This is a genomic window from Bradyrhizobium canariense, from assembly GCF_900105125.1.
In the GTDB taxonomy this organism is placed as follows: Bacteria; Pseudomonadota; Alphaproteobacteria; order Rhizobiales; family Xanthobacteraceae; genus Bradyrhizobium; species Bradyrhizobium canariense_A.
In genome coordinates this window covers 4,989,620-5,901,257 of the sequence record NZ_LT629750.1, presented here as the reverse complement: position 1 = coordinate 5,901,257, position 911,638 = coordinate 4,989,620, and the positions used below count along the sequence as shown (strand labels likewise).

At 61.7% G+C, this 911,638-nt stretch carries 827 protein-coding genes, 9 tRNA genes, 1 other RNA gene and 4 pseudogenes (1 of these 841 only partly in view); 431 read left to right on the top strand and 410 right to left on the bottom strand.

The features are described from left to right. Positions 1 to 109: 109 nt before the first annotated feature. From BLV09_RS27930 to BLV09_RS27905, 6 genes are all read right to left on the bottom strand, one after another. Positions 110 to 340: a hypothetical protein gene (locus BLV09_RS27930; protein WP_146689703.1), complete on the bottom strand. Its 231-nt coding sequence runs from the start codon at positions 338 to 340 to the stop codon at positions 110 to 112. A 207-nt stretch (positions 341 to 547) separates the two neighbouring features. Beyond that, positions 548 to 1,804 carry an aminopeptidase gene (locus BLV09_RS27925; protein ID WP_146689702.1) on the bottom strand — a complete coding sequence of 419 codons (1,257 nt, stop codon included), beginning with the start codon at positions 1,802 to 1,804 and terminating at the stop codon, positions 548 to 550. Between the two features lie 58 nt (positions 1,805 to 1,862). Continuing rightward, the gene (locus BLV09_RS27920) at positions 1,863 to 3,224 is read right to left on the bottom strand and encodes a class-II fumarase/aspartase family protein (protein ID WP_146689701.1); all 1,362 of its coding nucleotides are present in this window, start codon (positions 3,222 to 3,224) and stop codon (positions 1,863 to 1,865) included. Positions 3,225 to 3,412: 188 nt separating this feature from the next. Continuing rightward, positions 3,413 to 4,645 (bottom strand): ABC transporter permease, encoded by a 1,233-nt coding sequence (locus BLV09_RS27915; protein WP_100385435.1) that lies wholly within the window; start codon positions 4,643 to 4,645, stop codon positions 3,413 to 3,415. Continuing rightward, positions 4,632 to 5,363, bottom strand: coding sequence for an ABC transporter ATP-binding protein (locus tag BLV09_RS27910; protein WP_146689700.1), 732 nt, complete (start codon positions 5,361 to 5,363; stop codon positions 4,632 to 4,634). Before BLV09_RS27910 ends, BLV09_RS27915 begins: the two co-directional genes overlap by 14 nt. 16 nt (positions 5,364 to 5,379) lie before the next feature. Then, positions 5,380 to 6,741: an efflux RND transporter periplasmic adaptor subunit gene (locus tag BLV09_RS27905; protein ID WP_146689699.1), complete on the bottom strand. Its 1,362-nt coding sequence runs from the start codon at positions 6,739 to 6,741 to the stop codon at positions 5,380 to 5,382. 143 nt (positions 6,742 to 6,884) lie between these two features. Here BLV09_RS27905 and BLV09_RS37485 point away from each other — a divergent pair, with 143 nt between their 5' ends. Further along, a complete protein-coding gene (locus tag BLV09_RS37485; RefSeq protein WP_167558564.1) occupies positions 6,885 to 7,121 on the top strand; it encodes a hypothetical protein in 237 nt (78 codons plus the stop codon). Here BLV09_RS37485 and BLV09_RS27895 read toward each other — a convergent pair. The 3 genes from BLV09_RS27895 to BLV09_RS27885 form a co-directional block, all read right to left on the bottom strand. Beyond that, positions 7,115 to 7,651 (bottom strand): hypothetical protein, encoded by a 537-nt coding sequence (locus BLV09_RS27895; RefSeq protein WP_146689697.1) that lies wholly within the window; start codon positions 7,649 to 7,651, stop codon positions 7,115 to 7,117. The two genes, BLV09_RS37485 and BLV09_RS27895, sit on opposite strands and share 7 nt — an antisense overlap. Positions 7,652 to 7,947: 296 nt before the next feature. Further along, a complete protein-coding gene (locus BLV09_RS27890; protein ID WP_197684985.1) occupies positions 7,948 to 8,337 on the bottom strand; it encodes a hypothetical protein in 390 nt (129 codons plus the stop codon). A 526-nt stretch (positions 8,338 to 8,863) separates the two neighbouring features. Further along, positions 8,864 to 9,796: a response regulator transcription factor gene (locus BLV09_RS27885; RefSeq protein ID WP_244548835.1), complete on the bottom strand. Its 933-nt coding sequence runs from the start codon at positions 9,794 to 9,796 to the stop codon at positions 8,864 to 8,866. A gap of 1,016 nt (positions 9,797 to 10,812) precedes the next feature. Here BLV09_RS27885 and BLV09_RS27880 point away from each other — a divergent pair. Next, positions 10,813 to 11,274: a hypothetical protein gene (locus BLV09_RS27880; protein ID WP_146689696.1), complete on the top strand. Its 462-nt coding sequence runs from the start codon at positions 10,813 to 10,815 to the stop codon at positions 11,272 to 11,274. 102 nt (positions 11,275 to 11,376) lie between these two features. Here BLV09_RS27880 and BLV09_RS27875 read toward each other — a convergent pair whose 3' ends face one another. The 16 genes from BLV09_RS27875 to BLV09_RS27800 all read right to left on the bottom strand — a co-directional run bounded on the left by BLV09_RS27875 (position 11,377) and on the right by BLV09_RS27800 (position 28,399). Then, positions 11,377 to 11,847: a hypothetical protein gene (locus tag BLV09_RS27875; RefSeq protein ID WP_146689695.1), complete on the bottom strand. Its 471-nt coding sequence runs from the start codon at positions 11,845 to 11,847 to the stop codon at positions 11,377 to 11,379. Between the two features lie 146 nt (positions 11,848 to 11,993). Then, positions 11,994 to 12,878 carry an alpha/beta fold hydrolase gene (locus BLV09_RS27870; RefSeq protein ID WP_146689694.1) on the bottom strand — a complete coding sequence of 295 codons (885 nt, stop codon included), beginning with the start codon at positions 12,876 to 12,878 and terminating at the stop codon, positions 11,994 to 11,996. A gap of 16 nt (positions 12,879 to 12,894) precedes the next feature. Further along, the gene (gene hydA / locus BLV09_RS27865) at positions 12,895 to 14,313 is read right to left on the bottom strand and encodes a dihydropyrimidinase (protein WP_146689693.1); all 1,419 of its coding nucleotides are present in this window, start codon (positions 14,311 to 14,313) and stop codon (positions 12,895 to 12,897) included. Next, positions 14,313 to 15,086, bottom strand: coding sequence for an aspartate/glutamate racemase family protein (locus BLV09_RS27860; RefSeq protein ID WP_146689692.1), 774 nt, complete (start codon positions 15,084 to 15,086; stop codon positions 14,313 to 14,315). Before BLV09_RS27860 ends, hydA begins: the two co-directional genes overlap by 1 nt. Then, positions 15,083 to 15,871: a GntR family transcriptional regulator gene (locus tag BLV09_RS27855; RefSeq protein WP_146689691.1), complete on the bottom strand. Its 789-nt coding sequence runs from the start codon at positions 15,869 to 15,871 to the stop codon at positions 15,083 to 15,085. Before BLV09_RS27855 ends, BLV09_RS27860 begins: the two co-directional genes overlap by 4 nt. 19 nt (positions 15,872 to 15,890) lie before the next feature. Further along, entirely contained in the window at positions 15,891 to 16,682 is a 792-nt protein-coding gene (locus BLV09_RS27850) for a maleate cis-trans isomerase family protein (RefSeq protein ID WP_146689690.1), read from the bottom strand. 80 nt (positions 16,683 to 16,762) lie between these two features. Next, entirely contained in the window at positions 16,763 to 18,067 is a 1,305-nt protein-coding gene (locus BLV09_RS27845) for an MFS transporter (RefSeq protein WP_146689689.1), read from the bottom strand. A 568-nt stretch (positions 18,068 to 18,635) separates the two neighbouring features. Then, positions 18,636 to 19,235 (bottom strand): hypothetical protein, encoded by a 600-nt coding sequence (locus tag BLV09_RS27840; RefSeq protein WP_167558897.1) that lies wholly within the window; start codon positions 19,233 to 19,235, stop codon positions 18,636 to 18,638. 33 nt (positions 19,236 to 19,268) lie between these two features. After that, positions 19,269 to 19,715 carry a hypothetical protein gene (locus BLV09_RS27835; protein WP_146689687.1) on the bottom strand — a complete coding sequence of 149 codons (447 nt, stop codon included), beginning with the start codon at positions 19,713 to 19,715 and terminating at the stop codon, positions 19,269 to 19,271. Positions 19,716 to 20,106: 391 nt separating this feature from the next. Further along, complete coding sequence (locus tag BLV09_RS27830) at positions 20,107 to 21,969, bottom strand: AI-2E family transporter (RefSeq protein ID WP_146689686.1); 1,863 nt, start codon at positions 21,967 to 21,969, stop codon at positions 20,107 to 20,109. A 352-nt stretch (positions 21,970 to 22,321) separates the two neighbouring features. Then, on the bottom strand, positions 22,322 to 23,176 hold the full coding sequence (locus BLV09_RS27825) for a carbohydrate ABC transporter permease (protein WP_146689685.1): 855 nt from the start codon (positions 23,174 to 23,176) through the stop codon (positions 22,322 to 22,324). Next, entirely contained in the window at positions 23,173 to 24,048 is an 876-nt protein-coding gene (locus tag BLV09_RS27820; RefSeq protein ID WP_100385419.1) for a carbohydrate ABC transporter permease, read from the bottom strand. The genes BLV09_RS27825 and BLV09_RS27820 overlap by 4 nt, the downstream gene beginning before the upstream one ends. Before the next feature lie 30 nt (positions 24,049 to 24,078). Beyond that, positions 24,079 to 25,395: an ABC transporter substrate-binding protein gene (locus BLV09_RS27815; RefSeq protein WP_146689684.1), complete on the bottom strand. Its 1,317-nt coding sequence runs from the start codon at positions 25,393 to 25,395 to the stop codon at positions 24,079 to 24,081. Positions 25,396 to 25,442: 47 nt separating this feature from the next. Next, positions 25,443 to 26,516, bottom strand: a complete 1,074-nt coding sequence (locus BLV09_RS27810; RefSeq protein WP_146689683.1) for an ABC transporter ATP-binding protein — start codon at positions 26,514 to 26,516, stop codon at positions 25,443 to 25,445. 86 nt (positions 26,517 to 26,602) lie between these two features. Beyond that, a complete protein-coding gene (locus tag BLV09_RS27805; protein ID WP_100385416.1) occupies positions 26,603 to 27,769 on the bottom strand; it encodes a mandelate racemase/muconate lactonizing enzyme family protein in 1,167 nt (388 codons plus the stop codon). A gap of 39 nt (positions 27,770 to 27,808) precedes the next feature. Next, positions 27,809 to 28,399 carry a type 1 glutamine amidotransferase domain-containing protein gene (locus BLV09_RS27800; protein WP_100385415.1) on the bottom strand — a complete coding sequence of 197 codons (591 nt, stop codon included), beginning with the start codon at positions 28,397 to 28,399 and terminating at the stop codon, positions 27,809 to 27,811. A gap of 229 nt (positions 28,400 to 28,628) precedes the next feature. On the opposite strand from BLV09_RS27800, the gene BLV09_RS27795 reads away from it, so the two are divergent. Further along, positions 28,629 to 29,765: a mandelate racemase/muconate lactonizing enzyme family protein gene (locus tag BLV09_RS27795; RefSeq protein WP_146689682.1), complete on the top strand. Its 1,137-nt coding sequence runs from the start codon at positions 28,629 to 28,631 to the stop codon at positions 29,763 to 29,765. Then, positions 29,762 to 30,451, top strand: a complete 690-nt coding sequence (locus BLV09_RS27790; protein WP_146689681.1) for a GntR family transcriptional regulator — start codon at positions 29,762 to 29,764, stop codon at positions 30,449 to 30,451. Before BLV09_RS27795 ends, BLV09_RS27790 begins: the two co-directional genes overlap by 4 nt. A gap of 45 nt (positions 30,452 to 30,496) precedes the next feature. On the opposite strand, the gene BLV09_RS27785 is transcribed toward BLV09_RS27790, so the two are convergent. Beyond that, on the bottom strand, positions 30,497 to 31,729 hold the full coding sequence (locus BLV09_RS27785; RefSeq protein WP_146689680.1) for a rhodanese-like domain-containing protein: 1,233 nt from the start codon (positions 31,727 to 31,729) through the stop codon (positions 30,497 to 30,499). A 228-nt stretch (positions 31,730 to 31,957) separates the two neighbouring features. On the opposite strand from BLV09_RS27785, the gene BLV09_RS27780 reads away from it, so the two are divergent. Beyond that, positions 31,958 to 33,691 carry an ATP-dependent Clp protease adaptor ClpS gene (locus tag BLV09_RS27780; RefSeq protein ID WP_146689679.1) on the top strand — a complete coding sequence of 578 codons (1,734 nt, stop codon included), beginning with the start codon at positions 31,958 to 31,960 and terminating at the stop codon, positions 33,689 to 33,691. 247 nt (positions 33,692 to 33,938) lie between these two features. Then, positions 33,939 to 35,243 carry a PQQ-dependent sugar dehydrogenase gene (locus BLV09_RS27775; RefSeq protein ID WP_146689678.1) on the top strand — a complete coding sequence of 435 codons (1,305 nt, stop codon included), beginning with the start codon at positions 33,939 to 33,941 and terminating at the stop codon, positions 35,241 to 35,243. Positions 35,244 to 35,332: 89 nt separating this feature from the next. On the opposite strand, the gene BLV09_RS27770 is transcribed toward BLV09_RS27775, so the two are convergent. Continuing rightward, complete coding sequence (locus BLV09_RS27770) at positions 35,333 to 37,987, bottom strand: EAL domain-containing protein (RefSeq protein WP_146689677.1); 2,655 nt, start codon at positions 37,985 to 37,987, stop codon at positions 35,333 to 35,335. A 594-nt stretch (positions 37,988 to 38,581) separates the two neighbouring features. Between BLV09_RS27770 and BLV09_RS27765 the strand changes: the two genes are divergently transcribed. The 4 genes from BLV09_RS27765 to BLV09_RS27750 all read left to right on the top strand — a co-directional run bounded on the left by BLV09_RS27765 (position 38,582) and on the right by BLV09_RS27750 (position 44,544). Continuing rightward, the gene (locus tag BLV09_RS27765) at positions 38,582 to 39,529 is read left to right on the top strand and encodes a sensor domain-containing diguanylate cyclase (RefSeq protein ID WP_146689676.1); all 948 of its coding nucleotides are present in this window, start codon (positions 38,582 to 38,584) and stop codon (positions 39,527 to 39,529) included. A 451-nt stretch (positions 39,530 to 39,980) separates the two neighbouring features. Next, positions 39,981 to 40,370 carry a DUF2846 domain-containing protein gene (locus tag BLV09_RS27760; protein ID WP_244548833.1) on the top strand — a complete coding sequence of 130 codons (390 nt, stop codon included), beginning with the start codon at positions 39,981 to 39,983 and terminating at the stop codon, positions 40,368 to 40,370. Between the two features lie 435 nt (positions 40,371 to 40,805). Continuing rightward, positions 40,806 to 42,014, top strand: coding sequence for an AAA family ATPase (locus BLV09_RS27755; RefSeq protein WP_146689674.1), 1,209 nt, complete (start codon positions 40,806 to 40,808; stop codon positions 42,012 to 42,014). Beyond that, positions 42,004 to 44,544 (top strand): S8 family peptidase, encoded by a 2,541-nt coding sequence (locus BLV09_RS27750; RefSeq protein WP_146689673.1) that lies wholly within the window; start codon positions 42,004 to 42,006, stop codon positions 44,542 to 44,544. Before BLV09_RS27755 ends, BLV09_RS27750 begins: the two co-directional genes overlap by 11 nt. Positions 44,545 to 44,626: 82 nt before the next feature. Here BLV09_RS27750 and BLV09_RS27745 read toward each other — a convergent pair. After that, positions 44,627 to 44,703 (bottom strand) — tRNA-Arg (locus BLV09_RS27745). A 180-nt stretch (positions 44,704 to 44,883) separates the two neighbouring features. Further along, positions 44,884 to 46,359, bottom strand: a complete 1,476-nt coding sequence (locus BLV09_RS27740; RefSeq protein ID WP_244548832.1) for an ATP-binding protein — start codon at positions 46,357 to 46,359, stop codon at positions 44,884 to 44,886. A 595-nt stretch (positions 46,360 to 46,954) separates the two neighbouring features. Here BLV09_RS27740 and rpmH point away from each other — a divergent pair. The 10 genes from rpmH to dapE all read left to right on the top strand — a co-directional run bounded on the left by rpmH (position 46,955) and on the right by dapE (position 55,733). Beyond that, complete coding sequence (rpmH, locus tag BLV09_RS27735) at positions 46,955 to 47,089, top strand: 50S ribosomal protein L34 (protein WP_006609582.1); 135 nt, start codon at positions 46,955 to 46,957, stop codon at positions 47,087 to 47,089. 24 nt (positions 47,090 to 47,113) lie between these two features. Next, positions 47,114 to 47,476: a ribonuclease P protein component gene (rnpA, locus tag BLV09_RS27730; RefSeq protein ID WP_100385400.1), complete on the top strand. Its 363-nt coding sequence runs from the start codon at positions 47,114 to 47,116 to the stop codon at positions 47,474 to 47,476. Between the two features lie 18 nt (positions 47,477 to 47,494). After that, on the top strand, positions 47,495 to 49,351 hold the full coding sequence (gene yidC / locus BLV09_RS27725; protein WP_146689672.1) for a membrane protein insertase YidC: 1,857 nt from the start codon (positions 47,495 to 47,497) through the stop codon (positions 49,349 to 49,351). Between the two features lie 207 nt (positions 49,352 to 49,558). Then, complete coding sequence (gene yihA / locus BLV09_RS27720) at positions 49,559 to 50,209, top strand: ribosome biogenesis GTP-binding protein YihA/YsxC (protein ID WP_146689671.1); 651 nt, start codon at positions 49,559 to 49,561, stop codon at positions 50,207 to 50,209. A 1-nt stretch (position 50,210) separates the two neighbouring features. Next, positions 50,211 to 50,588 (top strand): DUF423 domain-containing protein, encoded by a 378-nt coding sequence (locus BLV09_RS27715; RefSeq protein WP_100385397.1) that lies wholly within the window; start codon positions 50,211 to 50,213, stop codon positions 50,586 to 50,588. An 80-nt stretch (positions 50,589 to 50,668) separates the two neighbouring features. Next, entirely contained in the window at positions 50,669 to 51,562 is an 894-nt protein-coding gene (gene argB, locus BLV09_RS27710) for an acetylglutamate kinase (RefSeq protein ID WP_100385396.1), read from the top strand. Next, positions 51,562 to 52,581 carry a DUF1036 domain-containing protein gene (locus BLV09_RS27705; protein ID WP_146689670.1) on the top strand — a complete coding sequence of 340 codons (1,020 nt, stop codon included), beginning with the start codon at positions 51,562 to 51,564 and terminating at the stop codon, positions 52,579 to 52,581. Before argB ends, BLV09_RS27705 begins: the two co-directional genes overlap by 1 nt. 143 nt (positions 52,582 to 52,724) lie before the next feature. Beyond that, positions 52,725 to 53,414: a pyrimidine 5'-nucleotidase gene (locus BLV09_RS27700; RefSeq protein WP_146689669.1), complete on the top strand. Its 690-nt coding sequence runs from the start codon at positions 52,725 to 52,727 to the stop codon at positions 53,412 to 53,414. 230 nt (positions 53,415 to 53,644) lie between these two features. Further along, positions 53,645 to 54,490, top strand: coding sequence for a 2,3,4,5-tetrahydropyridine-2,6-dicarboxylate N-succinyltransferase (gene dapD, locus BLV09_RS27690; protein WP_146689668.1), 846 nt, complete (start codon positions 53,645 to 53,647; stop codon positions 54,488 to 54,490). An 88-nt stretch (positions 54,491 to 54,578) separates the two neighbouring features. Further along, positions 54,579 to 55,733 (top strand): succinyl-diaminopimelate desuccinylase, encoded by a 1,155-nt coding sequence (gene dapE / locus BLV09_RS27685; protein WP_146689667.1) that lies wholly within the window; start codon positions 54,579 to 54,581, stop codon positions 55,731 to 55,733. Between the two features lie 84 nt (positions 55,734 to 55,817). Here the strand turns inward: dapE and truA are convergent, their stop codons facing one another. From truA to def, 3 genes are all read right to left on the bottom strand, one after another. After that, complete coding sequence (gene truA / locus BLV09_RS27680) at positions 55,818 to 56,555, bottom strand: tRNA pseudouridine(38-40) synthase TruA (RefSeq protein ID WP_146689666.1); 738 nt, start codon at positions 56,553 to 56,555, stop codon at positions 55,818 to 55,820. Beyond that, a complete protein-coding gene (gene fmt, locus BLV09_RS27675) occupies positions 56,555 to 57,487 on the bottom strand; it encodes a methionyl-tRNA formyltransferase (protein ID WP_146689665.1) in 933 nt (310 codons plus the stop codon). The genes truA and fmt overlap by 1 nt, the downstream gene beginning before the upstream one ends. A 143-nt stretch (positions 57,488 to 57,630) precedes the next feature. Next, complete coding sequence (gene def, locus BLV09_RS27665) at positions 57,631 to 58,158, bottom strand: peptide deformylase (RefSeq protein WP_146689663.1); 528 nt, start codon at positions 58,156 to 58,158, stop codon at positions 57,631 to 57,633. A gap of 170 nt (positions 58,159 to 58,328) precedes the next feature. Here def and BLV09_RS27660 point away from each other — a divergent pair, with 170 nt between their 5' ends. Together BLV09_RS27660 and BLV09_RS27655 are read left to right on the top strand one after the other, a co-directional pair. After that, positions 58,329 to 59,537, top strand: coding sequence for a DNA recombination protein RmuC (locus BLV09_RS27660; RefSeq protein ID WP_146689662.1), 1,209 nt, complete (start codon positions 58,329 to 58,331; stop codon positions 59,535 to 59,537). Positions 59,538 to 59,783: 246 nt separating this feature from the next. Then, positions 59,784 to 61,157: an AmpG family muropeptide MFS transporter gene (locus BLV09_RS27655; protein ID WP_146691329.1), complete on the top strand. Its 1,374-nt coding sequence runs from the start codon at positions 59,784 to 59,786 to the stop codon at positions 61,155 to 61,157. A gap of 10 nt (positions 61,158 to 61,167) precedes the next feature. On the opposite strand, the gene BLV09_RS27650 is transcribed toward BLV09_RS27655, so the two are convergent. The 5 genes from BLV09_RS27650 to ffs all read right to left on the bottom strand — a co-directional run bounded on the left by BLV09_RS27650 (position 61,168) and on the right by ffs (position 64,671). Continuing rightward, positions 61,168 to 61,599 carry a hypothetical protein gene (locus BLV09_RS27650; RefSeq protein ID WP_146689661.1) on the bottom strand — a complete coding sequence of 144 codons (432 nt, stop codon included), beginning with the start codon at positions 61,597 to 61,599 and terminating at the stop codon, positions 61,168 to 61,170. 23 nt (positions 61,600 to 61,622) lie between these two features. Continuing rightward, entirely contained in the window at positions 61,623 to 62,225 is a 603-nt protein-coding gene (gene recR / locus BLV09_RS27645) for a recombination mediator RecR (protein WP_146689660.1), read from the bottom strand. Positions 62,226 to 62,230: 5 nt separating this feature from the next. Further along, positions 62,231 to 62,551 carry a YbaB/EbfC family nucleoid-associated protein gene (locus BLV09_RS27640; RefSeq protein ID WP_100385384.1) on the bottom strand — a complete coding sequence of 107 codons (321 nt, stop codon included), beginning with the start codon at positions 62,549 to 62,551 and terminating at the stop codon, positions 62,231 to 62,233. A 24-nt stretch (positions 62,552 to 62,575) separates the two neighbouring features. Further along, positions 62,576 to 64,411 (bottom strand): DNA polymerase III subunit gamma/tau, encoded by a 1,836-nt coding sequence (locus BLV09_RS27635; RefSeq protein WP_146689659.1) that lies wholly within the window; start codon positions 64,409 to 64,411, stop codon positions 62,576 to 62,578. 163 nt (positions 64,412 to 64,574) lie between these two features. After that, positions 64,575 to 64,671: signal recognition particle sRNA small type (gene ffs / locus BLV09_RS27630), an RNA gene on the bottom strand. A gap of 260 nt (positions 64,672 to 64,931) precedes the next feature. On the opposite strand from ffs, the gene BLV09_RS27625 reads away from it, so the two are divergent. The 6 genes from BLV09_RS27625 (at position 64,932) to BLV09_RS27600 (ending at position 69,838) form a co-directional block, all read left to right on the top strand. Then, a complete protein-coding gene (locus BLV09_RS27625) occupies positions 64,932 to 65,348 on the top strand; it encodes an HIT domain-containing protein (protein WP_146689658.1) in 417 nt (138 codons plus the stop codon). A gap of 3 nt (positions 65,349 to 65,351) precedes the next feature. Next, positions 65,352 to 66,302, top strand: coding sequence for an NAD(+) diphosphatase (nudC, locus tag BLV09_RS27620; RefSeq protein ID WP_100385381.1), 951 nt, complete (start codon positions 65,352 to 65,354; stop codon positions 66,300 to 66,302). 81 nt (positions 66,303 to 66,383) lie between these two features. Then, entirely contained in the window at positions 66,384 to 67,316 is a 933-nt protein-coding gene (locus BLV09_RS27615) for a sugar kinase (RefSeq protein WP_146689657.1), read from the top strand. 100 nt (positions 67,317 to 67,416) lie between these two features. Then, positions 67,417 to 67,917: an Lrp/AsnC family transcriptional regulator gene (locus BLV09_RS27610; RefSeq protein WP_100385379.1), complete on the top strand. Its 501-nt coding sequence runs from the start codon at positions 67,417 to 67,419 to the stop codon at positions 67,915 to 67,917. A 101-nt stretch (positions 67,918 to 68,018) separates the two neighbouring features. Then, complete coding sequence (locus tag BLV09_RS27605) at positions 68,019 to 68,366, top strand: hypothetical protein (protein WP_146689656.1); 348 nt, start codon at positions 68,019 to 68,021, stop codon at positions 68,364 to 68,366. 2 nt (positions 68,367 to 68,368) lie between these two features. After that, complete coding sequence (locus BLV09_RS27600) at positions 68,369 to 69,838, top strand: methyl-accepting chemotaxis protein (RefSeq protein ID WP_146689655.1); 1,470 nt, start codon at positions 68,369 to 68,371, stop codon at positions 69,836 to 69,838. Positions 69,839 to 69,954: 116 nt separating this feature from the next. Here the strand turns inward: BLV09_RS27600 and BLV09_RS27595 are convergent, their stop codons facing one another. The 4 genes from BLV09_RS27595 to BLV09_RS27580 all read right to left on the bottom strand — a co-directional run bounded on the left by BLV09_RS27595 (position 69,955) and on the right by BLV09_RS27580 (position 76,251). Beyond that, positions 69,955 to 71,454 (bottom strand): phosphomannomutase/phosphoglucomutase, encoded by a 1,500-nt coding sequence (locus tag BLV09_RS27595; protein WP_146689654.1) that lies wholly within the window; start codon positions 71,452 to 71,454, stop codon positions 69,955 to 69,957. 127 nt (positions 71,455 to 71,581) lie between these two features. Beyond that, complete coding sequence (locus BLV09_RS27590; protein WP_146689653.1) at positions 71,582 to 72,094, bottom strand: TIGR02281 family clan AA aspartic protease; 513 nt, start codon at positions 72,092 to 72,094, stop codon at positions 71,582 to 71,584. Between the two features lie 164 nt (positions 72,095 to 72,258). After that, a complete protein-coding gene (gene hrpB / locus BLV09_RS27585; RefSeq protein ID WP_167558896.1) occupies positions 72,259 to 74,811 on the bottom strand; it encodes an ATP-dependent helicase HrpB in 2,553 nt (850 codons plus the stop codon). Positions 74,812 to 74,931: 120 nt separating this feature from the next. Beyond that, positions 74,932 to 76,251 (bottom strand): UDP-glucose dehydrogenase family protein, encoded by a 1,320-nt coding sequence (locus BLV09_RS27580; protein ID WP_146689652.1) that lies wholly within the window; start codon positions 76,249 to 76,251, stop codon positions 74,932 to 74,934. A 178-nt stretch (positions 76,252 to 76,429) separates the two neighbouring features. On the opposite strand from BLV09_RS27580, the gene BLV09_RS27575 reads away from it, so the two are divergent. The 4 genes from BLV09_RS27575 (at position 76,430) to BLV09_RS27560 (ending at position 82,132) form a co-directional block, all read left to right on the top strand. Next, the gene (locus BLV09_RS27575; protein WP_146689651.1) at positions 76,430 to 77,497 is read left to right on the top strand and encodes an acyltransferase family protein; all 1,068 of its coding nucleotides are present in this window, start codon (positions 76,430 to 76,432) and stop codon (positions 77,495 to 77,497) included. A gap of 213 nt (positions 77,498 to 77,710) precedes the next feature. Beyond that, positions 77,711 to 80,722 carry a DNA polymerase I gene (gene polA / locus BLV09_RS27570; protein ID WP_146689650.1) on the top strand — a complete coding sequence of 1,004 codons (3,012 nt, stop codon included), beginning with the start codon at positions 77,711 to 77,713 and terminating at the stop codon, positions 80,720 to 80,722. 39 nt (positions 80,723 to 80,761) lie between these two features. Beyond that, complete coding sequence (locus tag BLV09_RS27565; protein WP_146689649.1) at positions 80,762 to 81,397, top strand: LysE family translocator; 636 nt, start codon at positions 80,762 to 80,764, stop codon at positions 81,395 to 81,397. 99 nt (positions 81,398 to 81,496) lie between these two features. Next, complete coding sequence (locus tag BLV09_RS27560; RefSeq protein ID WP_146689648.1) at positions 81,497 to 82,132, top strand: LysE family translocator; 636 nt, start codon at positions 81,497 to 81,499, stop codon at positions 82,130 to 82,132. A 123-nt stretch (positions 82,133 to 82,255) separates the two neighbouring features. Here BLV09_RS27560 and BLV09_RS27555 read toward each other — a convergent pair whose 3' ends face one another. After that, on the bottom strand, positions 82,256 to 82,882 hold the full coding sequence (locus BLV09_RS27555) for a glutathione S-transferase family protein (RefSeq protein ID WP_100385370.1): 627 nt from the start codon (positions 82,880 to 82,882) through the stop codon (positions 82,256 to 82,258). 180 nt (positions 82,883 to 83,062) lie between these two features. On the opposite strand from BLV09_RS27555, the gene pyrE reads away from it, so the two are divergent. Both pyrE and BLV09_RS27545 read left to right on the top strand, forming a co-directional pair. Continuing rightward, positions 83,063 to 83,626 (top strand): orotate phosphoribosyltransferase, encoded by a 564-nt coding sequence (gene pyrE, locus BLV09_RS27550; RefSeq protein ID WP_100385369.1) that lies wholly within the window; start codon positions 83,063 to 83,065, stop codon positions 83,624 to 83,626. A 186-nt stretch (positions 83,627 to 83,812) separates the two neighbouring features. Continuing rightward, the gene (locus tag BLV09_RS27545; RefSeq protein ID WP_146691327.1) at positions 83,813 to 84,592 is read left to right on the top strand and encodes a DUF2865 domain-containing protein; all 780 of its coding nucleotides are present in this window, start codon (positions 83,813 to 83,815) and stop codon (positions 84,590 to 84,592) included. Positions 84,593 to 84,736: 144 nt separating this feature from the next. Here the strand turns inward: BLV09_RS27545 and BLV09_RS27540 are convergent, their stop codons facing one another. Continuing rightward, positions 84,737 to 85,168, bottom strand: coding sequence for a hypothetical protein (locus BLV09_RS27540; protein WP_146689647.1), 432 nt, complete (start codon positions 85,166 to 85,168; stop codon positions 84,737 to 84,739). A 429-nt stretch (positions 85,169 to 85,597) separates the two neighbouring features. Further along, positions 85,598 to 85,828: a hypothetical protein gene (locus BLV09_RS27535; RefSeq protein ID WP_146689646.1), complete on the bottom strand. Its 231-nt coding sequence runs from the start codon at positions 85,826 to 85,828 to the stop codon at positions 85,598 to 85,600. Positions 85,829 to 86,034: 206 nt separating this feature from the next. Here BLV09_RS27535 and BLV09_RS27530 point away from each other — a divergent pair, with 206 nt between their 5' ends. The 3 genes from BLV09_RS27530 (at position 86,035) to rocF (ending at position 90,577) form a co-directional block, all read left to right on the top strand. Continuing rightward, positions 86,035 to 88,566 (top strand): glycogen/starch/alpha-glucan phosphorylase, encoded by a 2,532-nt coding sequence (locus tag BLV09_RS27530; protein ID WP_146689645.1) that lies wholly within the window; start codon positions 86,035 to 86,037, stop codon positions 88,564 to 88,566. A 117-nt stretch (positions 88,567 to 88,683) separates the two neighbouring features. Then, the gene (locus tag BLV09_RS27525; RefSeq protein WP_146689644.1) at positions 88,684 to 89,502 is read left to right on the top strand and encodes an acyl-CoA thioesterase; all 819 of its coding nucleotides are present in this window, start codon (positions 88,684 to 88,686) and stop codon (positions 89,500 to 89,502) included. Between the two features lie 97 nt (positions 89,503 to 89,599). Further along, complete coding sequence (gene rocF, locus BLV09_RS27520; RefSeq protein ID WP_146689643.1) at positions 89,600 to 90,577, top strand: arginase; 978 nt, start codon at positions 89,600 to 89,602, stop codon at positions 90,575 to 90,577. A gap of 80 nt (positions 90,578 to 90,657) precedes the next feature. Here rocF and BLV09_RS27515 read toward each other — a convergent pair whose 3' ends face one another. Together BLV09_RS27515 and BLV09_RS27510 are read right to left on the bottom strand one after the other, a co-directional pair. Next, on the bottom strand, positions 90,658 to 92,274 hold the full coding sequence (locus BLV09_RS27515) for a phosphoenolpyruvate carboxykinase (RefSeq protein ID WP_100385359.1): 1,617 nt from the start codon (positions 92,272 to 92,274) through the stop codon (positions 90,658 to 90,660). 179 nt (positions 92,275 to 92,453) lie between these two features. Beyond that, the gene (locus BLV09_RS27510) at positions 92,454 to 93,194 is read right to left on the bottom strand and encodes a HugZ family protein (RefSeq protein ID WP_146689642.1); all 741 of its coding nucleotides are present in this window, start codon (positions 93,192 to 93,194) and stop codon (positions 92,454 to 92,456) included. A 215-nt stretch (positions 93,195 to 93,409) separates the two neighbouring features. Between BLV09_RS27510 and BLV09_RS27505 the strand changes: the two genes are divergently transcribed. From BLV09_RS27505 to BLV09_RS27485, 5 genes are all read left to right on the top strand, one after another. Next, positions 93,410 to 94,111 carry a response regulator transcription factor gene (locus BLV09_RS27505; RefSeq protein WP_100385357.1) on the top strand — a complete coding sequence of 234 codons (702 nt, stop codon included), beginning with the start codon at positions 93,410 to 93,412 and terminating at the stop codon, positions 94,109 to 94,111. A gap of 128 nt (positions 94,112 to 94,239) precedes the next feature. Next, positions 94,240 to 96,051 (top strand): sensor histidine kinase, encoded by a 1,812-nt coding sequence (locus tag BLV09_RS27500; RefSeq protein ID WP_146689641.1) that lies wholly within the window; start codon positions 94,240 to 94,242, stop codon positions 96,049 to 96,051. After that, positions 96,048 to 96,575, top strand: a complete 528-nt coding sequence (locus BLV09_RS27495; RefSeq protein WP_146689640.1) for an HPr kinase/phosphorylase — start codon at positions 96,048 to 96,050, stop codon at positions 96,573 to 96,575. The genes BLV09_RS27500 and BLV09_RS27495 overlap by 4 nt, the downstream gene beginning before the upstream one ends. A gap of 129 nt (positions 96,576 to 96,704) precedes the next feature. Beyond that, complete coding sequence (locus tag BLV09_RS27490; protein ID WP_100385355.1) at positions 96,705 to 97,106, top strand: PTS sugar transporter subunit IIA; 402 nt, start codon at positions 96,705 to 96,707, stop codon at positions 97,104 to 97,106. Continuing rightward, on the top strand, positions 97,103 to 97,435 hold the full coding sequence (locus BLV09_RS27485; RefSeq protein ID WP_100385354.1) for an HPr family phosphocarrier protein: 333 nt from the start codon (positions 97,103 to 97,105) through the stop codon (positions 97,433 to 97,435). Before BLV09_RS27490 ends, BLV09_RS27485 begins: the two co-directional genes overlap by 4 nt. A gap of 37 nt (positions 97,436 to 97,472) precedes the next feature. On the opposite strand, the gene BLV09_RS27480 is transcribed toward BLV09_RS27485, so the two are convergent. Then, positions 97,473 to 99,071, bottom strand: coding sequence for a glycosyltransferase family 39 protein (locus BLV09_RS27480; protein WP_146689639.1), 1,599 nt, complete (start codon positions 99,069 to 99,071; stop codon positions 97,473 to 97,475). Positions 99,072 to 99,199: 128 nt separating this feature from the next. On the opposite strand from BLV09_RS27480, the gene lepA reads away from it, so the two are divergent. The 7 genes from lepA (at position 99,200) to BLV09_RS27445 (ending at position 106,487) form a co-directional block, all read left to right on the top strand. Then, on the top strand, positions 99,200 to 101,011 hold the full coding sequence (gene lepA, locus BLV09_RS27475; RefSeq protein WP_100385352.1) for a translation elongation factor 4: 1,812 nt from the start codon (positions 99,200 to 99,202) through the stop codon (positions 101,009 to 101,011). 99 nt (positions 101,012 to 101,110) lie between these two features. Beyond that, complete coding sequence (locus BLV09_RS27470) at positions 101,111 to 101,818, top strand: phospholipase D-like domain-containing protein (RefSeq protein ID WP_197684984.1); 708 nt, start codon at positions 101,111 to 101,113, stop codon at positions 101,816 to 101,818. A 137-nt stretch (positions 101,819 to 101,955) separates the two neighbouring features. Further along, positions 101,956 to 102,192: an antitoxin MazE family protein gene (locus BLV09_RS27465; protein WP_146689638.1), complete on the top strand. Its 237-nt coding sequence runs from the start codon at positions 101,956 to 101,958 to the stop codon at positions 102,190 to 102,192. After that, complete coding sequence (locus BLV09_RS27460) at positions 102,189 to 102,518, top strand: type II toxin-antitoxin system PemK/MazF family toxin (protein WP_146689637.1); 330 nt, start codon at positions 102,189 to 102,191, stop codon at positions 102,516 to 102,518. The genes BLV09_RS27465 and BLV09_RS27460 overlap by 4 nt, the downstream gene beginning before the upstream one ends. Positions 102,519 to 102,675: 157 nt before the next feature. Then, positions 102,676 to 104,643, top strand: coding sequence for a methyl-accepting chemotaxis protein (locus BLV09_RS27455; protein WP_146689636.1), 1,968 nt, complete (start codon positions 102,676 to 102,678; stop codon positions 104,641 to 104,643). A gap of 196 nt (positions 104,644 to 104,839) precedes the next feature. Further along, positions 104,840 to 106,012 carry an acyl-CoA dehydrogenase family protein gene (locus BLV09_RS27450; RefSeq protein ID WP_100385347.1) on the top strand — a complete coding sequence of 391 codons (1,173 nt, stop codon included), beginning with the start codon at positions 104,840 to 104,842 and terminating at the stop codon, positions 106,010 to 106,012. Positions 106,013 to 106,022: 10 nt separating this feature from the next. Further along, positions 106,023 to 106,487: a DUF1801 domain-containing protein gene (locus BLV09_RS27445; RefSeq protein ID WP_146689635.1), complete on the top strand. Its 465-nt coding sequence runs from the start codon at positions 106,023 to 106,025 to the stop codon at positions 106,485 to 106,487. An 11-nt stretch (positions 106,488 to 106,498) separates the two neighbouring features. Here BLV09_RS27445 and BLV09_RS27440 read toward each other — a convergent pair whose 3' ends face one another. After that, complete coding sequence (locus BLV09_RS27440; protein WP_146689634.1) at positions 106,499 to 108,748, bottom strand: putative bifunctional diguanylate cyclase/phosphodiesterase; 2,250 nt, start codon at positions 108,746 to 108,748, stop codon at positions 106,499 to 106,501. Between the two features lie 538 nt (positions 108,749 to 109,286). Between BLV09_RS27440 and mepA the strand changes: the two genes are divergently transcribed. The 6 genes from mepA (at position 109,287) to modC (ending at position 113,693) form a co-directional block, all read left to right on the top strand. Beyond that, the gene (gene mepA / locus BLV09_RS27435; protein WP_146689633.1) at positions 109,287 to 110,231 is read left to right on the top strand and encodes a penicillin-insensitive murein endopeptidase; all 945 of its coding nucleotides are present in this window, start codon (positions 109,287 to 109,289) and stop codon (positions 110,229 to 110,231) included. A 233-nt stretch (positions 110,232 to 110,464) separates the two neighbouring features. Then, positions 110,465 to 110,674: a TOBE domain-containing protein gene (locus BLV09_RS27430; RefSeq protein WP_100385342.1), complete on the top strand. Its 210-nt coding sequence runs from the start codon at positions 110,465 to 110,467 to the stop codon at positions 110,672 to 110,674. Between the two features lie 2 nt (positions 110,675 to 110,676). Further along, on the top strand, positions 110,677 to 111,183 hold the full coding sequence (locus tag BLV09_RS27425) for a hypothetical protein (RefSeq protein ID WP_146689632.1): 507 nt from the start codon (positions 110,677 to 110,679) through the stop codon (positions 111,181 to 111,183). Positions 111,184 to 111,360: 177 nt separating this feature from the next. Beyond that, positions 111,361 to 112,146, top strand: coding sequence for a molybdate ABC transporter substrate-binding protein (modA, locus tag BLV09_RS27420; RefSeq protein WP_146689631.1), 786 nt, complete (start codon positions 111,361 to 111,363; stop codon positions 112,144 to 112,146). A 168-nt stretch (positions 112,147 to 112,314) separates the two neighbouring features. Next, complete coding sequence (gene modB / locus BLV09_RS27415) at positions 112,315 to 113,010, top strand: molybdate ABC transporter permease subunit (RefSeq protein WP_146689630.1); 696 nt, start codon at positions 112,315 to 112,317, stop codon at positions 113,008 to 113,010. A gap of 2 nt (positions 113,011 to 113,012) precedes the next feature. After that, a complete protein-coding gene (gene modC, locus BLV09_RS27410) occupies positions 113,013 to 113,693 on the top strand; it encodes a molybdenum ABC transporter ATP-binding protein (protein ID WP_146689629.1) in 681 nt (226 codons plus the stop codon). 41 nt (positions 113,694 to 113,734) lie between these two features. Here modC and BLV09_RS27405 read toward each other — a convergent pair whose 3' ends face one another. Beyond that, positions 113,735 to 115,237, bottom strand: coding sequence for a multicopper oxidase family protein (locus tag BLV09_RS27405; RefSeq protein ID WP_146689628.1), 1,503 nt, complete (start codon positions 115,235 to 115,237; stop codon positions 113,735 to 113,737). Between the two features lie 253 nt (positions 115,238 to 115,490). Here BLV09_RS27405 and BLV09_RS27400 point away from each other — a divergent pair, with 253 nt between their 5' ends. Beyond that, positions 115,491 to 115,793, top strand: a complete 303-nt coding sequence (locus tag BLV09_RS27400; RefSeq protein WP_146689627.1) for a PadR family transcriptional regulator — start codon at positions 115,491 to 115,493, stop codon at positions 115,791 to 115,793. Positions 115,794 to 115,815: 22 nt separating this feature from the next. Then, positions 115,816 to 117,018 (top strand): chromate efflux transporter, encoded by a 1,203-nt coding sequence (gene chrA / locus BLV09_RS27395; RefSeq protein ID WP_146689626.1) that lies wholly within the window; start codon positions 115,816 to 115,818, stop codon positions 117,016 to 117,018. Between the two features lie 70 nt (positions 117,019 to 117,088). Here chrA and BLV09_RS27390 read toward each other — a convergent pair whose 3' ends face one another. The 3 genes from BLV09_RS27390 to BLV09_RS27380 form a co-directional block, all read right to left on the bottom strand. Further along, positions 117,089 to 118,282, bottom strand: a complete 1,194-nt coding sequence (locus tag BLV09_RS27390) for a CaiB/BaiF CoA transferase family protein (RefSeq protein ID WP_146689625.1) — start codon at positions 118,280 to 118,282, stop codon at positions 117,089 to 117,091. Positions 118,283 to 118,341: 59 nt separating this feature from the next. Beyond that, positions 118,342 to 119,271: a glycine reductase gene (locus tag BLV09_RS27385; RefSeq protein ID WP_146689624.1), complete on the bottom strand. Its 930-nt coding sequence runs from the start codon at positions 119,269 to 119,271 to the stop codon at positions 118,342 to 118,344. A 98-nt stretch (positions 119,272 to 119,369) separates the two neighbouring features. After that, entirely contained in the window at positions 119,370 to 121,163 is a 1,794-nt protein-coding gene (locus BLV09_RS27380; protein ID WP_146689623.1) for a potassium/proton antiporter, read from the bottom strand. A gap of 223 nt (positions 121,164 to 121,386) precedes the next feature. Here BLV09_RS27380 and BLV09_RS27375 point away from each other — a divergent pair, with 223 nt between their 5' ends. Together BLV09_RS27375 and map are read left to right on the top strand one after the other, a co-directional pair. After that, complete coding sequence (locus BLV09_RS27375; RefSeq protein ID WP_433994361.1) at positions 121,387 to 122,700, top strand: mechanosensitive ion channel family protein; 1,314 nt, start codon at positions 121,387 to 121,389, stop codon at positions 122,698 to 122,700. Positions 122,701 to 122,895: 195 nt separating this feature from the next. Next, positions 122,896 to 123,720 carry a type I methionyl aminopeptidase gene (gene map, locus BLV09_RS27370; RefSeq protein WP_100385330.1) on the top strand — a complete coding sequence of 275 codons (825 nt, stop codon included), beginning with the start codon at positions 122,896 to 122,898 and terminating at the stop codon, positions 123,718 to 123,720. A 135-nt stretch (positions 123,721 to 123,855) separates the two neighbouring features. On the opposite strand, the gene BLV09_RS27365 is transcribed toward map, so the two are convergent. Then, positions 123,856 to 125,034: an MFS transporter gene (locus tag BLV09_RS27365; protein ID WP_433994448.1), complete on the bottom strand. Its 1,179-nt coding sequence runs from the start codon at positions 125,032 to 125,034 to the stop codon at positions 123,856 to 123,858. A gap of 533 nt (positions 125,035 to 125,567) precedes the next feature. Here BLV09_RS27365 and radC point away from each other — a divergent pair. Next, complete coding sequence (radC, locus tag BLV09_RS27360) at positions 125,568 to 126,281, top strand: RadC family protein (RefSeq protein ID WP_146689621.1); 714 nt, start codon at positions 125,568 to 125,570, stop codon at positions 126,279 to 126,281. Between the two features lie 98 nt (positions 126,282 to 126,379). Here the strand turns inward: radC and BLV09_RS27355 are convergent, their stop codons facing one another. Together BLV09_RS27355 and BLV09_RS27350 are read right to left on the bottom strand one after the other, a co-directional pair. Further along, positions 126,380 to 127,216 (bottom strand): DnaJ domain-containing protein, encoded by an 837-nt coding sequence (locus BLV09_RS27355; RefSeq protein ID WP_146689620.1) that lies wholly within the window; start codon positions 127,214 to 127,216, stop codon positions 126,380 to 126,382. A gap of 245 nt (positions 127,217 to 127,461) precedes the next feature. Next, a complete protein-coding gene (locus tag BLV09_RS27350) occupies positions 127,462 to 127,956 on the bottom strand; it encodes a hypothetical protein (protein ID WP_146689619.1) in 495 nt (164 codons plus the stop codon). A gap of 277 nt (positions 127,957 to 128,233) precedes the next feature. Between BLV09_RS27350 and BLV09_RS27345 the strand changes: the two are divergent. Further along, a pseudogene (locus BLV09_RS27345) lies at positions 128,234 to 128,425 on the top strand (amidohydrolase family protein); the annotation flags it as partial. A gap of 161 nt (positions 128,426 to 128,586) precedes the next feature. On the opposite strand, the gene BLV09_RS27340 reads toward BLV09_RS27345, so the two are convergent. The 7 genes from BLV09_RS27340 to BLV09_RS27310 form a co-directional block, all read right to left on the bottom strand. Then, positions 128,587 to 129,858 (bottom strand): RNA polymerase sigma factor, encoded by a 1,272-nt coding sequence (locus BLV09_RS27340; RefSeq protein WP_146689618.1) that lies wholly within the window; start codon positions 129,856 to 129,858, stop codon positions 128,587 to 128,589. A 31-nt stretch (positions 129,859 to 129,889) separates the two neighbouring features. Beyond that, a complete protein-coding gene (locus BLV09_RS27335) occupies positions 129,890 to 130,243 on the bottom strand; it encodes a YciI family protein (RefSeq protein WP_100385325.1) in 354 nt (117 codons plus the stop codon). A gap of 149 nt (positions 130,244 to 130,392) precedes the next feature. Next, a complete protein-coding gene (locus BLV09_RS27330) occupies positions 130,393 to 131,100 on the bottom strand; it encodes an AprI/Inh family metalloprotease inhibitor (RefSeq protein WP_146689617.1) in 708 nt (235 codons plus the stop codon). Next, complete coding sequence (locus BLV09_RS27325; RefSeq protein WP_146689616.1) at positions 131,100 to 132,095, bottom strand: 2-hydroxyacid dehydrogenase; 996 nt, start codon at positions 132,093 to 132,095, stop codon at positions 131,100 to 131,102. Before BLV09_RS27325 ends, BLV09_RS27330 begins: the two co-directional genes overlap by 1 nt. Then, complete coding sequence (locus BLV09_RS27320) at positions 132,095 to 132,931, bottom strand: ABC transporter permease (protein ID WP_146689615.1); 837 nt, start codon at positions 132,929 to 132,931, stop codon at positions 132,095 to 132,097. The genes BLV09_RS27325 and BLV09_RS27320 overlap by 1 nt, the downstream gene beginning before the upstream one ends. Continuing rightward, positions 132,928 to 133,743, bottom strand: a complete 816-nt coding sequence (locus BLV09_RS27315) for an ABC transporter ATP-binding protein (RefSeq protein ID WP_146689614.1) — start codon at positions 133,741 to 133,743, stop codon at positions 132,928 to 132,930. The genes BLV09_RS27320 and BLV09_RS27315 overlap by 4 nt, the downstream gene beginning before the upstream one ends. A 7-nt stretch (positions 133,744 to 133,750) precedes the next feature. Beyond that, positions 133,751 to 134,770, bottom strand: a complete 1,020-nt coding sequence (locus tag BLV09_RS27310) for an ABC transporter substrate-binding protein (RefSeq protein WP_146689613.1) — start codon at positions 134,768 to 134,770, stop codon at positions 133,751 to 133,753. A gap of 122 nt (positions 134,771 to 134,892) precedes the next feature. On the opposite strand from BLV09_RS27310, the gene BLV09_RS27305 reads away from it, so the two are divergent. The 5 genes from BLV09_RS27305 (at position 134,893) to BLV09_RS27290 (ending at position 141,347) form a co-directional block, all read left to right on the top strand. Then, positions 134,893 to 135,708 (top strand): creatininase family protein, encoded by an 816-nt coding sequence (locus BLV09_RS27305; RefSeq protein ID WP_146689612.1) that lies wholly within the window; start codon positions 134,893 to 134,895, stop codon positions 135,706 to 135,708. A gap of 360 nt (positions 135,709 to 136,068) precedes the next feature. Then, positions 136,069 to 136,212: a hypothetical protein gene (locus BLV09_RS37480; RefSeq protein ID WP_167558895.1), complete on the top strand. Its 144-nt coding sequence runs from the start codon at positions 136,069 to 136,071 to the stop codon at positions 136,210 to 136,212. After that, on the top strand, positions 136,209 to 138,209 hold the full coding sequence (locus tag BLV09_RS27300; RefSeq protein ID WP_146689611.1) for a carbohydrate porin: 2,001 nt from the start codon (positions 136,209 to 136,211) through the stop codon (positions 138,207 to 138,209). The genes BLV09_RS37480 and BLV09_RS27300 overlap by 4 nt, the downstream gene beginning before the upstream one ends. 74 nt (positions 138,210 to 138,283) lie before the next feature. Beyond that, positions 138,284 to 140,020: an ABC transporter permease gene (locus tag BLV09_RS27295; RefSeq protein WP_100385317.1), complete on the top strand. Its 1,737-nt coding sequence runs from the start codon at positions 138,284 to 138,286 to the stop codon at positions 140,018 to 140,020. A gap of 16 nt (positions 140,021 to 140,036) precedes the next feature. After that, positions 140,037 to 141,347, top strand: coding sequence for an ABC transporter ATP-binding protein (locus BLV09_RS27290; RefSeq protein ID WP_146689610.1), 1,311 nt, complete (start codon positions 140,037 to 140,039; stop codon positions 141,345 to 141,347). A 113-nt stretch (positions 141,348 to 141,460) separates the two neighbouring features. Here BLV09_RS27290 and BLV09_RS27285 read toward each other — a convergent pair whose 3' ends face one another. The 3 genes from BLV09_RS27285 to BLV09_RS27275 all read right to left on the bottom strand — a co-directional run bounded on the left by BLV09_RS27285 (position 141,461) and on the right by BLV09_RS27275 (position 145,075). Beyond that, complete coding sequence (locus BLV09_RS27285; RefSeq protein WP_146689609.1) at positions 141,461 to 143,086, bottom strand: FMN-binding glutamate synthase family protein; 1,626 nt, start codon at positions 143,084 to 143,086, stop codon at positions 141,461 to 141,463. A gap of 224 nt (positions 143,087 to 143,310) precedes the next feature. Next, positions 143,311 to 144,183 (bottom strand): patatin-like phospholipase family protein, encoded by an 873-nt coding sequence (locus BLV09_RS27280; RefSeq protein ID WP_244548831.1) that lies wholly within the window; start codon positions 144,181 to 144,183, stop codon positions 143,311 to 143,313. 118 nt (positions 144,184 to 144,301) lie between these two features. Continuing rightward, entirely contained in the window at positions 144,302 to 145,075 is a 774-nt protein-coding gene (locus BLV09_RS27275) for a ferredoxin--NADP reductase (RefSeq protein ID WP_146689608.1), read from the bottom strand. 283 nt (positions 145,076 to 145,358) lie between these two features. Here BLV09_RS27275 and BLV09_RS27270 point away from each other — a divergent pair, with 283 nt between their 5' ends. The 3 genes from BLV09_RS27270 (at position 145,359) to BLV09_RS27260 (ending at position 148,100) form a co-directional block, all read left to right on the top strand. Then, positions 145,359 to 146,366, top strand: coding sequence for an ATP-grasp domain-containing protein (locus tag BLV09_RS27270; protein WP_146689607.1), 1,008 nt, complete (start codon positions 145,359 to 145,361; stop codon positions 146,364 to 146,366). Further along, the gene (locus tag BLV09_RS27265) at positions 146,359 to 147,675 is read left to right on the top strand and encodes a bifunctional folylpolyglutamate synthase/dihydrofolate synthase (RefSeq protein WP_146689606.1); all 1,317 of its coding nucleotides are present in this window, start codon (positions 146,359 to 146,361) and stop codon (positions 147,673 to 147,675) included. The genes BLV09_RS27270 and BLV09_RS27265 overlap by 8 nt, the downstream gene beginning before the upstream one ends. 173 nt (positions 147,676 to 147,848) lie before the next feature. Continuing rightward, positions 147,849 to 148,100: a hypothetical protein gene (locus BLV09_RS27260; RefSeq protein ID WP_100385312.1), complete on the top strand. Its 252-nt coding sequence runs from the start codon at positions 147,849 to 147,851 to the stop codon at positions 148,098 to 148,100. Between the two features lie 68 nt (positions 148,101 to 148,168). Here BLV09_RS27260 and BLV09_RS27255 read toward each other — a convergent pair whose 3' ends face one another. The 4 genes from BLV09_RS27255 to BLV09_RS27240 all read right to left on the bottom strand — a co-directional run bounded on the left by BLV09_RS27255 (position 148,169) and on the right by BLV09_RS27240 (position 153,142). After that, positions 148,169 to 148,387, bottom strand: a complete 219-nt coding sequence (locus BLV09_RS27255; RefSeq protein WP_146689605.1) for a hypothetical protein — start codon at positions 148,385 to 148,387, stop codon at positions 148,169 to 148,171. Positions 148,388 to 148,432: 45 nt separating this feature from the next. Beyond that, the gene (locus BLV09_RS27250; protein ID WP_146689604.1) at positions 148,433 to 150,715 is read right to left on the bottom strand and encodes a tetratricopeptide repeat protein; all 2,283 of its coding nucleotides are present in this window, start codon (positions 150,713 to 150,715) and stop codon (positions 148,433 to 148,435) included. A gap of 195 nt (positions 150,716 to 150,910) precedes the next feature. Further along, on the bottom strand, positions 150,911 to 151,834 hold the full coding sequence (locus tag BLV09_RS27245) for an amino acid ABC transporter substrate-binding protein (protein WP_146689603.1): 924 nt from the start codon (positions 151,832 to 151,834) through the stop codon (positions 150,911 to 150,913). A 12-nt stretch (positions 151,835 to 151,846) separates the two neighbouring features. Beyond that, on the bottom strand, positions 151,847 to 153,142 hold the full coding sequence (locus BLV09_RS27240; RefSeq protein ID WP_100385308.1) for a dicarboxylate/amino acid:cation symporter: 1,296 nt from the start codon (positions 153,140 to 153,142) through the stop codon (positions 151,847 to 151,849). 237 nt (positions 153,143 to 153,379) lie between these two features. Between BLV09_RS27240 and BLV09_RS27235 the strand changes: the two genes are divergently transcribed. From BLV09_RS27235 to BLV09_RS27220, 4 genes are all read left to right on the top strand, one after another. Beyond that, complete coding sequence (locus BLV09_RS27235) at positions 153,380 to 154,381, top strand: NADP-dependent oxidoreductase (RefSeq protein ID WP_146689602.1); 1,002 nt, start codon at positions 153,380 to 153,382, stop codon at positions 154,379 to 154,381. 164 nt (positions 154,382 to 154,545) lie between these two features. After that, positions 154,546 to 155,406, top strand: a complete 861-nt coding sequence (locus BLV09_RS27230) for a cysteine rich repeat-containing protein (protein WP_146689601.1) — start codon at positions 154,546 to 154,548, stop codon at positions 155,404 to 155,406. A gap of 164 nt (positions 155,407 to 155,570) precedes the next feature. Then, positions 155,571 to 156,710: an FAD-dependent monooxygenase gene (locus tag BLV09_RS27225; RefSeq protein ID WP_146689600.1), complete on the top strand. Its 1,140-nt coding sequence runs from the start codon at positions 155,571 to 155,573 to the stop codon at positions 156,708 to 156,710. Between the two features lie 8 nt (positions 156,711 to 156,718). Next, complete coding sequence (locus BLV09_RS27220) at positions 156,719 to 158,332, top strand: benzoate-CoA ligase family protein (protein ID WP_146691323.1); 1,614 nt, start codon at positions 156,719 to 156,721, stop codon at positions 158,330 to 158,332. A 107-nt stretch (positions 158,333 to 158,439) separates the two neighbouring features. Here the strand turns inward: BLV09_RS27220 and BLV09_RS27215 are convergent, their stop codons facing one another. Genes BLV09_RS27215 through maiA form a run of 3 tightly spaced genes read right to left on the bottom strand, consistent with a single transcriptional unit; the run spans position 158,440 to position 160,767 of the window. Beyond that, positions 158,440 to 159,636, bottom strand: coding sequence for a 3-hydroxybenzoate 6-monooxygenase (locus BLV09_RS27215; RefSeq protein ID WP_146689599.1), 1,197 nt, complete (start codon positions 159,634 to 159,636; stop codon positions 158,440 to 158,442). Next, positions 159,636 to 160,145, bottom strand: coding sequence for a MarR family winged helix-turn-helix transcriptional regulator (locus tag BLV09_RS27210; protein WP_100385304.1), 510 nt, complete (start codon positions 160,143 to 160,145; stop codon positions 159,636 to 159,638). The genes BLV09_RS27215 and BLV09_RS27210 overlap by 1 nt, the downstream gene beginning before the upstream one ends. Beyond that, entirely contained in the window at positions 160,135 to 160,767 is a 633-nt protein-coding gene (maiA, locus tag BLV09_RS27205; protein WP_100385303.1) for a maleylacetoacetate isomerase, read from the bottom strand. The genes BLV09_RS27210 and maiA overlap by 11 nt, the downstream gene beginning before the upstream one ends. A gap of 109 nt (positions 160,768 to 160,876) precedes the next feature. Between maiA and gtdA the strand changes: the two genes are divergently transcribed. Next, positions 160,877 to 161,917 carry a gentisate 1,2-dioxygenase gene (gene gtdA, locus BLV09_RS27200; protein WP_146689598.1) on the top strand — a complete coding sequence of 347 codons (1,041 nt, stop codon included), beginning with the start codon at positions 160,877 to 160,879 and terminating at the stop codon, positions 161,915 to 161,917. A gap of 234 nt (positions 161,918 to 162,151) precedes the next feature. Here gtdA and BLV09_RS27195 read toward each other — a convergent pair whose 3' ends face one another. Beyond that, on the bottom strand, positions 162,152 to 163,036 hold the full coding sequence (locus BLV09_RS27195; protein WP_146689597.1) for a LysR substrate-binding domain-containing protein: 885 nt from the start codon (positions 163,034 to 163,036) through the stop codon (positions 162,152 to 162,154). 142 nt (positions 163,037 to 163,178) lie between these two features. Between BLV09_RS27195 and BLV09_RS27190 the strand changes: the two genes are divergently transcribed. Next, positions 163,179 to 163,712 (top strand): lipocalin-like domain-containing protein, encoded by a 534-nt coding sequence (locus BLV09_RS27190; protein WP_197684983.1) that lies wholly within the window; start codon positions 163,179 to 163,181, stop codon positions 163,710 to 163,712. Between the two features lie 74 nt (positions 163,713 to 163,786). Here BLV09_RS27190 and BLV09_RS27185 read toward each other — a convergent pair whose 3' ends face one another. The 4 genes from BLV09_RS27185 to BLV09_RS27170 all read right to left on the bottom strand — a co-directional run bounded on the left by BLV09_RS27185 (position 163,787) and on the right by BLV09_RS27170 (position 167,955). Next, on the bottom strand, positions 163,787 to 164,623 hold the full coding sequence (locus BLV09_RS27185) for an ABC transporter permease (protein WP_167558894.1): 837 nt from the start codon (positions 164,621 to 164,623) through the stop codon (positions 163,787 to 163,789). Next, the gene (locus tag BLV09_RS27180) at positions 164,616 to 165,389 is read right to left on the bottom strand and encodes an ABC transporter ATP-binding protein (RefSeq protein ID WP_146689595.1); all 774 of its coding nucleotides are present in this window, start codon (positions 165,387 to 165,389) and stop codon (positions 164,616 to 164,618) included. Before BLV09_RS27180 ends, BLV09_RS27185 begins: the two co-directional genes overlap by 8 nt. Before the next feature lie 3 nt (positions 165,390 to 165,392). Then, positions 165,393 to 166,376: an ABC transporter substrate-binding protein gene (locus BLV09_RS27175; protein WP_146689594.1), complete on the bottom strand. Its 984-nt coding sequence runs from the start codon at positions 166,374 to 166,376 to the stop codon at positions 165,393 to 165,395. A gap of 214 nt (positions 166,377 to 166,590) precedes the next feature. Beyond that, positions 166,591 to 167,955, bottom strand: coding sequence for an FAD-dependent oxidoreductase (locus BLV09_RS27170; protein WP_146689593.1), 1,365 nt, complete (start codon positions 167,953 to 167,955; stop codon positions 166,591 to 166,593). A 241-nt stretch (positions 167,956 to 168,196) separates the two neighbouring features. Between BLV09_RS27170 and BLV09_RS27165 the strand changes: the two genes are divergently transcribed. After that, entirely contained in the window at positions 168,197 to 168,976 is a 780-nt protein-coding gene (locus tag BLV09_RS27165; RefSeq protein ID WP_146689592.1) for an IclR family transcriptional regulator, read from the top strand. Between the two features lie 14 nt (positions 168,977 to 168,990). Here the strand turns inward: BLV09_RS27165 and BLV09_RS27160 are convergent, their stop codons facing one another. The 4 genes from BLV09_RS27160 to BLV09_RS27145 form a co-directional block, all read right to left on the bottom strand. Continuing rightward, positions 168,991 to 169,746: an SDR family NAD(P)-dependent oxidoreductase gene (locus tag BLV09_RS27160; protein ID WP_146689591.1), complete on the bottom strand. Its 756-nt coding sequence runs from the start codon at positions 169,744 to 169,746 to the stop codon at positions 168,991 to 168,993. Positions 169,747 to 169,751: 5 nt separating this feature from the next. Continuing rightward, entirely contained in the window at positions 169,752 to 170,993 is a 1,242-nt protein-coding gene (locus BLV09_RS27155) for an ABC transporter substrate-binding protein (protein ID WP_433994360.1), read from the bottom strand. A gap of 87 nt (positions 170,994 to 171,080) precedes the next feature. Beyond that, positions 171,081 to 171,875 carry an acetoacetate decarboxylase family protein gene (locus BLV09_RS27150; RefSeq protein WP_197684982.1) on the bottom strand — a complete coding sequence of 265 codons (795 nt, stop codon included), beginning with the start codon at positions 171,873 to 171,875 and terminating at the stop codon, positions 171,081 to 171,083. Positions 171,876 to 171,920: 45 nt separating this feature from the next. Then, on the bottom strand, positions 171,921 to 172,748 hold the full coding sequence (locus BLV09_RS27145; RefSeq protein ID WP_146689590.1) for a phytanoyl-CoA dioxygenase family protein: 828 nt from the start codon (positions 172,746 to 172,748) through the stop codon (positions 171,921 to 171,923). 240 nt (positions 172,749 to 172,988) lie between these two features. Here BLV09_RS27145 and BLV09_RS27140 point away from each other — a divergent pair, with 240 nt between their 5' ends. Beyond that, complete coding sequence (locus BLV09_RS27140) at positions 172,989 to 173,963, top strand: 2-dehydropantoate 2-reductase (RefSeq protein ID WP_146689589.1); 975 nt, start codon at positions 172,989 to 172,991, stop codon at positions 173,961 to 173,963. A gap of 49 nt (positions 173,964 to 174,012) precedes the next feature. Further along, the gene (locus BLV09_RS27135; RefSeq protein ID WP_146689588.1) at positions 174,013 to 174,795 is read left to right on the top strand and encodes an SDR family oxidoreductase; all 783 of its coding nucleotides are present in this window, start codon (positions 174,013 to 174,015) and stop codon (positions 174,793 to 174,795) included. A gap of 13 nt (positions 174,796 to 174,808) precedes the next feature. On the opposite strand, the gene BLV09_RS27130 is transcribed toward BLV09_RS27135, so the two are convergent. Continuing rightward, positions 174,809 to 175,510, bottom strand: coding sequence for a haloacid dehalogenase type II (locus tag BLV09_RS27130; RefSeq protein ID WP_146689587.1), 702 nt, complete (start codon positions 175,508 to 175,510; stop codon positions 174,809 to 174,811). 100 nt (positions 175,511 to 175,610) lie between these two features. Beyond that, entirely contained in the window at positions 175,611 to 176,306 is a 696-nt protein-coding gene (locus BLV09_RS27125; protein ID WP_146689586.1) for an alpha/beta hydrolase family protein, read from the bottom strand. A gap of 93 nt (positions 176,307 to 176,399) precedes the next feature. Here BLV09_RS27125 and BLV09_RS27120 point away from each other — a divergent pair, with 93 nt between their 5' ends. After that, positions 176,400 to 177,782 (top strand): MFS transporter, encoded by a 1,383-nt coding sequence (locus BLV09_RS27120; RefSeq protein ID WP_146689585.1) that lies wholly within the window; start codon positions 176,400 to 176,402, stop codon positions 177,780 to 177,782. Between the two features lie 71 nt (positions 177,783 to 177,853). Here BLV09_RS27120 and BLV09_RS27115 read toward each other — a convergent pair whose 3' ends face one another. From BLV09_RS27115 to BLV09_RS27095, 5 genes are all read right to left on the bottom strand, one after another. Continuing rightward, a complete protein-coding gene (locus BLV09_RS27115) occupies positions 177,854 to 178,672 on the bottom strand; it encodes a family 1 encapsulin nanocompartment shell protein (RefSeq protein WP_146689584.1) in 819 nt (272 codons plus the stop codon). After that, positions 178,665 to 179,747, bottom strand: coding sequence for a Dyp-type peroxidase (locus BLV09_RS27110; RefSeq protein WP_433994359.1), 1,083 nt, complete (start codon positions 179,745 to 179,747; stop codon positions 178,665 to 178,667). The genes BLV09_RS27115 and BLV09_RS27110 overlap by 8 nt, the downstream gene beginning before the upstream one ends. A gap of 60 nt (positions 179,748 to 179,807) precedes the next feature. Beyond that, positions 179,808 to 179,884 (bottom strand) — tRNA-Arg (locus BLV09_RS27105). A 132-nt stretch (positions 179,885 to 180,016) separates the two neighbouring features. Next, on the bottom strand, positions 180,017 to 180,751 hold the full coding sequence (locus tag BLV09_RS27100; RefSeq protein WP_244548830.1) for an adenylate/guanylate cyclase domain-containing protein: 735 nt from the start codon (positions 180,749 to 180,751) through the stop codon (positions 180,017 to 180,019). A 192-nt stretch (positions 180,752 to 180,943) separates the two neighbouring features. Beyond that, positions 180,944 to 181,585 (bottom strand): FMN-binding negative transcriptional regulator, encoded by a 642-nt coding sequence (locus tag BLV09_RS27095; RefSeq protein ID WP_146689583.1) that lies wholly within the window; start codon positions 181,583 to 181,585, stop codon positions 180,944 to 180,946. Between the two features lie 458 nt (positions 181,586 to 182,043). Between BLV09_RS27095 and BLV09_RS27090 the strand changes: the two genes are divergently transcribed. After that, the gene (locus tag BLV09_RS27090) at positions 182,044 to 183,333 is read left to right on the top strand and encodes a patatin-like phospholipase family protein (protein WP_146689582.1); all 1,290 of its coding nucleotides are present in this window, start codon (positions 182,044 to 182,046) and stop codon (positions 183,331 to 183,333) included. Positions 183,334 to 183,424: 91 nt separating this feature from the next. Here BLV09_RS27090 and BLV09_RS27085 read toward each other — a convergent pair whose 3' ends face one another. Further along, on the bottom strand, positions 183,425 to 186,787 hold the full coding sequence (locus BLV09_RS27085) for an AAA family ATPase (protein WP_146689581.1): 3,363 nt from the start codon (positions 186,785 to 186,787) through the stop codon (positions 183,425 to 183,427). 457 nt (positions 186,788 to 187,244) lie between these two features. Between BLV09_RS27085 and BLV09_RS27080 the strand changes: the two genes are divergently transcribed. The 3 genes from BLV09_RS27080 (at position 187,245) to BLV09_RS27070 (ending at position 190,463) form a co-directional block, all read left to right on the top strand. Then, the gene (locus BLV09_RS27080) at positions 187,245 to 187,658 is read left to right on the top strand and encodes a hypothetical protein (protein WP_244548829.1); all 414 of its coding nucleotides are present in this window, start codon (positions 187,245 to 187,247) and stop codon (positions 187,656 to 187,658) included. A 255-nt stretch (positions 187,659 to 187,913) separates the two neighbouring features. Then, the gene (locus tag BLV09_RS27075) at positions 187,914 to 189,308 is read left to right on the top strand and encodes a TAXI family TRAP transporter solute-binding subunit (protein WP_146689580.1); all 1,395 of its coding nucleotides are present in this window, start codon (positions 187,914 to 187,916) and stop codon (positions 189,306 to 189,308) included. Between the two features lie 573 nt (positions 189,309 to 189,881). Then, on the top strand, positions 189,882 to 190,463 hold the full coding sequence (locus BLV09_RS27070; protein ID WP_146691318.1) for a hypothetical protein: 582 nt from the start codon (positions 189,882 to 189,884) through the stop codon (positions 190,461 to 190,463). A gap of 467 nt (positions 190,464 to 190,930) precedes the next feature. Here the strand turns inward: BLV09_RS27070 and BLV09_RS27060 are convergent, their stop codons facing one another. Beyond that, entirely contained in the window at positions 190,931 to 191,932 is a 1,002-nt protein-coding gene (locus tag BLV09_RS27060; RefSeq protein ID WP_146689579.1) for a 2-dehydropantoate 2-reductase, read from the bottom strand. A 156-nt stretch (positions 191,933 to 192,088) separates the two neighbouring features. Between BLV09_RS27060 and BLV09_RS27055 the strand changes: the two genes are divergently transcribed. Beyond that, complete coding sequence (locus tag BLV09_RS27055; RefSeq protein WP_146689578.1) at positions 192,089 to 192,652, top strand: YidB family protein; 564 nt, start codon at positions 192,089 to 192,091, stop codon at positions 192,650 to 192,652. Positions 192,653 to 192,712: 60 nt separating this feature from the next. Beyond that, positions 192,713 to 192,991, top strand: a complete 279-nt coding sequence (locus tag BLV09_RS27050) for a GlsB/YeaQ/YmgE family stress response membrane protein (RefSeq protein ID WP_100385282.1) — start codon at positions 192,713 to 192,715, stop codon at positions 192,989 to 192,991. Positions 192,992 to 193,173: 182 nt separating this feature from the next. Here the strand turns inward: BLV09_RS27050 and BLV09_RS27045 are convergent, their stop codons facing one another. Continuing rightward, positions 193,174 to 193,956, bottom strand: a complete 783-nt coding sequence (locus BLV09_RS27045; protein WP_100385281.1) for an SDR family NAD(P)-dependent oxidoreductase — start codon at positions 193,954 to 193,956, stop codon at positions 193,174 to 193,176. A gap of 275 nt (positions 193,957 to 194,231) precedes the next feature. Here BLV09_RS27045 and BLV09_RS27040 point away from each other — a divergent pair, with 275 nt between their 5' ends. From BLV09_RS27040 to BLV09_RS27030, 3 genes are read left to right on the top strand one after another with little or no spacing between them, the layout of a single operon-like run. Then, complete coding sequence (locus tag BLV09_RS27040; RefSeq protein ID WP_146691316.1) at positions 194,232 to 195,296, top strand: acyl-CoA dehydrogenase family protein; 1,065 nt, start codon at positions 194,232 to 194,234, stop codon at positions 195,294 to 195,296. A 26-nt stretch (positions 195,297 to 195,322) separates the two neighbouring features. Then, the gene (locus BLV09_RS27035; RefSeq protein ID WP_146689577.1) at positions 195,323 to 196,483 is read left to right on the top strand and encodes an acyl-CoA dehydrogenase family protein; all 1,161 of its coding nucleotides are present in this window, start codon (positions 195,323 to 195,325) and stop codon (positions 196,481 to 196,483) included. 48 nt (positions 196,484 to 196,531) lie between these two features. After that, positions 196,532 to 197,338, top strand: a complete 807-nt coding sequence (locus BLV09_RS27030) for an enoyl-CoA hydratase/isomerase family protein (RefSeq protein ID WP_100385279.1) — start codon at positions 196,532 to 196,534, stop codon at positions 197,336 to 197,338. A gap of 152 nt (positions 197,339 to 197,490) precedes the next feature. On the opposite strand, the gene BLV09_RS27025 is transcribed toward BLV09_RS27030, so the two are convergent. From BLV09_RS27025 to BLV09_RS27010, 4 genes are all read right to left on the bottom strand, one after another. Continuing rightward, a complete protein-coding gene (locus BLV09_RS27025) occupies positions 197,491 to 199,629 on the bottom strand; it encodes an acetate--CoA ligase family protein (protein WP_146689576.1) in 2,139 nt (712 codons plus the stop codon). 58 nt (positions 199,630 to 199,687) lie between these two features. Further along, positions 199,688 to 200,452, bottom strand: coding sequence for a hypothetical protein (locus BLV09_RS27020; RefSeq protein ID WP_146689575.1), 765 nt, complete (start codon positions 200,450 to 200,452; stop codon positions 199,688 to 199,690). A gap of 14 nt (positions 200,453 to 200,466) precedes the next feature. After that, positions 200,467 to 201,255 (bottom strand): enoyl-CoA hydratase, encoded by a 789-nt coding sequence (locus BLV09_RS27015; protein ID WP_100385276.1) that lies wholly within the window; start codon positions 201,253 to 201,255, stop codon positions 200,467 to 200,469. A gap of 161 nt (positions 201,256 to 201,416) precedes the next feature. Then, entirely contained in the window at positions 201,417 to 202,622 is a 1,206-nt protein-coding gene (locus BLV09_RS27010) for an ABC transporter substrate-binding protein (protein ID WP_146689574.1), read from the bottom strand. 249 nt (positions 202,623 to 202,871) lie between these two features. Between BLV09_RS27010 and BLV09_RS27005 the strand changes: the two genes are divergently transcribed. Continuing rightward, a complete protein-coding gene (locus BLV09_RS27005) occupies positions 202,872 to 203,678 on the top strand; it encodes a thermonuclease family protein (RefSeq protein WP_146689573.1) in 807 nt (268 codons plus the stop codon). A gap of 207 nt (positions 203,679 to 203,885) precedes the next feature. After that, positions 203,886 to 205,277 carry a M48 family metalloprotease gene (locus BLV09_RS27000; RefSeq protein WP_244549208.1) on the top strand — a complete coding sequence of 464 codons (1,392 nt, stop codon included), beginning with the start codon at positions 203,886 to 203,888 and terminating at the stop codon, positions 205,275 to 205,277. 304 nt (positions 205,278 to 205,581) lie between these two features. Here the strand turns inward: BLV09_RS27000 and BLV09_RS26995 are convergent, their stop codons facing one another. The 4 genes from BLV09_RS26995 to BLV09_RS26980 all read right to left on the bottom strand — a co-directional run bounded on the left by BLV09_RS26995 (position 205,582) and on the right by BLV09_RS26980 (position 211,206). Further along, positions 205,582 to 206,394 carry a CarD family transcriptional regulator gene (locus BLV09_RS26995; RefSeq protein ID WP_244548828.1) on the bottom strand — a complete coding sequence of 271 codons (813 nt, stop codon included), beginning with the start codon at positions 206,392 to 206,394 and terminating at the stop codon, positions 205,582 to 205,584. 411 nt (positions 206,395 to 206,805) lie between these two features. Beyond that, positions 206,806 to 207,144 (bottom strand): ferredoxin FdxA, encoded by a 339-nt coding sequence (gene fdxA / locus BLV09_RS26990; RefSeq protein ID WP_100385274.1) that lies wholly within the window; start codon positions 207,142 to 207,144, stop codon positions 206,806 to 206,808. 148 nt (positions 207,145 to 207,292) lie between these two features. Beyond that, on the bottom strand, positions 207,293 to 207,565 hold the full coding sequence (locus BLV09_RS26985) for an RNA-binding S4 domain-containing protein (protein WP_100385273.1): 273 nt from the start codon (positions 207,563 to 207,565) through the stop codon (positions 207,293 to 207,295). A gap of 95 nt (positions 207,566 to 207,660) precedes the next feature. After that, complete coding sequence (locus BLV09_RS26980; protein ID WP_100385272.1) at positions 207,661 to 211,206, bottom strand: helicase-related protein; 3,546 nt, start codon at positions 211,204 to 211,206, stop codon at positions 207,661 to 207,663. Between the two features lie 20 nt (positions 211,207 to 211,226). On the opposite strand from BLV09_RS26980, the gene BLV09_RS37475 reads away from it, so the two are divergent. After that, complete coding sequence (locus BLV09_RS37475; protein ID WP_167558892.1) at positions 211,227 to 211,388, top strand: hypothetical protein; 162 nt, start codon at positions 211,227 to 211,229, stop codon at positions 211,386 to 211,388. A 416-nt stretch (positions 211,389 to 211,804) separates the two neighbouring features. On the opposite strand, the gene BLV09_RS26975 is transcribed toward BLV09_RS37475, so the two are convergent. Beyond that, positions 211,805 to 212,656, bottom strand: a complete 852-nt coding sequence (locus BLV09_RS26975; protein WP_146691315.1) for a DUF3108 domain-containing protein — start codon at positions 212,654 to 212,656, stop codon at positions 211,805 to 211,807. A 349-nt stretch (positions 212,657 to 213,005) separates the two neighbouring features. Between BLV09_RS26975 and rpmB the strand changes: the two genes are divergently transcribed. After that, positions 213,006 to 213,311: a 50S ribosomal protein L28 gene (rpmB, locus tag BLV09_RS26970; protein WP_100385271.1), complete on the top strand. Its 306-nt coding sequence runs from the start codon at positions 213,006 to 213,008 to the stop codon at positions 213,309 to 213,311. A gap of 411 nt (positions 213,312 to 213,722) precedes the next feature. On the opposite strand, the gene BLV09_RS26965 is transcribed toward rpmB, so the two are convergent. After that, positions 213,723 to 214,943, bottom strand: a complete 1,221-nt coding sequence (locus tag BLV09_RS26965) for an ABC transporter substrate-binding protein (RefSeq protein WP_146689572.1) — start codon at positions 214,941 to 214,943, stop codon at positions 213,723 to 213,725. Between the two features lie 288 nt (positions 214,944 to 215,231). On the opposite strand from BLV09_RS26965, the gene BLV09_RS26960 reads away from it, so the two are divergent. The 6 genes from BLV09_RS26960 (at position 215,232) to aroQ (ending at position 221,940) form a co-directional block, all read left to right on the top strand. Beyond that, positions 215,232 to 217,061, top strand: coding sequence for a Z1 domain-containing protein (locus BLV09_RS26960; protein WP_146689571.1), 1,830 nt, complete (start codon positions 215,232 to 215,234; stop codon positions 217,059 to 217,061). After that, a complete protein-coding gene (locus BLV09_RS26955; RefSeq protein ID WP_146689570.1) occupies positions 217,051 to 217,527 on the top strand; it encodes a hypothetical protein in 477 nt (158 codons plus the stop codon). The genes BLV09_RS26960 and BLV09_RS26955 overlap by 11 nt, the downstream gene beginning before the upstream one ends. A 36-nt stretch (positions 217,528 to 217,563) precedes the next feature. Beyond that, complete coding sequence (locus tag BLV09_RS37470) at positions 217,564 to 218,814, top strand: hypothetical protein (protein WP_167558891.1); 1,251 nt, start codon at positions 217,564 to 217,566, stop codon at positions 218,812 to 218,814. 164 nt (positions 218,815 to 218,978) lie between these two features. Next, a complete protein-coding gene (locus BLV09_RS26945) occupies positions 218,979 to 219,668 on the top strand; it encodes a hypothetical protein (protein ID WP_146689569.1) in 690 nt (229 codons plus the stop codon). A gap of 366 nt (positions 219,669 to 220,034) precedes the next feature. Further along, positions 220,035 to 220,505, top strand: coding sequence for a hypothetical protein (locus BLV09_RS26940; RefSeq protein ID WP_157810155.1), 471 nt, complete (start codon positions 220,035 to 220,037; stop codon positions 220,503 to 220,505). Positions 220,506 to 221,499: 994 nt separating this feature from the next. Then, positions 221,500 to 221,940, top strand: coding sequence for a type II 3-dehydroquinate dehydratase (aroQ, locus tag BLV09_RS26935; protein WP_146689567.1), 441 nt, complete (start codon positions 221,500 to 221,502; stop codon positions 221,938 to 221,940). Between the two features lie 155 nt (positions 221,941 to 222,095). Here the strand turns inward: aroQ and BLV09_RS26930 are convergent, their stop codons facing one another. Further along, positions 222,096 to 222,389 (bottom strand): antibiotic biosynthesis monooxygenase, encoded by a 294-nt coding sequence (locus BLV09_RS26930; RefSeq protein ID WP_100385263.1) that lies wholly within the window; start codon positions 222,387 to 222,389, stop codon positions 222,096 to 222,098. A gap of 343 nt (positions 222,390 to 222,732) precedes the next feature. Here BLV09_RS26930 and BLV09_RS26925 point away from each other — a divergent pair, with 343 nt between their 5' ends. Both BLV09_RS26925 and BLV09_RS26920 read left to right on the top strand, forming a co-directional pair. Then, positions 222,733 to 224,208 carry a patatin-like phospholipase family protein gene (locus BLV09_RS26925; protein WP_244548827.1) on the top strand — a complete coding sequence of 492 codons (1,476 nt, stop codon included), beginning with the start codon at positions 222,733 to 222,735 and terminating at the stop codon, positions 224,206 to 224,208. Between the two features lie 251 nt (positions 224,209 to 224,459). Next, the gene (locus tag BLV09_RS26920) at positions 224,460 to 225,575 is read left to right on the top strand and encodes a DUF2336 domain-containing protein (RefSeq protein WP_146689566.1); all 1,116 of its coding nucleotides are present in this window, start codon (positions 224,460 to 224,462) and stop codon (positions 225,573 to 225,575) included. A 37-nt stretch (positions 225,576 to 225,612) separates the two neighbouring features. On the opposite strand, the gene BLV09_RS26915 is transcribed toward BLV09_RS26920, so the two are convergent. From BLV09_RS26915 to BLV09_RS26900, 4 genes are all read right to left on the bottom strand, one after another. Beyond that, entirely contained in the window at positions 225,613 to 226,575 is a 963-nt protein-coding gene (locus BLV09_RS26915; RefSeq protein ID WP_146689565.1) for an alpha/beta hydrolase, read from the bottom strand. Between the two features lie 110 nt (positions 226,576 to 226,685). After that, the gene (locus BLV09_RS26910) at positions 226,686 to 227,699 is read right to left on the bottom strand and encodes a hypothetical protein (protein WP_146689564.1); all 1,014 of its coding nucleotides are present in this window, start codon (positions 227,697 to 227,699) and stop codon (positions 226,686 to 226,688) included. Positions 227,700 to 227,899: 200 nt separating this feature from the next. Beyond that, a complete protein-coding gene (locus BLV09_RS26905; protein WP_146689563.1) occupies positions 227,900 to 229,669 on the bottom strand; it encodes a flavin-containing monooxygenase in 1,770 nt (589 codons plus the stop codon). 128 nt (positions 229,670 to 229,797) lie between these two features. Next, a complete protein-coding gene (locus BLV09_RS26900) occupies positions 229,798 to 230,898 on the bottom strand; it encodes an LLM class flavin-dependent oxidoreductase (protein ID WP_100385260.1) in 1,101 nt (366 codons plus the stop codon). A 440-nt stretch (positions 230,899 to 231,338) separates the two neighbouring features. On the opposite strand from BLV09_RS26900, the gene BLV09_RS26895 reads away from it, so the two are divergent. Then, positions 231,339 to 232,661 (top strand): MFS transporter, encoded by a 1,323-nt coding sequence (locus tag BLV09_RS26895; RefSeq protein ID WP_146689562.1) that lies wholly within the window; start codon positions 231,339 to 231,341, stop codon positions 232,659 to 232,661. Positions 232,662 to 232,669: 8 nt separating this feature from the next. Further along, a complete protein-coding gene (locus BLV09_RS26890) occupies positions 232,670 to 233,587 on the top strand; it encodes an ABC transporter substrate-binding protein (RefSeq protein ID WP_146689561.1) in 918 nt (305 codons plus the stop codon). Positions 233,588 to 233,627: 40 nt separating this feature from the next. Here the strand turns inward: BLV09_RS26890 and BLV09_RS26885 are convergent, their stop codons facing one another. From BLV09_RS26885 to cobS, 5 genes are all read right to left on the bottom strand, one after another. After that, complete coding sequence (locus BLV09_RS26885; protein WP_146689560.1) at positions 233,628 to 234,740, bottom strand: NADH:flavin oxidoreductase/NADH oxidase; 1,113 nt, start codon at positions 234,738 to 234,740, stop codon at positions 233,628 to 233,630. Positions 234,741 to 234,834: 94 nt separating this feature from the next. Continuing rightward, complete coding sequence (locus BLV09_RS26880; protein ID WP_146689559.1) at positions 234,835 to 235,797, bottom strand: Bug family tripartite tricarboxylate transporter substrate binding protein; 963 nt, start codon at positions 235,795 to 235,797, stop codon at positions 234,835 to 234,837. Between the two features lie 126 nt (positions 235,798 to 235,923). Further along, positions 235,924 to 236,991, bottom strand: coding sequence for an esterase-like activity of phytase family protein (locus tag BLV09_RS26875; protein WP_146689558.1), 1,068 nt, complete (start codon positions 236,989 to 236,991; stop codon positions 235,924 to 235,926). A 131-nt stretch (positions 236,992 to 237,122) separates the two neighbouring features. Next, entirely contained in the window at positions 237,123 to 239,024 is a 1,902-nt protein-coding gene (gene cobT, locus BLV09_RS26870) for a cobaltochelatase subunit CobT (protein WP_146689557.1), read from the bottom strand. A gap of 149 nt (positions 239,025 to 239,173) precedes the next feature. Further along, positions 239,174 to 240,172: a cobaltochelatase subunit CobS gene (gene cobS / locus BLV09_RS26865; protein ID WP_100385254.1), complete on the bottom strand. Its 999-nt coding sequence runs from the start codon at positions 240,170 to 240,172 to the stop codon at positions 239,174 to 239,176. Positions 240,173 to 240,476: 304 nt separating this feature from the next. On the opposite strand from cobS, the gene BLV09_RS26860 reads away from it, so the two are divergent. Further along, a complete protein-coding gene (locus BLV09_RS26860; RefSeq protein WP_146689556.1) occupies positions 240,477 to 241,172 on the top strand; it encodes a DedA family protein in 696 nt (231 codons plus the stop codon). A 51-nt stretch (positions 241,173 to 241,223) separates the two neighbouring features. Here the strand turns inward: BLV09_RS26860 and BLV09_RS26855 are convergent, their stop codons facing one another. Then, positions 241,224 to 241,883 (bottom strand): J domain-containing protein, encoded by a 660-nt coding sequence (locus BLV09_RS26855; RefSeq protein ID WP_146689555.1) that lies wholly within the window; start codon positions 241,881 to 241,883, stop codon positions 241,224 to 241,226. A gap of 108 nt (positions 241,884 to 241,991) precedes the next feature. On the opposite strand from BLV09_RS26855, the gene BLV09_RS26850 reads away from it, so the two are divergent. Then, positions 241,992 to 242,279: a BolA family protein gene (locus BLV09_RS26850; protein ID WP_146689554.1), complete on the top strand. Its 288-nt coding sequence runs from the start codon at positions 241,992 to 241,994 to the stop codon at positions 242,277 to 242,279. 9 nt (positions 242,280 to 242,288) lie between these two features. On the opposite strand, the gene BLV09_RS26845 is transcribed toward BLV09_RS26850, so the two are convergent. The 3 genes from BLV09_RS26845 to BLV09_RS26835 form a co-directional block, all read right to left on the bottom strand. After that, positions 242,289 to 243,596, bottom strand: a complete 1,308-nt coding sequence (locus BLV09_RS26845) for an HlyC/CorC family transporter (RefSeq protein ID WP_146689553.1) — start codon at positions 243,594 to 243,596, stop codon at positions 242,289 to 242,291. Positions 243,597 to 243,699: 103 nt separating this feature from the next. Beyond that, the gene (gene aroB / locus BLV09_RS26840) at positions 243,700 to 244,848 is read right to left on the bottom strand and encodes a 3-dehydroquinate synthase (RefSeq protein WP_146689552.1); all 1,149 of its coding nucleotides are present in this window, start codon (positions 244,846 to 244,848) and stop codon (positions 243,700 to 243,702) included. Beyond that, entirely contained in the window at positions 244,845 to 245,474 is a 630-nt protein-coding gene (locus BLV09_RS26835; RefSeq protein WP_100385248.1) for a shikimate kinase, read from the bottom strand. Before BLV09_RS26835 ends, aroB begins: the two co-directional genes overlap by 4 nt. 162 nt (positions 245,475 to 245,636) lie before the next feature. Here BLV09_RS26835 and BLV09_RS26830 point away from each other — a divergent pair, with 162 nt between their 5' ends. From BLV09_RS26830 to BLV09_RS26815, 4 genes are all read left to right on the top strand, one after another. Then, positions 245,637 to 245,783, top strand: a complete 147-nt coding sequence (locus BLV09_RS26830) for a histidine kinase (RefSeq protein WP_146689551.1) — start codon at positions 245,637 to 245,639, stop codon at positions 245,781 to 245,783. Positions 245,784 to 245,870: 87 nt separating this feature from the next. Further along, positions 245,871 to 246,860: a site-specific tyrosine recombinase XerD gene (gene xerD, locus BLV09_RS26825; RefSeq protein WP_146689550.1), complete on the top strand. Its 990-nt coding sequence runs from the start codon at positions 245,871 to 245,873 to the stop codon at positions 246,858 to 246,860. Positions 246,861 to 247,059: 199 nt separating this feature from the next. After that, on the top strand, positions 247,060 to 248,022 hold the full coding sequence (locus tag BLV09_RS26820; protein WP_146689549.1) for an acetyl-CoA carboxylase carboxyltransferase subunit alpha: 963 nt from the start codon (positions 247,060 to 247,062) through the stop codon (positions 248,020 to 248,022). 258 nt (positions 248,023 to 248,280) lie between these two features. Next, the gene (locus tag BLV09_RS26815) at positions 248,281 to 249,756 is read left to right on the top strand and encodes a L,D-transpeptidase family protein (RefSeq protein WP_146689548.1); all 1,476 of its coding nucleotides are present in this window, start codon (positions 248,281 to 248,283) and stop codon (positions 249,754 to 249,756) included. Positions 249,757 to 250,011: 255 nt separating this feature from the next. Here the strand turns inward: BLV09_RS26815 and secA are convergent, their stop codons facing one another. Beyond that, positions 250,012 to 252,846, bottom strand: a complete 2,835-nt coding sequence (secA, locus tag BLV09_RS26810; protein WP_146689547.1) for a preprotein translocase subunit SecA — start codon at positions 252,844 to 252,846, stop codon at positions 250,012 to 250,014. Between the two features lie 335 nt (positions 252,847 to 253,181). Here secA and BLV09_RS26805 point away from each other — a divergent pair, with 335 nt between their 5' ends. From BLV09_RS26805 to mutT, 3 genes are all read left to right on the top strand, one after another. After that, the gene (locus BLV09_RS26805; RefSeq protein WP_146689546.1) at positions 253,182 to 254,132 is read left to right on the top strand and encodes a peptidylprolyl isomerase; all 951 of its coding nucleotides are present in this window, start codon (positions 253,182 to 253,184) and stop codon (positions 254,130 to 254,132) included. Positions 254,133 to 254,312: 180 nt separating this feature from the next. Next, positions 254,313 to 255,554, top strand: coding sequence for a bifunctional glutamate N-acetyltransferase/amino-acid acetyltransferase ArgJ (gene argJ / locus BLV09_RS26795; protein WP_146689544.1), 1,242 nt, complete (start codon positions 254,313 to 254,315; stop codon positions 255,552 to 255,554). A gap of 18 nt (positions 255,555 to 255,572) precedes the next feature. After that, complete coding sequence (mutT, locus tag BLV09_RS26790; protein WP_100385239.1) at positions 255,573 to 255,983, top strand: 8-oxo-dGTP diphosphatase MutT; 411 nt, start codon at positions 255,573 to 255,575, stop codon at positions 255,981 to 255,983. 21 nt (positions 255,984 to 256,004) lie between these two features. Here the strand turns inward: mutT and BLV09_RS26785 are convergent, their stop codons facing one another. Further along, the gene (locus tag BLV09_RS26785; protein WP_146689543.1) at positions 256,005 to 256,853 is read right to left on the bottom strand and encodes a methyltransferase domain-containing protein; all 849 of its coding nucleotides are present in this window, start codon (positions 256,851 to 256,853) and stop codon (positions 256,005 to 256,007) included. Positions 256,854 to 256,934: 81 nt separating this feature from the next. Here BLV09_RS26785 and BLV09_RS26780 point away from each other — a divergent pair, with 81 nt between their 5' ends. From BLV09_RS26780 to BLV09_RS26765, 4 genes are read left to right on the top strand one after another with little or no spacing between them, the layout of a single operon-like run. Next, complete coding sequence (locus BLV09_RS26780) at positions 256,935 to 257,744, top strand: ComF family protein (protein WP_146689542.1); 810 nt, start codon at positions 256,935 to 256,937, stop codon at positions 257,742 to 257,744. A 30-nt stretch (positions 257,745 to 257,774) separates the two neighbouring features. Then, positions 257,775 to 258,050 (top strand): glutaredoxin 3, encoded by a 276-nt coding sequence (gene grxC / locus BLV09_RS26775; protein ID WP_146689541.1) that lies wholly within the window; start codon positions 257,775 to 257,777, stop codon positions 258,048 to 258,050. Further along, on the top strand, positions 258,047 to 258,922 hold the full coding sequence (locus tag BLV09_RS26770) for a carbon-nitrogen hydrolase family protein (protein WP_146689540.1): 876 nt from the start codon (positions 258,047 to 258,049) through the stop codon (positions 258,920 to 258,922). The genes grxC and BLV09_RS26770 overlap by 4 nt, the downstream gene beginning before the upstream one ends. Then, on the top strand, positions 258,919 to 259,404 hold the full coding sequence (locus BLV09_RS26765; protein ID WP_146689539.1) for a DUF1178 family protein: 486 nt from the start codon (positions 258,919 to 258,921) through the stop codon (positions 259,402 to 259,404). The genes BLV09_RS26770 and BLV09_RS26765 overlap by 4 nt, the downstream gene beginning before the upstream one ends. 20 nt (positions 259,405 to 259,424) lie before the next feature. Here the strand turns inward: BLV09_RS26765 and BLV09_RS26760 are convergent, their stop codons facing one another. The 3 genes from BLV09_RS26760 to BLV09_RS26750 form a co-directional block, all read right to left on the bottom strand. Further along, on the bottom strand, positions 259,425 to 260,324 hold the full coding sequence (locus BLV09_RS26760; RefSeq protein WP_146691312.1) for an EamA family transporter: 900 nt from the start codon (positions 260,322 to 260,324) through the stop codon (positions 259,425 to 259,427). Positions 260,325 to 260,465: 141 nt separating this feature from the next. Continuing rightward, entirely contained in the window at positions 260,466 to 261,245 is a 780-nt protein-coding gene (gene ubiG, locus BLV09_RS26755; protein ID WP_100385232.1) for a bifunctional 2-polyprenyl-6-hydroxyphenol methylase/3-demethylubiquinol 3-O-methyltransferase UbiG, read from the bottom strand. Between the two features lie 16 nt (positions 261,246 to 261,261). Beyond that, entirely contained in the window at positions 261,262 to 261,729 is a 468-nt protein-coding gene (locus BLV09_RS26750) for a PH domain-containing protein (RefSeq protein WP_100385231.1), read from the bottom strand. A 158-nt stretch (positions 261,730 to 261,887) separates the two neighbouring features. On the opposite strand from BLV09_RS26750, the gene BLV09_RS26745 reads away from it, so the two are divergent. The 5 genes from BLV09_RS26745 to BLV09_RS26725 all read left to right on the top strand — a co-directional run bounded on the left by BLV09_RS26745 (position 261,888) and on the right by BLV09_RS26725 (position 269,021). Next, positions 261,888 to 263,141: an aspartate kinase gene (locus BLV09_RS26745; RefSeq protein ID WP_146689538.1), complete on the top strand. Its 1,254-nt coding sequence runs from the start codon at positions 261,888 to 261,890 to the stop codon at positions 263,139 to 263,141. A gap of 352 nt (positions 263,142 to 263,493) precedes the next feature. After that, the gene (ptsP, locus tag BLV09_RS26740; RefSeq protein WP_100385229.1) at positions 263,494 to 265,761 is read left to right on the top strand and encodes a phosphoenolpyruvate--protein phosphotransferase; all 2,268 of its coding nucleotides are present in this window, start codon (positions 263,494 to 263,496) and stop codon (positions 265,759 to 265,761) included. A 48-nt stretch (positions 265,762 to 265,809) separates the two neighbouring features. Continuing rightward, positions 265,810 to 266,895 (top strand): peptide chain release factor 1, encoded by a 1,086-nt coding sequence (gene prfA, locus BLV09_RS26735; RefSeq protein ID WP_146689537.1) that lies wholly within the window; start codon positions 265,810 to 265,812, stop codon positions 266,893 to 266,895. Then, positions 266,892 to 267,779 (top strand): peptide chain release factor N(5)-glutamine methyltransferase, encoded by an 888-nt coding sequence (gene prmC, locus BLV09_RS26730; protein WP_146689536.1) that lies wholly within the window; start codon positions 266,892 to 266,894, stop codon positions 267,777 to 267,779. The genes prfA and prmC overlap by 4 nt, the downstream gene beginning before the upstream one ends. Before the next feature lie 489 nt (positions 267,780 to 268,268). Then, complete coding sequence (locus BLV09_RS26725) at positions 268,269 to 269,021, top strand: DUF4167 domain-containing protein (protein ID WP_100385226.1); 753 nt, start codon at positions 268,269 to 268,271, stop codon at positions 269,019 to 269,021. A gap of 174 nt (positions 269,022 to 269,195) precedes the next feature. Here the strand turns inward: BLV09_RS26725 and BLV09_RS26720 are convergent, their stop codons facing one another. Then, positions 269,196 to 269,933, bottom strand: a complete 738-nt coding sequence (locus tag BLV09_RS26720; RefSeq protein ID WP_100385225.1) for a class I SAM-dependent methyltransferase — start codon at positions 269,931 to 269,933, stop codon at positions 269,196 to 269,198. A 130-nt stretch (positions 269,934 to 270,063) separates the two neighbouring features. Here BLV09_RS26720 and gloB point away from each other — a divergent pair, with 130 nt between their 5' ends. After that, on the top strand, positions 270,064 to 270,831 hold the full coding sequence (gloB, locus tag BLV09_RS26715) for a hydroxyacylglutathione hydrolase (RefSeq protein ID WP_146689535.1): 768 nt from the start codon (positions 270,064 to 270,066) through the stop codon (positions 270,829 to 270,831). Beyond that, positions 270,831 to 271,259, top strand: coding sequence for a cupin domain-containing protein (locus BLV09_RS26710; protein WP_146689534.1), 429 nt, complete (start codon positions 270,831 to 270,833; stop codon positions 271,257 to 271,259). Before gloB ends, BLV09_RS26710 begins: the two co-directional genes overlap by 1 nt. A 118-nt stretch (positions 271,260 to 271,377) precedes the next feature. Here the strand turns inward: BLV09_RS26710 and yddG are convergent, their stop codons facing one another. The 3 genes from yddG to BLV09_RS26690 all read right to left on the bottom strand — a co-directional run bounded on the left by yddG (position 271,378) and on the right by BLV09_RS26690 (position 274,495). Further along, positions 271,378 to 272,247, bottom strand: a complete 870-nt coding sequence (gene yddG / locus BLV09_RS26705) for an aromatic amino acid exporter YddG (RefSeq protein ID WP_146689533.1) — start codon at positions 272,245 to 272,247, stop codon at positions 271,378 to 271,380. Positions 272,248 to 272,421: 174 nt separating this feature from the next. After that, positions 272,422 to 273,147 (bottom strand): acetoacetyl-CoA reductase, encoded by a 726-nt coding sequence (gene phbB, locus BLV09_RS26695; protein ID WP_100387376.1) that lies wholly within the window; start codon positions 273,145 to 273,147, stop codon positions 272,422 to 272,424. A 169-nt stretch (positions 273,148 to 273,316) separates the two neighbouring features. Beyond that, a complete protein-coding gene (locus tag BLV09_RS26690) occupies positions 273,317 to 274,495 on the bottom strand; it encodes an acetyl-CoA C-acetyltransferase (RefSeq protein ID WP_100387375.1) in 1,179 nt (392 codons plus the stop codon). Positions 274,496 to 274,799: 304 nt separating this feature from the next. Here BLV09_RS26690 and phaR point away from each other — a divergent pair, with 304 nt between their 5' ends. Then, a complete protein-coding gene (phaR, locus tag BLV09_RS26685; protein WP_100385221.1) occupies positions 274,800 to 275,402 on the top strand; it encodes a polyhydroxyalkanoate synthesis repressor PhaR in 603 nt (200 codons plus the stop codon). A gap of 177 nt (positions 275,403 to 275,579) precedes the next feature. Here the strand turns inward: phaR and BLV09_RS26680 are convergent, their stop codons facing one another. Continuing rightward, complete coding sequence (locus tag BLV09_RS26680; protein WP_146689531.1) at positions 275,580 to 277,274, bottom strand: putative bifunctional diguanylate cyclase/phosphodiesterase; 1,695 nt, start codon at positions 277,272 to 277,274, stop codon at positions 275,580 to 275,582. Positions 277,275 to 277,480: 206 nt separating this feature from the next. Here BLV09_RS26680 and BLV09_RS26675 point away from each other — a divergent pair, with 206 nt between their 5' ends. Continuing rightward, a complete protein-coding gene (locus BLV09_RS26675) occupies positions 277,481 to 277,768 on the top strand; it encodes a hypothetical protein (protein ID WP_244548826.1) in 288 nt (95 codons plus the stop codon). Position 277,769: 1 nt separating this feature from the next. Here the strand turns inward: BLV09_RS26675 and BLV09_RS26670 are convergent, their stop codons facing one another. The 3 genes from BLV09_RS26670 to mtgA form a co-directional block, all read right to left on the bottom strand. Then, on the bottom strand, positions 277,770 to 278,423 hold the full coding sequence (locus BLV09_RS26670) for a hypothetical protein (protein ID WP_146691310.1): 654 nt from the start codon (positions 278,421 to 278,423) through the stop codon (positions 277,770 to 277,772). A gap of 203 nt (positions 278,424 to 278,626) precedes the next feature. Then, positions 278,627 to 278,812, bottom strand: a complete 186-nt coding sequence (gene rpmF / locus BLV09_RS26665; protein WP_027540899.1) for a 50S ribosomal protein L32 — start codon at positions 278,810 to 278,812, stop codon at positions 278,627 to 278,629. Positions 278,813 to 278,967: 155 nt separating this feature from the next. Further along, a complete protein-coding gene (gene mtgA, locus BLV09_RS26660; RefSeq protein WP_146689530.1) occupies positions 278,968 to 279,645 on the bottom strand; it encodes a monofunctional biosynthetic peptidoglycan transglycosylase in 678 nt (225 codons plus the stop codon). A 175-nt stretch (positions 279,646 to 279,820) separates the two neighbouring features. Between mtgA and BLV09_RS26655 the strand changes: the two genes are divergently transcribed. After that, complete coding sequence (locus tag BLV09_RS26655) at positions 279,821 to 280,741, top strand: polyprenyl synthetase family protein (RefSeq protein ID WP_100385218.1); 921 nt, start codon at positions 279,821 to 279,823, stop codon at positions 280,739 to 280,741. Positions 280,742 to 280,749: 8 nt separating this feature from the next. Continuing rightward, the gene (locus tag BLV09_RS26650) at positions 280,750 to 281,436 is read left to right on the top strand and encodes a DUF1345 domain-containing protein (RefSeq protein ID WP_146689529.1); all 687 of its coding nucleotides are present in this window, start codon (positions 280,750 to 280,752) and stop codon (positions 281,434 to 281,436) included. Between the two features lie 114 nt (positions 281,437 to 281,550). Here the strand turns inward: BLV09_RS26650 and BLV09_RS26645 are convergent, their stop codons facing one another. Together BLV09_RS26645 and BLV09_RS26640 are read right to left on the bottom strand one after the other, a co-directional pair. Beyond that, a complete protein-coding gene (locus BLV09_RS26645) occupies positions 281,551 to 283,359 on the bottom strand; it encodes a caspase family protein (protein ID WP_146689528.1) in 1,809 nt (602 codons plus the stop codon). 245 nt (positions 283,360 to 283,604) lie between these two features. Then, entirely contained in the window at positions 283,605 to 284,033 is a 429-nt protein-coding gene (locus tag BLV09_RS26640) for a GFA family protein (RefSeq protein WP_146689527.1), read from the bottom strand. 150 nt (positions 284,034 to 284,183) lie between these two features. Between BLV09_RS26640 and BLV09_RS26635 the strand changes: the two genes are divergently transcribed. Both BLV09_RS26635 and BLV09_RS26630 read left to right on the top strand, forming a co-directional pair. Further along, entirely contained in the window at positions 284,184 to 284,558 is a 375-nt protein-coding gene (locus BLV09_RS26635; RefSeq protein ID WP_100385214.1) for a nuclear transport factor 2 family protein, read from the top strand. Positions 284,559 to 284,621: 63 nt separating this feature from the next. After that, the gene (locus BLV09_RS26630; RefSeq protein WP_146689526.1) at positions 284,622 to 286,229 is read left to right on the top strand and encodes a Na+/H+ antiporter; all 1,608 of its coding nucleotides are present in this window, start codon (positions 284,622 to 284,624) and stop codon (positions 286,227 to 286,229) included. 147 nt (positions 286,230 to 286,376) lie between these two features. Here BLV09_RS26630 and BLV09_RS26625 read toward each other — a convergent pair whose 3' ends face one another. Then, positions 286,377 to 287,717, bottom strand: coding sequence for a Rieske 2Fe-2S domain-containing protein (locus tag BLV09_RS26625; RefSeq protein WP_146689525.1), 1,341 nt, complete (start codon positions 287,715 to 287,717; stop codon positions 286,377 to 286,379). A 190-nt stretch (positions 287,718 to 287,907) separates the two neighbouring features. Between BLV09_RS26625 and BLV09_RS26620 the strand changes: the two genes are divergently transcribed. The 3 genes from BLV09_RS26620 to BLV09_RS26610 are packed head-to-tail and all read left to right on the top strand — an operon-like array spanning position 287,908 to position 290,995. After that, a complete protein-coding gene (locus tag BLV09_RS26620; RefSeq protein WP_146689524.1) occupies positions 287,908 to 289,230 on the top strand; it encodes an ABC transporter substrate-binding protein in 1,323 nt (440 codons plus the stop codon). Beyond that, positions 289,227 to 290,171 carry a carbohydrate ABC transporter permease gene (locus BLV09_RS26615; protein WP_146689523.1) on the top strand — a complete coding sequence of 315 codons (945 nt, stop codon included), beginning with the start codon at positions 289,227 to 289,229 and terminating at the stop codon, positions 290,169 to 290,171. Before BLV09_RS26620 ends, BLV09_RS26615 begins: the two co-directional genes overlap by 4 nt. Beyond that, on the top strand, positions 290,168 to 290,995 hold the full coding sequence (locus tag BLV09_RS26610; RefSeq protein ID WP_167558890.1) for a carbohydrate ABC transporter permease: 828 nt from the start codon (positions 290,168 to 290,170) through the stop codon (positions 290,993 to 290,995). Before BLV09_RS26615 ends, BLV09_RS26610 begins: the two co-directional genes overlap by 4 nt. Before the next feature lie 21 nt (positions 290,996 to 291,016). On the opposite strand, the gene BLV09_RS26605 is transcribed toward BLV09_RS26610, so the two are convergent. The 3 genes from BLV09_RS26605 to BLV09_RS26595 form a co-directional block, all read right to left on the bottom strand. Beyond that, on the bottom strand, positions 291,017 to 291,913 hold the full coding sequence (locus BLV09_RS26605; RefSeq protein ID WP_146689521.1) for a TauD/TfdA dioxygenase family protein: 897 nt from the start codon (positions 291,911 to 291,913) through the stop codon (positions 291,017 to 291,019). Between the two features lie 207 nt (positions 291,914 to 292,120). After that, positions 292,121 to 293,413, bottom strand: a complete 1,293-nt coding sequence (gene ispG / locus BLV09_RS26600; RefSeq protein WP_146689520.1) for a flavodoxin-dependent (E)-4-hydroxy-3-methylbut-2-enyl-diphosphate synthase — start codon at positions 293,411 to 293,413, stop codon at positions 292,121 to 292,123. 1,114 nt (positions 293,414 to 294,527) lie between these two features. Beyond that, the gene (locus tag BLV09_RS26595) at positions 294,528 to 296,894 is read right to left on the bottom strand and encodes an LPS-assembly protein LptD (protein ID WP_146691309.1); all 2,367 of its coding nucleotides are present in this window, start codon (positions 296,892 to 296,894) and stop codon (positions 294,528 to 294,530) included. 435 nt (positions 296,895 to 297,329) lie between these two features. Between BLV09_RS26595 and BLV09_RS26590 the strand changes: the two genes are divergently transcribed. The 3 genes from BLV09_RS26590 to BLV09_RS26580 all read left to right on the top strand — a co-directional run bounded on the left by BLV09_RS26590 (position 297,330) and on the right by BLV09_RS26580 (position 299,827). Beyond that, a complete protein-coding gene (locus BLV09_RS26590; protein WP_197684981.1) occupies positions 297,330 to 298,064 on the top strand; it encodes a response regulator in 735 nt (244 codons plus the stop codon). Positions 298,065 to 298,078: 14 nt separating this feature from the next. Then, entirely contained in the window at positions 298,079 to 299,494 is a 1,416-nt protein-coding gene (locus tag BLV09_RS26585; protein ID WP_167558889.1) for an ATP-binding protein, read from the top strand. A 135-nt stretch (positions 299,495 to 299,629) separates the two neighbouring features. Continuing rightward, entirely contained in the window at positions 299,630 to 299,827 is a 198-nt protein-coding gene (locus BLV09_RS26580; RefSeq protein ID WP_244548825.1) for a hypothetical protein, read from the top strand. A 32-nt stretch (positions 299,828 to 299,859) separates the two neighbouring features. On the opposite strand, the gene BLV09_RS26575 is transcribed toward BLV09_RS26580, so the two are convergent. After that, the gene (locus BLV09_RS26575) at positions 299,860 to 300,798 is read right to left on the bottom strand and encodes a DMT family transporter (RefSeq protein ID WP_146689517.1); all 939 of its coding nucleotides are present in this window, start codon (positions 300,796 to 300,798) and stop codon (positions 299,860 to 299,862) included. 52 nt (positions 300,799 to 300,850) lie between these two features. Beyond that, positions 300,851 to 301,342 carry a Fur family transcriptional regulator gene (locus tag BLV09_RS26570; RefSeq protein WP_100385203.1) on the bottom strand — a complete coding sequence of 164 codons (492 nt, stop codon included), beginning with the start codon at positions 301,340 to 301,342 and terminating at the stop codon, positions 300,851 to 300,853. A 168-nt stretch (positions 301,343 to 301,510) separates the two neighbouring features. Here BLV09_RS26570 and BLV09_RS26565 point away from each other — a divergent pair, with 168 nt between their 5' ends. Genes BLV09_RS26565 through BLV09_RS26555 form a run of 3 tightly spaced genes read left to right on the top strand, consistent with a single transcriptional unit; the run spans position 301,511 to position 304,716 of the window. Beyond that, entirely contained in the window at positions 301,511 to 301,993 is a 483-nt protein-coding gene (locus tag BLV09_RS26565; protein ID WP_146689516.1) for a MarR family winged helix-turn-helix transcriptional regulator, read from the top strand. Then, complete coding sequence (locus BLV09_RS26560; RefSeq protein ID WP_146689515.1) at positions 301,986 to 303,146, top strand: HlyD family secretion protein; 1,161 nt, start codon at positions 301,986 to 301,988, stop codon at positions 303,144 to 303,146. The genes BLV09_RS26565 and BLV09_RS26560 overlap by 8 nt, the downstream gene beginning before the upstream one ends. A gap of 4 nt (positions 303,147 to 303,150) precedes the next feature. Then, the gene (locus BLV09_RS26555; RefSeq protein ID WP_174556570.1) at positions 303,151 to 304,716 is read left to right on the top strand and encodes an MDR family MFS transporter; all 1,566 of its coding nucleotides are present in this window, start codon (positions 303,151 to 303,153) and stop codon (positions 304,714 to 304,716) included. A 54-nt stretch (positions 304,717 to 304,770) separates the two neighbouring features. Here BLV09_RS26555 and pcaG read toward each other — a convergent pair whose 3' ends face one another. The 3 genes from pcaG to pcaF form a co-directional block, all read right to left on the bottom strand. Then, positions 304,771 to 305,379 (bottom strand): protocatechuate 3,4-dioxygenase subunit alpha, encoded by a 609-nt coding sequence (gene pcaG, locus BLV09_RS26550; protein WP_146689513.1) that lies wholly within the window; start codon positions 305,377 to 305,379, stop codon positions 304,771 to 304,773. Beyond that, complete coding sequence (gene pcaH, locus BLV09_RS26545; RefSeq protein ID WP_146689511.1) at positions 305,379 to 306,080, bottom strand: protocatechuate 3,4-dioxygenase subunit beta; 702 nt, start codon at positions 306,078 to 306,080, stop codon at positions 305,379 to 305,381. The genes pcaG and pcaH overlap by 1 nt, the downstream gene beginning before the upstream one ends. A gap of 190 nt (positions 306,081 to 306,270) precedes the next feature. Then, positions 306,271 to 307,479, bottom strand: coding sequence for a 3-oxoadipyl-CoA thiolase (gene pcaF / locus BLV09_RS26540; RefSeq protein ID WP_146689509.1), 1,209 nt, complete (start codon positions 307,477 to 307,479; stop codon positions 306,271 to 306,273). A gap of 226 nt (positions 307,480 to 307,705) precedes the next feature. On the opposite strand from pcaF, the gene mutS reads away from it, so the two are divergent. Then, on the top strand, positions 307,706 to 310,435 hold the full coding sequence (gene mutS / locus BLV09_RS26535; protein WP_146689507.1) for a DNA mismatch repair protein MutS: 2,730 nt from the start codon (positions 307,706 to 307,708) through the stop codon (positions 310,433 to 310,435). A gap of 1 nt (position 310,436) precedes the next feature. Here mutS and BLV09_RS26530 read toward each other — a convergent pair whose 3' ends face one another. The 5 genes from BLV09_RS26530 to BLV09_RS26510 all read right to left on the bottom strand — a co-directional run bounded on the left by BLV09_RS26530 (position 310,437) and on the right by BLV09_RS26510 (position 314,775). Then, positions 310,437 to 311,234 (bottom strand): hypothetical protein, encoded by a 798-nt coding sequence (locus BLV09_RS26530; RefSeq protein ID WP_146689506.1) that lies wholly within the window; start codon positions 311,232 to 311,234, stop codon positions 310,437 to 310,439. 189 nt (positions 311,235 to 311,423) lie between these two features. Next, positions 311,424 to 311,933, bottom strand: a complete 510-nt coding sequence (locus BLV09_RS26525) for an OsmC family protein (RefSeq protein ID WP_100385196.1) — start codon at positions 311,931 to 311,933, stop codon at positions 311,424 to 311,426. A gap of 56 nt (positions 311,934 to 311,989) precedes the next feature. Continuing rightward, positions 311,990 to 312,775: an ABC transporter ATP-binding protein gene (locus tag BLV09_RS26520; protein WP_146689504.1), complete on the bottom strand. Its 786-nt coding sequence runs from the start codon at positions 312,773 to 312,775 to the stop codon at positions 311,990 to 311,992. Next, positions 312,775 to 313,626: an ABC transporter permease gene (locus BLV09_RS26515; protein WP_146689503.1), complete on the bottom strand. Its 852-nt coding sequence runs from the start codon at positions 313,624 to 313,626 to the stop codon at positions 312,775 to 312,777. The genes BLV09_RS26520 and BLV09_RS26515 overlap by 1 nt, the downstream gene beginning before the upstream one ends. 174 nt (positions 313,627 to 313,800) lie before the next feature. After that, positions 313,801 to 314,775, bottom strand: a complete 975-nt coding sequence (locus tag BLV09_RS26510; protein ID WP_146689501.1) for an aliphatic sulfonate ABC transporter substrate-binding protein — start codon at positions 314,773 to 314,775, stop codon at positions 313,801 to 313,803. Positions 314,776 to 314,977: 202 nt separating this feature from the next. On the opposite strand from BLV09_RS26510, the gene BLV09_RS26505 reads away from it, so the two are divergent. The 4 genes from BLV09_RS26505 to BLV09_RS26490 all read left to right on the top strand — a co-directional run bounded on the left by BLV09_RS26505 (position 314,978) and on the right by BLV09_RS26490 (position 322,203). After that, the gene (locus BLV09_RS26505) at positions 314,978 to 317,773 is read left to right on the top strand and encodes a [protein-PII] uridylyltransferase (RefSeq protein WP_146689499.1); all 2,796 of its coding nucleotides are present in this window, start codon (positions 314,978 to 314,980) and stop codon (positions 317,771 to 317,773) included. A 168-nt stretch (positions 317,774 to 317,941) separates the two neighbouring features. Then, positions 317,942 to 318,304 (top strand): DUF1304 domain-containing protein, encoded by a 363-nt coding sequence (locus BLV09_RS26500; protein ID WP_146689498.1) that lies wholly within the window; start codon positions 317,942 to 317,944, stop codon positions 318,302 to 318,304. Positions 318,305 to 318,433: 129 nt separating this feature from the next. Further along, positions 318,434 to 319,660, top strand: a complete 1,227-nt coding sequence (locus BLV09_RS26495; protein WP_146689496.1) for an ABC transporter substrate-binding protein — start codon at positions 318,434 to 318,436, stop codon at positions 319,658 to 319,660. 335 nt (positions 319,661 to 319,995) lie between these two features. Then, on the top strand, positions 319,996 to 322,203 hold the full coding sequence (locus BLV09_RS26490; RefSeq protein WP_146689494.1) for a transglycosylase domain-containing protein: 2,208 nt from the start codon (positions 319,996 to 319,998) through the stop codon (positions 322,201 to 322,203). Here BLV09_RS26490 and BLV09_RS26485 read toward each other — a convergent pair. The 4 genes from BLV09_RS26485 to BLV09_RS26470 form a co-directional block, all read right to left on the bottom strand. Continuing rightward, entirely contained in the window at positions 322,200 to 323,039 is an 840-nt protein-coding gene (locus BLV09_RS26485; RefSeq protein WP_100385188.1) for a M48 family metallopeptidase, read from the bottom strand. The genes BLV09_RS26490 and BLV09_RS26485 overlap by 4 nt on opposite strands. Before the next feature lie 198 nt (positions 323,040 to 323,237). Further along, positions 323,238 to 324,566 (bottom strand): polyhydroxyalkanoate depolymerase, encoded by a 1,329-nt coding sequence (locus BLV09_RS26480; RefSeq protein ID WP_146689493.1) that lies wholly within the window; start codon positions 324,564 to 324,566, stop codon positions 323,238 to 323,240. 122 nt (positions 324,567 to 324,688) lie between these two features. Next, complete coding sequence (locus BLV09_RS26475) at positions 324,689 to 325,507, bottom strand: ABC transporter permease (protein ID WP_146689491.1); 819 nt, start codon at positions 325,505 to 325,507, stop codon at positions 324,689 to 324,691. Then, entirely contained in the window at positions 325,504 to 326,298 is a 795-nt protein-coding gene (locus tag BLV09_RS26470; protein ID WP_146689489.1) for an ABC transporter ATP-binding protein, read from the bottom strand. The genes BLV09_RS26475 and BLV09_RS26470 overlap by 4 nt, the downstream gene beginning before the upstream one ends. 138 nt (positions 326,299 to 326,436) lie before the next feature. On the opposite strand from BLV09_RS26470, the gene BLV09_RS26465 reads away from it, so the two are divergent. Both BLV09_RS26465 and BLV09_RS26460 read left to right on the top strand, forming a co-directional pair. Continuing rightward, complete coding sequence (locus BLV09_RS26465; RefSeq protein ID WP_146689487.1) at positions 326,437 to 327,762, top strand: ActS/PrrB/RegB family redox-sensitive histidine kinase; 1,326 nt, start codon at positions 326,437 to 326,439, stop codon at positions 327,760 to 327,762. A gap of 108 nt (positions 327,763 to 327,870) precedes the next feature. Beyond that, entirely contained in the window at positions 327,871 to 328,425 is a 555-nt protein-coding gene (locus BLV09_RS26460; protein WP_100385183.1) for an ActR/PrrA/RegA family redox response regulator transcription factor, read from the top strand. A 183-nt stretch (positions 328,426 to 328,608) separates the two neighbouring features. Here the strand turns inward: BLV09_RS26460 and BLV09_RS26455 are convergent, their stop codons facing one another. Beyond that, the gene (locus BLV09_RS26455; RefSeq protein ID WP_146689486.1) at positions 328,609 to 329,097 is read right to left on the bottom strand and encodes an MmcB family DNA repair protein; all 489 of its coding nucleotides are present in this window, start codon (positions 329,095 to 329,097) and stop codon (positions 328,609 to 328,611) included. 138 nt (positions 329,098 to 329,235) lie between these two features. Between BLV09_RS26455 and BLV09_RS26450 the strand changes: the two genes are divergently transcribed. Continuing rightward, positions 329,236 to 330,936: an alpha-amylase family protein gene (locus BLV09_RS26450; RefSeq protein WP_146689485.1), complete on the top strand. Its 1,701-nt coding sequence runs from the start codon at positions 329,236 to 329,238 to the stop codon at positions 330,934 to 330,936. On the opposite strand, the gene BLV09_RS26445 is transcribed toward BLV09_RS26450, so the two are convergent. Beyond that, positions 330,924 to 332,534 carry an alpha-amylase family glycosyl hydrolase gene (locus tag BLV09_RS26445; RefSeq protein ID WP_146689483.1) on the bottom strand — a complete coding sequence of 537 codons (1,611 nt, stop codon included), beginning with the start codon at positions 332,532 to 332,534 and terminating at the stop codon, positions 330,924 to 330,926. The genes BLV09_RS26450 and BLV09_RS26445 overlap by 13 nt on opposite strands. A 160-nt stretch (positions 332,535 to 332,694) precedes the next feature. Here BLV09_RS26445 and BLV09_RS26440 point away from each other — a divergent pair, with 160 nt between their 5' ends. Beyond that, the gene (locus BLV09_RS26440) at positions 332,695 to 333,372 is read left to right on the top strand and encodes an MBL fold metallo-hydrolase (protein WP_146689482.1); all 678 of its coding nucleotides are present in this window, start codon (positions 332,695 to 332,697) and stop codon (positions 333,370 to 333,372) included. A 41-nt stretch (positions 333,373 to 333,413) separates the two neighbouring features. Here BLV09_RS26440 and BLV09_RS26435 read toward each other — a convergent pair whose 3' ends face one another. From BLV09_RS26435 to BLV09_RS26425, 3 genes are all read right to left on the bottom strand, one after another. Continuing rightward, a complete protein-coding gene (locus tag BLV09_RS26435; RefSeq protein ID WP_146689481.1) occupies positions 333,414 to 336,239 on the bottom strand; it encodes a hybrid sensor histidine kinase/response regulator in 2,826 nt (941 codons plus the stop codon). A gap of 222 nt (positions 336,240 to 336,461) precedes the next feature. Further along, the gene (locus BLV09_RS26430; protein WP_167558888.1) at positions 336,462 to 337,667 is read right to left on the bottom strand and encodes an extracellular catalytic domain type 1 short-chain-length polyhydroxyalkanoate depolymerase; all 1,206 of its coding nucleotides are present in this window, start codon (positions 337,665 to 337,667) and stop codon (positions 336,462 to 336,464) included. A gap of 135 nt (positions 337,668 to 337,802) precedes the next feature. Then, positions 337,803 to 339,209, bottom strand: coding sequence for an MFS transporter (locus BLV09_RS26425; RefSeq protein WP_146689480.1), 1,407 nt, complete (start codon positions 339,207 to 339,209; stop codon positions 337,803 to 337,805). A gap of 222 nt (positions 339,210 to 339,431) precedes the next feature. On the opposite strand from BLV09_RS26425, the gene BLV09_RS26420 reads away from it, so the two are divergent. From BLV09_RS26420 to BLV09_RS26410, 3 genes are all read left to right on the top strand, one after another. Beyond that, complete coding sequence (locus BLV09_RS26420; protein WP_146689478.1) at positions 339,432 to 340,397, top strand: formylglycine-generating enzyme family protein; 966 nt, start codon at positions 339,432 to 339,434, stop codon at positions 340,395 to 340,397. Positions 340,398 to 340,686: 289 nt separating this feature from the next. Next, complete coding sequence (locus BLV09_RS26415; RefSeq protein ID WP_146689477.1) at positions 340,687 to 341,928, top strand: LLM class flavin-dependent oxidoreductase; 1,242 nt, start codon at positions 340,687 to 340,689, stop codon at positions 341,926 to 341,928. 222 nt (positions 341,929 to 342,150) lie between these two features. Beyond that, the gene (locus tag BLV09_RS26410; protein ID WP_167558887.1) at positions 342,151 to 343,524 is read left to right on the top strand and encodes a cytochrome P450; all 1,374 of its coding nucleotides are present in this window, start codon (positions 342,151 to 342,153) and stop codon (positions 343,522 to 343,524) included. A 10-nt stretch (positions 343,525 to 343,534) separates the two neighbouring features. Here the strand turns inward: BLV09_RS26410 and BLV09_RS26405 are convergent, their stop codons facing one another. The 4 genes from BLV09_RS26405 to BLV09_RS37465 form a co-directional block, all read right to left on the bottom strand. Continuing rightward, a complete protein-coding gene (locus BLV09_RS26405) occupies positions 343,535 to 343,984 on the bottom strand; it encodes a cupin domain-containing protein (RefSeq protein ID WP_433994447.1) in 450 nt (149 codons plus the stop codon). Between the two features lie 72 nt (positions 343,985 to 344,056). Further along, positions 344,057 to 345,196, bottom strand: a complete 1,140-nt coding sequence (locus BLV09_RS26400; protein WP_146689476.1) for an adenylate/guanylate cyclase domain-containing protein — start codon at positions 345,194 to 345,196, stop codon at positions 344,057 to 344,059. A 23-nt stretch (positions 345,197 to 345,219) separates the two neighbouring features. Beyond that, positions 345,220 to 346,062, bottom strand: a complete 843-nt coding sequence (locus BLV09_RS26395; protein WP_146689474.1) for an SDR family NAD(P)-dependent oxidoreductase — start codon at positions 346,060 to 346,062, stop codon at positions 345,220 to 345,222. Further along, positions 346,032 to 346,283 carry a hypothetical protein gene (locus tag BLV09_RS37465; protein ID WP_167558563.1) on the bottom strand — a complete coding sequence of 84 codons (252 nt, stop codon included), beginning with the start codon at positions 346,281 to 346,283 and terminating at the stop codon, positions 346,032 to 346,034. The genes BLV09_RS26395 and BLV09_RS37465 overlap by 31 nt, the downstream gene beginning before the upstream one ends. Between BLV09_RS37465 and BLV09_RS26390 the strand changes: the two genes are divergently transcribed. Both BLV09_RS26390 and BLV09_RS26385 read left to right on the top strand, forming a co-directional pair. Continuing rightward, complete coding sequence (locus BLV09_RS26390; protein ID WP_146689473.1) at positions 346,229 to 347,191, top strand: sensor histidine kinase; 963 nt, start codon at positions 346,229 to 346,231, stop codon at positions 347,189 to 347,191. The genes BLV09_RS37465 and BLV09_RS26390 overlap by 55 nt on opposite strands. Before the next feature lie 184 nt (positions 347,192 to 347,375). Next, entirely contained in the window at positions 347,376 to 349,163 is a 1,788-nt protein-coding gene (locus tag BLV09_RS26385; RefSeq protein WP_146689472.1) for a putative bifunctional diguanylate cyclase/phosphodiesterase, read from the top strand. Positions 349,164 to 349,201: 38 nt separating this feature from the next. On the opposite strand, the gene BLV09_RS26380 is transcribed toward BLV09_RS26385, so the two are convergent. Beyond that, on the bottom strand, positions 349,202 to 349,840 hold the full coding sequence (locus BLV09_RS26380; protein ID WP_146689470.1) for a carboxymuconolactone decarboxylase family protein: 639 nt from the start codon (positions 349,838 to 349,840) through the stop codon (positions 349,202 to 349,204). Positions 349,841 to 350,115: 275 nt separating this feature from the next. On the opposite strand from BLV09_RS26380, the gene BLV09_RS26375 reads away from it, so the two are divergent. Then, positions 350,116 to 350,520, top strand: coding sequence for a YccF domain-containing protein (locus tag BLV09_RS26375; protein WP_100385168.1), 405 nt, complete (start codon positions 350,116 to 350,118; stop codon positions 350,518 to 350,520). Positions 350,521 to 350,626: 106 nt separating this feature from the next. Beyond that, positions 350,627 to 350,703: transfer RNA gene (locus tag BLV09_RS26370), tRNA-Arg, on the top strand. 320 nt (positions 350,704 to 351,023) lie between these two features. Here BLV09_RS26370 and BLV09_RS26365 read toward each other — a convergent pair. After that, the gene (locus BLV09_RS26365) at positions 351,024 to 351,671 is read right to left on the bottom strand and encodes a response regulator transcription factor (RefSeq protein ID WP_146689469.1); all 648 of its coding nucleotides are present in this window, start codon (positions 351,669 to 351,671) and stop codon (positions 351,024 to 351,026) included. A 312-nt stretch (positions 351,672 to 351,983) separates the two neighbouring features. On the opposite strand from BLV09_RS26365, the gene BLV09_RS26360 reads away from it, so the two are divergent. After that, the gene (locus BLV09_RS26360) at positions 351,984 to 353,048 is read left to right on the top strand and encodes an AraC family transcriptional regulator (RefSeq protein WP_146689468.1); all 1,065 of its coding nucleotides are present in this window, start codon (positions 351,984 to 351,986) and stop codon (positions 353,046 to 353,048) included. Positions 353,049 to 353,079: 31 nt separating this feature from the next. On the opposite strand, the gene BLV09_RS26355 is transcribed toward BLV09_RS26360, so the two are convergent. Next, entirely contained in the window at positions 353,080 to 353,613 is a 534-nt protein-coding gene (locus tag BLV09_RS26355) for a hypothetical protein (RefSeq protein ID WP_146689466.1), read from the bottom strand. Between the two features lie 261 nt (positions 353,614 to 353,874). Here BLV09_RS26355 and BLV09_RS26350 point away from each other — a divergent pair, with 261 nt between their 5' ends. From BLV09_RS26350 to BLV09_RS26335, 3 genes are all read left to right on the top strand, one after another. Continuing rightward, positions 353,875 to 354,375: a DUF302 domain-containing protein gene (locus BLV09_RS26350; protein WP_167558886.1), complete on the top strand. Its 501-nt coding sequence runs from the start codon at positions 353,875 to 353,877 to the stop codon at positions 354,373 to 354,375. A gap of 376 nt (positions 354,376 to 354,751) precedes the next feature. Next, entirely contained in the window at positions 354,752 to 355,531 is a 780-nt protein-coding gene (locus BLV09_RS26345; protein ID WP_146689464.1) for an alpha/beta fold hydrolase, read from the top strand. Positions 355,532 to 356,557: 1,026 nt separating this feature from the next. After that, the gene (locus BLV09_RS26335; protein WP_146689463.1) at positions 356,558 to 357,355 is read left to right on the top strand and encodes an alpha/beta hydrolase; all 798 of its coding nucleotides are present in this window, start codon (positions 356,558 to 356,560) and stop codon (positions 357,353 to 357,355) included. A 308-nt stretch (positions 357,356 to 357,663) separates the two neighbouring features. On the opposite strand, the gene BLV09_RS26330 is transcribed toward BLV09_RS26335, so the two are convergent. The 4 genes from BLV09_RS26330 to BLV09_RS26315 all read right to left on the bottom strand — a co-directional run bounded on the left by BLV09_RS26330 (position 357,664) and on the right by BLV09_RS26315 (position 363,247). Then, on the bottom strand, positions 357,664 to 359,085 hold the full coding sequence (locus tag BLV09_RS26330) for a cytochrome-c peroxidase (RefSeq protein WP_146689462.1): 1,422 nt from the start codon (positions 359,083 to 359,085) through the stop codon (positions 357,664 to 357,666). Between the two features lie 96 nt (positions 359,086 to 359,181). Continuing rightward, a complete protein-coding gene (locus tag BLV09_RS26325) occupies positions 359,182 to 360,828 on the bottom strand; it encodes a phospholipase C (RefSeq protein WP_146689461.1) in 1,647 nt (548 codons plus the stop codon). Between the two features lie 359 nt (positions 360,829 to 361,187). Then, on the bottom strand, positions 361,188 to 362,471 hold the full coding sequence (locus tag BLV09_RS26320) for an MFS transporter (protein ID WP_167558885.1): 1,284 nt from the start codon (positions 362,469 to 362,471) through the stop codon (positions 361,188 to 361,190). Between the two features lie 29 nt (positions 362,472 to 362,500). After that, complete coding sequence (locus BLV09_RS26315) at positions 362,501 to 363,247, bottom strand: SDR family NAD(P)-dependent oxidoreductase (RefSeq protein WP_146689459.1); 747 nt, start codon at positions 363,245 to 363,247, stop codon at positions 362,501 to 362,503. Positions 363,248 to 363,368: 121 nt separating this feature from the next. Between BLV09_RS26315 and BLV09_RS26310 the strand changes: the two genes are divergently transcribed. Beyond that, entirely contained in the window at positions 363,369 to 364,271 is a 903-nt protein-coding gene (locus tag BLV09_RS26310; RefSeq protein WP_146689458.1) for a LysR family transcriptional regulator, read from the top strand. A gap of 161 nt (positions 364,272 to 364,432) precedes the next feature. Continuing rightward, positions 364,433 to 364,810 carry a hypothetical protein gene (locus BLV09_RS26305; protein ID WP_146689457.1) on the top strand — a complete coding sequence of 126 codons (378 nt, stop codon included), beginning with the start codon at positions 364,433 to 364,435 and terminating at the stop codon, positions 364,808 to 364,810. A 12-nt stretch (positions 364,811 to 364,822) separates the two neighbouring features. Here BLV09_RS26305 and BLV09_RS26300 read toward each other — a convergent pair whose 3' ends face one another. Together BLV09_RS26300 and BLV09_RS26295 are read right to left on the bottom strand one after the other, a co-directional pair. After that, a complete protein-coding gene (locus BLV09_RS26300) occupies positions 364,823 to 365,644 on the bottom strand; it encodes a Cof-type HAD-IIB family hydrolase (protein WP_146689456.1) in 822 nt (273 codons plus the stop codon). A gap of 38 nt (positions 365,645 to 365,682) precedes the next feature. Next, positions 365,683 to 368,082, bottom strand: a complete 2,400-nt coding sequence (locus BLV09_RS26295; RefSeq protein WP_146689455.1) for a glucan 1,4-alpha-glucosidase — start codon at positions 368,080 to 368,082, stop codon at positions 365,683 to 365,685. Positions 368,083 to 368,273: 191 nt separating this feature from the next. On the opposite strand from BLV09_RS26295, the gene BLV09_RS26290 reads away from it, so the two are divergent. Continuing rightward, positions 368,274 to 368,462 (top strand): hypothetical protein, encoded by a 189-nt coding sequence (locus BLV09_RS26290; protein ID WP_100385154.1) that lies wholly within the window; start codon positions 368,274 to 368,276, stop codon positions 368,460 to 368,462. A gap of 246 nt (positions 368,463 to 368,708) precedes the next feature. Further along, complete coding sequence (locus tag BLV09_RS26285; protein ID WP_146689454.1) at positions 368,709 to 369,962, top strand: MFS transporter; 1,254 nt, start codon at positions 368,709 to 368,711, stop codon at positions 369,960 to 369,962. Between the two features lie 67 nt (positions 369,963 to 370,029). On the opposite strand, the gene BLV09_RS26280 is transcribed toward BLV09_RS26285, so the two are convergent. From BLV09_RS26280 to BLV09_RS26270, 3 genes are read right to left on the bottom strand one after another with little or no spacing between them, the layout of a single operon-like run. Continuing rightward, positions 370,030 to 370,767, bottom strand: coding sequence for a DUF899 domain-containing protein (locus BLV09_RS26280; protein ID WP_146689453.1), 738 nt, complete (start codon positions 370,765 to 370,767; stop codon positions 370,030 to 370,032). Between the two features lie 28 nt (positions 370,768 to 370,795). Next, positions 370,796 to 371,257: an SRPBCC family protein gene (locus BLV09_RS26275; protein ID WP_146689452.1), complete on the bottom strand. Its 462-nt coding sequence runs from the start codon at positions 371,255 to 371,257 to the stop codon at positions 370,796 to 370,798. Next, the gene (locus tag BLV09_RS26270; protein WP_146691304.1) at positions 371,140 to 371,586 is read right to left on the bottom strand and encodes an ArsR/SmtB family transcription factor; all 447 of its coding nucleotides are present in this window, start codon (positions 371,584 to 371,586) and stop codon (positions 371,140 to 371,142) included. The genes BLV09_RS26275 and BLV09_RS26270 overlap by 118 nt, the downstream gene beginning before the upstream one ends. Positions 371,587 to 371,774: 188 nt before the next feature. Here BLV09_RS26270 and BLV09_RS26265 point away from each other — a divergent pair, with 188 nt between their 5' ends. After that, positions 371,775 to 372,074 carry a hypothetical protein gene (locus BLV09_RS26265; protein ID WP_146689451.1) on the top strand — a complete coding sequence of 100 codons (300 nt, stop codon included), beginning with the start codon at positions 371,775 to 371,777 and terminating at the stop codon, positions 372,072 to 372,074. 90 nt (positions 372,075 to 372,164) lie between these two features. Here BLV09_RS26265 and BLV09_RS26260 read toward each other — a convergent pair whose 3' ends face one another. Both BLV09_RS26260 and BLV09_RS26255 read right to left on the bottom strand, forming a co-directional pair. Beyond that, positions 372,165 to 372,434, bottom strand: a complete 270-nt coding sequence (locus BLV09_RS26260) for a DUF3551 domain-containing protein (RefSeq protein WP_146689450.1) — start codon at positions 372,432 to 372,434, stop codon at positions 372,165 to 372,167. An 85-nt stretch (positions 372,435 to 372,519) separates the two neighbouring features. Then, positions 372,520 to 373,497, bottom strand: coding sequence for a Bug family tripartite tricarboxylate transporter substrate binding protein (locus BLV09_RS26255; RefSeq protein ID WP_146689449.1), 978 nt, complete (start codon positions 373,495 to 373,497; stop codon positions 372,520 to 372,522). 136 nt (positions 373,498 to 373,633) lie between these two features. Between BLV09_RS26255 and BLV09_RS26250 the strand changes: the two genes are divergently transcribed. From BLV09_RS26250 to BLV09_RS26240, 3 genes are all read left to right on the top strand, one after another. Then, a complete protein-coding gene (locus BLV09_RS26250) occupies positions 373,634 to 374,053 on the top strand; it encodes a VOC family protein (RefSeq protein ID WP_146689448.1) in 420 nt (139 codons plus the stop codon). A 163-nt stretch (positions 374,054 to 374,216) separates the two neighbouring features. Then, complete coding sequence (locus BLV09_RS26245) at positions 374,217 to 375,803, top strand: AMP-binding protein (RefSeq protein WP_146689447.1); 1,587 nt, start codon at positions 374,217 to 374,219, stop codon at positions 375,801 to 375,803. A gap of 196 nt (positions 375,804 to 375,999) precedes the next feature. Further along, positions 376,000 to 377,706, top strand: coding sequence for an amidohydrolase (locus BLV09_RS26240; protein WP_146689446.1), 1,707 nt, complete (start codon positions 376,000 to 376,002; stop codon positions 377,704 to 377,706). On the opposite strand, the gene BLV09_RS26235 is transcribed toward BLV09_RS26240, so the two are convergent. Beyond that, complete coding sequence (locus BLV09_RS26235; RefSeq protein ID WP_146689445.1) at positions 377,700 to 378,800, bottom strand: HD-GYP domain-containing protein; 1,101 nt, start codon at positions 378,798 to 378,800, stop codon at positions 377,700 to 377,702. The two genes, BLV09_RS26240 and BLV09_RS26235, sit on opposite strands and share 7 nt — an antisense overlap. Positions 378,801 to 379,120: 320 nt before the next feature. On the opposite strand from BLV09_RS26235, the gene BLV09_RS26230 reads away from it, so the two are divergent. After that, complete coding sequence (locus BLV09_RS26230; protein WP_146689444.1) at positions 379,121 to 379,909, top strand: alpha/beta fold hydrolase; 789 nt, start codon at positions 379,121 to 379,123, stop codon at positions 379,907 to 379,909. 87 nt (positions 379,910 to 379,996) lie between these two features. Beyond that, entirely contained in the window at positions 379,997 to 380,671 is a 675-nt protein-coding gene (locus BLV09_RS26225) for a dienelactone hydrolase family protein (RefSeq protein WP_146689443.1), read from the top strand. Between the two features lie 78 nt (positions 380,672 to 380,749). Here BLV09_RS26225 and BLV09_RS26220 read toward each other — a convergent pair whose 3' ends face one another. Both BLV09_RS26220 and BLV09_RS26215 read right to left on the bottom strand, forming a co-directional pair. After that, positions 380,750 to 381,481, bottom strand: coding sequence for a polysaccharide biosynthesis/export family protein (locus tag BLV09_RS26220; RefSeq protein WP_174556569.1), 732 nt, complete (start codon positions 381,479 to 381,481; stop codon positions 380,750 to 380,752). 192 nt (positions 381,482 to 381,673) lie between these two features. Beyond that, complete coding sequence (locus tag BLV09_RS26215) at positions 381,674 to 381,991, bottom strand: hypothetical protein (protein WP_100385142.1); 318 nt, start codon at positions 381,989 to 381,991, stop codon at positions 381,674 to 381,676. Between the two features lie 351 nt (positions 381,992 to 382,342). On the opposite strand from BLV09_RS26215, the gene rpsT reads away from it, so the two are divergent. Then, positions 382,343 to 382,618: a 30S ribosomal protein S20 gene (gene rpsT / locus BLV09_RS26210; RefSeq protein WP_146689441.1), complete on the top strand. Its 276-nt coding sequence runs from the start codon at positions 382,343 to 382,345 to the stop codon at positions 382,616 to 382,618. Positions 382,619 to 382,974: 356 nt separating this feature from the next. Here rpsT and BLV09_RS26205 read toward each other — a convergent pair whose 3' ends face one another. Next, a complete protein-coding gene (locus tag BLV09_RS26205) occupies positions 382,975 to 383,325 on the bottom strand; it encodes a hypothetical protein (protein ID WP_146689440.1) in 351 nt (116 codons plus the stop codon). A 502-nt stretch (positions 383,326 to 383,827) separates the two neighbouring features. Here BLV09_RS26205 and dnaA point away from each other — a divergent pair. From dnaA to BLV09_RS26160, 9 genes are all read left to right on the top strand, one after another. After that, positions 383,828 to 385,261 (top strand): chromosomal replication initiator protein DnaA, encoded by a 1,434-nt coding sequence (gene dnaA, locus BLV09_RS26200; RefSeq protein WP_146689439.1) that lies wholly within the window; start codon positions 383,828 to 383,830, stop codon positions 385,259 to 385,261. A gap of 336 nt (positions 385,262 to 385,597) precedes the next feature. Beyond that, on the top strand, positions 385,598 to 386,716 hold the full coding sequence (dnaN, locus tag BLV09_RS26195) for a DNA polymerase III subunit beta (RefSeq protein WP_100385139.1): 1,119 nt from the start codon (positions 385,598 to 385,600) through the stop codon (positions 386,714 to 386,716). A 74-nt stretch (positions 386,717 to 386,790) separates the two neighbouring features. Continuing rightward, positions 386,791 to 387,156 (top strand): endonuclease domain-containing protein, encoded by a 366-nt coding sequence (locus tag BLV09_RS26190; protein WP_146691303.1) that lies wholly within the window; start codon positions 386,791 to 386,793, stop codon positions 387,154 to 387,156. Between the two features lie 86 nt (positions 387,157 to 387,242). Beyond that, positions 387,243 to 388,388 carry a DNA replication/repair protein RecF gene (recF, locus tag BLV09_RS26185; protein ID WP_146689438.1) on the top strand — a complete coding sequence of 382 codons (1,146 nt, stop codon included), beginning with the start codon at positions 387,243 to 387,245 and terminating at the stop codon, positions 388,386 to 388,388. Positions 388,389 to 388,663: 275 nt separating this feature from the next. Next, positions 388,664 to 391,099 carry a DNA topoisomerase (ATP-hydrolyzing) subunit B gene (gyrB, locus tag BLV09_RS26180; protein ID WP_100385136.1) on the top strand — a complete coding sequence of 812 codons (2,436 nt, stop codon included), beginning with the start codon at positions 388,664 to 388,666 and terminating at the stop codon, positions 391,097 to 391,099. Positions 391,100 to 391,104: 5 nt separating this feature from the next. Next, entirely contained in the window at positions 391,105 to 392,409 is a 1,305-nt protein-coding gene (gene murA, locus BLV09_RS26175) for a UDP-N-acetylglucosamine 1-carboxyvinyltransferase (protein ID WP_146689437.1), read from the top strand. 60 nt (positions 392,410 to 392,469) lie between these two features. Then, positions 392,470 to 393,882 (top strand): MATE family efflux transporter, encoded by a 1,413-nt coding sequence (locus BLV09_RS26170; RefSeq protein ID WP_146689436.1) that lies wholly within the window; start codon positions 392,470 to 392,472, stop codon positions 393,880 to 393,882. Next, positions 393,879 to 394,352, top strand: coding sequence for a DUF2867 domain-containing protein (locus BLV09_RS26165; protein WP_146689435.1), 474 nt, complete (start codon positions 393,879 to 393,881; stop codon positions 394,350 to 394,352). The genes BLV09_RS26170 and BLV09_RS26165 overlap by 4 nt, the downstream gene beginning before the upstream one ends. 203 nt (positions 394,353 to 394,555) lie before the next feature. Further along, positions 394,556 to 395,926, top strand: coding sequence for an MmgE/PrpD family protein (locus BLV09_RS26160; RefSeq protein ID WP_146689434.1), 1,371 nt, complete (start codon positions 394,556 to 394,558; stop codon positions 395,924 to 395,926). A 10-nt stretch (positions 395,927 to 395,936) separates the two neighbouring features. Here BLV09_RS26160 and BLV09_RS26155 read toward each other — a convergent pair whose 3' ends face one another. Further along, positions 395,937 to 396,503: a GNAT family N-acetyltransferase gene (locus tag BLV09_RS26155; RefSeq protein WP_146689433.1), complete on the bottom strand. Its 567-nt coding sequence runs from the start codon at positions 396,501 to 396,503 to the stop codon at positions 395,937 to 395,939. A 243-nt stretch (positions 396,504 to 396,746) separates the two neighbouring features. Between BLV09_RS26155 and BLV09_RS26150 the strand changes: the two genes are divergently transcribed. The 4 genes from BLV09_RS26150 (at position 396,747) to BLV09_RS26135 (ending at position 402,172) form a co-directional block, all read left to right on the top strand. Continuing rightward, positions 396,747 to 397,664: a pirin family protein gene (locus BLV09_RS26150; RefSeq protein ID WP_100385131.1), complete on the top strand. Its 918-nt coding sequence runs from the start codon at positions 396,747 to 396,749 to the stop codon at positions 397,662 to 397,664. 66 nt (positions 397,665 to 397,730) lie between these two features. Next, on the top strand, positions 397,731 to 398,648 hold the full coding sequence (locus BLV09_RS26145; RefSeq protein WP_146689432.1) for a phosphoribosylaminoimidazolesuccinocarboxamide synthase: 918 nt from the start codon (positions 397,731 to 397,733) through the stop codon (positions 398,646 to 398,648). Between the two features lie 142 nt (positions 398,649 to 398,790). Beyond that, positions 398,791 to 400,989 (top strand): SLC26A/SulP transporter family protein, encoded by a 2,199-nt coding sequence (locus BLV09_RS26140; RefSeq protein WP_244548824.1) that lies wholly within the window; start codon positions 398,791 to 398,793, stop codon positions 400,987 to 400,989. 340 nt (positions 400,990 to 401,329) lie between these two features. Continuing rightward, positions 401,330 to 402,172, top strand: coding sequence for an HD domain-containing protein (locus BLV09_RS26135; protein WP_146689431.1), 843 nt, complete (start codon positions 401,330 to 401,332; stop codon positions 402,170 to 402,172). A gap of 123 nt (positions 402,173 to 402,295) precedes the next feature. On the opposite strand, the gene BLV09_RS26130 is transcribed toward BLV09_RS26135, so the two are convergent. After that, entirely contained in the window at positions 402,296 to 403,792 is a 1,497-nt protein-coding gene (locus BLV09_RS26130) for an NAD-dependent succinate-semialdehyde dehydrogenase (protein WP_146689430.1), read from the bottom strand. 118 nt (positions 403,793 to 403,910) lie between these two features. Further along, entirely contained in the window at positions 403,911 to 404,231 is a 321-nt protein-coding gene (locus tag BLV09_RS26125) for a hypothetical protein (protein ID WP_100385127.1), read from the bottom strand. A 338-nt stretch (positions 404,232 to 404,569) separates the two neighbouring features. Between BLV09_RS26125 and BLV09_RS26120 the strand changes: the two genes are divergently transcribed. After that, a complete protein-coding gene (locus BLV09_RS26120) occupies positions 404,570 to 405,757 on the top strand; it encodes a serine hydrolase domain-containing protein (RefSeq protein ID WP_146689429.1) in 1,188 nt (395 codons plus the stop codon). A 114-nt stretch (positions 405,758 to 405,871) separates the two neighbouring features. After that, a complete protein-coding gene (locus BLV09_RS26115) occupies positions 405,872 to 407,566 on the top strand; it encodes an AMP-binding protein (protein ID WP_146689428.1) in 1,695 nt (564 codons plus the stop codon). 20 nt (positions 407,567 to 407,586) lie between these two features. On the opposite strand, the gene BLV09_RS26110 is transcribed toward BLV09_RS26115, so the two are convergent. Then, positions 407,587 to 408,588 (bottom strand): adenosine kinase, encoded by a 1,002-nt coding sequence (locus BLV09_RS26110; RefSeq protein ID WP_146689427.1) that lies wholly within the window; start codon positions 408,586 to 408,588, stop codon positions 407,587 to 407,589. A gap of 126 nt (positions 408,589 to 408,714) precedes the next feature. Between BLV09_RS26110 and murJ the strand changes: the two genes are divergently transcribed. From murJ to BLV09_RS26090, 4 genes are all read left to right on the top strand, one after another. After that, entirely contained in the window at positions 408,715 to 410,274 is a 1,560-nt protein-coding gene (gene murJ, locus BLV09_RS26105) for a murein biosynthesis integral membrane protein MurJ (protein ID WP_146689426.1), read from the top strand. Positions 410,275 to 410,318: 44 nt separating this feature from the next. Then, entirely contained in the window at positions 410,319 to 411,371 is a 1,053-nt protein-coding gene (gene trpS / locus BLV09_RS26100) for a tryptophan--tRNA ligase (protein WP_146689425.1), read from the top strand. Positions 411,372 to 411,462: 91 nt separating this feature from the next. After that, positions 411,463 to 411,957, top strand: coding sequence for a universal stress protein (locus BLV09_RS26095; protein WP_146689424.1), 495 nt, complete (start codon positions 411,463 to 411,465; stop codon positions 411,955 to 411,957). Between the two features lie 146 nt (positions 411,958 to 412,103). Next, positions 412,104 to 412,673, top strand: a complete 570-nt coding sequence (locus tag BLV09_RS26090; RefSeq protein ID WP_100385121.1) for a NifU family protein — start codon at positions 412,104 to 412,106, stop codon at positions 412,671 to 412,673. A 47-nt stretch (positions 412,674 to 412,720) separates the two neighbouring features. Here the strand turns inward: BLV09_RS26090 and BLV09_RS26085 are convergent, their stop codons facing one another. Then, positions 412,721 to 414,400, bottom strand: coding sequence for a methyl-accepting chemotaxis protein (locus tag BLV09_RS26085; protein WP_146689423.1), 1,680 nt, complete (start codon positions 414,398 to 414,400; stop codon positions 412,721 to 412,723). A 272-nt stretch (positions 414,401 to 414,672) separates the two neighbouring features. On the opposite strand from BLV09_RS26085, the gene tsaB reads away from it, so the two are divergent. The 12 genes from tsaB to BLV09_RS26025 all read left to right on the top strand — a co-directional run bounded on the left by tsaB (position 414,673) and on the right by BLV09_RS26025 (position 425,628). Beyond that, positions 414,673 to 415,371, top strand: a complete 699-nt coding sequence (gene tsaB / locus BLV09_RS26080; RefSeq protein ID WP_146689422.1) for a tRNA (adenosine(37)-N6)-threonylcarbamoyltransferase complex dimerization subunit type 1 TsaB — start codon at positions 414,673 to 414,675, stop codon at positions 415,369 to 415,371. Continuing rightward, positions 415,368 to 415,853, top strand: a complete 486-nt coding sequence (gene rimI, locus BLV09_RS26075) for a ribosomal protein S18-alanine N-acetyltransferase (protein WP_146689421.1) — start codon at positions 415,368 to 415,370, stop codon at positions 415,851 to 415,853. The genes tsaB and rimI overlap by 4 nt, the downstream gene beginning before the upstream one ends. Before the next feature lie 153 nt (positions 415,854 to 416,006). Beyond that, complete coding sequence (locus BLV09_RS26070; protein WP_100385117.1) at positions 416,007 to 416,456, top strand: Fur family transcriptional regulator; 450 nt, start codon at positions 416,007 to 416,009, stop codon at positions 416,454 to 416,456. A gap of 5 nt (positions 416,457 to 416,461) precedes the next feature. Further along, a complete protein-coding gene (locus tag BLV09_RS26065) occupies positions 416,462 to 417,160 on the top strand; it encodes an HAD family hydrolase (RefSeq protein WP_146689420.1) in 699 nt (232 codons plus the stop codon). A gap of 55 nt (positions 417,161 to 417,215) precedes the next feature. Then, positions 417,216 to 418,637: a tRNA (N6-isopentenyl adenosine(37)-C2)-methylthiotransferase MiaB gene (gene miaB, locus BLV09_RS26060; RefSeq protein WP_146689419.1), complete on the top strand. Its 1,422-nt coding sequence runs from the start codon at positions 417,216 to 417,218 to the stop codon at positions 418,635 to 418,637. Positions 418,638 to 418,641: 4 nt separating this feature from the next. Further along, on the top strand, positions 418,642 to 419,697 hold the full coding sequence (locus BLV09_RS26055) for a PhoH family protein (RefSeq protein WP_146689418.1): 1,056 nt from the start codon (positions 418,642 to 418,644) through the stop codon (positions 419,695 to 419,697). Between the two features lie 86 nt (positions 419,698 to 419,783). Beyond that, entirely contained in the window at positions 419,784 to 420,272 is a 489-nt protein-coding gene (ybeY, locus tag BLV09_RS26050) for an rRNA maturation RNase YbeY (protein ID WP_433994358.1), read from the top strand. A 1-nt stretch (position 420,273) separates the two neighbouring features. Beyond that, positions 420,274 to 421,392, top strand: coding sequence for a hemolysin family protein (locus tag BLV09_RS26045; protein WP_167558884.1), 1,119 nt, complete (start codon positions 420,274 to 420,276; stop codon positions 421,390 to 421,392). Then, positions 421,389 to 423,002: an apolipoprotein N-acyltransferase gene (gene lnt, locus BLV09_RS26040; protein ID WP_146689416.1), complete on the top strand. Its 1,614-nt coding sequence runs from the start codon at positions 421,389 to 421,391 to the stop codon at positions 423,000 to 423,002. Before BLV09_RS26045 ends, lnt begins: the two co-directional genes overlap by 4 nt. Before the next feature lie 247 nt (positions 423,003 to 423,249). Next, on the top strand, positions 423,250 to 423,666 hold the full coding sequence (locus BLV09_RS26035) for a helix-turn-helix domain-containing protein (RefSeq protein WP_100385111.1): 417 nt from the start codon (positions 423,250 to 423,252) through the stop codon (positions 423,664 to 423,666). 91 nt (positions 423,667 to 423,757) lie between these two features. After that, on the top strand, positions 423,758 to 424,891 hold the full coding sequence (locus BLV09_RS26030; protein WP_146689415.1) for a M20 family metallopeptidase: 1,134 nt from the start codon (positions 423,758 to 423,760) through the stop codon (positions 424,889 to 424,891). Next, entirely contained in the window at positions 424,888 to 425,628 is a 741-nt protein-coding gene (locus BLV09_RS26025; protein WP_146689414.1) for a tRNA (guanine(46)-N(7))-methyltransferase TrmB, read from the top strand. Before BLV09_RS26030 ends, BLV09_RS26025 begins: the two co-directional genes overlap by 4 nt. Positions 425,629 to 425,742: 114 nt before the next feature. Here the strand turns inward: BLV09_RS26025 and BLV09_RS26020 are convergent. Together BLV09_RS26020 and BLV09_RS26015 are read right to left on the bottom strand one after the other, a co-directional pair. After that, positions 425,743 to 426,458, bottom strand: a pseudogene (locus BLV09_RS26020) (IS5 family transposase). A gap of 128 nt (positions 426,459 to 426,586) precedes the next feature. After that, positions 426,587 to 427,669 carry a DUF2336 domain-containing protein gene (locus BLV09_RS26015; protein ID WP_146689413.1) on the bottom strand — a complete coding sequence of 361 codons (1,083 nt, stop codon included), beginning with the start codon at positions 427,667 to 427,669 and terminating at the stop codon, positions 426,587 to 426,589. Positions 427,670 to 428,089: 420 nt separating this feature from the next. On the opposite strand from BLV09_RS26015, the gene rimP reads away from it, so the two are divergent. From rimP to pnp, 8 genes are all read left to right on the top strand, one after another. Beyond that, the gene (rimP, locus tag BLV09_RS26010) at positions 428,090 to 428,866 is read left to right on the top strand and encodes a ribosome maturation factor RimP (protein WP_146689412.1); all 777 of its coding nucleotides are present in this window, start codon (positions 428,090 to 428,092) and stop codon (positions 428,864 to 428,866) included. 3 nt (positions 428,867 to 428,869) lie between these two features. Beyond that, positions 428,870 to 430,477 carry a transcription termination factor NusA gene (gene nusA / locus BLV09_RS26005; RefSeq protein ID WP_100385108.1) on the top strand — a complete coding sequence of 536 codons (1,608 nt, stop codon included), beginning with the start codon at positions 428,870 to 428,872 and terminating at the stop codon, positions 430,475 to 430,477. 50 nt (positions 430,478 to 430,527) lie between these two features. Further along, positions 430,528 to 431,226, top strand: coding sequence for an RNA-binding protein (locus BLV09_RS26000; protein WP_146689411.1), 699 nt, complete (start codon positions 430,528 to 430,530; stop codon positions 431,224 to 431,226). A 57-nt stretch (positions 431,227 to 431,283) separates the two neighbouring features. Next, positions 431,284 to 433,920: a translation initiation factor IF-2 gene (gene infB, locus BLV09_RS25995; protein WP_146689410.1), complete on the top strand. Its 2,637-nt coding sequence runs from the start codon at positions 431,284 to 431,286 to the stop codon at positions 433,918 to 433,920. Positions 433,921 to 434,066: 146 nt separating this feature from the next. Next, the gene (rbfA, locus tag BLV09_RS25990; RefSeq protein WP_146689409.1) at positions 434,067 to 434,483 is read left to right on the top strand and encodes a 30S ribosome-binding factor RbfA; all 417 of its coding nucleotides are present in this window, start codon (positions 434,067 to 434,069) and stop codon (positions 434,481 to 434,483) included. After that, a complete protein-coding gene (gene truB / locus BLV09_RS25985) occupies positions 434,483 to 435,592 on the top strand; it encodes a tRNA pseudouridine(55) synthase TruB (protein ID WP_146689408.1) in 1,110 nt (369 codons plus the stop codon). Before rbfA ends, truB begins: the two co-directional genes overlap by 1 nt. A 2-nt stretch (positions 435,593 to 435,594) precedes the next feature. After that, entirely contained in the window at positions 435,595 to 435,864 is a 270-nt protein-coding gene (rpsO, locus tag BLV09_RS25980; protein ID WP_079540211.1) for a 30S ribosomal protein S15, read from the top strand. 291 nt (positions 435,865 to 436,155) lie between these two features. Continuing rightward, positions 436,156 to 438,312: a polyribonucleotide nucleotidyltransferase gene (gene pnp, locus BLV09_RS25975; RefSeq protein ID WP_146689407.1), complete on the top strand. Its 2,157-nt coding sequence runs from the start codon at positions 436,156 to 436,158 to the stop codon at positions 438,310 to 438,312. Between the two features lie 135 nt (positions 438,313 to 438,447). On the opposite strand, the gene BLV09_RS25970 is transcribed toward pnp, so the two are convergent. Next, the gene (locus tag BLV09_RS25970; RefSeq protein WP_100385102.1) at positions 438,448 to 439,434 is read right to left on the bottom strand and encodes a LysR substrate-binding domain-containing protein; all 987 of its coding nucleotides are present in this window, start codon (positions 439,432 to 439,434) and stop codon (positions 438,448 to 438,450) included. Between the two features lie 291 nt (positions 439,435 to 439,725). On the opposite strand from BLV09_RS25970, the gene katG reads away from it, so the two are divergent. The 3 genes from katG to BLV09_RS25955 all read left to right on the top strand — a co-directional run bounded on the left by katG (position 439,726) and on the right by BLV09_RS25955 (position 443,222). Then, positions 439,726 to 441,924, top strand: coding sequence for a catalase/peroxidase HPI (gene katG / locus BLV09_RS25965; RefSeq protein ID WP_146689406.1), 2,199 nt, complete (start codon positions 439,726 to 439,728; stop codon positions 441,922 to 441,924). A gap of 243 nt (positions 441,925 to 442,167) precedes the next feature. After that, positions 442,168 to 442,629 carry a GNAT family N-acetyltransferase gene (locus tag BLV09_RS25960; RefSeq protein ID WP_146689405.1) on the top strand — a complete coding sequence of 154 codons (462 nt, stop codon included), beginning with the start codon at positions 442,168 to 442,170 and terminating at the stop codon, positions 442,627 to 442,629. After that, complete coding sequence (locus tag BLV09_RS25955; RefSeq protein WP_146689404.1) at positions 442,626 to 443,222, top strand: glutathione S-transferase family protein; 597 nt, start codon at positions 442,626 to 442,628, stop codon at positions 443,220 to 443,222. The genes BLV09_RS25960 and BLV09_RS25955 overlap by 4 nt, the downstream gene beginning before the upstream one ends. A gap of 141 nt (positions 443,223 to 443,363) precedes the next feature. Here the strand turns inward: BLV09_RS25955 and fabI are convergent, their stop codons facing one another. The 3 genes from fabI to fabA all read right to left on the bottom strand — a co-directional run bounded on the left by fabI (position 443,364) and on the right by fabA (position 446,112). Further along, positions 443,364 to 444,164, bottom strand: a complete 801-nt coding sequence (gene fabI / locus BLV09_RS25950; RefSeq protein WP_146689403.1) for an enoyl-ACP reductase FabI — start codon at positions 444,162 to 444,164, stop codon at positions 443,364 to 443,366. Positions 444,165 to 444,305: 141 nt separating this feature from the next. Then, positions 444,306 to 445,529, bottom strand: a complete 1,224-nt coding sequence (fabB, locus tag BLV09_RS25945) for a beta-ketoacyl-ACP synthase I (protein ID WP_146689402.1) — start codon at positions 445,527 to 445,529, stop codon at positions 444,306 to 444,308. A 61-nt stretch (positions 445,530 to 445,590) separates the two neighbouring features. Further along, positions 445,591 to 446,112 carry a 3-hydroxyacyl-[acyl-carrier-protein] dehydratase FabA gene (fabA, locus tag BLV09_RS25940; protein WP_100385096.1) on the bottom strand — a complete coding sequence of 174 codons (522 nt, stop codon included), beginning with the start codon at positions 446,110 to 446,112 and terminating at the stop codon, positions 445,591 to 445,593. 359 nt (positions 446,113 to 446,471) lie between these two features. On the opposite strand from fabA, the gene irrA reads away from it, so the two are divergent. Beyond that, positions 446,472 to 446,945, top strand: coding sequence for an iron response transcriptional regulator IrrA (gene irrA / locus BLV09_RS25935; protein WP_433994446.1), 474 nt, complete (start codon positions 446,472 to 446,474; stop codon positions 446,943 to 446,945). Between the two features lie 159 nt (positions 446,946 to 447,104). Here the strand turns inward: irrA and BLV09_RS25930 are convergent, their stop codons facing one another. Beyond that, on the bottom strand, positions 447,105 to 447,632 hold the full coding sequence (locus BLV09_RS25930) for an SH3 domain-containing protein (RefSeq protein ID WP_100385094.1): 528 nt from the start codon (positions 447,630 to 447,632) through the stop codon (positions 447,105 to 447,107). Between the two features lie 284 nt (positions 447,633 to 447,916). Here BLV09_RS25930 and BLV09_RS25925 point away from each other — a divergent pair, with 284 nt between their 5' ends. Next, entirely contained in the window at positions 447,917 to 448,918 is a 1,002-nt protein-coding gene (locus BLV09_RS25925; RefSeq protein ID WP_100385093.1) for a 2-hydroxyacid dehydrogenase, read from the top strand. A 157-nt stretch (positions 448,919 to 449,075) separates the two neighbouring features. On the opposite strand, the gene BLV09_RS25920 is transcribed toward BLV09_RS25925, so the two are convergent. Next, positions 449,076 to 449,996: a LysR family transcriptional regulator gene (locus tag BLV09_RS25920; protein WP_146689401.1), complete on the bottom strand. Its 921-nt coding sequence runs from the start codon at positions 449,994 to 449,996 to the stop codon at positions 449,076 to 449,078. A 122-nt stretch (positions 449,997 to 450,118) separates the two neighbouring features. Here BLV09_RS25920 and BLV09_RS25915 point away from each other — a divergent pair, with 122 nt between their 5' ends. Then, positions 450,119 to 451,126, top strand: coding sequence for an aldo/keto reductase (locus BLV09_RS25915; RefSeq protein WP_146689400.1), 1,008 nt, complete (start codon positions 450,119 to 450,121; stop codon positions 451,124 to 451,126). An 89-nt stretch (positions 451,127 to 451,215) separates the two neighbouring features. Here BLV09_RS25915 and BLV09_RS25910 read toward each other — a convergent pair whose 3' ends face one another. After that, positions 451,216 to 452,016: a HesA/MoeB/ThiF family protein gene (locus BLV09_RS25910; protein WP_100385090.1), complete on the bottom strand. Its 801-nt coding sequence runs from the start codon at positions 452,014 to 452,016 to the stop codon at positions 451,216 to 451,218. 105 nt (positions 452,017 to 452,121) lie between these two features. On the opposite strand from BLV09_RS25910, the gene BLV09_RS25905 reads away from it, so the two are divergent. Then, on the top strand, positions 452,122 to 453,489 hold the full coding sequence (locus BLV09_RS25905) for a peptidoglycan-binding protein (protein WP_146689399.1): 1,368 nt from the start codon (positions 452,122 to 452,124) through the stop codon (positions 453,487 to 453,489). Positions 453,490 to 453,498: 9 nt separating this feature from the next. Here the strand turns inward: BLV09_RS25905 and BLV09_RS25900 are convergent, their stop codons facing one another. The 3 genes from BLV09_RS25900 to mutM form a co-directional block, all read right to left on the bottom strand. Beyond that, positions 453,499 to 453,927 (bottom strand): SH3 domain-containing protein, encoded by a 429-nt coding sequence (locus BLV09_RS25900; protein WP_146689398.1) that lies wholly within the window; start codon positions 453,925 to 453,927, stop codon positions 453,499 to 453,501. A 172-nt stretch (positions 453,928 to 454,099) separates the two neighbouring features. Continuing rightward, the gene (gene ggt, locus BLV09_RS25895; RefSeq protein WP_146689397.1) at positions 454,100 to 455,779 is read right to left on the bottom strand and encodes a gamma-glutamyltransferase; all 1,680 of its coding nucleotides are present in this window, start codon (positions 455,777 to 455,779) and stop codon (positions 454,100 to 454,102) included. Between the two features lie 27 nt (positions 455,780 to 455,806). Further along, entirely contained in the window at positions 455,807 to 456,688 is an 882-nt protein-coding gene (mutM, locus tag BLV09_RS25890; RefSeq protein WP_100387357.1) for a bifunctional DNA-formamidopyrimidine glycosylase/DNA-(apurinic or apyrimidinic site) lyase, read from the bottom strand. Between the two features lie 238 nt (positions 456,689 to 456,926). Between mutM and ubiE the strand changes: the two genes are divergently transcribed. The 11 genes from ubiE to trxA (BLV09_RS25835) all read left to right on the top strand — a co-directional run bounded on the left by ubiE (position 456,927) and on the right by trxA (BLV09_RS25835) (position 473,976). Then, positions 456,927 to 457,688 carry a bifunctional demethylmenaquinone methyltransferase/2-methoxy-6-polyprenyl-1,4-benzoquinol methylase UbiE gene (ubiE, locus tag BLV09_RS25885; protein WP_146689396.1) on the top strand — a complete coding sequence of 254 codons (762 nt, stop codon included), beginning with the start codon at positions 456,927 to 456,929 and terminating at the stop codon, positions 457,686 to 457,688. Next, positions 457,685 to 459,259, top strand: a complete 1,575-nt coding sequence (ubiB, locus tag BLV09_RS25880; RefSeq protein WP_146689395.1) for a 2-polyprenylphenol 6-hydroxylase — start codon at positions 457,685 to 457,687, stop codon at positions 459,257 to 459,259. The genes ubiE and ubiB overlap by 4 nt, the downstream gene beginning before the upstream one ends. 55 nt (positions 459,260 to 459,314) lie before the next feature. After that, on the top strand, positions 459,315 to 460,754 hold the full coding sequence (coaBC, locus tag BLV09_RS25875) for a bifunctional phosphopantothenoylcysteine decarboxylase/phosphopantothenate--cysteine ligase CoaBC (protein WP_146689394.1): 1,440 nt from the start codon (positions 459,315 to 459,317) through the stop codon (positions 460,752 to 460,754). Continuing rightward, positions 460,751 to 461,209 carry a dUTP diphosphatase gene (gene dut, locus BLV09_RS25870; RefSeq protein ID WP_100385083.1) on the top strand — a complete coding sequence of 153 codons (459 nt, stop codon included), beginning with the start codon at positions 460,751 to 460,753 and terminating at the stop codon, positions 461,207 to 461,209. Before coaBC ends, dut begins: the two co-directional genes overlap by 4 nt. A 189-nt stretch (positions 461,210 to 461,398) precedes the next feature. After that, positions 461,399 to 463,927, top strand: a complete 2,529-nt coding sequence (locus tag BLV09_RS25865; RefSeq protein ID WP_146689393.1) for a sensor histidine kinase — start codon at positions 461,399 to 461,401, stop codon at positions 463,925 to 463,927. Beyond that, entirely contained in the window at positions 463,924 to 465,447 is a 1,524-nt protein-coding gene (tsaE, locus tag BLV09_RS25860) for a tRNA (adenosine(37)-N6)-threonylcarbamoyltransferase complex ATPase subunit type 1 TsaE (protein ID WP_146689392.1), read from the top strand. The genes BLV09_RS25865 and tsaE overlap by 4 nt, the downstream gene beginning before the upstream one ends. A gap of 89 nt (positions 465,448 to 465,536) precedes the next feature. Then, a complete protein-coding gene (locus BLV09_RS25855) occupies positions 465,537 to 465,851 on the top strand; it encodes a PilZ domain-containing protein (RefSeq protein WP_100385080.1) in 315 nt (104 codons plus the stop codon). 179 nt (positions 465,852 to 466,030) lie between these two features. Continuing rightward, positions 466,031 to 466,753 (top strand): nucleotidyltransferase family protein, encoded by a 723-nt coding sequence (locus BLV09_RS25850; RefSeq protein ID WP_146689391.1) that lies wholly within the window; start codon positions 466,031 to 466,033, stop codon positions 466,751 to 466,753. Positions 466,754 to 466,911: 158 nt separating this feature from the next. Beyond that, positions 466,912 to 470,067 carry a double-strand break repair protein AddB gene (addB, locus tag BLV09_RS25845; RefSeq protein WP_146689390.1) on the top strand — a complete coding sequence of 1,052 codons (3,156 nt, stop codon included), beginning with the start codon at positions 466,912 to 466,914 and terminating at the stop codon, positions 470,065 to 470,067. Continuing rightward, entirely contained in the window at positions 470,064 to 473,567 is a 3,504-nt protein-coding gene (addA, locus tag BLV09_RS25840) for a double-strand break repair helicase AddA (RefSeq protein ID WP_146691300.1), read from the top strand. Before addB ends, addA begins: the two co-directional genes overlap by 4 nt. A gap of 88 nt (positions 473,568 to 473,655) precedes the next feature. Further along, positions 473,656 to 473,976 carry a thioredoxin gene (gene trxA / locus BLV09_RS25835; RefSeq protein WP_100385077.1) on the top strand — a complete coding sequence of 107 codons (321 nt, stop codon included), beginning with the start codon at positions 473,656 to 473,658 and terminating at the stop codon, positions 473,974 to 473,976. A gap of 64 nt (positions 473,977 to 474,040) precedes the next feature. Here trxA (BLV09_RS25835) and BLV09_RS25830 read toward each other — a convergent pair whose 3' ends face one another. The 4 genes from BLV09_RS25830 to trpA form a co-directional block, all read right to left on the bottom strand. Continuing rightward, a complete protein-coding gene (locus BLV09_RS25830; protein WP_146689389.1) occupies positions 474,041 to 474,781 on the bottom strand; it encodes a metallophosphoesterase family protein in 741 nt (246 codons plus the stop codon). A gap of 20 nt (positions 474,782 to 474,801) precedes the next feature. Continuing rightward, positions 474,802 to 476,145, bottom strand: a complete 1,344-nt coding sequence (locus BLV09_RS25825; RefSeq protein WP_146689388.1) for a bifunctional folylpolyglutamate synthase/dihydrofolate synthase — start codon at positions 476,143 to 476,145, stop codon at positions 474,802 to 474,804. Next, entirely contained in the window at positions 476,142 to 477,080 is a 939-nt protein-coding gene (gene accD, locus BLV09_RS25820; protein WP_146689387.1) for an acetyl-CoA carboxylase, carboxyltransferase subunit beta, read from the bottom strand. Before accD ends, BLV09_RS25825 begins: the two co-directional genes overlap by 4 nt. 151 nt (positions 477,081 to 477,231) lie before the next feature. Then, positions 477,232 to 478,068, bottom strand: a complete 837-nt coding sequence (gene trpA / locus BLV09_RS25815) for a tryptophan synthase subunit alpha (RefSeq protein WP_146689386.1) — start codon at positions 478,066 to 478,068, stop codon at positions 477,232 to 477,234. A gap of 72 nt (positions 478,069 to 478,140) precedes the next feature. Here trpA and BLV09_RS25810 point away from each other — a divergent pair, with 72 nt between their 5' ends. After that, a complete protein-coding gene (locus BLV09_RS25810) occupies positions 478,141 to 478,545 on the top strand; it encodes an endonuclease domain-containing protein (RefSeq protein WP_146689385.1) in 405 nt (134 codons plus the stop codon). A 22-nt stretch (positions 478,546 to 478,567) separates the two neighbouring features. On the opposite strand, the gene trpB is transcribed toward BLV09_RS25810, so the two are convergent. The 8 genes from trpB to aroA all read right to left on the bottom strand — a co-directional run bounded on the left by trpB (position 478,568) and on the right by aroA (position 486,591). Next, a complete protein-coding gene (gene trpB / locus BLV09_RS25805; protein WP_146689384.1) occupies positions 478,568 to 479,785 on the bottom strand; it encodes a tryptophan synthase subunit beta in 1,218 nt (405 codons plus the stop codon). Continuing rightward, a complete protein-coding gene (locus BLV09_RS25800) occupies positions 479,782 to 480,441 on the bottom strand; it encodes a phosphoribosylanthranilate isomerase (protein WP_100385070.1) in 660 nt (219 codons plus the stop codon). The genes trpB and BLV09_RS25800 overlap by 4 nt, the downstream gene beginning before the upstream one ends. Positions 480,442 to 480,505: 64 nt before the next feature. Beyond that, a complete protein-coding gene (locus tag BLV09_RS25795) occupies positions 480,506 to 480,895 on the bottom strand; it encodes a lipopolysaccharide assembly protein LapA domain-containing protein (protein ID WP_100387354.1) in 390 nt (129 codons plus the stop codon). Between the two features lie 89 nt (positions 480,896 to 480,984). Next, the gene (locus BLV09_RS25790; protein WP_100385069.1) at positions 480,985 to 481,290 is read right to left on the bottom strand and encodes an integration host factor subunit beta; all 306 of its coding nucleotides are present in this window, start codon (positions 481,288 to 481,290) and stop codon (positions 480,985 to 480,987) included. A 172-nt stretch (positions 481,291 to 481,462) separates the two neighbouring features. After that, positions 481,463 to 482,443, bottom strand: a complete 981-nt coding sequence (gene sppA / locus BLV09_RS25785; protein WP_146689383.1) for a signal peptide peptidase SppA — start codon at positions 482,441 to 482,443, stop codon at positions 481,463 to 481,465. A 247-nt stretch (positions 482,444 to 482,690) separates the two neighbouring features. Further along, positions 482,691 to 484,391 carry a 30S ribosomal protein S1 gene (rpsA, locus tag BLV09_RS25780; RefSeq protein WP_146689382.1) on the bottom strand — a complete coding sequence of 567 codons (1,701 nt, stop codon included), beginning with the start codon at positions 484,389 to 484,391 and terminating at the stop codon, positions 482,691 to 482,693. A gap of 224 nt (positions 484,392 to 484,615) precedes the next feature. Further along, the gene (gene cmk, locus BLV09_RS25775) at positions 484,616 to 485,254 is read right to left on the bottom strand and encodes a (d)CMP kinase (RefSeq protein WP_100385067.1); all 639 of its coding nucleotides are present in this window, start codon (positions 485,252 to 485,254) and stop codon (positions 484,616 to 484,618) included. Beyond that, entirely contained in the window at positions 485,251 to 486,591 is a 1,341-nt protein-coding gene (gene aroA / locus BLV09_RS25770) for a 3-phosphoshikimate 1-carboxyvinyltransferase (protein ID WP_146689381.1), read from the bottom strand. Before aroA ends, cmk begins: the two co-directional genes overlap by 4 nt. A gap of 145 nt (positions 486,592 to 486,736) precedes the next feature. On the opposite strand from aroA, the gene BLV09_RS25765 reads away from it, so the two are divergent. The 3 genes from BLV09_RS25765 (at position 486,737) to BLV09_RS25755 (ending at position 487,774) form a co-directional block, all read left to right on the top strand. Next, positions 486,737 to 487,162, top strand: a complete 426-nt coding sequence (locus tag BLV09_RS25765) for a TIGR02300 family protein (RefSeq protein ID WP_100385065.1) — start codon at positions 486,737 to 486,739, stop codon at positions 487,160 to 487,162. A 68-nt stretch (positions 487,163 to 487,230) separates the two neighbouring features. Next, a tRNA-Ala gene (locus BLV09_RS25760) sits at positions 487,231 to 487,306 on the top strand. A gap of 228 nt (positions 487,307 to 487,534) precedes the next feature. Beyond that, positions 487,535 to 487,774: a GIY-YIG nuclease family protein gene (locus BLV09_RS25755; RefSeq protein ID WP_100385064.1), complete on the top strand. Its 240-nt coding sequence runs from the start codon at positions 487,535 to 487,537 to the stop codon at positions 487,772 to 487,774. 74 nt (positions 487,775 to 487,848) lie between these two features. Here the strand turns inward: BLV09_RS25755 and BLV09_RS25750 are convergent, their stop codons facing one another. Then, complete coding sequence (locus BLV09_RS25750; protein ID WP_146691299.1) at positions 487,849 to 488,307, bottom strand: MarR family winged helix-turn-helix transcriptional regulator; 459 nt, start codon at positions 488,305 to 488,307, stop codon at positions 487,849 to 487,851. Between the two features lie 161 nt (positions 488,308 to 488,468). Between BLV09_RS25750 and BLV09_RS25745 the strand changes: the two genes are divergently transcribed. The 8 genes from BLV09_RS25745 to BLV09_RS25710 all read left to right on the top strand — a co-directional run bounded on the left by BLV09_RS25745 (position 488,469) and on the right by BLV09_RS25710 (position 495,784). After that, positions 488,469 to 488,894 carry an organic hydroperoxide resistance protein gene (locus BLV09_RS25745; protein WP_100387352.1) on the top strand — a complete coding sequence of 142 codons (426 nt, stop codon included), beginning with the start codon at positions 488,469 to 488,471 and terminating at the stop codon, positions 488,892 to 488,894. 190 nt (positions 488,895 to 489,084) lie between these two features. Next, positions 489,085 to 490,290 (top strand): CaiB/BaiF CoA transferase family protein, encoded by a 1,206-nt coding sequence (locus BLV09_RS25740; RefSeq protein WP_146689380.1) that lies wholly within the window; start codon positions 489,085 to 489,087, stop codon positions 490,288 to 490,290. Positions 490,291 to 490,492: 202 nt separating this feature from the next. After that, on the top strand, positions 490,493 to 491,812 hold the full coding sequence (gene ugpB / locus BLV09_RS25735) for a sn-glycerol-3-phosphate ABC transporter substrate-binding protein UgpB (RefSeq protein ID WP_100385061.1): 1,320 nt from the start codon (positions 490,493 to 490,495) through the stop codon (positions 491,810 to 491,812). A gap of 73 nt (positions 491,813 to 491,885) precedes the next feature. Beyond that, positions 491,886 to 492,767: a sn-glycerol-3-phosphate ABC transporter permease UgpA gene (ugpA, locus tag BLV09_RS25730; protein WP_146689379.1), complete on the top strand. Its 882-nt coding sequence runs from the start codon at positions 491,886 to 491,888 to the stop codon at positions 492,765 to 492,767. Next, on the top strand, positions 492,767 to 493,615 hold the full coding sequence (gene ugpE / locus BLV09_RS25725) for a sn-glycerol-3-phosphate ABC transporter permease UgpE (protein ID WP_100385059.1): 849 nt from the start codon (positions 492,767 to 492,769) through the stop codon (positions 493,613 to 493,615). Before ugpA ends, ugpE begins: the two co-directional genes overlap by 1 nt. A 118-nt stretch (positions 493,616 to 493,733) precedes the next feature. Further along, entirely contained in the window at positions 493,734 to 494,819 is a 1,086-nt protein-coding gene (locus tag BLV09_RS25720) for a sn-glycerol-3-phosphate import ATP-binding protein UgpC (RefSeq protein WP_146689378.1), read from the top strand. A gap of 221 nt (positions 494,820 to 495,040) precedes the next feature. Next, positions 495,041 to 495,466, top strand: a complete 426-nt coding sequence (locus BLV09_RS25715) for an Hsp20 family protein (RefSeq protein WP_100385057.1) — start codon at positions 495,041 to 495,043, stop codon at positions 495,464 to 495,466. A gap of 51 nt (positions 495,467 to 495,517) precedes the next feature. Continuing rightward, entirely contained in the window at positions 495,518 to 495,784 is a 267-nt protein-coding gene (locus tag BLV09_RS25710; RefSeq protein WP_100385056.1) for a DUF1150 family protein, read from the top strand. A 196-nt stretch (positions 495,785 to 495,980) separates the two neighbouring features. Here BLV09_RS25710 and BLV09_RS25705 read toward each other — a convergent pair whose 3' ends face one another. Beyond that, positions 495,981 to 496,928 (bottom strand): AEC family transporter, encoded by a 948-nt coding sequence (locus tag BLV09_RS25705; RefSeq protein WP_146689377.1) that lies wholly within the window; start codon positions 496,926 to 496,928, stop codon positions 495,981 to 495,983. A gap of 101 nt (positions 496,929 to 497,029) precedes the next feature. On the opposite strand from BLV09_RS25705, the gene BLV09_RS25700 reads away from it, so the two are divergent. After that, positions 497,030 to 497,905, top strand: a complete 876-nt coding sequence (locus tag BLV09_RS25700) for a LysR family transcriptional regulator (RefSeq protein WP_146689376.1) — start codon at positions 497,030 to 497,032, stop codon at positions 497,903 to 497,905. A 62-nt stretch (positions 497,906 to 497,967) separates the two neighbouring features. On the opposite strand, the gene ptsN is transcribed toward BLV09_RS25700, so the two are convergent. The 8 genes from ptsN to BLV09_RS25660 all read right to left on the bottom strand — a co-directional run bounded on the left by ptsN (position 497,968) and on the right by BLV09_RS25660 (position 505,271). Then, positions 497,968 to 498,429, bottom strand: a complete 462-nt coding sequence (gene ptsN / locus BLV09_RS25695; RefSeq protein ID WP_100385053.1) for a PTS IIA-like nitrogen regulatory protein PtsN — start codon at positions 498,427 to 498,429, stop codon at positions 497,968 to 497,970. 237 nt (positions 498,430 to 498,666) lie between these two features. Beyond that, the gene (gene hpf, locus BLV09_RS25690) at positions 498,667 to 499,278 is read right to left on the bottom strand and encodes a ribosome hibernation-promoting factor, HPF/YfiA family (protein WP_100385052.1); all 612 of its coding nucleotides are present in this window, start codon (positions 499,276 to 499,278) and stop codon (positions 498,667 to 498,669) included. 62 nt (positions 499,279 to 499,340) lie between these two features. Then, entirely contained in the window at positions 499,341 to 500,993 is a 1,653-nt protein-coding gene (gene rpoN / locus BLV09_RS25685) for an RNA polymerase factor sigma-54 (protein WP_146689375.1), read from the bottom strand. 91 nt (positions 500,994 to 501,084) lie between these two features. Further along, positions 501,085 to 502,098 (bottom strand): LPS export ABC transporter ATP-binding protein, encoded by a 1,014-nt coding sequence (gene lptB / locus BLV09_RS25680; protein ID WP_146689374.1) that lies wholly within the window; start codon positions 502,096 to 502,098, stop codon positions 501,085 to 501,087. Between the two features lie 223 nt (positions 502,099 to 502,321). Then, entirely contained in the window at positions 502,322 to 503,062 is a 741-nt protein-coding gene (locus BLV09_RS25675) for an LptA/OstA family protein (protein ID WP_146689373.1), read from the bottom strand. Further along, a complete protein-coding gene (gene lptC / locus BLV09_RS25670) occupies positions 503,059 to 503,826 on the bottom strand; it encodes an LPS export ABC transporter periplasmic protein LptC (protein WP_244548821.1) in 768 nt (255 codons plus the stop codon). Before lptC ends, BLV09_RS25675 begins: the two co-directional genes overlap by 4 nt. A gap of 276 nt (positions 503,827 to 504,102) precedes the next feature. Continuing rightward, complete coding sequence (locus BLV09_RS25665) at positions 504,103 to 504,717, bottom strand: ribonuclease D (RefSeq protein ID WP_100385048.1); 615 nt, start codon at positions 504,715 to 504,717, stop codon at positions 504,103 to 504,105. 122 nt (positions 504,718 to 504,839) lie between these two features. Continuing rightward, a complete protein-coding gene (locus BLV09_RS25660; RefSeq protein WP_146689371.1) occupies positions 504,840 to 505,271 on the bottom strand; it encodes an ester cyclase in 432 nt (143 codons plus the stop codon). 105 nt (positions 505,272 to 505,376) lie between these two features. On the opposite strand from BLV09_RS25660, the gene BLV09_RS25655 reads away from it, so the two are divergent. Next, the gene (locus BLV09_RS25655) at positions 505,377 to 505,952 is read left to right on the top strand and encodes a TetR/AcrR family transcriptional regulator (RefSeq protein WP_146689370.1); all 576 of its coding nucleotides are present in this window, start codon (positions 505,377 to 505,379) and stop codon (positions 505,950 to 505,952) included. 224 nt (positions 505,953 to 506,176) lie between these two features. After that, positions 506,177 to 507,448, top strand: a complete 1,272-nt coding sequence (locus BLV09_RS25650) for an MFS transporter (RefSeq protein WP_146689369.1) — start codon at positions 506,177 to 506,179, stop codon at positions 507,446 to 507,448. Between the two features lie 108 nt (positions 507,449 to 507,556). Here the strand turns inward: BLV09_RS25650 and BLV09_RS25645 are convergent. Beyond that, positions 507,557 to 507,643, bottom strand: a tRNA-Leu gene (locus tag BLV09_RS25645). Between the two features lie 151 nt (positions 507,644 to 507,794). Here BLV09_RS25645 and BLV09_RS25640 point away from each other — a divergent pair. After that, entirely contained in the window at positions 507,795 to 508,763 is a 969-nt protein-coding gene (locus tag BLV09_RS25640) for a complex I NDUFA9 subunit family protein (RefSeq protein ID WP_146689368.1), read from the top strand. 29 nt (positions 508,764 to 508,792) lie between these two features. Here the strand turns inward: BLV09_RS25640 and BLV09_RS25635 are convergent, their stop codons facing one another. Beyond that, positions 508,793 to 509,599: an undecaprenyl-diphosphate phosphatase gene (locus tag BLV09_RS25635; protein ID WP_167558883.1), complete on the bottom strand. Its 807-nt coding sequence runs from the start codon at positions 509,597 to 509,599 to the stop codon at positions 508,793 to 508,795. Between the two features lie 288 nt (positions 509,600 to 509,887). Here BLV09_RS25635 and BLV09_RS25630 point away from each other — a divergent pair, with 288 nt between their 5' ends. The 3 genes from BLV09_RS25630 to BLV09_RS25620 all read left to right on the top strand — a co-directional run bounded on the left by BLV09_RS25630 (position 509,888) and on the right by BLV09_RS25620 (position 512,680). Beyond that, the gene (locus BLV09_RS25630) at positions 509,888 to 510,580 is read left to right on the top strand and encodes a glutathione S-transferase family protein (protein WP_100385044.1); all 693 of its coding nucleotides are present in this window, start codon (positions 509,888 to 509,890) and stop codon (positions 510,578 to 510,580) included. Then, entirely contained in the window at positions 510,529 to 511,713 is a 1,185-nt protein-coding gene (queG, locus tag BLV09_RS25625) for a tRNA epoxyqueuosine(34) reductase QueG (RefSeq protein ID WP_146689367.1), read from the top strand. Before BLV09_RS25630 ends, queG begins: the two co-directional genes overlap by 52 nt. 172 nt (positions 511,714 to 511,885) lie before the next feature. After that, positions 511,886 to 512,680, top strand: coding sequence for an acyl-CoA thioesterase domain-containing protein (locus tag BLV09_RS25620; RefSeq protein ID WP_146689366.1), 795 nt, complete (start codon positions 511,886 to 511,888; stop codon positions 512,678 to 512,680). An 88-nt stretch (positions 512,681 to 512,768) separates the two neighbouring features. Here the strand turns inward: BLV09_RS25620 and BLV09_RS25615 are convergent, their stop codons facing one another. Both BLV09_RS25615 and BLV09_RS25610 read right to left on the bottom strand, forming a co-directional pair. After that, positions 512,769 to 513,239, bottom strand: coding sequence for a nuclear transport factor 2 family protein (locus BLV09_RS25615; protein ID WP_146689365.1), 471 nt, complete (start codon positions 513,237 to 513,239; stop codon positions 512,769 to 512,771). Between the two features lie 138 nt (positions 513,240 to 513,377). Then, entirely contained in the window at positions 513,378 to 514,184 is an 807-nt protein-coding gene (locus BLV09_RS25610) for an alpha/beta hydrolase (RefSeq protein ID WP_146689364.1), read from the bottom strand. A 271-nt stretch (positions 514,185 to 514,455) separates the two neighbouring features. Between BLV09_RS25610 and infC the strand changes: the two genes are divergently transcribed. The 8 genes from infC to BLV09_RS25570 all read left to right on the top strand — a co-directional run bounded on the left by infC (position 514,456) and on the right by BLV09_RS25570 (position 522,008). Then, positions 514,456 to 514,995 carry a translation initiation factor IF-3 gene (gene infC, locus BLV09_RS25605; RefSeq protein WP_100385040.1) on the top strand — a complete coding sequence of 180 codons (540 nt, stop codon included), beginning with the start codon at positions 514,456 to 514,458 and terminating at the stop codon, positions 514,993 to 514,995. A 333-nt stretch (positions 514,996 to 515,328) separates the two neighbouring features. Next, a complete protein-coding gene (gene rpmI / locus BLV09_RS25600) occupies positions 515,329 to 515,529 on the top strand; it encodes a 50S ribosomal protein L35 (protein ID WP_072818481.1) in 201 nt (66 codons plus the stop codon). A gap of 77 nt (positions 515,530 to 515,606) precedes the next feature. Further along, positions 515,607 to 515,966, top strand: a complete 360-nt coding sequence (gene rplT / locus BLV09_RS25595; protein WP_146689363.1) for a 50S ribosomal protein L20 — start codon at positions 515,607 to 515,609, stop codon at positions 515,964 to 515,966. 173 nt (positions 515,967 to 516,139) lie between these two features. Further along, positions 516,140 to 517,222: a phenylalanine--tRNA ligase subunit alpha gene (pheS, locus tag BLV09_RS25590; RefSeq protein WP_146689362.1), complete on the top strand. Its 1,083-nt coding sequence runs from the start codon at positions 516,140 to 516,142 to the stop codon at positions 517,220 to 517,222. A gap of 83 nt (positions 517,223 to 517,305) precedes the next feature. Continuing rightward, a complete protein-coding gene (locus BLV09_RS25585) occupies positions 517,306 to 517,776 on the top strand; it encodes an endonuclease domain-containing protein (RefSeq protein ID WP_146689361.1) in 471 nt (156 codons plus the stop codon). After that, complete coding sequence (gene pheT, locus BLV09_RS25580) at positions 517,773 to 520,181, top strand: phenylalanine--tRNA ligase subunit beta (RefSeq protein ID WP_146689360.1); 2,409 nt, start codon at positions 517,773 to 517,775, stop codon at positions 520,179 to 520,181. The genes BLV09_RS25585 and pheT overlap by 4 nt, the downstream gene beginning before the upstream one ends. 16 nt (positions 520,182 to 520,197) lie before the next feature. Further along, positions 520,198 to 520,968 carry a sulfite exporter TauE/SafE family protein gene (locus BLV09_RS25575; RefSeq protein WP_146689359.1) on the top strand — a complete coding sequence of 257 codons (771 nt, stop codon included), beginning with the start codon at positions 520,198 to 520,200 and terminating at the stop codon, positions 520,966 to 520,968. Between the two features lie 95 nt (positions 520,969 to 521,063). Next, on the top strand, positions 521,064 to 522,008 hold the full coding sequence (locus BLV09_RS25570) for an MBL fold metallo-hydrolase (RefSeq protein WP_146689358.1): 945 nt from the start codon (positions 521,064 to 521,066) through the stop codon (positions 522,006 to 522,008). Positions 522,009 to 522,085: 77 nt separating this feature from the next. On the opposite strand, the gene BLV09_RS25565 is transcribed toward BLV09_RS25570, so the two are convergent. Beyond that, positions 522,086 to 523,513 (bottom strand): flavin monoamine oxidase family protein, encoded by a 1,428-nt coding sequence (locus tag BLV09_RS25565; protein WP_146689357.1) that lies wholly within the window; start codon positions 523,511 to 523,513, stop codon positions 522,086 to 522,088. 190 nt (positions 523,514 to 523,703) lie between these two features. Here BLV09_RS25565 and BLV09_RS25560 point away from each other — a divergent pair, with 190 nt between their 5' ends. After that, positions 523,704 to 524,642 (top strand): YiiX/YebB-like N1pC/P60 family cysteine hydrolase, encoded by a 939-nt coding sequence (locus tag BLV09_RS25560; RefSeq protein WP_100385033.1) that lies wholly within the window; start codon positions 523,704 to 523,706, stop codon positions 524,640 to 524,642. Between the two features lie 6 nt (positions 524,643 to 524,648). On the opposite strand, the gene BLV09_RS25555 is transcribed toward BLV09_RS25560, so the two are convergent. Together BLV09_RS25555 and BLV09_RS25550 are read right to left on the bottom strand one after the other, a co-directional pair. Beyond that, entirely contained in the window at positions 524,649 to 525,596 is a 948-nt protein-coding gene (locus BLV09_RS25555) for a hydroxymethylglutaryl-CoA lyase (RefSeq protein ID WP_146689356.1), read from the bottom strand. Further along, the gene (locus BLV09_RS25550) at positions 525,593 to 526,780 is read right to left on the bottom strand and encodes a CaiB/BaiF CoA transferase family protein (protein WP_146689355.1); all 1,188 of its coding nucleotides are present in this window, start codon (positions 526,778 to 526,780) and stop codon (positions 525,593 to 525,595) included. Before BLV09_RS25550 ends, BLV09_RS25555 begins: the two co-directional genes overlap by 4 nt. Positions 526,781 to 527,025: 245 nt before the next feature. On the opposite strand from BLV09_RS25550, the gene BLV09_RS25545 reads away from it, so the two are divergent. Further along, positions 527,026 to 527,778: a sulfate transporter family protein gene (locus BLV09_RS25545; protein ID WP_146689354.1), complete on the top strand. Its 753-nt coding sequence runs from the start codon at positions 527,026 to 527,028 to the stop codon at positions 527,776 to 527,778. Positions 527,779 to 527,926: 148 nt separating this feature from the next. Here the strand turns inward: BLV09_RS25545 and BLV09_RS25540 are convergent, their stop codons facing one another. The 4 genes from BLV09_RS25540 to nth all read right to left on the bottom strand — a co-directional run bounded on the left by BLV09_RS25540 (position 527,927) and on the right by nth (position 532,882). Continuing rightward, positions 527,927 to 529,138, bottom strand: a complete 1,212-nt coding sequence (locus BLV09_RS25540) for an ABC transporter substrate-binding protein (RefSeq protein WP_146689353.1) — start codon at positions 529,136 to 529,138, stop codon at positions 527,927 to 527,929. A 103-nt stretch (positions 529,139 to 529,241) separates the two neighbouring features. After that, positions 529,242 to 530,867 carry an MFS transporter gene (locus BLV09_RS25535; protein ID WP_146689352.1) on the bottom strand — a complete coding sequence of 542 codons (1,626 nt, stop codon included), beginning with the start codon at positions 530,865 to 530,867 and terminating at the stop codon, positions 529,242 to 529,244. Then, positions 530,854 to 531,939 (bottom strand): HlyD family secretion protein, encoded by a 1,086-nt coding sequence (locus tag BLV09_RS25530; protein ID WP_244549204.1) that lies wholly within the window; start codon positions 531,937 to 531,939, stop codon positions 530,854 to 530,856. The genes BLV09_RS25535 and BLV09_RS25530 overlap by 14 nt, the downstream gene beginning before the upstream one ends. A 157-nt stretch (positions 531,940 to 532,096) precedes the next feature. Next, complete coding sequence (gene nth, locus BLV09_RS25525; RefSeq protein ID WP_167559098.1) at positions 532,097 to 532,882, bottom strand: endonuclease III; 786 nt, start codon at positions 532,880 to 532,882, stop codon at positions 532,097 to 532,099. Positions 532,883 to 532,964: 82 nt separating this feature from the next. Between nth and BLV09_RS25520 the strand changes: the two genes are divergently transcribed. Together BLV09_RS25520 and BLV09_RS25515 are read left to right on the top strand one after the other, a co-directional pair. Further along, positions 532,965 to 533,486, top strand: coding sequence for a DUF2244 domain-containing protein (locus BLV09_RS25520; protein ID WP_100385027.1), 522 nt, complete (start codon positions 532,965 to 532,967; stop codon positions 533,484 to 533,486). A 54-nt stretch (positions 533,487 to 533,540) separates the two neighbouring features. Continuing rightward, positions 533,541 to 534,437 carry a methylated-DNA--[protein]-cysteine S-methyltransferase gene (locus BLV09_RS25515; RefSeq protein ID WP_100385026.1) on the top strand — a complete coding sequence of 299 codons (897 nt, stop codon included), beginning with the start codon at positions 533,541 to 533,543 and terminating at the stop codon, positions 534,435 to 534,437. On the opposite strand, the gene BLV09_RS25510 is transcribed toward BLV09_RS25515, so the two are convergent. The 9 genes from BLV09_RS25510 to dnaK form a co-directional block, all read right to left on the bottom strand. Next, a complete protein-coding gene (locus BLV09_RS25510) occupies positions 534,434 to 534,991 on the bottom strand; it encodes an N-acetyltransferase family protein (protein WP_433994357.1) in 558 nt (185 codons plus the stop codon). The genes BLV09_RS25515 and BLV09_RS25510 overlap by 4 nt on opposite strands. Continuing rightward, entirely contained in the window at positions 534,988 to 535,611 is a 624-nt protein-coding gene (locus tag BLV09_RS25505; RefSeq protein ID WP_100385025.1) for a 2,3-bisphosphoglycerate-dependent phosphoglycerate mutase, read from the bottom strand. The genes BLV09_RS25510 and BLV09_RS25505 overlap by 4 nt, the downstream gene beginning before the upstream one ends. 27 nt (positions 535,612 to 535,638) lie before the next feature. Next, the gene (dapB, locus tag BLV09_RS25500; RefSeq protein ID WP_100385024.1) at positions 535,639 to 536,454 is read right to left on the bottom strand and encodes a 4-hydroxy-tetrahydrodipicolinate reductase; all 816 of its coding nucleotides are present in this window, start codon (positions 536,452 to 536,454) and stop codon (positions 535,639 to 535,641) included. Positions 536,455 to 536,530: 76 nt separating this feature from the next. Continuing rightward, positions 536,531 to 536,833, bottom strand: coding sequence for a DUF1330 domain-containing protein (locus tag BLV09_RS25495; protein ID WP_146689351.1), 303 nt, complete (start codon positions 536,831 to 536,833; stop codon positions 536,531 to 536,533). Positions 536,834 to 536,852: 19 nt separating this feature from the next. Then, positions 536,853 to 537,563: an orotidine-5'-phosphate decarboxylase gene (pyrF, locus tag BLV09_RS25490; protein WP_146689350.1), complete on the bottom strand. Its 711-nt coding sequence runs from the start codon at positions 537,561 to 537,563 to the stop codon at positions 536,853 to 536,855. Positions 537,564 to 537,569: 6 nt separating this feature from the next. Continuing rightward, complete coding sequence (locus BLV09_RS25485; RefSeq protein ID WP_146689349.1) at positions 537,570 to 538,148, bottom strand: NADPH-dependent FMN reductase; 579 nt, start codon at positions 538,146 to 538,148, stop codon at positions 537,570 to 537,572. Between the two features lie 51 nt (positions 538,149 to 538,199). Beyond that, a complete protein-coding gene (locus tag BLV09_RS25480) occupies positions 538,200 to 538,802 on the bottom strand; it encodes a class I SAM-dependent methyltransferase (RefSeq protein ID WP_100385020.1) in 603 nt (200 codons plus the stop codon). A 200-nt stretch (positions 538,803 to 539,002) separates the two neighbouring features. Beyond that, positions 539,003 to 540,136 (bottom strand): molecular chaperone DnaJ, encoded by a 1,134-nt coding sequence (gene dnaJ / locus BLV09_RS25475; protein ID WP_100385019.1) that lies wholly within the window; start codon positions 540,134 to 540,136, stop codon positions 539,003 to 539,005. Positions 540,137 to 540,278: 142 nt separating this feature from the next. After that, positions 540,279 to 542,180, bottom strand: a complete 1,902-nt coding sequence (dnaK, locus tag BLV09_RS25470) for a molecular chaperone DnaK (protein ID WP_100385018.1) — start codon at positions 542,178 to 542,180, stop codon at positions 540,279 to 540,281. Positions 542,181 to 542,600: 420 nt separating this feature from the next. Between dnaK and BLV09_RS25465 the strand changes: the two genes are divergently transcribed. Both BLV09_RS25465 and pncA read left to right on the top strand, forming a co-directional pair. Further along, entirely contained in the window at positions 542,601 to 543,539 is a 939-nt protein-coding gene (locus BLV09_RS25465; RefSeq protein WP_146689348.1) for a hypothetical protein, read from the top strand. Between the two features lie 113 nt (positions 543,540 to 543,652). Beyond that, positions 543,653 to 544,369, top strand: a complete 717-nt coding sequence (pncA, locus tag BLV09_RS25460) for a bifunctional nicotinamidase/pyrazinamidase (protein WP_146689347.1) — start codon at positions 543,653 to 543,655, stop codon at positions 544,367 to 544,369. 3 nt (positions 544,370 to 544,372) lie between these two features. On the opposite strand, the gene grpE is transcribed toward pncA, so the two are convergent. Next, positions 544,373 to 544,969 (bottom strand): nucleotide exchange factor GrpE, encoded by a 597-nt coding sequence (grpE, locus tag BLV09_RS25455; protein WP_100385015.1) that lies wholly within the window; start codon positions 544,967 to 544,969, stop codon positions 544,373 to 544,375. 172 nt (positions 544,970 to 545,141) lie between these two features. Beyond that, positions 545,142 to 546,230, bottom strand: coding sequence for a heat-inducible transcriptional repressor HrcA (hrcA, locus tag BLV09_RS25450; RefSeq protein ID WP_146689346.1), 1,089 nt, complete (start codon positions 546,228 to 546,230; stop codon positions 545,142 to 545,144). 156 nt (positions 546,231 to 546,386) lie between these two features. Here hrcA and rph point away from each other — a divergent pair, with 156 nt between their 5' ends. The 3 genes from rph to hemW are packed head-to-tail and all read left to right on the top strand — an operon-like array spanning position 546,387 to position 548,918. Next, the gene (gene rph, locus BLV09_RS25445) at positions 546,387 to 547,100 is read left to right on the top strand and encodes a ribonuclease PH (protein WP_100385013.1); all 714 of its coding nucleotides are present in this window, start codon (positions 546,387 to 546,389) and stop codon (positions 547,098 to 547,100) included. A gap of 38 nt (positions 547,101 to 547,138) precedes the next feature. Further along, positions 547,139 to 547,774 carry an RdgB/HAM1 family non-canonical purine NTP pyrophosphatase gene (gene rdgB / locus BLV09_RS25440; protein ID WP_146689345.1) on the top strand — a complete coding sequence of 212 codons (636 nt, stop codon included), beginning with the start codon at positions 547,139 to 547,141 and terminating at the stop codon, positions 547,772 to 547,774. Continuing rightward, the gene (gene hemW / locus BLV09_RS25435; RefSeq protein WP_146689344.1) at positions 547,761 to 548,918 is read left to right on the top strand and encodes a radical SAM family heme chaperone HemW; all 1,158 of its coding nucleotides are present in this window, start codon (positions 547,761 to 547,763) and stop codon (positions 548,916 to 548,918) included. The genes rdgB and hemW overlap by 14 nt, the downstream gene beginning before the upstream one ends. Positions 548,919 to 548,923: 5 nt before the next feature. Here hemW and BLV09_RS25430 read toward each other — a convergent pair whose 3' ends face one another. Beyond that, positions 548,924 to 550,129 (bottom strand): penicillin-binding protein activator, encoded by a 1,206-nt coding sequence (locus BLV09_RS25430; protein ID WP_146689343.1) that lies wholly within the window; start codon positions 550,127 to 550,129, stop codon positions 548,924 to 548,926. 236 nt (positions 550,130 to 550,365) lie between these two features. Here BLV09_RS25430 and rsmI point away from each other — a divergent pair, with 236 nt between their 5' ends. From rsmI to BLV09_RS25395, 7 genes are all read left to right on the top strand, one after another. After that, positions 550,366 to 551,325, top strand: a complete 960-nt coding sequence (gene rsmI, locus BLV09_RS25425) for a 16S rRNA (cytidine(1402)-2'-O)-methyltransferase (RefSeq protein WP_146689342.1) — start codon at positions 550,366 to 550,368, stop codon at positions 551,323 to 551,325. Continuing rightward, positions 551,312 to 551,731 (top strand): YraN family protein, encoded by a 420-nt coding sequence (locus tag BLV09_RS25420; RefSeq protein ID WP_100385008.1) that lies wholly within the window; start codon positions 551,312 to 551,314, stop codon positions 551,729 to 551,731. Before rsmI ends, BLV09_RS25420 begins: the two co-directional genes overlap by 14 nt. A gap of 33 nt (positions 551,732 to 551,764) precedes the next feature. Next, on the top strand, positions 551,765 to 552,712 hold the full coding sequence (gene gshB / locus BLV09_RS25415) for a glutathione synthase (RefSeq protein ID WP_100385007.1): 948 nt from the start codon (positions 551,765 to 551,767) through the stop codon (positions 552,710 to 552,712). A gap of 446 nt (positions 552,713 to 553,158) precedes the next feature. Continuing rightward, the gene (cpaB, locus tag BLV09_RS25410) at positions 553,159 to 553,962 is read left to right on the top strand and encodes a Flp pilus assembly protein CpaB (protein WP_146689341.1); all 804 of its coding nucleotides are present in this window, start codon (positions 553,159 to 553,161) and stop codon (positions 553,960 to 553,962) included. 34 nt (positions 553,963 to 553,996) lie between these two features. After that, positions 553,997 to 555,451, top strand: coding sequence for a type II and III secretion system protein family protein (locus tag BLV09_RS25405; RefSeq protein ID WP_146689340.1), 1,455 nt, complete (start codon positions 553,997 to 553,999; stop codon positions 555,449 to 555,451). Between the two features lie 38 nt (positions 555,452 to 555,489). Next, positions 555,490 to 556,230 (top strand): CpaD family pilus assembly protein, encoded by a 741-nt coding sequence (locus BLV09_RS25400; protein ID WP_146689339.1) that lies wholly within the window; start codon positions 555,490 to 555,492, stop codon positions 556,228 to 556,230. After that, positions 556,227 to 557,492 (top strand): AAA family ATPase, encoded by a 1,266-nt coding sequence (locus tag BLV09_RS25395; RefSeq protein WP_100385003.1) that lies wholly within the window; start codon positions 556,227 to 556,229, stop codon positions 557,490 to 557,492. Before BLV09_RS25400 ends, BLV09_RS25395 begins: the two co-directional genes overlap by 4 nt. Before the next feature lie 81 nt (positions 557,493 to 557,573). Here BLV09_RS25395 and BLV09_RS25390 read toward each other — a convergent pair whose 3' ends face one another. Next, complete coding sequence (locus BLV09_RS25390; RefSeq protein ID WP_100385002.1) at positions 557,574 to 558,392, bottom strand: tetratricopeptide repeat protein; 819 nt, start codon at positions 558,390 to 558,392, stop codon at positions 557,574 to 557,576. Between the two features lie 180 nt (positions 558,393 to 558,572). Next, entirely contained in the window at positions 558,573 to 558,818 is a 246-nt protein-coding gene (locus BLV09_RS25385; RefSeq protein WP_100385001.1) for a PilZ domain-containing protein, read from the bottom strand. A 383-nt stretch (positions 558,819 to 559,201) separates the two neighbouring features. Between BLV09_RS25385 and BLV09_RS25380 the strand changes: the two genes are divergently transcribed. Then, positions 559,202 to 560,173 (top strand): MBL fold metallo-hydrolase, encoded by a 972-nt coding sequence (locus tag BLV09_RS25380; RefSeq protein WP_146689338.1) that lies wholly within the window; start codon positions 559,202 to 559,204, stop codon positions 560,171 to 560,173. 92 nt (positions 560,174 to 560,265) lie between these two features. Here BLV09_RS25380 and BLV09_RS25375 read toward each other — a convergent pair whose 3' ends face one another. After that, positions 560,266 to 561,126, bottom strand: coding sequence for a mycofactocin-coupled SDR family oxidoreductase (locus tag BLV09_RS25375; protein ID WP_146689337.1), 861 nt, complete (start codon positions 561,124 to 561,126; stop codon positions 560,266 to 560,268). Between the two features lie 696 nt (positions 561,127 to 561,822). Between BLV09_RS25375 and BLV09_RS37460 the strand changes: the two genes are divergently transcribed. The 4 genes from BLV09_RS37460 to BLV09_RS25355 all read left to right on the top strand — a co-directional run bounded on the left by BLV09_RS37460 (position 561,823) and on the right by BLV09_RS25355 (position 567,271). Continuing rightward, on the top strand, positions 561,823 to 562,152 hold the full coding sequence (locus BLV09_RS37460; protein ID WP_167558882.1) for a hypothetical protein: 330 nt from the start codon (positions 561,823 to 561,825) through the stop codon (positions 562,150 to 562,152). Between the two features lie 502 nt (positions 562,153 to 562,654). After that, positions 562,655 to 564,193 (top strand): YifB family Mg chelatase-like AAA ATPase, encoded by a 1,539-nt coding sequence (locus BLV09_RS25365; RefSeq protein ID WP_146689335.1) that lies wholly within the window; start codon positions 562,655 to 562,657, stop codon positions 564,191 to 564,193. Positions 564,194 to 564,315: 122 nt separating this feature from the next. Continuing rightward, a complete protein-coding gene (locus tag BLV09_RS25360) occupies positions 564,316 to 564,783 on the top strand; it encodes a hypothetical protein (protein ID WP_146689334.1) in 468 nt (155 codons plus the stop codon). A gap of 238 nt (positions 564,784 to 565,021) precedes the next feature. Next, the gene (locus BLV09_RS25355) at positions 565,022 to 567,271 is read left to right on the top strand and encodes a PAS domain-containing hybrid sensor histidine kinase/response regulator (protein WP_167558881.1); all 2,250 of its coding nucleotides are present in this window, start codon (positions 565,022 to 565,024) and stop codon (positions 567,269 to 567,271) included. Between the two features lie 174 nt (positions 567,272 to 567,445). Here BLV09_RS25355 and coaA read toward each other — a convergent pair whose 3' ends face one another. The 7 genes from coaA to hisB form a co-directional block, all read right to left on the bottom strand. Beyond that, the gene (gene coaA, locus BLV09_RS25350) at positions 567,446 to 568,402 is read right to left on the bottom strand and encodes a type I pantothenate kinase (RefSeq protein ID WP_100384995.1); all 957 of its coding nucleotides are present in this window, start codon (positions 568,400 to 568,402) and stop codon (positions 567,446 to 567,448) included. A 10-nt stretch (positions 568,403 to 568,412) separates the two neighbouring features. Then, on the bottom strand, positions 568,413 to 568,736 hold the full coding sequence (locus BLV09_RS25345; protein WP_100384994.1) for a phosphoribosyl-ATP diphosphatase: 324 nt from the start codon (positions 568,734 to 568,736) through the stop codon (positions 568,413 to 568,415). An 81-nt stretch (positions 568,737 to 568,817) separates the two neighbouring features. After that, positions 568,818 to 569,594, bottom strand: coding sequence for an imidazole glycerol phosphate synthase subunit HisF (hisF, locus tag BLV09_RS25340; protein WP_146689332.1), 777 nt, complete (start codon positions 569,592 to 569,594; stop codon positions 568,818 to 568,820). Positions 569,595 to 569,604: 10 nt separating this feature from the next. Next, positions 569,605 to 570,354, bottom strand: coding sequence for a 1-(5-phosphoribosyl)-5-[(5-phosphoribosylamino)methylideneamino]imidazole-4-carboxamide isomerase (gene hisA / locus BLV09_RS25335; protein ID WP_174556567.1), 750 nt, complete (start codon positions 570,352 to 570,354; stop codon positions 569,605 to 569,607). Next, positions 570,342 to 570,992: an imidazole glycerol phosphate synthase subunit HisH gene (gene hisH, locus BLV09_RS25330; protein ID WP_100384992.1), complete on the bottom strand. Its 651-nt coding sequence runs from the start codon at positions 570,990 to 570,992 to the stop codon at positions 570,342 to 570,344. The genes hisA and hisH overlap by 13 nt, the downstream gene beginning before the upstream one ends. Beyond that, the gene (locus tag BLV09_RS25325) at positions 570,989 to 571,519 is read right to left on the bottom strand and encodes a DUF2628 domain-containing protein (RefSeq protein ID WP_146689330.1); all 531 of its coding nucleotides are present in this window, start codon (positions 571,517 to 571,519) and stop codon (positions 570,989 to 570,991) included. Before BLV09_RS25325 ends, hisH begins: the two co-directional genes overlap by 4 nt. A 24-nt stretch (positions 571,520 to 571,543) precedes the next feature. After that, a complete protein-coding gene (gene hisB / locus BLV09_RS25320) occupies positions 571,544 to 572,137 on the bottom strand; it encodes an imidazoleglycerol-phosphate dehydratase HisB (protein ID WP_146689329.1) in 594 nt (197 codons plus the stop codon). A gap of 266 nt (positions 572,138 to 572,403) precedes the next feature. Between hisB and hslV the strand changes: the two genes are divergently transcribed. The 5 genes from hslV (at position 572,404) to BLV09_RS25295 (ending at position 576,608) form a co-directional block, all read left to right on the top strand. Then, complete coding sequence (gene hslV, locus BLV09_RS25315; protein WP_100384989.1) at positions 572,404 to 572,961, top strand: ATP-dependent protease subunit HslV; 558 nt, start codon at positions 572,404 to 572,406, stop codon at positions 572,959 to 572,961. A 29-nt stretch (positions 572,962 to 572,990) separates the two neighbouring features. Next, the gene (locus BLV09_RS25310) at positions 572,991 to 573,449 is read left to right on the top strand and encodes a GNAT family N-acetyltransferase (RefSeq protein ID WP_146691295.1); all 459 of its coding nucleotides are present in this window, start codon (positions 572,991 to 572,993) and stop codon (positions 573,447 to 573,449) included. Continuing rightward, positions 573,446 to 574,048: a DUF2585 domain-containing protein gene (locus BLV09_RS25305; RefSeq protein WP_100384988.1), complete on the top strand. Its 603-nt coding sequence runs from the start codon at positions 573,446 to 573,448 to the stop codon at positions 574,046 to 574,048. Before BLV09_RS25310 ends, BLV09_RS25305 begins: the two co-directional genes overlap by 4 nt. A gap of 49 nt (positions 574,049 to 574,097) precedes the next feature. After that, complete coding sequence (gene hslU / locus BLV09_RS25300) at positions 574,098 to 575,399, top strand: ATP-dependent protease ATPase subunit HslU (RefSeq protein WP_146689328.1); 1,302 nt, start codon at positions 574,098 to 574,100, stop codon at positions 575,397 to 575,399. Positions 575,400 to 575,483: 84 nt separating this feature from the next. Then, the gene (locus BLV09_RS25295) at positions 575,484 to 576,608 is read left to right on the top strand and encodes a hypothetical protein (RefSeq protein WP_146689327.1); all 1,125 of its coding nucleotides are present in this window, start codon (positions 575,484 to 575,486) and stop codon (positions 576,606 to 576,608) included. A 4-nt stretch (positions 576,609 to 576,612) separates the two neighbouring features. Here BLV09_RS25295 and BLV09_RS25290 read toward each other — a convergent pair whose 3' ends face one another. From BLV09_RS25290 to BLV09_RS25280, 3 genes are read right to left on the bottom strand one after another with little or no spacing between them, the layout of a single operon-like run. Further along, positions 576,613 to 577,215, bottom strand: a complete 603-nt coding sequence (locus BLV09_RS25290; protein ID WP_146689326.1) for a Smr/MutS family protein — start codon at positions 577,213 to 577,215, stop codon at positions 576,613 to 576,615. Then, positions 577,212 to 578,738 carry a murein transglycosylase A gene (gene mltA, locus BLV09_RS25285; RefSeq protein WP_433994445.1) on the bottom strand — a complete coding sequence of 509 codons (1,527 nt, stop codon included), beginning with the start codon at positions 578,736 to 578,738 and terminating at the stop codon, positions 577,212 to 577,214. Before mltA ends, BLV09_RS25290 begins: the two co-directional genes overlap by 4 nt. A gap of 31 nt (positions 578,739 to 578,769) precedes the next feature. Then, a complete protein-coding gene (locus BLV09_RS25280; protein WP_100384983.1) occupies positions 578,770 to 579,474 on the bottom strand; it encodes a Tim44/TimA family putative adaptor protein in 705 nt (234 codons plus the stop codon). 495 nt (positions 579,475 to 579,969) lie between these two features. Between BLV09_RS25280 and secB the strand changes: the two genes are divergently transcribed. Continuing rightward, positions 579,970 to 580,461, top strand: a complete 492-nt coding sequence (gene secB, locus BLV09_RS25275) for a protein-export chaperone SecB (protein WP_100384982.1) — start codon at positions 579,970 to 579,972, stop codon at positions 580,459 to 580,461. A 10-nt stretch (positions 580,462 to 580,471) separates the two neighbouring features. On the opposite strand, the gene dnaQ is transcribed toward secB, so the two are convergent. The 4 genes from dnaQ to BLV09_RS25255 all read right to left on the bottom strand — a co-directional run bounded on the left by dnaQ (position 580,472) and on the right by BLV09_RS25255 (position 583,357). Then, positions 580,472 to 581,167: a DNA polymerase III subunit epsilon gene (gene dnaQ, locus BLV09_RS25270; protein WP_146689324.1), complete on the bottom strand. Its 696-nt coding sequence runs from the start codon at positions 581,165 to 581,167 to the stop codon at positions 580,472 to 580,474. 83 nt (positions 581,168 to 581,250) lie between these two features. Further along, complete coding sequence (gene coaE / locus BLV09_RS25265) at positions 581,251 to 581,850, bottom strand: dephospho-CoA kinase (RefSeq protein WP_146689323.1); 600 nt, start codon at positions 581,848 to 581,850, stop codon at positions 581,251 to 581,253. Between the two features lie 48 nt (positions 581,851 to 581,898). Continuing rightward, positions 581,899 to 582,507 (bottom strand): Maf family protein, encoded by a 609-nt coding sequence (locus BLV09_RS25260; protein ID WP_146689322.1) that lies wholly within the window; start codon positions 582,505 to 582,507, stop codon positions 581,899 to 581,901. Positions 582,508 to 582,517: 10 nt separating this feature from the next. Then, a complete protein-coding gene (locus BLV09_RS25255) occupies positions 582,518 to 583,357 on the bottom strand; it encodes a pyruvate, water dikinase regulatory protein (RefSeq protein ID WP_100384978.1) in 840 nt (279 codons plus the stop codon). Positions 583,358 to 583,833: 476 nt separating this feature from the next. On the opposite strand from BLV09_RS25255, the gene hemJ reads away from it, so the two are divergent. The 7 genes from hemJ to BLV09_RS25220 all read left to right on the top strand — a co-directional run bounded on the left by hemJ (position 583,834) and on the right by BLV09_RS25220 (position 592,329). Further along, positions 583,834 to 584,256 carry a protoporphyrinogen oxidase HemJ gene (gene hemJ, locus BLV09_RS25250; protein WP_146691294.1) on the top strand — a complete coding sequence of 141 codons (423 nt, stop codon included), beginning with the start codon at positions 583,834 to 583,836 and terminating at the stop codon, positions 584,254 to 584,256. A gap of 258 nt (positions 584,257 to 584,514) precedes the next feature. Beyond that, on the top strand, positions 584,515 to 585,780 hold the full coding sequence (gene rho / locus BLV09_RS25245) for a transcription termination factor Rho (RefSeq protein WP_100384976.1): 1,266 nt from the start codon (positions 584,515 to 584,517) through the stop codon (positions 585,778 to 585,780). 333 nt (positions 585,781 to 586,113) lie between these two features. Beyond that, on the top strand, positions 586,114 to 587,496 hold the full coding sequence (mnmE, locus tag BLV09_RS25240) for a tRNA uridine-5-carboxymethylaminomethyl(34) synthesis GTPase MnmE (RefSeq protein ID WP_146689321.1): 1,383 nt from the start codon (positions 586,114 to 586,116) through the stop codon (positions 587,494 to 587,496). Positions 587,497 to 587,652: 156 nt separating this feature from the next. Beyond that, positions 587,653 to 589,536: a tRNA uridine-5-carboxymethylaminomethyl(34) synthesis enzyme MnmG gene (gene mnmG / locus BLV09_RS25235; protein ID WP_146689320.1), complete on the top strand. Its 1,884-nt coding sequence runs from the start codon at positions 587,653 to 587,655 to the stop codon at positions 589,534 to 589,536. 222 nt (positions 589,537 to 589,758) lie between these two features. Then, positions 589,759 to 590,457, top strand: a complete 699-nt coding sequence (gene rsmG / locus BLV09_RS25230; protein WP_174556566.1) for a 16S rRNA (guanine(527)-N(7))-methyltransferase RsmG — start codon at positions 589,759 to 589,761, stop codon at positions 590,455 to 590,457. Next, positions 590,454 to 591,305 carry a ParA family protein gene (locus BLV09_RS25225; protein WP_100384973.1) on the top strand — a complete coding sequence of 284 codons (852 nt, stop codon included), beginning with the start codon at positions 590,454 to 590,456 and terminating at the stop codon, positions 591,303 to 591,305. Before rsmG ends, BLV09_RS25225 begins: the two co-directional genes overlap by 4 nt. 145 nt (positions 591,306 to 591,450) lie before the next feature. Then, entirely contained in the window at positions 591,451 to 592,329 is an 879-nt protein-coding gene (locus BLV09_RS25220) for a ParB/RepB/Spo0J family partition protein (protein ID WP_100384972.1), read from the top strand. 136 nt (positions 592,330 to 592,465) lie between these two features. On the opposite strand, the gene holA is transcribed toward BLV09_RS25220, so the two are convergent. The 4 genes from holA to BLV09_RS25200 all read right to left on the bottom strand — a co-directional run bounded on the left by holA (position 592,466) and on the right by BLV09_RS25200 (position 598,510). Continuing rightward, a complete protein-coding gene (gene holA / locus BLV09_RS25215; RefSeq protein WP_146689319.1) occupies positions 592,466 to 593,494 on the bottom strand; it encodes a DNA polymerase III subunit delta in 1,029 nt (342 codons plus the stop codon). A gap of 1 nt (position 593,495) precedes the next feature. Continuing rightward, on the bottom strand, positions 593,496 to 594,044 hold the full coding sequence (gene lptE, locus BLV09_RS25210) for an LPS assembly lipoprotein LptE (protein ID WP_100384970.1): 549 nt from the start codon (positions 594,042 to 594,044) through the stop codon (positions 593,496 to 593,498). Then, entirely contained in the window at positions 594,031 to 596,667 is a 2,637-nt protein-coding gene (gene leuS, locus BLV09_RS25205) for a leucine--tRNA ligase (protein ID WP_146689318.1), read from the bottom strand. The genes lptE and leuS overlap by 14 nt, the downstream gene beginning before the upstream one ends. 145 nt (positions 596,668 to 596,812) lie before the next feature. Continuing rightward, positions 596,813 to 598,510 (bottom strand): diguanylate cyclase domain-containing protein, encoded by a 1,698-nt coding sequence (locus BLV09_RS25200; protein ID WP_146689317.1) that lies wholly within the window; start codon positions 598,508 to 598,510, stop codon positions 596,813 to 596,815. A 106-nt stretch (positions 598,511 to 598,616) separates the two neighbouring features. Here BLV09_RS25200 and BLV09_RS25195 point away from each other — a divergent pair, with 106 nt between their 5' ends. After that, positions 598,617 to 599,306, top strand: a complete 690-nt coding sequence (locus tag BLV09_RS25195) for a YggS family pyridoxal phosphate-dependent enzyme (RefSeq protein ID WP_146691292.1) — start codon at positions 598,617 to 598,619, stop codon at positions 599,304 to 599,306. Between the two features lie 124 nt (positions 599,307 to 599,430). On the opposite strand, the gene BLV09_RS25190 is transcribed toward BLV09_RS25195, so the two are convergent. Beyond that, on the bottom strand, positions 599,431 to 600,216 hold the full coding sequence (locus BLV09_RS25190; protein WP_146689316.1) for a 2-keto-4-pentenoate hydratase: 786 nt from the start codon (positions 600,214 to 600,216) through the stop codon (positions 599,431 to 599,433). Positions 600,217 to 600,234: 18 nt separating this feature from the next. After that, positions 600,235 to 600,756: a L,D-transpeptidase family protein gene (locus BLV09_RS25185; RefSeq protein WP_146689315.1), complete on the bottom strand. Its 522-nt coding sequence runs from the start codon at positions 600,754 to 600,756 to the stop codon at positions 600,235 to 600,237. A 246-nt stretch (positions 600,757 to 601,002) separates the two neighbouring features. On the opposite strand from BLV09_RS25185, the gene BLV09_RS25180 reads away from it, so the two are divergent. Then, positions 601,003 to 601,689, top strand: coding sequence for a response regulator transcription factor (locus tag BLV09_RS25180; protein ID WP_100384965.1), 687 nt, complete (start codon positions 601,003 to 601,005; stop codon positions 601,687 to 601,689). Positions 601,690 to 601,740: 51 nt separating this feature from the next. After that, the gene (locus BLV09_RS25175; protein ID WP_146689314.1) at positions 601,741 to 602,184 is read left to right on the top strand and encodes a cyclic nucleotide-binding domain-containing protein; all 444 of its coding nucleotides are present in this window, start codon (positions 601,741 to 601,743) and stop codon (positions 602,182 to 602,184) included. A gap of 64 nt (positions 602,185 to 602,248) precedes the next feature. Here BLV09_RS25175 and BLV09_RS25170 read toward each other — a convergent pair whose 3' ends face one another. The 9 genes from BLV09_RS25170 to tesB form a co-directional block, all read right to left on the bottom strand. Further along, complete coding sequence (locus BLV09_RS25170; RefSeq protein ID WP_146689313.1) at positions 602,249 to 603,064, bottom strand: exodeoxyribonuclease III; 816 nt, start codon at positions 603,062 to 603,064, stop codon at positions 602,249 to 602,251. Positions 603,065 to 603,281: 217 nt separating this feature from the next. Next, positions 603,282 to 604,079, bottom strand: coding sequence for an outer membrane lipoprotein carrier protein LolA (locus BLV09_RS25165; protein ID WP_100384962.1), 798 nt, complete (start codon positions 604,077 to 604,079; stop codon positions 603,282 to 603,284). Positions 604,080 to 604,222: 143 nt separating this feature from the next. After that, a complete protein-coding gene (locus tag BLV09_RS25160; protein ID WP_146689312.1) occupies positions 604,223 to 606,676 on the bottom strand; it encodes a DNA translocase FtsK in 2,454 nt (817 codons plus the stop codon). A gap of 12 nt (positions 606,677 to 606,688) precedes the next feature. Continuing rightward, a complete protein-coding gene (locus BLV09_RS25155; protein ID WP_146689311.1) occupies positions 606,689 to 607,903 on the bottom strand; it encodes an aminotransferase class I/II-fold pyridoxal phosphate-dependent enzyme in 1,215 nt (404 codons plus the stop codon). A gap of 256 nt (positions 607,904 to 608,159) precedes the next feature. After that, positions 608,160 to 609,695: an ammonium transporter gene (locus tag BLV09_RS25150; RefSeq protein ID WP_100384959.1), complete on the bottom strand. Its 1,536-nt coding sequence runs from the start codon at positions 609,693 to 609,695 to the stop codon at positions 608,160 to 608,162. Positions 609,696 to 609,733: 38 nt separating this feature from the next. Further along, positions 609,734 to 610,072 (bottom strand): P-II family nitrogen regulator, encoded by a 339-nt coding sequence (locus tag BLV09_RS25145; protein ID WP_028348349.1) that lies wholly within the window; start codon positions 610,070 to 610,072, stop codon positions 609,734 to 609,736. 310 nt (positions 610,073 to 610,382) lie between these two features. Further along, the gene (locus BLV09_RS25140) at positions 610,383 to 611,567 is read right to left on the bottom strand and encodes an ammonium transporter (protein ID WP_210188869.1); all 1,185 of its coding nucleotides are present in this window, start codon (positions 611,565 to 611,567) and stop codon (positions 610,383 to 610,385) included. 302 nt (positions 611,568 to 611,869) lie between these two features. Continuing rightward, positions 611,870 to 612,208: a P-II family nitrogen regulator gene (locus BLV09_RS25135; protein ID WP_100387338.1), complete on the bottom strand. Its 339-nt coding sequence runs from the start codon at positions 612,206 to 612,208 to the stop codon at positions 611,870 to 611,872. 336 nt (positions 612,209 to 612,544) lie between these two features. After that, entirely contained in the window at positions 612,545 to 613,405 is an 861-nt protein-coding gene (gene tesB / locus BLV09_RS25130) for an acyl-CoA thioesterase II (RefSeq protein ID WP_100384958.1), read from the bottom strand. A 172-nt stretch (positions 613,406 to 613,577) separates the two neighbouring features. On the opposite strand from tesB, the gene BLV09_RS25125 reads away from it, so the two are divergent. Next, positions 613,578 to 614,798, top strand: a complete 1,221-nt coding sequence (locus tag BLV09_RS25125) for a ubiquinone biosynthesis hydroxylase (protein WP_146689310.1) — start codon at positions 613,578 to 613,580, stop codon at positions 614,796 to 614,798. 43 nt (positions 614,799 to 614,841) lie between these two features. Here the strand turns inward: BLV09_RS25125 and BLV09_RS25120 are convergent, their stop codons facing one another. The 3 genes from BLV09_RS25120 to BLV09_RS25110 all read right to left on the bottom strand — a co-directional run bounded on the left by BLV09_RS25120 (position 614,842) and on the right by BLV09_RS25110 (position 616,589). Beyond that, positions 614,842 to 615,783, bottom strand: a complete 942-nt coding sequence (locus BLV09_RS25120) for an alpha/beta hydrolase family protein (protein WP_146689309.1) — start codon at positions 615,781 to 615,783, stop codon at positions 614,842 to 614,844. A 3-nt stretch (positions 615,784 to 615,786) separates the two neighbouring features. Continuing rightward, positions 615,787 to 615,984: a Trm112 family protein gene (locus tag BLV09_RS25115; protein WP_100387337.1), complete on the bottom strand. Its 198-nt coding sequence runs from the start codon at positions 615,982 to 615,984 to the stop codon at positions 615,787 to 615,789. 68 nt (positions 615,985 to 616,052) lie between these two features. Next, positions 616,053 to 616,589, bottom strand: a complete 537-nt coding sequence (locus BLV09_RS25110) for a TetR/AcrR family transcriptional regulator (protein ID WP_146689308.1) — start codon at positions 616,587 to 616,589, stop codon at positions 616,053 to 616,055. Positions 616,590 to 616,685: 96 nt separating this feature from the next. On the opposite strand from BLV09_RS25110, the gene BLV09_RS25105 reads away from it, so the two are divergent. After that, positions 616,686 to 617,036, top strand: coding sequence for a hypothetical protein (locus BLV09_RS25105; RefSeq protein ID WP_100384954.1), 351 nt, complete (start codon positions 616,686 to 616,688; stop codon positions 617,034 to 617,036). A 24-nt stretch (positions 617,037 to 617,060) separates the two neighbouring features. On the opposite strand, the gene BLV09_RS25100 is transcribed toward BLV09_RS25105, so the two are convergent. From BLV09_RS25100 to trxA (BLV09_RS25090), 3 genes are read right to left on the bottom strand one after another with little or no spacing between them, the layout of a single operon-like run. Further along, positions 617,061 to 618,605, bottom strand: a complete 1,545-nt coding sequence (locus BLV09_RS25100) for a CYTH and CHAD domain-containing protein (protein WP_146689307.1) — start codon at positions 618,603 to 618,605, stop codon at positions 617,061 to 617,063. Positions 618,606 to 618,647: 42 nt separating this feature from the next. After that, the gene (locus BLV09_RS25095; protein ID WP_146689306.1) at positions 618,648 to 619,322 is read right to left on the bottom strand and encodes an LON peptidase substrate-binding domain-containing protein; all 675 of its coding nucleotides are present in this window, start codon (positions 619,320 to 619,322) and stop codon (positions 618,648 to 618,650) included. Between the two features lie 28 nt (positions 619,323 to 619,350). Then, positions 619,351 to 620,274, bottom strand: a complete 924-nt coding sequence (trxA, locus tag BLV09_RS25090) for a thioredoxin (RefSeq protein ID WP_146689305.1) — start codon at positions 620,272 to 620,274, stop codon at positions 619,351 to 619,353. A gap of 384 nt (positions 620,275 to 620,658) precedes the next feature. Between trxA (BLV09_RS25090) and BLV09_RS25085 the strand changes: the two genes are divergently transcribed. From BLV09_RS25085 to BLV09_RS25075, 3 genes are all read left to right on the top strand, one after another. Next, positions 620,659 to 620,733 (top strand) — tRNA-Gly (locus BLV09_RS25085). Between the two features lie 406 nt (positions 620,734 to 621,139). Then, positions 621,140 to 622,399, top strand: coding sequence for a PQQ-dependent sugar dehydrogenase (locus BLV09_RS25080; protein WP_100384950.1), 1,260 nt, complete (start codon positions 621,140 to 621,142; stop codon positions 622,397 to 622,399). Between the two features lie 141 nt (positions 622,400 to 622,540). Beyond that, positions 622,541 to 623,080: a c-type cytochrome gene (locus BLV09_RS25075; RefSeq protein WP_433994444.1), complete on the top strand. Its 540-nt coding sequence runs from the start codon at positions 622,541 to 622,543 to the stop codon at positions 623,078 to 623,080. Positions 623,081 to 623,235: 155 nt separating this feature from the next. Here BLV09_RS25075 and panE read toward each other — a convergent pair whose 3' ends face one another. The 3 genes from panE to BLV09_RS25060 all read right to left on the bottom strand — a co-directional run bounded on the left by panE (position 623,236) and on the right by BLV09_RS25060 (position 625,723). After that, the gene (panE, locus tag BLV09_RS25070; protein ID WP_146689303.1) at positions 623,236 to 624,156 is read right to left on the bottom strand and encodes a 2-dehydropantoate 2-reductase; all 921 of its coding nucleotides are present in this window, start codon (positions 624,154 to 624,156) and stop codon (positions 623,236 to 623,238) included. 203 nt (positions 624,157 to 624,359) lie between these two features. Further along, positions 624,360 to 624,968 (bottom strand): 2-hydroxychromene-2-carboxylate isomerase, encoded by a 609-nt coding sequence (locus tag BLV09_RS25065; protein WP_167558880.1) that lies wholly within the window; start codon positions 624,966 to 624,968, stop codon positions 624,360 to 624,362. 137 nt (positions 624,969 to 625,105) lie between these two features. After that, positions 625,106 to 625,723 (bottom strand): DUF2239 family protein, encoded by a 618-nt coding sequence (locus tag BLV09_RS25060; RefSeq protein ID WP_146689302.1) that lies wholly within the window; start codon positions 625,721 to 625,723, stop codon positions 625,106 to 625,108. A gap of 183 nt (positions 625,724 to 625,906) precedes the next feature. On the opposite strand from BLV09_RS25060, the gene BLV09_RS25055 reads away from it, so the two are divergent. Continuing rightward, a complete protein-coding gene (locus tag BLV09_RS25055; protein ID WP_146689301.1) occupies positions 625,907 to 626,572 on the top strand; it encodes a glutathione S-transferase family protein in 666 nt (221 codons plus the stop codon). 6 nt (positions 626,573 to 626,578) lie between these two features. On the opposite strand, the gene BLV09_RS25050 is transcribed toward BLV09_RS25055, so the two are convergent. The 3 genes from BLV09_RS25050 to ggt (BLV09_RS25040) all read right to left on the bottom strand — a co-directional run bounded on the left by BLV09_RS25050 (position 626,579) and on the right by ggt (BLV09_RS25040) (position 630,700). After that, positions 626,579 to 627,475, bottom strand: a complete 897-nt coding sequence (locus tag BLV09_RS25050) for an SDR family oxidoreductase (protein WP_146689300.1) — start codon at positions 627,473 to 627,475, stop codon at positions 626,579 to 626,581. 36 nt (positions 627,476 to 627,511) lie between these two features. Further along, positions 627,512 to 628,813 (bottom strand): MFS transporter, encoded by a 1,302-nt coding sequence (locus BLV09_RS25045; protein ID WP_146689299.1) that lies wholly within the window; start codon positions 628,811 to 628,813, stop codon positions 627,512 to 627,514. Positions 628,814 to 628,939: 126 nt separating this feature from the next. Beyond that, positions 628,940 to 630,700: a gamma-glutamyltransferase gene (gene ggt, locus BLV09_RS25040; RefSeq protein WP_146689298.1), complete on the bottom strand. Its 1,761-nt coding sequence runs from the start codon at positions 630,698 to 630,700 to the stop codon at positions 628,940 to 628,942. A 111-nt stretch (positions 630,701 to 630,811) separates the two neighbouring features. Here ggt (BLV09_RS25040) and BLV09_RS25035 point away from each other — a divergent pair, with 111 nt between their 5' ends. Next, positions 630,812 to 632,191 (top strand): MFS transporter, encoded by a 1,380-nt coding sequence (locus BLV09_RS25035; RefSeq protein ID WP_100384941.1) that lies wholly within the window; start codon positions 630,812 to 630,814, stop codon positions 632,189 to 632,191. A 94-nt stretch (positions 632,192 to 632,285) separates the two neighbouring features. On the opposite strand, the gene purH is transcribed toward BLV09_RS25035, so the two are convergent. The 3 genes from purH to BLV09_RS25020 form a co-directional block, all read right to left on the bottom strand. Further along, positions 632,286 to 633,878 (bottom strand): bifunctional phosphoribosylaminoimidazolecarboxamide formyltransferase/IMP cyclohydrolase, encoded by a 1,593-nt coding sequence (purH, locus tag BLV09_RS25030; protein WP_146689297.1) that lies wholly within the window; start codon positions 633,876 to 633,878, stop codon positions 632,286 to 632,288. A gap of 95 nt (positions 633,879 to 633,973) precedes the next feature. After that, entirely contained in the window at positions 633,974 to 635,689 is a 1,716-nt protein-coding gene (locus BLV09_RS25025) for a heparinase II/III family protein (RefSeq protein WP_167559096.1), read from the bottom strand. A 164-nt stretch (positions 635,690 to 635,853) separates the two neighbouring features. Next, complete coding sequence (locus BLV09_RS25020; RefSeq protein ID WP_146689295.1) at positions 635,854 to 637,206, bottom strand: RsmB/NOP family class I SAM-dependent RNA methyltransferase; 1,353 nt, start codon at positions 637,204 to 637,206, stop codon at positions 635,854 to 635,856. A gap of 177 nt (positions 637,207 to 637,383) precedes the next feature. Here BLV09_RS25020 and BLV09_RS25015 point away from each other — a divergent pair, with 177 nt between their 5' ends. Further along, positions 637,384 to 637,605, top strand: a complete 222-nt coding sequence (locus BLV09_RS25015) for a DUF1674 domain-containing protein (protein ID WP_100384937.1) — start codon at positions 637,384 to 637,386, stop codon at positions 637,603 to 637,605. Between the two features lie 91 nt (positions 637,606 to 637,696). Here BLV09_RS25015 and BLV09_RS25010 read toward each other — a convergent pair whose 3' ends face one another. The 3 genes from BLV09_RS25010 to acs form a co-directional block, all read right to left on the bottom strand. Next, positions 637,697 to 638,209: a L,D-transpeptidase gene (locus BLV09_RS25010; protein WP_100384936.1), complete on the bottom strand. Its 513-nt coding sequence runs from the start codon at positions 638,207 to 638,209 to the stop codon at positions 637,697 to 637,699. 280 nt (positions 638,210 to 638,489) lie between these two features. After that, complete coding sequence (locus BLV09_RS25005) at positions 638,490 to 638,891, bottom strand: Kazal-type serine protease inhibitor family protein (RefSeq protein ID WP_146689294.1); 402 nt, start codon at positions 638,889 to 638,891, stop codon at positions 638,490 to 638,492. 21 nt (positions 638,892 to 638,912) lie between these two features. After that, positions 638,913 to 640,865 carry an acetate--CoA ligase gene (gene acs, locus BLV09_RS25000; protein WP_167558879.1) on the bottom strand — a complete coding sequence of 651 codons (1,953 nt, stop codon included), beginning with the start codon at positions 640,863 to 640,865 and terminating at the stop codon, positions 638,913 to 638,915. A 371-nt stretch (positions 640,866 to 641,236) separates the two neighbouring features. Between acs and BLV09_RS24995 the strand changes: the two genes are divergently transcribed. The 3 genes from BLV09_RS24995 (at position 641,237) to BLV09_RS24985 (ending at position 643,780) form a co-directional block, all read left to right on the top strand. Next, a complete protein-coding gene (locus tag BLV09_RS24995) occupies positions 641,237 to 642,382 on the top strand; it encodes a DNA topoisomerase IB (RefSeq protein WP_146689293.1) in 1,146 nt (381 codons plus the stop codon). Between the two features lie 856 nt (positions 642,383 to 643,238). Then, positions 643,239 to 643,508 (top strand): hypothetical protein, encoded by a 270-nt coding sequence (locus BLV09_RS24990; RefSeq protein WP_146689292.1) that lies wholly within the window; start codon positions 643,239 to 643,241, stop codon positions 643,506 to 643,508. Beyond that, a complete protein-coding gene (locus BLV09_RS24985) occupies positions 643,505 to 643,780 on the top strand; it encodes a hypothetical protein (RefSeq protein ID WP_146689291.1) in 276 nt (91 codons plus the stop codon). The genes BLV09_RS24990 and BLV09_RS24985 overlap by 4 nt, the downstream gene beginning before the upstream one ends. A 197-nt stretch (positions 643,781 to 643,977) precedes the next feature. Here BLV09_RS24985 and BLV09_RS24980 read toward each other — a convergent pair whose 3' ends face one another. Next, positions 643,978 to 644,559: a TetR/AcrR family transcriptional regulator gene (locus BLV09_RS24980; protein ID WP_197684979.1), complete on the bottom strand. Its 582-nt coding sequence runs from the start codon at positions 644,557 to 644,559 to the stop codon at positions 643,978 to 643,980. A 493-nt stretch (positions 644,560 to 645,052) separates the two neighbouring features. On the opposite strand from BLV09_RS24980, the gene BLV09_RS24975 reads away from it, so the two are divergent. Continuing rightward, positions 645,053 to 646,183, top strand: coding sequence for an alpha/beta fold hydrolase (locus BLV09_RS24975; protein ID WP_146689289.1), 1,131 nt, complete (start codon positions 645,053 to 645,055; stop codon positions 646,181 to 646,183). A 65-nt stretch (positions 646,184 to 646,248) separates the two neighbouring features. On the opposite strand, the pseudogene BLV09_RS24970 reads toward BLV09_RS24975, so the two are convergent. Both BLV09_RS24970 and BLV09_RS24965 read right to left on the bottom strand, forming a co-directional pair. After that, positions 646,249 to 646,494: pseudogene (locus BLV09_RS24970) on the bottom strand (integrase core domain-containing protein); the annotation flags it as partial. Between the two features lie 346 nt (positions 646,495 to 646,840). After that, positions 646,841 to 647,689 (bottom strand): helix-turn-helix transcriptional regulator, encoded by an 849-nt coding sequence (locus BLV09_RS24965; protein WP_146689288.1) that lies wholly within the window; start codon positions 647,687 to 647,689, stop codon positions 646,841 to 646,843. A gap of 91 nt (positions 647,690 to 647,780) precedes the next feature. On the opposite strand from BLV09_RS24965, the gene BLV09_RS24960 reads away from it, so the two are divergent. Beyond that, on the top strand, positions 647,781 to 648,677 hold the full coding sequence (locus tag BLV09_RS24960) for an SDR family oxidoreductase (protein WP_146689287.1): 897 nt from the start codon (positions 647,781 to 647,783) through the stop codon (positions 648,675 to 648,677). A gap of 33 nt (positions 648,678 to 648,710) precedes the next feature. Then, on the top strand, positions 648,711 to 649,607 hold the full coding sequence (locus BLV09_RS24955) for an SDR family oxidoreductase (RefSeq protein WP_146689286.1): 897 nt from the start codon (positions 648,711 to 648,713) through the stop codon (positions 649,605 to 649,607). A 362-nt stretch (positions 649,608 to 649,969) separates the two neighbouring features. On the opposite strand, the gene BLV09_RS24950 is transcribed toward BLV09_RS24955, so the two are convergent. The 4 genes from BLV09_RS24950 to tsaD all read right to left on the bottom strand — a co-directional run bounded on the left by BLV09_RS24950 (position 649,970) and on the right by tsaD (position 653,512). Continuing rightward, entirely contained in the window at positions 649,970 to 650,722 is a 753-nt protein-coding gene (locus BLV09_RS24950) for an SDR family oxidoreductase (RefSeq protein WP_146689285.1), read from the bottom strand. A gap of 159 nt (positions 650,723 to 650,881) precedes the next feature. Then, a complete protein-coding gene (locus BLV09_RS24945; RefSeq protein WP_146689284.1) occupies positions 650,882 to 651,295 on the bottom strand; it encodes an EVE domain-containing protein in 414 nt (137 codons plus the stop codon). Between the two features lie 149 nt (positions 651,296 to 651,444). Beyond that, positions 651,445 to 652,425, bottom strand: coding sequence for an NAD(P)H-dependent glycerol-3-phosphate dehydrogenase (locus tag BLV09_RS24935; protein WP_146689282.1), 981 nt, complete (start codon positions 652,423 to 652,425; stop codon positions 651,445 to 651,447). 1 nt (position 652,426) lies between these two features. After that, a complete protein-coding gene (gene tsaD, locus BLV09_RS24930) occupies positions 652,427 to 653,512 on the bottom strand; it encodes a tRNA (adenosine(37)-N6)-threonylcarbamoyltransferase complex transferase subunit TsaD (protein WP_146689281.1) in 1,086 nt (361 codons plus the stop codon). Between the two features lie 132 nt (positions 653,513 to 653,644). Here tsaD and BLV09_RS24925 point away from each other — a divergent pair, with 132 nt between their 5' ends. The 7 genes from BLV09_RS24925 (at position 653,645) to BLV09_RS24895 (ending at position 661,671) form a co-directional block, all read left to right on the top strand. After that, positions 653,645 to 654,382: a uroporphyrinogen-III synthase gene (locus tag BLV09_RS24925; RefSeq protein WP_146689280.1), complete on the top strand. Its 738-nt coding sequence runs from the start codon at positions 653,645 to 653,647 to the stop codon at positions 654,380 to 654,382. 231 nt (positions 654,383 to 654,613) lie between these two features. After that, a complete protein-coding gene (locus tag BLV09_RS24920) occupies positions 654,614 to 655,786 on the top strand; it encodes a COG4223 family protein (RefSeq protein WP_433994356.1) in 1,173 nt (390 codons plus the stop codon). 7 nt (positions 655,787 to 655,793) lie between these two features. Next, the gene (locus BLV09_RS24915; protein ID WP_146689278.1) at positions 655,794 to 657,548 is read left to right on the top strand and encodes a heme biosynthesis protein HemY; all 1,755 of its coding nucleotides are present in this window, start codon (positions 655,794 to 655,796) and stop codon (positions 657,546 to 657,548) included. Between the two features lie 161 nt (positions 657,549 to 657,709). Continuing rightward, a tRNA-Thr gene (locus tag BLV09_RS24910) sits at positions 657,710 to 657,785 on the top strand. Positions 657,786 to 657,906: 121 nt separating this feature from the next. Then, positions 657,907 to 658,290 carry a hypothetical protein gene (locus tag BLV09_RS24905; RefSeq protein ID WP_146689277.1) on the top strand — a complete coding sequence of 128 codons (384 nt, stop codon included), beginning with the start codon at positions 657,907 to 657,909 and terminating at the stop codon, positions 658,288 to 658,290. Positions 658,291 to 658,496: 206 nt separating this feature from the next. Beyond that, entirely contained in the window at positions 658,497 to 660,020 is a 1,524-nt protein-coding gene (locus BLV09_RS24900; protein WP_146689276.1) for a hypothetical protein, read from the top strand. Between the two features lie 205 nt (positions 660,021 to 660,225). Then, positions 660,226 to 661,671, top strand: a complete 1,446-nt coding sequence (locus tag BLV09_RS24895; RefSeq protein WP_146689275.1) for a hypothetical protein — start codon at positions 660,226 to 660,228, stop codon at positions 661,669 to 661,671. A 1-nt stretch (position 661,672) separates the two neighbouring features. Here BLV09_RS24895 and BLV09_RS24890 read toward each other — a convergent pair whose 3' ends face one another. The 4 genes from BLV09_RS24890 to BLV09_RS24875 form a co-directional block, all read right to left on the bottom strand. Beyond that, the gene (locus tag BLV09_RS24890) at positions 661,673 to 662,356 is read right to left on the bottom strand and encodes a class I SAM-dependent methyltransferase (protein WP_146689274.1); all 684 of its coding nucleotides are present in this window, start codon (positions 662,354 to 662,356) and stop codon (positions 661,673 to 661,675) included. A gap of 10 nt (positions 662,357 to 662,366) precedes the next feature. Beyond that, positions 662,367 to 663,365, bottom strand: coding sequence for a glycosyltransferase family 2 protein (locus BLV09_RS24885; RefSeq protein ID WP_146689273.1), 999 nt, complete (start codon positions 663,363 to 663,365; stop codon positions 662,367 to 662,369). 209 nt (positions 663,366 to 663,574) lie between these two features. Then, complete coding sequence (locus BLV09_RS24880) at positions 663,575 to 665,137, bottom strand: hypothetical protein (protein WP_146689272.1); 1,563 nt, start codon at positions 665,135 to 665,137, stop codon at positions 663,575 to 663,577. A gap of 131 nt (positions 665,138 to 665,268) precedes the next feature. Further along, the gene (locus BLV09_RS24875; RefSeq protein ID WP_146689271.1) at positions 665,269 to 666,312 is read right to left on the bottom strand and encodes a polysaccharide deacetylase family protein; all 1,044 of its coding nucleotides are present in this window, start codon (positions 666,310 to 666,312) and stop codon (positions 665,269 to 665,271) included. 278 nt (positions 666,313 to 666,590) lie between these two features. Here BLV09_RS24875 and BLV09_RS24870 point away from each other — a divergent pair, with 278 nt between their 5' ends. Next, the gene (locus BLV09_RS24870) at positions 666,591 to 666,812 is read left to right on the top strand and encodes a cysteine rich repeat-containing protein (protein ID WP_146689270.1); all 222 of its coding nucleotides are present in this window, start codon (positions 666,591 to 666,593) and stop codon (positions 666,810 to 666,812) included. A 113-nt stretch (positions 666,813 to 666,925) separates the two neighbouring features. Here BLV09_RS24870 and BLV09_RS24865 read toward each other — a convergent pair whose 3' ends face one another. Then, the gene (locus BLV09_RS24865) at positions 666,926 to 668,611 is read right to left on the bottom strand and encodes an MFS transporter (RefSeq protein ID WP_146689269.1); all 1,686 of its coding nucleotides are present in this window, start codon (positions 668,609 to 668,611) and stop codon (positions 666,926 to 666,928) included. Between the two features lie 151 nt (positions 668,612 to 668,762). Between BLV09_RS24865 and BLV09_RS24860 the strand changes: the two genes are divergently transcribed. The 6 genes from BLV09_RS24860 to BLV09_RS24835 all read left to right on the top strand — a co-directional run bounded on the left by BLV09_RS24860 (position 668,763) and on the right by BLV09_RS24835 (position 675,667). Then, a complete protein-coding gene (locus tag BLV09_RS24860) occupies positions 668,763 to 670,136 on the top strand; it encodes a hydrolase (RefSeq protein ID WP_146689268.1) in 1,374 nt (457 codons plus the stop codon). Between the two features lie 30 nt (positions 670,137 to 670,166). Further along, complete coding sequence (locus BLV09_RS24855) at positions 670,167 to 671,570, top strand: cytochrome P450 (protein WP_146689267.1); 1,404 nt, start codon at positions 670,167 to 670,169, stop codon at positions 671,568 to 671,570. A gap of 12 nt (positions 671,571 to 671,582) precedes the next feature. Further along, positions 671,583 to 672,992, top strand: a complete 1,410-nt coding sequence (locus tag BLV09_RS24850; protein ID WP_100384908.1) for an adenylate/guanylate cyclase domain-containing protein — start codon at positions 671,583 to 671,585, stop codon at positions 672,990 to 672,992. Positions 672,993 to 673,164: 172 nt separating this feature from the next. Continuing rightward, positions 673,165 to 673,668, top strand: a complete 504-nt coding sequence (locus BLV09_RS24845; RefSeq protein ID WP_146689266.1) for a TerB family tellurite resistance protein — start codon at positions 673,165 to 673,167, stop codon at positions 673,666 to 673,668. 299 nt (positions 673,669 to 673,967) lie between these two features. Continuing rightward, positions 673,968 to 674,747: an SDR family NAD(P)-dependent oxidoreductase gene (locus BLV09_RS24840; protein WP_100384906.1), complete on the top strand. Its 780-nt coding sequence runs from the start codon at positions 673,968 to 673,970 to the stop codon at positions 674,745 to 674,747. A 119-nt stretch (positions 674,748 to 674,866) separates the two neighbouring features. Beyond that, positions 674,867 to 675,667, top strand: a complete 801-nt coding sequence (locus BLV09_RS24835) for a glutamine amidotransferase (RefSeq protein WP_146689265.1) — start codon at positions 674,867 to 674,869, stop codon at positions 675,665 to 675,667. A 331-nt stretch (positions 675,668 to 675,998) separates the two neighbouring features. Here BLV09_RS24835 and BLV09_RS24830 read toward each other — a convergent pair. Continuing rightward, positions 675,999 to 676,074: transfer RNA gene (locus tag BLV09_RS24830), tRNA-Ala, on the bottom strand. A 195-nt stretch (positions 676,075 to 676,269) separates the two neighbouring features. Between BLV09_RS24830 and BLV09_RS24825 the strand changes: the two genes are divergently transcribed. From BLV09_RS24825 to folD, 3 genes are read left to right on the top strand one after another with little or no spacing between them, the layout of a single operon-like run. Continuing rightward, complete coding sequence (locus tag BLV09_RS24825; protein ID WP_100384903.1) at positions 676,270 to 676,560, top strand: YggT family protein; 291 nt, start codon at positions 676,270 to 676,272, stop codon at positions 676,558 to 676,560. Between the two features lie 30 nt (positions 676,561 to 676,590). Continuing rightward, entirely contained in the window at positions 676,591 to 676,917 is a 327-nt protein-coding gene (locus tag BLV09_RS24820) for a DUF167 domain-containing protein (protein ID WP_174556565.1), read from the top strand. A 13-nt stretch (positions 676,918 to 676,930) separates the two neighbouring features. Beyond that, on the top strand, positions 676,931 to 677,815 hold the full coding sequence (folD, locus tag BLV09_RS24815; protein ID WP_146689263.1) for a bifunctional methylenetetrahydrofolate dehydrogenase/methenyltetrahydrofolate cyclohydrolase FolD: 885 nt from the start codon (positions 676,931 to 676,933) through the stop codon (positions 677,813 to 677,815). Between the two features lie 128 nt (positions 677,816 to 677,943). Here the strand turns inward: folD and ppa are convergent, their stop codons facing one another. Both ppa and BLV09_RS24805 read right to left on the bottom strand, forming a co-directional pair. Continuing rightward, complete coding sequence (gene ppa / locus BLV09_RS24810) at positions 677,944 to 678,474, bottom strand: inorganic diphosphatase (protein WP_146689262.1); 531 nt, start codon at positions 678,472 to 678,474, stop codon at positions 677,944 to 677,946. A gap of 99 nt (positions 678,475 to 678,573) precedes the next feature. Continuing rightward, entirely contained in the window at positions 678,574 to 679,083 is a 510-nt protein-coding gene (locus BLV09_RS24805; RefSeq protein ID WP_100384899.1) for a GNAT family N-acetyltransferase, read from the bottom strand. A 277-nt stretch (positions 679,084 to 679,360) separates the two neighbouring features. On the opposite strand from BLV09_RS24805, the gene BLV09_RS24800 reads away from it, so the two are divergent. Both BLV09_RS24800 and BLV09_RS24795 read left to right on the top strand, forming a co-directional pair. Then, positions 679,361 to 680,260 carry an alpha/beta hydrolase family protein gene (locus tag BLV09_RS24800; protein ID WP_146691287.1) on the top strand — a complete coding sequence of 300 codons (900 nt, stop codon included), beginning with the start codon at positions 679,361 to 679,363 and terminating at the stop codon, positions 680,258 to 680,260. A gap of 2 nt (positions 680,261 to 680,262) precedes the next feature. Further along, a complete protein-coding gene (locus BLV09_RS24795) occupies positions 680,263 to 680,679 on the top strand; it encodes a thiol-disulfide oxidoreductase DCC family protein (protein WP_244548819.1) in 417 nt (138 codons plus the stop codon). Here BLV09_RS24795 and BLV09_RS24790 read toward each other — a convergent pair. The 3 genes from BLV09_RS24790 to BLV09_RS24780 all read right to left on the bottom strand — a co-directional run bounded on the left by BLV09_RS24790 (position 680,669) and on the right by BLV09_RS24780 (position 685,008). Then, positions 680,669 to 681,931 carry a flavin monoamine oxidase family protein gene (locus tag BLV09_RS24790; protein ID WP_146689260.1) on the bottom strand — a complete coding sequence of 421 codons (1,263 nt, stop codon included), beginning with the start codon at positions 681,929 to 681,931 and terminating at the stop codon, positions 680,669 to 680,671. The genes BLV09_RS24795 and BLV09_RS24790 overlap by 11 nt on opposite strands. A gap of 153 nt (positions 681,932 to 682,084) precedes the next feature. Further along, entirely contained in the window at positions 682,085 to 683,911 is a 1,827-nt protein-coding gene (gene typA, locus BLV09_RS24785; RefSeq protein ID WP_100384896.1) for a translational GTPase TypA, read from the bottom strand. A gap of 341 nt (positions 683,912 to 684,252) precedes the next feature. Next, positions 684,253 to 685,008 (bottom strand): Crp/Fnr family transcriptional regulator, encoded by a 756-nt coding sequence (locus tag BLV09_RS24780; protein ID WP_146689259.1) that lies wholly within the window; start codon positions 685,006 to 685,008, stop codon positions 684,253 to 684,255. A 193-nt stretch (positions 685,009 to 685,201) separates the two neighbouring features. On the opposite strand from BLV09_RS24780, the gene BLV09_RS24775 reads away from it, so the two are divergent. Continuing rightward, positions 685,202 to 685,594: a response regulator gene (locus BLV09_RS24775; protein ID WP_100387332.1), complete on the top strand. Its 393-nt coding sequence runs from the start codon at positions 685,202 to 685,204 to the stop codon at positions 685,592 to 685,594. 69 nt (positions 685,595 to 685,663) lie between these two features. On the opposite strand, the gene BLV09_RS24770 is transcribed toward BLV09_RS24775, so the two are convergent. Further along, positions 685,664 to 687,238, bottom strand: coding sequence for an alkaline phosphatase D family protein (locus BLV09_RS24770; RefSeq protein WP_146689258.1), 1,575 nt, complete (start codon positions 687,236 to 687,238; stop codon positions 685,664 to 685,666). 89 nt (positions 687,239 to 687,327) lie between these two features. Continuing rightward, positions 687,328 to 688,677 (bottom strand): TAXI family TRAP transporter solute-binding subunit, encoded by a 1,350-nt coding sequence (locus BLV09_RS24765; protein ID WP_146691286.1) that lies wholly within the window; start codon positions 688,675 to 688,677, stop codon positions 687,328 to 687,330. A 295-nt stretch (positions 688,678 to 688,972) separates the two neighbouring features. On the opposite strand from BLV09_RS24765, the gene BLV09_RS24760 reads away from it, so the two are divergent. Continuing rightward, on the top strand, positions 688,973 to 689,278 hold the full coding sequence (locus tag BLV09_RS24760) for a 4a-hydroxytetrahydrobiopterin dehydratase (protein WP_146689257.1): 306 nt from the start codon (positions 688,973 to 688,975) through the stop codon (positions 689,276 to 689,278). 95 nt (positions 689,279 to 689,373) lie between these two features. Next, positions 689,374 to 689,748: a YkvA family protein gene (locus tag BLV09_RS24755; RefSeq protein WP_100384892.1), complete on the top strand. Its 375-nt coding sequence runs from the start codon at positions 689,374 to 689,376 to the stop codon at positions 689,746 to 689,748. 112 nt (positions 689,749 to 689,860) lie between these two features. Here BLV09_RS24755 and BLV09_RS24750 read toward each other — a convergent pair whose 3' ends face one another. The 3 genes from BLV09_RS24750 to BLV09_RS24740 all read right to left on the bottom strand — a co-directional run bounded on the left by BLV09_RS24750 (position 689,861) and on the right by BLV09_RS24740 (position 693,159). Then, positions 689,861 to 691,021 (bottom strand): TAXI family TRAP transporter solute-binding subunit, encoded by a 1,161-nt coding sequence (locus BLV09_RS24750; protein ID WP_244549200.1) that lies wholly within the window; start codon positions 691,019 to 691,021, stop codon positions 689,861 to 689,863. A gap of 41 nt (positions 691,022 to 691,062) precedes the next feature. Then, on the bottom strand, positions 691,063 to 691,935 hold the full coding sequence (locus BLV09_RS24745) for a hypothetical protein (protein WP_146689256.1): 873 nt from the start codon (positions 691,933 to 691,935) through the stop codon (positions 691,063 to 691,065). 249 nt (positions 691,936 to 692,184) lie between these two features. After that, positions 692,185 to 693,159: an NADPH:quinone oxidoreductase family protein gene (locus tag BLV09_RS24740; protein WP_146689255.1), complete on the bottom strand. Its 975-nt coding sequence runs from the start codon at positions 693,157 to 693,159 to the stop codon at positions 692,185 to 692,187. Between the two features lie 93 nt (positions 693,160 to 693,252). Here BLV09_RS24740 and BLV09_RS24735 point away from each other — a divergent pair, with 93 nt between their 5' ends. The 6 genes from BLV09_RS24735 (at position 693,253) to argG (ending at position 699,142) form a co-directional block, all read left to right on the top strand. After that, a complete protein-coding gene (locus BLV09_RS24735) occupies positions 693,253 to 694,092 on the top strand; it encodes an SDR family oxidoreductase (protein ID WP_146689254.1) in 840 nt (279 codons plus the stop codon). Positions 694,093 to 694,255: 163 nt separating this feature from the next. Next, positions 694,256 to 694,876 (top strand): invasion associated locus B family protein, encoded by a 621-nt coding sequence (locus tag BLV09_RS24730; RefSeq protein ID WP_100384887.1) that lies wholly within the window; start codon positions 694,256 to 694,258, stop codon positions 694,874 to 694,876. A gap of 206 nt (positions 694,877 to 695,082) precedes the next feature. After that, positions 695,083 to 696,297, top strand: coding sequence for a 23S rRNA (adenine(2503)-C(2))-methyltransferase RlmN (gene rlmN, locus BLV09_RS24725; protein WP_146691285.1), 1,215 nt, complete (start codon positions 695,083 to 695,085; stop codon positions 696,295 to 696,297). Positions 696,298 to 696,367: 70 nt separating this feature from the next. Beyond that, entirely contained in the window at positions 696,368 to 696,859 is a 492-nt protein-coding gene (locus BLV09_RS24720; protein ID WP_100387329.1) for a hypothetical protein, read from the top strand. A gap of 58 nt (positions 696,860 to 696,917) precedes the next feature. Then, positions 696,918 to 697,706: a phosphatase PAP2 family protein gene (locus tag BLV09_RS24715; protein WP_146689253.1), complete on the top strand. Its 789-nt coding sequence runs from the start codon at positions 696,918 to 696,920 to the stop codon at positions 697,704 to 697,706. A 98-nt stretch (positions 697,707 to 697,804) separates the two neighbouring features. Continuing rightward, positions 697,805 to 699,142, top strand: a complete 1,338-nt coding sequence (gene argG, locus BLV09_RS24710) for an argininosuccinate synthase (protein WP_146689252.1) — start codon at positions 697,805 to 697,807, stop codon at positions 699,140 to 699,142. Between the two features lie 357 nt (positions 699,143 to 699,499). On the opposite strand, the gene BLV09_RS24705 is transcribed toward argG, so the two are convergent. The 10 genes from BLV09_RS24705 to sdhC all read right to left on the bottom strand — a co-directional run bounded on the left by BLV09_RS24705 (position 699,500) and on the right by sdhC (position 709,443). Beyond that, complete coding sequence (locus BLV09_RS24705) at positions 699,500 to 701,278, bottom strand: OmpA family protein (protein ID WP_146689251.1); 1,779 nt, start codon at positions 701,276 to 701,278, stop codon at positions 699,500 to 699,502. A gap of 212 nt (positions 701,279 to 701,490) precedes the next feature. Continuing rightward, positions 701,491 to 701,727: a hypothetical protein gene (locus tag BLV09_RS24700; RefSeq protein WP_146689250.1), complete on the bottom strand. Its 237-nt coding sequence runs from the start codon at positions 701,725 to 701,727 to the stop codon at positions 701,491 to 701,493. Then, positions 701,728 to 702,213: a pyridoxamine 5'-phosphate oxidase family protein gene (locus tag BLV09_RS24695; protein WP_146689249.1), complete on the bottom strand. Its 486-nt coding sequence runs from the start codon at positions 702,211 to 702,213 to the stop codon at positions 701,728 to 701,730. A gap of 75 nt (positions 702,214 to 702,288) precedes the next feature. Next, positions 702,289 to 702,675 carry a VOC family protein gene (locus BLV09_RS24690; RefSeq protein ID WP_146689248.1) on the bottom strand — a complete coding sequence of 129 codons (387 nt, stop codon included), beginning with the start codon at positions 702,673 to 702,675 and terminating at the stop codon, positions 702,289 to 702,291. Positions 702,676 to 702,700: 25 nt separating this feature from the next. Beyond that, a complete protein-coding gene (locus BLV09_RS24685) occupies positions 702,701 to 703,561 on the bottom strand; it encodes an FkbM family methyltransferase (protein ID WP_244548818.1) in 861 nt (286 codons plus the stop codon). A 90-nt stretch (positions 703,562 to 703,651) separates the two neighbouring features. Next, positions 703,652 to 705,787, bottom strand: coding sequence for a hybrid sensor histidine kinase/response regulator (locus BLV09_RS24680; protein ID WP_146689246.1), 2,136 nt, complete (start codon positions 705,785 to 705,787; stop codon positions 703,652 to 703,654). Positions 705,788 to 705,985: 198 nt separating this feature from the next. After that, positions 705,986 to 706,768 carry a succinate dehydrogenase iron-sulfur subunit gene (locus BLV09_RS24675; RefSeq protein WP_146689245.1) on the bottom strand — a complete coding sequence of 261 codons (783 nt, stop codon included), beginning with the start codon at positions 706,766 to 706,768 and terminating at the stop codon, positions 705,986 to 705,988. 24 nt (positions 706,769 to 706,792) lie between these two features. Continuing rightward, the gene (gene sdhA, locus BLV09_RS24670; RefSeq protein ID WP_146689244.1) at positions 706,793 to 708,637 is read right to left on the bottom strand and encodes a succinate dehydrogenase flavoprotein subunit; all 1,845 of its coding nucleotides are present in this window, start codon (positions 708,635 to 708,637) and stop codon (positions 706,793 to 706,795) included. A 3-nt stretch (positions 708,638 to 708,640) separates the two neighbouring features. After that, entirely contained in the window at positions 708,641 to 709,048 is a 408-nt protein-coding gene (gene sdhD, locus BLV09_RS24665) for a succinate dehydrogenase, hydrophobic membrane anchor protein (protein ID WP_100384877.1), read from the bottom strand. After that, positions 709,045 to 709,443: a succinate dehydrogenase, cytochrome b556 subunit gene (sdhC, locus tag BLV09_RS24660; protein WP_100384876.1), complete on the bottom strand. Its 399-nt coding sequence runs from the start codon at positions 709,441 to 709,443 to the stop codon at positions 709,045 to 709,047. The genes sdhD and sdhC overlap by 4 nt, the downstream gene beginning before the upstream one ends. Positions 709,444 to 709,687: 244 nt before the next feature. Between sdhC and BLV09_RS24655 the strand changes: the two genes are divergently transcribed. Both BLV09_RS24655 and BLV09_RS24650 read left to right on the top strand, forming a co-directional pair. Continuing rightward, on the top strand, positions 709,688 to 710,539 hold the full coding sequence (locus tag BLV09_RS24655) for a sulfite exporter TauE/SafE family protein (protein WP_167559095.1): 852 nt from the start codon (positions 709,688 to 709,690) through the stop codon (positions 710,537 to 710,539). A gap of 17 nt (positions 710,540 to 710,556) precedes the next feature. Then, the gene (locus tag BLV09_RS24650; protein WP_146689242.1) at positions 710,557 to 711,546 is read left to right on the top strand and encodes an ABC transporter substrate-binding protein; all 990 of its coding nucleotides are present in this window, start codon (positions 710,557 to 710,559) and stop codon (positions 711,544 to 711,546) included. A 34-nt stretch (positions 711,547 to 711,580) separates the two neighbouring features. Here the strand turns inward: BLV09_RS24650 and BLV09_RS24645 are convergent, their stop codons facing one another. Together BLV09_RS24645 and BLV09_RS24640 are read right to left on the bottom strand one after the other, a co-directional pair. Next, positions 711,581 to 712,069: a DUF3658 domain-containing protein gene (locus BLV09_RS24645; protein ID WP_146689241.1), complete on the bottom strand. Its 489-nt coding sequence runs from the start codon at positions 712,067 to 712,069 to the stop codon at positions 711,581 to 711,583. Between the two features lie 21 nt (positions 712,070 to 712,090). Next, entirely contained in the window at positions 712,091 to 713,611 is a 1,521-nt protein-coding gene (locus BLV09_RS24640; protein ID WP_146689240.1) for a malonate--CoA ligase, read from the bottom strand. Between the two features lie 120 nt (positions 713,612 to 713,731). Between BLV09_RS24640 and BLV09_RS24635 the strand changes: the two genes are divergently transcribed. From BLV09_RS24635 to BLV09_RS24620, 4 genes are all read left to right on the top strand, one after another. After that, complete coding sequence (locus BLV09_RS24635) at positions 713,732 to 714,496, top strand: SDR family oxidoreductase (protein ID WP_146689239.1); 765 nt, start codon at positions 713,732 to 713,734, stop codon at positions 714,494 to 714,496. A gap of 367 nt (positions 714,497 to 714,863) precedes the next feature. Further along, on the top strand, positions 714,864 to 715,442 hold the full coding sequence (locus BLV09_RS24630; protein ID WP_146689238.1) for a fasciclin domain-containing protein: 579 nt from the start codon (positions 714,864 to 714,866) through the stop codon (positions 715,440 to 715,442). Positions 715,443 to 715,613: 171 nt separating this feature from the next. Continuing rightward, the gene (locus BLV09_RS24625; RefSeq protein WP_100384870.1) at positions 715,614 to 716,243 is read left to right on the top strand and encodes a cytochrome b/b6 domain-containing protein; all 630 of its coding nucleotides are present in this window, start codon (positions 715,614 to 715,616) and stop codon (positions 716,241 to 716,243) included. Positions 716,244 to 716,318: 75 nt separating this feature from the next. Beyond that, positions 716,319 to 717,104 carry a molybdopterin-dependent oxidoreductase gene (locus BLV09_RS24620; protein ID WP_146689237.1) on the top strand — a complete coding sequence of 262 codons (786 nt, stop codon included), beginning with the start codon at positions 716,319 to 716,321 and terminating at the stop codon, positions 717,102 to 717,104. 94 nt (positions 717,105 to 717,198) lie between these two features. On the opposite strand, the gene BLV09_RS24615 is transcribed toward BLV09_RS24620, so the two are convergent. Next, positions 717,199 to 718,389: a YbfB/YjiJ family MFS transporter gene (locus BLV09_RS24615; RefSeq protein ID WP_146689236.1), complete on the bottom strand. Its 1,191-nt coding sequence runs from the start codon at positions 718,387 to 718,389 to the stop codon at positions 717,199 to 717,201. Positions 718,390 to 718,554: 165 nt separating this feature from the next. Here BLV09_RS24615 and leuB point away from each other — a divergent pair, with 165 nt between their 5' ends. Further along, complete coding sequence (gene leuB / locus BLV09_RS24610; RefSeq protein ID WP_146689235.1) at positions 718,555 to 719,667, top strand: 3-isopropylmalate dehydrogenase; 1,113 nt, start codon at positions 718,555 to 718,557, stop codon at positions 719,665 to 719,667. 153 nt (positions 719,668 to 719,820) lie between these two features. On the opposite strand, the gene BLV09_RS24605 is transcribed toward leuB, so the two are convergent. Both BLV09_RS24605 and BLV09_RS24600 read right to left on the bottom strand, forming a co-directional pair. Further along, positions 719,821 to 720,210: a hypothetical protein gene (locus BLV09_RS24605; protein WP_100387326.1), complete on the bottom strand. Its 390-nt coding sequence runs from the start codon at positions 720,208 to 720,210 to the stop codon at positions 719,821 to 719,823. Between the two features lie 172 nt (positions 720,211 to 720,382). After that, positions 720,383 to 721,099: a hypothetical protein gene (locus BLV09_RS24600; RefSeq protein ID WP_244548817.1), complete on the bottom strand. Its 717-nt coding sequence runs from the start codon at positions 721,097 to 721,099 to the stop codon at positions 720,383 to 720,385. Positions 721,100 to 721,304: 205 nt separating this feature from the next. Here BLV09_RS24600 and BLV09_RS24595 point away from each other — a divergent pair, with 205 nt between their 5' ends. Together BLV09_RS24595 and BLV09_RS24590 are read left to right on the top strand one after the other, a co-directional pair. Continuing rightward, positions 721,305 to 722,339: an aspartate-semialdehyde dehydrogenase gene (locus BLV09_RS24595; RefSeq protein ID WP_100384838.1), complete on the top strand. Its 1,035-nt coding sequence runs from the start codon at positions 721,305 to 721,307 to the stop codon at positions 722,337 to 722,339. Between the two features lie 28 nt (positions 722,340 to 722,367). Further along, positions 722,368 to 722,919 carry a TIGR00645 family protein gene (locus BLV09_RS24590; RefSeq protein ID WP_100384837.1) on the top strand — a complete coding sequence of 184 codons (552 nt, stop codon included), beginning with the start codon at positions 722,368 to 722,370 and terminating at the stop codon, positions 722,917 to 722,919. Between the two features lie 13 nt (positions 722,920 to 722,932). Here BLV09_RS24590 and BLV09_RS24585 read toward each other — a convergent pair whose 3' ends face one another. Continuing rightward, a complete protein-coding gene (locus BLV09_RS24585; protein ID WP_100387325.1) occupies positions 722,933 to 723,589 on the bottom strand; it encodes a carbonic anhydrase in 657 nt (218 codons plus the stop codon). 161 nt (positions 723,590 to 723,750) lie between these two features. Here BLV09_RS24585 and BLV09_RS24580 point away from each other — a divergent pair, with 161 nt between their 5' ends. After that, positions 723,751 to 724,629: an HpcH/HpaI aldolase/citrate lyase family protein gene (locus tag BLV09_RS24580; RefSeq protein ID WP_146689233.1), complete on the top strand. Its 879-nt coding sequence runs from the start codon at positions 723,751 to 723,753 to the stop codon at positions 724,627 to 724,629. Between the two features lie 166 nt (positions 724,630 to 724,795). On the opposite strand, the gene BLV09_RS24575 is transcribed toward BLV09_RS24580, so the two are convergent. The 3 genes from BLV09_RS24575 to BLV09_RS24565 all read right to left on the bottom strand — a co-directional run bounded on the left by BLV09_RS24575 (position 724,796) and on the right by BLV09_RS24565 (position 726,836). Continuing rightward, positions 724,796 to 725,590, bottom strand: coding sequence for a hypothetical protein (locus BLV09_RS24575; protein WP_146689232.1), 795 nt, complete (start codon positions 725,588 to 725,590; stop codon positions 724,796 to 724,798). A 98-nt stretch (positions 725,591 to 725,688) separates the two neighbouring features. Then, entirely contained in the window at positions 725,689 to 726,294 is a 606-nt protein-coding gene (gene leuD, locus BLV09_RS24570; RefSeq protein WP_146689231.1) for a 3-isopropylmalate dehydratase small subunit, read from the bottom strand. 143 nt (positions 726,295 to 726,437) lie between these two features. Beyond that, a complete protein-coding gene (locus tag BLV09_RS24565; protein ID WP_146689230.1) occupies positions 726,438 to 726,836 on the bottom strand; it encodes a metallopeptidase family protein in 399 nt (132 codons plus the stop codon). 115 nt (positions 726,837 to 726,951) lie between these two features. On the opposite strand from BLV09_RS24565, the gene BLV09_RS24560 reads away from it, so the two are divergent. The 3 genes from BLV09_RS24560 (at position 726,952) to BLV09_RS38655 (ending at position 728,589) form a co-directional block, all read left to right on the top strand. Continuing rightward, entirely contained in the window at positions 726,952 to 727,290 is a 339-nt protein-coding gene (locus BLV09_RS24560) for a hypothetical protein (RefSeq protein WP_146689229.1), read from the top strand. A 295-nt stretch (positions 727,291 to 727,585) separates the two neighbouring features. Next, positions 727,586 to 727,783: a hypothetical protein gene (locus tag BLV09_RS24555; RefSeq protein ID WP_100384832.1), complete on the top strand. Its 198-nt coding sequence runs from the start codon at positions 727,586 to 727,588 to the stop codon at positions 727,781 to 727,783. Positions 727,784 to 728,259: 476 nt separating this feature from the next. Beyond that, on the top strand, positions 728,260 to 728,589 hold the full coding sequence (locus BLV09_RS38655; RefSeq protein WP_167558878.1) for a hypothetical protein: 330 nt from the start codon (positions 728,260 to 728,262) through the stop codon (positions 728,587 to 728,589). A 54-nt stretch (positions 728,590 to 728,643) separates the two neighbouring features. Here BLV09_RS38655 and BLV09_RS24545 read toward each other — a convergent pair whose 3' ends face one another. The 4 genes from BLV09_RS24545 to trmD all read right to left on the bottom strand — a co-directional run bounded on the left by BLV09_RS24545 (position 728,644) and on the right by trmD (position 732,060). Continuing rightward, on the bottom strand, positions 728,644 to 728,853 hold the full coding sequence (locus BLV09_RS24545) for a hypothetical protein (RefSeq protein WP_146689227.1): 210 nt from the start codon (positions 728,851 to 728,853) through the stop codon (positions 728,644 to 728,646). A gap of 191 nt (positions 728,854 to 729,044) precedes the next feature. Then, complete coding sequence (gene leuC, locus BLV09_RS24540) at positions 729,045 to 730,451, bottom strand: 3-isopropylmalate dehydratase large subunit (RefSeq protein ID WP_146689226.1); 1,407 nt, start codon at positions 730,449 to 730,451, stop codon at positions 729,045 to 729,047. A gap of 344 nt (positions 730,452 to 730,795) precedes the next feature. Continuing rightward, on the bottom strand, positions 730,796 to 731,185 hold the full coding sequence (gene rplS / locus BLV09_RS24530; protein ID WP_100384829.1) for a 50S ribosomal protein L19: 390 nt from the start codon (positions 731,183 to 731,185) through the stop codon (positions 730,796 to 730,798). Positions 731,186 to 731,295: 110 nt separating this feature from the next. Beyond that, positions 731,296 to 732,060 carry a tRNA (guanosine(37)-N1)-methyltransferase TrmD gene (trmD, locus tag BLV09_RS24525; protein ID WP_146689224.1) on the bottom strand — a complete coding sequence of 255 codons (765 nt, stop codon included), beginning with the start codon at positions 732,058 to 732,060 and terminating at the stop codon, positions 731,296 to 731,298. Positions 732,061 to 732,160: 100 nt separating this feature from the next. Here trmD and BLV09_RS24520 point away from each other — a divergent pair, with 100 nt between their 5' ends. Further along, a complete protein-coding gene (locus BLV09_RS24520; RefSeq protein ID WP_146689223.1) occupies positions 732,161 to 732,622 on the top strand; it encodes a MarR family winged helix-turn-helix transcriptional regulator in 462 nt (153 codons plus the stop codon). 6 nt (positions 732,623 to 732,628) lie between these two features. Then, positions 732,629 to 732,964 (top strand): annotated as a pseudogene (locus tag BLV09_RS38650) (DUF1398 domain-containing protein); the annotation flags it as partial. Positions 732,965 to 733,065: 101 nt separating this feature from the next. Here the strand turns inward: BLV09_RS38650 and BLV09_RS24510 are convergent. Continuing rightward, positions 733,066 to 734,148, bottom strand: a complete 1,083-nt coding sequence (locus tag BLV09_RS24510) for a zinc-binding dehydrogenase (protein WP_146689222.1) — start codon at positions 734,146 to 734,148, stop codon at positions 733,066 to 733,068. A gap of 170 nt (positions 734,149 to 734,318) precedes the next feature. Continuing rightward, on the bottom strand, positions 734,319 to 735,560 hold the full coding sequence (locus tag BLV09_RS24505) for an MFS transporter (RefSeq protein ID WP_146689221.1): 1,242 nt from the start codon (positions 735,558 to 735,560) through the stop codon (positions 734,319 to 734,321). 129 nt (positions 735,561 to 735,689) lie between these two features. Here BLV09_RS24505 and BLV09_RS24500 point away from each other — a divergent pair, with 129 nt between their 5' ends. Further along, the gene (locus BLV09_RS24500) at positions 735,690 to 736,601 is read left to right on the top strand and encodes a LysR substrate-binding domain-containing protein (RefSeq protein WP_146689220.1); all 912 of its coding nucleotides are present in this window, start codon (positions 735,690 to 735,692) and stop codon (positions 736,599 to 736,601) included. Between the two features lie 83 nt (positions 736,602 to 736,684). Here BLV09_RS24500 and rimM read toward each other — a convergent pair whose 3' ends face one another. The 3 genes from rimM to ffh form a co-directional block, all read right to left on the bottom strand. Next, positions 736,685 to 737,206, bottom strand: coding sequence for a ribosome maturation factor RimM (gene rimM, locus BLV09_RS24495; protein WP_146689219.1), 522 nt, complete (start codon positions 737,204 to 737,206; stop codon positions 736,685 to 736,687). Between the two features lie 19 nt (positions 737,207 to 737,225). After that, positions 737,226 to 737,558, bottom strand: a complete 333-nt coding sequence (gene rpsP, locus BLV09_RS24490) for a 30S ribosomal protein S16 (protein WP_146689218.1) — start codon at positions 737,556 to 737,558, stop codon at positions 737,226 to 737,228. 154 nt (positions 737,559 to 737,712) lie between these two features. Further along, positions 737,713 to 739,263 carry a signal recognition particle protein gene (ffh, locus tag BLV09_RS24485; protein WP_146691284.1) on the bottom strand — a complete coding sequence of 517 codons (1,551 nt, stop codon included), beginning with the start codon at positions 739,261 to 739,263 and terminating at the stop codon, positions 737,713 to 737,715. A 582-nt stretch (positions 739,264 to 739,845) separates the two neighbouring features. On the opposite strand from ffh, the gene BLV09_RS24480 reads away from it, so the two are divergent. After that, a complete protein-coding gene (locus tag BLV09_RS24480; RefSeq protein WP_244548816.1) occupies positions 739,846 to 740,826 on the top strand; it encodes an MBL fold metallo-hydrolase in 981 nt (326 codons plus the stop codon). 45 nt (positions 740,827 to 740,871) lie between these two features. On the opposite strand, the gene BLV09_RS24475 is transcribed toward BLV09_RS24480, so the two are convergent. Beyond that, positions 740,872 to 741,573 carry an SIMPL domain-containing protein gene (locus BLV09_RS24475; protein ID WP_146689216.1) on the bottom strand — a complete coding sequence of 234 codons (702 nt, stop codon included), beginning with the start codon at positions 741,571 to 741,573 and terminating at the stop codon, positions 740,872 to 740,874. 5 nt (positions 741,574 to 741,578) lie between these two features. After that, positions 741,579 to 742,301, bottom strand: a complete 723-nt coding sequence (locus tag BLV09_RS24470) for a GyrI-like domain-containing protein (protein ID WP_146689215.1) — start codon at positions 742,299 to 742,301, stop codon at positions 741,579 to 741,581. Between the two features lie 247 nt (positions 742,302 to 742,548). Between BLV09_RS24470 and dapF the strand changes: the two genes are divergently transcribed. Next, positions 742,549 to 743,421 carry a diaminopimelate epimerase gene (gene dapF, locus BLV09_RS24465; protein ID WP_146689214.1) on the top strand — a complete coding sequence of 291 codons (873 nt, stop codon included), beginning with the start codon at positions 742,549 to 742,551 and terminating at the stop codon, positions 743,419 to 743,421. Next, positions 743,421 to 744,692 carry a tRNA (N(6)-L-threonylcarbamoyladenosine(37)-C(2))-methylthiotransferase MtaB gene (gene mtaB, locus BLV09_RS24460; protein WP_146689213.1) on the top strand — a complete coding sequence of 424 codons (1,272 nt, stop codon included), beginning with the start codon at positions 743,421 to 743,423 and terminating at the stop codon, positions 744,690 to 744,692. The genes dapF and mtaB overlap by 1 nt, the downstream gene beginning before the upstream one ends. 144 nt (positions 744,693 to 744,836) lie before the next feature. Here mtaB and BLV09_RS24455 read toward each other — a convergent pair whose 3' ends face one another. Then, a complete protein-coding gene (locus BLV09_RS24455; protein ID WP_244548815.1) occupies positions 744,837 to 745,559 on the bottom strand; it encodes an RluA family pseudouridine synthase in 723 nt (240 codons plus the stop codon). Between the two features lie 28 nt (positions 745,560 to 745,587). On the opposite strand from BLV09_RS24455, the gene ftsY reads away from it, so the two are divergent. After that, a complete protein-coding gene (ftsY, locus tag BLV09_RS24450) occupies positions 745,588 to 746,535 on the top strand; it encodes a signal recognition particle-docking protein FtsY (RefSeq protein ID WP_146689212.1) in 948 nt (315 codons plus the stop codon). Positions 746,536 to 746,697: 162 nt separating this feature from the next. Then, entirely contained in the window at positions 746,698 to 747,300 is a 603-nt protein-coding gene (locus BLV09_RS24445; protein WP_146691282.1) for a septation protein A, read from the top strand. Positions 747,301 to 747,442: 142 nt separating this feature from the next. On the opposite strand, the gene BLV09_RS24440 is transcribed toward BLV09_RS24445, so the two are convergent. From BLV09_RS24440 to ccmA, 5 genes are all read right to left on the bottom strand, one after another. After that, positions 747,443 to 748,066 carry a DsbE family thiol:disulfide interchange protein gene (locus BLV09_RS24440; protein WP_146689211.1) on the bottom strand — a complete coding sequence of 208 codons (624 nt, stop codon included), beginning with the start codon at positions 748,064 to 748,066 and terminating at the stop codon, positions 747,443 to 747,445. Then, positions 748,063 to 748,242 (bottom strand): heme exporter protein CcmD, encoded by a 180-nt coding sequence (gene ccmD, locus BLV09_RS24435; RefSeq protein ID WP_146691281.1) that lies wholly within the window; start codon positions 748,240 to 748,242, stop codon positions 748,063 to 748,065. The genes BLV09_RS24440 and ccmD overlap by 4 nt, the downstream gene beginning before the upstream one ends. 4 nt (positions 748,243 to 748,246) lie before the next feature. Next, positions 748,247 to 748,978: a heme ABC transporter permease gene (locus BLV09_RS24430; RefSeq protein WP_100384814.1), complete on the bottom strand. Its 732-nt coding sequence runs from the start codon at positions 748,976 to 748,978 to the stop codon at positions 748,247 to 748,249. Between the two features lie 72 nt (positions 748,979 to 749,050). Then, positions 749,051 to 749,719, bottom strand: coding sequence for a heme exporter protein CcmB (gene ccmB / locus BLV09_RS24425; RefSeq protein WP_100384813.1), 669 nt, complete (start codon positions 749,717 to 749,719; stop codon positions 749,051 to 749,053). Between the two features lie 262 nt (positions 749,720 to 749,981). Next, complete coding sequence (gene ccmA / locus BLV09_RS24420) at positions 749,982 to 750,629, bottom strand: heme ABC exporter ATP-binding protein CcmA (protein WP_146689210.1); 648 nt, start codon at positions 750,627 to 750,629, stop codon at positions 749,982 to 749,984. Positions 750,630 to 750,864: 235 nt separating this feature from the next. On the opposite strand from ccmA, the gene acnA reads away from it, so the two are divergent. The 3 genes from acnA (at position 750,865) to BLV09_RS24405 (ending at position 755,440) form a co-directional block, all read left to right on the top strand. Further along, positions 750,865 to 753,585 carry an aconitate hydratase AcnA gene (gene acnA / locus BLV09_RS24415; RefSeq protein WP_100384811.1) on the top strand — a complete coding sequence of 907 codons (2,721 nt, stop codon included), beginning with the start codon at positions 750,865 to 750,867 and terminating at the stop codon, positions 753,583 to 753,585. Between the two features lie 156 nt (positions 753,586 to 753,741). Continuing rightward, on the top strand, positions 753,742 to 754,503 hold the full coding sequence (locus tag BLV09_RS24410; protein ID WP_146689209.1) for a DUF1223 domain-containing protein: 762 nt from the start codon (positions 753,742 to 753,744) through the stop codon (positions 754,501 to 754,503). 565 nt (positions 754,504 to 755,068) lie between these two features. Further along, a complete protein-coding gene (locus BLV09_RS24405) occupies positions 755,069 to 755,440 on the top strand; it encodes a DUF2794 domain-containing protein (RefSeq protein WP_100384809.1) in 372 nt (123 codons plus the stop codon). A 122-nt stretch (positions 755,441 to 755,562) separates the two neighbouring features. On the opposite strand, the gene BLV09_RS24400 is transcribed toward BLV09_RS24405, so the two are convergent. The 4 genes from BLV09_RS24400 to BLV09_RS24385 form a co-directional block, all read right to left on the bottom strand. Continuing rightward, a complete protein-coding gene (locus tag BLV09_RS24400) occupies positions 755,563 to 756,114 on the bottom strand; it encodes a GNAT family N-acetyltransferase (RefSeq protein ID WP_146689208.1) in 552 nt (183 codons plus the stop codon). A 99-nt stretch (positions 756,115 to 756,213) separates the two neighbouring features. Continuing rightward, the gene (locus BLV09_RS24395) at positions 756,214 to 757,005 is read right to left on the bottom strand and encodes a Bax inhibitor-1/YccA family protein (protein WP_100384807.1); all 792 of its coding nucleotides are present in this window, start codon (positions 757,003 to 757,005) and stop codon (positions 756,214 to 756,216) included. 243 nt (positions 757,006 to 757,248) lie between these two features. Next, positions 757,249 to 759,819 (bottom strand): ABC transporter permease, encoded by a 2,571-nt coding sequence (locus tag BLV09_RS24390; RefSeq protein ID WP_146689207.1) that lies wholly within the window; start codon positions 759,817 to 759,819, stop codon positions 757,249 to 757,251. Then, positions 759,816 to 760,550, bottom strand: a complete 735-nt coding sequence (locus BLV09_RS24385; protein WP_146689206.1) for an ABC transporter ATP-binding protein — start codon at positions 760,548 to 760,550, stop codon at positions 759,816 to 759,818. Before BLV09_RS24385 ends, BLV09_RS24390 begins: the two co-directional genes overlap by 4 nt. A gap of 55 nt (positions 760,551 to 760,605) precedes the next feature. Between BLV09_RS24385 and BLV09_RS24380 the strand changes: the two genes are divergently transcribed. From BLV09_RS24380 to zapE, 3 genes are all read left to right on the top strand, one after another. Further along, complete coding sequence (locus BLV09_RS24380) at positions 760,606 to 761,253, top strand: arylesterase (RefSeq protein ID WP_433994443.1); 648 nt, start codon at positions 760,606 to 760,608, stop codon at positions 761,251 to 761,253. 176 nt (positions 761,254 to 761,429) lie between these two features. Beyond that, positions 761,430 to 761,966 (top strand): RNA 2',3'-cyclic phosphodiesterase, encoded by a 537-nt coding sequence (gene thpR, locus BLV09_RS24375; RefSeq protein WP_100384804.1) that lies wholly within the window; start codon positions 761,430 to 761,432, stop codon positions 761,964 to 761,966. A gap of 182 nt (positions 761,967 to 762,148) precedes the next feature. Then, positions 762,149 to 763,333: a cell division protein ZapE gene (gene zapE / locus BLV09_RS24370; protein ID WP_146689205.1), complete on the top strand. Its 1,185-nt coding sequence runs from the start codon at positions 762,149 to 762,151 to the stop codon at positions 763,331 to 763,333. Positions 763,334 to 763,344: 11 nt separating this feature from the next. Here zapE and BLV09_RS37450 read toward each other — a convergent pair whose 3' ends face one another. Beyond that, on the bottom strand, positions 763,345 to 763,488 hold the full coding sequence (locus BLV09_RS37450; protein WP_157810142.1) for a hypothetical protein: 144 nt from the start codon (positions 763,486 to 763,488) through the stop codon (positions 763,345 to 763,347). Between the two features lie 14 nt (positions 763,489 to 763,502). On the opposite strand from BLV09_RS37450, the gene mdh reads away from it, so the two are divergent. The 9 genes from mdh to BLV09_RS24325 all read left to right on the top strand — a co-directional run bounded on the left by mdh (position 763,503) and on the right by BLV09_RS24325 (position 774,438). Beyond that, positions 763,503 to 764,471: a malate dehydrogenase gene (gene mdh, locus BLV09_RS24365; protein ID WP_100384802.1), complete on the top strand. Its 969-nt coding sequence runs from the start codon at positions 763,503 to 763,505 to the stop codon at positions 764,469 to 764,471. A 47-nt stretch (positions 764,472 to 764,518) separates the two neighbouring features. After that, positions 764,519 to 765,715, top strand: a complete 1,197-nt coding sequence (gene sucC / locus BLV09_RS24360) for an ADP-forming succinate--CoA ligase subunit beta (protein ID WP_146689204.1) — start codon at positions 764,519 to 764,521, stop codon at positions 765,713 to 765,715. Positions 765,716 to 765,718: 3 nt separating this feature from the next. Beyond that, on the top strand, positions 765,719 to 766,198 hold the full coding sequence (locus tag BLV09_RS24355) for a DUF1579 family protein (protein ID WP_100384800.1): 480 nt from the start codon (positions 765,719 to 765,721) through the stop codon (positions 766,196 to 766,198). Positions 766,199 to 766,234: 36 nt separating this feature from the next. Continuing rightward, positions 766,235 to 767,119, top strand: coding sequence for a succinate--CoA ligase subunit alpha (sucD, locus tag BLV09_RS24350; protein ID WP_146689203.1), 885 nt, complete (start codon positions 766,235 to 766,237; stop codon positions 767,117 to 767,119). A gap of 133 nt (positions 767,120 to 767,252) precedes the next feature. After that, positions 767,253 to 770,210 (top strand): 2-oxoglutarate dehydrogenase E1 component, encoded by a 2,958-nt coding sequence (locus tag BLV09_RS24345; RefSeq protein WP_146689202.1) that lies wholly within the window; start codon positions 767,253 to 767,255, stop codon positions 770,208 to 770,210. 158 nt (positions 770,211 to 770,368) lie between these two features. After that, a complete protein-coding gene (odhB, locus tag BLV09_RS24340) occupies positions 770,369 to 771,625 on the top strand; it encodes a 2-oxoglutarate dehydrogenase complex dihydrolipoyllysine-residue succinyltransferase (RefSeq protein WP_146689201.1) in 1,257 nt (418 codons plus the stop codon). 60 nt (positions 771,626 to 771,685) lie between these two features. Further along, positions 771,686 to 772,432 (top strand): SDR family oxidoreductase, encoded by a 747-nt coding sequence (locus tag BLV09_RS24335; protein ID WP_167558876.1) that lies wholly within the window; start codon positions 771,686 to 771,688, stop codon positions 772,430 to 772,432. 35 nt (positions 772,433 to 772,467) lie between these two features. Next, a complete protein-coding gene (gene lpdA / locus BLV09_RS24330; RefSeq protein WP_146689199.1) occupies positions 772,468 to 773,871 on the top strand; it encodes a dihydrolipoyl dehydrogenase in 1,404 nt (467 codons plus the stop codon). Between the two features lie 36 nt (positions 773,872 to 773,907). Continuing rightward, on the top strand, positions 773,908 to 774,438 hold the full coding sequence (locus BLV09_RS24325) for a hypothetical protein (RefSeq protein WP_146689198.1): 531 nt from the start codon (positions 773,908 to 773,910) through the stop codon (positions 774,436 to 774,438). A gap of 188 nt (positions 774,439 to 774,626) precedes the next feature. On the opposite strand, the gene BLV09_RS24320 is transcribed toward BLV09_RS24325, so the two are convergent. Further along, positions 774,627 to 775,217 carry a DUF4337 domain-containing protein gene (locus BLV09_RS24320; RefSeq protein ID WP_100384795.1) on the bottom strand — a complete coding sequence of 197 codons (591 nt, stop codon included), beginning with the start codon at positions 775,215 to 775,217 and terminating at the stop codon, positions 774,627 to 774,629. Positions 775,218 to 775,325: 108 nt separating this feature from the next. After that, positions 775,326 to 776,297 carry a tyrosine recombinase XerC gene (locus BLV09_RS24315; protein WP_146689197.1) on the bottom strand — a complete coding sequence of 324 codons (972 nt, stop codon included), beginning with the start codon at positions 776,295 to 776,297 and terminating at the stop codon, positions 775,326 to 775,328. A gap of 152 nt (positions 776,298 to 776,449) precedes the next feature. Between BLV09_RS24315 and BLV09_RS24310 the strand changes: the two genes are divergently transcribed. Further along, positions 776,450 to 778,660 carry a primosomal protein N' gene (locus tag BLV09_RS24310; protein WP_146689196.1) on the top strand — a complete coding sequence of 737 codons (2,211 nt, stop codon included), beginning with the start codon at positions 776,450 to 776,452 and terminating at the stop codon, positions 778,658 to 778,660. A 137-nt stretch (positions 778,661 to 778,797) separates the two neighbouring features. Here BLV09_RS24310 and BLV09_RS24305 read toward each other — a convergent pair whose 3' ends face one another. After that, positions 778,798 to 779,331 carry a septal ring lytic transglycosylase RlpA family protein gene (locus BLV09_RS24305; protein ID WP_146689195.1) on the bottom strand — a complete coding sequence of 178 codons (534 nt, stop codon included), beginning with the start codon at positions 779,329 to 779,331 and terminating at the stop codon, positions 778,798 to 778,800. A gap of 651 nt (positions 779,332 to 779,982) precedes the next feature. On the opposite strand from BLV09_RS24305, the gene BLV09_RS24300 reads away from it, so the two are divergent. From BLV09_RS24300 to BLV09_RS24275, 6 genes are all read left to right on the top strand, one after another. Further along, positions 779,983 to 780,543: a F0F1 ATP synthase subunit delta gene (locus BLV09_RS24300; RefSeq protein ID WP_146689194.1), complete on the top strand. Its 561-nt coding sequence runs from the start codon at positions 779,983 to 779,985 to the stop codon at positions 780,541 to 780,543. Further along, positions 780,543 to 782,072 carry a F0F1 ATP synthase subunit alpha gene (gene atpA / locus BLV09_RS24295; protein ID WP_100384790.1) on the top strand — a complete coding sequence of 510 codons (1,530 nt, stop codon included), beginning with the start codon at positions 780,543 to 780,545 and terminating at the stop codon, positions 782,070 to 782,072. The genes BLV09_RS24300 and atpA overlap by 1 nt, the downstream gene beginning before the upstream one ends. 107 nt (positions 782,073 to 782,179) lie before the next feature. Beyond that, complete coding sequence (locus BLV09_RS24290; RefSeq protein ID WP_146689193.1) at positions 782,180 to 783,058, top strand: F0F1 ATP synthase subunit gamma; 879 nt, start codon at positions 782,180 to 782,182, stop codon at positions 783,056 to 783,058. 46 nt (positions 783,059 to 783,104) lie between these two features. Then, a complete protein-coding gene (gene atpD / locus BLV09_RS24285) occupies positions 783,105 to 784,535 on the top strand; it encodes a F0F1 ATP synthase subunit beta (RefSeq protein ID WP_100384788.1) in 1,431 nt (476 codons plus the stop codon). Between the two features lie 89 nt (positions 784,536 to 784,624). After that, positions 784,625 to 785,032: a F0F1 ATP synthase subunit epsilon gene (locus BLV09_RS24280; protein WP_146689192.1), complete on the top strand. Its 408-nt coding sequence runs from the start codon at positions 784,625 to 784,627 to the stop codon at positions 785,030 to 785,032. 136 nt (positions 785,033 to 785,168) lie between these two features. Next, on the top strand, positions 785,169 to 786,824 hold the full coding sequence (locus tag BLV09_RS24275) for an adenylate/guanylate cyclase domain-containing protein (protein WP_146689191.1): 1,656 nt from the start codon (positions 785,169 to 785,171) through the stop codon (positions 786,822 to 786,824). Here BLV09_RS24275 and BLV09_RS24270 read toward each other — a convergent pair. From BLV09_RS24270 to BLV09_RS24215, 12 genes are all read right to left on the bottom strand, one after another. Continuing rightward, positions 786,821 to 787,333, bottom strand: a complete 513-nt coding sequence (locus tag BLV09_RS24270; protein ID WP_146689190.1) for an RNA pyrophosphohydrolase — start codon at positions 787,331 to 787,333, stop codon at positions 786,821 to 786,823. The genes BLV09_RS24275 and BLV09_RS24270 overlap by 4 nt on opposite strands. A gap of 7 nt (positions 787,334 to 787,340) precedes the next feature. Then, positions 787,341 to 787,844 carry an RNA pyrophosphohydrolase gene (locus BLV09_RS24265; protein ID WP_100384784.1) on the bottom strand — a complete coding sequence of 168 codons (504 nt, stop codon included), beginning with the start codon at positions 787,842 to 787,844 and terminating at the stop codon, positions 787,341 to 787,343. A 95-nt stretch (positions 787,845 to 787,939) separates the two neighbouring features. Then, positions 787,940 to 789,133, bottom strand: a complete 1,194-nt coding sequence (locus BLV09_RS24260) for a divergent polysaccharide deacetylase family protein (protein WP_146689189.1) — start codon at positions 789,131 to 789,133, stop codon at positions 787,940 to 787,942. A gap of 196 nt (positions 789,134 to 789,329) precedes the next feature. After that, complete coding sequence (locus tag BLV09_RS24255) at positions 789,330 to 790,688, bottom strand: S41 family peptidase (protein ID WP_100384782.1); 1,359 nt, start codon at positions 790,686 to 790,688, stop codon at positions 789,330 to 789,332. After that, on the bottom strand, positions 790,685 to 792,064 hold the full coding sequence (locus tag BLV09_RS24250) for a murein hydrolase activator EnvC family protein (RefSeq protein WP_146689188.1): 1,380 nt from the start codon (positions 792,062 to 792,064) through the stop codon (positions 790,685 to 790,687). The genes BLV09_RS24255 and BLV09_RS24250 overlap by 4 nt, the downstream gene beginning before the upstream one ends. Positions 792,065 to 792,104: 40 nt before the next feature. Beyond that, positions 792,105 to 792,587, bottom strand: coding sequence for a 23S rRNA (pseudouridine(1915)-N(3))-methyltransferase RlmH (rlmH, locus tag BLV09_RS24245; protein WP_146689187.1), 483 nt, complete (start codon positions 792,585 to 792,587; stop codon positions 792,105 to 792,107). 151 nt (positions 792,588 to 792,738) lie between these two features. Next, entirely contained in the window at positions 792,739 to 793,095 is a 357-nt protein-coding gene (gene rsfS / locus BLV09_RS24240) for a ribosome silencing factor (protein WP_100384779.1), read from the bottom strand. Positions 793,096 to 793,295: 200 nt separating this feature from the next. Next, entirely contained in the window at positions 793,296 to 793,934 is a 639-nt protein-coding gene (locus BLV09_RS24235; RefSeq protein WP_283806871.1) for a nicotinate-nucleotide adenylyltransferase, read from the bottom strand. A gap of 112 nt (positions 793,935 to 794,046) precedes the next feature. Continuing rightward, positions 794,047 to 795,339, bottom strand: coding sequence for a glutamate-5-semialdehyde dehydrogenase (locus tag BLV09_RS24230; RefSeq protein ID WP_146689186.1), 1,293 nt, complete (start codon positions 795,337 to 795,339; stop codon positions 794,047 to 794,049). A gap of 141 nt (positions 795,340 to 795,480) precedes the next feature. Next, entirely contained in the window at positions 795,481 to 796,623 is a 1,143-nt protein-coding gene (proB, locus tag BLV09_RS24225; RefSeq protein WP_146689185.1) for a glutamate 5-kinase, read from the bottom strand. A gap of 124 nt (positions 796,624 to 796,747) precedes the next feature. Next, entirely contained in the window at positions 796,748 to 797,794 is a 1,047-nt protein-coding gene (obgE, locus tag BLV09_RS24220; protein ID WP_100384778.1) for a GTPase ObgE, read from the bottom strand. A 113-nt stretch (positions 797,795 to 797,907) separates the two neighbouring features. Then, positions 797,908 to 798,393, bottom strand: coding sequence for a MaoC family dehydratase (locus BLV09_RS24215; protein WP_146689184.1), 486 nt, complete (start codon positions 798,391 to 798,393; stop codon positions 797,908 to 797,910). A 200-nt stretch (positions 798,394 to 798,593) separates the two neighbouring features. Here BLV09_RS24215 and BLV09_RS24210 point away from each other — a divergent pair, with 200 nt between their 5' ends. Beyond that, a complete protein-coding gene (locus BLV09_RS24210; protein WP_146689183.1) occupies positions 798,594 to 799,511 on the top strand; it encodes a DMT family transporter in 918 nt (305 codons plus the stop codon). A 180-nt stretch (positions 799,512 to 799,691) separates the two neighbouring features. Here BLV09_RS24210 and BLV09_RS24205 read toward each other — a convergent pair whose 3' ends face one another. The 3 genes from BLV09_RS24205 to rplU form a co-directional block, all read right to left on the bottom strand. After that, on the bottom strand, positions 799,692 to 800,288 hold the full coding sequence (locus BLV09_RS24205) for a GNAT family N-acetyltransferase (RefSeq protein ID WP_146689182.1): 597 nt from the start codon (positions 800,286 to 800,288) through the stop codon (positions 799,692 to 799,694). 119 nt (positions 800,289 to 800,407) lie between these two features. Further along, a complete protein-coding gene (gene rpmA / locus BLV09_RS24200; protein WP_100384774.1) occupies positions 800,408 to 800,680 on the bottom strand; it encodes a 50S ribosomal protein L27 in 273 nt (90 codons plus the stop codon). A gap of 93 nt (positions 800,681 to 800,773) precedes the next feature. Continuing rightward, a complete protein-coding gene (gene rplU, locus BLV09_RS24195; protein ID WP_146689181.1) occupies positions 800,774 to 801,268 on the bottom strand; it encodes a 50S ribosomal protein L21 in 495 nt (164 codons plus the stop codon). A 333-nt stretch (positions 801,269 to 801,601) separates the two neighbouring features. Here rplU and BLV09_RS24190 point away from each other — a divergent pair, with 333 nt between their 5' ends. After that, entirely contained in the window at positions 801,602 to 802,741 is a 1,140-nt protein-coding gene (locus BLV09_RS24190; RefSeq protein WP_146689180.1) for an ROK family protein, read from the top strand. A 241-nt stretch (positions 802,742 to 802,982) separates the two neighbouring features. Here BLV09_RS24190 and BLV09_RS24185 read toward each other — a convergent pair whose 3' ends face one another. Continuing rightward, positions 802,983 to 803,846: an alpha/beta fold hydrolase gene (locus BLV09_RS24185; protein ID WP_167558875.1), complete on the bottom strand. Its 864-nt coding sequence runs from the start codon at positions 803,844 to 803,846 to the stop codon at positions 802,983 to 802,985. A gap of 233 nt (positions 803,847 to 804,079) precedes the next feature. On the opposite strand from BLV09_RS24185, the gene BLV09_RS24180 reads away from it, so the two are divergent. Further along, a tRNA-Ser gene (locus BLV09_RS24180) sits at positions 804,080 to 804,169 on the top strand. 513 nt (positions 804,170 to 804,682) lie between these two features. Here the strand turns inward: BLV09_RS24180 and BLV09_RS24175 are convergent. Beyond that, on the bottom strand, positions 804,683 to 804,916 hold the full coding sequence (locus BLV09_RS24175) for a helix-turn-helix domain-containing protein (protein ID WP_157810141.1): 234 nt from the start codon (positions 804,914 to 804,916) through the stop codon (positions 804,683 to 804,685). A 67-nt stretch (positions 804,917 to 804,983) separates the two neighbouring features. On the opposite strand from BLV09_RS24175, the gene BLV09_RS24170 reads away from it, so the two are divergent. The 11 genes from BLV09_RS24170 to BLV09_RS24120 all read left to right on the top strand — a co-directional run bounded on the left by BLV09_RS24170 (position 804,984) and on the right by BLV09_RS24120 (position 817,137). Next, positions 804,984 to 805,688: a hypothetical protein gene (locus BLV09_RS24170; protein WP_167558874.1), complete on the top strand. Its 705-nt coding sequence runs from the start codon at positions 804,984 to 804,986 to the stop codon at positions 805,686 to 805,688. A gap of 174 nt (positions 805,689 to 805,862) precedes the next feature. Continuing rightward, positions 805,863 to 806,507 carry an NADPH-dependent F420 reductase gene (npdG, locus tag BLV09_RS24165; RefSeq protein WP_100384769.1) on the top strand — a complete coding sequence of 215 codons (645 nt, stop codon included), beginning with the start codon at positions 805,863 to 805,865 and terminating at the stop codon, positions 806,505 to 806,507. A 397-nt stretch (positions 806,508 to 806,904) separates the two neighbouring features. Next, positions 806,905 to 807,933 carry a BMP family lipoprotein gene (locus tag BLV09_RS24160; protein WP_100384768.1) on the top strand — a complete coding sequence of 343 codons (1,029 nt, stop codon included), beginning with the start codon at positions 806,905 to 806,907 and terminating at the stop codon, positions 807,931 to 807,933. Between the two features lie 64 nt (positions 807,934 to 807,997). Further along, entirely contained in the window at positions 807,998 to 809,554 is a 1,557-nt protein-coding gene (locus tag BLV09_RS24155) for an ABC transporter ATP-binding protein (protein WP_146689177.1), read from the top strand. Beyond that, positions 809,538 to 810,563, top strand: a complete 1,026-nt coding sequence (locus tag BLV09_RS24150; RefSeq protein ID WP_146689176.1) for an ABC transporter permease — start codon at positions 809,538 to 809,540, stop codon at positions 810,561 to 810,563. The genes BLV09_RS24155 and BLV09_RS24150 overlap by 17 nt, the downstream gene beginning before the upstream one ends. 20 nt (positions 810,564 to 810,583) lie before the next feature. Further along, complete coding sequence (locus BLV09_RS24145; RefSeq protein ID WP_146689175.1) at positions 810,584 to 811,471, top strand: ABC transporter permease; 888 nt, start codon at positions 810,584 to 810,586, stop codon at positions 811,469 to 811,471. Between the two features lie 255 nt (positions 811,472 to 811,726). Further along, positions 811,727 to 812,491 (top strand): coenzyme F420-0:L-glutamate ligase, encoded by a 765-nt coding sequence (gene cofE / locus BLV09_RS24140; RefSeq protein WP_146689174.1) that lies wholly within the window; start codon positions 811,727 to 811,729, stop codon positions 812,489 to 812,491. Further along, on the top strand, positions 812,488 to 813,456 hold the full coding sequence (gene cofD / locus BLV09_RS24135; protein WP_100384763.1) for a 2-phospho-L-lactate transferase: 969 nt from the start codon (positions 812,488 to 812,490) through the stop codon (positions 813,454 to 813,456). The genes cofE and cofD overlap by 4 nt, the downstream gene beginning before the upstream one ends. A gap of 36 nt (positions 813,457 to 813,492) precedes the next feature. Next, positions 813,493 to 815,886, top strand: coding sequence for a 5-amino-6-(D-ribitylamino)uracil--L-tyrosine 4-hydroxyphenyl transferase CofH (gene cofH, locus BLV09_RS24130; protein ID WP_244548814.1), 2,394 nt, complete (start codon positions 813,493 to 813,495; stop codon positions 815,884 to 815,886). A 70-nt stretch (positions 815,887 to 815,956) separates the two neighbouring features. Beyond that, positions 815,957 to 816,706: an SDR family NAD(P)-dependent oxidoreductase gene (locus BLV09_RS24125; RefSeq protein ID WP_146689173.1), complete on the top strand. Its 750-nt coding sequence runs from the start codon at positions 815,957 to 815,959 to the stop codon at positions 816,704 to 816,706. Positions 816,707 to 816,726: 20 nt separating this feature from the next. After that, the gene (locus BLV09_RS24120) at positions 816,727 to 817,137 is read left to right on the top strand and encodes a GlcG/HbpS family heme-binding protein (RefSeq protein WP_167558873.1); all 411 of its coding nucleotides are present in this window, start codon (positions 816,727 to 816,729) and stop codon (positions 817,135 to 817,137) included. An 8-nt stretch (positions 817,138 to 817,145) separates the two neighbouring features. On the opposite strand, the gene BLV09_RS24115 is transcribed toward BLV09_RS24120, so the two are convergent. Both BLV09_RS24115 and BLV09_RS24110 read right to left on the bottom strand, forming a co-directional pair. After that, positions 817,146 to 818,504, bottom strand: coding sequence for a dihydroorotase (locus BLV09_RS24115; protein ID WP_146689171.1), 1,359 nt, complete (start codon positions 818,502 to 818,504; stop codon positions 817,146 to 817,148). A gap of 25 nt (positions 818,505 to 818,529) precedes the next feature. Next, the gene (locus BLV09_RS24110) at positions 818,530 to 819,582 is read right to left on the bottom strand and encodes an LLM class flavin-dependent oxidoreductase (RefSeq protein ID WP_167558872.1); all 1,053 of its coding nucleotides are present in this window, start codon (positions 819,580 to 819,582) and stop codon (positions 818,530 to 818,532) included. Positions 819,583 to 819,746: 164 nt separating this feature from the next. Between BLV09_RS24110 and BLV09_RS24105 the strand changes: the two genes are divergently transcribed. Then, the gene (locus BLV09_RS24105) at positions 819,747 to 821,018 is read left to right on the top strand and encodes a hydantoinase/carbamoylase family amidase (protein ID WP_100384758.1); all 1,272 of its coding nucleotides are present in this window, start codon (positions 819,747 to 819,749) and stop codon (positions 821,016 to 821,018) included. A gap of 14 nt (positions 821,019 to 821,032) precedes the next feature. Beyond that, positions 821,033 to 822,361 carry an aspartate aminotransferase family protein gene (locus tag BLV09_RS24100; protein WP_146689170.1) on the top strand — a complete coding sequence of 443 codons (1,329 nt, stop codon included), beginning with the start codon at positions 821,033 to 821,035 and terminating at the stop codon, positions 822,359 to 822,361. Here the strand turns inward: BLV09_RS24100 and BLV09_RS24095 are convergent. Both BLV09_RS24095 and BLV09_RS24090 read right to left on the bottom strand, forming a co-directional pair. After that, a complete protein-coding gene (locus tag BLV09_RS24095) occupies positions 822,333 to 823,328 on the bottom strand; it encodes an amidohydrolase family protein (RefSeq protein WP_146689169.1) in 996 nt (331 codons plus the stop codon). The genes BLV09_RS24100 and BLV09_RS24095 overlap by 29 nt on opposite strands. Positions 823,329 to 823,442: 114 nt before the next feature. Then, the gene (locus BLV09_RS24090) at positions 823,443 to 824,459 is read right to left on the bottom strand and encodes an isopenicillin N synthase family dioxygenase (RefSeq protein WP_100384755.1); all 1,017 of its coding nucleotides are present in this window, start codon (positions 824,457 to 824,459) and stop codon (positions 823,443 to 823,445) included. A gap of 189 nt (positions 824,460 to 824,648) precedes the next feature. Between BLV09_RS24090 and BLV09_RS24085 the strand changes: the two genes are divergently transcribed. Continuing rightward, positions 824,649 to 825,122: a nucleoside deaminase gene (locus BLV09_RS24085; RefSeq protein WP_244548813.1), complete on the top strand. Its 474-nt coding sequence runs from the start codon at positions 824,649 to 824,651 to the stop codon at positions 825,120 to 825,122. Positions 825,123 to 825,127: 5 nt separating this feature from the next. Here the strand turns inward: BLV09_RS24085 and cofC are convergent, their stop codons facing one another. From cofC to BLV09_RS24070, 3 genes are all read right to left on the bottom strand, one after another. Continuing rightward, positions 825,128 to 825,748, bottom strand: a complete 621-nt coding sequence (gene cofC, locus BLV09_RS24080; RefSeq protein ID WP_146689168.1) for a 2-phospho-L-lactate guanylyltransferase — start codon at positions 825,746 to 825,748, stop codon at positions 825,128 to 825,130. A 151-nt stretch (positions 825,749 to 825,899) separates the two neighbouring features. Continuing rightward, positions 825,900 to 827,570, bottom strand: coding sequence for a hypothetical protein (locus BLV09_RS24075; RefSeq protein ID WP_146689167.1), 1,671 nt, complete (start codon positions 827,568 to 827,570; stop codon positions 825,900 to 825,902). Between the two features lie 207 nt (positions 827,571 to 827,777). After that, on the bottom strand, positions 827,778 to 828,905 hold the full coding sequence (locus BLV09_RS24070) for a hypothetical protein (protein ID WP_167558871.1): 1,128 nt from the start codon (positions 828,903 to 828,905) through the stop codon (positions 827,778 to 827,780). A 293-nt stretch (positions 828,906 to 829,198) separates the two neighbouring features. Between BLV09_RS24070 and BLV09_RS24065 the strand changes: the two genes are divergently transcribed. From BLV09_RS24065 to BLV09_RS37710, 3 genes are all read left to right on the top strand, one after another. Further along, positions 829,199 to 830,608, top strand: a complete 1,410-nt coding sequence (locus tag BLV09_RS24065; protein WP_146689165.1) for an aspartate ammonia-lyase — start codon at positions 829,199 to 829,201, stop codon at positions 830,606 to 830,608. Beyond that, complete coding sequence (locus tag BLV09_RS24060; protein ID WP_167558562.1) at positions 830,596 to 831,168, top strand: hypothetical protein; 573 nt, start codon at positions 830,596 to 830,598, stop codon at positions 831,166 to 831,168. The genes BLV09_RS24065 and BLV09_RS24060 overlap by 13 nt, the downstream gene beginning before the upstream one ends. Before the next feature lie 1,078 nt (positions 831,169 to 832,246). Then, complete coding sequence (locus tag BLV09_RS37710; protein ID WP_174556563.1) at positions 832,247 to 832,651, top strand: PilZ domain-containing protein; 405 nt, start codon at positions 832,247 to 832,249, stop codon at positions 832,649 to 832,651. Positions 832,652 to 833,125: 474 nt separating this feature from the next. Here BLV09_RS37710 and BLV09_RS24050 read toward each other — a convergent pair whose 3' ends face one another. After that, positions 833,126 to 834,115, bottom strand: coding sequence for a helix-turn-helix transcriptional regulator (locus tag BLV09_RS24050; protein ID WP_167558870.1), 990 nt, complete (start codon positions 834,113 to 834,115; stop codon positions 833,126 to 833,128). Positions 834,116 to 834,329: 214 nt separating this feature from the next. Between BLV09_RS24050 and BLV09_RS24045 the strand changes: the two genes are divergently transcribed. From BLV09_RS24045 to BLV09_RS24015, 7 genes are all read left to right on the top strand, one after another. Beyond that, positions 834,330 to 835,184, top strand: coding sequence for an alpha/beta fold hydrolase (locus BLV09_RS24045; protein ID WP_146689162.1), 855 nt, complete (start codon positions 834,330 to 834,332; stop codon positions 835,182 to 835,184). Between the two features lie 199 nt (positions 835,185 to 835,383). Further along, positions 835,384 to 835,992 carry a 2-hydroxychromene-2-carboxylate isomerase gene (locus BLV09_RS24040; RefSeq protein ID WP_146689161.1) on the top strand — a complete coding sequence of 203 codons (609 nt, stop codon included), beginning with the start codon at positions 835,384 to 835,386 and terminating at the stop codon, positions 835,990 to 835,992. Then, entirely contained in the window at positions 835,989 to 836,690 is a 702-nt protein-coding gene (locus BLV09_RS24035) for an SDR family NAD(P)-dependent oxidoreductase (protein ID WP_146689160.1), read from the top strand. Before BLV09_RS24040 ends, BLV09_RS24035 begins: the two co-directional genes overlap by 4 nt. A 66-nt stretch (positions 836,691 to 836,756) precedes the next feature. Further along, positions 836,757 to 837,203, top strand: a complete 447-nt coding sequence (locus tag BLV09_RS24030) for a PaaI family thioesterase (RefSeq protein ID WP_244548812.1) — start codon at positions 836,757 to 836,759, stop codon at positions 837,201 to 837,203. Positions 837,204 to 837,340: 137 nt separating this feature from the next. Beyond that, positions 837,341 to 838,603, top strand: coding sequence for an MFS transporter (locus BLV09_RS24025; protein WP_197684978.1), 1,263 nt, complete (start codon positions 837,341 to 837,343; stop codon positions 838,601 to 838,603). Between the two features lie 29 nt (positions 838,604 to 838,632). After that, positions 838,633 to 839,430, top strand: coding sequence for an aldolase (locus tag BLV09_RS24020; RefSeq protein WP_197684977.1), 798 nt, complete (start codon positions 838,633 to 838,635; stop codon positions 839,428 to 839,430). Next, positions 839,427 to 840,161 (top strand): SDR family NAD(P)-dependent oxidoreductase, encoded by a 735-nt coding sequence (locus tag BLV09_RS24015; RefSeq protein ID WP_349536643.1) that lies wholly within the window; start codon positions 839,427 to 839,429, stop codon positions 840,159 to 840,161. Before BLV09_RS24020 ends, BLV09_RS24015 begins: the two co-directional genes overlap by 4 nt. Positions 840,162 to 840,571: 410 nt before the next feature. On the opposite strand, the gene BLV09_RS24010 is transcribed toward BLV09_RS24015, so the two are convergent. Further along, on the bottom strand, positions 840,572 to 841,474 hold the full coding sequence (locus BLV09_RS24010) for an SDR family oxidoreductase (protein WP_146689158.1): 903 nt from the start codon (positions 841,472 to 841,474) through the stop codon (positions 840,572 to 840,574). 88 nt (positions 841,475 to 841,562) lie between these two features. Further along, positions 841,563 to 842,303: an SDR family oxidoreductase gene (locus tag BLV09_RS24005; RefSeq protein WP_146689157.1), complete on the bottom strand. Its 741-nt coding sequence runs from the start codon at positions 842,301 to 842,303 to the stop codon at positions 841,563 to 841,565. Positions 842,304 to 842,422: 119 nt separating this feature from the next. On the opposite strand from BLV09_RS24005, the gene BLV09_RS24000 reads away from it, so the two are divergent. From BLV09_RS24000 to BLV09_RS23990, 3 genes are all read left to right on the top strand, one after another. Continuing rightward, positions 842,423 to 843,316: a LysR family transcriptional regulator gene (locus tag BLV09_RS24000; protein WP_146689156.1), complete on the top strand. Its 894-nt coding sequence runs from the start codon at positions 842,423 to 842,425 to the stop codon at positions 843,314 to 843,316. A gap of 302 nt (positions 843,317 to 843,618) precedes the next feature. Then, entirely contained in the window at positions 843,619 to 843,825 is a 207-nt protein-coding gene (locus tag BLV09_RS23995; RefSeq protein WP_100384742.1) for a hypothetical protein, read from the top strand. 271 nt (positions 843,826 to 844,096) lie between these two features. After that, entirely contained in the window at positions 844,097 to 845,347 is a 1,251-nt protein-coding gene (locus BLV09_RS23990; RefSeq protein WP_244548811.1) for an MFS transporter, read from the top strand. Between the two features lie 55 nt (positions 845,348 to 845,402). Here BLV09_RS23990 and BLV09_RS23985 read toward each other — a convergent pair whose 3' ends face one another. Further along, entirely contained in the window at positions 845,403 to 846,317 is a 915-nt protein-coding gene (locus tag BLV09_RS23985; RefSeq protein ID WP_146689155.1) for a DMT family transporter, read from the bottom strand. A gap of 99 nt (positions 846,318 to 846,416) precedes the next feature. Here BLV09_RS23985 and BLV09_RS23980 point away from each other — a divergent pair, with 99 nt between their 5' ends. Continuing rightward, positions 846,417 to 847,190 carry an AraC family transcriptional regulator gene (locus BLV09_RS23980; protein WP_146689154.1) on the top strand — a complete coding sequence of 258 codons (774 nt, stop codon included), beginning with the start codon at positions 846,417 to 846,419 and terminating at the stop codon, positions 847,188 to 847,190. 166 nt (positions 847,191 to 847,356) lie between these two features. Here BLV09_RS23980 and BLV09_RS23975 read toward each other — a convergent pair whose 3' ends face one another. Beyond that, positions 847,357 to 848,061, bottom strand: coding sequence for a GntR family transcriptional regulator (locus tag BLV09_RS23975; RefSeq protein ID WP_146689153.1), 705 nt, complete (start codon positions 848,059 to 848,061; stop codon positions 847,357 to 847,359). A 158-nt stretch (positions 848,062 to 848,219) separates the two neighbouring features. Between BLV09_RS23975 and BLV09_RS23970 the strand changes: the two genes are divergently transcribed. From BLV09_RS23970 to BLV09_RS23945, 6 genes are read left to right on the top strand one after another with little or no spacing between them, the layout of a single operon-like run. After that, on the top strand, positions 848,220 to 849,368 hold the full coding sequence (locus BLV09_RS23970; RefSeq protein WP_146689152.1) for a mandelate racemase/muconate lactonizing enzyme family protein: 1,149 nt from the start codon (positions 848,220 to 848,222) through the stop codon (positions 849,366 to 849,368). Between the two features lie 20 nt (positions 849,369 to 849,388). Next, positions 849,389 to 850,171 (top strand): ABC transporter ATP-binding protein, encoded by a 783-nt coding sequence (locus tag BLV09_RS23965; RefSeq protein WP_146689151.1) that lies wholly within the window; start codon positions 849,389 to 849,391, stop codon positions 850,169 to 850,171. Further along, positions 850,168 to 851,019, top strand: a complete 852-nt coding sequence (locus BLV09_RS23960; RefSeq protein WP_146689150.1) for an ABC transporter permease — start codon at positions 850,168 to 850,170, stop codon at positions 851,017 to 851,019. Before BLV09_RS23965 ends, BLV09_RS23960 begins: the two co-directional genes overlap by 4 nt. Before the next feature lie 19 nt (positions 851,020 to 851,038). Beyond that, positions 851,039 to 852,112 carry an ABC transporter substrate-binding protein gene (locus BLV09_RS37440; RefSeq protein WP_167558869.1) on the top strand — a complete coding sequence of 358 codons (1,074 nt, stop codon included), beginning with the start codon at positions 851,039 to 851,041 and terminating at the stop codon, positions 852,110 to 852,112. Positions 852,113 to 852,126: 14 nt separating this feature from the next. Then, the gene (locus BLV09_RS23950; RefSeq protein WP_157810135.1) at positions 852,127 to 852,900 is read left to right on the top strand and encodes an alpha/beta fold hydrolase; all 774 of its coding nucleotides are present in this window, start codon (positions 852,127 to 852,129) and stop codon (positions 852,898 to 852,900) included. Further along, positions 852,897 to 853,811, top strand: coding sequence for an NAD(P)-dependent oxidoreductase (locus tag BLV09_RS23945; protein ID WP_146689147.1), 915 nt, complete (start codon positions 852,897 to 852,899; stop codon positions 853,809 to 853,811). The genes BLV09_RS23950 and BLV09_RS23945 overlap by 4 nt, the downstream gene beginning before the upstream one ends. Before the next feature lie 88 nt (positions 853,812 to 853,899). Here BLV09_RS23945 and BLV09_RS23940 read toward each other — a convergent pair whose 3' ends face one another. Beyond that, the gene (locus BLV09_RS23940; RefSeq protein WP_167559093.1) at positions 853,900 to 854,295 is read right to left on the bottom strand and encodes a hypothetical protein; all 396 of its coding nucleotides are present in this window, start codon (positions 854,293 to 854,295) and stop codon (positions 853,900 to 853,902) included. A gap of 157 nt (positions 854,296 to 854,452) precedes the next feature. Continuing rightward, positions 854,453 to 855,784, bottom strand: a complete 1,332-nt coding sequence (locus BLV09_RS23935) for an MFS transporter (protein ID WP_100384731.1) — start codon at positions 855,782 to 855,784, stop codon at positions 854,453 to 854,455. A gap of 331 nt (positions 855,785 to 856,115) precedes the next feature. Here BLV09_RS23935 and BLV09_RS23930 point away from each other — a divergent pair, with 331 nt between their 5' ends. Further along, positions 856,116 to 856,724, top strand: coding sequence for a response regulator transcription factor (locus tag BLV09_RS23930; RefSeq protein WP_146689145.1), 609 nt, complete (start codon positions 856,116 to 856,118; stop codon positions 856,722 to 856,724). A 19-nt stretch (positions 856,725 to 856,743) separates the two neighbouring features. Here the strand turns inward: BLV09_RS23930 and BLV09_RS23925 are convergent, their stop codons facing one another. Beyond that, positions 856,744 to 856,989 carry a hypothetical protein gene (locus BLV09_RS23925; protein ID WP_146689144.1) on the bottom strand — a complete coding sequence of 82 codons (246 nt, stop codon included), beginning with the start codon at positions 856,987 to 856,989 and terminating at the stop codon, positions 856,744 to 856,746. Between the two features lie 509 nt (positions 856,990 to 857,498). On the opposite strand from BLV09_RS23925, the gene BLV09_RS23920 reads away from it, so the two are divergent. Further along, complete coding sequence (locus tag BLV09_RS23920; protein ID WP_167558868.1) at positions 857,499 to 859,178, top strand: methyl-accepting chemotaxis protein; 1,680 nt, start codon at positions 857,499 to 857,501, stop codon at positions 859,176 to 859,178. A gap of 68 nt (positions 859,179 to 859,246) precedes the next feature. On the opposite strand, the gene BLV09_RS23915 is transcribed toward BLV09_RS23920, so the two are convergent. After that, positions 859,247 to 859,963: a Crp/Fnr family transcriptional regulator gene (locus BLV09_RS23915; protein ID WP_146689143.1), complete on the bottom strand. Its 717-nt coding sequence runs from the start codon at positions 859,961 to 859,963 to the stop codon at positions 859,247 to 859,249. A 613-nt stretch (positions 859,964 to 860,576) separates the two neighbouring features. Here BLV09_RS23915 and BLV09_RS23910 point away from each other — a divergent pair. Further along, positions 860,577 to 861,455 (top strand): CheR family methyltransferase, encoded by an 879-nt coding sequence (locus BLV09_RS23910; protein ID WP_146689142.1) that lies wholly within the window; start codon positions 860,577 to 860,579, stop codon positions 861,453 to 861,455. 2 nt (positions 861,456 to 861,457) lie between these two features. Next, the gene (locus tag BLV09_RS23905; RefSeq protein ID WP_100384725.1) at positions 861,458 to 861,784 is read left to right on the top strand and encodes a pilus assembly protein PilZ; all 327 of its coding nucleotides are present in this window, start codon (positions 861,458 to 861,460) and stop codon (positions 861,782 to 861,784) included. Between the two features lie 48 nt (positions 861,785 to 861,832). Here BLV09_RS23905 and BLV09_RS23900 read toward each other — a convergent pair whose 3' ends face one another. Continuing rightward, a complete protein-coding gene (locus BLV09_RS23900) occupies positions 861,833 to 862,183 on the bottom strand; it encodes a hypothetical protein (protein ID WP_100384724.1) in 351 nt (116 codons plus the stop codon). 144 nt (positions 862,184 to 862,327) lie between these two features. Here BLV09_RS23900 and BLV09_RS23895 point away from each other — a divergent pair, with 144 nt between their 5' ends. Then, complete coding sequence (locus tag BLV09_RS23895) at positions 862,328 to 862,963, top strand: response regulator transcription factor (RefSeq protein WP_100384723.1); 636 nt, start codon at positions 862,328 to 862,330, stop codon at positions 862,961 to 862,963. A gap of 36 nt (positions 862,964 to 862,999) precedes the next feature. Here the strand turns inward: BLV09_RS23895 and BLV09_RS23890 are convergent, their stop codons facing one another. Further along, a complete protein-coding gene (locus BLV09_RS23890; RefSeq protein WP_146689141.1) occupies positions 863,000 to 866,518 on the bottom strand; it encodes a PAS domain S-box protein in 3,519 nt (1,172 codons plus the stop codon). A 67-nt stretch (positions 866,519 to 866,585) separates the two neighbouring features. Next, positions 866,586 to 867,017 (bottom strand): response regulator, encoded by a 432-nt coding sequence (locus tag BLV09_RS23885; protein ID WP_146689140.1) that lies wholly within the window; start codon positions 867,015 to 867,017, stop codon positions 866,586 to 866,588. 396 nt (positions 867,018 to 867,413) lie between these two features. Between BLV09_RS23885 and araD the strand changes: the two genes are divergently transcribed. Further along, the gene (gene araD / locus BLV09_RS23880; protein ID WP_100384720.1) at positions 867,414 to 869,150 is read left to right on the top strand and encodes an L-arabinonate dehydratase; all 1,737 of its coding nucleotides are present in this window, start codon (positions 867,414 to 867,416) and stop codon (positions 869,148 to 869,150) included. Between the two features lie 157 nt (positions 869,151 to 869,307). Next, positions 869,308 to 870,027, top strand: coding sequence for a ribonuclease activity regulator RraA (locus BLV09_RS23875; protein ID WP_100384719.1), 720 nt, complete (start codon positions 869,308 to 869,310; stop codon positions 870,025 to 870,027). Positions 870,028 to 870,203: 176 nt separating this feature from the next. Here BLV09_RS23875 and BLV09_RS23870 read toward each other — a convergent pair whose 3' ends face one another. The 9 genes from BLV09_RS23870 to BLV09_RS23830 form a co-directional block, all read right to left on the bottom strand. Next, complete coding sequence (locus BLV09_RS23870) at positions 870,204 to 870,764, bottom strand: flavin reductase family protein (RefSeq protein ID WP_100384718.1); 561 nt, start codon at positions 870,762 to 870,764, stop codon at positions 870,204 to 870,206. Between the two features lie 6 nt (positions 870,765 to 870,770). Beyond that, the gene (locus BLV09_RS23865) at positions 870,771 to 872,888 is read right to left on the bottom strand and encodes a S9 family peptidase (protein ID WP_146689139.1); all 2,118 of its coding nucleotides are present in this window, start codon (positions 872,886 to 872,888) and stop codon (positions 870,771 to 870,773) included. 77 nt (positions 872,889 to 872,965) lie between these two features. Further along, a complete protein-coding gene (locus BLV09_RS23860) occupies positions 872,966 to 874,687 on the bottom strand; it encodes an ABC transporter permease (RefSeq protein WP_100384716.1) in 1,722 nt (573 codons plus the stop codon). Between the two features lie 132 nt (positions 874,688 to 874,819). Then, positions 874,820 to 875,881, bottom strand: coding sequence for an ABC transporter substrate-binding protein (locus tag BLV09_RS23855; protein WP_146689138.1), 1,062 nt, complete (start codon positions 875,879 to 875,881; stop codon positions 874,820 to 874,822). 27 nt (positions 875,882 to 875,908) lie between these two features. Further along, the gene (locus tag BLV09_RS23850; RefSeq protein ID WP_146689137.1) at positions 875,909 to 876,976 is read right to left on the bottom strand and encodes an ABC transporter substrate-binding protein; all 1,068 of its coding nucleotides are present in this window, start codon (positions 876,974 to 876,976) and stop codon (positions 875,909 to 875,911) included. Between the two features lie 25 nt (positions 876,977 to 877,001). Continuing rightward, on the bottom strand, positions 877,002 to 878,063 hold the full coding sequence (locus tag BLV09_RS23845) for an ABC transporter ATP-binding protein (RefSeq protein ID WP_146689136.1): 1,062 nt from the start codon (positions 878,061 to 878,063) through the stop codon (positions 877,002 to 877,004). Between the two features lie 98 nt (positions 878,064 to 878,161). Next, positions 878,162 to 879,349 (bottom strand): pyridoxal-phosphate-dependent aminotransferase family protein, encoded by a 1,188-nt coding sequence (locus BLV09_RS23840; RefSeq protein ID WP_146689135.1) that lies wholly within the window; start codon positions 879,347 to 879,349, stop codon positions 878,162 to 878,164. A gap of 108 nt (positions 879,350 to 879,457) precedes the next feature. Next, positions 879,458 to 880,183 carry a thermonuclease family protein gene (locus BLV09_RS23835; RefSeq protein ID WP_146689134.1) on the bottom strand — a complete coding sequence of 242 codons (726 nt, stop codon included), beginning with the start codon at positions 880,181 to 880,183 and terminating at the stop codon, positions 879,458 to 879,460. Positions 880,184 to 880,484: 301 nt separating this feature from the next. Then, entirely contained in the window at positions 880,485 to 882,224 is a 1,740-nt protein-coding gene (locus BLV09_RS23830) for a hypothetical protein (protein ID WP_146689133.1), read from the bottom strand. A gap of 481 nt (positions 882,225 to 882,705) precedes the next feature. Here BLV09_RS23830 and BLV09_RS23825 point away from each other — a divergent pair, with 481 nt between their 5' ends. Further along, positions 882,706 to 883,566 carry a caspase family protein gene (locus BLV09_RS23825; RefSeq protein ID WP_146691274.1) on the top strand — a complete coding sequence of 287 codons (861 nt, stop codon included), beginning with the start codon at positions 882,706 to 882,708 and terminating at the stop codon, positions 883,564 to 883,566. 206 nt (positions 883,567 to 883,772) lie between these two features. On the opposite strand, the gene BLV09_RS23820 is transcribed toward BLV09_RS23825, so the two are convergent. After that, complete coding sequence (locus BLV09_RS23820; RefSeq protein ID WP_433994355.1) at positions 883,773 to 884,675, bottom strand: efflux RND transporter periplasmic adaptor subunit; 903 nt, start codon at positions 884,673 to 884,675, stop codon at positions 883,773 to 883,775. Positions 884,676 to 884,986: 311 nt separating this feature from the next. Further along, positions 884,987 to 885,346 carry a hypothetical protein gene (locus BLV09_RS23815; protein ID WP_100384708.1) on the bottom strand — a complete coding sequence of 120 codons (360 nt, stop codon included), beginning with the start codon at positions 885,344 to 885,346 and terminating at the stop codon, positions 884,987 to 884,989. Positions 885,347 to 886,959: 1,613 nt separating this feature from the next. Between BLV09_RS23815 and BLV09_RS23810 the strand changes: the two genes are divergently transcribed. Next, a complete protein-coding gene (locus BLV09_RS23810) occupies positions 886,960 to 887,145 on the top strand; it encodes a hypothetical protein (protein ID WP_244548810.1) in 186 nt (61 codons plus the stop codon). Between the two features lie 329 nt (positions 887,146 to 887,474). On the opposite strand, the gene BLV09_RS23805 is transcribed toward BLV09_RS23810, so the two are convergent. Beyond that, positions 887,475 to 889,931 (bottom strand): adenylate/guanylate cyclase domain-containing protein, encoded by a 2,457-nt coding sequence (locus BLV09_RS23805; protein WP_146689131.1) that lies wholly within the window; start codon positions 889,929 to 889,931, stop codon positions 887,475 to 887,477. A gap of 162 nt (positions 889,932 to 890,093) precedes the next feature. After that, positions 890,094 to 892,070: an AsmA family protein gene (locus BLV09_RS23800; protein ID WP_146689130.1), complete on the bottom strand. Its 1,977-nt coding sequence runs from the start codon at positions 892,068 to 892,070 to the stop codon at positions 890,094 to 890,096. 208 nt (positions 892,071 to 892,278) lie between these two features. On the opposite strand from BLV09_RS23800, the gene BLV09_RS23795 reads away from it, so the two are divergent. Continuing rightward, complete coding sequence (locus BLV09_RS23795; RefSeq protein ID WP_146689129.1) at positions 892,279 to 892,953, top strand: Crp/Fnr family transcriptional regulator; 675 nt, start codon at positions 892,279 to 892,281, stop codon at positions 892,951 to 892,953. Between the two features lie 301 nt (positions 892,954 to 893,254). After that, complete coding sequence (locus BLV09_RS23790; protein ID WP_146689128.1) at positions 893,255 to 894,712, top strand: DUF1254 domain-containing protein; 1,458 nt, start codon at positions 893,255 to 893,257, stop codon at positions 894,710 to 894,712. 83 nt (positions 894,713 to 894,795) lie between these two features. On the opposite strand, the gene BLV09_RS23785 is transcribed toward BLV09_RS23790, so the two are convergent. From BLV09_RS23785 to BLV09_RS23770, 4 genes are all read right to left on the bottom strand, one after another. Then, on the bottom strand, positions 894,796 to 897,951 hold the full coding sequence (locus BLV09_RS23785) for an efflux RND transporter permease subunit (protein WP_146689127.1): 3,156 nt from the start codon (positions 897,949 to 897,951) through the stop codon (positions 894,796 to 894,798). Then, positions 897,951 to 898,877 (bottom strand): efflux RND transporter periplasmic adaptor subunit, encoded by a 927-nt coding sequence (locus BLV09_RS23780; RefSeq protein ID WP_146689126.1) that lies wholly within the window; start codon positions 898,875 to 898,877, stop codon positions 897,951 to 897,953. Before BLV09_RS23780 ends, BLV09_RS23785 begins: the two co-directional genes overlap by 1 nt. A 146-nt stretch (positions 898,878 to 899,023) precedes the next feature. Continuing rightward, a complete protein-coding gene (locus BLV09_RS23775; protein ID WP_146689125.1) occupies positions 899,024 to 899,689 on the bottom strand; it encodes an OmpA family protein in 666 nt (221 codons plus the stop codon). 209 nt (positions 899,690 to 899,898) lie between these two features. Next, positions 899,899 to 901,314, bottom strand: a complete 1,416-nt coding sequence (locus BLV09_RS23770; RefSeq protein ID WP_146689124.1) for a caspase family protein — start codon at positions 901,312 to 901,314, stop codon at positions 899,899 to 899,901. Between the two features lie 358 nt (positions 901,315 to 901,672). Here BLV09_RS23770 and BLV09_RS23765 point away from each other — a divergent pair, with 358 nt between their 5' ends. From BLV09_RS23765 to BLV09_RS23755, 3 genes are all read left to right on the top strand, one after another. Next, positions 901,673 to 902,479 carry an N-acyl homoserine lactonase family protein gene (locus BLV09_RS23765; protein WP_167558867.1) on the top strand — a complete coding sequence of 269 codons (807 nt, stop codon included), beginning with the start codon at positions 901,673 to 901,675 and terminating at the stop codon, positions 902,477 to 902,479. A gap of 97 nt (positions 902,480 to 902,576) precedes the next feature. Beyond that, the gene (locus tag BLV09_RS23760; protein WP_146689122.1) at positions 902,577 to 903,458 is read left to right on the top strand and encodes an NAD(P)-dependent oxidoreductase; all 882 of its coding nucleotides are present in this window, start codon (positions 902,577 to 902,579) and stop codon (positions 903,456 to 903,458) included. Between the two features lie 16 nt (positions 903,459 to 903,474). Continuing rightward, positions 903,475 to 903,819 (top strand): RidA family protein, encoded by a 345-nt coding sequence (locus BLV09_RS23755; RefSeq protein ID WP_146689121.1) that lies wholly within the window; start codon positions 903,475 to 903,477, stop codon positions 903,817 to 903,819. A 128-nt stretch (positions 903,820 to 903,947) separates the two neighbouring features. On the opposite strand, the gene BLV09_RS23750 is transcribed toward BLV09_RS23755, so the two are convergent. After that, positions 903,948 to 904,385 carry a MarR family winged helix-turn-helix transcriptional regulator gene (locus tag BLV09_RS23750; RefSeq protein WP_244549198.1) on the bottom strand — a complete coding sequence of 146 codons (438 nt, stop codon included), beginning with the start codon at positions 904,383 to 904,385 and terminating at the stop codon, positions 903,948 to 903,950. Positions 904,386 to 904,596: 211 nt separating this feature from the next. Here BLV09_RS23750 and BLV09_RS23745 point away from each other — a divergent pair, with 211 nt between their 5' ends. The 5 genes from BLV09_RS23745 to fahA all read left to right on the top strand — a co-directional run bounded on the left by BLV09_RS23745 (position 904,597) and on the right by fahA (position 910,182). Further along, positions 904,597 to 906,213, top strand: a complete 1,617-nt coding sequence (locus BLV09_RS23745) for an FAD-dependent oxidoreductase (protein WP_146689119.1) — start codon at positions 904,597 to 904,599, stop codon at positions 906,211 to 906,213. A gap of 11 nt (positions 906,214 to 906,224) precedes the next feature. Then, the gene (locus tag BLV09_RS23740) at positions 906,225 to 906,449 is read left to right on the top strand and encodes a DUF2783 domain-containing protein (protein WP_100384695.1); all 225 of its coding nucleotides are present in this window, start codon (positions 906,225 to 906,227) and stop codon (positions 906,447 to 906,449) included. A gap of 21 nt (positions 906,450 to 906,470) precedes the next feature. After that, positions 906,471 to 907,424: an MBL fold metallo-hydrolase gene (locus tag BLV09_RS23735; protein WP_100384694.1), complete on the top strand. Its 954-nt coding sequence runs from the start codon at positions 906,471 to 906,473 to the stop codon at positions 907,422 to 907,424. Positions 907,425 to 907,426: 2 nt separating this feature from the next. Further along, positions 907,427 to 908,773, top strand: coding sequence for a homogentisate 1,2-dioxygenase (gene hmgA / locus BLV09_RS23730; RefSeq protein WP_167558866.1), 1,347 nt, complete (start codon positions 907,427 to 907,429; stop codon positions 908,771 to 908,773). Between the two features lie 137 nt (positions 908,774 to 908,910). After that, positions 908,911 to 910,182 (top strand): fumarylacetoacetase, encoded by a 1,272-nt coding sequence (fahA, locus tag BLV09_RS23725; RefSeq protein WP_146689117.1) that lies wholly within the window; start codon positions 908,911 to 908,913, stop codon positions 910,180 to 910,182. Between the two features lie 141 nt (positions 910,183 to 910,323). Here the strand turns inward: fahA and BLV09_RS23720 are convergent, their stop codons facing one another. Together BLV09_RS23720 and BLV09_RS23715 are read right to left on the bottom strand one after the other, a co-directional pair. Further along, positions 910,324 to 910,635 (bottom strand): DUF1272 domain-containing protein, encoded by a 312-nt coding sequence (locus tag BLV09_RS23720; protein ID WP_146689116.1) that lies wholly within the window; start codon positions 910,633 to 910,635, stop codon positions 910,324 to 910,326. Between the two features lie 91 nt (positions 910,636 to 910,726). Beyond that, a complete protein-coding gene (locus BLV09_RS23715; RefSeq protein WP_146689115.1) occupies positions 910,727 to 911,194 on the bottom strand; it encodes an Lrp/AsnC family transcriptional regulator in 468 nt (155 codons plus the stop codon). Between the two features lie 120 nt (positions 911,195 to 911,314). Here BLV09_RS23715 and hppD point away from each other — a divergent pair, with 120 nt between their 5' ends. After that, on the top strand, positions 911,315 to 911,638 hold the 5' end (the start) of the coding sequence (hppD, locus tag BLV09_RS23710) for a 4-hydroxyphenylpyruvate dioxygenase (RefSeq protein WP_146689114.1). The gene runs 795 nt beyond the window's last position; 324 of the gene's 1,119 nt are visible here — the first part of the coding sequence; the start codon lies at positions 911,315 to 911,317; its stop codon lies off the right edge, out of view.

The window sequence follows — 911,638 nt, the reverse complement described above, 5'->3', positions numbered from 1 at the left end:
TTTCGGATACGGGAATCGTTGTGCTGGCGGGGGTGGGCTATCCGCCAAGACACGGGATCGCGCGCGTCAGCGGTTCCCGGCTGCGTGAGATGCGATCACAATAGGCAAATCAGGGGACAGCCAACTTGATCACGTTGCGGTCGGATTTGGTCAACCCATCTCGCGCCATCGATTCAATCATCGGCCAATTCTGCCGGAAAAATTGAGTCGCATCGTGGATATTGGGCGCCTGCACCTTGACGCAGCAAGCCTGTCTTCCACCCCTGTTGGTTATTTGAAAGTGAAAGGTGTAGCCAACCATATCCCCATTGTCTTCAGACGGCTGAAGTTCCTGGCGCATGCAGTATCCCCCCTGTCTTGCGTCGAACTGGCACACCTTATGTTTGCGATTTGGCCTTTCGTACGGCGCGATTGTGACATGACTGCGCGGCCGCGCCAGGCGCCGCAATACAGACCTTTCCAGGAAATGGACCGACGATTGACGTCACATTTGCTTCATTCGGGCCGCGCGCAGATTTCTTGCAGCGACGCCGTCGCGCAAACCCCGTCAGGCCCACTCGCCCTTGCGGAAAACCGGCACGCGCCGACCATCCGCGTGAACGCCATCGATGTCGATCTGGTCGGAACCGATCATCCAGTCGATGTGGATCAGGCTCTTGTTGCCGCCTTGCGCGGCAATCTGCTCGGGCGACAGCTTGGTGCCGTCAATGAAGCATTTGGAATAGCACTGGCCGAGCGCGATGTGGCAGGCGGCGTTCTCGTCGAACAGCGTGTTGAAGAACAACAAACCGCTTTTTGAGATCGGCGAGGAATGCGGTACCAGCGCCACTTCGCCGAGCCGGCGCGCGCCCTCGTCGGTATCGAGCACCTTGTTCAGCACTTCCTCGCCGCGCGAGGCCTTGGCTTCGACGATGCGTCCGCCTTCGAATCGCACCGCGATGTTATCGATCAGCGAGCCCTGATAAGACAGCGGTTTGGAGCTGATGACATGCCCGTCGACCCGCCGGGCGTGCGGCGTGGTGAAGACTTCTTCGGTCGGGATGTTGGCGTTGCAGGTAATGCCGTTCTTGGCGGTCGATGCGCCGCCTTCCCATTCGTGGCCATCGGCGAGCCCGATCGTCAGGTCGGTGCCGGGTCCCGTATAATGCAACGCGCTGAATCGCTGGCCGTTCAGCCATTCGGTCCGGCTGCGCAGCGCGGCGTTGTGCTTTTCCCAGGCGGCTACAGCGTCATTATTGTCCACGCGTGAGGCGGCGAAGATGGCGTCGGCAAGCTTTGCGACCGCGACGTCCTCCTCGTCTTCGGGAAACACCTGCTTTGCCCATGACGGGCTCGGATAGGCAATGATGTTCCAGTTGATATCGAAGGTGACGATTTTCTCGAGCGCCGGCTTATAGGCGATGGAGTTGGCCTTGCTGGCGCGCGCGACCTTGGCGGGATCCTGGCCGGAAAGCAGCATCGGATCGTCGCCGACGATGGCCAGCCGCGCCGTATTGGCGGCAAAGGCTTTCGACATCCCGTCATAGAGCCAGCTCGCGGCGCGGTCGAAGCTATGGTCCTGGCCGAACCGATAGCGCGACAGCGTGATCGCCTCGTCGGAAAAGATCGGGGTGACGAGGCCCGCGCCCGCCTTGTAGGCATGCTCGGCGATCTTCCGGACCAGCGGCAGAGCCACGGTCGGCGCCGTCAGCAGCAGATCCTGACCCGGCTGCAATTGCAGTCCGATTTTCACCGCCACTTCCGCCAGCCGGTCGAGCTTGACGGGATCGATCGGGGTCGGGAAATTGCGCTGGTGTGCGGTCATGACATGCCTCGTTACGAAGTTGGCGCTTGTGCAGAGATAGGCGAACTGGCCGAGCGGTTCAACGCCTTGAGGCCGCCAGCACCCGATCAACCATTTCGGGCGCGAGGCCGAGATAGTTCCCGGGCGACGTCAGCCGATCGATGGTCGCGCGATCGATGCGCCCGGACACTTGCGGATTTGCCGCCAGCGCGTCCGCGAGTGTCAGCTGTTTTTCGTTGGCGAGCCGGCAGGCGTCGTAGACGACGTCATGCGCCTCCTGCCGCCCCATTTGTGGCGCAAGGCCCATCATGACGGCTTCGGCGACGATCAGCCCGCGGCTGATATCGAGATTTCCGGCCATCTTTTTCTCGTCGACGATAAGGCCGCCGAGCGCGAATTTCGCCTGATGCAGCGCGCCGGCGGTCAGCACGAAGCTTTCCGGAATCGCCATCCACTCGGCATGCCACGGCCCGGTGGCGCGTTCGAAATCCTGAACCATCGCATCCAGCATCAGGCCCGCATGCTGACGGACGCCCTTGCACGCCGCCAGCATCAGCTCGGACGAAATCGGATTGCGCTTCTGCGGCATGGTCGAGGACGCCCCGCGCCCCTTCACAAAAGGTTCATAAAGCTCGGCGAATTCGGTTGAGGCCATGATCATGATGTCGAGCGCGATCTTGCCGAGCGATCCCGTCACGAGGCCGAAGAAATTCACGACCTCGGCAAGGCCGTCGCGCGCGACATGCCAGGTCGAAACGGGCACGCCAAGACCGAGTTCCTCGCAAAGTGCTTTCTGGACGTCGAACCCCTTGTCGCCGAGCGAGGCCAGCGTGCCGGCGGCTCCCGCGAACTGGCCGACCAGAACGCGCGGCTTGAGTTGTTCAAGGCGTTCGGCATGGCGGTCGAACATCGCAAGCCAGATCGCGGTCTTGTAACCGAACGTCACCGGCAGCGCCTGCTGCAGATGGGTCCGCCCCGCCATCGGCGTGTCGCGATAGCGTCTGGACAGATCGGCGAGGATCCCGCGCAGCGCCGCGATATCCTCCTCGATGATCTCCAAGCCATCGCGCACCTGCAGGATAACAGCGCTGTCCATGATGTCCTGCGTGGTGGCGCCCCAATGGACGTAACGGCCGGCCTCGCCGCATTGCTTCACCATCTGATGCACCAGCGGCAGGATCGGATAGCCCACGACATCGGTCTCGCGGCGCAGCAGATCGAAATCGAACGCAGAAACATTGGTATGTCTTGCGATTTCTTCCGCCGCGTTGGCTGGAATGACGCTGCAGCGCGCCTGGGCCTTCGCCAGCGCGATCTCGACCTCGGCGTAGCGGGAGATCAGCGCGTAGTCGGAAAACACCTCGCGCATCCGCGGCGTGCCGAAGGCGTCGCGGAACAGGATGGAGTCGAAAACAGTGGTCGAAGTCGGAAAAGCAGCCATGTCGTTTCCTTCGGCCAAATACGGAAATCTGGCCCGTTGTTCATGGGACGTACGATGTGATGTTTATGCCGTGACAGATCAGAAATCTCTGTCACGCGCCCCTTTTGCCGAGGAAATTATACCGGCTGGGCTCGCAGGCGGCAAATTGCAGCCGCGTTGACGATCAAGCCATGAACAGGAGAGAGAATCTAATCGCTGCGCAAGGCGATCACGGGCTGAAGGCTCGCCGCCTTCTTGGCGGGATAGTAGCCGAAGAAAACGCCGACGCAGCCGGCAAACGCCACCGCAATCGCGGCTGTCTGGGGTTCCAGAAGAACCCGCCACCCGACGAAGTTCGCCACCGCGATCGCGAGCAAACCACCGAGCATGACGCCGAACACGCCGCCTGCCGTGCAAATCATCGCCGCTTCCAGAATAAACTGCTTCCGAACGTCGCGCGGACGGGCCCCGATGGCCAGCCGCAATCCGATCTCGCGGGTTCGCTCGGTCACGGAGACAAGCATGATGTTCATGATACTGATGCCGCCGACCAGCAGGGAAACAGCGGCAATCGCACCGAGCAGGAACGCGACCGTTCGTGTCGATGCTTTCTGTGCCGCGAGGATCGAGGCGGCGGTCGTGACAATGAAATCCTTGTCATCGTCGTCAGTGATATTGTGGCGTTGATACATCAGCGCGTCGATTTCCTGGATCGCTGTGGTCATGGAGCTTTCGGACTTTGCGCTCGCAAGGATATAGGCGACCGCGTCCCGATTGACCGTATTGGCGCTCCCGATCAACCGCATCATCGCGGTCAGCAACGGAACGAACACGACGTCGTCCTGATTCTGTCCGTCTCCCGCGGTTCCCTTCTCCTTCAGGACGCCAATGACTTCAAAGGGCGTACTGAGAATGCGGACAATCTGGCCCACCGGCTCGTCGTCGCCGAACAGTTTGTGAGCGACGGTCGAGCCGAGCACCAGCACCTTGCCGGCATCCCGTTCGTCATCAGGCGTGAAGAGGCGGCCGGACGCCAAGGTCCAACCGCGTATCGCAAAGTGATCCCGGGTCGTGCCGTTGACGGTGGTTCCCCAATTCAGGCTGCCATGAACAACCTGCGCGGTGCCCGACACGGACGGCGCGGCCACCCGTACCGAGTCGAGTTCGGCCATGGCTTTGGCGTCTTCAATGGTCAACGGCCGGCGAAAATTACCGGCCGAGCGGACGCCGTTCTGGCTGCGAGCGTTCGGATTGACCATCAGGACGTTGGCGCCGAAGGAGCGGATCTGCTCCTGAACCTGGGCTTGCGCGCCGGCGCCGATGGCGGCCATGCTGATCATCGAGCCGACGCCGATGATGATGCCGAGCATGGTCAGGAACGTGCGGAAAGGGTTGGCTCGCATGGCGCCAGCCGCAGCCGATAGATAATCAAGCGGCCTCATGGTGCGGTGTCCCCTGATAGGCAGTCTCGGCCTGTCGTGGCGTGACGGGCTGATCCGATATGATCCTCCCATCGCGAATGGAGATGATCCGGCGCGCCTGCTGCGCGATTTGAACGTCATGGGTGACCATGACGATGGTACGGCCCGCCTGGTTGAGCGCCATCAGGAGCTGCAGGATCTCCCAGCCGGTCGTGGTGTCCAGCGCGCCGGTTGGCTCGTCTGCGAGAATGAGCGGCGGGTCGGTGACGATCGCCCGCGCGATGGCGGTGCGCTGCTGCTCGCCGCCGGAAAGCTGCGACGGCAGATGATCGATGCGGTGAGACAGCTTGACGGCGGTGAGCGCGGCGATAGCCCTGCGTTTTCGTTCGCTGCCAGTAACGCCGGCATACATCAGCGGCAGCTCAACGTTCTTGAGGACCGTTTGACGCGGGAGGAGATGGTAGGCCTGAAAGACAAAGCCGACAAACCGGTTGCGCGTTTGCGCAGCCTGGTCGTCACTGAGCCCTCCGCAGTTCACCCCGTTCAGGTAGAACTGGCCAACGGACGGACGATCCAGCAACCCGATGATATTCATCAAGGTCGATTTTCCGGACCCGGAAGGTCCCAGGATCGCGAGAAATTCTCCGCTGGCGATCGAAAACGACGTCGGATGGAGCGCGGTGACGGTCGTCGACCCCAGCGAATATACTTTGCTGATCTCACGCGCCTCGGCGATCATATTCAAAATCCACCGGCTATCGCACTACATCTTTGTCCGAGCCTTGCGCGTTTTCGCCGATCACGATCCGGTCTGCAGCCTGCAGCTCGTCCGATTTGATGGCGACGTTGGTGCCATTGTCATCGCCTCTGACGACCGAGATACGCCTGGGCTGATGACCGGACCTCAGCACCCAGAGAGATGCCTGACGAGCATTTTTGTCTGATGTCGCGGCAGCTTCGGCTTGCGGACGGAATCTGAGCGCGGCGAGCGGCACCGTCATGGAAGCGGGGGTACGCTCCGTCACGATCTTCGCAAGCACGGTCATCCCCGGCAACAACGCATAATCGGGATTCTCGGTCGTCAATACGACCGTGTAGGTAACGACGTTCTGCAGAACCTGCGGCGCCATCCGGATCTGCCTCACGGTCGCCTCGAACGTTCTTCCCGGAAACGAGTCGACGGTGAATGTCGCGTTTTGCCCGACCTTGATCTTCGCGATGTCGCTTTCGTCGACGCGCGCGTTGATTTCCATGTGGCTGAGATCGCCCGCGATCGTGAACAGGGTCTTGGCCTCGAGGCCGGTTGCCAGAGTCTGCCCTTCGGTGATGCTGCGGCCGACGATGACGCCGTCTACCGGAGACTTGATCTTGGTTCTGTCAAGTTCGGTCAGCGCGGTCTGCAGTTGTGCACTTGCCTTGTCGACGCTGGCACGGAGGCCTCCGATATCGGCCATTGCCCGCTTGATGTCGGCATTCGCGGCATCGATTGCGTTCGCCTGATTGTCGAAGATGACCTGGCTCTCACGCAGTGCTGCATTGGCGGCATCGAGCCGCGATTGCGAATCCTGCACCTCGGTCGCGGGCGCAGCGTTGCGTTCCAGCAGCCACTGTTTGCGCTTGTACTCCCGGTCAGCGACGTCGAACGCAACCTTGGCCCGATCGACCCGTGTGGCGAGCATCGAACGCTCCAGGATCGTCTGTTTCGCCTGAATCCTCGACCGTTCGAGGCGGACTTCGGCAGCCCTGAGATCCGCCCTCGCGCCTTCCAGCGCGGCCTGGCTGGACGCGACGGCCAGTTCAAAGGTCCTGGGATCGAGTTCCGCGAGAACCTGACCCTTGACGATCTTGTCGTTGAAATCGACTTTCAGCTTTGCAATCTGCCCTGAGAGCACCGAGCCGACTTCCACATTAAGCGAGGGGATCAGCGCCCCGGTCGCCATGATGGTCTTGACGACGTCTTCGACCTTTACCGAAGAAGTTACGTAGTCAGGCTCGGAAGATGCGATCCCTGGAAGGCTTGCCAGCATCGTCCCGGTATTCGGGGCGTGCCACCATGATGTCGCCGGCCACGCGACAACCGAGGAGAGGATGAGAGAATTCACCAACAGGATCTTCATGTTGCACTCCAGGCCTTCGTCCTTGCCGGCACAGCGCTGACAACTCGCTTCGGTCTACACAACGGGCACACAAAGCTGCTTGGCTACTTGATGGTCCCGTTCATGCGTTTCTGGCTGTCATTGCCTTTGTTGTCGCCGCTGTGATGATTGCCGTTATTGTCTGTCGTGTTTCGGTTACCGTTGTTATTGCCGCGATTATTGTTGCCGTTGTTATTGCCGCTGTTGCCGTTGCCGTTGAAGTTGCCGATATTCCCGTTGCCATTGCCATTGCCGCTACCGGCCGCAACGACGAGCACTGCGATGGCAATCGCGCCGGCACCGACGAGCGCACGCCTGCTGACGTGATCGTTGCTCGATATGGTGCCAACCGCGGTCAATGATTGAAGCTCCCGTTGAGGTTTCCGTTCAGCGCTCCGATATTGCCGTTGCCGTTGAAGCTGCCGTTCCCGATGCCAACATTGCCGATGCCGTTGAGGTTTCCGTTGTATGAACCGATGTTGCCGTTGCCGTTGAACGTGCCGCCGTTCCCGTTGCCGTTAAATGCGCCATAATTGTTGTTGCCGCTCGTCGAGCTTGAATTTCCAAGCCCGTTGAAGGCGCCAATGTTTCCTGTGCCGCCGTTCATGTATCCGAGATTCCCGTTGGTTTGCGGAACACCAGTGCCATTGCCGTTACCATTGCCGTTGCCGCTTCCGAGGTTGAAGTTGCCGTTGTTGTTGCCGTTAAGGGTTCCAACATTGCCATTGCCATTGCCGTTGCCGTTCCCAATGGCAAACGCCCAGCGCTCCAGTCCGCCTGGTTTGCCTCTCGAATCGGACCCGACGAGGCTTTCAGAATTCCTGGGGATCGCAAGGGTGACGCAAAGCTCCAGGCAAGTGAGAACTGCAAAAGTCATTCTTGTTCGTTTCATTTTCGGCTCCTGAAAGCTGGATCCCTGCGACCTGACTTTAAGGGGCTTTTTGTCAGGACGAGGATATTCCGATTGCGGTATTCTGTAATTCAATTACTCGCACTCGCGCCTGGTCTCAGTCTCTTCTTGAGATTGTACTGCGTGCCGCGTGTTCGATTTTCGGCCAGATACCTCGATGCCACTCTCTTTGAGCACTCCCGGGGGGATCCAAGAATGCCCAAAGGAGAGCAACATCGATAATAGACACTCATCAAAACATACGGTTCGCATTCAATCGACCGCCGCATGTGACAAGATTAGTGGTTGAAGTTTCCGCTGCCGTTGCCGTTGAGCGACCCGAAGTTGCCGTTGCCGTTGGCGTTGCCGTTGAAGGCACCGAAGTTGAAGTTGCCGTTGGCGTTGCCGTTCAAGGAGCCGGCGTTCAGGTTGCCGTTGCCGTTACCGTTCTGGAAACCGAAGTTCGCGTTGCCGTTCAGGTTGCCGTTGGCACTACCGAAGTTGCCGTTTCCGTTCACGTTGCCATTGCCGCTGCCGAAGTTGAAGTTGCCGTTGCCGTTGCCGTTGAACGACCCGAAGTTGCCGTTGCCGTTGGCGTTGCCATTACCGGAACCGATATTGCCGTTGCCGTTGCCGTTGCCGTTTCCAACCGCAAACGCGGAAGCCTGGCTGCTGATGAGAGCGGTCATCAGAGCTGCGAAAACGATTGTCCTGGTCTTAAACATTGCGCGTCTCCTTCGTGCGACGATTGCCCTGGGGGGCGGTTTGTCACCACGCCGACATTGACGTGATGCGCTGATATTCCCGGCGAACGCGGCAACCCGCAAGCTGACCATGCGGACATACAACTATTGATCGAGCAACGTAGAAAACACCAAGCGCCTAAGCCGAAAGAGGTACGGCATGTAGTCCGGCGAGTACTTTTGTCGCAAGATTTCTTACGACAAAAATCGTGTTGCGCGGCACAACACTTTCTGTCTGCGCACGCGACCGACGACGCAACGAAGATACCCGAGGTGAAGATGGAGCGATCGATTGCGATGAAGGATGCTGAAGACGATCGTCCGCAGAACTTGCAGGCGCGAGCCATCGATGGGTCGAAGCCTCGCGGCACTATCGCTTGTCGATTCTAAGCCGAGGAGAGAGAGAGAGAGAGAGAGGCGATATCGCCCATCAGGAACATCACGCCATGGGCGCAATTGTCGGAGGCGAACCTTACGACTCCAGGTGTCTCGAAGAGGTCGTTTTGACCTTCGCGTCAACGGCGGCCGAAAACAATTCGGAGACATTCCCTGAAATCGTGATCGGTTCAAGCTTGTGAACCGTTGCTTTCTGCGGATTCGCGAGCGACCCGTTTGCCAGCATATAGGCGACCTGGGTCCTGTTGCTGGCATGCAATTTGGACATGATATTACGGAGATGGACCTTGACGGTGCTTTCGGCAATGCCGAGTTCGTATGCGATGGCCTTGTTCTGCATGCCCTGGCGCAGATGCGTCAAAAGTGCAATTTCGCGCTTCGTGAAATTCCCGATCGCAGAAAAATCCAGATCGTCAGAAACATCGGTCGTCTCGATGGGGGCATTATGCCGCGGGGGCGTCACCTGATCGGTTTGGAGAAAGATCTTTGTCGTCATGAGCGACCCGCCCACCAAGACGAGATTGATAGCCGCGAGCGCCAGTTTCACGGAAAGGTATCCCTGAACGATCGCGACGAGACCAACGTCCGCCAGTTCGCGTGGCAATTCATGGCCGGAGTGCTCGATCAACGCCATCGCTGGAACACCGGGCATGCAGTCCCGTAATTCATGAGCACGTTTCCGAAGCGCCGTGAGTCCGTCGGGTTCGCTGGAATTCATGGAAATGACGACCAGATTGGCGCCTTCAACCGGAGCTCGCAGCGGATCACTCATCGCGTGGAAAACGGTGTCATATCCGCATTCGTTGAGTGCATTGTTCAGGCAGTCACTGACCAGACCTGGGCGGCTGATCAGCATGAGGCGTCGATCCGACGGCTTGGCGACAGGACCTTGCTGGTACAGCGGTGCGTTGGATGGTTCCCTCAAACCAAAGGTGGGCTGGGACTGGCTAAGTTCATTTTCAAGCGAATGCGTTGTCGCGCGTACGAGATACGGATCGGGCTTCTGCATGACGCCACCCCAAATTTGCTGATCGACGCGATAAATTTAATATCTATGGCCGGCTAACCTTTGTCTCTCCTCCCGAGAACGCCGTGGATCAATTCAATCAAAAAGCTGAAAGCAAATAGACCGCTCTTCTTATCGCTCTCAAACGTGAAGCCAATATTATATTACGTATGTTCGAGCAGCGATCTTTCAGTTCAATTGTGTCGACCGCAACTCGCTTCTGAACTCGGCCTCAGCGCTATCGACGGCAAAAGATAATCTTTCGACCGTCCGTTGAATGTGCTGCGCTTCACAGTCTGTAATTTTTTATTCCCGAATCAATTTTTGCAGCTTGGCGATTGCAATAGAACCGCTCAGATCGCTGCAGCCGCGACAAAAGAGACGTGTTTCACGGACTCTCGCGGCAATAGTGCCGTTAAACCCTACTATGCGAATAATAAAACCGCAATCTTGCCTCGTTGTCGCAACGCGTTCGACACGATTTCTGTCAGCAGCGCTGCCCTACCGGCGGCAGAATGCGGCAAGGTCGCGGCCTGAAATTCTTAGCTCGCACGGTTCCATCGTTCTGTCGGGCAGGTGTTCGTATGCGACAAATTGCCTGACGTTTATCTGTTCGCGCGTTCCTTGCCGGTGAGGACGAAAGGCGTGCGGGAGCAGGATGATCATCATCGGGAAGCGGACCATCACAAGGACCGGTCAAGAGACTTGACCCGTTGTGGCTCTCGGGTTGGCGCCAAGGATGATGGCTCGTATCACGCATGCCGAGCCTTGTGCGGCGACAGCCGACAGCGTCGCTCCAAGCTCGCAACGGGCCGTTCTTTCCTTCCGCTTTTCAGATGCGGAGTTTTCCCACTGATAACGGCGTGACGCGACGGCGAAATGAAGCGCGTGGCGCACGGAGGGGTAATCCGCAATGAACGAACGACGTAGTTCAGGCGTAGCCTTGGGTGCCGATCCCCGGTAAAGGGAGCCATCGCCTTAACCCGGGCAATCGATCGGGTCACGGCTAAGGGGGACCAATGAAGGCAGTTATGATTTTGGGATTGGCTGCGGTGATCCCGCTCGGCGCTATTTCGCCGGCACGCTCCGAGGGAACGCCCGCCAAGGTATTCGCATGCTCGATCGACAAGAAAATGGTTTCCGTGACGAGCGATGGCGGTCAACTTATTTATCATTATGGAACGGCAGGCCACGACGAAATGACGATCGTGGGCGTCCCAAGCGCTGGTAACATCTTCCAGATGACGCAGCGGTACGCCGGAATGGAGTACCAGTTGAGGTTCAAAAACGGCGAATTCAGCTACATCGTCTATGAGGGCGAAGGCAATGCCCGTGTCGGCGCCGCAGGGACCTCTGGTCTCGTGGTGATGCAGGGCGGGCGGCGGATATCGGACAAGTCATGCGCGCGGTTTACGCAGCTTGCTATGCCCGACGACGCTCTTCACATCCCGGCCGATACCGACGCCTACTCGGCAATGTGACCCAAGGCCCGACAATAAGGCCGGCAACGGACGGCGCGCGATAGTGGTGACGCGGGTGGACCGGCGCAGAAGCTAGCCGGTCCACCCGTTGGCGCCGCGAGTTCACATGTTGGAGCAGATCGCCATCGCGCCGGTGCGCGTGCAGGGCAGGTTCTGATCCGGATCGAAGTAATGCACGGTCCCTTTCGGCGGATCGCAGACTTCCGCGCCGCCCATGTTCTGGCAATCCATGCCGTTGTCATGGTCGATGAAATGGCCGGGCTGAACCTTGGCGTCCGAGCTGAAATACGGATCGACTGGCACTTTTGATCGCGTCAGGAAACTGTACTTCCAGCCGTATTGCAGCATGCAGCTGCGATAGCTCGCGGACGGCTTTGCGCTCTGCACGCCGATCGCGCTGTCGCAGGTCGCGGTGTCCACCTGAAGCTGCGCATCGATCTGCGCGTTGCTGAGCGAAGGTTTACGGACATAGTCGTAGTGGGCGGTGTAGTCATACGTCGCCGCGTTGGCCGCCGAAGTGACGACGACGAGCGCGGCGAACAGGGCGATATGTTTGATGGCAACGTATTTCATGGCGACCTCCTTCTTGCAATGAAGGTTGGTCGAGGCCGCCACGCGTGGCGTTCGGCAGGAGCGGATTACAAATTGGCAAGGGTTTTGGGGCGGCCGCCGTCGAAGCGCCCGCTCCGACGGCAGAAATTAACCAGGCACAGGCGCTGTTAATCCTTCATTCCGGTGATGGAGGCGCTGACGGCGCGGGGATCGCGGCTTGGCCAGCGCCCGCTTTCGACCTGGGACAGAAAATCGCCGACGATCCGGTTATACTCATCCGGCTCTTCGATGTTGATGGCATGGCCCGCGTTCGGCATCACCACCAGCGCCGCCGAAGGAATGCTTTGCTTCATCAGGATGCCCGGCAAAAGACATGGCCAGTCCTCGTCACCGGTAATGATGAGAGTAGGCACAGTGACGCGCTTCATGTCATCCACCAGCGTATAAAGCGACGGCCGCTCCTTCTGGACGCCCTGCTGGGTGTTGGCCGATCCGACCGCCGAATGCTCGGCCAGCATCGCCTTGAATTCGGCGTGGCCGCGCGGATCCTTGTTTTCATATTGGACGCGGGTCGGCCCGTAGGCATAGCGTTCGGCAAAGGCCGGCATCCCCTCAGACCGTATCATGCCGGCGATCACGTCGGCTTCCGCCCGGAAGGTTTCGCGCTTGTCGAGTTCGGCGCCGTAACCGCAGCCGCCGATGCATAGCGACAGCGCCCGCTGCGGATGACGCAGCCCGAAATGCAGCGTCGCGAAGCCGCCCATCGACAGTCCAATGATGTGCGCCTGTCGCGCGCCGATATGATCGAGCACGGCGAGGATGTCATCGGCGGCACGGGCCTGCGAATAAGAGGAAACATGCTCCGGCACGTCGGACGGTGGGAAGCCGCGCGCATTGAAGGCGATGGCGCGATACCGTTTTCCGAAATGGCGCGTCTGCGGCTCATAGCTGCGCAAATCGCCCGCGAATTCATGAACCAGGATCACGGGATGGCCCGATCCCGTTTCCTCGAAATACAGGCGCACCCCGTCATCCGTCGTCGCATAAGGCATATTGATCTCCTCCCGTCTATCGTTGTGAAGGGTCGGCGGGCGCTGGCGGCTTGGTCCGCGACAGATAGGCGCCGTAGCCTTTCGCGCCGACGAGAACCCCGTCATCAACCACCACGCGTCCGCGGACCATGGTCAGGACCGGCCAGCCCGTGACATCCAGCCCCTCATACGGGGTGTAGTCCGCACCGTCATGAATGAGGTCGTGGCTGATCGTGACCTTTCGCTTCGGGTCCCACACTACGATGTCGGCGTCCGATCCCACCGCGATCGTTCCCTTGCGCGGATAGAGACCGTAGATCTTGGCGTGATTGGTCGCGGTCAGCGCGACGAAACTGTTGAGGTCGATGCGGCCTTTCACCACTCCTTCCGAAAACAGGATCGGAAGACGTGTCGCCACGCCCGGAATCCCGTTCGGCACCCAGCGGAAGCTGGTGCGCCCCTTGGGCGCGAGCTTGCCCTGCGGATCGTCGTAGCGGAACGGACAATGGTCGGAAGAGAACACCGAGAACACCTTCTGCTGCAAGCCCTCCCAGCACGCCTGCTGGCTCTCGACATCGCGTGGCGGCGGCGAGCAGACATATTTGCTGCCTTCCATATTCAGCCGGTCGAGGTCTTTCTCCGTGAGCACAAGGTATTGCGGGCAGGTCTCCCCCATCACCTTGAGGCCGCGTTGCTGGGCGCGGCGGATTTCCTCCATCGCGCCGCGGTTCGATACGTGCACGATCATGATCGGCACGTCGATGAGTTCGGAAAACGAGATCGCGCGGTGCGTTGCCTCGCGCTCGACCGGAATCGGCCGCGAGGTCGCATGGAAACGCGGCGCGGTATTGCCGGCTTGTTCGAGACGATCGGTCAGAAAGCGGATGGCATCGAAGTTTTCCGCATGCACCATCAGCACCGCGCCGGTTTCGCGCGCCACCGCCATGGTTTCGAGCAGCTCGCGGTCCGACAGCGCCAACCCTTCATAGGTCATGAAGACCTTGAGCGACGTGTAGCCATCCTCCACCAGCGCTGGCAGTTCCTGCCCGAGCACCTGCTCGGTCGGATCGGTCACGATGAGATGGAAGGCCACGTCGACATGACATTCGCCATCCGCCAGCGCGTGGTAGCGCCGCAGCGCCTCGCGCAACGTTTGGCCTTTCTCCTGCAGGCAGAACGGCAGCACCGTGGTGTTGCCGCCAAAGGCCGCCGACCGCGTGCCGGTGGCGAAACCGTCGGCCATGACGATGCCGTCGCCCGAGGGCTGGGCGAAGTGAACGTGGCTGTCGATGCCGCCTGGCAGCACCAGCCGGTCGGTCGCGTCGATGATGGTTTCCGCCGCGCCAAGATCATGTCCCAGGGCCACGATTTTCCCATCGCGGATCCCAATATCGCAAGAAAATGTGTCGGCGGCGGTTGCGATCGTGCCGCTGCGAATGATGGTATCGAACGGCATTAGTGGGTTTCTCCCTTCACATCTGAGCGCCGCCGATGCTCGATCACCGCGGCCAGCGGCTCCGCCAGGCCAACGGTCGGCTTGGGATCCGGACGGCGAAACGTTCCGGCGACGGCCTTGCGCGGCTTGAGGGCAACGAGCGTCTCCGCTTGCCGCACAGCGGCGGCGGTCGGATCGATCACCGGCACCGGAATGCGATGGCTGACCTTGTCGGCGAGGCCAGCCAGCGGCGCGCCGGACAAGATAATGACATCGGCGGCGTCCTGCTCGACGGCGCGGTTCGCCAGCGTCACCAGCAGGTCTTCCTTCTCGGCCTGGACATTAGAAATGGATTGGAACGTGCCGTCGAGCGTGCGTATGCCGGCGCAGCGGGCGTCGAGACCGTGCATGGTGACGCATTCCTGATACCAGGGCGCGAGCGCGCGGGCGAATGTCACGATTGAAAATCGACGGCCCAGCATGCAGGCGGTCAGCATCGCGGCTTCGGCAAGGCCTATGACCGGAATATCGAATAGTTCGCGCGCCCCGAACAGGCCGGGATCGCCGAACGCGGCGATGATAGCGGCATCGACGCTGGAACCAGCCGCGGCCAGCATTTCGAGCGCAATGGCGCCCCCGATCTGCGCTTCGGCTCGGGTGGCAATATAGGGCACGCCGCGCTCGGCCGTCGCCACCACCAGCTCAGTCCCCGGCGAGGCGGCCTTTGCGCCGGCGGCATAGAGCAGGTCGGTCACAGCAGTCGTGGTGTTGGGATTGAGCAACAGGATTTTCACAGCCCGGCCTTTCTCGTGATGATGGCTCGGACGTTGCGCCGCGCTTTCGCGGCGCCAGCATCCTCCGCCTGAACATCCAGCGTATCGGCGACGATATCACCGGTTCGGCGGACATGGTGCCCGAGCAGGCGTCCAGCTCGGTCGGCGTCGCCGTCCTTGAGCGCCGACAAGATCTCCTGATGTTCGCGCACCGATTCATCCCATCGTCCGTCGGCCGACAAGGCGAAGAAGCGCGCGCGCTCCACCCGCGGCAACAATATGTCGTGCGTGGCCTTCAACACGGCATTGCGGGCAAAGCCGACAATGGCGCCGTGGATTTGCTGATTGACCTCGAAATAGTCGCGCAGTTCGCCGCGATCGTGGTGCCATTGGATACGGTCCTGCAGCGCCTCGAGCCGCTCAACATCGCGCGCCACCATCCGTGTCGCGGCGAGCTCGGCGGCGCAGCGTTCGATCCCGCTCACCGCTTCGAACAGTTCGGTAAGTTCGTCACGGCGAAGCGGCGCGACGATGGTGCTCCGGTTGAGCCGAAGCTCGACCAGACCTTCGGATGCCAATTGCTTGAGGGCTTCGCGCAACGGAGTCCGTGAAACCCCGAGTGCGTCGGACAGATCGGTTTCGAGCAATTGCTGTCCCGGCGCAAGATCGCCGCGGACGATCAATAGACGAAGCCGCGCCGCGGCCTGCTCATAGAGGCCGGTTCGCGGCACACGCAGCCGCCGGCGTTGCAGCGCAGTCACATGCCGCCGCCGCTTGGGCTCGGTTCTGGTTTTCGTCTCGGTCACGATCGATATGTCGTACGGTTCATGAATATTGGGGCCTTTGAACGTCACCGCGAACGTCCTCAACTGGACTCGTGGATCGTGCTAGGTCCGGATTCGTAAACAAGCTTCCCCAGCCCTCGATACGCGCCGGATCTATTCCGGTCGCGACCAGGCATGCCCACAGCGTTACCGCAATCGAATCGAAGACCGGCACGCCCAGCCTCGCTTCAAGGACCTCGGCGGGGCCGGCACCGCGCATATTGGTGCAAACCACGGCGACGGCGTCGCAGCCCTCGCGCACGACTTCTTCGATCAGGCGCGCGACCTCGGCTTCCGGCACTTCGGCGAACGAAAAATTATCCTGCAGTGACAGGTGCCGCTCCGAAACGCACTGCAATCCTTCCGCCCCCCAATTGGCAATGATCTTGTCCTGGACATCCTTGCGATAGGGCGTCACCAGTCCGATGCGCGCAATTTCGAGCCGTCGGAACAGGTCGCGATAAGCGAGCACCGTGGTGCGCGCGCGGATGCCGGTCGACGCGGCGATCCGTTCGCACAGGCGCTCGTCGCGCTCGAAGCCGAGCCAGCTCGCCGATGTTCCATTCCAGGCAATGACATCGACCTTGGCATGCGCCAGAAGCTCGGCCGCGCGCAGGATCTCGCTATCGTCGAATTGATGCAGCGCGGATTCAGACAATGCGATTTCAGTGACCTTGAAGCGCGAGAAATGCGCCGAGACATCGGCAACGCCGGCCAGCATCGCGCTCGTGATCGGTTCCAACGCGGTGTTGGACGAAGGGGTCAGCATGCCGAGCCGGACCGGGCGTGTCATATTGCAAGCCTTATCATTGCAAGCTTTATAAGCGGACTGGGATCATGTGGGGGCGGCCGTCGCCGCCCCCACATACGATATCAGATCGGCAGTTTGCGGCTGTAATCGATCAAGGTCGAGCAGATCAGCAACGCAACGCCGGCGGCGGCGAAGAACATCAGCGCCAGGAAGTAGGACCCTGTGGCTTGCACGATGAAGCCGACGATCAGCGGCGTCAGCACGCCGGCAATGTTGCCGCCGAGATTCATGCAGCCGCCGAGAAAACCGGATTTATCGCGACCTGCCAGTGCCGAAGGAATTGCCCAATACATTCCGCACCACCGCAGAAAGAACAATGTAGCGGAAAGCAACACCACGACGGCGACCGGATTCGTCACATAGGCCACCGAGAAAATCGACACCGTCGCCATGATGGCGGCAATACCAAACAAGGTCCGGAACACCAGGTTTGGCGAGCCACCACGGCTGCGCCAGAAATCGCCGATCCATCCGCCGACCAACTCCCCGACAAAACCAGAGAAGAAGATGATAAAGGAAGCGCCGCCGAGCGTCTTGATGTCGAAGTTGTGCACCTTGAACAGGTAGGTCGGCATCCACGTCAACAGACCGTAAAAGGTGGTGTTGAAGAACATCCAGCCAAGGCACATGCACCAGACCGAACGGTATCGAAAATAGGCCATCCAGTTTCCGCCGCGGGAGGCAGGCGTCGCCGCATCTTCCAGCGCGTGCGCCTGTTCGATATAGCGCGCCTCCGCTTCATTGACCGACGGATGCTCTCGCGGCGCGTTGCGGATGTAATACCAGGCCCACAGGCCGCATATCATGGTTCCGATGCCGGCGATGACGAAGGCCATGCGCCAGGAGTTGAAGGCGGCGATCAGCCAGGCGATCACGATCGATCCCAGCGCGGCGCCGAGCGGCGCTCCGCCATCAAGCAGCGTCGCACCGCGGCCCCGCTCGTTCTGCGTCATCCAGATCGCGTTGAGCTTGCCGCCGGCTGGATAGATCGGCGCTTCCGATGCACCCAACCCAAGTCGCGTCAGCAGCAACAGCCACCAGCTTGTCGACACCGCCGCAATCGCCTGGAACGCCCCCCAGAAAATCGTCGCCAGCGCGATCACGATCCTGGGCTTGAAACGATCGGCAAGCATGCCGCCCGGAACCTGCATCACGGCGTAGGTCCAGAAGAACGAGCTGAGAATCAGGCCCTGCATCGCAGGATCGACGTCGAATTCCTTGGAGATCAGCGGCATTGCCACCGAGAGCGACGCCCGATCGATATAATTGATCGAGATCAGGAACAGCATCAGCAGAAAGATATTCCAGCGCACGCCGGTTGGCTTGATGGCGCCTGTCGCTGCGATGGCTGAGACCTGATCGCTCATTGCTCTCTCCGATTGCCGGCAGATCCTTTCGCGCCGTCGCGTCACCATCGCCATTGATGGATCAATCGCCTGCCGTGACCGAAATTAAGTCTGGTTCAACTGGCGAGCCTCGGCAATCATTTTTTGTATGTTGCATACAAAAATATGTAAGATACTGATTTTGTGGGATATTGTTAGATAAATTTTCAGCTGAGGAGCGATATCCAGCTACTGCCGCACCCGGTATCGAAGCAATTGTCGTGCCGCATCGCATCCGAGTGGCGCCGGGTGGCGACCAACACGAACCGGTTGGCGCAATGCGTTGGGGAGACAGTCTTGGCCGCCTCCCCGAGATCGAGGTCGGCCAACAAAGCTCGCGCGGCCTGCCCTGCGGCACTTGCCGCGGCGAGCTAGTTAGACCGTCAGGAGCTGAAATCCGAAAGAAGATCGAGTGCGCTGAACTTGTATTGCGGCTGGGCGCGTGCGCGCACGCCACGCAGCCGAACGATCGATGTCGGGCTGCGCACACGCATAATTAAAGTCGATTGGGCAGCCTTACCTCGCCGGATGATTGGCCCGTCTCGCGCGCTCAGACATTCCACTTCTCGCTCGTCGAGTTGAGTATCTTCACGAGATTGGAATCTTCTTGCAGGCCGCCATGCTTTTCCCGCCATTTCGGACCGCGGCCGCGCATGTAGTGCGCCGCCGGCCAGTACTGCGTCGGCGATCCGCTCCAAAGAAACATCAGCAGTCTTTCCATTGCGCCGCGCATCGTCTTCCGGATCGACGCGCGCGTCGAGTTTTGAAGCTTGATTTCGTTGTGCATGTTCAACCTCCGCCCGTTAGTGGCGATCAGGACAGCCGATGACAAGGATGTAGATTGCGGCATAAGAAATCGATGTGGGCACACGTAAGTTGTTATAAAAGCCGCATAGTCGGCGCGCGCGGCAAGTTTCCCCGATCGCTGACGCCTTCTCCGCGACGCGCCACACAACCCTGTGTTCACGGACGCCCGAGGCCGCAGCCATGCCATGATGATCTCGAAGTCCGAACGGCGCCTGCGCGGCAAGGCGTGCTGCTTCGCCGCGCTCCTGGCAAACACGGCCGCCTGTCCGGCGGATTGTCTGGTATCACTGGCACGCGACATCCATTCGCGGATCACCGCGCGACGCACATTCGGTTTCGCCATCTCAACGATTCCTTCTTTCGCGCGGCCCTGACTTTACGCGGCTTTCTTCAGCGGGTTGGTTTCAAGCAGGCGCGCGGCCAATCCACAGCCGCAATCATGAACCGTCCCGGATTCGATGACGCATCCGAGGCGCTCCAGCGCGGAACGCAGCTTCAGATTCGCGGTCTGTTTCTGGGGATCGACCCACACGATCAGCATGCCGCCCGGACGCAGATAGTGAAGAAGCCATTCGATGGTCGGCTCCAGCGAATTGGTGGTCCGTCGCCGCCAATCCACCATCGCGACATCGTATTGTCCGGCGGCACGTCCGCAATTGGCCGTCGCGGCCACCTCAAGGAAACCGCGCCGCTGCAATTCCAGCATCAGCTCGATGGCCTTCGAGCCGGCAATCACGATACGGTCTTGCTTCGTGCAACGCGCCAGATCGATCATGGGGTCGAGTATTCGGTCTCCCGACACCGCGTGGGCAACGCTCTTCATCGTCCTACTCCTGCATTCGAGTTCTTTCGGCTGCGAACCAAACGCAAGCGGCTCAAATCCGCCAAGCGGATGCTCGCAAGCTTGCTGTCGGAGACTTCGCTTCCAGCGCCGGTGCCATCGGCACACCGCACGTCGGCCCGCGACGCATCGCGCGCGAGCGAGGCGCGAGAGCACCTTCGTCAGCGCGGAAATCCGGATTGGACGGCCTGATGGACTCGCTGGAGAACGAAGCTTCGATCCCGGCTAAATAGAGCGCGACGCATATAAAAACGAGCCGAGCGGAACGGTGAAGAAATAGTTGCCGTATAATGCCGGAGGCGAGCGTCACCGCGTGGACAATGGCGATTGGCTATCCGAAATGCGCGGGGCCGACCGCTACTCAAAACCGCAATCACTGCGCAACGACAACATTCTCTGGATCGCTTGTTGTCGCGCTCTGCTCGGATACGAGCTGGAGTAATGTCTCCAGCACCACTTCAAATGATCCTTGGGCGACAAGCGTGCCGGCCGGACTTTCGGCAGGCGTGATGCCGTCCGCGCCAAGAAGCGCGAGCAGTACTTTGACACTGCCGTTTTTTTTGGTGAGGCGCCGCACGGCATATTGAATCCTGGCGCCGGATGGCCGGTCGACATAGCAGACACAGACGAGCAAAGTACCGGTCAAATCGAGCGAAAAGAATTTGGACATCGAGAGGGCATCCGCCTTTTCCGATGCCGCGCCGAATCCGCGACGCCGAAGAATCTGGGCGACCACCAGCGCCGCCGCTTCATCTATCTTGCTGGCTCCCGGAACACATAGAACAGATCGCGGCGACTGCCATTGTTCCGGAATCAGGATCGGCCGGTCCCCCGCGCGCTCGATTGCAACGAGAGCGCCGAGATTGGAGTCGACGTCGGCAGGCGCCGCATCGGCAACTTCCGCGTCGTTGTGCGTTTCGAGGTCGCTCACCAGTTCGCCGACGGTAGCGACGATGCGGTCCAGCCGCTCCTCATTGAGATGGCCTAGTCGATTGTCGGTTTCCGCAAGTCTCAACCCTTTCAGGAGGATCGTGTCGTAATAATCTTCAAGTGACGCATTCTTCAGATGCTCATGCGCCTGCTCCGCCGCTTCGATCGGATCGCCTGCCAGCATCCGCTGGTACACCAGTTGCGACGGCGTCAATGGCGGCCGATCGCCGAGCATGATGTCGAGGAATTTGAGGCGATCGACATGCCGCCCGACGACGACGAGACAGACCGTAAGCGGCGTCGCCAACACCAGCCCGACCGGTCCCCAGAGCCAGGTCCAGAACGACGCGGACAGGATGATCGCGACCGGAGACAAGCCCGTGCTATGGCCGAAGATCAACGGTTCCAGCACCTGACCGGCCAGCAGCTCCAGCACGACAAACAAGGCGGCCGTCAAAACCAGCATCTCCCAACCGGAGCCGACGGCTGCGGAGAGGATGAGAGGGAATACGGCTGATATCAGCGCGCCGATATAAGGCACGAACCGCAGGATCATCGCGATCAGGCCCCACAGAGGCGCCGAGGGAACGCCGATGAGTTCGAGCCCGATGCCAATCGCCAGACCAAACACGGCGTTGAAGGCGATCTGGGTGAGGAAGAGCTTGCTCAAGCGTTGGCCGGCGTCATCCAGCGCCGCGGTCGTGCGCTGAATATCCCCCGAACCGGCAAGTCGCACCACCCGGTTTCTCAGATCTTCTCGTTGCAGCAAGATAAAGACGACGAAGATCACGACGATCCCGGTGGTCGTCAGCGGCGAAAGCAAGGGTTCGATGATGGCGACAAGCGTGGTCAGGGCGCCCGGGTCGGGCTGCTTGACTTCGACGGGGATGGGGGCGGGGTTATTGGATGGTTGTCTCAGGAGACCGTTGTTGGGCTGATCAGCCGCATCCGGATGTTGCAGCTGCGTACCCAGTTCCTTGAGAACCGTGGAGGCCTGCTCCAATGTCCCGGAGCCGCCCATGAGGCCGCGAAGGCTCTCGATCTTGTCACTCAGCGTCTGCTGATATCTGGGCAGTTCGCGGGCGAGGCGGCTGGCCTGCGACACCATCAGACCACCCAGACTGAATATGATCGAGAATCCCACGAACACCACTACCAGCACGGCCAACGTGCGTGGGACCCGCCAGGAATGCAGACGCATGACGAAAGGCGCGAGGACAAAGCTTAAGAGGACCGCCAGGGCGACCGGAACGAATATCTCACGGCCGAAATACAGCGCAGCGATAATCAGCGCTGCGACGGCCATGTTGATGAGCGTCGTTCCTCGAGGTTGTACCAGTTTTATTGGAGCCGGCTCGTGCAACGGTACAGTCCCGCTCTCCAGGCGAACCGGCGGCCGTCCTGTCCCTGGCAACCATCTTGCCATTGCGAGCCACCTTCGACACTACGCCATCGGCTACAATTTGCCGGAACCGAAATGGTTCCGACCCATCGTCGAGCGTCCGCGGGGGGCTGACTCAGCCCACCCAACCGCGAGGTGCTATCCGGTCAAATGCTCCGTGCGACCATATCTCGCAGCCCATCGACAAGGTCTACCTTGGGTCGAAAGGCCACCGATCTCCGCTATGGGTCAGGTCGCGAAGGAAAACAGACCGGCCTCATCCCTTGATCGCGCCCGCGCTCAAACCCTGGATGAAATAGCGCGACAGGAACACGAACATCAGAAACAGCGGCAACATGATCAGCGAAGATCCGGCCATGGCTTCGCCCCATCGCATATCGAACGAACCGACCATCGAGGCGATGCCGAGCGGCAGTGTCTTTTGCGAATCCGACGTGATCATCACCAGCGCGTATACATAGTCCGTCCATGACAGCAAAAAGGAAAAGATCGCGACCGTGATGATGCCGGGGCCCGACAACGGCAACACCACGCGGAAGAACGTGCCAAGCCGTGTACACCCGTCGACCATCGCGGCTTCTTCCAGATCGAACGGCACGCTCTTGAAAAAACCCCAGAGCAGCCAGATACCAAGTGGCAATGTCAGGGTGCAATGCGCGATGATGAGCGCGATGAGGCTCTCGCCAAGTCCGGTCTGAACGAAGATGCCATACAGGGGAATCGCCAGCAACATCGGCGGAAACATGTAGGCGTAGAGAACGCTGCTGATGATGAAAACCTTGCCCGGGAATTTGAGGCGTGTCAGCGCGTAGGCGATCACCACCGAGAACACCAGCGTGATGGCCACGACGCTCGCCGCGACGATCAGCGAATTCTCGAATTGTTGTCCGTAATCGCTCAGCTGCAGCAGGAGCCGATAGTTGCTCAGGACCAGATGGCGCGGCCACAGGCTCGGCACCGAGAACAAATCCGATTGCCCGCGAAACGACGAGAGCAGCATCCAGTAGATCGGAAAGAACGACCAGACGGCGATGATCGCCGCCACGAGATACAATCCCAGCCGCGACAGGCGGGCCGACCTGCTGCTGGCTCCGACACGACGGAGGGTCATCGCGGGCCCTTTTCTTCGAGTGGCGAAATCCGGAAATAGACGAAGACGCAGGCGGTCAGGAGGGCGAAGCTCAACGTCGAGACGGCGGCTCCGCCGCCGACGTCGTACATCGAGAATGCTTTCTTGTAGGCGAGGATCGGCAGATGCTCCGTGGCGCCGAGCGGGCCTCCCTTGGTCAGCAACCACGTGATGTCGAATTTGTTGAACATCCAGATCGCCCGCAACAGGATGACGACACTGAGCACCGGCCTGAGCTGCGGCAGAGTGACATGCCAGAACCGATACCAGGCATTGGCGCCATCGACCCGGGCCGCCTCGTAAAGCGCAGGCGGTATCGACTGCATTCCGGCAAGACAGCACACCGTGACGAACGGCGACCACATCCAGACCGACACCATGACAACCGAGGCCATCGCGGCATCGGGACGCTCAAGCCAGGGAATTACGCCAAGGCCGAGCTTCTGCGTGATCACGGTGATGACGCCGAAGCTCCCGTCGGTCATCCACTGGAAGATCAGCGCCACCACGACCGTGGGCAACAAATAGGGAAGAACCGCCATGCCGCGGACCATCCATCGCAGCGGAAACGCCGTGTTGAGCACGAGCGCGAACACGATCCCGATCACGACTTGAAGGACGATGCACAGTCCCGCGTAGATGAAACCGTTCTCCGTCGCCCGCCAGAAATCCGGATCGGTGAGAAGGGCAACATAATTATTCAGGCCAGCCCAATGCGGCGTCTCGATGAACGAAGACGCCGAATGGAGTGACAGCCATATCGCGTTGAAGACCGGCAGCACCGCGAACGCCCAAATCAGGGCTAGCCCGCTGATAAACAGCAGCCATATCACCCAGTCGTGACGAGAAGACATGACGATGCTCCGTATCGACCGCCGATTCCACTAAGCGATAAGCTGGCGGATCCGAGTAATCGCTTCGTCGACGCAGACGTCCGACGGCATGCCCTTGAGGAGCTTTTTCTGCAGCATTTCGGGCAGCACGTTGGCCTCGAAGACCTTGGCCGGCCTGATGTCCGGAGCGGGCCCTTCGGTGTCGATCGAGCGGATCGTCAGCGCGGGATCATCGAGAAAACCGCGCATGGTCCGCACGGCTTCGCTGTGTTTCTTGAGTATAGGGTTGTTGGTCCAGCGCGCATCGTCATAGAGATCAAGCCGCGGCGGCTGAAACGTCAGCGGTGCGGTGTGCAGGAAGTCGATGTAGGGGCCTTCCGACCACCATTCCAGGAACTTGATGGATTCTTCCGCCATCGGCGTATTGCCGACCAGAAATCCCTTGTAACCATGGTTCACGGCGCGGCGCGTTCCCGAACTGTCGGGGAAAGCCGCGATGCCGCATTTATCCGCCATCTCCGGCACGCGCTGCTCCATGTAATCCATCAGGCGCCCGGCCTGCGGCGCGTGCGCGGTCTGATCGGCGCCGAACTTCACGAGCACCGAACCGAAATCGCCCTGGGTTTCGCCGGGCGGCATGGTCTTGTAGAGGCCGGCCATGAAATCGAGATATTTGGCGGCGCCCTTGCGGCCATCCGGAGTGTCGAGCGCCACCGTCCATTTGTCGTCGAACAGCTGCGCGCCTTCCGCCCAGAGCGGACCGAATGCCATCCAGCTCGTTGCGATGTTGGAGCCGATCGGCGTTGAATATCCGTAGCGCTGGCTGCCGCTAGTGGACATGCACTTCTGCGAATTCTCGACCAGTTGATCCAGCGTCTTCGGCGGCTCGAGCTTGAGCGTGTCGTAGAGATCCTTGCGATAATTCATCCAGCACAGCGCATAGGCCCACGGATAATAATAATGCTCGCCCTTGACCGGAAACAGGATTCGCTTGCCCCATTTGTATTTGTTGACCAGCGAGGTCACCGGCGCGAGCTGGCCTTCATTGGCGAGACTCAGCATGTGAGCGACGAAAATGATCATCGTCAGGTCATAGGGCCGTCCGCCGCGAATGCCGGCGAGGATACGCGGGTAAAGATCCGCCGACGGCACGGTGTCGACCACCACCCGCACGCCGCGCTCCTGCTCGTAGCGCGCGGCGGCCTCCTTGATCACGCGCAGCGAGTCGACAAAGGTCTGGTCTTGCAGCAGACGGATTTCCTTGGTCTGCGCATGCACCGCAGGCGCGCCGAGGGGACTGAAAGCGGCCGCAGCAACGCCGCTCTTGAGAATGGTTCGCCGGGTTAGTCCGATGTTCGCCTTTGACATGTCGTTTGCCTCCCCTGATATGTTTTTTGTAGAGCTTTCGATCGCGCCTAGGACTTCCGCAAAGAGATTCCGTTTTTTGCATCGAACAAATGCAGCCGCTCGCTGTCGGCCGCGAGGCCGACTACATCGCCAACCTTCAAGGCTTCGTTGCGCGAGATCAGCGACGACAGGCGGATGCCGCCGCTGTCGATGGCCACCTGCATCTGCGCACCCAGCCGTTCGATCATCGTGATACGACCGGATGCCGGGCCGCCCGGCGCCGCCAGAGCAAGGTGTTCTGGCCGAACCCCAAAGGACACCGGCTCGCCGGGTTTGGCCTCGGGGAAGCATCCCGGTGGAATCGAAAATCTCAGTTCGGCGTTCCGGAATGTGCCGTCGCTATCCAGTTCACCCTCGATGATGTTCATCTCCGGCGAGCCAATAAAGCTGGCGACGAAACGACTGGCCGGATGATCGTAAACATCGATCGGCTTCGCGATCTGCTGGACGTGCCCGTCGCGCATGATGCAAACCCGATCGCCGAGCGTCATGGCCTCGACCTGATCATGGGTTACATAGATCATGCTGATCCCGGTCTCGCCGTGGAGCCGGCCGATCTCCTCTCGCATCTGGACGCGCATCTTGGCGTCGAGATTGGACAGCGGCTCGTCGAGCAGGAATACTTCCGGCTCGCGCACCAGCGCCCGTCCGAGCGCCGCGCGCTGCATCTGTCCGCCCGATAATTGCCGCGGCCGGCGCGACAACAACGGCTCGATCCCGAGAACACCAGCGGCTCGTCGTACCCTGCTATCGATGTCGGCCTTCCTGACGCCGCGCATCCGCAGCCCGAAGGCGAGGTTTTCGTACACCGTCTTGTGCGGGTAGAGCGCGTAATTCTGAAAGACCATCGCAATGTTGCGGTCGGCCGGCTCGAGATCGGTGACGTCCCGCGCGCCTATCGATATGGACCCCGACGACGTGGCCTCCAGGCCGGCAATCATCCGCAGCGTGGTCGATTTTCCGCAGCCGGAAGGACCGAGCAGCACGAGGAACTCGCCATCCGCGATATCGATGCAGACATCTTCGACGACGTTGATGGCGCCAAAGGACTTGCAGACATTCTTCAGCGTTACCGATGCCATCGTATTGTTACTTTCGACACTCTGCTCTCGACTTGCCCGTTTCCGCGCGCGACCACCTTCGATCGATCGAAGTCCGCGTTCACACCTCACGACTGCGTGTGGCGCGCCAGATAATCTTCCCGAACCGTGATCCCGATTCCGGGTCGGCTGGGAATTTCGACCACGCCGTTTTCGGCAATGAAGCTTTCCTCGATCAATTCATGCAGCAGTGGATTGGCGCCGACCGAATATTCGACGATGAAACCCGCCGACGCCGCGGCTGCCACATGCAGCCCCGCCGCGAAGGCGGGCGCGCCCGACCACAAATGCGGCGCAAGACGCAAATTGTAGGCGCTTGCGATCGCGGCGATCCGCATCGCTTCGGTGATGCCGCCGCAGATGGCGAGATCCGGCTGAAACACGTCCACTGCCGCGCGCTCGGCGAGTTCACGAAAATCAAACCGCGTGAATTCGCTTTCACCCGCCGCGATCGGAATATCCGTCGCGGCGCGAACGGCGGCATAACCCGCTCGGTCATCCGACGTCACCGGCTCTTCGAACCAGGCGAGATTGTAGGGCTCGACCAGCCGGCAAAACCGCTTGGCTTCCGCGACCGAGAAGGTTCCATGCGCATCGCACATCAGGCCGATGTTCGGCCCCAGCGCCTTGCGCGCGGCGGCGACCCGCTGCGCCGAAGCCTCGGGGCTTCCGTCGATGATTCCGACGCGCATCTTGACGGCGCCGAAACCGCCGCGCTCGATATAGCCGCGGAGCTGCGCTCCAATCCCTTCCGCGTCGGCCCAGCCGCCCGAAGCATAGGCCGGCAGCGACGGCGTGCGCCGCCCGCCGAGCAATTGCCAGACCGGGACGTTGAGCGATTTCCCGAGAATGTCCCACAACGCGATATCGATGCCGCTGATCGCCGAAATCGTCAGGCCACGCCGCCCAAGGATCGGAAACACACGACCTTCGCGCAGCGCATAATGCGCCCGCACGCCGTTATAGAACGCGTCCCAGATCCGATTGATGTCGCGCGGATCCTGCCCGATCAGTTCGGGTCCGAGCTCCGAGTTGATCAGCGCCGTCAACGCATGATTGACCGCCATGCTGCCGACCTGCGCCTTGGCTTCGCCCCAGCCGACGATTCCGCACTTCGTCTCGATGCGCACCAGCGTCGCGTCAAACGATGAAATTCGTCCGAAATCGCTGACGTGCTGCTGCGCTTCTGGGATCGGAATATGCGCCCAATACGCTTGAACGGTCTTAATCTGCATCAGCCCTGTTCCGGCTTTCGGCGGCGCTCGATCGCGCCGTCAGGTGTTCTTGCCAGACAGTGCATCAATGATGGCAACGCAGAATTCCGGCAGGTCGTCGGGACAGCGCGCGGTAATCAGATTGCGATCGACCACGACCACATTGTCTTCCCACAGCGCGCCGGCGTTGATGAGATCGTCCTTCAGGCTGATCCAACTCGTCACCCGACGTCCCTTGACGATCCCGGCCGAGATCGGCAGCCACGGCGCATGACAGATCGCGCCGATGGGCTTGCCGGCCTGGTCGCTGCGTCGCACGAAATCGACGATCTTCGGTTCGCGGCGCAGAATGTCGGGCGAGAACCCCCCGGCGATCACGACCCCATCGAAATCCTCCGGCTTGAGGTCGAGCATGTTGGCCATCTCATAGCGCCGGCCCTCGACCATCGGAATCGGCGGCACCGGATAACCAAGACGTCCCGTGATCGGCTTGTCCTTTCCGACATAGGGCCGCGCGCTGAAGCTGGCCTGATAGGTCCCGATCACGATGCGCGCGCCCTCTTCTGACAGCCGCAGCAACGGATAAAGCAGTTCGAGATCCTCGAACTCATGCGCCACCGGCATGCAAATCGATTTTCCTTTGAGCTTCATGGCGCGCACTCCAGTTCAGGCGATGGCCACTGACAGTCTGGTCAGCGTTCGGATGGCGGTAAATAATATATAATATATTTGGAAGTCAAGCAGATGAAAATGAGCGAGAGGATCGATCTCAGCTGTATTTTAGGTAAAATTCGCTGATCTGGTGATGGCTGGCAAATTCCTGTTGCACTAGATAATATATAATATATCCCGAGGCATCGCGCATTTGGGAGTCCCGCTCATGAAGATTGCAGAAGTCACGGCGTTTCCAGTCACGGTTCCGGTCCCCGAAGATCAGCGTGTCACCCTGGGAATCGGCCGCATGGTTAAGCGCGATACCGTGGTGGTGAAGGTGCAGACGGACGACGGCCTGATCGGCTGGGGTGAATCGCATCACGGCAGGGCGCATCTGGCAATCGCGGCGCTAGTCAACACCACCCTGCGCCAGCTTGTCCGCGGTATGGATGCCACCGACGTCAACGGCGCGTGGTCGAAGATCTACAAATTCCAGCTTGGCAGCCATGGAATGGGTGCAGCTTGCGCGATGGCCATGAGCGGCATCGACATGGCGCTGTGGGACATCCGTGGCAAGGCGGCGGGATGGCCGCTCTACAAGCTTCTGGGCGGCAGCAACAACAGGGTTCCTTGTTACGCGGGCGGGATTTCGCTCGGCTACCAGGCCCCCGAATCTCTCGCCGTCGAAGCCGCGGGTTTCGTTGCGCAGGGATTCAAGGCGCTCAAGCTGCGGATCGGCGACACCCCCAAAAACGATTGCCTGCGCGTCGAAGCCGTCCGCCATGCACTTGGCGACGACGTCGACATCCTGACCGATGCCAATGCCAGTTACGCGCTGGCGGACGCGCGGCGCGTCATGCCATGCTTGGAAGCCTGCAAGGTGGGATGGCTGGAGGAACCCTTCCCTGCCACGGATTACCGCAACTATCGCGAAGCCAAGGCGATCGGCAAGACTCCGCTGGCCGCCGGCGAAAACCATTTCACGCGCTTCGAATTCAGCCGCCTGATCGAAGAATCGGTCGTCAGCATCCTGCAACCGGACCTGTCGAAATGCGGAGGAATCACGGAGGGGCTGAAAATCGCGGCGATGGCGTCGGCATATAAATTGCCGGTGCATTGCCATTCGAGTATGGGAATCAACATGGCGGCGACGGTCCATTTTCTGAGCGCGATCGAGAACGCCGGCTATTTCGAAGCCGACTGCTCGCTCAGCAATCCGTTGCGCGACAAGCTGATCGATCCGCCGATCCAGGTGAGCGGCGACGGCACGATTTCGCCCGGCGAAAAGCCGGGCATCGGCGTTGAAGTCGATGAAGACATGATCCGCCACTACGCTGGCGTGGAGGGGCCCGGTTACGTATGACGCTGTCGCTGGATCCGCCGCACACCAACTACGAGCGCCTGCGCGACATCATTCGCGGCGACATCATGACCGGCGTGCTCGCGCCGGGCTCCCGGCTCAAGATCGCGGAGCTCTCCGAGCGCTATGGCATCAGTGCGGTACCGGTTCGCGAGGCGCTTCAGCAACTCCAGGGCGAAGGCCTGATCGAACTGACCGCCAACCGCGGCGCAAGCGTCCGCCGCATCGACGAAACGTTTCTGTGGCAGGTCTACGAGATCCGAAAAGCACTGGAGACTTTTTTTGTAGTGGAGCTGGCCTACCGCGTCACGCCGGCCGACATCGAAAAACTATATGGCATTCTTGCGGAGCAGGAAGCTGCGCTCGCCAAGTTCGAAGACGGAAAATTCCAGGATCTCGATCGGCGCTTCCACAATCATATCGTCAGCGTGACGCAAAACGAGGAAGCGATTTCCGTTCTCAACCGCCACTACGATCTCATTCGCCCGCTCCGTATTCGCTTCGGCCGCAGCGCCGATCAGCGCGCGCGCATTCCGAGGGAGCATCGCGAGATCATTGACGCGATCCAGCGCCGCGACAGCGGCCGGGCGAGCCTGCTGCTTTCGGCCCACATCGATCAAGCCTTCAAGGATCTTGCCGGCGAGATGCAGCGCAATGAAGAACCGGCCGCAACCCGATCGCGCGGCTGACACAGCCGCTTCGGCCCCTGCCAGCATCTAATGACGAAGAAGCGGTCAAATGACAAAGAAGCCATGGGTTGCGTCGCGCCGAAGCTGTTCGACGAGACCATATTCCCACTCGAGATAGGCCTGCATCGCGCCGGTTGAGGCCTCGGTGCCTTCGTAGGGACGCCGGTAGCGGCGCGCGGCATCGGGCTTCGGCAGAACCACCGGTGGCTTGATTTCCAGCGCATGATCATAGCCGCCCTCGAGCACATAGGTCTCCCAGCCCATTTGCGCCAGCCAGGACGCCGTCATGTCGGCACGGACCGCCCTGTTGTCCGTCAGCACGATGCGCGCGCCGCGCACCGGCGCCGCCATGTCAATCTCCTGGACAAGCTGCCCACCGGGATGATGGCGAAAGCCGGGGATGTGGCCGGCCGCATATTCTTCTGCGGAGCGAACGTCGAAGCGATAGAGCGTGCGGTGGGTCTGTGCCTGCAGCGCTATCGATTCCTCCGTGCCGAGATGCCGAACGCCGGCGCGATAGGCGACATCATGGGCGTTGGCTTCCGCCCCCTCGAAGGTGCCGATCTCGCCGCGCCGGTTGGCGCCATGCTCGAGGTCATGGCTTGCGAGAGTCCAGCCGATGGTGCCGTTTCTCAGCGCCCGCACCTTGTTGGCGACGCCGGCGTTGATCAGCGACTGGGTGCCGATGATCGATCGGGTGCGGCCAGCGCAGTTCACGATGATGGTCGTCTCGGGATCCGGCGCGGCGCGGCCCGCGCGCAGCACCAATTCCGCACCGGGCACGCTGACGGAGCCGGGGATGTTCATGGTCTCGTATTCGTCGAACCGCCGAGCATCGAGAATCCTGATATTGGCTTTGCTCGCGATCAGCCCCGCGACTTCGTCCGCGGTCAGCGAGGGCGTGTGCCGGCGCGACTCAACCAGTTCGCCAAAGGCCTTGGCATAGGAATTCACGTCCTGAAACAGTTCGTAGCCTGCCGCCTTCCAGGCCTGGAGTCCGCCGTCGAGCTGACGAACGTCCGTATAGCCCAGTGCCGTCAGGCGCTCCGTCGCCGCGCGCACAAGCCCTTCGCCGGCGTCGTACACAACGATCGGCAGGTCCTTGCGCGGCAGCCTGGTCTCGGCTTCGAGCCCGATCCTGTCGGCCGCCATGTTGGCGGCGAACAGCGGATGGCCGGTGGCGAAGGCAGCCTCGTGCCGCAGATCGAGCAACGCGATTTCATCGCGCAGCAGCAGTGCACTGCGGATTTGCAAGGGAGTGACTGATGGTGCGGTCATGGATGGAGCCTGACTGAGGACGAATGGTTTACGCATAACAACGGGATGAATGGCGCACCACTCAGAACAAAACTGCAAACTCATATCCAGCGGATGCCGGTAAGCGCTCCGCCGTGTGGCCGGCCTTCCCAGCCCCACACGCTGGGGTTGCTTTTGTTCTCGTTTCGTTCTAGCCTCAATCTCACGACCCAAAGCGACACGCAGAAATCCCAAGCGGGGCACCATCCGATGCACGATGTTCACGCCGAGACCGGCCACTGCCAGATCATCTTCCACAACGACGATGACACGCCGGAGGAATTCGTCGCTGCGCTTCTGCATTCGGTGTTCAAGAAGTCGGTGGTCGAGGCGATCAAATTTACCGAAACAATTGACGCCAAGGGGAAAGCGATCTGCGGGATCTACCCGCAAGACGTTGCCCGGGAGCTGCTGGAGGCTGCTCGACAGCGCATCCTCGCTTCAGGTCATTCGCTCCTGATCACGAGCGAAGCGGTTGCGAAAAACGGACATTGCAAAGTCTGCGGAGCGCTTTGCAGCGCGAACCGGCTTTCCCTGAACGGCATGGCGATGCTTATTTGCGATGACTGTATGTATGAGGTCACGCGGAAGCTGCCCGAACTCACCCGCAACAAGCAATTCGACTATGCCTTTGAAGCGTTGGCCTGGCATTTCGCCGGCATTCCTCGGGATCAGCTGACCGCGACCTCGCGACAATTTCCGGGGCATATGCGCGCGGACGTTCAAGTCGCCGTCGACAGACTGTTCTCCGCATCCTCGATCCGGTTTTTTGGCATCCACGAGCCGCACCGCTACGAGACATTGACCCTCGCGGGACTGACCAGAGACGACCGGAATGCTCCCGCTATTGCGCCGGCGCAGTATCACAAGGTGGATATCGGCGAGAGCGCGCCGGTGAAATGTCTGCATAATGGCTTGTGGCTCTGCCAGACCGACGGCCTGCGCTACGCCGTCGTCCTCTCCTCGCATCGTGAGTATGGCTACGAAGCCGGGACCCGCATCGAGATCGCTGTCCCTGCCGGCGCCGATGGCGCTGAGTTCGTGCAACGCTGTTTCTCCGAGTTGGAGAGCGCCGTCAACGCAGCGCGTTCCTATCGTGGCAAGATCCTGTCGCTCGATACTGACTCGGATTATCGGGGACGCTCGAAGGGCGTCACGGTCCACAAATTGCCATCGGTTCAGCGCGAGGACGTGATCCTGCCTGACGCCACACTGAAGCTGCTCGACCGCAACGTGTTGAGCTTTGTAGGCAGCCGCGCAAAACTGCGCGCCCTCGGGCAATCGACCCGCAAGGGCATCCTGCTTTACGGTCCGCCCGGGACCGGCAAGACCCATACCATCCGCTATCTGGCGAGCAACCTGCCCGGCCACACCACCCTGATCATTACGGCAGCGCAGGTCACATTGCTTGCCCAGTACATGAATCTCGCCCGCCTGCTGCAGCCAGCGATGGTCGTGATCGAGGATGTCGATCTCATCGCGCGCGATCGCAACCAGATGGGGCCTTGCGAGGAATCGCTGCTCAACGGGCTTCTCAACCAGATGGACGGGCTGAAGGAGGATGCGGATATCCTGTTCATCCTCACCACCAACCGGCCGGAGCAGCTTGAGAGCGCCTTGGCCAGTCGCCCCGGCCGCATCGACCAGGCGATCGAAGTGCCGCTTCCGAACGATATCGGCCGCAAGAAGCTCGTCCAACTCTATGGCACGGGTCTGCCGCTCGGCGACGCTGTCGTGGACGAGGCAGCGCAGCGGACGAAGGGCGTCAGCGCCGCGTTCATCAAAGAGCTGATGCGGCGCATCGCGCAGGCAAGCATCGCCCGCGATGGTGGCACAACCGTCGAACCCAGCGATATCAGCGAAGCATTGGACGATATGCTGTTCGCGGGTGGCGCGCTCAACGTCAAGCTGCTCGGCGGAGCGCAACAAATGATCGATGGATGACGGTATTCCCGCCGTGACAGCCGTTTGAAAACAAACCGGCCAGCGAGGCAGGCAAGAATTTAGGGAAGAAGCGCTCTGGCAATAGAGCGCCACGGCAATCTCCTCTGCTGCTGCCGCCAAGGCAGGATAACTGCCGGCAGCTGCGTTGCCGGCGCCATGGGAGCTGCTGGTGAGCTCGTATGTCGGCGATGAGGTTTTAACGCGGCCTGGCGTCGGATAGGGTGCGCGCGATGAACAGGGGGATTACATGAGTTTGTCCGGCATTTTTGCGCGAATCGTCGCGATCATCGGCGCTGCCGCGCTGCTGTGGCGTCGGCTGCAGGGCGCAGCGCCCGAGCCAGCCTGGGGCAGCGCTCCGGTGGTCCCAGTGGCAAAGCCGCAGGGCAGCATCCCGACGCTCAAGATGCCGACGGCCAGGGGCTGGCCCGACGGGCAGATGCCGGTGGCGGCGCGGGGGCTCAAGGTCAATGCGTTTGCGACCGGCCTGAAACATCCGCGCTGGATCCACGTGCTGCCCAATGGCGACGTCCTCGTGGCCGAGTCGAACCAGGTCCAGGGGCCGACCAGGAGCGTGTTCAGTTACGCGATGCAGGCGACGATGAGGCGCGCCGCCGCTCTTGGCGTCAGCGCGAACCGCATCACGTTGTTGCGCGACACCGATGGCGACGGCATCGCCGAAAAGCGCCAAGCTTTCATGGAGGGACTGAACCAGCCGTTCGGCATGGCGCTGCTGGGCGACACGTTCTATGTCGGCAACACCGACGGCGTCGTGGCCTTCCCATATGCGCCGGGCGCGGACCGCATCACCGCGCCAGGGCGGAAACTCGTTAGCTTCAAGCCCGGCGGGCATTGGACGCGGAGCCTGCTGCCGAGCCCCGATGGCAAAAAGCTTTATGCCGGGGTCGGCTCGCTCAGCAATATCGCCGACGACGGCATGGCCGTCGAGCAAGGCCGCGCCGCGATCTACGAACTCGATCTGGCTGAAGGCTCGAGCCGCATCTTTGCCGGCGGTTTGCGCAATCCGGTGGGCCTGGCATGGGAGCCATCGACCGGCGTGCTCTGGACCGTGGTCAACGAGCGCGACGGCCTGGGCGATGAGACACCTCCCGACTATCTGACCTCGGTCCGCGACGGCGGCTTCTACGGCTGGCCCTATTGTTACTGGGGGCAGACGGTCGACGACCGGGTGCCGCAGGATCCGGCCATGGTCGCAAAGGCCATTACGCCGGATTACGCGCTGGGCGGGCACACCGCGTCGCTGGGTCTATGCTGGATGCCGGCCGGCACGCTTCCCGGCTTTCCGGACGGCATGGCGATCGGGCAGCACGGCTCCTGGAACCGCAGCACGCTGAGCGGCTACAAGCTCATCTTCGTGCCGTTCGAGAACGGGCGCCCGTCCGGGCCGCCGCGGGATATTCTGACCGGGTTCCTCGCACCGGACGAGAAGGAGTCCTACGGGCGACCGGTCGGGGTAGCGCTCGGCCCCGACGGCTCCCTCCTGATGGCAGACGATGTCGGCGATGTGATCTGGCGCGTCACAGGCGACCGGTAGGGCCGAGCGAGCCCGTGACAGCTTATGTCGGAGAAACGTAACGTCAGCCTTCCGAGCCCATCCCCGCGACAATACAGGACCGGACGGCGCTACTGGCTAGGCTTGCCGGCGGAGACGCGCGCGAGCGTCTTTTCTGGCAGCTGGGCCGCTGACAGGGCCCGGCCGACCTCCCTCAGCAGGGTGTACGCTTGCGCGGCGCAATGCTGGATCAGCCATCGCTCGAAATCCGCGGGCGCCAAGGCCGGGGCGTACAGGAATCCCTGGACGACGTCGCATCCGAGCTCCGCCAGCAGCGAGCGCTGGCCTTCGGTTTCGACACCTTCGGCCACCACGCTCATCTTCAGGCTCTGGCCGACGCGGACCACTGCGGTGGTGATCGCCCGCGCGCCGGCGTCGACCTCGATGTTATTCATGAAGCTGCGGTCGATCTTGAGCTCGCGAATCGGCAATTGCGCAAGCCGGCTCAGGCTCGAATATCCCGTGCCGAAATCGTCCAGCGACAGTCCGACGCCGAGTTTCCGGATCGCATCCATGGTCCGGACAGCGGCCGAATTCTCGTCCAGGATCACCCCCTCGGTGATCTCGAGCATCAGCGTCTCGGGCGGCAGGCAATTCTCTCGGATCACGCCGGCCACCACCGCCGCGAGATTCGCGTTGTGGAAGTTGAGCGGCGACAGATTCACCGACACGCAGGGCACGTCCAGCCCCGCATTGCGCCAGAGCGCGATCTGCCGGCATGCCTCGCGCATCGACCAGACGCCGATCTGTTCGATCAGCCCGCATTCTTCCGCAAGCGGAATAAACTTCGACGGCAGAACCTCGCCCAGCACCGGATCGTGCCAGCGAGCCAGCGCCTCGACGCCGTACAGGGCGCCTCCGTCGGTTCTGATCTGGGGCTGGTAGTGCAGCTTCAGATGGCCTTGCGCGACGGCGCTGCGCAGCGCCGTGACGTGAACCAGCCGCTGCTCGGCCGCCACGTTCATATCGATGCTGAACACGCGGTGGGTGGACCGGCCGGCCTGCTTGGCCTTGTACATCGCGGCGTCGGCATGCTTCATCAGCGAGTCGATATCCGTCGCATTGTCCGGATAGACGCTGATCCCCATGCTGGCCGAGACCGGCACCGTGCGGCCGCCGAGACGCATCGGGATCGCCAGCACGTCAGTGATACGACGCGCGATCGTCGTGGCGCCCTCGGCGTCACAGTTCGACAGCATCAGGATGAATTCGTCGCCGCCCAATCGGCTGAGCACGTCCCCCGGCCGGGTCTGGCCCAGCAGACGCTGGCTGACGCCGACCAGCAATTCGTCGCCGACCGAATGTCCGAGGGTGTCGTTCACATCCTTGAAATGATCCAGATCGATGAAGATCAAAGCGATGTGCTCGTCGACCGGACAATCCTGGATCGCCTGCTCGGTCAGCTGGCGCAGATGCGCGCGGTTGGGTAATCCGGTCAGCATGTCGTGGTAGGCAAGGCGCGCAATCTGGCTGCGGGATTCCTCCCGCTCGATAGCCAGCGCGCCCAGATGAACGCAGGCGTCGACGATCTTCTGATGCCAGCGATTGGGCGCACGCGGCTCCCTGAAATAGAACGCGAAGGTTCCAATCACGCGACCGTCCTTCGCCTTGATCGGCGAAGACCAGCAGGCCTGCAGGCCGGCTGCGAGCGGTACATCCTTGTAGAGCTGCCACCGCGGATCGGTGGCGATGTCCTGCGCCAGAACGGGGAACCCGAGGGCCGCGGCTGCTCCGCAGGAGCCGACGTCCGGACCGATCGCAATGCCGTCGAGCGCCTGGCAATAGCCGGCGGGAAGATTCGGGCCGGCAAGAGGATGGATCAAGCCGTCCGCATCGACCTGCAGCACCGACGACACGACGTCGGGCGCGATGATCTCCACCCTGCGACAGAGCATGTCGAAGACGTCGCGGATCGGCGTCTCAAGGGCGAGCGCCTCGAGCACGTGGCGCTGCAGCGACTGCAACAGTTTGCCCTCGGTAATATCGGTGAGCAGCATCACGAGGTTTTTGAGCTCGCCCTGCCCATCGCTGACTGCGCTGATCGCGGCCGATATCCAGACCTCGTTGCCGCTCTTCGTGTAGGCCAGGATCTCCTCTTCCACATCATTGCCAAGCTCGATCTGGCGGCGCAGCCGCTCCAGCGTCGCCTGATCGGTGTATCGGCCGGCGAGCAGCTCGCTTGGCAACTGTCCTATCGACTCCGATGCGGAGTAACCGAACATCCGGAAGAACGCGTCGTTGGCATACGCGATCCGCCGTTCACGGTCGGTCACGAGGACCATGCGCGTGGTTCTGGAGGCGACCAATGCATGCAGCGCGAGCGCTTCCCGCTGCCGCACCTCTACGCTGACGTCGCGAACGAACCCCATGTAGATGATTTCGTCGTCGATCGCGACGCGCGACATCGATAGCGCGCCCCAAATCTCGCTGCCGTCCTTGCGAGTGATCTTGACTTCACGGCTTGTCCCGACGATGCGATCGATGCCGGTCGCGCGGTTCGCCTCGATGTATCCGTTATGATGCGCCTGGATGTGCACCGGCACGAGACAGCTGACATTGCGGCGGAGCACTTCGTGGCGAGGATATCCCCACAGCCGCTCCGCGGCCGCATTGAAGTGGGTGATATTGTTGTCGCCGTCGATGATGACAACAGCATCGATCGCCTGCTCAAGCGCCGCCAGAAGAAATTCCGATGTCTCCTCGGAATTGTGACTATCGGCATGCATCGTAATTATCGGTATGCATCGATCGGCTGGCAAACATCCTCGCAAACAGCGAATCAGGGTTATTGGCCCGCGGGGAAAGACGACAAAGTGTTAGCGAGCGTGATGTGGAATCGGTGACTGAACCGTTTCACGATCGTGAACGGCACAATTAAATATAAATATACAAGGTCCTTAAAATTCCAATAAAGAACCGCATTCCTCGATCGGCCAGCACCAATTCGCCGCCGGTAATATTTTTTCGGAGGCTCGAGGGCAGGATGGCGAGCTGCATTGGAAGCATGAATTCGCAGCACAGACCCTGAGGGAGACAGTAGCCGGTAAAGTAGGGCCTTACGGTTGCAATCGGCATAACGCAATCTGCTCCGTTTCCATGAAAACAGAGCATGTTCTAGATCCAGAGCCGCGCGAACGAACCTTGCGGACTACACGGACGAGTGGGGCGGCGCGGCGGCTCAAGCGCCGGTCGAGGAAGGCGCCCGTCCTCGATATCTGCGGCCTACCTGCTGGCTGCTGGAGGAAGTACAGAATTCGTTAACGCGGCCGCCCTAGTCCTTAGAGACAAAGGCAAAGTCCCGAAATGCCGCTGGATCATCGATGAGAGATGAAGCAGACCCTGCTGGCGCGCCTCTGCGGGCCGAGGTTCGCGTACGCCTATACGATCAGGCCTTGGATCTCGCTCGCATCGGCGCATGGGAATGTGAGCTCGAGACGGAGCGCCTGACCTGGACTCCGGGCGTCTATGACCTCTTCGGCTATCCGATGGGCAACCCGCTGCGGCGCGCGAGCATCGTCGATCTCTATGTCGACGAGTCGCGGCGCAACATGGAACTCGCTCGTGCAGAGGTGATCCGGAGCGGCCGCGCGGTAACGCTCGATACCGAGATCAGAACTTGGCGCGGCGAAAGGCGCTGGATGCGCCTCTCGATCAACACGGTGGGAGAGGGCGGACGGCCGGTGCGGATCTTCGGCTCCAAACAGGACATCACCTCCGACCGACAAGCAATGGAGAGCCTGCGACGGCAGGCTGAAACCGATCCACTCACCGGGCTCGCCAATCGCTCCGTTTTCCAGGCCCGTTATCGCGAGGTCGTCGGCGACAGCCTGAATCATGGCTTCGCGTCTGCACTCGTCCTGATCGACCTAGATCGTTTCAAGGACCTCAACGATACGTTCGGCCATCCGGCGGGAGACGCATGCCTGTGCGAGGTCGCGCGGCGTCTGCGGCGGGCCTTCGACAATGCCGGCCTAGTCGTCCGGCTCGGCGGCGACGAATTCGCGATCATCCTGCGCGCTCCGACAAACCCTGCCCGAATCGCACATGTGCTGCAGCAGACCGTCGTGATGTTGAGCCAACCGCTTTTCTGGAACGGTCTTCGCTTCGAGGTCGGTGCCTCGATCGGAGCTGCTCTCGTCGGCCGCCCGCATCGCCGGCGGATCACCGAATTGTTCGCGGAAGCCGACATCGCGCTCTATGATGCGAAGGCTGCCGGCCGCAACAAGGTCCATCTGTTCGGCGACGAGGGGCATAGCCGGGCGGCTTAGAGCAGGTTGCGGAGAACGCTGGAACAACGCTCTTTCCGCCTGACTTGCATAGCGATCCTTGTGCCGCAGAGCGAAAAACGAGCGCGCGGGCAGATCAATCTTGACGCGGTGAAGCGTTCCCGCAGTCAATGACTGCACCACGACCCAGATTCGAAATCGCAGTGGCGCAGTCACCGGATTCGACAGCAGCGCGTACGGCTAACTCTCCAGCCCTGCCTACGGCCGACGTGCGACCAGCGTCGCAAAAATTGTGTCAGTGCGCGGTCGCCGTAACCTCACTTCAGTTCATGCTTTCCCCAGGCAATTCCGGTCGAGGTTGACTCCGCGCACGACCTGACGTTGATAACGCCCGGGCAATTTGGGAATATTGGGGGCGACGATGCGCGGCCATCTGGGAATCTTCGTTGCGGCTGCGTGTCTCGCAGGGTGCGCATCGGGTCCTACTGGAAACATGACTCTGACAGACAGCGTCAGACCAGGTGCCACGCGGCTGGTGATCTACCGTGCTTCCACCTTCGGATTTGCGGTCCAGCCAAACTATGTCGTCGACGGACGGGTGATCGCGGGCAGCCAACCCGCTGGGTTCGTGGTGTGCGATCTGCCTCCAGGTCCCCATGAGGTTGCCGTCTCCAACATGCCGTTGAGCACCAATCTGTTCGGACACGGGAGCGAGAAGATTAGCGTCGATCTGCGTGCCGGCAGCACCGCCTATCTCTCAGCCGACCCACAGCTGGGAATCATGACGCCCGGCCAGATAACGCTCATCCAGGTGACGGAAAACCAGGGCCGCGCCGACGTCGCCAACCTGCATCAGACCAACGGCGCGTGCGGCAAAGCCTGATCCGCATCGGTTCGCCGTCAAGCGGCCTGTGGGCCGCCACCAGTGGGGCAACTGATCGCCGGTCCCTTGCAGGTGGCCGCAGCGCGAGTGCGGCAGAGGTGACCTTTGCGCTTCTGGATTTGAAATGGCGCGTCATTCGGAATAAAACTACGAACTCTTATGTGATTGAAATTATTATATAATCTTATTTGTTCTGGACGCGCCCGCTCAAGGTCCAACCTCTTGCCCTTCGGGACAACTGCGAGCGGCGATGCGCCAAGGGGGCTACCGCAGGCGTCGCCCAGACTAGATTAAAGCTACTGAACACCGATTCAAGCGGCCATAAGACCGATTCAAAAACATATTATTCAGATATATCCGGCAAATTCTATTGTAAATCCTGATTCTATCCGATATGAATCACCAGAATACCGGTAGAACTTCAGGAATCCCCTTATGGAACATTTTTCCGTAATACAGAGCATCATCCGCGCAGGTTTGGCCGGTGACCGGGCTGCGCTGGATAAGCAGGTCGTAAGATTGCGGGAAAGGATGGAAAAAGCGGGACAAATCAAGGAGGCGGAGACGATTGATCGGCTTCGGGCGTCCGTCAGCGAGGCCTACGATATGGCCCCAAGCCGTATCGAGATTTCGCGGACGCTAATCTCTGGAGAGAGATTAACGCCAGACGTGAACCCACCGATCGACCGCGAAACGGGAGCTCGGCTGTGCACACTAGATTTTCCGAATAGTGACGACCAGCAACCAATCTATGGAGACATAGTCTACGAGACCATCGAAGGTCTACTTCAAGAATGGACTAACGCCGAGGCGCTTAGGTCCGTAGGGGTTGAGCCGACGCGCTCGCTCCTGATCTACGGCCCCCCTGGTTCAGGTAAGACAGTGACCGCTCATCATATATCTCAACGTCTCGGTCTACCTCTGGTCACGGCGCGTATTGATGGTTTAATTTCATCATTTCTTGGCACCACGGCGAGAAATATCGCCAATCTATTCGACTTCGCTAACCGTTACGCATGCGTGCTATTGCTCGACGAATTTGACGCGCTCGCGAAGCTGCGGGACGATCCGCAAGAGATCGGTGAGATCAAGCGGGTGGTGAACACGCTGCTGCAAAATCTCGACCACCGATGCAAATACGGCGTAACGATAGCAATAACCAATCACGACAGGCTTCTTGATCCTGCCGTTTGGCGACGTTTCGAGACGCACGTCCATATCGGCGAACCAGAGCTTAAGAGTCGCGAACAGCTAATCTCTCGTTTTCTTCAGCCAATCAAAGCTGAAGAGCCAACCTTGCGTATAGTCTCTTATTGTTTAACCGGCAGGTCCGGCGCGGACATTGAGCGCATTTGCTTGTCCGTAAAGCGAACGCTGGCGTTAAGCCGCGATGCGCATGACGGCCCCGGCGTCTTCCATGCTTTGAGTACGGTACTGGCTCGTTCGCACTATCACGACCACACACCGGCGCGGATACTCGCGACGGATCAAGAGGCCTTTATCAGTCTAATCGCCAATGATCCCGATTTTCCGATGAAGCAGACGGATATTGGCGAGGCCACTGGATACGGTCAATCAAGGGTAAGCGACCTGAAAAAGGCGAAGCGCCATCTTGCCTTGATGGAGGCAGCTCATGCCCAATAATCCTGTACAGATCATTCTCAACGATAGGGATTTTCATCAAGCCCCAGAACCAGGTCAGCCACCTCGTAACAAGGACTTCTTTGATGGGGCTGATCGAGCGTTTGCTGCCCACAAGCAGTCCTTGCTGGCCGCAATAGACGCCATCACCGGCGAGATTCGCCAGAGTCCCTATGGCCCAGCCGCTTATCTGAAGGTGCAGATGCGAAGCGAAGCGCTCGCAAAATCCTATCGGCCCGTTGGATGGCTGTTCAAACGCGACCAATTCCCCTGTGTCGGAGCAGACGCGGTCGGCACCCTCTATTTTCGTGCTCCCTTGATTTATCTCACCGTTCTCCGACAACGTGTAGAACAGGCAGAGATTACCGTGGAAACGAAATATCGGCGGGTCGACAACGAGCCTTACAAAGCGCCAACGGTCGCCCGCGCAGAAGTCGGCGCTATTGAATCGATCGAAATTGCTTCGCCAGAACAAAAACGCACATTCTCCACCGCCGCCGCGATGGCCGCTCTCGCGGATCCCCGCTCGGTTTCAGGCTATCAGATCGAACTCTTCGAGACACCGGGTGACCGGGTAATCGCCGATGACCCCATTGGCCGGAACACTTTGCGAAGAACGTTGGAGAGTCTGCTTCTTTCGCTCGGGAGAGGCGCACGAAGCTATGTGGCGTCAGAGATCGGTCGTACGCCGGTACTCGAATTGCAGCTCACACGGGGTGATCAGGAGGCATTGGTCGATGACCGATCTGGTATCGCGCACGGCGACGGAGTTCCGCTGACGGGGCCGTCGCAAATCGACCTAACCCCGGAGCGACATGAGGCTGCATTGAGCGCTTTGCAACGACATCCCTTAGTGCGGGCTATTCTTCCGCCAATTTTGTTGCAGTTAACCGATGAAGCGTCGGCAAAAAGCGGGGGGAAGAAGGGAGCAGAAGCCGGAGCTAAGGTGCTTACCGTTCCCAAACCTGAAGCTGGAGCGATATATCCAATCGTCGGCGTCATAGATTCGGGCGTGGCCCCCGTGCTCGAAGATTGGGTGGTTGACCGCTTCGACTATCTCGGGCCGAACGAGTACGACTCCGCCCATGGCACTGGCGTGGCCGGCCTTATCGCAGTGGCGCAGCTCGCAAACGATCCGGCTGTTACGCCGGAAGTGAATGGCTGCCGGATCTATGACGCTCCACTTTATCCGAAGGGCGCATTCCTCGCAAAATATCCCAAAGGATTCTCAGATTTTCTTGAAGAGCTCGAACAAGCGGTGGCGGAAGCGAAAGAGACACACGGTGTCCGGATATTTAACCTCTCGATTAACGCGGTCTCGGATGTTGAGCGGCACCGTTATAGTATATACGCCTCACGGCTCGATCAGATCGCCGATACTTATGGCGTCGTCTTCGTCAACTCGGCCGGCAACCTTCCCAAGGCTCAGTCGCGCGCACCGTGGCCGAAGCGCCCGATCGATGTCGTGAATTATTTTGCGAACCGCACTTCGCCCGACACGATCTACAAGCCGGCAGAAAGTGTACGTTCAGTTTCTGTCGGCGCTCTAAATCCTCCGAAGACAGGCCAAGTCGATAGCGCGCCAACGATATATACAACACGTGGACCAGGCTTGCAGGTGGGTGTGAAGCCAGACGTTGCGGCTTATGGCGGTGCAGGCGTTGCAATACAGGGCGCTTCTACGGGACTTGCTTCCATCGCGCCCGATGGAACGAAGCAGGATGTCGTCGGAACGAGTTATGCTGCCCCACTTGTCGCGCGCGCCCTAGCCGGGCTGGATGCAGCGACAGAAGGCGGCCTTAGCACTGAAGCACTTCGCTCCATGTTGCTTCACCACGCGACAATGCCGGCTCCGCTAATGAAACGCGGGCTTAAGGAACTCGGACGCCAGTTTGCAGGCTTCGGACAACCTGGAAACGTCGCTGATATGCTTCAAACAGGCGATCACCAGATCACACTTCTTTTTCAGAGCCGGCTCAGCATCGGCGAGCGAAAGCCGGTCATCCTTCGATTTCCGTTTACCTGGCCCCAGAGCCTCGTCGACGCAGGAAAGTGCTCGGGGCGTGCCCGGATCACGCTCGTTTATTCGCCGCCACTTGATCCGGCGTTTGGAGCGGAGTTCGTACGGGTCAATCTTGAAGCGTCGCTTAAGCAACGCCAGCTCGAGCCGGCGAAAGATGGAAGTGTTCGTTACACAAATCAGATCGCCGCCCGCTACCTGCCGAATTCGGCGCAACTCGCTGTGCCGGAGAAAGCCCTGATTGACCACGGGTTGAAATGGTGGCCCGCAAAACAATATGAATCCAACTTCCTTGAAAACGGATCATCGCCGCTTTGGCGCCTCGAGGTAACGAGCCTTGTTCGCGCGGAAGCGCAGTTTCCAGCCGAAGGCGTCCCCTTCGCGGTTCTGTTGACTCTGGAGGACCCTGAGGGTCTTAAGCCAGTGTTCCAGCAATTTAGACAGGAGCTTCAGACGAGTAGGGCCAATGCGCAAGATGTGCGTACGGCGGTCCGTCTGCGCCCGCGTAGATAATCTGAAAAGCCGGATCACGCCGCATTAGGCGACATTTGCGAAACAAGTCGAGTTCGCAGTTTTATTCTGAATGGTGGCAAAATGGCGCGCCCGAAGAGATTCGAACTCCTGACCCCCAGATTCGTAGTCTGGTGCTCTATCCAGCTGAGCTACGGGCGCGTTTTTCGCTAAGCATTTCAGGGCCACGCCTGCCGATGCCGCATGCAATCGGGAATAAAGGTCGCGAAAGCGCGCCATAGCTACCGGCTCCGGGCGGGATTGGCAAGGTCCGGTGGACTGCGATTTTGCAGTCGATCTGGGCTGAAGACGGCGGGAAGAGGCGCAAAACCCGGATATGGTTTATGCCCGTGCCCGCTCGTTGCGCACGCTGAGCAGTTCCACCGGCCGGTCCGGGATCGCGATCCGGAAGGTCGCCCCGATGGTGCCTTCGACCAGATGGATATCGCCGCCATGGGCGCGGACCAGTTCGGCGGCGATCGCAAGCCCCAGGCCGCTGCCGCCGGGCCGCCCCGAGGTCTGGAATGCCTCGAACAGATGGTCGCGGGCTTTCGCCGGCACGCCGGGGCCGGTGTCGGAAACCTCGACGATCGCAACGGTGCCTTCGCGGCGCCCGGTAACGCGGATCTGCTGGCTTGCCGCGTCGCTGTTGGGACGGCCTTCGAGGGCCTGTGCGGCGTTGCGCACCAGATTAAGCAGCACGCGAAACAGATGATCGGGATCGGCGTCGATGCTCAGCCCGCGCTCGATCGCGCTGATCCAGGTGATCGACGTATCCGACGCAAGGCCGGCGGACTCGCGCACCTCCATGACGACCGGCTCGATCAGGATCATCCGGCGATCGGGCGCCGCCTCCTGCACACGGCCATAGGACAGGGTCGACTGGCAGAAGGCGATGGCGCGTTCCAGCGAGCGCATCAGTTTCGGCGCGAATCGCTGCACCCTGGGATCGGGCACGCTGGCGAGCTGGTCCGACAGCAATTGCGACGATGCCAGCAGATTGCGCAAATCGTGGTTGATCTTCGATACCGCGAGACCAAGGGCCGCGAGCCGGCTCTTTTGATGCAGCATCGACACCAGATCGCGCTGCATGTCGGACAATTCGCGCTCGACGACGCCGATCTCGTCGCCGCGCTGGCTGGGGACGATGATCCGCGCCGAGCTTTCAGGGTTCTCATGGAAGCCGACGAGGTTCGCGGTCAGATGCCGCATCGGCCGCACGAACAGAAAATGCAGGGCGATATAGACCAGCCCGGCCGTGAGCATCGCGATTCCCAGCGAGACCAGCAGCAGATTGCGGGAAAACCGGTACATCGACGCGCGCAATGGCGCCTCATCGACGATGGTCTCGATGAACTGCGCGCCGCCAGGCGCCGGGCCGACCACGCGTATCGCCTGATTACCGGTTTCCAGCATGGTCTCGAAGGAATCGACGATCGCCGACCAAGCCGTCATCGTCCGCATGTCGACGTCGTGGTCGATTGATGCAGGCAAATCGGCGCTGGCGAGCAGCCGCCGCTGCTGCCCCATCTTGATCGCAACCGCATGGGCGCCGATGCTGCTGAGGATTTGCCGTGCCAGCGAATCCGGAACCATGCCTGAGGGCGCGGCGTCCAGCACCAGCGCCGCGGTGTTCGCCGCCGCCAGCCGGTCGTTCAGCCGGTTCATCCGGAAGTTGGCGATCGCGGGCACATAGATCAGCAGCCCCGCGATCATCACCAGCGGAATAGTCAGAAGCAGCAGCTTGCCGGATAGGCCCAGCCGGCGCTGCGGCTGAGGCCGCGGCTCCAAAGCCGGCTGTTCTTCGGTCACTGACACGGTATCGGTCTCTGACACAGTATCTGCCTTCGCTGACGAGAGCCTTTCGGTTCGGCTTGAACCAGATCCGAGGCTCTGTTCTTTCGCTTTAGCGCGTTTTCTTTAAGCGAACTGGATCGATTTCGCTCAAAAACGCTAGAACCCTTGGAAAATGCGACCTGGGTCGGAATCGGTCAAATTACGGTTCGATAATGTCCGCCGGTTCCATATTTCCCCAACTCACTGGGGCACGACGGCCGGTCTATACGAAAGACACCGCGATCACCGATATATTCGATCGAATGTGACGTTTCAAAGGACCATTGGGCGCTCCGGGGATCCCGATTCAGCGTCACTGGATCCGGACCGATCGTCTTATCTTTTTGTTCGGGCACGATCTTTTCCGAAAACCGGTTTCCACTTTGCGGGATCATACCCCCTAACCGGCTAGATTGACGAAAACGGACTGCTCCCTTATAAGCCGCGCCAACTGTCCGCGATGGCCCGGTTTGAGCCGGGACGGCTCATTGGGCCGGAAAAGGTTCCCTTTGGGCCTGCCAGCATCGGCGGACTTATCTCATTAACAGGCTAATTGCCGGCCAGCGGAGAACGACCCGTGAAGCGGACTTATCAACCCAGCAAACTGGTGCGCAAGCGCCGTCACGGCTTCCGCGCTCGTCTCGCCACGACCGGCGGCCGCAAGGTCCTCGCCGCGCGCCGCGCGCGGGGCCGCAAGCGTTTGAGCGCCTGAGCCGGGCTTCCCGGGGAACTCATTATGGATCGGCTAAGGCAGCGGGCGGACTTCCTCGCCGTTGCCAGTGGCGCACGGATCAATAGCGCTGCTTTTGTCGTGCAAAGCCGCCGTCGCGAGGATGGCGGTCCGGTCCGGGTCGGCTTCACCGTTACCAAGAAAAACGGTACTGCTACCGAGCGCAATCGTATCCGGCGCAGGCTTCGCGAATTGGTGAAGCGGCTGGATGTCATAGCCATGCGACCCCACAGTGATTATGTGCTAGTCGGCCGCCGTGCCGCCCTGACTGGCGACTTCGCGACCATGCTCGACGATCTCCGCTCGGCGCTCCATCGCCTCGATCGGCAGCCCCAGAAAACGCGCGATGCAAGCCGCAGCCAGCCCTGAATGACGAGACCTTAAACGATGATCGACAACCGCAATACCATCCTCGCCGTCATTCTCTCCGGTCTGGTCCTGATCGGCTGGCAATACTTCTTCAATCTGCCCCAGATGGAAAAGCGCCGCGCCGCCGAGCAGGCGCAGAGCGAATTGGCGAAGACCGCGCAGCAGACCGACACCGCGACCACCCCGCAGGGCGGTGCGGCGCCCGCGCCGGCGGCCAACACGCCTGGGGCCGCGCAGCCGGCCGCCAATGGCCCGATCGTCGACCGCGAGACCGCCATTGCGTCGGCGCCCCGCATCAAGATCGATACCCCGCGTCTGACCGGCAGCATTTCGCTGAAGGGCGCACGCATCGACGATCTGTCGCTGGTGCAGTTCCGCGAGACCGTCGATCCGGCCTCGCCTGCCATCGTGCTGTTCTCGCCTTCGGGCACCGCCAGTCCTTATTATGCTGAATTCGGCTGGGTTGCCGGCGCCGGTTCCACGGTGAAGGTTCCCGACCAGAGCACGCCGTGGCAGCAGGAGGGCTCGAACAGCCTTTCGCCGAGCAGCCCGGTGACGCTGAAATACGACAATGGCGACGGCCTCACCTTCCACCGCATCATTTCGATCGACGATCGTTACCTCTTCACCATCAAGGACGAGGTCACCAATGTCGGCAATGCGCCGGTCACGCTGTATCCGTTCGCACTGATCTCGCGGCACGGCACCCCGAAGGTCGCGGGCTACTACATCCTGCATGAAGGCCTGATCGGTTATCTCGGCGATCAGGGCCTGCAGGAATATAGCTACAAGAAAATCGACGACGCCAAGTCGGTCAACTTCAAGGTCACCAATGGCTGGCTCGGCATCACCGACAAATACTGGGCGTCAGCGCTGCTGCCGGACACCGACGCGCAGTTGAATGCGCGGTTTTCATCCAACCTCGTCGGCACGGTGCGGACCTATCAGACCGACTATCTGAAAGATCCGCAAACCATTGCGATCGGCGGCACCGGCAGCGCCAATGCGCGGCTGTTCGCCGGCGCCAAGGAAGCCAGCGTCGTCGGCATCAATTTTCCGATCGGCGGCTTCGGCGGCTACAACAAGGAGCTCAACCTGAACCATTTCGATCTGCTGATCGACTGGGGCTGGTTCTACTTCATCACCAAGCCGATGTTCCTGGCGCTGGACTTCTTCTACCACCTGGTCGGCAATTTCGGCATCGCCATCCTGCTGGTCACGGTGCTGGTGAAGCTGCTGTTCTTCCCGCTTGCCAACAAATCCTATGCGTCGATGGCGAAGATGAAATCGGTGCAGCCGCAACTGGCCGCACTGAAAGAACGCTATCCCGACGACAAGGTGAAGCAGCAGCAGGAGATGATGGAAATCTACAAGAAGGAGAAGATCAACCCGATCGCCGGTTGTCTTCCCGTCGCGTTGCAGATTCCGGTGTTCTTCTCGCTCTACAAGGTGCTGTTCGTCACCATCGAAATGCGGCACGCGCCGTTCTTCGGCTGGATCAAGGATTTGTCGTCGCCGGATCCGACCAACCTGTTCACGCTGTTCGGGCTATTTCACTACGATCCGACCCAGTTGCCGCTGTTCGGACACTACCTCGCGCTTGGCGTCTGGCCGATGATCATGGGCGTCACGATGTGGTTCCAGATGAAGCTCAATCCGACGCCGCCGGATCCGACCCAGCAGATGATCTTCACCTGGATGCCGCTGATCTTCACCTTCATGCTGGCCGGCTTCCCCGCGGGTCTGGTGATCTACTGGGCCTGGAATAACACCCTGTCGGTGCTGCAACAGAGCGTCATCATGCGCCGCAACGGGGTGAAGGTTGAATTGTTCGACAATCTCAAGGCCACCTTCGCTTCGAAAAAGGCGACGTAACAGCCGGGAAAGCCCAGCGTTGTCTTTGCGAACCGACGGGTCGCGCGCATGATCCGATGCCGTCATTCCGGGGCGATGCAAAGCATCGAACCCGGAATCTCGAGATTCCGGGTCTGGTCCTTCGGACCATCCCGGAATGACCAAATCTGGATTGCTTGGTCGCTTCGCACCTCGCAATGACGAGGATGACAAATTGAGAGCCTTCGCATGACCGCGGATATCGATGCGAAGCTGATCGAGCAGGGCCGCAAGCTCTTCGCCGGCGACTGGCAATTCTTCTGGGCCTCGCCCTCGATTGAGTCCCTGCCGCCGATGGCCGGCATGGAAGTCGCCTTCGCCGGCCGCTCCAATGTCGGCAAATCCAGCCTGATCAATGCGCTGACCGGCCGCAACGGGCTGGCGCGCACATCGCACACGCCGGGCCGCACCCAGGAATTGATCTTCTTCGAAGGTCCCGAGAACGCCGGCTTCCGGCTGGTCGATATGCCCGGCTATGGTTACGCCTCGGCGCCGAAGGCCAAGGTCGCGTCCTGGACCGCGCTGATCCACAAGTTCCTGCAGGGCCGCAGCAGTCTGGCGCGGGTCTATGTGCTGATCGATGCCAGGCACGGCCTCAAGGACGTCGATCTCGACGTGCTGAAGACGCTCGACAAATCAGCCGTCAGCTATCAGCTCGTGCTCACCAAGGCCGATCAGGTGAAGCGCACCGAACTGGACGCGAACATCGCTGCCACCGCGACCGCGCTTGCGAAACATCCCGCCGCCTTCCCGGAAGTCCTGGTGACATCGTCGCGTACCGGCGCCGGAATGCCGGAACTGCGTGCCGCCATGATGCGGCTGCTCGGCGAGCGAAGTTGATATGCCATCCTCTTTGTTCCGCATTCTGATCATACTGGCCGCCATCATGGGCGCCGACGGCGTCATTCTGGCGGCGGGAGCCGCGCATCTGCCTGACGCAACCCGGCTGGCGTCGGCATCATCGATGCTGCTGTTTCATGCGCTCGCCACACTCGCGGTCGTGGCGCTGACCGAGCGCGGCATCCTTCACGCCAGGATCGGCATCGCGGCGGCGTTCGGCTTTGTCGTTGCCGCAGCGCTATTCGCCGGCGACCTGACGCTGCGGCAATATGCCGGCCACAGCCTGTTTCCGATGGCCGCGCCGACAGGCGGAACACTTCTGATCGTAAGCTGGCTGGTGCTTGCGGTGGCGGCGGCATGGCCGGCCCGCCGCCCTTGAATCATTTAAGGGCATGCTTTGCGCCGTGGCCGCCAATCGGATAGAACCCGCTTTATCCTCCTGACCACGAGACCTCCTTCATGACCGCGCCATCCATCAGTCCGCTCGATCAGGCCCGCATCCTGTCCGAGGCACTGCCGCATATGCAGCAGTATGACGAGGAAACCATCGTCATCAAATATGGCGGTCATGCCATGGGCGCCGAGGATCTCGCGAAGGCGTTCGCGCGCGACATCGTGCTGCTCGAGCAGACCGCCATCAATCCGGTGGTGGTGCATGGTGGCGGGCCGCAGATCGCGACCATGCTGAAGCGGCTCGGCATTCAATCGGAATTCGCCGCAGGCTTGCGCATCACTGACGCTGCGACCATCGAGATTGTCGAGATGGTGCTGGCGGGTTCGATCAACAAGCAACTGGTCGGCTACATCAACGAGGCCGGTGGCAAGGCGGTCGGCCTGTGCGGCAAGGACGGCAACATGGTGACCGCGTCGAAGGCGACGCGCACCATGGTCGATCCGGATTCGCATATCGAAAGGGTGGTCGATCTCGGCTTTGTCGGCGAGCCCGAGAAGGTGGACCTGACGCTGCTCAACCAGATCATCGGCTATGAGCTGATCCCGGTATTGGCGCCGCTGGCGACCTCGAAGGATGGGCAGACCTTCAACGTCAACGCCGACACCTTTGCCGGCGCAGTCGCCGGCGCGCTGAAGGCCAAGCGGCTGCTGCTGCTGACCGACGTTCCCGGCGTGCTCGACAAGTCGAAGACGCTCATCCCGGAATTGTCGGTGAAGGATGCGCGCAAGCTGATCGCCGACGGCACGATTTCAGGCGGCATGATTCCGAAGGTCGAAACCTGCATCTATGCGCTCGAACAGGGCGTGCAGGGCGTGGTCATTATCGACGGCAAGACGCCGCATGCCGTTTTGCTCGAACTGTTCACCAATCAGGGAACCGGCACGCTAATCCATAAGTGATGACGCAAGCGACAGCGCAGACAAGAGCCTTCGTCACCGGATTTATTCCGGCCATAGCGCTGCTTGCGACTGTCGCGCCGGCCCACGCGGATTTGAAAATCTGCAATCGCATGAGCTACGTGGTCGAGGCCGCGATCGGCATCGACGACAAGGCCGCGACCGCGACACGGGGATGGTTTCGCATCGATCCCGCAATGTGCCGCGTGGTGCTTCAGGGTCCGCTGACCGCGGATCGTATCCTGCTCAACGCCCGCGCGCTCGGTGTCTACGGCTCCTCTCCAATTCCGCAGAACGGCAGCGACACGCTGTGCATCGCGCCCAATGACTTCGTCATCGCCGCAGCGCGTCAGTGCCGCCAGGGCCAGACTGCCGCACCCTTTACCCAGATCACGCCGACGCAGGCCGACGACGGCAATCAGGTGGCCTATCTTGCCGAGGACAGCGAATATGACGACGAACAGGCAAGACTCGCCGGCATCCAGCGCCTGCTCGTCATCGCAGGTTATGACGCAGCGCCAATCGACGGCGTCGATGGCCCGAAAACGCAGGCGGCGCTGGCGGCGTTCCTGAAAAGCCGCGGACTTTCGCCCGAAATCGTGCAGTCGCCGAATTTCTTCGCGACCATGATCGATGCGGTGCAGGCCCCCTCCTCCACCGGATTGACGTGGTGCAACGACACCCCGCACAAGGTGATGGCCGCCGTCGGTACCGATGACGGCAAGACCGTTACCAGCCGCGGTTGGTACGGCATCGATCCCGGCAAATGCCTGCATCCTGATGTCACCGGTCAGCCCCGGCAGATTTTCAGTTTCGCCGAAGCCGTCGATGCCGATAACCGCACCATCAGACTCAAGGACAAGCCGCTGAACTGGGGCGGTGCGACTCAACTCTGCACCCGTGAAAGCAAGTTCGAGATCAACGAACAGGGCGATTGCGGCACCCGCGGCCTCGCCGCGACCGGCTTTGCCGCTGTCGATATGAGCGGCGGCGGCAAGACGCTGCGCTTTGCGATGCCGTGATGACCTGCAGATTTCAGACGAACCTCTTTTTTCGTAATCACCCGCGAAAACGGGCGATCGAGTATTCAGCAACCTTTGTCGATTCCTTCGGGCACCGCGGCGTACTGGATGCCCGCCTGCGCGGGCATGACAGCGAGTAGAGCATGACAAAAATACCTCGCCCCTTTACCCACATCGACACATGGGTGTTCGATCTCGACAACACGCTGTACCCGCATCATGTCAATCTGTGGCAGCAGGTCGATGCCAGGATCGGCGAGTTCGTCGGCAGCTATCTCCACGTCTCGGCGGAAGAAGCGCGCCGGATCCAGAAGGATTATTACCGCCGCTATGGCACGACCATGCGCGGCATGATGACCGAACATGGCGTGCGCGCCGACGATTTCCTCGCCTATGTGCACCAGATCGATCATTCGCCGCTGCAGCCGAACCCGGCGATGGGGGCGGCGATCGCAAAGCTGCCCGGACGCAAGCTGATCCTGACCAACGGCTCGACCGATCACGCCGACGCGGTCCTGGCGCGGCTCGGCATCGGGTCGCATTTCGAGGCGGTGTTCGACATCATCGCCGCCGAACTGGAGCCAAAGCCGGCGCCGCAGACCTACCAGAAGTTTCTCGGGCTTCACGGCGTCGATCCGCAGAAGTCGGCAATGTTCGAGGATCTGGCACGCAACCTCGTCGTGCCGCATCAACTCGGCATGACGACGGTGCTGGTAGTGCCCGATGGCATCAAGGAAGTGGTGCGGGAAGACTGGGAGCTGGAAGGCCGGGATGCGGCCCATGTCGATTACGTCACCGACGATTTGACGGGATTTTTGCAGAGGCTGGTTTAGCACAGGCGCATGCCCCTTCCCGCCGTCATGCCCCGCGAAAGCGGGGCATCCAGTATGCCGGGACCTTCGAAATAGTCCTTTTGCGTCACGGAATACTGGATCACCCGCTTTCGCGGGTGACGACAACCCAACCAGACGACGGCAGGGTGAGCCTTGACTCTCCCCGCTCAAATCCCGAAAAAGCCCGTCAACTTGCCGTCATAGTCATTCCATTTCCCAAGGAAATCTCGATGTCGCTCGCCTCGCTGGAATCCACCGTCAACGCCGCATTCGATGCCCGCGACGGCATCTCCACCGCGACCAAGGGCGAGGTCCGCGACGCCGTGGATCATGCGCTCGAGCTGCTCGATAACGGCGAGGCGCGCGTCGCCGAACGCGAGGCCAGCGGCAAGTGGAAAGTCCATCAATGGCTGAAGAAGGCGGTGCTGCTGTCGTTCCGCCTCAACGACATGAGCGCCATTCCCGGCGGCCCCGGCAAGGCCTCCTGGTGGGACAAGGTGCCGTCGAAATTCGACGGATGGGGCGAGAACCGGTTTCGCGACGCCGGATTTCGCGCGGTTCCCGGCGCCATCGTCCGCCGCTCGGCCTTCATCGCCAAGAACGTCGTGCTGATGCCGTCTTTCGTCAATCTCGGCGCCTATGTCGATGAAAGCACCATGATCGACACCTGGTCGACGGTCGGCTCCTGCGCGCAGATCGGCAAGCGCGTGCATATTTCCGGCGGCGTCGGCATCGGCGGCGTGCTGGAGCCGCTGCAGGCCGAGCCCGTGATCGTCGAGGATGATTGCTTCATCGGCGCGCGCTCGGAAGTCGCCGAAGGCGTGATCGTGCGTAAAGGCGCGGTGCTGTCGATGGGCGTGTTCCTTGGCGCCTCCACCAAGATCGTCGACCGCGACACCGGCGAAATTTTTGTGGGCGAGGTCCCGGAATATGCCGTGGTGGTGCCCGGCACCTTGCCGCCCCGGCCGCTGAAGAACGGCCAGCCCGGACCGGCCACCGCCTGCGCGGTCATCGTCAAACGCGTTGACGAGCGCACCCGCGCCAAGACCAGTATCAACGAATTGCTGCGGGACTAGCACCTTACTCGGGCCGGCCTTGTGAAGCGCGCAGGATTCCGGCACCCGGTGCTGGCCCATGCCCGGCATCGCATGTTAAGCGAAAGAAATGACCGACGCTCTCACCATTGCCCGCGATCTCGTCCGCTGCCCGTCCGTCACACCGGCTGATGCCGGTGCGCTGGGTGTTCTCGAAAGCATCCTGAAATCCGCAGGCTTCGAGATCCATCGCGTCACCTTCAGCGAGCCTGGCGCGGCCGATATCGACAACCTCTATGCCCGGATCGGCACCGGCGCGCCGCATATCACCTTTGCCGGTCATACCGACGTGGTGCCCGCGAGTGACGAGACCGCGTGGACGCATGGTGCGTTCTCGGGCGACGTGAAGGATGGTTTTCTCTATGGGCGGGGCGCCGTCGACATGAAAGGCGGCATTGCCTGCAGCGTCGCCGCCGCGCTCGCCTATCTCGCTGATATCGGCGGCAAGCCAAAGGGCTCGATCTCCTTCCTCATCACCGGCGACGAGGAAGATGTCGCCGTCAACGGCACGATCAAGCTGCTGCAATGGGTCGCGGCGCGCGGCGAGAAATTCGACCATTGCGTGCTGGGCGAGCCCAGCAACGTTGAAGCGCTCGGCGACTGCATCAAGATCGGCCGCCGCGGCTCGCAATCCGGCACGCTTTACGTCGACGGCGTCCAGGGCCACGTCGCCTATCCGCACCGTGCCTCAAACCCGGTGCCGGATATTTCGGCGCTGATCGTGGCGCTCAGCAACGAACCGCTCGATCACGGCAGCGACCAATTCCAGGCCTCCAACCTCGAATTCACTTCTGTCGATGTCGGCAACCCCGCGAGCAATGTGATTCCGGGACAGGCGCGCGCGAAATTCAATATTCGCTTCAACGATCACCACACGCAGGAGACACTGAAGGCTCTGGTGGAAGCGCGCGTCGCTAACGCTGCCGGCAACCGCATCCGCGCGCGGATCGTCTGGGAGCCGTCGAACGCCAACGTGTTCGTGACAAAACCTGGCGCCTTCACCGATCTCGCGGTCGCGGCGATCGAGGAGGTCACCGGCCGCAAGCCGGAACTGAGCACCAGCGGCGGCACCTCGGATGCGCGCTTTATCGCCAGCTATTGCCCGGTGATCGAGTTCGGCCTGGTTGGCCAAACCATGCACCAGATCGACGAGCGCACGCCGGTCTCCGATCTGGAGAAATTGACCAAAATCTATCGCGGCGTGCTGGATCGTTATTTTGGGTGAGGTATGACCCTCGTCGTCATGGCCGGATTAAACAACAAGCCCGGCCATGACGACGATAATGCCTAGGGCGTTACCGCGAGCCGTCTAATAATCCACCCGCACCAGATATAATCCGTCCGGCGGCGCGACCGGGCCGCAGGCGGAGCGGCTTCGTGCGGCCAATGCGGCGGCAAGATCGTCGGCGCTCCAGCGGCGCTCGCCGACCCAGACCAGCGAACCCACCATCGAGCGCACCTGGCTGTGCAGGAACGAGCGCGCCGAGGTTACGATGTTGACGGCGTCGCCGTCCCTGACGACATCGAGTTGATCGAGCGTCTTCTCCGGCGATTTCGCCTGGCACTCGGTGTCGCGAAAGGTCGTAAAATCGTGCTTGCCGACCAGCCGCTGCGCGGCGTCATGCATCGCATCGCTGTCGAGCGGCCGCGGCAACCGCCAGACATGGCCGATCTCAAGCGCGAGATTGGCGCGGCGATTGGCGATGCGATAAAGATAATGCCGCTTCTTCGCAGAAAACCGCGCTTCGAATGTATCGGGCACGACTTCCGCACTGAGCACGCCGATCGGATGCGGCCGCAGATGCGCGTTCAGGCCGTCGCGCAACCGGCCCGGCACAAAATGTTTCGCAATGTCGCAATGCGCGACCTGTGCCAGCGCGTGGACGCCGGCGTCGGTGCGCCCCGCGCCGTGAACGCGAACAGGCTCACCGCAGATCGCCTTGACCGCGGTTTCCAGCGCTCCTTGCACGGTCGCGCCGTTGTCCTGAATCTGCCAGCCGCTATACGGCCCGCCGTCATATTCGATGATCAGTTTGTAACGGGGCATCAGGTCAGCCGCGCCGGCGGCTTTAGCGGCGTACCGCGCAAAAACTCCCCCGCCTTCATCGGCTGCTTGCCGGCGCGCTGCAATTCGAGGACCCGGATCGCGCCTTGCGCACAGGCCACGGTGAGATGCTCGTCCAACAGCTCGCCCGGCGCGCCGGAACGATCGATCATCTGGCAACGCAGGATCTTCACCCGCACTTGCTCGCCTTCGCTTGGCATCTCGCACCACGCGCCGGGAAATGGCGACAGGCCGTGAATATGACGCAGCACCGCATGCGCCGGCCTATTCCAGTCGATTCGCGCCTCGGCCTTGTCGATCTTGGCGGCGTAGGTCACGCCCGTTTCGCTTTGTTTGCTCAGTTGCAGCTTGCCGCGCTCCAGTGCGCCCATCGCACGCACCATCAAGTCGCCACCGAGCGGCGCCAATGCATTATGCAGATCAAGCGCCGTCATCGCATCCGTGATCGCCAGCCGCTCGGCCATCGCCACGTCGCCGGTATCGAGGCCGACGTCCATTTTCATCACCATGACGCCGGTCTCGGCATCGCCAGCCATAATGGCGCGATTAATCGGCGCCGCGCCACGCCAGCGCGGCAGCAACGACGCGTGCAGATTGAAACAACCAAGTGGCGGCGCATCGAGAATGGGCTGCGGCAGGATCATGCCATAGGCAACAACCACGGCGGCGTCCGCCTCATGCGCCCGAAACTCCTCAAGCGCTTCCGGGGTTTTCAGCGTAGACGGCGTTACTACGGGGACACCGAGCCGCCGCGCTTCCTGTTCGACGGGGCTCAGTTGCAGTTTCATGCCGCGGCCGGCGGGCTTCGCGGCACGGGTGTAGACAGCTGCGATCTCATGGCCGTGGGCCGCGAGTTCCAGCAGCGTCGGCACCGCGAATTCAGGCGTGCCCATGAAGATCAGGCGGAGAGGCATGAATCATATTCCTTGAGAGACATAGATTCTATCCGTCATGGCCGGGCTTGTCCCGGCCATCCACGTCTTAAAATGTCTGTAAGGAAGGCGTGGATGCCCGGCACAAGGCCGGGCACGACGAAGAAACGTTGCGAAATCGAACCCTACTCCGCCGCGCGCTTGGCGGCTTTGGCAAACTTCTTCAGCACGCGGTCGCGCTTCAGCTTCGACAGATAGTCCACGAACAGCACGCCATTGAGATGATCGATCTCGTGCTGGATGCAGGTGGAGAACAGGCCTTCGGCCTCCTCTTCATGCACCTTGCCGTCGAGATCGGTGAAGCGAATGCGCACCTTCGCCGGCCGCTCCACCTCTTCATAATATTCCGGGATCGAAAGGCAGCCTTCCTCGTAGACCGACATATCTTCCGAGGAGGCAAGAATTTCCGGATTGATGAAGACGCGGGGCCGCGGCTTGGTCTCGCCGTCTTCGTCCCGTTTGGCGAGATCCATCGTGATCAGCCGCAATGGCTGCGCGACCTGGATCGCGGCAAGCCCGATGCCGGGGGCGTCGTACATGGTCTCGAACATGTCGTCGGCGAGCTTCCGGATCTCCGGAGTCACCTTCTCAATAGGTTTGGAGACCAGCCGCAACTGTTTGTCCGGTAGGATGATGATTTCTCTGATGGCCATGGCGGGCGATTTAAGCTGCTGAAATGCCGGGGTCAATCGCAGCGGGCCCACGTTAAGGCGCCGTTAACCATGAAATTTAAGACGGCATTAACCATAAAAATTTACCTGGCAGTAACCATAAATGTTCCCTCTTCGTTCGCGCTCACGTGCGAATCGGCTACAAGGACGGCATGAACGAGATCCTTTTCATCATCGGCGACTGGCCGGTGCGCCTGGGTGCGGCGCTGACCGGCTTCGGCGCGCTGGCGTTGCTACTGCTGATTGTCATTGCGGTCGTGATTGCACGGTCCGGCCGCCGCGGCGCGGAACTGGCGATGGCGCAAGCCATCCGCGCGGACGAGCTGGAAGAGCGGTTGAGCGAAATGCTCCGCGCGCAAAGCGAGGCCACCGGCCGTGTCGATGCGATGGGCCAGGCGCTGGCCGGCCGCCAGGCGGAGATGGCGCGCACCGTCAGCGAGCGGCTGGATTCGGTCAGCCACCGGGTCGGCCAGTCGATGGAGCAGACCACGCGCAACACCATGGACTCGCTGCGCGTGCTGCACGAGCGGCTCGGCATCATCGACAATGCGCACAAAAACCTCACCGACCTGACGTCGCAGGTCACCACGCTGCGCGACGTGCTCGCCAACAAGCAATCGCGCGGCGCGTTCGGTCAGGCGCGGATGGAAGCGATCGTCCAGGACGGCATGCCCAAGGGCTCCTACGAATTCCAGTTCACGCTCTCCACCGGCAAGCGGCCGGATTGCGTGGTGTTTCTCCCCGATCAGCGACCGCTGTGCATCGACGCGAAATTTCCGCTGGAGGCGATGACCGCGCTGCACGACGCGCGCACCGACGAGGAAAAGAAATTCGCCAACCAGCGGCTGCGCGCCGACGTGATGAAGCATGTCAGCGACATCGCCGAAAAATATCTGATTGCCGGCGAGACGCAGGACACCGCGCTGATGTTCGTGCCGTCAGAGTCGGTCTATGCGGAAATTCACGACGGTTTCGACGACGTGATCCAGAAGGCCTATCGCGCCCGCGTGGTGCTGGTGTCGCCATCGCTGCTGATGCTGGCGATCCAGGTGATGCAGCAGATCCTGAAAGACGCGCGGATGCGCGACGCCGCCGACCAGATCCGCACCGAAGTGCTCAACCTTGGCGATGATCTGGGCCGGTTGCGCGAGCGGGTGCTGAAGCTGCAAAAGCATTTTAGCGACGTCAACGAGGACGTCCGGCAAGTCCTGATTTCGGCCGACAAGATCGAAAAGCGCGCCGGCCGGATCGAGGAATTGGATTTTTCCAAGAGCGATGCGCCCGTTGAGGCCCCTCACATCGTCAAATCAGCCGCGCCCGAGCTGTTTCCATTGCCCCGCAAGCTGCAGGCTGGGGAGTAGGGAGCCACACACCAAGCTGTCATCGCCCGGCTTGACCGGGCGACCCAGTATTCCAGAGACGATCGATGGAAGCACGGAGCTTCTACGGGGGTATCCGGTAATACGAGCGAGGCATTAATGAACTCGGGCTGTACGGAATACTGGATCGTCCGCCTTCGCGGACGATGACGCCGAGGGGCGTCATGCCCGGGTCAAACGAGCGCGGTGATGACGGCTTTTCTTGCCGAATCTGCTACCAACGGCGGCATGGTTGCACCTGATAACGCGCCCAAACCGAATTCATCCGCACCGTCGGCGCCGAAAGCCTCCTGGCGCGACGGACTGGCGGTGTATCTGCAGCGCCGGGTGCTGATCGTCATGCTGCTCGGCTTTTCGTCCGGCCTGCCGCTGGCGCTATCGGGTTCGACGCTTTTGGTATGGATGCGCGAATCCGGCGTCGACCTCGGCACCATCGGCCTGTTCGCGCTGGTCGGCACGCCCTACACGCTGAAGTTCCTGTGGGCGCCGCTGGTCGATGCGCTGCATGTGCCGATATTCACGCGCGCCTTCGGCCGCCGACGCGGCTGGCTGGTGTTCTCGCAACTGCTTTTAATCGTGGCGATTCTGCTGCTGGCACTGACCGATCCGGCGCGCTCGCCGCTATTCGTGGCATTGGGGGCGCTACTGGTCGCCGCGATGTCATCGACGCAGGACATTGTGGTCGATGCATTTCGCGTCGAGAGCCTGCCCGAGAGCGAACAGGCCGCCGGCATGGCGTCCTACGTCGCGGCCTATCGTATTGGCCTGCTGGTCTCGACCGCCGGCGCGCTGTTCCTCGTCAGCGGATTTGAAAGCACCGGCATCCCGCGCGCCTCGGCCTGGATGTGGGGCTATGTGGTGATGGCAGCGTTGGTGCTGATCGGCACCGCGACGGCGCTCGCCGCCACCGAGCCCGAGCAATCGGTGCGTGCGGAGGCCGCAACAAGCACGGAGACCGCATTCGCGCGGGTGTTGCATGCCGCGATCGGCGCGTTCTCCGAATTTCTCATGCGCAAGGATGCCTGGGCCGCGCTCGCCTTCGTGGTGCTGTTCAAATTCACCGACGCGTTTTCCGGCACCATGACCGCCCCGTTCGTGATCGACCTCGGCTTCACCCGCAACGACTATGCCGCGATCGTCAAGGGCGTCGGCCTTGCCGCGACCCTGATCGGAGGCTTTGCCGGCGGCTTCGTGGCGCGGCGCTATTCGCTGGCGGCGAGCCTCTGGATCGGCGGCGCGCTGCAGGCGGTCGCCAATCTGGCGTTCTCCTGGCTGGCGCTCTCCGGCGTCAACCAATGGGCGCTGGCATTTGCGATCACGGCGGAGAATTTCACCAGCGCCATCGGCACCGTGATCTTTGTCGCCTATCTGTCGGCGCTGTGCAGGAATCCGCTGCACACCGCGACCCAATACGCGCTGCTGACGGCGCTCTCGGCCGTAGGGCGCACTTATCTGTCATCGGGCGCGGGATATGTGGCGAAGGCTGTCGGCTGGCCGCTGTTTTTCGTCATCTGCGTCTTTGTCGCGGTACCGAGCCTGATCCTGCTCGCCTGGCTGCAGCGGCGCCGGCATTTTGACGAGCTGGAAACGGCGCAAGTCTAATGCTTCGCCGTCAATGCCGCGTCACCACACTCCATTTGGTGACCACGGCATCGCTCATCTGCCCGGCTTGCTGGGAACAGGTGACCTCGTCGACCTTTACCGAGACTTCCTTGCCGACGAAATTCTTCAACTGCGCCACCTGCGAATCGCTGTTGGTGATGATCTGAAAGGTTTCGGGGCCGGTTTCGAGACCGCAGAGTCCGGTCGGGCCAGGCAGCCGGCGCGGCTCGCTGGTGATCTGGTAGGTGGCAACACGCTTGCCGTTCGCGCCGCTGCGCACGCGCATGGCGTTGAGTTCTCCCGAGAGCACATCGCCGGCCTGAATCAGTTTGGCCGCCTTCGGCGCGGGTTCGGCGTCCTGCGCGCACACGGCGGGTGCGGCAAGCACCGCCGTCATGGCCAGCAGCAAGCCCAGCCGTTTGCCGAATCGTCGAATCGTCATGTCGATATTTCCGTCTGCGATGGTTAGAACAGCGTTCGCTGCCGCATGGCTGCGGATAGCGTGCCTTCGTCGAGATAATCAAGCTCACCGCCGACCGGCACGCCATGGGCAAGCCGCGTCACCTTGACGTTCGCGTCCTGCAGGAGGTCGGTGATGTAATGCGCGGTGGTTTGGCCATCAACCGTTGCGTTCAATGCAAGGATGATTTCAGTGACGCGCTGGTCATATGCGCGCGCCACCAGCGCATCAATGGTCAGGTCCTGCGGTCCCACGCCATCGAGCGGCGACAACGTCGCACCCAGCACGTGATAAAGACCATTGGTGGCGTTCGCCCGCTCCAATGCCCAGAGATCGGCGACGTCGGCCACCACCACGATGACGGAGGGATCGCGCCGCGGATCGGTGCAGACCGTGCAGGGATTTTGGGTGTCGATGTTGCCGCAGGTCTTGCAGACCTGGATCTTGTCGATTGCCACCTGCAATGCGGAGGAGAGCGGCGTCATCAGCGCTTCGCGCTTCTTGATCAGATGCAAAGCCGCGCGCCGCGCCGAGCGCGGACCAAGCCCCGGCAGGCGCGCCAGGAGCTGGATCAGGCGTTCAATTTCAGGACCGGCAACCGCAGGCATGTTGTCTAGCCAAGCCCAAGACCGGGCGGCAATCCGAGGCCGCCGGTGAGGCTCTGCATCTTCTCCTGCATCGCGGCTTCCGCCTTGCGCCGCGCGTCATTATGCGCGGTGACCAGCAGATCTTCGAGGATCTCGCGCTCGTCCGCCTTCATCAGCGAAGGATCGATCTTCACCGCCTTCACTTCCATCTTCGCGGTCATGCGCACGGCGACCAGCCCGCCGCCGGAAAGCCCCTCGACCTCGACATGGCCGAGTTCTTCCTGCATCGCCTGCATCTTCGATTGCAGCTGCGCTGCTTGCTTCATCATGCCGAGAAAATCAGCCATCCATGCTTCCTTTGAACGGGTCCATCAATCGTCGCTGTCGGAACTCTCGGCGGGGTCTTCGCTCATAACATCGGATTCCGGCGGCTCAGGGGCAAGCCTGCGCACCTCGACAACTTTGGCGCCGGGAAACCGCGCCAGCACCTCTTGCACGCGTGGATCGGCTTCGGCCGCACGCTCGCGCTGGTTTTTCGCGGCTTCGTTCTGCGAACGCAGCGTCGGCTGTCCCGCGTCGTTGGAGACGATCACGGTCCAGCGACGGCCGGTCCATTGCTCCAGCTTGCGGGACAAATCGTTGATCATGGTGCGGGAGGCGTGGCGCTCCAGCGCCAGTTCGAGCCGTCCGTCCTCGATCCGCACCAGACGGACATCGGCTTCCAGCGCAGCCTTGGTCAGGAGATCACGATGCTGACCGGCGAGCGCGACGAGTTCGGGAAAGCTGGCAATCCTGAGCGCCGCCGCGGGCGCAGGCTGCCCATCGGCTGCTGGCACGATCATCTGCGGGCGCGGCGAGGCCTCGGCGCGGGGGGCGGCAGAAGCGCGCGCGGGCTGGGATGCCATCGAAGAGACGTTCGACGCCGGCGCAGTGCGGGGCGCAGCACTGGTCGTAATCACCGGCGAAGCGTCGCCATTCTGCTCGAGCATGCGGATCGCGTCGTCCGGCGTCGGCATGTCGGCGACATAGGCAATGCGCACCAGCACCATTTCCGCGGCTGCAGCCGGCCGCGTCGCGGCCTGCACCTCGGCGATGCCTTTCAGCAGCATCTGCCACATCCGCGACAACACCCGCATCGAGAGCTTCGAGGCGAAGTCGCGGGCGCGCAGCCGCTCGGTCTCGCCGAACGCGACATTATCGGCGGTCGCCGGGACGATCTTGACGCGGGTGACGAAATTGACGAATTCGGCGAGGTCAGACAGCACCACGATCGGATCGGCGCCGGTATCGTATTGCTCGCGGAATTCCTTGAAAGCGCTGGCGATATCGCCGCGGGCCAGCGAATCGAAGAGATCGATCACCCGGGTGCGGTCGGCAAGGCCAAGCATCTGCCGCACCGCGTCGGCGCGCACCAGGCCCGCCGCATGCGCAATCGCCTGATCGAACAGCGACAGCGAATCGCGCACCGAGCCTTCCGCGGCGCGCGCGATGATGCCGAGCGCTTCCGGCTCGACCTCGACGTTCTCCTTCGACGCAATATTCGAAAGATGCTTCATCAGCACGTCGGCTTCGACCCGGCGCAGGTCAAAACGCTGGCAGCGCGACAGCACCGTGACCGGCACTTTGCGGATTTCCGTGGTGGCGAACACGAATTTGGCGTGTTCCGGCGGCTCTTCCAGAGTCTTCAGAAACGCGTTGAAGGCCGCGGTCGACAGCATGTGGACTTCGTCGATGATGTAGACCTTGTAGCGTGCGCTGGCCGGCGCATAACGCACGCTGTCATTGATCTGGCGCACGTCATCGACGCCGGTATGGGAGGCCGCGTCCATTTCCAGCACATCCATGTGCCGGCTTTCCATGATCGCCTGGCAATGCAGGCCAAGCACCGGCATGCGGATGGTCGGTCCCTTCACCGATCCGTCCGGCAATTCATAATTCAAGGCGCGGGCGAGAATCCGCGCCGTGGTGGTTTTCCCGACTCCGCGCACGCCGGTCAGAATCCAGGCCTGCGGAATCCGCCCGGTCTCGAACGCATTCGAAACGGTACGGACCATGGCCTCCTGGCCGATCAAATCCTCGAAACTGGTGGGACGGTATTTCCGTGCCAGCACGCGGTAGGGCTTGCCCGCCTCGGGCGGACCGCCGCGATCAAAACCGCCCTGGTCAGCGCTGTCGGACTTGTCTGGGGGAGCGCCAGCCTCGGTCATCGATCGATCCGCAATTGATTGTCTCTCTCGGCCGGCCTGGAGGACATAGCTTGCGCGTATCCTGATCGCAAAACCGGTGCCCACTTTTACGGATTACGCGCCGGAACAGAATCAAGCGCAAGACGCGGGCTTGCCGCTTTTGCGCGATTCACTCGAAAAACAGGTAGGAGACTGACGAGCGACCCGATCCGGACCTCGTTAGGGCTGCTTCCTTCCGGACCTGACCCGGTTGGCGAGTGGCTCGTCCACCGCCAATCTCCCACCTCTATTTGGGGCCAAAAGGTCCGGAAAGCAAGCGTCGCATCGGTTGTCATATGCCGCCCAACGGTCTCGCCTTTTGGTAAGCCCAATGACAGGCTCGAGCCTGTATCCGGCGAATTCCGGCCCCTCGATATTCAGCGGGCCACGCCATACTGATCACCCGCTTTCGCGGATGATGCCGCCTTGATATGACACTTCTTCAGTGCCTGCCGCAGGCGCTTTATCCGCCCGACGAATGTCGGGCAGGCTGGAACCTGATATGCCCACCTCCTGGTCGCTGCATCCACAGCTCAAGAAAGACACCATCGACATCGGCGACCTGCCGCTCTCCCGCATCCTGGTGATCAAGGATGCGCATTACCCGTGGCTGCTGCTGGTGCCGCGCCGGCCGGAGACCGTTGAGATCATCGACCTCGACGAGGTCGAGCAGGCGCAGCTGATGACGGAGATTTCCCGCGTCGCGCGGGCTCTGAAAGACATCACCAAATGCGACAAGTTGAATATCGCAGCCCTCGGCAATGTGGTGCCGCAACTGCATGTACACATCATCGCGCGCCGCGGCAGCGACGTCGCCTGGCCGCGCCCGGTGTGGGGCGTGGCGCCACCGCTCGAGCATGATGCCGAGGAGGTGCAGCATTTCATCAGCGCGCTTCGCCGTAAAATCTGGCTAGGGTAATTCATGACCGCATTCGACTCATTTCCATTGGGCCAGCCGGCCTTCGTCACCAATATTCTCGATCGCGCCGCCTATTTGCGTAACGACGATGCGAAACTGCTGGCGCTGGAGGGCAAGCGCGATTCCCGCGCCTATGTGGTGCACCGCGATTCGCTGGTCGTGAACAAGGAGAACGGCAGCTCGCGCGCGCTGCTGACGATCGACGAGGCGATCAAATACGGCGCCAATCCCGGCACTATCTTTTTGGGCCTGCGCGACGGTGCAGCGGTGTTCGGCATGGGGATCGGCGCCCCTGCGGTGGAAAAACTGCTGACCCGCGAAGACGTTGCGGTGGCCGAATTGCGCGGCATGGCGATGCAGGGCGTGGTGCCGCCCGATCAGCTTTCGGCGATCGCGATGGCGAAATCGATGGTGAGCTGGCATCAGCGCCACGGCTATTGCGCCAATTGCGGAACCCGAAGTGCGATGAAGGAAGGCGGCTGGAAGCGCGAGTGCCCGAACTGCAAGGCCGAGCATTTTCCGCGCACCGACCCCGTCGTGATCATGCTGGTGACGTCGGGCGACAAGTGCCTGCTCGGCCGGCAGAAGCAGTTCATGCCCGGGATGTATTCCTGTCTCGCCGGCTTCGTCGAAGCCGCCGAAACCATCGAGGACGCGGTTCGCCGCGAAATCTTCGAGGAGTCCGGAATTCGCTGCACCGACGTGAATTACTACATGACGCAGCCATGGCCCTACCCGTCATCCCTGATGATCGGATGCACCGCGCGCGCGACCAACGACGACATCATCGTCGATCACTCCGAACTCGAAGACGCCCGCTGGTTCGATCGGGCCGAAGCCACCTTGATGATCAAGCGGCAGCATCCCGATGGTCTCGCGGGACCGCATCCCTTTGCCATTGCTCATCATTTGCTCGGACGCTGGGTGCATGCAGGCCCCGACGCAGGTGCATAACGGGAACTTCCCGCTGGCCAGATCGATTAAAGCCGGACCTTGGTTCCGGCAGCACGCGGAGCCGGTATGACGGATTCCCGCATGAATTTTCACGATGCCGCGCCAAAGATCCCGCCGCGTATTTTATGCGTCGGGATGCCGGTGCGCGACCTGACGTTTCGCATCCAGGAGTTACCGGCGCGCGGCTTCAAGGTGAATGCCAGTCATTTCGATGAAATCAGCGGCGGAAACGCGCTCAATGCGGCGATCGGAATTACACGTCTTGGCGGCCGCGCATCGGTCTGCGGCCCGATGGGCGACGCCCGGGAAACTTCGCCCAGGTACATTTTCGAAAAGCTCGCGCATGAAGGCATCGACACCAAACACATCGTTCACATGCCGGGCCTGGTGACGCCGATCTCCAACATCATGATCGACCCCAGCGGCGAGCGCACCATCGTGACCTTCCGCGACCCCGAATTATGGAAGGTCCGCCTGCCCGACACAGACAGGCTGCTGGAGGACTGCGATGCGATCCTGACCGAGAATCGCTGCGCGGAGTTCTGCACCGAGCTTTGCGCCGAGGCGCGCAGGCGCGGCATTCCCGTGGTCGTCGACGTCGACCGCACCATGTCGCTGCGGGAAGGATTGCTTATCGCCTCGTCGCATCTGGTGTTCTCCAGCGAAGCCCTGCAATCCACCGCCGGGGTCGCCGATGACGGCGAGGCGCTGAAGAAGATCGCCAAACTGACCCCTTCGTTCCTGGCGGGCACGCGGGGCGCCCAGGGCACGCTGTGGCTCGATGAGCAGCACAACCTGCAACAGACGCCCGCTTTCCCGGTGCATACCGTGGACACGCTGGGCGCGGGCGACGTGTTCCATGGCGCATTTGCGCTGGCGATCACCGAAAAGCAGGATCTGCGGCAGGCACTGCGGTTCGCCTCCGCCGCCGCAGCGCTGAAATGCACCCGTTTCGGCGGTGCTTTTGCTGCCCCGCAACGTGCTGAAGTTGAAGAGCTTTTGGCCCAGAGCTGAACGGCCAACCCGGATCGGCCCGGCCGTTGATGGGCTTGTCTTAGAAGAATTTTCTATATATGAGGAACATCAACCTCAGATATGGAAGAAAGTTCTTCTCATGACCGACCTCGCCGTTCAAGTCCTTGAACCCAACCGCCGGCTTGATGCCATCGACCGCAAGATTCTGACGGTGCTGCAGGACGATGCCTCGCTGTCCGTCGCCGAGATCGGCGACCGGGTCGGGCTGTCATCGACGCCGTGCTGGAAGCGCATCCAGCGGCTGGAGGCCGATGGCGTGATCCTGCGCCGGGTGGCGCTGGTCGACCAGAACAAGATCGGCCTCGGCATCTCGGTTTTCGTCTCGGTGGAAAGCTCCGATCATTCGGAAGCCTGGCTGCGGAAATTCGCCGACGCCGTCAGCGCGATGCCGGAGGTGATGGAGTTTTACCGGATGGCGGGCGACGTCGATTACATGCTGCGCGTCGTGGTGGCGGACATGCAGAGCTACGACGTGTTCTACAAGAAGCTGATCGCCACCGTGCCGCTGAAGAACGTGACCTCGCGTTTTGCGATGGAGAAGATCAAGTCGGTCACCGCACTGCCGGTGCCGGCGGCTTAAGGCCCGCCACTCGCGGAGCGCGATACTAATTTGCTCCACCCGCAAAGATCGTAAATACAGCCTTAACGCTCGATTAGCTAAGGTTTGATATTCCTGTCCCGATGGAGCGGGCAACGATCACGCGCGCGTCTCGCTGGCCCGCCTGGCTGAATGCCACGGCGCTCTTGCTGGCAAGCGCTGTCGCCGTCGCATCGCTCTCTTTTAAGGTTCGTCCCGGCGCTGAAGTCGTGGCTGTTGCCTTTCCACCGTGGTGGACCTCGCAACATATTTTCGAAGCCGCTGCTTCCGCCAATGCGGAGATTGTCAGAACGACCGGCATTACGGCCGTTCTCGTGGTCAAGCCCAGCGCAAACCAAGGCATCAGCCGTTTGCGCGACGCCGGAGCCTGGCTGACGATCGACCCGCAAGCTATTGCGGCCTGTTTTAACGATCGAGACAAGGAAATTTGAGCATGGATACCGATTCCAGGGATTTGGATGCGCTGCGCGAAAACGCCAGCAGGGCCTCGATCGCACTGCTCTGGCTGCACGTTCCCATCGCCATCGCGATCGGCGTGGCGATCGGCGCCGAGTGGCTGCTGCCAGCAATCCTGACGTTGGCGATGGCGGCTGCGGCCACGCTGTCATGGCGCATGGCAGGCAACGGTCTTTCGACCAGTCTGGTTGTCGCCGTCGCATTGATGGGTGGGGTGTCGGTGTTCACGTTCCAGTTCATGGGACATCCCTGGCAGATCGACATGCACATGTATTTCTTTGCGGCGCTCGCCTGTCTGGTCGCCTATTGCGACTATCGGCCGATCCTCGCCGGAACCGTCGCCGTCGCCGTGCATCATCTGCTGCTGAACTTCATCGTTCCGGCTGCGATCTTTCCCGGCGGAGCTAATTTTGGCCGCGTGATTCTTCACGCGGGTATCCTGATTCTCGAAGCGGGCGTGCTGATCTGGGTTGCTCATGAACTGGCAAGCCTCTTCGTCACAACCGCGCAGAAGACGGCCGAAGCCGAAGCAGCGCACGCCGCCGAGGCCCATGCCAACGCCGAACGCAGCGAAACCGAGCAGCGCGCCAAGCGCGAGCGCGATGCGGCGAGGCGCAAGCTCGCCGCCGAGTTCGAGAGCAAGGTCGGCCGTATCGTCGAGGCGGTCGCCGTGGCCGCTCGCGAAATGCAGGTCATGTCCTCGTCCATGCGCAATGGCAGCGGAGAAGCCTCGCGACAGACCTCTGCCGCCGCCGCCGCATCGACGCAGGCCTCGCTCAATGTCGAAACGGTGGCCGCAGCGGCCGAGGAACTGACAGCCTCGATCGGCGCGATCGCGCACCAAGCGACGCGCTCCGCCGAAGTCACGGGAAAGGCGGCTCAAGAGGCCCGCCGCACCAATACCGTCGTCGAGGGGCTTGCAAGCGGGACCCAAAAGATCGGCGAGGTCGTGACGCTGATCCAGAACATCGCCAGCCAGACCAATCTGCTGGCCCTGAACGCCACGATCGAAGCCGCCCGCGCCGGCGAGCATGGCCGCGGCTTTGCGGTGGTGGCCAGCGAAGTCAAGGCGCTGGCCAATCAAACCGCGCAGGCGACCGAAGAGATTTCGGCACAGATCCAGAGCATCCAAACCGCAACCGGCGAAGCCGTCAACGCGATCCAGGCGATTGGCGGGACCATCGCGGAGATCAACGAAATCTCCAACGCCATAGCCGCCGCCGTCGAACAGCAGGGAGCCGCGACACGCGAGATCTCGGGCAACGTGCAGCAGGCCGCGAACGGCACCCGCGAGGTCAACGAAAACATTGTCGGGGTAGCCCAGGCCTCCAGCGAAATCGGAAGCTCGGCCTCGAAGCTGCTCGACGCCGCAACCGGATTGTCATCGCAATCCGAGCGGTTGAAGTCCGAGGTCGACAGTTTCCTCGGATCCATGCGGGCGGCGTAACGCTCGATCCCCGCATTGCCGGGATCACCGCCGCGATCACCCGCGAAAGCGGGTGATCCGGTATTTCAGAACGCCTGTGAAGAAATCGAGCAACGCCGGCGTGCGACCGCCGGTGTTCAGATCTTCTGATTATATTCGCCGACTTCGGGATGGGTGCGCAGCACCGAATCCATCGCCTCGAACATGTCGCGCATCCGCTGCTCGGACACCGGGCTTTCGACCACCACCACCAGTTCCGGCTTGTTCGATGAGGCCCGCACCAGACCCCAGCTGCCGTCTTCGACCGTGACGCGCACGCCGTTGACGGTGACGAGATCGCGGATCGGCTGGCCTGCGACCTTCTCGCCCTTCTTTTGCATCGCCTCGAAATGCTTCACCACGCTGTCAACGATGCCGTATTTCGCCTCGTCCGAACAATGCGGCGACATGGTCGGCGACGACCAGGTCTTCGGCAGCGCGTTTTTCAGATCCGCCATCGACTTGCCGGGCGCCCGATCGAGCATCTCGCAGATCGCGATCGCCGAGATCAGGCCGTCGTCATAGCCACGGCCGAATGGCTTGTTGAAGAAGAAGTGGCCGGACTTCTCGAAGCCCGCCAGCGCGCCCAATTCGTTGGTGCGGCGCTTCATGTAGGAATGGCCGGTCTTCCAATAGGTCGTTTTCGCGCCCTGCTTCTGCAGCACGGGGTCGGTCACGAACAGACCGGTCGATTTGACGTCGACCACGAACAGCGCGTTCTTGTGAATCGCCGACATGTCGCGCGCCAGCATCACGCCGACCTTGTCGGCGAATATTTCCTCGCCGGTATTGTCGACCACGCCGCAGCGATCGCCGTCGCCATCGAAACCCAGCCCCACATCGGCCTTGTGCGCCAGCACCGCGTCGCGGATGGCGTGCAGCATTTCCATATCTTCGGGATTGGGATTGTATTTCGGGAAGGTGTAGTCGAGCTCGGTGTCGAGCGGCACCACCTCGCAGCCGATCGCCTCCATCACGCCAGGCGCGAAGGCACCCGCGGTGCCGTTGCCGCAGGCCACCACGACCTTCAGCTTGCGTTTCAGCTTGGGGCGTTTGGTGAGGTCGGTAATGTAGCGCGCCGGAAAATTCTCGTGAAACTCGTATGAACCGCCGACCTTGTTCTTGAAATCGGCGTTGAGCACGATCTCTTTCAGCCGGCTCATCTCGTCAGGACCGAAGGTGAGCGGACGATTGGCGCCCATCTTGACGCCGGTCCAGCCATTGTCGTTATGCGATGCCGTCACCATCGCGACGCAGGGCACGTCGAGTTCGAATTGGGCGAAATACGCCATCGGCGTCATGCACAGGCCGATGTCGTGGACCTTGCAGCCCGACGCCAACAAACCTGAAATCAGCGCATATTTGATCGAGGCCGAATAGCCGCGGAAATCATGCCCGGTCACAACCTCCTGTTTGGCGCCGAGTTCCGCGATCAATGCGCCGAGCCCCATGCCCAGCGCCTGAATGCCCATCAGGTTGATTTCCTTGCCGAACAGCCAGCGGGCGTCGTATTCGCGAAATCCGGTCGCCTTCACCATCGGCTCGGATTCGAAGGCATAGGTATTGGGAACCAGCACGGGTTTCGGCTTCGGAAACATTCAAATGGCCTCATCGTGAAATGCTGAAAAACAATGCACCGCAGCCATAGCGAATGCCGTGGCGTGGCGGAAGGCGGGATTAAGCGTTTTGTGACGAATAATTGCGGCGGATTGGCAGCGAAAGCACTTACTGCTCCAGCACCATCGTGCCGCCAGCATATTCGAACCGCTTCAGCCTGGACAGGAACGACAGGCCGAGCAGGTTTTCCGACAGCGCTTCGTCAGGCAGCACCATGGCGTCGACATCGCGCACCACCAACCCTCCGACATCGATCATGGCGATGCGCGTGCGCGCGGCCTTGATGGTGCCGTTGGCGGTCGTGACGGTGGCCTTGTAATCGCCCAGCGACGGGCGCAGGCCAAATCGCGCGGCGGAGGTTTCGTTCAACGCAATGACCGACGCGCCGGTATCGACCATGAAGTCGATACGCTGGCCGTTGATGCGGCCTTCGGTTTCAAAATGGCCGCGGGCATCGCGCGGGATATTGAGGCTGCGGCCGGACGCCACGGCCATTTCCACAGGAGCGTCGGCGTTATGGGAAGCTGTATGAGCGAGCGCGGGAGTTATGCGGTCCGCCATCTGGGCCATGACGGTGCCGAGGCCCGCCATAACAGCGGCAAAGATCATTATGTTACGCATGACGCTACACTCGATCCAAGACTTGCCGATATGACTTGCCGATAGGGCTTGCCGATAGGGCTTGCCGATATCACCACGTCTGCCGCCAGGCCGCGACTAATGGCGGTGGCAGAGGCTGCTATTTCAGCGAAAAGGATGAGCGAAGCGTTAACGCGGGCTTGTTCTCACGTTCCCCGCGGCTTCACCCGCCGCGTCGGCATCGCGCTCGCCGGATCCTCCGGCCAGGGATGCCGGGGATAACGCCCGCGCAGGTCGGAACGAACGGCCGCATAGCTGCCGCGCCAGAAACCCGGCAGGTCGCGCGTCACCTGCACCGGGCGATGCGCCGGCGACAATAATTCCAGCACCAGCGGCACCGCACCTTTCGCAAGCGACGGATGAGTGGTGAGCCCGAACAATTCCTGCAGCCGGACGGCAATCGTCGGCCCCTGCTCGGCCTCGTAATCAATTGGAAGCATCGTGCCGGTCGGCGCCTCGAAATGCGTCGGCGCTTCGCGCTCCAGCCGCGCGCGCAATTCCCACGGCAATAACGTCATCAGCGCATCAGACAAGTCACCGGAAGACAGATCCTTCAGCGAGGTCTTGTCGTAAAGCGCCGGCACCAGCCAGTCGTCACGCCGCGCCGCGAGTGCGTCGTCGGACAGATCGGGCCAACTCTCTCCTTCGGCCTTGCGCAGGAACATCACGCGGTCGCGCCATTGCTTCGAAGGCTTCGACCATGGCAGTCGCTCCAGTCCAGACGCGAGCAAGCCATCGGCCAGCACGCGCGCCGTCTCCGCAGATGGCGTCAGCGCCAGAGGGGCGTCCGACAACGTGATCGCATGCAAGATGCGCTTGCGCCGCGCCCGCAATGCCATCGCGCCCCGGTCGAACGAAATCTCGTCTGCTGTCTCGATCTGATCGGCGAAACGCAATTCGATGTCGGCCTGCGCGATCGGCGCCGCCAGCAGGATGCGCCCCTGGGCCGCCGTGCCCGTGAGTTCGGCGACTGCGATATAGGGCGCACGGGCGAGCGCGGAGGTTTGATCCACGGCGGCCCCCCGCCCGTTGGCAAGCACAAAACTGCCATTGCCGCGGTTGCGCGCGACGCGATCGGGGAAGGCAAAGGCGAGCATCACGCCGGTGGTGGCCCCAGGAGAAAGTCCCGTTGTGGACTCCCCTCCCCGACCTCGAGAGCGAGCTTCGCTCGCCTCGGACCCCGCAAGGGGGGAGGGAGAAGAAAGCGGCGCTTCAGCAGAAGCCACCTGCGAGGCCCAGCGCTGCGCGAGGCTGCGCGCGCTGCTCGCGCGTTGCGAACGGTCGCGGCGAAATTGATCGAGCCTGAATTCGAGATCGACGCTGTCGCCGCCGAGCCCGCGTTCAGTCAGAATCGCGGCGATCTCGGCGGCCTCTTCGCCGGCGCCCAGGCGGTGTGAATCGACGATCATGCGGGCGAGCCGTGGCGGCAGCGCCAGCGCGCGCAGGCTCTTGCCCTCGGCCGTGATCCGGTCATCGCCATCGAACGCTCCGAGCTCGTGCAGCAGGCTTCGCGCTTCCTTCAGCGCCGGCGCCGGCGGCGGATCCAGAAACGCCAGCGTCGCGGGATCGCTGACGCCCCATTGCGCGAGGTCGAGCACCAGCGACGACAGATCGGCCGAGAGAATTTCGGGCTGGGTATAGGCCGCGAGCGACGCGGTCTGCGGCTCGTCCCACAGCCGATAGCACACGCCGGGCTCGGTACGGCCGGCACGGCCGCGACGCTGATCGACCGCGGCACGCGAGGCGCGCACGGTTTCCAATCGCGTCAGGCCGATATCGGGCTCGTAGCGCGGCACCCGCGCTACGCCCGAATCGACCACGATACGAACGCCCTCGATGGTCAGCGAGGTTTCCGCAATCGACGTCGCCAGCACCACCTTGCGATGCCCCTTGGGCGCGGGCGCAATGGCGCGGTCCTGCACGGCCGCCTCAAGCGCGCCGAACAGCGGCACGATTTCGATTGCATCGTCATGCACCCGTTCACTGAGAAAATTCTGCGTGCGGCGAATTTCCGCAGCGCCTGGCAGAAACGCCAGCACCGAGCCGGGATCGGCGCGCAGCGCCATGGCGATCGCATCCGCCATCTGCCGTTCCAGCGGCGCATCGGCTTTTCGTCCGAGGTAGCGCGTCTCGACCGGAAAGGCGCGGCCTTCGCTTGAAATCACCGGCGCATCACCGAGCAGCCTGGCGACCCTCGCACCGTCGAGCGTCGCCGACATCACAAGGATGCGCAGATCCTCGCGCAGGCCGGTTTGCGCATCGCGCGCCAGCGCCAATCCCAGATCGGCATCGAGCGAACGCTCGTGAAACTCGTCGAACAGCACGGCTGCGACATCCGACAGTTCCGGATCGTCGAGAATCTGCCGCGAGAAAATGCCTTCGGTGACCACTTCGATCCGGGTGGCGCGCGACACTTTCGAGCCGAACCGGACGCGGTAGCCGACGGTCTCGCCGGCACGTTCGCCCAACGTCTTGGCCATGCGCTCGGCACTCGCCCGGGCTGCGATTCGCCGCGGCTCCAGCACGATGATCTTCTTGTTCCCCAGCCACGGAGCGTCGAGCAGCGCCAGCGGCACCCGCGTGGTCTTGCCGGCGCCGGGCGGCGCCACCAGCACGCCAGTGTTGTTATCGGCGAGCGTGCGCGCCAGTTCGTCGAGCACCGCGTCGATCGGAAGGGGACTGTCGAAGCTGCGGGGCAATATCTCGAATCCGTCATCACCCGCGAAGGCGGGTGATCCAGTAAACTCAGACGTCGTTAATCACCTAGACCGGGCGTACTGGATACCCCGCATGCGCGGGGTATGACAACAACACTTGCATCAACCCCGCGGTTCAGGGCCGCGGCCGACGCTTTCATAAATGAAGCCAAGCGTCGCCATCTCCTCGGGTCGATAGATATTACGTAAATCGACGACGATCGGCTGCGCCATTTCGCGCTTCAGGCGCGAAAGATCCAGCGCGCGGAACTGCACCCATTCCGTAACGATCACGAGCGCGTCGGCGCCCGCGGCACACACATAGGGATCTTCGCAATATTCGATATCGGGCAATTCGCGCCGCGCCTGTTCCATGCCGACCGGATCATGCGCGCGCACCTTCGCACCCATGTCGAGCAGGCCTGTCACCAGCGGGATCGACGGCGCCTCGCGCATGTCGTCGGTGTCGGGCTTGAAGGTGAGGCCGAGCACGGCGATGGTCTTGCCGCGCAGGTTGCCGCCCAAGGCGTTGGAGACCTTGCGCGCCATCGCGCGCTTGCGGTTGTCGTTGACCGCCAGCACGGATTCGACAATCCGCAACTGCACGTCATGATCGAGTGCGATCTTCACCAGCGCGCGGGTGTCCTTTGGGAAGCACGAGCCGCCGAAGCCCGGCCCGGCATGCAGGAATTTCGAGCCGATGCGGTTGTCGAGCCCGATGCCGCGCGCAACTTCCTGGACGTCGGCACCGACCTTTTCCGAAAGATCGGCGATTTCGTTGATGAAGGTGATCTTGGTGGCCAGGAATGCGTTGGCCGCATATTTGATCAGTTCCGCCGTACGCCGCGCCGTGAACATCAGCGGAGCCTGATTGAGCGACAAGGGCCGGTAGATATCGCCCAGCACCTTGCGCCCGCGTTCATCCGACGTGCCGACCACGATGCGATCGGGAAACTTGAAGTCGCGAATCGCGGCGCCCTCGCGCAGAAACTCCGGATTGGAAGCCACGACCACATCAGCCGACGGATTGGCTTCGCGGATCAGGCGTTCGACCTCGTCGCCGGTGCCGACCGGCACGGTCGATTTGGTGATGACCACCGTAAAACCCGCAAGCGCCTTTGCGATCTCGCGCGCGGCGGTATGGACATAGGTCAGATCGGCATGGCCGTCGCCACGCCGTGACGGCGTGCCGACCGCGATGAAGACCGCGTCGGCTTCGGCCACCGGCTGGGCAAGATCGGTGGTGAAATCCAGCCGGCCGGCTTTGACGTTGGACGCCACCAGCGCGTCGAGGCCAGGCTCGAAAATCGGAATTTCACCCCGGCGAAGTGCGGCGATCTTGTCGCCGTCCTTGTCCACGCAGGTAACGTGGTGGCCGAAATCCGAAAAGCAGGCGCCGGATACCAGCCCCACATAGCCCGTGCCAATCATGGCGATCCGCATAAGACAACCTGCCTGTAATGGTTAATGACGGTCCCGAACTTTGAGGCGGTCTTAAATCATTTCCGGCGGATGGGAAACGGCAAGGTTCCGGAAAAGCGGCATGTCATTTGTATGAATAAAGGAGAATGAAACCGATCCGGCCGAAGATGCCGCTCTATCGCGCCGAAAAAGGACACCGATGACACCAAACGGCACATCAGCCGCGACAACGCGTTCCGCGCCCGCCGCGGACGGCCGCGTCGACTGGGTCGATTACGCCAAGGGCATCTGCATCATCATGGTGGTCATGATGCATTCGGTGCTGGGCGTCGAATTGGCCGCCGGCCAGACCGGTTTCATGCATCTTGTCGTGATGTTCGCAAAGCCGTTCCGGATGCCGGATTTCTTCCTGATTTCGGGCCTGTTCCTGCCGGTCGTGATCGACCGCGACTGGCGCACTTATCTCGACCGCAAGGTCGTCCACTTCGCGTATTTTTACGTGCTGTGGGTGACGATCCAGTTCGGCTTCAAGGCGCCTGCCTTTGCCGCCGAAACCAGCTGGTCGCATGCCGGCCTGATGTACCTTGAAGCCTTCATCGATCCGTTCGGCACGCTGTGGTTCATCTATTTGCTGCCGATCTTCTTCGTCGTCATCAAGGCGACGCGGGGAATCCCACCAGCCGTGATCTGGACCGCGGCGGCGCTGCTGGAAATGGCGCATGTCAACACCGGATGGACTGTCATCGACGAATTCTGCGCGCGTTTTGTCTATATCTATTCCGGCTATTTGTTCGCCAACTATGTGTTCGCATTGTCCGACCGCGCACGGGCACGCCCTGCGCTTGCTCTCGCGGGGCTCGCGCTCTGGGCTCTCGTCAACAGCGGCCTGGTGGCATTGGGTTACAGCGAATGGCCGCTGATCTCGCTGGCACTGGGCCTTGCAGGCGCCTGCGCCATCATCACGATCGGCACGCTGCTGGCTCGGGTGCATTGGCTGACGTTCCTGCGCTTTTGCGGCGAGCATTCCATCGTCATTTATCTCGCGTTCTTCCTGCCGATGGCCTCGACCCGGACACTGTTGCTGCGCGCAGGCCCGATCCACGACATCGGCGCGATTTCGCTGATCGTCACGATTGTGGGCGTGATCGGTGCATTGGCGATCTGGTGGGCCGCGCTGGCGCTAAAAGCCAACTTCCTGTTCGAGCGTCCCGATGCGTTCTGGATCGCACCGAAAAAGGCTGCTCCAGCATTGCAGGCGGCGGAGTAGTCCCGGCATCTCGATACTCTCGCCGTCATGCCCGGCTTTGTGCCGGGCATCCACGTCTTAGCCACCTGTCCACAAGAAAGACGTGGATGGCCGGGCATAGGCGAGCGGAAGCGACGCCGTCGTTTGGACGGCTATGCCCGGCTATGACGAAAATCTGGCGCACCTGGACCTCCCAAGGCTGTCAATTGCCGCAAAAATTCTTAAATTGCGGCCATGCCGAAAACCTCCCCAGCCGCCGCCACAAAACCCGCCGCCGTCAAAGCCCCCGCGAAGGGCGACCACGTCTTTCTGGTCGACGGTTCCTCCTATATTTTCCGCGCCTATCACGCGCTGCCACCGCTGAACCGCAAATCCGACGGATTGCAGGTCAATGCCGTGCTCGGCTTCTGCAACATGCTGTGGAAGCTGTTGCGTGACATGCCGGAGGACAACCGGCCGACGCATCTCGCGATCATCTTCGACAAGTCGGAGATCACCTTCCGCAACAAGCTCTATCCCGATTACAAGGCGCACCGGCCGCCGGCGCCGGACGATCTCATTCCGCAATTTGCGCTGATCCGCGACGCCGTACGCGCGTTCGATCTGCCCTGCCTCGAACAGGCCGGTTTTGAAGCCGACGATCTGATCGCGACCTATGTGCGGCTCGCCTGCGAGCGCGGCGCCACCGCGACCATCGTTTCCTCCGACAAGGATCTGATGCAGCTCGTGACCGACTGCGTCACCATGTACGACACCATGAAGGACCGCCGCATCGGCATTGCCGAGGTGATCGAGAAGTTCGGCGTCCCGCCGGAAAAAGTGGTCGAGGTGCAGGCACTGGCGGGGGATTCGACCGACAACGTTCCGGGGGTGCCTGGCATCGGCGTCAAGACCGCGGCGCAATTGATCGTCGAATACGGCGATCTGGAGACGCTGCTGTTGCGTGCAGGCGAGATCAAGCAGCCGAAGCGGCGCGAGGCGCTGATCGAGAACGCCGAGAAGGCGCGCATCTCGCGGCAACTGGTGCTGCTCGACGACAAGGTCGCTCTTGACGTGCCGCTCGATGAGCTCGCGGTTCACGAACCGGACGCGCGCAAGCTGATCGCCTTCCTGAAGGCGATGGAGTTTTCCACCCTCACCCGCCGCGTCGCCGAATATTCGCAGATCGATCCTGCGGATGTCGAGGCGAATGCCGCAAACAAAAGCGGCGCCTCTTCGCAGCCTTCACCTGCGAGAGATAAATCAACCGGCGCCTCCGGCGATCTTTTTGCGAGCCCGGCTGCACCTGCATCCCCGAAACCAGGGGCTGACAAGCAAGACAAGGCCGCGAGCCTCAAGGGCACGCCGATCTTGCTTGCTGCCGCGCGCGCCGAGGCGGCGCAGAAACTGCCGGTCGACCGCAACAAATATCAGACGATACGTAACCTCGATCAGCTCAACGCCTGGATTGCGCGGGTACACGATGTCGGCCATATCGCGGTCGAAGCAAAAGCCAATTCGATCGATCCGATGCAGACCGATATCTGCGGCATCGCGCTGGCGCTCGCGCCCAACGATGCCGCCTACATCCCGCTTCATCACAGGCAATCCGGTAGTGGTGAAGGGCTGTTTGATGCCGGGCTCGCACCGGACCAGATCGGCGTGGGCGAAGCGCTTGCGGCGCTGCGCCCGATCCTGGAATCGCCGGGGATTCTGAAGATCGGCTTCAACATCAAATTCAATGCGGTGATGTTCGCGCAGCATGGGATCATCATCCGCAATCACGATGACGCGCAACTGATGTCGTACGCGCTCGACGCCGGCCGCAACGCCCACGGGCTCGATGCACTGGCCGAGCGATGGCTAGGCCATGCCACGATGAGTTATGGCGAACTGACCGGCAGCGGCAAAGGCAAGCTTAGTTTCGATCAGGTCGCGATCGACAGGGCGACCGCCTATTCGGCTGAAGACGCCGACGTGATCTTGCGGCTGTGGCGCGTGCTGAAGCCGCGCCTTGTCTCCGAGCGCATGACCGCGGTGTATGAGATGCTGGAACGGCCGCTGATCTCGGTGCTGGCGCGCATGGAGCGGCGTGGCATCTCGATCGACCGCCAGGTGCTGTCGCGCCTGTCAGGTGATTTCGCCCAGACCGCCGCGCGGGTAGAGGCCGAGCTTCAGGAACTGGCCGGCGAGCCGATCAATGTCGGCAGCCCCAAGCAGATCGGCGACATCCTGTTCGGCAAGATGGGAATACCCGGCGGCAGCAAGACCAAAACCGGCGCATGGTCGACCTCGGCGCAGATTTTGGACGAACTCGCCGAACAGGGCCACGAGTTTCCGAAAAAAATCCTCGAGTGGCGGCAGGTTTCAAAACTGAAATCGACCTACACCGACGCGCTGCCGACCTATGTGAATCCGCAGACCCATCGCGTCCACACCACCTACGCGCTGGCGGCGACCACCACCGGACGGCTATCGTCGAACGAGCCGAATTTGCAGAACATTCCGGTTCGCACCGAGGACGGCCGCAAAATCCGCCGCGCCTTTATCGCATCGGCAGGCCACAAGCTGGTGTCGGCGGATTATTCGCAGATCGAGCTGCGGCTATTGGCCGAGATCGCCGATATCCCGGTGCTCAAGCAGGCGTTCCGCGACGGGCTCGACATTCACGCCATGACGGCGTCGGAGATGTTCGGCGTGCCGATCAAGGACATGCCCGCCGAAGTCCGCCGCCGTGCGAAGGCGATCAATTTCGGCATCATCTATGGCATCTCGGCTTTTGGCCTCGCCAACCAGCTCGGCATCGCGCGCGAGGAAGCTTCCGCCTACATCAAGAAGTATTTTGAGCGTTTTCCGGGCATCCGCGCCTATATGGACGAGACACGGGATTTCTGCCGGGCCAATGGCTATGTCACAACGCTGTTCGGCCGGAAATGCCACTACCCCGATATCAAGGCCTCTAACGCCTCGGTCCGCTCCTTCAACGAGCGCGCCGCGATCAACGCACGCCTGCAGGGCACCGCGGCCGATATCATCCGCCGCGCCATGATCCGGATGGAAGATGCGCTGGCCGAGCACAAGCTTGCGGCGCAGATGCTGCTACAGGTGCACGACGAGCTGATCTTCGAAGTGCCCGATGACGAGGTGGCGGCGACGCTGCCCGTGGTGCAGCACGTCATGCAGGACGCACCGTTCCCCGCGGTGCTGCTGTCGCTGCCGCTGCAGGTCGATGCCAGGGCGGCGAATAATTGGGACGAGGCGCATTGAGCCATTTCCTTGCACGCGGCCAGGGGAGAGAGGCTGCGCGTGGGTGACTTGGGCTCGCTGGTGGCATTCGCGCTGACCGCGTTGATCATCGAGATCACGCCGGGGCCCAACATGACTTATCTGGCGGCGCTGTCGCTGTCGAACGGCACACGTGTCGGCTTCGCCGCTGTTGCCGGCATCGCGCTGGGCCTGATGATCTATGGCGTCATAGCGGCGCTCGGGCTGGCCGCACTGATTGACAGTTCTCCACTGCTCTACGGCTTGCTGCGATGGGGCGGCGTGGCCTATCTGCTGTGGCTTGCCTGGGAAAGCTGGGCGAGTGAGCGCGAAACGGCGCCGGACGCGATCGAAGGCAATGGCGGCCGCCCGTGGCTTGCCTTCCGGCGCGGGCTGATTACCAATCTGCTTAATCCGAAGGCCGCGGTGTTTTACGTTGCCGTGCTGCCGGAATTCATTTCAGTCGACGTTGGCCCGGCTGTTCTGCAGACACTATTGCTGAGCATGGTCTATGTCGCAATCGCCACCTCCATCCATTCAGCTATCGTCGCGTTGGCAGGCACATTGCAAGCCACAGTGGCAACTGCCAACCGTCGTCGCATGATACGGCGCGGGCTCGCGCTGGCGCTGGTCGGTATCGCAATCTGGTTCGCGCTGACAACCGGCCGTTCATCGTGACGACGTCTTCGATCTGTTTGCGGCTGGAATATTCGACTAACGGCTGTGCATTTTATGAAATGGATTCCCGCTGCGACGCGCATTACATTGAAAGTTGTTATGCCCCATCTCGCCTCACTGCTCGGCTTCGCCCTCGTCTCGTTCGGCATGGTGCTGACACCGGGGCCGAACATGATCTATCTGATCTCGCGCTCGATCACGCAGGGACCCGCGGCCGGCATCGTTTCGCTCGGCGGGGTTGCGCTTGGCTTTGTGTTCTACATGCTGTGCGCGGCGTTCGGCATCACCGCGTTCCTGTTCGCGGTGCCCTACGCCTATGACGCGCTGCGGCTGGCCGGGGCGGCCTATCTGTTGTGGCTGGCATGGCAGGCCGTGAAGCCGAACGGCCGCTCGCCGTTTCAGGTGAAGAAGCTCGCGGTCGACGGGCCGCGCAAATTATTCGCGATGGGGTTCGTCACCAATCTGCTGAACCCGAAGATTGCGATGCTGTATCTGGCGCTGCTGCCGCAATTTATCGATCCCGCGCAGGGCAGCGTGCTGACGCAGTCGCTGGCGCTTGGATCGATCCAGATCGTCATCAGCGTCAGCGTGAACGCCGTGATCGCGCTGACCGCCGGCTCGATCGCCTTGTTTCTCGGCACCCGGCCAAGCTGGCTGTTGGTGCAGCGCTGGCTGATGGGCACCGTGCTCGCCGGACTTGCGGTGAAGATCGCATTCGAGGCGAAGCGGGTGTGATGGCACGGCAGGGCTGTCATCATCCGCGAAAGCGGATGATTCGGTACACCGTGAACTCTGTTCCGGCCCGAGACGCCTTGGATTACTGGATGCCCCGCCTTCGCGGGGCATGACGCGCTCGTATCAATCCAGTTTCGCTTCCATGCCGCGCTTGACGGCGGGGCGCGCCATCAGCGCCTCGTACCAGCGGCCGACGTGGGGGAAATCGGAGAGCTCCACCTTGTGGCGCGGATGCCGCCAGGCCCAGCCGAGGATCGCGAAGTCGGCGACCGAGAGCTCGCCCGCGACGAATTCATGGGTCGCGAGCCTGCGATCGAGCACACCATAGAGCCGGCGCGTCTCCGCCATAAAACGCTTCAGGCCGTAGGCGCGCTCCTGCTCGTTCTCCAGCGCAATGAAGTGATGCACCTGGCCCGGCATCGGCCCGAAGCCGCCCATCTGCCACATCAGCCATTCCAGCACCGGGATGCGCTCGATCAGCGGCTTGGGCAGAAATTTGCCGGTCTTCTCGCCGAGATAGAGCAGAATCGCGCCGGACTCGAACACGCTGACGCGTTGGCCGCCGGGTCCATCAGGATCGACGATCGCCGGAATCTTGTTGTTGGGGCTGATCTCCAGGAAGGCGGGCGCCATCTGTTCGCCCTTGCTGATGTTGACCGGGATCACCTTGTACGGCAGCCCCATCTCCTCCAGTGCGACGCTGATCTTGCGGCCGTTCGGCGTGTTCCAGGTGTGGAATTCGATGGTCATTTTTATCTCGCCCGTTCTCGCGCGGTGAAAGCGGGGTATCCCCTACCCCGGAACCTTTGAGCGTTACAACCGGCCTTTGCGCGGGCTGGCCCTGCTGTTGACGGCGCGACATCGACGCTGGAATGTGCGGCCATCCGCCGATAGATTGCGGCCCACCCCGAAAACTTCCGAGAAAAACCATTGTCCAAATCAGCCTCCCGCGCCCGCCTCGCCGAGATCATCCGCAAACGCTCGTTCGGCCGCGGTGAAATCACGCTGGCTTCGGGGCGCAAGAGCGATTTCTATTTCAACCTCAAGCCGACCATGCTCGATCCCGAAGGCGCGGCGCTGCTGGCGGAATTGACCTATGAGACGCTGAAAGACGATGGCCTCGACTATATCGGCGGACTGGAAATGGGCGCGGTGCCGCTGGCCGGCGCCATCGCGCAGCTCTCCTGGATCAAGGGCCACCCGATCGCGGCGTTCTTCGTGCGCAAGAAGCCGAAGGAGCATGGCGCCCGGCTCGCGGTCGAGGGATTGACGAAAGACGAAAGCCTGAAGGGCAAGCGCGTCGTGATCGTCGAGGACGTCACCACGACGGGCGGCTCGGCGCTGAAAGCGGTCGAAGCCGTGCGCGAAGCCGGCGGCGAGGTCGCGCTGGTGCTGACCATGGTGGACCGCGACGAGGGTGCGACCGAGATGTTTGCCGAGGCCGGGCTGCCGTTCCGTTCGCTCTACAAGGCCGGGGAATTTTTGAAGGATTGATCGCGGCGCGACGAAGAGATTCTTGAAGTCCTGCTGATCTGCATTTCTTTTCAGCAGCCCGGCGCTTGCTCATAGCTCGTTTACCATCCCGAACTAATGTGAAGCCGTGCTCGGGCGTAAGCTCCAGCATTGGTTTGGTGGCGTGGGGTGGAGTAAGCGTTGCGTACCGAGTTGTCTTTTTCGCGCATGCGGCGCCGCGTGATGTTGGCCGCCGCCGTCGTGCTCACCGGCGCCATCGCTTCCGCGCCGCGCGTCGCCTCCGCCGAAGGGCTGTTTGATTTCCTGTTCGGCGGGCTCCAGAAACAGCAGCAGCGTCAGACGCCGCCACAGGCGAGTTTCTTCGCCGATCCGTTCGGCGCCAACCAGCAGCCTGCCCCGCCGCCGCGCCCGGTCGCATCGGCCGGCGGCTCCGGACCTGCGTTTTGCGTGCGAAGCTGCGATGGCCGCTATTTCCCGCTGGCGCGCGGCAACGCGACGCCGGTGCAGTTGTGCCAGGCCTTTTGCCCGGCAAGCCCGACCAAGGTCTTCTTCGGCGGCAACATCGACAGCGCCTCGTCCACGACCGGCGAGCGCTATGCCGACAGTGAGAACGCTTACGTCTATCGCAAGACGATGCGCGCCGACTGCACCTGCAACGGCCGCGATCCCGCCGGCCTCGCTCCGATCGATCTCACGCTCGACACCTCGCTGCGCCCCGGCGACGTGATTGCGACCACCGACGGGCTGGTGGCGTATTCCGGCGTCAAGGTCGGCGACAGCCAAACCGCCGAATTCACGCCGGTCGCCTCATATCCGGGCTTGACCGCAGACGTGCGCGCGCGGCTTGGCGAGATGAAAGTGGCGCCAGTGAGCGCGGAAACCGTGGCGGATGAGACACCCGCCTTCGACACCGGCCCCGACGCAATGCCTGTGACCTCGGTGCCGAAATCGACGCTGGCGCGAGGCAAGCGCGCGGAAGTGGATTAAGCGGCGTTCATTCGAACAACTCGTTGCAAGCCAACGGGTCCGCGCAAAGCGCCGCCCGATCACAGGCTCCGCGAAGCCATCCAAAGCAAATTTATAACTGCCGGATTGCTTCGTCGTTTTGCCCCTCGCAAAGACGAAAACACCTTACCGCGCGACGATGACGCCGATGACGTTCGGCGCCGACAGATATTTTTCCTCGATCGCAGCGCGCGCCGCGGCGCGGTTTTCCGGCGTCAGCAGCCCGCGTTTCTCGGCGAGGATCATCCAGCAATAACCCCACCAATCCGTCAGCATGCCCTGATCGTCGACGAGGTCGTAACCCTGCTCGGCGGCGAAGATGCGCGCATGCGCTTCATCGAGCGTATCAAGCCAGGCGTGATCGGCGGCGGAAAACAGATCGTCGCTGAAATCGTCGGTGGTGTAGCCCCACACCGATAGGCAGACCGCGTTGAATTCGCGGTCGATCTGGTCGTCATCGACGATCCGGCGGCGCGAGGCCTGATGCAGCCGCGACAGCGAGCGCGCGAAGTCGGCAATGCGGGTGAGCGCGAATTGATTGAAGGCAATGGTGGACATGTAGTCCTCACAAGCTCGGAAAGACCATAGATGTTGTGTTGGCACTGGCGCCGAATCACTATGATATATCAAAGACTTGCTAAAGTGTTCTTAATTTGTTCTGACGACTGCCCCTTACGACAACCACGTGACGGGACCCCATGGTTGGGCGTCGGCCCAAGCCTTTGCATCTTCAGCTGTGAAGTGTTCACCTGAGTTACCCAAAGAGCAAAAGTACAGGAAGCCATCCTTCGTTTTAGGGATCGGTCTGTTTTCGTCGATTTGATCGGTCGCGTCGTCGTATCGAGAATAGGCCATGCTCGCAGGTTTTCGTAAAATCGATATTGGTCGCAATACCGTTCGGTCGTACAGCCAAGCGCCCCTAGCCACTGTTTCTATTTTTTCGGTCATTGCTAGATTAGCGCTGAGGCTGTTTTCCGTTTCAGCCGCTCACATCGCCGACAGCATCTTGTCGCCGCAGTAATTGGCGTAGAATTTTCCGCCGCATTGCCGGCGGATCGCGGCGCAACGCGCCGCGGGTGAAGCATTCTGGGGAACGCTGAAAGAACAGCTCAAGCCGTCGGCGCTTTGGCCCGGCTTGCCGGCAGCAAAGGCCGCGCTCGGGACGCTGATGCAGCATACAATCAGCGCGGCGGCAGCGATCTCGATCATCAATCTCATGGCCGGGTTCCTCCTTGAATAGCCGTTCTATCGCGGCGGCTTCCCGCCGAACTTATACCACCAAAACGACGCTCGAATGGCCGCAATCGGCCCGGTCCTTGCATAAAATCATACCAGCGCATTGCACAACGATGCCGTTGGCGGGTTTCGATCCACCTGCAAGGCGCGTATGATTTCACAGGGACTCAAACTTCCAGGATCGAGCATTGCCAGATCAATCTTTCCCAGGAAATTTTCCGGTCCTCGGCCAGCCGGTCGATGAACTGGCGCTGGCCGAGATCAAGGGCGCGATCCTTGCCAAGCTAAGACTTGCGATCGGCAAGGACGCCGGCATGGCCACCCGGCACGACTGGTACAAGGCGGCGGCGCTGGCGCTGCGCGACCGCATCGTGCACCACTGGCTCACGGCCGAAAAGCAGAGCTACGACGCCGGCCGCAAACGGGTCTATTACCTCAGCCTGGAGTTTTTGATCGGCCGCCTGTTCACCGACGCGCTGAACAATATGGGCCTGTTGCCGTTATTCGAGACGGCGCTCGGCGATCTTGGCGTCGCACTCTCGGACTTGCGCAAATGCGAACCCGATGCGGCGCTCGGCAATGGCGGTCTGGGGCGGCTTGCGGCCTGCTTCATGGAAAGCATGGCGACCTTGGCCATTCCCGCCATTGGCTACGGCATCCGTTACGATTTCGGTCTGTTTCGCCAGATCATCGCGCAGGGCTGGCAGCAGGAATATCCCGATGAATGGCTGGGCTTCGGCAATCCCTGGGAATTCCAGCGACCCGAGGTGGTCTATCACGTGCATTTCGGCGGCAACATCGAACGCATCACCGACGCCAATGGCCGCGAACGCGTGGTCTGGCATCCTGCGGAAACCGTGCAAGCGGTTGCTTACGATACGCCGATCGTCGGGTGGCGCGGACAGCACGTCAACGCGTTGCGGCTGTGGTCGGCGCGCGCCCCGGATCCGCTCCGGCTCGATGTCTTCAACACCGGCGACTATCTCGGCGCCAGCGCCGAACAGGCGCGAGCCGAGGCGATCTGCAAATTCCTCTACCCGAATGACGAGAGCCCCGCAGGGCGCGAGCTGCGACTGCGCCAGGAATATTTCTTCGTCTCGGCGTCATTGCAGGATCTGGTGCAGCGCCATCTCGCGTCCGACGGGCAATTGCGCGGTCTGCCGTCAAAGGTCGCGGTGCAGCTCAACGATACCCATCCCAGCCTCGCCGTCACCGAGCTGATGCGCATCCTGGTCGATCTCCATAACTTCCGCTGGGAGGAAGCCTGGAAGATCACGGTCGCGACGCTGTCCTACACCAACCACACGCTGTTGCCGGAAGCGCTCGAGACCTGGCCGGTCGAGCTGTTCGAGCGCCTGCTGCCGCGTCACCTCGATATCATTTACCGCATCAACGTCGCGCACCTCGCGCTGGCGGATGCGCGGTGTCCCGACGATGTCGATTTCCGCGCCTCGGTATCCCTGATCGACGAAAAGTCCGGACGCAGGGTGCGGATGGGCCAGCTGGCATTCGTCGGATCGCATCGCGTCAACGGCGTCTCGGCGATGCATTCCGATCTGATGAAGGAGACCGTGTTCCACGATCTGCATTATCTTTATCCGGATCGCATCACCAACAAGACCAACGGCATCACTTTCCGCCGCTGGCTGATGCTGGCCAATCCGCGACTGACCGAGCTGTTGCGCGAGGCCTGCGGCGAAGCGGTGCTCGACGATCCCTCGCAACTTTCAAGGCTGGAGAGCCGCGCCAGCGACAACGCGTTCCAGCAGCAATTCCGCAGCGTCAAGCATCACAACAAGATCGCGCTGGCGCGGCTGATCGGCGAGCGCCTCAATGTCAGGGTCGATCCAGCCGCGTTGTTCGACGTCCAGATCAAGCGCATCCACGAATACAAGCGCCAGCTGCTCAACATCATCGAGACCGTGGCGCTGTACCAGGCGATCAGGGACGAACCGCAGCGGGACTGGGTGCCGCGGGTGAAGATCTTCGCCGGCAAGGCGGCGGCGAGCTATCGCTACGCCAAGCTGATCATCAAGCTGATCAACGACGTCGCCGAAGTCGTCAACAACGATCCCGTCGTCGCCGGACGCCTGAAGGTCGCTTTCCTCGCCGACTATAATGTCAGTCTTGCCGAGGTGATCATTCCGGCCGCCGACCTGTCCGAGCAGATTTCGACCGCCGGCATGGAAGCTTCCGGCACCGGCAACATGAAGCTCGCGCTGAACGGCGCGCTGACCATCGGCACGCTCGACGGCGCCAATATCGAAATCCGAGATCATGTCGGCGCCGAAAACATCGCGATCTTCGGCATGGAGGCGATGGACGTGGTGGTGCGGCGCAAGCAGGGGCTGGATGCGACCGACGTGATCCGGCGCTCGCCGCGGCTTTCGCGCGCCATCAACGCGATCGGCAGCGGCGAATTCTCGCCCGACGATCCCGGCCGCTTCGAATCGATCGCGCACGCGCTGCGCTATCTCGACCATTACATGGTCAGCGCGGATTTCGATTCCTATTATGAGGCGCAACGCGGCATCGACGCGCGCTGGCAAGTGGTGCCGGCCTGGACGCGGGCCTCTATCCTCAACGTCGCGCGGATGGCGTGGTTCTCCTCCGACCGCACCATTCGCGAATATGCCGAGGATATCTGGGATGTGCCGGTGCGCGGGACCTCGCCGGCGGCGGCGCAGGAACCGGCCGCGCAGCGCGGAGCGACGCGTTGACCTCGCGTCGACGATCGCATCGCCCCTCTTCCCGATTTCAAACCATCATTCGATGACGTTCCGCGTCATTGAACTGGGCAATATAGCCGTGATACTGCGCGGGCATCGGGGGATTCCATGCTTGCCGTAACCAAACACCTGTTCGATGACGCCACCCAAGTCACCGCCGGCGACAGCCGCTGGCAGGGGCGGACCAGCGACGATTACTGGGCCTTCGTCGGACCGTTCGGTGGCGCGACGGCGGCGACGATGCTGCGCGCGCTGATCGAGCATCCGCAGCGCGCCGGCGATCCGCTTTCGCTTACCGTCAATTTCTGCGCCCCGGTCGCCCAAGGCGCTTTCGATCTCGACGTCCGCCTAGTCAAGGCGAACCGTTCGACCCAGCACTGGGCCGTCGAGATGACGCAAGGCGGCGCTGACGTCGCCACGCTTGCCACCGCCGTTTTTGCCGAACGCCGCCCGTCATGGTCGCACCAGCCGGCGCAATTTCCGCAGACCACCGCGTTCGAGCAGACCTTGTCTTACGCCAAGGTCGCCGCACCCTGGGTCAAGCAATATGATTTCCGCTTTGTCGAGGGCGAACCGAAATTCGGTTCCTCGCCGCAGGCCGCGCCCGCCACTGCGTTCTCCAAATTATGGATCGGCGACCGCGTGCCGCGAAAGATCGATGCGCTGTCGCTGATGTCGATGTCGGATGCGTTCTTCGGCCGCGTGTTTCATGCGCGGAATGAGCTGGTGCCGTTCGGCACGGTGTCGCTGACGACCTACTTCCACACCGATGCGCAAAGCTTGGCGGCCGAAAACATCACCCGCGTTCTCGCCATCGCCGATGCCAAGATCTTTCACCGGAGTTATGGCGATCAACATGGCGAGCTGTGGTCACCCGAGGGCCGCCTGCTCGCGACCACAACCCAGATCGCCTATTTCAAGGCTTGATAAGGTAGGGCATATCAAGTTGGTAACGTCATTCCGGGGCGATGCGGAATGACGGTCGTGTAGCTATGGCCCGTTCCAACCTTGAAAGCCGCGCGCGATGTCCGAAGCTGATCAATCAAAAAAACCACGGATCGCTTTGCTCGGTATCCCCATTGAAATCGGCGCTTCGCAGGCCGGCACGCTGATGGGGCCGGCGGCATTGCGCACGGCCGGCATTGCACGGGTCCTTGAGCAACTGGAACTCGCCGTCGAAGACCACGGCGATCTCGCCATGCCCGCTATGGTTTCAACGGACGGTGCGCCGCCCGCAAATGCCAAATATTATAAAGAGGTCAAAGCCTGGGTTCGCGCACTCAGCGAGCGCGCCTGGCAACTTGCCCGCACCGGCGCCATCCCGATCTTCATGGGCGGCGATCACAGCCTTTCGATGGGATCGGTGAACGGCGTCGCACGCTACTGGCAGGAACAGGGCCGGCCGCTCTTCGTGCTGTGGCTCGATGCCCACGCCGACTACAATACGCCGGCAACCACCATCACCGGCAATATGCACGGCATGTCCGCGGCATTCCTGTGCGGCGAGCCCGGCCTTGATGACCTGCTCGGCGAACAGCCGCGCGTCTCCATCAATCCCGATCAACTGGATCTGTTTGGCATCCGCTCGATCGATCCGCTGGAAAAGAAACTGGTGCGCGACCGTCCTGTGGTGCTGGCCGATATGCGCGCCATCGATGAGTTCGGCGTTGGCGTCTTGATCCGGCGGGTGATCGAACGGGTGAAGGCCCGCAACGGCGTGCTGCATGTCAGCTTCGATGTCGATTTCCTCGACCCGGCCGTCGCGCCGGGTGTGGGCACCACGGTGCCGGGCGGCGCCACCTATCGCGAGGCCCATCTCGTCATGGAGTTGCTGCACGATTCCGGCCTGGTGCGATCGGCCGATATCGTCGAGCTCAATCCGTTCCTCGATGAACGCGGCCGCACCGCGCGCGTCGCGGTCGAACTGATCGGCAGCCTGTTCGGCTTGCAGATCACGGACCGGCCGACGCCGAGCAACGCGGTATTCCCGGATAATAATTGAGCCGATCGAAAATTGGATCGCCAACAAATAAAAAGGCGGCTCATTGAGCCGCCTTTTTACGTTTGACTATTCGGCCGAATTTACTCCGCCGCGAGTTTTACCTCGGGGGCGGCGGCGCGAACGTCGGCGTCGACCTGCGCTTCGAACTTGGCAAAGTTCTTCTGGAACATGCCGACCAGCGCACGCGCGGTCTTGTCGAACTCGGCCTTGTCGGCCCAGGTCTTCACGGGATCGAGGATATGCGGCTCGACGCCGGGCAGTGAAGTCGGCACCGCGAAGCCGAAATATTTGTCGGTGCGGAAATCCGCATTGCGCAGCGATCCGTTCAGCGCCGCTGATAACAGCGCGCGCGTCACCTTGATCGGCATGCGGCGGCCGGTGCCGTATTTGCCGCCGGTCCAGCCGGTGTTGACCAGCCAGCAATCGACATTGTGCTTGGCGATCAGGTCGCGCAGCAGATTGCCGTAGACGGCGGGATCGCGCGGCAGGAACGGCGAGCCGAAGCAGGTCGAGAATTCCGGCTGCGGCTCTTTGCCGAGACCGCGTTCGGTACCCGCCACCTTCGCGGTGTAGCCGGACAGGAAGTGATACATCGCCTGCGCCGGCGTCAGCTTGGCAATCGGCGGCATCACGCCGAAGGCATCGGCAGCCAGCATCACCACATTCTTCGGGTGCGGCGCGCGGCCGGTGCGCGAGGCGTTGGGAATGAATTCGAGCGGGTAGGCCGAACGGGTGTTTTCGGTTTTCGAACCGTCGTCGAAATCAGGTTCGCGGGTGCGCTCATCGAGAACGACGTTCTCCAGCACCGCGCCAAAACGCTTGCTGGCGGCGTAGATCTCGGGCTCAGCCTCTTCGGACAGCTTGATGCATTTGGCGTAGCAGCCGCCTTCGAAGTTGAAGATGCCGTCACCGCCCCAGCCATGCTCGTCGTCGCCGATCAGCGTGCGCTTCGGGTCGGCCGAGAGCGTGGTCTTGCCGGTGCCGGAGAGGCCGAAGAAGATCGCGGCGTCGCCGTCGGGGCCGACATTGGCCGAGCAGTGCATCGGCATCACGCCCTTTTCGGGCAGATAGTAATTCAGCGTCGTAAACACCGACTTCTTCATCTCGCCGGCATAATAAGACCCGCCGATCAGGACGATCTTGCGGGCGAAATCGATCGCGACCACATTCTCCGAGCGCACGCCGTGGCGTTTGGGATCGGCGCGGAAGCTTGGCAGGTCGATGATGGTCAGCTCCGGCACGAAGCCCGCGAGATCGGACGCGTCAGGCCGGATCAGCAGCGTGCGGATGAACAGCGAATGCCAGGCGAGTTCGGTGAAGACGCGAGTCTTGATCCGATGGCTTGGATCGGCGCCGCCGTAGAGGTCCTGCGCGAATAGCGTCATGCCTTCGGCATGCTTGAGGAAGTCGGTGTAGAGCGCCTCGAACTGTTCTGCCGTGATCGACTGATTGCCGGCCCACCACATGTTCTTGTCGGTGGTGGCGTCGCGAACGGTGAACTTGTCCTTGGGGCTGCGGCCGGTGAACTCACCGGTGTCCGCGCACAGCGCGCCATCCGCGGAGAGCACCGCTTCACCGTTGCGAAGCGAGTGCTCATAGAGTTGGGGTGCACCGAAATTCCAGTTCACGCCCTTGAGTTTTCTGAGACCGAATTTATCGGCGCCGAAGGCACCGTTATGCACGCCCGTCTCTTGCACGGAAGAATCCTCCTAGAACCGCGTATCTAAAGCGCGAATGCAGGCAGACGCGCCAGCGTCGCGATGACCTTCAATATAGCCGTCTGGCTTGGGTCCGGCGACCTAATAGTGATGAACGCTGAGCTTGCCAAGCCGATCCCGCGATATTTGGTTTATTCCAGAGCTGCTGTGATTTCAGCTCAGGCATTTGCTGCAGCGCGGGCTTGATCGGCGAGTTGCTTCAGCGTCTGCCGCAGCGCGGCGGGCGTGGCAATCCGCCGCGGGAAGTCCAGCCGCAATGTCCGGCCACCCGCCTGCATGTCGATGCCATCAGGATCGCAGCCGGTGCAGCGCCAGTCCGCGGGATCTGCTCCCAGCAGCGCTGTCGCGTAGAGGTTCATGGCGTCGCGGTGATCGGCGTTCATGTGGTCGATGGCGCCCTGCTCGGCGTCCAGCAGCGAAGCCGCATCGGAAATGTCGGTCAGGAACTGTTCCGGCTCGAGGTCGACGATCCGCCCGAATCCAGCCACCAGATGGGCCCCGTTCGGGCGGATCCGGAAGAAGGAAAAATCCTTAAAATTTACAAATGCTTCCGCAGATGGATGGGCGTTGAGATAGCGGCGGCGCAGGAGTTCCAGATCGTCCGCCCCAGCCTCCACGGCCTGGCCCGCCAGCATGATCCGCGCGCCCTCCAGCGGGTCGCCGGCAGCCCGCTCGTCCAGCATCAGGGAAACCCTGCTGTCGCCGAGGACATTCCTGGTATGCACCGCCAGGCGCGAAATCAGCAGAATCGGCGAGCCATCGGCATGGCTGGCGACATTGACCAGCGAGCAATAGGGATCGCCGCTCCCGGTCATCAGGGTGGCCAAAGCCCCCTGCCGGCTGCGCCGTAACAGCGACCGGGCCAGCCCAGCAGGGTCAAAATCAGCGGTGGGTTGCATCACTTATGCCCCGGTATCTTGTTGCAATAAGAGCCTTTTTTCGAGTAAACTGAGCCCTAGATGGTTGGAACGCTTCGGAACGCGAAGCGTTTTGCGGAACTCGGTCACACTTCAGCCCAGCTTGCATTGCTCGTTGACCGCGTCCGAAGCCCACTTATGCGGCGTATCGCTGGATTGCTCGCCGTTTCAGCCACCACGTATCTGAAAGCAGGCTCATGCCCACAATCGCCCTGGTCGACGACGACCGCAACATTCTCACATCCGTCTCGATCGCGCTGGAAGCCGAAGGCTACCGTATCATGACCTATACGGATGGCGCTTCTGCGCTGGATGGCTTTCGCACCAGCCAGCCCGATCTTGCAATCCTCGACATCAAGATGCCGCGCATGGACGGCATGGAGACGCTGCGGCGGCTGCGGCAGAAGTCGGATCTGCCGGTGATTTTCCTCACCTCCAAGGACGAGGAAATCGACGAATTGTTCGGCCTCAAAATGGGCGCCGACGATTTCATCCGTAAACCTTTCTCGCAGCGCCTTTTGGTCGAGCGCGTCAAGGCCGTGCTGCGTCGTGCAGCGCCCAAGGATCCGACCGCGGTGCCCAAGGAGACCGACGCCAAGGCGCTGGATCGTGGGCTGTTGCGCATGGATCCTGAACGTCACACCTGCACCTGGAAGAACGAGCCGGTGACATTGACGGTGACGGAATTTCTGATCCTGCAAGCGCTGGCCCAGCGTCCCGGCGTGGTGAAGAGCCGCAACGCCCTGATGGATGCAGCCTATGACGATCAGGTCTATGTCGACGACCGCACCATCGACAGCCACATCAAGCGATTGCGCAAGAAGTTCAAGGTCGCCGATGACGAGTTCGAGATGATCGAAACCCTGTACGGCGTGGGCTACCGCTTCAAGGAAACCTGATCTGAAACGAGGGGACTTCTGCGTTTTGGCGCGCGTAATGTCGGCTGACGCCTCCGTTCGCCTGGGATAGGATGCGAAGTGCGACGCGCATCGCAAGACCTTTTCGAAACAACCGGCAGTTTTGGCCATTGCTCGATCGAACCCAGCCTGATTCGAATTTGAACGCCGAGGATGTCGCGCCGTCCTTTGCCGGGGATTCCGCTGCCCTCGAAAGCCCGGGCGCGAAAGGCTGGCGATCGCCGCTTGGCTGGCTGCACCGCGCCGGCCAGTTTTTCTTTGCGCTCAGCTTCTCCAGCCTCACCCGCCGCATCGTTTCACTCAATCTCGCCGGCCTCGTGGCGTTGGTGGCGTGTATCCTCTACCTCTCGCAATTCCGCGCCGGCCTGATCGACGCGCGCGCGCAAAGCCTGCAGGTCCAGGCCGAAATCATCGCCAGCTGGATCGCGGCGTCCGCGACCGTCGACACCAATACCATCACCATCGACCCCGACCGGCTGCTCGATCTGAAGCCCGGGGAAACCTATGCCGCTCCCGACGAATATTCGGATTTCCCGATCAATCCGGAGCGCGTGGCGCCGATCCTGCGCGAACTGATTTTGCCGACCGCGACCCGGGCACGTATTTTCGACCGCGACGGAGGGCTGATCCTCGACAGCGCCTCTCTGCTGGGCCGCGGCCAGGTGGTGACCAACGAACTGGCACCCCCATCCGCCGCCAAGCCCGGCATCGTCGAACGCGCGATGATCGCGATCCGCACCTGGCTCAATCGCGGCGACCTGCCGCTCTATCAGGAACTCGGCCCCGAGAACGGCAGAGGCTATCAGGAGGTCGTGAAGTCGCTGAACGGCCAGGGCGGCAGCATGGTGCGCATCAACGAGCGCGGCCAGGTCATCGTCTCCGTCGCCGTGCCGGTGCAACGCAAATCGAACCGCGAAGTGTACGGCGCGCTGATGCTGTCGACGAAGGGCGGCGACATCGACCAGATGGTCACGGCCGAGCGCTTCGCCATTCTGAAAGTCGGCGGCGTCGCCTCGGCGGTGATGATCCTGTTGTCGCTGCTGCTGGCGAGCACCATTGCCGGACCGGTGCGCCGGCTCGCCGACAGCGCCGAGCGCGTCCGCCGCCGCATCCGGACCCGGGTCGAGATTCCAGATTTCACCGGTCGCCGCGACGAGATCGGCCATCTCTCCGGCGCGCTGCGCGACATGACGGGCGCGCTCTATAATCGCATGGAGGCGATCGAGATGTTCGCCGCTGATGTCGCCCATGAATTGAAGAATCCGCTGACGTCGCTGCGATCCGCGGTCGAAACGCTGCCGCTGGCGCGCAACGAGAGCAGCCGCTCGCGGTTGCTTGCTGTCATCGAGCATGACGTCAAGCGGCTCGACCGGCTGATATCGGACATTTCGGATGCGAGCCGGCTCGATGCCGAACTGCAGCGACAGGACATGACGCCGGTCGATCTTCGCCGCCTGCTCAGCACCCTGACGACGGTCGCCAACGAGACCAAGCTTGGCCACGACGTCGGTGTCGAAGTCCGCTTCGAGGGACGAAACGATACTTTCTCGGTGCCCGGCCATGATTCACGGCTCGGACAGGTCATTTCCAATCTGCTGGTCAATGCCCAGTCGTTCTCAAATGCCGGTGGCAAGGTGCGCATCGTCTGCCGCCGGGTGAAATCGGAAATTGAAATCGTGGTCGACGATGACGGGCCGGGAATCCGCGAGGATGCGCTGGAGCGCATTTTTGAGCGCTTTTACACCGATCGGCCGCATCAGGGCTTTGGCCAGAACTCCGGATTGGGGCTGTCAATCTCCAAACAGATCATCGAAGCCCATGGCGGGCGCATCTGGGCGGAAAATCGCGCAGGTCCCCCCGGAGCCGACGGCGAGCCGACGGTCGCCGGCGCGCGCTTTGTGGTCCGGCTGCCGGAACCATGACGGACGGTGTAGCTGCAAGCATCCACGCTTCCGCGGTGCTGGTGGGAAATCAGGCCGTGCTGATCCGTGGGCCCTCAGGGGCCGGCAAATCGCGGTTGGCGTTCGAGCTGATCCTCGCCGGCCGCGCCGGCCAAATACCCCCGGCCGTATTGGTCGGTGACGATCGCGTCCACCTCCAGGCAAGGGGGAACCAACTGATGGTCCGGCCGGCCCGGCCATTGGCCGGCCTGATCGAGATTCGCGGCCTCGGTATCCGCCGTTGCGACTTCGCTGAGGAGGGCATCGTGGGGCTGGTGGTTGATCTCGTGGCCGACGACGCCGAGCGTCTGCCGCCACCGCAGGCGCTTCAGACAAACATTCAAGGTGTAATAATACCTCGAATCCCGATAAGCAGAGGATTTATGGCGCTGCCACTGGTCGTGGCTGCCCTGACAACGGCCACGGGTACCGATTCCAGCCCGCTTTCGGCTGATTGCGTGAAGGGATTTGGTAACCATATAAAGGCCAGTATCGCGCCCGAATAGACCGGCGCAGGTTCCCCTCCACCGTTAGATTCCGGGAGAATCGCGAAGGTCCCCTCTTGCGCAGGGGCTCCGGATGGTCAAAGTGGCGCGTTCGTGCGGTGCACCAAAAGCACCCGCGAGGAGTTTCCAATGATTGGTCTAGTGCTTGTGACCCATGGGCGCCTTGCCGACGAGTTCAAGGCGGCGCTGGAACACGTCATGGGTCCGCAAAAACAAATTGAAGCCGTCACGATCGGAGCCGAAGACGATTCCGATTTGTGTCGAAGTGACATCATTGAGGCTGTCAATCGTGTCGACAGTGGCGATGGTGTCGCGATCCTGACCGACATGTTCGGTGGAACCCCTTCCAACCTGGCGATCTCCTGCATGAGCCGCCCGAAAGTGGAGGTGCTTGCCGGGATCAATCTTCCGATGCTGGTCAAGCTCGCCAAGGTTCGCGAAGAGCGATCGCTTCCCGATGCGATCTCGATGGCTCAGGAAGCCGGTCGCAAATACGTCACCATCGCCAGTCGCGTTCTCGCCGGCAAATGAGCGACGACGACGACACGCCCGTTGAAACCAACGCGGCGCCAAGCGTCCCCCCGGGCGCGCTGTCCCGGGAAATGCCCATCATCAACAAACGCGGTCTTCACGCGCGCGCCTCGGCGAAATTCGTGCAGATGGTCGAGCGCTTCAACGCCGAGATCTGGGTGACGCGCGGCAGCGAGACCGTCGGCGGCACCTCGATCATGGGCTTGATGATGCTCGCCGCGGGACCGGGAACATCGATCGTCGTCTCCGCGGCCGGCCCCGAAGCCGAAGCAGCCCTGGCCGCGATCACCGAACTGGTCGCCGACAAATTCCACGAAGAAGGCACCTAACCGGCTCACCACCTCGTCGAGCCGCGGCACCGAACGGCTATTTCGCCGGCGGAACGATATAGACCTTCCAGCTCGTCGACGGCCCGGCATGCCCCTGGAAGAAGCGCCGGGTGTTAATGACGAGATGCTCGCCTTGAGCGGCATTCGCCGCCATCCAGGCTTCGCAATCCTTGAGCCGGTAATCCGACGTATCGCAGATGCCGATAAAGCCGAGCCGTTTGGCCTCCTCGAGCGACGTCAGCCCTGACGCCCAGATCTCGCCGGGCGTGTAGGGCGCCGGATGATCCTGACTGTAGAACGTCATCGGCTCGCCAACCTCGGTCGTGCCGGCGACCACGTGCCAGCGCGAACCAAAGCGTTGATGCCAGGCTTCGGTCAATTCGCGGGCGAGTTCGGAACGCGCGCTGTAGCCCGATGCACCATTGGGATTCTCGGCCATCTCACGCGCCGCGATGTAAGGCGATGCGGCAAGCACCGCGAGCGTGACCACGAACCAGATCGCGACGAGGTAAAACAGCGCGATTTTCGGAAGACGCAGCGAGGGGATGGCGATCAGTGCCAGCGGCACCAGAAAGAACAGCGAGATTCCCCAATCGGTCTTCAGGTAGATGTTGAAAGCCAGCGCGCCGAGCGGAGGCCCGATCGCCACCACAATCTGGATGATCCAGACATTGAGCGCCTGCGATAGATTCACGCCGCTATTGGCGCCGGAGGCCCATGCGCGCGCCCGCAGCGTCAGCGGATGCCGCCACGCCAGCGCCACGGCCGCCAGCAAAACCGGCACGGCCAGCAGCCCGAGATTGTGGCCGATATAGCCGAGGACAAGCTCCACGCAGAGCGCGCGGCTTGTGATGGCATAGACGTCGCCGGCATAGGTCAGCGGCGCGAAGTCGACCTCTTTCAGCCACCACAGATGCGGAAGCATCGCCACCACCAGCGTGGCGATCGCGACCCACGGCGCCGGCGAGCGCAGGAACTTCAACCGATCGGGATGAAGCAGCGCCGCAATCCCGACCGCGCCGATCATGGTCAGGACCCAGTATTTCGTCATCAGCGCCAGCGCACCGGCCAGTCCCAGCCACAGGCCGGCACGCACGGTCCGCTTTTCGAACGCATGCAGATAGGCCAGTACCAAGAGCGGCAGCGTCACCAGTTGCAGCAGATCCGGATTGTACTTGAAGCCCTTGAAATTGAAGATCGGATAGATTGCGAGCATGACCACGGTGAAGAACGCGCGGCGCCGATCCACCACGCGCAAGGCGAGCAGCCAGCAGATCACGAGCCCGCAGCCGACCGTGGCCATCGCCAGCGCATAGGTGGCCCAATCGGCGGCCGGGAAAAACTCGAACCACAGCCCTGCGATCCATCCCGACAACGGCGGATGCTTGCCATAGCCGAGCTGGAATTTCTGTCCCCAGGCATAGGCCTCCGCGACGTCGGTGTGGACGTCCTGCGCTGCCTTGAGCTGGATCAGGATCAAGGTCCAGAGCACGGCGTGAACCGCGGCAAAGCAGATCACCAGCCACGGGCCGGCCTTGGGATTCGACGCTAAGGCTGCAAACCACGCGGCCAATCGCCGGATGCTCGGCCGGCGACGCGTGCGCGACCTCGCGGCTGAAATTGATGCAGTAGACATGACCCGTGCCTAGCGCGTTTTCGCGCAAAGTGGAATCAGCTTGGCGTGAAGACGCGCCAGTCCGGGATCATGTCCTAAAACGGCGCATTCCGGTTGCCGCAGCGGGGGGCGAATGCTATCCCGCGCCCATGACAACGGCCCCCATTTCCAACATTCGCAACTTTGCCATCGTCGCCCATATCGACCATGGCAAATCGACGCTGGCCGACCGCCTGATTCAGATGACCGGCGGCCTTACCGATCGCGAAATGGCGGGCAAGGAACAAGTGCTCGATTCCATGGATATCGAGCGCGAACGCGGCATTACCATCAAGGCGCAGACCGTCCGGCTGAAGTATCACGCCAAGGACGGCAAGGATTACATCTTCAACCTGATGGACACGCCGGGCCATGTCGACTTCGCCTACGAAGTCTCGCGCTCGCTGGCGGCCTGTGAAGGTTCCCTGCTGGTCGTCGATGCCAGCCAGGGCGTCGAGGCGCAGACGCTCGCCAATGTCTACCAGGCACTCGACAACAATCACGAGATCGTGCCGGTCCTGAACAAGGTCGACCTGCCCGCGGCCGAGCCTGAGAAGGTCAAGCAGCAGATCGAGGATGTGATCGGTATCGACGCTTCCCAGGCCGTCATGATCTCGGCCAAGACCGGCCTCGGTGTGCCCGACGTGCTGGAAGCCATCGTCACCCGACTGCCGCCGCCAAAGGGTGACCCCGACGCGACGCTGAAGGCGCTTCTGGTCGACAGCTGGTACGACGTCTATCTCGGCGTCGTCGTGCTCATTCGCGTGGTCGATGGCGTGATGAAGAAAGGTAGCCGCATCCGCATGATGGGCACCAACGCCGCCTACGATGTCGAGCGCGTCGGCTTCTTCACACCAAAGATGACGCAGGTCGATGAGCTCGGCCCCGGCGAGATCGGATTCATCACCGCCGCGATCAAGGAAGTAGCCGACACGCGCGTCGGCGACACCATCACCGACGATCGCAAGCCTGTCACCGAAATGCTGCCGGGCTTCAAGCCAGCGATCCCGGTGGTGTTCTGCGGCCTGTTCCCGGTCGATGCCGACGATTTCGAAACGTTGCGCGCAGCGATGGGCAAGCTGCGCCTCAACGACGCCAGTTTTTCGTTCGAGATGGAAACCTCCGCCGCGCTCGGCTTTGGCTTCCGCTGCGGCTTCCTCGGGCTGTTGCATCTGGAAATCATCCAGGAGCGGCTGCAGCGCGAGTTCGATCTCAATTTGATCGCGACCGCGCCGAGCGTGATCTACAAGATGCATCTGACCGACGGCCAGGAGATCGAGATCCACAATCCGGTCGACATGCCCGACGTGGTCAAGATCGCCGAGATCCAGGAGCCGTGGATCGAAGCGACGATCCTCACCCCCGACGAATATCTCGGCAGCGTGCTCAAGCTGTGCCAGGACCGCCGCGGATCGCAAAAGGAGCTGACCTATGTCGGCTCGCGCGCGATGGTGAAATACGACCTGCCGCTCAACGAAGTGGTGTTCGATTTCTATGACCGGCTGAAGTCGGTTTCGAAAGGCTACGCGTCGTTCGACTATCATCTGACCGACTACAAGCCGGCCGATCTGGTCAAGATGCAGATCCTCGTCAATAACGAACCGGTGGATGCGCTCTCCATGCTGGTGCATCGCACCCGCGCCGAAGGCCGCGGCCGCGCCATGGTCGAGCGGATGAAGGAGCTGATCCCGCCGCACATGTTCCAGATTCCGATCCAGGCGGCGATCGGCGGCAAGGTGATCGCGCGCGAGACCGTGCGCGCGTTGCGCAAGGACGTCACCGCCAAATGCTACGGCGGCGACATTACGCGAAAGCGCAAACTTCTGGAGAAGCAGAAGGAAGGCAAGAAGAAGATGCGGCAGTTCGGCAAGGTCGACATCCCGCAGGAAGCCTTCATTGCCGCGCTGAAGGTGGATAGCTGAGGGGTTATTCTGGCGTCCAATCTCGAACACCGGTTTTGATCGAGCGACTTCGTTAATTGCGCGAGTTGCGAATTCGAAGGTGATCAAAGGAGCCGTAAGATGGATAAGGAGTTCAGTTTTAGAACCGCAATGATTGCGAACGCTGATGGCGCTGATGTGTCGTTGCAAAATACGGATCACTCGATGCGATGCAATGCTGACGTCGAAGTTTTATTCCGAAATCTTACAGAAAAGCTCGTTGAGCAAATCAGTTCGGCAGATGCTGTTTTCGGTTGCGTAGCCTGGCTGACCAGCATGCCCGTGCTTAACGCCTTAGCCACAAAAAAGGCCGTCGGGATTGTGGTTCAAAAGGAAGATTTTCTTCGACCCGATAGTGGCGATTGGAAGCAAAAACGCCAACGCGAAGCTTACGCAAAACTTCCAAAATTCATCCGATATAGCTTGTGCCAAACCGGGCGTTACGACTATGCGGGCTCGCCCGAAAGTGACGCTGTCAGATGCGTAGGCGCACACAACAGCGCCAAGTCAGCTGCATTTCCAAGAATGCACAATAAATTCTTAGTTTTTTGCAGAACGGTTACTGTCGACGAAGAATCTAGCAACGAAGGATATGAGCCTTATGCAGTTTGGACCGGCTCGTTCAACCTCACCCACAACGCTTCGAATTCACTGGAAAACGCGATTCTCATTCGCGACGAAAAGATATCAACAGCGTTCCTGGATGAGTTTGGCCTTATCTTTGGTCTGAGCGAAAAGCTTAATTGGAGACAATCTTGGTCTGCTCCCGAATATCGCATTGGCTCGTAGTTAATCCTGTTCTCCTCCCCCCGCGATTTGGCGCACGCACGAGCCGAAACTCGCCCTATCGACTTTAGTAGTCACACACCTAAGGAACGCTATCTTGAGCCATTGAATTTTTTTACGTAACATGTTACGATTCCTACATGGCCACCACCCCGAAGAAGACAAAACCCCGGACTCCGCAGCAGCGCATGGCTTCGCGCCGCGAGCGCTTGCGCAAGCAGGGGCTGCGCCCGGTGCAACATTGGGTGCCGGACCTGCGCGATCCGCGCATCCTGGCGGAAATCCACCGCGAGGGCGCGATGCTGTCGAGGCATCCTGAGAACGCGGCGATTGATGATTGGCTGGATGTGGCGCGCGATCCCGGCGACTGGTCGTGAAGCGCGGTGACGTGGTGCTTGTCGTCGCACAAGGCGACATGGGAAAGCCGCGTCCCGGTGTCATCGTTCAGGCGGACGAACTCGGCGATACGACGACCTCCATTCTCATTTGCCCGATGTCGTCCGAGGTCACGGAATTCCATCGCCTGCGCCCAATTGTTGAGCCCACCACAAGCAACGGCTTGCGGCTCCGCTCACAGATCATGACAGACAAGATCAACGCGTTGCGCCGAGACCGCGTGCGGCAGGTGCTAGGGACACTTGACATCGACGCATCCGAGCAACTCGACAGCGCGCTGCTTGTGGTGCTGGGGCTGGCGCGGTGAGGAAAATGCGTGTCATTGCGTGACCGACCTCGACCGTCCTGCGTTACGCATATTCAGCAGTCCCCGTATAACTACGGGCCAACGATCTCATCGTTTCCAAATCTTAAGGAGTTTCTGGGAGTTTCCGGCATTCTAGCTTGCGGAAGTCGGGTACCCCATGTTCAAACTTCGATCGATTGCGGCGCGTCTGATCCTCGCCATTTCGCTGACCGTCGCGGTGGCCTGCGCCATCCTCGGAACCTTCTCGATTCAGCAGCAGCGCGCGTTGACGCAGCTTGCCCTCGAACAGCAGCTCAAGCTGCAATATGACAGTGTGATCGCCGCGCTCGACTATGAGGGACGCGCCGCGCTCGCGGTCAGCACCACGGTGGCCGCCCTACCCCCGGTTGCCGAGGCCGTCATCAAGGGCGATCGCGACGCGCTGTCCGCGCTGCTTGGCGACGCCAACCATGCGCTGAAGACGCAAGGCATGCCCTTGCTCAACCTGATCCTGCCGCCGGCGACCATGTTCCTGCGGACCCACGACCCCAAGGCGTTCGGCGACGACATCTCGGCACGTCGCGTCACCGTGGTGACAGCCAACAAGACCGGAAAACCGATTGTCGGCGTGGAACCGGGGCGTGATACGCTCGGCATCTTCGCCATCACGCCGATCATGCGCGACGGCAAGAGTCTCGCCGTGGTCGATGTCGGCGTGACCTTCGGCAAGGAATTCGTCGACCGCGCCAAACAGCGCTTCGGCGTCGACCTTGCCGTGCACTGGTTCGACGGCAAGGCCTTCAAGACGCTGTCCTCGACCTTCGGCGACGGCGTGGTCGCCACCCAGGACGAACTCAAGAGCGTGCTGGACGGAGCGACGCTGCAGCGCGACGCGACCTTCGGCGGCCATGCCGCAGCGCTCTATGTCGGGCAGATCAAGAATTACGCCGGCCAGCCGATCGCGGTACTTGAAGTCATCAAGGACACCACCGAATACGAGGCGGCCGCGACGAGTTCGCAGCGCAATCTCCTGCTCGGCACCGCCGTGATTCTGGCCGCCGCCATTCTGCTGGCCTTCCTGCTCGGACGCGGCCTGTCGCGGCCGCTGGCAGCGATTACCGCTGTCATGAACCGCCTCTCCAGCGGCGATACCCAGGTCACGATCCCCGGCAGCGACCGGAAAGACGAACTTGGCACCATGGCGGTCGCCGTCGACGTATTCCGCCGCAACATGATCGAGGCGCTCACGCTGCGCGAGGCGCAGGAGGCCTCCAAGCAGCAGACTGAGCAGGAGAAGAAAGCCCTGCAACGCCAGATGGCCGACCGGTTCGAGGCCGACGTCAAGAGTGTGGTCGGCGCGGTCGCGCAAGCGACCAAGGATATGCAGCGCGTGGCCGGTGAAATCACGACCAGCGTCAATGGGACGTCGGAGCGGGCCTCAGCCGCGGCCGCTGCGTCGGAAGAAACATCGGCCAGCGTCAGCACGGTTGCCGCCGCGACCGAGGAATTGGCCTCGTCCGTCGCCGAGATCGGCCGCCAGGTCACCCATTCCAGCGGGGTTGCCGATGGCGCCGTGGTCAAGGCCAGCCAAACCACCGAGATGGTCGGCAGCTTGACCGCCGCGAGCGAGAAGATCGGCGACGTGCTTCGACTGATCGGCGCGATCGCCAGCCAGACCAATCTGCTGGCTCTCAACGCGACGATCGAGGCGGCGCGCGCCGGTGACGCCGGCAGAGGTTTTGCCGTGGTGGCGTCCGAGGTCAAGGAACTGGCCAGCCAGACCGCGAAGGCGACCGAGGAGATCGCCGGGCAGGTCAGCGCCATCCAGTCCGCCACCGGCAATTGCGTGACCGCGATCGGCGGCATCAGCGATACGATCCGGGAGATCAGCGGCATCGCCACCACCATCGCGGCGGCGGTCGAGGAGCAGGATTCGGCGACCCGCGAGATCGCGCGAAGCGTGCAACAGGCCGCCGCCGGCACCAGCGAGGTCTCGCTCAACGTCACAGGCGCAAGCCAGGCCGCCGACCAGTCACGCGTACTGGCCGCCAGCGTACTGGGCGCCTCCGGCGAGCTCAGCCGGCACGCGGCTGCGCTGTTTCAAAGCGTCGATACCTTCCTGGCCGGCCTGCGCGAGGCCGCTTAGGCGGCGCGCGAAAACGCTCGGGGCGATCCGAACAGCCTCATCCTATGCTTCCGGTCGTGGTCGGGCAGGCACAGTCAAGAACATGCGATCCGCATATCTGCCACGCGCATCTTGCCGCCCATCTTGATCGGCGGCGGCGGATGGACCACCATGCGATCGCATCAATGAAAACCCTGGAAAAAGGGCGAGGAAACCCATGAACAAGATACCCGGCTTCGGACTTATCGAGCGTGCGCGAGCGCTGGCGCCGCTGATCCTGAGCGAGGCCGACGAAATCGAACGGACGCGGCGTCTGACGCCTTCAGTGGTCTCCGGCCTGATCGAGAACGGGCTATACAAGGTGCTGTTGCCGCAGAGCACGGGTGGCGCCGAAGCGCCGCTCGACGTTTTCATGCAGATGCTGGAGGAAGTGGCAAAGGCCGACGCCTCCACCGCATGGTGCCTCGGCCAATGCAGCGTCTGCGCCATGACGGCGGCGTATCTCGATCCCGATACCGCGCGCGAGATTTTCGGAGCCCCCGATAGCATTCTCGCCTGGGGCGCGATCGCGGGCGAGGTGCAGGCCGTGCCCGGCGGATATCACGTCCACGGACGCTGGGACTTCGCCAGCGGTTCGCGTCAGGCGAGCTGGCTCGGCGCGCATGTCCAGGTCGTCGAGGCCGACGGCACCAGGCGGCGCAAGCCCAATGGCGCGCCGGAAGTGCGCACGGTGCTTTTTCCGCTGAGCAGCGCCACGATGTATGACGTCTGGGACGTGATCGGCCTCAAGGGCACCGGTACCGACTCTTACTCGGTCGACAATTTGTTCGTGCCGGAAAGATTTGCGGCCCTGCGCGACGAGCCCACGGCCGTGCGTGAAAAAGGCCCGCTCTATCAGCTCACCACCAACATCGTGTTTGGAATGGGCTTCGCTGCGGTTTCGCTTGGCGTTGCGCGGGCGACGCTCGACGCCGCCATCGATCTGGCGCGCGGCAAGGCGTCGGTCGGCATCAAGGCGATGCGCGAGAATAACGCCGTCCAGGGCGCCATCGGCCGCGTCGAAGGCAATCTGCGCGCCGCGCGCGCCTATCTCTATGCGACGGCGGAACAGGTGTGGAATGATCTGACGCGCACGGGAAGTTACACCGAAGAGCATCGCGCCATGCTCCGCCTCGCATCGACCTGGACCATCCATCAATCGGCATCCGTGGTCGATGCCGCCTATCACATGGCGGGCGCAACCGCCGTCTTCCATGCCAACAAGTTCGAGCGTCGGTTCCGCGACATGCATGCCATCGCCCAGCAGATCCAGGCCCGCGACACGCACTACGAAGACGTCGGCCGGGCGCTTCTGGCAACCGATCCCGGCGCCGGTGCCAACGTCACCTGAAACGGTGACAATGGGCTCAAATCGAAAAGATCCAGGAAGAAGGGCGCGCCCGAACTTCCTGGATCCCGCGGTCGAAGCGGCGTTTGATTCGTATCCCAAGCCGCTCAAGGCAAAATTGCTGGCGTTGCGCCGGCTGATCTTCGATACCGCAAGGACCACAACAGGTGTCGGCGCGCTGGAAGAGACCCTGAAATGGGGACAGCCGAGCTATCTCACGTCGGAGACAAAAAGCGGCAGCACGATTCGAATCGACCGGGTGAAATCCGCCACCGGCCAATACGCGCTCTTTTTCCATTGCCAGACCGATCTGGTCGCAACCTTCCGCGAGCTGTATCCGACCGAGTTCAGCTATGGCGGCAACCGCAGCATCATCCTTGACGTCAACGACGACGTTCCAAAACCGGCATTACAGCATTGCGTGGCGCTGGCGCTGACTTATCACCTGACCAAGCGCAAAGCCGCACGCCGCAAATGACCATCGCACCGTCAAGCGACGAGCGCGGCCTTTGCCGTATCTTCCGGCGCGGCGGAATCCGCGCCGCTTTGTGCTTGCAATAGTCCGACGATCTCGGCATTGGGCCGCGCGCGGCTGAACAGGAAGCCCTGCCCCTCCTGGCAGCCCTCGGCGCGCAGGCAGCTCAATTCGCTTTCGGTCTCGACGCCTTCGGCGGTGATGGTGACGCCGAGGCCCGCGCCGAGGCTGATGATCGCACGCACGATCGCCTGCGCCTCGCGATTGGTGCCGAGGTCGCGCACAAAGGACTGGTCGATCTTGATCTTGTCGAAGGGAAAGCTTCGGAGATAGCTGAGGCTTGAATAGCCGGTACCGAAATCGTCCATCGAAATGCGCACGCCGAGGGCGCGCAGCGCATGCAAGGTGGCCAACACCTGGCTGCTTTTTTCCAGCAACAGCGTTTCGGTGATCTCCAGCTCCAGCCGCCTTGCCGGCAGGCCGGACTGTTTCAGCGCCTCCATCACCAGCGACAGCAGATTGCCGGTGCGAAATTGCAACGGCGACAGATTGACGGCGACGCGGACGTCGTCGGGCCAGCGCGCGGCGTCCGTACAGGCGCGGTGCAGCATCTGGCCGCCAAGCGCATTGATCAGGCCGGTCTCTTCGGCGACCGGGATGAATTCGGCCGGCGAGATCATGCCGCGCTCGGGATGCGGCCAGCGCACCAGCGCCTCGAAGCCGGTAATCCGCCCGGTCGAAAGATCAACCAGCGGCTGATAATACGGACGCAGCATATCGCCCTGGATGGCCTCGCGCAGGTCGATCTCGATCTTGCGGCGGCTCTGGGCGCGCGCGTCCATTTCGGCCTCGAAAAAGCTGAACGTGCCGCGCGAGTCGTTCTTGGCACGAGACAGCGCCATCGCCGCATGTTTCAGCAGCTTTTCGGACTCCTCGCCGTCGCTGGGCGCCATGGCGATGCCGATGCTGGCGCCGATCACGACGGAATGGTCGTCCAGCAGATAGGGCTCGCTGATCGCCTCCAGCAACCGCCTCGCCAGCAAAACGGCATCTTCCGGCCGTGCCAGCCCGCTCTGAACGATCGCAAATTCGTCCGAGTTGAGGCGGGCGACCATGTCCTCCTCGCGCAGCGTGGAGCGCAGTCGCTTGGCGACGCCGCGCAGCAACTTGTCGCCGATGCCGTGGCCAAGCGTGTCGTTGATCGCCTTGAAATTGTCGAGGCCGAGCACCAGCACGGCTGCTTTATCGGAGGTGCGCCGGGTGTGAACCAGCATCTCGTCCATGTGCTGGCGCAGCACGTTGCGGTTCGGCAAGCCCGTCAACCCGTCATGTTGCGCCATGAAGGCGAGCCGGGCCTCGGCGCGCTTTCGCTCGGTGATGTCCATCAGTGCCAGCAGCACCGCGGGCTGGTCGGCATAGACCAATTGGCGCGAATAGATCGCAAGATCGATCAGTGTTCCGTCGGCCCTGACATGCTTCCAGGTCCGCGCCGTCAATTCGTCGGTCGAATGGTCGCCGGCCCAGGGCGGTTCGGATTCGAAGGCCTGAATGCTGCGGATGGTGAGCTTTTCGAATTCCGCGCGGCTGTAGCCGTAATGTTCGATCGCGGCGTCGTTGACGCCAAGGATGCGCTCATCGTTGAGCGCGCACAGGATCATCGGAACCGGATTACTGTCGAACAGCAGGCGGAACGAGGCCTCGCGCTGCTTCAGTTCGGTAATGTCGACGCGCAGGCCGATGATGCCGCCATCCTCGGTCAGCCGCTCCTCGATCAGGATGCAGCGGCCGTCCGCCAGGGTCTGCTCATGACGTTCGCCGGGCTGATAAAGCCTGGCGATCCGCTCGGCGATCCATTCCTCTTCGCGGCCGATCGCGGCGGGATAGTCGCCGCGCTCAACGCCGACGCGGATGGTGTCCTGCAGCCGCGCGCCGTGTTCGAACAGGTCCGAACTGCGGCTATAGATCTCGGAATATTTCTTGTTCCAGAGAATGTAGCGCCCATCGGCGTCGAGAAACACGATGCCTTGCGGCAGGATGTCGATCGCCTCGCGCAGCCGCTCGTGCGATTTTCGCGCCTCCGCGATCGCAGCTTCAGCCTCCATGCGCGTGCGCGCAATTTCGCTGCTGCCGGCGGAAACGTCCCGGCTGCTGCCACGGAGTTTCGGACCAGGTTTCACCGGCCTGCCGCCGCCGCGGACCATCGCCGCGCGCTTTGGTTTCCTGGATGTCTTGCTCTTGGATGTCTTGGGCCGAATTCTCGGCATTGCTTACGCCCCACTCGCCTTCTGCGGGTGGTGTTCTCCGATAAGTGTCTGAAAAAATGGTATCTCTTGCCGGTAGCCTGTTCGATGACGGCGTTTCGGCTGCCTGTTTGGAGGGCGAAAACCAGACGTCAGCGCGACAAAGGCCGTTCGGCACGCCGCGAATGGCGGCGTCCGCGAACAAGTGAAGCAAAATCAGCTGCGTTCCATGACAAATATCTGACGGACATGCGGATTGTATACGCGATGCCCGAAATGCCACCGATACGCACGAAATTACGCCAGTGACCGGCAAGGTTATCGAGTGGTTAAAGCAGCAACTTCGGCTGATCGAACCTGGCGGAATCGTCTTCGTCCGCTTATCCGAATTATCCCGGATTTTACCAAGATCGCGGGTTGCATGCTCGCGGCAACAGCCCAGCCAATCTTGCGTCACCCTATCGCCTGCGGCACGCATAGCGGTGGAGATCAAGCAATTGCGACTGGCGCGCGTTGTTCGCGGGGGCTAATTCATATTGCCCCTGCACCGTCGAGGGACCGGATGTATCTGCGCTTGATTTTCATGCTCCTGCTGCTGGCCGCGGCTCCAGGAGGTGTCACCGCAGCGCTGGCGCAGGACAAGGGCACCGTCGATCCAAAGCCGCTGCCGCCGCTTGCCAATCCCAACGATCCCAAGCTCGCCGCCAAGGAATTGTTCGGCCGCAAATTGCTGCCCACGGCGGGCTCACCGCGCGTGATCGGCTTCTACGCCAATGGCTGCATTGCCGGCGCAGATAGACTGCCGATCAATGGCGATACCTGGCAGGTGATGCGGTTGTCGCGCAATCGCAACTGGGCGCATCCCGACATGATTGCACTGCTGGAGCGGTTGTCGGCCAAAGCCCACAAGGACGCGGGCTGGCCCGGAATATTGGTCGGCGACATGGCGCAGCCGCGCGGTGGTCCGATGATCAGCGGCCATGGAAGCCATCAGATCGGACTCGATGCGGACGTCTGGCTGACGCCGATGCCGGACCGTCGATTGTCGCGCGAGGAACGCGAGGAAATGTCCGCGGTCATGATGGTGCGTCCCGACCGGCTCGACATCGACCCGAAGGTCTGGACACCAGGCCATCTCGCCGTAATCCGCGATGCCGCGCAGGAGCCGCGGGTGCAGCGCATCTTCGTCAACGCCGCGATCAAGAAAGCACTGTGCCGCGAGGCCAAGGGCGATCGGAGCTGGCTGTCCAAGGTGCGACCGTGGTGGGGCCACGACTATCACTTCCATATCCGCATCACATGTCCCGCCGGTGCCACGGAATGTAAATCTCAGCCGCCGCAGGAGGGAGAAGGCTGCAGCGCCTCGGACCTCGCCTACTGGTTCAGCGATGGAGTGCTTCACCCGAAGCCGCCGGAGGAGCCGGCAAAGCCGAGCCACCCGATGACCCTGGCGAAAATGCCGGCCGATTGCCGTCAGGTGTTGGCCGCGCCGGATGCGAAGCAATAAAACGGCGGCGCCACATGGATTTTCATGGGGCTCGAAAACGCGGTTAACTTTCGTTTTGACATGTTTTCTTTGCGCGAAGCGGGTATCCACTTTGTCCGAAAACGCTATATTGTCCGGCGTCGCCGCGCCGTAAGCGCTGGCGAGGCCGCGGATCAGGGCTGCTGATCTCATCTCCTTCCCGCTATGCCGTTTACGATTGGCGTCATGCCGGGATAAACCTTGAAGAATCCACCATGCGCATCAGTGCACGCAACCAGATCAAGGGCACCGTCGTCGACGTGAAAAAGGGCGCGACCACCTCGCATGTCCGCGTCGATATCGGAGGCGGCCAGATCGTGACGTCCTCGATCACCAACGAGGCGGTCGATGAATTGGGCATCAAGGCCAAGGGTCACGTGACCGTCGTGGTGAAGGCCTCCGACGTGATGATTGCGGTGGATTGATCATGCGCATAGCTCTGCTCATCGCCTTTGTCTTGCTCGGAACGGCTTCCGCGTTGGCGGCGGAAGAGCCAAGCGGCTGCGACAAGTTCAAATGGCCGATCGAGCGGGAGCGCGCCGCACTGACGGCGCCGGATCGGGTGAAGCTCGTATCCGGCGGCGAACTCGCGACGCCACCGACGACGGGAATTACGCTTGCACTGGTCGCGCCTGCCGACGCCAAGCTTCCCACGCCGCCCGAGCGCGCACCGAAGGAAGGCACTTTCGCCGGGTTTGCGAGCTTCAAAAACGCACCGAAGTCCGGCATCTACACCATCAGCCTGTCCGCGGGCGCCTGGATCGATGTGGTCCAGGACGGACATGCCCTGAAGCCAAAGGGTTTTAGCGGCGCGACCGATTGCGACGGCATTCGCAAGACCATGAAATACGAGATTTCGGCAAGCCCGTTCGTGCTGGAAATCAGCGGTGCCAGGGAGAATGCCCTGTCGGTGGCGATCCTGCCGTCCGAATAGACAAAAGGTCGCCTTTACCCCCGCATATTCAGCCTGTTATTGTTTTTGCCAGCGATATCCCGATCGGCCGTAAGCCGGCGGGATTGACGGAACGGCGCTTCCGCCTGTCACCTCGAACCGATTCCTCACGCCCGATTTGCGCGCGCCATGCGCCGCGAACACGCACGGAGCGCCCCAATGCATCGTCTCGCCGGATTATTCTTAGCCTTCACGATCCTGTTTGGATCAGCCTTCTCGCCCGCCTCTGCCGAGGACAAAAGCCTCACAATATTCGCCGCGGCTTCGATGAAGAATGCGCTCGATGATGTCGATGCCGCCTATACCGCGAAGACCGGCGTCAAGATCGTCGCCAGTTATGCCGCAAGCTCGACGCTCGCCAAGCAGATCGAACAAGGTGCGCCGGCCGATGTTTTCGTGTCCGCCGATACCGACTGGATGGACTATGCGACGGCTAAGAAAAACATCAATGAGCCGACGCGGGTCAATCTGCTCGGCAACAGCATCGTGCTGATCGCACCGAAGGATTCCAAGATCGACAATGTGACGATCGGGCCGGGATTCGATCTCGCCAAGCTTGCCGGCGACGGCAAGATCGCGACCGGCGACGTGAAATCGGTGCCGGTCGGCAAATACGCGCAGGCCGCGCTGGAAAAACTCGGAGCGTGGCAAGCCGCCGCGCCGAAATTCGCGATGGCCGAGAGCGTGCGCGCCGCGCTGGCGCTGGTGGCGCGCGGCGAAGCCGTGCTCGGTATCGTCTATTCGACCGATGCGAAGGTCGAACCCGGCGTGAAGATCGTCGGCACCTTCCCGGCCGATTCACATCCGCCGATCATCTATCCGGTCGCGGCGACCTCGACCGCGAAGCCCGATGCACCCGCTTACCTTGCGTTCCTGAAGACGTCGGCGGCGAAAGCGATCTTCGAGAAATATGGTTTTACCTTCCTCGTCAGCCCTACGACCTAACACCAGTGCCGCCGATTTGAAGTTCCTGCGGTGGTCGCCGATAGCCCGGTCAGGAACTTCAAATCGATTAGCGGCTCTGGAAGTATTGACTTTTACTAGCGCCCTTTTGTTTCCGAAGTTCGTAACAGAGGAACCGCGATTGCATACGAACTTCGGAAACGGGCGCTAGTGTTCGATATTTCGCCGACGGAGTGGACGGCGATCCAGCTTTCGCTGCGGGTTGCCACGGTTGCGACGCTGGTCGCAACCCCGCTCGGAATTGGCGTGGCATGGCTGCTGGCACGGCGTGATTTCTGGGGCAAGGCGCTCCTCGATGCACTGATCTATTTGCCGCTGGTGCTGCCGCCGGTGGTCACCGGCTATCTGCTGCTGCTGACATTCGGCCGGCGCGGCCTGGTCGGCGCATGGCTCGCCGATCATCTCGGCATCGTCTTCGCATTTCGCTGGACCGGTGCGGCGCTTGCCTGCGGAATCATGTCGTTTCCGTTGCTGGTGCGGCCGATGCGGCTATCGATCGAGGCGGTGGATCGAAAGCTGGAACAGGCGGCGGCCACGCTGGGCGCGGCGCCCTGGCGTGTGTTCCTGACCGTCACTTTGCCGCTGGCGCTGCCAGGCGTGCTGGCCGGCATGGTGCTTGGCTTTGCCAAGGCGATCGGCGAATTCGGCGCGACCATTACTTTCGTGTCGAATATTCCGGGCGAGACCCAGACCATTTCATCGGCGATCTATTCGCTGACCCAGACACCGGATGGCGATGCGGCGGCGCTGCGGCTGGTGGCGGTTTCGATTGTGCTCGCAACAGGGGCGCTGGTTGCGTCCGAATGGTTCTCGCGACGCGCTTTGCGGCGCCTGCACGGAAATTGACGATGCTGCGCGTCGACGTTTCAAAGCAGCACGGCGAATTCCTGCTGGAGGCCTCGTTCACGAGCGAAGGCCGGGTCACCGGGCTGTTCGGCGCATCGGGCGCCGGCAAGACCTCGCTGATCAACATCATCGCGGGATTGGTGCGGCCGGACCGCGGCACCATCGCCATCGACGGCGAGACGCTCGACGACACGGCCGCGCGCATCCACGTCCCGCCGCATCGCCGGCGCATCGGCTATGTGTTCCAGGATGCGCGGCTGTTCCCGCATCTCGACGTGAGCCACAATCTCGACTACGGCCGGCGCATGAATCGTCTGGCCGACGATCCCGCGCAACGGACGCGCGTCGTCGACTTGCTTGATATCGGTAGCCTCTTGAACCGCCGTCCAGGGCAGCTCTCGGGCGGCGAACGCCAGCGGGTTGCCTTTGGGCGCGCGCTGCTGTCGAAGCCAAGATTGCTGCTGCTGGACGAGCCGCTGGGCGCTTTGGACGAGGGGCGGAAACTGGAAATTCTGCCCTATCTGGTGCGGTTGCGCGACGAGGCCGGAATTCCCATGGTCTATGTCAGCCATGACGCCGCAGAATTGCGCCAGTTGGCGACGCAGATCGTGATGCTCCGCGGCGGGCGCATCACCGCGTTCGGCGGCGTCAAGGTTTTGCCGGTCGTCCGCTCGCCGGATTGATATCCTGGGTGGCGCAGGGGCCAAGCTTGAGCAGGCTTGCACTAAACGTAATCGAACAGCGCCATAAAACCGAAGTCCATATGCAACTGCTGATGACAGTGAAACAGGGTTCGGCCGGGATTGTCCGCCACAAAGTCGACTTCCGCTTGCTGATAGCCGCCCAGCATGACGACATCCTTCATGATCCCACCGGTGGTTTTGCCTGCAATCCGGATCAGTTCGAAACTGTGACGGTGCAGATGGACCGGATGTATATCGTCGCTGGCATTGCTCATGCGTAGCCGATAGCGCTTCCCCTGGCGCAGACGAAACATCGGCTCCATTTTGTCCATCGAGAACGCCACGTCGTTGATGCGCCATTCGTTGAAGCCTTGGTCGGCGGCGTTGTTCTTGGTGAAGGTCATCTCGATGGTTTCATCTGGCGCTTGCGCGTTATGGCCAGATTTTCCGAAGCGCGTGTAATCCCATTTGAACGGAGCCGGCTTGCTCCATTTTGGCTTTCCGGTTTTGCCGGCATATTCGATGACGATACCCATGCCCCTCGAGCGATCGTCGTCCGCCAAATCGCCCATTACCCATACCCCGGGATGATTCATCTCCACGACCGCCGATATACGTTCCGCGGTCCCTAGCCACAGGACCGGCACTTGCGCCGATGTCGGGACGGGATTGCCGTCCAACGCGATCACCTCAAAGCTGTGCCCCGGTAAAGCCAGGCTGCGGATTTCGGTCGCGCTGCCATTGACGATGTGAAACAGGACACGTTCCCCGGCCTTGACGCGAATAGGATCGCCGTGACCCAACATGCGGCCATTGATGGAGAACAGGCCATAACCGACCTCGAAACCGTGCGGCATTCCCTTGGCCAACGAAGCGCTCATCGCGGACTCGCCCGCCTCTTCGAGAGTCTTGACTCGAGTTGCGGGAGCCAGAAAGTCCATCGCCATATCGCCGCCGCGACTAAGCGCCGGCTGGAATTCCTTGAGCATCAGAAACACTTCGCGATCGTAGCGACCGGGCTCTTGCTTCGGCTCGATGTAAACGGTCCCTACTTGCCCGCCATATTGTCCGGCGGACAGATCAGCGTCGGGCGTGAGATGCGTGTGATAGAAACGCAGTCCCGCAGGCCCCGGCGTAAAGCTGATGCGGCGCATACCGCGGGCCGGAATGAACGGTGTCCCCTCTTCTGAGGCTCCGTCCACGTCGACCGGTACGGTCTGCCCATGCCAATGCAACTGCTCCGGCGTATCGGTGTCGTTGTGGATATCGACGACGACCTGCTGGCCCTCCTTGAAGCGCAGCAGCGGCCCGGGAAACTGCCCGTTATAAATGGTGGTGGAAATGATGCGATCCGGCGCCAATTCAACCAGCCCATTGCCAATCCGGATCGTCTGATCTGCTGCGCCTTGAGACGCGCCTTGGGATGCGCCTTGGGGCAATACGGACGGGCTACCGGAAGACTGGGCACGGACCAATTTCGGGAGCGTCGCCGAGAGTGCTGTAACTCCCCAAGCTTGCAGCAACCGGCGGCGATCAATCGTCATGAGAAGCCTCCGCGCGACGGACCAAGCCGACCAGCCGCACTGTGGAATGCGATAGTCTGGACCGAACGCTGTCATAAACGGGGATTTTCATCAGAACAGACCAACGCGCGCCGTTGTGGTTCGTCCGTACTGTCGGATACCGAAGCCATCAAGGTCTCCCTCGAGTTTACGCCATGCCCGGAAACGCTTGGCTTCAGTATCGGTTCCCGATATCGTTTATCGATATCCAGGCCCAATCGCATGAATCCGGGCAATGAAGTTCAACGATCTGCTCACCGGCTTTATCCGGCTGCATATCCTGCATCATGCGGCAGAGCAGGAAATCTATGGCCAGTGGATGATCGACGAGTTGGCGCGGCACGGCTATCGGCTCAGCCCGGGAACTCTGTATCCGATGCTTCACGCGATGGAACGGAAGGGCTATCTGACTTCGCGCGTGCAGCGCGAAGGGCGCGTCGGGCGAAAACTCTACAAGGCAACCAGACTGGGCAAACAAGGGCTCACTTTGGCGAAGGTCCGGGTTCGGGAGTTCACCGGCGAAGCGATGAGGCGATGAGGCTGATGGCCGGTGCCCACGTATGAACGACGATGCTCCCAAGGGCCGCCTGAGCGAGGTCTTTACCGCATTCTTGAAGCTGGGCCTGACATCTTTCGGCGGCCCCATCGCCCATCTCGGCTACTTCCGGGATGAACTGGTGGTACGGCGCCAATGGCTCGACGAGACCGCCTATGGTGATCTGGTCGCGCTCTGTCAGTTTCTGCCGGGACCAGCCTCCAGCCAGGTCGGCTTTTCCCTCGGTGTTCTCAGGGGCAATGGCCTTCTGGGCGGCCTGGCTGCGTGGTTCGCCTTCACCATGCCATCGGCCCTGATCCTGTTCGGCTTTGCGATGAGCGCAGCCGCATTCACAGGACCCGTTGCCGAAGGTTTCCTGCATGGCCTCAAGCTCGTCGCTGTCGCGGTCGTCGCACAGGCCATCTGGGGCATGTCGCGAACCCTCACCCCCGATCGCGCCCGCGCGGCAATCGCACTTGCCGCGATCGCGATCGTTGTCTTCATCGCCGGATCGTTCGGGCAGATCGCAGCGATCGCGCTCGGGGCATGCGCCGGCCTTTGGTTCTGCCGGGCAGACGTCGCGCCGGTTTCCGGGCATCTGAATTTTCCGGTCACCCGGCGGGGTGGTGCCGTCGCGCTGATTCTCTTCACGGCGTTTCTCCTGATCCCGCCGGTCGTCGCCACCGCGACCCATTCTCAAGGGCTCGCCTTGTTCGACGCGTTCTACCGATCGGGCGCGCTGGTCTTTGGTGGCGGCCATGTCGTGCTGCCTCTGCTTCAGGCTCAGGTGGTGTCGCCGGGATGGGTCACCAACGAGGCCTTCCTCGCAGGCTATGGACTGGCGCAAGCGGTACCGGGGCCGCTCTTCACATTCGCGGCCTATCTCGGCGCAGTAATCGGGCCTGCGCCAAATGGCGTTGCTGGTGCGGCCATTGCGCTCGTCGCGCTTCTCCTCCCGGGCATGCTGCTCGTTTATGGCAGCTTACCGTTCTGGGATGCGATGCGGACGCGCCCCGCCGCTCAGGCCGCGATGCGCGGCGCCAACGCAGCCGTGGTCGGCATTCTCGCTGCGGCCCTCTATAACCCGGTCTGGACCAGTGCGGTCCTGGCACCGCGCGATTTTGCGCTCGCGCTCGCGGGCTTCCTGCTCCTCACCGTTTGGAAAGTGGCCCCGTGGATCGTGGTGGTGCTCTTGGCCAGCGCCGGCACCCTGTCGCAACTGATATGAATATCCAACGTCGCGATTTGCGACAGCGGCAAAATCATCCCGAGGAAAGAAGCCGGAGCGCCGTCTCTGCTCAGACGATTTCACGCGCGCGCAAATCCGCGATCGCGTTTGTATCGTAGCCGAGCGAGATCAGCACCTCGTCGGTATGGGCGCTGAGTTCGGGCGCCATGCGATCGAGCCTGCCGCCGCCATGCGCAAGCTGGAAGCCGCTGCCGGCAAAGCGCAGGCGGCCATAGGGCGTATCGATCTCCTGCACGGCGCGGCGTGCCGCTATCTGCGGGTGATCGATCACCTCCTCGACCTTCCAGATGCTGGCGCAAGGTGCGCCTGCCGCCTCGAGGATCTTCTCCCACTCGCGCGGATCCTTTCTCGACAGCGCTTCCTCGATGATGGCGCGCAGCGCTGGCTCATTTTCCTGCCGCGCGAACCAATCGGCAAAGCGCGGATCTTCCAGCGCGTCGGCGCGTCCGAGCGCGGTCATCAGCGACCGGTATTGCTTTTCGCTGTTCACGGCGAGCAACAAATAGCCTTCGCCCGCCCGAAACAGGTTGGCGGTTGGCCTGCGGCTCACGGCCTGATTGCCGGACAATTGCTGACGATGGCCGGCCACGGCGTAATCGGCGACCTGCCCCGACAGGAACGCCAGCGTCGCCTCGAGCATGGAGACGTCGACCATCTGCCCCTTGCCGGTGTGGGTGCGCTGGAACAGCGCGCTCGATACGCCGAACGCCGCGGTGGCGCCGGACAGCACGTCGCAGACCGCGAAGCCGGCGCGCGTTGGCCCGGTCTCCTCGTGGCCTGTGATCGCCATGATGCCCGACATCGCCTGGATCTTGCCGTCATAGCCCGCGCCGAGACGCTCCGGACCGGTCTGGCCAAAGCCCGAGATCGCGCAATAGATCAGCCTCGGGTTAACCGCCGAGAGTGCCGCATAACCTATTCCAAGCTTGTCCATCACGCCGGGACGGAAATTTTCCATCACCACGTCGGCCTGGGCCGCGAGCTGCCTGACGATGGTGATCGCCTCCGGCTTCTGCAGATCGAGCGTCAGGCTGCGTTTGTTGCCGTTGATCGCCTGCCAGCCAGGAGCGAGACCGCGATCCGCCCATTCGCGGCTCAACGGAGTGCGGCGCATGTCCTCACCTTCGCGCCGCTCCACCTTGATGACGTCGGCACCAAGCAATGCGAGCTGGTAGCTCGCATAGGGGCCAGCCAGCACCTGCGTGAAGTCGAGAATCTTCACGCCTTCGAACGGTCGGGTCACGCGGCTATCCTCCTGATGGCATTATTCTTGTTTTTTGTTTCCTGTTGTTTGATGGCGCGTCAGGCGGCTCTGTTGCCCCGCGCGATTTCTTTCTGCTTGTCGAATTCGGCGCGGCGCCGCGCCAGTTCTTCCGGGCTCATCTGCGCGATGTTGTTGTAGTCGAGCTTCCAGGAAGCATCCTCGCTCCAGCGCAGCGGCGACTGCATCGTGGTGCGTGCGCCGGAGGCGTGCTCCAGCAGACCCAGCGCCTGTTCAAGCGTCAGCGTCTGCGACTCGATATCATGCGGCTTGCCGGCGGAGTTACCGAGCGGGAAATCGCTGAACAGGAAGCGCGGCACGGAAGCGTGCTCGATGATGTCCTTGGCGCATCCCATCACCACCGTGGGAATGCCATTGGCTTCGAGGTGACGGGCAACGAGGGCGGAAGTCTGGTGGCACACCGGACAATTCGGCACCAGCACGGCGACATCGACCTTGTCGGCAAGGCAGCAGGCCAGGATTTCCGGGGCATCGACGTCGATGGTGACGCGGTGACTGCGATTGGTCGGCGCGCCGAAGAAGCGCGGCGCGACTTCGCGGACCCGCCCCGAAGCTGCCGCCTTCAGGAGCTGCGGCAGCGGAAACCAGGTGCCGCTGTCGGTCGCCGACGTGTGCTTGCGGTCGTAGCCGATATGCGAGATCCGCAAATCGTGCGGCTTCGAGGTGTCGCCGTCATAAACCTTGTAGAACTTGGCGCCGCCGTTATACGCGGCACCCGGGCCCTGATCGCCCTTCGCCGGATCATAGGGAGCGGCGGTGGTGACGATCGTCACGCGCGATTGTGAAAGCGGCTTTTTCAGCGGCTGGAACGGGGCGTCGACATAATGCGCCCAGCGGTAGGGCGTGGTGTAGCCGATCGCGGTGTAATAATCGCGGGTCCGCTGCATATAGGGGATTGGGGAATCGTAGTCAGGTGCAAAGCCAAGTTGGTCATCCAGCGAGCCGGGCATGGTTATATTTCTCCTGCGTTTCCACCGCGAGGCCGTTCATCGACCTTTCGGCTAGACTAAGGATAGTCCGGCCATTCCTCAACAGCAGACATAGCGCGCTAAGTTCCCGCCACCGACGACCATATCTCCGACAGCTTGCGCTTGAGCGACGCCATCCGCGTCAGATGCCCGGCCTCCTCTTCCTCTTCCGGCAGACGAAGGCCGACGACGTTGACCCTGCCGCCGCTGAGATTGCGCGCCACCAGGACGATGGAGTCGAGCGCCAGCGTCGCGCCTTCCTTCGGCGCGTGATCGAGATGGACGTCGAAATAATCCGAGAGTGTGAGCTTGGACTGCTCCGTATCCACGGTCACGCCATAGATCTCGGCCAGTTCACCCAGCGTGTGCTCGCCCGACACCATGAAATCGCCGAGCAGATGCGGATCGGGCGCGCTGCTCGGCGCCATGTCGACGAAGAAGCGGTCGAGCGCCTCGGCCTTTTCCGGCGGCGCCAGCAGATAGATATAGTCGCCGGCGGCGACGGGATCGGCTTCGGCGGGCGAGAGAATGCGCTGGTCGCGAATGACCAGCGTCGGCTTCGACCAGGAGGGGATCAGCCCGCGCCGGAAAAACAGGCTTTTGGGACGGACTGAATAGCCGACCAGTTGCTGCTCGAGTTGGCCGGGCAGATCGAGCTCGACACGCCGCGGCCCACGGTCCGAGCGCGGCAGCGCCACGTGAAGACGGCGCGCTGCTGCCGCCAGCGTCCAGCCCTGCAGCAGCAGCGAGATGATGACGACGACAAAGGCGACGTCGAAATAGAGATACGCCTTCGACAGCCCGACCAGCATCGGGATCGACGCCAGAAAGATCGCCACCGCGCCGCGCAAGCCGGTCCAGGCGATGAAGATCTTTTCCCGCCAGTTGAAGCGAAACGGCGCCAGGCAGAAAAATACCGCAATCGGCCGCGCCACCAGCATCAGCGATAGCGCGACGATCACCGCCGGCACGGCGCTGCTCACCAACCGCTGCGGCGAGACCAGAAGGCCGAGCAGGACGAACATCACGATCTGCGCCAGCCAGGTCGCGGCATCGAGAAACGTGACCACCGAATTATGCGCGCGGGTAGGTCTGTTGCCGATGATGATGCCGGCGAGATAGACCGCGAGAAAGCCCGAGGCGTGCGCGATCTGCGCGCTGCCGAAAATCACCAGGGCCGCGGTGGCGACGAACGGCGCATGCAGGCCCTGCGGCAGCGCCACCCGATTGAGCGCCAGCACCACGAGCCGGCCGCCGATCACGCCGACAATGGCGCCGAACATGGCCTCGCGGCCAAATTCAAGCGCGACATGCCAGAACGAACTGGCGCCGCTTGAAATCAGCTCGACCAGCATCAGCGTGAGAAACACCGCGAACGGATCGTTGGTGCCGGATTCGACCTCCAGCGTCGCGCCGACGCGCGGCCGCAGCCGCAGGCCCTGCGCATGCACCAGCAGGAACACCGCCGCCGCGTCCGTCGACGCCACCACGGCTCCCACCAGCAGCGCCTCGATCCAGTTCAGATCAAGCGCATATTTGGCGACCGGCGCCGTGATCAAGGCCGTCAGCAGCACGCCGACCGTCGCCAGCACCATCGATGGCGCCAACACCGCGCGGATGCTTTGGAACCGCGTTTTTAAACCGCCATCGAACAGAATCAGCGCCAGCGCCACCGAGCCGACCAGATAGGTGGTGCGGACGTCGTCGAAACTAAGCCGGCCCGGGCCGGAATCGCCGGCCACCATGCCGATCAGCAAGAACACCAGCAGCAAGGGCGCGCCGAACCGCAAGGCGAGCAGGCTCGACAGGATGCCGGCCATCACCAGAACGGCGCCGAGAAGGATTGTCAGACTAACCGCGTCGAGAGATGCCATGAGCCTGCCAAATCACCTGCAAATACCTGCATTTGCATCCTTATCGTCGCCACACTGCGACGCCAAGGCCATTTGTGCTGGCGGCGACAATGTGCCCATAGACCCACTTTAACTGGCCAAAGCCAAGCTCTCGTAACGATGGCGTCGATGTCGCTTGTGTGGGAATCTGCCGGATATTCGAATCAAATTTATCCGCGCGCGATCCTCCGGACGAGACTTGACGATGGACATCAACGACATCCTCGATTTGCTGCATTCCGCCGCGCGCTCGGTCGGCGCGGAAGTCACCTCGCCATGGTTTTATCTGCAGATTGGCCTGGTGCTGGCCGGCGCCGGAATCGCATTCGCGGCCGGATCGACCATTCGCGCACGCACCGACATGACCACGCTGGCGATGGGGTGGCCGGCGCCGCTGCGGATGATCGTACGCGTGTTGGTCGACTACTCCTCGACCGCCGTGTTCGCGGTGCTGATGCGGGTGGCGCGCATGATCATGCAGGCATCGACCTGGCCGAGCCGCAGCTATTTGCTGGCGGTCTTCGCCAAACTCGCGCTGGCGTGGCTGGTTATTCGCCTCGTGACATCGGTCATTCGCAACGAATTCATCGTCCGCCTGGTGTCGCTGTCGGCATGGCTGGTGGCGGCGCTGAGCATCATCGGCGAACTTGGCCCGACCATCGATGCGCTCGACTCCGTCTCCATCGAGTTCGGCGGTCTGCGGCTGACGCCGCTGGTGCTGATCAAGCTCGGCGTGTTGCTGTCGGTGGCGTTGTGGCTGACCAATGTCGCCAGCAACTTCGCGGAGAGCCGGATCACGCGGTCCGGGGATCTGACGCCTTCGATCCAGGTGTTGCTGATCAAGATCATTCGCCTCGCGCTGATGGTCTTTGCCGTCGCGGCGACCATGAGCGCGGTCGGCATCAATCTCTCGGCGCTGGCGATCTTCTCGGGCGCTGCCGGCGTCGGCATCGGCTTCGGCCTGCAGAAGATCATCGCCAATTTCATCAGCGGCATCATCCTGCTGGTGGACAAATCGGTGAAGCCGGGCGACCTCGTCACCATCGGCGACAGCTCGGGGCGCATCAGCGCGATGAAGACGCGCTATATTTCGGTCGCTGCCGGCGATGGCCGGGAATTCCTGATCCCGAACGAAGACCTGGTGACGCAGAAGGTCACCAACTGGACCTATACCGACAAGAACACGCTGGTGAAGGTCAATTTCGGCGCCAATTACGATGCCGATCCGCGGGTGGTCTGCAAACTGGCCGCGGATATCGCCGCCGCATCGCCACGCGCGATCAAGGGCAAGCCGCCGGGCTGTATCCTGACGGAATTCGCCGAGGCCGGCATGAAGTTTTCCCTGATCTTCTGGATCGCCGACCCCGACGGAATGGACAATGTGAAGAGCGACGTCATGCTGGCGCTATGGGAGGCGTTCAAGCGCGAAGGCATCCGCGTGCCCTATCCGGTGCGCGAGCTTCGCGTTCGTGGCGGCGCGCTGCCGGTCGAGACCACCATGGTAGAGGTTTCGAACTGACGCCTGGACCGCTCGCCGCCGGATTCGGCACACGATACGGCCAAATACGATCAAGAACGCGCCTCGGTTCCACCAAATTATACCAAGACAACCAATCAGCCCGGCGCCAACCTTGGCTTGCGCTGATCGCTCTGATCATTAAATTAGGGTCATAAATCACCCACCACAGTCCACCCACCGAAATATGACCCGCCCATGAGTTACGTCGAAGCCACCGATACCTCCCTGCGCAAGACCGGGCAGATCAAGCTGCACGGGCCGAGCGGGTTCGCCGGCATGCGCAAGGCCGGTGCACTGGTGGCGAAATGCCTCGACGAACTCACCGACATCGTGAGGCCGGGGGTACCGACGTCGCGGATCGACGATTTCGTCCGCGATTTCGCCTTCAGCCATGGCGCCTATCCCGCGACCCTGATGTACCGCGGCTATCGCTATTCGACCTGCACCTCGATCAACCATGTGGTCTGTCACGGCATGCCCGGCGATCGGGCGCTGAAGGAGGGCGATATCGTCAACATCGACGTCACCTTCATCGTCGACGGCTGGTATGGCGATTCCAGCCGGATGTATACGATCGGCCCGATCGCCCGCAAAGCCGAACGGCTGATCGAGGTGACGTATGAGGCCATGATGCGCGGCATCGCTGCGGTGAAGCCCGGCGCCACCACAGGCGATATCGGCTACGCCATCCAAAGTTTTGTCGAGCCGCAGGGCATGAGCGTGGTGCGCGATTTCTGCGGCCACGGCTTGGGACGCATGTTCCATGACGAGCCGAACATCATCCATATCGGCCGGCCCGGCGAGGGCGTGGCGCTAAAGCCCGGCATGTTCTTCACCATCGAGCCGATGATCAATCTCGGCAAGCCGCATGTGAAGATCCTGTCCGACGGCTGGACTGCGGTGACGCGCGACCGTTCGCTGTCGGCGCAGTTCGAGCATTCGGTCGGCGTGACCGCGACTGGCGTCGAGATCTTCACGCTCTCGCGGCGCCACGGCGAAAGACCGCCGGTGGCGGCCTGATCTGATCGCCCCTCCGAGCGCTGGACCAGAGCGTTTTCGAGCGAAGTGGACGCCGGTTCGCGTGAAGCAAACGCGTCAAATCAAAGGTTAGAGCCTCGGTTCTGATTCAATCAGAACCGAAAAGGCCCTGGCGCGCTATTCGGCCTCGGTCGCGAGGTAGATCAATGCCGCGAGCGGCAACCCGATCCCGATCCATGAGACCAGCGTCCAGCCGCCATTGGCGTAGGCCCATCCGCCGATGGCCGAGCCGGCGGCGCCGGCGAGGAAGAACGTCGTCATGTAGAGCCCGTTCAGGCGGCTGCGGGATTCGGCCCCGAGCGCGAACAACGTGCGATAGCCGAGCACCACATTCGCCTGCACCCCGAAATCGATCGCGATCGCGGCGGCCGCGAGTACCACCATCGAGAGGGTCGAACCGAAATCGACCAGCCGCGTCAGCGCAAAGCCTCCCGCGGTAAGCAGCATCGCGATCGCGGTCGCCGGCCGTGTCCATCCCCGGTCCGCGACGCGACCGGCGAGCGGGGCGGAAATGGCGCCCGCGGCACCGACCAGCGCGAATATGGCGATGCCGATTTGCGAGAGATGGAATGCGGGTCCAGCCAGCAGCAACGGCGTCGTGGTCCAAAACAGGCTGAAAGCACCGAACAGACAGGCCTGATAGAACGCGCGGCGCCGCAGCGGCACGTTGGTCCGCGCGATGTGCACCATCGAAGCCAGCAATTGGCCGTAGCCGAGCCGCGCCGTCGGCACACGCGGCGGCAGCGTCTGCCACAGCACGAGGACCAGCACCACCATGATGCCGGCCGACACGAAATACACCACGTGCCATGACGACAACGCGGTGATGAAGCTTGCCGAGGGGCGCGACAGCATCACGCCAATCAGCAGCCCGGAAGTGACATTGCCGACCGCACGGCCGCGGGTGGCTGGAGGCGCCAGATGCCCGGCGTAGGGGATCAGGATCTGCACCGCGACCGAGCCGACCCCGGTGAACAGCCCGGCGACAAGGAACGGCAGCGGATGGCTCGAGAATGCGGCTCCCAGCAACGCCAGCGCGCCAAGGCTCGTCGCGGCAAGCACCAGCCGCCGGTTCTCGACGAGATCGCCGAGCGGCACGATCAGCATCAGGCCTGCCCCGTAGCCGAGCTGGGTCACGGTCACGATCAGGCCGGCCACTTGCGGCGACAGCCCCAGATCCGCACCGATCGGACCAATGAGCGGCTGCGCGTAATAGAGATTGGCAACAATCAGCCCGCAGGACACGGCAAGCAGCAGGGTCAGCCAACCCGTGAGTATCTCGGGCCGGCGCGGCATATCCGAAGCGATCGTGGTCACTGAGGTCTCCATCTCGGGATTGCCCATTTCAGCAATGAGCAACAAGTCAGGCGCGAAATTTCATCGCGATGGTGATGACGGCGGACGGATCAGGCGGGGGCGTCCCGCTTTTTTCCGACCACGCACATGCTGTTCGCCGAACACCACCGTGTGCGCGGCGCTATCCGGTTGACCTGCCTTGGGATGGATTTATCTGTGTGACGTTGACGGACCAGGCCGGCAATGAGTGCGCTCGTTCTCGGCGAGGCTGCCGCTCAAACGCTGCCGCGTCACGATCAGGGATCGCGCGTTCAACGCGCCGCCGACCGCGACCGCTGCAGCCACCCACTAACTAATGGATTCGAGATGGAAGGCAAGCAGGTCCGGAAAAAGCGAGGTCTCGCCAACCATCACATATCTGTCAGCGAGGGTTGATCTGGCCCGGAAACAGGGCGGCGTCACGCGTGCGGCCCGCCCCGCCATGCCGCACTTCCCAGTTGCAAAAGCCAACCGGCACGGCATGGTTGGCGCCGATGCCCAGCAAGAGCGATGACCAGGAAACACCGCCTTCCGAGAAGCCGCATTATCACGGCCATCGCGAACGGCTGCGGGAGCGCTTTCACGGCGCTGGTCCCGATGCGCTGAGCGACTATGAGCTGCTGGAGATGGCGCTGTTCGCCGCCCTGCCCCGTCGCGACACCAAGCCGCTGGCCAAATCGCTGCTCAAGAAATTCGGCTCGTTCGCCGAAGTGATCCACGCGCCGGAAGCGCGGCTGCGGGAAGTCGAGGGAGTTGGCGATGCGTCCATTACCCAGATCAAACTGATCGCGGCGGCCGCGACCCGGGTCGCCAAGGGCCAGGTGCAGCAGCGCACGGCCTTGTCGTCCTGGAACGACGTGATCGACTATTGCCGGACCAGCATGGCGTTTGCCGACAAGGAGCAGTTCCGCATCCTGTTTCTCGACAAGCGCAATCAGCTGATCGCGGACGAAGTGCAGCAGGTCGGCACCGTCGATCACACGCCGGTCTACCCGCGCGAGGTGATCAAGCGGGCGCTGGAATTATCCGCAACCGCAATCATCCTGGTGCACAACCATCCGTCCGGCGATCCGACGCCCTCGCAAGCGGATATCCAGATGACCAAGGCGATCGTCGCGATCGCACAACCCTTGGGAATCTCGGTGCACGATCACATCATCGTCGGCAAGAACGGACATGCGAGTTTGAAGGGGCTAAGGCTGATATAAATTGGCGAAGTTTGCATGCCCGGAGCGGACCACGTAGTCCCTCGGTTCGCGAAAATTTGTCTACCGCGCTCGGTGCCGTGACCGGCATGCAGCCAAACTCAATTCTTGCCCGACGATGATATTTGTTGTGACTCAGCCAGTGGAGTCTGGCTTCGGTTCAAGTCATCGATGCGCTTGGCTTGGGCAATGTCGGCAAATGCGCGCTTGAAGTCGCCCATACGATAGAAGATGACGCCGCGGTCGATATAGGCATCCGCAAAGTTCGGATTGAGATCGATCGCCATATCGAAGTCGACGAGCGCGACGTATATATCACCACTGCGATAGTTCGAGATGCCCCGCTCTCGATAGTATCTAGCATCCTTCACCCCGACGTCGCGCTCCGCGGGAACATTGGCAATCGCCGGAGCGCTGTCGATATTCTCCGCAGGCGCAGCAGCGCTTGGTGCCGCCGCCTCTTTGACGGCCTCGGGATTCTCCGGCTTGTTAGCGGCTCCGATATCATCAAGCTCGTTGCGCGGGCGCCCCAGGCCGATCGTACCGGATGGCTGCGGCGATATTGCAGCGGCTACCGACGCTGGTTCGCGTGCAGATACCTCGACTACTTGTGCCGGAATGATGAGGGATGCCTTCGATACATATCCGAACAGCAGGTATCCCCCGATCAACACGACCGAGAAAACAGTACCCGCGACCGCGAACTTCAGACGTTGCTCCCGGCGTGCGACTGCCAGCAACCGGTCATAGGTCGCCCGCTGCCGCTCATCGCTGAGGATGGCATTCGCGCGGACGATTCGCCTGAACCTTAGTGGGGCATCCGGATCGCCGGGGTTGTTGTCAGGGTGGTTTGCTTTAGCGGCTTTGCGGAATGCAGCTCTGAGGCTTTCAGCGTCGTCGTCTGGAAGTGCATCGAGTAAACCGTAAAGGGTCCTCATAATTACTCACGCAATTATTACTCACGCAACTACTACTACTCCTCAGCAATTCGCTCTCGTCTTTGGGGCCGGCAATTGACAGGCCTAATACAATCAAATGAAACCTTACTACTTAAAAAGGGTGGTGATTGAGTATGGCAAAAAGAGGACAGAATTGAGGACTGCTGCCACACCGGTGTCATCGAGGAGACACGGGCCGCGATGCGCGCCCATCAATCAGCCGCAAGTCGTAGCCGTGCTGATTGTTACCGGGCCGATCGCGGATGTTGAGCGGGTTCAATCTCGCATGTGCTCGACGCCTGGAGCAGTTTTAGGCGGTCGCGTGCAAGCTTCTCGGCATCTTGGTAACATTGCCGTTCGTAATCGATTTTCAAACGAGCCCATTCATTCGGGTCCACAGCACTAACGTCGGTTCTCTTGAACTCGCAGTTGGGCGCCGGCTGTGGCGTGAGCAGCGCCGGATCGGGTCGGCGGATTCGCAGCTCAGCATAATGACGTGGTTCAGCGTGCCTAAGAGCACGGGCGGGTGCGCGGACGGGAGCAGCCCTGACCTCGTGCTGAACCAGATTAAATTCACGGTGATCCGGATTGCGCGCGCACCCGGCGACTGTCATCGCGGAGAAAACGACAGAGATGGTCAGAAGCCTGGGGGCGAATGACGCCAGGCCGAGCATCCACAGCCGCGTCTTTGCAGATTCGCAGCAGTCGTCTGCGTAATGCGCTGGACCCGCGATCGCCATGCTCACAATTCCGATTTAAAGCGAGGCAAGTTGCAGCGCCGATCACAACAAAACCGCGCAGCAAGCACGGCGATCATGAACGGAAAAATTGAATCGTGTTCTAACAATCAGGATGAATCAGATGTGAATCAACATCTGAAGCGGCCGAACTAACAACCGGTCGATTCCGCTACCGGCGGATGCCTCAAAGCGAGCTTCAATGGTCCTGATTCAAGACCTTTTCGATCGAGCGGACCGTGGTTTTTAGAAGTTCGCCCACTTCACTCTCCCGCCGCGGGCCCGCGCGTATATCGAGGCCGCTCCTGATCGATGCGTCTGGGCCAGTGACTGGCCGCATCCGGCCTCGGTGGTCCAGCCTCCCAACGATGCCGACTTGTTCGAACTGCTGTACCGGTATGCTCCCGACGAAACCGAACGGCGAACGATCCTGGTCGAAAATTCCGCAAAGCTTTTCGGCTTTGGAATTTGACGGCTCACCTTGTTCGGCCTCGCCAGCGACGGCCGAACAGGGGAACGCACGCGGCGGTCGTGATGAGAACGCGGACAGAAGATCATTGGCGGCTTGCTAGGAGTCTTCAGCCGGACGTGACGACTATTCCGGCCGGCGCTCGGATCGCCCGCACTTGATTATCATGACTTCGTCGCGCCGGCCGCTTCCGCAGCGCGACGCTTGAGCAAGTTACGTTCGCGAGCGTTGCCCGCCAGCGCCGCTGCGGCTTCAAAAGCGGCCTGCGCTTCGTCGTAACGACCGAGCCTGTGCAGCAGATCGCCGCGAACGCTCGGCAGCAAATGATACGCCTTCAGCGCGGGCTCGTGCGCGAGGCCGTCGACGATCGCAAGCCCCGCCTCTGCGCCCTCGGCCATGCCGACGGCCACTGCGCGGTTGAGTTCGATCACGGGCGAACGCACGAGCGTTGCGAGCTCGGCATAGAGTTCCGATATGCGCGGCCAGTCGGTGTCGTCAGGCGTGCTCGCCTGGGCATGACAGGCAACGATCGCCGCTTGCAGGGCGTAGAATCCACCGACCCCGCCAAGCTCGCATGCCCGCCGCAGCGCCTGCATGCCCCGCCGGATCTGAAGCTGGTCCCACAGCGCGCGATTCTGGTCGCGCATCAGGACAGGCTCGCCCGCAGCATCGGTGCGCGCGGCATGGCGCGAAGCGTTCAGCTCCATCAATGCGAGCAGCCCTTGCGCTTCCGGCTCCTGCGCTGCGATGGAGGTGATCACGCGGCCCATACGCAGGGCTTCATTGCAGAGCTGCGGACGCAGCCAATCCTCGCCGCGTGCGGCGGTATAGCCTTCGTTGAAAATCAGGTAGATGACCTCCAGCACCGAGGCGAGGCGCTCGGAAAGTTCTTCGCCGCGCGGCGTCTCGTAGGCCAGTCCCGATTCAGACAGCGTCCGCTTGGCGCGCAAGATGCGCTGGGCGATCGTCGCCTCCGGCGCCAGGAAAGCGCGCGCAATCTCCTCGGTGGTCAGGCCGCAGATCATCCGCAACGCCAGCGCCACACGGGCCTCCCGCGACAGGCGCGGGTGACAGGCGGTGAAGACGAGACGAAGCATCTCATCGCCGATATCGTCATCCAAGGCGGAATCCAGGTCGGGCATGGCCTGCTCTTGCTGCTCCATGTCCCGCGCGACCATCTCGTGCTTGTGAGCCAGCATCCGGCCGCGGCGCAAATGATCCAGCGCCCGGCGCTTGGCCGTCGCCATCAGCCACGCGCCAGGCTTTTCCGGAATACCGGTCGCGGGCCAATGTTCGAGCGCTGCGACCAGGGCTTCCTGCGTCAGATCTTCCGCCAGCGGGACATCCCGCAGCATCCGCGAAAGGCTGGTGATCAGACGTGGCTGCTCGACCCGCCAGACCGCAAGAATGGTGTGGTGGATTTCGGCAGCCGTCATCGCCGCCGGCTGCATCGGGCTGAGCCGGATCTCAAGGACCGGCAAACGCGCGCAGCTCGCATGTCCCTTCCCAGCCCGGCAGATGGTCCAAATGCAGTTGCATGAATTCCTTCGCCATCGCGACGGCCTCTTGCTTGTCGCGGAGTTCGAAGATCGCGTAGCCGCCGACAATCTCCTTGGTTTCCACGAAGGGACCATCGATCACGCTAAGCTTGCCGCCGGCGATGCGCACCTGGGCGCCGGTCTCGACCGGCATCAGCCCGCCGCTGTCGAGCATGCGGCCGGCCTTGGTCTCGCGGTCGGCCAGCTTGTGCATCGCCTCCATGAGTTCAGGTGTGGGAGTCGCGGAAGGGCCGGGGTGCTTGACGATATACATGAAGCGCATCTGAAAACTCCTCCTTAAAGGCGAGCCGCCGGCGCCGAGCCGTGCAAAACTATCTCGCTGATAGGTCGACGAACGAGCCTCATGCGGATCGACACCGGCACGAAAAAAACTGTAGGCCTTACCGGCTGAAAAACCTGATCAATCAGCCGTCATTCCTGCCGGAGCAGGATCAGCGGATCGGCGCTGTCGGGGACCTTGCGCCACTGTGCGTTGTCGTCGGCCTCGAACTGCCAGGTTTCGCCGCTCTCCGACATCAGAACGATCTGACCGTGATCGAGCCGCCATTGCGTCGGCGCAAACGCGGTGACTGCAGGATCACATTTGGGCTTCAGGAACACCTGGAAATTGTCCGCGTTCGCCTCGTTATTGGTCAGCGTCAGGCCGCAGATCGATTGGCCATTGCCGCGCACCATGGCCCAGTCGCCGATCATCTGATCCATGGATTTTGCCAGCGAGCGGGCGGCCGCGAGATTTTGCAGGATATAGATGCCCTCGCCGGTCCGCATGCCCTCGAAGATCCCGGTTTCGACTTCGGTGAAGTCGACCACCGGCTGTCCCGCAGCGTCCTGTAGCCGCACGATGTCGCCCAGTCCCTTGATGCTCCAGGCAGTGATATCCTTGGTGAACGGCAGCGCCGCCGCGCAGCCCGGCTCCAGTTCAAGCTTAAGCGTCCCCTGCGCCGTGGAATCGTTCTTCAACGTGACGACGCAGGTCTTGCTGCGGTCGGTGGTCGCGAGCTCCCACTGGCCGATCATGTCCTTTTTCAAGGTGCTGACATCCTGCGACCGCGCCGGCGCCCCGCAGGCAATCGCCGCCCACACGGCGGCAACCACCATTCCGGCGCGACGGCCCGTCATCAGTGGCTCTTGGCAGGAGTCTTGGCCGGAGTTTCCGCAACCGGCGTCAGCGGCGGCTTTCCGGCGAACCAGGTCTTCAGATTGTCGACCACCAGCTGATCCATGGCGTTGCGGGTCACCACCGAGGCCGAGCCGATATGCGGCAGCAGAACGACGTTCTGCATGGCCTTCAATTCGTCCGGCACATTCGGCTCTTTTTCGAACACGTCGAGGCCCGCGGCCAGAATGGTCCCCGACTTGAGCGCTGCAATCAGCGCCTGCTCGTCGACGACGGTGCCGCGCGCGACATTGATGATCACCCCGCGCGGGCCGAGCGCCTTCATGACCTCGGCGTTGATCATTTTTGTGGTGCTTGCGCCGCCCGGCACGATGACGACCAGCGTATCGACCGCCTTCGCCATCTCGATCAGATCGGGATAGTGCTTGTAGGACAGGCCGGGCGCGGGATTGCGGGTGTGGTAGACGACGGGCACCAGCGACGCATCGAGCCGGCGAGCGATCGCTTGCCCAATCCGGCCCATGCCGACCATCCCCACCTTGCGGTCGCGCAGCGAGCCGACGCTCAGCGGAAAATTCTGCGTGGTCCACAGACCGGACCGCAGATAGCGGTCGGCCTTGATGAATTCGCGCACGGTCGCGATCAAAAGCCCCATCGCGATATCGGCGACTTCCTCGGTCAGGACATCAGGCGTGTTGGTGACCATGATGTTGTTGTCGCGCGCGTAATTGGCATCGATGTGATCGTAGCCGACGCCGAAGCTCGAAACGATCTCGAGCTTGGGAAAGCGCGCCAGCGTCTTGCTGTCACCCCGCACCGAATTATAGGTGATCGCGGCACCGCGGATTTTCCCGGCGGCCTCGGGACTGAGCCGTTCCAGATCACCGATGGTTTCAAAGCGATGCAGGATGAACTGATCGGAAAAGCCGTTATCGACGATCGGCTTGCTCGGCCCGTAAATCAGCAAATCGATCTTCTCGGAGGAGTTGTTCCCCATCAGTTTTCCTTTCCAAGCGCGCTCTCATGCCAGCGCCGCAATATCAGGTGCGAAATTAGCGCCAGCAGCCCATAAATGACAATTCCAGCGGCAGAGAGCAACAGTAAGGCTGCGAACATTCTGGCAATGTTGAGACGATAGCCGGATTCCGCAATTCGATAGGCCAGTCCCGACCCCGCGCCCGCCGAACCCGCCGCGATCTCTGCGACCACGGCGCCGATCAACGACAGCCCGCCCGCAATCCGCAGGCCGCCCAGGATGAACGGCAGCGCCGCCGGCAATTTGAGATATCGCAGGGTCTGCAGCCGCGACGCGCCATAGAGCTGAAACAGGCCGGCCAGGTTGCGATCCACGGAATTGAGGCCAAGCGTGGTGTTGGACAGCACCGGAAAGAATCCGACGATCCAGGCGCAGACGATGACCGCGGTCTGTTGCGGAAGGTAGATCAGGAGCAGCGGCGCAATGGCGATGACCGGCGTGACCTGCAGGATCACCGCATAGGGAAACAGCGAATATTCCAGCCATTTCGACTGATTGAACAATAGCGCCAATGCAATGCCGCCGACGGCGGCGGCGATGAACCCCTCGAGCGTCGTCCGTAACGTGGTGAGAAGCGATAGCGACAGCACCGGCCAGTCATTGACCAGCGTCCGGAAAACCGCCGACGGTCCGGGGAGCACGTAGGGCGGAATGTTGTTGATGCGGACCACGAGGCCCCATGCCACGACGCCCGCCGCGAGCACGACCACCGGAAGCAGCACCCGGACCAAGCCCGGAAAACGGCCGCCCGGCGCAGCCTGTCCGGCAGACAATGGCGGTATCTGCAAGGAGCTCATAGGCCGGGCTGCCCCTGATACAGCGGCGCCAGCGCGTTGGAGACCGTACGGCAATAACCGGCATAATCGGCCGATGTGCGAAAATCCTCGCCACGCGGTTCGGGAGCGTCGATGCGGAATTCGGCGCTGATGCGCCCGGGCCGCGAACTCATCACGATCACGCGTTGCGACAAATACACCGACTCGAACACCGAATGCGTGACGAAGACGACGGTCTTGCGCAGATTGCGCCACAGCGAGAGCAGATCATTGTTGAGCCGAAAGCGGGTGATCTCGTCGAGGGCCGCGAACGGTTCATCCATCAAGAGAATATCCGGATCGGTAACCAGCGCACGCGCCAGCGAGACCCGCATCTTCATGCCCCCCGATAATTCGCGAGGATAAGCGCCGGCAAATTCCGCAAGCCCGACCTGCGCCAGCGCCTCACCGATGCGCGCGTTCGCCTCGGCAACGGGCACATGCGCCAGTTTCAGCGGCAACCGCACGTTCTCACTGACATTGGCCCACGGCATCAGCGTCGGCTCCTGAAACACAAAGCCGATGGTCTGCCCGGCACGCGCCCGGCCGGCGCGATGTGAAACGCGGACGGTGCCTGACGTCGGCGCATTAAGACCCGCGATCAGGCGAAGCGCCGTCGACTTGCCGCAACCTGACGGTCCGAGCAGGGACACGAATTCGCCGGTTCGCACGTCAAGATCCAGCGGCCCCAACGCCGCTACGCCATTGTCATAGACCTTGGTCACGTCGCGCAGGCTGACGGCAAGGCCGGCCGGGCCAACGTCGATTTCAGACAAAGCGGCGGGATCGGCCATTGCGTCGCTAGTTCTTTGGCCGCAGATCGAGTCCGACGCCCTTGTTGGTGAAGCGAAGCGTGTAACCCTTGCGGTAGTCGATGTCGCTGCGCACGACGCCGGCGCGCACCATCTTTTCGAAAAAGCTCGCGACCCGCGTGTCATTCATCGCGCCGATGCCGTCCTGCAATGCATCGCCGGAATCGACAATTCCGTATTCCTTCATCTTGGCGACGGAATAGGCCAGCAACTCGTCCGTCATTTCAGGGTTGAGCTTCTTGATCATCGCGTTGCCAGGCGAATTGTCGCCGTAGATATAATGGTACCAACCGATAATCGAGGCGTCGACAAAACGCTGAACCAGATCCGGCTTTTTGTCGATCAGGTCGCGGCGCGTTTCGATCAGGGTTGAATAAGAGTTGAAGCCATTATCCGCCAGCAGAATCACCCCCGGTTTGAAGGCTGCGGCTTGTTCGATCGCGAACGGCTCCGAGGTGACATAGCCCTGCATCGCGCTCTGCTTGTCGGCGATGAACGGCTGCGAATTGAAGGTATAGGGTTTGACTTTCTCCTCGCTGAATCCGTATTCGGATTTCAGCCATTGATAGTAGGTCGCAATCCCCTCCTTGGACACGAACAGCGTCAGCGGTTTGAGATCCTCGAGTTTGGTGACCTTGGATTCCGGATGGGTCAGAAAGACCTGCGGATCCTTCTGGAACATGGAGGCGATCTGGACCACGGGGACTTTGTTGGTGACGGCATCGAACGACTGCAACGTGTTCGCGCTCAGGAAGAAGTCGAGCTTGCCGGCGATCAGCAGAATGCGATTGTTGTCGTTCGGGCCGCCCGGCACGATCGTGACGTCGAGCCCGTATTGCTTGTAGGTCCCGTCGGCCACCGCCTGGAAAAATCCGCCCTGTTCCGGCTCCGGCACCCAGTTGGTTCCGAACGAGACCTTGTCCAGCGTTTGCGCGCCCGCGGACGTGATGGCCAGGGCGAGGGCCAGCAGGCCAGCCGTTAACGCTCGCGGCAAAAGAGCCGGGTTCATGGTTGGACTCCGTTGATCATTCTAGCTCATGATAGGGGTAACGCTGGTCTGGACGCTGGTACAGCCCCTTGCGGGAACGGACAAACTACCTTGCAAATTGGCCCAAAGAAACGTTTTGCACGATGACTTCAATGGCTCCTCCCCGCGATTGGACCGACATTCACTGGCCCGACATTTCCGGGACGGCCGCAGCGCGATGGATTGCGGTGTTGCCGTTGGCGGCGACCGAGCAGCACGGCCCGCATCTGCCTGTCGGCACCGACGTCATGATCGCGCAGGCCTACCTTGGACGGGTGCGCGAGCTGCTGCCGGATACGATGCCCGTGACATTCATGCCGCTTCAGCCGGTCGGGATTTCGACCGAACATATCGACTATCCGGGCACGCTGACGCTGCCGACCGAGACCGCGCTGCAGACATGGATGGCGCTCGGGGCGAGCGTCGCGCGCGCCGGCATCAAGAAGCTTGTGATGGTCACCAGCCATGGCGGCAACAGCGCGGCCATGACCCTGGTCGCGCAGGATCTGCGCGCGGAATACGGGCTTCTCGCGGTTACCACAGGATGGTCGCGTTTTGGCGCGCCGGAGGGAATGTTCTCGGAGGAAGAATTGCGCCATGGCGTTCATGGCGGCGCGGTCGAGACCTCGATCATGCTGGCGCGATATCAGCAGCATGTGCGCAAGGAAAAGATCGCCGATTTCCGCTCCTCGGCGATCGCGATGGAAAAGGACTATCGCTGGCTCTCAGCGCATCGCCCGGCTCCGTTCGCGTGGCAGGCGCAAGACCTCCATCCCGGCGGCGCCGTCGGCGATGCGACACTGGCGTCGGCCGAGAAAGGCGAGCGACTGCTCGATCACGGCGCAACCGCGTTCTGCGAATTGCTCGCCGACATCGACAAGTTTGATCCTGAAATACTTTCGGATCGTCCGCAGGGCTGACACTCGCGCACGTCACCGGCCGTTACAGTGAGAACGTCACACACGGCTCGGCAGTCACCGGGCCGTGATCGAACCCGCTTCAAAATCGCTCCGACCAACGGAGCGTGCGGGTAACAACGGCGCCTCATCCACCCGTTCCGCACCTGACCCGCCCGGCTGTCCCCCCGGGCGGGTCATCTTTTGGCATCACCGCTTTTGCTAGGAATCGCCTGACATCTCACCGGGGTATTCTGTGTTGCATGTCTGTCACAGAACAATGCCAACAAATCAGCGGCACCTTCATCCTTACTTGCAATTGCGAATTACTTGCAATAACGTTTTGCTTGTGGTTCAAGGGCTTGGGATGAATGCGTTTTCCGTTTGATTCGGCTTTTCGCCGTTGGAGAAGGCATCGACCGGCGCGGTGAAATCGTTCGCTCGATTTCTTGGTGGCAGCACGACGGCAAATCAGTGATGACAAAAGAGATTGCCGAAATGTTCGCGCTGGAAAATTTCGCCCGATGAACCGCTGCAGCCGAACCTGGGAGTGCAGATTTGCGGGCATTGGGCTCGGCATGCTCACGCTGGCACAACCTGCCATCGCGGCGGACATGGCGCTCAAGGCGCCCGCGTACCAGACCGTGTACGACTGGACCGGCTTCTACATCGGAGGCCATGTCGGCTATGGCGGTGGCAGCCTGGGACCCGGCACCAATCCGATCCCCGAACAAGGCGTGGTCTTTCCGCCCAGCATTACCGGCCTGATCGGCGGTTACGAGGCCGGCTACAACAGGCAGTTGGCGAATCATGTCGTGCTCGGCGTCGAGGCGGATGCGTCGTTCGCCAGTCCGCTCGATGCCCCGCGTCTTGCGCCTGGGCCGTTCGACACGTCGCTCGACTACGTCAGCACGGTGCGCGGCCGCGTCGGATACGCGTTCGGAAATTGGATGCCGTATGTGACCGGCGGCTTTGCCTGGGGACACAGTCATGTCAACCTCAACGATGCCCCGGGAAGCATCTTCGCAGCACCTGGACAGATCCAGACCGGCTGGACCGCAGGCGCCGGTGTCGAGTTTGCCGTGGGCGGCAATTGGAGCGCCAAACTCGAATATGACTACATCGATCTGGCGCGCCGGACCTACGACCTCAGCAGCTTCGGACTGCCCAGCGTCAACGTCGATCCCAGCGTTCACCTTTTCAAGCTCGGACTGAACTATCGCTTTGACGATAATCCGGTGTGGACGGCGCAGGCTTCGGCCAACGTCAAGCCTGCGCTTCCGGAATCGGACGACTGGAATGTCCACGCGCAAACGACGTTTCTTCCGCAGGCCTATCCTGCCTTCCGCTCGCCCTATGCCGGCGCCAACAGCCTCCCCGGCGGCGGCCAGGTGCAGGAAACCTGGACCACGACCGCCTTTCTCGGCGTGCGGCTTTGGCAGGGCGGCGAGTTCTACTTCAACCCCGAACTGGCGCAGGGGTTCGGCATCGGCGGCACACTCGGCGTCGCCGGCTTTCCCAACGGGGAGGCGCAAAAGGCCGGCGCCGCCGAGCCGAAATACCGGGCGCAGCGCTATTATCTGAAACAGACCTTCGGTCTCGGCGGCGAACAGGAAGAGGTCCAGGATGGACCCAATCAACTCGCGGGCAAACGCGACATCGACCGGGTCACGCTGATTGTCGGCCGCTTTGCGGTCGGCGACTTCTTCGACAACAACAGTTACGCCCACGATCCTCGCGCCGATTTCATGAACTGGGCGATGTGGTCGTCGGCCGCTTATGATTTCCCGGCCGATTTGCCCGGCTATACGCGCGGCGCGATCGTCGAGCTCAATCGCAAGGACTGGGCGATACGCGCCGGAGCCTTCGAGGTGCCGACCGCTCCCAACAGCGACGTGCTGACCTACAAGACCGGCGGCACCGTGGTCGAATTCGAGGAACGCCACACCATCTTCGATCAGCCCGGCAAGCTGCGGCTTGGCGCATTTGCCAACAGCGGCAATACCGGCAATTACCGCCAGGCGCTGGCGATTGAAGATGCGGATCCCTCGCTCGACATCAACACGGTCATGGCGAGCATCCGGCACGACAACCTCAAATACGGATTTTATCTCAACGCCGAACAGCAGATCGTCAAGGACGTCGGCATGTTCGCGCGCGCCAGCTGGAATGACGGCCAGACCGAAATCCTGTCATTCACCGATATCGACCGCAGCCTTTCAGGGGGCCTGTCGATCAAGGGCAGCTACTGGGGACGCCCGAACGACACCATCGGTATCGGCGGCGCGATCAACGGACTGTCCGATGCACATCGCGACTTCCTCGCGGCCGGCGGCCTCGGCCTCTTGATCGGCGACGGCCAGCTCAACTATCGTCCCGAGCAGATCCTCGAGACCTACTACGCCTATGCGGTCGACAAGAATCTGACGGTTACCGCTGACTATCAACTCATCACAAATCCCGCCTATAACGCCGACCGTGGACCTGTCTCGGTGTTCTCGGCCCGTTTCCACGGCGAATTCTAAAGCGTTTTCGAGCGAAGTGGGCCCCGGTTCGCGTGAAGAAAACGCGTCAAAATAAAGGTTAGAGGCGGCGATTAATGGCGGTTCAGGATATGCGCCCGGTCGCACTGGGACAGGCGTTGCAGCCCAACATCTGGGACGTCGTGGCGCTGATACTTGTAACCGGCGCCATGGTGCTGATCGTCTATGGCGGCGAGCAGACCACGGCGCCGCTGTCGGCGCTCGACGTCGCGCCGGTGTCACTCGATCCAGGCAACCTTCCGCTCTATGCACTGCGCACCACGCTGCGCATGCTGCTGGCGATCGCCTGCTCCATCATCTTCACTTTCATTTACGCCGCCTTTGCCGCCAAGAGCCGGCGTGCCGAAATGGTGCTGATCCCGCTGCTCGATATCCTGCAGTCGGTGCCGATCCTGGGCTTTCTGACCTTTACGGTCGTCTTCTTCATGAACCTGTTTCCCGGCCGCGTGTTCGGCGCCGAGCTTGCCTGCGTGTTCGCGATCTTCACCAGCCAGGCCTGGAACATGACGTTCAGCATGTACCAGTCGATGCGCAATGTGCCGAAGGATCTGGAAGAGGCGACGCAAAGCTTCCACCTCAGCGGATGGCAGCGTTTCTGGCGGCTCGACGTGCCCTTCGCCATGCCGGGCCTGATCTGGAACACGATGATGTCGATGTCGGGCGGCTGGTTCTTCGTGGTGGCGTCGGAGGCGATCACGGTCGGCAACACCACGGTGACATTGCCCGGCGTCGGCTCTTACGTCGCATTGGCCATTCAAAAGCGCGACCTGCCCGCCATCGGCTATGCGATCCTGACCATGCTGCTCGTCATCATCGTCTATGACCAGTTGCTGTTTCGCCCCGTCGTGGCCTGGGCCGATAAATTCCGGTTCGAACAGACGGCATCCAGCAGCGCGCCGACATCCTGGATGCTCGATCTGTTTCGCCGCACGCGCGCGCTGCGGGCGCTGTCCTTGCCATTCACCGCACTGAACAGGATCATCTCCAATCTGCACATCACGCTTCCCGGCCGAGTGCTGGCCGCATCGAGCAAACAGAGCGAGCCCTCGCGCCTGGTCGATGCGCTGTGGCTTGCATTGGTCGTCGCCAGCACAGCCTATGCCGGCTGGAGAGCTTATGCGTATCTCTCGACGACCTTGAGCCTGTCGGACGTAGTCGGCGCATTCGGGTACGGCTTGATCACGCTGGCCCGCGTCATCGTCTTGATTGCGCTGGCCTCACTGATATGGGTGCCGGTCGGCGTCTGGATTGGGCTGCGGCCGAAACTCGCCGAGCTGATACAGCCGCTCGCGCAATTTCTGGCGGCGTTTCCCGCGAATCTCGCCTTCCCGGTTTTCGTGGTGGTTATCGTTCGCTACGGCCTGAATGCGAATGTCTGGCTCAGCCCGCTGATGATTCTGGGAACCCAGTGGTACATCCTGTTCAATGTCATTGCCGGCGCCAGCGCTTTCCCGAGCGACCTTCGTGAAGCCGCCGGCAGCTTCCACTTGAAGGGCTGGCGCTGGTGGGTAAAAGTCATCCTTCCCGGCATTTTTCCCTACTACATCACCGGCGCGATCACCGCGTCGGGCGGCTCGTGGAACGCCTCCATCGTTGCGGAAGTTGCGAGCTGGGGTGATACCCACCTGACGGCCACCGGGCTCGGCGCTTATATAGCAACAGCGACCGAAGCCGGTGATTTCCCTCGCGTCGTTCTCGGCATCGTCGTGATGTGTATTCTGGTGACGCTCTTCAACCGCCTGCTCTGGCGACCGCTGTACGCCTTCGGTGAGCGCCGTCTTCGTCTCGGCTGATTCTCAAGGGAAACGCATGCTCGATCAAACCAAAGCGACCAGCCTTATCGATATTCGCGGCGTCTGCCGGTCGTTTCCGAAAGGAAGCGGCGAGGATCTTCTGGTGCTCGAAAAGGTCGATCTGACGATTCACTCCGGCGAAATCGTCGGCCTGCTCGGCCGCTCCGGATCGGGCAAATCGACCCTGCTGCGCATCATCGCCGGCCTGATCGCGCCATCCTCGGGCGACGCAACATGCCGCGGCGAGGCGATCAAGGGTCCGCCGAACGGCGTTTCCATGGTGTTTCAGTCCTTCGCGCTGTTTCCGTGGCTGACCGTCCTGCAAAACGTCGAACTCGGGCTGGAAGCGCTGGGGATCGACAGCGCCGAACGCCGCACCCGCGCGCTCGCGGCGATCGACCTGATCGGTCTCGACGGTTTCGAATCCGCCTACCCCAAGGAATTGTCGGGCGGCATGCGCCAGCGCGTCGGATTTGCGCGGGCGCTGGTCGTCCATCCCGACCTGCTGTTGATGGACGAGCCGTTTTCGGCGCTCGACGTGCTGACCGCCGAGACGCTCCGCACCGACCTGATCGATCTGTGGACCGAAGGCCGGCTGCCGATCAAGTCGGTCCTGATGGTGACGCATAACATCGAGGAAGCGGTGCTGATGTGCGACCGCATTCTGGTGTTCTCATCCAATCCCGGACGCGTGGCGGTCGAGATCAAGGTCGACCTGCCGCATCCGCGCAATCGTCTCGACCCGACATTCCGCCAGCTCGTCGACAGCATCTACGCCCGCATGACGCAGCGCGCCGAGCCCAAGACGCCTGCCGCCGAGGGTATTCACGGCACCGGCGTGGGCATGATCCTCAATCACATCTCTTCCAACGTGCTGTCCGGCCTGATCGAGACGCTGGCCGGCGAGCCGTATAACGGGCACGCCGATTTGCCGGTTCTGGCCGGCAGCCTGCAACTCGAGGCCGACGAGATATTCCATCTCGGCGAGGCGCTTCAATTGCTGCGATTTGCCCAGTTAAGCGAAGGCGATCTGATGCTGACCGATGCCGGCAAGCGGTTTGCCCATCTCGAGACCGATGCCCGCAAAAAGCTGTTTGCCGAGCATCTGATCAACTATGTGCCTGTCATGGGCCTGATCCGCCGCGTGCTCGATGAGCGGCCTTCCCACACGGCACCGGCGGCGCGCTTCCGCAACGAGCTTGAAGACTACATGTCGGAAGACTATGCGGACGAAACACTGAAGACGATCGTGTCGTGGGCACGCTATGCCGAGCTGTTCGCCTATGACGAGCAGTCGGAACTGTTCAGCCTCGAAAACCCGCATTAGCGCCGGACTATTTGCATCGTCATTCGGGGGCGGCGCAAAGCGTCGAACCCGGAATCCCGAGATTACATGCGCTAGATTCCGGGTTCGCGCTAACGCGCGCCCCGGAATGACGATCACCCCGCCGGCGAGAACGAGTCCGCGCGCGCCATCGCCCAGGCTTCGCGAAAGCGCGGATCGCTGGTGCCGTCGATCAGTTCGCCCGGGCGAAGTGACGGATAGAGCTGAGCGAAGGACTGCACCGAAGTCGTGGAGGTCCGTTGCGAGAAATGGATCGACCGGATTTGCTGCGGATGTTCAAGCCCCGCAGCGGCGATCAGCTCGCTCAGCGCATGCAGCGTGGCGTGATGATAATTGTAAACCCGTTCGATCTTGTGCGGCACCACCAGCGCGCGGTTGCGCGACGGGTCTTGCGTGGTCACGCCGGTCGGGCATCGGTCGGTGTGGCAGCTCAGCGACTGGATACAGCCCAGCGAAAACATGAAGCCGCGTGCCGAATTGCACCAGTCGGCGCCGATCGCCATGGCGCGCGCCATGTCGAAAGCGGTGGCTATCTTTCCGGAGGCGCCGATCTTGATGCGATCGCGCGCATTGATGCCGATCAGGGCGTTATGGACGAAATTGACGCCCTCGCGCATCGGCATGCCCAGATGGTCCATGAATTCGAGCGGAGCGGCGCCAGTGCCGCCTTCATTGCCGTCGACCACGATGAAGTCCGGATAGATCCCGGTCTGCAGCATGGCCTTGCAGATCGCCAGAAACTCCCAGGGATGGCCGATGCAGAGCTTGAAGCCGGCCGGCTTGCCGCCGGACAGCCGCCGCATCTCGTCGATAAAGGCCATCATCTCCAGCGGCGTCGAAAATGCCCGGTGCGAGGCCGGCGAGATGCAGTCCTCGTTCATCGCCACGCCTCTGATCCTCGATATCTCCTCGGAGACCTTGGCGGCCGGCAGCACCCCGCCATGTCCGGGCTTGGCGCCCTGGCTGATCTTGAGTTCGACCATCTTGATCTGGTCGTCGGTGGCGACGCGGGCGAACTCGTCCGGATTGAACGAGCCGTCGCGATTGCGGCAGCCGAAATATCCGGAGCCGATTTCCCAGATCAGGTCGCCGCCATTCTCGCGATGATAGGGACTGACGCCGCCTTCGCCGGTGTCATGCGCGAAGCCGCCTTTTTTGGCCCCGGCGTTCAGCGCGCGCACTGCGTTGGGGCTGAGCGCGCCAAAGCTCATCGCCGAGATGTTGAAGACCGAGGCCGAATACGGTTTGGCGCAATCCGGACCACCGATCGTGATGCGAAACTCCGAGGAGACACGAGGCTTCGGCGCCACCGAATGGTGCATCCATTCATAGCCATCGCGGTAGACATCTTCCTGCGTACCGAACGGCCGCTTGTCGAGCACCATCTTGGCGCGCTGATAAACCACCGCGCGGGTGTCGCGGCTGAACGGCATGCCGTCCTTTTCGCTCTCGAAGAAATACTGCCGCATCTCCGGCCTGATCTCTTCCAGCAGAAAGCGGATATGCGCCGAGATCGGATAGTTCCGCAGGACCGCGTGCCCCTTTTGCATGAGGTCGCGAAAACCGAGCACAGTGAGCGCGGCGAAGATAACAAGCGGGATCAGGACCAGATCGAAAACCTTGTGATCGGCGAGCGCGATCCCAAGCAGCAGCACCGTAACGACGCCGCAAATCGTGAGAACGATGAAGCGTGGAGAGAACGGAAGCAGCAACGTTTCCATGGGACCCTCTGGCAGATTCTGCCGTATTATTCTTGCCGGCCTCAAGCCTAATCCAAAACACCAGACAACCTGTACACGATATCGGGCGTGCCGGTCAGCGATATGACAGCGACCGGCATCAGGCTATCGAATCCAGCCTGGCAGGATCAATCACCACGGGGGCGAGCGACGTCTCGCCGCACCAGTTTTTGCAGTGCAACGTGAGATCGACCGGGCTTGAACGGTCAGTGGCTGTGCGGGCGCAGTTCGTCGGGAATCCCGCTGCGTTGCAGGCCGCCTCGCGCCAGCCACGCATCGGTGCTCTGGATGGCGCGCTCGATATGCTCGGCGGTGCGCGAAAAGTCGTAAGGCGACCCCACCAACGGACATAACGGCGGCACCACGAAATGCTCGATATCCGGGCCGAGTTCTTCCAGTTCGCTGACCAATTGCCGCGCGATCAGCAGCGTCAGCGCCTGCAGCGCATTCGCGACCGCGCCGACCGGAGGCGCGTGGGCCGCGCAGGCGTGGCCGGTGGGCAAGATGATCAGCCGCCGCGCACCTTTCGCCACTGCGATCTTGATCGGCGTGTTGCTCGAGATCGCGCCGTCAACCAGGTAGAAATCCTTGTAGGGGACCGGGGCGAAGGCGCCGGGGATCGCGGTCGAGGCGACGATCGCTTGGGTGGCCGGGCCCTCCGACAGCACCACGCTGTCACCGGAGAGCATGTCGGTCGCCACGATATGAACCGGAAGCTTTGCATCCTGCAGATTGCGGTAGGGCAGATGATCGTCGATCAGCTTCGCGATCCCGTCATGCGGGATCAGGAAATCCCTGCGCCAGAGAAAGCCCAGCAGCGTCCGCCACGTGACCGGGAAAACGTCTTGCCGTTGCAATCCGCGCCAGATGGTTTCCAGCTGCAGCACGCCTTTCAGGGTGGGATCACCGGCGTAGTAAGCACCGTTCAGCGCGCCGACGCTGGAGCCGACCACCATATCGGCCGAAATTCCGTGAGCGGCGAGCGAATGCATCATGCCCACCTGAATGGCGCCAAAGCTGCCCCCGCCTGCGAGAACAAGGGCTGTTTTCGCCGATCCGGCATCATCAAATGCTGACAAGACCCCAGTCGCTCCCTCTATCGACGCGCCATTGAGCCACGCGACGTTCGGCTGGGCTTATAGCAGGCCGTAACCAGCCCGCACTATCAACATTGGTTGTGAACCGGGAAGGCTGAATTCAGCGTTCGACGAACGCCTTCTCAATGACGAAATGGCCGGCCTCGCTGCCGCTGCCTTCGAGGAAGCTTCGCGCTTCAAACATCTCGCGCAATTCGACCAGCATGCCGGGGCTGCCACACATCATGATCCGGTCGGTCGCAATATCCAGCGGCGGCTGGCCGATATCGTCGAACAATTGACCTGATGTGATCAGGTCAGTGATACGGCCGCGGTTGCGGAACGGCTCACGGGTGACGGTCGGATAATACAGAAGCTTCTCGGCCAGCAACGGCCCGAACAATTCATCGTCCCGCAGCCTCGCCACCAGTTCCTCGCCGTAAGCGAGTTCGGACACCTGCCGGCAGCCGTGAACCAGCACAATGGTTTCAAACCGATCGTACACGTCCGGGTCCTTGATCAGGCTCGCGAACGGCGCCAGACCGGTACCGGTCGACAGCAACAACAGGCGTTCGCCCGGAATCAGATTGTCCGCGATCAGCGTACCGGTGGCCTTGCGTCCGACCAGGATGGTGTCGCCTTCCTTGATCTTCTGCAGCTTGGACGTCAGCGGCCCATCGGCGACCTTGATGCTGAAAAATTCCAGCTCCTCTTCATGGTTGGCGCTCGCCATGCTGTAGGCGCGTAGCAGCGGCCGGCCCTCGACCTCGAGGCCGATCATCGCGAATTGTCCGTTTTGGAATCGGAAGCCGGAATCCCGGGTGGCGGTGAAGCTGAAAAGCGTATCGGTCCAGTGCCGGACAGAAAGAACTTTCTCTCTATAGAACGCGCTCATGTGTTTTGGTTTTTCCGATTGGCTTGATGTAGAACAATTGCGTTGTTCGGTCTTCGAGGAGACGAAAACCGCTGAAACAACGGGCTATTTCGCATGTGGCGTACGCCGATTTCAGAGATAGTCAATCTGCGCTGACGCGCAATTGAGGACTCTAAATCGCGGTCGATTTATTTGTAGAATGGTTCGACAAAGCCCCTCGCGGCGCAATTAACTTGCTGAAATCGGTGTCGTTACGGCAATAAATTTCCACCCCATATTAACCCAGATATAAAGTTCAACTCGAATGCAGAGCCTGGCAAAAATTCGATCGGGACAGGCGGGCTCCTATCCGGACCAAACGGTCTATGCCGAATATGCCTGCTCCGAATTCGGGCTGGCATTTGAAGACATCGACGGCGGAACGGGGCTTGTCTTCAGCGTCGCTTCCAAGACCAAAAGCGTTTATTTCGGCGCCGGGCGATGCTCGTGGTATCCGCAAAACAATGCCACGGCGGCGACGCTGGCCTCGGACAAATACTTCACCAATATCGTTCTTCAACGCGCTGGCGTTCGCACGCTCGGCGGTGAATATTTTTTCCTGCATGAAAGACATCGCGCCCATCGCGTCAAAGGACATGAGATCGATGATGCACTGGGATATTTTGCAAAGCTCGGCGCAATAGCATTCGTCAAACCGCTGACGGGATCGCGCGGAGATTTTGCGCAGGCCGTCGACGGCGAAGCCGCGCTGGTTCGATATATCCGCGAGGTCTCGCGCTATTACGATTCGATATTGATCCAACCGCTGGTGTCCGGGCTCGAGTACCGGATTTTCCTGCTCGACGACGACGTGGTCTATTCGGCCCGCAAATATCCACCTTCCGTGCTGGGCGACGGCGTGCGGCCGATCCGCGATCTCTTGATAGAGCATAACATGGCGTTGCAGGCCCGCGGACTTTCGCCGGCTTTCGTAAGTGCGGAGCGCGACGGATCGCTTGATCTCGTCCTGGCCGAAGGCGAGCGCTGGGAAATCCCCGGACGGATGAATCTGAGCGCCGGGGGAACGATGGTTCTCGAGGAGCTCCGCTCCGATGCGGCATCGACCCTGGCAAAGAAAGCCGTCCGCGCGCTCGGGCTTCGCGTCGCCGCGGTGGATCTGTTTACGAGTATTTCGGGAGACGCGGAAGCGACGGCGGTGATCGAGGTGAACTCGAACCCGTCGATCCGGCTATTGGAGGAGCGCGCGCGCCCCGATCTGATCCTGAAAATCTGGCATCACACTTTTTCCGCGATGGGATTACTTGGTGTTTGACCTGCCTAAATATGGTGACGGTGTTTGCCTGGCGCGAATGGCCGAGCTGCTCGATGCCATCGCGGTGGACCGTGAATGGCTTCGGCGCGTCTCGGTCGTCGTGACCGGCTCCAACGGCAAGGGAAGCACCGCAGCGTTCTGCGCCGGCATCGGCCAGGCCTATGGTCTACGAACCGGCCTCTTCACCTCGCCGCATCTCTATCGCTTCAATGAAAGGTTTCAGGTCGACGGCGCACCTGTTGACGATGCCGATCTGCCGCGCCTGACAGCCGTGATCGAAGCCGCCATCGGCGACATTTCGCGGCGGCGAGGCGAACGGTTCGGAAGCTTCGAAGCCATGTTCGCGCTGGCCTGCCGGTATTTTCAGGAGAAAAAATGCGATTTCGCCGTGTTCGAGGCCGGCATCGGAGGCCGCTACGATCCGGTACGTCTGGTCGGCGCACGCTTCACCTGTGTGACCTCGGTCGATTACGAGCATGTCGAGTTGCTCGGTCATTCGCTGGAGCTGATCGTCTCCGACAAGAGCGACGCCTGCGCATCGGGCGGCACCCTTGTCTATGGCGAGAATTGTCTGAGCCTGCGACCGCATCTCCTCGAGTACAATCGATATCGCCAGGTCGCCTCCCTGTTCGTCCGCGACGAGATCGGGATTGACCGCGAATCCGTCTCGACGACAGGACAGAAGTTCGACTACCGGTTCGCGGGTTACGATCTTCGTAACCTCGAAATGAGCCTGTCGGGCAAGTTCCAGTTCAACAATGCCGCGATCGCCGTCACGCTGTTCCTGCTCTGGCTGCGCAAGGCGCGGCCCCAGGAAACGTCCGCGGGGATCGAAGCCGCGATACGATCCGGCCTGCGCGACACTCGCTGGGCCGCACGCCTCGAAGCGATTTCGCAAGCTCCGCTCACCATCATAGACGTCGGCCACACGCCCGACGGCATCAGGCAATCGCTCGCGAGTCTGAAGGCCACGCATGGCGCGGATGGCTGGATCCTGGTGCTCGGCGTTTCCTTCGACAAGAAGGCCTATGAGATCGTGGCTGCGCTGGCGCCGTCATTCGACACGATCATTTGCACGGCCGCGCATCACAAGGGCGCGGGCGCCGAAAACATCGCCGTCGCGGCGCGCAAGGCCAATCCGCAAGCCACCGTTCACACCGCTGCAACGATCGAAGACGCCGTTGACCTCAGCCGCGCGCTCGCAGCGGCGCAGCATGGAAAGATATACGTCGCCGGCGGACTATTCCTGGCGATCGAATATGCGACGGTTGCGCGAGGCGGTCGCGCCCAGGACCTGAATTTCTTCTAGGGACATGATCCCGACGCCGGGCGCCGCGTCAGCGCAACGTGGAAACCGGTTTTCGGAAAAGATCATGCCCAAACAGAAAGGCAGGAAAATCGGTCTCCAAGCCGACAGCCCGGTGCGGCGTTAACGAATTTTTAACCATAAATTCCGATGTTCCTACGGCCAGGGAGCATCGCATGACCGACATATCGTCCATCACGTCATCCGTATCCGCCACTATCTCGGCCGACCTCGGCAAAGTAGCCAATGCGACCAAGAAAAGCTTCGCCGATACGCTGTCCAAGGTGCAGTCGACGATTACCGGCAAGCCCCAGACGGGTTTCGTGGCTGGGCCGACTTACGAGGCGAATACGTTGACGGGCCAGACCAAGGCGGCCTTCAACAACGCCGTCAACGCCACCAAATCGGCACTTCACATCAAGCCCTGAAGGCGCTTCGAGCGGGTCAAGCCGAAAGTAGAGAGCCCGGTTCTGATTCGATCAGAACCGAAGCGGCTCTACGACTGCATTTGCAGCAAGGACGACATCAGATCGCTGCCCAGCGATTGCGATGGATTCGCGGCACTTGACGCGCCGCCGGCCCCGCTCGTCGTGTTCTGGAGATACTGGCTGACGGCTTGCTGGAATGACGCCCCTGCGGACGACGAGGACTTGGATTGCGATTGCGCCTGCGACGGCGGCAATACGCTTGGGTTATTACTGACAGCCGAGACCATGACGTCCTCCAAAGCAGCTTTCGTTAACCTGATACGATCTTATGGTTAACCGGCGGTAAATTCGAGCAGTGCATTGCGCACCTGCGCAATCACGCCATCCCACGCGCGGCTGTCGCTCTGGCGAAACAAACGCGCGGTCGGATACCAGGGGCTGTCGTCGCGGTCGAGCAGCCAGCGCCAATCGGGAGCATGCGTCACCAAAATCCATACCGGCTTTTGCAGAGCGCCGGCGAGATGCGCGACGCTGGTGTCAACGGATATGACGAGATCGAGTTGCGAGATGAGCGCCGCCGTATCGGAAAAATCGCCAAGCTCTTCGCCGAATTGCAGGATGTCGTAGTTCTCCAGCGTCTCGACATCGCCGGGGCGAACCTCCTTTTGCAAACTCACAAAGGTGGCGTCGATATCCAACAGCGGCAGCAGATCGCGCAGCCTCATCGACCGCTCCCGATCCCTGACATGTTTCGTATTGCCCGCCCAGGCGAGCCCGATACGTGTGCGACGTTTGGGCCCGATCAACCCACTCCAATATTCCAGGGCCTGCGCTGGCAAGCTCAGATAGGGCGTGCGCGCAGGAATCGTTTCCAGCCGGGACCTGAAGGCCAGCGGCAGGCTGGGAAAAGAGCATTGGCAGTCGAAATCCGGGAGAGGATCGCCCTTGGCGATAATTTGCGTTGTGCCGGCGAGACCCGCCATCAGTTCGCAAAGCGGCTCTTCGACTTCCATGATGACATGCGCGCCGCGCGCCGCGACCAGCGGCACGTAACGGCAGAATTGAATGGTGTCGCCAAATCCCTGTTCGCTGTGGAGCAGGATCGTCTTGCCGGCGATATCGTCCTCTCCAAGCCAGCGCGGCTGCGTGAAATCACGCTCCGCGAGTCGCGCGGTCGGAGCTTTGTGGCGCCACTCATATTCGATCCAGCCACGCTCGAAATCGCCGGTGACGAGGCTCGACAGGCTCTTGAGAAAATGCGCGTCGGCATAATCCGGGCGCAGCGCAATCGCCCGATCGTAACTCGCCAACGCCTCATCGAACCGCTTCAGATCGTACAGCGTGACGCCGCGATTGGCGAACGCCTCGGCGTAATCCGGGCGCGAGGCAACCGCCGTGTCGTGGCTCGCCAGCGCCTCCTCGAGCCGCCGAAGCTTATGCAAGGTGACGCCACGGTTGTTCAGCGCGGCCGCATCGTCCGGCCGCGCGGCAAGCGCACGCTCCTGGCTTGTCAGCGCCTCGTCATATCGCGCCAGGTCATGCATGGCGACGCCGCGATTGGTGAGCGCCTCGACATTATCCGGCTCCGAGGCAAGCGCACGCTCGAAGCTCTGCAGCGCCTCGTCGGATCGCCCCAGATCATGCAGCGTGGCGCCGCGATTGACCAGAGCTTGGGCATAATCCGGTCTCACGGCGATGGCGCGGTCGTAGCTCTTCAGTGCCTCATCGAATTGCTTTTGATCCTGCAGCGTGGCACCCCGGCCAACGAGCGCTTCGGGATAATCCAGACGCAAGGTCAGCGCGGCATCGTAACTCGCCAGCGCCTCGTCGAACCGCCCGAGCTTGTGCAGAACGGTGCCGCGGTTATAGAGCACTTCAGCGTGATGCGGCTGCAGATTGAGTGCACCGTTGTAGCTGGCCAACGCCTCTTCACGCCGTCCCAGTTCATCCAGTGCGTTGCCACGATTGCTCAGCGCATCGGCATGGTCCGGCCGCAGGGCGATGGCGCGGTCATAGCTTTCGACCGCCTCGCGGAATTGCTTCAGCTCATAGTGAGAGATACCGCGATTGACCAGCGCCTCGACAAAATCAGGACGCAGAGCGAGCGCGGCGCCGTAACTCGTTAACGCGGCTGCATGGCGTCCCAGCGCCTGCAAGGTGACGCCGCGATTATTGAGGGCTTCGGGATAGTCCGGCCGGAGCACCAGCGCACGGTCATAGCCCTCCAGCGCCTCGTCGTAGCGGCCAAGTTCCTGCAGGACGCCCGCGCGATTGTTGAGCACCTCGACGTGATCGGGCTGCACGGCACGCGCGCGGTCATAATTTTCCAGCGCTTCATCGTATCGCCCCAGCGCCTTCAGCACGGCGCCACGGTTGTTGAGCGCCTGGATAAAGTCCGGCCGCAGCAACAGCGCACGGTCGTAATTGGCAAGCGCCGCGTCGTGTCGGCCGAGCGAGGTGTTGATGACCGCAAGCAGGTTCAGTGTTGCAGCGGAATCGGGGTCGGCCGACAGTATTTTGAGGCAGAGCTGTTCCGCTTCGGCCAGCTTTCCGGCGTAATAGGATTTCAGGGCGATATCGAAGACTTCCGATACCGTCAAAGAGACCGTCGTCATTCCCTCGCCTTCGATGATCGGAAACGCCTCCGGCGGAAGGCCGCCGCTTTCCACAACACCCCACCAGCGGCGGATCGCCGCGTGACGCCGGGCGGCGCGAACGACGTTGCTTTATCTGACTCGCCGGGATCCTGGCCAGCGCCAATCAGACCGGTGAGGTCGACGAAGCGCGCCGATCGCAAGGAAAGCCCGGGTTCAGTTCGCACCCTCGCTGTCGTCGAGCACCTTGAAGGCGTCCTCGAGCTGCGGCGAGATCGCGACGTTCATCTTCTCGCCGGTCGGCAGCCGCGCGACGAACCATTTGTTGTAAAGCGGGATCAGGTCGTGATTGGTGCCGAGCTTGCGGAAGGTCCGTTCCACCACGGCTGTAAGCTGGGGCTCGCCCTTGCGGAACATGATGCCATAGGGGTCGTACGACAGATAGTCGCCGGTGACACGGAACTTGTCCTGCGACTTGTGCCGCGCGATCAGCCCGTAGAGCAGGATATCGTCGGTCGCGAACGCATCGGCCTTTCCGTCTGCGAGCATCTGATAGGATTGCTCGTGATCCGGCGACACCACGATGTTGAGACCAAGCCCGAGCTTCTTGTCGACGGCATGTATGGCCTGCTCGTTGGTGGTGCCTTTGGTCACCACCACGGTCTTGCCCTTCAAATCCGCCGCTCCGGAAATCCCCGACGCCTTCGGCACCATCAGCTTGGTGCCGGCCACGAACATCAGGGGCGAGAACGCGACCTGTTTGGCACGCTCCGCATTGGCCGTGGTCGATCCGCATTCGAGATCGACCTTGCCTTGCAGCACCGCCGGGATGCGGTCGTCCGATGTCACCTTGACATATTCTATCTTCAGGCCGGGATCATCGACCTCGACACCGATTTCGTCGACAACCGCCTCGCAAAGTTCGAGGCTGTATCCGATCGGCCGGTTGGCCTGGTCGAGAAACGAGAACGGCGGCGAGCTCTCGCGATAACCGAGATGCACGACATGCGTATTCTTGATATTGGCGAGCGTCGGGCTTAGCCCTTCACCGTCGGTCTGGGCTCCCGCTGCCGTTGTCAGCAGACACGCGGCCAACAATAGGCCGCCGGCCAAGGACGATCTCCTCCACATCTGGCGCATGCATCGCTCCCCTCAATGGCCGGCCATTGCGGGGATCTCGCCGGGAATCATCGTTGGCGGCACCACGTCATCGGGCCCGAGCGCATGCTCGGGCGCCAGCTCGCCTTCCCACTTCGCCACGACGGCGGTGGCAAGCGAGTTGCCGATCACATTGGTGGCGCTGCGGCCCATGTCGAGGAAGGTATCGATGCCCATGATCATCAACAGGCCCGCCTCGGGAATGCCGAACTGACCCAGTGTCGAGGCAATCACCACCAGCGATGCGCGGGGAACGCCGGCGACACCTTTCGAGGTGATCATCAGCGTCGCCAGCATCGCGAACTGCGTCCCGAGCGACATCTCGATGTGATAGGACTGCGCGATGAAGATGCTGGCAAACGTGCAGTACATCATCGTGCCGTCGAGATTGAAGGAATAGCCGAGCGGCAGCACGAAACTCGATATGCGCGACGATGCGCCGAAGCGATTGAGGCCTTCGAGCGTCTTGGGATAGGCCGCTTCCGAACTCGCCGTCGAGAACGCGATCATCAGCGGTTCGCGGATCAGCCGCAGCAAATGGCTGTATCTCGGCCCGATCGCCACGAAGCCGACCAGGACGAGGATGCCCCACAGGATCATCAGCGACAGGTAGAAGCCGCCCATGAAGACGACGAGCTTCCACAATACGGCAAGACCGTTCTTCGCCACCGTCGCCGTGATCGCCGCCCAGACCGCGATCGGCGCGAAATTCATCACATAGCTCGTCACCTTCAGCATGACGTGGCCGAGGTCATCGATCAGCGAAAGCAATTGCTTGGAACGCTCCGGCAGCGCGCCGAGCGCGACCGAGAAGAACACCGCGAATACCACGATCTGCAGGATTTCGTTCTGCGCCATCGCGTCCGCGATCGAGGTCGGGATCAAATGGGTCAGGAATTTCTCGATCGAGAACGCCGAGGTCGGCAGGCCGGTCGATTGCGCCTTGTCCGGCAGGGTGCCGGGAAAATTAGCTCCGGGCTGCAGCAGATTGACCATCACCAGCCCCAGCAGCAGCGACACGAAGGAGGCGCTGACGAACCAGCCCATGGTCTTTGCGAAGATGCGCCCGAGCCTGGCGCCGCTGCCCATATGGGCGATGCCGCCGACCAGCGTCGCAAACACCAGCGGCGCGATGATCATCTTGATCAGCCGCAGGAACAGCATCGCTATCAGGTTTACGTCGGCCGCGATGTCAGCCCGTGTGTCGGGCATGTAATTAAAAATCAGCGCGCCCATCACGACGCCAAGCACCATCGCGATCAGGATGTACTGCGTAAACCTGTTGGACATGTCCTACCCCCCTAAGTTCCCAGCGGTTGAGAGTTTGGCAGATTTTCAACCGGGCGCAACAAACTTCATAAATGCGTCACGCGGGTGCGCGCCACGCTGGCATGCCAGTCCACCTGCAAATGTTCCCGTTGTGAAAACAGCTTGCGGGGACTAGCGTCGCGTAGCGCACAATGTGTGCAGTCTGAGCGTCTTATGTGCGCTCCTCTGCATCAAACAACGACACACCGGGGGAACGCGATGAACGACAACATCAATCGACAGGTCCTGCTGGTCGAGAAGCCGACAGGAAAACTCGCGCCAGAACATTTCAAGATGTCTGAAGGCGCCATCCCGGAACCTGCAGACGGCGAAGCCTTGGTGCGGGTGCGTTATATTTCACTCGACGCCGCCAACCGCGCCTGGATGCACGGCGCGACCTATCGCGCCGCCGTCGAAGCCAACACGGTGATGGCCGGCGGCGGCATCGCCGAAGTCATATCGTCGAAAGCACCGGGACTTGCGCCGGGCGATCTTGTGTTCGGCGATACCGGTTGGCAGGACTACGCTGCCATCTCCGCCAGGCATTTGACCAAGATGCCGAAGGTCGAACCGATGACGCATCTGCTTAGCGTGTACGGCATCGCCGGTCTCACCGCTTATTTCGGGCTGCTCCATGTCGGAAAGCCAAAGGAAGGGGAGACCGTCGTGGTCTCGGCCGCGGCAGGTTCCGTCGGATCGCTCGTTGGCCAGATCGCTGGGATCAAAGGATGCCGCGTCATCGGTATCGCCGGCGGCAAAGACAAATGCCACTGGCTGACTTCCGAACTCGGCTTCGATGCCGCGGTCGATTACAAGGACGGCGCCACGTTCAAGGCGCTGAGGGCCGCTGCGCCAAAAGGCATCGATGTCTATTTCGACAATGTCGGCGGCGACATACTCGAAGCCTGTCTGGCGCAGATGAACAATCGCGGCCGCATCGCCTGCTGCGGCGCCATTTCGCAATATGACGGCGCGCCATCGGCCACCGGCCCACGCGGCGTGCCCGGCTTGATCGTGGTGAAGCGCCTCATCATGCAAGGCTTCATCGTGATGGACTTCATGGATCAGCGCGGCGAAGCATTGTCCGACCTGCAATCATGGGTCGCTTCCGGCAAACTCAGGGTTCAAGAGGACGTCATCAACGGCCTAGAGAATACGCCGAGGGCCCTGATCGGCTTGCTTGCGGGTGAAAACCGCGGCAAGCGGATGATCAAGGTGTGACGCTCTGCGTTCAAGAGGGCGTTTGTGATCCGCATCAGCCGCAACAATTTTCTTGCGGTGGAACCCGAAGGCGAAAATGATGCGGGTCACAAGGATTTTTCTTACAGGCTTTTCAAGTTTTAATTGGGTTGAAGCAGCTCCAGCGACAACAAAGGATTATTCAAATGATCGACAGGTCGAAAACTGCGGCGGCGCTCTGGGCGCTGATAACGGCCACCACATTTGCAACCGCGACACCGGCAGTTTCTCAGGTCACCGACGCACAACGCAGCGCCATTCGCGCCCAGTGCCGCTCGGATTATGAAGCGCATTGCGCGAGCGTCCCGCCAGGTGGCGCGGCGGCGCTGCAATGCCTGCAGAAAAACATGTCGAGCCTCGCGCCGGGCTGCCAGAGCGCGGTTCACGCCGTCGAGGCGGCGGCTGAACCCAAGGCCGATACGAAGACCGAGCCCAAGACTGAGTCAGCGCCGGCTGAACCGGCAGCCAAGCCGGCCGCCGAAGCACCCACCGCGACCGCCGCCAAGACGACGGAAAGGACAACTGAAACGGCAAGCGATAAAGCGGCTGCCAGCGCGCCGGCGAAAAAGCCTAGCAGCGCGCAGGTTGCTGCCATACGCAGCGCCTGCCGCTCCGACTATCAGCGAACCTGCGCCGGCGTGCCGACGGGCGGCGCCGCCGCACTGAATTGCCTGGAGAAGAACAAGTCAAAACTTTCGGCGAGTTGCCAGCAGGCCGTCAACGCGGCTGGCGGCGGCGCTGCAACATCAGCGGCAGGCGACACTGCTCCGGCCGCAGCGGCGACCGCCGGCCCCGACGCGGCTCCCGCGGCAGCGCCGCTGGTGCTGCGGCCGATGCGCCCGCGCGAGGTGCTGTTTGTGTTGCGGTCGGCCTGCGGCGGCGACGTTCGCGCGCTTTGTCCCGGCGTTGAACCGGGCGGCGGCCGGATCGCGCACTGCCTGGCCGAGCAGGCCGCCTCGCTGTCGCCGGCTTGCCGGGACGTTCTGGCCCCGTTTGCGGCGCGATAGGCTTCACGCGCGTTCCTGTCACTCGGTGCGGGTGAGCGGCGCGTGGCTGCGCCGCTGCTGATGAGTCACGCAGGTCTTCGGAGCTTTTTCGGTAGCGCCGAAATCGCGCAACGAATAGTCTGGATCCCAATTGTCAGTATACTGCCAAATCGGGGAGGAAGATCGTGCGTATCGCCGTGATCGGCGGAGGCCCCGGCGGCCTCTACTTTGCTTATCTGTGGAAGAAGCAGCACCCTGACGCCCATATCGATTTGTTCGAGCAGAATGCCGCCGACGCCACCTGGGGCTTTGGCGTGGTGTTCTCCGAACAGGCGCTTGAATTCCTGCGCGCCGATGATCCCGACACGGTCGACGCCATCGCGCCGCGGATGGAGAGCTGGAAAAACATCACGCTGAATCTGCGCAGCGAAAGCGTCGAGATCGACGGCGTCGGCTTTTCCTCGATCGGCCGGCTCGAGCTGTTGACGATTCTGCAGCACCGCGCCCGCGCCGTCGGCGTCACACTGCGATACGACACACTGATCCAATCGCTGGATCGGTTGACGGGCTACGATCTGATCGTGGCCGCGGATGGCCTTAATTCGCTGGTCCGCCGCACGTTTGAAAACCAGTTCGGAGCATCGGTCTCGCATTCGACCAACAAGTTCGCCTGGTATGGCACGACCCAGCGCTTCGAGACCTTGTCGCAGACTTTTGTGAAAACCGAACTCGGGTCGTTCAACGCCCATCACTACAGATATTCATCCGCGATGAGCACCTTCCTGGTCGAATGCGATATGGCGACCTGGCAAGCTTACGGCTTTGCCGACAAGACCATCGAGGAATCGCAGGCGATTTGCCAGCAGGTATTTGCTTCCACACTCGCCGGACATGAGCTGATCTCGAACAAGTCGGTATGGCGCAATTTTCCGTGGATCTGGAACGAACACTGGTCGCACCAAAATATTGCGTTGATCGGCGACGCGCTGCATTCGGCGCATTTCTCGATCGGTTCGGGCACGCGGCTCGCGATCGAGGACGCGATCGCGCTGACCAGGGCGCTGGAGACAGACGGCGATATTCTCGCAAGACTCGCGCGCTATGAGGCCGGACGCAAGCCGATCGTGAAAAAACTGGTGACGGCAGCGCGCACCAGCGCCGATTGGTACGAACATTTTCCCGAACATATGAAACTCGACCTGATGGACTTCGCCTATAGCTACATCACCCGCTCCGGCCGGATCGACGATGCGCGTCTGCGCGCGATGTCGCCGGAATTCATGGCGCGCTACGAGGCGTCGAGGAAGGGGCCAACTCACGCATGACCACAAGCATGAAAAACCAGATTTTCGATCAGGTGCCAACAGACAATTCCGGCTCGCGCGAGATCGGCTTTGCGATCCCGCAAGCGTACAACGCCAGCCGCATCCTGTTCGACAATCTAGCGCACGGCCGTGGGGACCGGCTCGCGCTGACCGGACCGGCCGGCTCGCGCAGCTATGCCGAGCTTTGCGCGGACGCGTCGCGCTGGGGACACGGTTTTCAGTCGCTGGGCCTCAGGCGCGGCGACCGCATCCTGATGTTCCTCGACGATACACCGGCCTATCCAGCGGCGTTTTTCGGCGCGGTGCGCGCGGGCTACGTACCACTCCTGATCAATACGCTGACGCCATCCGACCTGCTGCAATTCTATCTGTCGGACTCGGGCGCCTCCGTCGCGGTCACGGATGCGGAATTTTGCCCGCGCTTCGATGCGGTGGCGCGCAAGGACACGTCCTTGCGCACGCTTGTCGTCACTAATGGCCCCGCAGCCAATCATGCAGTGCCAGACACTGTCATTACAGCACAATGGCTGCAGGGTTTCTCCACGGATCTCGCAGAAGCCGATACTCATCGCAACGAGATGGCGTTCTGGATGTATTCGTCGGGCTCGACCGGACGGCCCAAGGGCATCGTCCACCTCCAGCACGACATGGCCTATAGCGAAGCGGCGTTTGCGCGCAACGTGTTGAAGCTTAAAGCCGGTGACATCTGCTTTTCCGTGCCGAAGATCTTCTTCGCCTATGGTTTTGGCAACTCGATCACCTTCCCGTTCTCGGTCGGCGCCGCGACGCTGCTGCTGCCGGGCCAGCCGAAGCCTGCCGCGATCTTTGGGGCGATCGAGCGCTTTCGGCCGACCGCATTTTTCGGATTGCCGACGCTCTACACCGCGCTGACCAAGGCTGACGGTGCAACAAGCACGGATTTTTCGTCGCTGCGGCTGGCGCTGTCAGCCGCTGAGGTGCTTTCGGTCGAGGTTTTCAACGGCTGGAAGGCGCTGACTGGCCTTGAGATCGTCGAGGGACTGGGGTCCACGGAGGCGCTGCACATCTATCTCTCCAACCGGCCCGAGCGGAAAAAACTCGGCGCCGCCGGGCTTCGGGTGCCCGGCTATGAAATCCTGTTGAAGGACAAGGACGGCCGCGAGGTCGGCGACAACGAGGAAGGCATCCTGTGGGTTCGCGGCGATTCCAATACGCCGCTGTACTGGAACCGGCCGGACAAATCGGCCGAGACGATCCGCGACGACGGGTGGATCTACACCGGCGACCGTTTCGTTCGCGACAGCGACGGCTTTCATTTCTTCCGCGGCCGCGCCGATGACCTGATCAAGATCTCCGGCCAGTGGGTCTATCCACTCGAGGTCGAGCTTTGCCTGATCGAGCACCCCGACATCCGCGAATGCGCGGTGTTCGCCGCCGAACTGCCCGACCGCCGCATGACGCTGAAAGCCGTGGTGGTGATGAACAGCAGCGCCTTCGATGCAGCGGAAGCGACCAAGATGCTGCAGGACTACGTCAAGGCAAAACTATTGCCTTACAAATATCCGCGCGAGATCACCTTCATCGACGAGTTGCCGAAAACCGGCACCGGCAAGATCGACCGTCAGGCGTTGATGAGGGTTTAGGACGCGCCCTCCGTCATGGCCGGGCTCGTCCCGGCCATCCACGTTTTTATTGTTGCAACACCCATAAGACGCGGATGCCCGGCGCAAGGCCGGGGCATGACGAAACGTTACTCCCCCAATCCCGTCCCGCCGTAGAGCCAGGCGAGATCCCTGTAATAATCCTCCGACGTTTTCGCGCTCATGATGGCGTTGCGGAGGCGGGCGTGTTCGCCGGCGGGATGGTAGATGTGTTCGCCGATGGCGCGGGACAGCAGTTGCACGCGCGCGGTGCGCGGGAAGCGCTGCGCGCGATACTGTTCAAGCGCTCTGGCGTGGTCGTCCGGATAGGACCCCAGCATGTGCGACAGGCACACCGCGTCTTCCATCGCCTGACAGGCGCCTTGCGCGAAATATTGCAGCATCGGGTGCGCGGCATCGCCGAGCAGCGCGACGCGGCCGTCGATCCAGCGCTCGACCGGATCGCGGTCGCACAGCACCCACAGCCGCCAGTTCTTGCCGTGGCGAATGATGTCCCTGGCGCGCTCGTGAACGTGCCGAAAGCCCTGCATGACCTCTTCGTCGGAAACCGGCTTGCCGGCCACCGGCTCCGGCGCATCGTTGTGATAGGTGACGACGAGGTTGAACACCTTCCAGCCCGACAGCGGATAATGCACGATGTGGCATTTCGGCCCGGCCCACAGCGTCGCCGCGTTCCAGCGCAGATCTTCCGGCATCTCCTCGGTCGGGATCACCGAGCGATAGGTGGTGTGGCCGGAGACTCGCGGCGGCCCGTCTGCGGTGACCTGCTTGCGGATACTGGACCACAATCCGTCCGCGCCGATCAGAAGCGCACCGGTGACGCGCTCGCCCGAGGCAAGCCGCGCCGTCACCGATGATCCGTCCTGGCCGTAGCCAACCACCTCGCTGCTGACGCGCAGATCGATCAGCTCGTGATCCCGGCAGGCCTTGAGAAAGACGCCGTGCAGGTCGCCGCGATGCACCACCGCATAAGGGTTACCGAAGCGCGCGCGGAAGGCGTCGCGCAGATCGACATGGGTAATCTCCTCGGCGGTCAGGGCATCCATCAACCGGAGCTGATCGATATAGACGGCCATGCCGCGCGCGGCCTCGCCGACGCCGAGATAGTCGAAGGCATGGAACGCATTGGGACCGAGCTGGATGCCGGCGCCGATCTCGCCGAGCGCGGCAGCCTTCTCCAGCAGGATGGAACGGATGCCCTTTTGCGCCAGCCCCAGCGCCGCCGCGAGGCCGCCGATGCCGCCCCCTACGATCAGCACCGGGCGTGCGCCTGCTCCCGATCCCATCAGCTTGATTTCCTGAAATGTTCAAGCGCGTCTTCCGCGCGCAACGGCACCCGCGAGGCTTCGTTGTTGAGGTCGACCAGTTGCGTCATCAAGGCCAGCAAGGTTTTGCGATCCTCGGGCTTCAGCGGCTGCAGCATGCGCGCCTGCGCCCGATCAACCGACGGCATGATATTGCGCAGCAAGGTCGCGCCTGACCTGGTGAGATAAAGCAGCTTGACGCGCTTGTCCTCAGTGGCCGGCTTTCGCTCGATAAGATTTTTCGCCTCCAGCCGTTCGATCACGCTGCCTAATGTCGAGCGATCGAAAGCGATCACGGCGGAAAGCCGGGTGGCATCGATGCCGGGGTGGGTGCGGATCGCAACCAGCGCCGCATATTGCACCGGCGTCAGGTCGTGGGCCTTGCACTCCTCGACGAAAATCGCGACCGCAATCTGCTGCATGCGGCGAAACAGATAGCCCGGCGCGGTATAGACCGCGTCCATCGTGATCGGGTCGGTCTTATTCGGCATCGGGTTGCCGGTCCGGTGCGGCGTCCGCGAACGCCTTCACCGCTTTCGCCGCCGCTTCCGCTTTCAGCAATTTTGGATAGGCCGCGACATCGACGCCGAAGCGGCGGGCGTTGGCGAGCTGCGGCACCAGGCACAGATCGGCGATCGTCGGCGCCGCGCCAAAACAGAACGGGCCGGCCTCGTTTGCGATCAGCGTTTCGCAGGCGGCGAGGCCCTCGCGGTTGGCCCAGGCCGCCCATTCCGTCACCTGTTCCTCGGGCAGGCCGAGCTGGCGCAGCCGCGCCAGGACTTTCAGATTCTGCACCGGATGGGTGTCGCAGGCGAGCGCCATCGCAAAGGCGCGAACCTTGGCGCGGCGCAGCGGATCCTTCGGCAGCAGCGGCGGCTCGGGATGGATTTCGTCGAGCCATTCGATGATCGCCAGCGACTGGGTGAGGATCGCGCCCTGATCGCTCTCGAGCGTCGGGACCAGCCCCTGCGGATTGATCGCGAGATAAGCGGGCGCGCATTGTTCGCCCTTGCGAAGATGATGGGCCAAGTGCTCCGCGCCCAAGCCCTTCAGGTTCAATGCGATTCTGACCCGGTAGGACGCGCTGCTGCGGAAATAGCCGTGCAGCTTCATCGTAACCTCCCTCAATTCTTCTTGTTTGCCGGTATTGCGGCGTTGACGCTATCCACTTTGTAAGTATGCTGTCAATTAGTCCAAGCAACAAGAACGACGGGAGGCTGCCATGGAAGCCGTGCTGAAGACGCCGGAACGCGAGGCATTTTACAAGAAGATCGACGGCGAAAATCTCTCCGCGCTGTGGAACGTGATGGGCGATCTCATCACGCCCGAACCGAAGAGCGCCTGCCGGCCGCATCTGTGGAAGTTCGACGCGATCCGCGACTACATGACGGAAGCCGGCAAGCTGATCACCGCCAAGGAAGCGGAGCGGCGGGTGCTGGTGCTGGAAAACCCGGGGCTGCGCGGGCAATCGAAAATCACCACGTCATTGTTTGCCGGCGTGCAGATGGTGATCCCCGGCGACGTCGCGCCGGCGCACCGTCATAGTCAATCGGCTTTGCGCTTCGTGCTCGAAGGCAAGGGCGCGTTTACCGCCGTCGACGGGGAGCGCACGGCAATGGAGCCGGGCGATTTCGTGATCACACCGTCGATGACCTGGCACGACCACAGCAACCAGACATCGGAGCCGATGTTCTGGCTGGACGGACTCGATATTCCGATGGTGCAGTTTTTCGATGCGTCGTTCGCGGAAGGATCGAACGAGGATCAGCAAAAGATTACCCGCCCCGCCGGCGACAGCTTTGCCCGCTACGGCCACAATCTGCTGCCGATCGACCAGAAGCGTGTCTCCAAGACCTCGCCGATCTTCAACTATCCCTACAGCTACACGCGCGAGGCGCTGGAGCATGCCAAGGCGCGCAACGAATGGGACGCCTGTCACGGGCTGAAGCTGAAATTCTCCAATCCCGAGACCGGCGACTTCGCGATGCCGACCATCGGCACCTTCATCCAGCTGCTGCCGAAGGGTTTCAAGACCGCGCGCTATCGTTCGACCGACGCCACCGTATTCGCGGCGATCGAAGGCCGCGGACGCACGCGGGTCGGCGAGCAGACTTTCGAATGGGGCTCACGTGACCTGTTCGTGGTGCCGAGCTGGCAGTGGGTCACCCACGAGGCCGACGAGGATTCCGTGGTGTTCAGTTTCTCCGACCGCCCGGTGCAGCAGAAGCTCGATCTGTTCCGCGAGGACCGCGGCAACGCATAGACTGTCGAACCGTCATTGCGAGGAGAAGCGACGAAGCAATCCAGTGCTCTTTTGTGGCTCTGGATTGCCTCGCGGCGCCTGTCATCGGGCGGCGCTTTGCGGCCCGCCCGTTGGCTCGCAATGATGAAAACAACTCAATCGTGGATCACGCTCCAGACCGCTTTTCCAGGTCCGGCGAGCGCCACCCGAAAGCGTTGACCATCCTGCGTCCAGTTGTCCGATGGGCGCTCACCACTATCCGTCGTTCATCCTCTCTCGTATCCAGATGGCAAAAGCTTCCGCATGGGGCGACAGCGGCTGGTTTTCCGGATAGATCAAATAATAAGAGCGCAGCGAGGTGATCATCGGTCCCGACAGGCGAACCAGGGTTCCTTTGTCCAGGGCATCGGCGACCAGCCACTTTCGCCCCAAAGCAACGCCCTCGCCTGCCTCAGCGGCCTGAAGCAGCAGATTAGCATCGTCGAACGTCTTCCCGGCAAGGGGTAAGCGGGCGGTCACGCCCGCGCGGCCGAACCAACGCTGCCAGTCGTCGTAAGGATTCAGCAGCGGATATTCGAGCAATTCCTGCGCGGAATGAGGCAGTCTGTCGTAACCAACGATGCCATTCTTCGCCGCAACGGGAAACAGTTTCTCTTGGGCCAGCCGTTCCGATGTGACTCCGGCCCACTTGCCTTCGCCATTGCGGATTCCGAGGTGGATTTTCTTCTTCGTGAGGTCGAGTGGCGCCATCACCGAGATCAATTCCACTGCGATGTCGGGATGTCGAGACTGGAAATCCGACAGACGCGGCAACAGCCAACGGGTCGCGAATGAAGGAAGAACCGTGACCGTCAGGCGTGCCGACGAATTCGTCGCGTCTCGGCCGAGTGTCACAGCGGCGTCAGACATCAACTTCAATGCTTCCGCGACTGTCGCCTGCAACTGTTGGCCTTGCGGGGTGAGCACCATCCCGCGCTTGGTGCGGGTAAACAGCGCAACACCCAGCTCGGCTTCCAAAGCACGTATCTGGCGGCTCACGGCACCGTGGGTCAGGAACAATGCATCCGCAGCGGCGCGGAGCGTGGGATGACGCGCGGCAACCTCAAAGACCTGAAGATTGCGAAGGGACGGAAGGGCCATCGCCAGTCACCGGGACAACGTTGATATCGGGTTTGATTGGTGACCCCGGCTCACCAAGACGCAGGCATTTTTATCGTTTTCCATCCAAAAACGAAACGATTAATCAGAGCCGCAATCCAGCTTCTGAAGAAAAGAGACGATAATGAAAAAATCTCCCGTTCATACCATTTCGTCACTGGTGCGCATGTCTCTTATCGCCTTGCCCCAGGTACTGACCGGCGCATGTGCGATGGCTACCGAAGCACAACCGCTTTCGCTGGAAGGGACCTGGGTCATGACTTCAGCCTATGAAGTCCTCGCTGACGGCACGCGCACCACGAACTACGGCGAGCATCCAAACGGTCTGCTGATGATCGATAAGACTGGACGCTATTCATTACAGATTTTCCGTCCCGGAAGAGCAAAATTTGCCTCCGGTGACAAGACACGCGGCACACCGCAGGAATACCGTGAGGCGGTTTTGGGTTCGAGCACCCATACCGGACATGTCGTCGTCGACCCGGCGAAGGGCAGACTGACGTTCAACATCGATACGGCCTCTTATCCCAATTGGGAGGGGGCGCAACAGGTGCGCGATTACACTTTCAAAGACGGTACCTTGACCTATTCGGTGCCTGCGAGTGCGTCGGGCAACGGCACTGTCGCCTATTCCATTTGGCGACACGAGCCGCAATGATCTCAGCGGATAGACAAACGGCGAAGCGTTGCGCTCGCTCATGCTCGATTCCCGAACGGCATTCCAGCCGAACTCTAGCGCCAGTGCAGCAGGCGCGTTTCCAGCCAGTTGATCAATTTGCCCACCGCCAACCCGAACAGCGACAGGATCACGACGCCGGCCAATAGCTGATCGGTCTGCATCAGATTGCCGGCCTGCAGCACGAAGGCGCCGATGCCGAACTCGGCGCCGATCATCTCGGCACTCACCACCAGCAAGAGCGCGATCGATGCGGTAATGCGGAATCCCGCAAGGATCGAGGGCAGCGCCCCCGGCCAGATCACCCGGCGCACGATGGCGTGAAACGGCACGTTGAAGCTCTGTGCCATCTGGATCAGGTTGCGCGGCACCGCATCGACGCCGCTGTAGACCGAAATCGCGGTGGAGAAGAATACGCCGAGCGCGATGGTGGCGATCTTCGGCTCTTCGCCGATGCCGAGCCACAGGATCAGCAGCGGCAACAGCGCGATCTTCGGAATCGGAAACAGTGCCGAGATAAAGGTGATGCCGATGCCGCGGGCGAGGCCTGAAAGACCGATCGCGAATCCGACGATGACGCCGGCGACGGTGCCGAGGATCCATCCCGCGCCGATCCGCATGATCGAATACGACAGATGCTGCCAAAGCGCGCCCGATATCGCGAGCTGATAGATCGCGCGCGCGATCGCCCATGGCGCCGGCAGGAACAGCGGATTGACCCAGCCGGCACTGCCGGCCAGTTGCCAGAACGCGATCACCAGCGCCAGCGCGATCCAGCCGGCGCGGCGACCCGCTTTCGGGGCAAAGCCCGCGCCGCGAAACGCGACGGGTCGTGTTTCAGTGGTTGAATTGGTCTGCGGCGGATCATCCCGCCGGTTCGAGCGGTCAAGCATGCTGGACCTCCCGCTCAGCATCGATCGCCTCGGTGCGGATCAGCGACCACAATTGGTTTTGCAACGCGAGCAACTGGCCGCGCGCATTGACGTCACCACGCTCGCCACGCGTCATGGGAATGGTGACGACCTCGCGGACACGGCCGGGCCGCCGCGACAGCACCACGATGCGATCGGCGAGCCGGACCGCTTCCTCCAGATTATGCGTCACATAGACCGCGCTCATCGCGCCATCGGCGAGCAGGCGAACAAAATCCTCCATCAGCAATTCACGGGTCTGCGAATCCAGCGCCGACAGCGGCTCGTCCATCAGCAGGATTGCAGGCCGCACCGCAAGCGCCCGCGCGATGCCGACGCGCTGGCGCATGCCGCCTGACAATTGCTTGGGGTACGTGGCGCGGAAATCGGAGAGACCCGTGCGCTTCAGGGCATCGTCGACGACCCCGAGGCGCTCGGCTGTGCCGAGACCGGAATGCAGCAGCGGAAATTCGACATTCTCTTCGACCGTGGCCCACGGCAGCAGCGCAAAATCCTGGAACACGAAGGTCAGCGGGTTGAGGCTGCCCGGCGGCGGCGCGCCGCGCAATTCCGCCACGCCCGCGCTCGGTCGCAACAGGCCGCCGAGGATCGACAGCAGCGTGCTCTTGCCGCAGCCGGACGGCCCGACGATCGCGACCACTTCGCCAGCACCAACCGTGAACGACACGTCGTCCAGCACGTCGAGCGCGCCGAAGCGATGGCTGATATGGTTGGCGATCAGGTCCATGACTCAATCCGGCTTCACATAGTCCTTGGCGATGATCGCATCCGCCGTAAATCCCTTGTCGACAAAGCCCTGCTCCTGCAGCCAGCCGATCTGGTTGGCGACATTCTTGACGTCGAGTTTGCCGTCGGGATCGATATAGGCGCAATTACCGACCACCTGCTCGACCGGCAGGTTGGTGTATTTGGCGATGATTTCGAGAAGCGGTTTGGTCTTGTCATTGATCGGCGCCTTGCCGTCGGTAACGGCAGCCAGGATCACGTCGTGATATTCGCGGTCGGCACGCTCCAGCGCGCCGAGAAGTTTTGTGACCAGCGCCTTGTTGGCGAGCGCTTTCGGCGACGCGAACACCGCACCGAGCTGCCATGGCGTTTCATCGCCGACCCAGCCCAGCAGTTTCGCGCCATTGTCATCCATCAGTTTGCGCGCGGTCGAGACCGGCAACAGCGCCGCATCGACGGTCTCGCCCTTCAACGCCGCGGCGGCATTCGACAGCGACTGCATCGGCAGCACCTTTACGTCACCGAGCTTGAAACCGTATTTGTCGGCGAGCAGGCCGAGCGAATAGTGGAAGCTCGAACCGACCTGCGTGACAGCGATACGCTTGCCGGCGAGATCCTTCGGCGTCTTGAGACCTGCGGCATAGGCGTTATTGCTGGCGAAATAGCCGATCAGGGGAAAGCCCGCCTTCTCGCGGCTCATGCCGCCGATCACCTTCAACACGCCCTTGCCGGCGAGATTATAAAGCCCGGCCGTGAACGCGGTGACGCCGAAATCGACGTCGCCCGAGGCGGTTGCGACCGCGATCGGCTGCGCGGCATCGAAGAATTTCAGCTCGACATCGAGGCCGGCGTCGCGGAAATAGCCCTTGTCCTGCGCGATGAACACTGGCGCCGAGGATGACAGCCGCAGCACACCGACTTTCGCTTTCAGCAGGTCGTCGGCGCGCGCGATACCCATCGTCGTCAGCGCCAGCAGGCCCGTCAACATCAGCCTTGCAACTCCGGGATGCGCTTTAAAGCTGCGATGTCTCAGCAACGACTGAACGCTCCCTCTCCCGTTGGGAGAGGGTTGGGGTGAGGGGTTGAGGTCTATCGTTGGGCCGTAATCCCTCACCCGGATCGCATACGATGCGATCCGACCTCTCCCTATGGGAGAGGTGGCACACATCATCCGCAACGATTTCAAATTCATGAATCAGCCCCTAAAACCCAACGGGCACGCTTTGATCGAGCCCGATAAAGGCGCCCTGTTGTTTCAATTCGTTCTGCAGTTTGTCGACCGCGATATCGCGCGGCGTCGCATTGCCATCCAGTGCCAAGGACGCCGCAAGACCAGCGGCCTCGCCCATCGCAAAGCAGGCGCCGGACACGCGTGCCGCCGATTGACCCTCATGGGTCATCGAGGCACAACGGCCGGCGACCAGGAGATTGTCGATGCCTTCTGGGATCAGCATGCGATACGGCAATTCGTTGAAGCCGCGCGATTCCGGGATCGGCGGAAACTTGAAGATCACGTCGCCCGCGACATGGGATTCCATCGGCCAGCCATTGACGCCGATCGAGTCGTCAAACGAGGCGCAGCCGAGCACGTCGTCACCGCTGAGCATATAGCCGCCGACCACGCGCCGTGTTTCGCGGATGCCGAGCTGCGGCGGCAGGTCGACGATGTAGGATTTCTCGAATCCCGGCACCGTGCGCAGAAATTCAAACGCGCGGATCGCCTGCTGGCGGCCGTCGATTTCGCCGCGCGTCAAATCATCGGGTTCGAGGCCGTTGATCGCGGTGCCGTCCTTGCGCGCGAGCTGGGTGAAGTTCACCCGCCATTCGATCTGCGAGCGCTGCGGCCGCACGATCGCGGCCTTGCGCGGGAAATGATGCGTACCCGCCGCTTCCGCCTGCTCCATCAGCGCCGGGATGGTCCGCCAGGCTTCGCCGGCCTTGTCCGGATCGATGCCGTTCAAACGGAACATCATCGAGGGATAGAGCATGCTGCCGGCATTGTCGCCGACCTCGAACGGCGCCCCGGCCCAGGCCGCGAGATCGCCGTCGCCGGAGCAATCGATGAAGATGCCGGCGCGCACCGCCTGGCGGCCCGCCTTGGTCTCGACCATCAGCGCATTGATGCGGCTCTTGTCATGCATCACCACGCCGGCGCCGAGCGCATGAAAGAGGATATCGACCTTGTGATGCGCGAGCAGATCATCGGCCGCGATCTTGTAGGCCGCGGTGTCATAGGCCTGCGCCAGGATCTTGCCGAGGATCAGATGCGGCGCATTCAACCCGCCCAGATGATCGATGCGCGCGAGCAGGTCGGAAGCCACGCCCTGCACGACGCGATGCATCTCGCCATGGACATTGGCATGCAACCCGCAAAAATTCGTCACCCCCGCCGCGGTGCCCATGCCGCCGAGGAAGCCGTAGCGCTCGATCAGCAGCGTGCGCTTGCCTGCACGCGCCGCGGCGACGCTGGCCGCGATGCCCGCGGGCCCGCCGCCAAGCACGGCCACTTCATATTCGCCATAGAGCGGAATTTGCCGCGCCGGCTCTTCGATGGTTTGGGAGGACAAAATACAGTTCCCGGACGGTTGGCCAAACATCATGCCTTGGGCTAACAGGTTTTGCTATCGGGCCAAAGGGCTGAGCCGTGATCGGCCGGCTATTCCTTCGGTAACAATTCCGCATTCCATGCAGGCAACTTTTCGTCGCTTGGGGGATCGCGTACATCCACAATGATCTGCTTTGTCGGTTGCATCAGGGCAGCGCGTCGTTCAGACGTTCTGTCAGGATTTGGGGGAAAATGGCCAGCACATGAAGAAGGCGAAGAAGGCAGTCCAGCCGGGAGCTCCGGCGCTGGAGAAAGGGCTCGACCTGCTCGAAGCGCTGGCCGCGGAATCGCACGGCCTGAGCCAGAAGCAGCTTGCCGAGCGCGTCGGTCGCTCGGTCAGCGAGATATTCCGGATGCTGGTCGCCCTGGAGCGGCGCGGCTACGTCACCCGCGATCCGGCCACGGCGGAATATACGCTGACGCTGAAATTATTCCGGATCGCCTCGCAATTTCCGCCGACCGAAAGGCTGTTGCAGGCGGCGCTTCCGGTCATGGAGCAGCTGGCCGGCCGCGTCCAACTGTCGTGCCATCTCACGGTTTTGCATGGCGAACAATTCATGGTGATCGCGCGCATCGAACCGGAATGGCTGATGGGCTGGTCGGTCAAGGTAGGCGCGGTTTTTCCCCTCACTCAGCAATACGCGTCGGCGAAAGTGCTGGCCGCATTCCAGCTCGAAAGCCGGCGACAGGAGCTAGCCGATGTCATCGCCGATTATGACCGCATCAGCGGCAAGAAGGCGCTGGCGGCGCTGGACCGGATATCTTCCGAGGGCGGGAATTTTTCCAACGACGACGGCTATACGCGGATTCTCGCTTACAGCTGCCCGATCACCGAGGCATCCGGGCGCGCGGTCGCGGCCTTGACCGTGCCGCTGGTTCGGCAAGACAGGATTCCCGCCACAGAAGCCGCCAGCATCGCGAGCGAGCTTCGTAACGCTGCGAAAATCGTCTCGGAAAAAATCGGCGCCGGCGTGATCGGCTGAGCCGCGGCGTCGCTCTACGGAACCGTCATACCCGCGTCCACCACCCAGGCCGCTCCGTTGACATGCGATGCATCGTCGGAGGCAAGGAATGCGACGACATCGGCGATGTTTTCCGGCTTGCCATATCGGGCCGAGCCTGATCTGCGAAGGCCCGACGCGTTGCGGCCGGCCTGATCGTCCAGATTCCGGATCATCCGGGATTCGATCGGCCCCGGAAGCACCGCGTTCACCCGAATTCGCGTCCCCACCACCTCCAGCGCCGCCGTCCGCGTTAGCCCCAGCACGGCATGTTTGGACGCGACATAGCCGGCAAGTCCGGCACGACCGCGGATCGCCGATGTCGACGCGGTATTGACGATCGCGCCCCGTCCGCGGGGCGTCATCTTCGCCAGCACATGTTTCAGCCCGAGGAAGACGCCCTTCACGTTGACTGCAAGCAACCGGTCAAAGATTTCATCCGGGTATTCATGCAGCGGCGCTACGACGCCCTCGATCCCGGCATTATTGGCGAAAATGCCGATCGGCCCGAGCGTGCCTTCAACAGCATCGACGAAGGCCGCCGTCTCGTGCGGGCTTGAGACGTCCGCGCGGATGGCCACCGACTTGCAGCCGGCGGCCTCTACCAGCCTTGCGGTCGCATCGGCGGAACGTTCGTCGATGTCGACGATCGCGACGGCTGCACAGGTTCGCGCCAACCGAAGCGCGATGGCGCGGCCCAAATCTCCTCCGCCGCCGGTGACCAACGCCACCGGCCGATCTGTCTCGATCATCACTTTCATGATTTGAGAAAATCGCAGCCGCCTTCTTCAAGGGGTCGCCAGGCTTCGGCCGGCGGAATCGTCTTGACCAGCTTGTAGTAATCCCAGGGATATTTGGATTCGTCCGGCTTCTTGACCTCGAACAAGTACATATTGTGCAGTTTGCGGCCGTCGGCGCGAATGGAGCCCTTGCCGAAAAGCGGATCGTCCGTCGGCAGCTTCTTCATTTCCTCCACCACGGCCTTGCCGTCGCCGGACGCACCGAGTTGATCTATGGCCTTCAGATAATGAAGCGTGGCGCCATAAACGCCAGCCTGCATGGCGGTCGGATACCTGCCGTTATTGCGCGGGGCGAAGCGCTTGGCCCAGGCGCGCGTTCCATCGTTTAAATCCCAGTAGAACGATTCCGTGAACTGGAGCCCTTGCGCAACATTGAGCCCCAGTGAATGGACATCGCTGAGGTAGAGAACCGTGGCGACGACCTTCTGGCCGCCGCGCTGGATCCCGAATTCGACGGATTGCTTGATGGAGTTGATGGTGTCGCCACCCGCATTGATCAACCCGATGATCTGGGCCTTGGACGCCTGTGCCTGGAGCAGGAAGGACGAGAAGTCCTGGGTGTTGATCGGCGCACGAACGCCACCGACAACCGTGCCACCCAATTTCTCGACGACAGTCCTGACCTCCTTCTCCATCGCATGACCGAACGCATAGTCGGCTGTCAACGTGAACCAGGTTTTGCCGCCTTCGGCGATGACGGCACGCGCGGTCCCCGACGAAAGCGCATAGGTATCGTAACTCCAGTGCACGAGGTTCGGCGAGCACGCCTTGCCGGTCAGGTCGGACGACGAGGCGCCGGAGACCAGCAACGCCTTGTTGCTCTGCTGAACGACGTTGCGCACGGCCAGCGCGACGGCGGAATTCGGAACATCGATGACGACATCCACATTGTTCCGGTCGATCCACTCGCGGGCGATGTTGGCGCCGAGATCGGCCTTGTTCATGTGATCGCCGCTGACCACTTCGATCGGACGCTTGATCTGGTGCGGCGAGGCCAGAAAGTCCTCGAGCGCCATCTTGGCTGCGACAACCGATCCGGGACCGGTAATGTCGGCGTACAGGCTCGACATGTCTGTCAGCACCCCGAGACGCAATGGCGTCGCGTCATCCGCGCGCGCGGCAAAATTGCTCATAGACAACGCAAGTCCGCCGGCGCCGGCCAGTAGCCGGCGGCGGCTTAGCGGATAGAGCCGTTCCATGGTCGAGCCTCCCTGTTGTTCGGCTCGAGCTATTTCTCGATACCGATTGTTGACGCCTGCACGTGCTTTGCGCGCCGGTCATTGTTGTTACGGAGTCAGGCGCTCAATCAGGCGCCGGTCCTCCACTTCAAAGCCGCCGCCATAGACGTCGGACACCATGAAGTGCGCGCCCAGTATCTCCGGTTCGAGATCTGCGATCGGATCGTAGATGCAGGGGTGCAATGTCATGGTGGCGCGCCCGGCCAAGGGCGCAGAGTATTTCAAGGGCGTGCGCCGATAGGCGATGTCAGCATAAGCAGTCTCCAGACGCGCCGGATGAGGCAAGCGGCGAACGTGAATTTCGCCGCCGGGCTGTTCCTTGCCATCGACAATGCGAACGATCGGCGCATCCGCGTCCGGCGTGAAGCTGAAATCCGCCAGCGGAATGCCGCGCCGCTTGACCCATCCCGTAATCGAGCCGTCGGGGCGCTCGTCGAACGCATAATGGGCGTCCTTCTTGGTATAGCCAAAAACTTCCCGGCCGGCGCAGATACCCATCGGGTCGCTGCAGTACATGAAGATGTGCGTTTCGGTGAAAAGGTCCTTGTAGCGAACGGGAACGGTGATCATCAGATCGAACATCTGTCCGGTATGCACGGCCATTGAATGGCCTGGCGACAGCATGAACCGGAACGCAACGCGATCATTGACGATTTCGAACGGCGTATCCGCCAACAGGGTTTTTAGCTTTGACGGCGCAACCCGCGTCATGATCTCCACCGTCCGCAAGGCGCAACCCCACTCCACGGGATAGGCCGGCGAGTACGGCGGGTTAACGCCGCTGTTCGGCTTCAACTGGTACTTGCCGAACATATGGCGCTTGTCGTCGTCGAGGTCTGTCATCACAACTCTTCCTCCGGTCGATACCTGACTCACGCGGGCCGTGGCTCAGCGCATCGCTCCGGCCTGGGTGTTTCGCATCAGCACCTTCTGCTGGTCACCCATGATTTGGGCGTGGAAGGCGAGCGCAGCATCGGCAAGATCGTGGGCCGGTTGGTATTCCGGCTCGAAATTGCCGAAATTGTCGACCCCGCGAACCAGCGTCGCGCTGTCGCGCGTTCCGACGACCTGCCGGACATGCGTCGGGAGATAGCGGATGGCGAATCCGATCCGGCGCTTGGCGGAAGGGTTGGGATCGGACCCGTGGATCAGCCGGACGTGATGCAACGACATTTCTCCGGGTTGCAGCGAGAGCATCACGGCTTTGCTTTCGTCGACCTCCACCGCGATCTCCTGACCCCGGGTCAAAAGATTATTGGCGTCGAAGGTGTCGCGATGCGCGACCTGTTCGAGCTTCTGCGTATCCGGAATGACGCGCATGGCGCCGTTCTCCGCCGTGCTTTCCGACAGCGCGACCCACGCCGTGACGATATCGGCCGGATCCAGCCCCCAATAGGTCGAGTCCTGATGCCACGACACAAAGCCGGGATCGCGGGCTTCCTTGATGAAGAAGGTGGAACTCCAGCACAGAATGTTGGGACCGATCACGCCTTCCACGGCATCGAGGATCGCGGGATGCCTGATCAGGCCATCGAGCCAGGTAAACAGAAGATGGCTCTTGTGACGCATCGATCCCTTGAGCGCGCCATGCGCAGCCTCGTGCGCTTCGAGCTTTCGACGAATATTCCCGACCTCGGCATCCGACATCACCCGGATGGGCGCGTAGTAGCCGTGCTCTCGGTAGCGAGCGAGCGCCGCGTCGGAAAGAGCTGTCATCGTTTCCTCATTTTATATATGATTTTACTATTGCATATATGAAATCAGATTTTTCGTGCGAGTCAAGCGCTCAGGCGGCAATTTGCCCGTTCGATGGGCAGCGCAAAGGTTGGGCTTGTCGCTCGGCGTATTGCAGCCGACGGTTCCTGCATGCCTCCGATCTTGCGGGCGGTTGCGCCGCCGGCACGCTTTGTGGAAACTGGGCTGACACCAGCCCGCCCCCTACAGGACATCCATTCCATGCGAATATGCATCTTCGGCGCCGGAGCCGTCGGCAGCCATCTTGCGGTGCGGCTCGCGCTCGCCGGACATGACGTCTCCTGCGTGATGCGCGGGCCGCATCTCGAAGCCGTAAAGGCTGGCGGCCTGACGCTTCGGGTCGGAGGCGCCGAATTCAAGGCCAAGGTGAAGGCTTCCGACGATCCGGCCACGCTCGGTGCCCAGGATATTGTGATCAGCACCCTGAAAGCGACCGGCCAGAGCAGCCTGGTCACGGGTCTGCGGCCCCTGCTTGCCGACGACACCGCCGTGGTGTTCGCGCAGAACGGCATTCCCTGGTGGTACGACCTCGGGCTTTCCCCGGATCATCCGCCGCCTCCGGACCTTTCCTTTCTCGATCCCGGCGGCCGGCTGCGCGCCGCGATCCCGCAACAACAGATCATCGGCGGCGTGATCTTTTCGTCGAACGAGATCGTCGCGCCCGGAACAGTCGCGAACCTTTCCCCTGACCGGAACAGGCTGCTGGTCGGCGAATGCGACGATCGCGCGACCGAGCGGATCGAACGGCTGCGAACCGCACTCAAGGACGCCTTGATCGACTCGCCCCCTGTTGCGCAGATCAGGGAGACGATCTGGTCCAAGCTGTTGACCAACATGTCGATGTCGGTGCTGTGCCTGTTGACCGGGCAGACCGCGCGCGCGGTGCGGGACGAACCGGCTTTGCGCGACGTCATCCCGCATTTGCTCGATGAGGCCAATGCCGTGGCGCAAAGCTGTTGTCCGCAAGTCAAGCGCGTCACCCGCACCGGCCCTGCCCCCGACCACAAGCCCTCGATCCTGCAGGACTACGAACTCGGCCGCGCGATGGAGATCGATGTGCTGGTCCGCGCGCCGGCGGCATTTGCCAGGGCCGCGCAACTCTCAACGCCGATGCTCGACCTGCTCGCAGGCCTCGCCATCCAAAAGGCGCGGGACAAAGGGCTCTACCAAGGGTGAATGCCGCCCCTTCAGCGAACACGATCACGACAGATCAGGAAGTCATCGCATGCATGTCAAAGACAAGGTCTGCGTCGTTACCGGAGCGGCAGGCGGAATTGGCGAGGCTGTGGCGCGCGCCTACGCTGCGGCCGGTGCGCGCGGTGTCGTCGTTGCCGATCTCAAATCGTCGCGTGACCGGCTCGCTGCTGTCGCAGGTGATATCGACGGCCTCGCCGTAACCGCGGATGTCGGAGAGGAAAGCGACATCCAGGCGCTGATCTGCGCGACGGAAGCCAAGTTTGGACCGATCGATATCTTCTTCTCCAATGCCGGGCTGTCGCGAAAGGGACAGGAGAGTGCATCGGACGCCGATTGGGACGTCAGCTGGCGCGTCCATGTCATGAGTCACGTTTTCGCGGCGCGTGCGCTGGTGCCCGGCATGCTGGCGCGCGGATCCGGTTATTTACTGAATACCGCATCAGCGGCTGGGCTTTTAGCGTCCCTGAATTCCATGCCCTATGGCGTGACCAAAAACGCCGCGGTGGCACTCGCCGAGCATCTCGCCATTCAATATGGCGATCGCGGCATCCGCGTTTCCGTGCTTTGCCCGCAGTCGGTGCAAACGGCCATGACGACACCCGGTCCCAGTGCCGCGCGGGTCGATGGCGTCATGCTTCCCGCCGAAGTCGCCCGCCTGGTGATCGAGGCGATGGAAGCCGAGCGTTTCCTGATCCTGTCGCATCCGCAGGTGCACGAATACATGCAGCGGAAAGCCTCCAGCCGGGATCGCTGGATCACGGGGATGCGGCGGCTGCGCGACAAGATCTATGGCGCGCAAGGTGCGCGCTGATTCAAACGCTGATTCAGGCAATGGCGTCCGCGAGGTCTTTCATGGTCGGCACCAGAATATCCGGCTGATGCGGGGTTTCGCCGAACGGCCTGCTGCGCCGGTCGATGAATGCCGTCTTCATTCCCGCGGACTTCGCGCCGATGCAGTCGAAAGCGTGGTTGGCGACAAAGAGAATCTGATCGGGTTTCAGCCCCAGCAGTTCGACGGCCTTGGTATAGGTCGCGACATGCGGCTTGAATGAGTTTGCTTCAGCGACCGAAATGACGCGATCGAACGCAACCTTGTGATATTGCTTCGCGGTCTCCAGCATATCGGGATCGCCATTGGATAGCACGACGAGCCTGTACTTCGTGCGCAGCCTATCCAGCGCCGGCGGCACCTCGGGAAACGGCTTGAGCTTCTCGATCTCGCTGACGAGATAGCTGACGTCTTCCTTCGTATATTTGATGCCTGCCCGATCCATCACATGCGCGACGGCGCGGTGCCCGATCTCGCGATAGGGGGTGTGCTCGCGATGCAGAAGCGCATCGATCATCGAGTTCTCGAAATGCGTGCGCCGCCACCAGGTCACAAAGGAATTCGGATCTCCATTCCACCCCTTCTCCTTGAGAAACGGCGTGGCGATGGCCGTGAGCCCGCCCTGCATGTCGACCACCGTGCCGTACTGATCGAACATGCAGACTTTCACATGGTTCTTGATGGACTCGTAGCTCACGGCGGCCTCCCCTTTGATTCCTTCGAACGATCTTGTTGACCGCCCGTTTCCAGTCGCATCACTTTCCTATAGAGGGCACGACATCTCAAGCGCGCGCCGTTTATAGCTTGCCGATCCACGCCGCGAAAATATCCAGCATTTCGCTCATGACCTCGCGATCATTTCGGCCCGAGCGCGCCGGCACGTGGAAGGAATGATCGGCGTCCTTGATCAGATGCAACGACGCGGATGGCGCGAGGCCGGTCACAACAGGTTCAAGCAGAGCCAGTTCCGCAAGATTGTCGCGAGTGCCTTGCATAAACAGCATCGGGATGTGGACATCGGCGAGATGCTTGGCCCGATCACTTGATGGCTTGCCTGCCGGATGCAGCGGAAAGCCCAGGAATGCGAGCCCGCGGACGCCGGCCAGCGGCATGGCTGCCTGCGCCTGTGACGTCATGCGGCCGCCGAACGATTTGCCGCCCGCAATCAAAGCTAGCCCAGCGCAGCATCGCCCGGCTTCCGTTACCGCGGCGCGCACGCTGGCTTGCGCGACCGCCGGCGGATCGGGCCGCTTGCTGCCCTTTTCCATATACGGGAATTGATAGCGCAACGTCGCCACGCCGCGCTCGCCAAGGCCGTTCGCAACCGTCTCCATGAACGGATGGCTCATCCCGGCGCCGGCGCCATGGGCGAAGACGAAACAGGCGCGCGCCTGCGGCGGCCGGATCAAAAGCGCCGAAACGGCAGCGCCATTTCCCACTTCGATGGCAAGCCGTTGGGCGCTGAACGGCGGCGTATTGCGAATCTCTGGCATGGCGGACAACCCGGTTCTGGTTGTGTGTGGCGCCAATGTGTATCACCTTGGCTCGCCGATGCTCGATATCGAATTGCGGGAACTGACACAGCGATGACATCCGAACCTCTCTCCGATTCATCACGCCCGATCGATCCCGGCATCTCGCTCACGACCCCGAACGATGCGGCGGCAGCCCAGCGCCGTATGCGGCGGCGGGTAGTGCTGGCGTCGATCCTGGGCAACGGGCTCGAATGGTTCGATTTCGTCGCCTACGGCTATTTCGCCAGCATCATCGCCAAGGTGTTCTTCCCGTCCGAGAGCAATCTGTCGCTGATGCTCACCTACGCGTCCTTTGCGGTGGGTTTCGTGGTGCGGCCGATCGGAGGCATTGTCATTGGCGCCTATGCGGACCGCTACGGGCGGCAGCGGGCGCTTTCGCTGTTGATCGTGATGATGGCGTTCGGCACGCTGACGCTGGGGCTGACGCCTTCATTCGCTACCATCGGCATCGCCGCCCCGATCATCGTCGTGCTTGGCCGCGTGGTGCAGGGAATCTCGATCGGCGGCGAATTCGCCAGCGCCACCGCGCTGCTAGTGGAGTACGCGCCGCCGAACCGGCGAATGACATTCGGAAGCTTTCAGATGTCCTCTCAGGCGCTCGGCCGCGTGCTGGCGACCGCTGTCGGCCTCAGCGTGCTGCTGACGTTCCCGCCGTCCACCGTGCAGGCCGGCGCGTGGCGGATTCCGTTTCTGATCGGCGCGCTGGTCGGGCCGTTCGGCTTCTATGTGCGATATCGGCTGGCGGAATCGCCGGAATTTCAGCAACTGCTGCAACACAAAGCGGATGTGGCGCGCGCCCCGGTTCGCGAGGTATTGCAGCGCCACTGGCTGCCGCTGATCAGTGCCATCGGGCTGACGATCATCGGCACCTCGCTCACTTATATCTGGAACACCTATTTGCCGACCTATGTCGTCGAGCAACTGCATCTGCCGCTGTGGCAGGGTCTGCTCGGCGTCGCGGTGACTTCCGCGCTCGGCATCGGCACCTGCGTGCTCGGCGGCTGGCTCGCCGACCACTACGGGCCCTACCGGATGTTCTTCCTGTTCACCGCGATCTCCGCGCTGATCTCCTACCCGTTCTTCGCCTATGTGCTGGCCGCGCCCGGCTTTGCGCGATTGTTCCTGGCCCAATTCGTGGTGCTCACCGTGTTCGGGTTGCTGCAGGGCCCAGGACCGGGATTGCTCGCGGGCCTGTTCCCGGTCGAGGTACGCTCCACCGGCATGGCGATTTCTTATAATGTCGGCGTGACGGTGTTTGGCGGCTTCGCGCCTTTGACCGTCACCTGGCTGATCGGGATGACCGGGAGCAAGCTGGTGCCGGCATTCTACATCATCGCCGCTGCGGTGCTCTCGATCGTGGTGGTGGGCAGCACGTTTCGCGGCGTGCAGCGGCAAGCGGCAGCGGCTCATCCCGCAGCGCAATTGGAAGGATGAGTCATTCCAATTGAAGCATGAGACGTCGCGACGCTTGCAGGCGCGGCGTGCAGAATATCGATAGAGCCCCGTTACCCCTTTGGCGCCTTGGCAGGCGGCGCCAGCGCCACAGCGGCCTCCGTGGTCAGCAGGCGGAACGTGAATGTCTCCTGCAGATAGAGGCGGACCGCGGTGTCGGAGTGGCTCAAATAGCCGATCGAGACGTCCTGGCCGATATCCAGCTCGAAATCGCCGCCACGGGTGGTCAGCACGAAGGCACCGGCGATGGCGGGCGCCCAGATGATTTGATCGTTGACCAATCGTTTGACGTGCTCCAGCACCGGATATCCATGGTCGCTGGTCTCGGCGAGTGCCGTATAGGCATCGGCGCCTAACAGCACCGAGTAGGGGCCGTTGACGCCGACGAGGCGCAACTGACTCAGCGCTTGCGAAATAGCATCAGGGTACTCCCGCACATCGGCCGGGAGCGTCATCACAGGATTGCTGGTGCCCTGACGAACGCCCCCGATACCCGCGGCGGCATAGCCGTCGAAGATGGCACGGTCTTCGGCAAACGCGATCTTCTGCGCCGCGTCCTTTGCCGGCTGCCAGTCCGAGTCCTCTGCGCCCCGCTCCACGTCATCAATCGCCTGCCGGTCCAGCTCGAACGGAACCCGAACCTCGACCAATGCCTTCACCTGGCGCTGCCGCGCCAGAATGCCATCCGCCGGGGCCGTAATCGTCTGCAAGTGACCGGTGCCGATAGCGGAGAGACCAGCGCCGCCGGGCGCCGGCACATCGACCACGCGCCGTCCGGCGAGATAGCGCTTGAGGGTGCGTGATGTTTCCTCCTCGATCTCGGCCCACGCTGCATCGGAAATCGGGGCGAGCTCGCGATGAAGATTATTCATGTCGGATATCTCCTTTGAGGGAGCCGATGCCGAGGGAACCATCGGGCATGGACGGGATGGATTGCGCGTCTTCGACCACCGGTGCCGCAGCGGGCGGCGCCTCAACCGGCTGTCCGTCGTCGGTGACGTTGTCGAGAAACGTCGCCGACGGCACGAAGAACAAGTTGCCGGTGACCGCGCGACTGAAGTCGAGCAGCCGGTCGTAATTGCCGGGTGGCCGGCCGACGAACATGTTTTCGATCATCTGCTCGGTGACCCGAGGCGAACGGCTGTAGCCGATGAAATAGGTGCCGAATTCACCCTGCCCGACCCGGCCGAACGGCATGTTGTCGCGCAGGATCTTGATTTCCTTGCCGTCCTCTTCGATCGTCGTCAGCGCGCTGTGCGCCGAGGTCGGCTTGACGGCGTCGTCCAATTCGATGTCGGACAGCTTCTTGCGGCCGATGATGCGTTCCTGCGCTTCTGTCGACAGCGCATTCCATGCGCCGATATCGTGAAGATATTTCTGCACGATGACATAGCTGCCGCCGGCGAATGCTGCATCCTCCGCGCCGATCAGCGCGGCGTCGATCACGGCCGCGCCCCGCGGATTTTCCGTTCCATCGACAAAGCCGAGAAGATCGCGGTCGTCGAAGTAACGGAAGCCGTGGACTTCGTCCGCCGTCGTGACCGCGGGTCCGATCCGCTCCATGATCTGCGCCGCCAACTCGAAACACAGATCCATGCGCTTGGCGCGGATGTGGAACATCAGGTCACCCGCGGTGGAGACCGCGTGGCGGCCGCCGGCGCGAATCTCCCGGAACGGATGCAACTCCGCAGGCCGCGGCGCCCCAAACAAACGGTCCCACGCCTCGGAGCCAATCCCCATCACGCAGGACAAGCCGGCTTCGATGTCACGAAATTCCACCGCACGCAAAAGCCCCGCGAGGTCGGCGCAGAACGACCGCAAGGTCGAACGATTTTCGGAACCGGGGTTTATCGTCAAGATCAGGAAGATCGCGGCGCGTGAAAGCGGCGCAGATACGGGCTGCGGGACCGTCCCCGCGTCAGCTCCTGTTTCAGGCCCGGTCATCATCAGATCGCGTTCCGCGGGGTGGCATTGCAGAGGGAAGCAGGGTTTGCGGGCTAACTTGATTGGCGATCCCGGGAAGACTCGAACTTCCGACCTACGGTTTAGGAAACCGTCGCTCTATCCGGCTGAGCTACGGGACCGAAGCACCCGCCGCTGGTAGCGGCGGGTGCTTGAAGGATGAATATCAGAGCGAATGCCAGATCGCCACCCCGGGGATCAGTAGTCAAATTGACCCCGGGGATCAGCGATCCGGCTGACCCCGGGGATCAGGGTCAGGCGGCATAAAGCGCGATCGGCGCCTCGAAACCCTTCAACTGGTACGTCCTTGCCTGGCTACCCACGAGATCCGATTGGGCACGCTGACAGACTTCCCGCGTGACAAGAATCTGGTCGGCGCCGGCGGCGGATTGCGCCCGGGAAGCGGTATTGACGACGGTCCCGATCGCGGTCGGGTCGCGGTGCGAGCGGCCGAATTCCCCGAAGCTGAGTTCGCCGGTGTCAATGCCGATTCCCACCCCCAAATCCGCAGGGGCGAGGCCCAGTCCTTCGACCAGCGACTGGCGCTCGCGGCGCCAGCGGTGCTGGATCTCGCGCGCGGCGCGCACCGCATTCTTCGCATGATCCTCGGTTCTGATCGGAAAATTGAAGACGGCCATGACCGCGTCGCCAATCGTCTTGTTGAGCAGCCCGTCATGCTCCCAAATGGCGCCTGCACATTGGTCGTAGAATGCGTCGAGCAATCCCGAAATGGCGTCCGGCGACAGCGATTGCGACAGGCTGGTATAGCCCCTCAGATCGGCGAACAGCACGGTCGCGTCGGTGGTGACCTTTCGGGCTCGCATCACCTTCGTGAACATCAGCTCGCAGATCGTACAGGTATTGGGATTCATCTTGCTCGGACGAATGCCGAACGCGCGAAATGGCACCGAGAGCACCCCGCGCAGCGGCACCGGCAGGCGCATCTGCTGCCAACACCCGATGCAGATCCTGGCCTGGTGCGGCGTCATGACCTCAGCATCCGCAGGCGATGACGGCTATTGGCGAGACCGGGCCTTCGCCCCTTGGCGCGAAGGCAGCGCCAATGCCTCTTACGATGCGATTAAGTATCCGCCGGGACCAATTGTCAAAGTAAAGCCTCTGTCGAAGTAAAATCTTGACGCGCCCGCACCGCCTCCAACCCGCGGTAAAATCTCGCGCACCTATTTCAACAAACCGCCGCGCTCGGCGACGAGTGCGGCCAGCGGCTCTCCGGCGTCGCCCGCCTCGCTAAATCCGGCGATCACGCCCAACCGGTCCGCCTCGGGGCGGTTCTGGCTCATCTTCCACTTGCCTTCGATCCGGAGAATCGGAATCTCCACGCCGACGATGGCCCTCATCTGCGCCGTGACAAAATCAGGCGGCGCGTCATCGACCTTCCAGGGCGCCGGCCGGCGGCCTTCCCGGCTCAACGTCAGATCGTCGAGCTGGCGGCGCAGCCAGACGTCATCGTTGATGATGCGTGGACGGCCCCAGGCATGGACCGTGGCATAATTCCAGGTCGGGACGACCTTTCCGGTTTCGCGCTTGGTCGCATACCAGGACGGCGTCACGTAATCCTGCGGACCCTGGAACACGACCAGGCACTCTTCGACCGTTTCGAGCTCGCGCCATTGAGGATTGGCCCGCGCGATGTGAAGGCGCAGCGTGCCTTTCTCGGAAATTTGAGGGTCCAACAAAAACGGAAACGGATTTGCGATCAATCCGGCCGGCCCCGCCGTGATCAATAATCCCAGCGGATGCGCATGGATCAGTTCGTGCTGGACTTCGAGACGGTCCTCGCGAAAAGCGGCAGGCTGGTACATGAGGTGGCCTTCGAGCTGATTTCTGATCTCGGCCAGATATAATCAAATTACCAGGAATCTGCATCCGATATGATCCACGTCGGCAGCGGATGCCGGCGCCCAAACGTCACGTCAAAAACGATGACATGATCGCCGACCTTCAAAACGCATCTCGCGCGACGACTTGTCACACATCAGCGCCACGACGACATTCGACACGAGCCAAGCGGCGAGACTTGCTGATCGCCGGGTTGAAAGCGTCTCCAAATTCAAAAACCGTCTATCGTCATCACGATGAGAGCGAGCGGAATCAGTGTCAACGCTGCTGTCGTATTAATTTATGACGAGAGCCACGCAACCTAAGCGCACACGGCGAGCGCTTTCCAATCGCCCTGGAAAAAACTAGTCTATCGCCCTTCGCAGAATTCAAAACTTGATTGGAGCATATTCAACACAAAATCATGTAAAGGGGCATTCCAATGGCAGATCAAAAACCGATCAAAAGAGCAATTACGCTCGGCGGTGGTGGGCCGGCAGCAGGGCTGCATATCGGCGTTCTGGAAGCTCTGCAGTCCCATCGCGACATCAAGTTTGATGTGTGGTCATTATCCTGCATCGGGGCGTGGGTCGGGATCGTTTATAATCAATGGGACGATAAGAAAGTTAGAAATAAAGCCGAACGAACGTATCAGTTCTTCAAGGACGGCGTGTTTCGGGACGACGAAGGTTATGAGCGCTTTCCCATCAACAAGGTATTCGGAACGGATTGGCGCAGCAACATCGACGCGTTCAATGACTTCGTTACCGAGCCTGATAATTACAAAGATTTCCGGTGGCAGCCGTACAAAATGATGGATTCCTTCCAGGAATCCATGGCGATCTTGTCCGATCACATACCTGGCCGCGGCAAGAAGTTCCGGAAATTGGACGAAGGAGACATCAATGGATGGATCCTCAATCAGGTTATGGCGCCCAATCCCTTTGTCCGTTTTCTCACGTCGATGATGTATCTGTCCGATGTCAAGGGTCTGTCCAGGATCAATTATCCGAATAGCGAGTTTATGAAAGAAATAGATTTCGAATACCTGTTCGAGAACAAGGAAGGCGAAACGAGGCCATCCATCTTTCATAACGCCTGGAATCTCGACAAGCAGGAACTCGCGTTTTTCTCCAACAAGCCAATGCAAAGCAAATTTTACCAGGGGGACATTAACGCAAGCACGTTGTGTGCGTGTTCGGCTTTGCCCTTCGTCGAGGGTACCGTAAAGATCGGGGACGATACCTACTGCGAAGGGGCTTTGGTCGACACGGTCAACTTCGAGAGCTTGCTCGAGGAGCACCCCGATCTGGATGAAATTTGGGTGAGCCGGATCGTCGATTCGAAGCAAATACGCAAACCAGAAAACCTTCATGATGCCCTGGCAAATCTCTGCCAGTTGTTTGCGGCGACCGTCGGCGAGGACGATGTCAAGCTGTTCAAATACCATGTCAAGTGTGACACTCCCCACAAGTGGGCAGGCACAGTCGTCGAGATTCACGTGCCGGGTCACATCAATTTCAACTGGAATCACGGCAACCTGAATGAGGGGCGAAAGCTGGGGAAAGCTGCCGCGCAACAAGCGATCGCGGCATATCAGGAACATCTCAAGGCGCAGAAAGCCAAACCTCATAAGGGGCCACATTTTATCAATGAAAATCCCGAAGAAGATCCGAACTGGCAAAGGATGAAAGATAAATATCTCAGAGATCAAAGCTCCACGGCTAAATAAGAATCCAGAGTCGGAGCGGCGGAAGCAACGCCGAGGTGAAGAAGGCTTAAGCTGGGCTTAGCGGGCCCGATTTGGCGTCGCTGTAATCTATTTACCGCAACTGTTCGAGCAAAGCCTTCGCCTGCTTGAGATCCTGCGTATCCCGGCCTTCGGTGAACCAGGCGTAGATCGGTTCGAGAATGTCGATCGCCTCCTCGCGCCTGCCCTGATTGCTCCACAGCGCGGCGAGGTCGGTTGCAACGCGAAGCTCGAGGGCTTTAGCGTGCTGGCTTCTTGCCGTGGTCAACGCCTGGTCGAGCAGTGACTGCGCCTCGGTCCTGGCGTCCGGGGCGCAGCGGACGAGCAGCGCGCGCGCCTTCAGTCGATACAGTTCGGCCTCGAATATCCGTTCGCTGTTGCGGCTGGTTATAGCGAGGCCCTGCTCGATCAGCTCCAGCGCCGCCTCGTATTTGTGCTCCAGCAACAAGGCCGGACACAAGAGCACATACTGCGCCGTAATGCCGAGCTGATAACCGGCGCCGCGGTATTCATTCAACCCGCCCCGGATTTCCTCGAGGGCGTGCGATGAAGGGTCAAGCATGGTCGCGCATATGCCCCGGATGGCCTGCGCCAGCCCGTGCCATTGCCGGAATCCGTGTTCCTCCGACAAGGTCAGACAGCGTTCGGCGTAGCCTTGCGCCGTCGACAGCTCGCCGCGAAGCGCGTGAAGAACAGACGCATAATAACAGGCATAGGCCTGCGAATGCGGGTGGCTGATGGCGTCGGCGCGCTGAATGGCGGCAGCCATCCGTGTGATCGCCGTATCGGCGTCGCCGAGTAGCCACAGGGTCCAGGACATCAGGGCGAGGTTGGCCACTCCCGCATCCTGGCCGGCAGCATGCGCCGCCAACCTATCTTCCTCGCTGCTTGCGTCGAACGCCTCGACAGCCCGTTCGATCACCTCGCGGGCAGCGGTGAGACGTCCCATGAAAAGACGAATCATGGCCTGCCCGCGCATCGCGTTAAGCAACGCCGGTCGATCGCCGCGCGCCTCGGCGAGATGAAGCAGGGAAGCGATGGTTTCCTGGGCCAGCGGCAACTCGCCGCGAATGACGCTCGCGGTGGTCAACCAGAACATGACCTGGAGTTGCTCGGGCGGGTCTCCGAGACGCTCGCACAATTCTCGCGCGCGGGCGAAGGTCGCCATCGATTTGTTCGAGGCCGGCCCCTGGGTCGCGATCAGGCAGGGCCCGAGAGCGAACTGGAAATCAAGCTCCCGCCGGTCCTTTCGTTCGCCGTCGGCCAGATTGCCCAGGGCTTCGATACCTCGCTGCGCGTGCGCGATCGCCTCGAGATTGGCGGAGCGCATGGCGGCCTTCTTGCTGGCCTGCAGCCAATATCCCTGCGCCTTTTCGAACAGCCCGGCCTCGGTGAGATGGTGCGCGATGGTTTCCGGTTGAGCTTCCGCAATTTCCGGGAACCGTTGCTCGAAGGCATCCGCGATCGTGGCATGCAGCGTGGCGCGACGGCTCTTCAGCAGCCCCGAATACGCCGCGTCCCGCACAAGCGCATGCTTGAAGCTATAGATCGCCTGTGGCACCTCGCCCCGGCAGAATATCAACTCCGACCGGACCAATTGGGCCAGCGCTTCCTCAAGTTTCTCTCCGGGCAATCCGGCTACGGTACTGAGCAATTCGTAGGAGAACTCGCGACCGACCACAGCGCCGATCTGAGCAACCTCCCGGACCGGCGCCAATCGGTCGAGCCTTGCCATCAGCGATGCGTGCAATGTCGTTGGTATGGCCATCGACGGCAGCGGACGGTTGAGCACGTACTGATCGTCGCGCTCCTGTAGCAGCCCGGTTTCGAGCACCGTCTTGGTCAGTTCCTCGACAAACAAAGGCACGCCATCGGTACGGGCGAGGATTTGGTCCCTCACCTCCACGGGGAGCGTCTTGCCGGCCGTGACGCGCTCGATCAACGCGGCTCCGTTGCGCCGGCTCAGCCGCGTGAGCGAGACCGTCGTCACATGCGCATGGCCCGGCCAGGGCTGCGTGAACTCCGGCCTGGCGGTGATGAGCAGCAGCACCCTAAGCCGCGACAACCGCTCCAGTGTAACCGTGAGCAGCTCCAGCGAGGTCGGATCGGCCCAATGGATATCCTCAAAGAGGACGAACACAGGTTGCCGCGCCGCCAGGCCAGTGAGCTGAGCCAGGAGCGCCGCCAATGTCATGTCCTTGCGCTTCTGCGGATTGAGCTCGGGCACGCGGTAGCGATCACTGATTGGCAGCGACAGCAGGCCGGCCAGAGGCGGCACCACCTGGTTCGGGTCGGCGTCGGACTGCGTCAGCACGGCCTCGAGCTTGGCGAACTTCTCCGCCGGCGAGTCGCTTCGCTCGAACCGGGCAGCCCGTTCAAGCTGGCGGATGAATGGAAACAACGCGCTGTTGGTGTGGTGCGCCGAGCAGAAATGGCGCACTGCGATGTGGGGCTCGGCCTGGAGCCGCTCCTGAAGCGCCAGCGCAATGTGCGACTTGCCGATGCCCGGCTCTCCGGTCAGCACCACGACGCAGCCTTCACCTTGCGTGCAATGCCGCCAGCGGCGCAGCAGCAGCTCGATCTCTTCTTCACGCCCGATCAGCGGCGTCAATCGGGTCTTGTTGTGCTGCGCCTCGAAGCGGCTTTCCACGCCGCTTGCACCGATCACTTGCCAGGCCGGTATCGGCTCCGCCCATCCCTTGAGCGCGACGGGGCCAAGATTACGGTATTCGAAATGCCCATCGGTGAGGCGGTGGGTACTCTCGGAGATCAGCACCGTACCGGGCTTGGCGAACGTCTGCAGGCGCGCCGCCAAATTCGGCGTCTCACCAATGACGGCCTGCTCCCTGGCCGCGCCCTCGCCGGTCAAATCGCCCACCACCACCATGCCGGTAGCGATGCCAATGCGAACCTGTAGCGCGGCTCCAGTATCGGTATGGAGATTCGCCACGGCGTCGACCAGCGCCAGTCCCGCGCGCGTCGCCAGCTCCGCATCATCCTCGTGGGCCTGAGGATAACCGAAATAGGCAAGCACGCCGTCTCCCATGTAGCGCGCGATGACGCCCTCGCTGCGGGCGATCACCTCGGCGATACAGGTGTGATAGGCGCCGATGACCGTGCGCAAATCTTCCGGATCAAGGCGCGCCGAAAGGGCTGACGAGCCCACCAGATCGCAAAACATCACCGTCAGCTGACGCCGTTCGGCGCTATCGCGCGATACCGAGTTGACCGTGGCTTGAGGAGTTGAGTGAGAGCCCGTATTTAGTTCTGCGATCGCGCGCAGCATCTTGCGCCGATGGCCAAGCAGGACGCCGAGATCCTTGAGATCCTGCTCCGTGAGATCGCGGACGACCGGGAGATCAATGGCGTTCTCGGCAAAGCGCTGAGCGTATTCTCCCAGGCCGATCGATACCAGCCACTCTGCAATACTTGCCATGACAAACCTATGGCTCACGCGTTAAATGTGGCACGTAAGGTAGGCACGCGAAGATGCATTCGGACGTTACCGTACCACAAGCGAGCGCAAAAGCTTTTATGTTTCGCTTGCCCTTGGCGGCGTTTCAATAAGGCACATGCAGCATCGGGAAGCGGAGCCCGTCCCGATCATCGCGGCGTCACAACGGACAAACCAACACGGACAAACCGGCTCGGACACACCGGCTCGGACAGACCGACTTGGGCCGGACGTTGCAACTTCCACCCGGCTTCGAGCCGACGGTTCGAAGGTCGGCCTTCGGTTTGATCGGGATAATTTAGGACAGCCGTCGGCGCGGTCTTCGCGCAGGAACGCCCCAGCCCCCACAACCGTTAACTTGCGCTCTGGAGGGCGCAACCGACGCCTCACTTTTGACGCCGACCCGGCGTCAATTCTTGCGCGTCACTTGGTCGCACACATGGCTCCCAACGCTGTCGCGAGATTTGCTCTGGGCGTTGTCATCGCGCTGTTCATCAGCACGGCGATGCATGCGCGTGATCTCGGCCAGTGGGACGATCCCGCCAATGCCGAACTGAAAAAATGGTATCAGGATTTAAAACAACCGGACAACCCCGTGGCATCCTGTTGCGGCGAAGCCGACGCCTATTGGGCGGATTCTTTCGAGACGACGCCGGACGGTGATTACGTTGCGATCATTACCGACCCGCGCGATGACGCACCGCTACGACGAATTCACCGCGCCATCGGCACCAGGATCGTCGTTCCGAAAAACAAGATCAAATGGGACGAAGGCAATCCCACGGGTCATGGATTGATATTCCTCAATCACGGCGATTACGTTTTTTGCTATCTGCCGCCACTGGGAATCTAACACGCTGCCACGAGCTTCGACCGGGATCAGCAGCCCCGAGCGTATCGGCTGGTGCTGGACTTCCGGGCGCCCCCGGAGTGAAGGCGACAAGACCGGCACATGACGGGCGTTCAAGGCGATTCTCGGTCCTAGACGGCCCTGATCAAGTTACCATGAAGCTGCATCTGGTATGACCGCGGTCGGGAACCGTGCTATCGTGATCCTAGCGTCCGCTTGGGTCATCAGCAGCTTGGCAGTAAGCAGCTAGTCAGTAACATGTCCTCTTCAGACGATTTGACCGGCGCGGGAGACCTGTCTCGCGGTGGCCGGAAAAACCGAAGTTCTCCGTTTCTGGTCCTGGCCGCCGGATTGCTTGTTTTCGCCGCCGCGATCGGCATCGCGCTGCTGGTGATGCGGCCAACCACCCTGCGCATTGCCGTTGGACCATCTGGCAGCGACGACCAGACCCTCATTCAGGCGCTGGCGCAGAGCTTTGCCCGCGACGGGAACTCGATCCGGCTCTCTCTGGTCACCACCGCCGGCCCGCTGGACAGCATCGCCGCGCTCCGGGCCCACAAAGCCGATCTCGCGGTCGCGCGCGGCGATGAGGAAATGCCTGACGGCACCGAATCCGTCGCCATCCTGCGCAAGAATTTCGTGGTGCTGTGGGCAGCGTCGCGCAAGGGATCCGGCAAGCAGGCGAAATCGAAGATCAAGGGGATCGACGATCTCCCGGGTCATCGTGTCGCTGTTGTCGGCAGAACGCAGGTCAACGTCACGCTGCTCCGGGTCATCTTGAAGGAATCCGGCGTCGACCCTGAAAAAGTGGCGATCACGCAATTCAACACCAATCAGGTTGCCGAGATGGTGCGCGATTCCTCCGTCGATGCGTTCATGACGGTCGGCCCGCTCGACAGCAAGGTCACCTCGGAGGCCATTGTCGCGACCACGCGCGCCAGGGGAGAGCCGGTGTTTCTGCCGATCGATGTATCGGAAGCCATCGCCTCACGGCATCCGCTCTACGAATCCGAGGAAATTCCCGGCAGCGCCTTCAGCTCGTCGCCGGCACGACCCGACGACAAGATTGAAACGGTCGCCGTCAATCATCTGATCGTTGCGCCAAAATCCTTGTCCGACGGCACGGTTGCAACGTTTACGCGACAGCTCTTTGCCGCCCGGCCCTCGCTCGCAAAGGAAATGCCAAGTGCCGCGAAAATCGAGAAGCCGGATACCGACAAGGACGCGGCGCTGCCGGCGCACCCGGGAGCCGCGGCTTACATCGACGGCAACGAACGCACGTTCATGGATAATTACAGCGACTACATCTGGGCCGCTGTTTTGCTTTTTTCCGTGCTCGGGTCCGGCGTCGCCTGGTTGCGCCATTATGTGAAGCGTGACGAACGCAGGCTCAATATCCTGCATCGCGAAAAGCTGCTCGCCGCGATCGGGCTGGTGCGGCAGATCAACTCCATCGAAGAACTGGACGCCTTGCAATGTGAGGCCGACGAATTCGTCCGTGAGACGCTCGAATGTTACGACGACGGCGCGATCGAGCAAGGCGACCTCGCCGCCTACAGCCTCGTGCTCGACCAGTTTCACAACGCTGTGGTCGACAGGCGAGCCGCGCTCGGCGCAACCGCCGCCAATCTGCCGCGTATGCGCGTCGGCTAGCGCCTTTGGTTCTGATCTGATTCAGAACCAAAGGCTCCCGTTTTATTTGACGCGTTTTCTTGAACGGGACCGCGCCCCGATCAATGGGTTGCGGGAACCAACATCTCGGCCGGAATCGAATCGCGGCGGTATCCGGGATGATGGACGCGCTCCGGCAAGACGACGGAATCGTGCGTGATCTCCCGATAGGGAATTTGACTGAGCAGATGTGACATACAGTTGAGCCGGGCCTTCTTCTCACCGGGAATAAAAAAGCGGCGCCCTGATAGGCGGGTTGCACATATTTTGGACTCGCGCTGCGCGCACGAGGTACAACAGTACGCATTGCCAAAATGGGACAGCATCACGGTCGCATACAGATGTTGCTCAACCGGCACACAAAAGGGAAAAAAATTCTTATCCCACGCCGGGGAAAAACGCCGAGTCCCGGGTGACAAATCAGCGGATAATGGCGACAATCCGCGAAAATTATGTCTGACGAAGCTGGCTCCGAAATCGCCTTCGAGATTGCTTCGAGATCACCCTGGGAAAATCGTTAGTAGGAAATCGTCAGTGATTGCGTCACGTCCGTCCATGCTGCTGCTCGTCTCGGTCGCCGGCTGCATCGTCTTGCAGCCTTCGCGCGCGCATGCCCAGTGGTGGTCTCATACCCCCGCCGATTTCGAGGAATGCGCCGACGCGGCCGAGAAGGCGGCGACCAAGGAGCAAAAGACGGCGGCGCTTACCGCATGCAACGCGAAATTCGCCGGACGCCGCAAACCGGGCGGCGGCTACACCTATTACGATTTCATGCAGAACCGCAGCTTCGACATCGCCGGTCCAAATCCGACGCCGGAAGAACAGAAGCACATCGACCAGCAATATACCGAGTTTCTGGACCAGCAGCGGCGCGACAGCATCGCAGCCGCATTTGCGGCCAAGCAGCAGCAATTGCAGCAGGCCAACCTGAAGAGCGAGACCGAAAAAGTTCCGTTGCCGGTGCAGGCGCCCAACAAGCCGCAGGCTGCCGCCGCCAATTTGAAGACGCGCGCCAAGGCCGCCGGTTGCGCGGAGCATTCATTCTCCTGCGAATGGCCGCGACTTTCGGAAAGCATCAACGATCTGAAAAAGGCGCTGTTTGGTTCTTCCGCGAGCAAAGCCAAACAACGCGGCTGAACGTTTATTGCGTCATTCCGTGATCGCCTTGGCGGTCACAGTGCAGCTTTAAGGCTGCAGGAGAACGCCAACAAAATTGGATCGGCACGGAATGGCACCGCAGCGGAGTCAGCGCGTGCTGCGATGAGCGCGCTTGATGCGGTGCCGGGAAACCGGCGTAGCCACGGATAGGGCCGGCTCGGGATTCGCTTGCGCGGCACGCTGCTCCTGCAATCTCGCGTCATATCCGGGCGATGGCGTCACCGTCGGCGGCGCAGCGCTCGCCGGCGCCAAAAAAGCCGAGAGCCCAACCATCACAGCGACCACAACGGCAGAGGTTGCGCAAAATCGTTTCATGTCATTCGTTCCGGCTCAATCATGCCGGCTCATTCCCGCCGGCGCGGAGGCATTCGATCCGATCGAAACTCACCTGCGATCATCACCATTTCAAGGCAGCGCGCACCTTGGGCTATCTTTGCGTCCCCCGCCTATGGGCGGATCTGGTCCGGCGTCAGCCCCGGCGAGCCCTTGCCTTCGGCCTCGGCGCGCTTGATCAGCGCAACGATGCGGCGCGACAACGGCACCGGCAAGCCGTGCCGGTCGGCGATCTCGGCGATGACGCCCTGCAGATAATCGATTTCGGTACGGCGGCGGCGCTGCAGATCTTCCCACATCGACGAGCGCGCCTCGGGATCGATCTTCATCGTCCGCCCCAGCAGCGTTTCAAAGACCACATCGGGCAGCCGCAGCAAGGAAGGCGTCCAGCTCGGCGGAATCGGCGTCGGCGACACCGGCCTGATGCCATCCGCCCTGATCGCAGCCAGCCCTTCCGTCATCTGGTCCGCAAACAGCCTGCGCCACGATCGCTGCGCAAGCTGCTGACGCAGCGGCAGCCCGGCAAGTGCATTGAGTGCGTTGTTGAGATTGACCAGCAGCTTGCCCCATTGAACGCCGGCGATGTTGTCCGTGGCGCGCATCGCAAGGCCCGGCGCAGCAAGCCCAGCCGCCGTCCTTGCGTCGTCCTGCTCGATGACGATGTCGCCGGAAGTGGCACGATGAAATCTTCCCTCGCCGGGCGCGATCACATTGAACGGGACCATTCCGGCGAGCACGCGCCGCCCCGGCAAGCGCTGGCGCAGCGCGGCGGTATTGCCGACGCCGTTCTGCAGGCTGACGATGACGGCGTCCGCCGGCGCATGCTCTGCGATGATATCGGCGATTTCAGCGGTATCGGCGCTTTTAACTGTCACCAGCACGACGCCGGCATTGCCCAGAATCGAAGGATCTTCCGACAAAGCAAGCCGGCTCGATGCGATCGTTTGATCGAATCCGCCGAAGCTGGTCAGCCGCAGCCCATGGCTTTCGATTTCACCGATCACGCGCGGACGCGCCAGCAGCGCAACGTTGCGGCCGGCAGCCGTCAGCATGCCGCCGACAAAGCAGCCGATGCTGCCGGCGCCGGCCACCGCGATCGGTCTGTCCGGGATCATTTTCGAATTCCATCAATTACGCTGCAATTTCGATAGCAGACTTTGCCGGACGATGCCGCTCAAAGGCGGCCCCGCGCCGTGGGTCGTGCCTTGTAACCGTCATGTCGCGCCGTTATGTTTTTGGCTCGGGGCGCAGGCAAACGGCAGGAGAGAACCATGGGTTTACTCGACGTACTCAATGGCATGCAGAACGGTCCGCGCGGCCCGAGCAATCCGAGCGCCCAATCCGGCGGGGGAATGTCGCCGATGACCATGGCGATCCTTGGCCTGTTGGCCTGGAAGGCCGTCAAACACCTCACCGGCGGCCAGCCCGGTGCAACTCCGGCGCCCGCCCCCGCACCGGGCAATAGCGCGAACAGCGGTGGCGGAATGGGCGGTCTTGGTGGTCTGATTCCCGGCGGACTAGGTGGTCTGCTCGCCGGCGGTGCCGCGGGAAGCGTGATCAGCGGCGGCCTCGGCGACCTGCTCAAGCAACTCCAGCAAAGCGGCCACGGCGAAACCGCCAATTCCTGGGTAAGCCCGGGCCCCAACAAGCAGATTGCGCCCGGCGATCTCGCCAACGCGCTCGGTGCCGACCAGATCAGCAGCCTGATGTCGCAAAGCGGCCTGTCGCGCGACGAACTGCTCTCGGGCCTCAGCCAGCATTTGCCGGACGTGGTCAACCATTTGACGCCGGACGGACGATTGCCGACCGAAAGCGAGCTATCGGGCCGGATTTGATAGCGGTATGATCGGCCTTTCTTAGTTTAGACCCTGCCTATTCAGCAAAGGACGACAGCCATGAGCGGCATTCTCTGGATCATCATCGTCGGCTTTGTCGCGGGAATTATCGCCCGGTTGGTCTCGCCGGGCCCGAACAATCCGAGCGGCTTCATCCTGACCACGGTGCTCGGCATTGTCGGTGCGTTTCTCGCGACTTTCATTGGCCAGGCCATCGGCCATTACGGGCCGAACCAGGGCGCCGGCTTCATCACCGCGACAATCGGCGCGCTGATCGTGCTGTTCATCTGGAACAGGCTGGTGGCGAGCCACGTGATTTCCGATCCGGGTAATAAGTAAGAGCGGTTGCGAACACCTCAATCGTCATGCCCGGGCATAGCAGTCCGTCTTGAGCAGACGGCGTAAATTTGTCTGCGATCCCGGGCATCCATGTCTTGACGTCATGTCTTGACGGTATGGCAGCAGGAAAGACGTAGATGGCCGGGACGAGCCCGGCCATGACACACAAAAAACCAAGGATCTTACGTAATCAAATGCGCGCCGGCGTCCATGCGGACGATCTCGCCGGTCATGTTGCTCGATTGCGGCGTGGCGAGGAAGTACACCAGCCCCGCGACGTCTTCCGCCGTTGAGGCGCGCTTGAGCGGCACCTTCGCGACCACGGAGTCGCGAACCTTGGCCGCGCCCTCGACGCCGCGGCCTTTGGTGAACCACGGCGTATCGATATAACCGGGACAAACGGTATTGACGCGGATCAGGGGCGCCAGCGCCCGCGCCAGCGAATAGGTGATGGTGTTGAGCGCGCCTTTGCTCGCGGCATAGGCGATCGACGAACCGATGCCGCTGATGCCGGCGACCGACGACACGTTTACGACAGCGGATGCGCGGCCGGACGCCTTGGCGCCCGCTTCCAGCAAAGACCTCGCCGCCCGCACCATCTGGAACGGACCGATGGTGTTGACGCCGAACAGCCGCTGAAAATCCTCCGCCGACAGACCGTCGAGGTTTTCATGCGCCATGTGCTTGGTGATGCCCGCATTGTTGATCAGCGTATCGACGCGGCCCCAGGCCGCTGCCGCCGCGACGATCTTCTTGCAATCCTCGTCACGGGACACATCGCCCTGCACGACGACTACCTCGCCGCCAGCGGTGCGGCAGAGATCGGCGGTCTGTTCGGCTTCCTTCTGGCTGGAGGAATAATTGACCACGATGCGCGCGCCGTCCTTGGCCAGCATGGCTGCGGTCGCAGCCCCCAGGCCGGACGCCGAACCTGTAATGATCGCGCACAAACCTTCCTTCGACATCCGCATTTCCTTTATCTGATCTTGAGCATCCCGCTCGCGTGCGATGCGCGGTCTACCATATCGTGCGGGGGATTGCCCGCAAATCCGTCAAACTCCGTTGCGCGGAATTAATGCTGTTGCCACCGAGACTTATGCCGGCTTCGCAGGCTGCCCTGCGGACATCAATGCTTGTCATGGTGGTGGCTTTTCCTCATCATGCGGCGCAAGAAACGGCCGCATCCGGTGCTTGGCGCAACCGCCGGGCAGGATGCAGCAGATTGAAAACGAGGAACGCTGTGGCGGAGAGTGAGAACATTGTCGCCGAGACCGCGGAAAAGATATTCGCTGATCTCGCCGATGCGCAAACCATCAATCACGACAAGAAAGGCGCGTGGAAAGAGCCGCTATGGCGGGCGCTGACCGAGGCCGGATTGCCGCTGTCATGGGTCCCGGAAGATTGCGGCGGCTCGGGCGCCAGCATGGCCGAGGGCTTTAGCGTGTTGAGCGCGGCCGGCCGTTTCGCCGTCGCCGTGCCGCTCGCCGAGACCATGCTGGCCGGATGGCTGTTGGCGCAAACCAAGATCGCCTCGCCCGACGGCGCGATGACGGTTGCGCCCGCCAGCCCGAAAGATCGCATCACGCTCAATGCCGACGGCACATTGTCCGGCCGCGCCCGCGGCGTGCCGTTCGCGAAAGCCGCCAAGCACATTGCCGTGCTGGCAACGGGCACCGGCGGTTCATCGATCGCGCTGGTCGATGCGGCCGCATGCCGGATCGAGGCCGGCCTCAATCTTGGTGGCGATAACAGCGACACCGTGACGTTCGACAAGGTTTCGCCGATCGTCATCAAGCCCACGCCAAAGGGCTTCGACCAGAGCACGCTGATGCTGATGGGCGGCGTGGCGCGAAGCCTGCAGATTGCCGGCGCGCTGGAATCGATGCTCGACATCAGCGTGCGCTACTCCAACGAGCGCGTCGCGTTCGAAAAGAAGATCTCGAAATTCCAGGCGGTGCAGCACAATCTGGCGCGGCTTGCCGGCGAGTCGGCGGCAGCGCTCGCGGCCGCGACCTCGGCCGCGGATGCGCTCGCCAACGCGACCTCGTTCGACGACGAGGTGTTTCTCGAGGCGGTTTCGGCCAAGATCCGGTGTTCGGAGGCCGCCGAAAAAGGCAGCGCGATCGCCCATCAGGTCCACGGCGCGATCGGCTTTACGATCGAGCACATCCTGCATCGCTATTCGCTGCGGGCGCTGGCATGGCGCGATGATTTCGGCTCCGAGAGCTACTGGGCGGTCGAGCTCGGCAAACTGGTCGCCGCGCGCGGCGCCGACGAGCTGTGGCCGCTGGTCGCCTCGCGCTGATACTTTGAGAAAGTCGAGATTTTAAAATGACCGCAGCTCTCCGTTTCGATCCGATCCGCCTGCCGCCCGAGTGCGAACGCTTACGCAAGGAAGTACGCGCCTTCCTCGCCGACGAGATCGCCGCCGGCACTTTTGATCCGCACAAGCCCAATCGCGAAGATACCGACGCGCCGGAGTTCTCCCGCCGGGTCGGCGAGCGCGGCTGGCTCGGCATGACCTGGCCGAAGAAATATGGCGGTCATGAGCGCAGCTTCCTCGAACGCTATGTGGTGACCGAGGAAATGCGCGTCGCCAACGCGCCGACGCGGCGTTTTTTCGTCGCCGACCGGCAGAGCGGCCCGGTGCTGCTGAAATACGCCCCCGAGCACATCAAGATGGACATCCTGCCGCGCATCTGCCGCGGCGAGGTCTGCTTCGCGATCGGCATGAGCGAGCCCAATTCCGGTTCCGACCTGTTCGCCGCGAAAACCAAGGCGACCAAGACCGATGGCGGCTGGCTGATCAACGGCACCAAGATCTGGACTTCCTCGGCGCATATCGCCGACTACATGATCGCGATCTTCCGTACCTCGCCATCCACCAAGGAAAATCGCCGCCACGGCCTGACCCAGTTCCTGGTCGACATGAAGACCCCGGGCATCAAGGTCAACCCGATCGGCCAGATCACCGGCCAGTTCGAGTTCAATGAAGTGGTCTTCACCGACGCCTTCATGCCCGACGATCATGTGCTGGGCGAAATCGACGGCGCCTGGAAGCAGGCGACCAGCGAACTCGCCTATGAACGCAGTGGCCCGGAACGGTTCCTGGAAACCTATTACGTGCTGACCGAACTGGTTCGCGCGGTCGGACCGAAGCCGGATACCCGCAGCGCCGAAGGCATCGGACGGCTGGTGGCGCAGTTGCACACCATGCGGCGGATGTCGGTTTCGGTGGCGGGCATGCTGCAGGCCGGCAAGGAGCCGGTGGTTGAAGCCTCCATCGTCAAGGACATCGGCACGGTCTGGGAGCAGCAATTACCGCACCGGGTTCGCGATCTCGCCGCCTTCGTCGATGCCGAGGCGACCAATCGCGAGACGCTGGAAAACCAGCTTTCATTCGCGATCAAGACGGCGCCCAAACTCACGATTCAAGGTGGCACCACCGAGGTGCTGCGTGGCATCATCGCGCGCGGGCTCGGTTTGCGCTAGGCGCACGGTTCAGCCCTCGCGCCAACCCAATTCAAATAAGGAAACCCCATGAGCAAGTTTACGGATATCGGCGTCGAGAAAATCGGCCACGTCGGCCTCATCGAAATCCAGCGGCCGCCGCTGAACTTCTTCGACATCTCGCTGATCAACCAGATCGCCGACGCGCTGGAGGAATTCGACAAGGATATCGAGATCCGCTCGTCGGTTCTCGCTGCGCAAGGCAAAGCGTTCTGCGCCGGCGCCAATTTCAACGATCCGGCCCGGCAGGAGCAGGAGGCGCGCATCGCCAGAGGCGATCCCGCCGACAGCCTCGGCCGCATCGACAATCTCTATCTCCACGCCGTGCGGATCTTCCGCAACAAGAAGCCGATCGTCGCCGCCGTCCACGGCGCCGCCATCGGCGGCGGGCTGGGCCTTGCGGTATCGGCTGATTTCCGCGTCACCTGCCCCGAGGCGCGCTTCGCCGCCAATTTCACCAAGCTCGGGTTTCATCCAGGTTTTGGGCTGACGGCGACGCTTCCCGAACTGGTCGGCAAGAACAATGCGGAGCTGATTTTCTACACCAGCCGCCGCGTCACCGGCGAGGAAGCCTATCGCATGGGCCTCGCCAACGAATGCGTGCCGCAGGATCAGGTTCGCTCCGCGGCGATGAAGCTTGCATCCGAGATCGCCGAATGCTCGCCGCTCGGCCTGCTCTCGACCCGCGCCACCATGCGCGCCGGCCTCGCCGATCGCGTGCTGGCCGCGACCAATCATGAGCTCGCCGAGCAGACACGGCTGCGCGCCACCGAAGACTTCAAGGAAGGCGTCAAGGCCACAGCGGAGCGCCGAGTCGCCAACTTCAAGGGGCGGTGAGCTTCCCCCTCTCCCCCTGTGGGAGAGGGTGGCGAGAATGAGCGCAGCGAAATTCGAGCCGGGTGAGGGGTCCGTCTCCGCGGATACAAACCCCTCACCCGCCTTCGCTTCGCTCAGGCACCCTCTCCCACAAGGGGAGAGGGGGATCACGACTACTTCTTCGGCACCACCAGCGCATCGACGATCGTGACGCCCTGCGCTTCCGGATGCACCAGCACCGGATTGAGCTCGATTTCGGCAATCCGGTCACGGGCACCGGCTGCGAGCGCGGACACCTGTGAGATCAAGTGCGACAGCGCCAGGATATCGGTCTTGGCAGCACCCCTGAAGCCATTGAGCAGCGGCGCGGCCTTAAGTTCGGCCAGCATCGCGGACGCCTCGGTCGCGCTGACCGGCGCGGGCCGATAGATCACGTCGCGGAACAGTTCCGTGGTGATGCCGCCGAGGCCCACCATGATCATCGGGCCGAAGGTGGCGTCCTGCAGGGTGCCGACAATGATCTCGACGCCTTTCTTGGCCATCGGGCCGACGAGGACGCCTTGAATGGCGGCGTCGGGCCGATGCTTGCGCGCGTTGTCCAGTAGCGCCTGATAGGTCGAGAAGGCATCGCCCTTGGTCGTGATGTTGACGCGCACGCCGCCGACTTCGCTCTTGTGCGGGATATCGCGCGACTGGATCTTCATGACCAGCGGAAAGCCAATGCGCGAGATTGCGCCGTCCAGCGCCTCCCTCTCCGTCACCAGCATTTCGTCCGGCAACACAATCCCGGCAGCGCGCAGCAGCGACTTGCTGTCGGCCTCCGACAATTTCGCCGATTGCAGATGTGCAGCGATATCAAACGGAATCGAAGCAACAGTGTCAGACGGCGCTAATTTGAACCTGGCGCGCTGAAGCGACTGACGCATGGCAACGCCGACATGCGTTAGTCCCGACAGGACGACGACGCCCGAGGCCGCCAGTTCCTTGCGCGCGAAGGCGGACGGCAGCGTGTAGGAGTAAAACACGATCGGCTTGTTCTGCGCATCGATGACCGGCTTCAACTCCGCCTGCTTGAACGGCATCCGTGTTTCGCTCGACATCGACAGCACCACCAGGATGGCGTCGACCTCGTCCGACGTGTCGAGCAGTTCGATGCTCTTCTGCAAGCCGCCGGTATTGACGCCCTGCGCGGTGACGTCGATCGGATTGCGCGCGGCGCCATAGGATGGAATCAGCCCGCGGATTCCGGCCTGGATCTGCTCGGAAAGCTCCGGCACCTGCAGGCCCTGCATCGAGACCGTATCCGCGCCCCAGATACCCGCGCCCCCCGACACCGTGAGAACGGCGACGCGATCGCCCTTCGGCAGCGGATTGGTCGTGAGCACCGCGGCAATGGTCACGGCCTCGTCGAGATCGTTGGAAATGATGAAGCCGTATTTGGCGAACACCGCATCATAGGCCGCGGACCAGCCGGCCATGCTCGCGGTGTGCGAGGCGGCCGCGCGCTCGCCGGCGCCGGAGCGGCCGACCTTGGTGACGATGACCGGCTTGCCGATTTCGGCGGCGCGGCGGGCAGCCGCAAGAAATTTGTCGACGTCCCTGATGCCCTCGATGAACAGCAGGATCACATCGGTCGAGCTATTCTGCACCATGTAGTCGAGGAATTCGCCGGCGCCGAGATCGGCCTCGTTGCCGGCGCTGACCACATAACTGAGCGCGATCCCGAGAGCCTTGGCGCGGTGCGAGATTGCAAAGCCGATGCCGCCGCTTTGCGCGACAATGCCGATCCGCCGGCTGGTCGCAACCAGCTTCGGTACGCCCGGCTTGACGTCGACGGTCGGGCTGAACGTCGCGGCGACGCGTTGCACATCGCTGTAAAAGCCTTCCGCATTGGGCCCTGAGATCCGCATGCCGGTCTTTTTCGCGAGCGCGACGATGGCGTCCTGCATGGCGGCGCTGTCACCGCCCTCTTCGGCAAAACCCGACGAGATGATCACCGCGTTCTTGACGCCGGCAGCGGCGCATTGCTCGAGCGCGCCGAGAACGCCGCGCGCCGGAATGATGATGATCGCGAGATCGATCGGCTGCCCGACCTCCGAGATCGACCTGTAGCATTTCAGCCCGTCGATATCGCCGTAATTGGGATTGATCGGGTAGATCTTGCCCGGAAATTCGTTCTTGCGCAGGAACGCCAGCAGCCGGCCCGGAATCTTTTCGTGATCGCGCGACGCGCCGATCAGCGCGATGCTGTCGGGCGCGAAGAACGTGTCGAGCGGATGTTTGGGTTTAGCGGTCGCAGTCGCGGACGGCATTTCGGATATCCTTTTTGTTATTGTTATCGAAAAATTGGCTTGGGCCTGCCGGCAACGCTCACGCCGCGAGGTGGAAGGTGACGCCACCAAGCAAAAATGAATCGCCTGACATCGCGCAACCCTTTGCCCTGGCGGCGTTGCCGACAGCGGCAACATCGCCGACCCGAAACGTCAGGCCGCTCATGATCTCGCTTTTACCGCTGACGAAGCGGAAGCTGCAGTTCGGAAGTTTCAGTTCGGACTCGCCGCCTTGATTGTTGCTGACTTGTATCCCGATGATCCGTCCCCAGTGCTCGGCCAGCGCGCGCGGCTCCGGGCTTTGCATCTCGACGCCGATCAACGCCCGCGTTACGTCCTTGCGGATCGATTTCTGCCAGTCCGGCCCGGCCGGCGGATAGGGCCCGAGAACGTCGTCGCTGCCCTCGGTGTGGTTGAATTCGATGAACGCCGCGCGGCAATCACGCGGATGCAGTTGCACGCCATGATAGGGCGGATGATCGATCACATTGGCCACACGCACGCCCATCCCCTTGGCATGCTCGCCGCGTTGGTCCGGATCGTCGCAGCAAAAGATCGCCATATAGCCGCCGCGGCCGCCGCTCTTTTCGATGAAGCGCCCCGCCGCGGTGCCCGGCTGAAACGGTGCGACCACTTCGAGAAGAATGGTGTCGACCGGCAGCAGCGCATTCTCCAGGCCATATTTGGCGACATTGCCGTCACGATAGCAGACATCGAGGCCTAGGATGGCCGCGATGTCGCTGACGACAGGCTCGAGATGCGGCGCCACCAGACAGATCTGCCGCAGCCGCATATAGCCAGCCATTTTGACGCCCCCGATCAATGCCCCTGGAACACCGGCTTGCGCTTTTCGACAAACGCCTTGGCGGCTTCCTTGTGGTCGGCGGTTTCGCCCGCGCGCGAATGATGAATCGCCTCGGCATCGAAACAGGCTTCCAGCGACAAATGCTCGGCGTTGTTGATGTTGCGCTTGATGTAACCGAGCGTCACCGACGGGCCTTGCGCCAGCGACATCGCAAGCTCATGCGCGGCGGCATCGACTTCGGCATCGGGAACGACGCGCGTCACCATGCCAAGCGCCAGCGCTTCCTGCGCCGTCAGCACCGGCGACATCAGATACAGCTCACGCGCTTTCGCGCTGCCGAGCAGGTGGGTCAGGAAATAGGTGCCACCATAATCGCCCGACAATCCGACCTTGGCAAACGCCGTGGTGATCTTGACCGACGTGCTGGCGACGCGGAGGTCGCAGGCCAGCGCAATGGAGAGGCCGGCGCCCGCGGCGGCGCCGTCGACCTGCGCCACCACCGGCTTCGGCATCTCGTGGAGAATACGCGAGACCTCCATGCCGCGGCGAAGGTTGGCCATCTTGGCCTCGAACGGCAGCGGCGCACGGCCCTCCGCCATCGACTTCACGTCGCCGCCGACGCAGAACGTGCCGCCGGCGCCCTTGAGCAGCACGGCGCGGACCTCGTGATCTTCGGTCGCACGGCGCGCCGCCTCGACCAATCCCTTGGTCATGTCCGGATTGAGCGCGTTGCGCCGGTCGGGACGGTTCATGGTGATGGTGAGCAAGCCCTGATCGAGCTTCTGGAGGACCATGTCATTCATGCGTTTTCGCTTTCGTTGTTATTGGTTGCGATGGATTCCAAAATTCCGGTCCCGTCATTCCGGGATGGTGCGTTAGCACCAGACCTCAGATGTGCAATTGCACATCAGGGAATCTCGAGATTCCGGGTTCGCGCTACCGCGCGCCCCGGAATGACCTGCGGTCACTTCTTCACCAGCGGGCAGCGCGACAATTCGAGCGACTGGAACGCCTCGTTGCCGGGGACCGTTGCCAGCAGCTTGTAATCGTCCCAGCGCCCCTTGGATTCCGACGGTTTCTTGACCTCGAACAGGTACATGTCATGCACCATGCGGCCGTCCTCGCGAATCCGGCCGTTCTTGGCGAACATGTCGTTGATCGGGGTGTCCTTCATGATCTTCATGACGGCGGCCGGATCGGTGGTTCCCGCGGCCTTTACGGCTTGCAGGTAATGCAGGACCGATGAATAGACACCCGCCTGCGCCGAGGTCGGCGGACGCTTCATGCGCTCCATGAAGCGCTTGGAGAACGCGCGGGTGTCGTCATTGAGGTCCCAATAGAAGGCCTCGGCCAGCAGCAGGCCTTGCGCGGTTTCAAGACCGACGCCGTCGATATCGGTCACGAAGGCGAGCAGCGGCGACAGCTTCTGGCCGCCTTTCATGATTCCGAATTCGGACGCCTGCTTGATGGCGTTGATGGTGTCGCCGCCGGCATTGGCAAGCCCGATCACCTTGGCCTTCGACGCCTGCGCCTGCAGCAAATAGGACGAGAAGTCCGACGTATTCAGCGGATGCCTGACGCTGCCCAGCACCTTGCCGCCGGACTTCAGCACGACATTGCTGGTGTCCTTTTCCAGATCCTGTCCGAACGCATAGTCGGCGGTCAGGAAGAACCAGGTATCGAGGCCGGATTTCACTGCAGCCAGACCAGTGACATTGGCCTGCGCGAAGGTGTCGAAAACATAATGCACAGTGTAGGGACCGCAGGCTTCATTGCTGAGGCGGATCGAGCCGGGGCCGGAGAACATGATGATCTTGTTGCGCGCTTTCGCGATCTCGGCGGCGGCAAGCGCGGTCGCGGACGCCGCGACGTCGTAGATCATCTCGACGCCCTGATTGTCGAACATGTCACGGGCGATGTTGGCCGCGAGATCAGCCTTGTTCAGATGATCGGCCGCGATGATTTCGATCTTGCGGCCAAGCACTTCGCCACCAAAATCTTCCGCCGCCATTTTGGCCGCCGTCTCGGAACCGGGTCCGGTGATATCGGCGTAAAGACCGGACATATCGAGGATGCCGCCGAGTTTGAGCGGGGGCTTGTCCTGCGCCATCGCCGCGCTCGCGACGATCGCCAGCATCGACGCGACAACGCCGGAAAATACACGCTTCATCAAAGCCTCCCTGCGAACGGGCCGCCTTGCATGCGGCCTCAATTCTGTTGCGGCGATCATGCCGCAAGCGTTCCGCAGCGGCAAGCCGCTGTAAAAAACGCGCCCGTGCCCTCTCTGGTTTTAACGCGTTTCTGGGCGAGCCGTACCCGCGCGCGCCCCGCGTCAAATGCGGGGCAGGCTTTCGTTCGACAATGCTCACCTAATGTTTTTCCGCTAAGCGGAATGCATGAATTGTGAGAGCATGGCGTCATGCTCTTACCGGCAACAACGATCAAACTTCGACGCTTTCGCCACGCGACCGTCGCGATCGGCAGCCTGCTGCTTGTGGCCGCGGCTGCACCCGCGATCGCGGCGGGATGCGCCTTTGAACCGCAAGGCGAAGGCCGTGTTACCGAGGTCATCGATGCGCGCACGCTTCGGCTTGCGGACGGCCGCGATGTCAGTCTTGCCGGCATCGAGCCGGTCGCGGCCGAAGGCGCCAAGACCAACCGTACCTCGGCGCTGTCGGCGATCGTCGCGGGCCGTGACGTGGAGCTTCGCGGAGAAGACGACACGCCCGACCGGTACGGCCGTCAGCCTGCCTTCGTATTCCCAGAGGGGTCCGACACGCCGGTGCAGGTGGCGTTGCTGGTCCAGGGCGACGCGCTGGTCGCGGCCACCGTGACCGACAAGGACTGCGCCTCGACCCTGGCCGCGGCCGAATTGGCCGCCCGACAGGCCAAGCGGGGGATCTGGGCTGACCCGGCGGCCATAAAAAACACGGAAAGTCCGGGCGATATTTTGGCCGGGACAGGGCGATTCTCCGTGGTCGAGGGCAAGGTTTTGTCCGTTCGGCAGGCCGGGGCCACGACTTATCTTAATTTTGGACGTAACTGGACACGGGACTTTGCTGTGACTATTCCAAAGCGCATGATACCGGCCTATGAGGCGGCCGGAATTGCGCTTAAGTCCCTCGAAAATAAAAAGATTCGTGTCCGCGGCTGGGTCGAGGCCCGTGGCGGACCGCGAATTGAGGCGCTCCGGGTGGGGCAGATTGAATTGCTGGGCGAGAACTAGGGCATGATTCCGAAAAGATCATGCCCAAACACGAGGGCAAAGCGCGGGGGCTGACCGGGAAGGCCGATCTGCCTCCAGCTTTCTGAAACAAGAGTGACGACGGTGTTAAAGTGTGCGGGACTGCGCGGGAGCGGAACAGGCCGCCGCCTTTGGGCTGCGCCCGTTTTGCTGTGCGTTGCTGCGGTTGCACTTGCCGCCTGCGGCGAGATGGGCAAGCTCCAGACCGCGTCTCCGGCGCCAAGCCCCGTCAAGCCCGCCGTGCACACGGTTACCCAATCCCCCGCCGCCGAGCGCGAGCATGAGCGGATTCTATCGTCTTATGGCGGCGCCTATGACGATCCCAAGCTCGAGGCGCTGATCGGCAAGACCGTCGATCGGCTGGTCGCCGCTTCCGACCGTCCTGATCAGGCCTACAAGGTGACGATCCTCAATTCCGGCGCGGTGAATGCGTTCGCACTTCCGACCGGACAGCTTTACGTCACCCGCGGCCTGATCGCGCTGGCGTGCGATACCTCTGAACTGTCATCGGTGCTGTCGCACGAGATGGCGCACGTGCTGGCAAAGCACGCCGCGATCCGCGAAGACCAGGCGCGCCAGGCCGCGGTCGTGACCCGCGTCGTCACCGATATGGGCAACGATCCCGATATGACCGCGCTGGCGCTCGCCAAGACCAAGCTGACGATGGCAAGCTTCTCACGCCAGCAGGAATTCGAGGCCGATAGCATCGGCGTCGGCATCTCGGCGCGCGCCCATTTCGATCCCTATGGTGCATCGCGCTTCCTGACATCGATGGAGCGTAATGCCGAATTGAAGGCGGGGAAGCCCTCCTCCGACGATCCGCGCGCCCAGGATTTTCTGTCATCGCACCCGGCAACGCCGGAGCGCGTGCAGAGCGCGCAGGCCAGCGCGCGGCAGTATTCGTCACCCGACGGCGGCGAGCGCGACCGCGAAGACTATCTCGCGGCGATCGACAACATCGTCTATGGCGAGGATCCGAGCGAAGGCTTCGTGCGCGGCCACCGGTTCCTGCATCCCAAGCTCGGCTTCACCTTCACCGCGCCCGACACCTTCACGCTCGACAATACCGCACAGGCCGTGATCGGCGTGCGTGACGGCGGCTCGCAGGCCATGCGCTTCGACGTCGTGCGCGTTCCGGCGGAGCAGAGCCTCGGCGACTATCTCAATTCCGGCTGGATGGAGAATGTCGACAAGTCCTCGACCGAGGATCTGACCATCAACGGCTTCCCGGCGGCATCCGCGACCGCGCATACCGATCAATGGCAGTTCAAGGTCTATGCGCTGCATTTCGGCACCGACGTCTACCGCTTTATTTTCGCGACCCGGCAGAAGACCACCGAGAGCGACCGCAACGCGCGCGAAACCGTGAATTCCTTCCGCCGCCTGACGCTCGATGAGATTCAGGCTGCCCGGCCGCTGCGCATCAAGGTCATCACCGTGCAACCCGGCGATACCGTGGAATCGCTGTCGCACCGCATGGCCGGCGTCGACCGACCGGTCGATCGCTTCCGCGTCCTCAACGGCCTCGACGCCCACGCCCAGGTCAAGGTGCGCGATCGCGTGAAGATCGTGGTGGATTGACGCGCGAAGCGCGTCATCCCGGGGCGCAAAGCGAGCCCGGGATATCGATGTCATCGCGGAGAGATTTTGGTTCTCGTCGTCCCGGCCAAGCCAACGGGTCCGGCCTTCGGCCGGCCCGATGACAGGCTCCGCGCGAGCCGGGATCCACAACCACAGGGCTTTGTTGTTGCGCACGCTGGGGCCAGAGCCCAGCATAACCGCGAAGGCCTGCGGTTATGGGCCCCTGCCTTCGCAGGGGCGACGGAAAAAACAAAAAGCCCGGTCGCATGGACCGGGCTTTTCATTCCAAATCTGTAAGAGGCGCTTACGCTGCCTCATCCGCGACGGCGGTACCGTCGCCATCGGTGTCGTCGGCTTCATCCGCATCGGCTTCATCGCCCGCACCGGCTTCGGTCTCGGACTTGGCGCCACGGCGCGGGCTCTTGGCGAGCTGGCTCTCGATCTCCTTGACCGCTTCGGTTTCCGTCACGTGCTGCACGACGGCGATCTCACGCGACAGACGATCGAGCGCTGCTTCATAGAGCTGACGTTCGCTGTAGGACTGCTCGGGCTGCGACTCCGAACGATAGAGATCGCGCACCACTTCGGCGATCGCGACGATGTCTCCCGAATTGATCTTGGCTTCATATTCCTGGGCCCGGCGCGACCACATCGTGCGCTTGACGCGCGCGCGGCCCTTCAGGGTCTCCAGCGCCTTCTTGACCAGCACCGGTTCCGACAGCTTGCGCATACCGACATTGGCGATCTTGGCGGTCGGCACCCGCAGCGTCATCTTGTCCTTCATGAAATTGATCACGAACAGCTCAAGCCGCGCGCCGGCGATCTCCTGCTCTTCGATCGCCAGGATCTGGCCAACGCCATGCGCGGGATAAACCACGAACTCGTTGGTCTTGAAGCCCTGGCGCTGGGTCAGCGCCTTCTTCGGCTCCTCGACGCGCGGCGCAACGGCCGCCGGCTTGCTGGCGACGACAGGCTTGGCGGCGATAACCGGCTTGACCACAGCCTTGGCAACGGTCTTCGGTTCAGATGCCTTCGGAGCAGTTTTGGGGGCAACCTTCGAAGCAGTCGTCTTCGAACCGGTTGCTTTCCCGGCAGTCTTCGCAGTCTTGTTTGGCATTGAGCTTCTTTTGTTTTTTGAGGACTTTGCAGCCGAGGCCTTGGTGGCTGTCCGGGTGTTCACAGTAGCCCGAGCACGGCTCTTGGTTGCACCACGGCTGGCCGCAGCGCCTTTTTTGGAACTCTTGGAAACACTCTTTTTACGCGTTTTCTGTGACACAGCCTGCGCGCGGAACTGCCACGCCCCTGTTCGATGTTTTCACGAAAACCTCTGACGCCACAAAATACGCATGGCTGGGTTCGGCTTGTATTGTGCCCAATATAGCACATTTTCCGTGAAAATCAATGATTTACGGCCCAAGCAGGGGATTCGCGGGCCGTTTTCGTGTGATCAACCCAGATTAGGGTTAAGTCATCAGGCGGCGAGAAGCTGAAGGCTTCACCGTTTTGTGTCCTGCAAACCACTCATTAACTAGTCGCCGGTACCCGGTGCCGGAGAAAAATATTTCTCAAACTTGCCTTCGACACCCTCGAAATCCTTGGCGTCCGCCGGAGACTCCTTCTTCTGGGTGATATTTGGCCAGCTCTTGGCGTATTCGGTATTCACCTCGAGCCACTTCTCAAGACCCGGCTCGGTGTCCGGCTTGATGGCATCGGCCGGGCATTCAGGCTCGCACACGCCGCAATCGATGCATTCGTCCGGATGGATGACCAGCATGTTGTCACCCTCGTAAAAGCAGTCCACCGGGCAGACTTCGACGCAGTCGGTATATTTGCACTTAATGCAGGCTTCAGTGACGACGTAAGTCATCCAGGGCTCCGAAACGGGTCAATTTTGAGTGGCTTGCTAGCGCAGGAAGTCCGCAGCCGCAAGGGAAGCACAATGCTTTCGCGAAACGTTTTCAGTCAGTTCTGGGCCACGCCGACGTGACCTGAAAGCAAGAAATTGCCCGAAAACCTCATGACCGGGGCCCTTCCTGCAAATCATCATAGAGTACGCGCGCGGCCTGCGCATCGCCGCGCCGCTCGGCAAATCCAACCACTTTGAGGATGCGCACGCTGTGATCGAGCCCGATCGTCAGCACATCACCCAGCTTCACGGCGTGACCCGGCGCCTTCTCGCGCACGCCATTGATGCGGACATGACCCGCCTCGACCAGCGCGGCGGCGCTGGTGCGGGCCTTCACCACCCGCGCATGCCACAACCATTTATCAAGACGCTGGCGCTCCAAATAACACCATCTCGAAACGGATCTTGCTGACGCTTTCCTCTGACGCGTCTTCTTTAACGCGAAGCGGTACCCGCTTCGCTCGAAAACGCTGTTAGCTAATCCTTGCGGCCGGCCGCGAGCTGCTCCCTAAGCGCGGCCAGCTTGGCAAACGGCGAATTCGGATCGATCGGACGATCGCGGTCGCGCGGGCTGGAGCTGGTCGCATATTGCCGCAGCGCCGGCCCGCTGTCGCGCTTGTCGCGGCCACCTTTGTCGCCGCGTCCGCCTTTATCGCGATCGCGTCCGCCATGGCCGGCTTTATCGCGAGGGCCTTTATCGCGCGAACCTTGAAATTTATCGCTGCGCCCGTCTTTGTCGCGATTGCCCTTGCCTTCAAAACGTTCGCGCCGGGAACCCCTGTCCTCGCGCGCGGGTGCGGGCGCGCCGTCCACGGCGACCGCAGCCGCGGCCGGCGCAGCTTCGGCAGCCGGCGCATCGCTGCGCGGCGGCACGCGGAAATCCTGATGGCGGCCGCGACGTCCACGCCGATGGTGCTTCTCGCCCTCGCCGGTGGCGGCTTCGCCTGCGGCAGCAGCAGCAGGCTGCGCGCCTTCCGGACGGCCCTGGTGACGGTGACGGTTACGATCATGACGCGGCCGGCGTTCTTCCGAACGGCCGCCGGGCCGCCAGACTTCGATCAATTCGGGGGCCGCGGCTGCTTCCAGCGCTGCGACCTCAGGAGCTGCAACGTCAGACGTCGCGGCTTCGCCGGCGGCAGCTTCAACCGGCGCTTCGGCCGCTGCAACCTGATCCGGCGACGCCTCGGCCGTTTCCGCTTCCGCTGAAGCTTCTATTGGAGCCGCAGCCTCCGGCGATGCCTCAACCGGTGCAGGTTCCGGATCACTGCTAGCGGGTGCGAATGCGATGTCGGGCAACAATGACGCTGATGAGGCAGGTGCTGCGTCTTCGACGACCGACGGCGGCGCGGCTTCTTCTGCGACCGTCTCGGAGGGCACGGCTTCGGGCGACGCAGCTTCCCCAGATGACGTGGCTTCGACGGACGGCGCGGCTGCTTCCGATGGCGCTGCTTCAGATGATGTTATCTCGGATGCCGTTGCCTCGGATGATGTTGCCTCGACGACGGCCGTCCCGGCCGCAACCGTCTCCACCACCTCGACCGGTTTCGGCGGCAATGGCGCGCGGCGCTCCATGCGATAGCCGAGCGCGCGCAGGACCGAGGCAAAGTCTTCGCCGGCCGAGCCCGTCAGCGACGTCATCGCCTGCGTCACGACAAAGCCGCGGCCGTCGAACGCGCCATTGGGCTTTTCGCCGGGCGAGCTTTCGCGCCACGCCAGCGCGGGACGGATCAGATCGGCGAGACGTTCCAGGATATCGACGCGCACGGCGCGTTCGCCGCATTGCTTGTAGCCGAGGATGCGGTAGGCATCACGGTCGAGCGTCTTGTCGATCGGGAACGAAGTGCGGCCGCTGCTCGCCAGATGCTGCGCCCCCGACAGCGCCGACATGTCGACATTGTCCTGCTTCTGCGCCCATAGCAGCGAGGCCAGCGCCCGCGCCGCAGGCTTCAGCAGCGCCGGGAAATAGATGTGATAGGCGCCGAACCGCACGCCGTATTTGCGCAAGCTCGCGCGCGACGGCTGATCGAGATCCTTCATCTCGCCCTGGATCTTGGCACGCTCCAGCACGCCGAGCGCCTCGATCAGCTGGAACGCGATGCCGCGTGCGATCCCGGTGATGTCCTCGGCCTTGGAAAGCTCGAACAGCGGCCCCAGCAGTTTCTCGATATGCGTCTTCAGCCACAGATCGAGCCGGGTCTGCACCGCCTCGCGCGGCGCCCCGTTCAGGCGGTCGTCGGCAATGATGCGGATGCGCGGATGCAGCGCGTCCTCGGCCGCCACCAGCTTGGCGACGGCATCGCCGGTCCAGCGCAGGGTACCGTCGGAGGCCAGCACGAACTGATCGTCGGGCGCTGCGGCCAATTTTTCGGCCCGCGCGTCGATTTCGCCGGCCAAGGCCTTTTGTGCGGTCGCCTGCAACGCTTTCGCATCGGAACCGGCTTCCGCCGCATCGGGCGCAAAGGTGAATCCATCGAGCCGGCCAATCACATGGCCTTCGACAATCACTTCGCCAGTCTTGCCGATTTCCGTATTCAAAATGCTGTTCTCCCGCAGGCGGCGCATCAATACACTGGTCCGGCGATCAACGAAACGCTCCGTAAGCCGTTCGTGCAGCGCATCGGACAATTTATTTTCAATCTCGCGTGTAACGCCCTGCCAATGCTCGGCATCGGCCAGCCAGTCCGGGCGATTGGCCACGAAGGTCCAGGTCCGGATCTGCGCGATCCGGCCCGATAGCGTGTCGATATCGCCGTCGACACGGTCAGCCTGGTCGACCTGGGCCGCGAACCAGGCGTCGGGGACCCGGCCCCGTTTCATCAGGAACCCGTACAGCGTAGCCACCAGTTCGGCATGCGCGGCCGGCGACAGCTTGCGGTAATCCGGAATCTGGCAGGCGTCCCACAGCCGTTCCACGGCGGCGGCGCCATGCGCCATCTCGCGCACCTCGGCGTCGCGGATGGCGTGATCGAGCACGCGCTGATCCTCGGCGATCGGCGCGCGGGTCAGCGTCTCATGGGCGGGCGACAGCGCCAATGAGACCTGCAAGGCGCCGAGCGAGGAAAAATCCAGCTTCGAATTGCGCCATTGCAGCATTTTCACACTCTCAAAAGTGTGGTTCTGCAGCGCATTGACCAGTTCCGGCTCGAACGGCGCGCAACGGCCGGTGGTGCCGAAGGTGCCGTTGCGGGTGGCGCGGCCGGCGCGGCCCGCGATCTGCGCGAATTCCGACGGATTGAGCCGGCGGAACTGATAGCCGTCATATTTGCGGTCGGAGGCAAAGGCGACGTGGTCGACGTCGAGATTGAGCCCCATGCCGACCGCGTCGGTGGCGACCAGATAATCGACGTCGCCGGACTGGAACATCGCCACTTGCGCGTTTCGCGTGCGTGGGCTGAGCGAGCCCAGCACCACGGCGGCGCCGCCATGCTGGCGTTTTATCAACTCGGCGATCGCATAGACTTCATCGGCCGAGAAGGCCACGATCGCGGTGCGGCGCGGCTGCCGCGTGATCTTGCGGTCGCCGGCGAATTCAAGCTGCGACAGCCGCGGCCGTGTGACGATCGACGCGCCCGGCAACAGCCGCTCGATGATCGGGCGCATGGTGGCCGCACCCAGCAGCAGCGTCTCGTCGCGGCCGCGCCGGTGCAGGATGCGATCGGTGAAAACATGGCCGCGTTCCAGATCGGCGGCGATCTGGACCTCGTCGACCGCGAGAAACGAGACGTCGAGATCCCGCGGCATGGCTTCGACAGTGGAGACCCAGAACCGCGCTTTCGGCGGCTTGATCTTCTCTTCGCCCGTGATCAGCGCGACGGAATCGACGCCGGCGCGATCGACGATCTTGTTGTAGACCTCGCGCGCCAACAGCCGCAGCGGCAGGCCGATCAGCCCGGAGGAATGCGCCAGCATCCGCTCGATCGCCAGATGCGTCTTGCCGGTGTTGGTCGGCCCGAGCACCGCGGTAACGCCGGCGCCAGGAGCCCGTTCGTTGGAGAACGCTGCCACGGAAGGGGAGAAAGCCATATTTTCCTGAGGCCTCGGACATGACCGGATCAGCGCCGAGGCTTCATCCTTTTTGTTTTGACGCGTTTTCCTTGCGCGAACCGGTATCCATTTCGCTCGAAAACGCTATGGGGGTTTTTGTCGTCGTCGTCGCTAACTTAAAAACTGTCTCACTTTGCGACGCCGGCGCGGTCGCGGTTTAAGCTTCGGAACGAGTCTAGAACGAACCGCGTCCGAATCGCTGACTCCCCCCTGTGTCCTGCTTCGTTCACCGCAACATCTCGCGTTGGCACTTGGGAGTCGCACTAGATCAAGTTTGTGGCGGTCTCACAAGCGACGGTTTTCTGACGAAATCCTTAAAAACGGCGCGCGGCCGGAGTCGAATCAGAAGTGGCAGAGAGTCAACAGGATTCATGAGGATCTCTGCGCTCTCTGTCGACGTTCAGCCTGCGGGGCCACTTCCCCTCTCCCCTTGTGGGAGAGGGTGGCCGAGATGCGAAGCATCGAGGACGGGTGAGGGGTTTGTATCCGCGGGGACATACCCCTCACCCGGCTCGAATTTCGCTGCGCTCATTCGCGCCACCCTCTCCCACAAGGGGAGAGGGAAAACAGCGGTTACTTATTGCGTCTTGGCGACGCGCGGCGGGGTCGCCTGGGTGATGAACTGGGTTGCCTCCAGCATCGCGGTGCCGAGCGGGGTCGGCACCACCATGCGGTAGGGCACTAAAATGCGGGTGCCCGCAAGCGGCACGAAGGTGACTTCCATCCGCCGCTCGCTGGCGAGATATTTGATCACCGGGCGGTCGGGGATATAGCCCGCGATCGGCGTGAAATAGATCGCGCAGACCATCGCCGGCCCCTGATAGCCGGATTCCGACTTCACCGTGGTCATGCGCTTGAAATCGAGCTTGAGCTCGTAACGCATGCGGCCGTCGAACACGGCAGCTCCGGTGCGGCAGGAATCCGGAACCAGCATCTCGCCATTGCCGGGCACGCGCAGCAGCGCGCCGGTCATCGGGTCGAACGCGCCGTGACGCTGCGCATCGGTGACGGGAATCCGGTCCGGATCGACCGGCGGCGTCGGATCGATCGCAAAATCCTTGATGTAGCCGTTCACCAGCGTCATGTGGATGACTTCGGATTTTTTCGACCACGCGGTGGTGCCGCTATAGCTGGTGCCAACCAGGGCGCCGTTGACGACGCGGCCTTGCGCGGCGCTGGTGCCGGAACCGCTGGCGAAGGCTTTTAGCAGTCCCGCGGTGCCGCCGGTGGCGGAGGCGGAAAACTGATCGTCCGCGACATCGATGGTCCAGGTGCCCTTGCCGACGGGAACGCCCGAAAGCGTCGCCTCATAGCGCGCATCCAGATGGCCCTGGGCCGACGCCGGATGGGGAGCCGCCAGCAGCAGCGCGCCGGCGCATAGACCCGCCAGCACCCGCAGCGAAAACAGGGCCGGCCCGGGCGAATTCATGCTCGAAATGGTCACGAAAGGGCCGTCCTCACCTGCGCGCGATCGATAAATCATCTAAGCAATAAAATCCGGCGAACAACGCGTATTTCCGCAAAAGCACGCTCTCGGGCGCGGGTCCGGAGCGGCGAAGGGTTTTCGGCGGGGAATACGCCGTTTATATGATGGCTTAAGCATCGGGAACCCCTCGCAAATCAAGCCTTCGCGCGACCTGATTGCCGCGTAAAACCTTGACGCCCCGCGGCTCAACCCCTATACGTCCGCGGTTCCCGAGATGAACGTGAATTTGGACCCCTGCGCCGGACCTGAGACAGGCCGGAAGCGATGCGGGGATGGAAGAGGATTTCTTGCGATGTCGCGGCGTTGTGAACTGACGGCCAAGGGCCCACTCGTGGGCAACAAGGTGAGCCACTCGAATATCAAGACCAAGCGCCGGTTCCTGCCGAACCTGTGCAACGTCACCTTCATTTCCGACGCGCTCGGCCGCAACGTGCGCCTGCGCGTCTCGACCAACGCGATCAAGTCGGTCGACCACAATGGCGGCCTCGATGCCTTCCTGCTCAAGGCCAAGGCCGACGTGCTGTCGCCCCGCGCGCTCGACCTCAAGCGCGCGATCGAGAAGAAGAAGGCCGCCGAGCCGGTCGCCAAGGCGAGCTGAGTTCCACTGACGCAAATCGGCAATTGAGAATTTGAAACGGCCGGATCGAAAAATCCGGCCGTTTTGTTTTGCTAAGTGAGATGGTCTGAGATGGCGTCTGATTGAACCGGTCCATCAGCAGACTCAGTTCGCCTCTCCCCGACGGGGAGAGGTCGATTTGCTTCCGGCGATGCCAACGGGTCGCGCGAATGCGCGCCCGATGACAGGCTCCGCGTCGTCCGGTGCAAATCGGGTGAGGGGGCGCCGGTCTAACGAGAGACCGCAACCCCTCTCCCCAACCCTCTCCCATCGAAGTCGGATATATCCGACTTCGACGATATGAAATGCCCAACTCGCGTAAACCCGAGTTGGGGTGGGAGAGGGAGCAAACCTCCGTCGCTGCTCGATCTCGATTTGATCAGCCCCCACCCCTCACGGCGTCTTCACATACGGACATCCGCCCTCGCTGAGCGGCCGGAACGCATCGTTGCCCGCCACCGTCGAGAGATATTCGTAGAGATCCCATTTGCTTTTGGACTCCTCGGGCTTCTTGATCCGCATCAGGTACATGTCGTGCACCATGCGGCCGTCCTCGCGGACCACGCCGCCCTGCGCGAAGAAATCGTTCACCGGCATCTTGCGCATCTGCGCGATCACGGTCTCCGCATCGACGGAGTTGGTCGCCGCCACCGCCTTGAAGTAATGCCGCAGCGCCGAGTTGACGCCGGCCTGGTAGGCGCTCGGCATCGCGCCATGTCGCTTGAAGAATTCCTCGCCGAACGCGCGCGTCTCCGGCGTGCGGTCCCAGTAGAAGGAATCGGTGAACAGCAGGTCGTGGGCGTGCGCGAGGCCGAGCGCCGGCACGTCGGTGATCGTCACCTGCAACGCCACCACCTGCATGCTCTGGCGGATGTTGAACTCGTCGGCCTGCGCGACCGCATTGCGGAAATCGCCGCCGGCATTGGCCAGTCCCAGCACCTTGGCGCCTGACGATTGCGCCTGCAGCAGGAACGAGGAAAAATCCGCGGTGTCGAACGGATGGCGCACCGCGCCCAGCACCTTGCCGCCGGCGGCGACCACGGCCTTGCTGGCATCGCGCTCCAGGGCCTGGCCGAAGGCATAATCGGCGGTGAGGAAGAACCACGGCGTGCCGCCCCGCGCGACCACGGCCTTGGCGGTCGCGTTCGAGGAGGCGTAGGTGTCGTAGGTCCAGTGCACGCTGGTCGGCGAGCACTGTTTTCCCGTGAGATCGGAGGAGCCGGAGCCCGAGATCAAAAACAGCTTCTTGCGCTCGCGCGTCAAATTCTGGATCGCCAGCGCCACCGCCGAGTTGACGCCTTCGGCGATGACATCGACGCCCTTGTTGTCGATCCAGTTGCGCACGATCGCAACCGCGACATCCGACTTGTTCTGGTGATCGGCGGAAATGATCTCGATCCGCCGCCCCGCGACGGTGCCGCCGATTTCCTCCGCCGCCATTTGCGCTGCGACCACCGAACCCGTGCCATTGCCGTCGGCATATTGGCCGCTCATGTCGGTGATGATGCCGACCCGCACCACGCCCTCTTCCGCGCGGACCGGACCAGCCGCCGAGAACAAGGCGAGGCCGAGCGCGACGAGCAATGTGAATGGCGCAGCCACGATGGTCTTCATGATGCCTCCCCTAACTTCTTGTTTTGATTGGGGGACATTGATTGCAGGGTTTTGGCGCTTCGGCAATGCCGGGCCGGGCGCGGTCCGGCGTGTAACGTGTCGATCAAGGCCGTGCGGTATCCGGTGAAGCGCGGCGACGCGTTGGGGAGCGGAATGTCAGCCCGCTCGTCTCGACCAAACGACCACCCTCACGCGACTTTTGAATGACATTGCGACACGCCTTCTGGCTTTCCCGCAGACTTAATGCTCGCTATGATCGTACACGTGGGGATTCGAGTAGGGGGCTTTGTGGCCATCGACGTCAACAAACTGAGGCAAATCGCAGCTCAGCGTGACCGATACCAAGCTCAGCTTAGCCGTCTTAAAAAGCTAGGCAAACAGACGTCATGCATCGAAGCAGCAGTTTCGAGTGCGTGCGACACCTTGCAAGCCGACACAAATTCCTTCGTCATTTACGGCGAACCGCAAAGCGGCAAGACGGAAATGATGATCTGCCTTACCGCAAAGCTTCTGGACGACGGGCATCACGTTATCATTCACCTGCTAAATGATAGCGTGCAGTTACTTCAGCAAAACCTCGATCGATTTCAACGATCTAATCTGTCGCCTGCCGCCCGGAATTTTTCCGACGTTATCGATCCAGAGTATTCGTTCGCTACCGGCTTTCACGTTGTATTTTGCAAGAAGAACGCAAGCGACCTCGCCAAACTGAACCAAAAACTAGAGAGAGTACGGAAAAAGGTCATCATCGATGATGAGGCCGATTTCGCTACACCGAATGCGCTGATCAACAAAGGCGATGTAACGCGCATCAACGCCTTAATAAAGCAGCTGATCAGCCGCGACGGCATCTACATTGGAGTTACCGCAACGCCTGCGCGATTGGATCTCAACAATACATTCGATAACGATAATGAAAAGTGGGTCAATTTCCCACCTCACGATGCCTACACCGGGCAAGACGTATTCTTTCCACTCGATACCGAACTTGGTTTTTCGCTGCAGACCTTGCCTGACTCCGACGATAGTCCGAAGTATCTGCGTGAAGCCATTTTCCGATTCCTTGTCCGAGTGGCCGCGCTTAACTTATCGACCGGCACCGACGAAAACTTCTCAATGCTAATTCATACAAGTGGCAAGAAGCTTGATCACAGATCAGACAAGAAGCCAATTGACGATGTAATGAACGCGCTGTCCGATGTTCATTCCAAAAAATTCGAGGCTTACACGCACGAACTCGATAAAATCGCCGCCAAGCTTTACGGCGCTGAACAATCTGGTCGGATACTCGGATACATTGTCCGGAATTGCGATCAGACAACAACTATCATAATGAATAGCGAGCGAGATAAAAACGTCGACTTCAAATCGGCAACATCACCGGCGGCTATGTTCACGTTCGTCATCGGAGGCAACATAGTCTCCCGTGGAGTAACGTTCGACAATTTGCTTTCGATGTTCTTCACACGAGATTCAAAACATAAGATACAGCAAGACACGTATATCCAGCGGGCACGCATGTTCGGGTCGCGCAAGAAGCACCTCCCGCACTTTGAACTAACAATCCCTGAGCAACTGTATCTCGATTGGCAACGCTGCTTCGTCTTTCACAAGCTCGCGCTCGAAGCCATTAAAACCAAGAAGGGATCGCCTGTTTGGCTTGCTGACCAACGCATCGCGGCGGTGGCGTCAAGCAGCATCGATAAGGCAAATGTACTGCTTGATAAAGGAGAGATGTCGTTTCCCATTTTTGACTACTCTCCCGAAATCGAACTGATTATTAAACAGACTAACGACCCCCTCGTTTGCCTCAAGCAATTACAGCATAAGATCGGGAGCGACTCTTTACCCGACTATCTGATTCGCTATGTGCAGCGCATCCTTCCAAATGGCCCCAGTTCTATAGCGGTCCACCCATCCAGCACGATCGAACACATGAAAGACGCCGACAAGGTCAAGATCGAACGAACGAAGGGCTTATTCGGGCAAGTTCGACGCGATTTTCCTGACGCCGTGCATCACTTCAAGATTTTCTTCAATGGTCAAAACAAGGCGCGAGTTATCTACAAGTTCGATGGCAACATTAGCTTTCTGAAGAACGCAAAAAATGCTCGATGAATATGAGTTTTACCAAGGCGTCGTGCTTCGGCAATTGGCAGTCGAGACCGACTATTCGGTCTCCTTTCGACCATTTGTGCGTGAGGGACGCATTAATGCGTTTGTGGTGAATGGTAGAGTTGGCGTCTACGTAAAACATTCCTCGAAAAGAATGTCGCCTTGGCGCTTCTCGTTCACGATCGACCAAGCAGCTGACCTCCTCGACCTCGAGCAAAGGTTTCCCGATTCGTTTGTGGTGTTCGTTTGTGGGACGGACGGCCTCGTTACATTATCATTTGCCGACCTTCATACCATCGTCAGCTTCCATGAAAGCGAGAACGCTTGGGTTAGCGTCACGCGGCCACCGAGAGCACAGTATGACCTCGCCGGGAATAGGGGAGAGCTGCAATACAAAGTCTCAAGAGGGATCGGAGTGATTCCAGAAACTCTAAAGGCGCGAGTGCGAGAGCGATATGCTGCAATTTGAAGTGACGATTCGTATCTCTCGGCTCCGGGGTAACCCGTGAGTAAAAGCTACCAGAAGACGATCCACGAAACGCTCGGACGCGATCCTGTTCATCCTTTCCCAGCCCGAATGGCTCCGGGAATTGCCCTCGATATTATCTCCGCAGAACCAGAGCCAATTCGCGTGCTCGACCCCATGATGGGATCGGGCACGGTACTCGCCGTCGCGCGCGCCCACGGTCACACAGCGGTAGGCATCGACATTGACCCCCTCGCCGTTCTTCTCGCTCGCGTTTGGACAACCCCGGTCCATGTTAGCAGAGTCGAACATAAGGCCGCCGAGGTGCTCAAGCGAGCAAAGGATGATTTTTCTCTTCGTCGCGCAAGTGAATCGTACCCGCGCCACGCGGATTTTGAAACGCGAAAGTTCGTTCGTTATTGGTTTGATGAATATGCAAGACGTCAATTAGCGTCGCTCGCGGAAGCGATACATAGCGTTAGAGATGATCGCGTTCGAGACGCACTCTGGTGTGCTTTTTCGCGCCTCATTATAACTAAGCAATCCGGCGCGTCTTTGGCGATGGACCTATCACATAGTCGGCCACACAAAGTATTTCATCGCGCGCCCGTCAAGCCATTCAATAAATTTCTTGCCGCTGTTCACCACGTGCTCAAGAATTGCATCCTCAGCGACCAACCCGATCAAGGGCCAGCCGCCACAGTGTCGCTAGGTGACGCCCGAAACCTTTCCATCGCTAGCGGCACGATCGACCTTGTTTTGACATCACCTCCATACCTGAATGCAATCGACTACATACGATGTAGCAAATTCTCGCTGGTATGGATGGGCTACTCGATCGCAGAATTGAGCGGCATCAGAACAGAGAGCGTCGGAACTGAAAGTGGAGATCAAGACGCCAATGAAAATGAGGTAATTAAGAAAATTATTGCCGACCTAAAACTCACTCCCAAGCTTTCTTCGCGTCATGAAGGAGTCCTGGCTCATTACATCGAGGATATGCGCTGCGCGGTTCACGAAGCTGCTCGAGTGCTCGCCCCTGGCGGTAAAGCCGTCTATGTAGTGGGCGAGAATACGGTTCGTGGCACGTTTATTCCGAATGCCAAGATTGTGTCGGCGGTCGCGGAGCTATGTGGGTTGAAGACCGAAAGCCGACGCGCGCGCCAACTTCCAGCTAACCGCCGTTATCTGCCACCGCCCACGCTACAGAATGCGCCCGAAGCTTTGGGTGGACGAATGCGGCGCGAGGTTATCTTATCATTTACGAAGTCTGCATCATTCGCCCCATAGTGCTGGCTAGTCCTTATTGATCCGTCAGTTCGATTCACAACGGTTTCAACAATCGTCCGCGCGACGTTTGCGGTAGCAACCTACCAACTTGCCGATCGGGCGCAGGGTCATCAACAACAGCCCGGGGTTTGTAGACGCAGGCGGCAGCGATTGGGGGATACACCATGCCATCACGCAGACAGATCTTGGAGGTTCTACAGGAACTCGTCCTCAGGATGGAGGCTGAAGGGTTGGATTTTGATCTCGAGATCGAAACTATTCCATTATTTTTCGATCGTGAGCTGGTGCGCATCCTCTCAAAAATCGAAGATAAGGTTGATCAGCTTCTAGGTCGGCATGAGTACGGTCGATGCCGCTTTGCAGGAGCAGAGGGTGAGAACGTTGTCGAGCTCATCACTGGGATAGGCCCGACGGCACGAGCGGACGCTCTTGTTAATCTAGGCGCCTGTTTGGCGGGCACTCCTCATCTTATCATTTGCGATCCGTACTTCCTCTTTTTGAGCGGAACGCGATCCTCCGACGACTATGTTGATGCTGTTGATAGCGTATTGCCGACAACGCTAAAGAGCCTGGAGATATTCTCAGGTAAGCGAAAACGAACCCCGGCGGTGGCGAATGGGCTAAATCAATTGTTCAAACGAAGGAATATAAGGGTGAAGTCCTACAAGACCGACGATATCCACGATCGCGTTTGGATAAAGGATTCACAGAATGCCTATTCCGTGGGAACTTCGTTTAATGGACTCGGCAACAAGTGCGCCTTCATTTTGCCTTTGCCGTCAGCTGATCTGCGAGCTTTTTGGACAGAGATCAATACTCTCAGGATCGAACTAGCGACTTCGAAATCAGTTTGAGATTTCCGCTGATTGGCGACAATCTGGATTGTGAACAAGCGGGCGAACTGATCGGCCCGACGGGTAAATCAGTGAATTCTTGTCAGGCACTGTCCTGAAAATATTTTGCTGCTCGCGTTGCTAAAATCAGCTTTAGGACTCCCGTCAATCCATGCCCCGAAGGGGGCCACATCACGATGGTCACTGACGTTGGGCACGCGGCGGCTGCAATCCGCGCCGCACTGGCATTCCTGATCTCTGCAGGGTATAATTTCCGGACAGTTGACAGTGGCGCGGATGTCCATGTTCCCGGGCAGATCAGGTTTCATATTCGGATTGGTGGCGCTCTGCCTGGGCGGGCAAGCGGCCCACGCCCAGGTCGCCCCTTTGAGCTACTGGATCCCGGGCGGCCCCTTCGGCTTCGGCGGCAATCCGGCCGGCGTCCAGAGCCTGAACAGCTACGGCAACTTTCCGAGCCTTGACTTCAGTGCCGGAGGCGACGGCTTTTCCTATTCGCGCACCAATTTTGCGAACGGCTGGTTTGTCGGCAGCGAAGGCGGCGCCATGGGTCTCGGCGTGAACGGCTTCAGCCAGGGTGGCGCGTTCGGCAATATCGGCTCGCTCACCTACCAGGGCGTACAGTTCGGCTACAACTTCCAGGACGAGACGGGCGGCTCGCCGTTCCGGGTCTATGGCGGTGTCGACACCCTGAAATTCAACCCCGGCATCGGCAACCCTTTCTCTCCGTTCGACTCCACGTCCAACACACCGACCGGCTATAGCGCGCATGGCGGCGTCGAATTCCAGGCGGCGCCGAATGTCAGCCTGTCCCTCGGGCTCGGCTACGTCAGACAGTAGCAGCGCTTTCACCTCTCCCATGGGAGAGGTCGGCTTGCATCGTCAGATGCGAACCGGGTGAGGGGTTACGGTCTATCGTTAGAGGTGTGCCCCCTCACCCGGATTGCTTCGCAATCCGACCTCTCCCCGACGGGGAGAGGTCAACGGAGCATGCGGACAAGGCGATTCAACCAAACCTGCCCTGTTCCAGCCGCGCCCGCCCCGCTTGACGTCTAAGCCAAATCACCGGCACCTGCCGCGCCGTCCCGCCTCGATGAGAGGGGCGTACGCGTCGTCACGGACGTTGCGGCGGGATGCGGTGGACGCGGCAGCGTGTGAGACGAGCACGCGGGCGCGGACGGTGAAGCCGTGTGGTCCTGATGCCCCGACGCTGGCATCAAATCGGCGATGATGCTTCGCATCACACCGATGACGGCGACAACAAAGCCCGGTCGCCGGGGAGAGCCCGGAATAAGCCGTTAAAACCATTGCGCAGGGAATGCCGGCGCGCTCCGGTTCACCTGTGGCGACTAACTCGTGTGCTTTCTACTTTTGCACACGGGGCTGCGGGTGCAGCCGCGCACCCGGCATTCCCTGCGCCCTCTCTCCCCTCTTGGGTTTTTTGGGCCAACGCTTCCTGCAACCCGGGCGCGATCCGCGCCGCGGGAAGGCTGGCGTGCATCTTCAGTTCTTTGAAATTCGAATCAACAATCTGCATGGGAGTTCGATCCAAACAATCGAATGGTCGATATCGCCGCAACGGCAGTGCGCTCCCTCTCCCCTTGTGGGAGAGGGCTGGGGTGAGGGGTCCCGGTCTATCGTTAGGCCTTAACCCCTCACCCGGATCGCATCTTCGATGCAATCCGACCTCTCCCACAAGGGGAGAGGTGATTGAGCCCGCGGCGCGCGCCGCCCGATTGCGCCGCGCTCCGTCCCGGTTACGATGACCCCGCCGCCCCCGGTGCGCGTCACCGGACATAAATTAGTTCGGCTGCCTGCTGGAGGAGGAACCACCATGACACGATTGATGATCCTGAACGGCCCCAACCTGAATCTTTTGGGCGTGCGCGAGCCGCATATCTACGGCACCACGACGCTGGCGCAGATCAAAGAAAACTGCGAGCAGCACGCGACGAGGCTCGGGCTCGAGCTTTCGTTTTATCAGTCGAACCACGAGGGCGAGCTGGTTGACCTGATCCAGTCGGCGCGGCAGAGCGCGGACGCCATCATCATCAATCCGGCCGGCTATTCCTTCACCTCGGTCGCCATCCTCGATGCGATCAAGGCGTTCGAGGGGCCGACGCTGGAAGTGCACATTTCCAACATCCACGCCCGCGACGAATATCACCGGCATTCGAAGATCTCGTCGGCCGCGACCGGCGTGATCTGCGGACTGGGCCCCTACGGCTACATTGCCGCGATGCACGCGGTGGCGGAGATGGTGAAAAAGGCTTGAGCGCGCAAACCAGCAACGTCATTGCGAGCGAAGCGAAGCAATCCAGAGAACCGTGGAGCCGATTCTGGATTGCTTCGTCGCTTTGCTCCTCGCAATAACGCCCTAGATGAATCCGCGTAACTTCATTGCGTACGAACACGCCGTACACCCAGCCCTCACGCCAGCGTATGCACGATGACAGGACCGGCGACCGCGGTGGCGGGGCCGGTGAGCAGCGGCGCGAGATCGGTCTCGATCCAGGCGAGCGCGCGCCGGTTGGCTTCCTCCGCGCCGGCATGATTGTTGAAGAGGCTGATCGCGGTCACGGTGTCGTCGGGCGCATAGACCACGTAATAGGCCATGAAGCCTTCGACATCGCTGATGATCGGAATCGCGCCTTCCTTGATCCGGCGCGTCAGTTCCTCGGCTTGACCGGTCTTTGCCTTGCCCTGACGGATGGCGGCATACATGAAACCCTCCTCCCGGCTATCTGTGAATCGCGATTGCTGCGTTGGTGCAGCAGACGCGCGGGCGGATCGCGCCCACGCCCGATCGTACGCCTTCCCGCACGACTTCACCATCGAAGTTGCTGCGCTTGGCGCTTCGATGTCGCCGCAAGCGCCGCGCAGCGTTCGACTCGGCTTGATGCAAGCGAGACACAGTCAACTTGTGGATGCCAAGTAAATTTTGGCGGGAACACAGTCCCGACTCTGGCAAACAGATTCAACGCGTGTCATCGTGCGGAACAGGAAGCCGCTAAATGGGTTGCGTAAGATGAATGGAAGAAATCCATCAGTCGCGCAGAGTGCCGCCATGGGATTGCTGGCGGCCGCTGACATCTGGTCGACGAGCGAAAGCACGCCGAGCGTCAGCGCAACGAGTGCCGGCATCTCTGCGCCTGCCGAAACGCCTGAGAAAATTGCGATCGAGCCTGACGTTGCGGCCGAGCCTGAAACCGTGACGGTCAACGCGCTGCCGCAATCCGAGGCCGCGACGGCGGATATCAAACCCCGCAGCATGCGCGAGCGATTCGCGGCCGCGATCTGGCCGGTGGATGCGCTGATGTCGGCGGTTGCGAAAACGCCCGAGATCGCAACGGCCGAGCCCGCGACAATCGCGATTCAAACCGAGCCTGCGGCGATCGCAATCGTGTTGCCGCAATCGGCGGCAGCCGATGACGCGAAACCCGGCACGGTCGGCGAGCGATTCGTCGCGACGAGCCGCGCGGCGGACGAGACGCGCGACGAGATGCGCGTGGCCGAGCCCCTCACCTGGCCGCCGCGAAAATTGTCGCTGGCGCTGCAAGGCGGCGGCTCGTTCGCGGCGTTCACCTGGGGCGTGCTGGAACGGCTGCTGGAAGAACCCGGCTGCGAGTTCGATGTCATCAGCGGCGCCAGCGCCGGCGCGGTCAATGCCGTGCTGCTGGCGAGCGGGCTGGCCGAAGGCGGGCGCGAGGGCGCGCACGCGCGGCTGCGGAATTTCTGGGCGCGGACCATGAACGAGGCCTCGTTCCGTTCGCAAATGCTGCTGGGCGGATTTTCGCCGGCCGGAAGCACGATGGCGCTCGGGCCGGCGCTGCGATCGGGACAGTTCGATCCGTTCGACCTCGATCCGCTGCGCCAGTCGCTGGAAAGGGACATTTCATTTGCCGCGTTGCGCGATCCGGCCTGCCCAAAGCTGCTGATCGCGGCGACGCGGGTGCGCGACGGCCGGCTGCAGATTTTCCGCAACCGCGACATCACCGCCGATGTGCTGCTGGCCTCGACCTGCCCGCCGCAGGTGCATTGCGCGGTCGAAATCGATGGCCACGCCTATTGGGATGGCGGCTACTCCGCCAATCCGCCGGTGGTCCGACTGGTGCAGGAATCCGAAACCGCCGACGTGCTGGTGGTTCAGGTCACGCCGGCGCGCGACAGCTACATTCCGATGACGATGGCGGCGATCGACCGCCGCGTCGATCAGATCACCGCCAATCTGGCGCTGAATGCCGAAATCGCCGCGCTGGAATGGGCGCGTGACGCCAGCCCGGCATCGTCGCATCTGCCGCGGATCTTCCGGATCGCGGCCGAAGACGAGATCGACGGCCTGGCCCAGCGCAGCGCGGTCGATCTCGGGCGCAACTTCATCACGCTGCTGCACCGGCACGGCCGCGCCGCGGCCGACCGCTGGCTGACACAGGCACCGGACGGACGGCCGCTCGCCACCCAGCAGCCGCGCCGGGAATTTGCGATGCTTGATGCGAAGATGGCCGAGACGAATCAGTCTGTCGCCGAGCCGGCGCTGGCCTGACAGCGCCGCCGCACTCTCGCTCGTCACACACGCGGCGAGCGATAACCCCGGACTTTTGCGGGCGATGGAATCACCGCAAAATCGGCACAGTCTGGTGGTGCATTCACGCTCGGCCGTTAGCGGTTTGTTAATCTAACAACGAAACCCCGGGCAGGCGTTGGAACTCGTTGATTGTTTGGCTACGCCAATGCGTGACAATCGGTGCCAGGAATTTTGTTCAAAGGCCATTAACACCAACCGAGCTTTTTCAGATGACTGAATCCACGTCTTTTCTGACGGAATTGGAAGAGGCGGTATCCAAGGGGACAGCCGAGAGCTGTTTACGCGCCCTTTGGCACGCGACCGACGTTCTGATTGCCGGCCGCTATTCCGAAGACCAGATCTGGACTTTTGGCGAAGTCATCGGCCGCCTGGCGGAAGAAATCGAGCACACCGCGCGCGTCCGGCTTTCGAACAAGCTCGCGCCCAGCAGCAACGCGCCGTTCGACGTCATCAAGAAACTCGCCTTCGACGATTCCATCGACGTGGCGGGTCCGGTTCTGCGGCAGTCGGAGCGGATCGATTCCAAAACGCTGGTCGCCAATGCCCGCTGCAAGAGCCAGCAGCATTTGCTCGCCATCTCCAAACGCAAATCCATTCCCGACACCGTGACCGATGTCCTGGTGGTGCGCGGATCGGCCGAGGTGGCTTCTTCCGTGGCGAAGAATGGCGGCGCGCGGTTTTCCGGTTCCGGTTTTCTGCATCTTTTAAAACGCTCCGAGGACGACTCGATTCTTGCCGAACAGGTCGGCATGCGCAAAGACATTCCCCGGCACCTGTTCCAGCAGTTGATTTCGAAGGCCTCCGACGACGTCCGGCGCAAACTCGGACGCGAGCGCCCCGACATGGGCGACCTCATTCAAAGCGTGGTCACCGATGTCACCGGCAACATCCACGCGAAATTCGGGCCGGCGTCGAAAAACTATTTCGCCGCGAAACGGACGGTGGGCAAGCTTCATCAGTATGGCGAGCTCAACGAAGACAAGGTTTTCGAATTCGCGCACTCGCTTAAATTCAACGAGACGGCGGTCTCCCTGTCATTGCTGTGCAATGTGCCGATCGATGTCGTCGAGCGCGCTCTGGTCGACGTCAATCGCGAGGCCGTGCTGATTCTGGCCAAGGCGCTGAACTTCTCGTGGTCGACGACGATGTCGCTGCTGTTTCTGGGCGCGCCGAATTACCGGATCACCGCCGGCGACCTCGATCGCATGAAGATCGACTTCCAGAAATTGAATGTCGAAACCTCAAAGCAGGTGCTGACGGTTTATCGCTCCCGCAAGGAAGCCTCGACCGAGGGCAGCGCGCTGCCGTCGCAGCGGCAGGCGTAGCGGAGCTTCGTCGATTCCGATTTAGTCAAGACCCGGCTCAGACGCCGCGATCAAGCAGCGCCTTGAACTCGGCGCGGGCGCGCTCCGCCTCGAGCCGCGCGGTTTCCGAGGCGTCGCCGAGGCCGAAATAGCCGTGGATCAGGCCGAGGCCCTGATGATAGCGGGTCGGAACGCCGGCGGCTTCCAGCGCTTTGGCGTAAGCCTCGCCTTCGTCGCGCAGCGGATCGAACCACGCGGTGCAGACGATCGCGGGCGCAAGACCCGCAAGGCTTTTGGCGCGCAGCGGCGAGACGCGCCAGTCCGCCGCCTGCTTTGCCTCCGCCAGGTAATGGCCGGCGAACCATTGCATCACCGCGCGCGACAGGAAATAGCCTTCCGCGTTTTCCGCCCGCGACGGAAACCGCGCATTCTCGCCGGCGTCCGCGTAATTTCCGACGACATCGGTGACGGGATAGACCAGCAATTGCGCCGCCAGTTTTATGCCTTCATCGCGGCAGGCGATCGCCGCCGTCGCCGCCAGATTACCGCCGGCACTGTCGCCGGCCACGCCGACGCGCGCGGCATCGCCGCCAAACTCACCAAGGCGCGCGATGACGTCGCGCGTGGCGGCAAAGGCATCCTCGAACGCGCCGGGAAAACGGGTTTCCGGCGGCCGCCGGTAGTCGACGGAGACAACGACGGCACCGGTCTCGATCGCGAGCCGGCGCGCCTGCCGGTCATGGGTTTCGAGATCGCCGGCGACCCAGCCGCCGCCGTGAAAAAACACCACCGTCGACGATTTTCCGGTGGCAACGCGATAGACCCGCGCGGCCAGCGGACCGGCCGCGCCCTTCACCTCGATATCCTCCACGCTCCTGATCGGCGGCGGCGGAACGGCCGCACGCGCCGCTGCAAGCGCGCGGAGCGCATCGCGGGCGCTTTGCGGCGTCATCGTCGCGGGATCGCGCAACGGCAGGTGCGGAATGATCTCGGCGATAACAGGATCGAGCGGTGTGGTCATGGCGAAGCCCCGGAGCGCGTTGGAAGCTTCAGCATAGGTTTCGCTTTCGGCGCAGGCAACTCGTCATGGCCGGCACACATCCGGCCATGACGCGCGAAAACGCGATCGCCTTACTTCGGCAACGCGACGGGCTTGATCTCGAACGGACCCGGATCCTTCCCCTTGTTGTCGCCGATGATGTAGGACAATTTGCCTTCCGCCACCCATCCGGTGTCGCCGATCTGCGTCACCGAGACCGGCTCGGCAAAACCGTCCTTGATGGTCTCGACATTCGCCTCGTCGCCTTTAACCGTGATCTTGTCGAGCTTGCCGTTGCCCTCGATCAGCAGGAAGCTATCACCAAACGCGCGCATCGCATCCGCATGGTCGAGCGGGCGAGACGGCTTGAGCTCAGTGACCGCACCGGCCTTGCCGTCCTTGGCCGCGATCCTGAACAGTTTTGCCGGAACATAGGTCGTGACATAGAGATTGCCGTCCGACCCAATCGCGATGCCGTCGAGGCCGACGCCGTCCTTTGCCGGCGCCAGCATCGGATCGGTCGCCCAGACCTCGAGCGCATCGCCGCCCGGCTTCAGGTTGTAGACAATGGGCGTAAAGGAGTCGGAGACATAGGCGGTGCCATCGCTGCCGACCACAATGTCGTTGCACAGCGATTTCGGATCCTTCAGCGCAAAGCTGCCCTTCGGTGCGCCGCTTTTGAGATCGAAGGTTTTCAGCCACGCGCCCTTGGTGTCGCCAGGACCGGGAACGCCGAAACCGGTGATGTCATTGGAGCAGACATACAGCGTGCCGCTGTTTTCGTCGGCCAATACGCCCAGGGTCGAACGGCTGCCGCCGGCGCCGGGCGCGATGAACTGTTCGGCCTTGCCACCGGGCGCGGCTTTCACGACGCCGCCAAGGTTGAAGCTGCCGGCATAGAGCGTGCCGTCCTTGGTGGATGTCAGGCTTTCCGGAAAGCTTTTGTCGGGCACGCCGACCGGCGTGGTCTGGGCACGCGCAACGCCGAAAGGCGTTACGCCGAACATGAGGGCCAATCCGGCCGCACCGAGCGCACGCGCGCAACGGATCTTGAACAAGTCTCCCTGAACGAGCGAGCATAGAGCAACGCTATCTTCTTTTTTCATGATTGAGATTCCTGATCGAGGTGAGTTGGACGAAGCAATGCCTCAAGGCCGATCATCACCAGCCATCGGTTCGCTGCGCGAGCGACGAGCGCTGCGAAGGGCCGCGGTCCAACGACGGCGGCCGGACGTAATCCGATCCGCAATCCTAAGCTGCCGATCGGCAACTTGAAAGCGACAACGACAACATCTTCGAAGTGGAACTAAATCAGCTGCTTTGAAAGCCTGCCTGTTTCGATCGCATCGATTTGCAGTGCAATGTAGCGGCTGTAGATGCGGGCCTGCGAAAATGCACCGCCGGTGAACCACAGGCCGGGCTGGCCGGTGCGCGTCCACATGCTACGAAGTTCCTGAGTTTGTTCGTCAAATCCCCAGACGCGCCCGACGCGCCGCGCAACATCGGCGCCGAACAACTGTTCCAGGAGATGATCGAGACCTTTGTAACCCGTCGCCAGAACGAACAGTTCCGCTGTTAACGTCGAGCCATCCCTCAGACGCAATCCGTCGGCGACGATATCTGTAATGTCGGCCGATTGAATCAGCCGGACTTTTCCGTCCGCAATCAGCTCGGAGCATCCGATATTGAAATAATAGCCGCCGCCGCGCGAGCGGAATTTTAGCGGCCAGCCCGTGCCGCCTTCGCCGAACTCCAATCGAAACCCTGCGCGCTCGAGACGCGGCAGCAGGGGCGCATCAAGCTTCTTGACCTCGTCGGTGATCAACCGGTGCGCCGCTTTCATCACCGGAAGCGGCACGCTCGAATTGAGGATGTCGCGAATCTCGATCGGCGGCCCATCGCCGAGATAAGTCCGGTCATAAAGCTGAGCGGGTTCGACATTGACGACCATGGTGGGACTGCGCTGCACCATCGTCACTTGCGCGCCGCTGGCTTGCAGCTCCTGGCAGATGTCATGCGCGCTGGTGCCGGTGCCGAACACGATCACTGAGCGGCCGGCCCATTGTTGGCCGGCGGCGACCTGGCTGGAGTGCAGAACCTGGCCTTTGTAATTTTCCAGATTGTCGATTTTGGGAATGTTCGGCGTTCCGCTCACGCTGGTCGCAAGCACGATATGCTTCGGCCGCAGTGTTCGCTTCTCCCCGGCGCGCAGCACTCGAGCAGTCCAGCGTTGCGTCGCCCCGTCATAGGCGGCGCCTTCGAAACTCGTCTTGGTCCAGAAATTGACCTCCATGATATCGACATAGCTTTCCAGCCAATTCGCGATCTGGTCCTTCGGGATGTAGTCCGGAAAGGTCACCGGAAACGGCAGGTAGCGCAGGTGATAGACCGGCGTCTTGTTGTGCAGCTTGAGGCCGCGGTAGCGCAGGCGCCAATTGTCCCCGACCCGCTCCTCCCGGTCGATCACCAGCGCGTCGAGGCCGATCCGCTTCAATTCGACGGCTGCGGAAATGCCGGCATGGCCGCCGCCAACGATGAGGACATCGGGTTCGCGATCCGCAAAGGACACAGATTGCTGTCGCTGCTCCAGCCAATCGGGGTCTGCGAAATCCCGTGTGTGAGATATGTTCATAGAAGAATTGGAGCGGGCCTCGCAGATCCGGTTGAAATCGAGCAACGTGGAAATCGTCCACGCCGCAGCAAGGCCGCCTGATGTTGACGAACTCAGCAGCCGCAGTGCACCAGCGCCCGGTCCGTTCGTCGTATCAAAAGAGAAAACCGCCTCGATGACATCGCGTCCGGCGACAACCGCCCGGCGCGGCATCATTGCGGCAGCGTCGATCCGGAATCCGGTCGCACGAACCTGTGTGGCCCGTTGAGGCAGTTCATTGACGAGCCTCTCGCGACCGCTGAACGTTGCTAGGCGCCAGGAAATACCAAACAGGTTTCGCCAGTGACTGTCAGGCGCGAACAAACCGGATAGAGCGCGTTCGGATCTGCCTTCGAGCGCCGCGCCAAAGGCACTGATCCATTCCCCGGCTATTTCCTCCGCCGAGGAGCTCGGTCTGTCCAGCATGGCCGCGCCTTCACACTTGATCGAGGCATTCTTCTTGTCATCGATCCGACACCACACCACTGCGATGCGCACCAGTCGTCATGAAAACGCGGGACGGCATTTTGCACCATCCCGCGTTATACTGTGCGCTATGCCGCGCGAACGAGATCCGCGTTGAGATGTTTCAGCCGCGGCATCACTTCCTGCTTCAACAACCGCAGCGAATTGTGCCAGGCTTCCGGCTTGTGCTTGTAGTCGAAGCCAAACACCAGGAGCGTGCCGAAGCCGCCGACCTCGTGCCAGATCTTCTCGATCTTCTCGGTGACGGTCGCTGGCGAGCCGACGACCCAGTTGTGACGGGCGCAATAGTCGACCGTGACATCGCTGTCGGGCACGTCGGGCGCGGCCTTGAGATAGTCCTTGAAGCCGAAATGACCGAGCAAGGGCAGGAAGTATTCGCCCATCATCCGGCCCATCATGTCGCCGGTCGACAATTTCCAGGCCTCTTCGTCAGTATCGGCGACGAACACCTCGCGCACCAGCCGCCAATCCCGGCGGTTCGGCTTGCGTCCGGTCTTGGCGGCCCCCAATTCGACCGAATCCCAATGGCTGGAGACATAGGCTGGGTTGAGGTTGAGGCTCATTGGAATGTAGCCGCGCTCACCTGCAAGCTTCAGCGTGTCCGAGTTCTTGCTCAAGCCCGCGACGCCAATCGGCGGATGCGGCGCCTGCAGCGGCTTGATGTGCGGCTTCAAGAAGTCGAACATGGTTTCGGGCTTTGTCACCGTCCAGTATTTTCCCTTGTAGGTCCACGGCGCATCGTCGGACCACATCTTCAGGATGATTTCCAGCGCCTCGCGCGTCATGTCGCGGTTCTGGCCGGACATGCCGTCGACGTTGAACATCGCCCAGTCGCTCGGCAGGCCGCTCGCTGCGACGCCGAAATTCAACCTACCCTCCGAAAGATGATCGAGCACCGCGACGCGGTTGGCGAGCTCGGCGGGGTGATGATAGGGAAGCAGGAAGCCGCCGGGGCCGAGACGGATATTTTTGGTTTGCAGGAAAGCCTGCGCCAGAATCAGGTCAGGCGCGGGATGCGGCTCCCATGGCGCGGTGTGGTGCTCGCCGATCCAGGCTTCCTGGTAGCCGAGCTCATCGAGCCAGCGCAGCACCTGAAGGTCCCAATCTTGGCCCTCTTTCAATCCGCACTCCGGCGGATGGGAGGGCATCGTGAAATATCCGATCTCCATGAAGTTTCCTCTCGCTTGTTTCGTCTCCTCTGACGCGTCTTGTGCGCGTCCGAAACAATCATAGCACGAGGGAAACGGGCTGACACCTGACGTGGTCATACCGAATTGTCGCGCGGGATGACGACCTTATGGATATCGTGACCCAAGCGAGTTGCTCCGTGCCAAGGACCACCGCAGACCTCGCCACCCCCGATCGGCTTCACGGCGGCATGGATCGCCTTGAATCGTGATCTCGCGCCGAGGCCGCCTCGTTTTCAGCGTCCATCTCCTGCCCATGTCGATTGTGCCCCCGCACGCGTCCTGTCAGGTCGCCCACTGAGGTTCACTTCTCCAGTCGCCGCAGTTCCGGGTTGTCGCAGTCGACCGTGTCATCATCGCAACGTCATAGGTGTTGTGCGCCTGTCGAAATTGTTAAGCGTGGCGATCTTCGCTAACAGTCCATGGCTCGATTGCTCATCGACCGCAGGTGTCATTTGAAACGCTTTATTGTCTACGCCGGCCTCTTCCTGGTGGTTTTGGTCAATTACATCGATCGTGTGAATTTGTCGGTTGCTGCCGGTCCGCTGCGCAAGGCGCTGGATCTTTCCGCGGTGCAGCTCGGCTATATCTTCTCCTCGTTCTCGTGGACCTACATCATTTTCCTGATCCCGCTCGGACGACTCGTCGATCGCTGGGGTGCGGCAAAGGCATTACCCGCCGCGCTGGCCGTATGGTCGCTCGGCGGCGTGATGACAGGCTTTTCCGGCAGCTACGCTGGATTGCTGGTGAGCCGGCTCGTGCTTGGCGCCGGCGAAGCCGTCACCTATCCCGCGGGTGCGCGCGTCATTCGCGACTGGGTACCACGGGAAGAACGCGGATTTGCCCAGGCGCTGATGAGCAGCGGCCAGATGTTTGGTCCAGCGTTCGGGGCGATCTTCGTCGGCTGGCTGGTCGCGAGCTTCGGCTGGGAGCTTTCCTTCATCATCAGTGGCGGTCTCGGCTTTGTGCTGGCCGCGGCCTGGTTTCTCATCTATCACCAACCCGAGGATGCATCCTGGCTCGATCAGGCCGAAAAAACCAGAATTCTCGCCGGCCGTGACATCAGCAAAAATCAGAGCAAGGACTCCGGGCCCGCACAGCCGGTGCTTGGCAGCTTCCTGCGCAGCCCGACGATGTGGGCGCTGGCCTTTGTCCAGGGTTGCGGTATCTATTTGCAATATTTGTTCGTCAACTGGCTGCCAACTTATCTGCAATCCAGCAACAGCATGGGGATCATGAGCGCCAGCGCGCTGACGGCAATCCCTTATTTGTTCGCCGGCGTCACCGTCATTTCGCTCGCCAAACTGAGCGACCGGATCCTGAGCCGCAAGACGATCGCGAATGGCGGCCGTCGCCTGGTGATCGCAGGCTGCCTGTGCCTCGCCGCCATCATCCTGGTGACGCCCTTTATGTCCTCGTTCTGGCTGATCCTCGGCGTGATCAGTGTATCGCTGGGATGCGCCGCGTCGGCGACATCCATGAACCTCGCACTGGCAAACGATCTGCTGCGCAACAGCAATCATGCAGGCATCGCGGCGAGCTTCGTGATTTTCGGCGGCAATCTGTTCGGCGCCTTCGCGCCCGTCATCACCGGCTATGCGATCTCAAGTACATACGGCTTCAAGGGCGCGTTCGTGATCGCCGGTATCCTGCTGGTGCTTGGATCTATCGTTTGCGCGCTGTTGACGCGAGACCCGATCGATCAACAGTCCGAAGCCGAACCAGTTCCTGCGCCGGCAATCTGAGGTGACCCATGCACAAGCTGACCGTCGCAACCGTTGCACGGAATTACTACAACCTGCCCTTATGGATCGGACAGGAACAAAACTTCTTTCGCGAGCAGGACCTCGATGTCACTCTGAATGAAAACGACTCCGTCGATGTTGTAACGGCTTGCCTGCGCCGAGGTGAGGCACAGTTGGCGCGCGGGATTACCGAGCACGTTATCCTGGATCGCGAGGCGGGCGGCAGTCTTGAGATCGTTGCCGGAAGCATCAACAAGCTGCCGTTCTCGTTGATCTGCAAGGCCTCCATCAAAACCATCAAGCAGTTAAAAGGCAAGGTGATCGGTGCATCGTCCGTCGAGGCCGGCAGTTCGTCTCTCATCATGGAGATCCTGGCTCAGGAGGGCCTGAAACATCCTGACGACTACACGATCCGGGCCGTCGGCCCGATGATGAGCCGCTGGGAACTGCTGAAGACGGGCGAAATCGACGGCGGCCTGCAGGGCGTTCCGATGAACTTCATCGCACTCGATGCCGGTTTTAACACGCTGATCGAGCCGCGCGACCGGTTTCCTGATTTCCAGTTCAGCTCGTTGAATGCGGACGCGCGATGGGCCGCCGCAAACCGGGAAATTTTGGTTCGCTTCCTTCAGGCCTGCCTGAAGGCGCACGATTGGTATTACGCCAATCGCGAACTATCGTCCGACCTTGCGGCGTACAAAATGAAGCTCGATCGCGACTACGCATTACGCGCCTGGGATGAATGCGTTGCCGCTGAAATCATGCCGCGGGACGCGAAGGCGAGCATCGCTGCGGTCCAGACATTGATCGAAGTCAGCGGCCTGATCCGGGCGCTATCGAAGCGCACCGGGAGCCACGCGGAAGATTACATCAATCCGTCCTATCTCGATGACGCTTCGAAGCGGCATCGCCTCCTTGTCAATTGACGCGACTGGAAGGCCTGACCTTCCGGTAGCGCTTCAGCCGTTACCGCGCCCCGAACGTTGTCTTTCCGAACAATTCCTTCTGGGTCGAAGGCTGCGAGCGCCAATATTGCGGTGGGGCGTCGACATGGCCACCGAGCTCGGCCGCGGCGTGCCAACCCCAGCGCGGGTCGTAGAGCATGCCGCGGGCCAGCGCGACCATGTCGGCCTTCCCTGATGCGACGATTTCCTCGGCCTGCTTCGCTTCCGTAATCAGGCCGACCGCCATCGTGGTCAACCCGGTGGCCTCTTTCACCGCTTGCGCAAACGGCACCTGATAGCCGGGCGAAAGCGGGATCTTCTGCAGCGGCGAGACACCACCCGAGGACACATCGATCCAGTCGACGCCGCGCTTCTTCAGCTCTTTTGCGAATTCGATGGTCTGCGCGATGTCCCAGCCGCCCTCGACCCAGTCGGTCGCAGATACCTTGACGCCAATCGGCTTCTGCTCCGGAAATACCGCACGCACCGCGTCATACACTTCGAGCGGAAAGCGCAGGCGGTTTTGCAACGATCCGCCATATTGATCGGTGCGCTTGTTCGAGATCGGCGACAGGAACTGATGCAGGAGATAGCCGTGCGCGCCGTGCAGCTCCAGCGCATCGAGGCCGAGCCGCTCGGCCCGCTTTGCGGCGGACACGAACGCCTCGCGCACGCGCGCCAAGCCCGGCGCATCGAGCGCCAGAGGCGCCAGTTCACCTTCCTTGTGCGATACCGCGGACGGACCTTCGGTCTGCCAACCGCCTTCGGCGAGCGGAATCTGCTGCCCACCATCCCACGGCGTGTGGCTCGATCCCTTGCGCCCGGCATGGGCGAGTTGCATCGCTACCGCGCTCTTGGAATGTTTGCGCACCGAGGCGATGATCGGTTTCAGCGCCGCTTCGGTGGCGTCATTCCACAATCCGAGGCAGCCCGGCGTGATGCGGCCGATCGCTTCCACATGGGTTGCCTCGATACAGAACATCGCCGCGCCCGATAGCGCCAGCATGTTGATGTGCGTGAAGTGCCAGTCATTGGCTTCGCCGTTTTCAGCCGAATACTGGCACATCGGCGCCACCATGATGCGATTGGGGAGCTTAAGGCCGCGCAATTGGATCGGAGAAAACAGGGTGCTCATGGGGGGATATCCTGACAGGAGGGGATCGATCGTTGCACCCCAATCTATGTGAGGCGCGACGCTTTGCTCAACCGCGCCCACTATTGTTTGATCCTCATTGTTTGATGCCCGCGGCCTTGATTACTGCCATGTTGACCGCGGTCTCGCGCTTGACGAGATCGTCGATCTCGGCAGGGGTCATCGGCACTGCTTCGACGCCGAGCTGCTTCAGGCTTTCCTGCATCGCAGGCTCAGACAGCACCTTGACGCCGGCAGCATGGAATTTGTCGACGATGTCGCGCGGCGTTTTCGCCGGCATGAAGACGCCGAACCAGATCGCGCTGTCAGCATCTTTCAATCCGATCTCCGTCGGTGCCGGCACGTCGGGCAGATCCGCGATACGTTTTGGCGTCGAGACCAACAGCGCGCGCACCTGGCCGGCGTGGATCAATGGAAGCGCGGTCGCCAACGGACAGAAATAAAAATCGACGCGACCGCCGATGATATCGGCGATCACTTCGGCGCCGCCGCGATAGGGAACATGCGTGGCCTCGATGCCGGCGGCGAGGCGGAATTTTTCGGCGCTGATATGCACCGCACTGCCGATACCGACCGAGCCGAACGAGATCGAGCCGGGTTTGGCCTTGGCGTCCGCAATGAAATCCTGCACGGTCTTCCATGGCCGCGACACCGGCACGATCATCACATTGGCGCTGGAGCCGATCATCAGCGCACCCGAGAGGTCACGGCTGGCATCGAACGACAGATTCGGAAAAATCGCGGGCGCAATCGTCAGCGCCGAGGAATGGGCGAGAACGCTGTAACCGTCGGGATCAGCCCTGGCAACCAGCGCCGTGCCAAGCGTGCCACCGGCGCCGGGACGATTCTCGACCACGATGGACTGGCCCAGTTCAGCGGCGAGACGATCGAACACCAGACGCGGCACCACATCGGTCGCGCTGCCGGCCCCGAACGGGATTGTCGCCTTGATCAGATGCGACGGCCAGGTTTCCGCGTGCGCGGTGACGACAGCGAACAGGCTTGAGAGAACGAATATCAAACGGAAGAACTTGGTCATCGACGCTCCCTACTTTTCAGCGCCATGCTTGCAAGAACCGTTCCGTAGTTTCGGTCGTCCTCGCGAGAGCGAGGTCCCATAACGACCGGTGCCCGCAGCGAGAGCTTGGCCAGGACGACCAAGAATTCAATCCACCAGCGTGAATTGCAGCAACAGCGTGCGCTGGATCATCGAGAAATTGTCATCGGAGACCAGCGTCAACACGGTATCGCCCTCTGGCGTCACGAAGGCGTCGATGCCTTCCATGTTGTCGATTTCGTAGCCCAAATCCGCCTCGAAAATCGCGGGACCATCGACCAGCGCGCCGGGCGCCACCGATGTGAGCGGGATGCGGCGGATGCGGATGCCGATGCCTTCGACCAGCGAGAACTTCCGCTCCAGCACCAATAGTTCACCCGACGGCAGCAGCGTCGCGTCACTGATATCGTAGGCGTTGGTGCGGCGAACGCTGAATTGTCCGGGCGTCGGTCCCCCGACCATGAACGCGATGAGATTGCCGTCGGCATCGAGGCCACGCTCGGAAAGCGCGATCAGCGTTCCCGCCAACGGCTGGCCCCTGGGCACCATGACCAGCGCCTCAAGCCCCTTGTTGAAAGGAAGCTTTTTAACGGCAGGTGGCATCGGCACCACCTCGCCACGCGAGCGCGTAAAGCCCTTGCTGAAATCGAACCGAAGCACCTGGTTGACGCGTTCAAGCCCGATGTAAACCAATGAGCCGTCAAGCGCGATCGACTCGGTGTCGAACCAGCCGCGTGCCGTGATCGGCCTGCCGTCGGCCCCCAGCATCGGCGCCACCTCGACATCGGCGAGCCCGGTCATCTCGCTTTCCTGGTAGAGGATACGGCCGGTGAACCAGCTGCCCTTGTCGCTGAAAGAGATGAAGCGCTCGCCTTTGCTGTCGAGCCGGATTCCCGATAGCCCGCCAAAGCCGCGATAGCTCGACGTGAGAACCAGCCCGCTGCGATATTGCAGCGAACCAATCCGCACATGCGAGCGGTCGCGGGGATCGAACGAGGGAATCGGCCGGGCATTGACCTCGATCGAAACGGGAGCGGCGACCGAATGTTCATCCGGCGTTGACGGCTTTGGCGGCTCCGTTGCGAGCTGCGCCCGCGCGATCCCGGGCAGCGCGGCGAGCGATAGTCCGGCCGCCGTGGATTTCAGCAAGCGACGGCGGGAGAGGTCGAACGACATTGAGACCTGTTCTTCGAGGGCCGCGAGTTCAGTCCCACCGCTCCCCCAGGCGTGAGGGAGTATAATTCCGCTGCGGCTTGAGATTGCCGGTTCGCGCGACCGCGCGCCCCGGAATGACGTTCTGTCGTTCTTTACGAATGCAGCCGGCGCCGGCGGCCGGTTGGAGCAGGCGCGGCGCCGTGGGTCTCGCTGAACAACTCGGCGAGTTTTTCAGTGATGGCGCCGCCGAGTTCTTCGGCATCGACGATGGTGACCGCGCGGCGATAGTAGCGCGTGACATCGTGACCGATACCGATCGCGATCAGTTCGACCGGCGAGCGGGTCTCGATCTCCTCGATGATATGGCGCAGATGCCGCTCCAGATAATTGCCGGCATTGACCGACAGCGTGGAGTCATCAACCGGCGCGCCGTCGGAGATCATCATCAGGATCTTGCGTTGCTCGGAGCGCCCGAGCAGCCGCTTGTGCGCCCAATCCAGCGCCTCGCCGTCGATGTTCTCCTTGAGCAGGCCCTCGCGCATCATCAACCCGAGATTCTTGCGCGCCCGCCGCCATGGCGCATCGGCGGACTTGTAGATGATATGGCGAAGATCGTTGAGGCGTCCGGGATTGGCCGGCTTGCCGGCCGCAAGCCACGCCTCGCGCGACTGACCGCCCTTCCAGGCCCGCGTCGTGAAGCCGAGAATCTCGACCTTGACGCCGCAACGCTCCAGCGTCCGCGCCAGAATATCCGCGCACGTCGCCGCCACCGTAATGGGCCGCCCGCGCATCGAGCCGGAATTGTCGAGCAGCAGCGTCACCACGGTATCGCGGAACGTCGCTTCCTTCTCGTTCATGAACGACAGCGGATGATAGGGATCGGTCACGACGCGCGACAGCCGCGCCGGATCGAGCATGCCTTCCTCGAGATCGAACTCCCAGGCACGGTTCTGCTGCGCCATCAGGCGGCGTTGCAAACGGTTCGCCAGCCGCGCGACGATGCCCTGCAAATGCGCGAGCTGTTTGTCGAGGTAGCTGCGCAACCGTTCCAGCTCATCGTGATCGCAAAGATCCTCGGCCGCAATCACCTCGTCGAATTTCGGTGCGAAGGCGTGATATTCCGGCCCGCGCGGTTCGTTGGCGCCGCGCGAGTTCGGCCGCGTCGCTTCTCCCGGCGTTTCGTCGTCGCCGAGCTCGCCATCGTCGAAGGTATCGCTGGTGGAGGCTTGCGCGCTCTCCATCGCACTTTCGGACATTTCGTCGGTCGTCGCCTGCGCCTGGTCAGCGCTCATCTCCTGTGCCGCGTCGCTGTCGGGCGAGCCTTCCGCGCCGGACTGATCGTTTTCGCCGTCGCGGTTTTCGTCCTGGTTGTCGTCCTCGTCGGCTTCCGCGTTGCGGTCGTCGCCGAGATCGAGCGCGGACAACAGATCATGCACGACATCGCCGAATTTCGCCTGATCTTCGGTGACGCGGCTCAATTGATCGAGACGCGGGCCGATCTTGTCTTCCAGGAAGGGCCGCCAGAGATCGACCATCTTGCGCGCCGCCACCGGCGGTGCGAGCCCGGTCAGACGCTCGCGCACCAGCATCGCCAGCGCGTCGGACAGCGGCGCATCGGCGCGATCGGTGATCTCGTCGAACTTGCCGCGATGGAAATGATCGTCAAGCATAGCGGTGAGATTTTTGGCAACGCCGGCCATCCGCCGCGAGCCGATCGCTTCCACCCGCGCCTGCTCCACCGCCTCGAACACACCGCGGGCCTGCGGATTGCCCGGCATCAGCTTGCGGTGCACTTTCGGGTCATGGCAGGCGAGCTTCAGCGCGATCGAATCGGCGTGGCCGCGCACAATCGCCGCATCGCGCTTGGTCATCTTGCGCGCCGGCTCAGGCAGCCGCGCCTTGCCCGGCGCCAGGCCGGGCCGCTCGGCGGCGAACGTCACTTCGAGCTCGGGGGCTTTTGCGATCGCGCGCAGACAGGAAGTGACCGCGCGCTTGAACGGCTCGGTCGGGGCTTCCTTTGCTCCGGTACGGAATTTGGTGTTGGACGTCGTCATCGAAATTTCACCGCGGTCGTCCCGGCAAAAGCCGGGACCCATGGCCACCGGCCATTGTTGGGTTAAGAGAAACTATCCGTGTCGCTCAATCGAGAAATTCCGCGGTATGGGTCCCGGCTTTCGCCGGGACGACGACAAGGTGGAACACTCTATGAAAGCGCCACGTTCACTGACGACTCCGCCAGCTCGACATTGAAGCAGCGCTGATAGAACTCCGCGACCAGCGGCCGTTCCAGCTCGTCGCACTTGTTGAGAAAGGTGACGCGGAAGGCAAAGCCGATGTCGCCGAAAATATCGGCATTCTCCGCCCAGGTGATCACCGTGCGCGGGCTCATCACCGTCGACAGATCGCCGTTGGCGAAAGCATTACGGGTGAGATCGGCGAGCCGCACCATCTTGTTGACGATGTCGCGTCCCTCCTGGGTGCGATAGTGATGCGCTTTCGCCAGCACGATCTCGACTTCCTCGTCATGGGCGAGATAGTTCAGCGTGGTGACGATCGACCAGCGGTCCATCTGGCCCTGGTTGATCTGCTGGGTGCCGTGATAGAGGCCGGAGGTGTCGCCGAGACCGACCGTATTGGCGGTCGAGAACAGCCGGAACGCCGGATGCGGCTTGATCACCTTGTTCTGATCGAGCAGCGTCAGGCGGCCGGACACTTCCAGCACGCGCTGGATCACGAACATCACGTCGGGACGGCCGGCGTCATATTCGTCGAACACCAGCGCGATATTGTGCTGCAGTGCCCAGGGCAGGATGCCGTCGCGAAATTCGGTGACCTGCTTGCCGTCCCTGATGACGATCGAGTCCTTGCCGACCAGATCGATACGGCTGATGTGGCTGTCGAGGTTGACGCGCACGCACGGCCAGTTCAGCCGCGCCGCGACCTGCTCGATGTGCGTCGATTTACCGGTGCCATGATAGCCCGTGACCATGACACGGCGGTTCTTCGAAAAACCGGCGAGGATCGCAAGCGTCGTGGCGCGATCGAAGCGGTAGTCCGAATCGATGTCCGGCACATGCGGGTCGACTTCGGAATAGGCCGGCACCTCGAGATCGCTATCGATCCCGAATACCTGCCGAACCGACACCTTCATGTCAGGCAAGCCGGTGATTTCTGGCGATTTGGTCATGGCGGCGGTGGTCATCAGTCCTCCGGGGTCTCGGGCGATCCCGAAACCAGATTTGCGGTGTGGCTGCGGATGGGTGCTGTCCGGAACCTAGCAGAGAGCAACGGCGGGCAGAAGCCCAGGGGCCAATCAAAGTTCCGTTGCTATATCATCAAGATAGGGGCTAGACGCGGTTTTTGGAAGGCTGCCCTGCGATTCCCGCCGTACTTTCGCCGGGACATCGCCACCCCGGTCACCTAGCAGGGCCGGCGGCACTTTCCAGCCCGGATGCGAGTTATGTTAGGCCTGCCGAATCGGGCAGCCGGGCCAACACAGGAATCTTGTGACTTCATTCATCGATCCACTGGTTGAATTCGTCTCGGCGCATGCGTGGCTGGCCTATCTCACGCTGTTTCTGGCGGCATTGCTGGAAGCCGTTCCGATCGTCGGCTCGGTGGTCCCGGGTTCGACCATTATCCTGGCGCTGAGCGCGCTGGTGCCCGGCGGCGAATTGCGGATCGAGTGGGTGCTGGCGGCAGCCATCGCCGGGGCGGTGTTCGGCGACGGCAGCGCGTTCTGGATCGGACACCGCAGCCAGCGTGAAATCCTCAGCACCTGGCCGATGGCGAACTACCCGAAAGTGGTCGCACAGAGCGAGGCGTTCTTTCATCGCTGGGGCGCGTGGGCTGTGTTCTTTGCGCGCTTCATTCCGCCGATTCGCGCCTTCGTACCGATCACGGCCGGCGCGCTGGATATGCCGCCGATGCGCTTTTACGCCGTCAACATCCCGGCGATCCTGCTGTGGGCGCCGGCGCATGTGCTGCCGGGGGTGCTTGCCGTTTCAGCGTTGCACGAATATGCGGGCCTGCCGCATCACGAGGGGGTCGGCAAGCATCTATGGATGGTGACGGTGACGGGCGGCGCGCTGATTGTCGCGCTCGCGGTCTGGACTGTGCGCCGCCGTCACGGCGGCGGCATAATCGAGCCGGTAACCAGACCGATGCTCCGGCGCCCTCGGAGTCCACGCCAGGACCTGTAACTCAAGCGTTTGTTTTGGCAAAAAACGTCGGCTGGCCGGCTCGCGTCGGCGCTAGCTCGCGCCGCGGACCACGGTCTTGAGATAATTATACGCCTTGATGATTTCGATCAGGCGATCCTCGGTAGAGCGATCGCCGCCATTGGCGTCGGGATGGTGCTGCTTCACCAGCGCCTTGTACTTGGCCTTGACGTCTTCCAGTGTCGCTTCCGCGCCGAGCCCCATCACCTGCAACGCCTTGCGCTCGGCGTTAAAAATCTTGCGCGTCTCGGCTTTGGCCTCGGTGCCCGCGCCGGGACCCGGCCGCCAGCGGCCGCGGCCGTTCAGTTCGCTGAACATATGGAACGGATCGGACGCGCCTTCGAGATCAGCCTCGGGACCGCCCTTGCCCTTTTTGGAGCTGGTATTGGCGCCCATCTTCCAGGTCGGACGATGGCCGGTCAGCGCATCCTTCTGGTAGCGTGCGACGGCATCGGCATTCATGCCCTGGAAGAAATTATAGGACTGATTGTATTCGCGAACATGGTTGAGGCAGAAGTGCCAGTATTCCTTGTCGTTGGCACGGCCCTTGGGCGCGCGGTGCGGCCCCTTGTTCTTGCAGTCGGGCCATTCGCACATGACAGCTTCTTCGCGTGCCTGCGCCTGCTGCTTCGCGCTCAGCTTGTTGGGCTTGATGCGAATGGAATCGAAGAATTTTGAGGAATCAATCGGCATGGCTGACTATGACAACGCAATGCGAAAGGCTTCAAGTCTTGACATTGCGAATACCTCACTCCTGACACGCCATTGACGAATTGCGATCGCGGACGTAATGCCCCGGTGATGAGCAACGATCAACCCGTCAGGCAGGCTATCACGAACAAGTTGCGCGAAACTTTCGCGCCGGAGAGCCTCGACGTCATCGACGAGTCACATCTGCATGAAGGCCACGCCGGCCACAGGCCGGGCGGCGAGACGCATTTTCGGGTATATATTGTGTCGCCCGCGTTCGAAGGGAAGAGCCGGATCGAACGCCACCGCATGATTAATGCGGCGCTGGCGGCGGAACTTGCAGGCTCCGTGCACGCGCTGGCGATCAAGGCGCAGGCGCCGGGCGAAAAAGTCGGCTGAGATATCAGCTCAAAACGAGGTGCCGGCCCGTTTCGGCTTCTTCTCCTCGAGCTCGGCCTCGCGCGGCACCGCGACGATTCGTAGCGCCGTGATGCGGTTGCGCTCGCGGCGCAGGACGCGAAAGCGGAAACCGTGGAAGGTGAAGCTCTGACCCCGTTCCGGGATCGAACGGGCCTCGTGAATCACGAGACCGGCGACGGTGGTCGCCTCTTCGTCCGGTAGATTCCAGTCCATCGCGCGGTTGAGATCGCGGATCGGCACCGAGCCATCGACCACCACGGAGCCGTCGGGCTGGGCGCGAACGCCCGCCACCACCACGTCCTGCTCGTCGGAAATATCGCCGACGATCTCTTCCAGGATGTCTTCCAGCGTCACGATGCCTTCGACTTCGCCATATTCGTCGACGACCAGCGCGAAATGGGTCTTGCGGCGGCGGAACGCCTTGAGCTGTTCGGATACGGAACGCATCTCCGGCACGAACCACGGCGGCAGCGCGATCGTCGAGACGTCGATCTTCGCGGTGTCGCCTTCGGCGTTGCGGATCGCGCGCAGCAGATCCTTGGCGTGCAGCACGCCGATGATGTTTTCAGGTTTCTCGCGCCACAGCGGAATTCGGGTGTATTCGCTGGCCAGCACCTCGCGCACCAGCTCTTCCGGCGGCAGATCGGCATTGATCATCACCATTTCGGTGCGATGAACCATCACGTCGGAGACCTGGAGTTCGCGCAGGTCCAATAGCCCGCCGAACATATCGCGATCCTGCTTTTCGACCTTGCCTTCGTGATGCAAAAGATCGACCGCGCCGCGCAGCCGCTCGGTCGGCGACAAGATCGGCTGGTTGGCACCGATCCTGATACCCAGCGCCCTCATCAGCATGCGGACGATCGCCTCGATCACGGTCAGCAGCGGCCCCAGCAGATACACCATCAGCTTCATCGGGCGCGCAACCAGGAGCGACACCCGGTCCGGCGCATTGATGGCAATGGTCTTCGGCAGCACCTCGGCGAAGATCACGACCAGCACCGTCATCACGCCGGTGGCGTAGAGCACGCCGACCTCGCCGAACCACGCCGTGAAGATTCCGGTCGCCAGCACCGAGGCGCCGATATTGGCAATGTTGTTGCCGAGCAGCAGCGCGCCAATCATCCGCTCACGCATCGCGAACAGGCTCGAAACCACATCGGCATCGTGATTGCCCTGTTTCGACAGCCGCAGCATGCTGGCACGCGACGCGCCGGTCAGCGCAGTCTCGCTTGCCGAAAAGAACGCCGAGATCAACAGACAGGCAAGAACGATGGAGAATGTAAACCAGTCCATGACGTGATCTTCACTTCATCCAGGTCTTGAGTGAGTTTAAGTCTTGAGTGAATTTAAGTCTTGAGTGAATTTAAGTCTCGGGTGCATTAAGTCTTGAGGACATCTAAGTCTTGTGTGCGAGCTTGCGCGTCAGAAAATCACGAACCAGCGACGGCTGGATGTCAGGGGCGATCACGGCGCGTCCGATCGCCTCGAGCAGGATGAAGGTCAGTTTCCCGCGCTTGACCTTCTTGTCCTGCGCCATCAGCGCCAACAGCGCGTCGGCGTCCGGCAGCCCTTCCTGGGCAAATCCGGCAATGTCCTGCAAATGGGTTGGCAGACCCACGGCGGCAAGATGACGTTTGATGCGGTCCACATCGGATGATCCGATCATTCCAAGCTGCGCGGAGAACTCGGCCGCCAGCACCATGCCGACGGAAACACCCTCGCCATGGAACAGGCGGTCGGAAAAGCCGGTCGCCGTCTCCAGCGCGTGGCCGAACGTATGGCCGAGATTAAGCAGCGCACGTTCGCCGGTCTCGCGCTCGTCGCGGGCCACAATCGCGGCCTTGGCGCGGCACGAGGTGGCGATCGCATGCTCGCGCGCAGCGCCGCCGGCAAACATGTCGGCGTGGTTGGCCTCCAGCCAGCCGAAAAACGCTTCATCGCCGAGCACGCCATATTTGGCGACTTCGGCATAGCCGGCACGGAACTGACGCGGCGACAAGGTATCGAGCACGGCGGTATCCGCCACCACCAGCACCGGCTGGTGAAATGCGCCGAGCAGATTCTTGCCGCGCGGCGAATTGATTCCGGTCTTGCCGCCGACCGAAGAATCGACTTGCGCCAAAAGCGAGGTCGGCACCTGTACGAAATCGACGCCGCGACGCAGGATCGCCGCCGCGAAACCGGCGAGGTCGCCGACCACGCCGCCGCCGAGCGCGATCACCAGATCGTTGCGCTCGATCTTTGCTGCGATCAGCGCTTCACTGACCAGTTCGAGGCCGGCATAGGTCTTGGAGCCTTCGCCTTCCTCGACGATGACGGCCGATGTCGCAATGCCGGCTTCCGACAGCGAGGCTTGGGTCTTCTCGAGCCAGTATTTTGCCACCGTTCGGTCGGTGACGATGGCTGTGCGCACGCCGGGCCGCAACGCTGCGACACGCATGCCCAGCGATTGCAGCACGTCGCGGCCGATGACGATGTCATAGGCGCGCTCACCAAGCGCGACCTCGAGGGTGATGGAAGCGGAATGTTTCAGCGGCGCGGTCATCGAGTGGCGTCCAATGTATCTGATGGTGTTGCTTTCGCGTCATCGCGCGAAAGCCAGGCGTGCAGGGCATCGATGCACTCATCGACGATTTTTTCGTGCGGCACGTCGCGCGACCAGATCGTGAGATCGGCTTGCTGATAGAACGGCTCGCGCTCCCCGATCAGCCGCTCGATGGTCGCAGCCGGATCCGGGGTCTTGAGTAGCGGCCGGTCGGCGCGGCGCTTCACCCGGCGCATGATGACGTCGCCATCCGCCTTGAGCCAGATCGAGACCGCCTGCCGGCGAACCCGGTCGCGGGTCTCATCGCGCAGGAATGCACCGCCGCCGGTGGCGAGCACACCGGCCCCGCTATCGAGCAGCCGGGCGATCACCCGCGCCTCGCCATCCCTGAAATGCGGCTCGCCATGGGCTTCGAAAATGTCCGGAATCGACATGCCGGCGGCTGCCTCGATCTCGGTATCGGCGTCGAGAAACGGCAGCCGCAGCCGTGCCGCGAGCCGCCGTCCGATGGTGGATTTGCCGGCCCCCATCATGCCCACCAGCACGACCGAGCGTGTTCCCAGCGCCGCGATAATCTCGGCCTCCTGGGAAGTGCTGGCAGTTGCCGGTAAGGCGGTCTCAGGCATCAAGGCTCTTTATGTTGCGGATTTGCCGCGTTCCCTGCCACCTATACTACCCCCGCCGATACCGTTGCCAGAGTCTCTTGCAAGGGAGGGGGGAACATGTTGGTAGTCACCCCGCAGCTAACCCGATGATTCCGTGATCAATCTGCCGCCTGAGGCTCGCTGATGCCCAGCCTGTTCCGCTTCCTGACGGTCGTCGCTGTAATTTGCGGGATTGTCTACGGGGTGATTTTCGCGCTCGCCAATTTCGTTAACCCGAAGCCGCGGGAAATGACCGTCACCATCCCGCCCGACAAGTTTCTCAAGAAATAGCGACTAGGTTGGGATCGAGGATGCCGGCGAGACCTCGCTTTTAGGGAGGGGGAAGCGCGCATCCTCCTTGGGAAGGCAGCGACAACGATGGGTTCCACGACCTCCGATGCCAAACTGATCGGCCTGTTCATCGACATGCTCGCCGCCGAACAGGGCGCCGGCGCCAACACGCTCGATGCCTATCGCCGCGATCTCACCGACTTTTCGGATTTCCTCGGCCGCAGCGGCCAGAGCTTTGCCGAGGCCGAAACCCAGGCGCTGCGGGACTACCTCGCCGACCTCGATACGCGCGGTTTCAAGTCGTCGAGCGTGGCGCGCCGGCTCTCGGCGATGCGGCATCTGTTTCGCTTCCTGCTCAACGAACGGATCCGCAGCGACGATCCCGCGGCGATCCTGTCCGGCCCAAAACGCGGCCGCGGCCTGCCGAAAGTGCTGTCGATCGCAGACGTCGATCGCCTGCTGGTGCGCGCAAAGCAGCTTGCCGATGCGCCGGTGTCCGCATCGCAACGGCTTCGCGCCATGCGATTATATTGCCTGCTGGAAGTGCTGTACGCCACCGGCCTGCGGGTGTCGGAACTGGTCGCGCTGCCGCTCTCGGCGTCGCGCCGCGATGCCAGCATGATCGTGGTGCGCGGCAAGGGCAACAAGGAGCGGCTGGTGCCGCTGAACGAGGCTTCGCGACAAGCGATGGCCGATTACCTCGCGGCGATGGAAGCGCTCGAGCCGGAAAAGAAAAAAGAAGGTTCGGCGTCAAAGCAAGGCTTAGCTTCAAAGCAAGGCTTGGCCTCGAAATGGCTGTTTCCCTCGTTCGGCGAGAGCGGACATCTGACGCGTCAGCATTTCGCGCGCGACCTGAAGGAACTGGCGGCGGCCGCCGGCCTCGCCCCGCGGCTGGTCAGCCCGCATGTGCTGCGCCATGCATTCGCAAGCCATCTGCTGCACAACGGCGCGGATCTGCGCATCGTGCAGACGCTGCTTGGTCATACCGATATCTCGACCACCCAGATCTACACCCATGTGGTCGAGGAGCGCCTGAAAAGCCTGGTGCGTGATCTGCATCCGCTGGCCGAGAAGTAACTTCGCACAGGGGCGCTTGACTTCGGCGCCTTCTGCCGTGAAAGAGCCATTTCCTGCCCGCGACCTGCTTTCGCGAGCTTGCCGCAAAACTGGTCTGATCCCACGTCGAAATCCACTCTAAATAATTGAAGATGCTCGATTTCTTCATGTCACCCGAAGCCGCTTCGCGTCACATCGCGTTCGCCCTTATATTGCTTTGATGCCGGATCCCATGCGCAGCTACCTCGATTTTGAAAAGCCCGTCGCGGAACTCGACTCCAAGGTCGATGAACTGCGCGCGCTGGCGGCGACCGGCAGCGACATCAGCGAAGAGATTTCGCGCATAGAAGACAAGGCGGCGCTGGCGCTGAGCGACCTCTACGCCAATCTGACGCCGTGGCAGAAAACCCTGGTCGCGCGCCATCCGCAGCGGCCCCATCTGACCGATTTTATCGGCGCGCTGATCACCGAGTTCACGCCGCTCGCGGGCGACCGCAAGTTCGGCGAGGACGAAGCGCTGATCGGCGGGTTCGGCCGCTTCCGCGGCGAGAGCATTTGCGTGCTTGGCCAGGAAAAGGGCGCCAGCACCGAATCCCGCATCAAACATAATTTTGGCATGGCGCGTCCCGAGGGCTACCGCAAGGCGGTCCGCCTGATGGAGATGGCCGATCGATTCGGCATTCCCGTGTTGTCGATCGTCGACTCCGCCGGCGCCTATCCCGGCATCGGCGCGGAGGAACGCGGACAGGCCGAGGCGATCGCGCGTTCCACTGACGCCTGTTTGTCGCTCGGCGTGGCCAATGTCGCCATCATCACCGGCGAGGGCATGTCGGGCGGCGCCATCGCCATCACCACCGCCAACCGCGTGCTGATGTTCGAGCATGCCATCTACAGCGTGATTTCGCCGGAGGCGGCGTCCTCTATCCTGTGGCGCGACGGAACCAAGGCCCAGGAAGCGGCGACCAGCATGAAGATCACGGCGCAGGACATGCTGCGGTTTGGCGTGATCGATTCCATCCTGAAAGAGCCTTCAGGGGGCGCCCATCGCGACCCGCATACCATGATCGCGGCCACCGGCGACGCCATTGCCCAGGCGTTCAACGATTTCCGCCACCTTTCGAGCGATGCGATCCGCCAGCAGCGGCGCCAGAAATTCCTCGAAATCGGCCGGAAACTGGGCTGAGCGGCATAACGGCTTGTTCATGCCGCTTCCCTGCGCCGATTGCCCCTGTGGTTTTTCCGAAAATCAGGGATTTTGGCCGTAATTAGGCCCCGCCCCCGGTATTTAACCTCTGTTGACCATGCTCGGCATGGAACCTGCCATGACGGTCCCGCTGGCTTGCGAGCCGGGGACCCAAAGGGTACTATTTTAGTCAATGGCTTCAGGGCACGGACACGATAATCGGGGTGTGAATTTGCCCGTTGGGTGTGGAGCTTTCCATTGATTTATCGCTCGCTGGTTCGCGCGCTCGTCACATCGGCCGTGCTTGCGGCCGGTGCGCTGTTGGCCGGCTGCAACAGCGACGAAGTCTCGCTCGCCAATAACGCCAAGGCCAACCAGCCTGTCTCTCCGAAACTCATCGCCGCGATGGCGGAAAAGGACATGGATCTGCAATCGCCGATCCTGGTCCGGCTGTTCAAGGAAGAGGCCGAGCTCGAGGTCTGGAAGCAGGACCGCTCCGGTCACTTCGCGCTGCTGAAGACCTATCCGATTTGCCGCTGGTCGGGCGACCTCGGACCCAAGGTCCGCGAAGGCGACCGTCAGGCGCCGGAGGGCTTCTATTCCATCTCGCCCGCGCAGATGAACCCGCAATCGGCCTATTATCTTTCGTTCAACACCGGCTTCCCCAACGCGTTCGACAGGGCGCTGGGACGCACCGGCTCGGAACTGATGGTGCATGGCGACTGCTCATCGCGCGGCTGCTACGCGATGACCGACGAACAGATTGCGGAAATCTATTCGCTGGGACGGGAATCGTTCTTCGGCGGCCAGCGCGCGTTCCAGTTCCAGGCCTATCCGTTCCACCTGACGCCGGTGAATCTGGCCAAGCATCGCAACAATCCGAACATGCCGTTCTGGCGAATGATCAAGGAAGGCAATGATCATTTCGAAGTAACAAAGCAGGAGCCGAAGGTGGATTTCTGCGAGAAGAAATACGTGTTCGATGCCGCCAAGCCGCCGAATGCGACCAAGGATCCGGTGTTCGAGGCATCGGCCAAATGCCCGGCCTATGTGATCCCGGATGATATCGCCCAAGCGGTGCGCCAGAAGCAGGAGCAGGACGACGCCGAAATGGCAAAGCTCGTTGCCAAGGGAACGCCGGTCGCACGAATGAATACCGGCATTGATGGCGGAATGAACAAGGTGTTCGCCGCCAAGATACCCGACGGCAATACCGGGCTTTCGGATGGCGGAACGGGACAGGATCTGTCGCTGCTGGCGATGGCCCGCGCACCCGGCACCATTCCCCAGACCGTCAATCCACCGCATCTGCCGAACCTGTCGCAACCGGACCAGCCGCCGGCTGTCGCAGCCGCGACGACCACGCCGGCGACGACCAACACGAAGGTGGCGACGGCGGATGGACAGTCCGATGGATTCTTTGGAAGTCTCGCCCGCAAGGTCGGCTTCGGCACGGCCGCCGCCGATACCACGGCGACAACGACTGCCCCCGCTGCTCCGGCGAAACCAAAAGTGATCGAGGCCAAGCGCCCTGGGCCGCTGCGTCTTGAGGCCAAGAAGCCCGAGACCAAACCCGAGACCAAGCAGGCCGCCACCAAGCCGCCACTCAAATCGTCGGTAACGGATACGCAGTCCACCGAGGCCGCCGCGCCTGCCCCGCAAAACGCGATGGTTGCCGGCGCGCAGCCGATCGTGCAGTCGAACTCGTTCGACAGCCGCTTCTCGGCGAAGTAAGTCCCCGCCGGTCGTCAAATAGCTGTCACGCCCGCGGGCGAACCCGCTTTGGCAAGCCAATAGCCGATTGATGATATCGGCGCACAAGCAAGCACCGTTCATGCATAGAGGCAGGGCGAGTAAAGGCGCTCTTCGCGCCGCGCCCACCATCGCCGGGAACCGTGGGGTCAAATGTTAAGAGAGGTGGGCACGCTTTGCTTTGCCCACCCTACTCTGGTGCATGGCTTGATCGCCTAAGTCAGCGACGCCGACTGTTCAGGCATAACGGCCGTGGCAGTGTTTGTACTTCTTGCCGGAACCGCAGGGACAATCCTCGTTGCGGCCGATTTTGCCCCAGGTTGCCGGATTCTTGGGATCGCGGTCCGCGGTAGCCGCCGGCACCAGCGAGGCGCTGGCAAACGCCATTTCGTCCTCCCCGGTATTCGGATCGAGTTTGTGGGCTTCCATCGTCGGCAGTTCCGGCTGCTGCTCTTCCGGCGGCACGATCTCGACGCGCATCAGTTGCGCCGTCACCGCCTCGCGCAAATGCGCGATCATCGCCTCGAACAGGCCGAACGCTTCCGACTTGTATTCCTGCAACGGATCACGCTGGCCGTAGCCGCGCAGCCCGATCACCTGACGCAAATGATCGAGCATCACCAGATGCTCGCGCCAGAGATGATCCAGCGTCTGCAGCAGGATCGTCTTCTCGACATAACGCATCACGTCGGGGCCCCATTGCCCTACCTTGGCCGCCATGTGCTCGTCGACGCGCTGCTCGATGCGCGACAGCAATTCCTCGTCGGCGATGCCCTCTTCCTTGGCCCATTCATCGACCGGCAGATCGATGTCGAGGACGCGCTTCAATTCTTCCTTCAGGCCCGCGACGTCCCACTGCTCGGCATAGGCATGTTCGGGCACGTGCTTGGTGACGACGTCCTCGACAAAGGCGTGGCGCATGTCCGCAACCGTCTCGGCGACGCTGTTGTCCTGCATCAGGTCGACGCGCTGGTCGAATATCACCTTGCGCTGATCGTTCTGGACGTCATCGAACTTCAGCAGATTCTTGCGGATGTCGAAGTTGCGGGCTTCGACCTTCTGCTGCGCCTTCTCCAGCGCCTTGTTGATCCAGGGATGGATGATGGCTTCGCCTTCCTTGAGGCCGAGCCGCGTCAGCATGGTATCGAGCCGGTCGGAGCCGAAGATCCGCATCAGATCGTCTTCCAGCGACAGGAAGAATTTCGAGCGTCCGGGGTCGCCCTGGCGTCCCGAACGGCCGCGCAACTGGTTGTCGATGCGCCGCGATTCATGGCGTTCGGAGCCGATGATGTAGAGACCGCCTGGCCGGGTCACGGTTTTCGCGGGCTTTGTGCCCTTCGCGGGCTCGACCTCGATGAGGTCTTCCGCTTTCAGCACGATGTTACGGAAACGCTCGATATCGGCCTTGATGCGCTCGATCTTGGCGGCCTTCTCGGCCTCGTCGGTAATCCCGGTGGTCTCCTGCAGGATCCGCATGTCGAGCGAGCCGCCGAGCTTGATGTCGGTACCGCGGCCGGCCATGTTGGTCGCGATCGTGATCGCGCCGGGCACGCCGGCTTCGGCCACGATATAGGCTTCCTGCTCGTGGAAGCGCGCATTGAGCACCGCGAACAGCTTGGCGGGTTTGCCCGCGCGCGCCGCGGCGTAGAGCTTTTCCATCCCGGATTCACTGCCGAAATCGATCTGCTTGTAGCCGTTCTTTTTCAGATATTCGGCCAGCACCTCGGACTTTTCGATCGAGGCGGTGCCGACCAGCACCGGCTGCAGCCGCGAATTGGCCCGCTCGATCTCGGCCATGATCGCCGCGTGCTTTTCGTCCTGCGTGCGGTAAACCTCGTCGTCCTCGTCGAGGCGCGCCACCGGCAGGTTGGTCGGGATTTCCACGACCTCGAGCTTGTAGATGTCGAACAATTCGTCGGCTTCGGTCAACGCGGTGCCGGTCATGCCGGCGAGCTTCTCGTACATCCGGAAATAGTTCTGGAAGGTGATCGAGGCCAGTGTCTGGTTTTCCGGCTGAACCTGCACGTGCTCCTTGGCTTCCAGCGCCTGGTGCAGGCCCTCGGAATAGCGGCGGCCCTGCATCATGCGGCCGGTGAACTCGTCGATGATGATGACCTCGCCATCGCGGACGATGTAGTCCTTGTCGCGCTGGAACAGCGAGTGCGCGCGCAATGCCTGATTGATGTGGTGAACCACCGAGACGTTCTCGACGTCATACAGTGAATCGCCCTTGAGCTGGCCGGCGTCGCGCAGCAGCGTTTCGATCTTCTCCATGCCGGCTTCGGTCAGCGTCACCGTGCGCTGCTTCTCGTCGACGTCGTAATCGGTCTTGTCGAGCTTCGGGAAGAAGGTGTCGATGGTGTTGTAGAATTCCGAACGGTCATCGAGCGGGCCGGAGATGATCAGCGGCGTCCGCGCCTCGTCGATCAGGATTGAGTCGACTTCGTCGACGATGGCGTAGAAGTGACTGCGCTGGACCATGTCTTCCAGGCGATACTTCATGTTGTCGCGCAGATAGTCGAAGCCGTATTCGTTGTTGGTGCCGTAGGTGATGTCGCAGGCATAGGCCGCCTTGCGCTCGCTATCGTCGAGGCCGTGGACGATCACCCCGGTGGTAAGGCCGAGGAAGCCATAGATCTGTCCCATCCAGGCAGAGTCGCGCCGGGCCAGGTAGTCGTTGACGGTGACGACGTGGACACCCTTGCCGGCCAGCGCGTTCAGATACACCGCAAGCGTTGCGACCAGCGTCTTGCCTTCGCCGGTCTTCATCTCGGCGATATCGCCTTCATGCAGCACGATGCCGCCGATCAGCTGCACGTCGAAATGCCGCTGGCCGAGCGTGCGCTTGGCCGCCTCCCGCACGGTGGCGAAAGCCGGCACCAGGATGTCGTCAAGCGCCTTGCCGTCCGCAAGCTCCTTGCGGAATTCGACGGTGCGCGCTTTCAGCGCCTCATCCGACAGCGCCGCGACTTCCGGCTCGAGCGCGTTGATGGCATTGACGCGGGCTTGATAGCCCTTGATCCGCCGGTCATTGGAGGAACCGAAAAACTTGCGGGCGAGGGCGCCGATCATGACAAATTCCTGTCTGTGCGGTTCGGCGTTACAGCCATAACTGGTCCTCGGGGCACCTATCAACTCATCGTGACGCATCGCGGCGCCGGCCCCGATCCGGCAGCACCCGCCAAATGAGTGGGAATTCAGTAATCCAAGGTTCAACGGCCAAAAGCGCAGCCAATAAACACTATCGCCATCGACCCCGGTTTCGGAGAGATATGGCTGGGTCCGGGCCTTGTCAACAACGCCAAGCTGTCAAGGAATTCATCATTTTGACAGACTTTTCGCGTTGCCAAGGCGGTGCGATTGGGCGAGTGTCCCGCCGCCCCAAAACAGCCCCATAAGGATTTTCCATGACCACTTCGTTCCCGGAAACGAAAACCGGCCCGCGCCTTGGCCTTGCCTCCGCCGCCGTGGCGGGCTGTCTCGCGATGGTTCTGTTCGCAGGCTCCCCGGTACGCGCCGACGACGCTAATCCGGTGCTGGCCAAGGTCAACGGCTCCGAGATCCACCAGAGCGACATGGCGATCGCCGAGGAGGAGCTGGGGCCGAGCCTCGAGAAGATGGATCCGGCGACCAAGCAGGAAAACCTGCTGGCGTTCCTGATCGACATGAAGCTCGTCGCCAAGGCGGCCGAGGACAAGAAGGTCGAGGATAGCGAGGAGTTCAAGAAGCGGCTCGCCTTCGCGCGCAGCCGGCTTCTGATGGACAGCCTGCTGGCCAATGAAGGCAAGGCTGCGACCACCGACGAGGCCATGAAGAAAGTCTATGAGGACGCCGCCAAGCAGATCACCGGCGAGCAGGAAGTCCGTGCCCGTCATATTCTGGTCGAGACCGAGGACGAGGCCAAGGAGGTCGAAAAAGAGCTCAAGGCCGGCGCCGATTTCGCCGAACTCGCCAAGAAGAAGTCCAAGGATCCCGGCGCGTCCGATGGCGGCGACCTCGGTTTCTTCACCAAGGACCAGATGGTTCCGGAATTCTCCGCCGTCGCCTTCTCGCTGGAGCCCGGCAAGATCTCCGACCCCGTGAAGTCGCAGTTCGGCTGGCACGTCATCAAGGTCGAGGAAAAGCGCAACCGCAAGGCGCCCGATTTCGACCAGGTCAAGGGCCAGATCGAGACCTATGTGACGCGCAAGGCGCAGGCCGATTACGTGGCGAAGCTGCGTGAATCAGCCAAGATCGAGCGCATGGACCAGGCCGCCAACACCCCTGCGACGCCAGACGCCAAGCCGGATGCTGCCAAGACGGATACCAAGAGCCCCGACGCGGCGAAAGACTCCAAGATGGCGCCGGCGAAGAAGTAAATCGACTTCGCCATCGCAGTTCAGTAGTTTGACGTGATGCCCGGCCCTAAAGCGCGTCTTCGTGCCAGAGGTGCCGGGCATCCACGTCTTAAAACCCTCATTTGCGGGTGCTGTAGACGTGGACGGCCGGAACAAAGCCGGCCATGACGCTGCAGTTTCCTTGTCGATAGGGTGCCTTGAATGTCTACCGCCGTCTCCCCGCTTGCCCCGACCGAAGTCCCCGACATGCCCGCCATCGACGGCGTGAAGCTTGCGACGGCTTCTGCTGGAATCCGCTACAAAGGCCGCACCGACGTGCTGCTCGCGGTGATGGATGCCGGGACCACGGTAGCCGGCGTCTTCACCAAATCGAAATGCCCCTCCGCTCCGGTGGAATGGTGCCGCGCCAAGCTCCCCCGCGGCAAGGCGCGTGCGCTGGTGGTGAATTCCGGCAATGCCAATGCATTCACCGGCAAGACCGGAAGGCAGGCAACGACGCTGACGGCCGATATCGCCGCCAAGGCCCTGCGATGCAGCGCCGGCGACATCTTTCTCGCCTCGACCGGCGTGATCGGCGAACCGCTGGACGCCACCAAATTCAACGGCGTACTCGGCACGCTGGCGGAACAGGCCGTGCCCGGCGAATGGATGAGTGCCGCCAAGGCGATCATGACCACCGACACCTTCCCGAAGGTCGCGACCTCGAGCGTGAAGCTCGGCCGGGCAACCGTCACCATCAACGGCATGGCCAAGGGTGCAGGGATGATCGCACCCGACATGGCAACCATGCTGTCGTTCATTTTCACCGACGCGCCGATCTCGGCGACCGCGCTGCAATTGCTGCTCAAGAGCGGCGTCGAAGATACTTTCAATGCGGTCACCATCGACGGCGACACCTCGACATCGGATACGCTGCTGGCTTTTGCGACCGGTGCGGCTGCGGCCAACGGCGCGCCCAAGATCAGCCGCGCCAGCGACCCGCGATTGAAGGCTTTCACCAAAGCCTTCCGTGCGGTGCTCGCCAATCTCGCCGAGCAGGTCGCCCGCGACGGTGAAGGCGCCCGCAAGCTGGTCGAGATCATCGTCGAGGGCGCGACAACGAAAGCGTCCGCACGCAAGATCGCGATGTCGATCGCGAATTCGCCGCTGGTGAAGACCGCGATCGCGGGCGAGGACGCCAATTGGGGCCGCGTGGTGATGGCGGTCGGCAAGGCCGGCGAGCCTGCCAACCGCGACAAGCTCACGATCTCGTTCAACGGCATCCGCGTCGCCAAAAGTGGCGCGCGCGATCCGTCCTATGACGAGGCGCAGGTCTCGGCCGCGATGAAGAATCCGAAGATCCAGATCAAGGTCGCGCTCGGGCTCGGCAAAGGCCGCGACCGCGTGCTGACCTGCGACCTCACCAAGGAATATGTCGCGATCAACGGCGATTACCGGTCGTGAACCCCTGAGCATCCGCGCATGGCTGACGTCAAACTCACTTTGGTGGTCGCCTGCGCGCTGGTCGATGCCGACAAGCGCGTGCTGATCGCGCAGCGCCCTGAAGGCAAGACCCTGGCCGGCTTGTGGGAATTTCCCGGCGGCAAGGTCGAGCCCGGCGAACGGCCGGAACAGACGCTGATCCGTGAACTGCAGGAAGAAATCGGCATTACCGTGAGCGAGCCGTGTCTGGCGCCGCTCACCTTTGCCAGCCACGCCTATGAGACTTTCCATCTCTTGATGCCGCTTTACATCTGCCGGCGCTGGGAAGGGAATGTGATCGCGCGCGAGGGGCAAAACCTCGCCTGGGTCCGCGCCAACAAACTGCGCGACTATCCGATGCCGCCGGCGGATATTCCGCTGATCCCGCATCTGATCGATTTGTTGATGTGAGAGGCGGCGATCTCGGCAAGCTCACTTCGGCGCCCGCTTCACCGCCTCTTCCAGCCTCGCTTTCGCCGATCCCGGTTTCAGCGGCTTTTGCTGGCTCTCATGCGGCGCCCAGCCCGATAGCCAGATCACATCGAAGGTGGCGCGGATGCGGCCATCAGGATCGGCGAAGCGTTCGCTGTAAATCTGCGCCATTCTTATCAAGGTGGCGCGGCGGGTCGGCATCCGCCGTCGCTCAAACAGAATATTGGTCGCACCCATGCGCCTGAGATCCTGCATCAGCGCAAAGGCGTTGTCGTAGCGCACCACGATGCGGTCGAGGTCGGTGACCGGCAGCGCGAAGCCGGCGCGCTGCAACAGGCCTCCGACGTCGCGCAGATCGGCAAACGGCGCGACGCGGGGTGAAACCCCGCCTTCGCATTCGGCTTCCGCCGCAGCGAAAGATTGCCGCAGCTCAGTCAAGGTGTCGCCGCCGATCATCGCCGCCAGCAACAGCCCGTCAGGTCGCAACGCGCGGCGGATCTGCGTGAGCACGCCCGGCAGATCGTTGACGAATTGCAAGGCCAGCCCGGAGACGACGAGATCGAGCGATTCCGGCTGGAATGACAGGGCCTCCCGCGCCGAACTCGCCAGATCGATATGGGTAACGGTCTTGAAGCGATCGCGCGTCGGCCCTCGCAGCAAGTCGCCCGGTGACCACAGGTCTGCGGCATCCGAGAAGTCCCGCAGCACCGCGCGCAGCCGTTCATCAATATCTTCCACGACGCGATCGAGCAGGAATGTTGCAGGCCCAAGCTTTCGCGCACGGCTCTGCCGCGCCTGCAGCAAGGCGCGGTCAAACAGGATGGGCGCGGCGGTTGGGGTCGAGGCCATGCCGGTAGGTACGCCGGTCTCCCCTTATCTGGCAATCCGGGATACTTGAGCGCTCCTCAAGCCGACGCTAACCTTGCGCCCATGGACGCGGAAGCATCACCATCACGTTCCATCTCCGGCCATTTGCGCGGGGCCCTGAACGCATGCCGTGGCGCGTGGACACATGCGGCGCGGCTCGCGCTCGATATCGCGCTGCCGACGCTGTGCGTGGCTTGCCGCGAGCCGGTCAGTGGCGAAGGCGTCTGCGCTGAATGCTGGTCGAAACTATCGTTCATCGCGCCGCCATTTTGCCCGCGGCTCGGCATTCCCTTTGTTTACGATCCCGGGCCCGAATTGTTGTCGATGGAAGCGATCGCCAATCCGCCGGCCTACAGCCGCGCCCGCGCCGCGGTCCGTTATGACGACGTCGCGCGCACGCTGGTACATGCCCTGAAATACCAGGACCGCACCGATCTGGCCCCGGCGATGGGACGCTGGATGGCGCGCGCCGGCCGTGAACTGCTCGATGAAGCCGACGTGCTGATTCCGGTTCCCCTGCATTGGCGGCGGGGCTGGAAACGCCGTTACAACCAGTCCGGAGCACTGGCGCGAATCATCGAGCGGCAGAGCGGCATCAAACTGGCCTCGGAGGCGCTTCGGCGGGTCCGGCCGACGGAGCAGCAGATCGGGCTGTCCCGCACGCAGCGCGCCAGCAATGTGCAGGGCGCATTCAAGGTCGCACCCGACCGAAACGGCGATATCGCGGGCCGCCGCGTGGTTTTGATCGACGATGTCTTGACCTCAGGGGCGACCGTCGACGCCTGCGCGCGGGCGCTGCTGCGCGCCAAGGCGGCGCAGGTTGACGTGCTGGTATTCGCCCGGGTTGTGGACACCCATAAAGCTCCCATATAATTCAGGCACTTCCCTAAAACCGAGCAGACCATGACCGCTGCGATCGAGATCTACACCCGTCCGGGCTGCGGCTATTGCAGCGCCGCCAAGTCGTTGCTGGCGCGCAAAAAGGCCGCGTTCACCGAATTCAACGTCGCCACCGACCCGACGCTTCGTCAGCAGATGTTCGATCGCGCCGGCGCCGGGTCGACCTTCCCGCAGATTTTCATCGACCGAACCCATGTCGGCGGCTGCGACGAGCTTTACGCGCTCGACCGCGAGGGCAAGCTCGATGCGTTGCTGGCGAACGGAAAGGCCAATCCATGAGCGACCTCACCTTTACTGCCGCCATGGTGCAGATGCGCACCGGGCTGTTGCCGCAACCAAGTCTCGAACAGGGCACCAGGCTGATCCGCGAAGCTGCCGCGCAAGGCGCCGATTATGTGCAGACCCCCGAGGTCAGCAACATGATGCAGGTCAACCGCACGGCGCTGTTCGAGCATCTCGCCGCCGAGGAAGATGACCTTTCGCTCAGGGCTTATCGCGCGCTCGCGGCTGAGCTGAAGATTTATTTGCATATCGGCTCGCTGGCGTTGCGCGCGTCCGCCGAGCGCGCGGTCAATCGCTCTTTCCTGATCGGACCCGACGGCGGCGTGATCGCCAGCTATGACAAGATCCACATGTTCGATATCGATCTCCCCGGCGGCGAGAGCTATCGCGAATCCGCCAACTATCAGCCGGGCGAAACCGCCGTGATCGCGGATTTGCCCTGGGGCCGCATGGGCCTGACGATCTGTTACGATGTGCGCTTTCCGGCGCTGTACCGCGCGCTCGCCGAAAGCGGCGCGGCATTCCTCACCGTGCCCTCCGCCTTCACCCGAAAGACCGGTGAAGCGCATTGGCACACGCTGCTCCGCGCCCGCGCCATCGAGAATGGCTGCTTCGTGTTCGCAGCCGCGCAGGCCGGCCTGCACGAAAACAAGCGCGAGACCTACGGCCATTCGCTGATCATCGCGCCCTGGGGCGAAATCCTCGCCGAGGGCGGCGTCGAGCCAGGCGTTTTCCTGGCGAAGATCGATCCGGCGAGGGTCGAGACCGCACGCAAGACGGTGCCGTCCTTGCAGCACGGCCGGCGTTTCAGCGTTGCTGATCCCAAGGCAGGACCAGAGTATCTGCATCTGGTGCGGGGCTCGGCATGATCCATTACAATCTGCGCTGCGAACGCGGCCACGCGTTCGAAAGCTGGTTCCAGAGTTCCTCGGCCTACGAATCGCAGGAGAAACGCAAGCTGGTGAACTGCCCGCTGTGCGGCTCGACCAAGGTCGAGCGCGCCATCATGGCCCCGCAGATCGTGAGCAGGAAAACCCGCGATAACGCGGTGGCTCCCGCGGCTGCTCCAGTCCCAGCGCCTTCCACCGATGTCGCAACGACCGCTTCAACACCGCTGATGATGGCGCAGGAACGCGAGTTGCGTACCAAGCTCAAGGAGTTGCGCGACCACATTGTGAAAAACGCCGACAATGTTGGCGAACGCTTTCCCAACGAGGCCCGCAAAATGCACTATGGCGATATCGAGCATCGCCCGATCTATGGCGAAGCCTCGCCGGAAGAGGCGCGCTCGCTGATCGACGAAGGCATCGAGGTGTCGCCGCTGCCGGTGCTACCGGATGACCGCAACTGACGCGCAAGCATCAGATAAATCTACACCGCCACTAAAAGCCCGACGCCGGCCACGATCAGCGCGATGCCGGAAAGCTCGCGCACCGAGAGCGGCTGCTTGAAGGAATAATACGCCACGCCTTGCGCGAACAGCACCTCGACCAGCGCCAGCGTGCGCACATTGGCGGCGGCCGTGAGCGCAAATGCCAGAAACCAGAACTGCGAGGCGAACGCGCCCATGAAGCCGGCAAACAGCGACGGCCGCCATAGGCCCAGGATTTTTCTCAATATCTCCGGCGCGCGCAAAAGCAGGTAGATGGTCAGCACCAGCGTCTGCACGAACAGGCCGAATACCAGCGTATAGGACGCCGCGGTCACGAATGTGACGCCCGGCACGGTGATGATGGCGCCGCGAAAACCGATCGCCGACAAGGCGAACGCCGCGGCCGCGACCAACCCGATGATCGTCGGCTTTAGTTCCGCAAAACTCTTTTCGCCGCCGGGCCGCAGCGCGGTGACGATGACACCGATGGTCGCGATCAGGATCGCGACCACTTTCAGCGCGGTAAGATGATCGCCGAGAAACACGAAGCCGAAGATTGCGGTCTGGATCGCCTCGGTTTTCAGATACGCCGTCGTCACCACGAACGAGCGGTCGTTCATGGCGAGCAGCATCAGCCCGGTGGCGATGATCTGGCTGAGCGCACCCAGCATCAGCCACGGCCAGAATGCCGCGGTCGGCCACGGCACGGCGTCGCCGGTCGCCAGGATCACCACGGCAAAGAAAATCAGCGAGAACGGAAAGCCGAACAGGAAGCGGATATTGGTCGCGCCCCAGGTTCCGAGCGGCCCGGTCAGGCTCCGCTGCATCGCATTACGCGCGACCTGCCCCAGCGCAGCGGTGATGGTGAAGGGAATCCAGAGCGTGGCGGTGCTGATCATGTGCTGGGGAATCGGCTGGCAGCTAAGAAGGGCGGCCACCGTGCCGGGCGCGGCTCGGATGGTCAACTGGAACAGCGTCATGACAGGATTGCGGTCCACTCGCTCTCCCCGCAAGCGGGGCGAGGATGACGCAGGTCCGATCTACGCCCCTTCCACGATCACCATGTAATTCACGTCCATATCCGTCGAGAGGCTCCAGCGATCGGCGAACGGGCTGTAGACCACGCCGGTCTCCTCGGTGACGACGAGCTTGTTGTCCAGCAGATGACGCGCCAGTTCATCGGGGGTGACGAACTTGTCCCATTGATGCGTGCCGCGCGGCAACCAGCGCAGCACATACTCCGCACCGACGATGGCGAGCGCAAAGCTCTTCCAGTTGCGGTTCAGCGTCGAGAGCACCATCATTCCGCCGGGCTTCAGCATCGCCGCGCAGCGGTTGAGGAACATGCCGACATCGGCGACGTGCTCCACCACCTCCATCGCCAGCACGATGTCGAAGCGTTCGCGCACGTCCATCTGCTCGACCGTGGTGCAGCGATAGTCGATCGAGAGATGTCCCTTGTCGGCATGCAATTTGGCCGCCGCGATGTTGCTGGCGGACGGATCGACCCCGATCACCTGCGCGCCGAGCCGCGTGAACGGTTCGCATAACAGGCCGGCGCCGCAGCCGATATCGAGGATGCGCAGGCCGGAAAGGCAGCTCAGGCTTTTGGCGTTGCGTTCGAACTTGCGGCAGGCGGCATCGCGGATATAGGTCAGCCGCAGCGGATTGATCTTGTGCAACGGCGCCATCTTGCCGTTCGGATCCCACCATTCGTCCGACAGCTTGGAAAATTTCGCGACTTCGGCGGGATCGACCGTGCTGCCCGCGGCGCTGGCAGGAGAGTTTTGGGCAGGAGAGTTTTGTTGCTGGATGGCCATGGATTGCGCGCCGCTCCTACCGCGCCGTGATGTGATTGCGGAAGTCGAGCGGCGAAGCAATGGTTTTGATCGTCTCGGCTCCCTCGCCGACGCCCCGCACCGTGACATCGCCATAGTTCAGGATACGGCCGAGGATGCTCTGATTGACGTCGACGCTCTCGACCTTGTCGAGGCTCATTTCAAAGGTTCGGCGCTTGATGAAGCCGGCCTTGTGCACCACGCGCAAATTGGTCACGTCGGTCTCGGTGGTCCAGCGATGGAACCAGGCCGTCAGCATTTTGTATAACGCGAAAATGGCCGATATGGCCGCCAGCGACAGGCAGAGCAGCACCGGGGTGTCGGTCACGAACATCCGTGACAAAACCAGGAACACGATCGCCACGACCCAGGCCGCGATCGCCGGCAAATAAAAGATCCAGTGCGCGTTGGTCGAATACAACACCTTCTCACCGGGCTGCAGAATATCGTCGATATAACGCCCCATACTTCCTGCCTCAATCACCGCACCCCGGTCCGCCCCACGGGCAGCAGGAACCCGCTTGCCCCCGGCCACGCCGCTATGTATACGCGCCTTTCCATCCCCGCGCTCCGGTTTCCGCGCGGATCAGCTTACTTATCCTCTTGAGGAATGCACGGGTCGTCATGGGTCGCCTCGTCATGAAATTCGGCGGCACATCCGTCGCCAATCTCGACCGTATCCGCAACGTCGCGCTCCACGTGAAGCGCGAGGTCGACGCCGGTCACGACGTCGCCGTGGTGGTGTCGGCGATGGCCGGCAAGACCAATGAGCTGGTCGAATGGTGCCGTGACGCCTCGCCAATGCACGACGCGCGCGAATATGACGCCGTGGTGGCGTCCGGTGAACAGGTCACTTCCGGGCTATTGGCGATCGCGCTGCAGGCGATCGGCGTCCAGGCGCGCTCCTGGCAGGGTTGGCAAATCCCGATCCGGACCAGTGACGCCCACGCTTCAGCGCGGATTCTCGAGATCGACGGCGGCGAGCTGATCAGCCGTTTCAAGGACCGCAAGGAAGTTGCCGTGATTGCCGGCTTCCAGGGCATCAGTCCGCAGACCGGCCGAATCACCACGCTGGGGCGCGGCGGTTCCGATACCTCGGCGGTCGCGATTGCCGCCGCCATTCATGCCGACCGCTGCGATATCTATACCGACGTCGATGGCGTCTACACCACCGACCCGCGCGTGGTTCCCAAGGCGCGGCGGCTCGAAAAGATCGCGTTCGAGGACATGCTGGAGCTGGCATCGCAGGGCGCCAAGGTGCTGCAGGTCCGTTCGGTGGAACTCGGCATGGTGTACAACATGCCGATCTTCGTCCGCTCCAGTTTCGACAAGCCCGAAGATATCGACCCGCACGGTACGCCGCCGGGCACGCTGATCTGCAGCGAGGAGGAAATCATGGAAAACCACGTCGTCACCGGCATCGCCTTTTCCAAGGACGAAGCCCAGATTTCCGTGCGCCAGATCGAGGACAAGCCGGGCGTCGCCGCTTCCATTTTCGGGCCGCTCGCGGATGCCAACATCAATGTCGACATGATCGTGCAGAACGTCTCCGAAGACGGCAAAACCACCGACCTTACCTTCACGGTGCCGGCCTCCGACTACGGCCGCGCCCGCGACACCATCAACTCGGCGAAGGGCAAGATCGGCTACGCGCGGCTCGACAGCGCCACCGACGTGGCGAAGGTCTCTGTCATCGGCAGCGGCATGCGCAGCCATGCCGGGGTCGCCGCCAAGGCATTCGGCGCGCTGGCTGCCCGCAATATCAACATTCGCGCCATCACCACCTCCGAGATCAAGTTTTCGGTACTGATCGACGCCGCCTATACCGAACTCGCGGTGCGCACGCTGCATACGCTTTATGGGCTCGACCAGGTCTGAGCGTGATCTCGCCGTCGCGTTGGCTATGGCAAGATCGGCGGCAGGCGCCACACGCGGGAATCGATCTCGAATAGTTATAATTTAGAAGGTTTTTCTCTTAGCACCCGCAGCATTTGACCAGCGGAGACGTTATCGTCTCTGGCAGGCGTTTTGCTTGGCAAGATCAGCCTCAATTCGCTATACGGCCTGAAGGGCGGGCTGCCGCGGACTGCGACACAGTTTCGGTTTTCCGATTCGGCCGGTATCCGTGGCTTGCGACGGCGCCGAATGAGTAAAATTGTTGTTTTGTCTGAGTTTAACGCCAGCTCCCGGCCACCCGGCGGGCTGGCCTCGCGGAGGAGGATTTCAGCACATGCGGAGCGCGTCGGGAGGTCCCCGCGTCTTGTTGAGACGGCTCCGCGAAACCATGGCGGAGCAGGTCTCAGCCCAGGAGCGGCTGGACAAGATCGTGGTGCTGATCGCGGCCAATATGGTGGCCGAGGTGTGCTCGACCTATGTGCTGCGCGTCGACAACACGCTGGAGCTCTACGCCACCGAAGGTCTTAACCGCGACGCCGTCCATCGCACCGTCCTGAGCGCGCATGAGGGCCTGGTCGGCCTGGTCGCGAGCGAGGCGACGCCACTCAATTTAAGCGACGCGCAAAACCACCCGGCATTCTCGTTCCGGCCCGAGACCGGCGAAGAAATCTACCATTCATTCCTCGGCGTTCCGATTCTGCGCGCCGGCAACACGCTCGGCGTGCTGGTGGTGCAGAACCGCGCCAAGCGCACCTATGTCGAGGAGGAAGTCGAGGCGCTGCAGACCACGGCGATGGTCGTGGCGGAGATGATCGCCTCGGGCGAATTGTCCGCGCTGGCGCAGCCGGGCGCCGAGCCCGCCGCGCGGCATTCGCTGCACAAAACCGGAGCGATCCTGTCCGACGGCATCGCGCTCGGCCATGTGGTGCTGCACGAGCCGCGCGTCGTCATCACCAATTACATTGCCGAGGACCTGCCGAAGGAAATCAGGCGGCTCGACGCGGCGCTGGCAAAACTGCGCGCCGACCTCGACCGCATGCTGGAGCGCGGCGACGTCGCCGATGGCGGCGAACATCGCGACGTGCTCGAAGCCTACCGCATGTTTGCCAACGATCACGGCTGGTCGCACAAGCTGCACGAGGCAGTCGCCACCGGTCTCACCGCGGAAGCCGCCGTCGAACGCGTGCAGTCCGACACCCGCGCGCGCATGCTGCGTTCCACCGATCCCTATCTGCGCGACCGCCTGCATGACCTTGAAGATCTCGGCCATCGGCTGATGCGGCAATTGGTCGGGCAGGATCACGCGCCGTCGCGGGAGCAACTGCCCGACAACGCCATCCTGATCGCACGCGCGATGGGGCCTGCGGCGCTGCTCGATTACGATCGCAAGCGCCTGCGCGGACTGGTACTGGAGGAAGGCACCGCCAATTCCCACGTCTCGATCGTGGCGCGCGCGCTCGGCATTCCCGCCGTCGGCGAAGTACCGAACGCACCGGGTATTGCCGATCCCGGCGACGCCATCATCGTCGATGGCACCTCCGGCGAGATCTATGTCCGCCCGTCGGCGGAAATCGAATCGGCCTATGCCGAGCGGGTGCGCTTCCGTGCGCGCCGGCAGGCGCAATATTCGGCGCTACGCGACAAGCCCTGCAAGACCAAGGATGGCCAGCCCGTCGAACTCATGATCAATGCCGGCCTCGCCATCGACCTGCCGCACATCGACGACACCGGCAGCGCCGGGATCGGCCTGTTCCGCACCGAACTGCAATTCATGGTCGGCCAGAGCCTGCCGCGCACCAGCGACCAGCTCGCGCTCTATCGCACGGTGCTGGACGCCGCCGGCTCCAAGCCCGTGACGTTCCGGACGCTGGATATCGGCGGCGACAAGGCGCTGCCCTATATGGAAACCGTGATCGAGGAAAATCCGGCGCTCGGCTGGCGCGCGATCAGGCTGGGTCTCGACCGGCCGGGCCTGCTGCGTGGTCAGATCCGCGCGCTGTTGCGCGCCGGCGGCGGGCGCGCGCTGCGCATCATGTTTCCGATGATCACCGAAGTCGCCGAATTCGATCTCGCCAAGGGCATCGTCGAGCGCGAGCTGACATACTTGCGTCAGCACGGACATGCGCTGCCGGAGCGCGTCGATGTCGGCACCATGGTGGAAGTGCCGGCGCTGCTGTACCAGCTCGACGAACTGCTGAAAAAAGTCGATTTCGTCTCGGTCGGATCCAACGACCTGTTCCAGTTCCTGTTCGCGGTCGATCGCGGCAACGCCAAGGTCTCCGAACGATTCGATATCCTGGCGGCGCCGATCCTGCGGGCGCTGCGCGATATTGTGCAAAAAGCGCAGGCGGCGAAAAAATCCGCGTCCTTGTGTGGCGAGATGGCGTCAAAGCCGATCGGCGCGCTCGCGCTGATCGCGCTAGGCTACCGTTCGCTGTCGCTGTCAGCGACCGCGCACGGCCCGGTTAAGGCGCTGATCCTCGACCTCGACGCCAGAAAGGCCGAGGCGATGATAATGCCGCTGCTCGATGCGCCGTCCGGCAGCGTATCGATCCGGCAAAAGCTGATCGAGTTCGCCGAGGCCGAAGGGCTTTCGTTGTAGCGGCGCTTGTTTTCGTATAGCGCCCTCTTCGTCATTCGAGACCAAACCATGTCGATGCTTCCTGAAGCCAAACTTGATATCCTGCTGGCGCACCACGCCTCGCTTGAGGCCGAGCTGCTGGGTCAGGTGAACTCCGAAAACTACGTGCGGATTACGCGCGAGCTGGCGGAGCTCAATCCGCTGATCGATGCCGTCAAGGCCTACCGCGCGGCCAATGCCGAGATGGCGGATATCGATGCCTTGATCGCCGATGCCGCGACCGAGCCCGAGATGCGCGGCATGGCGGAAGCCGAGCGCGAAATGCTGGCCGCGCGCAGCGTGGAGCTGGCGCAGCAGATCCGCGTGGCCTTGTTGCCCAAGGACGCCATGGACGATCGCAACGTGGTGCTGGAAATCCGCGCCGGCACCGGCGGCGATGAAGCCTCGCTGTTCGCCGGCGACCTGTTTCGGATGTATGAGCGCTTCGCCGCTCTGCAGGGCTGGAAGGTCGAAGTGATCTCGGCCAGCGAAGGCACCATGGGCGGCTACAAGGAAATCATCGCCGAGGTGCGGGGGCGAGGCGCGTTCGCCAAACTGAAATTCGAATCCGGCGCGCACCGCGTGCAGCGCGTGCCCGACACCGAAACGCAGGGCCGCATTCACACCTCGGCGGCGACCGTTGCGGTATTGCCTGAAGTCGAGGACGTCGATGTCGACATCAAGAGCGATGACCTCAAGATCGAGACGATGCGCGCGCAGGGCGCCGGCGGCCAGCATGTCAACAAGACCGAATCAGCGATCCGCATCACCCATATTCCGACCGGCATCGTGGTGATGATGCAGGACAGCCGTTCGCAGCACAAGAACCGGGCGTCCGCGATGAACATCCTGCGCTCGCGCATCTACGACGCCGAACGCCAGCGCATCGACGCCGCGCGTTCGGCCGATCGCCGCGAGAAGGTCGGCTCCGGCGACCGCTCCGAGCGCATTCGCACCTACAACTTTCCGCAAGGACGCGTCACCGATCATCGCATCAACCTGACGCTCTACAAGCTGCCGCAGGTCATCGCGGGCGAGGCGCTGGGCGAACTCATCGACGCCTTGACGACGGAGCATCAGGCGGCCCAGCTCGCCGCCCAGGGCGCCGCGGCGTGAGCGCCGGCTATCCCCCCGGACAAACCGTCGAGATCGCACGACGCAGGCTGACAGAACGGTTTCGTGCGCACGGCATCGATTCAGCCGAACTCGACGCACGGATTCTGGTCGGCGCCGAACTGGGGCTCGATTTGACCGGCATGATCGCTGCCGCCGCACGGCCCCTCGCCGCGGCGGAAGCCGAGCGGCTTGAGGCGGCAGCCCGCCGCCGTCTCGCAGGCGAGCCGGTTGCGCGCATTCTCGGGGCCAAGGAATTCTGGGGCTTGCCGTTGCAACTCTCGGCCGCGACGCTGGTGCCGCGACCCGACACCGAGACAGTGGTCGAGCTGGCGCTGGAAATGCTGCGCGTCATACCTCGCGCAAACCGCCGGCTGCGCATGGCCGATATCGGTACCGGATCCGGCGCAATTTTATTGGCGCTGTTGTCCGAGCTGCCGGAAGCCGACGGTGTCGGCACCGATATCAGCGTGGCTGCGTTATCGACAGCTCGCGCCAATGCTGGCCGCCTCGGGCTTGGCGATCGCGCCACCTTCGTCGCGTGCGACTATGCGACTGGGCTGCAAGGTGCGTTCGATCTGATCGCGTCAAATCCACCTTATATTCGTTCCGCCGAAATCGCCGACCTTGCGACCGAAGTCCGCGACCACGATCCGCATCGCGCGCTGGACGGCGGCCCGGACGGCCTTGCCGCCTATCGCAGCCTTATTCCGCAGGCAGCCGGGCTGCTGGCGTCCGATGGCGCACTCATCGTGGAGGTCGGTCACGGCCAGAGCAGCCAAGTTGAACAATTGATGACGGCGGCAGGGTTAATGCACGACAGACCTCCCAAGGCCGACCTGGCCGGCATCCCGCGGGCCGTCGCTGGCCGGAAATTGCCCACATAAAGCCCAATTGAAATGCAAAAAAAGCACTTGGAATATCCTGCGGGAGCGACTACGTTCCGCCCACAACATCGGTCCAGGGTTGCTGGCCCCGTAGATGCTACGGGTGAAGTCAGAGTTCTCAGAGCGAGAACCCGCCCCGAGTGAAAGGTTCCGAAAACGCAGGTCTGATCAAGCGCGATGGCTTTTGAGAGCTGCGCCGCTGCTGACCGCAAAGCGAACGAAAGCCTGCTATTGCGCTTGAAAGCTCACGCGACAAACCTGTGCTTGTTTTTGGCAGGCTGAATGATTGGTGCAGCCGGCGGCGTGTGCCGGGCTGCAGGGGGAACGTGTCTTTGTGACCGTGACAGATGGCGAAATCGGTGTGGAATCGAACTGCACTGCCATTGTGCCCATGATGCGAGCCGCATCGGGCGAAGTGACTACGATACCGACAATTCAAGGCTTTTAACCTCAAGGCTGAAAACTTCAGGGCTGGAATAAAGGCAAGACATGAGAAACGGTCAGAACAACAAGCGGATGCGTAACCGGAACAACAATAACAACAATAACAACAACAACCGACGCGGCCAGAACCCGATGACCCGGGTGTTCGAATCCAACGGACCCGACATCAAGATCCGAGGCACCGCATCCCACGTTGCTGAAAAATATGTGCAGCTGGCGCGCGACGCCCGCAGTTCCGGCGATCCGGTGGCCGCCGAGAACTACTATCAGCATGCCGAGCATTATTTCCGGCTGATTGCCGCGGCCCAGGAACAGTTCCGTCAGAATCAGCCGCAACCGCGTACCGATAACGAAATGTCCCCGTCGGAGGATGGCGACGAAGAGAGCGAGAATTTTTCGAATTTCGGACAGGAGCCCGGCTTCGTTCCGGTGCAGCAGCAGCCCTTCGTGCCGCGCGACAATCATCAGCGCGAGGGCCAGCCCTATGCTCCGCGCGAGCAGCACCCGCCGCGCGAGCACAACCATAATCGCGACCATCGTCAGCAGCCGCAATATCAACCGCAGCCCCAGCCGCAACAACAGCCGCAGCCGGTGATAGCCGATAATGGCAGCGTCGATCGCCTGCCGTCCTTCATTACCGGCCCGCAGCCGCAGATCAATGGCGGCCCCGGCTTTGAGGGTAATGGCGGCGAGCGTTTTCCGCCGCGTCGCCGCCGCCGTCCGCACAACGGACCGCGCCCCGAAAACATCGCCGCACCAGCGCCGCAGGGCGACGATTTCAATTCGGGGAATGAGTGACGCTGTCTGGACTTGTTGTCCGGCCAAGCTTTGCAGGGTGGGCTAAGCGAAGCGAGCCCACCGCAGCGTTCTAAGTTCTAAGTAATCTGCAGTTTTGGTGGGCACGGCGCGATCGCGCCTTGCCCACCCTACGAAGCTGCGCTACCGGCGTTCACCGAGACGGCCGGCGGACGACTATCCCCTCGCCGGCGACGACGGCACCAGCACCGGTCGCAGCGCCGGAATCAGTCGCGTGCGTTCGCGGTGCGCCGGGATCGCGCGGTAGACCTGCTTGGTTGCTTCCACGATATGCACGCCGGCGAATGGCAGCGATAATGCCGCGCCGACCCGCTCCCATGCCATCGCCGAGCGCAGGAACCAGCCGCCCGCGACCGGCGGCACGAACAGCGCCTCGCCCCACGCCGTCGGCGTGAACCAGGTCTGCCGCAGCAATTGCGTGATCTGCGAGCGCGAATACGGCCGGCCGTGACCGAACGGCGTATTATCGGTGCGCGTCCACACCCCGCGCCGGTTCGGAATGACGGCCATCACCCGGCCTGATGGCGCCAGCACCCGCCACACCTCGCGCAGCAGGCCTTCGGGATCGTCGGACATTTCCAGCGCATGAACCAAAAGGATGCGGTCGACCGCGGCATCCGGCAGCGGCAACGAAAATTCATCGACCAAGGTTGCCAGCGTCGGCCGCGCGGTCGGCCACTTCAGGACGCCCTGCGCCGCCGGCATGAACGCAATGCAGCGCTCACTGTCTTCGCGAAACAGCCCGAGATAGGGCGTCGGATAACCAAGGCCGAGCACCCGCTGGCCCTCCGCGTTCGGCCAGCGCGCCCGGATGCCGCGATTGATCAGCTGCCGCGCCACGATGCCGAGGCGCTGCGAATAGAAATCGCGGAGATCAATGACGTCGATACTCATGGACGCAATCTAACACGTTGCCGGGTCCCATAGGCGTGCCCAATATCGCCTTGCCGATTTGGCGTTAACGCCATACATCCGGGCTATATGTGGCTGCGCTTTGACGCCCCGCCTGGATCATGGAGATGTCATGTCCGCCGAAATTCGCCTGTTCCCCTGCCTCTCCGACAATTTCGGTTACCTGATCCACGACCCCGCCACCAAGGCGACCGCTTCCATCGACGCCCCGGAAGCCGCGCCGGTCATCAAGGCGCTTGAGCACGAAGGCTGGACGCTGACCGATATTCTGATCACCCATCATCACGGCGACCATGTCGGCGGCGTCGCGGAGCTCAAGCAAAAATATGGATGCCGCGTGGTCGCCCCTCACGACAAGACCACTAAAATCGGAAATGTCGACCTGCGCGTCGCCCAGGGCGACGTCCTGAAGATCGGGAGCCTGCTGGCGCGGGTGCTGGAGACGCCGGGCCATACGCTCGACCATGTCAGCTACGTGTTCGACAATGAGAAGACGCTGTTTGCTGCTGATACGCTGTTCTCGATCGGCTGCGGACGGGTGTTCGAAGGCACCTATCCGATGATGTGGGACTCGCTGTTGAAGCTGCGCGCGCTGCCCGACGACTTCGACCTCTACTGCGGACATGAATATACCGCTTCCAACATCAAATTCGCATTGACCGTCGAGCCGGATAATGCGGCGCTGAAAGCGCGGGCGGAGGAAGTGACGCGGCTACGCGCCGCCAATCAGCCGACCATTCCGGCAAAGCTCGGCGATGAGAAGAAGGCGAATGTGTTCCTGCGCGCCGACGAACCGTCTGTCGCCGCCAACCTGCGCATGAAGGGCGCGAGCGCCGACAAAGTGTTCGGCGAATTGCGCGAGCGCAAGAACAAATCCTGATGAACGCGGTCACCGCCGCCGAGATCATTGCGCAGCTTGGACTGACGCCGCATCCCGAGGGCGGGCATTATCGCGAGACCTTTCGCGACCCGCACGTTGACGCCAGCGGGCGCGCCTTCTCCACCGCGATCTATTTTTTGCTGGCGCGCGGCGAGCGCTCGCACTGGCATCGCATCGACGCCGTCGAGATTTGGCACCATCACGCCGGCAGCGCGCTGGTGCTGCAAATGGCCGATGACAGCGGCTCACGCAGCGTCAGGCTTGGTCCCGATCTAGCCAGCGGCGAAGTCCCGCAGACTATCGTTCCCGCGCAAGCCTGGCAGGCGGCCGAAAGCACCGGCGACTGGACACTGGTCGGATGCACGGTCGCGCCGGGATTTGAGTTTGCGAAGTTTGAATTGGCGCCGAAGGATTGGACGCCTTTTTAAGCCTCGTCGCTCTGGAGCGCGGGGCAACGCGAATCCTGAATCTGGAGATGATTCTACGATCGAGATTCCGGGTTCGCACTTCGTGCGCCCCGGAATGACAGGTGAAGCGCATCGCATCTCAGCGACGCCAAACCATATCCTTCGCTGCGATCAATCCGCCGCCGGCGATCAGCACCGCCGCGATGGCGATCGCAACGCTCAGCTTCGCAAAGCCCGCCATGATCAGAAAGCCGGTCGAGAGCAGCGGCGTGGCGTAGGAGGCTGCACCGAGCACGCGGATGTCGCCGCGTTTCATGCCGATATCCCAGGCATAGAACGCAGCACCCACGGGGCCGACGCCGAGCGCCATGATCGCCAGCCATTGCGCCATCGTCTGCGGCCAGACCGTAACCTCGACGATCCCATGCACGGCCGCGGCCAGCAGAGCGGTTGCAAGACAAAAACCGGCGACCGCGTCGGTCGGCACCGATTTGAGCTTGCGTGACAGCACCGAATAGGCCGCCCACACGAAGGCCGCGATAAAAGCCGCGACCAGCCCCGGTATCTGGCCGGGCGCGAAACCATGACCGCTATTGCCCGCGAACAACAGCACGGTGCCGGCAAGTCCCAGCAGCGCTCCGATCATATGATGCGGCGCCAGCCGCTCGCCCGGCAGCAGCGATGAAAACAGCACGATCAGCAGCGGCCAGAGATAGTTCAGCAGCCCGGCTTCGGCCGGCGGCGCGAAGCGCAAGGCCAGGAAATACAGCGCGTGATAGCCGAACAGGCCGCCGACCCCGACGATCCAGACCATGAGGGGTTGCCGCAATGCCTTGATTGCATCCGGCCGGCGAATCCACGCCAGCGAACCGACCAGCGCGCCGATCGCAAACGTCATGGCCGCCAATTGGAATGCGGGAATTGTGCCGGTCGCGACCGTCAGCGCCGCGAGCAGCGACCACATCAGGATCGCCGTCAATCCGATCAGTGTAGCGGTGCGGGAGGTCATTGTATCGGCAATTGGCAGGAGAGATGAAGTTGAGCACTCCGTCATACCCGGGCTTGTCCCGGGCATCCACGTCTTTAATGAAGTTACCTGCGAGCAAGACGTGGATGGCCGGGACAAGCCCGGCCATGACGACTCACTAAGGCAACTGCTGAGAACAGCGGCGATGTACTTAGATCACGCGTGATACTGACCGCCGTTGACGGTCAGCGTCGATCCCGTGATGAAGCCGGCATCATCGGCGGCAAGGAATACGACCGCGCGTGCGATTTCTTCCGGCTCGCCAAGACGATTCACCGGAATCTGCGGCAGCACGTTCTTTTCCAGCACGTCCTTTGGCACCGCCTGCACCATCTCGGTGTTGATATAGCCCGGACAGATCACGTTGACGGTGATACCCGCCTTGGCATTTTCCAGCGCCAGGGCCTTGGTGAAGCCGATATCGCCGGCCTTGGCCGCTGAATAGTTGACCTGGCCGAACTGACCTTTCTGGCCGTTGATCGAAGAGATGCTGATGACCCGGCCGAATTTCCGCGCGCGCATGCCCTCGATCACCTGACGCGTCATGTTGAACAGCGAGCCGAGATTGGTGTTGATCACGGAATTCCACTGCTCGAGCGTCATCTTGTGAAAGGCGGTATCCTTGGTGATGCCCGCATTGTTGACGAGGACGTCAACCGGGCCCAAATCCGCCTCGACCTGCTTGATGCCGGCGACACAGGCGTCAAACGAACTGACATCCCATTTGTAGACGGGAATGCCGGTCTCGGCCTTGAACTTTTCCGCCGCAGTGTCATTGCCGGCATAGCTTGCCGCGACCTTGTAGCCGGCGTCTTTCAGCGCTTTGCTGATCGCTCCGCCAATGCCTCTCGTCCCCCCCGTCACCAATGCAACACGTGCCATTTCGATTCCCTCCTTGGTAGTCTTTTTATAAGCCGGAATTGTCCCGGTCTTTTGACGACCTCTCCAGATGAAAATGCCCGGCACGAAACCGGGCATTCCATTTTTATCAGCGTCGGCCGAAGTTGACAGATGATCTTTTCATCGCTCAACGCATCCAACTGCCTATTGTTCAGTCGCGTGCAATGCACATCGCAATGCCCATGCCACCGCCGATGCACAACGTGGCAAGGCCCTTCTTGGCATCGCGCTTCTGCATTTCGTGCAGCAGCGTCACCAGCACGCGCGCGCCGGAAGCGCCGACCGGATGGCCGATCGCGATCGCGCCGCCATTGACGTTGACCTTGGCCGTATCCCAGCCGAGGTCTTTGTTGACGGCGCAGGCCTGCGCGGCGAAGGCTTCATTGGCCTCGATCAGGTCGAGATCGCCGATGCTCCAGCCGGCTTTCTTCAGCGCGGCGCGCGAGGCCGGGATCGGCCCGGTGCCCATGATCTTGGGATCGACGCCGGCCTGACCCCACGACACGATGCGGCCGAGCACCTTCTTGCCTTCCTTCGCCGCCTGCTTCGCCGTCATCAGCACCACGGCGGCCGCGCCGTCGTTGATGCCGGAAGCGCTGCCGGCGGTCACGGTGCCGTCTTTCTCGAAGGCAGGCTTGAGCTTGGCCATCGCGTCCAGCGTCGCGCCGTGGCGCGGATATTCGTCGTCGCTGACAATGATGTCGCCCTTGCGCGATTTGATGGTCACCGGCACGATCTCGTCCTTGAACTTGCCGGCCTTCTGCGCCGCCTCAGCCTTGTTCTGCGAGTGGACGGCGAACTCGTCCTGCTGCGAACGCGTGATCTGGTATTGCCGGGCGACGTTCTCGGCGGTGTTGCCCATGTGGTAGCCGTTGAAGGCATCCCACAGACCATCCTTGATCATGGTGTCGATGAACTCGACCGGGCCCATTTTCACGCCCCCGCGCAGATATTGCGCGTGCGGGGCCATGCTCATGGATTCCTGGCCACCGGCGACGACGATTTCGGAATCGCCGTTCAGCAGCGCCTGATAGCCGAGCGCGACGGTGCGCAGGCCCGAGCCGCAAAGCTGGTTGACACCCCAGGCCGGGCTTTCCACCGGAATGCCGGCGGCGATCGAGGCCTGACGGGCGGGGTTCTGGCCTTGGGCTGCGGTCAGAATCTGCCCCATGATGACTTCGGACACCCGCCCCGGCTCGATGCCGGCACGCTCCAGCGCTGCCTTGATGGCGATCGCGCCGAGGTCGTGGGCGGGGGTGGTGGCAAACGCGCCATTGAAACTGCCGACCGGGGTGCGGGCGGCGCTGACGATGACGACATCGTCTGACATGGACATCTCCTGGGCTTGAGAAATTGGATGGCGGTCGGCCGGATGGCGGGCCTGTCTCTCGGGTCTATCCTGTTAACCTAGGCATGAAGTGTCAATCGGCCAGAGGATGGAAATCCCCCCGCGCCGCACTCAAAATAACGTCCTTGGTAGTTTCCTGAGCAGCACCTGTGCTTTGGAATTAACCGTGCCGCACAAAACGGTAGCCGAACGGCATTGAAAATGCTTACTTTGTTGCGTTGCGTTGCTCGTTAGCCCTTCGGCGGTGCCGTCGGGTTCCCGTCCTCGGTGTGCATTGTGTGAGCCCATGGCGAAAACTGACCAACCCACCACGATCAAGAAATACGCGAACCGGCGGCTCTATAATACCGGTACCAGCACCTATGTGACGCTCGAGGATCTCGCAGCGATGGTGAAAGATGGCGAGGACTTTCTCGTCTATGACGCCAAGACCGGCGACGACATCACCCGTTCGGTGCTGGCCCAGATCATCTTCGAACAGGAAAACAAGGCCGGCCAGAACTTGCTGCCGACCACCTTTCTGCGGCAGCTGATCCGCTTCTACGGCGACAGCATGCAGATGGTGGTGCCGAAATATCTCGAACAATCGATCGACACGCTGACGCGGGAGCAGGAAAAATTCCGCAAGCAGTTGACCAACACGTTCAGCGGAACGCCATTCGCGCCGCTGGAAGAACACGTTCGCCGCAACATGGAACTGTTTCAGCAGACATTTTCGATGTTCAAGCCGTTCGTGCCGCCGCGCGGCACTGCGGCGACCACGTCCGAGCCGGAAAAGGCATCTGAGTCCACGGCGGAAGACGGCAACATCGACGACCTTCGCCGTCAGATGAAGGACATGCAGGACCGTCTCGAACGCATGTCGAAAGAACCGAAAAAGGAAGAGTGAGCGCGGCGCGTTGGTCTGCCGTCGCCTCCCCGATGTCGTCCCGGCGAAAGCCGGGACCCATAATCACCAGCTCCAGTTGTCTTCAAAAAGTCTCTGCCCAGTCGCCTGACTCGCGCGGAGCCTGTCATCGGGCCGGCCGAAGGCCGGAGCCGTCGACTTGGCCGGGACGACGGCGTATTAGCTCACCGCCGGCGATACTGCACCGGACTGCGCACCCCATGGCCGCTCCGACGACGCTAGTCCGATCAAGCGGCCCTGGATGTAGTCGCAGCCCCAATCGCGCAGCATCACGGCCGATTCGTCATCCTGAACCCATTCCGCGACCGTCTTGATTTGCAGCCGGCGAGCCAGATCGATCAGCGTTTGCACGAAAGCGCGATCGTCGGCGGAGCGCGCGATGTTCTGCACGAAGGCGCCGTCGATCTTCACGATGTCCACGCCGAGCTTGCGCAAGTTCCGGAAAGACGTGTAGCCCGCGCCGAAATCGTCGATCGCGATCCGGCTGCCGAAGTTCTTGAGCCGCGTGACGAAACCGCGGACGTTGTCGATGTCCCGGATCGCGACCGTCTCGGTGATTTCCACGATCAGCCGTTCGCCGACGCCGGGATGCGCCAGCATCAGCGACTCGATCGAAGCCCACCAGTCCGGATCCATCGTGGTATCCGGCGAGATGTTGAGGCTGAGCTGCACGTTCGGTGATACGGCGAGTTCGGTGACCACGAGTTCGAGCACGCGGTGATCGACCAGCCTGATCAGGCCGAGCCGTTCTGCGACCGGCACAATGTCCGGCGCCAGCAGCACCTGCCCGTCGTTCTGCTCCATGCGGACCAGGCACTCATAGAATGACGTCTGTCGCGAACGCGCTTCCACCACCGGCTCGTACGCCATCACGATCCGCCGCTCGTTGAGCGCGGTGACGATCTCGTCGGTGACACGGATATTGACGCGGCGCTGCGCATCGCGCTCGACGTTCGGACGCCACAGCGAAAACGATCCGGCGCGACGCCGCTTCGCCATGTCGAGCGTTTCCTGGACGCGGTTGATCGCCTCGTCAGCATCGCGCGCATGGCGCGGCACGGTGACCGCGCCGATCGACACGGTCACGGAAACCGGACCGGATTTGGTCGGCACCACATCGTCGCGAACGCCGGCCAGGAATCGCTCGGCAGCGACATTCATGTCGTCGACGGTGCAATTCTTCAGGATCAGTCCGAATTTGTTGCCGGAGAAGCGGCCAAGCACATCGCCGGCGCGAAGCCTCGCGCGGATGCGCTTGGCCACTTCGGCAATCACCGCGTCCGCGACATCGAAGCCGAAGGCATCGTTGATGCGCGACAGATGGTCGATGCCGATCAGCATGAAGGCGCACGACGAACGGAACCGCGTTACTTCCTCGATGGTCTCGGCGAGCGCGGCGACAAGATGCGTGCGATTGAGTTCGCCGGTCAGCGGATCATGCCGCGATAATTTCAGGAGCTGCTCTTCGTGGGCGTGGCGCTCGTTGTTGAGGCGGACAATGCCCTGCGCGCGCACCGGCTTGCCGTCGGGGCCCGCGAACCAGGCACCTGATTCCTCGATCCAGATCACGGGGGCGGATGTGCTTGCCCGCACGCCATATTCGATACGGTAGGGCGCGCCGTCGTCGCTACGCGCGAGCGGCGACGGACTGAACGCGTCTGCCCGGATCGAACGGACCGGCTCGATCAGTTTCGAAAATTCGGCCCCGCTTGCCAGCGCCTGCGGCGGAATACCGGGAAAAACCGAGGCGGCGTGATCGCTCCAGGCGATCTCGTCGGTTGCGATGTCCCACGCGAAGGCGGCCTGGCCGAGCAAAGCGAGGACGGTCGAAGCTTGCGGAGGAGCCAATGCCACAGTTGCCTCATTTCGGGACGAAGCCGGACTGATTCCCTACCTACAGGATAGGGCTGATTGTACCAACGACCCATAAATAAACCGGAAACCATCTTGGACGATGGCGCGGAACGACTACGACGGTTTCGGCATAGCCCTTGCGACAGAGTAATGACGAGGGATCAAAAGTCCCGAAACGAGACAACTCAGTCGCAATCGGATTTACGATGTTACGGGAAGACCTATCAGAGCAGACGACAGAGGATGGTGCCGCGGCGGACGCCAAGCCTGCTTGCGTCGCGCTAGTGCCGTTGATTCAGGCGACGCAATGGTCGGCGAGCCATCGGCTGCCCCAGCCCAACTCGATTTTCGTCACGCAGCTGATCGCAACCGCCGAGCAGGTCCCGCAAACGCGCAATCTGCGTCGGGCGACGGCCTTCGATGCGCTCACCGCCTATCGGACCAACCAGCATTGGGTCGAGGGCGCCGGCATCCGGCCTCGGCAGATCATCTGAATTAACGCGGCGGCTCTTCCGGCGTCGGCGGCGAGCCGCTGCCGGGCTGCAACTCCGGTGACGGCACTTCCGGCGAGGCCGCGCTCGGGGTGACGGCGGGCTGCGCCAGGCTCGGCTCAGGGTGATCCAGCAGCACGGATTCGGCGACCGAGGTGGCGGCCGGCATCGACGGTGCAGGCGCAGGCACTGGTGCAGGGGTCGGCGCGGGCTCGAATCGGGGTTCCGACACCGGCGGCTCGGGTTTGCTGACGCTTTCCCTCGGGACCAGGGCCGCTGGCGCGACCGCCCTTCCACGCCGGGCTCGCAACGCGATGCCCGACAGGAAATCCGTCAGTGCGAGCAACGTCAGCAGGAAATAGGTCGAGCTGCCGAACCGCGGCCACATCACGAATTCGGCGGCCGCGCAGCCGAATACGACCAACGACAGCAGATGATCGGTGAGATATTTCGCTCCGGGCCGCGCGCCCTTGATGACCTCGCACAGCAAAAGCAGGATGCCGAGCGCCAGCAGGATATCGCTCAGCGTCACCGGCCACTCAGTGCCCGACACCAAGGTCAGCTTCACGATCGGCTCGGCGAAGGAAACGCCGGGCATCAGGAAGACGATGATGTTGTAGATCGCGACCGGGATCAGAAGCAGCGGAAAACCGACCATGGACATCGGCGGGGGCCTTCTTTTCGAGCAGGAGAATCAGGAGTTCTCGGACGAGTCTTGGGATACCCCTAAGAACTCACCGCGGGAACCGTCTTACCCCACTCGTTGGCCGAATTCAGGCACGCTGCGCCTGTTATCTCGGGCTCAACATCGCCCCACAAGATCAACGCTCGGGCTTTGAGCCCGAGCGAGTCGCACCGTGATCAGGATTCTTTCTTGGCCTTCAGAACCTGCCGGCCCTTATACATGCCGGTTTTCAAATCGAGGTGATGCGGACGGCGCAATTCGCCGGAATCCTTGTCCTCGGCATAGGTCGGCTTCTTCAGGGCATCCGCCGAACGGCGCATGCCACGCCGCGACGGCGATGTTTTTCTTCGGGGAACGGCCATATCGGTATCCTCTAGGGGTGTTATTGCGGCATCGTCCGTAACCGGACGGCTCAGCGCTTTCGGACGCGAACTGAAATGCCGATAAGGCCGCGCTTATAGAGGATGGGATGGCGCAAAGCTAGGGTTCAGTCGCGCCAAAATAGGCCAATATCGGCTTAAAAGGCGTGATTTTCGCGCCAGCAGTGCTGTAATTCCTGAGCTTGGGCGCGGGCCATATAGGTCCCGGCCAGCCGGCGCACCCCGGGACCGGGGTTACGGGCGCTGCGCTTGACCGGATTGGGAAGGGTTGCCGCCAGCAATGCCGCCTCGCGCGGCGACAGGCTGGAGGCCGGGTGGCCGAACGCGTACATCGCGGCGGCCTCGGCGCCGAACTGGCCGGACGGCCCAAGTTCGGCGATGTTGAGGTAGATTTCCAGGATCCGCTGCTTGGGCAGCACCCGGTCGATCCACAGCGCCAGCGGAAACTCCAGGGCCTTGCGGACCACGCTGCGGCCCGGCCACAGAAACAGGTTTTTCGCCACCTGCTGGGTGATGGTCGAGCCGCCGCGGGTCGGCTCGCCGTCCTCCGCATCGTCGATCACATCGCGTAACGCGTCCCAGTCGATGCCATGATGGATACAGAATTTGGCATCTTCGGCCGCAACCACCGAGCGCGGCAGTGAGGGCGAGATCGCATTGAAATCGATCCATTGCCGCGATACCGGCGCGCCGGTCAGCCAGCGCCAGGCCATCAAGGTCGAGACCGGATGGCCAGCGCGATACAGCGGTGCCAGCAGATAGGGCAGCACAAGCACGACGATCAAAATCAGCAATAAATTTCGGGCAATGCGCAAATCTGATGTTTCTGGTTCGGCGCGGGTCCCCAGAATGGACCCGGCCTGAGTGACATCTCCATGATAATTCGTGGGTTTTCCAGCACTTTTAAGGCGTTCCCACCTTGGGACTGGAATTGACGAAGCCGGTGCCATAACCGATTGTCCGGCCAAATTGATCTGGAGCTATTCTTAAATGACCGGCACTGCAGCTGACTTTTCTAACCGACTGGACCAGACCGCTGAGGATACCGAAGCCCTGCTCGCAAAACTGTTGTCCGAGGCGCCGCTGCCCGACGAGATTGTCCGGCCGAAGCGGCTGATGGACGCCATGCGTTATTCGAGCCTTGGTGGCGGCAAGCGGCTGCGGCCGTTTCTGGTGGTCGAGAGTTCCACCGTATTCGGCGTGCCGCGGGAGGCCGCGCTGCTGGCCGGCGCCGCGCTCGAATGCATCCACTGCTATTCGCTGATTCACGACGATCTGCCGGCAATGGACAACAGCGATCTGCGCCGCGGCCGGCCCACGCTGCACAAGAAGACCGACGATGCCACCGCGATCCTGGCCGGCGACGGCCTGCTGACGCTGGCGTTCGATATCATTACCCGCGACGAGATTCACCGGGATGCCAATGTACGCCTGTTGCTCACGCGGGCACTGGCGCGTGCATCGGGAATTGGCGGCATGGTCGGCGGCCAGATGCTCGACCTTGCCGGCGAGGGCCGGTTCGGCGACCGCGAGCCGGTAGACGTCGCGCGGTTGCAACAAATGAAGACCGGCGCGCTGCTGCGCTATGGCTGCATCGCCGGTGCGATCCTCGGCCAGTCCTCGCCAAAGGAATATCAGGCGCTTGACGATTACGGCCGCGCGCTCGGCGAAGCTTTCCAGATCGCCGACGACCTGCTCGACGTCGAAGGCGACGCCACGGCGCTCGGCAAGCAGACCGGACAGGACGCCGCACTGGGCAAAACCACTTTCGTCACCCAACTCGGGATCGACGGCGCCAAGCAACGCGTGCGCGATCTGCTGGCGCGCGCCGATTCCGCGCTCTCGATCTTCGGCGCCAAGGGTGACGTGCTGCGCGCCGCCGCGCGATTCGTTGCCGAACGCAAGAACTGAAGCCGCCAATGGCGGGCAAAGACACCGACGACGCCTTCCTTGTTCGCTTCCGAAAGATGTCGAGGCCGGTCCGCGTGGTTTACGGGCGCCCGCGCACGTTCCTCGCGGTCGCGATTGGCGTCGTGGCTTTCTTTGTGCTGCCGACCTCGCTGCGGGCGGAGACGCGCGCGTTGATCGGCTGGGATGTCTTCACCGTGGTCTATTTGCTGCTGGTGTACACGATGATGTTTCGCAGCGGGCTGGCGCATATCAAGCGCAACGCGGTGCTGCAGGACGACGGCCGCTTTTTGATCCTGCTGGTGACCGCGCTGGGCGCGTTCGCCAGCATCGCCGCGATCGTATTCGAGCTCGGCGCATCGCACCACAGCGTGCCGGAACTGGCGCTGGCGACCGCGACGATCGCGCTGTCATGGGCCACGGTACATACTATTTTCGCGCTGCATTACGCCCATGAATTCTACCGCCGCGCCAAGCCCGGCGGCTTGCAGTTTCCCAGCGGCGACACCCACGAAAACGCCGATTACTGGGACTTCGTGTATTTCTCGTTTGTGATCGGCATGACAGCGCAGGTCTCCGACGTCGGCATCACCGACAAGATCATCCGCCGTACCGCAACGGCGCACGGCATCGTCTCGTTTATTTTCAATACCGCTTTGGTCGCGTTGATGGTGAACATCGCCGCGAGTGCGATCTAGCAAAGCGCCTGAAATCCATGTCCGTCGTCGCGGTCTTGGATCAAGACCGAGACTCGCTGCCGTCGATATTGAACTGAGTTGGGATCCGGAGTGTTCGATGCCGCGCGGCTGCGGTTACGGACACCTTCCCGACATGATGGCCTGGTTCGAATTGCAACCCCACACCCGTTCGTCACCGGTGAGCGGCCGTGCCTGTTGCCGCGGCGGCGGGGCGCCATAGCCGGCGTCGAAGCCAGGCGCGACGCGATCCGCACTACCCGGACGCTCCTGGCGCGCGCGCCGGCTCGAACGATTATTATCGTTGCGCTGGACGGTCGCCTTGGCGCGGCGCTTCTCGCATTCATTGTCGTCATTGAGGAACGAGCCGTCGCCGCACGCGATTCTGCTGCAATGATCGCCATCGGCCTTGAAGCCGTTTTCGCAAACCAGCGGACAAACCCGCGACGATTTCTGCTTGATCGCATCGAGCGTATCGAGGCTTGCAGTTTTGACGTCGAGCTTGGTGCCGGCATGCCGGTTGAACAGCGCCAGCGAGCGCTGTGACGCCGTATTCCATTCGCCATCGGCTGCACCGGTAAGGCAGCCGACGCGGCGCAGCTCGATCTGCACGGATTTTGCGACCTCGGCGGTCGGCACTCCGGCGTTCAGCGAAGCGACGTTGGTCTGCTTGGCTTTTTCGGTTGCCGATGAAGGAGCGGCGTTGTTTGCGACCGCATTGTCGGCAATCGCCTTGTGGTCCGAAGCCGGACCTGTTGCGGAGGTCTCGACCGCGGCCCGTTTGCGTTCGGCGGCAGCGGCTTGATCGAGCGCAGCCTGCTTGGCTTTTTCGGCAGCAATGCGAGCCTGTTCGGCCACCTTTGCGTCCGCTTCCGCGGCCTTCAATTGCTGCGCGGTTTGCGTGCCCTCGGCGGCCAGCCGCGCCCGCTCCTGCTCGGCCAGCCGCGCCTTTTCGGTCGCCGCGACCCGGGCGTCTTCGGCGGCAATTTTGGCGAGCTGGATCCTGGCGAGGCTGGCGTAGAAGCCGTCGGGATATTGCGCAAGGAAGGCGTTCAACGCGTCCATGTTGCCGATCTGCAGCGCCAGTTCATAGTCCTTGCGGGCCTCGGCCTGAGGGTTGGGCGCGGGCTCGGCAACCACCGCCTTGGCCGGCACCAGCGGCACGTCGTCACCGCCGAGCGACCCATAGACAAACGGCTCCTGCCGATTGCTGGTGTTCTTCAGCACATCGTCACGGACAAACCCGAACGCCCGGCGCACGTCCAGCCCCGGCGTCGTCAGGTGCTTTGCCAGCGCGACCGTGAACGGGCTGTTGTTGCCGTCGCCATCCAATGCCGTCGAGCCGGCCTTGGCGGAGTAGGCGATCAGCATGTTCGGACTTGTCGGCTCGATCTTGGCAAGGCCTTGCCCGATCGCGCGCGACGCCAGGGTCCGTTTCATCTTCTTCGCAAATGGATTGTCGCGGCAGGCGTCGAGAATCACCAGCCGCAACTGCTTGGCGGGCTCGATCGCCAGCAGCACGCGGTCGAGCGACAAGGCTTCGTCATAAACGTCGGTGTCCCGTTCCAGCTTGGCATCCACCGGGATCAGATAATTATTGCCGTCGACCTCGATGCCATGGCCGGCATAATAGACCACCGCGATATCAGCATCGCTGGCGCGGTCGGCGAAATCGCGCAGTGCACGGCGCGTTTCGGCCGCCGGAAGATCGTGGCGGAAATCGACGACATCGAAACCGGCATCCTTCAGGGTTGCCGCGATGACCGTGCCATCGTTGACCGGATTTGGCAGCGGCGCCACGTTTTGATAGGCGGAATTGCCGATCACCAGCGCCACGCGTTTCTCCGCCCAAGCCGGCTGGCACACCAACAGCAGGGCCGCGGCGAGGAAAAATCGGCGCAATCCCAGTGATTCGAGCAAATTCATTGTCACGCCCCAAAAATTGCGGCCGTTGCAGCGTCGGCCACCCTATCAGAAGCCCCCGAAGCCTTTGTGAGCCGGATCACGAACCCGGACAGTTCGTAGTGGCCGTGGCAAAAGCCAGAAGGATCGTGAAACCCTTCCCTTTAGTAACGTCAGCTGGCTGCCGGTTCGAGAATTGCGGACCGCGTTTTTCGCGCTCAAGCTCGAAGGCCGTCGGAGCCGCAGGGGTCTGGAAAACACCTGGGCTCTCAATCCGCCGTGACGTGCTCCTGGTATTGCCGCAGATCGTCGGTGATGGCGAACCATCGCGCCTTGGAACCGACGAAGATGTGCGCCTTCGGCCGGATGGAGGGATCGTCGACCAGCGTCCCCATGGTGACATGGACCCAGGCGCCGTCCCGGACCACCGAATAGAGTAGCGAGCCGCATGTCCTGCAGTGCGCGTCATGGCCGTATCTATCGCCAAAGACCATGAGATCGCCCTCGCCTTTGGTCACCACAAGCTTTTCGCGCTGGATGCCGGCGAATGGTTTGAACGCTGAACCCGTCGCGCGGCGGCAGTTCGAGCAGTGGCAATTCAACGCATACGCGAACTGGTCTGCGACAGCATAATGGACCGCGCCGCACAGGCATTTTCCGGCCAGGATGCGGCCTCCAGTCTTTTCAAGACCTGTCATTTTTCAGGACCTGCCACTTTTGAGAACCTGTCATGTTTGAGAACCTGTCATGGGCTTCTCCATGGCGATGGATCTGGTCGTAGCGCAAACCGCCAATTCATGGCTTAATTCGAACCGGATGAAATCCAATCAGTTGAGCGAGGACAGCACGTGAGTGACGACCGTTCCACCGTTGAAGCCGTGGTCAAACAATATTTCGACGGCCTGTACGAAGGCAATGCCGACAAATTGGCTACGATCTTCCATCCCACGGCCGACCTGCGTTGGCTGGAAAAGGGCGAACTGCAGGTCCTCACGGTGCCGGACTGGCTGGATCGCGTGCGCAAGCGGCCGTCCGCCAAGGCCGAAGGCAAGCCGCGCGAGGATTTTATCGTGACCATCGACCGCTCGGATGAATCCACAGCTTTCATCAAGGTCCGCTGCCAGCTGCCGCCGCGCTACTTCACCGACTATCTGGTGGCGATGAAACTTAACGATGGCTGGAAAATCGTCTCGAAATCGTACCGCTACGATATGCGCGAGTAAGGACCGCTCCATTGACCGCGCCGGGCTTCCGGGTGAATTGAGGGGCGGAGGACTTCAAAGACCGTGGAAGCTACGTTCCAGATATTCCTGATCTTGCTTGCGGCGCTGGCGGGCACCGCGCTGCTGGCACGGCGCATCAACGTCGCGCCGGCGATCCTGCTGCTGCTGACCGGCATCGTGCTGGCCTTCGTGCCGGGCATGCCGTCGCTGGAACTGCCGCCGGAACTGGTACTGCTGGTGGTGTTGCCGCCGCTGATCTATTCGGCCAGCGTTGCCATGAGCTGGCGCGAATTCAAATCCAATTTGCGCCCCATCATCCTGCTGGCGGTCGGCTGCGTGATTTTCAGCGCCTTCGCGGTCGCCGCCGCGACGCATTATCTGATCGGGCTGCCGTGGAATGTCGGTTTCCTGCTCGGCGCCATTGTCGCGCCGCCGGATGTGGTCGCCCCGCTCGCGATCGCCCGCAAGCTCGGGCTGCCGCGCCGAATCCTCGTCATCCTTGAGGGCGAGGGACTCGCGAACGACGCCACGGCGCTGATCCTGTATCGCTTTGCGGTGGTGGCGATTTCAACCGGCGCTTTTTCACTGCCGAAAGCGAGCGGCGCCTTCGTCGCCATTATCATCTGCGAGCTGCTTTTCGGCGCCGCCGTCGGCTGGCTCAGCCTCAGGGCGCGCCATCGCGCCCGCGATCCGCAGATCGAAATCACGCTGTCGCTGATCACGCCTTACATCGCCTATTGGGTGCCCGAGCATTTCGGCGGTTCCGGCGTGATCGCCACCGTTGCCTGCGGGCTTTACATGAGCTGGAACGGGCCGCTGCTGATCTCGGCTGCGACGCGCCTGCAGGGCATCTTCTTCTGGGACTTGGTGATCTATCTGATCGAAGGCCTCCTGTTCCTGCTGACGGGCTTCCAGATGCGTCTGCTGTTCGAAAAATCGAAGGCGTTCCCGCTCGACGACATCCTGTTCGCGACGGCGCTGGTCGCCGTCATCGTCATCATCGCGCGCTTCGCCTGGGTTTTCCCAGCGACCTATTTGCCGCGGATGTTGAACAAGCGCCTGCGCGAACGTGATCCTTATCCGCGATGGCAAGCGACGTTCATCATTGCCTTCACCGGCGTGCGCGGCGCGGTCTCGCTGGCGGCAGCACTTGCGCTGCCATTTGCGCTTCCGGATGGCGAGGCCTTTCCCTACCGCGACCTGATCCTGTTCGTCAGCTTCGGCGTCATCTTCATCACCCTGGTTGGCCTCGGACTTGGCCTGCCGCCGATGGCCCGCTGGCTCGGCGTTGCGCAAGCCGGGCGTGACGAACATGTGGCGGAGCTTCAGGCGGAGATTGCGGCACGGCGCGAGGCGCTCGGAGCAGCGCTTGCCTCGCTCGACGCCATTACCGATGACCACGAATTATCAGATGAAGTGGTCAAGCTTTTGCGCGCACGCCACGAGACCCGCATCAACCAACTGCCGGACTCGCTTGATCCCCAAGCGGACGATGTCTCGGCTGCGGGAATAGACTTAACGCGCGAACTGATCGCGTCGGAGCGAAAGTTCATCCACATCCTGTTGCGCGACGGCAAGATCACCGACGAAACCCGGCGCCATATCGAGCGCGATCTCGATCTCGAGGAAGCCAGCCTCGCCAACCGCGAATACCGGAAGATGCCATGGTGAGAGTGGCGCGGCCCTCGCCTTCATCATTGCGAGGAGCAAAGCGACGAAGCAATCCAGAGCCCGCCGGCCACAAATCTGGATTGCTTCGCGGAGCCTGTCATCGGGCGCGCATTCGCGCGACCCGTTGGCTCGCAATGACGGAGATTATTACTCCGCCGCGGCGTTCCGGTCGGGCCGCCCGACATAGCCCGCCTCATCGCCAAAGCGCTCAAGCATGACCGCGGGCAGATCCTTGGCTTTGCTGGTCACGCAGGCGCCGGAACGCACGGTGTAGCGGTCCTGATGTTTGAGATGCGGCGGCGTCTCGCCCCGCTGCAGCGCGCGGGCCGCATCCATCACCAGTTTGCGGAAATGCAGGATGCCCAGATCGGTCGGACCGAGATGTTCGCGGGTGCGATCGGCAATCGGGCCCTGGCTGTCCTGCACGGCCGCGTCCTGTTCGGACACGCCCTTGATACCAGTATAGCTGTTGGTCTTCTGCAATTTGCGATCGATCAGATAGTCGTTGCCCTTGTTGCGCAAGGGCACGTAATTCTCATCGACCACCGACATCACGCCGTTACCACGGTTGTAACCGTCGCGCTCGGCGAGCGTCAGCGGACGCTCCGGATTCCACGCATAGGTGTAGATCCAGCAATTGGTATCGGTCACCGGAACAAAGCTCTGGCCGAAAATATTCTCGCCGGGCATCGAACTCGGCGCATAGGCATGAACCGGCATCAGGAACTGGGCGATGCGCCAGTAGATGTCGTCAGTTCCGGTGAGCCGCCCGCCGGCGACCGTCAGGCCGGCCGCGTGCGGACTGATCTTGATCACCGGACGCGGGTCTTCGGCGATCCAGCGCATGTGGTCGGTCGCGACCCGCGTCAGCGGATTGACGAAGTGCTTCTTGATGTCGAGGATTTCGCTCTCTTCCTTTTCGAAGGAGAGATGCGCGAAGGTGAAATGCGCGGTGTCGATCGAGCCTTCCAGCGCCTGCACCCAATTGCAGTCCTGCCATTTCTTGGTGACGTAGCGGTGCGAGGCCGGCACCAGCGCCATTTCCAGCGCGGGCAATTCGGGAACCGCGTCTGCCGGTCCCATATAGGCCCAGATCATGTCGCCCCATTCGCGCACCGGATAGGATTTGATGCGGATCAGGTCTTTCGCGTTGAGATCGGGATACGATGTCGGCATGTCGACGCAGCGGCCGTCGGTATCGAATTTCCAGCCATGGTAGACGCAGCGGATGCCGCATTCCTCGTTGCGGCCGAGCCAGAGATTGGCGCCGCGGTGCGGACAATATTGATCGATGACGCCGACCACGCCGCGGGAGTCGCGAAACGCCAGCAACTCCTCGCCCATCACGACGATCTTCTTCGGCGGCCCGTCGGCTTCCGGCAATTCCTCTGACAGCAAGACCGGCATCCAGAACCGGCGCAGCAACTCGCCCATGGGCGTGCCCGCGCTGCTTTCGGTCAGGAATTTATTGTCTTCTGCGCGGAGCATAGCCGTTCCTCCGGGGTTTTCTTTTGCTTTTGCCCAAGCTTGGCGCAGCGCAAAGCGCCCGTCAACGCATGTTGCGCGCCGAGTGCCCTTCCAGCCCACATGCGTCGCTGGGTGCCATCACGATTGGGTTGTGAGAAATCTCGCAGGTGCTAGTGTTCCGTCAAAATAATACGACCCCCAGGGAGCGAAAATGACGAAGAACCTCGTTTCTCGCCGCACCGTTCTTGCCAGTACGGCCGCAGCCGGCCTGTTCGGCCTGACGGGATCGCGTAGCTACGCGGCCGACGTGCAGTGGAAAAAATACGCCGGTACCACGCTCGAGGCGAACCTGGTCAAAGGGCCGCGCGGCGAACTGCTGCAGAAACATGCCTCCGAATTCACCGGTCTCACCGGCATCAAGGTCGAATCGGAAATCATTCCGGAACAGCAGCAGCGCCAGAAGGCGGTGATCGAACTTACCTCCGGCAAGCCGAGCTTCGACGTCATTCACCTCAGCTATCACGTGCAGAAGCGGCAATTCGACAAGGCCGGCTGGCTCGCGGACCTGACCGGCTTCATGAACGATCCCGCCATGACCACGCCCGACCTGACGGTGAACGATTTTTCAGCCGGCGGCCTGAAATTCGCTCAGAACGACAAGGGTGAGATGCATTCACTTCCCTGGTCCGTCGACTACTTTATTCTGTACTGGAACAAGGAGCTGTTCGCCAAGAAGGGCGTCGAGCTGCCCAAGACCTTCGATGAGATGCTCGCCGCCGCCGAGAAACTCAACGATCCCGCCAACGGCATTTACGGCTTCACCGGCCGCGGCCTGCGCAACGCCAACATGGCGCTGTGGACCAATTTCTTCCTCAACTATGGCGGCGAATTTCTCGACGACAAGGGCAACATCCTCACCGATGGACCCGAGGCAATCGAAGCCACCAAAATGTATCAGCGCCTGATGAAGTCGGCGCCTCCGGGTGTCGCCGGCTTCAACTGGATGGAGTCGATGGCTTCGCTGACACAGGGGCGGGCGGCGATGTGGATCGACGCCGACGGCTGGGCGCCGCCGATCGAGGATCCCAACGCCTCTCGCGTCGTCGGCAAGATCGGCTATGCGCTGGTGCCGGCCGGACCCAAGGGGCAATATTCATCCACCTATGGCGACGGCATCGGCATTGCGCAGGCCAGCACCAAAAAGGAGGCCGCCTATCTCTACTGCCAATGGGCGGTTTCCAAGACCATGGGCGCGCGGCTGCTGCAAAGCGGCGGCGGCGTTCCGTTCCGCAATTCGATCCTCAATGACGAGACCGTGCGCAAGGGCGTCAAGACCCAGGAATGGCTGGACGCGGTGGTCGCCTCGGCCAAGATCAGCAAGCTCGGTCTTCCCGTCATTGTTCCGGTCGCGGAATTCCGCGACATCGTCGGCTCGGCACTGACCGCAACCCTGTCGGGAGCTGACCCGGCTACTGAGCTGAAGAAAGCGAACGATCAGTTTCGGCCGATCCTGGAGCGCAGCGAAAAGGCGTGAGCGAGGCAAGCGCGGCAGCACGGGCCCCGGCTCGATCGGAGGCCGAGGCACACGACCTGCGCGGGTGGGAGGCGCCGTCTTATTGGCCGTTCATCGCCCCCGCGCTGACGGTCGTTCTCGGCGTCATCATCTTCCCATGGGCCTACACGATCTGGATGAGCCTGCACGAATGGAAGGTCGGCTCGCCGCCGACCTTCGTCGGCCTCGCCAATTACATCCGGCTGCCGAGCGATACGCGTTTCGTCGAATCGATCGAACACACGCTGATCTACACCGCGCTGTCGGTGGCGTTTCCGCTCGTGCTCGGCACGCTCTCCGCAGTGGTGTTTCACGCCAAATTTCCGATGCGCGGCTTCCTGCGCGGCCTGTTCATTCTGCCGATGATGGCGACCCCGGTCGCCATCGCGCTGGTCTGGACGATGATGTTCCACCCGCAATTGGGCATTCTGAACTACCTGTTGTCGCTCATTGGCCTGCCGCCGCAGCTCTGGGTGTTTCACCCGGCGACCGTGATCCCCTCACTGGTGCTGGTCGAGACGTGGCAATGGACGCCGCTGGTGATGCTGATCGTGCTCGGCGGTCTGGCCGCGATCCCGGCTGAGCCTTACGAGAGCGCGCAGATCGACGGCGCAACCCGCTGGCAAACGTTCCGCTACATCTCGCTGCCGCTGATCATGCCGTTCCTGTTCATCGCAGGCATGATCCGCATGATCGATGCGGTAAAAAGTTTCGACATCATCTTCGCCATTACGCAGGGCGGTCCCGGAACCGCCTCCGAAACCATCAATCTCTACCTCTACAGTGTCGCCTTCGTTTACTACGACGTCGGCTACGCATCCGCGATCGTCGTGGTGTTCTTTGCGCTCATCGTCGCCCTCGCGGGTGCCCTGCTTCGCCTGCGCCAAACGACGCATTGGAACGACACCGGAGGCAGCACATGACTCCGTTGCGGCGGTTGCTCGGCCGGGCCGGTCTCGCCTTCGCGCTCCTGGTCATCGTGTCACCGGCGGTGCTGTTTTTCCTCTGGATGCTGTCATTGTCGGTAAAGTTCGAGGTCGACAACGCGTCGTATCCGCCGATCTTCATCCCCGAGCATTTCAACTGGGGCAACTACGCCGCGGTGCTGGCTTCCAACCGATTCTCGACTTACTTCATGAACAGCCTGATCGTCACGGGCGCTGCGACCTCCTTTGCGCTGCTGGTCGGCGTGCCCGCCGGCTACGGTATGGCGCGCATGCGGGCGCACAAGGCCGCGATCGTGATCCTGATCGCCCGCATCACGCCCGGCCTGTCCTATCTCATTCCATTGTTTCTTCTGTTCCAGTGGCTCGGCCTGCTCGGCACGCTGTGGCCACAGATCATCATCCATCTGGTCGTCACCGTGCCGATCGTGATCTGGATCATGATCGGCTATTTCGAGACGACGCCGATGGAGCTGGAGGAGTCCGCCCTGATCGACGGCGCCAATCGCTGGCAGATATTCCGCTACGTCGCCCTGCCGATCGCGCGGCCGGGCATCGCGGTCGCCTTCATCCTCGCCGTGATCTTCTCCTGGAACAACTTTGTCTTTGGCATCGTGCTCGCTGGACGCGAGACGCGCACGCTTCCGGTCGCGGTCTACAACATGATCTCGTTCGACCAGCTGAGCTGGGGACCGCTCGCAGCGGCAGCGCTGATCGTCACACTGCCCGTGCTGCTGTTGACCATTTTCGCGCAACGCCAGATCGTGGCCGGACTGACCGCCGGCGCGGTCAAGGGCGGCTGAACAGTCTCATATCGAACGTTTTCATACCGGCCGCTCGCCCTTCACGGTGACGCGGGTGCCGGCGCGGGTGTGCGGCCAGTAGTCCCACATTGCGCGATGCTGGGCGCAGCGATTGTCCCAGAACGCAATGGCGTTTTCGGTCCAGCGGAAACGGCACTGGAACAGCGGGTTCTCGGCATGCTGATAAAGATAGGCCAGCATGGCGTCGCTCTCGTCTCTGGGTATACCGATGATGTGGCGGGTGAAACCTCTGTTGACGTAGAGCGCCTTCTTGCCCGTCACCGGATGGGTGCGCACGACAGGATGTTCGGCGCTGGGATAGGCCGGCCGGTCGGCGACGCCATAATTGGCGTAAAGCCCGCGATAGGTCGATTCCCCGTCATGCAGCGCGGTGAGCCCATCGAGATAGGCCTTCATCCGGTCCGACAGCGCCTCGTAAGCCGCATACATGTTGGCAAACAGCGTGTCGCCACCCCGCGGCGGGCACTGCCGGATGTAGAGGATCGAGCCCATCGGCGGCTCGACGTCGCAGGACACATCGGTGTGCCAGCCCTCGCCATTGGCGCGCGGCGAATCCTTGTCGGCATAAATCTTCATCAACGCGGGATCATCGCCCTCATGCGGGGCAGCGGGATGGATATGTAGCTCGCCGAACTGGCGGCCGAAAGCGAGGTGTTGCTGCGGCGTGATGTGCTGGTCGCGAAAGAAGATCACGAGATTTTCGGCCAGCGCGCGATGGATCTCGTTCATCTGGCGGTTCGAACGCGCATCGTCCGAAACCAGTCTGCCAATATCGACGCCCGATATCTCGGCGCCAATGATCGGAGTCAGCTTTTCGACCGCGATGGTCTCATAAGGCTCGGCGTCATCGGTCTGATGCCGATAGCGGGGTCCCTGCTTGCCGGACAGCGAGCTCATGAACGGTTCTCCCAATCCTTGTTGATTGAGAGCATCGTAGCCTGCGCCACGCGAAGCGCAATCCAGCCGTTTTGTCGTCCCGGCGCACGCCGGGACTCATAACCACAAGAGTATGCTGTTGGGGAAACTGGAGCCACCGCCCAGCATAACCACGGAGACCTGCGGTTATGGGTTCCCGCTTTCGCGGGAACGACAGATGGAGAAAGCTTACTCCGCCGCCGTCACCGCCGCTGCGGGCGTCTTGCTGGCAGCGCCATAGCGCTGGTCGATATAATCGATCACCAGCGCCTTGAAGTCGGCGGCAATGCCCGGACCGCGCAAGGTGCGGAATTTCTTGCCGTCGACGAACACGGGCGCGGCCGGCGCTTCGCCGGTGCCGGGCAGCGAGATGCCGATATTGGCGTGCTTGGATTCGCCGGGGCCGTTGACGATGCAGCCCATCACCGCGACGTTGAGTTCCTCGACGCCGGGATACAGCGTTTTCCAGCCCGGCATCTCGTCACGGATGAAATCCTGGATGCTGCGCGCCAATTCCTGGAACGTGGTCGAGGTGGTGCGACCGCAGCCCGGGCATGCCGCAACCAGCGGCACGAAGGTGCGGAAGCCCATGGTCTGCAGCAATTCCTGCGCGACCTGGACCTCGAGCGTGCGATCGCCGCCGGGCTCGGGGGTCAGTGAAATCCGGATGGTGTCGCCAATGCCGTCCTGCAACAGGATGCCGAGCGCGGCCGACGACGCCACGATGCCCTTCGATCCCATGCCGGCTTCGGTGAGACCGAGATGGATCGCGTAGTCCGAACGCGCGGCGAGGTCCTGATAGACCGCGATCAGATCCTGCACGGCCGAGACCTTGGCCGACAGGATCATCTTGTTTTTCGGCATGCCGAGCTCTTGGGCCCGGGCGGCGGACAACAGCGCCGACTGCACCATGGCTTCGCGGGTCACCGCGCGTGCATCGCGCGGATTCGGCGAGGCCGTGTTCTCGTCCATCAGCTTGGTCAGCAATTCCTGATCGAGCGAGCCCCAGTTGGCGCCGATGCGCACCGGCTTGTCGTTCTTGTTCGCGATCTCGATGATGTCGGCAAATTGCGTGTCGCGCTTGTTCTTGAAGCCGACATTGCCGGGATTGATGCGGTATTTGTCGAGCGCCTCGGCGCAGGCCGGATAATCCGTCAGCAGCTTGTGGCCGATATAATGGAAATCGCCGATCAAGGGCGTGGTGATGCCACGCTTGCGCAGGCCGTCACGGATATGCGGCACCGCGGCCGCAGCTTCATCGCGGTCAACCGTGATGCGCACCAATTCCGAACCCGCGCGGGCCAGTGCCGCGATCTGCGCTACCGTGCCGTCGATATCGGCCGTGTCGGTGTTGGTCATCGACTGCACGACAATCGGCGCGCCGCCGCCCACGGCGACATTGCCGACCATGACCTGGGTGGTTTTATGCCGCGCGCTGGGGCCGGCGACATCGTCTTGCGGTGGCTTTTCGATCTTGTTCATGGGCTCTCAAATATCAGGTTTTGGTGACATTCACCAAGGGGGCGAAGAAAGCGGGTCGCGCCTCACGGAGGCGACAATTTTTCTCTTTTTGTTCAGTGACTTACATCACCTCAGCCGGATCCACGGCCAACGGCCGGGCTATCCCTGACCGCTATATTGGACAGGAATTACTGGATTGAAAGGGCAAGTACCAAATCGAACGCTGCCTTTTCGTCAGCGGTATCACGTTGTCGGGAGCACCACGTCCTGAAGCAGGGCGTTTCGTTTGCAAACACACCTTCGCGGTCTCGCAGCGGGTTCCGCCCGAGTCTTGCAGGATCGTTCGCCCGTGAAAGCGAGGGCGTGGGGAATGCCGGGTGCCCACTGCACCCGCAGCCTCGTGTGTAAAGGTAGAAAACACACGAGTTAATCACCACGGTCGCACCGGAACACCCGGCATTCCCGCACGCGATGGTTTTAACGGCTTATGCCGTGCTCTCCCCGGCGACGAATTCGTCTTGTCACCGTCACCGGCGGATCAGGATTTAGTCCGCGCCCGGTTGGGCCGAGCCAACCTCCGCCGATTTAGCACCAGCAACGGGTGCCAGGACCACACGGTTTTGCCGTCCGCGCCTGCGCCGCTCGTCCACGCGCGTTGATCGCTCACGGATCAAAGACCCGCCCTGCGATCCCCCTCGCGCGACGACGCTGCCGCGTCTACCGCATCCCATCCCAACGTTCGTGACGATGGCCAACGCCCCTCTGAGGGACGGGACAGCGCAGTTTGTAGAGATGATTTGAGTCAGGCGGACAGCAATATGTTTTTGCAAACGAGACTGGACCAGGCAAATCACGTTGAAGGCGCTGCAGAAAATCTGCGCAATGGCGCTGATCGATCTCTTCCCCTTCGCGACGGCTCGATGGGCAAGCGGGCCAGGAATCCGTCGCTACCGACCGAGACGCGCCAAGCTTATCTGGAGCCTGTACGCGTCAGACCGGCGGCGAGGTAACACTGTGGCCGCGAGAGCCGATGTCTGCTCATGGAAAAGGCCGACATCTTCCCGTGAGGCGGGATGCATCGCGCCCTCACTGTTTGTCGTCGCGCTATTTCGACGGGCGCTGCACTATGGCTAGGTTAAGGAACATTCTCAGAGAAGGATGCGGTGCCGATGGTCCTTAGACCAAGCTGCAACATGATCGCTTGATTGACCTGCGGCGGCGTTGATCCCACGGCATAGGTAAGGGACGTAATGTAGTTGAGGCCCAGCACAAAACAATCGTCCACATAGCCGGTGCCGATGACATATTGGTTGATCTGATTCGCGACCAGATCCCATCGGGCCGACCCGGTCACCACCCAGTTCGCCGCTAACTTGAGCGAACCGGTTCCGAGAAGGCCTTCGCGGCGCGTCAGGTATCCCAATTCCGGCTGCGGCGCATAGTCGCCATATAGCATACTGACCGAAAAGCGGTCGAAATTGGCGCGGCCTTCGGCCTCGAAACGTTCGATGCTCCCGGTGGCCTCGTCAAGTCGCGCGTGTGTGCTGAAAGTATAGGTCCTGTTGGGCGAATAGCTCAGGCTGGTGACATAATCCGACACCGGCTTGTCCAAGCCGGAGTCTATCGCGGTATTGTTGACGTCGGCCACTGCAAAGGAATTCAGACCGAACAATTGGTAGGATTGGCCGAACACCACCGTGACGGTGCCGCCATGGTCAAATTGCGTGGTTGCCTGCACGCCGGCATTGGCTCGACCGCCGCCTTCCACGCGATCGTAGCCCGAGAACTTGTCGACGCTGAACAGATTGCTGGTGTCGAAGGTCATGCTTTGCGAGTCTTCGTTGGGAAGCTTACCCGCATAGGATTCATTGGGACGAATAATGACCTGCGCAATCGGTTCGAGTGTCGTGGTGCCCCACGGCTGAACGTTGATGAAGGGGTAGCGGTATTCGAGGCCGACCGTCGGCATCACTCGCAGGGCGTCGGTGTCGCCGGTCGGAAGGAAGTTCGAAACGCCCGGCTGGTTCGCCACCGAAGTATTGATCGCATCGGCGCGGATGCTGGCGAACGGCGTCCAGATCTCACCCCAGGAATCGGTGAACGACCGACGCCAATCCGCTTCACCCGTCAAACGCGTATAGGTTCCAGGCATGCCCCGCAGCAGACAGTTGGTGGGCGTTATATTCCTCGCCGCATCGGCTGTGGTTGGCAGGCAGGTGCCGTTGGCAAGGGCCGCGGCGTTGGTCGGATCGAAAGCCGCAGTTTCGCGGGTTAGGCTGGTAAAGTTCGTCTTGTAGCTGACCTCGCCACCCAGGACCGAATGGTTGATCACGTTCGAATAGTCGATCACCGGCGCGACGACGGGCACCTGGTTCTGAAGGCCCGAGAAGCTGAGATAGTAGATCGTACGCGCGTCGAAGTAGCTGCGATTGCCCACGCCGGTCAGGTACAACTGCGAAATGGCATCGGTCGGCAGGTTCAGGAACGAGCCCAGCGGGTCCTTGTATTGGGCCAGCCCATAATCCGACATTAACATGTAGTCGGAGAGCAGGACGCCGTCGAAGCCCCATACCCATTTATCATTGAGCGCGAATTGGCCCTTGGTTTCGACACCGCCACGGAATTGGTGGTCGCCGGGCTGGCCGACGAAGGCGTTCGGATCGGTCTGGTCGATGCCATAGGCGCGTATTTGATACGAGCCGTTCATCAGCCGCTGACGGAATTCGGCCTGCAACAACACGCCCTGCTTGGATGTGAAACGGGGGGTGAAGGTCGCGTCGTAGTTCGGCGCAATCGCCCAATAGAACGGAGCTTCGACACCATATCCGTATGTCGAATCCCACATAGCGGCAGGCATCAAGAAACCGGTCTTGCGCTTCACGGTCGGATCGGGCGTGGAGAAATATGGCATATACGCCATCGGAACGCCGAAGAACTCCAGTTGGGCGTTCTCGAAGTAGAGCATCTTCTCGTTTTGATCGTGAATGATGCGCGCGCCCTTGACCTGCCACAGCGGCGGCTTCTTCGGATCGTCCTTGCAAGGTTCGCAGGCCGTGTAGACGCCGTTCTGGAACACCGTGTAGTTGCCGCTGCTGCGATCGGCGCGCGTTGCCGCCATTCGCGTGTGGTCGGCCGTATCGGCCCGCAACGAATCGACGAAACCATCGCGGTAGTCGTCGCTCAGATCCATAATATTGGCGTAGGTGATTTTGCCGTCCGCATCGGTCATGCGGACATTGCCTTCGGCGTGAAGCCGCTTGGTCTTCTGGTCGTAGATGACCTTGTCGGCCTCGACGCTTGTCCCGTTGTAGAACATCTGCACGTTGCCGACCGCCGACACGCGCGAGTTGTTGTAGTCGTAGTCGACCTCGACCGCCTGGACCAGCATCTGCCCGTCGCTGGCGGTCCTCGGCGGTTTCGGCCGGGCAGGGATCGCGTTGTAGGTGAAGCCTTGCGCCGAAGCCGGCGTCACCACCCCGATACGGAGCATGGTGCCGGCCATCAGCCCAAGACCGATCGCGACGAGCAACGCCAGGGTAGCTCGCGAAGCGCGTTGACGGGGGCAAAGCCGTGCCGCCGCGATCGGGAAGTGAGCGATCAGCCGATCATGCAGACGCCGGCACGCGATCCATAACCTGGATAACGATCTCACCACTTCCACATCCGGCCGTCATATGATCAGCAATCCTGAAGGGGGCCCGCAGATCAGGCGTCCCACGGGATCAGGGCCGCGTTATTAACGCGGAGGCCTCAGGCTTTGATGTCCGGGTGATTTCATGGAGGCGCGCATTGTTGCAGACTGTTTCACCCCGCGCCGGAGGTTACACAAGGTTACAAATCTGACCTTAAAACCGATACGCCATCGGACGAAGTCGGGTAAGCAGTTACGTGGTTTTCCGATCCCGCTATCGGCTTCAGGAAGGAGAAAGCTGGCGTCATGAACGTGAACGGTACTTCGCACATCCTGATTGTTGACGATGACAAGGAACTCTGCGCGCTGCTGTCGAAATTCCTGACCCGGCAGGGCTACCGCGTTTCAGTCGCTCACAACGGGACCGCGATGGCGGCCATTTTGGAGACCGCACGCATTAACCTCGTGGTCCTCGACCTCATGCTGCCGGGAGACGACGGCCTGGTGTTGTGCCGGCGCCTCCGCTCCACCAGCACGTTGCCGATCATCATGCTGACGGCGATGGGTGACGAGGTCGATCGGATCATCGGGCTGGAGATGGGCGCGGATGATTATCTGCCGAAGGTGGCCAATCCGCGCGAACTGCTCGCCCGCATTCGCGCCGTGCTGCGCCGAGCCGGAGCGCCGGAGACCGGCGCTCCGCTCGAAAAAAACCGTGTGCTGGAATTTGACGGCTGGCGTCTCAATGTGGCCCAGCGCCAGCTTTTTTCACCGACCAACGCCCTGGTCTCGCTGCGGGCCGGTGAATTCGATCTGCTGCTGGCGCTGGCGGAACGGCCGCTGCGGGTGATGACGCGCGACCAGTTGCTCGATCTGTCGCGTGGACGTTCCGCGAACGCTTTTGACCGAAGCATTGATGTTCAGGTCAGCCGGCTCCGCCGCAAGATCGAGCCTGACCCGAAGGACCCGACGCTGATCAAGACGGTTCGCAGCGGTGGCTATATTCTGGCCGCGAACGTCGTCGTGGTGCCGGCATCATGACGATGCTGTCGAAATTGAACAGCATCGCGGCGAGGATCGCGATCGCAATCATTTTTGCCATCATTCTTGCGCTGCTGATGCTGATCGGCCTTAGCGTGGGCCTTGACTATTACGGTTACGGAAAGGGCAGCGGAGAGAATGGTGCACGCACTCACATTATCGTCTCCAGATCCAGCTTCAGTATCATCAATCCTCGGCGCAATCCGATGATGCTTTCCGGCAAAATCGCCGTGATCATCCGTTCGGTGGCGTCCTCTCCTCGATCTGAACAGCAGAGGGTCGCCGCGACGATTGCAGACCCTGAAATGCAGGTTGTCCTCGATGCGCCGGCGCGTCCCGACGCCGCGGGCAGTCAGGATGACTACACGGACAGGCTTCGCCAGCTCGTCCAAATCCAACTGGAAACGCTATCGCCGCCGGTATTGGTCAGCGCCCATAATCTGCCGGCGAATAACGACGGGCATACTGGCAGGGCTGTGGTGGAGGCTGCCTTGCAGGATGGACGGCGGCTCACCTTCACCATTCCCTATGATCTCTTGGGCAACGGCAACGGGCTGATCTTGTTCTTGATTTCGGTTGCCATCGTCTCCGCACTGGTCTCAATCTGGATGGCGCGTCGGATAGTCGCCCCAATCAGGGAATTTGCGGGTGCGGCCGAACGGCTCGGCCTCGATTTGACGGCGCCGCCGCTCGCCGTGCGTGGACCGCAGGAATTGCGTTCGACCATTCAGGCGGTGAACCGCATGCAGCATAGGTTGCAGCGTTTCTTGGAAGATCGGACCCAGATGCTAGCCGCGATCTCGCATGACTTGAGGGCACCGCTGGCGCGACTGCGCTTGCGCGCCGAATTGGTTGGCGATGGTGAGCAACAGCACAAGATGTTTGATGATCTGGATTCCATGAATGCCATGATCGAATCCACGCTGGCTTTTGCGCGCGACGACGTTCGCCAGGAGCCGAGAACGCTCGTGGATCTCGGTATTCTTGTTGGCGATGTTTGCGAAGATGCTGGGGATTCCGGAGACAAGGTCGCCTATACAGGGCAGCGTGGCATCGACGTTTCGTGCCGACCGAGTCTTGTTCGTCGAGCCGTTGCGAACCTTGTTGACAATGCCGTCAAATATGGAGGAAGCGCGCGCATAAAGATCGTTCACGATATTGAGCGCGTCATGATCGTCGTCGATGATGACGGGCCGGGAATCCCGCCAGACGAGCATGAAAAGGTTTTTGCGCCGTTCTACAGGCAGGAGCCGGCGCGCGATCCGGCCAAGGCAGGCGTCGGCCTGGGCTTGAGCATTGCGCGAACGGTCGCGCGTGAACATGGCGGGGACGTTACGCTTGCCAACCGCGGCAGTGGTGGACTAAGCGTCCGCGTCGAATTGCCCACCGAGGCCGTGTCCAAGGGCTCTGCCAGATCCAGCCGCAAGTAGAGCCTCAATCCGGGAACTACGGGATTACGGCGACAGTGCATTTAATCGACTTGGCGCGTCAAACGTCGCACCGCCCACATTAAAGCGACGCGAGAGGTTTTGATGCTCCTGAGAGATTTAATCGAGCCGACGACAATGGTGCTGATCGAGCCCCATCGAAATCGCGGCGGGATCTGGCGCATCAAGTTCAGCCATGACGCCGACCAGCCGCTCTCGATCAGCGCCGGACAGGCACCGTCGTTGGCAACCGATCTCCATCAGATAGGTGAAGACCAGTTGGCCGGTAAGATCGATGACGCGGTCAGAAGTGCGACGCGTTATGGCTCGATGTGAAAGAACTTATCTGCTCGCCGCGCGAACACGGGTCACGCCAGAACATTCGGATCGGGCGCAATTTTCGGATCCGGCTTGTTCACGAGATAAAGCCCCGCAATCACAAGCAGGGCCGCGGCGCCGAATGCCAAGGTCAACGTATCGTGCATAATGAAATAGCTAGCCACGACGCCAAACAAAGGGGTGATGAAGGTAAAAGCCGACAATTTACTGGCGGAATAGGTCTGCACCAGCCCAAACCAGAGCAGAAACGTTAACCCAACCACCCAAATCGCCTGATAGGCCAGCAGCGACAACGCCAGCGGGCCGGGAATCCGGGCCAGGCTTTCACCTGATATCCACGCCGCGAAGGTCAGAATCGGGATCGATACCGCCACCTGGTAGCCCAGGACCTTTTCCGGGGGTGCGAAGCGCAGCGCGGTGCCCTTCGCGACCACCGTGGTCGCCGCCCACAGCGCGCCGCCGCCGATGATCATCAGATCGCCTAGCAGCACATTGGCGTCGACATCGGCCTGGGGAACGCCGATCGCCAGCGCCACCCCGGCAAAACTCAACGCCAGCCCGCCCCATTGCGATGGGCGAAGCCGCTCGCCGAGATATTGATAGGAACCCAGCGCCACGAAAAACGGCGCGGTATAGAGAAACACCACCGCGCGCGAGGCCGATGTCAGCAACAGACCGCGATAAATCAGCACGAATTCGAAGCCGAACAGCACGCCCGCGAACAGACCAGCGACCAGCGTGCCGTCGCGCTCAAACATCTTGACGCCGCGCAGCCAGGCGATCAGCAGCAGCACCGGCAACGCGCCCGCGGAGCGGATGGTCGCCTGCAGCATCGGCGGGATGTCCGGCAGCGCCAGCTTGACCGCGATCTGGTTGAAGCCCCAGCTCAGACACAGCATGAGCATCAGCGCGACGGCAACCGGGCTGAGCGGGCGCCCGGCCGATGGCATGACTTGATTTGGCGACATTTCTCCCCAGTGCCGGCTTGGCGCCGCGTTGTTGTTGTCGGTTAATATCTGGTTACGACGCCTTCTGGCAGTGCGCGCAGGTGCCGGTGATCTCGACCACGGACAATGTCGGCGTAAAACCGGTCGCGCGCGCCGCCGTATTGAGGCTTTGGGCCACTGGAGCGGCAGGAATTTCACCGACCGAACCACAGCGCTCGCAGATCAGAAACGCCACCATCGCGGCGGCGTCATGGTCGTGCGCGCAGGCGAGATAGGCATTGCGGCTTTCAATACGATGCACGAGCCCGTTGCCCATCAGGAAATCGAGCGCACGATAGACCGTGATCGGCGCCGGCCGCGGCATCGATTTGGCGAGTTCGTCGATCACCTCATAGGCGCCGAGCGGCCGGTGGCTGGACAACAGCGCCTGCAACACCTGACGCCTGATCGGGGTGAATTTCTGCGCCCGCCGCTCGCAGACCCGTTCGGCATGCAGAAGCGCGTCCGCGGTGCAGCGGTCGTGATCGTGATCGGGAGCCGGAAATGTCGGTTTGGCGGCTGTCATTGCGCCATGATGTAGCATTTCGACGGCCAATCCCAAATCCTTACCCGGCATTTTTACGGAAAACTGTGGCCGAGCCATGTGCTCCCGGCGGGTCAGCCTTCCATTAACCCGCCATGATTGATTCATAAGCTAGCTTATTATATCCGAAGCTTACGGAGAAGAGATCCAATGGCCTGCGGTTCCGTGGACATGAACTTCCTGTTTACCCTGGGCGAATTGCAGCGCGTGGTGCGGCTTTACGCCGACAAGCAGGCTGCGCGACACGGTATAACCCGCGCGCAGTGGGCGGTGCTGGCCAAGGTCGAACGCAACGAGGGGATGAAGCAGACGGAACTCGCCGAACAGATGGAGATGCAGCCGATCACGCTGACCCGGCTGATCGACAAGCTCTGCGACAACGGCTGGATCGAACGCCGCGGCGACGAGACCGACCGCCGCGTCAACCGGCTCTATCTGCGCAAAGCCGCACGGCCTCTGTTGGGAAAACTGAGCGGGCTGCGCTCCGAAATCACCGCGACCGCGCTCGAAGGCATCAATCCGGCAGACGCGCATCGCCTGTTGGCCCAACTGGAAACCATCAAGGAAAACGTCCGCAACGCGATCCAGCATCCGGCCGGCGATCCTGCAAAGAAAGAACAACGTTATGGCTGATCCCGTCCTCAAGTTTAAACCCGAACAGAAAGGCAATCCGACCGATCCTGGCAAGAAGGTTGCCGCGGAACCGCGCCGCCGGCTGATGGCCGGAATGCGGCGCTATCGTCGCATGCTGTTGCTCGTCGTGCTGCCGATCGTCGCCGTGATCGCCGGGCTGACGTTCTATCTGACGGGCGGACGTTACGTGACCACCGACGACGCCTATGTCGGCGCGCAAAAGGTCCTGATCACGCCGGATATTTCCGGCAAGATCGAAAAGGTCGTGGTCAAGGAAGGGCAGCTCGTCAAGCAGGGCGACGAATTGTTCGAGATCGATCCGATCCCGTTCCGCCTGGCCGAAATGCAGGCCAAGGCCTCGCTGACCCAGGCCCACACCACCTATGACAACCTCGTCGCCAACATCAAGATCTACGACGACATGGCCACTCTGATGCAGCAGGCCATCGACCTGAAGCAGCGCGACGTCGACCGCAAGTCGACGCTTGCCAAGAGCAGTTTCGGCTCGCAGCTCGACCTCGACAATGCCTCGACCGCGCTGGTCACCGCGCGGGCCGAATACGCTTTCGTCCAGCAGCAGCTTTCGTCTGCCAAAACCCAATTGCTCGGCAAGGCCGATCTGCCGCTTGAAGAATTCCCGCCTTATTATCAGGCCAAGGCCGCACTCGCCCAGGCCGAGCGCAATCTCGATCATACCGTGATGCGCGCGCCAATGGACGGCATCGCGACCCAGGTCGATCAAATTCAGCTCGGCCGCTTCGTTGTCGCGGGCACGCCGGTGTTCAGCGTCATCGACACCGCGAAGCCCTGGGTCGACGCCAATTTGAAGGAATCCGACTTCACGCACATCACTGAAGGACAGCAGGTCGACATCGACGTCGATGCCTTTCCCGATCACGTTTTCAAGGGGACCATCGGCTCGCTGAGCCCGGGCACCGGCGCCCAATTCGCAATCCTGCCGCCGCAGAACGCCACCGGCAATTTCGTCAAGGTCGTGCAGCGCATCCCGGTGCGAATCTATTTTGACAACCATGACAAATATGTGCGGAAGCTGAAGGCCGGGATGAGCGCCTACACCACGATCGACACCGGTCATCGCCGTTCGCTCGCTGCCCTGCTCGGCTTCTCGCCGGCGGCGGCGAACCAGGACTAAACCCATGAGCACGATGGCCGCGGCACCGATCGCCGTTCCCGGCCTGCGCCGGAACATGGTGACGATCTGCGCCATGACGGCAACGATCATGCAGGCGCTGGACACCACCATCGCCAACGTCGCGCTGCCCTATATGCAGGGCAGCCTGTCGGCGTCGCAGGACCAGATCAACTGGGTGCTGACTTCCTATATCGTCGCGGCCGCGATCATGACGGCGCCGGTCGGCTGGATCGCCAACCGCTTTGGTCGCAAGCGAATCTTCATCATTTGCTCGGGTGGCTTTACGATTGCGTCGGTGATGTGCGGCCTGGCCCAGGACATCAACCAGATGGTGCTATTCCGGTTGCTGCAAGGCGTGTTCGGCGCGGCGCTGGTGCCGCTGTCACAGGCGGTGATGCTCGACTCCTATGCGCTGCATGAGCGCGCCAAGGCGATGTCGATCTGGGGCATGGGCGTGATGATGGGCCCGATCATGGGCCCTTCGCTCGGCGCCTGGCTGACGGAAACCTATTCCTGGCATTGGGTGTTCTTCGTCAACATCCCCTTCGGTATCGTCACGGTGGCCGGACTTCTGGTTTTCATGGACGAAACCAAGAAGAATCTTGATCTGCGTTTCGACTGGTTCGGCTTCGCCGCACTCGCCGTCGGCATCGGCTCCCTGCAGATCGCGCTCGACCGCGGCGAACAGCAGGGCTGGCTGGAGTCCAACGAAATCATCATCGAGTTCATCATCGCGGCGGCTGGCTTCTACTATTTCTTCGCGCATTCGTTCACGACCTCGAAACCGTTCATCCAGTTTGCGATCTTCAAGGACAAGAACTTCGTCGGCGGCTGCGTGTTCATGTCGGTCATGGGTCTCGTGCTGTACTCGACCATGGCGCTGTCATCGCCGTATTTGCAGAATGTGATCGGCTATCCGATCATCACCGCGGGCCTGCTGCTGGCGACCCGCGGCTCCGGCACTTTCGTCGCCATGATGCTGGTCGGCCGGATGATGCGTTACATCGAGGCGCGCACGCTGATCGTCAGCGGACTGAGCCTGACCGGTCTCTCGCTGTTCTACATGACCGGCTGGACCGACCAGACCGGCGTTCCCGAAATCGTGACGATCAGCATCGTGCAGGGCTTCGGGTTCGGACTGGTGTTCGTGCCGCTGAGCACGGTGGCGTTCCTGACGCTGCCCAACCATCTGCGCACCGACGGTACCTCGATGCTGACCTTGTTGCGTAATGTCGCGAGTTCGGTCGGCATTTCCATGGTGATCGCGCAGCTCACCGAAGGCGGACGCCGCATCTATGCGATCCTGTCCGAGCACATCAACCCATTCAACAACGCGCTGCAGATGCCGGATGTCCGCCGCCTGATCGACCTGAATTCCGATGGCGGCCGCGCTTTGGCGGACGCCGTCGTCGGCATCCAGGCTCAGATCATCGCCTTCTCGCAGGACTACCAGCTGGTAATGTTCTTCATCCTGGGATCGATCCCGCTCGCGATCATGATCGGTTCGACCAAGGCGACGTTGCGCGCCCAGTCGGCTGACGCGGCGGCCGAACATGCGGTGATCGACTAAAAAGAGTTCTCCGCGTCATGGTATGACGCGATGAAGCACTCCTCGCGCCGCATCTCACACGTCGAAAAATACCGTCTCGTTCTCGCCCTGCAGGCGGATGTCGAAACGGTAGACGGCATTGCCGCTGCCGTGCTTGCGCTGGGCGATCAGCGTCGCGCGCCGGTCGGCCGGCACCAGCGCCAGGATGGGATCGGCGGCATTCGCCGCCTCGCCGTCAAAATAAACTCGGGTATAAAGATGCAGCAGCATGCCGCGCGCGAAAATGGCGAGCAAAAGATGCGGCGCCTGCGGCTTGCCGTCGGGATCAGGCACCGGGCCCGGCCGGATGGTGTCGAAGAAGTAATCGCCGTTGGCGTCGGTGCCGCAGCGGCCAAACCCCTTGAACGTCGAATTGGGCAATGCGCGCTTGTCCTGCGGATCCGAAAAGCGGCCCTGCGCACCGGCCTGCCAGATCTCCAGCATGCAATCCGGCACCGGCTGGCCGTCGCCGTCGAACACCCGGCCCTCGACGCAAATGCGTTCGCCCGAGGCGTCCGGGGTGACGAGGTTGTTGGTAAAGGCATCGTTCCAGTCGTACTGGCCGTTCGGCGTCAGCCCGTATTTGAAGAACGGGCCGACGGTCTGCGACGGCGTGACCCCTTTTTCGACATCTCTTGCTTGCACTATTTTGTCTCCATCGGCGTGGCGTTACGCCCGCGCAGCACAATGTTGAAGCGGTAGCACAGCGCCCAATTTGGCTGGGTGTTTTCCAGATCGAACGAGGACACCATCCGCATTCGCGCCTTCTCGTCCGGCACCGAATTGAAGATCGGATCGAATTCGAACAAGGGATCGCCGGGAAAATACATCTGCGTCACCAGCCGCGAGATGAAGGCGTGACCGAACGCCGAGAAATGGATGTGCGCCGGACGCCAGGCGTTGTGATGATTGCCCCAGGGATAGGCGCCGGGTTTTACGGTGATGAACTTGTAATAACCCTCAGCGTTCGATTGCGCACGGCCGGCTCCGGTAAAATTCGGATCGAGCGGCGCCGGATGCTGGTCGACGACGTGGATGTAGCGGCCGCAGGCATTGGCCTGCCACAACTCGACCAGCGTATTCGGCACGCCGCGGCCGTCTTCATCGAGCACGTGGCCATGCACGATGATGCGCTCGCCCAGCGGCTCGCCCTTGTGCTGGGTGGTGAGGTCGTGATCGTTCTCGCGCACCGTCTCATGGCCATAGACGGGCCCGGTGAGTTCGGACAGCGTATGGCGCATCGGGATCAGCGGCTTTTGCGGCGACCGTTTTAGGGTGCTGCGATAGCCCGGCGACAGCCGCGGCGGATGCGCGATGTTGCTTTCAACGGGATAGATGAGGGTCATGGTCTTCTCCTCGTGTATTTCTCGTCATTGCGAGTAAAGCAGAGCAATTCGTCCTCTGTCATTCCGGGGCGACGCCACCGGGTCCGCGCGGACGCGCGGCCCGATGACAGGCTCCGCATCGAACCCGGAATGACGGAGGAGGCGGGTTGTTCGTCGCTACTCCTCGCAATTGACGCCTGAGCGATCAACTTCAGTTCAACTTCTCGATCGCCATCGCTACGCCCTGGCCGACGCCCACGCACATGGTGGCGAGCGCGCGCTTGCCGCCGCGCTTCTCCATGCCGTGCACCGCCGTCATCGCCAGCCGTGCGCCGCTCATGCCAAGGGGATGACCGAGCGCGATGGCGCCGCCATGCGGGTTGACGAAATCGGCATCGTCCTTGACGCCTAACTGTCGAAGGCAGGCTATCCCCTGCGAGGCAAAGGCTTCATTGAGCTCGATCAAATCGAAATCGCTGATTTTCAGGCCCAGCCGTTCCATCAGCTTGCGCGTCGCCGGCACCGGGCCGATCCCCATGATGCGCGGCGGCACCGCCGCCGAGGCAAGGCCGAGGATTCGCGCCCGCGGCGTCAGCCCGTGCTTCTTCACCGCGGCTTCCGACGCGAGAATCATGGCGGCCGCGCCGTCATTGACACCCGATGCATTGCCGGCCGTCACGGTGCCGGGATTACGCACGATCGGCTTCAGCTTGGCGAGGCCCTCGAGCGTGGTCTCGGGACGCGGATGCTCGTCCTTGCCGACGCTGACGGGCCCGGCTTTGCCGCCCGGCGCCGAGATCGGGATGATCTCCTCGGCGAAATAGCCTGACGCGATCGCTTGTCCTGCGCGCTGTTGCGAGCGGATCGCGAACGCGTCCTGGTCGGCGCGCGACACCTGGAATTCCTCGGCGACGTTCTCGCCGGTCTCGGGCATCGCATCGACGCCATACTGCGCCTTCATCAGGGGATTGATGAAGCGCCAGCCGATGGTGGTGTCGAAGATATCGGCCGAGCGAGAAAACGCTTCCGGCGCCTTGCCCATCACGAACGGCGCCCGCGTCATCGATTCGACACCGCCGGCAATCGCGAAATCGATCTCGCCGGCGCGGATCGCCCGCCCCGCCGCACCGACCGCATCAAGCCCGGAGGCACACAGACGGTTCAGCGTCTGGCCGGGAACCGAGTCCGGCATCCCAGCCAGAAGCAGCGCCATCCGCGCCACGTTGCGGTTGTCCTCGCCGGCCTGGTTGGCGCAGCCGAAAAAAACCTCATCGACCGCGGACCAGTCGAGGTTGGGATGCCTGGCCATCAAGGCCTTGATCGGCGCAGCGGCCAGATCGTCGGCGCGCACCTTGGCCAGCGAACCGCCGAAACGGCCGATCGGGGTCCTCACAGCGTCGCAAACAAATACATCGCGCATCGAATCTCTCCCTGAATGCCGCGTTCTAGGCGTCGAAGGTACCGAATTGATGGCGAGTTGTAGGAGTGCGTGCGGGGCAGGTCAATTCGCCGCCGCCTGCTTTCGCGCAAGGTCGTCATGCCCGGCTACCGGGGCAATACGACCGGTCCTGAGGGGTGGAAAACCTGGATAGGAGCATGGCAAAGCAATAGGACCGGGCGGCGGAATTCTGTAGTTTGCGCACCCGATGACAATCCAGCAATCCATTCCCATGCCATCAGACGCCGCGCCGGCCGCCGAAGCCGCGGCGCGCGTTACGCCGATGATGGAACAATACCTTGAAATCAAGGCCGCCCATCCCGGGCTGTTGCTGTTCTACCGGATGGGCGATTTCTACGAGCTGTTCTTCGAGGACGCCGAAATCGCCTCCAAAACGCTCGGCATCGTGCTGACCAAACGCGGCAAGCATCAGGGCATCGATATCCCGATGTGCGGCGTGCCGGTGGAACGCTCCGAGGACTATCTGCACCGCCTGATCACCGCAGGCCATCGCGTCGCGGTGTGCGAGCAGACCGAGGATCCCGCCGCCGCGCGGGCACGCGGCAACAAGAGTGTGGTGCGCCGCGGCGTGGTGCGGCTGGTGACGCCGGGCACGCTGACCGAAGACACGCTGCTCGACGCCAAAGCCAATAACTATCTGCTGGCGATCGCACGCGCGCGCGCCTCCGCGGGCGGCGACCGCATCGGCCTTGCCTGGATCGATATTTCCACCTCGGAATTCATGGTCACGGAGTGTTCCACCGGCGAACTGGCGGCGACGCTGGCGCGCATCAATCCCAATGAGGTCATCGTCACCGACGCCCTCTATGGCGATGCCGATCTGGGACCGCTGTTGCGCGAACTGCCAGCGGTGACGCCGCTGACCCGCGACTTTTTCGACAGCGCGACCGCGGAACGGCGGCTGTGCGATTATTTCGCGGTCGCCACGATGGATGGCCTGAGCGCAATGTCGCGGCTGGAAGCGACCGCCGCGGCCGCGGCCGTCACCTATATCGATCGCACCCAGGTCGGAAAGCGTCCACCGCTGTCGCCGCCGACGCGTGAAGCCGCCGGCACCACCATGGCGATCGATCCCGCCACCCGCGCCAATCTGGAATTGACGCGGACGCTGGCCGGCGAGCGGCGCGGATCGTTGCTGGACGCCATCGACTGCACCGTGACATCGGCTGGATCGCGGCTGCTTGCGCAAAGGCTGGCAGCCCCCCTCACCGACAGCGCCGCGATCGCGCGGCGGCTCGATGCTGTCAGCGCGTTTGTCGCCAATGCCGCCGTGCGCGACGATCTCCGCGCCACGCTGCGATCAGCGCCCGACATGTCGCGGGCACTGGCGCGGCTGTCGGTCGGACGCGGCGGTCCGCGCGATCTCGCCGGCCTGCGCGACGGCATCCTCGCCGCAGACCAGGCGCTGGCCCAGCTCGGCGGCCTTGATGATCCGCCGCCGGAAATCACCGCCGTGATGGAAGCGCTGCGCCGCCCCTCGCGCGATCTGGCGCGGGAATTCGAGCGCGCCCTGGCCGAGCAATTGCCGCTGATCAAGCGCGACGGTGGCTTCGTTCGCGAAGGCTATGACAGCGCGCTCGACGAGACGCGCAATCTGCGTGACGCCTCGCGCCTCGTCGTCGCCTCGATGCAGGCGCGCTATGCCGACGCGACCTCGATCAAAGGCCTGAAAATTCGCCACAACAATGTGCTGGGTTATTTTGTCGAGGTGACGGCGCAGCACGGCGACAAGCTGATGACGCCGCCGTTGAATGCGACCTTCATCCATCGCCAGACGCTGGCCGGCCAGGTCCGTTTCACGACAGCCGAACTCGGCGAGATCGAAGCCAAAATCGCCAACGCCGGCGACCGCGCGCTTGGGCTGGAGTTGGAGATCTTCGATCGGCTCTGCGCCATGGTCACCGCCGCCAGCGAAGATCTGCGCGCCGCGGCGCATGCCTTTGCGCTGCTCGACGTTGCGACTGCACTGGCAAAACTCGCGATCGACGACAATTACGTGCGGCCCGAGGTCGATACCTCGCTCGGCTTTGCCATCGAGGGCGGCCGGCATCCGGTGGTCGAGCAGGCGCTGAAGCGCGACGGCCAGCCGTTTATTGCCAACGCCTGCGACCTGTCGCCGGGGCCGGGACAAAAGTCAGGCCAGATCTGGCTGATCACCGGCCCGAACATGGCGGGCAAATCGACCTTCCTGCGCCAGAACGCGCTGATCGCGCTGATGGCGCAAATCGGCAGCTTCGTGCCGGCGATGCGCGCGCGGATCGGCATCATCGACCGGCTGTTCTCGCGCGTCGGAGCCGCCGACGATCTGGCGCGCGGCCGTTCCACCTTCATGGTGGAGATGGTCGAGACCGCGGTCATCCTCAATCAGGCCAGCGAGCGCTCGCTGGTGATCCTGGACGAGATCGGCCGCGGCACAGCGACTTTCGACGGCCTGTCGATCGCGTGGGCGGCGATCGAACATCTGCATGAGAGCAATCGCTGCCGCGCGCTGTTTGCCACGCATTATCATGAACTGACCGCGCTCTCGGCCAAACTGCCGCGGCTGTTCAATGCCACCGTGCGGGTCAAGGAGTGGCAGGGCGACGTCGTGTTCCTGCATGAAGTGCTGCCGGGCTCGGCCGACCGTTCCTACGGCATTCAGGTCGCAAAACTCGCAGGCCTTCCAGCGCCTGTGATCGCGCGCGCCAAATCGGTGTTGGCCAAGCTCGAAGCGCAGGACCGCGGCCAGACCGCACGCGCACTCGCCGACGACCTGCCGCTGTTCGCCGTGCCGTCGCGCGCGGCGGCTGAAGCGGCGCCACCGAGCGAAGCCGAACAACTGATCGAGGCCTTGAAAGCGCTGCATCCGGACGAGATGTCACCGCGCGAGGCGCTGGACGCGCTGTATGCATTGAGGGCGAAATTGCCGAAGCAGTGATTTAGCGCGCCACAGCACGCCGGTGCCCGAACCACCACAGCGCGAGATTCCAACTGACGCCGGTCATCAGCGCCAGGACGAGCGCGATCGCAGAGCCCCAACGCAGGGCAGCGACGTGCAGCACGGCAATCGCGACGCCAAATCCGAACAGGCCCCAGCCGGCGTTCGCGACCACGGCCGCCGTCGCCGGCCCGCCAATGCGCGGGTGCAAGATCAGCATGATGCTCGAGAACACGATCGGAAACAGCGCGATCACGCCGCTGATACCGGGGCCAACCCATCCCGACAGCGTGACGACGGTTGCCACCAGCGCCGCCACCAGCGCCGCCCGCAACGGGATATCGTACCAACGTCGCGTGATCAGCGGCATCTTCACATGGCGAAAGCGCGCCAGCAGCTGGATGCAGATCCCGAACGCGATAGCATTCGCCGCCAGACCTCCGACGAGCGACCACTGGATCGTTCGCGACAACGCGGCCAACGCGATCCAGACGGCGGCTCCGCAAGACCAACTGACAAACGCGTTATAACGCTGCGCCAGCACCACATAGGTCAGACCGAGGACGATGGTGGCGGCATTGATCGGCAGGCTCGCCAGTGCGCCCTCGGCGATGAAGGCCGCGTCATGATCGAGCGCGAGGAAAACATAGGACGGTCCCGTCGAAATCGGCAACGTCGCGACCAGCGCGCCGATCACCGGCCCCGAACGCTCCGTGATAACAGAGGCCGACACCACGAACGCCGCCGTGATCGCCATGCGGAAGCCGAGCGTCAGCAGGAAGGTGAGATCGGGGGACATTTGGCCTAACCGTCGTCCCGGCCACGCGCAGCGCGAGCCGGGAGCCATAGCCGTTCGTGTTGCACGAAAGCCGTCGAACAGCGTTTCTTAAAACGAAAGGACACGTTAAAACGAAAGGACACAGAGTATGGGTCCCGGCACCTCACGCGCAATTGCACGCCAGGCCGGGACGACGATGGATTGGTGCGATCACACCCGCTGCATCGTCACCGAAACTTTCGGGCCATTCTTGATGGTCTGGTAGACCACGCAATAGCGTTCGGTGAGTTTCAACAGCAGGTCCAGCTTGTCCTGCGGCGCGTCGGTATCGACGTCGAAACGCAGCCGGATTTCGGCAAAGCCCACCGGCGCCTCCTTGTCGACGCCGAGCGTGCCGCGAAAATCCAGATCGCCTTCGGCCACCACGTTCCCGCTTTTCAACGGTACTTCGATCGCGGTCGCGACCGATTTCAGCGTGACTCCGGCGCAGGCGACCAGCGCCTCGAGCAGCATGTCGCCGGAGCACAATTCAAGCCCGGAACCGCCGGTGGCGGGATGGAGGCCTGCGACCGCGAGCGCGCGGCCGGTTTCGACCTTGCAGGCGATGCCTTCGTTGTCGATCGAGCCCTTGGCTTTCAGCGTAATGACGGCGGACTTCGGATCGGCCTTGTAGCGTTCCTTGATCGGAGCTTGGGTGGCGCGGAGTTCGGCAGCGTCCATTTTTTATTCTCCCGGATAATATCCGTGATCGGATGTAAAGGGTCCGGAGGCCCGTGTCACCACCACATCGCCTCGCCGGCGGTCGATTTGGCCCCGCTGTCGGACACCGTGCGGTCGAGCGAGCGATCGAGCGCCGTCAGCACGCGGCGCTTGAAATTGTCGAACAGCGGCGAATTGCGATCGCGGGGCCGCGCCAGGTTGATATTGATTTCCTCAAACAGACGGCCCGGCCGCGGCCGCATCACGAAGATACGGTCGGCCAGCACCACGGCTTCATCGACATCATGCGTGACCAGCACCAGCGTCGGTCTTGTGTCGGCCCACAGGTCGAGCAGATGGTCCTGCAAATCCCGCCGCGTGAATGCATCGAGCGCCGAGAATGGCTCGTCCAGCAGCAGCACTTCCGGCTGCGGCACCAGCGCGCGTGCGATCGCGACGCGCTGCGCCTGCCCGCCGGATAATTCGCGCGGCCAAGCCTTGGCTTTGTCGGCAAGACCGACCCGCGCCAGCGCGCGCGCAACCTTCTCGCGGCGAACCCCGGCCGGCATATCCGACAAGCCGAATCCGATATTGTCGGCGACGCTGAGCCACGGCAGCAGCCTCGGCTCCTGAAAGATGATGCCGATCTTGGCGTGCGGGCCAGTTATCGCGATATCATCGATCGTCACCGTACCTGACGTGGCGCGGTCGAGGCCGGCGATGGCGCGCAGCAGCGTCGACTTTCCGCAGCCGGAGCCGCCGATGATGGCGACGATCTCTCCTTGCCTGATCTCGGCCGAGAAACGCTCCAGCGCATTGACGCCGTTCGGATAGGTTTTGCTCAGGCGATCGAGCACCAGCATCAGGCCGCTCCGCCCTGGCGGCCGAACGCGTCCTGCCAGCGCAACAATGGCGCAAAGGCAATTTCGATCAGCCAGTCGGTGGTCTTGCCCAGAATCGCGAAGATGACGATCGCCGCCAGAATTTGCGCGGGCTTGCCGAGCTGCTGGCCATCGATCAGGAGATAGCCGAGCCCTTCGGATGCGCCCATGAACTCGGCGGCGACCACGAACATCCAGCCGAGCCCCAGGCCGACCCGAAGCGCCACGACATAGGCCGGCAATACCGCGGGCAGCAGGATGCGGCGGATCATCGCCGGCCCGCTCAAGCGAAAGGTGCGCCCGACCTCCACGATATTGCGATCGACCGAGAGAATCGCGCCCATCACGCCGAGATAGACCGGAAAGAACACGCCGACCGCGATCAGCGCGACCTTTGATGTTTCGAAGATGCCAAGCCACAGGATGAACAGCGGCACCCAGGCGATCGAGGGGATCGCGCGCAGCGCCTGCACGGTGGGATCGAGCAGCCTCCGCGCCGGGCCCCAATAACCGGAGACCGCGCCAAGCAGCGTGCCCGCCACCACGCCAAGGCCGAAGCCCACGAACACCCGCGTCAAGGTGGCCACGATGTGGCGCGCGAGCTCCCCGCTCCGCGCCAGTTCGACAATGGTTGCAAAGATCTTGCTCGGCGGCGGCACCAGCCGGCCGTTGGACAGGCCGAGCCAGACGACGAGCTCCCATACCAGCGCCAACCCGACCGGCAGCAACAGCCCCAGCGCCGGCCGCGCCCAACGCCGCAGGCGTCCGGATGGCGCGGGCCTCGCAGCATTTTCGGCCTGTTCAAGCGTGGAAAGTTCAACCGTCATGGCCATAGCAAGAACGCTTCCCGCTCAGGATTGCAAGTTGGCGAATGAGACCTTACGAACGCCCGAACTCGTCATGGCCGGGCTCGTCCCAGCCATCCAAATCTTCTTCCCACTTCAAGAAAAGACGTGGATGCCCGGCACAAGGCCGGGCATGACGCTGAATTTGGAAGAAGCGTAAATTCAATTCGTCGGCAGCGGAACCTGATCGTCGATCAGGCCATCGAGCGCGGCCTTGACGTCGGTCTTGGCGTCGATCACGCCGGCCTGCTGCAGCGCCAGACCCGCAGCGAGGATGGACTCGCGCTGCGGCGCCCCAATGCGGTTGTAGCTGAGATCGGTGCGCTCCTTGAGCTGCTTGTCGACCACATTATCCGGCAATTTGGTGACGGCGATGAAGGTCTTCTTCAGGTCGTCGTAGTTCGCCACCGAATATTTGCGCGCTTCCTCATAAGTTGCGAGCACGCGGCGGACCACATCCGGATGGTCCTTCAGGAACTGCTCGCGCACATTGAGGATGCCCCAGGTGTTGGCGGCCGGATCCCTGAAGAACAGCCGAGCGCCGTCTTCGACCTCGGCCTGCGCCATCATGGGATCGAGCCCTGCCCACGCATCGACATCGCCACGGATCAGCGCGGTCTTGCCGTCGGCATGCTGCAGCAGCACCGGCGTAATGTCCTTTTCGCTCAAGCCCGCGCCGAGCAGCGCGCGCACCAGGAAAATATGCGGATCGGTTCCGCGGGTCACCGCGACGCGCTTGCCCTTGAGGTCGGCGACGGTTGCGATCTTCGAATCCTTACCCGTCACCAAGGCCGTCCATTCTGGCCGCGAATAGACGTAGATCGACTTGATCGGATTGCCGTTGATCCTGGCGACCAGCGCCGCGGAGCCCGCGGTCGAACCGAAATCGATCGAGCCGGCGTTGAGGAACTCCAGCGCCTTGTTGGAACCAGCCGACTGCACCCAGACGATGCTGATGCCGTCCTTGGCGAATTCCTTTTCCAGCAGGCCCTTTTGCTTGAGGACCATCGACACCGGATTGTAAGTCGCCCAATCGATATGGATTTCCTTGAGCGCGTCGGCGGCGAAAGCGCGGCCTGACATCAGCGACCAGATGGCAATGAACGCGGCCAGGCCGCGCCGTGAAATCCTGGGCATGGTCGGAATTCCCCCTTGAAGATGCTCTGAAAACTGCTTTTATTTCAATGAGATAATCGGGCGCGTCAATGAGAAAATACCTGCATCTAAATCGCTGCAGCGAGAACAGCTTTGCTCAAAGCCCGCTCAATGCAGCATGGAGCCACTGTTATCCAACAATGTTCCGTGACAGCGTCGGCGCCGTCCTTTATCGGGGTAGGTCATGGACAGTGTCGTGATAGAGGCCCGCCCTGAAGCGGACGAACGTTTCGATACCGCGCGGATCACCGCCGCGGTCGACGCGCTCGCCGAAAAACATGCCGGGCGCGAGGATCTTTTCCGCGCTGCGCTGGCGCAGATGCTCAAAGCCGAAATGACCGAGGCCCGCGCGGTGGCGCAGGCGGTGCTGCTAAAAGATCGTCACGGACGCCGCTGCGCCGAACGGCTGTGTTTCATGCAGGATGAAATCATTCGCATCCTGTTTGCGGCGGCTACGCGTCATCTCTATCACTCGCCGATTCCCTCGGGCGCCGAGCGCATGGCCGTCGTTGCCACCGGCGGCTATGGCCGCGGATTGATGGCGCCGGAATCCGATATCGATCTCTTGTTCATCCTGCCCTACAAGCAAACCGCCTGGGGCGAACAGGTCGCCGAAGCCATTCTCTATTGCCTGTGGGACATGGGGTTGAAGGTCGGCCACGCCACGCGCTCGGTCGACGAATCGATCCGGCAGGCGCGCGGCGACATGACGATCCGCACCGCGATTCTCGAGACCCGGTTTCTGACCGGGGACCAGCCGCTTTACGACGAACTGGTTGATCGCTTCGACAAGGAAGTGGTGCAGGGCACGGCGGCCGAATTCGTCACCGCCAAGCTTGCCGAACGCGAAGAGCGTCATCGCCGTGCCGGACAGTCGCGCTATCTGGTCGAACCCAACGTCAAGGACGGCAAGGGCGGATTGCGCGATCTGCACACGCTGTTCTGGATCGCGAAATATGTTTACCGCGTGCGCGAGACCGACGAGTTGCTCGCGCGCGGCGTGTTCGACGCGCAGGAATACCGCACCTTTAGCCGCTGCGCGGATTTCCTGTGGTCGGTCCGCTGCAATCTCCATTTCGTCTCGGGCCGGGCGGAAGAGCGGCTGTCATTCGACATGCAGCGCGAGATCGCGGTCCGGCTTGGCTACACGTCGCATCCCGGCATGCAGGATGTCGAACGCTTCATGAAGCACTACTTCCTGATCGCCAAGGATGTCGGCGATCTCACCGCGATCCTGTGCGCCAAGCTGGAAGACCAGCAGGCCAAGCCGGCGCCGGTGCTCAGCCGCATGATGGCGCGGTTGCGGCCGAGCATAAAGCACCGTCGGGTGCCCGACAGCGATGATTTCATCGTCGACAACAACCGTATCAATCTCGCCGCGCCCGATGTCTTCAAGCACGATCCCGTCAACCTGATCCGGATCTTCCGCCTCGCGCAGAAGAACAATCTGGCGTTTCACCCCGATGCGATGCGCACGGTGACGCGGTCGCTGAAACTCGTCAACACGGCGCTGCGCGAGGATCCGGAAGCCAACCGGTTGTTCATGGAGATCCTGACCTCGAACGACGCGGAAATCGTGCTGCGGCGGATGAACGAAACCGGCGTGCTCGGTCATTTCATTCGCGCCTTCGGCAAGATCGTGTCGATGATGCAGTTCAACATGTACCACCACTATACGGTGGATGAACATCTGATCCGCTGCGTCGGCTTCCTGCAGGACATCGAACGCGGCGGCAATGAGGAATTCACCGTCGCCAGCGACCTGATGCGCAAGATCCGCCCGGAGCATCGTCCGGTCATCTACATCACCACGCTTTTGCATGACATCGCCAAGGGCCGCCCCGAGGATCACTCGATTGCCGGCGCCAAGGTGGCGCGGCGATTGTGCCCGCGGCTTGGATTCAATGCCGCCGATACCGAACTGGTGGCGTGGCTGATCGAAGAGCATCTGACCATGTCCACGGTGGCGCAATCGCGTGACCTCTCGGACCGCAAGACCATCGAGAATTTCGCCGCCGTCGTGCAATCAGTCGAGCAGATGAAGCTGCTGACGATCCTGACCACCGCCGATATCCGCGGCGTCGGCCCCGGCGTCTGGAACGGCTGGAAGGCGCAGCTTTTGCGCACGCTGTATTACGAAACCGAACCGGTGCTGACCGGAGGCTTCTCGGAGGTCAACCGCGCGCAGCGCCTGGCCGTGGCGCAGTCGGAATTCCGCGCCGCTTTCTCGGAGTGGCCGGAACAGGAACTCAACGCCTATATCGCACGGCACTATCCGGCGTACTGGCTCAAGGTCGAACTGCCGCGCAAGATTCGTCAAGCCCGCTTCATGAAGGCCAACGAACAGGCCGGCCACAAGCTCGCGATCAATGTCGGCTTCGACGAGGCGCGCGGCGTCACCGAATTAACGATCCTCGCCGTCGACCATCCCTGGCTGCTGTCGATCATCGCCGGCGCCTGTGCTTCCGCAGGCGCCAATATCGTCGACGCCCAGATTTACACCACGACCGACGGGCGCGCGCTCGACACCATCGCGATCACGCGGGAATACGACCGCGACGAGGACGAGGGCCGGCGCGCGACACGGATCGGCGAAATGATCGAGGACGTGCTGGAAGGCAAATTGCGCCTGCCCGAAGTGGTGGCGCGCCGCGCCTCGGCGCGCGGCAGGACACGTCCGTTCGTGGTCGAACCGGAAGTGAGCATCAACAATCAGTGGTCGGACCGCTACACCGTCATCGAGGTGTCCGGCCTCGACCGGCCCGGCCTGCTGTATCAACTGACCACCGCGCTTTCAAAGCTGAACCTCAACATCGCCTCCGCCCATGTCGCGACCTTCGGCGAGCGCGCCCGCGACGTGTTCTATGTCACCGACCTGCTCGGCGCGCAGATCAACGCGCCGACGCGGCAGGCCGCGATCAAGAGCGCGCTGATCCATTTGCTGGCCAACGAGGAAGCCTCGGCCCAACCGGCGGCGTGATCGAAGCCGGCCTACGCGGGCTTCGGAAGCCGATTTCAAACGAACCTGCCGGGCGCCGTTCGTCATGGCGAGAACCGCGAGTGACGGAGCGATCCGGCAGCCGCCTGCCGACTTTCTGGATTGCCTCGCTGCGCTCGCAATGACAGTCTGTTGCCTGGGGGACGCCACATGATCTGGATCGCCAATCTTTTGGTGGCGCTGGTCGCAGCGCTGCATCTGTATTTTCTGGTGCTGGAGATGTTCCTCTGGACCAAGCCGCTGGGCCTGAAGACGTTTCGTAACTCGCCCGAGAAAGCGGTCGACTCCGCGGTGCTCGCCGCCAATCAGGGGCTCTATAACGGCTTTCTGGCCGCCGGGCTGATCTGGGGGCTGGTTCAGTCCGTTCCGGCCTTCGCCTTCGAGATCAAGGTATTCTTCCTGCTCTGTGTCATCGTGGCCGGCGTCTACGGCGCCGCGACGGTCAGCCGCAGGATCCTGTTCGTGCAGGCCGCGCCCGCCGCCATCGCATTGATTCTGCTTTTATTGGCATAAGCCCGGCCGGCGTTCGGGCCGGCGTCATCTTGCATTGCCACATCCGTTCATTCACTATCGCCGCCAGCGATGGCGCCGGCATGGCCGGACAAGACCGTCGACACAATCACATATGAGGAAATCAGCAACATGAGGAACGGCATTTTTCGTCTGCTTACCGGAACGGCGGTTGCGATCGCGCTGTCGGCATCATCGGCCTACGCGCAAAAGAAGTATGACGGCGGCGCCAGCGATACCGAGATCAAGATCGGCCAGACGGTGCCGTTCAGCGGGCCGGCCTCGGCGTATGCCACCATCGGCAAGGCGCAGGCGGCCTATATCAAGATGATCAACGATCAGGGCGGCGTGAACGGCCGCAAGATCAACCTGATCCAGTACGACGATGCCTACAGCCCGCCCAAGGCGGTCGAACAGGTGCGCAAGCTGGTCGAGAGCGACGAGGTGCTGCTCACCTTCCAGATCATCGGCACGCCCTCCAACGCTGCGGTGCAGAAATATCTCAACGCGAAAAAGGTGCCGCAACTGTTTGCCGCCACCGGCGCGTCGAAATTCACCGACCCGAAGAACTTCCCCTGGACCATGGGTTTCAACCCCAACTATTTCGTCGAGGGGCGGATCTACGGCCAGTACATTCTCAAGACCTATCCGAACGCCAAGGTCGGCGTGCTCTATCAGAACGACGATCTCGGCAAGGACTATCTGAACGGCCTCAAGGCCGGTCTCGGCGACAAGGCTGCCGCCATGATCGTGGCCGAAGCCTCCTACGAAGTCTCCGACCCCACCGTCGATTCGCAGATCCTCAAGCTGAGGGACGCCGGCGCCGACCTGTTCTTCAGCGCGTCGACACCGAAGCAGGCCGCGCAGGCGATCAAGAAGAACGCCGAAATGGGCTGGCATCCGGTGCATATCGTCGACATCAACGCCACCTCGGTTGGTGCTGTGATGCAGCCGGCGGGCCTGGAGGCCGCCAAGGGCGTGATCAGCGTCAACTACGGCAAGGATCCGCTCGATCCGGCCTGGAAAGACGATCCGGGCATGAAGAGGTATTTCGACTTCATGGCGAAGTACTATCCGGAAGGTGACAAGAACTCCAACTTCAACACCTACGGCTATGCGACCACGCAGCTCCTGGTACATGTGCTCAAGCAGTGCGGTGACGACCTGACGCGGGAGAACGTCATGAAGCAGGCGGCCTCGCTGAAGGACGTCACGACCGACATCGCGCTGCCGGGCATCAAGGCCAACACGTCGCCGACCGACTACCGGGTCAACAAGCAGCTTCAGATGATGAAGTTCAACGGCGAGCGCTGGGAACTGTTCGGCCCGATCCTGGAGGATACCGCCGCGGCTGGTTGAGGCTGCCCGAGCGCGTCGCTGCGAGGAGCACTAGCGACGAAGCAATCCAGACTCGTCATTCCGGGATGGTGCGCTAGCACCAGACCCGGAATCTCGAGATTCCGGGTTCGATGCGGAGCCTGCCATCGGGCCGCGCGTCCGCGCGGACCCGGTGGCATCGCCCCGGAATGACGGCTGACTTCCACCACCTGCTGTCTCCGGTAGGGTTAAGCGGCTCTAAACGCTTTGCTTGCGAGGCACTTAAGCGGAGCGAGCACCGCAGCGATTAACCATCGTTTAAGACGGCTTTAAACCCGTCCCGCTAGTCTTGGACGCGAAACGGTGGGCGTTTGTGTATGGCGTGGGGACGGAAAAAAAGCGGTGGACGCAAGGAGCCGCAATTCGGGCTCGGCGCATCGCTGGCCGAGTTGCGCCTCGGTCCGCAGGACCGCATCCCAAACAGCGAAAGCAAGCCGAAGAAATCATCCGTCAAACGCAAGGTTGATGACGACGACGACGATGATCCGCCGCCCGAGCGCAAGCCGCGGCCAAGCCGCAGCGGCGCCAGGCGCCGCTCGAAATCGCGCATCAGCATCTCCCGTCTGTGCTACTGGGGCGCGGTGCTCGGCCTGTGGACCGCGATCGCGGTCGTGGGCGTCGTCGTCTGGGTCGGCGCACATCTGCCACCGATCCAGTCGCTGGAAATTCCAAAACGGCCGCCGACGATCCAGATCGTCGGGCTCGACGGCAGCGTGCTGGCAACGCGCGGCGAAATGGCCGGCGCCAATGTCGCGCTAAAGGATCTGCCGCCCTATCTGCCCAAAGCCTTCATTGCGATCGAGGACCGGCGTTTCTATTCGCACTATGGCGTCGATCCCTGGGGCATCCTGCGCGCGGCGGTCGCGAATCTCCTGCATCGCGGCGTATCGCAGGGCGGCTCGACCCTGACACAGCAGCTCGCCAAGAACCTGTTCCTGACCCAGGAACGCACCATCCAGCGCAAATTGCAGGAGGCCGAGCTCGCGTTCTGGCTGGAGCGCAAGCATTCCAAGAACGAGATCCTCGAACTCTATCTCAATCGGGTTTATTTCGGCTCCGGCGCCTATGGCGTCGAGGCGGCCGCACAGCGCTATTTCGGCAAATCCGCGAAGAACGTGACGCTGGCCGAAGCCGCGATGCTTGCGGGCCTCGTCAAATCGCCGTCGCGCCTGGCGCCGAACCGCAATCCCGAAGGCGCCGAAAAGCGCGCCCAGACCGTGCTCGCCGCGATGGCGGATGCCAAGTTCATCACGGAAGCCCAGGCGCAGGCCTCAATCGGGCATCCGGCTTACAGCGTGAAGCCGGCCGGCGCCGGCACCATTAATTACGTCGCGGACTGGATCGGCGAAGTGCTCGACGATCTGGTCGGCCAGATCGATCAGGACATCGTGGTCGAAACCTCGATCGACCCGAAGCTGCAGAGCATCGCCGAAGCCGCTGTCATCGACGAACTCGCGGCGAAAAGCGTGAAATTTAATGTCAGCCAGGGCGCACTGGTGGCAATGACACCTGACGGCGCCGTGCGCGCCATGGTCGGCGGCCGCAATTATGCCGAGAGCCAGTACAACCGCGCGGTGACCGCGAAGCGTCAGCCGGGCTCGGCGTTCAAACCCTTTGTCTACCTGACCGCGATCGAAGCCGGCCTGACGCCGGACACGATCCGGCCGGACGCGCCGCTGAATATCAAGGGTTGGAAGCCCGAGAACTTCGAGCACGAATATCTCGGCGCCGTCACGCTGACCCAGGCGCTGGCGATGTCGCTCAATACCGTCGCGGTGCGGGTCGGACTGGAAGTCGGCCCCAATAATGTGGTCCGTACCGCGCACCGGCTCGGCATTTCATCCAAGCTCGAGCCCAACGCCTCGATTGCACTGGGCACCTCGGAGGTGTCGCTCACCGAACTGGTCGGCGCCTATGTGCCGTTTGCCAATGGCGGCCAAGGCATCACCCCGCATGTCGTGCTCAAGATCCGCACCAGCAGCGGCAAGGTGCTGTACGCGCGTCAGCCAGACCAGCTAGGCCAAGTCATCGACCCGCGCAACGTCGCGATGATGAACACGATGATGCAGGAGACATTGCTGAACGGTACCGCGCGCAAGGCGGATATCCCGGGCTGGATGGCCGCCGGTAAGACCGGCACCAGCCAGGATTTCCGCGACGCCTGGTTCATCGGCTACACCGCCAGGCTCGTGACCGGCGTCTGGCTCGGCAATGACGATAATTCCCCGACCAAGAAGGCAACCGGCGGCGGATTGCCGGTGGAGGTCTGGACCCGCTTCATGCGCGCGGCCCATCAAGGCGTGCCAGTCGCAACGCTGCCGACTTCACAAGGCGGAGGAGGCTTGCTCTCAAACCTTGCCCAGGCGGCATCGCAGATCAGCGAGCCGACAGCGCAGGCGCCGCTCGCGCCGTTGCCGGCAACCGGTGCCAACCGGCCGGCGCCGACACGAACCTCGGCGCGTCCGGAAGCAGCCGCGGGACTCGATGGCTGGCTGATGGAACGGCTGTTCGGCGGTAACCGCTAATCCTGAATGCCGTAACGATGCAGATCGTTGCCGTAGGTATCCAGCCAGTTCTTGGCGCGCTCGACCGACGGACAGATCCTGCCGACAACCCTCCAGAACCGCGCCGAATGATTCATCTCGACGAGATGCGCCACTTCATGGGCGGCGAGATAGTCGAGCACATAGGGTGGCGCGAGGATCAGCCGCCATGAGAACGACAGCGAACCGGCCGAGGTACACGAACCCCAGCGGCTCGATTGATCGCGGATCGACACCCGCTTGACCCGGACGCCGAGTTCCCCCGCATAAGCGAGCGACGCCTTCTGCAAATCCTTGCGCGCCTCGCGCTTGAGGTAATCATGAACGCGTCGCTCCATATGGTCGACGTCGCCGGCCACGCACAGGACCTTCTCACCACTGTCGCGGGTTTCCGTCCACACCGTGCCGCGCTCACCGGCGCGATGCACGATCCGATACGGCGTACCGCGCAAAGGCACCACGGTACCCGCGTGAAACGGTGCGGCTTTCGGCAACCGGCCGAGGCGTGCGGCAATCCAGCCGCCGTGAAGCCGCGCGAAATCCTTGGCTTCGGCGATTGTGCCGCGCGGCGGCATGGTCAGGATCGCTTCGCGATCGGTTGGATGAATGCGCAAGGTGTAACGCCGCGCGCGCCGATGCCGGCGCAGACGGATCGAGAAGATCTGAGAGCCTTGTTTGACCAAAATAATCGAGGGTTCGGCGGGCCGCCGATAGAGAAGCGCGCGAGTAGCCATGTCTGACAGTCCGGGGAGCAGGAGTTCGCCCGGATTCTGCCATATCCGCCGCCAGTGAAATCGCTCGGCGCAAAAACAAATCATTTGCCCAATATACAGGGGCTGGCCCCTCCTCCGCCTCTACAGGATGGGGCTGGAACCACAAATTTTTGGCGGAATTGGCCTCCGGAGGCACCCCCAAGGACGGAATTCATACTCATTCCTTCGGGAGACCGCGAATCCCGATTCTGTAGGGGGATTCAGAGGGTTAACACCTTCGCCGAATCGGCATCGAAGCAGCGTCTATTCCGCAGCAGCCGCCAAAGATGACTTCACATTCGCCGCTGACACCATGAAATCGGAAATGCGCGGCACGATTTCGGATCGGAAGCGCGATCCGTTGAACACGCCGTAATGTCCAACGCCCTTTTGCACGTAATGCACCCTGCGATGATTGGGAATCGCACTACATAAAGTGTGCGTTGCCTCGGTCTGACCAAGACCGGAGATGTCATCGTTCTCGCCTTCGACCGTCATCAACGCCACGCGCGTGATTTTGGACGGATCGACCGGCTTGCCGCGGTGAGTCATCTCGCCTTTCGGCAGCGCATGCTTGACGAACACGAGATCGACGGTCTGCAGATAGTATTCCGCCGTCAAATCCATGACCGCGAGATACTCGTCATAGAAGTCGCGATGCTTGTCGACCAAGTCGCCATCGCCCTTCACCAGGTTGCTGAACAGGTTCTTGTGAGCATCCATGTGGCGATCGAGGTTCATGCTGATGAAGCCATTGAGCTGCAGGAACCCGGGATAGACCGCACGCATCACGCCCGGATGCGGAAATGGCACCTTGCTGATGACATTGTTCCGAAACCATTCGATGCCGCGCTCGGCGGCGAGATTATTGACGGCGGTCGGGTTGCGGCGGGTATCGATCGGGCCCCCCATCAGTGTCATCGAGACGGGAACATAGGGATCGCGCTCGGCTTCCATGATGGAAACCGCCGCCACCACCGGCACCGAAGGCTGGCACACCGCGATGATGTGCATGTTGCCGCCGAGTACGTGCAGCATTTCGATGACGTAATCGACATAGTCTTCGAGATCGAAGCGCCCTTCCGACAGCGGCACCATCCGCGCATCGGACCAGTCGGTGATGTAGACCTCATGGGTTGGCAGGAAGGCCTCGACCGTCCCGCGCAGCAGCGTCGCATAGTGACCGGACATCGGCGCCACGATCAGCACGCGCGGCTGCGGGCTGCGCAACGGCCGCGTCAGCTTGCGATCGAAGTACAACAGGCGGCAGAACGGCTTTTCCCAGATCGAGCGAATTTCGATCGGCGTGCGCACGCCGTTGACTTCGGTGGTATCGAGCCCCCATTCGGGCTTGCCGTAACGGCGCGTCGTGCGCTCGAACAGCTCGCACCCGGCGGCGACCGATTTGCCGAATTCGGTATGCGACCACGGGTTCAGCGGATTCTGGAACAGAATCTTCGTGGCGTCGGTGACGGCGCGCGCCGGATTGAGCGATGCCTGCGCCATCTCGTACATCCAGTACAGCGGCGTCGTAATCGCCGGAGTGCCTTCGGCCACCAGCGGCGGCGCACCGCCAAATTCACCAATCGGCATTTAATGATATCCCTTTTGCATCGCAGCATAGTGCCGAATGCGTAATAATGCGTCAATGCACAGATCGGTAGATCTACGCGCTACACACACCGAAGGTCCCGGAAATCCACGAGAAAGTAACCCTATTCGCTACCCTGAAGCAGCGAGCCGTGCCGCTTGGCGCTGCGTAAAAGGGCAAGAAAGATCGCAAATGACGCCATAAGGAGCACGGCGTTGATGGCAAGCGCCATCATCATCAGGTCGGCTCGAAACACGTGATCGATCAGCAGCGAGCGCATTCCCTCGAACACGTAAGTCGGCGGCAGCGCCCAGGCGACGTATTGCAGCCAATGCGGCAACACCGTCACCGGGTAATAGATGCAGGCCAGCGGCATCACGCCGAACATCAGCGTCCAGACGATGCTCTCCGCGCCCAGGCCGTTACGCAGCACCAGCCCGGAGACAAAAATCCCGATCGACCAACTGGTAAAAATCAGGTTGCAGAAGAACGCGATCAACGGCAGCCCGATGCTGTAGAAATTGAAGTCGAAGAAAAACATCGCCAGCAGCGTCATCGGGATCACGCCGATGGCAAGCCGGATCAGGCTCATGATCATCAGCGAGATCAGGAATTCGATCGGCTTGAGCGGGCTCATCATCAGATTGCCGAGGTTGCGCGCCCACATCTCCTCGAGAAACGAGATCGAAAAGCCAAGCTGGCCGCGGAACAGGATGTCCCACAGGATCACGGCGCCGATCAACGAGCCGCCGGCGCGCGCGAAAAACCCCGACGTTTGCGAGATATAGGTTTGCAGAAATCCCCAAGTGATGATCTGCAATGCCGGCCAATAGATCAGCTCCAAGAGCCGCGGCCACGACGACATCAGGAGATACCAATAGCGCCGGACCATCGCACCGATGCGGTGCGGCGCGATCCCTCCGATGGTGACGGGCGCGCTCATGGCAAGCCCTCCTGGCCGCGGCCGCGCGCGACGTCGAGAAACACGTCCTCAAGCGTGGTGCGGTTGTAGCGGGCCATGATCCTTTCGGGGCTGTCGTCGTCCTCGATGCGGCCGCGTTTCATGATGATGACGCGATCGCATAACCGCTCCACCTCCAGCATGTTGTGCGAGGCCAGCAGGATCGTCGCGCCATGCGCCTTGCGATAGGTTTCGAGGTGCTGCCTGATCCAGTCGGCCGTATCGGGGTCGAGCGAGGCGGTCGGCTCGTCGAGCAGCAACAATTCGGGCTGATTGATCAGCGCTTTCGCCAGCGCCACGCGCGTCTTCTGTCCGGCGGAGAGCTTGCCGTTGGCGCGATCGAGAAAATCGCCGAGATCGAGATCGGCGGCCAGCTGCGCGATGCGTTCACGTAAATTAGCCACGGCATAGAGGCGGCCGAATATCGTGAGATTCTGCCGCACCGTAAGCCGCATCGGCATATCGACATAGGGGCTTTCGAAATTCATCCGGCCGAGCACCTCGGCGCTTTGCTCCGGCATCGAACAGCCCAAGACCTGGATACGCCCCGAAGTCGGCAGCACCAGCCCCATGATCATGGCAATCGTCGTGGTTTTTCCAGCCCCGTTGCCGCCGAGCAAGCCGGTGATGCTGCCCCCGGCAATGCGGAACGAGACATCATCGACCGCGCGGGTGGTCTTGTAGAGCTTGATGAGGTTGATGACCTCGATCGCCGCCGATCCTGACCGGCAGGCCGCGGGCAAATTGGGCGATATGGCGTCGTCACTCGTCATGCCGGCCGTTCATTGGGCTATCGCGGCGGCAAGCGCAAGACGTGAAAAGCTAAAGACGTGAAAAGCTAAAGACTTGAAAAGCTAAAGACTTGGAAGGGCTGATTTGTGATCGGAACAATGCACCGTTAGACTGCCGGCATGACCGACGTTGCCGCCTCCGATTTTCGCCACCCGCGCCGCTATGTCCGTCTGGATACAATATTGCGGCTGCGCTGGCTCGCCGTGCTGGGCCAGCTCGCGGCGATTTTCATTGTGGCGCAAGGGCTCGAATTCGACGTCGAGGTCGTCCCTTGCCTCGCCATCATCGGGCTGTCGGCCCTGTTCAACCTGTCGTTCCAGATCTTCTTCAACCCGATGCAGCGGCTGGAGCCGGCCTACGCAGCGGCACTGCTCGCCCTCAACATCATTGAGCTGGCCGGCCTGTTGTTTTTTACCGGCGGGCTGGAGAATCCGTTTTCGTTTCTGTTCCTCGCCCCCGTGCTGATTTCGTCGACGGTGCTGCCGTTCCGGCTGACCATCGTGCTCGGCGTTCTCGCCATCGTTTGCGCCTCATTGCTGGTCTTCTTCCATCTGCCGCTGCCATGGGACAGCGATGACCCGCTGGTGCTGCCACCTATCTATTTGTTCGGCGTCTGGCTCTCGATCGCGGTCGCGATCGGCGTCACCAGCCTTTATGCGTTCCAGGTTGCTGAAGAATCACGCCAACTCTCCGACGCCTTGGCCGCCACCGAACTGGTGCTGACGCGCGAGCAACATTTGACGCAGCTCGACGGTCTTGCCGCGGCTGCCGCCCACGAACTCGGAACGCCGCTTTCGACGATCTTCCTGATTTCGCGCGAGCTTGAACGGACTGTCCCGGACGACAGCCCATTTGCCGGCGACCTCAAGACCGTGCGCGAGCAGGCGCAGCGCTGCCGGGATATTCTGGGCAAGATCACCCAGCTATCGGCGACCGGCGCGCCGTTCGACCACATGCCATTGTCGACGCTGATCGAGGAAACGGTCGCACCGCATCGCGATTTCGACGTTGCGATCAAGGTACGGATTGCCGTGGCTGCAACATCCGAACCGGTCGGCACGCGCAATCCCGCCATTCTCTATGGTGTCGGCAACATCCTGGAAAACGCCGTCGACTTCGCGCGGACCACGGTGGAGGTGAACGCGTGGTGGAACAACGACAAGGTCGAGATCGTCATCTCCGATGATGGGCCTGGGATCGCGCCCGACATGCTGAAGCGGATTGGCGAGCCCTATCTGTCGCGGCGGCCAGGTCCGGACGAAGCCCAAAGCGAGCGAAGCGGGCTTGGTCTTGGGGTATTTATCGCCCGCACGCTGCTGGAGCGCACCGGCGCTAAAGTCTCCTTTACGAACCAGATTTTCCCGGACCATGGCGCGGTGGTCCAGATCACCTGGCCGCGCAGCCGCTTCGAGGCAGGTGAAATTGCGGCCGAATCCGCTTCTTAGAACGTTTCTTAAATCGTTAAGACCCGACGGGAGCGACTTTAGGTGGCCTTGGCAGCGCCCAAATGCCGAGCCATATGATGGGCTGTCCAACACAAGGATACCGAAACCGTGAACGCCATCGCCGAACTGACCGATCACGCCGACCGCTCGCTGTTGATCGTGGAGGACGACAAACCGTTCCTGGAGCGCCTGTCGCGCGCCATGGAAACACGCGGCTTCGCAGTAACCTCCTGCGACAGCGTATCCGACGGCCTGACGCAGATCGGCAAGGCGGCGCCGGCTTTTGCGGTGGTGGATTTACGGCTCGGCGACGGCAATGGTCTGGATGTGGTGTCGGCGCTGAAGCGCAAGCGCCCTGACGCGCGCGCGATCGTGCTGACCGGGTATGGCAACATCGCTACCGCCGTGACCGCGGTGAAGATGGGCGCGGTGGATTACCTTTCAAAGCCCGCCGACGCCGACGATGTCGTCGCGGCGCTGCTGGCAAGCGGCACCGAGAAATCCGAGCTGCCGCACAATCCGATGTCGGCCGATCGCGTGCGCTGGGAGCATATCCAGCGCATTTACGAGATGTGCAATCGCAACGTCTCCGAGACAGCGCGGCGGCTGAACATGCATCGCCGCACCCTGCAGCGCATCCTGGCCAAGCGAGCACCGCGCTGATTCTATCTTCGTAGGTTGACCAAATCTCCCGGCGACGGAAGTCGGCTCCCTCTCCCTTTGGGAGAGGGTTGGGGTGAGGGATTACGGTCTATCGTTAGGGCGTAACCCCTCACCCGGATCGCCAACCCGATCCGACCTCTCCCATAGGGAGAGGTGACACCGAGCGTGTGACGCAATCAAACTCTAAAACTCGACGGTGTGGCCTTGCGGATCGATCAGACGATTGATCCGCTGCGCCGCCGCCATCGCGAAGCGCACCGTCATCAGCTTGCGGGTCGGCGCCGGCAGGCGGTGCTCCGGCGCTTCGCAATGCATGTGCGCGCCATAGGCATCGGCGACGATCAGGCCGGTCTGCTCGGGGAAAATCTCGCACGGCAGATCCTGCGTGAACGCAAAGAACAGCCGGTCGCAATGCGCCCGATAATCCTGCCACTTCTGGTCGGCGCGCAAATCCTCAACCGATGATTTGATCTCGACAATCCAGATCTCGCCGCGTTCGTTCAGCGCCACCAGATCGGCGCGCCGTCCCGACGGCAGCGGCAATTCGCTGATGCAGGAAAATCCCAGCGACCGTAACAGCCGCGCGGTGCCGCGCGCGATCGCCAGCGCCGTCTCGGACTGGCGACCGTCCACCGGAGGCACGAGGCTGATCTGGCGCGCTTGCGATTCCATGGCAGCAACATAAAGCGCGATTGGCGAAGTGGGAACCGGTTTTGCCTTTCGACGCGCGGCCCGCGGAACCCCGGGGAACCCTCATCGCTTATCAGTTCGCCGCTCGATGCCGGAGGCGGACGGACGAGGACGCCCAGCATGATCGACGACCTCTGGTACAAGAATGGCGTCTTCTACTGCCTTTCCGTCGGCACCTATATGGACGCCAATGGCGACGGGATCGGCGATTTCAAGGGTTTGCTGCGGCGGCTGGACTATCTGCAAGGCCTCGGCGTCACGACGATCTGGCTGATGCCGTTCCAGCCCTCCCCGGGCAAGGACGACGGCTACGATATCTCCGACTATTACGGCGTCGATCCGCGATACGGCACGCTCGGCGACTTTGTCGAATTCGCCCATGGCTGCCGGCAACGCGGCATTCGCGTCATCATCGATCTCGTCGTCAACCATACATCGGACGCGCATGCCTGGTTTCGCGACGCGCGGAGTTCAAAGGATTCGCCGCATCGCAACTGGTATGTGTGGGCCGACAAGAAGCCCGCCAATGCCGACAAGGGCATGGTGTTTCCCGGCGTGCAAAAATCCACCTGGACGCGCGATAAGGAAGCCAACGCGTGGTATTTCCCTCGTTTCTATGATTTCCAGCCCGACCTCAACACGTCGAACCCGCGGGTGCAGGCCGAGATCCTCAAGATCATGGGCTTCTGGATTCAGCTCGGCGTATCCGGCTTTCGCATGGACGCGGTGCCGTTTGTGATTTCGACCAAAGGCGCGAAGGTCAGAAAGCCGGTCGAACAATACGACATGCTGCGGTCGTTCCGCGAATTCCTGCAATGGCGACAGGGCAACGCCATTATCCTCGCGGAGGCCAATGTGTTGCCCGAAACCGACATGGAATATTTCGGCGACGACGGCGACCGCATGCAGATGATGTTCAATTTCCACGTCAACCAGCATCTGTTCTATGCGATGGCGTCCGCCGACTCGCGTCCACTTGCCAAGGCGCTCAAGGCCACCAAGCCGCGCCCGGCTACCGCGCAATGGGGATTGTTCCTGCGCAATCACGACGAGCTCGATCTTGGCCGGCTCACCAAGGCTCAACGGGATGTCGTGTTCAAAAGCTTCGGTCCCGACAAAAACATGCAGCTCTACGGTCGAGGCATTCGGCGGCGGCTGGCGCCGATGCTGGGCGGCGACCGCCGGCGTCTCGAACTCGCCTACAGCCTGATGTGCACGCTTCCGGGAACGCCGGTGATCCGTTATGGCGACGAAATCGGCATGGGCGACAATCTCGATCTGCCGGAGCGCAACTGCGCCCGCACGCCGATGCAATGGTCGACCGAGCCGCATGCCGGTTTCACGGAAAGCGACAGACCGTGCGCGCCCGTCATCGACAGAGGCCCGTACGGATTTGAGCACGTCAACGTCGCCAAGCAGCGCCGTGATCCCAACTCGATGCTGAATTGGACCGAACGCATCATCCGCATGCGCAAGGAAGTCCCGGAGATCGGCTGGGGCGACTTCAACGTGATTACGTTGCGCGATCCCGCCATTCTGATTGTCCGCTACGACTGGCGCAACAATTCGGTCTTGTTCGTGCACAATCTGGACGAAAAGCCGCGGGAATTAGCCTTTGCTTCCGGCATTGGCGGTGAGACCTGGAAGCTTCTGGTCAACCTGTTGACGGAAGACCACAGCCGGGCCGACGCGCGCGGCAGGCACAACCTCATGCTCGAAGGCTATGGGTACCGCTGGTATCGCGTTGGAGGCCTCGACTATCTGCTCAAGCGCAGCGACATCGATACCGACGCGGCGGGTAACGCAGGTCATCCGGCCTGATCGGGCACGCTGACAACAACGCCTTCATTGCCGCGCAAGTCCAGCACCCCCTCGATGCTTTCGTCCTGCCGGTCGAGGAACGTGGACAGCAGAACCTTGCTATCGAAGCCGATCGAACTTGAGGTGACCGAAACCGGCTCGGCGCCGAGATTGAGCGCAATCACGACGGCTTGTCCCTCGCTCTGCCGCCGGTAGAGCAGGAGGTCACCCTGCGCCGCGATGGGGCTGTAATCGCCTGACGTCAGCGCCGGGGTTTGCTTCCTCAGCTTGATCAGCGCCTTGTAGAGGCTAAGGATGGACTGGGCGTCGGCATCGAGATTGACCACGTTCTCGTGCGAAAAATCGCTCGCCAGCGACAGCCATGGTGTCGATGTCGAAAAGCCGGCGTTAGGCGTCGCATCCCACTGCATCGGCGTGCGGCAGCCGTCGCGGCCAACGCCAATGCCCGGGACGTTCTTCTCAAAGGGATCGCGCACCTGATCGGGCGCAATCGCCACCTGATGCATGCCGATCTCGTCGCCATAATAAAGCGTCGGCGTTCCGCGCAGGGTCAACAGCAGCATCGCGGCAACACGCGCCTGCTCTGTGCCAACACGGCTCGCGACCCGCGGACGATCGTGATTGCCCAACACCCAGTTCGGCCACGCCCCCGGCGGCAGCGCGCCTTCATAATCCGCGATGATCTTTTCAATCGAGCGCGCGCTCCACAGCGTTGATATCAGCGCAAAATTGAACGGCATCTGCGCGCCCCGGAGATCGTTGCCGTAATAAGCGACCAGGCGTTCGAGCGGCAGATAAATCTCGCCGATCAGCACACGGGAGCCGAACTCTTCGGTGACGCGCCGCATCTCCGCCACCACCTCATGAACCTCGGGCTGATCGGTGGAGTAGCGCGTCAGTATCTTCTCATGCGGCGGCCGGCCGTCGCGATAATAGGGATTGGGCGGGTTGTCGCGGAATTCCGCGTCCTTGATCAGATGCCAGATCACATCGACCCGGAAGCCATCGACACCTTTGCGCAGCCAGAAGCGCATGACGTCGTAGATCGCCTCGCGCACCGCGGGATTGCGCCAGTTCAGATCGGGCTGCTGGGTCAGGAAGGCGTGATAATAATATTGGCCCGTCGGCGCGTCGTACGTCCAGGCACTGCCGCCGAATTCCGACAACCAATTGTTCGGCGGCCCGCCATCGGGGCCTGGGTCGCGCCAGATATACCAATCGCGCTTGGGATTATCACGCGAGTTCCGGCTTTCGACGAACCATGCATGCTGCTCGGAAGTGTGGTTCGGCACCAGGTCCAGGATCATCTTGAGGCCGCTTGAATGCACCGCATTCACGAGCGTGTCGAAATCTTCCATGGTGCCGAACAGCGGATCGATCCCGGTGTAATCCGAGATATCGTAGCCGAAATCGGCCATCGGGGATGGAAAGATCGGTGACAGCCAAACCGCATCGACACCCAGCGTGACCAGATAGGGCAGCCGGATAATGATGCCGGTGATATCCCCGACCCCGTCAGCATTGGAATCCTGAAATGAGCGCGGATAGACCTGATAAAAAATGCCGCTTTGCCACCAGGGTTCGCCGCTTTGATCCATCTCGCCAATCGTTCTTCTGAAGCCGCTCCGCGCGAGGTAACGCGGCAACCGCGTACCGGTTCAAATTGAACGGCGGGAAGATGACGGGGAGACGGCAGGGGGGCCGGATTTTCACCGTAATTTTGCTTGGCGGGGCACGAAAAATCGGCATTGTGCGGCCATGGCAAATGAAAACCAGACCCATGAAACCAGGGCGAAAGCCGGCGCGATCATCGTTCCCGTAACGCTGTTCGAGCAAAACTGCACCATTATCTGGTGCGAGGCCACCAAAAAGGCCGTCGTGATCGACCCCGGCGGCGATGTCCCTAAAATTCAGGCCGCGATCAAGCAGACCAATGTCAACGTCGAAAAGATCTGGCTCACCCACGGCCATATCGATCACGTCGGAGGCGCTGCCGAATTGCGCGACGCGCTGAAGGTGCCGATCGAGGGCCCGCATATCGACGACAAATCCCTGCTCGATAATGTGGTCTCGAGCGGCGCCCGTTTCGGCATGACCGGCGTGCGCAATTTCGCGCCGGATCGCTGGCTCAACGAGGGCGACAAGGTTTCGATTGGTGAGTTGACCTTCGACATCCTGCATTGTCCGGGCCATTCGCCGGGCAGCGTGGTGTTTTTCAGCAAGGAAATGCGCTTTGCCCATGTCGGCGACGTCTTGTTCAACGGCTCGGTCGGGCGCACTGATCTTCCCGGCGGCAGCCACGCCACGCTGATCAAGTCGATTACCGAAAAGCTGCTGCCGCTCGGCGACGATGTCGGCTTCATCTGCGGCCATGGCGCGGGCTCCAGCATCGGCCAGGAGCGCATGACCAATCCATTTCTCACCGGCGAGATGTAGCGCGGCGTGAGAAACCGGTTCTCACGGTTCCGGATCATGCGCTAGTTCGAGACCATCGCACGCACCCGTCGCGACAGATTATCGAGGTCGAACGGCTTGGTGATCATTTCCATGCCGGGCTGCAGAAATCCATCCGCCATCGCCACGCTCTCGGCATAACCGGTGATGAAAAGAATCTTCAGGCCGGGGCGCATCTCCCGCGCCTGATCGGCAAGCTGACGGCCGTTCATGCCGGGCAAGCCAACATCGGTAACCAGCAAATCGATCCGCGTATCGGCGCGCAGGATTTGCAATCCGGACGGTCCATCAACGGCCTCGAGGGTCCGGTAACCCTGCTCGTCGAGCATTTCCAGGATGACCCCGCGCACAATCGGCTCGTCTTCAACCACCAGCACCGTCTCACCGGTGGCGGCATGCGCGGCCGTTCCGGCAGCCGAGGCGTGCTCGGTTACGGCGTCGCTGCGATGACGCGGCAGATAGAGCCGGACTGAAGTCCCGCGGCCCAATTTGCTGTCGATCGTGGCATGGCCGTTGGATTGCCGCGCGAACCCATAGATCATCGAGAGCCCAAGTCCGGTGCCCTGCCCGATCGGCTTGGTGGTGAAAAACGGATCGAAGGCGCGCGCCGCCACCTCCGCGCTCATGCCGGTGCCGGTATCGGTAACCTCGATACAGACATAGTCGCCGGGCGAAAGCGCCGGCGTATCGGCGGTGACGCCGTCGATCCGCGCGTTCGCCGTGGAGATCGTGAGCTTGCCCCCATCCGGCATGGCGTCGCGCGCATTGATCGCGAGATTGAGCAGCGCGCTTTCCAGCTGATTGGGGTCGCAGAGCGTATTCCACAGACCATTCGACGCGACGACCGAAAGATCTATGGTCTCGCCGATCGTCCTGCGCAGCAGGTCCTCCAGCGACACCACGAGACGATTGGCGTCGACACTCTTCGGGATCAGCGGCTGTCGCCGCGCAAAGGCCAACAGCCGATGCGTCAGGGCGGCGGCACGGTTGGCCGAGGTCATCGCGGCCTCGATGTAGCGCGCGACATTGTCGGTTCGGCCCTGGTTCAGGCGGGTTTGCAGCAGATCCAGCGAGCCGACTATGCCCGTCAGCAGGTTGTTGAAGTCATGCGCGATGCCGCCGGTGAGTTGTCCCACCGCTTCCATTTTCTGGGATTGCAGCAACGCCTCTTCCGTGGCCTTCAACCGTTCGGCCGCGGCGTTCTCGGCCGTGATGTCGCGCGCAACCGCATAGATGTGGTCGCGATCTGCAACCCCGGTCCAGGACAACCAGCGATATGATCCGTCCTTGTGGCGAAAGCGGTTTTCGAACCGCACGGTGGTTTCGCTGGCGCCGAGCTTTTTGACCTGCGCGCGCGTCAGTCCGTTATCGTCGGGATGTTCCAGCCATTGCGACGTGCGATTGAGCAATTCGGCCTCGCTCCAGCCCAGCGTCCGCGTCCATGCGGGGTTGACCGTGCGCCAGACCCCGCTGCGATCGGCGACCAGCAGGAGATCCTGCGACACGTTCCAGATCCGGTCGCGCTCCCGGGTCTTTTCCTCGACGCGTTGCGCCAGCGTGGCGTTCAGCTCCGCCAACTCACCGGCGATCAGTTTCTGGTCATGCACATCGGTGTTGGTGCCGATCCAGCGGATAATCTTGCCCCGCTCGTCGCGGGCCGGCACCGCTCGCGCAAGAAACCAGCGGAACGCGCCATCGGCGCGGCGCAGGCGGAATTCAACTTCGTAGGCTTCACCGGTGCTGATCGCACTGGTCCATGCAGCGAGCGCGCCCGCGACATCGTCGGGGTGGACGATCTCGGTCCAGTTCTCGCCGCTAAGTTGGCTGACGCTCAAGCCGGCATATTCATATACACGCGGGTTAAACCAATTCAGCAATCCGTCGGGCGTAGCGGTCCAGACATGATGCGGCACGGCTTCGGCGAGTGTCCGAAACTCCGCTTCGCTCTGCCTTAGCGCCTGCTCGGCAAGGACTTGCTCGGTGACATCGGTATGCGCGCCGACCAGGCGCACGGCTCTTCCATCCGCATCGCGCTCGATCGTGGATCTGACCGAGATCCAGCGTATCTCGCCATCGATCGGGCGGATAATGCGATATTGCACTGTGTAGTCGCGAACCTTGCCTTCGACGGCGTCGCGGAATTTCCTCTCGGTGGCCTCACGGTCCTCGGGATGGATTCGCCGGACCCAGTCTTCGTGGGATTCATGGGCCGCATCCTGCGGCAGCCCGTGAATCAGCAGATATTCGGGCGACCGGCGGTTGCGGAAACCGGTCCTCAGATCGACTTCGAGGCCGCCGATGCGGCCGACTTGTTGCACGCGCGCGAGCTCGGCTTCACGTTCCCGCAGCGCGACGGCGGCCAGGTAATCCTTGGTGACATCGCGACAAACGACGAGCACCCCGCCAATGCCGTCGTCTTCGTCGATCGGGCTGAAGCCGTAGGTCCAGTAGACCTGCTCCAGCCTGCCGTGGCGCGTGACCGGGACGAGCTGGTTCTCATGCCAGGTCGCGCCGCCGCCGCTCATCACCTGTTCGATCTGTGGACCGATAATATTCCAGATCTCGGCCCAGCATTCCCGTCCACCCTGACCGAGTGCGCTCGGGTGACGCTCCGGGCCCATGGTCTGGCGATAGGCGTCGTTATAAAATTGAATGAGCTGCGGGCCCCACCAGATGAACATCGGGTGATTGGTGTTGAGCAACAGACGAACAGCCGTCCGCAGGCTTTGCGGCCAGACCTCGGGTCGGCCCAGCGTGGTTGCGGACCAATCATGCGCGCGCATCAACGCGCCCATCTCGCCGCCGCCGGCGAGAAAGTCCGCGGAACTCGATACGTTGATCTTCAACATCAGGGAGCGATCGGTGGCCAAATTCAGCCCAAATTAGCAGCCGGAACTTAACCGCCTGTCACAATCCCATCAAACGCGCGGCGCGCGATTTAGTTCAAATATATTTCCTCGGAGACGGAACAAAATGAGGCGCTTGCGCGCGTCGCGGCGTTAACCATCGCAGCGAACCACCGCTGAAATGCGCGGCTCAAGCGATCTGCCGCGAGCCTTATTTCATCAGGCTTATTTCATCAGCCCGGCAGCCGTCAGCGCGCGCGTAATGACGGCCCCGACATCGATCACGCGGTCCGGTTTCTGACGCGAAGGTGGTGCATCGCGAACAGGTGTCGGCTTCGGCCGTGGCGCTTTTGGGAGATCCGGTCCAGACGCGGATATCGGAGAAACCAACGGAATGAGCTTGGCGCTGGGAGATTCCGTCGCGGCGGCTTTGGGCTGACGAACGCGTTCGGTCAGACCGAAGAAATTTGCGATGTGGTACGATGACGAGATTCCCGCCTCGATCAGGAATGCGCCTTCCACACCATATCGCTCGTCATTGCCGGCTATGCCGAGCGGGGTACCGTGAGCCATATTGGTGATGGTGTAGGATTCGACGATCGTCTCGCCATCCGCATTCCACCAGACTTTGTGGGGATAGCCGTCGACGGTTCCCTCCGACATCGCCGCCTGCGGCAAATGATGCACGTCGAGCCACTGCTTGACGATCTCGTTGCCGTTCGCGGGATTGACCGTGCGATCGGCGCTGCCGTGCCACACCGATAATTTCGGCCAGGGCCCTTTATACTTCGACGCTTTGCGCACCAGATCGCCCAATTCGCCGGCTGGACGGGATGAGGACTGCATCATTCCGCTCAACGCTTCACGCACATTGGTGGCGATGCCGAATGGCAGGCCCGCAATGACAGCGCCACCCGCGAACACGTCGGGATAGGTCGCGAGCATGACCGATGTCATCGCGCCGCCGGCGGAAAGTCCGGTGACATAGACCCGGCGCGGATCGATTTTGTGGTCGCGAACCATCCGCGCGACCATCTGCCGGATCGAACACGCTTCGCCGTGCTCACGCGCGATGTCTTCCGGATTGAACCAATTGAAGCAAGTATTGGCGTTGTTCGATGATCGCTGCTCGGGCATCAGCAACGCAAAGCCGTAGCGTTTTGCGAGCATCGACCAGCCGGCACCGAGATCATAGCCGGCGGCGGTCTGGCCACAGCCATGCAGGACAACGACCAGGCCCGGTTTTTTCTGAAGAGTGTCGGGAGTGAACGAAAACATCTTGAGCGCGCCAGGATTCGACCCAAAGCCGGTCGTCTCGACAAGCGGGCTCTGGCGGTTGGACTCCAAAGCCAGCCCATACGCTCCGAAGCCATTGAACCCATTCATCTTGGGGAGGCTCCGCAGGAATTCGACATTCTTCGCAAGGGACACTGGCAGCTCCGTACTGGAGATATTCCAACTCCAGCAAGAACAGATAGTTGCTGCACTGCAAAATGAAAAGGCCGTGTACTGTCAGTCCCGCAAATAAGTTCCTTTGGATTAACGGCGATCGTTGTTGACTTGTCATCAGGAGGTCGCGCGGCGCATCCACGTCAGAAATGCGACGCAGGCCACAATTGAGAGCGCAAACAGGGTTAGTGACACCAACAACGCTGTTCGTTCCGACTGCGCTGCCTCGATTGCGAAGAATACCGCCCCAATTGCGGCGACGCCGGAGGCGTTGGCGATTTGCGTGGTGGTGCCGTACATCCCGGCGCCCGCGCCGGCGCTTGCCGGCTTCACCGTGGAAAGTACCACGCCCGACAACGGCGCCATCACCAGTCCCTGGCCGTAACCGAAGATCGCCAATATCAGCGCCAGCTCAGACACTGTAGGCGCTTCGACCGATGCGACCGTCAGTGCGAGCACCGCGAGGCCGGCGATTTGAACCGCACAGCCCTCGATCAAGACCAGCGTCCCGCGATGCCGCGCCCGCACACCGCTATGCCGCGAAGCGACCACGAATGTCAGCGCCAGCGGCACAAACACAAGGCCTGCCTGCAATGGCGGAATATGCAACGCCTTCTGCATGAACATGGTCATGATGAGATAGAATGACAGATTGGCGAAAAAGAAGAAAAACGCCGCGTACAGACCGCGCATGAAAGCTGCGTCGGATAACAGCGCCAGATCGATCAGCGGCATGCCGCCACGGCTTGCCACGGCGCGCTCGAGCCGCAGGAACGCTGTGATAATAGCAATGCCCGCCGCCATCACCAGCCAGAGCAACGGCGTCCACTGCAGATCGTGGCCGAACAGCAACGGTCCGATCAGGCACAACAGGCCGCAAAACAGGACGATGGCGCCGGGAACGTCGAGCCGCGTGCCGGCGCGGCGAGGCACCGACGGCATGATCCGCCACGCCAGAGCGATGATGATCAATCCGAAGGGAACGTTGACGAAGAACACCGCGCGCCAGCCGAGCCCGGCGATATCCGACGTGACCAGCACGCCACCGAGCGCAAAACCGGCAGCGCCTGCGAGGCCCAGCACGACGCCGTAAATGCCGAAGGCGCGGCCGCGCACGCCGTCCGAAAACAACAGATGAATGGTCGCAAGCACCTGCGGCACCATCATTGCCGCGGTCGCCCCCTGCGCCAGTCGTGCGATGATCAGCTCTGGGCCGGATTGCGCCAGGCCGCACCACAGCGATGTCAGCGTGAAGCCGAGCACGCCGGCCATGAAGACATTTTTGGTGCCGTAGATATCGCCGAGCCGGCCGCCGGTCACCACCAGCGTCGCATAGGCAATGAGATAGATCGCGATGACAGCCTCGATCTGCGCTGAACTCGTATGCAGCTCGATCGCGATGGTCGGGATGGCCACGTTGACGATGAAGGCATCGACGCCGAACATGAATTGCGCGGCAATGACGATCGCGAGCACCCACCAGCGGCGCGACGCACCGACGTTAGCTGAAACCATCTGATGCATGCGTCGCGGCCTCGTCCAGGATCTGACACCGGAGATGATCCCATTTTCGCGTCATTGCCGCGATTACCTCGGAGGTAAGCAATACCTCTGGGGTCAGCATTCGCTAGGTCTTGGCCCGATTGCGCGCGTTAATGCTTCCTCATTCACAACAACCTTCGCATGAACCCAATGGCTCCGGCGCGCTACCAAGCCATGTCGGCTTTTCCCCGCGAAGGATCCCTTATGTCCGTGAAGTTGAAGCTGCTTGCCGCGTTGGCCGCAGCAACGCTTGCTATTTCCCTGATCGGCACTGCATCGGCCAAAACCAAACCCGTCCGGCCGAAGCCGCCCGAACAGAAGCAGCAGCCGCAACCGGCTTCACCTCCCCAACAGATCATTCCAGTCAAAGGCGTGCAGCCCTTGACGCCGGAGATCGAGCAGTCGCTAAAGCCGAAAGACAGCTTCAAGGAATGCGACGTTTGTCCGGAAATGGTGGTGATACCGAAGGGCTCATTCATCATGGGCACACCGCCGGACGAGCCCTATCGGCTCAAGGGTGAGGACCCGCAACACAGCGTCACCATTGCGCGGCCGATCGCGGTCGGCCGCTTCAGCATCACGTTCGATGAATGGGATGCATGTCTGGCCGATGGCGGTTGCAACGGCAACAAGGGTGATGATGGAGGGTATGGCCGTGGCCGCATGCCGGCGGCCGGGATCGACTTTGCCGCCGCGAAGGCCTACCTCGCCTGGCTTTCGCGCAAGGTCGGCCGCACCTATCGTTTGCCCAGTGAGTCGGAGCGCGAATATTTCACGCGCGCCGGCACCACGACGCCGTTCTGGTTCGGCAAAACCATTTCCAGCCAGAACGCCAACTATAATGCGATGAATAACTATCCCGGCGGCCCTTATGGCGAGGCCAGCAAGGGACCGAAGCCCGTCGATGCTTATCTGCCGAACAAGTTCGGGCTGTATCAAGTCACCGGCAATGTCGAGGAATGGACCGAGGATTGCTATAACAAGCGCTACAACGAGGACACGCCAAGCGACGGCTCGCCATGGCTGGAAGGCGATTGCACGCGACGCATGCTGCGCGGCGGCGGCTGGATGGGATTTGCGCTAACGCAGCGCTCCGGCTACCGCAACGATTTTCCGGTCGGCACCTTCAACAGTTTTCGTGTTGTCAGAACGCTGGCCGTACAGCCATGAACCCGGCGTGAGCAGAAGATCCCGGCTTGATCGCCACGGCAGGACCGGAATTTTCGTGTTCGATTCCAGAATGCGGTGTGACAACGAGCCGCGCCTTCTCAAGTTTCCATGCCAGCCGTGTTCATCGCTGAGCTGCAAGCTGGCTTGAGAATTCCGGGTCACGGCATACCCGCGCGCTCCGCACGGCATCCATGTCGCGTCAGGCGGTTTCCCCGATTGCCTTGGCTCATCCCACCCCGTAGTTTGAGCCCAGCAATCCAACAAAAACAAAGCCCCGGAGAGAAAACCCATGGCGCGCCTGAAATTCGGAGCCTTCCTCGCCCCGCATCATCCGATCGGCGAGCATCCGATGCTGCAATTCCGCCGCGACCTCGATCTGGTCGAGCAACTCGATGCGCTCGGTTACGACGAATTCTGGTGCGGCGAGCATCACTCCTCGGGCTGGGAAATGATCGCCTCGCCGGAGATGTTTCTGGCCGCCGCCGGCGAGCGCACCAAGCGTATCAAGCTCGGCACCGGCGTGATTTCGCTGCCCTATCACCATCCCTTCAACGTCGCCCAGCGCATGGTGCAGCTCGACCACATGACGGGAGGCCGCGCCATTTTCGGCTCCGGCCCGGGCGCGCTGGCCTCCGACGCGCATACCCTCGGCATCGACCCGATGACGCAACGCGACCGTCAGGACGAGGCGATCGCGATCATTCGCCGGCTGTTCAAAGGCGAGCGTGTCACCGCCAAGAGCGACTGGTTCACGATGAATGACGCCGCGCTGCAGATCCTCCCCTTGCAGGAAGAGATGCCGTTCGTGGTGGCGTCGCAGATATCGCCCTCAGGCATGACGCTGGCCGGCAAATATGGCATCGGCATCATTTCGCTCGGCTCGATGTCGACCCAGGGCCTGATGGCGCTGCCGACACAATGGGGTTTTGCCGAGGACGCCGCGAAGAAGCATGGCACCACCGTGAGCCGATCCGATTGGCGCGTGCTGCTGAGCTGGCACATCGCCGAGAGCCGCGAGCAGGCGCAACGCGAAGCCGGCCCCGGACTGATGCGCTGGCACAATGAATATAATGTCGGCACGCTGCAACGGCCCGGCCTGCAGCCGTTCACGTCACCCGAGGACGCCGTGGAAAAGACCGCCGGTGGCGAAAATGCAGCCTCCACCATCGGCACGCCGGACGATCTGGTCAAAACCATCAAGAGCCTGATCGACGTCAGCGGCGGCGTCGGCACCATCGTCGGCTTCGTGCACGACTGGGCCAACCCCGAGAATACCCGCCGCAGCTGGGACATGGTGGCGCGATATGTGGTCCCGGAGATCAACGGTTATATCAAGAGCCTGCGTCAGTCGCAGAAATTCGTGATCGAGAACCGCGCGGTGTTCGAACGCGCAGGCCAGGCCGTGATGGCCAAGATCATGGAGAACGACAAGGCTGCGGCAGCGCTTCCCCTCACCGGCCCCGGACGCGTTGCGATCCCGACTATCAACGCACCGGACCTGCAGAAGGAAGCCGCAAAACGGAAAGCGTAGCGAACGAAGTGTAGCGGACGGGCAGCGGTGCGACGACCGGTCGCGCCGCTTCGTTCTGTTACCTCATCAGTTCGGTTAATTTGCAAGACCTTGTTAAGACAAGGAGCCATTAGTAGCGCGAGGCCACCGCTCGCCGACTGTCCAGACCGCCATTTTGGCCGCAACAACGCCGCGGTCGCGGCGGAACTATCGCGAGGCCCGAGTTCAACCGGAGCAACTGCCGTGTCGATGCAAACTGCGGCTTCGCCCGCGATGACCCTGACACCGCCCAAGCGCAATTCACTCACGCATATTCCCGGCGATGAAGGCTGGCCTATCATTGGCCAGACCCTGAACGTACTTGCCGATCCCAAGGGACAGATCGAGGGGATGGCCGCCAAATATGGCTTGGTCTATCGCAGTCACATCTTCGGCGAAACCAGCGTCGTCCTGCTCGGGCCCGAGGCCAACGAGCTGGTGCTGTTCGACCAGGCCAAGCTGTTCTCCTCGACACTCGGCTGGGGACAGATTCTCGGCCTTTTGTTTCCGCGCGGACTGATGCTGCTCGACTTCGAGGAGCACCGCCTGCACCGCCGCGCGTTGTCCGTCGCCTTCAAATCCGGACCGATGAAATCCTATCTCGCCGCGCTCGATACCGGCATCGCCGCACGCGTCAGGCAATGGAAGGCAAAACCGGGACCGATGTTGTTTTATCCGGCGATGAAACAGCTCACGCTCGATCTTGCCGCGACCTCGTTCCTCGGCGCCACCATCGGGCCGGAGATTGACGAAATCACCCGCGCCTTCGTCGATATGGTGGCTGCTTCGATCGCCGTGATCCGCAAACCCTTCCCCGGCACCAAGATGGCGCGCGGCGTCAGAGGCCGCGAACGCATCGTCGCTTATTTCTCCGAGCAGATACCGATCCGCCGCGCCAAAGGCGGCGAAGACCTGTTCTCGCAGCTATGCCACGCCACCCATGAGGATGGCGCCTTGCTTTCGACCCAGGATATCGTCGACCACATGAGCTTCCTGATGATGGCGGCGCACGACACGCTGACATCCTCGCTGACGTCATTCGTGGCGGCGCTCGCCGCCAATCCGCAATGGCAGGCCAAGCTGCGCGAGGAAGTCAACGCGCTCGGCATCGGTAGCGACGCCCCCACGACGTTCGACAATCTTGAAGCCATGCCGTTATGCGAGATGGCGTTCAAGGAAGCGATGCGAATGAGGCCGCCGGTCCCTTCGATCCCGCGCCGCTCCGTCCGCGACTTCACGTTCAAGGGCTATGCGATCCCGGCCGGCACCATGATCGGCGTCAATCCGGTTTTCACCCATCACATGCCGGAGATCTGGCCGGACCCCGAAAGCTTCGATCCGACGCGCTTCACCGACGAGGCACAGCGCGCCCGCCATCGCTTCGCCTTTGTGCCGTTCGGCGGCGGCGCGCATATGTGCCTCGGGCTGCACTTCGCCTACATGCAGGCGAAATGCTTCGCGCGGCACTTTCTGCAAAATCTCAACGTCTCGCTGCAGCCCGGCACCACGCCGGAGTGGCAGATGTGGCCGATCCCCAAGCCGCGCGACGGATTGCGCGTAACGCTGTCGCCGGCTTGAGACGCGAAGACTAATCGATCAACGTCGTGAGCTGCGCGCCCTCGTCGGCCACGAACACCGCGATCAATTCCGCAGGCTCGGTGTTGCTGGCATTGGCCGAGACCAGATGCGTTGCGCCCGGCGGCTCGAAAAACGACTGCCCCACCTTGAAGGTCTCGACCGGACCGCCGGCAAGCTGTGAGCGGATTTCGCCCTTGGTGATGTAGGCGGTGACGGAGCCGGCGTGCCGGTGCGCGCGGGTAAACCCGCCGGGACCGTAGAACACGCGCACGATCGTGACACGCTTGCCCGGCACATTCGGCAGCGCATAGGAAGCGATCGGCTCGACGGTATCGAGCGTCGACCCTGCGGGATTGCTGTCGGCGCATAGTGGCGCAACGACTTGCGAGACGGCATCCACAGCCAGCGGCAACGCCTTGGCGATCACGAAGGCGCAGGCGAGACCTCCAATCGCGGCCATGTATAACGGCCGAACGTCGGCCTGCGCCCGCCAAACTCCCGATGCTGCGAACATTGATGCCTCCCTCAGTGGTTATCCCGCGTCTTGATCGATCGCCTTGCGCATCGTGAGTCCGGTGTCGATGACTTGGCCGTCGATAAGTCGGCCGTTGATGAGATCCTCGCCTTGATCGTTGATTTGGCCCTGCCGTTCAGCCGAATTGGGGCTCTCGATGCCGACCACATCGATCCCGTCAACCCGGCCGCGAATCGGCAGCCGGCCAAGATCGCGGACCGCAAACGGCGGCGCGGAGTTGAATCGCTCCATCGCCGCGCGAGAGGCGAGAAAGCCGCCATCGACGGTGCGACTGAGCGCTTCGAGCCGCGCCGCAATATTCATGACGTCGCCGTTGAAAACGATGGCCCGTTTGACATCGCCGATTTCGCCGACAATGACCGGTCCGAAATGCAGGCTGCCGCGAATATGGGGGACCGTACCGAATTCGCGCTGCAGATGGTTCGCCGCATTTGCGAGTTCGCCCCGCATGGCAAAGAAGCAGCGCAGTGGACGGCAATCGACCGCGCCGTCGCGTTCCGGCCAGGTCACGATCACCTCGTCACCGACATAATTGAGGACCTCGCCGCGATAATCCACGACCGCAAGGGTGAGCAGACGAAACGTCCGGTCGAGCAGACGGTGAATGGCGATGCCGCCCAGCCGCTCGGCCAGGCCCGTCGACCCCGCAATATCGACGAACAACACGAAGCGGTTTTCGGTGACCGGCGCATGATACCTGCCGGTGATGAAGTTCAGCAATGCGCGCGCGCCGACGAGATTGGCGATCCCGAATCCGAGATTCACCAATACCGATACCCCGGCAGAAAGGACAAAGCCGGACCGGATATCGCTGCGCGAGGCCATGGGCAGCCCGGCGGCCAGCTCACCCACCTGGGAGAACTGCAGCAGCATGATAATCGCGGCGTAGATCGCACTCCGTACAATCAAATTAGCGGTGAATGAGAGACCGCCGAGCCAGTCTCGCAACGGGCCATCCAGCACGAACAGTTCGAGGCCGCCGATCGTAATGCCCATCAGAAGCCCGTAAATGGCTCCGTCGATCATCGCGGAAACGGAAGTGTGCCCCTGTGCAAAGGCGACAACGAGCCCAGCCGACGTGCCTACCACGGTGATCGCGGCCAACGTTCGCAGTTTTCGTTCGAGCCTTGCGTTCACCGTGTGGCCTCGGGTTTGAGAGCCTATCCTCCGCCCTGATCGAATGCCTTGCGCAGGGCGACGTAGCCCTGCTGCTGGGCGGTCCAGTTGCGGCCACCGGTGATGGCGCCGTCGACCACCAGATCGTGGCCATTGATAAAGCTGGATTCGTCGCTGGCGAGAAATACCGCGGCATGCGCGATGTCTTCGGGCAATCCTGCGCGCTGAATCGGCTGCGCGGTCCTATAGACCTCGCGCATCACATCCGGCGTCTTCTCCGCCGCATCGACCGACAGGCCCAGCGCCTTGCCGAAGATGCCGGTCGCGATCGCGCCCGGCGAAATGCTGTTGACGCGGACGCCGGATTCGCCGAGCTCCATTGCCACGCATTTGGTGAGGTGAATGACGGCAGCCTTGGCCGCGCCATAGACCACCGACGACGAGAACCCGGCGAGCCTTCCGGCAATGCTGCCATTGTTGATAATGCTGCCGGAGCCCTGCTTTTTCATATACGGCGCTGCGTGCTTCATGCCGAGCATCACGCTGCGCACCAATGTCGCCATCGCAGCGTCGAAACGTTCGACCTCGAGCCCTTCGATGCCGCCGGTCTGCGCCGGACCGCCGGCATTGTTGAACAGGCAATCGATGCGGCCGAACTTTTCCACCGCCAGCCCGATCAGCGCATGCATCTGCTCCTCAAGCGTGACGTCGGTCTGGCGAAACACGCAGGCCGCGCCGAGCTTGCTGGCCAGCGCCTCGCCCTCCGCCGCGCGGCGTCCGGCAACCACGACCTTCGCGCCTTCGGCAACGAAAATTTCCGCAGTCCGCAGACCGATACCGCTCGTCGCGCCGGTGATCACGGCGACTTTGCCATCCAGCCGTCCCATAGGGTTGTCTCCTTGTTGTGGCGATTTTGTCTTAAATATCGCCAGCCTGCTGAAACAAAGCAAGCGAGGCTTTGTTGCGCGCTCATGATCTTCTGCATCTCAGAACGTACATTTTCCTCTATGCTCGGCCTTATTTTGGATTTGCTGATCGGGCTGAAGTAGGCAGATGGGGAAATTGATCGAGGAATTTCGGCGAGGCTGGCAGGGAATATCTCAGCCATCGCCGCTTTTTAGCATCGCGTTTGCGATTTGTTGCATCGCATTGTCGACGCTCGCCCGCTGGTCCCTTTCCCTGATCCGGCCGGATATATTTTTCACCCCCTATGTTCCGGCTGTGGTCTTTGCCACCGCTTTCGGTGGTTCGCGAATCGGGATTGCGACAGCGCTGGTCGGCGGTGCGCTCGGCGTGGGGCTCAATTTCAGTGACACTTCCACCGATTTTGCGCGAGTGGCGCTGCTCGTGATCTTCCTCGCCGTATGCGCCGTTACGGTATGGGGTATCGAGCACTACCGATCGGTCGCCGCGCGTCAACGGGCGATCGCCAAGCGCCTGACTGAGGAAGAGGAATACCGCAAGCTCATAGTCGACGAATTGCAGCACCGGCTGAAAAACAAATTGTCGGCGGTACACGCCGTTCTTCATCAGGTCCTGTACGATCAGCCGAAAGTCTGGGCCACGATCGATCAGCGGCTGCGGTCGCTGGCGGCGACCGACGACCTGATCGCGCGGGTCGACGGCATCGGTTGCGACATCAAGGATCTCCTGCTCTCCGAACTCGGTCCTTACGGACATGTCCGATTTACCCTGAACGGTGAGCCGCTGTTTCTTCCCGCCAAATTGGCCGTCAGCCTTGCCCTGATATTCCACGAATTGGCGACCAATGCCGGCAAATACGGCGCGTTTGCCTCCGCGCGCGGGCTGCTGCAAGTGTCGTGGTCGGTATCCGACGACCGCCTCAACATCGTCTGGGACGAGACCGAAGGTCCACCGGTCGGACCGGTCGGGGAAGCCGGATTCGGCACCAAGCTCTTGAATTCGGCGCTCAGGCCGTTCGACGGCAAGACCGAAATTGCCTTTTTGAAGACCGGCGTCCACTGCACGATGCAGTGCCGGATACCCAAAGATTGAGCCGCGGTTTGCGCAACAAGGCGCAGCATTCTGCCGTGCAAACCAATATTCTGAGTTCGCGTTGACACTCTGTTAATGACAACTCGCCGCGCCTCGACCGACACCGGTTGTCGCGGGCAGTGTCATGGTGTTTATCGCCGCTGCTTAACCAAAACTACAAAAGAGTTTGGCAAGTTGGGCGATCATGCAAAGCCGCGACAATCACGATCCACAGACCGCCGCCGTGGAAGGCCCGCGCGAACCGGCCGCCGACAGCGAACTGAACATTCTGAGGAATGTATTCAGAATGCTCCCCAGCGGCGTCACGGTTCAGGACGAGCAAGGCCGCTTCGTGCTGATGAACGATGCCGCCGCGGCGCAGCTTGGCGTTGCCACCGCGGCGCAAACGACGTCTTATTCGAAAGAGTTTGACCAGCGATGCGACACCGCGATCGAATTGCTTCGCGCGGGCCGTGCCGCGGTGGCGGAGGAATCCGTCACCCGCGGACAGGTCAAGCAGGTCTTTCTCACGGCTCATCGGCCAGTGCGTATCGCAGACTGCAATCTGCTTCTGTCGAGCTCCGCCGATATCACCGAGCAGAAAGCCTTCGAAGATCAACTATTCCGCTCGGCCTATTATGACGAATTGACGGGCCTGCCGACGCGGCGGGTGATCGAACATCGCGTCAATAGCCTGATGCCGCGCGACGAGACTCCGAACCGGTTTGCGCTGGCTTTTCTCGACATCGATAATTTCAAGCATATCAACGATTATTACGGCCATGCCACCGGCGACGCGCTGCTGGTGGAGATCACAAAGCGGCTTGGGCTTGATTTGCGCGAATCGGATATGCTGTCGCGGATCAGCGGCGACGAATTCCTGATGCTGCTGAATCCGATCCGGAGCCAGGAAGAGGTCGCAGAATATATCGACTTCATGCTGCAACGGCTGCGGGCGCCGTTCTTCATCGACGGATCCGAGATATTCGCCTCTACTTCGGTCGGCGTGAGCCTTTATCCAGAGCATGGCCGCGGCTACGACGTGTTACGCCACAACGCCGATATCGCGATGTATCGCGTCAAGAACAACGGCAAGGGCACCGCGGTCTTCTTCGACGACGGCATGGAGCGCGAAGCGGCGGCGCGGATGAAGATCGAGCAATCGCTCCGGCTGGCCATTCTGGAAAAACGCTTTTGCTGCGCCTTCCAGACCAAGGTCGACATCCGAACCCGCGAGATCCAGGGCATCGAAGCGCTGGTGCGATTGCGCGACGACGAAGGCGTGATTCAGGCACCCGGCACGTTCATTAATCTCGCGGTCGAACTGGGACTGATCGACGATCTGACGCATCTGGTGCTGGCGGAGATCGTCAAATCGATCGACCTGATCAACGAGACGTTCGGTCCCGACACCACGATCAGCATCAACGTCGCGGCAAAGCAGGCCGGCAATCCCGAGTTCATGCGTCCGTTCGCGCAGGCGCTCGAGGCGACCGGGTTTCCCGGGCGATTCATGGTCGAGGTGACGGAAGATGCCTTCGTGGCCAAGACTCACTTTCAGGACGAAATCCTGCCGATCTTCCGGAAACTCGGTGTCGGAATCTCGATCGACGATTTCGGCATCGGCTATTCCTCGCTGTCGGCGCTGGCCGACATCACCGCCGATGAAATCAAGATCGACCGTTCCTTCATCACCGACATCCATAAGCGTCCGCGCAGCCAGGGCATCCTGAGGGCGATCGAATCGCTGAGCGAAGCGCTCGGCATGACCGTGATCGCCGAGGGCATCGAGTCCTACGAGGAGTTGGCCTATTTGCAGGCCGCGACGAAAATCCGCTACGCGCAGGGCTTTTATTTCTCCATGCCGATTTTCCTGGAGGATCTCATCAAGCCCGCCATCCCGACGACCAGCGAGACGCGCGCAAATGTCCCGAGCCGGCCGGTGCAGGAGACCCGCCACGCCTATTCGCGCGCCAATGGTTATCGCCGCTAACGAGCGCGTACGCCCGGCCGCTTCACATCTCCAATAGCCTATTTCGACAACGCCGGCAGCGGCGGCACGCTGTCGTTCGGGGCGCCCGCCTGCATGGTGATCAGCGTCATCGAGACCAGATCGTAATAGCCGATGATGCCGATGATATCCATCACACCGCGTTCGCCGAACCTGTCGACCGCGGCTTTATAAACGGTATCGCTGACCTTCTTGTCGCGATAGAGCGCGGCGGCGAGATCGTAAAGCGCGGCTTCATCCTCCCGCATGTTCTCGGGGCGCCGGCCGGCCGCGACATCGCCCAGGATCTTCGGATCGAGACCGGCTTTGAGCGCGAGTGGATAATGGGCGAACCATTCATATTGCGCGGTCCACTGGCGGGCGGTGATCAGAATGGCGAATTCGCTCAAGCGCGCGGGCAGCGTGGTGTTCCAACGCAGATAATCCGACAGCGCCGACAGCCGCGGCGCCAGTTCGGGGTTGCGGATATAGGCGCGGTAGGGCGGCGCGCCGAATTTCGCGTTGCGCGGCGGCACCGCAATCATGTCAGCCCATGCTTTTTGGGCCGGCGACAGTTCGTCGGGTTTCAGCGGCGCAAAGCGGGTGATGTCTTCCGCGCGGCTCACCTGCGGCATGGCGAACAGAGCCGCCATACAGGCAGCGGCAAGCAGTTTTTTCATTTTTCTCTCCCTGACCTCGCGGACTTCCGCCGCGTTTGCTGGCCTGCATGGCCGCTTCTTGTTCTCATGCCAAGATTATCGTGGCGTGAGATTGGTTCAATGGGGCCAGCGCTGCCAAGCGCAAGGCTGGGACCCGCGATTCCCTGCCCGATCCGTGTCCGGCTCATGATCGCCGGTAGGCGGGAACGCCTATGTGCTTATATAAAGACGTGCTTATATAGTGCCTTCGAGCCGTCGCCGGCGCGATGCGCCGCACACCAATTTCAGAGCCTCGCATGCCAGCCGTTTCGATCTTGCTGAACGTCCTCTGGATTCTCTTCGGCGGTGTATGGATGGCCGCGGGCTGGCTGGTCGCGGCCGTCATCATGGCCATCACGATCATCGGCCTGCCCTGGGCGAGAGCCGCCTTCAATATCGCGGCCTATACGTTGCTCCCGTTCGGGCAACGGGCCGTCAACCGCGACACCCTGACCGGCCAATCTGATATCGGCACCGGGCCACTGGGCCTGATCGGCAATTTGATCTGGCTGGTGCTTGCGGGCTGGTGGCTGGCGCTCGGACATCTGATTACGGCGATTGCGCTCGCTGTGACGATCATCGGCATCCCCTTCGCCTGGGCCCATCTGAAGCTCGCGGGAATAGCACTCTGGCCGATCGGCAAGGTGATCGTCCCGGCTTGAGGCCCGTCGACAGGCCCGAATGTGCCATACTTGCCGCGAACGCCGTCCCGCCCACGCTCGCATGGCCGTTGCCGAGCCGCAGCCAATCGGCTAAATCAACCCCAACGCACCCGTAGCTCAGCTGGATAGAGCGTTGCCCTCCGAAGGCAAAGGTCACACGTTCGAATCGTGTCGGGTGCGCCAATTGCCACCATTCAAAACAGAACCGCGAACACTCTCGTTCGCGGTCTGTTTCCCGGCAATAACCGCCTGCAAGATATCCTTGCTGCCGACGATTTGGATCACCTTTTCATCGACCTCAAAGCGTCAACGAACACGCCTCTATAAGCTGCCGCGCATTAACGTCATCGTTGTCGCGTTTATCAGTCATCAGCCGTGAAAAACGTATCGACTCTTTGGGACCAATCGATAGCCGCTGAACGAGGCTAGGACCGCTCCGGCTGCCACAGGAAGGGCCGATATTCTCGAGTGATAAGATCATCTGCTATGATCAGAAGAACCCATCATTTCGAAACCATTCCGGCATGCCGAGAATGGGTGATTGGTATTTCCAGCTTCTCGGCAATCCTGACGAGATCGGCCAGCGACGCGGCCTTCATCTTTTGCATAATCTTGCTGCGGTGGATCTGAAGCGTCACCTCACTGATTCCGAGTTCCGCTGCCGCCTGCTTGTTAAGCAGGCCACTGGCAACCAACGGCAGCACTTCGCGTTCACGGGGGGTGAGACTGGAAAAACGTTGTCGCAGCTTGGCTAGTTTCGCTCTCTCCAAGCGGGATACGCGATCCAGACCGATCGCTGCATGGATTGCCTCCATCAGTTCCGACTGGCGGAACGGTTTGGTTAGAAAATCGATGGCCCCGCCCTTCATCGCCCGCACCGAAGACGGAATATCGCCATGTCCGGTAATGAATACGATGGGTGGGTGATCTCCATCGGCAATCTGCTCTTGAAACTCCAGGCCTTTGATATCAGGGAGTTCGACGTCCAGAACCAGGCAGGCGGGGAGGTCGGGCCTCGGAAAGTCGCCGTACTCGGCGGCAGACCCAAACGCGAGAGCGCGCAAACCCAGGGGCGTCAAGAGTTCACAGAGCGTTTCGCGCATGTGTTGGTCGTCATCCACGATGAAGACGATCCGCTCTTCCGCAATCATTGCGACGTACTCGTATGCGCGGAAAGCATGAACGTGAGCGTTGCTCCGCCGGTCTCGATTTTGGTAGTTCGCAGCCGACCGTCATGGCCTCGATACAGACCGGATTAACAAGAACTTGCTGCATCAATACGCGGTCAGCCGCATCCCTCGCCCGACCGGAGCTAAATAATCAGCTGCGGCTTCGTTCATTTGTTGAAACGATATTTGGGCCGAGGTCAGACGGTCGCAATGTCGATGTATGCCAATTATGATGTCAAAAGCTGCCAAACGGCGCTATCCTAAACTTTTAAACCCCAAAAGGCCGGAACGGCCATGAAAGCGATCAAGATCATCTCGCCGCTGTCCAGTAACTCGGACGCTGCGACCCAGAGCCTTCTTGGGCTGGGAGCGCTCGCCGCCGAACTCGGGTCGCAGGGCGTGTCGGTAAAGGATCTTTTTGCGCGAACCGGCGTAAGCGTGTCCCAGCTTGAGGATGTCCGCGCCCGTATTTCACATCGCCAGCGTCTTGCGATTTATAGAAACGCGAACGCCCTTACCAAGCGCTCCGATATCGGGCTTCTGGCCGGTGCCCGCCAAAGAATCAGCGACTTCGGAATCTACGGCTACGCCATGGTGAGCAGTCTCACTTTCGGTGACGCGTTGATGTTTTCGCTCGAGCACGTCACGATGGCGGGACCGGTGGTCAAGCAAATAAGTTTCCGGATCGAGGGACAGACCGCGATCCTGCGCAGTCACGGTTTCGACACGCTCGGCGAGCTCTTGCCATTTGTCGCCGAATTCTGGCGGAGCTCCATGACGTCGCTGTTTGGTCGCGTACTCGAGACACCGTTTCCGTCAACGCGGATGATCTTTCCCTTTTCCCCACCGATCCACTGGCGCAACTATGAGCGATTGTTCAACTGTCCAATCGACTTCAACGCGGACAGGATGGAATGGCATTTCCACGCCGACGTCCTGGAACGGGGGTGTCCAAACGCCAATCCGATCACAAGCAAAATATGTGAGCAGGTGTGTGCCGTCATGCTGACCGAGGGGCCTGGCGAATCCGACCTCGTTCGAAAGATCCGGATCGCCTGCCTCAATAGCCCCAAGCGATTCCCCACCGCTGGTGAAATTGTGCAGGAGTTAGGCCTGTCGCTGCGAACCCTTCACCGCCATCTGGCAGATGAGGGACTGTCCTATCAATCGATCGTCGATGGGATGCGGCAAGCCGTGGCCACCGAACTCCTGGAGAACACCCATTTGGGCATTAAGCAAGTGGCCGAGAGAGTCGGCTTCGCCGACGCGACAAGCTTTCGTAAGGCCTTCAGGAAGTGGACTGGCCGGGCGCCATCTAATTTCCGCTCAGCTTGCGAGCTGACGGAAGGTACGAGATGACGGTGGGGTATATTGCCGGGCAGCTATCGGCCTACTTAGCCAATGAAGTGGGCGGCGGTGGCACCGGCAGGATAATCTCGGACGCAATCTTCCATTCCTTCGCGACCTTGATCCACTCGACGATCAGCAGAAACGGCTTGGGCGTGCCGTCCTGTCCGGCATAGGACACCGTAATGTTCACCGGAGCATAGGATTCAGCCCATCTATCGGTCCGTCCGACCACCTTGAGCCTGGAAAGGTCGGGTGTGAGCACGACGCCACCGGATGCGGCGATATCACTGAGCTTCTGGTCGATGGCATCATTACCCCAATATCCAGCCCAGTTACCTTCGGAAGGAATCGCACTCTTCGCGACCAACAGGGCTGACGGCGACTGCCAGAACATCTCATGGATGGCTTTGATATCGTGCCGATTCGCCAATTCCATCAGCCGGCTGAATTGCGAGCCGATCCTATTCAAGGTCGGAGCGTCCAGCGGATCCTTGTAGGTGCCGGGTGCGGCGACCGCCGATCCCGCGACAAGAGCTGCCACGGCGAAGGCGGCTGCGAAGAACGTCTTTTGCATGCTCACTATCCTTTGATCACGCGATGAACGCCAGTCCCTGCGATCCAGTCGGCGGCCCATGGCGTGTTGGTTAGCGTTCGCCATTCTCATCTCCTTGCTGGCGAGATCGACATCTCATCGCGGAACCGAAGTCTGGCCACGCTGTCGAAGCCGTTTCCATCACACATTCACATGATAGCTGGCTCCTCGCGCGTGATGGTACAAGTCGAGCCGATCAACATTGATCGCGACGACGATGCGGCAGACAAACAAGAGGCAGACATGATCGACAGCTTTACCGTTCAGCACTGTGAGCATGCCAGCCCGCGTTCCTTCGAGGCCGTCGTCGCTGCCTTTGAGGCCGAACTCGGCAGTGTCGAGGGCGGCGACATCATTCCGCGCGAGGTCGCAGCGGCGACCAGCCAGGCCGATTTCGAGGCTCGCATCAGGGCCTACGAGGGCCGAAGCGGTTTCATGCGCTTCCTGACCAACGACCATGGCGCGTGGCTGTCCAGGATGGGCGTGCAAGCCAAGATCCGATCATACATCATAGGCAACCCGCTGATCGCTCAGACCATGATCACCCACGACCCCGGCGTCGGCCTCAACGTTCCGATAAGGGTCCAGATCTACCAAACGCCGTCTGGCGAAGTGCGTCTGGCCTATGACCTGCCCTCGTCTTTGATGAGCCGGCTGCACAACGACGACGTGACCGGCGCAGCTCTCAAGCTCGATGCCAAGCTCCGCGCCCTCGCGGTGCTCGCAACCGGCGCAACCGCCTGACACGCTCGAAAATATTGGGCAGCGGGCGGTCGACAAGGTTGCCCAGAGCCTCGATGACCACCTGCTACGTCTGATCAAGAAGGTGAGCGCTTAAGACGCTCACAATCGTTGGACGGGCGCGGAACCAGATCGGTTTGCCCGAATATGTCCAATCGCGGGTTTCTTCTTCCTGAAGTCCGAAAAGCTACGCGGTCAATGCGTCCCGGATCATCGGCGGTCTGCGCGACTGGATTGCATCGGCGTGATATAAAAGCGGTAAAGGACAAGACGACGTCAATATCTTGACAGCGGTCACGTCGCCGCTGTGACCGCGCCGGAGGAATTTTGCCTGGAACCCTTTTTGACAAAGAACCCTGCCATAGAAGGAAGACAGATCATGATGATGAACAGGCGTACCTTCTCAACCACAGTGCTTGCCGGCGCGGCCGCTTCGCTGATCTCCACCCGCGGCATGGCTGCAAACTCCGCTCCGCCGAAGGCGCGCAACGTCGTCCTTGTGCACGGGCTGTTCGCCGATGGGTCATGCTGGTCCGAGGTGATCGCGCGATTGCAGGCGGCGGGACTCAATGCCACGGCCGTGCAGAACCCCCTGACGACGTTGCCCGAGGCGGTAGAATCAGCCCAGCGCGTGCTCGCGCGGCAGGACGGCCCGACCGTCCTGGTCGGACATTCCTTTTCGGGAATGATCGTCACCGAGGCCGGTATGCACCCCAATGTCTCGGCGCTTGTCTATGTGGCGGCCCGGGCGCCGGATGCCGGCGAGGACTACACCGCGTTGGCCAAGACATATCCCACGCCGCCGGCGTCCGCCGGGATCGTTTTCGACGGCGATGAAGGCCGCCTCACCGAGGCTGCGTTCCTGCACGATTTCGCGGGCGATCTGCCGGAGGCGAAGGCGAAGGTGCTCTATGCGGTCCAGGACCCGTTTCACAAGGCCTTGCTGGCGGGCAAGACCACGCAGGCGGCGTGGCGGTCGAAGCCGAGTTTCTACGCGGTCTCGACGGAAGACCGGACGATCAATCCTGATCTCGAACGCTTCATGGCCAAGCGCATGGACGCCAAGACCATCGAACTGAAGTCAAGCCATCTCTCGTTGATCTCGCATCCCGACGAGATCGCCCGGCTGATCCTGGAAGCCGCCGGGCAGCCTACCTAGCGAGCAGCCGGCCTGCTTCAGGGACTCGAGGTGTTGCGAGACGGCGCCTTGACTCACGCCGGCCGAATTGAGCAGCAGCCGTCCCGCAACGCTGATTCAATTTTCAAAAAGCTGAGAAGTACGCGCCCGCGATCTCGCGGCGCGATGCGCCCGAGTTGTGCAAGGTCTTTTCCCTCCGATGACAGGGGCGCAGGCGACCCTAAGAGGGGCGCAGCGACTCCGAGAAGGGCGCAGGAAACGCCGGGTGCCCGTTGCACCCGCAGCCTCGCGTGCAAAATGTAGAAAGCACACGAGTTAGTCACCACAGGCTCACCGGAACACCCGGCATTTCCTGCGCAATGGTTTTAACGGTTTCCTTCGTGCTCTCCCCGGTGATCGGGCTTTCTTGCCACCGTCGCCGGTGTGATGCGAAGCATCATCGCCGACTTGACGCCAGCGTCGGGGCGTCAGGACCACACGACTTCGCCGTCCGCGACAAGCTGCGCTCGTCTTTTCGCAACTCGCGCGTCCACCGCATCCCACCGCAACGTTCGTGACGATCGCGAGCCGCCCCTCTTCCGCGGTGAGACGCGCGAAGCCAAAGCACTGATTTGCCCGAACGGTTAAGCGAAATATTTTTGCGCAAAGGACTGGTCAGACTTTTGATGATTTGCCCGTCAGGCAGTTTTTGATGCACGCGCGCCTCTTCAGCGCTGTCGTTCCGGGGCAGCCCGCAGGGCTGAACCCGGAATCCATCCGGCCACATGCGCAAGCGCTGAAATGGATTCCGGGTTCGCGCTATCGCGCGCCCCGGAATGACGGTGGAGGTGGAGACGGCAACCTTACGCCGGCACAGGCGCGGGCTGAGCCTCACCGCCGGGAATCGCCGCTTGATCGCTGCATGCAAACAGTTGCTCAAATTGTATCATCACGCGCCGGGAGCCAGCCATCATGTGAATGTGTGATGGAAACCGTCGGGGACTGTCTCTAGCTCCATAGCGTTGGAAAATTCGAGGCGTTGAGACGCCGTATCAAAGGAAATCCGCTATGATGAATCTGCTTTTGACAACCTTGATGTTGAGCGCCGCAGTATTTGTCGCGCCTGCATCCGCCGCCGACAGACTGCCGTCAGGCACTACCAGGAATATCGTGCTTGTGCCCGGCGCCTTCGCCGATGAAAGCAGCTGGGACAATGTCTCGGCAATCCTCAAAGCCAAGGGATATAGCGTTAGCGCCGTTAAGCTCCCTCTGACATCTCTCGAGGATGACGTCGGGGCGACGCAGGCCGTTCTCGATGCGCAGGATGGACCGACGGTGCTGGTTGGACATTCGTGGGGCGGGTTTGTCATCGGGGAGGCCGGCGTCAATCCGAAGGTGACGGCACTCGTATACGTCTCGGCTTTTGCGCCGGACAAAGGCGAGAGCGTCACAAAGTTGAGTGCGGGCGGCCCGCCTTCGCCTGGCGTTCAGGCACTTCGGCCTGACGACAAAGGCTTCCTGTCGATCGATAAGGCCGCCTTTCCAGCCGTTTTCGGAGCCGATCTCCCGAAAAAGGAAGCTGAAATTCTCGCGGGTAAGCAAAAACCCATCAACCATACCGCCTTCGACGAGCCGGCACGTAACGCCGCCTGGCATACCAAGCCGTCCTGGTTCGTCGTTTCCAATAAGGATCTTGTGCTCGATCCAAGCGCTCAGAATCTTTTTGCCGGCCGAATGAAGGCGACGAAGACCGTTGTCGAAGGTGGCCACGATACCTTGATCGCCTTTCCGAAACAGGTCGCCGCAGTTATCGAAGCAGCGGCCGCTGGCACGCATAAAAGGCAGAGCGCCGCGTCATCGAACTAAGATTTGAAAGTGCCAGCACCCGGGATGATACATAACATTGCCGGGTGCTGCGCCGCTCCTTCGCAAGCGCCGGAGCTATCTGGCGGTTTCAATTATGTAAGAGTTCGCGGCTTTATCCTGTATGGCGCGCCAGTCGGCACTCATCCGCGAACGCTTGGGAACAAAGTGTCGTTGAGCCAGAACGGCCCATTCGAGCATATTTTTGTTTCTCTTGATGCCCGACGCAACGTTTCGCGCGTTGCATCCGCCTCACCAACACCAATCCGGATCGAACACGAAACGGACGCTCCCGGCGTGAAGCTGCCGCTTTAATGAGGCGCCGGCGTCGTACTCGCTGAGGGTTGGTCGGGTCGATAGCCGTCTGTCAGGGTCTTCAGGAACGCGATCACGTCGGCGATTTCGACATCGCTCAGCGCGGGCGGGTCACCCAGCTTGCTGTCAAAGGGCGCGTCGACAATATCGATGTTGCCCCGATATTCCGGCGGCAAATCGTTGTAGCGATCGACCTCACCATTCCCGCGTTTCGGATACCACTTGGCCGGGTCGGTTTCACGCTCGACATAGAAGTGCATCACCTCCTCGAGTGAATGAAAGACACCGTTGTGGAAGAACACTTTGCGGGTCGCCGTATTGCGCAATGTAGGCGTCTTGAACAGGCCGCAATATGCGGGGGCCGTGGCGTAGTCCTTGCGCAGGGGGCCGCACAGTCCGAGGTCATAGAAGTGCGGATCGCGGTTGGCCGGAATATCGCGATTGCGGGGAGCGCCGAGCGCTTCGAACTGGTAGTCGGTGAATGCCGGCCGGAATACGCCATCGAGCGTCGCCCGGTCGATATGGCAAGATGAGCAATTGCCCTTCTTGGGGTCGTCGAACAACTTCAGGCCGCGCGCTTCCGCTTCGCTGAGGACGGCCTTGCCGGCGAGAACGGCGTCGTATTTGCTGTCATACGGATGGAAGCTTGGATCTTCCGTTTGGAATCGCGCCAGGGCGAACAGCGCTTCGTCCAATGCCAGCTCACGCTGGTTGAATATATTCGCCCCGAACAGCTTCTTGATGTCGTCGGCATACGCAGCGTGTTCGAGTCGCTCAAGCAACTCAGCGGTGCTGTGATTGTCCATCTCGTTCGGATCGAGCAATGGTCCCAGCGCCTGAAGCTGCAAGGTGTTGGCGCGACCATCCCAGTCGAGCCCGCCGCGCGGGACGTTGGCCTCCGCCGCCGCGCGCGCCGCGCTATTGGCGTCAGCCTTGGCAACCGTGGCAACCTTGATCTGGCCTGCCGGCGCCCCAGCGGGGGCGACGTCCGGCGGGGGCGGATCGTTATCCGCCATTTCCGTGCTTGGACCGATCGAGAAATTCGGATCATGCTCCAGATAGCGCAATGACGGAACCGCGCGCACACCAGTCCGCTTCAGGTCCGGTCCGCCGAATTGCACCACGAGGTCATTGGGGGGGCCGTAGGCATGCGCGGGACTGTGACAAGACGCACAGGCGAGTTGCCCGGACCCGGACAGTGACGGATCGAAAAACATTTTGCGCCCGAGTTGCGCGACCGCCGAGAGCTCGACCGCGGCCTCTGGACCGTTGGTGGATTGATTTGCCGTAGGTTGGCTCGCCGCAGCAAAGGGATCTGCGGCCGAAAGAGATATCGTCAGCATGGCGGAGAAAAAGACTGATAGCCGGATCGGCCATGCACGGAACGACGTCGATACACGCTCGAAAAAACGCTTCATCGGAAACCCGGTACAAATCAGCGAGAGAATAAAATGACAAATTGGGACGGATGGATTGTCTCCATCCGCCCCAGTCTCTGGTTCCGAGTCGTTCGGTTATTGTTTGGTACCGAGGCTCGCATTGAGCAGCAGCTTCGGATTCGGTGCCTGGCTGAAGTTGAACATGTTGTTGATCGGATTCGCGATCGTGTCGAACGAACCCTGACCGATCCGCTGGCTGCTAAGCCAGTTGTCTTCGACGAACCGGATGATCGAGGATTGATCCGTCAGCGTATGATCGACGAAGTTCGGCTTTGCGTAGGGCGAAATGACCAGCAGGGGCTGACGCGTACCGTAGCCGCAGCGTCCTTCAACCGGCTGACCATTCACGCCGGGCAGCGGCGTGGTGAGCGCACCGGTGGTCCCGGGCAACGGGTTGCATAGCTGCGGTCCGCTGAACGTGTCCTGCGCGCTGGTCGACGGGTTAATGACGTTGTTCATATGGTCGTACCAACCATCCGAGTCGTCATAGGCGAGGATCACCGCCGTGCTGCTCCATTCGGGGCTCTGTTGCAGCATGTTGATCACATTGACCACGAAGGTCTGTTCATCGAGCGGATCCGAGTTGCTCGGATGAGCGTCCTGGATCGCCGGAGCCTTGAGGAAGCTGACCGACGGCAAGTTGCCAGCCTGAACCGCCGCGAAGAAGTCGTTGGTGTCATACTGGTGATTGGCGCCGCTATCGAACGACGTGCCGATCGACGTAACCGAGGTCGGCCGCGTGTGGCTGAGGTTTCGCGTCGAGGGATAATACTGGAACGGCTGATGATGCGGAACATAGTCGGCCACGTTGGAGCCGACCGTTACCGAGGAGGTGCTTCGCGCGCAACCGGTGGTGCCATTGGCGTTCACGGCCTGGATATTGAAGCCACCCTGAAACCAGCCCCAGCTGATGTTCTTGGCGTTCAGCAGGTCGCCAATATTCTTGCCGGTCATCTCGGTCGTCGGGGCCGTCGTCGAGGAGCAGACGTCGCCATGGGGATCGCTGTCGCCGAACATCGTAAAGCCACCCTGGCCGTCAGCGACGATGTTGTTGATCGTGTTGCTGGGGCTGGATCCGTTGCTCGCAGCGAAGCCCACCGCGCCATTGGTCTGTCCCGAGATCAGGTCGACGGCGCCGGGCGAGGATGGGCCGAATGTCGAGCTGTATGAATTGTCGCTCAGCGCGAAGTGCTGCGCATAATTCCACATCGCTGTGACGGTGTTGCCGTCGTAATAGCCCATCACGAGGCCCTTGGTGTCGAACACGCCGGTGCCGCCGGTGCCGGCTGCGCCGGTGTTTTTGGGAAACAGATCCATCTTGCCGCCGTCGAAAGCGGCCTGCTCGGGATTGTAAGCGTGATTTTGGCTCGAGGTATGAGCCTGTGAGCGATCAAGACGGAACGGGTTGGTGGCGCCGGTGCCGTTGGCAGGGTTCAGGTTCGGATTGTTGCCCAGCAGGGCCGGGGTGAATCCGTTGACGCTCGGCGTATTCGGAGCGGCCGTGAAGGCGGGTTCACCGGGCGGGTTTGTCGCGGTCGGATAGGAGCCGAAATAGTGGTCGAACGACTCGTTCTCTCCGAAAATCACCACGACGTGTTTGATCGGAGTGGAGGTTGGAAGCGCATCTTGCGGCGATCCGGCAAACGCCGGGCTTTCGCCCTGAGCGGCCAACAGTATCGACAGGCAAAGGGCAGACGCAGCCCTGCTAACGTTGCGTTGCATGGAGCTCTCTTATTCTGATGAAATATAAACGAACGCCCCTGATCCGACTGGAAGACAGAAACGACCTTTGACAGGTTGCGGCGTTATAGGTTCACCGCGTGACACGCGAATGTTTGCCGCGTGACATGGAAATGACGCGCGAGTGAAACACGCGCGCACTGGAAATCGGAGCGAGCCCGTTCGCTATTGGACGTTTGCGACGTGCGAGATTTGGTGAGGCACGAATTTGCGCGGAGCATTCGGATATCCGACGTGGATCGACGTGGCAGCGGAAGCGTCGCCATGCTGGGATGGTGTGATTGGCCTTGACGCAGTTTCATTTCGTCGATGCAGGAGCAACCGGGCTAGCCCGATGACGCTTAGGGACCGCAAGCCCCCGTCTCCGCATCGCTTTGAAATTTCGGCGACATCAGGGAATAGCCGAACGCAGCCAGGCTCAGCAGAGCGATGACGCCGGCGCCAACGTCGATCGCGAGCCCCAGCCCTTCAGACCTTGCAAGGACACCGAGCACCAGCGCCACCGTGCCCATGGACAGATAAGCGACGAGGTACAGCGCTGCAAAGATGCCGCCGCGATGCTCCGGCGTGGCCGCACGATTGATCAGGGCCAGGCCTGCGAAAAACAGCAGGCTATATCCCGTCCCCGCGGTCGCCGTCGCGACGAGAAAGATCGGCAATGCATGGCACGCTGAGGCAAGCGCAAGCAAGCCAACGCCGGCGGCGGAAGCGAAGGCTCCGGATGCCATGGCCATGCGGGGATCAAGACGTCTTGCAGCGACGCCGACGATTCCCGACACGATGGCGAACAGCGACAGGATCGCGCCGTTGACAAATGCGTTCGACGAACCGACGAGATCGTGAGCGACCTGGCCGCCAAGCGACAGGATCAGGACGCCATGCGTATAGGCGGTCAGCACTGCCAGCGACGCCAGCGCGAAAACGCCGCGCAGATTCGGCGGAACGGATGGCGTTCGTATCCGCCAGCGATCTGCACTGGCGCCGCCCTGGCGCGGCAATCCCCAGCTCGCGACGAACAACATCGCCAGAATTGCGAACAGGAACCAGAATGGCAGCCGGGTCGGATGCGGGGCATATTCGATCAATGCGCCGCCGAGCAGCAGCGCCGCGGCAAAGCCCACCGCTTGGGCGGCGGCGGCAACCGAGGCCGCGCGCTGCGACTGTCCTTCCGCGGCGAATTCCACCATGGCGGCCGTGGAAGGACTCGCCGTCAGACCAACCCCGATTCCCATCAGCGCCCGCCCGGCAAAAAGCCAGGCGACATCGGGCGCCACGGCAAAGGCGAACACCCCGGCGAGCGACATCGCAAGTCCAATCAGCATCGTCGCGCGGTGGCCGATATGGTCCGACAGATCGCCAAACCCCAGCAGCGTGAGAACGACCACGATCGGGTAGATCGCGAAAATCGCCGTCGTCGTGGTCAGCGCCAGATGCCACTCTTCGGCATAGATCCGGTAGACCATCGCGGGCGCAGCACTTGTCCATAGCGTGTGCGCCACCACGCCGGCCGAAACCCAGAAACTGGCGCGGCGGCCGAGAACGAAGCGGCCGCGATCGCGGGCAACACCGGAAGTCGGCTGCCCGCTTTCGCACGCCATAGAGGTCAAACAGATGCTGTCGGTCATGACCCTCGTCCTTGCTTGAGGCTGTCGGCCTACAGTTTCGAGCCGCCATCGACCCGGACGGTGTCGCCATTGACCCATCGCGCATTGTCGGAGGCCAGGAACGCGACGACGTCGCCGATGTCGTCGGGTTGCGCGAGCCGCTTCAGCGCCTGCATGCCGAGCGTGAAATCGCGTCCCGCATCCGTCTTGGTAAAGTTCGACATTTCGGTTTCGACCACGCCGGGCGCGACCGCGTTGACGCGGATGCCGCGCTGGCCGAGCGCGGAGGCGAAGTGCTTGACGAGGGTGTCGATCGCGCCTTTCGTCGCGGCGTAAGCAGAGAGGTTGCCGACCGAGGCGTGCGCCGCCAGCGACGAGACCAGCACGACGCTGCTGCCGGTGCCGAGGATCGGCAGCAATTGCTGCACAAGGAAGAACGGCGCGCGGACATTCACGGCGAACAGATTGTCGAAATCCTCCACCGTGGTCTCTTCGATGGTCGCCGCCTTGGAAATCCCGGCGTTCGAGACCAGGATATCGAGGCGATCGCCGACGATGGCGTGCACCTCTTTGGCAAGCGCCTGCGCACCATCGGGCGCGGCGAGGTTCGCCGACACCGTTTGAGCGCGGCCGCCATTGCTGCGGATTTCCTGGACGACGGCTTCGGCCTCGTCCTTGCCGCGACCGTAATGGACGAGCACCTGCGCGCCCGCCTTTGCCAAAGCCAGCGCGCTGGCGCGGCCGATACCGCGCGATGCGCCGGTCACGAGGGCGGTTTTGCCTGAAAGATTGGTCATGATCGATCTCCGAAAAGCACAGCCCAGCGCCATGCCGATGGCGCATGAAATATCCTCCACTTGAACTTTCTAAAAAGACTTTGTAGGCTCTCGACTATGCCTGGTAGGCATGGAAGCAGCTATGGAATTACGCCATCTCCGATATTTCGTGGCGGTCGCCGAGGAAGGCAGCCTGACGGTTGCCGCCGAGCGCCGGCTGCACACGTCACAACCGTCGCTGAGCCGGCAGATTCGCGATCTCGAATACGAGGTCGGCGCGTCCTTGCTGACGCGCAGCGTTCACGGCGTTGAACTGACGCCGGCCGGAAAAGCGTTTCTCGATCACGCGCGGCTGGCATTGGCCCAGGTCGAAGCGGCGCGCGAAGCCGCACGTCGCGCCGCGCAGCCGGAAAAACCCGGCTTCGCGCTCGGATTCCTCACGGGTCAGGAAATGGATTGGCTGCCTGAGGCCATGCACATCCTGCGCGATGAGCTTCCCAATGTCGACGTCACCGTCACCAGCGAATATTCGCCGAACCTCGCCGATGCGCTGACGCGCGGCAAACTTGACCTGGCTTTCATGCGGAGGGAGTCAGATGCCGCCGATCTCGTTTTCAAGACGGTGACGCGGGAGCCGCTTGTGATGGTCATGCCGAGCGATCATCGCCTCACCGCCAATGCCAGCGTCGACATCCGCGAGATCGTAGGCCAACCCTTCATCAACGTGTCCAGGACCGCACCGGCGCTTCGCGCGGTTATCGACGATTACATCCGGCAGACCGGCCTCAAGATTACGCCGGCGCATGAAGCGGACAATCTCGCCATGGCCATCTCGCTGGTCGCTTCCACGCGAGGCCTCGCGTTGTTGCCGCGCTATGCGCAAAACTTCCTGCCCTGGTCGGTTGTCAGCCGTCCGATCAAGGGTGATCCGCCGACGATCGACCTCGTTGTCGGCTACCACAAGGCGAACGCATCACCGATCCTGCGGCTGTTCCTGTCGAGAACCGACGAACTCATCAAACGAGTCTCGGCGGCAACAAGGTGAAGTTTCGCTTTCGTCGGACATTCGTTGTTTCGTGACGCGTTAGGGATGTTCATCAAGGTAAACGACCGACTCACGTTGACGCATTCTGCTGTCCAATTAGACCATCCGCACAGCCGAGGTTGTCCAGCAACCTCAGAGGTCTCCAGTCAGCAGGTATTTTCATGTCTCGCGTTGTTGCCGCGCTTTTCGCCACCTCCATCGTCGCCGCGCTCATTCCGTCAGCGGCGTCCGCCGGCTGCTACTCCTGCTATGCGCCACCACCGCCGTGCGGCACCTGCTATCAGCAGCAGGTCGTGCCCCCGCAATATCGTACCGTGCAGGAAACCGTGATGGTTTCTCCCCGCCGCGTCATCGCTCACCGTACGCCGGCGCAATATCGGACGGTGATGGTGCCAAGGACCGTGATGGTGGCGCCGGAAGGCGTTGAATACGAGCAGGTGCCGGCTCAATACGCGACCCAGGAGCATGTCGAGATGGTTGCTCCGGGCTACACCACCTACGCGCCGGTGCAGCCGCGTTGCGGTGCTTGCGGCTACTGAACCGGCCCTCGCCTACTTGGTCTTCTTCAGGATGAACTTGCGCACCGCCTTGGCAAAACCTTCGTCCTGATTGCTGTCAGTCACCTGGCTTGCCTGCGACTTGACGTCGTCGCTGGCATTGCCCATGGCGATGGAGAGCCCGCTTTTGCGGAACATGAGGACGTCGTTGGGCATATCGCCGATGGTCGCGATCTGCCCGGGCGAGATGTTCTGCAATTTTGCCAGCGTCAGCACCACCGCACCCTTGTTGGCCTGCGGATGGGTGACATCGAGATAATAGGGTTGTGAGCGCGCGGCACTGGCGCGCTCGCCCAATTTTTCCTGCGCCAGCTTTTCGCAGGCGGCGACCCGATCGAGATCATCGGAGACGCCGACGATCTTGACCGCATCGGCCAGATGCGCGTCGGTGAAGGAATCCACGATTTTCGCGTCGAACTTGACCGTCCAGGTCTCGCGCGCCACATGCGGGGCCTTGGCGTCGCGGATCAGCCACTCCTTTTCGGTGTAGAGCCAGGCGTCGAGGCCCTGATCAAGGATCAGCTGAAGCGTCTGTTTGGCGATAGCGGCATCGAGCAGATGGCTTTCGATCACCGACAAATCGGGATTGACAAACACGCCGCCATTGAAGCCCGCGATCGCGCCCTCGAGCTTGAGTGGCGCTATCAGCATACTCATGCCGCGCGGCGGCCGGCCGCTGGTGAGCGCCAGCGTGATGCCGGCATCGCGCAATTCCTGCGCCGCAGCCGCGGCCTGATAGGTCAGCACCTTGTCCTGGGTTACGAGTGTGCCGTCGACATCCGCCAGCAGCAGTTTGATATCCTTTTGTCCGCTCATCGTCTCCCATCCCATTTCCGCATTGCCGCTCAGGCCCGTCAGTCCGCCTTGACGATCCCGACCTGGAAATCGGCGCCTTCCCAGCGGCTTTGCTTCGGCCAGAAAATGGTGAAGCGTACTGTGCCCTCACTCGTGAGGCGCGCGGTCGGCAGATCCAAAATGTGCATGCCAAGCCCGGTCGCAACGGTCGGACTATCGGCAATCGTCGCCCAATTGTCGGTTGACCAATGAATCTGCGCCTCTTCCAGAAATTCCAGGCGCAGGATACGGCCCGGCGCAATGCGGTCGACCCTTGACGTGAGCTGCCAGACGATCGGCGCCGGGGCGGGTGTGCTTTTGACATAGCGGTTGAGCGTCTGCGGCGGCATGTCGAAGACCGCGTTGTCCCGGAGCGACCGCAGAAGCTTGATGTGCTCGGCGTGCGCCCATACCAGCGGCATCGCGCTGCCCGAAGGCCGGCCGAGAAATAATTCCTTGCTCGGGATGTCGTCGCTGTCCCAGATCTGCTCCGGGATAAGGCCGCCCGGACTCGCGGACGCCTCGAGCGTCGCCAGCAGCCGCCGGGCCTCCTGCGGCCGGCCGGCGGCGAGTTCGTAATGCGCCCGTTCGCCCGTCAATAGCGGCCACAACCGGCCGATTCCCGCGCCGTCGAACGGCGCGCCGTCTTCATGTTCGCCATAACCGTCGTCGTTGTAGCGATACCAATAGGGGCCTGCCGGCAGGTCGCGCTTGAGCAGCGCGTCAATCGCTTTCACGGTATTGAGGATGCGCGGATCATCGGCGGCGCGAAGGCCGAAACGCACCAGCGCGAGCGCGTCGGGACTGATCAGCAGCCCGGCCTGGACGGCTTCGTTTCCATTCGGCCGGTTGCGAATTGGAATAAGCCCGTGCGACCTCGCATTGGCATCGCCGGACGAAAAGCCGATACGCATGTAATAGCCGTCGATGCCGAGCTGGCGCGAGATTTCGGTATCCCTCGCATAGGCCCAATCGTCGATCTGTTCGTTCCAGCCATCTGCCGTTTCCGTCAGATACCGCGCGATCGCGCTTTGGCCCGCGGCCTCCATGGCCTCGGCGGCAGCGAGCAGCGCGGAAATTTCGACGGCGATGGTGAAGGCAGAATAGCCGCCATCCTCTTCCCAGCGATCCTGCTGGGTCGCAGGTCCGTTACGCACGATATAGCCCGCCGCGTCACGGATCATGTCGACATAGCGCCCGCGGTCCGCAGGCTCGATCGCGCCCGCACGGAGCAGCATGTCATAGAGCAGGATCGGAAACCCGGTCTCGTCGATCTGAATGCCGCCCCAGTAAGGCCTGCCGTCGAGCCAGGAATTCTGCGACCAATGTCCATCCGCTTCCTGGATCGCAACCAGATAATCGAGCACGGATTTCGCCGAGGCCACGCCTCCGGCAGCGAGCAGGCCGCCGGCGGTTTCAACGAGGTCGCGCGGCCAGACCAGATGGTAGCCGCCGAGATCGTCATCGCTTTTGGAAAAGCCCCAGGGAATCGAAAGGCTGGCAATGATGGCGCCCGAAGCCTCATCGCGATGCGTGGACAATACCGCCGTGCTGACGCGATAGCGATTCAATCCGCTGGCATCGCAGGGTTCGTCGAGCGGCAGAAGCTCAGCCTGCTTTTGGCGCCAGCCCACGCAATAATGTTCGAGCGCGAGCCGTGGATGTTGCAGGCTCAGCAGCGCGCGCAGCCCCGCTTCCTCGGGCATCGCGCCGACGCCGATTGCCAGCACCACCCGCCCATCATGCGCGGCCAGATCCAGCGTTCCCGCGATGGCGACATTGCCGTTTTCCGCCCGGTCGAATTCCTCTCGCAAGCCTTGTCCGCGCGACAGCGTCTGCCAGGCATCGGAAATTCCGACATAGCCGGCTGAACGCGCCAGCCATGGCACCGACGACGCCACCGCCAGCGCGGTTCCCCGGCCCTCGGCAAACAGCATCGCGTGTCCCTTGAAATTGCCGCACCAGCCGGTGTTATCAGCGCCCGCATTGACCAGATGCGGCGCGATGATGGCATGAAGCTGATAATCGGCGAGCGTGCCGACCAGCGCCTCAAAGTGGATCTGCTGCAACACGACTTCGCGCAGCGGATCGGAAAAAACCGTCTTTGAAATCCGGTAGCGGCCGTCGATCGAGGTGTTGACCAGCCTGAATGCCGGAACGCCGTCTTCGATCATTTCGACCGTTTGATTGGTGGCGCGCTTTTCTTCCGAGAAGTAGCCATTCGCGGTGACGATGAATCCAAAATCCCGGATGCAGGCGCTATCGAGCCTGGGCGCGTAGATTTCGTTGAGAATGCCGTGGCTGATCGTGAACCAGATGCGGCTTTCCGCGCGCGCGGCCGTGCCTACGGCGGTCTTGGCACTCGAGGTCCACCGTGGGGGAATTCCGGGAGATCCGCGCGGCGCCGTGAAGTCGGTCAAGCGTCATGGTCCTTCTTGCAGGCCGGAGGCCCGCCCAAACCGGCGAATGCGGGCTTGGGCGATCTAACCACATTTTGAACCACCGATGCCATTGCCGCCCACCGCTCAAATTCAACGATATTGTGATGCCGATCACACGGGAATAACCCGCTTGCTCCTATGATCTAGGCGTTAGGATAGGAGTGGCGGCAATGATCTGGACCCTGTGGACCCGTAAAGAGATCGTGCTCATCGCTGCAATCTTGGCGTTTGCCGGCACGGCTGCGTTTCTGTCGGTCAAGTTAACCCGGCCGAAGCCATTCGAAAGTTCAGTTTTGACTCAATGGCAATGCACCAAGACCGCGGGAATTATCACGGTCTGCATCAAGAAGAACGGCTGAACGGAGTAGAGGCGGAACCCGTTCGCCGCAATGACGGCGGGCGAGATTTTTCGCCACGGCAAGGCTGGCTGAAGGTGCGGTTTCTCTGGCGTGATTAATGCTCGCCCCCGCTGTTCGATGCCATTGCAAGAGCGGCCGCCCATGCACCGGCATGATGCTACGTCGGAGCGGCCTTCAGTAACGCAACTATTCACCTATCGGATTCTGTGAAACATTGTGCCTCACACGTCATTAGAGGCACTTTCCATGGCTATCGCAGCATTATCCGGCTGGACCCGCGAACAGAAGCACGTCGTCGTAGCAAGCTTTCTCGGCTGGGCGCTGGATGCATTCGACTTTTTCCTTCTGGTGTTCGTGCTGAAGGACATTGCCGCGGAATTCCACACGGATATTTCGGACGTCACGATTGCCATTCTGCTGACGTTGGCGATGCGCCCCATCGGCGCGTTCATTTTCGGCCGCGCCGCCGACCGTTGGGGCCGCCGGCCGACCTTGATGGTCAACATCCTCCTCTATTCGGTCCTCGAATTCGCTTCAGGCTTTGCGCCAAGCCTGACGGTGCTGATTGTTCTGCGCGCCCTGTACGGCGTGGCGATGGGCGGTGAATGGGGTGTCGGGGCTTCGCTCACGATGGAAAGCATCCCGCCGCACGCCCGCGGGTTCGTCTCGGGCCTGCTGCAATCGGGCTACCCAACCGGATACTTCATGGCGTCGATCGTCTACGGCGTGCTGTTCCCCTATATCGGGTGGCGCGGCATGTTCATGGTCGGCGTGATCCCGGCTTTGTTGGTGTTTTACATTCGTCGTACCGTGCCGGAATCGCCAAGCTGGAGCAAAGAGGCATCAGCCGAACGCGGCGGCACGTTGACGGTCCTGAAATCGCACTGGCGGCTCGGCATCTACGCGGTCGTGCTCATGACCGCGTTCAATTTCTTCAGCCATGGCACGCAGGATCTCTACCCGACATTCCTGCAGGTGCAACACAAGCTGTCGCCGCACGCGGTCGGTATCATCGCCGTGATCTACAATATCGGCGCGATCTGCGGCGGCATCCTGTTCGGTACACTGTCGGAGCGTTTCGGCAGGCGGCGATGCATCATCATTTCGGCGCTGCTCTCCCTGCCGGTGATCCCGCTTTGGGCGTTCTCGGACAGCCCGGCGTTGCTGGCGGTCGGCGCTTTCCTGATGCAATTCACGGTACAGGGCGCCTGGGGCGTCGTGCCGGTGCATCTCAACGAATTGTCGCCGGACACCGCACGGGGCACGTTTCCCGGCTTCGTGTATCAGCTCGGCAATTTGCTGGCGTCCGTGAACGCGACGCTGCAAGCGGGCATCGCCGCGCATTACGGTGGGAATTATGGTCTCGCGCTCGCCGTCGTCGCGGGGTCGGTTGCGGTCGTTATCGCCGTGCTGACGGCCGTCGGCACCGAGGCCAAGGGAATCGTCTTTGCCAAGGCGAAAGTTGCCGTGCCATCAGTGGAGCCAACCGCCGCAGCGTAGACCCGCTCACGTTTGCGAAGCCGCCATGAATCATTGGCCCAGGGCGGCGTGATCGCTTCGCTCCCGATCAGGTTCGGCAGCAGGCGGCTGTGCCTGCGGCGGGCTGATACTGGTCGCGAAGCCGGACCCAATCCATCGGGTACGGCAATCCTTCTTCGTGACGGCCCAGCGGCGTCAAATCGAGATAGTGATAGGCGGCGTTCATCATGTCGAGGCCGCGCGCAAAGCACGAATATGTGTGAAAGACGTCTCCGGCGGCGTCGCGATAGAATACGCTGATGCCGGGCGCGTCCTCGATTCCGAAACCGGAGGTGCCGAAATTGTAGGCCTTGGCGCCCCGCTCGATCTCGTCCTTCGTAAACGAAACCCCGTAATCGTAGTTGAAGTCGCTTGCTGCCGAGGACAGCCAGTCGAACGTCCAACCCATCCGAGCCCTGAACGCGAGCAGTTTTGGCAGCGGCGCCCGTGAGACCGCGACCAGCGTGGTGTCGCGCGCGGCCAGATGGGGGATCATCCGTTCAAATCCGTCCGCCCAGAACGAGCAGCTCTTGCAGCCCTCATTCCAGTCGGGTGCGAACATGAAATGCTGCACCACCAGCTGGCTCCGCCCCGCGAACAGATCGGCCAGCGTCTGCTGGCCATCAGGTCCTTCGAACACATAGTTCTTGTCGACCTTGACCCAGGGCAGATCGCGCCGCTCCGCGCTCAACCGATCGCGCACCCGGGTGTATTCCTTCTCATGGGCCAGATGCGCCTTGCGCGCGGCGATCCATTCTCGACGCGAGACGATTTTGTGCGGTTGCATGGCCGGCTCTCCTCTGCATGTGGTCGTTTCAGGCGACGTATTTTTCCAGCTTGTCGAGCGAGCCGATCCAGCCGCTTTCGTGGCTGTCACGCGCGGCCTGATCGAAGAACTGCTCGTGGTGGAGCGTGAGCAGCGTTCCGTCGCCGTCGGGCTTCAGCGAGACCGTCACCAGTGATTCCCGTTCCGGTGTCGAATGCCACGCCCAGCTGAACACCAGCCTTTCGTTCGGCACCAGCTCGCGATAGACGCCGCCGACTTCGTGATGCTGGCCATCCTCCATGTCGAGGCTGATGCGGAATCGGCCACCGACCCGCGCCTCGATATCGGCGTGCACCGAGCCCGCCCTGACCTGCGATGGCCCGAACCATCGGGCTATTTTTTCCGGGTCGGTCCACGCCGCGTAGACTTTTGCCGGCGCGGCATTGAGCCGACGTGTGAGGGTGAGGCTCGGTCTGGCGGCGTCGCGGGCAGCGCTGGATTTGATGGCCATTGATCTCCCTCCACAAAAGCAGCAAGGCGGTCGAGGCTTTCGGACCAGAAGCGCTGGTAGCCATTCAGCCAGTTCATCGCCTGCTCCATCGGCCGGGCGGTCAATCGGCATGACACGATGCGACCGGTTTTGGCGCGCGCGATCAGGCCCGCGTCCGACAGCACATCGAGATGCTTCATGATCGCCGGCAGCGACATCGCGAATGGCTGCGCCAGTTCGCTCACCGAGATGCCGTCTTGTTTGCCAAGACGCGCCAGCAGTGCCCGCCGCGTTGGGTCCGCGAGGGCGGCAAAGGTCCGGTCCAGACCATGTTCGCTATACTTAACCATAAGGTTTAGTATGTGCCGAGAGTGAACCATCGTCAAGGGCGCTGGCAATTCACCTTGGATCTGGGACGGCAATCCGCCGCACGACAGGCCGGTCAACGAGCACAGCCCTACAAAGGAATGTGAGCCGAAGCGCCGGCGGGAACCCTCCTCCACGCTCGTTTGTTTAAATGCCAAATGGAGGACCGGCCATGAAGGCATTGGCAATCGGTTGCGTCGTTCTCTCGGCGCTGTTCTCGACGGCGGCCTATAGCCGTGGCGGCGGGGGCGGAATGGGTGGCGGCATGGGAATGCATCACTCCGCTTCCTCGACCGGCGGCGCGTTTGGTACACGCCCGGCGGCGCCCGGAACGAACTCCGCCGGAACGGCGCTTTCGTCCGGCGGCAGCGCGCCTGGCGCGGGCCCTGCGCTCGGAACCGGCGATCCGGCCGTCGACCGCGAAGATCGCAAGGCTGCGCGAATGGTTTCGTCGATCTGCAAGGGCTGCTAGAATCAAAGCCGGAGTTGCCGGAATTAAGCCGGCGAACAGAATAAGCTGCCGGCGCGACGGCGTCACACCGCGCCCACAAACGTCGATCAATCAACGCCCATCATAATAATCCAGATAAGGCGACCGGCCGTGCCTCGGCTGCCGGAACGCCACGCGCGGATTGACATTGCAATAAACGTTTCGCCCGGACGCGCTCGCCATGCACTGGGCGTAGCTCCGGTAAGAGCAATCGCCGGGAACACCAACACCCCACCCCTGGATGCAATAGGGGTAGTCGAACGCCGCCGCAGGCCCCGCGCCGGCCGTGATTGCGGCGGCCACTGACAGCAAAGATAATCCTGTCAACATCGTGTTGCGCATGTTGCGTCTCCTCCGCACAAGCACCGGGCTCTTGTATCGCCTGTTATCTAAAACAGGACCGCCCCGGTAGCGTTCCATCGACGGTCTAATCTATCCGCAAGCCCGCTGCCTTGACCACTTTCTCCCACTTATCGGTCTCGGCCTGCATCATCGAACCGAAAGCCTCTGGTGTGCTGATCAGGGGATCACCGCCCAGCTCGGTCAAACGATCCTTTACATTTGGCTCGGCCAGAATCTCGTTGATCTCATGGTTCAGCTTCGCGATGATTTCGGGCGGCGTCTTCTTCGGCGCGCCCATGCCGAACAGCGCGCTCGCCTCATAGCCCGGAACGGTCTCGGCGACCGTCGGCACATCGGGCAATTGCGAAGAACGTTCCGCGGTCGTCACCGCCAGCGCGCGCAGCGACCCGGCGCGGATATGCTGAATGATCGAGGGCATGTTGTCGAAGATCACCTGAACGCGGTTGCCCATCAAATCGGTGATCGCGGGCGCCGCGCCGCGATAGGGGACGTGCAACATCTTCGCGCCCGTCATCAGCATGAACAACTCACCCGACAGATGCAGCGACGTGCCGTTGCCGGATGACGCCATGTTGACCTTGCCGGGATTGGCTTTCACGTAATCGATGAATTCAGCGACCGCCTTTGACGGTACGCCCGGCGCGACCGTCATCACATTGGGCACGCGATTGAACGACGCAACCGGCGCAATATCGCGCATGAAGTTGAAATTGAGGTTGGCGTAGAGCGAGGCGTTGATGAAATTGGCGGGGTTGACCAGCAGCACCGTGTAGCCATCCGGTTCGGCATTGACCACGGTCTCGGTGCCGATGTTGTTGCCCGCGCCCGGCTTGTTCTCGATGATGAATTGCTGTCCCAGCCGCTCGGAGAGTCGCTGGCCGATCAGCCGCGCAAGAATGTCGGTGGCGCCTCCGGCCGGAAATCCGACCACGAAACGCACCGTGCGCGTCGGATAGTCGAGCGCAAAAGCGCCGCCCGTCGACCAGACCAAAGCCGAAAGGCCCGTTGCAGCCAGACCTATCGCGGCGCGCCGTGAAATCATAAGTTTCTCCCTCGCCGCGGCTTTGGTTGGCGCCCGGCCTGTTGTTGTTGAATTGACAAACGCCGGCGTTGTAACAAACAAAGCGCCATGCGGCCAGTGCGGCACGGCGTCTCCAGCCGCGACGAAAGGATAAGCCATGTCTGTTAAGGTCAACGCGCTCGATCACCTCGTGATCAATGTCTCCGACGTTGCGCGCACCGCCGAATGGTATCGAAAAATCCTCGGCATGGAGATCAGGGTGTTCGACCCTGGCCAGGGCAAAACCCCGCGGACATCGCTGATCTTCGGCGATCAGAAAATCAATGTGCGGCCGCGCGACGCCGACAAGGTCGAGTGGTTCACGGCGGACCATGAGGCCGCCGGCAGCGACGATCTGTGCTTTCTCACCGCCAGCACGCCGCAACAGGTGGTCGCGCATCTCAAGGCGTGCGGCGTCGTGATCGAGGAAGGCCCGGTGGCGAAACAGGGCGCCCGCGGCAACTTGCGCTCGGTCTATTGCCGGGATCCCGACGGCAGCCTGATCGAGATTTCGTCGTATGAGGACGGCGCCGTCTAGCGCAACACCCCCGCGATAATCGGTAACTCAGCATGGCCGGGCGCGTCCCGGCCAAGAGAAACGAGAGAGTGCCCGTTCCGATTTGCTCGCCGCGCGATCCGGTGGCAAACATACTTCCAAGCAAAATAGACCAAGCGGCCACCAAGACCGCACGGGAGGATACATGTCGAACGCATTGGGCGCGCCCGGTATCGTTGGGCCGTTTGCCGGGATGGACGTGCCGTGGCTGTTGCGGATGCGCGCGGAAACACGCCGCGATCATCCGTTTCTGATCTGGGCGCCGTTCGATGCGCCGGCGCGAAAATGGACCTATGGCGAATTTCACGACCGCGTCGGCGCGCTGGCCGCCGGTCTCGCCAAACGCGGCGTCAAGCCGGGTAACTTTGTCCTGATCCATCTCGACAATTGCATCGAGGCGATGCTGACCTGGTTTGCCTGCGTCGAGCTCGGCGCCATCGCGGTCACCACCAACACGCGCTCGGCGCCTGCGGAGATGGAATATTTCGCTGGCCATTGCGGCGCGGTTGCCGCGATTACGCAGCCGGCCTACGCCGAAATGATCTCGGCACGGTGCTGCGGCTTGCGCTGGCTCGCCGTGATCTCGCATGACCCGGGGACGACCACTGCGCCAGGGGCCATTGCACCGCGCGGTGAGCGCTTCGAGGCACTGTTCGCCGACAGCGCCGACCGGCCGCGCCGCGCCACCGATCCCGCAGCACCTTGCAGCGTGCAATATACTTCCGGCACCACGTCGCGCCCGAAGGCGGTGCTGTGGACCCATGCGAATGCACTGTGGGGCGCCAAGGTCAACGCCGCGCATCAGGATCTGCATCAAGACGACGTGCATCAGACCTATCTGCCGCTGTTTCACACCAATGCGCTGGCTTATTCGATGCTGGCGAGCCTGTGGGTGGGAGCGACGTGCGTGATCCAGCCGCGGTTTTCCGCGAGCCGGTTCTGGAGCGTCGCGCTGGAGCACGGCTGCACCTGGACCTCGACCATCCCATTCTGCATGAAAGCGCTGCTCGAGCACGAAATTCCGACGCAGCACAAATTCCGCATTTGGGGCACCGCCGTGTGCGAGCCGCCGCCATTTGCCATGTTCGGCGTCAAGATCATCGGCTGGTGGGGCATGACCGAAACCATTACCCACGGCATCGTCGGCGAGATCGATCAGCCCAACACGCCGATGTCGATCGGTCGCGCCGCGACGGAATATTCGATCCGCATCACCGATGATGACGGCAGGCCGACCGAGGTCGGCGGCACCGGCAATCTCCTGATCAAGGGCATTCCGGGGCTGTCGCTGTTCGCGGAATATCTGCACAACGAGAAAGCTACCCGCGAGAGTTTCGACGAACACGGCTATTTCGTCACCGGCGACCGCGTCACGCTGCTGGAACACGGCTTCGTCAAATTCGGCGACCGCGCCAAGGACATGCTGAAGGTCGGCGGCGAGAATGTCGCGGCTTCCGAGATCGAGCAGGTGATCGCGGTGGTGCCGGGCGTGCGCGAAGCCGCTGTCGTCGCGAAAAAGCATCCGATGCTCGACGAGGTGCCGGTGGTGTTCATCATTCCGCAGGAAGGCGTCGAGCGCGCGCCTCCGGAATTGCACGACAACGTCATGTCCGCCTGCCGCAGCGCGCTGGCGGACTTCAAGGTGCCGCACGAAATTCGCTTCGTCGACGAGATGCCGCGCTCAACGCTGGAAAAGGTCGCTAAGGCCGAGTTGCGCAAGATGCTGGGGTGATTTAGCCATGCCGCAGCCAACGCTGATTTGAACTTTATTCGTCATTGCGAGCCAACGGGTCGGCGCAATGCGCCGCCCGATGACAGGCTCCGCGAAGCAATCCAGGACAAGCGACGCAGCCGGACTGGATTGCTTCGTCACTGACGCTCCTCGCAATGACAATGGTAGAAACAACACAAGAAAAGGAAACGGCGGCATGGGCCTCGGATTGCGATCAAGAAGAAACTTCATTGGTGGCCTTGCGCTCGCCGCGACCTTGCTGCCAGTCAGTGGCGCCTCCGCACAAACTGCCGACACCGTGCTCTTCAACGGCAAGATCGTCACGGTCGATAAGGATTTTTCAATCCGGGAAGCACTGGCCATCGGCCACGGCCAGGTGCTGGCGACCGGCACCAGCGCAGCGATGAAGAAACTTGCCGGCAGCAACGCAAAGCAGATCGATCTCGGCGGCCGCGCCGTCATTCCCGGCCTCACCGACGGGCACATTCACGGCATCCGCGCCGCGCTGACCTTCGGCACGGAAGTAAACTGGATCGGCGTGCCGACGCTCGAGCAGGCGCTGGATAAAATTCGTCAGGCCGCGCAGACCCAGAAGCCGGGCTCATGGATCGTCGTGGCTGGCGGCTGGACCGAAGAGCAATTCGCCGAGAAACGCCGGCCGACACCTCAGGAGGTGGCCGCGGCCGCACCGGACAATCCGGTCTACATCCAGCATCTCTATGACTGGCTCCTGCTGACGCCAAAGGCCATGGAAGCGCTCGACATTCACGACGACGCGGACGTCACTCCCGGCGGCAAGCTCGAACGCGACGTTGACAACAAGCCAACCGGCGTGGTCGTCGCCAATGGCAATGCGCTCGGCAAAATCTTTGACAAACTGCCGAAGCCCACGCTGGAGCAGCAGGTCGACGGCTCCAGAAAATTCTTCCGCGAGATGAACGGTCTCGGGATTACCGGCATCGTCGACGGCGGCGGGGTGAGCATGTATCCCGCCAACTACCAGGCCGTATTCAAGCTATGGCGCGACAAGCAGCTCACGCTGCGCGTCGCCTATCACCTGTGCGCGCCAAAACCCGGCAGCGAACTTGCGGACCTGCAGAACCTGACGCAGTTGCTGCCGCAGGGTTTTGGCGACGCCATGCTGCATTTCAACGGCCCCGGCGAGATCCTTGTGTGGGCCGACTGGACCGATGGCGACATCACGCCCGACGGCAAGACCAAGCTCGCCGAATTGCTGCGCTGGGCCGCATCGAAGGGCTACACCATCCAGATCCACTGGAATCCGGACCGTAGCGTGCACGACCTGCTCGATATCGTCGAAGGCATCGAGAAGGATTACCCGGTTCGCGATCTCAGATGGACGGTGCTGCATCTGTACAATGCGTCCGAGGACAATCTGAAGCGGATGAAGGCGCTGGGCCTGATCTGGGGCGTTCAGGACGGTCTCTATTTCGGCGGCGAGCGGCTGCAGCACGATGTCGGCGTCGATCAGGCAAAGGCGATGCCGCGGATCGCGACGGCCATGAAGCTCGGGCTGACGGTCGCCGGCGGCACCGACGCGCATCGGGTGTCGTCCTACAATCCGTTCGTGGCGCTGCAATGGTATCTCGACGGCACCACGATCGGCGGCACACAGACCCGCGATCAGGCGGAAGCCCCGAGCCGCCGGCAGGCGCTCGAGATGTACACGCGCAATTCCGCTTTCATGGCCAATGACGACGACAGACGCGGCACGCTCGAGCCCGGCAAGCTCGCCGACCTCGCGGTGCTGTCCGCGGACTATCTGACCGCGCCGGTCAAGGACATCGGACGGATTCGCTCCGTGCTGACGATGGTCGGCGGCAACGTCGTCTACGCGGCGTCACCGTTTGCGAATTTGGCGCCCAAGCCGAGCGATCAATAAGACGATCCCATGGCCACCGGGCGGAACGCCTGCAGCAGGTGCTGGTCGAGCTTGCCGCCCATCTGTTCCATGACCATGAACGCCTTGGCGTGCGTGAAGGGCAACCGGTAGGCCCGGTTCTCCACCAATGCTGCGTGAATGTCGACGATCGTGGTCAGGCGCACGATATCGCTGATCTGATCGTCACGCAGGCCGTCCGGGTATCCGGTGCCGTCAAGGAATTCATGATGGTGCAGGACCACGTCGAGCATTTCAGGCGGAAAGCCGCCTTGGCCTGCAAGCGCGTCATAGCCCAGACGCGGATGCTTGCGGATCTCGTTCATTTCCTCGTCGGTAAGTTTTCCCGGCTTGTCCAAGAGATCGACCGAGATGAACGCCTTGCCGACATCGTGCAGAAGTGCTGCGCGCGCCAGCCGCCGCTGATCGTCCTCGCGCATACCAAGATGCTGCGCGAACGCCACCGCAAAACCGGTGACGAACAGGCAATGCCGGTAGCTCGCGGTGTGATGGCAACCAACCGTGGTCAGCCATTCCCGCAACGAGGAGTGCTTGATGGCCTTGAGGATCTTGTTCTCGGCCTCAACGATGTCGTTCAAGGTCAGCGGAGCGCCTGCCGGCAGCTTCTCGAATATCTTGACCATTACCTTATGCGCGGCGGCGACGCCGGTGTTCAGGGTTTTGCCGCGATCGGTCGCGTCGTATCCGTCATTATCGGGGAAAGCGGCGCGGATGCGTTGCAGGATGCCCTCGGCATTGAGCGGCCGCGATATCGTATCCGTTGCGCCCAAAGCCCAGGCCTGCATCGAGCCATGGTGAAGGGCATCCGCCAGAACGAACAACCGCGGCATGGAACTATACGCCTCGGTGCGCAGCTTATTGCGAACGCGCTGCACGCTCTCGGCCGATCGCAGATTGATATCGACCACGATGCCCGCAAAATGGCCGGCGGGCACGTCGGGAATATCCGACGTCGAGATGGTATCAACTTCGCTGACGGATTGCAGAATGCTGGCTAATTCGCTGCTCTGATCGCTCCGATCCGACGCCAGCAGCAACCGGCGTTTGGTCGAAGTCTTTTTGGCTAGAGCTGTCATGGAACCTCTTCAACTTGCGGCGTTGGCCGACAGCAAAAAGCTACCTCACCACGGGTTCCCCGCGCCTTAATAGGCGTTATGAACGCGCGCCTACCGCGAAGCGTAAAAATTTAACGGACGAAATTTTTTTGCGTTCCTGATGCGGCTCAACTTGATCGATGCCTGGTCGTCGTTACGCTTTCATCGCATTGGCGGACTTCACGTTGTGCGCTGCGGCAAAATTTGTCGTGCGCGTGTCAATCGATGGCGCTTCCGCATTTCCCAACGGCGAGAAGATCGCGCTAGGATAAATCCGTGAATGCACTGTTCGGGAAGCCGCGATGCCGAAGATCAATCGTGACGGGGTCAACATCTATTACGAAATCCATGGCAGCGGGCCTCCGCTGATTTTGACCCACGGCTATTCGTTGACATCGGCGATGTGGAGCGGGCAGATCGAGGCGCTATCGAAACACCATCAGCTCGTGCTGTGGGACATGCGCGGCCACGGCCAATCCGATTACCCCGATGATCCCGCTGCCTATAGTGAAGCGCTGACGGTCAGCGACATGGCGGCGCTACTCGACGAGGTCGGCGCGGACAAAGCCATCGTCGGCGGCCTGTCGCTCGGTGGATACATGTCGCTGGCCTTTTATCGTGCGCATCCCGAGCGGGTCAGCGCGCTGCTCATCATCGACACCGGACCAGGCTTCAAGAAGGACGATGCCCGCGAGGCCTGGAACAAGCGCGCACACGATACCGCCGACCGCTTCGACCGCGAAGGCCTCGCCGTTCTGAAAGCAGCCAGCCGTGAACGCTCGACGGCAAGCCATCGCGACGCGTCGGGGCTGGCACATGCCGCGCGCGGCATGCTGACCCAGCGCGATGCCCGAGTGATCGAACTGTTGCCGGAGATCAAGGTGCCGTCACTGGTGGTGGTCGGCGCCGATGACGCGCCGTTCCTTGCCGCCTCCGATTATATGACTGCGAAAATTCCGGCTGCGAAAAAGGTGGTAATCCCGGCCGCCGGCCACGCCGTCAATATCGACCAGCCTCAGGCATTCATCGCGGCGGTGTTGCCGTTCCTCGATGGGCTTCCGCGCGGCGCGGAACGAATGGCCCGATCATAAGTTTGCGAGGCTATCGAGCGGCACTCGCGGAAAATTCTTCGAAACGATAAACCCTCTCCAGTGCAACCCCCAACAAATGGATGAACCGTGGGACAAGATATCAAGCTGAAGGCTTCGGATGGTTTCCAACTGGGCGGCTATCGCGCCGATCCCGCAGGCGCGCCCAAGGGCGCGGTGGTGGTGATCCAGGAGATTTTTGGCGTCAATCATCACATCCGTTCGGTTTGCGACCGTCTCGCAAGCGCCGGCTATGTCGCGGTGGCGCCCTCGATCTTCGACCGTATCGAGCCCAACTTCCAGAGCGGCTATTCGCCGGACGAGATCGCGGTGGCGCGCAAATTCGTCGCCAATCCGGATTATCCGGCGATGCTGATGGACACCCAGGCCGCGATTGACGCGGTCAAGAATGCCGGCCCGGTCGGCATCATCGGCTTTTGCCTGGGCGGCAGCGTTGCCTATGCGGCCGCGACCAAACTATCGGGGCTATCGGCGGCGATCGGCTATTACGGCGGCGCCATCGTTCGCATCGCCGACGACAAGCCAAAGGTGCCGACCCAATTGCATTTCGGCGAAAAGGACACCGGCATCCCGCTGACCGACGTCGACACCATCAAGAGCAAACGGCCGGACGTCGAGGTCCATGTCTATCCGGGCGCACAGCACGGCTTCAATTGCGACGAACGGGCGAGCTACGACAAGGTCAGCGCGGATATCGCCTGGCCGCGCAGCCTCGATTTCCTTGCCAAGCATTTGAAGAAGTAGGCGGCGCGATTTTTCGCATCGGCTTGCGCTGGTCATTGCGGGGCGTGCGTCAGCACGAACCCGTAAATGACGGTAGCACTAGAACCAGCGTTCGTTGACGAGAACGGTATCGCCCGGGTTCAGCGGCGTGCCCAGCGGGACCACGGTGCGCATCGCGCCCGAGCCTTCGGTATGGGTCAGGGTAACCTGATCACGTTTGGCCCGCGGCGAGAAACCACCGGCGATCGCGACGGCGCTTTCGACCGTCATGTTGGGCACATAGGGATATTGGCCGGGTGCTGCGACTTCACCCAGGATGAAGAACGGCCGATAGGATTCGACCTCCACGGCCACCGACGGTTCGCGGATATAGCCATTGCGCAAGCGGCTGCTGATTTCGGTAGCCAATCTCGCCGGCGTTCGTCCGCGCGCCGGCACCGCCCCGATCAACGGCATGGTGATGGAGCCACCGGCATCGATCGCATAGGTGTTGGTGAGACCTTCCTGGCCATAGACCACGACTCGCAACTTGTCGCCGGCGTCGAGCCGATAGGCGTTGTCATAGGCCATTGGCCCAGGCGCAGCCGCATACGCCGCCGAGACAGCAGCAGGCACGGGTGAAGAATAATTCGGGCCCGACGAAGCAAAGCTGGCGCGAAGCGCACTGATGGCGCCCCCGCCATCCGCCACGCTGGACGGCGAGGCGGCAGCGCCTCGAGGCGCCGCCTCATAAGGCTGGCCGTAAGCCATGTAATCGAGATCGCTTTGCGGCTGCGCGGTCGCGACCGGACCGGATGTGTGCATGCAGCCCGACAGGACGAGCGCGGTCATGGCGGCAATGATCGGTAATCGAAACGCGCGCGCAACCCGCACCGGAGCCATTCCTCATAGCGAGACAGCTCAAGTCTTGCACCGGTTATGGTTAACAAAAGGTATTTGCCGCGCGATATCGCCAGCAGACTCGGATGTTCGAAAGGCCGCCGCAGCTACGCCGAAGCCTGGCGGCAGAACATCACAGCTGCATCAGCTCCGCGAATAACCGATCAGCGGCTTGCGCGGACGGAACAGCACCATCAGCAAAATGCCCAACACGCCCATCACGGCGAAGACCGGCTGATCCAGCACGAACCTCGCGATGCTGCTCCAGAGCCAGGGTGCATGGCTCTCCACCCAGGCGCGGAATGTCTGCTGGCTGGATTGATGGATATCGTTCCAGAACTCACCAAAGCGGGTAAAGCGCAGGGCCTGATCGGCCACCCAGCGCGCCCCATCATAGACCATGAAGACAAATCCGCCGGCCAGCAGCAGGAGCCCCACAAGTCGGAAAAAACCGCGGATCATCCGTCAACCTCTCACTGGCGCGCCCCGAATGCCGTCAGCCATTAGCGGGGTACCCTGAGAAATTCAACCTCATCAGCACCTTATCGGCGCGTCCGGTCCAAACTTCCCGGTTCCGGGGCGGCCGGAAGGCGTTGACGCTGCAAGCTGCGCCCTTTATAAGGTTACCAATGGCGGCGGGCGCAATCCCGCCGCCGCTATTCTTTGAGAGGCGCCGTCATGTGAGCATTTTCGCTCCTGACATGGCATTCCTCGGGAATACCCGGAAACACACCAGCGTCGATCATGCGGTTGAGCGGCCGGCGCGTTTTAGCCCGACCACCCGCGACCGGTCACTGCAAGGAATTTGAGACCATGGCCAATACGACCTCTGCCAAGAAGGCGACACGCAAGATTGCCCGCCGCACGATTATCAACAAGTCGCGCCGCACCCAGATGCGCGGCGCCGTCCGCAACGTCGAAGAGGCGATCAAGAGCGGCGACCGCGAGGCGGCGCTGAAGGCGATGGCTCACGCCGAGCCGGAATTGATGCAGGCCGCGCAGCGCAACATCATTCACAAGAACAATGCGAGCCGAAAGGTGTCGCGTCTCGCGCACCAGATCGCCAAGCTCGCCAAGCTCGCCAAGTGAACTGATCGAAACAGACATTTCTCAAAGAGCCCGTATCAAAGAGCCCGGCAGTGCCGGGCTCTTTTTGTTTTGAGCGGCCCCATTGGCGCCGCCGAATTACCGCATACGGCATGACTGCGTGTCCGTGATTCTACTTGATGCTATTTTGCCGCAGATGAAACACGGCGCGTGGACGAGAAACGGCCGCCTTGCGCCATCGAAATAGCAGCGTGCCTTGCCTTTTGTTCGAGCACGACGAGCGGGAGTTACCCTGAAAAAGAATCTCGAAAAACTCCGCTTCGCTAATCACTTACCCCCATAGCGGGTTCAAGCGCTCTGAAAATCGGGTTTCACGACCAGCGATTGTAAAGAATTTATTAAAAATTTTCGCTGTTGCAGCGAGATTTGTGACAACGCCCCACGCGCACGATTCTGTGCGGTGATTCAAAAACTTGCTTTCCCGTTTCGTAATTGCTGCGCCGCGTCCGCCGGCGCGGAGTCGTCGAGCGCCTCGAATCAAGGCATTGCGAGAAATCACCCATCGTGTATTTCTTTAATCGTTCGCGGCGTCCACGGCTCTCCAGATCAGCGCGGTTTGAGAACCAGGGGCGAACGTGCAAATCGGCGGCGGTGTGCGCGTTAGCGACGCTTTCCAAGCGATCGTTGGGTTGTTGCTCATAGCAATATGGGCGCAGCGGTTCTGTGTCGAAATTTCTCAGGCGAGGCATTCGTGTCTCGTTCGTTACGAAGAAGAGAGATACGTACCAGCAACCGGTTTCCCGATCGCCGGACGCGGAGCAGGTGGACGAGGAGGGCTGAGACAGGCGGCTAGCGGCTGAACGATTTTGAGCTTCAGGCGTTACCGACCCGATTTGAGACACATCTAGAAGGACAGCTTGCCGTGAGCGATCGCGGTGAGGGGGGAGGTTGCATGTTTTACGAAATCATCGCGGCGGTCGATCAGATTTCATTTTCAAACGATACCGTAATTGTTGACTCGGACGCCGCGAGTACGCGGCCTCCTGCGCGTGCTCCCGATAGACCGTTGAGTACACGCTGACCTCGCGGACGCTTTCTTTTCCAGCCGAATATTCTGCCATCCGGCGTTTCGCCGAACGGCTTGTCTATGGCTGAAGAAGAAATTCCGCTTGAGGTCACGCCGCGTGGAGCTTCCACGCAGCGGTTTTCATCACTTCAAAGATTTACTCCTTTCAGAAGAGTCGTCAGGCAATGTCAAACATGGAACAGGATCGCTGGTCACGCGTGAAGGGTCGGTTGCGCTCGAGCGTCGGAGAAGACGTCTACACGAGCTGGTTCGCGCGAATGGATCTGGAAGGCGTGCAGGACGAAAGCGTCCGCCTGTCGGTTCCGACGCGCTTTCTCAAGAGCTGGATTCAGGCGCATTACGCCGAACGCGTGCTCTCCTGCTGGCAGGCCGAGATGCCGGAAGTGCACCGGATCGACCTCACCGTGCGCACGGCGATGCGTTGCGCGGCGCCGGTAAAGGACGCGCCCGCGGCGGTCGATGCGCGCCGCCCCGAGCGGCTCGACGGCCGTCCCGCGCCCGAACTGCGCGCGACCGCGATCGCGCCGGTGTCGGCCAGCCATGACGCGCTCGGCGGCTCCCCGCTTGATCCGCGCCTCACCTTTGCGAGTTTTGTCATTGGCCGCTCCAACACGCTGGCGCATGCGGCCGCGCGTCAGGTCGCGGAAGGACGGCGCGGCGACCCCGTGATGTTCAATCCGCTTTACATTCACGCCGGCGTCGGCCTGGGCAAGACCCATCTGCTGCAGGCGGTGACCTGGGCCGGCAACTCCGGCAACGAACGCAAGGTGCTTTATCTCACCGCGGAAAAATTCATGTACGGCTTTGTCGCCGCGCTCAAGACGCAGACGGCGCTCGCCTTCAAGGAAGCGCTGCGCGGCATCGACGTGCTTGTCATCGACGATCTGCAATTCCTGCAGGGCAAATCGACGCAAGCCGAATTCTGCCACACGCTGAATGCGCTGATCGACGCCGGACGCCAGGTGGTGATCGCAGCCGATCGTCCGCCTTCCGATCTCGAAAGCCTCGACGATCGCGTGCGCTCGCGGCTGGCCGGAGGGCTCGTGGTCGAGATGGGATCGCTCGGCGAGGAATTGCGGCTCGGAATTCTGAAGTCGCGCGTCGCAGCGGCCCGCGCGCATCACGCCAGCTTCGATGTACCGGAAGCGGTGCTGGATTATCTGGCGCGAACCATCACCCACAATGGCCGGGATCTCGAAGGCGCCATCAATCGCCTGCTGGCGCACAGCAAGCTCAACGCTCAGCCGGTCACGCTCGAAATGGCCGAGCGCGAAGTACGCGACCTGATCCGTCCGCAGGAACCCAAGCGCATCAAGATCGAGGACATTCAACGGGTGGTGGCGCGGCAGTACAATGTCAGCCGCTCGGACCTGCTGTCCTCGCGCCGTACCGCGAATGTGGTTCGCCCGCGCCAGGTCGCGATGTATCTCGCCAAGACGATGACGCTGCGCTCGCTGCCCGAGATCGGCCGCCGCTTTGGCGGGCGCGATCACACCACGGTGCTGCATGCCGTGCGCAAGATCGAGGCCCTGGTCGTCAAGGACGTGGCGCTCTCCGAAGAAGTCGAATCGCTCAAGCGCCAATTGCAGCAGGAGTGAATTTTTTCCTGCTGCTGGCGCGAGCCGAAACGAGCGAAGCCCGCGCCAGGGTTGGGTAGGAGCCTTTGGGGTGGTGCTTGATGTTGGCCCCGCCCCTCCCCCCTTCCCGCAAGGAGGAGGGGCGGACAACGACATTGTTTTTGAAGATTTCCCTTCGGCAAAACGTTGGAAACGGCGTGAGGGTCTCTTGCGCTGGCGGGCCATCCGCGCCACCCTGTGGTCCCCCCTTAGGGTCTGATCAAATCCAGCTTTGATCGGGCTTTTCGGGTTTCAAACGCCCGGCGCGCCCCTTGGGCCGCCCGGCTTTTTCCATCTTCGGATCGGGCGGATAGTACAATGAAGGTTACCGTCGAACGCGCGCAACTCCTGAAATCGCTGGGACACGTCCACCGTGTGGTGGAACGCCGCAACACCATTCCGATCCTCGGCAACGTGCTGGTCCGCGCCGAAAGCGCCCGGCTGTCGCTAAAGGCCACCGACCTTGACCTCGAGGTGACGGAAACGCTGGCAGCAGAAACCGGAACCGGCGGCTCGACCACCGTGCCGGCGCATATGTTCTACGACATCGTGCGCAAACTGCCTGACGGCGCGCAGGTCGTGCTGGAAGGCGACGGTGATCGCTCGGTGCTGGCGATCCGCGCCGGCCGATCGCGCTTCACGCTGCAGACCCTGCCGGAAAATGATTTCCCCGATCTTGCCGCCGGCGACATGACGCATTCGTTTACGCTCGCCGCCTCCGACATGAAACGGCTGATCGATCGTACCCAGTTCGCGATCTCGACGGAGGAAACCCGCTACTATCTCAACGGCATCTATCTGCACTCCGCCGGCACCGCCAAGAGCGCAACCCTGCGCGCGGTGGCGACCGACGGGCACCGGCTCGCGCAGATCGATCTGCCATTGCCGAGCGGCGCATCCGGCATGCCCGGTGTCATCGTGCCGCGCAAAACCGTTGGCGAAGTGCAACGCCTGATTGAGGACAATGAAGCCGAGATCCAGATCGAGTTGTCGCAGGGCAAGATCCGCTTCACCATCGGCAATGTGGTGCTGACCTCGAAACTGATCGACGGCACCTTTCCGGACTACGGCCGTGTCATCCCGCAGAACAACGACAAGGAGCTGATCGTCGACAAGAAGGATTTCGAGGCCGCGGTCGACCGCGTCTCGACGATCTCGAGCGAACGCGGCCGCGCCGTGAAGCTGGCATTGTCGCCGGGCAAACTCGTGCTGTCGGTCACCAACCCGGATTCCGGAAGCGCCACCGAAGAACTCGAAGTCGAATACGCCTCCGACGCGCTCGATATCGGCTTCAATTCGCGTTACCTGCTGGACATCGCCGCGCAAATCGAGGGCGAGGTGGCGGTGCTGAAACTGGCCGATCCGGGCTCGCCGACGCTGGTGCAAGACAAGGAGTCCAAAGGCGCGCTCTACGTGCTGATGCCGATGCGGGTGTAGGCGCAAACGGCGCTCTAGTCTTCCCTCTCCCCTTGCGGGAGAGGGTGGCGCCGAAGGCGCCGGGTGAGGGGTTCGTGCCGCAGACGCCACACCATCGGCCGACAGCCAAGCGCATCCGTAATTTCGCAAAGAAGATGCGTCGCGAACCCACCGACGCCGAAGCGGCTATGTGGCGATTGCTCCGCGATCGACGGTTAGCTCTCTTTAAATTTCGCCGGCAGGTTCCCTTCCAAAGCTTTATTCTCGATTTCGTTTGCTTCGAGAAACGCATCATCATCGAGATCGATGGCAGTCAACACGCGTCATCTGAGCGTGACACGGAGCGAGATCTCGCTCTGATCGCTAACGGTTTTCGAATAGCGCGTTACTGGAACAACGACGTGTTGCAACAGCCTTCAGCCGTTTTGGAAGATCTTCTCGCAAAGCTTGCCGAGCCGTAAGATACCCCTCACCCGTCGCCTCACTTCGTGAGGCGCCACCCTCTCCCACAAGGGGAGAGGGAAGAAAAGATCGCATCTCTCCCGATATGACCGCCTCCCGCATCTATCGCCTCAGCCTGACGCATTTCCGCAATTACCGCGCGGCGAGCCTGCAGACGCGTGGCGACGTGGTGGTGCTGGTCGGGCCCAATGGCGCGGGCAAGACCAACTGCATCGAGGCGATTTCGTTTCTGTCGCCGGGACGCGGGTTGCGCCGCGCAACGCTCGACGATGTCGCCGATATCCAGGGCGACGGTTCGTGGGCGGTATCGGCCGAGGTTGAGGGCGCGCTTGGGCTGGCAACGCTCGGTACCGGCATCGATCCACCCGGAAACGAGGCCGCCGCCACAAGCCGGCGCTGCCGGATCGACCGCGAGGCGGTCAGTTCGGCCGCGGCCTTCGGCGATCATCTGCGCATGGTCTGGCTGACGCCGTCGATGGACGGGCTGTTCACGGGCGCGGCGTCGGAGCGGCGGCGATTCTTCGATCGGCTGGTGCTGGCGATCGACAGCGAGCATTCGGCCCGGGTCTCGGCGCTCGACCGCAGCTTGCGATCGCGCAACCGCCTGCTCGAAGTGCGCAATTTCGACGACCATTGGTGTGATGCGATCGAACGCGAGACGGCCGAACTGGCGGTCGCGGTGGCGGCCACGCGCGGCCAGACCCTGACACGGCTTGCCGCGATGCTGCGCGCGCGCGGCGCGCAATCCGCCTTTCCCTCCGCCGAGATCATGCTCGACGGCTGGATGGAAAACGCGTTGATGAACGAGCCCGCCACCGCCGTGGAGGACCGCTATCGCGAAATCCTGCGCCAGGGTCGCCCGCGCGACGCCGCCGCCGGCCGCACGCTCGACGGCCCGCATCTCACCGATCTGCAGGTGATCTACGCGCCGAAGAACATGCCGGCCCGTGATGCCTCCACCGGCGAGCAGAAGGCCCTGCTGATCGGGCTGGTGCTGGCGCATGCGAACCTGGTCGCGGACATGACCGGCATCACGCCGCTGCTGCTGCTCGACGAGGTGGTCGCACATCTCGACCCCAGCAGGCGCAAGGCGCTATTCGCCGAACTCGCCAAACTCGGCTCCCAGGTCTGGATGACCGGGGCCGATCCCGCAGCCTTCACCGACGTCGGCGCATCCGGCGAGATTTTCGACGTCGATTCCGGCCGCATCACGCCGCGCGGCAGCGCTTGACCGTTGGTGCGCTGGTTGTTTTCAGCGCCGCGCTCGTCCGAAATCGAGGGCAAGAATTCGGATTTTGGAGGCCAAAAACCAGGGCCCGAATCACGCTTTTACAAGGCTTCCGAATCGGCCTCCGAGCACCTTGAAAAACCATTAAAAAATCCCATTTTATCAATAGCTTGTTGATGGAGCCTTTGCGCTAGGCGCATGGCGCCTTTCATGGCATAAATAAGCCAATCAGCGCCTGATTTTGCGCCGCTGATTCGGGACATCCTCGAAGGCATCACATGACAGAACCGGCCCGGCAAACCATCGCCGACACTGAGCATTCCATCCCCGTCGAATACGGCGCGGAATCGATCCGGGTTTTGAAAGGCCTCGACGCCGTGCGCAAGCGGCCGGGCATGTATATCGGCGACACCGATGATGGCTCCGGCCTGCATCACATGGTCTACGAAGTCGTCGACAACGCCATCGACGAGGCGCTCGCCGGCCACGCCACGGCGGTAGAGGTCGTGCTCAACGCCGACAATTCCGTCACCGTGCGCGACGACGGCCGTGGCATCCCCGTCGACATCCACAAGGGCGAGGGCATTTCCGCAGCCGAGGTCATCATGACCCAGCTGCACGCGGGCGGAAAATTCGATCAGAATTCCTATAAAGTATCCGGTGGTCTGCACGGCGTTGGCGTCTCCGTCGTCAACGCGCTGTCGAGCAAGCTGCAGCTGCGGGTGTGGCGCGACGGCAAGGAGCATTTTATCGAATTCGCCCATGGCGACGCAGTGGCGCCGCTCAAGGTGGTCGGCGAGGCCAATGGCAAACGCGGCACCGAGGTGACCTTTCTGGCCTCGACCGAGACGTTCACCAACGTCGAGTATGATTTCGCCACCCTCGAGCACCGCCTGCGTGAGCTCGCATTCCTGAATTCCGGCGTCAATATCGTGCTGTCCGACATGCGCCACGCGGTCGAGAAGCGCGAGGCGATGCGCTACGACGGCGGCGTCGAGGAATTCGTGAAATATCTCGACCGCAACAAGAAGGCGATGGTGCCCGCCCCGATCATGGTCCGCTCGGAGATGAACGGCATCGGCGTTGAAGCGGCGTTATGGTGGAACGACAGCTATCATGAGAACGTGCTGTGCTTCACCAATAACATCCCGCAGCGCGACGGCGGCACCCATCTCGCGGGCTTTCGCGGCGCACTGACCCGCCAGGTCAATGGTTATGCGGAAGCCAATGCGAAGAAGGAAAAGATCGCGCTGACCGGCGATGATTGCCGTGAAGGCCTCACCGCGGTGCTGTCGGTGAAGGTGCCCGATCCGAAGTTTTCGTCGCAGACCAAGGACAAGCTGGTGTCCTCGGAAGTGCGTCCCGTCGTCGAGAATGTGCTCAACGAGGCGTTGGCTGCGTGGTTCGAGGAACATCCGGGCGAGGCCAAGACAATTGTCGGCAAGGTGATCCAGGCCGCGGCCGCGCGCGAAGCCGCCCGCAAGGCGCGCGAACTGACCCGCAAGAACCCGCTCAGCATTTCCTCACTGCCCGGCAAGCTCGCTGATTGCCAGGAAAAAGATCCCGCCAAATCCGAATTGTTCATCGTCGAGGGCGACTCGGCCGGTGGCAGCGCCAAGATGGGCCGCAACCGCGAATTCCAGGCGGTGCTGCCGCTGCGCGGCAAGATCCTCAATGTCGAGCGCGTGCGCACCGACAAGATGCTGTCCAGCGAACAGATCGGCACGCTGATCACGGCGCTCGGAACCGGCATCAGTGACGATTTCAGCGCCGACAAGCTGCGCTATCACAAGATCATCGTAATGACCGACGCCGACGTCGACGGCGCCCACATCCGCACCCTGCTGCTGACTTTCTTCTATCGGCAGATGCGCGAACTGATCGACCGCGGCCATCTCTATATCGCGCAGCCGCCGCTCTACAAGGTGACGCGCGGCAAGTCCGAGCAGTACCTGAAAGACGAGCGTGCGCTGGAGGACTATCTGATCGAAACCGGCCTCGATGATTGTGTTTTCAAGCTCGCGTCCGGCGAGGACCGCACCGGCCGCGATTTGCTGGCGCTGGTGGAGGATGCCCGTGTCATCCGCGGTACGCTGAACAATCTGCACAGCCGCTATAACCGCAAGGTGATCGAACAGGCGGCGATTGCCGGCGTGCTCAACCCGAAAATCACCAGTGACGTCGCAACCGCTAACGCTGCCGCAGACTATATCGCCCGCAGGCTTGATGCGCTGGCCGATGAGGTCGAGCGCGGCTGGGTCGGGCGGTTTGCCGAAGGCGAAGGCTTCTCCTTCGAACGCACCGTGCGCGGCGTCAAGGATGTGGCCATGATCGATGATGCGCTGCTCGGCTCCGCCGATGCGCGCAAGCTCGACGACTACGCCGCAAAGCTGCAGGAGGCCTATCCCAAGCCGGGCCTGCTGCGGCGCAAGGACACCGAAACCGCCATTCACGGTCCGGTCAGCCTGTTCGAGGCGGTGACGGACGCCGGACGCAAGGGCGTGGCGCTGCAGCGCTACAAAGGCCTCGGCGAGATGAACCCGAATCAGCTCTGGGAAACCACGCTCGACACCAACGAACGCTCGCTGCTGCAGGTGAAGATCAAGGAGGTCGACGAAGCCGACGATATCTTCACCAAGCTGATGGGCGACGTCGTGGAGCCGCGCCGTGAATTCATCCAGGATAATTCACTCAGCGCCACTGTGGATGTGTGAGGCGCGTGCCGCCCGTCCAATACATCGTTGAGGGCGGTCACCGGCTGACGGGGACCATCGAGCCATCCGGCAACAAGAACGCCGCCCTGCCGATCATTGCTGCCGCGCTGCTGACCGAGCATCCCGTCACGCTCGAAAATGTCCCTCGCATTCGCGATACCGAAACCCTCGTCGAGCTTGTCCGCTCGGTCGGCGCCATGGCCGAATGGCAAGGCCGCAACACGCTTGCGATCCATGCCAAGGAAATCCGCGCCGCCGATCTCGATCCCGACCTGTGCGCGCGGATCCGCGCCTCGATCCTGCTGGCGGGACCGTTGCTGGCCCGTTGCGGCGAGGTTGCCCTGCCGCCGCCCGGCGGCGATGTCATCGGCCGGCGACGCCTCGACACCCATTTCCTGGCGTTCGAGCAACTCGGCGCCACCGTCACCGCGACCCATCGGCTTGAATTCCGCGCTGCGCGCCTGACCGGCGCGGACGTTTTCCTCGACGAGCCCAGCGTAACGGCGACCGAAAATGCGCTCGTCGCGGCCGTCGGCGCCCATGGCACCACCTATCTGCGCAACGTCGCTTCCGAGCCGCATGTGCAGGACCTCGCGCATTTCCTGGTCGCGCTCGGCGCGCGCATCGAAGGCATCGGCACCAACACCATGGTCGTGCACGGCCCCGCCACGCTCGGCTCGGCGCGCTATTCGATCGGCCCCGATCATATCGAGGTGGGCTCGCTGATCGGGCTTGCCGCGGTCACGCGTTCGCCGCTGCGCATCGCGCGCGCCGGCGTCGAGCATCTGCGCTCGATCCGGATGGGATTCGAGCGGCTCGGCATCGTCTGCGGCGTCGAAGGCGACGATCTTGTGGTGCCCTCCGGCCAGACCATGAAGATCCGCGACGATTTCGGCGGCCATGTGCCGAAGCTGGAAGACCAGCCATGGCCCGCCTTCCCCGCCGATCTGATGTCGATCGCGATCGTGACCGCGACCCAGTGCGACGGCGTGATCCTGATGTTCGAGAAGATGTTCGAGTCGCGAATGTTCTTCGTCGACAAGCTGATCTCGATGGGCGCCCGCATCGTGCTGTGCGACCCGCATCGCGCGATCGTGGCGGGACCGAGCCGGCTGCACGGAGCCTCGATGATCTCGCCCGATATCCGCGCCGGCATGGCGATGCTGCTGGCCGCGGTGTGCGCCGAGGGCACCAGCACCATCAACAATGCCGACCAGATCGAACGCGGCTATGAGCGTATCGATGAACGGCTCAATGCGCTCGGCGCCAAGATCACCCGCGTGCCCGCACGGACGCCCGACGCCGGCTAGTCGATTCGGTCGCAGCCTCCCTGTTATCTTTTTCATCCATGAGGGTGCTAATCTTCCCTCATGACTTCCTTCGATAAAATAGAACGAGCCGCAACTGCATCGCGCGAGGCCGTGACAACGCCCGGCAATCACTTCGCCCATGAGCTGAGCGAGACCATCAAGCTCGCTTTGCCGATGGCGCTGACCCAGCTTGGGCAGATCGCGATGATGACGACCGATCTTGCCTTTATCGGACGTCTTGGCAACGAAGCCGTTGCGGCAGCGGCGCTGGCGGGCACCGTCTACTTCGTCAGCTTCACTTTCGGCATGGGACTGGTGTCGGCCGTGGCGCCGCTGGCCGCGCAAGCCTTCGGCGCCCGCGATCCGCTTCTGGTGCGCCGCTCGCTCCGCACGGGCCTGTGGGCCGCGCTGTTGATTTCCGCGCCGATCATGATGTTTCCGCTGTTCGGCGAGCAGATCCTGCTGGCGCTGGGCCAGGCGCCCGCGGCCGCGCATCTCGCGCAGCGATATCTGTTCGGCCTGGTATGGGGCGTGACGCCGGCGCTGTGGTTTCTCGCGCTCCGCGGCTTCATGGGCGCGGTCAACCGGCCGGAACCCGCCTTGTGGATCACGCTGGCCGCGATCCCGGCCAATGCGTTGCTGGCCTATCTCCTGATCTATGGCGAATGGGGGCTGCCGCGGCTGGAACTGCTTGGTGCCGGGCTCGCCACCGCGATCGTCAATTTCGGCACGTTGCTGGCGGGCCTGTGGTTCGCTACGCGCCGCCGGCCGTTCAGGGAATATCACGTGCTTGGACACATCTGGCGCATCGACCGAAGCTTGATGCGCGAGCTGTTTGTCATCGGCGCGCCGATCTCGGTCGCGTTCCTGATGGAATATGGGCTGTTTTCCGCCGCGGCGTTGCTGATGGGCCTGATCAGCACCACCGCGCTGGCGGCACATCAGGTCGCCTTGCAGATCACCGCCATCCTGTTCATGGTGCCGTTCGGCATCAGCATGGCGGCCACGGTGCGGGTCGGACACGCGGTCGGCCGCAACGATGCAAGCGCGGTCAAACGTGCGGGACTGGTTGCGACGGGGCTCGGAATTGCGCTGGTCGCCGCCTTGACGCTTGCGGTGATCGTGAGCCGATTTGCTATCGCGCGGCTTTTCTTCGGAACAGCCGAAAGCGCTGAAGGCGCCACCGAACTGACCTCGACGCTTCTCCTGGTCGGCGCGACATTCTTTGTCGCCGACGGCGTTCAAAGCATCGTGGCCGGGTCGCTCCGCGGCATGAACGACACGCGGGTGCCGCTGTTGTTTGCCGCTATTGGTTACTGGCTGATCGGGTTTCCGACAGCTTGCTGGCTGGGCTTCCGGACGGAGTTCGGCGCCGTCGGCGTCTGGATCGGATTGTCCTGCGGTACCGCCGTCAATGCCGCTCTTCTGATCTGGCGTTTCCGGCTGCTGGCGAACAGGCTTCGTTCGCCATGAAGGTTCAAGAGGTCGCAGCCAACATCGACACTGCCGCTTTGCTGCCGGGCGCGCAATTTGCCGATGCCTTTCGCCTTGAAATTGAGAGCAAAACCCTCGATGCCCGCCACGCCGCCCAGCGGATGATGGGCCGTTCGCCACGATGGATCGAAACGCTTTTGTCACTCCGCAATCTTCTGGTCGCGCCGTTCGGCCTGAAAACATCTGGCGCAAGTGAAAAGCCACCCAGGGAGATGATCGGGATATTTCCAATTCTCAGGGAGACACCGGAGCGGCTCGTCGCGGGCTTCAACGACAAGCATCTGGATTTTCGTGTCGTGATAGATGTCGCGACTTCCGGCTCCAGCCAGCAGGTCACCGCCACGACACTGGTACTGACGCACAATTGGTTCGGCCGCATCTACCTCGCGATCATCAGGCCGTTTCATCGCGTGATCGTGCCCGCCATGCTGCGGCAGGTAGCCTCCTGAGGCGGGCTTGTTTTCCGAACCGTCCCGCGGCGAAAGCCGCCACGGCTGTCGACTTCGACCTGGCGGCGGATCGGATCGACATGCTGATCTGGCGCATGGAAAGCAGGGGTCTGACCCGCCGTAGCTGATATTGACGCCGCGCCGCGAGCGCCCTACCAAAATCGGACGCAAAGGGAACGAATAAGAACGAACGAGGCAACGCCATGGCCAATGAAACCGCAACGCTCGCCGCTTACGTCGCCAATCTGAAGTTCGAGGACATCCCTCAGCACGTGCTGGAGCGCGCCAAGGTGCTGACGCTCGATTTCCTCGGCAGCGCGATCCGCGCGCGGCGCGACGCCGAATCCACACCATCGCTGCTCAAGATGCTCGAAGCGCTGGCGCTTGACGGCAAGGGCGACTCCACCGTGTTCGGCGACAACAAGACCTGGACGCCGGCGGTGGCCGCACTGCTCAACGGCGCGCTCGGCCATTCCCTTGATTTCGACGATACCCACGCCGATTCATCGCTGCACCCGAGCGCGCCGGTGGTGCCCGCCGCCTTCGCTGTCGGCGAACTCGTGGGCGCATCGGGCCGCGACGTGCTGACCGCGATCGTGGCCGGCTATGAAGTCTGCTGCCGGCTGGGCAACGCGCTCGATCCGACCTCGCATTACGCGCGCGGCTTTCACCCCACTGCGACGGCAGGAACCTATGGCGCAGCAGCGGCCGCCGCAAAACTGTTTGGACTTTCGAAAGACCAGATCATCGCAGCGTTCGGCGTCTCCGGCAGCCAGGCCGCCGGTTCACTGCAGTTCCTCGTCAACGGGTCCTGGAACAAGCGCTACCAGGTCGGCGCCGCCGCAATGAACGGCGTGATCGCGGCGACCTTGGCGCGCAACGATTTCGTCGGCTCGACCGAAGCGGTGGAAGGCAAGCATGGTCTTCTCGTGGGCTATAGCGACAACGCCCATCCCGACAAGGCCGTGGCCGGGCTCGGGAATGTCTACGAGACCATGAAGATCGGCGTAAAACCCTATCCGAGCTGCCGCTATACCCATGCCGCGCTCGATGCGCTGATCGCGATGCGGCGGGAACACAATCTGACGCCGGACCAGATCAAGCGCGTCGAGATCGGCCTGCACCGCAATGGCATCACGCTCACCGGCGATGCCGCGACCAAGCGGCACCCGACCTCGATCGTCGGCGGACAGTTCTCGATGTTCTTTACCGGGGCCGTGGCGCTGGATCAGGGACGCTTCGGTTGGGACGATTACGGCCGGCTGGGTGATTCCGCGGTCGACGCGCTCGCCGACAAGTTCGACGTGGTGCAGGACGATCGCCTGGAGGTCGGCCGCACCCACCCGTTCGGCGCCCGCGTCAGCATCACCACTGACGATGGCGTGCATGAGCGACTTTACGCCGATCCCTCCGGCGAGCCGAATTCATTCCCGGACGCGCAGGCGATGCAGCAGAAGTTCCTGACGCTCGCACGCCCGGTATTGAACGGCCGCGCTGATCAATTGGCCGACGCGATCCTCTCGCTCGAACGCTTTGATCGGGTCGAGAAGGCGACACAACTCGGGCGACAGTAAAGACGCGTCCTCAGACAGTCCGGATTTCGCGGTTGGTCACCCAGACATCCGCGACATGACCGAACAGATCGAACTCGCGCTCTTTCCTGGCGCCTAACCGTCGCGCCACGGCTTGCGACGCGGTGTTCTCGCGGTCGATGCAGTGGATGATCTGATCGATCTCGAAGGTCGCGAACGACCAACCGATCGTCGCCCGCGCCGCCTCGACCGCATAGCCCTTGCCGCGGAAATCGCTCGCGATGCCCCATCCGACTTCAAAGCCGGGCCAGCCCGGCGGCTTCCAGGGGCCTACGCGTCCGGCAAACCGGCCCGTCTGCTTTTCCTCGACCACAAACATGCCAACGCCATAAAGCATCCAGTGACCGGACATGATCGCCGCGTTGCGCCAGCCGACGAACGCGTCGGTGATGGGTTTGCCGTCGGCGGTGATGAACCGGCCTGAAGCAGGATCGGCCAGCATCGCCGTGTTCGGCGCGATATCGTCGCTGCGCCATGTCCGCAGGATCAAGCGCTCGGTCTCGATAACGGGACCGTTCAGCCTGGCAAGGGTGACACCTGGCTTCAGAGGAGCGATCATCGGTTTTCCTCGGTACTGGTATGGCCGGACTCGTCCCGGCCATCTGCGTCTTCTTTACTTGCTTCGGACATATCGCGTTGTCCGCTCGATTAATGCAGGGTGTCCGACACCATCGGTAACACGGATGCCTGTGGCCATGGGTTCCGGCGTTCGCCGGGACGACGCCAAGTATGTTGCTGCTCCCGGACTTGGACGGCGCTGGACGATTCCTGCTATGATCTCCGCAAAGGTCAGGAGCATCCCATGAGCTGGCTTCCTTCCAACGATCCCGTGCTGGGTGACCCGCGCTCTTGCGACGCACTCGAGCTGGTCATCGTGCCGCGTACCCGCGACCTCGGCGACGGGTTTGAAGTTCGCCGCGCGCTACCGCATGGCAAGCGTCAGATGGTCGGCCCCTTCATCTTTTTCGATCATTTCGGCCCGGTGCAGTTCATCGCCGGCAAGGGCATGGACGTCCGCCCGCATCCGCATATCGGACTTGCCACCGTCACCTATCTGTTCGACGGCAGCATCATGCACCGCGACAGCGAGGGCAATATCCAGGAGATCCAGCCCGGCGCGATGAACCTGATGACGGCCGGACGCGGCATCGCGCATTCGGAGCGCACCCCCGACGTACAGCGCCGCGACGGCCAGAAAATGCTGGGCTTGCAGAGCTGGATCGCGCTGCCGGCGGCATCAGAGGAGATCGCACCGTCGTTCCAGCATTATTCCGCCGAAAGCCTGCCGACGGTCACCGACCGCGGTTTTACCGCGCGGGTTATCGCGGGCAGCGGGTTTGGCGTGAAATCGCCGGTCACGATGGTGTCGCCGTGGTTCTACACGGAAGTGACCGCCGAGCCGGGCGTGAGCCTTCCGCTCGATCCTGATCATGAGGAGCGCGCGATCTATGTGGTCGATGGCGAAATCGAAATCGCCAATGAGCGTTACGAATCGCCACGTCTCCTGATCTTCCGGCCCGGCGACCGCATCACCGTGAAGGCACTAAAACCGACACGGATGATGTTTCTCGGCGGCGACGCGCTGGAAGGGCCGCGCCACATCTGGTGGAATTTTGTCTCCTCCAGCAAGGAGCGGATCGAGCAGGCCAAACAGGACTGGAAAACCGGCCGTTTCGCGCCAGTTCCCAGCGAACATGAGTTCATTCCGCTGCCGGAGTAGGCTATTCCCTCCTTCTTTCGCCGCCTCGCGTCTGCGCGAGATGGCCTCCTGTTGAAAGCGTGAACGATGACCACCATGCTCGCCAGCGATCTCCCGTTGCCACGGATCGGACGCGGCAAAGTCCGCGATATCTATGCCGTCGGCGACGACCGCGTCCTGCTGCTGACGACCGACCGCATCAGCGCGTTCGATGTGGTCATGGCCGAGACGATCTCGATGAAGGGTGCGGTGCTGACCCAGATCAGTGCCTGGTGGTTCGCGCAGCTCGAAGGCGTGGTGCCGCATCACATGATCAGCGCCGATGCCGATACCATCATCACGCAAGTGCCGGCGCTGGAGGGCCACCGCACTGCGCTGGCGGGACGCGCGATGCTGTGCCGGCGCACCACAGTATTTCCGATCGAATGCGTGATCCGCGGCTATCTCTCGGGCTCGGCATGGAAAGAATATGCGGCGCAGGGCACACTGGCCGGCGAGAAGCTTCCGAGCGGCCTGCTTGAAAGCGCAAAACTCGAGCCTGCGATCTTCAGCCCGGCAACCAAGGCCGAGACCGGCCATGACGAGAACATCACCATCGCGCGGATGCGTGAGATTCTCGGCGACGAGGTCACCTACACGCTGGAGAGCATGACCCGCGCGATCTATACGCTCGGCGAGAAGATCAGCCGCGACCAGGGCATCATCATCGCCGACACCAAATTCGAATTCGGCCGGGATGGTGACGGGCGCATCATCCTGATCGACGAGGCGATGACCCCGGACAGTTCGCGGTTCTGGGCGGCGGATGTCTATAAGCCCGGTCAGCCGCAGCCGAGTTTCGACAAGCAGCCGCTGCGCGATTATCTCGACGTCGAGCGCCGCGCCGGCCGCTGGAACGGCGAAGCCCCGCCCCCGCCGCTGCCGGCTGAAGTCGTCGACGCCACCAGCAAGCGCTATCTCGAGGCCTACCGGCGCATCACCGGAACCGATCTCAAGATCGCATGAGCCTCAAAGCCTCTTCCGACATCCCGGTTCCGGAGCGCCAAACGCGGGTTCTATTGCGCTTCGGCAATGTCATAAAAATATGTTTTCCTCGCGCGTTGCAGTCGTCTACCAGTGACGGTGGAAGTCAGGGGCAAATGCACGCGTGGTTAGCCAATCCGTTAGTCTCGGTCTGAAGCTGCGCACGGCGCTTGTCGACATTCTCGGTGGCGGCGCCGCCAGCGTTCTGACCATCACCTTCGGGTTGTCCTACTCGCTCTTGATCTTCGCCGGGCCCTTGGCGCCGAGCCTGTCTTACGGCGTCGCCGCCACCTTTATTTCATCGGCTGTCCTTGGCCTGGTGATTGCGCTCGGAAGCTCGTTGCCGTTCGCCATCGGCGCTCCCGACACCTCTACCGCGGCGATGACCGGAATATTGGCATCCTCGCTGGTCGAACGGATGGCGGCGACCGATCCTGCGGCTTCCGTACTTGGGCCGGTCCTCATCACCTTTGGCCTCGCCAGCATCGCTACGGGAATCATGCTTTGCGGCTTCGGGATGACGCGGATGGGCCGCGCGATCCGCTATGTGCCCTACCCTGTGGTCGGCGGCTTCCTCGGCGCGACCGGCTGCCTGATCCTGCTCGGCGCCATCAGAGTCATCACGGGCTTCCGCGTTCAATTGACGACGCTCGATCGGTTCGCAAATGTCCTGACGCTGTCTGAATTGGCCGCGGCCTGCGCGATGGCGCTCGTGCTCTATCTGACATGGCATCGCTCCCGCACTCCGCTAGGGTTGCCGGCGATTCTGATCGGCGGCGTCATCGCGGCCCACGTCGCGTTCTGGCTGGCCGGCATCTCGCTGGCTACGGCACAGGCGTCAGGCTGGACCTTTCAACCTCCGCCGCACGTCTCGTTCATGTTGCCGTGGAACGCGCAGCAGATCAGCCATTATCCCTGGTACGCGCTGCCGGATGTCGCCGGCAATTTGATCGCCGTGATTTTCGTGACGGCGTCGACTACGCTGTTCAACACCACCGGTATCGAAGTCGCAGTCCATCGCGAAGCCAATCTCGAACGGGAATTGAACGTCACCGGCCTCGCCAACATGCTGTCGGGGACATTTGGAGGCTACACCGGCTGTATTTCGGTCAGCCGCTCCGTGCTTAATTTCAACAGCGGAGGCAGCGGGCGCCTCTCCGGCCTGACCGCGGCCGCGATTTCCTTGCTGATGCTGGCCGTTGCGCCCATGCTGCTCGGCTACATGCCGAAGTTCGTTCTCGGCGGGCTGCTGATCTATCTGGGCGCGGACCAGCTTCACAAATGGATTATCCAGTCGCGGCGACGGCTTTCGATTTCCGAATATCTGTCGCTGTTGGCGATCATCGTGATCATCGTGCAATGGGGCTTCATCGCCGGTATCCTGATCGGCGTCGTGATCGGTTGCGCAACGTTTGCGCTGAGCGCGGCGCGCATCGATTCCATCAAATACAGTTTCGACGGCTCGGAATATCGCAGTTCGCTCGATCGTTCGCATGATGATCAGGCGGTGCTTGCCACGCACGGCCGCACCATCCAGGGCCTGAACCTGCAGAGCTATCTGTTCTTCGGTTCGGCCAACCGGCTTTACCAGCACGTCAAGGCGCTATTGCAGCAACATCCGGAATGCCGGTTTCTGGTGTTCGACTTCAAGCTTGTCACCGGCATCGATTCCTCGGCCGCTTACAGTTTCGCCCAGATCAAGCGCACCGCCCATGACCGCGGCGTCAAGCTGGTGCTGACCCACCTTCCGCCGGCCGCCGAGAAGGCATTGCGATCGAGCGAGTTCATCTCCCATGACGTCGGTCTCGTGGCCGAACTCGATCATGCGCTGGAATGGTGTGAGAACGAGGTCATTGCGCAGCATCAGGGCCTTGAGCAGGAAGAAGCCAGCCTGCGCGACTGGTTCGTCCGACTCTTCGAAACCGAAGGCAACGCCGCCGAATTGATCCGCCGCTGCCAGCGCCTTGAAGTCGATGCCGGCGAGACCATCGTTCGCGCCGGCGAGGCCGCCGATTCCATGCATTTCATTCTGGATGGGCGTGTCGGCGTCCTGGTTCCGGCGGACGGGGACCGCACCACGCGGGTACGAAGCCTCGGCCGTTACACGACAATTGGGGAAATGGGCCTGGTCTCGCGGGCTCCGCGCAGTGCAACAATCCAGGCCGAGGTCGCGAGCACCCTTTATGTGCTGGGCGCGGATCAATTCGAGGCCATCATGGCCGACGATCCCGCGCTCGGCCACAAGCTGTTGACCTATTTCGTCTCGGTCATGGCTGAGCGGCTGAGCTTTGCCAACCGCACGATTGCTGTGCTGCGAAGATAGATTCCGTCAGCCTTCGACATTGCCGACGGCGGCGCATCAGTTCAGCGCTTTCATGCGTTTGCATCAGATGCACGGGACCTGGAATGGTGGTAGCGTACGTGACGAAGGTTCTGAACTGGCAACAACACCGCGACGCTATTCGGCATGTCCCGCTGCGCGTGTGCAGCTGGATCAAGGTGTTCCTCAAGCGTTAGGTAGGGCCATCTCTAATGGACCAGCCGAGGGCGTCACTTCTCAAGAAAATACGGCAGCCGGAGCCAGCTCCGTCAACTCATCGCTGATAAAGGCGTCTCTGCTGCAATGAACTTCGAAAAGATCCACGATCATTCGGAGGACGGGAGTGAAAACAATCACAGCCATTGCGGCAAACAAGCTCGGCAATTTTTTAACCAAGGACTTTCGGCGTATCTTTGGCTCGGCGCATGATGATGTCGCGGAGCGGCTGGGTTCAGCGGCACGGAGCACGATCGAGTGCTTGGCCGGGAGCGACGCTCTTTACCACAACTACGAGCATACGTTGCAGGTCACGATGGTCGGGCGCGACATTCTACAGGGAATGATGGTGTCCCGACGAATAGAACCCGCCGACTATAGCCATCTGATCGTTGCCTGCTTGCTGCACGATATTGGCTACGTGCGCGGTGTGCTGAGCGGCGACACCGAAACTGAATTTATTGTTGATGGCAACGGGAAGAAAATCACGCTTCCCCGCGGCGCATCCGATGCAGCCCTGATGCCGTATCACGTCGATCGGTCAAAATTGTTCGTGTTTGAACGGCTTGGAAACTCACCGACGATTGACGCGGCGCGTGTCGCGGATGCCATCGAGATGACGCGCTTTCCAGTCCCGCAAAACCCGGAGGAACCAGGCGACCTCGAGCCTAAACTGGTCCAGGCCGCCGATTTCATAGGCCAGCTTGGCGATCCGCTCTACGCGCGGAAGGCAAACGCGCTTTACTACGAATTTGAAGAGACCGGCATGAATCGGCAGCTCGAGTATTCATCGCCCGCCGACATCATCGAAAAATATCCGGCCTTCTTCTGGAACAGCGTTTCGATGCATCTCGAAGACGGGATGAAGTATTTGAATATGACGGCCGCGGGCCGGCAATGGATAGCCAACCTCCATCACCATATCCTGTGTGCAGAGCGCGCTCAGCGGCTGATGGGACCTCAGGGCTGAATACTCGAGGGTCCGCATCGGCAAACTTCCGACGGGCGAAACACTGTCCATTCCAGGAAAAGCATGCAGCGCATGAGCGCTGCTGCTCCTCCTGCTATTCTTCAAGACCGCGGTTGAGGTCGCTTAAACGCCTGCCATCATCACGTATTTGATCTCGACATATTCTTCCATGCCGTGATGCGAGCCTTCGCGGCCGAGGCCGCTTTCCTTGACCCCGCCGAATGGCGCAACTTCGGTCGTGATCAGGCCGGTGTTGACGCCGACCATGCCGGATTCCAACGCTTCCGCCACCCGCCAGACCCGGCCAAGGTCGCGCGAATAAAAATACGAAGCGAGGCCGAACGGCGAATTATTGCACAACGCGATCACCTCGGCTTCGTCCTTGAAGCGGAACACCGGCGCCAGCGGACCGAAGGTTTCCTCATGCGCGACCAGCGCGTCGGGCCTGACGTTGGCCAGCACCGTCGGCTCGAAGAAGCTGCCGCCGAGTGAGTGACGTTTTCCGCCGGTGACGATCTTGGCGCCGCCCTTGACCGCATCGGCAATATGCTTCTCGACCTTGTCGACCGCTTCCATGTTGATCAGCGGCCCCTGCGTGACGCCGGCTTCGGTGCCGTCGCCGATCTTCATCGCCGCGACTTTCTTCGAAAGCTTCTCCACGAACTCGTCGTAGATCTTGTCCTGGGCATAGAGGCGGTTGGCGCAGACGCAGGTCTGGCCCATGTTGCGGTATTTCGAGACCATCGCGCCTTCGACCGCCGCATCGATATCGGCGTCATCGAACACCACGAACGGCGCGTTGCCGCCGAGCTCAAGTCCGAGCTTCTTCACCCCGACGGCTGCCTGCTGATACAGAATCTTGCCAACTTCGGTCGATCCGGTGAAACCTACAAAACGCACCGCGGGATGTTCGCACAGCACCTTGCCGATCGCCGACGAATTGCCGGTGAGGATATTGAACACGCCCTTGGGCACGCCCGCCTTCTCCGCCAGCCCCACCAGCGCCAGCGCCGTGAGCGGCGTCTCATTGGCGGGTTTCAGAACAACGGTGCAGCCGGCGGCGAGCGCCGGCGATACTTTGCGGGTGATCATCGAGGCCGGGAAATTCCACGGCGTGATGGCGCCGCAGACGCCGATCGGCTGCTTGATCGCCAGCAGCCGCGCGTCCGGCCGTTGTGTCGGAATGGTTTCGCCATAGACGCGGCGGGCTTCTTCGGCAAAGAACTCGACATAGGCGCCGCCGATATCGACTTCGCCGAGTGCTTCCGCGAGCGGCTTGCCCTGCTCGGAGGTGAGGATCAGCGCCAGATCCTCGCGATTGGCGACAATCAAATCGAACCATTTGCGCAAGATGTTGGAGCGTTGCTTGGCGGTGAGTTTCGCCCACGCCGGAAAGGCACGCTCGGCGGCTTCCACGGCTTGCGTCGCTTCCGCCGTGCTCATTTTCGGCACCTTCGCCAGTTCCACCCCATTGACCGGATTGGTCACGGGATTGGCCGGCGTGCCGGTCCAGGCGCCGTCAATGTAGCAACGGTCGCGCAGCAGCGAGGGATCTTTCAGGCGGTCGCGCAGCGACGGCGTGGAGGATTGGGAAGCACGTGCGGCAGCAGTCGGGGTCATGGCGTCACTCCTGGGCTTTTGGTATTGACCAGGAGTATAGGCCTAAATGGGCCGCATAACACTGGCCGCAAACGACCGGCTGCTTCAACCAATTTTGAGAGCTGTGATGGCCGCTCCGTCAGGCCGCGCCGCTCATATAGGTTTCGCGGCGGCCGATCATGCGCTCCGCCGCAGCCTTGGCATCCGCTTTGGAAGAGGTTGCACAGGTGCGATATTCGAGGTCTGGCGTTGCAGCCGGTTCGCGTCGCCCGAACCATGATTTTGTCGACACCGTCAGCATCGCCAGGGCCTGCGCGACATTGTCAACTGCACCAAATGAGTGCAGCGCGCCGGTTCCGGCAAAACGCACTTCATAGATGCCCGGGCTGATCGGCGCCTCGATGTTCTCGCCACGCTCGGCGCGAGGATACCGCTTCCATTCGCTCCAGGTTGAAATCATTTAAAGCTCCTGCAATCTCGAAAACTGCTAATCATTTGATAGAATTTCAAGGTTTGACGAAGTCTATTTGCGCCGAAATCTGAATACCTTACAATTAAAAATCGCGTTAGCATTAACGCTGGAACGAGCATAGCTCCGGTGGACCTTTTGGTCACCTGTCCGGCGTGCCAATTCACCGCAAATTATACCGCCTGCGGGCTTCGGCCCTGCATGGCGGCTGCTACGCAAGCGGCGATCACGAGATCGCGACCACAGCGGCAACATGCCGCCCGGCCTTGCGAGGCGCGGCGACCGGGAGGAAGATCGGCGACTTTAAAAATAAATAGGGAGGAGCCCCCATGCAAAGCAAATCGCAGATCGATCAGCTGCTGCGTCAGAAATCCGACGCCAAGGAAATTCCAGGCGTGGTCGCCATGGCCGCGACGGGGAAGGAAGTGATTTATCAGGGTGCGTTCGGCAAGCGCGACCTGTCCAAGGACGATGCGATGACGCCGGACAGCGTGTTCTGGATCGCCTCGATGACCAAGGCCATCACCTCGGCGGCAGGCATGCAGCTCGTGGAGCAAGGCAAGCTTTCGCTCGATGAGCCGATCGGCAAGGTGCTGCCCGATCTCGCTGCGCCGCAGGTGCTCGAAGGGTTTGACGCCAAAGGCGAGCCGAAACTTCGGCCTGCGAAAAAGGCGATTACGCTGCGCCACCTGATGACCCATACCGCCGGCTTCGCCTACAACATGTGGAACGGCGACATGGTGCAATATCTGGAAAAAACCGGGCTGCCGGCCGTCACCACCTGCAAGAACGATGCGCTGAAGACCCCGCTGATGACCGATCCCGGCACGCGGTGGGAATACGGCACCAATATCGACTTCGTCGGCAAGGCGATCGAGGCCGCGAGCGGCAAGCGGCTGGATGCCTATTTGCGCGACCACCTGTTCAAGCCGCTCGGCATGAGCGACACCGGTTTCAAGATCGGCGAGGCCCAACGCAAGCGCCTCGTCGCCATGCATCAGCGCAACGAGGACGGTTCACTGGCGACGATTCCCTTCGAGCTCGAGCAGGATCCGGAATTCCACATGGGTGGTGGCGGGCTCTATGGCACCGCGGGCGATTATATCAAGTTCACCCAGATGATCCTCAGCAAGGGCCGCGGCAGCGGCAATCAGGTGCTTAAGCCAGAAACCGTCGCGCTGATGGGACAGAACCACATCGGCGAACTCAACATGACCAGGATGAATTCGGCGGTCGCGTTTGCCACCAACGACGTCGATCTCTATCCGGACATGGAGAAGAAATGGGGGTTGAGCTTCCTGATCAACACCGCCAAGACGCCGGAGGGCCGCAGCCCCGGCAGCCTCGCCTGGGCCGGTCTCGCCAACACCTATTACTGGATCGACCCCTCGCGCGATGTGACCGGCGTGATCCTGATGCAGGTCTTGCCGTTCGCGGACAAGAAGTGCCTGGAATCTTTCGCAGGCTTCGAGCGCGGCGTCTATGCCGGGCTCGACGCGGCGCAGAAGGCGGCCTAAGCGCTTTACTTTCCCGGCGCGGTCAAAACGATCGCGCCGGGAAATGACTCCACCAAAGATCTTCTTCCGTGCGATATTTCCAGCATGCAGGCTTCGACGCATGGAGAAACAGGTTTGACCGAAAAAGCAGATAGCTATGTTTGCGGGATCTCCGATGCACCGCTGCTGGGCGATACCATCGGGCGCAGCCTCGATCTGGCCGCCCGGCGCTGGGCCGATCGCGATGCATTGGTCGCGCCAAGCCACGACGTCAGATGGAGCTGGAGAGAGTTGGCGGAGCGGGTGGATGCGTTGGCTGCTGGCTTTCTCGCACTTGGCCTCGAACGCGGCGCACGGATCGGCGTCTGGTCGCTGAACCGGCCGGAATGGACGCTGACACAGTTTGCCGCCGCGAAAGCCGGGCTCATTCTCGTGACGATCAACCCGGCCTATCGTCTGAGCGAGCTGGAATTCGCCCTTGCCAAGGTCGGCTGCGCCGCGATCGTCACCGCGACGGCGTTCAAGACCAGCAATTACATGGGCATGCTGAACACGCTTCTGCCGGAACTGGTGACATCCGCTCCGGGCGATCTGCATGCGGCGCGGTTGCCGCAGCTGCGCGCGGTGATCCAGATCGGCGGCCCGGCCTGTCCCGGCACCATTCCGTTCGAGGACGTCACGCGCATGGGCGGCGCTCGCCACAGCGCCACGCTGGCGGCACTCGGCGCCACGCTGCAATTCGACGACCCCGTCAACATTCAGTTCACCAGCGGCACCACTGGATCGCCCAAGGGCGTCACGCTGACGCACCACAATATTCTCAACAACGGCTATTTCGTCGGGCGCGCGATGCGCCTGACCGAGCAGGACCGCATCTGCATTCCGGTTCCGCTCTATCACTGCTTCGGCATGGTGATGGGCAACCTTGCTGCCGTCACGCTGGGGGCGGCGATGGTCTATCCCGGCGAGGGCTTCGATCCGCTGGTGACGCTACAGACCATCGAACAGGAAAAATGCACTGCGCTTTACGGCGTACCGACCATGTTCATTGCCGAACTCGATCATCCCGAGTTTTCCAAATTCGATTTGTCGTCGCTGCGAACCGGCATCATGGCCGGTGCTCCCTGCCCGATCGAGGTGATGCGGCGCGTCAACGACAAGATGAACATGCGCGACATCACGATCGCCTATGGCATGACCGAAACCAGCCCGGTGAGCTTCCAGAGCGCGACCGACGATCCGCTGGAACGTCGCGTATCCACCGTCGGGCGCATCCATCCCCATGTCGAGGTCAAGGTCGTTGATCTCGAGGGGCGCGTGGTGCCGTGCGGCGAACGGGGCGAATTATGCACCCGCGGCTACAGCGTCATGCTGGGCTATTGGGACGAGGCCGAAAAAACTGCCGATGTGCTCGATGCAAGCGGCTGGATGCACACCGGCGACATCGCCGTCATTGACGATGAGGGCTATTGCAACATCGTCGGTCGCATCAAGGACATGGTGATCCGCGGCGGCGAAAACCTTTATCCGCGCGAGATCGAGGAATTCCTGTACCGCCATCCAAAAATCCAGGACGTGCAGATTTTCGGCGTTGCCGACGATCGCTATGGCGAGGAGCTGTGTGCCTGGGTCCGAACGCGCCCTGGCGAGGCGCTGACCGCCGACGAGGTCCGCGCGTTCTGCGATGGACAGATCGCGCATAACAAGATCCCGCGCTACGTCGAGTTCGTCGACGAGTTTCCGATGACCGTCACCGGCAAGATCCAGAAATTTTTGATGCGCGAGACGGTCGAGGCGAAGCTCGGACTCAAGGCGGCCAAAACCGCCTGAAGAAAACTGGGCCGCCTGATTTAGACCGGCAACCCGTTCTGCTGCGCCAGTTCTTTCAGCGAAGTCTGTGGCCGCGCGCCGATGTGCTGGATCACTTCGGCGGCCGCCAGCGCGCCGAGCCTTCCGGCATTTTCGAAACCGGCATTGCGCACCATGCCGAACAAAAATCCGGCGGCAAACAGATCGCCGGCGCCCGTGGTGTCGACCATCTTCCTGATCGGAAACGCCGGCACAGCGATGACACCGTCCACCGATGCCACGACACAGCCCTTCTCGCTGCGGGTGACCACGCCGAGTTTGGTGTCCTTGCGCAATTGCTTCAGCGCGGTGTCGAAATCCGAGCTCTGGTACAGCGAATGCAATTCGGCCTCATTGGCGAAAATCAGATCCACGGTGCCCTTGCGCATCAGATCGAGAAACTCGTCGCGATAGCGATCGACGCAAAACGAATCCGACAGCGTCAGCGCAACCTGGCGGCCCGCGCCATGCGCGATATCAGCCGCTTTGACAAAAGCTTCCTTGGCGCTTTTCGGATCCCACAGATAACCCTCGAGATAGACGATCGCGGCGGCCGAAACCTGCGCCGGATCGATATCCCCGGCCGTCAGCTCCTGCGCTGCGCCGAGATAGGTGTTCATGGTGCGCTCGCCGTCGGGCGTCACCAGAATGTAGGAGCAGCCGGTGGCGGGACCATCAGAGGCCGGCTTGGTCTCGAAAGCCACGTTCGCGGCGCGGATGTCATGCGCGTAAAGCCGGCCAATCTGGTCGTCCTTGATCTTGCCGACATAGGCGGCACGGGCGCCCAGATTGGCGATCCCGACAATGGTGTTCGCCGCCGAGCCCCCGGACATCTCCGTCGCCGGGCCCATATCCCGGTAGATCGACACCGCCCGGGCCTCGTCGATCAGCGCCATGCCGCCCTTGGTCATGCCGTGCGCGGCAAGAAAGCCTTCATCGGTCTGCACGAGCACGTCGAAAATCGCATTGCCGATCCCGAGAACGTCGTATTTCGCTGAAGTCATTTACCTTAGTCCTGTTGCGGCAATTGCGGTGTGGCGAGGAATCCGATTTTACTCGGGTTTGCGAAAGGTGCTGGGGCCTATCACGACAGGCCCTGCGGCAGCAAGCAATGGTGTTGTAAACGCCTTATGATCCGCTCCTTCCTCACGGTATCGACGGGAACGCTGGCCTCGCGGCTGCTCGGCTTCGTGCGCGACGCCATGATCGCGGCGCTGCTGGGCGCAGGCCCGGTCGCGGATGCGTTTCTGGTGGCGTTTCAACTGGTCAATGTCGTCAGGCGGCTGTTGAGCGAGGGCGCCTTGAACGCGGCGCTGGTGCCGGCCTGGCTGCAGGTGCGCGAGACCGATGGTCCGGCCGCTGCGGCCGCCTTTGCCGGGCGCGTGCTCGGCACCGTCAGCGCGGCGCTGATCGTGGCGGCGGGGTTGATCGGGCTGTTGATGCCGCTTGTGATCGCCACGCTCGCACCGGGGTTTGTCGGACATGAGACGCTGAAGTCCGCGGTCGACGACGCCCGGTTGATGCTGCCCTATCTGGCCTTTGCCGGGCCGGTCACGGTGATGATGGCGCTGTTGAACGCGCAGGGCCGCTTTACGCTCACGGCGTTCTCGCCGCTGCTGTTCAACATCGCCTTGATCGGCGTGATGGTTGCCCTGCTTGGCTGGCGGCAGGACGGGGCGCATGCCGCGCTGGCGATCGCAGCGACGGTCGGCGTCGCCGGTTTACTGCAATTGCTGATTCTGGTCATGCGCCGTGATGCCGGCGCCGCAAGGCCGTTGCGCGTCACGTTTGACGCGCAGATGCGCGGCTTTCTCGGCAAGGCCGTGCCCGGCATGATTGCGAGCGCGGGACCGCAACTGCTGATCGTCACCGGCGCCATCGTCGCATCAGCGTCGCCCTCGGCGGTGTCATGGCTCTATTTCGCCAATCGCCTGATCGAGCTGCCGCTCGGCATTGTCGGTGTCGCCATGGGCACGGTGCTGGTGCCGGAGCTGACACGCGCGCTGCGCCGCGATGACAAGCCATCGATGATATCAGCCGAGTCGCGCGGCCTGGAACTCGCTGTCGGACTGGCGCTGCCGGCGACATTGGGATTGATCGCGCTGAGCGAGCCGATCGTGCGGATGCTGTTCCAGCACGGCCTGTTTACCCCCGATGATACCGAAGGCACGGCGCGGGCGCTGATATGGCTCGCGCTTGGCCTGCCCGCTCATGTGCTGGTCAAGGCATTGTCGCCGGCATTCTTTGCCCGCAACGATACCGCCGCGCCGCTCTGGGCAACGCTCAAGGCCATCGCGGTCGCAATCGCCGCGGCTCTGATCTGCGGCCGGTTGTTCGGCGCCAGCGGCATCGCCGCCGCCATCGCGCTCGGGGCATGGAGCAATGCGTTCTCGTTGATGCGGCGCGGCGCCGCGACGTTCGGTTTCTCCGTCGATACCGAGGCGCGCCGGCGGTTGCCGCGCATTGCCTTGGCGGCGCTGGCCATGGGCGGCCTGCTGTGGGCGATGACGCGGCTTGCGCTGGCGCAGAACACCGATGGCCATGGGCTCGCGCAGGCTCTTATCCTGCTTGTTCTGATTGCCGGCGGGATCGCGGTTTACAGCCTCCTGCTAAGCCTGTTCGGCGTAACCGGCTGGCGCGAGGCGCTTGACGCCGTCCGGCGCACGCCGCCGGGCGACTTGCGTGCGTGAGGTGCGCGTGGCAAACGACGGCGCATAACAGCAGGAAATTGACTATGGCGATCGTTGAACGGGTTTTTTCGGGCGTCCAGCCGACGGGCAATTTGCACCTCGGCAATTACCTCGGCGCGATTGTTAACTTCGTAAAACTGCAGGAGACGCACAACTGCCTCTATTGCGTCGTCGACATGCACGCCCTGACGCAGCCGGTATCGGTCTGGGGCGGCCCAACCGAACTCGCGCGCAACACGCGGGAAGTGACCGCAGCCTTTATCGCCAGCGGCATCGATCCGAAGAAGCACATCGTCTTCAACCAGAGCCAGGTGTCCGGGCATGCGGAGCTGGCATGGATCTTCAATTGCGTGGCGCGGATCGGCTGGCTCAACCGCATGACGCAGTTCAAGGAAAAGGCTGGCAAGGATCGCGAGAATGCCTCGGTTGGTCTCTATGATTATCCGGTGCTGATGGCGGCCGACATTCTGCTCTATCGCGCCACCCATGTGCCGGTTGGCGAGGACCAGAAGCAGCATCTCGAACTGGCGCGCGATATCGCGCAAAAATTCAACAATGATTTCGTGGACTCGATCCGCGGTCACGGCTTTTCCGACGGATTGTTTTTTCCCCAGCCGGAGCCGCTGATCACGGGGCCCGCGACGCGGGTGATGAGCCTGCGCGACGGCACCAAGAAAATGTCGAAGTCCGATTCATCGGACAATTCGCGCATCAACCTCACCGACGATGCCGACACCATCGCGCAGAAGATCCGAAAGGCGAAGACCGATCCGGAGCCGCTGCCATCGGAGGAAAAGGGTCTTGAGCCGCGACCCGAGGCCGACAATCTCGTCGGGATCTACGCCGCGCTCTCGGGCCGCAGCAAATCCGACGTACTGCACGAATTCGGCGGCGGGCAGTTCTCCAGCTTCAAGAATGCGCTGGTTGAACTTTGCGTTACAAAACTCTCGCCGATTGCATCCGAAATGAAGCGGCTGGTGGCGGATCCCGGCCATGTCGACTCGATCCTGATCGACGGCGCCGACCGCGCCCGCGCCATCGCTCATGAAACCATGCAGGCGACAAAGGATATCGTCGGTTTCATTCGCAAGTCCTGACTGGCGGCGCACAGGTCTCAGCGTCCCCGCTTGTCGAGGGCGGTCGCGCCGTGGCAGCATGCGGGCTGCTTGACAGAGCCTCGGGACGCGCATGACCACTCAGCGGCGAAGTTACGAGACCGGTCACAAGCCAAAATGTCTCGTCATCGTTGACGAAACCACCGAATGGGACCGCGCGGTCTATTATGCCAGCCGCTGGGCGGTCAGGATCGGCGGCGGCGTGGTGATGTTGCGCATCATCGAAATCGAGGACCAGAACCAGCAATGGCTCGGGGTCGCCGACATCATGCGGGCCGAGGCGCATGAGGATGCCGATGCTGCGCTCGATCGCGCGTCCGGCCGCGCCAACGGTATTGCCGCGATCACGCCGGAACGGGTCATCCGCGAGGGCGATCCGATCGAGCAGATCCTCGACGTCATCGACAAGGACGTCGACATTACGATGCTGGTGCTGGCAGCCAACCCCGGCCCCGAGGGTCCCGGCCCGATCATCACCATGACGGTCGGCGTGGTTGGTTCGTTCCCCATTCCCGTCGTCGTCGTGCCCGGCGATCTCAGCGATGCGGACATCGACGCGCTGTCTTGAGGTCTTGCTTAAAGGGCGCTCGGTCGTAAGCCCCGGATAAGCTTACAAAACTGCCCGTCCGCGCCCCTTGATCGTGCGTTTGCCGTCGCCATCTGCTAGGGAGGAGCCACGCGCCGGCCTTGAACCGGCGACGCCGGAGAAAACAGATGTTCATTCAGACCGAAGCCACCCCAAATCCCGCTACCCTGAAATTCATTCCCGGCCGCGTCGTGCTGGACAGCGGCACCATGGAATTTGCCGACCGCGAAGCCGCCGCACGCTCGCCGCTTGCCGAAAAACTGTTCGGCGTGCCCGGCGTCACCGGGGTGTTTTACGGTTCCGACTTTGTCACCGTGACCAAGGACGACAGCGACTGGCAGCATCTCAAGCCCGCGATCCTCGGCGCCATCATGGAACACTACATGTCCGGCGCGCCGCTGCTCGCCGACGGCAGCGCGGCAAGCGATGAAGCGGCCGACGAGGAAGACGAATTCTTCAACGAAAACGACGCTGAGACGGTGGCGACGATCAAGGACCTGATCGAAACCAGGGTGCGCCCGGCAGTCGCCAGCGACGGCGGCGACATCACGTTCCGCGGCTTCAAGGACGGCGTCGTCTATCTCAACATGAAGGGCTCGTGCGCCGGCTGCCCGTCATCCACCGCGACGCTGCAGCACGGCATCCAGAACCTGCTTAGGCATTTCGTGCCCGACGTGGTCGAAGTCCGGCCGATGTGATTCCTCATATCGAGGAGGTCGGCTCGAGGAGGTCGGCCGGAATCGAGTTAAGCCGCCTGCCCGATGTCGGCGGCTTCCGCCGCCGCGCGTTGCATGCCCGCGGACATTTCGCTTGTGACCACGCTTTGCTCCTCGACCGCCGCTGCGGTCGATGTCACGTACTGGCTGACGTCCTGAATGGCCTTTTTGATCGAATTCAGGGCGTTCACGACGTCGCTGGAAATGCCGTTCAGGTTGCCGATTTCTTGGCCGATCTTGTCGGTGGCCTGCTTCGCCTGGTTGGCGAGATTCTTGACTTCAGCCGCAACGACGGCGAAGCCGCGTCCCGCCTCACCGGCCCGCGCTGATTCAATGGTGGCGTTGAGCGCCAGCAGGTTGATCTGGCCGGTGATATCGCCAATCAACTGGACAATGCTGCTCATCGACTCGGCCGCCTCGCTGAGACGCTGCGCCTGCTGATCGGCGGACTCGACCCGGTCAACGGCTGTGAGCGCCGTTTCCTTTGATTTGGTCATGGCTTCGGAGATCTCGCGGACCGAGGCGTTCAATTCCTCGGCGCCGGCGGCGACCGACTCCATCATGCCGCGAACCTTTTCGCTCCTCTTTCGCGCGATCACCTGAGCGGTGGTATCGGAAGCATATTTCACCACCTTGTACGGCTTGCCGTTCAGATCGCGGATCGGATTATACGACGCCTGTATCCAGATTTCGCGGCCGCCCTTGCCGATGCGGCAATATTCGCCCGACTGGAATTCGCCGCGATTGAGGTTCGCCCAGAATTCGCGATAGGCGGCGCTGTCGCGCTCGGCCGGCGGCACGAACATGCTGTGATGCCTGCCCACGATTTCGGCGAGCGAATAGCCAAGCGCGTTCAGGAAGTTTTCGTTGGCGGTGAGAACCTTGCCGTCCATGCCGAATTCGATCACCGCCTGCGACTTGCCGATCGCTTCGATCTGCCCGGCAAAGTTGGCCGTCTTGAGCTTCTGTTCGCTGACGTCGGAGGCAAATTTCACCACCTTGAAAGGCTTGCCGGCTTCGTCGAGGATCGGGTTGTAGGAAGCAAGTATCCAGACCTCCTTGCCGCCCTTGCCAAGCCGCTTGTACTCCGCCGACTGGAATTCGCCGCGATTAAGGTTCGCCCAGAATTCCCGGTAGGCCGCGCTGTCGCGCTCGGCGGACGCCACGAACATGCTGTGGTGCTTGCCCTGGATTTCGGCGAGCGAATAGCCGAGCGCGTGGAGAAAATTGTCGTTGGCCGTGAGGATGGTACCGTCGAGGTTGAACTCGATCACCGCCTGCGCGCGACCGATCGCGGCAATTTTCCCCGCGTCTTCCATGCCGCGAATTTTCTGCGCGGTGATATCGGTGGCAAACTTGATGACTTTGACGGGCTTGTTGCCACTATCCAGGATCGGATTGTAGGACGCTTGGATCCAGACCTCCCGGCCCCCCTTGCCGATACGCTTGTATTCCGCGGCCTGATGGTTTCCACGGTTGAGGGCGGCCCAGAACGCGCGATAGTCGGCGCTGTTGCGCATCTCAGGTGGAACGAACATGCTATGATGCTTGCCCTGGATCTCGTCGAGGCGATATCCAAGCGCGTCGAGGAAATTCTGGTTGGCCGTGACGATCGTGCCATCCATGTTGAATTCAATCACTGCCTGCGATTTGCTGATCGCGGCCGCCAGTGCATTGCGCGCTGCCGAATCGTTTCGCCACAAAGACATAAAAAAATTCCCTCTACCTAATGGGAACGAGCGTGGCTTGATCTGCCGAAAATGCATCGTCCGAACCCAAACGGTTCGCTTTGCTCGCAGCATAGAGTTACACAGCGTGGCTAATTTTTGATTAATCTCCTATAATTTCAATGGCTTAGTATCATAGAAGTTGTATAATATCGCACAAGCGTCGAAAATGGGGTGCACAGATGATGGAGCATATTCGCGGTGATTGAAGCTCCAGGCGCATGCGCTGGGTTCAAGGGGGATAGGTCTACGGCATGCTGATCCTTGCCATCGATACCGCGCTCGATGCCTGCGCGGCGGCCTTGCTCGACACTGACGCCAGCGAAGTAATCGCGCAGGAATCGCAGGCGATGAAGCGCGGCCATGCCGAGGCCTTGATGCCGCTGATCGCGCGCGTGATGAAAGAATCCGGCGTGGCCTTTACAGCGCTCGATCGGATCGCCGTCACCACCGGCCCCGGCAGTTTCACCGGATTGCGGGTCGGCATCTCCGCCGCGCGCGGCATTGCACTCGCCGCGGCCAGACCGGTGGTGGGATTGACCACGCTGACGGCGTATGCGGCGCCCATCGTTAGCCTAGGCCGCGAACAACCGGTCATTTCTGCGATCGATGCGCGGCATGACCATGTGTATTTTCAGGTGGTAGGCGGCGATGGCAGCCCTTTGATCCGGCCGCGCGTCGCGCCGATAGAGGAAGCACTCGGCGCATCGCGATTCGGGTCACCGCATCTGGTCGGCAACGCCGCCAAGATCCTTGCCGATCGCTGGCCGGCGGATGCGCCGCCACCGTACAAGGTCGATTCGCAGCCGGCGCCCGATATCGCCTGGATCGCGTGGCTGGGGGCCGCGGTCAGTCCGGACACCGCGCCTGCGCGGCCCTTTTATCTGCGCGCCCCGGACGCCAAGCCGTCCAAAGATCCGCTGCATCATGCTTCGCAGCCCATTGCATCATGATGGCATGGCTCTCTGAATTGTGGAGCGGCGGCACAGCCGCCGTCGAACCCGCAGGCCTGCGCGATGCGGCGCGGCTGGCGCAACTGCACGGCGCCTCGTTTCATCGCGGATGGGGCGAAGGTGAATTCGAGGCCATGCTGAGCGAGCGCAACACGCTGATTCATCGCCTCAAGCTCGGACGAAAGATCATCGGCTTTGCGGTTTCCCGCATGGCCGCGGACGAGGCCGAAATACTGTCTATCGCCATCGACACCGATCACCGCGGCCGTGGCCTCTCCCGCAATCTCCTGCTGACCCATCTCGGACATCTGGCGGGCCACGGCATACGCACCATATTCCTCGAGGTCGAAGAAAATAATCAGCCGGCGCGAAAGCTCTATGAACGGGCCGGATTCACCGTCGTTGGGCGCCGCGAGCGCTATTATCAGCAGCCCGGCGGGGAACAATTGAATGCGCTTCTGATGCGCCGCGACTTGTCGTAAACTGCGCACGGTGGCAGAACAGCCAGAGCGCGATCAGCCGGAATGGGGCACCGTTTTGCGCCCGATCGCGCTCTAAACTATAAAACGGTGCATAATCTTATCGCCAACCCGCATACGCTTTGGCGGATCATGCGCTTCTCCAGGGCCAATTGTATGACCGCACTGAAACCCTCGTCTGCGCCCAACGCCACCGGAATTGAGGCGCGCTGCGCTGCCACCGGCATGCGCATGACCGAGCAGCGCCGGGTTATCGCGCGCGTGCTGGCGGAAGCCGTGGATCATCCCGATGTCGAGGAGCTGTACCGCCGCTGCGTCGCGGTCGACGACAAGATCTCGATCTCGACGGTCTACCGTACGGTCAAGCTGTTCGAGGATGCCGGCATCATCGAACGGCACGATTTTCGCGAGGGCCGCGCCCGCTACGAGCAGATGCGCGACAGCCACCACGACCACCTGATCAATCTGCGCGACGGCAAGGTGATCGAATTCACCTCCGAGGAGATTGAAAAGCTGCAGGCCGAAATCGCCCGCAAGCTCGGTTACAAGCTGGTCGATCACCGGCTGGAACTGTATTGCGTGCCGCTCGACGACGACAAGTCCTAAGCCGGGTGCAGCTCGATCTCATCATCTTCGATTGCGACGGCGTGCTGGTCGACAGCGAGGTCATTTCATGTCGCGCCCATGCGGAAGTGCTGAGCCGCCACGGCTATCCGATCAATGCCGAGCAGGTGTTCCGGCGTTTTCTCGGAAGATCGACGCGCCAAGCGAATCTCGAAATCGAGGCTGAACTCGGCCGCAGCCTGCCCGACGACTACCATGCGCAATTGCAGGACGAGTTGTTCCGCGCGTTCGAAGCTGACCTCGAAGCGGTGCCCCACATCGCTCGGGCGCTTGACGCCATCGCGCAGCCGGTCTGCGTAGCATCGAGCGGCTCGCAGCAGCGCATGCGTGTCAGCCTCGGCCGCGCCGGACTTTACGATCGCTTCGCGCCGAACATTTTCTCCGCCTCGCAGGTGGCCAAGGGCAAACCTGCACCGGATCTGTTTCTGTTTGCCGCCGCACAGATGAAGGTGCCGCCCGGCCGATGTCTCGTCATCGAGGACAGCATTGCCGGCATCGCCGGCGCCCTTGCCGCCGGGATGACCGTGCTCGGCTTTCACGGCGGCAGCCACTGCCGGCCCGGCTATGCCGAGGAGCTGCGTGCCGCCGGGACCCACATCACGTTTGGCGACATGCGGCAATTGCCCGCGCTGATCGCTCAAATCGAGCAAAATCAGCGGTTGGTCGCTGGATTTTCAGCGCTTTAGCCTATAATTGACCACGCGCCGCATTGGCGCCATGTCCGCCCAGCAATCAGGTTCCATGAAGCCGCCGCGCAAGCTGCATATCAAGTCATATGGCTGCCAGATGAACGTCTACGATGCGCAACGCATGGTGGACACGCTGGCACCGGAAGGCTTTGTCGAGACATCAAGCGTTGATGACGCGGATCTGGTGATCCTCAACACCTGTCACATCCGCGAAAAGGCCTCCGAGAAAGTCTATTCGGAACTCGGCCGGCTGCGCCTCGTCAAGGACGAAGCCGCGCGCAACGGCCGTCAGATGAACATCGCGGTGGCCGGCTGCGTCGCGCAGGCCGAAGGCGACGAGATCATCCGCCGCGCGCCGGCTGTCGATGTGGTAGTCGGTCCGCAAAGTTACCATCATCTGCCGCAACTCCTGGCGCACGCGAAGCGCCACGGCCGTGCGCTGGAAACCGAATTCCCCGTCGAAGACAAGTTCGGATTCCTGGCGCCGCCAAAACCCGCGGCGATCCGTGCGCGCGGCATTTCATCCTTCGTGACAGTGCAGGAAGGCTGCGACAAGTTCTGCACCTTCTGCGTCGTGCCCTATACGCGCGGCGCCGAAGTGTCGCGGCCGGTGAGCAAGATCGTCGACGACGTCCGCAGGCTCACTGAGAATGGCGTTTGCGAGATCACCCTGATCGGACAGAACGTCAATGCCTATCATGGCGAAGGACCTGAGGGGCGGATCTGGTCGCTCGGCAACCTGCTGCATCATCTCGCCGGGCTTCCCGGCGTCATGCGGCTGCGTTATTCGACCAGCCATCCCCGCGATGTCGACGAGACGCTGATCGAAGCGCATCGCGACCTTCCGGCGCTGATGCCGTTCGTGCATCTTCCGGTGCAATCCGGTTCGGACCGGATTCTCGCGGCGATGAACCGCAAACATACCGCCGATGAATACCGCCGTGTCATCGACCGATTTCGAGCGGTACGGCAAGACATTGCATTTTCATCGGATTTTATCGTGGGCTTCCCCGGCGAAACCGAGGAAGATTTTGCCGCGACCCTCGCTCTCGTCACACAAATCGGATACGCTGGGGCTTATTCGTTCAAGTATTCGCCGCGGCCAGGGACGCCAGCGGCGGACCTGCGGGAGACGGTGTCAGCGGCTGAGATGGACGAGCGATTGGTGCGGCTCCAGGAATTGATCGACAGCCAGCAATCGGCCTTCAATCAGGCTGCGATTGGCAGCACGGTCGACGTGCTGTTCGAACGCGCCGCCCGCAATCCCGGCCAGATCGTCGGCCGTACCGCCTATCTGCAACCGGCGCATGTGATGGCCTCGCCAGACATCATCGGAAAAATATTGCCGGTGACGATCGAAAGCCTCGAGCGCTACAGCCTGCTCGGAAAGCTTGCACCCTCTGTCGGTGCGCCGCCGGCACAAGCTGCGCCTGCCCAGATCATCGCCTCTTCTCAAATGACATCGGGAGCCTGAACCCTTGCCCAAAAGCGCATCGGATTCGCCCTCACTCGCTCCCAGCCGCAAAATCGACCGCGACATGCAAATTCCACCCGACACGCAGGTCGTCATCGACTTCGACGATAACAGGGCAGCGTCGGCGCTGGTCGGTCCCTACGGACAGAACCTGGCGCTGATCGAGCGCAGGCTTAACGTCGTGGTCGATTCGCGCGGCAATCACATCACCATCGCCGGATCGCGCGACGGCTGCGATGCCGCGCGCCGCGTGCTGGAGACGCTGTACGCGCATGCGACGCAGGGACATGACCTGGCGCAAGGCGACGTCGAAGGCGCGATCCGCGCCGTGCTCGCGCAAGGTTCGCTGTTCGAATTCGACGCCAAATCAGCCAAATCGGCGTTCGAGACCATCAACTTGCGCAAGCGCCCGGTGCGGGCGCGCACGGCGGCGCAGGACGCTTACATTCGCGCGCTCAAGCGCCACGAACTGGTGTTCGGCGTCGGCCCCGCCGGCACCGGCAAGACCTGGCTTGCGGTGGCCCATGCCGCGCAATTGTTCGAGCGCAAGGAAGTCGACCGCATCATTCTGTCGCGTCCCGCGGTGGAAGCCGGCGAGCGGCTGGGCTTCCTGCCCGGCGATCTGCGCGAGAAGGTCGATCCGTACCTGCGGCCGATCTATGATGCGTTGTACGACCTGATGGATTCCCGGATCGTCGAGCGCGCGCTGCAAGCCGGCGAAATCGAGATCGCGCCGCTCGCCTTCATGCGCGGCCGGACCTTGACCAACGCCGCCATCATCCTTGACGAGGCGCAGAACACAACTTCCATGCAGATGAAGATGTTCCTGACGCGGCTTGGCGAAAACAGCCGCATGATCATCACCGGCGATCCCAGTCAGGTCGATCTGCCGCCCGGCCAGACTTCCGGTCTCGCCGAAGCCGCGAAACTGCTCGATGGTGTCGAGGGTATCGCGCAGGTAAAATTCACGGCCGAGGACGTGATCCGCCATGAACTGGTGGCGCGGATCGTCGCCGCCTATGAGGGATTGCCGCAACGGCCGGCAACCGGCAAAGCTTGATCCTAAATTCTTCCGCCGGGAGCGCGACGCGCGCTCATTCCGGCCACCATAGAAATTCTGATCCAATGGCGTCTTCTGTTCTTCCCATGACCGAGGTTCTCGTTGTCGCCGAGTGCTGGCGCAACGAGGCTGAGGCCGAAGCGGTGATCCATCGCGCCATCGCGGCCGCGGCCGAGTTCGCCGACGCCGATACTGGCGAAGCCGAGCTCGCGGTCATGCTGACCGACGATGCCGGCATTCGCACGCTCAACAGCAACTGGCGCGGCATCGACAAGCCGACCAACGTGCTGTCGTTTCCCGCCCTGCAGCCAACCGGCCCGAGCGGCCCCGACGACGCGCCGCGCATGCTCGGCGACATCGCCATCGCCTATGAGACGATGTGCAAGGAGGCCAATGACGAACAAAAGCCGTTCGATCATCATCTGAGCCATTTGGCGGTGCACGGCTTCCTGCATTTGATCGGCTATGATCACGAAAACGACGGCGACGCCGAAATCATGGAGACCCTCGAGTCGAAGATTCTCGCGCAACTCGGCATTCCCGATCCATATACGGACCGGGAGCGGATGGACTGAGATGGCGGATTCCGAACCGACCCATGACAATCCGCGCAACACGCGCAACCTGCCGGCCGTGGTGCAGGACGGCGAAGTCATGCGTCCCACCGCCGACAGCTGGCTGATCCGTGCGATTCGTACGCTGTTCGGCTGGAAGGCGGGGTCGGTTCGCGATGACCTGCAAGTCGTGCTCGATGCGAGCACGCCCGATGACGTCGGCTTTTCGGCGGTCGAGCGCACCATGCTGCGCAATATCCTCGGCCTGCATGAGCGTCGCATCGCCGACGTCATGATCCACCGCGCCGATATCGTCGCGGTCAAGCGCGACATTCCGCTTGGCGAATTGATGAGCCTGTTCGAGAGCGCGGCGCATTCGCGTCTGGTGGTCTACAACGAGACACTCGACGATCCCGAAGGCATCGTTCACATTCGCGATCTGCTGGCGTTCATGACCGCGCGCGCGCGCGTCTCGGACACCGGCAAGGCCCGGCGCAAGAAGCCTTTTCCAGCCGGGCTCGATCTGCGCACAGTCGACCTCGCGTTGCCGCTCACGGACGCCCATATCATCCGCAAGCTGCTCTACGTGCCGCCGTCAATGCGGGCGATCGACCTGTTGGCGCAAATGCAGGCCTCGCGCATCCATCTCGCGCTGGTGGTCGACGAGTATGGCGGAACCGATGGTTTGGTGTCGATTGAGGACATCGTTGAACAGATCGTCGGTGAGATCGACGACGAGCATGACAGCGACGAACCACCATCGATCGTGCGACAGGCGGACAATTCATTCATCGCCGACGCGCGCGCCAGCCTCGACGATGTCCGCTCCGTGATCGGCGAGGATTTCGTTACCGGCGAAGCCGGCGAGGAAGTCGAAACGCTGGGCGGCTATCTCGTCAGCCATGTCGGCCGGCTGCCGGTGCGCGGCGAGGTCATTTCCGGTCCGGGCCAATACGAAATCGAGGTGCTCGACGCCGATCCGCGACGCGTCAAGCGCCTGCGCATCCGCCTGCGCAAGGAGCGTCCCGCGCCGCGGACGCAGCGCGAAACCCGTCGCCGCGAAACCACGCCGGAGCCGGGCCCTGCACAGGCCAATGACAATACCGCCCCGCCGCCCGGCGATGGAGCCGGCTCGCAGTGACACAACCAAATAAACTTCGCTCGGCCGGCCTGGCGATCATCCTGGCATGGGGCTGGAAGCGCGCCGCCATCGCGCTGATCGCAGGGGCGCTGTCGGCGCTCGCGATGGCGCCGTTCAACGCATGGCCGATTCTGTTTCTGACCCTCCCGGTGATGGTCTGGCTGATCGACGGTGCCGGCGCCGGACGCTGGCGCGGCGTACCGGCGGCCGCGATGGCCGGCTGGTGGTTCGGCCTCGGCTATTTCGTGCCGGGTCTGTACTGGATCGGCTACGCCTTCCTGGTCGATGCCTCGACCTTCGCGTGGCTGATGCCGTTCGCCGTATTGGGCCTGCCCGCCTATCTCGCGTTGTTCACCGCCTTCGGGTTCGGTCTGGCGCGCGCGATCTGGACCCGGGACGCTTCGCGCGTGATCGCGCTTGCGGCGACGCTGACGCTGAGCGAATGGCTGCGCGGCCATGTGCTGACGGGCTTTCCATGGAATACGTTCGGCTACGCACTAACCGAGCCGCTGGCGCTGGCGCAGACGGGATCGCTGATCGGCCTGTGGGGCCTGACATTTCTGAGCGTCGCGATCTTCGCAAGCCCGGCCGTGCTGATCGACGGGACTTCGCGCGGACGAAAACCATGGATTGCACCGGCGATCGCGCTGGCGTTGCTCGCCGCCATGGGAATTTTCGGCATCGTCCGCTTGACGCTGCGGCCGACCACACTGGTCGCCAACCTCAAGCTGCGGATCATGCAGCCCAACCTGCAGCAGGATGAACGTTTCAACTATTCCGCCAAGGCCGCGGTGATGCAGAAATATCTGGCGCTGTCCGATCGTGCGTCCGGACCGCAATCCACCGGCGTGCATGACGTCAACGTGCTGATCTGGCCGGAATCGGCATTTCCGTTTTTTCTGACGCGCGAGGCCGATGCGATGGCTGAGATTGCCGATCTCTTGCCCAAGGGCACGGTGCTGATCACGGGCGCAGTGCGCGCGCCCGATCTGCCGCCCGGCGTCAAGATCACGCGCGCCTATAATTCCATCTACGTCATCGATCACGACGGCAGCGTGCTGTCGGTCTACGACAAGCTGCATCTGGTGCCGTTCGGCGAATATCTGCCGTTCCAGGACTGGATGGAAAAGCTCGGCTTCGAGCAACTGACCAAGGTTCAGGGCGGATTCATTCCGGGCACGCGCCGCCGCACGCTGGACATCCCGCATGCGCCCCGCGCGCTACCTCTGATCTGTTATGAGGCCATCTTTCCCGGCGACGTTGCCGAACGCGGCGATCGGCCGGGCTGGATCGTCAACCTGACCAATGACGGCTGGTTTGGAATCTCGACCGGCCCCTATCAGCATTTGCAGCAGGTACGCCTGCGCGCGATCGAGGAAGGATTGCCCGTGGTGCGTGCAGCCAACACCGGCATTTCCGCCGTAATCGACCCAATGGGCCGAATTGTCGCGCGGCTCGGCCTCGGCCTCGAAGGCGTGCTCGATTCCAGCCTGCCGTCCGCGATTCCACCGACGATTTACGCACGCGTTGGCGACATTCCCGCCGCGATCTTCGTTGCCGCCGGCTTTATTTTCGTCATCCGGCGGCGTGTTGCGAAGCGCACTTCCTGACGCGTGCATCTTCATTTTTCGTTTTGGATGCCAGCCGAAAATACTGCCGCGCTGCACTCTGCCCGTTGACAGCAAAAATACCATTCGCAATCTGGCCACAGTAATGGAGAATAGATTCAGTCAATTAAGTTAAATTGGCTGTATTTCTCCCCGGCGCGCCGCACAGAATTTGACGGCGCCCAGTCTTCCCAAGGCCTGATCCATTTCGTGTTGCCTCAACCCTGGCTTGATCCAAGGAGTGTTAGCGATGTCGACCAAAGCGCCCAACCCTGTTGACAAATATGTCGGCAGTCGCGTGCGCATGCGCCGTATCATGCTGGGCATGAGCCAGGAAAAGCTCGGCGAAGCATTGGGACTAACCTTCCAGCAGGTGCAAAAATACGAGAAAGGCACCAACCGGGTTGGCGCCAGCCGCATTCAACAGATCTCCGAAATACTTCAGGTACCGGTATCGTTTTTGTTCGAGGGAGGCCCCAGCGGCACCGCGAGCGCTGAGGGCTTCGGCGAAGGCGCCTCGCCGAGTTATATTTCCGATTTCCTGGCCACCTCCGAAGGCCTCGCCTTGACCCGCGCCTTTACCCGCATCACCGATGCCAAGCTCCGGCGCAGCATTGTCGACATGGTCGAGCAGATCGCCGCGCGCGAAGGGCCCGACAAGCGCTGATACAAACCGTCATTTCGCCGCGCCATTGACGCAGTTGCGGTCGCGAGCGCATGACAACGGACCAAAACTCTCCGAAGACAGCGGCCTGCCGATGATTGCTTCCCCTCCCAATCCCTTCGATCCCAAACTCATCCTCGACGGCATCCGCCGCTGGGTCGAGATCGAAACGCCGACGGAGGCTCCCGAGCAGGTCAACAAGCTCGCGACCATCGTAGCGGACGGCTATCGCGATCTGCCTGCCACCATCGAGCGCGTGGCGGGACGCGATGGTTGCGGCGACCATCTCGTGGCGCGCTCGTCATGGGGGCAAAATGAGCCGGGCGTTCTGGTGCTGAGCCATATCGATACGGTGCACCCGATCGGATTCATCGAACGGCTGCCGTTTCGGATCGAAGGCGACAGTGCTTTCGGGCCGGGCATCTACGACATGAAGGGCGGAGCCTATCTCGCCTATCATGCGTTCCGGCAGGTTTGTGCGAGCGCCAAACGTTCGCCGCTCGGCATCACCCAGCTTTACGTCTCCGATGAAGAGATCGGCAGTCTGACGTCACGCGCGCTCATCGAGGCCGAGGGCCGCAAGGCAAAATATGTGCTGGTCACGGAGCCTGCCCGCGACGGTGGAAAAATCGTCACCGGGCGCAAGGGCGTCGCGCGCTTTGAGATCTTCATCAAAGGCGTTCCCGCTCATGCCGGCTCACGGCCCGAGGATGGCCGCAGCGCCATCCGCGAGCTCGCCAATGTCATTCAGACGCTGGAAGCGATGAACGACTTCAAGCGCGGCGTGACCGTCAATGTCGGTGTCGTCAGAGGCGGCACGCGGCCGAATGTGATTGCGGAGGAGGCTTATGCGGAAGTCGACATGCGCGTTCCGACCATGGCGGACGCCGAAGAACTCGTTCCCAGAATCCTGAACCTGAAATCGCAAACCGACGGCGTGAGCGTCAAAGTGGTCGGCAATTTGAACCGGCCGCCTTACGAGAAGGGTAACGCCGGCGCGGCTCTCTACGAGCACGCCAAAACGCTCGCCGCCGAACTCGGATTCGATCTGATCGATACCTCGACCGGCGGCGGCTCCGACGGCAATTTCACCGCGCCCCACACCGCGACGCTGGATGGTCTCGGGGTCGACGGCCAGGGCGCGCATACCCATTACGAGCAGATGTACATCTCCTCGATCGAACCGAGGGCGCGGTTGTTGCATCGGCTGTTTCAGACGCTGCGATGAACAGTGCCAGCCGCGATCCCGGAAATCGCGACGCATCGTCCGCCGACGACGCCATCCATACGCACGGTTCGTTTTTCGGCCGCCGCAAGGGCCATAAGCTCCGTCTCCATCAGGCCGACCTGATCGAGCATTTGCTGCCGCGGCTCGCGCTCGACATCAGCGGCCCCAGCCCGGCCGACCTTGCCGGCCTGTTCGACCGGGGTGTCGATGACGTCAGGCTTGAAATCGGATTCGGCGGCGGAGAACATCTGGTCGCCGAGGCGCTTGCCTTTCCGAATCTCGGATTCATCGGCTGCGAGCCCTATGTCAACGGCATGGCGAAAATCCTGGCGCAGATCGAAACCCGCAATATCGGCAATATCAGGCTGTTCGCCGGCGACGCCGCCGAATTGCTGGCCTGGGCGCCGCCGCATGCGCTGGCGCGGATCGATCTGATCCATCCCGATCCGTGGCCGAAGCGGCGGCACTGGAAGCGGCGCTTCGTGCAGGATGCAACCGTCGCTGCGATGGCGCGCATCCTGAGGCCGCACGGCGAATTCCGTTTTGTCAGCGATATCGCAGAGTATTGCGCGTGGACGCTGGCGCATCTCACGCGCTCTGCGGATTTCATCTGGACCGCAGAGCGGGCGTCCGACTGGCGTCTGCCATGGGCCGATTACACGATGACGCGATATGGCCACAAAGCCGAACGCGAAGGCCGCACGGCCGCGTATCTGCGATTTCGGAAAATCAGCTAGAGCGTTTTCGAGCGAAGTGGACGCCGGTTCGCGTGAAGAAAACGCGTCAAATTGAAGGTTAGAGCCTCGGTTCTGATTCAATCAGAACCGAAAGGCTCTAGGTGGTGTGGACACTTATCGCATCCATAAGATGATGGCTGCGAGAGTGATGACGGCAAGGTAATTTCGAGCGGTCTTTTCGAAGCGGGTGGCGACGCGGCGGAATTGCTTGAGCTTGGAGAAGCAGCATTCGACAAGATGGCGCTGGGCATAGAGATGTTTGTCGAGCGGATATTTGAGCGCGCGTGACGGGTTGTTGGGGATGACGGCGAGCGCTCCCTTGGCGGCGATGGCTTCGCGCAAATGATCGGCGTCATAGGCTGTATCGGCCATAACGATCTCGGCGGGCAATCCCTCGATCAATGCGGCGGCTTGCGGTGCATCGCCCTTCTGACCTGCGGTAAGCGTGAAGCGCACCGGACATCCCAGGCCGCGAACGGCCAGATGTATCTTGGTGCTCAGGCCGCCGCGCGAGCGGCCAAGCGCCTGATCTTCAGACCCCCTTTTTTCGCCCCGGCAGCGTGCTGATGCGCCCGGACGACGGTGGAATCGACGATCAGATATTCGAAATCCGGGTCGTCGGACATCGCCTCGAAGATCCGCCACCAAACACCCTTGATGCTCCATCGACTGAAGCGCCGGAACACGCTGTTCCAATCCCCGAACGCTTCCGGAAGATCACGCCAGGGAGAGCCCGTCCGCACGATCCACAGCACACCTTCCACGAACATCCGGTTGTCGCGCCCGGTGGAGCCTTTCTGGTCAGGCCGACCTATAATCAGAGGCGCCATCCGCTCCCAAGCCGCATCGCTCAAAACCAACCGATCCATCACACCCAAGGCCGCCTCCCAAAAAGAAGCCTTGAATCTGATTTGCTCCTAAAAGGGAATCCTTAGAGTCCACACCACCTAGACAACCCTCATGCCGATTGACGGGTCTGCCAGAAACCGACGACGCGCTCGGCGGTCGACGGCATCAGGCGCGTGAAATTCAGGCGCGCGCCCTCGATATCCGCCGGAGATGGCACCCGGCTTGGACCCAGCCGAAGCAGGATCAACGCGCGCACGGTAGCCCATTCAAGGTCGATCGTCTTGCCCACGATCAGGATCGGATCGTAGCGATCGCCCGAGATCAGGCGATCGAGCGTTGCGATCTTCACCGCCGACATCGCCGAAAGCGCGGCGATTGATTCCTCGTATTTGTGGCTCTTGGCAAAACCCAGCAACGCGGCTTCGTTCAGCTCACCTGCATTATGGAGCGCGAGGATGGTGCGTTGCGCCGGCGCGAAGTTGCGGCCGCCCTCGACCGGCTCGACAATGTCGGAAATTTCGCTCATGGCCCGCTTGATCGCGGCCTGTCTCCCGGGCTTGGCCGCGGCAAGCAGGCGCTGGCGAACGAGGTCGACCGATCCCGCCAGAAGATCTTTCAACTGTAATGCCGAAAGATCATCCCGCTGGCCGACCGCGAGCGTCAGAATACCGTCATGGCTGGCGCGCTTGATCAGCGCCGAATATCCGGTTTGCGAAAACAGCGCTCCCGCATTGCCGGCGGCACGCCTGACGACGTCGCGGTCGCCACGGTGCACGATGACGTCGGTCAGGTCGCAGGAGAGCGTCGAACGCTCGGACATCGCCAGCAGATGCCCCTGGCCCTTGACGCGCGCGATCTCGATCAGCGCCGCTTCGTCGATGACAGGTGACCGGCGCAACAGCGGTCCCGCGATCGCGATCTCATCCTCACGCGCGAGCTGCCCGACCAATCCGCGCGGCGCGTTGGCGAGAACCGACAATCGCTCGGCGAGATCGGCGCGCGCAGCAAGCTCGGTGTGGGGAACGAGATCAAGCAAGACGCCGTCGAACAGATCGACGTGATCGGGCCGGAAATTCGCCGCTCCCAAAAGGAACAGCTCGGCGATCCGCCGGGCTGCCTCGGTTCGACGTTTGGGATCGCCGTCCTTGACGATCTCATCAAGTCCGGGGATCAGCAAAGAAGCGGCTACCATCAAACCTACTCAAAACCACCGCCCGGGGGCTTTCCCGAAGTTCCTCCTGCCCGTTGCAACGGGCACTGGAACTCCGCAATCAGCACGCCAAAGCGGGTTTTCGGCAATCTAGGTTCGCTTCGTGAAGGAAGGGTTAGGTTCCCAAACCGCATCCGAACGATCCGGCAAAATCGCGCCGTCAGGCCTCGCGGGCCTTGCCGGATAACACAAAAACCGCTATATCAGCGGCAACTTATGGTTCTCATACGATCGCGTATTGAGAGTGGGCCCCCCGGGACCCGCTCTTTTTTATTACCTGAACGCACCAGACGCAGATAACGGGCGCCCGGCGGCTCAGGTGGCCGACCCGACGCACTTCAGGCGCAGCCTTAACCGAACACAAACCAGACAGCCCAAGTTAGACCTATTTTGACCCTGGACATGACCGATCCGACCGCTGTTTCTCCGGATGTCGACCTGCTCGCCGAGCCACGGCTTGTTGTCGAGCCGGGCGCGGCGGCGCGAGTGTCGGCTGTGGCCGGCCCGGTGTTGCAGGGCATGGGCTACCGGCTGGTACGGATCAAGATATCGGGAGAGGCGGGCTGCACGGTGCAGATCATGGCCGAACGGCCCGACGGATCGATGCAGATCGAGGACTGCGAAGCGATTTCAAAGGCGCTGTCGCCGGTGCTCGACATCGCCGATCCGATTGACCGCGCCTACCGGCTGGAGATTTCTTCGCCCGGGATCGACCGGCCGCTGGTGCGCCGTTCCGATTTCGAGCGCTATGCCGGCCATCTCGTGAAGATCGAGATGGCGGTGGCCAGTCAGGGCCGCAAGCGGTTCCGCGGTACGCTTCAAGGCGTCGAGGGCGATGCGGTGCGGATACATCGTGATGACATACGCGCGGGCGAAGATGCCGATGCCTTGCTCGTGATGGAAGATATCGCGGATGCGAGACTGGTTCTGACCGACGAGCTGATCGCGGAATCGATGCGACGCGGCAAGGCCGCGGAACGCGAGCTGCGGCAGAATCTCGGGCTCGAACCGCCGCCGCCACCGCATGCGCGAAAAAGCGATCCGGCGAAAAGCAACAAACCGAAGCCGAAATTGAAGTCTAAAAGCGGCGACAAAAGCGCGCCGAAGAATACCAAGGAACACCGCCTCGCCGCAGAGAGACTGCGCAGGGGCGACATCGATCCCACTGAAGGAGACTGAGCCATGGCAGTCAGTGCCAACAAACTCGAACTGCTGCAGATCGCAGACGCGGTTGCCCGCGAGAAGTCGATCGACCGCGGTATCGTGATCGCGGCGATGGAAGATGCCATCGCCAAGGCGGCGCGGGCTCGTTACGGCAGCGAGACCGACGTTCACGCCGAGATCGACGCCAAGAAGGGCGAGCTGCGGCTGTCGCGCCACATGCTGGTGGTCGACGTGGTCGAGAATTCATCGAACCAGATCTCGCTGGCCGACGCGCAACGCGCCAATCCGGGCGCCCAGGTCGGCGACACCATCGCCGATACCCTGCCGCCGCTGGAATATGGCCGCATCGCTGCCCAATCCGCCAAGCAGGTCATCGTGCAAAAAGTGCGCGAGGCCGAACGCGACCGGCAATATCAGGAATTCAAGGACCGCATCGGCGATATCGTCAATGGCATAGTCAAGCGTGTCGAATATGGCAGCGTCATTGTCGATCTCGGCCGCGGCGAAGCCATCGTGCGCCGCGACGAGATGTTGCCGCGCGAGGTATTCCGCAACGGCGACCGTGTCCGCGCCTATATTTTCGACGTACGGCGCGAGACCCGGGGACCGCAGATTTTCCTGTCCCGCACCCACCCGCAATTCATGGCGAAGCTGTTCGCGCAGGAAGTGCCGGAAATCTATGACGGCATCGTCGAGATCAAGGCGGTCGCCCGCGATCCCGGATCGCGTGCGAAAATCGGCGTGATTTCAAGGGATTCGTCGGTGGATCCGGTCGGCGCCTGCGTCGGCATGCGCGGTTCGCGCGTGCAGGCCGTGGTCAATGAATTGCAGGGCGAGAAGATCGACATCATCCCGTGGTCGCCCGATATCGCGACCTTCGTCGTCAACGCGCTGGCGCCGGCCGAAGTCGCCAAGGTCGTGATCGACGAAGATCGCGAGCGGATCGAAGTTGTGGTTCCCGACACCAATAACCAATTATCGCTGGCGATCGGACGGCGTGGACAGAACGTGCGGCTCGCCTCGCAGCTGACCGGTTGGGACATCGACATTCTCACCGAGCAGGAAGAATCCGAGCGCCGGCAGGCCGATTTCGAAAATTCGACGCGGGTGTTCATGGAAGCGCTCAACGTCGACGAGGTCGTCGGTCAGTTGCTGGCGTCGGAAGGCTTCACTTCGGTGGAGGAATTGGCGCTGGTCGATGTCAGGGAATTGGCCGGCATCGAAGGTTTTGACGACGAAACGGCCAACGAGTTGCAGACTCGGGCCAAGGAATATCTGGAACAGCTCGAGACCGAGCTGGAAAACAAACGTAAGGAACTTGGCGTGGAAGACGCTCTGAAAACAGTGCCCGGCGTGACCTCGAAAATGCTGGTGAAATTTGGCGAGAACGACATCAAGACCGTCGAGGATCTGGCCGGTTGCGCCACCGACGATCTGGTTGGCTGGACCGAACGCAAGGAAGGCAGTGAGCCGACCAAGCATGCCGGCTTCCTCGACGGCATCGAGATGTCGCGGGAAGACGCGGAAGCCATGATCATGCAGGCGCGGGTTATCGCCGGCTGGATCACGGAGGCCGATCTCAAGAAGACCGAACCGGCCGAGGCCCCCGAAGGCCAGCCGGCGTAACGCGCATGTTCCGCTAGAACACGCGCAAAGATGGAACAGACGTCACGCACATGCTTGCTGTCGCCGACCTCGATCTCGACAACGGACCGCGGACCGATAGGTCCGCGACGATGCGGATGTGCGCGGTCACGCGGCAGGTGCGGCCGATTGACGAGCTGATCCGGTTTGTGGTTTCGCCTTCCGGCGAGGTGGTGCCGGACCTGAAACGCAAGCTTCCCGGCCGGGGCCTGTGGGTTTCGGCCTCGCGTCGGGCGGTTGCGGAAGCCGTCCGCCGTAACCAATTTAACAAAGGTTTCAAGCGCAACCTCCGCGTCACGGCGACGCTGGCGGCGGATACCGAGACCCTGCTGGTACGCAGTGCGATCGACGCGCTCGCCATGGCTGCCAAGGCGGGGCAGGTCGTATCCGGCTTCAGCAAGGTCGAGGGCGCGCTGGGCCAGCGTCAGGCCCCAATCCAGGTCCGGGCCCTGATCCACGCCTCCGACGGCGCGGCCGACGGAATCCGGAAATTGGACGCTCTTGTCAGGCAAAATGCCCGGATTAACGATGAATCGAGCGAATTTTCGATCGTCACCGCGCTGACATCGGAACAATTGGATTTGGCACTGGGCCGGTCAAATGTGATACATGCTGCGCTGCTCGCGGGCCCGGCGAGCAAAACGTTCCTGTCGCGCAGCCAGATCCTGGTCCGATACCGGATGGCTGACGATGACAAGACCGCCGGCACCGCGGCCCGAAATTCTGACTGACGACTTACTTCAATGACGGTGCGGAAACGCACACCGCAACGAGATTAGGACGAGTGAATGGTTGATACGAAAACTCCTGGCGACAAGACACTAAGTGTCCCGACCAAGACCTTGACGCTCAAGCCGCGCGTCGAGACGGGCACCGTGCGCCAGAGCTTCAGCCATGGCCGCACCAAGCAGGTGGTGGTTGAAAAGCGTGGCAAGCGCCGCCTTGGCGGCGATGGACCCGCGACCGAGGCCCCCAGCGCGCCCGAACCGGTCGTAGCCAAGGTTGCGGCGCCCGCCAAGCCGCCGCTTGCCCGTCCTGCTGCGACGGCGCCCGCCGCGCCGCGCAGCAATTCGGGTGTGGTGCTGCGCACGCTGACCGAGGACGAGCGTTCCGCGCGCGCCAGTGCATTGGCTGACGCCAAAATCCGCGACATTGAAGAACGACGGCTCGCGGAGGAAGAAGCCAAACGCCGCAGCAGCAAGGAAGGCATCGAACAGGCCGAGCGCGAAGCCGCGGAAGCCCGCCGCAAGGCCGAGGAAGAACGCCATCGGCAGGATGAGGAAGCCAAGCGCAAGTCAGAGCTCGAAGCCAAGAAGCGTTTTGGCGAGGCTGAGGCCAAGGCCGCGGCTACCACCACCACCGCTGCCGCTGCTACCACGGCACGTGCCCCGGTTGCACCGGTGCGTGCGCCCGGCGTCGCAGCCGACGGCTCCGACGAGGATGAAGGCCCGCGTCAGATCCGTCGCGGCCCCGGCGGCGTTGCCCGTCCCGTGGCAGCTCCCAAAACCACTGCCAAGCCGGCGCCGCAAAAGCAGCGCGGCCGCCTGACCCTGGTCACGGCGCTCAACGCCGACGACGTGCGCGAGCGATCGATTGCGTCGTTCCGCCGCCGCACCCAGCGCCTGAAGGGTCATGCGTCGAACGAACCCAAGGAAAAACTCACGCGCGAAGTCATCATCCCGGAAGCCATCAACATCCAGGAACTCGCCAACCGCATGTCCGAGCGCGCGGTCGACGTGATCCGGCTGCTGATGAAGCAGGGGGCGATGCACAAGATCACCGACGTGATCGATGCCGATACCGCGCAGCTCATCGCCGAGGAAATGGGCCACACCGTCAAGCGCGTCGCCGCGTCGGACGTTGAAGAAGGCCTGTTCGACATCGTCGACGATTCGACCGATACCGAGCCGCGCTCGCCGGTCGTAACCGTGATGGGTCACGTCGACCACGGCAAGACCTCGCTGCTCGACGCACTGCGCCATGCCAACGTGGTCTCCGGTGAAGCCGGCGGCATCACCCAGCATATCGGCGCCTATCAGGTGAAGTCGCCGGAGAGCGGCAAGATGATCACCTTCATCGACACCCCCGGCCACGCCGCGTTCACCGCGATGCGCGCCCGCGGCGCCAAGGTCACCGACATCGTGGTGCTGGTGGTCGCGGCCGATGACGGCGTCATGCCGCAGACGGTGGAAGCGATCAATCACGCCAAGGCGGCCAAGGTTCCGATGATCGTGGCGATCAACAAGATCGACAAGCAGGATGCCAAGCCCGAGCGCGTGCGCACCGAACTGCTGCAGTATGAAGTGCAGGTCGAGTCACTCGGCGGCGACGTCGTCGATGTCGAGGTCTCTGCCAAGAACAAGACCAATCTCGACAAGCTGCTCGAGATGATCGCATTGCAGGCCGAAATTCTCGACCTCAAGACCAATGCGGAACGTCCCGCCGAGGGCACCGTGATCGAAGCCAAGCTCGATCGCGGCCGTGGTCCGGTCGCGACCGTGCTGGTGCAACGCGGAACGCTGCGTGTGGGCGACATCATCGTGGCCGGCGCCGAAATGGGCCGCGTCCGCGCATTGATTTCCGACCAGGGTGAAACCATCGACGAGGCCGGACCATCGGTGCCGGTCGAAGTGCTTGGTTTCAACGGACCGCCGGAAGCCGGCGATCGCCTGGCCGTGGTCGAGAACGAGGCCCGCGCCCGTCAGGTCACGAGCTATCGCGCCCACCAGAAGCGCGAGAACGCCGCCGCCAGCATTTCCGGCATGCGCGGTTCGCTTGAGCAGATGATGTCGCAGCTCAAGACTTCGGGCCGCAAGGAATTCCCGCTGGTCGTCAAGGCCGACGTGCAAGGTTCGCTCGAAGCCATCCTCGGCTCGCTGGAAAAGCTCGGCACCGACGAGGTCGCCGCACGCATCCTGCATGCCGGTGTCGGCGGCATTTCGGAATCCGACGTGACGCTGGCCGAAGGCTTCAACGCCGCCATCATCGGCTTTTCCGTGCGCGCCAATAAGGAGGCCGCCGCCGCCGCCAAGCGCAACGGCATCGAGATCCGTTACTACAACATCATCTACGATCTCGTGGACGACATCAAAAAAGCGATGTCCGGCCTGCTGGCACCGACGCTGCGCGAAACCATGCTCGGCAATGCCCAGATCCTGGAAGTGTTCAACATTTCCAAGGTCGGCAAGGTTGCAGGCTGCCGCGTCACCGACGGCACCGTGGAGCGCGGCGCCAATGTTCGCCTGATCCGCGACAACGTCGTGGTGCACGAAGGCAAGCTGTCAACGCTGAAGCGCTTCAAGGACGAAGTGAAGGAAGTGGCCGCCGGCCAGGAATGCGGCATGGCGTTCGAGAACTACGGCGACATGCGCGCCGGCGACATCATCGAGTGTTATCGCGTGGAGACGATCCAGCGCTCTCTGTAAGTCCAAATCCTACGAAGCGCGGATTTTTATTAACTGAAAATGCAGTGTCATGGCCGGACTTGTTCCGGCCATCCACGCCTTTGATTCCCAGAGAAAGACGTTGGTGCCCGCGACGAGCGCGGGCATGACGGTTTTGAGAGACGAGAATGCCTCGCCAGCACCAGAAAAAGAATTCCGCCTCCGGCGGCTCGCAGCGTCAGTTGCGCGTCGGTGAGACCGTGCGTCACGCGATTGCGGATATTCTGTCGCAGGGCAGCGTGCATGATCCGGATCTCGAGGGCCATATCATCACCGTGCCCGAAGTGCGGATGTCCCCGGATCTGAAGCTTGCGACCATCTATGTGATGCCGCTCGGCGGACGCGACACCGATGCCGTGATCGCGGCCCTGGAGCGCAACAAGAAATTCCTGCGCGGCGAGATCGCGCACCGCGTTAACTTAAAATTTGCTCCTGACATTCGCTTTCGTGTCGATGAGCGATTCGATGAAGCGGAACGAATAGAGAAATTACTGCGAACACCTGCGGTGCAAAGAGACCTCGCACCCGATTCGGACGACGAGTGATGATTGTGACCACCGCGAACAGCGGAATCGATGCGCAAACGACTGAAACAAACGCCCCTGAAAAAAATATTTTTGTCGATGGGCATCGCGATGATGCGCGAAGGACGAATAACGATCCGCGCGACAGGCAGCAGCGCCAGAACAACCAGCCGCGCCGCGACAAGCGCGACGTTCACGGCTGGGTCGTGCTCGACAAGCCGATCGGCATGACATCGACGCATGCGGTCGCGGTCGTGAAGCGGCTATTCCAGGCCAAGCGCGCCGGGCACGCCGGCACACTCGATCCGCTCGCTTCCGGCGGACTGCCGATCGCGATGGGCGAGGCCACCAAGACCGTTCCGTTCGTGATGGACGGCCGCAAGCGCTATCGCTTCACGGTGGCGTGGGGCGAGGAGCGCGATACCGATGACACGGAAGGACGGGCAACCCGGACCAGCGATCTCAGGCCGTCCGCCGAGGCGGTCCGGGAATTACTGCCGAAGTTCACCGGCCAGATCGAACAGACCCCGCCGCAATATTCCGCCATCAAGGTCCAGGGCGAGCGCGCCTACGATCTGGCCCGGGACGGCGAGACCGTGGAGCTGAAGCCGCGGCCGGTCGAGATTCACGAATTAACCCTTGTAGAACATATAGATAGCGGAAAATCGGTGTTCGAGGCCGAATGCGGCAAGGGAACCTATGTGCGGGCGCTGGCCCGCGATATCGGCCGAATTCTCGGCTGTTACGGCCATATCTGCGCCCTGCGGCGGACCCTGGTCGGCCCGTTCGGCGAGGCCGATATGATTCCGCTGGAACAATTGGAGGCTTTGTGCAATAGAGCCGCGTCTGGCGAGGGCAGCCTCGCCGACGCGCTTTTGCCCGTTGAGACCGCGCTGGACGACATCCCGGCACTGGCCGTCACACGGGCTGATGCGGCAAGGCTCCATCGGGGCCAGGCCGTTTTGTTGCGCGGACGGGATGCGCCCAATAGTAGCGGCACAGTCTATGTCACGGTGGCAGGCCGGCTTCTGGCCCTCGCCGAAATTGGCAATGGCGAACTCATCCCCAAGCGCGTGTTCAACCTGACCGGACTGACTGCCAGTTCGGCTCGCAACAACGAAAGTATTTGACGATGTCGATTACCGCCGAACGCAAAGCGGAAGTCATCAAGACGAATGCCAACAAGGCCGGCGACACCGGCTCGCCCGAGGTCCAGGTTGCGATCCTGTCGGAACGCATCAACAACCTCACCGGGCACTTCAAGACCCACGTGAAGGACAACCATTCGCGTCGTGGCCTTTTGAAGCTCGTGTCGACGCGTCGCTCCCTTCTCGATTACATCAAGAAGAAGGACGAGGCGCGTTACAAGGCGTTGCTAGAAAAGCACAACATTCGTCGCTGATTCTGCAAGTACGCGCGCCTGTTTGCGCGCGTTTTCGTATGACCCCGAAAACCGGACTTTGCGGTTTTTGCCAACGGTTATGCGCACTATCGTCCAGCAGCAATCCGGCCGCTGGGCGGAACGGGCAAGGTGCCCGTACTACCGAAAGGATGGACGCCATCCGAAGCATAAAAACCATGGCAGGATCGCCGGATGCTGACCTCGCATCGAGATCAGCGTCTCGCCATCTTGCGCATGGTTTTTGTGTTTTTGGGCGTCCCCTCTTTCGTGAACCCATGAAAGAAGATCGCAATGTTCAATACTCATTCAGTCGAAATCGACTGGGGTGGACGTCCCCTCAAGCTTGAAACCGGAAAGATCGCCCGTCAGGCCGACGGCGCCGTGATGGCAACCTATGGCGAGACCGTCGTGCTTGCCACCGTCGTTGCGGCGAAAACGCCGCGCGAAGGCGTCGACTTCCTGCCGCTGACCGTCGACTACCAGGAGAAGGCCTATGCCGCGGGCCGCATTCCCGGCGGTTACTTCAAGCGCGAAGGCCGTCCGACCGAAAAGGAGACGCTGGTCTCCCGTCTGATCGACCGTCCGATCCGCCCGCTGTTCGTCGATGGCTGGCGCAATGAAACCCAGGTCATCGTTACCGTGCTTTCGCACGACATGGAGAACGATCCCGACATTCTCGCACTGGTCGCAGCCTCCGCGGCGCTGACCATTTCCGGCGCGCCGTTCAAGGGCCCGATCGGCGCCGCCCGCGTCGGCTTTGCCAATGACGAATATGTGCTCAACCCCACGCTCGACGAAATGGTCGAGACCCAGCTCGATCTGGTCGTCGCCGGCACCGCCGACGCCGTGCTGATGGTGGAATCGGAAGCCAAGGAGCTGAACGAAGACATCATGCTCGGCGCCGTGATGTTCGGTCACCGGCACTTCCAGCCGGTCATCAACGCGATCATCGAGCTGGCCGAAAAGGCCGCGAAGGAGCCGCGCGACGTCAAGATCGTCGATGAGAGCGCGCTTGAGAAGGAAATGCTCGGGCTGATCGAGAAGGATCTGCGCGCGGCCTATGCAATCCCGGTCAAGCAGGATCGCTATGCCGCCGTCGGCGCCGCCAAGGAAAAGGTGATGGCGCATTATTTCCCGGAAGGTCAGGAGCCGAAATACGACAAGCTCCGCATCGCCGGCGTGTTCAAGGAGCTGGAAGCCAAGATCGTTCGCTGGAACATCCTCGACACCGGCAAGCGCATCGACGGCCGCGATTCAAAGACCGTGCGCAATATCATCGCCGAGGTCGGCGTGCTGCCCCGCGCGCATGGTTCGGCGCTGTTCACCCGCGGTGAAACCCAGGCGATGGTGGTGACCACGCTCGGCACCGGCGAAGACGAGCAGTACATCGACTCGCTGTCGGGCACCTACAAGGAGCAGTTCCTGCTGCACTACAACTTCCCTCCCTACTCGGTCGGTGAGACCGGACGCCTCGGCGGCACCAAGCGTCGCGAAATCGGCCATGGCAAACTGGCCTGGCGCGCGATTCACCCGGTGCTGCCGCCGCATCACGAATTCCCCTACACCGTGCGTGTGGTCTCGGAAATCACCGAATCCAACGGATCGTCCTCGATGGCGTCGGTCTGCGGCGCCTCGCTGGCGTTGATGGATGCGGGTGTTCCCTTGAAGCGGCCGACGGCGGGCATCGCCATGGGCCTCATTCTCGAGGGTTCGCGCTTCGCGGTGTTGTCCGACATCCTGGGCGACGAAGATCATCTCGGCGACATGGACTTCAAGGTCGCCGGCACCGATCAGGGCATCACCTCGCTGCAGATGGACATCAAGATCGAGGGCATCACCGAAGAGATCATGAAGGTCGCACTCGGCCAAGCTAAGGACGGGCGCATCCACATTCTCGGTGAGATGTCGAAGGCCTTGACCGCGGCGCGCGCCGAGCTCGGCGAATACGCGCCGCGCATCGAGACCTTCAAGATTGCGACCGACAAGATCCGCGAAGTGATCGGCACCGGCGGCAAGGTGATCCGCGAAATCGTCGAGAAGACCGGCGCCAAGGTCAATATCGATGATGACGGCACCGTGAAGGTCGCGTCCGCCGACGGCGAATCGATCAAGGCCGCGATCAAGTGGATCAAGTCGATCGCGTCCGATCCGGAAATCGGCCAGATCTATGAAGGCACCGTGGTCAAGGTGATGGAGTTCGGCGCGTTCGTGAACTTCTTCGGCGCCAAGGACGGCTTGGTCCACATCAGCCAGCTCGCGTCCAATCGCGTGCAGAAGACCTCCGACGTCGTCAAGGAAGGCGACAAGGTCAAGGTCAAGCTGCTCGGCTTCGACGATCGCGGCAAGACGCGGCTGTCGATGAAGGCCGTCGATCAGGCGACCGGCGAAGACCTCGAAGCCAAGCAGAAGACCGAAGCTCCGCCGCCACGCGAAGCCGCCGGCGAGTAGGTTTCGCCAAGGCAAGAACAACAAGACAAGAACAACGAAGGGCGGCTTTTCAGCCGCCCTTTTTGTTTTGCGTGAGCAAGAGCTGCCCTTTTGTCATTGCGAGGAGCAAAGCGACGAAGCAATCCAGTTTCTCAATCAAGACTCTGCGTTACCTCGCGGAGCCTGTCGTCGGGCGGCGCTTTGCACCGACCCGCTGGCTCGCAATGATGACCCCGCGGATGGTTGATCCACGCTTTCCTTCACCACATCCCCTAGCGCGGCAAAATCATCCTTGCGCGGCGAGGTGCGGCGGAACACGAGGCCGATGGTGCGGCCGGGTTGCGGATTTTTCAGCCGAAGCAATTTCACCCGGTCATCGCGCTGTTCGACGTCGGCGGCGATCTGTGGGATCAGCGTGACGCCGTAGCCGCCGGCGACCATTTGCATCACAGTTGTAAGGCTACTGGCGCCAAACGCTGTGCCCGCAGCTCCCACTGCCCGCCCACGCGCGGTCCCACAAAACGCCAGCGCCTGATCGCGCAGGCAATGCCCGTCTTCAAGCAGGATCAACCGGCTTTGATCGATGTCCTCGGCGGCCACGCGCATCGTCTCCGCGCGCGGATCGTCCGCGGGCACCGCGAGCAGAAACAGATCTTCAAACAGAGCGATGGCATTGATATCCGGCTCGTCCACCGGCAGCGCCAGCATCGCGGCATCGAGGGTCCCGTTCTTGACGTCTTCGACGAGTTGCCTGGTTTGGGTTTCCCGCAGTTCCAGACGCAATTCCGGGAACCGGCTTTGCAACGGAGGCAGAATTCGCGGCAGTAAATAGGGCGCAAGCGAAGGGATCACCCCGAGTGTCAGCCGCCCCGTCAGCACGCCGCGGCGATGCCTCGCGAAATCGACCAGATCACGCGAGGCGGCCAGCACGTCCTCGCCACGTCGGGCTATTTCCCGCCCGACATCGGTTAAGATTACATCGCCCGGGCGCCGCTCGACCACCGCAACGCCAAGTGTGCGCTCCAGATCGCGAATCTGCATCGACAGTGCCGGTTGCGTGACCGCGCAGGCCTCCGCCGCCCGGCCAAAATGGCCGTGCTTGGCGAGCGCGGAGAGGTAACGAAGCTGCCGCAGCGTAATCATCCCCGATCAGATAAACTGATCGAGAGCTCAAGACAATTCGACTGGACCTGATGTTAGATATCTTCCAAAGTAGCGATACGAGCTAGTGCTAGAGCGAAACCGTTTTTGGCCGCCTGCTCGTTCGGACGCCCCGGAAACAGCAACTTTGGAAACGCAGAGCCTTCTCGGATTGCGAACTATCGCCGTCGCCGAAGGGCTGTCATCAACAACCCAGCGGAAGGATGACGGCAATGGCTGACCTTCCAACGCAACAACTCGAAGAAAATTACAGAACACACGAGGAGAAGAAACATGGACGCAAAAAGTGACGACAGCAGCGGCAAGTGCCCATTCACAGGCGGCAGCCACGGACACAGGAACCGCGACTGGTGGCCAGAGCACCTCGATATCGGCGTGCTCCACACGAATGCGCCCGCCGCCGATCCGATGGGCGAAGCTTTCGACTATGCCAAGGAATTCGAGAGCCTCGACCTCGACGCGGTGATCAAGGACCTTCATGCCTTGATGACGAACTCGCAGGAGTGGTGGCCAGCCGACTTCGGTCACTACGGCGGATTGTTCATCCGCATGGCGTGGCATAGCGCCGGTACGTACCGCATCACCGACGGTCGCGGCGGCGCCGGCGCCGGTCAGCAGCGCTTCGCGCCGCTCAACAGTTGGCCTGACAACGCGAACCTCGACAAGGCGCGCCGCCTGCTGTGGCCTATCAAGCAGAAATATGGCCGCAAACTTTCCTGGGCCGACCTGTTTGTTCTCACCGGCAACGTCGCGCTCGAATCGATGGGCTTCAAGACGTTCGGCTTTGCCGGCGGCCGCGCGGATACATGGGAGCCTGAAGAGCTCTATTGGGGTCCCGAAGGCACCTGGCTCGGCGACGAACGCTATAGCGGCGAACGCCAGCTCGCGGAACCGCTCGGCGCGGTGCAGATGGGCCTGATCTACGTCAACCCGGAAGGCCCGGGCGGCAAGCCGGATCCGCTCGGATCGGCAAAGGACATTCGCGAGACGTTCTTCCGCATGGCGATGAACGATGAAGAAACCGTGGCGCTGATCGCAGGCGGTCACACTTTCGGCAAGACCCATGGTGCCGGCGATCCATCGCTGATTGGCGTCGAGCCGGAAGGCTCGGCGATCGAGGATCAGGGCCTTGGCTGGAAGAGCAAGTACGGCACCGGCTTCGGCGCCGACGCCATCACCGCTGGCCTGGAAGTGACCTGGTCGCAAACACCGACAAAGTGGAGCAACCACTTCTTCGACAACCTGTTCAAGTACGAATGGGAGCTGACCAAGAGCCCGGCCGGCGCGCAGCAGTGGACAGCGAAAGGCGCCGAGGCCACGATTCCCGACGCGTATGACAAGTCGAAGAAGCATGTTCCGACCATGCTGACCTCGGACCTCGCGCTGCGCTTCGATCCGGCCTACGAGAAGATCTCGCGGCGCTTCTACGAGCATCCGGACCAGTTCGCGAACGCTTTTGCCCGTGCCTGGTTCAAGCTCACGCACCGCGACATGGGGCCGATCGTGCGCTATCGCGGCAAGCTCGTGCCCAAGGAAACGCTGATCTGGCAGGACCCGATCCCCGCGGTCGATCATCCGCTGATCGACGACAAGGACGTCGCCGCGCTGAAGTCGAAAATCCTCGCCTCGGGTCTCACCGTGTCGCAGCTCGTCTCGACCGCCTGGGCATCGGCCTCCACGTTCCGCGGCTCCGACAAACGCGGCGGTGCCAATGGTGCGCGCGTTCGCCTGAGCCCGCAGAAGGATTGGCACGTCAACAATCCGCCCGAGCTGGCGAAGGTCCTGCAGAAGCTCGAAGCGATCCAGAAAGAGTTCGGCAAGAAAGTGTCGCTCGCCGACCTGATCGTTCTCGGCGGCAGCGCCGCAATCGAAAAGGCAGCAAAGGATGCCGGTCTGACCGTGACGGTGCCGTTCACGCCGGGCCGCATGGACGCGTCGCAGGCGCAAACCGACGCCGCTTCCTTCGCACCGATCGAACCCCGCGCTGACGGCTTCCGCAACTATATCAGCGGTAAGCCGCAGTTCATGATGCCGGAGGAGGCCCTGGTGGATCGGGCGCAATTGCTGACGCTGACGGCGCCCGAGATGACGGTGCTGGTTGGCGGCCTGCGCGTGCTCGGCGCTAATGCCGGCAACTTGAAGCACGGTGTCTTCACCAAGAAGCCGGAAACGCTGACCAACGACTTCTTCGTGAACCTGCTCGATATGAGCACGGAGTGGCAGCCGGCTGGCTCCGATGGCGAGTACGAGGGTCGCGACCGCAAGACGAAGGCGGTGAAGTGGACCGGCACACGCGTCGATCTGATCTTCGGGTCGCATTCCCAGCTCCGCGCCCTCGCGGAAGTCTATGGAAGCGCGGATGCCAAGGAGAAGTTTGCCAAAGACTTCGTCAAGGCGTGGACCAAGGTAATGAATGCGGATCGCTTCGACTTGCATGATCACAAGACGCCGCACTTGCAGGCGGCGGAGTAAGTCGGACACGGTCGATTGAAGTTGAACAGGCCCCCGCGAGAAATCGCGGGGGCTTTTTTTGTCGGGCCGTTGCAAGGATCTGCCGGAAAACCTCGCTTACGCGGGGCAGCGGGAGGCTCTTTCCGAGCGGACCGGGATGGGTGTATTGATCGAGTGGCCCCCGCCTCGGCCCTCACCGCAAGCGGAGAGGGGTGAAATCCTCCAATGGCATCTGGGGCATGGGGCGGTCCAAGGATCCATCTTATGCCGCCCACAATCCGCCCCGCGCGCCCGGACGAATATGACGAGGTCGCGCGCGTCTGGATGAACAGCTGGGTATCGACGGGGCTCGCGGAGGCCAGCAAGTTTTTGCTGGCGCAGTTGCGCGCGCGGGTCCCGCACGAGATCGAGAAGGGCTGGAGTCTTTATGTTGCCGACGACGGCGGAACGCTCGCGGCGATGCTGGCGTTGCATATTCCCAACCGCTATCTCGACCAGTTGTTCGTGGCGCCGGACTATCAGGGCCGAAGCCTCGGGCGAAAACTGCTCGCTTTCGCGCGGCAGCAGATGCCGGATCAAATCTGGTTGCGCTGCGTGCGTGAAAATGAAAAAGCTTGGCGCTGGTACGAGCGCGAGGGTTTTGTGTTTGAGAAGGAAGCGGTCGAGCCGATGACGGGATTCGTGATGAAATATTATCGCTGGATGAAACAAGGATCCGCCCCATGATGCAGCTCTATTGGTCGCCGCGTTCGCGCTCGTTCACCGCACTCTGGCTGATGGAAGAAACCGGGCAGCCTTACGAGCGGGTGCTGACGGATATCTCCGCCGGCGCACAGAAGACGCCCGAATATCTTGCGATCAATCCGATGGGCAAGGTGCCGGCGCTCAGGGATGGCGAGGCGGCACTGGCGGAAGCCGCCGCGATCTGCGCCTATGTCGCCGAGCGCTACCCCGAGGCGAAATTGGCGCCTGCTCTGGGCGATCCCTTGCGCGCGAAATATCTGTACTGGCTGTTCTTCGCGCCCGGCTGCATCGAACCCGCGATGGTGCAGATCGCAACCAAGATCGAGATGAATTCCGTGGCCGCGGGCTGGGGCGACGCGCAGCGGGTGTTCGATGTGCTCGACAATGCGCTTACGAAAGGGCCGTGGATTCTCGGCGAGAATTTTTCCGCCGCGGATATCGCGATTGGCTCAGCGCTGAATTTTTCGGTACGGCTGTTCAAGATGGTGCCGTCGCGGCCGTCATTCGACGCCTATATCGCGCGCTGCGTGGCGCGGCCCGCGTTCCAGCGCGCCGAAAAGCTCGCCGCGGGGTGAGGATCGACGAGCTTCGTCGCCCGAGAAGCGGCCGATCCGGTATTGCAGAGACATTGGTGTAAAAATCGGGAAGCCGCAGAGTACTGGATGCCGCCCCGCTTTCGCGGGGCATGACGCATTAATTATGCGACAGCATCCCGACTATTCCGCCTTCAGCTCTTCCGGCCGCGGCATCGAGATGACGTTGTAACCGGAATCCACGTAGTGGATTTCGCCGGTGACACCGCCGGAGAGATCGGACAAAAGGTACAGTGCGGAGCCGCCGAGTTCGTCCAGCGTTACGCCGCGGCCGAGCGGCGAATGCTTCTGCATAAACCCGAACAGCGCGCGCGCATCGCCAATGCCGGACCCCGCGAGCGTGCGTATCGGCCCCGCCGAGATCGCATTGACGCGGACGCCGCGCGGTCCGAAATCGGACGCGAGATATCGCACCGAGGCTTCCAGCGCCGCCTTTGCCACGCCCATCACGTTGTAGTTCGGCATCACCCGCACCGATCCGCCGAAGGTCAGCGTGATGATCGCGCCGCCGGAAGCCGGCATCATTTCAGCCGCCCGCTTGGCGAGCTCCGTGAATGAAAAACAGGAGATCAGCATGGTGCGCGAAAAGTTCTCGCGCGTGGTGTCGGCGTAACGCCCCTTCAGCTCATTCTTGTCGGAGAAGGCGATTGCGTGAACCAGAAAATCCAGCTGGCCCCATTTCTTCCGCAGCGCATCGAAGACCTGATCGACGCTATCGAGATTCTCAACGTCGCAGGGCAAGACCGTATCGACGTTCAGTGACTGCGCCAGCGGCTTGACCCGCTTGCCCAGCGCCTCGCCCTGATAGGTAAAGGCGAGTTCGGCGCCCTGTGCGGCCAGTGTCTTGGCAATGCCCCAGGCAATTGAATGATCATTGGCAACGCCCATGATCAACCCGCGCTTGCCCTTCATTAGGTCCTGCATCGTCGGTCCGCTCCACTCATCTCTCTGACGGTCAACATCCGGCTCGGCCGGACGATCCAGTAACACGAAGCGTTACGATAGTTCCGAAATGGCCGGGCGTACTGGATGCCCCGCTTTCGCAGGGCATGACAACTTCGAATCTCACGCATCCAGCCGCTTGAACACCAGCGTGGCGTTGGTGCCGCCGAATCCGAAGGAATTCGAAAGCACGGTCCCCAACTTGGCGTTATCGATCCGCTTGCGCACGATCGGCATGTCGGCGAACACAGGATCGAGTTCGGTGATGTGGGCGCTCTCGCAAACGAAGCCGTTGTTCATCATCAATAGCGAGTAGATCGCTTCCTGCACGCCGGTGGCGCCAAGCGAATGCCCGGTCAGCGCCTTGGTCGCGGAAATCGGCGGGCATTTTTCGCCGGCTCCGAATACCTTGCGGATCGCCTCGATTTCCGGCGGATCGCCGGCCGGCGTCGACGTCGCATGCGGGTTGATATAGTCGACCGGCGTCTTCACGGTCTCCAGCGCCATGCGCATGCAGCGCTCGGCGCCTTCGCCCGAGGGCGCCACCATGTCGTAACCGTCAGAGGTGGCGCCATAGCCGACGATTTCGGCATAGATGCGCGCGCCGCGTGCCTTGGCATGCTCAAGCTCCTCGAGCACCACCACGCCAGCGCCGCCCGCGATCACAAAACCATCGCGGCTGATATCATAGGGACGGGACGCGGTTGCCGGCGTATCATTGTATTTCGACGACATCGCGCCCATCGCGTCGAACAGAACCGACAGCGACCAGTCCAGTTCCTCGCAGCCGCCGGCGAAGATGACATCCTGCTTGCCAATCTGGATCGTTTCATAGGCGTTGCCAATACAATGGTTCGACGTCGCGCAAGCCGACGAGATCGAATAGTTCACGCCCTTGATCTTGAACCAGGTCGCAAGCGTCGCGGATGCCGTCGATGACATCGCCTTTGGCACCGCAAACGGTCCGACCCGCTTCGGTCCCTTGGAGCGCGTGATATCGGCAGCCTCGACGATGGTGCGCGCCGACGGGCCGCCCGAACCCATGATGATGCCGGTGCGGATATTGGAAATTTCGGAGGGCTCAAGGCCGGCGTCCTGGATCGCCTGCTCCATCGCAACGTGATTCCAGGCAGCACCCTCGCCCAGAAATCGCATCGCGCGACGGTCGATCATCTCGGCCGGATTTAGCGTCGGCGCACCCTGCACCTGGGAGCGAAAACCCAGCTCGGCATATTTATCCGCGCGCGTGATTCCTGACTTCGCCTCATGAAGGCTCGCCAACACTTCCTGGGTGTTGTTTCCGATCGATGAGACAATGCCCATCCCGGTGATAACAACGCGCCTCATGATCGCCTCGCCCTGTCTTTGCGCTTTGTGTTTGTTTGTGTGTGTTTTGCGATGATCCGGTTCAAGCCGGCGCGGTGCCTTGCTTGAACAGTCCGACCTTCAGATCCTTCGCGCGATAGATAATCTCGCCATCCATGGAAAGCCACCCATCCGCGATTCCTAACACCAGCTTTGATCGCATCACCCGTTTGATGTCGATGTTGTACACAACCTTGCGAACGTTCGGCAGCACCTGCCCGGCCAGCTTCAATTCACCGAGGCCGAGCGCCCGGCCGCGGCCCTCGCCGCCGACCCAGCCCAGATAAAAGCCGACCATTTGCCACAGAGCATCGAGACCGAGACATCCTGGCATGACTGGATCATTCTTGAAGTGACAGCCGAAGAACCATAAATCCGGCTTCACATCGAGTTCGGCACGGACCAGGCCCTTGCCATATTCGCCGCCGGTCTCGGAAATTTCGCTGATGCGGTCAAACATTAGCATCGGAGGCAGCGGCAACTGGGCGTTGCCGGGGCCAAACATCTCGCCCCGGCCGCACGCCAGCAAATCTTCATATTCGTAACCGCCGCGCCGATTGAGCATATTGTCTCGCCTCTTTTAAAATCCCGATGGAGCGCTTTTGGACCCGTTTTGCGGTGGAAACGCGCCCATTGCCGCACCATGGCGCGAATACCGCAGGCCCGATAAACTTGCCGCAAACCGCCGCGCGCCTATGCGAAAATCGCATAGGCGGGTCCGCGGGCTCTCTAACATAGGCTCTCCGGGCGGCAAAGCATCCCGACGGGGTAAATCGCGGCATTCGGCCGCTAGTTCCGTTTAACCTTTGGGTTCGTTCTAGTTGCGAAAAACTTGCATGTAACGCATTTGCTTCTTATATTGGATCGAATATTGCCAAGATAACGCGCGTGGTGCCTGACGTGGAAATGAACGACGACGCCTCGATGTTGAATGATGACGCTGTCATTCCCGCCGCCCATGGTGCGACGCATCAACCGGCGCTGACCGGTTGCCCATGGCACGACGTCAACGAAATGCTGCAGGCTGCGGGCCTTCGCCCCACCCGTCAACGCATGGCTCTGGGCTGGCTGTTGTTCGGCAAGGGCGCGCGCCATCTCACCGCGGAAATGCTTTACGAGGAAGCGACCCTCGCCAAGGTTCCGGTGTCGCTGGCGACCGTCTACAACACCCTCAACCAGCTTACCGATGCGGGTCTCTTGCGTCAGGTCAGCGTCGACGGCACCAAGACCTACTTCGACACCAACGTGTCCACGCACCACCATTTCTATCTCGAAAACAATCACGAGCTGGTCGACATTCCGGATCCGCATCTGATGTTACAGAAGATGCCGGAAATCCCCGAAGGCTACGAAATCGCCCGGGTCGACATGGTGGTCCGGCTGCGCAAGAAGCGCTGAGACTTCACACTATTTTTGATCATCATGGCCGAGCTTAGTCGTCTGCCTCGCGCAGACGGCGTAGACCTGTCTGCGCTCCCGGCCATCACCATTTTTGGTGCATGAAAAATTAAGACACGGATACCTGCGACAAGCTGCGGGCATGACGATTGCGAAAACTCAATCCACCTTCTCGTCGGCGTAGACACCCCACAGCCGTTCTTGCTGGATCCAGCCATCGAAGCCGTTACCGCTGACGTGACACCAGCTTGAGGCGCATTTTTTAACCTGAGCCACGACACCAGCCTGCAGGCGGGCAGCGACCGCACTGGCCTGATCGGCGTGATCATAGATCGGGGCCAGCTCGTCCTTGCGCTTCATCGTGACGACGGCGGTTCGGCGACCTGACAGCAGCGAGTGATAGACCCAGCCTTCAGAGCCTTCCGAATCCCGCACCCGGCGCCAATTCTCGAATTCGGCTGTTATTTCGACCGGCAGACCCGAACGGGTGTAGATCCAGGCGACGTCGTTGTCCTTGGTCGGACCGGCCCTGACATTCACGTGATCGGATTTGAGGCTGACATAGCGCGGAACCGGCAGGCCGGTCGTGGTGGCGGCTGTATCCTTTGCCGAAAACCCTGAGCTGACCGACGCACCCAGCAAGCCGCCCGCGAGCACCACCACCGAACAAAAACGCCCCAACATCAACTCGTCTCCTGCCGGGATATCAACTCAAGTCCTTCGAGCTGAATGCCGACCCCTTGAACCCCTGTACTCGCCCGCCCCTCGGCGCCCTCATTTCGGGGTTCTTGTCTTGGCCCGGCCTTCTGCTAGAGAGGACGGAACGCCGGACAACAAGACGACGCCGAATTTCCCTCAGGGAATTCAAGGGAAATATCGGGGAACCCCACGGAAACGCCGGGATCGCGCTGCACCGGCAGTGTCGAATAACCGGGTTAATGAGGTCTGAACGAACCTCATAAGAGCAGGACATGTCGGTCAAGAAAAAGCCTCTCGTCGTCGTGACACGCAAGCTGCCGGACTCGATCGAGACCCGCATGCGGGAGCTGTTCGACGCCCGGCTCAATCTCGACGATACGCCTTTGACACCGGAGCAAATTGCGGAGGCGGTCCGGTCAGCCGATGTGCTGGTGCCTACCGTTACCGACGAGATCACCGAAGAGCTGCTCAAGCAGCCCGACTGCAAACTGAAACTGATCGCCAATTTCGGCAACGGCGTCGACAATATCGATGTTGTGGCCGCGCATGCGCGCGGCATCACCGTGACCAACACGCCGAAGGTCCTGACCGAAGATACCGCCGACATGACCATGGCGCTGATCCTGGCGGTGCCGCGCCGGCTGATCGAAGGCGCCTCGATCCTCACCGAGGGCAAGAACTGGCCGGGCTGGTCGCCGACCTGGATGCTCGGCCATCGCATCGGCGGAAAACGGCTCGGCATCATCGGCATGGGCCGCATCGGCCAGGCCATTGCGCGCCGCGCGCGGGCCTTCGGTTTGCAGATTCACTATCATAACCGCCGACCCGTCGCGCCGCGCATCGCCGACGAGCTGGGCGCGACCTATTGGGAAAGCCTCGACCAGATGCTGGCGCGGATGGACATCATCTCGGTCAACTGTCCGCACACGCCGGCCACGTTTCATCTGCTGTCGGCGCGGCGGCTGAAGCTGATCCGCAAGGACGCCTATATCGTCAACACCGCACGCGGCGAAGTGATCGACGAAGATACCCTGATCAAGCTGATCGAAGCCGGCGAGATCGGCGGCGCCGGCCTTGACGTATTCGAGAACGAGCCCGCGGTCAGTCCGAAACTGGTGCGGCTGGCGAGAGCCGGCAAGGTGGCACTGCTGCCGCATATGGGCTCGGCCACGATCGAAGGCCGCGTTGAAATGGGCGAGAAGGTGATCATCAACATCCGCGCCTTCCTCGATAACCACAAGCCGCCGGACCGCGTGCTGCCAAGCATGTTGTGAGAAATTGTTTCAACGGGTCGTCCCCGCGAACGCGGAGACCCGTAACCGCCGATCTGTGTTGTTGTGCCGCGCGGCGGCCCCAACCTTTTACAAATTCTCAAGCGGGTGATTATGGGCCCCGGCTCAAGGCTGGGACGATGACGGTTTTCCGCGAGTGCTACGGCGCCCTATCTCTTCGTCGCTCCTGCTTTCGCCACTCGGCGACGAACGCGATGAATGCACCGAGCGCCGGTGGCAGCTGGCGCCGGCTCGGGTAGTACAAAAACGGTCCGGGAAACGGCGCGCACCAGTCGTCGAGCACACTGACCAGCGCGCCGGACTGGATCGCCTCGCGCACGTAGCCCTCGAACGTCAGCCAGAACCCCAAGCCGTCGTAGACCGCCTTGATCGCCAGGCCGAGATAGGTCGCGACCAGTTTTGCGGGCGGCGCCACCTTGATCGCGCGACCGGCCTTCTCGAATTCCCAATCCTGCATCACGCCGCTGCCGAAGCGGGTGCGGATGCAGGTGTGATCGAGCAGGTCCCTGGGATGTTTCGGGCGGCCATGCCGCGCAACATATTGCGGCGATGCCACGACCACGTAGCGTTGCGGTGGACCTAGCGAGACCGCGATCATGTCCTGCGCCAGATGTTCGCCATAGCGCACACCGGCATCGAAGCCGGCATCGACGATGTCAATGAATGAGCTTTCCGCGACGATCTCGAGATCAATCTGCGGGTATCGCTGCAAGAACGGCGCGACCATCGGCGCCAGCACCAGATCGATCGCCGGTGGCGGCGCATTGATGCGCAGCCGCCCTGAAGGCACGTCGCGCAGGCCCCGCACCTGATCCAGCGCGTCACCGACATCGCACATCGCCGGCCCGACTCGGGCCAGCAACAACTCGCCGGCCTCCGTCAGCGCGACGCTGCGGGTGGTGCGGTTCATCAGGCGGACGCCGAGCCGCTCTTCCATGTCGCGCAGACGCTGGCTGAGGCTTGAGACCGAGACCCGCTGCTCGAGCGCCGCACGCCGGAAATTCCGGGTGCGGGCGACGGCGATAAAGGCGTCGAGATCGCGGAGATCGAAATCGCTCATTGTTCGATATAATGAACAAGCTATTCAGGATTGTCCAGCTTATCACCTCAATGGAAAAGCGTCATATCAGCGTCGCGATATCGGCACGGGATTGCCCGCAGCCATTTTCGAGGAGAAGTCACATGGAAAAACGTCAACTCGGTTCAACCGGCCCAACCGTCTCCGCCATCGGTCTCGGCTGCATGGGAATGTCGGATTTCTACGGTCCGACCGACCGCAGCGAGAGCATCGCCACCGTGCACGCTGCGCTGGATGCCGGAATCACGCTGCTCGACACCGGCGACTTCTACGGCATGGGCCACAATGAAATGCTGATCCGCGAAGCGCTCGCCGGCCGTAACCGCGACAATGTGCAGATCTCCGTCAAATTCGGCGCACTACGCGATCCCGCCAGGAACTGGTCGGGCTACGATAGCCGCCCGGCAGCGATAAAAAACTTCCTCGCTTATTCGCTTCAGCGCCTTGGCGCCGATCATATCGACATCTATCGTCCGGCACGGCTCGATCCATCGGTGCCGATCGAAGAAACGGTTGGCGCCATCGCCGAGATGGTGAAGGCCGGCTACGTCAAGCATATCGGTCTTTCCGAAGTCGGCTCCGACACCATCCGCCGGGCACATGCGGTGCATCCGATCTGCGACCTGCAGATCGAATATTCGCTGATCGCGCGCGGCATCGAGAGCGACATTCTCAAGACCTGCCGCGAGCTCGGCATTGGGATCACCGCTTATGGCGTGCTGGCGCGCGGCCTGATCAGCGGACACTGGTCAAAGGACCGTTCCGGCGCGCAGGATTTCCGGCAAATGAGCCCGCGTTTCCAGGGCAGCAATCTCGACACAAATCTGGCGCTGGTGGATTCGCTGCGGGCGATTGCCGATGAGGTCGGCGCATCGACCGCACAAGTCGCGATCGCCTGGGTCGCGGCGCAAGGCAAGGATATCGTGCCGCTGGTCGGTGCGCGACGCCGCGACCGTCTGACTGAGGCGCTCGGCGCGCTTGATGTAAAATTGACGCCGGCGCATCTCGCCGCGCTCGCCAAGACGTTCCCGCCCGGCATCGCCGCAGGTGCGCGGTATCCGGAGTCACAACTTGTCCATATGGACAGCGAGAAGCCCGCGAAAGCGTCCTGACGTTATCCTTTCGTTTGAGCATGATCTCCGCGCAAACGCTTCGCGTTTGTCGCGAGGGAAAACCGGTTCCCGCTTTTCCGGATCATGCTCTAGCGATGCCCGCTCAAATCGGTGATGACGGGTGCATCACCATTGAGCGGGTTTGCGGGATCGCGTTGGTAACGCAGGGTTTCGAAGCGCATCGCGCGCGCATCCAGCATCAGCAATCGTCCGACCAGGCCTTCGCCGAAACCAACGATTTCGCGAATTGCCTCCAGCGCCATCATCGATCCCAATACGCCGGCCAGTGCGCCCATCACGCCGGCCTCGGCACAGGCGGGCACCGTGCCTGATGGCGGCGGTTCGGGAAACAGGCAGCGATAGGTCGGATTGAATTCGCCGACGGCATTTTTCTCGTGCGCGCGGATCGTGGTCAGCGATCCATCGAACATGCCGAGCGCCGCCGTGATCAGCGGCTTGGCCGCGAGGAAACACGCGTCGGACACGAGATAGCGGGTCTCGAAATTATCGGATCCGTCGAGCACGAGATCATAGCCGCCGATCAGCGCCATCGCATTACCGGCATCCAGCCGCGTCGCGTGGGCTTCAAACCGGACATGAGGATTGAGCGCGTAAATCTGCCCGGCGGCGCTGTCGACCTTGCGCCGTCCGATGTCAGGCGTGGTGTGAATAATCTGACGCTGCAGATTGGATAACGAGACAATATCGTCATCGACCACGCCGAGCTGGCCGATGCCGGCCGCGGCGAGATACATCAGCGCGGGCGCGCCGAGGCCGCCGGCGCCGATCACCAGCACAGAGGCTTCCTTCAACGCGAGCTGACCGGGGCCACCGACCTCGCGCAGCACGATATGGCGGGCATAGCGTTCGAGTTCGTCGGCGCTCAGCATGATCAGGTATTTCCTTGTCCCTGGGTCCTTGAACCACCACGCCGTTGTTGCAGACCAAACAGATGTGCTTAATTGCGTACGCTTCAATGGGGCCTGAGATTTGTCATGAGATCGTTGTTGACCGCAACATTGATGTTGGTGGCGACGGGGACCGCCGTACAGGCTCAGACGACACCGCCGCCCACGGCAGGCGCCAAAGCCAAACCCGTAGCCACCACACCCGTCCGTCCTGCTTTACAGACCCCGGCCGATACCGCCAATGCGATGGCGCAAGGGGAGCGCCTGGCGCTGCAATCGGACCTCGCCTGGGTCGGCCAGTATAACGGCGCGATCACCGGCGACGTCAGCGAGCGCATGGTAACTGCGATCAAGGATTTTCAGAAGGAGCGCGGCGGCAAGCCGACCGGCGTCCTCAATCCGCAGGAGCGCGGCGAGCTCGCCGACACCGCGAAGCGGCGGCAGGAGAATGTCGGCTGGAAGATCGTCACCGACGCCGGCAGCGGCGTGCGGCTCGGCATCCCGGCCAAGCTGGTGCCGCAGCAATCCAGCGACGCCAACGGCGCGAAATGGAGTTCTCCCAGCGGCACGATCCAGATTCTGCTGGCGCGCCGCAAGGAGGCCAATCCGACCACCGCAAAGCTTGCCGAGCGGGAGAAGAAAGAGCCCGCCGGACGCTCCGTCGACTACACGGTGGTCAAGCCGGACTTCTTCGTGTTGTCGGGTTTGCAGGGCCTGAAGAAATTTTACGTGCGCGGCACGTTCAGGGACGACCAGGTTCGCATCCTCACCATCCTGTACGATCAGGCCACCGAAAACACCGTCGAGCCGGTGGTGATCGCGATGTCGAGCGCGTTCAATCCATTTCCGGCGGGAGCACAGATCGCGGGGCCACCGCCGCGCAAGACCGTCGACTATGGCACCGGAATTGTCGTCAGCGAGGATGGCGCGATCATTGCCGATCGCGAGATCACCGATGGATGCCTGGCGATCACGATTGCTGGTTACGGCAATGCCGATCGCACGGCCGAGGACAAAGACCACGGCCTCGCGTTGCTGCGCATCTATGGCGCACGCGGTTTGAAACCGCTCGACATCGTCAACGGTACCGCAAAATCAACCTTGGAGTTGACGGGCATTGCCGATCCGCAAAACCAGGGCGGCGGCGCTGCTGTGAGCAGTGTCAAGTCATCGGCGACGCAAGTCGGCAGCGGCAGCGATCTTGCGCTATCGCCGGCCCCCGCGCTCGGCTTTTCCGGCGCTGCCGCGCGCGATGATGACGGCAAATTCGCCGGCATCGCGTTGCTGAAGCCGGTCGTCATCGCCGGACCATCCAACGCCACGCCCGCGTCGCAGGCGTCGCTGGTGCCGGCCGATACCGTGCGCGATTTCCTCAAAGCCAATGGCGTCAACGCAACTGGCACTTCGACGGACGCCAAAGCCGCAATGGTTCGCGTGATCTGCGTGCGCAAATAAGGCAGCGTGCTACCAGCGCCGTCCCCAACCCCAGCCGCCCCGGTATCCCCAGCCGTAGCCATAACCATAGCCGTAATACGGTCCGTAGCCGTAATAGACCGGTGGGCCAACGACATAGCCGGGCGGCGGAGCATAGTCGTCTACTTCCTCAACCATTTCGGATCCGCGCGGCGGCGGCCTGCGCACAGGCGCCATGCCGACATTCTGCGCGATGACGTAGCCGTCTTTCCCGTCGAACGAGGCCTCGCACCAGCCGTTGCTGCACTTGCCGATTTCGACCATCGTCCCCGTCGTCAGCAGGGTCACAACCTCGCTCGTGGTCCCGGGCGACTTGCGCAGATTGGTGTCTTTGCCGATGACGATCGGCTTGGCCGTCGCGCAAACCGCCGACATGAGAGTGAAGATGACGGCTGATGCCGCGACCCGTACAAAGCTCATGGCTTCCTCTTTTTCCTTCCTGGATTTCGCCGTCCGCGGGAGATTTAACTGCAAGAGCGAGCATCCGATCAAGGTGATGCCGGTTAACTTTTAGCCATTTTATTTCGGTTGATTGCCGAGCGCCGACGAACGAGGGGTACTTTTTCCTTGCTCGATCGCGCTTCGCGCAATGTCAGCTCAACCCAAATCGTACGCCGGCCCGCGCGTAGCCTCCGGCGATTCCAATAGGCGTGCCGTCGGCGCGCCAGCACGCAGCGCCCGACAGCATGCCATCGTCGTGGAACTGGATCCCATTCATGCCACCTGCCACGGTCGGCACCGCCACAACATGATGGCCCATCGCCGCGAGATCCTTGCGAACGCTTTGCGGAACCGCCTGTTCGACTTCGAGCGCATTGCCTTCGGTCCAGACCCGTGGCGCCTCCACCGCTTCCTGCAGCCCCATGCCATGGTCGATCAGATTGATCAGCGCCTGTAGCGCGCTCGGGAAAATCCGCTTTCCGCCGGGCAGGCCCAGTGCGTATACGAGCTTGCCGTTGCGCAGCGCCATCATGGGCGACATCGAGGTGGTGACCCGCTTGCCCGGCGCGACCGACAGGGCATGGCCGGGCCGGGGATCATAGAGGTTCATGTAATTGTTCGGCACGGTACCGAGCCCCGGGATCAGAATTTTCGCCCCGAACAGATTGTTGATGGTCTGCGTGGTCGCGACCACATTCCCCATCGCATCCGCTGCCGTCATATGGGTCGTGTGCGCGCTTTCGAACAGCTCGACGCCCGCGCCCCATTTTTTCGCGCGCGCGATATCGATCGCGCGGCGACGTTCATCGGCATAGTCCTTCGAGGTCAGCCGCTCGACCGGCACGTTTATGAAGTCGGGATCGCCGCTCGCCGCCGCACGATCGGCAAAGGCGATCTTCAGCACTTCGGCCAACAGGTGAATCGTCTCCGATGTGCCGAAGCCCTTGGCTGCGATGTCGTAGCCCTCGAGAATATTGAGCATCTGCGCGATGTGCACGCCGGAAGCAGCCGGCGGCGGCGGACCAAGGATCTCCCAGTCGCGGTAGTCGGCCCGGATCGGCGCGCGCTCGACCGTTTTGTAGGAGGCGAGGTCTTTTCGCGTGATAAAGCCGCCATGCGCCTTCATGTAGTCGACCAGGATGTCGCCGAGCGCCCCCTCGTACAGTGCCGCCTCGCCATGCTGCGCGATATAGGCAAGCGTTTCCGCATATTCCGACTGCACCACGCGCGCCCCCGCGGCGAGCGGTTTTCCGTCGGGCAGATAGATCGCCGAAATCGCCTTGTCCTTCAGCATCTCCTGCGCGCTATCCGTGATGCATTCGTGCAAATAGGGCGTCGCTGCATAGCCGCGCGAAGCGTGCTTGATCGCGGGCTGCACGACGTCGGCAAGGCTCATGGTGCCGAACCTGCGTAAGGTCTCGCACCAGGCCTTTAGTGAGCCGGGGGTCGCGACAGCCTTCGGACCATTTAGATTTTCGTCGTCGACGGTGTCGAACACGTCATGCGCCGAACCCGGTTTGGACCTGTAGGTGTCGGGCCGTATCGCGAGCGGGACTGCGCTTTGGCCATCGATGAAGCGATGCGTGCCGTCGGCAAGACGGATATGCGCCATGCCGCCGCCAATGATGCCGACCATCATCGGCTCGACCACAGTCAGCGTGAACAGGGTGGCGATCGCCGCATCGATGGCGTTGCCGCCGGCCGCCAGCATCTCGGCGCCCGCCGCCGAGGCGAGCGGATGATTGCTGACCACCATGCCGCGGCTACCCGACGCCGGCCGTTTCTGACAATCGAAAGTCGTGCCCGCGCGATCGCGCCAGTTACCAGTCATGGCTTTGCTGCTCCCGTTTGTTTTTGATTATTTCTGGCACTTCGGGCACCAGAAGGTCGAGCGTCCGTTCTGGGTGAACCGCTTGACGATGCCGCTGCAACCGCCGCTCTGGCATTTCTCGCCTTCGCGGTCATAGACCTGGAACGAGTGCTGGAAATAGCCGAGTTCGCCTGAGGTCTGGCGATGGTCGCGCAGCGACGAGCCACCGGCCTTGATGGCCTGGTTGAGCACCGCATGGATCGCCGTGACCAGGCGCTTGGCGTGATCGGTCGGCTCATTCTTTTTGGTTGCAAGCGTCGCCGCCAGCCGTCGCGGCGACAGATGCGCTCGAAACAGCGCTTCACAGACATAGATATTGCCGAGACCCGCGACCACGCGCTGGTCGAGCAGGGCCGCCTTCAGGCTGGTCTTCTTGTTGGCGCAGGAGCGCGCCAGCATCGCCGCGTCGAACGCATTGCCCAGCGGTTCGGGTCCAAGCCCCTTCAGCAAAGGCTCGTCCTCGAGCGCCTTGCGGGCAATGACCTTCATATAGCCGAAACGGCGCGGGTCGTTGAAGATGATCGCGGCACCCGACGACATATGAAACACCACATGATCATGCGCGCGGTCCTCACTGCGCGGATGGTGGAATTGACCCGGCGTCTGGGTGTCGTCCTCCTTGAGAACGCGGAACGAGCCGGACATGCCCAGATGCATCAGCAGCACGTCGCCGGAGGCAAGATCGGCCATCAGATATTTGGCGCGGCGGCCGAGGCCGGTCACGGTCTGGCCCTCGAGCCGCGCGGTAAAGTCTTTTTGAAAGGGAAACCGCAGATCGGCCCTGCGGGCCTCCGCCTTGATGATTTTTGATCCCTCCATCGCCGGCTGCAGGCCACGGCGGACGGTCTCGACTTCGGGTAATTCGGGCATTGAGGCGTTCACCTTGTGGACGTGACGTGATAGCGCCATTGCGGCGGGCGCGCTATGGTCCGGCTAGCGTCCCCTTTCCGAAGTTCGTAAACCCGCGCGGCACCCACCGTACGAACTTCGGAAAGGGGCACTAGCAAATGTATGATCCTGATGCCGTTGATCGATTTGAAGTTTCTGATCGAAGCTGCAGCAAATTCTGCAGGAACTTCAAATCGGCGGCACCAGCGGAGATGAATTGATGGATCGGCCCGACCAAACCACCCATTTCGGCTTCAGGGATGTGGCTCTCGGCGACAAGCAGACGCTGGTGAACGACGTCTTTCACAGCGTGGCGTCGCGATACGACCTGATGAACGATCTGATGTCGGCAGGGCTGCATCGCGTCTGGAAAGACCTGATGATCAATGCGCTCAATCCGCCGCGTAGCGATGCGCCTTTCGCGCTGCTCGATGTCGCCGGCGGCACTGGCGATATCGCCTTTCGCGCCGCCAAGGCCGCGGGCACGGGCTTTCGGGCCACCGTCTGCGACATCAATTCCGATATGCTCGATGTCGGCCGCGAGCGCGCGATGGCGCGCCATCTTGATGACAGGGTCTCGTTCGTCGAAGGCAATGCCGAGGCATTGGCCTTTCCCGACCGGACGTTCGACGCCTACACCATCGCGTTCGGCATCCGCAATGTACCGCGGATCGATCTTGCGCTTGGCGAAGCATTTCGCGTGCTCAAGCCCGGCAGCCGATTCCTGTGTCTGGAATTCTCCACCGTTGACGTGCCCGGCCTCGACCGGATTTACGACCTGTTTTCGTTCAAGGTCATTCCACCGCTCGGGCGCGCGGTCACCGGCGATGCCGAATCCTATCGCTATCTCGTCGAGTCCATCCGCAAATTTCCGAAACCGAACGCATTTGCCGAGATGATCCGTGCCGCGGGCTTCTCGCGTGTGTCCTGGCAGAGCTTCTCCGGCGGCATCGTGGCGTTGCATTCGGGCTGGCGTCTGTGATCTCTGCGATAACGCATATCGCGCGGCTGGCGCGGGCTGGTTTCGTGTTCGCGCGCGAAGGCGTGTTCGGCGTCGTCGACCCAAGCCTGGTGCCGCCTCCGGGACAACTCGCGCTTCAGATCGCCCGTTTGATCGAGCGGCCGGGCGCCAAATCCGGCCCGCGCCTGTCGCGCGCGCTCACGCGATTGGGACCCGCCTATCTCAAGCTCGGCCAGTTTCTGGCGACACGGCCCGACGTGGTCGGCGTCGTCATGGCGCGCGATCTGGAAAGCCTTCAGGACCGCCTGCCGCCGTTTTCGCAGGCCGAGGCTGAAGCCGTCATCGCGACCTCGCTGGAACGCCCGGTAGCGCAGGCGTTTGCAAGCCTCGGTCCCGCGGTCGCCGCCGCCTCGATTGCGCAGGTCCATCGCGGCGAAACCGAGCGTGACGGCGTGCGCAAGGCAGTCGCGGTAAAGGTATTGCGGCCCAATGTCGCCGCGCGCTTCCGCCGCGACCTCGCCGATTTCTTCTTTGTCGCGCACAACGCCGAAGCGCATTCGGCGGAAGCGCGGCGGCTGCGGCTGATCGAAGTCATCAACACGATGTCGCGCTCGGTGGCGATGGAGATGGATCTGCGGCTCGAGGCTGCGGCGATGTCGGAGATGGCCGAAAATACCCGCGACGATCCGGATTTTCGGGTGCCGCAGGTGGACTGGGACCGCACCACACACAACGTGCTGACGATGGAGTGGATCGACGGCATCGCGCTGAGCGACCATGCGCAGCTTGAGCAGTCGCACGTCGATTTGCGTGATCTCGGGCGCAAGGTGATCCAAAGTTTCCTGCGCCATGCGCTGCGCGACGGCTTCTTTCATGCCGATATGCACCCGGGAAACCTGTTCCTCGACCCTGCCGGCCGCCTCGTAGCGGTCGATTTCGGCATCATGGGTCGGCTCGGCATGAAGGAGCGACGCTTCCTTGCTGAAATTCTGCTCGGATTCATCACGCGCGACTATCGCCGCGTCGCCGAGGTGCATTTCGAGGCCGGTTATGTGCCGGGGCATCATTCGGTGGAGAATTTTGCGCAAGCCATCCGCGCCATCGGCGAGCCGATTCATAACCGCACCGCCGAAGAAATTTCGATGGCCAAGCTGTTGACGCTGCTGCTCGAGGTCACCGGCCTGTTCGACATGCAGACCCGACCCGAGCTGATCCTGCTGCAAAAGACCATGGTGGTGGTGGAGGGCGTCGCCCGCAGCTTCGATCCGAAACTCGACATGTGGAAGACCGCCGATCCCGTGGTCCGCGAGTGGATCGAGCGCAACCTCGGTCCGATCGGACGCGTTCAAAGCGCGATGTACGGCGCCGGCGAGATCGGCCGCGTATTGACGGGGCTGCCCGCGATTGTCGCGCGGTCGGTGGCCGTGCTGGAACAGCTGGAAACCATGACCCGGGAAGGGCTGGCGCTGTCGCCGGAGACGATCGCGGCAATGGCCCGGACCGAAGGGCGCAAGAACCGCTGGCGCACGGTGGCGCTATGGATCATCGCCGTGACGTTTATCGGGATTTTGCTCGCCGTCAGGCAAATGTGATTGCATTGCATGCGGTATATGATAGCATTGCTGTCGTTCGCTTAAAGGGGCCTCGATGGCCAGCCTCACGATCCGAAAACTCGATGACGCCGTCCGCGACAGGCTGCGGCTCCGCGCAGCGCAGAATGGCCGTTCGGTCGAGGACGAGGTGCGGGTAATCCTGCGCGAGGCGTCACAGCAGCGCCCATTAGTCCTCGCCACAGCCGTCCCTCAGGGCTCTCCATCCGCCGCGGACCACAGCATGCCCAGCGGCGCCCCGGACCTCGCACGCGTCACCCTGATCATCGGGGGCGGCATCGCGGCCTATAAGGCGCTCGACCTGATCCGGCGGCTCAAGGAACGCCATATCCACGTCCGCTGCGTCCTGACCAGGGCCGCGCAGCAATTCGTCACGCCCTTAGCCGCCAGCGCGCTATCGCATGAGCGCGTCTATACGGATCTGTTCGATCCCGAGAGCGAATTCGATGCCGGCCACATCCGTCTCGCCCGCGACTGCGAGCTGATCGTGGTGGCGCCGGCGACCGCGGATATCATGGCAAAGATGGCACACGGTCATGCCGACGATCTCGCCACCGCGATCCTGCTCGCGGCTGACCGACCGATCCTGCTGGCACCGGCGATGAACCCGCTGATGTGGAACAATGCCGCAACGCGCCGCAATGTCGTGCAGCTCGAACGCGACGGTATCGTCACGATCGGCCCCAACGCCGGTGAAATGGCCGAAGCCGGCGAGGCCGGCGTCGGCCGGATGGCGGAGCCCCTGGAAATAGCGGTGGCCGCCGATCGCCTGCTGCGCCCGCCGCAACCCCGCCCGCTGGCGGGCAAGCGCGTGCTGATTACCGCAGGACCGACCCACGAGCCCATCGACCCCGTGCGCTATATCGCCAACCGCTCCTCCGGCAAGCAGGGTTTTGCTATCGCCGCGGCAGCGCAAGCGGCCGGAGCTGACGTCACCTTGATCTCCGGCCCGGTCGATCTCGGCGACCCCGCGGGCGTCAGGGTGAAGCATGTAGAGTCCGCGCGCGAAATGCTGCAGCAGGTGGAAGCCGCATTGCCGGCGGACATCGCGATATTCGCGGCCGCGGTCGCCGACTGGCGCGTCGCCAATGAAGGCGAGCAGAAACTGAAAAAAACCTCGGCCGGCATGCCGCCGCTGCAACTGGTGGAAAATCCCGACATCCTCGCCACGATCTCAAAGCTCGGGGATCATCGGCCAAAGCTGGTGATCGGATTCGCGGCCGAGACCGAACATCTGATCGACAACGCCAAGGCAAAATTCGCGCGCAAGGGCTGCGACTGGATCGTCGCCAACGACGTCTCGCCCGCGACCGGCGTGATGGGCGGAGACCGCAACACCGTTCATCTGCTGACGCGAAAAGGCACTGAAATCAGCGTCGATTCCTGGCCGGTCATGACCAAGGAGCAGGTCGCAACCGAATTGGTGGCGCGGATTGTGCAAAACTTTACCGGCACGCAAGCGGAACAGCCCTCATGAGCACGACAGTCAAGGTCGACATACGACAATTGCCGCATGGCGCAGGGCTAGCGTTGCCGGCCTATCAGACCGCGCATGCCGCTGGGCTCGATCTGCTGGCCGCCGTGCCGGAACACACGCCGATGATCCTCGCTCCGGGAAAATACGCCCTCGTTCCCACGGGGCTGACGATCGCGCTGCCGGCGGGCCATGAAGCGCAGGTCCGCCCCCGTTCCGGCCTCGCGGCAAAGCATGGCGTTACCGTGCTCAATTCGCCGGGCACGATCGATGCGGACTATCGCGGCGAGATCTCCGTGCTCCTGATCAACCACGGCGATGCGCCGTTCCCGATCCGGCGCGGCGAGCGGATCGCCCAAATGGTGATCGCCCCGGTCACGCGCGTGGAACTCGTTCCCGCCACCTCGCTCTCCACAACCGATCGCGGCGGCGGCGGCTTCGGTTCCACGGGCCGCTAATCCCGCGTAAGCAACGGATTTATTTTCATAAAATCGCGCCTATCAAGTTTACCGTCGCATTTTTTCGCGGTGCAATTTTGCGTTCACGGTCTGGACTCTTACCGGCCGACTCCCGATGGGGATATTGTCATTTGATTCGCGAACGGCCGGTACTGGCCGAGCGTAAAGTCGTGCGGTTTGGGGCGAACTATGTCGGGCGTAATCGTGTCGATGCGTCGGACGCTGCTGTCGTGCACTTCACTGGTGCGCAACGGCATGATGACTCTTGGCATGACTCTCGGTGCGACCGTTGGCGCGACGCTGGTCTCGACCACACCGGGCCACGCCGGCGATCTGTCGCTCCTGAACGGGATTCTCGAACTCAACCACCAGGAATTCGCGGTTCTGACGACGGCGTTGGCGCTGCTCGGCTTTACCGTGGTGTCGGCGATCCTGTTGATGCACACGCGCGTGCGCGCGGCCAAAAGCGACGCACGGCTGCGTTCCCATATTCAGAGCCTGCAAGTCGAGGCTGACAATTTCCGGGCGCTGTTGTTCGCCGAACCGCAGATTTTGATCGCCTGGGCCGCCGGCGACGACCGCCCGCAAATCAGCGGCGACATTTCGCTGGTGATGCCGCAGGACTCCCAGCACCAGCCGCAGCGGATCCTCGCCTTCGGAACCTGGTTGCCGCCGGAGCCGGCGCTGCAAATGGATCACGCGGTCGACGCGTTGCGCGAGGCCGGCGAAAGCTTTCTGCTCAATCTCACCTCGTCGAACGGACGCGCCTTCGAGGCGATGGGCCGCGCCGTTGGCGGTCAGGCGATCGTGCGGATCCGCGAGCTCAGCGGATTGCGCCGGGAACTGGCCGAAACCAACCTCCGGCACAAGGCGCTGCTCGAAGAAACCGAGATGCTGCGCGGTTTCGCCGCCGCGGCACCCTGGCCGATCTGGGCCAAGGGCATCAAAGGCAACCTCAACTACGCCAACGACGCCTATGCGCGGGCGACCGAGGCCACCAATGCCGCGGATGCGATCGATCGCGACCTTGGGCTGCTCGACAGCGCTGACCGCACCGACATGGACCGGGCCTTGACCGAGAAGGGCGCCTTCACCGCACGGCTGCCGATCGTGATCGATGGCGAACGGCGTATCTACGATGTGCACGCGCTCAATGTTGATGGCGGAAGCGCCGGCATCGCCATCGATGCCAGCGAGGCCGTGGCCCTGCGCGCCGCACTGGTACGGATGGCGGAGGCGCATCGCCGCACCCTCGATCAATTGTCGTCCGGCGTCGCGGTGTTCGACGCCCAGCGGCGGCTCGCGTTCTACAACGATTCCTATCGCCGCCTGTGGGATCTCGACCGCACATTCCTCGACAACAACCCCGACGATTCCAGCGTGCTCGATCGGCTGCGCGCGGCGCGCAAGCTTCCCGAGCAGGCGGATTTCCGGGCCTGGAAGGCCAAACTGCACGAGGCCTACCGCGCGATCGAGACCGAAAAGGAGACCTGGTATCTGCCCGACGGCCGCGCGGTGAGCGTCGTCACCACGCCAAATCCGGAAGGCGGCGTCACGTATCTGTTCGACGATGTGACCGAAAGCCTCGATCTGGCGCGTCGATTTGACGGCCTGATCCGCGTACAGCGCGAGACACTCGATAACCTGGCCGAAGCGGTCGCCGTGTTCGGCAGCAACGGCCGCGCGCAGTTGTCCAATCCGGCGTTTGCGAAGATGTGGAAACTGTCGCCCGAGGCGCTGCAGGAACGGCCACATATCGAGACCGTGGAAGCCTGGTGCAGGCCGCTATTCGATGATCCCAACATCTGGCGTACGCTTCGCGAGGCCGTTACCGCGATCGAAAATCGGGTCGAGGTGCCGCTGAAGCTGGAGCGCAAGGACGGCAGCGTGCTGGACTGCATGACCATGCCGCTGCCCGACGGCGCCACCATGCTGACGTTCCAGGACATTACCGACACCGAAAATGTCGAGCGTGCGCTGCGCGAACGTAACGAGGCGCTGGAGACCGCCGACCAGATGAAGGTCGATTTCGTCCACCACGTGTCCTACGAACTGCGCTCGCCGCTGACGACCATCATCGGCTTCGCGCACTTCCTGAGCGACCCGGTGACCGGTCCGCTGATGCCGAAGCAGGCGGAATATCTCGGCTATATCACCGCGTCGACCAACGCGCTGCTCGCGATCATCAACAACATCCTCGATCTCGCCACCATCGACGCCGGCGCGATGTCGCTCAATCTGGGTCCGGTCGATATCCGCAAGACCATCGAGGCCGCGGCGGAAGGTATCCAGGACCGGCTTGCCACCGATCGCATCGAACTCAAACTCGACGTCGATCCCAACATCGGCACCTTCGTCGGCGATGAACGCCGCGTGGTGCAGGTGCTCTACAATCTGCTGGCAAATGCCGTCGGCTTCTCGCCGCCGGATTCCGCCATTACCGTCAGCGCCGGGCGCACCGAGCACAGTGTCATATTCCGCGTGACCGATTCCGGTCCCGGCATTCCGCCCGATGTCAAAGACAAGGTGTTCGACTGGTTCGAGAGTCATTCCAACGGCTCGCGGCATCGCGGCGCCGGCCTTGGCCTGTCGCTGGTCCGCTCCTTTGTTGAACTTCACGGAGGCAAGGTGCGCGTCGATTCGATCGTCGGCAAAGGCACGACCGTCACGTGCGATTTTCCGGTCGATCAGGCGGCGCATCGCAACGCCGCGGAATGACCGATCCCGTCACATTCTCGGTTGCGCTATCGAATGAGACCGCGACCGCGCATCTGATGGCCGATCTCGCGCTGCTGATCGGCCCCGGCGACGTCATCACTCTTTCGGGCGACCTTGGCGCGGGGAAGACGGCCGCGGCACGTGCCATGATCCGCTATCTCGCTGGCGATGATGCGGCTGAAGTGCCAAGCCCGACGTTTACGCTCGCGCAAACCTATGATCTGCCGCCCTATCCGCTGGTTCACGCCGACCTCTACCGGGTCAACGATCCCGCGGAGCTGGAAGAGATCGGCCTGTCGCCCTTGCCTGAAGGCACCGTGGCGCTGATCGAATGGCCGGAACGAGCGCCCGATGCGCTTCCCACCGATCGCATCGACATCGCACTCAGCCATCGTCCGGCGCTGGGATCGTCGTCCCGCGCCGCCGAAATCACCGGCCACGGAAAAGCCGCCGCGCAGGTCACCCGGCTGAAGGCGCTGCGGCAATTCCTGACCGATGCCGGTTATGCCGAAGCGAGGCGCCAGCGCATGGCCGGCGACGCCTCGACGCGTTCCTACGCGCGCCTGCTGCGCGACGATGGCGTCGTCATCCTGATGAACTCGCCGCGGCGACCTGACGGACCCGCTGTCTATCAAGGCCAATCCTACAGCGCGGCGGTACATCTGGCCGAAGATGTCAGGCCGTTCGTCGCGATCGCCAACGGCTTGCGCGAACGCGGCTTCTCGGCACCGGTCATCCATCAGGCCGATCTCGACGAGGGTTTCCTCATCACCGAGGATTTCGGCAGCGCCGGCTTCATCGAGGGTGATCCGCCTTCACCCATTCCCGAACGATATCAGGTCGCGGCCGACATGCTGGCCGCGCTGCACCGCAAACACCTGCCGGAAACGCTGCCGCTGACGCCGCACAGCGACTACGCCATACCCACATTCGACACCGACGCCATGCTGGTCGAAATCGGATTGATGCTCGAATGGTATCTGCCGGACCGCGGGGCGGAGCCGGCCGAAAGCATCCGCCAGGAATTCATCGCGATGTGGCGCGATTTGCTGGACAGGTCGCTCGCCGATGTCAGAACCTGGGTGATGCGCGACTTTCATTCGCCCAATTTGATCTGGCTCGACGAACGGCGCGATATTGCGAAAGTCGGCATCATCGACTTCCAGGACGCCGTGCGCGGACCTGCCGCCTACGACCTGGTGTCGCTGTTACAGGATGCACGGATCGATGTGCCCGAGCAGATCGAGCTGATGCTGCTGACGCGCTACATCAAGGCGCGGCTGGCCTCCGACGACACGTTCGATCCGGCCCACTTCGCCCAGCTCTATGCAATCATGTCGGCGCAACGCAATACACGGCTGCTCGGCACCTTTGCGCGGCTTAACCGGCGCGACGGCAAGCCGCAATATCTGCGTCATCAGCCGCGGATCTGGACCTATCTCAACCGTTCGCTGGCCCATCCGGCGCTGGGGCGGTTTCGGGCGTGGTACGCCACCCACGTCCCGCCGCCGGCGTCGTGATTTACGACTTGTTAGCCAGCCTCCCTTTAATCTGGTGCGGCCTTTGGGCTCGGGAGCGCAGGGTACCTGCGTGAGGGCGGAGCGAAATCATGGTGGCAGAGCGGCAGAAGGGTGAGCGCGTTACGTTCGAGCGCGGCATAGCCGCGCAGATGATGGGCATCGACGGCACATGGCGGCGCGACTGCAAGATGGAAGACGTCTCCGAGACCGGCGCGAAACTCACCGTCGAAGGCTCCGTCGAGGGGCTGCATCTGAAGGAATTCTTTCTGCTGCTGTCGTCCACGGGCCTCGCCTACCGCCGCTGCGAGCTGTCCTGGGTCAATGGCGACCAAATCGGTGTCAATTTCCTCAAACCGGGCGACAAGAAGAAAAGAGCTGCCAATCGTGCGGCCGAGGAAGTCTGAGCGGCCGATATTGCGGTCGCACAACCGTCATGTCGGACGGTTATGGCGTGAAGTATCGATGCGGCGCACGAATCGCCATGATATGATCCGCGGTGCTTTTGGCAGCTTGCGCGTAGCCTGAACACGGCATCCACTTTTGCGCGCTACGCGCTGGAACAACGGTCCGAGAAATTCCCGAAATGTCCGTCCATCCGACCAAAGCCATGATCCTCGCCGCCGGCCTCGGCCTGCGCATGCGGCCGCTGACCGATCACATCCCCAAGCCCCTGGTGCGTGTCGCAGGCCGGCCGCTGCTCGATCATGTGCTCGACAAGCTCGGCGACGCCGGCGTCCGCGAAGCCGTCGTCAATGTGCATTATCTGCCCGACCAGATCATCGAGCACGTCGCGGGCCGCACCCACCCCCGCGTCATCATTTCGGACGAGCGCGACAGCGTGCTCGGCACCGGCGGCGGCGTCGTCAAGGCGCTGCCTCTGCTGGGCGATGCCCCGTTTTTCCATGTCAATTCGGATACGATGTGGATCGACGGCGTGCGATCGAACCTGGCGCGGCTGGCCGAGACGTTCGACCCCGCGCGCATGGATATTTTGCTGCTGATGGCGCCGACGACGAGCAGCATCGGCTATGGCGGACGTGGTGACTACGCGATGCTGCCCGACGGCGCGTTGCGCAAGCGCAAAGAGCATCAGGTGGTTCCATTCGTCTATGCAGGGGCTGCGATCATGTCGCCGTCGTTGTTTGTGGGCGCGCCCAAGGGCGAGTTTTCGCTGACCAAAACATTCGACCTCGCCAACGAGCAGGAACGCCTGTTCGGACTGCGGCTCGACGGCGTGTGGATGCATGTCGGAACCCCCGACGCGGTTCAGGCCGCGGAAGAAGCCTTTCTCGAAAGCGTCGCGTAGCGATCCCGTGTCATTGCCGGGCTTGACCCGGCAATCCATCATTTCAAAGTGCTTTTCTAAAGATGGATGCGGCAGTCAAGCCTGCGCATGACGAATTAGAAATCGCACCCCAAATGCGCCCATGCCATGATGCAGCCTGATCGCGAATCAGGAAGCCCATGCGCGTTTTTAGCGTCCCAGTTTCAGCGCCGTTCTTGCGCACCGTTATTGCCGCGTTGATCGACGGCAGGCTGGTCAAGGGCTTTGAGGCGCGCGCGCATCCGGAGCGGCTCGCGCAGGCGACGCTCTATCTGCCGACGCGGCGCGCCGGGCGCATGGCGCGGGAAATCTTTCTCGATGAACTGAACGCGGATGCCGCGGTGCTGCCGCGCATCGTCGCGCTTGGCGACATCGACGAAGACGAACTGGCCTTCGCACAGGCCGCCTCTCCCGGCCTCGCCGCGCTGGAAATCCCGCCGGCGATGGACGGACTGCAGCGCCGCCTGCTGCTGGCGCAATTGATCGCCGCATGGGCAAAGCGGATCCGGCCTGGCGATCCCACACAGGCGCCGCTGGTGACCGGCGGCTCCGAATCGACGCTGACGCTGGCCGATGATTTGGCGCGGCTGATGGACGACATGGTGACGCGCAAGGTCGAATGGCGCGCGCTCGACGGGTTGGTGCCGGAGGCGCTTGACCAATACTGGCAGCTCACGCTGCAATTCCTGACCATCGCCAGAGATACATGGCCTGACATCCTCAGTGCGCACGGCAGGATCGAGCCGGCCGCGCGCCGCGATCTCCTGATCGAGGCGGAAACCGCGCGGCTGACCTCGCATCACGAAGGTCCGGTGATCGCCGCAGGCTCGACCGGCTCGATGCCGGTGACGGCAAAATTCCTCCGCGCCGTCGCTGCCTTGCCGCAAGGCGCGGTGGTGCTGCCGGGGCTCGACACCGATCTCGACGATTCGGCATGGCAGTTGATCGGCGGGACCCGCAACGCGACCGGCCAGTTCACCGCGCCGCCCGCATCCAATCATCCGCAATTTGCGATGCACGCGCTGCTGCATGGATTTGGCATCAGGCGCGACGATGTCGAAGTGCTGGGTAAACCCGCGCATCAGGGGCGCGATGTGCTGGCGTCCGAATCGATGCGGCCGTCGAACGCGACGGCGCATTGGCATGAGCGGCTGGCCCAGGGCCACATCATCGAGAAGATCGCGCGCGGCATGACCGATCTCGCCGTCATCGAAGCCGCCAATCCCGAAATGGAAGCATTGGCGATCGCGGTCGCGATGCGCGAGGCGCGGCATCTTGGCAAATCCGCCGCGCTGGTGACGCCGGATCGCGCGCTGGCGCGGCGCGTCATGGCCGCGCTTGGCCGCTGGAATCTTGCTTTCGACGATTCCGGCGGCGATGCGCTGATGGATACCTCGGCAGGCATTTTCGCGCGGCTTGCCGCCGAGACCGCGGCGAAGCAATTGGAGCCACCGACGCTGCTGGCGCTCCTGAAGCATCCGCTCTGCCGGCTCGGCCGTGCACAAGGTGCTTTCAGGGACACCGTCGCGGCGCTGGAACTGGCGCTGCTGCGCGGCACGCGCCCGCAGGCGGGAAGTGACGGCCTGACGCGGGATTTTGACCGCTTCCGCACCGAGCTTGCAAAACTGCGACGCAGCGAGACGTCCTCGCTGCACGCCGCGGAACCCCGGACCAGACTCGGCAATGACGAACTCGAAGGCGTCCAGACACTGATCGGATTGTTGCGGGCGGCGTTGGCACCGCTTGAGCGCGTCGCCTCATCAAAGCCGCGCGATTTTGCCGACCTCGCCGAGCGCCATCGCAACGTGCTGATCGAGTTGTCGCGCGATCAGCATGGCGTCGCGCTCGCTTTCGAAGGCCATCAGGGATCGGCGCTTACCTCTGCGTTCGACGATTTGCTCGGCGAACAGACGCCCAGCGGCCTGATCGTCGAGCTCGCCGACTATCCGCAAGTTTTCCAGACCGCGTTCGGCGATCGCGTGGTGCGGCGGCCCGAGGTCGCGAATGCTAGTTTGAGAATCTATGGCCCGCTGGAAGCGCGGCTGACGCAATCCGATCGCGTTATCCTTGGCGGGCTGGTCGAGGGCGTTTGGCCGCCGGCGCCGCGGATCGATCCGTGGCTGAGCCGGCCGATGCGGCATGCGCTGGGCCTCGACCTGCCGGAGCGGCGCATCGGCCTCTCGGCGCATGACTTCTCGCAATTGCTCGGCAACGAGGAAGTGATCCTCAGTCACGCCGCAAAAGTCGGCGGCGCGCCGGCCGTGGCATCGCGGTTTCTGCATCGGCTGGAAGCGGTCGCGGGCGACGAACGCTGGAAGGCCGCGAAAGCGGCCGGCGAAAAATATGTCCGCTTCGCCGGCGAACTGGACCGGCCGGACAAGGTCGAGCCGATCCCGCAGCCTGAACCCAGACCACCCCGCGCCGCCCGGCCTCTAAAGCTGTCCGTCACCGCGATCGAGGACTGGCTGCGCGATCCCTATACGATCTACGCCAGATATATCCTGAAACTCTCGCCGCTCGATCCTGTCGACATGCCGTTGTCGGCGGCCGATCGCGGCTCGGCGATCCATGATGCGCTCGGCGAATTCACGCAGACTTTTGCAAACACGCTTCCCGACGATCCCGCGCGCGCGCTACGCGACATCGGTCAAAAATACTTCGCGCCGCTGATGGAACGACCCGAGGCACGCGCGCTGTGGTGGCCGCGCTTTCAGCGCATCGCGGCCTGGTTCGCGAATTGGGAGATCGTGCGGCGCGGCCATGTCGCCGCGATCGACGCCGAGATCCGCGGCGAAATACCTGTTCGTCTCGACAACGAGCGCACCTTCATTCTGTCGGCGCGCGCCGACCGCATCGAACGCCACACCGACGGAAGCTATGCGATCCTCGATTACAAAACGGGACAGCCGCCGACCGGCAAGCAGGTGCGCATGGGACTGTCGCCGCAGCTGACGCTGGAGGCGGCGATCCTGCGCGAAGGCGGTTTCGCCGATATTCCATCAGATAGCTCCGTCAGCGAGATCGGCTATATCAGGCTCAGCGGCAACAATCCGCCCGGCGAGCACAAGCCGCTGGAACTGAAGATCAGGCAGAGCGACCAACCGCAACCGCCCGATGCCGCCGCCGACTATGCACGCCAGCAGCTTGAAGCGCTGATCCGTAAATTCGAGGATGAGAACGAGCCTTATAGATCGTTGAATCTGCCGATGTGGTTGAACCGCTACGGCAGCTACGACGATCTCGCCCGCATCAAGGAATGGTCCGCGGCCGGCGGATTGGGGTTGGAGGAATGGTGAAAGCGCCACGCCCCATTCCCGACGCCGTCCGCGCCACCCAGGCACGCGCGTCCGATCCTGCGGCCTCGGCTTTCGTCTCGGCCAATGCCGGCTCAGGCAAGACCCATGTGCTGGTGCAGCGGGTGATTCGGCTGCTGCTCGATGGCGTCGCACCGGAGAAAATCCTCTGCATCACATTCACCAAGGCTGCCGCTGCCAACATGGCGGAGCGGGTGTTCTCGACCCTTGGCCATTGGGTCACGCTCGGCGACGATGCGCTTGATACCGCGATCCGCGAGGCGGGGCTCCCGCACCCCAACGCTAAATTACGGGGCCGCGCCCGCGAATTGTTCGCCTGCGCGCTGGAGACGCCGGGCGGCCTGAAAGTGCAGACCATCCACGCGCTCTGTACCCGGCTGCTGCAGCAATTTCCGTTCGAGGCCAATGTGCCGGCGCGTTTCGCCGTGCTCGACGAGCGCGACCAGACCGAGATGATGGAACGCGCCAATCTTTCCGTGCTGCTGGACGCGTCCCGCGACCCCGCAAGTCCGGCGGGCCGTGCGCTTGACGTCGCCATGGCAAGTGCTGCCGACGTCACCTTCAAGGACGTGGTGCGGGAGGCGTGTCTCAGTCGCGATCACTTCATGGCATGGACAGATATCGCGGGCAGCGCCGATGCCGCCGCCACGCAGATGGCCGCAGCCCTTGGCGTCGGCGCAGAGGATCGCATCGAGGACGTCGAGCGCGCGATTGTCGATGGACCGCATCTGCCGAGGTCACGCTGGGAAGAGATCGCTACCATCCTCGACACCGGCAACAAGTCCGATCAAGACCAGGCAACACGGCTCCGCGATGCGCTTGTGTTTACCGGCAGCGCGCAGGTTGACGAATATCTCGGCGTGTTCCTGACCGACGACCGTAGCCCACGAAAAGCCGTGCTGACCAAGAAATTCAGCGACAAGAATGCAGCCATTGCGCACCTGTTCGATCAGGAAGGCGGCCGCATCTCATCGCTGATCGAGAAGCGCCGCGCGGTGACAGTCCGTGACCGCACACAGGCGCTATTACACATCGCAACCGCAGCCGCGGCGAATTACCGGCGCGAGAAGCAGGAACGCGGCCTGCTCGACTATGACGACCTGATCGACAAGACGCTGAAGATGCTGGATGGCGGCGCGTCAGGCTGGGTGCATTACAAGCTCGACCGCGGCGTCGACCATGTGCTGATCGACGAGGCGCAGGATACCAGCCCGCGGCAATGGGATATCGTTGACCATATCATTTCCGAGTTCACCTCGGGTGAAGGCGCGCGTGACGGTGTGGTGCGCACCATCTTCGCGGTCGGCGACGAGAAGCAGTCGATCTTCTCGTTTCAGGGTGCTGCACCGCACGAATTCGATGCCCGCCGCAGGGGCCTGCAAAAGAAGTTCATCGATGCCGGGCTGAAATTCGATCCGGTCTCGTTCACCTATTCGTTCCGGTCAGGCCCGACGATCCTGCAATCGGTCGATCACGTGTTTCGCAACGCGGATATCTACCGCAGCATCCATTCGGTTGATAACGGCTATCCTGTTCACCATTCCCTCGCCGATGCCGGGCCAAGTCTGATCGAACTCTGGGAATTGGCGGAAGCGGACGGCAGGCAGGATATCGAAGGCTGGCGCGCGCCGTTCGACGGCGTCTCCGTGACAAGCCCGGAAGTAAAACTCGCCAGACGCATCCAGGCCGAGATCAAATCACTGGTCGACAGCGGCACCATGACCGGCAGCTCCGGCAATCGCCGTCCGCTGCGGTATGGCGACATGCTGGTGCTGGTGCGGCGGCGCGGCAACGCGTTCGACGCGGTGATCCAGGCGCTCAAGCACGCCAACGTTCCGGTCGCCGGCGCCGACCGGCTCAAGCTCACCGAGCACATCGCGATCATCGATCTGATGAACCTTGCTGACGCGCTGTTGTTGCCGCAGGACGATCTGGCGCTCGCGGTGGCGCTGAAGAGTCCGCTGTTCGGCCTTACCGATGACGATCTGTTCACGCTGGCCTGGCAACGCAAGGGCTCGCTGCGGCAGGCGTTAAGGCAGCACGCTACGGCATCAGGCAATTACAAGGATGCGCTCGCGCGTCTCGAAAGCTGCGAGCGCCGTGTCGCGGTCGAGACACCGTTTGCGTTCTACGCCTGGCTGCTCGGCGGCGACGGCGGCAGGGCGCGAATTCTGAAGCGGCTCGGGCATGAAGCCACCGATGCCCTCGATGAATTCCTCGAACTCGCCTTGAACTATGAGCGCAAGGCGCCCGCCTCGCTGCAGGGTTTTGTGGCGTGGCTGCGCGCGGCTGACACCGAAGTGAAGCGCGACATGGAAATTACGCGCGATGAAGTTCGTGTCATGACGGTGCATGGCGCCAAAGGCCTGGAGGCGCCTGTGGTGTTCCTGGTAGACACCACGACGTCGCCTTCGGACACCCAGCGCCTCAGGCTTATTCATCTGCCGCAGGGCCATGGCGCGCCTGCCGCGCCCGGCGCCGTGGTCTGGGCTGGCCGGAAGGCGGACGATCCGGCAATCGTCGCGACGGCGAGAGCGGCCATGGTCGGCGAGACCGAAGACGAATATCGCCGCCTGCTTTATGTCGCGATGACGCGCGCGGCCGACCGGCTGATCGTCGGCGGCTGCGTGCCGGGCAACATGAACACGGTTCGTCGCTTCTCCTGGTACGACCTGATCGACAAAGGCCTCGCCAATTCCGGATTGCAATTGCAGGAATTCGAGACGGCCAACGGCAAGGTGAAGCGCTATTCGCGGCCTGAGGATGCCGCCACTCCGTCGACCGCCGCGCGAACGGCGACCGCGGCCGCGCCAATCGCGCTGCCCTCGTGGTTGCGCATATCGGCCCCGCCGGAGACGTTGACCGACCATCTGCTGCGTCCCTCAGGTGTCGCCGACGACGAAGGCCATCGCGTCCGGGCGGGCGAATCAATCCGTGAGCGCGCCCTCGCTTTGCAGCGCGGGACGCTGGTGCATCGGCTGCTGCAATCCCTACCGGATATTCCTGGGGATCGCCGCCGCGACGCGGCGCTCAAATATCTCAACCATAATGCCGCCGGCTGGGACGAAGGCGAGCGCGCGGCGCTGGCGGGCGGGGTATTGGCCGTGATCGAGGACCCGCGCTTCGCACAGGTCTTTGCGTCCGGCAGCCGCGCCGAGGTCTCGATCGTCGGTCGGCTGCAGCGGCCCGGACGGCCTCCGGCGCTGGTTTCGGGGCAAATCGACCGGCTGGTGGTGACGCCGAGCGAGGTCCTGATTGTCGATTTCAAGACCAACCACGCCCCGCCAAGCCTGCCGGCGGACGCCCCGTCCGCCTATGTCCGCCAGCTGGCGCTGTACCGCGCGGTGCTGGCGAAGCTTTATCCCCAGCGGGCGATCCGCGCCGCGCTGCTCTGGACCGAAACGCCTGAATTGATGGAGATTTCCGCCCCCGCGCTGGACACGGAGCTGGCATCCTACCACGCCGGGGCCAGCCAAGCTTGACCCGGCAAGGTCGCGTTCATAGGTTGGATGCATGATCCCGGCGCGATTCCATTTGCGCCTTTCTCTCTCAACCGAACGAGGTATTCCCATGGCCGTTGGCAAGGTTTCTGACGCCGATTTCGATGCCGAAGTGCTCAAGGCGACCGGCCCGGTGGTGGTCGATTTCTGGGCCGAATGGTGCGGTCCCTGCCGCATGATCGCGCCCGCACTCGACGAGATTTCCGGCGCAATGGGCGACAAGGTCAAGATCGTGAAGCTGAACGTCGATGAGAGCCCGAAGACGGCCTCGAAATACGGCGTGATGTCGATCCCCACCCTGATGATCTTCAAGGGCGGCGAGATGGCCTCGCGCCAGGTCGGCGCGGCGCCGAAGCAGAAGCTGCAGCAGTGGATTTCCGCCGCGGTCTGATCCGCCTCTTATCGACAAACTGCTTTGACGGCCGGCTATTCGCCGGCCGTTTTGTTTTTCGCCGCTACCGGATCCACCCTGTCGCCAGCGCGACGGCAAGTTCGGGCTGGCCATTGCGCTGCGCCAGTGCCGCCATCGCCTCGTGGTCATAAGGCACATGCCGGAACGTCGCGCGCCAGACCCCACCCTCGCATTCCAGGATCGCGTAGCGTGCGTCCGGCGTACCGGCCTCGATGACATGCGGAAACGGGTGGATATCGCGATAGCCGGGCGAGCCCACGCTGCCGGGATTGACCACCAGGCGTCCGTCGCCAAGCCGGACCGCTCGCGCGATATGGGTGTGGCCGCAGAGGATGAGCGGCTGCGTGATATCCTTGGCAACTTCTTCGATCGCTTCAAGCGAAGACATCCGCACCGTGCCGTCGGGAAGAACGGTCTCAAGCCAGTAGACCTGGTCATTGTCGGGCGTCGCGTGGCAGAGAAAGACATGGTCGCGAAACACCCTGGTCGACGGCACCGTGCGCAGCCAGTCGAGATGCCGTGGATCGAGTTGCGCATACGCCGGCCGATCCCATGATCCCATCTGCTCCGGCGGCCTGTCGATCAGGTAGCGGTCATGATTGCCGAGCACATGAATGGCGTCGAGCGCCATCAAGGCGTCCATGGTTCGCCGTGCATCGAGCGGTCCGCTTGCCATGTCACCGAGGTTGACGATCTCGTCGATGCCCTGCGCACGGATGTCGGCAACGACCGCTTCCAGTGCGAGATAATTTCCGTGCACATCGGCAATCGCGGCAAAGCGCATAATCCCTCCCGGTGTCCGGCCTACCGCGGCGGCGTGCCGTTGGCCGCAAGCACGGGGCCGGCAAGATAGAGCGAGCCCGTGATCAGGATGCGCGGCGGCACCTCATAGGCGAGGCGCGTCAGCGCTTGCAGTGCGGTTTCCACGCTGGCTGAGGTTTCCACGCGCATGCCGAGTGCGCGCGCTGCGTCCGCCAGCCGGTCCGGCGACATCGAATTGTCGCGATCGGGGATCGGCACCGCGATGATGTGGCGCGTCAAGCCGGCGAAGTTGGCAAGAAACGCCCCGGGATCCTTGTTCGCCATCATGCCCACGACGACCACGAGGGGACGCGAGACCCGCTCTTCGAGATCGCCTAATGCGGCGGCAGCAACGCGGCCACCCTCGGCGTTATGCCCACCGTCGAGCCAGATTTCGCAGCCCGCAGGCGCCAGATCCACCAGCGCCCCGGCGGCCAGGCGCTGCATCCGCGCCGGCCATTCGGCGTTGACGATACCGGCCTCGAACGCCGCGCCGTCGATCTTGAAGGTGTCGAGTGCGCGCAGCGTCGCAATGGCAAGACCTGCATTGTCGAACTGATGCCGTCCGAACAATTTGGGTGCGGCGAGATCCATCAACCCGCGATCATCCTGATAGACCAGCCGGCTGCGCTCGACACTGACATGCCATTGTTGCCCGGCTGCGTGCAGCGGCGCGCGCATGCGCCGGGCCTGTTGTTCGATGACGGTCATCGCCTCGGGCGCCTGCTCGGCGCAAATCACCGGCACGTCGCGCTTGATGATCGCTGCCTTTTCGCCGGCAATTGCCGTCAGCGTATCGCCGAGAAATTCGGTGTGATCCATGCTGACAGGCGCAATCACCGTCGCCAGCGGCGCATCGATGACGTTGGTCGCATCCAAGCGCCCGCCGAGACCGACTTCCAGCAGCACCACGTCGGCCGGATGTTGCGCGAACAGACACAACGCAGCCGCGGTCTCGACTTCAAAAATGGTGATCGGCGCACCTGCATTGGCTCGCTCGCAATGCTCCAGCGCCCCACGCAATTCATCGTCGCCGACCAGCGCGCCACCGCCAATGCGGCCGAGGCGAAAGCATTCGTTGATCCGCACCAGAAAAGGCGAGGTATAGACGTGGACACGCAAGCCCGCCGCTTCCAGGATCGAGCGCAGGTACGCGATCGTCGACCCCTTGCCGTTGGTGCCGGCGACATGGATCACCGGCGGCAGCTTGCGCTCGGGATGATCGAGCCGCTCCAGCAGCCGATGCATCCGCTCCAGGCCGAGGTCGATGCTTTGGGGATGCAGCGCGGACAGCCGCGCGATTAATTCGCGAAGCGGCGTCGATGGTATGGCCGCGGGCGCGTTCACGCGTGCGGCGCAGCCGGTGCGACGTCCGCAGCGGATACGATCTGGGCCGGATCAAAGACCGGGGCGGGTTTCGGCGCGGTCTCCACGGCAGGGGATTTCGTCAGCAACCGGCAGAGCCGCGCCAATGTGGCGCGCATATCATGGCGATGCACGACCATGTCGACCATGCCATGGTCTTTTAGATATTCAGCGCGCTGGAATCCCTCCGGCAGTTTTTCGCGGATGGTCTGTTCGATCACGCGCGCGCCGGCAAAGCCGATCAACGCGCCGGGTTCCGCAATCTGCACATCGCCCAGCATGGCATAGGAGGCGGTGACGCCGCCGGTGGTCGGATTGGTCAGCACCACGATGTAGGGCAGTTTGGCTTCGCGCAACATCTGCACGCCCACGGTCGTCCGCGGCATCTGCATCAGCGACAGAATGCCCTCCTGCATGCGGGCGCCGCCGGACGCTGCGAACACGATGAACGGCGATTTCTTCTCCAGCGCGAGTTCGAGTCCGCGCACGATCGCTTCGCCGGCCGCCATGCCGAGCGAGCCGCCCATGAAATCGAAATCCTGTACTGCGATCACGACGCCTGCGCCCTCGAGCTTGCCATAGCCAACCTTGATGGCGTCGTTCAGTCCGGTCTTGGCGCGCGCGTCCTTGATCCGGTCGGCGTATCTTCGTTCGTCGCGGAATTTCAGGGGATCGGCCATCACCTCGGGGAGCGCGATGTCGTACCAGGTCTCGTTGTCGAAGATCGATTTCAGCCGCGCCATCGCGCCCATGCGCATGTGATAGTTCGAGCCGGGAATCACGAACTGATTGGCTTCGACATCCTTGTAGAATACCAGCTGCCCTGAATCGGGGCATTTGATCCACAAATTCTCCGGCGTCTCACGACGCAGGATGTTGCGGATTTTCGGCCGGACGACATTGGTGAGCCAGTTCATGGTTCGCTCCGAATCGCGATCAAGCGGCGCTGGCCGCATCAAATATATGGCGACCCGGCCGGTACCCGGCAAGCCGCCTCTTTTGCTGGGGCATGACCTTACCGGAAAACCGGATCATGCTCTCCGGGTCTATCTCGCCCGCAATTGTGGCTTATTCCGCAGCCTGTATCGCGCCACGCACACCCTGCGCCAGCGACGCCGCCAGATCAGCCACCGCACCGACGGTCTTGGCCGTCGCGCGGTCGTCCGCGTCGAGGCTGCCGCGCAAGGCATCGACCAGCGCCGTGCCCACCACCGCGCCGTTCGCATGCTCTGCGATACTGCGGGCGGCCTCCGGCGTCCGGATACCGAAGCCGACGCATACAGGCAGTTCCGTATGGCGTTTGATACGAGTGACCGCCTCGCCAACGACCCTGGCGTCGGCGCTGGCACTTCCCGTGATACCGGTGATGGAGACGTAATAGACAAAGCCCGAGGTATTCGCGAGCACCGCGGGCAGTCGCTTGTCGTCGGTGGTCGGCGTCGCCAGCCGGATGAAATTGAGCCCGGCCTTCATCGCCGGCAGACACAGCTCCGTGTCCTCTTCCGGCGGCAGATCGACAATGATGAGGCCATCAACGCCGGCCGATTTCGCATCGGCCAGAAACTTATCGACACCATAAATATAGATCGGATTGTAATAGCCCATCAGCACCAGCGGCGTGGCGTTGTCGTCCTTGCGAAACCCGTGCACCATCTCGAGCGTCTTCTTCAGGGTCATGCCGGCCTTCAGCGCGCGCAACCCCGCGGCTTGAATCGACGGACCGTCCGCCATCGGATCGGTAAAAGGCATGCCGATCTCGATGATGTCGGCGCCTGCTTTCGGCAGCGCCTTGATGATGTCGAGCGAGGTCGTGGGATCGGGATCGCCGGCCATCAGGAAGGTAACGAAGGCCGAGCGGCCCTGTTTTTTCAGCTCGGCAAAACGTGTGTCGATGCGGGTGGTCATGATGCGGCACCGGCTGTGCTATACCTCTCCCCGCTGGGGAGAGGTCGGCTGCGTAGCAGCCGGGTGAGGGGAATGGACAAGTTTAAGGCTAGAGCTCGAAAGCTTCGTTCGTCGCAAACGAGCGCCGAGTCGAAACTTTGGCAAGCGCTGCGTAATCGGCGGCTGGCACGATGGAAGTTTCGCAGCCAGCATTCTATCGATCGGTACGTCGTTGATTTCCTAACGCTGGACGGAAAGCTGATCGTCGAAGTTGACGGCGTGACGCATGCCGAACCATCGGAACTGGCAAAAGATACGGCCCGCTCCGAAGTATTGGAGGCGTGCGGCTTCCACATTGTCCGCGTCTCAAATATCGATGTATATGACAATATCGAGGGGGTCCTCGAAATGATTGAAGGCACGCTTCGGCCCGATCGAGAGAAAAGACCCCTCACCCGGCTGCTACGCAGCCGACCTCTCCCTGCCGGGGAGAGGTGAAGAAAGTGGCGGCATTCTTTGATCACGTCTTCCTGCCCCGCAGGATATCGCCGACCTGCGGCACGTCCTTGTCGCCACGGCCGGAGAGATTGACCACCATCAGATGATCCCTGGGCCGTTTCGGCGCGAGCTCCATCACCTTGGCGATGGCATGCGCCGGCTCCAGCGCCGGAATGATGCCTTCCAGCCGCGACAGCAATTGAAACGCCGCGAGGGCTTCATTGTCGGTCGCGGACAGATAGGTCACCCGGCCGGTTTCGTGCAGCCAGGAATGCTCCGGGCCGATGCCGGGATAATCCAGCCCCGCCGAAATCGAATGCGCATCCTGGATCTGGCCGTCGTCGTCCATCAGCAGATAGGTGCGATTGCCGTGCAGCACGCCGGGCCGGCCGCCGGCGATCGAGGCCGCGTGCAATTGCGTGAGCCCGTGGCCAGCGGCTTCAACGCCGAAAATCTCGATGCCGGGATCATCGAGGAATGGATGAAACAGCCCCATCGCGTTGGAGCCGCCGCCGATGCAGGCGATCAGCGAATCCGGCAGACGGCCTTCGGCCTCCTGCATCTGGACGCGGGTCTCGCTGCCGATGACGGACTGGAAATCGCGCACCATCATCGGATAGGGATGCGGACCCGCGACGGTGCCGATGCAGTAGAACGTGTTGTGCACGTTGGTGACCCAGTCTCGCAGTGCCTCGTTCATCGCGTCCTTCAGCGTGCGCGAGCCGGATTGCACCGGGATCACCTTGGCGCCCAGCATTTCCATGCGGATGACGTTGGGCTGCTGCCGCTCGACATCGACGGCGCCCATATAGACCACGCAATCGAGCCCGAACCGCGCGCACAGCGTCGCGGTGGCAACACCATGCTGGCCGGCGCCGGTTTCGGCGATGATGCGCTTCTTGCCCATGCGCCGCGCCACCATGATCTGGCCGAGCACATTGTTGACCTTGTGCGAACCGGTGTGGTTGAGCTCTTCGCGCTTGAAATAGATTTTGGCCCCGCCGAGGTGCTCGGTCAGGCGCTCGGCGAGATAGAGCGGCGACGGCCGGCCGACATAATGCTTGAGATAGCCGTTCATTTCCGTCTGGAACGCCGGATCCGCCTTGGCGTCGGCGTAGGCTTTCTCTAGATCGAGGATCAGCGGCATCAGCGTTTCCGCGACGAAGCGGCCGCCGAAAATACCGAAATGCCCGCGCTCGTCGGGTCCGCTGCGGAAGGAATTGGGCAGGTTTGGATTCATCGTACGCTTAACTCTTCGGTGGCGCGCGCGGCGCGGATGAAGGCGCGGATCATCTCGGGATCCTTGGTGCCGGGCGCGCGCTCGACACCCGAGGAAACGTCCACGCCGCCGGCGCGCGTGACGCGAACGGCCTCCGCGACATTACCGGCATTGAGACCGCCCGAGACCATGAAGGGCAGGCTGAGATCGAGATTCTCCAGCACATGCCAGTCGAACACCGCGCCGAGGCCACCCGGCCGCGTGGCGCCTTTCGGTGCGCGGGCATCGAACAGGATGCGATCGGCGGCCGCGGCATAACCCGGCAGCGGTGCAAGATCAGCGGTGGTCTCGACGGCCATGGCTTTCATGACCTGCAGCCCAAACGTCTGTTTGATGTCGCGCAGCCGTGCCACGGTCTCGCTGCCATGGAGCTGCAGGATATCCGGCCGCAACGTCTCGATGATGTTTGCAAGCGTCGCATCATCGGCATCCACCGTGAGCGCCACTTTGACGGCGCGGCCCTTGGCCTGCTTGCCGAGATCGCGCGCCGTCTCCAGGCTGATGTGGCGGGGCGACGGCGGAAAAAACACGAATCCCACCATGTCCGCCCCCGCTTGCAGCGCGGCATCCAGGGTCTCGGGCGTGGACAGGCCACAAATTTTGACAGTCAGCGACATGTTTCAATGTACGGGTTCGGGCCGCGGCGGCACACTCTGAGAGCCGGTCGGCGCCGGCCGCGTTCTACAACGTCGCGCCCTGCTTGTCTCGCCCGGAGGCGCCATAAAGGCCGCCCTGCGTCAATGCGGGGAACGGCCGGGGACTACCGGTTCGGACCGCCGCAGCCTGAAATTCAGCCAGTTGCGCCTGTGCCCGCCGCGAATCGGCCTCATGCTGGCGCGCCGCGCGGCGCCAACGCCGCTGCCGAAACCAGGTCGCGCAGCTGCCGGCCACCACGCCTGCGATCGCCACCGCGATGATGACCACGAACAGCGGCAGGCGAACGGCGATCGAAGGATCGCTGGAATTGAAGGGGTCGAACGACACCGTCACCAGATGATGGTTGGCGACCGCGAAGACGATGAAGATCAAGCCCAGCGGAATGACGACCAAGGCCGTGAAGAATTTTCGCATGACCATCTCTCGCATCGATGGAAATCGGCGGGTAGATATCCCGCAACACGGCACAAGTTACAACCTGAATAGGCGCGACCGGGAACGCCTCAGGCGCCGGCGTCAGGCATACCGCCCTCGCGGTTCAGCCGTTCGCGCATTTCCTTGCCCGTCTTGAAAAACGGAACGCTCTTCTGATCCACCGGCACATGCGCGCCGGTGCGCGGATTGCGTCCCGCACGCGCCGGGCGATGCTTCACCGAAAATGCGCCGAAACCACGCAGTTCAACCCGGTCCCCGCGCGCCAGTGCCGCGACGATTTCATCAAGGATCGCGTTCACAATATTCTCCACATCCCTCTGATAGAGATGCGGGTTGTGCTCGGCGATGCGCTGAACGAGTTCGGATTTGATCATCGAAACCAGGGTCCGGGAACGTACGGATATGCATTTCCGTGAAAATGCCTTGAACTGTCAAGACGCTAAATGAAATTTGGGCGCCGTGAAAACGCGTGACAAACGGCCGGAACCGGGATTGTGACAATGCTCGCAGTGCGGGAAACCGGGGTGAAAGCCGCTTTCATGCCGCTCAATTGGACCCAGCCGGCTGCCACAACGCCAACATTCCATCGAGACCCAATCGATCGACGGCCTGCACCGCTCCGACCTGCTCGACCTGGCGCGCAATACTGCTCAAACCAAGCGCATCGAGCGTAATGGAAGCCGCCGTTCGCAGAAAAGTCAGATCGCCGAAGCGTGGCTGAAGCTTGTAATCGCGCACCGGCAGATCGCTCTTGATGCCCTTCTGCGCGACCAGCCATGCAACAGCGGTTTTCTCGTCGCCGAGCTCATCAATCAACTTGAGATCGACCGCCTGATGGCCGGTAAAAACCCGTCCATCCGCTACTTTTTCGAGTTGTGTGTCATCCATGCCGCGCCGGTCTTTGACCAGACCGCGAAACCACGCGTAGGAATCCTTGACCAGCGAATCCAGCGCCGCGCGCGCTTCGGGACTGGTCGGCTCAAACCCGTTGGGCGCCGCTTTCAGCGGCGAAGACTTCACTTCCTCGACCTTGACGCCGACGGTTTTCAGCAGATCGGTAAAATTCGGAAACTGAAACAGCACGCCGATCGAACCGACCAGCGAGGTCTGTTGCGCGATAATGTGATCGGCCGCGATCGCGGTGATGTAGCCGCCGGACGCCGCCAGCCCGTCGACGACGACCACCAGCGGCTTCTTCGCCTTTAGCCGCACCAGCGAGTCGTAGAGCTGCTCGGAGCCGGCGGTGGTGCCGCCCGGTGAATTGATGTGCACGATGACGGCCGCGGTCTTCGAATCCGCCAGACGCTCCAGCGCCTCGACGCGATCCTGGTCGCTGCGGATCAGACCTTCGATAGTGATGCGGGCAATCGAGCCCGAGGCCGTGAGCGCCCCGCGCCCGCCCGGCGTCACGATCATGCCGACCGTGACGATCGCAGCGATCGCGACCACGGCTGCGACCACGCGCCAGAACGTCAGCTTGCGGCGTATCCTGCGGCGATCGACGATCACATCCGAATCAAGCGACATCGAATTTCTCCTGGAATAATCAGCCGCGTTTTGCATCCGCAGCATGACCATCGGGTTACCTGAATACATCAATTGCGGTGCAATTTGAAGAAAACAAGGCTGTTACCTCGCCACCGCCAGCGCCAATCTCTCCTCCGTCGTTCCCGCTTTATCGTTGTGCCAGCAAGGCCTGGACGACAGCGGTGAAACAAAAAGGCCCCGGTCGAAACCGGGGCCCGATTGATGGATGGCGAAGACCGCGAAACGCTTACTTGTCGCGGTTCTTGAGCGCGGTGCCGAGAATATCGCCCAGCGTCGCTCCCGAATCGGAGGAGCCATACTGCGCGATGGCCTCTTTCTCTTCGGCGACTTCGAGCGCCTTGATCGAGACCTGCACCTTGCGGGCCTTCTTGTCGAACTGGATCACCCGCGCATCGACCTTTTCGCCAACCGCAAAACGTTCGGCGCGTTGATCGTTGCGGTCGCGGGCAAGCTCGGAGCGCTTGATGAAGGTGGTGAAGTCGGTGCCGGCGATCTTAACCTCGATGCCGGATTCCTTCACTTCGAGCACTTCGCAGGTCACGACCGCACCCTTCTTGACGTCGCCCGGCTCGGCGAACGGATCGCCCTCGAGCTGCTTGACGCCGAGCGAGATGCGCTCCTTTTCGACATCGACATCGAGCACCACGGCCTTGACCATGTCGCCCTTCTTGAAGTTGTCGATCACCTGCTCGCCCGGAAGCTTCCAGTCGAGATCGGACAGATGGACCATGCCGTCGACATCGCCCTCGAGCCCAAGGAACAGCCCGAATTCGGTCTTGTTCTTGACCTCGCCTTCGACCGTCGAGCCGACCGGGAATTTCTCGATGAACACTTCCCAGGGGTTGCGCATGGTCTGCTTGAGACCGAGCGAAATCCGGCGCTTGACGGAATCGACTTCGAGCACCTGCACTTCGACTTCCTGCGAGGTCGAGACGATCTTGCCGGGATGCATGTTCTTCTTGGTCCACGACATCTCCGAGACGTGGATCAGGCCTTCGATGCCCGGCTCCAGTTCGACGAATGCGCCGTAGTCGGTGATGTTGGTGACGCGGCCGGTGAAGCGCGCACCGAGCGGATACTTCGCCTCGATGCCCTGCCACGGATCGTCCAGCAACTGCTTCATGCCGAGCGAGATGCGGTGGGTCTCGTGGTTGATCTTGATGATCTTGACCTTCACCGTCTGGCCGATGGTCAGCACTTCGGTCGGGTGATTGACCCGGCGCCAGGCGATATCGGTGACGTGCAACAGGCCGTCGATGCCGCCGAGATCAACGAACGCACCGTAATCGGTGATGTTCTTGACGACGCCGTCGATCACCTGACCCTCTTCGAGGTTCTGCACCAGCTCCTGGCGCTGCTCGGCGCGGGTCTCTTCCAGAACCGTGCGGCGCGACACCACGATGTTGCCGCGGCGGCGATCCATCTTGAGGATCTGGAACGGCTGCGAATTGTTCATCAGCGGTGCGACGTCGCGGATCGGCCGGATGTCGACCTGCGAACGCGGCAGGAAGGCCACCGCGCCGTCGAGATCGACGGTAAAGCCACCCTTGACCTGGTTGAAGATAACGCCGTGCACCTTCTCGTTGTTGTTGAACGCCTTCTCGAGCTTGCCCCAGCTTTCCTCGCGGCGCGCCTTGTCGCGCGACAGCACGGCTTCGCCGAGCGCATTTTCAATGCGATCGAGGAACACCTCGACCTCGTCGCCGACCTTGAGATCGCTTTCACGGCCGGGTCCTGCGAACTCGCGCAGCGCCACGCGGCCTTCGGTCTTCAGGCCGACGTCGATGACGGCCATGTCCTTTTCAATTGCAACTACCTTGCCCTTGATGACGGAGCTTTCCTGCAAATTGCCGCCGGCAAAAGACTCATCAAGCATCGCGGCGAAATCGTCGCGGGTAGGATTATAAGAAGCAGCAGTCGAAGCCATTTGTTCTCCAGATGCGGGTATCGCCGGCCATTCGGGTTAAGGGGCGTATCGCGTGTGAGGTGTCAGAGGTCCGCAAACCCTAACGTCCGCTCGCCGCGACAAATCGCGAGGGCGGGCCAGCAGCATGCCTGCACATGAAATACGTTGATTTTATCCGGGACCTGAAACGAGCTTATCGACTTCAAGAACCTGAGAGCGGGCTTTCCTCCAATGACGGCAGGGGCTCAAACCCGCTGCCGGCCCGCTCGGACGGCCTCGACAATGTCGATGGCGGCCCGGACGCCGCTTTCTATATCCAAATGCGAGTTATCAAGCAAGTAAGCATCCGCCGCTGCCTTTAAAGGAGCCGTGGCGCGATTCTGGTCACGTTCGTCACGTGCAAGGATATCCGCCAGTACCCGCGCCTCGTCGGCGTCCTCGCCGCGAGCCTTGGCCTCCAGCGTGCGGCGGCGGGCGCGGACCTTGGGGTCGGCCACGACGAAGATCTTCACATCGGCATCCGGGCAGATCACCGTTCCGATATCGCGGCCGTCGAGCACCGCGCCAGGCGGTCCGGCGGCGAAATGCCGCTGAAAATCAACCAGCGCCTCCCGCACCCGCGGGATCGCCGAGACCACCGAGGCGGCTTCGCCCACCCTCTGGGTCTTCAGGACGGGATCTCCGAACTTTTCGGGATCGAGTTCCATCGCTACGGCGACCGCCTGCGCCTCATCGGTGAGTTCGGCGCCGGCGTCCAGCAGCGCCTTGGCGACCGCGCGGTAGATCACACCGGTATCGAGGTGGCGATAGCCGTAGTGATGGGCGAGCCGCTTGCCGAGCGTGCCTTTCCCCGAGGCGGCCGGTCCATCGATGGCAATAATCATGAAAACTCCGCGCCAAGTGATCGCATCATCGGAATGAAATCCGGAAAGCTGGTGGCGATGAAGGCGGTATCGTCGACCTTCACCGGCTTGTCGGAAGCGAGCCCCATCACCAGTGCCGACATTGCGATGCGGTGATCCATGTGGGTCGCGACCAGGCCGTCGCCCTCCACATGGCCCATGCCTTCGACGATCATGTCGTTGCCTGAGATCTCGACCTTGACGCCGTTGACCCGCAGCATCGCCGCGGTCGCTTCCAGCCGGTCGGATTCCTTGACGCGCAATTCCTGCAGGCCGCGCATGATGGTGGTGCCTTCGGCAAAGGCCGCCGCGACCGCGAGCACCAGATATTCGTCGATCATCGAGGGCGCGCGCTCCGGCGGCACCTCGACCCCGCGCAATCGCGAGGCGCGTACCCGGAATTGCGCCATCGGCTCGCCGGCATCGCCGCGGACATGGCTCTGTTCGATCGAGGCGCCCATCTCGCGCAGCGTCGTGAACAGTCCGGTGCGCAGCGGATTGGTCATGACATCGGACAGCACGACGTCGGAACCTTCCACGATCAGGGCCGCAACCAGCGGAAACGCCGCCGATGACGGATCGGCCGGCACCACGACTTCGGCGCCGTGCAATTCAGGCTGCCCGGTCAGCGCGATCTTGCGGCCATGACCGCCCTCTGGCGTCGAGACGATCTGTGCCCCGAAATGCTTCAACATCAGTTCGGTATGGTCACGGCTGGCTTCGGTCTCGATCACGGTCGTGACCCCGGGCGCCGCCAGCCCCGCCAGCAGCACTGCGGATTTGATCTGCGCCGACGCCACCGGGGTACGGTAGAGGATCGGCAGCGGGTCGCGGGCGCCGTTCAGCGTCAGCGGCAGTCGGCCGCCCTCGCCGCTGCTGCCCACGCACGCGCCCATCAGTTCCAGGGGATCGAGCACCCGCCGCATCGGCCTGCTGCGCAGCGAGGCGTCGCCGTCGAAAACAGCGGTAATCGGGCAGCCGGCGACGGCGCCCATCACCAGCCGGCACCCGGTACCGGAATTGCCAAAATCAAGAGGAACTTCGGGCTGCGCGAAACCGGCGACGCCAACCCCGTGAACCGACCAGGCGAATTCGCCGATCCGTTCCACCCTGGCGCCCAGCGCCCGCATGGATTTGGCGGTGTTGAGCACGTCTTCGCCCTCAAGCAGGCCCGAAATCCGGGTTTCGCCGACCGACAGCGCCCCCAGGATCAGGGCGCGGTGCGAAATCGACTTGTCGCCGGGTACGCGCGCCTTTCCGGTCAAAGGACCGCTCGAACGGGCCTCGAGCGGCGTCGCTGGGGTAGCTGAATGGGTCAAGATTGTGTCCTCTGCAGGGGCGGCAGGTATCACATGGGCCGGGCTGCGTCACGCCACTGTCGAAGTCCCGCAAAGCGCTATTGACAGCAGCGCTTCAACTAGCCAAGTGAAGCACCGTTTTTCAGAAATTCCCAGGATTCCACACGTGGCCAAATCCGATCTCGGAACCAAACGCATTTGCCCGACGACGGGTAAGAAATTCTACGACCTCAACAAGAGTCCGGTGATCTCGCCCTATACTGGCGAGGTTGTCCCGATTGCTCCGGTTGCTCCGCCGCGGGCGGCCCGTGGCGATGCGGCGCGTGCCGCGGCTGCTTCCGCGGCTTCTGCCGCCGAGGTCACGCCGGAGCCCGCCGAGGCCGAAGAGTTGGTCTCGCTCGAGGAGGCCGATGCCGAAGAGAACACCGGCAAGGTCAAGGCTGTCGTTCCCGAGTCGGAGGACGACATCGAGATCGACGAGACCATCGAAGACGATGATGATGACGATTCGACCTTCATCGCCGACGAGGAAGAAGGTGACGAGGACGTCACCGATATCATCGGCGACGTCGGCGGCGACGAGGAGACTTGAGATAAACCCTGAACTATGTTCAGGGTCTTCCAACCCGCGCGTTGCCCAAGACGCGCAGGTCAGGTTCAGGGGCCATAGCTCAGCTGGGAGAGCGCTTGCATGGCATGCAAGAGGTCGGCGGTTCGATCCCGCCTGGCTCCACCACGCTTCGCCTTCGGCTACGCGTGGCGCAGCCACGTAGTCGAAGGCGAGGCGTGCCCGGCATAGCCCGAAGGGCGACGACGGGCTGGTGACAGCACGCACAGCTATAGCTACATCTATCTTCATAAATCTATTTGCTATTATGTCTTCGGCTACGCGTGGCGCAGCCACGTAGTCGAAGGCGAGGCATGCCCGGCATAGCCCGAAGAGCGACGACGGGCTGGAGGATTGATGTGGTACGTCTACATAATCCGCAGCATTAGCTCGCCAGAGCAGGAATACATTGGTGCCACCGCAGACTTGAAGCGTCGAATATCCGACCACAATGCTGGCAAATCCACCCACACCGCCAAATTCAGGCCCTGGGAATTGGTTTGGTATTGCGCCTTCCGCGACAAATATAAAGCGCTGGAATTCGAGAAATATCTCAAATCCCATTCCGGTCGGGCGTTTGCGAAGAAGCGCCTCTGACGTTGATGGCTTTCATGACGCCCCACAAAACTCAGAGGCCCCCGCCGTGATCATTTGAAGTCGCCTCGCGGCGACTAGTCATCGAGCGCGGCATTCAACCGGTCCCGAAGAGCGATGAGATCGTTTTTCAACGCCGATAGTTCGCCGACCGAGCACGCCGAGGCGGCCAGGATGGACTGAGGCACTGTCCGGGCTTTTTCCCGAAGGGCATGACCTTGCGATGTGAGCGCGATCAGCACCTGCCGCTCATCTTCGGTGCTGCGCGTGCGTTTGATCAGATCCGCTGCCTCCAGCCGCTTAAGCAGCGGCGTGAGCGTGCCGGAGTCCAGAAACAGCCGTTCACCGATATCCCTGACCGGCACGCCATCGCGCTCCCACAGCACCAGCATCACCAGGTATTGCGGATAGGTCAGTCCGAGCCGGTCAAGTAACGGCTTGTAGACCCGGTTGAACGCATGCGCCGTGGAATAGACTGCGAAACAGACTTGATTACCCAGCAGCAGCGGCAAGTCCGCCACGTGTTTCTTGGCCATTAGCAACCTCGCCAACTGATAGCGCCCATGGTTCATTTTGGGCTCGGGCACGCGAGCAATCAATTGCAAACAATTAAATCACGTGCTTACGTTATTTATATTGTACACAATTGAATTGTGTGCAATATAAATGGATCGAAACCGCCAACAGGGAGACCGACATGTCCGTGAATGTCCTCTACAAAACCAGTGCCAAGGCCACCGGAGGCCGGGATGGCCACGCCGCGACCCTCGACGGAGCGTTGGACGTCAAACTCACCACGCCGAAGGAACTCGGTGGCGGTGGCGGTGCGGGCAACAATCCCGAGCAGCTGTTCGCCGCCGGCTACGCCGCCTGCTTCATTGGCGCGATGAAATTCGTTGCCTCGCAAGGCGGCCCGAAGGTGCCCGCGGACGCGTCGGTGACCTCCACCGTCGGGATCGGACCGCGCTCGGCCGGCGGCTTCGGCCTGGAGATCGCACTTGCCGTCTCCTTGCCCGGCGTTCCGCGCGCCGAAGCAGAGGCCCTGGTCGAGAAAGCCCACCAGGTATGCCCCTATTCCAACGCGACCCGCGGCAATGTGGATGTGCGCCTGACGGTCGTGTAACGACACCGCCGGATGGTCCGCCGAGACAATCGGCGGACCATTTGTCGCACGGAGGGTTCGCCACGCCGCAACCAGGCACGCCGACGGCCGTCCCGGCATGCGCCTACGCGCGAGAAGGCATTGCTGCCGCGCCTGAAGACCGCTAGCTCAGGAATTCCACTCGAACCCTGCTTGAGCGAAGGTTGTTTTCATGAATTCCCTAGCGGCTCCCGGCGCGATGACCGGACTGCGCGTGATCGATCTCACGCGCGTTCTGGGCGGCCCTTACTGCACGCAGATTCTCGCCGATCACGGCGCCGATGTGATCAAGGTCGAGCCGCCCGCCGGCGACGAGGTGCGCGACTGGGGACCTCCCTTCCACGAGGAAGACGCGGCCTATTTCGTCGGCATCAACCGCAACAAGCGCTCGATCGGGCTCGACCTCGCATCGGAAGGCGGCCGCGCCGTGCTGATGAAGATGCTGGAAGGCGCCGACGTGCTGATCGAGAACTTCAAGCCGGGCACGCTCGACAAATGGGGCATCGGCAACGACGTGCTGCGCGCGAAATTCCCGAAACTCGTGCACTGCCGGATTTCCGGTTTCGGCGCCGACGGTCCGCGCGGCGGTAATCCCGGCTATGACGCCATCATCCAGGCCATGACCGGGATGATCAAGGCGACCGGCTCGCCGCAAAGCGGCCCGATGCGCATCGGCGTTCCCGTGGTGGACATCACCACCGGGCTTTATGCGGCGATCGGCATTCTGATGGCGCTGTCGGAACGGCAGAGATCGGGACTCGGGCAGTTTCTCGAGACCACGCTGTATGAAACCGGCCTCGCCGTCATGCATCCACACGCTGCGAATTATTTCATGCACGGGAAGCCGCCGCAGCTCACCGGCAACGAGCATCCGAACCTCGTGCCTTACGCGATCTTCCCGACCCGTACCGACGACATCTTTATCGGCGTCGGCAATGACGGCACCTTCCGCAAGCTGGCCAAGGAAATCAGCAAGCCCGAACTCGGAACCGATCCGCGCTTTGCGCGCAACAAGGACCGCATCGCCAACCGCGACGCATTGCGCGCTGAACTCGCAGCCGTGTTCAGCCAGCACGACGCCGCACCGCTCTGCGATCGCCTGCTGGCCGCGGGGCTTCCCGCCGGCCCGGTGCAATCGATCGATCAGGCGCTCACCAGCGCCCATACCATCCATCGCGGCGACGTCATCGAGAAGGATTGGTACAAGGGGGTCGCTTCGCCAATCCGTCTTCAGCGCAGCAAACCCAGCCTGCGCCGCACGCCGCCGAAATTCAGCCAGCACACCTCGGAAGTGCTTTCGGAATTCGGATATTCCAAGGGCGAGATCGAAGCCCTGGTTGCCAAGGGCGCGGTCTGCGGACCCGAGCGGAAGCGCTAAGCTGCTTCGTCATCCATCGTCCCGGTATTCGCGGGACGATGGCTCTCGACGTAACTACCTGCGGCTAACTTGGCCTATTTTCCTGCTTCCTAGGCCGGCGCTTCCCCCGTAGCATCCGCTCGCTTATACAGTCATTTGCACGTCATCCGGCGCTGCTACCGCGCGACAACGACGATGACGGTCCAACGGGGGAGAAAATTTGATGGCTCTTCGAAAATTCGGCGCGGCTATCGCCACGGCCTTTACACTCGCGCTCGCCGCCGCGACACCCGCGCACGCGGTGATCGAGATTCAGTGGTGGCACGCCATGACCGGCGGCAACAACGACATCGTCAACAAGCTCGCCGATGATTTCAACGCCAGCCAGTCGGACTACAAGGTCATCCCGACCTTCAAGGGCAGCTATCCGGACACCATGAATGCCGGCATCGCCGCATTCCGCGCCGGCAACGCCCCGCACATCATTCAAGTGTTCGAGGTCGGCACCGCGACCATGATGAGCGCCACGGGCGCCATCAAGCCGGTCTACCAGTTGATGAAGGAGGCCGGCGAGCCGTTCGACCCCAAGGCCTATCTTCCGGCCATCACCGGCTACTACTCGACATCAAAGGGCGACATGCTGTCGTTTCCCTTCAACTCGTCGTCGATGGTGATGTGGATCAACAAGGATGAGCTGAAGAAAGCCGGCGTCGCCGAGATTCCGAAGACGTGGCCGGAAGTCTTCGATGCCGCCAAGAAGCTGAAGGCCGCCGGGCACACCACCTGCGGCTTCTCCAACGCCTGGGCGACATGGGCCAACATCGAACAATTTTCCGCGTGGCACAACGTGCCGATCGGCACCAAGGCGAACGGCCTCGACGGCTTCGACACCGTGCTGACGTTCAACTCCCCACTGCATATCCGGCATCTGCAGAACCTGATCGACCTGCAGAAAGACAAGACCTACGATTATTCCGGCCGCGGCAATGCCAGCGAAAGCCGCTTCGCCTCCGGCGAATGCGCGATCTTCCTGACGTCGTCGGGCTATTACGCCACCGCCAAGAGCACCGCCAAATTCGACTTCACCTCGGCGCCGATGCCCTATTATCCCGACGTCCAGGGCGCACCGCAGAATTCGATCATTGGCGGCGCTTCGCTGTGGGTGATGGGCGGCAAGAAGCCCGAGGAATACAAGGGCGTCGCAAAATTCTTCACCTTCCTCTCGGACACCGACCGCCAGGCCAAGCTGCATCAGGAATCCGGCTACCTCCCAATCACCAAGGCGGCCTACGAAAAGACCAAGGCGGACGGCTTCTATGAGAAGAATCCGATCCTGGAGACCCCGCTCAAGGAGCTCACCAACAAGGAGCCGACCGAGAATTCGCGCGGCCTGCGCTTCGGCAACATGGTGCAGATGCGCGACATCTGGGCGGAGGAAATGGAAGCCGCGCTGGCGGGCCAGAAAACCGCCAAGGAAGCGCTCGACAGCGCCGTGGCGCGTGGCAATGCCATGTTGCGGACCTTTGAAAAAACCGTGAAGTAGGTCATCCTGAAAGCTCCCTCTCGCTCCGAAGAGGGAGCTTTCTTCACCCGCACGGATCGCCACGACGCCCTGAATGGAAAAGTCGGCCTTCTTCAACAGTAAGCTGCTTCCATATCTGCTGCTCGTGCCGCAGCTCATCATCACATTCGTTTTCTTCTACTGGCCGGCGAGTCAGGCGGTCTGGCAATCCTTTCTTCGCGAGGATGCATTCGGACTATCTTCCGAATTTGTCGGCCTGGAGAATTACCAGGCGCTGTTTGCGCAGCCCGAATATTACAAGGCGATGCTGACCACGCTGATATTCTCGTCGCTGGTCGCGACGCTGTCGCTCGCCATTGCGCTGTTGTTCGCTACCCAGGCCGACAAGAACCTGAAGGCGGCCGCCACCTTCAAGACGTTCATGATCTGGCCCTATGCGGTGGCGCCGGCCGTGGCCGGTGTGTTGTGGTTCTTCATGTTCCACCCCTCGCTCGGGACGCTGGCGCGGCCGCTGCGCGTGCTGGGCTTCGACTGGAATCCGCTGCTGAACGGCACCCATGCCATGATCCTGGTGGTGATGGCCGCGGTGTGGAAGCAGGTCTCCTACAACTTCCTGTTCTTCCTGGCGGGGCTGCAATCGATCCCCAAAAGCGTGATTGAAGCCGGGGCGATCGACGGCGCGGGACCGATGCGACGGTTCTGGACCATCGTGTTTCCGCTGCTGTCACCGACCACGTTCTTTTTGCTGGTCGTGAACATCGTCTACGTGTTCTTCGATACGTTCGGCATCATCGATGCGGTGACGGGCGGCGGTCCGGCCGGCGCGACCACGACCATGGTCTACAAGGTCTATGCGGACGGACGGCTCGGCGGCGACCTCGGGAGTTCGGCCGCGCAATCGGTGGTGCTGATGGTCATCGTGATCGCGTTGACCGCGATCCAGTTCCGCTATGTCGAACGCAAGGTGCAATACTGATGGTCGAGCACCGCCCATGGAATGACATCATCGCCTATGCCATCCTGACGTTCGGCGTATTCATCGTCGGCTTCCCGGTCTATCTCGCGTTCATTGCCTCGACCCACGACGCGGCCACCGTGGTCGGCGGCAATATGCCGCTTCTGCCGGGCGGGCATACGCTGGAAAACTACTACCGTGCCGTCTTTGTCGGGGCCTCGCGCTTCAACCGCGAGCCGGTCGGCCGCCTGCTGTTCAATTCGTTCGTCTCGGCCACCGGGATTGCGGTCGGCAAGATCTTCATTTCGATCCTGTCGGCCTACGCGGTGGTGTATTTTCGCTTTCCATTCCGCAAGACCGCATTCTGGATCATCTTCATCACCCTGATGCTGCCGGTCGAGGTCCGCATCTATCCGACTTACAAGGTCGTGTCCGACCTGCACATGCTGGACACCTATGCCGGGCTGATCCTGCCCTTGATCGCGTCCGCGACCGGCACGCTCTTGTTCCGTCAGTTCTTCATGACGGTGCCGGACGAGCTGCTGGAAGCTTCACGGATCGACGGCGCCGGACCCTTCAGGTTCTTCTGGGATACGCTGCTGCCGCTGTCGATGACGACGATCGCGGCGCTGTTCGTGATCCAGTTCATCTATGGCTGGAATCAATATCTGTGGCCGCTCCTGATCACCACGCAGGATTCCATGCAGACGATCGTCACCGGCATCAAGAAGATGCTGACGACGACCGACGAGTTGGCGGAATGGCAGCTCGCGATGGCCACGGCCGTGCTCGCCATGGTGCCGCCGGTTGCGGTGGTGGTGTTCATGCAGCGCCTGTTCGTACGCGGACTGGTCGAGACGGAAAAGTGATGGGGAAGATGGCGAATAGCGAGTGGCGAATGGCGAATGGACGATGTGCTGAGACATTCCCACTCTTCCCTGTTCGCTATCCGCCATTCGCTATTCGCCGTTCCCGGAGGTAGCCCCAATGGCCGGCGTTTCCCTCCGCAACGTCCGAAAAACCTATGTCGGCGGTTTCGAAGCCATCAAAGGCATCGACTTCGAGGTCGGCGACGGCCAGTTCTGCGTGCTGGTCGGGCCCTCCGGCTGCGGCAAGTCCACGCTGCTGCGCATGGTCGCAGGGCTTGAGACCATCACCAGCGGCGAGATCGACATCGGCGGGCGAATCGTCAACCAGATCGAGCCGGCCGATCGTGACATCGCGATGGTGTTCCAGAATTACGCGCTCTACCCGCATATGAGCGTCTACAACAACATGGCTTACGGCCTGCGTAACCGCGGCACCCCCAAACCCGAGATCGATACCCGTGTGCAGGAAGCCGCCCGCATTCTCGAACTCGGCGCCATGCTCGATCGCAAGCCGCGGCAACTCTCCGGCGGCCAGCGCCAGCGCGTGGCGATGGGCCGCGCCATCGTGCGGCAGCCGAAAGTGTTTCTGTTCGACGAACCCTTGTCGAATCTCGACGCCAAGCTGCGCATCGCGATGCGCGTCGAAATCCGTAAACTGCAACGGCGGCTAAAGACGACGTCGATCTACGTCACCCACGACCAGCTCGAGGCGATGACACTCGCGGATATTCTCGTCGTCATGAATGGCGGCCAGGTCGAGCAGATCGGCAACCCGCTCGAGATCTATCAGAAGCCGGCCACGACCTTCGTCGCTTCCTTTATCGGCGCGCCGCCGATGAACCTGCTGCCGGCAGGCTCGGACGAAATCAAGACGCAGTTTGCCGGCGCCCTGGGTGAGGCCGGCATCCTGGGAATCCGCCCCGAAGATTTCGCGATTTCGAGCGATCCGATCGCCGACGGCATCGCGCTTGACCTGACTGTGGAGGCGATCGAGCGGGTCGGCGCCGAGACCTTCATCTACGGCACCAGGCAGCGTGAGGCGCAGGGCGTGGCCGCCAATCCCGGCGAGTTGCCCCCCGGCGAGGTGATCGTGCGGGTCCCCGGCGCGGTCGCGCCCGCAATCGGTGAGCGGATCCGGGCGATCACGCCGCGCGAAAAACTGCATTTGTTCAGCGCCGATGGCCGCAAGCGGATCGAGCTCTGAGCCTCCATGTCGTCATTCGGAAGCGGGTGGCGACAAGCTCGAGAGTTCCCGTTCGCTCCTTGCGATCGCGCCCCGAAGGATGCTGGGGAGCGGGTTCCCGGGCGCTTGAACCCCTGCCAAATCATGCCCATATTCGCTGTTAACCGGACGGCAAGTCCGCCGGCCGGCCACAAATGGGGTGCCGCAAGGGCCCCTCAAAGTCGCTTCGAGAGGACTTTGTAATGTCTCGTGTTCCTTCGTTATCCAGTCCGTTCCTTTTGGGATTCGACGAGATCGAGCGTGCGCTCGATCGCGTCGTGAAAGGCGCCGACGGTTATCCTCCCTACAACATCGAGCGGTGCGATCGTGCCAACGGCCAGCCCGAACGGCTGCGCATCACGCTGGCGGTGGCGGGCTTCACCCGTGACCAACTCGATGTAACCATTGAGGAAAACCAGCTCGTGATCCGGGGCCGCCAGCAGGACGACAAGGCCCGGCAATACATCCATCGCGGCATCGCCGCGCGCCACTTCCAGCGCACCTTCGTGCTGGCGGAGGGGATGTTGGTGCTGGGCGCGGACTTGAAGAACGGGCTGTTGTCGATCGACCTCGCCCGGCCTGAGCCGGAGAAGGTCGTTAAGACAATCGCTATCAATGAACACGAATAATGGGAACGAGTAGCGGACTCGACCGCTTAGTCTCACAAAGGAGTCGAGACCATGACTGAAGTTAGTTTCGCGTACGAACCGACGAGCGTCACCCCCGAGGCGCTGGCCCATCTCGGCGAAGGCCATATCGCCTATGTGAAGCAGGTGCGTTCCGAGGACGTACCGGACCTGTTTCCACAGGCGCCGAAGATTGCACCGGGATTGAAGCTGTTTGCGCTCCACGCCGCCGATGGCACCCCGATCATGCTGACCGACAGCCGCGAGGCGGCGATTGCGAACGCATGGAGCAACGAGCTCCAGGCCGTCAGCGTACACTGACCCGCCACTTGGCGGCGTCACTGAAGGCAGTTTACCGCCGTCACCGACCCGGCCCTTGCCCGCGTCGTTGGCGGCGCAGCTGTCTCTGCTGAAATCACCGACACGAATTTACGGTACGGGTGTTGTCCTCGGGGAATCGGGGACTAACTCGCGTATCTGGCAAGCTGCAAATTTCCGGCAGACCTGCCGTCGATCGTCAGTGCTGGACGTGGCCTACCAGCACAAGGCACGCGGTCAACGAGACGACGGAGGCCATCGTCGTGAAAAGAATCGTGCCCGACGTCACAACAGCCTCGCGCTTATAGAACTCCGCGACCATGAACGGGCCTGTCCCTGTCGGCAATGCCGAGAGCAGCACAACGACCGCAGCCGGCACCGGCTGCAGCTTGAAGATGCCATAGGCGCAAACGGCGACGATTGCAGGCTGGATGACCAGTTTCAGCGCCGTGAGCGCGACCGCGACCGGTCGGCTTGAACGGCTGCCGCGGTGCTTGGCGGCGAGGAACAGACCCAGCGACACCAACGCGCAGGGGCTGGCCGCCGCGCCCAGCATATGAAGCACGGCCTTGGCGGCTTCCGGGACCGGCGTATTGAATGTCGACCATAAGACACCCAGCAACGGTGCAACCAGCAACGGATTGCGGATCAGCGCCTTTCCAATCTTCGCGAACAGGCGATGCACACGGCGCTCGGTCTGCAGGCCTATTTCCACAAAGATGATCGCGATCGCGAACAAGACGCTGACGGTCATGATGGTCGCGATCGTCACCAGAGCCAGGCTTTGGCGCCCGAAAATCATCTCACAGAGCGGAAATCCGATGTAGCCGACATTGGCGTAGCCCGCGTTCAGAGCATCGATCGATGCATCCGTCAGATGATGCCCGCTCGCGACGCGGTAGATCAGGGTGCCGCCGAAGATGACGACGATGCCGATCGCAAACGACGCGATGAAACCCGGCTGCCACAAGGTCGGCCAGTTCGCCTCGAACATGACCTGGAACAACAAGGCGGGCAAGGCGAGGTAGACGACAAAGCGGTTCAGCTCCGAGCTTGCAGTAGGCCCGAGCAATCCCAGCCGGCCGCAGGCAAAACCCGCGACGATCACGGCAAACACCGGGCAGACCACAGACAGCGACGTAAGCATGGCGGAATCCTTCAAATCGACAGCCTGTTGACTACCGAAGCGAGCTATTCCATTCCAATGCTGTTTTGGCTCATTTCAATACCTTAAGGGTATGGCACGCGATGGCGCCCTCTCTCAATCAGCTGCGCTATTTTTGCGAACTGGCGAACCTCGGCAATTTTGGTCGCGCCGCCGAACGTCTGCATATGTCCCAGCCGCCGCTGAGCCGGCAGATCGCAGCATTGGAGCAGGAACTCGGAACCGCGCTGTTTGTGCGTTCGCCAAAAGGCGTCGCGTTAACCGCGGCCGGACGCCAATTCCAATCGGATGCCACCGAGATTCTTCGTCTTGTCGCGCAGGCAACGCGCAATGCCGCAGCCACGGGACGCGGGGAAGCCGGTCAGCTCACCATGGGTTTCACGATGTGCGCCGCCTATAGCGTCGTGCCTGATTTGACCCGCCGCTATAAGCGGGCCTTCCCCGATGTCGATCTGCGGGTCCGCGAATTGATGCCAAATGCGCTGGAAAGCGATTTGAAGGATGGCGTGATCGATATCGCGATAAGTTTCCCCGGCAGTGAAGGTTCGCGCTTCGAAGCCCGCCCGCTGTTTCGGGAGCCGCTCAATCTGGTCTTGCCGGAACGTCACCCGTTGGCGAAATCGAGAAAGATCAAAGTCGAGGATCTCTCGCAAGAGCGGTTTTTAATCGTCCCGCGCGACCAGGTGCCGTCGCTTCATGCGAGCATCGTCCAGTGCTGCCGGGCCGCGGGTTTTGATCCGATCATTGGGCTTGAGGTTTATCTGCAGCAAACCATCGTCAACTTTGTCGCCGAAGGGCTTGGGATCGCCTTCGTGCCGGCATCGATGCAGCGTTCTCAGATCAAAGGCGCCGTATTCAGAAAGGTCGACGATCCGCCCATGATCGATCAGCTTTTATATTGGTCACCGGCCAACAAAAATCCCTGCCTCGCCGGATTTCTCGCGCTTTCGGAAAGGTGACGGACCGAGTCACTGCAGGCTTGGCGAACCAGCCGGGAGCGCGAGGCTATGAAGGCTGTATCCTAGGCGGCGCTCGCCGGCGGCAGCGCCAGCACCGAGTAGATCGCCTGCGCATCGCGCGAGGCGCGCAGCTTCTTGGCGACGTCTACGTCCCGCAACAGCCGGGCGATCCGCGCCAGCGCCTTCAGGTGATCGGCGCCTGCACCCTCCGGCGCCAGCAGCAGGAACACCAGGTCGACCGGCTGACCGTCCATCGCCTCGAAATCGATCGGGCGTTCGAGACGGGCAAAAAGCCCGAACAGCTTTTCGAGCTTGGGCAGCTTGCCGTGCGGGATGGCGACGCCGTAGCCAACCGCTGTGGTTCCCAGTTTCTCGCGTTGCAGCAGAACTTCGAAAACCGCGCGCTCGTTTTGCCCGGTCAGGCTGGCCGCCCGCGCTGCCAGTTCCTGCAGCGCCTGCTTTTTGCTGTTGACCTTCAATGCGGGGAGTATCGCCTCGGGTGCGACCAGATCGGTAATCGTCATTGGGCGTTCCGAGGTGAATTAAACCGTCAGGGTGCGAAATAGGTTTTAAAGCGGTAGCGTCAAGAAGATACGACGGGAGGCAGGTTTCACGCCTGGGTCCCGACCGGGGGGCTTCTACTCCAACGCTTGCCCGGTGCCAACTGCCGCAAGCGTGTTCCCCAAGCTATCCTTGGCCCTATCCTTAAGGGTGGCGGACCATAGGGAGGGCCTTGGAAGGCGTCAATGCCTGCGGGCATTTTACTCCCCCGCGGTAACGCTGGGCGGATCGATCCAGCCGACATTGCCGTCCGCCCGGCGGTAAATGATGTTCACCCGGCCGCTGGAGCCGTGCTGGAATACCATGCAGGCGGCACCGGTCAGGTCCAGTTCCATCACCGCCTCGCTGACCGACAGCCGTTTCAGCGATGTCGTCGCCTCCGCGATAATCACGGCGTTGTAGCTATCCATCTCGGATTCGCCGTCGGACGCCGGCGCTTCGATCACATAGCTCGGCGCATCCAGCGTTGGCGCCGCGATCTCCGCAAGGGCTGCGGATGCAACATAGGCCTTGCGGGCCGAGCGGTCCTTGAGACGGCTCTTGTAGCGGCGCAGCCGTTTTTCGATCATCAGCAGCGCCTGATCGGCGCTGGCATAGGCATCGGGAGCGTTGGAATCGGCCTCCAGCGTGATGCCGGAATCCAGATGCAGCGCGCAGTCGGTGCGGAAACCGAAGCCGTCCTTGCTGAGCGTGATGTGGCCGGAGTAATTGCCATCGAAATATTTGCGAAGGACTTCCTCGGTGCGCTCGCTGACGCGGCCGCGCAGCGCCTCGCCGATGCTGATGCTTTTTCCCGAGATCCGAAGGGTCATGTTGATGGCCTCGATTGGTTCTGGAATGGAGCCGAGACTATTCCGATTTGGCCGGCACGCAATCAGGCCGGCGCGGTGTCGCGGGAGCGGTCGGAAGGTGCGGCAGAGGCCGAAAGGGCATTACCAAGCATGCTCTGTTTGTCACGGCGGCGCTGCACCGAGGACGGTATTCGCATCGCCTCGCGATATTTCGCAACGGTGCGGCGGGCGATATCAATGCCGGATGCGCGCAATCGTTCCACGATGGTGTCGTCGGAAAGGATCGTCGCCGGATCTTCCGCATCGATCAATTGCTTGATGTGGTGACGCACAGCCTCCGCGGAATGGGCCTCGCCGCCGTCGGCGGATGCGATCGACGCGGTGAAGAAATACTTCAATTCGAAACTGCCGCGATTGGTCGCCATGTATTTGTTGGCGGTCACCCGCGACACCGTCGATTCATGCATCTGGATCGCGTCGGCGACCGCCTTGAGATTAAGCGGCCTTAGGTGCGCCACGCCGTGGGTAAAGAAGCCGTCCTGCTGGCGCACGATTTCGGTCGCGACCTTCAGGATGGTGCGGGCGCGCTGATCGAGCGCGCGCACCAGCCAGGTGGCATTCTGCAGGCAATCGGTGAAATAGGATTTGTCGCCGTCCTTGCGGATCGTCTTCGACAGCTCGGTGTAATAGACCTGATTGACCAGCACGCGCGGCAACGTGTCGCTGTTGAGTTCGACATGCCAGCCGCCGTCGGGGCCGGGCCGCACATAGACATCCGGCACCACGGTCTGCATTCGCGAGGCGCCGAACTTCAAGCCGGGCTTGGGATCGAGGCGGCGAATTTCGCCGATCATTTCGGCGATATCGTCATCATCGACGCCGCACAGTTTCCGCAGCGCCGCTATATCGCGTTTGGCGAGCAGATCCAGATGCTCGACCAGCGCCTGCATCGCGGGATCGTAACGATTGAGTTCGCGCAACTGGATCGCAAGGCACTCGCTCAGGTTACGCGCGCAGATCCCGGGCGGGTCGAACTTCTGCAGCACCGCGAGCACGGCTTCCACGTCTTGCGACGACGCGCCGAGCCGCTCGGCGGCCTGTCCCAGATCGGCCGGCAAATAGCCGGCCTCGTCCACCAGGTCGATCAGATATTGCCCGATCATGCGTTGCGCCGGCGCAGCGATCGCTACCGCCAGTTGCTCGGCGAGATGGCCGCCAAGCGTCACTTCCGCGGCGACGAAGGCTTCGAGATTATATTCGTCGTCGTTGGAGGCGCCGCCGCCCCATTCCGTATAGGCGGTCGGCGCCGCGTCCTGCGCGGTTCGCGCCGCAGCCTCGGCCGGCTCTTCGGTGAACACGTTGTCGAGGCCGGTGTCGAGGGTCTGCTCGATCTCCGCGCGGCTGCCGAGATCGCTATTGAGCCATTCTTCCTGCACCGGCTCAGAACCGTCGCCAGCCGGCCCGTGGCCCATTTCGGTGCGGTCGGCGCTTGCGTCGCCGTAAGATGAATCGTCGGAATCGGAAAAATCGGGCCGTTCCGGTCCCGGTTCGCCCGCCACCGGAGACTCAGGGCCGTCGCTGGCGCGCTCGAGCAGCGGATTTCGCTCCAGTTCCTCCTCGACAAAGGCCGAGAGGTCGAGATTAGACAGTTGCAGCAGCTTGATCGCCTGCATCAGCTGCGGCGTCATTACCAGCGACTGCGACTGGCGGAACTCTAATCTCTGCGTCAGCGCCATGAAGGCAAGAACCGTTCCCTGAAGTTGGTCCGATTCTTGCTTAACTTAGTCCAAGGCCGATGTACACGGCTTGACTGATTAGAAAAATTGATTAGAGGCGGAATTCCTCGCCAAGGTAAAGGCGCCGGACATCCGGATCGTTGACGATCTCGTCCGGGCTGCCTTCTGTCAAGATCTCGCCGGCATAGACGATATAGGCGCGGTCGGTCAGGCCAAGCGTTTCCCGCACATTGTGGTCGGTAATCAAGACGCCGATGCCGCGATTGGTGAGATGGCGGACCAGATCCTGAATGTCGCCCACCGCGATCGGATCGATGCCGGCGAACGGTTCGTCGAGCAGCATGTAATTGGGCCGCGTCGCCAGCGCACGCGCGATCTCGACGCGGCGACGCTCGCCGCCGGAGAGCGCGATCGACGGCGTTTTACGCAGGCGCGTGATGTTGAATTCATCGAGGAGTGAATCCAGTTCGGCCTCGCGCTTCTTCTTGTTGGGCTCGACGACTTCGAGCACCGCACGGATATTCTGCTCCACCGAAAGGCCACGGAAGATCGAGGCCTCCTGCGGCAAATAGCCGATTCCGAGCCGGGCGCGCTGATACATTGGCAGCTTGGTGACGTCGTGGCCGTCGAGCTCGATCGCGCCGCGATCGGCCGGAATCAGGCCGGTGATCATGTAGAACACCGTGGTCTTGCCGGCGCCATTCGGACCCAGCAAACCGACCGCTTCGCCGCGGCGAACATAGATGCTGACGCCGCGCACCACCTGGCGGGTGCCGAAACTCTTTTCCACGCTATGCACAGCCAGGTAGCCCGGCCGCTTCAATAGCCGCGGGGCAGCGGCCGCCGCGCCGTTGGTCTTGGCTTTGGGCCGCGGACGCGGCTCCTGGGCCGGAGGCGGCCGTTCAGCGCGTGGCGGATCGGCGTGAGGCGGATCAATTCGCGGCACCGGGGCATCGCGCGCAATCGGCGGCGCATCGCGCACCGCGCTTGTCAGCATGCCGCCGAGGGAATCGCCGAGCGCGGTGATGTCGTCATGCGAGCGCGCAAATCCTGGCGGCTTGCGCTTCGCCGGACGTCGCCGGAACATGCTGAGTAAATCCACCATCGCCGCTTGCTCAGCCTTTCCGTTGCTCAGCCTCTCACGGAGATCCCACGACATGCCCGGGGCGATTCGATTCGCTCGCGAACCATGAATGAATGGATATCCATTGCCCAGCAAAACACCTCGATTTAGAGGCGTCTGTCCCCCGCGCCGGCTGGCCGTAGATAGAGGTTCGTGCAGCCAGCTTCAACCGTAGCAGGTGCACCTAACCTACAAGTGATTGATATTATTTCGGTTTGGTTGCTCCCGGTGCCGCCCCCGGGGCGGGAGAGGCGAGACCCGGGATACCCGGACCGCCGCCCTGGCCGGACGAGATGAACAGGCCCTGGACCTTGCCGCTATCCGATTCGACCCGCGACACGCCGGTCGTCATGTCTACCATCAGCCGGTCGCCGCGCAGCACGTTCTTGCCCTGGGTCAGAACCACGCCGCCAAGCATGGTGACGAGATTGGTCTTGGTGTCGAACACCGCGGTTTCGCCGGTCACGACCTGATCCTTCTGGGTGACGACGACGTTACCTCGGGCTTCCAGCCGGCGAATCGACGAGCTGCCGCCGGGCCCCGGGGTAGCGGACTGGATCGGTGCGGACGGCGTCGGCGCCGATTTAGCTGGCGCTTTCGCATTGGCCCCCGGCGCGCCGGCCGCGGCCGCAGGCGAGCTAGAATCGTAGAACACCACGAGCGTCTTCGACGTCATGGTGGTATCGCCCTGCACCACCTTCACATTGCCGGAAAACGTTGCTTCCTTTTTCTTGTCGCGCATCTCCAGCGTCGCGGCTTCGATCTGGATTGGCTGGTCGCGGTTCTGCGAAAAGCCCTGCATGGCATTGGGCACGCCCTGCACCGCACTCTGTGCGCGGGCATCACCCGCCAGGAGTAGTGCGAACGCGACAGCGGACACGCCGACGCAACGGGCGATCTGCATGATCCTGGTCTGGCGCCGGAAAAACATCTTCATGATCATCATTTCGGATTGGCGCTCTTGTGGGACGAAGACCGCAACTTGCCGGGATGAGCAGGCGCAGGTTCCGGCGCTACAGGCTCCGCCTCTGCGGTGGCCGACTGCGTCGGCGGATCCGGGTCAGGCAGCTTGTCCAGATGCATCACGACATTGCCTTCGAATGTTATCACCTCGCCGCTTCCGGTAATCCTGAGCCTGTCGGAAGTAAGCGTTCCGTTGGTCAGTTTGACGTCGACATGTTCATCCGATGTGACCGTGCCCTTGCCCATGTCGACAAACGCCTGGCTCAGACGCGCTTCGTAGCCTGTCGAGGTTTGCAAAAAGATATCCTTATGCAATTCCAGCTGCTGATCCTTGGTATTCATGAAGCCTTTTTTGGCATCCATCGTCAGGGTCGACTGATCTTCCATCAGGAGCTTGGCGCGAAGAATACTGAGGTCGAGATGGTCAGGATCGGTTACGTCCTGCACGGCGGTGTTTGCCCAGACTTCGTACGGCCGCCGATCGGTCGTGTAGCCGGACAGATGCGGGGATTCCATCGTGATCTTGGTTCCGGAGACGACGAGATTGCCGGTGTCGAGCGGTAATTTAGGCAGCAGCATCCGGAACGGATTGAAGATCGACACCGCGACGATCGACGCCAGCGACAGCACCACGAGCGCCGGGACTGCGATGCGCAGCACCCGCACCATCCGGCTGTGGCGCGCCGCGACGGCGAAGCGCGCCTCCAATCCGGGATCGTCATAGGCTGGGCTTTGAACCGAATTCACCGCTGCTCCAAAGCGCTGGCGCCGTTCGTCCATGGTCCGCCAAACTGAATGCGCTGGCGAAAAAGGGCAGGCTCGCCGTCAATAGGTTTGAGCCCGATCCCAGTTAAGCCCGATCCCAAGACAAACCAGACGTTGGTCCAACAAAATGCGTGCCGGCTTTTGCTGATCGCGCTTTTCCCATCCTACCCCGGATCGCCGGCTGATGCAGCCGGGGACCTCGTCCCATGAGTGTGTCCGAAACGGGGCGGAGACCTATACGAGGCGCGATTCCGGCGCTTACGAATGGGCGAAGATGTCCTCGGTATCCCAGCCTTGCAGATCGAGTTTCGCCCGCGTCGGCAGAAATTCGAAACAGGCGCGCGCAAGTTCCGTCCGACCCTCGCGCGCCACCATGGCATCGAGCCGCTCGCGCAGGGCGTGCAGATGCAGCACGTCGGACGCCGCGTAAGCCAGTTGTGCTTCGCTCAGACTTTGCGCGCCCCAGTCGCTGGATTGCTGCTGCTTCGACAGATCGATGTTGAGCACCTCGCGCACCAGATCCTTCAGGCCATGGCGATCGGTGTAGGTGCGGCAGAGCCGTGAGGCGATCTTGGTGCAGTAAACCGGCTGCGGCATGACCCCGAGCGCGTTGTAGAGGGCGGCGAGATCGAACCGGGCGAAGTGAAAGATTTTGGTGATCTTCGGATTGGCCAGCAACGCCTTCAGGTTCGGTGCGTCGGTGTGACCCTTCGGGATCTGCACCACGTCGGCGCTGCCGTCGCCATTTGACATCTGCACCACGCAAAGCCGGTCGCGGTGCGGATGCAGCCCCATGGTTTCGGTATCGATCGCCACCGAATCGGTATAGCGGGACAGATCGGGCAGATCGCCGCGATGTAGCCGGATAGTCATGAAATTAAGCCTCGGTGTCTCAGGTCGATTCGACTGAGGACACTAACGCTCAAATCTTAAAGAGGCGAGCGGCAGGCGGGCCGCTCGGACCGGAAAATAGGGCCCAAACAGCGGTTTTTCGCCTATTTGGCGCGCAGCTGCCCAATAGCGCTGAGCCAGTTTTCCATATGGAAGGTTTTTACGATCTTGCCGTCCCTGATGGTCTGGATATCGACGGCCATGATACGGAAGCTCTTGCCGCCATGCGGCACGCCGAATAATTCGCCAGCGGGCGTGCCGGTCACCTCGCCCCGTACGATGACGCGATCGCCTGCCACCAGCATTTCCTTGATGTCGAACTTCATGTCCGGAATCGTGTTGGCGAAGTTCGAGACCACCTTGATCGAGGTGTCGCGGCCCCAGCATTCCCCCGGCAAATAGCCGGCGCAGGATTCATAATCTTCGGCGAGGATCTGTTCCTGAATGGCTTTCACGTCGCCCCGGGTGGCGATGTTGAACAGGCTGTACCAAGGCGCAATCGCGGCGCGGGCTTGTTCTTCACTAAGTTGGGTCATGGCGGTCCTTTGCAAGGGCGAAGCTATGGGTCGAAAGGCTACTATGTAGGTTAACATACATATTATGAAGGTCGACATACTGATTGGCAATTGATATTTTCACGCATGGCAAAACCATCTGATTCCAAAGGGAAAACGATCGCCGCCGCAGCCCGGTTATTTCGCCAGCAGGGCTATCATGGCACAGCCCTCCACGACGTCTTGGCGGCCGGCGGATCGCCCCGAGGTTCGCTCTATTTCCACTTTCCCGGCGGCAAGGAAGAAATCGGCGAAGCTGCGCTGACGCTCGCCGGCGAAGCCGTGCGCGAGGCCATCGCGCACGCGGCCGAAACGTCCCAGACCGCAGAAATGTTTCTCACGCGCGTGGCGCGTGGCATGGCATCCGATCTGGAGAAATCCGGCTACAAAGAGGGGTGCCCGATCGCAACCACGGCGCTTGAAACCGCGGCACAGTCGGATGTGCTCGGCGCAGCCACCCGTAACGCCTTTCAGAAATGGGAAAACGAAATCAGACGCGGACTGGAACGTTTCGGCATGGCTTCCGATAAATCGGAAACAATCGCAACCACCGTACTCAGCCAGCTCGAGGGCGCGTTGTTGCTGGCACGAACCTATCGCAGCCTGGAGCCGATGCATCGCGCCGAGCAGGCGCTGAAACTGCTCGTTACGCCATCGAAATAAAAAATAAAGATCCCACCGGTTCGGAAACCCGACGCAGCCATATTTCGAGACTTCGCTTTGGATCCGACAACCTCTCGCCAGCTTTTCGTTCTTGAACGTCCCCCGCACAAAATTCTGTTTTGCGCCGGGGTCGTGAAATCGCGCTAGACCCACCCCATCTTTTGCGGCACGTGCGGCAAGCGCCGCTGCAAGACCGTCCGTTCTCTCTTTTTTGAATGAGTGTCATGACCGAACAAGCCCTGGCAGCACCAATCGACAACCAGCAGGAACAGGAACGCGGCTTCTCACGCTACCAGTCGCTCCTCGTTGCGTTGCTGGCGTTCGTCCAGTTCACGGTCATTCTCGATTTCATTATCATGTCGCCGCTCGGCGCCATCATCATGCCGGCGCTGAATATTACCGCCGCGCAGTTCGGCGTGGCGGTTTCGGCCTACGCCTTCAGCGCCGGGATTTCGGGCATCCTGGCAGCGGGTTTTGCCGATCGATTCGATCGCAAGCGCCTTCTATTATTCTTCTATGTCGGCTTCACCCTCGGAACGGCTCTCTGCGCGCTTGCGCAGAATTATCATGTGCTTCTGGTCGGCCGAATCGTCACCGGTTTGTTCGGCGGCGTGATCGGCTCGATCGTGCTCGCGATTGTCACCGACCTTTTCCCGTTACACCTGCGAGGTCGCGTGATGGGCTTTGTCCAGACAGCCTTCGCGGCAAGCCAGGTGCTCGGTATTCCGGTCGGGCTTTTTCTCTCCAATCATTGGAGCTGGCACGTCTCGTTCGGCGCGATCGTCGGGTTGGCGATCGCAGCGATGGCCGCCGTCCTGATTTTGATGCAGCCGGTGAACGGTCATCTGCGGCTCAAGCAGGACAAGAACGCCTTTGCGCACCTGATCGCGACCATAGGACAGCCGCGCTATACGCTGGCGTTTATGGTGACCACGTTACTGGCGACTGGCGGATTCATGTTGATGCCGTTCGGGAGCGCCTTCACTGTGCACAATCTCGGTATCGATATCGTGCATCTCCCGACGATCTATCTCGTCTCCGGCTTCTTCAGCATTTTTACAGGACCCCTCGTTGGCCGGGCGAGCGACGCTTTCGGCAAGTTCCCCACCTTCGTGTTCGGCAGTGCGGTTTCCGTCGTCATGGTGCTGATCTACACGCATCTCGGTCAGGTCACCTTGACGACCGCGATCGTCGTCAATGTGCTGATGTTCGTCGGGATCTTTTCCCGCATGATCCCGTCGCAGGCGCTGATTTCAGCGATACCCGTAGCCAGCCAGCGCGGCTCATTCAGCGCGGTCAGCGCTTCCCTGCAGCAGCTTTCGGGCGGGCTCGGGTCGGTTCTGGCCGCGGCGATCATCGCGCAAAATGCCGATGGTTCGCTCCGGCATTTCGATCGGCTGGGATACATCGTCGTGACGACGTCGATCCTCTCGCTGATTGCGATGTACTTTGTGCAGAAGTCGGTCGCGAATCAGGCGGGCAAGGAGATTGTCTGAGGCGGGCGTCCGAGCCCGCCACGGCGGCCCGAACCGGGGGCGGTCCCTCACCGTTTCATGGCGGCGCCGGCTGATCCGCCGGCCCGACCACGTCGAATCCGCATAAAATGGTGCCCAGGAAAGGACTCGAACCTTCACGGCCGTTAAGCCACTGGCACCTGAAGCCAGCGCGTCTACCAATTCCGCCACCTGGGCATTGGAGGCGGTTACTACGGATCGGTCGCGCGCTTGTCAAATTGGCGAAACGCCGTCCAAATACGCTGTACAGCGCGGGCGTGTTGGCGTATCGCGAAACCGCTAAAGACGCTCGCGATTTTTCGAATTTGACCGGCAGGAATTGACCCCCATGGCATCGAATATGGACACATTGGTCACGGTTTTCGGAGGATCGGGCTTTCTGGGACGACACGTGGTCCGCGCGCTCTGCAAGCGCGATTACCGGATCCGGGTCGCGGTGCGGCGGCCGGAACTGGCCGGGCATCTGCAGCCGATGGGCAAGGTCGGGCAGATCCACGCCGTCCAGGCCAATGTGCGCTACCCCGCCTCGATCGAAGCCGCGATGCGTGATTCCCACGTCGCCATTAATCTGGTCGGCATCCTGGCCGAAGGCGGCGCCCAGACATTCGACGCGGTGCAGGGCCAGGGCGCGGAAACGGTAGCCAAGGCCGCCGGCGCGGTCGGCGCCCGGATGGTACATGTCTCGGCCATCGGCGCCGACGAGAACTCCCCGTCGCGCTACGCCAGCGCCAAGGCGGCCGGTGAAAAGGCGGTGCTGTCGGCGCTACCCTCGGCCACAATCATGCGGCCTTCCGTCGTGTTCGGGCCCGAGGACCAGTTCACCAACCGTTTCGCGGCGCTTGCCAGGATGTCGCCGGCACTGCCGCTGATCGGCGGCGGCGTCACCCGGCTGCAGCCCGTCTATGTCGGCGATGTCGCGACCGCGATCGCCGATGCCGTCGACGGCAAGACCAAGGCTGGCGCGACCTACGAGCTCGGCGGCCCGGAAGTGCTGACGATGCGCGAGATCATGGAGATCATCCTCGCGACTGCGGAGCGCCACCGGATGCTGGTGTCGCTGCCGTTCGAGCTCGCGAAACTCCAGGCGATGTTCCTGCAATTCGCGCCCGGCGCGCTGAAACTGACGCCGGATCAGGTGATACTGCTGCGATCGGACAATGTGGTGTCGGACGCCGCGAAAGCCGCCGGACTAACGCTTGAAGGGCTCGGCATCACGCCGGATTCGCTGGAAGCGATCGCGCCACAATATCTCTGGCGCTTCCGCGCCGCCGGGCAATTCCAGAAGAAGAGCGCTTAACGCCTCCGCCCCTCGTCCCAGCGAGAAATTTACTTTCCCATCGCCAGCGCGATCAGGCCGAGCGTGCCGACAACGACGCGCCACCACGCAAACAGCGTGAAGCCGTTGCGCGTGACATAGTTCAAAAACGTCTTCACGACGATGAGCGCGGTAATGAACGAGACCACGAATCCGATCGCGACGATGCCCAAATGCTCGGTGTTCATGTCGGCGCGGTTCTTGTAAAAATCATAGGCGAATGCACCGACCATGGTCGGGATCGCCAGAAAGAATGAAAACTCCGCCGCCGCGCGCTTGTCGGCCCCTAACAGCATCGCCGCCACGATACTTGCGCCGGAGCGCGACACCCCGGGGATCATCGCAAGACACTGTGCGAATCCGATCGTCAGATACATCGGCAGCGGAAATTTGGTCGCGTCGTGTTCATGCGGATCGTGATCGAGCTGATCGACCCACAGCAGAACTGCGCCGCCGACGATCAGCGAGAAGCACACGACCCACGGGTTGAACAGATAGCTCTTGATGAAGCCGCCGAGGGCGGCGCCGATCACGGCGGCGGGCAAAAACGCCACAAGAACCCCGATGACGAAGCGCCTGTCATCGGAATTGGTGAACATGCCGAGCGCGACGTTCCACAATTTGACAAAATAAAGCGCGAGAATCGCGAGAATTGCGCCGAGCTGAATCAGCACGGTGAAGCTATTCCAGAAACTGCCCTCGCCGAGATTGAAGAATCGTTCCGCCAGCAGCAGATGGCCGGTCGAGGAAACCGGCAGAAATTCCGTGACGCCCTCAATAATGCCGAGAATCACCGCTCTCAATGTGTCAGACATCATGCCAGCGCCCCGTTCCGGAAGGTCGTGCCGTTGCTCGTTTTGGCGTCCCTGACACGACTAGCTGTAACGATGCAGGAACTTCAAATCGGTAACATCAGCCGTTATGTTCGAAATGCGTCAAAAAAGCCGGGTTCTTCTCGCTTATTCGTCGCGCAGCCGCAATCGCAAAATGCAAAAAGACCGGTTGCCTCGTACCAAGGCTTAGGTAGGTTGGCGCGCTTCTCGGGCGGTCCGCACTGCCTTCACGGTTGAGAATTTCTTAAGCACCGTAAAATTATCAAGGGCTTCATGTTCACGCTGTTTCATCATCCGTTCTGTCCGCATTCGCGCTTCGTCCGCCTGGCGCTGGGCGAGTACGGGCTTGATCTGAAGCTGGTGGAGGAGCGGGTCTGGGAGCGTCGGGAGGGGTTTCTCACGCTCAATCCCGCGGGAACCACGCCGCTGTTGACGACGGAAGGAATGCCCGCGATTCCCGGCGCCGGCATCATCGCCGAATATCTCGATGAGACCCATGGCACCGAGATGAATGGCCGCCGGCTGATGCCGACGACAGTGGCCGAACGCGTCGAGGTGCGCCGGCTGATGGCGTGGTTCAACGAGAAGTTTTTCGAGGAAGCCTCCAATCCGCTGGTCACCGAGCGCATCTACAAGCGCTTCATGAGCGAGGAAAATGGCGGCGGCGCTCCGGCGACGGACGTGATCCGCGCAGCCAAGGCAAATGTGCGCTATCATCTGGCCTATATCGGCTGGCTGGCGCAAACGCGGAATTATCTCGCCGGCGACCAGTTGACCTATGCGGACCTCGCCGCCGCGGCGCATCTTTCGGCGATCGATTATCTAGGCGACGTGCCATGGATCGAGGACGAAGCGGCAAAAGCCTGGTACGCGCGGGTGAAATCCCGCCCGTCGTTCCGACCGCTGCTGAGCGAATGGCTGGCGGGGGTGCCGGCGTCGCGCACCTACGTGGATCTCGATTTCTGAACGCAAACGTCAAGCTTTCGCCTGCCGATCTAAAGGCTGCGCTCGCCAGCGAAGCCCGCGCGCTTGGTTTCGACTGCGTCGGCGTAACCGATCCGGATGCGATTGCGGATGCGGCGCGGCACTTTCATGCCTTTCTCGACGCCGGCGCGCATGGCGATATGGACTGGCTCGCCGCGCAGCCGGAACGCCGCACCGATCCGCGCGTGCTGTGGCCCGGCGTGCGCTCGGTGATCATGCTCGGCGTCAATTACGGACCTGACGAAAACCCGCTCGCGATCCTGCAGCAGCGCGCGCGCGGCGCGATCTCGGTTTATGCGCAGGGCGACGACTATCATGACGTGATCAAGAAACGGCTGAAGACATTGGCGCGCTGGCTGGTCGCGGCATCAGGCGCCGAAGTAAAAGTATTCGTCGATACCGCGGCCGTGATGGAAAAGCCGTTGGCGCACGCCGCGGGGCTGGGCTGGCAAGGCAAGCACACCAATCTTGTCTCACGTGAATTCGGCTCATGGCTGTTTCTCGGCACGATCTTCACCGCCGCGGCGCTGCCGCGTGACGACGCCGCCGTCGATCATTGCGGCTCATGCCAGGCCTGCCTCGACATCTGCCCGACCGCGGCGTTTCCCGCACCCTACAGACTCGATGCACGGCGCTGCATTTCCTATCTGACGATCGAGAGCAAGGGACCGATTCCGCACGAATTCCGCAAAGCCATCGGCAACCGTATTTACGGGTGCGACGACTGCCTCGCCGCGTGCCCGTGGAACAAGTTCGCGCAAGCGGGACGCGAGGCAAAACTCACCGCGCGCGACGAATTGCGCGCGCCATCGCTGGCCGAACTCGTTCGTCTCGACGACGCCGCGTTTCGTGCACTGTTTGCGAAATCGCCCGTCAAACGCATTGGCCGCAATCGATTTATCCGCAACGTGCTGATCGCAATCGGCAATGCCCATGACAGCGCTTTGGCCGTCGAGGCGAAGCGCCTGCTTGATGACGACAACCCGCTGGTCCGGGGCGCCGCGGTCTGGGCGCTGTCGCAATTGATGGAGCCGGAGGCGTTTGCTGCGCTTGCATCGGATGCGATCGGCGTAGAGACGGACGAAAGCGTGCAAGAGGAATGGCGGCTCGCGTAACACTCGGTCGTCGTGCCCCGCGCAGGCGGGGCATCCAGTATTCCGGGGCGCGAACAATGATACGTCGATGTCACGGCGTACTGGATCATCCGTATCCGCGGATGATGACAGCCGGCTTGCATAAGCGTCTGCCCTTGATTTCACCGCGCCGAATCCGCCATGGTCGCGGGCCATGACAAACCAGCCTTTCTTCACCCGAGACGGTGACGCTTTCATTCCCACCACTGTCGCGAACGGCCCGTGGGACCCCAAATCGCTGCACGGGCGTGTTATCATCGGGCTCCTCGCTTTCGTGATCGAACAACGCCACGGCGCCGACGATTTCGTACCGGCGCGGCTGACGGTGGACATGTTTCGCCTGCCTGGATTCGCACCAATCGAGGTCAAGACAAAGATCGTCCGCAACGGCCTGCGCATTCGTGTGGTCGAAGCGGAATTTTTCAGCGGCGGCGTCAGCATGGCGCGCGCCTCCAGCCAATTATTGCGCAAGACGCAAAATGCCGAAGGTGTGGTCTGGTCTCCGCCGAACTGGGATGTGCCTGCGCCCGCGGACATTGCCGCCCCAACCGATCCGCGGCTTGGCATGAACGGCAAATGGACCACGCGCCCGATCGTTGGCGCAATGGGGACCGTTGGTCCGCGGCGGCTATGGATGAGCGAGGTGCGCGGCCTCGTCGAGGGCGCGCCGCTAACGCCGTTCGTGCGGGTCGCGGTGGCAGCGGATTTCGCCAGCCCCTTTGCCAACGCCGGCGACCATGGCCTTGGTTATATCAACAGCGACGTCACGCTGTATTTGCATCGCCTGCCGGTGACACAATGGATCGGCTTCGAGGTGGTGAACCACCACGCCACCGACGGCGTCGCGATCGGCGAGTGCTATCTCTATGACGAGCAGGGCCCGATCGGGACTTCTACCGTGGCGGCCCTGGCGCAGCGCAAGCCGATGGTGAAACCACCGCCGCCGTAGCCGATGGACGTTAAGCCGTCATTGCGAGAAGCGATAGCGACGAAGCAATCCAGAATCGTTTGGCGAATTCTGGATTGCCTCGCGAAACTTACTCCGCCAGATGCCGCTTCATCTCCGGACGCGCCTTCAGCGCCGCGCCCTGCTTGGCGGCGATCTTGGCGATGCGTTCCGGTGCAAAGTTCATATCGACGAAGCCGGGCGCGGTGTTGGCGACTTCGTGATAAGCGGCGATCTTGCCGTCGCGCAGCTGCATGATCGCGACGCCCTCGAACATGGCGCGGGCGCCCTTGGCTTCCGGCAGCGTCGAGCGATAGCTGAACGTGTAGCGCGCATAGAGCGTCTCGCCGTCGCTGACCGGCGCGTGCATGTCCCAGCGAAAATTCGTTGCCGTGCGATAGAACCAGTCGTCCACCATCGCAGCGATCTTCTCGCGGCCTGCGAAGGCGCCATAGAAAACATCGTGATAGACGCCGTCTTCGGTGAACAGAGACGCAAACGCCGCGCCGTTGCGTTGCTCGACCGCGTCACAAAAGGCACGCAGCATGGCTGTGGTGTTCATGGCGTTTCTCCCGATGACAGCCGTCATGCCCGCGAAGGCGGGGCATCCGTATTCCAGAGCACATCAAATAAATCGAGACGTCACGGCGTACTGGATCGTCCGCCTTCGCGGACGATGACCTTGAGTAACCCTGAGAACTTACTTCATCTCCGCGACTGCAGCGATCATACGCGCGATATCCTGCGGCCGCGACAGGCGGTGATCGCCATCCTGGATCATGGTCAGCACCACATCGTCGGCAGGCAGCCGATGCGCCAACGCGAAGGCGTGCCGCCACGGCACGTCCGGATCCTGCGCGCCCTGCAGGATGTGCACCGGGCACCCGACATCGATGGCGCTGCCGAGCACGAGATGGTTGCGGCCTTCTTCGATCAGCGCACGCATGATCGGATAGGGCTCGCCATATTGCGACGGTCGCAACCACATGCCCCTGGTCTCGATCTCCTGGCGAATTTCGGGTGAAAAACCTTTCCACATCAGCTCTTCGGTGAAATCCGGCGCCGGGGCGATCAGGACCAGCCCGGCCAGCGACGCGCGATTTGACGTCCGCCGCGCCAGTTCGCGCGCCAGCAGCAGCGCCATCCAGCCACCCATCGACGAGCCGATCACGACCTGCGGTCCGGCGCAGAAGCGGTCGAACACCGCGACGGCTTCCTCCAGCCATCGCCCGATGGTGCCGTCTCTGAACGCGCCGCCGGATTCGCCGTGGCCGGAATAATCGAACCTGACGCAGGCGCGATTCTGCCCGGCGGCCCAGCCATCCAGCGCCAACGCCTTGGTGCCCTTCATGTCGGAGTTGAAGCCGCCCAACCAGAACAGCCCCGGGCCCTCACCGGCTCGGGCGCGGACCGCGATGCGGCGCCGACCGCTGTTTTGATTGCCGTTCTGCCCGACGTCGATGAAGGCCGGTTCCAGATCGGGTGTGTGCGCTGATAGTTCGGTCATCGGTCCTTCATGTTTTGGCTGCTGTTTGCTGCAGCGGCCGCCATCCGTCAACGGACACAGATACCGGCCTTTACGGCCGCGGCGGTGCTTGCAGAGCGAAACCTTGCGCTCTATGTGGGCTGTTCTGAACATTTCGGCCCCACAAGCGTTGTGGCGTGACCGAAATGTCTCGTATTTGATGGTTTTTGGGCAGGGGCGTACGAGTTAGCTTGCCCGCGCGGCCTTATTCCTTCAAAATATCGCCTTCGTTCACAACCTTGGAGAGTCACCCATTCGCCGTCCCAATAGAGCCCCGCCCGCCGCCGCCAAAGACGGGCCGCGCACCAATGATGAAATCCGCAATGCGCAGATCCAGCTGATCGATCAGACCGGTGTCAACCTGGGCACCGTCGAAACCGTCGTTGCGGTCAAGATGGCCCTCGAAGCGGGCATGGATCTTGTCGAAATTTCGCCGAACACCACCCCTCCCGTCTGCAAAATTATGGACTACGGGAAGTTCAAATATTCCGCGCAGAAGAAGGCCGCCGAAGCCCGCAAGAAGCAGAAGGTCGTCGAGATCAAGGAGATCAAGCTGCGGCCGATGATCGACGATCACGATTACGACGTGAAGATGCGGGCGATGCAGCGGTTCTTCGAGGAGGGCGACAAGGTCAAGATCACCTTGCGCTACCGTGGCCGCGAAATGGCGCACCAGGAAATCGGCACCAAATTGCTGGACAAGGTGAAGGCCGACGTCGCCGAGTTCGCCAAGGTCGAGCAGGACGCCAGGTTCGAAGGCCGTCAGGTCGTGATGGTTCTGGCGCCGCGCTAGACCCAATCTTCTTCGTCCCCGCAAGTAAGCCGACGGGTCCGGCCTTTGGCCGGCCCGATCAGGCCCTCCGAGCCCCCGAACACCCGATCCCCAAACCCACGGACCCCGTGCCGTGGGTTCGTTTTGGCGTTGCCAATCCGTCGTTGCTAATTTTTCCCGGCTCTGCCATAAGCGCAGCCTTCATCGCCCGGCTGATCAAGGGCTGCCGTGGTCGATGCCCGTGCCAGTTGTTTCATTTCGGAAATAGCTGAGTACTTTCAACGCTCTAACGAGCATTTTAGCCGACCGGACGCCCTCGCGGGCGTTTTCGTGTTGCGGCCATAGGAGAGCCAAATGCCCAAGCTGAAGACCAAGTCAGGCGCCAAAAAGCGCTTCAAGGTGACTGCTACAGGCAAAGTCTTGCACGCCCAGCGCGGCAAACGCCACGGCATGATCAAGCGGACGAAGAAGCAGATTCGTCAGCTCCGCGGCACCCGCGTGCTGTTCAAGACCGACGGCGATAACGTCAAGAAGTACTTCTTGCCGAACGCCTGATCGCGCTCGCGGTCCATCTCAGCCGAGCCGCGTCCGCGCGGCGATCCGTCACCCATTTTTCATGAAGGAGATCCGTCATGTCTCGCGTTAAACGCGGTGTGACCTCTCACGCCAAGCACAAGAAAGTTTACAAGGCCGCCAAGGGCTTCTACGGCCGCCGCAAGAACACCATTCGCGCCGCCAAGGCTGCGGTCGACAAGGCCGGCCAGTACGCCTTCCGCGACCGCAAGCGCAAGAAGCGCACCTTCCGCGCCCTGTGGATCCAGCGCCTCAACGCCGCGGTGCGTCCATTCGGCATGACCTACAGCGTTTTCATCAACGGCCTGTCCAAGTCGGGCATCACCGTCGACCGCAAGGTGCTGTCGGATCTCGCCATCAACGAACCGGTGGCGTTTCAGGCGATCGCTGAAAAGGCCAAGGCCGCGCTGGCGGCGTAAGCTTCCGATCGCAGCTCGAGTCTTGCAACTCCGGTGTCATGCCCCGCGTAAGCGGGGCATCCAGTAACCACCGACCAGCATTTTGATCCGGGGGTTACTGGATCATCCGCATTCGCGGATGATAACGGCCTTGTGCTGGACTGCGAGCGTGCTCCCAACAGGTGACCGTCGCCATGTCCGACCTCGCTCAACTCGAATCCCAGGTACTCGCCGACATCGCCGCCGCAAGCGATGAGGCCGCACTCGAAGCGGTGCGGGTCGCCGCACTCGGCAAGAAGGGTTCGATCTCCGCGCTTCTGTCAACGCTCGGCAAAATGTCGCCGGACGAGCGCAAGACGCAAGGCGCGGCCATCAATCTCGCCAAGGACAAGGTCACGCAGGCGCTGACGACGCGCCGCGACATCCTGAAATCCGCAGCACTCGACGCGCGGCTTGCCTCCGAGACCATCGACGTCACGCTGCCGTTACGCGAGACCCCGGCCGAGCAGGGCCGCATCCATCCGCTCAGCCAGGTGATGGACGAACTGACCACGATCTTCGCTGACATGGGATTTTCGATCGCCGAAGGGCCGGACATCGAGACCGACGATTACAACTTTACGAAACTGAATTTTCCCGAAGGCCATCCGGCGCGGGAAATGCACGACACGTTCTTCTTCAATCCGAAGGAAGACGGCTCGCGCATGCTGCTGCGCACCCACACCTCGCCGGTGCAGGTGCGTACCATGCTGACGCAGAAGCCGCCGATCCGCATCGTCTGCCCGGGCCGCACCTATCGCATCGACTCCGATGCCACGCACACGCCGCAGTTTCACCAGGTCGAAGGCCTTGTCATCGACAAAGGCTCGCACCTTGGCCACCTCAAATGGATCCTGCACGAGTTCTGCAAGGCGTTCTTCGAGGTCGATCACATCAATATGCGCTTCCGGCCGTCGTTCTTTCCGTTCACCGAGCCGTCGCTCGAGGTCGACATCCAGTGCCGCCGCGACAAGGGTGAAATCCGTTTCGGCGAGGGCGAGGACTGGCTGGAGATTCTCGGCTGCGGCATGGTGCATCCCAACGTGCTGCGCGCCTGCGGCATCGATCCCGACGTCTACCAGGGCTTTGCCTGGGGCATGGGCATCGACCGCATCGCGATGCTGAAATACGGCATGTCGGACCTGCGGCAATTGTTCGACAGCGACGTGCGCTGGCTCAGCCACTACGGCTTCAAGCCGCTCGATGTCCCGACGCTGGCCGGAGGGTTGAGCTCGTGAGCGATCTCGTCCTGAGCTCTCAACAGGCTCTTCCTGTTCCCTCCCCCCTTGTGGGGGAGGGCCAGGGAGGGGGGTAGCCGCAAATGCCGCATGCAATCGTCAGGGAACGTCAACGCGGCCGGGCGAAGCAACTTCGCCAGGTTATGACGCCTGCCGAGACCTTACTCTGGCGTTACCTGAAAGCTGGTCGGGTAGATGGCCTCGGTTTTCGCAGGCAAACTCCGATCCAAAATTACATCGTCGATTTTCTTTGTCACTCGGCCAAGTTGATTGTCGAGCTCGACGGCGTTTCGCATGATTTCGAAGAGCAAATGAGGGCAGACGAAAAGCGTGATGCTTTCTTCGTGTCGGAAGGTTTCCAGGTTCTGCGCTTCAGGAATGAACAGGTGATGTCCCACTTGGAAGGTGTTGTGGAAACGATTCGACAAGCGGCGTCTTCCCGGGCAAGCGGCTCACCCCCCTCCCTAACCCTCCCCCACAAGGGGGGAGGGAACAGTGGCGCCGGCGCAGATATCACACAGAACACCGGCAATATTCGAGGCGCGCAGCCATGAAATTCACCCTCTCCTGGCTGAAGGAGCATCTCGACACCGACGAGCCGCTGGAAAGGCTCACCGACAAGCTCACCATGATCGGACTGGAGGTCGAGCATATCGAGGACAAGGCGAAAGCGCTGTCGGCCTTCACCGTTGCGCGCGTGATCTCGGCCGAGCAGCATCCCAATGCGGATCGCTTGCGGGTCTGCATGGTGGATACCGGCAATGGCACAGCGCCAGTGCAGGTGGTCTGCGGCGCGCCGAACGCACGCGCGGGCCTTGTCAGCGTGTTCTCCCCACCCGGCACCTTCATTCCCGGCAAGAACATCACGCTCGGCGTCGGCACCATCCGGGGTGTCGAGAGCCGCGGCATGCTATGCTCGGCGGCGGAATTGCAGCTCTCGGAAGATCACGACGGCATCATGGAGCTGCCGGCCGATGCGCCCATTGGCGCCGGCTACGCCCAATGGGCCGGGCTTGGCGATCCCGTCATCGAAATCAATTTGACGCCGAACCGGCAGGATTGCACCGGCGTGCATGGCATCGCGCGCGATTTGAGCGCAGCCGACATGGGCAAGTTCAAGGACCCGGGCATCAAACCGATCAAGGGCGAATTTCCCTGTCCCGTGAAGGTCACCGTCGAGGACGCCACGCTGTGTCCGGGCTTTGCGCTGCGGCTGGTGCGCGGCGTCAAGAACGGCCCGTCGCCGGAATGGCTGCAGCAGCGCCTGACTTCGATCGGCCTGCGCCCGATCAATGCGCTGGTCGATATCACCAATTTCATGACCTACGATCGCGCCCGGCCGCTGCACGTGTTCGACGCGGCAAAAGTGAAGGGCAATCTCACCGTCCGCCGCGCGCGCGACGGCGAGACGCTGCTGGCGCTCGACGGCCGCACCTACACGCTCGACAACAGCGTGTGCGTGATCGCTGACGATCACGGCGTCGAATCGCTCGCCGGCATCATGGGCGGCGAGGCCTCGGGCTGCGACGAGAACACCACCGACGTGCTGATCGAATCGGCGCTATGGAACGAGATCAACATCGCGCAGACCGGCCGCAAGCTCGGTATCAATTCGGATGCACGCTATCGCTTCGAGCGCGGCGTCGATCCGGCCTTCATGGTGCCGGGTCTGGAGATGGCCACGCGACTGGTCATGGAATTGTGCGGCGGCACACCGTCCGAAAATGTCGTGGTCGGCAACGCCTTCGGCGACGACCGCGTGATCGATTTTCCGCTGACCGAGGTCAAGCGCCTCGCGGGGATCGATGTGCCGCTTCCAGAGATGAAGCGCATCCTGAGTCATCTCGGCTTCATGATGGCCGGTAACGGCCCGGTGATGAAGGTCGCTGTGCCCTCCTGGCGCTCGGACGTGCATGGCAAGGCTGACATCGTCGAAGAGATCGTGCGCATGGTCGGCGTCGACAAGGTGCCGATGACGCCGTTCGAGCGCGGCGATGCGCCACGCAAACCGATCCTCACCGCGATCCAACTGCGCACCCGCCGCGCCAAGCGCGCGCTGGCTGCGCGCGGCATGGTTGAGGCGGTGACCTGGTCGTTCATCGCAAAGCCGTCAGCCGAATTGTTCGGCGGCGGGCAGGCCGAGCTCGCCCTGGCCAATCCGATTGCGTCGGATCTATCGGATATGCGGCCGAGCCTGCTGCCGGGCCTTGTGGCCGCGGCTCAAGCCAACAGCGACCGCGGCTTTTCCGATGTGGCACTGTTCGAAGTCGGGCAGATCTTTAGGGGTGACCAGCCGCAGGACCAGTTGATCGCGGCCGCCGGCATCCGTCACGGCTTTGCGTCGTCAAAGGGCATGGGACGGCACTGGTCCGGCTCGGCCACGGCCGATGCGCTCGATGCCAAGGCCGACGCCTTCGCCGTTCTGTCGGCCGCCGGCGCGCCGATGCAGGCGCTGCAGATCGTGCCCGGCGGCGCCGATTGGCTGCATCCCGGACGTTCAGGCACCATCCAGATCGGCCCGCAAAATATTCTCGGATATTTCGGCGAACTGCATCCGCGCACGCTGGAAGCGCTCGGTGCCGACGGGCCTTTGATGGCGTTTGAGGTGATCCTCGATCGCATCCCCGATGCCAAGAAAAAGCCGACCCGCGCCAAGCCGCAGATCGAGCTGTCGGCGTTCCAGCCGGTGTCGCGCGATTTTGCTTTCATCGTCGATCGCAGCGTTCGCGCCGGCGACATCGTGCGATCGGCGCAAGCAGCGGACAAAAAGCTGATCACAGCTGTCACGGTGTTTGACGTCTATGAGGGCAAGGGCATCGACGACGGCAAGAAGTCGATTGCGATCGCGGTCACGATCCAGCCGTACGAAAAGACCCTGACCGATCAGGAGATCGACGCGGTTGCCGCCAAGATCGTCGCTGAAGTGACCAAGAAGACCGGCGGTACGTTGCGCGCATGATGCCGACGTCAAAGGGATGAGCGCCTTCAGCCTGATCCCGACGGATGTCAGCATCAACGTCGTCGTCGGCATCTGCGCGATCGCATTATTGTCAGGCATTGCACGCGGGTTTTCCGGTTTCGGCTCGGCTCTGATCTTCATGCCGCTGGCCAGCAGCATCGCGGCACCGCGTCTGGTTGCCGCACTGCTGCTTGTGATCGATTTTGTCGCGGCCGCGCCGCTGCTCCCGAACGCCTGGAAACACGCAGACCGCAAGGCCACCGCCGTGATGGTGGCAGGCGCCTTCATCGGAGTTCCCATCGGAACCTATTTCCTCAGCCGGCTCGAGCCCGTGACGACGCGCTGGATCATCTCCGGGTTTGTCGGCGCGCTCTTGCTGCTGTTGCTGTCAGGCTGGCGCTATCGGGGCAAGGATTACCCCGCGCTTTCGATCGGCATCGGCGGCCTGTCAGGCTTTTGCAGCGGACTCGCGCAGACCGGCGGGCCCCCGATCGTCGGCTACTGGCTCGGCCGGCCGATTGCGCCGGCCATCGCACGCGCCAACATCCTATTGTTTTTCGGCGCTTCGGATTTCTTTTCCCTCGTCAGCTATGCGTTCACCGGGCTGATCACATCGGACGCCGTTCGATTCTCATGTCTGGTCGGACCGGTCTATGCCGTTGGCGTCTGGTGTGGCTCACGGTTGTTCGGCCGCGCCAGCGACGAGCTGTTCCGTTCAATCTGTTATGCGTTGATCGCAGCCGCGGTGATCGCCGGCCTGCCAGCGCTTGACGGCGTGCTGCGCTGACCCGGCACCATGACTAAAGTCCGGCTTTTGCCCGGTTTGCGGATGCAATTAGGTACGCTGCACTTCGAGAGAAACAAAACCCACGGGAGAACGCCATGATCGAACGCCGCGACATACTGAAAGTGATGGTTGGCAGCGCCGCCGCCGCGCTCGCTGCGCCGGCCATCGCACAGACCCCAGCGAAACCGCGCACCAAAATCGTGTTTCTCGGCACCAAGGGCGGACCACGCGTCGGCCTCGGACGGTCCAATCCCGCCAACCTCGTGATGGTGAACGACACGCCGTTCGTGATCGATTGCGGCATGGGCGTGAGCCATCAGCTTGTAAGCGCGGGTGTGCCGCTCGAATCGGTGAAATATATTTTCATCAGCCATCACCATTCCGATCACAACCTCGAATATGGCAACCTCGTCTACAACGGCTGGGCCGCCGGTCTTTCAACGCCGGTCCATTCCTTCGGCCCGAAGGGCCTTGAAGCGATGACCAAGACCTTTTGGGAGCTGAACAAATTCGATGTCGAAACCCGGATCGAGGATGAAGGCCGCCCCGATCCGCGCCAGCTCTTGATTGCCAAGGACATCACCGAAGACGGCGTGGTGCTGCAAACACCGGACGTGAAGGTCACGGCGTTCCGCACGCCGCATCCGCCGATTACGGATAATTTCGCTTACAAATTCGAGACGCCGGATGGCGTGATCGTGTTCTCCAGCGACACCAACTACAATCCCAAGCTCGCGGAATTTGCCAAGGGCGCCGACGTGCTGGTGCATGAAGCGCTCTATGTCCCCTGGGTCGATCGTTTGGTGACCAGGGTCAAGAACGGTGCAACGCTGAAGAAACATCTGCTCGAAAGCCATACCTCCGCGGAGGATGTCGGGCGCATCGCCGATGCCGCCAACGTCAAGCTGCTGGTGCTCAGCCATCTGGTACCGGGCGATCTGGACGTGACGGAAGAGAACTGGACCGACGAGGCGAAGAAGCATTTCAGCGGCCGGATCATCGTCGCGAACGACCTGATGGAGCTGAAGCTGCCGGTCTAGCGCCCCCTCCATCGCCTGATCGCAATCCGCGTAAATGCCGTCCTTGCCGCTCGACCAGGGCAGTGCCCGCGGCGACTTCAATCGATCGGAGACGCTGGCGTAGTCCTGGAGGGCGCCGCACGGCGCCGTTGTTTTGGCGCTCGCGCCGGCGTCTCCGCAGGGGCGCTGCTTTTAAGCGCTCCGATTTTTTGTAGCGCGGCGTCTGCTGCGCGCTCGCCGCTTTCCCAGGCGCCGTCAACGGTACCCCATAACGTTTCATGGGTCGCTTCGCCGGCAAGGAACAGGCAGCCGACCGGCTCCGTCAGAATTTTTCGCGATGGCTGACCGCCCGGCACGGCCGACGACATCGCGCCGAGCGCAAACGGCGCGGCATTCCAGCGTGTGGCGCTGGTTTTCTTGATGCCTGCGACTGCTTCGCGGCCGAACAGCTTGGTCAGCCATTCCGATGCGAACGCCGCCATGGCCGCCTCGCCCTGCGCCGACAGATCGCGACCGAACGATCCGGCCACATCGATCACGCACAGCGACGACGACCCTATGTTGGCGAACAAGAGCGCCGTCCGGGTCGACGTACTCTGCTCGATGATCACATCATCGAGCGCGAGCCCGAGCGGATTACCCGGCAGTTGCAGCGCGATATGATCGTAACTGCCGAGGCTCAGCTTTGCCGCGGCATCAAGCTGGCGCTTGGGAAGATCAGGCGCGAATTTGATATTCCCGGCAGCCAGCACATTACTGGACACGGTGATGATGGCGGCGCGTGCGGCGATCTTGCCCGACGGCGTGTCTACTGTGACATCGCGCCGGTCCCACACGATGCGATTTGCAGGCGTCGACAGTGCAATAGGGACATCTCCGCCCAGCTTGGCGACCAGCGTGCCCAGGCCCTGGCGACAGGCGATCGCGGCATTGCGGTCCTGCGCGCGGGCCTTGTCGATCGCGGAAACATCCTTCAGATCCTTGCCGGAGAAATCGGCGCCTAATACGAACTCCGCGGTTCCGGCCCAATCGCCGAGGTCTTTCGGCAGCGCCGAGGCGCAGGACACATCGGCCCTGCCGCGCGAGGCGTCGTCGATGGCGCGGTTGGCGCGCACCAGGGCTGCGAGAAACTCCTCGGTTTCGCCGGCCCGCGCGTTGCGGCGGCCGATGCGGATCTTCTGGCTCAGCGGTGCCGCTGAAATGTCGAAACCCGCATTGCGCCCGAGCTTGATCATCGGGTTGACGTCGGGATTGTGCAGCCACCGCGCGCCGCGGTCGAACGGCACCTCGAAGGTCGTTGTGTCGGTGAGGCAGCGGCCGCCGATCTGGCCCGATGCTTCGACCACGATCACCTTGCGGTTGGCGGCCTGAATCCGCCGCGCTGCAGCGATGCCGGCGGCACCCGCGCCGATCACGACAATGTCAGCTTCGCGCGGCAATGACGCCGCCCGTGCCCGAGCGCCGAGCGCCGGCGTCACCGCAAGAGCTGCGGACGCCGACAGAAAATCCCGGCGCGTCATTGTCATGTCATGGTTTCCGGAAGCTTGAAAATACAAGAACGTCTAGTGAACCTTGCCGCATCTTATGGTGCGCAGCAACCACCATGGTGAATCAATCATGATTTGATCTGCGGGATGCATGAACCAAATTGCAACGGCTTTCGACCATGATAAGGAGAGGGAAAAAGCGGCCGGAAAAGGCCGTGGGGAGACTACCATGGGCGTCGTGCTCGATACCGTCGGCAAGTGGATCGCGAGCTACCTGCAAAAGGAAGTGCCCGGCTACGAGCCGTTCACGCCGAGCGATCCGGAACATTTACGAGGTGTGGTCGAGCAGGGCGATGTGCTGCTGGTCGAAGGCAACAACCGGGTCTCCGGCATCATCAAATACCTCACGCAATCGACCTGGTCGCACGCGGCACTATTTGTCGGACCGATCGACGGCGCGGCCGAACCTGACGGCGAGCCGCATGTTCTGATCGAGGCCAATATCGGCGAAGGCGTCACCTCCGCGCCGCTGTCGAAATATTTGCCCTATCACACCCGGCTGTGCCGGCCCGTCGGCCTGTCGTTCGAGGACCGCAATACCGTCTGCCGTTATGCGATCAACCGGATCGGGTTTGGATACGACACCAAGAACATCCTCGACCTGATGCGCTTTTTGATCCCGCTGCCGATCCCGCAGCGCTGGCGGCGGCGGATGATCGCGTTCGGCTCCGGCGATCCCACCAAGATCATCTGCTCGGCACTGATCGCGCAGGCGTTCGATGCGGTGCGCTATCCGATCCTGCCGAAGATCACGCGCGCCGGCAGCCGGCGCGCCCGGCGTGAAATCCTTCACATCCGCGACTCCTCGCTCTACATGCCGCGGGACTTCGATATCTCGCCCTATTTCGAAATCGTCAAACCCACCATCGTGCAAGGGTTCGACTACACCGCGTTACACTGGGCCGACAAACAAAAGCCGCTCCGGGAGGTAGCGGGCGATCTCAGCGTGTTTCCAGAACCGTTCGGTGCGCCGCCACTTGTTCCTGAAGAGATTGACGAAGAAGCGCCGTTTCCTGTTGAAGAAGTAGCATCGGTCGCGGAGGAGACTGCGCTGGTCGAGCGCGACTCTGCGCAAGCCCCCAAACAGGCCTCCGAGCTGGCAGCATAGAAACCGTCAGGCCGCCGCGGCAGCGCTTCTGCTGGGCAGACCGGCGCGGGCCATGCCGCCATAGAGCTGCTCGCCAGGCATTTCCGCTCGCAGGATCGAGCGCACCGCAATCAGCCGGTCGATATCGATGCCGGTGGCAAATCCCTTGCTCTCGCAAAGAAACACCAAATCCTCGAACACTACATTGCCGGTAGCACCGGGCGCGAACGGACAACCGCCGAGACCGCCGAGCGAGCCGTCGAGGATGCGCGCGCCCGCATCCAGCGCCGCCGAGGCATTGGCGATTCCCATTCCCCTGGTGTCGTGCAGATGGACAAAGATCGCTTTCGATCCGGCGATCCTGACCGCAGCTTTGGTGAGATCGCCCACCTGTTTGGGGCCCGCGTAGCCCACGGTGTCGGCAATACCCACCATATCGACGCCGGCCTCGAAGCACTTCTCAACCAGGCGAAGCACCTCTTTCGGGTCCACCGGCCCGGCGATCGAACAGCCGAGCGCCATCGAGATCGCCGCGTTCACCACCGGCTTGTGAGCGCTCGCGTCGCGCAGTTCGCAAAGCCGTTTGATATTGGCAATCGCGGCTTCGCGTGAGCGATTGGCGTTGGCCTGGCTGTGTTGCTCGGTGGCCGAAAGCACCGATGCGATTTCAGCGACGCCCGACGCCAGCGCTTCGTTGACACCGCGTTCATTGAGCACAAGCGCAATTCCGTGCGCGCCTGGAAGCGACGCGACGGTCTGAACGACATCGCCCACATCGGCGAACTGCGGAAAGGTTTTTGCGGGCAGGAACGAGCCAACCTCGAAATGCCGCACACCGGCGGCGTATTCGTCGCGGACCCAGCGTTGCTTGGCCGCGGTGGAGGGAAACTTCTTCACGAGCTGCAGGCCGTCGCGCAAACCGACCTCGCGCAGGATCACACGATCTTTGGGATAGATATCTTGAACTCGGGTCATGCGCGCCTCACTGCGGCTTTGTCGGTTGGAGAAAATTGCCGTTGCTCGAGTTCGGCGCGAACCGCCTCGGTATCGGCGCCGAGCAACGGCACCTTAAGCCCTTCGCCGAGATTGCCCCCGTTCCATTCGACGGGAAGTGCCGGAACACGAAACGGCTTGCCATCCGCGTTGATGTTATTGACGAGACCGCCCGGGCGCAGCACGTGCGGATCATCCAGCAGATCTTCGGGGCGATTGATCGGCGAGAAGCAGATATTGAGCCGATCGAGTTTTGCAGACAGCTCCGCCACGTTCCAGCGCTTGATCTCCGCCGCGGCTCGCGGAATGATTCTCGCCCGCGCCAGAATGCGGTCCGTCGTGGTGACCAGCGTCGGATCGTCCAAAAATTCCTTCAGACCGAATTCCCGGCAAAAACTCTGCCAGTGGCCTTCGGTGACGACGCCGATGAAAATGCGTTCTCCGCCCGAGGTCTCGAAAATATCGTAGATCGGCCAGGCATGTTCGCGTTCCGGCATCGAGCGCGGCTTGTTGCCGGTCATTTCATATTCGACCATATGCTGTGCAACCAGGAACAGGCAGTTTTCGAATAATCCGATGCGAATGTCCGCCCCGCCGGCGCCCGCCGCATTGCTGCGCCGCTGATAGAGCGCGGAGAGTATCGCGATCACCCCGAACATGCCGCCCATGATGTCGTTCGCCGAGGAGCCGACGCGCTGCGGCTTGTCCCTGGTCCCGGTCATGGCGGCGAGGCCCGACATCATCTGCACCACTTCGTCGAGCGCCGGGCGGTGTTCATAGGGACCTGACATAAAGCCCTTGTGGCCGGCGATAATCAGATGCGGATATTTTGCGCGCAGCTCTTCCGCGCCGAGCCCCTGCTTCTCAAGTTGTCCGTCGCGGAAATTCTCCACAAATACGTCCGCGCTGGCGAGTAGCCGGTGCATGGTGTCGCGGTCTTCAGCCTTGGCGAAGTCGAGGACGACACTGCGTTTGCCACGATTGAACAGCGGAAAGAACGAGGTTCCCATGCCGCCGAGGCTGCGGGTCTTGTCGCCTGCGGGCGGCTCGACCTTGATGACCTCGGCGCCGAGCTGCGCCAGGATCATGCCGCAGGTCGGCCCCATCACCATGTGGGTCATTTCGATGACCCTCACGCCCGCCAGGGGCAATCCCGTCCCAGTCATTTCATCTCCCGTACCGTTCGGTCTCAGGCCGTAGCGGGAGACTAGGCTTTCAGCCGCGATCTGGAAAATATAATCTGGGGAACGGTGCATTCACGGTTGCATAACGCAAATGCATCGACTGACGGCCGGTAGTTGGGCCCGCCAGAAGCCGGGCTCGCGCCTGAGCGTCCCGCTGGCACGCGCTCTTGCCGAACGCCGCAGGTATCTCTACCTCTGCGCGGACCGTTCCTGAGGGCTCGACCATCATGCTGGATGCTGCCGTCAAGGCGCTATCGCAAATTCTGTCGCCGCCGATGCGCTCGATCCTGTGGCGATCGATCGGACTGGCGCTGGCGCTGATCGTGGTGCTCGCGATCGGCCTGCAGCGGCTGCTGAGCTGGTTCGCCGTGTACGGCGAGAGCTGGGCGGAAGCGATGCTCGGCCCGGGCTTCCACACGCCGCTCAATATCCTTTCATGGATCGTTTCGATTGCCGCCGGTTTCGGCGTCGTGTTCGGCGCGGTGTTCCTGATGCCTGCGATCACCTCGCTGGTGGCGAGCATCTTCGTCGACGAGGTCGCCGATCATGTCGAGCGTGAACACTATCCCGCGGAGCGGCCGGGAACAGCGCTGCCGCTCGGTGTCGCCATCACCGAAGGCAGCAAGACCGCCTTGCTCACCATCCTGGTCTATCTGATCGCGCTGCCATTCGTTTTCTTTGCAGGCGCGGGTTTCATCGCATTCTTCGTGGCGACGGCGTGGTTGCTCGGCCGGGAATATTTCGAACTCGCCGCGATGCGATTCCGTCCGCCGGCTGAGGCCAAGGCGATGCGCAAGCAAAATGCCGGCATCGTATTCACCGCGGGGCTGGTGATCGCGGCATTCGTGTCGATCCCGATTGTCAATCTGGCAACGCCGCTGTTCGGCATGGCGTTCATGGTTCACATGCACAAGCGGCTTTCCGGCCCGCGGCCGGAGCTGATCGAGCCGGCCCGCAAGACGGGTTTGCCGGTAGCCTAGAGGCGATGCTGGCTCAATGTCATCATGGCCGGGCTCGTCCCGGCCATCCACGTCTCGCTTGCTAAAGGTCGGAGAAGACGTGGATGCCCGGCACACGGCCGGGCATGACGAGCGAGATGAGCAACCTTTTCTCGGCCCCCCGGCTTGATCAGTGTTGCGCCACCAGCGGGCAGCCCCCTTCGGCCAGCGGACGGAAAGCCTGATCGCCGGGGATCGTCGCCAGTATCTTGTAATAATCCCAGGGCTTGGTGGATTCCGACGGCGTCTTTACCTGTGCCAGATACATGTCGTGAACCAGACGGCCGTCTTCTCTCAAATGGCCGTTCCTGACGTAGAAGTCGTTGACCGGCGTCTCGCGCATTTTCGCCATTACCGCCTTCGCTTCGTCGGTGCCGGCGGACGCTATGGCGGCAAGATAGTGGCGGATCGCCGAATAGGCGCTGGCCTGGGGCATGGTCGGCATTTTCCCTTGCCGCTCAAAGAAGCGCTTCGACCAGGCGCGGGTCTCGTCGTCGCGATCCCAGTAGAATCCGGTCACGAATTTCAGACCCTGCGCAGCCTGAAGCTGCATGCTGTGAACATCGGAGATGAACACCAGCAACGTCACCATGGTCTGATTTTTGGCCAGCCCGAATTCGTTGGCCTGTTTGATCGCATTGACCATGTCGCCGCCACCATTGGCCAACGCGACGACCTTGGCGCCTGACGCCTGAGCCTGCAGCAGATAGGAACTGAAATCCGCCGTGTTGAGCGGATGGCGCACGCTGCCGAGCACTTTGCCACCCGCCGCCTGCACTGCGCTGGTCGCGTCGGCTTCCAGCGAATGACCGAAGGTGTAGTCGACCGTGATGAAGAACCAGGTATCAAGGCCTTGCGCGACGATCGACTTGGCGAGGCTCGTGGTAAGCGCGTAGCTGTCATAGATCCAGGACGCTTCGGTCGGCGTGCATGATTTGCCGGTGAAGGCCGTGCTGCCTACCGCACCTGCAATCGCAATCCGGTTGTGTTCAGCGGCAAGCTGCTCGGCCGCGAGCGCCACCGCCGAATTGTCGAACCCGATGGCCATGTCGACCTTGCCGACCTCGAACCATTGGCGGGCGATCGCGGCACCGACATCGGACTTGTTCTGATGATCGGCGAACACGATTTCGACGGGCTTGCCGAGCACGCTGCCGCCGGCATCCTCCACCGCCATGCGTGCGGCAACGACGGTGCCGGGACCGCCGAGGTCGGCATAGAGTCCTGACTGATCGTTGAGGACGCCTATTTTGACGACATCGTCGGAGATTTGCGCGTGCGCGACCGACGTTTCAAAGCAAACAGCTGTCAGAGCTGCAACGAGCAAAAGCTGCAATCGCACGGCGTCTCTCCCTGATGCGCGGCCCTTGATTTAGGCCTTGGCATATTGTGGAGCGTAAGCTCAGCCCTGTCGGCACACAAGATGCCGGCGAACCATCCCACGTCTACGTCCGGGACAATCTGAACCGCTGCGTCAGAGCCTGGATGTCCAGGGGCATGGGCGTAAACGGCCCCTTCGGTGCCCGGGTGATCGGAATCACCAAAATCAGTGCGAGCATCGCGATCCAGAAAGTCAGCCAAAAGCCGTCGATATAGGCGAGCACGTTCGACTCGCGCTGGACCAGCGCCGAGAGCGAAGCTACCGCGCGCGCCGGCGCGGCTGCACCGCCGTGGGACGCGAAGCTGTCCGCAAGCTGCTTGAGGATGCGGGTGACATCGGCGCTGCCGCTGGCGACATGTTGCCCGATGAAATTGGAATGGATTTGCTCGCGAATGCGCAGCCAGGTCCCCATCAACGAGACGCCGATTTCAGCGCCACAGAGCCGCGTGATCTGGATGTAGGCCGCGAACGCGGTGGCGCGGGAAGGATCGGCATTACATAGCAGGATGATGATGAGTGGCAGCAGCGTGAACGCCTGGCCGATCGATTGCAAAATAACGATCGGAATAAAATCTTCTCGGGCCCACTCGTGGGTCAATTGCGTTCCCAGCAGGTTGGCTGTCGCGAAAGCCGACAAACCAACGATCAACACCCAACGGGGATCGATATGCCGGAGCAGAAAGATCGACACCGGCACCATCACGAACATCGGCAGCGCGCCATAGACGAACAGCAGGTGGCCGCTTTGTTCGGGCCGCAACAGGACAACGGTGCCCAGGAAATTCGGAACCAGCGAAGAGTTGGACAGGCTGGCGAGCGTATAGAGAAGAATACCTGCCAGCGCGAGCCCGACATTGCGCGAGAACAGCACGTTGATGTGGGCCCAAGGCTGACGGACCAGCGTCTCGTTGATGACAAAGCCGACACTGAGCAAGCCGCCGCACAACAGCAGCGCGATCACCGTGCCCGATTCCAGCCAGTCAAGGCGATTGCCTTGATCGAGACCGGCATAAATCATCGAGATGCCGGTTCCGAGCAGCAGCATGCCGCCCCAGTCGGCATCGCGGAGCAGGGAACGGTTGACCTCTTCATGCGGCGTCCCGAGATAGACCATCAGGCCCATCAGCGGCGCGATTACTACGCCCTGCCAGTACAGCCACTGCCATCCCCAATGATCGACATAAAAGCCGACCAGCGAGCTGCCGGTATCCAGCGCGAACCCGACCCGGATTGAATAGATCGCAATCGCCGGCAGCCACCATCTGATCGGCAGATTGCGCAAGATGATCATCAACGTCGCGGGAACGAACATGCCGAGTAGCATGCCGTGCACGATGCTGAGCGTAATCAGCGCATAGTAATCGTGGACGAATGGAATCACGAGCGAGATCAGCGCATAGACAAGGCTCGGGATGCCCAGAATGCGGCGTAGGCCGAACACCGTTGCAAGCCAGGCCACGGCGGGCGCGATGAAAATCTGCGAGCCGATCGCCGCCGTGCTGAGCCAGGCGCCTTCATCGAAGCTCAGCGAAAAAGCGCCGCGCAGGTCCGGTAATCCGACCGAGGTCAGCCGGCTGTCAAAGTTCGCGAGAAAGGAGCCAAGCAGCACGGCGCCGACCGCGAACAAAGGCTGAGGCGCGACGCCGCCACGCGAGATCGGTCCACGGCGGTCGTCGTCATTTGCCGCCATCCGTCCCCGCTTCGTCGGTATGAATTCCGGTGACGACCGACATTCCCGGCAGCAGGCGCTCCAGCAATGGCTGGCCCTTGTCGAGCGCAATCCGGACCGGGATGCGCTGAACCACCTTGGTAAAATTGCCGGTCGCATTGTCGGGCGGCAGCAGCGCGAATTGCGATCCGCTGGCGGGCGCGATGCGCTCGACCCGGCCATGCAGTTGTTGGTTCGGAAAACTATCGACGGTCACGTCGACCGGCTGGCCCGGCTTCACCCGGGTCAGTTGGGTTTCCTTGTAATTGGCGATCACGTACACATTCGGCAGCGGCACCACGTCGATAAGGTTGCTCCCGATATTGACGTAGTCGTTGGGCTGAACTTGCCGCTCACCCACGACGCCGTCGAACGGTGCGACGATTTTGGTGTAACCGAGCTTGAGCCGGGCCGCAGTCAGCAAAGCTTTCGCCGCTTGCAGGTCCGCCGCGCGCTGCTTCTTGGTTCCGGACAGCACTTCGAGCTGGTGGCGTTGCGCGGCGATCAAGGCCCGGCTCGCCCGAACATCGGCCTGTGCGCGGGCATAGGCCGCAGTGGCCTGTTCAAGTTTTTGCCGGGTTCCAGCCTCGGTCTGGGTGAGTGACTGTTGCCGCTCCTGTTCCTCACGGGTTTCGACCTCCTGAGCGGCCGCGGACACCTGTTGCGCCTCCGCCTGAGCAATGGTCGCGTATTGCAGCTCCACCTGATTGTCGAGATTGTCGAGCGCTGCCTGTGCGGCCGCGACGCCGGCTTCTGCTTGGGCGACCTGGGCTTGGTAGTCGGCAGGATCGATCTCTACCAGGAGATCGCCGGCCTTGACGCGCTGGTAATCATTTACGGCGACGACGAGGACCTCACCGGCGACCCGGCTGCTCAGCTGTGTCAGATCGGCCCTGATATAGGCGTCATCCGTGGTCTGGATCACGGCGCCGCCGACCCAGGCATCCCAGCGCAATGTTGCCAGCACGATAAATCCGAACGCGGCCAGCACGGCGAATATCGGGATCGCAAGACGACGCGACGAACTGCGGATATCGGGCAGCGGCGGTGATATCGGCGCACCGGCCGCAGACGCGGCGGCGGAGGATGACGCAGAACTCGCCTGACTGGGCGTGGATGACGAACTAATCTGCTCTTGCAAGGCGCCTTCCCCGCTAAAACCGTTCTCCTGCGCGAACAGATCAGAAGAAACGTGGGTCAGATATCATGCCTCAAACTGTCTTCTCCGGCCAGCGGCAGAGATCGTTGATCAGGCACAGTTCGCAGCGCGGCGAACGTGCCAGGCAGGTGTAGCGGCCGTGCAGGATCAGCCAGTGATGCGCATGCAGCATGAACTCCGACGGGATCACACGCTCGAGGCCGAGCTCGACTTCGAGCGGCGTCTTGCCCGGCGCCAGGCCCGTGCGATTGCTGACACGAAACACGTGCGTATCGACCGCCATGGTGTGTTCGCTGAACGCCATGTTGAGCACGACATTGGCGGTCTTGCGGCCGGCGCCGGGCAGCGATTCGATCTCGGCGCGGGTGCGCGGTACCTCGCCACCGAATTCAGCGATCAGCTTTTGCGACAGCGCGATGACATTTTTCGCCTTGTTGCGGTAGAGACCGATGGTCTTGATGTAATCGCGCACCGTGTCTTCGCCGAGCGCCAGCATCTTTTGCGGCGTATCCGCGACCGCAAACAACGCACGCGTCGCCTTGTTGACGCCGGCGTCGGTTGCCTGCGCCGACAGCACGACGGCGACCAGCAGCGTGTAGGGATTGAGATGCTCGAGCTCGCCTTTCGGTTCGGGGTTGGCTTTGCGAAAGCGGCTGAACGCCTCGTACACTTCGGCGGCGGTCCAGGGTTTGACCGCCTGGGCCCCGCCTTTGCTCGCCCCAGGCGATTTTGCTGCCGCGCGTTTGGGCACCGATTTGGCCGCGGCCTTTTTCGCCGATTTTTCCTGCGCCGGCTTTGCCCTGGATTGAACGCGAGACTTGCCGGCGCGTTGAGCCATAGCAGGCTGTGATTTGGACGCCGTCTTTTTGGGCGCAGTCTTGCGGATGATTTTGGCCATGATCCGGGTATACTGACAGGCGATGACCGCAGGCAACGACTTTGATCCGGCGCAGGCCGAGCCGGAATTGTTTTCGGCACTGTTGACGCCGCACCGTTCGCTGAACCGCACCGGCTTTATTGTGCTGATGGCGTTTCTCAGCGTGATCAGCTTCGCCGCCGGATTTGCGTTTTGGCTGATGGGCGCCTGGCCGGTGTTCGGCTTTTTCGGCCTCGATGTTCTCCTGATCTATTGGGCGTTCAAGGTCAATTTCCGGCGCGCCAAAGCCACCGAAGAGATCTTGGTGACATCGTCCGAGCTGCGGGTGCGACGGGTCAGCCACCGCGGACACGTCGTCGAATGGGTGCTCAATCCGCTCTGGGTGCAGCTCGATCAGAAGACCCACGCCGAATTCGGTATCGAAAAGCTTTATCTGGTTTCGCGGGGGCGCCGCGTCTCCATTGCAAGCTTCCTGGGGCCGGACGAAAAAGCGAGCTTTGCCAAAGCCTTATTGGCTGCATTACAGGCCGCCAAGCGCGGTCCGACTTATAATCCGGTTTCATGAAGGCTGTCGGAAATCGGGTGGTTTGGCGGCCTGCCTGGGCTTACATCCACGGTTATGATGACACTCGCCATAAATGACCATCGCCTGACCAAACCCGGCCCGCAGAACGCGGCGCTTCGCGACTATGACTCGGTGCGGCGGGCGATCGCCTTTATCTCGGAGCATTGGCGCGCGCAGCCGAGCATCGAAGCGATGGCGGATGCGGCCAGCGTGACACCAGATGAACTGCACCATTTGTTTCGGCGCTGGGCCGGCTTGACGCCAAAAGACTTCATGCAGGCGCTGACACTCGATCACGCCAAGGGGCTGCTGCGCGACTCCGCCAGCGTGCTCGATGCCGCACTCGATTCCGGGCTTTCAGGCCCGGGCCGGCTGCATGACCTGTTCGTCACCCATGAGGCGATGTCACCGGGCGAATGGAAGAATGGCGGCGCCGGCATGGCACTGCGCTACGGATTTCACCCCTCCCCGTTCGGCACTGCGATCGTGATCGCCAGCGGCCGTGGCTTGGCCGGCCTTGCCTTCGCAGATCCCGGCAGCGAGCAGACCGCATTCGCCGACATGAAGCGCCGCTGGCCCAACGCGAGCTATGTCGAAGACCATGATGGCACGGCGGGACTGGCACAGCGCATCTTCGACACGAAATTGTGGCGCGCCGACCAGCCATTGCGCGTGGTCCTGATCGGCACCGATTTCGAGGTCCGGGTATGGGAGACGCTGCTGAAAATCCCGATGGGCCGCGCGGTCTGCTATTCCGATATCGCGACCAAGATCAAAAATCCCAAGGCCTCACGCGCGGTCGGCGCCGCGATCGGAAGAAACCCGGTATCGTTCGTGGTGCCGTGTCACCGTGCACTCGGCAAAGGCGGCGCGTTGACCGGCTATCACTGGGGCATCACCCGCAAGCAGGCGATGCTGGGCTGGGAAGCGGGACAGTTGGGGATGCACTAACCCGCTGACGACCGGTTGAGCCGTTTCCAGAACACTGCCGTGTCGCACAGCCGTCCGTCGGGAAACAGCGCGTAGTCCGGAATGATGCCGCTCTGGGTCCAGCCTGCTCTGATGTAGAGGCGATAGCCGTTTTCGCCGGGCACCGTGTCAAGAACCAGAAGCCAGCGGCCGCACCGCCTGGCTTCTTGTTCGACCGCTGACATCAATGCCGCGCCGATGCCGCGACCGCGCACGGAGCGATGCACCAGCATTTTCTTGACGTCGGCGCGATGCGGTTGGTTCGGCGGCGTATCCAACCCAAGCTGCACGGTGCCGACAATCCGGCCCGCCAGTTTTGCCGCCAGCAAAACCGTATCGCCTGATGCGACCGAGCCCGCGATTTTACGAAAGAACTTCTGCCCGTCTTCCCCGGAGAATGGCGGCATGAAGCTGACGCTGGCGCCACCTTCCACACAATCGACCAGCACAGAAGCGAGCTGCTCGATCGCGGTGTCGTCGATGTTTCCGTCGAGAACGACGATATCGGGCTTTTCGGTGTCTGGCCTCGCGCTCACGCCGCCAGATCGAGCTTTGAAGCAACGGTGGCGTCGGCATTGAGCCGATAGATGATCGGCACGCCGGTGGCCAGCTCGCGCTTCAAAATGCTTTCCGGCGTCAGCTTCTCCAGCACCATGATCAGCGCGCGCAGCGAATTGCCATGCGCGGCCACCAGCGTGCGCTCGCCGCGCAACACGCAGGGCAATATCTCCTGGACATAGTACGGCAGCGTGCGCGCCAGCGTATCCTTTAGGCTTTCGCCGCCGGGCGGCGGCACATCGTAAGAGCGCCGCCAGATCAGGACTTGCTCCTCGCCCCACTTCTTGCGGGCGTCGTCCTTGTTGAGGCCCGACAGGTCGCCGTAGTCACGCTCGTTGAGCGCGAGGTTCTTTTTAGTCGGAAGGCCGGTCTGGCCGAGCTCCGCCAGTGTGAGATCGAGCGTGTGCTGCGCCCGCGTGAGTACCGACGTAAAGGCGATATCGAACGACAACCCCTGCGCTTTCAGCTTGCGGCCGGCTTCCTTGGCCTCGGTGACACCCTTCTCGGTAAGATCGGGATCCTTCCATCCGGTGAAGAGGTTCTTCAGATTCCATTCGCTCTGGCCGTGACGCACGAGCACAAGAAGGCGGTCGCTCATTGCTGTGATTTCCGTTTCGATTTCGGTTCAGGTGTCGCCCAGGCCCAGCACGTCAGCCATCGAGTAGAAGCCAGGCTTCTTGCCATGCGCCCACAGCGCCGCCTTCAGCGCGCCATGCGCAAACAAGATGCGATCTTCGGCATGGTGCGCCAGCGTGATGCGTTCGTGGGGGCCGGAAAAGATCACACTGTGATCGCCGACAACGGTGCCACCGCGCAACGAGGCAAAGCCGATATCGCCGGACCGTCGCGCGCCGGTAAAGCCGTCGCGGCCACGCGCCGAGCGTTCCTCGAGCGCGATCTTGCGTCCGGCTGCTGCGGCTTCGCCAAGCATCAACGCCGTGCCTGACGGCGCATCGATCTTGGACTTGTGATGCATTTCGAGAATTTCGATGTCGAAACTTTCGTCCAGCGATTGCGCCACGCGCTTCACCAGCGCCGCGAGCAAATTGACACCGAGACTCATATTGCCTGATTTGACCACAATGGCGCGCGAGGTGACGCTCTTGATCACGGCTTCATCCGACGCCGACAGGCCCGTCGTGCCGATGACGTGAACAAGCCCGCGCTGGGCGGCGATCGCAACATTGGCAATCGTGGCGCCCGGCACGGTGAAGTCCAAGATACCGTCGGCATTGGCCGACAAGGTCCACAGATCGGCGGAAAGCTGGACGCCGTTGGCGGGCAGACCAGCGAGCACGCCGGCATCCTTGCCCAGAAGCTCGGAACCGGGCGCTTCCAGCGCGCCGGCGAGCACCGCACCCGGTGTTTCCGCAATGACGCGCGTCAGCGCACGGCCCATCCGGCCGCCGGCCCCCGCAACGATCAAACGCATGTCGGCCATGGCTATACCTCTCTACGCCCTATAGCCGGGACGGGCTGTTCCGGCAACCAATCGGCCGCGACATCAGCGGTAAGGATCAGGGCTGCGGGCTGTCATAGCCCTCGACGACGACCAGTTCGGCGGTCGAATGCGGCTGCCGCACCTTAATGTTGGCCTGATATTCCGGCGAGCGGTAGCAGGCCATCGCCGTCTCATAGTCCGGAAACTCGATCACCACGTTGCGCGAGCGGCTTTGGCCTTCCACGCCGGTGAACTTGCCGGCGCGCACGATAAACTTGCCGCCGAATTTCTTGAAGATCGCCGCGTTGGCCGCGGCATAGGGTTTGTAGCCTTCTTCGTTATGAACATCGACCCGCCCAATCCAGTAGCCTTTTGCCATCTCGCTCTCCTTTTTTTACTTAACCTAGCGCCTGTGCGATCTCCGCCTGAATGGCATCCGCGGCCGCCTTTGGATCGGCAGCTTCCATCACCGGCCTGCCGACCACAAGATAGTCGGCGCCGGCGGCAATGGCGCGCGCGGGCGTCATGATGCGCTTCTGGTCGCCCACCGATGAACCCGCCGGCCGAATGCCGGGAGTCACCAGACCCATCCGATGACCGACAATCCTGCGCAGGTTCGCGGCCTCTTCCGGCGAGCAGACGAGACCATCGACGCCGAGCGTCTGCGCCTGCCGGGCGCGTGCTTCGACCAGATCGGATACGCCGAGCCGATAGCCCGCCGCATGGAGATCGCCATCGTCATAGGAAGTCAGCACGGTGACGGCGAGGATCTTCAAATTCGACCCCGCGCGCGCATCAATCGCCGCTTTCATGGTCTGCGGATAGGCATGCACCGTCAGGAATGTCGCGCCGAGCGAAGCGATGCTCTCGACGCCGCGCGCCACGGTGTTGCCGATGTCATGCAGCTTGAGATCGATAAAGACCTTTTTCCCCGCTGCCGTGAGCTGGCGCACCAGCGGCAGGCCGCCGGCATAGGCCAGCTGATAGCCGATCTTGTAGAACGTCACGCTGTCGCCAAGCCTTGCAATCATCGCTTCCGCGGCGGCCACGCCGGGCACGTCGAGCGCTACAATCAACCGGTCGCGTGGAACGATATTTGCTGGCTGCATGTCACCTCACATCATGCGTTGGGAAAATTCGATCAGCTGCCGTACCACCGCCTTCAATGCCTCGAGATCGGCCGGATGCTTCAATCGATCGCTATCATCGTAGGCGTCGTTCGCGAACGACAGCGCCAGTTGGCTCGGAATAACCGGCGCCTGGCACGCCGACAAAATCAGCCGCAGCGCCGCCAGCGCTCGGGTCCCGCCGAGGCGGCTTTCCGAGGCGGCGGCGATCGCAAACGCCCGTTCGCGAAACACCTGCCCGCGGGTCTCGTGAAGATCCTGCACGCGCGTCACCCAGTCGATGGTGTTCTTGACCAAGGGCGGGACCGACGAATTGTATTCTGGCGTGACAATCAGGACGCCGTGATGTGCTGACATCATGCGCTTGAGATTGACCGCGTTCTTCGGCACGCCCGATTTCGTCTGCAGATCGCCGTCGTAGATCGGCAGCGGGAAATCGCCGAGTGAAATACGCGTGACTTCCACGCCGGCCTGCGCGATTTCATGGGCCGCCGCCGCCGCCAGCCTCGCATTGAGCGAGCCGGTGCGCAGCGAGCCGGGGATCACGAGGATTTTCAACGCTGACATGATTTAAAATCGCGTTAGCATAAACCGCCACGCGATAGTACCGGGGCGGTATCAGCCCTTGCGATACACCCAGACCCGCGCGGGCGGAAGGTTCATCCAGATACGCTCAGAGGCTTCTGTGGAAACGCCCGGCAACGATTTTGGAATTGGCGGTGCCACCGAATAGGTGAACTGCACGAACGGCGCCCCCGGCGCTAGCGCCAGGAAGGCATCGCGGATCAGCTTCAGGCGCGTCAGCATCGGCTTGGTGACGAGCGGCAGGCCCGATACCACGGCTGATGCGGGGGCGTTGAGCACGTTCCAGAGCGAGTCACGCAGTGTGTAAGCATCGCCCTGCACGACCTTGGCCTGCGGGTAGCGATCGCGCAGCAGCGCGCAGAAGCCCGGATTATATTCGACCAGCACAAGGCGCTTCTGATCGATACCGTGCTCGATCAGCGCGTTGGTGATCGCACCGGTGCCGGGCCCGAGTTCGACGACGGGTCCTGAGGATTCGATATCGACATACTGCGCCATGGTACGGGCCAACACCCGTCCCGAAGGCATGACTGCGCCCATGTGCAGGGGCTTTTCGATCCATGAACGAAGAAAGCGCACCTCGTCGTCAAGACGGAGGGGCTTCTTCAACGCGCGCACGGACGAGTGCAAAGGCATGTCACTACCAGGCGGGACCGCGATTAAGCGGCAGTGTCAGAATATAGTCACAAAGAGGTATAGGTAGCCGTCGAAACGGTCAAGCCAGACAGTCCTCGCACGTGCTCTGCTAAAATGTTTGCGGTGTGGCGACAAAACCATGCGCAAATTATTTTTTTGCGCGGTCGGCCGTCAAACCGGACCCACTTTTGCGGACTGCGCTATGGATTAGCGCGGGTACCGAAGAAGTCCTTGACCTTAGTGAAGAAACCCGCCGCCTCGGGTTGGGTTGCACCGGACGATAATTTTTCGAACTCGGCGAGCAATTCCTGCTGCTTCTTCGTCAGATTCTGCGGGGTTTCGACCATCACCTGGACATACATGTCTCCGGTCTGTCGCGAACGCAGCACCGGCATGCCCTTTGATGCAATGCGAAAGCGTCGGCCCGATTGGGTTCCCGATGGGACTTTCACCTTGGTCTTGCCCTTGTCGATGGTCGGCACCTCGAATTCACCGCCGAGCGCCGCCGTCACCATCGAGATCGGCACGCGACAATGCAGATCGGCGCCGTCGCGCTGGAAGAATTGATGCGAGGCCAGCGAGAGAAAAATATAGAGATCGCCCGAAGGTCCGCCGCGGACGCCGGCTTCGCCCTCACCGGCGAGCCGGATGCGCGTGCCGTCTTCCACACCTTGCGGAATATTGACCGACAAGGTGCGCTCGCGTGTCACCCGGCCCGAGCCCGAGCAGGAAGGGCACGGATCCTCGATCATCTGCCCGCGCCCCTGGCACCCGGGACAGGTCCGCTCCAGCGTAAAAAATCCCTGTGCCTGCCGCACACGGCCGGCGCCGCCGCACATCGAACAGGTCTTCGGCTTGGTGCCAGCCTTCGCGCCAGTGCCCGAGCAGGATTCGCAGGTGACCGAAACCGGAATCTCGATCTGGGCGGTCTTGCCGAGGAAGGCTTCCTCGAGCGTGATTTCCATGTTGTAGCGCAGATCGGCGCCGCGCTCGCGGCCACCGCCACGGCCGCCACGCTGCCCGGCCATGCCGAACAGGTCTTCGAAAATATCCGAAAACGACGAGGCAAAGCCCGCGCCGAATCCAGGTCCGCCGCCGGCACCCTGCTCGAACGCTGCATGACCGAACCGGTCATAGGCGGCGCGCTTGTCGCCGTCCTTCAGAACTTCATAGGCTTCGTTGATTTCCTTGAAACGCACCTCGCTGGTGGCATCGCCCGGATTCTTGTCCGGATGCCATTTCATCGCCAGCTTGCGGAACGCTGCCTTGAGCTTGGAGTCGTCCGCGGTCCGTTCAACCTCGAGAGTTTCGTAATAGCAGCGCTTGGTGGACATCCGTCAAATCCGCCCGAAGTTCGTCGTCATTCCGAGGGAATGCGTATTGAAAGATGCAGCCTTCGGCTTAACGAAAAATGACCCCCACCCATTGAGACGCGCTGCGCGCTCTTTGGCATGAGGGTCATGTTCATCGCCTGAATTAAGCAGACTTCTTGTTGTTCTTATCGTCGTCGACCTCGGTAAACTCCGCGTCAACGACGTCATCCTTTGCAGCATCCTTGGCCGCATCGCTCTCGGCCTGCTGCTTGTACATCGCCTCGCCGAGTTTCATCGAGGCCTGCGCCAGCGTGCTGGTCTTGGCCTTGATCGTCTCGGCGTCGTCGCCCTTCAGCGCTTCCTTCAGGTCGCTGACCGCGTCTTCGATGGCGCGGCGCTCGCTGTCCTCGACCTTCGAGCCGTGTTCGGCCAGCGCCTTCTCGGTCGAATGCACCAGAGCGTCGGCGTGGTTCTTGGCATCGACCGCCTCGCGGCGCTTCTTGTCGTCTGCCGCATTGGCCTCGGCGTCCTTGACCATCTTCTGGATGTCGGCTTCGGACAGACCGCCGGATGCCTGGATCCGGATCTGCTGCTCCTTGCCGGTCGCCTTGTCTTTGGCCGAGACGTTGACGATGCCATTGGCGTCGATGTCGAAGGTTACCTCGATTTGCGGCATGCCGCGCGGCGACGGAGGAATACCCATCAGGTCGAACTGACCGAGAACCTTGTTGTCGGCCGCCATTTCGCGCTCGCCCTGGAAGACGCGGATGGTGACGGCGTTCTGGTTATCCTCAGCGGTCGAGAACACCTGACTCTTCTTGGTCGGGATCGTGGTGTTGCGGTCGATGATGCGCGTGAATACGCCACCCAGCGTTTCGATGCCGAGCGACAGCGGCGTCACGTCGAGCAGCAGCACGTCCTTGACGTCGCCTTGCAGCACGCCGGCCTGGATCGCAGCGCCAATCGCGACGACTTCGTCGGGGTTGACGCCCTTGTGCGGCTCCTTGCCGAAGAACTGCTTCACCACTTCCTGGATCTTCGGCATGCGGGTCATGCCGCCAACCAGCACCACTTCGCCGATTTCGCCGGCAGTGAGGCCGGCATCCTTCAGCGCCTTGCGGCAGGGCTCGATGGTCTTTTCGACGAGATCCTGAACCAGCGCCTCGAACTTGGCGCGCGTCAGCTTCATCGTCAGATGCTTCGGCCCGGTCTGATCGGCCGTAATGAACGGCAGATTGATTTCGGTCTGCGTGGTCGACGACAATTCGATCTTGGCCTTTTCGGCGGCCTCTTTCAGGCGCTGCAAGGCAAGCTTGTCGTTGCGCAGGTTGATGCCCTGCTCCTTCTGGAACTCATCGGCCAGATAGCTGACGAGCCGCATGTCGAAGTCTTCACCGCCGAGGAACGTATCGCCGTTGGTCGACTTCACCTCGAACACGCCATCGCCGATCTCCAGGACCGAGACGTCGAAGGTGCCGCCGCCGAGATCGTACACCGCGATGGTGCCGGCTTTCGACTTGTCGAGACCGTAGGCCAGCGCGGCGGCGGTCGGCTCGTTGATGATGCGCAGCACTTCAAGGCCGGCGATCTTGCCGGCATCCTTGGTAGCCTGACGTTGCGCGTCGTTGAAATAGGCGGGAACGGTGATGACGGCCTGATCGACCTTCTGGCCGAGATGGGCTTCCGCGGTCTCTTTCATCTTCTGCAGAATGAAAGCGGAGACCTGCGAGGGCGAATAGCTCTTGCCGTCGGCCTCGACCCAGGCATCGCCGTTGGACGCCTTGACGATCTTGTAGGGGACAAGCTTCTTGTCCTTCTCGACCATCGGGTCATCGTAGCGGCGGCCGACGAGACGCTTGACGGCGAAGAAGGTGCGTTCGGGATTGGTTACCGCCTGACGCTTGGCAGGCTGGCCGACGAGGCGCTCGCCATCATCGCTGAAAGCGACGATCGACGGGGTCGTCCGCATACCCTCTGCGTTCTCGATGACTTTTGCTGTTTTGCCATCCATTACGGCGACGCACGAATTCGTGGTGCCGAGATCGATCCCAATGACCTTTCCCATGGTCCTCATATCCTTCTTTTTGCGGCAGGTTGGCTGGGCCCTGACGGCGCACCGAACCGAACCCCCAGACGTTCAAATACTCGCGATATTGCGACGGTGAGCCTCATATAGGAGGGGGGGCATGGCCTGCAAGGACTGGACGCAACCTTCGCCCGCGAAAACCCCGCCCCTTGAAAGATAGTGTCGAGCAGGCCGAGCCGTCCAGGGCATGCCGGGCCTGACCGGCCAGCGAATACCCCCTATTGGGGCCTCCCCCTCGCAGAGGGAGCCGGCAGACGATAGGTTAAGAGCTCCCCGGCGCGGCCTGTTGCCGGAGCGCCAAACCGGGTAAAAGCAGGCGACTGAATCGGGGGCTACCCGTGACCCCGCCGCGACCCGCCGACCATTGAACGGCCTCAATGCAAACCCAGTAGACTTTTCATGACGCACATTCGGTTTTTGTCCGTAGTTGCCCTCGTTGTTGCCACCTTGTGCCCGGCCTTTGCCGCCGACGCGGTCTTTCCACCGGGCATCCGGGTGGGACTGACGCCGCTGGTCGGCCTGGCGCCCGCAAAAACCTTCCTCGGGTTCGAGACCGAAGACCAGAGCGTCAAGGTGCTGGTGGCCGAGCTTCCGGCCAACGCCTACACCGAAGTCATGAATGCCTTTAAGGCCGATACGTCAAACCTTGCCGGCATCCGGCCCCAGAGTATCGAGACCGCGGCCGGCACCGCCTATTACACCGCCGAAGACGCCAAGGATGGCGCTGTCGGCGTGCGACGCTATTCGATGATCATGCCGGGCGGTACGTTCTCCGGCTATATCGCGGTGCAGGTTCCCGAGAACGCGATCAAAATCTACAGCGACGACGCGATACGGAAGATGTTTGCCACGGCGGTTATCCGCAAGGAAGTTCCGGTCGACGAGCAGCTGGCGCAGATGCCGTTCAAGGTCACTGCCCTCGCCGATTTCAAAAATGTCCGCACGCTCGCGGTCGGCGCCGCCCTTGTTCTGGCCGATGGCGATGAATCAACCGGATTTGAGGCAGCCCCCTTCATGGTGATCGGCGTCCTCGGACAGTCGCCGGCCACACCCGACGATCGTGACCGGTTTGCCCAACAGGCCCTGACCTCGTTTCCCGGCGTGCGTGAAGCGCGGATCACGATGTCCGAGCCGATCCGGATCGACGGTTCGCCCGGTTATGAAACGCGGATCGATGCGACCAGCGGCAAGGACAATACCAAGGTCACCGTGGTGCAGTGGCTGAGGTTTGGCGGCCCGACCGTGCTGCGCATCGTTGGAAGCTCCCCACGCGACCAGTGGGAAAAGGCGTTCCCGCGTTTCCGTGCCGTGCGTGACGGACTTCAGCAGCGCGGCTGATTCCCGGTCCATCGACCGCCCGAGATTTCGATCCGTCGCGCGAACGCAATCCGCTTTACGCGCGCTCCGCGACCTGATTTGCTGATGCGATCTCCAGGTGAGGGAGAAGCGCCATGTTGGATCGAAGGCGGATTCTGACAGGTTTCGGCACGATAGCTCTCGCGACCTTTGTTTCAAGCAAGCCAAAGGCAGCCGCATTGATCAAGCCTGATGACGCATCGACGCTTCTGGTCATCGATGTCCAGAACTGTTTCCTGCCCGGCGGCAGCCTCGCCGTAAAGGACGGCGATCAGGTCGTGCCGATCATCAACCGCATCGCCAAGGGTTTTGCCAATGTGGTGATGACCCAGGACTGGCACACCGCGGGACACATCTCGTTCGCCTCCGCCCACCCGGGCAAAAAGCCGTTCGAGACCATCGATCTGCCCTATGGCAAACAGGTGCTGTGGCCCGATCACTGCGTGCAGGGAACCGAGGGCGCAGCGCTTTCCAAGGATCTCTCGATCCCGCAGGCCGAACTCATCGTTCGCAAGGGATTCCACAAGGACGTCGACAGCTATTCGGCCTTCACCGAGGCCGACGGCAAGACCGCGACCGGGCTTGCCGCCTATCTCACGGCGCGACAGGTGAAGCGCTTGTTCGTGGCAGGACTGGCCACCGATTTTTGCGTGGCCTGGAGCGCGCTCGATGCGCGCAAAGCCGGCTTCGAGACCTATGTGGTCGAAGACGCCTGCCGCGGCATCGACACCCAGGGCTCGCTCGCCAAGGCTTGGGCCGACATGACCAAAGCCGGCGTCAAGCGCATCCAGTCCGGGGATATTGCGGTCTAGATTCTAATTTGCCACGGGCGCTGCTTTCGCGCCGCCCTTCGAGACCGCGACGAGAGCCGGCCGCAGCACACGCTCGCCGATCATGTAGCCGGCCTGCACGACCTGCACCACCGTTCCGGCGGGGACCGACGGATCGGGCACTTCGTACATCGCCTGCTGAAAATTCGGATCGAATTTCTCGCCCGACGGATCGAATTTCTTGACGCCGTTTTTCTCCAGCGTGTTGAGCAGCGATCGCTCGGTCAATTCGACGCCTTCGATCAGCGCCTTTAGGCCGGGATCGGCGGCGGCCTTGGCCTCGGCCGGGACGGCATCCAGCGCACGCTGCAGATTGTCGGCGATGTCGAGGATGTCGCGGGCAAAGCCGGTGATGCCATAGATTCGCGCATCGGCCACTTCACGGCTGGTACGCTTGCGCAGGTTTTCCATCTCCGCCAGCGTGCGCAGCATCTTGTCGCGCGTGTCAGCCACTTCCTTCGTCAGCGCCTCTACCGACCCTTCCTCGGGATCGTCCGGCATGATGTAGGGCTTGGAGACCACGGGCTCGCCGCTCTGCGGCGCATTCGCCTGATCTTCGTTTGGCCGGTTCGGATCGGTCATGGATTGCCTTTTCGAAAAAATCGCTTTGTGTTCAGGTCAACGGGGGATTTGCTGGCCCGCATATCATGCTTTAGGCGCGGAAAATCAAGCGCTCCATCGCGTTTTCGAACGAAGTGGGCGCCGGTTCGCGTTAAGAGAACGCGTCAAAACAAAAGTCCCATTTCGGGCCGGATCACCCGCCCAGCATCCGACTGACGATGCGTGCGGCATAATCCACCGTCGGGATCACGCGGGCATAGTTCAGTCGTGTCGGCCCGATCACACCGAGCACGCCGACGATATGACCCGCGCCATCGCTGTAAGGCGCGATGATGGTGGAGGAACCGGACAGCGAAAACAGCTTGTTTTCCGATCCGATGAAAATCCGCACGCCTTCGGCGCTTTCCGCGCGGCCCAACAGATCGACCACCCCACGCTTGGTCTCGAGATCGTCGAACAGCGATTTCACGCGCTCCAGATCTTCAAGCGCGTGCAGATCCTCCAGCAGATTGGCGTGACCGCGCACGATCAGCTGCCGGTCTTCGTTCTCGCCGCCGGACCAATTGGCGAGCCCCGCGGCGATTACCTTCTGTGTCAGCTGATCGAGTTCGGTGCGGTCTTGCGCCAGTGCGGTTTCAAGTTCGAGGCGCGCTTCCGCCAGCGTGCGCCCCCTGATCCGCGCGTTGAGAAAATTGGTCGCTTCGATGAGTGCGGACGGGGGAACGCCGGGCGGCAGCGTCAGCACGCGGTTTTCGACCTGGCCGTCCTCGCCGACCAGCACCACCAGCGCCTTTTCCGGTTCCAGCCGCACGAACTCGATGTGCTTCAGCCGTGAATTGGATTTGGCCGTGAGCACCACCGCCGCCGCACGGGTCAGGCCTGACAGCCGGGTCAGCGCCTCGCCAAGGGCTGCTTCGACCGATTGCGCCCTGCCGACGGACGCGAGCTGGGTCTGGATCGACTGCCGCTCCGCTTCGGTGAGATCGCCGAGCTGCATCAGGGCGTCGACGAAGAACCGCAAGCCCAGTTCGGTCGGCAGCCGGCCGGCTGACGTATGCGGCGCGTAGACGAGGCCGAGCTGCTCGAGGTCCGACATCACGTTGCGTACCGAGGCCGGCGAGAGCGGCACCGCGATCAGGCGTGAAATATTGCGCGAACCGACGGGCTCGCCGGTAGCGAGGTAACTCTCGACGATTTGACGAAATATGTCCCGCGAGCGCTCGTTGAGCTGGGCCAGCCCGGTATGCGGCGCGATCAGGCCAATCGGATCGTGGTGGGCCACTACCTACTCCCTCACAGCTTCACCCTAATCTGTCGATCCGGCGGGCCGGTGACAAGCGCCATTGACCTGAAAAGGACGACCAAGGGCCTTGCCGCACCCCGCGCCCCCTCCTACAAGCACCGCCAGCCATTTTTATTGAATTTCCGGAGGATTCCCATGCGGCCAAGCCGCCGAGCGCCCGATGAACTGCGTCCCGTCTCACTGGAGCGCGGGGTCGTCAAATATGCCGAGGGTTCCTGCATGGTGAAATTCGGCGATACCCATGTGCTGGTGACGGCAACGCTGGAAGAACGGTTGCCGCCCTGGCTCAAGGGCCAGGGCCGCGGCTGGGTCACGGCCGAATATGGCATGCTGCCGCGGGCGACGCTGGAGCGCACCCGCCGCGAAGCTTCCGCCGGCAAGCAGAATGGCCGTACCGTTGAGATCCAGCGCCTGATTGGGCGCTCCTTACGAGCAACCGTCGATCTCGAGGCGTTGGGCGAGCGCCAGATTACCGTGGACTGCGACGTGTTACAGGCCGACGGTGGAACCCGCACCGCCTCGATCACCGGCGCCTGGGTGGCCCTTGCCGACTGCATCGGCTGGATGAAGACCCGCAACATGGTGAAGGCCAACGTGCTGCGCGACAACGTCGCGGCGATCTCCTGCGGCATCTATAACGGCACGCCGGTGCTCGACCTCGACTATGCCGAGGATTCCGAAGCCGAGACCGACGCCAATTTCGTAATGACCGGCGACGGCCGCATCATCGAGGTGCAGGGTACCGCGGAAAAGACCCCGTTCTCGCAGGATGAGTTCCTGGCCCTGATGGCGCTGGCGCGCAAAGGCGTGGCGCGGCTGGTGGATCTGCAGAAAATGGCCGTGGCGTGATTCGGGATCAGGCACGGGCTGGCGTAGAATAAAAGCACATGCACCGCCGAATCACAGGCAAGCTCGTGATCGCAACCCACAATCCCGGCAAGCTCGCCGAGATGCGCGAACTGCTGGCGCCGTATGGCATCGAGGCGGTTTCGGCGGGCGAACTTGGTCTTGGCGAACCTGACGAGACCGGCGATACGTTTCACGCCAATGCCAGAATCAAGGCGGTCGCCGCCGCGCAGGCTGCTGGGCTTCCGGCATTCGCTGACGATTCCGGACTGGTGGTCGATGCGCTCGACGGCGCGCCCGGAATCTTTTCGGCGCGCTGGGCAGACCCCGGCAAGGATTTCACCGGCGCGATGACGCGGATCGAGCGCTTGCTGCAGGAGCGCGGCGCCATGACGCCCGAGAAGCGAAGAGCGCATTTCGTTTCTGCATTATGCGTGGCCTGGCCCGACCATCATATCGAGGAGGTCGAGGCGCGTGCCGACGGCACGCTGGTGTGGCCGCCGCGCGGCAGCGCCGGCTTTGGTTACGATCCGGCCTTCATGCCCGATGGACACACGCGAACCTTCGGCGAAATGACCAGCATCGAGAAGCATGGCCTGCCGCCGCTTGGGCTCGGGCTGTCGCATCGCGCCCGCGCATTCGTCAAGCTCGCGGAGATCTGCCTTGAGCCGCGCTGAACGAGAAGCCTTCGGCGTTTATGTGCATTGGCCGTTTTGCCTGTCGAAATGCCCTTATTGCGATTTCAACAGCCATGTCCGGCATGCGCCGATCGACGAAGAACGGTTTGCGCGCGCCTTTGCACGCGAGATCGAGACCACCGCGGCGCGAACGCCCGGCCGTGAGGTGTCATCGATTTTTCTGGGCGGCGGCACGCCGTCACTGATGCAGCCGCAGACCGTCGGCGCGATCCTGGATGCGATCGGAAAGCATTGGCGCGTGGCCGATGGTGCCGAAGTCACGCTGGAAGCCAACCCGACAAGCGTCGAGGCGACGCGGTTTCGCGGCTATCGCACGGCGGGCGTCAACCGGGTTTCGCTTGGCGTCCAGGCGCTGGACGACGCGTCGCTGAAGGCACTGGGACGCCTGCACACCGCACGCGAGGCGCTGGATGCGGTCGCGATCGCACGCACTGCCTTCGATCGCTACTCGTTCGATCTGATTTACGCCCGCCCCGATCAGACCCCGCAGATGTGGGCCGATGAATTGAAGCTGGCGATTTCGGAAGCGGCCGAGCATCTGTCGCTCTATCAGCTCACGATCGAAGAAGGCACACCGTTCTTTGGCCTGCATGCCGCCGGCAAACTGAAGACGCCGGATGAAACCGTCGCGCGGGCGCTGTACGACATCACGCAAGAGGTTTGCGCCGCGCAGGGATTACCGGCCTACGAGATTTCCAACCACGCGCGCGCAGGCGCCGAGTGCCAGCACAATCTGGTCTACTGGCGCGGCGCGGAATATGCCGGGATCGGTCCCGGCGCGCATGGCCGCCTCGATATCGGCGGCGTCAGACATGCCATCGCAACCGAAAAGCGGCCGGAGACCTGGCTGATGCGGGTCGAGTCGATGGGACATGGCGTTGTCACCGACGATTCGCTGAACAGCGAAGAGCGCGCCGACGAATTCCTGCTGATGGGTTTGCGTCTTACCGAGGGCATCGATCCCAAACGTTACGCCGCGTTATCGGGCCGTACGCTCGATCCGCATCGGATCGCCATCCTCAGCGAGGAGGGCGCCATCACCGTCGATGCCGACGGGCGGCTGCGGGTGACGCAAGCCGGATTTCCGGTGCTGGATGCGGTGGTGGCCGATCTGGCCGCGTAAGAGAGCTACGCCCCAAAGCTCTTCGGCGAGCCCGCGACCGCCACGCCGCCGCCCGATCCGACGCGCATGACCGCGAGGCCGCGTTCATTGGTGCCGTCGGCGCGAAATCGAAACAGGCCGTCAATACCCGCAAAACCGGACGGGTTGGTCAGCACGTCAGATGAAAAACGCTGCGTGCCCTGCGTTCGCGCCAATGCTGCGACAAGCGCCACCGCGTCATAGGCGAGCGTCGCGGTTCGGACCGGATCCGAGCCGTATTTGGCGCGGTAGCGGCCGGAAAAGCTTCGGAAGCCGGCAGGATCCGGCGCGGCATAGAGGCCGCCCTGCAAGGCAGCGCTCGCGAACACGCGCGGATTGTCCCACAGACCGGTGCCGAGCAGCTGGACGTTCCGCAAATTCGCGCCCGCCGCGGTCAGCGCATCGGCCACCGAAACCACCGAATCACCGTCATCGGCGATAAAGAGTGCGTCCGCTGTGTTCAACGTCTGCGCCACATTGCGCGCGGCCGTCGCACGATCAGCGCCATACTTTTCAAATGCCGCAATGCGCCCACCGCGCCGTGGCACGGCCTGCTTGAAAGCGGCTTCGACCACATTGCCATAGGCATTATCGGGCAGCAGCGCCGCGAACGAGCGTTTGCCGATGCTGGTCGAATATTCGATGATCCGGTTGACGTCGGACTCCGGCAGGAAGCTCAGGAGATAGACGCCGCGGCCGGCCACGCTCGAATCAGTCGAGAACGCGATCACCGGGATGCCACGTCCGCGGGCCAGTTGCGCGGTCGCCGGCACCGACACTGCGAATAGCGGGCCTAGGATGATCTCTGCGCCTTCGTCGAGCGCCTGCTGCGTTCCCTGCTGCGCGCCTTGCGGGCTGCCGGCGTCATCCTTGATCAGGAGCTGGATGTTGGGATTCTGGAATTCCGCCAGCGCCATCTCGGCGGCATTCTTCATCGACTGCGCCGCGACGCCGGCATTGCCGGCCGCCGACAGCGGCAGGAGCAACCCGACCTTGACCTGCCCGTTGCCGACCGCGAGCGGCTGCTGCGGTGGACCGGCAGGGCCAGGAGCAGGGCCAGGCTGTGAACTGAACGCGTTGGAAAACTGGCCGCCGGCGCAGGCCCCAAGCAAGGGGGCGCCAAGGATCAAGCCAACCGCGGTCCGCCGGGTTGCTCCGGCAGGCTGGGATTTGCGATTGAACGGGCCCACCATCACATCTCTTCTCTTGACCGACCGAAATCGGCCAGACGCCACCTCCCAATGATCAGGAGACGCGGATTCAGGCATATTCCCGGCGAATAGTTAACTGAAACAAAAGGATTATACCCATCGAACGCGCACGTCGATTGCAAGACCCCGGTTCCTTTGTTGTCAGACTGGGGACAATCGGTCGCATTTCCATCGGCCGAATCGTGGCGTCAACGCTTCGTTCCATCTAGATTGATCCCATGCGCGCAAAAGCTGCCTCGACAGATACCTCGGAAGGCGTAGCGGGTTTCACCGCCCGCACCTTTTCCATTGGCGGCCAGGTCCTGAACGCCCCAAAAGCGGCGCCCGGCCTGCATCTGGTGGCGACCCCGATCGGCAATCTCGGCGACATCACCCTGCGCGCGCTGGAAACACTGGCCGGCGTCGACGTCATCGCCTGCGAGGATACCCGCATCACCCGCCGGCTGACCGAGCGCTACGCGATATCGGCGCAGCTAAAACCCTATCACGAGCACAATGCGGCGACCGCGCGGCCGAAAATCCTGGAGCGGCTGGCGCAAGGCGCCTCCATCGCACTGGTTTCGGACGCCGGCACGCCCCTGATTTCCGATCCCGGCTTCAAGCTGGTGCGCGAGGTCTGCGCGGCCGGCCATGCCGTGATCGCGTTGCCCGGGCCTTCCTCGGTGCTGGCGGCACTCGCGGTGGCGGCGCTGCCGACCGACCGGTTCTTCTTCGAGGGATTTCTGCCGGCCAAGGAGACCGCGCGCCGGACGCGGTTGGCCGAACTCGCAAAGATCGACGCGACACTGGTCATGTTCGAGTCCGGAAACCGCGTGCAGGATACGCTTGCCGATCTCGCCGAGGCCATGGGCGCGCGCGACGCCGCGATCTGCCGCGAACTCACCAAGATGCACGAAGACGTCAAGCGCGCACCGATTGCCGAATTGGCGCGGGCTGCGGACACGCTGGAGACGCGAGGAGAATTTGTTCTGGTGGTCGGCCCGCCGCCGGCCGATGCGCAAATCATGGCCAAGGACGAGCTGGACGACTTGCTGCGAAGCCGGCTCAGGTACGACAGCGTCAAGGATACGGTCGCGCATGCGGTCGAACTCTCGGGCCGGCCGCGCCGCGAAATCTATGCCCGCGCGCTTGAACTCGCCAAGGAAGCGGCCATGGAAGGCGAAGATGGCGAAGAGTGACGATATCAGCGCCCAAACGGGGGCCGCACCGGCGAAGGTCGCCGCGCCCGCGCGCGTCGCGGCGTTTCGTACCGGCCTCTCCGCTGAAGCCCGTGCCGCCGCCTATCTGATGGCCAAGGGCTATCGCATTCTCGCCAAACGCTTTCGCACGCCCTATGGCGAGATCGATCTGGTGGCGCGACGGCGCAATTTACTTGTCTTTGTCGAGGTCAAGGCCCGCGCCAGCCTCGATGACGCCGCCTATGCCGTGACACCGCGCCAGCAGCGGCGCATCATCGATGCTGCCCAGGCCTGGCTGATGGCGCATCCCGAACATGCCGAATTCGACCTGCGTTTTGATGCCATGCTGATTGCGCCACGGCGCTTGCCGCGCCATCTGTTAGCAGCCTTCGACGCCAGCACGTAAAATCCTTCTCCAAACCAACCTGCGGACCAGCAAATGAACCTGAATGTCGCCGTCCAGATGGACCCCATCGCGCGTATCAACATCCGCGGCGATTCAACTTTTGCGCTGCTGCTGGAGGCCCAAAAGCGCGGTCACCGGCTTTCCTACTACACGCCCGACAAACTCTCGCTACGCGGGGAGGAATTGGCGGCGCCGGTCCAGTCGCTCACCGTACGCGACGAGATTGGCGATCATTTCACGCTGGGCGAGCCGAAGCGCCAGCCGCTTGCGGCCTTCGACGTCGTCCTGCTGCGGCAGGACCCGCCGTTCGATCTTGCATACATCACCTCGACCCATTTTCTCGAGCGGATCCACCCGAAAACGCTGGTCGTGAACAATCCCGCCAGCGTGCGCAACGCGCCGGAAAAGATATTCGTGATGGATTTTCCGCATTTGATGCCGCCGACTTTGATTTCCCGCGATCTCGACGAGATCAACGCGTTCCGGGATGAGCACGGCGCGGTGGTGATGAAGCCGCTGCACGGCCATGGCGGCGCTGCGGTGTTTCGCGTCATGCCGCAGGACATGAATTTCGGTTCGCTGTTCGACATGTTCTCGGTGACGTTTCGCGAGCCGTGGGTAATCCAGCGCTTCCTTCCCGAGGTCAAACATGGTGACAAACGCATCATCCTGGTCGACGGCGAATTCGCCGGCGCGGTCAATCGCGTGCCTGCGGCTGACGATCTGCGTTCCAACATGGTTCGCGGCGGCGCGGCTCAGGCAACTGAACTGTCGCCGCGCGAGCGCGAGATCTGCGCGACAATCGGCCCGGCGCTGCGCGAGCGCGGCCTGCTGTTTGTCGGCATCGACGTCATCGACGGCTACTTGACCGAAATCAATGTGACGTCACCAACAGGCATCCGCGCGATCGCGCGGCTCGGCGGGCCCGACATCGCAGCGAAAATCTGGGACACGATCGAGGCGAAGCAGGCAAAAGCCTAGCGCAATTTCGCATCGCGACAGAGCACCGAAATTCTTGAAGACGTCGACGTCGTGGCGTTCCCGCACGCCACCGACCGTACCGGCATTGCCGTCGATGCCGATGGCGGCATTTCCGAACGCTCAGGTCCCGCGTCGTCCTGAGCGATTCGACTATTGGACTGATGAGCGATAAGCGGCGCATCGCGGAATTCCAAGCTCGCACCCGCCAAAATCCGCCGCCGGTGCGCGACCGGGCAACGATCACGTTCCCGGAAAAACCGCGGATTTGTTTTCGAACGATAACACTCCGTTCACCATGCCGATAAATCCCTGAATACCTTTCCGCAAACTCCTCCGCTCTCAAGCTCGCTTATACTTTTGCTGCTTAGTCATGGGCAGGGAAAAGGCTGAGGCTGTCATGACCATGCAGTTCAGGCGTTCCGGCGTAAGAGTAGTTAGTAAAACGCATGAATACTGCACGCATCGTCGTCCTGATCATCGCTCTCGGTGCCGGCGGTGTCGCCGCATATCTTGCGAGTGGTGCGCCTGGAAATAAGCCTCCCCCGGCCGAACCGGTCGCCGCCCAGCTGCAAACCGTGGACGTTCTGGTTGCGAAATCCGATATTGGACTCGGCCAATCGCTCAAGCCGGAGGACCTGCAGTGGCAGACCTGGCCGGCGGCTACCGCGAGCAACACTTTCATCCGCCGCAACGATCGCCCCGACGCCACAACCCAGATCGCCGGTTCGATCGCGCGCGCGCCATTCATCGCGGGCGAGCCGATCCGTGAGCAGAAACTGGTCAAGAGCAATGGATCGGGCTTCATGGCGGCAATCCTGCCTGCGGGGATGCGCGCCGTTTCGACCGAAATCTCACCCGAAACCGGCGCCGGCGGCTTCATCCTGCCGAACGACCGCGTCGACGTCATTCGTTCAGGGCGCCTGAAGAATCCGGACCACACCGACCCGAACGAGATCGTTGTTTCGGAAATCATCCTGGCTAACGTCCGGGTTCTTGCGATCGACCAGGCGCCAAAGGAAAAAGACGGCCAGAACTCTGTTCTCGGCAAGACCGTCACCCTCGAATTAACGCCCCAGCAAACCGCAACGCTCAGCGCCGCGCGTCAGAGCGGCTCGCTGTCGCTCGCGCTGCGCAGCATTGCCGATGTCAACATCGTCGAGAGCAACGCCGACGATCAAACTCCCAAACGCAGCAACAGCATCAACGTCATTCGATACGGCGTCCCCACCCAGGCGACCATACAGAAGTGACCAAGACACAGAAGTGACCAAGAGGACGACGGATATGAAGTGCAGGGGAAATCAGCCGACGATTCGGGCTTTGCTGGTCCGCGTCCTGTCGTTCTCGGCTGTCGCCGCGTTAGCGCTTAATCTCACTCCGACGCCCGTTGCGGCGACCGATTCCCACCCCGTCACGATTGCCGCCAGCGGACAAAAGTCGCGCTTCCTGTCACTCGGGATCGGCAAATCGGTCGTTATCGATATGCCGCGCGACATCAAGGATATGCTGGTCGCCGATCCCAAGGTTGCAAACGCGGTCGTCCATTCGGCGCAGCGCGCCTATATCATCGGCACGGCGGTTGGCCAGACCAACGTCGTGTTCTTCGATTCCGACGGCCAGCAGATCGCCGCCTATGATATCGCGGTGACGCGCGACCTCAACGGCGTCCGCGCCACCCTGAAACAAGCGCTGCCGACCGCCGACGTCCAGATCGAAGGCGTCGGCGATGGCGTGGTGCTGACCGGCTCGGTATCGAGTCCGATCGAAGCGCAACAGGCGGGCGATGTCGCCGCACGGCTGGTCGGCGGAGCCGACAAGGTCGTCAACTCGATCGTGGTCAGGGGTCGCGACCAGGTGATGTTGAAAGTCACGGTCGCTGAAGTCGCCCGTTCGATCATCAAGCAGATGGGCATCGATCTCAGCGCCAAACTGAATTACGGCAACACGGTCGTGACCTTCAACAATTCGAACCCGTTCACCGCAAACGGTGGGCCGCTGGTCTCGGGCAACAATCTTACGGGCACGTTCGGCTCCGCTCCATCGGTCACCGCGACAATGCGTGCGATGGAAAGCGCGGGCCTGATTCATACGCTGGCTGAACCGAACCTGACCGCCATCTCGGGCGAGTCCGCAACCTTCATCGCTGGCGGCGAGTTTCCGATTCCAACCGGCGTGACCTGCCAAACCACGGCGGCAGGATCGGTCGGGCAATGCGCCCCGTCGATCGCGTTCAAGAAGTTTGGCATCTCGCTCAATTTCACCCCGGTCGTGCTTGCCGAGGGCCGGATCAGCCTGCGGGTGATGACCGAAGTGTCCGAGGTCTCGAGCGAGAATTCGATCAGCATCAGTGGAATTTCGGTACCTTCGATCAAGACCCGCCGCGCGGAGACGACGCTGGAGATTCCGTCGGGCGGCTCCATGGCGATGGCTGGCCTGATCCAGGATCAGACCAAGCAAGCCGTCAACGGAATGCCCGGCGTGGATCAGTTGCCCGTTCTTGGAGCGCTTTTCAGAAGCCAGGATTACGTCAACAACCAGACCGAGCTGATGGTGTTGGTGACGCCCTATATCGTTCGGGCGGTTGCCCAGAAGGAGCTGTCGCGCCCCGATGACGGGTTTGCGCCCGCATCGGATTCCCAATCGGCGCTGCTGGCCCGCATCAATCGAATTTACGGCGTTTCCGGCCGCGTCGAACAGGTCGCAGGCTATCCGTGCAATTTCGGCTTTATCACTGACTGAGACGGGGCCGCCGGCTAACGCGGGACGAGGACAGAACGATGACAGACATAACACCGATCGATCGCCATCGAACCCTGCGCCTGCTCGGTGCGCTCGCTGGTCTTTCCGTCGCGCTGGGTGCGTGCACAAATACTGGCACGGAAGTCGTGACCGCGAGCGTTCCGGACGATTACCGCCTGCGTCATCCGATCACAATTCATGAAGCGGATCAGTCGGTCGTGATCTTCGTCGGGCATGCGCGAGGCGGCCTGTCTGCATCCCAACGCGCCGACGTGATCGGGCTGGCGCAGACCTGGCGCCGTGAAGCAACCGGCGCGATCGTTGCCGATGTGCCGGTCGGCACCCCGAACGCGGCCGCCGCCGCGGATGCGTTTCGCGAAATTCAATCGTTGCTGACGGCAGCCGGTGTGCCGCCGCGAGGGGTCACGGTCCATCGCTATCGGCCAGACGATCCGCGCCAACTGGCGGCGATCCGGCTGAATTATCCGAAAATCTCGGCCGTCGCCGGACCCTGCGGCCTGTGGCCGGAGGATGTCGGACCGTCGATCGCAGACCCCAGCTATTCCGAGAACAAGCAATACTACAATTTCGGTTGCGCCAACCAACGCAACCTCGCGGCGATGATCGACAACCCCGCGGATCTCGTGCAACCGCGGTCCGAAACTCCCGCCTACACAGCGCGGCGCACCGAAGGTTTCGAAAAATATCGCAAAGGCAACGCGACCACGACCGCCTATCCGGAGGCCGACAAGGCCGAACTCAGCGATGCAGGCAAATGATCAGTCACGCCCATCAAGATCCCAAGGAACAGCCGGACATTACGCCGACCGCGAACGATTACATCGCTCCGGCACCTCGCGTGTCGGTGCAGGCCTTTTGCGAGACCGAACAAACCGCAACCGCTGTGCGATTGGCGGGTGAAGACCGCCGTCTCGCCAAGGCCCATCTCTCGGTTCAAATGGGCGGCATGGCAGCCGCCATCGAAACCTATGACACGGTCCCCACTCCGAACGTGATCATCCTGGAAACCGAAGGCCGCAGCGACATCCTGGCCGGCCTCGACCAACTCGCCACCGTGTGCGATGCCGGAACCCGTGTCGTCGTGATCGGTAATCCCAACGATGCGGCGCCTTATCGCGAACTGGTGCGTCGCGGCGTCAACGACTATGTCGTCGGACCGGTCGATACGCTTGATGTGGTGCGCTCGATTTGCAGCCTGTTCTCGGCGTCGGAGGCTGTAACCGCGGGCCGGATCATCGCAGTCGTCGGAGCCAAGGGTGGCGTCGGCGCATCCACCGTCGCGCACAACGTGGCTTGGGCGATCGCCCGTGACCTCGCGATGGATTCGGTGGTCATCGATCTCGACCTCGCATTTGGCACCGCCGGTCTCAACTACAACCAGGATCCATTGCAGGGCATCGCCAACGCGGTCTTCTCGCCTGATCGGCTCGATACCGCGGTCGTTGAACGCTTGCTGGCGAAATGCACCGACCGCCTCAGCCTGCTGGCGTCGCCGGCGTCGCTCGATCGGGTCTACGATTTCGGCGCGGAAGCGTTTGATTCGATCTTCGATACATTGCGCATGACAACGCCCTGCGTCGTGCTGGACGTTCCGCACCAATGGTCGGGATGGACCAAGCGCGCGCTGGTCGGCGCGGACGACATTCTGATCGTTGCCGAGCCGGATCTCGCCAATCTACGCAATACCAAGAACATGTTGAACATGCTGAAGGGGTCGCGGCCCAACGACCGCATGCCGCTATATTGCCTCAATCAGGTCGGCATGCCGAAGCGCCCCGAAATCGACGCGCGCGGATTCGCCAAGACCGTCGAGAACCAGTCGATCGCTTCCATCCCGTTCGATTCGCGCATGTTCGGCACGGCGGCCAACAACGGCCAGATGATCGCGGAAATCTCCGCCAATCATCGCACAGCCAAGATGTTTCTGCAGATCGCGCGGCGGCTGACGGGCCGCGAAGAAGCCAAAAAACCGCAGCGTTCGTTGCTATCGCCGATCATGAAGAAGCTGCGCGCAAAGTAAGTTCTCGCGCGAAGGCACGGCGGCGTTTGGTGAGACGTAACGGATCATGCGGTCCGAAAACCGACGCCCATCCGTCAGCGGTCAGTCGGGGCGCCCCGCCGCCGCCACCTTGTCCACGTTGGTATGCGCGTTGTCTTTCCGGGCCAGTAACCGTCTCAGATAAGTGACATTCGCCGCTGCTTCCTCCGGCGGGCGATCGGCCTTCACGATGCTCTCGGCCTCGGCGATCCGGCCCTGCAGGCCAACCACCAACGCCAGATTCTCCCGCACGCGCGGATCCGCATCGGCGTGGCCGTTGGCGCGGCGCAAGGTCTCCTCCGCCTTGGGCAGATCTTTCGAAAGAAGGTACGAAAGGCCGAGATTGGACAATACGGATGGTTCGTCGGGCGCTATCTTCAGCGCGCTCGCATAATACTGGCGTGCTTCGTCGTACCGGCCGAGTTGATCGAGTACCGTTCCTTGCGCCGACAGGATCCGCCAATCAGGATTATCGGGGTTGTGGGCGCGGCTGAGGACGTCGAATGCTTCCTGGAAATCGCCATTGTCCGCCAGCGCTCGCCCATAGCCCGCAAGAAGCGCCTTGTTGCCGGGATTGGCGATCGACGCCTCCTGGAGCACCGCGACCGCCTGCGCCCGCTGCCCCGCGGCTCGCAGCGCCTTCCCATATTGTAACGCCGCATCGGCGTCCTTGCGGTTGGCGCGAAAGCGCTCGCCGTAAATGTCTACTTCCTGCCGGGGGTCGGCGGTGTGACTTGCTTCGGTTTTGTCGCCCAATGACCCAGTGATATCTTCCATGCCCGCGGTTTGACAGCTGCATAGCCCGAATACCAAAATCGCGGACGATACCGTGGCTGTAAGACGTCTCGCGAAGCGATCTTGTTCAGGCAACTGTCGGCGCATGTACTTTGACCTGTGGTCAGCAACGGCCTCGAAATGCTCACAGTAACCCTAACTTCCGGTTAAACGGACGGCACGCCTGCGTTGCAATCGCGGGGCGACCTGAGCGGAGTTCGTTGGGGTCGACTTAGCGCCTGTGGCCAGGAGCGCTAGCCGGCTTCGATGTTTCGAAGAGCTTTCGGTCTAGTCGATGAATTCAGCGCCGAATTCGCAACCGATCCGCCAGGCCAGCCGACACTGGCGGGTGTGGCCTGTCGACAATATGATGGTGAATTCAGTGGGAATTTCGGGATATTCGGCAACCACCTTGAGGCCGCCGTTCGATACGTCCGTAATCGTGCAGTCGCGCGGCAACGAGCTGGTCCCGAATTGAATCTTCGCGACCTTTCTGCATTGCTGACGTTCGCTCCTGCGCCGATTTACCAACATGTCGTTTCCTCGTTCCGCTCGATAATGGCGCATCAGCCATTCCAACCGTTTTAAAGAAGAACTATTGGGATAACCCTAGCGGAATCCGTCGCAATGTATCTGTTCTCTTCGACGTCTTTTTACCGAGTCGCTTCGACGGCCTCGCAACGCTGATTTGGTCGCGATGGTCCGGGACACGATCGAGGCGAAGCGGCGCAGAAAATAATTTTCTTTGTTTGGTTGTACGGTTGAAACGTTTCTACTTCGTGCTCTTCAAACGTCCAATTCTTCTTGCCAGCCTTTGAAACCGGGCGCAGCATTCTGGTGCCCGGTCGAGATCGAGCGGCAGATCCGCGCCGGCGACCAAAACGCGCAAAAATTACAGAAATAGTGGAGGAAGACGCATGACATCCCATGTTTCGCGACGATCCTTGCTTGCCCTTGGCGCCGGTCTTGGCGCGACCACCCTGCTTGGCGGCGGCGTGCAGGCGCGAGCCCCCAAACTCGGCACCCAGTCGCCCTATTTTCACCGCTTCAATCTCGGCAGCGCTGAAGTGACCGTGGTTTCGGACGGGCCTTTGCCGCTCGGCGATCCCAAGGGCACCTTTATCGGCGTGCCGACTGAAGAGATGAAGAAGATGCTGAGCGACAACTTCCTGTCGCCGGACAATATCGTGCTCGAGCAGAACTCGCCGATCGTCAACATGGGCGACAAGCTCGTGCTGTTCGACACCGGCATGGGCACATCGCAGGCGTTCGGGCCAACCACCGGCCGCCAGCAGAAGAGCATGGCGGAAGCCGGCATCAAGCCCGAAGACATTGACGCGGTGGTGTTCTCGCACGCCCACATCGATCACATCGGCGGTGTCGTCGACGCCAGCGGCAAGGTGCTGTTCCCGAACGCCCAGTACTACATCGCCCAGAGCGATTTCGATTACTGGACCGATGAGGGCAAGCTGGGCAGCCCGCTGAAGGATTTCGTGGTTCACGCCCGCAAGAATCTGCTGCCGGTGCGCGACCGGCTGGTGTTCTACAAAAACGGCCAGGAATTCCTGCCCGGCGTGCAGGCGCTCGCCGCGCCCGGCCACACCGTGGGCCACCACATGTTCATGATCAGCTCGGACGGCAAATCCTTCGCCTTCCTCGGCGACCTGACCCACCACCAGATCCTGCTGATGGAAAAGCCGCGGATGGAATTTTCCTACGACACCGATCCGAAACAGGCGGCGGAGTCGCGGGTGAAGATGCTGGACATGCTCGCGGCCAACAAGATCGCTGTGATGTCCTATCACTTCCCGTGGCCGGGCTATGGCCACGTCGTCAAGACCGGCGAAGGTTTTCATTACATCGCCGAGCCGATGGTGATGACGCTCTGAATAGCTGCAACGCTCCGGGGGCGGCCAAGCGGTCGCCCTCAAATCTGAGCGTTTACCAGAGCCGGTTCTGATTCAATCAGAGCCGAACAGGCCTAGGTCGCGTTGTTGGCGCTGTCGCCACCGGTCACGTCATAGGTCGCGCCCGACACCATGTAAGCCTCGTCGCTCGCCAGGAACACGACCGCGGGCGCGATGGCTTCCGGCTCGATCCAGGGCACGCCGAGCGGTGACTTGGCAGTGAGCCTTTGCTTGGCCTCGGCCTCCAGCCTGCCGATCGGTTCGGCGTTGTTCAGATCGTCGACGGCCTGGGCATAACGTTGCCGGTGCCGCGTCAGCGGCGTGTCGATGAGTCCGGGGATGACGGCATTGACGGTGATGCCGTACTGGCCGAGCTCCAGCGCTGCGGATTTCATCAGCCCGATAATCCCCCATTTGGAGGCCGAATAGGCCGCACCGAATTTAGTCCCGTGCCGGCCCTGGGTCGAAGAGGTCACGATGATGCGCCCGCCACCATTCTTGACCAGATAGGGCGCTACGGCGCGGATGGCGTTGCAGGTGCCGGTGAGATTGACGTCGATCTGGTCATGCCAGTCCACATCTTCCATCTCCAGGAGCGGCTTGAAGGACTGGATACCGGCATTGGCGAACAGGATGTCAATCTTGCCGAAGGCCTGGACCGTTCGTTCCGCAGCGTCGCGCAGCGCCGGCAGATCGCGCTGATCGAGCCGCCGCGACGCCCATTTGCCGCCCGCCGCGTCGACAAGCCGACCGGTCTCGTCGAGTTCGTCGGCGCTCGCAGGCGCCACTTCCAGCGCGGAGCTGACGGGACCCGCAATATCGATTCCCATGACCGCAGCGCCTTCGCGGGCAAAAGCCACCGCAGTGGCGCGCCCAATCCCGCGGGCAGCACCGGTGATGATAGCGACCTTACCTTCCAGCCGTCTGTTGGACATTGTCTTAACCTCTCGTGAGCTTCGCCCTGCCCTATAACCAGCTCACATAGACTGGTCCCGAATTGCGTCTGGATAAACGCCCGAACCGGCAACCCACTTTTGCCGAAAGGGACGGACGGGCCGCAGGTGACAGCAACGGGGCAAGCGCCCGTTCGCAACGCTCGAAGCGGAGGTCAGGGGCACGCGGCCGATCAAACTCTGTTCCTGCAATGTTCTTGCGCGAGACGCGGGGCGGGAGGAATTGTGCACTTCGCAAAGCCAGAATCGCGATTCGCAGGCAAGCAATTCTTAATGAATGATAAATAGTTGCCCTGTGAACAGCGGGGGTAAAACGCAAATTCTCCGCTCCCGCAGAGTGTTTCCAACCGGAATTTATACTGTAATTACAGATACTTAACGGGAACGCCTGTCGCGGCTTTCTCCCTTTTCCACCATATTTAGTATTTGATTCAGGTACCCGTACTAGTCCTTGACGGGCGTCCTGAATTTGTCCGAGACTTCGGGGTGTTCGGTACTGTTTTGTTGCCGGATGGACCAAACGAAGAAGCCGCCCCAGGTGGCGACCCAAAGCGGCTTCGTAGTGAGGTTCCGTATCAACCCAGAGAGCCGACAACGGACCAGTATCAACACCCGAATCGTCACATGATCCGGGACCACGGTCAAGAGTCGGCTCTCGCAATGCCAAGGAGAATTGGCATGCGTGAACTACTTGAAGCGGCCATCAACGAGTGCAAGCTCGTCAACATTTGGTACGAACCCGGAACAAGATCAATTGAGTGCCACGCACTCGGATATGGATCCGCGGGGCAAATTCTGCTTCGCGCCTTTCAGATCGACGGAGCCTCGGCATCGAACGAGCACGTCAATTGGAAGTTGTTCCGATTAGATCGAATGCGAGATGTTGAACTCACTATCTTTGAGTTCGACGGGCCGCGCCCAGAGTACAAGCTGAATGATCGCGCAATGACGCGCGGGATCATTTGCCAGCTTTCGCCGCTCTGCAGGTACAGGGACCCGGCAGCATAGCCGGACCATTGTGAACCGCACAATCTGAAGTGTGGGCCATGGCCCGCGCTTCTGGCCTGAAGTGAGCTATCTTACCTGACCGTTCACCGAAATTCTTTTCATTGTCGTCTGTCTCTAACGCGCGAGCGGCTTCTTTGAACTTCTCAAATTGGCGCGTTTGCTTCATCAGCAATCTCCACCCATTGCAAAGTAACGTCGTTATTCCCGTGATGGCGAAGACCACTATCAGCGGCGGGATATAACGGAATCTGAGTCGGTTTCTGTGTCAATTCTTACGCGCGTCGCGCCACCAAAACCAAAAAGGCCAAGGAAACTCAATAGAAAACATCAGCATTGAGTTTCCACATATTCCGCAGAGTCTGCCCCGCGCGCGAGTACGCCGGCACCGTTTATGGTAGCGCCCCGAGAATCTGGTCCGCACGGTACCCAGCCGGCCCGTTCCTGTAATGTTCTTGCGCGAGCCGGCACTTTCCGCTACCCTCGATTGCGGGAAGAGGGGCGCATGGTCCAGCGGGTTTCCACTGTCGCGTTTGAGGGAATTGAGGCCCGGGCGGTCGACGTGCAGGTGCAGGTCGCGCCGGGATTGCCTGCTTTCGCTATCGTTGGGCTTCCGGACAAGGCGGTATCCGAGGCCCGCGAGCGGGTTCGATCCGCGCTGATCGCCTCCGGCTTGGCGCTGCCGGCGCGGCGAATCACGGTCAACCTCGCGCCTGCCGACCTGCCCAAGGAAGGCAGCCATTACGATCTGCCGATCGCACTCGGCCTGATGGCGGCGATCGGCGCAATCCCGCCGGATGCGCTCAATGGTTTTACGGTGCTCGGCGAACTCGGTCTTGATGGATCGATCGCGCCGGTTGCGGGCGCGCTGCCGGCGGCGATCGGCGCCAACTCGCGCGACGAAGGCCTGATCTGCCCGGCGGGCTGCGGCGCGGAAGCAGCGTGGGCCAGCCCGGATATCCAGATCATTGCCGCGAATTCGCTGATCCAGATCGCCAACCACTTCAAAGGCACACAGGTATTGTCGCGCCCGCAGCCGAAGGTGCATGAGCGCGAGGCGGAGCTGCTCGACCTGCGCGACATCAAGGGCCAGGAAAGCGCCAAGCGCGCGCTGGAGATCGCCGCGGCCGGCGGACATCATCTGTTGATGATCGGCTCGCCCGGCGCCGGCAAGTCGATGCTCGCGGCACGTCTGCCCTCGATCCTGCCGCCGCTGTCGCCGTCCGAATTATTGGAAGTTTCGATGATCGCCTCGGTCGCCGGCGAAATCCAGGGCGGCGCGTTGACGGCCCGGCGGCCGTTCCGAGCTCCACACCATTCCGCCAGTATGGCGGCGCTGACCGGCGGCGGCATCCGCGCCAAGCCCGGCGAGATTTCGCTGGCGCATCAGGGCGTACTGTTTCTCGACGAGCTGCCGGAGTTCGATCCGCGCGTGCTGGATTCGCTGCGCCAGCCGCTGGAGAACGGCGAGGTCGCGGTGTCGCGCGCCAATCATCGCGTCACCTATCCGGCGCGCTTCATGCTGGTCGCGGCGATGAACCCCTGCCGCTGCGGCCACGCCTTCGAACCCGGCTATTCCTGCAAACGCGGACGAATTGATCGCTGCACCTCCGATTACCAGACCCGCATCTCGGGCCCGCTGATGGATCGCATCGATTTGCGGATCGAGGTGCCGGCTGTGACCGCCGCTGACCTGATCCTGCCGCCAGCAGCGGAAGGATCGGCGGAAGTGGCCGCGCGTGTCGCCGCGGCACGCGACATTCAACGCGCGCGCTACGCCGCGGCAGGGTTGGCGCATATCCGCACCAATGCGGAGGCGCCGGCATCGCTGCTGGAAGAGATCGCGAAGCTGGACGCGCAGGGAACCAAGCTGCTCCGCGACGCCGCCGAAACCATGCGCCTGTCGGCCCGCGGCTACCATCGTGTGCTCCGCGTCGCCCGCACGCTCGCCGATCTCGATGGCGCCGACAAGATCGGCCGGCTGCATTTGGCCGAAGCCTTGTCGTACCGCGCGCTGGCCGAAGACATCAAACGCGCCGCGTGACGTTATCGCCGGTTCCACACACGACAGCCTCGCGCGTCAACCCGGCGGTAACGAGTTTTATTTACGCTCTGCCAACCATAAGCCCGGCGTATCGCGGGCAAGGGTTGAGCGAGTAGCGTATCATGTTGCGTTTCAAGGTTCTGGTATCGGTCGTTCCATTGATGGTCGCGGCCATCCTGGCACGCATTGAATTGGTCCCCGGTCCGCGTCCCTGCATCCCCGTCGGCGACGAATCGCTCGAGATCGCGTCCGCCCCCTGGCACGCCGATCTCCATGTCAGTTTCACCGACGATCCGGCCGCAGCCACCGTGCGCGTCCAGGTCGCCGACAGCGCCGAGGCTGCCGATTTCGCCGTTGTCGATGACGTCGATGGTTCAGAGGCCGACGCCTGCGCGGTAACGTCGGCGACACAGTTTATCGCTATCTCCTCCAAAATCTCCGGTTCAGCGCCCATCATCTATCTCTCGCATGACGGACCCGCCGATTATCGGATCTTCGTGAAATCGAAAACCTTCACGGCACGCGAAGCGGCCGCGTTGATCGTCGGAGCCCGTGGCGAACACCCTCGTTTGGCTGCGGCGCTGCTCTAAGTCTTTTGCCTTGACGCGTTTTCTCAACGCGAACCGGCGTCCATTCGCTCGAAGACCAAGCTGCTAACACTTTATTAACCCTGTTCTCATCGCACCATGTGAGGGCACTCCACCTCAAGCACTTTGCAAGGTCGCCGCCGCATCGTCGGCCGCGGCAGGCGGCGGCGCCAAGGCGTTTCGAACGCCGACAGTGCGAAACGATTGCGGAACGAAAAAAACAAGCTCAGGGCAATTGGCAATGAAGCACAGTTTCCGAATCAAGACGCGCATACGCCGCTTCACACGACGTCATCCATGGCTCGTTCTCGCGGTCCGCTCGTTCGTGATCTTTTCCGCCGCTTTCGGCGGCGCCTATGGCTTTATCGCCGGAAGCCGATCCGAACATTCCGGCTATGATCCCAACGCCTTTGCCATCGGCGCGAGCTTCCTGTTCGCGATCGCCTGCGTCGCGCTCGCGACCTTGAGCATGCGGCTGCGCTGGGTACACCGAAAGCTTCGCAAGGTCCTGCTGCATAATGAAGCGCTGGCCGATCGCAATTGGGAATTGAAGGAAGCCGAAGAGCGCGCCCGCAGCCTGTTCGAATCACAGGGCGACCTGATTATTCTGCGCGACGCCGAGGGCCGCATCACCTTCGCCAACGAAGCCTATTGCGAACTGGCCGGTCAACCGCGCAGCGCGCTGGTTGGCAGCCGCTTCTCACCCGCCATTCTCGAGCAAGGCGACATCGCGCTCGACACCAACGGCACGCGAATTCACGACCAGAAAATTGCCGGTCCGCTGGGGCCGCGATGGATCGCATGGCGCGAAGGGCTGGTTCGAACGGATGCGGGCCAGCCGGCGGAGATGCAAAGCGTCGGCCGCGATGTGACCGACCGCACCGAAACCGAGCGCGCACTCAGCGAAGCCCGCGATCACGCCGATGCCGCCAACCGCGCCAAGTCGCGGTTCCTCGCGATGGCCAGCCACGAGATTCGCACCCCGCTCAACGGCATCATCGGCATGAGCGGTTTGCTTCTGGATACGCCGCTGACCCCGGAGCAAATGACCTACGCCAAGGCGGTGAAGACTTCGGGCGACGCCTTGCTTTCGCTGATCGAGGAATTGCTGGATTATTCCAAGATCGAAGCCGGCAAGATCGATCTCGAGCATCGCCCGTTCGAACTCGCCGCGTTGATCGAGGATATTACCGAACTGCTGGCGCCGCGGGCGCAGGCCAGGCAGCTCGAGATCGCCGCCTATGTGGACGAGCGGCTGCCGACGGAAGTGATCGGCGACGCCGCGCGCTTGCGGCAGGTCCTGCTCAACCTTGCGGGCAACGCCATCAAGTTCACCTCGACCGGTGGCGTGGCGCTGATTGTCGAGCCCGGCATCTGGCCCAACGAGATCAGCTTCCTGGTGCGCGACACCGGCATCGGCATCGCGCCTGAGGCGCGCGAGCGAATTTTCCGTGAGTTCGAGCAGGCCAACGATCGTATCGCCAGGAACTATGGCGGCACCGGTCTGGGGCTGAGCATCAGCGAACGTATCGTCAAGCGAATGGGTGGCCGCATCACGCTGGAGAGCCAGCCCGGCGTCGGTTCGACATTCGAGGTGTCGGTGCCTCTCGTCGCATCAGGCGGTAACGACAGCGAACGAAAGCCATTCATTGCGCCCGACCTGACCGGTCAATCGGTCATGCTGGTGGCGCCGCAAACCATCGAGGCCTCGCTGGTCGCCCGGCGGCTGCAGCGTTGGGGAAGCCAGACCTGCATGGTGTCGGATATCGCCGTCGCACAGGCGTTGTTGCCGGAGCGATCGTGGCACGCCGTCCTGTTCGATCACGCCTTCGGAGCAAATGAGGTTGAAGCATTCGGCGACGCCGCTCGCGCCCATGCCACGCAACGGATCGTCATGTTCACGCCGGCCGCGCGGCATGAGCTTAAACTCACGCCTGCTTTCACCGGCTATCTGGTCAAACCGTTGCGCGCGGCTTCGCTCGCGATCAGGCTGGCGACCGCGCCGGAAGTTCCCGCGCCGAACCTCGCCGGCGACCCCCTGATCGATGCCGACCACGCCGAGACATCAGCCATTGCCCCCGCACGAGGGCTCTCGATTCTGGTGGCGGAAGACAATGAGATCAATGCGTTGCTGATACGTTCGCTGCTGGCGAGGCTCGGCCACCATGCGGTCATCACCACCAATGGCGAGGCGGCACTCGAATCATGGCTGTCGGCGAAGTCCGCCGGGACTCCCTATGACTTGGTGCTGATGGACATCCAGATGCCGCAGCTCGACGGCATCGAAACAACCAAACGAATCCGCGCCTGCGAAGCCGGCCAGCCGGAACGGCCGACACCCATCCTCGCACTCACGGCGAATACGCTGGTGGAAGATCGCTACGCCTGCTTCGAGGCGGGCATGGACGGCTTCCTGATCAAGCCGCTCGATCGCGACAAGCTTGCCGATGCGCTGGCAGGCCTGGCGGCTTCGCGGCACCTCGCGGCGTGAAACCGTCTCGCTGTCATTGCGAAGCGTAGCGCCGAAGCAATCCAGAGTCTCATTCCCGACTCTGGATTGCTTCGCTTCGCTCGCAATGACGGCTCCGGCTTACCCGGACCTATCCCGATACACGGGCATTTTCGGCCTCGCGACGCGGCCTGACGCGCGTATTTTCCGCAAAGACTAAAGCCGCCGCAGCGCCACCGTTTCGACCACGTGATCGGCACCTTTCTTCATGATCAGCGTCGCGCGCGGTCGCGTCGGCAGGATGTTGTCTTCGAGATTCGCGAGGTTGGTTCGCTCCCAGATCGCGATCGCGGTGGCCGTTGCTTCCTCGTCCGAGAGCAGCGAATAACGATTGAAATACGATCGCGGATCATGAAACGCGGTGTCGCGCAGCGTCAGGAAGCGCCTGACGTACCAGTCGCGTAGCACCGATTCGTCGGCATCGATGTAAACGGAGAAATCGAAAAAGTCCGAGACCACTGGAACGGCCTTGCCGTCCCGCGGCAGGCGGCCCGTCTGCAGCACGTTGACGCCCTCGACGATGAGAATATCCGGCCGGTCGATCTCGATCCATTCGTTCGGAATGATGTCATAGGTCAAGTGCGAATAAACCGGCGCACGCACCGGCCGCCGGCCCGACTTGATATCGCTCAGAAAGCTCAGCAGCGTCGGCAGATCATAGCTTTCCGGGAAGCCTTTTTTCTGCATCAGGCCTTGCCGCTCCAACACGGCATTGGGAAACAGAAAGCCGTCGGTCGTGACCAGATCGACCTTCGGCCGCGGCGACCATCGCGCCAGCAGCGCCTGCAGCACGCGGGCCGTGGTCGATTTACCGACCGCGACCGATCCGGCGACGCCGATGATGTAGGGCATCTTGCGATCTTCGATACCGAGGAAGCGCCGCTGCGCGAAATAAAGCCGCTGCATGGCATCGACATAGATCGACAACAGACGCGAAAGCGGCAGGTAGATCTCTTCGACCTCCCTGAGATCGAGCCGGTCATGCATCGAGCGCAACGCCGCGATCTCGTCGACTTCCAGCGTCATCGGCGTATCGTCGCGGAGCCGCGCCCATTGCTCCCTGGAGAACACCCGGTAGGGATTATACTGCTGCTCGACTGCGCGAATATCCATGGAAACGCCCTTAGTCGCGCTTGCGCGCCGCCTTCTCTTCAAGTCCGGACATGGTCGTGCGCTGCGCCAGGGCAGCTTCAACATCCTCAAGCTTGACGCCGCGTGATTTCAGAAGAACCAGGAGATGAAACAGCAAGTCCGCACTTTCGGCGATCAGATGCTCACGGTCGTTCTCAACCGCAGCGATGACGGTTTCCACCGCCTCCTCGCCAAACTTCTTGGCGCAATGCTCCGAGCCCTTGTCCAACAGTTTACGGGTGTAGGACCCCTCTCCTCCCGATGCCGCGCGGGCATCAATGGTGGCGGCAAGATCATGGATCGTAAAACGCGGCATCAATTCAACTCACACGCGCGCCACTAAAGCCGTAGCGCTTTTACACCCCATCGGATGTAGCACTTCTGTCACAAAGAGTCGTCAAGGATCGAGCCGCATCGGCAGCCCGGCACGCACCATGTGGTCCTTGGCTTGGCGTATGGTAAATTCCCCGAAATGGAAGATCGATGCCGCCAGCACCGCGGTCGCATGCCCCTCGCGGATGCCGTCCACCAGATGGTCGAGGTTACCAACGCCGCCTGAGGCGATGACCGGTACGGAAACACTGTCGGCGACGGCCTGCGTAAGCGGAAGGTCAAATCCCTGCCGCGTTCCGTCCCGATCCATGGAGGTCAGCAGGATTTCACCGGCGCCCAGCGAGACGACCTCCTGGGCATATTCGATGGCATCGATACCGGTGGAATTGCGTCCGCCATGGGTGAAGATCTCCCACCGCTCCGAGCCGCCGCCGCGCTTCACGCGCTTGGCATCGATCGCAACCACGATGCACTGATCGCCGAATTTTTCAGCAGCTTCCTTGACGAACTCGCGACGGCTGACCGCGGCGCTGTTGATCGACACCTTGTCGGCGCCGGATCGCAGCAAGGTGCGGATATCATCGACGGTCCGCACACCGCCGCCCACGGTGAGCGGCATGAAGCAGGCTTCCGCCGTGCGGCGGACGACATCGAGCATGATGCCGCGGTTTTCATGGGTCGCTGTGATATCGAGAAAGCACAGTTCGTCGGCGCCGGCGGCGTCGTAGGCGATAGCCGCTTCCACGGGATCGCCGGCATCGCGCAGGTCGACGAAGTTGACGCCCTTGACCACGCGCCCGTCCTTGACGTCGAGACAGGGAATCACTCGAACCTTGAACATCGGAAAGCTCCTAGGCCGCAGCGCGTGCGTTACGGATCAGCGCCAGCGCGGCCGCGGGATCGAGACGGCCGTCATAGAGCGCACGGCCTGCGATTGCTCCGGCCAGTTTCTTCGCACGCGGGGTGAGCAGCGCCCGGACGTCGTCGATCGAGGCCAGGCCTCCTGAAGCGATCACGGGGATCGAGATGCGTTCGGCCAGCGCAATGGTGGCCTCGAGGTTGAGGCCCTTCAGCAGGCCGTCGCGGGCAATGTCGGTGAAGATGATCGCCGCGACGCCGGCATCCTCGAATCGCTCAGCGATTTCGAGTGCGGTGACTTCTGACGTTTCCGCCCAGCCCTGAACCGCGACCTTGCCGTCACGCGCATCGAGACCGACCGCTACGCGGCCCGGAAACTTTTTTGCTGCGCCTTTCACGAATTCGGGATCGCGCACTGCCGCGGTGCCAATGATGACGCGCGCGATGCCCTTGGAAAGCCAAGCCTCCACCGTGCCGAGGTCACGGATGCCACCGCCGAGCTGCACCGGCATGGTAACCGCCTTCAGCATGGTCTCGACCGCATGCGCGTTCATTGGCTTGCCGGCAAAGGCGCCGTCGAGATCCACCACGTGCAGATACTCAAAACCCTGCGTGGCGAAGGCGCGGGCCTGCGCCGCAGGATCGAGGTTGAACACGGTGGCGCGCGCCATGTCGCCCTGCTCCAGACGCACGCACTGGCCGTTCTTCAGATCGACAGCAGGAAAAAGAATCACGGCTTCCACTTCAGAAAGTTCGAGATCAGCGCCAGTCCGAAACGCTGGCTCTTCTCGGGGTGAAACTGGGTGCCGATGGCGGTGTCCTTGCCGACGATCGCCGTCACCGGGCCGCCGTAATCCGCACGCGCCAGCACGTCCGCCTCATTGGTGGCGTTGAGGTGATAGGAATGCACGAAATAGGCGTGGCGGCCTTTCGGTCCCAGCGGCAGGCGCTCGAGCACGGGATGTTCGCGAATCATATCGAGCGTGTTCCAGCCCATATGGGGAATTTTCAGATTCTCCTGGCGCGGCGAGATCTTTTCGACGTCGCCGGCGATCCAGTTGAAACCGTCGGTGGTGACGTGCTCCTTGCCGCGCGTCGCCATCAGCTGCATGCCGACACAGATGCCGAAGAACGGCCGCGCCTTGTTGCGCACGGCTTCCGTCATCGCGTCGATCATGCCGTCCAGCGCGTCGAGACCCCTGCGGCAATCGGCAAACGCACCAACACCAGGCAGCACGATGCGATCGGCGCGATACACCACCTCGGGATCGCGCGTGACCACGATCTTCTGTGGTTCCTCCATGCTCCGCGCCGCGCGCTCGAACGCTTTCGCCGCGGAGTGCAAATTACCGGAGCCGTAGTCGATAATGGCGACGCTCACGGCAATGCTCCCGGTTGCGGAAACAACCCGATGATCTCGCTCTGCGGCGTGGACGGCGGCTTCGAAAACGGCTGACCTGCAACATCGCGCGTTGGCGGCGGGCCGCCGCGATCGACCGCCGATTGATCGTTGCTGAGGCCACGTTGTTTGGCGGTCCAGCGATCGAAGAAACGCCGCTCGGCCGCCTCCTCGTCGTCGGCGACCACGATGTCGAGCTGACGCCAGTTGCGCCGCGACAATGTCCAGCGCTGCAAGCTCGCCGCTTCAAATCCCATCAACAGCGCGATCAGCACGTCGGCGAAAAACATCGCGCCACGGCCGGTGCCCAGTCGCGCCATCGCGACCTCGATTGCTGCGACAGCGACGATCCAGCCGATTAGTGCGAGCCACAGCCGATGCCAGGCGAGCCACAGCGGACCGAGAAGCGCGGCCCAGATGTGAAACCCGTCGCGAACGAAAGTAAATCGGTCGGTCGCGACGACGCTCGCGTCGGTCGCGGCAGGCGCATGAACCGTGTAGACCGGCATCGTTACTCTCCGCCGAACAAGCAATCAGCCGCCGAGCTGACCCTTGGTGGATGGCACTTCGCCCGCCGCGCGCGGGTCGATCGCGACCGCGGTGCGCAACGCCCTCGCCAGACCCTTGAAGCAGGATTCGGCAATGTGATGGCTGTTCTCGCCATATAGGGTCTCGACGTGCAAAGTCACGCCGGCGTTGATCGCAAAGGCGTTGAACCATTCGCGGACCAGTTCGGTATCGAATTCGCCGACCTTGTCGCGGGGAAACTCCACCTTGAACACCAGCACCGGCCGGCCCGAAATATCGATGACGACACGCGACAGGGTCTCGTCCATCGGCATGTGGATCGAGGCATAGCGGGTGATGCCAACCATGGTGCCGAGCGCCTGCTTGACCGCCTGGCCGAGCGCGATCCCGACGTCCTCGGTGGTGTGGTGGTGGTCGACGTGAAGGTCACCGTCCGCCTTCACCGTGATGTCGATGCGCGAATGCCGGGCCAGCAGATCGAGCATATGGTCGAAAAAGCCGATTCCGGTCGAGGCGTTGGACACGCCCGTTCCGTCGAGGTTTACGGTCACCTCGATATCGGTCTCTTTGGTCTTGCGCTTGATGGTCGCTATGCGCATGAAATGGGCTTTCCCGTGCCGAAAACGCGGCTCTTTTAACAGGCTGATGTCGCCTTCGCTACTGCGGGATGACCGTTCCAGGACTGAACTTCGGCCTATGGTGACCGGATTCCCGGCGATTCCGGTTTTGACGCGTTTTCTTGACGATCCGTTCTTGGGCGAACCAGTAACCCGCTCCGTATCGAGCCGGGGCTGGCTCCGCCCGAAAACGCTGGATTGTAACCCTGCCCGTCAGCCCCTAAATCTGGCCGACACGAGGATATCTTATGCAAGCATCACAGAATGAGCTCCCGGTCTGGCACGGCACCACCATTTTGACGGTCCGCAAGGGCGGCAAAGTCGTGATCGGTGGCGACGGGCAGGTGTCGATCGGCCAGACCGTCATCAAATCCAATGCCAAAAAGGTCCGAAAGCTCGGCAAAGGTGATGTTATTGGCGGCTTTGCCGGCGCGACAGCTGATGCCTTCACGCTGTTCGAGCGTCTGGAAAGCAAACTTGAGCAATATCCGGGTCAACTGACCCGCGCGGCGGTCGAACTGGCCAAGGACTGGCGGACCGACCGCTATCTGCGCCGGCTGGAGGCGATGATGATCGTCGCCGACAAGGATGTGTCGCTGGTCCTGACCGGCACCGGCGATGTGCTGGAACCCGAGGCCGGCGTGATGGCGATCGGGTCGGGCGGCAATTATGCGCTGGCGGCCGCCCGCGCTTTGGTCGATTCCGACAAGGATGCCGAGACCATCGTGCGCCGCGCGCTCGATATCGCCGCCGACATTTGCGTCTATACCAATCGCAACGTCACGATCGAAACCCTGGGCGGCTGAGCACGGTGCCGGACTATGTCTTCCGCCCGATGACGACATCCGATCTTGCGCTGATACGAGGCTGGCTCGCATTGCCTCATGTTCGAGAGTGGTGGGGCGATCCCGACGAACAATACGCACTGGTCAGCGGCGATCTGGATGAGCCGGCCATGGATCAGTACATTGTCTGTTTCGCCGGCAACCCGCTCGGTTATCTGCAATGCTACGATCTGACCGAGTGGAACACAGGCTTCGGACCGCAGCCACCGGGCACGCGCGGCATCGATCTTTTCATCGGCGAACCGGACATGATCGGGCGCGGGCACGGCTCGGCGCTCATTCGGTGCTTCGTCGACGAACGCTTGCAGAAGGGCGCACCACGCATCGTGACCGATCCCGATCCGGACAATAGCCGCGCCATACGCGCCTATGCTAAAGCCGGTTTTCAAAGCGACCGCGTTGTCGATACGCCCGACGGTCCGGCCCTGTTGATGGTGCGAAACCCATGACGTTCGATCGCAACGCGCCGGCGGCGTCAGCGCTTGCAACGGCGCATTGGCTGCTGATCGGATGTGGCCTGATCGCGCTCCAGGCATCGATCCTGTTCGCCATGGGCCGGCTGCCGATCTGCGCCTGCGGCTATGTCAAGCTCTGGCATGGCGTGGTGCAGAGCTCGGAGAATTCCCAGCACCTCACCGACTGGTACACGTTCTCGCACATTATTCATGGCTTTCTGTTTTACGCCGCGACCTGGCTGTTGCTGCCGCGGCTGTCCTGGCCCGCGCGCCTGATCGTTGCCATGGCGGTGGAAGGTGGCTGGGAATTGGTCGAGAATTCCAACTGGATCATCGAGCGTTACCGCGCCGCCACGGTGTCGCTGGACTATTTCGGCGACAGCATTGTCAATTCAGTCTCCGACACGCTGTCGATGGTCGCAGGGTTCTTGCTGGCGAGGAAGCTGCCGGTCGTGCTGACGGTGGCGCTCGCACTTGTGTTCGAAATCCTGGTCGGGCTTCACATTCGCGACAATCTTACCCTGAACATCATCATGCTGATTCACCCCTTTGAAGCGATCCGGCAATGGCAGGCCGGCCCGCCGATCATCTGATGGCTAATGCGGCTTGTTCTCGTGCCATTTTAAACCTAGCTAAGGACCTATGACCGACTTTTCTCCCCGGGAAATCGTTTCCGAACTTGACCGCTTCATCGTTGGCCAGGCCGACGCCAAGCGCGCAGTATCGATCGCGCTGCGCAATCGCTGGCGGCGGCTGCAACTCACCGGCAGCTTGCGCGATGAGGTGCTGCCGAAAAACATCCTGATGATCGGGCCGACCGGCGTCGGCAAGACCGAGATCGCGCGGCGGCTGGCGAAGCTCGCCGGCGCGCCGTTCATCAAGGTAGAGGCCACCAAATTCACCGAGGTCGGCTATGTCGGCCGCGATGTCGAGCAGATCATTCGCGATCTCGTCGAAGTCGCAATCGCACAGACCCGGGAACGCAAGCGCAAGGACGTGCAGGCCCGCGCCCAGCTCGCCGCTGAAGAGCGCGTGCTCGATGCCCTGGTCGGCGCCAATTCAAGCGCCGCGACGCGAGACTCGTTTCGCAAGAAGTTGCGTGCCGGCGAACTCAACGACAAGGAAATCGAGGTCGAGACGCAATCCTCGGGCGGCATGCCGATGTTCGAGATCCCCGGCATGCCCGGCGCGCAGATGGGCGCGATCTCGATCGGCGACATCTTCGGCAAGATGGGTGGACGGACCAAGACCCGCCGCCTCACCGTCGAGGGCTCCCATGAAATTCTGGTCAACGAGGAGTCCGACAAGCTGCTCGACAGCGACCAGCTGGTGCTGGAAGCGATCACTGCGGTCGAGAACAACGGCATCGTGTTTCTTGACGAGATCGACAAGATCTGCGTGCGCGATGGCCGCAGCGGCGGCGATGTCTCGCGCGAAGGCGTGCAGCGCGACCTGCTGCCGCTGATCGAGGGCACCACCGTCTCGACCAAGCACGGTGCGGTCAAGACCGACCATATCCTGTTCATCGCATCCGGCGCGTTTCATATCGCCAAGCCGTCCGATCTGCTGCCTGAATTACAGGGCCGGTTGCCGATCCGTGTCGAGCTGGAAGCGCTGACACGCGACGACATGCGCCGCATCCTGACCGAGCCCGAGGCATCGCTGATCAAGCAATATGTCGCGCTGATGCAGACCGAAGGCGTGACGCTCGACATCACCGACAGCGCCATCGACGCGCTCGCCGACGTGGCCGTGGCTGTGAACTCCACGGTGGAGAACATCGGCGCGAGGCGGCTGCAGACCGTGATGGAGCGCGTGCTCGATGAGATTTCGTTTGCGGCCCCCGACCGTAACGGCGAGACCATCCAGATCGATGCCGATTATGTCCAGAAACATGTCGGCGATCTCGCCAAGAACGCAGATTTGAGCCGGTTCATTCTGTAAAACCACTCCGCCGCTGACACGTTGCGCGGCACGCCCGCCACGTGATAGTTCGCGCCTGATCGAGCTGCCGTTTTCGGGTGCTGAATGAATCTGCGGTTACGGGGGACCCCTTGGCGCTTGATGCTTGCCGTCAACGTCGCTGTGGCGATCGGGGTTTTTCTGCACAAGATTACGCTCCCGCCCTACGTCCCCTACATTCACCTGCTGGTCGATTATCATTTCGGCTTCACCAAGCGCGCGCTGATCGGCGCGATCGTTTCACTGTTTTTCTCCAATGTGCCGGTGTGGCTGGTCTTCGCCCTCGGTGTCGTTGTGTGGCTGGTGACACTGGGTCTGTTTTTGCAGCTGTTTCGGCGCACCTTCGGGTTCGATGATGAACACATGCCGCTGCTCGTGTTCATGGTCGGCTCACCGTTCTTCTTCAAGAATTTCATGCACACGGTGGGACACTTTGACATCTATGGCTGCGCATTCGCGATTTGCCTGTTGCTGATGCCGACCCGTTCGGTCGCTTTCGTGCTGTCGGCCGCGGCTTTCTCCGTCATCCTCGTTCTGATCCACCACGTTCACTTCCTGATGTACGTGCCGACCATCGCCGTCATCGTGGTGCTGCGCTATTATCTGGTGCAGGGCGTGAGCCGGCAGAATGTGATGGTCGGCATGGCGGCCGCAGCCTGCGTCGCCGCGTTGTTCTTGGCCGCGCAATTCGACGGATCGATGCCGATTTCCGAGGCAGAGTTCAGTCACTATCTGCAAGGCAGGATGGCCGATCCATCCCGCACCGATCTCCTAAGCTTCAGTTACATCTGGTATCAGCCGCTTTCGAGGGAGATCCAGGATACCTGGCAGCGCATGCCTTCCAATATTCTGGGCGTGCCGGTATTTGCGCTGCTGATCTGGCTGCATGCGCCGCTGTGGCGATATTTTGCCGATCTGATCCGCTCGCTCGCCAACGAATGGCATCGTCGCATCGTGATATCGGCGCTGGTCGGGGTGAGCGTCGGTTATCTCGTGATTTTCCTGATCGTGTTCGACTATTCGCGTTGGATCTCGAACTGGGCGGTCTGCATGTTCCTTATCCTGCACGCCGTGAAGACCTTGCCGGCTGCGCAAAGCGTTTCGCCGCTTGCAACGAAAGACAGAAGGACCAGGACTTTCGGCTGGCTCGTGACGCTGATCCCGCGGGTGGGAGTCGTGCGACCCTTCTGACCGCTCAGATTCGGACCCGCCTGATCCGCACGTAGAGCGCGCCCTCGCCGCCATGGCCGATATGGGCCTCCTCAAACCCGACCACCATGGTGCGGAATTCCGGCAGATTGAGCCATTGCGGCACCTGGCGGCGAAGCACACCGCGCTCGGATTCACTTCCCGTCGTGCGGCCCTTGCCGGTGATGACCAGGACGAAAGTCAGGCCATTGGCATGCGCGCGCTGCAAAAAATCGGATAGCGCGCGATGAGCGCGTGTTTGCGTCATGCCATGCAGGTCGAGCCTTGCATCGATTTCCTTCCTGCCGCGGGAAAGTTGCGAACGCTCGCGGCGTCCGAGCGGTGCCAGCGGCGGCGGCGTGGGCGGAACGTCCGGTTTGGTCACGCGCACAGGTTTGCCAGGCGAAAGCGGCTCCGGTCGCGCAATGGCGATCGCGGCACTTTGTGCTTTTGCCTCCTGCACGGTCTGCGCCTTTGTGGGGCGTGATTTTTTCCGCAAGGGTTTGGTTTGCTTCGCCACACTTTCCCACAACGCGCGCTCTTCTTCGCTGAGCGCACGCTTGCGCCGCGTTGGCAGCGGCAATTCCGGAATGGAGCGAGAACGCTTCATCGGTCTCCGTGATCGCGACGAGAGCGTCGATGGCGGCGCCCCTCGCGGCTCGGTGCTATGTCCGGTCGTGCGGCGGGCAGCGGGACGGACGTTGTGGCGTCAGCCTGTGCCGTTGATGTTGGCGAGGTGGTAGATGCCTGCGGGGCGGCTGGCGCTGGGTTCTTTTGATCCTTTTGCTGGTTCTTTAACGGATTAACTTGCGGAAACAGTTTTGCGATTTTCGCCGACGGCCTCGGGTCCGGCAGCGGCATCTTGCGGCCCAGCGCCATCGGATCGAGGCTTTTCGGCACCAGCATGACGAACTGCATATTGTGCCGGAGCCGGCCCGACACCTTCGCGGCATCCGCGCCCGCGCCGAAATAAAGATCGGCACGCGCGGGGCCTGTGATCGCCGAGCCGGTGTCCTGCGCAATCATCAGCCGGCGAAACGGCGTTTTCGAATGCTCTGATTCGATCGGAAGTTCGCCTGCGATGAAAAACGGCGTGCCGTAGACGTGCAGTGATTTATCGACCGCGATCGAGCGCCCCGGCGTCAGCGGCACGCCCTGCGCGCCGACGGCTTCGTCCTTGTCGGAGAGCTGCACTTCGCGAAAGAAGATGTAGGAGCGGTTCTGACGCCGCAATTCCTTGGCGCCGTCGGGGTTTTGATCCATCCATTCCCTGATCTTCTGCATCGACATCTGGTCTTTCGGAATGATGCCGCGATCGATCAGGACGCGCCCGACCGGCGTATAGGGATAACCATTATGCGCGGCATAATTGATCCGGATGGTCGAGCCATCTTCGAGACGCACGCGCGCCGAGCCCTGGATTTGCGCGAACAAGAGATCGGTCTGGCTTTTCAGCCAGCATATTTCGAGGCCGCGGCCGGCAATGACGCCGTCTTCGATCTCGCCGCGATCGTAATAGGGCACGAGCTTGCGGCGGCCGATCTTGCGAAACACGTCGCCCTTGTTGGGCAGCTCGGGAGAGTCCTGCGTGAAGCCCCGTACAAACAGATTGGAAGGGCGGCGATAGACCGGCACGGTGTAGACGTCGGTTTTCGTCCTTGATCCATCGATAATGGGTTCGTAGTAGCCGGTCACGAAGCCCGCATCTTCCCCGAGCCGCGAGATCTGCAAGGGAAGGAAATGTTCTTCGAAAAAAGCCCCGGCCTTGGCGTTATCGGTGATCTCGGCGGCTCTGGCTGCGTGGCAAGGCTCACGCAAGGAGATGCCCAAGGCTCTCGGATCAGTGGCGGCGGGGCCCGATTGTGCTGAGATCGCCTTGCAGCTGGCGCGGAACGTCTTGAACGCCGCCAGATGGTCGTCCTCGTTCCAGCCTGCGATATCGGCCCATGCGACCGGGGCATATTGACTGCCGTTGATCACCAGCGGCCAGGCGAGTTGAGGATATGGCAGATGGTGTGGACGTGAACCGTCCGCCGGCTTCGGAGCGAGTGACAGGCTGACAGCAATCGCCACCGCCGCCGCGGCATATCCGGCGCCGTTCCTCGATCTGAAATTCCTGATACCAGCTTGCAGCCCCCGCTGCAGGAACTTCCCTATGGCGACGCTAGTGAGCGCTACCCGTGCCAACCAGCTTCCAGTTCGGATCGCGTGAGGTAACGTCACGAGCAAATGTCCAAACGTCGGTGATGTCGGTGACCTTATCGGGATTGCCGTCGACGATCGTACCGGCCTTGTCGCGGGTGACCGAAACCATCTGCGACACAAAACGGACGGTCAGTTGCGCCGCCCGATCCCGCGCCTCGGCATTCACAAGCTCGGCCTTGTCGATCGAAACGAAGCGGGTTTCGGTCTTCTGCTCGTGCTTCTCGCGATCCTTGATCGCGCTCTCGAAACTTTCATAGACCTCAGTTGATAACAAATCCTTCAGCGCGCGCCGATCGCCATTGGCAAAGGCCAGCACGATCATTTCATAGGCGCTGCGCGCGCCGCTGAGGAAATGCCTGGGATCGAAAGACGAATCCAGCGCTACAATGGCGTCGAGTCCCTGCGCCAGTGGGGTGCCGGGTTCAGCCAGTCCTTTCCAGCGATCGGTCGGCGGGACGACATCGGCCGTCGGCGCCAGCGGCACCTGGTCGATCACCGCTCCGGGGATCGGAACAACCTTGTTGTCCGGCGCACCCTGCACCACGTTGCGCGCCGCACGATCATAGGGCGGCCGTTCGTTCCCGGTGCGCTGCCCGAGGACATTGCGCAGACGCAGAAAGATGAAGACCGCCAGCGCCAGGAAGATAATGGTGTAAATATCCACGTCGTATTCGCTTTCTGGTCTGCGCCGGCAATGGATCCGGCGGTAGAGCGTTCCCTTCAAGGGACGGCAGAGACTACCTCATGGATGAGTCTGCAGCATGTAGGCACGAAACTTTGCCCAGCCAATGGCGTGCTTTGGCATGAAAAGCCATACCGGCGGAAACAAAGCAGGCCAATGCTCTCGCCCATTTGCCAACTCCGAATTGTAGCCGGTTTTTGCCGCAAGGGGAAACCCCGATCATGCCCGGAAATCGCGCACATTCAACAATTTAGAGTGTATGCTTGCGGGCCAGCCTGTCGGCCGCTGGCCTACAGGCCTTGCGCTTTGGCATGGCGGCCCGGCGCATCGCCGGCCACGAAGGCTCCCGCTGTCGTCCTTGTGGAATGAGGCGGGGCTATGTTAGCCACTCGCCCGGACAGAGGCCTTTCGCCTATTGAGCGAATTCAGACGCAAAGTGGTCCCTGCTCGCTTGAAAACGCTCCAGGAGAGACTTCGATGACCAACGGTAACGGCGCGCCCCCTGAGGCAGCCTCTCCCCCCCAGTTGAACGTGCTGGCGCAGTATACCAAGGACCTGTCGTTCGAAAATCCGAACGCGCCGGCCTCGCTAGGACCGCAACCGCAGCCGCCTTCGATCAATATCCAGATCAACGTCAACGCCAACAACATTGCCGAAAACGAATATGAAGTGGCGCTTTTGATCGAGGGCAAGGCGGAAAACAACGGCAAGGTCATGTTCAGCTTCGACCTCACCTATGCCGGCGTGTTCCGCATCGTCAACGTGCCGCCGGAAAATCTGCACCCGCTGATCATGATCGAATGCCCGCGGCTGTTGTTCCCGTTCGCACGGGAAATCATCGCGACTTCGGTCCGCGATGGCGGTTTCCCGCCGCTGATGCTCGATCCCGTCGATTTCGTCGGTCTGTACCGCCAGAACATGGAACGGCAAGCCGCCGTCGCGCAGGCCGCACAGGTCAAGCCGAGCTAGACGAAGGTCGTCACCCGCCTAGAAAATCGTTCCAGATCGGCTTGTCGCTGAGCGTAGCGACAAAGGCCCGGTGCTCCGCGCGATCTTCCTCGGTAATCCGCGGTGCTAGCGGCAGCTCGCGCTGTCGCCGCGGCATTTCGCCGTACCCGCCGATGCGGGTATCGCGAACGTCGGACGCCAGGATCAGCTGCGACTGCCGCGCCCCGATCAGGTCGATATAGACCTCGGCCAAGAGTTCGGCGTCGAGCAGCGCGCCATGCTTGGTGCGGCGGGAATTGTCGATCGCATAACGCGAGCAGAGGTCATCGAGCCGGTTCGAAACGCCGGGATGTTTACGCCGTGCCAGCAAAAGCGTGTCGACTAGCCGTTCGCGGGCAATCGGGACACGCTTGATGCGGTCGAGCTCGGCATTGATAAAGCCGATGTCGAATGAAGCGTTGTGGATCACCAGCGGGGCGTCGGCGATGAACTCCAGGAACTCCTCGACCACCTGGGCAAACAGCGGCTTGTCGGCAAGGAATTCAGACGAAAGACCATGCACCGCGAAAGCTTCCGCCGGCATGTCGCGTTCCGGATTGATATGCCGGTGAAAGGTCTGGCCGGTCGGCATCCGGTTGAAAATCTCAACGCAGCCGATCTCGACCAGCCGATCGCCGCGCAGCGGATCGAGGCCAGTGGTTTCGGTATCGAGAACGATTTCACGCATCAATCAGGACCTTAAGGGCATGATCCCGAAAAGGTGGGAACCGGTTTTCGGAAAAGATCATGCCCAAACAAAACGACGACGAATCAGGGTCGCCGCCGCGGCATCTTAGCAGCCTCGTCCAGGATGTCCCGGATTCGGGCGCGAACGGGATCAAGACCATGCGACGTATCCACGATAAAATCCGCGCGCTGGCGTTTTTCGGCATCCGGCAGTTGCCGCGCCAGAATGTAATCGAGTTTTTCGGCGGTCATGTTGTCGCGCGCGAGGATTCGCTCGCGCTGAACTTGGGGCGATGTCGTGACCACGACCACCGCATCGACACGCTTCTCGCCACCGGTCTCGAACAGCAGCGGCACATCCACGACTGCGACAGGCGCGCCGGACTGCTCGGCCTCATCGAGGAATTTTTGATGGTGGCTGCGCAGCATCGGATGAACGACCTGTTCCAACCGCTTCATCGCCTGCGCATCGTGCACTACTTGCGCTGATAGTTTGGCACGATCGACCCTGCCGTTAACGGTCGTGCCTGGGAACGCCGCCTCGATCGCCGGCGCTGCCTCGCCTTCGTAGATCATGTGAACGGTGGCATCGGCGTCGTAAACCGGGACGCCCGCATCAGCGAACAGCTTGGCGGTGGTTGATTTCCCCATCCCGATCGAACCGGTCAGCCCAAGAATTATCATTGGATCATCATTCCAATATCACCATTCGCGGTCTCATCAGCGTCTGCCTCACACCGCAAGCAGCTTCTCGCTGCGCAAAAACGCCAGCAATGGCAGTAATGGCAGCCCCAGGATGGTGAAATGATCACCGGAGAATTGTTCGAACAAGTGAATGCCGAGCCCCTCGAGCTGGTAAGCACCGACACTGGCCGTCACGGCCTCTCCGGCTTCATCGAGATAAGCGCCGATTTCAGCCTCGGTTAACAGCCGCATCGTCATACGCGCGACGGAGATGGTTTCGAACACTATCTTGCCATCCCGCGCGACAGCAATTGCAGAGTGCAGTTCATGGCTCGCTCCAGAAAGCGTGCGTAGCTGATCGACGGCCTGCGCGCGATCAGCCGGCTTGCTGAACAGCCGGTTCCCGAGCGCCAATGTCTGATCTGCGCCGACAACGAATCTGCCGGGATGACCCGACGACACCGAAACGGCCTTTTCCCGCGCAAGAAGTGAGGCAATGTCGCCGGGCGCGGAAAGGCCTGAGGCTCGCTGGATCGCTCGCTCATCGATGTCAGCTGGAAAGGCGTCAAAAGCGATGCCGGCATTGGTCAGCAATGCCTGCCGCGCACGGCTTTGGGAAGCGAGTATTAATGGATGTTTGCTGCGCCAGATGGACATCACTGGATGATTATTCCGAAAGATGCTGCCGCTGCCGGTCTGTAAACAATTTTAATATCGCCGCCGCGGTTTCTTCAATTGATCGCCTGGTAACGTCGAGCTGCGCCCAATTGAACTTGGCGCTTAGACGCCGTGAAAACGCAACTTCATCCGCGACCGCCTGGCGATCGATATAGTCGTCATTGCCGGGACCCGCGCCCATGCTCAACAACCTGTTCTGCCGGATCTGGATCAGCCGCTCCGGTGTCGCGTGCAGACTGACCACCAGCGGCTTTTTCAAATTCTCCAATTGATGCGGGATCGCGATGCCCGGCACCAGAGGAACATTCGCGGTGCGAATGCCACGGTTGGCCAGATAAATCGAGGTCGGAGTCTTCGATGTGCGGGACACCCCGACCAGAACGACATCGGCCTCTTCGAGGCCTTCGACATGCTGACCATCATCGTGGATCATCGTGTAGTTCAACGCGTCGATCCGCTTGAAATATTCTGCATTCAACGTGTGCTGCGCGCCGACGCGTCCGGTGGTCGCCGCGCCGAGATAGGCCTGAAACAATTGCATCACCGGGCCGATGATCGAAAGGCTCGGAATGTTGATTTGCTGGCATTTCGCTTCCAGCCGCGCGACCAGATCCTTCTCCAGCAGCGTGAACAAGACAATGCCGGGTGCCTCCTCGATCTCGTCGAGCACGCGATCGAGCTGCTTCTGACTGCGCACCAGCGGATAGACATGCTCCACCGGCGTCACATTGGCGTACTGGGCAGCGACCGCGCGCGCGACGGTAATCAGCGTCTCGCCGGTCGAATCAGACACCAGGTGAAGATGAAAATAGTTGCCGGTCGTGGGCACCGTTGACCCTGTGTATCCTGTGAATCCTTGTGGAGCTTTCCTGAAAGAATCGGGCATCGGTCGGTCGGTCAGGGATAACCCGGCTTTTTCTTCACAGGCCTTCGCAAAAGGACAAATTCATTCGAGGTTTGCAATGATAGTGGAGTTATGTGGACTTGTCTCTTCATAAGCTGACGACAGGCTAGCACAAGCGACTGAAACCAGTGACGTTATTCGAATCGACAAATGTGCCGTGCGAATTGTTGATGGATGTGGGTAACTCCGGACAACGTTTGGATAGCGTTTTGTGAGTCCAATTCACGGCTACTTAGACTCAAACCTAAGATTCTAAAATTATTGTTTTAGAAAAGGCCTGCTTGCGGATATGTCTCGGTTCGAACCGAATTGGCATGCTCGGCAATGCTGATGTCGGCAGAAATGTTCCAGTATGGCCGGCGACAAAAGCCGTGTGCTGGCTAACGAGCGAGACGTCTGCGATGTATGAATGGATCAAGGCGCTGCACGTGATTGCAGTCATCTCGTGGATGGCCGGCATGCTCTATTTGCCGCGGTTGTTCGTGTATCATTGCGATGCCGAGGTTGGATCGAAGCAGTCCGAGACGTTCAAGGTGATGGAACGTCGATTGCTGAAAGCAATCATCAATCCGGCGATGATTGTGACATGGCTGGCCGGACTCTACCTGGCGTGGATCGGTCACTGGTTCGCCGCCGGGTGGTTGCATGGGAAACTTCTGCTGGTGCTGCTGCTGTCGGGCGTCCACGGCTTTTTTGCCCGCTGCGTGAAGGACTTTGCCGCCGACCGCAATCTCAGAAGTCAGAGATTCTATCGCTTTATCAATGAGGTACCCACGTTGCTGATGATCGGGATCGTGATCCTCGTGGTGGTGAAGCCGTTTTAGGCCCGGCTTTCGTCAACAACTCGCGCCAAGCTGCCTGCTTGCGGAACGTCAGCTGATTTTCTATATTAGCGAAATCCCACCACACGCAGGCGGATGTGGTTGCGTTTCGGTTCCTTTATTGGGCCGGCCGCCACATCGGGTTTGAAGCCTCTCCGGCGCTTTCCTTGCTCAGACCTGCGGACTTTCCTTTGCACGTCCGCATTTTCTTAAAGCCACCTCGCATCCCCTCCCTAAAGCTACTTCCACAGGACCATCCCAATGCGGGAAATAAAACTTCAAGATCTCAAATCCAAAACAGCGGCCGAGCTGGTCTCGTTCGCGGAAGAAAATGGGGTCGAAAACGCCAGCACCATGCGCAAGCAGGAGCTGATGTTCGCCATTCTCAAGCAGCTTGCGATCGCGGAAACCGACATCATCGGCGAAGGCGTCGTCGAGGTTTTGTCTGACGGCTTCGGCTTCCTGCGCTCGCCTGATGCCAATTACCTGCCAGGGCCGGATGACATCTACGTCTCGCCTTCGCAGATCCGCCGCTTTGGTTTGCGCACCGGCGATACCATCGAGGGCCACATCCGCAGCCCGAAAGAAGGCGAGCGCTACTTTGCGCTGCTCAAGGTCAACACGCTGAATTTCGAGGACCCGGAAAAGTCCAAACACAAGGTCAATTTCGACAATCTGACACCGCTGTTTCCCGATCAGCGCTTCCGGCTCGAGCTCGAGGACCCTACCAGAAAAGACCTTTCTGCAAGGGTGATCGACATCGTGGCCCCGATCGGCAAGGGCCAGCGCGCACTGATCGTGGCGCCGCCGCGCACCGGTAAAACCGTGCTAATGCAGAACATCGCGCATTCGATCACCGCCAATCATCCCGAATGCTATCTGATCGTGCTTTTGATCGACGAGCGTCCGGAAGAAGTCACGGACATGCAGCGCTCGGTGAAAGGCGAGGTGGTTTCATCCACCTTCGACGAACCGGCGGTGCGTCACGTCCAGGTCGCCGAGATGGTCATCGAGAAGGCCAAGCGATTGGTCGAGCACGGTCGCGACGTGGTGATCCTGCTTGATTCGATTACGCGTCTGGGCCGTGCCTACAACACCGTGGTGCCGTCATCCGGCAAGGTGCTGACCGGCGGTGTCGACGCCAACGCGTTGCAGCGGCCCAAGCGCTTCTTCGGCGCCGCGCGCAACATCGAGGAGGGCGGTTCGCTCACCATCATCGCGACCGCGCTGGTCGATACTGGCAGCCGTATGGACGAGGTGATCTTTGAAGAATTCAAGGGCACCGGCAACTCAGAACTGATCCTCGATCGCAAGGTTTCGGACAAGCGGACCTTCCCGGCGATCGATATTTCGCGTTCCGGCACCCGCAAGGAAGAGCTGATCACCGATCCGCAGCTCCTGAAGAAAATGTACGTGCTGCGCCGGATCCTCAATCCGATGGGCACCATGGACGCGATCGACTTCCTGCTCGACAAGCTGCGCAACACCAAGAACAACTCGGAATTCTTCGATTCGATGAATACCTGAGTGGGTTGACGATCCCGAAGGGGCGTCACGGCGCAAGCCGGGCGCCCCTTTTTCTATGCCGATTCAAGCTTTTATTGCGGTATTTGCTGCAATGGAACCGCAACATCGACGGGCTCATCGCTTTGTATGTCTCAGATATAAGTGATTGAGAATATTTATATTTTTATCCTTATAGGCTGGCTTTTCGATGTCATCGGATCTGTGGTCCCACATCGCGCAAATCCATACGCATTGTGCGATGCACAATTCTCACGTCGTGCCACTTCGATAACGTGGGCATTCGCTCGGCCACAAACTACTTGGCCTCGACGGCGCCCCGCAGGCAAATAGGCGATGCACCCTCGGGAACAAACTATTTTTGCGCTGTCATCGGGCCGGCCGCCAAGCGCGATCGCGGTCGTCCGTGTCTCCGGACCGCAGGCCGGCGCCACGCTTACTGCGCTGGCGGGTAAGCTTCCGGCCGCGCGGCTGGCAACCCGAACGCTTCTGCGCGACTCAACTGCGCAGGCGATCGACGACGCGGTGGTGCTCTGGTTTCCGGGGCCGGCCAGCGCGACCGGCGAGGACGTCGCGGAGTTTCACGTTCATGGCGGACGCGCGGTGCTCGCTTCGTTGTTCGCGGCACTTTCGGTATTTGAGGATGTACGCGCGGCGGAGCCAGGCGAGTTTACCCGGCGCGCGTTTGAGAACGGCAAGCTCGATCTCACCGAGGCGGAAGCTCTGGACGACCTGATCCACGCCGACACCGATCGGCAGCGCCGGCAGGCTTTGCGCCAGTTGAAGGGATTGCTGGGCGACAGGGTGCGCGACTGGCGCACGCGGATCATCGAAGCCTCGGCGCTGATTGAAGCCGGAATAGATTTCTCCGACGAAGGCGACGTGTCGGCTGAACTGATGGCGCCGGCACTCGTAAAGATGGCAGCGCTGCTTGGCGAAATCGAGCAAGTCCTTGCGGCACAGGGTAGGGCTGAACGCTTGCGCGATGGGCTCGTGGTTGCGATCACCGGGCCGCCAAACGTCGGCAAGTCGACGCTGATGAATCAACTGGCGCGGCGGGAGGTGGCGATTGTCTCACCTCATGCCGGCACCACGCGCGATGTAATCGAAGTTCAACTCGACCTCGACGGCTATCCGGTGACGGTGATCGATACCGCGGGCATTCGCGAAACCGATGATCCCGTAGAGCAGGAGGGTGTGCGTCGGGCGCGCGCACGGGCGGCGGAAGCTGACCTGGTATTGTGGCTGGCGGATGCGCCGGGCGCAGAGCATCCACACGAGGCGACCACGCCGGTATGGATGGTGCGCAACAAGGTCGATCTCGATCCCAAAAAATCCGACGCAACGGATTCTGGAATTGGCGTTGCGGGTGAGGGTCGTCCAATGGCCGAGGGCCAACGGCCGAGCAACAGATCCGATTTTGAAATTTCAGCAAGCCGTGGCGACGGACTTTCCGAATTGATCTCCGCGCTGGTGATGTTTGCGCAGGAATTCTTTGGCTCCGGGGAGGGCGGTCTGATCGCCCGCGACCGGCAGCGAAAATTGCTGGAGCAGACGGCAGCGTCATTGCGTCGCAGCATTTCCGTGGCGGAGACAAGCGAAGAGCTTGCTGCCGAAGATTTGCGGGCTGCCGCCCAGGCGCTGGGAAGGCTGCTGGGCCGGGTTGATGTTGAGGATATTCTGGACGTGATCTTTCGAGAATTTTGTATCGGAAAGTAATATTTCTTAATTCATTTCTACATGGATTTGTTTCACGTGAAACGACGCTCGCGGGAGCTCGGATCAGCTTTGGTGCGGTCAAGATTGTTTCACGTGAAACACCTATCAAGCCAAGTTCCGCTTCCGACTTCACCCGTCTCAAGATAGAAGTCCGGCATGCTCGCGCCGCAAATTTCTTTCGATGTGATCGTGATTGGCGGTGGCCACGCCGGATGCGAGGCTGCGGCCGCCGCGGCGCGCATGGGCGCCAGTACGGCATTGGTCACCCATCGCTTCGCGACGGTCGGCGCGATGTCCTGCAATCCCGCGATCGGTGGGCTCGGCAAGGGTCATCTGGTCCGTGAGGTCGATGCGCTCGACGGATTGATGGGCCGGGTCGCAGATGCCGGAGGCATCCAGTTTCGCATGCTCAACCGCCGCAAGGGTCCGGCGGTTCGTGGTCCGCGTGCGCAGGCCGACCGCAAGCTCTACGCCAAGGCAATGCAGGCTGCGATTGAGGAGACCGCGAACCTCAGCGTGATCGAGGGCGAGGCCGATGAGCTGATCGTCTCTGGCGGTCGGGTTACCGGCATCCGCCTGGCGGATGGCTGCGAACTCCGGGCCGGTGCGGTCGTCATTACCACCGGGACCTTTTTGCGCGGGCTGATCCATCTCGGCGAGAAGAACTGGCCGGCCGGTCGAGTCGGTGAGGCGCCGGCGATGGGACTTTCGGCTTCGTTCGAGCGGGCGGGCTTTACGCTTGGTCGGTTGAAGACCGGTACGCCGCCGCGGCTCGACGGCACCACGATCGACTGGTCCGCGGTTGAAATGCAGCCGGGCGATGACCCGCCGGAGCCGTTTTCGGTGATGACTGAGCGGATCACGACGTCACAGATCCAGTGCGGCATTACCCGAACCACGCCCCCGACCCACGATGTGATCCGGGCAAACGTGCATCGCTCACCGATGTATTCCGGGCAAATCAAGAGCAGCGGTCCGCGGTATTGTCCTTCGATCGAGGACAAGATCGTCCGCTTCGGCGATCGCGACGGACATCAGATCTTTCTGGAGCCGGAAGGGCTCGACGACAGTACGGTCTATCCGAACGGCATCTCCACCTCGCTTCCGGAGGAAGTGCAGTTGGCCATTCTGGCGACGATCCCCGGTCTGGAGCGGGTTCGCATGGTCCGGCCGGGCTACGCCATCGAATACGACCACGTCGATCCCCGCGAACTCGATCCGACCTTGCAGACCAAGCGTCTGCCGGGGCTGTTCCTGGCCGGTCAGATCAATGGCACCACGGGTTATGAAGAGGCGGCGGCGCAGGGGATTGTTGCAGGCTTGAACGCAGCGCTATCCGCCGGCCAGGGCGCACCCATCGTTTTCGACCGCGCCGACGGCTATCTCGGGGTGATGATCGACGATCTCGTGACGCGGGGCATCACCGAGCCGTATCGGATGTTCACCTCGCGCGCCGAGTATCGACTGACGCTGCGGGCTGACAATGCCGATCAACGCCTCACGGACAAGGGAATAGCTTTGGGCTGCGTGGGAAGCGCGCGGGCGCTTCGCCACAGCGCCAAGATGGCGGCGCTTAATGACGCGAAGTCTCTGGCGAAGGCCCTGACGCTCACGCCGAACGAGGCCGCCAAGCATGGACTGTCGCTCAACCGGGATGGTCACCGCCGCTCGGCCTTCGAATTGTTGGCCTATCCGGAAGTCGGTTGGAGCGAGCTGCGTGGTATCTGGCCTGAACTGTCAGCCATTGACCCATCGATCGCAGTCCATCTGGAGATCGACGCCAAATACGATGTCTACCTGAAGCGTCAGACCGCCGACGTTGATGCCTTCCGCCGCGACGAAGGATTGGTTCTCACCGATATTGATTACGCAGAGGTGCCCGGGCTTTCCAACGAAGCCCGTTCGAAGCTCGAAGCTGCGCGACCGCGAACAGTGGGGCAGGCGGGTCGACTGGATGGACTGACACCGGCGGCACTGGGCATCCTGGCGGCCTATCTTCGGCGCGAAGCGCGGCGCAAGACAACGAAGGCGACCGCCTAGAACTGTTTCACGTGAAACACGACCGGCGGGTTTGACTTTGTCGGCTTGACTTTGTCGGTTTGACTTGGCGGGTTTGGAAGCTTGGACGTCCGGCGTCCAATATTATCCTGGGAAAGCGCGATGGCGTCGACTCAATGAATGGGTCGTCGCGCGAATCTGCTATTCTTCGGGGATCGCCAAACGACTCGGCCCCGACTACGGACTCGATACGGCTGATCAACGGTGTCCAAAGTGACAAGACAGAGCGCCTCCGCAATCCCCCCGTCCGACAAGGCGGCCGCGCTCGCGTTGACACCTGTTTCACGTGAAACAGAGGCACGCCTCGATCGCTATGTTGACCTCCTGCTGGAATGGCAAGCCAAGACCAACCTGGTCGCGCCATCCACGCTTCCAGATCTCTGGACCCGGCACATTTCGGATTCGCTGCAACTTCTGGCGCTGGCGCCGAACGCAAAGGTGTGGGCTGATTTTGGTAGTGGCGGTGGTTTTCCCGGCGTCGTGCTGGCCTGTGCATTAGCCGGGATATCAGGTGCAACGGTCCATCTCGTCGAGCGCAATGCCAAGAAGGGCGCGTTTCTACGCGAGGCTTTGCGCGTGACGAATTCACATGGCACTGTTCATCTGGCGGATATCGGGGATACTGTGGATAGTTCCCTCGGGAAAGTCGATTGCGTCACTGCACGGGCGTTGGCTCCGCTACACCAGCTCATCGGTTTCGCGGAGCCGTTGGTGAAACAGGGCGCAAAGGCTTTGTTTCTCAAGGGTCAAGATGTAGAGTTGGAATTGACCGAGGCCACTAAATATTGGAATATTAGTCCGCGCCTCCATTCCAGCCGCACCGGCGGACACGGCTGGATCGTCGAGCTCGACCATATCGAGCGGCGCAATCAGTCCGCCCCAGCACATGGCGCCGAAGCATGACCGTAATTGATCAAATTTATCAAGAGGATAGGGCCCCAACCCCGCCGGGCCACCCGCGTATTCTGGCGCTCGCCAACCAGAAGGGCGGCGTCGGCAAGACCACCACGGCGATCAATCTCGGCACGGCACTCGCGGCCATTGGTGAGCGCGTGCTGATCGTCGATCTCGACCCGCAGGGCAACGCCTCAACCGGACTCGGCATCGATCGCCGCAGCCGCAACTGCTCGACCTATGACGTGCTGGTGGGCGAAGCGGCGCTCCGCGAATCGGTGGTCGCGACCGCTGTACCGCGGCTGCATATCGCGACATCGACCATGGATCTCTCCGGCCTCGAGCTCGAACTGGGAACGACGCCCGGCCGCGCCTTCCGGCTGCGCGACGCCATCGCGGCGCTGAACAACAACGTCTCTCCGGACTCCGATTACACCTACGTGCTGATCGATTGTCCGCCGTCGCTCAATCTTCTCACCGTCAATGCGATGGCGGCTTCGGATGCGATCCTGGTGCCGCTGCAATGTGAGTTCTTCGCGCTGGAAGGTCTTTCGCAGTTGCTGCAGACGGTCGAGCAGGTGCGCTCCACGCTCAATCCCAACCTGTCGATTCACGGCATCGTGCTGACCATGTTCGACTCGCGCAACAATTTGTCGAACCAGGTCGTCGCCGATGTCCGGCAGTTCATGGGCAGCAAGGTCTATAACACCATGATCCCGCGTAACGTGCGCATTTCCGAAGCGCCGTCCTACGGCAAGCCGGTGCTGGTGTACGATCTCAAATGCGTCGGCAGCGATGCCTATCTCAAGCTCGCGACCGAAGTGATCCAGCGTGAGCGAGACCTGCGCACGCACTGAGACGAATGTCGGTAGGGTGAGCAGGGGCGCTCCTCGCGCCGGCCACCCTAACCGCGCAATGCCTGGTGGGCACGCTTCGCTTTGCCCATCCCACGATCTGAGTTTCTAATCCGGAGTGCTGCGAGTGAATCCAAGGGAGCTGGCGATGGCCGACGAAGCGCGTTCGCGACTAGGCCGCGGTCTTGCAAGTCTGATCGGCGATGTCGGTGGCGAGGCCGCGCATCTGGAGCGCCCGCGCGGGCAACGCAAGGTACCGATCGAATTCCTGAAACCAAATCCGCGCAACCCGCGCCGCGAATTTCCCGATGCCGAACTTCGCGAGCTCGCCGACTCCATCAAGCAGCACGGCGTGATCCAGCCGATCGTGGTGCGCGCGGTCAAGGGCGCGCAGGACCGCTACGAGATCATCGCCGGCGAACGTCGCTGGCGTTCCTCGCAGATCGCGGGGCTGCACGAGGTTCCGATCGTGCCGGTCGAAGTCAGCGACAGCGATGCGCTCGAGATCGCCATTATCGAAAACGTGCAGCGCGAAAATCTCAACGCGATGGAAGAGGCGCAGGGCTATCACGCGCTGGCTGACGAATTCAGACGCAGCCAGGAAGAGATCGCAAAGATCGTCGGCAAGAGCCGCAGCCACGTCGCCAACATGATGCGGCTGACGAAATTGCCTGCTGAGGTTCAGGCCTATATCGCATCGGGTCAGTTGTCAGCCGGTCACGCCCGCGCGCTGGTCGGCGTCGACGATCCCGCCGCTGCCGCCAAGCGCATTGTCGAAGAAGGTCTCAATGTGCGCCAGACTGAAGCGCTCGCGCATGAAGAGGGTGTTCCTGTTCGCAAGGCGCAGAAGCCACGCGGCGGCAAGGTGAAGGATCCCGATACGGTCGCGCTGGAAAAGCGCGTTAGCGACGCGCTCGGTCTTGCCGTCACAGTCGATCACCGCGATCCCGGCGGCACCGTGCTGATCCGCTACCGCGATCTCGATCAGCTCGACGAGGTCGTGCGGCGGCTCGACAAAGGGAATTGACGCGCGATCCAAGCGAGAGGGTATCGGTCCAATTCATCCGCCGCAGTCGCGAGTGGGAAAAGGCTTCTCACCCAACGCTCTCAGAGCGAGCTCGTCGCGGCCCCGCAAGAACGGGGCAGGGGAGAGCTGGCGCGCTTTATCCCCGCCGCTTGGCATTCACGGCGATCGACATCAATGTGCGTTGCGCGATCACGGCCGCGAGCGGCGCTTGCTTGCGCATTTCCAGCGCGGCTGATGCGAGTTGCTCGATGATCGATAGCAGCCGCGCCGCGCTGAATTGGCGCAACGCGGTTTCGACATTTGCTTTCCTCGAAAAATGCAGTCGCGGAAAGCCGCTGTCGAGCAAGGTCGCGATCGGCGTTCCCTCGGCAACTGCGAGCGAGGATTTGTGCAGCCAGGCAGCCTGGCGCTGCGCGGCGGAAATGATCATGCCGGGATAAGTGCCGGCGACCATGGCCTTGGCGAACTCGGCTTCGACCAGGTCGGGCTTGCCGGCAAACGCGCCATCCACGATCGGATCGATCTTCAACTCCGAAGCGTCCGCCACGACCGCCATCACGTCTTCCAGGGTGACCTCACCCTGGCCGTGGGCATAGAGCGTGAGCTTGCGCAGCTCGTTGCGCGAAGCCTGGCGGTCGCCGCCGAGCAAGGACGTCAGCGTGGCGCGCGCCTCGGGTGCGATGCGCAGGTTCGACAGCCGCAATTCATCGTCGATTAACTTCGCAAGGTCGCGCTCCCCGTCGGGATAGCAGGCGATCGCAACCGCTGTTTTGGCGCGCTCGCAGGCTTTCCGCAGCGGTGATTCCGGTCGCAACTCGCCGGCTTCGATGACGATGCGGCAATCTTTCAGCGGCGAATCGGCCAGCGCATCGACGCCGCTGGCAAAACTGCGCGAGCCGGCGCGGACGCGGATCGCGCGGCGGCCGCCGAACAACGGCACGGTCATCGCTTCATCGACAAGCCGCGAGGGTTCGGCCGAGAGCTCGTCGCCATCCAGCCTCACCAGCGAAAACGGATCGTTGGGATCGTCGACCGCAGAGGCCAGCAGCGCATCGGCGCGCTCGCGCACCAGCCCGGCATCGGGGCCGTAGAGCAGGATGATGGGACGAGCAGGATCGGGCCGGGCGAGATAGGCGTCGATCTCTTTTCCGCGCAGCGCGACCAAATCAGCTGCCAGTGAAGAAGTAGGATGCGAGCCGGGTCTGAATGTGTTCGGCGATCTCCTGGGCCGAGCGGTCCTCAGCATCCCGGATGGCGCGGGCGCGCGCGAAACGCTGGTAGCTGCCCGGGATATCATAGGAAACGTGCGAGAAGGTCGTGCCGGTCATCACCGATTTGTCGGTGGCGATCTCGACCAGGTTGAATTGCGCATCGATGCCGTAATTCTCGCTCGTCGGCAGCCCGGTGTTGGGATCGACGATCAACGATGAGCGGCTGCTCGAGAATCTGATGATCAGCTTGTAAAGCGGCGGCGCGCCGGTGGCGTTGCCGTAAAGCTTGAACGCCAGCGCATTGCGGATTTCCACGCCGAGCCGCGCTTCCTGCGACGCATTCGGCTTGTCGATGGGCGGAATGTCCACGGTCAGCAGCTTGTCGCGCAAGCCGGTACCATCGGCATGTTCTGCATACATCGGCTGAAAGCAACCGGCCGTCAGCGCTGCGAGTGCAGCGACGGCGAGGAGCCGAACGGCGATGCGGGTCCTAGCCAACGACATTCACGATCCTCATGGGAACAATGATCACTTTGCGGACAGCCTTGCCGCCCAAGGCCTGTTTTACCGTATCGAGCGCCAAAACGGCAGCCTCAATTTCCGGATTCTGAGCACCGCTCGCCACGGTGACCTCGCCCCGCTTCTTGCCGTTGACCTGGACCACCAGCGTCACCGTGTCTTCAACCAGCAAATCGCGTTCGATTTGGGGCCAATTGGCTTCGGAAACCAGACCCGCCTGCCCCAGCACCCGCCAGCATTCCTCGGCCAGATGCGGCATCATCGGCGCAAACAGTTGCACCAGTATGATGGCAGCCTCGCGAACTGCCCAGGAAATATCCGGAGTAACATCAGGAGCGGGTTGTCCCTCACGGCCCACCACCTCGGCCAGCGCATTGGCGAATTCGCGGATATGGGCCAGGCAAACGTTGAAATGCAGTCTCTCGATGCCTGTGGATACTTTGTCCAGCGCGCCATGCGCCGCCTTGCGCAGGGCGAGCGCGTCGGTTCCGAACGAAGCTGGCCGCGCTGCAGGTGCGGCTTTGGCGATTTCCGCCGATTCGTTGACCAGACGCCACAGCCGTTGCACGAAGCGCGATGCGCCCTGCACGCGTTCGTCGCTCCAGATCACGTCGCGGTCTGGCGGCGAGTCCGACAGCATGAACCAGCGCGCGACGTCGGCGCCATAGGTCGCGATGATGTCATCGGGATCGACCGTGTTGCGCTTCGACTTCGACATCTTCTCGATTGGGCCGATGGTGATGTCCTCGCCTGAGCTGATCAGGCTGGCGCGGCGATCGTTGGCCCCGGTCTCGACTTGCACCTCGGCCGGGGTGACGTAGGAGCCGTCGGCTTTTTGATAGGTCTCATGCACCACCATGCCCTGGGTGAACATGCCGGCGAACGGCTCATCCATGTCGATATGGCCGGTCGCCTTCATCGCGCGGGTAAAGAAGCGGCTGTAGAGCAGATGTAGAATCGCGTGCTCAACGCCGCCGATATATTGGTCGACCGGCATCATCCGGTTCGCGACATCCGGCGTCGTCGGCGCGTTTTCGTTCCACGGATCGGTGAAGCGCGCGAAATACCACGACGAATCGACGAAGGTATCCATCGTGTCGGTCTCACGGATAGCCTTGCCGCCGCATTGCGGGCAGGTGACGTGCTTCCAGGTCGGATGATGGTCGAGCGCATTGCCGGGTTTGTCGAATGTCACGTCTTCCGGCAACACCACCGGCAAATCCTTGTCCGGTACCGGCACGACATCGCATGTCGGGCAGTGGATCACCGGGATCGGGCAACCCCAATAGCGCTGGCGCGAGATGCCCCAGTCGCGCAGCCGGAAATTCACCTGCCGCTCGCCGACCGGCATGTTGCCGCGGATTTCGCCTTCCAGCCGTTTGGCGACTTCTTCCTTGGCCTGCCCGATGGTCATGCCGTCGAGGAAGCGCGAATTGATCATGCGGCCGTCGCCGTCATAGGCGATGTCCGTGATCACGAAGGTCTTGGGGTCCTGGCCTTCGGGGCAGACCACCGGGATATTGCCGAGGCCGTATTTGTTGACGAAATCGAGGTCGCGCTGGTCGTGTGCCGGGCAGCCGAAAATGGCGCCGGTGCCGTACTCCATCAGCACGAAATTGGCGACGTAGACCGGCAGTTTCCAGTTCGGATCGAAGGGGTGAACCGCCCTGATGCCGGTGTCGAAGCCGAGCTTTTCGGCGGTATCGATGATTTCCTGCGCGGTGCCGATCCGCTTTGCCTCGGCGATGAACGCCGCAAGTTTTGGATTGTTCGCAGCCGCAGCCTGCGCCAGCGGATGATCCGCGGCGATCGCCATGAACTTCGCACCGAACAGCGTGTCCTGCCGCGTCGTGAAGATCTTCAGCTCGGTCTCGCCCGACGGAGTGGTCGCGGGATCGAGCGCAAAGCGCACCAGCATGCCCTCGGAACGCCCGATCCAGTTGCGCTGCATCAGCCGCACCTTGTCGGGCCAGCGGTCGAGCGTATCGAGCGCGTCCAGCAGTTCCTGGGAGTACTTCGTAATCTTGAAGACCCACTGGCTCATCTCGCGCTGCTCGACCACCGCGCCGGAACGCCAGCCGCGGCCGTCGATCACCTGTTCGTTGGCGAGCACGGTCATGTCGACCGGGTCCCAGTTCACCTTGCGCTTTTCGCGCTCGGCGAGACCCTTCTTCAGGAAGTCGAGAAACATCTTCTGCTGATGCTTGTAGTAAGACGGATCGCAGGTCGCGAATTCTCTGCTCCAGTCGAGTGACAGCCCGATCGAGCGCAGCTGCTTCTTCATCGCGGCGATGTTGTCGTAGGTCCACGCCTTGGGCGCGACCTTGCGCTCGATCGCAGCATTTTCCGCCGGCAGCCCGAACGCGTCCCAGCCCATCGGATGCAGCACATTATAGCCCTTGGCGCGCATGAACCGCGCCAGCACGTCACCCAGCGTGTAATTGCGGACGTGCCCGATATGGATGCGCCCGGACGGGTAGGGGAACATCTCCAGCACGTAATATTTCGGTCGCTTGTCGTCGTTTTTCGACGTGAAGATCGCCTGTTCGTCCCACTGGCGTTGCCAGCGCGGCTCGGTTTCGCGTGCGTTGTAGCGTTCGGAGGTCATGAAATCGCAGGGCTTTTCGGTGGCCAGGGCCGTTTTACGGAGATGGCGGACTAGGCCACAAAAGCGGCAGCGGGGTCAACGGGTTGGGCGGCCTGCAACAGCGACCGTTTGGTCACTTGTTTCTGCGGCGGCAACGGTTGGCAGGTCAGCTCGCGATCGCGATCGCATTGCCACCATCGGTGACCCGCACAAAGCCGTGCTCGACCACGGCGTTACGGCCACGATGCTTGGCGGCGTAGAGGGCGGCGTCGGCCGCTTCGATCAGATCGCCGGGCCGCTGCGCGTCGTTGGGCCGGGTACTGGCCACCCCGACGCTGACCGTGACGTTTTGATATACGCTGGTGGTGTGCGGCATGGCCTGATCCCAAACCGCCCGGCGCACCATTTCGCCGATTTCCAATGCCCGCACCGAATCCGTGTTCGGCAGCAGCAGGCAGAATTCCTCGCCGCCATAGCGTCCGGCGAAGCCCATGGTGTCGGCGGCGATCCCGGCCAGGGTTTCGCCGAGCCTTGAGAGACAGGCATCGCCTTCGGGATGGCCGTAGGTATCGTTGAACAGCTTGAAGTGATCGACGTCGATCATCAGCAGCGACAGTTCCGAATCGTATTGCTGGGCTTTCATCCATTCGAAGTCGAGCCGGCTCTGGAAACCGCGCCGGTTGGCAAGGCCCGACAGCATGTCGATCGATGCCATCACCGTCAGCCGGTCATTGGTCGCGATCAGCTCGCGTTCGCGTTCGGCAAGTCGCGCTGCCATGGCGTTGAATGCACGCGCCAGCGGCACGAATTCCGCAGGCAAACGGCTGCTTGCCGCGCGGGCCGACCAGTCGCCCTGGCCAAAGCGTTTCGCCATCGCCGCCATCATCTCGATCGGATTGATGATCAGCTTCTCCGCGGCGATCAATGCGCCGAGCAGTATGAACAGGCAGACGAAGCCGAGCTGCAGATAGGCGGTGCGAATATCGCGATTGATTGCGGCAGACACCTTGGTTTCGTCGATGCTGACGATCAGGCGCGATTGCGTGCCGGGAATGCGCGCAAAGTTCACAACGCGTTTTGAGCCGTCGGCCGCGACGAACGAAACCGACCCTTGATCCTGCTCTGTGTCGATTGCCTTCTCGGCGATGGCCGATAACAGCGGCACCGTATCCAGCGCCCGGCCGACCATGCTGGCCTGATCCGCCGGCGCCGCCAGCACGGTCCCCGTGCTATCAATCAGCACCGCCGAAATTCCGGGACGGCCGCCAAGATTGCCCATGATCTTCGACATCCAGTCGATGTTGACGCCGGCGACAATGACGGCGTCCGAGTCCTCCTTGATGGCGGAGACCGGAAACGCCGCCATCACGATCGGCAGGTCGGTAGCCATGGAGAACAGGAAGTCGCTGAAAACGACATCGCGAGCTTCCCGTGCCTGCTTGAGATAGGTGCGTCCGCTCAGATCCAGCCCGACCAGCGTGTTGCGTGTCGCGCACTGAACGTGTCCATCGCCGCCGACTATCATCAGGGCGCGAATCCACGGCAGGTTGACCGGCAGGCTCGCGCGCAGGATGTCGCAACTGCGGCCGACGCCTCCCGCCGACGAGCGGATATAGGCCGCCGACTTCAGCATTGTCTCGACCGACGAAATGACTTCCCGTTGGGTGTCGGCGCTGTGCTGTGCAAGTTCCGCAAATTCCTGGGTGGCGTGAGCCAACTGCTTGGCGCGGGCGTCCTCGAGCGAACGGGCCCGGTCGAGCATTAGCGGCGCCACCACGATCAGCGCCAGCAGCGCAAGCCGCGCACGGATTCCGAGCAGCTTCTTGAGCTTTGCTTTTTTGCGGTTGAAAGTGAAACGTGACATCGTTATCCCCGACCCCGCGGGCAAAGTAGGGGGAAGGGTTCAAAAAGCCTTTCCTGAACTCGGTAAAATTCGAATTACTCCGCAAAACTTACGGTCGATGGCTGCCATGGCGTCCGAAAATTCTTCGCCGATAACCCCATCTTTACCAAGCGCGCTTGCTTCGGTGGAGAATGACATTGTGCGTGCCTGCAACGAAGCGCGCCGCGATCGCGCATCGGTCACCTTGATCGCGGTGTCCAAAACGTTCGATGCCGACGCGATCACGCCTGTTATTGCGGGCGGACAGCGCGTTTTCGGCGAAAATCGCGTGCAGGAAGCCAAGGCAAAGTGGCCAGCGTTAATATCGGCTTACCCCGGCATAGCCTTGCACCTGATCGGGCCGCTGCAATCCAACAAGGCCAAAGAGGCCGTGGCGCTGTTCGACGCCATTCATTCGGTTGACCGGCCGAGCATTTGCGAAGCGTTAGCCAAAGAAATCATTTCTCAAAAACGCCGGCCCGAACTGTTCGTGCAGATCAACACCGGCGAAGAGCCGCAGAAGGCAGGCATCGCGCCCGACGAGGCGGACGCCTTCATTGCGGGCTGTCGCGATAAATATGGTTTGGCCATTTCCGGTCTGATGTGCATCCCGCCTGTTGATGATGCGCCGGCACCGCATTTTGCGTTGACGGCGAAGATCGCTGCGCGCAACGGGCTGAAGAACCTGTCGATGGGCATGAGTGCCGATTTCGCGGTCGCGATTCAATTCGGCGCCACCCATGTGCGGGTCGGCTCGGCGATTTTTGGTCATCGCTGAAACAAGACTTGTCGTCACGCCGCGGCTTTTCTGTCGAGCAATCGAGCGGACATGTTTGCTGCAACCAACCTCGGTGGTTATAGGTCCCGGCGTTTGCCGGGACGACATCGAGTGTGAATGACGCCTACTTGAACCCGACCGATACTTTGCCGAGCGTTCCAAAATCCGCCTCGACCAGATCGCCGGATTGAATCGGCAGCGGCGGATGGCAGGTGCCTGTGGTCACGATCTGGCCGGCCTTGAGCGTCACGCCGAGCTGACGCAGTTCATTGGCGAGCCAAGTAAGCGCAATCCGGGGATCGCCAAGCACGTTCTTTCCGTGACCGATGAATCGCTTTCCGCGCAGCGTGATAACCGGCTTCTCTTCGACGAGGTCGAGCGCCCGCCAGTTTGTCGTTGCTGGCGCGCCCAGGACGAATAAATGCGCGCAGGCATTGTCGGCGATGATTTGCGCAGCACCGGCGCTGACAAAATCCGAAAATCGCGAATCCGGAATCTCGATGGCCGGATGAAGCGTGCCGACCGCGTCGAGGACTTCCTGTACGGTGTAGAGCGACGATCGCGGCGGCAGATCCGTCGCCATGCGAAAAGCAAACTCCGGCTCGGCGACGCGCATTTCATTTCCGGCCATGGAAGCGGTGCCGCCATCCGGAATGACCGTCTCGGACAGGATGCGCCCCGCCATCGGACCGTCGACATTGATGTGCTTCTGTCCGGCCTCACTGGTGGCAGCGATTTTCCAGCCGAATAAATCGGCGGCCGAATAACTCTCGATCGCCGCCTGGATGGCGTAAGCCTCCGCCCGGTCGCGGGGCCGGTGCGATGATTCGAGCGCGCCGAGCTTGGTGCCCGCGCGCCAATGATCGTGCAGTCTCCGTGACGCGGCGGCGATCTGATTTTTATCCAGCATGGCTTTGATGTCCTTACGTCACCCGATCACAATCCTGGTCTGCGGGCCGAGCCGTTCCAGCAACCGCAGCATCGCCGATTTGGTCATCGATACACATCCTGCGGTCGGCGAAAAATCCTTCCGCGCCAGATGCAGGAATACCGCGCTGCCGCGGCCGGCAATGCGCGGAGAGGTGTTGTGGTCGATCTCGATGATAAAGTCATAGAGATGATCGTCGCGCTTGAGGCGATCGGCGCCATCATCGCGATCCAACCGGACAGGCTGGTTGTAGTGGCGGCTGAGCGGATCTTCGCACCAGGCGTCATCTGGCCGGATGGCGCGGACGGGTAGAGGAGTCCGCGGCCGCGGATGGCGATCGGCGCGCCACCACAATTGCCGCGGCTGGAACGTGCCCTTTGGCGTTCCCCCATCGCCTTCCCGTTTGTTGGCTCTAATGCCACCGCGGCCAAGTGCCACCGGTACGATGCGTCCGTCCACGGTGAGCCAGCCCCGGCGCGGATCGCCGGCGGCGGCTCGAACCAGAATTTTCTCATAAGCCATTGAAATATCTTAAGTGTTTAGAGAATAGCTATTTCTATCTCGCCTGGTTGGCCGAAAATATGCATTCCCCGGCATTACAGGACATTCATCCAAATGCCCGCCGGTTTTGAGATACAGTGGGTTTCGCCTTGTGAATCTGTAACAGAGCCCTACCTCAAGACGAAACAAGACCGACGAACCGAGATTCACCTACCGAGTTCGGCTGAAGGCGCTTCCGCCTGCACCGGCTCCAAAGGACTGTACGACATGGCCAATGCCCGCAAGATCCTGATCGTAGATGATGACACCGATCTGCGCGATACATTGGTGGAGCAGTTGTCGCTGCACGAGGAATTTGAGGCCTCGGCCGTCGACACCGGCGCAAAGGGCGCCAACGCCGCCAAGGCCAATGCACCCGATCTGGTGCTGATGGATGTGGGCCTGCCGGACACCGATGGCCGGGAGGTGGTGCGCAGCCTACGCAAGGGCGGCTTCAAGGCGCCGATCATCATGCTCACTGGACACGATACGGATTCGGATACCATCCTCGGACTTGAATCCGGCGCCAATGACTACGTCGCCAAGCCGTTCCGGTTTGCCGTGCTGCTGGCGCGGATTCGAGCCCAGCTGCGCCAGCATGAAGCCAGCGAAGACGCGGTGTTTTCGGTCGGACCCTACAGTTTCAGGCCCGGCTCCAAGATGCTGACCGGCGCCAACGCCAAGAAAGTGCGCCTGACTGAAAAGGAAACTGCGATCCTGCGATTTCTCTACCGGGCCGGCCAATTGCCGGTATCGCGCGAGACGTTGCTGCAGGAAGTCTGGGGCTATAATTCCGGCGTCACCACCCACACACTGGAAACTCACATCTACCGGCTGCGGCAGAAGATCGAGAAAGACGCTGCCAATCCAGAGATACTGGTGACCGAAGCCGGTGGCTACAAGCTGGTGCCATGATACGATTCGGGTAGCGATTCGCATTTAGCGCGCCCCGATCACCGGTTCTATATGTCGATCGAAGATGATGTTGCCTTGCTTGAGCGCGTCCCGACACTGCGCCTGTTGGGGACGACCGCTTTGCGCATGCTGGCGATCGGTTCCGAGCAACGCGATTTTGCCCGCGGTGATGTCCTGTTCAAGGCCGGCGATGACGCGGACGCGGGATTTATCGTGCAGCGCGGGGCGTTCCGTATCGCCGATGACAGCGGGGCCGAACTGGTCGCAGGCCCCGGCTCCTTGATCGGTGAACTCGCGCTGGTGGTTGCGATGCCACGGCCGTCGACCGCGACCGCGCTGGAGCATTCCTCGGTCATTCGTGTCGCGCGCAGCCTGTTTCAACGCGTACTCGAAAGCGATCCCATGGCGGCGCGCCGGCTTCGTGACGAATTCGCCAACCGGACCAGCCAGATCGCCAGCGATATCCTGATGGCGGGCGCAAAGCTGAATAGCTGACGCAATGACTTGTCATGCGCGGTGCGCGTCAGGTCGAATCCGGAAATGACGAGCGCATGTCAGCCTACACGTCCAGTGTCACCGTGACCGGGACGTGGTCGGAAGGCCGCTCCCAACTCCGCGCATCGCGCGTGATCCGGAAATCGCTGACGCTTTCCTTGAGGGCTCGCGACACCCAGATGTGGTCGAGCCGGCGGCCGCGATCACCAACTGTCCAGTCGGCGGCACGGTAGCTCCACCACGTATAGACTTTTTCCGAAAGCGGGATGCGGTCGCGCGCGACGTCGACCCATTCGCCGTGTGTCTGCGCCGCCAGCAGCTTCTCGCATTCGATCGGCGTGTGTGACACCACCTTCAGCAATTGCTTGTGCGACCACACGTCATTCTCATGCGGCGCCACGTTGAGATCGCCGACCAGGATATGTCGGTCATCGCCGCGCGGATGCAAAGGCTCGCACGCCTTCATCTCGTCGAGGAATTGCAGCTTGTGCTCGAATTTCGGATTAAGGGCAGGGTCAGGAATATCGCCACCGGCCGGAACATAGAAATTATGCAGCACCAGTGGTTTTGAAAGCTGCGCCTTGGCGCCGAACTCAACCGAGATGTGACGCGAATCGAGCCTGTCGCAAAAGGTTCTGATATTGGTGCTCTCGAACGGCAGTTTCGAGACCACGGCGACGCCGTGATAGCCCTTCTGTCCGTTGAGCGCGACATGCTCATAGCCGAGACGTTTGAAACGCTTCAGTGGGAATGCGTCATCGATGCATTTGGTCTCTTGCAGGCACAAGACATCCGGCCGCGCCGATTTGAGGAATTTGGCGACCAGATCGATGCGTAGCCGCACCGAGTTGATGTTCCAGGTTGTCAGGGAGAAGCGCATGCGGCCTGGGTATTAGGGCATGATCCCGACCCGAAGGGCCGCATCAGCGCAAGGTGGAAACCTGTTTTTGAAAAAGCGCACGCCCCGAAGAATATAAAGCGATGCGTCTGATCCGGCTGGTCTGGATCAAACTCTAGCATGCTCCGTGTCGTTGTCTTCCCCCGTTCCCGCAGGGATGCTGGGAATAAACGCACGCTCCACAGATCAGGCTTTAGGATTAGCCCGGCGGAGTCGGATATCTCGTGAAGTCGATCTTGAACAGGCCGGGATCGACTTTCTTGGAAGTATCCAGATTATAGACCGCAACCGTGGTGTCATACCCCTGTGGGTCGGTCACCGTCCATTGCTTGAGCTGTCCGTCCTTGGCGCCCACCATCAGCATCAGGCGGCTGGTGCCGATCAGCGCCTGCTTTTCCTCGATGGTGACGCTGATGAACATGTCATCCGACGTCACGCTCACGACGTTGGTGTCTTTCATCAGATCAATGCGGTCCGACAGCAGATATCGCAGTGGCGTCTGCGACAATGGATAGATGTCCTGGGTCGCAAGCTTGCGATCGCGCACCGCCAGCGACGATCCGTCGGCGATGAGTTCGACCGGACTCGGATCGTCGTATTCGAAACGCACCTTGCCAGGCTTCTGGATGTAAAAATCGCCTTTGCTCTTGCTGCCGTCAGGGCCGACCTGGACGAAATTTCCGACCAGCGTTTGCAGCGACGACAAATAGGCGCTGACCTTGGCGGCTTGCGCTTTTTGATTGGCGTCGAAGCTTGCGAAAATATTGGCGGGCTGGTTCCGGCGCGGGTCGGGAATGACGGGATCGGGCGGCTGGGCCGCGGTAGCCCCGGTCGTCAGGGGTCCCGATGCACTCATCTGGATGTTGCGGCTTTTTGGCGCAGGCTTCGGCACGGGAACGCCCTGCGCGGACGACGGCGCCGCGGCAGTCATCATGAATGCCGCGATCAGCGTTGCGAGGCCGATGCGGGCGCTGTGGGCCGCGAGTTGCTCAGTCATTGGAAATTTCGAATCTCTATTCAACGAGTCAAGTCGTCCCGTTTGGCTACGCGCCATTTTATCGTGCTTTCCGCCAAAAGCAGGCATCGTTTTTCCGTGAGAATATTGCTCAACTCCGGCAATGGTTTGGCCGATGACGCGTCTCAGAAGCCTTCTTCTTGCTCGACCAGAATTTCGCGTTTGCCGGCGTGATTCGCCTGCCCGACGATACCTTCGAGTTCCATTCGTTCCATCAGCGACGCAGCGCGGTTATACCCGATCTGTAGCCGGCGTTGAATGTAGCTGGTGGAAGCCTTGCGGTCGCGTTTGACGATCGCCACCGCCTGCGAGAACAGATCGCCGCCGCCATCGCCGCCCATGCCGGTGGCATCGAACACCGCGCCGTCTTCCTCGGTCGGTTCTTCCGCCGTGACCGCTTCGAGGTATTCGGGCTGACCTTGTGTCTTGAGATGGCGCACCACCTTCTCAACCTCTTCGTCCGAGACGAAAGGTCCATGCACGCGGCTGATGCGGCCGCCGCCGGCCATGTAAAGCATGTCGCCCTGTCCGAGCAGTTGCTCGGCGCCCATCTCACCGAGGATGGTGCGGCTGTCGATCTTCGAGGTGACCTGAAACGAGATACGGGTGGGGAAGTTCGCCTTGATGGTGCCGGTGATGACGTCGACCGACGGCCGCTGCGTGGCCAGAATCACGTGCAGGCCGGCGGCGCGCGCCATTTGCGCCAACCGTTGTACTGCGCCTTCGATATCCTTGCCGGCCACCATCATCAGGTCGGCCATTTCGTCCACGATGATGACGATGTAGGGCAGTGGGTCGAGATCGAGTTTCTCTTCCTCGTAGATCGCTTTACCGGTTTCCTTGTCGAAGCCGGTATGGACCGTACGGGTCAGATCCTCGCCCTTTGTTCTCGCTTCGCCCAGGCGCGCATTATAGCCGTCGATGTTGCGCACGCCGAGCTTGGACATTTTCTTGTAGCGTTCTTCCATCTCGCGCACGGCCCATTTCAGCGCGACCACGGCTTTCTTCGGATCGGTCACGACCGGCGTCAGCAGATGCGGAATGCCGTCATAGACGGAGAGTTCGAGCATTTTCGGATCGACCATGATCAGCCGGCATTGATCGGGGCGCAGCCGATAAACCAGGCTCAGGATCATGGTGTTGATGGCGACCGATTTACCGGAGCCGGTGGTACCGGCAATCAGCATATGCGGCGTTCTCGCCAGGTCGATGATGACGGGATCGCCGCCGATGGTTTTGCCAAGGCAGAGCGGAAGCTTCGCGACGGATTCGTTGCTCTCTTTCGCGGTCAGCAACTCGCGCAGATAAACTTTCTCGCGATGCGCATTTGGCAGTTCGACGCCGATGGCGTTGCGGCCGGGAACGACGGCGACGCGCGCCGAGAGCGCGCTCATCGAGCGCGCGATGTCATCGGACAATCCGATGACACGGGAGGATTTGATGCCCGGCGCCGGCTCAAGCTCGTACAGGGTTACAACGGGGCCGGGATGGGCCTTGACGATCTCACCGCGCACGCCGAAATCCTGCAGCACGCCTTCCAGCGCGCGCGAGTTGGCCTCAAGCTCGGATTTGTTGAGCGGCTGGCGATCCGAGGCCTTCGGAGCGGCAAGCACCGACACCGAGGGCAGTTCGAACTTCTCCGACGATTTGCGCGGGGACGCCTTGGCTGCGACCTTTTTGCGCGGCGCGCGGGCAGGAGCTTCTTCTTCCTCGTCGTCCTCTTCCTCGTCCTGATCCTCGAAATTGTCTTCGGCCTCTGGCGCCAAGGATGGGGCGGTGCGGCCGCCGAGACTGGGCTCCTGTCGTTCGAAGCTCGATGCGCGCGTCGCCGGTGCGCTCGCAACCAGCGACCTGTAAGCCGTGGTCAACAACCAGCCCAGCCGCGCCTTCGCGCTCATTGCGGCATGAAATGCCCATCCCAACGAGATCGAGCCGTTGTCGTCGTCATCCTCCGCAAATGGCGTATCATCATCCTCGATCGGCGCGGACTCCTCGTCCTGCGGTTGCGAGCCCAGGCCGCAAGCGATCAGGAATGTCGCGATCATGGCCACGCAAAGGACGAGTCCGAGCACGAGGCGGTAGACAAAACCCGGCGGCCCGAACACCACCGCAGGCGCGCGCACCAGCGCATCACCGACGACGCCGCCAAGACCGGTCGGCAGCGGCCATCGCCCGCCATGTGGCCAGCAGCTTACAAAGCCTGCCGAGATCACCGTGCACAGGATCCAGCAGCCGAGCCGCAAGGCTTCACGGTCGAAGTCACGATGGGTCAGCATGCGCCAGCCCCATACCGCAACCGGCAGGATCAGCATGATCGCGCCGAGGCCGAGAATCTGCATCAGGAGATCGGCGCCGATCGCACCGGGATAGCCGACGATGTTGCGGATCGCGCGCGACGTCGCATGGCTAAGACTCGGATCTTGCACCGACCAGGTCATCAGCGCCGCGGCGGCCACGCCCGACAACGCGATCAGGCCCAATCCGGCGAGCTCACGCAGCCGCCGCGCAAGCGCCTCACGCATCGAGGCCGGCAACTGGCCGACGATAGGAATGACACGTTCGATCGCTGGCATGCTCATGTGGCCTTGCGACTAATCCAGAATTTCGACCAGCCGGTGCAGCGCCTCGGCCGTTGTTTCGCTGTCCGCTACCAGCGCCAGCCGAATGTAGCCGGCGCCGGGATTGCTGCCGTCGGGTTGTTGCCGCGCCAGATAGCTTCCAGGCACGACGCGCACGCCGGCGTCCTTGTAGAGTTTCACCGTCGCTGCTTCATCGCCGCCGTGCGCCGATACGTCGAGCCAGACGCAGAAGCCGCCGGCCGGGCGATGATAGCCATAGCGATTGCCGAGAATCTGGTCGGCGAGATCGAACTTGATCCGGTAGAGCCTGCGATTCTCCTCGACATGCGCCTCGTCGCTATAGGCCGCGATTGCGACCTGCTGCAGCGGCACCGGCACCTGGGGCGCCGCGACATTGCGCAGCTCGTGAAACAGGCCGAGGAATTTCTTGTCGCCGGCGGCGAATCCGACCCGCATGCCCGGCAGGTTCGAACGCTTCGACAGCGACTGAAACGCGACGACATTGGTGAAGTCGGGCCCGGCGCATTCCAGCGCGCTGCCGGGTGCTGTCTTGGTGTAGATTTCCGAGTAGCACTCGTCGCTCAGGATCATGAAGCCGAAGCGGTCGGCGAGCTGTTTCAGCCGACGGAAATAGTCGCGCGACGCGACCGCGCCTTGCGGGTTCGCCGGCGAAGCAAGGTAGATCGCGACCGTGCGGGCGAGCGTGGCCTCATCGAGCGCGTCGAGGTCGGGCAGGAATCCATTGGCGACATTGGTCGGCAGATAGATGGTTTCGCAGTCCGCGGCGCGGGAGCCGGCGCCATAGGCCGGATAAAACGGATTGGGCACCAGGATCGCGGGCCGGCCGTTGCGCTCGTCGACGTAACGCGCGGCGGTGAGGGCCGCGAAGAACAGGCCCTCGCGGCTGCCGTTCAGCACCAGAATCTCGCTTTCCGGATCGAGCGGTCGCGGCAGGTCGAATCGGGTCGAAAGCCAGTTCGCGGCGGCCCGCCGGAAAGGCTCGATGCCCTTGGCGATCGGATAGCGGCCGAAATCGGCAATATGTTTGGCGAGCACCGGGCCGACAAACGCCGGAACGGGGTGCTGCGGTTCCCCCAATGACAGCGTAATCAAAGGCTTAGCGGGCTGATAGGGCGCCAGCAGCTCGGTCAGCCGTGCGAATGGCGAGCGTTCGCTCTCCTGACTGCCGGTGCCTTGCGGCGTGCGGGATGAAGCGGTCATTGCCATACTTGGGACGCCAGCGCTCCTGGGGTGGGCCGATCGCACGTCGGGGCCAACCGGAAAAGGATCAGACCACCATAGATACGGCGAGGTTAAGACGCGATTAACCATCGGCCGGCGGCGCTGATCCAGTCTTTATTTGGCGCAAAAGAAAGGGGCTCCAACTTGCGCTGGAGCCCCTCAACGGTCAGGGCATTGCCGGGTATGTGCCCGAACCGTAGTTCTGGGCGCGATCCCCGTGAGATCGCGCCCCGGGGAGAACTTACATGTTGTAAGCGCGCTCGCCGTGGTCGCTGATGTCGAGACCCTCGCGCTCTTCCTCGACGGAGGGGCGCAGACCGATGATCACATCGACGATCTTGTAGAGGATCGCCGAACCAATGCCGGACCAGAGCAGTGTCGCTCCAACGGCCTTGCCCTGCGCGATCATCTGGGTGACGAGATCGTAGGTCCCGGCATTGTTGCCGGTGATGTTGGTGTAGTCGGTGATGCCGACGCCACCGAGGGCGGGATTGACCAGAATGCCGGTGCCGAGCGCACCGATGATTCCGCCGATGCAGTGGACGCCGAACACGTCGAGCGCGTCGTCATAGCCAAATGCGTTCTTCACCGTGCTGACGAAGAACAGGCAGACCGGCGAGACGACCAGGCCCAGCACCAGTGCACCGATCGGGCCGGCAAAGCCCGAAGCGGGCGTGACCGCCACGAGACCAGCGACCGCGCCGGAGCAGATGCCCAGCAACGAAGGCTTGCCCTTGACGATCCATTCGGCAAGCAGCCAGGACAGCGCCGCACCTGCGGTGGCCACCATGGTGTTGACGAAGGCCAGCGCGGTTGTGCCGTTGGCTTCGAGGTTCGATCCGGCGTTGAAGCCGAACCAGCCCACCCACAGCAGCGAGGCGCCGATCATGGTCATGGTCAGCGAATGCGGAGCCATCAGGTCCTTGCCGTAGCCGGTGCGCTTGCCGATGATCAGCGCGCCAACAAGACCGGCAATGCCGGCATTGATGTGCACGACCGTACCGCCGGCGAAGTCGAGGGCACCAGCACCTGCAAGCCAGCCGACGGAGCCTGTGACTTCGTCGAGTTTGGCCTGGGCCGCCGTCTTGGCCGCACCGTCCGCCGCGGCGGCAAGCGCCTTGGCAGCAGCTGCGACGTCATCGGGAGCCGCCACGTACCAAACCCAATGCGCGATCGGGAAATAGACGAAGGTGACCCACAGCAGGATGAACAGCATCACGGCCGAGAACTTGATGCGTTCGGCGAAAGCACCGACGATCAGGGCGGGCGTAATCATCGCGAACGTCATCTGGAAGACGAAGTAGGCGAGTTCAGGGATCACGACGCCGTTGGAGAAGGTTGCTGCCGTCGAATTGGCATCGATCCCGTGCATGAACGCCTTGCCGAAACCTCCGATGAAGGGCGTCATGCTGCCGCCGTCACCGAAGGCAAGCGAGTAGCCGTAGAGCGTCCAGACCACGCCGACCATGGCGACGATCGCGAACACCTGGGTCAGAACGGAGGCCATGTTCTTGGTGCGGACGAGACCGCCGTAAAACAGAGCGAGGCCCGGAACCGACATCATCAGAACGAGCGCGCTGGATACGAGCATCCAGGCGGTATCGCCCTTGTTGGGAACGGCGGCAGCCGCGGCGGGCGCCGCTGCTGCAGCATCAGCCGCCGGTGCGGCGGCGGGCGCCGCCGTCTGGGCAAGCGCGGCGTCGACGAAGCCTACGGCGCACAGCCCTGCTATTGCGAGGACTGCCCATCCCGCGCTGGTGGGACGCTTAAACGTCATTTGTTCTACTCCTGATTTTAATAAGGTTGAGCGCGGGATCAGAGTGCTGCAGCATCGGCCTCTCCCGTGCGGATACGAACCGCATGGTCGAGGTTGATGACGAAGATCTTGCCGTCGCCGATCTGGCCGGTCTTTGCCGCCGAGGTGATGGCGTCGATGGTCTTGTCGACCTGATCCGAGGCGATCGCGACTTCGATCTTGATCTTGGGCAGGAAGCTCACGGCGTATTCAGCGCCGCGATAAATTTCGGTGTGGCCCTTCTGCCGCCCGTATCCTTTGACTTCTGTGACCGTGAGACCATGAACGCCAATGGCGGTCAGGGCGTCACGGACTTCCTCAAGCTTGAATGGCTTGATGATCGCCATAACAATTTTCATGGGTCCTATCCCCGCTTGGGCCCGGTCCAGACGCGACCGGGCGTTCTCGACTGAGGTTCACCACGCTGAGAGATTTCACTACGCGGGCACAGCCAGGACCCATAGAATCAAATGCCGTGCCAGATCGGGCGCGTTCCCTAACGGACTATGAACGCGGGCGTTTTCGGGGTTTGCCGGATTAGGACGCAACTGCGCTATTCGGTCGCGCCCAAAGCCTAGTCATAGTAGCCTAAAACGTAGGCATGTCAGACTGCGGACATAATCATGCCCATGAGGCGGGCATGATAGCGGTATCAAGGTGAGGCTAGGCTTACTGCAAAGCCTCGCCATGCTGCGAAATATCGAGGCCTTCCAGCTCGTGCTCGCGCGATACGCGCAACGGCACGAACGTACTGACGAGCTTGAGCAGGACAAACGTCACGCCGGCCGACCACACCAGGGTAACGGCAACGCCGTAGAGCTGGACCAACAATAGATGCGGATTGCCTTCGATCAGGCCGGATGCCCCGCCGATCGAGGCGGTGGCAAATACCCCCGTCAGCAACGTTCCGGTCAGTCCACCGATGCCGTGGACGCCGAACACATCGAGGGAGTCGTCATACCTGAACCGGTGCTTGAGCCAGGTGCAGGCCCAGAAACACACCAGGCCGGCGATCACTCCGATGACGATGCCCTGCCATGGCGTCACGAATCCGGAGGCCGGCGTGATCGTGCCAAGGCCGGCGACGGCGCCGGAAATCATGCCTAGTACCGACGGCTTGCGCCGGATCGACCATTCAATCGCGCCCCAGGTCAGCGCGCCGGAGCAGGCCGCGAGATGGGTGGCGATGATCGCCATCACCGCGCGTGAATTCGCACCCAGCGCCGAGCCGCCGTTGAAGCCGAACCAGCCGACCCACAATAATCCGGTGCCGACGACGGCGAGCGACAAATCGAATGGCGACAGATTTTCGGTGCCGTAGCCGTAGCGCCGGCCCAGCACCTTGGCCGCCACCAGTCCGCCGGTTCCAGCGCTGAGATGCACCACAAGACCGCCGGCAAAATCCAGCACACCGACCGAGCCCAGGAAGCCGCCGCCCCAGACCCAGTGCGCCAGCGGAATGTAGACGAATATGAACCAGCCGATCGAGAACAGGAGATAGGCCGAGAATCGCATGCGGTCAGCGACAGAGCCTGCGACCAGCGCCACGGTGATGATCGCGAAAGTCATCTGGTAGAGCATGAACAGCGCTTCCGGGATCGTCTTTGCGGCGGGATTGACGGTGTCCATGGTCATGCCCGCTAGAAACCAGCGATCCAGCGTTCCAATCCACGGTCCGTCGCCGACAAAGACCAGCGAATAGCCGAACGCTACCCAAAGGATCGAGATGATGGTCACGGCCGCAAGGCTCTGCGCCATCGTCGCCAGCACGTTCTTCTTGCGCACCATGCCCGAATAGAACAGCGCCAGTCCCGGTATCGTCATCATTAGCACGAGAGCCGTGGCGACGATCATCCATGCCGTGTCGGCGGTGTTGATGGTTTGCGTTTGCGCCAACGCCGGGGTTGCGAAAATCGTCGCCAGAGCGGCGCAACCTGCGCCGAGATACGCGTGGCTTACTTTCGCCGATCGCGCTTCGGTCAGCGCAGCCGACGTCGCTTCACGACACGATAGTGCCCCCATGGTATTTCCCCAGCAGGTTAGGCTTGGATGGATCGCACGCGGGCCTCGTTGCCGGGTGCGATGGAAGTGCAGGAATTTGACGGCCTCTTCGAACGCGATCGGTACCGGTTCGCGTCAAGAAACCGGCAAAGATTCTAGAGCGCGTCGCTGTCGGTTTCGCCGGTGCGGATCCGTAATGCGTGATCGATCGGGGTCACGAATATCTTGCCGTCGCCGATCTGGCCGGTGCGGGCGTTCGCGGTGATGACTTCAACCGCCTTGTCGGCCAGGTTCGATGCTACCGCGATCTCGATGCGCAGCTTCGGCAGAAAATTCACGACATATTCGGCGCCGCGATAGACCTCGGTGTGACCCTTCTGGCGACCGTACCCCTTGACCTCGGTCACGGTCATGCCGCTAACCCCGATCGCGGAGAGGCCCTGGCGCACTTCGTCCAGCTTGAAGGGTTTGATAATGGCGACGACGAGCTTCATGGTCAGGCCTTCGTTTCCCGGATTCCGAAAGGTTGGTCATGCCCGGACTGGCGCGTCGGTATGTCCGGCTTCGCCAAGTCTGGCACGTTCAAGTGTGGCATCTTTCTGTGCGAATGGCACAAAAAGTTTGCAGGTCCAACCGAAAAACGAGGCCGGCAGCCAGCTTCTGCCCGGCAATCTGCCTTTTTGAGTAGCCCATATATTAGGCAATAACGGTTTTCCGTGCCGACAATCCTTTGGAGACCCGCGCCGAAGGGGATGAAGTGCCGAACCGGTCCTGTTTGCCGGATGCGAGGCCGATCCGGACGTGCTTCCCCGGCGGCCTGGATCGCATCATTACCTGCGCTCGCGCACCGAGCCTTCCTGGGCGACGGAGGCCACCAGCGTGCCGTCGGGTTTGAAGATCAAGCCGCGGGTCAGGCCACGGCCGCCCTGTGCGCTCGGCGAATCCTGGGCGTAAAGCAACCATTCGTCGGCGCGGAACGGGCGATGAAACCACATCGCGTGATCGAGGCTCGCCGGCATCATCCGCTTGTCGAACAGGGTGCGGCCGTAACGCGCCATCACGGCGTCGAGCAGCGAGAAGTCCGACGCGTAGGCCAGCGCACACATGTGCAGCGCCGGATCGTCGGGCAGTTTCGCCGCGGTGCGGATCCAGACGTGAATGCGGCCGTCGTCGATCTTCTGGCCGAAATAGCGGCCGAGCTCGACCGGGCGCAACTCGATCGGACGATCGGATTCATAGTAGCGGCGGATGAAGTCCGGCATCTCACGGAACATCGGCTGCTTCGCTACCTCCTCGGCGGTGAGCTTCTCCGGCGGCGGCACGTCCGGCATCTTGTCCTGGTGATCGAAAGAGCCCTGCTCGTCGGCATGAAATGACACCATGATCGAGAAGATCGCGTTGCCATGCTGGATCGCGGTGACCCTGCGGGTCGAGTAGCTCTTGCCGTCGCGCAGTCGCTCGACCTCATAGATGATCGGAATCTGGGGGTCGCCCGGCAGGATGAAATAGCAATGCAGCGAATGCGGCAGGCGGCCTTCGACGGTGCGGCACGCCGCCACCATGGCCTGTCCGATCACCTGGCCGCCGAACACCCGCTGCCAGCTCGTTTTCGGGCTGCTGCCGCGGAACATGTTCACCTCGAGCGGCTCGAGGTCGAGGATGGAAATCAGGTCGATCAGGCCGTTGGACATGTGACGCTTTCGATCTTGGGGTCATTCCGGGGCGTGAACCGAGGGAATCGGCCTCTGGCCGACCCGTGATAGGCTCCGCGGACGAATGCGGAATGACGAATGCAGACCTTGTTTCGCCTATTTGTTTCGCCCAGCTATACTGCGGTAGCAAGAGCGTTGAGTGAGCAGAATCATGTCGGCACAGCGAAGCATTGTCATCTGCGGCGGCGCATTTGCGGGGTTGGCGCTGGCGCTGGCGCTGCGTCAGGGCTTGGGCCGCGAGATTCCCGTTATTGTTGCCGATCCGGCGCTCGCCAGCCGGCCGAGCCGTGATCCGCGCGCAACCGCCATTGTCGCGGCTTGCCGCCGGCTGTTCGACGCGATCGGGATTTGGGAGCAGATCGCCGAAGGCGCACAGCCGATTCTCGACATGGTCGTCACCGATTCGAAGCTGGAGGATGCGACCCGTCCGGCATTCCTGACTTTCGCGGGCGATGTCGAGCCGGGCGAGCCGTTCGCGCACATGATCGAGAATCGCCATCTGATCGACGCGCTGGTCAGGCAGGCGGAAGCTGAAGGCATCGAGCTGCGCGCCTGCGCGGTGACGGATTTCGCCGCGCGTCCCGATGGCGTCGACGTGACGTTTTCCGACGGCGGGATCGTCGAGGCGAGCCTGCTGGTGGCGGCCGACGGCGCGCGCTCGAAGCTGCGTGAGCGTGCCGGTATCGCCACCCATGGCTGGGAGTACGATCAGTCCGGCATCGTCGTCACCGTCGGCCACGAGCGCGACCATCATGGCCGCGCCGAGGAGCATTTCCTTCCCGCAGGTCCGTTTGCGATCCTGCCGCTGACGGGAAAGCGCTCATCGCTGGTATGGACCGAAAAGCGTGACGAAGCCGCGCGGATCGTCGCGCTCAGTGCGGATGAGTTTCACGGCGAGCTCGAGCAGCGCTTCGGGCTGCATCTCGGCGAGATCAAGGCGCTCGACAAACCGCGCGCGTTTCCGCTCGGCTATTTCGTCGCGCGGTCGTTCATCGGCGAGCGGCTGGCGCTGATCGGCGACGCCGCGCATGTGATTCATCCGATCGCCGGGCAGGGGCTCAACATGGGCCTCAAGGACGTCGCCGCGCTCGCCGAGGTGATCGTCGATGCGGCGCGGCTCGGCATGGATTTCGGCCAGGCCAACGTGCTCGAGCGCTACCAGCGCTGGCGGCGGTTCGACACCATGGCGATGGGACTTGCCACCAATTCACTGAATTTGTTGTTCTCGAACCGGTCGACGCTGCTGCGGACCGTGCGCGATATCGGGCTCGGCCTGGTCGATCGCGCGCCTCCGCTGAAAAGCCTGTTCATCCGCCAGGCCGCCGGGCTTGCCGGCGAGGTGCCGCGCCTGCTGAAGGGCGAGGCGTTGTAGCAAGCCCAGAGGTTAGCCACGTCATTGCGAGAAGCAGCCCCGCTTATCTCGCAGCTTCTCCGGCCAAAATGAAGTCGGCGACAGAATCGATCAAGCCGGGGTCCAATGGACGCTCCGACTGACCGTAGGCCGCCAGATCGTCGGCATCGTCGGTGACATCGACCAGGACGTGATTCATGTCCGGAAACCAAAGCGTTTTCGCCGCCGGCGATGCCGCGCCGAGCGCAATGAAATCCACCCGTGCTATTTGCAGGTCGCGGCCGCCGCCGACAATCAGCGTCGGGGCGTCGATCTTTTTCAACGGATCGATCGGGTCTTCCGTAAACGCCGAGGCGAGGCCGGGTTGCATCGACGGCGCGATCGCTAGCCCCGGTGGAGGCGGGTCGACGGTCTGTCCGGCCATGATGGCGTCGATGGCGCTCGCAATCGGCGCGTAGACATCCGGTGCAAGCTTCTTCTGCAGCTGATCCTTGATCAGATCGCCCTGCCGCCGCGCCGCGGTCACCAGCAACACCAGCCGGTCGATCGGCACGTGGCTCGCGGCGAGGATCGCGACCAGGCCCCCCTCGCTATGGCCGACCAGCACCACATGCGAGAATTTGCCGTTGCTGCGCAGGTAGTTCACGAGCGCTGTGGCGTCGTCGACATAATCCTTGAAGCGGAAATCTTCAGGCCGTCCGAATTCCGGTTTCCATCCGCCGGCACCGCGCTTGTCATAGCGCAGCGTGGCTATTTTACGCGCGACCAGTTGCTCCGAGAGTTTCTTCAAGGTCGCGGGCTTGACCTGCGGCCCGTTGCCGTCATGGTCGGTGGATCCGGAGCCCGCGACCAGCAACGCGACCGGCGGGCGTTCGACGTCAGGCGGAATCGTCAGCACGGCGTCGATGGCGCCGATGCGAATTTTGCTTTCCTCGGCGGAGGCGTTGACGGCCAAAACCGAAAGGCCGAGCGCCGCCAGCGCAACGATGAGTGTCCGGGCGCGCATGAGCTAGTCGATCTTCCTCGCCTCCTCCGGCAGCATGATTGGAATGCCGTCGCGGATTGGATAAGCAAGCTTGGCCGAGCGCGAGATCAATTCCTGCCGCGTCGCATCGAATTCAAGCGGACCCTTGGTCATCGGACAAACCAGAATTTCCAAAAGCTTGGGATCGACAGTTCCTTCAAGACGCTCGGGCGGGGATGTCATGCTTGGGTCTCCGGCTTGGTCATTTGCCCCTGTAGCATATTCGCTCCGGACATGTCGCCGGGCGACGGTCATCGCGACGTGATCCGGAGCAGTTCGTCGAGTACGGCCGTCTGTTTTGCCTGTGGCAACGGTTTGTCCGAAAGCGCAAAGCCGACAAACGCCCAGTAAAGAATCTGGGCGCGGGCGCGGGCCACTTCCGCCGCCAGGCCGGGTGCCCTAAGCAGGCTTTCCACGTAACTCAGCCGGCGCCGGTCGATGGCCTGCACGGCTGCGCGAGCCGCCGGGTCGAACGTGGCCCAGGTGCGCACCGCGCGCTCCAGCGCCAGCCTGCCGCCGAACGCCCGGCGCAGCAGCAGCGGCAACGGGTCGTCGTGATCGGACGAGCGCTCGAGATCGGCAATGATCTGCTCGGCGGCGACGTTGCGCCAATGCTTGAGGATCGCGGCGTGGTAGGCGCCAACATCGGCGAAGTGCCAGTAGAAGCTGCCGCGCGACACCCCCATCGCTTTCGCCAGCGGCTCGGCCTTCAGCGCGGTGAAGCCGCTGCGGGCCAGCGTCCTGAGGCCCTGATCGAGCCAGTCTTTTGCGGAAAGTTGATCGGCCATGAATCTTCCCTGTGACAAGTCACCATACACTACTGTATTGACAGCGGCCAATAGGCCTGTCATACCAAGCCATACAGTGCTGTATGGAGGCGTCAGATGCGCGATCTGTTGCTGCAATGTTCGGGTCTGGCCGCGATTGCGGTGGCGCTGATCCACGGCGTGCTCGGCGAAACCAAGGTGTTCGCGCGCGCCCGCATCGAGCCTGAGCGGTTGCGGACCCTGATCCGGCTGGTCTGGCAGGCCGGCACGGTGGCATGGATCGGCGGCGGCGTATTGCTGATCGCCGCGCCGTGGATGGCGTCGGAACCGGCGCGGCACTGGATCATCGCGACGCTCGCCTGCGTGTTTGCGTTTGGCGCGATCTGCAATGCCTGGGCGATGCGCGGCCGGCATTTTGGATGGCTGGCGCTAAGCGCGGTCGTTGCGCTGGCCGTCGCCGGTTATTAGCTGCGCCGGCAGTCTGCGCGCCGCCTAATCCCAGTATGGGTTTAATTTCTCGAAAACGCTGAAGGCGTGCTCTGCGGCGGCGAGTACCGGTTCGAACCGTGCTTCTTCGTGCCCGATCAGCAGTCCGGCAGCGAACACGCGCCGGGACGATCGGGCCGGTTGCGGAGCCTCGGCGATCCCGGCGGTAAGTTTCTCATGCACGAAGATGTCGTTCAATTCGCCGCAACAATCCTGCATATCCTTCAAGGCCGCAAGAAAGGCCGCGTTGCGCTTTTCCCTCTTTTTTCCTGAAAACACCGTTTTATAGAATTCCGTCGCGTAACGCAGTTTTTTGACCTGGATTCGAAGCTTGTGCCGCGCGTGCGGATCGAGTTTTGCCAACTGGCGGCCGCGTTTGCGAATCTTCTTCCAGCGCCGTTTGAGTTGCGCCCGGGCCACCGTCTCGATCGGTTTATCGCCGCGCTCGCGCAACGCCGCGTTTCGTGGCTCGCGCCAGTCGCCAACTTCCAGCCATGCAGCGCAGTTCAGTGTCAGCTCACGAAATCGCTTCGATGAAACGGCCGCTAATGCGCGCGCAATGGCGGCCTCGCGCCGCTCTGCCAGATCGTGGGACAGGCTTCGCATTCCGGTCAGTCGTGCATGTTGTTTTCCGAGCGGAGCCACCACCCTGGTCAGGAAAACCTCGAATTCGCGCGCGGGGCCAAGTTCGTTGGTGAGCCATTTCAGCCCCGTCTTGATGCCGGGCGTCTTCGCGTCGGTAACGATAGCCGAAAATAACGAGATTGCCGCGCGCAGGCGGCGCAATCCGACGCGCATTTGATGGATGCCTTCGGGATCGCCGGCAAGGATGGCCGGTTTGTTGGCGACAATCTGCTTGAGGCATGCAGATGCGATCGATTGGAATGCCGTTTTTGCCGGCGTACCCGGCGCGATCTCAACTTCATCGCCTTTTACGGCTGATACGCCGTCGCCGGCGAGAAGCTCGTAGCCGCGTTGCGACTTGCTTTTGATCGCAAGCTCGGCCGAAGTGGCGCGTGCAAAGGCAATAGCGAACTCGAACAAACGCGCTCTGTCGCCTTGCTTCAGCTCCAGTTCCGCCTCGCAGAGCGGCAGCGTGCTATCGCCGGCGTCGATTTCGCCGCGATCGATCGTCAACACGATGTCGCAGTCCTTGCCGGTGAGAGGATAGGTCGTGCGCTGCACCCGCGTTTCGAACACCGGCCGCAATTGCTTGCGCAGTCTCTTGATGTCCAACGGCTGGAGCGCGGACGCGTCGGCCTGTTTCAAATCCGGCCAGTCGCTCCGGATCTCGGTTTCCCATTCTCCGCGCTCGAACAATTCTCCAATATCGGATTTGATGGTCTGAATATAGCGATCGCCAACATGCCGGACGCGCAAGGTCAGGCCGCTGTTTCTGAGCTTCAGGCGTCCTGTGTCGAAATAGACCGAGACCTGATTCTCTTTCCGCGTGGAGCCGTTGATCTTGCGTAGCAGCGGCACCCGGCGAAGGCGCGCGGGACTTGCGGATGGCAGCTGCAGCTTGACTTCGATTTCCTTTGGCGATGACACGAGCTTGCACCGAATGTCGGATCTCAGTTCAAGGCAGGGTCCTTATTGCAGCGGGGGATCACCGCTGGTGCGTTTCTTTGCCAGGTCCATTTCCGTGACCGCGATCAGGATCTCGGCGCGGGTCTTCAGATCGGGCGCTTCCAGCATGGCCTGCTTTTCCGGCGGCCCGTAGGGCGACATCATGGCCAGTGCGTTGACGAGTGCTTCGTTCGGTGCGCTCTCGACGCCTTCCCAATCGACCTTGAGATTGTTCACTTTGAGAAAATCAGTCAGCACCTCGAGCAGCGCCTCGCGATTGACGGCCTCCTCGCCTTTGCGCGCGGTGAAATCGTCGACGTAGGGGAAATAATCCACCTTGCATTGCCGATAGGGGGTCAGCGCCTCGATTTCCTCGATCACCTTGAAACGCGCGATGCCGGTCAGCTCGAGGATGTAACGGCCGTCGCCGGACTCGGCGAGCTGGGTAATGCGGCCGACGCAGCCGACGCGAAACAGCGCCGGTTTGGCCTCGTTGCGCGAATGGGTTGCATCGGGCTGGATCATCCCGATCAGCCGGTGGCCGTCGCGAAAGGAGTCGTCCACCATTGCCAGATAACGCGGCTCGAAAATGTTGAGCGGCATCTGGCCGCGCGGCAGCAACAGCGCGCCGGGCAGCGGGAACACCGGAATCACCTCAGGGAGCTCGCCGGGCCCGCGATATTCGGCATTGATGGGCATGTTGAGGTCCCCGGGTTAGCGCAGGGGTTTACGAGAACAATATCGTCGATAGCCGCTTTCGTCCCTCGACGGTGGCTTCATCCGCGCCGCCCCAGGCCTCGAAGAGCTGAATGAGCTGCTTGCGGGCGCCGTCATCGTTCCATTTGCGGTCGCGCTTGACGATTTCGAGCAGATGCTGGGTTGCTTCAGCGCGCTTGCCGCTGGCGTTGAGCGCCGTCGCCAGATCGAAGCGCGCCTGATGATCGAGCGGGTTTGCGGCGACTTTCTGTTCCAGCTCGGTCACTGGACCGACGGAAGCGGCCTGCTCGGCCAGATCGAGCGATGCCTGCACCGCCTTCACGGCGGCGTCATTGCGCTTCGATTCCGGGACCATCGCGAGCGTTTGCTTGGCCTGCTCGATGGCGCCGGTCGCGACATAGCATTTCGCAAGTCCCGCGAGCGCCGCGATATTGGTGGCATCGGCCGCCAGCACCTCGGCATAGATTTGCGCCGCCGCGGCCGGATCGCCCTCAGCCAGAACGGCGTCGGCCTCCTGCAGGATTTCCGCGATATTGGGCTCGCCGGCGTCCGGCATGCCTGCTGTCAGTTTATTGATGAAGGCCGTGACCTGGCTTTCCGGGACTGCGCCCATGAAGCCATCGGCGGGCTGGCCATTGACGAACGCAATCACGGCCGGGATCGACTGGATTCCCATCTGGCCTGGAATCGCAGGATGTTCGTCGATGTTCATTTTGACCAGCTTGACCTTGCCGTTGGCGGCGCGGACCGCCTTTTCGATGATCGGCGTGAGCTGGCGGCAAGGGCCGCACCACGGTGCCCAGAAGTCGATCAGCACCGGCTGGCGCTTTGACTCCTCGATCACATCCTTCACGAACGTCTGGGTGGTCGTTTCCTTGATCAGATCGGACGCCGCCTGTGGCGCCGGTCCGCTGCCCTGCTCAACTATCGTCACGGGATCCTCGTCTGATGTCTGAAGGTTTGAGCCTGTTCTAGCACGGCCCAGCCCGGTGGTTCAGAAGTTCTCACCCCCTAAGTGGCGGGTTGCCTGCAAATTTCAATCGCCTCCCAAAATCGTCGCACCCCTACCCTGCGATTACCCCGATCGCCTTGAAGCCGGCAAAATCACCCCGGCCGCGGGCGACCCGACGACGTGCCGATCGGCGCCATAAGCAACTATTTGACACCCAATCGCGCCATTTCGGACGGATTCGACGTTTTACAACCGATATCGGAGCTGAAAGCCGATCCGGCGCTGCGCGCGGCTGTTGCATTCATGGGTCACATTTGGCATAGCTCTGCCAGTTGCCGGCGAGCGATCGCCGCCACTTTCTCGGATGCGGGTGTAGCTCAGGGGTAGAGCACGACCTTGCCAAGGTCGGGGTCGAGGGTTCGAATCCCTTCGCCCGCTCCAGATTTCTCATGGCACAGTTTTTGACGAAGGCCCGCCCTATCGGCGGGCTTTTCGTTTTGCACAACGTGATGCCATGCTTCGATCTCGCCGGGACCGCTGCCGGATCATGCAGCGTTATGGCTATCGGAATACGTCGCTGCGCGGTCGAGCTCGTTGGCTGCCCAAAGTATTCGCAACGATTCCGCAGTGCAGCGAGCACAAAATCGTCTCGAACGAAATCCGGGTAGAGAAATTTCTTCTCAAATTTGTTGGAGCGTTGCGAAGCTGCGCGGTGCACGCTTCTCTCCCGCAATGAATGTGCTAACATTTTCCTGTCTGATCATCTCACCCAGACCAAACTTCATCTCTCGAAGCCTTCAAAATAAATAACGCAAGCAGCCGCATTGGCCGCATAGGGAGTGACGCGATGAAATCGACGCTCAATCGATCTGTTCTAGCACTCGCAGCAATTGCTTTTGTTGCGGGGGCCGGCCAGGTCAACGCCCAGCAAAAGCTCCACAGCTATCAGTCGGGCACCAAGGAATTCTGGACGCATCCGCCGGACGACTGGTTCCTCGGCGATGAAACCGAAGCGCAAAAGGGCTTGGCGCCGCCATCTGGTCCGCCGACCGGCGCATCGGAAGCGGAACTCGCTTCGCTGGTCAAGAAGATCAAGTTGCCGCCGGGCTTCAAGATTGAAGTCTACGCACCCGGGGTGCTGGCTGCACGGCAGATGGCCTGGGGCGACAAGGGCACGCTGTTCGTCGGCTCGTTCGGTCTCGGCAACGTCTACGCCATCACCGACAAGGACGGCAAGAAAGAGGTCAAGACCATTCTCAAGGGCCTGAACATGCCCACCGGTCTCGCGTTCAAGGACGGCGCGCTCTACGTCATCGCGGTCGACAAGTTGATCAGGTATGACAATGCGGAAGCCAATCTTGACAAGCTTGGCGACGGCACCGTGGTCTATGACGACATGCCGTCCTACGCGGCGCACGGCTGGAAATATCTGGCGCAGGACAAAGAGGGCTGGTTCTACATTCCGTTCGGACCTCCCTTCAACATCGGCATTCCGCCGACCAGCGTGTCACAGATCCGCCGCGTCGATCCCAAGACCGGCAATGCCCAACTGGTGGCGCTCGGTGTTCGCAACAGCGTCGGTGGCGATGTCGATCCACGCTCCGGCAAGTACTGGTTCACCGAAAACGCGCGCGACTGGATGAGCGACGACATGCCGAGCGACAAGCTCAACATGATCTCGCGGCTCGGCGAGCATTTCGGCTATCCCTATTGCCATCAGGGTGACACCCCCGATCCGAAGTTTGCGATGGGCCACAAATGCTCGGAATTCACCCCGCCAGTGCTCAAGCTCGGTGCGCATGTGGCTCCGCTCGGCATGAAGTTCTATACCGGCGACCAGTTCCCCGCCGATTACAAGGACAACATCCTGATCGCCGAACACGGCTCCTGGAACCGGCATAAATATCAGGGCGGCCGGATCGTGCGCGTGATCGTCGGTCCCGACGGCAAGAATCCCAAGCAGGAAGTGTTCGCATCGGGCTGGATCGAAGGCGACCAGGGCTATCTCGGCCGGCCGGACGACATCATTCTGGCCAAGGACGGTTCGATCCTCGTCGCTGACGATTGGGCCGGTGCGATCTATCGCATCAGCTATAGCAAGAAGTAAGCGCGGAACATTCGAGGGCTGCGGCTGCTTGAACAGGCAACCGCAGCCCTTTGTTTTCTGGCGTACGGAATGGGAATTTCAGACATGCGCAGTCGGTTCGCCTTGTATGCATGGTGCGGCCTCGCCCTGGGACTGGCGCCGATGGTGAGCGCTCGCGCGGCCGACGCCGTAGCCGCCGGCAAGGAAAAGGCCGAAATATGCGCCGGCTGCCATGGCGATAACGGCATTTCGCAAACCGAGAACATTCCATCGCTGGCCGGCCAGCAGGATCAGTTCATTCAGTGGCAACTGGTTTTCTTCCGCGGCGGTGCGCGCAAGAACGAGCAGATGCAGCCGATCGCCGAACAGATCAGTAATGAAGATATTCGCATTCTCGGCGCTTACTTTGCTTCGCTTACCCCGCCGAAAAATGCAAAGCCCGACGACAACCCCGATCTGTCGAAGAAGGGCGCGCAGGCTGCCGTTGGCCGGCGCTGTGCATCCTGCCATACCGATTCATATGCGGGAACGAAGGCCGTTGCCCGCCTCGCCGGCCAGCGCGAGGAAGTTCTCGTCAAGGCGCTGCACGACTATAAATCAGGCGTACGGACCGGCGGCGCGGGAGCTGCGATGACGGATGTCGCCTATCCCTTGAGCGACGAGGAAATCACCGCGCTCGCGCATTATCTCGCGCATTTGTGAGACACGATAATCTGACCAGACGGTCCTGCCCGGCCATAGCAGTCTGCGTTGCGCAGACTGCGTAAACTTATTTGCGGTACCTGCTTGAGTAGCCTCAAGACGTGGATGGCCGGATCAAGCCCGGCCATCTCGAGGGAATCGCGGATGTGTGAACCTCACCCCCGTTGCTTCTCATACGCCTTGAGATGGGTGTAAGCGATCCGCAGCTTTGGCACCGGCACCTTGGCGGCATCTCCGCGCGCGGTCAGGTCGCCGATCACGTGATCGGCTTCAACTGGCGCGCCTACCTTGATGTCGCGGAACATTGATGCCGTCATCTGCGATCCCTCGGTGGTCAACATCCCGCGCGCACGCTCCAGAAACGGCGCGCGAGGAGCGCTGCCCGCGGCGGTTGCGACCGCGGTGCATTCATCAAGCATGCCGAGAATGAAATCCCGGCCGCCCGGCACAGCCAGGATATTGCCGATCGATGTGCGCATCAGGCTGGTCGAGGCAGCGAGTGAGGCCAGGAACACCCACTTCTCCCACATTTCCTGAATGATGACTTCGCTGGCGACCGAGCCGAAATTGCCGCTGGCGAAGACCTTGGCGATGGCGCGAACCCGGTCCGACATTTTGCCGTCGCGCTCGCCGAAAGTGAGCGACTGCATCGGTTGCAGCTGCACCACTTCGCGCTTGTCGTTGAGCGTGACCGCGATCGCGCAGAGGCCGCCGAGCACGCGCTCGCTTCCGAACTTGTTGTCGAGCACGTCGAGGTGCAGCATGCCGTTGAGCAGCGGGATGATGGATGTTTGGGGACCGACGGCCGGCGCGAATGACTTGATCGCGTCCTCGAGATCGAACGCCTTGCAGCTCAACAGGACGACGTCGAACTTTTCAGCGAGCTTGTCGGCCTGAACGGCCGGGGGATTTTTCAGCGTTACATCGCCGTTGGGGCTTTTGATCACAAGGCCCGCGGAGGCGAGTTCAGACGCACGTCGTGGCCGGACCAGAAAAGTTACATCGCCACCGGCCTGCAACAATCTGCCACCGAAATATCCGCCGATCGCACCGGCACCGACCACGAGAATACGCATTGTTCAGTCCTTTTGTTGTTGCTTGAGGGCGGGTACCGGGTGGCGAATAGCGAACGGGAAGCTTCCATTCGCGGCTCACCATCCGGCACTCGCCAAATTACCACTTTTCTCCGAACGGACGTATCTCCAGCTCGAATGTCCAGGCGCTGCACTTGGCTCCGCCGTGGCGTCCCGCGAATACGCTAAAGCCTTCGGCGCCGCTATCACTTCCCCGAGATCAATTCCTCGACTTCGCGCAGCTGCTCCTTGCCGAAAAACATCTCCTTGCCGACGAAGAAGGTCGGCGAGCCGAACGCGCCGCGTTCGACCGCCGATTGGGTGTTCGCGATCAGCCTGGCCTTGACCTCGGGTTCCTGTGCGCGTGCGAGCAGCTTTGCCCCATCGAGGCCGGACGCCGTCAGGGCCTTGGCCGCCACGTCCGGATCGTCCATTTTCTTTGGCTCGCTCCACATATGATGAAACGCCGCCTCGATGTATGGCTCGAATACGCCCTCCAATTGCGCGGCGACGGCGGCACGCATCAGATTGAGGGTGTTGACCGGAAAGAACGGATTCCAGGTGTAGGGTTTGACCCCGAAGCGCTTCACGAAGCGTTCGGTCTCCAGCGCATAGAACGCGGGCTTGTTCTTGACGCCGGCAAGGGTTTCCGCCGGGGATTTGTTGTTGGTGGCCTTGAAGATGCCGCCGAGTAGAATCGGCACATATTCGAACTTCACGCCGGTGCGCTTTTCGATCGCCGGAATGGCCTCGTGGCTAAGGAACGCGTTGGGGCTGCCGAAATCGAACATGAATTGCGGGCTTGTCCGAGTCAAAACTGCCTCCCTGTTTCTTTTCCGGGATATTGTGGCGCAGCGGGTGTGGCGCGTCCACTATTTTATGACGATCGTAATATTGTGGCCCGGCGCGATACGCGACTTCCAAAGGCCTGCAGTACAGCGGAGCGCCGCGATCACGCGGAAGCTGGTTCGACGTGATCATTAAAGGCAAGCCTGACGATGTGGTCGCGGATATCGCCAGGCCAGCCCGCAATGAGGCTGACAAACCGTCGCCGGTCGTCCGCGAACAAAGCCCGCGACGCTTCCTCGAAGTCCGGCAGATTGCCCGCCATCGTCGACATGAAATAATAGGCTGCGTCTCTCGCGGCACGGCTACGGTCGCGGTCGCCGCTCGAACGACGCGCTTCCTCAACCAGTTTTCGCAGCGCGACCGACGCGCCGCCGGGCTGTGTCCCCAGCCACTCCCAATGCCTGGGCAGTAGCGTGACTTCGCGGGCCACAATGCCAAGTTTCGGCCGCCCGCGCCCACGCGGCTCCGGCGCGGAAAGCTCGTCGACCGGTGTTTCCAGGTTCGAAGGCGGCTGAGGCAAGCGTGCCACCACCTCTCGCTCGGTGCCGCGAAGATTGAGGTCGATCGAGCGGCCGGTGGCATCGTCAAAGATGACGATAGGCTCCGCAGCGGCGCTTCCTGAAGCCTTCATCACCGCGAGTGCAACCTCGGCCAGTGGGCCTGAAACCAGCCGCTGATGGCCGGAAAAGGCAGTAAACGAAGTGGAAACAGCTTGAGCCATTGCAATATCCTGATATTGACGTCTCATATAATTTACCCGGGTAAATTAAAATGTCAATATCACCCGGGTAAATATTAGAAAGTCGGCCCCGAGGGATCGGTGGCATCCGACCCCAGTCCAATCGCCAACCGTGACAACCGCTGCTACGAGCAGAACTCATCGAAAACGCTTGGGGGAATTGCCATGCTCACTGTTCATCATCTCAACAATTCCCGCTCGCAACGCGTGCTGTGGTTGCTGGAAGAGCTTGGTGTTCCCTACGAGATCGTCCGCTATCAGCGTCAGCCCGACATGCGCGCGCCGGCGGAACTCCGCGCGATCCATCCGCTTGGAAAATCACCTGTCATCACCGACAACGGCAACACCATCGCGGAGTCCGGCGCGATCGCCGAATATCTGATCGACACCTATGGCGAGGGCCGGCTGATTCCGCCGCCCAAAACGCCGGAACGGCTGCGCTACACCTATTGGCTGCATTATGCGGAAGGCTCGGCGATGCCGCCGCTTTTGTTGAAGCTGTTGTTCACGCTGATGCCGAAGCGTGCACCGGCGCTGCTGCGGCCGCTGGTGCGCAAGGTTTCCAATCAGGCGCTGACCGCGCTGGTCAATCCACAACTCAAGCAGCACATGGCGTTCTGGGAAAGTGAACTCGGCAACAGCGAATGGTTCGCGGGCAATGAATTCACCGCTGCCGATATCCAGATGAGCTTTCCGCTCGAAGCCGCCGCGGCGCGCGCCGGACTCGAGCTCGGTCATCCCAAAGCGATGGCGTTTCTCGACCGCATTCACGCCCGCTCGGCCTACAAGCGAGCGCTGGAAAAAGGCGGACCCTATACCGTCGGGCGCTGACGAGAGCTAGCGCGGTTTCTGCGCGCCGCCGACGGACGGCAGCGGCTGCACCGTGACACCGGGCGGCGGCACGTCGTCATCGGGCACGAAGAAATCCGACATCAGCGCAACGGACGGATCGACGCGGTAGGGCTCAAAGTCGCGTACGCCGCTGTCGTAAAGCACCTTGTCGTCGATGCAGAATTGCCCGGTGAATTCGCGTGATGGCTTTGTGAAGATGGCATAGGCGGCGTCGCCCATGATCTCCGGCGTGCGGCTTGCGCGCATCATGGCGTCGCCGCCCAGGAGGTTGCCGACCGCGGCGGTGGCGATCGTCGTACGCGGCCACAGCGCATTGACCGCAACCCCGGCTGCTCTCAGCTCACCCGACAGACCAAGCACGCACATGCTCATGCCGAACTTCGCCATCGTATAGGCGGTGGAGTGCTCGAACCATTTTGCCTTCATGTCGAGCGGCGGCGACAGCATCAGGATGTGCGGGTTTCCGGCCTTCTTCAGATGCGGGATGCAATATTTCGACACCATGAAAGTGCCGCGGGTATTGATGCCCATCATCAGGTCGAACCGCTTCATGTCGGTTGCCTGCGAATTGGTGAGACTGATGGCGCTGGCGTTGTTGACGCAGATATCGATGCCGCCGAATTCAGCGACGGTCTGGTCGACCGCCGATATCACCTGCGCCTCCTCGCGGATATCGCAGATAATGGGCAACGCCTTGCCGCCGGCGGCACGGATCTCGTCGGCAGCGGTGTAGATCGTGCCTTTGAGCTTCGGATGCGGCTCGGCTGTTTTCGCGGCGATCGCGACATTGGCGCCATCACGCGCGGCGCGCAACGCAATCGCAAGCCCGATGCCGCGGCTGCCGCCCGATACGAATATCGTCTTGCCTTTGAGCGATGCCATTGGACGATCTCCGATTCTATTCTGTCTATGTTGACCCTAGGTATCCGCGTGCAGGATCCGGCCGCGGGTTTCCGGCAACGCAAATGCCGCCAGGAAAAACAGGCCGTAAGCCGCGACCGCGAAAATCGCGATGGCGTTGGCGAGCGATGTCGTGGTCGAGAGGGCGCCGACCAGGAATGGAAACAGCGCGCCGATGCCGCGTCCGAAATTGTAGCAAAAGCCCTGGCCCGATCCGCGCAGCCGCGTCGGATAGAGCTCGGTCAGGAATGCGCCGACGCCCGAGAAATAAGCCGAAGCGAAGAAGCCGAGCGGGAAGCCCAGCACCCACAGGATCTCATTGGTCAGCGGCAGTTGCGTATAGGCGATGATGACGGCGATGGCGCCGAGAGAAAAATACAAAAACAGCTTGCGCCGGCCGATCTTGTCGGCAAGCCAGGCGCCGACGAGATAGCCGACGAACGAGCCGATGATCAAAGCGGAAAGATAACCGGTCGAACTCACGACCGAAAGTTTGCGTTCGGTGGTGAGGAAGCGCGGCACCCAGAAGGTGATCGCGTAATAGCCACCCTGACATCCGGTCACCGCGAGCGACGCCAGAATGGTGGTCTTGAGAATCGGACCCTTGAAGATCTCTGCAAGCCCCGGGCGCTCGCCACTCGCATTCTGTTTGGCGAGGGTGGCGGCGGCGATCTCCGGCTCTTCCACATAGCGGCGCAGGAAAAACACCAGGAGTGCCGGCAATGCGCCGACGGCGAACATCCAGCGCCATGCGGTCTCCGCCGGCAAATACGAGAACAGAACCGCCTGCGACAGCACCGCCAGGCCCCAGCCGACGGCCCAGCCGGATTGCACCGAGCCGACCGCGCGCCCCCGGTACTGCGGCCGGATCGACTCGCCCATCAGCACCGCGCCCGCGGCCCATTCGCCGCCAAAACCCAGGCCCAGCAGCGCACGGGCGATCAGCAGCTGGTCGAAATTCTGCACGAAGGCGCAGACCAGCGAGAAAACCGAAAACCACAGGATCGTCAGCTGCAGGGTTTTGACCCGGCCGATGCGGTCCGCCAGGTAGCCGCCGAGCCAGCCGCCAACGGCGGAGGCGAGCAACGTGACGGTACCGGCAAGGCCGGCCGTCCCCGCATCGACCTTCCACATCGTGATGATGGTACCGATCACGAGCGGATAGATCATGAAATCCATGCCGTCGAGCGCCCAGCCCGCGGCGCAAGCCCAAAACGTCCGCCGCTCCGGCAGCTTCATGTCGCGGTAAAACGCCAGCAGGCTGGAATCTTCGATTTCAGCGGTTTGGATTGCGCCCGACGGCCCGGTGGTGCTGCTCATGATGACGTGTTTCCTCGGAAAATCCATGACCGGCGCGTACTTCCAGCGACCAGCTTGGGCGGATTACGCCAAATTGATCCCGATCGGCAATGCCGTCGTCAGGCAAATCGGCAGATCGCGACCGGTCTACTCTCCCGCCGCTTCCGAGCCCCGGGTGCGGGGATCGGGAGCGCCGAGCAATCCGTTGTCCGTTACGGCGATCGAATTGGCCGAGGTCTGGCCCATCGGTTCAACCACCTTGTGTCCCCTGGCCTTCAGCGCCGCGATGACGTCATCAGGGAAACCGCGCTCGATCCGGACTTCATCCGGCAGCCATTGATGATGCAGCCTTGGCGCCGCGACCGCTGCTTCGACGTCCATGTGATAGTCGAGCACATCGACGATCACCTGCAGCACGGTGGAAATGATGCGGCTGCCGCCGGGCGAGCCCGTCACCAGCACCGGCTTGCCGTCCTTCAGCACGATGGTCGGCGACATCGACGACAACGGACGCTTTCCCGGACCCGGCAGATTGGCTTCAAATCCGACCAGGCCATAGGCGTTGGAGGCGCCGGGCGCCGCGGTGAAATCGTCAAGCTCGTTGTTGAGCAAAACGCCAGTGCCCTCCGCGACCAGGCCGACGCCGTAGCTGAAATTAAGCGTATAGGTGTTGCTGACCGCGTTGCCCTTGCTGTCGACGACTGAGAAATGGGTGGTGTTGTCACCTTCGTGCGGCGGCGCCGACAGCGCATCCTTCCATGGGGTTGCGCGGTCGGGGTCGATGCCGGCGCGCTGCTTGGCCGCGTAATCCTTTGAAATCAGCGTCGCGACCGGTGCGTTGACGAAGGCGGGATCGCCGAGATAACGCGCACGATCGGCATAAGCGCGCTTCATCGCCTCGATCAAAAGGTGCAGCGAGGGGGCGGAGCCCTGCTTCATCTCGGCCATCGGAAAGCCCTCGAGGATGTTCAAGGTCTCCAGCAGCACGACGCCGCCTGAAGATGGCTGCGGCATAGATATGATGTCATAGCCGCGATAGCTGCCGCGCACGGGAGCGCGGATCACGGCCTGGTAGGATTTGAGATCATCCGACGTCATGATGCCGCCGGCGTCGCGAACCCCTTTGACCAGCTTTTCAGCAACAGGACCTTGGTAAAATCCGCGCGTGCCTTGCTCGGCAATCGCTGTGAGCGTTGCCGCCAGATCGGTCTGCACCAGCGTGTCGCCTTCGCGCAGTGAGGTGCCGTCGGCGCGGGAAAAGATTTTTGCCGATGCAGGCCAGCGCGCCAGCCGCCGATACCAGTCCGGCAGTGTATCGGCGCTGTCGTCGGCGAGGACGACGCCGTTGCGCGCGAGATCAATCGCCGGTCGCAGCACGTCCGCCAGCGTGAATTTTCCCGAGCCGTATTTTTCCAGCGCCAGCGCCAGTCCCGCCGGGGTGCCGGGGACACCGATGCCGAGCGCGGAGTCGCGCGACTTTGCCGGATCGGGCTTGCCATCCGGCCCCAAAAAAATCGTGGACGTTGTCGCAGCCGGCGCGGTCTCACGATAGTCAATCGCGATATCCTCGTGGCGTTCGGCCGAGTGAATGACCATGAAACCGCCGCCGCCGATGTTTCCTGCGCGCGGATAGGTCACGGCCATCGCGAAACCGGTCGCCACCGCGGCATCGACCGCGTTGCCGCCCCGCTTCAGCACGTCGGCGCCGATCCGCGCCGCGATCTTCTCCTGTGCGACCACCATGCCGTGTTCGGCGGCGATGGCGTGCACGGTGCCGGCGGCGGGCGGCGTATAAAAGCCACGATGCTGCTCCTGGGCGGCCGCGGGCAGACAAAACGCGGCGGTGAGCAGCACACCCGCGATGATTCGGCGCCAAATCGGCGAGGGAGTCGGCAAGGCATAGGTCATCAAAATTTTGCCTCGGGTTAACGAGATACGGCCGTTGCAGTGCCCAATGCTATATGGGTTCGACTCCGGCAGGCAAAACGCCTCCTCGTGACCAGGCAGGATATTTCGGGCATGGCGATCACAACCACGGACGCAGGCAGCGCGATGATGAATTATCCCCCGCGTGCCGCGGTCATCAGCTGGATTTTCTTCGATTGGGCGGCGCAGCCTTATTTTACGCTGATCACCACTTTCGTGTTCGCACCCTATTTCGCGACTCATATCGCTGCCGATCCCGCAAGCGGCCAGTCGCTGTGGGGTTTTGCGACCGCGGCCGCGGGTCTGCTGATCGCGCTGATGTCGCCGGTGCTGGGCGCGGTGGCGGACGCCAGCGGCCGCCGCAAGCCATGGATCGCGGCATTCGGCGCGCTGCTGGTGATCGGCTCCTGCCTGATGTGGTTTGGGAAGCCCGGCGATGTCAGCGTCATTCCCCCACTGCTGCTCGCCTACGGGATCGCGACCGTCGGTGTTGAATTCGCCACCGTCTTCAACAATGCGATGATGCCGACGCTGGTGCCGCCGGACAAAATCGGGCGCCTGTCCGGCACCGGCTGGGCCACCGGCTATATCGGCGGCATCGTGAGCCTCGTCCTCGTGCTCGGTTTTCTCGCGGCCAGTCCCGAGAGCGGACGCACATTGTTCGGGTTCAAGCCGCTGTTCGGTCTCGACCCCGTCACGCATCAGGGCGATCGCATTACCGGTCCTTTGACCGGGATCTGGTTCGTCATCTTCGTGCTGCCGATGTTTTTGTGGACGCCCGATTATCCCGCCAAACGCGGCTTGCGCGATGCGCTGCGCAAGGGACTGGTTGAACTGCGCGATACATTGCGCGAATTGCCGCATCGGAAGTCGATGGCGGCGTTTCTGCTCGCCAACATGATCTATACCGATGGGCTGGTTTCGCTGTTTGCGTTCGGTGGCATCTATGCCGCCGGCACGTTCGGCTGGAACACGATTGAGATTGGCACCTTCGGCATCATTCTCGCGATCGCCGGCACGTTGGGCGGATGGCTCGGCGGTAAACTCGATGATGCGTTAGGGCCGAAATATGTGATCGCCGGCAGCATGCTGATCCTGCTGCTTGCGATCGTGGGGATTCTGCTCGTCGACAAGGACAGCGTGCTGTTCGTCCAGGTGACGCCGCCAGTGCCGGGTGGCGCGCTGTTCGCGTCAGCCGCGGAGCGCGCCTATCTCGTGCTCGGATGCCTGATCGGCGCGGTCGGCGCTCCCTTGCAGGCGGCGTCGCGCTCGCTGTTGATCAGGATCGCGCCGAAAGACCGCATCGCGCAGTATTTTGGGCTGTTCGCGCTGACTGGAAAGGTGACGTCGTTCGTCGGGCCGCTGCTGATCGGAATCATCACGGCAGTGACGGAAAGCCAGAAGGCCGGGATGGCGGTGCTGGTGTTGTTTTTCGTAACGGGATTGGCGCTGCTGGCGCGGGTGCGGGATTAGTTACCGTCATTCCCGGATGCACCATTGCACGTCGTGATACGGCGCGAGATTCCGGGTTCGATGTGCTGCATCGCCCCGGAATGACGTCCCTATATCAATGCCGGAAATGCCGCACTCCGGTAAGCACCATCGCGATGCCGTGATCGTCGGCGGCCTTGATGACTTCGTCATCGCGGACTGACCCGCCGGGCTGGATCACGGCGGTGGCGCCGGCCTCGATGCAGGCCAGCATGCCATCGGCGAACGGAAAGAACGCGTCCGAGGCGACGACGGAGCCCCTGGTCAGCGGCTCGGCGAGCTTCAATTCGTTCGCCGCATCCTGCGCCTTGCGCGCGGCGATGCGTGCGGAATCGACCCGGCTCATCTGGCCCGCGCCGATGCCGACGGTGGCAAGATCCTTTGCGTAGATGATGGTGTTCGATTTGACGTGCTTTGCGACGCGGAACGCGAATTTAAGGTCGTGAAGTTCGGCTTCAGTAGGGGCGCGCTTGGTTGCGACTTTCAGCGTCATGTCGTCAACAACCGCGTTGTCGCGGCTCTGTACCAAAAGGCCGCCGGCGACGGTCTTTGCGGTCAGGCCACTCGCACGCGGATCGGGCAGTCCGCCCGCCAGCAATAACCGCAGGTTTCGCCGCGCCGCGACGATGGCGATGGCTTCCTCGGTCGCCTCGGGTGCGATGATCACCTCGGTGAAGATTTCGGTGATGGCACGCGCGGCGTCGGCATCCAGCGTCCGGTTGACGGCAACGATGCCGCCATAGGCTGAGGTCGAATCGCAGGCCAGCGCCCGACGGTAGGCGGTGACGAGGTCGGCGCCCTCGGCGACGCCGCAGGGGTTGGCGTGCTTGACGATGACGCAAGCCGCCGTCCGCGCGGGGTCGAACTCGGCGATGCATTCATAGGCCGCATCGGTATCGTTGATGTTGTTGTACGACAGTTCCCTGCCCTGCAATTGTCGCGCAGTGGCGACGCCCAGGCGCTTGTCGGGTGTGCGATAGAAGGCGGCGTTTTGGTGCGGGTTTTCGCCGTAGCGCAGCGCCTGGATCAGCCGGCCGCCGAACGCGCGAAAATCCGGCGCATCGGTCTTGAGCTGCAATGCGAACCAGTTCGAGATCGCGGCGTCATAGGCTGCGGTGCGGGCATAGGCCTTGGCGGCGAGACGGCGGCGCAGCGTCAGCGTGGTCGCGCCCTTGTTGGCGGCGAGTTCGTCGAGCACGGCCTGATAATCCTGCGCTTCGACGACGACGGCGACATCGTCATGATTCTTGGCCGCCGCGCGGATCATCGCGGGCCCGCCAATGTCGATATTCTCGATGCATTCCTCGAAGCCGGCGCCTTTATCGACGGTCGCCTCGAACGGGTAGAGATTGACGACCAGAAGATCGATCGGCGCGATGCCGTGATCCTTCATCGATCGCGCATGCTCAGCATTGTCCCTGATCGCGAGCAGCCCGCCATGTACCTTGGGATGCAGGGTCTTGACCCGTCCATCCATCATCTCCGGAAAGCCCGTCAGTTCCGAGACGTCTTTGACCTTTAACCCTGCGGCGGCGATCGCCTTGGCGGTGCCACCGGTCGAGACCAGCTCGACGCCATGGCCTGAAAGCGCGCGGGCGAATTCGATCAGTCCGGATTTATCGGACACGGATAGCAAAGCGCGGGTTGCGCGGCGCGGATGGTCGGTCATAGCTTAATGTCCTGTGGAATAAGCCAGCCCGGTAGCACGGTTTTGTCGGTCACGAAACCGGGGGTGGCGGCATGCGAGGTCTGTTGCCGCAAATTTTATAGCGGCAATTCGGGCTCGCGGCGGGCATTGCGCCGGGCCGTTGCCGTCGAGGCTGAGGCCGCTGAGCGAACAAAGCTCCAGCGAATCGAGGAGGCGTGCAGCGCGTGCTGCCGGATCACGATCTGGGCGGTGCGGCGAGGGCCGTCGTTCCCGGCCAGGAATACGCTGTCTTCCAGCTCGACCCTGTCGTCCAGCGCCTCAAAGGTCCAGACGTCACGGTTCGGCAGCACCAGCATCACGCCGCGCGCGTCGCTGAGCCGGCTTGCCTTGACCGAAGGATGCAGGTGAAACCGCAGCGCGTAGTCGGTGTCGCGGCCTTTGATGCGCCCGCCCGGCGCCGGCGACAGCGTGTCCTCGCCGTCAAGCCTGGAGCCGTCACGCGCGGCCATGAGCACGCGACGATGCACCACGCCAAATCGCGCGAGATAGCCATCATGCGACGTGGTCAAAAGCTCGCCATTGGCGACGGCCTCGCGATAGCTGTCGACATGGGCGGGACCGCTGATGACGGGCGCGCCCTGCAGCAGCCGTTTCATGGCCGAGAGTTCGACGAACTGGCAGGACGAAGTCTCGTGATAAGCCAGCGTCGAATGCGCAACTGTGCTGCGCGCAAAGGGGCGCCAGTTGTCGCGGCCGGTCGCCGGCATGCCGCAATTGACGACGATCCGGCTCGGTCCGGCCGACAATTCGAACGAAAGGCAGCCGGCATGGGCATCTTGACTGACATTCGCCGGCGGCGGCGGACCGGTATCCATGATGACCGTCATCGCGCCGGCGTCCAGCCGCTGATAGCCGGTGTGCGGCATGTTCGCCATCGGCACGCCGTGGGTATCGTCGTAAGCGAGCAGCGTCGCCAGCAGATCGGAAGGCGCGCTGCTCATGCCGTTGAACAGCGCAAAGCTGCCGTCGCCGTGACGGAAGAAGCGCAGCATCGGCATCATGCGGTCGATCGCGTTCAGCAGCGCCGGCGGTGGCGCGATGTTGCGGGCGGCGAAGGTCTGTCGCAGCGGTAACAGGTCGATCAACAGCTCGATCAGTGCGCCGGGATTGCGCGAGATGTGCCCGCCATCGGGGAGGATTTGCCGCTGCAATTCGTCGGAGAGCTTGCGCGTGGCGGCGCGGATATGCCCGGCCTGGTTGGCGAGGCAGAGCGAGGCGTAGCAAAGCGCGATCAGCACCTGCAGCCGCGGCACGCCGTCCGCCGCGTCGAGCATGGTGTAGCGCAGATAGCGGATCTCGCGCGCCAGTCCGCGTAAATATCGCCGGTAGAACTTGCCGTCGGTATCGCCGAGCACCAGCGGCGCTTGCGACAGCAGCGAGATCACGCGGCGGGCCATCACATCGGCACGGCGGCCTACGGCGCGTTTGCTGACCGGGTTCGAGATCCAGTCATCGACCAGCGCGCGGGCGTTGGCCCGGGTCAGCGCGGTATCGGCCGCGCGCAAATGCCGCAGCCATCCGAAACCGAGCAGCGCCACCTCCCAATCTTCGGAAGGTGGCTCGAGATCGAAGATCGAGCGTCCATGGCAGGTCACGATCTTGCCCGCGAACACAAAGCGGCCGGCATAGATTTCGGCGGCGCGGGTGGCATCCGCGGTGCGCAGGTCGTGCGGGGCGATGATGAGGCGATCGGTGCGGCCCGGCCACAGCCGCGCCAGCGCCACCGAGCCGCCGCTCGCGCGCGCGACTACGTTCCGCGCGAAGCGGCCCATAACCAGCGTCGAAATACGTCTGCGTTGAGCGACCGACACGCCTTGCCCTGAGCGTTGCCTTGAGGGGAGGATTCTCTGCGAATCCTTTTAATCCGGAAACGCCAGCGAGACACCACCTTGAAACCGCGCGAATCAGCGGCCCGGCAGGCAAATATGGTGCAAAATCAGGATTTAACCAGACGCGCGGCGTAAAAGCCGTCGAGCCCGCCCAGCCTGGGCTCGTCCCGCGGCAGATGGCACGGCAGCGTACGCAGACCGCCATCCGCGGTGATGATCTCGGTGAGGCCCGCGACCTCGCCGGCGTCGATCGGCACGCGGCGCATCGACGATTCGGTGGCCAGAAAAGCCGATACCGCCTGTTCGCCTTCTTCCTGCTCCAGCGAGCAGGTGCAGTAGACCAGCGTCCCGCCCGGCTTCAGCAGCGCGGTCGCCCGTTGCAGCAATCGCTTCTGCAGCGCCGTCAGCGCGGCGATGTCGCCCTCCTGCCGCAGCCAGCCGATGTCGGGGTGACGCCTGATCGTGCCGGTCGAGGTACAGGGTGCGTCGACCAGGATACCGTCGAAGCCTTCCTTGTTATTTCCGCCCTGCCATTCAGCGGCATCGGTCACCACGGCTTCAGCATTCAGGGCGAGCCGCGCGAGATTGTCGCGCAGCCGCGCCATGCGATTTGACGAGCGATCGACCGCGACGACTTGGGCGCCGGCTTGCGCAAGCTGGGCGGTCTTGCCGCCGGGTGCGGCGCAGAGATCGGCGATGGTTTTGCCGGCGACGTCACCGAACAAGCGTGCTGGCAATGCGGCGGCAGCGTCCTGCACCCACCACTGTCCTTCCGTGAATCCCGGCAGCATCGTCACCGAGCCCTGCAACAGCGTGCGTACCGAACCCGTCGGCAGCACTTCGCCATGCAGGCGGCTTGCCCATTGCGCGGCATCGGACTTCACGGTGATGTCGAACGAGGGCTCATGGCCGATCGAGGTGGCGATGTCGCGCGCAACGGCCTCACCGTACTGGGCGGTCCAGCGCTGCAAGAGCCATGGCGCAATATCAAGTCTCTCGGACTTGACCTCGTCGATCAGCGGCGCTCCTTCGCGCGCGCAACGGCGCAGCACGGCGTTGACCAGGCCGGCATATTTCGCGGCGCGCCGGTCCGACTGCACCAACCTTACGGAGAGATCGACAGCCGCATGATCGGGCACATCCATCCAGAGAATTTGCGCGGCGCCGATCAGAAGCGCGCTCTGCGCCCGCGGCGCGTCGGTCGGAACGCCACGATCGAGCAGCCGCGACAGCAGATGGCCCAGGGTGCCAAGCCGTCGCAAGGTGGTCGCCACCAGCCGCCGCATCAGGGCGCGGTCACGGTCGGAGAGCGTTTTCAACCCGGGATGCGCGCCGGCGCCGTCGAGCTGATCGTCGAGGGTGCGGTGCTTTTGCAATACGCCGTCAAGAATATCCGCTGCGATCCGCCGCGCCGCGAGACCAGGCACTTCGGATGGCAATGCGAATCGTTGAGGAGGCATCGGTGCGGGAACAATCTCGGGAGAAGCGACGGTGATTCAGCGAATTCGGCCGTCACCGGAAAGAAGACACCTGTGACATGCGAATATGCCAAATATAAGAATCGCCTTCATGATTTCACAGTTCAAGTATGATGTTCATACCGAAGTATTTTGGTGCGGATAGCCGGAAACCGAGTGATGACTGACAATCTTTCGCCGCCGTCAACGGCGGCATCATCAGGGCTGGAACCCAAGCAGCTGTCGCCGGCCGCCAAGCGGGCGCTTGCCGAAGCCGAAGCGCGGCGGAAAGCCGCCGAGGCGAACGCGCATCCGATGGCCAAGGAATTTCAGGGCCCGAAGGGACCGGAACCCACGCGCTACGGCGACTGGGAGAGCAAAGGCATCGCTTCGGATTTTTGAAGATCCGGTCGCGCCGCAAAAGCAAGGCCGCGGGTTACGACAAAGAAGCCGCGCCGATGCGCGGGCTTCTGCATTCCCTGGAAAATCCAGATCAGCGCGTCACGACGACGGTCGTGCCGACGGAAACGCGCTGGTAGAGATCGCTGATATCCGGGTTCAGCATGCGAATGCAGCCGTAAGAGACGAATCCGCCGACCGAATTGGGCACGTTGGTGCCGTGGATCGCGTATTCTCCACCCGCCAGCGTCATCGCCGCGACGCCCATCGGATTTTGCGGCGAGCCACCGGGGATAACGTCCGGGATCGAAGGCTTGTCGTGCTTGACCTCGGCCGGTGGCGACCAGGCGGGGTTGAGATATTTGCCGTTGATGCGGGTGACGCCGGCCCATTGCTTGCCGGCCTTGCCGACGCCGACTGGGTACCGCATGGCGTGGCCGTCGTCGAGAATGAGATAAAGGTGACGCTCATTGGTTTTCACCACGATCGTTCCCGGCGTGTAATCGCCTTGCACACCGACCATTTCCGGCCGCGCCTCGGCCGCACTCGATATCAACGCGCCCGCCCCGATGGTGGCCGCCAGTGCCACCGCAATCCTCAGCGACATCAATCTCTCCACTTTGCTTCCAACGCCCCTGCCGGGCCCTCATATCCCAGTCCAAACTTTCATCCGCCCACGCATTTTTAACCGCATGCATTAACCAGGCGGTTTTCACCGTGTGCGTTTGGGCTGGTTTGACGGGGGGAACAAAGAAAATGTTCGAAACAAAGTAAATGACCTGAAAACAACACCCGGCCGGAAACACGCGGCTAAGGCACGTTGCCACTGACAATGTCGTGAGACACCCGTGGACTTCGCTTTCGGGGAAGGTCGCGATCGGTTCTGGCTAATTGCTCGCTTTCGGAGCCTTCTTCTTTTTCTTAGCCACGGGCTTGGCTGCCGGGGCAGTTTCCGTTGAGGGCGATTTCTTGCAAGCGCCGGTATAGTCGACCGCCACCTTGGCGTGCCGCGCGTCGCACTCATTCTGGTAGGTCTTGCCGTTGCAGCCGCAAACCGGTCGGGACACCCGCATGCAAAAGTCCGGCGCTTTTTCGCAGGTCCCCGCCGCGTCGGGCGCGCTGCATTGTCCGGCCGCCTTCCGGCACCACAGCGCCGAATTGCAGGTTATTTTGTCAGGTCCGCCGCAGGCTTCATCGAGATTTGCAGCCCTCGCGCTCGGCGAGGCGAGCCCGATGCCGGATATGACAATGAGTGTCGCCGCCGCGGCGCGACCGAAACGCAAGCGCATGAGCCCCTCCAGCGGGAAACCTTAAGCTCCCGCGCCCTTCTTGTTCTGGCGATGCTGCACCAGGTCGTCCACCACGGCGGGATCCGCCAGTGTCGAAGTATCGCCCAGACTGCCCGGCTCGTCCTCGGCGATCTTGCGCAGGATGCGGCGCATGATCTTGCCGGAGCGGGTTTTAGGCAGGCCCGGGGCAAACTGGATCAGGTCGGGAGACGCGATCGGGCCGATGTCCTTGCGCACCCACGCGACCAATTCCTTGCGTAGCGCGTCACTCGGCTCCGTGCCAGTCATCAACGTCACATAGGCGTAGATGCCCTGGCCCTTGATGTCGTGGGGGTAGCCGACGACGGCGGCTTCCGACACCGCGTCATGCGCCACCAGCGAACTCTCGACTTCGGCGGTGCCCATGCGATGGCCGGAGACATTGATCACGTCGTCGACGCGGCCGGTGATCCAGTAATAGCCATCGGCGTCCCGGCGGCAGCCGTCACCGGTGAAGTATTTGCCCTTGTAGGTCGAGAAGTAGGTCTGCTCGAAGCGGGCGTGATCGCCATAGACCGTGCGCATCTGGCCCGGCCAGGATCGCGCGATGCACAGATTGCCTGACGTTTCACCCTCCAGCACCTTGCCGTCGGCGTCGACAATCTCCGGCACCACGCCGAAAAATGGCTGGGTCGCCGAACCCGGCTTGAGTTTGGTCGCGCCGGGCAGCGGCGTAATCAGAATGCCGCCGGTTTCGGTCTGCCACCAGGTATCGACGATCGGGCAACGCTCGTCGCCGATGACGCGATAATACCATTCCCACGCTTCCGGGTTGATCGGCTCGCCGACGCTGCCCAGCAATCGAAGGCTCTTGCGCGAAGTCTTCTTCACCGGCGCATCGCCGCTTTGCATCAGGGCGCGGATCGCGGTCGGCGCGGTGTAGAAAATGTTGACCTTGTGCTTGTCGATGACATTCCAGAATCGCGAATTGTCAGGGTAGTTCGGCACACCTTCGAACATCAGCGTGGTCGCGCCGTTCGCGAGCGGTCCATAGAGAATGTAGCTGTGGCCGGTGACCCAGCCGACGTCGGCGGTGCACCAGTAGATATCGCCATCGTGATAGTCGAACACATATTGATGCGTCATCGACGCGAACACGAGATAGCCGCCCGACGTGTGCAGCACGCCCTTGGGCTGGCCGGTCGAGCCCGACGTGTAGAGGATGAACAGCGGATCCTCCGCGCTCATCGGTTCACACGGGCATTCCGTCGTCACCATCTCAGCCGCGTCCTGATACCAGAAATCGCGCGTCGGATTCATGTCGACGGCGGCGCCGGTGTGCTTGACCACGACGACCCAGTCGACGCCGCTGGCTTTCGCGATCGCGGCATCGACATTGGCCTTCAGCGGCACCTTCTTGCCGCCGCGCAGGCCTTCGTCGGCCGTGATGACGATCTTGGATTTGCAATCGGTGATGCGCTGGGCAAGGCTGTCGGGCGAGAAGCCTGCGAACACCACTGAATGGATCGCGCCGATCCGCGCGCAGGCCAGCATCGCATAGGCCGCTTCCGGAATCATCGGCAGATAGATCGTGACGCGGTCGCCCTTGCTGACATTGCGGGTGCGCAGGACGTTGGCCATCTTGCAGACCTCGTCGTGCAGCTCGCGATAGGTGATGTGCTTCGACTGCGAGGGATCGTCGCCTTCCCAGATGATGGCGGTCTGGTCGCCGCGCTTGTCGAGATGGCGGTCGATGCAGTTCCAGGCGACGTTGAGGACGCCGTCCTCGAACCATTTGATCGAGATGTTGCCCGGCGCGAAGGAGGCGTTATCGACCTTGGTGAAAGGCTCAATCCAGTCGAGCCGCTTGGCCTGCTCGCCCCAGAAGCCCTTGGGATCGCTGGTCGAGCGCGCATACATTTCGCGGTACTTGGCCTGGTCGATGAAGGCGCGCTTGGCCCATTCCGCACTTACGTCATAAACCTTCTCGGACATCGTACCCTCCACCCTTCCGACCAGTGAACGCGGCGACCATCGGCCGTCTTCATTGTTGCGATGATTATGCGTCGCCGGGCAGGGCGTGGACAAGGCGGAAACCCCTGCGACCTTGGTCGGTTTTGTGGATGCGACGTCGGGCATTGGCCGACCGAGCCATCACTTTCGCGTTTTACGTCAGTCCGAAATCAACGTTATCGCGCGAATGGGTGCTATTACCGGTATCTAATAACCGACGACCAAAGACTCGGGACTCGCAATGGCCTTGGTTACCGCCTAAATGGCCTCCCCGAGGGCCAACGAGCCCCCCGGAACCAAAGACCGAGAATCGGCATTAGCGGGACAACAGTCGGAGCAAGGCGTCTAAAATTATGATGGATCAGCAGAATTTCGAGGCTACGCGGCCCGTTTCCGCCGATCCTGCAGTCGCTCTGGCAAAAGCGCTCGGGCAATGGCCCAAATCTCCCGCATCGACCCCCAAGATAGCGGCCACGGCCTCGGTCGAAGCGCTGGCCCAGGAACTGGGCCTGAAGCTCGGCGATCAGAATGAATTGACGATCCGCCGTATCAAGCGCGGCAAGGGCTATTCATTCGTTCGCGCCAACGGAACGCCGATCCGCCACGTTGGCACCATCAAGCGCCTGAATTCGATGGCGGTGCCTCCGGCCTATGCCGAAGTCCGCTACTCGCCGGATCCGGCCTCGCATCTGCAGGCCGTCGGCCGCGATGCCGCGGGCCGGCTGCAATATCGCTATCATGCTGATTGGGAGAAGGTCCGCGAGCATCGCAAGGCGCATCGCCTTGGGAAACTGGTCGCGGCGCTGCCGAAGATCCGGCGCAATGTCTCGATGCATCTGTCGGGCGACGAGCCGACCCGCGAGTTCGCCCTGTCGGCGGTGATCGAGCTGATTGCCCGCACCGCGATCCGGCCGGGCAATGAATCCTATGCCCGCCTCAACGGCACCCGCGGCGCCACCACGCTGTTGAAGTCCAACGTCGTGATCGAGGACGATAGCGTGGTGCTGGCCTTCAAGGCCAAGGGCGGCAAGGCCGTTCGCAAGGAATGCGACGCGGCCAAGCTGGTGCGCGCCATCGGCATTCTGCGCGGCGTGCCGGGCAAGCGAATGTTCCAGTATCGCGATCCTTTCGGCAATGTCCGCGGCGTCTCGACCACGTCGGTCAATGCCTTTCTGCGCGAGATCGCCGGCATCAAGATTTCGCTGAAGGATTTTCGCACGCTGATGGCGTCGGCGGTCGTGCTGGAATCGCTGTCGCGGATTTCGCCGGCGGCGAGCGCCCGCGGCCGGCGCAAGCAGGTGCTGGACGCCGTTCGCGCCGCGGCCGACGAACTGTCGAACACGCCGGCGATCTGCCGCAAGAGCTACGTCCACGACACCATCGTCACCGCGTTCGAAGATGGCATCCTCGAACGTTTTGCGGCGACCATGAAGGGCTATCGTTCGCAGTCCAAGCGCGAGCAATTGCTGGCGCAGGTGGTGACGGCGGCCGCGGCGTAACAGCTCGCGGGCCGATCGCCGCTAACGCATGCGCTGAGTTTCCGGTTCGAATTTCAAACAGCCAAGCCGTCATTGCGAGGAGCAACCCGGCCCTCGTCATTCCGGGGCGCGAATGCAATGAGCGAACCCGGAATCTCGAGATTCCGGATCGTCGCTTCGCGCCGTCCGGAATGACAACGTGGTTAGCTCCGTTCCTTTGCGATGGCACACATCCGCAATCCCGCGACACTGGCGCGTCCGGGTGATGCATCGACATGACCCTCCGAAAGAAGAGGGCGCAGGGAATACCGGATGCGCGCCGCACCCATAGCCCCGTGTGCAAGTAAAAAAGCACACGAGCGTAGTCGCCACAGGTTCAACGCCATCAACCGGCATTCCCTGCGCAATGGTTTTAACGGTTTCCTTCGTGCTCTCCCCGGTGACCGGGCTTTGTTGTCACCGTCATCGCGCAGACACCTCTGCGCAACTTGACGCCAGCGTCGGGGCGTCAGGACCACACGACTTCGCCGTCCGCGGCCGCACCACTCGTCTTCTGATGCCGCCCACGTCCATCGCATCCCGCACCCAACGTTCGTGACGATCGCGAAGCGCCCCTCTTTCGGGTGCGGGACGGCGCGGGAGATGCCGGTGATTTGGCGAAAAGATCAAGTGCGGCACATTGGTACGACGGGCAAATCAGATCGGCTAACGCATGATCCGCGAGCATCAGAGCCTGAAGGGCGCGCCGGCAATGGCTCCTGGTGTTGGCAACCGGGCACCCGACGGGTTGCCTTGTAATTCAAGAGGGCGCAACTAGAAGTGATAATAGCGCTCGCTATAAGATTCATCTAAAGCGGACGCTTCGGAACAAAAAAGCATGATGCCGCCTTCATGGAATGCTGAGATCAAAAACACCACAGAAAATGCGCTTGAGAGCGCAGAAGCAAATCATCAGAGCGAGACTCTTAAAGATGTAAGTTTGCTTGCCGTTCCACTCGCTAATATCGTCGACGAACTTAAAGAATATAGAGACCAACAAGAGGCAAGCGAAAGAAGAAAGAAGCCGGTAGAGCGGCTATCTGTAGCCGCTCTTATTGCTACCGTTGTTTTTACCGGTCTCACGCTCATTGTATCAAACTGCAATTGAACGAAATGGAGAGGGCTTATGGCCCTATCAAAGCTTCTGCCGATGCAGCCAATAGGCAGCTCCTCGCCGCTACTCGCGCGTGGGTAGGACCATTCAGCGCGTCGTTTCACGGCCTCAATAACCTGCCCATGAGCACCACTATCGATTATCGAAATTCCGGGAAAGAACCGGCGATTGATTTCAGTTTTGAGGATGGCGGGACTGACGATTGGGAAGCGACTATAACCAGTGGACGCCCCAAAGATTTGATCTTTAATCCTGATACTGAGTGAGCGGCGGACAGCAAAGAAAGCTGTGCTTCCCGCATCCAAAACTGGGTCAACTGGGTATGCCGACTAAAACTCGAATGGACAATGAATAGCTGGATATGAGACGAGGGGTGCGCTCCACCATCGGCTCACCGGTCTTCCCCTATCACTACAGCGTCCGGATCGACTTTCTACGCCCGGGCGAGAACATTGGACCCGGATCACCCCTCGGGGGCAGCCCACCTCTGGACACTAACATCCGCCAGCGCCTCGAATATAGCCGGCGTGCGTTCCAGGCGGGCGATCGTTCGCGCGCCTTCGAGGGCGGCTACCAATGCGGCTGCGGTAGAGGATGCGCGCGCGGGAGCGAAACCGCACCCCCTAAAATGCTCCGCAACAATCTCGGTCGAATCAACAAATCCGCGCGCTACCCGTTTGGTCAGCTCAGCGTCGAGCGCGGGCAGCTCATTCGCCAGATTTTGCATTAGACATCCATACTGGAAATCGGAGGCGACCATTTCGGCCGCGAATGTGCCGAAAATCTGATGAACAAAATTCAGAGCATCACCCGTCGTATTCGCCGAGATATTCCGCAATACAGCAATTCTACTCGCAACGTAATGATCGATTGCTTCTTCTGCGAGCTGTGTCTTGCCGCGTGGAAAGTGAAAGTAGAACGATCCTTTAGGCGCGCCGCTTTCTTCAAGGATCTGGATCAATCCGGTCGCAGTGTAGCCTTGGATGCGAAACAGTCGTTCGGCCGTGGCAATCGCGCGAGCGCGGGCGTCAGTCTTACGTGGCATGCCGTGAACATAACACGTTTCGCTTGACGCCGCTATGGCGATCACCATACTATGGTGGTCGCCATAGAAGGAGTCCGGCGATGCCCCTCTACCGAATCCTAAGCCAAGAAGGTTCGTTCAGTGATGCGCAGCGTACCCAAATTGCGGCAGGAATAACGAGAGACGAAGCACGCGGGTTTCCTGGTTCACCCTATGCCGAGCGTCTTCGTTTCGGGGCTAATCGTCCTCGATTGCCTGGCCGCCGTGTGAATTGTTCGTCGCGTGCGTTGTCGCTGAAGCTGAAGAGAGCGCTTGCACGCGGACGGTGCGTTTCGTCATGAGTCATCCAGTTAGTTTCAAGCCATCGGCGTCCCGACGAGCCGTCTTAGCGATGGGCGCGGCCAGCCTGGTTGCGGCTTCACTTCGACCGGCCCGCGCAAACCCCATAGGAGGAATCGATTTGACTACATCATCATATGGCGGGGGAACGCTTCCCAAGGGGGTCCGCTCGCGCATGATCCATGGGGTCAACGGCCTCGATGTCCATATTCTCGAGGCCGGTTACGAAAGCCCCGGCCGGCCGCTCGCGCTGCTTTTGCACGGCTTTCCGGATTTGGCTTACGGCTGGCGACACCTGATCCCAATTCTGGCTGACGCCGGGTACCATGTCGTGGCGCCCGACCAGCGGGGTTTTGGCCGCACCACCGGTTGGGTGAACGGCTATGACGCCCAGCTAGAGCCCTTCAGCCTCTTGAATATGACGCGCGACGCCCTCGGATTGGTTTCGGCATTGGGGTATCGGCGTACGGCGATGCTCGTCGGGCACGACTTCGGCTCGCCCGTGGCGGCCTATTGTGCGCTAGCCCGACCTGACGTCTTTCCCTCGGTGGTGCTGATGAGCGCACCGTTCCCCGGTCCGCCGGCGCTTCCGTTCAACACCGCGGAAAGCGAGCCATCGTCGGTTCAACCGAACACTGAAAATCAAAAGTTAGCGGCCGCGCTGGCGGCGCTCGATCCGCCCAGAGTGTCTTATCAACAATACTTGAGCACACGGGAGGCGAACGATGACATGTGGCACCCCCCTCAAGGTTTACACGCGTTTCTTCGCGCATTTTTCTACGTCAAGAGCGCTGACTGGCCGGGAAATAAGCCGCATCCGTTGAAGGGGCGAACCGCCATAGACCTTGCACAAATGCCCACCTATTACGTCATGGATCTCGGTAAGACGATGCCCCAGACCGTGGCTCCATTCCAACCTTCCGCCGCTGAGGTCCAGGCCTGCAAATGGCTCACCGAGCCGGAACTTGGAGTGTACACGGAGGAGTATGGCCGCACTGGATTTCAAGGCGCCCTGCAGACTTATCGCGTCTATTCCGATCCTGACCTAAACGCTGAGTTGCGCCTGTTTTCGGGCAAGACGATCGATGTCCCGTCGCTCTTCATCGGCGGGAAGAGCGATTGGGGCACCTATTCGGCGCCGGGCGCGGTCGATCTTATGAGGACGAAGGTGGCAACGAGGATGGGTGGCATCGAGCTGATCGACGGCGCCGGTCACTGGGTCCAACAGGAGCAGCCGGTTCGGCTCAGCACGCTCCTGCTCGCCTTCATCAAGGAGGTAGGTGGGGCGGATCACACCAGCCCTTAGGTCGGGGAATGCCTATCGTCGCTCTTGAAAATATTGCGCTTGGGTTTGGTGGTCCAGGTCCGGCGTTAGCTTCGGGCTTCGCTGCCCCCGATCGGGGGCAGCGAAATCCTTGCCCCGGCAAGATATTCCGGCGGGGTCAGATTACCGAGAGCCGAGTGAGGGCGCCTATCATTATGGTCCCTCCGCCAGGCCTCGATCGGCCGCCTAGCCTCGGCGATGGACCGGAACCAGTGGATGTTCAGGCATTCGTCGCGCAGCGACCCGCTGAACGTCTCGATGTAGACGTTGTCCCTTGGTTTCCCCGGGCGCGATCAGGTCCCACTGGGCGTCGGTCAGATCGGTATCGTAGCGCCGCCTCACGGGCGGCTTCCTTTTCGGCATCGGGCGTCGGCTCGCGTCGTTGGTCCGACGCCCTATGAATCACGCCAAAGCCGCCTTGGGAATCCTTCTCAAACGCGCTCTAAGCCAGAAATCACGCATACGCTAAGCAGGCTCAGAAATAGGGCCATTGGTCCCTTTTGAAAAAAGGACCGGCCCCTATTCATGGCAGTACAACGCACCGTCGGCGCTATGAACCAAACACTTAGGTTGGCCTGCTTAAACCGGGTGTGCTCTTGGCGGCGATTCGGATTGGGACAGTTGCGACGGAAGTCAGAATCAAGCCCGCTCGAGCGCAGGCTTCGATTCGAGCAACGAGCTGATCCTGTCCGCATCCGCTGATGTCGCGGGATTGTAGATCACCATGCTGAGGTCCGGCCGGCCATCGACCGCGAAGGCGGAATATTCGAATGAGATCGGGCCGAGGATCGGGTGCTTGAGGTGCTTGACGCCTTCGCCGTGACTATGGACGTCGTTGTCGCGCCACATCGCTGCGAATTCGGGGCTGAGCCGGCAGAGTTCGTCGACAAGAGGTTCGACCTCCGCCGCGGCGCCCGCGCGGGCCGCATCCACCCTGAATGCGCCCACCACGAACCGTGCCACGCTCTCCCAGTCATATTGCGCAGCGCGGACACGCGGATCGAGGAAGATGAAGCGCAGGACGTTGCGCTGCTCCGGCGGTAGCGCTCCATAGTCGGTCAGCATGACCGTCGCCGCCCGATTCCAGGCCACGATGTCCCATATCGCGGTCCTGATCAAAGCGGGGCTCGGCTCCAGCGCATCGAGCACGCGTTGCAGCCGCGGCGTGACGCCTTCGTTCTTCTGGTAGCGCGCTTCTGGTGGGCGGCCGAGGCCAAGCAGGAAAAGGTGCTCGCGTTCGACATCCGTCAGCATCAGCGCGCGGGCGATCCGATCGAGCACATCAGCCGACGGCGCGCCGCCGCGACCCTGTTCGAGCCATGTGTACCAGGTCGGACTGATGTTGGCGCGCTGCGCCACTTCCTCGCGACGCAGACCGGGTGTGCGGCGACGCTCGGCGGAGAAACCGAAAGCCGCCGGGTCGAGCTTGGCGCGGCGGTTCTTCAGATAGACCCCGAGCAAGTTCTCCTGCGCGACGTGCTCGTCCATCCTGTTAGCCATTATACCATGATAAAGTCACTACTTTACCAGCATAGCCTGAGAGCCGAGATTTGTCTCCACGAAACTTGGAGACCTTCCCATGCGTGTGTTTGTCACTGGAGCCACCGGTTGGGTGGGCTCGGCCATCGTGAAAGATTTGATTGCCGCCGGCCATCAGGTTCTTGGCCTTGCCCGCTCGGACGCGGGGGTCGAAGCGCTGACTGCGGCGGGCGCGGAAGTTCATCGCGGCACGCTGGAGGACCTGGACAGCCTCAAGAGCGGCGTTTCGCAGTCGGATGGCGTGATCCACACCGCTTTCAACCACGACTTCTCGAAATTCGCGGAGAATGGCGCGGACGAACAGCGCGCCATCGAGGCGATCGGCGATGCCCTGGAAGGCTCCGACCGTCCGCTCATCGTCACCTCGGGTATAGCGTTGCTGGCGCCGGGCGGTGTGGCGACCGAACAGAGCCCGCGCCGCCCTGTCTCCGACTCGCTCCCTCGCAACCCGGAAGGCGCAATCGCCGCACTTACAGCCCGTGGCATCCGCGCGGCGGCGGTGCGGCTTCCGCCGTCGGTTCATGGTCACGGCGACCACGGCTTCGTGCCGCGTGTCATCGCCCTTGCCCGCGAGAAGGGCGTCTCTCCCTATGTTGGCGAAGGGCTCAACCGCTGGCCGGCCGTGCACCGGCTCGATGCGGCTCGCGTCTTTCGGCTCGTCCTTGAGCGCGGCGCGGAAGGGGGGCCCTTCCATGCGGTTGCTGACGAAGGCGTGCCGTTCAAGGAGATCGCCGAGGTGATCGGCCGGCGACTGAACATTCCGGTCGTCTCGCAGTCGCCGGAACAGGCGGCAGAGCATTTCGGCTGGTTCGCCCGGTTCACGGGTATCGACTGCCCGGCTTCGAGCGAAAGAACCCGGTCGCTGCTCGGCTGGCAGCCCGAACAGCCCGGGCTCATCGCCGACCTCGATCATCCCGCTTACTTCGCAGCCCAGTGATATCGGGCGAAACGAAACAAGGAGACTTTGCTCATGCGCGTGTTTGTTACTGGAGCCACCGGATTCATCGGTTCGGCCGTCGTCAAGGACTTGATCGCGGCCGGCCATCAGGTGCTCGGCCTCTGCCGTTCGGACGAGAAGGCGGCAGCCTTGGCCGCCGCTGGCGCCGAGGTCATCAGCGGATCGCTTGAAGATTTGAACAGCCTCAAGGATGGCGCTGCGCGATCGGACGGCGTCATCCATCTGGCCTTCAACCACGACTTCTCGAAATTCGTCGCGAACTGTGAGGATGATCGACGCGTCATCAAAGCCCTCGGCTCGGTTCTTGTGGGCTCTGATCGACCGCTGATCGTGACCTCCGGAACCGGGATGGCGAATACCGTACCGGGCAAGCCTGCCACCGAAGACAATGTGGTGATCTCGTCCAGCGTGATTCCCCGCGCAGCCTCGGAAGAGGCGGCGGCCTCCGTCGCGGCCGATGGGGTCAATGTATCCGTGGTGCGGCTGCCGCAAGTTCACGACACGGTCAGGCAGGGCCTGATCACCTATGCCATCGCGATGGCCCGTGAAAAAGGCGTGTGCGTCTACATCGGGGATGGGCACAATCGCTGGCCCGCGGCGCATGTTCTCGACACCGCCCGTCTCTACAGGCTGGCGATCGAAAAGGCAGAACCGGGTGCAAAATATCACGCCGTCGCGGAAGAGGGCGTGGCTGTGAGGGACATGATGGAAGTGATCGGCCGGCGCCTGGATTTACCGGTCAAATCGATCGCCCCGGCAGAGGCCGAAGCCTATCTGGGCTGGCTCGCCATGTTTGCGAGCCACGATGTCCCGGCCTCAAGCGAACAGACGCGCAAAAGACTGGGATGGCAACCGACCGGACCCACGATGCTTGCCGATCTCGAGCGGTTGCAGGTCTCCGATAGCTGAATCGGAGTTTAAATCGGAAGCTAGCTAGATAGGCGAACTCCCTCCTCCTGAAAGGGGGAGGGTTGGGGTGGGGGTCAGCCACGAGCGCAGAGGTCCCTGGAGACAAGATCCCCTCCCGGCTTGCGCTGCACGCAAGCCGACCTCCCCTTTTCAAGGGGAGGTGAAAGCGCCGCATGAGCATAACTCAGAACCAAACAGGACGAACTTCCTCCCCCCTGTAAGAAGAGGAGAGAGGGGATTGCAGCCCGCCTATCTTGCAGACGATTTTCCACTCTTCGGCGGTGAGCGACCGAGCCGAACGGAACGATAAGCACCGAACAGAGGCTGCGTTTCATGGAGCCCTATCGGTTGGCGGTTGCGAATCAGGTTCCTGCCTTTGAGCCGCGGAGCCATTCGTCTAAACCGATGCGGCCGAGGCGCGCTTCACCCAACGGTACGAGCGAACGCTCCTCGACGCGGCCGCCGAAGTATCGGGCCTCGGGGTCACACACCACCTCGTGCGGGTCGCCGACCGCCTTTACATAACGGGCGACAATTTCGTTGAACGGTGCTCGTTCCGGGCCGGCAATCTCGACGATGCCGTTTCGCGGCGCCGCCAGCGCCACATCGGCGACAGCAGCAGCAACATCGTCCGCCGCGATGGGCTGGAACAGGCCGGGCGAAATCCTGACCAGGTTTCCTTCCGCACCTGAAGCGGCGATGGCGCCGAGGAACTCCATGAATTGGGTCGCACGGATGATGGTGTAGGGGATGCCGGAAGCCTCGATCAGTTTCTCTTGCGCGACCTTGGCGCGGAAATAGCCATTGTCGCTCCGATCGGTTCCGACGATGGACAGCGCGACGTGGTGCCGGATGCCGGCAGCGGCCTCCGCTGCGAGAACGTTGCGGCCGGATGTCTCGAAGAATTCCAGCACGACCTTGTCTTCAAATGAAGGCGAATTCGCGAGGTCGATCACCACCTGCGCACCGGCCATGGCCTCTTTGAGCCCCTCGCCGGTGATGGTGTTGATGCCGCTCTTGGGCGAGGCGGCGACGACCTCGTGTCCGCCCTGGCGCAGAATGGCTGCGGTCTTCGAGCCGATCAGGCCTGTGCCGCCGATCACGACGATCTTCATGGTTGACCTCCCTTGTCGAGTACGGACGAACCTCCCGTGATCCAGGGATCCAAAAATAGAGCCGAAAAGGACGTTCGAATGCGAACGAGGAAAACTATCCAGCTATCGACTGCGTTCACACGCGCCCTTTTGTCTCACAAGGCGGCAGGGAAGTGGAACTTATAGCCCGCCCATCTTGCAGACGATCTTCCATTCCTCTGACGTGACCGGCTGCACGGATAGCCGCGAATATTTCACCAGCGCCATGTCCGCGAGCTTCTTGTCGGCCTTGATCGCGGCCATCGTCACCGGCGTCTTCAACGGCTTGTCGGCCTTGATGTCGACGCAGACGAATTTGCCGGTCTTGTCGGTCGGATCGGGATAGGCTTCCTTGATGATCTCGGCGATCCCGACGATCTCCTTGCCCTCGTTGGAGTGATAGAAGAAAGCCTGGTCGCCTTTCCTCATCTTCACGAGATTCTGTCGCGCGGTGAAATTGCGCACGCCGGTCCAGGCTTCGCCCTTGGCGCCTTTCGCGACCTGCTGATCCCACGACCAGGCCGAAGGTTCGGATTTTACCAGCCAGTACTGCATGTCATCACCCCGCGCTCGTCATGGCCGGACATAGCCGTTCGAAGAACGGCGTCGCTTCCGCTCGCCTATGCCCGGCCATGCACGTCTTCCCAACTCTAGAGTATCAAGGCGTGGATGCCCGCGACAAGCGCGGGCATGACGGAGTGAGGTCATCCCTCCGCCTTGAACGGCCGCGTCAGCAGGCCTTCGATCGCGGCATCGATCGTGATCGCGCCCCCCAGGATCGCCGCCACCGCCTGTGAGACCGGCATATCGATGTTTTGCGAAGCCGCCAGTTCGATCAGCACGGGCGCGGTGAAGACGCCTTCGGCGAGCTTGCCCTTTGGCGGCGGGGCGCCGCGTCCGAGCGCAATGCCGAGCGCGAAATTGCGCGATTGCAGGCTGGAGCAGCTCAGGATCAGATCACCCAGACCCGAAAGTCCCACCAGGGTTTCGGTGCGCGCGCCGCAGGCAAGCCCAAGCCGCGCCAGTTCGCTGAAGCCGCGCGTGGTGAGAGCTGCTTGCGCCGATGCGCCGAGCTTGCGGCCAACCGCAATTCCCGCCGCGATCGCGAGCACGTTCTTGGCGGCGCCCCCGATCTCGACGCCACGGATGTCGGTGCTGTGATAAGGCCGGAAGGTCGAAGATCCCAGCGCCTGCACCAGCGCGCGTGCGAGACCCTCGTCCTGTGCCGCCAGCGTCACCGCGGTGGGAAGGCCGCGCGCGACGTCGTCGGCAAAACTCGGCCCCGATAGGATCGCCGGTGTCGCGTCGGGTGCTGTTGCGGCGATCACTTCGGTCATGAATTTGTGCGTGCCGTGCTCGATGCCTTTGGCGCAGGCGACAACGGGCGTCGCCTTCTTAAGATGCGGCGCGAGTGCGGTCATGGCCTCGCGCAGATGCTGTGCCGGTGTGGCGATCAGGATAATTTCCGCGCGCGCCGCCTGTGCGATCTCGTTGGTGATTTCAAGATTTGCGGCGAGCTGCGTGCCTGGCAGCCGCGGATTTTGACGCGACGACGTCATCCGGGTCGCGCTCTCCGCGCTGCGCGCGTAGAGCACGACATCGCGTCCGGCCCGTACGGCGACGCCGGCAAGCGCCGTTCCCCACGCGCCGGCTCCGATCACAGCGACAGAGTTGAAAGACGGCATGTCAAAAGCCCGCACGCGTGTTGGCGTAACCCGCCGGCGCAGTGGCATTCTCATCGAGTCGCCATCGTGCGCGGGGCGGGGCGTCCATCGTATCGATCATGCCCAGCGCCATCCGTTCCGCGCCGGCCCAGGCGATCATGGCGCCGTTGTCGGTGCACAAGGCGGGCGGCGGGATGATCAGCGTGGTCTCGGCTTTTGCAGCGACATCCTGCAACGCGCCGCGGATCGCCTGATTGGCAGCGACGCCGCCGGCGGCGACCAGCGCGCGCGGCGGGCCGAATTGCTCGTGAAACAGCCGCAGGCCGACACTGAGGCGATCGGCGGTCGATTCCAGCACCGCGGCCTGAAAGCTCGCGCAGAGATCGCTGATGTCCTGGGGCTCTATTGGCGTGATGCGGCTGGCCTCATTGCGCACGGCGGTTTTCAATCCCGACAGCGAAAAATTCGCGTCCGGGCGTCCGAGCATCGGCCTCGGAAATGCGAATCGCGCGGGATCGCCGCCGCGCGCGGCGCGCTCGACCTCCGGTCCGCCCGGATAGGGCAGGCCAAGCATTTTTGCCACTTTATCGAAGGCTTCGCCCATGGCGTCGTCGACCGTGGTACCGAGCCGGACATATTTTCCGACGCCGACGACAGCGACGATCTGGGTATGGCCGCCGGAGGCGAGAAACAGGCAATAGGGAAACGCCAGCGCGCAGGTCAGCCGCGGCGTCAGCGCGTGGGCCTCGAGATGGTTGACCGCGATCAGCGGGGTATCGTGCACCATCGCGATCGCCTTGGCGGTCGTGAGACCCACGATCACGCCGCCGATCAGGCCCGGGCCTGCGGCGGCGGCCACCGCCGACAATTGCCCGAAGCCGACACCGGATTCCTTCATCGCGCTGGCGATGATCCCGTCAAGCAGATCGACATGGGCGCGCGCCGCGATCTCCGGCACCACGCCGCCGAACGGGATGTGTTCCTCGGTCTGCGAGCGGACGACGTTCGACAAAATGCGGCCCGACCCGTCGCTCTGGCGCTCGACCACGGCGGCGGCGGTTTCATCGCAGGTCGTCTCGATGCCAAGAACCAGAGTCGGTGGCAGCATCGGCCTATCGTTATTCAATTTGAGCCCTTGCGCTATGTGCTAAAGCGGCGTTTGCCTGTCCCCGGTAGCATTGCGGGGTCTTGAAGTGCAATCTTCCGCTACCCTAAAAGCGGTGTCCTGAGAGTTTGATGCATGGTTGTTCTCGTTACCCGCCCGCATCCCGACAATGAGACCACGGCGGCGGCGCTGCACGCCAGGGGTTTTGAGGTCCTGCTGGCGCCGATGCTGCGGTTTGAACCGCTGCCGTTCCATGATGACGCGGACGCGCGTTACGGTGCGGTCATTGTCACCAGCGCCAATGCGTTGCGCGGCTTCGAGTCTCATCCGGAAGGCGAACGGTTGCTAAAGCTGCCGCTGTTTGCCGTCGGCGAACATACCGCCGCTGCCGCCCGCCGCGCCGGTTTCGCCAAGGTGATCTCGGCCGATGGCGATGCCGCCAGCTTGCGCGATTGCGTGCTCGCCGCCGTGAAGGCCAAGGAATTGAAGAGAGCCAGCACGCTGCTCTATCTGGCGGGGGCCGATCTGGCGCGCGATCTTGCCGGCGAACTCGGTCAGCGCGGTTTTACCGTCGTCACCCACACCACCTACCGGATGGCACCGGTCATCGATCTGCCGCGCGAAGCGAGCCGCGGCTTTGCGGCCAATCAGGTCGATGCGGTGCTGCACTATTCGCGGCGCAGCGCGCGCGCATTTTTGGACGCCGCGCGGGCGGCTGGCGTCGAAATCTCGGCCCTCGCCATCCCGCAATGCTGTATCTCCGATATGGTCGCCTCTGTTGTCCGCGACGCCGGGGCCACCCAGGTGCTGACCGCGCGATCGCCGGATGAAAATGCCTTATTAGAGGCCCTCGAACGTGCGTTGCGGCCCTGATCGCGCTACAAAGCGTTTTCAAAGGAAGCCCGCCCCGGACCCACGATCCGGGATAGATGCTGATTGTGTCAGGAAAACGCGTCAGACCAAAAGATGAGACCCTCGGTTCTGGTTCAATTGGAGCCGAGGCGCTAACAGGGCGCGCCGAACCTGGTGATATCCGACTGCAGCCAATGAGGAACACTCGCAATGTCCGATGACAGGCCCGAAGACACCGAGGCGTCGCCGGATGTGGGCCGGGTCAAGCGCGCACCGCCCACCATCGATCTCCAGGCCACCGAAGTCACCCAAGAACCCCAGAATATGGCTGGCGATGCCGCGCCGGAACCCAGGCCCGAGGCCGAGTCTCAGGACAAGCTTCGGGACGAAGTTCAAGACCAACCTCGGGACGAACCCTTGGACAAACCTGAGAACTCCGCGCGGCAGAAACCGCCCGCTGCAATCTCGCCCTGGGTGATTGCCCCCTTTTCTGGCGCGGTCGCCGCGGCGCTTGTCATTGGCGTCGGCTGGGTGCTGGGCTGGCCCGCGATTCAGCCGGCGACAACAGCCGCGCCGCAGGTCAGCGCGGCGGCGGTCGATGATCTCGCCGCGCGCGTTGCCAGCATGGAGTCGAGGGTCAACAAGCCCGCCGCGTCCGATCCGGCCGCGTCGGCGCGGGTGGCGGCGCTGGAAAAATCGGTTGCTTCGCTGCGTGACGAAGTGACGGCCGTGCAGGCGCAATCGGACAAGCTCGCCACCGCCGTCGCCGGCGCCAAACCGGCGCCGGGCGATGCAGCCGCGGCTGTGGATTTGTCGGGGATTACCGAGCGCCTCAATCAGCTCGAGCGCGCAACACGCGCCGAGAGCGCCGCGGTCGCGAAGGAAAGCGCCAAGCCCGCGGATGACACGGCGCTGCGTCGCCTCGTGGTAGCATCCTTGCTCGACATCTCGGTGCGGCAGGGCGATCCGTTTACGGCAACACTCTCGGCCGCCAAATCGCTCGCGCCCGATCCGGATGCGTTGAAGCCGCTCGAAGCTTTTGCCGCGACCGGCGTGCCGACCGCAGCCGGCTTAAGTCGCGAGCTGCTCACGCTTGTCCCGAAGCTGGCGCCGCCGGCACCGGGAAACGACGCCCCGAGTTCGAGCCTGGTCGATCGTCTGCAGGCGGGCGCGTCGCGGCTGGTCCGCATCGAGCGCACCGATGGCGTCGGCAACGACCGCGGCGCGATCGTTGCCCGAATGACGGCTGCGGCGCTGCGCAACGATTCCAGCGAGGCGAGGCGCGAATTGAACACGCTGTCGCCGGCCGATCGCGCCGCCGCCCAACCCTGGATCGACAAGGCCGATGCGCGCGATGCCGCCCTGGCTGCATCGCGCCAATTTGCAGCGGACGCCACAGCGGCGCTCGCCAACCCCCCGCAATAGGCTTTCGATGATCCGGATCGTTTTGTTTCTGCTGTTGATTGCGCTCGCCGCTGCGGGTGCGGCCTGGGTCGCCGATCAAACCGGCACCGTCATGTTGTCGTGGGCCGGCTGGCGGGTCGAAATGACGCTGCCGGTGTTCGCGCTGGCGCTCGGCCTCACCATCGTTGCGGCGATGCTGGCGTGGGCCATCATACGCGCACTCTGGCGCGCGCCCGGGCATATCCGGCGCAGCCGGCGCGAACGGCGGCATGCGCGGGGCCGCCATGCCGTCACGCAAGGCCTGCTCGCGATCGGCCACGGCGATGCCAGCGCGGCGCGCGCCCATGCCGAGGTCGCCCGCCGCCATGCCGCACAGGATCCGCTGGCGCTGTTGCTGCACGCACAATCCGCGCAGCTCGACGGCGATCGCGCCGGCGCGCAGCGCGCCTTCCGCGCCATGGCCGAACGCGAGGATACGCGGCTGTTGGGCCTGCGCGGATTGTTCATCGAAGCCCAGCGCGCCGACGATCCGGTCGCCGCCGTCATGATTGCGGAAGAAGCCTTGAAACTCGCGCCGGGGTCGACCTGGGCCTCGCATGCGGTGCTGGGATTTCGTTGTGCCAAGGGCGACTGGAGCGGCGCGCTGTCGATCCTCGACAATAACCTGGCGTCAGGATTGATCGACAAGGTCGCGTACCGCCGTCAACGCGGCGTGCTGCTGACGGCGCGCGCGCTGGAACTGGAAAATGTCGACCGCGATCTGTCGCGCGACAGCGTGATGGAGGCGGTAAAGCTTGCGCCGACGTTGGTGCCGGCCGCGGTGCTCGCGAGCAAGTATGAAAGCGAGGCGCATCAGGTGCGGCGCGCGATGCGGTTCGTGGAGACGGCATGGCTGGCGCAACCGCATCCCGATCTTGCGGACGCCTATGCGCATGTGAAGTTGGGGGATTCTGCGCGGCAGCGGCTGGTGCGCGTCGAGACACTGGCTGCGAAAGCGCCCGGTCATATCGAAGGTGCGCTGGCGATTGCACGTGCGGCGATCGACGCCACGGAATTTACCCGCGCACGCGAAGTGCTGGCGCCGTTCATCGCAGCCCCGACGCAGCGGGTGGCGATGCTGATGGCGGAGATCGAGCGGACCGAGCATGGTGACAGCGGACGGGCGCGCGCCTGGACCTTGCGCGCCGTTCGCGCGCTGCATGATCCGGTCTGGACCGCGGACGGATATGTGTCCGCCTCCTGGCGACCGGTGTCGCCGGTGTCGGGGCGGCTCGATGCTTTCCAATGGCTGACGCCGGTCGCGGCGCTGCCTTCCGACAAGGGCGCAGCGATCGAAGCCTCGCCCTTTGAGGAAGCGATGCTGGCGCCGCCAGCGCCACGGCGCGACGCGGCGCCTGCGGAAAATCCGGTCGAGCCACCGGCCAAGCCAATCGAGGACGCCTCCGAGCCTGTCGTCATCCAAAACGAGCCGGTATCCTCAGCCGCGCAGGACAATTCGCCGGCTCTGGCCCCGGCCATTGAACCAGTGCCGGTCGCGCCGCCTGCACCGTCCCCGCCACCGGCCGAATTGCCACAGGTCACAGCCGCGCCCTTGTTCCGCGCGCGCCACGACCTGCCCAAAACCGCCCCGTCGAGCATTCCAGCGGTGATTCCGATTTTGCGGGCGCCTGACGATCCCGGAATCGATGACGAGGGGACACGCGACGAATTCGCGGAACAAATCGGCCCATCACGGGGCCAGGCTGGGGGCTGGCGTGGATTTCTGTCCCGCTGGGGCGGCTGATTCCAGCCCGTATACCCGCGTTTTCCTTGCCAATCGGAGCCGCTCCCGATATCAGGTGGCACGCGTTTTCGACCCCGGCCGAGTGCGCCCGCCAAAGCGTTTTCGAGCGAGGCGGGTTGCCGGTTCGCGCAGAGAAAACGCGTCAATAAAGGCTCTGGTCCGCCGCAATAGCTCAGTTGGTAGAGCACGTCATTCGTAATGACGGGGTCGGGGGTTCGAATCCCTCTTGCGGCACCAGCCCCTCAAAATATCGAATGATGGACGCTTCCCAGGCGGCATAAGCGCTCAAGTGATCCGTCCCACATAATTTCCCTCAAGGTCGGTTTAGCGTCTTCGCCAATCCAGCGAGGGATTTCACATGCGTAAATTCATTCTGATCGCGGCGATGGTTCTGGCGTCCGCATCCGTCCGGGCCGACGAAGCGCGCAGCCTGACGCAGGGACCGAGCGACCAGCCGGCCGCGGCCGAGCAAAGCCAGCCCTCCGAGGCGTCGACATCGGCCGCGGCGCCGAGCGTGGCGGACACGCCGAAATTCGTCGAACGGCCCTCCGCCGTCGCGGCCACCCCAACCACCGGGCAGACGAAGATTGATCCGGCCAAGGATAGGGTCAAGGACACAGTCAAGGATACGGTCAAGCCGGTCGTCGCCCAGGCGCCGAAGGCGCAAAAGTCGAAGCATAAGCGCTACTGGACCGAGGGCCGTATCATCGGCGAACTGCATCGGCACGGCATCTATTGGTAAAGCCGACAGAAAGCGCCTTGGATCCGATCCCGCGCGCGCTTTTTGTTGTGCGCGCGCGTTTGCCAACGCTACCCCGCGAATTTTATCCCGGAACCGCCCGCGCGACGTTCTGGCCCATAGCGGTCCCATCCCGAAAAATGCCTGCCGAAAATGCGGCGTTAACGCTCACCCGCTAGCGTGGCGCGGTTCGCTCGCAGGACAGCGCCATGACTTCGAACATCGATGCCGTATCTCGCATTCCGCTTCGCGATTCGGCAGACCGCGAGAAGCTCTCGCTCTTGCCGTGGTTCCTGATCGCCCTTGTGTTTGCGGTAGCGATCCTGCTGCGGCAGGTCGTGCCTCTCAATACCGACGTGAGCTGGCTGCTCACCGTCGGCGAGCGCGTATTGGACGGCGAGCGGCTCTACGTCGATATCGTTGAAATCAATCCTCCGATGTCGGTCCTGGCCTACCTTCCCGGCATTGTCTTGGCGCGCGCCCTGGGCCTCGATCCAAAATATGTAATCGATACCCAAATTCTGCTGCTTGCCGCCGCCTCGCTGCTGGTGACCGCGCGCATCCTTCGTCTCTCCTCGATGCTCGACAAGGTGAGATGGGCTTCGTTGGCCATTTGGGCGGCGGCCGTGCTGACGATCCTGCCGATGCACGTCTTTGGACAGCGTGAGCATATTGCGACGCTCACATTTTTGCCGGCGCTGGCAGTCTATGCGCTCCGCAGCAACCGCGAGCCGCTTCCGCTTTGGGCGATCCTGACGGCAGGTGTCGGGGCCGGCATCACGCTCGCCTTCAAACCCTATTTCGCCATTCCTGCCATTTTATGCGTCGTTATGTCGGCCGTCCGTGCGCATTCCTGGCGTGTGCTTTTTTCGCCCGAGAATGTGATCGCCGGCGGGCTGGTGACCGCGTTCAGCTTTTACACTTATGTCTTCTACCCGGAATATTTCACGGCGACGTATCCGCTGGTTCGCGACATCTACCTGTCCTGGTCGATGCCTGCGTCGGTCGTGCTGCTTAATTCGGCAACGCTGATCTGGCTCATCGCCGTCATCTCGATCTTTTTGGTACGGAGAACGAACGAGCTGGATTCAGCAGCCCTGGTGACGCTCCTGGCGTCGTTTGGATTTGCGATCTCGTTTTTTCTGCAGGGACGGGGCTGGGCCTACCAATCCTATCCGATGGTCGCACTGGTTTTGCTAGGAATGGGATATGTGCTGACGGGCGCAGCCAGTATTCAAGCAGGCTCTCGTCGCTTCGAGATCGCGGCGATGTCGATGCTGGCTGCGACCTTCGTCGTCGGCAGCCAGTGGTTCAACGCGCAGGTCTATGTCGGGCCCATCGAGGGCGCGGTTGCCGCTCTCAAACCGCATCCAAGAATTCTGGTATTGAGCGGCGAAGCAGCCATAGGCCATCCATTGGTGCGAACACTCCATGGCGTATGGGTCTCGCGGCAGGAGAGTTTGTGGGCGCGCGAATTCGTGCGGCTTACGCGTGAGCATAATTCGATCGATCCGCAGACCGACGCCAGGTTGAATGGCTATCTGGCGCAGGAGAGGACCTGGCTGATCGAAGATTTCAAGAGTCTGCCGCCCGACGTTGTTCTGATCGATAATCTGCGCGATGGCTGGGGTGCGTGGGCACGCGCCGATGCGGAGTTGACGCAACTCCTCAGGCCTTACACGCTCGTGCAGTCGATCGAAGGGATCGATATCCTGCGCCGGACAGAGCGATAGTACCCCGTCGTTTTTGGGAGCATTGCCGACGTTTGCCAGGGTTTGGTTCCGTTCTTCGTCTGCGATGTGATGCAAGCATGCCGTTCATCGTGACGACGTCGGCGCCGATCCAGCACGACATCATGCGGGTGCCGTTAGCGGAGCCGCCGGCAGCACGGGCGGACCGCAAAGAAGAATTAATACTGCCGCCTTACCTTCGCTGCTCATGAGCGATGAGGTCATTCTGAGCGCGGCCAAACCGTTCCCGGCACGGGCAGCGCTGCCCTGGCTGGTGGGCGCGGCCGTCTATGCCCTGCTGCTGACGCTCGGGCCGCGGCTACTGAGCGATCCGGACAGCTATTCTCATATTGCGGTCGGGCGCTGGATCATGGCGCACGGCGCGGTGCCGGCGAGCGACCCGTTCTCCTTTTCCATGTACGGCGCGCCCTGGATCAGTTTCGAATGGCTGTCGGAAGTGATCTATGCGGCGGTGTATGCGCTTTCCGGCTGGGCCGGCGTGGGGGCGCTGGCGGCGGCCGCGATCGCGCTCGCCGTCGGTCTGCTGACGCACTTCCTGCTGCGCGAGTTGTCGCCGAAACTGACGCTGCTCATGGTCATGGCGGCGATGATGCTGTTGGCGCCGCATATGCTGGCGCGGCCGCACGTGCTGGCGCTGCCGATCATGGTGGCCTGGGCGGCGGCGCTGGTGCGCTGCATGGACCGCCGTGCGCCCCCGCCTTATTTGGCGCTTCCGTTGCTGGTGCTGTGGGCCAATCTGCACGGAAGCGTGGTGCTGGCGCTCGGGCTGATTGGGCCCGCGGTGCTCGAGGCGCTGCTGGACGAGAAGCGCAGCGAATGGCCGCGCGTGCTTTTGCGCTGGTTGCCGTTCACGGTCTTGGCGGCAGCAGCGTGCTGCCTGACGCCCTACGGGCCGGGCCCACTGCTGATACCGCTCAAGACGCTCGGCCTCGGCGCGGCGCTCGGTTGGATCGCGGAATGGCGGCCGCAGGACTTTGCCCATATCGGTACCTTCGAGTTCCTGCTGCTGGCGGGTATCTTCGCGCTGTCGCGCGGAGTGACGCTGCCGGTGGTGCGGGCGCTGGTGGTGCTCGGCCTGCTGCATTTCGCGCTGGCGCAGGTGCGCAATGCAGATCTTTTGGCGATGTTGGCGCCGCTCTATCTGGCGGCACCGCTGGCGCGGCAGTTAGGCGAGCGGGCCGGGGATGATGCGGCCGGCTCAGTGCGCGCCATCAACCTGACGGCCCTGGGCGTGATGATCGTGGCGACCGCGCTGGCGCTGGTGCGCGACGTGCGTCCGGCGCCGAACAACACGCCGGAGGCGGCGATTGCCAATGCCGATCTCGCCAAGGCGGGACCCGTGCTCAACGATTATGCGTTCGGTGGCTATTTGATCTTCGCCGGCATTTCCACTTTCATTGACGGCCGCGGTGAATTGTACGGCGGCGAATTCATCGCGCGCTACAATCGCGATGTGTCGCTGGCCGACCTTCCCGATTTTCTCAAACTGCTCGACCAGTACAAATTCGGCGCAACGCTGCTCGCGCCGGACACGCCGGCGGTGGCGCTGCTCGACCGCTTGCCGGACTGGCAGCGCGTCTACAGCGATGACGTGGCGGTGGTGCACAAGCGGCGGGATGTGTCGAGGAAATAGCTCAGGCGGTGCCGAAAGCGGCGTATTGCGCGCCGATGGGCACGTTGCTTAAAGCACCTTCGACGTACCGCGCCGGCTTCGCCTCCCAGGGCAACAGCAGGAAGTGGCGCGCGCCGATCTCGCGCAAGCCACCGGCCGCCATCAATTTTCGCGCCTTGCCGGCGCCGAGCAGGACGGCATCGCGGTCGAATTCGCAGCGCGCAACGGCAAGGCGGGTCAGCGGATTGAGCGGATTGTGCTCGATGACGCAGATAAGCCCTCCGGGCCGCACCGCACGCCGCATCTCGTTTATGAAATGCGCCCATTCGGCGGGCGCGACATGGTGCAGCACGCAGATCGCGGTCACCAGATCGAAGCTGGCGTCGTCGAAGGGAAAGCTCTTGCCGTCGAAGGTACGGTAGTCGACCTCGCGGTTGTCGGTCTGCGCCTGTGCGATGCTGGCCGAGGAAACATCAATACCGACCAGGCGGCCGACCATGCCGCGCAGCAAGGGATGAAAGCTACCAACACCGCAGCCGACATCGAGCATAGCTGGTTTTTCCGGCCCGAGCCGTTGTGCGATCAATTCGCGCAATAGGTCGGCCTTGGCGCGCATGAAGAAACTGTGCGGCAGGCCGGAGAAGTCGATCGAGGATTGGACCACGTCCCGGTAGTTGCTGCGGTAGCTGTCGAACAGTTCGGTCATGCGGGCGCGCCTATTCGTGTACGGCGTGGATCGCGGGGTGCGCTGGCGCGGCCAGGTCGCGCTCGAAGCCGAGCCGCTTCTGCACCACATAGAGCGGGCGGCGCTTCACTTCGCCATGGATACGGCCAACATAAAGTCCGACAATGCCGGTCATCAGCATGTTCATGCCGCACAGCAGCGACACGATAACGATGGTCGAGGACCAGCCGGCAACCAGATGGCTGTCGTTGCTCATCCACAACGCCAGCACCCAGCCGCCGTAGAGCAGCGCCAGGCCTGACACCACGAGCCCACACCAGATCGCCAGCCGCAACGGCGCATCGGAAAACCCGAGCGCCGCGTTCATGGCGAGCCGCACCATCTTGAACAGCGGGTATTTGGTTTCGCCAGCGGCGCGCTCGAGGCGATGAAAAGTCACTTCGGTCTGCCGGAAGCCGAGCCAGGCGATCATGCCGCGCACGAAGCGGTCCTGCTCCGGCATCTGGCGCAGCGCGTCGAGCACCTTGCGGTCGATCAGGCGGAAATCGCCGACGTCGGCCGGAATCCCGACCGAGGACATGCTGCCGAGCATCCGATAGAATAAATGGGCGGTGGCACGCTTGAACCGGCTTTCGCCGGCGCGCGACAGACGGCGCGCATAGACGACGTCGTAGCCTTCCTGCCATTTGGCAATCAGTTGTTCGACGATCTCGGGCGGGTCCTGCAGGTCGGCGTCCATGACGATGATCGCTTCGCCCTGCGTCGCGTCCATGCCGGCGGTGATGGCGACCTGGTGGCCGAAATTGCGCGACAGGCCGATATAGCGGAAGCGCGGGTCGCGCTTGGCGAGCGCCTGCAACACGACGGGGCTGGAATCGCTGCTGCCGTCGTCGACGAAGATCGCCTCCGCCGGCCCGCTCAGCCGGGTGAGCAGCAGGTCGAGCCGGCGCAGCAGCACCGGCAGCACGGCTTCCTCGTTGAAAACCGGGATGACGATGCTGTAGCTGATCGGCTTGGAATCGGCCGCCATTTGAGAGCTTCCACTCCGTTGAAGTGGCGGAAGTCTAGAACGCCGGTGGTTAAGGCGGCCTTGCCGTAACCGTTAAGGACGGCTCGGTTTCGAGTCGTTTTCGGGCAGTTTTCGCCGGTTCCTGTTTGGATACGGTCAGCGGGACGCGGCAGGCCGAACACGCTGCGCTCAAAACGCGGAGAGCCATCGGAAGCCGGCGCGCCCTTGAGCTAGGGCGCGCGATGGATTTTATAGAGAACAAAGCGCGCGGAGCTGTCCAATTCCTCCAGCAGGTTTGGCAGCGGGTTCACCACGCGCGGCCCCAGCACATAGAGATAGTCGTAATCCCGGTACCAGGTGCGGATGAAAGGCGGAATGTCAGACACCGTTTGGCCTGCCGCGATCGCGGCAAGCAAGCGTATCGGTATCGGTCCGCCATAGGGGATGGCGAGACGGCGGACGGCGGCGCGCGCCTGCACCGGCTGCTTGCCCACCTCGGTGAACACGTTCGGTACAAAAGCGTTGGCATAATGCACCGCCAGCGTCGGAGCATAAAACATCGGATACCGCGTGAGGTCGTTGAACGGCGGGTCCTCGCTCTCGCCGCTGCCGCCAACGAGCACCAGCGAACCGCGGTCGATCTTGTGGAACGACTCGATAATAGCGGCATAGTCTGCACGGTAAGACAGCCAGACCACAAATACGGTGGCCAGATTGGTGAGCGTGATGCCGGTGACAACGGTGAGCGCAGCAATTGTCCATCGTCGGCTGGGCAGCGACAGCGAGCAGAAGGCCGGAATGATCAAAGCCGCTGCGGGGATCAGCCGGAGGTCGACAAACGAGGTGCCGAACAGCGTCGACGGGATCGCAAGGTAAAGAAACGCAAAGCCGATCGCGAGCCAAATCCCGGCCGGCTCGAGCTTTAGAACGCCGCGTCTGGCTGCGAAATACAGCAACGCCATCAGTGCCAGCGCGCTCGCCGCCGACACCGTCATATTGTAGCCGTTCATAATACGAAAGAGCCAGAGCGGCTTGAATTCAAAAAGCCAAGTTGTGCCCTCGCTTCCGATCGAGCCGGCGGTCAATTGCATGACCCCGAAAAGTGCCACCGCTGGTATTGCAAGCGTCACAAGCCGCAACGCGGCGTCGCGATACGGCACTTTCCGCTCGCAGGCGCGCCACAGCTCATAGAACCCAAGCGTCGCGCCATAGACGCCGAGCGAAAAGAAATGCGCCGCAAACAGCGCCGTGACGAAAACCGCGTTGACGATGAAACGCACCGGCAATGCGCGCTCCGCCACCATCAGATAAGCAGCGATACCCCAGAGCGCGACGCCCAGACCGAATTCGAAATTCACGAAGCCCCAAGTAAACGGCAGGCAGTAGAGGAACATGAGCGCCGCGAAGCCGGCAAGATGGAGACGCCCCTTCACGACACGTTCGAGCCCAAGCGCACCGCCGACGATCAATAATTGGCTCAAGAGCAGAAACAGCCGGGTGGCATTTTCGACGCTGATCAGCCGCGCCATCTGCGGGATCAGCAAATCCATCGCCAGATTGGGATAGAGCGCCCAGGCCACCTCGTAATACGGGTTGGCATCGGGCGTGCCGTTCTGGCTCAGAATGTACATGCGGGCGAGGTGATTGGGATAATCAACCATCGCCGGAATGGGCGTCAGTAGCACGGGGAGAAGCGAGGCGGCGACCAGCAGCGCAAAAACAACAATCGCCGCGAATCGATCCGAGCCGGGCCGCGCCCAGGCCGTCTTGACCTGCCAAACCAAAGAAATCATGTCATGGGACCGCTGGATCTGAGCTTCGGCACGGAGTTTACCGGTAAGGCCAAAACAAAAGACACCCCCGGACAAATCCAGCGGCGCTTTTTAAGTCTCGCGCTCGTGCGGCTCGCCGCCTGGCGAGGCTTTTACTTCGAAACGGTCTGCACCACGCTATTGACCGGCCGCGTGCTGGAGACCGGAACCTTGGCGTCCTTGAGCATCAACTCGTCATATTCCGCGAGCGTTTCCAGCGGCGCCTTGGCTTTCATCTGCACCACCTTGTAGCCGCCGGCTTTCAGACGGCGCAGCAATTCGGGCAGCGCTTCGGCGGTATGCTTCTGGAAGTCGTGCATCAGGATGATGCCTTTGCCTTGCTTGTCGAGCTTGGTCATGACCGTTTCCACGACTTTGTCCGGCGTACTGGCTTTCCTGAAGTCGAATGAATCGAGGTCGCAGGAGAAGATCGCGACGTTGCGCTGGCCAAGATAGGCCATCGCCGCGGGGTTATGCTGCAGCTCCGGGAAGCGGAAGAACGGAGCCGGCGCCGCGCCGAGCGCCAGCTTCACGGCGCTAAAGCCCTTTTCGATTTCGTCCTTGACCTGCTGCTCCGTCAGCTTCTTGCTGTTGAGGTTGGCGTGCGACCAGGTATGCGTGCCGACGGTGTGGCCGGCCGCGGCGACCTGCTTGAGAATCTCCGGATGATAGGTCGCGTGTTTGCCGATCGAGAAAAACACCGCCTTGGTGCACTGGTCGGCGAGCGCCTTGAGTACCGCCGGCGTATTGCCGGGCCACGGACCGTCGTCGAAGGTCAGCACCACTTCCTTGTCAGTCAGAAAATCGAGCTGCTTGAAATGCTCGAAGCCGAAACCCGGTCCACCCGTGGTGTCGACTTCCACGACACGGCTGACGCCAAGCGCGTCCGGATTGGCGCAAGGCGCGGCCGGCTGTGCGGTAACAACAGATTGGGCTGCTGCGGGCGAGGGGGCTGCGGGTTTGCCCGGGATGGCGGCGGTGACGTCGACCGTATCTTCAGCCGCCGCCGCCGCCGGAAGCCGTTCGGCCTGCGCGGCAGTCACGGTGGCGGGAGCCGATGCCAGTTGAGCGTGCGGCGATGACGTCCAGTACCAGACGGCGGCGATCAGAGCCGCCGAAACAACACTCGCCAACATCAGGCCCAGCGCGTTACGCATCGTTTACTCTTTCTCAACACACAGAGTTATTGTCGGAACCGGGGTCGCGGCCTGGTTTGAAATGTCGTCCAGTGGACGACCCGCAAATGTTCCCTGCCGCATCCGGCTCTCGCGTCACTGTCATTAATGAGAAATAGACGTTAACGTCCTGCCAACACGGCCGGCCCGGCCAGGCAATTTTCACTGCGGCGGCGATCCAAAGCGCAGGCAACGCATTGACACGATTGAGATGCCGGAATTGGATCGCGTCGAATTGACGCGTGCGAGGATATATAACGATGGCCAGATTTCTTTTGTTCGTTCCGCTTGTTCCATTTGTTCTGCTGACTTCAGCAGCCTCGGCACAACAGCAAGGGCACGATGCCTGCGCGCGTGACGTGGTTCGTCACTGCCGCGCCGTGATGAATGACGGCGATTCCGCCGTGCTGGCGTGCCTGAAGGAACACCGCGGCCGGATCAGCAAGGCCTGCGAAAAAGTCCTGGTCGAGCACGGGCAGTAATTGACCCTGTGGTCATTGCGGGGGGCTGAGCAAAGCGAGCAAACCCGGAATCTCTCACCATAACTTTCAGATTCCGGGTCCACGCCAAGACGCGTGTCGCGGAATGACGGAAATCATGTGCTGCCACTCGCGGCGTTGACGACCGGCAGAACCTCGCTCGTGGCGCGGTCGGGCGTGTCTTCCTTCCAGCGCACCGATCCGAACGGGCGTTCCAGCATGCGGCGGACGCGCACCGGATCCGGGCCGAGATGAAAATCCATCGCGCGCTGATGCAGTGCGCGCTCGGATTGGGTCGGGCGGTTGCGTTGCCGCAGGTAATCGAGCCAGGTCGGGCAATGATAGCGCTCGGTCCACAGTTCGGGGTCGGCGATATCGCGCGCGATCGACCAGCCATAGGCGCCGTTGCGCTGCCGGCTGAGCTGCACGTTCTGCATCACGTTATGGAAGGCGCGGGCGTTTTCCTGCGCGACGCGATATTCGATCTCGACCACCAGCGGTCCGCTGCGTCCGGTCAGCGAAAGCCGCACCTCGGGATCGGCCAACACTTCCGCATCCTCGTCACGGGCGCCGACCCGCGGCATCGGCAGCCAAAGTCCAAGCAGCGGCGAAACGAACATCAGCGCGCCGGAAACCAACAGCGCCGTTTCCACGCCGGCGGCGTCGGTCAGCCGTCCCCAGCCCCAGCTTCCCAGCGCGATGCCGCCGGAGATCGATGCCTGGAAGGCCGCGAGCGAGCGGCCGGCCACCCAGCGCGGCGCGGAGAGCTGCACACCGATGTTGAATAAGGCGACCGCCAGCATCCAGACCGCGCCGGCAATCACCAGTGCGGCCGCGGTCAGCACCGGTTCGCGGCTCAGCGCAACTGCCACGATCGCGCCGCCCATCGATAACGCGCAGGCGCGCACTGCCGCTTCGCTGGTCATTCGCTTGCGCAGTTCGGCAATGTTGAGCGCGCCGATCACCGCGCCGACGCCGAAGGCGCCGAGCATGATTCCGTAAGTCTGGGCGCCGCCGTGCAAAAGGTCGCGCGCAACCAGCGGCATCAGCGCCGACACCGAACCCCCGATCACGCCCATCACCAGCGTTCGCGCCAGCACGATGCGGATCGAGGGCGAATTGGCGATGTAGCGTACGCCCGAGACAATGGCGCGGTTGAGACGCTCGCGGGGAAGGCGCGACGGCGCGGTGGTGCGGCGCCACAGAAACAGCACCGTGAAGAGCGGCAAGTATAACACCGCATTGGCGGCGAAGGCGGCGACCGCGCCCGCACTGGCGACGATGATGCCGCCGATCGCGGGGCCGAAACTGCGTGCGATATTGTAGCTGATGCCGTTCAGCGCCACCGCCGACGGCAGCGTTTCCGCCGGCACCTGCTCGCTGACGGAGGATTGCCAGGCCGGGCCGAACAGCGCCATGCCGCTGCCGACCACAAAGCACAGCGCCAGCAAAATTTCCGGTTTGACCAGCCCGAGCCAGAACAGCACCGCGAGCGCGGTGGCGCCGGAAAGCGAGATCGATAGCGAGATCAGGGCGACGATGCGCCGGTCATGCATATCGGCGATCGCGCCGGCCGGCATCGAGATCAGCATCACCGGCAACATTAGAGCGGTCTGTACCAGCGCCACCTTGTCGGCGGAGGACGTCATTTGCGTCATCGCCCAGGCGGCGCCGACGCCCTGGATCAGCAGGCCAAGGTTGGAAAGCAGGCTCGCCAGCCAAATCCGCCGGAACACCGGATGCCGCAGCGGAGCCGTGATGCTGTCGGGGGCAAACGTGGCGAGCTCCGGCCGGTTCGTCATATCCCGTTCCATCTGGCCTGCTATCGCAGGCGCCTGATTCCCCACGGTCCTAAGTGATGCCTGCGAAAGTCCTTGGCTGTCCAGTGCTCAGGCGGCTATCAGCGGGGCGGCGGCACGATTAAGCCGCTGAAAAATAACGGGAGGTCACCACATGAGGCTATCACGGCGGACGATCTTGAAAGGCGCCTCCGCGTTGCCCTTGGCAGCCGGCAGCTTCGCCAGAGCCGCTTTCGCGCAAGCGACCCCTGCTGCGCCAGCGGTTGCCGGGGTTCCGCCGATCCTGTTCGTACACGGCAATGGCGACCACGCCGCGCTGTGGCTGACCACGCTGTGGCGCATGGAATCGAACGGCATTCCACACGACCGCATGCTGGCGATCAACTTCACCGATCCGCTGGCGCGAACCGACGACTCCAAGCCTGAGCCGAATAAATCCTCGACCGAAGACCAGCGCCGCGAACTTGGTGAGGCCATCGCGGCCTTGAAGCGCGGCACTGGTGCTACGCGGGTCGCCCTCGTCGCCAATTCGCGGGGCGGCTATTGCGTTCGCAGCTACATCAAAAACGGCGGGGCCGGCGATGTCAGCCATGCCGTGCTGTGCGGGGTTCCCAACCATGGCGTCTATGATTGGGAACAGGGCCTTGGCAACGAGTTCAACGGCTGCGGCCCGTTCCTGCGCGGGCTCAACGAGGGCGAGAGCGAGGTGACGCCAGGTACTTCATTCCTCACGCTGCGCAGCGACGGCATGGACAAATACGCACAGGCCGATGGCCGCTTCGTCGGCAAGCCCGGTACGCCAACCGGTGTCACCGCGGAAGGACCGGCGCTGAAGGGCGCGACCAATCTCGTGCTCGGCGCCGTCGATCACCGTGAGACGGCATTTTCGCCGCGCGCGTTCCGCGAGATCTATAAATTCATTGCCGGCCGCGAACCGGAATGGATGGTGATCGTGCCGGAGACCTCCATCAAACTGAGCGGCCTCGTCACCGGCACGCCCGGCGGCGTTCCCACCAACCGTCCGGTGACGGACGCAGCAGTCGAAGTGTATCGCGTCTCTGCCGGAACCGGCGAACGCATCGGCGATGCCGTGCACAGCTCGAAGACCGGCGCGGACGGACGCTGGGGGCCGGCACAGGTTGATCCGTCCTGGTATCTGGAAATCGTGCTGACAGCGGCGGGTTCGACCACCACGCATTTCTACCGTTCGCCGTTTCCGCGCTCATCCGATATCGTGCATCTGCGCGCCGCCCGCCCGCTGGGAACCGGCGATGCCGGCGCCGGTGCTGTCGCCATGATGTCGCGGCCGCGCGGATATATGGGTTTGCCGCGCGACGTCGTGCTGTTCGACGGCAAGGAGCCAACGGACGTGAAGCCGGGTGTGCCGACGGATTCGGTCAGCACGTTGCGGTTGTCGACGGCGGACATCGGACGGCCGGTTGCAGCCCTGTTCAATCAGGAGCGGATTGTGGCGCGGGCCTGGCCGGCATCGGAAAACAGGATTGCGATTGCCGAGCTGACTTACTAGCTGTCCTGCACCCTGTCTCGGAGGCCGCATGTGAGCATAGCCGAAGCCCATCACGCTGCTGAGCCTGGGACGTCAGCGCCACGTCGGCCCCTGGTGCCGCCGAGCCCGCCGCGCGCGCCCGACACCATGACCGCGCTGGGCCGGATGACGGCGATGCGCAAGAGCGCGATCGCAACCTGGGGCCAGCGCGCCTACGAAGAGGATGTGATCCAGGGCAGTTTCTTCGGGCGCAGCAGCTTCATTCTCAATACGCCTGATGCGATCCGGCATGTGCTGGTCGACAATTACGAGAACTATACCCGAACGCCTGCGGGCATCCGGGTGCTGCGTCCGATGCTCGGCGAAGGCCTGCTGACTGCCGAGGGGCGTGCCTGGAAATATCAGCGGCGAACGCTGGCGCCAGCTTTCACGCCACGCGCCGTCGCGACGCTTGTGCCGCACATGATCGCCGCAATCGATGAGACGGTTGCAACGCTCCGGGAGAAGGGCAGCGCCCCGGTCGATCTGCGTGAAGTGATGCAGCGAATGACGCTCGAGATTGCCGGACGCACCATGTTCTCATTGGGGATGGACCGTCACGGCCCGACGCTACGCGACTTCGTGGTGGACTATGGCGAGCGGCTGGCGCGACCGCATTTTCTCGATCTGCTGCTGCCGCTGGGCTGGCCCAGTCCGCAGGATTTTTCTCGCGCGCGCTTCCGCCGGCGATGGACGCGTTTCATCGCGATGCTGATGGCGGAACGCCGCGCCGCCGGCAAGAAGGAAGGCGCACCGCTGCGCGATCTGTTTGACCTGATGGAGGCCGCCCGCGATCCCGAGACCGGCGAATCCTTCTCCGACGAACAGCTCGGCGATCAGGTGGCGACGATGATCCTTGCCGGCCACGAGACCACGGCGACCGCGCTGTTCTGGGCGCTGTATCTGCTCGCGCTCGACCCGGTTGCGCAGGACGAATTGGCCGATGAGGTTCAGCGCGTAAGCGCTGACGGCGCGCTCGACATCGATCGGCTGAAATTTACCCGCGCCGTGATCGACGAGACAATGCGGCTTTATCCGCCGGCCTTCCTGATCGCGCGCGCGGCTGCTGCGCCGGACACCATTGCCGGACTTCCGGTCAGGAAGAGGGATGTAATCCTGATTGCGCCCTGGCTTTTACATCGGCATGAAAAGCTGTGGCACGATCCGAACGCGTTCATCCCGTCCCGCTTCATGTCGCCCTCGCCACCGCCCGATCGTTTTGCCTATCTGCCGTTCGGGGTCGGCGCGCGGGTCTGCATCGGCGCCCATTTTGCGCTCGTGGAGGCGACGCTGGCGCTTGCCAGGCTGATCGGTACGTTCCGCGTCGAACTGCTCGACAAGGATCCGGTCATGCCGATCGGCGTGGTCACGACGCAGCCCGATCGCTCGCCGATGTTCACCATTTCACCGCGCTGACGGGGTTCCGATATGAGTAACATTCAGGCCGAGATTTCAGTATTAAAGCAGACCGCAGATCCGGTGGTTGCCGATGCGATCGCGCGGCTGGTCGATCAGGGCGAGGACCACGAGCTCAACCGGATCAACGTGCTGGATTTTTCGAAGCGAAACGGCCTCGATGAAGAACGGGTGATTTCCGGTTTCCTCCATGCCTCACGGCTGGGGCTGTTCGATCTGACCTGGAATGTGCTTTGTCCCGGCTGCAGCGGCGTGCTGGATGCCCACAGCACCCTGAAATCGTTGCGCCATGACGATTATCATTGCGGCATGTGCGCTTGCGGTTATGAGGCCTCGGTCGATGAGCAGGTCGAAGTCGCCTTCACCGTCAGTCCCAAGACCAGACGGATTGCGGCGCACGATCCGAACACGCTGCCGCTCTGGGAATATTTCAAGCAGGTATTCTGGAGTTCTGGCGTCGACCTCGACAAGGATTCGTTCGAGTCGCTGACTGACGAGGTGACGCTGGACGCGCTCGAATTGCCGGCCGGCGAAAAGGCGGTGCTGTCGCTGCAATTGCCGCCGCAATTCATCATCGTATTCGAGCCGGTGACGCACTCCGCCCAGTTTATCGACGTCCAGGGCGAGCCGACCAAGGAGCGCCAGCAGCTATCGCTGATCTACAATAAAGGGCACGCACCGACTGGAACCACGACGATGCGCCCGGGCCCGTTGCGGCTGTCGCTCGACAACCAGGCCGGTGTGCGGACGTTGCCCACGGTCTTCATTGCGGCCGATGCCCTTCATCATTTGATCGGCAAGCGCAAGCCGTTCCTCACCGCCAAGCGGATGCTGTCGAACCAGACCTTCCGCGACGTCTTCAAGGCCGATAATCTCAATATCGATCAGCGCCTCAAGATCACCTCGCTGACCTTCCTGTTCACCGACCTGAAGGGCTCGACAGCCCTCTATGAACGCGTCGGCGATCTCGCTGCCTTCGATCTGGTGCGCGCGCATTTCCACGCTCTGCTGGAAATTATCGCCTCGGAGAAGGGTGCAGTGGTGAAGACGATCGGCGATGCCGTGATGGCCACCTTCATCAGGCCCGAGCACGCCATTATAGCGGGATTGCGGATGCGCTCCGCCATGGAAGCTCTCAACGCGCAACGCGGGACCGGCGACCTCATCGTCAAGATCGGTATCCATGAAGGTCCTTGCCTTGCGGTCATGCTCAATGAACGGCAGGATTATTTCGGCCAGACCGTCAATATTGCAGCCAGGGTTCAGAGCCTGTCGACTTCGCAGGAGATCCACATCACGGAGCCCGTGATTGTCGCGCCCGCAGTGGCAGAACTCCTGGAGAGAGAATCGATCAAGCCCATTCAGAAGCGGGCGGCGCTGCGCGGCATCGCCGACAAGATGGTGGTGTATGAGATACCTTAGCTCGCCCGATCGCAAACCGGCATATCCTTGCTAAATTCGCGCCAGAGATTGCCGAAACGTAATGCGGCGCGCGGAACCGGCATGGATTGCGCGGGTTGATTTTCCGGCCCATATATCGGTCATCGCCGCCGGCGAGGCGGCCAACGGGTTTCACCCACTACGGTAGAGATTGATGCTGGACGGATTACGCCAATTCATTGCCGACGTTGTTTCTCCCAATGGGCATCACGAGCGGAGTTTTGACGATACCGGATATCGTCTCGCGGCCACGGCGCTTTTGATCCATGTCATTTCGCTCGACGGCGAACCGTCGGAGCTTGAAAAGCGCAAGCTTCACAGCCTGCTCGAAAGCCATTTCGGGCTCGATCCGGGTACCGCGGATCAGTTGATCGCGTCCGCGACGCTGGTCGAGGGCGAGGCGGTGGATCTCTATCATTTCACCAGCGTCATTATGCGTTCGGTGAACGATCAGGGCCGGCTTCGCATCGTCGAAATGATGTGGGAGCTGGTATATGCCGATGGTGAGGTCAGCGAGTTCGAGGACAACGTGGTGTGGCGCGCGGCCGATCTTTTGGCAGTGTCGTCGCGCGACCGGATCGATCTCAAGCATCGTGTCGCCGAAAAGCGATCGGCGCCGGTCAAGGGCGGCTCGGATATCGCTGGTGTTACGACCTAACGTTGGCTCCAGCTTGGTTGGATCAGACGCGTCGCGTTACATTTAGTTAACGCGGTTCTTCAGAGCGGGATCATGCTTTGGTGCGGTGCGGTGACGCGCCGCCCGACATGACCGATTTTTAATGTGCCGGCCGCCCGGCTGCGGTCGACCCCCAATTATTGCTGTTCAATTCTGCCTCTGTATCTCGGGCAAGACGTTATGCCTGCGGGTCACTTGCAGGTGACGCCCGTCCCGCCTAAAGCGTATGCTCTTTCCGGCGCTGGCCGCTGATCTTGTTAACGAACTAAGAGCATCGAATCGTGACCGAGGTTGTGACGCTGATTACGGGAGCCTCGGCTGGGATAGGCGCCGAGTTCGCGCGCGTGTTCGCGTCGAACGGCCATCGTGTGGCGCTGGTAGCGCGACGCGTGGATCGCCTGAACAAGCTGGCAGGCGAAATCGCTGTGGCCGGCCGCGCGGCGCCGATTGTCATTCCATGCGATCTCGAGCAGCCCGATGCGGGCGATAAAATCGCCGCCGCGCTGGATGAAGCGGGCGTGGATGTCGAGTTCGTCGTCAACAATGCCGGCTTCGGCTTGTTTGGTAATGCGATCGAGATGGATCGTGCCGCACAGCTCAGCATCATCGCCGTCAATATCCGCGCGCTGACCGAACTATCGTTGCGGTTTTCCGACAGCCTGATCCGGCATCGCGGCGGCATCCTCAATGTCGGTTCGATCGCCGGCTTTCTGCCGGGCCCGGGGATGGCGATCTATTATGCGTCCAAGGCTTATGTGCTGTCGTTTACCGAAGCGCTGCGCCAGGAGCTTGCGCCGCGCGGTGTGCGCGTGACCGTGGTGTGTCCCGGTCCGGTGCCGTCGGAATTTCAGGCGAGGGCGGGGTTTTCGCCCGGATTCGACTCGGCAGTTCTCAACGTCTCTGCAGCCGACGTCGCGCGGGAAGGGTACCGCGGATTGATGTCGAACAAACGCGCCGTGATGCCCGGCGTCGGGATCAAGATCGTGCCGCTGCTGCTGAGGCTGTTTCCGCGCGGATTTATCCTGGCCGCCGTCGGCCGTTTTCAGTTGCGAAAGCGCTGATAGGCTGCCTCGCATCCGGCTTTTGGCCCGTGATTTGCTTTGAACATGACCCAAAGCTCACCTGAAATTAACGGTTGCTTAGGTACGATTCCCGGCTCATTGCCGCCAACACGAAAACGATGTCGTTTCAGTCGGTCGAAATCAATGACGAAACCGTGCTGCGCCTCCCCGGCGCCGCTTCCGCAGCTCCAGCGCCCGAACCCCTGCTACCGGTTCTGATCGTCCTGCACCAGGAAACCTCGACGCCGGGGCGCGTCGGCAATGTGTTGCGGGCGCTCGGCCACAGGCTGGATGTCAGGCGTCCGCGGTTTGGCGATCCGCTGCCCGCGACGCTGGATGATCACGCCGGCGCGGTTATTTTCGGCGGCCCGATGAGCGCGAACGATCCGGATGATTACGTTCGCCAGGAGATCGACTGGATCGCCGTGCCGCTGCGCGAGCAACGGCCGTTTCTGGGCATTTGCCTGGGCGCCCAGATGCTGGCCAAGCAACTCGGCGGCCGCGTTGCGCCGCATCCGCAGGGCCGGGCGCAGATCGGCTACTACCCAATCCGGCCGACGGCGGCTGGTCTCTCGCTCTGTCCGGATTGGCCTGACCACGTCTATCACTGGCACGGTGAGGGATTTGAGCTTCCGGCGGGTGCCGAATTGCTCGCCGAGGGAAGTGACTTTCCGGTGGAAGCGATCCAGGCGGGTCACGCGTTCGGCTTCCAGTTTCATCCTGACGTGACCTACGCGATGATGCATCGCTGGACCACGCGCGGTTGCGAGCGCCTCGGCCTGCCGGGCGCGCGGGAGCGCCATCATCACTTTGCCGATCGTGCCGTGCATGATGTCACCGAGCGCGCGTGGCTGAAGCGATTTCTCCAGGGCTGGCTCGCCCGCGCGCCGATGTCATTGATGGCGCAAGCCGCCGAATAAGCGCGAAGCGTTTTTGTCGCGGGGCTTTCCCGAAGTCTTTTCGGACCTTCCGGTGTGATGCTGTCAAAAACCAAACGGCAACTAATCCGATGCGGCTGCAAGTATTGCCGTCCGGGTGCGCAAGCCAATAACAAACGCACGGTCGAGATGCTGCTGGCGCTGCGCGGCGGCGATTTTCGTGAAGGCGTCGCGAGTTTTGTGGAGAAGCGGCGCTGAAATTATCCGCGGGAGCTTTTGGTGCCGAGGCCCGTCTTCGCCCTATGGGCTACGACGCGGCAGCCCTCGCTACGTTAGGGCTCGCCGAGCCGAAGCAGGCGCAGCCTGCGAAGGCTGGTGGAGCCAGGCGGGATCGAACCGCCGACCTCGTCATTGCGAACGACGCGCTCTCCCAGCTGAGCTATGGCCCCTCCGTGGCCGCCTTCGATATCATCGCAGGCGGCCAGCAGTTAACGCCATTTACAATCCGCGCCAAGGGCAAGTCAAGAACGCCGAAATCGTTGTTTTCCATGCCCTTGGCCCGGAACTTCCCTTGTTTGGCAGGGAGGGAACCGATATCTAGCGGGAAGTCCAATCCGCGACGGAAACCCGCGAGTAAGCCTTTCATGCGTGCCGTTCTCGACATTGTTCTCATCGTTCTTGATCTTTACGTCTGGCTGCTGATCGCCTCGGCCATCCTGTCCTGGCTGATCGCGTTCAATGTCGTGAATACGCGCAACCAGTTCGTGGCGGCGGTGGCGGAGTTCCTTTACCGCATCACCGAGCCGCTGTTGGCGCCGATCCGCTCGTTCATGCCCAATCTCGGCGGCCTCGACATCTCGCCGATCATCCTGATCCTGATCATCATGTTTATCCAGAAGGTGATCGTCTATTACATCTACCCCGCCGTATTCTGATCGCGTGTTTTTGACGTTCGACGGAGTCTGATGGATCCCTGGCGTTACTCAGCTCAAGGCATCAGCGTTGCTTTACGCGTGACGCCGCGCGGCGGTCGCGACGACATCGACGGCATTGAGACGCTCGCCAACGGTCGGGCCGTGGTCAAGGTGCGCGTCCGCGCCATCGCTGAAGGCGGCGAGGCCAATCGCGCCGTGACGGAGATGTTGGCGAAAGCGCTCGGCGTGCCCAAGGCCAAGGTGCGGATCCTGTCGGGCGTGACTTCGCGTCTCAAGCAAGTGGCCGTCGATGGCGATCCCGCAAAGCTTGGTGAGGTATTGCGAAAACTAACCGCCGCGAAGCCGGATGGATTGTAGACAAAGGATTGAGATGACGGCCAGGATCATCGATGGAAAGATCATTGCCGCGGAGCTACGCGCACGCGTCGCCGATGAAGTCGCCCGCGTGCAGCGCGAACATCAACTCACGCCGGGTCTTGCGGTGGTGCTGGTCGGCAGCGATCCCGCCAGTGAAGTGTATGTCCGCAGCAAGCATAAACAGACCCAGGCCGCCGGCATGGCGTCGTTCGAGCACAAGCTCCCGGCCGATGTCGCCGAGAGCGATTTGCTGGCACTGATCGCAAAGCTCAATCGCGATCCCGCCGTGCACGGCATCCTGGTACAATTGCCGCTGCCGAAATCACTGAACACCGAGACCATCATCAACGCCATCGATCCCGCCAAGGATGTCGATGGGTTGCATCCGAACAATGCCGGGCGCCTCGCCGGCGGATCGGCCGCGCTGTCGCCATGCACGCCGCTCGGCTGCATTATTCTCACCAAGAGCGTGCATGCCTCGCTCGAAGGCATGAACGCCATCGTGATCGGCCGCTCCAATCTGGTGGGTCGTCCGCTGGTGCAGTTGCTGCTGAATGAAAACGCCACGGTGACGATCGCGCATTCGCGCTCGCGCGAGCTTGCGCAATTGTGCGCGCGCGCCGACCTGGTTTATGCGGCCGTCGGCAAGCCTGAGATGGTGCGCGGCGCCTGGATCAAGCCGGGCGCCACCGTGATCGATGTCGGGATCAACCGGCTGCAGGAGGCCGATGGCAAGACGCGTCTGGTCGGCGATGTCGCGTTTCAGGAAGCCTTGAACGTGGCGGGGGCGATCACGCCGGTGCCCGGCGGTGTCGGTCAGATGACGGTGGCGTGCCTGCTGGTGAACACGCTGCGCGCTGCCTGCGCCATCCGCGGCCTGCCGGCGCCGGCGGTTTGAGAGACCCTCATTCCGGGGCGCATCGAAGATGCGAAGCTCAGATGTGCAATGGCACATCGGGGAATCCCAAGATTCCGGATCGGTTCGCTTTCGCGACCCGTCCGGAATGACGGGCGTCGTCTCAACACCTATTTCTTCTTCGCCCGCTCGATGCCTTCCAGGATCAGCCTGTGCGCTTCCTCGGCATTGCCCCATCGCAGCACCTTCACCCATTTCCCGCTTTCGAGATCCTTGTAATGCTCGAAGAAGTGCTGGATCTGCTGCAGCGTAATGTCGGGTAGGTCGTTATAGTTTTTCACCTTGTCGTAGCGCTGGGTCAGCTTCGACGTCGGCACCGCGATGATTTTCTCGTCGCCGCCTGCCTCATCTTCCATCAGGAGCACGCCGACGGGCCGCACACTCATCACGGCGCCCGGCACGATCGCGCGCGTGTTCGCCACCAGCACGTCGCATGGATCGCCGTCGCCCGACAGCGTGTGCGGGATGAAGCCGTAATTCCCGGGATAGCGCATCGCGGTATAGAGAAACCGGTCGACCACCAGCGTCCCGGCCTCTTTGTCCATCTCGTATTTGATCGGCTCGCCGCCAACAGGCACCTCGATGATAACGTTGACCTCACGCGGTGGGTCGATTCCGATCGAGATGGCGTCAATACGCATGCGGGGCTCCGCGAGATTTGAAGGTTATGCTGAATAGGACGTAGCACAGGCGAGGTCGGCTTCCCACGCGGCAAGCGCCACCCGGCCGATTCGAAGACCTCAGTTGGTCCAGGCGAAGGCAACCTTGTCGAGCGACTTGGCCCCGAATTTTTCCGACGAGCGCGCCACCATGCGGCCGCCGAGGGCGCGATAAAACTCCGTCGCCGGATCGTTGTCGGAGAGCGCCCAAATCACCATGCTCTTGAGGCCGCTCTGCAACAGGTCGCGCCGGGCGGCTGTGAACAGCCGGCGGCCGAAACCGAGGCCCTGGAATTCCGGGCGCAGATAAAGCTCGTAGATCTCGCCCTCGAAGTGCAGGCTACGGGCCCGGTTGCGACCGTAATTGGCATAGCCCGCGACCTTGTCGCCGAACACCAGCACGCTGACGCGGCTGCCCTTGCGGATCGCGCTGTCCCACCATTGCGGACCGCGGCGGTTGATCAGCTTCTCCAGTTCGGCACCGGGAATGATGCCCTGATAGGCCGAACGCCAGGCTTCGTCATGGGTGGACGCCACCGCGGCTGCATCCGCAGCTTTGGCCGGCCGAACCTCGATCAGGGTTGTGCTCATGGGTACGATCAAAGCAAGTCAGCGCGCCGGCTTCAAGGTCCATCGTTAATTATCGGTTAACCTGTGGATTTTCTGCATCAGTTTTGCCGCTGGCTGTGCCGAAAAAGGACAGTGAAGTGCTTCAGGCCGGCAGCCGATTGCCGGTTGGCGCGTCAGGGGCGCTCCAAACAGAATTTCGAGGCGGGATCTGCTCACGAAAAAATGCACCCGATCTGATTCGCCGCAGGTAGTGTGCCCGCCGATTCGATCCCGTACTTTCGCCGTGTCAGGTATGATTATGCAGTTCCGCAAGCTATTTTTCGCTCTCGCCGTGTTCAGCTCCGTCGGCCTGCAAGGCGCGATCGCGCAAACCCAGTTCGGCGCGCAAGGCGCGGAAGGCCAGCCAAATCGCCGGCAGCAATGGCTGCTGCCCTCGCCCGATCCCGATGTCGCGGCGCATGCGGTGCTGTTCCGTCCCCCGGGCAACGGTCCGTTTCCGTTGGCGCTGATCGCGCATGCCTCGACGCAAAACGCGCTGCGTCGCGCGCAGATGCCGCAGCCCGAGTACCGCGCCTTGGCGGCCTGGCTGGTTACGCGGGGCTACGCCGTGCTGGTACCGGAGCGGCCGGGCCATGGCGCCACCGGCGGAAAATATCTCGAGGACCAGGGCGGCTGCGACGAGGCCAATTATTCCCGCGCGGGCTATGCGACCGCCGATTCGATCAAGGCGGCGCTCAACTATCTGCGCGATGAGCCCTTCGTCCGTCGGGATGGGGCGGTCATTGTCGGGCATTCGGCCGGCGCCTGGGGGGCGCTGGCCCTTGCCGGCGAGGATCCGAAGGCGATCTCGGCCATCATTGCGTTCGCGCCGGGGCGTGGCGGCCATGCCAACGATGTCCCCAATCAGGTCTGCGCCCCGCACACGCTGATTTCCGCCGCATCCGAGTTTGGCGAGGATGCGCAGGTGCCGGTGACATGGCTGGTGGCGACCAATGACAGCTATTTCTCGCCGGAGTTTTCCAAGGCGATGGCCGATGCGCTCCGCGCCGGCGGCGACAAGGTGGATTTTCGGGTTCTGCCGGCGTTCGGCAGCGAGGGCCACTCTCTGGCGGAGACCGACGGCGGCGAAAAGATCTTCGGCCCCGCGCTCGACGACGCGCTGAAAGCATCGCGTCCGGTCGCGACCAAGAAGCGATGACGGTGGGCGCTTCGAACGCCTGGCCTGATGATGACGTGATCCTCTACGATGGCGTCTGCGTGTTCTGCTCGCGCTGGGTCCGATTCATCGCTGCGCGTGATGTGAACCGCCGTTTTCGCTTTACCGCCGTCCAGTCCGCTTACGGTACACGCTTGGCACAGGCTTTCGGCATCGATCCCGCCGATCCCGATACCAACGCGGTTGTCCATGGCGGCATCGCCTATTTCAAATCCGACGCCGCGCTGACGGTGTTGAGCCAACTGCCGGGATGGCAATGGGCGCGCGTGCTGCGGATCGTGCCGAAGCCGTTGCGTGACGCGGTGTACAGCCTCGTCGCGCGCAATCGCTACCGGATTTTCGGCAAGTATGAGGCGTGTTTTGTGCCCGACGCGGAGCTGAGGGCAAGGGTTATCGAATAGCCCGGAGCACTTCCCCCGCCGCCCTCTCGCCCGAATCCCTCGCGCCATGCGCGGTGGAGAAAAAGTTCGGCGAGGTGGCTTCGCCCGCGAAGAACAAGCGCCCATCGACGGGAGCCGCGAGCACTGCGCGTTGGCCCGCATGGCCGGGCAGCGCGTGCGAATAAGAGCCACGCGCGAACGGGTCGTGCGACCAGCGCGATTCCGCCAGCGGCTTTAATTTGCGGCGAAAGTCGTTGCCGAGCAATGCCGTGATCTCGTCGATGCTTTGCGCGGCGAGTGCGCCACGGCCCGCATCTTCCAGCTCCTGCGCGAAGCTTCCGCCGAAATAGCCTTCGATGCATGCCTGCCCGAACGGCCGCAGATGATAACTGCCCATCGCCGTGCGCATGGTGGCGCCGCGCAGATTGCCGTCCTTTGGCAGGGCACCCCTGGATTCCTGGGGCTCATCGAGCGCCAGCACCACCTTGTCGGCAAGACCCAGCGGCAGGCCGCGTGCGGCATCGATTTTCGCTGGCAGTGTAGGATGAAAACGAATGGCCTCATCGGCGATCAGATTGGTCGGAACGGTGACGATCACCTTGTCCGCCGTGAGCGCGCCTTGCGAGGTCTCGATCCGCACGCGCTCACCGGAATGATCGATCCGTGTGACGATGCAGTTGAGTGCGACCGGGCACGAGGTGCCGTAAGCCGATATCAGCGCGCCATAGCCGCGCCGCACGCGCCAATTGATCTCGGTATCCTCGTAGGCGTCCATATCGAGGATCGAGACGGCGTCGAGCTCGCAGCCATTGATGTAGGTTGAAAGCGCATCGATCATCGGATTCCAGCGGTTGCCGGGCTCCAGATACGCGCTCGCAGCGGCGTCCTTGCCGCTGCGAATGGCTTGCTTCGCGGCCTCCTCGGCGCGGTCATAGAACGCGTCGAGCGCCTTGTTGAAGTCCAGCCGCTCGGCAAGCGGGAATCCAGTGTCAAAACTCTGCTCGCGCCAAGGCGGACGAGTCTTGTCGATTTCGAAATTCAACTGCGTGGCGATTTTGACGAACTGGTTCTTGTCGGCCGAATGCAGCCAGCCACAGCCGAGGTCGAAGGTGATATCCGCTGCCGCCATGATGGTATGGGCACGCCCGCCAACGCGGTCACGCGCTTCCAGCACCACGATCGACCGGCCGGAATCTTTCAGCGCGTTGGCGGCGCCGAGGCCGGCAGCGCCGGCGCCGATGATGGCGACATCGACGGAGGAGGGAAGGGGCATGGGTCAATACACCGTCGTCATTCCGCGATGCGCCGCTTGGCGCAGGCCCGGAATCCATACTCCCGATCGTGGTTATGGATTCCGGGCTCGCGCTTCGCGCGCCCGGAATGACGATCAATATGGAAATGCCGCGACTAAGCCAATAGTCCGCGCTTACGCCACCGCTTCCTTGGTCTTTTCCGCGCGCTTGCGTTCGTTGGCGTCGAGGAACTTCTTGCGCAGCCGGATCGATTTCGGGGTCACTTCGACCAGCTCGTCGTCCTCGATATAGGCCAGCGCCTTTTCCAGCGTCATCTGGATCGGCGGGGTCAGCCGCACCGCTTCATCCTTCGAGGTGGTGCGGATGTTGGTGAGCTGCTTGCCCTTGAGGATGTTGATCTCGAGGTCGTTGTCGCGGGTGTGCTCGCCGACGATCATGCCCTTGTAGACCTTGGCTCCGGGCGTGATCATCATCGGGCCGCGGTCTTCCAGCTTGAACATGGCGTAGGCGACGGCCTCGCCCTGATCGTTGGAGATCAACACGCCGTTGCGACGGCCCTGGATGTCGCCCTTGTATGGCGCGTAGCCATGGAACAGCCGGTTCATGATCGCGGTGCCGCGGGTATCGGTGAGCAGTTCGCCCTGATAGCCGATCAGGCCGCGGGTCGGCGCGTAGAACACCAGCCGCAGTCGGTTGCCGCCGGAGGGACGCATTTCGATCATCTCGGCCTTGCGTTCGCTCATCTTCTGCACGACGACGCCGGAGTGCTCCTCGTCGACGTCGATCACGACTTCTTCGATCGGCTCCTGCCAGTTGCCGGTGGCGTCGTCCTTCTTCAGCACGACGCGCGGCCGCGACACGCTGAGCTCAAAGCCTTCGCGGCGCATGGTCTCGATCAGGATCGCGAGCTGCAATTCGCCGCGGCCCGAGACTTCCATGGAATCCTTGTCGGAGGCCTCGGTGACGCGCAGCGCGACATTGCCCTCGGCTTCGCGCAGCAGGCGGTCGCGGATCATGCGGCTGGTCACCTTGTCGCCTTCGGTGCCCGCGAGCGGAGAATTGTTGACGATGAACGACATCGACACCGTCGGCGGATCGATCGGCTGCGCCACCAGCGGCGTATCGACGCTGGGATCGCAGAAGGTATCGGCGACGGTGCCCTTGGTGAGGCCCGCGATGGCGACGATGTCGCCGGCGTCGGCCTCCTCGAGCGGCGTGCGCTCGATGCCGCGGAATGCCAGAATCTTGGTGATGCGACCCTGCTCGATCAGCTTGCCGTCACCGCTCAGCACCTTCACGGCCTGATTTGGCTTGATGCTGCCGGAGGTGATGCGGCCAGTGATGATGCGGCCGAGATAGGGATTGGCCTCGAGAATGGTACCGATCATGCGGAACGGACCTTCCTCGACCGTCGGCGGCGCAACGTGACGCAGGATCAGGTCGAACAGCGGCTGCATGCCGGCGTCGTGCGAACCATCCGGGCTTTCCGCCATCCAGCCTTGCTTGGCCGAGCCATACAGAATCGGAAAATCGAGCTGCTCCTCGCTGGCGTCGAGCGCCGCAAACAGGTCGAACACTTCGTTGATGACTTCGGTCGGCCGCGCGTCGGGGCGGTCGACCTTGTTGATGACGACAATCGGCTTCAGCCCGACCTTGAGCGCCTTCGAGACCACGAATTTGGTTTGCGGCAGCGGGCCTTCGGCGGCGTCCACCAGCACCAGCGCGCCATCGACCATGTTGAGGATGCGCTCGACCTCGCCGCCGAAATCGGCGTGACCAGGCGTATCGACGATGTTGATGCGGGTGTCCTTCCACTGCACCGAGGCGGCCTTGGCGAGAATGGTGATGCCGCGCTCGCGTTCCAGATCGTTGGAGTCCATCGCGCGCTCAACCACCCGCTGGTTGTCGCGATAGGTGCCGGATTGCTGCAACAGGCGATCGACCAGCGTGGTCTTGCCGTGGTCGACGTGGGCGATAATGGCGACGTTGCGAAGGTTCATGGCTGTTCTTCTGGCTCGGACAAGGGCTGGAGCGCGATCTCGACGGAAGACGGGGATCCGCTTTTCCGGATCGGGCTCAAAACCTGAAATCTGTAGGGGCGTCCAGCGCCCCAAAAAGGAAGCCCGGCCAAAAGGACCGGGCACACCTTACTCGTTGCGGCGCAATATATTCAGAAAACGCTAAAAAACAATGGCTTGTTTCGCATTTTGGGCATGATCCCGAAAAGTGGGAACCGGTTTTCGGAAAAGATCATGCCCCAAACAGAAAAATAACGCCCAGGGTCTGATTCAGGTCCCTGAATCAGACCCTGCGCACTCATTTTTGCTTGCGGGGGCCCGGTTTAATTGTCTTTTTCGGGATCGGGGTAGACGCCCCGTAAAACCTCCTCGAAGTGGCTTTTGACGGCCTCGTTGCACTGGCAGGCCCGGAGCCGCAGAGCAGCCGGGTTACGGATCAGGATCGAGCCGCGGCGGGTCTCCAGCACCCCCTCCGCCTTGAAGGTCTGGATCACGCGGCTGGTATAGCTGCGGCCGACCCCCAGCAGCGTCGCCAGCTGCTCATGTGTCAACGGCACGACATCGTTGCCGTCGGCACGTTCCATCGCCGAAATGATCCATTTCGCGGTGCGCTGCTCGATTGAATGAATCGCGTTGCAGGCCGTCGATTGAAAGATCTGGGCGAGCATGCAGTCGGCATAGCGCGCGAAGATGTTGCGCAGCGTCGGGGATTTTGTTTTCGCAGCTTCGAGCTTGCCGATATTCAGCCGCACGAAGGGCCCGCCGAATTTGACGATGATGCGGGTATAGGCCGGCAGATAGCCCTGGCTGACGATGCCGCCGACCGCGCCCTCGCGGCCGATCAGGATGGTCTCGACATCGCGACCGTCCTCGTTGGTGACCATGTAAGAAACCAGGCTCGGGCCGCACGGAAAATGCACGGTCTCGACGTCGTCTCCGGGGCTGTAAAGCAGGTCGTTGGCCTTGGCGTCTTCACTCACGAGATGAGGCGCGATCAAAGCAAAATCGGCGGCGCTCAAGCGGCGCAAAAGATTGTTGAAGGGCCGGTCGCCGGCCGTTTGGTCATGTCGCGCGAGCATCTGGAGGTCCCATTTCCCCGGGCCGACAATAATCGATCCGGCCGTCAAGTTGTGTTCACTAGTGAACAGACAGTGGAACGGCAGTGTGGTGGTTTCAGATTGGGAACCGTCGGTGCGCTCTTCGGAGGAACCGGCCAGCAGCCCCCTCCGGGCGTCCGCCGGGGGCGATCAAATCTTGACCTCCGGCGAGATCATGGAACCCGCTTCCTTCACCGCGATGCCCAACGACGTGCTGATTGTCGAAGATGATCCTATCATCGCGCTCGACTTCGAGGACACGATTCTAGGCTTCGGCGTGAAGACGGTCCGCACCGCGGGAAGTGTCGCGCAGGCGCTTCAGATGATCGCCGACCGCGCGCCGGAGTTTGCCTTGCTCGATGTCGGCCTGGTCCGCGAAAAGAGTTTTGCGATTGCCGAGCGGCTGGATGCGCTGGAGATTCCCTTCGTCTTCGTCACCGGCTACGGCACCGACGTCAGGCTTCCCACGGCGTTCTCGGACCGGTCGCGGCTTCCGAAACCCTTCTCAACCGAAGCCCTCCAAGCCGCGTTGACGCGCCGCCCCTGTGGCGGCGCTGAGGGCTGCTAGCCAACGGCCGAAGCCGGGACGAGCGACATTCGCCCGCCCAGCGCCGCGTTCGAAAAAACGACGATGCGCTTAGCCGAGCTTCGGATCCAGCGTGGTCGACCACAGAGCCACGTTGGCGCGATCCCGCAACGTCACGGTCATCCGGCCGGTCTTGCCCTCGATCTGCACATGACCGAAGAACTGCATTCCGTCTGACGGCGGCAGGTTCTGCTTGTCCGCGCCCGGCGCTTTGACGAACTTCACTTCAGGACCAAAGGTGTTGTCGAGTTCGTTCGGCCCGAACGTGCCGGCATGGAATGGCCCGGAAACGAATTCCCAGAACGGTTCGAAATCCTGGAACTGCGCCTTGTCCGGATTGTAATAGTGGGCCGCGGCGTAATGCACATCCGCCGTCAGCCACACGGTGTTGGTGATCCCGGCCGTCTTGATAAAGCGCAGCACGTCGGCGATCTCGAGTTCGCGGCCGCACGGCGGACCGTCGCCCTGCGCGAATGCTTCCGAGCCTTTCTTCGCCGCGGCGTCATCGTAAACCAGCAGGCTGAGCGGCATGTCGGATGCGATCACCTTCCAGGTGGCGCGCGAGTTCAACAGTGCGCGCTTCAGCCAGGCGAGTTGGTCGGGACCGATGAAGTAGGCGTCAGGGCCATACGTGGTTTGCAGGTTCGGGCCGTTGCCGCCGCGATAGCTGCGTTCATCCAGCATGAAGACGTCGAGATGCGGTCCGTAATTGAGGGTACGGTAGACCCGGCCCGGCTCGACGATGCTCTCGCGCATCGGATACATCTCGTGAAAGGCACGGGAGGCGCGCGCCGCAAGCAGGGTGATGTCGCGCACCTTGTAGGTATCCGGGAGCTGTTTGGAGATCGACCAGTTGTTGGTGACCTCGTGGTCGTCCCACTGCACGAAGATCGGCACCTCGGCATTGAAGGCGCGCACATTGTTGTCGAGGAAATTATATTTATGCGCGGCGCGGTATTCATCGAGCGTCTCGGCGACCTTGGCCTTTTCAGGAATGGTGATGTTCTTCCAGATCTTGCCGTCGGCGAGCTTCACTTCCGATTGGATGACGCCATCGGCATAGATGGTGTCGCCGGAGTGAAGCAGGAAATCCGGTTTGTGCTTGTGCATGGCGGCGTAGGTGACCATGCCGCCATCGTCGGGATTGATGCCCCAGCCCTGTCCGGCAACGTCGCCGCCCCAGACGAAGCTGACGTCGCGGCGGTCCGCCGGCGCGGTGCGGAAACGGCCGACCACCGGCTCGCTCACCACATCGGTGTGCGACAGATCGCGGAAGCGGACGCGATAAAAAATATCCTGTCCGGCGGGAAGATTTTCCACCAGCATCTTGGCAGTGAAGTCGCTCTCCGGCAGCGCTGCGATCGGTGGCAGCGCCCGCGCATTGGCAAAGGATTCAGTGGTCGCCACTTCGACCATCATTTGCGCCGGACGGTCGGCGCGCGACCACACCACGCCGCCATCGGCGCCGACGTCGCCGGACTGCACGCCATGGGTGATCTGCGGCCGGTCGGCGGCGCGGCTGAGATAGGGCATCGCGATCGCGCCAAAACCCGTCGCTGCGGCCGTGGAAAGAAAGCGACGGCGGGAAAGCCCACGGAAATCTTTACGGGGAATCTTGATCGTCATGCGAGCCTCCTTGGTCGGCCAACAGGATGTGCTGAGGACGCTGACAGACCTAGAAAGATTGTGTGACGGCTCGATTACAGAACGGCTGTCTATAACGCTCCGGTGACCCGGAATTGCGCGCCCGCGCGCTGCGGGTTTTGCGGTGTGCCGATCAAGAGGGCCTTGCGGTCGGCCACGGCGTGGTGGAACTGCTCCAGCGCGATGTTGAAAGCGGTCAACGCGCCCTCCGCGATCGCACCATGCTCGAAGCAGAGCAACGTATCGCGCAGGATTGCATCGGCCTCGGCCTGCATCCGGTCGAGATCTTCGATGGAATCGCAACGGCGCGCAGCGGTCAGCATGTCCAGCAGATGTTCGCGCTGCGAGCTATTGGTGTTGCGCTCATCCTTCTTCAGATAGCCTGCGAACCACGCGCCGGCGGAACCCATCGCCGACAGGCCCATCAGCCCCCACCAGATGTAATCGCTATAGCGGTCGAGAAAAGTTTTTTCCTCGCCGTCGACAAAAGCCGCCGCACCCGGATGCACGGGGATCGCGGCATCCTTGTCGGTATCCGGCGTCTCGATTTTCGCAGCCAGCGGAAACTCCGCCATCACCGATTGACGGATCGCAAACAATTGCCGGGTGAACGCAGCGACGGTCGATTCCGGCAGGTCCTTGCGGGCAACGATGTGGTGGGCGAAGCTGATCGTCTTCACCTCGTCATCGGGCCGGTCGGGCGAGCCGCCAAAGGCACCGGCGGGAATTTCGGACGCTTCGTAATTGGGATGGTTCTGCGCAATCGCCTCGGCGGAATCGATCGCGAGGAATGTCGGTGCGCCGCCATCGTGCGCCGATGCGGCGATCGCGTCGGCGGTGATCCTGCTGTTGACCGGTCCGGCAGCGAGATAGGCGTCCGCCTTCTGGCCGCGGATCGCCTCCGTCACTTCGCTGACCGGGAACTGGACGATATCGACCTTGGCCGGATCCACGCCATATTGCTGCAGGATCACCTTGAGCAAGTTGATATTGGCCGGCGTGCGGCCGATGACGCCGATGCGGCGCCCCGAGAGTTGCGCGATTTTGGTGATCTTCGGCCCGGCTTTTTTGCCCTTGCCCTTTGCCGCCGGAGGCACCCACAGCACCGCGACGTTCTTGCGCAGCGTCGCGACGGCCTGTGCATTGTCCGGCACGGTGAGATCGCCACGGATGATGGCGAGGTCGACCTTGCGATCGGCGAGTGCCTGCGCGCTCGCGGCCGCACCATCGGTCGGCACCGGGCGCAAGCGAATGTGACTATGGGTTTGGGCAAAACCCTGGGTCAGTGCCTGGACCACCTTGAGGTCGTCGCTATTGGCGGGACCGACCGCTATCCGCAACACCACCGGGCGCATCTCGAAATAATAGGCGCCGGCAAGCGCGCCGATGACGGCGAGGATTCCTGCGAGGATGACGAACATCACTCGCCGCTGCGCCGGGCGCGGCGATGACGACACTGACGGTTCCATGAGATCCGGGCCGTCGGTCATTGATCTCCGAACAACCGTTTGAGGGTCAATTTCGTGTTGCCAACGGGGCTAAGCTCGAATTGTAGCAAATTTCGCGCCGATACGGGGTTACATCTGTGTCATGGTTACCGGCCACGGCCTTGTTCCGGCTAACCCGGCCCCTGCTTTGCGAACTCTTTTCGGGATGGATCCGGGGGCCCTCCGACGGTGTTAGAACGGCGAAGATCGCTTGAAACGGGAGAACATCATGGCGGAGCGGCTGTCAGTGGAGGCACGAAAACAGGCCCTGAAAAGCCTGCCCGGATGGGCGGAAATGTCCGGCCGCGAGGCGATTGGCCGCACCTTTACGTTCAAGGATTTCAACGAGGCCTTCGGATTCATGACCCGTGCCGCGCTGGTGGCGGAGAAAAACGACCATCATCCGGAGTGGCGGAACGTCTACAAGACGGTGGAAGTGGTGCTGGCCACCCATGACGCCGGCGGCGTCACCGCTCTCGACATCGAACTGGCCGAGGCCATGGATGCGATCGCCAGTCAAATCGGGGTGGCCTGACAGGTTTGATCGATCTTGCAGGGACGGTGTGACGTCCCCAGCTTGAGGGGGCCTGCCGCGGCTTTTGACCGTGGCCGTAACGGGAGCGCCGAACGATGGCAACCGAACACACCATGGGTTTTGAGCCAGCCGACAGGCTGGCAAAAGACCGTGAAAGCGTGCGCCGGCGCTTCTGGATCAAGCTGAAGCGGGTGGTGGCGCAGCTTCCATTCGCCGAGGATTTGCTCGCGGCCTATTATTGCGCGTTCGACAAACAGACGCCGCGCCATGTCCAGGCGACGCTACTCGGCGCGCTCGCGTATTTTATCCTGCCGTTCGATTTCATTCCCGACATGATGCCGGTGCTCGGCTTTACCGATGACGCCGCGGTGCTGGCCACCGCGATCCGGCTGGTCGCGTCTCACATCACGCCCGATCATCGCGAAGCAGCCCGCGCTGTGTTGAAGCGCGGGCTTGCCGAGGCCGAGTGAACGCCGGTCGCTAGAGCATGACTCAATTGGGTTGAATCATGCTCTAGCGTTATCTTTTTTGTTTGAGCATGATCTTTTCGGAAAACCGGTTTCCACTTTTCCGGATCATGCTCTAGCGCGGGGTTGGGCGCGCCTGAGCCTTTGAGTTCTGCGAAGCTTCCCACGCCTGGAATTGCTTGAACAAGGCTTCCTTGTCGTCGCTCGTCTGCATCTTCGCCGCAGCCGGATTCTGCCGCAGGAATGTCTCGAACCTTTCGCGCGTCACCGGTTCGATGCCGTGCTTGTCGAGCCAGTCCTGGGCGGCGGGAAAACGAGTCCAGCCGGCGAGAGGCGCCGACAGCGAGACCTCTTTCCACTTCGGATGGAATGGCGGCTTCTGGAACTGCGGGAATTTCGTGAAGAAGGCATTCACGAAATTCGTAAGCTTCCGGTAGCGATCGGTCTTCGGCGACCAGTTGTAGGCGGCGAGCAGCGCCGGCACCGCGATGGTGTCCACCGTCTCGCCGTCCGCGATCAGGTTTGGATAATCCTTCGAGGTGAGCGTCGTCGGCAGATAATCGCCCTGCAGCGGCTTTTCGTAGTCCACCTTCACGAGATGGAAGCGGCCATCATTGTCGAATGTCGAAACCGACTTGTACGGCTTGCCGCCGACCACGATGACGGCGTCGAGCTCGCCTTTTTTCAGCTTCTCCATCGCGATGCGCTGCTCGATATAGACGAAATTCGCCTTCATCCCGAGCCGTTCGGCCACCGTCAACACGGTGACGAAGGTGCTGCCGTTCGGCAGGTCGACGCTGACGGTCTTGCCTTCCAGATCCCGCAGGCTGTGGATCGACTTCGGCGCGATCACCTGCATTTCTTCGTTGTAGAGCTTGGTGATGTAGGTGAACTGTCTCTTGATGTCCTTGGCAAAGCCCTTGCGCTCGAGATAGTCGAGCGTGTCGGCGCGCACGATGCCGATGTCGACGCCCTGCAGGAACAGGATGTCGGCGACGCTTTGCACCGAGCCGCGGCCGACGATGGGCAGCACGCGCAGATTATTGCCGTCATCGAGCACCGAAGCGAGGTCGGCGCCGATCTGGACATAGGTGCCGCCGATGGTGCCGGTGATACACGTCACCGTGTTCTCGTTCAGGGCCTGCTTGGTGGTGACCGAACCAAACTGGAAGATCGCCTTCAGACTGTCGCTGACCTTGGCCGGGTCAAATTCCGTTTCCTCGGCTCGCGCCACCAAACCACAACCCATAACAAGGGCGAATATTGCCAATCCCATTAAACGACTTAAACGACGCATTTTGTCCCCCAACATGTAAATCAATTCCGCATCTGCGCGAGCCGCTGCTGCGCATCCGGAGATCCAAGCTGGGCCGCTTTCTCGTACCAGCTGCGTGCCGTCGCCGGATCTGGCGTGATGCTACGCAAATCCGGCGTTCCCAGCACGGCTGGATCGTAGGTCTGGCCAAGCAAAAAAGCGGCGCTGGCTTCCTGCGCCTCGGCGGCCCGCTCCAGCAGCAATCGGGCCGATGAGATGTCGCCGGTCGCGATCAGGCTCCTTGCCCGCTTCATCATGCCGGCCAGCGTGTCGGCGTCGAGTTTCCTTGCCGATGGAGCCGGCGGAACTGGAGCTGGAGCGGCAACGGACGGTTGAACAATCGCAACCTGGCTTTGACGGGCGGTTTTGAGCGCAGCGGAGATTTCCTCGCGTGTCGGAGCGAGCGCGGGCGCCGGGGGAGGCGGAACATTAGCAGTTGCTTGCGTTCCCGTCGTCGCTAGCTGGACAGGGTTCGCGGGCTGCGCCTTGGGCGCAGGCGGTTGAGATGGACCGGGTTGACCCCACGAGACGGCTGCCAGCGAGGCCTTGGCGTTGATGATGAGGGCGCGCGTGGTGTCCGCCGAAAACAGCGATGCGATAATAGCCGCCGACACCACCGCCAGACAGCCTCCCAGAATCCGCGAAACGGTGATCGCCCGCGCCCGATGGCGCTTCCGGACGGGTACGAAATTTTGCAGTTCGGGATCTTCGACGTCGTCCGAGAGAAAGAGCGGAACGGAATCATCCGGAACGACGCCCCTGCGGGGTCCGTTCGCCGGGGGATAGGGATACCGCCCAAATCGGGGGCCGTTTGTGTCGGTGTCAAAGTTCTCGAGACCCGAATCCGACTGAAAACGCCCTGTCTTCTCCAGCATGGTAATGCCTCCCCACAGCCATAACGCTACACTTGGGCAGCACGGGGTTCACCCCTTGTTCTTATTGGCCCCGCGCGCCCACTACTCAACACTAAATCGCACGGGGAATCAGCCCAAAAAACGGCCTCGTTCGGCCTAAATTGGGAGATATTTAGGTTTGATTGAGGCATAGTCGTGAAGTGCACAGCGTTTTCAGGCGCGCTGTGCTTTTAACTTTAAATTTTAGTAAATTTGAATCCTTGTTCCGTCTTACGGATGCAGGATGACCTTGCCCATCGCCTTGCGGCCAGCCAACACCTTCAGGGCATCGGCGGTTTGCGCCAAGGGGAAGGTGCGGTCGACATGCGACGAAATTTTGCCTTCCGCGGTCCACTTCACCAGCTTCTCCAGATTGGCGCGATTTTTGTCCGGATTAAGTCGCGCCCACGCCCCCCAGAACACGCCGCGGATATCGCAGCCTTTGAGCAGCGCCAGGTTGAGCGGCATCTTCGGAATATCACCCGCAGCAAAGCCGATGACGAGGAAGCGGCCTTCCCATGCGATCGAGCGCAGCGCGGCCTCGGCATAGGCGCCACCGACCGGGTCGAAGATGATGTCGGCGCCTTTGCCGTTGGTCAGCCGCCGCAAGCCTTCCTTGAGGTCCTCTTTCGCGTAATTCAGCGTGAGCTCGGCGCCGTGCGCTTTGGCGAATTCGAGCTTCTCGTCCGATGACGCGCAGGCGATCACCTTCAAGCCCATCAGCTTTCCGAGCTCGCACGCCGCAAGCCCCGTACCGCCAGCGGCGCCGAGCACGGCGAGGGTCTCGCCCGGCTTGAAGCTGGCGCGATCTTCCAGCGCATGCAGGGCGGTGCCATAGATGATGATGATTCCGGCGGCGCGATCGAAATCCAGATTGTCGGGAATCTTGACAATGGAGTCCGCCGGCAGCGCGATCTTTTCGCGGGCGCCGTTGTGACCGCAGGACGCCACGACGCGGTCGCCGACTTTCAGGTCGGTGACGCCGGCGCCGACGCTTTCAATCACGCCCGCGACTTCCGCCGCCGGCGAAAATGGAAACGGTGGCTTGATCTGGTATTTGCCCTGGATCATCAGCAGGTCGAAGAAATTCAGCGCCGCCGATTTGATCGCGATCACGGCCTGCCCGGCCTCGGCCACGGGATCGGCCACATCGGCCAGCACGAGATCGTCGGGTTGGCAGTATTGCGAGCAGAGGATGGCTTTCATGGACACACCTGACTTTCAGACGCACAAATAAGGCTGGATGCTTCATGCCGGATTTGAGGCCGGGCGACAATATAGCGCGAAGGAACAAAAACGATGTTTGAAAAAGGCCTGCTGGCGGGAAAGCGCATCTTGATCACCGGCGGCGGTTCCGGACTCGGCGCTGCGATGGGACGCCGTTTCGTCGAGCTGGGCGCTGAACTGGTGATCTGCGGTCGCCGGCTCGAACTGCTGGAGGACACGGCCGAAAAGCTGCGCAGCGATCTCGGCGGCAAGGTGTCGGCGGTCCAATGCGACATTCGCGATGGCGCTGATGTCGATGCCATGATGGACGCGATCTGGCGTGAAGCGCCGATCGACGTGCTGATCAACAACGCCGCCGCGACCTTCATCGCGCAGACCGAGCATCTGTCGTTCCGCGCCGCGGATGCGATCCTCGCGCCGACGCTGCACGGCACGATGTATTGCACGCTCGCCGCCGGCAGCCGCTGGATTGAAGCCAGACGCAAGGGGGTGGTGCTGAGTATCCTGTCGACCTCGACCATTACCGGCCGCGCTTTCACGGTGCCGTCCGCGATGGCGAAGTCGGCCGTTCTTGCGATGACCAAAAGCCTTGCGGTGGAATGGGGGCCCAAAGGTATTCGCACGGTGGCGATCGCGCCCGGCGCATTTCCAACCGCGGGCGCATCGGGACAGCTGCGGCCCGAGGGCCGCGATGAAAACTGGGCGTCGCGAAATCCGCTCGGACGGCCCGGCGAACATCGTGAACTCGCGGATCTCGCGAGCTTCCTGATCTCGGACTCCGCCGGCTACATCAATGGCGAGATGGTGGTGCAGGATGGCGGCGCGCATCTGCGCAGCTCCGGTGCCGAGGATTTGCTGCAATGGACCGACGCGCAGTGGGAAAAACAACGGGCAGCGCGCGCAAGGAGTTAAGAACGGGACCGCCGCTGCAAACGCGCCGCGGCGTCGTCGGATAGGCCGGTCGGGAATCCGTAACTGCTTCCCAAAAAGATATTTCCCCGCTATCCATCGGCGCCGCGACGACCGCATGTCGGGCCATCTTCCAGTCACAATGATGAGGGAACCAGATTCGGTCATGTCCGTGCGGCGAATCCCGATAATTCTGGTTGCGAGTGTGCTGATGTGTGGGATCGCGGTCCCGGCACCGGCGCAGAGTGCGCCGCCGAAAGCTGCGGCGAAGCCTGCACCGGCGAAGCCGGAAACCAAGCCAGCGGCTCCCGAAGCCAAGCCGGCGGCTGCGGGCGGCGCGGAGCCGACATTGATCGGTCAGTTCGGCACCTGGGGCGCCTACACGGCGGCGCCGAACGGCAAGAAGGTGTGCTTTGCGCTTGCGAAGCCCGCGTCTTCGAAAACCAACCCGCCGAATCGTCCACGCGATCCGGCCTATGCCTTCATCTCCACGCGCCCGGCGGAAAAGGTCGTCAACGAAGTCTCGGTCATGATCGGCTATGCGTTGAAGCCGGGTTCGGAATCGACGCTGGAAGTCGGTGGCGCGACTTACGCGATGTACACCCAGGGCGACGGACTGTGGATCAAGAACGCCGCCGAGGAAGAGCGGATGGTCGAGGCGATGCGTAAATCCGCCGATGTCGTGGTCAAGGGCGTGTCGGCGAAGGGGACCGAAACGACAGATACGTTCTCGATGAAGGGGCTTTCCCAGGCGCTCGATCGGCTGGCGCAGGATTGCCGGCGCTAGCGGCTGCTTCAGCTTTGCTGAAAAAGACCCGGCGCTTTATCCTTTTGGTTCGCATGATCTTTTCCGAAAACAGGTTTTCGCTTTGCGTTAATGCGGCCCGTTGGGGCGGGATCATGCCCTAAACAGCTTTCAACCCTAAAACCAATGCATTTGGTGCCTTTCCAGCGGATGCCGGAAGGCCTATTTGATGTCCCATGACCGACACCATGACCAGCTCGATCGAAGCCAGTTCCGGGGCCAACGCGCCGATCGAAAAGATCGCGCTCGAAACCTATGTGCCGCCGACAAAGCCATCGCTGATCGGCATGTCGCGCGCGGAGCTTGCTGACCATCTCGGCGCGATCGGCGTGGCGCCGGCACAGCGCAAGATGCGCGCGCAACAGCTCTGGCACTGGATCTATTTCCGCGGCGCCAAGACATTCGACGAGATGACGAGCATCTCCAAGGAAATGCGCAACGGCCTCGATCAGCATTTCACCGTCGCGCGGCCCGAAGTGGTCGCCGAACAGATTTCCAACGACGGCACCCGCAAATGGCTGCTGCGTTTGCCGAGCGGCGATGCGGTCGAGAAGGCGCATGAAGTCGAGTGCGTCTATATTCCGGAAACCGATCGCGGCACGCTGTGCGTTTCCTCGCAGGTCGGCTGCACGCTGAATTGCTCGTTCTGCCACACCGGCACGCAGCGGCTGGTGCGCAATCTGACCGCCGGCGAGATCGTCGGCCAGGTGATGGTGGCGCGCGATCGCCTCAATGACTGGGCCGACCGAGCCACTCCGACCGGCAGCCGCCTCGTCACCAATGTGGTGATGATGGGAATGGGCGAGCCGCTGTATAATTTCGATGCGGTGCGCGATGCGTTGTTGATCGCCGCCGACAATGAAGGCATCGGCATTTCCCGCCGCCGCATTACGTTGTCGACGTCGGGCGTGGTGCCGAACATCGTGCGTGCCGGCGACGAAATCGGCGTCATGCTGGCGATCTCGCTGCATGCGGTGCGCGACGAGCTGCGCAATGAACTGGTGCCGCTGAACCGGAAATATCCGATTGCCGAATTGCTGCAGGCCTGCCGCGACTATCCGGGATCGTCGAACGCCCGGCGCATCACCTTCGAATATGTGATGTTGAAAGACATCAACGATTCGCTTGAAGATGCGAAGCTGCTGGTGAAGCTGTTGAAGGGCATCCCGGCCAAGATCAATCTCATTCCGTTCAATCCGTGGCCGGGCACGCGCTATGAGTGCTCGGATTGGGACCAGATCGAAAAGTTTTCGGAATATATTTTCAATGCCGGTTACTCCTCGCCGGTACGCACGCCGCGCGGGCGCGACATTCTCGCCGCTTGCGGCCAGTTGAAATCGGAAACCGAGAAATTGTCGGCCCGCGAGCGGCAGACATTGCGCGCCATGGCGATGACGGACTGAGAATGGGACGACGTATTGTTCAGCTCGTCGCTTGCGCTCCTCGCAATGACGATAACCCCGGCGTGACGTCATGGCGCTGATCGGCCGGCTGTTCGTCATTCTGTTTGCAGTTCTGGCCGCCTGTCTGGTGGCAGGGATGATCGTGGTCGGCGCGGTGCTGTTTCCTGAATTCAGCGACCTCGGCGCAGGTCCGGTCGATCCGGGCGCGCTGAACATCGTGCTCGGCTTCGGCTTCATCTTTGTCAGCGGTTTCGCGCTGTTGCCGGCGATGATCGTGGTGCTGATTACCGAGGCCTTTTACATCAGGGGCGCGCTGACCTATGCGGTTGGCGGCGGTATTGTCGGTCTCGCCTGCTATCTCGGTCTGATCCCGTTCGATCCGGCGACGCTGCATTTCGAGGGCATCGTCCGCCGTCACCTTGAAATCATGACCGGTGCGGGCATCGTCGCCGGCATCGTCTATTGGATGATCGCGGGCCATAACGCCGGCGCATGGCGGCGGCCGCCACGTCCGCTTCAGCCGCCGCCGCCGCTGCCGTCGCAGTCCCGCCCGCCGACGTGAAAAAGCCGCGGATCTGTAAGCCTTTCCATCATCCTTGCCCTCCGCTAAACCCCGCGCCATGAACCGGACCGGACTTTTCATCGCGCTGGCCTTGGCGCTCATTATCGGATTGCTGTTCGGGATTTATCCCGAGCTCGATCTGAAACTGGCTGCCCTGTTTTACGACCCGGCGACCAGATCGTTCCCGCTGAAATTCAATGGGCCAGCCGCGATCGCGCGGGATGCTTCCATGTGGATCGCGTGGGGTCTCGCGGTACCGGCGATCGTCGCGTTGGTGGCCAAGTTCCTGCGGCCGGACCGGCCGCTCCTGATATCCGGGCGTGCCGTCGTCTTCCTGCTCGTCACCCTGATACTTTCTGCGGGCATCCTCACCAATCTCACCTTCAAGAGCTATTGGGGCCGGCCACGCCCTGTCGTGGTCACGCAATTCAATGGGCCGCAGGCATTCGTGCCGTGGTGGGATCCGCGCGGCAGTTGCGCGAAAAACTGCTCCTTTTTCTCCGGTGAAGGCGCCACCGCGTTCTGGACCTATGCGCCCGCGGCGCTGACGCCGCCGGCATGGCGGCCGCTGGCCTATGCCGCCGCGACCGTGTTCGGCGTCACCACCAGCGGGCTCCGGATGGCGTTCGGCGGGCATTTCTTCACCGACGTCACAATCGCAGGATTGGTGACGTTTCTGGTGATCTGGCTCGCCTACGCCTTCATCTACCGCTGGAGCCGTACCCGATTATCCGATGAGCGGATCGATGCCGTGCTGACGCGGCTGGCATGGCCCGGATACCGCCTGCGGCAGCGCTGGCGCGGGCGCGATGTGGGGCCGGCTCCGGCCGTGCGAGCGACTTCATAGCGCCAGCCGCTATTAAACACGTGCCCCTGGCTGCGAAATTTGATATTCGCGCACTCAAGCCACGAGCGGCATTAAAATTTCGACCGATTGGAAGTTTGATGAGTACGATCTTGAAAAGCCTGCCCAAAGGGGAAAAAGTCGGCATTGCCTTCTCGGGCGGTCTCGACACCAGCGCGGCGCTCTTGTGGATGAAGCAAAAAGGCGCTCGCGTCTTTGCCTATACCGCCAACCTCGGCCAGCCTGACGAGACCGACTACAACGAGATTCCACGCAAGGCCTTGGAATACGGCGCCGAAAAAGCCCGACTCGTGGATTGTCGCACGCAATTGGTGCACGAAGGTATTGCCGCCGTTCAATCCGGCGCCTTCCACATCTCGACCGGCGGGATCACCTACTTCAACACCACGCCGCTCGGCCGCGCCGTGACCGGCACGATGCTGGTAGCGGCCATGAAGGAGGACGGCGTCAACGTCTGGGGCGATGGCTCTACCTTCAAAGGCAACGATATCGAGCGCTTCTACCGTTACGGCCTGCTGACCAACCCGAGCCTTAGAATCTACAAGCCTTGGCTCGACCAGCAGTTCATCGACGAGCTGGGCGGCCGTGCGGAAATGTCGGCGTTCATGACGGCCCATGGATTCGGCTACAAGATGAGTGCCGAAAAGGCGTATTCGACCGACAGCAACATCCTCGGCGCAACCCACGAGGCCAAGGATCTTGAGAGCCTCGACAGCGGCATCAAGATCGTCAATCCGATCATGGGCGTGCCGTTTTGGCGCGACGACTGCAACGTCAAGGCCGAAAAGGTCTCCGTGCGTTTTGCGGAGGGCCAGCCCGTGGCGCTGAACGGCCAGACGTTCGACGATCCGGTTGCGCTGCTGCTCGAGGCCAACGCCATCGGCGGCCGGCATGGCCTTGGCATGAGCGACCAGATCGAGAACCGGATCATCGAGGCCAAGAGCCGCGGTATCTACGAAGCTCCCGGCATGGCGTTGCTGCACATTGCTTACGAACGTCTGATCACCGGCATCCACAACGAAGACACCATCGAGCAATACCGGATCAGCGGCATGCGCCTTGGCCGATTGCTCTACCAGGGGCGGTGGTTCGATTCTCAAGCCCTGATGCTGCGAGAAACCGCGCAGCGCTGGGTGGCGCGTGCGGTCACCGGCGAGGTGACGCTGGAGCTGCGCCGCGGCAACGACTACTCGATCTTGAACACCGAGAGCCCCAATCTGACCTATCAGCCGGAGCGGCTGAGCATGGAGAAGGTGGAGGACGCGGCGTTCACGCCAGCCGACCGCATCGGGCAACTGACAATGCGCAACCTGGATATCGCCGACACCCGCGCCAAACTGACTGTCTACACAGAGACAGGCTTGCTATCGAGCGGGGAAGGCTCCCACATTTTCAGGCTCGACAGCGACAAGAGCTGAAACGCACGGGCGCGTTTAAGGCGCCGTTGCCTGCGATCATCGCGACGCCGCGGGCTTCATCAAGCCCAACGCGCTGCGGCTGCGCACGCTCGGCCAGCGCAAGAAGAAGCTGGGAATGTAAAAGCGTCTTTCCGCGTCGTCCCGGACAAGTGAGCGACAGGCTTCGTAGGGTGGGCTAAGCGAAGCGAGCCCACCATCTTCGGTCAAAATCATGGAGCCGTGTTTGATAACGGTGGGCACGGCGCAGATGGCGCCTTTGCCCACCCTACGGTGATCCATTGCCGATACGTTGTAATCAAGACATTAAAAAATGGCCGGGAGTTTTCCCGGCCATTTTCATTTGGCGTAAGCGGTGCGTCACCGCGGCGGTGCAATGCCCGGAGGCGGAGGCGGCAGGGATGCCGTTCCACCATTGAGCAGCGGCGTGATGCGGCGGACGGTGACGCGCCGATTGATGCGGCTCGGCCCGTCGGTCTGCTCTTTCAGATATTGCGAGCCGTAGCCCTGCGAGGTCAGGTTTTCCGCAGGCACGCCGTATTGCTGTGTCAGCAGTTCGGCCGCGGATTCGGCGCGCCGGTCCGACAGCGACAAATTGTCGACGTCGTTTCCGACCGCGTCGGTATGGCCTTCGATCAGGAACACCTCGCGCGGGTTGCGCTGGATGGCGCGGTTGAGCCCGTCCGCGATCACCTGCAGCTTCGCCGCCTGATCAGGGGGGATTTCCCACGATCCGGTTTCGAAGTTGATGCTGTTGAGGTCGATGCTCGGCATCAACAGCCGGACCCCCGGACTGTAGCGGATCTCGTCGAGCGTATAACGGCGCTCGAGGCGGTCCACCGGCGGCGCCTCCATCGTGTCGTAGATCAGATCGGGCGAGGCATCGTCGGCGTCGACGATGTAGCGATCGTAGGGAATACTAATCACCGGCGGCGGCAGGTCGACATAGAATCCACCGACCGCGCGGGGATCTCGATAGCTGTTGTCGATGATGATGATCTCGCGACCCTGCTGGTCCCTGCGAATCCGGCGCAGCAATTGGCCGTCGGCCCCGACCACCGTGATGATCTGGCTGCCATCAGGACGGATCACGATGGTGCGTGTTTCGCTACCGACGCGCTGGGTCTGGATGTCGCGCGCGCCGAAGCGGAATCGTTGGTCCTCGTCGTGACGGATGAACGACTGGCCGCCGGGATCGCGAACAATGACCCGGCCGGGTTCGGTGATGACGGTGCGGCCGCCTTCCTGGACCTCGTGCCGTTCGCTGCGGAAATCATCCATCCGCCGTGGTCCCTGAACTGCCGCGCCCGGCGCAATTGGAGTTAGCGCCTGGGCACGCACTGGCGCCGCCGGCAATGGTGCGGCCGAAGGCGGTGCACGGCGGGCGAACGGCGCGCCTGCCGGCGCTCCAGGCGCTCCGGGTGGCCGTCCGGCCTGTCCTGCCGGTGCATTTGGCGCCTGAGCTGCGTTCGGCTGCGCCGCGGGCGCGGCATTGGGCGCCGTAGTGTTGGCAGGTGCGGTTCGCACGTTAGGAGCAGCCGACGGCGCGGTTTGTGTTTGTGGCGTCGGTGAAGGCGCGGGCGGAGTCCTTGCGCCACCCGGCGGTATTGCCGGTGGTGTTCCAGCAGGTGGCGTCGCGGGGCCCGGCGCGGTTCGCTCGCGCTCATGAGGTTGCACGGCAGGCGCGGCATTTGGCGTGACCGGCGGTTTGGGCGCGGTCGGCGGTGGCGCTGCCGCCGGCGGTGCCGGACGAGGCACCTCAGGCTGAGCGCGCGGGGGCGGTGCCGCAGGCGGTGTCGGGCGCGGCGGCGGGGCTGCGGCAGGCGGTGCCGGACGCGGCGGTGCCGGCGGCCGGGGAGGAGTCGGCGCGGCGGCGGGAGGTGCGGGGCGTGGCGGCGCAGCAGCAGGAGGCGCAGGACGCGGGGGCGCTGCAGCCGGAGGTGCGGCATGCGGCGGCGGTGCGCCCTTCGGTGGTGCGCCTTTTGGCGGCGCTCCCTTCGGCGGCTCCTTCTCGTGACCAGGTTCAGGTTGCGCCTGCGCGACAACGATCGGAGCTGTTTGTGCATGCGATGCCGAGCTTGCGAACTGCATCGCAGTCAAGGTCGTTGTGGCAAGCAACACGAGACGAAGTTTTATCATGATGATCCAGATCCCCGGAAAGGTTCTAAGCAGCAAAAGGATTTCAACAGCCGAATGCTTCGACGTATCGATCAACAGCTAGCCATTAGGCCGGATTGTGGCGAGCATTAAATCGAAAACGCTTTTATTTCATGCGCGCTACAGGTTGAATAAGCGCTTGTTCATTGCGCATTCAGGAGCAGACTTAGCTCAATGGGCTTAGTTCGGGGCTTTTATGTTGTTTCCTGCAACCCATCGATCGCAGGGTTGGGCGTGGTCGGTCTTTGTGGTCCGCGCACCGGCAACTCATCGGGAATCTTGCCGGGCAGTTCGTCAGGCCGTGGTGATTCGCCGGGCTCGCGCACCGGCGGCGGTATCTCCGGGCTGGGATTGCCCGGAGGATCCTCTTGCGGCGGCTCCGCTGGATTACCTGGAGTAGCCGGCGGTATTTCTGGAGGCTCGATCGGCATCTACAGCGCCACTTTACGATTGTCACCCAGATCGGGACGTGAACCGGTCACGGCGGCAGCCGCCATTTTCACATAGCTGATGACCGCGCCGGGCGCGTCCCAGAATTCGGCATCGTCAGGCGTGATCTTCAAAACGCGGATGTTCGGATCGTCGGCGCTGTTCCACCATGCCTTTGCCGGCGTCGAAAACAGCTGCTTGATCTTGCCGCGATCGTTGGAGACGACGGCGGTGCCAGTGACGGAAACATATTTCTGATCGCTGGCATTGGCGAAGGAAAGATTGATGCCGGGATTGCGCGCGATCTCTTCGTCCTTGTGACGCCGCGCATCGGTCAGGAAATAGATCGCGTTGGTGTCGCGCTCCAGATAAGCGCTCATCGGTCGGGCGCGAAGCTTGTCCCCGTCATGGGTCACTAGCATCGCAAAGCCAATCTTCTTCATCAGTTCCCAGGCACGATCTACATCGCGCGCGTTGTCATTGGCCATGTTTCGCTCCGTTATGATCCAAGCGATAACGGAGCGGCTGCGGCGATGTTCCTCGTTGTGACTGGATGGAACCGGTTATTCCGGAATGTGGCACACCGCCTCAATGTTGTGGCCGTCGGGATCGAGCACGAAGGCGCCGTAATAGTTGGGATGATAATGGGCGCGAATGCCGGGCGCGCCATTATCGCGTCCGCCTGCCGCCAGCGCGGCCTTGTAGAACGCGTCAACCGTGGCGTGATCCCTGGCGAGGATCGCGACATGCAGCGGCTTGTTCAATCCGCCTTCGCCGCCGATCCAGAAATCCGGTTTGCCATTGGCGCCGAAACCGGCCGCGGGATCGTGACCGCTTTGTTCCTGCGTCACTTCCATGATGAGGCTGTAGCCGAGCGGCGCCAGCGCCTTGGTATAAAAGGCCTTGGCACGTTCGTAATCAGAAACCGGAAAACCGACATGGTCGATCATCAAAGTCTCCCGTCTTGGTCGTAACCTATTGTTTCACCAGCAGCGTGTTGCTCCGCGTCCTGCCGGTCTCGGCGTAACCGCGCGCGCGCATGTCCGCAATGCAGTCGTCGAGCCATTCGTTCTGCGACAGATGTTCAATCACCACCGCATTCGGCCACAGCGATGGCGGCGCTTCCTTGAAGAAGCCGGTCAGAACGCGGTCCTCATAGCCCTCGACATCGATCTTCAGTGCATCGAGGTGGGTGACGTCGGCGTCGCCGAGGATGCGCTGCAGCCGCAATGACGGCACCTTGATGGCATTGCCGGTGCGCTCGCCGCTGACGATGTGGCTGGCGCCGAGATTGTCGCCGTCGGTTTCAATCATCAGCTCGCCATCGGAGGGACCCGCGGCGGCCGCGACCAGGACAACGTGCGCGAAGTCGGATGCCGCACGGTTGAACGCCAGCCGCGCGTGGGTGATGGGATGCGGCTCGATCGCGATTATTTTTCCGTTTCGGCCGACGTGACGCGCCAGCGCCATCGCATAGGTGCCGACATTGGCGCCGACATCGACGAACACGCCGCCGGCGGGCGTATGCTTTCGCAGAAAATCCAGTTCTTCGAGATTGTAGTCGGGATTGAACAGGGCGCCGCGCTCGGTGGCGCTGGCCTGATGGTAGAATCGAAACGACGCGCCCTGGTATTGGACGTCGACGGGACCGGCGCGCAACAGATTGACCAGCCGCGACAGCATCGGACGGAACGCGCCGCGCTTCAGCCGCGAGCGTTGCGCGAGCGAGATGACCGCCTGCTGCGCAGCGTTGGGCGCGAATGCGCCAAATGGCGGCGCAGCGAGATCGTTGGCCGCGGTCGTGGTGTTGCCCGGCGGTAGCGTCGACGTCGTCAAGAGACCCTCTTGGAGCTTGCGGAAACTCCGCATGCATAGCCGGTTTTGCTGATGACTCCAACGCCGCTGCGTCCGGCCGGCAAATCTTGATTACTCTGCGGCCCCGCGCTTCAAAACCCTCCACCGGGCTACCTTATGGAGCACGCGCGTGAGCTGCTCGATCGAATATGGCTTTTGCAGAAGCTCGAAGCCGTAGCTGCCATTCTGCGACAGCACATGGCTGTAGCCACTCGTCAGCACCACGGGCAGGTCGAAGTGGCGGCGGATTTCCCCGGCGAGATCGATACCGGTCATGCCGGGCATCACCACGTCGGTGAAGACCACGTCGAACCGGTCGGCGTGCCCGGTCAGTTCCGCCAGCGCCTGCGTGGCGTTGCCGACCAGCGTGATAACGTAGCCGAGTTCGGTCAGTGCGTGGGTCGCGAACGCTCCGACCTCGGCATTGTCTTCAACCACGAGAACCGACATGCCGTGGCCATCGGCTTGCGGCACGTCCTCGACCGGAACTTGCTGCGCGCGGTCGTCGCCGGAGACGCGCGGCAAATACAGGGTGAAGGTGCTTCCCTTGCCCACTTGGCTCGCCACCATCACCTCGCCGCCGGACTGCTTGGCGAATCCGAACACCTGCGACAGGCCCAGCCCCGTGCCCTGGCCGACTTCCTTGGTGGTGAAGAACGGCTCGAAGATGCGTCCGAACTGCTCCTGCGGAATCCCGATCCCGGTATCCTCGACGGACACGGCGACATAACCGTGTGCACCGTCCGCGTTGGCGGAAGAGCCGGGCAGGTTCGTTACCGTGCCGACCTTGATGCTGAGCCGTCCCTTGCCGCTCATGGCGTCGCGCGCATTGACCGCCATATTGATCAGCGCGGTCTCGAATTGGCCTGCGTCGGCGTCGATGAAGCAGGGCTCATCCGGAACATCAGTGACGATCTCGATCGGCGAGCCTGCCAGGGTTCCGACGATTTCGGTCAGTGCCTTCACGCATTGGCCGACGTCGAACACTTCCGGCTTGAGGTTCTGCCGCCGGGCGAAAGCCAGAAGCTGGGCCGTGAGCTTGGCTGCGCGCGCAACGGTATCCGAGATCGCATCGGCATAGCGCAGCCGCCGCTCCTCCGGCAGGCCGGGCCGTCGCAACAGATCGGCGGACGCGCCGATCACCGTCAGCAGATTGTTGAAATCGTGCGCGACGCCACCGGTCAACTGGCCCAGCGCTTCGAGCCGCTGGCCGTGCTTGAGCGCTTCCTCGGCCTCGAGCCGTTTGGAAGCCTCGGCATGAAGGTGGCGCGTTCGCCGCAAGGCAAGGAGCAGAAGCAGAAACAACAGCGCCGTGGCCGGCACACCGAAAATCAGATGCTGGCTCATGGTGGCCAGCCAGCGCGCGCGAATGGCGGATGTCGCCAGACCCGCGCTGACATAAATCGGATATTCGGCAAGCTTCTGATAACCAAGGCGGCGTTCGATGCCGTCGGCCGCGGAGGTCACGGTAACGAGGCCCGACATCGGGTTCTCGGCGATCTTGTGCCTGATGGGGCCGTCGCGATCGATGTTGACGCTGTTGTCGAGCACGGGAAAGCGGGCCAGCACCGTTCCGTCGGTCAAACCGAGTGCGAAGAAGCTGCCTTCGTCGCGGCCGATCCTGGCGTAGAAATTTTCGAAATATTCCGGGAGCACGGAAGCCTGGATCACGCCGGCGAAGCTGCCGTCCTCGGTTTGTCGGCGGCGGCTGACGCTGAAAAATGATGCGCCCTGATAGGGCGCGCGTGGCGTCAGGGCCCGGCCGATGAAGATTCCGGCGTCGCGGGCGACGTGAACCCTGAAATAATCCCGATCTGAAAAATCGATGTCGGGAGCAGGAAATGCCAGGCTGTTGACCAGCGCGCCGCCATGCGCGTCGAAAATCCATGCGGACTTCATTTGCGGCAATGAATCGGCAAGCTGCTTCAGCCGCGCGTGGAATGCCTCCTCGCGGGATTTGATGGCGGTGTCCGGGACGCCGCGAATCATCTCGTTGATTTCGGACAGGCTGCGATCGATGGTCTCGAACACCTTCAGCGCGTGTTCCTGGGCGACGTCGAGGGCGCGCTCGATTTCGCGGTCGGCGATTTTTTGCGTGGAAACGTAGGAAACCGCCGAGGCGAAGACGAACAGGGCAATCGGGAGGGCCAGCGAAGCCGCCATCATCCATTGCAGCAGTCTCAGCGAATTGCGTTGCTCGGTCTGCACAGCCGCTCCGACTCTGCAGCAGAGCTTACCCAATCTATCGCAGGCCACAAAGCGCGACGATGCGATGGAACCGCTGCGCGCTACCCTTCGCCAACGCGGGCGCGCCTGTGCCAATCGTTAAAGCTTGAGGAAAAGGCCGCTCTTTCGGGGCGTCGCCAACATGGCGACGCGGGCGGCGGATAAAGCCGGAGTTTTGCGCTAGATCTGGCGCTCGACCATCTTCAGCTTGAGCTCGGCAATGGCCTCGGAGGGATTCAAACCCTTCGGGCAAGCCTTGGCGCAGTTCATGATGGTGTGGCAGCGATACAGCCGGAACGGATCCTCGAGATTGTCGAGCCGCTCGCCGGTAGCCTCATCGCGGCTGTCCTTGACCCAGCGCGTGGCCTGCAGCAGCGCGGCGGGGCCGAGGAAACGTTCGCTGTTCCACCAATAGCTCGGGCAGGAGGTCGAGCAGCAGGCGCAGAGAATGCACTCGTAAAGCCCGTCGAGCTTTTCGCGATCCTCGTGGCTCTGCTTCCATTCCTTCTGCGGCGTCGGCGTGGTGGTCTTCAGCCACGGCTCGATCGAGGCGTATTGCGCATAGAAATTGGTCAGGTCGGGCACGAGGTCCTTGACCACCGGCTGGTGCGGCAGCGGATTGATCTTCACCGCGCCGTCCTTCACGTCGTGCATCGACTTGGTGCAGGCCAGCGTGTTCTGGCCGTCGATGTTCATGGCGCAGGAACCGCAGACGCCTTCACGGCAGGAACGGCGGAAGGTCAGCGTCGGATCGATATGGTTCTTGATCCAGATCAGGCCATCGAGAACCATCGGGCCACAATCGTTGATGTCGATGTAATAAGTATCGACGCTTGGATTTTTGCCGTCGTCCGGATTCCAGCGATAGACGTTGAATTCGCGCGTTTCGGTCGCGGCCGCCGGCTTCGGCCAGCTCTTGCCGCCCGTGATCTTCGAATTTTTCGGCAGTGCAAATTCAACCATGCTTTCAAGCCTTCGCAGTCGTTATCAATACACCCGCGCCTTCGGCGGGATGTATTGAACGTCATTGGTCATGGTGTAGTCGTGCACCGGTCGATAATCGACAGTGGTCTTGCCGCTATCGTCGATCCACGCCAGCGTGTGCTTCATCCAGTTCTTGTCGTCGCGGTCGGGAAAATCCTCGCGCGCGTGCGCCCCGCGGCTTTCGGTGCGGTTCGCCGCCGAGTCCATCGTCACGACCGCCTGCACGATCAGATTGTCGAACTCCAGGGTTTCCACCAGATCCGAATTCCAGGTCAGCGAACGGTCGGTCACCGAGATGTCGCCGATGCCGCCATACACCTTATGAATCAGGTTTTGCCCTTCATGCAGGATCTCGCCGGTGCGGAACACCGCGCAATTGTTCTGCATCACATGCTGCATGCTGTCGCGCAGCTTCGCGGTCGGCGTGCCGCCCGACGCATAGCGGTAATGGTCGAGCCGTCCGAGCGCCTTGTCGGCGGAACCTGCCGGCAACTCCGGCTGCTTGCCGTTCGCCATCAGCTTCTCGGCACAGCGCAGCGCCGCGGCGCGGCCGAACACCACGAGATCGATCAGCGAGTTGGAGCCGAGACGGTTGGCGCCATGCACCGAGACGCAGGCGGCTTCGCCCAGCGCCATCAGCCCCGGCACGGTGGCGTTGTCGTCGCCGTTGAGCTTGGTCAGTACTTCGCCGTGAAAATTGGTGGGAATGCCGCCCATATTGTAGTGGACCGTCGGCAGGATCGGGATCGGCTCACGGGTGACGTCGACATTGGCGAAGATCTTCGCCGATTCGGAAATGCCCGGCAGCCGTTCCTGCAGCACCTTGGGATCAAGATGGTCGAGGTGCAGGAAGATGTGATCCTTCTTCTTGCCGACGCCGCGGCCTTCACGGATTTCGATCGTCATCGCGCGAGACACCACATCGCGCGAGGCGAGATCCTTGGCGGAGGGGGCATAGCGCTCCATGAAGCGCTCGCCTTCCGAATTGACGAGATAGCCGCCTTCGCCGCGCGCGCCCTCGGTGACAAGGCAGCCCGAACCGTAGATGCCGGTCGGGTGGAACTGGACGAATTCCATGTCCTGCAACGGCAGTCCGGCGCGCAACGCCATGGCGCCGCCGTCACCGGTGCAGGTATGCGCCGAGGTGCAGGAGGCGTAGGCGCGGCCATAGCCGCCGGTGGCGAGGATCGTGGTCTGGGCGCGGAAGCGATGCAGCGTGCCGTCATCGAGCTTGAGCGCGATCACGCCACGGCAAACGCCCTGGTCATCCATGATCAGGTCGATGGCGAAAAACTCGATGTAGAATTCCGCCTGATGGCGCAGCGCCTGGCCGTACATCGTGTGCAGCATGGCGTGGCCGGTGCGGTCGGCCGCAGCGCAGGTGCGCTGCGCCTGGCCTTTGCCATAGTCCAGCGTCATGCCGCCGAACGGCCGCTGATAGATCTTGCCGTCCTCGGTGCGCGAGAACGGCACGCCCCAATGTTCCAGCTCATAGACGGCGTCGGGCGCGTTACGCACCATGTATTCGATGGCGTCCTGATCGCCGAGCCAGTCCGACCCCTTGACGGTGTCGTACATATGCCAACGCCAGTCGTCCGGATGCATGTTGCCGAGCGAAGCCGAGATGCCGCCCTGGGCCGCGACCGTGTGTGAGCGAGTCGGAAACACCTTGGTGATGCAGGCGGTGCGTAAGCCGGCCTCGCTGCAGCCGACCACGGCGCGCAAGCCGGCGCCGCCGGCGCCGACCACCACGACGTCATAGGTGTGATCTTCGATCGGATAGGATTTTCCATTGGTGGCGGGGCCGCCACCGCCATTTGCGGCTTTCCCGTTGCCCTCGGCGGCCATGGGCTACACTCCAGATGACAGTTTGAGGATCGCGTAGATCGAGGCCAGCGCCACCGCGATGCAGAAGAAATTGTTGGCCATGACGACGGCGAGCTTCAGCGCTTCGTTGTGCACGTAGTCCTCGATCACGACCTGCATGCCGATTTTCATGTGCCAGGCGCTGGCGATGATGAACAGCAGCATGATGATGGCTATCGGCGCCGAGCCGAGAATTTGCGCCGCGCCGGCCTGGTTGCGGCCGAGCAGCATCATCACCACCACGATGACGGGCACGATCAGAAGCACCATCGCGACCGCCGTGAGGCGCTGGCGCCAGAAATCGGAGGTGCCGGAATGCGAGGCGCCGAGATAGCGAACGCGCGAAAGCGGCGTGCGCATCGATTTTGTGCCGGGAGAGTCTGGCGTGCTCATCGGCCGCCTCCGATCACGTAGGCGACGATCCACAACAGCACGGTAAGCGAAACCCCGCCGATCAGCGCGCCCCAGGTCAGCGCTTCCCGCTCATTGGCCTTGAAGCCATAGCCGAGGTCCCAGACGAGATGCCTGACGCCGCTGAGGAGGTGATGCATCAGCGCCCAAGTATAGCCGAATACGATCAGCCGCCCGATGAAGCTGCCGGTAAAGGCCTGCACATTGGCGTAAGCGGTCGGACCGGTCGCGGCAGCGATCAGCCACCACGCCAGCAAAAGGGTACCAAAATACAGCGCGATGCCGGTGGCCCGGTGGACGATGGACAGCGCCATCGTCAGCGTCCAGCGATAGGTCTGCAGATGCGGTGAAAGCGGACGTTCGATCCTGGCGGTCATCGGCGGCTTTTATAGTTGGCGGGCCCGCGCAAGGCCCTTCGGGGATCGCAGTAGATGAATTCTATTTACGAACTCGAAACAATGAGTGCAACGGCGAAAATCATCAATTGCGAACCACGGTTCACACCTACGGATGAGCCCTGCAATAGCAGGCATTGACAACCATTACGGCTGCTGATGGCTGGTATACCTGAAGCACGATTCACGAACGCGCGGCTCACGGCGCGGAGTGGGGGCAGGGATGGTGATCGCGGGGCTTGAGGCCTCCGAGCTTCTCGAATTGGCGTTGCTGCTGGTGGCGGTGGGCGCCTTGTCGGGGTTTCTCGCCGGGGTATTCGGGATTGGCGGTGGCGCGATCCTGGTGCCGGTATTTTACGAATGTTTCCGGCTCGCCGGGGTCCCGCTCGAAGTGCGGATGCCGCTGTGTATCGGAACTTCGCTCGCCATCATCATTCCGACCTCGATCCGCTCCTATCGCGCCCATCGCGCCCGCGGCGCGGTCGACATGGAAATCCTGAAATCATGGTGGCTGCCGGTGCTGATCGGCGTGATCGCCGGCAGCATCACCGCGCGCTATGCGCCGGAGCGGCTGTTCAAGATCGTGTTCGTGGTGGTGGCCTATTCGGCGGCGGCACGTCTGTTGCTGGCGCGCGAGACCTGGAAGTTCGGCGACGACCTGCCGCGCGGGCCGCTGATGAAGGTCTATGGCCTTTTCATCGGGATTCTGTCCACCCTGATGGGCGTCGGCGGCGGGCTGTTCTCGAATCTGCTGATGACGTTTTACGGCCGGCCAATCCATCAGGCGGTCGCGACCTCGTCGGCGCTGGCGGTACTGATCTCGATTCCCGGCGCGCTCGGCTATGTCTATGCCGGCTGGCCGGCCGCGGCGCATTACCCTGATGTCGCCGCGCTGCAATTGCCGTTTGCGCTGGGCTATGTGTCGCTGATCGGTGCGGTGCTGGTGATGCCGACCAGCATGTTGACCGCGGGGCTCGGCGTTCGGGTCGCGCATGCCATGTCGAAGCGCACGCTGGAAATAGCCTTCGGTTGTTATCTCTTTATCGTCGGTGGCAGGTTTATGATAAGTCTCCTGTAGGGCAGTGAGAGACTTTCATGAAGCGGCGAGAATTCATCACGATTCTCGGAGCGGGGCTGGCAGGTGCGCCGTTGGCGGGCCATGCGCAAGCCGACCGGATGCGGCGGCTCGGCGTGCTGATGAGCACGAACCAGAGTGATCCGGTGGCGCAAGCCCGTGTCGCGGCATTCCGCGACGGCCTCGCGCAGTTGGGCTGGAACGAGGGGCGCAATCTCGCCATCGAATGGCGCTGGAGTGGCGGCGACCTCGCACGGACGCGAGAATATGCGGCGGAATTGGTGAGCCTGGCGCCGGATGTCCTGCTCAGCAATGGCACGCCGGCCACGGCGGCGTTGAAGCAGGCGACCACGACCATTCCGATTGTATTTGCCGTGGTCAACGATCCCGTGGCGCAAGGTTTTATCGCCAACATGGCCCGTCCCGGCGGCAACATCACCGGTTTTTCCTTTCTCGAATATTCGATGGTCGGCAAATCGCTGGAAATGCTCAAGCAGATTGCGCCGAAGAGCACCCACGTCGCCGTGCTGTTCAATCCCGACACGTACCCTTATTACGAAATTCATCTGAAATCGTTCGAAGCCGTTGCGAAGCAGCTTTCACTCGATCTGTCGGCAGCGCCCGCGCGCAACGCAACGGAGGTCGACAACGCCATCGCAAAGCTCGGGCGAGAGCCGGGCAGCACGCTGTTGGTGACGCCTGATCCGTTCATGCTGGTTCACCGCGATGTCGTGATACGCGCCGCCGCGAAACATCGCGTTCCCGCGAGTTACTCCTATCGGCAGAACGTCAAGGAGGGCGGGCTCACGTCATATGGCGCCGACGCCACCGACATTTTCTTCCGCTCGGCGTCCTATATCGACCGCATCCTGAAAGGGGCTTCTCCCGGCGACCTTCCGGCGCAGGCGCCGGTCAAGTTCGAGATCGCGATCAACGTCAAGACTGCCAAGGCGCTTGGCCTCGACATTCCCACCGATCTGCTCGTGCTCGCCGACGAGGTGATCGAGTAAGAACGTCTACGGCGTTACGGTGCGGGATCACCCCTCAATGTTTTAATCGTACTTCGCTATGGCGCCATTTGCGAAGATCACCCTGGCTATCGAGGCGATCAGATTCAGCCAGCGCCTGAATGCGGGCCCCTAGCACCTCGTCACCAATCGGTAAGGCGCGCTCCTTGCAACGCCCCACGGCCTTGCCGACGACCATCGCCATCTTCTGCCATCGAGAGGTCAGGAGCGAAAAGATGATCGAATCGATGTCGGCCTCGGATACGGAGTCCGGCAGCGAAACATCGTCCCAGCGAAGGAAACTGCTGACGACGGCGGGCTCCTGGGGCGGCTTCAAAGCAGGATGCCTGTCATAAACCGCCTGCAACAACTCGAAATGCAGCGTGGTAAGAATATCCCCGAGCGGCACCGCAAGCGCCGCTCGATCTTCCTTGCTCAGGCCAACAAGGACTACGCTTGCGCGATCGATGGCATCAGCAGCATCCAGCAAATGTCTTTGGATCTCAGCGGCCTGCTCTTTGTCCATATCCAGCGCCCGCGCGGCACGTCACTTCGGCTTGGCGTAGATGTCCGAATAGGTGTTGCGCAAAATATTCTTCTGCACCTTGCCCATGGCGTTGCGCGGCAATTCATCGACGACGAACACCCGCTTCGGCATTTTGAACTTTGCCAATCGCCCTTCGAGTGCCTTTAGCACCGAGGCCTCGTCGACCTCAGCGTCCTTGGTGCAAACCAACACGGCGGTGACGCCCTCGCCGAAATCCGCATGCGGCACGCCGATCACGGCGGATTCGACCACGCCCGGCATGGCGTCGATCTCGCTTTCGATTTCCTTCGGGTAGACGTTGAAGCCGCCCGATATCACGAGGTCCTTGCCGCGGCCGAGGATGTGCACATAACCGTTGGTGTCGATCTTGCCGAGATCGCCGGTGACGAAAAAGCCGTCGTCGCGGAATTCCGCCTTGGTCTTTTCCGGCATCCGCCAATAGCCCTTGAAAACGTTCGGGCCCTTGACCTCGATCATCCCGATGCTGTCGCGCGCCAATTCCTTGCCGGTTTCGGGATCGGTGACGCGCACGGATACGCCGGGCAGCGCATGGCCGACGGCGCCGGGCACGCGCGCGCCGTCATAGGGGTTCGATGTGTTCATGTTGGTTTCGGTCATGCCGTAACGTTCGAGCACGGCGTGTCCGGTGCGCGCTTCCCATTCGCGGTGGGTATCGGCCAGCAGCGGCGCGGAGCCCGAAATGAACAGACGCATATGCTTGGTGGCTTCGCGCGTCAGCGCCGGGCTTTGCAGCAGCCGCGTATAGAAGGTCGGCACGCCCATCAGCACGGTCGCGCGCGCCATCAGCTTGATGATCAGCTCGGGGTCGAATTTCGGCAGGAAGATCATCGAGGCGCGGGCGAACAGCGTGACGTTGCTCGCCACGAACAATCCGTGGGTGTGATAGATCGGCAGGGCGTGGATCAGCACATCCTTGTCGGTGAAGCGCCAATAGTCGACCAGGCTGTAGGAATTCGACGCCAGATTGTCATGCGTCAGCATCGCGCCCTTGGACCGGCCCGTGGTGCCTGAGGTGTAGAGGATCGCGGCGAGGTCGTCGTTGGCGCGTGCGACGGTGGTAAATTCCGCCTTCGCCTTGGCCGCCGCATCGGTCAGCGATCCCTTGCCGTCGGCGCCAAGCGTCATGACGCGAGCGCCAACCTTGGCCGCGATCGCACTAATGCCTTCGGCCTTGGCGGGATCGCAGACCACCACCGAGGGCTCGGCGTCGGTGATGAAATATTCAAGCTCGTTCAGCGTATAGGCGGTGTTGAGCGGCAGATACACCGCGCCGGCGCGCACCGTCGCCAGATAGAGCACAAGGCCGGCGACCGACTTCTCGGTTTGCGCTGCAACGCGGTCGCCCGGTTTGACGCCGTTCGACACCAGCACATTTGCCGTTTGCCCGGCCCGGGCGATCAGATCGCCATAGCTGATGTGCTCGCCATCGAGCGTTTCGATTGCGAGGCGGGCTGGATTGTCGAGGCTATCGAACAGGCGGGAAAACAGATTGGTGTTCATGATGGTTTTCTGGGATGTGTTCATGCATCATTAAAGGGCGCGGCTGCATCCGATCGGCCGCAGAACCTCACGGCGCTCATTAGCAAAAACGCCCTTCACAAAGCAACGGAGACAGTTTGCATGACAAATAGCGGGAAACGCGTGGCCTGGGTGACGGGTGGCGGCAGCGGCATCGGCGAAGCCGGCGCGGAGGCCTTGGCCGCGGATGGCTGGACCGTGGTGGTTTCGGGGCGTCGCAAGGATGCCCTGGACGGCGTGGTGGCGAAGATCACGAAAAGTGGCGGCAAAGCCGAGGCGATCGCGCTGGATGTCAGCAACAAGGCCGGCGTCAACAAGGCCGCAGAGCAGATCCTCGCCAAGCACGGCCGCATCGATCTCCTGGTCAACAGCGCCGGCATCAATGTTCCGAAGCGCAGCTGGGCCGACATGGAACTGGAAGGCTGGGACAAACTGGTCGAGATCAACCTCAACGGCGTGCTCTATTGCATGCGCGCGGTGCTGCCGGCGATGCGCGAGCAAAAGGACGGCTGCATCATCAACGTGGCGTCCTGGGCCGGCCGTCATGTGTCGAAAATGCCGGGCCCGGCCTACACCACCACCAAGCATGCGGTGCTGGCGCTGACTCATTCGTTCAACATGGATGAATGCGTCAACGGCTTGCGCGCCTGTTGCCTGTCGCCGGGCGAGGTGGCGACCCCGATCCTGAAGCTGCGGCCGGTGGTGCCGAGCGAAAAAGAGCAAGCCAGGATGCTGCAACCCGAGGATCTCGGCCGCACCATCGCCTTTGTCGCGAGCATGCCGCCGAGGGTCTGCATGAACGAAATCCTGATCAGCCCGACGCATAATCGCGGGTTCATCCAGACGCCGGCCAATCGGGAGCAGTGATTTTTTGTAGTTGCCTTAATCGTCCCGGCGTTGGCCGGGACGATTAACCATTTCACACGATGATTTCGTTGAGCAGCCGATCGGAATGCGCAGGCAGCATCATCGTCACGCCGATGCCAGCGCGACCATCAGCAACGGAATGCAGCGACGCTGATGCCGGATGATGCGTCCAGAGAAATCCGCACACGATCTGCGACGAAATTAGTTTCAGAAATCACGATAATTTATTTCCGAAACCGGCCGAGCCACCTCCCGTAGCTCGGTTCAACGGCGCGACGTTTGTCCTGGCATCCATTGGTCAGCGTCGTTGCCGCTTCATCGCCGGCGGAGCATCCGCCGGACACCTTCATCCATTGGGAGACGTTCCATGTCCAAGCGTATTGCATTTCTGTCCGCCGCCGCTCTTGGCGCGCTGGCCCTGACCGCCACCATCGTCACGCCCGTCAGTGCGCAGGATAAAATGAAGAGCGAAATGTCCGGCGAAAAGACCGTGATGGTCGGCGGCGCCGCCATGTTCCCCTCGAAGAACATCGTCCAGAACGCCGTCAACTCCAAGGATCACACCACGCTGGTTGCGGCGGTGAAGGCGGCCGGCCTGGTCGGGACGCTGGAAGGCAAGGGCCCGTTCACGGTGTTCGCGCCCACCAATGCGGCGTTCGGCAAGCTGCCGGCCGGCACCGTCGACACGCTGGTGAAACCGGAGAACAAGGCGGCCCTGACCAAAATCCTCACCTACCACGTGGTGCCGGGCAAGCTTGAGGCCTCCGATCTCACCGACGGCAAGAAGCTCAAGACCGTTCAGGGCGAAGAGCTGACCGTCAAGCGGTCGGGTGACACGGTCATGATCATCGACTCCAAGGGCGGTTCCTCCACCGTCACGATCCCGAACGTCAATCAGTCGAACGGCGTGATCCACGTGGTCGATACCATCCTGATGCCGTCGTAATCCCGGCCGCCCCGATCCTCACCGGGACGAACGACCGCGAGCCGGGGTTAACCCGGCTCGCTTTTTTGTGAACGGTTAATAGCTAACAGGTATCGGTCGTCTGGTGCATCGCTGTAACGAAACACCGGTTCCCGGCGTATAGACCTGAGTGACCGCAGCGACGGAATAGCCATGTCCAGCCTTACAGTCAGCGACAAGCACAGTGCGCCCGCCACGACGAAAGTGATTCAGCCGGCATGGGTCCGGATCATGCACTGGATCAATGCGGTGGCGATCCTGCTGATGATCACGTCGGGATGGCAGGTCTATAACGCCTCGCCGCTGTTCAATTTCTCGTTTCCGGCCTCGATCACGCTGGGCGGCTGGCTCGGCGGCGCGCTGCTCTGGCATTTCGCCGCGATGTGGCTGTTGATGGTCAATGGCCTTTTCTATCTGACCTTCGGCTTCGCCACCGGGCGCTTCAGCAAAAAGCTGCTGCCGATCACGCCGTCAGGCGTCGTCGCCGATACCAAGGCGGCACTGACCTTCAAGCTCTCGCATGACGACCTCTCCAAATACAACAATGTGCAGAAGCTGCTTTATGCCGGCATCATCGTGGTCGGCATCGTCATCGTGCTGTCGGGGCTTTCGATGTGGAAGCCGGTGCAACTGCAATATCTGACCGCCTTGTTCGGCGGCTATGATTTCGCGCGCTACGTTCACTTCGCCTGCATGGCGGCGATCTGCGCATTCCTGGTGGTGCACGTCGTGCTGGCGCTGCTGGTGCCGAAAAGCCTGCGCGCGATGATTATCGGCCGCTAGGCATGATCCCGGAAAGTGGGAACCGGTTTTCGGAAAAGATCATGCCCAAGAAAGTAGCTTCGAGGAGAATACATCATGGGCCGCATGCGCTCGCTTCTGATCCCCGGCGTCGACAAGAAGCTGCTGGTCAAGGACGCCACCAAGGTGATGCCTGATCTCACCCGCCGGCGCTTCATTTCTGCCGGCGCCAGTCTCGGCGCATTGACGTTGCTGACCGGTTGCGACGTGTCGGACAGTTTTTCAGCCGAGGACATGCTGAAGAAGGTCTCCAAGTTCAATGACGGCGTGCAGGCGCTGATCTTCAATCCGTATGCGCTGGCGCCGACTTTCCCGGAGAGCGCCATTACAAAGCCGTTTCCGTTCAACGCCTATTACGATCTCGACGACGCGCCCGAGGTCGATGGCAAGGAATGGAAGCTCGAGGTGCGCGGCCTCGTCGACAACAAGAAATCATGGACGCTGGACGAACTGTACAAGCTGCCGCAGGTCAAGCAGATCACGCGCCATATCTGCGTCGAGGGCTGGAGCGCGATTGGAAGCTGGACCGGCACGCCGTTGCGCGATTTCCTCAAGCTGATCGGCGCCGACACCCGTGCGAAATATTGCTGGTTCCAATGTGCTGATCGGGAGGGCTACAATTCACCGCTGGATATGGAAACGGCGCTGCATCCGCAGACCCAGATGACGTTCAAATTCGCCAATGAAATTTTGCCGCGGGCCTATGGCTATCCGATGAAGATCCGGGTGCCCACAAAACTCGGCTTCAAGAATCCGAAATACGTGATCTCGATGGAAGTCACCAACGACTACAAGGGTGGCTACTGGGAAGACCAGGGCTACAATTCGTTTAGCGGAAGCTAGGTGCTTCTTTCGTCATTATGAGCCAACGGGTCGCGCCAATGTGCGCCGGTGGCAGACGCCACGGAGCGATCCGGCACCGCGATAAGCCCCAGAGCTAAACAGCCGGTTGCGGCTTTTTCTGAAACGCCGAGGCTATCGCACCCAAGGCAAGCATCGCCGCGCCGGCATTGAGGGCATAAGACAGGCTGCCCAGCGCATCGGTAATCGCGCCGGTAAGGATCGGCCCCAGGATCTGGCCCAGCCCGAATGCAATTGTCATCGCCGCGATCGCGACGGGCCATGCGGCATGCGGGTAGTTGAAGCGCACGAAGGCGGTGGTCGAGGCGACGACCGCGAAAAACGATACGCCGAATACCAGCGCCGAGACCGTGAGCAGGATGGCGGATTGCCCGAACAGCGGAAGCGCGGCGCCGGTCGTATTGACCGCGAGAATGATCGCGGTGCTGATGCCGCCGCTGTTGCGCGCCAGCACGCCGCGCCAGACCCAGGGCGTGACGAATGCGCTCAACCCGATCAGGCACCAGAATGCGCTTTGCGCCGCGGCGCCTCCGCCGGCATCGCGGACATAGGCGATCATGAAGGTCATGTAGGCGATGTAGCCCGCGCCGAACAGAAAATAGCCGACGAGATAGATCAGCACCGGCCTGACGGCGAATTTCGCCGACGTCGCGTCGGGGATGTCGGCCTTCGCCTCGAAATGTGTCAGCAGCAGTGGCAGGGTCATCGCAATCGAAAGCAGCGTCATCGCCCACCACACGATCCACCACGAGCCTGGCCCAAAAGCCTGCAGCACAAAGGGTGCGATCAGGCCCGACAACAGGATGCCGAGGCCGGGTCCGGCATAGAACAGGCTCAGCAAAAAATTTGCCCGCTCAGGCCGCGATTGCGCAATCGTCGCCGCGAGCGCACCACTGGCAACGAAGCCGACCGCCGCGCCGACGCCTGCGAGCAGCCGCGCCAAGCTCAGGACCACGAAATTGCCTGACATCGCACACAGGGCCAGCGACGCCAGGCAAGCCAGCGTGCCCCAGCGCAGCGAAGCGGATAGCCCAAATCGCTTGATGAGTTTGGATGCGATCAGTGCGCCGGCAAGGTAGCCCGAGGCATTGATGGTGTTCATGAAGCCGGCGGCGGAATACGACCAGCCCAATGAATCCCGCATATCCGGCAGCACCAGCGAATAGGCGAAGCGGCCGATGCCAAGACCGACAGTGGGCGTCAGCGACAGAATAAGAATCAGCCGCGCGGGATGCGCGTAAGCCGATGGGCGGGCAGGGCTATGCAAGGGAAATACTCCGGCAGCAGACCCATTCTGACAGGGTGGGGTGGGGTTGCACAGGGCGCGGTCAGCAATGGTGTCTTGCCAATCGGGCAACGCCGCTCTAGCAATCCGCGCAATTATTGATGGTCTTCATGCCCGGCCATAACGCGTTGAATGAGGAAATACACCATGGCGACCCATAAATTGCTGCTTCTCCCCGGCGACGGCATCGGCCCCGAAGTGATGGCGGAGGTCAAACGCCTGATCGACTGGCTCAATGCGCAAGGCATCGCGCATTTCGAGACGGAGCAGGGACTGGTCGGCGGCGCGGCCTATGACGCGCACAAGGCCAGTATCAGCGAGGACACCATGGCCAAGGCACAGGCGGCCGACGCCGTGATCTTCGGCGCGGTCGGCGGTCCCAAATGGGATAGCGTTCCCTACGAAGCGCGGCCGGAGGCCGGCCTGCTGCGGCTGCGCAAGGATCTTGGCCTGTTCGCCAATCTGCGTCCGGCGGTGTGCTATCCCGCGCTCGCGGATGCTTCCAGTTTGAAGCGCGAGGCGGTCGAAGGCCTCGACATCATGATCGTGCGCGAGTTGACGGGCGGGGTCTATTTCGGCGAACCGAAAACCATCACCGATCTCGGCAATGGCCAGAAGCGCGCCATCGATACCCAGGTGTACGACACCTATGAGATCGAACGCATTGCGCGCGTCGCGTTCGATCTGGCGCGCAAGCGCCGCAACAAGCTGACCTCGATGGAAAAGCGCAACGTCATGAAATCGGGCGTGCTCTGGAACGAGGTGGTCACGCAGGTCCATGCCCGCGAATACAAGGACGTGCAGCTCGAACATCAGCTCGCGGATTCCGGCGGCATGAACCTGGTGAAATCGCCGAAGCAGTTCGACGTCATCGTCACCGACAATCTGTTCGGCGACATGCTTTCCGATATCGCGGCGATGCTGACCGGTTCGCTCGGCATGTTGCCGTCGGCTTCGCTCGGCGAGATCGACGCCAGGAGCAAAAAGCGCAAATCGCTGTTCGAGCCGGTGCATGGCTCGGCGCCCGACATCGCCGGCAAGGGATTGGCCAATCCGATCGCCATGCTCGCCTCATTCGGCATGGCGCTGCGCTATTCTTTCGATATGGGCGCGCTGGCCGACAAGCTCGATGCGGCGATCGCCGCGGTGCTCGCCAATGGCCTGCGCACCGCAGACATCAGGTCGGAAGGCACCACCGCGGTGTCCACGACGGAGATGGGCCAGGCGATCCTGAAGGAATTGCAGGCGCTGCACGCGTGAGCTGCAACAGATTCGGTGTCGTCCCGGCCTTGCGCCGGGACCCACAACCGATTGCGTTGAGCGAAGTCGTCGACCGGCGTTCTTAAAACGAGAGGCCGCAGCGTATAGGTCCCGGCGATCGCCGGGACAACAGATCGCGAGCGCTCGTCAAAATCAATAGAGCGGGAACCTGGTCGGCTCGCCGCCCAAATCCGACGGCGGGTTGAGCGGTTGGCGATCGATCGGACGGTTGTTGTTCTCGCGCGCGAAGTCTGGGTACCCGATCGCGGGCGGAAACGCGTAGTCCAGGAATTTGCGGTCGCCGGGAAGCACTTCGGTGCCGGCATCGAGCCATGAGCGCTTGCTGATATAGACGCGGGTGTGCGGTCCCTGCTGGATGACCACGTTGGGACCGTTCGGCCCGTAACTGACGCGGCCGTCCTTGTCATATTTCAGACGGGTCGACTGCGCGCTGGCCGGTGCCATGGCAAAGCTGGCCGCGACAACCGCGATCGCGGCAAACGACACCGCAAGCTTGCTCACGGCAGGGAATTTCCAGGTCATCATGTCCTCATGGTCCGGCAGGGCGCCATATCCGATTTGGCGGTCACTTTAACTTCCGCAGGCATATAGCCACAAGGTCTATCGGGCCACACTGTTTCACAATAATGCGGCGGGAAGCGAAAAAGTCGCATGAATACCAGCGTCTTGGCTGGTCTCCGGCAGGCCCGTTCGATCACAGCGCGCCGCGCAGCCGGGGATTTTCCGCATTCATCACCCAGTCGGCCGATGCTCCCGGCGTGGTGGCGGGGGCGCAGTCGCCGCGCCTGAGTTCGGCGCGGGCGAATAATTCAGCCAGTTTCGGTTCGTTTCCGGCGGTGAGCAGGATCAGGCGGTTCAAAATACAGCCGACCGACGCGCGCCGGGCGGGTGCCGTGTCGCCCTGGCAGGACCAGCCGGAAATCCGCAAATCCGGATTATCCAGACGTTTCACGTAGGCGAGGCATGGCGATGCCCGGTCGGTCTGGCCGGCGAGACGCAGCAGCGTCACCGTTCCGAATTTGCTGCCGATGACGCCGGCGGCTTCCAGTTCGTGGCTGCCGCCGGGATCCATCCGGTCCGCGAGGTCGGCGCCGGCGGGCTCTGATCGGCTCGATTCGCCGCCCGGGCGGTAGATTTCCAGCTCGGCCACCGGTTTTTCACCCGGGGCTGCCCAGCGAAGGATGTCCTTGCGACCGCCTTCGGGATGCCGAAGGATTTCATAAGTCTCTGCTTTACCGAGGAAATTTGATTGACTGACGGCGAACGCCGGATACGAACGCGTCGCCACGCTCCAGTCTTCCACCGCGGAAGGCGGCTCGACCGCGCCGAGCTGCAATTCGTCCCACAGGTGGATGCCGACGATGGCAAGCAGCGCCAGAGCCCCCACATAGACGACCAGGCGGGCCAGCATGCTGCAGCATTCGTCGGTAAAGCTGGTCAGCGCCGGGTGAATTCGGGTCGGATCAAAGGAACTTGGCACGGGGGCCCCAAAACAAACGCATCAAACGCCCACGCGCCGGTCTAACGTTGTCTTAGGGGCGTTTCTCGCATAGAAGCGCTGCTCTTCCTTTCCCGCCGTGTGCGGGCAGGAGGCATTTTTCTTCGGAGAGTGAACGATGGGTTACAAAGTCGCGGTGGTCGGAGCGACCGGCAATGTCGGTCGGGAAATGCTCAACATTCTCGACGAACGCAAATTCCCGGCAGACGAGGTGGTGGCACTGGCCTCACGTCGCAGCGTGGGCGTCGAAGTGTCCTATGGCGACCGTACCCTGAAAGTCAAAGCGCTGGAGCATTACGATTTCTCCGACGTCGATATCTGCCTGATGTCGGCAGGCGGCGCGGTGTCGAAGGAATGGTCGCCGAAGATCGGCGCCGCCGGCGCGGTCGTGATCGACAATTCGTCGGCGTGGCGCATGGATCCGGACGTGCCGCTGATCGTACCCGAAGTCAACGCGAGTGCGGCTGCCGGATTCGTCAAGAAGAACATCATCGCCAATCCGAATTGCTCGACCGCGCAACTCGTGGTCGCGCTGAAGCCGCTGCACGACAAGGCCGTCATCAAGCGTGTCGTGGTCTCGACCTATCAATCGGTGTCGGGCGCCGGCAAGGACGCCATGGACGAGCTGTTTTCGCAGACCAAGGCGGTCTACACCAACAGCGAACTCGTCAACAAGAAATTCCCGAAGCGTATCGCCTTCAACGTCATCCCCGAGATCGACGTGTTCATGGAGGACGGCTACACCAAGGAAGAGTGGAAGATGATGATGGAGACCAAGAAGATTCTTGATCCCAAAATCAAGCTGACCGCGACCTGCGTGCGGGTGCCGGTGTTTGTCGGCCATTCCGAAGCGGTCAATATCGAGTTCGAGAATCCGATCTCGGCCGATGAGGCGCGCGACATCCTGCGCAAGGCGCCGGGATGCCTCGTGATCGACAAGCGCGAGCCGGGCGGCTACGTCACGCCTTATGAGGCGGCGGGCGAGGACGCGACCTACATCAGCCGCATCCGCGAGGACGCGACGGTCGAGAATGGTCTGGTTCTCTGGTGCGTGTCGGACAATCTGCGCAAGGGCGCGGCGCTGAACGCGATCCAGATCGCCGAGAGCCTGATCAACCGCAAGCTGATCAGCGCCAAGAAGAAGGCGGCGTAAACGCCGGATCACGGGAGCCGGAACTGCGATGAGCGAAGAACCGGCCCCTTATCGGCCGAATCCGACGCTGAAGCGCGTCGAGAACGGTTTCGAAAGCGTGATCTTCAACAGCCGCTGGCTGATGGCGCCGTTTTACTTCGGCCTCGTCATCAGCCTCGCGGTGCTGTTGCTGAAATTCTGCATGCTGCTGTGGGAGTTCATCATCCACGCGCCGGGCTCGAGTGAGTCCGACATTATCCTCGGCGTGCTCAGCCTGATCGACGTCTCGCTGACCGGCAATCTGGTCCTGATCGTGGTGTTTTCGGGTTACGAAAATTTCGTCTCGAAGATCGATCCCGGCGGCCATCCGGATTGGCCGGACTGGATGACCAAGATCAATTTCGGCGGGCTGAAGCAGAAGCTGCTGGCCTCAATCGTCGCGATTTCCGCGATCCAAGTGCTGAAGGCATTCATGAACATCGACACTGTCTTCGATGCCCAGAAACTGGCATGGCTGGTTGGGGTGCATCTGGTGTTCGTGGTCTCGGCGTTTATGCTGGCACTGTCTGATCGCTGGGGCAGCGATCATGGCGGCGAATAGCGAGTAGAATTTCCTATTCGCCGGCCTGCGCGGCCTCGCGCACGCTTTTAAATTCCTTGGCGGCCGGATCGAGCACGAATAGCGAGCCCTGGGCCACGCCGAAATAGGCGCCGTGCAGATGCATCTCGCCGCGCTCGACGGCGGTCCGCACGAATGGAAATGTCATCAGGTTTTCCAGGCTCCGGAACACGGCAGCCTTCTCGATCCGCACGGTGAAGTCCTGCATCGTCTCACGATCGCGCTGCTCGACCCTCTCGCCGGGCTTGATGAACATCGCCATCCACTTGCCGATGAAATCACCGGGTGAGAGCGGCGCGGCCTTGTCGATGAAGGCGCGGATGCCGCCGCATTGCGCATGGCCGAGCACCACGATGTGTTTCACGCGCAGCACCGAAACCGCATATTCCAGCGCCGCCGAAACGCCATGCGCGCTGGCGTCCGGCTGATAGACCGGCACCAGATTGGCGACGTTTCGCATCACGAACAATTCGCCGGGACCGGCGTCGAAGATCACCTCGGGCGAGACCCGGGAATCGCAGCAGCCGATCACCATGACTTCGGGGGACTGGCCGCGCACCGACAATTCGCTGTAGCGCGACTGTTCGGTCGGAAGCCGCTGCGTCGCGAAAGTGCGGTAGCCGTCGAGCAATTGTTGCGGGAACGATGCCATCTCTATCGCTAACCATATGCCGGTGACGGGAACAAGACTTTCGGGCGGAGGATTGAGATGATAGGGCATGACGGGGAAAAGCGGGCACGGTTTTCCGGCGGGATTTTGCCCAAATGATAGCCGTCCCGATCATTCCCAAGGAAATTCCGAGGAACCCAGCCATGATCCGTCCACGCCGCAGCCTGTTGTTCATGCCCGGATCGAATGCGCGGGCGCTGGAAAAGGCCCGCAATCTTCCCGCCGACGGCATTATCCTCGACCTCGAGGATTCCGTGGCGCCTGACGCCAAGGCGCTGGCGCGCGACCAGATCGCGCAGGCGATTGCCGCCAAAGGTTTCGGCAAGCGTGAGGTCTGGATCCGCACCAATAGTTTGGACACGTCGTGGTGGATCGATGACGTCACTATGGCCGGTCAGGCGCGACCGGACGGCATCCTGGTTCCAAAGGTTTCCAGCGTTGCGGACCTCAACACCATCGGCGATCGTCTTGCCGCCATCGGCGCCGACAGCTCGATCAAGGTATGGGCGATGATCGAGACCGCGCGCGCGGTATTGGATGCCGACAAGCTGGCCGCCGCCTCGCGCGATCCGAAAACGCGACTTGCGGGATTTGTATTCGGGCCGAATGACATCGCGCGGGAGACGCGGATCCGCATGCTGCCGGGCCGCGCGGCGATGATCCCGATGATCACGCATTGCATTCTGGCGACACGCGCCCACGGCCTCGAAATTCTCGACGGGCCCTACAGCGATTTCAGCAATGTCGACGGCTTTGGGCAGGAATGCGCGCAAGGCCGCGATCTCGGTTTTGACGGCAAGACGCTGATCCATCCCGGTCAGATCGAGGCCTGCAATGTGATCTTCACCCCGCCGGCGGAGGAAATCGCGCAGGCCCGCAAGATCATCGCCGCGTTCGAGCAGCCGGAGAATGCTTCGCGCGGCGCGATCCGGCTCGACGGCCAGATGGTGGAACGGCTGCACGCCGACATGGCCCGGCGCACCATTGCGATTGCCGATGCGATCGCGGCGATGGGGAATTGATTCTTCCCCACTCCCCCTGCGGGAGAGGGTGACGAAATCGAGCGTAGCGAGATGAAGTCGGGTGAGGGGTCGCGGTCTATCGACAGAGCCTAACCCCTCATCCGGCACGGACTTCGTCCGCGCCGCCTTCTGCCACAAGAGGAGAAGGAAGAAGCCGCAGCCTGTCTCAGCGGGTCGATCCAAACCGCTCCGTCGCCCACGCATAGAGGCTGCCGGCAACAGGCCGCTGATTTCCGCGTCCTTTGGGCGAAACGTGAAAACCCATGATCTTGGGGTCCGCGATCAGCGTTGAAAAATCCGAGGGCTCGAAAAACAATCTCGGCTCGGCATGAACGGCGTAAAACGATTGCTTCGGCAGCGCATGATGCAGTTCGCCGGTGCGCCGGGCGAGCGCGGTCAGCGCCGCCGGACCAAAGATTGCGACCCTGATATCGGAGAGACGATTGGAGCCGCCGCGTAGTTTGCGCAGCGTGAATGTCAGGCGATGCCGCAGCGACAGCCAGTCCGGTGTCAGCTCGTCCTGCTGCATCAGATCTGCGAAAGCCGCGACGATTGGGTCGTTCGACGGAAGATAGAGCACGGAATTGCCAAGCTGACGCGGCCGTTCCCAGGCGAAGTACGGTTTTGCGGGATCGATCTCGATTGGCTTTAGCAGCAGCACATCGGCGTCGAGCCAAAGACCTGCGCGCTGCGCCATCAGCCGCATTCGGAAGAAGTCGGAAAATTGCAGCGCGGTCCAGTCGCGCCAGGTGCCGTCCGGTTGTGGCGGACGAAGTTTTTCGGAGAAGGCGTGCGGCAGCACGGCCTCAGCCTCGGCGTTGCCGACGCCATCGGGCAGTCCCGCCAGCGGGTCGAAACTATAAACGGTGACCCTATGGCCCGCGGCGATCTGTGATCGCAGGCACAACAACCGGAGCGCATCGAGCCGACCGTGCCAGAAGGTGACGATGTCCGGCCGCATGCGCGTCACCTGTCAAAGCGTTTCAAACCAAACCCCGCCCCGCATTTGATGCAGGGTGGAAATCGGCTGGTGCTGGAAAACGCGTCAATAAAGCGAGATCAGGCCCAGGCGCGCTCGGTCTTCAGCTTTTCCTCGTAGCTGTCGATCGAGGCCTTCTTCTCCATGGTCAGCCCGATGTCGTCGAGGCCGTTCAGCAGGCAGTGCTTGCGGAACGGATCGATCTCGAACTTCAAGGTGCCGCCGTCGGGCCCACGAATTTCCTGCTTGGCCAGATCAATGGACAGCGTCGCGTTGGCGCCACGCTCGGCATCGTCGAACAATTTGTCGAGGTCTTCCTGCGAGACGCGGATCGGCAGAACGCCGTTCTTGAAGCAGTTGTTGTAGAAGATGTCGCCGAACGAGGTCGAGATCACGCAGCGGATGCCGAAATCGAGCAGCGCCCAGGGTGCGTGCTCGCGGCTCGAGCCGCAGCCGAAATTGTCGCCCGCGACCAGAACCTTGGCGTTGCGATAGGCCGGCTTGTTGAGGATGAAATCCGGATTCTCGCTGCCGTCGTCCTTGTAGCGCTGCTCCGAGAAAAGTCCCTTGCCAAGGCCGGTGCGCTTGATGGTCTTCAGATACTGCTTCGGGATGATCATGTCGGTGTCGACATTGATGATCTTCAGCGGCGCCGCGACGCCTTCCAGCGAGGTGAACTTGTCCATGGCTCGATCTTCATCTTTGCGAGGGGCCAGCTGCAATTTCGCGCCCGAGAGGTTGCGAATTTGCAAATTGAGGGAAGGTTTTATCCCGATCGCGACCCGGGTCCAAGGCCAAATTGCGCAGGGCTAAATTGCAACGGCCAGCGCTATTCCGCGCCAGCCTCGATCGCCTCCATATCGGCGTCGGACAGGCCGAAATGATGGCCTATCTCGTGAATCAGCACGTGGCGGACGATATGGCCGAGCGTCTCGTCGTGCTCGGCCCAATAATCCAGGATCGGCCGGCGGTAGAGCCAGATCATATTGGGCAGCTGCGCGATGTCGTCGTTGCTGCGGAACGGCAGGCCGACGCCCTGGAACAGGCCGAGCAGGTCGAACTCGCTCTCGGCCTCCATCTCGTCGAGCACCTCATCGGTCGGGAAATCATCGACACGGACGATCACCCCCTCGCACAGGCCGCGAAAGTCCTTCGGCAGGCGCTCAAAGATGTCGTGCGCCATGGTCTCCATTTCAGCAAGGGAGGGCGCTTTGGCGGATGTCCACATCGCCCCTGTTTAGCGCGTGTTACGCACATATGCATGACGGTTTTGGCGCCTGCGCGCAGTTGACGTTGCGGCGGCAATCGGAGACCGTAGGATCGCAACGGTTTGGGTGGGCTTCATGATAGGAATCAGGACGGCGGCAATTTGGGTCGCACTTGCGGGCGTTTTCTTTCTGCCGGCATCGGGAACCCAGGCGCAAACCGTACCCTCCGGTGTCAGAATCGCTCAGGCATCGCCCCCGGCTGAGACTGCCGCCGCGCCGCGCCGGGCTCGACGGGCGCTGCGGCGTGTACCGATCTATCCGCGTCGCGAAGGCCAATTCGAGGAAGGTATCGATCCTTACTACTACCCAGGACCGAATGCGGTGCGGGATTGCGTCGCAAACTACGTGCAGGAATACCGGCCAAGTGGCACCGTGATCGTGCCGCGCATGCACTGCGTCTGGCGCCCCGGCTAGCTTTCGCGGTTTTCTCAAAGGCCGTCGCGCCACGAACGCCGGGCTCCCGGCGACGGCCATCATGAATGGCGTGAAGCCGCCGACTCTTGCGACGATAGTCTAAGCTTCGCTTGAGCGATTGCATGACGCAAAACGGGAACCGGATCACCTCCTCTGCATTTGTTGGGGTGGCGCAGGTTTTCACTTCACATTCACGTCGCGAACTTCAGTCCACGATCTGCGTCGCGGCGAGGCGGTCGATTCGTTCGGCCGTTTTGTCGCCGACGTGACATCCATGGATCCAGGGAGAATAGACATGAAGGTGACGAAAGTTCTGGGGCTTGCGGCCGTTGGCGCATTGCTCATTCTGGCTGCCCCCGCTCAGCAAGCTCAAGCGATGTCGCTGAGCAGCCCCAGTGCCGCCGCTGCGGTCCAGGATGGCGCGACGCAAACCACGCAAGTGGGCTGGCATCACCACTGGCATCGCCATCATTGGCACCATTGGCACCGCTGATTGCCGCCGGCATTAGCGGTTTGAAGGCATCCGAGATTGGACAGGCCCGCAATGCGGGCCTGTTTTTTTATGACGATCGAACAACGCCAATGCCCGGACACATCGAATGCCCGGCGCATTCATGACGCGTTCACTTCGCGATCTGTAACCTTGCACCAGGAGTGAAACGAACGCGCCGGAAGCGGGCTCGTGACCTCAAGCTCATGACCTCACGCTTTCGTCGTCCTGTTCAGGGAGGTTGTTCATGAAGAGCCTATCCGTTCCCCGGTGCAGCCTTGTGCGGTGCCTGGGCCTTGCGGCTGCTGCAATGCTGATGCTGTCGGTTGCTCCAAACCAGCGCGCAAATGCGATGTCGTTGATCAATCCCGGCGCCGCGCCGTCACAGACCCATGTTTCCGAGGGGCTGACGACCGAAGTGCGGCACGGCGGCGGAGGCGGTGGTGGTCATGGTGGCGGCGGTCATGGCGGAGGCTTCCATGGCGGCGGGTTTCACGGTGGCGGGTTTCATGGCGGAGGCTTCCACGGCGGTGGATTTCATGGTGGCGGTTTCCACCGAGGATTCCATGGTGGCGGGTTCCGCGTTGGAGGCTTTCACCATGGCGGTATTCACTACGGCGGATATCATCACGGCGGGTATCGGTTCTACGGGCACCATTTTCACCGGCGGCACTTCTATGGCCCGTCGTATTATTACTACCCGCGTCATCACCATTGCCGGATCATCTGGACCTATTACGGCCCGCACCGCGTCTGTCACTGGCACCGGTGGCACCACTGGCGATACTGGTGATTGTCGCCACGGCTGAAAATGAATTGGGCGCCCGACAGGCGCCCGATTTATTTCCGATCGAGAAAACGCGTTACCCGCGATCCCAATCCTTGAATTTCCAGGATTTGAGCCGCCACGGCGTCAGCGTCTCCACTCGCCACTGCACCCATCGCTCCGGCGGCCAGTGACTGAGGCGTGACGTTTCCTTGACTTCGGGCTCGATCACGCGCGGAGCATAGCGGCGCCGGCTCTGGCGCGTCGCCTCGCTGATCATATCGACGAATTCAGACTTGTCGGCCATGGCACGCTCCAAGCGAAACGCCTGCCTTCACGAGCCCCGAGTGTGCTCCCCGATCTTTAACGAGTGGTTGCCAGAACGCCTTGAGTTGAAGAGACAGTGCCGGTTTTGCGTCTTTTGTTTTGACGCGTTTTCCTGACGCGAACCGGTTCCTGCCCCGCATCGAATGCGGGGCAGGCTTTCGCTCGAAACCGTTACCGCCATTCCCTGACGTCGACAAAATGCCCGGCGATCGCCGCGGCGGCCGCCATCGCCGGCGAGACCAGATGGGTGCGGCCCTTGAAGCCTTGGCGGCCCTCGAAATTGCGGTTCGAAGTCGAGGCGCAGCGCTCCTCCGGCGACAATTTGTCGGGGTTCATGGCGAGGCACATCGAGCAGCCCGGCTCGCGCCAATCGAATCCGGCCTTGATGAAAATCTTGTCGAGGCCTTCGGCTTCCGCCTGCTCCTTCACGATGCCGGAGCCCGGCACGACCATGGCGTTGACATGGCCGCTGACGGTTTTGCCTTCGGCGATTTTGGCGGCCGCGCGCAAATCCTCAATGCGGCCGTTGGTGCAGGAGCCGATGAAGACGCGATCGAGCTTGATGTCGGTGATCTTGGTGCCGGCCTTCAGGCCCATGTAATGCAGCGCACGATGCTTGGAGAGCCGCTTGGCTTCGTCCGCAATCTTGTCGGGATCGGGCACCACGCCCGATATCGACACCACGTCTTCCGGCGAGGTGCCCCAGGTCACGATCGGCGGCAGTTTTGCCGCATCCAGCCGGATCTCGTGGTCGAAATGCGCGCCCGCGTCGGAGCGCAGCCTTTCCCAGTAGCGCATCGCGGCATCCCAGGCGTCGCCCTTCGGCGACTTCGGCCGGCCCTTCAGGAAGTCGAAGGCTTTTTCATCCGGCGCGACCAGGCCGGCGCGGGCGCCGCCCTCGATCGACATGTTGCAGACCGTCATGCGGCCTTCCATGCTGAGCGAACGGATCGCCTCGCCGGCATATTCCAGCACATAGCCGGTGCCGCCGGCGGTGCCGATTTCGCCGATGATGGCGAGGATGATGTCCTTGCCGGTGACGCCTTCAGGCAATTTGCCGTCGACGACGGCGCGCATGTTCTTGGCTTTTTTCTGGATCAGCGTTTGCGTCGCCAGCACATGCTCGACTTCGGAGGTGCCGATGCCATGTGCCAGTGCGCCGAACGCGCCATGCGTCGAGGTGTGGCTATCGCCGCAGACGATGGTGGTGCCGGGCAATGTAAACCCTTGCTCGGGGCCGATGACGTGCACGATGCCCTGGCGACGGTCGAATTCGTTGTAATATTCGATGCCGAATTCCTTGGCGTTATCCGCCATCACGCGCATCTGCTCGATGCTTTCCGGATCAGGATTGGGCTTGGAGCGGTCGGTGGTCGGGATGTTGTGATCGACCACCGCCAGCGTCTTCTCCGGCGCATGAACCTTGCGCCCGGTGGCGCGCAGGCCCTCGAAGGCCTGCGGCGAGGTCACCTCGTGAACCAGGTGACGGTCGATATAGAGCAGGCAGGTGCCGTCATCGGCTTCGTGCACCAGATGATCGTTCCAGATCTTGTCGTACAGCGTGGTTGGTTTGGACATGAGCGTCAGCTCCAAAGGATATTTTGTTTGAGCAGGAGAAGCGCGAATACGCGCGCGCAAGAAAATTCAGCGCCAATCAAAGCGCGCTTCTAAGCTCAGATGTTGCCGAGGTCGCAAAGCGCCCAAAAAAGCGGCCAGGCAGCCGACTGCGATCGTCGATGATAATGCGCTCGACGCGCCCGCAAGCCATATCGGTCTGATCTGGAACCATTCCATTTTCTAACACAGTGCCTGCCATCGCGACAATCGATCGATGCGCGGCGCCACTATGCAGATAGGTACGGCACAACAAAAAAGCGCGGGGGCGACCCGCGCTTTTCGTCACATCCATGTGGACGATGGAATTACTCGCCGACGGCGGCAGCCTGCGTGCGGTCCGTCTTCTTCTCGACGATGCGGGCCGACTTGCCGCGCAGATTGCGCAGGTAATAGAGCTTGGCGCGACGCACTTTGCCGCGGCGCACCACCTTGATCGAGTCGATCATCGGCGACATCACCGGGAAGACGCGTTCCACGCCTTCGCCATAGGAGATCTTGCGCACCGTAAAGCTCTCGTTGAGCCCGCCGCCGGAGCGGCCGATGCAGACGCCTTCATAGGCCTGCACGCGGGTGCGCTCGCCTTCGACCACCTTGACGTTGACGATCAGGGTATCGCCGGGTGCAAACTCCGGGATCGTCTTGGTGGCGGACAATTTATCGAATTGCTCTTTTTCGAGCTGCTGAATCAGGTTCACGGTGAAATCTCCATCGGCGGCGCGCCCAGCCTCGATCGAGCGCGGGCTGCGCGAACGTCCATCTATCCTGCGCGGATTTGGCGCTCGTATAAGGCAAAGGCGCGCGCTTGTCACCCGTCTGTCGTGCTTTTTGGGCGATTTTGGCGAGGCTCGGCATTTGGCTGCCGACTCGGCCTCGCAGCCCAGAGATCCGGCCGCCGCGCCCGCGTCAGGGCCTCGGCCTCGGCCCGGCGCCAGGCGGCGACCTTGGCGTGGTCACCGGAAATGAGGATTTCCGGGATCGGCTGGCCTTCGAACGCCTGCGGACGGGTAAATTGCGGGTATTCGAGTAGCCCGTCGGAAAAGCTCTCATCCGCCCCGGATTCCTGCTTTCCCATCACCCCCGGCAAAAGCCGGACACAGGCATCGATCAGCACCATGGCCGCGATTTCGCCGCCGGACAGCACGTAATCGCCGATCGACACCTCCTCGAGTCCCCGCGCCCCAATCACCCGCTCATCGACGCCTTCAAAACGCCCGCAGACAACAAGGGGCCCGGGTCCCGCGGCGAGTTCCACGATCCTGGACTGGGTCAATGGCCGACCCCGGGGACTCATCAGCAGGCGCGGACGGGACTTAGGTCCATCTGAAGCGGTATTTGCCGCATCGATGGCGGCCGCCAGCACGTCGGCGCGCAGCACCATGCCGGGACCGCCGCCGGCCGGCGTGTCGTCGACGCTGCGGTGACGGTCGGTCGCCGAATCCCGGATGTCGCGCGCTTCGAGCGCCCACAGCCCCGATGACAGTGCCTTGCCGGCCAGGCTCACGCCAAGCGGCCCGGGGAACATCTCGGGAAACAGCGTCAGAACAGTCGTGCGCCACGGTGTCGTCGTCATGGCCCTGCATGGCGCTTCGGCGCTCGGAAATCAAATTTCATAGCAATAGTTGACAAGGAAACTAGTCATGATAGTTTCCTTGTCAACTAATGGAACTGCCATGACCGAACCAGCCCATGTCAGCGGCCTGCAAGACCACCTTGGCTACTGGCTTCGCTACGTCTCCAATCAGGTTTCGCACGCGTTCAGCCTGAAACTCGCGGCGCGCGACGTCACGGTGGCGGAATGGGTCATGCTGCGCGAACTCTATGACCAGGACGCGATGGTGCCGAGCGCGCTCGCCGATCGGCTCGGCATGACACGCGGCGCGATTTCAAAACTCGTCGATCGGCTTGCCGCCAAGGCACTGCTGACAGGAGTGCCCGGCACGAAGGATCGCCGCTATCAGGACCTCGCACTGACCTCCGGCGGGCGCGCTCTGGTGCCGGAATTATCAGGGCTCGCAGACCGCAACGACGCCGAATTCTTCGGGCACCTCGAGCCTGCGGATCGCGCGGCCATCCATCGCCTGATGGTGGACATCGTGCGCAGATCAGGGCTGCGCACGATGCCGGTCGATTAGCCGAGCATGTTTCACGAACCAAACCGGAGAAGCGCGATGCAAGCGGACGTGGTCAAGGTCATGCAGGAATGCACCGACGCCTCGGATCAGGAGCGGATCAGTTTTCCCGAGGTAGTGACGAAGCTGATGCAGGCCGGCGTCGAGCGTTATCATGCCGATTTGTTGCGCGCGGAGAAGATTTATTATCTGCCGTCGGGCGAATCGCATCTGGTGTCGGCGGCGCCGGTGGACGTGATTCCGGCAATCGCATTCGCTGCCGACGGCGTTGCCGCGGCGGTGCGCGCCATCCAGCAGAAGCAGATCGAATATCGAAAATTCTGCGAGCGCATCGCGCAAGCCGGTTGCGTCGGCTACATGGTCTCGCTCGCCGGTCGGCGGGCGGTGTATTACGGCCGAACGGCGACAGTTACGTCGAACCTTTTCCTGTCGCAGCCTGATTGGACCTATGGCACCACGGCGGTGAGATCGAGGCCCTGCATCAACGCTGCAGCATCAACCGCCTGCCTGAAATCGGCGAGCTTGAATGTCGTCACGACGATCTTGCCGAAATCGAGCAGGCCTGTGGCGGCAAGTGCGGCAAGCTGACCCGGCGCCGTTCGCGCATACATGAACTGACCGACCACCTCCCAATCATTCGCGAGCATTTCGCGGAATGAAAGCTCCAGCGGCACCTCGGCGCTGCCCATCAGTACCAGACGCCCGCCGCGCTTCAACGCGCGCAAGGATGACAAAGTGGTCGAGGTGCTCTTGGCGCTGCCGAGCAGATCAAGCGCGACATCGGCGCCGCCGCCGGCAGCGTGGCGGATGATCGCGAGGTCTTTTGCGGGATCGCCACTGACCACGGCGGGAATGACGCGCGGACCGAAGGCTTCGCGCAGCGATTCCAGCGCCGCCTGTTTTCGTCCCACGGTGACCACGCGCCCGGCGCCCATCGCAACCGCCAGCATCACCGCGCCGGAACCGAAATAGCCTGACGCGCCGTTGATGATGATGGTGTCGCCGCCGCGCAGGCCGCAGCGTTGCAGACCGCCGAACGGCACGATCAGTTTGGCGAGTCCGATCAGTTCTGTCGCCGGTTTGTCGTCCAGCCCGTTGAGCGGCGTGACGCAGGCCGCGGGCCAATGCGCGATTTCGGCGAACACGCCGTCGCGCCATCGCGCCTGCATCGCCAGCGCAGCCGGCGTCGTCACGGTTGCCGTCAGCCCGATCAGGATTTGCGGCGGCTCCGGATCGGGTACGTCGCCGCGCAAATGTGGACTGAGGAAAACCCGATCGCCGCTGCGAACATGGGTCACGTTTTCGCCGGTCGCGATCACCCGCGCGATCGCGTTGGTGCCGGGCACGAACGGCATCGGCGGCAGGCTGTAGGGCACTGTGCCCGACAGCACCTTGCCAGTGTAGGACAACACCATGCCGGCCTCGATCGCAACCAGAACGCCGTCAGGCGCGGGGCTCGGCGTTTCGACCTTGTCGAACCGCAGATCATTGTGCGCGTGCAGCCGCCAGGCCTTGTGGGTGCTTTTCACTGTTATGCCTTCCCGTTCGTCGTCCCGGCCATGCGACTTCTCCGCAACTCAAAAGCGGAGGTGGAAGCACGAGCCGGGCCCCCTAACCACGGTTGTCTATGTAATGCGAGGCCGAGGCTGCAACAATCTGACGGCCGTCTTCGTAGAGGGGGCGGGAAAACGAAGCGCCGTCAGACGCTGGAGTGACGCGCGTCCGCTTCGTCGGAAAGATGCGGCGCGAGCGCCAGTGCAAGCGGACATATGGCGATCGCCGTGGCGGCGGTCGCCACGGTCGCCACCGTCGGGCCGAGGGCATCGCCCAGCAAGCCGTAGAGCACCGGCGCGATCGCTCCCGATCCGATCGTCCCCGTATAGAACAGGGCGAAGGCGCGTTCGGTGAGGTGCGGCGGCGCAAGCTCCGGCACCGTCCCATAGAGCACGGAGGATGTGCCGTTGAGCATCACGCCGAGCAGCGGCAGCAGCACGATCGCAGGCGTCAGCGGCAGCACCAGCACCGCAAGGATCAGCGCCGCCGTCCCGCCTTCGGTGAGCAGCACGGTGCGCAGCGTGCCGATTCGCTCGCCGAGCCAGCCACACGTGAACTTGCCCGCGGCGCCGCCGATGAAGACCAAAGCCAGCGCAAGACCACTGGTTGGCAGCGACGCGCCTCTATCGCGCAGGAGAAATGGCAGGAAGGTGAGGAAGCCCATCCTGACGGCCGAATCGAAAATTCCGATCGCGAGCAGCCAATAGAAGCCGCCTCGGGCGCGGCCCGAGCGGTGCGACGATGCCGTCGCCTTGCTCGCGTGCCCTTTGCCGACCGCGGGCATCAAGAGTGCGATACAGGCCGCGACGAGCAAGCCGGCGCACGCCATCAGTTGCAGCGTATGGCGCCAGGACATGATCACCAGCAACACCGCAGCGAGTGCAGGGATGGCGGCCTTTCCGAGATCGCCCGAGAAATTGTAGATGCCGAGCGGTCCGCGGGCGGACTTGCCATAGGCGCGCGACACCGCCGCTGATGCAAGGGGATGCTGGGTGCTTGAACCGGCGCCGGACAGCGCGAGCGACAGACCCAGTCCGATCACGCCGCCCGATAGCCCGGCGAAAAAGTAGCCGAGCGCCGATAGCGCCGTGCCGAGCACCAGGAGCATTTTTCCGTCGACGCGCTCGGCGATGCGGCCGACGGGGATTTGCAGCCCGGCCATGACACCGGAATAGAGCCCGCGCATCAGGGCGAGCAGCCCATAGCTCAGCGCGAACTCGCTCTGCCAGACCGGCAGCAGCACGTAGATCAGGTCGGTGAAACCATCGTGCAGGGCATGGTTGAGGCCGGTCACCGCGAGGGTGCGTGCTGCACGGCCGTTGTCGCGGCGACCCGTGTCGCTCTCAATTGACGAAGGTGGCAGAAAATCTAAAGATGGGATTGCCATTCTCGGGTGCCTGATCTGTGAAAATGTAAGATATGTGAGGCTCTTGCTGCTTAATATGATCCGCATTTGGTCATGTCACAAATCAGTAATAATCGGATGATGCATTAGAAAATCTCTTATGGAAAAACCATGTTCGTCCCACGTCGCAGCCTGCCGCCGCTCAATGCAGTCCGTGCGTTCGAGGCAGCCGCCCGCCTCGGCAGCTTCAAGGAGGCGGCCGCTGAACTCAGCGTGACCCATGGTGCGGTCAGCCAGCAGGTCCGTCTGTTGGAAGCGTGGCTGGGGACGCCATCGCTGTTTCGGCGATCGGTCCGGCGGGTGGTGATTACGCCTGCGGGGGCGGCGTTGCTGGCGGAATTCGGCCCTGCGCTCGACCGGATCTCGGCCGCCGTGCAGCACCATCGGGAGCGGCGCGGCGATGCGCCGGTGGCGATGTTGCGCGTCAACGCGCTGGCGACGTTCAGCCTGCGTTGGCTGTTGCCGCGCATGAGCAGGTTTCGCGCAGAGCATCCCGATATCGAAGTGCGCCTGACCACCTCGAACGATCCGGTGGATGCATTGCCCGACCCCTTCGATGTGGTGATCCGCGGCGGCCCGGATAGCTTTCACGGCTTTTCATCGCGCTTCCTGCTCTCGGAACGCCGGCTGCCGGTCTGCAGCCCGTCGCTGCTCACGCAGTTGCCGCTGGCTGATGTCGCGGATCTGTCACGGCACACGCTGCTGCATGTGACGTCGATGCCGCGATTGTGGCGCGACTGGCTGACTGAGGCGGGGCAATCCGCGCTGGAGCCGGCGGCTTCGCTGATGTTCGATCATTTCTACCTGACCATTCAGGCTGCGCTCGACGGTCTCGGCGTGGCGATGGGGCCGACGGCGCTGATTGCCGACGATCTCGCGGCCGGGCGTCTGGTGACGCCGTTTCCGAAAATCAGCCTGCCGGCCCGGAGTTATTTCGCATACCTCCCCGAAGCTCGCCGCCATGATCCGCACAACGCGGTGTTCTGCGACTGGCTCGAACAGCAGGGCCGCAGGACAGGCTGAACGGCGCGCTCTTGGAATCCCAACGAGCTCACGCCACGACAAAGGCGCGTCGCTCTTCGTGGGATGAGATGGGGAGAGTTCGATCAGGCCGCGGTCGGATCGTCGCCGTCGACTTCCTCTGGCAGCTCAATCACCACGCGCCCGGCTGCGAGATCGACCGTCGGTACGACTGCGTTGGTGAAGGGCAACAGCATAGATGCGCCTTGCGGCGGCGCGATCTCGATGATGTCGCCGGCGCCGAAATTATGGATCGCGATGACGCGGCCGAGCGGCTCACCTGCGGCCGTCACCGCAGCAAGCCCGATCAGGTCGGCGTGATAATATTCGTCCTCGTCGGTCTTCGGCAGCTTGTCGCGCGCGATATAGAGTTCGATGCCGTTGAGCCGTTCGGCCTCATCGCGGGTAGCGATGCCCTTCAGCGTCGCCACCAGATGGTCCTTGGCCTCGCGGGCATGCATCACCTCGAACTGGCGCGCGCCGTCTTTGGTCGTGAGCGGGCCGTAGTGTTTCACCGCGAGCGGGTCTTCGGTGAAGGTCCACAGCTTCACCGCGCCGCGCACGCCGTGCGCAGCGCCAATGCGGGCGACGCAAATCGGTGCTGCCACCGTCACGCGCCGCTAACGCTTATGCCTTGGCGGCGGCTTCGGCAGCGGCCTTGCGCTCCTTGCGCGGCACGGCCTTTTCCGGGTTATTGCGCGCGGTGCGCTTCACGACGCCGGCGTCGTCGAGGAAACGCGTCACGCGGTCGGACGGCTGCGCGCCCTTGGCGAGCCAGGCCTTGACCTTGTCCATGTCGAGCTTGAGCCGCGCCTCATTGTCCTTCGGCAGCAGCGGATTGAAATGGCCGAGACGTTCGATGAAGCGGCCATCACGCGGAAAGCGCGAATCGGCGACGACGACGTGATAGACCGGACGCTTCTTGGTGCCGGCGCGGGCAAGACGAATAACGACTGACATTTAGTTCTCCTGTAAAAACCTGGGTTGTTGGCTTAGTTGGCATTTCGCGTCATTCCGGGATGCGTGCGCAGCACGCAGACCCGGAATCTCGACGATCATTCCCATCGAGATTCCGGGTTCGGCTCTCCGAGCCGCCCCGGAATGACAAAATTTCTCATTTCTTCTTCCCCAATCCGGGGAAGCCACCGAGGCCCGGCAGGTTTGGTTTGCCGCTCAGGCCGGTCAATCCCGGCAGGTTCGGCAAGCCGGTGCGCAGGCCCGCGGGAAGGTCTTTTGGCAGCGCGGGCATGCCGCCCGGTCCAGCGCCGCCGGGCATTTTGTCCGCCAGCGCTTTCATCTGTTCCGGCGAAGGCATGCCGCCGCCAAAACCCATCGCCTGCGCGATGCCGGCCATCGGGCCGCGCTTGCCCGAACCCATGGCCTTCATCATGTCGGCCATGTTCCGGTGCATCTTCAGGAGCTTGTTGACGTCCTCGACCTTGACGCCGGCGCCCGAGGCGATGCGTTTCTTGCGGCTGGCCTTGAGGACGTCGGGGTGCTTGCGCTCCTGCCGCGTCATCGAATCGATCACGGCGACCTGCCGCTTGATGATCTTGTCGTCGATCCCGGCGTTGGCGATCTGGTTCTTCATTTTCGCGATGCCGGGCATCATGCCCATCAGCCCGCTGATGCCGCCCATATTCGCCATCTGCAGCAGCTGGTCGCGCATGTCGGACAGGTCGAACTGACCCTTGCGCATCTTCTCGGCGACGCGAGCGGCTTTTTCCGCGTCGATATTCGCGGCCGCCTTCTCAACCAGCGACACCACGTCGCCCATGCCGAGGATACGGCCCGCGATCCGGTTCGGATGGAAATCCTCCAGCGCGTCGGTCTTTTCGCCGGTGCCGATCAGCTTGATCGGCTTGCCGGTGACCGCGCGCATCGACAGCGCGGCGCCGCCTCGGCCATCGCCGTCGACCCGCGTCAGCACGATGCCGGTCAACCCGACGCGCTCGTCGAAGGCGCGCGCGAGGTTCACGGCGTCCTGACCGGTCAGGGAGTCCGCGACCAGCAGCACTTCATGCGGATTGGCGGTCGATTTGATTTCCGCCGCCTCGCTCATCATTTCTTCGTCGAGCGTGGTGCGGCCGGCGGTATCGAGCAGCACCACGTCGTAGCCGCCGAGCTTGCCTGCTTCGAGCGCGCGGCGCGCGATCTGCGCCGGCTTTTGGCCTTCGACGATCGGCAGCGTCTGGATGTCGAGATCGCGGCCAAGCACCGCGAGCTGTTCCATCGCCGCCGGACGATAGACGTCGAGCGAGGCCATCAGCACCTTGCGCTTGTCGCGCTGGGTCAGGCGGCGGGCGAGTTTTGCCGTGGTCGTGGTTTTGCCGGAGCCCTGCAGGCCGACCATCATGATCGCGACCGGCGGCACCGCGTTGAGGTCGATGGTCTGTCCGTCCGAGCCGAGGGTGGCGATCAGTTCGTCGTGAACGATCTTCACCACCATCTGGCCGGGAGTCACCGACTTGACCACGGTGGCGCCGACCGCCTGCTCGCGGACGCGTTCGGTGAAGCTCCTGACAACGTCGAGCGAGACGTCGGCCTCGAGCAGCGCGCGGCGCACCTCGCGCATCGCGGCGTCGACATCGGCCTCGCTGAGCGAACCGCGCCCCGTCAGCCGATCGAGAATGCCACCAAGCTTTTCCGACAGATTGTCGAACAATGCCGTTTTTCCTTCGTCATGGCCGGGCTTGTCCTGGCCATTCACGTCTGTCTCTTCACCTCTCCCCGTTGGGGAGAGGTCGGCGCGAAGCGCCGGGTGAGGGGGCGAGGATCACGGATGAACCGTACCCCCTCACCCCAACCCTCTCCCCATGGGAGAGGGTGTCGTCAGTGCGTCTTGGCGATTAGCGCCGAGACGGATATTCCAAACAATTTCGCGCCCGAGGGCGCATCGCGCTGTCGGGCGTTGGCCTCCGGTCTCAAGGGCCGGGCGGCGGGTCGAAAAGAACGTCTTTTCGAGGAGTGGGCGGATTTACAGCGATCGAACGCGGAAAGTCAACAAAACTCGGTTATCGATCTCTCCGAATATGAGTTAAGCCATTCAACATAATGGTATTTTATCCGGGTTTTGATTTCGCTGCGGCCCCTGGGTTCCATGTTGCCGAACCCTCGCCATATAGCGAGGTATGACTTCCGACCGCACCCGCCATCCGTGATCGCCCCGATCACCCGCCGCCGGCTTCTTACCGTCCTCGCTGGCCTCGCCGCCGCGGCTGGATTGTCGGCCTTTTGGACTTCCCGCATGAAAACCTATGACGGCCCCGTTTCCGATCATTTCGACGGTCTGCATTTCTTCGATCCAAACGGCGCGCCGCCGAGATCGCTCCGCGAGGTCTTGCGGTGGCAGTTCGGCGGCGGCCGGCAGCGGAATCGATGGCCGGACCGGGCGCCGAGCCCCTATGCCGATACGCCGCCGGAGCGGGTTGACGGCGCCAAGGTCCGATTCTCGTTCGTGGGTCATGCGAGCTGGCTGATCCAGACGGCGGGACTGAACATCCTGGTCGATCCCGTGTGGTCGGAGCGCGCCTCGCCATTCAGCTTTGCCGGACCGAAGCGTCACAACGATCCCGGCATTGCGTTTGAAGCCTTGCCTGACATCGATATCGTGCTGGTGTCGCACGGCCATTACGACCACCTCGATCTCGCGACGCTGTCAAAACTTGCCAAGCAATTTTCGCCGCGGGTGATCACGCCGCTCGGTAACGATCTCACCATGCGCAGCGCGGACAGTGCGATCAAGGCCGAGGCGTTCGACTGGCAGGATCGCGTCGAACTCGGCAAGGGGGTCGCGGTGACGCTGGTGCCGACGCGGCATTGGTCGGCGCGCGGATTGTTCGACCGCAACAAGGCGCTGTGGGCGAGTTTTGTGCTGGAGACGGCGGCCGGCAAGATCTACGTCGTCTGCGATTCCGGTTATGGCGACGGCCAGCATTTCCGTCGCGTCGCCGACGCGCATGGCCCGCTGCGGCTGGCGATCCTGCCGATCGGCGCCTATGAGCCGCGCTGGTTCATGCGCGACCAGCACATGAACCCGTCTGATGCCGTGAAAGCCTTGGCCGATTGCGGCGCCGCGCAGGCCCTGGCGCACCATCACGGCACGTTTCAGCTAACGGACGAAGCGATCGACGCACCGGCCAACGCGTTGGATGAGGCGCTGGACGAAGCAAAAGTCCCGCGCGAACGTTTTGTCGCGCTCAAGCCGGGACAGGTGGTGGAGATTTAAGGCGGGCGCGTTCACTTGTTTCGTCGTCCCGGCGTTCGCCGGGATTTACTGCCCCTGCTTGATGGCCCAGGACACGTTCACCGTCACCGAAAGCGTCTCTTCGCCTTGCGCGATCGGCGTCGCGGCCATGGGTGCGGCGGCCATCTTGGCGCGGAATACCGGACCGGGCGAACCGCCTTCTTCCGAGATACTGAGCGGCGCGCCAAGCGCGACGCCGGCGGCCTTGGCATAGATCTCGGCCTTGCGGCGGGCGTCGGCAACAGCCTGTTCGCGGGCGTCATCGAGAAGCTTCGAGGCTTGCGACACCGTGAAACTGACACCGCCGATATCGGTCGCGCCCGCGCCCACCAGCAGGTCGATCGTGCTCGCGACCTTGCTGACGTCGCGCAAGCGCACCGTCACCTGATTGCTGGCGCGATATCCGACGACCGTCGGCGGATTGTGGTTTGGCTCGTATTGTGGCTGCAGCAGCAGCCGCGAGGTCTGGATATCCTTTTGGTCGATATTGGCGGCCTTCAACGCCAGCAGCAGCTGGCCCACCGCCGCGTTATTGGTCTCGGAAGCCAGGCGCGCGGTTTTGGCATAGGACGTGGCACCGGCCTCGACCTGCGCCTGGTCGGGCGGCACCGATATCGTGGCCTCGCCGGTCACTGAAATCATGGCGGGAGGCGTCGTCTGCGCCAGCGCGGGCGCAACGAGCAGCATCCCCGCGCCGATGGCGGCGGCGAAGATGGTATGGCGCTCCATGAGGCTCACTTCAGCGGCACATAGACGTCGATCACCAGCTTGTCCTCCGCAGTCTTCAGGGGGTCGGTGATGTATTCCTCGATGAAGGTGTCCTTGGCCTCGAGCTTCTTGTCGTCGAGGTGATTGGTGATGGCTTCATAGGTGTTGTCCATATTGTCGTAGGAGCCGCGATGGACAAACTTCAGCGCTTTGCCTTCCGGCGACTTGCCCATGCTCATCGCCTTGGTCAGGTTCTTGGGCTCCTGATCGACCGGCATTTCCGCCATATAGGTGAAGCCGGTATCGTCGGTCGACGTATAGACGATCATCGGATTGCCCGACGGCTTGATGCCCTGCTTGTCGAGCAGCGCCGACAGCGCCTTGAACGAATCCATCAGGGTGTCGAACGCCGAATCCCAGTTGGCGTTGCCCTTGAGGATGACCACCGTCTTCGGTGCCAGCGTGATTTCCTCACCAAAGGGATCGGCGGTCTGAACCGAAGCCGCGGGCGGCGTCGCAGGCGCCGTCTGGTCTGCCGCCGGGGTGTCTGCCGGTGACTTGGTCTCGGCCGGTGGCGGGGCAGGCGTTGCGGCGGGCGCAGGCGTCGCAGACGGGGCGGGTGTCGCGGACGGGGCAGGCGCGGGTGTCGCGGCCGGCGATTGCGCCAGCGCCGTGGCAATGCCCAGCGAAATCACCGCGGCCGGGATCAGCGCGACCATGGCAAAGCGTAAAGACCTAAAGCGATTCATTCAGTATTCTCCATCCCCAAGTCGTCGTCCCCAAGTCTTGATTCTCAAGTCCTGATTCTCAAGTCTTGCCCAAGCCCTGATTCTCAGGTCGTCGCGGCATGTCCCGGTCACATCGCGAAGGCGCCGCCATTCTTAACACGCCATTCCGGTTTTCGTCCCATGACAGATATGTCATGCGCCCGTGCAACGGATACTGGTCAATTCCGCATCATTGGCCATATAAGGCAGGCATAAATCAGGATATTTCATGAGCGCGCTGGCCAATCACGCATTTGCCAAGATGAACGGCATCGGCAACGAGATTGTCGTGGTCGATCTGCGCGACAAGCCTGCCGTCGTCACGGCCGAGGAAGCGCGTGCGGTCGCCTCGCCTGCGGGCGTGCCCTATGATCAGCTGATGGTGCTGCAGCCGCCGCGGCTGCAGGGAACCGAAGCTTTCATCCGCATCTACAACAATGACGGTTCGGAAGCCGGCGCCTGCGGCAATGGCATGCGCTGCGTGGTGCGCCGGCTGTTCGAGAAGACTGGCGAGACCGCTGTCACCTTCGAAACCCCGGCCGGCCTTTTGAACTGCTGGCAGGGCCCGTCGCCCGATCTCTACACCATCGACATGGGCGCGCCGAAATTCGGCTGGCAGGATATTCCGCTGGCGGAAGAGTTTCGCGACACCCGCTATATCGAATTGCAGGTCGGGCCGATCGATGCGCCGCTGCTGCATTCGCCGTCGGTGGTCAGCATGGGCAATCCGCATGCGATCTTCTGGGTCGACGACGTCAACGCCTACGATCTCGCGCGCTTCGGGCCGCTGCTGGAAAATCATCCGATCTTCCCCGAGCGCGCCAACATCACGCTCGCGCATATCGCCGATCGCGACCACATCACGATCCGCACCTGGGAGCGCGGCGCGGGGCTGACCAAAGCGTGCGGCTCGGCGGCCTGCGCCACGGCCGTTGCCGCGGCACGGCTCAAGCGCGCCAATCGCATCGTCAACATTTCGCTGCCCGGCGGCGAACTCTCGATCGACTGGCGCGAGCGCGATGACCATGTCTTGATGACGGGTACGGCGACGTTCGAGTATGAGGGAACGTTCGACCCCGCGCTGTTTGCCAGCGTCGCGTGATGACGGTCGAGATCGTCACCTTCGGCTGCCGCCTCAACGCCTTCGAATCCGAGGTGATCGCGCGCGAGGCGGAGGACGCCGGCCTCACCGACACCATCGTCATCAATAGTTGCGCGGTCACCAATGAGGCTGTCGCGCAGGCGCGGCAATCGATCCGCCGGATCAAGCGCGAGCGGCCTGACGCGCGGATCGTCGTCACCGGGTGCGCGGCGCAGACGCAGGCCGAAATGTTCGCAGGCATGGCCGAGGTCGATCGCGTCCTCGGCAATGACGACAAGATGCGCAGCGAGGCATGGCGCGCGACCCGCGCGGCGTTCGACACACCGGCAAAGTTCGGCATCGACCAAAGCCAAAAGATCGCGGTCGCCGATATCATGGCGGTCAAGGAGATGGCGCCGCATCTGCTGGATGGCTTCAAGACTGGTCTGCCGCGGGTGTTCGTGCAGGTGCAGAACGGCTGCGATCATCGTTGCACCTTCTGCATCATCCCCTATGGCCGCGGTAATTCGCGTTCGGTGCCGATGGGCGCCGTGGTCGGGCAAGTCCGCGCGCTGGTCGAGCACGGCCATGCCGAGATCGTGCTGACCGGCGTCGATCTCACCAGCTATGGCGCGGATCTGCCGGGCGCGCCGAAGCTCGGGATGCTGACCCGGCAAATCCTGCGTCATGTGCCGGAACTGAAGCGCCTGCGCATTTCGTCGATCGATTCCATCGAGGCCGATCGCGATCTGTTCGATGTGATCGCGGAGGATGAACGGCTGATGCCGCATCTGCATTTGTCGCTGCAATCAGGCGATGATCTGATCCTGAAGCGGATGAAGCGCCGGCATTCCCGCGTCGATGCGATTGAATTCTGCGCGCAGGTGCGGCGGCTGCGGCCGGACATCGCGATCGGCGCAGACATCATCGCAGGCTTCCCGACCGAGACCGAAGAGATGTTTGCGCGCTCGCAGGATCTGGTGGACCAATGCGATCTCACCTTCCTGCATGTATTTCCCTACTCGAAACGTCCGGGCACGCCGGCGGCGCGGATGCCGCAGGTCGCGGGCGATATCATCAAGGAGCGCGCGAAACGATTACGCGCGAAGGGCGAAGCCGCATTGCGGCGGCGGCTCGCATCCGAGATCGGCGCGATGCGCGAAATTCTCATCGAGAGCGTCTCGCAGGGCCGTACCGAGCATTTCCTGCCGGTGGCGATTGGTGGTGAGACACCGGGTACGGTGCGGGCGCTGAGGATTGCGGGGCATGACGGTGCGCGGTTGACCGTGTGAACCAGTTGTCGTGGCCCGGCTTGACCTGGCGACCCAGTGCGCCGCGGCCCTAGTGACGAGCCATGAACTTCTCTGGAATACTGGATCATCCGCTGTCGCGGATGATGACAGCCGTAATCGGAATAGCGCGCAGCTCTCTTGCCGCTACTCCCCATTCCACCCGCACGCCCTGAGCCGTTCGTGCAAATGGTCGGGCGCGGGCGCGACCACGCGCACCGGTTCCTTGTTCCTGGAGATCGGGATCGCGATCTCGCGGGAATGCAGATGCAGCCGCGGTTCGCCAAAGCGCGGGCCGTTGCCGTAGATATTATCGCCGACGATCGGCCAGCCCGTGGCAGCCGAGTGCACGCGCAATTGATGGGTGCGGCCGGTGACCGGTTCGAGCGCAAGCCACGCAAGGCCGTCACCGCGTCCCAATACCTTCCAGGTCGTGATCGCCTTCTGCCCCTCCGGATCCGGCTTCTGCCACCAGCCGCGCTCGGCGTTGAGGCGGCCGAGTGGCATGTCGATGGTGCCTTCATCCTCGGCCGGTCCGCCCTCGACCACGGCCCAATAGGTCTTCGAAATCTTGCCATGCTTGAATAATAGGCCAAGCGAGGCCGTGGCCTTGCGATGGCGTCCGAGCACGAGGCAGCCGGAGGTGTCCTTGTCCAGCCGGTGCGCGAGAACCGGCGGCCGCGGCAGGCCGAACCGCAGCGCGTCGAACGAGGTTTCGAGATTGGCGCCGCCTTTTGGGCCGCGATGCACCGGCAGGCCCGCCGGCTTGTCGATCACCAGCATCAGGCCGTCGCGATGGAGCACGCGGGCCTGGATTTCGTCCGCCGTCAACTCGGGAACATCCATCAATCGATCGAGACTTTCACTCATGGCGCGAAACCGCTAACACACCCCCACCATGAACGATACCACTCCCGAAAAGCCAAAACTGAGCTGGTGGCGGCGGCTTTCCGCCGGGCTGAAGCGCACGTCGAGTTCGCTTGGGTCCGCGGTCGCCGATCTCGTCACCAAGCGCAAGCTCGACCGTGCGATGCTCGATGATATCGAGGACGTGCTGCTGCGCGCTGATCTCGGCACCGAAGTGGCTGTCCGCATTGCCGACGCGGTCGGTACCGGTCGTTACGACAAGGCGATCTCGGCGGACGAAGTCAAAGCCGTGGTCGCGACCGAAGTCGAGAAGGTGCTGTCGCCGGTGGCGATGCCGCTGGTGATCGATCCGGCGCAGAAGCCATTCGTGGTTCTCGTGGTCGGCGTCAACGGTTCCGGCAAGACCACCACCATCGGCAAGCTCGCGGCGAAATTCGCGGCCGAGGGCCGCAAGGTGATGCTGGCGGCAGGCGACACCTTTCGTGCCGCCGCGATCGAGCAATTGAAAGTCTGGGGCGAGCGCACGAAATCGCCCGTGATCGCGGGCGCGCAAGGTTCGGATTCCGCGAGCCTTGCGTTCAATGCGCTGACCGCGGCGCGCGAAGGCAAGTTCGACGTGCTGCTGGTCGATACCGCCGGCCGCCTGCAGAACAAAGCCGAACTGATGAAAGAACTCGAAAAGGTCGTTCGCGTTATCAAGAAGGTCGATGCTTCCGCGCCGCATGCCGTGCTGCTGGTGCTCGACGCCACCGTGGGACAAAATGCGCTGTCGCAGGTCGAGGCATTTCATCGTACCGCAGGCGTGACCGGGCTGGTGATGACAAAACTCGACGGCACCGCGCGCGGCGGCATTCTGGTGGCGCTGGCCGAGAAATTCAAATTGCCGGTGCACTTCATCGGCGTCGGCGAGAGCATCGACGATCTCGCGCCGTTCACGGCGCGGGATTTCGCGCAGGCGATTGCGGGGATTGAGTCGTGAGGTTTTTCTTGTCATGCCCCGCGAAAGCGGGGCATCCAGTATGCCGCACCGTTCGTGGGAATCGAGGCGGCTCGGAATACTGGATCATCCGTTGGAGCCTGTCATCGGGCGGCGCTCTGCGCCGACCCGGTGGCGGATGATGACGGCAGCAAAGGTCACGTGATGGACAAAACCCAGCCGCATCCGCTGTTCAAGCTTGCGACCGAACTCGGTCCGTTGCTGATCTTCTTTCTCGCCAACGCCAAATTTCATTTGTTCGTGGCGACCGGCGCATTCATGGTCGCGGTGGTCGCCGCGATGATCGCCTCTTACGTGGTGACGCGGCACGTGCCGATCATGGCGCTGGTCACCGGCGTCATCGTCATCGTGTTCGGCACGCTGACGCTGGTGCTGCACGACGAGACCTTCATCAAGGTCAAGCCGACCATCATCTACAGCCTGTTCGCCGCGGTCCTCGGCGGCGGCCTCCTGTTCGGCCGCTCCTTTATCGCGATCATGTTCGACCAGATGTTCAACCTCACGCCGCAGGGCTGGCGCATGCTGACCTTGCGCTGGGCGTTGTTCTTTTTCGCCATGGCGATCCTGAACGAGGCGGTCTGGCGCACCCAGACCACCGATTTCTGGGTCGCGTTCAAGGCGTTCGGCGTGATCCCGCTGACCATGATTTTTGCGATTACCCAGATGCCGCTGATCAAGCGCTATCACCTGGAGCCGGCGACGCTGGAAACCAGCGAGGCGGACGCCGGCGACGTGCGGAAGGGATGAGCTACATCCCGTTCGTCATTCCGGGGCGCGGGCTTTTAGCAAGCGAACCCGGAATCTCGCGCTGATCATTTCAAGTTTCCCCAATGTGCAATCGCACATCTGAGGTTCGCGCTAACGCGCGCCGCGGAATGACGGCTAAAACCTAACTTCCCGCCTTCAGCGCCTTGTCGATCTCGGCCCTCAGCACGGTGTCGATATTGTCTGGCGTGACCGGGCCGACCAGCTTGAACAGAATCGTGCCGGTGCGTCCGACAATGAACGTCTCGGGCACGCCATAGACCCCCCATTCGATCGCGGCGCGGCCGTTGTCGTCGACGCCGACAATGCCGAACGGGTTGCCATAGCGCCCGAGGAAGCGGCGGGCGTTGTCGGCGGAGTCCTTGTAATTGATGCCGATCAATTGCAACCGCTTGTCCTGACCGAGCGCGGTCAAGAGCGGCGCTTCGTCGTGGCACGGCACGCACCACGAGGCCCAGACGTTGACGACGCTGACCTTGCCTTTCAGCGCAGCGGGATCGAGACCGGGCACCTGCCCATCATTGCCGACGAGTCCCTCTAGCCGCGGCAGCGCGGTTTGCGGCGCGGGATGGCCGATCAAGGCAGAGGGGATTCGCGAGGGATCGCCGTCATGCAATCCAAACCAGAACAGCGCCGCGAGCGCTGCAAAGCTCGCCAGCGGCAATGCCATCAGCACGACGCGCAGCCAGGGCCGGCGTTGCGGCGCTGCGCTTGATATTGCGGATTCGGATGTGGTGTGATCGCTCATCTTGTATCCATCGCACTGCGCCCGGAGCGCCTGCTGACGCCGCTTGCCTCGAGTTCGCGAAGACGTTGTTGCTGCCGTTGATAATCGAGGGCGATCCAGACAATCAGAAATAGCACCACGGCTGCGACCAGCAGATAGGACGTCACGATAAACGACGCGTAGGGGCCAAGCGACATCGGCTCAGGCCGCACGTTGGGTGGCCTGCATCATCTGCAGGGCACGCACCCGGCGGCGCAGGATCTCGTTGCGCATCGCGGCGAGATGCAGCGTGATGAACAGCAGCGAAAACGCCAGCGCCATCACCAGCAGCGGAATCAGGAAGGCGCGGTCGAGCGTCGGCCCACCCATCCGGAACACCGATGCCGGCTGATGCAGCGTGTTCCACCAATCGACCGAGAATTTGATGATCGGCAGGTTGATCGCGCCAACGAGCGTCAGCACCGCTGCGGCACGCGCGGCGCGGGAAGGATCTTCCACCGCGCGCCACAGCGCGATCAGGCCGAGATACATCAGGAACAGGATCAACACCGAGGTGAGGCGCGCATCCCATTCCCAATAGGTGCCCCACATCGGCCGCCCCCACAGCGAACCCGTCACCAGCGCGAGAAACGTGAAGGCCGCTCCGATCGGGGCGGCAGCCTTGGCGGCGACATCAGCCAGCGGATGCCGCCACACCAAAGTGCCCAGCGCAGCGACGCTCATCACGCCCCAGACGAACATCGACAGCCACGCGTTGGGAACGTGAATGAACATGATCTTCACGGTGGCGCCCTGCTGATAATCGTCGGGCGCCATCGCGGACTGATAGAGCCCGACCAGCAGCAGGATCGCGGTCACCGCCGCAAGCCACGGCAGGATGCGCGCGGTCAGTGACAGGAACCTGGTCGGATTGGCGAGGTCGATCAGCGTCATGGGCCTCTGATAGTCGTCGCAGCCGTTACAGGCAATCGGGCGGATGGCGCAATTCCGCTTGATCGGGCCATATCAATCCAGCCCCTGCCGCAGGCTTGCCGCTGCGGCAAATGGCCCGATCACAAAACTGACAAGCGAGAGCGCGCACAGGATCGAAAACGGGGTTCCGAATGACAGCGGACCCGATATCGCGGCCTCCGACGCCGCGACGCCGAAAATCAGCACCGGGATCGACAGCGGCAGCACCAGCACCGCCAGCAACAAACCGCCGCGATGCAAGGTGACGGCAAGTGCTGCGCCGATCATGCCGGTAAAGGTCAGCGCCGGTGTGCCGACCAGCAGCGTCAGCGCGACCGCCGATGTCGACGCGACATCGAGATTCAACAGCAGTCCCAGCACCGGCGTGGCCACGATCAGCGGCAGGCCGGCGGCGAGCCAATGCGCCAGCGCCTTGGTGGCGCAGGTCAGTTCCAGCGGCGTCCGGCTCATCAGGATCAGGTCGAGCGAGCCGTCCTCTTGATCGGCCATGAACAGCCGGTCAAGGGTGAGCAGGCTTGCGAGCAGCGCGCCGAGCCAGAGGATCGCCGGACCAAGCCGCGTCAGCAGCGCGAGGTCCGGTCCGATCGCGAACGGCATCAGCACAACTACAGTGAGAAAGAACAGCACGCCGATCAGCGCGCCACCGCCGACCCGCAGCGCGATCCTGATGTCCCGTCGAACCAGCGCGGCGAGGGCGGTCATGCAAGGCCCCGCGACGTGCTCAGGACGTTCTGATCTTGCCGCGAGCACAAATTGCTCGCTCCCCCCTTGTGGGGGAGGGTCGGGGAGGGAGGTAGCCCCGGAAAAGGTGCTCGACAGAAGTGCTGGATCGACAGGAGTGAATGCGCGTCATCTTCGTTCAAATCGAAGCAGCATGCCGTGCGGCACTGCCCTCCCTGACCCTCCCCCGCAAGGGGGGAGGGAACGGAGAGGCCTGCGCCGATTGGTGGATCACCTCTTAGAGTCACGACGTCTCCCCGATCCGCAATTCCCTCGATTCGATTCCGAGCGGTGCGTGGGTCGCTGCGATGATCAGCCCGCCGCGCGCCAGGTGCTCGCTCATCAGGCGCACGAACAACGCCTGTCCGGCGGCATCGAGCGCCGAGGTCGGTTCGTCCAGCAGCCAGACCGGCCGCCGTGTCACCAGCAGCCGTGCGATCGAGAGCCGTCGCCGCTGTCCGGCCGACAAATAGGCCGCCGGCAGGTGTGCGGCATGATCGAGCCCGACCGCGGCAAGGCTGTCGTTAATAAGGCTTTCGCTAACAAGGCTGTCGTTAACGAGGTTCTTCTTCGCATCAACCGCCTCGCCACCGAGAAAATCCCGCCAGAACGACAGGTTCTCATGCACGCTCAAGGCAGGTTTCATTGCGTCGCGATGGCCGAGATAATGGGCCTGATCGGGCAAGGTCAGTTCGTCCCCGCCGCCCTCCAGCTCGACAGACCCGCCGGCCAGGGCAAGCAGGCCGGCAATGATTCGCAGTAGCGAGGTTTTGCCGGATCCGTTGGGGCCGGTGACGGCCAGCACCTCGCCCGAGGAGGCCTCAAAATCGAGGCCGGAAAGCACTTCCCGGCCGCCTCGCACACACCTGACGCCGCGTCCCAGGAGCCGCATTTTGCCCTTTCACAGCCCTTAAGGAAACTATCGGTACCGCAGCAGAATTTTTGGGTGGTGCACTGCTGCGGCACGCTTCCCGGTGTGGCGGCGCCACTGGAAAGATTCTAATAAGGTTCTATAAGCCGGAACTTGATGCCGCACATGATCCGGCACCGCAAGCCATCAGGCTCGCCTCGCTGACGGTGTTTTGATACCCTTGCCGGGTACAACGAAGAAACTGGGATTGCCTCACATGACCTCGCTCGACAGCTTCAAATGCCAAAAAACCCTCAAGGTCGGGAGCAAGACCTACGTTTATTACAGCCTGCCCGCCGCCGAGAAGAACGGTCTGAAGGGAATTTCCAGACTTCCCTATTCCATGAAGGTTTTGCTCGAAAACCTGCTGCGCAACGAAGATGGTCGCACGGTCAAGAAGGAAGACATTGTCGCCGTTTCCAAGTGGCTGAAGAAGCGCAAGCTCGAGCATGAAGTCGCGTTCCGCCCGTCGCGGGTGTTGATGCAGGATTTCACCGGCGTGCCGGCCGTGGTCGATCTCGCCGCGATGCGCAACGCGATGCAGAGCCTCGGCGGCGACGCCGAGAAGATCAATCCGCTGGTGCCGGTCGATCTCGTGATCGATCACTCGGTGATCGTGAACTTCTTCGGTGACAACAAGGCCTTCGGCAAGAACGTTGTCGAGGAATACAAGCAGAATCAGGAACGCTACGAGTTCCTGAAATGGGGCCAGAAGGCGTTTTCGAATTTCTCCGTGGTGCCGCCCGGCACCGGCATCTGCCATCAGGTCAATCTCGAATACCTCGCGCAGACGGTATGGACCAAGAAAGAGAAGATGAAGGTCGGCAAGAAGACCGGCACCTTCGAAGTCGCCTATCCGGATTCGCTCGTCGGCACCGACTCGCACACCACGATGGTCAACGGTTTGGCCGTGCTCGGCTGGGGCGTTGGCGGCATCGAGGCGGAAGCTGCGATGCTCGGCCAGCCGCTGTCGATGCTGCTGCCGGAAGTGGTCGGTTTCAAGCTCAAGGGTCAGCTCAAGGAAGGCGTTACCGCCACCGATCTGGTGCTGACGGTGACGCAGATGCTGCGCAAGCAGGGCGTGGTCGGAAAATTCGTGGAATTCTTCGGCCCCGGTCTCGATTACCTCTCGGTCGCGGACAAGGCGACCATCGGCAACATGGCGCCGGAATATGGCGCTACCTGCGGCTTCTTCCCGGTCGATGCCGCGACCATCGATTACCTCAAGACTTCCGGCCGCGCCGCGCCGCGCGTGGCGCTGGTCACCGCCTACGCCAAGGCGCAGGGCCTGTTCCGTACCGCCAAGTCAGCTGACCCCGTCTTCACGGAAACGCTGACGCTCGATCTCGCGGATGTGGTGCCGTCGATGGCCGGACCGAAGCGTCCCGAAGGCCGCGTCGCGCTGCCCGCGGTTGCGGAAGGCTTTTCCGCCGCGATGGCCACCGAATACAAGAAGGCCGCCGACGCCTCGCATCGCTACGCGGTCGAGAATCGCGATTTCGATCTCGGCCATGGCGACGTGGTGATCGCGGCTATCACCTCCTGCACCAACACCTCCAATCCGAGCGTGCTGATCGGCGCGGGACTTTTGGCGCGCAACGCTGCCGCCAAAGGCCTGAAGGCGAAGCCGTGGGTCAAGACATCGCTGGCGCCGGGCAGCCAGGTGGTGGCGGAATATCTCGCCAATTCCGGGCTGCAGTCCGACCTCGACAAGGTCGGCTTCAATCTGGTCGGCTTCGGCTGCACCACCTGCATCGGCAATTCAGGTCCGCTGCCGGAAGACATCTCGAAGTCGATCAACGACAACGGCATCGTTGCCGCCGCCGTGCTGTCGGGCAACCGCAACTTCGAAGGCCGCGTCAGCCCCGACGTGCAGGCCAATTATCTGGCTTCGCCGCCGCTGGTCGTGGCGTACGCGCTGGCGGGAACGGTGACCAAGGATCTCGCGGTCGAGCCGATCGCCAACGGCAAGGACGGCAAGCCGGTGTACCTCAAGGACATCTGGCCGACGACGAAAGAGATCAACGCCTTGATGAAGAAGTTCGTGACCGCAACGATCTTCAAGAAGCGTTACGCCGATGTGTTCAAGGGCGACGCCAACTGGCGCAAGATCAAGACGGTCGAGAGCGAGACCTATCGCTGGAACATGAGCTCGACCTATGTGCAGAACCCGCCTTACTTCGAGGGCATGAAGAAGCAGCCGGAACCGATCGTCGATGTTGTCGATGCGCGGATCCTGGCGATGTTCGGCGACAAGATCACCACCGACCACATCTCGCCGGCCGGCTCGATCAAGCTGACCTCCCCGGCAGGAAAATTCCTCAGCGAGCATCAGGTGCGCCCCGCCGACTTCAATCAATACGGCACGCGGCGCGGCAATCACGAAATCATGATGCGCGGCACCTTCGCCAACATCCGCATCAAGAATTTCATGCTGAAGGGCGCCGACGGCAACATTCCCGAGGGCGGCTTGACCAAGCACTGGCCCGACGGCGAGCAGATGTCGATCTACGATGCCGCGATGAAGTATCAGGCCGAGAATGTGCCGCTGGTGGTCTTTGCCGGCGCCGAATACGGCAATGGCTCGTCGCGCGACTGGGCTGCGAAAGGAACGCGGCTGCTCGGCATTCGCGCCGTGATTTGCCAGAGCTTCGAGCGCATCCATCGCTCCAATCTGGTCGGCATGGGCGTACTGCCGCTCACCTTCGAGGATGGCGCCTCGTGGTCGTCGATCGGCTTGAAGGGCGATGAGACCGTAACGATACGGGGATTGCAGGGCGACCTGAAACCACGCCAGAAGCTGACGGCGGAGATCGTGTCCGGTGACGGTTCGCTGCAGCGCGTCTCGCTGCTGTGCAGGATCGATACCCTTGACGAACTCGAATATTATCGAAACGGCGGCATTCTGCAGTACGTGCTGCGCAAGCTGGCGGCGTAATGTGGATTGTGATGTGCCTCACTGCGAAGTGAGTAGCGGGTGAAGGGAAGGCGGCCTATGAAGAGGCCGCCTTCTGGCGTTAGAAGACCGGTCCGAACACGGTACCGCAGTTCAGATAGTTAACGATAACGGTGTGGGCACTTCCCGGTTTCCATCATGACAACGATAACGGCTTACAACTCCATTTCGCGATGGTCAGGTGCGCTTGGCATCTTCGCGGTTGTTGCGATCGTTCGCCCGGCTCACGCCGATCCGCGCGCGGTGGTGGAGTTGTTCACGTCGCAGGGTTGTTCGTCGTGTCCGCCCGCTGACAGGGTTATCGGCGAGCTTGCCAAGGATCCTTCGATTATCGCGCTGAGCATGCCGATCGACTATTGGGATTATCTGGGCTGGAAAGATACGCTGGCGGACTCGCGCTTCAGTGCGCGGCAGAAAGCCTATTCCCATATGCGCGGCGATCGCGACGTCTATACGCCGCAAGCCGTGATCAACGGATCAGTGCATGTGATCGGGAGCGATCGTGCCGGCATTGAAGGTGCTATCAGCGATACCGAAAAGGCCGAAGGTGTGATGTCGGTGCCGGTTTCGATGGCGGTGACCGGAAAGCAAATCAATGTTTCTGTCGCCGCCAGCAAAGATCCTGCGGTAACGCATGGCGAAGTATGGATATGTTCTGTCTCGAAGGCAGTGCCGATTTCAATCGGACGTGGTGAGAACAGAGGCCGTGAAATTACCTACCACAATGTGGTGCGTAATATTCTGAAGGTCGGCGACTGGAACGGCAGTCCCGGGAGCTGGAGTGTGCCGCTGGAAAATATTTCCCGTGAGGGAGTCGATGCCGCGGCGGTTTATGTCCAGGACGGCAATCGCGACAGGCCCGGCCCAATGCTAGGGGCGGCCTACACGTCGCTCCACTAAATTTCACTTCACCTAAATTCCATCCCTCCTCATTCCGGATCGCGCGTATAGCAAGCGAGGCCGGAATTCGTGACCTCGAGTATTTGATTCGGGGCCTTGCGCATCCGCGCCGGCTGTTGCCGACTTGGGACAAGGATGCTGTCAGATACGCCCGAGTCCGGGTCACACAGCCAGGGTGCAATCGCACATCGCAATGGCGGCGCGTCAAGCCTCTAGCCAAAAGCGCCGATACCCAAAAAAGAAAAAGGACCAACTTTCGTTGGCCCAGTGTGGGGATAAACTATCCTGCGAACAGGCCCGATCCCGACGACCCCGGGGGGCTGGGGGCTGAGGAATCCGGAATCGAAAGGACCGGGCCAACGCAGGGTTAACTTCTCGCAGTCCAGCGGGGCGGTCGATTGGCGGAAGTTGGGCGGTATTATGATTCTTCTAACGATCCCGTGACGGTATATTTCCCACCCCAAGGACATCAAATTGCACGTGAATCTTGCCGCGCCCGATACGGACCTCTTGCAGAGGCGGGCCGTCAGCGCAATCATGTCGAAGGGATGACAGGAGATGCCGCATGACCTCGATTTCGGAGGATGCCGAGCCAAGCGAGAATCGCGCGGCGGCGCGCAATGCCGCTGCGGGTGCAGTACCGAATCGCGTGACGTTCAATCGTCTCGAACTCAATCGAATTCTGAATTTATATGGACGCATGGTCACCGACGGCGAGTGGCGTGACTACGCCATCGATTTCCTGCGGGATCGCGCGGTGTTCTCGGTGTTTCGCCGCGCCTCCGAAGTCCCGATCTACCGCATCGAAAAAGATCCGCGGCTCGCGCGCAAGCAGGGCATGTACAGCGTGATCTCGGCGACCGGCCTGATCCTGCGCCGCGGCCATGAACTCGATCGCGTGCTGCTGGTGATCGACCGCAAGCTGGCGGTGGTTTAGCAGCAGCATCCGTCATTTTCGGACCAGCGCGCAGCGCTGGATCCGGAATCCAGGGGTTCAGGGAGCACCCTGCTGCGCGTCATTCCGGATTCGACGTCGCCCCGGAATGAGGACGATAAAAATTATCGCGAAATCTCTATCGGACCATCCGTCGGCACCGTGGTGCCGCCGTCGCCAAGCGCGCGCTGCATCATCACGGTGTCCAGCCAGCGGCCGAACTTAAGGCCGACATGGGGGTGCGTTCCGATCATCTGGAATCCGCACCTGGTGTGGACGCCGATTGATCCGGCGTTGGCGGAATCGCCGATCACCGCGATCATCTGCCGATAGCCACGCGCCTCGCATTCACTGATCAGCCGCTGCAGCAGTTGCAGGCCGATGCCGCGGCGATGAATCGCGGGCTGCAGATAGACCGAATTCTCCACCGTGAAGCGATAGGCCGGCCGCGGCCGGTAGGCGCCCGCATAGGCATATCCGACCACGCGGCCTTCGAGCGCGGCGGCGAAATAGGGAAAGCTGCCGTCTCTGAGCGCGGCGAAGCGCCGCGTCATCTCCGCCAGATCAGGCGGAATCAGTTCGAATGTCGCGGTGCCGTAACGGACCGCGTGATCGTAGATCTCGGTAATCAAGGGAAGGTCGGCCTCGGTGGCGGGCCGGATTTCAAGCGAGGACATCAGGCGAGACTATTTTTGCTTCGCGCAAAAGAAAAGCCCCGGCGATCAGGCCGGGGCTTCTATTTTTCAGAGGCTTCTATCTTCACATGAGCCTTGCGATCAGTCGCGCTGGCCGAGCAGCTGCAGCAGCAGCGTGAACAGGTTGATGAAGTTCAGGTAAAGCGACAGCGCACCCGAGATCGCCGCCCGCTCCGCCACGTCACCGCCCTGCGAGGCATAACCGTAGATGTAATCGTTCTTCAGCCGCTGGGTATCCCAGGCGGTGAGGCCCGCGAACACCAGCACGCCGACCACCGACACCAGGAACTGCAGCGCCGAGCTGGCGATGAACAGATTGACCAGGCTCGCGATGATGATGCCGAACAGGCCCATCAGCAGGAACGAGCCCATGCCGGTCATGTCACGCTTGGTGGTGTAGCCGAACAGGCTCAGCGCGCCGAACGATGCCGCGGTGATGAAGAACACCCGCACGATCGAGGTGTGGGTGTACACCAGGAAGATCGATGACAGCGAAATACCCATCAGCGCCGAGAATACCCAGAATAGCATCTGGGCGGTCGCCGGCCGCAGCCGGTTGAGGCCGGCCGAGATTACGAACACCATGACGAGCGGCGCCAGGATGAACAGCCACTTCAGGGGGCTCACGAACATCGCGTAACCGAACGGCGTCAGGAACGCGTTGCCGATCTTGGCGGCGGCGCCCGACGGATCGGTCGTCACCGCGGCCATATAGACACCGAGCGCGGCGAGGCCGGTGATAGCCAGGCCAATGCTCATGTAGTTGTAAATGCGCAGCATGTAGGCGCGCAGACCGGCGTCGACGGTCGCGGCGTCAGTGCGCCCGGCGGCCCGGCCGAAAGGAGAGGCATAGTTGCGGTCTAGGTCCGACATGGTCGAATTCCCGTTGGTTGATCCGGCGGGGCGCAAGGGCTCTGCGGCGCCGGCTAGAAATCTATCCCAGATACCACCATTTGCTGACATTACTTTTTCGTCATCAAACTGGCGTCTGACCCAAGCTGGTATGTGGGAAACTAACACATTCGCTGCAAGCTTCCACGCGCGGCTGAATGTCGCCCCGCCTGCAATTTCCAGCTTAAATCGCGTTAACCCTGGGGCAGGCGCCGCTTCAAATTGTCACAAATTCCGCAGCACCGTGGCCGGCTTCTGGTTGAGCGCCAGCAATGTGCCGGCCAGCCCCAATCCGACCGTGACGAGCAGCGCTGCCGCCACCACGACCGCGGCGCTGCCGGCCTGCCAGATAAAGCTGAGCGTCATCAGCCTTGTCACGATCAGCCAGGCCGCAATGGAGCCCGCGATCACGCCGAAAATGGCGGTCGCAAAGCCGATCATCAGATATTCCAGCGCATAGGCGCCGAGCAGCCGCGCTCGGGTCGCGCCCAGGGTTTTGAGGATGACGGCGTCATAGACCCGGTGGCGATGGCCGGCGGCGAGCGCGCCGCCCAGCACCAGAATCGCCGATATCAGCGTCACCGCGCTGGCGCCGCGGATCGCCAGCACCAGGTTGGTTACCACCGTGCCGATGGTTTCCAGCGCTTCGCGCACCCGCACGCTTGTCACCATCGGAAAGGCGTCGGCCACCGATTTGACGATTTGCGCGTCGCCGGCGGGGTTGGGGGGCGTCTCGGTCAGTGTCGCGATATGGGTATGCGGCGCGCCCTTGAAGGCGTTGGGCGAGAACACCAGCACAAAATTGATGCCGAGACTCTGCCAGTCGACCGTGCGCATGTTGCCGATGGTGGCGGCGATATCGCGGCCCAGCACGTTGACCACGATCGGGTCGCCAAGCTTGAGCCCGAGGCCGTCGGCGATCTTCTTCTCGATCGAGACCAGCGGCGGCCCGTTGTAATCCGCGTCCCACCATTTGCCCTCGACCACTTTCGAACCCTTCGGGATCTCGCCGGTATAGGTCAGGCCACGGTCGCTCTGCAGCACCCATTCGGAATCGGCTGAGGCGTTGAGGTCTTCGGCCTTGACGCCATGGGCCGAGACGATGCGCCCGCGCAGCATCGGCACATCCTCGACGGTCGATTGCGGCGTGGTCTGTTTAAGGAATGCGTTGAAGCGGTCGGCCTCATTGGTGGGAATGTCGATAAAATAAAACGACGGCGCGCGCTCCGGCAGCGCGGCCATGAATTGCCGGCGCAGATTTCCGTCGATCTGCGTGATGGTGACCAGCACCGTCAGGCCCAGCCCGAGCGACATTACGACCGACGGCGTCAATGCGCCGGGCCGGTAGATATTGGTGATCGCGAGCCGCAGCATGGTGATGCGGCTTCTCGGCAAACGCCGCGCCAGCGCCATCAGGATCGCGGCAATGCCGCGCAACACGGCAAATACGACGATCGAGGATGCAACGAACACGGCCGCGACCCGCTTGTCGTAGGCAAGCCCGATCGCGACCGCGATCAACAGCGCGATCACAACCGCCATCAAGGCGAGATAGCGCCAGCGCGGGCGGCGCCCTTCGCCGGTGATCGTCTCGCGAAACAGCGCCGCCACCGGCACGTCATGCACGCGACCGAGCGGCCATAGTCCAAAGGCCAGCGCCGTAAGCAGGCCGTAGACGAACGACAGCAGGAGTTCGCCCGGATGCAGCGCCGGCACCACCGGCAGCGGCAGCAGCTTGCCGAACAGGCCGACGATGATGAAAGGCAGCGCCGCACCGGCGGCGAGGCCGATCGCCGAGCCGATCACGGCCAGCACGGTGACCTGCGTCAGGTAAATCGCGAACACGTCGCGGCCGGTGGCGCCGAGCGCCTTGAAGGCGGCGATGACGTCGTGGCGGCGATCGATGTGGCTTTTGACCGCGTTGGCGACGCCAACGCCGCCGACCAGCAGTGCTGCCAGGCCAACCAGGGTCAGAAACTGGGTAAACCGGCTGATGGTGCGCTCGAGCTGCGGCGAGGCGTTGCTGCGGGAGCGGATTTCCCAGCCCGCTTGCGGCAATGCCGCCCTGACATTGTCGATCAGCGCCGTCACGCCGGCATCACCAGCCACGTTATCGGGCAGTTTGACCCGGTAAATCCAGCGCACCAGGCTGCCCGGCTGCAACAGACCGGTGGCGCGCAGGGCGGCTTCGCTGACCAGGAATCGCGGCCCGAAGCCGAGGCCGCCGGCAAGCTTATCGGGCTCGGCGTCGACCACGCTGCGCATCTGGAATGTCGCGTTGCCGATGGTGACGCGGTCGCCGATCTTCAGGTCCAGCCGCGCCAGCAGGGTTGAATCGACGGCCGCGCCGAACGCGCCGTCACGCTCGGCCAGCAGGTCCGTCACCGGCATTTCTGGATCGAGCGTGAGTTCGCCCAGCATCGGGTAGCTGCCGTCCACCGCCTTCAGTTCGACCAAGGCGAGCTGGCCGCCACTGGCGCGCGCCATGACCCGCACCGTCGCCGCAACGGATACCTGCCCGCGCGAACGGAGATAGGCCACCTCATCGGGCTTGGCTTCACGCTGGATCAGCGAAAAAGCCGCATCGCCGCCCAGCAGCGTGCGGCCCTCGCGCGCCAGTCCTTCGCCGAGGCTGGCTGCGACCGAACCGACCCCGGCAATCGCCATCACGCCGAGCGCGATGCAGGCGATGAAAACGTAAAAGCCGCGCAAGCCGCCGCGCAATTCGCGCAAGGCATAACGCAAGGCAAGCGAGCTACCGCGGCCGCGAGGCGCAGATTCGGAAATCGTGCTCATGAAGCCGCTTTGCGGTCCGCTGTCTGCCCGTCGATGCGGCCCGAGCGCAGCCGCACCACGCGATCGCAACGCTGCGCCAGCGAGGTGTCGTGGGTCACCAGCACCAGCGTCATGCCGCGCTCGGCGTGCTTGGTGAACAGGAGATCGACGATCTGCTTGCCGGTGGCCTCGTCGAGGTTGCCGGTGGGCTCGTCGGCGACGAGGATAGCGGGATCCGGCGCCAGTGCGCGGGCCAACGCGACCCGTTGCTGCTCGCCGCCGGACAATTGGGTGGGATAGTGGTGCAAGCGGTGGCCAAGGCCGACCGATGTAAGTTCCTGCGCGGCGCGCTCCGACGCATCGGGATTGCCGGCGAGTTCCAGCGGCACCGCGACATTCTCCAGCGCCGTCATGGTCGGGATCAGATGAAACGACTGGAACACGATACCGACCTGACGACCGCGGAAGCGCGCCAGCGCGTCCTCGTCGAGGGCATTGAACGGCGTGCCGTTGACCACCACCTCTCCGCTGTCGGGGCGTTCCAGCCCCGCCATCACCATCAGAAGCGTGGATTTCCCCGAGCCCGATGGCCCGATCAGGCCGATCGCTTCGCCGGATGCCACACTCAGGCTGATATCTTTCAGGATATGAACGCGGGCGGCTCCTGTGCCCAGCGAGAGATTGACGTTCGAGATCGAGATGGTGTCCGGCTCGAGGCCGGCCAATGACGAGGGTTCGATGAGACTGTCCATGGTTCGGTCATATGGCACTTTCGCCGCCGCGGTCGAGGGCCGAACGCGGATGCTCGTGCACATACTCGTGTTGATTATGGGCTTGATGACGGCACAAACGGGATTGGCGCAGACGCCGGCGCCTCCGGCCGCAAAGCCAATCAAGATGGTGGTGCTGGGCGATTCGCTAAGCGCCGGCCTTGGCCTGTTGGGCTCCGCCGCATTCCCGGAGCAGCTGCAAAAGGCGTTAAAGACCAAAGGTATAGAGGTCGACATGAGCAACGCCGGGGTATCCGGCGATACCAGTTCAGGCGGCCGCGACCGGCTCGATTGGTCGGTGCCTGACGGCACCGAGGCCGTCATCCTCGAACTCGGCGCCAATGATGCCTTGCGCGGTATCGACCCCAAGATCACACGCGCCGCGCTATCGGATATCCTGACGCGGCTGAAGGCGCGCAAGATCGCGGTTCTCTTGTGCGGGATGGTGGCGCCGCCGAATTACGGCAGCGACTATGCGGCACAGTTCAACGCGATCTATCCGGACCTTGCGAAATCGTTCGCGGTGCCGCTTTATCCGTTTTTCCTCGAGGGCGTCGCGGCCGACGCCAAGCTCAATCAGGCCGACGGCATGCATCCGACGGCGGAGGGCGTCGATGTGATCGTGAAAAACATTTTGCCCAGTGTGGAGGCACTCGTTGGTTCGATCGGCGGGCAACACAGCTGAAAAACGGGCAGCGATAACGTTACCCCGTGTTTTTTCCGATGGTTTATCGCCCGTTAACGCCTGATGCTTCGCAGAGTCACATAACTACGGTAAAAATAAGTATCGGTGATTCGTCACCGGGTTCGTTTCAGGTGTAAGCCTCAAAAAGCTTGCACCTCCGCATCGGGGATTTTGCGATGCCGCGTTTGTTCACTGGACTGGAAGTTCCGGCCGAGATCGGCCAGACACTTTCCAATTTGCGTGGCGGCCTTCCGGGCGCACGCTGGGTCGATCCCGAAAATTATCACGTCACCTTGCGCTTCATCGGCGACATCGACGGCATCTCCGCCAACGAGATCGCTTCGATGCTGTTTCGGATCAACCGCAAGCCTTTCGAGGTCAAGCTGCAGGGGCTGTCGAGCTTTGGCGGGCGCAAGCCGCGTGCGGTGGTCGCCTCCATCGCGCCCAGCCGGCCCTTGATCGAGCTGCAGGCGGAACTGGAACGGTTGATGCAGCGGATCGGGCTCGATCCCGAAGGGCGGAAATTCACGCCGCACGTGACCCTGGCGCGGCTGCACGACGCCTCAAGCCAGGATGTCGCGGATTATTTGTCGGTGCGCGGCTATTTCCCGAGCAAGGTGTTTACCGCCTCGCGCTTCGTGCTGTTCTCTTCCCGCGCTTCTACCGGCGGCGGACCCTATGTGGTCGAGGATTCCTACGCGCTGTGCGCGTAAGGGCTTGAGGGCAGGCGCGGTCGTCTCCGGTTAAGGTGCGGAGCACGTCTTTGGATACCGGTTTTTGCGGGGCGGCGGTCTGCGCTTAGCGGCGCAGCGGTACCCCGACGCTCATAGCCGCATAGCCCCTGCATCAATTCATGACTTGCAATTTTCGTGAGCCTGGGGCCGAAAGGTGGACCATGCTGTCCACCCCATCCGCTGCTTTCCACGCGCACTATCAATCCCTCGTTTCCTCCGGCGCGATCGAACCCGATCCCGCGCAGGCGGAGGCCGCCGAGGCATTCGCCACCCTCGAGGAGCGGCTTGCGAGCTATAAGCCGGTGCGCAAGCAGGGCCTGTTCGGCCGGCTGTTCGCCGACAAGAACGGGGGCCCGCCGCGCGGCCTCTATGTTTATGGCGAAGTCGGCCGCGGCAAGACCATGCTGATGGATCTGTTTTTTCAGCAGAGCCAGGTCGAGCACAAGCGCCGCGCCCATTTCCATGAATTCATGGCCGAGGTGCATGAGCGCATCTATGGCTTTCGCCAGAATATCGCGCGCGGCGAGATCGCCGATGGCGATGTGATCGGGCTCACCGCCAATGCGATCTTCGATCAGGCCTGGCTGTTATGTTTCGACGAATTCCACGTCACCGACATCGCGGACGCGATGATCCTGGGGCGGCTGTTCTCAAAGCTGTTCGATCTCGGCACGGTGGTGGTGGCGACCTCCAACGTCGCGCCTGACGATCTCTACAAGGGCGGTCTGAACCGGTCGCTGTTCCTGCCATTCATCGCGCAAATCGCGGAACATATGGATGTGCTGCGGCTCGATGCGCGCACGGATTTCCGGCTGGAGAAGCTCGCAGGTGTGAAAATGTGGCTGACGCCGGCCGATCGCGATGCCGATGCCGCGCTCGACAAGGCGTGGGCGAGGATGACCGGCAAAGCGCCCTGCAAGCCGCGCGATATTTCGATCAAGGGCCGCATCCTGCATGTGCCCTGTTCGGCGCACGGCGTGGCCCGATTTTCGTTTGCCGACATCTGCGAAAAGCCGCTGGCCGCGTCAGACTATTTGCGGCTCGCGCACGACTATCACACCCTCCTGATCGACCGCATTCCCGTGATGGGCTATGCCGAGCGCAACGCGGCCAAGCGGTTCATCACGCTGATCGACACGCTTTATGATAATGCCGTGAAGTTGATGGCCTCGGCCGAGGCCGATCCGCTCTCGCTGTATCTGGCGGCCGAGGGCAATGAGGCGAACGAGTTCAAGCGAACCTCGTCGCGGCTGATCGAGATGAGTTCGGAATCCTATCTGGCACTGCCTCACGGGCACAAGGATTCGGTGGCCAGCGGCACCAGCACCGGGCTGGTGGAGACGTAGAACCCTGGCGGTCATTCCGGAGCACGGGCAGGGTTGGTCTGGCTGGCCGAAATCAAGGCAGGCCCGACAATTGAGCATGCCTCCGACTTGAACGTATCAGTCGAAAGGGATAACCAGCCTTCCAGCTTCTTTCCATCCTCCTGCTTGACGTTCAAAGGACAGATTTCCCATGGCGCGTGACAAGATTGCTTTGATTGGCTCCGGCCAGATCGGCGGAACGCTGGCTCACCTCATCGGCCTGAAAGAGCTTGGCGATGTCGTCATGTTCGACATTGCCGAGGGCGTGCCGCAGGGCAAATCGCTCGACATCGCGCAATCTTCCCCGGTGGACGGGTTCGACGCCAATTTCACCGGCGCCAATTCCTATGAAGCGCTGGATAACGCCAAGGTCTGCATCGTCACCGCCGGTGTGCCGCGCAAGCCGGGCATGAGCCGTGACGATCTCCTCAGCATCAATCTCAAGGTGATGGAACAGGTCGGCTCCGGCATCAAGAAATACGCCCCCGACGCGTTCGTCATCTGCATCACCAATCCGCTGGATGCCATGGTCTGGGCGCTGCAGAAGGCTTCGGGCATGCCGCACAAGAAAGTGGTGGGCATGGCCGGCGTGCTGGATTCGTCGCGCTTCCGCTATTTCCTTGCCGACGAATTCAATGTCTCGGTGGAAGACGTCACCGCCTTCGTGCTCGGCGGCCATGGTGACACCATGGTGCCGCTGGTGCGGTATTCCACCGTGGCCGGCATTCCGTTGCCTGACCTCGTGAAGATGGGCTGGACCTCGCAGGCGAGGCTCGACGAGATCGTCGACCGCACCCGCAACGGCGGCGCCGAGATCGTCAACCTGCTGAAGACCGGTTCGGCGTTCTATGCGCCGGCGGCGTCCGCGATCGCGATGGCCGAGAGCTATCTCAAGGACAAGAAGCGGGTGCTGCCCTGCGCCGCCTATCTCAACGGTGAATACGGCGTGAAGGACATGTATGTCGGCGTGCCCGTCGTCATCGGCTCGAAGGGCGTCGAGCGTATCGTCGAGATCGAACTGGCCGGCAAGGACCGCGACGCATTCGACAAGTCGGTCGGCGCGGTGCAGGGTCTGGTCGACGCCTGCAAGAAGATCGCGCCCGATCTGCTTGGCCGTTGATCGTCTTTAGCTGTAGCCAATAGATCGATCGGGCTCGGGGAGCGCATATGAACATTCACGAATACCAGGCCAAGGCGCTGCTGCACGAATTCGGGGTGCCGATTTCGAAGGGCGTACCGGTGCTGCGGGCGGCCGATTCCGATGCCGCCGCGAAAACCCTGCCCGGGCCGGTCTGGGTGGTGAAGAGCCAGATCCATGCCGGCGGCCGCGGCAAGGGCAAGTTCAAGGAGGCCAGTGCCGGCGACAAGGGCGGCGTGCGGATCGCCAAGTCGGTCGCCGAGGTCAACGAGTTCGCCAGGCAGATGCTGGGCGCAACCCTGGTGACGGTGCAGACCGGGCCGCACGGCAAGCAGGTCAACCGCCTCTATATCGAGGACGGCTCCGACATCGACAAGGAGTTTTATCTCTCGATCCTGGTCAACCGCGAGACCTCCGAAGTGTCGTTCGTGGTGTCGACCGAAGGCGGCGTCAATATCGAGGACGTCGCCCATAACAGCCCGGAGAAGATCGTGACCTTCTCGGTCGATCCCGCCACCGGGATCATGAGCCATCACGGCCGCACCGTTGCAAAAGCGCTGGGACTATCCGGCGATCTCGCCAAGCAGGCGGAGAAACTGGTGGCGCAGCTCTATACCGCGTTCGTCGCCAAGGACATGGCGATGCTGGAGATCAACCCGCTGGTCGTCACCAAGCAGAGCCAGCTCCGCGTGCTCGACGCCAAGGTGTCGTTCGACGACAATGCCATGTTCCGCCATCCCGAAGTGGCCGCGCTGCGCGACGAGACCGAGGAGGACGCCAAGGAGATCGAGGCGTCGAAATACGACCTCAACTATGTCGCGCTCGACGGCAATATCGGCTGCATGGTCAACGGCGCCGGCCTGGCGATGGCGACGATGGACATCATCAAGCTGTACGGCATGGCGCCGGCGAACTTCCTCGATGTCGGCGGCAGCGCCACCAAGGAAAAGGTCGCCTCCGCCTTCAAGATCATCACCGCCGATCCCAATGTGAAGGGCATTCTGGTCAACATCTTCGGCGGCATCATGAAGTGCGACGTCATTGCCGAAGGCGTGGTGGCCGCGGTGAAGGAAGTCGGCCTCGAGGTGCCGCTGGTGGTGCGGCTCGAGGGCACCAATGTCGATGCCGGCAAGAAGATCATCCGCGAGTCCGGCCTCAACGTGCTGCCGGCCGATGATCTCGACGACGCCGCGCAGAAAATCGTCAAGGCCGTCAAGGGAGCCTGAGCCATGGCCGAGGACCATCTCGCCGCGCCGAAGCCGCTTGAAGAGCATCGCAGGCTCGCGGTGTTCGCAGGCGAGTGGGCCGGCGAAGAGATGGTCTATCCGTCACGCTGGACGGCGGGCGGACCCGCGACTTCGCAGGTCACCGCCCGGATCGATCTCGACGGCTTTTATCTGATTCAGGACTCGCGGCAGATGCGCGAGGGCAAGCAAAGCTTCGCCACCCACGGCGTGTTCACCTACGATCGCGAAGACCGGCTCTACAAATTATTCTGGCACGATTCGCTCGGCTACTATCCGCCGTCGCCGGCTTCCGGCGGCTGGAGCGGCAAGGCGCTGATCCTCGTGCGCGGTTCGCTGCGCGGCAACGCCCGCCATGTCTATGAAGTCATCGACGACAACAGCTACAGCATGAAGATCCAGTTTTCGCCTGACGCCGAAGGATGGGCCGACGTGCTCACCGGCGTCTATCGGCGCCTCCACTAGCCCCTTTCCCACCGTTTCGCGAAAGCAATCCCAGCCATGTCCGTCCTGATCGACAACAACACCAAGGTTATCTGCCAGGGTTTCACCGGCAAGAATGGCACGTTCCATTCGGAAGCGGCGATCGCCTATGGCACCAAGATGGTCGGCGGCACCTCGCCGGGCAAAGGCGGCAGCACGCACCTTAATCTGCCGGTGTTCGATACCGTGGCCGAGGCGCGCGAGAAGACCGGCGCCGATGCCAGCGTGATCTATGTGCCGCCGCCGGGAGCCGCCGATGCGATCTGCGAAGCCATCGATGCCGAAATCCCGCTGATCGTCTGCATCACCGAGGGCATTCCGGTGCTCGACATGGTGCGGGTCAAGCGTTCGTTGAGCGGCTCGAAATCGCGGCTGATCGGGCCCAATTGCCCCGGCGTGATGACGGCGGGCGAATGCAAGATCGGCATCATGCCGGCCAACATCTTCAAGCCCGGCAATGTCGGCATCGTCTCGCGTTCGGGCACGCTGACCTATGAGGCGGTGTTCCAGACCACCCAGGAGGGCCTTGGCCAGACCACCGCGGTCGGCATCGGCGGCGACCCGGTCAAGGGCACCGAATTCATCGACGTGCTGGAGATGTTTCTGGCCGACCCCAAGACCACTTCGATCGTGATGATCGGCGAGATCGGCGGCTCGGCCGAGGAGGACGCCGCCCAGTTCCTGAAAGACGAGGCCAGGCGCGGCCGCAAGAAGCCGATGGTCGGCTTTATTGCCGGCGTCACCGCCCCTCCCGGCCGCCGCATGGGCCATGCCGGCGCCATCATCTCCGGCGGCAAGGGCGACGCCGGATCCAAGGCCGCGGCGATGGAATCGGCCGGAATTACCGTCTCGCCCTCACCCGCAAGGCTCGGAAAGACCCTTGTCGAAAAATTGAAATCCTAATTCAATTCTTAGTTCTTTTAGGGGCGAAGATTCGTCCCATATAGGGTAAACACCCCCCAATACGCTGATCCGGTATCCGGATCGGCGTTGCGCCGTCTTCTACGCGCGAAAACGAAACCACCAGGACGCCATCATGTCTCGCCAGGACGCGAACGCCGCTTTTGCCCTCTCCTCGTTTTTGCAGGGCACCAACGCCGCCTATATCGACGACCTCTACGCCCGCTATGAACAGGATCCGGGCTCGGTCGATCCCGAATGGCAGGAATTCTTCAAAAGCCTGAAAGACACCCCGGCCGACGTCCGGAAAAACGCCGAAGGCGCCTCGTGGGGCCGGGACAACTGGCCGCTAGCGCCGCAGGATGATCTGACCTCCGCGCTCGACGGCAACTGGGCGCAGGTCGAGAAGGCTGTCGGCAGCAAGATTGCCGCCAAGGCGCAGGCCAAGGGTGCTGAGGTATCGGCGGCCGACGTCCACCAGGCGACCCGCGATTCGGTGCGCGCCTTGATGCTGATTCGCGCCTATCGCATGCGCGGGCATTTTCACGCCAAGCTCGACCCGCTCGGCATCGAGGCGCCGCGCGATCGCGAGGAGCTTGATCCGCGCTCCTACGGCTTCGTGGACGGCGATTTCGACCGCAAGATCTTCCTCGATCACGTGCTGGGACTTGAATACGCCACCTTGCGGGAAATCGTCGCGATCTGCGAACGGACCTACTGCCAGACGCTCGGCGTCGAGTTCATGCACATCTCCAACGCCGCGCAGAAGAGCTGGATTCAGGAACGGATCGAGGGACCGGACAAGGAAATCAGTTTTACCCGCGAGGGCCGGCGCGCGATCCTGAACAAGCTGGTCGAAGCCGAAGGCTTCGAGAAATTCTGCGATCTCAAATTCACCGGCACCAAGCGGTTCGGTCTCGATGGCGCGGAGTCGCTGATCCCGGCGTTGGAACAAATCATCAAGCGCGGCGGCAATCTCGGCGTCAAGGAAATCGTCGTCGGCATGCCGCATCGTGGCCGACTGAACGTGTTGACGCAGGTGATGGGCAAGCCGCATCGCGCGCTGTTTCACGAATTCAAGGGCGGCTCCGCCAATCCCGACGCGGTCGAGGGTTCCGGCGACGTCAAATATCACCTCGGTGCATCGTCGGATCGCGAGTTCGACAACAACCGGATCCATCTGTCGCTGACCGCCAATCCGTCGCATCTGGAGATCGTGGATCCCGTGGTGCTCGGCAAGGTGCGCGCCAAGCAGGATCAGCATGGTGATCCGCCGGACCAGCGCATTTCGGTGTTGCCGCTGCTGATGCATGGTGATGCGGCGTTCGCCGGCCAGGGCGTGGTCGCCGAGTGTTTTGGTCTGTCCGACCTGAAAGGCTACCGCACCGGCGGCTCGCTGCACTTCATCGTCAACAACCAGATCGGGTTCACCACCTATCCGCGCTATTCGCGTTCCTCGCCCTATCCGTCCGATGTGGCGAAGATGATCGACGCGCCGATCTTCCATGTGAACGGCGACGATCCGGAAGCGGTGGTGTTCGCGGCCAAGGTTGCGATCGAGTTCCGGCAGAAATTCCACAAGCCCGTCGTGATCGATATGTTCTGCTATCGCAGGCACGGTCACAATGAGGGCGATGAGCCGGCATTCACCCAGCCGGTGATGTACAAGAAGATCGCCTCGCATCCCTCGACGCTGGAAATCTATTCCAAGCGCCTGATCGGCGAAGGCGTCATGACCGAAGGCGAAGTCGAGAAGGCCAAGGCCGACTGGCGCGCGCGGCTCGATGCCGAACTCGAAGCCGGCTCCGGCTACAAGCCCAACAAGGCCGACTGGCTCGATGGCAAATGGGCTGGCTTCAAGTCGGCCGATGCGGAAGAAGACGCGCGCCGCGGCGTCACCGGCGTCGATCTCGCGGTGCTGAAGGATATCGGCCGCAAGATCACCAAGGTGCCTGACGGCTTCAGGGTTCACCGCACCATCCAGCGCTTCCTGGAAAATCGCGCCAAGGCGATCGATACCGGTGTCGGCATCGACTGGGCGACTGGCGAAGGGCTGGCGTTCTGCACCTTGCTGCAGGAAGGCCATCATGTCCGGTTGTCGGGCCAGGACAGCGAGCGCGGCACCTTCTCGCAGCGGCATTCGGTGCTGATCGATCAGGAAGACGAAAGCCGCTACACGCCGTTCAATCATCTTGGCGGCGATCAGGGCCATTACGAAGTCATCAACTCGCTGCTTTCAGAGGAAGCAGTGCTCGGCTTCGAATACGGCTATTCGCTCGCCGAGCCGAACGCGCTGGCGATCTGGGAAGCGCAATTCGGCGACTTCGCCAATGGCGCGCAGGTGCTGTTCGACCAGTTCATCTCGTCGGGCGAGCGCAAATGGTTGCGGATGTCGGGTCTCGTCTGCATGCTGCCGCATGGTTACGAAGGCCAGGGGCCGGAACATTCCTCCGCGCGGCTCGAGCGTTACCTGCAAATGTGCGCCGAAGACAACATGCAGGTGGTCTACGCCACCACGCCGGCCAATTTCTTCCACGTGCTGCGCCGCCAATTGCATCGTGAAATCCGCAAGCCTCTGATTCTGATGACGCCGAAATCGCTGCTGCGGCACAAGCGTGCGGTCTCGCGGCTGGAGGAAATGGGCGCCGGCACCACGTTCCATCGCATTCTCTATGATGACGCGCAGATGCTGCCGGACGAGAAGATCAAGCTGGTGCCGGATGCGAAGATTCGCCGCGTCGTGCTGTGCTCGGGCAAGGTCTATTACGATCTCTACGAGGAGCGCGAAAAGCGTGGCATCGACGACATCTATCTGTTGCGCGTCGAACAGCTGTATCCGGTGCCGCTGAAGGCGCTGGTGCAGGAGCTCGGCCGGTTCAAGGGCGCCGAGGTCGTCTGGTGTCAGGAAGAGCCGCGCAACATGGGCGCGTGGCATTTCATCGAGCCCTATCTCGAATGGGTGCTGAACCAGATCAACGCGCCGAACAGGCGTCCGCGTTACGCCGGTCGCGCTGCGGCTGCTGCAACGGCCACCGGTTTGATGTCGAAGCATCTGGCGCAACTCAAGGCTTTCTTGGACGAGGCGCTGAACTAACAGAAACTTTTAACCCGTCATGCCCCGCGAAAGCGGGGCATCCAGTAACCCGCGCTGCCGGTCGTCGATCATAACCGTCACCGATTACTGGATCCTCCGCTTTCGCGGAGGATGGCAGCCAAGTTTATGACCGCACAGGTTATTGAGGAAACTAAACCATGACTGAAATTCGCGTTCCGACGCTCGGTGAGTCCGTGACCGAGGCCACCATCGGCCGCTGGTTCAAGAAGGCCGGCGACGCCGTTGCGGTTGACGAACCCTTGGTCGAACTCGAGACCGACAAGGTCACGATCGAGGTGCCGGCGCCTTCGGCGGGCACGCTTGGCGAGATCGCTGCCAAGGATGGCGAGACCGTCGCGGTTGGTGCGCTGCTCGGACAGATCACGGACGGTGCAGTGGCGGCCAAGCCGGCCGCGGCGCCTGCCAAGGCCGCGGCACCAACTCAGTCTTCACCGCCCCCTGCGGCCGCAGCGCCCGCTGTTGCTCCCGCCGCAGCGAAAGCGCCGCCGGCTGATGCGCCGCTGGCGCCGTCGGTGCGCAAGCTCTCGGCCGAAAGCGGCGTCGATGCCTCGACCGTTCCCGGCTCGGGCAAGGACGGCCGTGTAACCAAGGGCGATATGCTGGCGGCCATCGAGAAGGCGGCTTCCGCTCCAACGCCGGTCAATCAGCCCGCCGCCGCGGTGCAGGTCCGCGCGCCGTCGCCGGCCGATGATGCCGCGCGCGAGGAGCGCGTGAAGATGACGCGGCTGCGCCAGACCATCGCCCGCCGCCTGAAAGACGTGCAGAACACCGCCGCGATGCTCACGACCTTCAACGAGGTCGACATGAGCCACATCATGGCGATGCGGGCCCAGTACAAGGACGTGTTCGAGAAGAAGCACGGCAGCAAGCTGGGATTTATGGGCTTCTTCACCAAGGCCTGCGTGCAGGCGCTAAAGGACATTCCGGCGGCCAACGCCGAGATCGACGGTTCTGATCTGATCTATAAGAATTATTACCACATCGGCGTTGCCGTCGGCACCGACAAGGGCCTCGTGGTGCCTGTCGTGCGCGATTGCGATCAGAAGTCGATTGCCGAGATCGAGAAAAGCATCGCCGATTTCGGACGTCGCGCGCGTGACGGTCAGCTCAAGATCGACGAGATGCAGGGCGGCACCTTCACGATCACCAATGGCGGCATCTACGGCTCGCTGATGTCGACGCCGATCCTGAACGCGCCGCAGTCCGCTATTCTCGGCATGCACAAGATCCAGGATCGCCCGGTCGCGATCGGCGGTAAGGTCGAGATTCGCCCGATGATGTATCTGGCACTGTCCTACGATCACCGTGTCATCGACGGCAAGGAAGCCGTGACGTTCCTGGTGCGGGTCAAGGAAAGCCTGGAAGATCCGGCGCGGCTGGTGCTGGATCTCTGATCATTTGTCGAGGGCTTGCACGCGCAGAAGATCGCGAGCGATGAAATATTGGGGGCGATATTGACCGACAGAGTTGCTGTTATCACCGGCGGCAGCCGTGGAATCGGCCGCGCCACTGCGCTTGCTGCGGCCCGCCGCGGGTTTCGCGTCGTGGTCGGTTACGCCACCAACAAGGCCGCGGCCGATGACGTGGTCGCGCAGATCGGCGCCAGCAACGGCAAAGCCATCGCGGTGAAATGCGATGTCGCCAGGGAGAGTGATATCCTTGCGCTGTTCGAGGCCGCCGACAAATTCGGAACGCTGGGTGCTCTCGTCAACAACGCCGGCATCGTCGGCAAGACCTCTCGTCTCGATGAGATGTCGGCGGAGCGCATCGCGCAGATGATGGCCGTCAACGTCACCGGCAGTCTGCTCTGCGCCCGCGAGGCAGTGAAGCGGATGTCGACGCGCCACGGCGGCAACGGCGGTGTCATCGTCAATCTGTCGTCCGTCGCTGCGAAATTGGGCGCGGCCAACACCTACATCGATTACGCGGCTTCCAAGGGTGCGATCGATTCGTTTACGCTCGGTCTCGGCTATGAGGTTGCGGCTGAAGGCATTCGTGTCGCGGCGATCCGGCCGGGGCTGATCGATACCGAAATTCACGCCAGCGGCGGCGAGCCCGATCGCGCGCATCGCCTCGCCGGCAACGTGCCGATGAAGCGCGTCGGCACCGCGGAAGAAATCGCCAACGCCATTGTCTGGCTGATGTCGGACGACGCCTCCTACGTGACCAGCGCCATTCTTGATGTATCGGGCGGGCGTTAATACCTGTCACACCCTTCAGCTACAGGACTTCAATCATGGCCACCTACGATCTCGTTGTCATCGGCACCGGCCCGGGCGGATACGTCTGCGCGATCCGCGCGGCGCAGCTCGGCATGAAGGTCGCCGTGGTCGAGAAGAACGCAACGCTCGGCGGCACCTGCCTCAACATCGGATGCATGCCGTCGAAGGCATTGCTGTATGCCTCCGAGATGTTCGAGGAGGCCGGGCACTCCTTTGCGAAAATGGGTGTCAGCGTTCCCACGCCGAAGATCGATCTGCCGGCGATGATGAATTTCAAGCAGCAGGGCATCGACGGCAACGTCAAGGGCGTCGAGTTCCTGATGAAGAAAAACAAGATCGACGTCATCAGCGGCAAGGGAAAGATCCTCGGCACCGGCAAGGTCGAAGTCACTGGTAGCGACGGCAAGACGCAAACCGTCGAGACCAAGAATATCGTTATCGCCACCGGCTCTGATATCGCGCGGCTGAAGGGCGTCGAGATCGACGAGAAGCGCATCGTGTCGTCGACCGGCGCACTGTCGCTCGAGAAGGTGCCGGAGAAACTGTTGATCGTCGGCGCCGGCGTGATCGGGCTTGAACTCGGCTCGGTCTGGCACCGGCTCGGGGCGCAGGTCACTGTGGTGGAATTCCTCGACCGTATCCTGCCCGGCATGGACGGCGAGGTCGCCAAGCAGTTTCAGCGCATTCTGGAAAAACAGGGTTTTACGTTCAAGCTCGGCGCCAAGGTCACCGGCATCGACACCTCAAATAAAACGCTGGTCGCGACCATCGAGCCGGCCGCGGGCGGCGCACCGGAGAAGCTGGACGTCGACGTGGCACTGGTGTGTATCGGCCGCGTTCCCTACACCGAGGGTCTCGGCCTGAAGGAAGCCGGCGTTGCACTCGACAATCGCGGCCGGGTGCAGACTGATTCGCACTTTGCGACCAGCGTGAAGGGCGTCTACGCGATCGGCGACGTGATCGCCGGTCCGATGCTCGCGCACAAGGCCGAGGACGAAGGTGTGGCCTGCGCGGAAATTCTCGCCGGTCAGGCCGGGCACGTGAATTACGATGTTATCCCAGGTGTTGTGTATACCACGCCGGAAGTCTCAGCGGTCGGCAAGACCGAAGAAGAGCTGAAGCAGGCCGGCGTCGCCTACACCGTTGGCAAATTCCCGTTTACTGCCAATGGCCGCTCCAAGGTCAACCAGACCACGGAAGGGTTCGTGAAGGTTCTCGCAGATGCGAAGACCGATCGTGTGCTCGGTGTTCATATTGTCGGCCGCGAAGCCGGCGAAATGATCCACGAAGCGGCGGTGCTGATGGAATTCGGCGGTTCCGCCGAGGATCTCGCGCGCACCTGCCACGCTCATCCGACGCGTTCTGAAGCGATCAAGGAAGCCGCGCTTGCAGTCGGCAAGCGAGCGATCCATATGTGATCGACGCCCGGCGCCCGCCGGGCCGAGATGACATTGATGATGCGCCGCCTTCTTCAGCCGCTTTGGGTTCTGCTCGCGATCATCTTCCTGATCGAAGCCTGGTTGTGGGATCATCTCGAGCCGATCGTGGCCTGGTTCGTGGCGCTGATTCCGCTGCGCGCGTTCAAGCAATGGCTGGCGGAACGCGTCGATACGCTGTCGCCGGCGATGACGCTGATCGTGTTCATCGTGCCGGTGATTCCGCTGTTCCCGCTGAAGCTGGTCGGCTTCTGGCTGCTCACCCATGAATATTGGATGAGCGCCTTCGTCACCATCATCTTCGCGAAGTTCCTCGGTGTCGGCGTCGCGGCTTTCGTGTTCGATGTCACGCGGCCGAAGCTGCTCGAGATGGAATGGTTCGAGAAACTCTATGAGTTCGTCCTTATGCTGCGAGCAAAGGCGAATGAGGTGGTAGATCCGATCAAACGGCGAATCAGGCAAGCCCTGAGCGGCGCCGGCGACGGCTGGTCAGCGCGAATGCTGCGGCTGATCCAGCGCTTCCGCAAGAGCGTGCGCGAAGCGCGTTAGCTCTGTCACGGCCTTAGTGACCCAACAGACGTTCGTCAGCGAAGATGCGCTCCCTCTCCCTTTGGGAGAGGGTTGGGGTGAGGGGTTGCGCTCCATCGATAGGCCGTAACCCCTCACCCGGCGCTGATGCGCCGACCTCTCCCAATGGGAGAGGTGAATCTCGCTGCCTCGATGAAGAATGACGAAAGCTACGGCAGGTGCAGAAGATGCGGCATGAAGATGCCGAGTGCGGTGAACGCGATGCCGGCCAATGTCAGCAGACCGGATATCCAGGCGAGCGCAATGATGCCGGTGATGATGGTCGCTGAAGCCAGCACGATGCCGATCTGAAACGCCGCTGAAGCAAGTTCGAAGTGATGATACTTTGCTTCCGCGAGGTCGCGCTCTTCTTCGGCATGCTTGGCGCGTTCGGACAATTGCTCGGTGCCTTCGCCGGTTTCAGGCTCGGAGCGGTAGCGCGCCGCGGTCTTCTGCCAGTCGTCGATCTGTTTTTGCGCCGCCGCCTTGGCGGCATCGTCGCCGATAGCGCCGAGGCCCAATTTGGACTGTTCTGCCGCGGTCTGGACCACCGTGCGACGGATGCTCTTGGCCTGAAAGAACGCCCAGAAGTTCGATGCCTCGACGTTCTTGCTGATGGATTCGGTCTGGGCGCCCTTGCCCAGCGTCTCCGACAGCGCCAGACACAGTGCGATCACGGCGATCAACAGCGCGATCTTCCGGTTCTCGCCGGCGGCTTCCTTGGCGTGGTCCGCCTGCTCCATGCTTTCCTGCGCGCTCATGATTCTCTCCCTGGCTCGGACGTTCACGATTGCCGAACAACATCGCCTGCGCAAGGGGCAGGCGGATGCGAAAGGGCCGGGTCTGGTCGATAGAATAAAGAGGCGATCTCAGGCGCGCGGATGCGCGGAGCGGTAGACTTCCAGCAGTCGCTCGCTATCGATGCCGGTATAAATTTGCGTGGTCGAGAGCGAAGCGTGGCCGAGCAATTCCTGGATCGCGCGCAGGTCGCCGCCGCGGCTGAGCAGATGGGTCGCAAAGGAATGCCGCAACGCATGCGGCGTTGCACTGTCGGGCAGGCCGAGCGCGCCGCGCAACCGCTCCATCGTGAGCTGAATGATACGGGCTTTCAGTGGACCACCTCGCGCGCCGACGAAGACCGGTCCTTCCGGCGGCAGCGGATACGGACAGACAGCCACATAATCCTGAATCAGCGCCAGCACGTTTTGCAGCACCGGGACCATGCGGGTCTTGTTGCCCTTGCCGGTCACGATCAGCACGTCGCCCGCGCCGGGCAACGGCACATCGCGGCGCTTCAGGCCGAGTGCTTCGGAGATGCGCAGGCCCGACCCATACAACAGCGCCATGACGGCGGCGTCACGCGCCCAGATCCAGGGATCGCGCTCGTCGCCAGCGCGCTCGTCGGCGTCGGCGAAGCGCTTGGCCGCCGCCATCTGGATCGGTTTTGGCAGGGTCTTGCCGACCTTGGGCGCACGGATCGCCGATAGCGCACCGACCCTGCCTTTGCCTTCCCGTTCGAGGAAGCGGCCGAACGAGCGCAGGCCTGCCAGCGTCCGCATCAGCGAACGACCGCCGATATCATCGGCGCGCCGCATCGCCATGAAAGCCCTGACATCGGTGGCCTCAAGCGCGGCAAAACGCGACAACGTCACCCGCGTGCCCCAATGCTCCGCGAGAAAGACGAGACATTGGCGAACGTCGCGGGTATAGGCCTCGAGCGTCTTCGGCGACAGCCGGCGCTCGGCGCGCAGATGCGACAGCCAGCGCGTCATCTCGAGCGTGACGCTATCGTCCGCGCAGTCGAGTTCGATCGGTTGGATGGCGGGCCCTGATTTGGTCATGGATCTCTGGACGCCGTGAATCGAGCGATTATATCGCACCTCTTTCGTTTACCGTTCGCTAACTTGCAAAACCGGCGGTAGCCTGATTCTGGCCCCGGCCGGCGCGCCGTCCTAAGCTGGGTCGGCCTTTCGACCTCAAATCTGATTCTCCGATGGACCGCCCCCTACGCAGCAGCACCTCATCCGCATCAGCGACAGGCATCGTCGATGTGCTGGTGCCGGTTGCGCTCAATCAGGCCTATTCCTATCGCGTGCCGCGCGGCATGGAACTCAAGCCGGGGGATGTGGTGTGCGTGCCGCTCGGCCCGCGCGAAGTGGTCGCGGTGGTGTGGGCCGAAAATGCCAATCCCGATCCGCGGCTGCATAACCGTCTGAAAGATGTCGGCGAAAAGCTCGACGTGCCGCCCTTGAAGGAGGAACTGCGCACCCTCGTCGATTGGGTCGCCAACTACACGCTGTCGGCGCGCGGCATGGTGCTGCGCATGTGCTTGCGGATGGGCGACAATCTCGGACCTGAGCGGATGCGGGTGGGTGTGCGGCTGGTCGGCGAGCCGCCCCGGCGCATGACGCCAGCGCGGCGGCGGCTGATCGATGGCCTGTCGGACGGTTTGCTGCATGCGAAATCCGAAGCGGCGAGGGAGGCTGGCGTCAGCACTGGCGTGATCGATGGCCTTGTCGACGAGGGCACGTTGGCGGTCGAGGTGATGCCGCCACCACTGCCGCCGCCCGCGCCGGACCCATCCTTCGCGCAGCCCGATTTCTCCCGTCAGCAGCGCACGGCGGTCGACGCGATGCGGGCGCTGGCGGCGAACGGCAGCTTTCACGTTGCGCTGCTCGACGGCGTCACCGGCTCGGGCAAGACCGAAGTTTATTTCGAAGCCATCGCGGAAATTATCCGTCGCGGCAAGCAGTCGCTGATCCTGATGCCGGAGATCGCGCTGACCGGACAATTCCTCGACCGCTTCGCCAATCGTTTCGGCGTGAAGCCGCTCGAATGGCATTCCGAGCTGACCCCGCGCACCCGGGCCCGAAATTGGGCCGCGATTGCGGCAGGCCAGGCGCCGGTCGTCATCGGTGCGCGCTCGGCGCTGTTTCTGCCCTATGCCAATCTCGGACTGATCGTCGTCGATGAAGAGCACGACCAGGCCTACAAGCAGGACGATGGCGCGCATTATCACGCGCGCGACATGGCGGTGGTGCGTGCGCACATCGCCAAGATCCCGATCGTGCTGGCGTCGGCGACGCCGTCGGTCGAGACGGAGGTCAATGCGCGCAAGGGCCGTTATCAGCGCGTGGCGCTGCCGTCGCGGTTCGGCGGCCAGCACATGCCGCATATCGAGGCGATCGATCTGCGGCGCGAAGCGCCGCCGCGGGGCCGCTTCATCTCGCCGCGGCTTGCCGAACAGATCGGGCATGCCATCGAGCGGCGCGAACAGGCGCTGTTGTTCCTCAACCGACGCGGCTACGCGCCGCTGACGCTGTGCCGGGCCTGCGGACACCGCTTTGCCTGCACGATCTGCGACGCCTGGCTGGTCGATCACCGATTCCGCCAGCGCCTGGTTTGCCATCATTGCGGGTTCTCGATGCCGCGTCCGCCAACCTGTCCGCATTGCGCGGCGGAGGAATCGCTGGTGGCGGTCGGCCCCGGCGTCGAACGCTTGCAGGAGGAGGCGGCAAGCCTGTTTCCGCAGGCGCGCACCATGGTGTTGTCGAGTGATCTCATCACCTCGATCGAGACCATGCGCAGCGAATTGAACGAGATCGCGGAAGGGCGGGTCGATATCATTATCGGCACGCAGCTGGTGGCGAAGGGGCATCATTTTCCGCGGCTCAATCTGGTTGGCGTGGTCGACGCCGATCTGGGCCTCAGCAATGGCGATCCGCGTGCCGCCGAGCGGACCTTTCAACTGCTCAACCAGGTGATCGGGCGGGCCGGGCGTGATCAGGGCCTTGGGATCGGCTATCTGCAGACCCATCAGCCCGAGCATCCCGTGATGAAAGCGCTGGTGGCCTGCGATCGCGAGGCGTTCTACGCCAGCGAAATCGAAGGCCGCGAAAAATCAGGCTATCCGCCGTTCGGGCGGCTGGCGAGCCTGATCATTTCCGCAGGCGACCGGCCGACGGCGGAAGGTTTTGCGCGCAAGCTGGCGGCGATCGCGCCGATCGATGAGCGGATCCAGGTGCTGGGCCCGGCCGAAGCGCCGCTGGCGGTCATCAAGGGCCGCTATCGGTTCCGGCTGCTGGTGAAATCGCTGCGCAATGTCGATCTGTCGGAGTATCTGCGCGAATGGCTCGCGGCCGGTCCAAAGACCAAAGGCAATCTCAAGCTCGAGATCGACGTCGATCCGCAAAGCTTTTTGTAGCGTCACCGATCGCCCCGGGCGGCGTGAAAACAAAAAAGCCTGCCGTTTTGCGACGGCAGGCTTGGTTTCGGCGTGCAGGAAGTTCCGCGGCCGTTACGCAACGCTTGCTGGATGGATAGGAAGACGCGTTAAACGCGTTAGCCGACAACTTCGGCGGTGACGCGGCCGACACCGGCGCTGGTCAGGCCGATGGCGCGGGCAGCGCCCGTGGACAGGTCGAGCACGCGGCCACGGACGAACGGGCCCCGGTCATTGACGGTGACGACGACGCTGCGGTCGCCATGGGTCACGCGCAGCTTGGTGCCGAATGGCAGCGAGCGGTGGGCGCAGGTCATGGCGCTCTGATTGAAACGCTCGCCCGAGGCGGTGCGGTGACCCGATTCGTTGCCGTAATAGGAAGCCATGCCCGAGAAGCTGCGGCCGCCCGAGGACCGGCCGATCGAAGCATTGGCATTGAGCCAGGAATATCCGGAACCAGCGCCCCAGGTTCCGCCGCCAAAGGCGTTGCTGGCGTGGTGGGAATGGCGATGGCCGTAATGATGGTGGTGATGCCGGGATTTAGCCGAGGCTTCGGTGATGCCGCCACCGAACACGAGAGTTGCGGCGACAACAGCGAGCGCCGTGCGTGACCGGGTTACTGTTCCCAGTGCCGACTTTTTGGATGCATGCATTAAAACAGTCCCTCAAGATAGTATTGTCACGTGTGTGACAAGTGGAACCCCCGTCCCCGCTGTGAGTGACCGCGTTTGGTGACCTAATAAGGCGTGAATTGGGCAGTAAAGCTCGTTTGTCTCCGGTTGAAATATCTTGTTACCAGATGGACAGGCTCACAGATGTTCTGAAATCTTTCGTTTAACGTTTCTTTAACTAATTATTTACTTAGAAATACTGATTAAATGATATCTCTTACTTTGGCTTAAGATTTACGTAAGTAATACACAAATGGAGTGAATCGGCCTGTTGGGTTCCACGCAGGTCGCTCATAGCGCCTATGCAATCCGGGGCGGAACAACGTCTCGCCGGTTCCGCACGAGATCTGTCCTCTTCTTGACGCCGACTCCAAACTCATCAAAACGGATTCGAGCGAATTGCTTTTGACTAGCCCTGGAAGGGGTCCGCGACATCGCAGCACCTGTTGCCGGTGTCATGTTGCACCTGCGCTTTTGCTATGTTAGCAAAGCCGCGATTTTGCCGGTCCCGGTACAGCTCGTACCGGTCGAAAATCGAAGTCCCGCTTGAATTCCAAGGGCTTGGATCGCTAGGCGCCGCATTGTGGCGACGGTTTTTCCCTTGCGAATTTGACAGCAATAAAGAGCGCGCTTGTGACTGCAGAAGATCCGTCGGTTTCGGGAGTGTCAGGCCGTTATGCAACGGCCTTGTTCGAGTTGGCGCACGATGAAAAATCCATCGATGCGGTAAGGGCCGATCTCGACCGGTTCGATGCCATGCTGGCGGATAGCGCCGATCTCAAGCGCCTGGTCCGCAGCCCGGTGTTTTCGGCGGATTCGCAGTCGAAGGCGCTGGCCGCGGTGCTCGACAAGGCCGGTATTTCAGGCATTTCCGCCAACTTCCTGAAAGTTCTCACCGCCAACCGTCGGTTGTTTGCGGTGGGCGATGTGATCCGCGCCTTCCGCGCGCTGGTCGCCAAATTCAAGGGCGAAGCAACGGCCGACGTTACCGTTGCCGAAGCGCTCAGCGACAAGAATCTCGACGCCCTCAAGACCGCGCTGAAATCAGTGACGGGCAAGGATGTCGCGCTCAACGTGAATGTCGATCCTTCGATCATTGGCGGCCTTGTGGTCAAGCTCGGTAGCCGCATGGTGGATAGTTCGCTTCGCACCAAACTCAATTCGATCAAGCACGCGATGAAAGAGGCAGGCTGATGGACATCCGCGCCGCGGAAATTTCCGCGATCCTCAAGGACCAGATCAAGAATTTTGGCCAGGAGGCTGAAGTTTCCGAAGTCGGACAGGTGTTGTCCGTCGGCGACGGCATTGCCCGCGTCTACGGCCTCGACAACGTCCAGGCCGGCGAAATGGTCGAGTTCGAGAACGGCACGCGCGGCATGGCGCTGAACCTCGAAACCGACAACGTCGGTATCGTGATCTTCGGCGCCGACCGCGAGATCAAGGAAGGCCAGACCGTCAAGCGCACCCGCGCCATCGTCGATACGCCGGTTGGCAAGGGCCTGCTCGGCCGCGTGGTCGATGCGCTCGGCAATCCGATCGACGGCAAGGGCCCGATCCAGGCGACGGAACGCAAGCGCGTCGACGTCAAGGCGCCCGGCATCATTCCACGCAAGTCGGTCAACGAGCCGATGGCCACGGGCCTCAAGGCAATCGATGCGCTGATTCCGGTTGGCCGCGGCCAGCGCGAGCTGATCATCGGCGACCGTCAGACCGGCAAGACCGCGATCGCGCTCGACACCATCCTCAACCAGAAGCCGCTCAACGCCCAGAGCGACGAGAAGATCAAGCTGTATTGCGTCTATGTCGCGATCGGCCAGAAGCGCTCCACGGTGGCGCAGTTCGTCAAGGTGCTCGAAGAGCAGGGCGCGCTGGAATATTCGATCGTCGTCGCCGCAACCGCGTCCGATCCGGCGCCGATGCAGTATATTGCGCCGTTCACCGGCTGCACCATGGGCGAATATTTCCGCGACAACGGCATGCACGCCGTCATCATCTATGATGACTTGTCGAAGCAGGCGGTGGCCTATCGCCAGATGTCGCTGCTGCTGCGCCGCCCGCCGGGCCGCGAAGCCTATCCCGGCGACGTGTTCTACCTGCATTCCCGCCTGCTGGAGCGCTCCGCCAAGCTCAACGATGACCATGGTGCGGGTTCGCTGACGGCATTGCCTGTCATCGAAACCCAGGCCAACGACGTGTCGGCCTATATTCCGACCAACGTGATCTCGATTACCGACGGCCAGATCTTCCTCGAGACCGATCTGTTCTTCCAGGGCATTCGCCCGGCGGTCAACGTCGGTCTGTCGGTGTCGCGCGTCGGATCGTCGGCGCAGACTAAGGCGATGAAGAAGGTCGCCGGCAAGATCAAGGGCGAGCTGGCGCAGTACCGCGAAATGGCGGCATTCGCGCAGTTCGGCTCCGACCTCGACGCATCGACGCAGCGCCTGCTGGCGCGCGGATCGCGGCTGACCGAACTCCTGAAGCAGCCGCAATTCTCGCCGCTGAAGATGGAAGAACAGGTCGTGGTGATCTACGCTGGCGTCAACGGTTATCTCGATGCGCTGCCGGTCGCCAAGGTGCGCGCCTTCGAGGACGGCCTGCTGTCGCTGCTGCGTGGCAAGAACGTCGACCTCCTCAACACCATCCGCGACACCCGCGATCTCAGCGACGATACCGCCGCCAAGCTCAAGGGCGTTGTCGAGGGTTACGCCAAGACGTTCGCATAACGATACGGTTGCATCATTTGCCGTCATGGCCGGCACGAGGCCGGGCATGACGAAAGAGGGGCTTGCGGTCGGATCTTTAAGGATCGGATCGCCGGGGTGAACGAAGAATGGCTTCACTGAAAGACATGCGGGTCCGCATCGCCTCTACCAAGGCGACGCAGAAGATTACCAAGGCCATGCAGATGGTGGCGGCGTCGAAGCTGCGCCGCGCGCAGAACGCTGCTGAAGCCGCGCGGCCCTATGCGGAAAAAATGGACGCCGTGATTTCCAACATCGCAACCGCGGCGGCGGGTTCGCCCGGCGCGCCGGTGTTGCTGGCCGGGACCGGCAAGGATCAGGTGCACCTGTTACTGGTCTGCACCGGCGAGCGCGGCCTGTCCGGCGCCTTCAACTCATCGATCGTGCGTCTCGCCCGCGAGCGCGCGCTGGCGCTGATGAACCAGGGCAAAGAGGTCAAGTTCTTCTGCGTCGGCCGCAAGGGTTACGAGCAGCTGCGCCGCACCTTCGACAAGCAGATTATCGAAAACATCGAATTGCGCTCGGTTCGCCAGCTCGGCTTCGTCAACGCTGAAGACATCGCGAAGAAAGTCGTCGCGCGCTTCGAGGCCGGCGAGTTCGACGTCTGCACGCTGTTTTATTCGCGCTTCAAGTCGGTGATCTCGCAGGTCCCGACCGCACAGCAGATCATCCCGCTGGTGGTGGAAGCACCTGCCGCGAATGCCGGACCTGCGACATCCTACGAATACGAGCCGGAAGAAGACGAGATTTTGACCGGCCTGCTGCCGCGCAATCTCGCGGTACAGATTTTCCGCGCGCTGCTGGAAAACAACGCGTCGTTCTACGGCGCCCAGATGAGCGCGATGGACAACGCCACCCGCAACGCCGGCGACATGATCCGCAAGCAAACCCTGATCTACAACCGAACCCGCCAGGCGATGATCACCAAGGAGCTGATTGAAATCATCTCCGGCGCCGAGGCGATCTAATCCCGCCGACGGTCGTTTGAGATAGAATTCGAAGGAGAGAGTTTTCATGGCTACACCCGCGAACCAGACCGGACGCATTACCCAAGTCATCGGCGCCGTCGTCGACGTGCAGTTCGAAGGCCATCTGCCGGCCATTCTGAACGCGATCGAGACCAGGAACGGCGGCAACCGCCTGGTGCTCGAAGTGGCGCAGCATCTCGGCGAATCGACTGTGCGCACCATCGCGATGGACACCACCGAAGGTCTGGTGCGCGGCCAGGAAGTCAGCGACACCGGCAACCCGATCATGGTTCCGGTCGGCGCCGGCACGCTCGGCCGCATCATGAACGTGATCGGCGAGCCCGTCGATGAGGAAGGCCCGGTCAAGGCCGAGGACATGCGCGCGATCCATCAGGAAGCGCCGCTGTATACGGATCAATCGACGGAAGCGGAAATTCTCGTCACCGGCATCAAGGTCGTCGATCTCCTGGCGCCTTACGCCAAGGGCGGCAAGATCGGCCTGTTTGGCGGCGCCGGCGTCGGCAAGACCGTGCTGATTCAGGAGCTGATCAACAACGTCGCCCGCGCCCATGGCGGCTATTCGGTGTTCGCCGGCGTCGGCGAGCGGACCCGCGAAGGCAACGACCTGTATCACGAGTTCATCGAGTCCGGCGTCAACAAGAAGGGCGGCGGTGAAGGCTCCAAATGTGCGCTGGTCTACGGCCAGATGAACGAGCCCCCGGGCGCCCGTGCCCGCGTCGGCCTTACCGGTCTGACCGTCGCCGAGCATTTCCGCGATCAGGGCCAGGACGTGCTGTTCTTTGTCGACAACATCTTCCGCTTCACGCAGGCCGGCTCCGAAGTGTCGGCGCTGCTGGGCCGTATTCCGAGCGCCGTGGGTTATCAGCCGACGCTGGCGACCGACATGGGCGCGCTGCAGGAGCGCATCACCACCACGCATAAGGGCTCGATCACTTCGGTGCAGGCGATCTACGTGCCGGCCGACGACTTGACCGACCCGGCGCCCGCCACCTCGTTCGCGCATTTGGACGCCACCACGGTGTTGAACCGCGCGATTTCGGAAAAGGGCATCTATCCGGCGGTGGACCCGCTCGACTCCACCTCGCGCATGCTGTCGCCGCTGGTCGTCGGCGAAGAGCATTACACCACCGCACGCATGGTTCAGCAGGTGCTGCAGAAGTACAAATCGCTGCAGGACATCATCGCCATTCTCGGCATGGACGAACTGTCCGAAGAAGACAAGATCGCGGTCGCGCGCGCCCGCAAGATCGAGCGCTTCCTGTCGCAGCCGTTCTTCGTCGCCGAAATTTTCACCGGCTCGCCCGGCAAGTTCGTCGATCTCGCCGATACCATCAAAGGCTTCCGAGCCATCTGCGAAGGCAAATACGATCATTTGCCGGAAGCCGCCTTCTACATGGTCGGTAACATCGAAGAGGCGGTCGAGAAGGGCAAGAAGCTCGCGGCCGAAGCGGCCTAAACAGCCGAATGGTGAATAGGGAATAGTCAAAAACTATTCCCGTTGTTCGCCACTTACTATCAGCCACTCGCCACCCGCAGGACCACACCATGGCCACCTTCCACTTCGATCTCGTCTCGCCGGAAAAGCTCGCCTTCTCCGGCGAAGTCGATCAGGTTGACGTTCCCGGCGTCGAGGGTGATTTCGGCGTGCTCGCCGGACATGCACCGGTGGTGGCCGCGATCCGGCCGGGAATTCTGACGGTGACATCCGGCGCTACGCATCAGAAGATCATCGTGCTTGGCGGCCTTGCGGAAGTTTCCGACAAGGGGCTTACCGTGCTCGCCGACGTCGCGACGTCGATCCAGGATCTGGACCGGCAGGCCTTCGCCAACCAGATTGCCGCGATGGAAGCCAATCTCGCCGAGAAAGAGGGCTCGGAGCTCGACCATGCGATCGAGCGGCTCGATCACTTCAAGAGCATCGAGCATCAGCTCAATTCGACAGCGCTGCACTAGAATCTTTTCCGCACCCGGCATTTCAAAAATCTGAATTGTGACAACGACCGCCGTGATTGACGGGCGTTGAACCCGGTTGCGCCGGGGAATTTCTGGCGGCATTCTGCCGCAGCAGATTTGCCCGGGGCCGGCCTTCATGAAACGCAAGATCGCGGCGATTTTTGCGGCCGATATTGCCGGCTACAGCAGGCTGGTTGCGGAGGACGAGGAGGAGACGCTGCGTCGTCTCGCCGCCTATCGATCCGTCGTCGACGATTTCATCGCCAGGGCCGGCGGCCGTATTTTCAACACCGCCGGTGACGCCGTTTTCGCCGAATTTCCAAGCGCGGTCGAAGCGGTGCGATGCGCGATCGACATCCAGGAAAGCCTGCGCACCCGGAACATGGCGTATCCGCCCAGCCGGCAGATGAGTTTCCGTATCGGGATCACCATCGGCGACGTGGTTGAGCGCGATGGCGATCTGCTCGGCGATGGCGTCAACATCGCGGCGCGGCTCGAAGGTCTGGCCGAGGTCGGCGGCATCTGCGTTTCACGCGCAGTGCACGAACAGGTCGCCAACAAGCTGTCGGTGCAGTTTGCCGATATCGGCGCGCAGGAAGTGAAGAACATTCCGACTCCCGTCTATGCCTATCTGGTGGCGATGCGGCGTGAGGACGGAACCTATGCGACGCCGCAGATAAAGAAACCGGCAGCGAAGCCACTTGCCGCCGGCGTTCAAAACTGGATGTGGCCGATGGCCGTGATGGTGGTGTGCCTTGTCGCGATCGGCGTCGGCGGCTTCCTTTATTTCACCAAGCTGGAGCTGCGCGACAAAGCCCGGGATTCATTGCAGGCCAGTAACCACGCCGCGCCGGTAACTGCGCCGGCACCAACGCCATCGGCGACGGCGGTCGCCCCTCCACCGGTTACGCCGGCGACAGCCGCAGCGGTGGCGGGCCGCCCTTCGTCTGTGCCCGCGCTTTCGACGAGCGAGCGGTTTTCGGCCGAAGCGGTGCCGTTCGTTACTGATCGCGCCCGGGTCGTGCTGGCCAATGAATATGTCGCCGCGGCCGAGCCCAAGGCGTTTGCCTTGAACCTGAACGGCGTGATCGGTCTGGCCAGCAGCCAGCCGAACGAAGAAGCCGCGAAAAGTGCCGCGCTCGAACAGTGCCAGGAGCGCGCAGATTCAATCCAGTCGCCGCGTAAATGCGAGCTCTATGCGATCGGCAGTAATGTGGTTTACCCGCATGGCAGGCCGCCGGTGCCCCCTCTTCCGTGGTTCAAGCGCGACCCCGTGACCGAGAAACCGTTCGCGCCGGCGGCAATGCCGTTTATGCGCGATCAGGCCCAGGCGAGGCTGGAGGGCAATTACATGCCCGGCAAGAAGAGCAAGGCGATTGCGGTCGGTCCGGGCGGCAATTTCATCTTCTACACCGACGGCGCGACGGTCCCGGAGGTGGTGCGCCGGGCGCTGGAGACTTGCGGTGCGCTGGCCGGAGTTCCCTGCATGATCGTGGCGATCGACGATGTCTTCGTTGTCCCGGTGCCAACCATGATGAAAGCTACCGGACCCTTCCGCCCGGCCGACAATCCTTCGATTGCGGGCGACGCTCGAGATGACGTCGCACGCCAGCTCGCGGAGGCATCGACAGGATGGAACGCGGTCGCGGTCGGTTCATCCGGTCGTCCGGGAATGGCGCTAAAGGCCGCCAGTGAGCAGGATGCGGTCAACGGCGCGCTTGGCAATTGCGCCAAGCGCGACAGCAATTGCCATGTCATCGCGATCGGGCCGTACGCAGTCGGGCCGAATTAGCTCGTTTTGCTCTGCGCGAATTTCGCGAACTGCCGCGCCACGGCCCGATACACCTCGCGCCGGAACGGCACGACGAGATCGGCGACGCAGTCGAGCCGCTCCCATCGCCAGGAATCGAATTCCGCCGGCTGGCCGTTGCGCGATGTCAGCGGATCGATTTCATCGTCGCGCCCGGTAAAGCGCAACGCGAACCATTTCTGGCGCTGGCCGCGGAACTGCGCGAGCCGGTGGGAGGCGGGGCCATCGACGGACGGAAATTCATAAGTCAGCCAATCGGTCTCGCCGAGATAATCGGCGCTCACCGCGCCGGTCTCTTCCCAGAGTTCGCGCATCGCCGCCTCGCGCAGATCTTCGCCGGCGTCAACACCGCCCTGCGGCATCTGCCACTCCAGACCCGGGAGAATGATTTCGGGGCCGTCATCCTTGAAGCGCCGCCCGATCAACACCTGACCGGCGGCGTTGAACAGCGCGATCCCGACATTGGGACGATAAGGTTTTGCACGGGTCATGCCGGGATCAGCTGCCGGCAAGTCCGGAAAATTCCTTCACCACGCGCTCGTAGACCGGCCGCTTGAAGGGAACGATCAGGTCGGGAAGATTCTTCATCGGCTCCCAACGCCAGCTGACGAATTCCGCCTTGTGGCCGCCGCCGGGACTGGCGACGTTGATCTCGGCATCCTTGCCGGTGAAGCGCACCGCGAACCATTTCTGCCGCTGGCCGCGATAGCGGCCCTTCCAGGCGCGTCCGGCCACGGTGCGGGGAATATCGTAGATCAGCCAGTCCGCAACTTCGCCGAGCTTTTCGACTGAGCGGACGCTGGTCTCCTCGTAGAGTTCGCGCTTCGCCGCCTCCCAGGTATCCTCGCCGGGATCGACGCCGCCTTGCGGCATCTGCCAAACGTGGGACTGGTCGACATGCTCGATGCCACCGGCGCGACGACCGATGAAGACAAGCCCGGCTGCGTTGATCAGCATCATGCCGACGCATGTCCGGTAGGGCAGGTCTTCGTAACGCGCCATGTCGTGAAAGCCTTTTTGCTGTCAAAGCCTCTTGCAGGATCGATCGGATCAGCGAGACCGCGATGGGTCCGAAGTCGCGCCAATCCGGGGTTGCTTTAGCTTGATTTTGATTTCAGCATCGCCGTTGTCAATGGCACCAGCATAATGCCATGACTTTCGAGCGTCTTGATCCAGACGCCGATCCGCTCGATCGAAACCGGCAGCGCCGAGGCGACGCCGACGGCGGTTCCACGCTCTTTCGCCAGAGTTTCGAGGTTGGCGAGCGCGCGGTCGATTTCCGCCTGCGTTGGAACCGTATCGATGCCGATATCGGCCTTGGCGAACGGCATCGCCTGGCCGGCCGCCAGTGACGCGGCGACGCTGCGCGGCGCGGTTCCATCGTCAAAATATCCGAGCCCGCGCTTGGCCGCCTCGCGGATAACAGGCTGCATCATCGCATCGGTGACGACGAACTTGCCGCCCATGAAATTGGCGATGCCGGCATAGCCCTGGAATCGGCTGAGGTGCCAATATAGCCGGTCGATATTCTGCTCGGGGCCGAGCGTCGTGAGCAGGGTCTGCGGGCCGGGATCATTGTCTGGATAATCGAACGGCTCCATCGGAATCTGCAGCAGGATCTCGTGACGCTGCGCGCGCGCCCGTTCGGCCAGCTTGGAGGGATCCGAGCCATAGGGCGTGAATGCCAGCGTTACCGCGGGCGGCAGCTTCAGGATGGCGTCCAGCGTTTTGGCCGCGCCCACGCCTAGGCCACCGACAACGATGGCGACGACAGGCATCTTGGCCGCTTTGACGCGATCGGCGTCGGCAGCGTAGACCGTGAAAGGTTTCAGACCATCGGAAACCACCGGGATCATGCCGTAGCGGGATTTCTCCAGCAGCCGCGGATCGATCCCGGTCATCATCGCCGGCGGCGCGTCAGCCGGGCTGCTGTCGGCGCCATCGCCTGATATCGTGACGTCGTGGCGGGCGCCGCTCGAGCCGTCGATGATGGTGACGGTCTTTTGCTCGCCCGTCGCCGCCTGCTTGGGCGCGGATTTCGCAGCCGGCTCGGAAGCAGCCGGAAGCGCGGGCTTTGCATCCGGAGGCGCGTTCGGCAGGGCAATGCGCACGATCGGCTCGCCGCCCAGCGGATTGTCATTGAAGATGGCAAAGCCCGCGAAAGTCACCAGAAACAGGCCGAGCAACACGGCAAGCGCCTGAAATCCCGTAAACGGCAGGCGGTATCGGCGCTTGTGGCGCGCAGTTTCCTGTCCGAGCGGTGCGCTCAGATCATCGGCCGTCTCTGCCATGGATCTTCCCGAATCAGCCCGGCCGACGATACCACGACGGGACAATGTCGCGGCATAGCCAAAGGACCGCCGTGTCTTCGCCGAAGATTGGCCCTCAAGCACTAGGTTTTACGTGATTCGGGGCGGGCGGAACTCGGCAACAAAAAGGGCGGCCCGAGGGCCACCCTTTCGAGAACGAGTCTGCCAGCCGATAGGCTTAGTTCGCATCCTTCTCGGCAGGCTTGTTGTCGATGGCCGCCTTGTCGCCACTGGCCGGGGCGGTCGGATTGACCTTGACGCCATGGAGCAGGTCGTCGGCCATCTTCAGGGCCTTGTCGTCCTTGGCGTCCGGCGGCACGTAGGATTGCGAACCGGTTTTCTCGTCGCCCTCGGACTTCAGATGGCCGCGCAGCGAAGCTTCGCCCTTGGTGTCGGTCCGCGATTTCAGCTCGTCGGGCACGTCCTGAAGCACCTCGATATCGGGCTTGATGCCTTGGGCCTGGATCGATTTGCCCGACGGCGTGAAGTAGCGCGCGGTGGTCAGGCGCAGCGCGCCATTGCCGGAGCCGAGCGGGATGATGGTCTGCACCGAGCCCTTGCCGAACGAGCGCGTACCCACCAGCGTGGCGCGCTTGTGGTCCTGCAATGCGCCGGCAACGATTTCCGACGCCGATGCCGAGCCGCCGTTGATCAGAACGATCACCGGCTTGCCCTTGGTCAGATCGCCCGGATGGGCAACGCGGCGCTGGGTTTCCTCGGCGTTGCGGCCGCGGGTGGAGACGATCTCGCCGCGCTCGAGGAAGGTGTCGGACACCGTCACCGCCTCTTCCAGCAATCCGCCGGGATTGTTGCGCAGGTCGATGATGTAGCCTTTCAGCTTGTCGCCGATCTGGCTTTGCAGATTGCCGATTTCCTTCTTGAGGCCTTCGGTGGTCTGCTCGTTGAAGGTGGTGATGCGGATATAGGCGATATCGTCGGCTTCGACATGCGCGCGGACCGAGCGGACGCGGATGTTGTCGCGCACCAGCGTGACGTCGATCGGGTTGTCCTGACCCTTGCGGATGATCTTCAGCTTGATCTTGGTATTGACGGGCCCGCGCATTTTCTCGACCGCCTGATTGAGCGTGAGACCCTGCACAGCTTCGTCGTCGAGATTGGTGATGATGTCGTTGGCCATGATGCCGGCCTTGGACGCCGGCGTATCATCGATCGGCGAGACGACCTTGATCAAACCGTCTTCCATCGTGACTTCGATGCCGAGGCCGCCGAATTCACCGCGGGTCTGCACCTGCATGTCGCGGAAGCTCTTGGCATCCATGTAGCTCGAATGCGGGTCGAGGCCGGACAGCATGCCGCTGATGGCGGATTCGACCAGCTTGCCGTCGTCAGGCTTCTCGACATAGTCGCTGCGGACGCGCTCGAACACATCGCCGAACAAGTTGAGCTGGCGATAGGTGTCCGAGGTTGCGGCACGCGCGCTCGATCCCATGAACATGGAGCGCGGTTGGGTCACGAACAGCGTCAACGCCGCGCCAGTGGCAGCGCTCAGGAGAACGAGAGAAGTCTTGCGCATCATCCGCGAACCTTTTCGCCTTCATTTGCGGCCCACCATGGACCTGGATCGATTGGAGTGCCGTCCTTACGGAACTCGATATAGAGCACGGGCTGGCTCGCGTTGGCCGCGAATATCGAGGCCACCTGGGATGTCGTCCCCATGGTAGCGACCGGCTCCCCCGTAAGTACAAACTGTCCGATGTTGACCGAAATACGCTCCATCCCGGCGATCAGGACATGATACCCGCCCCCGGCATTGAGGATCAAGAGTTGTCCATAGCTGCGGAACGGACCCGCGTAAACAACCCATCCGTCACACGGGGTTGTGACCTGGGCTCCGGGCCGGGTAGCCAAGGAAATGCCTTTTTCCACGCCACCGGCACCATCGGAACCGCCAAAATCACGAATCCTCGTGCCGTTTACCGGCATTGAGAACAGCCCCTTGGCGGAAGCGAAAGCAATCGCCGGGCTCATCCGGGATGGATCCTTCAAGGCAGCCAGATTCGGTTTGCCGTTGAGGGAGGCCGGGGTTCCTTGCACGCTGGCGGCTGCAGCCGCCTTCGCCGCCGTCTTCGAATCCTGCTCCATTTTGGCGATCAGGCCCTGCAGGCTGTCGACTTGTTTGGACAGTCCGATGGCGCGGGCGTTTTCCGCTTCCATGTCTTTTTCGACCGAGTTCTGCTGCCGCTGCCGCTCATCGATCAAGGCTGCGAGCCGGGTCTGGTCATCCCTGAGTTTGTCGCGGCCGGCGGCAAGCCGGTCGCGCTCGGCGGCGATGGTCTTGCGAAGCCCGACCAGTTCGCCGAGGTCGTCGGCCAGTTTCTGGGCGCGCGCGTGCAGCTCGGGCACCACCGCTCCCAGCAGCATGGCGGTGCGGAGCGATTGCAGCGCATCTTCCGGCCTCACCAGCAACGCCGGTGGCGTACGCCGGCCGGCGCGTTGCAGGGCGGCCAGCACCTCGGTGATCTCGGCGCGGCGCGAATCCAGCGAACCGCGAATTTCCTGCTCGCGAACGTCGAGCGGATGCAGTCGCGCTTCGGCGTCGCCGATTTGGGTTTCGACGCTTCGCACCTGGGCGGCGATGTCGATCAGCTGCTGATTGAGCTTGCTGCGGTCCTGTCCGATCGCTGCGATATCGGCCTTGAGCTTCTCCTGAAGCTCGGCCGCGTCTTTTTGCTGCGCGCGGGTGGCTTCGAGTTCCTGCTCGCGCTGCTTGATGTCATCGGGTGAGGTGGCCGCCGGTGGCGTCGCTGCGACAATCTGGGCCGCTGCGGGCAACAGACCTGCGCCGGCAAGGCCCGCGGATAGCAACACAACCGAAATCGGAATTCGCAGAGAATGCAACTGACCGCGACCGGCGGTGTCTGAGTGAGGAGGAATGTCCCGACCTGGCTGCATCGAACCCGAATCAGTGCTTTCGTTGCTGGCGTTGCGCGGCCTACGCGCGGTGATAGGGGTGACCGGCCAGGATGGTCGCGGCCCGATAAATCTGTTCCAGAAGCATGACGCGAACCATTTGATGCGGCCAGGTCGCCGAGCCGAACGCAATGCGAAGTTTTGCCTTGCGCCGTAAATCAGGCGAAAGTCCGTCCGCGCCGCCGATGACGAAAATAGTATTGGCGGCCTGCTCATCCCGCCAGCGGCCAAGATGCCTTGCAAAAGCGGCGCTGTCGATATTGTCGCCGCGCTCGTCGAGCGCGACCAGAACCGACTTTTCGGGAATGGCCGCCAAAATCGCCGCAGCCTCCTCGGTCATCCGGGTTGCAGCGTCGCGCGCGCGGCTTTCGGCAATCTCATGGATCTCGATGCCGCGAAAACCGAGCTTGCGGCTGATGTCGTCGAAGCGTTCGCGATAGCGCTCGGCCAGCTCCCGCTCGGGGCCCTGCTTCAGCCGGCCGATTGAAACGACAATAAGACGCATAAAGCATTTTCCGGCAAAGCATGCCCTCGGACTTGATCCGAGGGTGGTGGCCGGTTTGCCGTAGAAAATGCGGCAAATCAACAACTCACGCGCATTCTGATGCGCGCGCACGCTATCAAGCGCCCGAGCCGATTCGCATCGGCTTGCTAATCTAGATCGCCTGCGGCGCCGTCGGGTTTTGCGTCCACAATCGCTCGAGATTGTAGAACTCGCGCACCTCGGGTCTGAATACGTGCACGATCACGTCGCCGGAATCGATCAGGACCCAGTCGCAGTTGGGCAAGCCCTCGACATGGATGCTTTTGATACCGGTTTCCTTCAGGCCTTTGGTGACATTTTCCGCGATCGCACCGACGTGCCGGTTGGCGCGGCCGGTCGTGACGATCATGTAGTCGGAAAATGCTGATTTGCCGCGAAGGTCTATGGTGACCGTTTCTTCCGCCTTCATATCGTCGAGGCGGGAGAGGATCATATTCAGCGTCTTGTCGGCGTCGGGTTGCGCCTTCAAGGCCGCAGTTTGCGTCGATGTTTTACGCGTCTTGGACGAGGCAGACTTTGCTGAACCAGACTTGGGTAAAACAGACTTGGACAATACAGATGTGGCCAGGGACCATTCCTTTCACTGTATCGCGGACACCGAATCCAGCGCCCGCCTACTATACTACGCATGTGGGGTTAATGGTTCAATATTCCAGTAACCCCACCTCCTCACTTCTTCCAGCTGCCGTCCGGGTTCCGCAGGCCCGTCGACGACAGGTTCGATTTCATGCCGGTCAGGAAAACCCAGGCCGGTGCGGCGCAGTCCGCCAGCCTGCCGGCCTGATTCTCAGGGATACGATAATGCGCCAGCGCCTGGGCGGCCGGTGCGGACAGCGCGCGAAAACTTTGCGGCGGACGATCGATCACGGCGATCGGCACGGCGGCGGCGATACGCTGCCAGCTTTGCCAGCGATGGAACTGCGCGAGATTGTCAGCGCCCATGATCCAGACCAAGCGCAAGCCGGAGGTGCGGCGGCGCAGATATGTAATCGTATCGACAGTGTAGCGGGTCCCAATGACAGCTTCGAGACAGCTGACATCGATGCGCGGGTCGTTGGCCATTTGCCGCGCAGCTTCCGCGCGCTCGCCGAGATCGTGCAGGGCGCCGCGGTCCTTGAGCGGATTGCCCGGCGTCACCAGCCACCACACCCGGTCGAGATTCAGCCGCTTGATCGCAAACAGGCTGATGTCGCGATGGGCGCGGTGCGGCGGATTGAACGAGCCGCCGAGCAGGCCGACCCGCATGCCATTGGTGTAGAGCGGGATCGCTTGCGCGACGGGCCGCGACGCGCTGGGCGCTTCTTTCAATGAATTCACGGCGTCCGCAAAGCTGTGTTGTTTGACGCATTTTCTTCACGCGAACCGGTGCCGATCCCGAATCGCGTCCGGGGCGGGCTTTCGCTTGAAAACGCCTGGGTGTTCACGGCCGCGTCTGTCCCGTGCCGTGGACGCGATATTTGAAACTGGTCAGTTGCTCGGCGCCAACGGGCCCGCGGGCGTGGAATTTTCCGGTGGCGATGCCGATTTCCGCGCCGAAGCCGAATTCGCCGCCGTCGGCAAATTGCGTCGATGCGTTATGCAGCACGATCGCGGAGTCGACTTCGTTGAGAAATTTCTGCGCGGTCTTTGCATCCTCGGTCACGATCGCATCAGTGTGGTGCGAGCCGTGATGGTGGATGTGCGCGATCGCCTCGTCGACACCATCGACGATCCTCGCGGCGATGATCGCGTCCTCATATTCGGTGTCCCAATCTTCGTCGGAAGCCGGCTTCACCCTGGAATCGGCGCGTTGCACGACATCGTCGCCGCGCACTTCGCAGCCGGCATCGATCAGCATCTCGACCAGCGGCTTGAGGCTGGTCGCTGCTCCCGCGCGATCGACCAGCAGGGTCTCGGCGGCGCCGCAGACGCCGGGCCGGCGCATCTTGGCGTTCAGCACGATCGACTTCGCCATCTCGAGATTGGCGGCATGATCGACATAGACGTGGTTGACGCCTTCCAGGTGCGCGAACACCGGCACGCGTGCTTCGGCTTCGACACGCGCGACCAGGCTCTTGCCGCCGCGCGGCACGATGACGTCGATGCCGCCGTTCAATCCGGTCAGCAGCAGGCCCACGGCCGCGCGGTCGCGAGTCGGCACCAGCGTGATCGCAGCCTCGGGCAAATCGGCTTCGCGCAATCCTTGAACCAGGCAGACGTGGATCGCGCGGCAGGAGCGGAAGCTGTCCGAGCCGCCGCGCAGGATCACCGCGTTGCCCGATTTAAGGCACAACACGCCGGCGTCGGCTGCGACATTGGGGCGGCTTTCGAAGATCACCGCGACGACGCCGAGCGGCACGCGCACGCGCTCGATCGTCATGCCGTTCGGACGCTGCCAGCTCTCGGTCACCACGCCGACGGGATCGGCGATATCGCGCACGGTTCTGATGCCGTCGGCCATGGCATCGATGCGCGCCTGTGTCAGCGTCAGGCGATCGATGAAGGCGGAAGTCGCGCCACTGGCGCGCGCTTCCGCGACGTCCTCGGCATTGGCGGCAAGAATGGCGGAAGCCCGCGCGCGGATCGCGCGCTCCATCGCATCAAGCGCGCGGTTTTTCTGTTCGGGCGAAGCGAGCGACAGCACCCGCGCCGCGGCGCGCGCGCGCGTGGCGAGATCAGCCATCAGCGACGGCAGCTCGGCAGTTCCGTCGATGGCTTTCAGCGACGCGCTCATATCGGTCTCAGCTTCAATTAAGGCCATGTCCTAGCACGGAAATCGCCGCCGCGCGAGGCGCGGAACCAGCATGGCTGACGGGCGGGCAGGGCCTTTGGGCGGGATCGCGGCTAGCCGGGTTTTATCCGCTCGGCCAATGGCCTAGTTCGCGGAAAATGCCCCGCTCGGGCCTATCACCAGGTCGTCGCGGTGGATCATTTCCGCCCGTCCGCTGATGCCGAGGATAACCATCACATCCGGCGATGAGCGGCCTTTGATCTTTTCGGCATCCTCGGCGTCATAGGCGACGAGGCCACGGCCGATCTCATGGGTATCGGGGCCGCGCACCACCACGGCGTCGCCGCGGGCAAATTGCCCATCGACCCGGATCACGCCGGCCGGCAGCAGGCTCTTGCCGGCGCGCAGCGCACTCACCGCACCGGCATCGATGGTCAGCGTGCCCTTTGGCTCGAGCGAGCCTGCGATCCACCGCTTGCGCGCGGTCACGGGATTGGCCGGCGTCAGGAACCAGGTGCAGCGCCCGCCGTCGGCAATCGCCTGCAGCGGATGCTCGATCTTGCCCGAGGCGATCAGCATATGCGTACCGGCCGTGGTTGCGATCTTGGCGGCCTCGATCTTGGTGTACATGCCGCCGCGCGACAGTTCCGATTCCGCAGCACCCGCCATGGCTTCGATATCCGATGTGACGGAGTCCACGATCGGAATCAGTTTTGCGTTGGGATTGCTGGCCGGCGGTGCATCGTAAAGGCCGTCGATATCGGACAGCAGGATCAGGAGGTCGGCGCTTGCCATGGTGGCGACGCGCGCGGCGAGGCGGTCGTTATCGCCATAACGGATTTCGTTGGTGGCAACCGTGTCGTTTTCGTTGATCACGGGAATCGCGCGCCATTCCAAAAGCTTGGCGATGGTCGAGCGCGCGTTGAGATAGCGGCGGCGTTCCTCGGTGTCCTGCAGCGTCACCAGGATCTGGCCGGCGCCGATGCCATGATGTCCCAGCACTTCGGACCAGATTCGCGCCAGCGCGATCTGCCCCACGGCGGCCGCGGCCTGACTTTCCTCGAGCTTCAGCGTGCCGCGCGGCAGTTTCAGCCGGCTGCGCCCCAGCGCAATCGAGCCGGACGACACGATCAGCAGTTCGCGCCCCTCATTGTGCAGCTTGGCCAGATCGGCGGCGAGCGCGGCGAGCCATGGCGCCCGAACCTCGCCCGCGCCGGAATCGATCAGCAGCGAGGAGCCGACCTTGACGACGATGCGGCGAAAATTTTTCAGGTTTGGGCGGGACATCGTGAAGATCTTCAGCACGTTCAAAGAGAAGATGAAACAGTCAGGGATCGCCGCTGTGACGTGAACTCCATCCCCGTCTGCTGAGGATGTTTTGCAGTAGCTACGCCGGCGATACAAGTCAGCCTTACGGCGTCGAAGGCGCCCAAGGTTCGGCCTGGGCGCCCTTGGCCTTGATGGATACCGGCGCTTCACCGATCACTTCGACCAGCGCGCGCAACGCGTCTTTCACGCCCGCGCCGGTCGCCCCTGACATCAGCAGCGGCGTCTTCTTGGCGGCGCGCTTCAGCCGATCTTTTTGCTTCCTCAGATCATCCGGCGTCACGGCGTCGATCTTGTTCAGCGCGACGATTTCGATCTTGTCGGCGAGATGTCCTTCATAGGCCTCAAGCTCGGTACGCACCGTCTTGTAGGCGTTGCCGGCGTGCTCGCAGGTCGCATCCACCAGATGCAGCAGCACGCGGCACCGCTCGACATGGCCGAGAAAACGATCGCCGAGGCCAGCGCCTTCATGCGCGCCTTCGATCAGTCCGGGAATATCCGCCAGCACGAATTCGCGGCCGTCGACGTCGACCACGCCGAGCTGCGGATGCAACGTCGTGAACGGATAATCGGCAATCTTGGGTTTGGCGGCGCTGACGGCGGCGAGGAATGTCGACTTGCCGGCATTGGGCAGGCCGACGAGGCCGGCGTCGGCGATCAGTTTCAGCCGCAGCCAGATCCAGCGTTCGTCACCCTCCTCGCCGGGATTGGCGTTGCGCGGGGCGCGGTTGGTGGATGATTTGAAATGCGCGTTGCCGAAGCCGCCATTGCCGCCTTCGGCCAGCACGAATTTTTCGCCGAGCGTGGTGAAATCATGGATCAGCGTTTCGCGGTCCTCGTCGAACACCTGCGTTCCCACCGGCACCTTGAGCGTGATCGACTTGCCATTGGCGCCATGGCGGTCCTTGCCCATGCCGTTGGTGCCCTTCTGCGCCTTGAAGTGCTGCTGATAGCGATAGTCGATCAGCGTATTCAAGCCGTCGACCACTTCGATGACGACGTCGCCGCCGCGACCGCCATTGCCGCCGCTCGGTCCGCCGAATTCGACATACTTCTCGCGGCGGAACGCCACGCAGCCGTTGCCGCCGTCGCCGGAGCGGATATAGACCTTGGCTTCATCGAGGAATTTCATGAATGATAGGTAAGGCAGGGGTGCCGATGCGGCAACCCTCAAGCGCCGATATCGGCAAAAAGCCTTAACTTTTGCGACTTTTTTGATGATTCAGCGTTCCCGCGAGCGCCAGCCTATGCCAGGGCTGGCCGCCGGCGGATCAGGAATTTCTGCAAGCCTTCCAGCACAAGCTCGCGGCGCTGGTTGAACACCGTGCTGCGCAGGGTCACGGTGCCCGTGGTGCGGCCGGCGGTCAGTTCCGTTACCTCGAGCGCGGGATAAATGGTGTCGTCGGCGTAGACGGGTTTTAGGAACCGGCTCGACTGCTCGAGAAAGCCGACCAGCGATTCCTCCACCATGTACGGAAACAGACCTGCGCCCGGCGCGGTGTGGACCAGCGTCTGGAAACCATGGGCGAGCAGGTTCGGCATCCCGCGGGCGCGGCAATATTCGACGTCGTAATGCACCGGATGGGTGTCGCCGCTCGCAGTCTGAAACGCGGCGAACACCCCTGAAGTCATGGTGCGGCTCGGGATCACGAAACGCTCGCCGACCACGAAATCCTCGAACCAGCGTTGTTGCGGCACCATGCGATGCTCGGCGGGATCGAAGTCGGTCATGGCGGATTTCCTGCAATGTCAGCGGTGCGCGTACCGGTATCGTGGCGCGGATGCCACGGCAATCACTTCAATTGTCATGCCGGCCCGAGCACAAGGCTTGTCCCAGGCATCCACGTCTCTAAAACGGCACTGCCCGAAAGACGTGGATGGCCGGAACTGGTCCGGCCATGACGAGGGCGAGAAGCAACCTGCAGTCATCAATGACTTTGTTCGCGAAAATATCGACCCACAATGACGAGCGCTCGGCGCGGCTTGCCGGCATCGGATTGATGCTGCTGTCGATCTTCATGTTCTCGTTCGGCGACGCCCTGGGAAAGTTCATGGTCGCGACCTATTCGGTCGGGCAATTGCTGTGGCTGCGCGCCTGTGCGGCGCTGATCGTGCTGGCGCCGATGATATGGCGGAATCGCAACGCCTTCACGCACCTGGAACGGCCATGGCTGCAATTGCTTCGGGTCGTGCTCTCGACGCTCGAAGTCGCAGCCTTTTTTCTGGCGACGGTCTATCTGCCGCTGGCCGACGTCATCACCTATTATCTGGCTTGTCCGATTTTCGTCACCGCGCTGTCGGCAATCGTGTTGCGCGAGCGCGTCGGATGGCGGCGCTGGAGCGCGATCCTGATCGGCTTCTGCGGCGTGCTGATCGCGCTGCGTCCCTCATCGCAGACGGTCAGCTGGCCGGCGCTGATCGCGCTCGGCGGCAGCACATCATTTGCCGTGCTGATGCTGATCACCCGCTCGCTGCGGGCGACGCCGGATATCGTGCTGGCGTCGTCGCAATTCGCAGGCACCTTTCTGCTCGGTGCGCTGCTGTCGCCGATCGGCTGGGTGACGCCTGATCTCGGCAGCCTCGGTCTGTTCGCCGCCGCCGGCTGCATTTCGGTGAGCGCATTGTTGTGCGTCAATCGGTCGCTGAAGCTCGCGCCGGCGAGCGTCGTGGTGCCGTATCAATATTCAATGATCGTCTGGGCCGTGATGTTCGGATACGCCGTGTTCGGCGATGTGCCGTCGACGGCGACGATCATCGGCGCCTCCATCATCATCGGCGCCGGGCTTTACATCTTCCTGCGCGAGCGGGATCTGGGACGCCGGGAGACAGCGGTTAGCCCGCCGGTGTAAGCGCGCCAAGCAAACCCCAGCATCATTGTCGTCCCGGCCAAGCGAACGAAGAGAGCGCGAGCCGGGATCCATAACCACAGAGCTGGTTTTGCGCGAAGCTGGAGCGGCTATCTCGTGCCGCAACAAATATCGGTGGTTATGGTCCCCGCGTTCGCGAAGACGACATCGGAGAGAGCGGGACTACCGCTCACGCCGCGTCGAATTGCCCCAGCTCTTCAGCGACGACCAGACGCCGCGCGACAGGCGGAAGCAGTCGACCGGCGTCGACGATCCCAGCGCCTCGAAGCGATGCAGCTCGACGCCGCTCCACTGGAAGCCGCATTTCTCCAGGATGTTGCGCGACGCAGGATTGGCGACGCGGGCGCCGGAGATCAGTTGCTCGGCATCGAACTCCTCGAAGGTGAAGTCGATCACCGCGCGCGCGGCCTCGGTGCCAAAACCCTGGCCCCAGTGCTCGACGCCGAGCCAGTAGCCAAGTTCCGGCGCGTCCGGCGCGCGCCAATCGATGCCGACAACGCCGATCGGTGTGTAATTGTTCTCGATCAGGAACACGGTCTCGCGTTGGCCATCGGCCATCGCGCGGACGAACTCCACGGCATGCTCTTGCAGATAGGGATGCGGCAAGCGGCGGGTATTCTCCGCAATGCGGCGGTCATTGGCGAGATTTGCAATCGCTTTTACGTCCGCGAGCGTCGGCCTGCGCAGCGTCAGCCGTTCGGTCTCGAGGACGCAACTTCTCGCCTCGCGTAATGTCGGGGTTGGGATGTCCTGCAGCATCTCGGGCTCCTGTAAGCAAAGCGCAACAAAAAGGGGAGGCCGGTTTCCCGCCTCCCCTTTGGAGCCTCCAGGAGCTCCGCCGGTTCAACAGGACCCGGCGGACTCATGTTGTCCACCGTTTACTCGGCCGCGGCTTCCGTCATCGGAACTACCGATATGAAAGTGCGGCCATTGGCTTTTGCACGAAACTCGACACGACCTTCGATCTTGGCGAAGAGAGTATGGTCCGTGCCCATGCCGACATTAAGGCCGGGATGCCATGTGGTGCCGCGCTGGCGCGCAATGATGTTGCCGGGGATCACATGTTCGCCACCGTAGGCCTTGATCCCAAGGCGTTTGCCCGCCGAATCACGACCGTTACGCGATGAACCGCCTGCTTTTTTGTGAGCCATGGCCCGTCTCCAAACTTCGATTTAATCTTTAGATCGATTCCTTGACGGAATCATTTCAATTTATGTCGCGCTTCACTTTTTAAGCTGAAGCGTTCACTTTTTATCGCTCTCGCCTTTCGCGGCCGGAGCCTTCTTTGCCGCCAGTTTGGCTGCGGCCCTGGCGACCGTTTTCTTCGCGGGCGCTTTTTTCTTCGCAGCCTTTGGTTCGTCGTCGTCGCCCTCGGGCGCGACAACAACCTTTTCCCGCTTCGGACGCGGGCCGACGGTCGGCTTGTTGTCGTTGGTCAGAATCTCGGTGATGCGAAGCACCGTGATCTCGTCGCGATAGCCGCGCTTGCGCTTCGAATTCTTGCGGCGGCGCTTCTTGAACGAAATGACCTTGGGGCCGCGCTTGTGGAGCAGCACTTCGGCTGCAACCGAGGCACCGGCAACCGTGGGGGTGCCAAGCACCGGCGAATCGCCGCCGACCAGGAGAACTTCACCAAGCTGCACGATCGTTCCGACATCGCCGGCGATCTTGCCTACCTCGAGCACATCATCCGGAACGACACGGTATTGCCGGCCGCCGGTTTTGATGACTGCGAACATCGTTTAATTCCTTCGTGTTCGATCCCGGCCTCGGACGAATCCGGGCTGGCTTTTTATTCAGTCGTTATGGGTTCAATTTCCGCGCGTCAGAGATCCCTAAAGTGAGCGATCCCTTAAAACCCGCGCAAAAACAAACAGCGCGAGAAAATCCCGCGCCGGGTTGTGCAGACTTATAGCCTGCGGGGACGTCAAGTCAAGGCAAAGCCAGCCGAAATTGGGCCAAATCTAAGGGATTTCGGCCCTTTTTGGACCAATTCTGCCTTCCTGGGAAGCCCATGAAACCAACGGGTTCCCCGTCCGTTGTACCGGACGTTTGATTGGGCAAGGGCAAAAATGGCTGAAGACATCGTAACGACCACGGGCATCGCCCGTCATGGCGCAACCCGTCTGCCGTCCGTGGACGTGGACAGCTTCAATATCGAGCTGAAAAACGACGAGGGTTTTCTCGGCGACCGCGCCAGCAAGGGCGCCTTCCGCAAGATCCTCGATACGCTGCGCAAGCCGTTGAAGAAAAATGGCGACGATCCCCTCGGCGACAAGGCCGCCGAAGCGATCGCCAAGAGCACCCTCGACGAAGCGCTGGTGGGCGACGACGTGCAGGCGGCGGCACTGGTGCACGGCGCGATCGAGGAGTTCGCGCAGGAGCTGGCTCATGTGACGCGGCGGTTTCTCAAGACCAAGGCCTGGGCCGATACCGAGCGCATCGTGGTCGGCGGCGGGTTTCGGCAGAGCCGGGTCGGCGAACTCGCCATCGCGCGCACCGATATCATTCTCAAGGCCGAAGACTTCAAGATCGATCTGGTGCCGATCCGTTTTCACCCTGACGATGCCGGCCTGATCGGCACGCTGCATCTGGCGCCATCGTGGATTTTCGAAGCGCATGACAGCATCCTCGCGGTCGATATAGGCGGCACCAATATCCGCTGCGGCGTAGTTGAAACGCGCTGGAAGAAAGCGCCTGACCTGTCGAAGGCCACGGTGTGGAAATCCGAGCTGTGGCGGCATGCCGACGATGAGCCGACGCGCGAAGGCGCGGTGAAGCGGCTGGTCAAGATGCTGAAGGATCTGATCGCGGAGGCCGAAACCGAAGGGCTGAAACTCGCGCCGTTCATCGGGATCGCCTGTCCCGGCGTGATCAACGAAGACGGTTCGATCGAGAAGGGCGCGCAGAACCTGCCGGGCAATTGGGAGAGCAGTAAATTCAATCTGCCGGCGAGCCTGGTCGAGGCGATTCCGCAGATCGGCGATCACGACACGGCGGTGCTGATGCACAATGACGGCGTGGCGCAGGGCCTCTCCGAAGTGCCGTTCATGCAGGACGTCGAACATTGGGGTGTGCTGACCATCGGCACCGGGTTAGGCAATGCCCGCTTTACCAACCGCAGGAAAGAGAACGGCAAGGACAAGGAAGACAAGAAGGCCAAAGACAAAGACGACAAGGACGAGAAGAAAGCCAAGAAAAGCAAGGATTAAGGCCTGCCTTTAGCCTTGCCCGCAGCCTTGGCCGGTAACCTTGATCGGTTAGGTTAAGACCGGGATTTCATTGCTGCCGGCGGGCCCGGCGCTACCGTTACATCGTCGCTCACGTGGCTTGCGAAGCCGCACTTCCAAGCCGCAATTTCAATGATGCGACACGGGACCGCCGGTTTTTATCGCGTCTGGCGGTCCCACTCTTTCATCGCGGGCTTGCTCAGTCAGCCGCGGCTTCAGTTGATCAACTCCAGCCGATACGTCCAAAGAACATCGCGATCTCCGCGGCTGCGCGGTCGGGATCCTCGCGATGCGGAAAATGTCCAACGTCCCTGAAGGGCGCGACGTCGACTATGGAGAAGGTCTCGCCCAGGCGATCGGTCCAGGCGTAAGGAAACAATGGATCATGCTCGGCCCAGCGGATGCAGGTCGGCAGATCGATCGGCGGCAAATCTGGCGCCTCGCCCTTCATCATCCTGACCCGGCCGGCATGCGACGCGCGGTAATGCGCGAATCCGCCGGCAAGGTTGCCAGGCTTGAGGAAATTATCGGTGAAGGCGTCAAGCACGCCGTCGAACGCGTGCTTGCGGTGCGACCAGGTTTTCAGGAAATGTCCGATGTAGAGGCGGCAGCTTTCGCGCGTCGCGCCCACCAAAGCGGGCGCCATCTCCATCTGGTGGAACGACTGATACCAGATATTGTTGAGCCGCTCGGGCTCGGCCATTCGCGGTCCGATGCCGGGATAGACGAAGTCGAAGAAAAACAATCCGGCGATCCGTTCCGGCGCGTTTCGCGCCAGCGGCTGCATCACCGCGCCGCCGACGTCGTGCCCGACGATGCCGACTTGCGGCAGATCAAGCGCATCGAGCAGCGCCAGCATGTCCGCGGCATGCTGGTCCGGTCCGAACGGCCCATCGGGCTTGTCGCTGTCGCCGAAACCGCGCAGGTCCGGCGCCAGCAGCGTGAAGCGATCGGCGAGCCGGGTCATGACCGGCTCCCAGGTGAGCCAGAATTCGGGCCAGCCGTGCAGCAAAAGGAGCGGGCGTCCCCGGCCGGTCCGCACGACATGGAAGGCCGCTCCATTGGCATGAACCGTCAAGTGCTCCATTGGATGTTCCCCTATGCGATCAAGGGGCGAATTCTTGCCCCACGCGCCTTGTCTGGCCAGCCTTCCTCGCCTAGAACACGGCCCGACCGGAGCGCATTCAGCGGAATTGGGCACTGGTTTTGCGGTTAGAAGGCGCTTCCAGCTTTTTTGGCGCGTTTTTCTTCACGCGAACCGGATTCCACGTCGCCTGAAAACGCTTTAGATGGGCGAGCAAATCACCCGTTATGGCGCCTGGAGAGGTGGCAGAGTGGTCGAATGCACCGCACTCGAAATGCGGCATAGGTGCAAGCCTATCGGGGGTTCGAATCCCTCCCTCTCCGCCAGACGTTTCTGACTTCGAGAAACCCCTGCAAAATAAGGCTTTCCTGCACGCCCGGATTCGGACGGTGTAGCCCCACGGTGTAGCCCTGTGGTCGATGCAAGATGCCATCATTCGTCCTGGAGCGGAAGGCAAATTCCAGGTCGAACGGTAACCGCTTTAGGGTCCAGTCTGGGACGTCCCCCTTTCGCGCCCACGAGGGGCCGTTCCAGCTTCAGATTGGCGTACCACACAGCCATCCGCGCTGAGCACGTAACAGCAAGGCTTGAAAGCTAGTCCTCGCGGCCGGCTGACCGGCAGCCGAAACATTGATCAGGCTGCCCTAACGAGAACGCCGGAACCAACCAACGATTCCCGAAATCGCGGACGACGAGGACCAGAATGAGCTCCCGCCGGGTCGGGCCGTGACGGTCGCACCCGCTATCCCGGAGGGCGCCGGCACTGAGGTCTCAGCTCCCCGCTTCTGAAGCGTTCAAGCCTCGTTGGGCGCTACTGCTTGCCCATTGGTCTGGACACATCATTTCGCCGGGCTGTTCGAGCGCCGGAGACGAGGAGGCGCTTCGAACAGGTCCGTGAAGGGAACGTCGAGTGCGTTGGCGATGCTTTCGACCATCATTACGGTGGGATTTGCCCGGCCACTTTCAATGAGGCTGACCGACTGCTGTTCACTCTTGCATTTGCCCGCTAGTTTTTCCTGACTCCAGCCCCGCTCTGTTCGCCGGCGACGGACGTTCCATGCCAGCGATTTCACGACCGCAGATGATCTGGTCTCAAATCGCTCCTCGAATTTCTTCTGCTTCTTCTTCCCATCATTGTCCGTGACCGCGGAAGGTCCCGTCTTTAGTGGTTGCTCGAATCTCTTCCGCGCCATTTCGGCACGGTCGGATATCTTATCAAATCTGGTCTATGTGATTTATCATGTATTTAGCTTTGAGTGGAAGCAGGTTCGAGTCAAAGGAACGTTGTGTGACGACGACGGTGTTCGGAACGCGTTTGAATTTGACCTCGACCGTTCCGGAGATAGCGCCGAGCAGGTGGGCGATGCAATGCAACGGTCGCTTGGGGCACTGAAACGATCACTAGCGCGAAGTGGCGTCGCGCCGACGGACTGGACCGAGTACGTCTACAGAACTGATGAAACTGTAGATGCCGACGAACTTGAATCGGAGTTCCCATTTGAAGCGATCCCCTACATTTTGGTGTTCGACGAGAGCGTCGAGACCATCGAACTTCGATTATGGGGAAAGCAGGCCGTCTACAAGCGCGCCGCAATCAAAGAGTTGGATACAGGCAATCGCCTGACGGTGATCGAGGGAGGGGAGACCGCCAATCGCTTCATTGTTCATGAGGAGAACGAAATCCAAGCAGCCGTTCCGGTTCTGGAGCGGGAGGATGGCTTGGGCGGGTTACTCGTAACTGCGGTTTTCGCCCGGCCGTTCAGCGACCTACCGGAACAGAACCATAGAGTTTCGGCCTCCGAACTAAGACACAAGAACGTCTTCATGATTTCTCCGACGGCATGATCATAAGGAATACTACGGTAGCAGGCTCAACTCGTCTTTTGATCTTTGACATACTAAATCGAACAGAATCGTCACAGCCAACGCTCTAAAAGAGATAAGCGATGTGCAATCGCTAAAACGTAGCTGTCCCGACTCGCATTTGACAGTCGCAACCGCGCAGGAAAGGCCATAACTATGAGCGATAAGAGAACGATTGCCATAATAGGCGGCACGGGCGACCTCGGATCGGGGCTTGCAAAGTGTTGGGCGTCAGCGGGCCACAAAATCATTGTCGGTTCTCGGTCGAAAGAAAAAGCCGCTGCTGTCTGTTCCCAAATCGGACCAAACGCCACAGCGGCAGATTATGTTGAAGCGACGAGAAGTTCATCGTTGGTCGTGTTAGCCGTTCCGTATTCCATGCATGCGATTGTCTTGGAAGATCTTAAGCACGAGCTTAAAGGTAAGATACTGATTGATGCCGTAGTCCCGCTAGTTCCTCCAAAAGTCTCGGTCGTTCAGTTGCCGTCAACTGGATCCGCAGCCTTATCGGCTCAAGCAATATTAGGAGAGACTGTAAGAGTTGTTGCAGCCTTTCATAATGTAGGAGCAGCGAAACTCCAAGCCGGCAACCGAGTCGATTGCGATGTGCTGGTTTTTGGAAATGACAGAGACGCGAAGAGTATTGTAATCGATCTCGCGGGCGAAATCGGAAACCGCGGTATTGACGGGGGCGGCTTGGCAAATTCTGCAGCGGCTGAAGCGCTGACCTCCGTTTTGATTAGCATCAATCGGACCTATAAGGTCGCAGGGGCAGGAATCCGAATTACGGGGCTTGCTTAGCCTCGATGTTTTCCCTTTGAAAAGGTTTGCATACGCGCGCAATGCGTAGCTTACGCGTGGACCTTCGCCATGGCGAATTGGCCCGTGCTATTCGGATTTTTCGCATGTGGTCCCCACTTTTATATTTTTAATGAATTTATGTGCACGGGTTGGTCACTTTGCGATCAGTCGTGATGGAAAATATGTTCCTTGCGGCATCTGTGGCGAGAATGATTTATCATAAAAAATACGGTAGCTAACTTGGCACGCCGGTCAAAATTTAAAGAGTTGGATTGGCAAGAAGAATTGCAGACGGAGCGTTGTTTGCTTCAACTTGCTTGGAAGTCTTAGCCGCGTTTGTTTGACGAACCGGGAACGTCACTGGCGCATATTGAAACCATACCGAGGGAGCGACTGTATGACATTTCCTTTTAATTCGATATCGTATGCCGTTTGTCGGGCAGCGGTTATTTCTGCCTTAGCTGTTATTTCTTCACCTTCGTTGGCTCAGGAAGCCGCAGCGAGCAAGCAAGTAACTATCGGACTCATTGAAGAGGCGCGTCCGGATGTTAATCCATGGGCTGTCGCATGGCATGAATCCGTCGAGGCTATGAAACGGAAGGATCCGTCTCTAAAAGTAATCGAAACTTATGATGCATTTGATCCGGTGCGTGCAGAACCGGTAGCCCGCCAAATGATCGATGCGGGAGTCAACGTCGTAGGTCTTACAACTTTCGTGCTGACCGATGTCGCAAAGAATCTGTCTACAGACTTTCCCAAGGTGCCGATGGTTGCGGCAACATTCGGAGTTACGCGTCAGCCAAATCTTTCGTCTGTGACCGCGAGTTATCTGGAGATCGGCTACGCGAATTGCTGGCTACTGACGAAGCTCTCCAAGGACGGCCGTCTCGGTGTTGTGGGTGCAAAAAAAGCGCCGTTTGAAACGGAGCAGTTGGAGGGATGCAAGCTCGGTGCTACGGCGGCCAACCCATCCGCCCAAATTACCCTAGTCAACACCAACAGCTTTACGGATACGCAAGCAAACAGAGAACAGGTCAAATCGCTTTTAGATCAAGGGATTCAGAATATTTTCCTGATTTCCGGGACTTCTGACTTGGTAGGTGGGCTTCGACTCTGTGAATCAAGTAAAGCACATTGCGCTCTAATCGGAGGAGATCGTCGCTGGGCCCCCACGGCTACGGTGACCAACGTTATGCTGGATTTCGGCGTCGTTCTGGCCGATCTTGTCGATCAACAACGTACGGGCATTATTAAAGCAAAATCGTTCGATCTTACATTCGGAAACGGCGGTCTAAAAGTTCCCGACTTCAAAGGGATTGATGCAGTAAATCCTGAACTTGAAAAGGGCTTCCAGGCTATGGTTGCCGACCTCGCATCGGAGAAGATTTCTCTGCCGGACAGCAAGTCTCATCCGGGCATGCGCTGATCAGCCGGGGGTCGGGTCAACTGTGTTGGCCCGACCTCCAATTCTGCGAGATCGGATTACAGAGATGTTTGCGCATAGCACGATCGTCCAAATGCACCAGGTCTCAAAGCGATTTGGCGATTTGGTCGCGCTCGAAGATGTGAGTGTGGAACTCAATTCAGGTGAAATTCATGCCATCATTGGAGAGAATGGAGCCGGAAAATCCACGTTAATGCGAATTCTCGGCGGGCATTTTGCGGCAGACGCCGGAACGCTGGTTATCAACGGTGCGACGATTGAGATCAAACGAGCTCATCAAGGCTATCGCGCCAGTGTTGGATTTGTTGAACAAGAGGGCGGTCTGATCGATGAGATGACCGGCGCGGAAAATCTCATCTTAGCCGAGCGTGGCGGGTTTTGGTCTGATACACCGTCGGCGTCGAAGCGTCTAAGGCTCCTCGCAGAAACGTTCGACACCGAGATCGCTACTGACGTTCCGGTGGTATCTTTAGCGATGGGCCAACGCCAGCGCTTGGAGATATTAATTGTCCTCGCTTTAGGCGCCCGAATTTTGATCCTTGACGAGCCTACCGCCTCGCTTTCCGTGGATGACGCTAAAGCTCTCGGCGGGATCATGCGAGAATTTACGCGAACGGGTGGAGCAATATTCTATATTAGCCATAAGCTGAACGAAGTGCGTGACGTTGCAGATCGTATATCAGTAATGCGTCGCGGCAAGTTGGTTTCGACTTATGCCGCTCGCAACACAACCGTAACTGCATTAGCTGCCGACATGGTAGGGGATGTTGTCCGGTCCCGATCGTCATCCGGATCGATCGCTGAGGCAGCTCCGACTGACTTAATTAAAGTAGCGTTGGGAGCGAGAGACGAAATAGCGTTTGAGGGTCCAAAAGTAGAAGTTTGTCGTTTGTCCGGCGTCTCAGCGCCTGCTCGTTATAAATCAGAGGCAGGCTTATCCGATGTCAATCTCACGGTCTTTTCCGGGGAGATCGTGGGCATTGCGGGGGTTGTCGGAAGCGGTCAGACGACTTTAGCAGAAGTTATGGCTGGTTTGGTTCAGCTTACCTCGGGCTACATTCGTCAAAAAAACAACGGTTCCGTAGCCTACATTCCAGAAAATCGTCACCGTGATGCGCTCGCGTTGTCCCTGAGCATCCAAGATAATCTTCTCGTTCACTTACAGAGCCGGCCCGAATTCTTACGCGGTCTTTGGTTCCGTCACGCTAACGTCAGGCGTCACGTCGACGGAATTCTAAACAGATTTAGAATTCGCGGCGCCAAAGCGGAAACCCTTGTTCGGATGCTTTCGGGAGGAAATCAACAGAAGGTTGTGGTTGGTAGAGAGCTGGACAAAACGCCATCGTTAGTCGTGGCGCATAACCCTTTTCGAGGGCTCGATGTGCGCGCTATTCAAGATGTTAGAGATTCAATGTTTGATGCTTGTAGAGCCGGATCCGGCGTCGTTATGATTAGCTCAGACCTTGATGAACTGGTTCAGAGTTGCCACCGCATAGTCGTGCTTTTCTCCGGTCGAGTCGTTGGCGAGGTGGATCTTCATAAAGATGGACTTCATGCTCTAGGTGGAATGATGGGAGGCATCGAATATGATCGCGTCGGATAGGCGATCGCTCGTATCGAACGCTATTTATTCTGATGGAGTAAGGCCGATTGGTTTAGCGGCGCTGGTTACGGCATGTCTTCTACTTTCCATACATGCTGATCCAATATTGGTTGCGAAGGTGCTTTGGACATCAACCTTCGGCTCGCTGCGGACGTTCGGCGAAGGATTGGTTCGTGCAGCACCGTTGTTGATGGTATCCGCTACATTGCTACCGTCTTTACGAGCTAAGATTTATAATATTGGAGCGCCTGGGCAAATTGGCGCGGGCGCTCTCGCAACCACTGTTATCGCGTTGGCAGTGCCGCAATCGCCAAGTGTTCTTTTAATAAGTGTATGTGGGATTGCAGCGGCGATCGCTGGCGCGGCGGTTGCTTTTGTTCCCGGATATTTAAAGGCGCGGTGGAATGTAAGTGAAATTGTATCGTCGCTCGCGATGAATTTTGTGACCGTCTCGGTGCTCAGCTATCTGTTGAGTGGGCCGCTACAAAGCGATTTTGCTAACCTTCCGCAATCGCCGGCTTTGCCGCCCTCCAGCACCTTACCCTTACTATTCTCAGGAACGAGGGCGCATATTGGTCTAATAGTCTCTCTCATTGTGGTGATCCTGCTTTCGATACTTGCAACTTCTGTGATGGGTTACAGGCTGAGAATGTTCAGTAGCAATGCCACGTTAGCAGCCCGCTCCGGAGTAAACGCAAATCGATACCTCATATCCTTGATGATGTTAGGTGGTGCCGGAGCTGGACTCGCCGGATGGATGCAGGTCGCTGCAATTGACCATCGACTTTATCCAGGCGTTGCTGACCCCATTGGATACGCAGGTTTATTTGTGGCCTTGCTGGGTGGATTAAATCCATTTGGGATTGTTGTGTCGTCCTTTCTAATGGGGGCGCTTCTCTACGGTGCTGGAGCGCTCCAGATTGGCGCGTCGATCTCTCCGGAGATTACCCAGGTGTTTCTAGGGGTAGTTCTTTTTACCTACGCAGCTCGCCCAACAGCAATCCAATAATTTCCGCAGGGACTCGCGAAATGGAATTTTTCGATATTGTTGCAAGCAGCAGCGTACGTCTAATGGTCCCTCTTTTGCTTGCGGTGTTGGGAGAGCTTATCTCTGAAAGAGCGGGTATAACGAATATCGGACTTGAAGGAATGATGGCCGCGGGCGCTTTTATAGCCTACATCACCGCCGTCGGAGATTCCGGACTCTTGATCGCGATTCTCGCCGCTAGTGTGGCTGGTGCATTTGTCGGTTCGCTTATGGCGATCGGCACGGTTCTGTTGCGTGGAAATGGCATACTGGTAGGATTCTCGCTATTTGTATTGGCGCCCGGTCTTGCAAACTTCCTGTTTGTGCAAAACGGCGTTACGTCTGCCACGCCAGCACTTCCAGATATTGCAGTGCCTTATCTAAGTGAAATCCCTTTGATCGGACCGGCGTTCTTTTTGCAGAATATATTTTACTATGTTGCAATCGGATTGACAGCGCTTGTCTGGGCACTCTTCAAGTGGACTAAGATTGGCCTCATCATTTCTGCTGTAGGACATGATCCGAACAAGTCCCAGGCCAAAGGACTAAATCCAAAGGCAATCCAAACCTCGGCGCTACTTGTTTGCGGTTCATTTGCAGGCTTGGGAGGCGCGGCGCTTTCGCTAGGAGCAGTAGCATCTTACGTCCCGAACATGATTGACGGTCGAGGATTTGTAGTCATCTCAATCGTCATTTTGGGTCGATGGAACGTGATGGGAGCTGTTGCAGGTTCGCTATTCATGGGATTGTTAGACGCCTTGAAGTTAAATTTGCCCCAGGTGTCGGACGTTCCTGTCCAATTTCTGACCGCTCTCCCGTGGGTAGCGGTTTTAATTATGTTGATAGCTAGCGCACGCATGCGGACCAGCGCTCCGCGTTCATTAATTTGAAGAAAACGGTGCCAGGCTCTGCGAACCAGCTTGAGGTAGCAAACTGCCCGATACCTCCAATCTGATGTCTGAGTCAGATAGCATCTATCTGTTGATATCATGGCATTCGGATTTGATAGGCGCGCAACGTAGTTGCCTACGTCACGCGGCCGTGACGTAGGGCTTTATCCCTGTGAGCGAGGAACTCTGGCTGTCCGCTGTCTTAACCGACGCAGACTTCGCTCATATCGGGAGTCTCGAAACGGTAACGGCGTGATGACGAATTTATCTATCGCAGCGGTCAGTGGTATTCCGGATGTGCAAGCCGGTACTGATCTTGCAAAAGCTATTGTCCAGGCGCTTAAGGACAACAACCTTCAGCTAAAGCATCATGACGTGTTGGTTGTTGCGCAAAAAATTGTTTCAAAATCAGAAGGGCGCTTTGTCAATTTGAATGACGTCAAGCCTGGTGAGCAGGCGCTAGCCCTTGCCGCTCGATGTAGGAAAGATCCGAGGCTGGTCCAAGTTATTCTAGATCAATCAAATCGCGTCGTTCGATGTGCTCCAGACATTCTTATAGTTGAGCATAAGCTAGGACTTGTTATGGCTAATGCCGGAATAGATAAATCGAACATTGGCGTATTTCCCGACGCGCAGATGGTTCTGCTTCTTCCAGAGCATCCAGATCGTAGCGCTCAGCAATTGAGGTGTGAATTGCAGAAGCTTGTACAACAAGACCTCGGCATAATTATCAATGACAGCTTTGGTAGGCCGTGGCGTCTGGGCACCGTTGGCGTAGCGATCGGCGCTGCGGGAATCGACTGCACTGACGACCGGCGAGGTGAAGTCGATATGTTCGGGAGAATACTCGAGACTACTGTCGTTGGACGAGCAGACGAGATTGCGTCAGCGGCATCTTTGGTCATGGGACAGGGGAGTGAGCGGATACCGGTAGTTTTGGTCCGTGGATTGGGGCCGTCGCAAAACGTGTCACCGGCTTTATCGATGGTGCGAAAAAGCGCGGAGGACCTGTTCAGATGAACGGCACCTCAGGATCTCAGCGCAAATCGATTGTTGCGCTTTGTGGAGGTGTAGGTGGAGCAAAGCTTGCACTTGGGTTAGATCGTGTCGCAGCCGAAAACTCTGACATCTCGATTGTCGCGAATGTAGGAGATGATTTTCGATGGCTGGGATTATACATATCACCTGACATAGACACGATACTGTACACATTGTCCGGCAACGCGGACGAGAAGAAGGGATGGGGGCGCAAAGACGAAACGTGGAGCTTTATGGAAGCTCTTCAAGAAATTAGGTCTGACGCGTGGTTTAATCTCGGGGACAAAGATCTGGCATTGCATGTCGAGCGTTCGTCAAGAATGGCCGCAGGAGCGTCGCTTTCGGAGACGACAAATGATCTCAGAGCAGCATTTAAGGTGAGGTCGAGAATTATCCCGGTCAGCGATGACTCGATCAGGACGTACCTTCGATCAAAAAACACATGGTTGCCGTTTCAGGAGTACTTCGTTCACCAAAAATGCGAGCCGAGTGTGTCGGAAATCGCGTATCGCGGTGCGGAGCTGGCGCGCCTTCACGACGACGTACGGCATTTACTCATTGACGAAACGCCTGATGCCGTAGTGATTTGCCCGTCGAACCCTATGCTAAGCATTGAGCCAATGCTGGCAATACCTGAATTGCGACAAGCCCTTCGAGAGACGAAGGCCCCCGTCGTGGGAGTTTCTCCGATTATTTCCCGAGAGGCGGTCAAGGGGCCCACCGCAAAACTATTTACTGAGTTTGGAATTGAACCGTCAGCCCAAGCTTGTGCTTATCGCTATCGTGATTTCATCGATGCCTTCGTGATCGATCTAAACGACGAAGTCGAACTTCCGGGAGTTGAAATCCGGAAAGAGCGCATTCTCATGACAACCAACGAAGATAAACAGCGCGTCGCGACCTGCGTGCTGGATTTCGCTGCCTCGATGGCAAAAAGAAAAACATAAAGCGCAATTAGACGACCGTAGTGGAGAGGATAATAGATGACCGTGCTAACGCATCATACCACCATCGAAATGGCGAGGTCCGGATCCCGTTTGAGCGATGATGCGATCTTATCCTTGGCAAATTGCGACAATTTAAGTTTGCTTATGGATGCCGCGGCTGAAATTCGTGACCGCGAATTCGGTGACAACATCTCATATTCGAAAAAGGTGTTTGTTCCGCTCACTCAGCTTTGCCGAGACGTCTGCCATTATTGCACGTTCGCTCACGCTCCAAACAAAACGACGCCAGCCTATCTCTCCATCGAAAGCGTGCTGCGGATCGCGCGCTCGGGCAAAGACGCGGGATGCAAAGAGGTTCTATTTACGTTGGGAGACAAGCCAGAGCTGCGTTATCGCTCAGCTAAAGACGCCCTTCGTGAGTTAGGATACGAGAGTACGCTGGAATACTTAGTCGCTGCCTGCGATGCAGTATTGAAAGAAACCGGATTGATACCTCATCTAAATCCGGGTTTGTTGAAGGCGACTGATATGCAACGACTTCGCCGAGTTTCGGGGTCGATGGGCGTAATGCTGGAGACAATCGCAGATCGTCTCAGTTCGCGGGGCGGCCCGCATTTTGGCTCACCCGATAAGGACCCAAAGCTACGATTAGAAATGATTGATAACGCCGGCGCTAACCGTATTCCGTTTACGACCGGGCTTTTGATTGGCATTGGCGAGACCCGTGGTGAACGTATTCAGAGCTTGCTAGCTTTACGCAGGAGTCATGAAAGGTTTGGCCATATTCAAGAAATTATTATCCAGAACTTTCGACCAAAAGCCGGAACATTGATGGCCAACGCGCCCGCAGCCTCGTTGGATGATCAGCTTTGGACTGTTGCAATTGCGCGACTCACATTCGGATCGTCGACGAGCATTCAGGCGCCACCAAACCTCAATGAAGGAAATATCTCCCGATTGGTGGATGCGGGCATTAATGACTGGGGCGGAATCTCGCCAGTGACGGTTGACTACGTCAACCCAGAAGCGCCATGGCCGCAGATTGATACGTTGGCGAAAGAAATGAGTTCGAGAGGCAAGCGTTTAATCGAGCGTGTTGCTATTTATCCCGGATATGCAAGAGATGCAGGCGCGTGGCTCGACCGGAAAATAGAGCCATCTGTTCTGAAATTGACCGACTCCGAGGGATACGCTCGTGAGGATGATTGGATACCAGGCGGCAGCAACACGCCGGCAGAATTTGCAAATCCGACCGCAATACGTTCCGTCGTGACGCCTGGCCGGAAGAAATTGAATGACGCGATTGATAAAGCGAGCTCGGGACAAGAACTCACAGAAGCTGAAATTGTCACCCTTTTTAATACGCGCGCGGGTGATGCAACTGCCGTAATTGCAGCCGCGGACAGCCTAAGGAAGAAGATCAATGGGGACAGCGTTAGCTTTGTAACAACCAGAAACATCAACTATACGAATATCTGCACGTTTCACTGTCAATTCTGTGCTTTCTCTAAAGGAAAGCGCAAAGATCATCGAGATGAGCGAGTTTATAATCTGGATCTTTCCGAGATTGGAAAAAGAGTCCGGGAGGCGTGGAGTGCAGGAGCCACGGAGGTATGCCTTCAGGGCGGGATACATCCGTCGTACACCGGCGAGACCTATCTTTCGATCTTAAAGGCAGCGAAACAAGCTTGCCCCGATATTCATGTCCATGCATTTTCGCCACTTGAAATACAACATGGCGCTTCGACTTTGGGTATTTCTGTCTCAGAGTTTCTGACAACTCTGAAGCAAGCGGGTCTCGGAAGCTTACCAGGGACGGCCGCAGAAATCCTGGACGACTCTATTAGGCAAATAATATGTCCCGATAAATTGAATACAGCCGAGTGGCTTACGGTAATGCGCGCAGCGCACTTGGTGGGGTTGCGATCAACTGCAACGATAATGTTTGGCCACGTAGACGGTCCAGTTCATTGGGCCCGTCATTTGCTGCACATTCGATCTTTGCAAAAAGAAACAGGTGGATTCACCGAGTTTGTGCCCCTTCCGTTCGTTCCGATGGAGGCGCCGATTTACCTGAAAGGAAAATCACGGAGAGGTGCGACGTTGAGGGAGTCCATTTTAATGCACGCTGTTTCTCGGCTTGTTTTGCATCCGCTAATAAGAAACATTCAAGTGTCGTGGGTGAAAATGGGCGAGGCTGGAGTTAAGATGAGCTTGCGCGCCGGCGTCAATGATCTCGGTGGGACATTGATGAACGAATCCATTTCACGTGCGGCGGGTGCTGTGCATGGTCAAAGCATGACTCCGCAAAGATTCTCTGAGCTCGCATCGGCAGTTGAGCGAAAAATATGGCAGAGAACTACTTTATATGAGCCGGTTTCTGCCAAGCAAGCAGAACATAGCGCATCGGCTATGTTCGCGGAGACGTAGATTCGCATAAACGGCGAAGTTGGTAGTTTATAGAGCAAAAGAGAAACTAAACCGGTAAGGACACTTTAAAATGATGCTGACGGGTAAAATCGCAATTGTGACTGGTGGCGCAGAGGGTATCGGGCGCGCCATTGTTAGCAAGCTTACTAAGATTGGAGCCACTGTCGTATTGGCCGATATAACGCACGAAAAGTCGAAACATGCGGCAGATGAAATAAATCTCGAAAATAAGAACGAGTCATGCATTCCGATTGAAGCAGACGTATCGTCGCGCGACGCGGTAGACGGAATGGTAAGAAGAACGGTCGAACGTTTTGGAAAGATAGACATTCTGGTTAATAATGCGGGAATCTGGAAAGGGTTGACGCGTCAGCCGTTTTGGAAAACTGAAACTGAAGAGTGGAAGAGAGTATTTTCTGTGAACACAGATGGTGCATTCTTTTGTGCATCGGCGGTCGCTCCCCACATGGTCGCGAAGAATTATGGTCGCATCATATTTATTGGTTCTGCCACAGTGGGTGAGGCTCAGGCCGAGATCACGCAATACACTTCTTCGAAAGCGGCTCTGATCGGCCTAATGCGATGTGCCGCTCGCGAGCTCGGAAAGAACAACATAACCGTCAATATGGTCCATCCGAGTTTGACGGATACCGGCGGCGTTACCAAAGAACGTCTTGAGCTACGAGCTAAAAGCAAATTTATCCCGAAAGTTGCTGTGCCGGACGATTTAACGGGCTTGGTGGCCTTTCTCGCGGGCGACGAGGGTAGCTTCATGACGGCTCAGCAGATCTATATCGATGGTGGTGGCGTGCTTAATTAGGTGGGGATGACGAAGTGATGATGACCGACGAAGAAGCCACAGCGTTGCTCGTTGCCGCGGTTAATGAGGCACGCAATATCGATAAGGCAATTTCAGCCGCGGTAGTTGATACCAGCGGGTATCTAGTTGGCTTGCGCAGAATGAATGGGGCTGGATTTCTGACTCCTCAAATTGCAGAGGCAAAAGCTTTCAGTGTGGCGGCCTGGAAGGTATCAACGTTGGATATTGCGGAACGAGCCCGAGCACGGCCGGAAACATTCTCAGCATTTGTTCATATTGGTCGTACCAAGCTCGTTCCGGGCCATGGTGGGCATCCAATTGAGAAAGCCGGGCGAGTAATTGGAGCGTTAGGAATTAGCGGCGGAACCGGAGAAGAAGACGAAGTTATATGTTTAGCTGCAATCAACGCGCGAGCATCGCGGTCCAAATAACTTATGATTCAACTTAGCGGAGCGAGGAAACGTCCATATCCCTGCTTCGCGGTAATAGTGTTTTGGCCATAAATTCGATCACCGCGTAAATAAGTGGCTTCGACCCGACCTGCCATAGCGCGCCCGTCGTAAGGGCTCCATTTTATTTTCGAGGCCAAACGAGCGGGATCAAAAATATTATTTCCCTTTTTAAAGACAGCTATGTCCGCATCGGCGCCAATTGCGATTGACCCTTTGCGAGGGTAGAAGCCGAAATGACGAGCCGGATTTTCCGACGCTAGCTTTGCTATGAGTGTGGGGCAGAAACTTCGTTTCGATACAGCCTCAGTATAAAGAGCAGGCAGGAAACCCTCCAAGCCAGGAGCACCGGAACCATTTTTAAATATATCGGAGTCTTGTTTTCTCGATGCAGGCCACCCGACATGATCTGTTGAAATCATGTCGATGTCGCCTCTCGTGACACTTTTCCAAAGTTCAATTCGATCGGTTTCGGACCGAAGAGGCGGATTGATCTTTAAGAATGCGCCACGAGTTTTCATGTCATCTTGATTTAGGGTCAAATAATGGATGCATGTTTCTACGGTGACGGCGTTGCCACGTTTTTTATACTCAGATGCAATCGTGCAGCCGGATTCTAGCGAACTATGTACGATGTGGCATCTCACATCAGTATGGGAGGCTAGCTCTAGGACTTGAGCGTCCGCCACGAGTTCGGCAATTGGAGGTCGAGTAAGCCAATGTGCTTCAATACCTGTCTCGCCTCGTTCTTTAGCTTGATTGACGTAGAATTCCACAATGTCTTGATCTTCGTTGTGGAATGAGACTGGTAGATCCGCGCTCGCCGCAGCATTGAACAAACCAATCATTTCACCCGTACGCGTTCGAGGAAAACGCACGGGGTGATACTCGTAAGTTGAAATCTTTATTGCGCACGCTCCCAACGATTTCAGTTCTGCAACCCATGCGTAGTCCTTTGATTTGGGCGGGGTAACGTACAAGCCGACATCGACGATGGCCAGCGAATGGACGGCATCCACCTTTTGACGAAAGCGAGCAACACTATCCACAGGAAGGGGATTATCAAACGGCATGTCGACTATCGTTGTCACCCCCCCGGCTGCAGCTGCACGGGTGGCATCTGCCAAGCCCGTATAGCCTTCGTGGCTTCCAGAATGAACCTGCGCGTCGACTAAACCTGGAAATAGCAGGCAGCCACTGTAATCGTCAGTCGCTATAGAATTCGGCGGGCCACCATGACCGATGGCCTTGATGATCCCGCCGCTTATTCCGACATAAGCGTCTTCTACGACGCGGTCTTTCAATACTACGTCGCCAATAATTACTCGATCAAACGAGTTGCTCACCATTTTACTTGCTGCCTATCCTCAATGGTCACCACTCACTTGGTGCGAGCTTCTCGATGATTTCGTCGTAATTCTCGCTTAGTGGCAGGATAACCGGGTATGAGATGCCGGCGTCCATCCATTCTTGTGTGCGGTCTTTGATCTGCTTTGCAGTGCCAGAGATAGTCAAGCTGTCAGCAATCTCGTCACTGACTAGCTTCATTGCGTCTTCAATCCCACCAGGCTTCGCTGGCCAGCCACCCATGGTCTGGTTGATGCGATCGAGTAGCTCCGGATCTAAGCCGCTCGCCTTGCCAACGTGAGGTTGCTGACCGAGATACTTTGTAACAAGGTATTTTGCGGTGTATCGTGCTTCAGCGACGTCGTTTGACATCGAAACATTTATCAGTTGGGGACGCTCAAAGGTGTCGAATGAACGCCCGCCTTTGACGGCTCCCTTGTTCAATTGATTCACCATTTCGCGAGTGTATTTAGCACTGAGAAGGCCGTTCAGAAGCGCACCATCAGCAATTTCTCCCGTGAGCTCTGTCATCACCGGTCCTGTTGGGCCAATATAAAGCTTCACATTTTTCGGTTCGCGCGTTGCACCGTGGCCTAAATCCAACGAAATATCGCGAACCTTCACAAATTCTCCCTCAAAGGTAACATGATCCTCAAGCATGAGGAGTCTACGAACGATCGTGAGATACTCGCGCATTTGAGAAACGGGCTTTTTGCGGTCTATTCCCTGTTTCCAGGCCAACGGATCCCAGTATGCCCCAAGACCACATACAACTCGTCCGGGGGCCATTTCGTCGAGCGTAGCCAATGTCATGGCCATGAGAGCAGGCCCACGCGTCCAGGAATTCACGATTCCAGTACAAAGCTGAATGCGTTTTGTTACCGCTGCGAAAGCGCCCAACACCGAGAAGGCATCCCGTGCCAAGCGGGTCTCTGTAACCCAAGCGGATTCGTAATTGAGCTGCTCGATTTTTTGAACTAGTTCCAGTTGCTTCGTAGCTGAAGGCCGATCTAGAAAGCAAAACCCTACTCGGTTCATAGACAATCTCTCATCTGGTTTGCGAAGCTGACGGTGATCCATCGCAGCGCGATGCATTGATATTAGAATGCCCGATTGTATGGCGGGATTGCCGGTCGGCTAGGTTTGCTACCGGTCAAGCCGGGCGCCTACGGTTCTATACGTGTTTTCTGTCATGACCCTGCTAAGGGGTGACATCTGGAAACGCGCTCCGTCGGAACTAAGAAATGCAAGAAAACTTGATCGCTGAGATTGAAGCGTTAGGCCCACGACTGAAGGCGCTCTTCGAGACAATTGCCGCAAATACCGGGGATAAACCAGGAATAACGCGTGCTGCGTTCGGGAGCTCCGAAACGGCGGCGGCCGAATCGATAAGTGAATTTGCCAGGTCCGAAGGTTTAAAGTCCTCTTTTAATCGCGTTGGAAATCTTGAAATCGTTGACGACCGGCAAGCCGATCTGCAAGACGAGATAATAATAGGCTCGCATATTGATTCAGTGCCTCACGGTGGAAATTATGACGGTCTCGCTGGCGTTATTGCCGGACTCGCTGTACTTGCGGCATTTCGCCGGACCAACACGCAGACAAAGTTTCGGATCAAAACGATTGGATTTCGATGCGAGGAAAGCCCTTGGTTTGGTCCTGCCTACATCGGTAGTAAACTTCAGTTAGGTCTGTTGAAGCGGGGCGACCTCGACATTCTGACTCGTTTCGATACTGGGCAAACCCTCGCCAGTCATTTAGGCGCCATCGGCGTTATAGTAGATGATTCAATCGCCCAACCGGTTAGCTCGCTTTCTGGTATTCGAGCTTATCTCGAGTTACACATTGAGCAAGCCTCCCTTTTAGAAACCGAAAAGGTGCCGGTCGGAATTGCAACGGCGGTACGCGGGAATATCCGTTTTCCATTTGCAAGGTGTATCGGTTCGCATGCCCATTCCGGAGCTGTTCCACGGCATTTGAGACGCGACGCCGTTCTGGCTACAGCAAAGCTGCTCGCTCATGCGGACTTCGTCTGGAGTGAATTAATTGAGAATGGTAATCAGGACTTGGTGTTCACGTGCGGAATTTTTCAAACGAATCCGCACGAACATGCAATGACGAAGGTGCCAGGCGAAGTAAATTTCAGTCTGAACATCGGAGGTACCGATGACGCAGTTATGGAGTATCTCTATTCGTCAATCGCGAAACGAGCCGATGAGCTCCAGGTGGAGCACGGCGTAGAATTCAGATTCGGCGATCGTGTTGGCACGTCGGCCGTAAAGCTTGATATGCATCTCCAACAGGCGGCAACGGAAGCCGCGCGAGACCTCAATTTGACAACTCGATCGATGCCGACGGTCGGTCATGACGCCGCTATGTATAGCAAGCAGGGTATTCCATCGTCGGTATTATTAATGCGCAATAGTAACGGAAGTCACAACCCAGATGAGCATTTGGAAATGTCAGACTTCGTCATGGGTTTGAAAATACTGGCAGAAACTGTCCTCACAATATAAGCGATTGGCAATCTATGAAGAACCGCATTCCTAACGAGACAGTTGAAGGCGCTTTGGCGGACCTTCGCGACAAGTATCTTAAAATCAATCCCAAGAGCGCTAGAGCGTCTTACGAAGCTGCCAAATATTTGCCTGGCGGAAACACCCGCTCAGTTCTGCATTATAACCCATTTCCCTTGACGATTGTAGCGGGAAAAGATGCTGAAGTTACTGATCAAGATGGTCATACCTACCTAGATTGTGTCGGTGAGTTCTCTGCCGGGCTATATGGACACTCGGAACCGGCCGTTCAGCGTGCAATCATCGATGCTTTGCACGATGGAATTGTTCTCGGCGGTCCCACCGTCAGAGAAGCGGAACTTGCAAAGGTGTTAACCGATCGCTTTCCGTCAATGGTATTAGTAAGGTTTTGCAATTCTGGGACCGAAGCAAATCTTCTTGCGCTCGTAACTGCTATAGCCAGCACGAAACGAAAAAAAATTATGGTTTTTGACGGCGCTTACCACGGAGGAGTGTTTGCATTTCCTAACGGCAGTGCTGCCACGAATGTTCCTTTTGAAGTTGTTTTGTCGGAATACAACAATATTGCTGCGGCGGTCTCGACAATAAACGAGAACTGGGGAGAGCTTGCCGCGGTGATTGTGGAGCCCATATTGGGAGCAGGCGGAAACATACCGGCGAAGCCAGAGTTTCTGCAGGAGCTTCGGACACGTACAGCAGAGTACGGGATTCTGCTTATTTTTGACGAAGTGAAAACGTCCCGGCTCGGGCGAGGTGGTGTTCAGGGACTATTTGGCGTGAGACCCGACATAACTACTCTTGGAAAATATATTGGAGGCGGACTGCCAACAGGAGCGTTCGGTGGCCGTCGAGATTTGATGGAAGTTTATGATCCTAGGCGGAGTGACGGACTCCGGCACGCAGGCACGTTCAACAATAATCCTCTCACGCTCGCCGCGGGACTGGCCGGCCTAACCGAGGTTTTTACGGAAGCAATAGCCGACGAGTTCTTGCAGCGTAGTGAAGAGTTCAGGCTCCGTCTGGGGGCTGACTTGAAGAGGGCGGGTGTGCCGATTCAGGTCACAGGTCTAGGATCTCTTTGGACCGTTCATTTCACGAACGGAGTAATCAACTCACCTTCGAACATTCCGGCAAGCAGTCGCCAAATTGGTCAACTATTTCATATGGCGATGTTGATGAAGGGCATTTTAGTCGCCAGTCGCGGAGATATTGTCTTGAGCCTCCCTATGACTCTGAACCAGTTTGCACGAATTCATTCTGCAATCGTTGATTTCGCGTTCGAATATTCGTCGCTTATAAACCGGGCCGTGTACCCAAGATGATCGCTGACGCGGAATGAGGCCTTTTAGCGCTCCTTAGCCGCGGAAAAAGACGCAAGGCATTCTCTCCAAAAATACCGGTGGATTCCGGCGGCGTCATGCCGAGCGCCTCGAGGCCATGTATTGCATCGTTCACGGTTGCATCGTCTGCGAACGGAAAATCTGTTCCAAAGAGTATTTGGTCGCTTGGAGCAAGTTGCCGAAGCGATGAAAATACTCGCGGATTCGCGGACAGTGCAGTGTCGTAGAACAATCTAGATAGCGTAGCAGGGACACCGTCTGGAACATTGTTTCGGAAGTCAGGCCTCCTGGATAGCCGGCTGATCCTGTCGGTCAAAAAGGGTACTGTCCCGCCGGCATGAGTAAATATGAATTGTATCTTCGGATACTTTGTCAGGATCCCGCTCGCAAGTAGGTCGACAATGGCTCTTGTTGTTTCGAAAGGGAATTCGAGCGAGGGAGGAGGAAGATAGCTTGGTAGCGCGCCGTAGGGCGCTGACGTTGGATGAACAAAGACAACACTGCCGCGCCGATTCAATTCTTCTAAAATGGACCCGCAATCAAGTTGTGAAAGATAGGAGCCGCTATAATTACTCATTAATCCGATGCCGTCGGCGTGCAAGGTGTCAAAAGCAAAAACTAATTCGTCTAAGCTCGCGGCAACGTCCGGCAAAGGTAAGCTAGCGAAAAAACCGAAATTGGACGGTCGATTACTGACGATCGACGCCATATGTTCGTTAGTCTTTCGTACCAGAGCTTTTGTTTTAGCGATGTCCCCAAACCAGAAGCCAGGTGCAGAAATTGATAAAATCGAACAATCAATCGAGAAATGGTTCATCGACTCCAACGATCGCTCAACACTCCATAACGGAGCTTTACCGAAAAGCCCGAGTGCAGCGGTGTGTTCCGAGCTCAGCGCGGCTTCATAATAGGGAGGCGAAATGTGGTGATGGACATCGATTCTAAGCATGATTCTGTGCCGATATTTAAGATATGAGGGAATTATATCGAGAGATGAACAAGATATCCCAGAGCACACAGGTGCCTCGATCAAAGACCTGTCGAGGCACCCAGGGGATAGAGGTTAGACGCCGGCCGATCCAGTCTTTTTATCGTCCGTCGTCATGTGTTGCGATTTCATTTGTTTGTTCAGGTAGATATCTCCAAATTTCTCAGGAGGGTATTGTTCTTCTCTCTCCGCACCGTAGAAGCCATTTTCACATCGAATCTCTGCATCCACATTTGGATTATGAAAGAACACGACACTCGTGCGACCAATGTTAGAGAGCTCTGGCGGAGGATTAGTCACTCGATGCAAATTCGAAATCCAATGATTGTTCGTCCACCTCATCATGATATCGCCGATATTGCAGACGAACGCCCCGGGTTCTGCTTTGACCGCTATCCAGTTTCCTGAGCGAGTTTTAACTTCGAGACCTCCTGGAGCGTTTTCTGCTTTAAGAATAGTCAACGTTCCGAAATCGGTATGCTCTCCGCCTCGCAACTGTCCGGGCTCCGGAGGTTCCTCTTGGGGGCCGTAATAGATGACACGCATTGTGCTTGTGTGCTGATTTATTCTAGTGTCAAAATATCTTTCATCTAGGCCGAGCGCCAATGCAAAAAGACCAAGCAGGTGCGCGGCCAACGGCTCCATGGAGCGGTAATACGATTCAAACGCCGTTTTGAACTGAGGTATATCTTTCGGCCAATAGTTTGGCATGAAGAAGAGCCGCTCGGCTGGCGTTCCTTTCAAGTGAGCGGGAACGGAATCAACCGGTCCCATGCCGTAGCTTTCATTCAGATCCGGTGGAGTTTTTTTTCCAATTGAATATGCAAATGCTCGGCTGCCAACTCGGGTATAGCCACGGCAGATTTTCTCGGGTGGTTGACCGCTTAGCTCCTTGAACTCCAGCGGCCGGGCAAAAAAAGCATGAGCTTGTTTTTTTACCAAATCTATCTGAGAGTCCTGAACGCCGTGGCCAGTGATTGCAAAAAAGCCAATTTCTTCACATGCCCTACGAATCTCTTCAGCCGCTCGTTTTTTCGCTTGAGCATCGCCTGTAAGCGAACTTGCGATATCGATGACCGGAACTTCTTCCATCGTCTTTCTCCCTAGCAATGCTGCTGGCTAGAAGCACCAGGTGTCTAAAGGCTCGCAGCTAGTCTTCAATCTAATCAGTTAGTCAGATAGAGCTGTAAGTAACCTACGGTTCAGCTTCTGTCGGCAAGAGGAAAAATAATTTACATAATGAGCCAGCTAAAGGTAGCGGAACCAGCGGAGCGGAATTTCATGCTGACGGACCCGGATCATTTTATGAGTAAAGCATTCAGGCTTGCTCGCGCTGGCATGGGCAAGACGGGGCACCGCCCGTTCGCCTGCGTTATTGTAAAGGATGGCAACGTTGTGGGGCAGGCGGTAAGCCAGTCTCGCAATAGCCTTGACGTGACTTCTCATGGCGAGGTCTTGGCTATTCGTGACGCGAGCAAGAGATTGGCGAGCCGAGATTTGAGTGATTGCGAACTTTACACTACTTGTGAACCTTGCCCAATGTGCGTTGCGGCAATCTGGTATGCTAAAATCTCAAAAATGTACTATGCTTTTACGCTTCGCGAGTGCGAAGCGATCGGCGTATCGACGAAGGAATTAGTCGAAGAGCTTCAGCGTCCAGTGGATCAGCGAAAATTGCCGTCCGTTCGAATTAAGCAAGAAGAAGGCAAAAGGCTCTTCGTTGACTGGCAGGAGGCGCCCAATTTCGTGCCCTGATTGCTTTATGCTGCAAGCTCGCCGTTCGCGGCGCCCTCGATCCATCTTTTATAATGGTCTGGTTCGTCGATATCGAAGCCGAGATAAAACTCATCGACGATAGACATGCTTAATCGCTGGTCCGCGGCTTCCTGCCTATGCGAAGCCAAGCTGTTGTTACCGTACCTAAAAGAAAATTTGTTTAGGGCCTTCGGCGAGAGACAAATCATATTTGTCCCGACGCCGGAGCGGTCGGCAGCAAGAGCAACGTCTTCGGAATTTTTAGCAAATGCCTTTACCGCAGATGACGTACACAGTGGAAGATCAATCGGCATCACCAGCAGGCGCTTAACGCAAGGGCGCGCTTTAAGCAGGTCCAGACGCCCATCCTCCAGAGCTTTGTTTAAACCATTCCCAGTGTCTAAAACGCTCAGCGCACCGCATGACTGTCCGATCGAAAGTACCTCGGGATCATCGCTTACGATTCCGATATGGTCAGGAATAATAATCGAGCGGGCTAATTCCAGGCTTCGCAATAGAAACGAGCGACAGAGTTGATGTCGACTTTCATCGCTCAACACGCTAGCTAATCTCGATTTTCCTCGCGTGAGCGCCTTGCAAGGGATCAAAATACCGAGGTTTTCCATTTTTAAAACTCTGGTTGAATGTCCAATATAGGTACTCAAACCTCAGCCTGAGGACGATCGACACCCTAAGCATGCTTAGAAATGAAAAGATTAAAAAGTAACTTTCGGTATTCTGAACCAAAGTGGCGGCTTAACCTTAAAAGTGATCGCCCTAAGAAAGAAGGCCCGCCTTCTTTATTCCTTCGCGAAGATGCAGTGCTAAATCGGGTAGCGCGACGAGATACTTCAGATATTTGTTCGAAACATCTTTAAAATTCGGGCAGAGTCGGAGAACCTCTCGGGCAGCCGCTCTTGCTTCCGAGATCCTGCCCAGTTGAGCGAGAGCTGCTGCTCGCAGCAATGGCGGAGTGAAGCTTTCAGGACTATTGTACGACGCCAATTCGTGAAGAGCAGCGCTGTAATTGTTTTGATTATAAAAGCTAAGAAAGGTGGCGCGATAGGGCCAAGCCGGAGGGTGCAGCAGACTTTGCATAGCCTCTTTGATCATTCCCGTTCCGACGTTCCAATCGCCTGCCAAAGCTGTGAAGAAGCCCGCACTTAGCTTGGTGCTCGGAGCGTGCGGATTATCCTTCAGGATTTGAGCGCAGGTATTACGAACTTCGTCTAATTCGCCTCGATAAAGGCGGTGCAAGGCCATCACTACATGAGCGTAGGCGCAGCGATGGTCCAGTTCGAAAGCGCGCTGTGCATATCTCTCGACGAGCGACAGCCAGTCAGCGTCATCCTGAAAGCCCAGCACGTTACCGTAAAATATGGTGTGGGCCAGCGCAGCCCAAAGTAGCGAGTGATGCGGTGCGGCCAACACAGCTCGATCAAGATCCCGTCGAGCCTGATAATACGCTGATTCCGCGAGCGTTTTAGCTAGGTAACGATGGCGCTGGATTGCCACGTTAATAGTCCACGGCCGGTCCACTCCATAGACGGCCTCTAGGCTTATCTGCTGAGATATTACTCCATAGTAGTCAGCAACGGTCCCGGCGACCCTTCGGCTTATGTAGTCTTGCGGCGCAAGTCGGTCTTCATCGTTCAGATCTGCGTCGAAACTTTCTGACCACAAAATTGATGACGTCGTAGCGTCGTGTAAGCGCATCGTCGTCCTTATACTGGCGCTCCCTCGTCGAATGCTGCCAGACAAAATAAAGCGACTTGAAAAGCCTTTTGCAATATCGAGTACCGCAGTGGCGGGATCAATATACTCACCAAGGGAATCGACGACGAAGACTGAGAGTTCTTGGTATCGAGCAAGTTCTACGACTAGCTGATCGTGCAAACCCCGGCTGAACTCGACCGTATCCGCATCACGAGCTACCGTTGCGAACGGCAACACGGCCAAGCGATGAAATTCCGGGACAGGCAACCAGGTAATATTGTGGCGATGGTGATTCGTCGCGGTAAGGGTATTTGCTGACTCAATTTTTGTATTTGAAAGCGCGGGCCAACTGAAGGTTGGCACGTAACTTCCCTTTGGAATCGAGATAACGATTGGGTCTTGAGCACCATCCCGGAGGTAGTAGTTCTCTACAGCGCGCCGAAGCTTTCCTGCTTCAAGTCGGACGACTGGATCGATTTCCGGATCGAAGCTTGACGGTCGACCGAGCACCTCTGTAGCAATGCAATATTGTTTCAGTCGCTTTGAATTCCCGACCAAGGTCTGATCAACAATGTAACTTAGGAACCGTCGCGGGCGGTCAGAAGTGGCGAAAGCGGTATTCGAAACAATGCGCGCTAGCTGTCCTCGTATCTCATCTTCCGATGGCAGGCGCATCAACGAAATGTCCGAGTCTGGGCCTTCGTGCGGCCCGGCTGTTTTTTCGCTACGCATTAGCTACGTTCCAACTTACTGCATGTAAACGATGTCCATGAGGCGTAGCAAATATCATGCCTAAACTCAACTCGAACTGGTACAGTATGCCTGAAAGTCCAAAGAAACAAACGGTATAAGGGCCGAGAGCTGTCAAAAGAAGTTTTTGGCGAAAAAAAAGGCGCTGCGGGACATCGCGGCGCCTTCGCTCTTCGCTGAGGGATAGAACTAGAATTTTAGCGTCATGCCCGTGGCGTAAGCGTTGGTCGTACAGCTATTTGTACTCACTCCATTTACGGTGCAGACGAAAGGCGCGGAATTCGCGTCGTTACCAAACTGGTTTTGCGTATATCGATAAGCCGCCCATATATCCACCTCGTGGGCATATTTTTTGCCAAGGAATGCGCGCCCAGCGTCGAAAGTTACCCGGATAGGCTCGCTGTTGATTTCCGTCTTGGTTGGCTCTTGTCCTGGGACGCCTTCAAATGGGCCTTTCGGGCCATATACTCCTACGCGGCCACTAATAGAAAAGAACTGCACGGACTCTGGAAGAAAGCCGAGATCCATATCGTAGTTGACCTCAAGCGCCCATGTATCTTTATAACGCGCGTTACCATCTGGGCTGCAACCAACCGCCGGGGCGAAAACGCTTCCACATTGTGTGTAAGCATTGTGGCCAAGTTCCGATTTGTAAAGAGGAGCGACATTTATGTAGCCGTGATACGGAAGGTCAAATGCAAACTGTAGGCCGGCAACAACCTGTCGTGTAGCGGACGCAAAATAAGTTGCCTGCGAACCGCCATCCGCACCGACCTCGATCGACACATTGTGGAGTGGTCCCGCCGTGAATGCCTGCGTATCGAAAATTTGGTTGAAGCCGAACGTGCTTCGGATCAATCCGTACATGTTCTGTGCGCCAGCGCAATCCGCCGGTACATTGAAGGAGCCTCCTCCTGGAAGTGGATTGGTTATGACACCTACGTTTGTACACGGAGATGCAGGATCATTGTGATCTGATTTCGACCAGCCAACCGTAAAAAAGTTTGTACCATATGCCCACGTATCGAAGTGAGTGAACGCGACCACGTTCATGTTGGTTTTTCCGTTGTAGCCTCCACCGGGTTTGGGGCTGTAATAGCCTGCGTCGGTAGTGTTGAAGACGTGCGCATAAGTTAATCGGTTATCCACGTAGGAAAAAAACGGGGCATCGATTATTGGCTTCGGTTTCGCCTTAATGGGCGGCGATTGGTCTGCCGCGAAGACTGGCGTCGAATATATGGATAAGCATGTTAGTGCGAGCTCAAAGAGCCGTCGGGCGACATTTCGAGAAGACATTTTAACCCCCGTTTTCAGCATTTGACTTAACCGCTCACGATGCGGTCACGCAGATTGCGATGTGCAGCTTCCAACGATTGTCATGGCCTCGTCGCGTAAGCTTCGGTCGCTTACCGTTCGCTACGGCGAAAAGCACTGATTAAGCCGACAGAATAGGCGGACTAGAGCGTCCGGTCGTCCAAAGATTGAGCAGTGTGAGTTCAATCGCAATGCGGCGTGGCTGATTGTTGGACAAGGGTGGACGAGACAGTCGAGAGGGGCGTGCGAATCTCCTTGATTCAACGATTTACTCTCTCGTTACATTAAGGAGTCGCATGTCGATCGTCAGAGTGGAGCACGATAGTTTAGGACAAATAATTGTTCCCGAGGGGGTTTACTGGGGCGCGCAGACGGCTCGCGCTGTCCAGAATTTTCAAATCAGCGGATATTATTTCTCTCAATACCCTTGTTTGATCAGGGGGCTTGCAATGGTGAAACAGGCAGCGGCAACAGCCAATTTCGAAATCGGCCGCTTATCCGAGACCAAGTGTCATGCAATAGTCAGGGCCTGCGAGTGCGTTCGTGCTGGGATGCTGGATGACCAATTTCCTACGGACATGATGCAAGGCGGTGCTGGAACGTCTGCAAACATGAACATGAATGAAGTGATAGCCAATCGAGGCCTCGAATTTATCGGAATAGCGAAGGGTCGTTACGACCAACTTCACCCCAACGACGACGTAAATCTTAGTCAGTCCACTAATGATGTCTTCCCGACGGCAATTCGCATAGCTATCGCCGCTGAGTCCATTTTTCTGGGAGAAACTTTGAAAAACCTCGCAGAAGCATTCAACTTGAAAGGGCAAGACCATCTAACAATAATGAAGTTAGGAAGAACGCAGCTGCAAGACGCTGTCCCTATGCGTTTAGGAGATGAATTAGCAGCATTCGGCACTGTCCTTCGAAGTGAAATTGACCGTTTGAAAGAGGCCAGGGTATTGATGCACGAAGTCAACTTAGGCGGAACTGCGATAGGCACTGGAATAAATGCAGGATCAAAATTCAGTTCTATGGCGCTTCAGACCCTATCAAGGATCAGTGGCATTGATCTTCATCAGTCGTCTGATTTGATAGCTGCAAGTTGGGACGTAGGCGCATTTGTTAGTTTCTCAGGTGTTTTAAAGCAGATCGCGGTAAAGCTATCAAAAATAGCCAGCGACTTAAGGCTTTTGGCATCTGGCCCACAGGGAGGCATAGGTGAAATAAGACTTCCGCCGAGACAGCCAGGCTCCTCGATCATGCCTGGAAAAATCAATCCTGTTATCGCTGAAATGGTGAACCAGGTTTGTTTTCAGGTAATTGCGAACGACCTCGCAGTCGGAATGGCTGCGCAAGCTGGCCAGCTCCAATTAAATGCATTTGAACCCTTGATAGCTTACAATATTTTCAATTCGTTGAAGATGCTTACGAACGCCATCAAAACCTTCACCGAGCTTTGTGTTGAGGGCATTCAGGCCCAGCCCGACGTTTGCCGTCAAAACCTGAATAAAAGTGCAGGGTCGGCGACCGCGCTCGTTCCGCTGTTGGGATATGAGATTGCGGCAGAAATCGCGACAAGAGCATTGGCTAGTGGCGAAAGTGTACGCGAACTCGCGATTCAGGCCGGGCTGTCGGAAGATGAGGTAAACCAACTTCTCGATCTCGATTCATTGGTGGCCGGAGGAGTAGAGCAATGTGCGGAATAATCGCTTCCACCGAGGGTAGGACTAATATTGGGATTTCTGATGAGCAGCCGAATAATATATTCTCTGTGTTAAGCTTGACGAATCTGTTTTTGGGATCTGACAGGTCGTGGGGTATTTTTTGTCGGCCGTCCAGGGATTTGGCTCGATTCCTCTATGTGCCCATCGTTAAGAAAGTTAACGATGCCACCTTTGGTGAGAAGGAAGGAAATGCTGTGCGCGAAAAGATCGTCTCGTTGAATCGTTTTAAAGGGCACATGTCGGCAATTTCTCTCGTCGCGCTGTGTGTCTTATCGTCTACAACCGTTGTTTCAGCCTCAGGAAATAAGTTGGTGGCTGAGGTTGATGACGTGTGCGCTCCTATCGGTCGTACCGAGGACGGAAAGCTAATCTATTCTTTGAAGTGCACTATTATTCCGAAAGTCGATTCGCAAAACGAACAACTTGGGAGTGAACAGGTTGAAAAAAATACTCAATCGCATGGAGGCTTGTTCGGATGGTCTTTGCAAAATCGCCAGGACGAGCCAGGAGCGCGGCCAGCTATTCCTCCATCTCCAAATTGATGAGTTCGGATTAGGCGTTTCTTTTTTGCCCCCTCGACCCCTCTACCAGTCTGCAATTATTATGAGTATCCTTGTTCATTCTACACCGGAAATTCGTGGGCTATTGGCGGGCCCTGTGGTGTCAACGCCCATTATGCACAAACGCTAGCGCAAACCCAGCGGGCCGCGCGCGCTAACGTCAAGCGTCCCGACGCCGATAAATCCCGGCCCGCTATGGCTTGCTTGGTGCATGTTGGCTGATCTGGAAGACCGCTGTTTTGTTCGGGCGCTGCAATTTTGGCTGTTAGCCTCTGGGCGCCGTTGGCGCTCCCGCAAGTCGCTCATCGTTGGCTCGGCTGGCCCGGGAGGTTGACGTTGGCGCCGCTGCCAGTCATCGCGATTATCTGTGGGATCGGAGTGATGCGCACACGCTGGAGTAAGCGCTGGCGATGACGGGATCTTTACCGCGCTAGGCGAATCGGAGAGCATGCGGTCATCGAACTTGGCGGCCGCATTGCGCGAATTGGAGGCTGATGGTCTATCGCACAGAAGCCCGACGCAGAAGATCGTCGAAAGGTGCGCGTGCGGTTATTCCGACCGGTCACAAAGTTATTCACGAGAACATCGCTCGCCGCGAACGATGGCCTGCTGAGGCAGTCGAGCGGTCGCTGACCACCGAAGAGAGAGCGCTTTCGTTCAAGGCAGGCAAACTTCTGGGTCGTGTGGCCTCGTATAATGGGCCTGCCCCCCGCGTTTCGGGCCAGCTACGGTCATGAATTGCGGGAGTAAAGATGACGGAAGCGAGCCGCGCTCCGGTCCTTTCGATCATCGAAAAGTAATCTCCAACATGACCGATGCCAACAAATCCTCGGGCGACGTCGACCCCATTGAAGCGAATTAGATCATCGCCACTCATCACAAAGCAAATTGTTGTGCAATTTGGGGCAAGCTGCATGTCTGCAAGCCTGGGAAATGAGTGCACGAGCGATATGTCGAAGTCAGCAAGGTTCAAAATCGACTGTTGCACCGAAATTCTTCGGCAATCGGTGTAAAGTTAACTCTGAACTTTCGCGACGCCTGCCTGAACTCATTGACGTCGGTGAAGCAATCCGACCGCGTTCCGTTCACGAAGGGCTTGATCGTTTACATCATGTCGATCGACGGATCATGGCGCCGTAAGTGTACGCTGCTCGATATTTCCAGGACGGGCGCCCGCCTTATAATAGCCGACTCTGTCGCGGGATTAAGCCTCAAGGAATTTGTCTTGTTGTTTTCTGCGAGTGGCCGGGTGTTTCGACGCTGCGGGCTCATCAGGCTCAACGGAGACGAAATGGGTGTTCGTTTCATCGAAGAAAACACCGGCCGCGCTCAGAAAAGCGGCTATTTGTCATTCAGGCCTATTCGTTATCCGCGACCCATATTATTGAAAACCCGGTCGGCAGGCGGGAACTTATCGATTCGTTCGGTCTTGCTGAACAATCAGGGCGGCCACTCAGTCTGGTAGCTCCTCCCAGGATGTGAATAAGCGACAGTGACCCCACCACGGTGAGGCAGATCAACGGCTCAGCTCGCCGATCGGCGTCGGGACCCCACGCCGATTAACACGAATGAGCGCCAAGGTCATATCACAGCCTACGGCTGCGAACGCAAACGAGCGCGCCTGAACGGGTTGTTTCTACGCAAAGCGCACAGGGGAAGGGTTTATTGGGAAGGTAGTCGATCGGTGGAAGAAAAAGGTAGGGCAGGGGAGCAGAGGTACGGAGGGAGGGGAAACCTGCCCTCTAAATTGATATAGCGGCATTCACCGGAATTGCGATCGAAGCGGTGATCAATATTGCGCAAGGGGTGAAGCGATCCCATCGACTTCGGGACACGGGACCGGTACACACGGCGTCCTCGGGCTTGCAAGAAATGCCTGATTTTATTGGGTTTTTGTGAACGGCGAGGCAGTCCCTCCCTCTCCGCCATATCGGGTGTTTCATCCACGCCAAGATCGTTCTGCCCTAGCGTTGCGCAATGCTTTCGGAGTAACGCCATAGTTTGCCTTGATGGCGTGCGAGAGGCTCGAACTGTCGGGAAAGCCGTTGCGCAGCGCTACGGTCGTTAAGCCGGTGCGCCCCCTTGGATCACTTTCGATCTCTCGTTTCGCCTGTTCCAGCCGCACCATGCGGACGAACGCGGCTGGCGTGATCCCGCAGTCCGCGAAACGATTGTAGAGCGAACGCCGGGACAGGCCGAGATCATGCGCCAGCCGCGCGGGAGTGTAGTCGAGATCGGCGATATTTTGGCGGATCAGCCAACGGGCGCGAAAAAGACTCGGAGCGATTTGTTCCGATGGCGGATCAGCGATGCCGTGATTGACCGATCCCGTTGCCAACTCGAATAGCGAATGGAGGACGAGCTCGCTGGTGCTGTCGTTATGGGGCTGGCGCATCAGCGCCAACATGCCTGCCGCCGAGGCCGCCGCAGCACTGCTAGGCTTGAGCACCAACTCCTTCTCGCCTCGCTCCACCAGATTGAGCCAGGCGGGGTGCGCTCCAGCATCGAACGTGAGGGCCAGGCCCTCGTAGCCATCACTCATGTTCAGAAAATAATCCGAGGATGAGCGCGTCACGAAAAGCTCCCCGGGGTTGATCGCGATTGCTCTTTCTTGGTCCTCATAGGTCATTACGCCGTTCAACAGCCATACGAGCTTGATAGTCTCGCCGAACCCGAGAGCATCGGCATGGCCGACAGTCGCTTCTGCCGTCCAGGACGAAGTGCGCATATGGGCGATCGCATGCGCGCCGATCTTCCGCACCGTGATGTCGCCATCCGAGTCCGGAGGAACATCGAAGAGCACGTAAGGGAAATTTCGCGTCAACGCTTCGCGGAGTTGTCCGGGCCCATTCGCGCGGTCGCTCGGCGCAGGTTGCTCGACCGAGTTCGTATCTGGAATGACATTCCTTTGTTCGGCTATACGCACCACGAACCCCAATCACAGCTAACTACGGCGAATCATAGGACCCTTTCGGCTACGCGCACCACACGATTTCGGGAGCGCACGGGTCGCGCGTCATGCCGTTGGGCCCTCATTGCGCGACTTTCTGGCCGTCGCCATGCCGCTCCAGGCAGGCTGACCAAAAAATGCACCGTACGACAATCAGCTGCACGTGACAGCAAGAACTGTCTGCGTCGCTGTGATGAAACGATGCGACCACCGCAGAGAACAGGAGCAGCGAATGAACGCAAAGATAAACACGATGAAAGTCGTTCGAGACGGGGTCTCTCTTGCCTATCATGAGGCGGGAGGCGGAGACGGATCTCCGATCCTTTTCGTACATGGGTTCGGGTGCAACGGCGGCCACTTCCGGCTTCAGCAGCAGCACTTCGCCGCGTTCACGCGCACGGTAGCTGTTGATCTCAGGGGACATGGTGCAAGCGATGCGCCGCTGCAGGACTATGGCCCGATCGGCTTTGCGGACGATCTGCGGTGGCTGTGTGACCATTTGGGTCTGAAGCGTCCGATTGTGGTCGGGCACAGCATGGGCGGCAATATCGCGTTGAAGCTTGCGGCGCGCGCGCCGGACTTCGTCAAGGCCATCGTCATGCTCGACACCTTCGTCGACGGCGATGCATCCTTCTTGCAGGGGCTGCGCGAGCTGTCAGACAATATGCAGGCCATTGGCGGATCACGCCAGCTCTTCGAAACGCTGTCGGCCATGTTGTTCTTGCCGTCCGACGATCCGGAGTTGAAGAAGGACGTTCTGGAGCAGTGCGCGCGCACGCCTTGGCATGTGCTGACGTCGGCTTTCGCGGCGCATCTCCTACATGGCTCGAGCGTGACCGATCTCCAACAGCTTGCCGTTCCGGCCGCCTATATCGGCGCCGACGGATTACCGACAGAAATTTGGCGGGTCGAGGGTATCAACGCTGGCGTCAGCACCGGAAAGACCCTTGGCGTCGGTCATTTCTCCCCACTGCTTGCCCCGGACCAGATCAACGCGATGTTGGAATGCTTTGTTGGCCGTGTAAACGCGTCCGTGGCTCTCGCCTGAAGCGGAACGACCGCCCGCTACCTGGCTGCGGCGATCCATGCCGCTTCTCTGACAGTCGCCCAGGCGAAGCAATGCGCTGGCGAAACCCACTCTGGCGATTCTGGGATGCTACAGCCGTAACCTAAACGTTCAATCCCGAAATGTTTCCGTAAACAGAACAAGCGATCCTATTCAACCTGAAGTAGCTCTTGGAGAGAAGATGCAAATTCAGTTCATTCTCGACTATCGAAGCCCATATGCGTATCTGGCGAATACGCAAATAATGTCGATGGGCGTGCAGATCAAGTATGAACCAGTCGAGATTGTTTCCGTCATGAAGAGGGTGAACAATCAGCCTTCACCGATGTGTCCGCCGAAAGCGAAATACGCCGGTCTCGACGCGGCACGGTGGGCGAAGCATTACGGCGCGCCCTATTCACCCAACAGACCGCTGCTTGAGGCCTTACGAACAGGACAACTCAAGAGTGACCTGCTTTCGCGAGCAGCAATTGCGGCCCAGAAGTTAGGCGCCTTCCAGCAAGTTAACGATGCGCTGTTCGGCGCGGTTTGGGCCAGTTCCGCCGAATTGACGAGCGCAGATGATCGACTAAACTTTCTCACGAGCCGCGCTCTTCCACAGGAATTGTGGGACGTCGCAGAATCCGCCGAGGTACAAGAGCTGCTTGCCGCCAATGGCGAGCGGGCCGTCGCGCAGGGTGTATTTGGCGTGCCAACCTTCTTCGTCGATGGTGAAATGTTCTTCGGCAATGATCGACTGAGTTTCGTCAAGGCCAAGCTGGATGGCGCAAGGGCGAACATCAACCAATGACCGGGAAGCGCGCGCTTGTCACGGGCGTGGGACCCGGGACCGGGACGTCGATCGTACGGCGGTTCGTCGAAGGCGGCTACGATGTCGCCATGATCGCGAGGAACGAGGAGCGGCTGCGCCAGCTTGAGGCGAAAATCGGCCACACCCAGGCTTTCCCCGTCGATGTGGCGGATACCGCCCGCTTTGACCAAACGCTCGATCGTATTCTTGCCGACTTCGGGCCGCCGGAGGTCGTGGTCCACAATGCCGTCGGCGGCGTGTTCGGCAATTTCATGCAGATCGATCCAGCCGCGCTGCTGCACAACTTCCAAGTCAATGTGATGTCCATGCTGCATCTGGCCCGACGTACCGCCCCTGCGATGATCGAGGCCGGTTCGGGCGCGATCGTCGCGTCGGGCACTACGTCGGCGCTGAGAGGAAAAAGTAATTTTTCCGGCTTCGCTCCGACCAAAGCGGCGCAACGGATCCTTGCGGAGTCGATTGCCCGGGAGCTTGGTCCGAAGGGCATCCACGTCGCCTATATCGTCATCGATGCAGTGATCGACCTCGAATGGACACGAGCCTTGCGCCCGGATGCGCCGGACGACGTCTTCATCCAGCCATCCGACATTGCCGAAGAGATCTGGCACGTGGTGCATCAGCCAAAGGGCGCCTGGTCCTTCAATGTAGAAGTCCGCCCCTTCAAGGAGAACTGGTGAGCAAACGCAAAATTCAGACAGGCGTGAGCGGGAGCACAACGAACTCACGAATATGGAGGTGTACTTATGTCAATTACAGGCCGTGACGGCCCGTTCTGGGATATGATGGAAGGCCGCGTCGCTCTTCCGCGTATTACGGAGCTGCTAGGATTCAAACTTATTGCAGTGGATCCAACAGCAGGAACATTGAATGCAGAGTTTCAAGGCGCACCGCAGTTTATGAATGCGGGAGGCACGATTCAGGGCGGCATTATTACCGCGATGCTTGATGACGTCATGTCCTATGCAGGAACGGCCTTCCTCAATGGGACCCACATGTTACCCACATTGGAGATCAAAACGACTTTTATTCGGCCTGCTCCGGTGGGACCGTTGTTCGGCGCGGGAAGACTCGTTCATCGCGGGCGAGATTTTGCTTTTCTTGAGGGAGTACTGAAAGGAGATGGCGACAGGTTGCTTGCTAGCGCTACGGCGACGGCGCGCATTCTTCCGATACCATCTCAAAAAGAATAGGGAATTATCCCTTGGTGTTTGGTTACCAGGAACGACGCTGTGCTCGGGAGAGCGACAGGATCGAAATGACCGACGTGAACACGTGCCGGACCGCGCAACCCTTTGCGTACCGCCAAGTCGAAACCTCTGGCCGGTCGATGCTGAGGATTACCCTGGCGACCATGATAGGCGGGGCGATCGAAGCATTCGATTTCCTGGCCTACGGCACGGCCACGGCGGTCGTGTTCAACAAGTTGTTTTTTCCGACGTTTGATGCCACGGCCGGGCAACTGGCAGCTTTCGGCGCGTTTGCCGCGGGTTTCTTTGCGCGGCCTGTGGGTGGGCTTATCTTCGGCCATTTCGGCGATCGTCTCGGCCGCAAGAAGATGTTGCTGATCGGGTTGGTCTTGATGGGTATTGCAACTGTCGCGATCGGGCTATTGCCGACCTATACCTCGATTGGCCTCGCTGCGCCTGTCTTGCTGATCCTGCTGCGCATCGCCCAAGGAATTTCATTCGGCGGAGAATATGCGGGCGGCATGTTGATGATGGTTGAGCATGCGCCGGTGTCCAGGAGGTCTTTCTTCGGAAGTCTTCCGCAGTGCGCGGCGCCGATCGGCCTGATGTTGGCGACCGGCGCATTCGCGCTGGTCAGCCTGCTCCCGGAATCCGCGTTTTTGTCTTGGGGTTGGCGCCTGCCATTCCTCGCGAGCGTGGTGATGTTCGCGCTCGGCGTCTATATCCGGCGCGATGTCGAGGAATCGCCGATTTTCACGTCGCTGCAAAATGCGCGTAAAATATCGGCATTTCCATCCCGTGACGTCGTCAGCAAGCACTGGCGGTCGCTGCTCCTTCTGATCGGCGGCAAGCTCGGAGAGGTAACGCTGTATTTTACGCTCGTCGTATTCTCGGTCTCCTATGCGATTACAACACTCAGGTTTTCGCGCAGCGACGTCTTGCGCGCAATTACGGTTGCGGCGGTCTTCCAGCTTGCGGGAATCCCGTTCTTCGGATGGCTCGGCGACCGGGTCGGAGCACGCAGGCTCTACATTTTTGGCGCTCTTTTGCTGGCGCTCTCCGCCATTCCGCTGCTGATGGCAATGGGAAGCGGATCACTACTGGCCTTCCAGATCGCCGTGATCATGGGCCTGTCCGTCAACTATCCGATCATGTTCGGTCCGCAGTCCCATCTCTTTAGCGAACAATTTCCCGGCGAATTGCGATATTCGGGTCTGTCTATCGGGATACAGATCGCTGGCGCGCTGGGGGGAGGGCTCGCCCCGATTATCGCAACGTCGCTGATCGCGAGGTTCGGCTCCATTCAAGCTGTCGGGGTCTATCTCGCGGGGCTCGGTCTTCTCGCCGCGCTCTCTGCTTATCTGATGCGATCTGCCTTTCGGTCGCCTGCATCGCCGCTCTGATCATTCATTCGAAGAAGAGGGAACCACTGATGCCGGAAATGCTCTTGCCGACTCCGAAGGAGAAAAATGTACACGCGATCCAGGCGGAGGCCGACCTCGCGAGTTTGCCCGCGACGGCCGCATGGACCGATGTCCAGAAGATCGCGCTGGCAGCACGCATTCTTGCCAGTGAAGGTCATTTTGGAGGGCTCGCCGGCCAATTGACGGCGCGGATCGCCCAGGACCAGTTTCTGACGCTTGCGCTAGGCACCGCGTTCGACGAGGCCAAGCCGTCCGATTTCATCGTTGTGGATAGCGATCTTAGGGTGATTGACGGCAAGGGGATCCCCAATCCGGCGACGCGCTTCCACCTGTGGATCTATCAGCACAAGCCGGGAATCCGCTCCATCGTGCATACTCATCCACCGGCCACGTCGGCCTTGTCGATGATCGGACAGCCGCTCATCGTCGCGCATATGGACATGTGCATGTTTCAGGACCAGTGCGCCTATCTGCCGGATTGGCCGGGGCTACCCATTGGCGACGAGGAGGGCATCATTATCTCGGAAGCGTTGGGGGATAAGAAGACCATTCTGCTCGCCAACCATGGACTGATCGCGGCCGGCGAGACCATCGAAGAGGCGGCATATCTCGCTTTTTTCTTCGAGCGCGCCGCCGCTCTTCAGCTTGCGGCATCGGCAGCCGGCACGGTTCATCCTGTAGATCCCGACAAGGCGAGAGAGGCCCGCGACTTTCTGCTGAAGCCGAAGATCGTCGAGATGACATTTCAATATCTCTCACGCAAGGCACTGAAAGCGACTGCAAGCAGCGAGGGAGCAGGTGAATGATCATGGAGCAATCGATTGCTTGGGTGGTTGGAGTTGGTGCCAGCCGAGGCTTAGGCGCCGCCATCGCCAGATGCTTCGCCCGTGAAGGATTTAGGGTTGCTGTTACGGGTCGCTCCCCCCGGTCGCTTGCAATTGTAGTCGAGGAGATCATCGCCGCCGGGGGCCAAGCGATCGCACTTCCCGGCGATGCTCGCGACGAGTCGGCACTGACTGCAATTCTGGAGCGGTTAGAATCAATTGGCCCCGTCGAAGTCGGTATCTACAACGCGGGTAACGCGATCTGGGGGCCCGCGCTTGAGACCTCCTCGGCCGATTTCGAGGAAATCTGGCGCGTCGGTTGCTTCGGAGGCTTCGTGTTTGGCCGGGAAGTTGCTCGCCGGATGCTCCGGCGCGGCCGGGGAACGATCCTGTTCACAGGTGCGACGGCCGCACTGCGTGGTAAGGCCACCTTTACCGCCTTCTCGGCGGCCAAAGCAGGCCTGCGGATGGTGAGCCAATCCTTCGCACGAGCATTTGGACCCCAAGGCATCCACGTGGCACACGCGGTCATCGACGGTTCCATTGAAGGTGACAAGATCTTCAGCGTGATCCCTGATATTGCACAACGAAAGGGACCGGATGGGCTGCTTGAACCAGATGCGATCGCCGAGGGGTACTGGTATCTCCACATGCAGCCTCGCTCAGTATGGTCGCAAGAAATAGATTTCCGACCTTATGCGGAAAACTTCTAACGGCTCGTGCGCGGTGTCCGTCGCGTCCGCTAGCGTGGTTTTTCGATCGCCGCCTCTCACAGCGCGCTTGACAACAGCCTCTTTGAACCTGGTTTTCGGCATATGGATTGGTGAACGCAAGATCGAAAAAAAGCTCCGCGAATTTATTCACCGGTCGAGCTAGGAAAAGCAAGAAAACTGGAGGGTTCAAACGGTGGGTTTTGGTCTAGGAAGGTCAAAAATGCTCGATCTTTTAATGGGGATTGACTGACTCCCTCTCCGCCAGCTTCCCGACTGTCCAGCCCGGAGACATAGGTAACAGGTCGTACCTAAGACATGGGTGACAGCCTCGTGCCGAACGGGTTGTCGAGGGGCTGCAGGGTTTTCTGCTCCAGGTCGAAATATCCGAGATCATAGTGCATGAAGCCGGATCAAGCCTTGATCGTTGGCCTTAACAAGTCTTCGAGGCCGATGCGGCGGAACATCTCGGAACGGACGCGATCGGCGACGCCGTTGACGATTTCCGCTCCGTCTTCGGACGGATCGACATGGGTGCGGAAGGGCCGCTTGCCGAACGGCATGCCGACCACGTTGACGATGGCGACGGCGACCTCGCCTGCATCGGCATCGGCGGGCTCCAGCGCGGCGAGGCCCTTCAATGACTGCTCGGGCACGCCCTTGTAGGGACCTTCATTGTATTCGGCGGCGCGCGCGGTGTCGGCCGGCGAGCCGGAATGGGCGAAGTGATTGGTGCCCTTGGTGAAGGCGCCGGGCACGATGATCGCGGTCTCGATACCCCAACGGGTCAGTTCGCTTGCATAGGAGACGGCGAGCGAATCCATCGCCGCCTTGGCCGCGAAATAGGGCGACAGATAGGGCGGCGTGCCGCCGCGGGTGCTCGATGAAGACACCCATACGACAAGCCCCTTGCCCGCCTTGCGCATATAGGGCAGCGCGGCGCGATTCACGCGCTGGGTCGAGAGTACGTTGATGTCGTAAAGCTCGGCGAACTGCTCCGGCGTGAAGGCTTCGGCCGGCCCGAAGGACATATGCCCGGCGTTGTGGATGACGACGTCGAGATGTCCCGTGTCGGCGATGATGCCGGCGATGCCAGCTTCTACCGAAGCATCGCTGGCAACGTCGAGTTCGACGGTGCGCAGGTCGACGCCGTTTTCCTGGCCGAAGGTGGAGGCATCGGCGACCGCCGGGGCATTGCGGCCCTGTGTCGCGCGGATGCCAGCATAAACGGTGTGACCGGCCTTGGCGAGGGCGCGGGCGGTGAGCGCGCCGAAACCGCTCGACGCGCCGGTGATGACGATGACTTGCTTGCTCATGGTCGTGTTCTTTCCATGGTTGGGGGATGGATCGGCCGAGAACGCCGCTTCATGAGGCGGCTGCCGGCGGCCGCCGCCTGTCCTTGCGTTAGATCATGCCGCCGTTGGCGCGCAGCGTCTGGCCGTTGATCCAGCCGCCGTCCGGACCGGCAAGGAAAGCGACGGACGCGGCGATATCCGCCGGGGCGCCGAGACGCTCCAGCGGGTTCATCTTCGACATGCGCTCGATCAGCTCGGGGCTCTTGCCGTTGAGGAACAGGTCGGTGGCCGTCGGGCCGGGCGCCACCGCGTTCACGGTGATGTTGCGGCCGCGCATCTCCTTGGCCAGGATCGCGGTCAATGTCTCGACCGCGGCCTTGGTGGCGGCATAGACGCCATAGGTTTCGAGCTTCAGGCCGACCACGGTGGTCGAGAAATTGATGATGCGGCCACCATCACGCAGGCGCTTGGCCGCCTCGCGCAGCGTGTTGAAAGTGCCCTTCAAGTTGACGGCGATCTGGCGATCGAAGTTCGCGTCATCGGCGTCGGCGATCCTGGCGAGCTGCATGATGCCGGCATTGTTGACGAGGATATCGACACCGCCGAAGGCGGTTTCCGCGGCATCGAACATCCGGCGGACGGCATCCGCGTCGGCAACGTCGGCTTTGGCGGTCAGGGCCTTGCCGCCGGCCTGTTCGATCTTGCGGGCAAGCTCCTCCGCCGGAGCGGCATTGCCCGAATAGTTGACGACGACGGTGAAGCCGTCCCTGGCGAGGCGCTCCGCGATCGCGGCGCCGATGCCTCTGGATGCGCCCGTGACGATGGCGACCTTGCTGCTGTTCCCTGACATCGTCTTTCTCCTTCCGTTTGCGCCAAAGCGCGTTTCGATGAGGAGAAGATGCCCCTTTCCGTTGGGCGGATAATCATCCAATATTCGGCATCACTATCCGGAATTCACGAACAAATAAGATGGACAGACTAGATGCCATGCGGGTCTTTTCCCGCGTCGTGGAAAGGCGCAGCTTCACGCTGGCCGCCGAGGATTTGGGCCTGCCCCGCTCGACCGTCACCGATGCGGTGAAACAGCTCGAAGCCCACCTGGGCGTCCGTCTGCTAGAGCGCACGACCCGCCATGTCAGTCCCACTCTCGATGGCGAAGCCTATTACAGGCGTTGTGTCAGTATACTCGCCGATATCGAGGACGCTGAGGGCGCCTTTGCCGGCGCCAAGCCGAAGGGTCTGCTGCGCGTCGACATGCATGGCACGCTGGCGCGGCATTTCGTGCTGCCGCGCCTGCCGGAATTCCTCCAGACATATCCGGACATCGAACTCTACATAAGCGAGGGCGACCGGCTGGTTGATCTGATCCGCGAAGGTATCGACTGCGTGCTGCGCGTCGGCACGCCCCAGAACAGCGACCTGATCGTCCGGCGCATCGCCATGCTGGGCGAAGCGACGCTGGCCTCGCCGGCCTATCTCGAACGGTTCGGCACGCCGGCGCATCCGGATATGCTGGCCGAAGGGCATCGCATGGTCGGTTTCCGTTCGTCAGCGACAGGCGCGGTGTTGCCGCTGGAATTCACCATCGACGGACAGGTCTGTAACCGCGTCCTGCCGGCGACGGTGTCAGTCAACGCCGCCGAGGGCTATTTCGCAGCGGCCAAGCTGGGTCTCGGGCTGATCCAGATTCCGCGCTACCATGCCGACCATGCGCTGAGGACCGGAGAGCTTGTGCAGGTGCTGGAGAATTTTCCGCCGACGCCCAGTTCCGTATCCGTCCTTTACCCACACAGCCGGCAACTGTCGCCCCGCGTGCGAGTCTTTATAAATTGGCTTGTCAGTATCTTCGACCGGGCGACTTAGATTCCCGCCTCGACGACGGAACGCGCGACACCCGCGCGCTGGTTGGCATCAGTGAGCTGTAGCGTGCATTTAGGTAGCTAAAGCGTGGACATAGTTCCCATCTTCATTGTTCTCGGCCCGCCAGCTTCCCAACCGTCGTTTTCGCTGGAAAACAACTCAAATTTGCCACGAGCAGGCCCGGCAATAAATGGCCACGTATCGCTTCTGTCTTTGCCAGAAGGCCTGCCCGCCTGTATACCAACGGGATGTGTTGCGCAGCCGGGCTGTTGCAACTACAGCCCCCTTCAACGGAAAGACCCGCGATGGCACACAATTACGCGATCAATGACGACGTCCATCACCAGCTGCAGGGCCCGCAGGGCCGCGCCGACGTCAAGCAGCGGAGCATCTATACCATTGTCACGTGCTTGCCGATCGAGGCGGATGGACGCCCGCGCTATCGGATCAAGAGCAAGAGCGAGAATATCGAGCGCGTGGTGACCGAGGAACAGATCAGCCGGCTGGGTTGATCCGACCGCGCAGACCAACCTTACGTTGCTAACCGCAAGAGCCCAGCGACAGCCGCTCTCTGCCGCGCGGCATGGCTTTCGTCGATGAACGCCCCAGTGAGCGGATTGCCGCTGCGGCCGCCGCCGAGGCCCAACGACCTGCGCGGTCTCCAGCGCGATGCTGCCCCCGGGCTGTTTGAAGTGGAAAGATCGGCCTTTCGCCAAGATAGGTGTTGCGCCCGATCGAGCGAATTTGGTTGGCTCAGCGCCATCAAATACGGGGATTTATCAAGTGAACGTCGGTCGGGTAACCGTTGCGTCTGACATCGATACGGTCACGATGGAGACGGATGCCAGGCGGACGCGCCGCGCTGCGATCTGGGGATCCGCGATCGGGTACGCGACGGACGGGTTCGACCTGCTCATCCTCGGCTTCATGCTGCGTCCGATCTCGGTCGATCTTGGTCTCTCGCAAGCGCAAGCGGCTTCGCTGGTTACGGCGACGTTATTCGGCGCCGTGCTCGGCGGTTTTGCGTTTGGATGGCTGTCCGACCAGCTTGGTCGCGTGCGGGTTCTGGTTTGGACGATTGTGTTGTTTGCCGTCTTCACCGGTTTATGCGCTTTCGCGCGGGGATACTGGGATCTGCTGTTTTTCCGAACCATCGCCGGCGTCGGCCTTGGCGGCGAATTCGGCATCGGAATGGCGCTGGTCGCAGAGGCGTGTCCTGCCGCGGAGCGGGGGCGAGTTTCATCTTATGTTGGCTTGGGCTGGCAGGTCGGTGTGCTGGCCGCCGCCATCGTCACGCCGCTGCTGCTGCCGGCGATCGGGTGGCGCGGCATGTTCCTGATCGGAATTCTCCCTGCGGCGGCGGCTTATCTTATCCGTCGAACCCTGCCCGAGCCCGAGTTGTTCCTGCGCGACGCAAAAACCCGCGCACTCCAATCGTCGCTTCGGCTGCTGGTGAAGGATGCCGATACCATCAAGCTCTCCTTCGGCATGGTGATCCTCTGTTCAGTTCAGAACTTCGGCTATTACGGCGTCATGATCTGGTTGCCTAATTATCTTTCGACCCGTTTCGGTCTGGCCCTTACGCAAACCGCGGTTTGGACCGTAGCCACAATCGCTGGCATGGCGGCTGGTATCTTCGTGTTCGGCCAGGTCGCAGATCGCATCGGCCGGCGCTCGGCTTTCTTTGCTTATATGACCGGCGCCGCGGTCATGGTGCTGTGCTATTCCCGTCTTTCGGATCCAGTGCAGCTGCTGTTTGCCGGCGCCGTCATGGGGTTTTTCGTCAACGGAATGCTCGGCGGCTACGGAGCGCTGATGAGTGAGCTGTACCCGACGGCAGCGCGCGCGACCGCTCAAAACGTCCTGTTCAACATCGGCAGGGCTGTCGGTGGCCTTGGTCCGCTGCTGGTCGGCCTCGTCGCTTCCGCCCGCGGCTTTGAATTCGCGATTACTGTGCTGGCGGCGCTTTACGTCGTCGACCTCGCGACGATGTGGCTACTGATCCCGGAGCGTCGCGGCGCCGAGCTGCAATAGGCGAGAACGCGATCGTCTCGCGTCGCGGCATCGAGAATGCGGTCTCAACGTCGCATCACCCGGCGATCGATACCGTGCGCCGGGTGAGCGGTCGGCGAAATGTCTGCGCGAAGGCAACGCCGCAAAGTGCCAGGCCGCCGCCGATCACATGGAAGGACCTGACGGGCTCGCCCAACATCACGATCGCCGCAGCCGCGGTCAGCACGGGCAGCAGATTCATAAAGACGGCACAGCGATTCGGACCAAGTTGCTGCACACCTCGAATCCAGAGGAACGGGAGCACGACCGATGCCAGCCCGCCCGCATAGCCGATCAGCGGCAGTGTCGCCGTGTTAAGCTGGCGCAGCGGTGCGGGGGTCGCCAGAAAGGCCGGAAACATGATGGCAAGAGCGCAGAGCGCCTGCATGTAGGTTGATTGCCACCCGGTGATCGGCAGATTCCACCGTTTCAGCAACACACCGTAGAGCGCATAGACCAGCGCGGCCAACAGCATCAGCGCATCGCCCGGATGGACTCCGTCGCGGAATAACGTCGACAAGTCGCCACCGCTGACAAGATAGATCAGACCAGCGAGAGACAGCAGGCCACCGCCGACCATTCCGAGCGTCGGGTCCTCGCCGAGCAGCACAGCGCTGAGCCCGACCGTGAGAAGCGGCGTCAGCGCGGTAAACACCGCCATGTTGGTCGCCGTCGTTGTCTCCGCCGCCAGATAGGACAGGCTTTGGAACAGGCACATTGCCAGAAAGCCGAGAATCGCGAACTGGCCGAAGTGAGGCCAGATCGCTGACCGATTCCGCCAAGCCGGCCGCGCGACGAAGAGGCTCATCAGGGCAACGGCAAGCAGCAGGCGATAGAAGGTGATGGCCTGCGGCCCAATGGTATGCGCCGACAGGCGAGAGGCGATGACGTTTCCCGCCCACAAAACGATAGCGAGAAAGGGATAGAGGAGAGCGGTTTTTTGTTTGAGCATGTGATTTGACGGTTCATCGGGAAAATGAGCCGCCACAAATAGACGTTTAAACAGGAGCCGGTCTCACGCTAGAATGACTGGGACTAGCGAGATTAGGACATGCTTGACGACTTGATCACCCGGCACCTCGGCTATCACGCGACGGCGCGGCCGATGGCGGCCATGGAGATCGATTATCCAAGCGGCGCCTCGACTGGTCCGCACGCGCATCCCCGTGGTCAGCTGCTGTACGCCATCGAAGGGGTCATGATCGTGCGCTCCGCCGCAGGTGTCTGGGTGGTGCCGCCCAATCGCGCCGTCTGGTTGACCGCAGGGCTCGATCACGAAGTCCGAATGTGCGGTGACGTGAAGATTCGGACCGTCTTCGTCGACCAACACGCCGCGCCCCACTTGCCACAGGCGAGTTGCGTCATCGCGGTGTCTCCGCTGCTGCGGGAACTGATCGTTGCGGCGATGCGCGTTCCGCTCGACTACGCCTCCGACACGCGAGACGCGCGCCTGATGCGTCTATTGCTCGATGAATTGCGGGAAGTCGATGTGCTTCCATTGCATCTGCCGATGCCGAACGATGCACGGCTACGCAACGTGTGCGAAGCCATGGTCGCGCGGCCTGACGATGCATCGACCGCGGAGCAATGGGCTCGGCAGCTCAGGCTGACACCCAAGACCGTCCATCGCCTGTTCTCCCGGGAGACCGGCCTGACCTTTGGGCAATGGCGCCAGCAGGCACGTCTTCTATTTGCCCTCGAACGGCTCGCGCGCGGCGATCGGATCATCGATGTCGCGCTCGACAGCGGCTATGCCAGCCAAAGTGCCTTTACCGCCATGTTCCGGAAGCATTTCGGTATGCCGCCGACCGCTTTCTATCGCTAGGGCATTTTCCAGTTCTGTGGCTTCATCCTTCGAGACGGCGCTTTCGCACCTCCTCAGTCTGACTCAAAATGCAGCCAATGGAATGGAGCTTATAGCGAAGTCGTCATGCCCGGCCTTGTGTCGGGCACACTCTGCGCTTCCACGACGGGACCAGGTTTCCGAAGCGCTAAGCGCGCTTCGCTGGCGCGGCAAGCTCGATCTGTTTTTCTTTTTCCTGGAGATATCGGGTCAGAACCTCGCCCGCTGCCTTGGTGTGTTCCTGCGCGCTTCGTTCAGCGGCAGACGCGTTACCCTTCAGGACCGAACTTACCAACTTCTCATGGTTCGAAATCACGAGCTCCGGCTTTTCAAGTATCGCGTTCGAAGAAGCCATGTACATCCGAACCTGCTGCTCGACATAGCCGTATTGATCGAAAAGACGCTTGTGGTTCGCCAGGACGACGATCGCCTTGTGAAGTGCCAGATCGGCATCCGTGATCTGCTTTTGGTCACGAGTTTTGGCCGCGGCCTTCAGCTTGTCGAACGCCGGTTCGATCAAGCTCCGCCGCTCGGGATTGCGAGCCGCAAGCTGGGCCGCCAGCCCTTCGAGACTCGATCGCAGCGTGTACAGCTCCCACGCATCGCGCGATGTCAGAGTTGCAACTTCCCATCCGGCATAGGGCTTCTGGGCGATCAGCCCTTCGCTCAACAGTCGCTGAAGCGCAGCCCGGATCGTTCCGCGCGAAACCTTCAGTCCCGAAGCCAGTTCGACTTCGGTCAATCGTGCGCCCGGGTTCAGCGCCCCACTTGTGATGGCCTGCCTGATCGCGTCCGCCGCTGCGCGGTCGAGACTACGTTTCTCGACCAGCCCTGAAATGACCTGAGCAACCAATTCGTCCTCCTGTTACCCGCCCGCGCAGCATGTCTGTTCGATTCGTAGGCAAATATTGGCGCACATTTACCATTGACTCCATCCAAATCCTACCCTTTGCTGATTGTCAACAATCAACAGTTAAATGGTAAGTGAGGATTTGCGTGGATCTGGCGGAAATGAATAGGCGGACCGAGGAGAGGCCGGCGCCGCGCCCGGCCGTGGCGCCGCAACGGATCGTCAAGGCGGAAACCATCCTGGTCTCCATTCCCTTCGAATCCGGCGGCACCCCGCCCTGGAGTTTTGGCGGCTCGCCGCGACTGCAGTTCGATACGCTGTTCGTGAGGCTTGAGACCGAAGACGGCATTGTCGGCTGGGGCGAGGCGTTCTCGCGCGGCGAGGACAAATCTCTTGCCGCACTGATCGAAACCCGCGTTCTCCCGCTGGTGATCGGCCGCAACGCATTCGAAATCTCGAAGATCAAATTCGACCTCGAGTTTCAGCTCCAGAACTTCGGCCGTATTGGCCCGATCGTCTACGGGATTTCGGCGGTCGACATCGCCTTGTGGGACATCATGGGGAAACTCACCGGTGTCCCGCTGTCGACGCTGCTTGGAGGCGCTTTCGCCGGCGAAGTGGAAGTTTATGCAAGCCTGATGAGATACGGAAACTGCGCCGATGTCGTCAAGGCAACCCGGCAAGCCATCGAGCGCGGTTACCGCTACATCAAACTTCACGAGATCACCGAGAACGAGATCCGCGCGTCCGTGGAAGCGGCAGGCTCGGATGCGCTGGTGATGCTCGATACCAACTGCCCGTGGTCGGTTGCCGAAGCGCTGCGCTACGACGAACTCCTCAAGCCTCTCAATCTGTACTGGCTGGAAGAGCCGGTGTGGCCGCCCGAGAATTATGTCGGTCTTGCACGCGTGAAAGCGACCGGCCGGCACCGGATCGCAGCCGGCGAGAATGCCGGTAGTTTGCACGACTTCGTCGCCATGATCGAAGCCAACGCGATCGATATCGCGCAGCCCGATGTAGCCAAAACGGGCGGGGTCTCGGAGCTGCTGAAGATCGCCGCGCTGTGCGATGCGAAGGGAATCGAGTTCGTCCCACATTGCGCCATCTTCGGGCCGGGACAGGTCGCAACCATCCACCTCAGCGCCGCGCAACGTCAGCTTCCGCTGCTGGAGCGGCTCTACTGCGATTTCGAAGCCGAACTCTACCGCGGCGAGACAACCCCGAAGCGAGGCAAGGTCCGGGTTCCCGCCGGGCCGGGGCTCGGTCTCGATCCAGCTCTCGATGTGATCGATCGCTACCGCGTCAAGTAGCACGGTGAAAGAGAGAAGCCATGAGCGAGATCAGCGTTCGGAACCTCACGAAAATCTTCGAAAGTCAGAACCCATTCGAACGCGTCGTGGCGCTCGATAACGTGTCCTGTGAAATTCCATCCGGCCAGTTTCTCTGCATCATTGGACCGTCAGGCTGCGGCAAGAGCACGTTGCTTCACGCGATCGCGGGTTTTGTCCAGGGGACCAGCGGCGAGACGTTGCAGGACGGCAAGGCGATCAAACAGCCGGGGCCAGACCGCATCGTTATCTTTCAGGAATACGGGCTGTTCCCGTGGCTGACCGTTGCAGAGAATGTCGAGTTCGGGCTGCTCGCGAAGGGTGTTCCCGCGGCAGAGCGAAAGAAGATCGTTCAGCACTATCTCGATCTCGTCAAACTCGGTGGCTTCGAGCACCGCTACCCGCACGAACTTTCCGGCGGAATGCGGCAGCGGGTGAGCATCGCGAGAGCGCTCGCGCCCGATCCCGAGGTTGTCCTGATGGACGAGCCCTTTGCGGCGCTGGACTCGCTGACCAGGGACGTTCTTCAAGAAGAGATCCTGAGAATTTGGGAAAAGACCCGAAAGACCTTCGTTCTGATCACCCACAATATCGAGGAGGCCGTCTTTCTCGGAGACCGCGTCATTGTCATGACGGCTCGACCGGGCCGGATCAAAGCTCAAATCGACGTCGATATTGCGCGCCCGCGAGACCCGTCGATCCGTACCAGCCATCCGCGCTTCCTCGAAACCAAGGAGCGTCTGTCGCAACTGCTGCGAACTGAAATCATCCGCGAGGTCGCATGACGAAGGAAGCAAGCGGCTTCGCGGATGGTGCGCACATGCCAGTTCCATCCGGATCGCAGGCTCTCGGCTCACACATCCTGAATACGCTCTCAGGATTACTGGCCAGGCTGAAGCACCTCATTTTAATCCCCATTATCTTCCTGATTTGGGAATTGGGCGTCCGGCTTCATTGGATCGACGGCAATATCCTGCCTGCGCCGTCAGCCACCATCCGAGCCCTGATTGATCTGGCGGAAGCCGGTTATCTGTGGCGAGACGTCGAGGCCAGCGTCCTGAGGGTGACGATCGGTTTTGGCCTTGCTGCTGTTGCGGCGATCTCGCTCGGACTTGCGCTGGGTATCTGGCGATCTGCCGCAGCCTACATCCTCCCAATCATCGAGTTGCTTCGCCCCATCTCGGTCCTCGCCTGGATCCCGCTCGCAATCCTGTGGTTCGGCCTTGGCGATCATTCCGCATGGTTCATCATCTTCCTTGGGTCATTCTTTCCGATCTTCACCAATACCTATTTAGGCGCGCGCTCCGTCGCGCTGATCCACCTGCAGGTCGCGCAATGCTTTGGCGCAGGCAGATGGCTGTTCCTCCGGCGCGTGATGTTTCCTTCGGCGCTCCCCTACATCATTGCTGGTCTCAGAGTAGGACTCGGCGTGGGCTGGACCTGCGTCATTGCGGCGGAACTGATCGCCGCGACATCGGGGCTCGGATACATGATTCAGCTCGCACGGACGATGATCGAAACCGAAAAGGTCATGGCCGGAATGATCGTCATCGGCGTCATCGGCTTTGTCATGAACAGCGGCATGCACTGGTTGGAACGGCGCTTCATTCGCTGGGCGCCGGATCATCATTAACTTAACAAGGAGATGCTGCATGAAGATCGAACGTTTCACACGCTTTAGAACTGCCTCGGCGAGATTGGCGATTATCGGGACGCTGGCGCTGGGATCGGTACTGCCCAAGCCGATGTCGGCAGCAGAGCTGACCAAGGTCACAATCGGCTACCAGTCGCTTTGGGCCGTCGGGGGTGAAATCGTCGAGGTTCTGCGGCACACCAATATCTTTGAGCTCAACGGTATCGAAGCCCAGTTCAAGCCATTCACGTTCGGAGGCCCGCTCGCCGAGGCCGCGGTCGCCGGCGACATCGACAACGTGTGGGCGGCGGATGCGCCGACGCTGCGAGCGATGGCGCGCATGCCAGGCTCGAAGATCCTGCAGCGCACGCATGACGCGCGCTTCGGCATCCTGGTGCAGCCCGATTTCACCGGCGGTCTGGCCGATTTGAAGGGCAAGAAGATGTCGGCTCCGTTCGCGACCACGACGTTCCCGCGCTCGGTCAAGGCGCTGGTTGCAGCCGGAATTGAGCATCCCCTGCGGGACATGAACATCGTCAATCAGGATATCGCGGAGCAGACCAACGCGATGCAGGGACATCTCGTCGACGCGGTCACCACCTGGGATCCGACAATGGAGCGGCTGCTTCAGCAGAAGCTGGCCAAAGTGCTGTGGAATGCGCCGCGCGGCGAAAACATCGGCATGCAGGGCTTTTCGGGGAAATGGCTCCAGGCCAATGGCAACGAAGCCGCGGTTCGCTTCCTGAAGGCATGGATCATGGCGACGTGGTGGGCCTCGAACCACCTCGACCAGGCCCATCAGTGGTTCGCCGAATCGTCCCGCCTTCCCATGGACATCCTGAAGGTCTCAACCGATTTCGATCGCAACCTGAGTGGGCCTATCAAGGACATCAACAGCGTCGATCTCACGCTGTCGGACGCGGACATTGCGGGTTCTCAAGGCGTGATGGACTTCCTGTACGACAACAAGCTGTTGAACACCAAAATGGATGTGAAGCCGTACTTCGACATGGCGCTGCTTCAGCAGGCCTCGGCGGATATCAAATCGGGAAAACATCCCGATCTGGACGCCATCAAGATCATCAAGCAATAACGAAGGAGTGTGAAGTGGTTCTTGGACATGAATTGGTCGGATCCGGCAGCGAAGGTGTCATTGTTTTCAATGATTGGCTCGCTGACTGCACCAGCTGGAAGCCGATGCACCTCTATCTGGACAGGAAAGCGTTCACTTACGCTTTCACGGATATTCGAGGCTATGGCAAATCCATCGACATCAAAGGCGAGCATTCATCCAAGCAGGCGGCGATCGACGCGTTCGCCCTGGCCGACTCGCTGGGGTGGAAACGTTTCCATATCGTCGGCTTCTCGATGACCGGGATGGTTGTCGAGCGAATGGTCGTGATCGATCCGGACCGGATCAAGAGCGAAATCGCCATCGGCCCCGTCTCCGCCGCGGCGATCAAAATGGATCCTGAACGGCGCGCCTTCTTCGAAAAGACCATCGTCGACGACGACGCGGTTCGCGAGCTTGCCGCACGCATCACCAACCACAAGCTGACCAAGGAATGGTCGGAACATAAATTGATGCTGGCCCGCACGACCCGCGATCATGCCGCGGTCCGCGAATATCTGGATATGTGGACCCTCGGGGACTTCTCGGAAGAGGTGAAGAAGGCAAGGCCGAAGACACCCTTGCTCGTGGTCGCTGGTGAGTGGGATCAGGCGGGCTTTCTCGAGGAGAGTCTGAAGGAGACCTTCATGGTGTGGCATCCGAACGCCGAGATGGTGGTGCTTCCCAATGTTGGCCACTGTCCGATGCAGGAAATTCCGATCTATCTGACGACGCTGATGGAAGATTTCATGCACAAACACGCCGCATGAAGTCGGACGTGAACGGCTGGAACGCGGGAAGGCTCGGGCTGGTCGGCCTTGGCCGGATGGGGCTTGCGATCCTTCCCCGGCTCCTTGCAGCAGGACCGGAAATTACGGTCTGGAATCGCAGTTCGGAGAAAACGCATATCGCAGCAGAGATGGGAGCGCGCGTTGCTTCCAGTCTGCAGGATCTCTGTGACAAATCCGACGTCATCCTGACCATCGTGTTCGATGATGCCGCGCTGAAGGACGTTTTTTTGGGACCGGCGGGCCTGTTGTCGAGCGCCTGCGGCGGCAAATTGTTTATCGACATGAGCACCGTCCTCCCCGAGACGGCACGAGCGATCGGACAGGCTGCGAAAGTGGCTTTGGCATCTTTCGTTAGCGCGCCGGTTTGCGGCAGCGTGGGGCCAGCCAAAGAGGGAAAACTGCTGGTCCTGGCCGGCGGTTCTCCTGAAGATTACGAACGGGCGAAACCGGTTTTGTCGCTGTTTTCACGCAAAGTCGAGCATGTCGGTGCGGTGGGCTCGGGTTCGGCGATGAAACTCGCTGTTCAGCTTCCAATCTCCGTCTACTGGCAGTCGCTGGCGGAAGCGCTGAGCCTCGGCCGGGAATCCGGATTGGATCTCGGTCAGATGTTGCGGTTGATTGCCGATAGTCCGGCTGCTCTTCCTGCGTTGCCGTCCAAGATAAAAACCATCCTGCTTGAAGACAATGATGTGTCATTCGACATCCAGTCGGCGCAAAAGGATGCGTCGTTGATGCAGCGGGAAGCTCAACGCCTTGGCGTGAACCTCCCGACCGCGTCCTCGGCCTTGAAAGCATTCAGCGCGGCGATGGAAAGCGGCTGGTCGGATCGCGATATTGCAACGATCGTGAACTACGTCTTCTGCAGCGGAGGGCACGATAGCCAACGGTAGCGTAAGCCGCAGACTGCGCGCCACCGCCGACGCAAATAAGTTCGCGTTCCGTCACCCGCTGGCGAGCGCGCACTTGTACCTCCGTCGCCTACTTCGCCTTGTCGTGCTCGGCGAGGCCGACCGCCTTGTAGTCATAGGTCGGATAGAATTCGGTGTGATAGGCGCCCCAGGCGGTGGTCTCGAAGATGCGGTTAACCTCGCGCAGCCGGGAGGCCGGAAGCCGCAGCGTTACGACCTGGCCGATCCCCATCACGATGTTCCAGCTGACCACTTCGACGCCGGGCGGCGGAAACGCCTTGTAGAAACCTTGTTTTTCGAGCTGCGCGTTGAGTTCGCTCAGCGGCCGCGACTGGTCATGTTTCAAGAATACCGTGAGCAAGATGGCGTTGTCCTGGGTCGTCGCGGTTTCCGTGGGCGCCGCTGCCGTCTGCGCCAGGGCATGGGTGTTAAACGTCAAAACGCCGGCCAGCGTGGCGATTGCCATCCATAGTCGGTTCTTTCTGCTCATCTAGTTTCCTTTTTCGAAATGTTCGGTGACATGGCATGTGATGACATGACGTGTCGATTACATGGCAGAACGCTTGCGAGCGCGGCCGCCGTAGGTGCCACGTCTCGCAAACGTTCCCAGCGCAACCCTCGTCTCAGCGGGTTTGATATTCCCCGGAAATGTCCTTGCCGGTGTAGTCGGTCATCAGCGCCGTCGCGGCCAGCGTGATCACGGCGCAGATCGCGATATAGACCGCAATGGCATAGGACGAGTGATAGACGCCGAACAGCCATGCCGCGATCAGTGGCGCCGGGCCGCCGGCGATGATCGATGCGAGCTGGTAGCCGAGCGAGGAGCCGCTGTAGCGCAGCCGGCCGGTAAAGCTCTCGGCGATCAGCGCGGCTTGCGGACCGTAAAGCATGTCGTGCGGGATCAGCGACAGGATGATCGCAAAGAAGATCACCGCTTCCGAGCCGGTGTTCAGCATCGCAAAATAGATGAAGCCGAACACGCCGGTCACCACCGCGCCGATCATGTACATGTTCTTGCGCCCGATGCGGTCGGACAGGTGACCGAAGAACGGAATCGAGACAAACGACAGCAACGAGGCCGCAAGCACGGCGGTCAGCAGGAAGTCGCGGGAAACGTGCAACGTGCCGATGCCGTAGGAAAAGACGAAGGCGGTGAAGATGTAGAAGGGCGCCTGCTCGGCCATGCGTGCGAGCGCCGAAAGCAGGATTTCCTTTGGATATTGCTGAATGACCGCCAGCATCGGGGCGCGCTCGATCTTGCGCTCGGCGACCAATTTGGTGAACACCGGCGTCTCCATAATGCCGAGACGGATGTAGAGTCCGACGCCGACCAGCAAGATGCTCAACGCAAACGGAATACGCCAGCCCCAGGCGAGGAATTGATCGCCGGACATCTGGCTAAAGGCGAGCACGGCGAGATTGGCCAGAAACAGCCCGCAGGGAACACCGAATTGCGGCCACGAGGCGACCAGCCCGCGCGACCGGTCGTTGCGCGCCCATTCCATCGACATCAGTACCGAGCCGCCCCATTCGCCGCCAACGCCGACACCCTGAATGAAGCGCAACACTGTCAGGATCACTGCGCCCCAGATGCCGACATGCTCGTAGGTCGGCACCAGCGCCACAGCGGCGGTGGCCAGTCCCATCAGCAGCAACGTTGCGATCAGGGTCGACTTTCGGCCAATGCGGTCTCCGTAATGCCCGAATATCGCGGCGCCGATCGGGCGCGCAATGAAACCGACGGCGTAGATGGCGAAGGCCTCGAGCGTCCCCACCCAAGGGTCCGAGTGCGGAAAAAACAGCTTAGCGAAAACGAGACCCGTAACGGTGCTGTAGAGGAAAAAGTCGTACCACTCGATCGCAGTTCCAATGGTGGACGCGATGACAGCCCGGCGCAGCTGAATCCAATGTTCGGCTGGGTCGAGGGCAATGGTATTGACGGTAGATATCGTCATGGGGTCCTCTCCCGCGTTGCCTTCAAAGCCAACGTCTTGATTTTTTGGCCAATAAACTTGCAGCCTCGTGGTTGGTTCCACTCGAGGGAACAAGAAATGCAAATAAATTGCCCACCGTCAGGCAGCAGCGGCGTCCGCGAACCGCAAGGGCGCTCGGAAAAACATTCGGCCGGAAGCGAGTAGCAGAGAGTTTCTACACGGAATGATTGCGCTGCCTGATCTCATCCGGCCGGCCTTGTGGCGTGGCCGCATAACGCCTCATTGAAAGCACCGTAGTCTTACTGGGTAAAAAGTTAACCGCGAGCGGTCGGGGCTCTGTTAGACGAATCGTATGTCACAGTACGAAAATCGAGGCGGTGATTCGCAGCGCCCGACATGGCTCGAAAACGGCCCCTCTCTCGAGGTCGGGCATGAAGTTGCCCGGCTGGCGGAGATTGGCGCGCGACAAGATGGTGAAGCGGGAGCCACCATTGCACGCGAGCTTGACGGATCACTCACCGCGCTGCTGATCTACATGAGAGAGCTTAGGGATCACAGCCATGAGTTTGCGCAGGCTGCGGGGGATCGAGCTTACCTGAAACAGGTGGTCGAAAATGCGTTCCAGCAGATCGAGCGCGTCTGCGCTCTGGTCAAGCGGATCGAAGGCGCTCAGGAGGGCTCCGTTGTCGCGCCGGACTGCAAGCGGGGATGCGAGGCATCGACTGTCCGCGCCGGGCGCGCCATCTTTTCGTTGGCGCCCGGCCAGAAGCCTTTGACGAAGCGCGAGTGCGAGGTTTTGGGCCTGATCAGCGAAGGACATTCCAACAAGCAAGGCGCCTTGCGGATGGGCATCAGCCCGCGGACGTTCGAAAGCCATCGTGCCGAGGCCATGCGGAAGCTCGGAGCGCGAAACACGGCGGATCTGGTTCGCAAAGCCCTGTTGCTTCGGGACACGATGTAACGCGTCGAGGCCCTGCCGCTTAGAAGTCTTCCGTGAACGCGGCAATACGCGGCGCCGGCCTTAAAGAGCCGCCGCTGACCCTCGGCTCGGTCGGAACGATGGTGATGCTCCAACTCGCCGGAACGCTCGATTTGTGTTCCAACACCGATCGAACGAGGCCCGTGACCGTCGATCCGTCATATGTCACCGTGGCGGCCCGGCCATTGAACTGCGCGGTACAGAAACGACGGACTTCTTTCTGATCGGTCGTCTCGAACGTGAACATGGGGGCTTCCTCCTTTCACACCCTCGCCGTTTAACGTTAGCCGTGTGTGAAAATCCGCAACCGTAGAAGTACGGTTGCACAGATCCGGTTTGCCCAGCCGCCGTTTGGCACCGCATCCTCCGTGATGCGAGCGTGTAACAACAATCCGGCTGCAACGAACCATCCAAAGGTGTGCGTCGAGCTTCTTCCAGGGATATGACGTGTCCTGTTCCAATCCGGATTCAGCCAAGAGAGCGTTTATCGCCGCGCAAACGGCATCGCCCTCAAGTCCATAATGTCCTACTCGTTCACGGCGCTTGGGCCCGGCATTCGCCCTGGCGATCCGCAGGAAATGGAGTTGGCGTCAAATTGCTGATGCCGGTTGAACCATCAGCATGGAGATCGGCGTGCCGCAAAAAAGCGTGCCTGCCATGATCCAACGGCGAAAGTTGATTAATCGTATCTTAGATGAATCTGCGGATAACTGACGGCCCAGCCTCTTCCTCTGTGCCGGGTCAACGATGAATTTCGTGAACAAGATCAAAATCCGTTCCAAGCTTCTGATCGTATTGGCGCTTTCCGCGCTCTCCCTGATCGCCGCGATCGTCGTCTCGACCTCGATTCTACATGGCAGGATGGTCGACGACCGCATAGCCAAGCTGCGGGCGATCGTCGAACTTTCCCACGGACTGGCCCAACAGCTCGAGGCTCAGGTCCAATCGGGTAAGCTGACGCACGATCAAGCGCTCGAGCGCTACAAGGAAGATACGCTGGCGATGTGGTACGACGATCACCACAGCTACCTCGCGATCGGAGGGATGGATGGCGTTTGGTTCATCAATCCTGCAGCGCCCAAGGTCAATGGCACGCACGGGACCTTGATGCCGAACGGCAAATACATTCTGGATGGGCTGATCGAGGCGGTCGGCAGTGCCGACGAGGGCATGTCCTCCTACGACTATCCCAAGCCAGGTGAGACCGAGAACCTCCCCAAGCTCACTTTCGCCAAAAAATTCAAGCCCTGGAATCTGCTGATCACCTCCGGCGTCTGGATCGACGATATCGATGCCGCCTATCAAAGAACCGTGCTGCATCTGGCCGGATTTGGTCTGGTTATCCTCCTGGTCATGGGAGGCCTCGTCCTTGCGCTGAACCGAAATATCGCGGGCTCGCTGACGAGGCTCGCGGCGAAAATGCAAGGTGTCGTCGCAGGCGATTTGTCGGTGACGATCGACGAGACGTCTCGTTCCGATGAAATCGGCCAGATGGCGAAATCGCTCGAAGTCTTCAAGGAAAACGCTCTGGCGGTTCAGCGGCTGCAGACGGAGCAGGAAGAACAGGCCAGGAAAGCCGAGCATGAGAAGCGCCAGGCCCTTTATGCGATGGCGGACGGCTTTGAAGGTCGGGTGGGTGGGGTGGTCGATACCGTCTCTCAGGCCGCGCATGCCATGCAGGACACGGCAAAGCTGATCGCGACCAGCGTTTCGGGAACGCAACAGCGGGCCGGCGCGGTCGCTTCAGGCGCTGAAGAAGCAGCAGTCAATATTCAAACCGTTGCATCCGCGTCCGAAGAGCTGACGGCTTCCATTTCCGAAATCGGCCGGCAGGTCACTCAGGCATCCCAGGTCGCCAAAACCGCCGCGCAGGAGAGCGAAGCCACAAACCAGAAGGTGCTCGCGCTCGCCGGCGCCGCGCAGAAGATCGAAGAAGTTGTCGCGCTCATCAATCAGATCGCGAGCCAGACCAACCTTCTGGCGCTCAACGCGACCATTGAAGCGGCGCGTGCCGGGGAGGCCGGTCGAGGCTTCGCGGTGGTCGCCTCGGAAGTCAAGGCGCTGGCAACCCAGACGTCACGCGCGACCGAAGACATCCGATCGCAAATCACCGCGATACAGGATGAAACGACGGGGGTGGTAACCGCCATCAAGCGCATTTCCCAAACCATCGCCGAGGTCGACGAAATCTCGACCGCGATTGCGGCGGCGATGGAGCAGCAGGCCGCCGCGACCCAGGAAATCACCCGCAATGTGCAAGAGGCCGCGCAATCCTCCAACCAGGTATCGCAGAACATCGGCGGCGTCAGTTCCGCTGTGAGCGATACCGACAGCGCTGCGTCAAATCTGTTGAGCGCCTCCGACGTCCTCGCCAGCCAAGCCGAGAAGCTTCGCGGGGAAGTCGACAGCTTTCTGGCCACGGTTCGTGCAGCATAAGGATTGATCGGCGCGAACGCGCCGGCACGGCCGCGCTTCCGTTTGGCGGCCCGAGCCGGGACTGGCGTTCACGGCAGGCAGCGCGGGCCAAGCAACCTTTTGTACTGCGATTTGACCGTGGCGTAGCATTCGCACGCGATCTTGCTGAGACCGCCGAGATCTCTGATCTCGATGTGCCCGCGGCTGTAGTGAATGAAATTGGCCTGCTGCAACATATTGGCCACCAGCGATACGCTGTTGCGGCGCGCCCCGATCATATGCGCCATCGATTCCTGCGTTAGGATAAGCTTGTCGCTGCCGGACAGGTCGCGGGTCTGCAACAGACATCGTGCAAGTCTGGCTTCCACGCTGTGCGAGGCGTTGCATCCAACGGTTTGCTGGATCTGGGCGTAGACCGCCATTCCATGCCGCGTGAGCGTTGCACGAAGCGTTGCGCTCTGCTCGGCCGCAGTGCGAAGGCGGTCGAGGTCGAGCGTCGAAGCGACACCGGGGATCAACACGATCGCACTATTCAATGCGGTTGGATCGCCAAGGGCGGAGAAGGCGCCAAGGATGCTGTCGCGGCCGACCATGGCGACCTGAACGTGCTCTCCGCGTGCGAGTTTGACGACCAGCGATATGATGCCGCGATGCGGCAGGTACGCGCGTTTGAGCGTCTCCTCGACCTCCACCAGCACCTGTTCTTGCGGCAGCTCGACGATTTTCAGATGCGGCCGGATCAATTCGAAATCGTCCGCATTCAGGGCGGACAAAAATCCGTTAGGGGAGCGAAGAGCTGAGTCCAAATCAGTCTCCGATGCGGGAGCACAACTTGTCTCTGGAAGGTTGATGCCGTGCAGAGTAGCGTCGCACGGATCGTCGGCAAGAAAAATTAGTCAATAGACGGATCGCGGGGCCAAAAGTTTTGCTCATCTGCGTGGCACTGAAAAAATCGATCAAAGGCTGGATGATTTGGTTTGCGCTCGCGGAGCGAGCCATTCTGTCCGGCTATCGGCAATAAGCGCAATCATATCTCAGTGGTGCCGGCCGATCGCCAGACGCTCGCAACTGAGCGTGCTGCAACTGCTCAGCGGGTCGCCATTTCCGAACGGCACATCGAAACGATGGAACCCACCGGTCCTCATTGATGCGGCTTTTATTAAAATTGAATGACATCGCCATCCACCGGTCCGCCGCTCGCCGCATCCGTATTTAAACGGACACTAAAATTAACCTGGATGGGGAGCCGGAATGGTTATCGATTGTAATGGAAAGTAGTCGTCAAGCCGCCTCAGCTGAATCGTTCGGATTTTGTGGGGGCGGATGAACGGTTGACGGTCGGCCGCAACACCCACTGCCGGGAAGAGGCGCAGTTGCAACGCGCGCTTTGGAAGAAGAAACCGAAATGAAAGACCGCCCGTGACCCCGTCGGACTACGACTATTTGCGCAGATGTCTGAAAGACCGCTCCGGTCTCGATCTGTCCACGGACAAGCAATATCTGATTGAAAGCCGGTTGCTTCCGCTTTCGCGGAAGTCCGGTCTGTCCGATATCGGCGAGCTCGTGCAGAAAATGAAAGGCGGCTCGGCTGACATCGTCACCCAGGTGGTCGAAGCCATGACCACCAACGAGACATTCTTCTTTCGCGACAAGCTGCCATTCGATCACTTCCGCGATATGATCATGCCTGAAATGCTGAGGGCGCGCACAAACCGTCGAACCATTCGGATCTGGTGCGCCGCCGGCTCGACTGGCCAGGAGCCGTATTCGCTGGCGATGTGTCTGAAGGAAATGAACGCAGCGATGGCCGGCTGGCGGATCGAAATCCTCGCGACCGATCTTTCGCAGGAAGTGATCGAGAAATCCAAGGCCGGATTGTATAGCCAGTTCGAGGTTCAGCGCGGCCTTCCGATTCAGCTGCTTGTCAAGTACTTCAAACAGGCCGGAGAGTACTGGCAGATCAATGCCGACATTCGTGCGATGGTGCAGCACCGCCAGGTGAATTTGCTGCACGATTTTTCCCAGCTTGGGATCTTCGACGTGATCTTCTGCCGAAACGTCCTGATCTATTTCGATCAGGACACCAAGATTAACGTCTTCCAGCGTCTCGCCAGATCAACCGAGCCCGATGGATTTCTGGTACTGGGCGCGGCGGAAACGGTGGTCGGACTAACCGACGTCTTCAAACCCTGTCTGGAACGGCGCGGTCTTTATCGCCCCGGTGGTTCGCCTACGACCTCAACGAAAATGACGACTGGCGCTCATGCGCCGAAAGTCGCCGCAGCGGCTGGTTTTTGACGATGGCAGAGGATCATAAGGGGCTGGAGCGCGTGACGTTCAGCCGCGGATATGGCGTCTGCATCATGGGCATCGATGGAACGTGGCGCCGCGATTGCATGCTCAACGCCATATCGGAGAGTGATGCCATCCTGACCGTCGAAGGCTCGATCCAGGGCCTCAATCTCAAGGAGTTCTTCCTGCTATTGTCGTCGACCGGCCTGGCCTATCGCCGATGCGAACTCGTCCGCGTCAATGGCGCGGAGATCGACGTCCAGTTTCTGCAGGGAAAGAACAAGAAAAAAGGCTCCGGCGCTGCATCGCCTCAGGAAGCTCTCATGGGGAACTGATTGTGGGAGCCTGATGCGCGGCGCAATACCCGAGCATCGGGATTTCCTTCAGGCGCAACCGGCCAAACCGGCTGGATCGCGATCGCTCCCGATCAGCGCTGCGGTCTCGCCTTTTGACGCATTGGCGTCCAACAGAGAATGCAAAGCTGCGGCAAGCCCGGCATTGCAGGCATTCAATGCCGCATTCGCCCTCAAATAGCAGGGCGTGACGTCATCCAGAACGACGACATTGTCATGAGGCTCCTGACCACCGGAAGCCGTTTCCCTGGCGATGGCGAGTTCGAGCAGCTTGGTGCTGGCTTTGAGGTGCTCGATCAGGGACACGAGATTTGAAACGACCGAGCGATAATGGTCATTTTGGCTGTCAGGCTGGCTTTCGCCGCGTGTCGCGTTCTGCATGGGAGTTCTCCTCATCGCGGTCTTTAGTGCTAACAGCGCTACTTGTGCGTTAAGTTGCGGTCCCGTACAAATACGGTTGGGCTCGAATCCTCAGCGGGCAGCAAAGGTTCGCGGGCCCTGATCACTGTCGATGGATGATGGTATATGGCTGAGAAACCCGCATCCCGTGGCGAGATATTTGTGGTTGACGACGATCCCGCCGTTCGCGAAACCCTCTCGATCGTGTTGTCGGCAGGCGGCTATCAGGTCATCTGCTTCGCGGACGGCGCCGCGCTGCTGGCGGTTGCGCGGACCCGGGCTCCGGCCTGCATCCTGCTCGATGTGCATATTCCCGGCAAATCCGGCCTCGATGTTCTGAAGGAACTGCGCGGAGAAGATTATCCCGCGCCGATCTTCATCATCTCCGGGCAGGGCGACATCGCCATGGCTGTGAGCGCGATCAAGAATGGCGCGCTGGACTTCATCGAGAAGCCGTTCAGGGGCAACGAGATCGTCGCTCGGCTGGATGAGGCGATCGGGGCCTATGCACGCCGGCAGGAGGAAGATTCTGCGTCTAAAGTCGGATCGCTTCATTTTCCGGGGCGCGAACCGCTGACCCGGCGCGAACGCGAAGTGCTGGAGCAATTCGCATCAGGCGCGTCGAACAAGGAAGCCGGGCGCCAGCTCGGAATCAGCCCGCGGACGATCGAGGACCATCGCGCCAATATCATGAAAAAGCTCGGCGCCAGGAATGCCGCCGACCTCATCCGCATCGTGATGACGGCCCAGCGCGCTCCCTGAGCCGCATCGGCGCGCTCCATCCTGCACGCCAAATCTTCACCGCGATTGGTCGCCGAGCGCTGCCCGGATCATCATGGCCATATCCGATTTGCGATAAGGCTTGGCGAGCAGCAGGACTCCGGAATCGAGCCGGCCGTGATGGATGATCGCATTTTCCGTGTAGCCCGAGGTGAACAGCACCTTTAACCCCGGTTTGCTCTTCTGCAGCGCATCGGCCAGCTGGCGGCCATTCATGGCGCCCGGCATGATGACATCGGTGAAAAGAAGATCGAATGCCTGGCCCGCTTCGACAAGGGCGAGCGCTTGCTCCGCATTCGCCGCATCCAGCGTGGCGTAGCCCAGGGAATGCAGTTGCGTCAGCACATAGCCTCTCACGAGCTTGTCGTCTTCAACGACAAGGATCGTTTCGTGGCCGCCTTGAATGGCTGGCGCGGACGCGGCCTCGGAAGCAATTGATGCTCCGGTGCCCGGCGGCAGGTATATCTTGATCGTGGTCCCGTGGCCTTGTTCGCTGTAAATCTTGATGTGTCCGGCCGATTGCTTCACGAAGCCATAGACCATGCTGAGGCCAAGGCCGGTGCCCTTGCCGGGTCCCTTCGACGTAAAGAACGGGTCGAACACCTTGTCGAGAATCGCCGGCGGAATGCCGGTTCCGGTGTCGCTCACGGCAATCAAGGCATAGCGGCCGGGCTGAACATCACCGTGCATGCTGGCGTAATTTTCGTCGAGATAGGCCGAACCGGTCTCGATAATCAGCTTGCCGCCGTCCGGCATCGCGTCGCGCGCGTTCAAGGCCAGATTGAGGATGGCGGTCGCGAGCTGATTGGGATCGACGGTTGCGAAACACGTTTCGTCTCCGAACACCGATTCGATCTCGATCTGCGCGCCCAGCGCGGGTCGCAGCAGTTTGGCGGTATCGATGATCAGCGCGTTGACGTCGGTTTCCCGTGGCTGAAGCGGCTGCTTGCGCGCAAACGCCAGAAGGTGCTGGGTAAGTTCGGCGCCTCGCGACGCGGCCTGATCGATCATCCTGGTGATCGCGGCGAGTTGCGGCTCCTTTTGCACAGCATCAGCCAGAATTTCGATGGTTCCGGTGATTACCGTCAGGATATTGTTGAAATCGTGCGCGATCCCGCCCGTCAGCTGGCCGACCGCTTCCATTTTCTCGGCCTGTCGAACGCGGTCCTCCGCCGCGAGCTTGTCGGTGAGGTCGCGGAGGAACCCGTTGAACAAGAAGCCTTCGCGCGTTTTGAGCGCGGTGACGCTCAGCTCGGCCTTGAACTCCTTGCCGTCGCTTCGCAGCGCCACGAGTTCGCGGCGGTGATCGAGCACCTGGCCCTGCCCGGAACGCAGAAAGCGCGCCAGCGCTGCCTTTAGTTCGTCGCGGTCCGCTTCCGAAACGATCAGTTCAAGGAAGTTCTTCCCAAGCGCGTCCTTGCGCGAGCAGCCGAAAATCGCTTCCGCCTGCGAATTCCAGTTTCGGATGCTGCCGCTCTCATCGATCTGTACAAAAGCGTCGAGCGCGGTTTCCACGATGGTGCGCGCCATTTGCTCGCTTTCGAGCAAAGTTTCCTGCGCCTGCCGGCTTTCGGTCATGTCGCGGCCGATAAAGAAATGCCGCCTGACCGGTTCGGACCAGGTCCCCATCCACGAGATCGTCACGATTCGACCGTCCTTGTGGACGAACCGCGAATCGAAGTTTCGCGTTTGTCTTCCGCGCCGGGCGACGCGCATTTCCTCGCGGGTATTTTCGATGTCGTCATTGTCGACGAACTCGGTCCCGCTGCGGCCGATCATCTCCTCGGGCGCATATCCGAGGATCGCTTCGGAACTGGGGCTGACCTGGACCAGGGTGCCCTTGGGATCGGTGATCAGGATCAGGTCCTGAGAGGTCTCGAAAATCCGCCTGCGCTCTTCCATCTCCTGATTGAGCGCCGCCTCGGTTCTCTTGCGCTCCGTTATATCGCGCACCGTTTTCGATGCGCCGATGATCGTTCCCGATGGCGCCCTGATCGGGGATATGCCGAGCGAAACCTCCACCGGGGTGCCGTTTTTGTGCATCCGCACCGTTTCGTGGTGTTGGATTCGCTCGCCTCCCTTGATCCGGCTCAGGATGTCGCCAACCTCGAACAGCCGTTCGGGAGGAACGATGAGATCAATATTGCTGCCCACGGCTTCCGCCGCACTAAATCCGAACAGCCGCTCTGCCGCCGGATTCCAGCCGGTGATCTGGCCGTCGAGCGATTTCGTGACGATGGCGTCGTTGGACGATTCGACTGCGGCGCTGAAGAGGCGCTCGCGCGCGGCGTGACGATCTCGGGCTGCTTCGGTGCGGCGATGTTCCTCGACTTCGCGTTCGAGCGCGACGGTTTTTGCATTCACTTCGCCCATCACCCGCGCAAAGGCGCGCGCAAGTACGCCTGTTTCGCCGCCCGCATCGACCGGAATTGCGGCCGAACCGTCGCGGCCGGCGGCTTCGACCGCCGTCGTCAATTGAAGGATAGGCCGGGTCAACGATCGCGCGACCAGCAGCGCCGATGCGGCCGCGCACAGCACCGCGATCAACCCGACCAGCGTGGACGTGCTTTCGATCGTTGCGGCCGTCGCCATGATGACGGCGTTCGGAGCGGTTTTGACCACCGCGACCCATTCATTGCCGGCCAGAATGGCGGGCGCGAGCGCTATTCCGCCCGGCCGCCCATCCTGATCCGGCACGATATGGCCGACGCTCCGCGTGGTTCCAAGCGACGATGCCAGAGACGGAAAGTCGGTCTGCCAGTTGGCGTGCGTGCCCAGCTCCGAGCCGAACTCGTGCGCAGGATCGGGATGAATGAGATAGTCGCCCCGCTCATTGACGAGGTATACGTTTTCACCTTGCCGCACCGATGATCGGATGCGGTCGAGGGCCGGCCGCATATCGACATTGATGACAAAAATGCCGAACAGATTGCCGTCGGATAAAAAGATCGGCGTCGCGACGCGGAGCGTCGGTTGGTGCGGGGTCACGATAACCCAGTTGATGCGATCCAGTTCGAGCGGCGAAACGTAGATTTCCCCAGGCCGCAGTTTGATCGCTTCCTTGAAATAGGTCCGGTCACCTTTTCCTTTCAAGTCCGCATCGGCGACGATCCGGATCGCTCCGTTCGGGCCTAGCCGGTCGACACGGACGATTTCGCGCCGGTCGTCATCGACGCCGATCACGCGAATCTCCGCATAGGCAGGTTTGGCTTCGAGCTCAGCCGCAAGGCGGCCGGCGATCCGCTCACGCCATGTCTTTTCGGGGACGCGATCGACCGGATCGATGCCGCCCGCGAGATGCGCGCGCATCAAGCCGTTGACCGCGACACCGGAGCGAAAGCTGGCGGCATCGCCGCGCGCGCCGGCTACGTAGGCCTCGAGGTCCGCGGCGGCCAGCCGCGACTGGCTTTCGATGCGATCGACGACGCGGGGCAGAAGCGCCTGTTCAACGCTGCGATAGTTCAGCCATCCAACAGCAGACACTGCGATTGCCACCAGGGCAATCATCGCGACGGCCAGCTTGGTGGTAAGCGTCATCTATGCTTCGCGCCATTTCCGCTTTGCCATGATACCCGGATGTCGGAATCGGGCAATGCCATTGGTGTCATGGACAGGAAGCATCGGTCGCCGGGGTAGATGACGGGGACGGGCGCTCGGCGGCTTCGAGGCAGGCCGTGACGGCAGCCAGCAGAGCGGCAGGCTTGAAGGGCTTTTGCAGGTTGCTGACCGCGCCGAGCTTGGTCGCCATCGCCAGGAAATCCGGGCCCTTGACTGAATCATCGAGGGTTGGATTGCCGGAGATCAGGATGATCGGGGTCAATGGCCGTTGTTGGTGGACCCGCCGCATGGTTTCGATGCCGTCCATTCCCGGCATGAAAATATCGAGAAACAGCAGGTCGAACTGGTCGGATTCGAAGATCGCGAGCCCTTTACGGCCGTCACCGGCGATAACCACGTCGTGACCCACCCGCTCCAGCAGAAGCTTGATGGTCGCCTGGACAGCGGCGTCGTCATCCACGATCAGGATTTTTGCCACGGCCCATCCTTCTCCGAACTCGGATTATGTCAATGTTCGGTTGTGAAATTGTTACCGCTGTCGCGAGAATCGTCTCGGAAGTTCGCGTCGGTCCTCGTTAATGATCTCTCGCGGAAGGCCTTTATCTGCAGGGGGTGAAAGGCCGGCTCGATCGGGGCATCGCGTGATGTATCTGGTTCGTTTTGCAGTGCAGCGCATTCGCGCCGAGCCGCATGGTCTCGATATCTCGATGTACCCAAGGATCGACCAAGAATTGCGTTTTCGCTGATATCGCGCTGGTTCGCCCGAACCGGACGACAATAGCGCACGAATTTCGTCGCCGGATCAGAAGCGGAACTTGCACCCCAGGGACGGCTTGTGAGATGACCTCTCAAGAGATCTCGAACAGGTGTCACAATGAAAGAAAAGAAAGATCCAAAAACACTGCGCAGCGCACGTTGGTTCGCGCCTGACGATCTGCGCGCCTTCGGCCACCGCTCGCGCGCCATGCAGATGGGTTACGCGCCGGAGGAGTGGAAGGACCGCCCGGTAATCGCGATCCTCAACACCTGGTCGGATGCGCAGCCCTGCCACATGCACTTCAAATCGCGCGTCGACGACGTCAAGCGCGGCGTCTTCATGGCCGGCGGCTTTCCGATGGAATTGCCGGCACTGTCGCTGTCGGAGTCGCTGCTGAAGCCGACCACGATGCTTTACCGCAATCTGCTGGCGATGGATGCCGAAGAGCTTTTGCGCGGCCATCCCGTTGACGGCGTGGTGCTGATGGGCGGTTGCGACAAGACCACGCCGGCGCTGCTGTTGGGCGCCACCAGCATGAACCTTCCGGCGATTTATCTCCCGGCAGGCCCAATGCTGCGCGGCAACTGGAAAGGCAAGACCCTGGGCTCGGGGTCGGACGCCTGGAAATACTGGGACGAGCGGCGTGCGGGGAAAATCTCCGACAAGGATTGGGTCGATGTCGAAGCCGGTATCGCCCGCAGCTACGGCACCTGCATGACCATGGGCACCGCCTCGACCATGACCGCGATCGCCGAGTCGATCGGCATGACGCTGCCGGGCGCGTCGTCGATTCCGGCCGCCGACGCCGGACACATCCGCATGAGTTCGGAGTGCGGACGCCGCATCGTCGAAATGGTCTGGGAGGATCTGACGCCGAAAAAGATCCAGACCCGCAAGGCCTTCGAGAACGCGATTACGGTCGCGATGGCGATGGGCTGTTCGACCAATGCGATCATTCACCTGATAGCGCAGGCGCGCCGCGCCGGCCAGGACATTGGGCTGGACGATTTCGAGAAGGCCAGCCGCAAGGTGCCTGTGATCGCCAATGTCCGGCCCTCCGGCGACAAATATCTGATGGAGGATTTCTTCTATGCGGGCGGTTTGTCCGGCCTGATGGGCCGCATCAGGGATCATCTGCATCTGGATTGCGTCACGGTGACGGGCAAGACGCTTGGCGAGAATATCGCGAACGCCGAAGTCTATGATGACGATGTGATCAGGACCGTTGCCAATCCGATTTACGCCGAAGGGGCGCTTGCAGTGCTGAAGGGCAATCTGGCGCCGGACGGTTGCGTGATCAAACCCAGCGCTTGTGAGCCGCGCTTCCTCAAGCATACCGGGCCGGCGCTGGTGTTCGACGATTATCCGTCGATGAAAAAAGCGATCGACGATCCCGATCTCGATGTCACGGCCGATCATGTGCTGATCTTGCGCAATGCGGGGCCGCAAGGCGGACCCGGCATGCCGGAATGGGGCATGCTGCCGATCCCGACCAAGCTGGTGAAGCAGGGCGTGCGCGACATGGTGCGGCTGTCGGACGCGCGCATGAGCGGCACCAGCTATGGCGCCTGCATCCTGCACGTCTCGCCGGAATCCTATATCGGTGGGCCGCTGGCGCTGGTGAAGGACGGCGACCTGATCACGCTGGACGTCGCCGCGCGCACCATCAACCTCGATATCTCGGAAGCCGAGATGGAAAAGCGCCGTGCCGCGTGGAAAAAACCGAAAACCCGCTTCGAGCGCGGCTATGGCTGGATGTTCACGCGTCACATCCGGCAGGCCAACGAAGGTTGCGATTTCGATTTCCTCGAAACCAATTTCGGCGCGCCGGTCGAGGAGCCGTCGATCTATTGAGTGCAACCTGTCATTCCGGGGCGGCTCGAAGAGCCGAACCCGGAATCCAGAGATTGCATTACGCTTTCATGACTTCGAGATTCCCCGATGTGCAATTGCACATCTGAGGTTCGCGCTTTGCGCGCTCCGGAATGACAGACAACTGGGATAAAACACCATGTCAAAACTCAGCGAAGCTACTCGCGACAAACTGAAAACTGTGAGCACCGCAACGGTCGCGACCGCGCTCTACAAGCGGGGCTTTCGGATCCAGTGCATCCAGGATGTCCATCCGCTTAGCCCGGATCAACCGACGCTGGTTGGCGAAGCCTTTACGCTACGCTATATGCCGGCGCGGGAAGACCTCAACAAGCTCGAGGTGTTTCGCGACCGCTCCCATCCGCAGCGCAAGGCGATCGAGGATTGCCCGCCGGGCGCGGTGCTGGTGATGGACAGCCGCAAGGATGCGCGAGCCGCCTCCGCCGGCGCCATTCTGGTGACGCGCCTGATGCAGCGCGGCGTCGCCGGCGTCGTCACCGACGGCGGTTTTCGTGATTCAGCCGAAATCGCCAGACTTGGTTTCCCCGCCTATCATCAGCGGCCGAGCGCGCCGACCAATCTGACGCTGCATCACGCCATCGAGATCAATTGTCCGATCGGCTGTGGCGATGCGCCGGTGTTTCCCGGCGACGTCATCCTCGGCGACAGCGACGGCGTGATCGTGATCCCGGCGCATCTTGCCGATGAGATCGCCAACGAGGCCTTCGAGATGACGGCGTTCGAGGATTTCGTCACCGAACAGGTACAGAAGGGCCGCGGGATCTTCGGGCTCTATCCCGCGACCGACGAGCAGACGCTGGTCGATTTCGCGGCGTGGCGGAAGCAGACGGGAAGGTAGCGAACTTCGCGGGAGCCGCTGCTCTTAACCTCGCCCCGCTTGCGGGGAGAGGTCGAAGCCGAAGGCTTCGGGTGAGGGGGGCTATCCGCGGTCTGCGCCAGGCGGAAGAGCCCCTCACCCCAACCCTCTCCCCGCAAGAGCGGGGCGAGGGAGCGCCCCGCACTCAGGTGATTGCCTTACAGCATCCCCGGCTTGAACAGCTTGCGATACCGGCTGGTGTTCTCGCCCGAGATCATGAACTCGCCATCGCCGCGATAGTGAATTGTCCTGGGATATTTGGGCGAGGTCGCCACATGCGCCTTCACCACTTCAAGGACGAACAGGCTGTATTTCCGGATCAGGCTTGAATCCACCAGCCTGCATTCGAAATTGGCGTAGCATTCGTTGATCAGCGGCGCGCGGACATGCGTGCCGGACTTTGGCGACAGGCTGAATTCGGCGAACTTGTCGATATCGCGGCCGGAGCTGTTGCCGATCTTGACCACCTTGGCCGCAAGATCTTCGGTCGGGATATTGATCACGCATTGCTTGCTCTTGCGGATCATCTCGAAGCTGTGGTTCGCGGTCCAGATATAGCAGCCCACCAGCGAAGGCTGGAATTCCATGATCATGTGCCAGCCCATGGTCATGATGTTGGTCTCGCCCTTATGCGCGGAGCTGACGAGAACGATCGGGCCGGGTTCGAGGAAGCGGCGAACATTATCGGTCGGAAAATCCTTCTTGATATAGTTCGCCATGGCGGCTCACGCCTCTGCTACATCAGCCAGTCCCACGGTCCACAATGCAAACGCGTAGGCGATCGCGACTTCATCGAGCCGGTTGAAGCGGCCGGATGCGCCGCCATGGCCGGCGCCCATGTTGGTGCGCAACAGCACCGGGCCGCCACCGGTCATGGTCGCGCGCAATCGTGCGATCCATTTTGCGGGTTCCCAATAAGTGACGCGCGGATCGGTCAATCCGCCCATCGCCAGGATCGCTGGATAATCCTTTGCGGCGACATTTTCGTAGGGCGAATAGGACAGGATGGTCTTGAAGTCTTCTTCGCTTTCAATCGGATTGCCCCATTCCGGCCATTCCGGCGGCGTCAGCGGCAGCGTGTCGTCGAGCATGGTGTTGAGCACGTCGACGAACGGCACCTCGGCGACGATGCCGGCGAACAACTCGCCGGCGCGATTGGCGACCGCGCCCATCAGCATGCCGCCTGCGCTGCCGCCATGGCCGACGATGCGCTTGGCGCTGGTGTATTTGGCCTCGATCAGCGCGCGGCCGGAGGCTGCAAAATCGTCAAAACTGTTGGTCTTCTTCTTGCGCTTGCCGTCGAGATACCAGCCCCAGCCCTTGTCCGAACCGCCGCGGATATGCGCGATGGCATAAACAAAACCGCGGTCGACCAGCGACAGCCGGTTGGCGGAGAATGACGCCGGCATCGCCATGCCGTAGGAGCCATAGCCATAGAGCAGCAATGGCGCGCGACCGTCGCGCTTGAGATCCTTGCGGTGCAGGATCGAGACCGGCACTTCGGCGCCGTCATGTGATTTCGCCATGATGCGGGTGGTGACGTAATCGGCCGGGTTATGACCGGAGGGGATCTCCTGGCGCTTGCGTAACGTACGTTGCCGGCTCGCCATGTCGTAGTCGTAGACCTCCGACGGCGTCGTCATCGACGAATAGGCGAAGCGCAGGTTCGTCGTGTCGAATTCATAACCGCCCATGGTGTCGAGCGAATAGGCGGCCTCGTCGAACGCGATTGGGTGTTCATCGCCTGTCTTGAGATCGCGAATGATAATGGCGGGCAACGCATTGGCGCGCTCCAGCCGCACCAGATGGCCGGCATAAAGCTCGATATCCATGAGATAGACGCCGGCGCGGTGCGGAATAAGGTCACGCCAGTTGGCGCGATCCGGCGAAGCCAGCGGTGCGGTGACGATCTTGAAGTCGATGGCGTCGTCCGCATTGGTGAGGATGAACAGTTCGTCGCCGCGGTCGGCGATCGAATATTGCACGCCGGTTTCGCGCGCCGCGACCAGCCGCGGCGCGGCATCGATGTTGACAAGGTCGATCAGCCGCTGTTCGGAGGTTTCGTGGTCGCCGCCCGCGATGACACAGAAACGGCCGCTGGCGCTTTCATGGATATGGGTGAACCAGCCGGAATCCTGTTCCTCATAGACCAGAACATCGTCCGCCTGCGGCGTGCCCAAGCGGTGACGCCAGACCTGCATCGGACGGTGATTGTCGTCGAGCTTCACATAGAAGAAAGCATTCGAATCCGCGCTCCACACCACGGTGCCGTCGGTCTCCTCGACGAGGTCGTCACGGTCTTTTTCGTTGGCCCAGTCGCGTACCCGGACCGAGAAATATTCCGAGCCCTTGATGTCGGCGCTCCAGGCCTCGAGCCTGTGGTCCGGCGAATGCCGGGCGCCGCCGAACTTGAAATATTCACGGCCGATGGCGAGTTCATCGCCATCGAGGATGACCTCGCTCTCGCCGCCATTGCGCGGCATGCGGCCGAACAATTCATGCTGGCCGCCCTCGCGGAATTTGCGGAAATACGCAAAAGCGCCATCCGGCGAGGGAACGCTGGAATCATCCTCCTTGATCCGCCCGCGCATCTCCGCGATCAGGGTTTTTTGCAGGCCCGCGGTGTGGCCGAGCAGACTTTCGGTGTAGGCGTTTTCGGCTTCGAGGTATTTGCGGATATCCGCGTCCAGGATCGAGGGGTCGCGCAGCACCTCCTGCCAGTTGGCGTCCTTCAGCCAGGCGTAATCGTCACTGACGGTAATACCGTGGGTGGTGAAGGAATGCGGGCGGCGCGGCGCGACAGGCGCTGCCTGTGATGTTTTTTTTGTTGCCGGTTGTGTCACTTAGTCCTCGCTCGGTCCTGCGGAGTTCACGCTGCCCCATCATATGGGCTAACGCAGGCCGATTGCCATAAGCGATGTCAGCCATTGCGCAGGCGGGCGCTGGCATTGGCGCCGAACATCGGGATCTGGTTGACAGCCAGAACCACCGCGAAGGTGATGACCAGCATCGAGATGCCCAGCACGGCGATCGCGGCGAGATCGCCGCTTTCGTTGAGGTCGTAGATCAGCACGCTGAGCACCTTGGTTTGCGACGTGAACAGCACGATCGCCGCGGAAAGCTCACGCATCACGCCGATAAAGATGAAGCACCAGGTTGCGATCACGCCGGTGCGCAACAGCGGCGCAATGATCTGTCGCAACGATTGCAGCCGCGTCGCACCAAGAATGCGGCTGGCGTCCTCGAGCTCGGGGTGGATTGTGGTAAAGGCCGCCTGCAATTGCTGATAGGCCGACGGCAGGTTGATGGTCAGGAACGCAATCAGCAGGATCCACAGCGTACCATAGAGCACAAAGGGCGGCCTTGTGTAACTGAGGAACAAGCCGACGCCGAGCACAATGCCGGGGACCGCGACGGGTGCGGTGGCGAGAAAGCCGAGCACGCGCCAGCCTGCGATCACCCGCCGCGTCGTGACATAGGCGATGACGAGCGCCAGAATGGTTCCGATGGTTGCGGTAGCGGTGCCGAGAATGACGGTGTTCTTGAGCGCAAGCCCGGTTGACGAGAGTTCGGTAAACACGAAGACGATGTTGTGCAGCGTGAAGGTCGACGGCGTCACGAGTGTTGTCGCGTTGGGCGAAAACGCGGCGTTGAGCAGGGCGAGATAGGGCAGGAACACCGGATTGAGCAGCATCACGAGGCAGAATGCCAGCGCTGCCCAGCGCCACTTCCCCATTTCGACCCGGCGCGGGGCGCCATATTTGCCGCCAACCACGGAATAGCTGCGCCGGCCAAGCAGGAATTTCTGCGCCTGCAGCAGCAGGATGGTCAGCAGCAGCAGCGGCACGGCCGCAGCCGCGGCAAGTTCGAGCTTGGGCGGATACTGGAACAGGCTCCAGATTTTCGTGGTCATGGTGTGGAAGCCGGCCGGCAGCGCCAGGATCGCCGGTGAACCGAACAGCGTCATCGCCTGCAGAAACGCAATCAGCGCGCCGGCGACAAGGGCTGGCAGCGCCAGCGGAATCGTGATGCGCCGCGCCGTGGTCCACGCTTTGCCGCCGAGGATCGCGGAAGCATCTTCAAGCTCGCCGGGCATGGTGTCGAGCGCGTTGGCGACGAGCACGAACACGAAAGGAAAGGTGTAGCAGGAAATCACGAAGATGATTCCGGTCAGCGAATAGATGTTGAACAGATGGTCGTCGGACTCGGCGCCCGTGATGAAACGAAACAGCTGGTTAAGCAAACCGCTGTTGGGCGCCGCCAGCAATTCCCAGGCGACCGCGCCGAGAAACGGCGGCGTCACGAACGAGGCCGTCACCAGCGCGCGGATGAACTGCCGCCCGGGCATGTCGGTGCGCGACACCAGCCATCCCATCGGCGCGGCGACGGCGCAGCAGATGATGGCGGAGCTGACGGCGATAATGGCGGTGGTCAGCAACGGGTCGACGAAATCGGGGTCGGTGAACAGCGTGATGAAGTTCTGGAGCGTCGGGTGATTGGCCTTGTCGGTGACGCTGTAGATCGCGAGCCAGGACAGCGGCAGCACGATCAATACGATCAGAAACGCCGCAAACAGCCACAGCACCGGTTTGGTCCAGTCGAAGCGTCCCTTGGTGCCGTCGATGCTGCCGGTGATGGTCATTTCAATGCTCTCTCTTCGTTATTCCGGGATGCGCCTCTGGCGCAGGCCCAGAATCCATACTCACGACGGTGGTTATGGATTCCGGGCTCGCGCTTACGCGCGCCCGGGAATGACGATGATGGGGTTGACGAGTTACACCTTAAACAGCCGCGCATAGCGTGTCTTGATCTCTTCCGTCATTTTCTCGACGCCGGCGGGATCTTCCTTCATCAGCTTGATGTCGGAAATCTTGCGGCGGCCCGGCTTGGCCTGAACCTGCGCGTGAACCGAATATTGCGCGGTGAAGTCGATGAAGAATTGCTGGGTCTCGCGCGTATGCAGCCAGGCCTGGAACAGCCGTGCGGCATTGGGATGCGGGGCGGTCACGAAAACGCCGGTCGGGCCCGAGATCGTCGGTGCTCCCTCGATCGGATATACCGGCTCGACCGGCTGGCCGGATTCCTTCAGCAGCACGATGCCATATTCGTTGCCGTCGGCCATGACGGCGCGTTCGCCGAGCGAAAGCTTCTTCGGTGGATCGGTCGACGATTGCACCTGCATGACGCGCTGCTTCGACAATTTTTCCATGTAATCCCAGCCGAGCTCGCGGACCATCTGGAAAGTCGCGGTCATGATGGTGCCGCTATAGGCCGGATGACCCTTGACGATCTTGCCTGCCCATTTCGGGTCGAGCAGATCCGCAAAACTTTTCGGTGCGTCCTCGGGCTTCACGAGATTGGTGTTGTAGGCGATCGACGACAGCCAGATTCGCGTGGTCGCGAACATTCCATCGGGATCGCGATATTCGGGGAGGAAATGCTGCGCGATATCCTGGGTGACGAACGGCGCCAGCCAGCCGTTCTTCTTCCAGGTGATGAAATGCGAGGCATCCGAGCTGTTGACGACGTCGGCGGCGCGGATGTTGCTGGCCACTTCCTGGTTGAGCCGCTGAAACAGGCGCTCGGAGCCGGAGCGTTCGATCTGCACTTCAATGCCCGGATATTTTTCCTCAAAGGCCTTGCCGAGCTTCTCGCCTACCGGGAGATCCATCGACGAATACAGGATCACCTTGGCTTCCTTGCGCGCCGCCTCGATCAGATCGGGTGTGATCGAAACCGGCTCCGGGCTGGCGGCCTTCAAAGGCGCCGCAAACGCCGTGAGCCCGAGCGCCGCGGTGCTCTTGATGATATCGCGCCGGGTGACAGCTTTTCGCATCGCACGGGCTTCCTTCGATTTGCCGGATCAGACGTGGAAAATCTTCTGATAGCGGGCCTTGATCGCTTCGCTCTGCTTCTCGGCGCTCTCGGCGTCTTCCTTCATGAGCTTGATCTCGGAAAGCGGCTTGCGGCCCGGCTTCTCCTTGACCTGCTCATGCAGCGAGCGCAGGCCGCCGACCTCGATGAGGATCTGCTGGGCTTCCGGCGTGAAGCAATAATTCTGGAACAGTTTTGCGGCGTTGGGGTTCGGCGCTGCCTTGAAGATACCGTTCGGGCCGATGATGAACGGCGTGCCCTCGGTCGGATAGATCGCCTCGACCGGCTGGCCCGATTCCTTCAGCAGGAAGATATTGTATTCGGTGCCATCGGCCATCACGGCACGCTCGCCGAGCGCGAGCTTCTTCGGCGGATCGGTGGCGGACTGAACCTGCATGATGTTCTGTTTCGCCAGGTTCTCGTAGAAATCCCAGCCGATGTCGCGGACCATCTCGAACGTCGCGGTCAGGATCGTCCCGCTGTAGCCCGGGTGGGCCTTGACGATCTTGCCCTTCCATTTGGGATCGAGCAGGTCCTTGAAACTGGTGGGCGCGTCCTCGGCCTTTACCAGTTTGGTGTTGTAGGCCACCGGACTGAGCGTGGCGCGGAAGCCGGCATAGGTGCCGTCGGCATCGCGATGCTCGGGCTTGTAATGCTTGGCGACATCCTCCGGCACATAAGGCAGCAACATATCCTGGCTTTTCCAGGTCAGCAGATGCGAGGCGTCGGACGAGTTCACGACGTCGACGGCGTGGACATTGCTGGCGTATTCCTGGCCGATGCGCTGGAACACGCGCTCGGCACCGGTGCGCTCGACGCGCACGTCGATGCCGCTGAATTTTTCCTTGAAGGCGCCTGCAATCTTTTCCGCGACCGAAAGATCGATCGCGGTGTACCAGACCACCTTGCCTTCCTTTTTTGCCGCTTCGATCAGTTGCGGCGTGATCGCCTCGGCCGGCGGCGCTTCGGCACGCGCCGGAGACGCGAACACGGCTCCCATCGCAAGCGCGGTCGAGCCCTTCAGAATGTCACGCCGTGAAACTCTATCTCTCTTCATGGCTTTCCTCCGCTTGGCATCATTTTTATCGCTCCAACGCCCGGCAGCGCTCCGGCGGCAGCGTGAGCCAGACCTCGGTGCCCCTGGGAACGGCGTTTTCGGTTGAAGTCACGATGCGCAAGACCGTGCCGTCGGATGCCTCGACCATGTAATCGCGGTTGGCGCCGAGAAAGACCTGGCGCGTCACGGTGGCCTTGACCACGTTCAGGGACGATGGCGGCGCTTGCATCGAAAGCTGAATGTCGTGCTGGCGGATGGCAACCGGGGCGCTTTGACCGGCGCTGAGCTTGGCGCCGACGACCTGCAGGGTCGCTCCGCAAAACGAGACGTGGCTGTCGTCGCGGGCGGTGGCCTTGATGACGTTGCTTGCGCCGATGAAGCGGGCCACAAATTCCGATTGCGGCCGTTCATAGATATCTTCGGGCGTGCCGAGCTGATCGATCTTTCCGGCGTTCATCACCGCGATCAGATCCGCCGTGGTCATCGCCTCGGATTGATCATGTGTGACGTAGACCGTGGTGTAGCGATATTCATCGTGCAGCCGGCGGATTTCGAAGCGCATCTCTTCGCGCAAATTGGCATCGAGGTTGGACAAGGGTTCATCGAGCAGCAGGGTTTCCGGCTCGACGATCAGCGCGCGCGCCAGCGCGACACGCTGCTGCTGCCCGCCTGACAGTTCGCCGGGATAACGCTGCGCCAGAACTTCCAGCTTGGTGGTTTCCAGGATCGCCTTGAGCTTTTTTGCGATGGTGTCGCGATCCATTTTGCGCAGGCGAAGCCCGTAGACGATATTCTCGGTGACCGTCATGTGCGGCCATAGCGCGTAGCTCTGGAAGATCATCGACATCTTGCGCTGCTCGGGAGGCAAGGTTCGCGCCTTCGACGACACCACGCGATCGCCGACATGGATTTCGCCGTCCGAAGGTTCCAGGAAGCCGGCGATCAGCCGCAGCGTCGTGGTCTTGCCGCAACCGGAAGGGCCGAGCAGGCAGATCAACTGGCCATGGTCGATCCGCAGCGAGACATTATCGACAACCGCAAGCGATCCAAATCGCTTGGTCAGGCCGCGTAATTCGACGGACGCCAATCGGATTCCTCCTGTTATTTTTGCGCGGGTTCGCGCCCGGCTTTTTGCCGCTCCGTATAAGCACTAAAAATCGGGTTTCGGAAAGGCTCGGCAGCGCCTCAGGCGCTTACACTTTCGGCGAGCCACTCGATCGCGGCCTCGGTGCCTCCCTTGCCGTGCGGAATATCGAGCGCGTTGAGGCCGACTTCGATCACGCCGAGCGTGCCCAGGATCATCGGCGCGTTGACATGCCCCATATGGGCGATCCGGAACGCCTGTCCCTGCAGATCGCCGATGCCGGTGCCGAGCACGACGCCGCACTTCTCCTTGCAATAACGCTGCAGCGCGACCGGATCGTGACCGTTGGTCATCGTCACCGTCGTGACCGTGTTCGAGCGCTCATTGGGTTCGGCGATGTTGAAGCCGAGCGCCTGGCCTTCGGCCCAGATCGCGACCGCGCGGCGCACCGCTTCGGCCAGCAGGCGATGGCGCAGGAACACGTTCTCAAGCCCTTCGTCGAACAGCATGTCGATCGCCTGCCGCAGCGCGAACAACAGATGCACCGGCGCCGTACCGGCATATTTGCGGTAATGCTCGCTGCCTTCGCGCTCGGTCCAGTCCCAATAGGGGGTTCGCAGCCCGGCCTTCTTGTGCACCTCGCGCGCGCGGTCATTGGCGGCGACGAAGCCCAGGCCAGGCGGCGCCATCAGGCCTTTCTGCGAGCCGGACATGGCGACGTCGATGCCCCATGCGTCCATCTGAAACGGCATGCAGCCGAGCGAAGCCACCGCGTCCACCATGAACAGCGCCGGGTGGCCCGAAGCCTTGATCGCCTTGCCGATCGCTTCGATATCGTTGAACGCGCCCGATGCGGTATCGACCTGCACCGCAAGCACTGCCTTGATGGTGTGATCCTTGTCTTGCCGCAGCCGGGCTTCGACCTCGGCTGGCCGGATCGCGCGGCGCCAGTCGCCCTTCAGCACTTCGACATCGGCGCCCATCGCGGCTGCGGCGTTGCCCCAGCCGATGGCAAACCGGCCGCTTTCCAGCACCAGCACCTTGTCGCCGCGCGACAACACGTTGCTAAGCGTCGCCTCCCACGCGCCATGGCCGTTGGCGATGTAAATGTAGGAGCGTCCCCTGGTGGCAAACAGCCGGCTCAAATCACGCAGCAGGCCATCGGTCAGCCCCACCATCTCTTCGGAATAGATATCCAGCGCCGGACGATGCATCGCCCGCAATACTTCGTCGGGCATGGTGGTGGGCCCGGGGATTGCCAGAAACTCCCGGCCCGCGCGAACGGTCATTGTTGGCTTTCCTTGTTTGGTGCGACGGCCACGCTGCCGTGGCCGGGGAGGGGTGCGTGAATGGTGCTTGAAGGGGTTTTACGCGGCCGGGCGGTTCAAGAAAAGCGCCTATCTCCGGGTTTCGCGGCAGCCTGCCGCTTCGGCGTCCTCGACCGAACAGAACCAGCGGGTGCCCTTGCTGATCTGCATCTTGATCTGCGCGTACCAGCGGCTCTTGGGCGTGTGATAGATGCATTCGCCGGCGCCGTTGACGTTGCCCTTGATGGTGCAGTCAGGCGAGGGTGCGACCGATCCCGAGGCCGACGCCAGCAGGATCGCGTGGGCATTCGGCGGCGGTTTGGTTGCGCCGAGGATCGCCGTCTTCTTGTTGCGGATGCGCCAGTCCCATGGCGCGATGAAGGCGCCCTGCCACATGCCGGCCTTGGCTTCGCGCGCGGCCTTTTCGTCGGCCTCGTAGTCATGGGAAAACCTGACATAGGCGAGCGCCCAGCCGCTCTTCACCAACCATTTCTGGATGTCTTCGCCGTCGACGGTGCACCGTGCCACGGCGCGGCCGCGGCGGTCGGTCCTCTCAACGTGACAGGTCCAGCTCTTGTTTTCGGTGTGATGGATCAGTTCGTCGCGCGCGGCGACGCCGCAGGTCCAGCGCTCGCCGGCGTTATTCAGGCAAAGCTGGTCCACCGATGGCGCGTCGACCCCGCCGAGCCGAATGCGGGAGGTGCCGATCACCACCTGATCGCCTTCGCGGATCTTGGGCACACCGGTGATGTCGGCGGCCTCGGCCATCGCCGGCAGCAAAACGAGTGCAATCGTGAGCAGAAATTTTGTGAACATATAAAGAGCCGTTCAAAGTGGATTCATTTTAAGCAGCGGATTGTGGTGCGGATTCGGTCGGCGCACCAGCGCCCGGCGTTGGGCGCGCTGTCAACTTAACGCGATGATCGGGCCGATGACAGACTACTAAATGTTGCTTCGACGTTTTGGCACCGGAACTGAACTCCCTCTCCCTTTGGGAGAGGGTTGGGGTGAGGGGTAACGGTCTAACAGGAAGCTGTAGCCCCTCACCCGGCGCTCCGCGCCGACCTCTCCCAAAGGGAGAGGTGTTGAACCCGACGCTTTCATCGCAGTTCGAATTCTAGGAAGCGCCTGCCTGCTGCATCAGGGCCCGTCGCGCCAGCGCCAGCCCCATCAGCACGAACGCCGAGGTTACTTCGGGGCCGCCGACAAGGATACGGATCGGGGTCTTCATCTTATTCCATTCATAGGCCTTGAACGGACCGCGCCGTCCGCCTTCGCCGAGCTGGCTGATGATGCAGTGCAAAGCGGGCGCGAAGCTCGCGGGCGCCGCATTGAGATGACCAAGCGCAATCAGCGCCAGCGCCGCATCGAACACGTTCATCTCGGCGGCGATCAGTTCATTCTCGACATAGCCGAGCACCTTGCCGCGGATGAAGTCGAAGGCTCCGTCAGGGTCGATCGTTCGCTGCGCCGCCGGTGGCAACGCCGCGAACGCTGCATAGCAACGGCCAAAATAGGCGCAATAAAGCTCGGGCAGATAATAGATGTGCGATCGCGGATCGGCGAAGGCGCCGGTCTGAGCCAGCCGTTTTTGAAAGCCGATGATGCGCTGAACCGTGGTCAGCCGTTGCGGAGTCTCAAGCACGTTCCAGCGGGCGAGGTTACGGAAGCTGACTTCGAGCACATCGAGATTGAGGGTCGGGTCGAGATCGTTGCCATACGGCCGCTCGCCGGCGAGGTTGTCGATCCAGGTGGCGATGCCGCCTTCGTAATCGATGTTGTCGTTGAGCGGCACCGTCACCTTCGGCTCGTTGACGCCGGCGCTGACCTGATAGCCGGCGTAGAAATCCAGCAGCGGCTGCGCCAGGATCGGATCGGTCGAGCCGGCCTGCGTCGCGGCCGAGAACGCGCACGCCGTGGTGTCGCAGTCCGGCACATAGATGCCGAAGCCGAGCTCCTGCTTGATCTGCGAGAAGAACCGGGAAAAGCGCGGATGCGGCAGCGGCGCCAGCGCCGTGATGACGCTGAAGGGAGTGCCGTCCAGTGCGCGGACGTCTTCCTTGCTGGTGACGAGACAGAAATCGACCATGTCGGCGATCGCGCGCCGCGACGCCTCGGTTTCGCCTGAGGAGGCGAGGCCGGTTTCGACAAAGCTCAGCAGCGCCTCGGTGAAGAACGCATCGTAATAGGCCGAGCGATGGCGGATCTGCATCGGCTGCCACATCGGCTCGGCGATGCCGCGCCAGGGCGGGTTGATCAGGTCGCGGGCCGGCGAGCGCGCGATGAAGACCCGTGCCAGGTTGAACAGCAGCGTCGAATTCTTGTAGCCGCGCGCATTGAGGCCGTTCAGCGCCATCAGCAATTCGCGGCCTCCGACATCGGCGTCGCCGATCAGGTTGAACGCGGCATAGGTCGGGATGAAGCCGTTGCTCCGGTACGAGCGCAGCAGATGCGCGCCGCAGGTCCGGATCACCGCTTCGATCTCGCTTAAGCCAGGCACGCGCGCCGGCGCGGGCATCGGCGGAGGCTTTGGGTGCTGCAGCTCGATCGTGTCCAAAAGCGACGCGACCGGCTGGCCGATCGCGGTCCAGTCCGGCGCGCTGTCGTCGCGCGCCTGGGTCAGTGCCTGCTGCAGCGATTGCAGCCGCGATCCGTCGCGCAGTTCGGCGAGCCCCGCCCGGCGCAGCAGCGGGCGCAACGCCGGATTTCCAAGTGCGGTTCGGTAGAATTTTCCGAGGTGCCGGTCGCCGCCGTCATAGGCCAGAAGCACGGGATCGCAGATATCGAACAGGGACGGACCGTCCTTGCGGGCCGTCAGCGCGCGGCAGGCCGCCCCGGCAATCTGGTGAAAATTCATGGAATGTCTTCCCGCGCGGGTCCCCTCGCGCGTCCCCCACCCGAGCCAACCCGCATCGCGACTCGCGATGTCAGGCAAGCCTTTGAAAACCTACACGGATAGCGGCGAAATACAAATGTGACCTTCGTCACGGTTCCATCTGATCAAATTGAGAGAAAAAATTAACCCGATGCCGGTCCTATGCCGGCCGAAACGCCCGGGCCTGATCCGGAAAAGTGGAACCGGTTTTCTCGCGACAAAACGCTGCGTTCGCGCGGAAATCACGGTCAAAACCGCGCGAGCCGGGCGCTGGAAGCAGGGCCGTATTCGCAACGCGGCATGGTTATTGCCGGGAGGGGCTGGGTGGGCTAAAGGGGGTTGTTGCGGCGCCGCAAATTGCGCGCAATTCGGCGGCAAAGCCGCCCGGCAACCCCTCAAACCTAGACGGCATTGGGCGCGACTAAACTCGCGCGCTCCGTGCCGATGACAGGAATGAATCGTGATGCATGTAGGTCAGCTTCGTCTCTCGCGCCGCTCGGTCACCATCGCCGTCGCTTTGGCAGGTGTGCTGTCGCTGGCGATCGGTGCCCATGCTGCGCTGAACATGCGCGCGCTCGATGCGGCCAAGGCGATCGAAACCGGGCAGGACGGCGGCCAGGCCAAGCACCCTTCGCGGATCGCCCTGGTGATCGGCAACGGCCATTACCCGGACGCCAACGCGCCGCTGACCCAGCCGATCAACGATGCCCGGGCGCTGACCGCAGCACTGCGGCGTGACGGTTTTGAGGTCGATGTGGTGGAAGACGCCAGCCGGGACGACATGACCCGTGCGGTGGCGCGCCTGAAAGCCAGGATCAATCCTGATTCCGTGGTCATGCTGTATTTCGGCGGCTACGGCGTGCAGGCCGGCCGTGAGAGCTACATGATCCCGGTCGATGCGGCGATCTGGAGGGAATCCGACGTCCGCCGCCAGGGCGTCAGCATTGAATCGGTGCTCGACGTGATGAAGGAGAGGGGCGCCCGCGCCAAGCTCGTCGTCGTCGACGCCTCCCGGCGCAATCCCTATGAGCGCCGGTTCCGCAGCTTCTCGCATGGTCTCGCGCCGATTGATGCGCCTGATAAGACGCTGATCCTCACCTCGGCGACGCCGGGCCAGGTGGCCGACGATTCCAAAGGCCAATACAGCGTGCTGATGGCCGAACTGCTCAATAACCTCAGCAACGCGCAGAGCGGAGCGGAAGCCGTCTTCAACCAGACCCGCGTCGCGATCACCCACGCTTCCGACGGCGGGCAGGTCCCGTCGGTCTCGTCTTCGCTGCCGGAAGACGTCCGCTTCGCCCCCATCGAAAACGCCGGCAGCTAAGTCACAGCGAGATTAGATCGAGCTCGACTGTCGACGGAAGTCTGCTCCCTCTCCCGTGGGGAGAGGGCTGGGGTTGAGGGGTTACGGTCTCTCGTTGTCCTGAGTCCCCTCACCCGATTTGCACCCGGACGATGCTTCGCATCGCCGTGAGCAAATCGACCTCTCCCCGCCGGGGAAAGGTGAACTGAACCCCGAGTTCTTGTCGCTTATTTCGCGTCCGCACTCGCCGTCACCGGCCGCACCAGATCGCCCTCGCGCAACAGCGCGCCGGCGCGCGCCACCACCATGTCGCCTTCGGCAAGGCCGTCGCGGATTTCGACCTGGCCGCCGGACAACAGCCCGACCTCGACCCGCTTGGTCTCGACCCGCTCGCGCCGCACCACCTGAACCACGGTGCCGGCGGTGGTATAGAGAATGGCGGTCAGCGGCACCGACACGCCGCAGCTTTGGCTGGTCTTGATCATCGCCCGCGCGGACGAATTCACCAGCAGGCGCTGGGTCGAGGTGACCGCGATGGTGACCTGGCCCAGCTGGCTGTCGGGCTGCACGGTCGGGGCCACCAGGCTCACCTTGCCGTCGACGTCGCCGGCGCCGATCACCTTGATCCGCGCGGTCTGGTTGACCTTCAGCTTCGGTAGATCCCGGGTCGGCACCAGGCCGATCAGGTCGAACTCGGATCGCGCGATGATGCTGAACAGCGCCTCGCCCTTGGCGGACGCCATCGCGCCGATCACGGCCGAGGACGCCGCGATCAGCCCGGCCACCGGCGCCTGCACCTGCAGCGTTCCGCCCTCGGGCAGGCTGAGCCGCGCCAATGTCTGGCCGGCGGTCACGGCGTCGCCGGGGTCGGCCAGGATTTCCGTCACCTTCAGGCCCAGCCGCTCGGGTCGAACCGCCGTTTCCTCGCGGGGACGAACAATGCCCGAAACCTCGACGACATCGGAGAAGCAGGCCTTTGTTGCCTTGAGCACCGTAACAGTCGAGCCCTTCGGCGCATCGGCCTCGTCGGCGGAGAAGCTTGGCTGCGAGGAGAGGCAAAGGAGAGCCGCGACGGCCAGCGTCGGCAGACACCGCAAAAGCGCGCGCTCGGCGAAATGGCTCATCGGCATTCCATTCCCGTTTCGGGGATCACCGATATCAGATGGCTGGGCTGGGAGCCAAGCAGCAATAGAGTGCGGGAGCAAATTGTGAGTTTAGTCGAGTGGCCTATCAAGCTGGAGCAAGGCAAGAGGTGATCCGGCGATCGTGACGATGCGCCGCCCTCGGCGTTCGCATCCTTCGATGTCGGTCGATGACGCGCAGTCAGCGATCCGCCTCGCCTGTCCTGCTTTCGCGCAGCGCTCAACGAAAAAGGGCCTCGGAACGACCGAGGCCCTTCAACTATCGCTGGCGTACATCCGGCGCGCTATCGTGATCCGTTTCAAGCTGTCTTAGCGAACATCGTCAGGACGCCGTCGTCGATGTTGATAGCGACAACTTGCGACGAATTCAGGCCATTGGCCTTGAGGGCGGCTGCCGCCTCCGGCGTCGCATCGATCGAACTCCGAAGCGATCGCAGATCGTCCTCGCTTGTCTGCGCGACTACATTCTCAACCTTCGACCGCACCTCGGGCTTGAGATCTTTGATGTTGACGACCTGTATGCTCCGGATGACCGTGGATTGATCAGACGGAGTCTGCGCCTGCGCTTTGGGTTGCGCTCCTTGCGCTTGCGCGAAAGCAGGCGTTCCTAAGGAGAGTACCGCAATAATGACGGATGCTGTGAAGATGCGCACGGTCATTCCTTTTTGCCTTTTTGGTTTGAAAGCTAAAAACGTTTATCCGCGAAATCCGGTCAACGTTTGATTTTCGTGTGGCCGTTCGGTGATACCAATGCGGCTACCATGGCCCGGCGCGGGAAGACAAAGTTCGCGCATTCGTGCGCGAGACCATCGGTACGCTATTGACGAACGCGCGGCCGTATTAGGTCAGGCCTAAGGTTTCAGTATTGTGAGTGCCATTGAAAGTCCGCGCCATAATGGCCGCCACGGGGCCGCTCATCCCTCATGCCGCCAACGAGGGCCATGGCGACCACGCACGCCAGCACTGTCATCCGCCAAAAGGTAAACCCTGCGCTGCTCGTCTTCATGTGGCGCGACCTTCTCTGATCACCGCTGCCCTCTGAGCATAACTACAGCTTCGACTCCGGTCCAATCAAAGCGGTAGTGGCAGGTGGCCTAGACTCTATTGGCACGGTCAAGCAAAGGCAGTCCCTTTAGTGGACCCACGGTGCCGGGATGGTCGTCCGCTATCAGTTGCCGCACCCCGACCAATGAAAACCGCTGACGGTTGGAATAAGGACGTAGGGCGTCCGGACGTAGCGCGGTCGAATTGCAGGCGATCGCTTCGTCGTATAGCCGCGAGGCCAGATTGGTGATGCTGTGATCGCGACGTACTCGGGATGAAACCAATTGCGGCCACGCGGAATCGCGCACTCACCCCCTTGACCCCATGCCCAAATCACCTCCATCTCCCCCGCCGTTCCACCCCTCAGAGGGGCGTATCGCGATCGTCACGGACGCGGGGTGGGATGCGGTGGACGCGGCAGCGTCGGGCGCGCGGCTGAGATCGCAGGGCGGGTCGTTGTCGGCTCGTGAGCGATTGATAGGGCGCGCGGACGAACGGCGTTGTTTCCGCCTTCGCTGAAGCTTCGGACCGGGCACAAAGCCCAGTGAAGCCTTCAGGCGAAGACGGACGCTGCGGACGGCGAAGTCGTGTGGTCCTGGCACCCGTTGCTGGTGTCAAGTCCGCGGAGGTGAAGCCGGCCCGACCGGGCTTCGGCAAAACCTTAATCCGCGTGATGACGGTGACAAACAAGAATTCGTCACCGGGGAGAGCACGAAGGAAACCGTTAAAACCATTGTGCAGGGAATGCCGGGTGATCTCGGGGTACCTGTGGTGACTAACTCGTGTGCTTTTTTATTTTGCACGCGAGGCTGCGGGTGCCAGCCGTGCACCCGGTGTTCCCTGCGCCCTTCCTTAAGGGTCGCCCTGCGCCCTTCCTTAAGGGTCGCCCTGCGCCCTTCCTTCCGGGCCGAATGATTCCTGCACAAAACTCGGGCGCCTCGCGCCGCGAGACGGGAACTTGCGCGTGCAGCTATTTGAAGTGTCAGCTCTTTGAAAATGTCTGATATGCGCGAGCGCGCATTCATCTCGGGTTAATTGACGCTCGCGTAACGAAAGCGGTGGATAGTCGCGGGATAAATGCCGGACGCGCTGCAACTGCTGGAAAATGGCGAGCCTCAGTTCCTGCTGTTGCACTCTTACGTCGTGACACAAGCGGAAACTCGCTCCACACTTTCGCCATGTTGAGTCGCGTTCAACCATTAGCGAGCAGGACTTGAACATGACAAAATTGGACAAGGCGAAATTTAAAATTGGAGATGTGGTGTCCACCGACGGCGGCGAAACCGGAATCGTTCAGGCGATCTTCACGACGGTTGATGGCGAGCCTCGGTATGCGATCGAGAACGAAGGCGCGCTGGATTTTATTTGCGAGTCCAGATTGTCGCCGCGACCCAAGGCGCATCTGGCTGCGTAAGTATTTCAACGGTGAGGCGGTGGCCTGAGGCCAAGTCGTAGGGTGGGCAAAGCGCAGCGTGCCCACCAGAGTCTTCACGCAAAAAAGGTGGGCACGGCGCAAGCGCGCCTTTACCCACCCTACGAAACTGTAGGGCCGCATGCTCCGCTCGGCTCTCTCCCCCCTTGCGGGGGAGAGTTGGAGAGGGGGGGTAAGCCACGAGCACAGGTGCGTGTGGCTTACCCCCCTCCCTGACCCTCCCCCGCAAGGGGGGAGGGAACACTACGACTGCGGCCCTGGATCGCGTGGAGCCTGGTACGCAGAGTCAAAAGGCGCAAGCGCGCTCAAGACTACTGCTTGCGCCGCCGCGCCGTCGCCGGCGAGACGTCGACGACATTGTCGACTTCCTCGCGCCATTGCAGGATTTCGACAGCCAGCACCGGATGATTGAATCCCTTGAGCACGAGATCATCGAGTGGCCTGGCTTCGACCCATGGCTCGACCATGCCGTAGACTCGGCGCGAGACCACGATCTGGTTCGCCTTGGCTTCGTCGCACAGTCGCGAGGCGAGATTGGTGACGCTGCCGATCGCGGCGTATTCCAGCCGCTGCTCGAACCCGATCTGGCCCAGCGTGGCGTAGCCGAGCGCGATGCCGACGCCAAACCCTAAGCTATGTCCGCGGTTGCGCCAGCGCTCGGTCAGCTCACCAATCGTGTCGCGCATCTCGACCGCCATCTTCACCGCGCGCTTGGTATGATCGTCAAATTGAATTGGCGCATTGAACAGGATCATCACGCCGTCGCCGGCATAGCGATCGAGCGTGCCCTCATAGCGGAAGATCAGTTCGCCGAGCGCTGCGTGATATTCCCGCAGCACATTCATCGCCTCTTCCGGCTCGGTGGTCTCGGTGAAGGCGGTGAAGCCGCGCAGGTCGCAGAACACGACCGTCACTTCGCGGCGATGGCTGTCGAGCAGCGCATCGTGCCCGTCGGAGGAGGCAATGAGCTGCGCGACCTGCGGCGCCAGGAAACGCTCGAGGCGGCGGATGCGTTCGATCTCCGCGAGCTGCTTTTCGACGCGTTCTTCCAGCGACCGGTTCCAGTGCTTGAGTTGCTCGGTCTGCTCCTGCAGCTTGCCGGCCTGCTGCTGAACGGTGCTGTGCGCGCTCGCGAGCTCGCGGCCTTTCTGATCCACTTCGGTGAACAGCCGCGCGTTGCGCATCGCCAGCACCGATTGGTGCGCGAAAGTGCGCATCAATCCGATCAGGTTGGAAGAAAACTCGCCGGCATTTCGCCGCAACACCACCAGCGAGCCCAGGATGCCCTTTTGATCGACCAGCGGCACCACCAGCACCGAATTGAAGCCGGCCGCGATCGCAACGTCGCGCAACAGGATGTCTCCGGCGCCGGCGAGATCAGGGATCGCGACCGGCTCGCCGTTGGCCGCGGCTTCGCCGAGCACGCTGCCATTCTCTTCGATGGCGAGATGCTGGCCTTCCGCGGCCTTATCGATGCCGATGGATTCAGCGAGATTGAAGCAGTGGTTGGCTGCGTCATAGCCGTAGATCAGCACCGCGTCGGCGTGGGTGATTTCGAGCGCGCGCGCCGCCACGGTGGGCAGCACCGCCGTGAGGTCGAGCGAGGAGGCAACGGCGCGGCCGACCTCTTCCAGCACTTTCAGCTCGTTGATCGACTGCGCGAGATCGCGGGTCCGCTCCTCCACCTTGGTTTCCAGGCCGGAATAGGTTTCCGCCAGTTGCCCCGCCATGCTGTTGAACTGGCCGGCGAGTTCTTCCAGCTCGTCCGCGGTGCGCACCTCGATGCGATGGCTGAAATCGCCGGCGCCGAGACGGCGCGCGCCGGCGCGCAGCGCCGTGATCGGCACCAGCATCCGCCGCGCCATCACGATGCCGGCCAGGATCGCCACCGCAAGCCCGAGCCCGATCAGCAACGCGATCCGCAGCAATTGATCGCGGATCGGCGCCAGCGCCTGCGCCGTCGGCTGCTCGAACAACACGGACCAGCCGAGCTTTGGCACCGTACTCGACGCGGTCAACACCGACTGGCCTTCGGCGTCGGTGCCCGAGGCCGGGGCCCGGCTATTTGGCGCAATCAAGGCCGCGACCTGCGGCAATGCCGCGAGGTCCTTGCCGACCTCGGGCCCGTTCGCCGAACTCGCCAGCACCTTGCCGCGGGGATCGACCACATAGGCGTAGGTGGCCTTGCCGATCTGCGCATCGCCGAGAAAATCCGACAGGAAGCGAAGATCGACCTCGGCGACGGTGACGCCGGCATTGAATCCGGTGTGCGACACCGCGATCGACATATAGGGCTGCGATCCCCGGAAATCGGCGGGCACGAAACTCACGCCCCGGGAGACGGTTTCGCTGTACCGCATGTCGCGGGAAAAATCCGCGCCGCCGTTGACCAAAATCGCGCTGCGCGACAGCCGAAGCGTCTCGCGGCCGCTGCCGTTCAACAGCGAGAGCTGGGTGACGGCGGGCACCTGATTGAGCAGCTGAGCATAGTCGGATCGATGTTGCTCGAGCGAGCTGGAGCTGGCGCGCGTCACCCAGCTGATCTGCCGCTCCAGATCGGAGATCGATTGCTCGATCCGCTGCGCCGTCGCGTCGGCCTTTTCCGCCATCGCGTCGGTCAGCGTGGTCTTGGTGGCGCGATAGCTGATCCAGATCTCGAACGCGCCGTTGACGGCCAGCACGAACACCACGAGTCCGACGAGGGCGATGACGTATTTGGCGAACAGGCCCTCGCGCCGAAACCCGATTTTGTCCTTGACCCCGATCATTCAGATCCTCGTGCGCGCCAGATGGCGGCAGCCACGGTCGTCTCAAGCCTCGCTTCTTTAGCACAATTCGACGGGAGCCGCCGGGGGCTGGCGGCGTGGTTAGCGTGCGATCTGCCTGATTTTGGGGCTGTTTTCGCGGCAATTGCGCGCGGCGTTCGACCGTCAGCGGTTGAACAATTGCTTCAGGACGTCGTTCATCGGCTGGCTGTCTTGCGAGGGCGGCGGCGGTGGATTGCCTGGGGCGGGCGCGGATGGTTCGCCTGGCGCGGGAGACGCCGGCGAAATAGTGCGGCTTTGGCGCAGGCCCTGCTGGATCATGGTCCCCAGAGTTTGCCCGAGATTGCCGCCGAGCTGGTCGTTACCACCGGCCGATCCGTTAGTGGCCGAGCCGTTGCCACCCAGCATTCCTCCCAATCCGTTGAGGGCGCCATCCGATCCGAACAGGCCTTTGCCCATTTCCTTGAGCTTGGCATAGGCCGCATCCGGATTGTCCAGCACGCCGGCCATGTCGGGGTAGATGCGCGGCTGCGCCCACGGGCCGTCGATCACGACGGGGATGCCAAGTCCCACCGGATCGGAGGTCCGGCCCTGACCCTCGGTCGTCATCACAAGCTTCGGCTCGACCCGAAACGCCAGCGACTTCTCGCCGAGGTCGACGGTGCCCGCGCCGGTCACGCGTACCAGCGGGCCGACCAGGTTGAGGTCGCTGCTGGTGGCCTGGCCTTTTTCGATGTGGAACGACGCGCTGAGCTGCGTGAGATCGGTGGCTTGCTCTTTCCCTTCTTGCCATCCCGACAGCGTGCCCGATGTCAGCGAGCGGATCATCTGCGCGACGTTGATGCCGCGGATTGCGCCATCCTGAAAAACGACGAACGCCGTTCCATCCAGATTCGACATGATGGCGCGCTGGCTTGCGCCGGAGGAGCGCAGCGCCAATTTCGCCTGCAACTTGCCGTCGAGCTTGTCGAAATCGGCAGCGCTTTGCAGCAGCGGCAGCGCGCGGATGCCGGCGAGATCGCTGCGCAGGGTGAAGCTGGGATTGCTGCCCGATGCGTCGATGATGAGATCGCCGTTGGCCTGGCCGCCATAGGCGCCGAGGTTTGCAAACCTGCATTTCAGCACGCCGCTGGCGAGCGTGGCTTCGGTCGCGACTGGCGCGACATGCGTGCTGCCGATGCTCAACTGGTCGGCTGAAATCCTCGCCTGGAGATCGACATAATTCAATCCGGCAAGATCGATCGATGCATTGCTCCACGGCTGCGATGGAGACCCTGCGGGAGTGCTGGCCGTCGCGACGTCAAGCCGCTGGAAGTCGAGGTCGAGCTTGACCAGCGGCTTGCTGGCGATATCGACCGACGCCCATCCATTGAACGCGCCATCGCCCAGTGTTCCCGTGATACCGTTGATCATGACCACCGACCCGTTGAGCCGGACCTCGGCCTTGCTCGACAGCGGGCTTTGCAGGAGGTTCGGCGCCTCCAGCGTCAGCTCGAGGGGAATGTTCTGTCGCTCGATCGGCGGGGCCGGCACCGTCGCCTTGATGTCGAACTTGAGTGGATGCTCGCCGGCATGCGCGCTTCCGGTGACCTTGACGTTGCGATCGGCGCCGATCAGCGCGTCGGCGCTGATGCCTTCGATGCGGTTCTCGACGCGGTCGCGCAGATTGGAAAACACGATCGTGCCGTCGGTGATCTTCACGCGATCGATCGAGACCGCATTTGTATCGGCTTCGCCGGAAGGCGCCGCTGCGTTCGAAGAGGACACGCGTGGAGCGGTTCGCTCACGCAGCAGCGGGACGGACAGAACCGGACGGGCGATCACGAGTTCGGTGATGTGCGGATGACCGGACCACACGCTCGCCAATGTCATGTCGGCCTGGATGCTGCCGACGGTCAGCCGATTGCTGGTGTCGCGGTCTTTGGGATCCTGCAGCGTGACGTCGTTCAACGTCACGTTCAGCGACGGCCAGACGCCGATTTTGGTCGTGCCCGCAATTGTCAGCCGGTATCCGGTTTCGCGCTCAACCCGTGACTGTACTGCCGAGGTCATGAAATCGGAGGGAACCCCGATCAACAAGAGCAGCACGGCGACGACGATCAGTGCGGCGACAGCGGCGCCCGCGATTTTCAGTGCTCTCATGGCGATATTCCAACCCGGGCAAGCGGCATCGATTCCGGCCGCGCCATGATCGATCGCGGCCGGTGGTCCGAGCTTATCCCGGAACGGGCAAGCTGCTCAGAGCCGCCAAAAATAAACCGGGGCTGCTGCAAAGTTATGTGACTTATGACACACTTCCAGGGACGCAAATTTTGATACGCCTGCATTTGAAGTTCCGGAAGGTATTGCCATGAGTAAACAAACCGAGTTTGCGGTTATCTTGAAGATGAACCCGATGTTCGCGGATCTCGGCGCCGACGAATTGGCGCGGATCTCCGGCCTTTGCCACACCCAGCAGCTCGCGGTCGGCGAAGTCCTGTTCCAGAAGGGCGACAGCGGCGACGCGCTGTTCGGCGTTCGCCGGGGCCAGATCCGGATCGAGACCGGCGCTTCCGACGGTAGCCGTCTGACTTTGAATTTCATGGGCTCCGGCGATCTGTTCGGCGAGGTCGCTGTGCTCGACGGCGAGAGCCGCACGGCCGATGCGACCGCGGGCGAAGCCACCGAATTATTCGTGCTGCGGCGCGAGGATTTCCTCGCCCACCTTGAACGCGAGCCAAAGGTCGCGATCAAAATCATCAGGCTGTTATGCCAGCGCATCCGGTGGCAAAGCGAGCGGATGGAGGAATCCGTCCTGCAGCCGCTGCCGGTTCGCCTGGCGCGAAGGCTCTGCGCGCTGGCGTCCGATTTCGGCTCCGAAGTGCATATTTCGCAGGAGCAGCTCGGCGTTTTCGTTGGCGCGGCGCGCGAAAGCGTCAATCGCCAGCTTCAGACCTGGCGCAAGGACGGCATTTTGGATTTACAGCGTGGCCGGATCTTGTTGCAGAACATGAGCAAGCTGACCGCGGTGGCGCGGAACGAGTAGCGGCGCGGAATGATACGCCGATAATTTTGGTGCCGACGAAAACGGTATCCAGAATTCCACGCGATTCCATCATCGATGCGGGACACGAATCTGCCTGACCGGCCCGCACGATACTGCAATGCGCCGCTCCGATTTCGTCAAATTTAATCTACTTCCGAAGCTCTGAATCGCGGTGAGCACTGCGGCATCACGTCCTCATGGCCGGTTCTTTCTAAAGTTCCATCGGTCATACATCCATGTCACGCTCCAGACACGGCAGGGCGGATCGTCCTGTCGCGTCTTTCGACCACAGGAGAGTGACATGTTAAAAAGCACTGCCGCCTTGGTTATGAGCCTTCTTGTCTACCCCGTTCTAGCACCGGCCGCGCAGGCGCAGAGTGTCATCACCGAACAGGAGGCGCACGCGATCGCGGTGGACGCCTATGTTTATTTCTATTCGCTGCTGTCGATGGACATCACGCGAAAGCAATTCACGAACGTTGAACCCGGCAAGGAAAATTTCAAAGGCCCGATGAACACGTTCGTCAACGTGCCCGAATACCCGCCGGCGAATTTCAAAGGCGTCGTGCGACCCAACTTCGACACGCTTTATTCCAGCGCATGGCTCGACATGTCGAAAGAGCCCGTCGTGATCAGCGTTCCCGACACCGACGGACGATACTACCTGCTGCCGATGCTCGACATGTGGACCGACGTTTTCGCGTCGCCAGGCTGGCGAACGACGGGCACCAAAGCGGGGACGTTTCTGGTAACGCCTCCGGGCTGGCGGCCGGACCTGCGCGATAACTTCGCTGACGAGTTCAAACTTCCAAAGGACACCCAGCGTATCGAGGCGCCGACGCCCTATGTCTGGATCATCGGCCGCACCAAGACGGACGGCCCGCAGGACTATGATACGGTCCATAAGATCCAGGCTGGCTACAAGGTGGCGTTGCTTTCGGAATTCGGCAAAACGCTAAAGCCGATGGAGGTCAAGATCGATGCCAACGTCGACATGAAGACCCCGCCGAAGGTGCAGGTCGATACCATGGCCGCCGCGGCCTATTTCGCTTACGCGGCGGAGTTGCTCAAGCTCCAGCCGCCCCACATCACCGATGAGCCCATCGTCGCACAGATGAAAAAGATTGGAATTGAGCGAGGCAAAAGCTTTGACATCGCAAAGCTCGAGCCCGCTGTGCAAAGAGCGCTGGAATCCGCGCCGCAGGACGCACAAAAGCTGATGGCCTGGAAGGTTCCAACGATAGCGCGGCTCGTGAATGGCTGGTCGATGAACACCGACACCATGGGCGTCTACGGCAATTACTATCTGAAGCGGGCCATCGTCGCGCAGCTTGGCCTTGGCGCAAATCTGGTCGAGGATGCGATCTACCCGCTCAATATTGCGGACGAGTCCGGCAAACCACTCGATGGCGCGAACAAATATACGATCACTTTCGAGAAGGGGGCGGCTCCGCCTGTCAATGCGTTCTGGTCCATCACGCTTTACGATCAAGAAGGTTTTCAGGTCGGCAACGTCCTGAACCGCTTCGCCGTCAGCAGCTGGATGCCGTTCAAATACAATGCCGATGGCTCGCTGGATCTGTATTTCCAGAACGAGAGCCCGGGAGCGGACAAGGAAGCCAACTGGCTTCCTGCCCCCAAGGGGCCGTTCAATCTGACCATGCGTCTCTACGGCCCGAAATCCGATGCCCTAACCGGCAAATGGAATCCGCAACCTGTCGTAAAAACTCAGGGCATATCGAGCTTGACGGCTCAGTGAGGATGCCGGGCCGAGCGCTTCAAGCGTTGAAATAGCGAATCTGTATTTTGGCCGGGTGGTTCCTTGGTGGGCGCACCCGGCGCTTATTCTGCCGCCGGCGAATGTACGATGCCCGGTGGCTTTTTGTGATCGGCCGGCGGCTGAGTGCCGTGATCAGCCGCCGCCTCCTCGGTGCCGGCGTGCGAAACCACGAGTCTCTTGCCAAAGTGCCAGATCAGCGCGCCGAGATCGTCCATCACCATGAACATCGCCGGCACGAACACCAGCGACAGCACGGTTGAAAAGATCAGCCCGCCGATCACGGCGAGCGCCATCGGGGAACGGAATTCTCCGCCGGCGCCGAACGCCAGCGCGCTTGGCATCATGCCGGCGGCCATCGCGATCGTGGTCATGACGATGGGTCGCGCGCGCTTCATGCCGGCATCGACGATCGCTTCGTGGCGAGGCTTGCCATCGCGGATCGATTCGATCGCGAACTCCACCAGCATGATGGCGTTCTTGGTCACGATGCCCATCAGCATCAGGATGCCGATCCATACCGGCGTCGTCAGCTGCTTGCCGGTGATGAGCAAGGCCGCGATCGCGCCGCCGATCGAGAGCGGCAGCGAGAACAGGATGGTGATCGGTTGCAGGAAGGTGCCGAACAGCAGCACCAGCACCGCGTAGACCATCATCAGGCCGGCGGTGATCGCGGTGGCAAATCCATCCGACAGCTCGTTCAGGCTTTCAGCGTCGCCTGACGGGCTCACCTTCACGCCTTTCGGCAGGCTTTTCATGACCGGCAGATCGTAGATCTTCTTGGTGGCATCGCCGAGCGCGGCTGACCCGACGAGGTCCGCCGCCACGGTGGCCTGGCGTTCCCGGTCGTAGCGGTTGATGCTGGTCGGACCCTGATCGAGCTTGATGTCGGCGACAACAGACAGCGGGACGCCGCCCTTTTCGCCGTGCTCGCCCAGCGGCACGCGCAATTCCTCGAGCAGCGGCAGATCGCCGCGCGCGGAGTCCTCGAGCTGGACGCGGATCGGAACCAGCCGGTCGCCGGCGTCGAATTTGGCCAGCGCCGGACCGACGTCGCCGATCGTCGCGACGCGGATCGTCTGCGACAGGCTCTCGGTGGAAACACCGAGCCGTGCGGCGAGGTCCGCGCGCGGCTGGATGCGAAGTTCGGGCCGGTCGAGCGACACCTCGGAGATCACGTTGGCGATGATCGGAATCCGCTTCATCTGCGTCGCCAATTCGCTGGCGACGTTGCTGACGATGTTGCTGTCGGCGCCGGTCACGACCAGCGAGATCGCGCGCAGGCCGTTCTCGTCGAGGAACCAGAATCGGATGTCCGGAACGTTATCGAGCTCGTTGCTGATCTCGAGTTCGAGTTCGCGCTGGGTAATCTTGCGTGCGCTCTTTGGCGTGTAATTGATGATCAGCGAGGCGCGGCGTACTTCCTGGATCCCCGGAGGCACCCGACCGCCGTCGACGAACACGCTTCTGACCTCGGGATGCTTGCGCAGCCGCGCAACGATTTCCTCGGTGACCTTCTCGGTGTAGGCGAGTTGCGAGCCGGGCGGTAATTCCATCGCCAGCAGCGAGCGCGCGGTGTCCTGCGCCGGCAAGAAGCCTTGCGGCAGCAGCGTGATGCTCCAGATCGAAGCGGCGAAGATTCCAAGGCCGATCAGCACCGTGAGGTAGTGGTGCCGCACCGACCAGGTCACGAGCCGCGCATAGGCCATCAGCGCGCGTCCCGGCGGCGGATCATCATGTCCATGGTGTTTCAGGAAATAGGCGGCCAGCACCGGCGTGACGAAGCGCGCGGCGAGCAAGGAGAAGAACACCTGCACCGAGACCGTGATGCCGAATTGCTTGAAAAACTGTCCGGCGATGCCGGACATGAAGCTCGCTGGTGCGAAGATCGCGATGATGGTGAGACTGATGGCGATCACGGCGAGGCCGATTTCGTCGGCGGCTTCGAGTGCGGCGCGATAGGGCGACTTGCCCATCCGCATATGGCGCACGATGTTCTCGATCTCGACGATGGCATCGTCGACCAGAATACCGGTTGAAAGCGTGATGGCGAGGAAGCTGACGAGGTTCAGCGAAAAGCCGAGAATGTCCATCGCCCAGAACGCCGGGAAGATCGACAGCGGCAGCGAGATCGCGGCGATGATGGTGGCGCGGATGTCCCGCAGGAACAGCAGCACGATGATAACGGCAAGAATAGCGCCCTCGAACAAGGTCGAAATCGCGGCCTCGTAATTGCCCTTGGTGAAATCCACCGAGGTGTCGATCAGCTTGAGGTCGACGTCGGGATACTGAGCTTTCAGCGCGTCGATCCGCTTCTGCACGAGGCCGGCAACGACCACGTCGCTGGCGCCCTTCGATCGCTTGATGCCGAGTGCTACCACCGGCTCACCGTTGAAGCGGGCGAAGGTGCGGCGGTCGGCGATGGTGTCGGTGACGGTGCCGAGATCATCGAGGCGCACTTCCCCGCCGGAAAACAGCGGGATCATGGTTCCGGCAAGCTCGTTGAGCGTCTTGGCGCCGGCCAGTGTGCGGATCGCCTGATCGTTCTTGCCGATTTCCGCCCGGCCGCCGGCAAGGTCGACATTGGTGCCGCGCAGGCTTTGGCTGACGTTCACCGCGGTGAGGCCTGCGGCCTGCAGCCGGTCGGGATCGAGCGAGACCAGGATTTCGCGCTCGACACCGCCGATGCGCTCGACCTGGGCGACGCCGCGCACACCCTGCAGCGCGCGTTTGACGACGTCGTCGACGAAATAGGACAATTGTTCGGGCGTCTTGCCCGGCGAGATCGCGGCATAGGTGACGATCGGCAGGCCGATCACGTCGACGCGCTGGATCAGCGGCTCATTGACGTTCTGCGGCAGGTTGGCGCGGACACGGGTGACGGCGTCCTTGACGTCGTTCAGCGCCCGGTCGGTGTTGGTCTCAAGCGCGAACTGGATCGTCGTCACCGACAGGCCGTCGGTGATCGAAGATGTAATATGCCGCACGCCCTCGACACCCGAGACGCCGTCTTCAATGGTCTTGGTGACCTGCGATTCAAGCTCGGCGGGCGCCGCGCCGAACTGCGATACCGCAACCGAGATCACCGGGATATCGGCGCTCGGCAGCCGCGTCACCGCGAGCTTGCCGAAGCTGACCCAGCCCAGCACCAGCAGGATGATCGAAAAGACGACGGACGGAAGCGGATTTCGGATCGACCATGCCGAGATATTCAGAGCCATTACTGTCCCCGCGTGCGCTCGAGTTCGTCAGCGAACATGGTCTTGATCTGGTCGCCGTCATGCAGCGAGCTGCCGGCATCGGCCACGACGGTCTCGCCCACATCGAGGCCTTCCAGGATTTCGATTGATGTGTCCGATACCAGTCCGACCCGGACGTTCCGCGTCTCGACGGTATTTCCTTTCACCACCTGAACGGTCAGATGGTCAATCGCGGTGCGGGGGATCGCGACGCCGCAGCTGCGCTTGGCGTCGATGCTGGCGCGGGCGAACATGCCGACCTTGAGAGACGGGTTGTTGGTCAGCGAAATCCTGATGTGGCCGAGCTGGCTGGCGCGATCGATTTGCGGCGAAACCAGCCTGACGCGTCCGACCAGGTCAGGCGCGTCGTCCCGGCTGATCCGCACCGTCGCTCCCGGATTGAGTTTCAATATGTGGACGGCCGGCACCTGGGCGTCCAGCTCGACCTCGTTATTGACGGAGATTCGAAACATCGGCCCGGCCTGCGGTGAGGCCGGTGCGCCGACAATGGTTCTGACTTCGGTGACAAGTCCCGCGGCTGGCGCGCGCAGCGATACCGGCGCCTGATTGGATCGTGCGGGTGCACCGGGCTGTTGCTGCGGCGCACTCAGGCGCGCCAGTTCCTGATTGTCGGTGACCGTGTCGCCTTCGCGGACGAAGAGGTCGGTCACCTTGGAGCCTTCCTGGTCGGCGCCGACGACGGCTTCCCTGCGCGGCACCACAAAACCGGTGACCCGCACCAGGTCGGAGAAGCAGGCGTTGGTGGCTTTCGTCACAATGACAAGGGCCTGACCCGGCGTTTCCTTTTCTTCCGGATGCGACCGGTGATCGAACAGATAATATCCGACGCCCAGGACAGCGATGCCGGCGACCGTCAGCGCAGGTTTGAGGTATTCGGACAGCATCATCGCCGGATCAATCCAGACCTGTATCGTATCGAGCTGTGGCCGCGGCGCTGGTTCGGCTATCCGAAATGGATTCCGAAACGACGAGCGTCCCGCAGGGGTGCGGGACGCATTGTAGCTGCAAAATTTTACTCAGCGCCACGCCCCATTCACTTGGACGCGGTCTCCTTGCTTTGCATATTGACCACCTGAACGCGGCGGTTCACTTCCGCCAGTGGCTGGCTCGGGTCCTTGAGCTTGGTCTTGCCGTATCCGACGGTCACCAGATCGCTGCCGGCGATGCCGAATTTGTCGGCCAGGTAATGCTTGATGGCGTCCGCCCGCCGCTCGGACAGGTCCTGATTATAGGCCTCGCCGCCGGCCGCATCGGTATAGCCGGCCACGATGAAGGTCGAGCCCTTCAAATCGGGATTGCTCAGCGCGCGCCCCAGGGCCTGAACCGACGGCAGTGATTTTGCGCTGATATCGGCCGAATTATAGTCGAAGTTGATCTCCAAATCGATATTCGGCTTGGTTTGGGCGATGGTGGCGATTTCCTCACGCTCGCCGCTCGAAAGCGACCGCGTGGTGCGGTTGCGGATGGTTCGAACAAAGCGTCCCTCGGCGGCGATGGCGGCCGGATCGGCCTGCGGGCCCACCGACAGGCCTCGGGTCAGCGGCTTTTGCGGCGGTGGGGTGAGCGCCCGGACGATTTGATCCTCGGTCACATTGTCATCGCCGGCGAGAGCTGTTCCCAGGCCGACCGAAAGCGTAACGCCGATCGTCATGATCGACAGGATCGTGGAGAGATTTCTCCTTCCGGATATCTTCGACATTGCCAGTCCCTCCTGCGCAATGAGCGCGTTTTCAATACAGTTGCGAATAAGCCGCAAAATACAAACGGGTTACAAATCGCACGCGGCCGTGGCGGCGTCTTCAGTATGGCTGATTAATGTGTCTCTGATTGATATGTCTCTGATCAATATGTCTCCGGCGCCGTCCCGAGGTTCGAGCAAGGGGCCGAGCCTGGTAACCTGAATGTCGGTCAACGTACCCCGTAACTGGCGAATTCCTTGACGATATTCGGATCCATGGCCTTGGCATTGGCGATATCCAGATCGCCTTCCGGGCCCGCGCCGTTACGTTGCTTGGCAAGGCCGCGTCCATACAGCGACGAGGTCAATCTCGGATTGATCTTGAGGGCCGCGTCGAAATCGGCAATCGCATTCTTGACCTGCCCGCTCTTCAAGTTGAGCAGGCCGCGGCTGTCGAGCGCGTCGACAAAGCTCGGACGCAGCCGAAGCGCTTCGTTGCAATCTTTCAACGCGCCCTGCAGGTCACCGGTAATGGTGCGCACCCAGCAGCGATTGTTGTAGGCTTCGACATCCTTGGGGTTGAGCCGCAGCGAGTCCGTGAAGTCACTGAGGGCAAGGCTGTACGCGCCCTTGCTGGCATAGACCTGTCCGCGCCGATACAGCGCGTTGCCATCATCAGGATTATCGGCGAGCCTGGCGGTCAGGCTTTTGACGGTCGGATCATCGGCAAACGACGGGGCCGGCGCGTCATTTTTGTCCTCCGGTTTGGCGGCGGGAGGAGCAAGCGCAACTTCCGGCAACTTCGGCGGCGGCGGCGTCTCGACCCGAGGCGGCGGCGCCAGCGGCTCGGGCTCCGCAGGGCGGCCCGCCACATCCGTCACCGGGCCCGGAGGCGGCCCCGGAATAAAGGCGAAATCCTCGGCCAAAGAGGATGAAATCCAGGGCACTTGCTCGCTGCGGGAGGCGCGGGTGACCCCGACCCGGGTTCGATTGAGCGCCTCTTCGGCCATCAGGCCGGGAACGCGAATTTCCTTGAGCAGTTCCTGAACGAACAGGCTGCGATCGCCGCCATTGTCGCTGACGACAGAGCTGAGCGCGGCTGAATACATCACCAATGTGCCGTTGGGTGCAATCACCGGTGCCAGGCCAGCCGAGAAGCTGCGGAACCGGCGTTCGAAGGGATTGCGCCGGGAGGCGTCGACCAGGGCGATTTTGACGCCCGCACCGCGATTGTTGATTTCGCCGAGCACGCTTTCCAGACTGAAGCCGTCACGGCGCACGTCCGGTTCGGTCCAGATCTGTGCGTCAATCGGGATCATGTAGCTTTGCCGCGCGGCCTGGACGCCGAAGCCGCTGAAGAAAATCAGCGCGACCGAGCCGGGCTTGATCTTGCCATAGAGCCGATCGAAGGCGCGCCGCATCGCTTCGCCCGTCAGGTTCTCTCCGACATCGACGTTAAATCCATCGCGCTTGAGCTCGTCGGCGACGTCGCGCGCGTCATTGAGGGGTTCTTTGAGGGGGGCGTCGGCATCGGGATACTTGGCGTTGCCGATGACCAACGCATACCGATCGCCCGCGGCGAGCGAAGGGGCGGTTGACGTAATCGAAAAAAGCATTGTCAGGAACAATGCGAGGCGAATATTCATGCGACGGCAGTCCAGCCCAAAAGGCGCCGATCTCGGCTCGCGCCGCGGCGACCTTACTCTACAAAAACGCATTATCAAACCGGGTTAGCCAACCGTCAACTGCTTGTAGAGTCGTGGTTATCGCGACAATCAACCGCGCCGGCAGCTACCCGTTCGAGGGAATAAATCGCGCGCCATGTTCCGCCGATAGCGCGAGTTCCCTGGTCAGGCCTTCACTGAAAATTCTTCCCTGGTAATGTGATTGGCCTCACAGGGGCTCCTTGTCATGCATCTGACATGCGGCTCGCGGGTTTGACCTTTGCGAAGGACGATGGCTTGTTGCTGTCGGCAAGCTCCGCAATCAAGAAAAGTGAAACCGATGGGAAACGTCTACGAAATTTACGCGCTCCGCTATGCGACGATGTCGCCGCGCACCCCTCACTTGAATTATCTCGTGCCGGATCCGCACGAGACCGCGGCCCAGGACCTCGATTATTTCGTCTGGCTGATCCGCGGTGGCGGGCGCGAGATTCTGGTCGATACCGGCTTTAACGCGGAAGAAGCGAAGACGCGCGCGCGCAAGCTTACGCTTAATCCGGTCGACGCGCTGGAGCGCTTCGGCGTCAAGGCCGACAGCATCAAGGACGTCGTCGTCACCCATCTGCATTACGACCATGCCGGCAACCTCGACTGCTTTCCCAGCGCGCGGTTTCACCTGCAGGAACGCGAAATGGCCTATGCCACCGGCCGCTGCATGTGCAACGGCATGTTGCGGCATCCGTTTTCGATCGAGCACGTGACGCTGATGGTGCGCCATGTCTATGGCGAGCGGGTTACTTTCCATTCCGGTGACGGCGAGATCGCGCCGGGGGTGACGGTGCATCGTGTCGGCGGCCATTCCGACGGCTTGCAGGTGGTGCGCGTCGAGACCGCGCGCGGGCCGGTGGTGCTCGCGTCGGATGCCGCGCATTACTACGGCAATTTGCACCGCCGCAGCCCGTTTCCGATCGTCTATAATATCGGCGACATGGCGCAGGGCTGGGAAATCGTCGAGCGTCTGGCCGGCCATCCCGACCGTTTCATTCCCGGCCATGATCCAATCGTGAGCGAAATCTATCCGCGCGCCAGCGACAAGGTCGACGCCTTCGCGTTGCACCTCAATCCCTCGCGCTCGTTCGCCAAGTAACAAGCGTTTGCGGGCGAAAGCACGTCCTGGGCGCGATCCGGGGCAGAGACCGGTTCGCGTGAAGGACATGCGCCAAAAATGAAATACGAGTGAACAGATGCCTGACTACAAGACCATCGGCTTTATCGGCTTAGGCGTAATGGGTGAGCCGATCTGCCGCAACCTCGTGAAGAAGAGCGGCGCGGCCGTGATCGTGTTCGACCTTGCGTCGGAGCCGCTGGCGCGGCTGCGTGCCGAGGGCGCCACGGTCGCCAGTTCTGTTGCCGAAATCATCAACACCAGCGATATTGTGTTTCTGTGTCTGCCCAGCGCAAAACACGCGCGCGCCGTGTTCGAAGGCGACGGCATCCTGAAGAACATCCGAACGGGTCAGGTCGTCGTCGATCTCGGAACGTCATCGGTCAACCAGACCCGCGATTTCGCAAAACAATTGCAGGCCAGGGGCGCCTCATGGGCCGATGCGCCGATCGCCCGCACCCGGCAGGCGGCGCAGGATGGCACGCTCAGCGTCATGGTCGGGGCTTCGCCGGAACTATACGCCGCGATCGAGCCTCTGATCCGCTGCTTTGCCACCGATGTGACGCGTTGCGGCGATACGGGCGCGGGACAGGTGACCAAAATCCTCAACAACATGGTGCTGTTCGAGACCGTCAACGCCTTGGCAGAAGCGGTCGCGGTCGCCAAGCGCAATGGCGTCGATCCAAAACTTTTGCTCGACACGCTGTCGAAAGGCTCGGCCGACAGTTTTGCGCTGCGTAATCACGGCATGAAGGCGATCGTGCCAGGGGTCTTCCCAGACCGCGCGTTCTCAACGGAATACGCGCTAAAGGACCTGTCCTATGCGCTGGAACTGGCCAGCGACGCTGGCATCAAGATCCGCGGCGCCGAGCTGATCGGCAAGATCCTGCAGGAAGCGATCGATGCCGGTTCGGGTGATGCGTATTTTCCGGTGATCGCAAGACACATTGGCAGCAAATAATCTAGGGGAGCAGGCCATGATCAACCGCTTTGCGGGCCTCACGCCAACCCGCAGCCGCGCCGTCGTCCACGATGGTCTCGTATTCACCGTGGCGGTCGCGCCCGATCCGGTGACCTCTTCCATGTATGAGCAAAGCGTCAAAGCGCTTGCCCGCATCGACGAGAGCCTCGCGCTGTGCGGCTCGGACAAGAGCAAGATTCTCTCGGCCATCGTCTACATCGCCGACATCAAGCAGAAGAGCGAGATGAACCGCGCCTGGGACGAATGGGTCGACCGCAACAATCCGCCGATGCGGGCCTGCATCGGCGTCGAGCTCGAAGCGCCGCATATCGTGGAGATCGTGGTGACGGCAGCAAAGTGAGCGGTCGCCATGAAATCACAGCCGTCATTCCGGGGCGCGAGCGCAGCTGGCGAACCCGGAATCTCGCGCCGTATCATCTCCAGATTCCGGGTCCGCGCGCAGGCGCGCGTCCCGGAATGACGGGATGATCAATACGCCTCGGTCTCGCTCGCCTGTTCGCGAGTCTGCACCAGATCGAGGCTCTGCTCGATCTTGCCGAGCATCAACGCAAAATCCTTGCGCTCCCGTGCCGAGAGGCAAGACAGGATGTCCTGTTCCTTGTGCAGCAGGCGCGGGATCAGCTCCTCGTACAGCGCCTTGCCCTTGCGGGTCATGCGCAGCCTGTATTCGCGGCGATCGTCTTCGTTTTCGACGCGCTCCACGAGTTGCCGCGTCATCAGCGCGGTGACGGCACGGCTGATGGTGGACTTATGGGTGCGGGTGCAATGGGCGATGTATTGCGCGCTGCACGCCTCGTTGCGAAAGCCGAGCGTCGCCAGCACGCGCCATTCCGGGATGTCCAGGCCGTAGCGCTCGCGATATTCGCTGGAAAGTGCTGCGCTGACCTCGGCCGCCAGCCGGTTCAGGCGAAATGGTACAAACCTAAAGAGGTCAAGCCTCGAGCCTTGATGAGACGCGTTTTCTCGACGCGAACCGGAATCGACTTCGCTTGAAAACGCTTTTGGCAAAAATCGCTCCAATTTGAGTTGACGGCCGCACGCGCAGGGCGTTTAAGATAGTTGCGGGTGCGACTATCTTAGCGGGGATGCCTCCCCTTGGCCAGAGCAAGTTGAGCGCATGGCGCAGCCATCCAAAACCCAGTTCGGCTATCGCCGCCATCCCGATCAGGATCGCTCCGGCGTCGATGCCGCTGAATATCCGGTGGTGGTGGTCGGCGCCGGACCGGTCGGACTGTCGCTCGCGATCGATCTGGCGCAGCGCGGCCAGCGCGTCGTGCTGCTCGACGATGCCGACCGGATCGGTGACGGGTCGCGCGCGATCTGCTTTTCCAAACGCTCGCTGGAGTTCTGGGATCGGCTCGGCGTCGGCAGCCGCATGGTGGATAAGGGCGTGGTGTGGAGCGTCGGCAAGATCTTCCACGGCAACTCTCAGCTCTATCAGTTCAACCTCTTGCCGGAGGAAGGGCACAAGCGGCCCGCCTTCATCAATCTTCAGCAATTCTACGCCGAAGCCTATCTGGTCGATCGGGTCGAGGAGCTTTCCGGGATCGACCTGCGCTGGCGCAACAAGGTGACCGGCCTCGAACGGCGCAACGACCACGTGGCGCTGGCGATCGAGACGCCGGACGGGTCTTATCGGTTGCGCGCGGAATATGTCGTGGCCTGTGACGGCGCCCGCTCATCGCTGCGGCAAATGGTGGGCGCGGAATTCGCCGGCCAGGTGTTCGAGGATCAATTCCTGATCGCCGACGTCAAGATGACGGCGGAATTTCCGACCGAGCGCTGGTTCTGGTTCGACCCGCCGTTTCACGCCGGCCGTTCGGCGCTGCTGCACAAGCAGCCGGACGACATCTGGCGGATCGATTTGCAGCTCAATCCGGATGCGGATCCAGCGGTCGAGAAACGGCCGGAGAATGTGCGGCCGCGTATCGCCCGCATGCTCGGCCATGACAAGTTCGATTTCGAATGGATCTCGCTCTACAAATTCCAGTGTCGCCGGATGGACAAGTTCATCCACGGCCGCGTGATCTTTGCCGGCGATGCCGCGCATCAGGTCTCGCCGTTCGGCGCACGCGGCGCCAATTCTGGCCTCGAGGATGCCGAAAACATCGCGTGGAAACTCGATCGCGTGCTGCGGGGGATATCGCCGGAGAAATTGCTGGAGAGTTATCACACCGAGCGCAGCGCTGCGGCCGACGAGAATATCAGGGAATCAACCCGCTCCACCGATTTCATGGCGCCGAGCTCGCACCAGGAAGCGCGGCTGCGCAGGGCCGTGCTGTCGCTGGCCAAGGAAACCGAATTCGGCAAGCGCATGGTCAATGGCGGGCGGCTGTCGGTGCCCTCGATCTACGATTCGCCGTTATCGAGCGCAGATTGCGACGGATGGCGCGGCGGGCCCCGGCCGGGCGCCTCGATGTTGGACGCGCCGGTGACGTCGCGCTCCGGCGAGACCACGTTTTTGACCGACGCCTTCATCGCAGCGGGAGCGCGATTTGCGCTGCTTGAGTTTAGCAATGGCGCGGCGGTCGAAATCCCCGATGGGGTCGGCGTGATCCGCATCGGCGATCCCGATGGTTTGTCCGATTCCACGGGTCTGGCTGGTATGCGCTATGATGCGGAACCCGGCACGGCCTATCTGCTGCGGCCTGACGGCTATGTCGCCGCGCGTTTCAAGCATCCGACACGCGGCGCGATCGAAGCCGCATTGGCGCATGCCGCAGGTCAGGGGTAAAGGCAGCGATCATGGCACTGTCGACGGACTCGAATTTTACCAAGCCGGATGACGCCTTCCGCGCCATCGTCGAGGCGCATCGCGGATTAAGCGACGCGCAAAGCGCCGATCTCGACGCGGCGCTGGTTCTGATTCTCGCCAACCATATCGGCGATCTCGCCGTGTTGCGCGAAGCAATTGCGCTGGCGAAACGGCGAATGGTGGCGGACGACCAGCAACAGCAGCAACAACAATAGACGTAAAAGGGAATTGAATCGATGGCCAAGGGTTTCGCGTCCACCACGGATCTGGCGGAAAAGAAAATCACCTTCTCCGAGATCGGCACCGATCTCTATGCCTTCACCGCCGAAGGTGATCCGAACTCCGCTGTCATCGTCGGCGACGATGGCTGCCTGGTGTTCGACGCCCAGGCAACCCCGGCGATGGCGCATAAGGTGATCGAGCGGGTGCGTACCGTCACCGACAAGCCAATCAAGTATGTGGTGCTATCGCACTATCATGCCGTGCGCGTGCTCGGCGCCTCCGCCTACAAGGCGCAGGGCATCATCGCCTCGCAGGAAACCTATCGGCTGGTCGAGGAGCGCGGCCAGCAGGATTGGGATTCGGAGTATGGCCGCTTTCCGCGCCTGTTCCAGGATGCGCAAAGCATTCCGGGCCTGACCTGGCCGACGCTGACCTTCGAAGGCGAGATGTCGATTTATCTGGGCAAGCGCGAAGTGCGGCTGATGCAGCTCGGCGCGGGGCACACCTCGGGCGATATCGTGGCATGGGTGCCGGACGCCGAGGTGATGTTTTCCGGCGACCTGATTGAATATCATTCGGCCTGTTATTGCGGCGACGCGCATTTGCGCGAATGGCCGGCGACGCTGAACGAGATCCGCGCCTTCAATCCCAAGGCGATCGCACCGGGACGTGGCGATGCGCTCAGGGGTGTCGCCACCGGTCGCGAAGCCATCGCAATGACGCGCGATTTCGTCGCCACGCTCTATGGCGCGGCGGAAACGGCTGTCGCCAAGGGCCGCAATCTCAAGGAGACGATGGCGGCGGCGCGCGAGGTGATGGATCCGAAATTTTCGAGCTTTGCGATCTACGAACACTGCCTGCCGTTCAACGTCTCGCGCGCGTTCGACGAGGCGTCAGGGATCGACGATCCCGTGATCTGGACCGACAAGCGTGATCAGGAAATGTGGGCCAGCCTGCAAGGAGGATAATCATGAATATCAATACCTCGCCCGACACCATCAATCGCAGCTCGGTCAATATCACGCCGGGCTATATGTCCGGCTTCGGCAACAGCTTTGAAACCGAGGCGCTGCCCGGCGCGCTGCCGATCGGGCGCAATTCGCCGCAGCGCTGCGCCTATGGGCTCTACGCCGAGCAGCTCTCGGGTTCGCCATTCACCGCGCCGCGCGGCGCCAACGAGCGCTCGTGGCTCTATCGCATCCGCCCCTCGGTGAAACATTCCGGGCGCTTCACCAAGGTCGATGCGGGATTGTGGCGCACCGCGCCGTGCCATGAAATCGAGATGCCGATCGCGCAATTGCGCTGGGATCCGGCGCCGATCCCGAAGCAGGAGATGACGTTCCTGCAGGGTGTGCAGACCATGACCACGGCAGGCGACGTCAACACCCAGGCCGGCATGGCCGCGCATGTCTACCTCATCACCAAATCGATGGTCGATCAGCATTTCTACAATGCCGATGGCGAGATGATGTTCGTGCTGCAGCAGGGAGATTTGCGTTTCGTCACCGAGTTCGGCCGCATCGACGCCGAGCCCGGCGAGATCGTGGTGATCCCGCGCGGCGTGAAATTCCGCGTCGAGATTCCGTCCGGTCCCGCGCGCGGCTATTGCTGCGAGAACTATGGCGGCGCGCTCACGTTGCCGGAGCGCGGCCCGATCGGCGCCAATTGCCTAGCCAACTCGCGCGACTTTCTCACCCCCGTCGCGGCCTATGAAGACAAGGACACCCCAACCGAGCTGTTCGTGAAATGGGGCGGTTCGCTGTTTGCGACCGAATTGCCGCATTCGCCGATCGACGTGGTGGCGTGGCATGGCAACTACGCGCCGTACAAATACGATCTTCGCACTTTCTCGCCGGTCGGCGCGATCGGCTTCGACCATCCCGATCCGTCGATCTTCACCGTGCTGACCTCGCCATCGGAGACCGCGGGCACTGCTAACATTGATTTCGTGATTTTCCCCGAGCGCTGGGCGGTGGCCGAAAACACCTTCCGTCCGCCCTGGTATCACATGAACATCATGTCGGAGTTCATGGGGCTGATCTACGGCGTCTACGACGCCAAGCCGCAGGGCTTCACGCCCGGCGGCATTTCCTTGCACAATTGCATGTTGCCGCACGGCCCGGATCGCCAGGCGTTCGATCACGCCAGCAATGGCGAATTGAAGCCGGTCAAGCTGACGGGCACGATGGCCTTCATGTTCGAGACGCGATATCCGCAACGCGTCACCGCGCATGCCGCGCGATCGTCGACCCTGCAGGATGATTATGCGGATTGCTGGAAGGGATTGGAGAAGCGTTTCGATCCGAACAGGCCGTGAGGTCAGCGCCGTCGTCATCTTCCTTCCGTCATGCCCGGGCTTGTCCCGGGCATCCACGTCTTGTTGTTGCCTGAAAGCGAAGTCGTGGATGGCCGGGTCAGGCCCGGCCATGGCGATGGTTTGATTGGAGAATTATCTTGCCCCATCCCAACGACCCCAAACTTCGTTCCTTCATATCGGTCGATCCGGCGTCTGATTTTCCGATCCAGAATCTGCCGTACGGCGTTTTTTCATCAAAAGACGGCCTCGCCCCACGTGTCGGCGTCGCGATCGGCGATTACGTGCTCGATCTCTGGCAACTTGCGCAGGATTGCCGGATCGATGTTGTCGAACCGGGGGTGTTCGCAGCGCCCACGCTGAATCCGTTCATGGCGCTGGGCCCGAAGGTGTGGTCGAACACGCGGGCGCGGATCGGCGAGTTATTGCGCCACGATTATCCGGAACTGCGCGACAATGAGAAGCTTCGCCGGCGTGCGTTGGTGCCGATGGCGGATGCAAAGCTGCATCTGCCGATCACGGTCGCCGGCTACACCGATTTCTATTCGTCGAAGGAGCACGCCACCAATGTCGGCGTCATGTTCCGCGGCAAGGATAACGCGTTGCAGCCGAACTGGCTGCACATGCCGATCGGCTACAATGGGCGGGCTTCGACCGTCGTGGTCAGTGGCACCCAGGTGCGCCGGCCGCGCGGCCAATTGAAGCCGCCGAATGTGGAGTTGCCGAGTTTCGGGGCCTGCAAGCGGCTCGACTTCGAACTCGAAATGGGTGTCGTGGTCGGGCAACCCTCGCGAATGGGCGAGATGCTGAGCGAAAAGCAGGCCGAAGAGATGATCTTCGGCTTTGTGCTTCTGAACGATTGGAGCGCGCGCGATATCCAGCAGTGGGAATATGTGCCGCTCGGACCGTTCCAGGCCAAGGCGTTCGCCACGTCGATCAGCCCGTGGATCGTGACGCGCGAGGCGCTTGAGCCATTCCGGGTGCATGGGCCCGAGCAAAACCCGACGCCGCTATCGTATTTAAAGCAAGCGCAGCCGAACAATTACGACATGCAACTCGATGTCGGCCTGCGCGCGGCGCAGATGAACGAGGCGATGCGGATCTGCCGCACCAATTTCAAATACATGTACTGGTCGTCGGTGCAGCAACTGGTTCACCACGCGTCGTCCGGCTGCGCCATGAATATCGGCGATCTCTTAGGGAGTGGCACGATCAGCGGCCCCGAGAAGCATCAGCGCGGCAGCCTTCTCGAAATCAGCTGGAACGGCACCGAGCCGCTGGAGTTGCCCGAGGGCCGCAAGCGGACGTTCCTCGAAGACGGCGACTCGCTTGTCATGCGCGGCTGGTGCCAGGGCGACGGCTACCGCGTCGGTTTTGGTGAAGTCGAAGGCTCGATTCTGCCGGCGAGCTGATTTCCGTCATTCCGGGGCGATGCAAAGCATCGAACCCGGAATCTCGAGATTCCGGGTCTGGTCCTTCGGACCATCCCGGAATGACGGAGGACCGGATTGCTTCGTCGTTGTATTCCTCGCAATGACGTCGGTGGCAATTCGTCACCGTTCGTTCGGCGGAATCTTCCGGATTCGAGCCGAATGCTCCGCCAATTCATCGGAACTATATTTGAGCTGTACGCGCTTGCTCGACGGCGGATGCGCTTCGGTGCACACGCCGGGCCGCCATTGTGTGGCCGGCCGGATCGGTCGCGGCGTAAAACCGCCGCCGCAGTTCGGGCACACATTGTGCAGCTTGTTCTCGACGCAATCTGCACAGAACGTGCATTCGTAGGAGCAGATCCGCGCATCCATCGAATTCGGCGGCAGGTCCTTGTCGCAATATTCGCAGTTCGGTCGCAGTTGCAGCGCCATGGTCGTCGCGTCCCGTCAGGTCGAAACGGATCATCGCAAATTGAGGTGGGAAAACGAATGCCGTATTTCCCTCGATTCGGGACACGCTACCTCAACTCTTTAAGGGGAGCTTCGCGCTTTCCTTCAAGCGATCGAGCACGATCGACGAACGCACATGTGCCACGCTCTGGTGCGGCATCAGCACATTGTTGACGATATCGGACAGGCTTTTGAGGTCGCGCAACACCGCCTTCAAGAGATAATCGGCATCACCCGTGAGCGAGTAGGCTTCCTGGATATCGTCGACGCGGTTGACCAGCGCGCGAAACCGCTTGGCGTTGTCGGGCGAGTGGGTCGCGAGCGTAATATGAATGAAGGCGATCAGGTTGAAGCCGAGCGCTTCGCCCGCGAGATCGGCGTGATAGCCCGAGATCACTTTTTCTTCTTCCAGCCGCATGCGCCGCCGCGAGCATTGTGATGCCGACAGGCCGACGAGATCGGCCAATTGCTGATTGGTCAGGCGGCCGTCGTCCTGCAGCGCGCTCAATATTTTGAGATCGAAGGCGTCAACCGATATCATGCGTAAAATACCTGTTTCATACACAAATCGTGCATGACCTTAGCTTTATTCACGATCTTTTGCATGCACTTTGCAGCCCATGTGACGGAAACTCCATCAAGCAAAATCGGGAGATCTGCCATGGGTCCGTTCCCTCACGACGTGCCGGCTGCCACGATCAGCGCTGACAACCCGATGGGCACCGACGGCTTCGAGTTCGTCGAATATGCGCATCCGAAGCCCCAGGAGTTGCACGCGCTGTTCAAGCTGATGGGATATCTGCCGGTTGCGCGCCACAAGACCAAGAAGATCACGGTCTATCGCCAGGGCGACATCAATTACCTCGTCAACGAAGAGCCCGGCACCCATGGTTTTGATTTCGTCTCCGCCCATGGTCCGTGCGCCCCTTCGATGGCGTTTCGCATCGTCGATGCCAAGCAGGCTTACGAGCGGGCGCTGTCATTG

Excerpts from the sequence above, each read along its gene's own strand:
- aroQ (WP_146689567.1), top strand. The coding sequence starts at position 221,500 with ATGACACGATTGATGATCCTGAACGGCCCCAACCTGAATCTTTTGGGC.
- BLV09_RS26025 (WP_146689414.1), top strand. The coding sequence starts at position 424,888 with ATGAACAGTGCCAGCCGCGATCCCGGAAATCGCGACGCATCGTCCGCC.
- rpsA (WP_146689382.1), bottom strand. The coding sequence starts at position 484,391 with ATGGCTTCGACTGCTGCTTCTTATAATCCTACCCGCGACGATTTCGCC.
- rbfA (WP_146689409.1), top strand. The coding sequence starts at position 434,067 with ATGCCTCGCCAGCACCAGAAAAAGAATTCCGCCTCCGGCGGCTCGCAG.
- BLV09_RS25160 (WP_146689312.1), bottom strand. The coding sequence starts at position 606,676 with ATGAGCATGCCAGCGATCGAACGTGTCATTCCTATCGTCGGCCAGTTG.
- BLV09_RS37465 (WP_167558563.1), bottom strand. The coding sequence starts at position 346,283 with ATGGCTGAGATATTCCCTGCCAGCCTCGCCGAAATTCCTCGATCAATT.
- BLV09_RS26475 (WP_146689491.1), bottom strand. The coding sequence starts at position 325,507 with ATGAGCGCGCCCGTCACCATCGGAGGGATCGCGCCGCACCGCATCGGT.
- nusA (WP_100385108.1), top strand. The coding sequence starts at position 428,870 with ATGGCAGTCAGTGCCAACAAACTCGAACTGCTGCAGATCGCAGACGCG.
- irrA (WP_433994446.1), top strand. The coding sequence starts at position 446,472 with ATGTTGAATGATGACGCTGTCATTCCCGCCGCCCATGGTGCGACGCAT.
- BLV09_RS24695 (WP_146689249.1), bottom strand. The coding sequence starts at position 702,213 with ATGGCCAATGACAACGCGCGCGATGTAGATCGTGCCTGGGAACTGATG.
- BLV09_RS26565 (WP_146689516.1), top strand. The coding sequence starts at position 301,511 with ATGGCCTGCGGTTCCGTGGACATGAACTTCCTGTTTACCCTGGGCGAA.
- BLV09_RS23970 (WP_146689152.1), top strand. The coding sequence starts at position 848,220 with ATGAATAGGCGGACCGAGGAGAGGCCGGCGCCGCGCCCGGCCGTGGCG.
- BLV09_RS27175 (WP_146689594.1), bottom strand. The coding sequence starts at position 166,376 with ATGTTGACGGGCCTGCTGGCGCTGACGACGATGGGTATCGCGCGCGCC.
- BLV09_RS25635 (WP_167558883.1), bottom strand. The coding sequence starts at position 509,599 with ATGATGTCTGACACATTGAGAGCGGTGATTCTCGGCATTATTGAGGGC.
- BLV09_RS25035 (WP_100384941.1), top strand. The coding sequence starts at position 630,812 with ATGGCGATCACAACCACGGACGCAGGCAGCGCGATGATGAATTATCCC.
- zapE (WP_146689205.1), top strand. The coding sequence starts at position 762,149 with ATGCTGTCCACCCCATCCGCTGCTTTCCACGCGCACTATCAATCCCTC.
- BLV09_RS27510 (WP_146689642.1), bottom strand. The coding sequence starts at position 93,194 with ATGCAACCCACCGCTGATTTTGACCCTGCTGGGCTGGCCCGGTCGCTG.
- BLV09_RS23935 (WP_100384731.1), bottom strand. The coding sequence starts at position 855,784 with ATGACGATATCTACCGTCAATACCATTGCCCTCGACCCAGCCGAACAT.
- BLV09_RS25150 (WP_100384959.1), bottom strand. The coding sequence starts at position 609,695 with ATGACGTTTAAGCGTCCCACCAGCGCGGGATGGGCAGTCCTCGCAATA.
- BLV09_RS24210 (WP_146689183.1), top strand. The coding sequence starts at position 798,594 with ATGACTTTGTTCGCGAAAATATCGACCCACAATGACGAGCGCTCGGCG.
- BLV09_RS23815 (WP_100384708.1), bottom strand. The coding sequence starts at position 885,346 with ATGACCGTGCGCATCTTCACAGCATCCGTCATTATTGCGGTACTCTCC.
- BLV09_RS25155 (WP_146689311.1), bottom strand. The coding sequence starts at position 607,903 with ATGGCAATGACCGCTTCATCCCGCACGCCGCAAGGCACCGGCAGTCAG.
- BLV09_RS23900 (WP_100384724.1), bottom strand. The coding sequence starts at position 862,183 with ATGCAGAACGCGACACGCGGCGAAAGCCAGCCTGACAGCCAAAATGAC.
- BLV09_RS27230 (WP_146689601.1), top strand. The coding sequence starts at position 154,546 with ATGATCGACAGGTCGAAAACTGCGGCGGCGCTCTGGGCGCTGATAACG.
- BLV09_RS26485 (WP_100385188.1), bottom strand. The coding sequence starts at position 323,039 with ATGATTTGTTTTTGCGCCGAGCGATTTCACTGGCGGCGGATATGGCAG.
- BLV09_RS25830 (WP_146689389.1), bottom strand. The coding sequence starts at position 474,781 with ATGCGCTTTGCCGCGATTGCCGATGTGCACGGAAATTATCTCGCACTG.
- thpR (WP_100384804.1), top strand. The coding sequence starts at position 761,430 with ATGCCGCGTTTGTTCACTGGACTGGAAGTTCCGGCCGAGATCGGCCAG.
- BLV09_RS27535 (WP_146689646.1), bottom strand. The coding sequence starts at position 85,828 with ATGAGATTGATGATCGAGATCGCTGCCGCCGCGCTGATTGTATGCTGC.
- BLV09_RS23925 (WP_146689144.1), bottom strand. The coding sequence starts at position 856,989 with ATGTTCACGTTCGAGACGACCGATCAGAAAGAAGTCCGTCGTTTCTGT.
- rpmB (WP_100385271.1), top strand. The coding sequence starts at position 213,006 with ATGTCGCGGCGTTGTGAACTGACGGCCAAGGGCCCACTCGTGGGCAAC.
- BLV09_RS25020 (WP_146689295.1), bottom strand. The coding sequence starts at position 637,206 with ATGCCTCCTCAACGATTCGCATTGCCATCCGAAGTGCCTGGTCTCGCG.
- BLV09_RS27895 (WP_146689697.1), bottom strand. The coding sequence starts at position 7,651 with ATGAAACGAACAAGAATGACTTTTGCAGTTCTCACTTGCCTGGAGCTT.
- BLV09_RS25375 (WP_146689337.1), bottom strand. The coding sequence starts at position 561,126 with ATGTCCAACAGACGGCTGGAAGGTAAGGTCGCTATCATCACCGGTGCT.
- ccmA (WP_146689210.1), bottom strand. The coding sequence starts at position 750,629 with ATGCGGCTCCTGGGACGCGGCGTCAGGTGTGTGCGAGGCGGCCGGGAA.
- BLV09_RS25385 (WP_100385001.1), bottom strand. The coding sequence starts at position 558,818 with ATGTTGGTAAATCGGCGCAGGAGCGAACGTCAGCAATGCAGAAAGGTC.
- BLV09_RS23780 (WP_146689126.1), bottom strand. The coding sequence starts at position 898,877 with ATGATGCTGTCCGAATACCTCAAACCTGCGCTGACGGTCGCCGGCATC.
- BLV09_RS25790 (WP_100385069.1), bottom strand. The coding sequence starts at position 481,290 with ATGATCAAATCCGAACTCGTTCAGCGCATCGCCGAGCACAACCCGCAT.
- BLV09_RS26205 (WP_146689440.1), bottom strand. The coding sequence starts at position 383,325 with ATGCCTCGCCTGAGAAATTTCGACACAGAACCGCTGCGCCCATATTGC.
- BLV09_RS27490 (WP_100385355.1), top strand. The coding sequence starts at position 96,705 with ATGATTGGTCTAGTGCTTGTGACCCATGGGCGCCTTGCCGACGAGTTC.
- BLV09_RS25010 (WP_100384936.1), bottom strand. The coding sequence starts at position 638,209 with ATGTCGCTGAGGATTGCGGTGGCACTGGCGGCCACCATCGGGGCGGGC.
- BLV09_RS27715 (WP_100385397.1), top strand. The coding sequence starts at position 50,211 with ATGCCATCCTCTTTGTTCCGCATTCTGATCATACTGGCCGCCATCATG.
- BLV09_RS27310 (WP_146689613.1), bottom strand. The coding sequence starts at position 134,770 with ATGAACCCGGCTCTTTTGCCGCGAGCGTTAACGGCTGGCCTGCTGGCC.
- BLV09_RS26015 (WP_146689413.1), bottom strand. The coding sequence starts at position 427,669 with ATGGTAGCCGCTTCTTTGCTGATCCCCGGACTTGATGAGATCGTCAAG.
- pheT (WP_146689360.1), top strand. The coding sequence starts at position 517,773 with ATGAAATTCACCCTCTCCTGGCTGAAGGAGCATCTCGACACCGACGAG.
- BLV09_RS27295 (WP_100385317.1), top strand. The coding sequence starts at position 138,284 with ATGGCGGTTCAGGATATGCGCCCGGTCGCACTGGGACAGGCGTTGCAG.
- BLV09_RS27085 (WP_146689581.1), bottom strand. The coding sequence starts at position 186,787 with ATGGCAAGTATTGCAGAGTGGCTGGTATCGATCGGCCTGGGAGAATAC.
- BLV09_RS26375 (WP_100385168.1), top strand. The coding sequence starts at position 350,116 with ATGCCAGCCGTTTCGATCTTGCTGAACGTCCTCTGGATTCTCTTCGGC.
- gshB (WP_100385007.1), top strand. The coding sequence starts at position 551,765 with ATGAACCTGAATGTCGCCGTCCAGATGGACCCCATCGCGCGTATCAAC.
- argJ (WP_146689544.1), top strand. The coding sequence starts at position 254,313 with ATGTCTACCGCCGTCTCCCCGCTTGCCCCGACCGAAGTCCCCGACATG.
- rlmH (WP_146689187.1), bottom strand. The coding sequence starts at position 792,587 with ATGCGTCTTATTGTCGTTTCAATCGGCCGGCTGAAGCAGGGCCCCGAG.
- BLV09_RS24270 (WP_146689190.1), bottom strand. The coding sequence starts at position 787,333 with ATGACCCGTGCAAAACCTTATCGTCCCAATGTCGGGATCGCGCTGTTC.
- BLV09_RS26820 (WP_146689549.1), top strand. The coding sequence starts at position 247,060 with ATGCCGGATCCCATGCGCAGCTACCTCGATTTTGAAAAGCCCGTCGCG.
- BLV09_RS26885 (WP_146689560.1), bottom strand. The coding sequence starts at position 234,740 with ATGAGCACCCTGTTTTCTCCGATCCAATTGCGCGGCCTTAAGCTCCCC.
- BLV09_RS27875 (WP_146689695.1), bottom strand. The coding sequence starts at position 11,847 with ATGAAATACGTTGCCATCAAACATATCGCCCTGTTCGCCGCGCTCGTC.
- BLV09_RS24605 (WP_100387326.1), bottom strand. The coding sequence starts at position 720,210 with ATGACCTGGAAATTCCCTGCCGTGAGCAAGCTTGCGGTGTCGTTTGCC.
- sucD (WP_146689203.1), top strand. The coding sequence starts at position 766,235 with ATGTCCGTCCTGATCGACAACAACACCAAGGTTATCTGCCAGGGTTTC.
- BLV09_RS25325 (WP_146689330.1), bottom strand. The coding sequence starts at position 571,519 with ATGCCGGTCTACACGGTTCATGCGCCTGCCGCGACCGACGCGAGCGTC.
- BLV09_RS27795 (WP_146689682.1), top strand. The coding sequence starts at position 28,629 with ATGAAGATTGCAGAAGTCACGGCGTTTCCAGTCACGGTTCCGGTCCCC.
- BLV09_RS24745 (WP_146689256.1), bottom strand. The coding sequence starts at position 691,935 with ATGCTGGAGAAGACAGGGCGTTTTCAGTCGGATTCGGGTCTCGAGAAC.
- BLV09_RS27030 (WP_100385279.1), top strand. The coding sequence starts at position 196,532 with ATGAGCAAGTTTACGGATATCGGCGTCGAGAAAATCGGCCACGTCGGC.
- BLV09_RS24230 (WP_146689186.1), bottom strand. The coding sequence starts at position 795,339 with ATGAGCGCGTCGCTGAAAGCCATCGACGGAACTGCCGAGCTGCCGTCG.
- BLV09_RS27640 (WP_100385384.1), bottom strand. The coding sequence starts at position 62,551 with ATGGCTGATTTTCTCGGCATGATGAAGCAAGCAGCGCAGCTGCAATCG.
- BLV09_RS23980 (WP_146689154.1), top strand. The coding sequence starts at position 846,417 with ATGCTTGACGACTTGATCACCCGGCACCTCGGCTATCACGCGACGGCG.
- BLV09_RS27300 (WP_146689611.1), top strand. The coding sequence starts at position 136,209 with ATGAACCGCTGCAGCCGAACCTGGGAGTGCAGATTTGCGGGCATTGGG.
- BLV09_RS24025 (WP_197684978.1), top strand. The coding sequence starts at position 837,341 with ATGCTGAGGATTACCCTGGCGACCATGATAGGCGGGGCGATCGAAGCA.
- BLV09_RS26905 (WP_146689563.1), bottom strand. The coding sequence starts at position 229,669 with ATGCTGGACAGACCGAGCTCCTCGGCGGAGGAAATAGCCGGGGAATGG.
- BLV09_RS24630 (WP_146689238.1), top strand. The coding sequence starts at position 714,864 with ATGTCCAAGCGTATTGCATTTCTGTCCGCCGCCGCTCTTGGCGCGCTG.
- BLV09_RS25915 (WP_146689400.1), top strand. The coding sequence starts at position 450,119 with ATGGAAAAACGTCAACTCGGTTCAACCGGCCCAACCGTCTCCGCCATC.
- BLV09_RS23800 (WP_146689130.1), bottom strand. The coding sequence starts at position 892,070 with ATGAGAGCACTGAAAATCGCGGGCGCCGCTGTCGCCGCACTGATCGTC.
- lepA (WP_100385352.1), top strand. The coding sequence starts at position 99,200 with ATGACAACGGCCCCCATTTCCAACATTCGCAACTTTGCCATCGTCGCC.
- BLV09_RS26000 (WP_146689411.1), top strand. The coding sequence starts at position 430,528 with ATGCTTGCTGTCGCCGACCTCGATCTCGACAACGGACCGCGGACCGAT.
- coaE (WP_146689323.1), bottom strand. The coding sequence starts at position 581,850 with ATGATAATTCTTGGGCTGACCGGTTCGATCGGGATGGGGAAATCAACC.
- BLV09_RS27605 (WP_146689656.1), top strand. The coding sequence starts at position 68,019 with ATGGAGCGGGCAACGATCACGCGCGCGTCTCGCTGGCCCGCCTGGCTG.
- BLV09_RS24875 (WP_146689271.1), bottom strand. The coding sequence starts at position 666,312 with ATGCGTAACGCGCTGGGCCTGATGTTGGCGAGTGTTGTTTCGGCGGCT.
- BLV09_RS27055 (WP_146689578.1), top strand. The coding sequence starts at position 192,089 with ATGGGTTTACTCGACGTACTCAATGGCATGCAGAACGGTCCGCGCGGC.
- BLV09_RS26575 (WP_146689517.1), bottom strand. The coding sequence starts at position 300,798 with ATGTCGCCAAATCAAGTCATGCCATCGGCCGGGCGCCCGCTCAGCCCG.
- BLV09_RS25620 (WP_146689366.1), top strand. The coding sequence starts at position 511,886 with ATGACAAACCAGCCTTTCTTCACCCGAGACGGTGACGCTTTCATTCCC.
- BLV09_RS27210 (WP_100385304.1), bottom strand. The coding sequence starts at position 160,145 with ATGCCGAATAAGACCGACCCGATCACGATGGACGCGGTCTATACCGCG.
- sucC (WP_146689204.1), top strand. The coding sequence starts at position 764,519 with ATGAACATTCACGAATACCAGGCCAAGGCGCTGCTGCACGAATTCGGG.
- BLV09_RS26220 (WP_174556569.1), bottom strand. The coding sequence starts at position 381,481 with ATGACCGCGCTCGTCCTGTCGGGCTGCATGCACACATCCGGTCCGGTC.
- BLV09_RS26250 (WP_146689448.1), top strand. The coding sequence starts at position 373,634 with ATGTCTGTTAAGGTCAACGCGCTCGATCACCTCGTGATCAATGTCTCC.
- BLV09_RS26920 (WP_146689566.1), top strand. The coding sequence starts at position 224,460 with ATGACTGAATCCACGTCTTTTCTGACGGAATTGGAAGAGGCGGTATCC.
- sdhA (WP_146689244.1), bottom strand. The coding sequence starts at position 708,637 with ATGGCCGCCGAGGGCAACGGGAAAGCCGCAAATGGCGGTGGCGGCCCC.
- BLV09_RS24005 (WP_146689157.1), bottom strand. The coding sequence starts at position 842,303 with ATGTCAGGGAACAGCAGCAAGGTCGCCATCGTCACGGGCGCATCCAGA.
- leuB (WP_146689235.1), top strand. The coding sequence starts at position 718,555 with ATGGCGACCCATAAATTGCTGCTTCTCCCCGGCGACGGCATCGGCCCC.
- polA (WP_146689650.1), top strand. The coding sequence starts at position 77,711 with ATGCCGAAAACCTCCCCAGCCGCCGCCACAAAACCCGCCGCCGTCAAA.
- BLV09_RS23760 (WP_146689122.1), top strand. The coding sequence starts at position 902,577 with ATGCCTGACTACAAGACCATCGGCTTTATCGGCTTAGGCGTAATGGGT.
- BLV09_RS37440 (WP_167558869.1), top strand. The coding sequence starts at position 851,039 with ATGAAGATCGAACGTTTCACACGCTTTAGAACTGCCTCGGCGAGATTG.
- BLV09_RS25200 (WP_146689317.1), bottom strand. The coding sequence starts at position 598,510 with ATGTCACGTTTCACTTTCAACCGCAAAAAAGCAAAGCTCAAGAAGCTG.
- mnmE (WP_146689321.1), top strand. The coding sequence starts at position 586,114 with ATGCACCCTCGGGAACAAACTATTTTTGCGCTGTCATCGGGCCGGCCG.
- atpA (WP_100384790.1), top strand. The coding sequence starts at position 780,543 with ATGGACATCCGCGCCGCGGAAATTTCCGCGATCCTCAAGGACCAGATC.
- BLV09_RS26725 (WP_100385226.1), top strand. The coding sequence starts at position 268,269 with ATGAGAAACGGTCAGAACAACAAGCGGATGCGTAACCGGAACAACAAT.
- BLV09_RS23995 (WP_100384742.1), top strand. The coding sequence starts at position 843,619 with ATGGCACACAATTACGCGATCAATGACGACGTCCATCACCAGCTGCAG.
- BLV09_RS25655 (WP_146689370.1), top strand. The coding sequence starts at position 505,377 with ATGGCAAAACCATCTGATTCCAAAGGGAAAACGATCGCCGCCGCAGCC.
- BLV09_RS25055 (WP_146689301.1), top strand. The coding sequence starts at position 625,907 with ATGCTCACTGTTCATCATCTCAACAATTCCCGCTCGCAACGCGTGCTG.
- ugpE (WP_100385059.1), top strand. The coding sequence starts at position 492,767 with ATGGTCGAGCACCGCCCATGGAATGACATCATCGCCTATGCCATCCTG.
- BLV09_RS26980 (WP_100385272.1), bottom strand. The coding sequence starts at position 211,206 with ATGGCTTTCTCCCCTTCCGTGGCAGCGTTCTCCAACGAACGGGCTCCT.
- BLV09_RS27470 (WP_197684984.1), top strand. The coding sequence starts at position 101,111 with ATGGATAAGGAGTTCAGTTTTAGAACCGCAATGATTGCGAACGCTGAT.
- BLV09_RS27785 (WP_146689680.1), bottom strand. The coding sequence starts at position 31,729 with ATGACCGCACCATCAGTCACTCCCTTGCAAATCCGCAGTGCACTGCTG.
- dapB (WP_100385024.1), bottom strand. The coding sequence starts at position 536,454 with ATGGCCGACATGCGTTTGATCGTTGCGGGGGCCGGCGGCCGGATGGGC.
- BLV09_RS27705 (WP_146689670.1), top strand. The coding sequence starts at position 51,562 with ATGACGCAAGCGACAGCGCAGACAAGAGCCTTCGTCACCGGATTTATT.
- BLV09_RS26270 (WP_146691304.1), bottom strand. The coding sequence starts at position 371,586 with ATGGTTAAGTATAGCGAACATGGTCTGGACCGGACCTTTGCCGCCCTC.
- BLV09_RS26335 (WP_146689463.1), top strand. The coding sequence starts at position 356,558 with ATGATGAATCTGCTTTTGACAACCTTGATGTTGAGCGCCGCAGTATTT.
- BLV09_RS25110 (WP_146689308.1), bottom strand. The coding sequence starts at position 616,589 with ATGGCCGATCAACTTTCCGCAAAAGACTGGCTCGATCAGGGCCTCAGG.
- BLV09_RS25185 (WP_146689315.1), bottom strand. The coding sequence starts at position 600,756 with ATGGCTTATGAGAAAATTCTGGTTCGAGCCGCCGCCGGCGATCCGCGC.
- BLV09_RS26670 (WP_146691310.1), bottom strand. The coding sequence starts at position 278,423 with ATGGTCGGTTTTCCGCTGCTTCTGATCCCGGTCGCGATCTACAACATC.
- BLV09_RS26895 (WP_146689562.1), top strand. The coding sequence starts at position 231,339 with ATGGCTCGATTGCTCATCGACCGCAGGTGTCATTTGAAACGCTTTATT.
- BLV09_RS24355 (WP_100384800.1), top strand. The coding sequence starts at position 765,719 with ATGGCCGAGGACCATCTCGCCGCGCCGAAGCCGCTTGAAGAGCATCGC.
- BLV09_RS26570 (WP_100385203.1), bottom strand. The coding sequence starts at position 301,342 with ATGACAGCCGCCAAACCGACATTTCCGGCTCCCGATCACGATCACGAC.
- BLV09_RS26560 (WP_146689515.1), top strand. The coding sequence starts at position 301,986 with ATGGCTGATCCCGTCCTCAAGTTTAAACCCGAACAGAAAGGCAATCCG.
- BLV09_RS26470 (WP_146689489.1), bottom strand. The coding sequence starts at position 326,298 with ATGACGAGTGACGACGCCATATCGCCCAATTTGCCCGCGGCCTGCCGG.
- BLV09_RS26640 (WP_146689527.1), bottom strand. The coding sequence starts at position 284,033 with ATGACAGGTCTTGAAAAGACTGGAGGCCGCATCCTGGCCGGAAAATGC.
- rlmN (WP_146691285.1), top strand. The coding sequence starts at position 695,083 with ATGACCAGCTCGATCGAAGCCAGTTCCGGGGCCAACGCGCCGATCGAA.
- BLV09_RS25665 (WP_100385048.1), bottom strand. The coding sequence starts at position 504,717 with ATGACTATCCGGCTACATCGCGGCGATCTGCCCGATCTGTCCCGCTAT.
- rpsP (WP_146689218.1), bottom strand. The coding sequence starts at position 737,558 with ATGTCAGTCGTTATTCGTCTTGCCCGCGCCGGCACCAAGAAGCGTCCG.
- BLV09_RS23825 (WP_146691274.1), top strand. The coding sequence starts at position 882,706 with ATGCATGTAGGTCAGCTTCGTCTCTCGCGCCGCTCGGTCACCATCGCC.
- BLV09_RS25515 (WP_100385026.1), top strand. The coding sequence starts at position 533,541 with ATGATGACACTCGCCATAAATGACCATCGCCTGACCAAACCCGGCCCG.
- hisF (WP_146689332.1), bottom strand. The coding sequence starts at position 569,594 with ATGTTCAAGGTTCGAGTGATTCCCTGTCTCGACGTCAAGGACGGGCGC.
- BLV09_RS37485 (WP_167558564.1), top strand. The coding sequence starts at position 6,885 with ATGATTGCCGTTATTGTCTGTCGTGTTTCGGTTACCGTTGTTATTGCC.
- BLV09_RS24190 (WP_146689180.1), top strand. The coding sequence starts at position 801,602 with ATGGCTGAAGACATCGTAACGACCACGGGCATCGCCCGTCATGGCGCA.
- sdhC (WP_100384876.1), bottom strand. The coding sequence starts at position 709,443 with ATGACCGCCAGGATCGAACGTCCGCTTTCACCGCATCTGCAGACCTAT.
- BLV09_RS26620 (WP_146689524.1), top strand. The coding sequence starts at position 287,908 with ATGACGAAGAACCTCGTTTCTCGCCGCACCGTTCTTGCCAGTACGGCC.
- BLV09_RS27115 (WP_146689584.1), bottom strand. The coding sequence starts at position 178,672 with ATGAATAATCTTCATCGCGAGCTCGCCCCGATTTCCGATGCAGCGTGG.
- BLV09_RS25295 (WP_146689327.1), top strand. The coding sequence starts at position 575,484 with ATGAATCTGCGGTTACGGGGGACCCCTTGGCGCTTGATGCTTGCCGTC.
- folD (WP_146689263.1), top strand. The coding sequence starts at position 676,931 with ATGACGGCCAGGATCATCGATGGAAAGATCATTGCCGCGGAGCTACGC.
- BLV09_RS27610 (WP_100385379.1), top strand. The coding sequence starts at position 67,417 with ATGACCGACCTCGCCGTTCAAGTCCTTGAACCCAACCGCCGGCTTGAT.
- secA (WP_146689547.1), bottom strand. The coding sequence starts at position 252,846 with ATGATCGGCGCCCTCGCCCGCAAGTTTTTCGGTTCCTCCAATGACCGG.
- BLV09_RS26230 (WP_146689444.1), top strand. The coding sequence starts at position 379,121 with ATGCCGAAGATCAATCGTGACGGGGTCAACATCTATTACGAAATCCAT.
- BLV09_RS25005 (WP_146689294.1), bottom strand. The coding sequence starts at position 638,891 with ATGCGCTTGCGTTTCGGTCGCGCCGCGGCGGCGACACTCATTGTCATA.
- BLV09_RS27400 (WP_146689627.1), top strand. The coding sequence starts at position 115,491 with ATGAAGTTCAACGATCTGCTCACCGGCTTTATCCGGCTGCATATCCTG.
- BLV09_RS25715 (WP_100385057.1), top strand. The coding sequence starts at position 495,041 with ATGTCTCGTGTTCCTTCGTTATCCAGTCCGTTCCTTTTGGGATTCGAC.
- BLV09_RS24595 (WP_100384838.1), top strand. The coding sequence starts at position 721,305 with ATGGGTTACAAAGTCGCGGTGGTCGGAGCGACCGGCAATGTCGGTCGG.
- BLV09_RS27020 (WP_146689575.1), bottom strand. The coding sequence starts at position 200,452 with ATGGCTGGCTATATGCGGCTGCGGCAGATCTGTCTGGTGGCGCCGCAT.
- obgE (WP_100384778.1), bottom strand. The coding sequence starts at position 797,794 with ATGAAATTCCTCGATGAAGCCAAGGTCTATATCCGCTCCGGCGACGGC.
- BLV09_RS25565 (WP_146689357.1), bottom strand. The coding sequence starts at position 523,513 with ATGACAATGACGCGCCGGGATTTTCTGTCGGCGTCCGCAGCTCTTGCG.
- truB (WP_146689408.1), top strand. The coding sequence starts at position 434,483 with ATGATTGTGACCACCGCGAACAGCGGAATCGATGCGCAAACGACTGAA.
- BLV09_RS27135 (WP_146689588.1), top strand. The coding sequence starts at position 174,013 with ATGCATGTCAAAGACAAGGTCTGCGTCGTTACCGGAGCGGCAGGCGGA.
- BLV09_RS23835 (WP_146689134.1), bottom strand. The coding sequence starts at position 880,183 with ATGTTCACAAAATTTCTGCTCACGATTGCACTCGTTTTGCTGCCGGCG.
- BLV09_RS27595 (WP_146689654.1), bottom strand. The coding sequence starts at position 71,454 with ATGTTTCCGAAGCCGAAACCCGTGCTGGTTCCCAATACCTATGCCTTC.
- BLV09_RS26710 (WP_146689534.1), top strand. The coding sequence starts at position 270,831 with ATGAACGCGGTCACCGCCGCCGAGATCATTGCGCAGCTTGGACTGACG.
- BLV09_RS25535 (WP_146689352.1), bottom strand. The coding sequence starts at position 530,867 with ATGGCGGCAAATGACGACGACCGCCGTGGACCGATCTCGCGTGGCGGC.
- BLV09_RS24590 (WP_100384837.1), top strand. The coding sequence starts at position 722,368 with ATGAGCGAAGAACCGGCCCCTTATCGGCCGAATCCGACGCTGAAGCGC.
- BLV09_RS24150 (WP_146689176.1), top strand. The coding sequence starts at position 809,538 with ATGATCGCGTCGGATAGGCGATCGCTCGTATCGAACGCTATTTATTCT.
- BLV09_RS26855 (WP_146689555.1), bottom strand. The coding sequence starts at position 241,883 with ATGCCGATTGATTCCTCAAAATTCTTCGATTCCATTCGCATCAAGCCC.
- BLV09_RS24480 (WP_244548816.1), top strand. The coding sequence starts at position 739,846 with ATGAAAACCTATGACGGCCCCGTTTCCGATCATTTCGACGGTCTGCAT.
- BLV09_RS25480 (WP_100385020.1), bottom strand. The coding sequence starts at position 538,802 with ATGCCTTTGCACTCGTCCGTGCGCGCGTTGAAGAAGCCCCTCCGTCTT.
- ggt (WP_146689397.1), bottom strand. The coding sequence starts at position 455,779 with ATGACTGGTAACTGGCGCGATCGCGCGGGCACGACTTTCGATTGTCAG.
- BLV09_RS26760 (WP_146691312.1), bottom strand. The coding sequence starts at position 260,324 with ATGATCAGCACCGCCACGCTCTGGATTCCCTTCACCATCACCGCTGCG.
- BLV09_RS24385 (WP_146689206.1), bottom strand. The coding sequence starts at position 760,550 with ATGGACAGTCTCATCGAACCCTCGTCATTGGCCGGCCTCGAGCCGGAC.
- ccmB (WP_100384813.1), bottom strand. The coding sequence starts at position 749,719 with ATGACCGCCCTCGCCGCGCTGGTTCGACGGGACATCAGGATCGCGCTG.
- BLV09_RS24410 (WP_146689209.1), top strand. The coding sequence starts at position 753,742 with ATGACAACGATAACGGCTTACAACTCCATTTCGCGATGGTCAGGTGCG.
- cofC (WP_146689168.1), bottom strand. The coding sequence starts at position 825,748 with ATGGAAAACCTCGGTATTTTGATCCCTTGCAAGGCGCTCACGCGAGGA.
- BLV09_RS26580 (WP_244548825.1), top strand. The coding sequence starts at position 299,630 with ATGGTGCTGATCGAGCCCCATCGAAATCGCGGCGGGATCTGGCGCATC.
- BLV09_RS27800 (WP_100385415.1), bottom strand. The coding sequence starts at position 28,399 with ATGAAGCTCAAAGGAAAATCGATTTGCATGCCGGTGGCGCATGAGTTC.
- BLV09_RS24095 (WP_146689169.1), bottom strand. The coding sequence starts at position 823,328 with ATGCTTAGAATCGATGTCCATCACCACATTTCGCCTCCCTATTATGAA.
- BLV09_RS27660 (WP_146689662.1), top strand. The coding sequence starts at position 58,329 with ATGAACGAGATCCTTTTCATCATCGGCGACTGGCCGGTGCGCCTGGGT.
- BLV09_RS24600 (WP_244548817.1), bottom strand. The coding sequence starts at position 721,099 with ATGCTGGCCCGCCTGGTCGTCTATGTGGGGGCTCTGGCGCTGCTTGCC.
- BLV09_RS27255 (WP_146689605.1), bottom strand. The coding sequence starts at position 148,387 with ATGGTCTCGGCTGTCAGTAATAACCCAAGCGTATTGCCGCCGTCGCAG.
- BLV09_RS24310 (WP_146689196.1), top strand. The coding sequence starts at position 776,450 with ATGGACCGCCCCCTACGCAGCAGCACCTCATCCGCATCAGCGACAGGC.
- BLV09_RS25400 (WP_146689339.1), top strand. The coding sequence starts at position 555,490 with ATGACAGACATAACACCGATCGATCGCCATCGAACCCTGCGCCTGCTC.
- BLV09_RS25060 (WP_146689302.1), bottom strand. The coding sequence starts at position 625,723 with ATGGCTCAAGCTGTTTCCACTTCGTTTACTGCCTTTTCCGGCCATCAG.
- BLV09_RS27025 (WP_146689576.1), bottom strand. The coding sequence starts at position 199,629 with ATGCCGTCCGCGACTGCGACCGCTAAACCCAAACATCCGCTCGACACG.
- BLV09_RS27380 (WP_146689623.1), bottom strand. The coding sequence starts at position 121,163 with ATGGCATCTCTCGACGCGGTTAGTCTGACAATCCTTCTCGGCGCCGTT.
- BLV09_RS26805 (WP_146689546.1), top strand. The coding sequence starts at position 253,182 with ATGACCACTTCGTTCCCGGAAACGAAAACCGGCCCGCGCCTTGGCCTT.
- BLV09_RS24770 (WP_146689258.1), bottom strand. The coding sequence starts at position 687,238 with ATGACGATCAAGATTCCCCGTAAAGATTTCCGTGGGCTTTCCCGCCGT.
- ptsP (WP_100385229.1), top strand. The coding sequence starts at position 263,494 with ATGCGGAGCGCGTCGGGAGGTCCCCGCGTCTTGTTGAGACGGCTCCGC.
- BLV09_RS24315 (WP_146689197.1), bottom strand. The coding sequence starts at position 776,297 with ATGACCAAATCAGGGCCCGCCATCCAACCGATCGAACTCGACTGCGCG.
- yddG (WP_146689533.1), bottom strand. The coding sequence starts at position 272,247 with ATGACCTCCCGCACCGCTACACTGATCGGATTGACGGCGATCCTGATG.
- BLV09_RS25125 (WP_146689310.1), top strand. The coding sequence starts at position 613,578 with ATGTCGGCACAGCGAAGCATTGTCATCTGCGGCGGCGCATTTGCGGGG.
- BLV09_RS26520 (WP_146689504.1), bottom strand. The coding sequence starts at position 312,775 with ATGCTGGTGCTCGATCGCCTGAGCAAAACCTATCCGAACGGCGTCAAT.
- BLV09_RS24905 (WP_146689277.1), top strand. The coding sequence starts at position 657,907 with ATGCGTAAATTCATTCTGATCGCGGCGATGGTTCTGGCGTCCGCATCC.
- BLV09_RS26610 (WP_167558890.1), top strand. The coding sequence starts at position 290,168 with ATGACTCCGTTGCGGCGGTTGCTCGGCCGGGCCGGTCTCGCCTTCGCG.
- ispG (WP_146689520.1), bottom strand. The coding sequence starts at position 293,413 with ATGAACAAGATCGAAAAGCCACCGCAAGACGATGTCGCCGGCCCCAGC.
- BLV09_RS27245 (WP_146689603.1), bottom strand. The coding sequence starts at position 151,834 with ATGCGCCAGATGTGGAGGAGATCGTCCTTGGCCGGCGGCCTATTGTTG.
- BLV09_RS27925 (WP_146689702.1), bottom strand. The coding sequence starts at position 1,804 with ATGACCGCACACCAGCGCAATTTCCCGACCCCGATCGATCCCGTCAAG.
- BLV09_RS26625 (WP_146689525.1), bottom strand. The coding sequence starts at position 287,717 with ATGCTCCGCGCAGAAGACAATAAATTCCTGACCGAAAGCAGCGCGGGC.
- tesB (WP_100384958.1), bottom strand. The coding sequence starts at position 613,405 with ATGTCCAACGGCCTGATCGACCTGATTTCCATCCTCGACCTCGAGCCG.
- BLV09_RS27790 (WP_146689681.1), top strand. The coding sequence starts at position 29,762 with ATGACGCTGTCGCTGGATCCGCCGCACACCAACTACGAGCGCCTGCGC.
- BLV09_RS26145 (WP_146689432.1), top strand. The coding sequence starts at position 397,731 with ATGACCACCATGCTCGCCAGCGATCTCCCGTTGCCACGGATCGGACGC.
- BLV09_RS27830 (WP_146689686.1), bottom strand. The coding sequence starts at position 21,969 with ATGGCCGTCGCAGCGCTGATTATCGCTGCGCTGTATTTCGGCCGTGAG.
- hemJ (WP_146691294.1), top strand. The coding sequence starts at position 583,834 with ATGTATGAATGGATCAAGGCGCTGCACGTGATTGCAGTCATCTCGTGG.
- BLV09_RS24580 (WP_146689233.1), top strand. The coding sequence starts at position 723,751 with ATGATCCGTCCACGCCGCAGCCTGTTGTTCATGCCCGGATCGAATGCG.
- fabB (WP_146689402.1), bottom strand. The coding sequence starts at position 445,529 with ATGAGGCGCGTTGTTATCACCGGGATGGGCATTGTCTCATCGATCGGA.
- BLV09_RS25675 (WP_146689373.1), bottom strand. The coding sequence starts at position 503,062 with ATGATGATCATGAAGATGTTTTTCCGGCGCCAGACCAGGATCATGCAG.
- BLV09_RS25485 (WP_146689349.1), bottom strand. The coding sequence starts at position 538,148 with ATGTCAGCGTTGAAAATCCTCGTGATCCCCGGCTCGCTGCGCACCGGC.
- BLV09_RS24805 (WP_100384899.1), bottom strand. The coding sequence starts at position 679,083 with ATGAGCACAACCCTGATCGAGGTTCGGCCGGCCAAAGCTGCGGATGCA.
- tsaE (WP_146689392.1), top strand. The coding sequence starts at position 463,924 with ATGACCGATCCCGTCACATTCTCGGTTGCGCTATCGAATGAGACCGCG.
- BLV09_RS23805 (WP_146689131.1), bottom strand. The coding sequence starts at position 889,931 with ATGATCGGGGTCAAGGACAAAATCGGGTTTCGGCGCGAGGGCCTGTTC.
- pncA (WP_146689347.1), top strand. The coding sequence starts at position 543,653 with ATGTTGGATCGAAGGCGGATTCTGACAGGTTTCGGCACGATAGCTCTC.
- BLV09_RS25050 (WP_146689300.1), bottom strand. The coding sequence starts at position 627,475 with ATGGCATCGCTCAAAGGCAAGACGATATTCGTATCGGGCGGCAGCCGC.
- BLV09_RS26415 (WP_146689477.1), top strand. The coding sequence starts at position 340,687 with ATGGCGCGCCTGAAATTCGGAGCCTTCCTCGCCCCGCATCATCCGATC.
- BLV09_RS23775 (WP_146689125.1), bottom strand. The coding sequence starts at position 899,689 with ATGTCGAAGATATCCGGAAGGAGAAATCTCTCCACGATCCTGTCGATC.
- BLV09_RS26045 (WP_167558884.1), top strand. The coding sequence starts at position 420,274 with ATGGCGGATTCCGAACCGACCCATGACAATCCGCGCAACACGCGCAAC.
- BLV09_RS27540 (WP_146689647.1), bottom strand. The coding sequence starts at position 85,168 with ATGTCCACCATTGCCTTCAATCAATTCGCGCTCACCCGCATTGCCGAC.
- BLV09_RS27330 (WP_146689617.1), bottom strand. The coding sequence starts at position 131,100 with ATGACGGGCCGTCGCGCCGGAATGGTGGTTGCCGCCGTGTGGGCGGCG.
- modA (WP_146689631.1), top strand. The coding sequence starts at position 111,361 with ATGCATCGTCTCGCCGGATTATTCTTAGCCTTCACGATCCTGTTTGGA.
- BLV09_RS27430 (WP_100385342.1), top strand. The coding sequence starts at position 110,465 with ATGCGCATCAGTGCACGCAACCAGATCAAGGGCACCGTCGTCGACGTG.
- BLV09_RS24860 (WP_146689268.1), top strand. The coding sequence starts at position 668,763 with ATGAGGCTATCACGGCGGACGATCTTGAAAGGCGCCTCCGCGTTGCCC.
- BLV09_RS25175 (WP_146689314.1), top strand. The coding sequence starts at position 601,741 with ATGTCGATCGAAGATGATGTTGCCTTGCTTGAGCGCGTCCCGACACTG.
- BLV09_RS24000 (WP_146689156.1), top strand. The coding sequence starts at position 842,423 with ATGGACAGACTAGATGCCATGCGGGTCTTTTCCCGCGTCGTGGAAAGG.
- cobT (WP_146689557.1), bottom strand. The coding sequence starts at position 239,024 with ATGACGACGTCCAACACCAAATTCCGTACCGGAGCAAAGGAAGCCCCG.
- rpmA (WP_100384774.1), bottom strand. The coding sequence starts at position 800,680 with ATGGCTCACAAAAAAGCAGGCGGTTCATCGCGTAACGGTCGTGATTCG.
- hydA (WP_146689693.1), bottom strand. The coding sequence starts at position 14,313 with ATGCCGTTCGATACCATCATTCGCAGCGGCACGATCGCAACCGCCGCC.
- BLV09_RS24060 (WP_167558562.1), top strand. The coding sequence starts at position 830,596 with ATGTGCGGAATAATCGCTTCCACCGAGGGTAGGACTAATATTGGGATT.
- BLV09_RS26120 (WP_146689429.1), top strand. The coding sequence starts at position 404,570 with ATGCAAAGCAAATCGCAGATCGATCAGCTGCTGCGTCAGAAATCCGAC.
- BLV09_RS27095 (WP_146689583.1), bottom strand. The coding sequence starts at position 181,585 with ATGTACCAGCCTGCCGCTTTTCGCGAGGACCGTCTCGAAGTCCAGCAC.
- BLV09_RS24835 (WP_146689265.1), top strand. The coding sequence starts at position 674,867 with ATGTCGTTTCAGTCGGTCGAAATCAATGACGAAACCGTGCTGCGCCTC.
- BLV09_RS24885 (WP_146689273.1), bottom strand. The coding sequence starts at position 663,365 with ATGGCGGCCGATTCCAAGCCGATCAGCTACAGCATCGTCATCCCGGTT.
- BLV09_RS25105 (WP_100384954.1), top strand. The coding sequence starts at position 616,686 with ATGCGCGATCTGTTGCTGCAATGTTCGGGTCTGGCCGCGATTGCGGTG.
- BLV09_RS25960 (WP_146689405.1), top strand. The coding sequence starts at position 442,168 with ATGCCGCCCACAATCCGCCCCGCGCGCCCGGACGAATATGACGAGGTC.
- BLV09_RS26245 (WP_146689447.1), top strand. The coding sequence starts at position 374,217 with ATGTCGAACGCATTGGGCGCGCCCGGTATCGTTGGGCCGTTTGCCGGG.
- BLV09_RS26995 (WP_244548828.1), bottom strand. The coding sequence starts at position 206,394 with ATGCCAAACAAGACTGCGAAGACTGCCGGGAAAGCAACCGGTTCGAAG.
- BLV09_RS25420 (WP_100385008.1), top strand. The coding sequence starts at position 551,312 with ATGGCGAAGAGTGACGATATCAGCGCCCAAACGGGGGCCGCACCGGCG.
- BLV09_RS25795 (WP_100387354.1), bottom strand. The coding sequence starts at position 480,895 with ATGCGAAAATTCTTCACGGCCTTGGTCGTCATTCCGCTGGGCTTGATC.
- BLV09_RS23840 (WP_146689135.1), bottom strand. The coding sequence starts at position 879,349 with ATGACCGTTCGCGCGGGCCGGGAGTTTCTGGCAATCCCCGGGCCCACC.
- BLV09_RS27650 (WP_146689661.1), bottom strand. The coding sequence starts at position 61,599 with ATGACGATTCGACGATTCGGCAAACGGCTGGGCTTGCTGCTGGCCATG.
- BLV09_RS26110 (WP_146689427.1), bottom strand. The coding sequence starts at position 408,588 with ATGACTTCAGCGAAATACGACGTTCTCGGGATCGGCAATGCGATTTTC.
- BLV09_RS25615 (WP_146689365.1), bottom strand. The coding sequence starts at position 513,239 with ATGAACACCACAGCCATGCTGCGTGCCTTTTGTGACGCGGTCGAGCAA.
- dnaN (WP_100385139.1), top strand. The coding sequence starts at position 385,598 with ATGAAGGTTACCGTCGAACGCGCGCAACTCCTGAAATCGCTGGGACAC.
- BLV09_RS26350 (WP_167558886.1), top strand. The coding sequence starts at position 353,875 with ATGATCGACAGCTTTACCGTTCAGCACTGTGAGCATGCCAGCCCGCGT.
- BLV09_RS25120 (WP_146689309.1), bottom strand. The coding sequence starts at position 615,783 with ATGCGCGCCCGGACACTCATCGTTGCGCTGGCGGCGCTCGGCCTTTCG.
- BLV09_RS27165 (WP_146689592.1), top strand. The coding sequence starts at position 168,197 with ATGAAGAAGGCGAAGAAGGCAGTCCAGCCGGGAGCTCCGGCGCTGGAG.
- BLV09_RS24650 (WP_146689242.1), top strand. The coding sequence starts at position 710,557 with ATGAAGCGGCGAGAATTCATCACGATTCTCGGAGCGGGGCTGGCAGGT.
- BLV09_RS26915 (WP_146689565.1), bottom strand. The coding sequence starts at position 226,575 with ATGACCACACCGCTCGATCCTGTTATCGCCGAGATCATTCCGCACCTG.
- rpsO (WP_079540211.1), top strand. The coding sequence starts at position 435,595 with ATGTCGATTACCGCCGAACGCAAAGCGGAAGTCATCAAGACGAATGCC.
- BLV09_RS24325 (WP_146689198.1), top strand. The coding sequence starts at position 773,908 with ATGATGCGCCGCCTTCTTCAGCCGCTTTGGGTTCTGCTCGCGATCATC.
- yihA (WP_146689671.1), top strand. The coding sequence starts at position 49,559 with ATGACCGCGGATATCGATGCGAAGCTGATCGAGCAGGGCCGCAAGCTC.
- BLV09_RS26090 (WP_100385121.1), top strand. The coding sequence starts at position 412,104 with ATGTTCATTCAGACCGAAGCCACCCCAAATCCCGCTACCCTGAAATTC.
- BLV09_RS23755 (WP_146689121.1), top strand. The coding sequence starts at position 903,475 with ATGATCAACCGCTTTGCGGGCCTCACGCCAACCCGCAGCCGCGCCGTC.
- BLV09_RS23735 (WP_100384694.1), top strand. The coding sequence starts at position 906,471 with ATGGCCAAGGGTTTCGCGTCCACCACGGATCTGGCGGAAAAGAAAATC.
- BLV09_RS27635 (WP_146689659.1), bottom strand. The coding sequence starts at position 64,411 with ATGACCGAGGCTGGCGCTCCCCCAGACAAGTCCGACAGCGCTGACCAG.
- argB (WP_100385396.1), top strand. The coding sequence starts at position 50,669 with ATGACCGCGCCATCCATCAGTCCGCTCGATCAGGCCCGCATCCTGTCC.
- BLV09_RS24635 (WP_146689239.1), top strand. The coding sequence starts at position 713,732 with ATGACAAATAGCGGGAAACGCGTGGCCTGGGTGACGGGTGGCGGCAGC.
- BLV09_RS26750 (WP_100385231.1), bottom strand. The coding sequence starts at position 261,729 with ATGGGGCGTTATATCGACGATATTCTGCAGCCCGGTGAGAAGGTGTTG.
- BLV09_RS25555 (WP_146689356.1), bottom strand. The coding sequence starts at position 525,596 with ATGACCCGAGTTCAAGATATCTATCCCAAAGATCGTGTGATCCTGCGC.
- BLV09_RS24850 (WP_100384908.1), top strand. The coding sequence starts at position 671,583 with ATGAGTAACATTCAGGCCGAGATTTCAGTATTAAAGCAGACCGCAGAT.
- BLV09_RS27485 (WP_100385354.1), top strand. The coding sequence starts at position 97,103 with ATGAGCGACGACGACGACACGCCCGTTGAAACCAACGCGGCGCCAAGC.
- rpsT (WP_146689441.1), top strand. The coding sequence starts at position 382,343 with ATGGCCAATACGACCTCTGCCAAGAAGGCGACACGCAAGATTGCCCGC.
- BLV09_RS24070 (WP_167558871.1), bottom strand. The coding sequence starts at position 828,905 with ATGCTGAAAACGGGGGTTAAAATGTCTTCTCGAAATGTCGCCCGACGG.
- BLV09_RS24265 (WP_100384784.1), bottom strand. The coding sequence starts at position 787,844 with ATGGCGCGTTACGAAGACCTGCCCTACCGGACATGCGTCGGCATGATG.
- BLV09_RS27560 (WP_146689648.1), top strand. The coding sequence starts at position 81,497 with ATGCCCCATCTCGCCTCACTGCTCGGCTTCGCCCTCGTCTCGTTCGGC.
- BLV09_RS25865 (WP_146689393.1), top strand. The coding sequence starts at position 461,399 with ATGTCGGGCGTAATCGTGTCGATGCGTCGGACGCTGCTGTCGTGCACT.
- BLV09_RS26085 (WP_146689423.1), bottom strand. The coding sequence starts at position 414,400 with ATGTCTTTGTGGCGAAACGATTCGGCAGCGCGCAATGCACTGGCGGCC.
- ubiE (WP_146689396.1), top strand. The coding sequence starts at position 456,927 with ATGGATCGGCCCGACCAAACCACCCATTTCGGCTTCAGGGATGTGGCT.
- BLV09_RS27780 (WP_146689679.1), top strand. The coding sequence starts at position 31,958 with ATGCACGATGTTCACGCCGAGACCGGCCACTGCCAGATCATCTTCCAC.
- trpS (WP_146689425.1), top strand. The coding sequence starts at position 410,319 with ATGGCGATCGTTGAACGGGTTTTTTCGGGCGTCCAGCCGACGGGCAAT.
- BLV09_RS23895 (WP_100384723.1), top strand. The coding sequence starts at position 862,328 with ATGGCTGAGAAACCCGCATCCCGTGGCGAGATATTTGTGGTTGACGAC.
- BLV09_RS26305 (WP_146689457.1), top strand. The coding sequence starts at position 364,433 with ATGTCTCGCGTTGTTGCCGCGCTTTTCGCCACCTCCATCGTCGCCGCG.
- BLV09_RS37460 (WP_167558882.1), top strand. The coding sequence starts at position 561,823 with ATGCGTGAACTACTTGAAGCGGCCATCAACGAGTGCAAGCTCGTCAAC.
- BLV09_RS26930 (WP_100385263.1), bottom strand. The coding sequence starts at position 222,389 with ATGTATGCCGCCATCCGTCAGGGCAAGGCAAAGACCGGTCAAGCCGAG.
- ugpA (WP_146689379.1), top strand. The coding sequence starts at position 491,886 with ATGGAAAAGTCGGCCTTCTTCAACAGTAAGCTGCTTCCATATCTGCTG.
- cofE (WP_146689174.1), top strand. The coding sequence starts at position 811,727 with ATGACGAATTTATCTATCGCAGCGGTCAGTGGTATTCCGGATGTGCAA.
- miaB (WP_146689419.1), top strand. The coding sequence starts at position 417,216 with ATGAAGCCGCCGCGCAAGCTGCATATCAAGTCATATGGCTGCCAGATG.
- BLV09_RS25495 (WP_146689351.1), bottom strand. The coding sequence starts at position 536,833 with ATGGCAAAAGGCTACTGGATTGGGCGGGTCGATGTTCATAACGAAGAA.
- BLV09_RS27775 (WP_146689678.1), top strand. The coding sequence starts at position 33,939 with ATGAGTTTGTCCGGCATTTTTGCGCGAATCGTCGCGATCATCGGCGCT.
- BLV09_RS24780 (WP_146689259.1), bottom strand. The coding sequence starts at position 685,008 with ATGCTCGCGCGACATGACCAAACGGCCGGCGACCGGCCCTTCAACAAT.
- BLV09_RS23740 (WP_100384695.1), top strand. The coding sequence starts at position 906,225 with ATGGCACTGTCGACGGACTCGAATTTTACCAAGCCGGATGACGCCTTC.
- BLV09_RS24120 (WP_167558873.1), top strand. The coding sequence starts at position 816,727 with ATGACCGACGAAGAAGCCACAGCGTTGCTCGTTGCCGCGGTTAATGAG.
- accD (WP_146689387.1), bottom strand. The coding sequence starts at position 477,080 with ATGAACTGGCTCACCAATGTCGTCCGGCCGAAAATCCGCAACATCCTG.
- BLV09_RS27450 (WP_100385347.1), top strand. The coding sequence starts at position 104,840 with ATGAACAAGATACCCGGCTTCGGACTTATCGAGCGTGCGCGAGCGCTG.
- xerD (WP_146689550.1), top strand. The coding sequence starts at position 245,871 with ATGGGTTCCACGACCTCCGATGCCAAACTGATCGGCCTGTTCATCGAC.
- BLV09_RS27755 (WP_146689674.1), top strand. The coding sequence starts at position 40,806 with ATGGAACATTTTTCCGTAATACAGAGCATCATCCGCGCAGGTTTGGCC.
- BLV09_RS25015 (WP_100384937.1), top strand. The coding sequence starts at position 637,384 with ATGACTGACAATCTTTCGCCGCCGTCAACGGCGGCATCATCAGGGCTG.
- BLV09_RS24735 (WP_146689254.1), top strand. The coding sequence starts at position 693,253 with ATGTTTGAAAAAGGCCTGCTGGCGGGAAAGCGCATCTTGATCACCGGC.
- BLV09_RS27930 (WP_146689703.1), bottom strand. The coding sequence starts at position 340 with ATGCGCCAGGAACTTCAGCCGTCTGAAGACAATGGGGATATGGTTGGC.
- BLV09_RS24455 (WP_244548815.1), bottom strand. The coding sequence starts at position 745,559 with ATGAGTGAAAGTCTCGATCGATTGATGGATGTTCCCGAGTTGACGGCG.
- BLV09_RS25855 (WP_100385080.1), top strand. The coding sequence starts at position 465,537 with ATGGTGGCAGAGCGGCAGAAGGGTGAGCGCGTTACGTTCGAGCGCGGC.
- BLV09_RS26325 (WP_146689461.1), bottom strand. The coding sequence starts at position 360,828 with ATGCAACGCAACGTTAGCAGGGCTGCGTCTGCCCTTTGCCTGTCGATA.
- trxA (WP_100385077.1), top strand. The coding sequence starts at position 473,656 with ATGGCCGTTGGCAAGGTTTCTGACGCCGATTTCGATGCCGAAGTGCTC.
- BLV09_RS25220 (WP_100384972.1), top strand. The coding sequence starts at position 591,451 with ATGGCCGACGAAGCGCGTTCGCGACTAGGCCGCGGTCTTGCAAGTCTG.
- trmD (WP_146689224.1), bottom strand. The coding sequence starts at position 732,060 with ATGACGACGACACCGTGGCGCACGACTGTTCTGACGCTGTTTCCCGAG.
- BLV09_RS25925 (WP_100385093.1), top strand. The coding sequence starts at position 447,917 with ATGTCGGTCAAGAAAAAGCCTCTCGTCGTCGTGACACGCAAGCTGCCG.
- BLV09_RS24475 (WP_146689216.1), bottom strand. The coding sequence starts at position 741,573 with ATGGAGCGCCATACCATCTTCGCCGCCGCCATCGGCGCGGGGATGCTG.
- BLV09_RS26770 (WP_146689540.1), top strand. The coding sequence starts at position 258,047 with ATGAGCGACCTCACCTTTACTGCCGCCATGGTGCAGATGCGCACCGGG.
- BLV09_RS27825 (WP_146689685.1), bottom strand. The coding sequence starts at position 23,176 with ATGACCCTCCGTCGTGTCGGAGCCAGCAGCAGGTCGGCCCGCCTGTCG.
- mtaB (WP_146689213.1), top strand. The coding sequence starts at position 743,421 with ATGACGGTCGAGATCGTCACCTTCGGCTGCCGCCTCAACGCCTTCGAA.
- BLV09_RS26830 (WP_146689551.1), top strand. The coding sequence starts at position 245,637 with ATGCCCAGCCTGTTCCGCTTCCTGACGGTCGTCGCTGTAATTTGCGGG.
- BLV09_RS26330 (WP_146689462.1), bottom strand. The coding sequence starts at position 359,085 with ATGAAGCGTTTTTTCGAGCGTGTATCGACGTCGTTCCGTGCATGGCCG.
- BLV09_RS26555 (WP_174556570.1), top strand. The coding sequence starts at position 303,151 with ATGAGCACGATGGCCGCGGCACCGATCGCCGTTCCCGGCCTGCGCCGG.
- BLV09_RS25520 (WP_100385027.1), top strand. The coding sequence starts at position 532,965 with ATGACCGCAGGCAACGACTTTGATCCGGCGCAGGCCGAGCCGGAATTG.
- BLV09_RS24925 (WP_146689280.1), top strand. The coding sequence starts at position 653,645 with ATGGTTGTTCTCGTTACCCGCCCGCATCCCGACAATGAGACCACGGCG.
- BLV09_RS24790 (WP_146689260.1), bottom strand. The coding sequence starts at position 681,931 with ATGCCCCTTCCCTCCTCCGTCGATGTCGCCATCATCGGCGCCGGCGCT.
- argG (WP_146689252.1), top strand. The coding sequence starts at position 697,805 with ATGAGTACGATCTTGAAAAGCCTGCCCAAAGGGGAAAAAGTCGGCATT.
- BLV09_RS24870 (WP_146689270.1), top strand. The coding sequence starts at position 666,591 with ATGGCCAGATTTCTTTTGTTCGTTCCGCTTGTTCCATTTGTTCTGCTG.
- BLV09_RS23820 (WP_433994355.1), bottom strand. The coding sequence starts at position 884,675 with ATGCCGATGAGCCATTTCGCCGAGCGCGCGCTTTTGCGGTGTCTGCCG.
- leuC (WP_146689226.1), bottom strand. The coding sequence starts at position 730,451 with ATGTCCAAACCAACCACGCTGTACGACAAGATCTGGAACGATCATCTG.
- rpoN (WP_146689375.1), bottom strand. The coding sequence starts at position 500,993 with ATGGCGCTGACGCAGAGATTAGAGTTCCGCCAGTCGCAGTCGCTGGTA.
- BLV09_RS23790 (WP_146689128.1), top strand. The coding sequence starts at position 893,255 with ATGTTAAAAAGCACTGCCGCCTTGGTTATGAGCCTTCTTGTCTACCCC.
- BLV09_RS24675 (WP_146689245.1), bottom strand. The coding sequence starts at position 706,768 with ATGGTTGAATTTGCACTGCCGAAAAATTCGAAGATCACGGGCGGCAAG.
- BLV09_RS26745 (WP_146689538.1), top strand. The coding sequence starts at position 261,888 with ATGGGTCGCCTCGTCATGAAATTCGGCGGCACATCCGTCGCCAATCTC.
- BLV09_RS26955 (WP_146689570.1), top strand. The coding sequence starts at position 217,051 with ATGCTCGATGAATATGAGTTTTACCAAGGCGTCGTGCTTCGGCAATTG.
- BLV09_RS23855 (WP_146689138.1), bottom strand. The coding sequence starts at position 875,881 with ATGCGAAAAGCTGTCACCCGGCGCGATATCATCAAGAGCACCGCGGCG.
- BLV09_RS26275 (WP_146689452.1), bottom strand. The coding sequence starts at position 371,257 with ATGGCCATCAAATCCAGCGCTGCCCGCGACGCCGCCAGACCGAGCCTC.
- BLV09_RS25630 (WP_100385044.1), top strand. The coding sequence starts at position 509,888 with ATGTTCACGCTGTTTCATCATCCGTTCTGTCCGCATTCGCGCTTCGTC.
- mutM (WP_100387357.1), bottom strand. The coding sequence starts at position 456,688 with ATGCCCGAATTACCCGAAGTCGAGACCGTCCGCCGTGGCCTGCAGCCG.
- mutS (WP_146689507.1), top strand. The coding sequence starts at position 307,706 with ATGACAATCCAGCAATCCATTCCCATGCCATCAGACGCCGCGCCGGCC.
- BLV09_RS24975 (WP_146689289.1), top strand. The coding sequence starts at position 645,053 with ATGATCCATGGGGTCAACGGCCTCGATGTCCATATTCTCGAGGCCGGT.
- BLV09_RS23870 (WP_100384718.1), bottom strand. The coding sequence starts at position 870,764 with ATGGCGAACTATATCAAGAAGGATTTTCCGACCGATAATGTTCGCCGC.
- murJ (WP_146689426.1), top strand. The coding sequence starts at position 408,715 with ATGATCCGCTCCTTCCTCACGGTATCGACGGGAACGCTGGCCTCGCGG.
- BLV09_RS25910 (WP_100385090.1), bottom strand. The coding sequence starts at position 452,016 with ATGCTGAGCGCCGACGAACTCGAACGCTATGCCCGCCATATCGTGCTG.
- BLV09_RS27195 (WP_146689597.1), bottom strand. The coding sequence starts at position 163,036 with ATGGCCCTTCCGTCCCTTCGCAATCTTCAGGTCTTTGAGGTTGCCGCG.
- BLV09_RS23860 (WP_100384716.1), bottom strand. The coding sequence starts at position 874,687 with ATGACCATCACCGGCAGCATCGACGGCACCAAGGGACGCTTCGACTGG.
- BLV09_RS27180 (WP_146689595.1), bottom strand. The coding sequence starts at position 165,389 with ATGGACCTGATCGCCAACCATATCAGCCATCGCTTCGGCGCGCTCGAC.
- BLV09_RS24560 (WP_146689229.1), top strand. The coding sequence starts at position 726,952 with ATGATAGGAATCAGGACGGCGGCAATTTGGGTCGCACTTGCGGGCGTT.
- BLV09_RS24750 (WP_244549200.1), bottom strand. The coding sequence starts at position 691,021 with ATGGGATTGGCAATATTCGCCCTTGTTATGGGTTGTGGTTTGGTGGCG.
- BLV09_RS24620 (WP_146689237.1), top strand. The coding sequence starts at position 716,319 with ATGGGCCGCATGCGCTCGCTTCTGATCCCCGGCGTCGACAAGAAGCTG.
- npdG (WP_100384769.1), top strand. The coding sequence starts at position 805,863 with ATGAGCGATAAGAGAACGATTGCCATAATAGGCGGCACGGGCGACCTC.
- BLV09_RS27870 (WP_146689694.1), bottom strand. The coding sequence starts at position 12,878 with ATGCCTTATGCGACGACGGATGACGGGGTGCGCCTGTATTTCGAGGAA.
- BLV09_RS25380 (WP_146689338.1), top strand. The coding sequence starts at position 559,202 with ATGACATCCCATGTTTCGCGACGATCCTTGCTTGCCCTTGGCGCCGGT.
- BLV09_RS24040 (WP_146689161.1), top strand. The coding sequence starts at position 835,384 with ATGCAAATTCAGTTCATTCTCGACTATCGAAGCCCATATGCGTATCTG.
- BLV09_RS25170 (WP_146689313.1), bottom strand. The coding sequence starts at position 603,064 with ATGCGCTTCTCCCTGACAACCTGGAACATCAACTCGGTGCGGCTACGC.
- BLV09_RS27455 (WP_146689636.1), top strand. The coding sequence starts at position 102,676 with ATGTTCAAACTTCGATCGATTGCGGCGCGTCTGATCCTCGCCATTTCG.
- BLV09_RS26290 (WP_100385154.1), top strand. The coding sequence starts at position 368,274 with ATGATCTGGACCCTGTGGACCCGTAAAGAGATCGTGCTCATCGCTGCA.
- nudC (WP_100385381.1), top strand. The coding sequence starts at position 65,352 with ATGACCGCATTCGACTCATTTCCATTGGGCCAGCCGGCCTTCGTCACC.
- BLV09_RS25810 (WP_146689385.1), top strand. The coding sequence starts at position 478,141 with ATGGACAAGTTTAAGGCTAGAGCTCGAAAGCTTCGTTCGTCGCAAACG.
- BLV09_RS24575 (WP_146689232.1), bottom strand. The coding sequence starts at position 725,590 with ATGCGGCCGGACATCGTCACCTTCTGGCACGGTCGGCTCGATGCGCTC.
- BLV09_RS27100 (WP_244548830.1), bottom strand. The coding sequence starts at position 180,751 with ATGACGCCGCACCAGGCCAGGATCTGCATCGGGTGTTGGCAGCAGATG.
- BLV09_RS27045 (WP_100385281.1), bottom strand. The coding sequence starts at position 193,956 with ATGTCGAAGGAAGGTTTGTGCGCGATCATTACAGGTTCGGCGTCCGGC.
- BLV09_RS26170 (WP_146689436.1), top strand. The coding sequence starts at position 392,470 with ATGACTTCCTTCGATAAAATAGAACGAGCCGCAACTGCATCGCGCGAG.
- BLV09_RS25575 (WP_146689359.1), top strand. The coding sequence starts at position 520,198 with ATGAGCGCCTTCAGCCTGATCCCGACGGATGTCAGCATCAACGTCGTC.
- BLV09_RS24400 (WP_146689208.1), bottom strand. The coding sequence starts at position 756,114 with ATGTCCTCGCTTGAAATCCGGCCCGCCACCGAGGCCGACCTTCCCTTG.
- BLV09_RS27425 (WP_146689632.1), top strand. The coding sequence starts at position 110,677 with ATGCGCATAGCTCTGCTCATCGCCTTTGTCTTGCTCGGAACGGCTTCC.
- BLV09_RS24865 (WP_146689269.1), bottom strand. The coding sequence starts at position 668,611 with ATGACGAACCGGCCGGAGCTCGCCACGTTTGCCCCCGACAGCATCACG.
- BLV09_RS24035 (WP_146689160.1), top strand. The coding sequence starts at position 835,989 with ATGACCGGGAAGCGCGCGCTTGTCACGGGCGTGGGACCCGGGACCGGG.
- BLV09_RS27760 (WP_244548833.1), top strand. The coding sequence starts at position 39,981 with ATGACTCTGACAGACAGCGTCAGACCAGGTGCCACGCGGCTGGTGATC.
- BLV09_RS24880 (WP_146689272.1), bottom strand. The coding sequence starts at position 665,137 with ATGATTTCTTTGGTTTGGCAGGTCAAGACGGCCTGGGCGCGGCCCGGC.
- BLV09_RS24065 (WP_146689165.1), top strand. The coding sequence starts at position 829,199 with ATGTCGATCGTCAGAGTGGAGCACGATAGTTTAGGACAAATAATTGTT.
- BLV09_RS26215 (WP_100385142.1), bottom strand. The coding sequence starts at position 381,991 with ATGATCCGCGGTTTTTTCCGACTTGTGGGGCTCCTGCTGCTGGCCGGC.
- BLV09_RS27010 (WP_146689574.1), bottom strand. The coding sequence starts at position 202,622 with ATGAAGCGTGTATTTTCCGGCGTTGTCGCGTCGATGCTGGCGATCGTC.
- BLV09_RS24085 (WP_244548813.1), top strand. The coding sequence starts at position 824,649 with ATGCTGACGGACCCGGATCATTTTATGAGTAAAGCATTCAGGCTTGCT.
- BLV09_RS27315 (WP_146689614.1), bottom strand. The coding sequence starts at position 133,743 with ATGGCCGATCCCGCCGCTTTGTCTGAAATCGACGTTGGCCCGGCCGGC.
- rdgB (WP_146689345.1), top strand. The coding sequence starts at position 547,139 with ATGCACCGCCGAATCACAGGCAAGCTCGTGATCGCAACCCACAATCCC.
- leuS (WP_146689318.1), bottom strand. The coding sequence starts at position 596,667 with ATGACCTCCGAACGCTACAACGCACGCGAAACCGAGCCGCGCTGGCAA.
- BLV09_RS24440 (WP_146689211.1), bottom strand. The coding sequence starts at position 748,066 with ATGAGCGATCACACCACATCCGAATCCGCAATATCAAGCGCAGCGCCG.
- addB (WP_146689390.1), top strand. The coding sequence starts at position 466,912 with ATGCGCGTTTTTAGCGTCCCAGTTTCAGCGCCGTTCTTGCGCACCGTT.
- BLV09_RS27070 (WP_146691318.1), top strand. The coding sequence starts at position 189,882 with ATGCTGCTGCTCGTCTCGGTCGCCGGCTGCATCGTCTTGCAGCCTTCG.
- BLV09_RS26835 (WP_100385248.1), bottom strand. The coding sequence starts at position 245,474 with ATGCCTGAGACCGCCTTACCGGCAACTGCCAGCACTTCCCAGGAGGCC.
- BLV09_RS25360 (WP_146689334.1), top strand. The coding sequence starts at position 564,316 with ATGTTGCGTTTCAAGGTTCTGGTATCGGTCGTTCCATTGATGGTCGCG.
- BLV09_RS25310 (WP_146691295.1), top strand. The coding sequence starts at position 572,991 with ATGACGACATCCGATCTTGCGCTGATACGAGGCTGGCTCGCATTGCCT.
- BLV09_RS25195 (WP_146691292.1), top strand. The coding sequence starts at position 598,617 with ATGGCGTCCGAAAATTCTTCGCCGATAACCCCATCTTTACCAAGCGCG.
- BLV09_RS26675 (WP_244548826.1), top strand. The coding sequence starts at position 277,481 with ATGTTACGGGAAGACCTATCAGAGCAGACGACAGAGGATGGTGCCGCG.
- BLV09_RS24945 (WP_146689284.1), bottom strand. The coding sequence starts at position 651,295 with ATGCAGTACTGGCTGGTAAAATCCGAACCTTCGGCCTGGTCGTGGGAT.
- BLV09_RS25405 (WP_146689340.1), top strand. The coding sequence starts at position 553,997 with ATGAAGTGCAGGGGAAATCAGCCGACGATTCGGGCTTTGCTGGTCCGC.
- BLV09_RS24915 (WP_146689278.1), top strand. The coding sequence starts at position 655,794 with ATGATCCGGATCGTTTTGTTTCTGCTGTTGATTGCGCTCGCCGCTGCG.
- BLV09_RS23745 (WP_146689119.1), top strand. The coding sequence starts at position 904,597 with ATGGCGCAGCCATCCAAAACCCAGTTCGGCTATCGCCGCCATCCCGAT.
- rimI (WP_146689421.1), top strand. The coding sequence starts at position 415,368 with ATGATGGCATGGCTCTCTGAATTGTGGAGCGGCGGCACAGCCGCCGTC.
- BLV09_RS26910 (WP_146689564.1), bottom strand. The coding sequence starts at position 227,699 with ATGAAAAAAGAAGATAGCGTTGCTCTATGCTCGCTCGTTCAGGGAGAC.
- map (WP_100385330.1), top strand. The coding sequence starts at position 122,896 with ATGAGTTACGTCGAAGCCACCGATACCTCCCTGCGCAAGACCGGGCAG.
- BLV09_RS26440 (WP_146689482.1), top strand. The coding sequence starts at position 332,695 with ATGGCAAATGAAAACCAGACCCATGAAACCAGGGCGAAAGCCGGCGCG.
- ppa (WP_146689262.1), bottom strand. The coding sequence starts at position 678,474 with ATGCGTATTGACGCCATCTCGATCGGAATCGACCCACCGCGTGAGGTC.
- BLV09_RS26850 (WP_146689554.1), top strand. The coding sequence starts at position 241,992 with ATGAGCAACGATCAACCCGTCAGGCAGGCTATCACGAACAAGTTGCGC.
- BLV09_RS27810 (WP_146689683.1), bottom strand. The coding sequence starts at position 26,516 with ATGGCATCGGTAACGCTGAAGAATGTCTGCAAGTCCTTTGGCGCCATC.
- rimP (WP_146689412.1), top strand. The coding sequence starts at position 428,090 with ATGACCGATCCGACCGCTGTTTCTCCGGATGTCGACCTGCTCGCCGAG.
- BLV09_RS26390 (WP_146689473.1), top strand. The coding sequence starts at position 346,229 with ATGGGGAAATTGATCGAGGAATTTCGGCGAGGCTGGCAGGGAATATCT.
- BLV09_RS26160 (WP_146689434.1), top strand. The coding sequence starts at position 394,556 with ATGGCCAATGAAACCGCAACGCTCGCCGCTTACGTCGCCAATCTGAAG.
- BLV09_RS27820 (WP_100385419.1), bottom strand. The coding sequence starts at position 24,048 with ATGTCTTCTCGTCACGACTGGGTGATATGGCTGCTGTTTATCAGCGGG.
- BLV09_RS24205 (WP_146689182.1), bottom strand. The coding sequence starts at position 800,288 with ATGCTGCAGGACATCCCAACCCCGACATTACGCGAGGCGAGAAGTTGC.
- grxC (WP_146689541.1), top strand. The coding sequence starts at position 257,775 with ATGACCGCTGCGATCGAGATCTACACCCGTCCGGGCTGCGGCTATTGC.
- BLV09_RS26395 (WP_146689474.1), bottom strand. The coding sequence starts at position 346,062 with ATGGGACGGCTGGATGGCAAAGTCGCCGTGATCACCGGCGCGACGAGC.
- BLV09_RS25560 (WP_100385033.1), top strand. The coding sequence starts at position 523,704 with ATGGGCGTCGTGCTCGATACCGTCGGCAAGTGGATCGCGAGCTACCTG.
- BLV09_RS23930 (WP_146689145.1), top strand. The coding sequence starts at position 856,116 with ATGTCACAGTACGAAAATCGAGGCGGTGATTCGCAGCGCCCGACATGG.
- BLV09_RS27125 (WP_146689586.1), bottom strand. The coding sequence starts at position 176,306 with ATGCCAGAGATTCGCAATACGCCGCCGTTCAGCGCCCAACGGCTTGCC.
- BLV09_RS26875 (WP_146689558.1), bottom strand. The coding sequence starts at position 236,991 with ATGTCGTTCGACCTCTCCCGCCGTCGCTTGCTGAAATCCACGGCGGCC.
- aroB (WP_146689552.1), bottom strand. The coding sequence starts at position 244,848 with ATGACCGCGCCGCTGAAACATTCCGCTTCCATCACCCTCGAGGTCGCG.
- BLV09_RS27405 (WP_146689628.1), bottom strand. The coding sequence starts at position 115,237 with ATGACGATTGATCGCCGCCGGTTGCTGCAAGCTTGGGGAGTTACAGCA.
- rocF (WP_146689643.1), top strand. The coding sequence starts at position 89,600 with ATGTCCGAAGCTGATCAATCAAAAAAACCACGGATCGCTTTGCTCGGT.
- BLV09_RS25260 (WP_146689322.1), bottom strand. The coding sequence starts at position 582,507 with ATGTCCATCTGGCGCAGCAAACATCCATTAATACTCGCTTCCCAAAGC.
- BLV09_RS27340 (WP_146689618.1), bottom strand. The coding sequence starts at position 129,858 with ATGACGGCTGCCGAAATCCACCACACCATTCTTGCGGTCTGGCGGGTC.
- BLV09_RS24995 (WP_146689293.1), top strand. The coding sequence starts at position 641,237 with ATGATGGATCAGCAGAATTTCGAGGCTACGCGGCCCGTTTCCGCCGAT.
- ptsN (WP_100385053.1), bottom strand. The coding sequence starts at position 498,429 with ATGACGATTACCGATCTGGTCGCACCCGAGGCGATACTCCCCGCATTG.
- BLV09_RS24720 (WP_100387329.1), top strand. The coding sequence starts at position 696,368 with ATGGCGCTGATCGGCCGGCTGTTCGTCATTCTGTTTGCAGTTCTGGCC.
- ubiG (WP_100385232.1), bottom strand. The coding sequence starts at position 261,245 with ATGGCCATCCAGCAACAAAACTCTCCTGCCCAAAACTCTCCTGCCAGC.
- lptE (WP_100384970.1), bottom strand. The coding sequence starts at position 594,044 with ATGTCGTTGGCTAGGACCCGCATCGCCGTTCGGCTCCTCGCCGTCGCT.
- BLV09_RS27155 (WP_433994360.1), bottom strand. The coding sequence starts at position 170,993 with ATGGAACGGCTCTATCCGCTAAGCCGCCGCCGGCTACTGGCCGGCGCC.
- BLV09_RS24700 (WP_146689250.1), bottom strand. The coding sequence starts at position 701,727 with ATGCCGATCGAGCCTCCAGAAATACCGCCGGCTACTCCAGGTAATCCA.
- BLV09_RS23945 (WP_146689147.1), top strand. The coding sequence starts at position 852,897 with ATGAAGTCGGACGTGAACGGCTGGAACGCGGGAAGGCTCGGGCTGGTC.
- BLV09_RS26365 (WP_146689469.1), bottom strand. The coding sequence starts at position 351,671 with ATGATTGCGGAAGAGCGGATCGTCTTCATCGTGGATGACGACCAACAC.
- pcaH (WP_146689511.1), bottom strand. The coding sequence starts at position 306,080 with ATGACCCTCATCTATCCCGTTGAAAGCAACATCGCGCATCCGCCGCGG.
- rho (WP_100384976.1), top strand. The coding sequence starts at position 584,515 with ATGCGGGAAATAAAACTTCAAGATCTCAAATCCAAAACAGCGGCCGAG.
- BLV09_RS26655 (WP_100385218.1), top strand. The coding sequence starts at position 279,821 with ATGACCGGCACTGCAGCTGACTTTTCTAACCGACTGGACCAGACCGCT.
- BLV09_RS24010 (WP_146689158.1), bottom strand. The coding sequence starts at position 841,474 with ATGAGCAAGCAAGTCATCGTCATCACCGGCGCGTCGAGCGGTTTCGGC.
- BLV09_RS26095 (WP_146689424.1), top strand. The coding sequence starts at position 411,463 with ATGACCACTCAGCGGCGAAGTTACGAGACCGGTCACAAGCCAAAATGT.
- BLV09_RS24765 (WP_146691286.1), bottom strand. The coding sequence starts at position 688,677 with ATGTTCGTCATCCTCGCAGGAATCCTCGCCGTCATCGGCGCGCTTGCC.
- BLV09_RS26355 (WP_146689466.1), bottom strand. The coding sequence starts at position 353,613 with ATGCAAAAGACGTTCTTCGCAGCCGCCTTCGCCGTGGCAGCTCTTGTC.
- BLV09_RS27145 (WP_146689590.1), bottom strand. The coding sequence starts at position 172,748 with ATGACAGCTCTTTCCGACGCGGCGCTCGCTCGCTACCGAGAGCACGGC.
- ugpB (WP_100385061.1), top strand. The coding sequence starts at position 490,493 with ATGGCTCTTCGAAAATTCGGCGCGGCTATCGCCACGGCCTTTACACTC.
- BLV09_RS25700 (WP_146689376.1), top strand. The coding sequence starts at position 497,030 with ATGGCGCCCTCTCTCAATCAGCTGCGCTATTTTTGCGAACTGGCGAAC.
- nth (WP_167559098.1), bottom strand. The coding sequence starts at position 532,882 with ATGGCTCAACGCGCCGGCAAGTCTCGCGTTCAATCCAGGGCAAAGCCG.
- BLV09_RS26035 (WP_100385111.1), top strand. The coding sequence starts at position 423,250 with ATGTCGACCAAAGCGCCCAACCCTGTTGACAAATATGTCGGCAGTCGC.
- BLV09_RS26510 (WP_146689501.1), bottom strand. The coding sequence starts at position 314,775 with ATGCCCAGGATTTCACGGCGCGGCCTGGCCGCGTTCATTGCCATCTGG.
- BLV09_RS24825 (WP_100384903.1), top strand. The coding sequence starts at position 676,270 with ATGCGTGCCGTTCTCGACATTGTTCTCATCGTTCTTGATCTTTACGTC.
- chrA (WP_146689626.1), top strand. The coding sequence starts at position 115,816 with ATGAACGACGATGCTCCCAAGGGCCGCCTGAGCGAGGTCTTTACCGCA.
- recF (WP_146689438.1), top strand. The coding sequence starts at position 387,243 with ATGACCGCCTCCCGCATCTATCGCCTCAGCCTGACGCATTTCCGCAAT.
- BLV09_RS25660 (WP_146689371.1), bottom strand. The coding sequence starts at position 505,271 with ATGACCCAACTTAGTGAAGAACAAGCCCGCGCCGCGATTGCGCCTTGG.
- BLV09_RS27120 (WP_146689585.1), top strand. The coding sequence starts at position 176,400 with ATGACATCCGAACCTCTCTCCGATTCATCACGCCCGATCGATCCCGGC.
- pcaF (WP_146689509.1), bottom strand. The coding sequence starts at position 307,479 with ATGCGCGATGTATTTGTTTGCGACGCTGTGAGGACCCCGATCGGCCGT.
- BLV09_RS27075 (WP_146689580.1), top strand. The coding sequence starts at position 187,914 with ATGTCCTCTTCAGACGATTTGACCGGCGCGGGAGACCTGTCTCGCGGT.
- BLV09_RS27575 (WP_146689651.1), top strand. The coding sequence starts at position 76,430 with ATGACACCAAACGGCACATCAGCCGCGACAACGCGTTCCGCGCCCGCC.
- BLV09_RS24145 (WP_146689175.1), top strand. The coding sequence starts at position 810,584 with ATGGAATTTTTCGATATTGTTGCAAGCAGCAGCGTACGTCTAATGGTC.
- BLV09_RS27835 (WP_146689687.1), bottom strand. The coding sequence starts at position 19,715 with ATGAAGAGCGTTGCCCACGCGGTGTCGGGAGACCGAATACTCGACCCC.
- BLV09_RS26880 (WP_146689559.1), bottom strand. The coding sequence starts at position 235,797 with ATGACCAAGTTCTTCCGTTTGATATTCGTTCTCTCAAGCCTGTTCGCT.
- BLV09_RS24125 (WP_146689173.1), top strand. The coding sequence starts at position 815,957 with ATGATGCTGACGGGTAAAATCGCAATTGTGACTGGTGGCGCAGAGGGT.
- BLV09_RS26405 (WP_433994447.1), bottom strand. The coding sequence starts at position 343,984 with ATGGCCGCGATTGGAGGTCTCGCCTGCGCCTTCGTGATCGCCAAGGCG.
- BLV09_RS25180 (WP_100384965.1), top strand. The coding sequence starts at position 601,003 with ATGGCCAATGCCCGCAAGATCCTGATCGTAGATGATGACACCGATCTG.
- sdhD (WP_100384877.1), bottom strand. The coding sequence starts at position 709,048 with ATGAGCACGCCAGACTCTCCCGGCACAAAATCGATGCGCACGCCGCTT.
- hslU (WP_146689328.1), top strand. The coding sequence starts at position 574,098 with ATGACCGACTTTTCTCCCCGGGAAATCGTTTCCGAACTTGACCGCTTC.
- BLV09_RS27495 (WP_146689640.1), top strand. The coding sequence starts at position 96,048 with ATGACGGACGGTGTAGCTGCAAGCATCCACGCTTCCGCGGTGCTGGTG.
- BLV09_RS25745 (WP_100387352.1), top strand. The coding sequence starts at position 488,469 with ATGTCCGTGAATGTCCTCTACAAAACCAGTGCCAAGGCCACCGGAGGC.
- BLV09_RS27465 (WP_146689638.1), top strand. The coding sequence starts at position 101,956 with ATGGCCACCACCCCGAAGAAGACAAAACCCCGGACTCCGCAGCAGCGC.
- BLV09_RS23795 (WP_146689129.1), top strand. The coding sequence starts at position 892,279 with ATGAGTAAACAAACCGAGTTTGCGGTTATCTTGAAGATGAACCCGATG.
- BLV09_RS25740 (WP_146689380.1), top strand. The coding sequence starts at position 489,085 with ATGAATTCCCTAGCGGCTCCCGGCGCGATGACCGGACTGCGCGTGATC.
- BLV09_RS25970 (WP_100385102.1), bottom strand. The coding sequence starts at position 439,434 with ATGATTACGCTGCGGCAGCTTCGTTACCTCTCCGCGCTCGCCAAGCAC.
- BLV09_RS26435 (WP_146689481.1), bottom strand. The coding sequence starts at position 336,239 with ATGTTGAAGATCAACGTATCGAGTTCCGCGGACTTTCTCGCCGGCGGC.
- fabI (WP_146689403.1), bottom strand. The coding sequence starts at position 444,164 with ATGCAGGACCTAATGAAGGGCAAGCGCGGGTTGATCATGGGCGTTGCC.
- BLV09_RS24890 (WP_146689274.1), bottom strand. The coding sequence starts at position 662,356 with ATGACCGAACTGTTCGACAGCTACCGCAGCAACTACCGGGACGTGGTC.
- BLV09_RS24395 (WP_100384807.1), bottom strand. The coding sequence starts at position 757,005 with ATGTCGGACCTAGACCGCAACTATGCCTCTCCTTTCGGCCGGGCCGCC.
- BLV09_RS26505 (WP_146689499.1), top strand. The coding sequence starts at position 314,978 with ATGGACAGTGTCGTGATAGAGGCCCGCCCTGAAGCGGACGAACGTTTC.
- BLV09_RS24800 (WP_146691287.1), top strand. The coding sequence starts at position 679,361 with ATGCAGTTCCGCAAGCTATTTTTCGCTCTCGCCGTGTTCAGCTCCGTC.
- BLV09_RS26150 (WP_100385131.1), top strand. The coding sequence starts at position 396,747 with ATGAGCTGGCTTCCTTCCAACGATCCCGTGCTGGGTGACCCGCGCTCT.
- mdh (WP_100384802.1), top strand. The coding sequence starts at position 763,503 with ATGGCGCGTGACAAGATTGCTTTGATTGGCTCCGGCCAGATCGGCGGA.
- BLV09_RS25585 (WP_146689361.1), top strand. The coding sequence starts at position 517,306 with ATGCCGCATGCAATCGTCAGGGAACGTCAACGCGGCCGGGCGAAGCAA.
- atpD (WP_100384788.1), top strand. The coding sequence starts at position 783,105 with ATGGCTACACCCGCGAACCAGACCGGACGCATTACCCAAGTCATCGGC.
- BLV09_RS24715 (WP_146689253.1), top strand. The coding sequence starts at position 696,918 with ATGAACCGGACCGGACTTTTCATCGCGCTGGCCTTGGCGCTCATTATC.
- BLV09_RS24965 (WP_146689288.1), bottom strand. The coding sequence starts at position 647,689 with ATGGACGAGCACGTCGCGCAGGAGAACTTGCTCGGGGTCTATCTGAAG.
- BLV09_RS27545 (WP_146691327.1), top strand. The coding sequence starts at position 83,813 with ATGCGGCGCCGCGTGATGTTGGCCGCCGCCGTCGTGCTCACCGGCGCC.
- BLV09_RS24075 (WP_146689167.1), bottom strand. The coding sequence starts at position 827,570 with ATGCGTAGCGAAAAAACAGCCGGGCCGCACGAAGGCCCAGACTCGGAC.
- BLV09_RS26495 (WP_146689496.1), top strand. The coding sequence starts at position 318,434 with ATGAGGAACGGCATTTTTCGTCTGCTTACCGGAACGGCGGTTGCGATC.
- BLV09_RS27215 (WP_146689599.1), bottom strand. The coding sequence starts at position 159,636 with ATGGGATCGGGAGCAGGCGCACGCCCGGTGCTGATCGTAGGGGGCGGC.
- BLV09_RS24045 (WP_146689162.1), top strand. The coding sequence starts at position 834,330 with ATGAAACGATGCGACCACCGCAGAGAACAGGAGCAGCGAATGAACGCA.
- BLV09_RS25365 (WP_146689335.1), top strand. The coding sequence starts at position 562,655 with ATGGTCCAGCGGGTTTCCACTGTCGCGTTTGAGGGAATTGAGGCCCGG.
- hslV (WP_100384989.1), top strand. The coding sequence starts at position 572,404 with ATGCAAGCATCACAGAATGAGCTCCCGGTCTGGCACGGCACCACCATT.
- BLV09_RS23770 (WP_146689124.1), bottom strand. The coding sequence starts at position 901,314 with ATGAATATTCGCCTCGCATTGTTCCTGACAATGCTTTTTTCGATTACG.
- rpmI (WP_072818481.1), top strand. The coding sequence starts at position 515,329 with ATGCCCAAGCTGAAGACCAAGTCAGGCGCCAAAAAGCGCTTCAAGGTG.
- BLV09_RS24015 (WP_349536643.1), top strand. The coding sequence starts at position 839,427 with ATGATCATGGAGCAATCGATTGCTTGGGTGGTTGGAGTTGGTGCCAGC.
- rsmI (WP_146689342.1), top strand. The coding sequence starts at position 550,366 with ATGCGCGCAAAAGCTGCCTCGACAGATACCTCGGAAGGCGTAGCGGGT.
- infB (WP_146689410.1), top strand. The coding sequence starts at position 431,284 with ATGGTTGATACGAAAACTCCTGGCGACAAGACACTAAGTGTCCCGACC.
- BLV09_RS23985 (WP_146689155.1), bottom strand. The coding sequence starts at position 846,317 with ATGCTCAAACAAAAAACCGCTCTCCTCTATCCCTTTCTCGCTATCGTT.
- BLV09_RS26765 (WP_146689539.1), top strand. The coding sequence starts at position 258,919 with ATGATCCATTACAATCTGCGCTGCGAACGCGGCCACGCGTTCGAAAGC.
- BLV09_RS27750 (WP_146689673.1), top strand. The coding sequence starts at position 42,004 with ATGCCCAATAATCCTGTACAGATCATTCTCAACGATAGGGATTTTCAT.
- gyrB (WP_100385136.1), top strand. The coding sequence starts at position 388,664 with ATGACAGAACCGGCCCGGCAAACCATCGCCGACACTGAGCATTCCATC.
- BLV09_RS25115 (WP_100387337.1), bottom strand. The coding sequence starts at position 615,984 with ATGACATCCCCGCCCGAGCGTCTTGAAGGAACTGTCGATCCCAAGCTT.
- BLV09_RS24320 (WP_100384795.1), bottom strand. The coding sequence starts at position 775,217 with ATGAGCGCGCAGGAAAGCATGGAGCAGGCGGACCACGCCAAGGAAGCC.
- dapD (WP_146689668.1), top strand. The coding sequence starts at position 53,645 with ATGTCGCTCGCCTCGCTGGAATCCACCGTCAACGCCGCATTCGATGCC.
- BLV09_RS24345 (WP_146689202.1), top strand. The coding sequence starts at position 767,253 with ATGTCTCGCCAGGACGCGAACGCCGCTTTTGCCCTCTCCTCGTTTTTG.
- BLV09_RS24215 (WP_146689184.1), bottom strand. The coding sequence starts at position 798,393 with ATGACCGACTTCGATCCCGCCGAGCATCGCATGGTGCCGCAACAACGC.
- rph (WP_100385013.1), top strand. The coding sequence starts at position 546,387 with ATGCGGCCAAGCCGCCGAGCGCCCGATGAACTGCGTCCCGTCTCACTG.
- BLV09_RS24645 (WP_146689241.1), bottom strand. The coding sequence starts at position 712,069 with ATGGACAAAGAGCAGGCCGCTGAGATCCAAAGACATTTGCTGGATGCT.
- BLV09_RS26605 (WP_146689521.1), bottom strand. The coding sequence starts at position 291,913 with ATGAGCTCGCTGTCCGGCAAGCAGGGACCCCGCTATCGGCATCAGACC.
- BLV09_RS27090 (WP_146689582.1), top strand. The coding sequence starts at position 182,044 with ATGGCAGATCAAAAACCGATCAAAAGAGCAATTACGCTCGGCGGTGGT.
- araD (WP_100384720.1), top strand. The coding sequence starts at position 867,414 with ATGAAAGAAAAGAAAGATCCAAAAACACTGCGCAGCGCACGTTGGTTC.
- BLV09_RS26500 (WP_146689498.1), top strand. The coding sequence starts at position 317,942 with ATGATCTGGATCGCCAATCTTTTGGTGGCGCTGGTCGCAGCGCTGCAT.
- BLV09_RS27525 (WP_146689644.1), top strand. The coding sequence starts at position 88,684 with ATGCTTGCCGTAACCAAACACCTGTTCGATGACGCCACCCAAGTCACC.
- BLV09_RS23890 (WP_146689141.1), bottom strand. The coding sequence starts at position 866,518 with ATGACGCTTACCACCAAGCTGGCCGTCGCGATGATTGCCCTGGTGGCA.
- BLV09_RS24405 (WP_100384809.1), top strand. The coding sequence starts at position 755,069 with ATGACCTCGATTTCGGAGGATGCCGAGCCAAGCGAGAATCGCGCGGCG.
- BLV09_RS27080 (WP_244548829.1), top strand. The coding sequence starts at position 187,245 with ATGGCTCCCAACGCTGTCGCGAGATTTGCTCTGGGCGTTGTCATCGCG.
- BLV09_RS26285 (WP_146689454.1), top strand. The coding sequence starts at position 368,709 with ATGGCTATCGCAGCATTATCCGGCTGGACCCGCGAACAGAAGCACGTC.
- BLV09_RS27250 (WP_146689604.1), bottom strand. The coding sequence starts at position 150,715 with ATGACGACGGTCTCTTTGACGGTATCGGAAGTCTTCGATATCGCCCTG.
- BLV09_RS24030 (WP_244548812.1), top strand. The coding sequence starts at position 836,757 with ATGTCAATTACAGGCCGTGACGGCCCGTTCTGGGATATGATGGAAGGC.
- BLV09_RS26425 (WP_146689480.1), bottom strand. The coding sequence starts at position 339,209 with ATGCATCAGATGGTTTCAGCTAACGTCGGTGCGTCGCGCCGCTGGTGG.
- BLV09_RS26890 (WP_146689561.1), top strand. The coding sequence starts at position 232,670 with ATGCACAAGCTGACCGTCGCAACCGTTGCACGGAATTACTACAACCTG.
- BLV09_RS24960 (WP_146689287.1), top strand. The coding sequence starts at position 647,781 with ATGCGTGTGTTTGTCACTGGAGCCACCGGTTGGGTGGGCTCGGCCATC.
- BLV09_RS26455 (WP_146689486.1), bottom strand. The coding sequence starts at position 329,097 with ATGGAATCGCAAGCGCGCCAGATCAGCCTCGTGCCTCCGGTGGACGGT.
- BLV09_RS27765 (WP_146689676.1), top strand. The coding sequence starts at position 38,582 with ATGAGAGATGAAGCAGACCCTGCTGGCGCGCCTCTGCGGGCCGAGGTT.
- BLV09_RS24260 (WP_146689189.1), bottom strand. The coding sequence starts at position 789,133 with ATGGCAGAGACGGCCGATGATCTGAGCGCACCGCTCGGACAGGAAACT.
- BLV09_RS25650 (WP_146689369.1), top strand. The coding sequence starts at position 506,177 with ATGACCGAACAAGCCCTGGCAGCACCAATCGACAACCAGCAGGAACAG.
- BLV09_RS23850 (WP_146689137.1), bottom strand. The coding sequence starts at position 876,976 with ATGAAGAGAGATAGAGTTTCACGGCGTGACATTCTGAAGGGCTCGACC.
- BLV09_RS24705 (WP_146689251.1), bottom strand. The coding sequence starts at position 701,278 with ATGATAAAACTTCGTCTCGTGTTGCTTGCCACAACGACCTTGACTGCG.
- gtdA (WP_146689598.1), top strand. The coding sequence starts at position 160,877 with ATGGAAGCCGTGCTGAAGACGCCGGAACGCGAGGCATTTTACAAGAAG.
- BLV09_RS25705 (WP_146689377.1), bottom strand. The coding sequence starts at position 496,928 with ATGCTTACGTCGCTGTCTGTGGTCTGCCCGGTGTTTGCCGTGATCGTC.
- BLV09_RS25190 (WP_146689316.1), bottom strand. The coding sequence starts at position 600,216 with ATGCTGGATAAAAATCAGATCGCCGCCGCGTCACGGAGACTGCACGAT.
- phbB (WP_100387376.1), bottom strand. The coding sequence starts at position 273,147 with ATGGCACGTGTTGCATTGGTGACGGGGGGGACGAGAGGCATTGGCGGA.
- BLV09_RS23720 (WP_146689116.1), bottom strand. The coding sequence starts at position 910,635 with ATGGCGCTGCAACTGCGACCGAACTGCGAATATTGCGACAAGGACCTG.
- BLV09_RS27840 (WP_167558897.1), bottom strand. The coding sequence starts at position 19,235 with ATGGCGAAACCGAATGTGCGTCGCGCGGTGATCCGCGAATGGATGTCG.
- hpf (WP_100385052.1), bottom strand. The coding sequence starts at position 499,278 with ATGACCCTTCGGATCTCGGGAAAAAGCATCAGCATCGGCGAGGCGCTG.
- pyrF (WP_146689350.1), bottom strand. The coding sequence starts at position 537,563 with ATGCAGCCAGCAAATATCGTTCCACGCGACCGGTTGATTGTAGCGCTC.
- BLV09_RS23765 (WP_167558867.1), top strand. The coding sequence starts at position 901,673 with ATGGGAAACGTCTACGAAATTTACGCGCTCCGCTATGCGACGATGTCG.
- BLV09_RS24090 (WP_100384755.1), bottom strand. The coding sequence starts at position 824,459 with ATGGAAGAAGTTCCGGTCATCGATATCGCAAGTTCGCTTACAGGCGAT.
- BLV09_RS25045 (WP_146689299.1), bottom strand. The coding sequence starts at position 628,813 with ATGAGCAGCACCACCGGGCCGTCGGGCGCAATCCAAACCGCTGAAATC.
- BLV09_RS24430 (WP_100384814.1), bottom strand. The coding sequence starts at position 748,978 with ATGACGCTGATCGACCTCGCCAATCCGACCAGGTTCCTGTCACTGACC.
- BLV09_RS24520 (WP_146689223.1), top strand. The coding sequence starts at position 732,161 with ATGACCGAACCAGCCCATGTCAGCGGCCTGCAAGACCACCTTGGCTAC.
- mutT (WP_100385239.1), top strand. The coding sequence starts at position 255,573 with ATGGCTGACGTCAAACTCACTTTGGTGGTCGCCTGCGCGCTGGTCGAT.
- BLV09_RS27290 (WP_146689610.1), top strand. The coding sequence starts at position 140,037 with ATGCTCGATCAAACCAAAGCGACCAGCCTTATCGATATTCGCGGCGTC.
- BLV09_RS37475 (WP_167558892.1), top strand. The coding sequence starts at position 211,227 with ATGACCGGATCAGCGCCGAGGCTTCATCCTTTTTGTTTTGACGCGTTT.
- fabA (WP_100385096.1), bottom strand. The coding sequence starts at position 446,112 with ATGCTCAATCGGCGCGGCGGTTACGAATATGAAGATTTGCTGGCGTGC.
- BLV09_RS24115 (WP_146689171.1), bottom strand. The coding sequence starts at position 818,504 with ATGGTGAGCAACTCGTTTGATCGAGTAATTATTGGCGACGTAGTATTG.
- BLV09_RS25145 (WP_028348349.1), bottom strand. The coding sequence starts at position 610,072 with ATGAAAATTGTTATGGCGATCATCAAGCCATTCAAGCTTGAGGAAGTC.
- tsaB (WP_146689422.1), top strand. The coding sequence starts at position 414,673 with ATGCTGATCCTTGCCATCGATACCGCGCTCGATGCCTGCGCGGCGGCC.
- BLV09_RS26480 (WP_146689493.1), bottom strand. The coding sequence starts at position 324,566 with ATGCCGATTGGTGAATTTGGCGGTGCGCCGCCGCTGGTGGCCGAAGGC.
- BLV09_RS27600 (WP_146689655.1), top strand. The coding sequence starts at position 68,369 with ATGGATACCGATTCCAGGGATTTGGATGCGCTGCGCGAAAACGCCAGC.
- BLV09_RS24290 (WP_146689193.1), top strand. The coding sequence starts at position 782,180 with ATGGCTTCACTGAAAGACATGCGGGTCCGCATCGCCTCTACCAAGGCG.
- BLV09_RS26845 (WP_146689553.1), bottom strand. The coding sequence starts at position 243,596 with ATGGACTGGTTTACATTCTCCATCGTTCTTGCCTGTCTGTTGATCTCG.
- BLV09_RS27915 (WP_100385435.1), bottom strand. The coding sequence starts at position 4,645 with ATGAGGCCGCTTGATTATCTATCGGCTGCGGCTGGCGCCATGCGAGCC.
- BLV09_RS26515 (WP_146689503.1), bottom strand. The coding sequence starts at position 313,626 with ATGGCCATGACGGTTGAACTTTCCACGCTTGAACAGGCCGAAAATGCT.
- BLV09_RS24250 (WP_146689188.1), bottom strand. The coding sequence starts at position 792,064 with ATGCAGCCAGGTCGGGACATTCCTCCTCACTCAGACACCGCCGGTCGC.
- BLV09_RS27850 (WP_146689690.1), bottom strand. The coding sequence starts at position 16,682 with ATGACACGCCCGGTCCGGCTCGGCATGCTGACCCCTTCGTCCAACACC.
- BLV09_RS27015 (WP_100385276.1), bottom strand. The coding sequence starts at position 201,255 with ATGAATGACATGGTCCTCCAGAAGCTCGATCAGGGCTTGCTCACCATC.
- BLV09_RS26155 (WP_146689433.1), bottom strand. The coding sequence starts at position 396,503 with ATGATCGCTCCTCTGAAGCCAGGTGTCACCCTTGCCAGGCTGAACGGT.
- BLV09_RS26645 (WP_146689528.1), bottom strand. The coding sequence starts at position 283,359 with ATGAATTTGCTCGAATCACTGGGATTGCGCCGATTTTTCCTCGCCGCG.
- dnaJ (WP_100385019.1), bottom strand. The coding sequence starts at position 540,136 with ATGTCCACCAAGCGCTGCTATTACGAAACTCTCGAGGTTGAACGGACC.
- BLV09_RS27815 (WP_146689684.1), bottom strand. The coding sequence starts at position 25,395 with ATGTCAAAGGCGAACATCGGACTAACCCGGCGAACCATTCTCAAGAGC.
- BLV09_RS25165 (WP_100384962.1), bottom strand. The coding sequence starts at position 604,079 with ATGACTGAGCAACTCGCGGCCCACAGCGCCCGCATCGGCCTCGCAACG.
- prfA (WP_146689537.1), top strand. The coding sequence starts at position 265,810 with ATGTCGATGCTTCCTGAAGCCAAACTTGATATCCTGCTGGCGCACCAC.
- BLV09_RS27000 (WP_244549208.1), top strand. The coding sequence starts at position 203,886 with ATGGGCAAGCTCCAGACCGCGTCTCCGGCGCCAAGCCCCGTCAAGCCC.
- BLV09_RS24390 (WP_146689207.1), bottom strand. The coding sequence starts at position 759,819 with ATGAGCACGATTTCCGAATCTGCGCCTCGCGGCCGCGGTAGCTCGCTT.
- BLV09_RS24275 (WP_146689191.1), top strand. The coding sequence starts at position 785,169 with ATGAAACGCAAGATCGCGGCGATTTTTGCGGCCGATATTGCCGGCTAC.
- mnmG (WP_146689320.1), top strand. The coding sequence starts at position 587,653 with ATGCTCGCGCCGCAAATTTCTTTCGATGTGATCGTGATTGGCGGTGGC.
- BLV09_RS26465 (WP_146689487.1), top strand. The coding sequence starts at position 326,437 with ATGACCGACGTTGCCGCCTCCGATTTTCGCCACCCGCGCCGCTATGTC.
- BLV09_RS26420 (WP_146689478.1), top strand. The coding sequence starts at position 339,432 with ATGTCCGTGAAGTTGAAGCTGCTTGCCGCGTTGGCCGCAGCAACGCTT.
- BLV09_RS27890 (WP_197684985.1), bottom strand. The coding sequence starts at position 8,337 with ATGACCGCTCTCATCAGCAGCCAGGCTTCCGCGTTTGCGGTTGGAAAC.
- BLV09_RS27185 (WP_167558894.1), bottom strand. The coding sequence starts at position 164,623 with ATGCTTGACCGCTCGAACCGGCGGGATGATCCGCCGCAGACCAATTCA.
- BLV09_RS25900 (WP_146689398.1), bottom strand. The coding sequence starts at position 453,927 with ATGAGCTTTGTACGGGTCGCGGCATCAGCCGTCATCTTCACTCTCATG.
- BLV09_RS26255 (WP_146689449.1), bottom strand. The coding sequence starts at position 373,497 with ATGATTTCACGGCGCGCCGCGATAGGTCTGGCTGCAACGGGCCTTTCG.
- BLV09_RS27350 (WP_146689619.1), bottom strand. The coding sequence starts at position 127,956 with ATGGCGATCGCGGGTCCAGCGCATTACGCAGACGACTGCTGCGAATCT.
- BLV09_RS24690 (WP_146689248.1), bottom strand. The coding sequence starts at position 702,675 with ATGATCGACCATGTCGGTTTTCCGGTTTCTGATTACGAACGTGCCAAG.
- BLV09_RS23965 (WP_146689151.1), top strand. The coding sequence starts at position 849,389 with ATGAGCGAGATCAGCGTTCGGAACCTCACGAAAATCTTCGAAAGTCAG.
- BLV09_RS26165 (WP_146689435.1), top strand. The coding sequence starts at position 393,879 with ATGAAGGTTCAAGAGGTCGCAGCCAACATCGACACTGCCGCTTTGCTG.
- dapF (WP_146689214.1), top strand. The coding sequence starts at position 742,549 with ATGAGCGCGCTGGCCAATCACGCATTTGCCAAGATGAACGGCATCGGC.
- BLV09_RS27320 (WP_146689615.1), bottom strand. The coding sequence starts at position 132,931 with ATGAGCTCCTTGCAGATACCGCCATTGTCTGCCGGACAGGCTGCGCCG.
- BLV09_RS23875 (WP_100384719.1), top strand. The coding sequence starts at position 869,308 with ATGTCAAAACTCAGCGAAGCTACTCGCGACAAACTGAAAACTGTGAGC.
- BLV09_RS27110 (WP_433994359.1), bottom strand. The coding sequence starts at position 179,747 with ATGATGACCGGGCCTGAAACAGGAGCTGACGCGGGGACGGTCCCGCAG.
- BLV09_RS27505 (WP_100385357.1), top strand. The coding sequence starts at position 93,410 with ATGCCCACAATCGCCCTGGTCGACGACGACCGCAACATTCTCACATCC.
- BLV09_RS26925 (WP_244548827.1), top strand. The coding sequence starts at position 222,733 with ATGGGATTGCTGGCGGCCGCTGACATCTGGTCGACGAGCGAAAGCACG.
- trpA (WP_146689386.1), bottom strand. The coding sequence starts at position 478,068 with ATGACCACCCGCATCGACACACGTTTTGCCGAGCTGAAAAAACAGGGC.
- BLV09_RS25345 (WP_100384994.1), bottom strand. The coding sequence starts at position 568,736 with ATGCCGCGTTTTACGATCCATGATCTTGCCGCCACCATTGATGCCCGC.
- BLV09_RS26385 (WP_146689472.1), top strand. The coding sequence starts at position 347,376 with ATGCAAAGCCGCGACAATCACGATCCACAGACCGCCGCCGTGGAAGGC.
- tsaD (WP_146689281.1), bottom strand. The coding sequence starts at position 653,512 with ATGCTGCCACCGACTCTGGTTCTTGGCATCGAGACGACCTGCGATGAA.
- cpaB (WP_146689341.1), top strand. The coding sequence starts at position 553,159 with ATGAATACTGCACGCATCGTCGTCCTGATCATCGCTCTCGGTGCCGGC.
- sppA (WP_146689383.1), bottom strand. The coding sequence starts at position 482,443 with ATGTCGCTTGATTCGGATGTGATCGTCGATCGCCGCAGGATACGCCGC.
- cofH (WP_244548814.1), top strand. The coding sequence starts at position 813,493 with ATGACCGTGCTAACGCATCATACCACCATCGAAATGGCGAGGTCCGGA.
- BLV09_RS27235 (WP_146689602.1), top strand. The coding sequence starts at position 153,380 with ATGAACGACAACATCAATCGACAGGTCCTGCTGGTCGAGAAGCCGACA.
- BLV09_RS25355 (WP_167558881.1), top strand. The coding sequence starts at position 565,022 with ATGAAGCACAGTTTCCGAATCAAGACGCGCATACGCCGCTTCACACGA.
- BLV09_RS25545 (WP_146689354.1), top strand. The coding sequence starts at position 527,026 with ATGCTGGATGCTGCCGTCAAGGCGCTATCGCAAATTCTGTCGCCGCCG.
- BLV09_RS27335 (WP_100385325.1), bottom strand. The coding sequence starts at position 130,243 with ATGCGCTTCATGTATATCGTCAAGCACCCCGGCCCTTCCGCGACTCCC.
- ggt (WP_146689298.1), bottom strand. The coding sequence starts at position 630,700 with ATGACCTATGCCTTGCCGACTCCCTCGCCGATTTGGCGCCGAATCATC.
- BLV09_RS25750 (WP_146691299.1), bottom strand. The coding sequence starts at position 488,307 with ATGGCCAAGAAACACGTGGCGGACTTGCCGCTGCTGCTGGGTAATCAA.
- BLV09_RS24105 (WP_100384758.1), top strand. The coding sequence starts at position 819,747 with ATGCAAGAAAACTTGATCGCTGAGATTGAAGCGTTAGGCCCACGACTG.
- rpmF (WP_027540899.1), bottom strand. The coding sequence starts at position 278,812 with ATGGCCGTTCCCCGAAGAAAAACATCGCCGTCGCGGCGTGGCATGCGC.
- rplU (WP_146689181.1), bottom strand. The coding sequence starts at position 801,268 with ATGTTCGCAGTCATCAAAACCGGCGGCCGGCAATACCGTGTCGTTCCG.
- BLV09_RS27150 (WP_197684982.1), bottom strand. The coding sequence starts at position 171,875 with ATGACAGACCTCGACGACGACAAGCGCCATATGTTCGGCAAGTACCAG.
- BLV09_RS25095 (WP_146689306.1), bottom strand. The coding sequence starts at position 619,322 with ATGCCCATCAATGCCGAATATCGCGGGCCCGGCGAGCTCCCTGAGGTG.
- def (WP_146689663.1), bottom strand. The coding sequence starts at position 58,158 with ATGGCCATCAGAGAAATCATCATCCTACCGGACAAACAGTTGCGGCTG.
- BLV09_RS25135 (WP_100387338.1), bottom strand. The coding sequence starts at position 612,208 with ATGAAGCTCGTCGTCGCCATTATCAAACCCTTCAAGCTGGACGAAGTG.
- coaA (WP_100384995.1), bottom strand. The coding sequence starts at position 568,402 with ATGGATATTCGCGCAGTCGAGCAGCAGTATAATCCCTACCGGGTGTTC.
- BLV09_RS26280 (WP_146689453.1), bottom strand. The coding sequence starts at position 370,767 with ATGCAACCGCACAAAATCGTCTCGCGTCGAGAATGGATCGCCGCGCGC.
- BLV09_RS25570 (WP_146689358.1), top strand. The coding sequence starts at position 521,064 with ATGATCGAACGCCGCGACATACTGAAAGTGATGGTTGGCAGCGCCGCC.
- rplT (WP_146689363.1), top strand. The coding sequence starts at position 515,607 with ATGTCTCGCGTTAAACGCGGTGTGACCTCTCACGCCAAGCACAAGAAA.
- BLV09_RS27050 (WP_100385282.1), top strand. The coding sequence starts at position 192,713 with ATGAGCGGCATTCTCTGGATCATCATCGTCGGCTTTGTCGCGGGAATT.
- BLV09_RS24100 (WP_146689170.1), top strand. The coding sequence starts at position 821,033 with ATGAAGAACCGCATTCCTAACGAGACAGTTGAAGGCGCTTTGGCGGAC.
- BLV09_RS27240 (WP_100385308.1), bottom strand. The coding sequence starts at position 153,142 with ATGTCCAACAGGTTTACGCAGTACATCCTGATCGCGATGGTGCTTGGC.
- BLV09_RS27885 (WP_244548835.1), bottom strand. The coding sequence starts at position 9,796 with ATGCAGAAGCCCGATCCGTATCTCGTACGCGCGACAACGCATTCGCTT.
- proB (WP_146689185.1), bottom strand. The coding sequence starts at position 796,623 with ATGTCCCGCCCAAACCTGAAAAATTTTCGCCGCATCGTCGTCAAGGTC.
- BLV09_RS24445 (WP_146691282.1), top strand. The coding sequence starts at position 746,698 with ATGGACAAAACCCAGCCGCATCCGCTGTTCAAGCTTGCGACCGAACTC.
- BLV09_RS26235 (WP_146689445.1), bottom strand. The coding sequence starts at position 378,800 with ATGACAGCTCTAGCCAAAAAGACTTCGACCAAACGCCGGTTGCTGCTG.
- BLV09_RS26130 (WP_146689430.1), bottom strand. The coding sequence starts at position 403,792 with ATGACCCCGACTGCTGCCGCACGTGCTTCCCAATCCTCCACGCCGTCG.
- BLV09_RS27480 (WP_146689639.1), bottom strand. The coding sequence starts at position 99,071 with ATGTCTACTGCATCAATTTCAGCCGCGAGGTCGCGCACGCGTCGCCGG.
- cmk (WP_100385067.1), bottom strand. The coding sequence starts at position 485,254 with ATGATTATTGCCATCGATGGACCGGCCGCCTCGGGGAAAGGCACGCTC.
- fmt (WP_146689665.1), bottom strand. The coding sequence starts at position 57,487 with ATGCCTCTCCGCCTGATCTTCATGGGCACGCCTGAATTCGCGGTGCCG.
- BLV09_RS26445 (WP_146689483.1), bottom strand. The coding sequence starts at position 332,534 with ATGGATCAAAGCGGCGAACCCTGGTGGCAAAGCGGCATTTTTTATCAG.
- gloB (WP_146689535.1), top strand. The coding sequence starts at position 270,064 with ATGTCCGCCGAAATTCGCCTGTTCCCCTGCCTCTCCGACAATTTCGGT.
- BLV09_RS26525 (WP_100385196.1), bottom strand. The coding sequence starts at position 311,933 with ATGGACGCTGCCGAACTCCGCGCCACCCAAGCTCCGATCAAGGAACGC.
- BLV09_RS24565 (WP_146689230.1), bottom strand. The coding sequence starts at position 726,836 with ATGTGGACATCCGCCAAAGCGCCCTCCCTTGCTGAAATGGAGACCATG.
- BLV09_RS26785 (WP_146689543.1), bottom strand. The coding sequence starts at position 256,853 with ATGGCCTCGACCCCAACCGCCGCGCCCATCCTGTTTGACCGCGCCTTG.
- BLV09_RS25080 (WP_100384950.1), top strand. The coding sequence starts at position 621,140 with ATGAAATCGACGCTCAATCGATCTGTTCTAGCACTCGCAGCAATTGCT.
- rnpA (WP_100385400.1), top strand. The coding sequence starts at position 47,114 with ATGGATCGGCTAAGGCAGCGGGCGGACTTCCTCGCCGTTGCCAGTGGC.
- BLV09_RS24470 (WP_146689215.1), bottom strand. The coding sequence starts at position 742,301 with ATGAATCGCTTTAGGTCTTTACGCTTTGCCATGGTCGCGCTGATCCCG.
- queG (WP_146689367.1), top strand. The coding sequence starts at position 510,529 with ATGGCTGGCGGGGGTGCCGGCGTCGCGCACCTACGTGGATCTCGATTT.
- BLV09_RS23715 (WP_146689115.1), bottom strand. The coding sequence starts at position 911,194 with ATGATATCGGTTGACGCCTTCGATCTCAAAATATTGAGCGCGCTGCAG.
- BLV09_RS27910 (WP_146689700.1), bottom strand. The coding sequence starts at position 5,363 with ATGATCGCCGAGGCGCGTGAGATCAGCAAAGTATATTCGCTGGGGTCG.
- BLV09_RS27190 (WP_197684983.1), top strand. The coding sequence starts at position 163,179 with ATGAAAAAATCTCCCGTTCATACCATTTCGTCACTGGTGCGCATGTCT.
- BLV09_RS26315 (WP_146689459.1), bottom strand. The coding sequence starts at position 363,247 with ATGACCAATCTTTCAGGCAAAACCGCCCTCGTGACCGGCGCATCGCGC.
- BLV09_RS24585 (WP_100387325.1), bottom strand. The coding sequence starts at position 723,589 with ATGGCATCGTTCCCGCAACAATTGCTCGACGGCTACCGCACTTTCGCG.
- BLV09_RS26125 (WP_100385127.1), bottom strand. The coding sequence starts at position 404,231 with ATGATTTCAACCTGGAGCGAATGGAAGCGGTATCCTCGCGCCGAGCGT.
- BLV09_RS24110 (WP_167558872.1), bottom strand. The coding sequence starts at position 819,582 with ATGGATCACCGTCAGCTTCGCAAACCAGATGAGAGATTGTCTATGAAC.
- lptB (WP_146689374.1), bottom strand. The coding sequence starts at position 502,098 with ATGGTGGATTTACTCAGCATGTTCCGGCGACGTCCGGCGAAGCGCAAG.
- trpB (WP_146689384.1), bottom strand. The coding sequence starts at position 479,785 with ATGAATCCAAACCTGCCCAATTCCTTCCGCAGCGGACCCGACGAGCGC.
- BLV09_RS27365 (WP_433994448.1), bottom strand. The coding sequence starts at position 125,034 with ATGCCGCGCCGGCCCGAGATACTCACGGGTTGGCTGACCCTGCTGCTT.
- BLV09_RS26265 (WP_146689451.1), top strand. The coding sequence starts at position 371,775 with ATGAAGGCATTGGCAATCGGTTGCGTCGTTCTCTCGGCGCTGTTCTCG.
- BLV09_RS24760 (WP_146689257.1), top strand. The coding sequence starts at position 688,973 with ATGGCGGAGCGGCTGTCAGTGGAGGCACGAAAACAGGCCCTGAAAAGC.
- BLV09_RS26780 (WP_146689542.1), top strand. The coding sequence starts at position 256,935 with ATGGACGCGGAAGCATCACCATCACGTTCCATCTCCGGCCATTTGCGC.
- BLV09_RS26360 (WP_146689468.1), top strand. The coding sequence starts at position 351,984 with ATGAAAGCGATCAAGATCATCTCGCCGCTGTCCAGTAACTCGGACGCT.
- BLV09_RS26320 (WP_167558885.1), bottom strand. The coding sequence starts at position 362,471 with ATGACCGACAGCATCTGTTTGACCTCTATGGCGTGCGAAAGCGGGCAG.
- BLV09_RS27325 (WP_146689616.1), bottom strand. The coding sequence starts at position 132,095 with ATGGGGAACAACTCCTCCGAGAAGATCGATTTGCTGATTTACGGGCCG.
- BLV09_RS25225 (WP_100384973.1), top strand. The coding sequence starts at position 590,454 with ATGACCGTAATTGATCAAATTTATCAAGAGGATAGGGCCCCAACCCCG.
- BLV09_RS27845 (WP_146689689.1), bottom strand. The coding sequence starts at position 18,067 with ATGAGCGATCAGGTCTCAGCCATCGCAGCGACAGGCGCCATCAAGCCA.
- ccmD (WP_146691281.1), bottom strand. The coding sequence starts at position 748,242 with ATGTCGCTTGGCCCCTACGCGTCGTTTATCGTGACGTCCTATCTGCTG.
- pnp (WP_146689407.1), top strand. The coding sequence starts at position 436,156 with ATGTTCAATACTCATTCAGTCGAAATCGACTGGGGTGGACGTCCCCTC.
- BLV09_RS26595 (WP_146691309.1), bottom strand. The coding sequence starts at position 296,894 with ATGGCCGGCACCATGCTCCGTATCGGGGTGGTGACGCCGGCTTCGGCG.
- BLV09_RS38655 (WP_167558878.1), top strand. The coding sequence starts at position 728,260 with ATGGCGGCGGGTTTCACGGTGGCGGGTTTCATGGCGGAGGCTTCCACG.
- truA (WP_146689666.1), bottom strand. The coding sequence starts at position 56,555 with ATGCCCCGTTACAAACTGATCATCGAATATGACGGCGGGCCGTATAGC.
- BLV09_RS23940 (WP_167559093.1), bottom strand. The coding sequence starts at position 854,295 with ATGGCAATCGCCACGCTGGCCGGCGTTTTGACGTTTAACACCCATGCC.
- ftsY (WP_146689212.1), top strand. The coding sequence starts at position 745,588 with ATGAACGATACCACTCCCGAAAAGCCAAAACTGAGCTGGTGGCGGCGG.
- BLV09_RS26650 (WP_146689529.1), top strand. The coding sequence starts at position 280,750 with ATGGCGGGCAAAGACACCGACGACGCCTTCCTTGTTCGCTTCCGAAAG.
- BLV09_RS24545 (WP_146689227.1), bottom strand. The coding sequence starts at position 728,853 with ATGGCCGACAAGTCTGAATTCGTCGATATGATCAGCGAGGCGACGCGC.
- BLV09_RS24820 (WP_174556565.1), top strand. The coding sequence starts at position 676,591 with ATGGATCCCTGGCGTTACTCAGCTCAAGGCATCAGCGTTGCTTTACGC.
- BLV09_RS25395 (WP_100385003.1), top strand. The coding sequence starts at position 556,227 with ATGATCAGTCACGCCCATCAAGATCCCAAGGAACAGCCGGACATTACG.
- phaR (WP_100385221.1), top strand. The coding sequence starts at position 274,800 with ATGGCGAAAACTGACCAACCCACCACGATCAAGAAATACGCGAACCGG.
- BLV09_RS26240 (WP_146689446.1), top strand. The coding sequence starts at position 376,000 with ATGGGCCTCGGATTGCGATCAAGAAGAAACTTCATTGGTGGCCTTGCG.
- mepA (WP_146689633.1), top strand. The coding sequence starts at position 109,287 with ATGTATCTGCGCTTGATTTTCATGCTCCTGCTGCTGGCCGCGGCTCCA.
- secB (WP_100384982.1), top strand. The coding sequence starts at position 579,970 with ATGACCAACGGTAACGGCGCGCCCCCTGAGGCAGCCTCTCCCCCCCAG.
- BLV09_RS27905 (WP_146689699.1), bottom strand. The coding sequence starts at position 6,741 with ATGAAGATCCTGTTGGTGAATTCTCTCATCCTCTCCTCGGTTGTCGCG.
- BLV09_RS26975 (WP_146691315.1), bottom strand. The coding sequence starts at position 212,656 with ATGAATTCGCCCGGGCCGGCCCTGTTTTCGCTGCGGGTGCTGGCGGGT.
- pheS (WP_146689362.1), top strand. The coding sequence starts at position 516,140 with ATGTCCGACCTCGCTCAACTCGAATCCCAGGTACTCGCCGACATCGCC.
- BLV09_RS27355 (WP_146689620.1), bottom strand. The coding sequence starts at position 127,216 with ATGAGGACCCTTTACGGTTTACTCGATGCACTTCCAGACGACGACGCT.
- BLV09_RS25800 (WP_100385070.1), bottom strand. The coding sequence starts at position 480,441 with ATGTCGCTGACTGTCAAAATTTGTGGCCTGTCCACGCCCGAGACCCTG.
- BLV09_RS24900 (WP_146689276.1), top strand. The coding sequence starts at position 658,497 with ATGACTTCGAACATCGATGCCGTATCTCGCATTCCGCTTCGCGATTCG.
- BLV09_RS24640 (WP_146689240.1), bottom strand. The coding sequence starts at position 713,611 with ATGAACACCAATCTGTTTTCCCGCCTGTTCGATAGCCTCGACAATCCA.
- BLV09_RS27445 (WP_146689635.1), top strand. The coding sequence starts at position 106,023 with ATGGGCTCAAATCGAAAAGATCCAGGAAGAAGGGCGCGCCCGAACTTC.
- BLV09_RS24730 (WP_100384887.1), top strand. The coding sequence starts at position 694,256 with ATGTCCGTGCGGCGAATCCCGATAATTCTGGTTGCGAGTGTGCTGATG.
- BLV09_RS27140 (WP_146689589.1), top strand. The coding sequence starts at position 172,989 with ATGCGAATATGCATCTTCGGCGCCGGAGCCGTCGGCAGCCATCTTGCG.
- fdxA (WP_100385274.1), bottom strand. The coding sequence starts at position 207,144 with ATGACTTACGTCGTCACTGAAGCCTGCATTAAGTGCAAATATACCGAC.
- BLV09_RS24625 (WP_100384870.1), top strand. The coding sequence starts at position 715,614 with ATGTCCAGCCTTACAGTCAGCGACAAGCACAGTGCGCCCGCCACGACG.
- BLV09_RS25850 (WP_146689391.1), top strand. The coding sequence starts at position 466,031 with ATGTCCGTCCATCCGACCAAAGCCATGATCCTCGCCGCCGGCCTCGGC.
- BLV09_RS26450 (WP_146689485.1), top strand. The coding sequence starts at position 329,236 with ATGATCGACGACCTCTGGTACAAGAATGGCGTCTTCTACTGCCTTTCC.
- BLV09_RS27655 (WP_146691329.1), top strand. The coding sequence starts at position 59,784 with ATGGTTGCACCTGATAACGCGCCCAAACCGAATTCATCCGCACCGTCG.
- acnA (WP_100384811.1), top strand. The coding sequence starts at position 750,865 with ATGACCTCGCTCGACAGCTTCAAATGCCAAAAAACCCTCAAGGTCGGG.
- BLV09_RS24160 (WP_100384768.1), top strand. The coding sequence starts at position 806,905 with ATGACATTTCCTTTTAATTCGATATCGTATGCCGTTTGTCGGGCAGCG.
- BLV09_RS27305 (WP_146689612.1), top strand. The coding sequence starts at position 134,893 with ATGACTTCAATGGCTCCTCCCCGCGATTGGACCGACATTCACTGGCCC.
- BLV09_RS25025 (WP_167559096.1), bottom strand. The coding sequence starts at position 635,689 with ATGGGCCGCTTCGCGCGGAACGTAGTCGCGCGCGCGAGCGGCGGCTCG.
- BLV09_RS24755 (WP_100384892.1), top strand. The coding sequence starts at position 689,374 with ATGGCAACCGAACACACCATGGGTTTTGAGCCAGCCGACAGGCTGGCA.
- dnaK (WP_100385018.1), bottom strand. The coding sequence starts at position 542,180 with ATGGGAAAGGTCATTGGGATCGATCTCGGCACCACGAATTCGTGCGTC.
- BLV09_RS27625 (WP_146689658.1), top strand. The coding sequence starts at position 64,932 with ATGCCCACCTCCTGGTCGCTGCATCCACAGCTCAAGAAAGACACCATC.
- BLV09_RS26900 (WP_100385260.1), bottom strand. The coding sequence starts at position 230,898 with ATGGAGATCGGATATTTCACGATGCCCTCCCATCCGCCGGAGTGCGGA.
- BLV09_RS26300 (WP_146689456.1), bottom strand. The coding sequence starts at position 365,644 with ATGAGCGGACAAAAGGATATCAAACTGCTGCTGGCGGATGTCGACGGC.
- BLV09_RS24775 (WP_100387332.1), top strand. The coding sequence starts at position 685,202 with ATGGAACCCGCTTCCTTCACCGCGATGCCCAACGACGTGCTGATTGTC.
- BLV09_RS27375 (WP_433994361.1), top strand. The coding sequence starts at position 121,387 with ATGGACATCAACGACATCCTCGATTTGCTGCATTCCGCCGCGCGCTCG.
- BLV09_RS25920 (WP_146689401.1), bottom strand. The coding sequence starts at position 449,996 with ATGAGCGATTTCGATCTCCGCGATCTCGACGCCTTTATCGCCGTCGCC.
- BLV09_RS26070 (WP_100385117.1), top strand. The coding sequence starts at position 416,007 with ATGACCGCACTGAAACCCTCGTCTGCGCCCAACGCCACCGGAATTGAG.
- dnaA (WP_146689439.1), top strand. The coding sequence starts at position 383,828 with ATGTCAAACATGGAACAGGATCGCTGGTCACGCGTGAAGGGTCGGTTG.
- BLV09_RS25755 (WP_100385064.1), top strand. The coding sequence starts at position 487,535 with ATGTGGTACGTCTACATAATCCGCAGCATTAGCTCGCCAGAGCAGGAA.
- BLV09_RS23830 (WP_146689133.1), bottom strand. The coding sequence starts at position 882,224 with ATGAATTTTCACCAGATTGCCGGGGCGGCCTGCCGCGCGCTGACGGCC.
- BLV09_RS25550 (WP_146689355.1), bottom strand. The coding sequence starts at position 526,780 with ATGACTGGGACGGGATTGCCCCTGGCGGGCGTGAGGGTCATCGAAATG.
- BLV09_RS27160 (WP_146689591.1), bottom strand. The coding sequence starts at position 169,746 with ATGATCGAGACAGATCGGCCGGTGGCGTTGGTCACCGGCGGCGGAGGA.
- BLV09_RS27285 (WP_146689609.1), bottom strand. The coding sequence starts at position 143,086 with ATGGAAACGTTGCTGCTTCCGTTCTCTCCACGCTTCATCGTTCTCACG.
- BLV09_RS26380 (WP_146689470.1), bottom strand. The coding sequence starts at position 349,840 with ATGAAAAAACTGCTTGCCGCTGCCTGTATGGCGGCTCTGTTCGCCATG.
- BLV09_RS27880 (WP_146689696.1), top strand. The coding sequence starts at position 10,813 with ATGAAGGCAGTTATGATTTTGGGATTGGCTGCGGTGATCCCGCTCGGC.
- BLV09_RS24845 (WP_146689266.1), top strand. The coding sequence starts at position 673,165 with ATGCTGGACGGATTACGCCAATTCATTGCCGACGTTGTTTCTCCCAAT.
- BLV09_RS24990 (WP_146689292.1), top strand. The coding sequence starts at position 643,239 with ATGATGCCGCCTTCATGGAATGCTGAGATCAAAAACACCACAGAAAAT.
- hmgA (WP_167558866.1), top strand. The coding sequence starts at position 907,427 with ATGAATATCAATACCTCGCCCGACACCATCAATCGCAGCTCGGTCAAT.
- BLV09_RS26720 (WP_100385225.1), bottom strand. The coding sequence starts at position 269,933 with ATGAGTATCGACGTCATTGATCTCCGCGATTTCTATTCGCAGCGCCTC.
- BLV09_RS25075 (WP_433994444.1), top strand. The coding sequence starts at position 622,541 with ATGGTGAGCGCTCGCGCGGCCGACGCCGTAGCCGCCGGCAAGGAAAAG.
- yidC (WP_146689672.1), top strand. The coding sequence starts at position 47,495 with ATGATCGACAACCGCAATACCATCCTCGCCGTCATTCTCTCCGGTCTG.
- BLV09_RS25640 (WP_146689368.1), top strand. The coding sequence starts at position 507,795 with ATGGCATCGAATATGGACACATTGGTCACGGTTTTCGGAGGATCGGGC.
- BLV09_RS26965 (WP_146689572.1), bottom strand. The coding sequence starts at position 214,943 with ATGAAGACCATCGTGGCTGCGCCATTCACATTGCTCGTCGCGCTCGGC.
- dapE (WP_146689667.1), top strand. The coding sequence starts at position 54,579 with ATGACCGACGCTCTCACCATTGCCCGCGATCTCGTCCGCTGCCCGTCC.
- BLV09_RS26310 (WP_146689458.1), top strand. The coding sequence starts at position 363,369 with ATGGAATTACGCCATCTCCGATATTTCGTGGCGGTCGCCGAGGAAGGC.
- panE (WP_146689303.1), bottom strand. The coding sequence starts at position 624,156 with ATGCGTATTCTCGTGGTCGGTGCCGGTGCGATCGGCGGATATTTCGGT.
- BLV09_RS25140 (WP_210188869.1), bottom strand. The coding sequence starts at position 611,567 with ATGATCGTCGCCACGGCTCTCGTGCTAATGATGACGATACCGGGACTG.
- BLV09_RS24280 (WP_146689192.1), top strand. The coding sequence starts at position 784,625 with ATGGCCACCTTCCACTTCGATCTCGTCTCGCCGGAAAAGCTCGCCTTC.
- BLV09_RS27060 (WP_146689579.1), bottom strand. The coding sequence starts at position 191,932 with ATGATCCCGGACAGACCGATCGCGGTGGCCGGCGCCGGCAGCATCGGC.
- BLV09_RS24505 (WP_146689221.1), bottom strand. The coding sequence starts at position 735,560 with ATGGCAATCCCATCTTTAGATTTTCTGCCACCTTCGTCAATTGAGAGC.
- BLV09_RS25465 (WP_146689348.1), top strand. The coding sequence starts at position 542,601 with ATGACGCACATTCGGTTTTTGTCCGTAGTTGCCCTCGTTGTTGCCACC.
- coaBC (WP_146689394.1), top strand. The coding sequence starts at position 459,315 with ATGGCCAGCCTCACGATCCGAAAACTCGATGACGCCGTCCGCGACAGG.
- BLV09_RS23785 (WP_146689127.1), bottom strand. The coding sequence starts at position 897,951 with ATGGCTCTGAATATCTCGGCATGGTCGATCCGAAATCCGCTTCCGTCC.
- acs (WP_167558879.1), bottom strand. The coding sequence starts at position 640,865 with ATGTCCGAGAAGGTTTATGACGTAAGTGCGGAATGGGCCAAGCGCGCC.
- ybeY (WP_433994358.1), top strand. The coding sequence starts at position 419,784 with ATGACCGAGGTTCTCGTTGTCGCCGAGTGCTGGCGCAACGAGGCTGAG.
- katG (WP_146689406.1), top strand. The coding sequence starts at position 439,726 with ATGGACGCAAAAAGTGACGACAGCAGCGGCAAGTGCCCATTCACAGGC.
- BLV09_RS26030 (WP_146689415.1), top strand. The coding sequence starts at position 423,758 with ATGATTGCTTCCCCTCCCAATCCCTTCGATCCCAAACTCATCCTCGAC.
- BLV09_RS26345 (WP_146689464.1), top strand. The coding sequence starts at position 354,752 with ATGATGATGAACAGGCGTACCTTCTCAACCACAGTGCTTGCCGGCGCG.
- purH (WP_146689297.1), bottom strand. The coding sequence starts at position 633,878 with ATGACCGACCATCCGCGCCGCGCAACCCGCGCTTTGCTATCCGTGTCC.
- BLV09_RS27590 (WP_146689653.1), bottom strand. The coding sequence starts at position 72,094 with ATGCGTAACATAATGATCTTTGCCGCTGTTATGGCGGGCCTCGGCACC.
- BLV09_RS24155 (WP_146689177.1), top strand. The coding sequence starts at position 807,998 with ATGTTTGCGCATAGCACGATCGTCCAAATGCACCAGGTCTCAAAGCGA.
- BLV09_RS26690 (WP_100387375.1), bottom strand. The coding sequence starts at position 274,495 with ATGTCAGACGATGTCGTCATCGTCAGCGCCGCCCGCACCCCGGTCGGC.
- BLV09_RS25720 (WP_146689378.1), top strand. The coding sequence starts at position 493,734 with ATGGCCGGCGTTTCCCTCCGCAACGTCCGAAAAACCTATGTCGGCGGT.
- BLV09_RS25905 (WP_146689399.1), top strand. The coding sequence starts at position 452,122 with ATGAGATCGTTGTTGACCGCAACATTGATGTTGGTGGCGACGGGGACC.
- BLV09_RS27805 (WP_100385416.1), bottom strand. The coding sequence starts at position 27,769 with ATGCAGATTAAGACCGTTCAAGCGTATTGGGCGCATATTCCGATCCCA.
- BLV09_RS25610 (WP_146689364.1), bottom strand. The coding sequence starts at position 514,184 with ATGACCGAACTATCAGCGCACACACCCGATCTGGAACCGGCCTTCATC.
- cofD (WP_100384763.1), top strand. The coding sequence starts at position 812,488 with ATGAACGGCACCTCAGGATCTCAGCGCAAATCGATTGTTGCGCTTTGT.
- leuD (WP_146689231.1), bottom strand. The coding sequence starts at position 726,294 with ATGGACAAGTTCACCTCGCTGGAAGGCGTCGCGGCGCCGCTGAAGATC.
- BLV09_RS24555 (WP_100384832.1), top strand. The coding sequence starts at position 727,586 with ATGAAGGTGACGAAAGTTCTGGGGCTTGCGGCCGTTGGCGCATTGCTC.
- BLV09_RS25290 (WP_146689326.1), bottom strand. The coding sequence starts at position 577,215 with ATGAAGCGTTCTCGCTCCATTCCGGAATTGCCGCTGCCAACGCGGCGC.
- BLV09_RS27615 (WP_146689657.1), top strand. The coding sequence starts at position 66,384 with ATGAATTTTCACGATGCCGCGCCAAAGATCCCGCCGCGTATTTTATGC.
- BLV09_RS26530 (WP_146689506.1), bottom strand. The coding sequence starts at position 311,234 with ATGTCCCCCGATCTCACCTTCCTGCTGACGCTCGGCTTCCGCATGGCG.
- BLV09_RS24895 (WP_146689275.1), top strand. The coding sequence starts at position 660,226 with ATGAGCGATGAGGTCATTCTGAGCGCGGCCAAACCGTTCCCGGCACGG.
- grpE (WP_100385015.1), bottom strand. The coding sequence starts at position 544,969 with ATGACCGATCCGAACCGGCCAAACGAAGATCAGGCGAATGCGCCGCAG.
- BLV09_RS24935 (WP_146689282.1), bottom strand. The coding sequence starts at position 652,425 with ATGCCGTCTTTCAACTCTGTCGCTGTGATCGGAGCCGGCGCGTGGGGA.
- BLV09_RS24740 (WP_146689255.1), bottom strand. The coding sequence starts at position 693,159 with ATGAAAGCCATCCTCTGCTCGCAATACTGCCAACCCGACGATCTCGTG.
- dnaQ (WP_146689324.1), bottom strand. The coding sequence starts at position 581,167 with ATGCGTGAAATCGTTCTCGATACCGAAACCACTGGCCTCGATCCGCTG.
- typA (WP_100384896.1), bottom strand. The coding sequence starts at position 683,911 with ATGAACCTTCGCAACGTCGCCATTATCGCCCACGTCGACCACGGCAAG.
- hisB (WP_146689329.1), bottom strand. The coding sequence starts at position 572,137 with ATGCGCATAGCGACCATCAAGCGCAAGACCAAAGAGACCGATATCGAG.
- BLV09_RS25505 (WP_100385025.1), bottom strand. The coding sequence starts at position 535,611 with ATGAGCGACCGCCTTCTTGTGCTCGTGCGTCACGGCCAGAGCGAATGG.
- dut (WP_100385083.1), top strand. The coding sequence starts at position 460,751 with ATGAGCACGACAGTCAAGGTCGACATACGACAATTGCCGCATGGCGCA.
- BLV09_RS25305 (WP_100384988.1), top strand. The coding sequence starts at position 573,446 with ATGACGTTCGATCGCAACGCGCCGGCGGCGTCAGCGCTTGCAACGGCG.
- BLV09_RS25955 (WP_146689404.1), top strand. The coding sequence starts at position 442,626 with ATGATGCAGCTCTATTGGTCGCCGCGTTCGCGCTCGTTCACCGCACTC.
- BLV09_RS24305 (WP_146689195.1), bottom strand. The coding sequence starts at position 779,331 with ATGCATGCATCCAAAAAGTCGGCACTGGGAACAGTAACCCGGTCACGC.
- BLV09_RS26490 (WP_146689494.1), top strand. The coding sequence starts at position 319,996 with ATGGCGTGGGGACGGAAAAAAAGCGGTGGACGCAAGGAGCCGCAATTC.
- BLV09_RS27580 (WP_146689652.1), bottom strand. The coding sequence starts at position 76,251 with ATGCGGATCGCCATGATTGGCACGGGCTATGTGGGGCTGGTATCCGGC.
- BLV09_RS24950 (WP_146689285.1), bottom strand. The coding sequence starts at position 650,722 with ATGAAGATCGTCGTGATCGGCGGCACAGGCCTGATCGGCTCGAAGACC.
- BLV09_RS26945 (WP_146689569.1), top strand. The coding sequence starts at position 218,979 with ATGCCATCACGCAGACAGATCTTGGAGGTTCTACAGGAACTCGTCCTC.
- BLV09_RS27770 (WP_146689677.1), bottom strand. The coding sequence starts at position 37,987 with ATGCATGCCGATAGTCACAATTCCGAGGAGACATCGGAATTTCTTCTG.
- BLV09_RS24500 (WP_146689220.1), top strand. The coding sequence starts at position 735,690 with ATGTTCGTCCCACGTCGCAGCCTGCCGCCGCTCAATGCAGTCCGTGCG.
- modC (WP_146689629.1), top strand. The coding sequence starts at position 113,013 with ATGCTGCGCGTCGACGTTTCAAAGCAGCACGGCGAATTCCTGCTGGAG.
- BLV09_RS27260 (WP_100385312.1), top strand. The coding sequence starts at position 147,849 with ATGACCGACATATCGTCCATCACGTCATCCGTATCCGCCACTATCTCG.
- BLV09_RS25710 (WP_100385056.1), top strand. The coding sequence starts at position 495,518 with ATGACTGAAGTTAGTTTCGCGTACGAACCGACGAGCGTCACCCCCGAG.
- BLV09_RS26590 (WP_197684981.1), top strand. The coding sequence starts at position 297,330 with ATGAACGTGAACGGTACTTCGCACATCCTGATTGTTGACGATGACAAG.
- BLV09_RS27220 (WP_146691323.1), top strand. The coding sequence starts at position 156,719 with ATGAAAAACCAGATTTTCGATCAGGTGCCAACAGACAATTCCGGCTCG.
- BLV09_RS23905 (WP_100384725.1), top strand. The coding sequence starts at position 861,458 with ATGGCAGAGGATCATAAGGGGCTGGAGCGCGTGACGTTCAGCCGCGGA.
- BLV09_RS24185 (WP_167558875.1), bottom strand. The coding sequence starts at position 803,846 with ATGGAGCACTTGACGGTTCATGCCAATGGAGCGGCCTTCCATGTCGTG.
- BLV09_RS24955 (WP_146689286.1), top strand. The coding sequence starts at position 648,711 with ATGCGCGTGTTTGTTACTGGAGCCACCGGATTCATCGGTTCGGCCGTC.
- BLV09_RS27035 (WP_146689577.1), top strand. The coding sequence starts at position 195,323 with ATGACCGCAGCTCTCCGTTTCGATCCGATCCGCCTGCCGCCCGAGTGC.
- radC (WP_146689621.1), top strand. The coding sequence starts at position 125,568 with ATGCCCAGCAAGAGCGATGACCAGGAAACACCGCCTTCCGAGAAGCCG.
- recR (WP_146689660.1), bottom strand. The coding sequence starts at position 62,225 with ATGCCTGCGGTTGCCGGTCCTGAAATTGAACGCCTGATCCAGCTCCTG.
- BLV09_RS24980 (WP_197684979.1), bottom strand. The coding sequence starts at position 644,559 with ATGCCACGTAAGACTGACGCCCGCGCTCGCGCGATTGCCACGGCCGAA.
- BLV09_RS25430 (WP_146689343.1), bottom strand. The coding sequence starts at position 550,129 with ATGGTGGGCCCGTTCAATCGCAAATCCCAGCCTGCCGGAGCAACCCGG.
- BLV09_RS27700 (WP_146689669.1), top strand. The coding sequence starts at position 52,725 with ATGACAAAAATACCTCGCCCCTTTACCCACATCGACACATGGGTGTTC.
- BLV09_RS27385 (WP_146689624.1), bottom strand. The coding sequence starts at position 119,271 with ATGCCCGGCTCGCTGGATGACCAACTTGGCTTTGCACCTGACTACGAT.
- lpdA (WP_146689199.1), top strand. The coding sequence starts at position 772,468 with ATGGCCACCTACGATCTCGTTGTCATCGGCACCGGCCCGGGCGGATAC.
- BLV09_RS27440 (WP_146689634.1), bottom strand. The coding sequence starts at position 108,748 with ATGCCGAGAATTCGGCCCAAGACATCCAAGAGCAAGACATCCAGGAAA.
- BLV09_RS27920 (WP_146689701.1), bottom strand. The coding sequence starts at position 3,224 with ATGGCTGCTTTTCCGACTTCGACCACTGTTTTCGACTCCATCCTGTTC.
- maiA (WP_100385303.1), bottom strand. The coding sequence starts at position 160,767 with ATGAAGCTGCACGGCTATTTCCGCAGCAGCGCGTCCTACCGGGTCAGA.
- BLV09_RS27555 (WP_100385370.1), bottom strand. The coding sequence starts at position 82,882 with ATGACCATCGAATTCCACACCTGGAACACGCCGAACGGCCGCAAGATC.
- BLV09_RS27270 (WP_146689607.1), top strand. The coding sequence starts at position 145,359 with ATGCAGAGCCTGGCAAAAATTCGATCGGGACAGGCGGGCTCCTATCCG.
- BLV09_RS27275 (WP_146689608.1), bottom strand. The coding sequence starts at position 145,075 with ATGAGCGCGTTCTATAGAGAGAAAGTTCTTTCTGTCCGGCACTGGACC.
- BLV09_RS26260 (WP_146689450.1), bottom strand. The coding sequence starts at position 372,434 with ATGCGCAACACGATGTTGACAGGATTATCTTTGCTGTCAGTGGCCGCC.
- cobS (WP_100385254.1), bottom strand. The coding sequence starts at position 240,172 with ATGACCACCGCCGCCATGACCAAATCGCCAGAAATCACCGGCTTGCCT.
- BLV09_RS23960 (WP_146689150.1), top strand. The coding sequence starts at position 850,168 with ATGACGAAGGAAGCAAGCGGCTTCGCGGATGGTGCGCACATGCCAGTT.
- BLV09_RS24020 (WP_197684977.1), top strand. The coding sequence starts at position 838,633 with ATGCCGGAAATGCTCTTGCCGACTCCGAAGGAGAAAAATGTACACGCG.
- BLV09_RS25390 (WP_100385002.1), bottom strand. The coding sequence starts at position 558,392 with ATGCGCCGACAGTTGCCTGAACAAGATCGCTTCGCGAGACGTCTTACA.
- BLV09_RS27005 (WP_146689573.1), top strand. The coding sequence starts at position 202,872 with ATGCTCTTACCGGCAACAACGATCAAACTTCGACGCTTTCGCCACGCG.
- odhB (WP_146689201.1), top strand. The coding sequence starts at position 770,369 with ATGACTGAAATTCGCGTTCCGACGCTCGGTGAGTCCGTGACCGAGGCC.
- BLV09_RS24255 (WP_100384782.1), bottom strand. The coding sequence starts at position 790,688 with ATGATGCGCAAGACTTCTCTCGTTCTCCTGAGCGCTGCCACTGGCGCG.